The organism is Shewanella sp. ENK2, assembly GCF_043568515.1.
Classification (GTDB): Bacteria; Pseudomonadota; Gammaproteobacteria; order Enterobacterales; family Shewanellaceae; genus Shewanella; species Shewanella japonica.
Window position 1 is genome coordinate 972,672 of the sequence record NZ_CP171406.1, and the last position, 922,746, is coordinate 1,895,417.

Genomic DNA, 922,746 nt, shown 5'->3' on the forward strand with positions numbered 1-922,746 from the left:
ATCGACAATGCCAAGCAATACGTTGGGATCCAACATATTAAAATCGAAAACAATCAACTGACAAAAACAATTGATGGCTTAGAGATTGATCTGTCTTCAATTGCCAAAGGCTTTGGAGTCGATGTCGTTGCCGATGTAATGGAGCTGAATGGTATTCACAATTACCTTGTCGATATCGGTGGTGAATTACGAATAAAAGGACTTAACGCTGAGCAACAAGCATGGAAAGTCGGAATCGATAAACCTTTTGCTTACTCAACCGGGCAAATGGAAATTATTAATCCAGGAAATGCAGCCGTCGCCACCTCGGGTGATTACCGTAAGTACTTCGAAAAAAACGGCCACCACTTCTCTCATTTAATTGATCCACGCTCAGGTAGACCCGTTGCTCACACTGTGGTTTCAGCCACAGTAATTGAAAAATATTCTATGACAGCAGATGCATTAGCAACAGCATTTATGGTGCTCTCTGTCGAAGAATCATTGGCTATCGCCAATGAACACCAAATCCCAATCATGATCATTGAGGATAAGTTTGGCAAGTTGATTACTCACCATTCTGAGAGCTTTAAAAAATATATAAAAGAATAGTTATCAAACTATTAATAGGGGAAAAACGATGAAAAAAACTTTTAAATTAAGCGTTCTTTGTATCGCTATGCTTGGCCTAACCGCGTGTAGTGATGATGACACTGATACGTCAGGTCTTGAAAACCAAATTGAGCAATTAGAAGCTCAAAACGCTGAGCTAAATACTAAAAATACAGAACTAACAGCAGCAAATGATTCTTTAGTAGAAGACAATGCTAACTTAGTGACTAAAGCGGATGAATTACAAACTAAGGCCGTTGGTTATATTTCTACTTTTGCACACCAATGTGCTGAAGAAGGCGTTAACTTTGATTATATCGACCCAAATGCACCTGCAGATGAAGAGCCACTTGTAGCGGCATTCGCTTCTGCAATGGCATCTGATGACTGTATGAGCTGCCATAACTATGAAGGTAGCGACCCTGCTAATGTTCCACATGGCGATTACGGTACTTGTAGTAACTGTCATGATAATCCACATGATGAAACGCCGCCGGTAGATCCAGGCGATCCACAAGATCCAACGTTCCCACAACCTGAGCCAGATGACACATTAGTCGATGGTAAAACAGGTGCATCAGGTTCGTTCTACTACGGCACTGGCTCATTCTTAAATGCCGATTACCTAGCTCAACGCTTAAATGGCAGCATTTACAACTACGAGTGGAAAGAAGTGTCAGATGGTAGCGGCGCTAAAACACTGAAAACAGCTTGTGGCCTTCAAAACCGTGAATACATGGCAGACATGTTCCCGAACGATGGTAAAGAATACCAATTAAGCGCAATCAAAAACCAAATGGGCGCTAAATTAGTCACTACAGTAAACAAGTTTACTGATGATGAAACAGCTGAAATGGTAGAAACACCAAACGTGGCGATTTTCGGCTACGGTATGAAGCTTGAAGACGACGGAAACTATTATGTTTCAATGAGTATCGGTAAAAACAATACTTGTTATAACGCTGTCACTGAAGGTGAAACTCGTTTAGCTTACTATGAATACTCTCCGATGCTTTCAGCCAAATTTGAGCGCAACATGGGTGCACGTATCTTAGGTACGATTGATTACGAGCGTACTGCACTTAAAGGCTTTGATTGGGTCACTGAAGTTCCTGGTCTAGGTGCTGGCGAAGACTTTACTCCATCAGATGTTGATTGGACAAAAGTAGGTGCATGTTCACTGGTTATTAAAGTTGATGGCATTATTCCACTAGGTTAATAACCCAAAGTAATACGATTACAATATATATCGTTACTGTAAGCGCTTCTGTCACTCCCTCAGAAGCGCTTTTTTATGTGTACAAGTACGTGCTGAGCTTTTACCAACCACGCTTTGTAGCCTCTTCACAACGTCGTTAATTTACTCCCTGATACGCTATTAAATAGCATGTCGTTAAAAGCCATTTTGTAGTGGCTTTCAAACCGACAATTGAATCAACAGATCTATGCCAGAAACTCAAGTAAAAATCTCATTCAAGAGACTCAACCGAAGTGCTATATCGAGGAACTACATTAAAAAGCTGTATTGAAGAACTTAAATGAAAGGCTTAAATAAGAAGCTTAAGCAAATCCGATGTTACCCATTAGACAGAATTATCACATTCAGCCAAGTATGAGACATAAAAAAGCTGAAACCTCAGTTTCAGCTTTTGATTTTACTTTGTAACTTAATGGTTAATCACCAAAGTCATCAAGTAGAATATTTTCTTCTTCAACACCTAAACTTTCTAGCATGTTAATGACAGAAGAGTTCATGATTGGAGGGCCACACATATAGAATTCACAATCTTCTGGGGCTTTGTGGTCTTTAAGGTAATTCTCAAGCAGCACCGTATGAATAAAGCCTGTGTAACCTTGCCAATTATCTTCCGGTAAAGGATCTGACAGTGCGACATGCCATTCAAAGTTATCATTTTCAGCTGCTAATGTATCAAAATCATCTTGATAGAAAATTTCTCTTGCAGAACGTGCACCATACCAGAATGACATCTTACGTTTGGTCTGCTTACTTTTAAGCTGATCAAAGATATGTGAACGCATGGGTGCCATACCAGCACCACCACCAATAAACACCATTTCAGCATCAGTCTCTTTAACAAAGAACTCACCAAATGGTCCTGAAATCGTGACTTTATCACCCGCTTTCAGATTAAAAATGTACGAAGACATTTGTCCTGGTGGTAAATCATTTGTTGGCGGAGTAGCAATACGTACGTTCAACATAATGGTTCCCTTTTCATCAGGGTAGTTAGCCATTGAATACGCACGTAAAACATCTTCATCGACTTTTGATACTAAGCTAAATAGATCAAAACGCTCCCAGTCATCTCGATATTGATCAGGTATATCGAAATCAGCATATTTCACTTCGTGAGCTGGTGCTTCTATTTGAATGTAGCCTCCAGCTTTAAAGTGAACCTCTTCACCTTCAGGTACCTTTAACAGTAACTCTTTAATAAAGGTGGCTTGGTTATTGTTTGAGACGACTTCACATTGCCACTTTTTAACACCAAATATCTCTTCGTCTACTTCTAGTTCCATGTCAGTTCGCACAGCAACCTGACAAGCTAAACGACAACCTTCTTTAGCTTCTTTTTTCGTTATGTGGTCAAGTTCAGTAGCCAGAATATCTCCGCCACCAGACTTAACTGTCACACGACATTGGCCACATGTGCCACCACCGCCGCATGCAGACGGAATGAATATATTCTGTCCTGCAAGGGCGCCTAACAATTTGTCACCAGCTGGAGTGCGAACACTCTTATCAGCCTCACCATTAATCCCAATGGTGACATCGCCAGTGTTAACTAACTTACTTTTGGCGAATAAAATTACCATTACCAGCAAACTTACCACAATGGTAAACATGCCTATGCCGATTGCCATTTCCATTAAATGTACCTTCTCAACAATGTGTCATTACTCAGAGAATTCGAGTTCACTTTTGTCACTATCTTTTTTGCCAGCATTACAGCGTGATACCAGCAAATGACATAAACCCTAGCGCCATTAATCCAGTGGTAATAAAGGTAATACCGATACCCTGTAAGCCAAGTGGAATCGCATGGAATTTCATCCGCTCACGTAAGCCCGCTAACAAGATAATCGCCATTGCCCAGCCCACAGCACTACCACCAGCAAACACCATAGATTCAACTAAGTTGTAATCGCGGTTCGCCATAAAAATTACCCCAGCAAAAATGGCACAGTTTACTGTTAAAAGTGGTAAGAAAATCCCCAGAGACTGGTACAACGTTGGAATATAGCGCTCTAAAAACATTTCCAAAATTTGTACTAACGCCGCAATAACCCCAATAAAGGTAATCAACTGTAAGTAACTAAGGTTTAACTCAGGAAAGCCAGCCCAGGCTAATGCACCTGGCGCAAGTACGTTAACGTATATGACCTGGTTTAACGGCACAGCCAGCATCATCACCACGATAACGGCAATCCCTAAACCGAAAGAAGTCGACACTTTCTTAGATACAGCAAGAAACGTACACATACCTAAGAAAAAAGACAGCGCCATATTGTCGATAAACGCAGCTTGAATAAATAAATTAATATAATGTTCCATTGCCATTACCCTCTCTTACGCTGCACAACATTGATGGCCCAAATCATCACGCCGATCAAAAAGAATGCGCTAGGCGGTAAGGTGAACATTTCATTTGCCAAATACCAACCATCGTTTTCAATGGTGGTAAATATTTCATGACCAAATAAGGTCCCACGCCCCAACAGTTCACGAACAAATGCGACACCCAGTAAGATAACGCCATATCCCATAGCATTACCGAGGGCATCAACCAAGGCGAGATGCGGTGGGTACTTCATCGCAAATGCTTCAGCACGTCCCATGATGATACAGTTAGTGATAATCAAGCTGACAAAAACAGATAACTGCTTAGACAACTCGTATGCCACATCTTGAAGTACCATGTCGACAATGATGACCAAAGAAGCAATCACAGTCATCTGCGCAATGATCCGCACACTGTTTGGGATAAAGTTGCGAATGGTCGAAATGATTAAGTTAGATGACACCAGTACAAATGTCACCGCAAGCGTCATCACTAATGCCGTTTGCATAGAGTTACTGACAGCTAGAGCAGAACAGACACCCAATACTTGCATCGCAACAGGGTTATTAGCAAAAATAGGCGATGTTAAAATCTGCTTAGTAGAAATAGCACTACTCATGACTTAGCCTCCGCTTGAGCAAACTGCTTAAGAAAGGTTTGAAAACCTTCTACTCCAAACCAAAACTCAACCGCACGCTGAATACCGACACCAGTTCGAGTCGCTCCACTCACACCATCAACCCCATGAATGTCACCTTCTTTAGCGCCACCTTTGACGACTTTAATAGCAATCTTGCCTTGTTCATCAAATAGCTGTTTGCCTTTCCATAAGTCAGTCCATTGTGGATCGGTAACAAAGTCAGCAATACCAGGTGTTTCACCATGTTCGTAGAAAATGATATTTTCAACCGTATTCAAATCAGGCTTGACTGCTAAATAGCCATAAATCATTGACCATAAACCTTTGCCATATATAGGCATAACGACGCTCGATAAGCTGCCTGATTCATCTCGAACTTCAAAAATTCGAATATTATCCGCACGAGTCTTAATCTTGGCGGTATCTTTTTTAGGCTTAGATGAACTATCAGGATTGATTGCCGCCATGCGGTCATCGAAATCAAGTAGGTTTTCTTGTGCGACATATTCACCAGAATCCAGATTCACCATCTTAGGTGTCACTCGCTCGGCAAAGAGTTCACGAAAATCGCCATTACTGATATCAACATTGGCTGCACGCAACACAAACTGCTGTATTTCGTCTCGTTTTTTGGCCAACTTACGTTCTTTGAGAATTTCAGCGGTCCCGGTAATCATAAACGAACACACTAAACTCAAACTGATGATAAATATCATCGTGCCTGCGACAGTATCTTTCTTAAAGGCCATGACGTTTTAGTCTCCGTTTAATGTTGGCTTGAGCCACCAGATAATCGAATAGCGGTGCCCATAAATTCGCAAACAAAATCGCTAACATAATGCCTTCAGGAAGTTTTACGTTTAGTACTCGTATCAGCACAGTCATAAAACCAATTAATGCGCCGTAGGCATATTTGGCATTGCGCGTGTATGAAGCGGTCACAGGGTCCGTTGCCATAAACATCATGCCTAAGGCAAAGCCACCTGTCACAAGGTGCCATGTCCACGGCATTGCAGCGATAGAGTTTTTGCTAGGGCCAACAAGATTGAATAAAATCGCCGTGGCAATCATCCCTAACAACACACCAGCGACCACTCGCCAATCGGCAACACGAGTGAGTAATAACACGCCACCACCAATCAAAATGGCTAAGGTGCTTGTTTCCCCAATCGAACCAGGAGTAAAGCCTAAAAAGGCATCCATCCATTTAGGATCTGACAGCGCACCTAACCAACTGACATCAGCGTAAAGGTTAGCGCGACTCGCTGCAGCTTCGGTTAATGTAGTAGCGCCAGCGAAGCCGTCTACCGCGACAAACTGACTAATTGCAGCCACTTCTGTCGGATATGCAAAATAAATAAAGGCGTAACCCGCTAAGGCAGGATTTAAGAAGTTATACCCCATGCCGCCAAACATCTCTTTCGCGACAATCACCCCAAAACACACGCCAATAGCAATAATCCACAACGGTGTTGAGACTGGCACAATAATCGAGAACAACAAGGCTGTGATGAAAAAGCCTTCGTGAAGTTCTTGCTTACGCATTTTGGCAAAAATCACTTCCCAAAATAAGCAAACGATTAATGTGGCAAGATAAATTGGTACATAGTAGCTGGCACCATAAGCAAACAAACTCAGTAAGCCTGATTCACTTGTCAGTGGTCCAAAAACCGCATTAAAAATAACTAATTGCCAACTATCAGGTTGAGTAGCACCTGCTGCTATGGCGATTTGAGCTTGAAGCCCTAAGTTGTACATGCCAAAAAGCAGCACAGGCAGTAAACACATACCCACAATGTGCATAGTACGTTTGACGTCAATAGCATCACGTACATGTACTTTACCCTTGGTGCTTCGGCCACGTGCAATCCATAAAGAGCGCAAATAGCTTTTCATCGAGTGCCCGTGAGCGTAATACTGCTCTTGCTTACCCGGTTTATTTTGTTGCTGACCCATTAACCTTCCCTCTCGATAATATCCAAGCAAGCACGTAACTCTTTACCGAAGTCATACTTTCCGGGACAAACAAAAGTGCATAACGCTAAGTCTTCTTCGTCTAATTCTAATGCGCCTAATAGCTGAGCTTCATCAGTATCACGAACCACTAAATCTCTGACGAGTAAGGTAGGTAAAATATCCAAAGGCATCACACGTGCTAATTGGCCAAACGCCATCATTGCCCGTGGTGAGCCCCCCGCATGAGTGGTGAAATCGAATAGCTTTTTCGTACGGCTAAAACCCGACATCATAATGCCAGTAAGGGAGAACTTTTCTTTATTGCGTCTCACCCACGGCAAAAGCTCATGGCGAGCATTTTCAGTTAACACGCTAACTTGGGTGTGATAACGACCTAAGTAGTTATAAACCCCTACAGCAGTATGACCTGAGAGCACAGATCCCGACACGACTCGAGACTGAATATCTTTGATTTCTTTCTCTACCATTTCACCTAAATCGGCACCAAGCTGGGTACGAATCAATCGTGGGTTTAACACATTGGGGCCCGCTAACGCGACAACACGTTCGTTGAATAACTCACCCGTTTGAAATAGTTTGCCAAACGCAATGACATCTTGGTAACCAATATGCCAAACCACATTTTCAATGTTTACAGGATGAAGAAAATGAATATGCGTGCCCACAAGACCTGCAGGATGTACCCCACCAAACTGGTGTGAATCTACTTGCTGAGCATCACTGCCGGGTAAACTCGCGCCTTCATCATGACAGAGCATGACTTTGCCATCAGTTAACCGAGACAGTACTTGTAAGCCTTGACTGAATGCTGCCTCATGCTCTGCAATCACAATGCGAGGATCCGCCGCTAACGGATTGGTATCCATCGCAGTGACAAAAATTGCATTCGGAGTTGCATCAAGGGCAGGAATACGTGAAAAAGGACGGGTGCGAAGTGCAGTCCACAAACCGCTATTGACGAGATTACTCTTTACCCTATCCCGAGATAAAGCCAGCACATCATCAGCAATGTCAAAACTCACCGACTCGTCGCCTTCACAGCGAATAACAACAGATAATAATACGCGTTTTTCACCGCGATTAATGCTGATGACTTCACCACTTGCTGGTGCTGTGAATTTTACTCCTGGTGTTTTTTTGTCTTCAAAAAGTACCTGGCCTTTTTTGACCATATCCCCTTCTTCAACCAGCATAGTCGGTTTTAAACCAACGTACTCTTCACCAAGAATTGCTACTCTCGACGTCGCTTTTATTGATTCGATGACTTGTTGCGGTTCCCCCGCGATAGGCACATCAAGGCCTCGTTTAATTGTTATAACCTGATTTGAGGATCCAGCCATTACTTGTAACCTTTAAAATTCAGATACCACATATTAAATAAATTTGTGAGCTAAATCCGCTATTGAAGTCACACCTTTTAAATATAATGTGAAATAAATGTACGACAAAAAACGAATTTGAGCTAAAACTTTGAACTGAGTCCGAGATAAAATTTCAATTATGAAACTAAAAAACGGCCCAATAAGCACAAAAACTCACCAAGCGCTGTTGATGTAGCACAACATACTACCAAACAACATAGACCTAGATCACAGTAAACTCAACAATATCTGTATGACAGTGAAATGAAATTTCTTGGAGGATGTTAACGTTCTTCTTGATGAAAAACGCAAATGTTAACATTGAAGATTAAAAATAGTCTAAAAGTAAAAACACGGCACAAGCAAAGCACTTATACCGTGTCAAAAATAGTGAGTAATGGTTAAGCTAGTGCAGAAAGCTGCTTCCCATCGATCACTTGAATGGCGCTTAAGTAATCCAGCAAGGTATTTACTTGAGTGGTTAAATCACCTTTACTGGTATCAATGGTCAATTCAGCTGCAAGGGGCTGCTCATAAGGCGAAGATATGCCAGTAAAATTCGCTATTTCTCCACTTCTTGCTTTGGCATAAAGCCCTTTAGGATCGCGAGCTTCACAGACACTCAAAGGCGTTGATACATGAATTTCAATGAACTTCCCCTCAGGAAATAATGCTCTCACGCGTTCTCTTTCTGCCAAAGTCGGTGAAATAAAAGCTGATAGCACCACTAAACCTGCATCAACCATTAACTTAGCAACTTCACCGACACGACGTAGATTTTCGTCTCGATCTTCCAAGCTAAAGCCTAAATCTTTACATAAACCATGACGAACATTGTCACCATCAAGTAGATAGGTATGGAAGCCTGACTCAAATAAAGCTCGTTCAAGTGCTCCCGCTAACGTTGACTTACCTGAACCTGAAAGCCCTGTAAACCAAAGCAACACTGGACTTTGACCTTTCTGGTCACCTCTGGCGGCTTGGTCAATTGCATGTTGATGCCATACTATGTCTGTCATAAAGACTCCAAATTCAGCCTAATTTGCTGATTACTTAAAAGGAAATACGATTGGTACAACAGAAATCACAACCGCAGAATAAAGCACCGACATCGGTAACCCTAAACGAACAAAATCACTAAACTTATAATTGCCTGCGTTAAATACCATGAGATTTGTTTGATAACTGTAAGGCGAAATAAAACTGGCACTTGCCCCAAAAACTACCGCCATGATGAAAGGTCTTGGATCCAGTCCATAATTAACGGCTACGGCATAGGCAACAGGAAAAGACAGCGCAGCTGCAGCATTGTTGGTTATCAACTCAGTGAGAATCAAAGTAACAAAGTAAATCCCCACAAAAGCCGCAAAATAGCCATATCCATTCAACACGCCAAGCATTCCTTGCGCCATGACATCCGCAAGCCCTGTTTCAAGCATTAAATTTGCTAGACCCAGTGCACTACCAACAATCACCACCAGCTCAATAGGAAACCGACGTTTAATTTCGGTCATATTCACAGCACCAATCGCCAGCAAGCCTAATAGCAACAGCACCAAGCCTTTAGCTAAGGGTAAGATATTTGCAATACTGGCTAATATGGTTATAGCAAAGCCAAACAAAACTAAATTACTGCGTTTGCTATCTAACCTAACGCTAAGATCTAGGCCGCTAATGGCAGCAAAATCCGTAGTCAACCTCGGATTAGTCGAAAAGCTATCGCCAGGCGTAATTAATAAAACATCACCTGGTTGTAATTCAATATCGCCAAGCCCCCTTTTAACGGAAGGTGACCACGCCTAATTGCCATTACAGCCGCATCGTACTCTTCACGAAAACGCGCATCCTTTAAGCTAGTTCCCACTAATTTAGACGCAGGAGACAGCACTGCTTCTACAAGGTTTTGACCTTTAGCTTGTTGCTTGCCGAACCACTCCAAACCATCAAATTGATGCAATAGTTCAACTGACTCAACAGCACCACTAAAACGCAGTACATCGCCAGCTTGTAGCACTAACTGAGGTGGCACTGGACAGATTCGAATACCACTGCGCTCTAACTCGACTAAATACAATTTTTTAAGCGCGCGTAAACGGTTATCGACAACACTTTTCCCCACCAAGGCAGATGTATCGGCGACATGCGCTTCTAACAAATAAGGTAATGACTCTTCTGCCGTATCTACCCGCCTATCAGGAAGTGTATTGGCGATTAACATTAACAACACGATGCCGCTTACAACCAGTACGATACCAACCAATGTAAATTCAAAAAAACCAAGCGGTTTCAAGTTGGCATTTTCAACAAACGAATTAACGATTAAGTTAGTTGAGGTGCCAATTAATGTGAGCGTGCCCCCTAATATCGCAGCATAATTTAGCGGTAGTAGAAGCTTAGCTGGCGCATGGGTTTGATTGCGGCGAACAACACCAATCAGTGAAGCAACAACAGCCGTATTGTTTGTAAATGATGATAATAAAGCAGTAGAAACACCCAACTTAGCTAACGTCATTGGCAGTGAACTATTGCCTATCATTTGACTCAGCCTCGCCAAGAGGGATGTCTTCTCTAAGGCAATCGCTGCTAACACGAGCAAGATTAAGGTAATTAAGCCGTTATTGGTAAAGCCAACAAGAGCACTCGATATATCAACCAACCCGAATAAGTAAGTGGTTAACAGTGCAAAAAAGAACAGTGCGGCAGGCGACGCAAGACCAGCGACTAACCCGCCAACCAAGGCAATTAATATAATAGCCAGCTGCCACACTTCACTCATTGATTATTTTCCAAAGACACTAATATCTTTCGCTTCCCAATGAGGGTAATGCTTACGTATTAGTGCATTTAACTCAACTTCAAATGGAGTAAATTGAGAGTCAGCTTGCAAACTACCTTGCTGACCTGCAACAACCATCGCAGCCCCAACAGTTGCATTGGTTAGACGATCGATAACGATCATGCCGCCAGTGTCACGCACTAATATATAAGGATCTAAAATAATCGATTCAGTGAGCTCTAAATGGACTCTTGCAATTGCATTCAATGGCAGACTGTCAGCATCACTTTTTGCTAGTGTATTCACATCAACCACATATTCGATTGAACTAACACTTGCTTGAGTCTTTTTACCTGCCACTTTAACGTCATACTGCACACCAATCTGTAGAGGTTTTTCATCCATCCACACAATGTCAGCCTGAATTTGGTTTGCTAGTGCAGGTGCACTGTCGGGCTTTGCAATTAAGTCGCCACGGGAAATATCAATTTCATCTTCTAATGTAATTGTAATGGCTTGACCTGCAACGGCTTCTTCTAAATCATCGTCAAAAGTGACCAAGCGAGCAACCTTGCTACGCTTACCAGAAGGTAGAGCAACGACCTCATCACCGACTTTAAATGAACCAGAAGCTAAAGTACCGGAGAAACCTCTAAAGTCTAGATTTGGGCGCTGAACATACTGCACAGGGAATCGAGCTGGCAAGTCGGCTAATTCACGCTGTGTATCAATGGTTTCTAATAGCTCTAATAAAGTGCCACCTTGATACCAGTCAGTTTGCGAACTGCGGTCAACAACATTGTCACCTTTAAGCGCTGACAGTGGCACAAAGTGAAGGTCAAGCTCACCAAAATCTTTAACGAACTCTTTAAAGTCGGCTTCTATTTTATTGAACACTGACTCATCAAATGCCATTAAATCCATCTTGTTTACAGCGACAACAAAATGCTTAATGCCCACTAACGATGCAATAAATGCATGACGTTTAGTTTGTGTTTGCACGCCGTAACGAGCATCCACTAGAATTACAGCTAAATCACAGGTTGATGCACCTGTTGCCATGTTACGGGTGTACTGCTCGTGTCCTGGGGTATCTGAAATAATAAATTTACGTTTTTCACTCGAGAAGTAGCGATACGCTACATCAATCGTAATACCCTGCTCTCGTTCAGCCTGTAAACCATCAACTAATAGCGCTAGATCAATTTCATCGCCTGTCGTTCCCATTTTGGCGCTATCATTTTTAATACTTGCTAACTGATCTTCATAGATTTGCGCACTATCGTGTAATAAACGGCCAATTAAAGTACTTTTACCGTCATCCACACTGCCACAAGTCAAAAAGCGTAATAAGCCTTTATTCTGCTGAAGCGCTAAATATTCCTTCACACCATGCTGCTCGATTTCAGCTGCCATTTTGGTGGTATTATTCACTGCTTGATCCATAATTTTTCTCACTTACATTCTTTACGATGACATTCGTATCAATTCAATTCTCGAAAACCATTCACCACAGAGAATTAGAAATACCCTTGACGTTTTTTAAGTTCCATAGAGGCACTTTGATCAGAGTCAATAAGACGCCCTTCTCGCTCACTTGAGCGGGTTAGCAGCATTTCTTCAATAATCTTTTCTAAGGTGTCTGCTTCAGAATTCATTGCCGCAGTTAATGGGTAACAGCCTAAGGTTCTAAAACGCACCTTCTGATAAGTCACTTCTTCATTTGGCTCTAATGGCATTCTGTCATCGTCTTTAAGGATCAACTGGCTTCCTTTTTGTACTACAGGACGTTCAGCCGCAAAATATAACGGAACAAGCTCAATGTTTTCTTGATAGATATATTGCCAAATATCTAACTCTGTCCAATTTGATAATGGAAATACGCGAATGCTTTCGCCTTTATTGACTGCGCCATTGTATGTACGCCATAACTCAGGTCGTTGATTCTTAGGATCCCAACGGTGATGTTTATCCCTAAACGAATAAACACGCTCTTTAGCACGAGATTTTTCTTCATCACGACGTGCTCCACCAAAAGCAGCATCAAACCCATATTGGTTAAGAGCTTGCTTTAAGCCTTGCGTTTTCATGATATCAGTGTGCTTGGAACTACCATGGTCAAAAGGGTTAATGCCTTGAGCAACTCCCTCTGGGTTTTGATGTGTCAGTAATTCAAAACCAAATTTTTTGGCTTGTTCATCACGGAACTTAATCATCTCTTTAAACTTCCAGCCTGTATCAACATGCAATAAAGGAAATGGGATCTTGCCAGGATAGAAAGCCTTACGGGCCAGATGAAGCATTACCGAAGAGTCTTTACCAATTGAATACAGCATCACTGGGTTATCAAACTCAGCTGCGACTTCACGAATGATCTGGATACTCTCAGCTTCCAGTTGTTCTAAATGGCTTAATGAACGACTTGCCATGATTACTCTCCATTACCAAGACTGCAAAACAGTTAGAAATTAATAAATTGGGTAAATTACAATCCGAGGGCTGTAATTTCTGAATGTATTTGGGAAGTCGTTGCGGATGCTGGTGTGAACCAGTTTAATGTTTCCGCAAGCTCAACTACTTCACCGATAATCATCAGCGCAGGCATTTCAAGTGCTGCATCTGCCGCTAATTGGGGTAATTCACTTAACTTACCGATAAATCTTTGTTGTAAAGCCGTGGTTGCTTTAGACACAATAGCCACTGGCGTATCAGGATGTCGGCCATGGCTCATTAAGCCTTCGCTGATAATATTGGCATTCAAAATACCCATATACACCACTAAGGTGTTAGATGAATTAGCATAGCCTTGCCAATCCATCGGTCGACTCTCCAACTGGCAATGCCCAGTAATAAACGACACTCCTTGAGCATAATCTCGGTGAGTGAGTGGAATTCCAGCATAAGCTGCTGTACCACTAGCGGCTGTAATACCGGGGACGACTTCAAATTCAACATCACTTTTAACTAAAGTTTGGAGCTCTTCTCCACCGCGACCAAAAATAAATGGGTCGCCACCCTTTAAACGAACCACATTTTTACGGGTATACGCTTTAGTCACTAATAATTGATTAATCTCATCTTGTGCAGCACTGTGTTTACCAACACGCTTACCTACAGCTATTTTTTCTGCAGCAGCAGGAATAAGATCCAGAATTTCTTGGCTAACAAGTGCATCATAAAGTACCGCATCAGCTTGTTTAATAACGCGATAAGCTTTTAACGTGAGTAGTTCAACATCACCGGGACCAGCACCGACCAACCATACTTTGCCTTTAGCCTGCTGACCAGGCATTGATACTAATTCCATGACCTACTTACCTTTCGATAATTAATTAAGGCTAAATATAGCGGTTTATATATTCCACATATAATATGTATTGATTAGCTTTTATTCCTTTTAGTTATATACAGAGTTATCTATTAATCTTTTTTCAGTACATATTACGCTGCTAGTATTTCCACTTTGTTGTCTTATATTTGTCTTATATTTGTCTTATATTTGTCTTGTAAATGCGCAAGTTTTGTTTCACCTTTGTATCCGCGGTGATAACCTATGACGAAAATTAAGTAAAAAGGGAATTCAATGAGAACATTTTTTGGCATCGCTTTGACGATATGCATGCTCTATGACGTTTCTCAACTCGCATTCGCAAATGAGTCATTAGTTGATGAACGAGTAAAGAGTGAGACAGAGACATCTGAAAAACGCTTCGTGATCACACCTCATAAGGTGAATTACATCCTGCCTTACACTTACAATGACACCCCGAATACTGCTCCATACGTCGACTTTAAGACGGGTAACGACGACGCTGATGAGCACGTTGATAATGCTGAAGCTAAGTTTCAAATAAGCTTCAAATTTCCTCTTTGGTACAATGTTTTTGGTGATAATGGCCATTTATTTTTTGCTTATACCAACCAATCTTATTGGCAGGTATATAACAAAGACATCTCATCTCCTTTCAGAGAAACTAATCACGAACCTGAAATTTTTATGTTATTCAACAATGACTGGGAAGTTGCAGGCCTAAGAAACTCATTTTGGGGCCTTGGTGCTGTCCATCAATCAAATGGGAAGTCAGGAAGTTTATCTCGTAGCTGGAATCGTATTTATGGCGAAATGGTTTTTGATCGTGGCCCTTTTGCACTCGGATTTAAAGCTTGGTATCGCATTCCTGAAGATGAGAAAGAAACTCCAACATCAGCAGATGGTGATGACAACCCGGATATCGGCGATTACATGGGGAATTTTGAAGTGACGGCGATTTATGGTCTAGGTGAACATCGCTTTACCTTAATGGGACGTAACAATTTAGATAGCCCCAATAAAGGCGCAATAGAAGCAACTTGGAGTTACCCTATACTAGGTAACCTTAGATTATATACACAATACTTTAACGGTTATGGCGAGAGCATGATTGATTATAATCACCATAACCAACGTATCGGTATTGGCGTATCAATTAACGACATTTTATAACGCTGATAAATAAGCAAATAAAAAAGGTTCACCTTTTTTTATTAGTAATCATAATGATTTATTTTGCTTTGCTATTCGCTTTGGTAGAGATAGCAAGGCCTTTATCGGTGACATCGAAAGTAAACTGCATGCGCATATCATAATCTTTCAAAGCAGAAATCTCTTCAGGAATAGGTTCACCACTGTCTTCAATCAGTTTCAACACTGGCGTGAGAAGTTTCTGATAGTCTAACGACATTGCTGTTAAGCCGTTAGCAACCACTTGCTCATCATTTAGCTGATTCGCTAATGCTTCACCTTTTTCACCGCTATAAATCACAATATGCTGGTCTTTAACCGCCATTTTAGCAGTGACGCCAAGCTCAGCCGGTAACATTAGGTATGGAGTGACATCGACAGCATCACCATTCTTCGTGAGTTCAACATTCGCTAACTGAGGTACAAAAGGCTTAACCATGTTAAGTAACATATCAGGATCATTGGCGGAAAGAGCAATTAACGAATCTAACTGCTTAAATCCAGGCTCACCATTTTCATCAGTTAAGGTGAAATCGATGATAGATGCACTAACGCCTTGCACGCCATTCGCCATACCAGTCATCATGCCGAGCATCGCCGGATTTTGTTCGCTTAAGCCATATTGCATTTGAGCTAGCGCTTCACACTGATAACTCGGAGTTTGCAGATCTTGCCAAATTTCAGTCAATGCCGGCGCCAATTGCATCACATTCAAACCAATGCCTACTGAAGCAACATTATCATTGAGGTTTTGGGCAAAACCAGGAATAAAGCCACGCATTTTAGTCAATGCACTTAGTATCACTTGGTTATTAGACTCAATCACGACTTTTGCATCAAAATTAGTTTGCTTTCTATCAACGGAGAAAGATGTTAATCCCATCACCGTTTTTGGCCAATTAGCTGCAATAGCACCAAACTCAGCTTTACATTCTGGTGTTTTGAATTCAGCGAATGGATCACTTTGAGTGCCATCCATCTCAACCAATTTAGTCAGTTGCTTCGCCAACATATTACCATCAGAGGAAGTTAATCCTTTCACTAACTCCACATGGTTAACAAAGCTGATGCTGTCTTGTAAGAAGCCATGTGTAGACGTAATGTTTTCGATGACATTAGTATCACTGATAGGGTTATCGACTTTCGTTAGCCCTAAAGCGGTTTCTAACAACGAAGCTTGGTTAAACGAAGTGTTTAAAGTAATCGTCAACCAACCGTCTTGTTGTGCAAAAACCATATCAATGGTTTCATCTTCTGCAATCAGAGGATAAGCACGATATTCAAGGCCTTTAATCGACTCAGCTTTATGCACTAAGCCACTCTCTTCAGACGCCTTATCTAATAAAGCCCAAATTGCCGCCTCATTCTCAACCTGAATTTTGAATACCGGTAATGCACCTAAAGTGTATGTATAAGATTCAATTTGAGAAGGAAAACCAAACGTTTTTAAGAATAAATCTGGGTTTTCAAAACTGGTTAGATAGCTCTTATATAAGCTAACAAAAAAACGTTCTTGTTCAGTGCTAAAAGGGCCTGCTTGCTCTAACTGTTCAAGTGAAGCTTTGCTATTTAATCCCATTGGCATGGAATATAAATAATCTTCCAGAGGAAATGGCGTTAGCTGACCTGAAAATAGTAAGGTGTCAGCCGGAATGTATTGCAGCATTTCATTCGCTGAAACAGCGTTATCTTCTTTACTTGTGAGTACATAAGCACCGGCACCAACTGCAATAACAGCCGCAGCAATTGCGAGTTTTTTCATTTTTTACTCCATAAATTACATGCACATTAAAACAAGTCACTCTTCCTTGAGAGTTATTGGTTTAGTTTTGAGTTCAATTAGGTTAATGCGACACATCAACATCAATTTTTAATAGCTAGCGCAATAACTTAGCATTATTTTTTAATGAATCACAGAAAACGGGCAGGATAAGCCATCATTTACAAAATATTTGCCAATAAATGTTTAATGGCTGCCAAGTCGATGACATCGAGTAAACGATAAACGAAGGGAAATTCTCGGTAAGTCACCCAAAGGTGACTTACCGAGAAATCAAAGGCGATTGCACTTACGCTAGCAAGCCAATCACTGGGCACTCGATAAATCGAGTGAGGCTTTTGGAGGTACTGGGTGAGCAACAACCCACCTAAAGTGTCGACAAAAACCATCTACGGGAACTTTCTAATTTAGACTATAAAATTAACTTGTGCATAATTTTAAAGTCGATTTTTGACGAAAAATGTCACCAGATATAAAATCAGTCAATAGTCTTAATTGAGCGAACAATATACCCCAATTGAATGAGGTTAAACGCTAGATAAATAAAGCTTAACCAAACTATTTTATTCATTGATTTTATGCAAAATAAAAAATATCAGCACGGATGCTGATATTTTAAGTCGGTCAATCACGCTTGAATACACAACTATATTTCGTAGTGTAAACCACACTCACGCTTTAAACCGTTGAAACGTGTTTCTTCTTCGCTCATTCCAAGCTCTAACGGCTTACTAGAGTGAGTATCACCCACCGAAACATACCCTTGCTCCCATAAAGGATGATAAGGCAAATCATGTTTGGTTAAATATTCATGCACGTCTTTATTAGTCCATTCAATAATCGGCAGTAATTTAAAACGATTTCCGTGAATGGCTAAAATAGGTAACGCTTCACGGGTGCTTGCCTGTGAGCGACGAAGTCCAGCAAACCAAGTACCAACATTGAGTTCGTTTAAAGCGCGCTGCATAGGCTCAACTTTATTGATACGGTTGTATTTCTCTAAACCATCAAGTCCTTGTTCCCACAGCTTTCCGTAACGCGCTTCTTGCCAAGCAGACGATTCGCTTGCTTTATAAACGATAAGATTTAGCTCCAATCGTTCTGTGAGCTGATCAATAAATTGATAAGTTTCAGGAAACAAATAACCAGTATCAGTCAACAAGACAGGAATATCGGCTTGTGCTTGGCTTACCATATGCAACATAACCGCAGCTTGTATACCAAAGCTAGATGATAATGCATGTTCGCCCGGCAACAGTGCTAAGCCCCAAGTCACACGTTCTTGTGCTGTTAATCCAGCTAAAAATCATTCACTTGCGCTAATACAATAGCCTGCTCCTCTTTAGGAGCAGTCAGTAGCGCAAGCAATTCATTTTGATTAATCATCATTAATCCCTCATTGGTAAGACTCAATTAGAGCCTTAACCATGAAAATCTTTCGCAGCATCATTCACTGCTTTCACGATGCCATGACGAACGGTAAAGTTACCAAAAGTTTCGCCAGCATCACGCTCTTGTACATACAAACCAAACAAGTTATCTAATTCAGCTAAAATCTCAGCTTCTTGAATGTTTTCTTTGTACATTTTATTTAATCGCGTACCTTCAAAGCTTGCGCCTAGGTATAAGTTATATCGCCCAGGAGCTTTGCCAACTAAACCAATCTCGGCCGCAAAGGGTCTTGCACAGCCATTAGGGCAGCCTGTCATACGCACCACGATGGCTTGTTCGCTAATACCATGTTTCGTCTGTAAAGCATCAATATGGTCAATAAACTCAGGAAAATAACGCTCAGCTTCCGCCATCGCTAAAGGACATGTAGGCAAAGCAACACAGGCAATTGAATGACCACGGGTCTGACTGATTAACTTACCAAAAAAGCCATGTTGGCGAGCAAGATCTTCAATCGCTGCTTTATCTTCTTCTGCAACACCAGCAATAATCATATTTTGATTAGATGTCATTCTAAAATCGCCTTTATGAATTTTGGCAATTTCACGTAAACCCGTTTGTAGTGTTTGACCTTCAACATCTTTAATACGACCGCTTTCGATAAATAAGGTCAAGTGCCATTTATTATCAACACCTTTAACCCAACCATATCGATCGCCTCGATCGCCAATCACGACATCACGTTTTGGTTCAAAATTGACACCTGCACGTTTTTCAACTTCAGCTTTAAATTCAGCAACGCCATGATCAACTATGGTGTACTTTAAACGTGAACGCTTACGATTAACACGATTACCCCAATCACGTTGAACTGTCATGACGGCTTCTGCAAACTTGATCACATCTGCAGTTTTAATAAATCCAAAATCATCAGCTAATCTTGGGAACGTTTCCACTTCACCATGCGTTGAGCCCATGCCACCGCCAGCAACTAAATTAAAGCCAACAAGCTCACCTGCTTCTGCCACTGCAACAAAACCTAAATCGTTGGTATACACGTCCACGTCATTATCTGGCGGTACAGCAACGGCCATTTTGAATTTACGTGGTAGGTAGGTTTTACCGTAAACAGGTTCATTAGTTTCAGTGTCTAATAACTTTTCTTCATCTAACCAAATCTCGGCATAAGCACGAGTATGAGGCAATAAATGATCTGACAATTCTTTTGCTACAGCATAAGCCTGTTGATGTAGTTTAGACTCAACAGGATTTGGGTTACACATCACGTTACGGTTAACATCACCACAAGCTGCAATCGAATCTAATGCTGCCCTATCTAAACCTTGGATCAGGGTTTTCAAATTACGCTTAGGAATGCCGTGATATTGAAAAGTTTGACGTGTCGTCAAACGAATACTATTCGAGGTTGTTAATGTTGATGAAATACGATCAACATCTAACCATTGTTCAGGCGAACAAATACCACCTGGCACACGAGCACGCAGCATGAAACTATATAAAGGCTCTAGCTTTTGCTCTTTACGCTCATTCCTTAAATCACGATCATCTTGCTGATAAAAACCATGAAACTTAATTAATTGCTGATCGCCATCACTAAATGATCCCGTGACTTGGGTATCTAAACCTTCTTTAATCGTGCCACGTAAATAATCACTGTCGGTTTTTAAGTACTCGTTTACTGCTAATTTTTGCTCACTCATCATGTGGCCTCTATCAATGCTTTGCTCACGCCAGCGTTCATCTTTCTAGCGCATATCTTGTTATGTTTTTATGGCAATTAGTAAACGTCTTTTTGATAACGTTTGGCGCTACGTAATTCTTCTAAATAATTTTCGGCACCAACTTCATCTAAACCACCGTGCTCAATTGCAAGGTTTATCAAGGCTTGATGAACATCTTTGGCCATACGCTCAGCATCACCACAAATATAGAAATGGGCACCATTTTGTAACCAGTTCCATAGGGTTTCACCTTGCTCAGCAATACGATGCTGCACATATACTTTTTCAGCTTGGTCGCGAGAAAATGCCACATCTAATCGGCTTAGCTCACCAGACTTAAGGTATTGTTGCCATTCAACTTGATATAAGAAGTCTTGCTCAAAATGCGGATTACCAAAGAATAACCAGCTATCGCTTTCAACACCGTCAGCAGCACGCTGTTGCATAAATGCTCTGAAAGGCGCAACACCTGTTCCAGGGCCCACCATAATAACGGGAGTGTCATTGTTTTCAGGCAATCTAAAGTGCTTGTTAGGCTCGACATAAACCTTAACTGTTTGTCCTTCTTCAGCAGACGCCAAGAAGTGAGATGCACCGCCAAAACGAGTTTGTCCTTCTCTTTCATCCTCAACTAACGCCACAGTTAAATGCACTTCACTTTCAACTTCAGCTTGGCTAGAAGCAATTGAATACAAACGAGGCGTTAAAGGACGCAATAAGGCAACCAATTTGTCAGCATCAATGGTCACTGGATATTGGGTAATTAAGTCGGCTAGTTGATGACCTAATACAAACTGTCGTGTTTGTTCTTTATCTGCTGCAATAGCTGTTAATGCGCCATTGCCAGCTAACTCTGCCCATGCGGTAACAAGTCCAGGATAAAGTTGCGTCAGTTCTTTCTTTTCAAGTAAAGCTTGCTCAAGGGTTAGCGTTTGCTTGCTTACTGTCACTTCAGCGTTAGCATCTAACGAAAGGCCCGTTATGACCTCGTTGACTAAACCTGAGCTATTGGTAAACCAGATACCTAGTGCATCACCAGCTTCATAACGTATACCTGACTCACCTAAATCAATCTCTACATGACGAACATCTCTATCAGAATCTCGTCCGGTTAATTTTTGACTAACCAGTATTTCTGCTTCATAAGGCTGCTGCTTGGTGTATTCACTTTCTACAGAAGATTTTGCAGTATCAATTGATACGACACTTGCGCCACTTGCTTGTACTAAGGGTTCAACGGCAGTTAATACTTGCTCTTGCCAGTTTTCAGCAGCGTCTTCATAGTCCACATCACACTCAACAATAGGCAATAACTCTTTGGCGCCTAATGCAGTTAAACGCTCACTGAAGTCCTTACCTGTCTGGCAGAAAAATTCATAACTGGTATCACCTAAAGCAAGCACAGAAAAATTCAATTGCTCAAGCTTTGGCGCACGCTTCGATGCTAAGAATTTATGCAACTCAATGGCATCATCTGGCGCTTCACCTTCGCCATGAGTGCTAACCACAGCAATCAAAATGGTTTCTTGTTTAAGTTGACGAACTTTGTAGTCAGCCATAGAGGCTAGGTTAACAGCAAAACCTTTTGCACTAGCTTGCGCAGCCAATGTCGTTGCGATGCCTTTGCCGTTACCAGTTTGGCTACCATATAAAATTGTGACCGTTTGAGCAGGAGCAGCCTCTGGTATTTGTGCAACCTGTCCTTGATTAGCGGTCGCTGCTAAATAGCCACTTACCCAAGCTAATTGTGTCGCAGATAACTCAGAAGTGAGCTGCTTTAGCTTATCCACTTGTCCTTCAGACAATGGTGAAGCAAATGAAGAAAGTTCTTTTAACAACATTAGAAGATGGCCCTATAACAGTTTAATGTCATCAGACTACTCCTAATCCTTACAACCAAAAAATAATAAAAATTGCTTTTTTATTCCATTAAGGAATATGCAAAGGCGATTTTTTAAGCTACAAAAGTGTGGTGTAGCGCAAACTTTTAGGTCAGACCTCCGTAAAAATGAGATTTCACGCATTCTTTACTTGTATCAAACCTAAGACTTGCCAGAATGATGCACGTTAAAAATTATGGTACTAAAATTGTTTCTTACTCATCACTGTTAGCGATGGCAGTGTTAAGCACGATGAAGTACTAAAACGACCCGACCCTTCCCTACATATAACTAAGAGGTTGTCCTTTTGAAATTAGGTCTACCGAAAGAGAGTCACTCAGGTGAGCAACGTGTTGCGTTAATCCCTGCCAACGTGACCATTTTAATGAAAAAACAGCTACAAGTGATCGTAGAATCAGGCGCTGGACTACAAGCAGGCTTTACCGATGACGATTACGTCAAGGTTGGAGCCACGATAGCTTCTTCACGAGAAGCCTTACTCACTGAAGCCGATATCATTACAGTGGTAAACTGTAAGGGTGATCAATTTGATGAAATTCGTGCGGTATTAAAACCACATCAATTGGTTATAGGGATGATGGATCCACTGGTAAATCCACAAAACGCCCAAACGATTGCAAATACAGGTGGCAGTGCAATCGCACTTGAACTGATCCCACGTATTACCCGTGCTCAAAGCATGGATGTATTATCATCAATGGCAACCATTTCAGGTTACAAAGCTGTATTACTTGCAGCCCATAAAGCGCCGCGTTTATTCCCTATGATGATGACAGCAGCAGGCACATTAAAGCCGTCTCGTGCATTCATTATGGGTGTGGGCGTGGCAGGTCTTCAAGCTTGTGCGACGGCAAAACGTTTAGGTGCAGTTGTAGAAGCTTACGATATTCGCCCTGCAGCTAGAGAGCAAATTATCTCTGTTGGAGCAAAGCCTGTTGAGCTGGATATCGAAGCAGAAAACACTGAAACCAAAGGCGGGTATGCCACAGAGCAAAGTGATGACTTCTTAAAACGTCAGCAACAAGCCATGGCTAATGTACTTGCCCAGCAAGATATCGTCATCACCACAGCTGCCATTCCTGGTCGTAAAGCCCCTGTGCTCATCACTAAAGAAATGGTCGATGGCATGAAAAGTGGAACTATCATTGTAGATCTCGCCGCTGAAAGTGGTGGTAACTGCGAGTTAACCCAGGTTGATGAAGTGATTATGCATAACGGCGTAATGATTTTAGGCCCTTCAAATGTACCAAGCACTGCGGCAAATCATGCGAGTCAAATGTACGGCAAAAACGTTGAGAACCTACTGAATTTACTGATTAATAATGAAGGTGAATTGGTTCTTGATTTTGAAGATGAAATTGTACGAGATACGGTTGTTGCTCATGGTAATGATGTGAGTAGCGCTCGCCTGAGAGAGTTACTGAATTTAGCTCCACTCACAGCGCCTGAGTCACCGTCTGAGGAGACAGCATAATGGATATGACACTATTGCTTTTACTGACACTATTCGTCGTCGCAGTATTTTTAGGTGTAGAACTCATCACTAAAGTGCCACCAACCTTACATACTCCTTTAATGTCAGGTTCCAATGCCATTTCTGGTATCTCTTTAGTTGGTGCGTTACTTTCTGCTGGTTCTGGGGCAGGAATTATGGTTAATGTCCTTGGTTTTATTGCCGTGGTATTAGCAACAATTAACGTGGTAGGCGGCTATATGGTCACTAACCGTATGCTTGCCATGTTCAAAAGGAAATAGACTCAATGACAACATTTATATATTTAGCTTACCTTGTTGCCGCAGTCTTATTTATCTTAGGTATTAAAGGGTTAACTAAACCACGTACTGCAGTACGTGGTAATCAGCTCTCGGCAATGGGGATGTTTATTGCCGTTGTAGTCACCTTATTTGATCAAAGCATTCTTAGCTATGAGTGGATCATCGCAGGGGTGTTATTAGGTGGAACAATCGGCGCAGTGATGGCAACTAAAATTAAAGTCACTGACATGCCTCAAATGGTTGCTTTACTGAATGGTTTTGGTGGTGGTGCCTCGCTAGCAATCGCTGCGGCAAGCTTCCTAGACCCTGCAGCAGCGACCAATACCGTGGCACTAATTTCAATTGGTGCAACAATTATTATTGGCTCTGTCACCCTGTCGGGCTCATTTGTCGCTTTTGCAAAGTTACAAGAACTGATTTCGGGTAACCCAATTAAAGTCCCAGGTAATAAACCATTAAATGTCATCTTGCTGATCAGTGCACTTGCGCTCGCTGTTGCCATTGTAATGGACCCAACTAACACTAGTTTAATGTATGCATTAGTTGCTGTTGCGGTTGTGCTAGGTGTGCTGCTTGTTGTTCCTATTGGCGGCGCAGATATGCCAGTCGTCATTGCACTATTGAACTCTTACTCTGGTATTGCTGCTGCCACAACCGGTTTCATCACCGGTAATACAGTATTGATTGTGTCAGGTTCTTTAGTCGGTGCTTCTGGCATCATCTTGACTCAAATTATGTGTAAAGCAATGAACCGTTCATTGTTTAACGTGTTATTTGGTGTCATGGCTGAAGGCGGTGAAAAAGTTGATGCAGATGAAATCTACGCAGGTAAAGTCAAATCAACTTCGCCAGATGAAATCGCCATGATGTTAGAAACGGCTGAGCGTGTGGTCATTGTCCCTGGCTACGGCCTAGCTATGGCGCAAGCACAGCATGCTGTAAGAGAACTTGCCAATGTTCTCCAAAGCCGCGGAACCGATGTGAAGTATGCTATTCACCCAGTTGCTGGCCGAATGCCTGGTCACATGAACGTATTGCTTGCAGAAGCTGAAGTACCTTACGATCAGCTAATCGAAATGGACGAAATTAACCCACAGTTTGAACAAACTGATGTGGCCATCGTCATCGGTGCAAACGACGTCACCAACCCTATGGCGCGTGAAGATAAAGGAAGCCCGATTTATGGCATGCCGATTCTAAACGTTGATAAAGCCAGAACCGTTGTAGTAATTAAGCGTTCATTAAGTCCAGGTTTCGCTGGATTACCTAACCCACTGTTCGCTATGGATAACTCATTAATGTTATTCGGCGATGGTAAAAAAGGCATCGTTGAGTTAACAGCGAGCTTAAAAGAAGCGGATTAACCAACCTCTCTTATAAAAAGGCCACGATGTGGCCTTTTTTTATGGCTGAAATAAAATCAAAGCTTAAATTAACGACAATAAATGAGTATTTCCTAAAACAATAACAGTAAAACTCATTCGCTTTAATTCGTTAAATACTTGCCAACAAGGACACTCCACCCCCGAAACCTTAGATTAAGACAGTTTATAAGCCATTATTATCCTGAGTTATTTTCAACATGCTCAATAAAACACCTAAAACACACACCTTGAAGAGTACAATAAATGCGATAGCATTATCGATTCATCAATCTTTAGCTTACAAAATTACACAATTGACTATTTAGGCTAAAAAAAGTACAAAAGTAGATTGAGTTCTTTTCTGACGAACACGGATGATTGACCCATATGGATACCCAAGCTTCGCAGCTCAGTGCATTAGCAGCAGAAATAGAGCGGTTAACGCGCGAGAATGAAGCCCTAAAACAACATAACATTCACTTGCAACAGCAGCTTTCAGCAACGCTTGACGGCACAGGGTTGTGTTTGTGGGAGCAACACGTCCCTTCTGGTGATTTACTTATCTATAATCAAGAGTGGGGGTCATTACTGGGTTACACCCGTGAAGAATATGCCGCGAATATGGAAAGTTGGAAAGGAAGTTTGCATCCAGATGATAAAGACTGGGTCATTAAAGCTTTTGAAGATCATATTGAAGGCAAAGAAGACGTGTACCAAGCCGTACATCGAATGATCCACAAAGATGGAAGCGTACGATGGGTTTCTGATCGTGGCAGAATTGTAGAATACACATCAGATGGTAAACCGTTAAAAATCCTCGGCACCCACATCGATATCACCCAAGAAAAACGTTACCAACTCGATTTAGCCAGACTGGCGCATCGCGATCCGCTTACTGATTTACTCAATCGAAACGCAGCTAAAAAAGCGTTCAAATCCTTACAACACGATGCCAACTTTGACTCTGGAACCTTGTTATTTATTGACGTTGATAATTTTAAAATGATCAATGATCATCATGGCCACCGATTTGGTGACCTAGCACTAATCAATATCAGCCAAACTCTGCAACACTATGCTGATAAGCTATTAGCGAGTAAACAAGTGAGCATTGCTAGAATTGGTGGAGATGAGTTTGTCATTATCACAGCGATTTCAGAATATGAACTCATTAGTATTTTGGCAGGGTCATTAGTGAATCATTACAAGCAGAACGTCACTATAGAAGAAAAGTCGGTATCATTAGGCTTAAGTATCGGCATTAGTTGCTTTGCAAAACACGACACTTTTGCTGAAGTTTGTGAGCAAGCTGATAATGCCATGTACGGCATTAAACAAGCAGGAAAACATAACTATTCTTTTTGGCAACAACCCAAAACCCTTATTCAATCGATTCGCTAATCAATTTCATCAGTAACAAAAGAAGTTAACAGTTTGCTACAAAAAAAGCCGGGGACTGATTACTTTAAAAAACGTCATGCTATAATCCACTAATATTCAATAAAATACATCTGTTAGCCACTAAACAATTTGTAAGTGGTTTGTAAAGTACATTACTCCATTATTGGTATTAAAGAACTATGTCTAACTTCTCTCGCTTATGTGCGATCTTATTATGCACTAGCCCTTTAATGTCTTATGCCAGTGATAATAGCCCTTCAACGGCTACATCTACGTCAAATACAACTCAAACGAGCAAGACACAAGAAAGCGAGTCAGAAAAATACTTTCCTTCAACATGGGGAGTCGGCATTGGCATGCGTCGCGCTGATATTCCTTACGCAACTGAAGCAGATGTTGTTACGGATGTCATGCCATTAATCGAGTTTGAAAATGATTACTTTTTTATTGATGGTTTAGAAGCCGGTGTCCATTTGTGGAGTCATCAAGAACATCAAGTCAATTTATATACGCGATTTCGTTTTGTCGATATTCCTCAAGAATATCAAAATCAAACTCAATCAGATGCGTTTGATTTTGGTGTGCAATATCGCTTTCAAAAAAATGGACTAGAAGCAGATGTTGCCTTTTTAAGTGATGGAGATAAACGCTATTACGCCTATACTCGAACACAATATCACTGGACGGCGGGTGATTGGCAATTAAACCCATATGCAGAATTTCAATGGAAAGGTGATTCATTTAATGAGCACTATTACGGGCTAGATCAAATTGATCCTGGTGCAGGTCTAGCGTTTTCTGCAGGGTTAAATACCCGTTACCACCTTGCCAGTAACCTATACTTGCTTGCCAACTTTGGCGTCACGCGCCTTGAAGATGATATTTATGATTTACCGACAATCGAAAACCAATATCAATTAGAATCCTTCTTCGGTTTTGGTTTTTACCCCGATGCTAAACGACCTAATACCAACCCAATACCTAAGGAAAGTGGTGAGTTTTTAAGGGTCGCGCACGGTTGGGCCACGCCTTCAAACTTAAATGATATCCTAACAGGCAATGCAAAAGGTGACCGTTATAACAACCAAATGACGTCGTTATTTTATGGCATACCCTTAACAGACAATTTATTCACACTCCCAATTGATCTTTATTTTACTGCGGGTGGTGTTTGGCATCATGACTCTGAAGTGCAAGACAATTTAGCTGAAGGTGTCATCGGAGTTAAGGCATTCTATACCTTTGATTTAGGCTGGCGCTTCCGCCTTGGTGTTGCAGAAGGCTTGTCTTATGTGTCTGATGTCACCTACATTGAAGGCAGTGAGTTAGATGAAAAAGATTACCGACCATCAAAGTTACTTAATTATTTAGACTTCTCATTTGACGTCAATCTAGGCGATGTATTTAACCATGCGCCATTACAAAATGCATGGCTAGGTTACAGTATTCATCATCGTTCAGGAATTTTCGAAACAAGCTCAGCTTTCGGGCGCATTAAAGGTGGCAGTAACTACAACACCATCTATGTACAGTGGCATTTCTAAGTTTTTTGATGACCTACCCTGCGCAGCTTTATGGCGCAGGGAAAAGACAATGACGAGCCTTTGTGAGGTTTTAAGCCGCTACAGCTTCTTCAGTTTGGGCACTAAACATGGTCACAGCGCTTTGACCAATTAACCTATCAATGCAAAAGCCACCTTCATCACCTAATCTCATCAGCGCTTTATAACGAATATCGTTAACTGTGTTGAAGCGCCCCTGAATTTGCTGGTTAGAAGCACACAAACTAAAAAACAATTTAAGGACGGCTTTAGCGTGATCTTGACTAATAAAATGTCGCCATGAAGACTCAAGTAATTGCACAGAACTAAAATCTAACCCTTCGCAAAAACGAGCTGAAATACGTGAATCTAAACACGAAAGAAAGTCTGCCTTTCGGGGAAAATGATGGCTAATTCCTGTACGGCTGATACCTGTAGCATTTGATAACGATGTATAAGACATGTTTTCAAACCCAATTGTCAGGATTTGCTCAAACGCCTCATCTAAAATCAATTTTATGGTGATTTCAGTATCGATTCTAGAACGCTTTGCCATACAAAAATATCGTTACTATTTCTAGTAACTACCTCAATGAAATGAAATTTTGCATAGCCTATCAAATGTTTATCTAGCTTGTCTTTTTAAAAAGTACAATTTATTAACACGCACTTTAACTATGGATTTTAACATTGGCTAAAGAGCAAACATATCACCAATTAATCTTACAGAAATAGCCACTGCGTCAGTCAATAATAAGGCTTTTAATAATTTAGCTAGCGGTAAACACTATTCAATTGCGTTTCAGATTGAAATGTAAATATTCATGACAACAGTCTACGCTAACTGAAACATTTTCATCATGGTTCAAACCTGACAGTTTTACTCATCAGTGCTTATAACCTTTTCGGCTTCTGAGAACTGCTGAATAAGCCACGCATTAGCAAGTTCCGCTCCCATCAGGTGCACTAACGTCGGATGTAATACTTCAATTAAACGCTGCTGTTGCCAAAACATATAATGCGGCAAAGTTTGAACGGCGCCACGACCAAATGTGCGTTGCATCAGGCTTGATATTTCATCCATTTCGGTGTCATTGATTTGCGGCGCGTGGGGATAAGCATCAGCGAAGAAGTCAGCATATTGTTCAAAAGCAATAATATCATCAACTTCATAGCGATTTAGTAGCCACAATAATTGTGGAGAGCTCCAATGGCCAATATTACCAGTGGTATTCATCACAGCAATATTGCGCCTATGCAACTGCTGCCAAATCAGTGACACACTTCCAGACTCTTGAGCTAAGCGCCACGCTAAGTAGTAATCAGCAAGCCATTCGTGCTGGTAAGGGGTTAATGGCTGCAATGAATGACTCTCTTGCAGCGAAATATTTTCAAGGTGCCCTAGCTCATGCCACAAAGTAAGTTGAGTTTGTTGCTCAAGGTTAAATTGATACGCTTGACCGTTGAGTGCCACACTTTGATTAACCACTGGCAGCTTGTCATTTATCACCACGATACCTGCAATATTTTGATCAACAACTGGCATTACCATCGCAGTTTTAAGACCCAAGCTTTGTGATACCGACTGACGTAAAGGCAATTGTGCAGACACTCTCGCGGGTAGCTGCTTTATGCAAGAAACATAATGAGCAATTGGACAAATAAGTGCCTGTTTATCAGTAAGTTGATGTATTTGGCCGATTGAATATAGAGAAGAATAACTGGGGTAAGAAAGGGGATTGAAACGATTATGGCTCTCACGAATTAATGAGCTAGCGTTAGCCTGTTTAGGACTAACGCCAACAATAATAGCACTGAAAAAACTAAGCCCAATAATCAGGGCCAGAAATTTCACTACTTTTTAGCCATAATATTTTCGATTATAGCTGTGGTTGATACGCCATCTTCAAACCCTAAGATTTCAACCGTGCCACCAGCTGCCATAACTTCAGCTCCGCCAGCAATCTCTTCGACTTTATAATCACCGCCTTTAACCAACGCATCAGGTAATAAACGACTAATGACACGTTGTGGTGTGTCCTCACTAAACGGAATCACCCAATCAACAGACGCTAAACCTGCAAGCACTGCCATACGGCGGTCCTCTTGGTTGACAGGTCTTCCCTCACCTTTTAAGCGTTTAACTGAAGCATCGTCATTCACGGCTACAATTAAACGATCGCCTAAAGCTTTGGCTTGTTGTAAATAACTCACATGCCCAGCATGTAAAATATCAAAACAACCATTGGTCATGACCACTTTTTCACCACGTAGTCTCGCTTGCTCAAGGGCATACATTAACTGATCTTCTGAGACCACACCAAAGCCCGACTCGCCTTGATTTAATGCAAGTGCTTCAATCAATTCAATTCGGCTTACCGTTGCAGTACCTAATTTTGCAACCACAACACCTGCAGCCATATTGGCAATAGAACAAGCTTGTGCCATTGAACTGCCGGCAGCTAATGAACTGGCTAACGCAGAAATCACTGTATCGCCTGCGCCAGTCACATCATAAACTTCACGGGCAACCGTAGGGATATGTAGTTCAGCTTCATCTTGGCTAATTAACGTCATGCCTTTTTCTGAACGAGTGACTAGAATAGCCCCTAGCTCAAATTGTTCAATTAAGCCTTTAGCTTTGGCAATTAAATCCGCCTCATCTACGACAGGGCCGACCACGGCTTCAAATTCGCTCATGTTTGGCGTCAATAATGATGCGCCTCGATAACGAGAAAAATCACTGCCTTTCGGGTCAACTAATACGGTCACGCCTTTAGCACGTGCTTTGGCAATAAAATCAACAGGGGAATCAATTGCGCCTTTAGCATAATCGGACAAAACCAATACATCGACATTATCTAAGATGGGTTCACTGGTGTTTAATAAGTTATCACTGTCAGCGCGACTATATTTCTCTTCAAAATCTAGGCGAATTAATTGTTGGTTACGTGAAAAAATACGTAATTTAGTGATAGTTGGTTTGTCGGCAACAGTTAACCAACGAGGTTCTACACCTTGAGCTTGAACACCTACGGTCAATGCTTGAGCTGTTTCATCGGCACCAACAATGCCTGCAAGCTGAACTTGACCACCTAATGCGGCAATATTCAATGCCACGTTAGCAGCACCACCTGGACGGTCTTCTATGTCTTTAATGTTAACTACTGGCACAGGCGCTTCTGGTGAAATTCGCCCTGTAGGCCCTACCCAATAGCGGTCAAGCATGACATCACCGACAACTAGTACACGGGCTTTTTCGAATGCTGGGAGAGATACCTTCATAGTAAACTTTTTCTTTTGCTGACATTAAACGGTGATTGTACCTAATTTTGCTATAAAATTAAGTTAGAATAGAAACTAATTTGATTTAAAAGTGAGTGTTCCGTGGTAGAAAAAGCGCAATTTGGTTCTCATTTATTACATCCTAAACATTGGCCACTATGGTTAGGTGTTGGATTAATGAGGCTAACTCAACTATTACCTTTGCGTTGGCAAATGGCAATGGGTAAAGGGTTAGGCCGTTTAGTGTTGAAATTTGCTGGCAGTAGAAAGCACACAGCAGAGCGAAATTTAAGTTTGTGTTTTCCTGATATGCCAGAGCAAGAAAGAGCAGCTTTATTAACACGCAACTTTGAAGAAACCGGCAAAGCCTTATTTGATACCATCAACGCATGGTGGTGGTCTAATGATAAAGTGCAACGTCATATGACCATGAAAGGCGATCAGCACGTGCGTGACACCTTAGATAATGGCAATGGTGTCATCTTGTTTGCAGTGCACTGTTTACCATTAGAAATGGGCGCAAGAATGTTTGGCCAATTCCAGCCAGGAATTGGGGTTTATCGCCCGCATGATAACCCTGTGATGGAGTACTTACAGGTCAATGGCCGCTTACGTTCGAATAAAGGTCTTGTACCTAAACGTGATCTTCGTAATATGGTCAGAAGCCTGCGAAATCCCGATGTGATTTGGTATACAGCAGATCAAGACTTTGGTCGCTCTAGTGCGGTATTTATTCCGCTTTACGCAGTACCAGATGCCGCCACAATTACTGGTGCAACGACCCTAGCTAAACTTGGTAAAGCCAAGGTATTGCCTTTTTTCGTTGAACGAAACGCTGACGATAGCGGTTATCACATGGAAATCATGCCGCCACTAGATAATTTCCCTGGTGAGAATGAACTCGAAGATGCGATTCGTGGTAACAAGATCATTGAAAGTATTATTGATAGAAACCGTAGCCAATACATGTGGTTACATAGAAGATTCAAAACTAGACCGACTAAAGAAACCCCTTCCTTATATCAATAAAAACTCGGAAGGCTTTTAAGTAAAATAATTAAAGATTAATCACTCATAAAATAAAAAAGGATTTAATCAGTGATTAATATTCAAAAGAAACGTAAGGGTAAAACTGATTTCAAACACTACCTAGCTTGAAATCAGTATAAGAATGATCAAGGATGCCAAACTTGTTACCCTTTAAGGGTTAATTATTAAGTATTAGTTAATATATATTTGGTATAAAATTAATACTTAATAATAATTGACCACTGTAAACAAAATTAGGAATCCGTCGCCCATATGATTAAGTCGTTTTGCGTCAGTTTAATTGCTATATCAGCCTTATTAACGAGTCTCAATGCTGCAGCTGTTGAATACCGTCTGCCAGCTAAAGAAAGTCGATTAATTGGTGAAAACCAGTATTACGTGGTTCCAGAGGGTAAACTTACCCTAGAAGCCATTGCTGCTGAGTTTCAGTTAGGCTTGAGCAACATGATGGAAGCCAACCCTGGTGTCGACCCATATCTACCTAAGCCTGGTAGCACACTGGTTATTCCTCATCAGTTAATTTTGCCAGATGCGCCTCGTAAAGGAATTGTGATTAATAGCGCTGAAATGCGTTTATATTACTACCCTAAAGGGACCAACACTGTTGAAGTATTACCTATAGGCATAGGTCAAGTTGGACGAGATACACCAGAGAATTGGGTCACTCAAGTATACCGCAAGCGTGCGAATCCGACATGGACTCCTACTCAAAAAACACGTGAAATATACGCAGCAAAAGGCGTTGAGTTACCCGATGTTTGGCCAGCTGGGCCAGATAACCCAATGGGGCTTTTTGCGCTCTACGTTGGTAATTTATTCGCTGTCCATGGCACTAATGCCTCGTTCGGCATTGGCCTGAGAGTCAGCCAAGGCTGTGTCAGACTTCGAGAAGATGACATCGAGCACCTGTTTAATAGCGTACCTGTAGGCACACGAGTCGAGTTTGTTAACCAACCGATTAAGGCTACTGTTGAACCTGACGGAAATCGTTATTTAGAAGTTCATCAACCACTGTCTGAAACCATTGAGCAGTTTGAGTCAAATGAGCAACTCCCTTTAACCCTAAACAAACAAATTACTGCGATTGTGGCGCATGCTGATACCGATTCATTTACGCTTAAACGCTTATTAGAGCAACGTACTGGTATTCCGACCCGCATCAATACCGCTCAACAAGCTCATAATGAGCAACAATTGAGCCCAAAAAACTCTGATTAGATACGGTTATTAAACAGTTAGTGTGAACAACAATAGTGATTAAGCGCTGAATAACACTAGTAATTTCGATTAAAGCCCAAGTGCCACTCAAGTGCGTTTGGGCTTTTTGCTATTTCCCCACCTTAATAAGTAAACTTGAGTAACAAGCGCTATAAAAGTAATCTAATCAACATCATTTACGAATATGCTGGTGACATAGTGACACAACCTGACTTCATTCCGCCTAAGCGCTCGAGTTTTAAACAATATATTGCTTATGGGATGTCTTTTATCAGTGTCGTGCTCAGCCCTCAACTGCAAGCCAACTCCCAATGTCTGCTTCAGTCGCAAATCAACCAACTACAACATATTGAAAACCAAATAGCGCTAACAGAGCTCGATAACGGATTGATATTGAGACAAGTACACAGACCCGAACAGGCCACTGTCTCCATTGCCAGTCAATTTAATGTTGGTTCTAGGAACGAACCCAGTGGACAATCAGGTTATGCACACTTATTTGAGCACCTTCTGTTTAAAGGCAGCCTTAATGCACCGGCAGATAGCTACCCAAGAACCATGAGTGCAATAGGAGCTCAGTTTAATGCCAGTACCCATTTTGATTACACCAATTACTACGCCACTATCCCAGCTCAAGCCTTGGCTTTAAGTTTATTTTTAGAGGCTGATCGCTTTATTAACCCAGTGTTATCAGCTGAAACAGTCAACAATCAACAAGGTGCTGTCTTAGAGGAAATGGCAACCAGCATTGATAATCAACCCTACATACGTCCCGCTATGGAGTTTTTATTATCGCAAGTAAAAGGCAGTCCCTATGCACATGCGATTATTGGCAGTAAACAGGACGTCACCAGTGCTACAGCCACAGCATTACAGACATTTCATCAACGTTACTATCGCCCTGACGCAATGCAATTATCCTTAGTAGGCCATTTAGAAGAGGACAGTCTTGCCCTTGTAAAGCAGCACTTTTCAGGCTGGACATCACCAAATATTCCTCATGATAACTTCGAACAACTCAGTATTAATGCCAAAGCTATTCAAACAGAAATCGTCGATGAGCGTGGTCCATGGCCAGCAATCCTTATGGCTTGGCATACTGTTGGAAGAGAGCATGCTGATTATGAAGCTATTTCTTTACTGCAAGGATATTTATTTCAAAACCTACGCAGCGCTCTCGCTAAGCAAACATTAGCATCGCCATCTCACATGCTCAGTTATTCAATTCCGTTAACAATGGAGAATAACGGCGTCACCAATTTGGTTCTCGTCCCGCGGGCAAACACCTCACTGAATGAGCTACAGAAATTAACTGATTCACTATTTGCCGACATCATGACCAATGGGATGACAGAGCAACAATTATGTGAACTTAAAACATTAGCACTATCTCAACAGTTACAGCAGTTTTCGCACTCGCAAACACTTGCTAAACACTTATCAAATACAGCCAATAGAGATAAATATGCTCCATTAACGCAGCCATGGCAGCGTATTCAAGCAGTACTTCCTGATGATATATCGCGAGTTACCCAAGCGTATTTTATTGATAAAACAGTTCGAGTGGACTTGCTACCACCTTGGTACATTCGATGGGCTAAAAGCGTACTTGAAGTATTACCCCAAGGAATGGCTGAGACGCTAGAAGGCTGGGCGCTATAATGTTGATACAAAAAAACAAACATCCCAAACTCATTATTATCAGCAGCATGATAATGTTGGCATTAATGACATTAGGTTGTCAGCACTCACCCATTCATTTTACAGAAGCGCAAGCGCCGAACATTCCGTCATTTGACGTTCCAAAAAACCACACCTCTGCTAGTAATACGTCAACCGATTTATCCCAGTTATTGGCCGCTACTCAACAAGCACAATCTAAAGCTATAAAACCAGTTGCTTATCAGTTACCGCACACCATAACCTTAACAAAGCAGTTTCACGCTCATCAGTGGCCATCAAGTGAGGTTAATGACTCTGGGTTAAATCGACTATACTTAATCGGCATTTCAGCCCAGCAACCAATAACTCACCCCGATATTTTAGTTGAAGCTTTCAAGCAAAAACTTGAAGAAATGGCCAATACAACCGCCTACTCACCACAAATGGCAAGCTGCTTGAGCAGCATTAAGATAAGAGCCAGTCTTCATAGCGTAGGAATGACCATTGAATGCAGCGCAACCGATCAACAATTGCAGCAACAGCTCTGGCAGTTTTGGGAAAAAGGTGCGCTAAGCGACATCAATATTGCAACCGTCAAACGCAACTTGAAACTTAATAAACACATTGGTGCTTTTACTGGTTCTGAAATCGACTCGACATTTCGCCAGCAGCTATTAGGACAACAGCACCCTTACAATCTCAATGTTCGCAATCAGTCAGCAATCAATGAGCTAGATAACACGACACTGCAATCTTTACACAACAAAATACGTCAGCAACTTCAATGGCATTTATTTATCCCATCTCCAATAACTTCGGCTACACATGGTGTTGCTCAGAGCTCTTTGAATAGCCCATTGGATAGTCAATTGAATAGCCCATTGAATAGTCAATTGAATAACCTTTCGAGTAGCACTTCAACTAGCTCTGCCAACAAGCAAAACGCAACCATAACCAGCTCTGATATTTTTGTGCCAACTTGGTTAGCCACAACTCAGCCTAATTTGACTGAAGTACAACCAAATATCATTACCAACAGCAATGGTTCAGCCACAAAACAATCAACACAGACAATTCTTATCATTGACGCTAAAGATACTGTTCAAACCCAAGCTCGAGTGGGCTTTGTGTTAGCAAAACCTGATCTGGTCAACACCACAAATCACAATCAAAATAGTACCGATTGCAAAACCATCGCAGCATTACTCGGTCGAAGTTATTCAGGGCGGCTATTTTATGATTTACGTGAAACACGTGGGCTCACATATGGTATTTACGGTCGGTGTGTCGATGCACCATTAAGTCAATACCTGTATTTTTATGGCAGCACTTCATTAGAGAATTCTGGCGCATTCCTAAAAGGAATAATCGATCATACTCAGTTGTTAAAAGAACAAGCAGCTCAACAGACTGAAATTAATGCAGTGATCACTTACTTAATGGGTAAACAACAACTGGCAAGCGACCATAAATACGGCAAAGAAAGCCGTTATATTAATAACTTACTTTTAGGTAGAACGGCTAGCTTTGAGCAATTACAACATGAAACCCTTAACTCACTGACACCAAAAGCAATAACAACCATGGCTAACCATGTTTTTGAAGGTAATCCCGTTATTGTTTTGCGTGGCGATGCCGATAAAATCATCCCGGATCTAAATGAGAAGCTACCACACTGGCAAGTGATAACTATCTCTCCATAACAGTCTCACCATAACAAGCTTAGCGTTACAGCCTCTAATGAGAGACGCTGTAACCTAGCCAGCAAGCGATGCGCCGATAAGCCTAACACGGCAGTATTTTGAGTAATTAACTGCGATCAAGCGGGTAGCGCTCGCAGGTATCAAGAATATTAAGCCAACTCACTTGGTTCGCTGTATGAATATGGTAATTCGGGTGAATAAGGTTTGGGTTGTCTAGCGAGCCAATGGTCAAAGTGTAGTAGCCTGGGTGGCGAGTATCTCTAAAACTTATTGTACAGCCACATTGCTGACAAAAACCTCGGCGAACATGTTCAGAAGAGGCAAATTCGACGGGCTTGCCCGCAATCCACTGGACCTGCTCAACCTTAAAATCCATCCATGCTTGAAACACAGCACCGGAAGATTTTTGACATTGACTGCAATGGCAATAATCCGCATCAAAAGGACGATGTGTAATCTGATAGCGAATTGCACCGCATAAACATCCTCCTTGATGTATAAAATCATCAGAGCCGCGGCTCTGCTCAGATCCAGTAACATCTTGACTGCTTGGAGTTTCCTTTTCTTCAGTATTGGTGTGATTATCACTCATGTTACGCCCCGCGTTGTCGTCATTCCTTATGCTCTATCAGATAGTAGTAACATGATAATGAATGGTTTTAAAGCCCCAAAAAAAAGCCCTCTAAGAGGGCTTTTTATCTCAACACTAATGTTAATTACATCGTGTTATTAGTAAGTTGCTTCACGCTTTTTAGCTTCAGCATCCCATTGTGGAACAAGGTCTTTTAAGAATTTTTGCTTATCAGCATTCATCTTATCCATGTCCATACCTAAGGCTTTTTGTGCTTTAGCTTTAGTCGAGATATCTGGAATAGCGATTGGCATTTTAACGCCTTTAGCTGCAAGTAATTGCGCTAACTTGATACGCGCATCAGCTGCTTTATCAACTGCGCCACCTAGAATACGTAATGCTTCAGCTGGAGCATGAGCAGCAACACCGTGAGATGCAGTTGCAAAGTCCCAACGCCATTGACTGTGACGGATATCAGTTAAGATAGGTTTCATTTCCGCTTCAGTCGCACCAGCATCCCAAGCTGCACCCGCTTCGAAGTGAGCGTGTACAAGCTGAGTTTCAGCTCTTAGCTTAATTTCAGTAACACTTTTTTGATTCTCATGTGTTACTTCCATCATGAACTCTTTTGTTTTGCCTTCATGACAAGTTGCACAAGTTTCGTCGAAACGATCAAATGGGTTACCCACTTTATGGTCTGTGAACTTACCTTTACCGTTTGCTTTAGCAACACGTGGCATGTGACAGTCAGTACAACTTACGTTGTTTTTACCGTGCATACCTAACATCCAAGTTTCATAACCAGGGTGCTGTGCTTTTAACATAGGTGTTTTAGAAATTGCGTGAGTCCAATCAGCAAAGTTGATTGCGTCATAGTACACTTCCATTTCTTCAACTGTGGTACCGTTATCCCATGGGAATTTCACATAACCTTTACGGTCAGCTGTTTTCTCAAAGTAGTATTCAACGTGACACTGACCACAAACCATTGATTGCTTGTCTTTACGAGAAGCTTTATCAAATGGCTTATCAATGGCTTCTAAAGCACGGTCAACATATGGACGAGAAATACGTAATTTTGGTGAACCTTTCACGTGACAATCACTACAACCGATAGTGTTAACGATTTCAGGACCGCCTTTAGCCCATTTACCTTTGAAGTAACCGTCTTCACCTTGCTCTTCAATCATGCGAGGTACGTCAGGGCTTTTACAGCTCCAACAAGCCATAGGCATTGGGCCATCATCTGGTCCAGTTGGTGCACCAGTACGTAAAGTGTTACGCACATCAGTCACAGCATAGTGGTGACCACGTGCTTTATTGTAATCTTTAGCAAACCCGTAACCTGCCCATAACACAACTAGGTTTGGATCTTCTTCTAGCACATCAACAATTTCAGTACTTTCTGACGTTGCGTGCCAGCTTTCAAATTGCTGCTTATACTTGTCCTTGTAAACATCGTTACGAGGTTCAGTCTTATCACTAGCCATTGCACTAGTCATCATAAAACTGGTTGCCATCAATGCGCTAAGCGCAATAACTCTTCCTTTCATCTTCATCACCGTTCATCTCCGTGTTACATTTTATTTTAAATATTCACGACATCTCCATGAACAAACTTATCCATTTAAGGTTAAATTAAGAATACCCCTTTATGAGTATTGAACAATAAGCTTGCGCTAGATCAACATGTTAATATGTTGTACATCACATTTTTGATTATCTGTTAATATAAAACAGTCATCGCTAAAGTAATATTTGGCTATTATGAGCATTAAAAACAAACCAAAGTTGGATTTAAAATGACAAAACGAGGCAGCCTAACCTCCACTATTCTTAGACTAATGTTAGTCCTAATTTTCATTTCTTCCAGCTTGGCGGTGTATTCAATTATCAACCTTACTTTCAGTATTGGTGATGCCCGAGCAATCAATGCATCAGGCTCGCTCCGTATGCAAAGTTATCGGTTAAAATTATTTTTAGACAGAGATGAGAAATTACTGAATGAAAAGATAAGTTTATTCGAAGCAACACTCCACTCTGAAGCGTTAGAACGCTCATTAACTTGGTACAGTCCTGATGACTTGTCGCAGCAATATTTATTGGTCATCAATAAGTGGGAACAAATGCGCTCCCATATTGAAAATAATCGACAAGATTTGTACTCAGCTTCGTTAAAAGATTTCGTTGATACAATTGATTTATTAGTGCTTGAAATGGAGCGCTTTGCAGCGCTCAAACTGCGTATTTTGGTCATAGGCCAAATCATCGGGTTATTTTTAATGTTGATTGTTGCCACCGCTGCTACCCGATACACTCGTATCAGAATGGTAGAGCCTATACTCCAATTGATGGATGTCGCTAACGCGATATCTAAGGGCAATTTCAAGGTTGATGTACCTCAGACAGAATATGTAGAGCTACATGCACTAGGGGAAGCTTTCAAAAAAACCGCCTCTGAGCTCGATACTCTATATCAAGATCTTGAGGGACAAGTGAATGACAAAACCATTGCGTTAACCCGTGCAAATAATGAATTAAGCTTCTTATACGACAACCTTATTCGACTTCACGCCGACAGCTTAGATTATAAATCACTCAGTTCAGCACTCACTCATTTACAGCAGTTTGAAGATTTAGATTATGTCAGGCTGGTTATTGAACATGTTGATAACTCGGTCGATTGTATTGAAGCTGACAACGGCTGGATTGATACTAATAAGCAAGAACACACTGCTGATACAGCCCAAGAAGCACAAAATAAACCGGTAAAATATAACCTACAATTAGAAGATAAAAGCCTAGGTTATATTGAGGTAATTTCGCATAAACCACTCAATAATATGCTATTTGTTAATTTTGCTATGATGCTAACCCGCTCAATTGTTATTCATAATGCGACAGAGGAAAGACAGCAACTAGCATTAATGGAAGAACGAGCGGTAATAGCCAGAGAGCTCCATGATTCATTAGGACAACTTCTCTCCTATTTAAAAATTCAAGTCAGTTTGTTACGCAAACAAATGGACCCCAATTGTATTACTGACAAAGTTGAAACCCAGCTGATAGATATTAATGATGGAGTGAGCACCGCATACGGCCAGCTTAGAGAACTTTTATCAACCTTTAGATTAACCATCAAAGATCCTAATTTAGGCCAAGCAATTGAAGTAATGTTAAGCCAATTGCGTAAGCAGTCTGGTATTGAAATTAATCTTAACTATCAGCTCTCACCACACTTACTGGCAGCGAAACAACATATCCATGTTTTACAACTGACACGTGAAGCAACAATCAACGCAATCAAGCATGCAAAACCTTCAAAAATAGAAATTGATTGTTTTTTGGCAGATTCTGATATGATACACATCAATATCAAGGATGATGGAATTGGCGTGTCGCATCTAAAAGAACGAGATCAGCATTTTGGTATTGGGATCATGCATGAACGTGCAACTAAACTGCATGGCAGCGTCAAGTTTGATAATAATCCGAAGGGCGGCACAACAGTCTCTCTCGTATTTCCACCCCAGCAGGAGCCTCTAAATGGGTAAACCTTATTCAGTATTAGTAGTAGATGACCACCCGCTTCTTCGACGTGGTATTTGTCAGTTAATAACCTCAGACGGTGATTTTAAACTGTTTGGTGAAGCAGGAACGGGATTGGATGCGTTAACCGCCATCGGTGAAGACGAGCCGGATATTATTCTGCTCGACTTAAATATGAAGGGCATGTCTGGCTTAGATACACTTAATGCAATGCGCCAAGAAGGAGTAACAGCCCGCATTGTTATTTTAACTGTATCAGATGCCAAACAAGATGTTGTTCGTCTGCTGCGAGCTGGCGCTGACGGATACTTACTCAAAGACACTGAGCCTGATTTATTACTTGAGCAACTTAAAAAAGCCATGCTAGGTCATCGTGTGATCAGCGACGAAGTTGAAGAGTATATTTACGAGCTAAAAAATGCTGACAATGATGAAACTTGGATAGCATCGCTCACACCACGTGAGCTGCAAATTCTTAAAGAGTTAGCAGAAGGCAAGAGTAATCGTGTTGTCGCAGAGGCGCTGCACATCAGTGAAGGCACAGTAAAAGTGCATGTTAAAAACTTACTCCGTAAAGCCAATGCAAAATCCCGTACAGAAATGGCAGTAAGATATTTAAACCATTAGTGTTCAAACTGACTCAAAAAAGGCGAACCCTTAGGTTCGCCTTTTTATTGAAATGTAAACATTGAATACTTTATCTATTGCTCGTGTAAGCAAACCGCTATTGCTTAATAAACGAAATCCAGCTTTTTAGCGCTGTTTCAAAATCCTCAAGCCCACAAAACGATTCTGACTCCGCATCATACATGCTCATCGCCTCTTCTAGCTCAAAGTCTTCGTCAAAATCAATCGCGTTAACAAACACTCTAACCTGCTCACTATCAATGACCATAGCTAAGTCTTCGCTTTGCATTAACCATTCATTTTTCTTACTCGCACGAATAAGCTCGATTTGAGCTAATATCGCTTCGCAACGATTAACATCAGTAGCCAATTGCTCAGCAAAAAAACGCCCTAATATGGCATGCTCCATGCTAAATTCAGCAAACAAAGTGCCGTCTAAACTGTTACGGCGAAACTCGTATTCCATGATAAAACTCAACTATAAGGCTTTGTTTTATTTTAACCGAAATTCCGGAAACCTGCTTAGTTAAGACATGTAAATAATGAAAATGTCCTGACTGAATAAATTCACTGTATTTCGCCTTCAATGCTAATATTATTTTCATTAAGGATTAAACCCCAAATAAATAATGCTACAACAATAGGATACAAGGATACCTATGGATACAGGCTTTATATATTGCTTATTGTTAACGGGATCGAATGCGGGTAAAAGTTTATCAGCAAGTGAGCTTGAACAATGGCAACCTAATGACGGATTACTTTGGGTGCATCTTCGTTATAGCCATCCTGACGCTCAACAATGGATCATTAACGCCCAGTTGCCTCAAACCGAAACTGACACATTATTAGCAGAGCACACTCGCCCTCGTACATTGAGCTCTCCTGATGGTATTTTAATGGCACTGCGCGGTATAAACCTTAATCCTAATTCAGCGCCTGAAGATATGGTATCAATGCGAATCTATGCCCAGCAACATCGTATTATCTCCACCTGTGAGCGCCAACTGCAATCGGTTAAAGATATTGCCGAGCAGATCATTAACCAGCCTAATAGTATTAACTCGAGTGCTAACTTTTTAGTGTCTTTGTGCGAACGATTAACCGAAAGAAAAATGGAGTTAATCCATAACCTTGAAGATGAACTCGACACCTTAGACGATCAAATCACCTTACCTAGCGCGGCAACGCTGCGAGTGGATATTGCTGAATTAAGAAAACAAACAGTGACCCTAAGGCGTTACTTCTCACCTCAAAGAGACGCATTATCTCGACTGCTCAATGATAGTCATTTCCTGTTTGATAATGAGCACAAATTACGCATACGTGAGATAAATGAAACCTTAATCAGAGTCATTGAAGATCTTGATGCTGTGCGTGATAGAGCAAGCGTAACTCAAGAGCAATTACAATCTCAGCAGTCAGAGCAGCTTAATAAACGGTTATATTTTCTTTCGTTAATCTCTGCGGTGTTTCTACCATTAGGTTTTTTAACTGGGTTACTAGGGGTCAATATTGGTGGTATTCCAGGCACTGACATCCCTTGGGCTTTTTCGGCATTTTGTGCGGGATTAATTGTTCTTATTGCGCTGCAAATGTGGCTTTTTTATCGCCTCAAGTGGCTATAAAGCCAATGTAGATAAATGTTCAGCCAGTACTTAGGCATAAAAAAAGGACGCGCTCAGCGTCCTTTTCTTTTAATCACAATTACTGAGCAGCTGGCGCTTCTTCAGTTTGTGCTTTCTCGATTGAAAGTAACTCAACTTCAAATACTAAAGTTGAATTAGCTGGAATAGTACCAGTATCACGTTCGCCGTAAGCAAGTTCTGATGGGATAACGAACTTGTACTTAGCGCCAACAGGCATTAACTGAACACCTTCAGTCCAACCAGGAATAACACGGTTTAATGGGAATTTAGCTGGTTCGCCACGGCTGTATGAGCTATCGAACTCAGTACCATCAATTAACGTACCTTTGTAATGTACTTCAACCGTATCTTCAGCAACAGGCGTTTCACCTTCACCCGCTTCTAATACTTCGTATTGTAAACCAGATTCAGTTGTAACAACGCCTTCTTTCGCCTTGTTAGTTTCTAGGAACTTTTTACCTTCCTCAACTGCTTTGCTCGCCATTAACTCAGCTTGCTCTGTGCGTTTTTCACTTAGCTTAGCATCAAGTCCTTGAAGTACTGTTTGCATTTCTTCTTCAGTTAACTCAAGCGTATCAGCTAGTCCATCACTGAAACCTTGAATAACAAGAGCACGATCAACAGCAAAACCTAGTTCTTCTTGTTCAGTAATATGACCTGCCATGTAACGACCAATTGAGCCACCAACACTGTAAGCTTCTTTTTGTGCATCAGTTGTTAATTCAACTTTCTTGGCAACAACTTCTTGTTCTTGGTTACATGCAGTAAGACCAACAACAGCCAATGCAACTAACGATAATTTGTAAATAGATTTCATTAAAGCTTCCTCAGCGTCCTTTAGCGGTTACAATAACCGGTAGGTAAAAATTTTGTATATATTTGGCCACTTTATACTAAATAAAGTGTTTTTAGCAATGGCCTGAATGATAACGCAGCCATTAAGACAACTTTTATAGGAGCAAGTTCATGTTTCGACTAATTATGCTGATTTTATGCATTTGCTCACTGACGGCCTGCCAGCCCAAGGCTGATAACGTCTTTAGTATTACGACTGACTCGAGCTATAGTGCGAGCTTGTCTCAAGATGCGCAGCTTGCCCTCGTCAGTACTTCAAGTAATGGGGTTCAATTATGGGATCTCAAGGAAGAAAGCTTAAAATATCGCTGGCAACACAGTAACAAGGCCGATAATACTATCAATAATGTGTTTGATACTGCATTTTCAGCCAATGCTCACTATGCAGCAACACTCACAACCGATTCATTAGCCATTTGGAATGTCGAAACAGGTCAATCTATCGGTTGGTGGTCACTGCCAGCATCGGCACAGTCTGTTGCGATTGCCAACAACGCCCAAACGTTAGTGGGATTAATTGATGGTTCTGTCATGTCACTAGCACCTGAGAAAAGTCTCATTAAATTTTTAGGCCATAATGAGCGCGTCTCGAGTGTCTCTATTTCGGCAGATGGCCAACGTGCATTAACAGGCTCTAATGACGGACAAGTCATTTTATGGCAAGCCACTACAGGGCAACCGATTCACCAATGGCAGTTCAGCTCTCGTATCGGCAAAGTGCAATTAAATCAAAGTGGCTCACTCAGTTTCGCGAGTGATATTACCGGAAATGGAAATATCTATAACAACAGCGATGGCAAAGAAGTCACTTCATTAGCCATTAACCGCCGTCAAATGACCTTCAGCAGTGCTAGATTTATTCATCAGGATAAAATACTCGTCACAGGGTCACCCTCAAAAGAAATTATCCTTTGGCAGGTGCAATCGGGTAAAAAACTGGCCAATAGACAAATTCAGTTAACTAAAAACAGTCAAAATAGAGGCGCCGTTGTATACTCTATTGCAAGTGATGCTCAGCAAAATTTAGTCAGTATCAGTAATCAAGGTTTAGTTGAGTCATGGGGACCTCTACCTTAAAGCAATTCATCCCCATCAATGTGAGAGAAAAACATGCAAGATATGCAACAAAAAATTGATGATTTAGAAATGAAAATCGCTTTTCAAGATTCAACAATCGAAGAGCTAAACCAAGAAGTCATTAAATTAAATGATTTAGTTGCGTTCCAACAACATCAAATGTCATTAATCGTCAATAAACTGCAAGCGATGGAGCCAAGCAATATGGCAACCCAAGCAGAAGAAACACCACCGCCACACTATTAATGTGTCATTGCATTTTATTTGTTACATTGATTACTCATGAAATCAAAAACTAAGGTGTCCTAAGCAAAACGCGATGTAAGTTTGTGCTACACCTAAGTTATACAAGATTAACTGCAAACATTTAAGGAACGTTATGCCTGCAAGTGACATCATGACAATAGCCCAAACTGGCGAAACAATTTTAACCCGCCAAACACAAGCTGTGGTGACATTTGATCAAGCTTTAGTTCAGCTTGCTAACAGTATGATAGCAACAATGAACGCGGCTCATGGAGTGGGGATTGCAGCCCCACAAGTTTTCAGTAATTTAGCTATCTTTATCATGCATTCTAAACCTAACTCTCGTTATCCTGGCGCGCCACTCACCCAAGCGACTGTGGTGGTTAACCCGCAAATTATTGCGGTGTCTGATGAAATGGAAACAGAGAATGAAGGCTGTTTATCTATAGCGGGACAACGTCTTGAAGTAACACGACATAAAAGCATCACTGTTCGTTATCAGTCACTTCAAGGCGATAGTATCGAGCAGCAATTGGACGGTTTTATCGCACGAATTTTTCAACATGAGTTTGACCATTTGCAAGGTATTACCTTGCTTGAACGGGTCAAGATGCCAGAACTGCAATATGTCAATCAAGCTGACTTTCCGATACCCAACCAGTCATACAATAACTTACATTCTCCATCACTCGACGGGCAAGGTGTGAGCCAATGAATAAATTGCTCAGTATTGCCTTAATCTGTTTCAGCTTAACTGGCTGCGCATATAATAGCGTTTTAATTAATTATCCATCTCAAATTGCGCCGATAAAACAAAACCTAGCCAGTCCCTCACCTGCAGCCAAACTGCCTGAGCTAGCAGCACAAATCGACAGTAACGATGGCTTGTTGTATGCACAAGAAGCGGGGAGAGTCGCTCAAGTCTCTGGTAACTTTGAAGCCAGTAAAACCTACTATGAACAAGCGATTAGCGCTTATAAAGCCTTTGATGACAGAGCCACAATTAGCGCCTCTGATCTGACTGCCACCGCCAGTAGTTTAGTATTAAACGATAATGCCATCCCTTATCGTGGACCGGGTTATGAGCGCATTATGGTGCATCAATATCAAGCCTTTAATTATCTCTTTTCTGGCGATGCACAGGGTGCATTAGTCGAAGTTCGCCGCAGTAACCAACTGCAAAGCAGTGAACAAGCACGCTACCAAAAATCTCAAAAGTCAGTTAGAGCAATGGCTAACGGTACGATTGATAGCGAAATTAACAAACTAGACCAAGCGACAGGTACTGTCACTAGCTCGTTTTTGAATGCTTACAGTTATTACACCACAGGCTTGTTGCATGAGTTATTAGGTGAGCCTAACGATGCGTACATTGACTACCGAAAAGCCGCTCAAATCACTCCCAATAATAAGTACTTGCAACAAGACCTAGTTAGACTCGCCAAGCAACTTTCCATGCCGCAATATGATGAATTTAAACGTCGTTGGGGTGATGCTATTTTACCTAAAAAAGGTCAAGGCCAAGTGGTTATGGTGGTTGAAAAAGGCTTTGTACCAGAAAAACAAAGCCTAACGGTCCCCTTCACTATTGATGGCAACTGGCAAACCGTGTCACTTGCAACTTACCAGCCCCATAGGCAACAAATTGCACCATCCACAATCCAAGGGCTCGGAACCGTTTTAAAAGCGGAACCTATTGCCAATATCGATGCCTTAGCAATTAATGCATTAAAAGAAGATTTACCTGCAGCCTTGGTGCGTCAAGCTGCGCGGGTCTATACTAAGTCTGAAATGACTCGAAGCGTCGAAAGTGGCAGTAAACGCCGTAATAACGAAGCAGATGCGGCGGCAATATTAATGCAAATTTTTAACGTTGTGACAGAGCAAGCTGACAGACGAAGTTGGTTAACCTTGCCCCGACAAGCACAAATTGCCCGCCAGTACATAGAGCCAGGCGAGTATCAAATCCGTTTAGGCAACAGTCCTGCGGCTAAAATTGATGTAAAACCAAACCGTGCAACATTAATTTGGGTGATAGAGACTGGAAATCAAACCCGTTTTTATTCAATAATTATCTAACTCGACTATTTATAAGTCATATTCAATATGGAACTTACTATGAAACATTTTAAACTGATTTTTGTTTTAGCCGCTGCAATCGGGCTATCAGCTTGTCAATCTAAGGTTGAGTATGGCGACGCAACTGAAGTAGAAACCGTCAATGAAAACTTTGGCTCAACTGATTTGCAAGCTATTGCTGCTAAAATGGTTGATAGCATGTTGACCTTCCCACCAGTGATTGTAATGACTCAAAACGATCGCCCAATTATCTTCGTCGACAAAATTAAAAATAAAACCTCAGAGCATATTGATACAGAATCTGTTACTGACACTATCAGCAACAAGTTACTTCGCTCAGGCAAGTTCCGTTTTATCGATATGACGAAAGTGGATGCTGTGCGTAAGCAGCTAGATTACCAAAACAATGCTGGTATGGTTGACCCATCAACAGCGATAAAGTTTGGTCGCCAAGTTGGTGCGCAATACATGCTTTACGGCAACTTATCTAGCATCGTAAAACAAGATGGCAGCACAAAAGATGTTTACTACAAAATGACTATGCGCCTAATGGATCTAGAAACAGGTCTAATCGAGTGGTCTGATGAAAAAGAAATTCGTAAAGTAAAATCTAAGTCTTTCTTAGGTCTATAGACCTCTGATACCATAAAATTTAGCCGACCTTGAGTCGGCTTTTTTATAACCGTGAATATAACAATAATAAATTTAGGGAAGAAAAAGTGAAATTGTTTAAGTCGTCAATCGTCGCGCTAACTTGTGCCGGCCTGTTTGCTTGCTCAAGTACATCCAATATCCGTCTTACTGAGCGAGATGGCAGTGCTAATATTAGTCAGCAACAAGCGATGGCTCGCTCAACTATCATTTCTGAAGTCAACTACCAACTGCAATTTACATTAACTGGCGACACTCATTTTAATGCAAATACAACAGTAGACTTTATCCTCAGCAATAATAAAGAGCCGCTTACTCTGGACTTAAACAAAGCCAACGTCAGTAAATTTGTGGTGAATGGCAAAGCAATCTACCCCAACTACAATGATGCTTACCTCACCATTAACCCTCAGCTATTAAGTACGGGGCGCAATACCATTGAAGTGGAATATAGCCGTGAACACAGCACCAACGGTGAAGGCTTACACCGTTTTGTTGACCCTGTAGATAACAAAGTTTATCTCTATTCACACTTTGAACCAGCAGCAGCTCAACAAATGTTTGCCGTATTTGACCAACCAGACTTAAAAGCCACCTATAAGATTAGCGTCACAGCGCCTAAAGATTGGCATGTCATTAGTACCATGCGTGAAACACAAATCGACGAGCAAGCAGATAGCAATGTTTGGACTTTCCCAGTTACCCCTAAATTAAGCCCATATAACTTTTCTATGCACGCAGGGCCTTACCATGTTTGGGAAGATAATAGTGGCAAATACCCTATGCGACTATTTGCTAGGCAGTCTGTCGCCGAGCAAGTCACCGCGAAGGACTGGTTTACCTACACTAAGCAAGGCCTAACCTTTTTTGATGACTACTTTGGCATCGAATACCCTTTCAAAAAATATGACCAATTATTAGTGCCAGACTTTTTATATGGTGCAATGGAGAATGCAGCAGCAGTCACCTTTGCAGAAAACCGATTCATGTATAAAGACACGATGACCGCAGCGCAAAAGCAGCGACTTGCTGGAGTTATTATGCATGAAATGGCTCACCAATGGTTTGGTGATTTAGTCACGATGAAATGGTGGAATGGCTTATGGTTAAATGAAAGCTTTGCATCATTTATGGGTACCTTAGCAACCAGTGAAGCCACTGAGTTTACCCATGCATGGCGTACATTTTACGCCCATGGAAAACAAAGCGCTTATCGTCAAGATAGCTTAGTGACGACTCACCCAATAGAAGTCCCAGTCCCCACCAGCATGAATGCATTTGATAATATTGATGCTATTACCTATTACAAAGGGGCGTCAACACTAAAGCAATTACGTCACTTACTGGGTGAGGACACTTTTCAGCAAGGGGTTCAGCAGTACCTAGAAAAATACAGTTACCAAAATGCTGAACTCGATGACTTTATTAGCAGCTTGGCACAAGCCAGTAACCGAGATTTATCTCAATGGACTCAAGCGTGGCTATATCAAGCTGGTGTTAACACACTTGAAGCAGATTTTCGTTGTGAAAATGGCCGCATAAGCCAATTCAATTTACTGCAAACTGCGCCAAGCAACGAGCTACCAACTTTACGAGAGCAACGAGTTCAAGTCGCCCTATTTAATGTTAGTCGTTATTCTGTCCACTCAGGTCCTAAAGTTGCCGTGACTTATAAAGGCGAGAAAACTGCAGTGCCAGAGCTTATTGGTAAGCACTGTCCTAATTTGGTTTACCCAAACTTTGATGATTGGGGCTACGTTAAGGTGACTCTCGATGAGCAGTCATTTCAAACCGCTAAAGAGCAGCTAAGTAAAGTCAACGATCCGTTGCTTAGGTCAATGTTATGGCAGAGCATGTGGGATAGTGTTGCTGATGGAAAAGCGTCTTTAAAACAATTTATCAATGTTGCACTGGTTAATGCTCCTAAGGAGCAGGATTACACTATTTTAGGGCAAGTTATCGGCAACTTGAAACAAGCACAACGATACCTGAACAGTATGGCGCCGAATCATCAAGCCTATGCACAAAAAGTTAACCGCGCGCTGAGCCAAATGAGCTTACGTATGGCTATGCAGCATCATGATAACCCTGACTTCCAACGTCGCTGGTTTGATAGTTATATCGCCATGGCGAACAGTCGTGACGCATTAGATCATTTAGCCGATCTTCTTAGCGGCCATAGTGCGATTAGAGGCTTGAATATTAACCAAGATCTACGCTGGAAAATCATTATCCAACTTAACCGTTATGATTACCCAAATAGTGCCAAACTACTTGCAAGAGAGAAACAAGCAGACAGTTCTGATAGCGGTCAAAAATCTGCAATAGCGGCAGAAGTCAGTCGGCCACAAGCGCAAATAAAGCGTCAATGGCTACACAATATTGAACACGATACAGACATGCCTTTCTCTAAGTTACGGGTGGCGATGAATTATTTATACCCAAGTGAACAAAAGCTACTCAGTGCAGCAACGGCAGAAGAGCGCTTAGCCAATATTGCAGAAACAGATAAAAAGGGCCCAGTATTTATGCGGGCTTACAATCGCGCGTTAATCCCAACAGCTTGCAACAATGCCAATATTGCAGCCATCAACCGAGTATTAGACACCGAAACGGGCTTATCTCAAATGACGCGTCGCGCACTACTTGAGGTACGCCAAAAAGAACAAGGGTGCGTGAAAATCAGTGAAATGCTGAATCAATAAGTTATTATTGAAATCGCTAACATATCAAATGCCGTTTCTTCATAGAAACGGCATTGTTTTATTGAGGCGAAACCTCTTGTAATCTATTGCAAAAAACCATTAAAGCAATTAAAACCATTTTCTTGTCATTTATTACTAACTAAAAAATAACTAAGCTGCACCATCATTAAGGCATCGCTTAAAAACCCTGTTTGGGGAGCGACGGGTTATCGTCGGGGTATCAAACTCAGAAGATGAATATGATGTAGTTTGAGGATTTTGTGATTTTTCGGCTAAAAAATCATGTAGGTTCAATAATTCTGATTGGCCGAACCTCTCATCAGTATTGCTTGCTACTGTATCTCCTATTCCACTTGCCGCTTCCTTTTCCTCTTTATTTACCTCTTTGTCTCCAATACCTGTTGCAATCACCATTAACTCAAGCTCAGATTCAAGTTCAGGGACAATAGTCAGCCCAATAATGACCACCGCTTTATCAGCTAACGCTTGTTGTAATACTTCACCTATTTTATGGTACTGACTAAGCTCGATTTGCTCTGTAGCCATGACACTGACAATGGCACCTTTTGCAGAAGTTAAATCAATATCTTCCAATAATGGATTTTTCAGCGACTTATTGATGGTGTGCTGTAACTCTTCATCAGCAGCTTGCCTTGCCACCCCCATCGCCGCGCGGCCTCGATGGCTAACCACGGTAATAAAATCATTTAAATCGATATTAATCAGTCCAGACTGACTAATAATGGTCGTTAATCCCGCTAAAACATCCTGCAAAATTCGATTACTTTCAAAAAAAGCATTCACTAAAGTAATCTTTTTATCCAAGGTTTTAGCAAGCTTATCATTAGGCAACACAATCACTGCCGATGCGTGCTGCATCAAATTATCTATGCCTTCTTTTGCCAGTTGATTTCGTTGCAGCCCCTCAAAGCTAAATGGCGTGGTAACCACAGCAACCAAAGGCTTATTTAATTCTGCTGCTAAGGAGGCAATAAAAGGAACCGCCCCCGTTCCTGTTCCGCCTCCCATACCACCAGTGATGAAAATGACATCAGCTTGCTGGATATGCTCTCTTAATTGTTCTTCAGACTCTTGCGCCGCAGCATATCCCTTTTGAGGATCGGCGCCGGCACCCAAACCTTTTGTCACTTCGTTGCCGATTTGTAGGCGTGAGCTGCACGCTGATACGGCCAGTGATTGCGCATCGGTATTCACAGCAATCAGCACGACATTGTCACTTAATGAAGACTGGCTTAATTGATTAATGGTATTGCATCCACAACCTCCGACGCCAAAGACGGCAATACAAGGGGCTTGGGGATGTTTAGGCTTAATATCTAACATAAGTCACTCTCCTTACGATGTTATCAATAGCCTAACCTCAAGGTGCGACAAACTAAGTCGTAACGTTTTGATACTGCCTGGACATTTTATTAATTAAACGGACAAAGTGATCCCTGAGCCTTTCTGGAGCAATAACTTCAACGTTGTCAGCCATCTCCCATAAGAAAGCTCTTAGTCTTGGTGTATCACTCACACTGGCATTTACCTTATATTGTCCACTTGATAAATATTCAATGGTTTGGTTTTCGCTGAGTTTAGATTGATGGAAGATGAAATTAGCTTTTGGCGATACGTGTAACTCTATATCAATTAACGTCGATGAATTATCAATACCAGTTCGAGCAATATCAAAATCATCTCGAGTAATTGCTGGCGTCTCAAGCAGGCGAATATCTCTTAATTGCTCGATAGACTGAACATAGCGTTTTTCATGAGCAGACCCAACAGTAAAAGCCAGTAAAGCGACCCCCTCTGAAATAGTGATACCTTCGGGATTTATCGGTTCGTAGTTAATCCAATAACTTTGACCTTTAATCATTTTTTGAATTTGGCAAGCCAGCTGGCGCTTATGCAGTAATGCATACTGAACCGTCTCAAACGCTTTTGGATCTTGCTCTGCGTAAATAAGCGGAAAGGGCTTGGGTAACTGAGCAACTCGGCAAGCCCAATACAACCATGGATTATTAGGATCGCTCGCCAACACTTGATCAGCTCGTTCAAAATATGGCGTAAGCTGTTTTAAACTTTGCGGAGGCAATAACTGACTGGCGCTGTGCTTGAGCGTATGAAATGCGAGCGCCATATGTTGATCCATCAAAGTCAGGTTTAGCCCACGCCAGCAAGCTGCAATTGACCAACCAAATGGTTTATTGCGATCATCCAATTCAAGACCAAATAACCCCATGTCACACATTGCTTTCAGTTCGCGCTGCACAGTTCTTAAACCGACATCAAAATCTCGGCTATTGAGCCTGTCTGTCAACTCATTCGCCGTTATACGCCTAGGGTGATTAGGTATTTGTTCAAGCATGGCAAGTTGCCGCTGAATATTGGTCTGCATAAAGCATCATCTCCATTTCTAGAGTATTTAGCTTAATACTAACCTGCGACAAAATCTGTCGCAGCAAAATATTTTTATTTAAAAATAAATAAGTTACTTATAGAAATAGATGAGAATAAACAGGTTGTATTGGACAAGCTGAGTTAGCTTCGCAATGTGAATGTCATCATAATAGGCGCATGATCTGTGCTGTCACTGTCCCGCTCGTATTCAGGTCTCACAAGGTGACGATCATGGGTTTGATAATCACTGACTTCGGCAAGGTTTTTAGGATGGCTAGCATCGAATTCACATGAAGCCAAAATATAATCCAATACTGAACCAGTATTGCCAAAATAGTGAGTTGCTTGACGTGCATATTTAAGAGGGTCTACAGGTGGTAAAACATCTTCTGCAATATCGGAATCTTCATCATGCAAACCTGACTCATACTCATCCTGCGCTAAAGTAGCATTCAATTTTTTCTGGTCTGAAACAGCTCATATGTATCGAACAAACTGAACTCAGCAAAAGCGTCAGCTAACATTTTATCGTTCAATAATCTCAAGCTAGGATCGATAATATCATTACGAAATACTCGCTTACCGTTCGCTCTAAAAGCCTCTAATGCTGTGCTTTGCAACGTGTCATTAAAGTCACCCATTAATATTACTGGCAGCTGAGTTTCAGTGCGCTGCTTGGTGATTTCATTAAACAATAAAGCCGCTTCACTCCCACGTTGCATATTAGACGCCCAACTACCAAGTGCTTGGCGAGCCATTAAATCGGCGCCACCTTGCATACCTGACTCGGCCAGAGTATCGACTCCCATGCCACTGCGTTTAGATTTTAAATGCACCACATAACACTCGCACTCTCCAAACTCAGCTAATGCAATTTTTGCCCGTAAAGGTTTACGACTAAAGCTAAAGTCATTAGCAATCCCCATAAGCGGAAACAAGGTCGCATCAGGTGTCACTAATGCGGATTCAATAATGGGATATTTGGATGCAATCGCCACCACAGGGCTTTGATAAACATAATCACTGATTAAACTAGGCTCATCTAAAGCGGCAAAATATTGATACCCTAATGGTGCCAATAACGCTTTTAATGCATCCGGACTAAACACTTCCTGAAAACCAATAATGTCGGGTTGATGCGCAGCTAAATAATCGCAAATCCAACCGCATTTTTTCTGCCATTGTTGATGAGAATAGATATTTTCAAAGTCATAATACGCTGATGGCGGTTCAATAAAATTAAATAAATTAAACGAAACCACTTTAAACATTGGTGATTTTTTTGCTCATTGTTACTTCTTTTTTGAGTCACGAAAAATGCCTTAAGAACCCTATTCTACTTACAGATTAAAACTAAAAAGATCGAGTGTCGATGATAATTATGCTTCCATGCTGCATGGTCTTACTTATCTCAATTGAACAATTTCAGCAGAAAAAAATGATCCTAAATTAGCAATTGCCGTATTACCTCTCGAAATCAGCGCCTGAATTCAGCAATCAAACAGAAATTAAATAGCTCGTTTAAGAAACACATTTTGAGGAAAGAACGATGAAAAGGATCTACTCTCTTGCACTATGCTTTTCACTGATTGGTTTAACCGCTTGTTCAGATGATGACGATGATACGATCACAGCAGCTGATTCCGAAGCTCCAGTTGTTACCTATGCAGACATTCGTGTAATCCACGCTGGCAGTGATGCGCCAATGGTCAATGTCACCGCAGACGGCGCAACGTTACTCAGTGACGTAGACTATGCAATGTCTAGCGGCTTGTTAGAAGTCGCCACCAACACCTATGCAATCGCAGTTGACGCACAACTTGCTGACGGCACAACGCTTACAGTACTTGAAGCAGAACTTGCAGTGGCTGAAGATATGGAATATACCGCCGTTGCTCTGGGTAAGGTAAGTGACGAAACCTTAATGCTTAAACTCATTGCAAATGAAGAATCTGACATCACTGCTGATAACGCTCGAGTACAAGTGTTACATGCTACACCAAGCGTAGGACTTGTTGATATATATGTGACAGAACCAATGGCCGATATCACCATGATGGATCCTACCCTGTCAGCCAACTACATGGACAACAGCGATCAATTAGAAGTCCCCACAAGCGACTACCAAATTAGAATTACTCCAGCAGGAGACAAAACGGTTGTTTTCGACTCAGGAACGGTCAATTTAGCTGCTGGAATGGATTACTTTATCTCTGCTATTCCAAATGAATGGTCAGGAGACTCACCAGTCGCCCTACTTGTTGCACTACCAGAAGGGCAAGTCCTTCTGAATGACGTTAATAGTGGTAGCGATATTCGTGTCGTACATGCAGTAGCTGATGCCCCTGCTGTAGATGTATTCTTAGACGGCAGCACAACACCAGCTATTGATATGCTGTCATTTGGTAATTTCGCAGGCTACGTCAATATTCCAGAAGGTATGCACACTGTGACGGTAGCAGCAGATGCTGACAATTCGGTCGAGGTGATTAAAGATGCAGCTGTCGATCTGATGCAAGGCGCCAGCTATTCAGTCCTCGCTGTTGGCTCTCTTGCTGACAATGATATTAGCCCATGGGCTTTTGCAGAGCACACTCGACGCATTGCCACTGAAGCAAGACTAAATGTTATTCACGCATCTTATTCTGCTGGTAATGTTGATGTCTACCTAACACCAACAGCCGATATCAGTGATGCTGATCCAGCGCTAACAGATGTGCCATTTAAAGCAGCATCAGGCAGTTTAAGTGTTGCACCAGGTGATTACACCGTAAGTGTAACAGTAACAGGCACCAAAACCGTCGCCATAGGCCCACTTGCCGTATCATTAGCAGGAAATGGGTTATACAGCGTAGCTGCCGTTGATGCAGAAAATGACACTTCAATGTTCACTGTCATTTTAATGGACGACTTTATTGCCGAAGAATAGGCACCCAACACTGAAATGACTTTTCATTACTAATCTCCGTCCGACCCTTTTGCGGCTTATCTTTCACCCGAGATAAGTCGCTCTTTTATCCTGTTTTTACGTGTTGCTTTACACTCATCAATGTTGCCGGTTAAGCAAAAGGAATCAGATATGATAGGCTTGTCCATAAAATCAAACCAACATTTTACCTCGTCAGGTGGTTTATTCGCACTTGTTGTTAAATGCTTGTTTGCTATAGCCGTTTACGGTTTTTTACTCTCCAGCTTTGGGAGCCGTGCCATGGAAATACAGTTTGCCTCTTCAGATAAATTAACCCCCGCAAGGATAAGCAATGACTCTGTCATGGGCGGCATATCCTCTAGTCAAATTGAAATTAACCATAGTGCCACGACAAAAGCCGATATTAACTCCTCAGGACATGTGCACTTTAGCGGTCAAGTGTCTTTAGAAAACAATGGCGGTTTTGCCTCAATGGAGTATCAAATCACTTCATCCATTCCCGCAACAAAACAAGTCAAATTAACGGTACTGGGCGACGGGAAGCAGTATCAGCTAAGATTTAAAACCTCGGAGCTTTCATTTGGTGAAGCCTATGTAGCCAACTTTGAAACCACAAAGGGCCAAGTCACCGAGCATTTATTTAGCCAGACCGATTTTGCTGCCCAATTTCGTGGAAGAAGTATAAACGCACCAACAATCGAATTTAATAACGTTAATCGAGTGGGATTTTTGATTGCGAATAAACAAGCTGGCGCATTCTCATTACAGCTAGACAGTATTGAATTTGAAGAGCATGATTAATGGGTGCTTCTATGCTGTGCGAGTTAGCACCAATATGTGCTAAAAATCAGCTGAAGTCACTTTATAAAGTGAATGTAAAGTAGGAATAAGGACCACTAATGAGCCCATTAACAGGTATTCAGGGTGTTATATTTGATTTAGATGGCACATTAGTAGAGTCGGAGCTTAACTTTACCCATATAAAACAAGAGTTAGCATGCCCGCTTAATATCGATATCTTAGATTTTATTGATGCATTACCAACTCATATTGAAAGACAACGAGCACACGATATCATCATTCAACATGAAACCAATGATGCTCAAAATGCTAAAGCCTTACCCAATATGCACCCGTTACTCAACACCCTTAAAACCTTGTCATTGCCTTGTGCCATAGTCACTCGAAACAGCAAAGCAGCCACAGCCACTAAACTTACCCAAAATAATATTGATATTGATTTAGTCTTAACCCGAGAATGTTATCCTGCAAAACCCGCTCCCGATGCGCTACTGGCGATAGCTAAACAATGGCAATTACCCGCTAAGAAGCTCATTTATGTAGGTGATTACCTCTATGATATTCAAGCGGCTAAAAATGCTGGCATGACATCTGTTTTTATCAATCATCATAAGCAACCCGATTATCAAACACAGGCTGATGTCATCGTCAATAATCTCGCCCAATTACAACAGGCAATACAAGCTTCGAACCCTGCATCAACCTAAAAAAGCGAATGAGACCATTATTTTCGATAAATGTATTTCAACGAAAGGAATATTTTAACGAAGAGGCCTTGCCTAACTTAGTGTACATACCCATATTAACTAACCACTCAAATGACAGTTCAAATCAAAAACAACCAAAAATAAAACCTACCTTACGCAGTAACATTGCCAACCAATGCGTTAAAAAAACACCAGACTCTTAACAAAACTGATTCTAGGTTGTTAAGTTTTATCTCACAAACGCCAAAATTAGAGTAATAACTTTAAGTTTTGATGGTTTATTAATCTGTTCTTGCTAATATTCGCGCCCCTTAATCAGCTAGCCACTGAAAATTAATTTTTCGATAGTTGATATCAAGTGACCTATAGATGTCACTTAATCCCATTGTAATGACTAAGAGGTAAACAAATGAGCGAAGTAGAAGTGTTTCTTGACATGTTGTGGAGCGAGAGTGGAGCGATGGTGTTAGGAATGATTGGTTTTTATGCACTTTGCTTATCAATCGTTTGCCTAGTATGCGATAACATGAAACAGCCTACTGCTGAATAAACCAACGCTTTATTTAACCAGCGAAATTAAACACGTAGCTAGCCTTTTGCTAAGCTACGTGTTGTTATTTTCCCCCATGAATCATAACTTAACTGCTGTCAAAGTAGGTAAGCTCCTAAAGCCCTCAACACTCATCATCTGGCTTGGTTGCTAGTGACGCATTTATTCATTTCAACAAAATGCCCAATATCATGCCCCTTTGCACTGAGTTCAGCATTCACGAATAAGAAATAGTGAACCCCATAAGCGGTTTTTCAGCATTCTTAACTAAAGCGTTAATCGCAGCCATTGGGCAATGAACTTTATTAGAAATGTCTACGTATGAAGTTAATATGCCTAGCAAATTACTGTCCTTAGCATTAACTATTAAGGAAAATGATGAACCCTTTACACCCTAAAAAGCTATTACACAGCAAGTGGACTAAAGTAAATGTCACCCAAAAACTTAAACACTTTTCGGTGATTAAGGTGAGTAAGGACGAAGATCAGAATGTCACAGAGTGCATTATTCGCGCTGAAATGAATGCACAAGAGTTTTCTATTAATTGGCGAGATTTAAAGGACAATCGTCAATGGCTACAAGGTTGGAAGTAAGCACTGAAAATAAGCCCTGAAAATAAGCTCTGTAAATAAGCCTAACCAGTGTTTATGCACCTTAAAAAGCAACAATGGAAACACTCACAAGCAAGCATAGACTCACCACGATGACGGCAGCGCCTTTACATACTCCTTTTTTTGTTACGCTCAAAAGGGGCTCATTTAGCTTTGTTGCACTTTTTGCCCTTGGTGTTACCTGAGACAAGCGATGTTCGCCTTCAATCTGTGTAGATATGTCTTCTGTTGACGCTTGGGAAGAGATCGACGAAGTCCCCCCTCTTTTTGAGTCGTTTTTCTGCGTCGATGATGACTCGAATCGAAGTCATTTTGATTATGCTTAAAAATAGATTCAGTTAAATCAATGACTTCATTTTCAATGTTGACCTCTATCCCTTGTAGCTTAAATAACTCATCGACAGTCACTTTTTCTGACACACTTGCTGCACTAAGTAAGCCTTCAGCCAAAGGTTTGATATTTTGCTCCTCATCAAAAAAGCGTCGTATATATTGGGCACACATGATGTATGCCAAGCGTTCCGCCTCTTCAAAACGCTGACTTTCAATTAAGTAAGCCTTAAAAGAAATTGCTAATACCATAGACAAACCAGAGAGGTTATCAAAAAGCTCTTGTAATTGAGGGTATTGCTCAACCCGTTCAGTCCATTGAGCCATGTGGTCGCCATCAACTTCAAACTCATAGTCCATATCAGGCACATCGACTAACAGATCAGAAGATTTATTCTGCTGATAGTGTTGCCATAATTCATCGTAGGCACGGCGTTTGGTAACGGACTTTAGGATGTCATAGGACACTGCAATGTTGGCAAGTTTGACATCGGTATCAGCATATTCACTTTGATAATCGTCAGAATGATAAAATAAATATAAGCTTTCGTAGGCTGCTGATATTTCCTCAGCATCTGCATCTTGGCTTATTCCCAACGTCAAATATAAGTTTTCCATGAACGCCCTAGGCAATGTGATATTGTTCTGCGCCATACTAATCAGCACAGTAAAGTCATTTACAGTTAATCGATATAGGGTTTACTCGCTAATTTATCGTGAACGACATTAAGAAGCTGCGCTAAAAACCCATCCCCCAAAACTATAGCGACCACCACTATAAATAACCGTTGCCCAGCTCTAAAAAACCATCAAAAATTAAATAAATAATTGTAAAAACAGTTCATTAACTCATATGTCACTTTATTTATCGCCATCAAATTATTGAATAGAATGACGTATAAAAAATGGGTTTTGTTAACCAAACAACGTTAGAAGTCGCGGCTTATAGAAATTATTGAATACAAGCTATTCCAAAGATAACAAAAACAAAGGAAGGACAAATACACAGTCATAAGACTTAGTATTAACACATAGATATCAGCACATTGAAGTGAGCATCAGAAGTGAGTCCCTAAAGTAAGTCGAAAATGATTAGTGACTGATGCTAGATAACCTATGTAAGAATTAAAATGTTTAAGATTTAAAAGGTGTAAGGTTTAAAATGGTAAGTCGACATCATTAGCAAGAAATAAAACACGTCTTTATCACCTGCATATGCCATAGCAGATCATTTCTCCTATCAATACGTAATCTTCATCATAGCGTCGTTTCGTGTAAGCCAATCACAGTAGCATGAGACACTGAATGCATAAAGTGACGCTGTTTTACAACTAAGTACTCAGGATCATTAAAAAATGTGTCCATTACCGTCTGCGAGGGAAACTCGATGGTAAATACCCTATTAATATGATGTTCCGTTTTACTTTTTAGCACTTTTGAGACTTCAAAATCGTAACCGAAACTGCCACCATAACGCGTCAAAATCGGCATCATAGCTTCTCGATAACGCTGATACTCAGCGGTATCACTCACATGCAACCCCATTATTCGCTGAAACCCCATGTTTGCTCTCCTGTAAACGTTAATATTTGATGCTTATGATCGCCTTTAGTGGGCCTGTGAACAGGCCCATTAAGTGAATTAATCAATAAAATCACTTATCTCAGGCAAACTTTTCTTATCAAGAGCATGTTGTGGCACCGTGGCATTTTCATCAGGATAGCCAGCAACAATCAACATATATGGTCGCTCATTATCGTTATCTCGACCGCACACTTTACTTAAAAATGACATAGGTTTAGGAGTATGCGTTAAAGTACCAAGGCCTGCATTGTGTAACGCTTGCAGTAAAAAACCAGTCGCAATACCAACCGATTCATGCACATAGTAATTTTGCTTCTGCTCGCCATTATCTTCGCTACGTTTTTTAGTAAAAACGGCAATCAACCAAGGGGCTGTTTCAAGGTAAGGCTTGCTGGCATTGGTACCTAAAGGCTTTAAATTATCTAGCCATTCCTCACCACCTCGCCCTGCATAAAATGCTTGTTCGATGGCTTCTGCTTGCTCACGAATTTGTGCTTTCACTTCAGGGTTACTAATAGCGACAAAATGCCAAGGTTGATGATTAGCACCATTTGGCGCAGTCCCAGCAGCTAAAATACATTGTTCGATAATCGCTTGTGGCACAGGTCTATCAGAAAATTTCCGAATAGAATGACGACGTTTCACATTTTGATAATTGGACTTAGCCCGCTCAAGCATTTCATCTTGAGGGTATTCGATAAAGTCTGTTAATGGCAGGTGCGCTTCAGTCATAAATGTTCCTTATTATTTTAGTTCGATCTTGCTTAATCACACTTGGCTTATTGCTACTCACATACTCCTAAGCCATACGACACACAAACTATTGCTTCTCTAACTTCTTTTTAAAATCATCTAACGTAATTTGTAATGCTTCAATTGCGGTCACTGTATCTATGTTGTTTTCTTCAAGTAATTGAATCAAATCGACTGCAAGTTGAATCGATTTAGGTGCGTCATTTAATGATGCGTGTTGTTTGTCGGTCATTATTTACAAAGCCATCCGATATTAATGCAGTGTCATGTCACTGCGTTTCCTAGCAAGCAATTGTTGAAACGCCCAAGCTAGGTAAACGACATCACTGTCATTTTACTAAAAGTAGTGAACAGGCATTACAATGAAAAGTTGGCAATTGCCTTTTGAATTCCCACGACATCCGTTCCTTTTTTAAGCTCTTTTACTATCGGGTGTTCAGTACCAGAGATATAAATTTTTAACTCAGCATCCATGTCGAATGTACCAGCAGTTTCAACAATAAAATGAGTCATAGATTTATATGGAACAGAGTGATAACTGACTTTTTTGCCAGTCATGCCTTGCTTATCAATTAAAATCAAACGCTTGTCGGTAAATACAAACATGTCACGGATTAATTTGTAGCCCATATGCACAGATTCATTATCAGCTAAAATCGGTGACAGCTCTTGCTGAAGTTCTGTTAAATCCATTTCAGATGAATTACCTAAAATCGCATCAAAAAGTCCCATTATGTTCTCCTTGGGGTAGCTTAAACCAGCAACTAAAATAGTGCGGTATCTGAGATTAATACACAAGTTAAACGCGCCTTTTGACTAATTCAAGTTAGATATCACCAATATTCAAACAACATCTGGTTTATCAATGGAAGCTATTAAAAATTAAAACCTGTTAAAATAAGTCTTACGCGATTACATGATCTGGGAATAAAATGAACGCTGTCATCATTGGCGCAACAGGATTAATTGGTCAGCAGCTATTACAAGAGCTACTGGTTAATGAGGCTTATGAGCAAGTGGTTGTGATTGGCCGTCGTCGGCCCACTATCAACACCACTCAACAAGGCGCTGCCAAGCTGTGCTTTATGCAAGCCCAGTTAGATCAAATACCTACACTTAGTTTACCCGTAAAAATCGACCATGCTTTTTGCTGTTTAGGTACCACGATGAAGCAAGCTGGTAGTCAGGCTAACTTCATAAAAGTCGATTACCAAGCTGTACTCGATTTTGGCAGATTGGTTGTGGCCCATCAAAGTGATAATGGCACAGCGTTATTCGTTGTTACCGCACTGAATGCTAACCCCAATTCAAAGGTATTTTATAATCGTATTAAAGGTGAAATACAGCGTGATTTAGCCCTATTGCCTATAACCAGCATTCACTATTTTCAGCCAAGTTTGTTATTAGGGAGTCGTGCTGACAAGCGTACTTTAGAAGATATTGGCCAGAAGTTTTTTGCTATTGCATCAGGGGTATTTATTGGCCCCTTAGCCAAGTACAAACCCATTACAGGCAAACTTGTGGCAGACAACATGTTGGCTGTTGCTGTTAAATCAAATACTGAGTTAGTAACTGAGCCATCGTTAGAGACTAAAGCTGTAAGGATTATTGATAATAAGCAGATGCATCAAATGGTGAACTGAATCCGTCATTCTCAATAAACTGGCTTCCACCAAGGTTTATTTTACTATTTTTAAAATAAAATCTACGTCGTGGCGCTTCGCCCACACCCGAGCAAGAAGGGTGAAACTGCTCCCCCTCTTGCATCTCCCCCGCAGCTCCGGCGAAATTTAAAAAGCAAAATTTCCAACGGAGAATAATCCAGCTTCAAACTTCATTTTGAGTCTGCTTCGGCAAGCTACAAAATAACTTCCTAAGGATTAGAAGAAACCAATTAACCTGCAGGCTCAATATTCCCCCATTGAAATTGCTGAAATGCTTTGAAGACTCTTTATTTAAAGTAATAGCGAAAGCCTGACAGGACGTCAGGCTAGCTTTAGTTAGCCATGGATGGCCTATCTAAAGCGTTAGCTATTTTCGAATAAGCATGAGGCTTGCTCGCTTTAAAGAGCAATTTCGTTGGGGCGGCAAGGGATGTCGAGAAGGGAAATGCTGTTGTTTCCCTTTCGTCGGGTGTGGGCGAAGCGCCACGACGTTGAACGTTATCCAACCTAACTTGAACTGAAGCTAAAAAACGCTAACCGCTTGGTTGTTACCCAAATCGATTAGCGTTTTTTGTTGCCATTAGCCTTTCAAAAAGTGCTTTCTAACAACTTCTTAAACGATAACAAAAACAAAAAGTCCTATTACGCTTCTTTGCCTAAATGCTGATATAAGCGCTGATAATCAGTATTGTCTGACATTAATTGTTGATGACGGCCACTGGCTTTGATTTTGCCGTTTTCCATCATATGAATACAATCCATTTCAGCCATGGCGGTTAAACGGTGACTTATCATCAACATGGTTTTGCCTTTAGCTAAGGCAAATAACAGTCGTAATATTTCGCGTTCGGTGCGCTTATCAAGTCCTTCTGTTGGCTCATCAAGTAGCAAGATTGGCGCGTCACGTAATAAGGCTCTAGCTACCCCAATACGGCGCTGCTCTCCGCCTGATAACTGTCTGCCGCCTTCACCAATCCAGCTATCTAGGCCAATCTCTTCGCCTCGATCGGTAACCGTTTTAGAGGTTAATAAGGTTTCAAGTCCAACCTGCTTCAGTACCTCAGTTAAGCGTTCATCATTCGCACGCCTTTTTTGACCTGGGACATGGGGTAAGGCAATCGAGAGGTTATCTCTCACTGTGCCCGCAAATAAATGAATGCGTTGACTGACGACAGTCATAGATGCTCGCAGTGTGGCCTCATCATATTCAGCAATATCTAAACCGCCTAAAGTAATTTGCCCTTGCTGCGGCTGCCACTCACGTGTGATCAAGCTTAATAAACTCGACTTGCCACAGCCTGTTGAGCCCAATAACGCGACTTTACTCCCTTTAGGTATGTGCAGGTTGAGTGCCGACAATACTGGGCTGTTTGCTTGATAACCAAACTGAATATCGTTAAGAATAAGCTCACTTTGTGGTAACTGGCTAACATCTCCGAACCTAATATCTGCAGTTTGCTCAGTCACTTCAGAGATCCGTTTTGCCGCTAATACACAACCAGATAAGTGTTGAAATGCGCCAGCAATCGGCATCATCATTTCAATGGTCGCCATGGTGGCAAAAACCATCATAGCCATTAATGGGCCTGGCGGTACGCTTTCACCCACACCTTGACCAGCAAGATACATCATCATCACCACAGCTGCGCCATTGACCATGATCAATAAGGCTTGACTCAAACCAGTAATATGCGCCATTGCAGCTTGGCTATTGAAGAGCGCTAGCTCTGCTTGATGTAGCTTTTCACGGTAGCGAGCATTGGCCGAAAACAGCGTCAACTCTGCCTGACCTTGAATCACATCAAGCACCAGCACCCGAAAACGGCGCTTATTATCAACAACCGCTTCACCGGGTTTTCTACCCAAACGATAGAATACTAACGGTAAAATTAACCATGCAGCCAATAACCAAACCGTTAAACTGATAGCGAGGGTGGCATCAAACCAAGCGATAAAGGCATATAGTGCACCGACCGTCAGCAATGATGCAGACATTGGCACCAATAATCGCAAGTATAAATGATCCAAAGTATCGATATCGGCCACTAACCGATTAAGCATATCCCCTTGCCTCAAACCTTGTAGGTTGCTAGCACTTAATGGGAATAGCTTTTTCCAAGACCATACACGTAACTCGGTGAGTAATTTAAAAGTCGCTTCATGTGTTGCTAATCGTTCACCATATCGGCTTGCTGTGCGGGCGATAGATAAAAAACGTACACCACCAGCGGGGGTAAAAAAGTTAAACGCTAACGCCGTGGCCGCCGTTAAGCCCGCTATCGCAGTCGCCGATAAAAACCAGCCCGATAATGACAAGAGGCCGATGCCTGCAATAATCGTAGTGCAAGTGAGAAAAAGGCCAATCAGCATCATGAACCACTGACGCTTAAACAGCTTAATGAAAGGCAATAATGACTTCATTACGCGCCCTCCTTTTCATTATCAGCAGGCTCTGAAAGACTGAGCAAAACATCATTATCATCTTGCTGTTGCATACTGCTGAATAACCCACTGTGTTGGCTAAGTTCTGCATAATGCCCCTGCTGAACCAGCGAGCCATTATCAATCACTAAAATATTGTCCATATGTTGTAATTGCTCTAAGCGGTGCGTCACCATAATACAAGTTTGCGATGTCATCGCATCGCTCAGGGCACTTGATACTAACTGCTCGCTATGGCTATCTAAGCTTGCTGTTGGCTCATCAAGCAAGAATAAGCTTGCGGGTTGAGCTAAAGCTCTAGCCAGTGCAATACGTTGCGCTTGCCCAACTGAAACCCCTAATGCTTGATCGCTAATGATGGTATCGAGCCCTTGTTGCTGACTGGAGACAAACTCTGCAATATTGGCTTTTTCCAACAACCCCATTACTTGATTGTCGTTTAACTCTGGATTTGCTAGGCACACATTGTCACGGATTGAACCATGAAATAGCTGAGGATCTTGCCCAAGCCAAGCAAGATGCGTTCGCCATTGCTGTTTATCTATCACACTCAATTCAACGCCATTAACATTGAGTGAGCCTTTGTAAGGTAAAAACCGAGCAACGCATTCAATAAACTGGTTTTTCCAGCTCCGCTTGGACCAACAACAGCAACTTTTTGACCCGATTGGATCTCAAATGAAATTGGGCCGAGTAGCCGCTCTCCTGACAAGGTGAGCACCTCAAAGTCTGTGGCTGTGATAGCGATTTTTGATAACGACACTTGATGGTGCTGTGCGGTTTGCTCACTAAACTTACCATCAACTTGCTTCAGCGGGTTGGGGTGCTCAAGCAATTCAACTAACGCCTCTGCCGCCCCAATAGCCTGAGCTTTGGCATGATAATGAGTCCCTAAATCACGTAATGGTTGAAAAAACTCTGGGGCTAATATCAAAATAAACAAGCCGGTGAACAGGCTAATTCCCGCGCCGTAATGACCGAAGTTAAGATGGTCTAAATAACTAAAGCCAAAATACACAGCTAATACTGCAATAGATAATGCCGCAAAAAACTCCAACACCGCCGAACTTAAAAAAGCCATTCGCAGTACAGACATGGTTCGTTGTCTAAAGTCCTCTGACGCGGCTTCAATTTTATTCACTTCCGTATCGCCACGGTGGAACAGTTTAAGGGTGCTTAACCCTTTTAACCTATCCATAAAATGGCCACTTAAACGAGATAACGCGCTGAAATTTTTACGGTTAGCATCAGCAGCGCCCATCCCCACCAAAATCATAAACATAGGAATTAATGGCGCTGTTGCAAATAAAATAACCCCTGCAGCCCAGTTCATCGGAAATACTGACACCAAGATAATCAGTGGAATAAAACCTGCGAGCATCATTTGCGGTAAGTAGCGGGCGTAAAAGTCATGTAAGTCTTCTACCTGCTCTAGCACAATACTGGCCCAAGCCCCAGCAGGTTTCCCTTTGATAAATGCTGGGCCTAAGTCTGTGAGCTTGTTTAAAACCGCCTCACGAATATCTCGACGTAATCGTTTACCAGCCTCAAAACTCAATCGCTCACGAGTATATGCAAGTCCAGCACGCACTAAAATGAGTACAACCAGTACGATAAATTGATTAGTGAATTGACTCATTGGCGCTTCAAGCATGATCACACCGTGTAAAACATGAGCCAACAAATAGGCTTGTATTACTATTGCGACACCGTTTAGTGCCCCAGTAAAAATGCTGAGTTTCAAGAATATGCCACAAGATGACTTTTGCTTTTTAAGCCATTGGCCGAGAGATTTTTCTAGATTTTTATCCATTTTATTCCTGAAAATGACAGCACTAATGAGGAAAATTGCCGCAGTATCGCAAGCTAACGGCCGAGATAACAGCCGTTTACAGAGAAGTGTTAACTGATTCACACATTGCTAATAAACACTGTGTTAATGATGAACTATAATTCTAAGCCATAGTCGTTATTAGCACAGTAAAAATAAGCTAAATATTTGTTCATCTTTGCCGTTAATATTAGTGCGATTTGAACCCTAATTGGAGAGGAAAAGTATATCCCCCTTCAATTATTGCCATGATGAAAACGATATAACCTATGTTGCCAGTCCACTTTCTTCTAATAGGGATAAAGAAGGTACATTAATATGGATGTTGATCTTTTAGTACGCAGAGCGCACGCCTTTAATCACTTATTTGACGCCGTCATAATTACAGATGCCGCTGGATTCATTATCGATTGGAATGATGGCGCACAGGATTTGTATGGCTACGCTAAAAAAGACATTATTGAGAAACCCATTGCCCAACTGCTTCTGCAAGAAGATAGCGCCACGATGACAGAGTTGGTCAATAATGCGTTAGAGCAACATGGCAAATGGTCCGGTGAATTGCGCTTTTTACATCGAGACGGCTCAATTGGTTGGCAAGCGTCAACTTGTGTGCCTTTATTTGATGACAACCAGATGTTTATTGGCGCATTGATCGTCAATCGTGACATCACTCAACGGGTCAATCAGTCGCAGCTGCAATTGAACCAAGCCTGCTATGATCAACTCACTTCGCTACCTAACCGCTATTTATTAATGGATCGAGTGCAGCAATCTATCGAGCGTTGCAAACGCACACGAACTCGATTCAGCCTGTTATACATTGACTTAGATGAATTTAAAAAAGTGAATGATGCTGTTGGCCACCTGCAAGCTGACAAAGTGTTAGTAGAGTTCACTTCAAGGTTACAACAGGTCATTAGAGAGTCAGATACGTTAGCCAGAATTGGGGCTGACGAATTCTTATTATTACTTGAAGATGTTACTGACAATAACGATATTTCTCAGATGGCAGAGGTATTAATTGCAACGCTTGATACCCCATTTATCCTGAATGACCAATCATTATTTCTCAACTGCAGTGTCGGCATCGCCACCTATCCAGATTCAGGTGAAGATTTTGATAAACTTATCAAAGCAGCTGATTTCGCTATGTATAAATCTAAACGTCAAGGAGGAGCAACATACCGCTTTGGCTAACACTCTGACTCTGATAATAGCCGAAACTCAATCATATAAATGGGCTTAATTAACCATTATGTTTGAGGTGGTTGAGCACCAAATTTAACCAATACATGCCACATCAATTTTAGCTGCTGTAGCTGCTGTGCCTGCTTACCACGTTCACTCCATGCAACTGGGGTTTCGGTTAATACTTGCGCAGCACGGCCAATCACTTCTGCATTAATCTTATTATCACGGGCTATTACCTTAGCCAATTCAGGCATAGTCGCTCCACGAAAATCGATGGGTACTTGCGCCACCTCAAGTTGGTAACCAGGGTGCCAAAGCAGCTCAATATCATATTCATCGCAAAGCAATTGCATTACATCGCCAATATCTGTTGCTTTAAAGTTTGGATCCGCCACCAAATAAGCAATATCGTCATCTAAAGAAACATCACCATGAATCTGCGCTTCGATGTAATGATCCAAATTAGCCGATGCTGGTCTTAAAAAGCGCCTCTGAATCCCGAGTGGTAATTGCTGCTTAACATGATCCACAATATCTGCAGGCTTAATGTTATTAACACCTAACGCATATTGACGCTCAAAACATTCACTCAATAACGCAGCCAACACCACTTCAAAATTCGCTAATGTGCCTTTTTCCTTAGGTAAGCGATATGAATCCATATAACTAAAAGTGCAGCGAGACAGTAATTGCGCATGTGTAAGAAAATAGCAGCTACCAAATCGAGGCGCAGGCCCCATAGGGCACAAACCAATATCTAACGCACCATATTTAGGTCGCTGTTTAACGCCTGAGTAACACTGGCCAAAAAGCTGATTCTCCCAATGATCACGCGGTCCACCTAATTCAGGTGATAACTGACCATTGGATATATGCGTTTCAAATTGGCTTTTATACACCCCATCTTTAAGCAGTCCTGCAGCAACGGATATACCTCGGCTATCAAGACGGTCTGGGTGAAAGTGAAGTGCTACTCGACCATGCTGATGTAACGAGTGCATAGCCTGTTGCACATCGAATGTAGGAATATTCGACATTAACAACACATTTTTAATCACTGAGCTAGAATGCTCACGAAGGCTGGCAATGGTGCTTTCGATATGGGATTGTGCTGCTGATTTTCGATTCATACCTGCACCTCCCTTGCATTTGATGTCGTTGACAATGATGAGAAACAACCTGCTAAGTTATTGTATTTCATTGTATGTAAAATAATCTGCTTTAGCACTTAAGATTAAAACTAATTCATTAAAAAATAGGCTGAAAACCCCATAATCGAATATTTACCTATAAGCGACAATAAAAGAAGAATATTTAATCGATTTAATGGCGCTCTAGCAGTGTTTCAGGTAAGCTTCACGGCCGCCATATAGTGGCACCCTATTTAGTCATAGCAACATCAGTGTTGCCCAAAGAGATCATTCTATGAGTTTTGCCTCACTAGGCTTAAGTACAGCAATTTTAAAAGCTGTTGAAAAACAAGGTTACGACACTCCATCTGCAATTCAAGAGCAAGCTATTCCAGCCGTATTAAAAGGCAAAGATGTCATGGCTGCTGCGCAAACGGGGACAGGTAAAACCGCTGGATTTACCTTACCTTTGTTAGAATTACTCTCTAAAGGTCAACGAGCAAAGCGCGGCCAAGTTCGTGCTTTAGTGCTTACTCCAACACGCGAACTGGCTGCTCAAGTTGCTGAAAGCGTCTCAACATATGGCACTAACTTACCGCTAAAATCGGCTGTGGTGTTTGGTGGCGTATCCATTAACCCTCAAATCTCAACACTAAGAAACGGTGTTGATATTTTAGTAGCGACCCCAGGTCGTTTATTGGATTTATGCCAACAAAAAGCGTTGAGCTTTAGCCAACTTGAAGTACTGATTTTAGATGAAGCTGACCGCATGCTAGACATGGGCTTTATCCGAGACATTAAAAAAGTATTGGCCATGTTGCCAAAGCAACGTCAAAACTTAATGTTCTCAGCAACCTTTTCTGATGAAATTCGTGAACTTGCTAAAGGTTTAGTTAACAACCCAGTTGAAATCTCAGTGACCCCACGCAACGCCACAGCCAACACGGTTGAACAATGTGTTTACGCTGTCGATAAAAGTCGCAAAGCTCGTATTCTAACTAAGCTAATTAAAGAAAATGATTGGCATCAAGTGTTAGTGTTTTCACGTACGAAACACGGCGCTAACCGTTTAGCTAAAAACCTCGATGCCGAAGGTATTAATGCCGTTGCTATTCACGGTAATAAAAGCCAAGGTGCGAGAACAAAAGCCCTAGCCGATTTTAAAGCAGGCAAAGCACAAGTCATGGTTGCAACTGATATTGCAGCACGTGGTATCGATATCGATCAATTGCCATTTGTGGTGAACTTTGATTTGCCGAATGTACCAGAGGATTACGTTCATCGTATCGGTCGTACAGGTCGTGCGGGGGCAACAGGCTTAGCAGTATCACTTGTGAGTGACGAAGAAGTGAAGTTACTCCATGACATTGAAAGGCTCATCAAGCGTACTGTTGAACGTAAGCTCATTGAAGGTTACCAAGCTTGTCACGATTTACCTGAAGCAAGTTTAAAAGGCGGACATCGCACAGCGAATCATAAGAAGCCAAACCCAAATCGCCGTAAGCATGCCAACCAAGCTGACAAATCAAAGCAAGGACAAGGGCAAAAACAAGGACAACGTCCTGCGCCAAAAGGCAATACAGATAAGCCAAGTCAGCGCCAACGCGCCCGTGCTCGAGCTGAAGCTGAAACAGCTCAAGCGGAAGGCACTAAAAGGCCACAAAGAAGACGCCAAGGTCGTAATGACCAAACGGCAACTCAAGGCAAAGTCGACCCTTACGCGAATGCTAGACGTTAAACATTTAACTTAATCAGTCACTAACAACTTGTCTTATAGGCATGAAAGTAAACCTTTCATGCCTTTTTTATTTGCCTGTTCCAGCGTTTGATTCATAAGCTTCCCCTCAATAAAGTTGCCAGATTAACGCTCTTCGTCCATCATAATTAATGATAAATTAAACAATTTCATTCATGGAAGATTTATGAAACATACAGGTTTATTCATTGTGGTATTGCTTTTAGCAATTGGCAGCCTATTTGTTGGCTTACAAATGGGTAAAAGTCAGCTGAATCAAGTTCAAACAAAGCCACCTACCGCACATAATAGCGATGAAGACGCTGAGCAAAATAATTCAGCTTCGGTAGCAAAAGTGATTGATTCTCGCTCAATTGATTTGGTTACGGAGCTAAAACAAGAAATCGAGCACCTGAAACAACAACTCGATGAAAAAAATACGTTGATTGATTCAATGAGTGCCTCACTTGGCTTATTAGAGCAGCAAGTTGAACTTGCCTATAATGAGATCGATGAAGCAGGACAAGCGACATCTCCTTTTCACCAAGAACCTGACGCCATCACTGCCGAGCAAGCCAGTTTATGGGTACCTGCAGCCTATGCCGATATCGTCTCCTCGCAACAAGGGGAAATGGTTTCCTTATTTAAACGCCATCATCAAGCAAAAATCGATCCCAATTGGGCGAGTGAAAGAGAGCAAGCCTTGTTAGATTCTTTTGCTTTAAGTGAATATGCCGATATGGTGAACATCAGTGCTGTGAATTGTAAAACCACCACTTGCGAAATAAGAGGTATTGAACTGAAACCCAATGGTTGGATGCTCGCAAGTCAACAACTGCAAGGAAGTGAACTCGGCAATAATGTGAGTTCTTGGTCTTACCTTGCCAGTGCTAATGACGGTGAAACTCTGATTTATATGCTCTCAGAAGCTAAAGAAGCAGGCAGCGAAGGCGAGCAATCACAATAAAATATTCCCACGTTGAATTAAACGAGCCTAGTCTCTTGAACAATAAGGGCTTAGCTCGTTGAAATCAGACTAAAGCCCAATATAAAAAACCAATTAAAACCAATAACCTCCACTCAACTTGATTTGAAACTTTATGGTCAAAACCACTCTCATGGCGCTGATGACTAACTCACTCAACGTTGCTTCAATCATGATCCAATAAAACGTCATTGACGTACAAACAAGTGAATTGAGCAATGCTCAACAGATGACAGCAAAGCTGTGAGTGATTTTGATGCCGTTTTACTACTAAGTTAAATACCCAATTCAAGTAAAATTAACCATACCGCCATCTTAGTACGTCAATATTCATGCGTAAGCGGGACGTCAACAATGTGAAGGAACACACTGACCATGCATCAGATCAATACAGACTTACAGATACAAGTAAACCCGATTCCACATTCAAACCATCTTGTATGGGTTATCGATAACTTTATCGCTGATTTTGATGCCCTAGTCCGTTACAGCAAAGAAAAAGCCTATTTTAATCCAGTAGGTGCTGACGGTACTTTGTTTCCAGGGGTGCGTGATGAAATGCCCAAACCCTATTATCAAAGCTTATCATTGCTCATAGACAAGCTCTCACAGCAACCTAATGGCGAACAATTTAAGCAACATAAAATAGCCAAATGCTGGCTTTCAAAAGTCACTCTTAGTCCTTTGCAGCTAAATGCGACTCAAACAATGCCGCACTTTGATTCATTATCAGCACATGACATGGCCGCAGTTCACTACCTAAACGATCAGCAATTAGGTGGCACTAACTTTTACCGCTACAAAGGTGCTGACACACTGCATTTATCTCAAGATGACAAAGATATAATTTTAAAAATGGTCGATGAAGTGAAGCAAGCAGCTGTGACACGTAATGGATATATTAATGACTCAGATGAGCTATTTGAGAAGGTATTCAGCATTGAAGCCAAACCCAATAGATTAGTGATTTATTCGGGTAATATTTTACACAGCGCCAATATCACCAACAAAGTTGAATTTGATAAAAAGGCGCCAAATAACCGCACCTCAATCAACTCATTTTTTAGTGTTGCCTAAGCAGTGACTACCTTTGAACAAGCTGTAATGACCTTATGTGTTCGTAATTCGTCTTTACTAAGACAATCTCATATCGATGATGAAATTAAACTTACTTCATAATAGCTAGCTCGATGACTAACATCCTAATAAAATTATATAAATGATTAGAAATTAATTGGTTGAAAGGATGTCACCAAGATGAACATTACTCGCTTCGATACCCAGTCGCATCAGCTTAATGCTAGCGTTATTAATGTGAGTTACGATCGATGGACAGGTCGTTTTACTCTCACAACTGATCTTATTCAAACCAATGCAAATCATCATGATGAAATCTGCAACTCGCCGACTTCCAAAAAAACCGCCCACTCGCTCCAGTCAACATTAAACGGGTACTGAGTACCAAGAATATCTTTTTGAATCCGTTTTCCCACATGGCGTTTCGACTTAATGGGATAGATTATCTCGTTAGTGTGAGCTGGTTTATGATTTGGCGATCAAGCGTTTTTCAAACAAATTCACTCGCTGATGCTAATCAATCAACCGTGAGCATTTCAGAGCTACTCCCACGTCGACATAGGCGCAGCATTATCCTATGCAGCTATGTGGCTGTCATCACCAGTATTAAGCTCGGGTTGATGCTATTTCTGGCATGAAACAGATAAGCTGATACATAAAAAAGCGAGGATGATATGACTCATTCTCGCTTGTTGTTAGTCACAATTAATCGTGACCATTAATTATAAAAACCAAGCACGGTAAGTCTTACCTTTTAATCGTCCTTTGGTTATTTTATTCAATGCTTTTTTCGATGCATCACGCTTCACAGCAACAAATGAGCGGATATCAGTCACTTTAATCTTGCCAATATCAGCACCATTAATGCCGTTCTCACCCGTCAAGCCACCCACAATATCACCAGGGCGAATTTTATGCTTTTTACCGGCATCGATTTGAATGGTGATCATTTCCGCTTCAAGCGGCTGCTTGTTAAGCACGTTCATTGAAGGCAGTGTTTCACCATCAATTTCTTTGCCGATAAGCTCTTCAATTTCAACCATTCTGTGGCCATCAGAATGACTAAAGAAAGTGTATGCTGCGCCTTTACTACCAGCACGGCCTGTACGGCCAATACGGTGAATATGCACTTCTGTGTCGTAAGCAATGTGATAATTAAACACCGCTTCTAAATCTTCGATATCTAACCCACGCGATGCCACATCAGTCGCCACTAAAATACGCGCACTACGGTTAGCAAAACGCAGTAGCATTTGATCGCGATCGCGCTGTTCTAAATCGCCATGCAAGGCTAAAACACTGAAACCTTGCTCAGCTAATGTGTCGGCCACTTTTTGCGTTTCACGTTTGGTATTACAAAAAACCACTGCACTTTCAGGCTGTTTCTCTAATAACAATAAACGTAACGCTTCTAAACGGGCTTGGTTATCTTCTGTATGATAGAAATGCTGTTCAATCGTATGATTATCATGAGTAGCCTCGACTTTAACCATCAGTGGCTTATACATGATTTGCTCAACAATTTGCTGAATTTGCTCAGGGAAGGTTGCACTGAAAAGCAGTGTTTGTCTTTCATGCGGCGTTTCAGCAATAATTTGATCAATATGATCTTGAAAGCCCATTTCTAACATGCGATCGGCTTCGTCTAATACCAACATATTCACATTGCTAAGATCTAAACGATTGCGATCTAAATGATCAACAATACGCCCTGGCGTACCAACAATAATATGTGCGCCATGTTCAAGCGAGCCAATTTGAGGCCCCATAGGCACGCCACCGCATAACGTCAGTACTTTCACGTTATGTATGCCACGAGCTAGCGTACGAATATCCTTGGCAACTTGATCTGCCAACTCACGAGTTGGGCATAACACCATAGTTTGAATACGAAAGCGTTTCACATTCAACTTATTGAGTAAGCCCAAACCAAACGCAGCAGTTTTACCTGAGCCGGTCTTTCCTTGGCCAATTACGTCATCACCAGCAATAATCGCGGGTAAGCTTTCTGCTTGAATTTGAGTCATAGACTCATAGCCCATGGTTTTTAGGTTATCAAGCAAATCTGGTTTCAGATTAAGTGATGCGAAAGCCGTATTAGCGGCCTGTTCAGTAGACTGACTCAAGGTGAATATCCTCTGATATCAAAGCAAAATTGGGATAATAGAAACAACTCGGCCAAGGAAAAATACCTTGGCCAAATGTTAGAATAGCTATTGTAGCAATTTTATCCGCTAATCGCTGACATTTATTTGAATATTACGTCATGAACCACTCAAAAAGATGACGCTATTTCACCAAATCGCCCTTGCTGATAATCATCAATGGCTTGATTGATTTCTGCTTGAGTGTTCATCACAAATGGTCCCATGTGCACAATTTCTTCATTGATTGGACGACCAGCCAACAGTAATAAGCCACTATCCAGATTTCCTGCCTGTAAATGAGTATTTCTCTCCGGCTCAATGACCACTAACTGACCTTGTTTAGCCACTGCTTGTTCGCTCTTGGTATCAATATAGGTAAGTTCACCTTGATAGATATAAGCACTAACACTGTGGTGCGCGGACAAATCAATATTGGCTTGGCCATTTCTCGATAACGTCACATCAGCAATAGCACCTTGACCCGCTAAACCTTGAATACTGGCCTCTATTGTTTCCTTCGAGTCTGTAAATTGCCAGTTTCCAGCGAGCGCTTTGAGTGAAGCGCCATGCCTGTTGCTCACCGTAGGATTAGGGTTACCTGCCGTGTCTTGATATATCGCTGGGCGCATCTTGTCTTTAGCTGGCATATTGAGCCAAATTTGAAACCCATGCAGCCCTTCATTGGCATCAGCGAGTGGCATTTCAGAATGAATAACGCCGCTGCCGGTACTCATCCACTGCACGTCACCATTGCGAATCGCTTTAACATTCCCTAGCTGATCACGATGCTCAAAGCCGCCTTTTATTAAGTAGGTAAACGTTTCAATACCACGATGAGGGTGAGGTGGAAATCCACCAATAAAATCATGCTTGTCGTTTGACTTAATTTCATCGATCATTAAGTAAGGATCAAAGCGAGTATTCATAAAGTCAGCCACTCGCTTGATATTAACCCCATCACCATCCATTGCTGGTCTTGCAGTAAATTTGCTTTTTACTTTCATCTTAAGTGTCTCTATTAAAAACGTTAAAGCCACTTTAGCAACTAAAATTTAGAATAAAAATTGCAATAAAACACACCTATTAGTCGATTAAATCGAATTATATCTCTCTATGTAGAAATAAAAGTCACTCTAGACACTAAAAAATGCCATGAATCGTCGCAGTTAAGATGAATATAGCGTAATAAGCCTTACTGAGTGACTTAAGGCTTTTCAATTATAAGATAGGTATGAATTTCAGGATATTGATCGAATTCAAGGTGCCTGACTACACAACCTAAAGACTGAAATAACGATAAAAAACCATTGGTACCTAATGATGAATAATACACCTCAGGTCCCATCACCGAATTGGTATGCGAGCCAGCTTCTGTTGTCCCACCAAACGAGAATATCAACACACCGCCAGAACATAATCCATTGACAATGTTGGTCAATACTTGTGTTTGCTCTGTCAACGGAATATGCCAAATACTGTCCCAAGCAGTGATGAACATGTATTGTTCATCCAATGGATACTGGCAAATATCAGCATGAATAAAACGAACATCAGGCTGACGGGCTTTCGCAATATTAATCATTTCAGCCGACACATCTAAACCTTCAGGAGCAAACCCCTCTGCTTTTAATAGTTCGATAAAACGCCCTGTGCAGCCACATCCAATATCAAGTGCTTTACCCTTGTGCTTAACAAAACTCAGCGCTTTTTTATGCTGCGCTATGCCATTTTCAAGATTAAATGTATCGCTTGTCCAGCGATGCGTTATTTGATCATAAGCCTTACCAATATCTATTGGTTTCATCCGTGTGTTATATCCTTTTGTCGTTACCGTGACATCAAAACCTTGGCATCACATCAAAATCATCGCCATGGAAATGGTTAACTATCAAACCACTGTAATGCATTCGTCATAAAAAAGGACTCATAATGAGCCCTTTTAGCATAATATTTGATGGTTAACTTAGCTTAACTACGCAAGCCAATACCACGTGATATTAAGTAGTAAGCCACAAACCAAAGCGATGCACAAAAGCCTACCATGATGCCAATTGACAATGGCACACTAATATCTGCAAAGCCTAAAAAGCCGTAACGGAATACGTTAATCATATACACAACCGGATTTAATGCCGACACGCCTTGCCAAAAATCGGGTAATAAAGAGAGTGAGTAAAACACCCCGCCCAAATAGGTCAGCGGCGTTAAGATAAACGTGGGAATAATGCTGATATCATCAAAACTTTTTGCAAATACTGCATTAATTAACCCGCCTAATGCAAATAGCACAGAAGTTAAAAATACCGTCATTATCACAAGACCAACATGATGTAGGCTCAGGTTAACAAAAAACATGGCCACTAATGTCACAATCAAACCAACACTTAAACCACGAGCAACTCCGCCTCCCACGTAGCCAGCAATCATCACGTAATGAGGCACAGGAGCAACCATTAGCTCTTCGATACTGCCATGCATTTTGGCACTAAAAAATGAAGACGCAACATTAGAGTATGAGTTGGTTATCACCGACATCATAATGAGTCCTGGTGCGATGAATTCCATATAAGATACACCGCCCATTTCACCAATGCGGTTACCAATTAAGTTACCAAAAATCAGAAAATATAATGTCATGGTAATCGCTGGCGGCACTAATGTTTGTACCCAAATACGAGTAAAACGATTAATTTCTTTCGTTAATATACTTTTAAAGGCAATCCAATATAGGTGCTTCATTATTTTGCCTCCTTGGCTTTTTCAACAAGCTCTACGAATAACTCTTCAAGACGGTTGGCCTTATTTCGCATCGATGAGACCTCGATGTTTGCCTCTGAGAGTTTGGCAAATAAATCATTAAGATTGTGAGCTTTTGCCACATCCACTTCTAACGTGTGCCCGTCAACAAGGCGGCAGTTCATATTGGGGATTTGCGGCGCAGCTTCAATATCATTACGTAAATCTAAAATGAAGGTTTCAACATCCAATTTACTTAGCAAGCTTTTCATACTGGTGTTTTCCACCAGCAAACCTTTGTCAATAATACCAATATTGCGGCATAACATTTCAGCTTCTTCAAGATAGTGTGTGGTTAAAATAATCGTCACACCTTGGTTGTTAATATCTTTTAAAAACTGCCACATAGAGCGGCGCAGCTCGATATCAACTCCAGCTGTAGGTTCATCTAAAATCAGTAACTTCGGCTCATGCATTAATGCTCTGGCAATCATTAAGCGGCGCTTCATGCCACCAGATAAGGCTCTAGCTTGACTGTCACGCTTTTCCCACAAATCCAGTTGTGAGAGGTATTTCTCGGCGCGCTGTAACGCGACGGCACGGGTAACGCCATAGTAGCCCGCTTGATTAACCACAATTTGCAGCACTGTTTCGAACTGATTAAAATTAAACTCTTGCGGTACAAGTCCAATACACATTTTGGCTTGTTCAAGTGTTTTATCGATATCAAACCCAAACACCTTGACGCTGCCAGCGGTTTTTTGCACTAACGAGCTAATCACCCCGATGGTGGTCGACTTACCGGCACCATTGGGCCCTAACAAAGCAAAAAAATCACCTTGTTCAACGGTTAAACTAATTCCTTTAACGGCTTGGACACCGCTTTTATAAGTTTTTTGCAGGTTTTCGATCACCAAAGCATTGGTGCTGTTACTCATTGCTATACCTCTAAGCTGTTTGTTAAGACGAGTGATTACACTGGCATTGTATTATCTATGACGTAATGTAACTGAAAAAGGTGCAAATATTTTCTAACGCCCAAAATAAAACTCCCGCCTAAAGCGGGAGTTTGCACACAAAGGGTTACATTAATCTAATGGAACCACTTTTGCGATATGAGGCAGGTTACGATACTGCTCAGCATAATCGATACCATAGCCAACAATAAACTCATCAGGAATGGTAAAACCGATAAAGTCGACAGGAACATCCACTTCACGACGTTCAGGTTTATCCAATAATGTACATAGTGCTAGGCTTTTAGGCTCACGCAATAATAACATGTCACGTACTTTATTTAGGGTGTTACCTGAATCAATCAAATCTTCAACAATCAATACATCGCGATCAGCAATCTCAGAAGAAACATCTTTTAAGATTTTAACGTCACGTGAGCTTGTCATTGCGTTGCCATAACTTGAAACTGACATAAAGTCGATTTCAACATGGCCTTTAATACGGCGACATAAGTCAGCCATAAAAACCACAGACCCTTTCAATAAGCCGACCATTAACAAACGCTCGCTGTCTGCGTAATGGGCATTAATCCTTTCAGCTAATATATCCAGTTTTTCGTTGATTTCTTCTGCAGAAATCATCACTTCGGTTGTGTGTTTCATATTACTCTCAATTGTCGTGACTTTCGGACTTAATCATTGGCTTCGTCGCGAGACTTTTGTGTGGCATAACCCCAACGATTTGTCAGCCCATGTTCAATACCCAAATGATCTAGAATTCGGGAAACCATGAAGTTTACCAGATCTTCTATCGATTGGGGATGGTGATAAAAACCTGGCGCAGCAGGCATGATAGTCGCGCCATGACGTGTAAGGCTTAACATATGCTCTAAGTGTATGGCACTAAAAGGAGTTTCCCGTGGCACAAGGATTAATTGACCACGCTCTTTAATGACCACATCAGCTGCTCTTTCTAATAAATTATTGCTCATTCCGGTAGCGACAGCTGCTAGGGTGCCAGTAGAACAAGGACAAATCACCATTTGTTTAGGTGCCGCGCTACCGGATGCGGGTGGTGAAAACCACTCATCTTTACCTAACACCACCAGCTCACCAATCACAGAATCTGTCATTTCAAAATGCGCTAATAACTGCTCTCGTGCTTTTTCAGGGTTGGCACTTAATTGCAGCGCTTCTTCAGTAGCAAGTACCACTCGTGCTGCGCTTGAAATCATCAAAAATACTTGATAATCGGCCTCAAGCAAGCATTGCAATAGCTTTAAACCATATGGCGCACCTGAGGCTCCAGTCCATGCAAGGCTAATGGCTTTGGGTCTTTTGTTGTACTGCGTTGTATTACTCATAAACTCTCTAAATATAGCTAAGTGTATCTCGCTATTTATACGTTCAGTGCACGCTTATGGATGCCTTAAAATGGTTATTTAAGCTAAAGCGCTAATTAATTTCTGATGAATACCATTAAAGCCGCCATTACTCATAATCACAATGGTGTCACCCGATTGAGCCAGTGACGAGACTGCGTTAATAATATCTGTAATCTCAGTCATCACAGTGACAGGAATACTGGCATGATTCATATTGGCACTCATGTCCCAACCAATATTGTCAGCTTGGTACAAAAACGCGCAATCTGCCAGTGCCATTGAAGCGGCTAAAGTGTCTTTATGTACCCCGCTTTTCATAGTATTTGAGCGAGGTTCTAAAACCACAATCAATTTACCACTGGCGTTATCCGCTTCACCCACTTTAGCTCGCAGCCCTTGCAACGTGGTAGCAATGGCTGTGGGATGATGAGCAAAGTCATCATAAACAGCAATACCACTCACCGTATCCAGTAGCTCCAGACGGCGTTTAGGCGGCGCAAATTGAGTTAACGCTTCAATAGCTTCTGCTGGTAACACACCAACATGACGCGCTGCAGCAATTGCCATCACGGCATTTTCAATATTATGCTGTCCCAGTAAGTCCCAATTCAAAATACCTTGAGATTCACCATCAAACATCACTTCAAACTCGTGACCATCTGCTGCAATGGTATTTGCATACCAACCTTTGTCAGCTTGTTTACCCGCTGTACTAGTCGCATAAAATAGCTCTTGCTCACTCCAGCAGCCTAACTCAATGACGTCTTTTACAGCCTCAACTTCAGCTGGCCAAATGACTTTGCCTTCACCAGGTACTGTGCGAATAACGTGATTAAACTGGCGCTGAATCGCTCCTAAGTCGGCAAAAATATCTGCATGGTCAAATTCAAGGTTATTAATCACCAATGTGCGAGGTCGGTAGTGGACAAACTTAGAGCGTTTATCAAAAAAGCACTGTCATACTCATCTGCTTCAACCACGAAAAAAGGGGAATGACCTAGCCTTGCCGACACGCCAAAGTTTTGCGGTACGCCACCAATTAAAAAGCCCGGTTCGTAACCACAATATTCAAGCACCCATGCAAGCATACTTGAGGTTGATGTTTTACCGTGCGTGCCAGATACCGCCAGCACCCAGCGGTCTGGTAAAATATATTCAGATAAGAATTGCGGCCCAGAAGTATAGTTAATACCTCGATTCAATACCGCTTCGACACACGGGTTACCGCGGCTCATCGCATTACCAATCACAACAACATCGGGCTGGTTTTCACCCTCTTTGCCTAATTGCACCGGATCAAAACCTTGGATAAGTTCAATTCCCTGCTCTTCAAGTTGGGTACTCATTGGCGGATAAACATTGGCATCACTGCCAGTCACTTTGTGCCCCATAGCACGGGCTAATAACGCAAGGCCGCCCATAAAAGTGCCACAGATCCCAAGAATATGTACGTGCATGTAGTTGCTCTTGTGAAAAAATTAATGGCTTATTCTAAAGCATTGTGACTGTAATTGTCAGGTGACAATAACAAGCTTTAATCTTGCATCCCATTCAACTGGGCAGAATGGTCCATTGTTGATATTTTTGCATAGTCATTTCGACTCATTCGGGTTTCTTTCTTGCTAAAAAAGCCGTAATAATGAACAGGCTAATTACGTTAACAAGGATTGATAATGATTAAGCTTGTCGCCCAAATATGCCCCCTGATTGTTACTGCTATATTACTCAACATTGGCATTAGCCATGCAGCCCCCAATAAAAATTACGCCATTCAGTTTAATCAATTAGGTTTTGGCGTTAATGGTACAAAAACAGCTGTGGTACCAGAAACTGATGCGGATAATTTTAGCGTGATTGAGCGGCATACTGGTAAAACGGTTTTTCAAGGAAAGTTATCTGAAGCCAAAATATGGGAAGCATCTGGTGACAACGTAATGCTTGCGCATTTTGACGAAGTGACTAAGCAAGGTGAGTACTTCATAAAAGTTGACTCAATACCGCAATCACTGCCATTTACTATTTCAGATGAGCGTTATAACAAACCATTAGCTGCAGCTATTAAAGCCTATTTTTATAATCGCAGCGGCGCTGTGATACAAAAAGAATTTGCTGGCCAATATGCGAGACCTGCTGCTCATCCAGACACTATTGTGTATGTGCACGAATCAGCGGCATCTAAAGCGCGCCCTGTTGGCACCGTCATTTCATCTCCTAAAGGTTGGTACGATGCAGGCGATTACAATAAGTACATAGTGAACTCAAATATCACAGTGTATACCTTACTTGCAGCGGTATCAGAACAGTCCAATGCCGTCATTAACCTTAACTTGAATATTCCTGAATCTGGTAATGCATTACCAGACATCATTGACGAAGTAATGTGGAATATTGACTGGATGCTGACCATGCAAGATCCCAATGATGGTGGCTTGTACCATAAGCTCACGACTAAGCGGTTTACTGGCGACACAGAAATGCCCCATAAGATGGACCAACCTCGTTACCTTGTTGCCAAATCCACAGCAGCCAGCTTAGGGTTCGCTGCAACAATGGCAAAAGCCAGCCAGATCCTTGCCCAGTATGATCAACACTTATCAATTAACTCTGCAAATGGTCATAGCTATAGCCAGCAATTATTAATGGCAGCAAAGCAAGCTTGGCAATGGTCATTGAAAAATCCAGCCATCCATTATCAACAGCCGAGTGATATCCACACTGGGACATATGCCACAGCAGGTGATGACTTAAAAGATGAGTGGTTATGGGCAGCTGCCGAGCTTTTTGCTGCAACAGGCGATAGTGAATACCTCAGTAAAGTTGAAATATCGAAAAAGCCGCGTAACCCTGAGTGGGATAAAGTCGAAACGTTAGCCTTAATCACACTAGCATCACACTCTGATACGCCTAACACCATCGCAAAAGAAGCTAAAAAGCAACTCACGGCATTAACAGAGCGTTGGATTGAAGTGGGGCAAAATTCAGCTTACGGCCTTGCGATTAGTCCAAATGATTTTGTATGGGGCAGTAACTCAAACATGCTCAATAAAGCGGTAACGTTATTGCGCGTAAACCAAATCATAAACAATAAAGATAAGCCGAACAGTTTGTATGAGAAGCACGCTATAGCTATCGTCGATTACATTTTTGGTCGTAATCCAATGGGTATCTCTTATGTCACAGGGATCGGCCAACAGACTCCGATGCATATTCACCACCGTGCTTCTATGGCTGATGGTATTAAAGCGCCTATTCCTGGTTTTTTAGCTGGCGGGCCACAACCAGGGCAACAGGACGCCAAAGATTGTAAAAAACAAGGCGGCATTTACCCATCAAAACAAGCTGCAAAGTCTTACCTCGATCATGATTGCAGTTATGCCAGCAACGAAATCGCCATTAACTGGAATGCCCCTTTGGTGTATATGTTAGCGGCGCTGGTTAATCAGGAAAATTAACCCAAACATATTTATCTAGAAATACCAGCCGATAAAAAAGCGGCCTTGGAATAACATTTCCAAGGCCGCTTTCATTTTCTCACCATTGAGTTATTAAGCTGAATGACGATCAATTATCCGGTTACACATCCAGTAACGTCAAAATCGTTTTACCGAGTAAACCTTCAACCACTTCCCTACCTTCACCAGGAAAATGCCCATCAACCATTTTGATCAGGTTAGACATACCATTAACGGTCATGTCAGAAGGCTCAGGTAAAGTTGAATTAGCAATAAGCATATTCAAAATATAACGGAAGCGCTTAACCGATAGCGCTTTATGCCAGCTCTCAGTTAATGCCTCTTTCGAACTAAAATCTAATTGCTCTGCAAAAATCGGAAATACTTTGCCTCTTAATGCATTAGCAAACTCTTTATTCGATTCGTAATAGCCTTGTAAGGTACTCTTTCGCACCCCTGCAACTTTGGCAATGTTGTCATACGTCACACAATGCCAGCCACTTTCAAAAAAGATATCCAAAATAATTTGGTTATACTTCTGAAAGTTAGCTTCTTTCTCTTCTTTAGAAATCTTCGCCATTACTTTTAACTCTTTAATTTAGTGCCCTTTCAACTGCTGATCATTGTGCACGAATCTCACATAAAATCAATATTAGGTATTAAATACGAAAAAACACTTGCATTACGTATTAAATACGAATAATCTACACTCAATTCGTACTGAGTACCGTTATAATTTTGTCATTGAGAGAGAGAAACATGAAAAAATCAGTATTAGCATTATCAGTCATTTCTGCATTATTTCTTGCAGGTTGTAGTTCAGATGATGATAGTAGTTCGCCAGAGCCAACACCTGAACCAAGCCCAGAAATGCGTACTATTGAAGTGAGTACAGCATTGAAAAATGTTTCAGAAATGAATGCGATGAGTTCAGGCTGCTTACCTGTGAATATTCCGGTGCCTCAGGATGATGTTGAACTCCCTGGTATTGATCACCCTGTTTGTAAAATTGATGATTCAGAGGGCAACCCTCACTTCATACGCACTAATGATTATGAAATTACTGTAACGGACCAAAGTGGAATTAAATATACTGAAACAATTGAAGATATTACCAATTTCGAGTTTGAGTTTGACGTTATTGGCGATGCAGAAATTCATGTAGACTTTATTGGTACTTTAGAAGGTTCTCATGATGAAGCTTATTCTTACTATACTGTTGAAACCCCATTATTAGGTAAGAAAGTGGGTAGAGATGAAACCGAAATAACTGTTGAGCTCGATAATGAAAGTTATAGTTATGTTACTTTCCAAGCTAACAATGATGATATTGTTTTTGAGCAAACGACTATTACAACATCTGATGAATACCATTTCGGTATCAGTGGTCAATCTGAAAATGAATTAGAATCAAAATTGATCCATGCTTATAGATATATCAAGCAAGATGCAGATCTGTTTTTTACAGCTCGTAACTCTGTAGAAGCTAAAGCGTGGATAGACTTCTTACCCCGTAAGCACTATGAATTTGGTGAACTAAAAATTGATCCAAATAGTGGTGTTCTAATTATAAAAGAGCCAGATTTTGGTACTCCAATTGACATTACTCCAGTGCCAGCCAATGCGGCTGTTTTACCTAATCAAGTAGATGGTGCAGAAAACCCAGTTTACAACACTGAAACTGGTGCAGTTACCTTTACAGCAACCTTACCTAAATTAGGAAACGAAGTTGAGCCTTGGATTTATCCAAACTTTGAGTTCACGGAAGGAAAATACCAGCTTAATCAATTTGATTTTAGTTTTGATGTTACAACTAATATTGAAACTAGTATGTTCATGAATGTATATCTTATCGATGCAGACGGCGAAACGCTTAACGCAGTGGTATATCCTACTGGCGAAGTCAATGTAATGAAAAAGATTGAAGGAACATATACGTCAGTAGACGAATTTGAGGGTGAAGGCGCACTCCAAACTTTCATGCTCCAATATGGTGACTATAAATTAGCTTCGAGAAGTGATGGTACAAAACGACAAACCAACTTTATAATTCGAGTTGCAGATGACAATACCGAAGAATTTACATTTACAGTTCTTGATTACACAGTAGAAACAGTTGATTTATATCCTATCGAGCCAATTCCAGGTGTTGTTAGCGAAGAAAATCTCAGTAATTTAGAGATTGACAGCATTGACAGTGATTCTGGTGCTGTAAAAGCTGTGGTAAAAAAAGATGGTAACGCATATGTTTTTGCAAAAACCACTGGTAGTACAACTTTAAAAGAACACTCTTTTGATATTAATGTAACCGGCTTTGAAAGTGGCTGGGTGAATATTTACCTTCAAACAACTGACGAAGCGGGTAAAAAAGTGAACTCTCGTTTTGATTACCATATGTCTGGCACTTATGCCGGAAAGTTTATTTGTGATAACTCAGAGAGTTACTCTTGTCCAACTGGTGGATTTGAAAGCTACGATAGCTTTGAAGACTTAGTTACTGCATACGGCGATTATAAAGTTCGTAAATACATGAATGGGTTGTTAATCGGTAATTTCTTTTTACGTAATCCAGCTGCTATCGCAGGTAGTGAAGTGACAGTAAACCGCTTTACTGTTAATCCATAATTTTAAAACCATTTAAAAAAGGCTTCCACTTGGAAGCCTTTTTTGTTGCTAAATAACGGTTAGCTTTTCTTAGCCAACAACTCAGTTAACCTATCTATCTTGGCATTAAGCTGTTTAATATCTTCTGCAGTCGCCACTTCAGCTCTATTTTCAGCTCCTGACTCAGCTTCATTCTCGCCCTGCTCTTCTCGCATGATTTTAGTTTCTTCGCCCATGACATCAAGCACGGCGCCTACCATCATATTGAGGAAAACAAAGGTTGTTAAGAAAATAAAGCTTAAATAATACAGCCAGCTTAATGGGTATACTTCCATGGTTTCATACATGATCGATGTCCAAGATTCGAACGTCGAAATACGAAACAGTGTAAGCATTGCGATCGACACATCACCCCACAAAAAGTCATTCACATTGGCAAAAAACATGCTGCCAATAGCACCATAGATATAGAAAATTACGAACATGAGCAGTGCGATATAACCCATTCTTGGGATCGCTTTTAATAGTGCATTAATCAGCATTCTTAACTCTGGCACCATAGATACTAATCTCAGTACCCTAAATATGCGCAGTAATCTTGCCAATAAAATGGTCGAGCCACCGAGTGGTACTAAGCTGCCAATGACGATAATGGTATCGAAAATATTCCAGCCTTTGGAAAAGAAAGACTTAATACCATCACTGGCCATAAATCGGATGATCAACTCAAATAAGAAAAAGCCAGTGATCGCAATATCCAGTACCCATAAGCTTTGCTCAAGCCAAGGCGGTAAATGGTAAGTGTGGGCACCAATAGATAATGCAGAAACAATAATCACAAAGATAACAAAACCTTGGAAGGTTTTACTTTGATCAACTTTTTTAAGGGTATTAAGGATACCAGTAGCTTGCATGGTGGGTTGTTCTCTCCAAAAATAAACCCCTCGGTTTTGAGGACACGAGAGCCTACTTAACCAAGATTAAAATAGAATTAAATGCAACGATCAACACAGTAAAGTGCATATCGCTATCCGTTAAAGGCCGCTAATATACAAGCTGATGGTTTCTTTCACTAATTAACTTATGTTAAAAAACAAAAAACCTAAGAAAACGTTCGCTTTCTTAGGTTTGTTTATTGCTCAGATTTGTCAGTATTAACTGCTCAAACTGAGTATCGTTAACAGTGATTCATGCCGATTATAAATGAGCAAATTGGCGTATCAAATTGTGGTAAACATTATGCAGTCTATCCAATTCTGCACGCGGCGTATTGCCCGCAGCAATAAGCGATTGAATTGACTGATCAAGTTGATATAAATTTTCTCTTAAAACCGATTCTGACACCATACTTTGCATCCAAGTGATTGCTGCAACTCGCTCACCACATGTCACCGCTGTCACTTTATGCAAACTACTGGACGGGTAAACAACCGCATAGCCCGCAGGCAATTTAATGGACTGCTCGCCAAATTCAGTGGCGATAATCAACTCACCGCCATCATATTCATCGGGTTCAGAGAGAAATACTGTCATCGATACATCACTACGCAGCACAACCTGAGTATTGGGTACCCGCATCACTGCTGCATCAACATGAAAGCCATATTCTTCAGACTCTGCATAGCGGTTAAAACACGGCGGAAATATCTGATGCGGTAATGCAGCAGAAACCACTTTGGGTGTTTCACCTATTTTATTCAACAACTGGTTTGTCAACTGTTGAACCTTGGCGTCACTGGCCAGTGCTTGGCTGTTTTGCTTGACTGCCGCAGCCATTCCCATTGCCGTATTTTTACCGTCATCCCAAGGGACTGACTGCAAAGTTTGTCGATATGCTTTTACGTCTTCTTTAGACAGTATTTGCTCAATTACAATCATTAGTTAACTCAACTCAATCCTTAGAATTCATAGGTCGCTGACAATTTAGCATTTCTAGCATCGCCAAGGTACATAAATGCGCCCGAGCGATAAGCGGCTGTAAAATACTCTTCATCTAACACGTTACCCACATTCAAGCGGAAAGTTAATGACTCAGTAGCGTTGTAGTTAGCAAATAAATCAACCACTTGATAGTCTGGAACCACAATGCTGTATCGGCCGTTTTCATCATCATAACCCGCTGCAGTATCAGGTTGCCCGCCGTACATTTCGCTTTGATAGGTATAACCTGCGCCAACTACAAACGCTTCATTAATTTGATAACGTAATTGTAGATATGCACTTTCATCAGCAAAGTTACTCAACGCAAGGCCTACGCTTTCTTCATTGAATGATTCAAGCACCTCTGAATCCATAATCGCTGCTGAAAATTGCACGCTTAATGCTTCAGTAATATTACCCACCATGCCAAACTCGACACCTTGAACTCGGTTTTTACCTGTATTTAATGTGCCAAGTGTTGAGTAGCTGTCGCCCACACTTTCCATTACGTCACTCTTGGTGATTTGGAAAACTGACGCCGAAAACATCACACTGTCATCAAATAGCATCCATTTAGTACCAAGTTCAATGTTTTCAACTAATTCTGGATCGGCTGCACGCGCTTGTTCAGCAGTACCACATACCCCACCATAACCACAGCTTGCGCCTAAGTCTGACTCACCACCATTGATATTGGTTGCAGTACTGTAATTAGCATAGATATTCCCTTCATCAGTGATGCTGTACACTAACCCAAGGTGTCCGTTAAACATGCTGTCATCATATTCGTACAACACATCTCCATTTCGACTGCTCGATGTATCGTTCTGATAATCAAAGCTATCTTGTCTAACACCAAAGAACAGCTCTAGATCGTCTGTAAGCGCTACCGTATCCATAAAGTAAGCTGAAATGGTCTCTATTTGATACTCAGCATCATTGATGCCTTTAGTGTAAGTTCGGCCCATAAGTTTATCGATATTGTCGACAGGGTTACCGTCACCATCTAACATACAGTAAGCACCCGAGTCACCACGTCTCCCTGCTGTTATACAGTTAGTTTCGTTGGCAAATTCAATATCATAAACACCGTTATCAACTTGCTGATCGGTATACTCTAGGCCAAAAACAAACTTGTTCTCCATGCCTAGAATTTGTGTATTCCAAAACAAATTAAATTGGGTGCTGATGTAATCAACTTCTTGGTTACCTTGATGAGTACTTAAAGTCAGAGTATCAACACCTGGTGCGACAGGATCTGATTCACTGCGTGTCGTTCCACGAGCACCTGTGGTGATATAACCGTTTTCAGTTTTACCGACACGAGTCGCATTATAAAAGGTCAGGTTATCGTTAATGTCATATTGAGTGCGCAGGGTAAAAGTCAGCACTTCTGAATTTAGAAAATCTGATTCTTGTGCATATACAGGAATATCAGAAATGGGCTCACGGGTAGATTGATCAAAATAGCTACCTAAATCAGCAACATCTTTTGCATCTAAATAATACCCATCAGCAATGAAAGACAAATCGCTTGTTGGCTCAAATACTGCTGAAAGTTGCACACCATTGCGCTCACGACTAATGCCTTCCCTGCCAGGCTTATCTTCATCAGCAAGTAAACCATTGACACGTAAACCGACAGTATCTGACACGGCATAGTTATAATCTAAAGTTAAGCGGCGATGATCGTCAGTACCTAATGCCAAATCAACACGGCCCAAGTTGTACGATGTTGACGCTTTTTTAGTCACACTGTTAATCGCACCACCTGAAGAACCACGACCTGCAAATGTCGAACTCGGACCTTTAGTGATTTCAACAACTTCTGTGGCAAAACTTTCACGGGTTGTCATACCAGGATCGCGCAGACCATCAACAAAAACATCACTACGCGCTTCATGACCACGAATAATGTAGCGATCGCCAAAGGCGTTACCGTTTTCACCAGTACCTAAAGTAATACCTGCTTGTGCTGACAAGATATCCTTTAAATCTGTTTTACCTGATTCTTGTATTTGATCTTGGGTTAATACAGTGATGACTTGCGGTGTATCAACAAGATCTGCCACACGGCGTAAATCGCCAGAGGCTTCAGATAAGTAAACGGCGTTCTTTACACCATGAACTTTAATACGCTCAATGGCTTCAGCAGTTTGGTTTTTATCGCACTCAATTCCGCTAACTTCCGGGTTACAGGTCTCATTAACTTCTTGATCTGCAGAGACTATAGGAGAAGAGAAAACGAGAGCGGCTGCTACGGCTTGTGCGCCTAGTGATAAATGTTTTTGGTTGGCTTGTTTCATGTTACACACTGTCCTTTGTTAATAGATTCCTAATATTCGCGCGGATGGTAACAAATCAAGAACAGCAATGTAAATTGTTATCATTTAGATTTACAATGAAATAATTCAGTATAGAAAACGAATAAAAAATGTCTTGCAATCGCTAAAGGTATTTAAAGAGGAATAAAATAAACGAGAAAAGTGTTTATAAACCTAGCTTGAAGCTTATAGTGAGTTGGGAATCGCGAGAAGTCACATAAGACCTACATGCTGCATCTGAGCCAATGAACTCAATCAAAACAGGATTTATCTAGCCATTAAATCAAAGAATGAATTGTTTACATACAGCAGTCAAAAGGCCCACCTACTAAAAATTGATTAATCTTGTTCGCCAATGGCATAGATCTCTAACGGTAGATCGTCAGGATCGCTAAAAAAGGTAAATGACTTGCCTGTATATTCGTCGACTCTAATCGGTTCAACATCAATATTGTGTTGCTGTAAATGTGCAACAGCCTGCTGGATATCATCCACTTTAAAAGCTAAATGACGTAAGCCTTGCGCCTCAGGATAACTGAGTCTTTTCGGCGAATGAGGAAGAGAAAAAAGCTCAATCTGCGTGCCGTCCTTCAGCTGTAAATCCAGCTTATACGAGTCACGTTCTTGACGATAATTTTCAGCAAGTACTGTAAAGCCTAATACTTGAGTGTAGAAATACTTCGAGCGTATATAGTCACTTGAGATAATCGCTACATGATGAATACCATTAAACATAACGCCCCTTTCAATCTAAGATAAAAATAAAACCCTGATAGAGAGTCTATCAGGGTTTTAATCATGACACTGAGTGATAATTAATCAGAAGCATTAATCAATCATCGTAAGCCTTTAAACACCGACTTCACCGCCATCATTTTTACGAATAACCACAGTTGCATCACGAGGGCGTAATGTCATACCTGCAGGAGTTTCCTCGGCTGCATTGCTTGAATAAGGCCAATTTCTTGGATGCTGAATATTGGCAAATACCGTGCTGTAATCAGATGTAATCGCAAAACCAGTCACCTCACAACCATTTGGCCCAACAAAGAAGCGTTTTAGCTCACTTTGATTGTCCGCAGAAACCACTTGCTGATTGTCGTCGTCATCAACCAAAGTTGATGGCACAATCGCTAGCATTTGATCATTGGTGTAATCTTCGACTTCATCTGCACCATTATCAGTTTGAACCCACATAATGCCGCGCTGATCGAAAGCCAAGCCATCAGGACTTGCAAACTGATTTAAGTCATTCAGGCCAGAGATGTTAGTCTCTTCGTCTGCATCAGTAGGTGCGCCAAAGACAAAAATATCCCAGTTAAACTCTGTTGCTTCTTCACCTTCATCCCAACGGATAATATGACCAAAGCTATTATTCAAACGTGGATTAGCTGGATTGGTATCATCTGTGCGTTTTGTGTTGTTGGTCAAAGTCAGATATACACTGCCAGTAAATGGGTCAACCGCAGCCCACTCAGGACGATCCATTGGTGTTGCCCCTACTAAGTCAGCAGCACCTGCCGTATTTAAGATAATCGCAGCCACCGAATCGAAGCTATCAGCTAATGTGTTGCCATCAGTTGTCGTGCTATCAAGTGTTAATGGTAACCAAGCCCCCACGCCATCTTCACTGAATTTAGCCACATATAACGTACCTGAATTCATGTACTTATCGCCCATTGCTAAACGATTAGTCGCATTGGCATCCGCTTCATCCCAAACGGCATCTGAAACAAATTTATATAAGTACTCAAAACGTGAATCATGCCCAGAATAAAATGTAATTGGCTTACCAGCCTCTAGCTTACCAAAAGTACAGCCTTCATGACGAAAACGCCCTAAAGCGGTACGTTTAACAGCACGAGAGTTAGGGTTATATGGGTCGATTTCTACAATATAACCGTGGCCATTAGCTTCATTGCGGTAATCATTAGCAGCACTTGAACCTGTCGGTGTAATATCAAAACGAGCAAATTCATCTAAACGCTCTTCATCATTCCCTGCTAAGTGGTTCCAACCGTAGCGAGTATCTGAAGTTGAAATACCAATACGGCTTTGATCTTCAGTTAAGGTGCCATGACTGACGAAATAACCAGGCCAGTTTTCTTCACAAGTCAGGTATGTTCCCCAAGGCGTGTAGCCATTACCGCAGTTATTCAATGTACCACGAGCTTGGCTGCCATCTGGCGAATAACGAGTTTCTAAATAAGATGTATAAGCTAATGGGCCGGCAACATCCATGACTGTTGCACCAGTAAAACGGCGATTATGTGAGTCGTTTTCAACCACTTGCCACATGTTGTCTTTTAACTGAATACGCACAACAGAAATACCATGGGCATTAATCTCTTTACGCACTTCATCAATGACAGTTCGCTTACCATTAGCATCAAGCGTTGGCCCCATTGGGTGTAAGGCATTTTGATTAATATATTCATGGTTAATACAAAGCAAACCATCATCTGCTGCGTCATTTAACGGAAAGAAATGCATCCCATCATGATGCATTCCTACAGCGTTTTCTTGATCTACAGCAGTATTTGAGCCGTCTTCTTTCCATGCATTTGCTTTACTGTTGAGAGGCGTACCCCATGGAGCAAGTACATAAGCAGAATATCCTGCAGGTACTGCAACAGCATCAAGTTTTGAGCCTGCAATAGAGTCAAAACCTAATACCGCAGAGCTTTTAGTCGGCGGAGTCTCTGCTGGTGGTGGCGTGGTGGTTGGCGGCGGTGTGCTTGAGTCGTTATCAGAACTACATGCTGCTAATCCTGTTCCAGCAAACGCTGTCATAGCACTTAACCCTAAGCCACGTTTTACAAAGTCACGACGTGATAAATGGTTTTCCATCACGGTGGCAAATGGCACATTATTGCTTTTGTTATATTTGGTTGGGTCGAATGTCGCCTTGCTCATAATCTATCCTTAAGTTTGCTCACATCATTAATTGGGGGCTAAATTAGTGAACATAAGATAAGCAGGCTTTGTGACAAATTCACGCCATCTTGATGACAGCAAGATGACGCTTTTATAGCAAAATAATGAACAGAGAGTGAAGTGTGATGGTGACCACAATAGATGTAGCAACATTAAAAATAGTTAAAGAAAAACACGTAACACTTTGAAAAAGTTAATACATATTTGCTACTTTCGTTTCGATTTTGCAAGCGCTTTTTGTCGAGCTTGTTGCTTTAACGAGCCTTTCTTCGTTTTACGCGTCACAGGAGCAATCTGGATTAAATCAGGCTCAAACCCTGGAAACCATTGCTGTGGTAGTCGCCTATCTAAAAAAGCTTCTAGCTTGATCAGTTGTGGCTCGTCATCAACACTTAATAATGTAATTGCTTGGCCTGTGTTACCTGCACGGCCTGTTCGGCCAATACGATGAATATAGTCTTCATTCTGGAAAGGAAGCTCAATATTAACCACATAATTTAGTTCGTTAATATCTAATCCTCTGGCGGCAACATCTGTCGCAACTAACGCGTTAATTTCACCTGATTTAAATTGAGTTAACACACTCTCACGCACTGCTTGTGAAAGATCCGCATGAAAGGCTGCAGCATTAACGCCAGCTTGCTGTAATTGCGCAGCGACTTTATCTGCGCCCTGTTTAGTGCGGCTAAAAATTAACGCTTGTTGCCAATCTTCTTTTTTAATGAGATGACTTAATAGTGACAATTTTCTCTTGCTATCAACGTTATATACTCGCTCAACAATACTCGCTGCACTGCTGTTTCGTTGATGAGTTTCAATCACTTGAGGTGAATCTAATAAGCGTTTACTGAATTTAAAAATGCGTTCATCCAAGGTGGCTGAAAACAGGAGTGTTTGACGTTCTTTTGGTACACGTTTCAACACTTCGATGATTTCATCTCTAAAGCCCATATCCAGCATGCGATCGGCTTCATCAAATACTAAATGTTTAAGCTTGGATAATGACATCACTCGATTACGTAAATGATCGAGTAAGCGCCCTGGTGTGGCAACAATAATATCAGCGCCTGCTTGGATCGCATTAGCTTGAGCTTTGATACTGACTCCGCCATAAACAATGACAGAGCGAATATCGGTGCCAGATGCATATTTTTCAACATGTTGATGCACTTGCTGAGCAAGCTCTCGGGTAGGCACCAAAATTAACGTTTGGGTGTAATTCGCTAACGCATCTTGCTTGTCATCAACACTGTCATTGACTTGAGGTGCCATTGCTTTTGATTGCAACAACATTTGAATGATTGGTAATGTAAAAGCGGCTGTTTTTCCTGTGCCCGTTTGCGCGCCAGCTAATACATCTTTACCAGACAATACCACTGGTATCGCCTGCTGTTGAATAGGCGTAGGCTGCTCGTAGCCTAACCGAGTTAACTGCTTAACTAACAAAGGCAATAACTGCAACGACGAAAAAGACATAACCACTCCCAATTATTAAGCCGCAAAGTTTATCACGCCTAACAATGAAAGCCAGCCACACAGCAGTTATCGGCAACTATTTAATCACCTTTGTAGACATCTAAATATTACCCAATTCATTATTTTTTAGCACCTTAGCTGATATTTATTATTTGCCAGCAGTCATCGCGCCATACCCACCCCATTTAGTGGCGGCGAAACCAATAATAAAGCCTGCGAATAGCCCATCAGTCACAAACCAAAATGGTGATTGAAACACCCCATTAAAGCCAAATATAGCCACCATCATCGCTTGTATTTGATCGTATGCTAACAATGTTAATACCAGATTTAACCAGCCGCCCATCACAATAGCGGTAAGCCACCAAGGTAAAGAAATCTTTAAAATGGGATGATAATCAAACACACCAACAAGTCCGATAATCGCACCAAAGGTGATATACCATAACAGTATGCCCCACAAAAATTGTGTGCTTGTATCGGGCGAAAACAAAGGAATTATCCAAAAGCACAGTAAACCAATCACTAAGCCAATCAGCTTGCCTATGGCTGTACGAGTAATAAGAGAAGGGTTATTGAACATAGCACCTCCAAGTCAAAACGTTATGTATTGAGCGCAACATTAAATAATGGCCAAGGCGATAGTGAGTACTAACCACCTTATCGATTAAGTCATTTAATATTAGCCCTCACAGGGGTTTATTGTTGTGATCATCAATCAATTTACCGAACCTAAAAAGCGCTTTCCACCCTAGTTTTTTAGTACAAAAGCCAGCAATGGTTTATCGCAGTCTGCTTCTTCTACAACACCCATTGGCGTAAAACCATTTTTATTCAAGACAGCTATTGAACCTACATTATGTTGAGCCACTTCAGCAAAAATAGGCCGAGTTGAGTGCGCTGATAAAAATAGCCGTAATGCATTAGTCGCATAGCCTTTTCCCCAATACTCACGACCAACCCAATAACCCAAAAGCCATTGGTTCTCACTTTGCCACAGCACAATGCTACCAATTACGACATCGTCAGCAATGATCGTTTGTGCAGCGATTGCAGGATTACTCAAAATATTCTGATACCAATGTTCAAAAAATGCATTACGATCTCGAGCAGGAAAATCAGCCATCTCATTGGCCTCTGGATCACATTGAAATTGAAATAAGTGCTCTAAATCCTCAGATTTAACACTTCTAAGTTGTAAGTGCATTAAACATCCTTTAATTGATTTCTATCCATAATCTTGGCTTTACTGGTTGCCAATCCCAATTCGTCAGTCAGTAAGCTTAGGCAAAATTGCCAAAAATTGATAAACTCTGCCTGTTAAACTTAACCTTTTTACAGCGTAATCTCTATTCACAGGAAAACCACAGTGACAGACTCAGCCATCCGCCTAAATAAATACATCAGTGAAAGTGGCATATGCTCAAGACGCGATGCCGATCGATTTATTGAGCAAGGTAATGTTTTTATCAATGGCAAACGAGCACAAGTGGGTGATCAAGTTTCATTTGGCGATAAGGTCAAAGTGAATGGCCAAGATATTGAGCCACGAGATGCTGAAGACTTAGTCTTTATCGCCCTTAATAAACCCGTTGGTATCGTCAGCACAACCGAAGGCACTGAACGCGATAACATCGTCGATTTTGTTAATCACTCGACGCGTATTTTCCCCATCGGTCGTTTAGATAAAGACTCTCAAGGTTTGATCTTTTTGACTAACAATGGCGATCTGGTTAATAAGATTTTGCGTGCAGGCAACAATCACGACAAAGAATACGTGGTCACGGTGAATAAGCCCATTACTGATGATTTCATCAAAGGCATGGGCGCTGGCGTACCGATTTTAGGTGTAGTAACGAAGAAATGTAAGGTTGAACAAGTCTCAACTTATGCCTTTAAGATAGTCCTAGTTCAAGGGTTAAACCGCCAGATCCGCCGTATGTGTGAATACTTTGGCTTTGAAGTAACTAAACTTGAGCGTCAACAAATTATGAACGTTAGCCTTAAAGGTTTACCGATTGGCGAATGGCGTGACTTAGATAAACAAGAATTAGATGTGCTATTTGATATGATCAAAGACTCATCATCAGAAGATAAAAAATCAGCCCCAAAAAAGAAGCCTAAGCCTAAACCCAAAACGCAATCACTGCGTGATAAAATCGAAGGCCCTGAACACTTTATGCAGCACAACCGCAGCAGCAAACATAAAGGCCAAGCAAAGGGCGGTGGTAAAGGACAAACTAAGGGACAAGCCAAAGGGAAAGGTAATGCTAAAGGTGGTAAAGGCAAACCAGGTGCAAGTCGTAAGCCTAAACGCTAAGTAATTTGTCATCATAAGAAACAAAAAAGCTTTGCACTTAATAGCATTTTTCTACTAAAATCACAAAAAACACCGTTTAACATAAACATTAAACGGTGTTTTATTTCTTATTTCTTATTTCTTAGCTAATAGTTCAACTAAGGTGAAAGTTACTTATATACCGACTTAATAGCCTGCCTAACACCTTCATACAAACGCTTAAGCATCTTATCGAAAATCATTCGAATAGTTGCATAAGTTAGATCGGTAACCACGGTAACCACAGAACCGGCAAAGACGAGTATATGCCCTAACAAACCTCTGACTTCCTCTGCTGCAGCACTAGCTGCTGATGCAATTTTTTCTAAGGTTTTTGCCAAATAATCATAAAATGTCAAACCACCAGATATAGTCGCTTGGAGTGCAACTGCTGAATAGTATCCTTGATCTTTAAGAACTGTAATTAATGCAGCGCTTAATCTATCACTCCAATAATCCGTATAACTTGCTTGATTTCGATTTTCATATTTTAGCCTGACAGGTTGTAAAAACTCATTGGCTTTTACATTTAATTGTCCCCAATCTTCGGTATTAGCAGAAGTTAAATAACCTGGCACTGCACCATCTTTTGAATCCATACCATGTGAACTTTTACTAAGACCTTGACTGTTATCGAGTCTATATTCAAAACCTTTATAGGGTGCATGAATAAAAGGCCACAAAGGAACTTTAGGAACGATATCTGCCCCATGAGTACAGCGGTGAATTTTATTAATTCGATTAGTATGTTTGGTTGCAAAACCCTGCTGACCTACTCGAGGGGCTCCAAAAGTATAAAGGTTGACCGTGGATGTATAATTATTCAGAGCAACCCAATCAGCCGTTAACGATGCCAAGGCACCACCTAAACTATGACCGACGCAATGGACAGCTTTTCCAGGATTTGCCGTACGCCATAAATCTAAAAAAGTTTTAAATTGAGGGCGTAAAGAAGTAAAGGCATTATTAAATCCTGCATGGACAATCTGCCCGCCTTCACTCGATGTTAAGCCTATTTGTACATTTGTAAGCCAATCGACGCCTGTTTTAGTACCACGAATAGCAATGATTGCATCTCCTTGATACCCCCCTTTACCCACTCCCATAGCAGCAAAACCAGATTGACTATTTAATATAAAGCCACCAGTTTTTCCTATTCCAGAGTCTTGAAATTCGAAGTTATTTCGAATGTATGGGTTACCAAACTTATTACGGTCTCTAAATTTTGACGATGAATCTAATAACGAATATGCACTTTGCGCCATTTCTGATGCAAGCTTTGGTGATAATGTAGCCATATAACATCCTTGTTTAATAAAAAACTTTAAAATTCTCCGAACTTCTCTCGTTTCTCTACTTCAATTTGTTCAAGTTCAGGCCAGCGGCAGATACTAAATATTTCATACCTGACTGTGCCATCAGGAAAACTATCATCAATTATCTGATGACTAACTTCTTCCTCCGACAATTCACAATTTAGAGTTCTTAAACGTTCTATGTGAAATTTACTCTGTGTTATGCCTCTCGCCTTCGTATCCCATAAATACTTTTCTTTGTAGGATTCAAACCTATCGTCGTCAATCATAATAATCTGAGCAATCATATTGACGGAAAATGCACCATTAGGGTGTTTTGAAGAAACAAGGATTTCAGGAAAGGTAAAATTTCCATCAGAATCAGTTACGGAATAATCTTCCGTACCATCTTTGCTAGTTACGTCATAATAAATATATGAACGAAGTAATTTAAGACCTTCTACAGGCTTACCGTTAAGTGTTATTTTTCCTGATACCGCTGGGAAAACTTCAACATCAACTGCTTTTTTGAATATACCCAACACAGTTCCCTCCGAGTGACTGCTGACCACCAGCATCAGTAAACAGCTGACTAATGCCGCAAATACAGTGAATTTTTTCATGTATTTAATGCCCCTTGCAATGGCGTCATATTCTGATTCAAGGCGCTAATTATAAAGAATTTAAAATGTGGATTGTATTATCACAATTAACTATATAGGTATGAATTTACATATTAAAGGCAAGAGGCTTACCCTAATGAGTATTACGAATAGATGAATAAATAGGCTAGTTATATAAGGTAGGTTAACAGCTTAAAATGAATAATATCCCCCATGACCATTTTCCAAAAAGCCAAGGTAAAACGGTACTTAAAACAGTAAAGCGAAAGCATCAATGATAAAACCTGTTTTTGCACTCTCGCCAACAGCGACTCAACTTACAAACTGACTCATTTATTCAATAAAAACGTCATTGGAATTGCTAGTCGCTCAGCCCAGTCATCCTCAGTATGAGCCTTACCTTTAAAAAAGTGGCTTTGCCATAGCTCTTTATCATACTCAGCAGCCTCAAACAGTTTATCCACATCAGCTTGAAGTGGCGGATACATAGCATCAAGGGTTTGATCGCCATAATCAAAATACAATTTCACTTGAGGCTTAGTGGCAATTTGCTTAGCTAAATACTGATTAAACACCTGTGGTATCGGGTTATTTTCTGTAGCAAAAGAGCCTGGCCAATGAGTCGATAAACAAGCGGCACCGCCAAATATATTCGGGTACTCTAACGCCGTATACCAAGAGATTAACCCTCCCATACTTGAGCCCATAATAAAGGTATTTTGCTTATCTGTTGCGACCTTGAAGTGAGTATCGATATAGGGTTTTAGTTCAGTAACGATAAACTCAGCATACTTATCAGAATACACCGCCTGCGCTAATAGCTTTTCAGTTTCATTGCGCTGGGTTTGATACAAACTGGTTTGGGTATCTTCACTTAACGACTCAAACGGCTTTTGCGGAAAATATTCGCTATGGCGAGACTGCTCAGCATTATGAATACCCACCACGATAAAAGGCTTAATATCTTTATTTTTATTAAGGTTTGCAGCGGTTTCATCCACTTCCCACGCTGTACCATTCCACGACTGAGTGGCATCAAATAGCACCTTACCATCATGCATATACACCACGGCATAAGGAGCCTTAGCAGGGTAATCTTCAGGTAACCACACATCAATAGGGCGTGGTTTTATAAGGGTAAATTCAATGTGTTTTTCATCAAAACGTTGTAATGTCCCTTGGCTGACAGCAGGTAATGACTTTTGTGAAAATTCAGGAGCTGCACCAGTCTTAGATTCAATATTGACTGTCGCTGCGCTGCATGACAAAAAAGATAACACTACAGTCACTAACAGAGGCGTCGTCACCTTAATAAAAGACGTAGAACCATTATTCTTGTTTAGCTTAAAAGCCATATTGTTTTCCCTTACAACACGATTGATTACCTATAACAAACATAGAAATACATTAATTCAATTAAAAAAATAACACTAGCTAAATTAGCCATGCTTTAAGCTAGTTAGTAATGTCGTCCTAGTTTGAAGTGTCGTGTTACGGCCACAGCCTAAGCCGAACATAGCAGCGATGATACATTTCACTCCATAAAGCCATAATTCGGTCGTATAATTACCTAATAACGAAAATGCATACCCCACCAACGTAGGGGCAATGACCAAAACAATATGCAGTGAGTAAACCTACATTAGCGGGTTTGGTAAAAGAAGGAAGTGGGGATTAGCGATAGAATGTGGTGCACAAATTTACTTATAAATTGTCGCACTGAAGGCATTTCCTCAACACCAAATCAGTGCAACATATATCAGAAAAGCTCGGTTACGAATCAGTAAGTGCTTTTATCACCATGTTCAAAAAGCACTGTCAAAATCACCCAAGCGGTATATGAAAGAATTGGCACAATAATGATATTGCCGACTTTTCAGTTTGCTACTTGTTTAAAAAAGACAATAACCAACTATGAATCGCGTAACTGTATTTAGTCGGTATTTTATAAGCGAGTCTCTCGGCACCTTTTCGAGTAATTAAATAAGTTATTTTAGCCACATTAACCACACCTATCACTTCAGATAGTGGGTACTTACTCGCACCAAATAGGCTTGTTTTCACAATCAAATTACCATGGTCTATCTTCAAGCGAGTTGGTACGCTTCTATTAATACTAATATAACTAAGGCCACTCACAAAGATGAATGCAATTCACTGCTGAACGGCAAAAGGGATGTATGTAAAACCTTCCATTTCAGACAAATACAACAAAAATACGCTGGTCATTACTACCCAAGTGATAATACTAATTGCCACAATCCACTGCCCAATGACTCCTCCCTTTGCAGCTGATATGGTTAACTGTTGAAATCCCATTTCTTTAACGATTGAGTCATTAGGTAAAGGGGTTTTCTGATGATTCTTCAATAGCCCCTTGGCGCTAAACTTATGCCTTTTATGTTGTACGACCATCGCCAAATCAGTATCCAAATGCCGTTCAATAAATAGCGCAACTTCCAGCATCGTTGAGAAGCCCCTCATCGAAAGGTTCCATTCCGGATAGCTATAAAATTTAAGACGGTAATGATGACTAACTTGTTTTTGATTATCAAAAAAAGCATTAACCTCGCCGCTGGTTGCACCAGACATTTCCAGTAAAGATAGACCGTTATTGGTGATGATTTCTTTATTGGTGGTAATACCAAACCAAGACTTAGTTTTGGTTAATTCTTTATTTACAGCATCAATAGTCAATCGATTGATTTTAAACATTGGAAAGAAAAAACAGCTCCCCAGCAATAAAAAAACAAAAGACATTACTATTTCACCTGTATCTTGGTAATTAAACCAGCTCAAATACGTTACTCCAGCGCCAATCAATGCCATGACTGCACTGAAAAGAAAATCAATGATACCGCCAGTGGTTTGCAATACCATGCGTTCTTCCGTCTGCTTACAAATTTTATAACTCATAAATCCCTTTAATTTTTTTAGCCATTTAAAAACAAAGCCCTATTACTTTCGCAATAGGGCATTCATTATGGTTTTTTTGAAAATACCAACGGTTATCATCATACCGTTTAAAAGAACAGGAACTTCCTCTTACCCTATCCATTATTCCTGCTTTATATTTTATTTTTATACGCTTAATTTCGTGACCTTTATATGTTTTCTCTATTAACTTATCTTCCATTTCGAAAACTTCATATTCAGTCAAAGGATCACTGCCAAAGCGCTTTAAATGTCCTTGTGGCCAGTCATTTTCTAAAATGGTTTCTCGATTTTTCATAGATTTTGGCAGTAAATGAAAAAACAGTTCAGGATCATTCTTTAAAAAACTATTCACCATATAATCTTGGCAAACTGCTTTTAAATTTTCGTCAGAGCCATCTTCAATTCCTGCAAAGCGCTCTAGGGCACTTGCTGAAAAACTCAAGCCTAGGCTTAACATCAAGCTCAAAAGCACACATCTTATTTTCATTACTATTCCTTTAGTTTTATCTTTAAAAATCCAATTATTTATATCGAGAAACTGAGGTTTATTAGTTGTTTTGCTGCGCCCTTCTGCGCTCCACATCTGCTTTGGTCATTCCCATTGCATCTGTCATGTAGCACATTTTAACCATCTGAAACATTTGCACTAACGAGCTGATTCGGCCTGCATGCATTTGCACGTTTAACATCGCCATAGTCGCGCCCATTTCATCATTATCGCCAACGGATGATGCTAATGTACTTAAACCTGAATTTGCCTCAGTAATCTCAGCTATCATGCGTTGATATTCGGTGACATTTTCAGGTACATAACAGGTGGATGTTTCGGGTAATTGACTTAAAAAATCTGATATTCATCAACAAACTTATTGGCCTCAACCAAAGTTTGCTCAACGAGTTGTTGTAACTCTTGCACTTTACCGCTTTTAAACATATCAATGGCACTGGTCTGCGCCTCTGTCATTCGATTAAACTCTTCCATAAGCGCCAGCTGTTTATCGGTTATAACTTGGCTACGTTCCGTTATCGGTAATGTTTTAGCATCAAATGAGGCTATGGCGGCTTGGTTCCCTGCTAGGGATGCAAAACTTGTTGCTGTTAATGCAGCCAACAATAAAGTGCGTTTTATATATTTCATTCTAAAATCCATTTTAGTTTTCGGTTTTTGATAGATTAATCTTATGTTTGCAACACTATAAACAACCGATAAAGGCCATAGCACAACATGATTGATAACCCTAAAGCCAAGTAGTGCGGCATTACATTAATGGCTTACGCTCTTAGATTCCAATGCACACCTTCTAAACGAGCAAATAGCATACAAAGGCAACGCCCATAAGTATTACCTCCAACTGAAAAACATCCTTTGTAATAATTGCTATCATTATTGATTTAGCCCAGAATCCTGTCTTTACATATTAAGGTTATATAGCAACCTGTTGGTTTAAATTAATAAATTAACTGTCGAATAGATAGTGAATAAATTGCCGCTAGCAAGGTGGCAAACATACGGATATGGAGTTTTAAAATGGATTTTAGTCAACAATGGCGGCCGTCATTAATTGCTGCTGCGCTTTCTATCGTGCTAATGGGTTGTGGCAGTTCAGATTCAGATAACCCAGAAGTAGAAATACCTGAAATTACCCCGCCTGATACATCAACCCCAACCACACCTGACACTGGAACTCCTGCAACAGACTTTGATCACCAAATTGCTGGTGTTGCGGCCTATCAAGGTGCATTAGTTGGCGCAACCATTTGTGCTGACCTAAACATGAACCAAGCTTGTGAAACTGATGAGCCTTCAGCAATGACTGATAGCGAAGGCGCATATCAAATTGATTGGCAGAGTGAAGTTGAAACGCCTGAATATTACCTTTTAGCCAATTGGGTAGCTGCATCATCAACGAGTAATAAAAAACCTCAAGTAATGCAGCTTCGATTTAAAGGCGCAACTCAACCAAAACAATTAAATACTATAATCAATGCAGCAGGATTTGGTTCTTTAGTCGCCTCAAGCGAGTATGGTGGTGCGATTAACCTACTGACCAATATCAAGTTTAACCGAAAAGTTGAAATTCAAAAAAGTGAATTAGAAGAATCGCAGAAAACCGCACTACTCACTGAAGTTGATACACTACTAGCACGTTTATTTGCACTGCAACCTTCAAATTTATATCAGGTGACTCCAGCTAATTCAGTGTCAGATGATTTCATCATTACTGAAGCATTATATAATTATGTTGAACAAGTTCTCGCTGGACAAATACCTGCACTATTGGCATTAGAAAACGTACTTGATGTTAGTTTTGACGATTTAAAAGCTTTACTCGAAGACAGTGAATTTAGCCTAGAAGAGTTTATTGACTCAGATCCATTGGCTGCAAGAATTTTAATCAGTAATGCCGCTATTTCACTTGGTTACACTGAATCTCACATAGATCATCGTATTATGGGAGAGCACGATTGGGATATATTATTAGGTAATATCATTAGTGAAACAGGCTTTAAAAACACCTTCACTCTAAGCTCAAATGTTGGCATGTCTTCGTTCAGTTTGCATAACAGTGCTGACACCAAACAGCTTTTTGGCTTTTTAGTTGATGATGTCGTCACTGCTTTTGAAATGAACATAACCAGCAACGATTATGAGTGGCCAACTCAATGCTGGAACACAACGTCAGAAAGTTGGATGACAGAAGACCAAACATCGCCTGATTTCACTAAGCCGACGCCGTACTTTGATGGTAATACTTATGTTACTTATTACGACAACACTCCGGTAGAAATTCATTTTATTAGTCAGAAATTATTAAAAACTGATGAAGAGTGGGATGCCATTATCAACTCTACACCTCAAGCACTAGCTTTAAATGACATCAGTTGGCCTGAAGTTAGCTATCGCATGGAAATGCAATTAACTGAAAATGTCATGTGTCGAGAAGTGGATAATTATGACATCATCAATTTACCTGAATACTCACAATTAGAGCAGATAAACACCGCTGATATTGTAGACTTATTCTTCGATTTTGATGACTCGCAATTAGTGATCACCAATGACGTTAATAACACTATTTCTGTTGAGGATGGTTTAGGTACCCCTTTAGAAGTCTATCATTGGGAGTTGTTAGATAGCCCAAATGGAATGCCGATGATTGAAATTACTACAGTGCCACTAGAACAGGCTAATGCAGGATTGATAGAACATCGCAACTACCTCATTGAAGATTTCCTAGATGGTAAAATTGCCACTCAATTCGATTTGTACAAAGCTACCATCGATGAATCAACCCAGCTGCCACTCATGCTCACCTACGATGAAGATACCTATGAATTTACAGATGTCTTATATCAACATTTATTGGGATTAATAAGCACACAACCTTAAGCCTTTAAACTAAATGCCCGCTTCTTGTGGGCATTATTATCAATGGACGAACAACATGTATTTACCCTCATTAATAAAAATTTGTATTATCAGTTTCTACACGGTCATGTTTTCGTTCTCATCCCACATATTGGCCAACACAAAAGCACCTTTATTTACCCCACCAGCAGAGATAAAAAAGACCTCTACATTGGTACGAAACTACAGTCCATATTCGCTGATTAATCAAACTGAAAAATCAATAAAATCGATACCAATTGAAGGCCGATTGACTAGAGTTAATTATCGCTTAGACCCTAAATTCACATCACATAATTTGATCAATAACTACCTAAATCAAATAAATTCATTAGATGGTGAGATCATTTTTAGCTGTCGAGATAATGCCTGTGGTAAAGCCTCTAAACTAGAAAACCTGTTAAAGCCAATAGATAACATCGGTGAAGACAACCCAGCCCTTGTTACTGCAAAAATCACTCTTGATAACCGTGAATTATTCACCTCGATTTATATTTCCAGCTGGAAAAAAGCGACCAATATTCAACTCGATACGATTGAAGTGATTGAGGAACCACTAGATATTATTGCTATTGATAAAGACTATCTACAAGCTGAAGTAAGTGAGATTACCGTAAAAGATAATAGTAACAAGGATAAAAGAGGCGCTAGTGACCATCCTATGTTAACGCGCATTCCTGGCGCTTATATTCAAGACTATAAGACCTTTCAATTTGGCCAAACCACTGTAGCTTCAGGCAAAGTAGGTAAGAAATTCACCACAGAAGTCATTGAAGGAAAAATTACCGATATTGCATATAAATTACCTCGTAGTTATTCAGAATACGAAGTCGATGCAAACTATCAAGCTGCACTGAAAAAACTTGGCTTTATCGAGACTTTTAGCTGTATTGCAAAAGCATGTGGAACCGATAGCAAGTTCCAAAGAAACTTCAACGCTCTCGCCACAAATGGCACGACAGAAAGCCAATTCTATCGTTTCTATTTACTGCAAAAACCAACAGGTAATGTATATGCGATGACATACGTGATTGGTTACATTAATGGCCTTTCGAGCGAATTAAGGATCATTGAAGAAAACACCTTAAACACTGACCGCTTAACTATTGATTTAGATGGATTGACTGACAAAATTGCCCAAACTGGCCATGTCGCGCTTGACGGTTTATTGTTTGAATTCGACAGCGATAAACTGATGCCTGAGGCAATGGATGTAGTAAAAGTAGTTGCTGAGTATCTTAAAAGCCATCCAAAACAACAATTCTATGTTGTAGGGCATACAGACGATCAAGGTGGGCAAAGTTATAATAAGGTGCTGTCAGAAAAACGCGCCAAAGCGGTTAGAAGTGCATTAATAAATGACTTTAATATTAAGCCAACTCAAGTTGAATCAACTGGTCTTGGAGAATATGCGCCAGTTGCTAGCAACATGAATGATGCTGGTAAAACACAAAATCGTCGCGTCGAGCTGGTATTGCGGTCGGACAGTAAATAATCGTTAATTCATAACATTGAAATACAGCCACAAAAAAGCCAGCATTAAGCTGGCTTTTATTGAATAAGCAACAGATCTTAAGCTGTTTTCACTTTCCAGTTAACCGTTTCGCCCGCAAAGAATGGCACGATTGGGTTATCGTTCGGCAAGATGATTTGCTCTGGCACAGTCCAACTTTCTTTCACTAGTGTCACTGTACCAGTGTTACGTGGTAGGCCGTAAAAGTCGGCACCATGGAAGCTGGCAAAACCTTCTAATTTATCCAGCGCGCCTAAGTCATCAAATACTTGTGCGTATAGCTCTAGTGCACTCCATGCACTGTAACAACCTGCACAGCCACACGCTGATTCTTTACGGTGCTTTTCATGTGGCGCAGAATCTGTACCTAAGAAAAACTTGCTTGAACCCGTTGCCACTGCAGCTTGCAATGCTTGCTGATGAATATTGCGCTTAAGCACTGGTAAGCAGAAGTTATGTGGGCGCACGCCGCCTACCAATAGGTCGTTACGGTTTAACAATAAATGCTGCGGGGTAATCGTCGCAGCAATATTGTTTGGCGCATCAGCAACAAACTCAGCCGCGTCTTTAGTAGTGATGTGCTCGAATACCACTTTAAGGTTTGGCATCGCCGCAACAATGCGCGCCATGTAGCGATCGATAAATACCTTTTCGCGATCGAAAATATCAATGTGCGACTCAGTCACTTCACCATGAACCAGCAATAACATGCCTTGCTCGGCCATGACTTCAAAAATCGGAAATAACGCATCCAATGCTTTCACTGCTGCATCAGAGTTAGTCGTAGCACCAGCAGGATAAAGCTTTGCTGCAACCACACCTGCCGCTTTAGCATCGATGATGTCTTGGGCTGTGGTGTTATTGGTTAAAAACAATGTCATTAATGGCTCGAATGAACTGCCAGCAGGACGAGCCGCTAAAATACGCTCACGGTAAGCAGACACCATTGTCGCATCGGTTACTGGTGGCACTAGATTTGGCATCACAATCGCACGTTTAAATAAGCGAGCAGTCGCCGGAACCGTTTCTTCTAACATGTCTCCATCACGGAAATGTAAGTGCCAATCGTCAGGCGTAGTAATAGTGATTTGCGTCATTTAGGGTTCCTAAAAAGTCGATTGCGGATAATTGGGCGCTATTGTGCCTCAAAAGCGGTTTTCTTAATAGATGCAATCCTTAAACGCTGAGTTTTACAGAGACAAAAAAGCCCCCTTATTTCACTTCCTTATCTAACGAGATCCGCTAATATAGAGTTTGTTTTTTAATCATTTTATAACAATAGTCTTGATAATGACGCCACTATGATTGAATTGAATAGTTTGGCTTAAATAGCTTGGATTGGATTAAATAGATTGAGTTGGCTTTTTTTAGCACAGGGATGAATAACATGAACAATATATCCGTTTTGGTTAAATCAATAATATGCGGCTTAGGGCTTAACCTGAGCATGTCAGTTACAGCCTACGCCCTACCGTTAGAAAAAATTAAATTGCCTGATGGCTTTAGCATTGAGCTGTATGCCGATAATGTTAAAAACGCCCGCCAAATGGCTTTAGGCGACAATGGCACCTTATTTGTGGGCAGTCGCCGCGCTGGTAATGTTTACGCACTTATTGATAGCAATAAAGATAACCGAGCTGACCAGCAAATTCTCCTTGCTAAAGACTTATTCTTACCATCAGGCCTTGCCTTTCATAATGGTGACTTATATGTCGCCGAAGTCGATAAAATTTGGCGCTATAACGATATCGAAACCAGTTTACCCACTATCCCAAAGCCAGAACTTGTTTACGATAAATTGCCAAATAAAGCCCATCACGGCTGGAAGAGCATCAAATTCGGCCCCGACGGTAAGCTTTATATCCCTATCGGCGCACCTTGTAATGTGTGTGATGATCCCCTGCCATACTCGTCAATTTTAAAACTCGATGTCGATACCAAACAAACCACCACTGTCGCCCAAGGCGTGCGTAACAGTGTCGGGTTTGATTTTCATCCCAAGACGGGTGAGCTATGGTTTACTGATAATGGCCGCGACATGATGGGTGATGACTTACCTGACGACGAGTTAAACCGAGTTAGCCAAGAAGGTCAGCATTTTGGTTTCCCTTACGTTCATAACGCTGATATTAAAGACCCTGAATTTTATGATGCAGAAAAAGCCAAACTCAATACACCGCCTGAACTCAACCTTGGTGCTCACGTGGCCGCATTAGGAATGGAGTTTTATCTTGGAAAGCAGTTCCCTGCTGAGTATCAAGGCAATATTTTTATCGCCCAACACGGCTCTTGGAACCGCAGCAGTAAAGTAGGCTACCGTGTGATGCAGGTGGTGCTTGATGGTAACAAAGTTAAAGATTACCTGCCGTTTGCCACCGGCTGGCTGCAAGGCGAACAAAGTTGGGGGCGACCTGTTGCCGTGCTTACAATGCCTGATGGAGCATTATTGGTGTCAGATGATGCGGCCGATGCCATTTATCGTATCAGCTATCAACCAGACTAATTATCCAAATACTTGAACCATAACATTGTTATGACTATCGTTGCGCTATAGGGAAATCACTACGATGAAATCGACGTTTCGCCTTGCTATTGCAAGCTCGCTGTTACTTGGACGTACCGCATTGGCCAGCACTAGTTTTATTGACCCCATTGACGGCTATTTTGATGCTGGCGAATACCTTGCTGAAAATGCTTATGGTTTTCTTCCTGTACCTAGCATCATTACTGAACCCTCAGTTGGCACAGGGCTCTTACTTATGGGCATTTTCCTGCATGAAAGTCCTGAGCAAACCGCCAAGCGTCAGCAAGTAGCCAAAGACTCGGTTGATGGCGGCGCCCAATTGCTAACCCCAGGTATTTCAGCAGCAGGCATTGGCGCAACTGATAATGGCTCAAAGTTCGGATTTTTAGGCCATAGAGAAACATGGCAACAAGATCATATTCGCTACCTTATCGGTGGCGGCTACGGTGATGTGAATATGAACTTTTACAGCCAATCAGACTTTGCTCAAGACATAGCCTTAGACTTGAATATGCAAGGCTATGGTCTCATGCAAAAACTGCAGTTTAGATTATTCGACAGCCCATTATTTTTAGGTGTCACCCAAAAATACGCCAAGGTGGATTTAGCAAGCAACAAAGAGCTATCACTACTGCCGCCTGAGTTAGTTGACAGGCTCACCGACATACTTGACCCATCGCCAGCAGTTTCATCCCTTGGCGCCGTGTTGCAATACGACAGTCTTAATAACTTTTTTATGCCCACCAAAGGCTATGACTACACCATCGAATACGACTGGTTTAATACCGCAATAGGCAGCGACTATGATTACCAAACGATTAAAGCCACCGGCATTAATTACTGGCCAATGACACAATCCGTCACCCTTGGGCTCAAACTTAATTATCAAACCATCAGCAGCGATACTCGCCTGCCCGTCTTTACCTATCCCTATATTGAAATGCGAGGTATCCCGCGAAACCGCTATCAAGGTGAAGCAGTCTCAACAGGTGAAGTTGAGCTAATGTGGCGAATAACTCCACGCTGGATGGTACTGTCGTTTGTGGGTAGCGGCCTTGCTGGCGACAGTAATAGTGATATGTGGGACAGCGACGAGCAAACCGCCTATGGCGCTGGTTTTCGTTACACCATCGCCCGTCGATATGGGCTGCATATGGGAATTGATGTAGCAAAAGGCCCTGAAGATACCGCATGGTATATCAATGTCGGTACGGGGTTTTAAAAGGTCGCCTTTTGCACATCGAATTACATAATCAATTAATCATTAAAGACATTTCGAATATCATCGCTTAGCTGTTAACATAATGGCATCAATCAAGAAAAGGGAATTATCTAAGGCTTCGCTCAGTGAGGTCTTTTAAATGGATTTAAAATGAAAAAACTACTCACTTTATTGTTAGTGTTATTGCCGTTTGCCACTCAAGCTGACTTTGATACTAAAGACACCATCTACGTTGACTTACTCACCAGCAAAAACCTACAAGAAGTAAAATTAGGTGCAAAAGCTTTGCACCACAGCTTGCCTGAAAATGTTCAGCTATGGGATTTAGCTGCCTTTACACTTTGGTCAATGAACCAAAATGGCGATAAAGAAGATGATGAATTTGACGACACAATATCATGGTTAGCAAAAGCTATTGGTGAAAGCCAAAATGCAAGGTATCGGACACTGTTAACCGAACAAAATAGCAATGAAGCTTCACGAAAGGTGAAGAAGTATTTCAAAAGTGCAATTAGAAACTTAACCAAAGAAGACCTTCCGCAGTTTAGAGCTCAAGAATTTAATCTTGAAACAATTAACGTTATTAACGCCACCACGACCCCAACCTTAAAAAAGTTTGATCAAATAGCACAAGGAGACAGCTTAGATTCTGTAATAGAAAAACTAGGTAAACCGGATGGTGTAGGGCAGTATATTCGCAGCTACAGAAGGCCCTTCATTGGTCGCCAAACCTTTCAAAACTTACGTTTATCTTACATCAACCTTGGCTCCATGGAGTTAAAGTACGAAAAAAACCATTGGATCGTTGATTTAAAGTCTAAACAAACTAGCGTTGATATTTCAGACATTGCGCCAGAATACCGAGACTTGTTATCTCGCCTTGTAAGCAACGATGTCACCCAAATTCGCACCGCTGCACGAGAGGCAATTAAGCTTCCATTAACGGATACAGCAACGTTGGATCATGTTGCCCAATACATATGGGATAACCAGCAAACAGAGGATTCAGATTTTGCTGACTCACTCGCTTGGCTTTGTAAAGTATTAAGCAAGAGTCAAAATGGTCGCTACAAAGAAATGCTTAGTACACTGGCTCAAAAACCTTTGCACAGTAAAATTACTCGCTACGCAGCAAACACTGCGAAAGCATTAAATGGTACGCAACCTTTTTTACGCCAAAGGTAACGATAAAAGCGTCTAAAAGCAGCTCGACAACTAACCTATAGGTAGTCGCTTACTCTTCACTTTAAACAGAAATGGGTGAGCCATGCTGTCAGCTAGCAATGCTGGCTTTACCCAGTTTGAATATGCAGTTTTAATCAGAAATCATATAAATGGTCAATAAAAATCAACAGGACACACTTGCTTTTACCTCTATTGCTGAAGCCACTCGTTACTTTACAAATCAGCAAAATGCCTTGAAACTGGAAGAGATAATTAACTCTAACAATCTAAACTTAAGTGATTTTCGCCTTGATGCTCACAAGAGATTAGACAAGCTGGAACAGCTATTAGCGCAATACAAACACTATTACGCTCAAGTTATCACAGGTTCTAGCAAAGAAATGTTAAGCATCATTTCTGAGCTAGATAAAGTCAGTTTTCAAACAGCGTTAGACTCAAGCGCTACCACTCTGAATCAAAAAATATTTGAACAAGGGTTATTCTTTAAAGCCAGAGAGTCTTGGATTTACAATACAAGAACAATGCTGAATATCCTTGAAAATAATCAGCAACACTTCACCTATGACGGTGACACTTTCGAATGCGATAACGATGAGTTACTAACCCAATTTAATACCTGTGTCGCAGCAATGGATAAAGCGGCCGATTTTGAAGCTGAATTTTTAAAAAATAAAAGAAACAGTGTATTAAATGGTCTTAAAAAAATCTGGGCACTGATTAAGGCTTAAAAAGCCTCACTCTATCCTGCTTCGCAAAGACATAATTAGAATTCGTTTAAAATATGCTGGTTAATGTCCGTAACAGCAAAAACTTTACTTCAGTGTTTAAATCGAATTCGAAACCATAGCCTCAATGTATTTTATTGGTATGGCATAAATGACATTAGGGCCTCGAGTATTGATTACAAAGTAGGTATAAACGACTGACTAGCAAACTCAACACAGGAGGGATAAATGCCCCACGTAGAAGTTAAATATTCTGATAATCTCAATATCAACCCACAAGCTATCTTTGATGATATAGAAGAGTCCATTAATCAAAAAGACGCCAGTGCTGGCGTCTGTAAATCAAGAGCCTACCCTTGCGCTGAATATAAGCATACCCATATTCTAGTTACCGTATCCTTACTTACTAAGCCGCATCGAGATGAACAATTCACATTGGAATTAAGTGCTGAGATTGAATCTGCGATTAAACGTCATCTGCAACAAAGCCTATATTTTTCACTAAATATTGAATACAGCGGCGCGTATTACACGACGAATGTTCATCAAGTTGATGATGATACTTTAGTTTACTAACACTTGTATGGTTTACTAAGCAGGATAATGAAAACCAAATCTTCAGCTGGTTTTAGGGCACCACTGCCGTTTATTCGCCTTTGTTATAAAGACTAATCTAGGTTTAGATTGGATTTTATTTTCCCGCTAGATAATAAGTAGTAATACATATATTCAAAAATTAAAGGGAGTATTAGTAAGATAAACGGCACTAAAGCGATGATAACTATGCTGACAACATCCACCGATGCGCCTAACATAGTCAGTAATACAGGCAGTGCAATCAGACATAAAAAGAGGATTAAGTAGGCACAAATAATTCCAGCCAGCGTGCCATAACTCGATCTAATTTTTTCTGGGCAGTTACCACATTTTACATTCGCAGGGTTTATGCTTTTCAGCATATCTAAAAACCTAAACTTGGTATTACAGCTTTTACAACTAGACATATTTTTCTCGATATTATCGGCAAGATAATCAATTCAAACTACAGACATTGGGAATAATGAAGCGCTTATTCATAAGCTCTCTTAATACAGAAAACCCATTCAGCTTGATTCTCATATAAACCCCAAACGAAACAAGATAGACCTGATGAGCATTAACCTATGTTTCATGTCGGTATTTACTTACCAAAACAATTTAATTCCATTAAAAATTGATCAACTAAATATAGCTTCTAAAAATTATTGAAAATTTCTGCTCACACTCTCTAAATAAAACAAAGGGCGTGAATAAACACACCCTTTATTTAACTGCTGAATTTAACGATTATTCAGCAAAGTAGTAATCATACTCTTCAACCAATGCTTTAAGCTCAGCATTGTTTTCCATATCACTTAGAAAGGTATCAGTAGTTGAAATAGCCCAGGTTAATGCTTCACCATCTAAACCGTACAAACCTTTATCAGAATGAATATTGGTAGCCTCAGTAAAGTTTTCACGATACTCGGCAGATGCAATCACTTCATTTTGTACTTTGATTTCATAACTCAATACAAAGTCGTTATTGGTCACAACGGGTAAAATACCTAAAGAACCACCAGCTAAAATTGCCGATGTAAACCCTGCAGCAGAACCACCGGCAGTGTTTTCCATTCGATAAGTAATAAATAAACGGATAGGAGTACCAATATTTTCTTTATCTAATTTAGCCAATAATGGACTGGCTTTTAATTTTTCGTAAAACTCTTCTGAGTCAACCAAGCTCACATAATGTAAAGCGGGTAATTCCATTTCTTCAGCTTGCAGTTGCGACATAAAGCTAAGCAAAATAAAAATAGTGATAATAACTTGCTTCATAATGATTCCTTTCTATTGATAGCAGCTAAGTTGGACAACTGAGTTCAGTGCTGCCTCATTTGCAATGGAAATATGTCCATTTTCATTTGGCTCAACTAAAACATGCGGCACATTGTGTTTATCTAAAAATCTAGCCGCATATTTGGCTTCTAAGGCGAAATTCACATTCTGGGGTAATACGCCTGATTCGATCAATTTAGTTGAATTAAGTGTGCTCACTGTTATCCCTAATAACTCGCCACCATCAGATACTACAGGGCCGCCACTTGAACCAGGTTGAATAGGTGCAGAAAATTGAAACAGTCCAACCGACCCTTTTAATGCACTTCGAGAGCTAATGTTGCCTCGTGTTAAATTTGGCGACGCTGCAAGTAAACCTTGAAGAGGATACCCAACATTGGTAACCGACTCGCCTAAATACATATTTTTATCCTGTCTAAAAGGTAAAAAATTATTGATTGATTTATCTGTATTTATCACAGCTAAATCTAATAAAGTCGATTTTGCTTCAGTAGTTACATCGATGAGCTCATCCCCAACTTTAGCTTGAACCACTAAACAGTTATTAAGGACATGTGCAGCCGTTAACAGCTGACCATTACTATTGATGTAAAAACCAGTGCCACTACTAAAAGGCTTTTCAAGGTTAGCTAGTTGTTTAACGTTGGCATCTTGCATTTTTAAGGTTGACGCATATTTTTCTTGTGTTGGTTTTAGCTTATTAAGCACGTCGACCAGCATCAGCTGAGTGGCACGTAAACTAGCATTATAAAAACCTGTACCGTCAGACACATTGCCTAAAGAGGCCTTGTATTCTTTTTCTCCTTTACGGATCTCTTTTTGTTCTCCATCAAACACGCGATAATTAATTGTCATAAGGGCTTTGCCATTACTGAATGTCCACTTGGGATCAATATCAATTAAAAGCCCGACCTGTTGTTCACTAGCTAGATCTAGCGGCTTCGCACTTGGGAAGTAAGCTTGAATAGCATTTTGAACGCCATCTTTTACTCCTTGACCAGGATCAACCCAAACATTCCACTGCTCTAGATAAAAACGATGTTCAGTCGATGATTTAGGTAGGTAAAAAGCCACCTGTGTTTGATTTGGAATCTCGACAGATTTATTAACCGCAACGCCTTTAGGCAATTTGTTAGCTTTGATCTTGGTGCTCTGACAGCCCGCAGCTACGACACAAACCGTCAGTAGCATGAGGAGAGACGATAACTTCATGTTGTTCCCTTAACATCAATTAATAAGAGTCTATGCTCTTTTTAAACGTTTAACGTGAATTTAGCTGCAACTGGACCAGCTTAAGCTAATTAGCACATTCTAACGCTTGCTTTAGAAGGCTCATTCATTTTATAACAAAATAAAATCACCCAAATCATTAACTTAAATTTATCATCTGGCTAACGCGATTCACAGCGAAATTTACTCTGCATACTTATATAAGACACTAAATCCATAAAAATAGCCTATCCACGCTGATAATCGGCTTAATGCGGTTTTTCTAGTAAATCTCATTGGTAGAATTAAATCGCATTTGAAAAACAAGTTGGATTAACACCGTGGGTTATTACGCCACTCGCAACCCAAAGGGAGTGAACTGCGACTAACTAGTTTCATTTCCGTAGGCGATTTTCCGTTTATTTCCAAACTTCGTTTGGGTTAAGAGCAAAGTCGTGGTGCTTCGCCCTGACCAGATCAAAAGTGAGTTATCAGTAACTCACTCTAACTTTCTGCGAAGAACTACGCCGACTCAAGCAAACAGTTAAAACCCAAAGTGAGTCTTGAATAAATTGATAAAACATCGATTTTGTTAGTCCCCATTCATCAAAATCAATTTAAACCCATCAGTAACAATTTCATACACTTACAGTAAAAAAGTTGTGAGTAAACGCAAATTTTACACATTCAAAACCAAATACAATTTATCCTTTATTCAACAACTTAAATTAGCAAACTCTCAATTAAGCTTTTAATACTATCCAATTTATCAGTAGTAAATTGAGACTAAATTTCATTTTATAAGGACGTATCCTGTGAAAAAATCAATCCTATTATCAATCGCTTTACTTTCACTAACAGCATGTTCTGACGGTCAAACAGGTCAGGCTTGTTTAGGTGAAAACAATAGCTCACTGGTAGAGGGGCTCGATGGTCAATGTAAAGCGGGTGACGCGATTGCAACAAAATACCCATCCTATTTCTGTGACTTTAACTATGCTGTCGCCTATAACGATTATAATTCAGCAATGTGCATTTACAGTGGTAAAGAGAAAGATGAGAGAACAAAAGACTAATACGTAACTCTTCAGGTTTCGCAGCTAGTTTTATTTCCAAACTTCGTTTGGATTAAGGTCAACGTCGTGGCGCTTCGCCCACACCAGACTAAAAGGGAGTGAACTGCGACTCCCTCTTACTTTTTGCGAAGAGCTATACCCCGCAGCTCCGGCGAAATTTAAACAGCAAAATTTCCAACGGAGAATCATCCAGCGTTAACCTTCTTTTGCAGCCTGCTTCGGCAAGCTGCGACTTTGCTTTATTGAAGCTCTAACGCTTACGATGGGGCGTCCCTTCCCCTCGAAAGCTAGCTGGAATCTTAAGTGCAGGATGCACTAAATGCCTTGCAGCACATGGATGTGCGAGAAAGGCCATGTCTGGACTCACGTAATTTCTTGCTTACCTCAATTCAAATTGAACATTCATAGAAGATCAAAAGCATAATAAATAGAGATAAAATCAACTTCCTGACAATTAGAAACAACAAGAGAATTTGCAGGCTCAATATTCCCCATTGAAATTGCTGAAATGCGTTGAAGAAAATAGCGTAAGCCTGACAGGACGTCAGGCTAGCTTTCGTTTGGCCATGGATGGCCGATCGGAAGCGTTAGCTATTTTCGAATAAGCATGAGGCTTGCTCGCTTTTAAGAGCAATTTCGTAGGGGCGGCAAGGGATATCGAAAAGGGAAATGCTGTTGTTTCCCTTTCGTCGGGTGTGGGCGAAGCGCCACGACTTTTACAACCACGATGGTTAATATTGTATCTAAATAAACTGAGATAGCTCTATATAGCACGCACAACAAATATCATGTAAGCTAATAAATTAATTATGAAAAATAGAGTGTCTGTAACGACTAAGGTTTAAGAGCATTATTCATGCTTCAACCAATTCGTTCCATTAATTCACGGAGTAAAAATGAGAAAACCACGTGTATTTATAGGCTCATCTGTTGAAAGCTTACATATAGCAGATGGAATTGCGGAAAACTTGGAATATGAAGCTGAAGTTACAATATGGCGTAATGGTACATTCAAACTCTCGAGTAATGCTCTAGATGATCTAATACAAAAATCAAAAAATATTGATTTCTCTATTTTCATTTTCTCACCAGATGATTTAGCTGTAATGCGCTCTCGAGAACAATACATTGTTCGTGATAATGTTGTTTTTGAACTGGGTTTATTCATTGGCTCTATTGGTAAGGAGCGTTGCTATATAGTAAAACCCAGAGGTGTAGATCTTCACTTTCCAAGTGATTTGTTAGGTATCAACCCCACAGATTACGATCCTCAAAGGTCAGATAACGATCTTGTTTCTGCACTAAACTATGCATCAACTCAAATAAAACGAGAAATCACATCAAAAGGGATTTTATCTCTAGCTGTTCAGCAACAAAAACAGCAAATAAATATCAATGAGAGTTTAGCGTCAATATCTGATGCAGACCTACTTGTAATGGGAGCATTGCTGGAGAGTATGAATGAACAGGTTACAGGTTGCCCTAGCTGGTCGCTAATAAGTGAACTTAAAAATATTGGTATGAGTGGTCCTAAACTTCAATTAACAATAATTAAACTCGAACGGAATGCACTAATTCAACGGACAAATGACGTTGATTACAATGGTGATGAAGGCTTCTTTTACTCTTTGACAGATTATGGTGTAGACATTTGTTTGAAGAATGAAGAAAAAATTGAAAGTCTATTTTCCCAACCAAAAGTCTCATGGAACAAACCGCAACCACAGCAGTATAAATAAGTAATAAAGTATAGCTCTTATAACTAAATATATTCACCCAACAAAAATCACCCACAAAAAAACCAGCCTTGCGGCTGGTTTTTAGTTTCTTGCTTTAAAGCAAAATTAAGCCCTGTTCTTAATTAAACATCAGGCTTAATCAACAATTACCCTTGTGGGCGCATTGCTGGGAACAAGATCACGTCACGGATAGTGTGAGTGTTAGTGAATAACATCACTAAACGATCGATACCAATACCTTGACCTGCTGTTGGTGGTAAGCCGTGCTCTAGTGCTGTGATGTAGTCTGCATCATAAAACATTGCTTCGTCATCACCAGCATCTTTTGCATCAACTTGCGCTTTAAAGCGGTTGTCTTGATCTTCTGCATCGTTAAGCTCAGAGAAACCATTAGCCACTTCACGTCCGCCGATGAAGAACTCGAAACGGTCAGTGATAAAGTGGTTTTCGTCATTGCGACGAGCAAGTGGTGAGATGTCAGCTGGGTAACCCGTAATGAACGTAGGTTGCATTAACTGTGGCTCTGCCGTTTCACCGAAGATTTCTTCAAGTAGTTGACCACAAGTCCAGAATTTCTCGATGCTCATACCAATGCTTTTCGCAAGGTTACGCATAAACTCAACGTCTTTAACTTCTTCATAAGTCATAGACTGAATCGTTTCGTTGTCAGGGTTGTACTTCTTAATCGCATCTAACATGCTCATACGTGCGTATGGACCGCCAAAATCAACGGTGTGCTCGCCGTATGGCAGTTGTGGTGAACCACAAAGCTCAGTTGCGATTGAACTTAGCATTTCTTCTGTTAAGTCCATTAGGTCGTTGTAATCAGCATACGCCATATAGAATTCCATCATAGTGAATTCTGGGTTATGACGTGGTGATAAACCTTCGTTACGGAAGTTACGGTTAACTTCAAACACACGCTCAAAACCACCAACAACAAGACGTTTTAGGTAAAGTTCTGGCGCAATACGTAAGTACATTTCGATGTCTAACGCATTGTGATGTGTAATAAATGGACGAGCTGAAGCGCCACCTGGGATGCTATGCATCATTGGGGTTTCAACTTCCATGAACTCTTTTTTCACCATGAAGTTACGAATAGCAGTAACGACTTTAGAGCGCATGATGAAGGCTTCACGTGAGTCTTCGTTAACGATTAGATCAACGTAGCGCTGACGGTAGCGCGTTTCTTGATCTGATAGACCGTGGAATTTTTCTGGTAGTGGACGCAATGCTTTTGTTAGCAATTGGTACTCTTCCATGTTCACGTATAAATCGCCTTTACCTGAAAGGTGAAGTTGACCGGTTACGCCGACGATGTCACCAATGTCTAAACCTTGGTAAGTCGCTTTTAAATCTTTTTGAACATCTTTACCTGCATAAGCTTGAATGCGGCCAGATACATCTTGAATAACCAAGAATGGACCACGTTTAGCCATAACACGACCCGCAATAGAACGTTGAACGCCCATTTCTTCTAGCTCAGGCTTAGTGAAGTGGCCGTATTCTTTTTGAATATCAGCAGCCTTGTGTTTTCGATCGAAGTTGTTCGGGTGACCATTAGCAGGGCAGTTTTCGCGGATGTGATCTAGTTTCGCGCGACGTTCTGCAATTAACTTGTTTTCGTCTTGGGTTTGTTCAGTCATCTTCTTCTCTCGTTAAAGGCCAGATTTAAGGCTAGCTTCAATAAACTTGTCCAAGTCGCCATCTAAGACGCTTTGGGTATTTCGGTTTTCAACACCAGTACGTAAATCTTTAATACGGGCGTCATCAAGCACGTACGAACGGATTTGACTGCCCCAACCAATATCGGATTTGGCGTCTTCCGCGGCTTGTTTATCAGCATTTTGTTTGAGCATTTCTAACTCATACAGTTTTGCTTTTAACTGTTTCATTGCAGCGTCGCGGTTCTTATGTTGCGAACGGTCATTTTGACACTGCACGACCGTGTTGGTCGGTAAATGGGTAATACGAATTGCAGATTCTGTTTTGTTAACGTGCTGTCCACCCGCACCAGATGCGCGGTAGGTATCGACACGTAAATCTGCTGGATTGATATCAATCTCAATCGAATCATCAATTTCTGGGTAAACGAATACCGAGCAGAAAGAAGTATGACGCTTACCAGACGAATCAAACGGTGACTTACGCACTAAACGATGAACACCAGTTTCTGTACGTAGTGAACCAAAAGCGTATTCGCCAGTAAACTTGATGGTTGCGCCTTTAATACCGGCAACATCACCGTCGGTGACTTCCATTAATTCTGGTTTGTAATCGTGAGCTTCACCCCAACGCAGGTACATACGCAACACCATGTTTGCCCAATCTTGCGCTTCGGTGCCGCCTGAACCTGATTGAATATCTAAATAGCAATCTGATGCATCATGTGGGCCTGAGAACATACGACGGAACTCAAGTTCCTCTAGACGTTTCTCAAGATCTTCTAGCTCAGTACTCGCATCGTTAAAGGTTTCTTCGTCGTCTTCTTCAACGGCAAGCTCAACCAGTCCTTCAATATCTTCAAGGCCACTGTCCATATCATCAATGGTTTTGACCACTGCCTCTAAAGATGAACGTTCTTTACCCAGTGCTTGGGCGTTATCAGGATCGTTCCATACTTCGGCACTTTCTAACTCTCGGGTGACTTCTTCTAAACGCTCTTGCTTAGCAGCGTAGTCAAAGATACCCCCGAAGAAGTTCGGTGCGGTCAGCGAGTTCCTTGATCTTGAATTTAACTGGATTTACTTCAAACATGATGATTTCTACTTTATGGAAATTTAGATTGCTGCAAACCGAGTATTCTAACCTATCGCTAGCGCTAAACCTAGGTCGTTTTAATGACTTTTTGTCACTTTAGTTGGCCATGATTACAATCAAGTAAGTTGAATAAGTTTGATGAACACATTAACTGACCATTTATGAATTAATTAGACATAAAAAAGAGCCAAGCAACAAACGTTGCAATGGCTCTTTTATCTCAGTAAATACAATGAAATTAACTCACTGTTGGGCTTTATAATTCAATAATGGATTTACACCTTAAATTGACTCACCAATGTCGATAAGTAATCGCCAGAGCTTGCAACAGAAGTACTGACCTCAGCCGCTTGCTGGCTAGATGACAGCAGCTCATTAACGATTTCTTGCACCGAGGTGATATTGCGATTAATTTCCTCTGTTACTGAGCTTTGCTCTGTCGCAGCTGTCGCAATCTGGGTACTCATGTCATTAATGCTGGTCACAGACGATGTCACCGCACCTAAACTTTCTGAAATCGCTTTGGATGAATCCACTGAGCGCACACCACTTTTTTGGCTTTGCTCCATTGCATCAACGGCTTGCCCCACTAACTTATGTAGTTCAGATAGCATTTCATTAATCTCGACAGTGCTGGCCTGAGTACGACTTGCCAAGCTACGTACCTCATCAGCAACCACTGCAAAACCACGACCTTGCTCTCCTGCCCTTGCAGCTTCAATAGCCGCGTTCAATGCCAATAAGTTGGTTTGCTCCGCAATACCGCCAATCACAGATAACACTGAATTAATCTTTTTAGACTGCTCACTAAGTGAAGAAATATTATCAGCAGCGCTGTCGATTTGATTCATTAATTGCGACACTTCATTTAATGAAATATCCACACACTCTTGAGCCTTTAACACATAGTCTGAAGCATCATCGGTTGCTTCAGCCACACTATTGGTATTTTGCGCAACATCATTAGCAGTCGCCGACATTTCGGTAATCGCGGTTACGATTTGATCGACTTCGCTGTTGTGGCTATATAGCTGATTTGAAATGGTTACCGTTTGATCGTTTATGGTTTTTGCTGCGCCTTTAACCTCATCAGTTGCGCCTGAAACCTCGGTAATGATCGCCTGCAGTTTTTCAACAAACAGGTTAAAAGCAAGGCCAAGTTGTGCAATCTCATCTTTACCGCTCACTGTTAACCGTTTAGTTAAGTCACCTTCACCTTTTGCAATGTCGTTTAAAGACTCTGCCATGTTCTGGATTGGTGATACCATTTTGTGTGAGGCGAATACAACAATCATGCCTGTGACTAACGCTAATATGATGGCAAGAAGTAGAAACATCCCTACTTGTTCGTTCATCTTCTCTTGTGTGTACTGACGATATTCAGTGATGGATGCTTCAATATCATCAATGTATGCACCAGTACCCAGCATCCAGTTGGAGTTAGGGAGCATCACAGCATAACCAAGCTTTTCAACTAACTCGTTACTTCCTGGTTTACGATAAAAGTAAGTAAAACTGCCCTTACCTGATTTAGCCGCATCTAATAACCCCACAACAATTTTGGTGCCATTAGGGTCTGCCATATCAATTTTATTTTGCCCTTCCAACGAATCGTTAACGCCATGAAAAATACTCAAACCGCTATCGTCATAAATGTAGAAGTAGCCAGCACTGCCAAATCTCAGTGTACGAAGTGCTGCTTTAAAGTTTCCGTTATCACCTAGGCTACGCTGATATTCATAAACTGCTGTGGCAATTTCTAACTGCTCTTTCATTTGATTGTTGCGTTCTGCTATCAATTCAGAGCGAAAATGTTGAATGTCTTCTTCTAGTGCGCTCTTCTCAGTAAAATAATAAATGCTCAGCATCACTGCTAAAATGAAAGTAAGGGGAATTAATGCTAAACCTAATAATTTATTACGCAGGGACAAGTTTGACATCATGTTGTAACTCTCTCTCGATTCTTGTTATGGCATAATTATAGTTACAAAAAAGCATTCATTCTGATACATATGTAACCTTTTAGTAAACAACTCGTGAGCTAGATCAAATAAAGCTTAATTAGTACCATGCACATTCATCTGAATAGTAACTACTTTCTATTAAAAGGCTGATTTTTTGGTTAGTTAGCGTCAGGCACCATTAAGCCGCCTTGATCCCACCTGAGATCAAGATCAAACAAACCCTTTTTTTGCGAAGCACAAGCAAGCCTTTCAGTTTAAATATTAGCAAGCGCACATAAATACAGCATGATGTGAGCAACACAACAAAACCTAGCCCCATATTCCTCAGTTAATGTAGATCTAATAAAAATCGGTATATTTTGTAGAACTAATAAAAGGCATGTAAAGCCAACAAAGAATCAAACAAGGCCTACAAGATGATTACACTCAAAATAGACGGCAAATCATTGTCGGTTAATAGTGGAAGGAATCTTCTCCAAGCTGCACAGGAAGCAGGCATCCTTATTCCGAGTTTGTGTGACTCAACCTCGCCACACTCAGCGCACAAACAAGACTGCAATTTGTGTGTAGTCGATATCAACAATAATGACGGTAGTTGCCGCAAAGCTAAGGCTTGTAAGACCCAAGTTACCGACAATATGCACGTCACCACCCAGAGCGCAGAATTAAGTGAACTTCGCCGTGATGCATTAACCCATATTTTGTCTGATCATTTTGCTGACTGTGAAGCGCCCTGCCAGCAAGCTTGCCCAGCAGGTGTGGATATTCAAAGTTACTTATTTCATATCGCCCAAGGTAATCACACTGAAGCGGTAAAAATAATTAAACAAACCTTACCACTGCCGTTATCTATTGGCCGAGTTTGCCCTGCATTTTGTGAGGCTGAGTGCCGCCGTGGTTTAGTTGATGAGCCCGTAGCGATTCGCCAATTAAAGCGCCACGCGGCAGATTTAGATTTAGCTGATGAGCACAGTTACCAAATTGAACGTCAACCAGATACCGGTAAGAAAGTCGCCATCATTGGCAGTGGTCCTGCTGGATTAAGCGCAGGCTATTTTTTAGCAAATCAAGGCCATGAAGTCCGCATTATTGAATCAATGCCGCAAGCTGGCGGTTGGCTGCGTTACGGTATTCCAGAATACCGCTTACCTAAAGCAATCCTTGATAAAGAAATTGCCTTACTGACTGAAAATGGTCTTGAGATCCAAACTCAAACCCGCCTTGGCGAGGATGTACACTTAAAGCAGCTAACCGATGAGTATGATGCGGTTTGTTTAGCCATTGGCGCACAAAAAGCCGTGCCAATGAATTATCCCGGTAGCGACTTAACAGGCTGTTACTTAGGCGTTGATTACCTACGTGATTATTGCACCGATAAGCGTTTTGTCATTGGTAAAAAAGTCGCTGTCATTGGTGGTGGTAATACGGCCATTGACTGTGCTCGCACCGCAGTACGCGCTGGCCATGATGTCACTATTATCTATCGTCGTACTCGTGATGCCATGCCAGCTGAGCCTTATGAAATCCACGAGGCGGAAGTTGAAGGAGTTAAGTTTCACTTTCTGACTAATCCCGTTGAAAACATCAGCGATGAAAATGGTCAAGTCACAGCAATTAATTTAGCTAAAATGGTATTAGGTGAATCAGACTCATCAGGCAGGCGTTCACCTAAAGCAACTGGCGAAACCTTTATCGAAGCCTTTGATACTGTGATTGCCGCAGTATCACAAACCCCAGATATGAGCTTTTTAGAACACCCTGACAGTTACTTAACCAGTGGTGAAATTGCCTTAAGTCGCTGGAATACTTTTATTGGCTGTGAACACACCATGTCAGCAGGGGTTGATAAACTGTTTGTGATTGGTGATTCACGCACAGGGCCAGCCACAGCAGTAGCTGCTATTGGTGATGGCCGCAAAGCAGCAATTGCAATCGATAAACTGCTCAATCAAGGTTTGAGCTGCGAGCTAACGCCAAAGCAGTTTAATGCCACTAAAGCCTCAAAAACAGCATCCCTTGGTACTGAGCTTAGTACAGGGCTTGGTGCAGAACTTTATCCAACTACCAAGCCTGAGGCTCGTTATAAAATGGCTGAACTCACAGCCATTGAACGCCAACTTAACTTTAATGAAGTGGAACAAGGTTTTGAACATAGTGAGGCGATGAAAGAAGCGGCTCGCTGTTTAGAGTGTGCTTGTCAGGCCAATACCGACTGTAAGCTGCGAGACTACGCCACTGAATATCATGTGGATGCTAAAGCGCTGGATACCACCAGCATGCAACAATTTGCAGTGGACAAGACTAGCCCCTTTATTCAGTTTGATGCTAACCGCTGCATCAGTTGTGGCAAGTGTGTCGATATTTGTGGCCAGCAAAGTGGCCATAATGCGATTAGCTTTGAAAAAAACAGCTTTCAAGCACTACCCACTGATGTCATCGCTGAAACAGAACGCACTCGTCAAGCCCCTCGAGTGGGCTTTAAAGCAACGATGGCAGACAGTGATTGCGTTCAATGTGGTAACTGCGTGCAAGTTTGCCCAACGGGTGCATTGGTTGATGCACGTGATAAGCGTCAAGGCAGTAATGAACAACTTAACACCACATCAACCATATGTACTTACTGCGGTGTCGGTTGCCGAATTAACGTCAGCGTATCACCATCCACTGGTAGAATATGCCATGTAGAAGGCAGCAATGATTCAGACGTAAACGAAGGTATGTTGTGCGTAAAAGGTCGTTTTGGTTATGACTTTATTCAAAGTGAGCAACGTCTTACCACGCCGCTTATTCGTAAAAATGGCGGACTAATTCCTTGCAGCTGGGATGAAGCCATAGACACAATCGCACAAAAGCTTTCCGCAATTAAAGCCCAAAAAGGCGGTGATGCGATTGCCACCTTAGCTTCTGCTAAAGCCACCAACGAAGATAACTATTTGCTGCAAAAGTTCGTTCGTAGTGTGCTCGGTACCAACAATATTGATCACTGCGCCCGCCTATGTCATGCCAGTACCGTATCAGCGCTGCAGCAAAGTTTAGGTAGCGGCGCGATGACAGGCGATATTCCGGGAATTAAAGATTCGGATTTGATCTTTATTTTAGGCTCAGATACTTGTAATGCTCACCCAATCATTGCATCTAAAATCAAACAAGCGATCCGTCATCACGGTGCACGCTTGATGGTCGCCGATCCTAAACACATATCTATTGCAGACGAAGCCGAACTCTATGTGGCGCAAAAGCCTGGAACCGATGTTGCCTTAATCAATGCCATTATGGCCGAAATCATCCGCAATGATTGGCATGATAAAGATTATATTGCCGAGCATACCGATGGCTTTGACGCAGTTATCCATACGGTAATGCAACCTAAATACTCGTTAGAAAATGCCGCTAAAGTCTGTGGTATTAATGCAGAAAAAATTGCCCAGATGGCAAGGTTGATCGGCACTGCTAAAAAGACTGCGATTTACTATGCAATGGGCATTACGCAACATACTTCTGGCCATGACAATGTCACAGCCATTTCCAATCTGCAAATGCTATGCGGTAACTTAGGTCAATCTGGCGCGGGGATTAACCCACTTCGTGGCCAAAGTAATGTGCAAGGTGCTTGCGATATGGGCGCGCTGCCGCAATATTACACTGGCTATCAAAAGGTCGATAATCCAGATGTACAAGCGAAATTTGAGCAGCATTGGGATACTTCTTTATCGCCAAATGTAGGACTCACAGCGACAGAGGTGATGCATGCAATCACTGAAAATAAAGTCGATGCGCTTTACGTGATGGGTGAAAACCCTGTACTTAGCGATCCCGATCAAGCTCATGTGTTAGCTGCACTAGAGAAAATACCGCTTCTTGTTGTGCAAGATATCTTTTTGACAGAAACAGCTAAAATGGCCGATATCGTGTTGCCAGCTGCATCGTTTGCTGAAAAGCTCGGCCACTTCACCAATACAGAGCGCCGTGTGCAGCGGTTGCAACCCGTACTCCCAACGCCCGGTCTTGCTAAGCAAGACTGGAAAATAGTTCACGCTATTGCCAACAAAATGGGGGCTAATTGGGATTATGCTAATGAGCAAGCCATTACTAATGAGATAAACCTAGTGACGCCGCAATATCAAGGCATAACTTGGGACAGGCTCAACAATGATGCACAAGGCAAACCTAGCAAAGGTATTCAATGGCCATGTGTCAATGAGCAAGACTCGGGCACCGCTGTGTTACATCAACATGGACCAATAAAAGGCAAAGGCTTATTTACTGCGGTTGAACATCGAAGTCCTGCTGAGCCAGTTGATGATGAATACCCATTAGTGTTATCTACAGGTCGCTTGTTGGAACAATTCCATACGGGCACTTTGAGCCGTAAAACCCAAGGCTTGGATAAGCTGGGCTCACCAAGAGTCATGATATCGGTGTTTGATGCAGAACAATTGGGCGTTAAAAATGGTGATACCTTGAAACTATCAACTCGCCGAGGTGAAATTGAAATCAACGCCTTTGTAACCAAACGAGCTCAAGCTGGCGTGTTATTTTTGCCGTTCCATTTTGCAGAATCTGCGGCAAATAAACTCACCATCAATGCCATTGACCCCGTGGCAAAAATCCCTGAGTTCAAGGTGTGCGCGGTAAAAGCGGAGCGTGTTTCCAAACCTGTACTCAGCCAGAAAGTGAGCAGCAATCAAGCTGAACCCGCATTAGCTTAACCCTCGATATCACTTCAGATAAACAAAAAAGGCAGCGTAATCGCTGCCTTTTGTATGCTTAACGGTTTAATTTACCAGACTGATTAAAGCACCTGTCGCGGCAAAGCCCAATACCAATAATACGATGTTAGGCTTGGCAATTTTCAACACAGCAAAGCCAATTAACACTAACGCCATATCAATGGGTTCAACCACTGCGGAGGTAAATACAGGGCTGTATAGCGCTGCTAATAATAAGCCAACCACTGCAGCGTTAACGCCAGCAATCGCACCTGATATAGCTGGGCGTTCACTGATAGCATGCCAGCTTTTCAATCCCACCAGCATTAATAAAAAGCCCGGAATAAAAATCGCAAGCGTTGCGACAATCGCCCCTAAAATCGGTTGTTCAAGCCACAAATCAGCCCCTAAAAATGTGGCAAGGGTAAACATTGGACCAGGCACAGCTTGCGCTAACGCATAACCCGTTAAGAATCGATCTGAATCTACCAACTCACCAACATTAGCTTCAAGCAGTGGCAGTACCACATGACCGCCACCAAAAACTAAACTGCCCACTTGATAGAACTGAGCAAACACTTGCCCTAAGGTGCCGGTTTGATTAATCAAATAAAAACTACTGAGCAAACCTAGGATAAATACCGCAAGCCAGCCATAATTCAAGGTTATTGGCGTATTTTCTGGGGTAATATTTTCCCCTTTTGTCAGCACGACAAAGCCAATAATTGCTGCAAGTAATAAGACAACTATTTGGGTCAGTAAAGATGGGAACAACATTATACTTGCTGCGGTTGCAACCATTAATACCCGTGCGGTATTACGTTGACAAAATTGACCAAACATCGCCATTGTGGCATCAGCAACGACAACAACAGCGAGCAGCTTTAATCCATGTATAGCGCCCGATACCGCAGTGGTTTCAAGCCAGTGAGCACTGGTCACTGCTAATAAGAACAGCAAGAAAAATGAAGGTAAGGTAAAACCAACAAACGCAGCAATTGCGCCCATTAAACCGCCACGATGATACCCAATGGCAAAGCCAACTTGACTAGAACCTGGGCCAGGCATGAATTGGCTTAATGCAACCAAACTGCCATAACGTTTATCATCAAGCCAGTTTAGTTCGTTCACAAAGGTTTGTCTGAAATAACCAATATGCGCAGCTGGCCCACCAAAACTAATAAAGCCTAATGCCAAAAAGCGAGTAAAAATTTGCCACATAATCAAACGACTTCCAATTCCATTTATATAAGGATTGTACTTAAATCGATTGTACTCAAACCGATTCCACTCAAACCGATTGAGCTCAAATCGATTGACTCAACCAATAGTGCTCACATCAATAGTGCTCAACCCAATGTTGAAATTGATGGGTATGTTAACTTTTGAGTATATGACAGTTTAATTTAACTTTTATGACAAGCTGTGAAATTAGTTTATCCCTGTAAATGCGTTAAAGCCTTTTCACTTAAGCGCTTTAATTCACGTAACTCTTCATTATCACCGCCGACCTTACAACGCATTAATTCTGGTATTTTTTTGGCCTTCTGCTGCAAAGCTTTGCCGTCCCCAGTAAGGTGCAACACTCTAACTCGCTCATCATCTTTATTACGATCACGGATAACCAACCCCTTGGTTTCAAGTCGTTTTAATAGCGGGGTTAATGTGCCTGAATCTAAATGTAGCTTTTCGCCTAGAATTTTTACGCTAATGCCAGACTCTTTCCAAAGCACCATCATCACAAGGTATTGCGGGTAGGTCAGTGAAAGTTCATCAAGTAGCGGTCTATAAGCACGAATTAACGCATTGGTGGCACTATACATTGCAAAACAGACTTGGTTTTCAAGTGCTAATGGATCTAGGGTTTCGGTTGTAGGTACTTTACTCATGGCAAATGCTCCATGTTTTTTGGCAATATAACACTATGATTAACTATAATTTGGCCCATCTTACCACACTTTAATTGCGCACAAGTTAATCGCTTCATAGGCCGTTTAGTTTGAAGAACTTTTATCTCAAATAATTAAAGTTTGCTAAAGAGAAGCCGATAATGACATATCACCGATACCGAGTAAGGGTATCAACGTCGTATTTTAAGCCGTAACGTCAATAAAGTGAGAAACTATGTCTTTATCTATTAATTCACCATCAGCAATGCCTACAAATATTGATTCTGGTACTAGTTTAAAAGTCGCCGTAATGGCAAAAGATCAGCAAAAAGTTGAAGGCCAAATGGCTTTACAGCTAATTGAAGCAGCATTACCACAGCAATCAGCACCACAGCCAGTAGGTAATAGCGGTCATATTATTAGCACAAAAGCTTAATTCGATAGTTCAGCCAACGTTGAACAACGGCTAAAAACGCTTCATATTTAAACTGAATACGCTATGATTTGATTTATACGACCTTATAAAACAGGATGTTTATCATTATGCGTATTCAGATTTCAGCTTCGATCATTTGCCTTTTATTATTACTCCCATCTCAGTTAGCTCTAGCTGAAGAGCCTGTCATGCCATCATTTGATTGCCAACAAGCTCAAGGCCAAGTTGAAGAACTCATCTGCCAAGATAGTCACTTAGCCAGTTTAGATGTTGAAATTAACGAGATGTTTACCAAACTTAAATCTCAAACCAGTAATGATGAATTATCTCAGTTAAAAGCCTTTCAGCGAGGTTGGATTAAAGGCCGTAACGATTGTTGGAAAGCAGAGAATATAAAGTCATGCGTGCAAGATTCTTATGAGTCTCGACTCACAGAACTACAAATTGCTGCTGGCGAGTTTGAAATACCTGAGCCAATTCAATATCTATGTGGCGAAACGGCCAATGGCAACCTTACCAAAATTACCGCTTATTTTTATAATGACACCGCAATACCAGCAGCGATGCTGACGGTTTCCCCCAAAAGCCAATACCTTAAAACGACCAATTTTGCTTTGTTAACTCGCACCGCATCAGGTGCCAAATACCAAGGACAAAATTTTAGTTTTTGGACTCATCAAGGGGAAGCTATTTTTAGTCAGTTTGAGCAAGCTGATCTCAACTGTATCACTCACGAGTAGTGTCGTTACCAGTCTCAGGCATCTCATATTTTCAATGACATTAGCACATAAAAAATGTCATTAGACATGGTTTCAATTCAGGTTAACTGAGCGCTATTAAACCTGTATCACTCAAGGGTCATCTCATCATCAGTCTATGACGTCGCATGTTTTCAATGACATTCGCACATAAAAAAACCATGTCATTAGACATGGTTTCAACTCAGATTAACTGAGCTTTATTAAGCCAGTATCACTCAAGGGTCATCTCATCATCAGTCTCTGAAAACTCATGTTCACAGTGACATTAGCACATAAAAAAACCATGTCATTAGACATGGTTTCAATTCAGGTTAACTGAGCGCTATTGAACCTGTATTAGTTCAGTATTGTATATCCACGATTAGCCATACAGTTACGAACGACTGTTTCTTTTTCAGCTTCGTAATTTGCTTCGTTTGCACGTCTATCACGTGAGCCACCAAGTAAACCTGATGCGACACCGATACCTGCACCAATTTTAGCGCCATCAGAACCACTACCACCAGCGATAGCAGTACCTGCAGCGCCCACTGCAGCACCTTTAGCAGCGCTACTGATTACGCCTCTTGAGCTATCATTTTTCTGTACTTGCTGAGACATTTCAATGCATTGATGTTCGTCATAAATAAAATCTTTATCATCTACGCCAGTTTTATCATAGATGATATTTGCACTTGCTGAAAAAGCAAAAAAACTGAGTGAAAGTAATAATAGTTTTCTCATTGGGATGCCTCAAAAATTGAAAGGGTCAATCTGCATTGCAATAACGACAAGGCTGCGCAATACAAGTAATAATAACTATCCTAGCTAAATATGAGTGTAAAAACGGAATATCGTGTTTCACGAATGGAATAATACTGTTGAATCGACTTATTGGTTTTATTGATATTGGCGTTAACTATTATGAATCTCACACAAAAAAAGCAGCGATAATCGCTGCTTTTTATTATCTACATCATGCTGACTTAATTCAGTTTACTGCTTTCATAGGTATGGCACATTTGCTTAGCTTGCTCTTCGTCATATTCGCGCAGGCCGCTCAAAACAAGGGTTTTAACACCCGAACCAATAACCTTGCCTTCGCTCTTTAGTGCAAACTGCAACGTCACATCTCCACGTTTTCCGGTGATTTCCATATGCTGCTCTACCAGCTCTAAGCTCATTTCACTAAATTCAAAGGTGTCTAATTGAAAAGACATGCTTTCATAAATCACTAATGGTCTATTTGGATTTATCATCATGCCGTATTCTTTCATCATAGGCACTAATACATGGATGAAGTTGAGACCAGAAAAAGCCACATAGCTTTTAATAAACGCAGCAGTTTGCGTATCACACTGACAAACGTCACCCTGACGTTCAATGTGAAGGTATTCTTTACCTTTAGTATCGCAAATACTAAATTGCTCCCCAGCTTGCTTATCTAGTGTGAGTTCAACACCATCACCGACCATACCTGCAAATTTAAATTGCATATTTTGACTTAAGCCAAATTCAGTTAATACCAAGGCAAACAACAAATCGCCTGGCACACAAAAGCGTTTTGCGCCGACGTTGTGGATAGGATTAAAATCTTCAGCTACCAGTTTTGCGAAGTCACTGGCTTGTTGCGCTGAAATAAAAACACTTTGGTCTTGCTTGGCATAATAAGGTGACAAAAACATATACATCCATTCATTATTATTATGTGAAAGAAATCCCTCTCTCAGTGAGTTGGGCTTTTTGTGGCATAGAGTGTACTAGAAAAACACCAAAACACTCAGCCGATGACTATAACAAGCATAAGCTGCTGAAAAAATTAATTTATTTTAACTTGGGCGAGTTTTTAAAGGAAAAATACTTACTAAAGTGTCGAATTGAATACTTAAATGGGTTCAGATATATCCCCATTAACGTGTCGTGCCCAGGATTTCCTGTTACGCCAATTTTTAGCTCACTAACCCTTGATGCCTTAATCAAACTACCATAAGCCCGATCCCATATTGCTAATGCTGAACCTAAATTAGTGTCTCTATGCTCTTTGGCAATACTGTGATGCACTTGATGTTGTGCAGGGCTGATAAACCAATTCTCAAGCTTATCTCCCCATGATAGCCAAATATGGCTATGACGAAGGTTTGAGCCAAATACATTGAATAAAAATACAAACACATTAGCACCTAACACATCAAACATTTTCAAATTTGGACCAAACAGATAGTAACCGATCCCAACCGCGATCCCTTGCGTGAGTGCCATACGACAAGCATACAAGTAGCTTTCCACTGGGTGACTTCGATAAATAGTGAATGGTGTCATGACAGATGCTGAGTGATGAACTTTATGAAACTCCCATAAAAACGGTACTTTATGTAACACCAGATGCAAAATAAACCGAGTAAGATCATCAAGAATAAATAACAATGCAGTAAATACTGCAATCACGATGGTGAGGTTTTCGGTAAGAGGTTGGATTGAGCCAAATAGCTTCTCTAAGATATCACTGAGTCCAAGCGCTACAGGCACCATAGTAAATAACAATGGCGCAAACAACACCGCTTTTAACAGCTTGTTGCATACTAACAAGAGGTAGTCGTGTTTTGCGGAGCGGGATAAGTAAATTTCAGCGGGTAGTAAAAATTTGCCAAAGCTTTTTAACGATTTATCAGTATGCAAGCGCCAATATACTGGTAGCGCTAGTAGTATCGCTCCCACTATATAAAGCCCAAAGATACGTTTATTTGCATCTAAAGGATATGACAACAACTCACCAATATTACTCGAAAAAAACTCTACTACAGGCATGCTAACCTCTATTTGCCAGCCTTTATTGCTCACTGCAATGAGGGGTATAAAGCCTCATCCACATCATCACAGTGAGCAATGCGTTATCGCATCTTAATTAAAAACGATACTGGTAACCAATTTGAAATTGTTGTGGCTTGCTCGGTCTTGCGCCATAAGGTCTGCGACTGACAATTTCTTGTGTATCAAATACATTATCAGCTTTAACGTAGACTAAGCCATACTCATTAAAATTATAACTCGCTGACATATCTACCACAGTTAATGCTTCCGTTTTACTGCCTGATAGCACCACACCGTCACCCGATGCTTCAAGCATTTCACCAATGTAACGTACTATCATATTTACGTCCCATTGGTTACTTACTAAACCTAAGTTAACTGATATTTGGTTTTCAGGTAAATAAGGAAGCTCATCACCCGCTTCAATGTCGCCCCACATATCAAAACCCGATTCAAAACTCGTTTTAAACTCTGACTCTGTATAGGTGTATGACACTGATACAGGAAAATCTAAGTTATCAGTTAACGTAAAGTCATAACCCGAGGTTAGCTCAAGACCAATCACATCAACTTCGCCACCATTGAACTCAGTATCATCATCGCTGCCACAGCTTGAGAACTGACAACCTTCTTTAAGGTTACTAATGTCGTTGAAAAAGCCAATAAGCTCTAAGTTAAAGTTTCCATCATTATAGCGACCGCCTAGCTCATAGTTGACACTACTTTCCGTTTCAATAGAAGGGTCTTGCTTAGGGCTTGTTGGTAAGAAACCTTCATGCACTCCAAACAATAAACCGGCTTCATCAGATAAAGCGTAGAATAAACTTAAACTTGGCAGCCAGATGCTGGTTTCTTTTTTCAAATAATCTTGCTCGGCACCTGGTGCACGATTTTGATATTCAGCATCAATAAACTCTCCACGAACGCCGGCAGTAATATCGAGAGCATTGATACTGATGGTGTCTTGTAGATATATCGAAATAGCATCTGTGCTTTCGCGATCGGTTGTAGACGCTTTAGTCGCCACACCATCTGAAACCAACTGCGCATTTTGCATAAAATAATCATCAGTGGTGTGATCGCGCTCAATTTGATCTTGATGGAAACGTGCACCAACTTCAAAATGATTGTTATAACCGAGTAAATCCATATTCCAATTTAAATCAGACTGGATACCTTGGGTAAAGTAGGTTCTATCATTGTTACCCAAGGTCATTTTCTCATATTCAGCGACACTGTCTTGTTGCCCTGTTAATATTTGATAAAAGCGTTGGTTGGTCTCATCTTTATCTGGGTCGGCTAAGATCTCTTGCAAGCTTCGATTAACTAGGCCGCCTTTAAATCCATTGACCTTATACCATGCACGCTCAAAATCATTTCGATACACACGAGTGGTTAATTCAAAGTGATCATTCGTAACATAGTGGTTGAATTGAAATTGGGTGTGAGTCCAATCCATATTATCGAGTTGGCTAGCCACATAACGACGATTAGGGTTAGCCGCAAAATCATCATCACTTAAGCCTAAATAGGTTTCATCTGAGGTTTCATTTGCATAGGCAAGTTTTAATTCAAAGACTTGATTTACTGTTTCACCATCAAGGTCATAGCGCAGCTTTGCCATCAGGTCATTTTTTTCAAAGCCGGTATCACCGCCACCATCAAGCTCTTTAAAACCATCAGCCTGCATGTGCACGCCTTCAATTAAAAAACCAAAATTATCAATGGTGTCACCATAGTAAGCATGAGCTTTTGCTAAGCCATCACTCCCCCTGAGACATCAACTAAGCCTTCAGAGCTTTGCGGTACAGCACGGGTTACCATGTTTAACGAACCCGCTACGGTATTAGGGCCATATTTAATGGCTGCAGGGCCTTTAAACACTTCAATAGAAGTCATCTTAGACGTCATTGGGAAGTAATATGCCGATGCAGCAGAGTACGGCGCAGGGCCAATAAGTACCCCATCTTCCATGATATTAATCTTTTTACTGCGTTCAGGTGTTGCACCACGAAAACCGATGTTTGGTCGTAAACCATAACCGTCTTCTTCACGAATATTCACACCAGGTACGCTGTATAACACGCGGTTAATATCATCAAATTTAAATTGTTCAAGTGCCAGCTCATCAATCAATGTCGCAGAGCCCGTCGTTTTATTTAAACTCTGATCACGACCGATGATTTGCATTTGCTCCATGTAGCTATCATTGCTTTTTGCTGTTTCATCATCTTCGGCAGCTATGGCACTGTAACTTAGCAAAGAAGATTGAATGGCTAACACTAACGCTAATTTTTTAGTCATCAATAAACGATTCATTAGTCATTGTCTCCTGCTGATGTTTGCGGTAATTCTAAAGCTAAGGTGTTAATAAAATCAGATTTCAACGTATCTGTAACTGCTTTGACATCTGCGTGAGTTTCAACGACTTGTTGTTCATTATCCGTTAACGTTGCCGCTAAACTTTGCTCATAGGCTTGCGCACTGGCAATGGCCGCATCAATACTTTGGGTAATCAATGCTGCTGTTGATGCATCATTTTCATCAACGAGGTAATCATCGAAGCCAATACCTTGATCGCCTTCATACAAGGCTTTTAAAGCAATCAAGTTACTGGCGATATTATCAATTGAGTGAGCAGCTAGAGGAGATTCAACATCTTCAGGACAAACACTGGTACCACAGGTATTAGCAAAATACCCTAGCGGAGTGGCAAGCTTGCCATCTTTAGTGACACTGTCGATATAAAACAATGCATCACTGAGTTTGTTAACCGCTTCATGTACGGTAGCAAAACTACTTCCAGCCTCTCCCGCTGATTTTAATGTTGCAGCATAACCATTTTCACCAGACCACTCGGTAACAAGTTGATTGGCATTGTTGTTAATATCTTTTGCAACTTCGGCGGCAAACTCGCAACGAGCAAGACGACGTGACTCATCGGTACGATTATCCCATCCTTCTGGAGTCACACTACCTGTGCAGCTATGCTCAAGGCTTGGATTAAATAATAAATACTCTAATGCCACCATGCCTTTACGTGCTGGAGTACGTGTTGTGATGTCGTATGGCGTACCGTTGATATCGTTGTTCTCAAACGAAACAACATCTAAATCAACCCCACAGCGACTCATTACAGGCCAAGAATAGATCTTGTTTCTTAATGCGCCATCATCATTTAATAATGGGCCAATTTGCATCATTTCAACACGCTGCCATTGATTCATGGCCGTGCGCCAGCTTTGTTCAGCTGTTTCTGTTGCTGAAGTGAGTGCAGCATTGTCAACGCTACCTTGCTGTAAACCAGCTTCTGCTTGACATAATGCGGCGATATCATTGGCTTGAGTTAAACTTTTAGCAGCAAACTGCTGGAAGGTCGGCGTAATAACACCATCGACAATATTGCTAATTAATGCGGCTTGGTCAAAATCTGAAGAGGTATCTCCGTTATTACCGTAATCAGCGCCAGCTTCACTGCTGGTACTCTCGTTACAACCCACTAAAAAAGTGGCACTCATTGCGAGAAATAACATGGATAATGAATGCGGTTGTTTCATAAAATTCCCTTACTCTAAAAACGACAAAAGCTCGGTGTTTTTCAACACCAAGCTTTTTACTAATGTGAGGTCATATCACAATAGGATTTACCAGTTAGCAACGTTATCTGCATCAAGCTCATAGCTAGCTTGTAAAATATCACGCGCTTCGGTTAAGTCTTCGATATATCCATCAACATCACCCGTTAATTCTGGCTGTGTTGAGAATAATTCATGAACAGTTTCGAAGTCTTCATCACTGATGACAGCGTATTCACTGAACTGCAAACCTAATGCAAAACCTTTCATTTCTGAGTAATGCTTCGCTAGGTTTTCGTAATTGAAATCAGCACTGTCACCGCCAGTTGCTAGTGGTGCCAAATCAGCAGACACATCATTGATGTAATGAATAACTGTCGCAACGATTGCATTTTCCCATGCTTTCACACCCGCCATTGCATAGGTTTCAAGCTCAGTCATTTGAGCCTCAGTTAAAGCACTGCCCACGTTATCATTGATGATTTTACGACCAGCAATAAATGCTTCCATTGCTTGCATGGTGTAATCCGTTGGCATTGCATTATCAGCAGTACCTAAATCACGCTTTGCTGCATTGACAGATTGGCCAAAGTTGTACTCTGAACGTAAATCAATTTTGCCGTCACCGTCGGTATCATGTGAGCCATTCCAGTCCGCACGACCTTCATCTTCTGTCACCTTACCGGCAATTTCTACATCGCTGTATTCAAGGTAGTTACGAGCTGCACCAAAGTAGCCAAAACCTTCATCAAATTGATGCTCAAGGTTAGTGTAAGCAGCACCATCTTTAGCTGGGTTAATGTTGTCAGTCGTTAAGCCCTTACCTTCAGTATCAACACCAAAGTAATCATCTGCTGATTGAGAGTAAGTAATAGACATTAATAAGAATTTTTGAATTAATTGTGCTAAATCAACACCGTTTTCATCAATGTATACTTTCGAGATGTCATTACCACGAACATCTTGACGTACTTCACCGTTAATTTTAGCAACAGCATTATCAGCTAAACGATCAAATAACATATCGATAAGTGCTGAAGGTGTTGTAGAACCTTTCGCACCCCAACCAGCAAATGCACCGTTATTCCAGTCTTCATGTTGACCAGTAGCATCATTACCAGCCACTTTATCAGTAAGGTTTTTGTATCCTGTTAGCTCAGAGATTAGCCCATCTTTTGAGTTATCAATAAAGGTAATCGCAATATCAGGGTACTGAGTATCTTCATCAGGGTTGTAGAAGTAATTCAGCTTAGCCAGTACTTCATCTTTCGTTGTTAATTCGTTGCTGTCGATTTCAGCTTCTAATGTCGAAGAGATGTATTGATTTAATTCAGCAATTAAAATGTGACGAGCATTTTGGCCAGTATAGGTCACACTTGACTCGCCATCATTTAACTTACTGTCAAATACGTAGCGATCCATGATGTCATTAACCGTTACAGTCACGTCTTTAGTAAACGTTGCACCATCGCCATCCGTTGCAGTGATGGCTAAAGTAAATTCTGTTGATTCTGCAGCATCGGCATCTAAAACAACACCGTCAGCTAATTTTAGTGTTGTGCCATCAATAACAAACTGGTCACTGGTCAATGAGAAAGTATGAGAGTCACCAGCATCACTATCAGTTGCAGACAAAGTACCTACTGTCGCGCCAGCAGTGTTTTCATCAACAGTTGAATCAGAAAGAGAGATATCAGTTGGTGCAGAATTAGTGGGTTCTGTAGTTGTTGGACTATCAGAAGAGTCTGAACCACCACAAGCTGTAAGTAAGCCTAATGAAAGTGCGATAGTCGTCGCTAATACTGTTTTATTAAGTTGCATAAATTTCCCTAGATACAAAAACTGTAATTGTGAAACCAAAATGTTAATGACTTATCAATTGAATGATACATAAATGCAAATGATAATTCATCTTATTCGCAATATTTTTTTAATCATTGCTAATTTACGCTTGACTAAACTTTATCCACACGCACCAAAAATTAAACTAAACCTCTGAAAATAAACTATATAAATTCCACCCTACAAATTAAAACCAAACAAAAAGGGCTACTCAAAATGAGTAGCCCTTTTTGTTAAATCGATGTAGCACTATCTATATTGGCTATTTAATGTACTAAAATTGTTATTAATTAATAATCTTTTGCCACCAAGAACGTTCATCACCGCAATTATCTACTGGGTTATAACTATCAACTCTCGCTGGTAGTGCTACCACATTATCGCAGTCAACTTGCTTAGCGACACCTGTACTTCTATCAAAGTAACCTTGAGTAACGCCATTAACGGGCGTCATACGTAAGCCCAAAGGTGGACGCTGCTTTAAGAACGCTTGATAGACGGCCATGGCACCACTTGAGCCATATAATCCCGTTTTTGAATTATCATCCTGCCCCACCCAAATGGCAGCGACATTTCGCTCATCAAAGCCTGCAAACCAAGAATCTCGACTATCGTTACTGGTACCCGTTTTGCCCGCTAAATCCACATTAGGAAACGCTTGGCCTAATCGTTTTGCGGTACCATTTTTTACCACCTGATTCATCGCATATTGAACTAAAAAATCAGTCGCGGGTTCTAGTCCTTGTGTTGCGCTTTCACGGCTCACTTTTAACGGCTGGTTATTCGTATCTAACACTGCAGTAATCGAGCTTAATGGACGATAACGACCGTTATTGGCAATAGTTTGATAAACTTGGGCAACCATATATGGAGAGCCATTAATAGCTCCAAGTAGCATTGAAGGATAACGAGGGATCGTCTCACTCCAGCCTGCACTAGTCATGGTTTTAGCTACGTTATCCACGCCAATTTCAATCCCGACGTTCACCGTCGGGACATTCATCGAGTTTTTAAAGGCTGTTAGTAATGGTACTTCGTCTCTGAACACTTTATCGACATTTTGTGGTGACCACGTCTTACCCTGACCGTTTTGTAAGGTAATCGGTTTATCTGCCACTGGAGATGCCAAGTTATATTTGTGACCTTGTTGTAATGCTGTGGCATACACAAAGGGTTTAACTAACGAGCCAATGGGTCTGCGGATTTCAACAGCACGATTAAAGCCATCAAAGCTAGGTACTCTGTCACCTACCATAGCGGCAATCCCATTCGTGTACTTATCTGTTACGACCATGCCCACTTGCACATCTTTCGCTCTTTCATCCAGCGTTTTCATGGTAGAAACTACGGCTTTTTCAGCTGCATCTTGTGCCATAGGGTCTAACGTGGTGTAGACCTTCACACCTGACTGTTGTAATAAACTATCGCCATATCGACTGCGTAGTTCATTTTTAACCACGGCAAAAAAGGCTGGTAACTTTTGATGTACCGATTTATTAAAGTCACGCAAGCCTAGAGGTGATTCAACTGCGGCTTTGTATTGTTCAACATTTAACTTGTCGTCTTCCATCAGTAGACGAAGTACCAAGTCACGTCGATTTTGCGCACGCTCTGGTGAGCGCCATGGATTGTAATATGAAGGCCCTTTAATTGCTGCGATCAAAAATGCTTGCTGTGAAACAGTGAGCTCTGCAATCGGGCGACCAAAATAAAACTGCGAAGCTAATCCCATACCATGCACGCCACGAGATTTATCCTGGCCCATATAAACTTCATTTAAATAAGCTTCGAGGATTTCATCTTTGCTGTATCGAAAATCAATAATGATCGCCATTAACGCTTCACGGATCTTACGTACAATCGAGCGTTCACTGGTTAAGAAGAAGTTTTTCGCCAATTGCTGGGTCAGAGTTGAGCCACCTTGAACGGTGCGCCCCGCGGTAATATTAACGATAGCTGCACGAGCTATGGCAAATGGGTTAACGCCATGATGTTCATAAAAACTGCGATCTTCTACTAGGATCAGTGCATCTACAATGGCTTGCGGCATCTCTTCTGTTGGCACAAATAATCTATCTTCACCACCTGAAGCTAAAATTCTATCTAACAATACAGGCTCTAAATGAAATACGGCCATTTGGCGTTTGTCTGACATACGCTGCACCGATGACACACCTTGGCTATCGAATGAAATCATCACTCGCTGAGCAACTTGATCGCCTTCGGGATGTAAAAACGGTCGACGCCATAATTCTATTTTGCTGCTTGATGCAGAAAACTCACCGACTTGCCTTGGGTTAGCGACTTTACGATATCCCAGTAATTTAAGCTCTGACAATAATTGCGGATGGCTAATGGCAGCGCCTGGATAAATCGCCATTGAGCGGCTAAATACTTGGGCTGGTAAATGCCATTTCTGACCTTCAAATTTTCGGGCAATGATTTGATCGAGATAAATACCGTAAGAGCTAACGATAACTAAACCGATTAAACCCAGTTTCCACGTAAATGACCAAAGCGTTTTCCATTTCGAGCGGCTATTTTTTTGGGATTGACTCGTTTTACGCCAGATTTCTTCGGCGATGATTTTTTAGCAGGTGCCTTTTTAGCTGGAGCCTTCTTAGACGAGTCTTTTCTTGCCGTTGGCTTTTTTATTCTGTCAGTCATAATTTGCGTAATTCTATTTCGTCCTTGGCTATTACTTTAAGCCTGGCGTTTTCTTTTTAGTAAATTTAGTTGCTGTCGTGTTGGCAGGGTCATCTGGCCATAAATGACGAGGGTATCGGCCTCGCATTTCTTTCTTTACTTCAACATAAGGCCCTTGCCAAAAACTGGCTAAATCTGCAGTCAACGCTATTGGGCGCTGCGCAGGTGATAATAACTCCATGGTAACCACCAGCTTACCATGAAGCAGTAATGGACTTTGTGATAAACCTAATGCCTCTTGCAACCTTACCCGTAATAAAGCACGGCCACGAACCGAATGACTTGCTAATACTTCATCTGACGCTTGATCGATATCTTCGCAGCCTTTATCACTCGCTTCGTCAATTTGATAATGAATAGGCGCTGATGTTCCAGTCGCCATTTTCCAATGAGTCGGCAGTAATTCGTTTAAGGTTTGCTGCTGAGACCAAGTTAATAAGTTTTTAACTTGGCTCAATATATCCAGTTTTTGTAATTTAGCAATCGAATTAACATCGACTAAATACGGTGCTAACCATTCAGATAATGTCGCTAATAAATCAGCACTGTCTAACGATGGCCAGTCATACTCTGGTGCATATAACTGCGCAAGTTTTACTCGGCATTGTAACTGATAAAACCCCTCATCAAGGTTAAGAATACTTAACCCTTTAGATTGAATGTGGCTGATTAGCGCTTGGACAATTAAATCTGAATCAACGTTAGACTCAAGCGAGCGACTCACAATAAGTTCACCAATTTTCTGCTGCTTTTCAGCAAAAAACCGTCCTTTTGCTTCGTCCCATTCACAAACTTTATGTTCGGATATAAGCAAACCTAAGTCGTGTTTAAGGTGCTCGGGGTTTATCGCAGCAGCTAAATATACCCGCCCAGCATTGCGCCCTTGAGATTCTTGAAAGTCGGCCACAACAAGCCATTCATGGGTCGACATATTATCTTCAATATCAATCGTTACCCCAGTACCGTTACTAAGCCTAAATCCTTGCTTACCACGAGCTTGAGCAATTCTATCTGGGTATGCCAAAGCGAGTAATGTGCTGATATCACGACTTGCAGCATCACGAGCAAGTTGTTTAATGTCTGAGGAAACTGATAATGACGCTTGCCATTTGTTAACTTGTGCCGCCATCAAACCTTGCGTAGCTAGTGATAGATACTGGCTAATATCGACGCCTTTTTTCGGTAGCCCGCGCGCTTCTAACACCGCAGCTAATAAACACGCCAGCGACACTAACTCCGGTTGCTTTTGCGTCTTAGCCAATACAGTCGATTGCAATAGCATATGTGCTAACCGAGGATGGCAGCCTAACTCATAAGCCGCTTTGCCATGTGGCGAAATTTTATGATTAGCATCCACAAGCTCAAGTTGCGTTAATAACTGCCACGCCGTTTGTTGATGAATTGCGGGCGGCGCAGTAAGCAGTGGTAAGTTTTCAATATTGCTTTCCCCCAATAAGCACATTCTAATGCCATGGTGGTTAATTCACTGACACTGATTTCAGGCGCTTCTGCTTTAGATAAACGGCTTTGTTCTTCTTGCGCCCATAAACGCACACAACAACCTGGAGCAAGTCGTCCAGCACGACCTGCACGTTGGATAGCAGAAGCTTGGCTAATACGTTTAAGAGATAGTCGGCTCACACCAGTACGAGGATTAAAGCTTGCTTCTCGCTTATAGCCACTATCGACAACAAGGGTTATTCCATCAATAGTTAAACTGGATTCGGCCACGTTGGTTGCCAGCACGATTTTACGTTTGCCCTTCGGTGCACCAGCAATTGCGTTATCTTGCTCAGCTGGCGTCAGATCACCGTAAAGAGGGCATAGAAGAAATACCTGAGTATCAACCTTTTGACTTAATAAGCGCTGCAGTTTATTGATCTCCCCCTTACCGGGTAAAAAGGCGAGGATAGAGCCCATTTGATATTGCTGCGGCACATGTGATGAGTCGGTTTTTACAGATTCTGCAATCACATTTGCCATGTGTTCTAGCCATGGTTGTTGCCGAGTCACTGGTCGATAAACCTGTTCAACATCAAAGCTGCGCCCTTCACTGACCAATAATGTCGCCTCAGGCATAAGCTGCTGAAGCGGCAAGCCAGCTAACGTCGCCGACATTGCGATAAGGGTTAAGTCATCCCTTAAGGAATCTTGTACTTCTAGGGTAAGTGCTAAACCAAGGTCGGTAGGTAAGTGGCGTTCGTGAATTTCGTCGAATATGATCACATCAATTCCATTGAGCTCTGGATCTTGCTGGATCATACGAGTGAGTATACCTTCGGTGACTATTTCTAAGCGGGTATGACGACTAACCTTAGTGTCACCTCGAACACGATAACCAACGCTATCACCTACTTTCTCGCCTAATGATTGAGCAATAAAATGTGCCACACTCCGAGCGGCGACTCGTCTTGGTTCAAGCATCAATATTTTGCCGTTAATACTTGGCCAACTGAGCATAGCCAAGGGCAATGCCGTTGACTTACCCGCTCCAGTAGGGGCTTCAAGAATAATTTGACGATGTGTTGATAGCGCTTGTTGCAGTGGCTCGAACAAGGCTTGAATAGGTAATTGGCTCAAAAAATAACTTACACAAGAAAATACTGAAGTCAGTTTACTCACAATCGCTTGTTGATGCTATCTCAACAAGGATTGTGTTATGTCTGCGCCATATGACAAAGAAAGGGTTGATATGATAAGTTTTCGCAGCTTCGCTGGGCCTATATTCAGTCGATCAGCCAAGGTTGTCTTAGCCCAGAATCTAGTTCCATTAATCGTGTCGGCTTACCAATCGCGTAACCTTGAGCATAATCTACACCTAATTCACGCAATAAAAGTCCGATGTTTTGATTTTCAACAAACTCGCCAATCACTTCAAAATCCATGTCTTTACCTAGCTGGCAAATAGCAGACACAATGGCTTTGTCACTGCGATCATTACATACATTCACAACAAATTGACCATCAATTTTGACGTAATCTACATCAAGGCACTTCAAATAAGCAAAGCTTGAGAAACCTGAACCAAAATCATCCAACGCAAGTTTACAACCAAGCGGTTTTAACAAATCAATCAAGGCTGTGGCTTGTTCAAGTTGGCTAACTGCGGCGGTTTCAGTGATTTCAAAACATAATTTATCAACTAATTCAGGTTCAACCATTAAGCGCATTTCAAGCCAGCTCATGAATTTACTATCTGATAAAGACACTGCAGATAAATTCAGTGAAACCATCTTAAGGTCGTCCCAGATCTCCATATGCCTTGAGCCCCACTTCAACAAATTGTCGATAACCCAACGATCGATACGAGATGCGAGGTTATAGCGCTCAGCTGCAGGTAAAAATACTCCAGGAGAAACATAGCGGCCATCTTCTTGAACCATCCTCAGTAAAATTTCCATATGAATGCCAGTATCTTTAGAAGACAGCGGCTCTATCAATTGGAAAAATAACTCAAACTGGTTAAGCGCTAATGCCGAGATAATATCCACAGACGCTAGCATTTGATTATAAAGCTGGTGCATTTGCGGATCATTTTTACTGTAAAAGTGCCAGCGATTTCGGCCATCTTCTTTTGCAATCCGACAAGCGGCATCAGCTTGACTCATGACGCTATAAATGTCTTCTGAGCGGGAGTTAAGCTCGGACATGCCCATACTCATACTGACGTTATGAGTGATCTCCCCCATGTGAATTCATGCTCTGAGAGTTGCTGACAAATCCGGCTAGCCACTTGTTCTGCTGAGGCTTTATCGGCGTGATACATTAAAATACCAAACTCATCACCGCCTAAACGGGCCACAATATCCCCAGTACGAAGCAGAAGACTCAAGCGCTTGGATACCTGACAAAGCAATTCATCACCCGCTTGATGTCCACTGACATCGTTAATGACTTGGAATTGGTCCAGATCTAAAAACGCAACACAAGCAGGTAACCTATCTTTCTCATTTATGGTTTCTTCGAGCATCGCCTCAAACTGCACCCGATTAGGTAAGCCTGTTAGTGGGTCATAATTTGATTGAAATGACAGCTCATCTGCTAAACGATATCGCTCAGAAATATCTTCAACCATCATGAGTAGTCGATGTTCAATATCAAGAGCACGACAAAAACTCATTTTATACCAGTGCTTAACACCTGAAACGATCAAGGGCAGTTCACACCAAGATTGGTGAAGTGCGCCTTCTCTAACGATGTGTAAACAATCCTCAAGCAATAAATGATCATCTGAATTAATCACAGAAAATAGACTTTTGCCTATGGTAAAAGGCAGGCTTTGACTGGCGACATGATTTTGATTACTAACATTATTGTCAGTACCAATCAGCGCACACGCTACAGGTAATTGTTGGAATAACTCAAGGTATTGTATTTCTTTGTTTTGCAGTAATTCTGATACTCGAGTGAGCTCTGCATGTGAGCAAAGCTTTAGCGCAAATTCATTAGTGAGATAAAACTGGCAATCATCCCCACCAGTAGCATGTACCGACCAATTAGCTTGGTGTTGATAAGGGATGAGACACAGCCGAGTATGACCGATTTGCGCCACATGATTAATCAATAGTCTTATCGGCTTAGCTAAAGAGTGACAAAATTGATTGAGTCCATCCACTAACGGCGCTGAAAAATGTAAATCATCATGTTCAGCTTGGTCACAATGAGGAAATAACCCACTATGGTTATTCAATAAGAGTTGCTCACATAAGTCAGGATAAGAAGCGAGTGATAAACCGAGTAACTCTGCTGTTTGCGCATCAGAGTCATACACTTTTAAAGCATTGGCTTGCACAACACAGTCACTGGTGATGTGTTCTGATATTTGAGACAGTACGATCACTACGCCGTCACAGTCTAGTTTCTGCGTTAATCGCTCAACTTCTGCTGTGACTTTTTCTGATGATAAAAAGCGACTTAATTCAGATGACTGTTCACTGACCCATACCGATTTAAATTCGCTATCAACCATTATGCGACTCATTAATATTTGGCAATGTAGCTCTCATTATTGCTAAGGTTTATCCAACCTCATGTTCGATAAATTCAATGGATTTTGTGTTGCTTGCATTAATCTTAGATTAAAAACGACAACTTTTTACATTAAATTAATTGTATTTAGTAACTAAATTACCCCATTAGCGACCCGCAAGCGATACAATTTGATTCAAGATATTTATAAGGATGGACTAATGTCTAAAAGTGTTAACAAACGCACTTTTGTCGGTTTTTCGATTGGAGATTCAATCGCCAATGAGTTAAAGGCACAGCAAACCTTCATAAAGCCGTTAGTCGCTCAGAAAGCTAAAACCGTAGCAAAAGAGAACTTTCATATCACTGCCGCTTTTTTAGGGAATACAAGCTTGGCTGATAGGGTTGCACTTAGCCGCTTAATTGAAGCAGAAACCTTTCATGCTTTTACCGTATCAATGCCCCATATTGCTCATTGGCCACAAGCTAAGCTGATTTGTGCAGAAGGGATGGCTGTTGATAAGCTATCTTACATAGCTAACCAATTACAGAATATGGCAAAAGAATTAGGCCTTATGCAAAGTCAACACGACTACCGACCCCATGTAAGCTTATTTAGACATTGCACCTTACCAAATGAGCAAACAAGTTTTCCATTCTTATTAAAGGCACCGATTACCGTCACAGCAACACAACTGACGTTATTTGAATCCCTCAATTTGCCTGGTGGGGTTAAGTATCTACCGATTCAGCACTGGCCTCTTACGCCATAAGTTCAATTGCTGTTCAAGTAGTTCACTTTTGATGAAAGCCCAATAAAAAAGCCGCAATATTGCGGCTTTTTTATCTTATTAGCGTCAACACGACACTATCGAATTTACTCTTCTAGTAAAGCGGCAATAGTAAGTACACCATGCCCTGTCGCGCCTGCGCTCCATAACGCTGAATCAGAAGATGAGTAAGCCGCGGCTAAATCCATGTGTAACCAATTCATTCCCGGCGTGACAAAGCGCCACAAAAAGCCTGCGGCATTAGATGCACCACCTGCTCCACCACCTTTCATAGCACGACTGTTAGCTGTGTCAGCAAAAGGAGAAGGACACATATCTTTGTGCCATTCATTTAACGGTAATGGCCAAACATTTTCAGAAACGTCAGCAGCTTTTTGTTGCACACGTTGTAAAGTTTCAGTTTGTGGCGAGAATATCGCATTATAATTATCACCCACTGCCATCACAGCAGCACCAGTTAGCGTAGCAGCATCAATGATCAATTCAGCCCCGGTGTCTGATGCAGCTTGCAAACCATCCGCTAAAACAAGACGACCTTCTGCATCAGTATTAACGACTTCTACAGTGACGCCATTTTTGTAAGTCAGAATATCGCCCAATTTATATGCATGGCCACTAATTAGGTTTTCCGCACAACATAAGAACAACTTAACGCGTTTATTTAAACCGGCTTTCATTGCCAAGCCCAGTGCCGCAGTGACAGTTGCAGCGCCGCCCATGTCACACTTCATGTCTAACATGCCAACAGAAGGCTTAATACTGTAGCCACCAGAATCAAACGTAATGCCTTTTCCGACTAACGCTGTCGAAACAGGTGCATCATCACCAAGCGGATTAAAATCTAACACTAACATTGCGGGTGGACGCTCACTGCCGCGCCCGACAGCGTGCAAACCAATCCACTGCTTTTCAAGTAGTTCTTGGCCTTCAACAATTTCGTAACTGACATTGTCGCCACCAATCGCTTTTAACCAATTAGCAGCATGATTGGCGAGTACCACTGGTGATAGCTCTTCTGGTGTCTCATTGACTAACATACGCGCAAAGCTAGCCGCTTCGAAACGATGGGTTAATGTGGTTTGAGTCGCTTCATCGCCACACCAACGTACTTCAAACTCGCCTCTTGCCGTTGTAAAGCCTTGAGAGAAAGCCCACTGAGAGTCGATATTCCATAATTCACCTTCAAGCTGGACACTTGTAACACCTTGAGCGCGAATTTTTCGAGCTGCCATTTGTACCTGGCGAAGTACATCCGAATCAGTTAAATGAATTAACGCTTGATTACCTTGATAAGTCACACTTGCTTTGCCCCAAAGGCTTTGTGGCGCATCTTGTGTTAGGGCAACGGTCATTATTTGCATTATTTTGTCCTTATTATTCTGCTTGTGCTGTTCTTGTTTAGTGCTGTTTAGTTTTTTAATCGTTGTTGTGCTGTTCTTACATTGTAACGTTTGTTTCCAATGGGCTAAGTGTACTGTAAATCGGTAATGAAACGAGACTAAAACCAGCACAAAAATTAATATTAATTGTTAATAAGAATGTACTGCTAAAAATACCCACTCACAGTAAAATCAACCTAGCATTCGCTCTTACTTATGCACCCTTGAATAGTAGTTGAAGTCATACAAGCCCATGATATAACCTTTGCCTAAATAAAGTGAAAGTGATAATGCCAGTATGCATTCACTCCAAATCACTCAGCACTCCCAATCAGCCCTTTATTGCCTGGAGCACACTTTCTTATGGACTTTACCCCACCTTTACAAAAAGGAACGTTACTCAAACGCTATAAACGCTTTTTAGCTGATGTAAAACTAGAAGATGGTAGTGAGATTACCATTCATTGCCCAAATACTGGCTCAATGAAAAACTGTTTATTCCCAGGTGAAACCGTTTGGTTTTCCACATCTGACAACCCTAAGCGTAAGTACCCACATACTTGGGAAATCAGCGCTACGCCTGAGCAGCACTTAATCGGTATTAACACAGGACGTGCGAATGCCTTAGCCGAAGAGGCGATTAAATCAGGTGTAATCACTGAGCTTTCTGGTTACGCCAACATTAAACGAGAAGTAAAATACGGTGACGAAAATAGCCGAATTGATATTTTACTGAGTGATGACACACAGCCGCTGTGCTATGTAGAAGTGAAAAGTTGTACATTATTAGAGCAAACAGTAGGGTATTTTCCTGATTCTGTCACAGCTAGGGGGCAAAAGCATTTGCGTGAGCTAATGCATATGGTTAGTCTAGGTCATAGAGCAGTGTTATTGTTTGTCGTACAGCATTCAGGCATTAATCTCGTTCAAGCGGCAGAGCATATCGATCCACAATATGCATTATTACTTAAACAAGCGGTCAATAGCGGCGTTGAAGTTTTAGCTTATCAAACTGAAATCTCAGCAACCTCAAGTATCATTACCCGTTCATGCAAAGTTATTGTTTAGTTCAAAAATGAAAAAAATACTAATCAAATAGTTTGCCACGCTATAGAGTTTCTGCTATAGATAGCGGCCATAAATTTTACGACGCACATAAATCGCTAATTATTACAGGAGATGCGTTATGCCTGAAGGCACCAAAAAACTCGGCGTACTCGCTATCGCAGGTGTAGAACCTTACCAGGAAAAAGCTGGTGAGGAGTATATGGGTGAAGAGCAACGTGGTCATTTTAAAATGATTTTAGAAGCTTGGCGTAACCAGTTACGTGAAGAAGTTGATCGCACGTTGAACCATATGCAAGACGAAGCTGCAAACTTCCCAGATCCAGTTGATCGCGCAGCCCAAGAAGAAGAGTTTAGTTTAGAATTACGTGCTCGTGACAGAGAACGTAAACTGATTAAGAAAATTGAAAAAACACTGCAAAAAATTGAAGAAGATGATTTCGGCTTCTGCGATTCTTGTGGCGTTGAAATCGGTATTCGCCGTCTTGAAGCTCGTCCAACTGCTGATCAATGTATCGACTGTAAAACTCTTGCAGAGATCAAAGAAAAGCAAATGGCTGGTTAATACAGCAACCACTGAGAACTGTATATTCAGCTTATCAGATCGTAGGGCGAGATTATTCTCGCCCTTTGTTTTGGTATTTTTTATCGACTTCCACGCCAAAATCAGTTTGTATTGAACGCCCTTCTAAACATATATAGCAATAATAATGGGCAACAATAAGAAAGGCTCAATACCCTTTCTGATAATGATTTTGCTAACTTAATGTGTTCAATATTTCGCTTTCAATTAAGGGTTTTGTCGTGAACTCACCAGATTACATTGGCCGCTTTGCCCCTTCCCCTTCTGGCCCTTTACATTTTGGCTCACTTATCGCTGCACTGGGCAGTTTTTTAAGAGCAAAACATCAGCAGGGCCAATGGTTAGTCAGAATCGAAGACATTGATCCCCCAAGAGAAGTTGCCGGTGCGAGTGATGACATACTCAGAACACTTGAAGCTTATGGCTTACACTGGGATCAAACAGCGTTATTTCAACGTGATCGTAGCGAAGTTTATCAACGGCATATTAATGAATTGCTTAGCAATGACCAAGCATACTATTGCCAATGTACTCGTAAACAAATTGGGTTAATGGGTGGCACTTATGACAGTCGTTGTGGCTCACTATCACCTAGGTTAACCCAAGGTGCGATTCGTATTCGCAATCAAGCAAAAGTGAGTCAATTTCACGATGTTGTGATGGGAGACGTTAGCGTAGGTGATGATTTTGCTGGTGAAGACTTCATTATTAAGCGAAGCGATGGCTTATTTGCCTATCAACTTGCTGTAGTCATCGATGATGCTTTTCAAGGGATCACTGAAATTGTTCGTGGTTCTGATTTGCTAGAAACCAGTTGCAGACAATTGAGTATGAATAATATTCTTGGTTTTACTTCACCAAGCTGGTTGCATTTGCCCCTTGCTTGTACCAAGCCTGGCTTTAAATTATCAAAACAGAATTATGCGAATGCTATCGATGTAAAACACCCTCAGGCCAGCATTAACGCCGCTTTGAGGTTTTTAGGTCAAGCAGAGGTTGATACCGATAATGTCGATATCATGCTAAAACAAGCTATCGAACAATTTAATATAGCCGATATTCCTCAAGTATCTGAGATTCTGATAGCGCAGTGATATACTCATTAGCTTACAATTGGTATATCATAGCCGCCAGATTTTTAACCATTTAATTCTAACCATTAATCGTATCGTTCGAGGTGTATTATTTTTCGCCGTATTAGTCAGTTCTGCAGACAACTGTTTGAAGACAATAAATCCACTCCTGTCAATGAACCAGAAGTTCAAGATGACGGTCTTCGCTTGGACATTGTCACCAGAGATGCCCATACAATCTCTCGACGTCAAATCAGTGAAAATGCACTTAAAGTACTTTATCGCCTCAGCAAGTCTGGCTATAAAGCTTACTTAGTTGGCGGTGGTGTTCGCGATATTTTATTAGGTATGGAACCAAAAGATTTCGATGTCGTGACTAATGCGACCCCTGAAGAGATCAAAAAATTATTCCGTAATAGCCGACTCGTTGGTCGTCGATTTAGATTAGCGCATATTGTGTTTGGTCGTGACGTCATTGAAGTGGCAACGTTTCGTGGTCATCACGGTGAAACTGATGACAAGATTTCGAAATCGAATGCTGAAGGCCGTTTATTGCGTGATAACGTCTATGGCGAAATCGATGAAGACGCAGAGCGTCGTGACTTTACCATCAATGCACTTTATTACGACATCAGCGATTACTCTATTCACAGCTATGGCGGCGGTATTCGCGATCTTGATGACCGTACCATACGTTTGATAGGCGATCCTGAAACCCGTTATCGTGAAGACCCTGTCAGAATGCTACGCGCGGTTCGTTTTGCGACAAAACTCGATATGAGTATCGAATCCAAAACGGCTGAGCCCATTAACGCATTAGCGCCACTGCTTAAAGATATTCCAGCAGCAAGAATGTACGAAGAAGTACTCAAATTATTCTTTGCTGGTAAAGCACAAGCTAACTACGACATGATGCGTGATTTCGGTTTATTTCAGCCATTATTCCCGCAAATTTCAGCACTGATAAAAGAGCAGCCAAACGGCAATACTGCCAAAATGCTTAATGCTGTAATGACGAATACCGATTTACGTGTTAGCCAAGACAAACCTGTTACTCCAGCGTTTTTCTATGCAGCGTTATTATGGTACCCATTAAAACAACGTGCTGATGATATTGCCCTAGAAAGTGGTTTAAGCCATTACGATGCGCACGTCGCCGCGATGGGTGATGTGATGGAGCAGCAATGCCGCACTATCAGTATCCCACGTCGATTTAGCACTCCAGCTAAAGATATTTGGCAATTACAACTGCGTCTTGAGCGAAGCCAAGGCACTCGTGCCTTTAAACTGCTTGAGCACCCTAAGTTCCGCGCTGCATATGACTTACTGCTGTTACGTGGTGAAGCTGAAGGTGGCAATATCGGGAAAATTGCGACTTGGTGGAAATCATTTGTTGAAGCAGATGAAACAGAGCGCTCTGACATTGCTAAAAGCAGCAATAAAAAAGGCCCTAGCCGCAACAGAAACGCTCATCAGCGCAAACGTCGTCGCCCAAAGCCTAAATCAGATAACTCAGGTTCATCTGAAGTAAAACCGACTAACAAAGGTTAATCATGAGCACCACAGTCTATGTGGCGTTAGGCGCAAACCTTAATGACCCAGTACAACAACTTGAAGATGCGGTACTGGCGTTAAGAACCATTGCAGAAAATAATGCGGTGACCATCTCGCCGCTATATCGCTCTGTGCCTATGGGTGATGTTGAACAGCCAGATTATGTCAATGGGGTAGCAAGCTTTAACACGAACTTGACTCCCATGGCCTTACTTGATGCCTTACAACATATTGAAAATACCCAGGGCAGAGTCAGAGAAGTCCGCTGGGGGCCTCGTACATTGGATCTTGACTTGTTGCTTTATGGGCAAGAGTGCATTGACACACCAAGACTCACCGTCCCCCACTACGGCATGAAACAGCGCAGTTTTGTACTCATTCCATTGGCAGACATTAATCCGCAATTAATACTGCCTTGTAATACTGAATTAACACACTTAATTACCAGTGAAATGCGGGCTGAATTAGTCCAACTTTAATCAGCACTTAGCGATACGCACCGCAAATCGATAACTTGAATATGAATAACTTTTAAGAGTTTATTATGTCAAAAGTCACTAGCTCAACCCTTATCAAATTCAAACAAGAAGGTAAGAAATTTACCGCACTCACCGCATACGATGCGAGCTTTGCCGGCGCATTTGATAATGAAGGCATCGACGTTTTGTTGGTTGGCGACTCATTAGGGATGGTACTTCAAGGTCACAACGACACTCTACCTGTTACAGTCAATGATATTGCGTACCACACAGCCAGTGTTAATCGAGGTTGCAAGCGAGCGTTACTGATTGCTGATATGCCGTTTATGAGTTATGCCACGCCAGAACAAACCATGACCAATGCCAGCACCCTAATGCAAGCAGGGGCAACCATGGTCAAACTTGAAGGCGGTGAATGGCTACTAGAAAGTGTGAAAATGCTGACTGAACGCGGTATTCCGGTCTGTGCACACTTAGGCTTAACGCCTCAATCAGTACACGTATTTGGTGGCTTTAAGATTCAAGGCCGTGAAGAAGACAAAGCCCAACAAATGGTCGATGATGCATTAGCACTTCAAGCTGCTGGCGCTCAGTTATTGGTTGTTGAATGCATCCCTAGTGCGCTAGCAAAACGTATCACTGATGCGCTAACGATTCCTGTCATTGGGATTGGAGCGGGACGTGATACTGATGGTCAGATCCTTGTTATGCATGATGTACTTGGGATCTCTAGCGGTTACATCCCTAAGTTCTCTAAAAATTACTTACAACAAACTGGTGAGATTCGAGCAGCAGTAAGAGCCTACATTGAAGAAGTGGCTAATGGTACATTCCCAGCTGACGAACATGCGTTTAATTAATAACGCACTCTTTAATCGTTTATAGGTCAATATCAATGATTACCACAGCGAACATTGCTGAAATTAGAGCGCAAGTAAAAAAGTGGCACATGCAAGGCGATACCGTTGCCTTTGTGCCAACGATGGGCAACCTTCATAAAGGTCACATTACCTTAGTAACTGAAGCACTAAAACGTGCGGATCATGTGGTCGTATCAATCTTTGTTAATCCTATGCAATTTGGCCAAAACGAAGATCTTGATGCCTATCCAAGAACGTTACAAGCAGATAGTGAAGCATTGGTAGCCGCTGGCGCGGAACTCTTGTTCACCCCCACACCAGACATTATTTACCCTAAAGGGTTAGCGCAACAAACCTTCGTAGAAGTCCCTCATATTGGTGATGAGTTTTGCGGTGCAAGTCGACCAGGCCACTTCCGTGGTGTCGCTACTATCGTTTGTAAGTTATTTAATATTGTTCAAGCTGATGTCGCCGTTTTTGGCCGTAAAGATTACCAACAGTTAATGGTCATCACTGCTATGGCTGAAGATTTATCATTACCGATTGAAATTGTAGGCATTGACACAATACGTGAAGCCTCAGGTTTAGCGATGAGCTCGCGAAATGGCTATCTAACGACAGAGCAAAAACAGCAAGCTGCCACCATTAAACGGACCATGGATGCAGCTGCGCAACATGTTATGGATGGTAAAACAATCACTGAAAGCGAGGCAGTAGCCGCTGACATGTTGACCCAAGCAGGCTTTAAAATAGATTACTTTTCAATAAGAAATGCTGCCAATTTAGCCATTGCGACTGCAGATGATAAACACCTTGTTATCTTAGCTGCCGCCTACCTTGGCAACACACGATTAATCGATAACCTCACTTTCCAACGTTAATCTATTCACCACTTGCCCTGTAAGACTTAGCTGATTTTTCACTAAGTCTTACATATTTAAAGCAAAGTTCTTCAGTGCCAATAAAAAATCTACTGTCAAAAAACTGGTTTTCTCGTTAAAATTAGGCCATAGTAAAAAAGTATACCTACATTATTGTTACAACCGACTATAATGATTTACAAACTTCTAGAGCCAATGGACATTGGCCAACTAGCGGTAAACAACGGATATGTTTTTTAACAAAAGGTGTTAAAAGGATATTTGTTTATCAAAAGGATATGTGGCCGCATGCCAATTAGACTACTACTAACATTGATGATTGTATTATTTATGGGGCCGACGTTTGCCTCTGCAAATACAATATATAAGTGTATGAAGGACAACAAAATTGCCTTCAGCCAAACGGTCTGTCCGAAAGAATTTCGTCAGCATAAAATTGAATATGAATTAGGTATCACAACCGAAGTCGATTCTGACAAAGTCGTATTAAAAGAAGATCCGTTAAAAGCACTATTGAAAAAAGAAACCATCTCAAAAGAGAAACTGATCCAGTTGCTTGATAGTGAGGTGTATCGTCTTAAACAAGAAAATAGCTATTTTGAAATTTTACGTGCAAGCGAAATACAAAAGCTAGATAGAAATCGTTACTGGCATAAAAAAGAAAAAGATGATCCAGACTATGTGGAAGATTTAGGTGAAATTAATCATCGCTTTGATGAGTTAATGAAAAATAACCGTCATGTCATCATCGTGCTCATCGAACACAAAAACAAAATTCTTGCTGAAAGCGCCAATGATGGCGCTCTAGCTAAAGAAGAAGGCTAACGAACTCTTAGGCCGTTAGCCTTTACTTTTCTCACATTTAAGCATTGTCATCTTGAAAACTTAATCAGGTTTAAAGACCCCTATCACATCACCTGTGGCTTTTTTGGCAACTTTCGCCTCAGTTTGTTGCTCACGATAATCACAATCTGTGCATTCTACAGTTTCAATCCCATTTTCTTTAAATAACTGAATGCTATCTTGCGCATGACATTTAGGGCATTTAGCCCCAGCTACAAAGCGTTTCTTAATTTTTGTCATAATTTTATTATTTTTCTTCTACACATTTATCAATTCAATATCATTATTTTGCCATAGTTGTACTAATCCAGTCTCGCTCTGGTATTAAAAAACTATCAATTACGCTATTATCCCTGCACTTTTTGTCTTATCACCAATCAAGTTGCTATTCATGATTAACATCAGTCAAGCCCAGCTCATCCGTGGAACAAAAACCTTACTCGATGATGCCGATCTCACCGTATACCCTGGTCATAAAGTTGGCCTAGTAGGCGCAAACGGAACCGGTAAGTCTTCATTGTTGGCCTTGATTTTAGGTAACTTACAACTCGATAAAGGTGATTTTAGCCTTCCAGCAGGCTGGCAAATTGCGACTGTAGCGCAAGAAACACCTGCATTAGAAGTCTCAGCATTAGAATACGTGCTTGATGGTGACGTTGAGTTTAGACAACTTGAAGCTCAACTCAATCAAGCACAAGAAGATAATGATGGTCATAACATTGCGCTGATCCATGGCAAAATCGACGCCATTGGTGGCTATGCAATCCGATCACGAGCGGGGGCATTATTAGCGGGCTTAGGTTTTAGTGAAACAGAACAAAGTAGCCCAGTAAAAAGTTTCTCAGGTGGCTGGCGTATGCGACTTAACTTAGCACAGGCTTTATTATGTCGCTCTGATCTTTTACTTCTCGATGAACCTACCAACCACTTAGATTTAGATACCATGTATTGGCTTGAAGGTTGGATTAAAGCATATCAAGGCACACTGATCCTTATCAGTCATGACCGTGACTTTATTGATGGTATTGTGGATGAAATTGTTCACGTTGAGCATGCCAAGCTTAACTATTACAAAGGTAATTACAGTGCCTTTGAACGTATTCGTGCTGAACGCTTGTCACAGCAACAAGCCGCATTTGAACGTCAACAAAAAGAACGTGCCCACATGCAATCTTTTGTTGATCGTTTCAGGTATAAAGCCAGCAAAGCCAAACAAGCTCAAAGCCGCTTAAAAGCCTTAGAAAAAATGGCTAACCTGTTGCCTTCTCAAGTTGACAGCCAATTTCATATGGCGTTTCGTGAGCCAGACGCCCTACCAAATCCGCTAGTGACAATGGAAAATGTTTCTATTGGTTACGGTGATAAAACCATTTTAAGTGAAGTAAAGCTCAACCTTGTGCCTGGGGCTCGTATTGGCCTACTTGGGCGTAATGGTGCGGGTAAGTCGACTCTTATCAAATTACTTACTGGCGAATTAGCGCCGAAAACAGGTAAATATCAGCCTAACCCTGGGCTAAATATTGGTTACTTTGCTCAGCATCAAATCGAATTTTTAAGTTTGGATGATAGCCCATTGCAACATATGGTGCGATTAGCGCCAAATGCCAAAGAGCTTGAATTACGTAACTTCTTAGGTGGGTTTGGCTTTAATGGTGATATGGCTTTGTCTGCTGTCGGGCCATTTTCAGGTGGTGAAAAAGCCCGCCTGGTATTAGCGCTATTAGTTTGGCAAAAACCAAACGTTTTGCTATTAGATGAACCCACCAACCACCTTGATTTAGAAATGCGCCATGCGCTGACAATGGCCTTGCAAACTTTTGAAGGTGCCATGGTCATCGTGTCACATGATCGACATCTTTTACGGTTAAGCTGTAGCGATTATTACCTTGTAGACCAAGGCGCTGTTAAACCATTCCAAGGCGACTTAGACGACTATCATCAATGGCTACTTGATGCAGCAAAAGCTGCACAACCGGTTTCAGATGATAATAATGTAAAGCCAGCAGTCGATAAAAAGCTGCAAAAAAGGTTAGAAGCAGAGTTGAGACAAAAGGTATCGCCTTTACGTAAGCAACAAATCAAACTTGAAACTCAACAGCAAAAAATAACCAGTCGTTTAAGTGAGCTTGAAACAGAATTGGCAGATGGTTCACTGTATGAAGCTGAAAATAAAGCTAAAATGACGAAAGTGCTCAATGAACGAACAGAACTGACTCAAGCAATGGATGAAAGTGAAATGACTTGGCTAGAGCTACAAGAGCAAATCGAAGTTATTGAACAAGAATTTACGCTTAGCTAATTAAGTTATCAGCATTATTGCGGGGTTAACACTGTCAGCCCCCGCTTGAATCACATAACGTCATTCAAGCAATGGAGTACCAATTTACAACAGGGCTAGAGTAAACAGGCACAAGCCCTATTGATGGACGCTAGTATTTAAGGAGAAATAGCCAGTGCAACAGTTTAATTCGTTACTTTGGCGTGATTGTGATAACCGTTACGCCGCTCATCGTTTAAGCTATATTAGCGTGCAAGACGATTATCAGGTCAATATTAATCTCCTTTTACTCGCTCAATATCTCGACCAACAGCAGCACCCTTTAGCACTCGCTCAATGGGAAAGCTTAGCTGCAACTATTGAAGATTGGGATACCAAAGTGGTTTCGCCTTATCGTAAATTACGCCGCCTAGCAAAAACCTATTTGCAACCGGGTGAGTATCAACAGATGTTGGATATCGAGCTCATGATGGAGCGAAAAACCCAGCAAATGTTACTTAAAAAGCTGAATCAGTTTGAAGCAGAAGGTGTTAGCGTGGTTGTTAACAATGACAATGACACCTATAACACGGACAATTATTTGTGTTTATTTGGTATTGATGCAGACTACTTTACCGGTCTGCAATCTGCTTAACATCATTTTGCTGGTTATCGCTTCTCAATAACCAGCAAAATGTTTATTAAAGGTATTTAGCCTAAATTCTTAGCTTTATCTTCTTAACGATTTGGTTTTTGTGTCATAGGTTGATGTTGTGGTAGCTTCAATGAAATCACTGCTGCCAACGCAATAAATCCACTTGAAATCCACAGGCACGCTTCTAAACCGTATTGCTGAAATACCCAACCAGACAACAATGTGCCTATCAGTCTACCCATGGCATTTGCCATGTAATAAAAACCGACATCGAGTGACACGCCGTCTTGATCTGCATAGCTGACAATTAAATAGCTATGCATCGACGAATTAACCGCAAACAAGCCGCCAAAAATCAATAAACCACCGATCAATACTGCTTGGCTATGCCAGTCTGACACCAAAGCCAAAGCAATCAATCCAGGAATAACAGCTAATATCCCAGCCCAAACAAATGCGCTTTTACCATCCGGCACCTTGCCTTGCTTTTTACCAGTAAAGTAAGGAGCAAAAGATTGCACAGCGCCATAACCGATAACCCATGTCGCTAAAAAACCTCCGACATACCAATGATCCCAATTAAACTGACTGGCTAAATACACTGGCAAGGCTACGACAAACCAAACATCTCTAGCAGAGAACAAGAATAATCTTGCGGCAGAAAGGTAGTTTATCGTGCTACTTTTAGAAAAAATCTCAGTAAATTTCGGCTTAGCTGTGGCCTTACCCATTTCACTTTTTAAACTAACAACACTGAAGATCCATACCAACAACAATGCCAGCACCATAATCAAAATAGCAACTTGGAAACCAAATAGACTCAATAATGCACCACCTAAAAAAATCCGACTCCTTTTAAGGCATTTTTAGAACCAGTTAAAATGGCGACCCACTGATAAAGCTTACTTTCCGCTCCAGCTGGTACGAGTGTTTTAATGGCGCTTTTAGCACTCATTTTATTCAGGTCTTTTGCAATACCAGATAGAGCTTGCGCTGCCATCACCCAGACGACAGTTAACCATTCGTTAGGAACGAGTAGCATTGATAATGCAATCACTTGCATACCAAGGCCGATATTCATGGTGCGATTTAATCCTACCCTCGCACCTAACCAGCCACCCACTAGGTTAGTCACAACACCAAAAATTTCATAAAACAAAAACAACATCGCAATTTCAATCGGGCTATACCCTAGCCCATGAAAGTGCAGCACCACCAGCATTCGCAAGGCGCCATCAGTTAATGTAAACGCCCAATAGTTGCCGGTCACAATTAAGTATTGTTTTATTTCACTAGGCAAATTTGCCAATTTAGTCATAAAAGACATCGCAATAACCCTGTTTACTCTATCCGCTCCCAAATTGACTAGGAGTTAGCTTTATCTTGTAAACCCACTAAACGCATTAACTCTGCGGTGCGGTTTGCATAGCCCCATTCATTGTCGTACCACACGTATAATTTTACTTGAGTACCATTTACCACCATGGTCGATGGAGCATCAATAACTGCTGAACGAGGATCAGTTTTATAATCAATAGACACAAGTGGTCTTGTTTCATAACCCAGCACCCCCGCTAGAGGGCCTGCTGCAGCCTCACTCAATAATGCGTTAACTTCCGCTTCCGTGGTATTTCGGCTCACTTCAAACACACAATCTGTAATTGATGCATTGGCTAATGGCACACGAATAGCGTGACCATTTAAGCGCCCTTTTAATTCAGGGAAAATATGAGTGATTGCCGTAGCCGATCCCGTTGTTGTTGGAATAAGGCTCATGCCACACGCTCTTGCACGACGTAAATCTTTATGGGGTGCATCAAGGATTGTTTGGGTGTTTGTAATGTCATGAATCGTTGTCATTGAACCATGCACAATCCCAAGTGATTCATGAATCACTTTAACCACTGGTGCTAAACAGTTTGTAGTACATGATGCAGCAGTAACAATCGGATGGATAGCTTGATCGTAATCTTGATGGTTTACGCCCATAACGACATTTAACACACCGTCTTCTTTTACTGGAGCAGTAACCACAACACGTTTTACACCTTGATCTAAATAAGCTTGTAATTTTGCTTTGGTCTTCATCACACCTGATGCTTCAATCACCACATCACAATTAGACCAATCGGTATCTGCAATCGCTTTATTCGCTGTACAAGTGATTTTATGACCATTAACCTCAATAACATTATCATTGGCGATAGCTTCATGTTCCCAGCGACCATGGACAGAATCAAAGTTAACCAGATGCGCTAACGTCGCAGCATTACCAGCAGGATCGTTAATCTGGATAAACTCAACATCTTCCCAATCAAACGCAGCACGAAAAGATAAACGTCCCATACGGCCAAAACCGTTAATTCCTACTTTAATTGTCATAAGTCACCTTCTTAATTCATTCATCGTAATTTGTCGTGTTGGTTTTACAGCCCAGTGTATTTGTCATTGCGCTGCATGTGCGTTAAGCAAGGTTAGCAGCACATTTCTTTAGGTCGATTAGGCATCTCGGCCAATCGTTTAACATCATTGGCAATAAATTCACTATTAGACTCAGCTGTTTGAGCAATCATAGTTTGCATCCATTGCGGTAGTTGAGGATTTACTCGGTAATAAACCCATTTACCTTGACGTCTATCAACAAGCAGTTCTTCTTTTCGTAGCTGAGCGAGATGGCGAGAAATCTTCGGCTGACTGTCATTTAACGCGGCCATTAACTCACACACACACAGTTCATGATTAACAGAAATAAGGAGCAAACTGCGTAGGCGAGTTTCATCAGCTAGGCATTTAAAAAAGACATTGGGTTGCATAAGCACTCTCTCACCGCTTGGCTCATATCCTAGAAATGGATGATAAAAGCCGCACAGTTAAATCAAATAATATGCCGACAATATATATGGATAAACACATATATGCAATTCCATATACGTATTTTTTTAGCTAGATAATAATGGTTTGATAACCTACGTTAAAAGCATCGAATTAACTCATTGTTTTGATATAAAAAAACCGACGCAATGGCATCGGTTTTTATTCACATGAAATAGCTCATTTATACACTAGGCGTTGTCGGCTTCAATCGTTCGGCCAATAAAGTAGCATTTCTTGCAACAATGCCATAAATCGATAGCTGAGGGTTTGCACCTAAGCTAGTTGGGAACATTGAGCCGTCCATAACTGATAAGTTTTCGAAATAATGAGACTGCCCTTCACTGTTAATCATTGAAATGCTTTTATCTTCTCCCATTGCGCAGCCTCCCATGACATGAGCGGATGCCACAATGGTTTTTAATAAACCTATGTCCATAGTCGCAATGGTCTCTTTAGCTTGTTTCCAGCTTAATTGCATCCCTACCCCATCATTTATTGGCAACACTTTTTGTGCGCCCGCAGCAAACTGTAATTCAGCCATAGTCGCAAAAGCACGTCTTGCGGTGTCCCAAAATGGTTTTTCAAGCGGGTAATCTAATGCAAAGCCTGAATCTGTTAACCTAACTTGTCCACCAACACTATCTGCAGAATAGCCATCTCTTACAAGCGCTATCATTACCTGTAAATTATTAAAGTGGGTCATTAACTCTGCATGACTTCGCCCGTAGCCGATGGTTTTAGATGCGATTAACACAGGATGAATCGGCGGCACTTCCAATTTATAGCCCATTTCGCCTGCTGCACCGTCGCGCCATACAAATTCATCAGAATAAATAGACTGAGGCGCACCACTGTGGCCATCAATTTGTTTGTCAAAAATACTTCCCGATAATAAGGTCGGGTGTAGAAAGGTTTTACCCAGTAATTGATGAGGATCTGGAGTCTTTGCACGCATCAAAATTGTCGGCGTATGTATCGCGCCTGCACTTAAAATATAATGTCTTGCACTAAAGGTGAGCTTACTACCACGATTGGAAGAGTGGGCAGTTAGACTGTCAACTTTATCCGCTTTATGTGCTAAATCAACAACCTTAGCATTTGAAATCAAGGTTGCACCATGAGCTAGCGCACTGGGAATGGTTGTTACCAACATCGACTGCTTTGCATTGACTGGACACCCCATGCCGCAATAACCTGTATTCCAGCAACCTTTAACATTGCGTTTAATGACAGTGTATTCCCATCCAAGTTTTTCACAGCCCTCTTTTAATGCAGCGTTATTCAAGTTGGGCTGGAATTGCCATTCACTGATATTCAGTCTTGCTTCCATCTTTTCAAACCAAGGCAATAAGCTTTGGGATGAAAGCCCTTTGACAGATTTTTCTTGCTCCCAAAAAGCCAATGCCTTTTCAGGAGTTCGAATTGAAGTCGTCCAGTTAACCGTGGTTGAGCCGCCAACACTGCGTCCCTGAAAAATACCAATGCCTTTATCAGAGGTTTTCATCGCTGCTGCTTGTTGATATAAGTTGGGGTAAGCAGTGCGCTCTTCCATATCAAAATCTTGTGAAGATTTAAGCGGCCCCGCTTCAATCATGATCACCTTTAAACCGGCATCGGTAAGAATTTCAGCCGCGGTTCCACCACCTGCACCAGTCCCAACAATCACAACATCAGCTTCAAAATGCTGGTCTTCTGTCAGTAAGTTGGCATCAATATGCTGCCAGCCTTCATTTAGTCCAGTGATGATTGGATCGACAATATTTGTTGCCATTTGATACTCCAGGATCTGTTGTTGTTATTGTTGTTGCGATCAAATAGGTTATGCATCAAGAAAGGTGGGTTTTGCATAATGTAATCGCCCCCAGTGTTCGGGACAGGCGTAGTAGCTCGATACAATCAATTCGCGCAGCCCTATGTAAGCTGTCTGCATCATATCTAAAAAGTGGTGGCGCCACTGTTCTAACATATCGTTTAACTCAGCAGGGGTTCTTAACATTAGCGGCGTGATGCTACTGGTTAAAATCAGCAAGCCAAAGCGAGACTCAAGCATTGATAATAACTGAGATAATTCTTGTTGTTGCTCAGTGGGTAGTACGCTAATCGTTTGGTTAATCGCATTAATGGTTCGATTTAAAAATGCCTCACGATAGTTAGCCACTTCTGGCAATGCTCCGTCCATAAATACAGGGATAAGCACACTAAATAGCAAACGGTGTGTGTCGTCAGGGCTATCACTCACTTCTGGTGTATACAAGCTCACGCCTAATGCCAGTGCCGCGGTACCAGTAAATGCTCCAGTTAAAAAGGTTCTTCTTTTCATTATCATCCCTTTATTGACATTGCCTACCTACTGAGTTGTGCACTCGCATTTTCAAAAGCTCTTGGCTTGATTGAAACGCGCCAAATCTGTTGCCTTAAAAGCAACTATGCTAAAGTGAACTCAATCAACATTTAAACACACGTTTGAATATTAACAAACCACTGTATATAAAATAACCCTATGAAAAAGCGTTTCATGCCACCTTGGTGGGCCGTAAGCTCCCATATTCAAACGATTTTACCTGTATTCACCAAAGTGGACAAACCAGAGTTAAAACGTCAAAGACAAGAGTTACCTGATGGCGATTTTATTGATTTAGACTGGTTAGCGACACCGGTTAATGGCAAGCCGATTTTAGTTATTTTACATGGTTTAGAAGGCAGTAGTGACTCACATTATGTCCGCAGAATGTTGCAAACGGCCAATGATCATCAATTGTGTGCTGTTGTGCATCACCATCGCAGCTGCTCAGGTACCCCAAACCGTTTAGCTCGGAGCTATCACAGCGGTGATACTCAAGATATTCACTTCACGCTATCCCAATTAAAACGTCACTACCCTGACTCACCATTATTAGCAGTAGGATACAGTTTGGGTGGAAATGTATTAGCTAAATATCAAGGTGAGCATGGTCATCAAAGCCAATTAGACAAAACAGTTATTGTTTCTGCGCCTTTATGTTTAGCAGCTTGTGCTAAAAAACTCGAAAGTGGATTTTCAACAGTTTACCAGCAACATTTAATCAAGCAGTTACAACAAAAAATGCAGGACAAACTCACTCAACAACACTTAACGAGTTCCATGCCAGTGACTGCTAATGAGATTGATAAATTAACCACATTTCATTTATTTGATGACAAAGTCACTGCGCCTCTACATGGCTTTAATGATGTATTTGACTATTATCAACGTGCTAGCGGTAAGCCATTTTTGCAGCATGTTCAAAAGCCCACATTGATTATTCACGCTAAAGACGACCCCTTTATGACTGATGCAGTGATCCCTTCTGAGGATGAATTATCAAAGCATGTAGAATACGAGCTTCATCATCACGGTGGTCACGTCGGTTTTATTTGTGGCGGCACACCGTGGAAACCTAAGTACTATTTAGAATCCAGAATCATCTCTTTTATGACGAGTTAACCCTATGCTAATCCCTTTTGAAGCCTTACAACAGTTACCACCAGATACGCTCAACAACCTTATAAAAGAGTATTTATTCACTCAGGTAGAGGATGGTTCATTTGGTCAATTAGATGATGACCAAATTCAGTTGGCCATTGAAAAATGCAAACAGTCACTGAAACAAGGTGAATTAAAAGTCGAGTACAGCGAGGATGATGAGTCAATCGCTATAAGACATAAAGATCAGATTATTTACCCTACGGCGGACTTTGATTAAACTTCGCCATGCTCAGTATGCCTTTGCAATTTAAACCTTAGATAAATCATAACAGTGGCTCAAAATCTATACATTAGCGACTGCTTAGATATTCATTTTGATTGGTATAATATTGACCTAAAAGGTTTCAGCCCGTATAAATAGAGTCTGTTTTTCTTCGAGTTTAATCATGAAAGTGTTAACGATGAGCAGATCGACAACACGTAAACTGTCTCAGAATTTTAACTAATTTTCACGTTTGATCTAGGTAGGATAAATGTCCACAAAACATCCCATTATTGCTGTTACAGGCTCTTCAGGCGCTGGCACAACTACGACCACGACTGCATTTACCCACATCTTTCGTCAATTGGGCATTAATGCTGCTTTTATTGAAGGTGATAGCTTTCATAATTTCACCCGTGCAGAAATGGAAGTATTGATCCGCAAGTCTCAAGCTGAAAATCGTAATATCAGTTATTTTGGGCCAGAAGCCAATAATTTCGTCAAACTTGAAGAGTGCTTTCAAAGTTATGCTGAAACAGGTCAAGGACAAACACGTAGTTACCTTCACACGTTTGATGAAGCTGTCCCATTCAATCAAATGCCTGGCACATTTACCCAATGGCATCCATTACCAGAAAACACCGACATGCTTTATTACGAAGGACTACATGGTGGTGTTGTCACAGAGGATGCTGATGTTGCCAAACATGTGGACTTATTGATTGGCATGGTGCCTATCGTCAATCTCGAGTGGATTCAAAAGATCATTCGAGACACCTCTGATCGAGGTCATAGTCGTGAAAAAGTCATGGGGTCTATTGTCCGCAGTATGGACGATTACATTAAACATATGACGCCGCAGTTTTCTCGTACGCATATTAACTTTCAACGCGTACCCACGGTAGACACCTCTAATCCGTTCAGCGCAAAAGATATCCCAAGCTTAGACGAAAGCTTTGTCGTTATTCGTTTTCGCGATATAAATAATGTCGACTTCCCGTATTACCTAAGCATGATTGAAGGGGCATTTATGTCACGAGTGAATACTTTAGTCGTGCCAGGTGGCAAAATGTCATTAGCTATGGAGCTGATTTTAACCCCGTTAATTAAAGACTTAATGAACAAGAAGACAGCCGAGAATGAATAGTACTCTCTGTTTCAATGGTAAAGTCTAATATTGAAATGAGTAAATAAGTTGTTGCTGTTAAGCTTGATTTAAGCCATAGCCCTTATCATTCTGGCTATCGGGATTTCAGGCGAAAGAACGATAGTTGATGTGCTCATGGGTGTTAATTCCCCCATCTTTATCTGTTAGCGCACTTGGGCATATCAGCAAACCCTCTTCACGCTCGACTATACTAAATTTACACGAAACCTAATCTAATGATGCTAATAAGCGTTTAATTTCTTCACGGACATTATCTACCTGCTCTACAATTTGACTGGCTGCTTGTTCATCATCGTGCATTGAATGCCACTGAGTTGACCAAACTTGAGTTAATTCGACAGACTCCTTCGCAACCGCTTGATTGGTTAGGCTACTTAAATCAGCAATAAGTCCAACCTTAACCCAGCCTACACGTGGATTTCCTTGTTCTAGGTTATTGTCATAATGTGCTGCGTATACTAACTGTTGAACTTCAGCAAGTTCTAATAGCATCTCAAAACAAGCCGTTCTGACATTACTATTATTCTCTGTTATTTCCATCCGCCATACATTATAAGAAAACCCCATAAGCGAAAACAGCACACTGAAAATAACGGTGAGCTGATAAAGCTTCATATTACTTGGCATTCCAACTCCTTAACGATTTCGTGCAGGACAATCAAAACCAGTTTAGTTAAAACAAGTGCAGCCTTAATCATAGATAATAATGATTCAAAGCAGAGGAAAATCGCTAAGTACACATTTGGAGTGGCACCTAATTAGCACCAGATACAAAAAAACGACCCTTAGGTCGTTTAACTCATCATGTTCTGAAAGAGAGTTGGAGTGTTGTGCCTATGCCCTCACTGATAATCAATCGCTTTCGAACTCGTGCTGCTTAATTTAATTCATCAGTGGGATAATTTCACGATAGGCTTGTTTTTGACGATATTGCTCTAAACGCATAATAAATTCATCACTTTGGGCCACCGTTGGATTTTTCTCTAATGCTTCAATGGCTTTTTGCTGTGTATCCACAGCAAGTTCGAATTCGCCTAACTCAGCATATGCCGCAGCGAGATTATCTAAGTTAGTGGGATCATCAGAGTTATTTTCAAGTAATTGTAACGACAGCTCCACAGCACGTGAACCGTCTCGGTATTGCTCTTCAGGGCACGTTGCTAAAATCCAAGCCACATTTCCCAGTGCTACAGCATCGCCTACTTGGGTAAATTGCTCTAATGCTCTGCCGCAATTACGCTCAACACCATCGCCACCAGCAGAGTAAATAAAGCCTAGACGAAAATGTGCTCGCGAATCACCTTGCTCTGCAAGGACTTGGTACCACTTTTCAGCAACAGCCAAGTCACGGGGTAATAAGTTTCCTTCAAAGGATAAATCTGCAATCGTCTGTTGTGCTTTAATATGATCTTGTAATGCAGCTTGCTCAACCCAATACAGGCCTTGGCTGGTATCTTGATCAACAAATCGCCCAGCCAAGCTCATCAGGCCCAGTAAGAACTGCGCATCTGCATTTCCGTCTGCAGCACGTAATTGAATATGTACCAACTTGCTAGCAGCTTGTGATTCAAGCGAAGCAGGTATAGAAAAAGCATGGGCAGGTAATACAGCAGCGCCACTGAACAATAACGAACATGCTAAACCTAGATTGACTAGCTTCTGAGAATATTTCACTTCAACCTCTACGACATCGATTTCACTTTGATAATCGAATTAACAATAACTATCAATTGCGGTTTTTACAACAATGGAAAGTGAATTCTAAGTGCAAAATATTGTAAATGACTCAAACATAGGAACAAAAAACAGGATAACTTTATCAATAAAACAGCTTAGATGACTTGATAAATAATTTAAGCCGCACTAAATTAGATGAACATCGTTAGCTAATGTAGCAAAAATAAATTTTAAATTTAATAAGTTAAATAGTGTACTGGCAGCATTTTTCATAATGTTAAACTCGATCTTCATCAAAGTTTTGTAAACATAAGTCAAGTACAATTACTTTATTAGCTAGTCCTTACTTTCATTTTATCAATCGAGGAAATACACATGGCTCTGATTGGCAAGCCTAAACCTGATCCAACTTTGGAGTGGTTTCTTTCACACTGTCACATCCATAAATACCCAGCGAAAAGCACCTTGATTCACGCAGGTGAAGAATCTGATACGCTTTACTACATCGTGAAAGGTTCAGTCGCAGTATTGATTAAAGATGAAGAAGGAAAAGAAATGATCCTTTCTTACCTTAATCAAGGTGACTTCATTGGTGAATTAGGTTTATTCGAAGAACAAGCAGAACGTACTGCTTGGGTTCGTGCAAAACAACCTTGTGAAATTGCTGAAATTTCTTACAAGAAATTCAAGCAGTTAATTCAGGTTAACCCTGAGATTTTAATGAAGTTGACCGCTCAAATGGCTTACCGCTTACAAAGCACTAGCCAAAAAGTGGGTGACTTAGCCTTCTTAGACGTTGCAGGACGCATTGCACAGACTTTATTACATCTTGCTAAACAGCCAGATGCAATGACTCACCCAGACGGCATGCAAATCAAGATCACTCGTCAAGAGATTGGTCAGATTGTTGGTTGTTCACGTGAAACTGTTGGCCGTATCTTAAAAATGCTTGAAGAACAAAATCTTATTCAGGCTCACGGTAAAACTATAGTGGTTTACGGAACACGTTAAGTTAAGCTTCAGCTTGATTTAAGGGTGATTAATTAAAGTGATAATTAGTAAATCTAATTATCACTTTTTTTATGGGAGTCTTTCCGATGAGGCAGCTATCTGTGCTACTTATCAGCGTTATTGTAACTACTCTCAGTTCCCTACCCGCTCACGCGATTAAAAATGAGCTTCAACATGACGAAGTTCAGCGCTTGGTCACATCAGGTAGCATTCAATCACTTGATTATTCCCTTACTTTACTTGCACAATACTGTGATGGTGAATTAATTGATGCCAGCCTCTATCAAGAGGATGATAAATGGCGTTATGATTTGCAATTAAAGTTAAAAAAAGGGCATGTCATCCATTTATTTCTCGATGCAACAAATGGGATGCCAGAGTCAATGGACCAACTACCAAGTGAATGCCAAATAAATGAAACTGCTACTCGTTGAAGATAATACCCTTTTAGTTGCTGAGCTTGAAAAACAACTAAAACAAGCTGGCTATGTCACCGATGTTACCGACAAAGCTGTTGAAGCTGATTACCTAATAAAAGAAACACAATACGACTGTGTCATTTTAGACATTGGCTTACCCGATGGTAATGGCCTAACGCTAGTGGAATCTTGGCGAGAAAAAGGCATCGACACACCAGTAATAATGCTGACAGCACGTAGCCAGTGGCATGAGAAAGTAGAAGGCTTCAATGCAGGTGCTGACGATTACCTCGCAAAACCTTTCCATGCGCAAGAGCTATTAGCACGTGTGCAAGCACTTATCCATCGTGCCCATGGCCGACTCAATACCGCATCAAAACAATTAAGCTATGGTGGCATTACACTTGATGAAGCTGAGCAAAGAGTTCACATCGGTGAAAATCATTATGAGCTAACGGCAATGGAATTTAGATTATTAAAAATATTCCTGATGTCGCCTAAAAAGTTGTTGTCCAAAGCCCAACTGACCGACAAACTTTACCAGTTTGATGATGAAAAAGAGTCTAATGTGGTCGAAGTTTACGTGACTCATTTACGTAAAAAACTCGGTAAAACAGCTATTGAAACTCGTCGTGGCCAAGGATATATCTTTCACGGCATCGTAGAATGATTTCAATCCGCAGTAAGCTAAGTCTCTGGCTTAGCGGACTCATTATTATTGCAACAGTTATTGGGCTCATTTTGTTTGAGTCCATGCTGCGACAAGCTTTTCACGACTCCATCATCAATCGTCTTGAAGAAGATTTAGAGCACATCATTCTAGCCAGTCACATCAATTCTGGCGAAATCATCATAGATCAGAATGAATTATCCAGCTTTTACAAACCCGCATACTCAGGTCGCTACTTTCAATTCAACTCTGACAACCAAGTGATCCGTTCACGCTCTTTGTGGGATGTTCAGCTTGATATTGAACTGTTAGCCCAAAATCAAACCCGAGTGTGGCAAGCCAAAGGCCCCAAAAATAATGACATGCAGTTATTATCTATAGGCATTGGCTCAACTAGCGGTGATAAAGTGGCTACGTTAACTGTGGCACAAGATTTAAGTATTGGTAGACGGGTCTTCAGTGAAGTATTTGGCACTAAATTGGCCATCAATATCGCTATGTTATTAGCGATGATTTTTGGTATTTTTATTATCTTACGCCAATCATTTAAGCCGGTTAAATATATCCAAGATTCCTTAGCTAAATTACGCCAAGGTGAAATTAATGCACTTGAGCTTAATCAAATACCCGTTGAAATTAAGCCGCTCGCTGAAACTTACAATGAACTGCTTGATTACACTGCCAATCAAATTGAACGTAGCCGAAATAACCTCGGTAATTTGAGTCATGGATTAAAAACCCCATTAGCCGTGATGCAACAACAGGTAGAAGTGCTTGGTCTGTCTAACCCTGAAGCAGCCGAAGCGATGCAGCAGCAGTTAGACCAAATCCGCAATATGATTGAGCGAAAGCTCACTGCAGCCAGAATTACTGGTGATATGTTGCCAGCAGCTCAGATGGTCATTCCGCGAGACTTTGAAGCGTTAACTTCAACGTTAGATAAGGTTCATCATCAAAAGAGTATCACCTGCGACATTCAGGTTGAAGCAGATATAGCTCGACTGCCTATCCATCGAGAAGATGGAATGGAATTATTTGGTAACTTACTCGATAACGCCTATAAATGGGCAGAATCAAATATTAGTTTAACTATAAAATCGATTAATCAAGTGCTCACGCTATACATCGAAGATGATGGTCCGGGTGTCAATGATAGCCAATTAACCCAGCTAACTAACAGAGGGAAACGGTTAGATGAGGGCGTAATGGGTCATGGGCTGGGCCTGTCTATCGTAAAAGAGATTATAGAGCAGTATGGTTACTCTTTATCATTTAGTCGCTCAGAGCGCTTTGGCGGCCTTTGTGTCACGATTGTGTTTGATAACCCTAAAGTCAAAACGCTAAGTTAACCTTATTGCATTAGCCGAATCGCTTTTCTAGCCCTTTCAATACAAAGTTAAATTACAAAAAAGCCCTGATAGTGCACTACCAGGGCTTTTATATTACACGTGTTGGTATGTCGATGACTTACCCAGCAGCGTTAGTGCTTTCAAATATCTTATCTGCAGATGCCGCCACAAAGCCTGTATATAAGTTGCCATCAGCCATTGGGTAACGGCGTGCAAACTCATAAAAACAAGTTGGAATTTCAAGTTCACCATCAGCAAAGTCAACCACCATGCGGTCAGCCATTGTTGAAGATTGCTCAAGTAACACTTCTGGCGAGCCTTTCACTTCGCCACCCGATGTATTTAATGTAAAGCCAGCACCTTTAAGCGCTTCATTAACGACTTCAATTTTTTCAAACTCAGGTAATGCGTTAATCGACACAGTGAAATGGTTTGCACGGTAGCCAATCGCAGCCACCCAAGCAGCATACTCACTCTCCGCTAGTAAGGTGTTATAGCTGGCCAAATCAACTTGCCAATGACGGCCTGAATATAAGAAGTTATCCGCTTTAGTATCTGCAACATCAACTTGATCAATTAAGCCATGAATAATGGTTTGTGCAGCTTCGCTAAACTCTTCAACTAACAGTTCAGAGATAAACACTTTTGGCTGATTAGGATCTGGATGTTCAAAATGCTTAGCAACTAATTTTTTCTGCTCAAAATTATAGTCACCACAAGCGACATAACCAATTGACTCAAAATGTGCAGCCAGTACAGACAAATTAACTTTAGCAATGTTAAACGTGCGCAGCGCAATATGATCATTAATGATCGGCTCACCCTTGCTTAGCAATTGGTGAATGCTGTCTGCTGATGGGGTCATGTTAATGTAATCTTGCCAAAGAGCAGCAAATAATGCATTTACGTCAGTGTGCATAAAAAATCCTTCTTTAAAAAAGGCAATGACCGAAAGTCATTGCCTTAAGTCAGCGTCACCCAATACTAGATTGATAGTCCTGGGCTTAAATTAGCAGGTAAACTCACACTGTCAGCTTCAACAGAAGCAACAGGATAAGCACAATAGTCAGCAGCATAAAATGCACTTGCTCTATGGTTACCAGAAGCACCTACGCCACCGAATGGAGCCGATCCTGATGCACCTGTAATTTGCTTGTTCCAGTTAACAATACCGGCACGAATACGTGCTAAGAAGTAGTCATAATCTTCACGGCTGTCAGCCAAAATACCTGCAGACAGGCCATAACGTGTGTTATTCGCCATATCAATCGCTTGGTCAAAACCTTGGTATCTTACAAGCTGTAACAGCGGGCCAAAATATTCTTCATCAGGCAGTTCGGCAATGGCAGTAACATCAATCAGACCAGGTGTAACAAGACCAGTACCTGATTCAACATGTGTTAATTCAATTAAAGACTGACCACCTAAGGCTTGTAGTTCCGCTTGGGCTGCAACCATACCTTTTGCTGCGCCTTCTGAAATCATTGAGCCCATAAATGGTTGTGGTTGAGCATTCCAGCTACCCACTTTAATTTGCTTAATGGCGCTAATTAGCTGCTCAATCAATGCATCACCCGCTGCACCTTCTTGCACGTATAAACGACGGGCACAGGTACAACGCTGACCTGATGAGATATAAGCTGATTGAATAATATCGTGCACGGCTGCTTTAGTGTCATTCACATCCTTGATTATGAGTGGGTTATTCCCCCCATTTCAAGAGCAAGAATTTTACCTGGATGACCTGCATATTGCTGATGCAATAAATGGCCAGTACGAGAACTACCTGTAAAGAATAAACCATCAATTTGAGGGTGCGATGCTAATGCTTTACCTGTTTCAAGCTCACCTTGAACAAGATTAATCACACCTTGTGGTAAACCAGCTTTTTCCCATAGTTTAAGCATTTCTTCAGCCACTTTTGGCGTTAACTCTGAAGGCTTAAATACCACGGTATTACCTGCAAGCAATGCAGGAACGATATGACCATTAGGTAAATGGCCTGGGAAGTTATAAGGACCAAATACAGCAACAACTCCATGTGGCTTATGACGAAGAACAGCACGCCCTGCCGGAATATCATTGATTTCTGTACCTGTACGCTTATCATGGGCTGCAGCAGACAAACCAATTTTACCAATCATTGCACCGACTTCAGTTGCTGTTTCCCACTGCGGCTTACCTGTCTCTTGAGCAATCACTTCAGCCAATTCTGCTTTGTGCGCTTCAAGTTCACTTCGATACGCTTCAACAATCGCTAAGCGAGCATCGTAACCTAACATGAACCAATCAAACTGTGCGGCTCTTGCGGCATCGATTGCTGTATTAACTTGGGCCGCTGTCGCTGTTTTACCGCTCCAAATCACCTCGCCATTTGCAGGGTTTACAGAAGTCACATTATGGCCTTCACCATGAGACCATTGGCCTTTAATAAATTGTGTCATTTGTTTGTGTCCTAAAGTTCTAGTACGCGAATATTATCGCCTGCTGCCACTTTTAATGCTTCTGCCAATTCAGGGCTAAGCGTGACATTGTCATGTTTATCAGAGACTAAGACTCGTGCAGAAGTCGCACGATAATCCGCTAATAATGTATTAGCGACGATGTATTGATGATCTGCATGTGGCATTTTGCCAATTTTGACGGTCAGCTCACGGCTTTGTTGAACAGAGCGGATATCAGATAAAGCACATTCAACTGTCGGGCCGCCATCAAAAATATCGACGTAATTTCTAAATTTAAACCCTTCAGCCTGCAGTAGTTTGAGTGCGGGCTTAGTATTACGATGAACTTCACCAATCACTTTTTGCGCTTTTTTAGGTAATAAGCACACATGAATTGGGCTTCTTGGCATCATTTCAGCCATAAAGGCTTTTTTGCCCAAACCTGATAAATAATCAGCTTCAACAAAGTCGATACCTAAGAAATGGTCTTGCAACCACTCATAAAAAGGTGAATCGCCTTTCTCATCACTTACACCACGCATCTCAGCAATCACTGTGCTACCAAAACGTTGCTCATGTTGAGCAAGGAATAAAAAGCGCGAACGAGAAAGCATACGACCGTTATAACCACGACGGTAAGCTTTATTGAGAAATAAAGTGCATAACTCTGCAGCGCCTGTGTAGTCATGGCATAAGGTGAGTGTTTCAACTTCATTACGCACTGATATTTGCTTTGAATGGTACACTTCTGTGCCTAAGCGGTAATGATAAAACGCATCTTCCATTCCAACGGCAGCTTCAATACCACAGGTACCGACAACTTCATTGGTTTTAAGATCTTCAAGCACCATCAAATAGCCTTCATCAAAAGGCTTTTCAACTTGCTTGGCAAAAGAGGCTTCTGCACGAGCGATTTTCGATCTTAATAGCTCTTCGTTCACAGGTAGGGAGGTAAACCCGTGGCCTGATTCAACAGCTACTTTGTATAGAGCATCGTAATCACTGGCGCGAATTGGTCGAATGATTAGCATCAAACTCTCCTTGAAATAACCAAATAAAAAATGACATGAGCAACACTCACTTCATTTCATTGGCAATCCAAACTAAAAAGCGCAGCTTAACGCTGCGCCAATAGATAGATTAACCTGCTACTACTTTAGCTACTGCACGTTCAAAACGCGCTAAGCCTTCAGCAATATCAGCTTCAGGGATAACAAGAGACGGCGCAAAACGCACTACGTTAGCACCTGCAATCAGGCTCATTAGACCTTCAGCAACAGACGCAACAAGGAAATCACGACTGCGACCAGCATACTCTTCGTTTAACACGGCACCAAGTAACATACCTTGGCCACGAACTTCAGAGAATACGTTATATTTAGCGTTAATTGCTGCTAAACCGTCACGGAACAATTGCTCACGGTGCTTAACGCCATTTAATACTTCAGGTGTGTTAACCACGTCCATGACAGCATTACCGATAGCACATGCTAAAGGGTTACCGCCGTATGTTGAACCATGAGTACCAATTTTAAGATGTGCTGCAATTTTTGCAGTGGTTAGCATTGCTGCAATTGGGAAACCACCACCTAATGCTTTAGCACTGGTTAAAATGTCAGGTACGATATCAGTCCCCATGTAAGCAAATAACTCACCTGTACGACCTACACCAGTTTGTACTTCATCGAAAATAACTAAAGCATCATGCTTATCAGCTAGAGCACGAACTGCTTTTAAAAATTCAGGGTCACCATTGATGATCCCGCCCTCGCCTTGTAATGGCTCAAGCATAATGGCACATGTGTTATCTGAGATAACCGCTTCTAATGCGGCGATGTCATTAAATGGTACGTGCGTAACGCTTTGTGGCTTAGGGCCAAAGCCATCAGAGTAAGCTGCTTGCCCACCAACGGTCACAGTGAAGAAAGTACGGCCATGGAAAGCTTTATCAAATGCAATGATTTGATCTTTTTGTGGACCGTGATTTTCAAGTGCGTAACGACGAGCCAATTTTAGGGCTGCTTCGTTTGCTTCTGCACCAGAGTTAGCAAAATAAACACGTTCTGCGAATGTTGCATTAACAAGCTTAGTCGCTAGTTCAAGTGCAGGCTCATTCGTCATTACGTTAGATAGGTGCCACAGTTTTTCACCTTGTTCTTTGAGGGCGCCAACCAATGCTGGGTGACAATGACCTAAACAGTTCACTGCAATACCACCAGCAAAATCAATAAACTCATTACCTTCTTGGTCCCAAACTCGGCTACCTTCACCGCGAACTGGGATTACAGCTGCAGGCGCATAATTAGGCACCATAACTTGATCAAATTGGGCACGTGTTAAGTTCATTTCAACGCTCATTGCTTTTCGTTCCTTTAGGTTTATAAGTGACTAAACATCACTCTAGTCCGCTATCTATATTGGTTTTGGTTTAGTGTTGTAGCGGTTGCTTGTATTACTTGAAGGACATTATTAGCTAAAATGTGATCAAAATACCAGTTTTTAGCTGTTAACTATTCATTACCGAAATGATTAATGCATAAAGAATGACAAAAAGGCGCATACAAAGTGTTTATACTGCTTAATTTGAGCATAAATAGTCATAAAAAAAGTTATTTGAATGAAAATTACTTAGCTATTCACCATAAATGAATAAATACACAGGCGAATAGCAAGTCTTTATACGAAATAAGGCCGATTAAACAAGATCCAGTTTGCGGTAGTTTTGCGCTTTCAGTCTGATGAGTTCTTGCTCAGTAAACTCATAATAATCGAACATGACACGCTTTTCTTGAGGATCAATTAGGCGAGACTCCTCCAATAAAAGCACTTTGGCATAACAGCTGGCCTTAGCAACAATTGCGCTCTCTGCCGAGAACTCACTAAAGTGGTAATTAAAATCGAGCTCTTTTAGTAGTTTTGTTAATTTACTATTTTCAAATTCTAATAAATCCAGTATTTGCCAATTAAGCTGCTCACCATATGACATCACTTTCTCAAATACATCCATTGACGGGAATTCAGAGGCCATTACAGCATCATAAAGCGTCTTATCGCCTTTAGCACTGGTTTCCCTAAGCCAAGTTCCCCATGTCGTCTCAAATTGTCTCGCGGCGGAGTTAAGGATCGTCGCACTACCGAGCTGCTTCATCAAAGAAGCACTGTAAACCAATGCTACATTTTTTCCATGTAGCACAGCTAAAGCCTTAGCAGCAATTGCACTCATCATGCTGTAGCGCCATAATTTCCGCGTGATCCAAATAAGATTAGCATTGCCACTTGGTAACCAATTGCGCAGGCAAAAGTATGGGATCACAGCTTGTAGGTTTTCAATGCCAATGTAGTTCAATACCAATTTTATATCAGTGACTTTAACTTCAGAGCGTTGTGGCCGTCTGTGGCTTGAGGCTGGACTATTAATTAAGTTAACTAAGTCAGTATATAGCCAAGATATATTCTCCACGAGTGGACGTATGCGGCGTAAATCAGGGTCTTTATTCAGCAATAAGTCCAATAACAACACTTGAGACTCTTCAATGCCTGATTGTTCAAGCATTTGTTGTGGTGAGTTAATCTGATGCTCAAGCGAATTATTGACAGTTTTAGACAATTGTTGGGAAATCCGTGCCAGTATCTGCTGAGCTTTAGCTTGTTCTTCCATGCGGGCTTTAATGGCTTGGCGCTCAACTTCCAACTTATTAGCATCATCTTCTAATTGTTTATCACGATCATCAAACTGCTGGGTTAGTTTTTCTTTCCCAACGATCAGTTGTTTATATAATCGACGTTCCACTTCAATTACTTTACCGGGCCTTACTCCGCCCGCTACCGACACTGCCACTGTGCTTAAACCTTCTGATTTTTCGAATTATGAGTGATGATAAATGATATCGGCCTCATTTTGTAACAATTGAGCGATTAAAGCTGTCTTACTAATAAAAAAGGCTCCCATTAGGGAGCCTTGCTAATCAATTAAGTTGAACAATTATTTAAGCTCTTGCTCGAACAATTTGTAAATACGGCGATATTCATCCAACCAACTTGATGGCTGTCTAAACCCATGTGGTTCTACAGGGTAAATAGCCGTTTCAAACATCGGCTTTTCCAGCTCAATTAAACGCTGTACTAGACGTACACTGTCTTGGAAGAAGACATTATCATCCAACACACCACTCATAATTAATAATGGCTTCTCTAATCCTTGAGCGTGCTCTATCGGTGAGCTTCGTTCGTAAGCAATCGGATCCACATCAGGTGTATTTAAAATATTAGAAGTATAAGGAGCATTATAGTGAGCCCAGTCAGTTACAGGGCGTAAAGCCGCGCCCGCTTGGAATAGCTCAGGTTCATTAAACAACGCCATAAAGGTCAAGAAGCCACCGTACGATCCGCCATATGTGCCAACTTTAGCAGCGTCAACATTGGCATTTTTAGCCATCCAGTTCACACCATCTTTTAAGTCTTCGACTTCTGGGTGTCCCATATTACGATAAACGGCTGTACGCCAATCTCTGCCGTAGCCTTTTGAACCACGATAATCCATATCCATCACAACATAGCCTTGCTGAGTCAGCAAGTTATGGAACATGAACTCACGGAAGTAACCAGAAAATCCATTGTGGGCATTTTGTAAATAGCCAGCACCATGGTTAAAAATAACGGCAGGATATTTCGATGCATTATTAGCATCGTAACCTTGCGGCACATAGACTCGCGCATAAATGTCTTTAGCACCGTGACTCGATGGTACTTTAACCACTTTAGGCGCTTGCCATGCATAATGACTAAATGCATTGCTGGTGTAATTGGTCAACTGCTTTGCTTCACCACCGATTGGTTGGATAAACAATTCGTTAGGCTTAATCGCTGTTGACGCAGTTAATAATAATGATTGACCATTAGGGCTCAACTCATAGTCTAATGTACCTGTATGCTGTGTTAACTGCTCAGTATTTCCTGAAGCTAACTCAACTCGGTACACATTATATGTTCCTGGATGTTTTTTGTTTGCACGGTAATATAAGTGCGTCGCATCTGGGGATAATGTGACTTGATCAACCACATAATCACCTTGCGTTAAGCGTGTGGTTTTGCCCTCAGACTTAACATAAAGCTGAGAGTATCCCGTTTCTTCAGATAAGTAATAGAAACTATTTGTACCTGTTACCCAACCAAACTGGTTGAAGGTATAGTTTATCCATGCATCATCATGTAAGCGATGCTCTGTGATTAACTTGCCATTACTTAAATCAACACTGGCGATCCAACGATCTTTGTTATCAACCGCTTCCATCATGACGAGCAGTTTATTGTCAGTATCGTGCCATTGAATTGCAGTTTGATCCCAACCCCAATCTTGCATTAACTGAACAGTTCGAGGCGCAGGCTTACTTTTATACGTCTCACCCTTTGCCTTTGCGTTTTCTGATTTTACCGATGCCAATACATCTTCATCAAAACCAGTTAAACCTTCGATTGTGACATCTTTTTTAGCATGCTCAACAAGGTCTAGAATAACTAAACGCTCACCAGGGTAACTATCTTCAGCAACACGTGCTCGCGCAGGTACGGCATCTACATAACCATCTTTGCCAAGATAGTTAGGCATAATGTCATGTTCAGCACGCCAGCTATAATTTTTATCTGATAATGACACCACTAGGTAGCGACCATCTGCTGACAAACTCATCTGATTAACTTTTTCGTTGTCACCTAAGTACCAAGTCTTAGCAGCAAAAGTGGGATCTATTGCAGCAAGTTCTTCAGCATACTCCGCACGGGTTTTATTTTTTGAATGCTGTAAAGCCACATACTCAATTAATCTATGTTGCTGCTTTGCTATATAAGTATCAGGATCAACCACACCTTTTGGTGCTTTAGCCATTTGAATATCAGCTAATTGTTCAGTCATACCGGAATTAAGGTGTAATTTAAACACGCTATTGCCTTGCATATATGCAAGTGCACCATCTGTTAAAAACTGAACTGAGTTAATGGCGTTGTTCTGACGAGTTAATTGTTTCACTTCGCCATTAGCGAGTGATTTTACAAAAATGTTGCCTTGATAAAGGTAGGCTTTTTTGATTTATCAGCGTTAAGCACACCGTGCTTTTGATCAGCAAGATGCAATTGATTTAAGCCAAGTAACTGAGCCTGCTCATCATTAACACCCTGTTGATATAAATCAGCAATAGGTGATTGGTGCTGCTGACGATTGAAGTATACTGATTGACTATCGTCTGCCCAATAAGCGTTTTTAGCCAATAAACCCATCCAATCAGGATTGGCCATAATTTGATTTAATGTGAGTGGCTTGTCAGCTTGTGGTGGCATCGCTAATGGAACTGAAGCACTGGCTGATTGATTTGTTACTGTAGAAGAGTCACTGTTGTTTGCTGTAGCACTGCAACCTGAAATAATTGCAATTGATAATGCACTCAGCGCCGCATTACGCAGAAGCCTGGTCATATTAAATCCCTTGTCATCAAAGATGGCTGAAATATTCTCACCTAAACGTTAAATCATTTGGTAAGTACTTTTATTATTCGCCTTTTATATCACAAATAATGACAATATTTGTGGGGATTTTTCAGTAAAGTTGTAACAGAAGTTAGCTTAGCGTAAGAAAGTTATCCAGCAGTTCATGACCTTGCTCAGTCAGAATCGCTTCAGGATGAAATTGAACTCCGTAAATCGGCAGCGTTTTATGACTCATACCCATAATTTCTCGACCATGGACCGGATCATCATACCAAGCATCTAATTCAAAGCTTTCCGGTAACGATTCAACGAGCAAAGAGTGATATCGAGTTACTGTTAAGGGTTGATTTAGTTTAGTAAATAAACCTGTTTCACTATGCGTAATAGCACTTGTTTTACCATGCATTACTCTGGCCGCTTTGATGACTTTAGCTCCAAATACCTGAGCTATAGCTTGATGACCTAAGCACACACCCAATATCGGCAGCTTTCCTGCGAAATATTCAATTGCAGCGAGCGAAATACCTGATTCATTGGGAGAACACGGGCCTGGTGAAATGATTAAATGGCTCGGGTTAATTGCCTCAATGTCACTAATCGTGACTTCATCATTTCTTTTCACGATGATGTCATAACCTAACTGCTGGAAATATTGCACCAGATTAAAGGTAAATGAGTCATAGTTATCAATCATCAACAGCATCGAGAGTCCCGGCAATTAAGCGCCATATAAAACATGAGTCGTTTAAGAATTGGCGGATAATAGCATAGCTTTTTTCTCCACTTAAGCTTTTAGCCTCAACTAAGAATTTAATGGCTGTAACGATGAGTAGCTAGGTTATAATCTTTTTAATAAATGCGTTACCTGTTTGGACTAAAATTACATGCAAACCCACATACAAGAAATCTGCAATGTCAGCTTATACTTTATTGGCGATGTCTATGGGCGTCTGGATAAATTAACTGAGTTACTCACTGAGATAGATTTCGATATTGACGATCCCGAGTCCAGTATACAATTTGTGAAGTTAGTATTTTGTGGGAATTTATTAGCAAAGCACAACTCGGATCATTGTGATTCGTCGACAACAGACTCTCAGCCTGAGATTGAACATTTAGCACTGTTAAAAATGGTCAAATTATTGGTCGATAAAGGCCATGCTTATTGTTTACTTGGGCAACACGAATATGAAGTTATAGGTTGGAGTAAACATCACCCAATTACTGATAATCCCTACCTTGAAGCCTCTAGTGCGCCATTATTCAATCAAGAATTACAACACTCGCAAGCGCTGTTATTTGAATGGGTAGATTGGTTTATGGCATTACCAATATACATGGACTTTGGGCACATACGCGCAATCCATGCCTGTTGGGATGATAAAGTGATTAAAAGCCTTAATGCGTACCTCACTGGTGAAGCATCAAATGATGCTCAGCCAAACAGTTTATCGCAACAGTTTTGGCCTGCCGCCTTTGACTCTCAGCATCCATTAAATAAGCTCATTGCAACCTGTCTTGATTACCCAACCATGACACTAACCGAGCTACACCCTCACTCAGCACTCAAGGTCCCTGTTGTCATTGGTCATTATCCCCAAGACACCTACCCCGATATTATCAATGAGCAACTGGTTTGTATTAATTACAACCCCGCAAAACAAGACTATCCTCTAGTGAGTTTTGCTTGGCACCAAGGTCGTAAAAAATCCCTTGATGTTGAATCTGCACAGGACGCTCAAATGAGTCTTGGAGAGTTTTGTTTTATCGACCAACCGAGTGCGGAAGAATGCATAGCAGAGGGCACAGAAAACTTGCTAGACGCAATTGTTTCTACATTAGATACGCCACAATTAGATGAAGCAGCATTAATTCGTTTACATGAAAAGGTAGCGATTAGCCTTTGTACTGAATGGGATCCACTTGGTATTAAGCAAACCATGCATGCTAGGCATCCTTATCAGCCCTTAGTCAAACCTGTTACTCAGTTAGCACTCGCCCAAGATACAGACAAGTTAACGGCTTACTTAGCCATTGTTAGCCGCTTTCAGCTTGAGACAGATAATGATAACTTGGAAAATAGCAGCTTGAAAACGGCCTATAAACTCACAAGGTTGGCCAATAATTACTTGTAGATTAAGCACAAAGAATCAAAACGACTAAGTCCGATGACACGATTAAGTCCCATAACACGATTAAGTCTAATAAAAATGATTAAGTCCAATAACAAAAAAACCAGTCTCTAGGGACTGGTTTTTTTATGAACTCATGGGCAATAAATAGCAAACACTGATATGTTAGATGCTATTACTTAACAACAGTTAAGTGAGCTCGCCCTTTTGGTTTTTCAGCTGTAACAGCAGGTTTTTCTTCTGTTGTTTCAGTTTTTTCTGTTGTTTCAACTGCAGAGAAAGAACGTGGCGGAGGCGTTGAATCTAAAGATTCATCTTCTGCCATGTAAGCATCTTCCATATCAAATACAGTGCCTGCACCATTTTCTCGAGCATAAATAGCAACGATAGACGCCATAGGTAAAACAACTTGCTGAGGTACACCACCAAAACGTGCATTAAATTCCACGAATTCATTAGTCATTTGTAGGTTTCCTACTGCACCACCTGCGATATTAAGAACAATTTGACCGTCCTTAACAAACTCTTGTGGTACCTGAGTCCCCGGTACAAATGCATCCACAACAACATGTGGGGTAAAGTGGTTGTCCATCAACCACTCATAATAAGCCCGCAACAAATATGGACGGTTAGGCGTAATCGCTTTCATTACATACCCATGCGCATTTCGCGCTCAACCTCAGTTAACGATGCTTTAAATGACTCACGCTCAAATATACGCGTCATATAAGCATGGATATCCTTAGATGTGCGAACATCTAAATTGATACCTAACTCAGGTAAACGCCATAATAGCGGGCCTAAGTAACAGTCAGCTAAACCAAACTCTTCACTCATGAAGTATGGCATTTCAGCAAATACTGGTGCTAATGCGACTAAACTATCAGTTAACTCTTTACGCGCAGCGTCAGCTTTATCACCTTTACGGATACGATCAACTAGTACATACCAGTCTGTATCAATACGGTGCATCATTAAGCGACTTTGACCACGTGCAACAGGGTAAACAGGCATTAATGGTGGATGAGGGAAACGCTCATCTAAATATTCCATAATAATGCGAGATTCATACAAAACTAATTCACGATCAACTAGAGTTGGTACTGAGTTGTATGGATTAACATCAAGTAACTCTTGAGGCTTCTCACTCGGTTCTACCTGCAAAACATCAACAGTTACACCTTTTTCAGCCAAGACGATACGTACTTGGTGGCTATATAAATCATCGGCACCCGAAAACAGTGTCATGATAGAGCGTTTGTTGGCAGCTACAGCCATTGTTACCCTCCAGAAAACGGAAAAAACAAAACAAACGAGGGGCTAAGCCCCTCGTTTAAAGTATGCGAATAATGTATTTTACCCGTTATTCGTGTCTAGTGCACATCTTTCCAGTATTCTTTCTTCAACAAGTAAGCAATGATGAAGAAAATAAACAAGAATCCGAGTACCCACCAACCTAAAGCTTCACGTTCAAGCTTCACTGGATCTGCAGAATATGCAAGGAAACCAGTAATATCACGTACAGCTTGATCATACTCTTCGGCATTTAATTTACCGCCAGTTGCAGGTTCAAGACCAACTAGCTTTTGTACTTCAACACCATTTTCTTCTACTGTTTTGTAGATAGGTGTTGAAATGCCTTGTAAATCTTCTAATACATGCGGCATACCCACTAGTGGGAATACGGTATTGTTTACGCCAAATGGACGGCTTTCATCTTTATAAAAACCTTTTAGATATGAGTAAACCCAATCCTGTCCACGTACACGAGCAACCAGTGTTAAATCAGGAGCGGCAGCACCGAACCACTTTGCAGCATCTTCAGGTGGAATTGCATTTTCCATCAACTCACCAATTTTAGCATCCGTAAACATATACTTTTCACGCATATCATCTACAGAAATACCTAGATCTTCAGCGACTCGTCCATAACGTTGATATTGAGTACTGTGACAGCCACTACAATATTGCTGGAACAAATTAAGACCACGTTCTAGCGACTCATTGTCATGAAGGTTGATTGCCTGCTCTGGACTCTTAACAAATTCATTGTTGCCACCTGCCGCTATTGCTAGCGTTGGTAACAATGCAACTAATGCAATTAATAACTTTTTCATTAGTGTGTCACCCTCGTAGGAACCGGTTTTGTTTTCTCATTTTTACTGTAAACCCACAGTGCCACGAAGAAACCAAAATAAGTAAGTGTAAAGATACGAGCTGCAATTGTTAACGTTGGTGTTGCTGGTACAGCACCTAAGTAACCCAGGATTAAGAAAGACACGGTAAACTGTGCGATATTAATCTTGTGTATTAAGCCACGGTAACGGATAGATTTAACTTTACAGCGATCTAACCAAGGAAGTACAAACAGTACCGCAATCGCAAGACCCATACCGACAACGCCTAATAGCTTGTCTGGAATCGCACGTAAAATTGCGTAAAACGGTGTGAAGTACCAAACCGGAGCAATATGTTCAGGGGTCTTCATTGGGTTAGCCGCTTCAAAGTTTGGCTTTTCAAGGAAGTAACCGCCACCTTCAGGCATAAAGAACAACACATAGCAGAACACGATTAAGAAACCGGCCACACCCATGATGTCTTTCACTGTGTAATAAGGGTGGAAAGGAATAGCATCAACTGGCCATCCGTTTTCATCTTTATTCTTCTTAACTTCAACACCATCTGGGTTGTTTGAACCCACTTCATGTAAAGCAATTAAGTGAAGGAAAACTAATACAACTAACACTAAAGGCAGTGCAATAACATGCAATGCAAAGAAACGGTTTAGTGTTGCACCTGAAACGACATAATCACCACGGATCCACAATGTCAGGTCATCACCAATAAATGGAATAGCACCAAACAATGAGATAATTACCTGCGCGCCCCAGTAAGACATTTGTCCCCAAGGTAGCAAGTAACCCATAAAGGCTTCAGCCATTAACACGAGGAAAATCAACATACCAAATAACCAAAGTAGCTCTCTGGGCTTTTGGTAAGAACCGTAGATTAAGCCACGGAACATATGAAGATAAACCACCACAAAGAAAGCAGAAGCTCCTGTGGAGTGCATGTAACGTAATAACCAGCCGTACTCAACATCACGCATGATGTATTCAACAGAAGCAAACGCACCTTCTGCAGTTGGTACATAATTCATTGTTAACCAAATACCAGTAAGCAACTGGTTAACTAAAACAAGCAATGCTAATGAACCAAAGAAATACCAAAAGTTGAAGTTCTTTGGTGTTGGATATTGACCAACGTGACGGTTATACGTCGCCGTCATTGGGATGCGAGCATCAATCCAATCAACAATATTCTTAACCATTACGCAGCTCCCGTATCTACACCGATAAGTACCGTGCCATCATCAACATATTGATGCGGAGGAACGACAAGGTTTAATGGTGCTGGAACACCCTGGAATACTCGGCCAGCCATATCAAACTTAGAACCATGACATGGACAGAAGAAACCAGCCGTAACACCTTCGACTTGCTCGCCAAAAGAATCAGGCAAGTACGTTGGCGAACAACCTAAGTGAGTACAGATACCTACAGCAATGAAGAACTCAGGCTTAATTGAACGTGCAGGGTTTGCTGCATATTCAGGCTGTTGTAATTCTTCAGAAGCAGGATCACGTAATTGCCCATCTAATTTAGGCAATTCACTTAAAATGGCATCAGTACGACGCACAACCCAAACAGGTTTACCACGCCATTCAACACGAATTAACTGGCCTGGCTCTACTTTACTAATATTTACTTCAACCGGTGCACCTGCAGCTTTCGCTTTAGCGCTCGGATTCCATGACTTGATAAAAGGCACCGCTACAGCGACGGCACCAGCTCCGCCTACTACGGCGGTTGCGGCTGTCAGGAATCTGCGGCGTCCGGTATCGACTGGCGCATTGCTCATCCACTTATCTCCCAGAGGGTGTTGGAATTCTTATATTTTAATAACTTAGCAACATTAGAATCACTAATCGCTAAATCTATACTTTGAGGCGGGGCTCATTATAGCGAAAAATTAGAACCAGATCATAGTAAAACACACAACTAAGTTACGGGAATTGTATGTTTTTTTTATGGCGTACAAAAAACACACAGCCTTTTTAACGCATTTTTGACATTAAATGCAGGAGTGATTTTTATAAGTTATTGTTAATGAATAATTTTTAATGAAATACTTTCAATCTAAATTAGTTATAACTGATCAAGCTAACTAAAGCAGAGAAAATCAATTTTTTTCAATGAAAAACGCTAGACATAAAAAAACCCGGCACAAACCGGGTTTTTTATCAGATTTCAGTATTTATTTACCGTCAATCGATTTCATATATTTGAAGAAATCGCTATCAGGTTCTAATACCATTACGTCACTGTTGCCTGCGAAACTTTCTTTGTAAGCTTCAAGGCTACGTAAAAAACCATAAAATTCAGGATCTTTATTGAATGCATCTGCATAAATTTTAGCAGAAAGTGCATCACCTTCACCTCGAATAGTTAACGCTTTACGTTCAGCTTCTGCAACTTTAACAGTTACATCAGCATCAATTGTGGCGCGAATAATTTCAGATTGCTCTTTACCTTGTGCACGATGCTCTTTAGCAACAGCTTGTCGCTCGGCACGCATACGCTGGAAGATACTGCTACTGACGTTTGCTGGTAAGTTAATTTGCTTAACTCGCACATCAACTACTTCAATACCTAGATCACGAGAGCTTTCTGATGCATTCTCTAATGCATCATTTTGCAGTTCATCACGCTTACCAGAAACAATCTCTTTAATGGTACGACGACCAAATTCAGTACGTAAATCGTTATTGATTTTACGTTGAAGTAGATCTTCTGCAGTCACTTTATTACCGCCACCAGTAGATAGGTAGAAAGTTTCAAAGTCACTAATACGCCATTTAACGTATGAATCAACCATCAGATCTTTCTTTTCAGAAGTCACAAAACGGTCTGCAGCGCCATCTAAGGTTTGGATACGCGCATCAAGATACTTAACTTTATCAATCGCTGGGATTTTAAAGTGAAGTCCTGGCTTAAGTACACGAGTTACCGAATTACCGTCGACATTATCTTTTAGAATTTCACCAAATCGAGAAACAATGGCACGTTCACCTTCGTTCACAATCATCACAGATGAAAAACCAATACCAAGAATAATAACGAGTATTATAAGTCCTAATCTACCCATGAGTTAGTCCCTCCCTTGGCGAGAACGAGCTTCGCGAGTTGGACGGCCATCAAGCGGCATCGATGAATTAAACGAGTTATTTGACGGTGTGTTAACGTGTGTTTCAACAACAGGCTCAACCGCAGTACGTTTAGTTTGGTTATCCATCATTTTATCTAACGGTAAATACATCAAATTACCATTGTTCTTGGTATCAATAAGTACCTTGTTGGTGTCAACCATGACTTCTTGCATTGCATCTAGGTATAGACGCTTACGAGTCACTTCTGGAGCCATTTGATATTCAGGTAGCAACTGTTCAAATCGAGCTACTTTACCTTCAGCTTCTAGGACTTCACGTTGTTTGTAAGCACTTGCTTGCTGTGCCATACGCTCAACTTGACCACGAGCTTTAGGCTCAATTTCACGTGCATAAGCTTCTGCTTCACGAATGAAACGTTGCTCATCCTCTTGCGCAGAAATAGCATCATCAAATGCGTCTTTCACTTCTTCAGGTGGACGTGCAGGTAAGAAGTTGACATCTTGAATCGATAAACCAAGTTGATACGGCTCAAGAATACGCTCAAGTTCAGCCCAAGTATCACGACGAATTGCATCACGACCCGTTGTCAAGATGTCATCCATAGTGTTATGACCGATGACATAACGCAATGCACTGTCCGTAGCTTCACTTAAACTAGCATTAGCGTCTACAGCACTGAATAGATACAAGTATGCATCGTCAACACGATACTGTACGTCTAGTTCAACTTTTACTAAGTTTTCATCAGACGTTAACATGCTGCCAGAAGCAGGGATCGAACGAACAGCTTTAATATTTACAGGGAAAACTTCGTCAATAAACGTGGCTTTCCAATGTAAACCTGGCCCAACTTCGCCAGAATGCTGACCGAAACGTAAGGTGACCCCACGTTCAGCTTCTTTAATGGTGTAAAAACCTGAAGCGCCCCACACTAATAAACCAATAACTAAAACAACAATAATGCTGGTTGAGTTAAATGAAGGACTTGACGATCCACCTGAACCACCTTTCCCACCGCCAAAGCGTTTAGAAAGATTACGAAATACTTCGTCTAGATCTGGTGGGCCTTTGTCGTTACCGTTTTTGTTTCCCCAAGGGTCTTTATCTTTTCCCTTGTTACCGGGCTCATTCCAAGCCATTTAGCACTCCATAAGTGGATGAAATAAATGTTATTAGCAAGTAACGCTTACATCAGAGTCTTCTTGTGAAGTCTCAAATATAAACGTTTCTAATTCGCCTTGACTCTGTTTTGTTAATCGACGCCAATTGGCATCCGATAAACGAACAGACAAAATACAGTTCCCCAGATCGTCGTACTCTTTCTGCTGTATCGCGTCCAGTCGATAAAACTGACCAAGATAATGCCCAGCCGTAGCTGGTATTTTCAATGTATGCTCTACAATGACTTCACCGATATGCTCGTTGACAGCCTGCAGCAGCAATTCAAATCCAATTTGTTTTTGGGCAGATACCCAAACTCGTTCAGGCATCCCCTCATCGTCATAGTCGATGCGAGGCACGAAGTCTTCCAGTAAGTCGATTTTATTACAAACCACCAACTGTGGAATAGTATCTGCTTCAATTTCTTCAAGTACATTTTGAACTTGATCAAAATTTTCCGTCATATTCTCATCAGCACAATCAACAACATGCAATAACAAGTCAGCTTGTCGAGTTTCTTGCAGTGTGGCTTTAAAAGCTGCGACTAAGTCATGAGGTAAATGACGAATAAACCCAACAGTATCCGCTAAGATAACGGCACCGTCAGGCAGGTCGAGTTTACGCAGAGTCGGATCAAGTGTTGCGAACAATTGATCTGCTGCATAAACTTCAGAAGTTGTCAGCGCATTAAACAAAGTCGATTTCCCAGCATTGGTATACCCTACCAATGACACAGTGGATAAATCACTGCGTTTACGGGAACGACGGCTTTGTTCACGCTGTTTGTCTACTTTTTCAAGGCGACGGTTGATACTCTTGATGCGTCCACGAAGTAAACGTCTATCAGTTTCGAGCTGGGTTTCACCCGGCCCCCTCATACCAATACCACCTTTTTGTCTCTCTAAGTGAGTCCAACCACGAATAAGGCGTGTCGACATGTGGCGCAATTGCGCTAGCTCCACTTGCAACTTACCTTCGTGTGTTCTCGCTCGTTGAGCAAAAATATCTAAAATCAGTGCTGTCCGGTCTAATACGCGGCATTCACATATTTGTTCTAAATTTCTTTCTTGTGCAGGGCTTAAAGCATGATTAAAAATCACTACATTCGCTTCAGTAGCAGCTACCATGGCAGCTAGCTCTTCAACTTTACCTGTACCAACAAAAAACTTTCGATCCGGTGAACGTCGACTTCCGGTAATAACACCAACAGAGCGTGCACCTGCTGATTCGACTAATAATTGTAACTCGGTTATGTCTTCTCTGCGGTCGTCATCAGAAAAGTCAATGTGAACAAGCACCGCGGTTTCACCCGCTTCATAGCGATCAAACAAGTAGCAAACTCCTTAAATATTATTCTGATGCAGGCGCTTCATCGTGCTGAGTATAACCAGCTTGAGTACCTTGAGTCGCCACATTGAATGGACGAGCTGGTACAACAGTTGAAATAGCGTGCTTGTAAACCATTTGGCTCACTGTATTTTTTAGCAAAATAACGAATTGGTCGAATGACTCAACTTGTCCTTGCAACTTAATACCATTCACTAAGTAGATTGAGACTGGTACACGTTCACGACGCAAAGCGTTCAAAAATGGGTCTTGTAAAGATTGCCCCTTAGCCATTTCAATTTCCTTTTTTATATTTTCAAAACAAATTTTTTGAATAATGTTTTATTGTTTAGTTTGAGTATTATACAGCAGCAGCGATTAATCTAGCCTGAATGTTGTATAAGTGTAACTAAATTTCCTTTGGCACCACTTTCGAGCCAATGTAAATCTGGCCAGCTTCTCAACCATGTTAATTGACGTTTCGCCAATTGCCTAGTGGCAGCAGTGGCTTTTTCTACCAAAGTATCACGATCAAATTCACCGTCTAAATATTGCCAGCATTGTCGATATCCGACACAGCGCATGGATGGCATGTCTAAATGTAAATCGCCTCGCTCTTTTAATCGCTGAACTTCTTCAATAAACCCTTGTTGCATCATTAGTTTAAATCGTTTTGCGATTAATTCATGTAATACTTTTCTATCAAGTGGTGCAATAGCGAATTGCACCACATCATAAGGTAAAGCCGGTGACTTAGTTGCACTCAACTCAGTCATGGTTTTACCTGTTATTCTGTAAACCTCTAAAGCACGAGATAATCGTTGTGGATCATTAGGGTGAATACGCTCACCAGCCACAGGGTCAATATCACATAACTGTTGATGTAATAAATCCCAACCATGGGTTTCGGCCTCGGCTAAGATTTGTGCTCTAATCGCTTCATCAGCAGCAGGTAAAGGAGATAAACCTTCAAGTAGTGCTTTAAAGTACATCATTGTTCCGCCCACCAATAATGGGGTTTTACCACGGGCAATGATCTGTTCAATCTCGTGCAGTGCATCACGTCTAAAGTCGGCAGCCGAATAGGACTCACTCGGGTCTAAAATGTCGATAAGACGATGTGGTGCTAATGCAAGTTCATCGGCATCAGGTTTTGCAGAACCAATATCCATCTGCCGATAAATCAACGCAGAATCAACTGAGATAATTTCACAGTTATGGTGCTGCGCCATCTCTATGGCTAAAGCGGTTTTGCCTGAGGCTGTTGGCCCCATTAAAAACAATACTTTGGGTTGTTTAGCTTGGTTCACTTTTATTCTCTTCTAGCCAAGTTTGCCACGGTAAAGATTGTGCTGTTGATAATAACGCAGCTTGTTGTTCATCACTTAACTGACAATACTGTTGCCATAATTGCGATGCAGAAAGAAAAGCTGACTTTTGATGCTGAGCAATCCATAACGCTAACGCTTCGTCGGTAGGCGTATCAGCTTTAATCCATTGAAGTAATTCTGGGATTAATACGGCTAACTGGCTATCTCTTAGATATGGGGGCACATTCTTAATTATCAACTGTTGGTAGCGAATTGAAAGGGTTAAACCCAGTTTTCTTAGTAAGATATCTCGCTCAACAAGTAACTCTTTCCAATCTACATCAGCTTGAATTGACACAGGCATGAGTAAAGGTTGCCCTACCAACCCGGTTTTCAACTTTTTGAATATTTCATTTTTAGCAACAATAACAGAAACTTGGACTATATCGACCAATAATAATTCCTGTTCTTTTACCACGACCCAATAACGGCCATCAAGTAGCTGAGGCATGGTAGAAACCGCTGAAATATTAACTTCATTAATTTGTGTTAATGAGCTATTTTCATGTTCTGTTTGCAGTAATTGACCATAGTTAGCAATTGCTGTTGGGGTTATCTCCGCTGAATCGACTGCTTTTGAACCACCACCGCCATATTGCCCGCCACTATTTTGATAGCCTTGAGCTGGTACTGAGACACTGCCATATTGACTTCGACTTTGCTCTCGAGGTTGATGCTGAACAGCTGATTGTTGCTGCTCTATTTCTGACAAATACGAACTTGCCTGAGAACCTGTGTGTTGCTGAACAGGCTTTGATGACGACACTTGATTGACCGGTAATGAATGAATGCCATCAACATGAGTAAAAGCGGTGTCGCTACTATGAATGCGATTATCGTTATTTCGATCATTGCTTTCATGTGACAATTGTAATTCTGTAATTTGCTGCAGCACAGATTGTAAAGCTTGCAAGATAAAGTCATGAACCAACCGACTTTGATGAAATCTCACCTCATGTTTTGCAGGATGCACATTCACATCGACTTGATGAGGATCAATCTCAAGCATCAATACATAACCAGGTTGATGCTGAATATCAAAACGTCCAAAAGCTTGTTTGACTGCATGATTTACTAAGCGATCACGTACCAATCGGCCATTCACATAAAAATAAAAGCTATCGGTCACCTGTGTATCACTTGGCGCTTGTAAATATCCGCTTAAACTCAAACCGTCATGTTCACAAGCCAAGTGCAAGGCATGTTCAGCAAAACAGCGACCACAAATTTGTCCTAACCGTTGTTTATACTGTATTTCAGTATTCGCAGGGCGATACTGACGTATTAGTTTACCATTATGAGTTAAGGTAAAATGTACATCGGTTCTCGCAATGGCAATCCGCTTCAGCCATTCATCGATATGAGTAAACTCAGTTTTATCACTCTTTAAAAAACGCCGTCTCGCTGGCGTATTAAAAAATAAATCGACGACATCAATTGTTGTACCAATTGGATGAGCTGCAGGAGTAATTTTGACATCCATTTGCGAGCCAGCCGCATTGGCTTGCCAAGCTTCGGTTTGGTCTGCAGGCTTAGATGTTAGGCTGAGTCTAGCAACAGAGCTAATACTGGCTAATGCCTCGCCACGAAACCCAAAACTTAAAATAGCTTCTAGATCATCAAGAGAATGTACTTTTGAGGTAGCGTGGCGAGAAAGCGCCAACGCAAGCTCCGCCTTGGCAATACCTTTGCCATTATCGCGAATTCGAATGAGTTTACTGCCACCTTTATCGATTTCGATATCAACACGGGTTGCACCTGCATCTAAGCTGTTTTCTACCAACTCTTTAACAACTGATGCAGGTCTTTCAACCACTTCACCTGCAGCAATTTGGTTGGCAAGTTGTGGAGGAAGAATTTGAATAGCCATTTTACGCCCTCGGAATAACCAGCTTTTGGCCAATTCTTAATACATCGGACTTTAAGTTATTACTTTTTTGATACTCGCCACACTGACTTTATAGCGCTGGGCAATCACTGAAAGTGACTCGCCACTTCTGACGGTATGTTTAACATTACTTTGCTTGGCAAAAATGGTGCCTGAAGGGGGATTAGCCTCAAAATAGTTAACCACACCTTTGTGAATAGCGTTGGCTAATTTTTGTTGATGGTTTCCATCAAGCAATAATCGCTCTTCTTTAGGGTTTGAAATAAAGCCCGTTTCAATCAAAATTGAAGGGATATCTGTCGACTTTAATACTGCGAAACTGGCCGACTCAGGCTTATTTTTATGCAGCTTTGTGACTTTACCTAACCCAGCAAGAATATCGGTCGCAATACTGTGACTTTCAGCCATTGAATGATCCATAGACATATCAATCAAGGTCATAACCAAATACTGCTCACTGTCAGTGTTTTGAATAATATCGCCTACACCGCCTAATAATTCTGAATGTTTTTCTTTATCCTCAAATACCCGACCGATTTCAGTATTGGCTCGTCGCTTAGACAGAACCCACACAGAGGCGCCCTTAGGTTGAGGTGAAGTGAATGCATCTGCATGAATAGATAGTAATAAGTCTGCACGGCTATTTCGCGCAAGTTCTGAGCGCTGATTTAAGTTAACAAAGTAATCGCCACTGCGGGTCATCACCGCTTTCATGCCCGGTGTTTCATTAATTTTGCGTGCAAGCCGTTTAGAAATGGCTAAAACAACCTTTTTCTCATAAGTCCCTTTAGGGCCTATTGAGCCAGGATCTTCACCACCGTGACCCGCATCAATTGCGACAATCACATCTTTTGAACGCTTACTGGTTTGAACTACCTGTTTTTTAGCAGCGGGTTTATTGGCTGAGTTATCGAGATCAACAACCAAGCGATTTCCATATGGCGCAGTTGGCGTCAGCGAAAACAAATTAGCTTTAACAGGAGATGCCAATTCGAGGACTAAGCGTAATGTACCAGCTTTAGGAGGCTTACTTAAACGGACTTTATTAATCAATTTGCTGTTTTTAGCAATATCATCAAACTTAACCTTGGTAGAGGCTTGCTTTAAATCAATCACTAAGCGCTGAGGATTAGACAATGAAAAATAACTGTAATCAGGTGCTTGGGATAAATCCAATACCACTCGAGTAGAGTCTGGTGCATCCCACACTCTAATACTATCTAATTTATTCGCTGCTTCTACAATTAACGAGAAGCCAAATAGCAATACAAAACTAAAAAATCGCGTCATTTTTCTCAAATCATTATTATTTTAATTTAGCGACAACTTGCTGCCCAGCAGGTGTCAACCCGTTTAACTCAACCTGTCTCTGTTCACCTTGATAACTCAAATGAATACTAATATCTGCATCAGGTAACAAACCATGGCCTCTATCTGGCCATTCAATAAGACTCAGGCTTTTTTCTGTAAAGTAATCTCGAATCCCCATAAACTCTAACTCTTCAGGGTCAAGCAATCGATACAAGTCAAAATGAAAAATATCTATCCCTTTTAACTCATACGGTTCAACAAGTGTATAAGTTGGGCTTTTAACATTGCCCTTGTGCCCCAAGCTTTGAATCAAACCACGGCTTAAGGTCGTTTTACCCGCGCCTAAATCTCCAGTTAAATAGATAACCAGTGGTGCACTCACCCACAGTGATAACTCATAACCTAGTTCAATTGTTGCTTGTTCATCTGGGAGATTTTTTTATCGAAGTCATGTTAACTTACCAGCACTTGGGGGATTAATCATATAAAAATGTCATCTTAATCAGAATAATGCACTCCGTGATTAATTGACGCAATGTAAACCGCTGAAAATAGTAAAGCCAGCTTGCTAGCTGGCTCTATTTAAAAATATTAACATAAAATCGAAATGGGAAAAATAACTGTTAGATATCATCCATTCGCAAAGCACTATGCACTAATCTTTTTTGCTGAGTTTGCTCAACTCTAACCAAATCAAGTAAAGCTTCTTTAATTTCGGTTACGGCAGTGCTATTTGCTGTTTTTTCCAATAATGCGATTAGACGGTTTTCAAGATCTAAATGAAGCTCCAACACATCATCTTCAGTCATATTTGCTGGTAGTAATGATTCATTACAACGTTTTTTGAAGTCTTCGAATGTAATATCTTTATACCATGTATCTAACATGCGGCTTGGCGCTTCATCGATATAATTTTCAATACTGTCATGAACATGCTGTTGATGCTGCTGAAGATATTCCAACATCATTTTCACTCGAGTCGAGTCTGCATTACGATGCAATTGGCCATAAAGTTGTTTCATGTCTAAGCGTGATTTAGCTATAAAATCAAGCAACTCACTTAGTTGTTGGATACGCATAATAAACACTCCACTCATAACTGCTCTGTCAGCAGTTTTTAGAATTAATTTGTAAAAGCTTGTATTTATTATGGTTGAAAATAAAAAGGAATACTTGAGCAAGCTCATATTTTACATATAAAAGACAGGTAAATTAGACAATGCAAATAAACAAAGTGTCTCTGCTAAATATGAGGCACTATTAAACAAGTGACCAAATAGGTGGCATAAATGCGCTATTTACGTCTAAAAAAGCTTGATGTTGCATCAATCAAATACCGATCACTTTACAGGTTAAAGCATTAATTCATTTTTGTTTGTAGATAAGCACTGGAATTTTTAAGAAGCGAAATTTTGGCGCGACTTAATGTTTTCAAAAGGAGTGGTTCGAACTGATGACCTATACCTTGGCAACAAAAAAGGTATCTCTATGCTAAAAGCGCAACAGAGCTATTTTTATTTGAACATTGTGCTTGGAAACTTTACCTAGAATAGATAGCTTGGAATAGATTGCTTGAAATATACAGATGAGGGAAGTTTGGAGCGACCTAAGTTTTCAAAAGGAGTGGTTCGAACTGATGACCTATACCTTGGCAACAAGAAGGTATCACTACGCTAAAAGCTCAACTGAGCTATTTTCTATTTGGACATTTTACTTGGAAACTTTACCTGGAATAGATAGCTTGGAATACACAGATGGGGGAAGTTTGGAGCGACCTAATGTTTTCAAAAAGAGTGGTTCGAACTGATGACCTATACCTTGGCAACAAGAAGGTATCACTACGCTAAAAGCGCAACTGAGCTATTTTTATTTGGACATTGTGCTTGGAAATTTTACCTAGAATATATTGCTTGGAATAGATTGCTTTGAGTATACAGATGGGGAAAGTTTGGAGCGACTTAATGTTTTCAAAAAGAGTGGTTCGAACTGATAACCTATACCTTGGCAACAAGAAGGTACCACTACGCTAAAAGCGCAACTGAGCTATTTTTATTTGGACATTGTGCTTGGAAACTTTACTTGGAATAAATTGCTTGAAATACACAGATGGAGGAAGTTTGGAGCGACATATCAGGTTCGAACTGATGACCTATACCTTGGCAAGGTATCGCTCTACCAACTGAGCTAATGTCGCCTTACAAAACTTGCTATTGAAATTGGAGCGACATATCAGGTTCGAACTGATGACCTATACCTTGGCAAGGTATCGCTCTACCAACTGAGCTAATGTCGCATCTTGTTACGTTATCAACACATTTGGCAAGGTATCGTTTGAGCCAGAGCCAACTGAGCTAATGTCGCATCTATATTTCAATTTTTAAAATTTGGAGCGACATATCAGGTTCGAACTGATGACCTATACCTTGGCAAGGTATCGCTCTACCAACTGAGCTAATGTCGCATCTTGTTGCGTTATCAACACATTTGGCAAGGTATCGTTTAAACCAAAGCCAACTGAGCTTATATCGCATTTCAAATTTTATATTGAAAATTGGAGCGACATATCAGGTTCGAACTGATGACCTATACCTTGGCAAGGTATCGCTCTACCAACTGAGCTAATGTCGCATCTTGGTGCTGCAATTTTCAATCTTCAACTTCATTCAGCAATGAATCTTGCTGTAAAAAGTTGAGGCCGCATTATATGTAATATTCACTACACTGCAACCCCTAATTTAAAAAAAGTTCGTTTGCTTAAATTTTAAATACTTCTTGGCGATAAAACTGCAATTCAGCAATGGATTCCTTGATATCTTCCAATGCTTGATGGGTATTCTTCTTACTAAAGCCTTTCATTACTTCAGGCTTCCAACGATTAGTCAGCTCTTTAATTGTGCTCACATCGATATTGCGATAATGGAAGAAATCCTCTAATTCAGGCATGTATTTATTTAAGAAACGGCGATCTTGACCAATGCTGTTACCACACATAGGCGACGCGCCTTTCGGAACATATTGCTCTAAAAACTCAATCGTGGCTTTAATTACATCTTCTTCAGAATATTGACTGTTTTTAACACGTTCAATCAATCCGGATTCACCATGATGCTTTTGATTCCAATCATCCATGCCATTAAGCACGTCATCAGATTGATGAACTGCCATCACTGGGCCTTGAGCAATTATATTCAATTCTTGATCTGTCACTATCGTCGCAATTTCAATAATTCGATCGACACTGGGCTCTAAACCCGTCATTTCTAAATCAACCCAAATCAGATTACTCGAGTTTACAGCCATAATATCTGCCTTATTCCGTCAAAAGCCCTAAATTCAGGCTTTTTTATTAAAGAGGGTGTATCATACTGTTTTTTTATACGACAAAAAAACACCTAATTAATGAAGATTCGCCTGTGAGTAAAAAGAAACCGCTAAGCCAAAGTCAAAAGCGCCGAATGCGCGACAATCAAAGTAAACGCCTTAAGCGTAAAGACAAACCTGATACGGCTAATGATTTACAGGATAGTCTACTTGGGCCAGAACAGCAGGGAATCGTAATTTCCCGTTTTGGTCAACATGCAGATATTGAAACTGAAGATGGCATCGTCGCCCGTTGTAACCTTCGCCGAAACATCACCAGTCTAGTGACAGGTGACAAGGTACTGGTGCGTCTTGCGACAGAAACCGATCGTGGTATTGGTGGCATTGTAGAAGCGGTTCATCCGCGCACATCTTCATTAACTCGCCCAGATTTATATGACGGCGTAAAAATCATCGCGGCCAACATTGATCAAATACTGATTGTTTCTTCAATATTGCCGAGTTTTACGACTCAAATTATCGACCGCTATTTAGTTGCCGCAGAAGACACTGAAATTCCACCTGTCATCATTCTTAATAAAATGGATTTATTAAATGATGATAACCGAGAAGAAGTCGAACTGGCTCTTGATCGATATCGGCAAATTGGTTATCCAGTCTACATGGTGAGCAGCCATACAGGTGAAGGGGTCGAGCAAATTAAATCCCTTCTGTCTGATAAAATCAGTGTGTTTGCTGGTCAATCAGGTGTAGGGAAATCATCCCTTATTAATGCCTTGATGCCAGATGCTGATCTACAAGTAGGTGATGTTTCAGACAATTCCGGCCTTGGTCAACACACTACTACTACCGCAAAATTATTACATTTCGAAAGTGGTGGAGACTTAATCGACTCACCCGGTGTACGTGAATTTGCCTTGTGGCACTTGCCTGCTCCACGTGTTGGCTGGTGCTTTGTTGAATTCAGAGATTTTATCGGTACTTGCAAGTTTCGCGATTGTAAACACGGTAATGATCCCGGCTGCGCCTTGCAAGCCGCCTTAGCAGATGGGAAAATAACCGAAGATAGGTTTAATAACTATCACCGAATCATTGCTAGCCTTGACGAGCAACGTCACGCCAGACACTTTAGAGCGGACGATCTTTAATTCAGTATTGCTGAAAATGACTATTTACACTCAAGATAAAACTAACTAATAAGGGTATTCAATTGGATTCTGTTAAAATTGCTTTGCAATATATCTTACCTAAACATTTACTATCACGTTTAGTGGGTAAACTTGCAGCCGCTGAAGCGGGAGCAATTACCACCGCTGGTATCAAATGGTTTATCAAACAATATAAGATTGATATGTCAGAAGCTGCAGAAAGTGAGCCTGAAGCATACAAAACTTTCAATGCCTTTTTCACTCGCGCATTAAAACCTGGTTTACGCCCAATCGTTGCAGATGACAAAATCATCGCGCATCCTGTAGACGGTGCCGTAAGTCAATGTGGTCCAATTGAAGCAGGAAAAATTGTCCAAGCTAAAAACCATGATTACACCACACTTGCTCTATTAGGTGGTCAGCAAAAAGACGCTGAACGTTTTACTGGTGGTGACTTTGCGACGATTTACCTTGCACCAAAGGATTACCACCGAATCCATATGCCAATGACTGGCACTTTATCTAAAATGACTTACATTCCTGGTGAGTTGTTTTCAGTAAACCCATTAACAGCGCAAAATGTACCTGGGCTGTTTGCTCGCAACGAACGTGTCGTCGCTATTTTTGAAACTGAAGTAGGTCCATTAGCAATGGTGCTAGTAGGCGCAACAATTGTGGCCAGTATTGAAACCATTTGGGCAGGTACTGTTACCCCACCATGCGGCAAGCAAGTATTTACATGGGATTACCCAACTGAAGGACCAGAATCATTAACACTTGAAAAAGGTGCTGAAATGGGTCGCTTCAAATTAGGTTCAACTGTAGTCATGTTGTTTGGTCAAGATGCCATTGATACCTTTGCTGAAGGTGTTGAGCCAACCGAAACAACCCGTATGGGACAAGCTTTCGCACACCTCAAGTAAGCGAATCAGCACATAGTGACTGTAAAAGGCCCCGAAATGAGTGGAACATCAATGACCGCTCATTCAACTCAAAGCGGACTCATGCAGTTGCATATAGCCGTGTTACTTTTTGGTGGCACGGCGTTATTTTCTAAAATCATTCCTTTAAGTGCCCTCGATATTACCGTGCTTCGCTGCGCCATCGCTTTTTTTGTATTGGCTGCGATTGTAAAAGTTAACCAACAACGTTTGTTGCTTTCACATATTCAGGATTATTTTATTGCCTTAGGGCTTGGCGTATTAGTTAGCCTACACTGGGTCACTTATTTTGCCTCAATGCAGCTAGCTTCCGTCTCAATCGGGATGATTGCTTTTTTCACCTATCCGGTGATGACAGTCCTTGTCGAGCCAATTTTTAGTCAAAGTAGATTACGTAAGGTTGATGTTCTCTCTGGCATCGCTGTTTTAACTGGCGTAATCATGCTTATACCAGAGCCCAATTTAGAAAACGATGTTACCTTCGGTATTACTTTAGGGATTATCTCTGCTGCCTTGTTTACAGCTCGTAATATTTGCCATAAACAATATTTCTCTCGCTATAGCGGCCCCCAAGCCATGTTTTATCAAACCTTGATTGCCGTCATTATACTTGCACCATGGTTAGAAACCGATATCACATCAATTAGTGCAGATATTTGGTTATCTATTGTCGTCCTAGGGGTGTTTTTTACTGCTGCCCCACACGCATTATTTGCATCATCACTGCGAAGTCTAAGTGCTAAAACTGCTGGGCTAGTCTCATGCCTACAGCCCTTTTATGGCACCTTGTTAGCCATCATATTGCTCAATGAACAAGTGAATATCAATACAGTGATTGGCGGAATGATTATCTTGCTCACAGCAATCTTCGAAACTCTGCAAAATAACAAAAAAATAAAGCGTAAACTCAGGTTTTTGTTACCATTGTATTAGTCTCTCACAAGCAATCTCTTTTCTATGTTTCGTATTGCGGTTTTTCTACTTTGCTTTTGTACTTTCTTTGCTTCTGCAAATTCTCCGTTGCAGCTTGATAAACGCTTGGGCTTTTCCCAGGGTAATAATGCTAATCAAGTCATCGACATTCCAACTCAAATCGATAATGTTAAAGCCAGCATCGAAAAACTGAATGATGAAGAACAAAGCTATCTTGAACTTGAACAAAATAGTGAGACAACCCTTGAGCAATTAACTGCTCAAATCATTCAACCAGCGCCCGAAGTATTCGTTGATAGTAAAATTGACATTAGCCAGCAAGCATCGATGGCTTATTATCATTTGTCTGAGCAAAAACAATCCGAAAATGAACTCAGTAAACAATTACTCAGCTTAAGTAAAAGACAGCAACAATTACCTAGCTTAATTCGTCAGGCTAAAGATGCGCTTAATCAATTCAAGCGCACTCAATTAGCACCAGTTGATACCCCATTAGGTCAATTACATGTGTTGCAAGGTCAATTATTAGAACAACACATAGCAACTTTATCAGCCGAGCATGCAAGCAGCCCTAAACAAAAGCAAATCGCGCAATTGCAACTGCAGTTACTGCGCATTGAGCATGCTCAGCAAGAAAAACTGATTGAAGCGCTCAATAAACAAAATAGTCGTCACCGCCAACAACAAGCAGCAAATACCATTGCAAATAACATCATCGATGAACAGCAGCTTGCTGATGTTGTTTCGCAAGAAATCAGTAATAAAAACCAGCAATATGCTCAGGAGCTTATCCGTATCACAGATAGCATAAGCGCGGTTATTAGCTTGCAAGAAAAAACCGAAAGACAATACCAAACCCATGCATTACAGCTCGCCAATGTCGAAGAGCAAATTACGTGGGTTGAAACGAATTCCGCCTTTGGTGACCGCTTTTTGCAAATGTTGCAATCACTCCCAAAACCTCCGAGTCAAGATGCCTTGCTGGCCGAAGTCGCAGACTCTAGACTAAAGCGTTATCAAGCTGAGCAGCAAAAAGCCTTAAACAAACAGCAGCTCATTAATCAAGACTTTTTAAATAACACCCAAATTAAGCTATTGGAATCACAGCAAAGTTTAATAGAAGAACTGGTACAAAATTATGATGTTTACCTAAATGAACAAGCTAAACTGCGAAATAGTTATGAGCAGCTCAACCAAATATATTTAGAGCTTAAAAACACCCTAAATGAACATTTATTTTGGGTACCTAATGCGGCAGGTATTAGTGGTTTATGGCTGATTGATTTAAAAAATGCCACGGTGTGGATGACACAAGCACAACAAAGAGAAAAGTTAAAACAGGCTTGGCAATCGCAAAATATTTACTGGGCGTGGTGGGTCATCATCTTGATCTTATGTCTAATGGCTCAAGATTTACTAACCCCAAAGTTTAACCAAACAATGGAACGCTATGGACAATATGTCGGTAATGTAACTCAAGATAAGTTTATCTATACCGCTAAAACATTAGTTTTATCTTTAGTTTATTCATTATTAAAGCCGCTGCCTTTATTGCTTGCAGGCCTTATTTTATTCTCTTCAGAGTTAAACTTTGTCCACGCCATTGGTGTTGGTGTACTGTCTATCGGTTGTAGTTACTGGGTCTATCGTTTTTTCGCCCTATTGTCATTAGATAACGGGATTATGATCAGTCACTTTAGACGACCACAACCCCTTGTCAGGCGTATGCAAGAAAAAGTCTTACGCTTTATTCTTATCAGCTGGCCACTTATCGGCATTATGGGCTTTACTGAGGCCATTGATACTTCGTTAATCCGCAATAGCATTGGTCGCGGCGCCTTTTTACTCTTTACCATTACGTTATTGGTGCTCTACCGAGACTTGTACGCATTTATCACTGACTATCGTGAAAGCGCAAATGACGGTAAAAACATGAAGCTGCTAAATAAGCTCATGTGGGCATTTTTAATTATCGTGCCTTGCGGATGTGTGGTGCTAGCTACCGTTGGTTATTACTTCAGTGCGTTCCAAGTGTTACTGCAAGTGCAGTTGTCATTGCTGTTAGGACTTGGATTTTTACTGCTTTATCAATTAATCAAACGCTGGATGTTAATTGAGCGTCGATTAATTGCTTTTGACCGTGCTAAAGCTCGACGTGCTGAGCGTCTTGCCCAACGAGAACGTGGTGAACTCAATCATGCAGCAGACGCTAATGAAAATTACGAAGAGCCAATTGTTGACTTAGAAACCATTGCAAGCCAGTCCTTAGGCTTGGTTCGTTCATTATTAATTTTGGCATTTTTTGGCAGCCTATTAGGCTTAATTTCACAAACTCATACTGCATTATTTTCATTCTTAGATGGGATAACACTGTGGAATACTCATTCCGTAGTCAATGGCATTGAACAACAAGTCCCCATTACACTGAAGTCAATATTCTTCTCGTTCATTATTGTTGGTTTTTCGGCCATGATAGCCAAAAACCTGCCCGGCTTATTAGAGCTAACGATTCTGCAGCGTTTAGAGTTAACACCAGGCACTGGCTTTGCAATCACCACTGTCAGCAGCTACCTTGTGGTGTTTATTGGCCTTCTGGTTGGTTTTTCTACCATCGGTGTTGAATGGTCAAAACTACAATGGCTTGTCGCGGCATTATCGGTTGGTTTAGGCTTCGGATTACAAGAGATTTTTGCCAACTTTATTTCTGGCTTAATTATTTTATTTGAAAAACCAATCCGAATTGGCGATACCGTTACGATTCGTGACTTAACCGGTACCGTCAGTAAAATTGAAATACGTGCTACCACTATTGTTGACTGGGATAGAAAAGAAATTATTGTGCCCAATAAGGCATTTATCACAGAGCAATTAGTCAATTGGTCACTTTCAGATCCTATAACCCGTGTAATCGTCAGTGTGTCAGTACAGCGAGACGCCGATCCATCAAAGGTTGAAGCGTTATTACATCAAGCGGTACGTGAGTCAGAATTGTCCCTTAGCTTCCCTGAGCCTGAAGTCTGGTTTGCGGGATTCGGCCAACACACCCAAGATTATGAAGTCAGATCTTATGCTAAGGACATGAATGATCGCTGGCCTCTTCGACACAGTCTGCATAAACGCATTTGTAAGAAGCTAAAAGAAAACCAAGTAGAGTTGGCGTATCCACAGATGGAAATCCATATCAATAATGGCCAACCTCGTGATATTAATCAGATAATTAAAGGTTAACTCAATGCTAATTTTTGCCCACCGCGGCGCTAGCGGTTATGAAGTAGAAAACACCTTAGCAGCAATGGAAAAAGCATTACAACTAAATGTGCAAGCCATTGAATTAGACGTATATAACGTTGAAGGTGAGCTTTATGTTTTTCATGATAGACGCCTTGAAAACAAAACTTCCGGCAAAGGTTTAGTTCATCTAAGTCGCAAAGATGCCATCAATAAAGCCAAGATAAAGCAACATTCAATTCCGACATTTTGGCAAGTAATGAGCCTGATAAATGGTCGATGTATCGTCAATATCGAGCTTAAAGGCTATCACACCGCTATGCCAGTAATTGAAATGTACCCTGCACTTATTAGCCAGTTAAACTTTACTCAAGCGCAATTACTCATTTCATCGTTCAATCAACCGTACTTAGCGCAAGTTAAACAACATTTTCCAGAGGCAAGAGTCGCCCCAATTCTCTCTGGTGTCCCGCTCAATTATGCGGAATCCGTTACACAGTTAGGCGCCTACTCCATTCATGTGGATATTCATTTTGTTACTCATGAAATGGTGAAAGATGCACATCAACGAGGGGCTAAAATATATGTATACACGGTTGATGTCCCTGAAGACATCCAGGCCTTAAAAGCCTTAGGCGTTGATGGCATTTTCAGCAACTTTCCCGATAAAGCCGCAGATGCACTTTTGAGTCAAAATGCTAATGAAGATCATCAACATTGGTTTGGATAAGTTAGCGCATGGGTTATGAGTGCTTATTTAGGGTTTAGGGTTTAGGGATTAGTATTTAGAGTTAAGGCTCACACTTGCCTATTTCGTTGCGCCCAAGCACCAATGGCGAAAAAGATACCTATGACCAGTAACAGCATCCATTGCGAAGGCATGCTACGGAGTTGGCCTGCGAGCCAAGGACTAATACTAACAATAGCCAAACCGTAGCCAAAAGCATTGATCATAACAAATGCACTCGTGCGAACAAAAAAGCCACTGCCGGCTAACGATTTTCGTAATATACGGTTGATGTCGGTCGCAAATATAACAATCGCGCACGCCACAAGTGCAGTGGCAATTTCACTCATCCAAGGGTGAAGCATTGCACCAATTTTAGCTAGAAATGCTATGATTTGATTCATTAAACAACCTCAATTTATGTCAATAAAAACGTACTGGGAAACCATATGGCACACAAACTTCTACTGCTAACTCAAGACAATGATAAATACCGTCAACTGCTGTCGCATTGCCAATTACCTGAGTTAACCATTCTAGGAGATGATCCAAGCAGTATTTGTGAAGCCGATATCTGGTTTGCTGAGCCTCAACTGGCAGCCCCATTACTCAATTTAGGTTCTGAACTCAAGTGGATGCAATCGACTTTTGCTGGCGTTGATAAGCTTACTGGCTCAAGGCAACGCCGCGATTATGCTCTCACAAACATTAAAGGTATTTTCGGACCGCTAATGAGCGAGTATTTATTTGGCTACCTATTAGCTCATCAGCGTGAACATGCAAAATATAAACAACAACAGCAACAACAACAATGGGCTCCAGGTAATTTCCGAACCTTACAGGGTCAACATTTACTGTTATTAGGCACTGGCTCCATTGCGCAGCATATTGCACAAACAGCCAAACATTTTGGAATGACAGTAACAGGCTTAAGTAAAAGTGCCGTCAGTAAACCCTATTTTGATCATATTGATACTATTGAGCAGCTTGCAACTTATTTACCCAAGGCACAAGCAATAGCGAGCATCTTACCTAGCACGCTCGATACAGAGAATTTACTAAATGCCGACATGCTAGACCTGCTACCTCCAGAATCTGTGCTCTTTAACTTAGGAAGGGGCAATGTGCTTGACCTTGATGCTCTTGCAAAACAGCTCAAACAACAACCCAAACAACATGCGGTACTTGATGTCTTTAATCAAGAACCATTAAGCAGTGAGCACCCCATTTGGCAATGTCCTAATGCCATAATCACCCCGCATATCGCTGCACCAAGTTTCCCTGAGCAAGTGGTCGAGGTCTTCGCTGATAACTATCGTTTGTGGCGACAACAGTACCCGCTAAAACATCAAGTCGACTTTATAAAAGGTTATTAGTTAAAGCTGAGACTTTCAGCTTAAAAGCCTTGCTTGTGACCACATAATGAGACCGAATATTCACCTAAAGTGCTAAATCTACTTTTTGTAAGTTCCCACTTTGAGTTGTTTAACGGTTTACTACAGTTTGCAGGCGGCACCCTAAATTATTTCACAACTCGAGTTTTCACTGAGTTTGTGAGCTATTTAACAGTTTGTAATAACCATTACTTTTACTCCTCAAACTCATTTAGTTAAAAAAGTTATTAGCAATGAGAACTGTTTTCATTTACAATTGCGTTATAGTTAATTAAGCACAAAATCTTTTGCAATAAAGCAAAAGACACGCAGTCAGAATAAATGAAGAGGCTTTATGTACGTTTGTCTTTGTCACGGCATTACTGATACCCAAATTAGAGAAGCAGTCAGCAAGCATGGCGACAGCTCTTTAGCTGACGTTAAAAAGCGCTTAGGTGTGGCTGATCAATGTGGTAAATGTTCGCGTATGGCAACTAACATCATTAAAGCTCAAGTGGATGTTGAACCTAACTTCTACGAAGTTGCATAAGGTTTAACCCTACCTTATTCCAGCAGATTTCATATCAATCAAATTCATAAAAAATGCAGCCTAAGGGCTGCATTTTTTTATCTCGAGAAAGTCGCTCAATGATTCTCTATCATTGAGCTTATAGTCTTACTCAGTCGTTTCAACTTCTGTTTCAGTTGCTTGGTTACCTAACTCGATTTGCACACTATCAACGCGTTGAAGACCTCTAGGCAATTTAGCGCCTCGACGGCCTCTTTCACCGCGGTAATGCTCAAGATCAGATGGTTTCAAGGTCAACTTACGTTTACCAGCCCACAAGGTCACTGAGGCATCTTCAGGGATAATATCTAAATGGATGAGTAACTCTTCACGGCTCTTCGAACGATCCGTCAGAATACCTATGATTTTATTACCTTTACCTTTCGATAATTGCGGTAAAGCATCCACATCAAATATCAGCATTCTGCCTTCATTGGTAATCGCAATAATAGACTGTGTTACGCCTTTATTAACAAGTTTAGGCATTAGCGATTGCGCATTTGCTGGGAGACTTAACAAAGCTTTACCAGCTTTATTTCGGCTTACCATGTCTGCATACGAACCAATAAAGCCATAACCGGCATCACTAGCTAATAAATAACATTGCGAGTCTGTACCAAGTAGTACATGACGCATAACTGCACCTGGCGATAAATTAAATCGAGTGGTAATTGGCTCACCCTGACTTCTCGCAGAAGGTAAAGTATGGGTATCTGTAGCAAAAGCCCGCCCAGTCGAATCAATGAATACGCTCGGTTGGTTACTCTTACCGCTCGCACTGCATAAGAATGCATCACCTGATTTGTAATTGAGTGCTTCACCGTCGACATCGTGACCTTTAGCGCAACGCACCCAGCCTTTTTCAGATAACACAACAGTCACAGACTCAGCAGGCGTCAATTCTTGCTCTGTTAATGCTTTAGATTCTATACGCTCAATGATAGGCGAACGTCTATTATCACCAAACGTTTCACCGTCTTGAATCAGTTCTTTTTTAACTAATGTTTTTAAACGTCGCTCAGATCCTAAAATTAACTCTAGTTTGTCACGCTCAGCAGCCAACTCTTCTTGTTCAGCTTTAATTTTAAATTCTTCAAGTTTAGCTAGATGGCGAAGTTTTAAATCTAAAATGGCCTCAGCTTGCTTTTCTGATAACGCAAAGCGAGACATTAACTCTGCTTTGGGTTCATCATGAAAACGAATAATCTCGATGACTTCATCGATATTCAAAAACGCAATCATTAATGCATCAAGAATATGTAGTCGAGCGAGTACTTTATCGAGCCTGAATTGCAAGCGACGAGTGACTGTCGAAATACGATAGGTTAACCACTCAGTTAATAGCTCTTTTAAGCCTTTCACTTTTGGACGGCCATCAAGACCCAGTACATTCAAGTTAACTCGGAAGCTTTTCTCAAGATCGGTAGTAGCAAATAAATGCGCCATCAACTGATCACAATCAACGCGATTTGAGCGAGGAACAATAACTAACCTTACCGGGTTTTCATGATCTGATTCATCTCGTAAATCCGCAACCATAGGCAGCTTTTTAGCCTGCATTTGATTCGCGATTTGTTCTAGAATCTTACCACTGCCAGCTTGATGAGGTAGTGCACTGATAACGATTTCACCATTATCATTATCGTATACTGCGCGCATTTTGATAGAGCCACGACCGGTTTCATAGATTTTGGCAATATCTTTACTTGGTGTGATGATTTCTGCATAGGTTGGGTAATCAGGCCCCGGAACAAAGTCCATTAAGCGCGCTAAATCAGCCTTAGGATTTTCCAGTAACTCCACACAAGCAGAAACTAACTCTCTGGCATTATGTGGCGGAATATCGGTTGCCATACCTACTGCAATACCCGTGATACCGTTTAATAAGATATGAGGTAAACGAGCGGGTAATGACTTAGGCTCTTTCATTGTGCCATCAAAGTTAACACCCCAATCAACCGTACCTTGACCTAACTCTGATAATAGTACTTCCGAAAACTTTGACAGTTTTGCTTCGGTATAACGCATTGCAGCAAATGATTTAGGATCGTCCGGTGCCCCCAGTTTCCTTGACCGTCAACTAACGGGTAGCGATAGGAGAATGGTTGTGCCATTAACACCATTGCTTCATAACATGCACTATCACCATGTGGGTGATATTTACCTAACACATCGCCGACTGTACGGGCTGATTTCTTATGTTTAGATTGAGCGGATAATCCTAACTCGCTCATGGCATAGATAATACGACGTTGAACCGGTTTTAAACCATCGCCAATATGCGGCAAAGCGCGATCCATGATCACGTACATTGAATAGTTTAAATAAGCCTCTTCAGTAAAGCGGCGCAGAGGCATTTGCTCTACACCATCGAGGCTTAATTCAATCGCATCACTCATTATTTCGTATCCTGTGATTGTTCTGTCGCTTTATAAAATAAGCGATAAATATTGCCCTTTAAGTCATCAGAGATGAACATTGCACCATCAGGCGCATTAATCAGGTCATAAGGTCTAGCGACGGGAAATTCTCCGTCTAAAAAGCTTACCACTCTTTCACGCTTAATAACTTGGTCGTCATCAAGAGTTAGCATCACAACCTGATAGCCAATCTTACTTGAGCGATTCCAAGAGCCATTTTCGGCAACAAAAAGTTGGTTATGGTAACGCTCAGGAAATAACTTGCCTGAATAAAAAAGTAAGCTGGTTGGCTTAACATGTGCTGGGAGTTCAAACTCTGGCGTTGTTACGTTTAAGTTATCAGGCTTTTTAAAGGCAGGTTCAGCGACATCGGTTCCATGTACATAAGGAAAGCCAAAGTGGCTACCTTTAACATCGATGCGGTTAATCTCATCGGCTGGCATATTGTCGCCCATCCAATTTCGGCCTTGATCAGCAAACCATAATTGTTTGGTACTCGGTGCCCAATCAAAACCGATAACTCGACGCAAGCCAGAAGCAACTTGTTCTGTATCGCCAGAATCAAGGTCGATGGCAAGCATACTGCCAAAAGGAGCTGGCGCTTCACAGACGTTACACGGAGAGCCGATTGAGATGTAAAGGCGACCGTCAGGACCAAATTTCATGCCACGAGCATGTTTACGCTCTACACTCGGTAGGCCCGAGTACACTTCCTTAGGGCGTCCAGGTCGGCGCAATCGATTCTCAATATCTGGGTATCGAAGGATGCGATCTTCATCGGCAACATACAAATCGCCCTGGTGAAAAGCAATGGCTTCAGGATACTCTAACCCTTTACCGATTAAATATCGTTTATTCACCTGACCGTCATTATCTGAATCGACCAAGGCATAGATAGTGCCACTCTTTTTAGAGCCAACAAATAACGTGCCTTGGCTACCAATTGCCATCTGTTTAGCGTCGCCTAAATCAGAAGCATATAAAGTGAGTCCAAATCCTTTGGTAACAGTAATCATCATAGGATCGGCAGCAAAAGCTTTTGCTGCAGCAAATTGAGCCAATGCGAACACTGATATCATTTTCAGCGCATTTGACACCAACTTTGTATCCATTTTAATTATTATTTTCGACATTATATTTATTCTTTTGCCCTATTTTAGCGCCGCATCAATTAGCTAACATAATCCTTGTTGGCTTATAGCTCTGCTAAGTCACCCTTCGACTCTAACCAAACTTTACGGTCTGGCGAACGTTTCTTAGCAAGTAACATATCCATTAATGCCATGGTGTCTTCATTATCATCAATTGTGAGTTGCACAAGACGGCGAGTATTCGGATCCATTGTTGTTTCTCTTAATTGCAACGGATTCATTTCACCCAGACCTTTAAAGCGAGTCACTTGGACTTTGCCTTTTTCTTTTCTGCAACAATTCTGTCTAATATACCGTTTTTTTCGTCTTCATCTAAGGCATAAAAGACTTCTTTGCCTAAATCGATACGGAATAATGGCGGCATCGCAATATAAACATGACCTTTCTCAACAAGAACTCGGTAATGCTTCATAAATAACGCACACAACAAAGTCGCAATGTGAAGTCCATCAGAATCCGCATCCGCAAGAATACAAATCTTACCGTAACGTAACTCAGAAATATCCTCACTGTCAGGATCACAGCCAATTGCAACTGATATATCATGTACTTCTTGTGACGCTAATACTTGCGAAGCATCTACTTCCCAGGTATTTAAGATCTTACCTCGTAGCGGCATGATAGCTTGAAACTCTCTGTCTCGAGCCTGTTTTGCACTACCGCCTGCCGAATCACCCTCCACTAGGAATAACTCACCACGCATTGGGTCTTGGCCACTACAGTCGGTCAACTTACCCGGCAACGCTGGACCTGAAGTGACTTTTTTACGAGCGACTTTTTTGGCTGCTTTTAAGCGGCGCTGGGCATTGCTAATACACAACTCAGCGAGTAACTCAGCTTGCTCAGTATTCGAGTTCAACCATAATGCAAACGCATCACGAACAATCCCAGAAACAAATGCCGAGCTTTGACGGCTCGATAGTTTTTCTTTTGTTTGCCCTGAAAATTGTGGGTCTTGCATCTTTATCGATAAAATAAAAGACGCTTTATCCCAAATGTCTTCAGGAGATAATTTAAGCCCACGCGGGACAAGGTTTCTGAATTCACAGAATTCACGCATTGATTCTAATAAACCTTGTCTAAAGCCATTTACATGGGTACCACCTAAAGGTGTAGGAATAAGGTTAACATAGCTTTCATAAATGCTATCCCCGCCTTCTGGTAACCAAGTAATGGCCCATTCAGCAGCTTCAATTTTGCCTGTGAAGCTGCCAATAAATGGCTCTTGTGGTAAAAGAACCGAATCTTTAACCGCTTCTTTCAAATAATCGGTTAATCCACTCTCATAAAACCATTCATTCACTTCACCATTTTGCTTGTTAGTGAATTTAATTCTTAAGCCTGGGCAAAGTACTGCCTTTGCACGTAATTGATATAAGAGTTTGGTAATAGAGAAATTGCCAGAGTCAAAATAGCTAGCATCTGGCCAGAAATGAACACGGGTACCCGTATTACGGCGACCACAAGTGCCTGTGACAGTGAGGTCTTCAACTTTTTCTCCGTTCTCAAATGCCATTTCATAAACTTGGGCATCACGTCTAACACTGATTTCAACTCGGGTTGATAAGGCGTTGACAACAGAAATACCAACACCATGCAAACCACCCGAAAATTGATAGTTTTTATTAGAAAACTTACCACCGGCATGAAGCTTCGTTAGAATCAACTCGACACCTGGGATCCCTTCTTCTGGGTGAATGTCGACAGGCATACCACGGCCATCATCGGTCACCTCTAATGAGTTGTCAGTATGCAAAATCACATCAATTTTAGAAGCATGACCCGCTAAAGCCTCGTCGACACTGTTATCAATGACCTCTTGGCCTAAATGGTTTGGTCGGGTGGTATCAGTGTACATACCTGGACGGCGTTTTACTGGGTCGAGTCCATTAAGAACCTCGATTGCATCAGAAGTGTATTGATTGGTCATAGTCCACACATTTGGTCAATTATCAGCCCAACATATGGGGCTAATATAAAAACTGTTTAAGAAATTTTTAAAAAGTCACAAATCTTATCTAGCTGATTTTTATAGCCAATAAAACTGTGGTCACCGCCTGGCTCTAAATGAAGCTCGCAACAGTGATATTTCGTTAATGCTTGACGATAATCTAACACTTCATCGCCAGTTTGCAAAAATACTAGAAAACGGTCGGGATGTTTAATGACTTCGGTATTGAATTCAGCCACATCATTTTTATGCTCAGGCAGCACTTGATAGTGCTCATCAGTATAAGGGTTATATTGCGGTCCAAGAAACTCATCGAATAACTCAAATGGTGTGACAGCAGGATTAATCAGCACTGCTTTACCACCATATTTTTCAGCTAAATAACTCGCAAAATAGCCGCCCAATGAGGACCCAATAAAACACAAAGACTCTCCTTCGTTTATTGCTTGTTCCACAATACCACATAACAAGGCCATCGCGGCTTTTGGCGATGAAGGAAGTTGAGGTTGAACAAATGATAAATCTGGAAAACAGCGCTGTATATAGTGTGCCGTTTCGATTGCTTTGTCAGACTGAGGAGAACTATTAAATCCATGTATATAGAGAAGCATATTTCCTCTCGCTGTTATTAACCTGAAAATGCAGCAGCATTCGCTTATACATCAGGTTACAACATGAATCGTTAACGTTTAATAACCGCTAGCATCATTGTCTGGTGAGAATTTTTCGCCCGCTACCCGATGTACTTGAGTCTGAATGCTACCATTGCTAGCAAGCTCCAGCAAACGATAGCCAGGTTGAAGGCCATCTAAAGCGAAGTAAGAGGATTTCGGTTTAAATTGTATACAGGTTGAGGGGTAGCCATTAATTGCATTGGACCAAATTCACCTTGATATTCTGTATCAATAGACTGGTGTACGTGTCCCCATAGGAGCCCTTTAACTTGGGGGTACTTGGCCATTCTTTCCAAAAACTGCTCACCGTTCGCCATACAGTGTTGATCAAGCCAGCTGCACTTAACCAAAATGGGATTATGATGCATCACAAGTAATACATGCTTATTAGGCTCTGCTTTTATAGCAGCATCAATAAGTTCAAATTCTTGTTCAGCAAGATAACCACCAGGCTTGCCACGCACAGTAGAGTCCAACATTAATATTTGCCAGTTTCCAGCCAACACTCGTTGCTGGCCAAATAAATGTGGCCCTTGCATATGCAAGCTCATCAAGCGTGGATCATCATGATTGCCGGGTAAATAATGGCAAGGGATATTGAGCGCAGCGATGTCTCTAGAAAAGTGTTGGTAAGACTGTGGAGAGTAATCTTGGCTAATATCGCCAGTGGCTAACACTAAATCAGCAGAATAATGGGAGGCCAAATATGTGTCTAGTACTGCTTGAAAACTGGCAGCCGTACTCACCCCTAACAACTTTGCTTCAGGATCTGCAAATAAGTGCGGGTCAGTAACTTGAATAAGTCGCACGACATCCGTTTCTGCAATTGAATAAGACACTGGCTGTTTAAGCACTAATTAATCCCAACATAAATTAATTCAATGTATTAGAGTACTGATAGACTGATATCTTTAGGACGACACCCAATCTTCAATAACTCCTCCAGAAATGCATTAACTTGATACTTCTCATCCGTTTGATGCATATGTACATTTGGATAATCATACACTGCTTTCAGTCGATAAATCTGTTGACTAGTTAACACTTCTGCTAATTGAGCATCATGATAGACTCGCACACAAGCTTTAGGTGTGGTAAGGAAATCACTGTTGGGCAAATGGCGTGAAATTTCAATTAATTGAGTATACTTAGTGTTTTCAAGTAATGTGACGTGGAGTTGTCCAAACTGCCCAGCAATAATCCAAGGAGTATTTAAAGCGGCATCTTCAGGAAGCCACTTTAAAATTAAGGCATAGTTGCGCCCGCACAGTGCCAAAAACGCACTGACATTAGGCTGATACTTCTCTTTTTTACTCACTTGGATCACTGGGTTCTCTCTTTCAATATCAATAGCTATTTCGCAATAGTTAAGGTAAATCTGTTTTGCAAAACCTAAGGCAGTTAAATTTTATCTATATTGAGTGCTAACCACTGCAAACCAATCACAGTAGATGCATTATCAATTCGACCTGAGTTAACCATTTCCATAGCGGCATCAACATCAACAACATGTACTTTGATGTCTTCATGTTCATAGTCTAAACCATGAATGCCTTTAGCTTTAGAAGCATCAACTTTAGCCCAATAAAAATGAAAACGCTCAGATGAACCACCCGGAGTCGCTAAGTAACTGTTTACAAGATTGACTTCGGAAGCTGTTAAACCGGTTTCTTCTAATAACTCACGCTCAGCCACTTCACTTGGTACTTCACCGGCAGCAATCATACCTGCCACGAGTTCAAGAAGCCAAACAGAATTAGTTGTTGCTAATGCAGGTAGGCGTATTTGTTCAATTAATACGACTTGTCGTCTAATAGGATCATACGGTAACACGACAACGGCATGCCCACGCTCAAAAACCTCTCGGGTGACCTCTTCACTCCAACCACCAGCAAATAACTTATGCTTAAATCGATACTCATCCAGTTGAAAGAAACCTTTATATAAGGTCTTTGTTGAAATTATTTCAACATCAGTAGATGCGTTAAACTGTTCTATTATCTCAGTATCTTTCATATTTTTTCTTACAGTTTGTAAGCCCTTTGAAATATTTTATCGAGTATATTAGCCAATGTTGATTTTTGATATTTGCTAAAGTCATTATTGGTATTGCGATGGTAGTTTCCTATACTATAAGCAGCATGAAATAGATAAAATTCACCATAAAAAATACCAATAGCTGAGTATTGTATTTAACCATGTAAGGTGAAAAAAGTCTGTTACAACTTGAAAGTTGATATTTAGCTTAAAGATGATAGTCTTTTTATCATATACACTAGATACATAGCGGGATTGCACAAAGTTTTAAGTGGATCACAAACACACAAAGCGATCTTGCTCACATAGTCAATCTGTGCACAACAAAGTTAATATTTCCTCCAGATTAGGAGGCCATGTCTAAAAGGGCAGCAAATGAAATTTAAAATACGTTCTTTATACGCAGCGCTAACATTAGCGGTTGCTGCACCTGCAGCGAATGCCGATGATTTACTCCAAATTTATCAGCAAGCGCTAACAAGCGATACAATTGTATTGCAAGCACAATCTCAACGTGATGCATTATACGAAACAATTGAAGAAAACCGTGCTCCTTTATTACCTACCATCAGTGCTAACGTAGGTTACTCTAAAGCATGGAATGATTCAGAAGGTTCGCCTACCGAAAAGCCTGAAGGTTTTACTGGTGGTTTAAGCCTTAACCAAGTCATTTACGATCACAGTGCATGGGTTGGCTTAGACCTTGCTGAAATGGCTGCATCACAAGCTGATTCAGCTTACGCATCGGCATTACAATCATTAATTATTCGTGTAACGACTGCTTATTTTGATGTATTAACCGCAAAAGATAACTATGAATTCCAAGGCGCAGAAAAACGCGCAATTGAGCGTCAGCTTGAACAAACTAAACAACGTTTTGCTGTAGGCCTTACCGCAATTACTGATGTGCATGAAGCGCAAGCTCAATACGATTTAGCTTCAGCAACTGAAATTCTTGCAGAAAACACATTAGCAAACAGCTATGAAGCATTACGTGAAATCACGGGAATAGATCATAAATCGATTAATACCCTTGATACCAACCGATTCTCTGCTGGCGCACCAAGCCCAACCACCTCTTCAGAGTGGTTAACCATGGCTGAAACCAATAGTATTGATTTGATGACTCAACGCATTGGCCGTGATATCGCGAGCAAAACTATCGAACTATATAAAGCAGGCCATATGCCATCGCTTAATTTAGGTGCGGGTTACACTAAAGGTTTTGAGCAAAGCCCTGGTGCCGATTACGATAATGCCAACATTGCAGTGACTTTAAGTGTACCGATTTTTGAAGGTTTTAAAGTATCTTCACAAGTTAAACAAGCGCAGTACCAATACGTTGAAGCTAGTGAGAAGCTTGAGCAGGTTCATCGTGGTGTTGTAAAAGATGTACGCAATAACTTTAACAACGTTGGTGCATCAATCAGTTCAATCCGTGCTTACGAGCAATCAGTGATTTCTTCTGAAAGTGCATTAAAAGCAACTCAAGCTGGTTTTGAAGTAGGTACACGTACCATTGTTGACGTACTCAACCGTACACGTGATTTATATGATTCAAAACGTCAGTTATCTGATGCGCGATACGGTTACATCAATTCAATCTTAGCACTTAAACAAGCTGCTGGTACCTTGAGTGAAGATGACATCATTGCTATCAATAATGGCTTAATCGCACAATAATCTATGTTGTGATGATTAAATGCTAAGCATAAAAAAACCGCCAATCGGCGGTTTTTTTGCTTGTTTCAACCTACATTGAAGGCTGATTAGAATGCCAATTCAACGCCGGCAAAAGCACCTTTAAATGACATGTTTTGAGTTGTGCTAGAGAAGTCATCAACGTCAAAGTTAAATTCGCGGTAACCCACACGAACAGCTGTATCAAGTGCAACACCATCAAACTTCCAACCAAGACCTGCGTTGTAGTCGTATACACTCGTTTCATCAACACCTAACATCACGTCAGCAAATGCATATAAACCGAGTCCTGGTACACCGACTTCAGCGCTGGCATAAACCATAACGATGCCGCTATCTAAATCAACTTCAGAAGGCTTTGCACTATCTTGCACTCTCAACGAACCATGCATTTGCTTGTAAGCGGCACCTAAATCTAACGCCACTAAATCGTTATCAAGGATTTCGTAATAAAGTACAAAATCAGTATTACTTAAATCATTAATAACAGAAGTAGAGTACTCATCACCTGGATTATTAGGACGAAAACCTACGCCATTAAAATCAAAATCTGAACCATTTTGCGTACCCTTACCTTCTAAACGGTTTTCACGAATTTTGATATTCGGTACCAATGGAATTGGATGCTCAAAGGCAACCCATAAACTACCTTGAGACTTAGACTCGTAGTTATACGTTTGTGCTACACCATCATCGCTGTTGAATGAACCACTGGTATCAGCATCCCAGTAATCACCACCAACTTTAAAACCAACAACAGTAGCTGCATGAGCAGAAGAAACGCTCAACATACCTAATAAGGCAGTGGCAAGAAGTGTCTTTTTCATCATTATCCCTGAGAGAGTAAGTTAGTTAAATCAATCACCGCGGCATTTGCACGCGATATATAGTTGGCCATCACTAACGAGTGGTTAGCCACCAATCCAAATCCATCACCGTTTAAAACCATTGGGCTCCATACGGTTTGCTGAGTTGCTTCGAGTTCACGAATTATCTGACGTAAACTCACCTCAGCATTTTTCTTTTCCAGCACATCGGCAAAATCAACTTCGATGGCTTTCATAAAGTTTAATAACGCCCAAGCAGAACCACGGCTTTCATACAACACATCATCAATTTTCCACCAGCTTGTTTTTATTTCTAAGCTCGCCATTGATGACGTTGATTGTCTTGCTGCGGTATCACCAGCTAAATCGGTATTCAATCTATCTTGACCAACACTGGCAGATAAACGTTGTGACATACTGCCTAAACGCTTTTGCACTTCTTTGAGCCACTCGTTTAAATTATCTGCACGGGCATAAAACTGGGCATTACTGTTTTCAGTATCACTGATTTTAGCGCGATAAAGTTTCAATAGTTTTATGGCTTCACGATATTCACTTTCAGCACTCGGCACTAACCAGCTAGTATGCTCAATATTCAGTTTTGAATGAGCGGCAAGTAAGTCTGCATCTGCCGTTGATTGTGATTGCGAACGACTGAACTCCTTACGCATAATTAAGGCCAAATCACGAGATTGCTCTAATGCACCAAACTCGAATGCTGGCATATTATCCATCATCACAGAAGGTGGCATAATATCATTGGATAACCAGCCACCTGGTTTGTCCAATAAGGTTTCCATGGTTGAAATTAATGACGATGTGGTCGCATAACCAACAACATCTTCACCGCGCTCATTTTGCAGTACTTCTGGCTCAAGAATATCAGGCTCGATACTCCACCAAACCGAGATAACGTATCCGATTAAAAAGATAAACCCGACTACGCCAATGACTTTATTCCTTGTTACTTGCATCAATACAACTCCTTAATGATGATGGTGATGATGGCTTTCTTGGGATTCATTACTCGCCTTTTTCTCAACCGTCAGTTCAACTTGTAGTAGTTCGCCATTTTTAAAAACCAATTCTAACGGGACTGTATCCCCTTCTTTCAAAGGCTCTGTAAGTGATAACAGCATGATATGATCACCAGAGGCCTGTAATGACAAGGTGCCATGAGACGGGATCTCGAACCCTTCTACCTGACGCATTTTTACCATGCCATTTTCTTCAATTAACGTATGAAGCTGAGCTTCTTTTGCCACTGGTGTATTCACAGCGACTAATGTGATTGCTTTGTCAGTATGGTTCATTAATGTCATGTATGCTGCGGTATTTGGCACACTTGCAGGCATGGCTCTTACATGACCATCACTTAACATTATTCCAGCAAAAGCCGAAAAAGAAAACGTGGTTAAAACTAAAAAACTAAACAGTTGTTTGAATATTGCTTTCAATGTCTTAAACTCCATTTACACCCTACTCGCGTCCATAAGGAAAACAACGAATGAGCCAGATTCAGGTTAAGGATGATCAAGGCGTACGTATTATCAGTTTTAATCGTCCAGAAAAACGTAATGCCTTTAATCTTAAAATGTACCAACAGCTTACAGAATACCTGATCCAAGGTGAGAGCGACAATGACATTCGTGCCTTTATGTTGCGTGGTGAAGACAAATGTTTCACATCAGGTAATGATATTGCCGATTTCCTTGCCAGCGGCGAGCTAAACGACAGTCATCCTACGGTACAATTCTTACATTGCTTGCTCACGCTCAAAAAACCAATTGTTGCTGCTGTATCTGGAGCAGCTGTCGGGATTGGCACAACCATGCTGCTACATTGTGATCTCGTTTACGCTGATAACAGTGCTAAATTTCAGTTACCGTTTGTGAATTTAGCGTTAGTCCCAGAAGCGGCCTCGAGTTTACTTTTACCTTTGATTGTTGGCCAGCAAAAAGCGGCAGAATTGCTCTTATTAGGCGAAAGTTTTACCGCAGAGACAGCATATGAGCTCAATATCATCAATCGTGTGGTTGAACAGTCGGATTTAGATAACTTTGTGTTAAGCCAAGCTAAAAAGTTAGCGGCTAAGCCACCATTGGCCATGCAAGCATCTAAAAAGTTACTACGATACAATCAAGCAGAAGTGAAACAGCAAATGCTTACTGAGCTTGAGTTATTTAGTGAAAGGTTAAAAAGTGATGAAGCGAAAGCCTGCTTCCAAGCATTTTTATCTCGCTAATCAATTTGGGCCATTAAGTCGGCTCATCTAAAACCTGCTTGGTAATCAACTGACGATGCAAGCAATCTCAGTTAGGGGCGGTGATGACCATCACTGTCCCTTACATTAATAGCGAGACTGTTGCTGACTTACGATAATGACAGCGATAAAGTAACCTATTAGGCCAACAGTTGGACTTAAAAAAATAGCGATAAACGTTAATACACGCGTCCACATGACAGACCAACCGAATTGTTTTGCTACCGAAAGGCATGCGCCGCACACTAATCGTTTTTTAGCTTTCAAATAGTTCTCTACATCTGACATGTTCATTCTTTTTCTCCTACTAAACCAGCTTGGTTAAATTCTGCTGAGATCGCATCTACATGGCTAAATTGGTACCGCTGCAACCCGCAAATCAAAAGTGAACACACAATAAAACTGATTACGGGAAGCAGAAGAAGTGAAATCAACGGATCTGCTAAATGAAATATCATCATTAAATCCATGAATTAGTCCTCGTTACTGGCTAATACTGATTCCGCATTTTCTTCCTGTGCTGACTCAGCTAATTCTAGTGAGCTATTTAAAGCAAACACTTGCTCAGCGATTTGACTATGCAGTGACAATACAATTTCTTGTTTCGCTGTTTGCAGCATTTCTGTTGCAGTTTCACTGATTCGAGTTTCTAACACATGAATCACATCGGCACTGTTCAAATCGTTTGCTTGTGCTCCCATACTTGCTGTTGCAAGCAGTGCAACCAAAGCTGCTTTTTTCATGACACTTTTTGCTGATGAAGTTGCATTAGTGTTTGTCGATAATAATGAACCAGTTGTATTTGTAGTTGAGTTAAACATGATGTCTTCCTTTTCATTTGTTGGGTACACCATGGTTACTACAAGCTGCGTGCCAAGTTTTAAAATATTTTTTAAACCTTGATTTATAAGGGTTTTTATCAAAAATCTTTCTTATCGACTAAAAAGCGCATTGAGCGTTTTTTAAACTATTAGTATTTTTAACCACAAAAATAGTGAAATTAGCTAAAACTTAATTAGCCAAATAACAGTCACAAAAAAAGCGCCCTATAAAGACGCTTTTAAAAGTTAATTTTGCTCGACAGCAGCATCATGTAAGCGATACTAATAGCCTAAATGCCAATGCAAGATAATCATTCACAACTATCAAAGCTTGTTGTTAGGATAAAAGGTCACATCAGCAGGTGGGCGACTTTGCTCCATTCTTGCCACTGCGTCCCAAATAACCGAGACACCAGCACCAGCTTTATGAGCATTCTCACTTAAATGTCTGCGCCATCCTCTTGAGCCTGGTAAACCTTGAAATAAACCAATCATATGACGAGTGATATGATTTAACCGTCCGCCCTGCGCTAAATGTTGCTCAATATAAGGCATCATTTGTTCAATAACCTGCTCACGGGTAATGACGGGTTTATCATCACCATAGATAACTTGGTCAACCTTAGCGAGTAAATAAGGGTTCTGATATGCCTCACGGCCTATCATCACACCATCTAATTGCTCTAGGTGCGTTAACGAATCTTCTAAGGTTTTTACACCGCCGTTAATACTGATATTCAAATCGGCATAATCACGCTTTAACTGGTATACACGCTCATAATTAAGTTCAGGTATTTCCCGGTTCTCTTTTGGGCTTAATCCTTGTAACCACGCTTTTCGAGCATGCACAATAAAGGTGTCGCAGCCAACCGCTTTTACCGTATCAACAAAATCAGTGAGAAATTGATAACTGTCTTGCTCATCGATACCGATTCGAGTTTTAACCGTTACAGGGATATCAGCAACTTGCTTCATCGCATCAACACACTCAGCCACAAGTTGTGGCTCGCCCATTAAACAGGCACCAAAACGGCCATTCTGGACTCGATCAGAAGGACAACCCACATTGAGGTTAATCTCATCATAGCCGCGCTCAAACGCTAACTTGGCGCACGTAGCTAAGTCTTTTGGATTTGAACCGCCCAATTGAAGCGCGACAGGATGCTCTTCTTCGTTATACGCCAAGTAATCGCCTTGACCATGAATAATTGCACCTGTGGTGACCATCTCGGTATACAGCACGGTATTCGCTGACATCAACCGAGCAAAATAGCGATAATGTCTATCAGTCCAATCAAGCATAGGGGCAATAGAGAGTGCTCTGTTTAACTTCTTGTTTGTCACAACTAACTCAACCTTTTTACAAATCAATTGGTTAAACCAAAATCTATCGATTACAACCAGCTTAAATAAAATGCCTTTCAGGCCTATTCTTACTTTTCAGTCCGTTTGGGGAACCTGATCCACCTCTTCTAAGGTGGTTTATTATAAACAACGGAGCATACAAAAAGACGAATTATACCATTAATAAGCGTACAAGAAAGAAAGCAACCGCTTATTACACGACAATCAGAATGACAGGTAAACTTAATCCAGCTATGACCTCTACTTTTGTCCCCAACTTTCCTCATTCTGAGCTGCCAATTTGAACTCTTTTACTAACCAGTTGGAGTTATTGAAATGTAAATGTTGGTAAATTTGCCCCCTTAACCAAATTGAACAGCCCCCTAGGAATTAACAACACGCTTACAACCGATAATTTCCACAAAGACAAAATAAAAACTTAAAGCGATTACCACAATATTAAATAATAGATATAAATCAACGATATAGCATTTATCCTAAATAGGAAAAAATCTATTTTTAACGCTTTCAATTAATTTACATTGTCAAACTAAAATTTACAAATAGTTGCGATCACGATCGTAAAACTAAAAACATGTATCAAGTCGTGATGAGAATGATTTGCATTTGTAACAATGCAGTATCAAAATGCCCGCGAATATAAATTGATAATAAATAGGACTTTCTGATGGCGAAGCATACATTCCCGATCGCACCTTTAGCTATTGCTGTAGTTTCCGCATTACTAACAGCATGTGGTGGAGGCTCTTCAGACTCAAACTCTGCACCAGTATTTGACACAGCTTCACTGGCTGTAACTGTGCAAGAAGACACTAGTTTTGATGGTAATTTAATCGCCACTGATGAAAATAGCGATCAAATCACCTTTTCTATTACTCAGACGCCTGAAAATGGGTCACTTTCATTGAGTGCTGATGGAAGCTACAGTTATACGCCAGCAGTTGATTTTTTTGGTACAGACACCGCAACAGTACAAGCAAATGATGGAACGGTTGCCACCTCAGCAAATCTGGTATTCACTGTCACCAATGTGAATGACATCCCCGTAATTGTAAGTAGCAGCATCGCTGTGAATGCAAATGGTGTGACAGAAGGACAAATTGTGGCGACGGATGCTGACGATGACGATCTAAGCTACAGCATTGAAGCTGCCCCAGAATCAGGAACATTAACACTTGATGCAATAACGGGCTCATTCACTTACACCGCAGACCCATTATCATTTGCCAAATCTTTTACAGTAGGTGTCACCGATGGGCATTCTGACATGCTCACAGCCGTTATTGAGCTTAAGCCTAGCTACGAAACTAATCAGCAAAAGCAAGATTATTACTACGCTTCCGAATTATCACATCTTAAGCAGTCTCAGGCATTAATTGATAGCCTTGAACAAGACAATCTAGCTGACCCAGCCTACCTTGCGTTAGCACGCGGTTATGCCAATGCAGGCTTTACTGACGAAAGTAGCCGTATTGTCAATGAAGATATTATTAATCAAGACAACAAAGCCAGAGCATTAAAAGATATTGCATCTGACTATAATGACAATGGTTTATTTGACCAAGGAGACACACTTCGTGATGAGGCATTAAAAGTCTACAATATCTACGTCGCAGACAAAGGCTTTAGTAGCTTCAATACCTCAGATGGTGGATTTTACCTTTCTCTATTAGGCGATTATCAAGACAGCGGCAATGAACTAGGCGCCGAAAATGTATTAGCAACGCTTGAGCTGATTAAAGAAGCACTAAAATCTGATGAATATACGACAAGTTATGGCTATTTACTGACTAGCAACCGTAATTATGTCGAGGCATTGCAAGCACAATACTTGGCGGATAAAACAGAGGCGAATCGACTTAAATTTGTTGCTTCCGTTGATCATTTTGTCGAGTACATTGAAGATATCGGTTATGAGTATTTACCCTCTTCAAAAACCAATGCCGGAAGCCCTGATTATTATAGACGAGCATTTTATTACGGCTGGGCGCTTGAATACTATGTTCGTGCAGGCGAAGAGCTTAAAAGTAAGGAGCTCATCGCGCGGATAATTTCTCTACACGGTGAGGTAACTTACGATGAAGAATATAATCGTCCAGCGAATGAGTATGCGGAATATACCAAAGAGAACGGCGTCGCTTATGCATTACAACTCGCGGCCGGTCCACTAGAACTGTTTTACCCTAACATAACACCGAACCCAGCTTTAGCGATTGTAGCAGGTTCCGAATTCTTAGATCGGTATGAATCAACGGTTCAGGAAGAGATTGACGATTATCATGGGTTATCAATCATACTTGAGGGTGGCAGTGTTGAAACCGCAACAGACTATTTAATTGCTCTATCACCAGATGCTTACCGAACACAGTTCAGAGCCGTTGCAGAGCAAACAATTACCAGCCCAGGATTAACCACACACCTTATTAATTATGGTATGTATGATGAAGCCAAACAGGCTATTGAAGTTGCCAAAGGCATTCTTACCAGTGAAGAAATGATTAATGAAAGGCTGACGTCTCCAGCCTACATTGTTGGCGACTGGGGCTGTGGTAAATTGATCGAATTACTCCAACGGATGGATGCTCAAGATGATGCCAAAGCATTATTCCCAACCTGCCATCAACTATTAACTGATAACTACCCGAACAACGCAGAAGGCCTTACAACCTCTAACCTGTTAGATGCACGACAGAAGTTGATGAGCATTGCTGGTAAGGTCGATGAGTCAGAAGTCGCAGCAGCCACGACCATTGAAGCACTATCGTTGATCGACATAGTCAGTGATTTTGAAGACCGCATTGAATGGCGTTACGAATTTGCCCAAAGCGCTGCACTTAACGGCTTGTTAATGAGTGCTGCTGAGCAAACTACAACATTAGTAAACGAATATATAGCCGGATATGAGGCATTTGTTGCTGCAGAAGATGGCGATGAAGAAGCAGGGTTAGACTTAGGTATTGATATACTTGAGCAACTTGCTAGCCCTGATGATTTTAATACCTCTACCGATGCGTACTCTGTGGTAACACAAATGCGTTATCACGCAGCATCGGATGAATATGCGACAAGTTTAGCCAGCATACAAGCTGATATTGCAAAGCTAATTAGTTTCATTGATACCAAGGTGCAAACACAAACCGCAACCATTCAAGCTAATATTTACGAGGATTCGGTCGCCCTACTTGCTGGAGCGCGTAACTACGATTTAGCAAAAGAGATCATTGCTCGAGATGCCAATGCAGAAGCTGCTCAATTAGAGCTTACCTCTGTATTAGCTGAAGAAATCGCCCTACAAGAAGATTTCCCTGCAACTGTTGCAGCTAACGTCGATACAGATCAAGACGGTAAGCCTAACTTCTTCATCAGCACAGCAACTGAAGAACAAATCACCGCTTCTGGCTTGACCGCTGATGATGATACTGACGGTGACGGTATTCTTGACAGCGAAGATGTTAATCCACTATTGCCTGATAACGCGCAGTAACGGTTAACACTATGAAGTTAACACTTAATCCTGTATACGTCAGCATGATGCTGGCGTTAAACCTAACGGTAACCTTTTCCGCTTTTGCGGAAGAGGTTGACTCTTTTGAACAGCAACAACAAACAATCCTAGCAAGCACTAAAAAGACTGCTGAATTATGGCAGAGCTGTGCTCAGCACTTACGTTTTCCCGAAGCGAAGTTACTGAGCGACGAGCAAGCAAAATTAATGAAAGGCTGCCTTAACAATGACGGAACACCTGTTGAGGTGATAGAAGTCACAGGTCGTTACTTTGGCCCAGAAGTACTTGAAGCACAAGGTAGAATATTCCTATCTCAGGATTTCATTGAAAATGCCCCTATTGGCAATGGTGACATTACTGAGCTATTAAAAGGTCTTCCGGGTATTCAAACCAGTGAAGCTGACAATAGCTTATCGAGTCTAACGGACATTCGTTCGCGTGAGGTATCTATTTCTGGCGGTAAAGCCTACCAAAATGGATTTTTTATAGACGGAATGAACGTCAATAGCCGTATCGACCCTGGTAGCTCTTCATTAGCCACAAGTAGCCAAAACTCAGTAGCGGGTCATACAAACGAGTTCTTCTTAAACAAAGACTTAGTAGAAAGCATTACCGTCTATGATTCTAACATTCCGGTGGAGTATGGCGAGTTTGTGGGTGGTGTTGTGGAATCTCAAAGTAAAGATGCCTGGGATTTACCCGCGGTAAGACTGGGGTACCGAGGCACTAGTTCTGATTGGGTGGAGTTCCATGATATCTATGGCGATAACGACGACCCTTCGGAATCAACTTTTGACAAGCCGGTATATGACAAACACCAATACAAACTTCAACTCGCTAAGAAGCTGGAAGATGGCCGAGGTATTGGTCTAAATGTTAATCACACCACATCGACACAGAGTATCGAGTCCCTTGGCGTATTAGAAGATACCGAGAGTACAAACTCGAACGTGATGTTGAAGTACGACTCTGAACTAGATTGGTTTGATCACCTCAGTGTATCAGCGCTTTATGCCCCTTTTGAAAACCACGATATTCTCACTGACACCTTAAATAGTGAGTACACAACCAAAGGGGGTGGCTATGCACTAAACGCGGTGGGATATCGAAACCTTGGTTGGGCCGACTGGAAAATTACTGCTAACAGTCGTTACAGTGAAAATAGCCGCACAGCACCTCAAGATTACTTCTCTTGGGCGAATGTTCCAGGAAAAGATTGGGCTGATCCTTGGGCGACCGTATCTAAAGAAGGTGCTTATGGTGATCTCGATACCCAACAAATCACCTATTCGTTAAATAACAAGTTTGATTTTGACGCCAACTTTTGGGACTTAGACCATCAATTTAGTATGGGTCTACAATTAGAAAGTCAGCAAATATTGCGTGATCGAGAGCAGCAAGCTGTGACCTATTCTAACGCTAGAATAAACAGTCAAGTGAATTGTAATGGCAACAATTACGATTGTATTGAACAGTCAAATAACACCTCTATTGAAGAGCTGGAAGCCATATTAGGTGAGCCATTTGATCCAACCAACCCTGAACACCTCGCGCTTTATGAAAAGTCAGTCGGTACAACGGGACAGTTTTTTCAACGGCGAGTTATTTATCAAGAGGAACATATTGATGTCACTGTGCGTAAAGCATCAATGTACATTCAAGATGTGATCGAGTGGGACAACCTAAAACTAAATTTAGGTTTGCGTTATGACACTGAAGATTTCTTTGGTAATCATAATATCGCGCCACGTATTTCCGGTGGTTATGACCTTTTTGGCGACAACCAAACCTTAATCACTTTTGGTGCTAGCCGCTATTACGATGCAAATTTAACAACCTATGCAATTCGCGAGCAGCAGTTACCTTATATCACCCAATACCGTGACTCATACAATAATGTTGTCGGTGATTGGATTGATGACAGCGAGCAAGACTTAACGCGGTATCGATACGACGGCGTAAAAACCCCCTATTCTGATGAATTAACCTTGGGCTGGAAACAAGAACTGCTCGGTGGTTTCTTGTCCTTGCGTGGCGTTTGGCGCCAAAACAAGGATGAAATTGGTCAGGGTGACTCTGTTAGAGAAGGAGGCTATACCTATCTTTATCAAGTTAACAAAGGTGAGAGCGAGCAAAAGCGTATTTCCCTGTCTTGGAATGGCCAATGGCGCAATCATAGTTTCTGGGCGAATACTTCTTGGTCTGAAACTTATACGAGTCAGGAAAGCTATGATGACAATATCGACGATACACCAGCTGAAGATATTGTTGCTTATGAAACCACTATCATTAATGAAGATGGCACAGAAGAAACAATTTATACCGCTGTTTCTCTAGACGACCTTGACCGACTTGCATCAAATTATGCACGCCCTTGGATAGTTAATATGGGCTGGACCGCCAAGTGGACTGATGATTTACAAACGACGTTAACCGCAACATACACCCAAGGCTACACGTCTGTATCAGCAACTTCAGAAGTACATGAATTTGAAGATATTATTGAGACAACCCCTTCAGGTGAATTGTTACCCCTCGAAGCGACTATTTATAGGGAGTTTGAATACGATGATGCCATTTTATTTAATGCATCATTACGCTACCGATTACCTGATTTCAATAAGCACGGCCTAGCCTTGAGCTTTGATATAAGTAACTTATTAGACAGCAGAACATATTCGGTATTACCAGGTGAGTCTGGGGTTGAGGTTGGCCGAAGTTTCTGGCTAGGCATAAATTATACCTATGACTAAAGACACAGCATAAGTTGCAACAAAGCTAGACCTGCGTGTTGGTAAGCTATTTAGTTTACCAATACGCTGAACATCCTAAACCTAACTTACGGTTATTAAATTAAATAGCCTAATTAATATTTTGTATTCCAGATTTAATTGATAACAATCACGCATAAACACGATGTAAATGTTATCAACGATATGTCTGGATCTTTTTTAACTAGTTCGTGATGCGAACATAACTTTCTCCTAATGTGCACTCAATGAATGAATACAGAAAAATGCTGACGAGCTGTGCTCGTCTTATCGCTTGTATTGTTGTCTTCATAAGCGTTACTTGTTCAGCCCAATACCAATGGGATCCCGCTTTGACTACGGGCAAGTTAGACAATGGACTACAGTACGTTATCTACAACAGTGATAAAAAAACTGATCCTTTTAATATACGCTTGATTGTTAACGCAGGCTCCGTAGACGAAAAACAACGCGCAGGTGTTGCGCATATGCTTGAGCATATGGTCTTTCATAAAACTCAGAACCACCCAGAAGGGATCCACAACTATCTCGAAAAACTGGGGTGGAAAACAGGTTTGCAAGTTAACGCAATGACTCGTCAAACTGAAACTCAATACATGATCCGAACTCGGCCAAATGATGCATTAGATATGCAAGGATCACTTGCATTAATGTCACAACTTGCAGGCCACGCCACCTTAGATGCAGCTGATTGGCAGCGAGAACGAGGAGTAATTGTTGAAGAGTGGCGTCAGGGAAATGGGCTAGCTGATGAAGTTAACCAGCTAAAAAAAGCGGTTGTAAGAAATAACTCCCGTTATGTTGATCGCCCTACTATTGGTACTTATGAATCAATTAAACAAGCCGATATCAGTGAGCTAAGAGATTTCTACAACACATTTTATGTCGCGAGTAATATGAAATTAGTCATCTCTGGTTATCTCGATGTCGCAAAAACTGAGCACGCTATTCAGCATTCGTTTGGCCTTTTACCATCAAAACCACAGCCTAAACGCGACTATGTGGCTTTGCCTTTATCGCCTAAGCTATATATAGATAAAGTGCAGCATCCTAAAGGTAGCACTTCCATGGTGGTTTATGGATTGCGTATGCCAATGCCTGACCGTACAACAGAGCAAGGTCAGTACACGTATTTACAAAATTACTTCTTACGTAAAATGATGAGAAATCAAATACGACGAAATAAATCATTAGTTGATTCTGATGATATTGAAAGCCTTAGCCTTACTGTCAAAGAGCCAACAAATAACCGTCTGATTGTTGCTATTGCCTCTCGCACTCATAATCATGAATTAGGCCTCAAAGTTGTAGCAACTGAATTGGCTCGGCTATACCGAGATGGTTTAGATAAGCAAGAATTTATCCAAATACGAGACAAAGCAAAAGAGATTAATAGTCGCAATATTAAAGCCGCAAAGCATCGTGATTTTGCCGCTTGGGAAGATAAAATTACTGAAGCGTTTGTACAAGGCAGCTTGTTAGAGTCGCCAGTTGCACGTAGCGAGCGCACTCATCAATGGTTGAATAAGATGACCTTTGAAGAGCTTAACGCACGCATGCGTGAAATGCTTGATGCTGAAGACAACTTTTTATACTTCCAAGCTGGTGGCGATCAACAAATCACACTACCAACAACTGCAGAAGTTCGTCAATTGCAGGCTGATATCCAAGAAAATATCAATACTCTTGAAAAAAGTGTGTTGCTAGCCGATGTCAAACCCAAAGCAGCCCAAGCCATCAATACAGCCTCGGACTCAGAAGTAACGACACCTAATCTGCCAAAAGTGACCTCAAAACCTGGTAGTTGGTCTCCACTTGAATCTGAGCAGTGGCAATATCAACAGCAAACATTAACCTTAAGAAAATACCAGCTAAGCAATGGTGACCAACTGTTGTGGCTTAACAAACCTACCTCTGATAATAAACTGTATATCAAAGCGTTAACTCAAGTAGGTTTTCAAAACAACGCGATGCCAGCGTGGCTTGCTCAAACCAGTATACAGTTGTGGCAACAGAGTGGTTTAGCGCAATGGAGTGAAACTGAGTGGCAACAATGGCAAGTGGATAATCCACATTGGCAATGGGAATTTAAAGCCAATGAGTTGGATTTAGCTGCTGTTATAGCACCCGATCAATTAGCAACCTTAATGCAGTTATATCATTTACGAATGAGTACAGGTATTGATAAAGGTGCCTGGGAGTCAGTTAAAAATGACGTTGTTCAACAGGCAAACCGAATTCAACCAAAATCGCAATTTGTCAATCAACAACGTTTTGGTGAATCAACGCTTGATGACATTAACCAAGTTGACGTTGATGCCTTAAACCAAGCAAAAATTGAAGAGCAAGCCAAAACTATCTTATCGCAACCAGTCACCTTCTATATCATTGGGGAATTATCGCAAACTGATTTAGAACAGCAAATGAGTCACTCATTAGCAAATATTAGCCGCAAAGCGAGTTTGGATAACAGCAGCAGCATGCAACTTCCAGCTAACCGTGTTGAGTATATTCAAAGCCATGACCAGCAAAAAGCCGAGATTAGTCAGTACGGGTATTTACCGATGCAGTGGACCCCCGAAAATGCATTCTTAGTATCAACGCTGACACCTATTGCGAAAAAATGCTTAAGAAGAAACTCAGGCAAGAACTCGGCGGCATTTATTCTATCAAATTTGAAATGCGCTTAGATCCTCAGCAGAACAGAGTGGAAACCGAAGTGCATTACACTTGCGCACCAGAGCGTGCTGATGAATTACTTACTGCGACGAATGAAGTGCTTAACAACCTGTCTTCCGCTATTGCTGAACAAGATTTACAACGTATTGTGGAAGATATCTATTTTGCAGAAAAAAGCCGTAATAACAATGCTAACACTTGGCTGAGAAGACTTATTTTATCTGACAAACGATATAAAAATGCTAGCTATATCAAGCGGTCTGGACAATTACACGAACAGGTAACCCTTGAAGGCTTAGAAGTACTAGCCAAACAAATCTTCCCATTACCACATCGATTAACCTTCATCGATATGCCCGGAGGAAAAAATTATAGATGATACGTCGGCCACTCAATATAACAGTGGCCGAGTTATTGATTTTAATAACGACCAAGACATAACAGTAGGACAAAACATGAAAGCAAAAAAATGATTGCCGCAGCAATTTTCTTCAGCACCTTAGCCGGCACTGCGCAGGCGGCAACAGACTTTGGTGAAGGTGTGAATAGAGACTACCTAGTACCAGTATCGACCTTGATGGACTCGCCAGAGGATTACCTTGAAAACACGGTTACTATTGAAGGAACCATTGTCGGAGTATGTGAGCACCGTGGTTGTTGGATGACCATTGCCTCTGACAAGCGATTTCAAACATTGCGAATAAAAGTGAAAGACGGCGAAATGGTATTTCCATTAACTGCTCGTGGTAAAAAAGCGTTAGCGACTGGAAAACTACAAGCGCTTCGATACGATCTTGAGCAAACTCGTGAGATTAAAGCGCATTACGCTAAAGAAGCTGGCGAAGCATTCGATCCTGCATCAGTTACAGAGGCAATGACCATGTATCAACTGGTACCGACAGGAGTCAGTATCCTTGATTAAATGGTTTAAAGGTATTAATTGGTATCGTCTTAATCGAAACTTACATCGTGATATTGGATATTTTTGCATTGGTTTTTCAATCATCTTTGCGGTATCAGGGATTGCGGTTAATCATATTGCCGATTGGAACCCTAATTATGCTGTAGAGAAACAGACTAAGCAGGTTGATGACAGTGACTGGTTAGCACTTGATGATCAACAAATTATTCAGCGAATGCAGAACAGTTTTGGATTAACACAAACGGTAAAGTCCAGCTTTTGGCAGAATAAGAATCAGTTTGAAGTTTTTCTCGATGATGGCGATACACTGTTTTGGGATAGGCGACATCATCTGGTGAGCTATCAAGATATTGAGCCTAGAGTGATCCTTCAGGCATTGAACAAGTTGCACTTGAATGAAACACGCAATGCATGGGTGTATTTCTCTGACTTGTTTGCTGGCATGTTGATATTTTTGGCACTATCAGCCTTGTTTATGGTCAAAGGGAAGCACGGTCCAGCCAAGCCAAAATCCATTTTATTGATGAGTTTAGGCGTGTTCATTCCCGCCTTTTTCTTATTTTTATCCTGACACAGGTATTATAAACAATGCTTATTGAGTCCTTGAATAAAGAGCTCAATAAGCATTTAAATTAGAAACTAATTGAGTGTAAATCGTATACCTTTCCTGCAATATTTATAACTTAAATCATAACTAATCAAAGCGTTAATGACAGAAGCTAATGCAAGATCGTTTCAGTAATAAAATTAGTAGTTGAATTAAAAGGGCTGATTAACCATGACCCAAAACTGGCTTTCATCGCCTCCTGTGACAAAGTCGGTACGAATAACGATACTTTCAACTTCAAATCGAATACTTGCGCCATAAGCCGTTTTCATCTCTTCATGGAGAGAATCGAAGCTGAACTCATCACTGACATTACCCGCTTCTAACAATAACGCCCATTGCCACCAAGGTACGTTATACAAATTAAACACAGGTAGATTCTGCAGGGGTTGCCAACGAGGAGTGATACGATATTCTAAAGCATAATTAACTGCACTACGGCCAGTAAATTGCTTTGAGTCGTACCCTCTAAGTCGATCAAAACCACCCAAGGAGACGCCAGCAAAACTCGGCGGACGCTTAAATTCTTGTGTACTATTGTCAATATCATTCCAAGTTGGCGTATCGGCAATATAAACATTGGTAGCTAATACTTGATCTTCAAACCAAGCATTGCTCCCAAGTGACAAAAATGCACTTTGCTCAAATTCCCACATCAACCAATTTGGGTCATCATTTATATCGCTACCACGGGTAATGGTTAAATTACTCTCACCACCTTGGCTACTATTATTAGCTGAATCACGGTTATCCCAGTTAAGCGACAACTCAAAACCTCTGGCTTCATCAGGTAAGTAATCCAAGGCTTCTAACTCACGATATTTGTTAAAGGGAGTTAAACTAATGCTTGTGACACCAGATTCTAATGGATTCCAGCTCACTGCATTTTTCTTTCTCGCTAACGAGGCTGCTGCGCCATTTTTGCCACCAGCAAAAGGCAGGACATATTTAATATGTAGTTTTGAAAAACCTTCATCACCAACACTGATTATTCGCTCACTATCATTAGCCTTTGGTGCTTGTGGCGCTTGTGGTAAGTAGTAAATTCCTTGTTCATAGTGACCACGAAATACCTCAGCACTAAACAGCCATTGATCAAGTTTAGGTAATTGATAATTATAAAATCCAGCATAAGTTAACCAGCTGTCATTTGCAGAGTATAGGCCAATGCCTAAAGCGACTGCTTGCGCTTGGCCAGCATGCTTTACTAATCCTGCAGCGCCAAATGTGGTGCTAAGGGTTTCTGTTGAAAAAACAATAGGAACAGCGACAAACTCAGGATCATATTGATGATTTGATTGTGGTTCAGACTGCTTTTGAGCCGTTTGATTAGCGTCTTCAGTATCTCTAGCCGCTTCATCATGAGGCAACTCTACCGATACAGTGGCCCCTTCTGACGCCAATGTTTGTATATTGGGTGTTTCAATATCGCTACTCTGTGAGATCACAGAGCTTGCTTGAGCCACACTATTTACGCTTAATAAAAGGCAATAAATCAATACTACAGATTTATACAACTGCACCTAATTTTCCTTCTAATACAGGCTAACTATTGACTTAATTAACCTGCAACATCTAGTTTCACAACGAAAATTACTGACAAATGTTATTGCTGTAAATCTACTACAACTCTGGGAGTCAGTTTAGTCACAAGCTCATAAGCAATGGTGCCTATGTGCTCCGCAACTTCTTCAACGGCAAGCGCCTTGCCCCATAACTGAACAAGATCGCCAACCTTATCTGTAGCATCTTTACCTAAATCCACTGTCAGCATATCCATAGATACACGACCAACGATCGGTACTCTTCGACCATTTAACCAAACAGGGGTGCCTTCTGGAGCATTACGAGGATATCCATCACCATAACCAATGGCAACAACGCCAAGTCGAGTATCATTATCAGCGGTCCAATGGGCGCCATAACCAACACTTTCTCCGGCTTTATGTTCCCTGACAGCAATCAGGTTAGACACTAATTCCATGGCAGGTGTAAGTCCATGATGGGTGCCTTTGTCACCGAAAACAGGTGAAACACCATATAATGCAATGCCAGGTCTAATCCAGTCGCACTGGCTGTGCGGCCAGAACAATGTAGCAGCAGAATTCGCCAAAGTTACATCACCAGGTAAGCCTTTAATCAGCTGCTCAAACGCATCAATTTGACGTTGTGTTAATGCATTATCGGGTTCATCAGCGCAGGCAAAATGTGTCATTAAGTGAATTGGCTTAGCCACATTAGGACAAGTAAGCAGACGTTGATATATCTCGTTAAATTGCTCTAAATCGAAGCCTAAACGGTGCATACCTGTGTCCACTTTCATCCACACAATAATCGGCTTAGATAAGGACGACTGTTCTAACATTTCTAACTGAGACTCGTGATGTACAACCGTATCAATTTGATGCTCTACCAGCAAAGGAAGATCTGATTGGCGAAAACACCCCTCTAACAGTAATAATTTTGCACTCACGCCGCCAGCGCGAAGTTGTAGCGCTTCTTCCAGCCTTGCTAAGCCAAACCCATCAGCATTATCAACACATTGGGCGACATTTAATAAACCATGTCCATAACCATTGGCTTTAACAACAGCCATGACCTTACTATTCGGCGCAATTTCTCGCAGCCGAGTGAGGTTATTCTGTAGCGCTTGACGACTGATTTCTGCGCGTGGAAAAGGTTTCAAATACTTAGCCTTATTTTGCTGTAGTTATATGTTACTTATTGCCTAACAGCATTCAAAAAATTAGCCTCTGTTAATTATAACAGAGGCTTGAATATCACAGGTTATTTGGTGCGGTCATTAAGCTGACTTAGGCAGCTTTAATCTTCATCAAATATCTGAGTGCCAGAATAATTATCAAAGCGTGAAAACTGGCCTTGGAAGGTCAAAGGCACACGACCAATTGGGCCGTTACGCTGTTTACCGATAATAATTTCTGCGACACCTTTTTGTTCAGAATCATCGTTATACACTTCATCACGATAAATAAACATGATCAAATCCGCATCTTGCTCAATCGATCCTGATTCACGTAAATCTGAGTTAACAGGTCGCTTATCGGCACGTTGCTCCAGCGAGCGGTTAAGCTGCGATAATGCAATCACTGGGATCTCTAATTCTTTGGCTAACGATTTAAGTGAGCGGGAAATTTCGGCAATCTCTAAGGTACGGTTATCTTTTAATGACGGCACTTGCATTAACTGCAAGTAATCGATCATGATCATAGATAAACCACCATACTCACGAGCAATTCGGCGTGCACGACTGCGAACCTCTGTAGGAGTAAGACCAGAGCCATCATCGATATACATTTTACCTTGCTCAAGCATTATGCCCATGGTCGATGATACACGTGCCCAATCTTCATCATCCAATTGTCCGGTACGAATTTTCGTTTGGTCGACTCGACCTAATGACGCCAACATACGCATCATGATTTGTTCTGACGGCATTTCTAAGCTGAAAATCAGTACAGGTTTATCTTCGTTCATCGCCGCTTGTTCACACAAGTTCATCGCAAAGGTCGTTTTACCCATCGATGGACGCGCAGCGACAATCACCAAATCGCCAGATTGAAAACCCGCTGTCATTTTATCTAGGTCACTAAAGCCACTCGAAACTCCTGTCACACCGTTTTGAGGGTTGTTATATAACTGCTCAATTTTATCAACGGTTTTCTCAAGGATTGATTTAATTCCTTCAGGGCCTTCATTAGCATTAGCGCGAGACTCAGCAATTTTAAATACTTTGGTTTCTGCTAAATCCAATAAATCACTTGAATTGCGGCCTTCGGGGTTATAGCCTGCATCAGCAATTTCGTGTGCAACGCCAATCATGTCCCTGACAACAGCACGTTCACGAACGATATCAGCGTAAGATAAAATATTACCTGCACTTGGCGTGTTTTTGGCAATTTCACCTAAATAAGCAAAGCCACCAGCATCTTCAAGTTGATCTTCAACTTCTAATCGCTCAGATACAGTAATTAAATCGATCGGTTGGCCGGTTTCAACCAAACGGCTCATTGCCGCATAAATCATGCGGTGAGAGCGGGAGTAAAAATCTTCAGCCACAATCGCTTCAGCAACACGATCCCAAGCATCGGCATCCAGCATTAAGCCACCTAAAACTGATTGCTCAGCTTCAATGGAATGCGGCGGCAATTTAAGCGCATCGACTTGAGCGTCTTTTAACCTTTCTTTTGCCTTAAAAACACCTTTTTGTGACATTAAAACTCCCAATTCCCAACCTGTTTGTAAAATATGGTATAACACCGAGGTCATGCAAACATGTCGCATATATCAATACATGAGACATCAACCGCTGATGCGGATAAACAATAATAATATAAGGAAAGAACATGCGTATTGCACTCGTTGCAGCCCTTGTGCTGTCTTCTGGGTTAGCTCAAGCCGATGAAGGCCAATGGCAACCCTATCAAATGCCTTCTATTGCAGATAAATTAGCACAACGCGGCATCGAAATTCCTGCAAAACAGCTTGCAGACTTAACACAATATCCAATGAATGCTGTCGTCGGTCTAGGCTATTGTACCGCCAGTTTCGTCTCTCCCCAAGGGCTAGTTGTTACCAATCATCATTGTGCTTATAGAGCAATACAATATAACAGTAAAACTGAGCACAACTACCTTGAAGAAGGTTTTCTTGCTAACACTAAAGCAGAAGAACCTTCAGCTGGCCTCAACGAGCGATTATACATTACCGAAGCCGTTACGGATGTAACTAAAAGCGTAAATGCCAATTTAAGTGCAGATCCATTAACTCGCTATCAAGATATTCAATCAAACCGTAAAGCATTAATTAAAGAGTGTGAAACCGATGAAAACTATCGCTGTTCGGTAAGTAGTTTCCACAATGGTTTAGAATACTATTTGATTAAACAACTTATCATCCGCGATGTGCGCCTTGTGTATGCACCACCAGAAAGTGTTGGGGCATTTGGTGGCGATATTGATAACTACGAATACCCACGCCATTCTGGCGACTTTACCTTTTTGCGTGCTTACGTCGGTAAAGATGGAAAACCAGCCGTATATTCAGAGGACAATGTTCCTTTTGAGCCAAAAAGCTACCTTAAGATTAATGCTGACGGCGTAAAAGCAGGTGATGGTGTGTTTGCAGCAGGTTACCCTGGTGCAACAAGTCGTTATCGCCTAACAAGTGAGCTTGAGTTTGCTAGTGATTGGATGTACCCAACCTATGCAAAACGCTATCAATTACAGATTGATACCATTAACAGCATGGCTGCGACAGATAACGCTATCGCCATCAAATATGCGGGCAATTTAGCATCAATGGCAAACCGGATGAAAAAGCTTAACGGTTTACTTGATGGCTTTAAAGCAACCGATATTGTTGGTATTAAACAAACTCGTGAAGATGACTTTTTAGCTTGGCTAAAAAAGGATACTCAAGCTAATCAAAATCTCATCACTGAATTAGAATCTTTATTAGCCGAGCAGCAAACGCAAGTTCAAACTGATTATTATTTTAATAATGCACAATCTAGTGCGTTATTGTCTGCCGCTAAGAAGTTATACCGACTCGCTAAAGAAAAGCAGCTTCCTGATGCCAAACGTGAACAAGGTTTCCAAGAACGTGACATGAAAATGTTTGCTGCGAACTTAAAGCGTCTTGAGCGCAGCTTTGATGTGTCGGTTGATAAAACACTTTGGCTCCAAGATTTAAATGCATATATGGGGCAAAACCAACGCGTCGAAATTTTGGATAATGCATTAAACCAAATCTCTGATGCACAGGAGTTATCAGATAAACTTGATGGTTATTACGCATTAACTGGTCTCACCGATAAAGAAAAGCGCTTAGCGTGGATGGAAAAGGATGCCGAAGCATTCGAAACCAGTGCCGACCCATTTATCCGCTTAGCCGTCGCCCTTCATGACACCAATATGGCGCAGGAAAAAGCCGAAAAGACATTAAAAGGAAAACTGTCTACCGCTCGTCCTGAGTATATGAAAGCTGTGATTGCTTATTACAAGTCAAATGACTGGCCAGTATACCCAGATGCGAACAGAACATTGCGTATCACCTACGGTATGGTCGATGGTTATCAATCCCGTGATGCACTTTACAAACAACCATTCACACGCCTTGAAGGGATTGTAGGTAAGCATACGGGTGAAGAGCCATTTAATGCACCGAAAAAATTATTGGATGCCATTGCAACAAATGATTACGGTAAGCACACTGTGGCTTCAGTTTATCAAGACCCTCGCTCTTGGATATGCAGCTTGTTCTCTTGTTTAGATAAGCCGGAAGAATTTAACTCAGTGCCTGTTAACTTCTTATCAAGTGTTGATACTACTGGCGGTAATTCAGGCTCACCGGTATTTAACGGTAAAGGCGAACTGGTTGGTCTTAACTTTGATTCAACCTACGAAGCAATCACCAAAGATTGGTTCTTCAATCCAACCATTACCCGTGCTGTGCATGTTGATTTCCGCTACATCCTTTGGATGATGGATAAAGTGGATAATGCGCAAAACTTAATAAATGAGCTAGAACTCGTAAGAAATTAATAAAATCAACAAATTAAAAAATGGTGCATTTACTGCGCCATTTTTTATGCCTCAAACCCAAGCTGGCGCTACAAAAAAACGCTTTTGAAGATAAACCATTAATTTATTTATACAAGCTAACCCCCAGAACACCCTTATAACAATTTGTTTACTTCTTGTAACATTTAATATAAAAAATAAAAGACCACCTATTCGGTGGCTTTTTAACCAAGGATTAAAAGTAATTTAATCATTATAAGGAAAAGTCAGGATGACAATGAAAAACAAGACATTTAAGCGCTCGCTTATCGCAATGTCTATTTCCACCTTATTTACAATCAGTACGCCAGTTCTAGCAGCAAGTAATACCGATGGTTCAATTCAAGGTTCTGTTACATCAGAAACCAGTCAAGCGGTATCTGGCGCTAGTATCATAATTAAAAACCAAGATACAGGCTTAACAAGAACCATCCAGTCTGATTCAAATGGTAAATATCGGATCCCACGCCTCCCAATTGGTGCATACACCATCACAATCTCTGCTGATGGTTATGCAGATGAAGTGATTGAGAATGTCAATGTAGCAATCGGTAGTAACTCCAATGTTGAAGCTTCCCTTGATCCTGAAGGAATGGAGCGCCTAAAAGTAACAGGCTCAAGCCGTATCGCATCAATAGATACAACGTCGTCCGAAGCGACTATGGTTATCGGACAAGTTGAAATTGAACGCCTACCATTACCTAAAGATATTACCAGTGTCGCGCTTCTTGCACCTGGTACAACACGGGGTGACGGCCGATTTGGTAACTTTGCCTCTTTCGGTGGTGCATCTGTAGCTGAAAACGCATTTTTTATTAATGGTTTAAATGTCACAAACTTCCGTAATGGACTCGGCTTCTCAAATGTACCGTTTGATTTTTACGAGCAATTTGAAGTCAAGACTGGTGGTTATGGAGCAGAATTCGGTCGCTCAACCGGTGGTGTAGTCAACGCAGTAACAAAGCGCGGTTCAAATAACTGGGAGTTTGGCGGCAATATTCGATACCGCCCTGATGCACTTAGATCTGACTCTCCGAACAGTTACGACATGAACGGTGACATCTACAACTATAATGCTGAAGACTACTATGACAATGTTGAAGGTAATGTATATGCATCCGGCCCAATTATTCAAGATAAGCTGTTTTTCTATGCGATGTACCAACCTCGTTCAGAGAAAGAAGAATATGTAGCTGACAGAGGAACAACCTTTTCTTCAGTTAAATCAGATAACCCATTCTGGGGGCTAAAACTTGATTGGAATATTGCCGAAAACCACACGCTTGAATTTACAGGTTTCTCGGATAAGTCTGACGATGAATCAAGTAACCATTTATATGACTACGAAAACAAAAAAGTCGGCGATCAGACGTCTGTTAGCATCGACAAATCTGGTGGTGATAACTATGTATTTGCTTATACAGGGCAATTAACCGACTCGTTTAGTGCGAGATTACTTTATGGTGTCAATGAATATAACCTAACATCTTCAAGCAACATCGCCGAAGACTGTAACCTTATTTATGACCGCAGGGCATCTGCCCCTAAAGTATCACGTGGCTGTGCTTCTGCCGCCGACTATTTCCAAGAAGAAGGCAGTGACAAGCGTGAAGAGTTCCGTGCAGATTTTGAATGGTTTGTTTCGGACAATCACGTCATTAACTTCGGTTACGATCAAGAAATCAATACCTCAAGCAGTAATCAATACTACTCAGGACCAGATGGAGTGTATTGGTTCTATTACGACACGGCACCAGGAACAGAACTTCCAAACGGCGGCATAGTACCTGATGGCGTAACCGAATATGCTCGTTCAAGGGAGCGAACTGTCGGTGGTGACTTCGAAGTAAATTCATCAGCGCTATATATTGAAGATACTTGGACAGTTACCGATGATATTACCCTCTCACTCGGTCTTCGCTGGGATTCATTCAACAATAAAAACTCTGAAGGTGAGAGTTTTGTGAAAATTGATGACATGTTTGCGCCACGCTTAGGCGCTTCTTGGGATATCAACGGTGATGGTGAATCAAAATTATTTGCTAACGTCGGTCGCTACTTCTTACCTGTAGCCAGTAATACTAACGTTCGTTTAGCGGGTAACGAATATGATGTTCGTAAATATTACGTGCTAGAAGGCACCACTGACCAAGAAATAAATGGTATTCAAGTCCCTACTCCGAATTTAGGAGCACAAATCGGTGATGACGAATACTTAGCTGACGGCACCGTTCCTGATACAGCAGGTATTGTTGATCAAGATCTAGACCCTATGTATCAAGATGAAATTATTATTGGCTATCAAGCCATGCTAAACGAAGACTGGTCATGGGGCATAAAAGGGACGCAACGTAAGCTAAATGGTGCTATCGATGATATGACCATCAGTCATTGGACAGAAGCTAAATACGGTTGTTCACACCCAGGTGGAGGCGGATATGTATTAGGCAACCCTGGCGAAGATATGACTGTTGCAGTTGATTCTGATTGTGATGCTGAGCACACCCTAGACAAAACGGTCACAATACCTGGTTCCGAGCTAGGCTACCCTGAGGCAGAAAGAACTTACAACGCTGTCGACTTGACCTTAAATCGTGCATGGACTGACGATTGGAGTATGAGTGCGACTTATACTTGGTCGCAAAGTTATGGCAATACTGAAGGCTTAGTTAAATCAGATAATGCGCAGGATGATGCGGGTTTAACACAAGACTTCGACTTTCCTGAGCTAATGGATGGGGCTGATGGTTACTTGCCTAATGACCGTCGTCATATGTTTAAAATATATGGTGCATATGCCATTACCGACGACTTTACCGTGGGCGCAAACTTTACTGTTGAGTCTGGGCGTCCATTGAATAAGTTTGGTGTTGGGCATCCAAACGGACAACCAACATATGGTGATACTTACTACACGTTAAACTCTGATGGTACTTCTTATGACTTTAATCCTAGAGGAAGCGATGGTCGTACCGACTGGGTTTACCGTTTAGACTTATCGGCGTCTTATATGATTCAAGTGTCTGAGTTAGACGTTTTGCTAAAAGCGAATATTTATAACGTATTCGACTCGTCGGCAACAACTCGTCAAGTGGAAACCTATGAGCTAAATAGTCCAGGTACCATAGATACTGATTTTGGCACAATTACTGGTTATCAAACACCACGTTATGTTGAGTTCAGTGCAAGTGTGAAGTTCTAACCTTTAAAAATACACTTTCTTATTAAACTGCACGAGGAACTCCCCCTCGTGCTTTTTTATGCTTTTTTGACATAAAAAAACACCGCCAATTGGCGGTGTTTTCTTTAAAGCAAATTGTTATTAGTCTTCTGAAACAACAGAAACTTTAACAACAGCTTTAACTTCAGTGTGAAGTTGAACTTCAACTTCGAAGTCACCTAAAGTGCGTAAAGCACCTAAAGGTAGACGTACTTCAGCTTTAGCAAGCTCAACACCAGCAGCAGTTACTGCATCAGCGATGTCACGAGTACCAACTGAACCGAATAGTTTACCTTCGTCACCAGCTTTAGAAGCGATAACAACAGCTTCTAATGCAGCAAGCTTTTCAGCGCGCGCAGCACAAACACCTAATTCAGCAGCTAATTTAGCTTCTAATTCAGCGCGACGTGCTTCGAAAACTTTAACGTTTTCGTCGTTTGCGATCACAGCTTTGCCTTGTGGCAAAAGGAAGTTACGTGCGTAACCAGCTTTAACTGAAACTTGGTCACCTAGGTTTCCAAGGTTAGCGATTTTATCAAGCAGAATAACGTTCATTATCTAATTCCTCTGATTTAATACTGCGATTACTGATGTAAATCAGTGTATGGCAGTAGAGAAAGATAACGAGCACGCTTAATCGCGCGAGCTAGTTGGCGTTGATATTTAGCACTAGTACCAGTGATACGGCTAGGAACAATCTTACCGCTTTCTGTTACGTAGTTTTTTAAAGTAACGATATCTTTGTAATCAATTTCTGCAACACCTTCAGAGGTGAAACGACAGAACTTGCGACGACGGAAATAACGTGCCATGTTGACAGTCTCCTAAGTTTTCAATTCGACATTTTCGGCATGCATAACCAATTTATTTTGGCCATTTCGTCCTTGCTGCATAGAGATAAACCCTTCAACTTGGACCTGCACGCCTGCTTTTAATTCTTCTGTAACGCTATTAAAGCGTTGGCCACTTAATATGACTTGGATGAGACAATAAACGTTACGTAACATTTGGTCTTCATACCGCTGTGTTTTGTGCTCTAACGTGATGACCTTATGAGGTATCCCGCTTGGACTTTCAAAACGCTTAGAACGAGTTATCGTTCCGGCCAATACTAAGTGATTAATCACAGACTAATTATTCAGCAGATTCTTCAGCGCTTGCTTCTACTTCTTTTTCAGCAGCTGGTGCAGCAGTAGGAGCACGACGTGAATCACGCTCATCTTTTGCTTTAGCCATTGGAGAAGCTTCAGTAACAGCAGTTTTAGTGCGCATTACCATGTTACGCAGAACAGCGTCATTGAAACGGAAAGCTGTTTCTAACTCTTCGATAGACTCTGCAGTTGCTTCTACGTTCATAAGAACATAGTGAGCTTTATGTAGGTCTTGAATTGGGTAAGCCAATTGACGACGACCCCAATCTTCTAGACGGCTGATAGTACCGTTAGCATCAGTGATTACACTGCTGTAACGCTCGATCATACCTGGGACTTGTTCACTTTGATCTGGGTGAACCATAAATACGATTTCATAATGACGCATTTATTGCTCCTTACGGTTAATTAGCCTCACGTGTGGCTCAGTCAGACCAAGTTGGAGGCAAGGAACGAAATTAAATGACTGATTTGAGCGCGACATAGTACAGAAACACAACAGCAAACTCAAGTAATATTTCTAGTGGTTCAAGCTAGATTTGTGATTCACTTCGTTTAGGGGAAACCCTGCTGTTATCAATGTTCAATAGTTATCTTCCCTTCCTTGTAAACACCTCGGTTTTTTACTTTGCAATCAGATTGATAACTAAGCACTGCCCCATATTATAAAACCTTAAGGGAAATTGGCATGTCTGAGCGCTTTGCAGCTAACTCGATTACAGGTATTATGTCGCTTCATCCGTATTTCAGGCGTTCACAATCATAATTCATAGAAAAGCGTAATGAAAAAAGTCGTCATGTTAACTTCCACCCTGCTCGCCTCAACGCCAGTCTGGGCATTAGTACCGCCAGATTACAAAGAGCCACCAAGCGACTTTAATGCTGAAATTGAAGCTGGAATGCAATTAAATACCGGTAACAATAAATCGCAGAATTTTAATGGCCGTACTTACTTAAATTACGACACAGAAAAAGCTAGGCAAGAGTTGACTTTCAAAGTCTATTACGCAGCTGATGATGAGTCGACGACAGCTGAAAAGTACGACGTTTATGCCCAATCAAGTTATAAATTAGACAGTGGTTATATTTTTGGACGGGGTGAATTCACCTGGGACGATTTTGGTAGTTATACCAAACTAATGACCATTTCATCTGGTTACGGTTTTGATATTATCTCCAACTATCAAACAAAGCTCAGTTTAGAGGTGGGTCCAGGTTTTCGTTATGATTTACCTAAAGCCACAGATTCAGACTTAAACCCTGATGCTAACCAAGATATTATTTTACGTACCGCAGCCAAGTATTCAGTGAAGCTGCAAGAGTACACCAGCTTAAATGCAGACTTAACCTCTGAAGTCGGTGAAGATAACAATACCCTGACGCTAGACTTGAGCTACAAAAATACTTTCTTGCAGGATTGGGCATTCAAAATTGGTGTGAACGTCAGATACACAGCAGTGGTTCCAGAAGACAGTGTCAAAACCGATACGATTACCACGTTCAATCTTCTCTATACTTTCCAGTAAATCCATTTACGATTTTTATCGCATAAAAAACGGGCATTAAGCCCGTTTTCGTCGTATCGCATTTTCAGTTCATTTTATGCTTTGCGTTGACGCACTGCTTCAAATAAACAAATACCGGTTGCTACTGATACATTCAAGCTTGAAACACTTCCAGCCATTGGAATCGAGACTATCGAATCACAACTTTCACGAGTTAAACGACGTAGTCCTTTATCTTCTGCGCCCATTGCAATCGCTAATGACCCTTTTAAGTCTGCTTGATACAGTTCGCAATCCGCTTCACCTGCCGCACCAATAATCCAAACACCTTTCTGCTGAATATGACGCATGGTACGAGCAAGGTTAGTCACTTGAAATAATGGGATGGTTTCAGCAGCACCACAAGCAACCTTACTCACGGTTGCAGTTAACCCAACTGAATTATCTTTCGGCACAATAATGCCCTGTACGCCTGCGGCATCCGCATTACGAAGACAAGCACCTAAATTATGTGGATCCGTTACGCCATCTAATATTAATAAAAAGGCTTGATCAGTTTTTTCAAGTAATACGTCTAAATCATTTTCAGTTAAGATTTTTGCAGGCTTAACCCGTGCAACAATTCCTTGATGTTGACTACTGGCAGATTTGTCATCAAGTACTTTGCGACTTGAACGTTGCACCGACACACCAAACTGTGTCGCCGAATTAATTAACGGCAATACACGTTCATCTTCACGGCCTTGTAAAGCCCATAGCTCAATAATGCGCTCAGGTGCGTTGCGTAGCAAAGCTTCAACTGCATGGATGCCAAAAATGATATCTTGTTTTTTCATTTACTTATTTTCTCTTACGCTTTGCTTTTGATGGTTTCTTTGCAGCGGTGGCGGAAGTGCCTTTAGCTGGTTTACTCGTACTTTTTCGTTTTGCCGCAGTATTAGAACGTGTTTTTTTGCTACTAGAACCACGCTTCTTTTTGCCTTTTTCGGTCGTCGCTTCGCTGTCACGACTCGATTTACCCGCTCCGACTTTAGCCCCTTCAAGGTTTGCACGCTCACGAGCAGTTAATGGCTTGCGGTTAGCTTTTTTACGACTCTTTCCATGATCGCCAAGCATAATCAAATCAATTTGTCGGTCATCTAGATTAACCGCAGCAACTTTAACACTCACTTCATCACCGACTTGATATACATTCTTGGTGTTTTCACCAATCAAACGCTGACGCATAGGATCAAACTGATAGTAATCACTCACTAAACTTGAAATATGAACTAAGCCATCAATATAAAGATCCTTTAATCGGACAAATAAGCCAAAACTCGTGACAGAGGCAATAACAGCCTCAAAGTCATCACCAACATGATCTTGCATGTATTCGCACTTAAGCCAATCGCTGACATCACGTGTCGCTTCATCAGCACGGCGTTCAGTGGTTGAACACTCTTCACCTAACTTATCTAGCTCATCAAGATCGTAATGGTAGCCACCTTCAGGGGTCCATTTGTCCTTAACATTGCCCTCTTGGGCTGCTAATAAATAGCGGATCACGCGGTGCAAGACTAAATCAGGATATCGACGAATAGGCGATGTAAAATGCGAATACTCGGTTAATGCTAGACCAAAGTGACCATCGTCATCCGGGCTATATACTGCTTGACGCATAGAGCGCAGCAACATAATTTGAATTAACTCTGCATCTGGCCTATCAGCAATTTTCAGCATCACATCTTGATAATCTGATGGTGTAGGCTCATCACCACCATTCATCGACAGGCCACGTTCAGCTAAAAACTCTTTGAAATTGGCTAATTTAGTCTCTGATGGCGCTTCATGAACTCGATATAACACTTCACCTTTATGCTTTTTAACAAATTTAGCAGAAGCTACGTTAGCAAGGATCATGCACTCTTCAATAATCTTGTGCGCTTGGTTTCGACTTCTCGGCACAATAGCTTCGATTTTACGTTGCTCATTAAAGATAAACTGTGTCTCAACCGTTTCGAATGCTATCGCACCACGCTCAGCTCGACGTTCATTCAATGTTAAATACAGTGATTGTAAACATTGAAGATGTGGGAATAAGCTTTCGTGCTCAGGCGCAATCTCACCACCTTCAAGCATGGCAGCAACTTGGGTATAAGTGAACCGAGCATGAGAATGCATGACCGCAGGATAAAACTTGTAACCCGATAGTTTACCAGCAGCAGAAATCGTCATTTCCGCAACCATACATAAACGGTCAACATGCGGGTTTAGCGAACATAAGCCGTTCGAAATTTTCTCAGGCAACATTGGAATAACTTGCGATGGGAAATACACAGAGTTACCACGCGCTCTCGCTTCTTCATCTAATGCTGAATCAGTGCGCACATAGTGGCTCACATCCGCAATCGCTACCCATAAACGCCAGCCACCACTTGGTTTTGTTTCTGCATACACTGCATCATCAAAATCTCGAGCATCTTCACCATCAATAGTCACTAACGGTAAATGGCGTAAATCAACACGGCCTTTTTTATCAGACTCAGGGACTTCATCAGGAATACGTTTGAGTTTTTTCTCAATAACTGACGACCATTTATGCGGTAAATCGTAATTGCGCAGTGCAATTTCAATTTCCATACCCGGCGCCATGGTCTTACCCAAAACTTCCGTCACTTTCGCAGCAGCTTTTACAAAGCGGCCAGGTCGACGAGTGAGCTCAACCACGACAACGTCACCCGCACGAGCGCCGTTGGCATCTTCTTTTGCTATTAATATTTCTTGAGTAATACGTCTATCATCGGCAATGACAAATGCCATACCTGCATCAACGTGATAGCGACCAACTAAGGGCGCAGTCCGTTCTTGTACTAATCTGACGATGCGTGCTTCACGACGACCACGTCTGTCTGAACCTGCTTTTTGTGCCAGTACTTTGTCACCGTGGAAATACATTTGCATGTCACGATTATTGATAAATAAATCGTCACCGCCTTCATCAGATTTAAAAAATCCAAAGCCATCACGGTGACCAATAATGGTGCCCGAAATTAAATCCATTCTTTCAGGTAATCCGTAGCTATGCCCACGGGTATAAACAAGTTGTCCGTCTCGCTCCATTGCACGTAAACGTCTTCTTAACGCTTCAAGATGATCTTCATCGACCATGTTAAGTGCTTTAGCAATGTGCTCACGGGTCACTGGGGATTTCTGTGCGCGTAAATACTCTAAGATGTATTCACGGCTAGGGATTGGGTTTTCGTACTTGTCTTGCTCTCTCTCAAAATGAGGATCGTTGATCATTCAATTTCCAAATAATTTACTCCACCTTTGGAGTATTCGCGTTTAATGCAGCTGTGGCTGCTGAGCTCGCTCTACTATACTGGCGGGCATCTTAGCGGCTAAATTCTGCAATAATGAAGTCGCTTGTTTTTGCGTTGCTTCATCATTAAATACGCTGTTATATAACCAATGGTAACCTAACTTATAGTCTACAGGGCTACCATAACCTTCGCTAAATAAGCGAACTAACATAAGTCGTGCTGGAACATCACCATTGGCAGCTGCAGGCATCACATACTGCACAGCACGATTCTTATCTTTAACTACCATTTTGCCGTGATAGTAATATTCGGCCAGTTTTAGCATCGCCTCTGCGCTACCTTGCTCTGCAGCAATTTGTAATTGTTTCATACCACGAGAAGCATGCTTAGGTACGCACACACCATGGTTAAGCATTTCGCCCCATAAAAACTGATACATGGGCTGCTTTAAAATTTCAGCTCTTGCTTCAATATCTTGCACTAACTGACAATCATCGGTTTGCACTTGCTCTAAATATCGATCAGTACGAATTAATGTCAATAACTGTTCATCACTATAGATATCTACTGAAGCAAGTTCAGCAACAGCAAGATAAGGAATAAAACAGAAGATGACCAAACTTAATCGCAGCATAACAATTCTCAATGACACTATAGTTACTCTATGCATCGGCATTATAGCTCAATTCTTGAGTATTAACTGCACAAACTAAGGTTATTAGCGGATAAAAATGATAAAGAAAATCAATATTAGATTGGAAAAGTAACGAAGATAACTGGAGGATGACAGCGATATTTCGATTATAAATTTCAGTTAGGCTAATCAGGTTAACAACACAATAAAAAGGCCGCTAATTTAGCGGCCTTCAATGTGTTAGTTAAATGGATTAACTAATACGATTGTTTCATTTCTATCAGGACCCGTTGAAATAACATCAACAGGTGCTTCTAGCAACTCTTCAATGCGCTTGATGTAATTAAGTGCTGCTTGTGGCAGTTGCTCAATTGACGTCGCACCGAAAGTTGTTTCAGTCCAGCCAGGCATAGTTTCAAAAACAGGTGTCACCTGCTCGTAACCTTCGGCTGCTAGTGGAGTAACAGTTTCAACAGTACCATCTGGGTACTTGTAACCAACACAAATCTTAACTTCTTCTAGGCCATCTAGAACATCAAGCTTTGTTAGGCAGAAGCCGCTTACACTGTTGATTTGAACTGCACGGCGCATTGCCACTGCATCCAACCAACCTGGACGACGTTTACGACCAGTGGTAGCACCAAACTCTTGGCCTTTATGACCTAAGTAGTCACCAATCTCATTCTCAAGTTCAGTTGGGAATGGACCAGCACCTACGCGAGTGGTGTAAGCTTTCATGATACCTAAAACATAATCTAAGTGACGAGGACCAAAACCAGAACCAGTAGCTACGCCACCTGCTGTAGTATTTGATGAAGTCACATATGGGTATGTACCATGGTCGATATCAAGTAATGTCCCTTGAGCACCTTCAAACAAGATTGGCTCACCCGCCTTACGGGCAGTATCAAGTAATTCAGTAACATCAGTACACATGCTCTTAAGATAATCAGCAATCGCTAATGCATCTTCAAGCGTTTTTTGATAATCAACTGCTTCACAATCATAGTATTCTGTCAGCATAAAGTTGTGATATTTCATCACTTCTTTTAGCTTTTCAGCGAAAAGTTCAGCATTGAACAAATCACCGACGCGAAGACCACGACGAGAAATTTTATCTTCATAAGCTGGACCAATACCACGACCCGTTGTACCGATAGCTTGATTGCCGCGCGCTTTTTCACGAGCTACATCAAGAGCACAATGGAAAGGTAGAATTAGTGGACATGCTTCTGAAATAAGAAGACGCTCTTCGACAGGAACACCACGCTCTTTAAGCATGTTGATCTCTTTCATCAAAGCATCGGGAGCGAGCACTACACCATTACCGATAATGCATTTCACATTGTCGCGTAAGATCCCTGATGGAATCAAATGAAGTACTGTTTTATCGCCGTCGATAACAAGAGTATGACCAGCATTGTGGCCGCCTTGGTAACGAACTACATATTTTGCCTGTTCTGTTAGAAGGTCGACAATCTTACCTTTTCCTTCGTCACCCCATTGAGTGCCGAGTACTACTACGTTTTTGCCCATCGTCTGCTGCAAGGTTGCGGTATAAAGGCGAATTTTAACAGATTTTTGGGGGTATATTGCAAGTATTTTATGCGAAAATTATTAATAGTACGACGCCAGCAGAGACTAAAGATCCACCTAACCTCCTGAGAACATTCTTATTTTGCAGTGAAATCTCGGCTAAATATTTTTTCCACTGTTCAGGAAATAATAGTGGCCCTACGCCCTCTATAACTAAAACCGTGCCAATTACTAACATTAGCATTTGATAATCCATTATTCACTCCATCATTTTTGTTGCGCCAATAACATCAAGACCACTAAAACACAAAATCAGTAACACACTTATCATTTCGCATCGTCAGGCTAAATACTAAAAAATAGGCAATAAAAAACCCAGCATATAGCTGGGCTTTTTGAATTCCAAAAACGAATTAACGTTTTGAGAATTGTGGCTTACGACGTGCTTTACGTAGACCAACTTTCTTACGCTCAACTTTACGAGCATCACGGGTAACGAAACCAGCGCCGCGTAAAGAAGGACGTAGAGCTTCGTCTAACTGAAGCAATGCACGAGTAATACCGTGACGAATTGCACCTGCTTGGCCAGTGATACCACCGCCCTTAACAGTTACATAGATGTCAAGTTTGTCAGTCATTTCAACAAGCTCTAGAGGTTGACGAACAACCATACGAGCAGTTTCACGACCAAAATATACATCTAGTGGACGTTGGTTAACAACGATTTGACCACTACCTGCTTTAGCGAATACGCGAGCAGTTGATGTTTTACGACGGCCAGTGCCGTAGTACTGAGTTGCAGACATTAGCTTACTCCCGTATTAGATATCAAGAACTTGAGGTTGTTGTGCAGCATGGTTATGTTCAGTGCCAGCGTAAACTTTAAGCTTACGGAACATAGCACGGCCCAATGGACCTTTTGGTAACATACCCTTAACTGCTTTCTCGATAATCATTTCAGGCTTATGATCTTGCAGCTTTTCAAAAGTAATCTGCTTAATACCACCGATGAAACCTGAATGTGAGTAGTAAACTTTGCCTTTAGCTTTGTTACCAGTCACAGCAACTTTTTCAGCGTTAATAACGATGATGTAGTCGCCAGTATCAACATGAGGAGTATACTCTGGCTTATGCTTACCGCGTAAACGAGTAGCAATTTCAGTAGCGATACGACCTAAAGTTTTACCTTCAGCATCAACGACGAACCAGTCACGAGTGACTGTTTCTGGTGTAGCAGTAAATGTAGTCTTCATTTTACAAAAACCCAATGTTTAAAATTCTGTCTCAATATTGACTGCTCATGCAATCAACACAATGACCATTTCAAAGCCCCTTCGAGCTGAAATTGGTTTAAATCGTCCACCCAAATTCGGTGGAGTAACGAGGGCAGGTGGCGGATTATAGACAAACCTGAGTTAAAAATCACCTAATTTTTTAACTTTTATAAAAAAATCACCGCGATGGGTGATTTCTTGATTGATGTACATTATATATGCGATTTTTTAAGCGAAATTACGCATCAATAGACGGCTTAATATATAAACGAGCCACTATTAAGGTAGATGCTCTAAAGTCAGGTAATCATGAGATTGCATTTCGATTAAACGCGAACGACAACGCCTGAACTCAAAAGCCAATAAACCGTCTGTATAAATAGCTTCCAGCGCCACTTCTGCAGAGATAATCAGCTTAACATTCCGCTCATAAAACTCATCCACCATCGCCAGAAAACGTCTGGCAATATCATCACCTGTTGTAGACGAGCCCATCTGCTCTAAACCACTTAATAAAACCGTGTGATAGAGTCTGGCCACTTCCATATAATCACGTTGCGATCTTGGCCCATCACACAAGTCTCTAAAATTAGCTAATAGCACGCCTTGAGATTGCTGACGAATATCAATAAAACGCCCTTCTATCTCGATAGCGTCTGTGAGCACCTCTGATTCAGGGGCAAGCTGACCAAAATAAGTCAGTAAGTTTGTATCAGCTTGTTCATCTAATGGGAAATGATATATCTCAGCTTGCTCGAGTGTACGTAAACGGTAATCGATACCTGAATCCACGTTTAAAATTTCACAATGCTGATTAATTAATGCAATCGCAGGTAAAAAGCGCGCACGTTGAAGGCCGTTTTTGTATAAATCATCAGGAATAATGTTAGATGTTGCCACTAAAGCAACGCCTTCTTTAAACAAGTATTGAAACAAGGTTCCCAATAACATCGCATCAGTAATGTCAGAAACAAAAAACTCATCAAAACAAATAATCTTATATTGTTGAGCCATTTTCTTCGCAATGCTGATTAATGGATCTTGCCCCCTTCCAGTTCACCTAAATCATGATGTAACTGATGCATAAACCGATGAAAATGAGCACGCAGTTTTTTATCTGTCGGTAAAGCATCAAAGAAGGTATCCATGAGGTAGGTTTTACCACGGCCTACACCGCCCCAAAGGTATAACCCCTGCACTGAAGGTGCAGATTTTTTAATACCAATAGCGCTCAATAGTTTAGTCATGCCAGAGGTTTGAGTATCAGCAGCTATAAGCTCTTCATACACTCTTTGTAATGACTTAACAGCTTGCTCTTGTGCTAAGTCATGAGAAAAACCTTCACGGGTTAAATCTTGTTGATAATGCTGCCATGGGCTTAACTGAGACACGAATACGACTCTCTATACTGCTGAAAATTCTCAGCAATCATAGCATGCAGCCTCAATTGAGGTAACGCTTAGAACAACAAAAAATTAACCTTTGTTAATAAAGCCTGAACTTATTGGATTTTGCACCACTCCGAGGTTATATATTCAATACGTGTTAACGGGAATCATTTATTACGCATAAGCGAAAAGCCATTTTCGTGTAAGACACAGATTTCATTTTCAAGGAGTTACAATCAATGAAGCCAAAATTAACTTTACTTTCTGCAGCGTTATTAACTGCCTCTTTATCGTTAATGCCAGCTATATCACAGGCAGCGATGCCTCATGCAGTTGATGGTCAAACATTGCCAAGCCTAGCGCCAATGTTAGAACAAGCAACCCCTGCTGTGGTTTCAGTTGCGGTTAGTGGTACTCAAACTTCAAAACAGCAAATTCCTGATGTGTTTAAATATTTCTTTGGCCCCAACGCACCTCAAGAACAAATACGTGAACGACCATTTAGAGGTCTAGGTTCTGGTGTCATTATTGATGCCAAAGAAGGTTACATTGTGACTAATAACCATGTAATTAATGGCGCAGATGAAATTAAAATCGGTTTACATGATGGCCGCGAAATTGATGCTAAATTAATAGGCTCAGATCCCGAGTCTGATATCGCCTTATTACAAATTAAAGCCAAAAACCTGACAGCGATTAAACAAACCAATTCAGATGACATTCGTGTTGGCGACTTTGCTATTGCAATTGGTAATCCGTTTGGCTTAGGTCAAACGGTCACATCCGGTATTGTCAGTGCATTGGGTCGCAGCGGGCTTGGCATCGAAATGCTTGAAAACTTTATCCAAACCGATGCTGCTATTAATAGTGGTAACTCTGGTGGTGCACTCGTCAACCTGAACGGTGAACTGATTGGTATTAACACGGCCATTGTCGCTCCAGGTGGCGGTAACGTCGGTATTGGTTTCGCTATTCCTGCCAATATGGTCAATAACCTCATTAATCAAATTATCGAGCATGGTGAAGTCAAGCGTGGGGTGCTAGGTGTAACAGGCCGAGATTTAGATAATGAACTCGCTAAAGCATTTGGTCTTGAAACCCAACATGGTGGCTTTATTAGTGAAGTGATGCCAGATAGTGCAGCCGATGATGCAGGCATTGAAGCTGGCGATATTATCGTCAGCGTAAACGGGAAAAAATCAAAAACTTCCAAGAACTTCGAGCCAAAGTGGCCACTATGGGCGCTGGTGCTAAAGTTAACATCGGCATCATCCGAGACGGGGATAAAGAAACCGTTAACGTAATATTAGGAGAATCAACAAGCAGTACCGGCTCAGCTGCTGATGCTTTACATCCTATGCTTGAAGGGGCTGAACTTACTAATAGTAATAAAGGTATTGAAATAACCGATATTGCACAGGGGTCGCCGGCCGCTCGTAACGGCCTAGAAAAAGGCGATCTGATAGTGGGCTTAAACCGCAGCAAGGTGAAAAACTTAAACTCACTTAAAGAAGAGCTGAAAAACCAACAAGGCGCAGTGGCACTAAAAATATTACGTGATAATAAGCTAATGTACCTTGTATTAAGATAGCCTGAGTAACAGCGAGCTTTATAAAGGTATATCAAACTTTAATAACAAGGCATTAAGGTAATAACCGCTATGATATTAGCCTAGCAATGGTGTCGTTTGACATGTGTATACCTACATTAACGCTGCACTAAAAACTGAGTTTTATAGTGCTAATTAAGCATCGTGGCCTAGTCACGATGCTTAATTTTTTAAGCGTGGTAATATCCTTGATTAATTTAACTAATTTAGTTGGCCAATGAATCTTAAAGACAACATCTTATACTTAACAAAAGCCGTGGTTTTTGGCCTCGTCATGGCTGCTGTGTTTTTAGTAGTGACTCGTTTTACTGATAACAACAGCTTTAACAATGGCTTGTCTGTTACTCATCAAAATAACGAATTGTCTTTTGCGAGCGCGGTTCGCCGAGCAGCCCCTGCCGTTGTCAATATTTATAGCCTCAGTTTAGATCAAAATAGCCCACTGAATTCCAGTTCACTTCAAGGTCTCGGCTCAGGCGTTATCATGAGTAAAGAAGGTTATATTTTAACCAATTACCATGTTATTAAAAAAGCTGATGAGATCGTCATAGCCTTACAAGATGGGCGAAAATTTACCTCAGAAGTCGTGGGCTCAGATCAAATCACTGATATCGCCGTGCTTAAAATCGAAGGGGATAACCTGCCAATCGTTCCGATTAATCTTAATAACCCAGCCCAAGTGGGTGATGTTGTGCTTGCCATTGGTAATCCTTACAACTTAGGACAAACCATTACTCAAGGTATTATTAGTGCCACAGGTCGAAATGGACTCAGTTCAGGTTATTTAGACTTTTTACAAACAGATGCTGCGATTAATGCCGGTAACTCAGGTGGGGCATTAATTGACACAGGTGGGGAATTAATTGGTATTAATACTGCCGCATTTCAGATTGGCGCTGAAGGCGGTGGACACGGAATTAACTTTGCTATTCCTATCAAGCTTGCCCATAGCATTATGGGTAAACTGATTAAAAATGGCCGTGTGATCCGCGGTGCTTTAGGGATCTCTGGCGAGCCCCTCAGCCAAGTGATGGCGCAAATTTTAAACCTACCCGATCTTAAAGGTGTACTAGTAACAGGGGTTGATCCTAATGGCCCTGCAGCTAAAGCGACTTTAAAACCACGCGACGTCATTATTCAATACGCAGAAGAAAGCGTTCCTGGTGTTGAAATGCTCATGGATAGAATCGCGGAAACACCACCAGGCAATAAGGTTAACATTACCATTATCCGTGAAGGCAAGCCGATTGAACTGCCTGTGATTATTGGCGAAAAGTTACCAGAAAATAGCTAATAAAAAGACACTTAATTCAATTAAATAAAAAACCGCTCAATGAGCGGTTTTTTATTGGTATAGTCTTTAGCTTATTAAAAGCCTAATCACGTCAGTCTATTCAGACACACGTACGACTTCGCCGCCTAGCCCTTTGAACTTTTCTTCAATATGTTCATAACCACGGTCAAGGTGGTAAATACGATCAACTGTAGTAATCCCATCAGCCATTAAACCTGCAATCACTAAGCTGGCAGATGCACGTAAATCAGTCGCCATCACTTGAGCACCATTCATGCGCTCAATACCTTTAATGATACAAGTATTACCTTCAAGTTCCATTTCTGCGCCCATACGGCTCAGTTCAGGTACATGCATAAAACGATTTTCAAAAATCGTTTCAGTCACATGACTCGTTCCTTCAGCTAAAGCATTTAACACACAAAACTGAGCTTGCATATCGGTTGGGAATGCAGGATAAGGAGCCGTTTTTATATTAACGGCCTTTGGACGTTTGCCTTTCATATCCAGCTCAATCCAATCTTCACCTGTAGTGATTTCTGCCCCCGCATCTTCTAACTTAGCAAGTACAGCTTCAAGCGAAGATGGATCGGCACTGACACAACGCACGCTACCACGAGTCACTGCAGCAGCAACAAGGAATGAACCTGTCTCAATTCGATCAGGCATGACACGGTGCTCACACCCTGAAAGACGCTCAACACCTTCAATTTTTAATGTCGCAGTACCGACACCCGAAATTTTAGCTCCCATCGCTATCAAACAATGCGCTAAATCATTAATTTCAGGCTCTCGCGCAGCATTTTCAATAATGGTTTCACCATCAGCTAATGCTGCAGCCATCAATAAGTTTTCGGTTGCCCCAACGCTCACCATATCCATAAAGATATGCGCACCTTTTAAGCGACCATCGACACGAGCTTTAATGTAGCCTTCTTTTACTTCAATCTTAGCGCCCATTTGCTCTAAGCCTTGTAAATGAAGGTTCACTGGACGAGCACCAATAGCACAGCCGCCAGGCAGTGACACATCTGCAGTACCAAAACGTGCCAGCAACGGCCCTAAAATTAGGATCGAAGCGCGCATGGTTTTGACTAAATCGTAAGGTGCACAAAACTCATTAAGCTTTGCAGCTGAGATGCAGTATTTACTGTTACCTAAATCTGTGACTTCTGCGCCCAAGCATCGTAGTAATTTAAACGTGGTATTTACATCGCGTAAACTTGGTACGTTAGAGACGATAAAGTCAGTTTCAGCAAGCACGCCAGCAAATAGAATCGGCAATGCCGCATTTTTAGCACCAGAAATAGTGACATCTCCAGAAAGTGGCTTACTGGCTTTAATTGTTAATTTATCCACACTGACTCTCTAATTACATATTAAATAATTTTTCACGCTTCCACTGTGTCGGCGTAAATGTTTTGATGGTCAGCGCATGTAATTCACCACTAGCAATATGGTCATTTAATGGTGCATAAATCGTTTGCTGCTGCTTTACTTTGCTCATGCCATCAAAACATTCGCCAACGGCAACAACTTTATAATGACTTCCATCTGAAGTGACATGCACTTCATCAATCGTTAGTGCTTCTGTTAAAATCTGCTCGATTACTTTGCAATCCATGAAATTGGTTACCTTAAATTCAATGCTAGTTTTCTAGAAAAAAGGATTCTAAATCATATAACTCAATGAGTCTTTTTAGATGTTTACTCGGATGTGCCAATCTCCTTGGCTGAGTGGTGTTTTTACTGCTTTTACCTAAACTAACCAGCTCAAGTAAAAAAGCGACGCCTGCGCTGTCGGCATACTCTAAAGCAGACAAGTCTAACACCTGAGTCGAATCAGTAAACAACTCTTGTCGTTTTGGCCATAAATCGATGACCTCTATTTGCCTTAATTTCCCTTTAATTTCACAAATGTCACCTTGCTGTAAAAACTCAATCACGCAGCATTTTCCTTATCCTGTTTGTAATTGATTTCTTGCTGGGTCTTCTCTTTAAGCATCTCAATCACTGAATCAACCCCTTTTTGGCGAATAAGGTTGGTGATTTCTGACTGTTTAGATGCCAGCAAACTGACCCCTTCAGCGACTAAATCGAATGCTTTCCAACTGTCATCTTTTAGGCGTCTAGCCTTAAACATCACCTTAATTGGCGGACGACCGTCTTCAATGATTTGCACATTTACATCAACAAACTTTTCATTTTCGAATTCACTAGCTGGAGAAAATTGCACTTTTTGTCCAGTATATTCGGTGAACGCTTGCGCATAAGTCGCAACCAGATACCCTTCAAATGCATCAACAAAACGCTCTCGTTGCTCTGGTGTGGTGTCGCGTAAATACTGCCCCATGACTTTATAAGCTGCATACTTATAATCCACATAAGGCATTAACTCTTCGCGCACAATGACTTTCAAATGACTCAAATCAGCATCAATGAGTGCCTTATCAGCATCAAAACGCTCAAAGGTTTTACTGGATACTTGCTGGACTAATTTAAAAGGGTCATGGGTGTCGATCACTTCGCTAGCCTGTACTGGCAAAATGATGACCGCGAATAAGACACAAACACGCCATAAACGTATGAAAAATTGGCTCATGATACTCTCCTATTAATCCTTCGAAGAAACGCTATACAGAAGTTGCCCAATTAAATCTTCTAATATTAATGCTGAACGAGTGTCATGGACTCTATCGCCATCCGCTAGCATCTCTATATCATCATCCATAAAACCTGGGGTTAAGCCTAAGAATTGTTCCCCAAGTAAACCCGAGGTTAAAATCGATAAGCTACTGGTTTCAGGGAATTGATCATATTGCTTGTCCATCGTTAACGTTACCACGGGCACAAGTTTTTTAGTGTCTAAGGTTATATTTGTCACGCGGCCAACGACAACTCCGCCTACTTTAACTGGCGAGCGTACTTTTAACCCGCCAATATTGTTGAACTCTGCCTTTAAAGTATAGGTAGCTTGATTGGGTTTTAGTTCTACGTTGGCAACATTGAATACCAAAATACAAAATGCCAGCAACCCAGCGAGCAAAAATACGCCTACGAATAATTCTACTTTCCTTGTCAACATACGCTTCAACCACTTAATTTATGAACGTTAAAAATATGACTACTGACCAAACATGATTGCAGTCAGCAAGAAATCTAATGCGAGTACGACCAAACTTGCTTGCACCACGGTCGAGGTAGTGGCTTTGCTTATCCCTTCAGGGTTTGGCGTGACTTCATACCCGCGATATAAAGAAATCCATGTCACAACCACACCGAAGAAGGTACTTTTAATCAAGCAATTTACAATATCCTGACGCCACTCAACCGACGCTTGAAGAATTGACCAAAAAGACCCGCTATCAATGCCTTTCCATTCTACCCCCACTAAATGACCACCCAATATTCCAACAAGGCAAAACATCATGGTTAATAATGGCACTGAAATCACTCCAGCCCAAAAGCGAGGTGCGACAACTTGCTTCAACGGATCGACGGCCATCATTTCAAGACTAGACAATTGCTCAGTAGATTTCATTAATCCAATTTCAGCTGTCAATGCTGAACCCGCTCGACCAGCAAATAAAAGAGCTGTGACCACTGGGCCAAGTTCACGCAATAAACTCAAGGCAACCATAGGCCCTAGGCTTTCAACAGTACCAAAATCAGCAAGTACGGTATAACCTTGAAGCGCTAACACCATACCAATGAATAGACCTGATACGACGATAATCACCATTGAGCGCACACCAAGCACATAAATTTGCTTGAGCAGTAAAGGAAGCCCTTTTTGCAATCTAGGTAAATGGGCAATTGCCCCCCACAGCATAAGACCAGCCCGCCCTAAACCAGCGATAAAATCTAATGCGTAGCGACCGATGTTTTCAATGCGGTTAATCACTCCCATTGAGCATCTCCTGTTGGTAATCTTCGGCAGGAAAATGAAATGGCACAGGGCCGTCAGGATTACCTTTGATAAATTGCTCAATTTGACGATTATCAGAAGCACGTAATTCTTCAGGAGTTCCTGAAGCAATGACTTTTTCTCCGCGATGACGTAAACATAATCGGCAATACTCAGCACGGCGTCCACATCATGAGAGACCACCACTGAAGTTAAATTTAAGGTATCTGATAATTCGCTTATCAATTTCACCAGCATACCCATGGAAATAGGATCTTGGCCTGCAAATGGTTCATCATACAAAATCATTTCAGGTTCTAGTGCAATTGCCCGCGCCAACGCTGCCCTTCTCTGCATTCCACCAGACAGTTCATTAGGGTGCATCAGTGCTGCGCCTCGAAGCCCAACCGCTTGTAGCTTCATTAACACAATTTTACGAATAAGCTCTTCAGGTAAGCCTGAATGCTCTCGCAGGGCAAATGCGACGTTATCGAATACATTCATATCGGTAAATAACGCACCACTTTGAAAAAGCATGCTCATTCTTTTACGTAATTCGAATAATTGCGGACGTGTTAATTGATGAACATTTTCACCACTAAAAAGTACCTCACCACTGTTAGGCGTTAATTGGCCACCAATCAATTTGAGTAAGGTTGTTTTTCCGATGCCACTCGGGCCCATAATCGCTGTCACCTTCCCTTTGGGAATGCTCAAGCAAATATCATCAAAAATAACACGTGATCCACGATTGAACCCCATGTGGCGAACTTCGACCAATGGCATTGCTGAATCTAATAATTTGGAATCGGATATTGAAGAAATAATAGCCTTCCTGGCGCATGTGGTGTAGAGCTGAATTGTACGAAATTGTGTAAGAACCTACAACAAATCAATCACCATGAGTTACAATCCACAACAATTATCGCATCAGCTCATATTTTTGTTAAAATCCTGCACAAATATCGCTATTAACACACGTTTTGGAACCACATGCTTTTTAATATTTTAATGCTAATCGCTGGATTAGGCGTATTAGTTTGGAGCGCAGATCGCTTCGTATATGGCGCAGCCGCTTTCGCTAGAAACCTTGGCCTACCTCCAATGCTGATTGGATTAACCATTGTGGCCATGGGAAGTTCTGCTCCTGAAATGTTTGTGGCTGCAACAGCGTCGATGGAAGGGATGAGTAATACTGCCGTTGGAAATGTCCTAGGTTCAAATGTTGCTAACATCACCTTAATTCTTGGTATTACAGCACTTTTAGGTGCTATATCAGTTAGCTCACAAACCCTTAAACGTGAAATTCCGTTAATGTTAGCGGCAACTGTGTTAGCCGGATACCTCATTCATGACGGTATGCTAACCCGATTTGAAGGCACAGTGCTTTTGGTCGCTTTCTTCTCGTTAATGGGTTATTTCATCTGGCAAGCACTGAGAAATAAGCAAATAGATCCACTATCTGACGAATCTGATGCAGAGATCCCTAAAAATGTACCTACATTACATGCTATTATCTGGATTATTGTTGGCATGGTTTTGCTACCGCTTTCTGCTGACTGGATGGTAACCGGCGCTGTAGGCATTGCAAAGACATTTGGGTTATCAGATTTAGTCATTGGTTTAACCATTATTGCAGTGGGAACAAGCTTGCCTGAATTAGCAGCATGCGTAGCTGGCGTATTAAAAAAGAAGATGATCTCGCAATTGGTAACATTGTGGGTTCGAATCTATTTAATATCCTAGCGGTACTTGCTATACCAGGATTGATTGCCCCTGGGGAAATAGATGCCAATGCTGCTGGCCGTGATTTTTACATGACACTTGGTACCAGTGCAGCCCTTGCTGTGCTCGTATTATCAAGTGGAGCGAAGAAACAATTAACTCGCTGGCATGGCGCCATATTATTAGTCGTCTTTATTGCGTACCAGATTGTCTTATTTCAATCTCAATAACGGGGCATAAAGATGGGTCACTCACCATTGTTAAAGACTCATTAGCATTGGAAAAAAACGAGAAACATATGATAAATCAAACACAGTTGCGTCAATGGGGTCGTCAAGTCATTGATATTGAAAAAACAGCGTTAGATAACTTATATCAGTACGTTGATTCAGATGCCTTTGGCCAAGCTTGTGAACTAATTTTGCAGTGCAAAGGTAAAGTGATTGTCATGGGCATGGGTAAATCAGGCCACATTGGCAATAAGATTTCAGCTACATTGGCCAGCACAGGAACGCCTGCATTTTTGTTCACCCAGGCGAAGCAAGCCATGGTGACCTAGGTGCACTGGCTAAAAATGATATTATCTTAGCAATTTCTAACTCTGGTGAGTCGAGTGAAATTTTAACCTTGCTACCCGTTATTCAGCGCATGGGTGTTCCAGTGATTGCGATCACGGGTAAGCCTGAATCTAACATGGCGCGGTTATCTAAACTGCATCTTTGCATTGAAGTACCAGAAGAAGCTTGTCCATTAGGATTGGCGCCTACTTCAAGCACTACCGCAACCTTGGTAATGGGCGATGCCCTAGCCGTCGCATTATTGCAAGCCAGAGGCTTTACTCGTGATGATTTTGCATTATCACACCCAGGTGGATCATTAGGACGTAAACTCTTACTTAAAGTATCAGACGTCATGCATCATGGAAGCGATGTTCCGCAAGTTAATAGCCAGGTTTGCATCACAGAGTCACTATACGAAATATCCAATAAAGGACTAGGCATGACTGCCGTTATTGATGACAACCAACAGTTAGTCGGTATCTTCACCGATGGTGATTTACGCCGAGTGATTGATGCCGAAGTCAATTTACGCACCACGCCAATCTCACAAGTGATGACCCCTAATTGCATTACCATCAGAGCTGATATTTTAGCAGCACAGGCCTTACAAGTGATGGATGAAAAAAGTATCAACGGCTTAATTGTTGTTGATGAAAATCAACGCCCAATTGGCGCACTTAATATGCTTGATATGGTAAAAGCAGGAGTCATTTAATATGTCGAATAGTCAAGTTCATCAAGGATTATATGGCCCTGTATCAGACGATATTTGGCAACGCGCTAAAAAAATCAAACTCCTGATCTGTGATGTTGATGGGGTCTTTTCTGACGGGCGTATATATTTAAGTAACGCAGGGGAAGAGTTGAAAGCTTTCCATACCCGTGATGGTTACGGTATTCGATCGATTTTAACTAGCGGTATCAATGTTGCCGTTATCACAGGCAGAAAGTCTGCCATTGTCGAAAATCGAATGACGGCGCTAGGTGTTAGCCATATCTATCAAGGGGTAGATGATAAGCTCACACCATTTAAAGAGTTACTCAGTATTTATAATGTAACGCCAGATGAAGTTGCCTATATCGGTGATGACATGGTTGATTTACCCGTTATGAAAGAAGTGGGCTTAGCTGTTTGCGTAGCAGATGGTCACCCATACGTAAAACAACATTGCCAAATGATCACTCGCATTAATGGCGGTAACGGCGCTTTACGTGAGTTAACTGATTTACTGCTTGTTAGCCAAGACAAATTCGAAACCGCCCACGGAATGAGTATATGAGCCGTACCACCCTCGCTATTCTCGGCTTCTTTGGTGCAGCATTAGTTTTATACTGGCAAGTGCAAGTGAAGCGTAGTCAAATGGAAGCCAATAAGCTTCCCGATCCCGCGCGTCCAGAATTCATCGCTAATGACTTACGAAGCACAGAATTTAACGAGCAAGGATTAGTACAAAGCCGGGTTTCAGCAAAACACATGGAACACTTTCAGCAAACCAATGAAACCCTATTCACTGAGCCTGTATACCTTATCTATCCAGAAAACGGCGAAGCTGAGTGGCAATTAACCGCTGAATTAGGCAAGCTTAATAAAGAAACCGGTAAAGTGGTGCTAGAAAAAAATGTTATTATTGATGCAATAAACATCAATGAACCAGTACAATCGCTAACCACAAGTATGCTTGCGTTAGATTTAAATACCATGATCATGACGTCTGATCGACAGATTAATGTCTCAGGACAAGATTTTAAAATACAAGGCTTAGGCCTTTATGCTGATTTAAATGCCGAAGAGTTAGAGCTTTTAAGTCAGGTAGAAGGAACATATGAAGCAAAGTAAAACACTGACATTTTCACTCAATAAGCTTATGAAAACAGACTTTATTAGAAAAAGTATTCTTGGTATGAGCCTAATGGGATTGAGCTTAGTGACAGTCACCGGCGTTCATGCCAAAGAAGGTGATTTACAACAAGAGCTTAAAGTCGCTGCCGTCAGCCAAAAAGCAGATATTAAAAATAACCAAGTGATTTTCTTCGGCCCAGTGAATGTGACGCAAGGCACCATTAATATTAATGCCGATCAATTACGTGCATTCAGTGAAGAGTCGGGTGGCAAAAAAACCATGATTGCGACAGGTAATCCAGCCACATTCTCACAAGAACTCGATGATGGCCGTATCGGTACCGCAAGTGCAAACGAAATAAAATATGAGCTTTCGACCAGTATTTTAACCTTAAAAGGCAATGCAAAACTTGACCAGGCAGGCAGTCAGGTTACTGGTAATCTCATTAGCTATAATATTGATAAACAGCAACTGATCGCTGAAAGCACAGGTGAAGGAAAAGACAGAGTTATCACAATTTTTCAGCCAGAAAATTACCCTGACTTGAATAAAGAAAACGAAGAACTTGATAACTCAGACGAAGCGCCGTTAGAAAATAATGATTCGCTTGATAACCCAGATGCTGATACGACTGATAATGTACCTAACAATGTAACTGAGAATCAAACAGTGACTCCTGAGGCAAATGCTGTTGAAACTAACACTGATGCCCTCCTTGAATCAGTCACCCCTCAAGAATCTGATATTCAAAACTCAACCAATGCAGACATAACGACCCCTGCGGCAGAGCAAAAGCAATAATGACACAAATTACCTTAACAGCTGAAAACTTAGCAAAAAGCTATAAAAGCCGCCAAGTTGTCAAAAACGTTAGCCTAACCGTTAAAACGGGTCAGATTGTTGGTCTTTTAGGGCCAAATGGTGCAGGTAAAACCACAACCTTTTATATGGTTGTAGGCTTAGTCAAAAGCGATAAAGGTCGTATTTTGATTGATTCTGACGACTTGACTGCAGACCCAATGCATTTACGTGCTCGTAAAGGTATTGGTTACTTACCTCAAGAAGCCAGTATTTTTAGAAAACTCACTGTGCACGATAACATCATGGCAGTGCTGCAAACCCGCAAAACCTTATCGAGTGAGCAACGAATCGAAGAATTAGAGCACTTATTAGAAGAGTTCAATATTACCCATATTCGTGACAGCCAAGGTATGGCTCTATCAGGTGGTGAACGTCGACGTGTAGAAATAGCACGCGCTTTAGCCGCCAATCCTAAGTTTATTTTATTAGATGAACCATTTGCGGGTGTTGATCCTATCTCTGTGATAGATATTAAGAAAATTATTCAACAACTAAAAAATCGTGGTCTTGGAGTATTGATTACTGACCATAATGTCCGTGAAACACTTGATGTATGTGAGCGTGCGTATATTGTCAGCCACGGAGATTTAATTGCTGAAGGTACACCTGCTGAGATCTTAGACAATCAGCAAGTCAGGTCAGTATACTTAGGTGAGCAATTCAAGCTATAGTTAGCATTCTTTAGTGTACAAGTATGGCATTTTCGCGGCCAACCAGTCCCACTTTTTAGCGTTATACACTAGACTCAAAACTTAACGCTAATTTTTGGCAAAGTAGAACCCAAGTTCGGTTAAAGTCTAGCTAACACTTACAAAGGTGCTAGACCCATAACATTGTAGTCGCGATGATGAAATTCAATTAGGGATAAGCGGTAAATGAAAGCCTCACTCCAACTTAAAATGGGTCAACACCTGACAATGACCCCGCAGTTGCAACAAGCCATTCGCTTATTGCAACTTTCCTCTTTGGAGCTACAGCAAGAAATTCAGCAAGCACTTGACTCAAATCCTCTTCTTGAGCTTGAGGATGAGTTTGCCAAAGCAAAAGAACCAGTCAAAGACAATACTCAGCAAACTGACACCGATTTTAGCGATAACAGCCAAGTCAGCGTAGAAAAAGACACCTCATCAGTCGATACAACAGAGTCACTTACGAAAGAGTCCATGCCTGAAGACTTACCAATGGATACCACTTGGGATGAAGTCTACACCGCCTCTCCTAACTCAGGTTCTGGCGCTGTAAGCCGTGATGACGATATGCCATTTCAAGGTGAAACGACTGAAGGTTTATACGAACATTTAGAATGGCAAAAAAACTTAACCCCATTTTCTGAAAATGACCTCGCCATTGCGACAGCCATCATCGACGCAATTGATGATAGAGGTTACTTAACTCAATCAACAGAAGATATTCTCGATGCACTCGGTCTTGAGGATATTGAACTTGATGAGGTTGAAGCCGTATTAAAGCGTGTACAACATTTTGATCCAGTGGGTGTCGCTGCAAGAAATTTAAGCGAATGTTTGATGATTCAATTGGGACAATACCCAAGCGAAATCCCTTGCATAGAAAATGTAAAATTACTGATATCTGAACACCTAGATTTAATAGCAGGTCGTGATTTCAGATTACTAATGCGTAAAACCAAGCTTAAAGAAGATGATTTACGCGAAGCGATTCAATTTATCCAAACACTGAACCCTCGCCCAGGGTTACAAATTACTCCAATCAAAGATGAGTACGTCATCCCAGATGTCACAGTGTTTAAAAAGAATGGCCGTTGGGTCGTAGAATTAAACCCAGATAATATGCCTAAAATAGGCGTAAATCAGCAATATGCCGCCATGGCAAAAGGCTCAGCCAATCAAGCTGACAGCCAATTCATTCGCGGTCACTTACAAGAAGCCAAATGGTTTATTAAAAGTATTGAAAGCCGCAATGAAACCCTGTTAAAAGTGGCAAATTGTATTGTTCAATTCCAGCAAGGTTTCTTTGAGTTCGGCGAAGAAGCCATGAAGCCTATGGTTTTAAATGATATTGCCGAAGCGGTAGAGATGCATGAATCGACCATCTCACGGGTTACAACTCAAAAATATATGCACACCCCTCGCGGCCTTTTTGAACTAAAATACTTCTTCTCTAGCCACGTAAGTACCGATGATGGCGGAGAGTGTTCATCTACAGCAATCAGAGCCTTTATCAAAAAGCTGGTCGCTGCAGAAAACCAGAAAAAGCCACTTAGCGATAGTAAAATGGCGACGCTACTGGCTGAACAAGGGATCAATGTTGCTCGGCGTACGATCGCCAAATATCGTGAAGCAATGCTCATCCCTCCCTCAAACCAACGCAAAAGCTTATAAGCCTTTGTTATTGGAGGATGATCTATGCAAATTAACCTGACTGGACACCATATCGAAATTACTCAATCTTTACGTGAGTATGTGCAAACTAAATTTTCAAAGCTTGAACGTCACTTCGAACAGATCAATAATGTTCACGTTGTGCTCAATGTACAAAAGTTACAACAGATTGCCGAAGCTAAATTGCACCTCAAAGGAGGTGAAGTTTTTGCCGTATCTCAAAACGCAGATATGTATGTCGCAATTGACGCCCTGATAGACAAATTAGACCGTCAGGTAATTAAACACAAAGAGAAGTTAATTAAACACTAACGATGGAACTTCGCACCATCCTGCAGCCGGCGTGCACTACCTGTGCCACTCCGGGCAGTAAGAAAAAGGTACTGGAACTTATCAGCAATTTAATGGCTGACCAGTACCCTACTCTATCTTCACAAGCTATTTTCGAAAGTTTAATAGCACGTGAAAAAATGGGTAGCACAGGTATCGGCAATGGCATTGCGATTCCACATGGGCGTTTAGACGACATTGAATCGCCGATCGCTATTTTGATCAAATGTGAAGAAGCTATCGACTTTGATGCTATTGATAAGAAGCCAGTAGACATTTTATTTGCCTTATTGGTTCCTTCTGAGCAATGTCAGCAACACTTAAGCACGTTATCAAGTATGGCTGAGAAATTAAGCGATAAACTCATCCTTAAAAGACTTCGAAAGAGTCATGACGCTACAGAACTGTATCAGGTTATTACTGCATGAAACTTGTCATCGTATCAGGACGATCGGGCTCAGGTAAGTCAGTTGCTTTAAGAGTGTTAGAGGATTTAGGTTATTACTGTGTTGATAACCTACCTCTCCCACTGATTGGCAGCCTACTAGAGCAGCTAAAAGGAAATAACGAACTTGTCGCCATCAGTGTTGATGTGCGCAATATCGAAGAGCAAGGCAAAGTATTAGAGCAGCAAATCGCTTTGTTGTCCGACGATACCACTATCATTAGTTTATTTTTAAATGCCAATGATCAAGTACTGCTTAAACGATACAGTGAAACACGTCGATTACACCCGCTGTCAAAAAATCAAATCTCATTACAAGAAGCGATTCAACTTGAAGGTCGATTGCTCGAACCAATTGCCAAAATGGTTGATCACTACATCGACACATCTCAGCTGAATATTTACGATTTGAGCGATCAAGTCCGACAAATTCTTATGGGCAGTGTTGATAAAGAATTAGTCATTCACTTTGAATCATTTGGATTCAAGCACGGTATGCCTACTGAAGCCGACTTTATGTTTGATGTCCGCTTTTTGCCAAACCCACATTGGGAGCCAGAGTTAAGACCATTAACGGGTCTTGATCAACCAGTACAAGAATTCTTAGGCAGACAACCCCTAGTCAATAAGTTCATCTGGCAGATTGAGAATTTATTTGATACTTGGATGCCGCACCTTGAGCGCAATAATCGCAGTTACCTTACCATCGCGATTGGCTGCACAGGTGGACAGCATCGCTCGGTTTATATTGCAGATCAACTCACACAGCGCTTCAGTAACAGTAAACACCAAGTTAGCGCTCGTCACCGAGAGCTCAACCTGTGACGATGAATATCTCCAGAGAAATCACCATCAGTAATAAACTTGGGCTTCATGCTCGAGCGGCAACAAAATTAGCTATATTGGCTACGGAATTTAAAGCCAGCATTACCTTGATTCAAGGTGAAAAACAAGCCAGCGCAGCGAGTGTATTAGGTTTATTAATGCTAGAAAGTGGTATAGGAAAAGTGATTACTGTTCAGGCTGAAGGTCCTGATGCACAGCAAGCACTAGATGCGGTTTGCCAACTGATTAACGACAAATTTGACGAAGAAAGCTAATCCTTTTATATGATTTAACGCTTTCAGGCTAACTCGTTGCTAGTTATCACTTACTAGCAAAACATTGAAATTTACGACTCCAAACCGCTATCAGCCATGCTTTATTAACCTCATATTCTACTCGGGAATACGCTTAAACTAAGCTTTTGCGCTGCTCAAAGCGCATTAAACCAATCAACGGCAAATTATCAACAACAAACAGTGATAGTTAACTATAATAATGTCATGACCCACACCATAACCTGCTTATTTTTTATACGGCATTCAACGCCATATTAGAAACTGCTTCTCCCTTTACACACTGTTAAGTTAATATTAGCAATCGAATTTTTGAGGAGTGGCGAATGAGTATCGAAGTGATAGATAGCGAACTTACAGAACAGCGCCTAAATCAGCTCACCCAAGCACTTGGTAGTGGTATGTTTGTGCATGTGCGCAATATGCTGCATGATATGGCCGCTTCTGATGTCGCCCTCATTCTTGAGTCATCTCCCCTAAAACACGCCAAGTGTTGTGGCAACTTATCGACCAAGAACAAGCCGGTGAAATTCTTGAAGAACTCGGTGAAGAGTTAAAAGATTCGCTTATCAGTGGCATGACACCTGAAAAAGTTGCGCAAGCCACTTCAGGAATGGACACCGATGACCTGGCTTATATTTTACGTAGCTTGCCAGATGCAGTGTATAAGAAAGTACTGCAATCGATGAGTAGCCAAGACCGTCACCGAGTTGAACAAGCGTTATCCTACCCTGAAGATACTGCCGGCAGTATCATGAATACCGATACAGTGACTTTACGTCCTGACGTGAATATTGATGTGGTACTGCGTTACTTACGCCAACGAGGCAATTTACCCGATACGACAGATACACTCTATGTGGTCGACAAAAACGACCATGTACTTGGCGGTGTCCGTTTAGCCGATCTATTAACCTGTAACCCTAGCGAAACGATCCGCAGCATCATGGATCCGGAGCTTGAAAGTATCCCTGTTGATATGCCAGATAATGAAGTGGCACAGTTATTCGAACGTCATGACTGGATTTCAGCCCCTGTCGTTGATGAACAGCAGAAGTTATTAGGCCGTATTACCATTGATGACGTCGTTGATGTAATCCGTGAAGATGCCGAGCACTCCATGATGGGGATGGCGGGGATGGATGATGACGAGGACACATTCGGTCCCGTCATGAAAAGTACCTTCCGACGCTCTTTGTGGTTAACAATCAATTTATTTGCTGCTTTACTTGCTGCCTCTGTCAGTAACATGTTTGAAGGCACCCTTGAGCAGTTTGCCACCATTGCCATTTTAATGACCATTGTTCCGAGCATGGGCGGCGTTGCAGGTAACCAGACATTAGCTTTGGTCATTCGTGGTATTGCTCTTGGGCATATTGGTCAAAGTAACTCTCGCTGGTTAATAGGCAAAGAGTTAGCCATTGGTTTCCTTAACGGCATCATGTGGTCAGTGTTGGTATTTTTTGCCGTTTGGCTGTGGAAAGACGATATGGCCTTAGGTGGTTTGATTGGTGGCGCCATGCTCATTAATATGACTGTTGCAGGTCTTGCAGGCGCCAGTATTCCACTCTTACTGAAAAAGTTGAACATCGATCCTGCTTTAGCAGGTGGTATGGTGCTTACCACAGTAACCGACGTCATCGGCCTATTTGCCTTTTTAGGTTTAGCGACGATCTTCTTAATGTAGTCAATATCCGACCTTCGCATCTCACTAAATCCATGCCAAACGGCATGGATTTTTAATCCTTCTAAATCATAAACGACTCACTGTAACACTCCTCATTCATACTGATTAAGTGATAATGGTTTACCGTTAATGTCACTAGAAATGACGCCCAAAAAGTCTGGTAAATTAAATTTACCAATAAATCACCACCTTGCACCAAAATGGATAATTTGCACCAATGTAACACAACGCATTTTTTTAGAGTTAACACACTAAAAAACTAACTAACTGTTAATTAACGATAAAATATTTATTTCAAAATTGGCACGACTATTCCATATAGATATATACCACCTTAGAGGTAGATGCATTTTTGACCAATTTATGACTCGATTAGAGATGTAATACAGGGAGTTAAGTATGAATTATCTAAGAATGTTCATTGAAAACTGTCAATATCAGTGGCACTTCTTCCATCACCTTGGATTGAGCAGCTGGGATATTGATAACAATCATTAATCTAAAAACCTCTTAATTTTATGAAGGTTCGTGGTTAACAAAATTGAGTAGTAGGAACAATGATGACGACACTAAATCGAATATATCCAGATGAATTACAGCAACAAGTAATCAAGGAAGTAAAAGACAATAATCGATTAATTTCAGATGTTGCCAAGCAATATAATGTGTCAGCAAAAACCATTTACCAATGGGTGAAGAAAAGAAAACAACCTCTAAAATCAGTGAGTAAACAACAAGATTTAGCCACTGAAATTGCAACTGAAATAGCAAATTTGCAGAAAAGGCTATTTCAACTGAATCAGGAATTAGTGTCAGTAAAAGGACATTAAATTCAACGTTTCGGAAAGAAAAATGACTTTAGCATTCGTCCCCATCGGAAACTAAACAATCGCAGTGATTTTTCTTTCCAATTTTATTTTCAAACATTGAGCGCTAACAACTCATCGTTTGAAGGCAGTTCCGACAAGAAAGGATGCGTTATTTTCGTCCCCCAGCGAAAATCTCTCTCCCCCACCTCTCTTGTCAATTTTATACCGTGGCATAGCCTAACGCTTAGCGTTACAAGAGTAAGGTTGAGAATAGGCAGCCACAGCCTGCAAGTCAGGTAAAAGTTTCAAGATAATGATTGCTGTTTAACTCCCCGTAGACAGCAATGGCTATTTTGAAGTACGTTACAGGGTCTAATAACAATAATATGTAACGATAAAATGTCGAAAGACAATGCAAACAAAAGCCCTAATGAAATGGATTCATTAGGGCTTTTACCTTTCTAGGCGCAGTATACAGCGCTACTGCTAACGAATGAGCGACGGGCTTTAAAAAACAATGCTTAATTATTGCTTACCTTTTTCAAGTTCAAAGTAACGCTCAGTCGACCAGTCAAAATAATACTCATGACCATCCCATTCATAGTAGGTATGACCATCACGTTGTATCACTCGTGCATTGTCTGGCAACTTGCTAATCCCTTTTGCATACTCAATGCTAGTGGTTGTTCGTTTTGGCGCTTCAACTGCTGTGACTGGTTCAACATAGTTATTACGGGATTGGTTGTTCATATAACGATCACGGTAATAACGGTCGTAATAATCGTATCGATAAGGATAACGCCAACCATTGCCCCATCTTCCTCCCCAACCATTATAGCCCCAACGGTTATACCAGCGGTTATTCCAACCACTGCTCCATCCTACGCCAATACTGGGTCCCCAATAATTGTTGTAACCTACTCCCCAGCGTACTGACGAACCTGAATAACGATCATAACGATGACTGCCAGCCGAATGGCGATGTTTAGCACCATTTTCTGTAGCAACAGCGCTCATTGAAGAAGTACGAAAAGATTCAGCCATAACATGTGAAGGCAGAATAGCCAGAGTCAGGCTTATTGATACGAATAACATCGACAATCGGTGAGGTTGACTGAATATTGCCATTTGATCGCTCCTAGGCTGAAAGATCACAAAGCCAATTAATATCAGTTTACCCTAAAAAGCCACTGAACCAATAATCTTGGCTTAACCCAATATTATATAAATGCTATAGTGCGCCCCAAAGAGCGATTATAAAAAGAGTGAATTAGCCATGAGTTTTAAGGATTTACGTAGCTTCATCGATCACCTCGAAGCCAATGGTGAATTAAAGCGTATTAGTTATCCTGTTGATCCTAATCTAGAAATGACGGAAATTGCCGATCGTGTACTTCGATCTGGCGGTCCTGCATTGCTTTTTGAAAATCCAACAGACAAATCTATGCCTGTTTTAGTGAACTTATTTGGCACTCCAAAACGGGTTGCCATGGCACTCGGTAAAGAGGATCCTCTCGCCCTACGTGAAGTCGGTGAGTTATTAGCATTCTTAAAAGAGCCAGAGCCACCTAGTGGTTTTAAAGATGCGATCGCGAAAATCCCAAAATTCAAGCAAGCACTCAATATGCCGCCTAAAACGGTCCGTAATCCACCATGCCAAGAAATCGTCATCACTGGCGATGATGTGGATCTAACAAACTTACCAGTTCAACATTGTTGGCCAGGTGATGTTGCACCTTTGGTGACTTGGGGATTAACCATCACTAAAGGCCCGCGCCAAAAACGCCAAAACTTAGGTATTTACCGTCAGCAGTTACTGGGTAAAAACAAATTAATTATGCGCTGGCTCGATCATCGTGGCGGCGCATTAGACTTTAAAGATTTCAAAGAAAAGCACCCAGGTGAGCGCTACCCTGTGGTCGTTGCTTTAGGCTCAGATCCTGTCACCATCTTAGGTGCGGTGACACCTGTACCTGACTCAATGAGTGAATATGCCTTTGCAGGCTTACTGCGTGGTGAACGCACTGAGGTCTGTAAAGCGATTAGCTGTGACTTAGAAGTTCCAGCCACCAGCGAGATCATTTTAGAAGGTTATATCGACCCTGAAGAAATGGCAGAAGAAGGTCCCTATGGCGACCATACTGGTTACTATAACGAGACAGACAAGTTCCCAGTTTTCACCGTCACTCACATGACACAGCGTAAAGACGCCATATATCACAGCACATACACTGGCCGTCCACCTGATGAGCCGGCAATGTTAGGCGTGGCATTAAACGAAGTCTTTGTGCCTATTTTACGCAAGCAATATCCTGAAATTATTGACTTCTACCTGCCACCAGAAGGCTGCTCGTACCGTATGGCAGTCATTTCAATTCGTAAGCAATATGCAGGTCATGCCAAACGCGTCATGATGGGAGCTTGGTCTTTCTTACGTCAGTTCATGTATACCAAGTTCATTATTATTGTTGATGAAGACGTGAATTGTCGTGATTGGCAGGATGTCATCTGGGCTATTACTACCCGCATGGACCCAACTCGCGATACCGTCATGGTCGACAATACGCCGATTGATTATTTAGATTTCGCTTCTCCTGTAGCGGGTTTAGGCTCAAAAATGGGACTGGATGCCACCAATAAATGGCCAGGCGAAACCGACAGAGAATGGGGCACTCCGATAGTGATGGATCCCAAAGTGAAAGAAAAGATTGATGATATTTGGGAAGAATTAGGTATTGATGATGCACCAACGCTATAATGGTGATCTATATCACACTAGCGCAACCTAGACCCTACATATATAAAAGAAAATAACCCTTCATAGAAAGGGCTAAAAGGATGTTAGATGAACACCATTCGCTGTAAAGTTGTTAGCGTCACCCCATTTAACGACGCCGTGTTTCAGGTCACCTTACAACCTGAAGCGGCGTTTGATTTTAAAGCAGGTCAATACTTATCTATTGTCATGGGCGAAAAAGACAAACGTCCATTCTCAATTGCTTCAGCGCCAGGTGCTGAACTAATTGAGCTACATATTGGTGCTGCTGTCTCAGAAAGCTACCCAATGCAAGTCGTTGAGCGCCTTAAAACCAATGACTACATAGATATTGAAGCTCCAGCAGGAAATGCATTTTTACGTCAAGAAAGTAACCGCCCACGTATTATGGTTGCTGGCGGTACAGGGTTTTCGTACATCAAAAGCATCATCGAGCAACAAATTGCGACAGGCCAAACCGTCGCGACTCAGTTTTATTGGGGTTGCCGCACAGAAGAAGCCATGTACTACCAAGCTATCGCGCGTCAATGGCATGAAGAGCATAACTGGTTAGAGTTTATCCCAGTGGTTGAAGAAGCCCCTGCTAACTGGAATGGTAAGCAAGCCAATTTATTAGCACAAATTAAGCAAGACTATGTCAGCTTAGTTGGCTATGACATCTACATTGCTGGCCGCTTTGATATGGTCGGTGCAGCCCGTGAAGTATTTCGTGAAATGGGTGTCGATGAAGCCCATCTCTACGGAGATGCATTCGCCTTTATTAAGTAATAAAGGCGAATTCATAGCAAGCTATTCAACCTTCTCAGAATTGAATCCTTGTTGTCCAACAAAAAGCCGACTATCTCAGTCGGCTTTTTTGTTATTTGCGCTCGTTTACAGCATCAACTTAAGGGCTAGAATTGCACCTTCTCGTACTTAGACCAAGCGACTAAACCATCCATAAACGGTAAAATCCACACCGCAGTATCTTTGGTCTTGTGTACCCTGAAAAGCGCCATATTCGTGACTTGGATATCATCACGTCTAATTTCTCGATAAAAACGCATTGCAGATGGGGTAACGAAATCAGGTTTGATAAACTCTTTATGTTCGATATTGGTATAAAAAACATCAACATCATAATCGCCAATCTTTTGCTGATATTGATTAAACGTCCCTCGTGTTTTCCACTTAATTGGCGTAGTTACACAGTCTTCATCAGTAATACAGGTCGTGGTATAAATTTGGCCACTGGTGTCATCTTCATAAACCAAAGACAGACTAAAATCACCCCGAATTAACTTTTCACCAGCCACAGGAAAATACACATCAGCATGATAATGGTGCTCAACAATGTTACCGACACTGTCTTGTGGAATAAGTACACGGTTGTATCGAATTCTATCTTCCATTTTCTGACTGAGTGGCACAAATTCACTCATATTCAAACCAGCAGGCTCTGGAGTTAACGTATTGATATTAATGATGCCTTCACCATTACAATCATCAAGTGTATAACCAGGACACGATGCAAAAGAGTAATGAGCTCCATTTGTTAACGCAAAAGCACTAAAGCCTTTTAAGCCTTCAACAATATTACTTTCTGGCGCGAGATGTTTTTGCCATTTGGACTTATGCACTTGGTCGGTATTATCTTTATAGAGCAAAGTTGCACTTTCCGTCACACCACCGATATTCAGTTCAACTTGTTTGTCACTACTCCACTCAGAGGTTTTTTCAAAACTTTATGATATTCACATTGATACCAAGCTAATGTAATTAGCCCAATCACAACCATAGCGCCGGCTATTTTTACCATAACACCAACATCTAAAAACGCTGCACGCAGGGTATCGCGATCCGTTAATGACACCATTTTGACATGGCTACGTTCATTAATATGAAGTTGATAGCCACGGCGAGCGACTGCTTTTAAATGAATTTCTGAGTAAGGCTCTAACTTACGACGCAGCGTACTAATGCATTGGGTTAATGAAGTAGGCGCAACCACACGATCGGGCCAGCCTTCAGCTAATAGCTGCTCTTTAGTCCAGATCTCTTCACTATGATCGAGCAATTTTATCAGCACAGCATTTTCAGAAAACGTAAGACTGGTTTTTTCATCATTAAGATGATTAACCAGCTGCTTTGCTGAAGTATCAAGTGTTAAATATGATGTAATTTTTAGCACTAGAAGCACCTGTACTTGAGCTAATTATCTAATTTATTCCAATGATATAATATCCTAGACACTGTAAATTTTATGTGACCACATACTCAATACAGTAAAATATTTAACTAAATAATACAGTAACTTAAACCTAATACATCTAAAGATACAAAATATGAAATAGTTTGTAAGCAGTCTGACTGATAAACCTCTTTAGCAATAATTAGCCCTAAAAACGTTTACGATAAAACAAGCCTAATGACAGCATCATCATCATTGCATTCCAACCCACTAAGGTAAGGTACAAGCTTAATACTGGCCATTGCACTAATGAAGATAGACCCTCTACGTGGCTTGAGTGAGGTGCAACCACCAACATCAATGCTCGGAACACATCGCTGGGGTTTAATAGAATAAGTAGCTGTAATACACCATTAGAAATACTCGTTGATTCAGCCACCATCATGGTCAGTAATATGAGATCATAAACTAATACAACAGCAACCCAAATAAACAATAAAATCGCAATTGCCTTAGCCTTTTCAATTACCTGCAAACTCACTGCGTAACCGACTAAAATAAAGCACATACTTAATAAAATACTGCTGACCATTAAGTGTAAAAAAGTCGATATTATCGAAAATAACGCCACATCAGTTAATATTCCGACCAGCAATGCTGTTGTACCAAAACCAATAAAAATAGTGAAAGAAATTACCGCTAAGTGTCCAATAAACTTACCTACCAATATTTGGCTACGGCTTAACGGATAAGATAAAAGCAGTAATAAGGTGCCCGACTCTTCTTCACCAATAAAGCTGTCGTAGCTAAGCAAGATCGCTGTAAGTGGCAAGATAAATACTGCAACTGAGCTTAAACTAGCCATCAAAAGTGGCAGTTCTGGGATAACAAGCTCACCTGTCACCACTGAGCCTGAAAAAGTTATCAGTAAGGCCAAACTGGTTAAAATAATGCCAATAAAAGCCACCCAACGGTTGCGGCAGTTATCTTTAATTTCTTTTGTGGCGATAGTTAAAATTGGCGTCAACATTTATTGTCCTCAAGCAGCGTACTGCTGACGGTTATTCATGCAGTGATGATAAATATCACTTAAATCAGGTTCTTCAATTAAAAAGTTATACACCCCGCAATGCGTAGTCAGATACTTCATAATCTTGGGTTTATCTTGCTGTGAGATAATTAACTTATCTTGAATGGATAAGGCATTTAAAAAGGGATCTTCTGCGATAATACGGCTCACTTCAGTTCCGCTTATATTCACTTTCAAATCAGTCGACTGCCTTAATTGGCTCAAACTACCGCTAGCGAGGTGTTGTCCATCAGCCATAATGAATGCACGATCAATATTGTCCTCAACCACAGCCAATTCATGAGTGCATACGATAATTGCGCAGCCTTGCTGTTTCAGCTCTGCGATTTTTTGATACATAAATAATGAAGCTTGAGGATCAAGTCCAACGGTCGGTTCATCAAGCAGTAAAATGTCAGGCGATGACAAAATGGCTTGTGCAAAACCAAGTCGTTGCTTCATGCCTTTTGAATAACTCTTAACCGGATTATCTTGCGCATACTCAAGCCCAAACTCCGTCAGTACTGTCGATACCTTGGCTTTATCAATCCGTTTTAGTGCGGCAAAATAGTTAAGCACTTCTTTACCCGTCAGCTTTTCATACAAACTGATATTTTCAGGCAAGTAGCCTAAATTAACCTGGCGACGCTCTTTTTCATGGGTCACCATGTTCCCCATCATGGAGATTTGGCCTGAAGTCGGCTTTACAATGCCTAACAGCATTTTTATCAAACTCGACTTACCAGCGCCATTATGACCAAGCAGAGCTAAGGTTTCGCCTGATGAAACGGTTAAGCTGATATCGTTAACAGCGGTAAAATCATCGTATTTTTTAACGAGATTCTGAACATGAATACTGGCTGTATTTTCCATGATAACCCTATTTACTTAACAACTGCTGCGCAGACTGTGGGCGATTATTTTCAATTAAGGAAGGCCGTGATGCGCTTGTCATTGGAAAGCTATCGATCACTCCAGCCTCAGGTAAAAGACTAAACTGCTGTTGAGTCCAACGTAATAAAGATGCAACAGGGCTTTTTAATAAAAAGTGCGCTTCTGGATAAAGCCAATACAAGCGATCTAAATGATCACTAGGCTGATACGCTTGTTCACTCACCCCATCACCCGAGTTATCCCAACCGATAAATCCACTCCAGTAGTTTCCCTGCTGCTGGTGACTCCACTCTACTAAGGTGTCGCCTACGTACTTTACCTGTGCTTGGTTGTTGATAAATTGATTACGATAAATTTTGTTCCCCTCGCCTCCCATGGCCATATAAATACCAATTTCACTGTGGCCAAAGTGGTTTTCATAAATACGGTTATCGCGGGCACCATAGATGAACATACTTTTACCCTCATCACCCGTCGGCATTTTGGGCTGAGGATTAACGATATTATCTACCTGATTTGCATGGATGTCTGAGTCATTGGTCATGTTTAGCAACACCCCAAAAGTCGCCGCATTGTCTACGCGATTATGATGGAGATTAATCCGCTTTGAGTTCATTAATGCATAACCGCCATCAACATCCACAGCGACATTATTTTTGGCTTCATCACCTTCGGTATACATGTAGTGAATACCGTACTGCTGAGATGAGAAATGATTGTCATCGATGAAGCTATTCTTACCTGACTCAAGGTATATCCCATCCCTCACATCTTTGATGGTATTCCCCTCAATCACCGCGTCATCAACCCTTTTTAGATAAATGCCATCGCCTCTGTCGAGTACAAAAAATTGCTTATTCCCTATGATGTAATTGTTATAAATCTCAATATGCGAGGTATTATCAGCCCGAATACCAAAGCCATCACCGGTTAAATTATTCCCAGAAATCACAATATTACTCATACCATCATTCACTAAGATGCCAGCATTAAGCTCGTACTGATCAGCTCCCCAATTTAGTATTGTTAACTGCTCAACACGAACATCACTGCTTGCAATCGTAATGGCGCTACCCTTGCCCTGGGCATCAATAATTGAACAAGGGTGTCCTATGAGTGTCAGAGGTTTGTTAATAACGGCATTGCCAATGTAAGGTTGGTCCTGCAGCAACACAGTGTCATGGGCGTTAGCTTCATCAATGACCTGCTGCAGCAAAATGACATTAAGCGAATTTTGCACGTCGGTGTCTGTCGAGTTTGCGAAAGCACAAGGGGCGTTAATAACACCGATTAACCACAACCCATTAAGCAAAAATTTAACCATGGTTTTCCTCACTTTCGCCTCGATTTACCTTGGCAATGAATCATCACTCACCATACTGTAAATAGACGCTATAACAGCGCAATAAAATCGGCCAATATCCTAAGTCAATTAATGATGGCTCATGCCTTCGCCGAGTAATTCGATAGTAATATCATCAAAGCCTAATACCGCACCGCCATATTCATTGGCAAACTGCTCGGCGGCGTTAACTGTGCTAAATGAGGCAACAGCAGATCCCATCACAGCTTGACGACTTGTACCATAAACATAGGTAGCAGTTTTACCGTCAATGAAGTGTTCATCTTTAGGATCATCCCAAGATGTTGCCGCCATGTCGTGTACCCAAATTTGTGTCACCTGACGGGCATTTTCTGGCTGAAGTAAGAAACTAAACATGTCACGGGTTGAGCAAAAAGAAGGATTTTTTTCCACATTTTTCAGTTTTAGCTGGCCTTTCGGGCCTGGATATTTGGTGATCATCATGCCGCACATATGGCAACGATCGTGTTCATGTATTGCATGTGCATGACTATCAGCCTCTGTTGTAACATTGTCAGGTTGGCAGGCAAATAAGAAAGGAACGAGTAACAGTAGCGATAGTATTTTTTTCATTTCAGTTTTCCAATTCAATACAGGCTATTACCTGATAAAAAGAATCACCCTTAAAAATGACTAAGGGAAGACATAAGACTTAAGGGTGACTCTGGCAACACTAAATTGCGTATGTTTGACCTGCATATAAGATAAACAGACGTAAACACATCATGCCGCTAATGGCACATACGCCTGATAGATAGAACGCTTTAGCTGAATGACTAAAGGTTTTACCGGTGGCAAAGTTAAGTAGAATAGGGCCTAAGAACCCAACACCTACGACACCAATCCAGAACAAGTTTGCCCACACACCAGAGGTAAATGCAGCAAAAGCTGACTGCGCCCCTGCATTTCCTGTCGCAAGTGACATCGCAATCATGCAAATAAACAAAATTTCCGCAATCATGATTGGCCATTCAGCTCCATGAAGGATTTTAAGTTCACTGCTATGCATGTCTTCTTTAAACAAGAATACTGACAACATTTTTGACGCTGCAGCACCCGCTGAAACACCCGACGCAATGAATAACGCAGGTAATACTGCAGTATTAATGAGCGGGAAGCGGATTAACGCTGAAATCAAGAAACCGGTATAAGCACACACTGCTGCTGCTAAAATTAACGCCGTCACTTCGCAAGGCCTACGAACGGGTTTAAGCATAGTAATAATAGGCAACAAGAAGTTGAGCGCTGGTATGGTTTTAATTTCATCTTCAAAGGCATATAAACACAACACTGCAGTTAGCGGAATGTATACACACAGTGCAATTACCCCGATAGACATCACTGAAGTGAAGTTATAGAACACCAAAATACGCCAGAAGAATAATGGGTTAGTTAAGTCTAAAACCAGACATAACATCCCAAGTGCAATCGTCACGAATGAGATTAAACTGGCAGCTTTGTATAATGGTGTCGTAGCTGTTTGCCCCTTAAAGAAGCGAATAGCCAATGCCACCACTAACGAACCACCCGAAATACCGGCTAAGAAAAGGTAAACCGCAATTGGCCAAGGCCATGCCACCCCTTCAGATAAGCCCATGGTAAATTCCATTGAACCGTCCATCTTATACCCCCAATTTTACGACTGGAATGTAACGAAGGCTTGGTTCGGTACCAAACTGCGGTTTCATACGTACAGAGTCTTTTACCGCTAATAACTTATTAACGTATGAGGTTGGATCGTTAGCATCGCCAAAGATCAACGCATCATATTTACACTGTTGCACACATGCAGGTAACTCACCTTTTGCCAGCTTACTGTTTAAACAAAAATCACAGTTATCGGCGACATCAGTTTCTTCATTGATAAAACGTGCATTGTAAGGGCAAGCGCCAATACAATATTTACAACCAGCACATTTACTGGCGTCCATGGTGACGATCCCAGTTTTAGGATCTTTATGTGCAGCACCAGTAGGACAAACGGCAACACAAGGCGCGTTCTTACATTGTTGGCAAGACACACGAACAAATTTACGCTCACAGTTACATGCTTCTTTGCCACAATGTGGACAGGCTTGCCCTTCCACACCACCCGATTGATGTTCCATCAACAATTTTGATTTGCCATCAGGTAAGTTATTAGCGACATTACATGCCTCTTTACACTCACCACAACCGACACATTTATTTTGATCAAACACCATGACGTAATGAGGTTTATTGGCATCTTCGTTGTCATCTTTAACAGAACTACACCCCATAGGGCCTAGAATTAAAGAGGCAGCTCCCATGCCTTTTAGAAACCTCCGTCTTTCTATATTTTCACTCACAACATCCTCCCTAGTTCAGCCTTAGCTGACTGGTTTTTATTGGTTCGCTGCAAATTCAAATGACGAAATTAGCGACTCACTTCATCCAATTTAAATTCGGCTTTCATTATTGCGTTATTAATAGACTGTCTATTAAAAGATTGGGTTTGGTTGGTTTGTAGGATGCGCCAATGTTCAATGGCGACTGCATACTGGCCATTAAGGTAAGCATCAGTTGCCAATATCATTCGGGTATTAAGCTCGTCACGTTGTAAATTCAACGCAGTATCAATAACCTTGCGTGCCTCAGGTAAAAACTGACGACCATCGCGGTAATACATTGATGTGGCTTGCATGCCTAATAACCCGGCATCTTCGCCGACTAGCTCAATAAGCTGACTTAACGTATCGACAGAGTCGGCATACATGCCACCTTCTGCATAAGATTGCGCTAACGCCATTAATGCCATTTCATTAGTCGGTTGCTGCTGTACTTGTTCTCGCCCTTTTGTGATTTTGGCTGCGATCAAATAATCTACCGAGTCATCCACTCGCCCTTTATCCCAACCTTGGAAATGTCCTCCACTGGCATATATAGATAACGAAAAGATCAATACAATTGCCGACATCCACAAAGGGTATTGGTAAGCACCGACATCTGCGAAGTCATCAGGTTCTACAGATATGGTGCTGCCCATTTCGGCATTTGTATTGGTTGCTTTCACCACTGTGCTGCTCAAATTACGGTTATATGCACAGTGATGAATCCAGAAGAGTCCGATAAATATACTCAGACATACTGCGATACCTAAGGCCAGAATATTCATAAGTGTCTCTTCTTTCTTTAAAAAAACGATTAAGTGTTGTCGCTTAGTGAGAGCCGTGTGAGCCCATTGCGCCATTCATACCCATACCACTTAGGCCCATGCCTTTAGCGTTTTCACTTGGCTTTTCAGACTTCACTAACTCGACTTCAAAAATTAATGCGGTATCACCTGGAATATCGCCAGCGCCATCCTTGCCATAAGCCAACTCTGATGGAATAACAAAGCGGAATGTTGACCCTTCTGGCATAAGACGTAAGCCTTCTTCCCAGCCTGGAATAGCGGTTAATAATGCAAAACGAACAGGGTCTGTGGTTTCATCAAATACTGTGCCGTCAACCATCGTGCCTTTGTACTTCACGGTGACAACATCTTCCGCTTTAGGTTTTACGCCTTCACCCATTTTGATCACTTCGTATTGCAGACCAGATTCGGTAATGGTGACGCTATCTTTGTTTTTGTTTTCAGCTAAGTAAGCTTCACTGGCTTGCTTGCTTTCAAGGGCAATTTGTTTCATTTTTTGCGAGCTTAATAAGTTCAGTAATTCACTGCGCTCATTTAAGTAAGTGAGTACTTCTTCATCCGACATTTTTTGCTCATTTTTTAGCGCATCAATCACACCATCAATGACTTTTTGCACATCAACTTGAGCACCCAACTCTGTTTGGTTATAAATTTGACTGGATAGGTAATTACCAATCGAAGCACCCATACTGTAGGAATGTTTTTCAATATCATTTTCAACGCTTTCAGTAGCAAAACTTCCTGCTGAAAAAACCAAAGACATACAAGTTGCAACTGCTAAAGTGCTTTTAGTTAATAGCTTCATTCGATGTTCTCTCTTTAAAAAGTTAACCTGCGGACAACAAGCCTCAGGCTGTTAATCGGTAATAAAATCGTTATGGTTTTTCTATGACTCTGCCAGACAAGCGCCAGCCGTAAATTCCTTCGGCCATATGTCTAACTCCTGTGTACCCGAGCTTTACTGTTTCGCGAGCAGCCATCGCACTCGAAGTGCATAAGGTATTTGCACAGTAGAAAACCATCACGGCATCCTTATTTTTTGGAAGTAACTCTTTCCAGTTCTTCACATTGAAATACACAGCGCCTGGAATAAATCCTTCAGCCCATAATTCCAATGTGTTTACATCAAAAAAATAAACATCTTCATTGCCCACTAATGACTCAGCTTCACGCATTGAAATCGGATTAAGCTGAATATTGCTCATTTTTACAGGGATTAAATCTCCCCCAGCCCCAGCAAAGACTTGTGCTTGCACGGCAATAAACAACGAGACAGTAATCAGGAGGTTGCTAAGTAATTTTTTCATGGTCTTTCTCTCTAAATATCTCGGCATCGGCTGATGCCGAGCTATTAAAAATGGCAACGAGCGATTGCTCGTTGCCATCTGGGTTTTACATTTTTTTACCATTAATAATGGCTTGAGCTTGGGTCACGTAAGTTAATGCTGCGTCGATACGTTTTTGGGTATAACGCGCACCATGAACACCCCAAGAACCGTCTTTTTCAAGTAAGGTCACTGCATCTTGAGCTTTATCAGCCAACAGAAGTACTTGTGATTTATCTTCAACAGATAACTTAGTCACTTCTAGTAATTGGTCGATAGCTTCAAGTGCACCAACAACTTGAGCGTAGGTTTCTTTAATTGGTGTTTGGAACTTCATGACTTCGCCGTAGATCTCTTGTTGATCTTCGTAGTGTAGGCTTGGGTCAAGTTCAGATTGGAACTGACTATGACAACCTTTGCCATTTACAACGTTATCATCAGAGGTCGCAGTACGAGCACAAGACCACATTAAGTCTAAGTAGTTATTACCATCTGCGTTCTTCGCAACAGTCCAACCTTTAGTCGTCGCTTCACGAGACTTGCCTTCTGGTGGATTTAGCGTTTTCTGAGTTGGGTCAATTTCGATTTTCCACATGTGAGACTTACGTACGGCATCGAAACCAGCTTGATCAGGGAACTGCATTGCGGTGAAGTTTTCACAGCTGCCCATGTTAGGCATGTGACAACTTGTACAGCTTTGCTCGCTATGAGTTTTCGTATTGTCAGCAATTTCTGCTTGCGCAGCGTGACAGTCTGAACACTCTTTCTTCATTTTCGGTTTGGTATAACCAGACTTCCAATCGTTGCTTGTCACTTCATGCGGATCATGACACGTGGCACAACGCATGCCTTTTTCATAATGCATAGAAGCAAACATTTGCGATCCTTCAGTACCACATGATGGACATGCAGACTTCATTTTCACACCGAAGGCATACTCAAGTTTCTCTTGACCTTGTTCTGTATCAGCTAACTCATCAACATAGTTGAAACGTTGGTGACAACGTTCACAGTTAGATGGCATACCACCGCCATTACCGCCGTCTAAGTGACCACCAGCGCCGTGACACTCTTCACAAGCAATACCTTTAGAAATCGTATGCTCACGAAGTTTTTCAGGGTCGCCTAATGCCGCTAAGTACTCATCTTTGCTTTGGAAGTCGAACTTGAAGCTATGACAAACTTCACAGTAAGAACTCGCTGGTTGGAACAACATTTCTTTTTCGTATTTCGCACCGTACGAGCTCATGCCCACTTGGTGAGAACCACTTAATCCAAATGCTTTACCTTCGTTTGTTGCAGGGAATTCTGGAATGGCAGCATTAATTTTTGCCGCCATTTCAGGGGTAAGCCACTCCGCCCAACCACGTGAGAATTGGTTACCACCAGCAACCATTTTACCGGTGCCATCTTTTAGTAAACCATCACGGATATGGTAAGTACCACGCACCATCCACGCATCAATGAAACCATATTTTGTACGAGGCGTACCAACGGTTGCATAAATGGCATCAGGGGTAATACCGTCAGGTAAGATAGAAGTATCTTTGGTGTTGTACATGGTTTTGTTCAAATCGTTATCGACTTCTGGATGCTCTCCAGGGAAACGAATTGTTTTAGAGTGACGAGAACGACTCCATGCTTCATATTGCACAGCATGACACTCACCACATTTTTCAGGTCCAACAAACTTGTTCGGATAATCTAAAATAGATTTTGCCCCCAGGCGATATTGCACCGCACTTGGACGACCAACACGCTTACTGTATTTCGGGCTATTACCAGTATCTAAATATTCTTCACCACGGTCACTAATGTGGTAATCACCCACTAAGTTACCTTCTTCATGGTATTTAAATAATGGATGGTTTTGAAATAAGTAATCAAAAAGTTCTTTTTCTTGAACAATATAATCTTGCAGCGTTTTAACGCCTTTTGCTTCTTCATCACCATTTGGGGCTGCAAGTACTTTTTGAGCTGTTTTACCCATGGCTGGCACACTATCGTATTTACCAGCTGCAGTTGCATTGCCAACAATGCCAAGACAAACTAGCACGCTTAGTGCTGTCATCTTGTATTTAGCCTGTTTCATTGTCCCACTCCTAATCATCATTATTTTATATTTTGTCGTCGAACCTGGCAGTTCAGCGAACGATATAATTAATTTGAGCAAGAGTTATTTTAAAGCTAATAAGCCATCAAAAATTGAGCTGGATCACACCAAAAAACGCCTTACAGATAACAAAAGATAAAAGCAAAAATAAGCAACAAAATCAGATACCTATTGTTTGTTTTATTTTATTTTTTATATAAAAAGGCGATTTTTTTATCTGTAAAAAATAATAAATATCACTTTTATAAAATAAAAACTATTCACTGGGAAAATAGTAAGATCCATCTCACAGAAAGTTAATACTAAGATAGTTAACCTCTACTCAAGGTTATTTAGGCACAACATAATAATTATAAAACTAGACTAACAAATAACATTAATACGGATTAACTTTTAATATCATTGAATATATAAATTCCATTCCATTTATTTAGAAGTTATTAAAACACACATATATAATAGGTAATAATATGATTCCTGAAATTGGACATTTACTATTAATAATAGCGACTGTGCTATCATTATTATTAGCTATAATACCTATGCTTGGTTTATCGAATAATAATGCTTATTTAATTAGCTATTACCGTCTACTCAGTAATATGATGATTAGTGCATTTATTGGTGCCATTATTTGTTTAGGCATCAGCTTTATTACTAATGATTTCTCTGTTGCTTATGTCGCCGATCATTCCAATACGCAACTTGCCACATTTTATAAAATAGCTGCGATTTGGGGGAGTCATGAAGGATCAATGTTGTTTTGGGTATCGGCCATCGCCCTGTGGACTGCGATTATTGCCAATACTCATGCTAATAATCATCATGCGTTTTTTATTCGTACCGTATCGGTACTAGCATTAGTGATTTTTGGTTTTAGCTTATTTATCATTTTCACTTCTAATCCTTTTGTTAGATTACTGCCGAATTTTCCTATTGAAGGGCGAGATTTAAACCCTATCTTGCAAAATATCGGGCTGATTATTCATCCTCCGTTATTATTTCTTGGCTATGTCGGTTTAACAGTATGCTTTGCAGCATCTGTCGCCGCGCTAATTGGCAAGGAATTTACTCAGCAACATGCACGTTATCTAAGACCTTGGGCATTAATGGCCTGGGTATTTTTAACTGGCGGGAATGCATTTGGCTCATGGTGGGCTTATAACGAGCTTGGTTGGGGTGGTTGGTGGTTTTGGGATCCGGTTGAAAATGCCTCATTTATTCCATGGCTTGTGGCTACGGCTCTGGTTCACTCAGTGACCATGAGTGAACGACTCGGACAATGTAAAAAGTTGACCTTATTCTTAGCTATTTTAGCGTTTTCGCTCAGTTTATTAGGTACCTTTATTGTCCGTTCTGGGGTAGTGCAATCAGTCCATGCTTTTGCCGCCGATCCGACTAGAGGAATGTCGATTTTATTCCTGCTAATTGTATTTTCTGGTAGTGCTTTAGGTTTATTTGCCACCCGAGCGCAATACATTCAGGCCCGTGATAAATTTGCTCTGATATCCCGTAATAGCCTTCTGCTAATAGGTAACCTATTATTTGTTGTCGCCGCATTATCTGTCTTATTAGGGAGCTACTACCCTATAATTTATCGCGTGCTCACTGGCGTAACGATTTCAGTAGGTGCTCCTTACTTCAACAGTATTTTTGTGCCTATTGTGGTGATACTAAGCCTATTAATGGGGCTTGCTCCCCTGCTACGTTGGCAAGTCGATAAACGCTCAAACCTCACTGTACCTGCAATATTATTGCTCATCTCAATAATCACTGCTGCGATATTCAATGTCGCACTCGAGCAGGCCAATGTATGGTTTTTCCTCGGATTAGCCTCTGTTACTTGGTTAGTGCTGACAATCATGGTTGCCATTATTCAGCACCAACAAGGTGCAGATAAACATCATAGCCGCCGATTTTACGCCATGTGCCTTGCACACCTTGGCGTTGCGATGGCCATACTTGCAGGTACCGTCGTTTCAAATCTTGAGCAAGAAGAAGTGCTCAGTATGGGGCCTAACCAAGGTAGAGAACTCGCCGGTTATACATTTGTCTTTGAGCAAACTCAGCATGTGACAACACAAAGCTATGATGCACTGCAAGCTAATATCCTCGTAATGGATAGTAATGAAAATCCTATTGCGTATGTCTATCCGCAACGTCGTACCTTTAAAACCAACGGTATGCAAATGTCAGCAGCAGGTGTGCATTCGAGCCCGTTAAAAGACTTATATGTCTCAATGGGTACACCGCTAAATGACACCGAATACCTGATCCGTATCAGCTATAAACCACTGATAAATGGCTTATGGCTTGGTGCATTAATGATGATGATTGCAGGGCTAGTGGTGGTGTTTGGTTGTAAAAGTCCCTTATACCGCCATCAATCACAAACAGCTCGACCTCTAAAACAGCTTCAAGCCTTGTCTCAATCACAGGCATTACAGGAGCCGACACCATGATATTTCCAACAGTTAATTCGTCTCGATTAGGCTCATTGAGTCATTTATCTCACATCTTGATTAGTCTGATTGTCAGCGTATTGATTGCCATCAGTGTAAAACCAGCAAGTGCTGAAGATATCACGATGCCAAACGAGTATAGCGCCAGTGAAAAACGTGCATTGGGGTTTGAAATTGCGCAAGAATTACGTTGTCCAATTTCCGACAATCGCAGCTTGTTTGATTCACAAACTCAAATTGCTAATGAACTTAAAGGGCATATTTTTCAAAAACTCGATGAAGGCCAATCTAAACAACAAATCATTGATTTTATGGTCGCTCGCTTTGGCGAACGGATCCGCTACACCCCAAGTTTCCACTCAGGCACGTTGGCATTATGGGTCATTCCACTTGGATTAATCTTACTTGCCGCTTTTGGTGGCATTGCTTGGATCAAAAAACAACAAGCCGACTCAGCGCCACAATCTTATGAGAATTATTATGAATAAATTACTTCCATTTACCATGCTATTACTGACTGGCAGTCTGCACCTTAATGCTGTCGCTAGTCCTAATGAAGCCAAAGTTTATGAAACCGGTGAACCTATCGCTAAACCTATGGTGATGTCCCGATTTGTCGAACTGCACAATGCCAGAAAAATTAAAGATATTGATTTCAAAGACCAACAATTAAAAACGGTCAATTTGAAACAGCATCAAGGTAAATTGGTCATGGTAAACCTATGGGCAACATGGTGTGCGCCTTGTATCAAGGAAATCCCAGCCATGCAGGCGATTAAAGCGCGCAATAAAGATAATGACTTTGCTTTAGTCCCTATTTCGATTGACGAAGATCTAGCCAATATCCAACCGTTTTTTGAAAAACACGGTTTTGGAGAATATGCCACTTGGATCGATCCCGACAAAGACATTGATTACATCATGCCTGCAGATTTACTCCCTGCAAGTTTCTTTCTTGACGGCAAAGGGAATCTTGTTGGGTTTGTTCGAGGCTATATCGATTGGACTGACGAAGGTATTCAACCTTACTTAGATGGCTTAATTGCCAAATATGCCAATAGATAACAAATCAGTTTTAGTTTCATCATCACAAAAGGTTCTATTAACCTCCGCCCGATCCCTGTTTTATGGGCGGTTATTTTTATTATCCTAACGGTGACCCTGTGTCGCCGTTTTTCTTGTAGTACGAAGTGCAATTCATTACCATAATCGCCTATTTTATTAACTAGGCTTACTGACTCATGAAGTTATCTGTTTTAGACCAATCCATTTTTGACCATTTATACCGTGATATCAGAGAATTTCGCAGCACCTTTGATTTACCCATCGAAGATGCGACCAGCCTAGATGATAAAGCGGATACCCTACATACCTCACTCATCATTGAAGAGTTAACAGAGCTTGCTGAAGCTGACTGCCGTGTTGAACAAGCTGACGCCATCGTTGACTCGGTTTATGTGCTTATGGGGCGTTTAGTGCATTTAGGCGCTAGCAAAATCACTGACCGCATAGAAATTAGTTACTTAGTTGATTTACTGTTATGTGTGGCTAACAATCGCGAAATTAACTTTATTGAATGTTGGGATGAAGTCCACTCAAGCAACATGAGTAAAGTATGCCGTAATGAGCAAGAATTAGCTGAAACAGTAGCCCATTATGCCAAGCAAGGCGTTGAAATTGTTGGCAGCACCAAAGGCGAGTTTATCATTGCTAAATGTGCAAAAGATGTAGAAATGGCGGGTAAAGTCGTTCGCCAAGGTAAGGTATTAAAATCGGTTTATTATCGACCTGCTGACTTAGCCAAATTAGTGAGTAACTAATCCAAGTAGACCAGATTAAGTGCATTATCAATGCCGACTAATCAGCTCAAATGAATAACAATAATGCGCCTACGTTGGCGCATTTTTTTACGCACAATCTTCACCAATGTGCTTGGTAACAATTCGAAAGATTACGCCGCTTGATTATGTTCAACATTCACCAATGTCTCGAACACCTTTTCTGGCTCAGCAACTTGAATGTGCAATACGGTGAGCTTTTCAACTAATTGCCCTAACCCGCCAAAATACCATTGTGGCGTGTTAAAACGTATGGTGAGATTAGTCAGCTCGCCTCGCCCAATGGCCAGCTCATTATCAACAACCTTTTTGGCTATTTGATTCACCTCTACCGCTTCAATCTCATTAACATCAATCGCCATAAAGCCCCAAATGGCATTATTAATCACTAGTCTATCGCGGATTAAATACATTGAATAATGGCGCGCGATACGATAATTCGCCACCAACATCACCAAGGTTAAACTGATGATTGAAGACACGATAATCGCGGCTAATTCACTCCAGTTAACCAACATCATATAGCTGGCAATACAACTAGATAAACAGCCAGTAAGCATGACTAACAAATGCCAAGGCTTGGCACTCATTAACTTAATGTGGCTGAGGGCTGTGGGATGATGACGAGAAAACCATGGAATAGCGTAATACCAGTTTGTGGGTTCACCCGCCACGATAAAGGCAATAGACAGCGCCTTTTCATCCTTATCTGCATACAATTCTACCGCACTGACTCTCGGGTCGCCTTTTACCTTTCTAACCTTTAATAAGCCACGAATAATCGTAAATACGAGGTAAGCTTCAATGATCAATAACCCCCCAACAATGGGGTATTTTAACCAAGCAACAAACTCAAAATAGTCGGCAATATCTGCCGGAAAGCTGAGCCTGGCGACCAAGCTGCTAGTGCTTAAAATAATAATCAGCTTCCACCACTTTTGGCCGCCTTTTTCAATAATGCAGTACCAATATGTCAACGGAATAATGACAAAGTAACCAATAGCAATCAAAGTTACTGTTAGCTCGTCACTACTGTTTGTTAGTGTTTCGGGCGTGAGCTGTACACCAAGAGTAAATAGCACTATCGCAATAGCTAAAAAAATCAGTCGGTATTTTACGACAGGTCTCATAGCAAAATCCTTATTGGCTAAGTTTGTTATCCATCACGATATGACTCTCAATTCACTCATCACATCACTTCGTAAACTAATCCACTGAGCAGATTATTTTTCAGCAGATAAAAACCAGCTTAGCCCTTGAATTGCCGCTGCTGGAAACGCCATATTATGGCTTGCCGCTTCTATCACCTGTAATCGAACATTGAGCGTTTGCGCAGCTGATATTCTGTTCTTTTGGGACAAAATCGCTTGAAACGCTTTCGCATCTGCCACCATGTCATGACCATACTCAGTTAGCGCTGCCGTTTCATATTCACCAATTGCGATATAAACCTTAGCATTAACGTCTTTTAGCATAAAGTCAGCGGAACGAAATTGCTTCATCAGCTGCTTGTCATCAAACCATAATGACGGACTACTCAATAGGTAATGGTTAAATAACTGTGGCTGCTTTAGCAAAGCATAGGCGCCAAATAAGCCACCTAAGGAATGACCAATTAAGGTATTTTGACTAGGGTTAGTGCGATAGTGTTTGTTGATATGAGGCATGAGCTTGTTAGCGATAAAATTCAGGTGTCTCTGGGCTTCACCGGTTTTACGCTTCCAGCTTTTATCTGAACTTGGTGTGTAGTCCCTTATCCGACTCGCTGCTGGGCTCATGCCTTCTTGCCAATCAATGCCGACTAATATGGCTTGATCCATTTCCCGCATGTTCATCGGTAATCGTGTGACCCCAGATACCACTTGAAAGCTATACATGGCATCAGTCATATAGACTACAGGGTAATACTGAATCGGATCTTGTTCTTGATAACTGTTAGGTAATTTAATCCATATTTTATAGCTTCTATCGGAATCTTCTAAAATAATGGATGAGGTATTAGGAATGGTAAAGGCCTGCTCAGCCCTGACTGGCGCAGATAGGGTTAATAATCCCATTACCGCTACGGCCAGCAAATAAACAATATGCATCAGCTATCCTTGTTGATGTTGTTTTTAGTGATGTGTAATTAATAATATTGTTTCACTGCAATAAGCTAAAACATAACAGAGTTAATCAGTTGTTTTAGCTTAATTTTGCAGCAATATTAGTATGGTAAAATATAATCAGCGGCAAGTGCGATGAATAACGCAAAACCAGCCCAATTGTTATTTAAAAATGCCTTAAAACACTGCGCCCGTTCGCGGCTATAAATCAACCATTGCTGATAAGCACTGAATACAATAAAGCTGCTAATACCAACGCCGTAAAACAGTCCTCGCTCAGCTGACCAACCGGCACATATAAAACACGTCAGTGCGGCAAGTTGAAACAACGCTATCCACTGGCGATCGTAACTGCCAAATAAAATGGCAGTAGACTTAATGCCAACTTTTAAATCATCATCCCTATCAACCATGGCATACATAGTGTCGTAAGCCACAGTCCAGCACCAATTAGCCGCAAATAACCACCATGCCTCAACAGGCACATAACCAAGCTGGGCGGCATAGGCCATCGGGATTGACCAGCTCCACACTATCCCCAAAAACATTTGCGGCATATTCGTCACCCGTTTCATAAACGGGTACATAATGGTGAGAATAATCCCCACCACCGAAAGCTTAACCACGAGTGGATTTAAAAATAACACCAAGCTAAACGCAATCAGCGCCATGACGATAAATAACATCAACGCTTCTTTGCTACTGACTTCACCTGAAGCGAGTGGCCTGTTTTTCGTTCGCTCGACATGGGCGTCTAATTTTCTGTCGGCAAAGTCATTAATGACACACCCACAGGCACGCATGATAAATACACCAAATACAAAGATAACCAGTACCTTTACATCAGGCATGCCACCAGCAGCTAACACCAGCGCCATCAAACATGGCCACATGAGTAATAATGTCCCAATTGGCCTGTCTAAACGTGTTAACCGTTTATAAACTGAAATCTTTTCTTTAAGCGTCCATGAGGATACTGCCATGGCTAACTCACTCCCACTTTTTGAAGTATATTCACTTCTTATTCGCCATTCTGGGTTGGCGTTATTTATGTGTGTTTGCCAAATGAATAATCTAACATGCTAAGGGCGTGTTAAAACACTTGTTTATCGTGGATATAGCGACAATGGTCACCATTTGTTCAAAATCTCGTTCCAATACCAATTATCCTATCTATCCCATATCAGATCATTGGGTTCAGAAAAACTAAACAGCCCTTCAACAACTGAAAAAACGGTTTTGGAACGACATGTACCATCTAGCAAGACTCTAGCTTTGCTAGTGATACTAACAACCACTTACTGCCAAAGTCGGTAAAGTTCACTTGAACTCGGGCTTTATCAGCTGTGCCTTCAAAGTCAGTGACAATGCCTTGACCAAACTTAAAATGCTTCACTTTTTGGCCGACTTTAAAGCCACTGTCATTAGCAATGGATTGACGTGGTACGTTAAAGCGACTGCTCATTGCTGGCGCAGAGACTGAGGCTTTCATGCGTATTTCTTCAACGTATTCAGATGGAATTTCACCAATAAAGCGTGAAGGACTGGCATAATCTTCACGACCATAAATACGACGAGACTCAGCGTAGCTGATATACAGTTTTTGCATCGCTCGGGTCATGCCCACATAACATAAGCGGCGCTCTTCATCTAAACGGTCACCTTCATCCAGTGCCATTTTGCTTGGGAAAATACCTTCTTCAACCCCTGCCATAAACACCACAGGAAACTCTAGCCCTTTAGCTGAGTGCAAAGTCATTAACTGCACAGCATCAGTAAACTTGTCAGCTTGGCCTTCACCTGCCTCCAATGCAGCATGAGATAAAAAGGCATTTAGCTCGCCCATATCTTCCAGTTCTTCAGGCATTTCAAAGCTGCGAGCTGCGGTAACTAGCTCGTTTAAGTTTTCTACCCGTGATTGGGCTTTTTCGCCTTTTTCGGCTTCGTACATTGCACGCAGTCCAGATCGCTGAATCACGGTATCCGTCATGCTATAAAGACTCATATCTAAGGTGTCTGTGCGCATACCAATCACTAAATCCATAAAGCCATTAACTGCGTTCGCCGCTCGGCCTGTTAATACTTTTTCTTCTATCAAGCGAACACTGGCTTGCCACATGGTCATTTCTTGCTGACGGGCAGTGGAGCGAATAATCTCTAAGGTACGGTTACCAATACCACGGGTTGGCGTGTTCACAACCCTTTCAAAAGCGGCATCGTCATCTTTATTATTGATAAGACGCATATAACCCATAGCATCTTTAATTTCTTGGCGTTCGAAGAAGCGTAAGCCACCGTATATACGGTACGCTAAGCCTTTATGCAGCAACGCTTCTTCAAGCACACGAGACTGCGCATTAGAGCGATATAAAATCGCACAATCCGCTAAGTTGCCACCTTTGGCATGCCACTCAGCCATTTTGCCAACAATAAAACGGGCTTCATCCATTTCGTTAAAGGCGCAATAGACTGAAATAGGCTCACCCGCCTTATCTTCGGTCCACAGTTTTTTACCTAAACGCTCAGGGTTATTAGCAATTAATTCATTCGAAGCATTCAAAATGTTAGCTGTTGAGCGATAATTTTGCTCAAGCCTAACGGTATTTGAACCAGGGAAGTCATTTAAAAAGCGATGCAAGTTTTCAACTTGAGCGCCACGCCAGCCATATATGGACTGATCGTCATCACCGACAATCATCACATTGGCAGAGTTACCCGCTAACACTCTGATCCACGCATATTGAATGGCGTTGGTATCTTGAAATTCGTCTACCAAAATATGTTTAAAGCGTTCTTGATAGTGCGCCAAAACATGGGGTTTATTGAGCCACAATTCATGAGCACGTAATAGGATTTCAGCAAAGTCGACTAACCCAGCGCGATCGCATGACTCTTGATAAATTTTGTAGATATTAAGTAGATTTTGCTCAATAGGAAAAACGCCGGCATCAATATGCTTTGGGCGTAATCCTTGGTCTTTTTTACCATTGATATAACCTTGGCATTGACGTGGCGGATATTGCTTTTCATCTAAATTGAGGCTTTTAAGAATACGTTTAAGTAAACGTAATTGGTCATCAGAATCGATGATCTGGAAGCTTTGCGGCAAATTAGCATCTTGATAATGGGTACGCAGTAGACGATGCGCTAATCCATGGAAGGTACCAATCCACATGCGACCCATATTCGTGCCGACGACCTTTTCAACACGCTCACGCATTTCTGCCGCCGCTTTATTGGTAAAGGTTACCGCTAAAATGGAGTATGGACTTTGTTGTTCAACCTGCATCAACCAAGCAATACGGTGGGTTAATACCCGTGTTTTACCACTGCCTGCGCCAGCCAAAACCAGCATGCTCGACAGAGGTGCACCCACTGCTTCGCGTTGCATTTCGTTTAAGCCATCTAATAATGATGATACGTCCATTGGTCCTCCCAAAAATCAAGCGGGCAGTATATCAGTTCAATGGCATCTGATCCTAGGGTGCAAAGAGGCTTAATCGTATAAGCACGGATAACAAGCGATGAATACCTCACTTGAGGTTCATTGATCGTCAAAATAAGGAGGAGATAATTAGGTAATTGTGCGTTTATTTTAAAGTTTGGGTTAACGTCGTGGTGTGCTCTCTATTTCCAAACTCCGTTTGGATTAACGTCGTGGCGCTTCGCCCACACCAGAGCAAGAAGGGTAAAACAGCTCACCCCTCTTGATTCTTTATAAACCATAGTCCCAGCAGCTCCGGCGAAATTTTCATTCTTTATTGACAAGACGGCGAAAGATTTCCAACGGGGGATTATCCAGCTTTGGACTTCGTTTGTAGTTCTAACATGTTTGTGCCCTAAAGTTAGTTAGAACCAAAGCTTTATTTAACAATGCTTCTCTTCGTTTTCCATACAACGTTTAATTGAAATTGCTCTTTTACATTTGCCATCCTTACAGCCTAGATTGCACAATCTAATGAACTGTTTTTATATACAGGTATAATGGGATTTGGCTTAATTTAAATCAAACAGCTCATCAAGTAAGTCTGAAGTCGTAAATCATGCTTAACTAAAAATCTATAATTGTCTGATAATGTCGGAAATAAATTTGATCACTTATTTTTTAAGCGACTTTAACGCGCAAGCTCGGTTTGTTTTAGGATGCCAAGAGAATTTTATTGCTTGACATCAAAGACATAGAGAATATACGGTGTTATAAATCAATAACTTATATGACCGACTTTATCAGGCGAGCCGTATAATAAGCTGTTAAACGGCACGTCAATATTTGGAGTAATATGAAACTTAAAAAGCTGCTTCAGCATGATTTTATAATTGAATTTGAAAGTCTGTTAGCTTGTGATTTTGAAAAGACCTTGTTTAAAGCTAGTTTGAGAAATTATTGCTCTCACGGTAATCCTTTAAGGTTTCATAATTTTGCATTTTCAATGAGGGAGTTAGTGCTCAGAATCATTGATAGACGAGCACCAAATTCAGAAGTAAAAAATGCGAACTGGTACAAGCGTGAAAGCACAAGATATGAAGTGACACGTAGGCAGAAGCTCAAGTTTTGTGCTCAGCGATATCTATCTGATAAATACCTAAATCAAGATGAGCTTGATGAACTAAATCAGAGTATTAAAGACTATTTGAAAGAATTCAATTTCTTTAATAAATATACGCATATAACTCCTAAGCACTTAAATTCATGCCCTCATAAGTTTTATGATGATATGAAGTTTATTATAAAGCGCTCTAAGGAGGTAATTGAACAGTTAAGCACCCTCGAAGGGCAAGTAGCGTCATGCGTTGAAAGTAAACTTCAAGATGAAATCTTTGATAAAGTTGTTAATAACTTCCCAGATGATTTATCTATTCTGGCTAACAATGTAATTCTTGAACAGGTATATCCTGAGGTTATAGTAATCGACGAGATCACTGAAAATAGAATGGATTTAATTGTGACTGGTTCGCTTGAAGTGAGTCAAGAGTATGGCAAGGGTGAAGACTTCTTGGAAATGTCGAATAGTTATTCATTTGAAACGTCAGTAGATGTATCTGTAAGTGACCCCCTTGATATCAATGTTTACCCAAATGATGTGGAAATCGACACTTCGTCTTGGTATGAATAAAGCCGTTTAACAAAACGTTTAAGAGCGATTCGTAAACGCGTGCCATTTTCGCTTCGCTCCAATTGTGGCACACATTTACTCACGCCTTAACGTGGCGTTATATGGTAAAGGGAGAGTGTATGTATGATGCTAGGTGATTTAGATTCTTATATGTCGGCACAAGACTATATTCTTGCTGCTAAAGAGAAAGATAAAAAATATGGAGTATACGTAGAAAGATCTATTATTTTTGCGACTTCCCAACTGTCTAATCTTAATGAAGCGTTAGTTGGTTTGGGAAGAGGAGAGTATGAAGCTGAAATAAGAATTAAAAATTCAGATATTATCAATTCAGAGGTATCTCCATATGCATTTTATATTAACTCTGGCGTTTTTAATGTATGTTATAGAATGAACTTGTCCAAATATGAGTTTTTATTTAAAGATAATTTAATAAAAAAAGTTATTGCTAATAACCCCGTTGAGTTACCGTTCTCTTTTGTGATGCATCATGAATTATCTCACCTATATCGAGCACATAACGAGGTCGTAAATATTGATACGAAGAAACCTTCTTTTGTCAAAGGCACTGAAATGGATGCAGATCTTCTAGCTGTTTCACAGTTATATAGGTCATTACAAAATAATTTTAAAAACTTTGCAATGGATGACCAAGAGCTTAGGGGGCTTGTTTTAATTTCTATACTTGAAACATTATGCGCGATGAATAGTTATTCTCAAGGAAGAATCTATCAATTGGGGGTCGAGAGACTAGCTGATGTTATTCTAAAAATATCAATGTTAAATGAGTCGATTAAAAGCAATATACCCCCTGATGTAAATTGTACCTCTGAGGTGACCAGAAATAATTTTAAATACATTAATGCATTACTACTCCGTTGCAAAGAATCTTTTGGTAAAACTAATACTATATCCGTATTCATTGATGAATTTTTAGTGTTTTTATTTTCTAATCCAATAAAACACATTGTAAATGAAACAACACTTAGCTCTTGGCAACAGATAAAAATACATGTGGCTGATGTGTCCAAAACAAAAGTTTAACTAGCGAATTACCATATAACAAGAAATTTAAACGGAACAAAAACAGCTTGCCATGTTTCGTTCCTCAGCAAGTTTGGCAAACAATTTTTGTCCGCTTAATTGGCGTTACCGTATATCCGATTGCCATATCTACCCTAATACCAAAAGTCACTTTTAGAATTTAACTTTAAAACGTTTTTGTCCAAAAATGAGTTTGGAAGTAATCAAACTTTACCATCAATAAGTCACGTTCATGCTCATATAAATTATCAAGCGGTTATCTTATCACCATTCATGACAACGCGAGTTTTTTCAATCTTTCTTATGGTCGCGCAGTAATAGCCAAAGGAATAAACCTGCCAATGGTTATGCGAACAAGACTCAAGTAGCCTGAGGCTACTTGAGGGAGTTGAATGCTGATGGCTAACAATGGATCTGAGATCTAAATCGATCCATTGCACTATTGACATAAAACTGTTTAAGCTTGAATTTCAGCAGCCACGACAGAAATTTCAACCAATAGTGCTTCACGTGCCATTTTAGCCGCAACACAGGCCCGAGCAGGAGCATAGCCTTCAATCACCCATGCATCCCAAACGGCATTCATTTCAGCGAAGTAAGACATATCTTTAACGTAAATGGTCGCAGATAATATGTGTTTTTTATCACTGCCTGCTTGCAATAATAACGCTTCGACTTTATCCAGCATGGTTTGGGTTTGCTCTGTGATATCTTTAGTGGCATCTTGGCAAACTTGACCACATAAGTAGATAGTACCGTTATGTTTTACAATGCGGCTCATACGTTTGCTGGTTTCTATGCGTTCTATTGTCATGCTGTTTTCTCGTTTATCACTGAAGTAAGTGCCCTATTATCAGCCATAAAAAACCATAAACACAACTGAGAATCTCTCATTGTTTCTTCGATCACTATTTAGCTTAACCCCGTTCAGGTGTGAGCTAACCAGCGAAAAATAGCCTCTGCATTGACAAGTAAATCACCCACTTATTACACTGATTGTGCGTGTCACTCATATAAGACCACAGTATGCACATCAATGATTTAGAGTTATTTATTGCCGTAGCCAAATTAGGCAGTTTTTCCAAAGCAGCTGAATCACTTGATACCCGACGGGCATTAGTCAGTCGTCGTATTGCCGACTTAGAAAAACACCTCGGTGCGCCACTCTTTATCCGCACCACTCGTGCAATGTCGTTAACCCCCAACGGTGAGCAATTTCTTGAACAAGTAGAGCCTTTGGTTAATCAGCTTCGAAATGCAGCTCATGTGATGCGAAACGATCAAGCTGAAGTCCAAGGACGAGTGAGAATTGGCCTTATTCCATTTACTGACAGATTGCTAGATAAATACATCGCAGAGTTCGTCACTAAATACCCTAATGTTCAGTTAGATATTTTTATGGTGAATGGGGGTTATAAAGAGTTGGCGCGACTCGGTCTAGATTTCGTATTAGATACAGGAACGCTTGATGACAGTGGGTTTATTGCTAAAAAACTGGGCACTTTGAACCTTAAATTATTTGCATCGCCGCTCTACATAGATAAAGCCGCTGACATTCATGATGTCACCGATTTAGAGCATCATTCATTTATTGGCAGTCGTTCAATTAATGGTATGGTCGACACCAAACTAAAAATGGGCGATCAAACCATTGAGGTCAAATACAATATCATCACCAACGAGCTGAATTCTTTATACAGCTTTTGTTTGGCGGGTGCGGGGATCTCAATGCTACCTTATAGTATTGCAGCTGAAGCCATTGCATCAGGTAAACTCGTCAGTGTGTTACCTGAAATTGAATCGACTCCCATCGACACATTCTTAGTCTATCCAAGTCGTAAACATATGACTGCAGCAGCTAAGTTATTTGCCGACACCATTGTTGATATGGCCACGTCTCTTATTGAAACCGAAACCGGCTATTACAAGGATGCTAAAACTGAATTAAAAAAGGCATAAGCGACGACCCTATGCCTTTTGGAGCGATTAACCAGCGTTGACTTAGAACTTGTAATCTAAGGTTAAGTACACTTGTTGGCTGTTATCAATATCAACGCCATTTTTACTGTAGTCTTGTTCTAAATAACGGTAACCCAAGTCAGATGAGAAATGTTCGTTCCATTGGTAGCTGACGCCCGCTTGACCACCCCAAGTGAAATCTGCTGACGCCTTACCAGCGACTTTATTATCATTACCACCCGCTGTAACACCCATGAATAACTGCGTATTTTTGGCGACTGGGATTAGATAGTCATAGGACACTAACCAAGAATATTGCTCGTGCTTATAATCTTGCTCACCAATAGAAAACTTGTCTTCCATGTAGCTGAAAGTACCTGTAACACGATGTTGTTCGTTAATAACGACACCTGCACGCAGAATAATAGGTAATCCATCAGTATCTTTAATAACATCACCATTAATGGTGTCTGTTTGATAGCCTGTACCTGCACCAATAAAGTAATCCACATCTGCCGCTTGCGCATTGGCAACCATCAAAGAAGAGCAAAGTGTCGCCGCTAATATTGTGTTATTTTTCATCATAGTCACCTCGTCAAATACAATCATTAAATGGGCTCTAGATATCTTGTGTAATCCAGATGCACTCACTGTACTTAAGCTGGCTTGCATTGAGAAGATGACAAAACACAGACTCTTAGTCCCCCAAAAAGAGACAATTAATATGATGTTATCCATGTTACCGCTTTGATAAATTGATATTACCCTCAAGTGAATAACAACAAACTATAGAATAAAAACCTGAAATTATAAGCAAATAAACCATACCAGCCGTTATTAAATTCAATAACTCATCAATTTATTTAATCCTTAGCATATTTTGATTGTCTCATTTTATGAGTAAGTGAAACTACTCATATACCGCTACTTAATAAGTGAATATCTGAATAAACTGCCCTCATTAATTATGAGGTGTTCCATGAAAATGAAAAAAATCACTAATATGACTCAACTTGCACTTATTACTGCGATGGTCAGTGGCTGCAGTCAAGACGCTACTGTTGCAGATAAACCAACTCAACCAGTTTCTGTCATTGTTATCGGTGAAAATAACCAAAACCATGACTTGCGCTTTTCAGGTGTATTAGAAGCCCAAGAAAAGGCACGTCTTGCATTTAGAGTGGCTGGAACCCTAATTGAAATAAACGTTGCACAAGGTGATTACGTCGAAAAAGGACAAGTGATTGCCCGTCTTGATCCTCATGACTACCAAGTCAGAGTGGCAGAGCTGGAAGGCCGTTTAGCTGAAGCGAACGCAAGTTACTATCAAGCTAAAAATGAGTTAGACCGCACCCAGATGGCGACCACAGACAATGCCATGTCTGATGTCAGCTTAGATCGTGCTAAAACAGGGGTAGCAAGAGCCAAGGCTGCCGTCACTGTTGTCGAGCAAAATCTAAAACAAGCTAAAGATGCCCTTAACTACACCGAACTTGTCGCGCCATTTAGCGGCATTGTAGGTCAACGCTCATACGATAATTTTGAACAAGTTTCACCAGGGCTTGCCTTTGTAACCTTGCATCAACCAGAAAAATTACAAGCCATTATCGATATTCCAGAAACGATGTTACCTGCGTTTTCGCAAGGCCAAGCTGCCAGTGTATTCACTAATGAAACCAATGGTGCTGCAAGTAATGGCAGCAAGGCGCTTAACGGCACAGTGATCGAAATAGCCAGTATCCCAGATAGCATTAAACGCACCTTCTCGGCGACCATTGCACTTAACGAAAAGCAAGATCATCTCTATCCAGGCAAAGTGGTCAATGTACGTATTGCAGATCAAACTCTCGACAACAACAGCATTTGTTTACCAGCAAGTGCGTTAGTCAGTCGTCAAAACATCACCCAAGTGACCAAGATTGTTGATAGTAAAGCGGAGCGTGTTGATGTGAACGTCATTAAACAAGGTCGCAACCATATCTGTGTTCTGGGTGATATCAAGATTAATGACACAGTCATTGTGGCAGGAAGCGCCTTTATTCATGACGGGAAAGTCGTTGAGAATATCATTTCTGTGAGAGGTTCATGATGAATTTAGCTGAATTTGCCATCAAGCAGCGAGTGTTCGTGTGCTTCTTTACCGTGCTATGCATCATTGCAGGTATCTACTCTTATTTTGACTTAGGTAAACTTGAAGACCCATCATTTACCGTTAAAACGGCTGTTGTGGTGACGCTCTATCCAGGTGCTTCTGCATCGGAAGTTGAAAACTTAGTAACAGACAAAATAGAAACCAAGCTACAAGAAATGAGTTCATTAGACACACTGCGCTCATTATCTCGTCCAGGTATGTCGATGATTTTTGTCGATCTACATTCGACCGTATCATCAGAAAAACTGCCACAAGAGTGGGATTTACTTCGCCGTAAAGTCAATGACGTAAAACTCAGTTTGCCGCTCGAAGCCCAAATCAATATCGTCCAAGACGAGTTTTCTGAAGTGTACGGAATGCTCTTTGCCATTCACAGTAACGATGCCAGTTTGCAGCAACTTAAAGATTACTCAAAAGAGTTGCAGCGCCGCCTAAAAGAAGTCGATGGCATTAAGAAAATTGAACTGCACGGCGTTAGAGATCGTGTCGTTAATGTTGATATCAGTGATGAACGTATTGCTGAGTCAGGATTGTCGGCCGCCCAAGTGTACAATCAACTGGTTAGTCAAAACCTGCCTATCGATGCTGGTAATTTCGATATGGGTATTGAACAAGTACGTGTTGAGCAAACGGGCAGCTTTACCAGTATCGAAGATATCAAAAACCTCACTATTAAGTCGGGCGTTGGCCCTATTTCAAGTGGGTTGATTCGTTTAGGTGATATCGCCGATATTTACTATGACTACCAAACACCTTCACTAACAGAAAGCCGTTTTAATGGTGAACAAGCCATCACATTAGCGGTCAGCCCAGTTAACGGGATTAATGTCGTGTCGCTGGGCGACACCCTCAAAGACGTGATCAGTCAGTACCAATCTGAACTACCATTAGGTGTGGATATTAGCACTATTGCTTTTCAGCCTGATGAAGTACATAAGTCGATAACAGGTTTTATTAACAACTTACTTGAAAGTATCGCCATTGTGGTGGTGATCCTAATGATATTCATGGGTTGGCGCAGTGCATCTATTGTGGGTGCAAGCTTATTAATGACCATCCTATTCACTCTGATTTATATGAACCTGACTTCAGTTGACTTACAGCGAGTATCAGTGGGTTCATTTATTCTTGCACTGGGTATGTTGGTTGATAATGCCATTGTGATTACTGATATGTTCGTCAGTAAACTCAAAGCAGGTAAAGCACGTTTTGAAGCCGCTAAAGCATGTATTGGCGAAACTGCATTACCACTGCTTGCTGCGACCGTCATTGCCATTATGGGGGCAACACCTGTCATTTTCTCAACGACTGATGCCGCTGAATTTGCAGTATCTGTGGTGCAAATCCTTGCCAGCTCTTTATTGCTGTCCTGGGTTGTGGCAATGACAATTACCCCGCTGATGTGCTGGGCTTTCATTAAAGCGCCAGAACATGACAGCGAAAAAGCACCGAGCGCCGCTGCCACTAAATTTAAAGCAGCCATTACATGGACTGTCGCCAACCCTAAATACACTATCGCCATTATTGTTCCGTCGCTTATCGTGACATTACTGGCGACGCCAATGGTGAAAGTCAACTTTATTCCGACCTCAGACAGAGCCATGGTGTTTGTGGATTACTGGTTACCTAACGGCAGCCGTATTCAAGATGTCTCACAAGACATGACCCAAATTGAGCAATGGCTATTAGCTCGCCCTGAAGTAGAAAGTATCTCTACTTCTATCGGCGCCAGTGCACCACGCTTTTCGGTTACGGTAGAGCCAGAACCATTAGATGGCAGTTATGGCCAAATCTTAATTAATACCCATAGCTTTGAGGACATTGAAACATTAGTGGCTGATGGCGATGTATGGTTATCAAAAACCTTCCCGCAAGCACAACCACGTTTTCGGGATTTAAAACTGGCCACATCAGATAAATTTAGTATCGAAGCACGTTTTTCAGGTAAAGACCCTCTCGTGCTAAAACAGCTGTCAGATCAAGCGCAAGTGATTTTAGAGCAGCACCCTCATACTCGTTATGTACGTGATGATTGGCGTCAAGAAAGCAAAGTGATTCACCCGATTATTAATCAAGAGCAAGCCCGCCTTGCTGGTATTAATCGTGCCGATATTGCCTTAGCGATAAAACGCGCCAGCGACGGGATTACTTTAGGCCAAATACGTGAGCACGACACCTTAGTGCCAATTGTATTGCAGTCATCAAATGCCAGCTTAGACGATCTTGGCGATATCCCTGTTCGATCCATTGTCGGCTTGCATAGTGTGCCTCTTTCCCATGTGGTTGATGGTTTTCAAATGCGCGGTGAGCAAAGCATGATTTGGCGCCGTGATCGTGTGCCAACCATTACCGTACAAGCCGGTGTATTAGGCGACACAATTGGTAATGTGCGTAATGAAATCGCCGCTGAGATTGAAGCGATTGAATTACCACCGGGTTACAAAATGGAATGGGGCGGAGAATACTCTGAAGAGCGTGAAGCCATTGACGACATAATGACTCAAACACCTAAGTCATTCTTAATCATGGTCATTATCTTGGTGCTGTTATTTAACGCCTTTAAACAGCCGTCCATCATTTTGATCACCTTACCTCTGGCCTTTATTGGCGTGTGTTGGAGCTTAATTTTATTCGACAAACCATTTGGCTTTATGGCGCTAGTCGGGGCAATCGCTTTATCTGGAATGATCATTAAAAACGGCATTGTGCTAATGGATCAAATTGAGCTTGAACGTAAAAATGGCGCTGAATTAGACGACGCCATTATTCACTCAACCCTCAATAGAACCATGGCGATTTCGATGGGCGCCCTGACGACAGCATTAGGTATGGTACCGCTATTGTCTGACTTATTATTCGATCAAATGGCTGCAACCATTATTGGTGGCCTTGCGGTCGCAACTGTACTGTCATTATTCATTATGCCAGCACTGTATAAATTGTTTTTTAAACGCCAAGCACAACAGGAGTTAACTCATGAAAATGCGTAATATCTCATTAGTCATCGCCCTTTTACTTGGCGGTTGTAGCATGACACCAGACTACCAAGCCCCTGAAACCGTCGGGCTAGATCACGTCTACTTACATGCAGACAATACCCAGCAAATTGAAACCGATATGTGGTGGAAGAATTTCAGCGATCCACAACTCGATCGTTTAGTTGAAGAAGTGCAGCAGCAAAACATCAGTATTCAAATTGCTGCAGAGCGAATAACCGCAGCGCAGTCTTATGAATCAATGGTGTCATCGCTAAAAATTCCGACCGTTAATTTAGGGGCGGGAGCTGTGGATTACCGCTTATCAGAAAACGACTCATTATCGGGCCCTGCTATAGGCGCCCAGATGATTGACAAAGATCATCAAGCCCTGATGGTTGGCACAAATGTCAGTTGGGAAATTGACTTATTTGGTCGTTTAGATGCATTAAGCGATGCCGCCAATATTCGTGTTCAACAAGCAGAAATTTTGTCTCAAGGCGTTAATACACTGATTACCGCCGATGTGGTACACAACTACCTGCAATATCGTGGGGCACAAGCTCGTCTAGCCATTGCTCAACGTAATATTCATGAGCAACAACAGACCTTAGAAATGGTACAAACCTTAGTCAATAGCGGCTTTGGTTCAGAACTAGACTTAGCCAGTGCTCGTGCAGCACTCGCTACAGTCTCAGCTAGCCAAACCCTATTTGAAACGGCTGAGAAAGTGCATTTATATCGCCTTGCAACGCTATTAGGCCAACACCCGAGTGACATCATCAATCGTTTTGACGCTGCACCACTGCCAACAGTCACAGGCCAAATCCCGACAGGAATGCCATCAGACATCCTTAAACGACGCACTGATATTGCATTAGCAGAGCGAGAAATGGCGGCCATTAATGCTGAACTCGGTGCCAGTATCGCCAATCAATATCCGCAGTTTTATCTGACTGCAAGCCCTGCTGTGATTGCTGATAGCGCAGATGATTTATTCAGCTCTAACTCTGTTGGATGGGCTGCTGGATTAGGGGCAAAGTGGACAGTGTTTGATGGCGGGCGCAGCAGCGCAATGGTCGATATGCAACAAACTCGTTTTAAGCAAGCCAGTTTGCGTTACGAACAGGCAGTCAATGCGGCATTTAATGAAGTTGAAACCACATTAATGAGCTACGGCAATAGTTTACGCTTTTATCAACAATTAGAGACTGCAGCCCAGCAAACCCAAACAGCTGTGGCAAAAGCCAATAGTTTATACAAAGCGGGCTTAATTGATTACATCCAAGTGTTGGATGCACAAAGACAAGATAACACCATGCAAGATGCACTTGTCACAGCGCAGCTGAACATTGCGTCAAATGTCATTTTGGTCAACAAAGCCTTAGGCGGAGACTGGAAGGTGAAGCCATCAACTGATGACAACACCCAAAAAGACACCGCAACAGGCAAGCAATCAATCCTGACCGATTGATCACAACCCCTAAGCCTCACAGACCACTGTTTCCCCCATTTTTCGGTGGTTTGTGAGCACCCAAATCTTTTCAACCCTAATTCAATCATTCCAATTTAAAGGTTTCTGATGCGTCAATTCCTATTGCCCTTGTTTAACGTCAACCTAGCGAAAACCTGCCTAGCTTGGCTAGCGGCAAGCTGTATTTGCATCAGTCACGCGGTGGGCGCTAACTCATTAAACCCAGTAAACACTCACCCAGATGCTCAACCTGAGCCATCACCTAGACCCACCGTCGGTTTAGTACTCAGTGGTGGCGGAGCAAAAGGGTCAGCCCATGTGGGCGTAATACGGTATTTAGAGCAACAACAAATTGAAGTCGACTATATTGTCGGCACCAGTATTGGCGCTTATGTTGGCGGCTTATACGCATTAGGCTTTAGTGCAAACGACATCGAAACCATCATGCTCGGCTTAGCGTGGGAAAGTGGTTTTAACGATAATGTGCCAAGACAATCATTACGCTACCGTGATAAACAAGATGTCGACCGCTACAACATGCCATTTGAATTAGGCCTACTTGATGGCCAATTACTGCTCCCCAAAGGCCTACTTAGGGGCCAAACCATGGGCAACCTTTACCTGGATTCATTTGGCGCTATCGAAAACCAAGCCAGCTTTAATGATCTCGCAACGCCTTTTAGCGCGATAGCAACCGATATATCCACAGGTGAAGCTGTGGTGCTAAACCAAGGTAATTTACTTAAAGCAATGCAAGCTTCCGCCACGGTACCCGGCATATTACAGCCCACCGTGATTGATGGAAAATCCTTAGTTGATGGTGGCATTGTAAGTAATTTACCCGTTGAAACCGCTAAAAATATGGGGGCAGATATTGTTATTGCCATCGATATTGGTGCGGATTTGTCAGCCCAAGAACAGCTCAACAGCGCTATTGCTATCGTCGGCCAATTAAGCACCTTGATGACACGCGCCAATGCCGTAGCACAAATTGCGACACTGAATAAGGCTGATATTTTGATCCGCCCAGATATCAGTAACTTTGACACCACCGACTTTAGCGCTTTAGCCAGTGGATTTGAACTTGGACAACAAGCGGCCTTAATGCATAAACAGCAACTGCAACCATTGGCCTCTGATGCTGACAGTTTTAGCCAATATCTCTATAAGCGAGCGAATTTTAAGCAAGACATTCTTGCGTTTCAACAAGCGCCTATTGAGCAAATTCGTTTTAATAATCAGTCATCAACTTCAACTGCACTGATTAAACAAAAACTCGATATTGATAACGGCGATCAAGTGAGTTCAGATGCACTAATCGAAGCCGTTGATCGAGTTTATGCCATCAATGACTTTGAAAAAGTCACACTCGAATTTGAGCAAGAAAATGATCAAAAAGTGCTGGTAGTTAACACAGAAGAAAAGAGCTGGGGTCCTAACTTTTTCGATATTGGCTTTAGCTGGCAAGAAGACTTTGAGAATACCTCAAATGTCGCGTTGGATTTGGCTTATCAAATTAATCATATTGCAGATACTGATGCCCAAGTTCGCTTTGAGCTGACCACAGGCAAAGATAAATTATTGGCAACCGAGCTGTATTTACCCTTGGACGAGCTTGAACAGTTTTATGTAAAAGGCCGTTATCAATATCAACAGCAACAACAAACCTATTATGAGCAAGGGCTCTTGTTACTGAAAACCACCCATAATGCCCATCATATATCCGCAGCTTTAGGTTACTCACCAATAGATAATATGGTGATTGAGCTTGGATTATATGGCGAATCGGGCGATATGGAGGGCCCGCAATATCCGCAACTAAATTTTGATTATGATGCTCATGGAGGAGGCATTCATGTGGGTTACGACAGCTTAGATAGTTATAGCTTTCCATCTAAAGGCATGCTGATTGAGGCCAATGTCATTTGGCATAAAGACAAGTTAAGTATGGACGAAAACAGCATGCTAACATCAAGTTCTAGCACTGACTCAGCCACTGAGTATCAATTCAGTTTTAAAAAGGCCAGCAGTTATCAGCACCACACCTTGATTGCCAAAGTCGATTTAGCAGGCGTTGATACTGAGGAATTTAGTCTGTTACATACACAAAATCTGGGGGGCTTTTTGAATTTATCTGGTGAGTCGAATGATGCCCTTGTTGGCAGCCAATTAGCTTACGGTGCACTTATTTACCAGCGCCGCTCAGATTGGCAAATACTCAATAAAAATGTCCCTGTTTATATGGGATTATCAGTTGAAGCGGGCAATGTTTGGCAGTTGAAGTCTGAGCGCAATATGAATGACTTAATCTACGCCGCGAGTGTATTTGTGGGCACTGAAACAGACTTTGGCCCTGCTGTATTTGGTTTCGGAGTTAATGACTTACACCACCAATCTTTTTACTTAACCTTAGGTAAACGCTTCTAACACTGCGTAAAATCGAAATGACCATTGCCAAAAAAGCCCGCAATAAAGGGGCTTTTTTGGCTTTATTAATATTCATCAATTTATATGGCACTAATAGTCAAGGTTTGCTCCTCTGCCTCCATATCATATGACCACATTTGATAAATAGGATCTGAACCATCGTAAAACCACACCACTGCCACTAAGTTTTGCTGATGATTTGCCACTAATAGCGCTTCATTTAAGCTACCTTCATCTAATGCGCCACGTAATAAGCATGACTCAAAGTTAACCGTCACTTGGGCACCATTTTGCTCATATTGGTCACATAACGAAAAATAACCTCGCTGCGTAGACTCAAGCGCCACATCAATATCCAGATTAAAAGCCGCTTGTAAGTCAAAATCAGCATCAACAATCAGATCATCAATTGACGTTGCTGGTATCGTTGGCTCCTCAGGCGTTTCAGGATCCGTTGGTGTTTCTGGCGTCGTTGGCGTCGTCGGTGTCGTTGGTGTCGTCGGCGTCGTTGTTGTGGTGGTTGTCGCTGGTGTTGCAGCCACTGGCGCTGGAGAGCTGTCATCTCCGCCCCCCGCCACCACAGGCAGTCAGTAATGTGAGTAACATAGTCGCCGCTACCGTTACACCTTTATTCGACGTGGTTAACATTGCATTTTTAGCCGTAGTTGTTTGAGTTAATGTGTTCATAATATTCACCTTAAAATTCCGTTTATGACTTAAGTTAATTGGGTTTGCAGTTATGCGATTCATCGTGACTTTTAGTCTTTAAAAATCAAAGAATCTTGTGCATTTAGGTACCAGTAAGGTTTAGTCTCACCAGTTTCATCTGCAGCAAATTCAATAAACTCAATGTAAGCACTATCAACACGTTGGTTTTCTGCAGGATGCTGCCATGAATCAGGCACTTCAATCGCCCAGCTCATGCCGTTTTGATCTTGGAAATACTGGCCTTGTGAAGCCGCTGACGCATCGTCATGCATGCCTAAAAAGCGCGTATCAAACAAATCAGTTGGTGCTTTATTTTTCAAATGGATTTCTAATTTACGGCCAGGGTTTTGCCCGTCAGTAATATTCTTCGCCGCTAAGCCATGATCTGTACCTGGAGTGGCAAAAATAAATGGGTCATAAGGAAATTCAGGCATGTCATCGACATGAACCGAATCAATAAATGGCACGGTCATTTGCCATGTCGCACGATACTGAGTACCACAACCCGGCTCTGTTCTGAAGTATAAACAGCCGTTACCTGGCGTAGCGTGCTGCCATAAATCTTGACTGAACAGTAATACCGCATTAGTTTGATTTTCTTCTAATGGCGAGGTAGTTTGTTTCACCCCTTGCATGCTCCACTCAATCGCAGACTCTTGCACATTACCGCGTCCCACATCAGGCAGTTGCACCGCAAAGCCGTTATGGTAAGCAGCGCCCATTGCCACTAACTGCGCATCAAATGCCACACGACGCACCATGTCATTTTTACTGAACTGGCTAATACGTAATTGCATCACCACATCATTCATATCAAAGTCACCTTGATAAGGATATAAATCCTCATATGCCAAAGTGGTGTACTCAGACGAAGACGGATAGTAGCTAATCGTTACACCAGTTTCAGTCACTGTTAATGGGTAATCCTCCACCTCACCATCACTCACACCACCGTTTGGCAGCAAGTCAGCTACTGAACTTAGGCGGAAACGTGACCATGTTTCACCTGTTTTAGCCCAGTTAGGTACATCAATAGATATCGTGGTTGTGCCTGCACTAACAGAACGACCGGCAATGACCTTTTCATCGGTATCAAACTCGCCATTTTGGTTCCAATCGACCCAACCATTTAAAAATGCCGCATCGCCTTGGGTTGTGACAATCAACATTGCAGATTCACCGACTTCGAAGCCTGTTGGCATGCTAATACCGTCATCGTCATCAATACCATCACTTTCATCATCAGAAAGCGGTGCTGGATAACCGTCAGACTCATTGTCGACAAGGATACCTAATGACATACCCGCAATGATGCCGTGACGGGCACCATTTGAATCGATTAATGTTCCGTAGGTATCTGGCGCATCACCAAAATCGACACTGTCACCCACTGGCACTTCAGCAAGCGCACAACGCGCACCGTCATTAGAAGTAGAAGAAGGACCATAAGAGAAAAGTTCAGCTTGTGGAGTATCAGCATCAACGTTGACTTTAAATACATTACCGTCACCGTTGTTACTCAAGTATAAGTTGCCATCTGGATCAAAGAACTGCGCACCAAAGGTAAAGCTACCACTGTCTTTGGTGATAACGGTTCCAATAGTTTCTGATGCACCGCTACTTGGATCAATTTTGATTAATTTACCTGAACTACCATTGGTAACAGCATATAAAAAGCCATTGGTTGGATGGAATGCAAAATCGGTAATATTGTAAGTGGCATTATTTTTACTGCCCGGCACAATGTTCATAGGATGGTCATTACCATCAAGCGGTACGGTAAATAACCCTTTACCTTTACGGTAGCCGTACCAAACGTTTTCGTTAATGGCGACGTCACCAACATAAAAGTTTTGATTAGCTGCTGCGCTGTCTTTGGTGATTGTTAATGGCTCTACTTGGTAATCTTTACCCACTTTACCGACTGTGGCATTTTCGTAATCCCAACCGTAGAGGTAATTATCAAGATAACTAAAACCCACACCGTTGAGTGCTTTGTTAATCCCCATATCTGGTGACAATACAGTATAACTACCTGTACCAAGTTCAACGCCAAAGGTCTTCGGAATACCCGATGGCGTTTGCACGATAAAGGCTTCCGTCGGACAAGCATCAAATGCTTCAGCAGCATGGGTATTAGCACTAAATAGCGCCATGCCAGTGCCAATAGCAATACTACTGAAACCAAGAATATTGATGATTTGGGCGTTCAATGAATTTACATTAGTTGCTTTTACAGTTGCTGTTTTCATATTGCATCTCGCTATTCGTTATCAGGATGTAACGGTATAATGCACAGCGAATGCCAACTTTTATTACCCTTTAAATACAGTAACTTAAGTGATTAATAAAGATTTTCATTATGGCTAAAATGCATTCTGCAACGCATTCTGAATTTGAAAAGCTTGGTGTTTATAGTTCTAAACTGGGTTTGGATTAAGATCAAAGTTGTGGGGTTTCGCCGACATCAGATTCAATGGTGCTTTCTTTATTTCCAAACTTCGTTTGGATTAAGGTCAACGTCGTGGCGCTTCGTTAAATCAGATTACAGTTGTAGCTCTTTCTTATTTTCCAAACTTCGTTTGGATTAAGGTCAAGGTCGTGGCGCTTCGCCCACACCCGACGAAAGGGAAACAACAGCATTTCCCTTTTCGATATCCCTTGCCGCTCCGGCGAAGTGTTCTTCCTCATGCTATAGAGCGAATTTGCTATCGCCTCAGATTCGTCATCCATGGCTCAACTGAGGCTATGTCGGCGTCCTGCCTCCATCACGCAAATTAGCTCAACGCATTCGGACACTTCCAACGGAGCTTATTGAACCTGCAAGTTCATTTGTTGTTAAAGAGCTCATTCTGTAAAGGTTTAAAACTACTTTTGATTTTCTATGAATGATCCATTTGAATTGAGGTAAGCAAGAAAATTGCGTGAGTCCAGACATGGATGTCTGGCTAGCTTTCGAGGGGAAGGGACGCCCCATCGGAAGCGTTAGTGATTTTTGCAGCTTACCGAGGAAGACTTCAAAAGAAGGTTAACGCTTGATGATTCTCCGTTGGAAATTTTGCTGTTTAAATTTCGCCGGAGCTGCGGGGTGTTCTAAGAGGGAGTCGCAGTTCACTCCCTTTTAGTCGGGTGTGGGCGAAGCGCCACGACTTTGATTTACTCCAAACATCGCTAGACAATGAAAAACAAAGCAGCTATCTCTGATTCACAGATAAATATCAATTTAAAGTAATAATCATTTTCAGGAAACCCCTCTTTATTTTAGCTATAAAATTAAATTAGTATTTACATCAAACAGATAGAAAATTTAGGATGTCATTAATCAATAACTTAAATGCTCGACTTTAAAGGGCGAGCCATTCAACAAGCTGTTATGTGCTAATGAAGTCTGCATGAAATTTTTACCTATCCTGCTTGTATCATCTATTTTATTTTCTGGTTGTGCTACTACATATCAAAGTAATGGGTTTTCGGGTGGTTATTCTGAAACACAACTTGATGATAATGTATTTAAAGTTGCATTTCGCAGTAATGGAAATACCAGTAAGGAGCGTGTGGCTGATTTTACACTACTTAGAAGTGCAGAGTTAACTATGCAGGGTGGCTATAAATACTTTGTCATTGTTGATGCGAACAGTTATACGTCAAATAGCACCTACACAACACCAACAATTGCTACAACAAATGCAAACACTAGTACGTATGGTAATGCAAATATTTATGGTAATAACGCAACATACAATGCGAATACTTATGGAACAGCAACAACTACCGTATCTGGCGGTCAAACATACAATATTTCTAAACCGAGCTCTTCAAACACTATTGTTTGTTTTAATGAAAAACCTACAACAGGTTTTAGTTACAATGCAGAATTTATATTTAAAAGTATTACAAAAAAATATGATATTGAGCATTCTGTACAATAGGCAAGTTGTAAAAGGCTATGTTTGTAACCTAAGTCCTTTTTGTCCAAAAACTAGGTAGAATTATATTATCACTGCATAATTCGACTTAATAAATAAAGTTAACTCTTTCATACTCAATCATATTTACCTCCCAACAACTGCTCGAACAAGCTTTTCCATGCTTGTTGTAACTCAAGCCATTGTTGCTGTTTCCAATGATTGATATAGCCAATATTCGAGTCTGTGTTTGATGAAGTCGCTTGAGATAGAAATTGATCGATGGCATCTGCAATCGCTTCAGCAGAAGTAGGCGCAGCAATTGAGGTTATCGCTGATTGATGACCATCAATAAGATGATGATCTGAGTGTTGGTTAACTTGATCCCCTAAGCCATCAACTTGGCTTGAAATAATGGATTTATTCATTGCCAGTGATTCGATAAAAATCAACCCAAAGGGTTCCCACCTTGAGGGGATAATCACCGCATCGCATGCTTGTAAAAAGCTGGGGACATCATCAACTTTATCGACAATTTCAATAGTGGCTGAGCCTGTATTTGAATGCTCTGCTGCTAACGCCTTTAGCTCTTCAGCTTGCGGGCCTTCTCCCGCTAATATTAATCGACAAGGCTGCTTTACCAACTGCATTGCGTTAATTAATAGATCAAAACCTTTTTGACGATGAAACCGGCCGTAAGCGGCGATGACAGAAACATCATTAGCCATTTTTTGTCGCGGCTTTTCATTGCTGGCCGTGAATGCTGTTAAATCTCGCCCCTGCCCTAACAGCGCGATTTTTTCTGGGGTAGTTAGCTTATTATCTAGCATCCACTTTTGTTGTGATGGTGCAATGGCAATGATGTTATCCATCAACCAATAATTAAGTTTTAACATCCAATAAAAACGTGTGGGCGACTGTATTTGCTGAGCCACAAATTGCTCGCTGTAATGATGTTCTTGCAGGACAAATTTAGCTTTAGGATGACGTAATTTGAACCGAGCAATATTAACTAGATTGCGCCAGTTTGATGCGCCATGAAGGCAGATAATATCGGCAGTGGTGTTTAGTGTCACCGACTTGGAGAAGTCCACATACTGAATGTCGAAGTTAAAGTCGTTTTGCAACTGAGAGCCACACAAACTTTGCAGCGCAAAATTAACGCCGCCCATGTTTGGGTCGTCAACACAATGCAATACTTGTGGCAGCGATTGACACTGGTTTTGGGGCAAGGATTTAGGCTCCACTTCACTCCTTGATAGACAAATTCGTATCACTGATTAATTGAAACTAAAGATTCAGTTGTGAGAGATAGAAATTGATTCAATAAGATAAACATAACCTTATCTTTATCAACTGGCAAAGTTTGCATGAGTAAACAGCCAATAAAAAGGCTAGCAATCATGCTAGCCTTTATTCAGGATTAATTTATCAATTTTTAATGGACTATTTCTTGAATTCGTCTTCAAGACCCATAGTGTTCATCCATTGATCAAAGTGGATTAAATTAGCCGGTAATACCACACGGTTATCAGCATCGCTTAACCCTTCAAGCTGTTTAAAGTACTGCTCACCTAATTGTAAGCGCAGTGCACTTTGACCACCGGGTTTTGATATCACAACCGCTAATTGCTCGATGGATTCTGCAGTTGCTTTTGCCAGCGTTAAAATCTCTTCAGCCTTACCTTCAGCTTCGTTAATACGGCGTTGCATCTCACCTTCTGACAAGTTAATGGTTTCAGCCATAAAACCTTCAGAACGATTAATCTTACTTTGTTTATCACCTTCACTTTTTGCCAATAAAGCACGACGCTCACGCTCAGCATTCACTTGCATTTCCATGGCATTTTTAACTGTTTCTGGCGGGGTGATGTTTTTAATTTCATAACGATGAACTCGAATACCCCAAATCGCTCCAGCTTCATCAAGCACTTCAACCACTTTGGCCGATATAATATCGCGCTCTTCGAAAGTACGGTCTAAATCCAGCGTACCAATAACGGAGCGTGTGGTTGTTTGTGCCAATTGAATTGCTGCATAACGATAATCAGTAATCCCGTAACTCGCTTTAACGGGGTCCACCACTGAGATATAGATTACCCCGTCCACTTCAACATTAACCTCATCACTTGAGAAACATTCCTGTGGAGGAACATCAATGGTTTCTTCTTTCAAATCGTGGATATAAGCCACTTTATCAATAAAAGGCACTAAGGCATGAAAACCTGCATCTAGTGTATTGTGATATTTTCCTAAGCGCTCAACAATGTAAGCAGACTTAGTAGGCACTAATCGAATTGACTGAAATAACTTCAGTACAAATATTAAAAAGATTGCGCCCCAAATGATCATCACGATGAAATCTGTATCAACTCCGTTTAACATTATCGTGCTCCTTTTGTGGCTGATGATGGTTTAGCTACGGCGTGAGTCACTTGCTCCATACCTTCAAAAAAGCCTTCTAATTTAGCCATTTCAGCAGGTACTACCGACACTTGAGACTCAGACAAAATGTTACCCACTTGGCTAATAAACTGCTCTTTTAGCATCATGTTCATCGCATCATTACCGCCTTCGTTAGCCAGTGCAGTACAAATCATATCCATGCCTTCTGATTTGGCTTTAGCAATGATGGTAATTTCTTGCCCTGAACCAATTGCTTCGTTGATCCGTTTTTGTTTTTGACCTTCTGACAAGTTAATCGCCTCTTGGCGTTCACCTTCTGACATGTTGATCATGGCCGCTTTTTCAGCGTTCGCTAGGGTGATCTCTGCACGTTTACGACGCTCTGCTTCCATTTGCTTTTCAAGCGTATGAATCACATGAATAGAAGGAGTGATGTTTTTGATCTCATAACGCAGCACTTTGATCCCCAAGGATCGGATGCTTTATCAATCTCACGTACAATCGATTCATTCAAACTGTCACGTTCTGAGAACGTTTGCGATAGGGTTAATTTACCAATCTCTGAACGCATGGTGGTTTGTGCAAGGTTAACTGCAGCGCGGCGATAATCTTCAATACCGTAACTGGCTAACTTACCGTCCATGACTTTTAGGTACACTAAGCCATCAACTTCTAATTGAGTATTATCTTTTGAAATACAGCTTTGCGGTGGGACATCAAGTACTTCTTCACGGGTATCGTGGCGGTAAGCAACTCGGTCAACAAAAGGCACTAAAAAATGAAACCCCGGTTGCAATACGGTTCTAAATTTACCTAAACGCTCAATCACATTGACCTCACGCATCGGTACAATCAACATGAGTTTATACAAGATAAAAACGATGAATAAAAATGCTATGGTTAGTTCAAACATACTTCCCCTTCCTTTTGAAAATAATATTCAAGCCAATAATGAGCATGGCTTTAATATGACTTTATCCGTGATTTTTTATTAATCTGGCTTACGGTTTTGCGCTTTTGAAATGCACATATAGCGCCTCGTTAAGGCGACACTTCAGTTTCGATATATGGCTCAACAATTAACGCGATGTTTTCACGGCAAATAATACGCACTTTGCTACCTGACTTAATCTCACTACCGTCGCCTAATGCTGGCCATTCAGTGCCAGAATAAGTCACCCGACCTTCTCGTTCACCTGGACCAATATCAGCCTTTACCGTGACAATTTGATTATATAAATCCATTTCTTCGTCGGTATTATCCACGTGAGCATCCCCTCCAATCATTCGTTGAGTGACATGACGAAAGCTCAGAAGTAATACAATTGAAGTGATAAACCACAGGGTAAAACTTTGTGTAGCGCCATCAACAACACCTGTAAATAGTGCAGCCGCAACGATGACACAGGCTGTGCCGAGTAAGATAACGATGCCCCCGGGAACAATAATTTCCGCGAACATTAAGATGAGACCAACAATTAACCAAATGCTGGTTGGATTTGAAAACTCCATATACCCCCTGTAAACACGTTATCATAGAATCCTTTAAGCTATTAAACCCTGATCCAACCCAGATTTTAGGCAGGGAGTTTATAGTCTTGATAACCATTGGAATGCTAAAAGCACTTTGACAATATCTGTACTGTTCACACCAATTAAAATAAGGGTTAACAACACGACATATTATGTCAACAATACAGTAAAATGACTAAATTGCAATCATATTCCACACTGGGACACGTTCGTTTACATTAAAAACACTGCGCAATTTACCAAATACAACCAATAAAAAAGGTGCCTAAGCACCTTTATATTCAAACAGTTAAGTTAATTTATAAACTTAACGATTACGCCATGAGTTTTCGAGCAGCATCAACTACGATAGTAATTGCACTGACTTCGGTTTTCTTCATCATCGCTTCGTCAGGGATCTCTTGTTGAGTACGATTCACAATCACACCTGCAACGCAGGCTGCGCGCCAACCTTGTGAAGCACACATAGTAAATAGCGTCGCTGATTCCATTTCGTAGTTTAATACGCCCATCGCTTGCCACTCTTTCATTGAGCCAACAAAACGACTAGTCACTCGGCCTGAAACGGTATCGTAACGCTCTTGACCTGGGTAGAAGGTATCTGATGACGCTGTAATACCAACATGAGGCTCTAAGCCATAATCACGACAAGCGGCAACCATTGCTGTTGTACAATTGAAGTCTGCAGCTGCTGGGAATTCAAGCGGAGCGAAATGTAAGCTCGCGCCATCTAAACGTACCGATGCCTGAGTCACAATCACATCACCAACATTAACTTGAGGCTGAATCGCACCAGTGGTACCGACACGCAAGAATGTGGTCACACCAAGTTGTGCTAACTCTTCAACCGCAATTGAAGTCGAAGGACCACCAATACCAGTTGAACAAACCACCACAGCTTTACCATCGATATAAGCAAGATAACTGGTATATTCACGGTGACTGGCTAGAAACGTTGCGTTGTCCATTAATTCAGCAATTCGCTTAACACGCTCTGGATCGCCCGGAACAATTGCCGTTGTTGCGCCATCAAGCATTTGCTTGGTTAAACCTAAGTGAAATACGTCGGCCATGTTGAAAACCCCTTTCATTATTGAATATAAAATCCTAATTATGTCGACTTTACCCCACTATTAACTCAGTTAGGGTTAACTCGATCACATAAATCTTGATACTTATAAAACGCTTGTTGTGACAAATTTACAAATACCAATACCAATCTCTAATTTAGCGCACCATAAACTACCTGAAACTCAATAGTCAATTTTAGTTTATATTCAGTAATAACAAGCATTTTAATAATAATTGATCTTGGTCACGATACTGGCTTAAAAGTCGGCGTAATTTGGTATTAACAATAGAAAAAAGGAGCCCTTCTATGTTTCCAGAGTACCGTGATTTAATCAGTAAATTAAAAACCACCAATGCCCATTTCTCAAAGATTTTCGATGAGCATAATCAGCTAGATGAACAAATTAAACAGTACGAGCAGCACTACAGTAGCGATACCACTCCCGAGCTTAAAATTCTCAAATCCAAGAAATTGCATTTAAAAGAAGAAATTTTCTCAATGCTGAAAAAGCATTAACGCTGACACTTTTATCAATTTTCAGCCAATAAAAAAGGACGCATATGCGTCCTTTAATATTGTCAGGCATCAGTGAGATGCCATCGAGTTTGTCATTACTGAGAAATAGCTTCAGTAATAGCTTCACTTAAATCAAAGTGCTCAATGCTAACGACATTGAATTTATCTAATTTAATGACTGACGCCATGTCTTTTTCTGATGGGAAAGTTGCTGTGACATCACCTTCACGATCTAACCCCATTGAAAAGGGTAAGTCTTTCATTTTTGGGATAGCGACAAATCTAGCAATAAGAGAAGGCATACCGCTGATATCAGCAATATAAACTAAGTTCTCTGGTTGTTTTTCAGCTGGCAATGATTCAAGCGATGCTTGAATAAGCTCGCCACCTTTCATGCCTCGGCTAAATAATACCCATTGAGTTTGTTCATTTACCACTAAAGGCTGCTCAAACTGATCTTCTAAAGTCACTGGTTCAATTTTATCATTCACAACAAACACCTCAGCTTGTGCTGTCGTCATAAACAATAAACTTGCTACAAATAAAATGGCTTTCATCTTGTTATTCCTGAAGTAGAGTACAAACCTTACCGTGAGGCAAAGTGATAAATGTAATTGCGCACTAAACTATACCTTCAATGTGATTTAACACCGATGAAATTGCATTGGAACCTTGAGGTATCTCACGGAATGGCATCATTGTTATGTATGAAATATGACTATTGCAATCAACTCACCTTTAAATGATTAAAAGTGTTAATAAACTCGACAAATTAGTGCTTTTTCGCAACACTATATTCAATGCATTCATGTTCCATCATTCACAGTAAAGAACACTATTATGAACGAAACAGGATTAGACCAAGAGCTAGCCCAACTGCAAAATGTTTACGATTTGCTCACCGAGTTTATTGTGCAATATAGCTTCCAGATTGTTGGTGCCGTAATCATCTTTTTAATTGGTGTATGGGTTGCGAATAAAGTCTCTAATGTCGTTACGAATCAATTCGAAAAACACAATATTGATGTCACCCTAGGTAACTTTGTTTCGAACTTAGTCAGAATCACAATTATCGTGATGGTGGCAATCATTGCCCTTGGTAAGCTAGGTATTAGTGTCACTCCAATGGTAGCAGCAATTGGTGCGGCATCATTAGGTGCAGGTTTAGCACTTCAAGGCATGCTGGCAAACTACGCTGCAGGGGTTACCATTATCGTGACTCGCCCTTTTGTGATTGGTAACACTATCGAAATCCAAGGGGTTTCAGGTGTGGTGCAAAAAATCCAGTTGGGCTTAACGATACTGACTAATGAGGAAGGCGAGCTAATTAGTATTCCTAATAAGCATATCGTCGGTGAAATTTTACATAACTCTCAAGAATATAAATTGGTCGACACTAAATTTAATATTGATTATCAAACCGACCCACAACACGTCATTCAGCTGATTGCTCAAGCCCTACAAACGCAAGACAATATTAATCAGTCTCGCCCGCCTCAAGTGGGTATTAATGACTTCAACAGTATTGGTATGGAAATCGGCGTACGTTACTGGGTGCCAACTAATAGCTACTATGACGACAAATACCAGAGTAACTTGGCCATTATAAATGCCTTAAAAAATGCTGAAATCACGATTCCTTGTCCGGTTAGAGAAATCCATTTACAACAGTAAACTTTAGTTGTTTCCATTAATTAGCGTTCAGCCAGAATAATTGCACTCTGGCTGAATAGGCTATTTCAAGCAGTGCTAACTAAACTGGTATCATTTTTAATATCAAAACCTTAACGACTTACCTACTCTACTTTCTCCCATTGGTTACCTCATCTGGCAAGCAACACTCTTGTCTTTAAAAGCAAGTTAAACAATACAAAATGTCGTCAAAACTTGACATGAGCAATATTTGAACACATAGTTAAGTCAAGTTAGTTTGACATTAAGACAAGTTTACTTGAAAGGAATCGGCGATGAAAACACCTCAATCAACGACAACAGATTGGAAAGAGCGTAACGCTAACTACACAAAAAAACTGGCCAAGTGGACCGCTGCTTGGGTTGTGACGTTAGCGATTGCAACGTTTGGTCCAGTCTTTATCTGGCAACAAGAAGCGATAACCATAACAGCAATTGTGATTAACTTTTTAGTGGGGATCGGGATGATTCTAGCCAATAAGCATCATTTACTGAGCCTTGATGAGTTACAACAAAAAATACAACTTAATGCCATGGGATTGAGTCTAGGCGTTGGGCTAATTTCAGGTATCAGTTACTCTACACTGAGTACCACTGGCGTAATAAACAGTCATGCAGAAATCTCCCATTTGGTGATTGTAATGAGCTTAACTTACATGGTCGGTATTATTCTCGGTAGCAGGAAGTACCAATGAAAAACAGATTAAAAGTACTTCGAGCTGAGCGTGATTTAACTCAAGCTCAACTGGCGGATTTATTGAGAGTATCTCGACAAACGGTCAACGCTATTGAGAAGGGAAAATTTGACCCAAGTTTACCGTTGGCGTTTAAGGCCGCTAAACTGTTTGGCCTCACTATCGAGGACGTCTTTGAAGATGAGGCTTAGTTCAACGAGATTTTTTGTCGTTTACTTTTATAAAGAGAGCGACATAAAAGTGCTATTTTCATCCGCTTGGTAATCAGCAAATGGGCCAGTTTCGATAAAACCATGCTGGGCGTAAAGTTGTCTTGCTGGTGCAAAAATGCCATTGAACCTGTTTCTAGGTAAACAGTTTTAGCGCCGGCACATTTAGCTTCATGTAGAATATGTTGCAATAGTTGTGCAGCAACACCTTGGCGTCGATAAGCGTTTGCCACTCTCATTGACTTAATTTCCACACTTGTTGCAGAGTAAGTTTTTAACGCTCCGCAACCTGCGAGCATTTGCTCATCCCATATGGTCCAAAATTTAATATTGGACTGACGAAGTGTAGATAAACCCAATGCGTGAACAGACTCAACTGGTGACGTCGCATACATATCTTGCAGATGCTCATTTAATAACTGCGCCACCTCATGACCAGATAAATCGTCCAATTTTATTGTAAACTTACTGACATCTATATCGCTTCACCTTTGTTTTCACCGAACATTGCAAATGTTTTATTGTTAGCCCATAAATCAAGAAGACTAGAGTGTTCTGACCACCGTTATTAACAATAATAGCCAGTGATGCTTTTTGTCATGCACTAGAACCAATATTGACTCTACCTTAATTCCTGCCATATTAATTAGCATCATGTAAATTAAGGGATTAAACATATGCGTCATATCAACACATCACATATCGCTATGGCTGGACTCGTTATATTTGGCTTGTTTGGTTGTGCAACTCAGTCAGCCACACTTCAACAAGGGCCAGATGCAGAGATCACCACGGATGGGCTGGTTAAAGTCGATAACTCTAGATTGGCACTTTCGTACGTTCGACCTGACGTAGATTGGACCCAATACTCCAAACTCTATTTCAGGCCAACAAAGGTGACTAATGATCACCCTAAAGATTACCGTGCTCCTAGAGTCGATCCACAGACTGACGGCTTAAATGCCACCTATGACTTACCACAAGAATCGCTGGACAAAATGGCACAACAGTTTTCAAAGACGGTGCAGGATGTCTTTAATCATGAGCAACCATTTGAGTTAGTGACTCGCGCAGGCCCTAATACCTTAGTGATTGACACTGCTGTTAGCGACATTCGCCTTAGCGCACCTGTTGAAAGCAGCCGCAGAAGCTATAATTCTATGGGTAAAACCTACACACAAAACTCAGGTTCAATGGTATTGCTGGCTGTGCTGAAAGATGGCCAAACAGATGAGGTACTCGCTAAGGCTGCCGATCGCGCTATCGGATTTGATCAATGGCGTCAAAACACTAAGGTATTTAATTGGGGTGATGTGAAAACAGTTTATCGACGCTGGGTAAATGACTTTAAAAATGCCTTGATGACCGCAGCTGCTGATACGCCTGAGACAAACTAACGATTGCTCATTTCCAATCGATATCTGAAAAAGTGAGTCACTAACAGCAACGATATGTGGCTGCCCATTAGCGCAGCCACGCTTGTGACTCTTCGTTGCGGCCTTACAAACCTCGTTGCCATTCCTGTCGTAATGGCACCATACCTTGCATAGCCTGATTTACTTGGGCTAGTAACTGAGGTTTATCTTTACCAAGTACGCCCTTTAACACCAAATAATTCGAAGCGTGATCAGACCTAAAAATCGTTTTGTCTAATTCCAAATTAGCCAATAGTGTTTGCATCTCATCAAGTAGAGCTATCTGATCGGGTAGTTCAAAATGACCGTCAAATGCTACATCCATTCTGTCAGTACCAAGCGGTAAGGTGACCACTAACGTAGATAGATACTCAGGCTGCGCTGCATTCATCAATTCAGCAGAGGCTTTAGCATGTTGCAATGACAAACTTTTGCCGCCCAGCCCCATTAAAATCATCACTGACGACTTGATACCCGCTTGCTTTATTTTATTGAGCGCCGCTAAAGATGAGTCAAAATCCTCCCCTTTTTCGATACGACGAAGTACCTCGTTGTCACCACTTTCACAACCAACATAAAGCAATGACAAGCCCATTTGACGAAGCTCTGTAAGCTGCTCTACTGTCTTATTAGATAAATTACGAGGTAAGCAATAACTGCTAATACGAGTCACACTGGGTAAGTGCTTGTTAATTAGTTGGCAAATTTCTTTTAGCCGCTTAAAGGGCAAAGTCATTGCATCACCGTCGGCTAAGAATACTCGACTAATGGAATGTCCCGATGCCGCTGCTGCTAATATGTCTTGTTCAATTTTATCAACTTTATGAGCTCTAAACTTTTTTGCTCTTGAGTATACATATCGCAAAAGCTACAGCGGTTCCAACTGCAACCATTGCTCACTTGTAAAATCAGTGATTTCCACTCAGAAGGCGGCCTAAATACTGGTTCTATATAGCTAATCAATGTCGTATCCTTTCGACCTCTCAAAACACATTTTGTATAAACAGTGAGCGTAATGACTGTTTTTTATTCTATTTTCTGATCCAAAATGTTTGAAATGATCGTATTAGTTGTTATATTCATTTTGTTAACTCAATAATTATTCAGGCTTATTGATTATGAATCAAGTTGCATATGCTATCGGCGAGCGTCGTGGGGAACCTCTCGATCAAGAACAGCATTGGGAACGGATGACAGCAGACCAAAAAATGGCGCTGTATGATTTAAACCGGTTTGGCTACCGATTACTGTTTGTAAGAATGATGCCAGAAGGCCCTCTCGCGGTGGTTTCACAACAAAGTGAATTAGCAGTGATTGATTTTGAAGGCGAAGTGAATTTGCGTCCTGACATCAAATTACGTGAAGAGTCTCAATAGCAAGACGGTAATCTAATCATTGGTTCTATCAGTCACGCATAAAAAAGAGTGCCTCTGCACTCTTTTTTGATCCAATTTAAATCACACCTTAAGCAATGACTTCATTAAACACTTCCACATGATGAGACTCAACGAGCTCAGGCATGACGTTGTGGAAATAATGTTGAATATCATCTTTAGCGCAATGCTCATCAAACGTCGCTTTATCAGTAAATTTTTCAACGAATGCGACCTTACGATCGTTTTCTAAACTCACGTTAAGCTCATATCTAATACATCCCAATTCACGACGTGTGTCTGGGATCAACGATGCAAGCGCTTCAACTAATAACTCACGTTTGCCTTCTTTAGCGACAAACTGCGCAATACAAACTATACGAGTCGTATTAATTCTATAATCTGACATAGATATCCTTGAATAGTAAACTTAACTAGGTTTTAAAGTGAGTAACATATCAATATGTGGGATGCCGTCTTCAAGGTACATCTCTGAATTATTGATAAACCCTTGCTGCTGGTAAAAATGGTTTAAATGTTGCTGAGCGCCAATTTGAATATTTTCCTGTGGCCACAAATCCTTTACCACATCGATTGACCGTTGCATTAATGCATGGGCAATTCCCTTTCCGCGTGCAGATTCAGCAATAATAACTCTGCCAATACTCGCCTCAGGGTAGCTCACGCCTGCGGGTAAAATTCTTGTATATGCAATCAGTTCGCCTTGCGCATTGAGTCCTAATAAGTGTTTTGCGCCAGGCAATCTGTCTTTATTATCCAGTTCTGGATAAGGGCAGTTTTGCTCAACTACAAACACGTCAACTCTAAGCTTTAATACTTCGTATAGCTCATCTAGGCTAAATTCATTAAAGCTAAGTAATTTCCACTGCGTTGTATCTAGTTGCGACATTCTGATTGATCACCACTTAATGATTTTATCGCAAGCTTACCATGAATAAACAACATCACTAAATGGACAAATCAGGTTCAAAAACACAAAAAAATACCGAGCCTAAGCTCGGTATTTTTCAACAGGTTCTAGTTAGAACATGTATTTTACTCCAACCTTAATCTGCCATGCTGACTGATTAATATCGTAAGTATTGAAGTTGGAAGTATCTATGCCGTCTTGACCAAACGGAGTTGAGTAAGTGTAAACACCAGTTTCTGCATCATAGCTGTGATCAACAAGCACCTTGTTGCCATAACTTTGATATTGCACCTTACCCCAATCATCATTAAGCAAGTTCAATACGTTCTTAACATCGAAGTACAGCATGCCTTTATGTTTTTGAGTAAAGCCCGGTAATTCTTGGGTAAAACGGAAGTCTAATTGATGTACCCAAGGTTGATTGTGAGTGCCTTTATCAATGAGTCCACCTGCGTATTTACCTAACCCAAGCTCATCAATGGCCTTTTTAAACTCTTCATAAGTTAAGCCACCAGCATATTCAACATTGGCATCATCTGCACCTGTTGGAATATACGGTAGATATGCATTAGAGTAGGCGTAATCACCTTGGTCACCAAATCCGCGGTCATTATACGAACCTAATACCCAGCTCATTGGGTTACCTTGGCGTGCTTCATAGAACATATTGAAGCTAGAGTTATAACCTGCAAATAACTCAGTGTCGTAACCTAAGCTAAGAGTGAAACGATGTGGCGTTTCATAATAGCCTGGCCCCATAGTGGTGCCGTTACGATCTGCGCCAACAATTGGATATTGGTAGTTAGAACCTGCTGTTGAAGATGAACCTTGGTTACCTTCGTCAACTTGGTTATATGCATAACCAAAGCGCATGTTCAGACCCATGTCCCAATTCTTCGCCAAGCTAAAGCTTAACGTTTTGCTTGAGCCGTCAGTGTCTGCATTAGTGAGCATTAAATCTGAACGCTCTGTGTGTCCACCTTGTCCGTTATTCGCTAATGGATCCCAGGTTTCATAAATTACTCGGCCAGTATCATCAGTTCTGACTTTACGACGAGATAAATCAACCCAAGTTACATCATTTTCTTTTTGGATGTAGAGGAATTCACCACCAAAGAACCAATCTTGACCTAAGGCCCCTAAGTCCCAAGTGCTGTCAAAGCCTACACTGACTCGCCAATCTGATGGTAACTCAAAGTTCGGGTCAAGTGAGTTAGTATTACCGTCTCCACCCACAAGACCATCTTGCGCTTCACCAGGAACATTACCAAAATCAGGTGTGCCCCACGCATCGTTCCAACCGCCGGTATAACTTAATAAGCTGTTACCGTCATTTGAGAAACTATTCGACATCCAAACCGTTGGGTAACCACCGCTGTAACGACCGACACCACCGCGTAACGTCACATCATCCGTTAGTACGTAATTTAATCCTACCCGTGGCAGCCAAATATCTAGACCATCCATTGTGCTGTTATTAGCAAAGCCATAACGATCAACAAAGTTGCCATTTAATTCTGGTGAGTCTGACATCATAATCCTTTCGTAGCGCACACCAAAGGTCATTTCTAGGTCATAGTTAATTTCCCAGGTATCTTCTAGGAATAATGCCAGCGTTTCCATGTTAAATTGAGCGGCAACATCATCTGGATTGCCTGATAAAGCATTTTGATAGCGGAAGCGATCAACAATGCCACGCTCGAAGTCTTCGATAGAATCAAAATCCCATGTACCCATAGTGTCTTGAGCAAACAGGTTAAAGACGTCAATGCTGTTGTACTGGAAACCAAAACCAATCTTATGCTCGTCTAGGTAATAATCACCCACAAAACGCACTTCCAAGTTTTGGTTATCAAGCTCATTGGATTGGCGCGAGCGCTCAGTACCAAAGGTTACAGTACCGTTGTCAGTTCTCACTGCAACTTGTCCAATACCCAAATTATCTACTGGGTTAGAGCTACTTACAGTGTCTTTATAAGCAACTTTAAATTCAGTCGTGAAGTCATGGCTCCAGTCACTGTATACAATCGCAGCGTAAGATTCGAAATCCTCTTCTTTATCGTACCAATAGCTTGATAAGTTTAAGTAACCTTCGGTATCAGAAACACGGTTAGTCATATTACCGACCGTTTTTTGATAGGTTAAAGAAGCACGGTGATCATCGTTAATGTTCCAATCTAACTTCGCCAGAATCTTCTCATCTTTTTCTTGAGGTGTGGCGTTATAACTACCAATATTATCAAGGCCATATACGCTACTAGCAATGCTGTTGATTCGATTTAATTCGTCTAGCGTTACATTTGAATCATTAGGAAAACCCGCTCCTGCAGGTCCCCATTCAGCCGCTTGTGGCGCATCAAAATTCTCGTAAGAGCCGAAGAAAAATAGCTTGTCTTTAATCAAAGGAAAGCCAATCGTGCCACCAAATGTGGTTTCTTCGAAATCCTGCTTTAAAGCTTCACCAGTGATTTGATCTTTACCATCGCCTGCCATGCTGTCATTGGTGGTTTCCCAAAACATCGTACCCGATAGCTCATTGGTACCCGACTTGGTTACCGCATTAACTTGTGCCCCAGAAAAGCCACCACTACGCGCGGTAAATGGCGAAGTATTTAATGCAACGCTCTCTACAGCATCAATAGATATTGGTGAACGCTGAGTTGGATAACCATTTGAATTTAAGCCAAAATCATCATTTTGAGATACGCCATCAACCACAAAGGTGTTAAAACGAGGGTTAATACCCGCAACACTCATAGAGATACCATCATTCCCCACAACCGCCATTGGGTTTTGACGTAATACATCTTTTAAGTCACGGTTTATACCAGGTGAATTAGCAATATCGTCAGCACCAAACTCACTGTTACTGCCAGCTGAACGGTAGTAGTTTGCGTTGCCGACTACCCCAATTCGCTCAATGTCAGTAGCAGATTTTAATTCACGATTAAAACGCAGTGTTTCGCCTACATTTAAAAACAAACCTTGCTCAACATCATCAGCAAATTCATCAGAACCGACTTTAATGATATATGGTCCACCAACACGTAAACCACGGGCCGAGAATTGACCGTCGGAACCTACTGGCACTTCTGTAACTGTACCTGTTGGTTCATGAATAATAGTAATCATTGCATCGGTAACTGCATTCCCCATAGGTCCAACAATGTGACCTCGGATATTAGATGCAGTTTGCGATGCTGTAGCTGGTAGAGATACGACACCTAAAGCAAAGCAAGTCGCCAGCGCTAAGCGACTAATTTTATGGTTAAACATTATCTGACCCCTGAAAATTTTTATAATTTAGCTAGCTGTTCTAGCTTTATTTGAAGCTGTAGAGTAAAACTTCAGGGCGGATGCTATTGAGCATATATTTCAGTGCCATTTCATATTTGTAGCAAAACGCATCAATGGCAAAGTACATCTATTTACAAAGCGTTCATTAACATATCGAATTTACCATCACCGAAATAACGGCATCTGGCTAAAAGCCCGATGAGACCTAGGTTAACTAATGTTAATCTTGTGAGAAGGGTATGATTTTTTTAAAAACTGAGGCAATAAAAAGCAAATTAATTCGGTTAAAAAGTATTTTAACACTTCAAAAAACAAACAAACAAGCATCAATAGGCAAACAAACAAGCCTCAACGCACAAACAAATAAAAAACAAATCACCCACCAACCAGTAACAACCTTGAGTGGTAGGCAAAAAAATACCGAGCCTAAGCTCGGTATTTTTAAACGTTAAATATGCTCAGATTAGAACTGGTATTTAACACCCACTTTTAACTGCCAAGCAGACTTATTAATGTCATAAGTATTTTGGTTAGCTGTTTCGATACCATCTTGGCCATAAGGCACTGAGTAAGTGTATACACCCGTGTCAGCATTGTAGTTATGATCAACTAGGATTTTGCTACCAAATGATTGGTACTCAACAACACCCCAATCGTCATTCATTAGATTAAGTACGTTTTTCACGTCAAAGTACAAGATACCTTTATGATCTTCTAGGAAGCCAGGTAGCTCTTGAGTGAAGCGGAAATCTAATTGGTGAACCCAAGGTTGGTTATCAGTACCCTTAGGTGCGATACCGCCTGCGTATTCACTTAGACCAATTTCATCAATAGCTGCTTTAAAGTCTTCGTAAGTTAAGCCACCAGCATATTCAACATTGGCATCATCAGCACCTGTTGGAATGTATGGAAGGTATGCATCAGAGTATGCAAATGAACCTTGGTCACCGAAACCACGGTCATTGTGCGAACCTAGAACCCAAGTCATAGGACGGCCTTCACGTGCTTCATAGAACATGTTGAAGCTTGAGTTGTAACCAGCAACAAACTCAACATCATAACCTAAACTAAAGGTGAAACGATGTGGTGTTTCATAGTAACCAGGGCCAATTGTTGTACCGTTACGGTCATACTGAGTAATTGGGTATTGGTAGTTAGATGTTGCGGTTGAAGACGAACCTTGGTTACCTTCATCAACAGAGTTGTAGGCATAACCTAAGCGCATATTAAGACCCATGTCCCAGTTTTTCGCTAGGGTGAAGCTTAATGTCTGGCTCTTACCATCTTCTTCTGCATTAGTTAGCATTAAGTCATAACGTTCAGTGTTTCCACCTGCGCCATTATTTGCTAATGGATCCCACGTTTCGTAAATCACACGGCCTGTTGAATCTGTTCCAACTTCACGACGTGCTAAATCAACCCAAGCCACATCATTTTCTTTTTGGATATATAAGAACTCACCACCAAAGAACCAGTCTTGACCTAGAGCACCGAAGTCCCAAGTACTATCAAAACCGATGCTTGCACGCCAATCTGAAGGAAGTTCGAAGTTTGGATCTAATGAGTTAGTGTTACCATCGCCGCCAACAAGACCATCTTGAGCTTCGCTTGGTACATTACCAAAATCAGGCGTACCCCAATCAGTATTCCAACCATCGTTGAAGCTTAATAAGCTGTTACCGTCATTTGAGAAGCTGTTAGACATCCAAACTGTTGGGTAACCGCCACTGTAACGACCGACACCACCGCGTAAAGTAACATCGTCAGATAAGACGTAAGTTAAACCGATACGTGGTAACCAGATATCTTTACCATCCATTGTCTCGTTGTTTGCAAAACCGTAACGGTCAACGAAATTTTGGTTTAATGCCGGAGACTCAGACATGGTGATGGTTTCATAACGCATACCAAAGGTCATTTCTAAGTCAGCGTTAATTTCCCAAGTATCTTCAACAAATAATGCTAACGTTTCCATTGTGAAGTTAGCAGCAACATCGTTTGAGTTGCCTGATTCAGCATTTTGATAACGGAAACGGTCAACAACACCATTTTCGAAATCATCAATTGAATCAAAATCCCATGACCCCATAGTGTCTTGAGCAAACAAGTTGAACACTTCGATGTCGTTATACTGGAAACCAAAACCAATGGTGTGCTCGTCTAGGTAGTAATCACCCACAAAACGAAGCTCTAAATTTTGGTTATTTAATTGATTTGATTGACGAGAACGCTCAGTACCGAAGTTAACATCACCACTGCCAGTACGCACATTAACTTGACCAATGCCGATGTTATCAACAGGGTTAGAGTTACTTGTCGTATCTTTATAAGCTAATTTGATTTCAGTAGTAAATGAATCTGTCCAGTCACTGTAAACCGTTGCTGCATAAGACTCTAACTCTTCTTCTTTATCGTACCAGTAGCTTGATAAGTTAAGTGAAGACTCATCGTCAGATACTTTGTTAGTTAAGTTACCAACAGTATTTTGATAAGTGAAAGAAGCACGATGTTCATCGTTAATGTTCCAATCCACTTTTGCTAAGATTTTTTCATCTTTTTCTTGTGGAGTTGAGCTGTAACCACCAATGTTATCTAGACCATAAACACTGTTAGAAATACTGGTAATTCTGTCTAACTCTTCTTGTGTTACACGAGAATCGTTAGCAAAACCTGCACCAGCTGGTCCCCACTCAGCCGCTTGTGGAGCGTCAAAGTTTTCATATGAACCAAAGAAGAATAATGTGTCTTTAATTAATGGGAAACCAACAGTCGCACCAAATGTTGTTTCTTCAAAATCTTGCTTTAATTTTTCACCCGTTTCTTGGTCTTTACCGTCGCCAGCCATGCTGTCGTTAGTCGTTTCCCAAAAAACAGTACCAGCTAACTCATTCGTACCAGATTTTGTCACTACGTTAACTTGTGCGCCAGAGAAGCCACCTGTGCGAGCTGAAAAAGGAGATGTGTTTAATGCAACACTTTCTACAGCATCAATTGAGATAGGAGAGCGTTGAGTTGGGTAACCGTTTGAGTTTAAGCCAAAGTCATCGTTTTGAGATACACCATCAACAACGAACGTGTTAAAGCGTGGGTTAATACCCGCAACACTCATTGAGATGCCATCAGTACCTACAACAGCCATTGGATTTTGACGTAATACGTCTTTAAGGTCACGGTTAATACCTGGAGAGTTAGCAATATCCTTAGCACCAAATTCGCTGTTGCTTCCTGCACTGCGGTAATAGTTTGCATTACCCACAACACCGATACGCTCCATATCACCTTCAGCTTGAAGAGTACGGTTATAACGTAAGGTTTCACCAACGTTTAAAAATAAGTCTTGCTCTAAATCATCCGCAAATTCTTCTGAATCTACTTTAATGATATATGGACCACCAACACGAAGACCACGAGCAGCAAACGTACCGTCAGCACCAACAGCAAGCTCAGTAACGGTGCCTGTTGGTTCATGAATGATGGTAATTGTTGCATCTGTTACAGCATTTCCTTGAGGTCCAACAATCTGACCTCGGATATTTGATGCAGTATCGGCTGCCATGGCAGGTAGAGAAACACCCATAGCAAAGCAAGTCGCTAGCGCTAAGCGACTGATTTTATTGTTTAACATTTTCAGACCCCTGAAATACTTTTATATTTTAATTTGTTTGCTAGTTAAGCTAGCTTTTAATATGAAGCCGTAGAGTAAAAACTTCAGGGCGGATTTTATAACCAATTTGTTTCAAAATCATGTCATTCTTGAACTATTTTTCAACAATATCTAAACTACTTGCGTCAAATTTACTTCACAAATTTAACCAACCCCTTACTTGGTAAGGGTTCATGGTTGTTTTGTCACAAAAATTTAATTTGAAAAATATATGATAAAACGACCTCACTCACTCGATTTAGCATGCCGTACTAGGGTCAAAGCCTGTTAAATCGCTTTTGGAATAATAATAATGAAACCTGCAGTAATTCTTTTCAGTGCAACACTTGCGCTCAGTAGCCTTGTCAGCTCACCAGTTCATGCTTGGGGCCAAAATGGTCACCGTATTATTGGGGAGTTAGCACAAAATAACCTTTCTGCTGTCGCACAAGATAAAATCAATCAAATAACGCAAGGTGAATCTTTAGCACAAATGTCGACCTGGCCAGATGAAATCCGTTCAGATAAAAACTGGCATCACGCATCACCATGGCACTATGTATCAATTGCCGACGATGAAACTTGGGACACAGTCAAAAGAAACCCGAAAGGCGATATTATTGAAAGCCTTGAGCGTTTTGAAAAAGTGTTGAAGGATCCTAAGGTTAGCAATAAAGATAAGCGTGACGCATTAGCATTTTACGTTCACTTTGTCGGTGATATTCATCAGCCATTACATGTTGGCCATAGCCACGATCATGGCGGTAATAAGGTCAAGTTAAAATGGTTTGGTGAAGACACAAACTTGCATAGTGTTTGGGATAGTAAGCTGGTTGATCATAAACAGCTTAGCTACACCGAATACACAAAATTCATTGAACGTATCTCAGATAAAGACATCAAGAGTTGGGTCGGAAAAAGCTATTATGACTGGGCTGATGAGTCAAAAACATTGCGTGAAGCAACCTATGAATTAGAAAAAACCGCGACGACCAACCAGACTTACGCTGGCAGTATATTTTCGATCATACGCCAACAGTTGAATTACGTTTACAGCAAGCAGGGATCCGTCTTGCAGAAAAGTTAAATATTATTTTCAGTAAATAATTGTAATGCTTGTTATGTGAATAAAGAGTGTCATATTAAGATAATTATGTCGTCATTGAACTGAAATTTATTCTTAATATTTTGTACAAGCCGCGTTATTACATAGCTTATTACGCATAAAAAGAGCCACTCATTTGAGTGGCTCTTTTGTTTAACACTGACTGTTAAATGAAACGTTCTAGTTAGTCAGCTTGCAGGCACTGACTCACTTTACCGTCATTAACGTTCAAATACATGGAACTTATCAATACCAAATGATTTACCTTCGGCGTGGCACGTTGCACAAGACTCTTGTGGAACAGCTTCATACCATACTGGTACTTCATCAACTTTCGCATTAATTTCACCACCATTTTGCTCCATGTGGTTCAATGCTGAAGCTGAATCATGACAAGCATAACAATTGGCAGTGATTGGGCTTGCCATGTTATTAGTATCAGGGTTGCCTTCTTCAGTTATTGCTAAGGTTTTAGCTAGCATGTATTGATTAGGTACTGCATATAAATCAATACCTTCAGCATGACAAGACACACAGTTTATCGCATTTAATTCAGCAGATGAATTATACAAGTAGCCACTGTCATCAGATCCAACAATAGTTTGCGAAGCACCCCAGTGCATTGCATGAACCATTGGTCCAAATCCAGGTCCACTTGTTGCTTGCCAACCTTCTCCACCATATGCAGCATTGAAAATGTAACCCGCATTGATTCTTTCTTGCTCGCTAGCAAACTCAGAACCTTCAAGACTGATATGTCGAGAGCTCATTCTGTTTTGACCATTGTTATGACAAGCAACACAATCGTAACCGCCTTCACTGTAACCACCATTCTTATGGTAATTGGTCTCTTCATTATGACAAGCGCTACAGCTGTCACTTGTTACTGCATGGCGACGATCATAATCAGTCACTTTTCCATCTGCGATAGCAAACACAGGTGAGTAACTGGTAAATGTTACACCGTCATATGAAGGATCATCACCGTGAGCAAATGTGACACGAGAGCTCGCCATAATTTGTGGTGCATTGATACCAAAACCTGATGCGGCATAACACATGGTTTTAGTACCATCGCCTTTAAAGCTGGCTTCATAAGAATTGGTTTCACGGCCAATAATAGATTTATTGTTATAACCATGCATGTAACCGCCTGCATAGCTTAATGTTCCATCATTATAAAGCGTTTCGATATCTAGCATACTCTCGCCTTGGTAAAGGCTGAGATCGGTACAATAGGTAACACCAGAATCCGGTGTGTAAATATCTGAAAGCATTGTAGAGTGCTGACTTCTAGAGTCTTGTCTTGCCGCCAAACCTACATTTTCAGATTTTGCGTGGAATTCACGGGCATCAAAGTCATTCATCGCCATCACAATGCCGCTAGCAGCACTGTCTGAAGAGTGACAATCACTACAACCATTTCCTGCAATACTGGTATTAATTACTGGCTCAGCATGACAGGTATAACAGTTAGTAACTGCAAAATCTTTTTCAAACTTTTGATGATTAATGTGACCGATTTTCTGTAATGTGTTGGTGGCATATCCGCCATTTTCTTCAGCGCGAGACACATTGTTATGACACACTAAACAGCCTGCAACGAAATCGACCTCGCCTTCAACATTAATTGCTGTGTAGCTAGGATGCTTCATGCTAGAAGTGCCATAGTCCACGTGACAGCTATAACAGGTTTCTGTCGTGCTGGTGTGGATCATTTCAGGTTTATCCACCACCATAGGCTGTGAACGAGCGATTTCTGTTTCGCTATCTCCGCCTACACGTAACCAAACGATACCCTCTGAGGCTGCCGTCACAGCTGGCATAGCAGCAATAAACTCATAATGCCCATCACCGATAGCTGTTAATGATGACCCTTCTTTAGTGGAATCTGTATAGCCACCGACATTGCCATCACGATTTAACACCACACCACGGTCGGTTTTTTCAGCAAATTTAGCTTCTGCTTTACCTAAACCATTGACTAAAACGCCATCTTCGTTCGTCACTTCAAATTCGTAGCGAACTTGGCCTTCCTCAATCGCATGCGAAATCATAGTGATATGGGTAATATCAGCGGATTCTGTTACTGGTGGATTAGGTCCTGGACCTGGTTCACCTGGTGCGCCATCTGCACCGTCTTTTCCATCATCAGCACAACCAGCAATCCCCATCGCTGCTGCAACAACGAAGGCTAATCTGCGTTTCGTTAAATGTTTCATCATCACTCCGAATAGTTTAATTACTACTTTTTAGGTAAACACCTGATTGGCATAGTAGGGACTAACCGCTTTATCTGGAGTGATTAAGCTCACGAAAATTTATTGATTAAACAGCAGAAAACAGCCTTTGTGATTAAATTATGAATGAAATCAGAATCAACTTATCTGTAATTTGATTACTGGAAATGCAAGAGCAGTATAACTCCCTTAAAATTATACACTTGTATCAAAAAGAAACTAAAAAATGTAATAAACAACGAGTATAAATAGCAATAAAAACATAAGCATTATTACCATTAAATACTAAATTAACCTCGTTTTTTGACCTGTTAACCAATAAAAAAGCCACTATATAAAATAGTGGCTTTTTTCAACTTATGACAATTATCTTAGCAGGGATAACATTGTCGTTAAGTTACTCTTAGCGTTCAAAGTTATGGAACTTATCAATACCGAATGACTTACCAGTATCATGACATGTTGCACAAGACTCTGAAGTACCTTCAGTGAACCATTCAGTCGTTGATGGTACATTCAACTCACCACCATTTTGCTCCATGTGGCTTAACGCTGAATCAGAGTTATGACATGCAAAACAGTTTGCAGTGATAGGGCTCGTCATTACACCAGCATTACCTTCATTATACGCTTTAGAAAGCATGTATTGGTTCGGTACATCAGCTAGGCTTACACCATCAGCATGACAAGAGACACAGTTATCGGCATTCAAGCTTGCTGCTGAGTTCGCTTCAGGCGCTTTATCACCTAACTCGTTACCAACACCCCAGTGCATGCTGTGAACCATTGGGCCGAAACCAGGACCAGACAATGCGCCTTTACGATCTTGACCATTGTTATGACAAGCAACACAATCTAAACCGCCGTCACCGTAGCTACCGCTTTTATGGTAGTTAGTGTCGTTGTTGTGACAGGTCGTACAGCTGTTTTCATCGATAGTATGACGACGACCCCAATCTTGTACTTTTTCAAAGTTGATTGGGTCAACTACATCACTGTATCCAGTGAAAGACACACCGTATTCATTATCGCTATCAATCCAATTGGTATCAGCAATCGTAATACGTGAGCTGGCAGACAAGTTAGCAAGTTCATAACCCGCAGTTAGCTCGCCGTAACATACTGAACGTGAGCCATCAGCATTTTCAATGTAGCCTTCTGAACCATGACCAATAACACGTGCAACAATAGAATCATTGTAGTAGTTGTTAATGTAAGCACCACCATATACTACTTCATGAGCTTCATACATTTCACCAATGTTCAACTGTACAGGTGTTTCACCAGAGTTATCAAACAATGCGATATCAACACAGTAACCTGATGTCCAAGCAACATCTTTGTGATCAATCCACTCATCCATTGTAGGATTAAAGTATGGCGCACTAGTTGTAGTGTAATGATTTGCACGAATGTCTTTACGCTCTTCTAAACCAATTTTAGAAGATTGGAAATGGAACTCACGAGCATCAAATCCGTCAGAAGGAACAATCACGCCTGACTCGCCTGAGCCATGACAGTCACTACACCCATTACCAGCAATACTGGTATTAATCACAGGCTCTGCGTGACAGGTGTAACAGTTAGTTGGGGTAAAATCTTTTTCAAACTTTTGGTGATTAATGTGACCAAGCTTTTGCATGGTATTTTTAGCATATCCACCGGTATCAAGTGAGGTACCATCTTCAGCAACATCACGTGGAACATTGTTGTGACACACCATACAGCCACCAACAAAATCAACTTCGCCATCAATGTTTTGTGCGACATATTTCGCATGCTTAATATCTGAAGTGGCGTAATCAACGTGACATGAATAACAAGTTTCAGTTGTTGAGGTGTGGGTCATTTCTGGCTTATCAATAATGATATACGGTGAATCAGCAATATCGCCACCGCCCACTTGTAAGCGAATTAATCCTTCTGTATCTGCTTGTACAGCTGCCATTGGAGCAACGAGCTTATATTGCCCGCTGTCAACTTCTGTAATAGTTGCACCTTCAGTAGCATTATCGCCACCAAACGTTGCACTACCACCGACACTACCGTCACGGCTACGTTGAATACCGCGATCTGTCTTAGCAGCTAAGTAAATACCTGCATTTTCAAGACCCGTAATCGCAACGCCATCTTCATCAGTTAAGTTAAACTCTACTGTCACTTGGCCTTCTTCAACCATATGAGCAATATACTCAACATTGGTTACTGTAGACACTTCAGTGACTGGTGGAGTAGCGGGTTCACCCGGTGCACCATCTTCGCCATCAGCACCATCTTTACCGTCATCAGCACAACCTGCAATCCCCATTGCAGCCGCGACAACGAAAGCTAATCTTCTTTTCGTTAAATGCTTCATCATCATCTCCTATTGCCCATTACCACTTTGTAGGTACAGGTCTATTTTTATACTAGGCATTTCTTACTCACTAAATAGTGACAATGATCACGACTGAATTAACACGAAGCTGATTAACACTTTTTAATGTTCAAAGTTTGACTCAGATCTAAATAACTACATCCTTATATAAATAACAACAACGGCAACAGCAAGCTAAACCATTGTTTTAAAAGGGTTTACAACTAATTAAATAATTTAACAAATAAATTAAACCTTATTATTCAACAACTTAACCTTCATTTATAGTAAGTAAAAGCCTATTTACTCTATAACTGAAATTACAATTAAGTTTAAATTAAGTTAATTTTAAGGTTTAAAACTAAGCTCAAAAAATCAGTCAATGACATTATGTTGCTTTAGCAAGCACCGAAGAAGAATAGAATATGAAATTCAAACCAGCCAATTGACAGATGAAATAGAAAGGCAAAAATGAAAAAAAGCCACTATTTCTAGTGGCTTTTAATTATTTATGATTGCGATATTGAGCTTTGCAGGGCCAGTTAATATCGCAAGCTATAAAATGTCAGTGATTAACGCTCAAAGTTATGGAACTTATCGATACCCATTGACTTGCCAGCATCGTGACATGTTGCACAAGACTCAGAAGTACCATTTGTGTACCAATTAGTACCAGCTTCAACGTTCAGCTCACCACCATTTTGCTCCATATGGTTAAGCGCTTGCTCACCATTATGACATGCGTAACAGTTTGCAGTAATTGGGCTAGTCATAACGCCTGAATCGCCACCGTTATAAGCTTTTGAAAGCATATATTGGTTAGGGATAGCGTAAAGTTCGATACCATCAGCATGACAAGAAACACAGTTTGCAGCGTCTAGATTTCTTGCTGCTGCATTTTCACCGTCTTCACCAGCTTGGCTACCTACGCCCCAGTGCATGCTGTGAACCATTGGGCCGAAACCAGGTGCAGAGTTACCAGCACTACGATCTTGACCGTTGTTATGACAAGCAACACAATCTAAGCCGCCTTCAGCGTAGCTACCATTTTTGTGGTAGTTAGTTTCGTTGTTATGACAAGTCGTACAGCTGTCAGTTGTCACGGCATGACGACGATCGTAATCAGTCACATTGTTCAGATCAGCTAAGTCAGCTACTGGCGAGTAACTTGTAAGTGAAACACCATATTTACCGTCATCATCAATCCAGTTGCCACCTTTAAAGGTAACACGAGCACTTGCCATGATTTGTGGTGTGTTCAAGTCTAACTTAGCGTGACAGAAGGTTTTAGTTCCGTCGCCTTTATAAGACTCTTCGTAACTACGAGACTCACGACCCACTAATGATTCATTATGGTAACCGTGAAGGTAAGTACTTGCGTAGCTTAATGTACCGTCATTATATAGCGCTTCGATATCCAGTACTTCTTCACCTTTAAATAAGGTTAAATCAGTACAGTAGTCACCTAAGTCATTCATGTATACAGCAGATAAAGTCGTGCTGTGCTCTTCACGAATAGTTTGACGCTCTGTAATGCCAATTTTTTCAGACTTAACGTGGAATTCACGTGCATCAAAGTCACTGTTAGCAGCTAATAAAGCCATGTTGTCAGACATATCTGTTGTATGACAATCGCTACAACCGTTACCCGCGATACTTGTGTTAATCACAGGCTCAGCGTGACAGGTATAACAGTTAGTTGCAGTGAAATCTTTTTCAAAGCCATTGTGATTAATATGACCAAGCTTTTGCATACTGTTGCGTGCGTAACCGCCATCATCACGAACCACGTTGTTGTGACAAACTAAACAACCTGCGACTAAATCAGTTTCACCTTCGGTATCGATTGCTGTGTAGCTTGAATGCTTAACGTCTGATGCATGGAAATCAACGTGACAAGACTGACATGTTTCTGTCGTCGTTGTGTGCACGTTTTCAGGCTTGCTAACTACGATGTAGCGAGACTTAGCAATTAAGTCACCACCACCCACAGCTAAACGAACAATACCTTCAGTACCCGCTGTAACATTTGGCATAGGTGCTACAAATTCGTAGTTACCATTTTCCAGTACAGTTAAGCTAGCACCAGCAGTTGACTCACTTGCACTACCACCAACGATAGTTCCTTCGAAATCATCACGACTACGAGCAATACCTTTATCAGTCATAGCGGCTAATTCTGCGTTCGCTTTTTCTAAGCCAACAATTAGCATGTCTTTTTCGTTTGTGATTTGGAATTCAAAAGTTACTTTGCCATCACCAATTTCATGGTGAATAACGTCGACATTAGTAATCTCTGAGGTTTCTGCTGATGGTGGTGGTGGCGTTACGCCATCTTCGCCATCTTTTCCATCGCTACCACAGCCTGCAATCCCCATTGCTGCTGCGATAACGAATGCTAGTTTGCGTTTCGTTAAATGTTTCATCATCACTCCAATTTCTTATACCACCATTGAGGTAGCTCGGAATCATGTTAGGTATTAACCCAAACTTTATGAGTGATTCATGTCACGTAAGATCTGAACTTTAACAATTTCAATATTCTTTAAATTAAAACCTTGAGCCAGATCTAGTTTAGCTAGCGCTGATATTAACAATTAAAAATCATTCCTCAACCTGCTCGTTATTTACACGCAAACTACGTAACAAACTGTATCAACCAAGGCGTTAGACTTAAGGTTCAGTTAATAAAAAAGGCCCTGAGGGCCTTTTTTATTGCTAAAGTAAAACAAATAACTTACGAACAGCAGTCTCGTCGCAAGCTTTTTTCGGTAACTTATCATAAATAACTTTTGCCATTAACAAGGCCAATACAATCCCAGATCCCGTAGTAACAAAATGAGGTAATAACTCATGTTCTTCGCCAATTTGCGGCATGACAACAAAACCAAAGTGCTCCACAAGATAATTGACTAAGACACCAAAACTTAACGCTACGCCCAACACCCCGCCTAAATAGCCAAACAAGGCACGCTTACCTAGCTCTTTGGTGACAACACCTAAAGTGGCAATATTGGTTGCAGGCCCTGCCATCATAAAGACCAAAACTGCCCCAGGTGACACACCAGCTAATAGTAAACCTGCCGCAATCGGTGTTGAGGCAGTAGCACAAATGTACATAGGGACAGATATCAACACCATCACCAACATAGCTAAAATCCCGTCACCCCACTTTGCTAAAAAGTCACCTGGAACAAACGTTTGTACTAATGCAGCAAAAAATAGACCGACTAACAACCACATCGTCGTGTCTCTCACTAAATCCGTTGCCGCGTAATGCAAACCTGACTTTATCCTTGACAATACTGACTCGCTTTTTAGCTCTGTCGCCATATCTTTTGTTGACTCGCAACAGCTTTCAGCCGCATGTTCATGCGTGTCATTGTTGTCACTGACTGCAGCGTGATCTGTCTTAGTGGCACAGCAGCCTTTAGCAACTGTAGCCACTTTTTCGTTAGTTGTAATATCTGTCTTACCCGCGCAACAACTACTCGTGCTCGGGAGCGCTTCAACGTTGTCTTTGTTGCTAGAACAGCAACTGCTTGATGCCGGTTTACTTTGCGCCTTAGAACTACAACAGCTTGTTTCAGGAGCCTTAACCTCAGCGGCTTTTGAACTACAGCATGAGGACACCACTTCACCCGCGGTACCTAAATCATTATCTTCAGCGTTTTTTGCAACCTTTGATGAAGCCTTAGCCTCACTCACCTCACCTTTATCATCTCGACCAACCAATAACCCTGCCACAACGGCACTGGTAATTGCAGCAATAGGACGAATAATTGCCATAAAAGGCCCAAGTAAAACATAAGAAACTGTCACAGAATCAACGCCCGTTTCTGGGGTCGACACTAAAAATGAAGTCGTAGCGGCCTTAGAAGCACCGCTGCGGCGCAGCCCCACGGCAGCAGGAATGACACCACACGAACATAACGGCAATGGCGCACCTATCACTGCGGCTTTAACCACGGTTTTAACCCCATGACCACCTAATTGCTTTTGCATCCATGCCATAGGCACAAACACTTTTAATAATCCGGCTAACACCAAGCCAAGTAATAACCATGGTGCTGACTCTAAAAATAATTCTACAAAGTTAGTGAATAACATCTCTTGCCCCACTATTTCTTGCCACTAATTCTTAACACTAAGGATTTTGTACTACAGCATGATGTTCAGATTTTGGCTGTAATTCTTTATCTGATGACTCTAATGCTTCTAATATAGAGCAGTGTTCGGCGCTTTCAGGCCCGCCACAACAAGCCTCAGACAATTTACTCAACGAACTCGCAAAGAACTCCAGCTCCGCTATCTTTGCTTGCACTTGCTCCAACTTGATATCGACCATGCCTTTAACATCAGCACAAGCCCAATTGGACTTATCCAGTTCAATAGACAACAACTCAGCAATATCACTTAAACTAAAGCCCACCGCTTTAGCTCGAATAATAAATCGCAGCTTTTCGGCATCGTCTTGGTTATACAGTCGATAGCCAGAATCAGAACGATTCGAAGGGGCTAATAAACCATGTTTTTCATAAAAACGAAGCGTATCCGTTTTCACATCAAATAACGTCGCGAGCTCACCAATTCGATACATATCGTTACCTGTAAAGTTAGAATCTATATCAGTGTAATGTCATCATTATAAACCTTGGAGTTTAATCCAAGGTCAAGGGTTTAATAGAATAAAAAAGCCCCCGTACTTTGTTCTTATTTCAATATTGTGAAATCGCGCAGAAATTTCCCGAAATAAAACAGATTACGTTAAAATACGCGCGCTCGAGTACGGCTCACTAATAAAATAAAAACGAGATGTGCATCGTAGGAACTTTGGCAAAGCTGATTTAACAAACTCAGCTTTGCCAAACTTCCTTAAATAAATAGTGGACACTGTACCTACATGAATACTGTCAGACCTATTCGTCGCGCGCTGTTAAGCGTATCTGATAAAACTGGAATGCTTGAGTTTGCTAAAGCATTACATGAGCAAGGCGTAGAGCTACTTTCTACTGGTGGCACTGCTAAATTACTTGCTGATAATAATATCCCAGTGACCGAAGTTTCTGACTACACAGGTCATCCTGAAATCATGGATGGTCGTGTTAAAACACTTCACCCTAAAGTGCATGGCGGCATTCTAGCTCGTCGTGGTATCGATGAAATCGTGATGGAACAAAATGCCATCAAACCAATCGACTTAGTTGCCGTTAACCTTTACCCGTTTGCCTCTACAGTGGCAAAAGAAGGTTGTACTTTGGCTGACGCCGTTGAAAACATCGATATTGGCGGCCCAACTATGGTTCGCTCTACTGCTAAAAATCATAAAGACACCACCATTGTGGTTAACGCAAGTGATTACGATCGCGTGATTGCTGAGATGCGTGCCAATGAAGGCAGCACTACACTTGAAACGCGCTTTGACCTAGCTATTGCAGCGTTCGAGCACACCGCAGCATACGATGGTATGATTGCTAACTACTTCGGCACTATGGTGCCAGCACACAGTAAAGATGAGTGCCACGAAGATTCAAGCTTCCCACGTACCTTCAATACTCAGCTGATCAAAAAGCAAGATTTACGCTACGGTGAAAACAGCCACCAAAAAGCGGCATTCTATGTTGATGCACACATTGATGAAGCTTCAGTTGCCAGCGCAACACAATTGCAAGGTAAGGCACTGTCTTACAACAATATCGCTGATACCGATGCTGCCCTTGAGTGTGTTAAAGAATTCGACGGTCCTGCTTGTGTTATCGTTAAGCATGCTAACCCATGTGGTGTTGCACTAGGCGACACCATTTTAGAAGCTTACGATCGCGCATTTAAAACTGACCCTACATCAGCATTTGGCGGCATCATTGCGTTTAACCAAGAGTTAGATGCAGACACCGCGAAAGCCATTGTTGACCGTCAGTTTGTTGAAGTGATCATTGCCCCTAAAGTCAGTGCAGCAGCACGTGAAATCGTTGTTGCTAAAGCGAACGTACGTTTATTAGAGTGTGGTCAGTGGAACACTAAAACCACCACTCAAGACTTTAAACGTGTTAACGGTGGTTTATTAGTACAAGACCGCGACCAAGGTATGGTTGATGTCGCCGATGTTAAAGTGGTTTCAAAAGTCCAACCTACAGCTGAGCAATTAACTGACTTAATGTTCTGCTGGAAAGTAGCTAAGTTTGTTAAATCAAATGCAATTGTCTACGCAAAAGACAGTATGACTATCGGTGTGGGCGCAGGCCAAATGAGCCGCGTTTACTCAGCGAAAGTGGCAGGCATTAAAGCCGCTGATGAAGGTTTGGTTGTTGAAGGGTCAGTGATGGCATCTGATGCATTCTTCCCATTCCGTGACGGTATTGATGCTGCAGCAGCAGCGGGCATCAGCTGTATCATCCAACCGGGCGGTTCAATTCGTGACGAAGAAATCATCGCAGCAGCTGACGAGCACGGCATTGCTATGGTGTTCACCGGAATGCGTCACTTCCGTCACTAAATAGTATTTGAATAGAGCAGCCTCATTTGGCTGCTTTTTTCGTTTAAAGAACATGATAATTTTTACCAAATTGAATATAAAAAAGGTGAATAAAGATGCAGGTACTTGTAATTGGCGGCGGCGGACGCGAACACGCACTAGCTTGGAAAGCAGCTCAATCAGCTCAAGTTGAAAAAGTTTTTGTTGCTCCTGGCAACGCAGGCACATCTTTAGAGCCAAAATTAGAAAACGTCAGTATTAAGGTTGAAGCAATTTCAGAATTAGTGAAATTTGCCCAAGACAGCAAGATTGAATTAACCATTGTTGGCCCAGAAGTGCCTTTAGCACTTGGCGTTGTTGATGCCTTTAACGAAGCTGGTTTACCTATCTTTGGCCCAACTCAAGGTGCTGCGCAACTTGAGTCTTCAAAAGCCTTCACTAAAGACTTTTTAGCTCGCCACAACATCCCAACGGCTGACTACTCAAACTTCACTGAAATTGATGCTGCGAAAGCTTACTCAGTTGAGTTAACTGCTAAAACAGGTTTCCCAGTTGTGATTAAAGCTGACGGTTTAGCTGCAGGTAAAGGCGTGATTATCGCGCAAGACCAAGCTGAAGCCGATGCAGCAATTGAAGATATGCTAGCAGGCAACAAGTTTGGCGAAGCCGGTTCTCGCGTTGTTATCGAAGAATTTTTAAAAGGTGAAGAAGCCAGCTTTATCGTCATGGTAGACGGTAAAAACATCTTAGCCATGGCATCTAGCCAAGACCATAAAGCCCGTGATAACGGCGATTACGGCCCGAACACTGGCGGCATGGGTGCATACTCACCAGCACCAGTGGTCACGCAAACTGTTCACGACTGGACAATTGCTAACGTTATCCGCCCAACGGTTGATGGCATGGCAGCAGAAGGCAATGTTTACACAGGCTTCTTATATGCTGGTTTAATGATTGCACCTGATGGCAGCGCAAAAGTACTAGAGTACAACTGCCGCTTTGGCGACCCAGAAACGCAGCCAATCATGATGCGTCTACAATCAGATTTAGTTGAACTTTGTTTAGCCGCCACCCGTGGTGAGCTTGATAAAGTGACCGCAGAATTTGACTCACGCGCAGCAGTAGGTGTAGTCCTTGCAGCTGGTGGATACCCAGATGCCTACCGCAAAGCAGACGTAATTGATGGTTTATCTTTAGGTGATAACAACGCCAAAGTATTCCACGCAGGCACCGCTATGAAAGACGGTCACGTTGTCACAGCAGGCGGCCGCGTATTATGTGCAACAGCCTTAGGCAACACGGTAACAGAAGCACAAGCTAGCGCATACGGCCTAGTCGATGCCATCCACTGGGATGACGTTTACTTCCGTACCGACATCGCCTACCGTGCGATTGCACGTGAGCAAGGTAAAGACTAACTCGTTAGTTGGCTTGTTGTTGAAGCGATGAAATAAAATCCCTGTGATAGCAATATCACGGGGATTTTTTATCAAACATCATAGCTAAATCTCGAATAATCAATTGCGAAAGGATGCTTATTTTTCAAGTAATCGACGACTTCAAACCATAATATTTAATAACGTCTCTTTATTTCTATTTATTACGAAGACTTAAGTCCAAAACTTCAATCTAACCTATTGCCTGCCGCAGGCTTTTGTACAGATTCATCTAAGACACGCTTCAAGTACGTCCATGTAAGCTCTGCGAAAACATCCATGTTTTTGAAGGTCTTAGACGCATCTGCACTGGGATTATTACTTCTTCGATTGTAGTTCATTTGAGCATTCTAAAAACTCAAGCATAAAGTTTGAAGCCAACATATGAATTGAGTGCATCAAGAAAATTGCGTGAGTCCTGACATGGCCTTTCTCGCACATCCATGTGCTTCAAGGCATTTTGTGCATCCTGCACTTAAGATATCAGCTAGCTTTCGAGGGGAAGGGACGCCCCATTAGAAGCGTTAGTGATTTTTGAAGATGCACGAAGCAGAATAAAAACGAAGTCAAAAGCTAGATCCATCCTTGTAGAAATCTTTCGCTTATCAGAAAATTTCGTAAAGGCGGCAGGGTGATCCAAGAGGGTATTGCTGTTGATACCCTCTTGGTCTGGTGTGGGCGAAGCGCCACTACTTTGATCTTGCTTTGAGCCAAAGAAAACAAAACTAAACGTCCCATCGTAAGCGTTAGTGATTTTTGAAGATGAGCGAAGCTGAACCAAATGAAGTTAAAAGCTAAATAATACTCCGTTGGAAATTTTGCTTTTTAAATTTCGCCGGAGCGCTGAGGGATTACTCTTAGTATATAAAGTATGGGGACAAGCGCTTTACCCCTTGATTCTGGTGTGGGCGAAGCGCCACGACTTTCTCAGTCAATAAGTCGTATATGCAATACCCTATTTGGTATTAAATAATGAATATAAGTCCATAACTTCAATCTAACCAATTGCCTGCCGCAGGCTTTTGTACAGATTCATCTAAGACACGCTTCAAGTACGTCCATGTAAGCTCTGCGAAAACATCCATGTTTTCGAAGGTCTTAGACGCATCTGCACTGGGATTATTATTTCTTCGATTTAACTCCGTTTGCTTATTCAAAATCTCAGTAGAATGCTTTCATTATCATTTTTCATAAAACTTGAGTGCATCAAGAAAATTACGTGAGTCCTGACATGGCCTTTCTCGCACATCCATGTGCTTCAAGGCATTTTGTGCATCCTGCACTTAAGATGCCAGCTAGCTTTCGAGGGGAAGGGACGCCCCGTCGTAAGCGTTAGTGATTTTTGAAGATGCACGAAGCAGAATAAAAACGAAGTCAAAAGCTAGATCCATCCTTGTAGAAATCTTTCGCTTATCAGAAAATTTCGTAAAGGCGGCAGGGTGATCCAAGAGGGTATTGCTGTTGATACCCTTTTGGTCGGGTGTGGGCGAAGCGCCACGACTTTGATCGTGCTTTGAGCCAAAGAAAACAAAACTAAACGCCCTATCGTAAGCGTTAATGATTTTTGAAGATGAACAAAGCGGAGTAAAACGAAGTCACAAGCTGGCTCCATCCTTGTAGAAATCTTTCACTTTTCAGAAAGTTTCGTAAAGGCGGCAGAGGGATCCAAGAGGATATTGCTGTTGATACCCTTTTAGTCTGGTGTGGGTGAAGCTCAACGACTTTGCTCTTAATAAAGTTAGCGAGAAAAAGAAATTAAATAACTAAATATAGTCAATCACATCTAAGTAAATATGCACCAATATCACCTCAAATGAATAGCTAATCTAGTATCTTAAATTATTAAGCAATAGATCTTGTAGCCCTATGCTTTTCTAGCAAGTTGTTACGCAGCCAAAACATCGACTTATCCCTTGTATCTATGGCAGGATGTCGACCTAGTCACAAATTAACAACAAATAACACCGACTATTTACAACACCCCATAAGAATAAAAATAGGGATAGCTTTATGTCTGACTCTCAAATCAAACAACCTAGTTTGTTTGACGCCCTTGCACCTGTTATCGCCCTTATCACCATGCTGGGCGCTGCGGTGTACCTTTTCTCTTCTGATAGCTCATCAGGAGCAAACCAAATTGCACTGATTCTCGCCGCTTGCATTGCCATTTTAATTGGTTATAAAAATGGCTACAGCTGGAACCAAATGGAACGTGGCATCATTAAAAGTATTGGTGTCGCAACTGGCGCTTTACTGATCTTATTTACTGTTGGCTCCCTAATCGGTACTTGGATTTTAGCCGGCACAGTGCCGACAATGATTTACTACGGTATGCAAATCCTCCATCCACAATATTTTTATGCTGCCAGCTGTATTTTATGCGCCGTTGTCGCTATAAGCATCGGTAGTTCGTGGACTGTAGCAGGTACTATTGGTATTGCCCTTATTGGTATCGCTTCAGCGATGGGTTTAGATATCAATATCACTGCAGGTGCAATCATCAGTGGCGCTTATTTTGGCGATAAAATGTCACCATTATCTGACACAACCAATCTAGCTCCTGCCGTTGCTGGCTCAAATATCTTTAGTCATATTAAGCATATGACTTGGACCACTGTGCCGAGCATTATTATTGCCTTAATCGTGTTTACTTTTTTAGGTTTATCAGCCGATGTATCCAGCTTTAACTCGCAACTAGGTGATACGCTGACATTACTAGAAAATACTTACCAACCTGGACTGCATTTACTACTACCATTATTAGTTGTGCTCTTTTTGGCAAATAAGAAAATGCCCGCCTTTCCAACCGTGATTATTGGTACCTTAGCGGGTGCTATCTGCGCAGCCATTTTCCAGTTTGATAATGTGATTACTTACGTTAACGATCCACAGTTATTACCAGTAATTGCCATCATTAAAGGCATTTGGATTGCGATGTTTGATGGTTATGTGGCTAATACTGGCGATACCGTACTCGACAACCTATTAAGCCGTGGCGGCATGAGCAGTATGGTGACAACAGTCTGGTTAATATTGTGTGCTATGGCTTTTGGCGGCGTGATGGAAGTGACAGGCTTATTAGCTCGCTTACTTGAAAGCATCATGAATTTAGTGACTGGCACCAGCAGCTTAATTATCACCACTCTTGGGGTCTGTATTGGCGCTAATGTGATTACTGCCGACCAATACATTGCCATCGTATTACCCGGTAGAATGTTAAAAATAGAATATCAAAAGCGTAAACTTGCACCTGTCAATTTAAGCCGCGCTTTAGAAGATTCAGCAACTGTCACCAGCCCGCTGATCCCCTGGAATACTTGTGGCGCTTTTATGGCAAGTACCCTAGGCGTGGCGACTATCGCATACCTACCCTACGCTATTTTTAACTTAGTTTGTCCGTTTATCAGTGCATCTTATGCCTATTTTAATATTAAAATTGAGCCATTAGATGAATCAACGCTCAGTGAAGAAATTCAAGCAAGCTAGCGTTGGTGGTATCGATGTATAAAATCAGTATTAACCGAATTTATCTTTGAGCCAGCCATAATGATAATAACCCCATTGCCCTAGCCGTCTTGCTTTTGCAAACGGCATCTGTGGTAATGGGGAGTTATACAAAGGTAAGTTCGGTAAGGTTTCTCCTGCAATACTTTGTGCCAGTCTAAAGGCTGCTTGAGCGCTAAATGATACGCCGGCGCCGCAGTAACCTAAACTATATCCGACACCATCTTTACCATATACATGGGGCATGTCATCCATTGATGCTGCTATCCACCCAGTCCAATTATAAGCAACCTTCTTTCGGCTCAGATGTGGAAAGCACTTATCCATCGCAAGTTTCAAACGCTGACCATATATCGGTTTAGCTGCGTCCTTGCCCCATACGGCCCCACGGCCCCCAAACAATAAACGGTTATCGGGCAGCAATCTAAAGTAATACTTTAATATTCGAGTATCCATGGTCACTTGATGACTATACAAACCTGCCGCTTTTAGCTCATCTGCAGTTAATGGTTCAGTGACGATAATATTGCTCAGTATCGGCAAAAACTTATCATCTATTCTTTGATTCAGCTGCTTAGGCGAATAAGCATTACCCGCCATGATCACCTTATTGGCTAACAGTTCACCTTGATCCGTTACTAAACGGTGCTTTCCATTTTCCTCTATCCAGTCACGCACACAGGATTGCTCGTTAATAGTTATTCCCTGCTTTTCAAGCATGGACTTATAACCCAGTAATAGCTTAAGAGGGTTAATTCCAAAGCCGTCATTCAGCCTTAACGCACCATAAGCTTGATGATGGTTAAGGTACTGCTCTTTAAAGTGTTCAGCAGTAATAAACTCGGCTGTAAAATCGCTGTCTTGCGCCATATTTTTTTGAATATATTCGGCTGCCGCTTTAAGGTTTTTTAACGCTTTTGGATTATGAGCGACCTTGAGATAACCTTTATCTTGTGGCTCACACTGAATGTGATGTTGCTGTATTAATCCTTCAACTCGACTTACCGCTTGACTAAACTCACTGTAGATCCCGCGCGCAGTGTCTAGATCCCAACGTTCAGCCATTGCTGAATACCCCAAACGACCAGACCCTTTTAATACAAAACCCGCATTGCGAGCGCTAGCGCCAAACCCCACTTGATTAGCCTCAAGCACACGACAATCAATGTGGTATTGTGTCGCTAAATAATAAGCCGTCAATAGACCAGTATAGCCGCCGCCAATAATAGCAACGTCTGTTTGCTGAGAACCTTTGAGTGAGGGAAGTAATGCGGGTAATGATTGTGTGCTCGCCCAGTAGCTATGCGCAAAAGGCTGCTTAGCAGGTGATTGATTAATTAAGGGATCATACAAAGCTTGAGGCATGTTGGGTACTCGTGGTTAACACCAATGTGGTCATACAGAGAAATGTTGAAATGAGTTATTTAGTTAAACTCAATCACCATTTCACAGGCTGTACAGTGGCAATCATCGCCGCATATCACGCACAGATAATCACTGTTGTCTTGCTGCTGGTTCCATCGACTCGGATGCTCTTTAATCAATTTACCGCCAGCATGAGTAAAGTAGCCCACTGCTGAATTTTTAGGGCTTTGTTTCCACAAATGACTCACTCCAGCTGTCGCACCTTGCGCTTTTACTGCTTTGATAGAGGCTTGTAGTAGTTGCGAACCTATGCCTTGCCCTCTAAGCTCTTGAGCCACTGTATTGCACTTGAAGTAACACATTTGATCGGGTGAAACTGGCCATTTTTGTGGTGTACACCATTTATCAATTGGCCAATTGCCCGCTGCATAGGTCAGTCTAAACCCAGCTATTTTTGATTGTTCTTGCGCCTGATGTATCGATGATAATTGTTCATTTTCTGCGATAAAATGGGCATTAATATTATTTTTTATTCCCATTTGATAAATATTTTCCAGCGAAGGCATGTCTAAGTAACCTTCACCGTGCACTAAATTGCCCAGTTCAATAACCTGTTGAAAATCTTCAGGAGTTAGTGTTCTTATTATCATTTTTACACCCTAAAATTTTACTATTCACCATCACGATAACACAAAAAAATCGCTCAAATAAACGATGTTAAACTTTTGTGATAATTTAGCGATAACCCAGTGAGATCCCTTTGTCAGAATCATTATCAATCAAACAAAAGGAGCTCTGTTATGAAATCATCAGTCTTAAAGACATCAACACACAAAAATTTATCAGTCAAAACCAGCTTGTTAACCCTTGGATTAGTTGCAGGCGGAATATTTAGTGCTCAAGCATCTGCAGCTGATTTAGAAATTAGTGTCGTTAACCTAACCCATGGTAATCATTTCACCCCTCTACTGATTGCTGCTCATGATACTGACAGTCACCTTTTCCATGTCGGTGAAATGGCCACGCCAGCCTTACAAAAAATGGCTGAAGGCGGCGATGTTGGTGATTTAGATGCCGCCGTAATGGGTGCTGGTGGTTTTACCGCTGTTAACCCTGCAATGGGATTATTAGCCCCTGGCGCGAATGTAAGTGAAGTGATGCTCGACTCTATGGATATGACACATTTATCGATTGTGGCAATGGTATTACCAACCAACGATGCCTTTATAGGTTTAGATAGCTGGGAAATTCCGACTGAGGCAGGCAGCTACACTGTGTATTTAAATGCATATGATGCAGGTACAGAAGCCAACGATGAAATCGTCAATGGCGGCGGCATGTCAGGTGTCCCAGGTATTCCAGCTGCTCCTGGCGGTGACGGAGGTATGAATGGTACTGGTGTTATGGATGGTTCTACTAATGCTTATGTTCACACTCATCCAGGTGTGCTTGGCGATACTGATGCAGTAGGCGGTGCCAGTGATTTAGACAGTCGTATTCATCGCTGGTTAAACCCTGTGGCGAAAGTTGTTGTTACCGTCAAATAAGGGGGAATCGCAATGAGATATTTAACGAATACGTCCAAAAAACGCAGTCATCCATACAGTTTATCAGCCGTAGCACTTATCGCTGTGATTGGATTAAGTGGTTGTTCTGATGACGATGATGACTCACCAACACCGGCACCAGTGACACCAACGCCGCCAGCTGTGGTAATGCAAACATACACTGTCACTGTTACGAATTTAACAGCTAACCAGCCAATGTCTCCCATTGCTATCGCCTCTCATGGTGATGATGTCATGTTGTGGCAGGCCGGTGAAGCAGCCAACGTTGCACTAGAGAAAATCGCAGAAGGTGGTGATGCAGCAGATGTTGCTGCGATTGAAGGCATTACTTCAACCGTCAGTGGCGCTGGTATTTTAATGCCAGGGATGTCAGAAACCATTACCGTGACACTCGAAGAAGCCGATGTAGCCAACCTCACGGTTGCCACTATGTTAGTTAACACCAATGATGCATTTACAGGCTTAAACAGCTATGACATCAGTATGCTCGCAGTGAGTGATTCAGTATCTATGCGTGGCATGGTTTACGATGCTGGAACCGAAGCAAACTCAGAAGCACAAGGCACTATGCCTGGACCTGCTGATGGTGGTGAAGGCTACAACGCTGAACGTGATGATGTTGATTTTGTCCATATCCACCCTGGTGTTATCACCATGTATGATGGGTTAATGGATAGCGTATTAACGCCTTCACATCGTTTTGATAATCCAGCGGTTTCTATCTCGATTAGCCGTACAGAGTAAGTGATGCGAATGCATAGCTAATCAGATTGTTCAGCGATAGATTAAATTCTGTTTGATAACATTATTTAAACAATTTGAAATTTAATTTGCCCAAGTCAGGTCTGCTCAGTAGGGATCTGATTTGGGACATTCTGGATGAACGATAGCACTAAGCATAACGGCCATCAGATAAAGCCGCATATTTTACTTGTGGAAGATGAACAAGACTTAGCAAAACTTATCATGCTCAACTTAACGGCATTAAATTATGAAGTATTTCATGCGACTACGTTAAGTCAGGCAATGCAAATCATCGACACAAAAACGCTCGACCTCATTCTCATGGACAGGATGCTGCCTGATGGTGACGGCATCATGTTATGTCAGCAATTACGAGAAGCAGAAAAGTCATTACCAATAATGATGCTAACTGCAAAAGATTCTGAAGCAGATATTGTTTTGGGGTTAGAAGCTGGCGCTGATGACTATTTAGTGAAGCCATTTAGCGTATTAGAGCTTAGAGCCCGCGTTAAAGCCATGCTAAGGCGCAGTAAGGTTCAACAAGTACAAACTGAGCAGTTGGACTTTAATGGGGTCACCATTAACTCAACCACCCGAGAGGTCGTATCCAATAACAGCCCACTTGAACTTACCGCAAGAGAGTTTGATTTACTGTTATTTTTAGCCAAGCACCCACTCCAAGTATTCAGTCGTATGCAATTGCTAGAGGCTGTTTGGGGTTATAACTATGATGGATACGAGCATACGGTAAATAGCCATATTAATCGTTTACGCAGCAAACTTGCCCGCAGTCCAGGTCATCCTGAGCTCGTAAAAACAGTGTGGGGAGTGGGTTATAAATTTTCTCCACCAGAAGCATAAATGGATTATTTTTCTCTGATGTTACCAAGGCAGGCCAGTCATTATGAATCGACTATTTAATCGACTATTTCTCTCAGCGACATTGGTTGTGCTAATTCTGTTCATGGCGTTATGGCAATGGTTGCAACTCAATCATGAATTTAGTCGTAACCAAATTCAGCAATCTTTGCATCTCGAATTGGCTGAGCATATGGCGCATATCAACCCATTACTCTCTCAAGGCATTACTTCTGATGCGGCATTAAAAGAAGCGTTTCATGATTTTATGTTACTTGGGCCCAGTTTTGAGATCTACACACTCGATCCAGAAGGCCGAGTCGTTGCTTATGATGCAAAAGAGGAGAAGATTAAAAAAAACCGAGTGAATTTAGATAAAATTGAACAGTTTATAGCACGCCGAGATTTACCTATCTTAGGAACAGACCCTCGATCGACTGAAACTGAGAAGATTTTTTCAGTCAGCCCACTTATCACAGAGGATGGCCTTCACAGCGGGTATTTATACGTGATTATTGGCGGTGAAGATTATGACAGCTGGCAGGCGCTGATTAATTCTGAAAACCAGCCTAAACTATGGGGCGCTACGATTGGTTTTTGGGTGATATTTGCCTTGATATTGTTTGTATTATTATTAGGCTTTTTACCCATCCAATTCAAAAGTTAGCCAGTGATTTAACGCGTCTTAAAATGTGTTCGTTTGAAGGGAGCTCCTTCGACAGCAGCCTGACTCTCCCAAACCGTTATAACGGTAGCTTAGAAATCAAAAAGCTCAGCGAACATATTAACCATTTACTGCAAGAGCTTAATAATCAACATCAACAAGTTAAACGTCAGCAACAAGCAAAACATGACTTTTTACTGCATTTATCCCACGATTTAAAAACACCGCTCACCTCTTTATTAGGATATATAGATACCTGGTTGCTCTCCCCACCAAATGAGCGCCAACCAGAATACATAGAATATGCGGCTAACTCAGGGCAAAACTTGCAACAATTACTATCGCAACTGCTTGAACTTGCAGCACTTGAAAACGGTCAAATTAGCGCTCAAATTAAACAAATCAATTTGCGTGAGTTGTTACTCGATTTGAATCAGACATTTGCTCCTAGAGCTAAAAAGCTGGGAATAAGATTACAATTTAATATTACCGATGAATTACAGGTTTATACCGATCCACAATTGATGCGCAGAATACTCAATAACCTTGTTGATAATGCGCTCAGATACACCCCTAAAGATGGCACGATTACCATTTACAGTGAAACGTTAAATGGTCAAACTTGGCTAGCCGTTAAAGACACGGGGGCTGGTATGCACAAGCATGAAGTGGACGCTTTAAAACAATTATCAATGCAACAACTTACCTTTTCACCAGAACAACCACTCCCACAATTAGGTGTTGGGCTTGCAATTGTTAGACAGCTCCTTGGGATATTAAAGTGCCGTATAAATATCGACAGTCAACCTGGTACAGGAAGTTGTTTTCATATTGAGCTGCTTTCTTCAAGTCATTGAGTGTTATGTGAGTAATCGTTACTCCGATTTTGATTACTCACTATTTTTTACAAGTTAATGAGCCGCTTTTCTACCCATCGCATTTGAATGTTGATAACATAAATTCAACAAGCACCGTCCGTATTAAACGAACAATTATTATTTTAAATCGTTTGCAGGTAGATACAGCATGCACCCAATATATTCAGATGAACTCAACCTTCCTGATGCACCTTTCGATGCTCCTAAACTCAATTATGAAAAACCCGAAGAAAATAAAAACTTTTGGATAATTGATAATTTCTTTTCTGAAAAGCAAGCAACAGAGATTGCCAATCGCTGTTTCATGAAAAGTAAGTGGAAGCTTGGCAAGCCTTATACTAGTGAGTTATGGCCTGGTATGCGCTCTAAAAACGCCTTGAAGAAAAAAGAGCTCTTACAAGTAGAAAACTGGATAAAAGAAACCCTAAAAGTCGATAAATTATGGGTTGCTGAATCAAACAGTGTCGTTGTTGATACAAACACAGCCATTTTGGTTGGCGCTGATGAAGGAGCGGCAAGACCTCATGTTGATAATCGGCAGCTTTGTCGATACGGCGCCGTGCTTTTTTTAAGTAAAAATCCTAAACCACACTCTGGAACCTCTTTCTATCGCTTGAAATACGCGAATGAAGCTGCTGGCGGTAATCTAGTACAAAAACCCTATAACAATTTAGTGGATGCGTTAAACACCGACAGCTTACCTCCAAGTGCTTGGTATGAAGACGAAGCCATTGAAAATAAATTTAATCGCCTCATTTTATTCAAAGGCAATATGGTTCACAGCGCCAGTAGTTACTTTGGTAAAGAAAAGAGAGAAAAAGACTCGCGATTACTTTCTTCTATATGACAGAGGATTAAACGTATAATTGCTCAAAGCATCAAAGCCAAAAACAACAAAGCCACCTATTTAGGTGGCTTTACGTATCAAATCAATTAATAACGAACCTTGTATGTCTACTATTAATCGTTATAAATTGATTGATATAGGCTTTTAATTTTGTGGAAGAAAAGACTCGCAATACCCGCAAACAAGCTAATCCACATCAATAATACTGAAGCAACTGTGATGTATTGCCCCATGTAATAATCAGCATTGGCTACATAGATGTAATGGGTGCCAGGAAGCAAAGCAGCAAAAATAGCGAAGAACACTAAAGCAACAATAATTTGAATTTTCATATTTAACTCTCTTTTAGCGAAGGCTACTAGATGTGGCTTCCATCCCATCGTGAAACAAAACTAGTTAGCATAAAATACTTATTCTCAGAATGTGTATAAAATATCAAATTAACTCTCTGAAGAATTTTGCAAAGATCACAAATTAGAATATCTCATATTTACTTTGTGACACATATCACCACACCTTTAACTCGATGATTCCTATAAGCTAGTTCAGCTTTAGTCATTCGTCACTTTTTTCACAAATAAAAAAGACGAGCTAAGCTCGTCTTTTTTTACGCATCTTCACGACGCCTCAAACTTCATACCCATTACTTGTGGTATTTAGCCGATAACTCATGCACAGAGTTGATGAACGAACCGGCATGCTCAGGATTAACATGCTGGTGAATACCATGACCCAAGTTAAATACGTGGCCAGTACCTTCACCGTAAGATGACAAGATTTGGTCAACTTCTTGATGAATACGCTCAGGTGATGCGTAAAGTACTGATGGATCCATATTACCTTGAAGGGCAACTTTTTCACCAACACGGCGACGTGCATCACCGATATCAACAGTCCAGTCTAAACCTAGTGCATCACAACCTGTTTCAGCCATAGATTCTAACCATAGTCCGCCACCTTTAGTGAATAAAGTAACTGGTACTTGGCGACCGTCTGCATGACGAGTAAGGCCATCAACGATTTTTTGCATGTAACGTAGCGAGAACTCACGGTAAGCATGGTGAGATAATGCACCGCCCCATGAATCGAAAATCATTAACGATTGAGCACCGTTAGCAACTTGTGCGTTTAGGTATAAGATAACTGAATCAGCTAACTTGTCTAAAAGCATGTGTAGTGTTGCTGGCTCTTCATAAGCCATTTTTTTGATCTTTTCAAACGTCTTGCTTGAACCACCTTCAACCATGTAGGTTGCTAGTGTCCATGGAGAACCAGAGAAACCAATTAATGGTACTTCACCTTTTAGTTCACGACGAATGGTGCTAACAGCACGCATAACGTAACCAAGCTCATCTTCAGGATCTGGGATTGCTAGCTTTTTGATAGCGTCGATTGTATCTGTAGGACGCTCGAAACGTGGACCTTCACCGGTTTCAAAATATAAACCTAAGCCCATTGCATCTGGAACAGTAAGAATATCTGAGAATAAAATTGCAGCATCTAAATCATAACGACGAAGTGGTTGTAGCGTCACTTCACATGCTAAATCTTGGTTCTTACAAAGAGACATAAAGTCACCCGCTTCTGCGCGAGTCGCTTTATATTCAGGTAGATAACGTCCAGCTTGACGCATCATCCAGACAGGGGTTCTGTCAACAGGCTGTTTTAATAAAGCGCGTAAATAACGATCATTCTTTAATTCTGCCATGGGGCTTGATTCCTAAACATATAGTGATATCCGCTGGCGCGTAGTTTAGCACTTATGCGATTAATGTAACCAGCAATGCTAAATTAATGTGAAGTAACACCCCAACTAGTATCGAAATTGCTAATGTAATCGTTATCACGCTCACAATAATACTCATAATTAGGTATAGATTAGGCTAATTGGATAAAAAAGTTGCACCTATTGTTAGCGTTTGGTATAAAAAGTCTGCGCTAGCAAGAACAATCAAGAAGCACGATAAATCGAGCCCTTAAAAAATCTATTTGCCCAGTGATAGCTTGCTATCACTGGGCATTTTTCTTTCTGAACTCCACAGTTTCATTATTTTTTACAATTAAAACGTCCTTCTTCTGGTCGATCCATTCGATCTTTTACAGAAAATAGTTGATCAATAGTCACTTTCTCTCATACATTAAGTGTTATGGATTAGTTGCAATATTGGATTTCGTTATGCTGACAAAACTAGAAAAAGCCGAACAAAAATGGGGCGGTTCTAACAAGCTTGTCGATCAATGGCTACAACACCGTAGAAATTTACTGATCCAATACTTCAATATTGCCGGTCTAGCCCCTTACACTGCGCCAGAAAAAGCCTTCCAACCACAGAAACGGTCAAGCAATTTTGTGCACAATTAGTGGACTACGTTTCCGAGGGACACTTTGAAGTGTATGACCAAGTGGTCAACGAATGTGAGAAGTCTGGTGAAAGCAGTAAAGCCCGTGCACAACAGCTACTGCCTCAAATTAGCGAAACAACCGATGCAGCGCTTGACTTCAATGATAAATATACAGAAGTTGAAAGTGACGATGTATTGATGGACTTAGACGCCGATTTATCAAAATTAGCTCAAGCAATGGAAACGCGTTTTGCTTTTGAAGACGAACTTCTTGAGCAACTTTACGAACATCATTCAAAAGCGGCCAGTTAACGCTATTGCCAATTGTATGGGTGCTAGTCATTACCGTTAGCGCTGAGCATTTGCACATAAAATTAGCGCTTAAGAATAGTTTAAAACATTAGCTTTCCATTGCCCGCTCACAAGGCATACCCAGTTATAACTTCATTTACGCCAGTTATCTGGTAATTCCACCTGCGACCATAAATCGTTGCACAACATTTGATGTTGATGCCAGTCTCCTTGCTTTAACCATTTCACTAAAGCATCACCGACCTGAGGGTACTGAATAGGCTTTGGCGATGCAGACTTTAGCCAACGTTTTAATATACTGCCATCTAAAGTGTCCATGCTTTGTGCTGCAGCAAGTAATTCTAATGCGACCACATTAGATGACTGCTCAAATTGACCTAATAATGGTTTTACCAACAACTTTTTGCCAAGTGTCATGGCTTCACTGGCCAGTTCAAACCCAGCATTGCCAATCACGCCGCCACATTGTGACATATGGGCTTTAAAACCCGTGCGATTGAAACCGAACCAATTAATATGGTCTGCCAAAGCTATATTCGGCTCAGCAGCGTGATAGACAAAGAATTGATATTGATTAAAAGGCGCCAAGAACCGAGCAATCTCATCTGGGCTTTCAAAAGGCAAATACACCAAAATCTGATGATGGTGATCACCGCAGTTTGGCTCGACTTCAACAAAAGGCGGAATAATTGGAAAACCAAAATGATGCCAGTGGCAACCTAGTTTAATATCTGTTGGAGCGAAGTTATTCAGTACACGTTCGTCAAGCCAACTCATCCCTTGTTTAGGCACAGGATACTGCAATGCAGCTTGATGGCTGATGCTTATTGATGTGACTCCCTGTTTTTTTGCTGCCCAAGCCGTCACAGGCTCAAAATCATTAATCACTAAATCATAATCAGATAAGTCCATGTGCTGCACTTCTGAGAAGATGGACGTAGAAAGATTGCGTCTAATGGTTTTTGGCAGATTAACTCGCCCACCTTCTGTCATAAATGACATACCTTTTCGCAGCTGAAAGTCACCAAAACAATCCATATCAAAATATTGATGTTCTTCTCGGCCACTGAATAAAAAATCGACCTCTATATCCGTTTTACTCAGTGACTTCGCCATCACACGTGCACGGCTAATATGGCCATTTCCTGTACCTTGAACACCGTATAAGATTTTCATAAACGCCCTTGATTACCTGCCACTAATTTCTACATCCCACAAAATAAAAAGAGTTAAATACCCTGTGGTTAAATAAATTGCTCTGCCATGCTCACCGCTCCGAGCCCTAATGCTATTCCAGCTAAGATATCTAATGGGTAATGCACGCCAAGTGCGATTCTCGATAAGCCAATTGCCATAGCCCAAGTAAATGCCATCACGGCCAGTAATGGGAAAACATGCATCACGACTGATGCCATAATAAAGGCCGCCGCCGTATGCCCAGAAGGCAGGCTAAACTTATCAGATGGTTGAAAATCAGATTCAAACCCTGCAAATGCGGCGCAGGGACGATTGCGACGAATAAAATTTTTGAGTAATAAATAAAGAGGCAGCTCAATAATATAGCTGACTAACATAAGGTTGAAAAAGTGGCTTCCTTGAGGATGTAGAAACAACAATCCAACGGCCAAATACACATAAATATGGCCATCACCCGTTGCAGAGACCTGCTTAGCAAACTGATTAAGCTTATGCTCATGACAAAAGGTTAATATATGACAAAATAACAACTTATCTAAGTTTGCTATATTCACCATCTCGCTAGTCCTTTGGGTTATTTATTATTCAACCATGATTAGGACTGTAAATATGACCAATGACGCTGACATGACATTCTGTCGAAAGTTTTATGACAATGACGAATCTGATACAGATATCAAGTGTCCGCAATAACAGTCATAAGAGGAAGTGATACCAGAACACAAACAGACAAGCTTGCATCAGCCTTTATATGTCAATAAAGCATTGGAACTGACTTAAAGATAAAAACGAGAGAGGATATATTAAGCGTGGTTGGTAAATAGTAAATTTCAGTGATGAATTAAGGTGCCCAATAAAGGCACCTCGCTTGACCTTTTTTACGCAGACGCTTCAGATAAGCTTTCTGACTTATTGGTACGATAGATTTTGATCAAGTGGAAAATATTGATCCCCGCAACGAAGGCATTCATACCTGCTACTGGCCATGCTTCAATTTGCACACCGTAAATAACGAATAATGTACAACCCACAAAGTTTAACCAACGTAACCAGATAATATCTTTCATCATTAATGAAATAGCCACCATAACTGATGCGCCATAACCTATGATTTCAACAACGTTTAACCCTTCCATAAGAACCTCTCATTAAGGCCCTCTGCCATCCATAAGCGTTACGGGGGTCCGTGCCCCTAAAGCAAATAAAACAAACTGCATTTAATTAAGCGCTGATATTAACAAAAATTCATACAAGGTTGTAATAAAAAACCGTAATAAGATGACTAAGATCAATATAAACATCCTAATCCAGCACTAATGTAAGTTAGTTTCCTACAACCTAGCCTCAGGTGCGATGTTGTGGGATTTCTCAACATCAGTTTATAAATCAACTTGTTGGTTTATCGTCATCTGGTGATGAATATCGCTTTTAATTTCACAAAAAGCTCATATAATTCATTTAAGATTGCTTAACTACTAGCGAGAAGTAACAAATCGCTACCCCCAAGGAGTGTCACTATGGAATACAACACCTCAGAACTGTGTGATATGTATTTAGATGTTGTTGATGTCGTAGAACCTATGTTCAGTAATTACGGCGGTACGAGCTCTTTTGGTGGTTCTATTAGCACCATTAAATGCTTCGAAGATAACGGCCTTATCGCAGATGCACTGCAAGCAGATGGTGAAGGAAAAGTATTATTAGTTGATGGTGGCGGTTCGATGCGTCGTGCACTAATCGATGCTTCTATTGCCGAGATTGCTGTTGCCAACAAGTGGGAAGGCATCATTGTTTATGGTTCTGTCCGAGATGTCGACACACTTGAAGAAATGGACATTGGCATTCAAGCACTCGCTTCAATCCCAATTGGCGCTGATGGTAATGGTGTCGGTGAAGTTGAAATCCCAGTTAACTTTGGCGGTGTAACCTTCTTACCTTGCGATCATATTTATGCTGATAATACTGGCATTATTTTATCGCCAGAAGCTTTAGACATCGACTAATCAACTTTCACCTTGTGAAGGTTAATTGATAACTACTGTCATATCATGAGCAGTCAAAATTAAAGCCAGCTTTGCTGGCTTTTTTATTTACTGTAATAGAACATTGTTTAAGCTAAATCTGCTTTACTCATTCATCACTGTCATGAACAATAGTGGCACAAGGCATCACAATAAATGCGCTAATAGCCCTTGTGGCCACAACAATAACGAACCCAACCTCGATAACAATAATACTTAACACGAGATAAAGTAGGTTTTTATGCTACAGATAATGACGCACGAAGCAATTAAGCAGTTTGTCTCCACCCGTGATGGAGAGACAAAATTAGGACAAACAGTGCACGTGCTTGCACCATCCTTAACTAACAGTGCGGCGCAACAAGAAGCTTTACACCAGTTTAAATCCCAAGGCGGACAGTTCGTTATTCTTGGGATCAGCGAAGATGCAGGCCCTAGAGCAAACCTTGGTCGAGGTGGAGCAAATACGGCTTTTGAAGCAACGATGTCGCAATGGTTGAACTTGCAATCAAACCGATACCTTCATGGAAAAGAATGCCTTATTTTAGGCAACCTCCTACCTCACCATCTCGATGACAATGCCACTCAAGCCGACTTATCAAAAGCAACAGCAGAATTAGATGAGCAAGTTATCAACATCGTCAGTCAAATATTTGCAGCACAATTAACGCCTATAGTGATCGGCGGTGGTCATAACAATGCTTATGGCCTTTTAATGGCTGTAAAAGGTCAATTTAATCAAGCTGCTGCGGCGGTCAACCTCGATCCACATAGCGATTTTCGACCACGAGAAGGCCGACACAGTGGCAATGGATTTAGCTACGCAGCTGCCAATGGTGCATTAAGTTACTACCATGTACTTGGATTACATGAACTTAAAAATAGCGAAGCGACACTAGAACAACTCAGTTTATTTGGTGGTCAGTGGCATACTTTCCAGCAAATTTGGGTCAGACGAGAAATCAGCTTAACTGAGGCATTAACCCAGATAAGTAAGAATATTAATCAAACCCAATTACCAGTGGCGTTAGAGCTTGATGTCGATGCTATCGCTAAAATGCCGAGTAGTGCCTCTACTTTTGCAGGAATACCACTACTTGATGCCTGCCACTACGTCAGTTATATGGCTAAACATACTCAAACTGCATACTTACATATTGCGGAAGCCGCACCGTTATGTCATGAAGCAGGCGAGTCTGCTGGCAATAGAGATGTGGGGCAAAGTGTGAGTGAATTGATTTATGCTTATATTCAAGCCAAGCAACCGCAACATTATTAAAAAACACAAAAACAACTTTAAATCAGTGTGTTACCGAATTAAATTTAAGGCTAGGCGGTCATACAAGCAAAATGATAACGCCTACAAAGTATCAAGCACTGCGTAAAGTTGAACCCAGTGTTTAATTAAGGCGTATGATATTGACAGTTATGCTGTATTTGCGCCATTTGAGACTATTCAATATCGAGTCGTTTTGTGGTCTAATGCAGAGCAATTTTTTGCAAAGCTGCAAAACGATTCTGGTTTGCCACTTTCCACGCTGTTTCTAGTAAACTTGATCACACTCTCGCTGATTAAAGTTTCTGCAAAGCAAGCAATGGCATACACTCGCAGTTAATTATCGCACATTATAGGAATACACAGATGTCTGAGGGCGACCCAAAGAACACGCATTTTGGTTATAAAACCGTTGAATCAGAAAAGAAAGCTGACTTAGTTGCTGACGTATTTCACTCGGTTGCGGCTAAATACGATATTATGAATGACGTGATGTCTTTTGGTGTTCATCGTTTTTGGAAACGTCACACCATTGCGACAGCGGGTGCACGTCCAGGTATGAAAGTGTTGGACTTAGCAGGTGGAACCGGTGACTTAACCGCAAAGTTTTCACACCTCGTTGGTGATCGTGGCCAAGTGATCTTAGCTGATATCAACGACTCTATGTTGAAAGTTGGCCGCACTAAGCTGCGTGACAAAGGCATTGTAGGTAATGTTGACTACGTTCAAGCTAATGCCGAAGCATTGCCATTTCCTGATAACTACTTCGACATCATTACCATTGCATTTGGCCTACGTAACGTCACCGACAAAGATGCCGCTTTACGCTCAATGCGCCGCGTATTAAAACCGGGTGGAAAGTTATTAGTGCTTGAGTTTTCTAAGCCTCAGCATGAAGTCATGCGTAAAGTGTATGATATGTATAGCTTTAAAGTATTACCTAAGATGGGTGCATTGATTACACAAGATGCTGACAGCTACGAATACCTTGCTGAATCAATTCGTATGCATCCAGATCAAGACACATTAAAACAAATGATGGTTGATGCTGGTTTTGAACAAGTCGATTACACCAACATGACTGATGGTGTCGTTGCACTTCATCGTGGTTACAAGTTCTAATGCAACCGAATCATTTTTCACTCTTTGCTTGTGCAGGATTAGAAACGGCCATTGCGCAGTTACAAGCGCAAGACAAGGGTGAATATGCACGGCTTAAACAATTACACGGTAAAGTGTTTCGTATTCAACTAACCCAAGTTGAATGGCCACTTTACTTTGTTTTTGCCAAACAGATTCAAGTGCTCAACGCCTACGAAGGCGAAGTGGATGTCAGTATTTCAGCCGATGTCACGACCTTATATAAAGTCACTGACGGTGACAGCCTGACTGAGCTCATTAAAGAAGACAAATTGACACTAGATGGTGATATAAACTTATTACAAAGTTTTAGTCATTACTTGCGTCATATTGAGTTAGATTTTGCGGAGCCATTATCAAAATATATCGGTGATGCACCCACTCATTTGTTGATTTCAGGGGCTCAACAACTTGCAAGCACTGCTAAAGACATATTCTACAAATCGCGTTCCCATGTCGGTCAATTAACCACCGAAGAATACCGTCTTGCACCCCATCAAATAGAATTCATTCATTTTCGTGATAATCTGGAAGAATTAGCAGATAACACCAATGCAATTGCGGACAGAATTGCATCACTAAGAGAAAAGATTACCCCATGACAATTGCCAGTATCAGACGTGGTTATCAAGTCATCAAAACTGTATTGCATTACGGCCTAGATGAGATTATTGCTAATAAGAAAACCCCCTGGTACTTCAGTTTGCTTCGCAATTGCTTCTTCTGGCTTCGCAATCAACACAAAGATAAACCCGCAGCAGAACGCTTAAAACTGGCGATGCAAGAACTAGGACCTGTCTACATTAAGTTGGGCCAAATGTTGTCCACACGTCGTGACTTGTTGAATGACGAGTGGGCAAATGAGTTATCAATGTTGCAAGACAGAGTCCCTCCTTTTGATTCAGCACTCGCTAGACAGGCTATTGAAGCTGAATTAAAAGCACCAATCGAAAGCTTATTCGATAACTTTGATGAAACCCCGCTCGCATCAGCCTCAATTTCACAAGTACATACTGCAAATTTAAAAGAAAATGGCGCCGAAGTGGTACTGAAAGTCCTTCGTCCCAATGTCGAAGCACAGGTGCAAGCAGATTTACAATTAATGTGTCAGGCTGCAGATCTACTTGAAAAGCTGTTAGGAGAAGGCAATCGCCTACGCCCTGCTGAAGTAATTGATGATTACCGCACCACAATACTAGGTGAGTTAAACCTGAATCTAGAAGCCCTTAATGCGGTTAAACTGCGCAATAACTTCTTAGATTCTGACGCCTTATATGTACCCTATGTCTATGAAGACTATTGCTACCCTCGTTTGATGGTCATGGAGCGCGTTTATGGTATCCCTGTATCAGACGTTGAAGCACTGAAAGCCCAAGGCACAAACCTTAAATTACTAGCAGAGCGCGGTGTAGAGCTATTTTTTACCCAAGTATTCCGCGATAACTTTTTCCATGCTGACATGCACCCTGGCAATATCTTTATTAGCCGTGAGCACCCAGACAATCCATTTTATATCGGTATGGATTGCGGCATCATGGGCACATTAAGCGATGTCGATAAACGATACTTAGCTGAAAACTTTCTTGCTTTCTTTAACCGAGACTACCAACGAATTGCACAGCTTTATATTGAATCAGGCTGGGTATCTGAAAACACAGACGTACTGGCATTTGAGCAAGCCGTTAAAGTGGTGTGTGAGCCGATGTTCAATAAACCATTAGATGAAATATCATTCGGTCACGTGTTACTAGAGCTGTTCCGCACAGCCCGCCAATTCGACATTGTGGTGCAACCACAACTGGTTTTACTCGAAAAAACATTACTTTACATTGAGGGGTTAGGCCGTCAGCTTTATCCTCAACTTGACTTGTGGTCGACAGCAAAACCATTTTTAGAGCAATGGATGTCTGAACAAGTCGGGCCTAAAGCGATTTTTGACAAAGTGAAAATGAAAAGTCCTTACTGGGCAGAAAAGTTACCTGAATTCCCAGAACTGATTTATGACAACCTAAAAGTGGGCCGAAAACTGCTGGGAACTCAGCAGCAAATGCTTGATAAATATTTAAAATTTCAGCACAAGGCCCATAAGAGCAATTACTTATTAATAACATCTGCTGTATTGTTGATCTGTGGCACACTATTATTAAATCAAGACGCTACACTATGGCCTTCTTATATTTGTATCACATCAGGTATAGTGCTTTGGCTCACAGGATGGAGATCCAGACCAAAGAATCGTAAATTTTAACTAGCACTTATTCATTAGAGGTTCATAATACTCGATGTAATAAAGGTTATAATTTTGACTTTATTCAAAATCACGTTTTTATTCTTATAGAGGAAATGTTCATGGGCGGCATCAGTATTTGGCAGCTTCTTATCATTGCGTTAATTGTTGTTTTGTTATTCGGAACTAAAAAGTTACGTTCTTTAGGTGGTGATTTAGGTGGCGCTGTTAAAGGCTTCAAAAATGCTATGAATCCTGAAGACGAAGAGAAAAAGTCTTTAGAAGATAAAGAAAGCACAGCGAAAACTTCTCAACAGGCAACTGAACAAAAGTCCGAGTCAAAGGACAAAGAACAGGCGTAATTCATTATGTTTGACGGTATTGGCTTTATGGAGCTACTGCTGATTGGTATTTTGGGGCTAGTGGTATTGGGCCCCGAAAGACTCCCGACTGCAGTACGTTCAATATCTGGGTGGATTCGCTCATTAAAGCGAATGGCAAACTCTGTTAAAGACGAATTAGAGCAAGAGCTTAAAATCGAAGAGCTACATGCTGATCTGAAAAAAGCTGAAAGCAAAGGTTTGTCTAACTTATCTCCTGAATTACAAGAGTCTATTGATCAGCTAAAAGATGCTGCGCAATCGGTTAATCGTCCTTATCAAGTAGAGGACATTAATAAAGATGCTGCAACAGCAAAACCAGCTGAAAGCGCCACTACAACTAGTGAGCAAGCAGCAGACTCGACCAGTTCAAATACCAAAAGCTAGCGGGTAATCAATGTCACAACAGCTACCTCTCATTAGTCATTTGCTTGAATTGCGTAATAAGTTACTCAGAGCTATCGGCAGTGTTTTGCTGGTATTTATCTGTTTAGTTTATTGGGCAAATGATATTTATCATTATATGGCGATCCCATTAATGCAATCACTGCCTGAAACAGGCAGCATGATTGCAACAGATGTAGCTGCGCCATTTTTCGCCCCATTTAAATTAACCTTAGTGTTGTCATTTTTTGTGGCAATTCCCTATGTGTTATATCAGGCGTGGTCTTTTGTCGCACCGGGTTTATACAAGCACGAAAAGCGCCTTATTACACCACTGTTATTCAGTAGTACACTGTTGTTCTATCTTGGAATTGCATTTGCGTACTACATTGTCTTTCCAGTTGTGTTTGGCTTTTTTACCAGTGTGGCACCAGAAGGCGTTACCGTTGCAACGGATATCAGTAGCTACTTAAGCTTTATTCTGAAGCTATTTTTTGCCTTTGGATTAGCCTTTGAAATTCCCGTTGCTGTAGTATTAATGTGTTGGGCTGGCGTAACCACTCCCGAAGAATTAAAGCAAAAACGACCATACATTGTCGTAGGCGCATTCGTCGTAGGTATGATGCTCACTCCACCGGATATTATTTCTCAAACAATGTTAGCTGTTCCTATGTTAATATTATTTGAAGGCGGCCTCATAGCAGCTAAGCTATACACGCCAAAAGAAGATACAGATAACGAAGAGTCTAAGAGTGAAAGCACTGACAGCTAAGTAATGCATTTAATACTCATGGACTAGTAAAACAATAATAAAGAAGGATTCTGTTATGCGTTTAACCTTGGTTGCCACTTTTGCTTTGGCTATCACTTCTCAAGCTCATGCCTCAGTGGAAGAGCAATTGGCAACATGTGCCAATCATACCGATAAACTGGACCGTCTAATGTGTTACGACGCATTAGCGGCCTCAGTTTCTACAGCAACATCTACACTTTCAACATCCCAGACTGCTAAAGCAGTCACTGCGCCTGCAGCAGTTGCAGTGACGTCAACACCAACAAACACAGCACCTGTTACGCCAACAGCGGCAGCAGCGCCTGTTGAAGCGAGTGCTAACACCGCTGAGCAAGAGTTTGGTTTGAAGAATGTCACTGAAAAAGATGAACAGGAATTTGGCTTAAAACAAGTCGCTGATGACGAAGAAGATGTTCGTCTTTATGCCGAAGTGTCATCCATAAAGAAAGATCCTTATGGTTCATTAATTGTGACATTAGCCAATGAGCAAACTTGGAAACAAGTAGGAACTGAGCGCTATAAGCTCAAATCTGGCCAAACCATCTTTATCAAAAAAGGCGCGCTAGGTTCATTTTTACTTGGTAGTGATGGCCGCAATTCAACCATGCGAGTTAAACGTCTCAAGTAATTATGTCTCAACATATCGATATTGCGGTTAACCTACTCAGTAGTCGGTTAGTAGTAGATATAGACACTATTATTCACAATGCAGCGGAGAAAAATGTATCTCCGCTGATTGTTATTGGCAGTGACCTATCTGAAAGTACTGATGCCATCACCCTTTGCCAGCAATACCCAATGCAGTTGTTGTCTACGGCAGGAGTACATCCACACCAAGCCAGTACTTGGAATGAGTCCAGTACAGCTGAGCTACAATCCCTAGTGGACTCTGAGCATGTCGTTGCGATTGGTGAATGCGGTTTAGACTATAATCGTGACTTTTCTCCTCGAGACAAGCAACGAGAAGCATTCGATGCCCAACTGGCTTTAGCGGTAAAACTGCAAATGCCAGTATTAATGCATTGTCGTGATGCCCATGACGACTTTGTTGAAATAGTATCTCAATATAGGCAACAATTACCTGCAGCTGTACTGCACTGCTTTACCGGAACAAGAGATGAGCTACTTGCATGTATTGAACTCGATCTTCATATCGGCATTACGGGATGGGTGTGTGATGAAAGGCGTGGTGCTGAACTTGCCAGTATTGTCCCTCTGATTCCAGATAACCGGATTATGGTTGAAACCGATAGCCCCTATCTGTTGCCAAGAAGTATGCGACCTAAACCTAAATCGAGTAAAAACTTACCGCAATATCTACCTTATATTGTCGACTATATTGCCCAGCTTCGTGGGCAAACCTATGAACAATTTTCGGATCATTGTTACCGCAATAGCGTTAACTTTTTTAATCTAGGCAACAACTAATGCCTAGAGCACCGCTAACTCACTACAGTGCCATATTATTGTTCTCGCTTTTCAGCTTACTTTTTTGCGCAGCGAGCATGGCAATCGATCATGATTATGTACAAAGCCAAACTCAAGTATCAGCAATTAATAATCAAGATGTTTTTGACACAAACGATCATAAAAATACCCCTCTCAGATTAACAGAATCTTCCATCACCAAAATTGATCTCACTGATTGGCTCTACATCCATAACTCCAATAATATAACCGAGCTTGCTACCCTCACCTTACACAATAACAACAAGCAAAATTGGCATAAATTTACCGAAGCAGACATGCGCTCAATTGGAGCGAAAAATACTTGGGTCAGCTTCAGTATTTATAACCCTAACGATCAATTGTCACGTATTATCGCCTTAGATAACCCACTGTTAGATAGATTGAAGTTGTTTCATCTAGTGGATAATGATTTAAAGAATGTTGAACTGATGGGGGATAGCCTGCCTTTTGATCAACGTCCGCTGCAAAGTAATTTATTTCTATATCCATTCGACATGAAACCCGGTGAGCTGCATACCTTTTATTTTAAAATTAATAATCGCGGCACACTCAATATTCCCTTAGTGCTTTGGAGCAAGAATGATTTTAGCCATGCGATAGAAACCCAGAGCCTAGTGCATGGGCTTCAAATTGGTATTTTAATCGCAATTAGCTTATTCAGTTTATTTATTGCACTGGCTTCTGGCTCGTTCAGTTACAGTTATTACTGTGGTTATGTCATGAGCTTAACGATCATTGTCACGAGTATTTATGGTATTTCATTTCAGTATATTTGGCCCTCATTGCCTGGACTGCAGCAATTAATCATTCCGATGATGATCCCTATCGCACTGGCTTTTGCATTGATGTTTACTGAAAAGGTTATGCAACTTAAATATCATAATAAACGCATGTTGCTAATGGGGCGCTACTTGGCAGTTTATTGTGTATTCCTAAGCTTAGTGATCTCATTTTTAAATTTTGAAGTGACCATATACCTCCTGGGTGTATCAATCATTTTAATTAGTTTTACCTTAATTGTATTTTCAATAATACAAGTTCTAAAAGGCACTAAAAACGCCCGCTTCCATGCCATAGGCCGTATTGGTTTATTTGCTGGTTCTTTAATATCAGCATTAATCTATTTAGGTCATATTAGCTGGCAAATCTTGCCGCAAACTCCAATTATGGTTGGGCTGACCTTTGAGGTCATTATCATGTCAGCAGTATTGGCTATGCGCTATAACGATGAGCGCAAAGCAAAATTACAAATGCAGAAAAAAGCGCTTGAACAAGCGGTAAGGTTACAACAAAACCGAGATGAAGCACTACGAGCTGAAGCGCAAGCGAACGAGCGCTTAGAACAAATGGTGGCACAGCGAACCTTAGAACTTGAAGTGACCTTGCGTGAGTTAAATGAAGCTAACCAAAAACTCACTCAGCAGAATACCATTGACAGTTTAACGGGTGTTAAAAACCGTAGTGCTTTTGATAAGCGTCTTGCCGCTGAGGGTCGTATCAGTCGTCGTCAACAGACACCAATGGCGATATTAATGATTGATATCGATAAGTTTAAAGACATTAACGATCAACATGGCCATCTTGCTGGCGATCACTCAATAAAAGTGATTGCGACTACAATTTCAGATTTTTTAAAACGTCCAACCGATCTGGTGTCACGTTTTGGTGGTGAAGAGTTTGCTATTATATTACCGAATACTGATAGTGAAGGAGCCATGCAGTTAGCAGAGCAAGTTCGCTTAGCAATATCCAAGTTATCCATTGATTGGGAGAATAACCCTATTCCCCTTTTTGTAAGTATTGGAGTCAGTGCTTCGGTAATTGAAACTGATGAACACCCAACTCTGCTACTTGAACAAGCCGATAAAGCGCTTTACCAAGCTAAGCGCAATGGACGAAACCAAGTAAGCCTATTTTCGCCCGAATAAGAGCAAATTAATATCAGGAGTCGAATGTGAATATTATTACTAGTGCGTTTCCACAGCGCAGAATGCGCCGCATGCGTAAACATGATTTCAGCCGCCGTTTAATGTCAGAAAACAAATTGTCGGTAAATGATCTTATCTACCCAATGTTTATTCTTGAAGGTAACAATCGCACTGAACAAGTGGCTTCTATGCCAGGTGTTGAACGTTATTCAATCGATTTATTGCTTAAAGAAGCAGCTGAGCTCGTTGAATTAGGTATTCCGCTTATTGCCTTATTCCCTGTGACTCCGGCAGAAAAGAAATCATTAATGGCTGAAGAAGCTTATAACCCTGATGGGCTAGTTCAGCGTGCTGTGCGTGAACTAAAGCAAGCTTTCCCTGAGTTGGGCGTGATGACTGATGTGGCTTTAGATCCATTCACCACTCACGGTCAAGATGGCATTATTGATGATGAAGGTTATATTCTTAACGACATCACCACTGAAATCTTAGTTAAACAAGCCCTATCTCATGCAGAAGCAGGTGCTGATATTGTTGCGCCTTCTGACATGATGGATGGCCGTATTGGCGCTATCCGTGAAGCACTGGAGGCTGCGGGTCATGTGAATACCCAAATTATGGCTTACTCAGCCAAGTACTCTTCTAGCTATTATGGCCCATTCCGTGATGCAGTTGGCTCAGCAGGCAACCTTAAAGGTGGTAACAAGCACAGTTATCAAATGGATCCGGCCAATAGTGATGAAGCACTTCACGAAGTCGCATTAGATATTCAAGAAGGTGCTGACATGGTGATGGTTAAACCTGGTATGCCGTATTTAGATATTGTTCGCCGCGTTAAAACAGAACTTGCAGTACCAACATTTGCCTATCAGGTCAGCGGCGAATACGCGATGCACATGGCTGCAATTCAAAACGGTTGGTTAGCAGAAAAAGCCATCGTAATGGAATCATTACTTTGCTTTAAGCGTGCTGGCGCTGATGGTATTTTGACCTACTTTGCTAAATCTGCCGCTCAGTGGCTTAAAGAAGACAAATAAAAATTATTGATTGTTTTAAAAAAGAGGCCAATTGGCCTCTTTTTTTGTATCTTTATGAATCAAAACAGGTGAATATTTCATCATCGCTTTTAAATTTAAAAAACAAGCTTTATGCTTTAAATTGCGCTTAATTTGTTGGTGATCCTCGTCATAAGCGGTAAACGTATTTGATTACTGACAACAATGGATTGAAATTAAGGAATGCAAATGATTGTTGATGGTGTAGATGTGTTGTACTACGTTAAAATTGGCTCAAGCATTTTCGCTGTAGCGAACGATGGTCAATGGCATGCGGTTACGCTAGATAACGTCAGCAATGAATTAACCATTCATGACGTCAATGCTGAAAGTATTTTTATTAATGCAGACAGCGCCCCTTATATTGTTGTCGACCAACAAAGCGTTTTGCTGCCTAATTCATTACTGATTAATTCAGCCAAAGACGAAGGGCTACAAAATAGCCCGGCTCAAGATAGTTCGACTGAACCCGTTTCTATCAGCTCAAATACTTCTGGCGAGAACAGTAATAATGTCAGTAATAGCGGGCTTAACTACTTCTACCAAATCATTCAAACTCGATATAATGCGCTCATTGCCCAATCTGGTTACGACACTCAAGGCAATGAACAATTCAATTCTACTGACTCAATCAATTCCCTTGTTGGCAGCCAAGATACTTTTTTAACGTTAACTTTATCTGTCAATATTGAAGATGCAAACGACGGCTATTTAAACCAGTTTGAAGTCCCTACGGTCGATATCAATGGCCAAGCACTCGATGCTCGAAATGGGCAAGTACTCCAGCTCACGCTAACGGATATCCAGGGTCAGCAAATTGTATTGTCAGTATTGGTGATGAATGAGTCATGGCAAGTGAATGGGCTTGATATATCAACCCTAGCTGAAGGACTGATTACCGCAGAAATCAGTGCACCAACCTATCAAGGTGAAGCTGCACCAGCAACTGATCAAACCATTAAAGATACCCTCGCCAGCATTACCATTGAAATTGAAGACAATGATAATGTTATCAATGCTGCAGAAATTATATCTGTCACCATCAAAGGTAACGTCACTAACGTCGAAGATGGTCAGACAGTGCTTGTGACGTTAACTGATGCCAGCGGTCATTCTCGCACAATGTCAACCACGGTAATGAGTGGTGCTTGGCAGCTTGATGCTCAAGACCTTTCCGACTTTGATCAAGGTTCACTCACAGCAACCGCTGAAGTTATTGATATAGCGGGTAACCCTATTGCTGCCACTACAACAGATCCTATTGATACCCTTGCGAATATTGATATTAGCGTTGATACAGGCAATGACGAATTTGTTAATCGGTTCGAGATGAAAAAGCTCGATTTCTCAGGTCGTGTGGTTGATGTCGAAGATGGCCAGACTGTCACCATCACAATTACAGATATCAATGGCCAAGTATTAACCTTTACCACCCAAGTTATTAATGGCGCTTGGCAAATAGATAAAGCTGATATTGAAGCTTTAGTTGATGGAGAATTGCGATTTGATGTCGATACAACAGACTTAGCAGGCAATCCAGCCAGTGCTTCAACTACAGTGATTAAAGATACCATCGCCAATGTCACCATTAATGTCATTGACTCAGACAACCTATTAAACCAGCAAGAAATTGATGACCTCAATACTATTTTTGGTATTGCCAATAATATTGAAGATGGGCAAAAGATCTTCATCACCATCACTGATAGCTTAGGGCAAGTATTCACCCTGTCATCAGAAGTCACTCATGGTATCTGGAGTTTATCAGGCTTAGATGCTTCAGATTTAGCAGACGGGGTATTGCACCTTTATGCCGTGGCAATTGATGCTGAAGGTAACCCAGCATTTGGTAGTAATACCATTATCAAAGATACCCAAGCAGGGATCACCGTTGACATTATCGATAATGATGGCGTTATCAATGCAGCAGAACAAACACAAGTCGGCATACAAGGTAGTGTATCTAAAGTTGAAGATGGCCAAACCGTCACAGTAAGAGTAAGTGATGCTCACGGCAATGCATTAACACTCACGACCACTGTCATTAATGGCCAATGGTCATTGCCTGCCCAAGATTTAAGTCATTTTGATGATGGTACTCTAATCGTTATCGCTGAAGTCAGTGATATCGCTGGCAACCTTGCTACGACGACGACATCGATGCCAGTCGATACCACCGCAGAGATTAGTATCGATTTTCTGGATAATGATGGTGTTATCAATTCAACAGAAATCACTAACGTATATTTTCATGGTAGCGTAGCGAATGTAGAAGATGGTCAAACTGTTATCATCAATTTAACCGATGATTTAGGTAACACACGAACGATAACAACCTCTGTGATTAACGGACTTTGGGCCCTACCTTCACAAGATCTGTCAGCCTTTGATCAAAACTCGTTAGTGGCAACCGCCACCGTCACAGATATTGCAGGAAATACTGCAAGCTCATCATTACCACTCCCGATTGATACCCTAGCAAGTATTAGTGTTGAAATTATTGATAATGATGGCGTGATTAATGCCGCTGAAATGACTCAAGTGGTGATTCAAGGGACTGTGACGAATGTTGAAGATGGCCAAACGGTCACCGTACTGCTCTTTGATAATCAAGGTAATACACTAACGTTAACCGCGATAGTCTCAAACGGAGAATGGCAACTCGCTGCGCAAGATTTATCAAGTTTTGATGATGGGTCACTGTTCGTAACTGCGCAGGTAAGCGATCTTGCAGGTAACCCTGCAACGGCAGCAACGCAGTTACCTGTTGATATTCTTGCTGACATTAATATCGACGTCGACACTGGCCGTGATGACATTATTAATCGTTTTGAAATGCTACGGCTAGATTTTTCAGGGCAAGTCAATGATGTTGAAGATGGCCAAAGCGTGACGATTATCGTCACTGACTCTTTGGGTACATCGTTAACTTTTACCACCACTATCACAGCGGGAAATTGGCAAATTGATAATGGCGATATCTCTTCACTCGTTGATGGCGATATCCAGTTTGCCGTTAGCACCGTTGATATCGCAGGTAACCCAGCCTCAACCTCTACGATTGTCACCAAAGACTCCCTTGCTGCTGTCACCATAGAAGCTGTCGACGATGACAATACGCTCAATGCAATTGAAGTCTCCACAACGACTTTACGAGGTGAAGCACTTAATATTGAAGATGGTCAGAACGTACTTGTATGGGTCACCGATATTAATGGCTTACGCCTTATTTTCAATACCACAGTTGTTGATGGCCAATGGCAGTTAGATAATCTAGATTTATCTTCACTAGCTGAAGGTGAACTCAGCCTAAGAGCCTTATCCATTGACGTTGAAGGCAATCCAAGTATTGGTAACAACACCGTAGCCAAAGATACCCTTGCCGAAATCACTGTTGAAATCATTGATAGCGATGGCGTGATTAATGCCGCCGAAATGGCTCAAGTGGTGATTCAAGGGACGGTTACCCATATCGAAGATGGTCAAACCGTAACGATAAATCTCACTGATAACCAAGGTCATAGCCTCACGTTAACAGCTCAAGTCAATGGTGGGATCTGGCAATTACCAGCCCAAGACCTATCAGGTTTTGATGATGGCTCTTTAGAGGTCACAGCAACCGTAAACGATATTGCAGGTAACCCTGCTACTGCCACTGCTCAGTTACCTGTCGATATTCTTGCCGATATCACGGTTGAAATCCTTGATAATGATGGTGTCATTAACGCCACTGAAATGACACAAGTGGTTATTCAGGGCACGGTAACCGATGTTGAAGACAACCAAACCGTCACCGTTATCATTACCGATAATCAAGGCCATAGTCTAACGTTAACCACACAAGTCATTTCTGGAGTTTGGCAACTTGCAGCTCAAGACTTATCAGGTTTTGATGATGGCTCTTTAGAAGTCACAGCAAGTGTTAACGATGATGCTGGCAACCCTACCACTGCGACAACTCAGTTAACCGTTGATACCACAGCAGTCATCACAATTAACATCATAGATAACGACGATATCATTAACCAAACTGAGCTTTTGGCCGTCGTTGTTAGCGGAACCGTCACTAATATTGAAGCAGGACAAGATGTGACTGTCACGCTGACGGATGCGAATAATACTTCCACCAGCATCATCACCACGGTCAATAGTGACGGTACGTGGACCATTTCAGCGCAAGATCTAGCCGCATTAGGTTTTGTTGAAGGTATTTTAACAGCATCAGCAACGGCAACCGATGCCGCGGGAAATACCGCCAGCGCAACGGATCAACTTGTTATTGATACTCAAGTAACCATTGATATCGATACTGGCGCAGATGGGTTTGACGTCGGATTATTTACCTATGGTCGAGAATCATCTTTATCTGGTACCACAACAGGTGCAGAAGAAGGCCAAACAGTCAGTCTAACGCTAACTGATGGAGTCACCACCAAAACATTTACTACTGATGTTAAGGCCGATGGCACTTGGGAGTTTGATGAAACCTTAGATGTAGATGGATTAGATCAACGTGTAAGTTGGCAGATGAGTGTCAGTGTAACCGACCTTGCAGGGAATACCGCTACAGATGAAATGCCGTATTTAGATATTCCTGATGATGGTTATTTATATGAGTTAGTGTTAAACATTAACAATCAAACAAGTGCCCAGTTTAGTTTTGATATTCCTAATGCCGACCTGACATTATCAACTGACCAATCCTTCCTTTTACAAAACCAATCTAATGGCCAAGACTTGTCGATTGTGATCGCGCCAAACGGCCTGTCTTTCCAAGTTTTTAGGGATGGAGATAACGAACTCGTCCTTGAAGCGACGCTTATCGGAACCGAACTCGACGTTACCCTTTATCAAACGCTGGATAACCCTGCTACAGGCAATTTATCCACATTAATTCGAGTTGAGGGGCTTCAAACGGATACAGATGGCACAACTGAGCAAATCATTACTTACGCCATACTGCATGTAAAAGATACCCCTGAATTAGCCATTGACGATCACTTCACAGCCATTGAAGATACCGCTATGATGGGCTCGATAACCAGTAACGATTATACTATCGAAGGCCCACTGGTCGTCGAAACCGTCAGATTTAATGGCATCGATTACCCCGTATTAGAAGGCTCTCCAGCTGTTATTGATACGGGTAAAGGTGAATTAACGGTTTTATACAATGGCTTTTGGCGATTTGAGGCAAGTGACAATCTAGATAACACCGTAGAACAATCCATAAGTTTTGACTACACAGTTACGGACTTTGACGGCAGTATTGCATCTGCAACCAGTACCATTATCATCGCTGACGGTGCAATTGGTAACATGAGTGATGCCAGCTTTTCGACTGCTGAAGCGATTATCAACTCCCCTAATACAGACTCACGCTCTTTTACCATTTCCGCAGGTTCAGACTCCATCGTCGCCAGTTCTGTGGTGTTTAGTAGTTTATCGTTAATCCCATTAACCGCATTAGAACTAACATCTAATGGCGACGGTCTCAGTTATATCCTCAGTCCAGATGCTAAAACCATCACTGCATCTGCAAATGGAGTCACTGTATTTACCTTATCTCTTTCTGCTGTCAGTAATGGCGATGATGTCGATGTGACAGCGGTAATGACATTAACTAGGCCATTAGATCATTACAGTGCTGAATCACTGGAATTAGCCACATTAATCGATGCCAATGATATTGATGGCAGTCATATCGATTTAGGTAACCTTAAATGGAACATACAAGATGGCAATGATGCAGCTATCAATAATATTGAAACCTTGATTTTTGATGAAACAAATCTCATAGGAACACCTATTGCCCAAACAGGTCAGTTTGATATTCAAGTCGGTGCCGATGCTATCGACACATTAGGGTTTGATATTGACCAGCTTCCTGAGCTCACCGTTGGCGGTGAAGTAATTCAATTTGACTTATCCGCTGATGGATTAACGCTGACCGCACATACTGGCGATCCTGCTCAACCAATATTTACCATTGCGATCGACAATGGCTGGAATACTGAATCTGACACTTTATCTCATGGCTATACAACAACGCTCCATCAACCTTTTGATCAAATTGATACTGACGACATCAACTTTGGCTTATTCATAACTGATAATGATGGCGATACAACACAAGCCACGATGACGTTGACAGTAAAAGATGATGAAGCAGGTGAAATTACTGGTATCACAGTGCAAATTAGCGAGCTGCCTAGCGTTACTCCAGGCGTTGATAACCGTGCTAGTGGCTTTATTAATATCAGTGCTAAAGGCGACCCCATCGTCGATATCAAATTTGCCATTACCGATGGCGACGTGGTTGTAGATGCAGATAATAATGATATGACTCAAAATGGGTCACTCGTGTATTGGGTGATATCTAATGACGGGGCAACAGCAGAAGGACAAACAGCTGACGGTACTGTTGTGTTCAGAATGAGCCTGCCAACAGACATCCATATCGATGCCGAGTCCACAGCTCAAATTGATTTTGAAATGCGTATGTTAGGCCCAATTGATAACATCGAAGGCTCGGGGGTTGAAAGCAAAATCAACGTCGATGTTGTCGCAACCGACAGCGATAACACAGATATAAACGCCATTATTTCTATCGATATTTACGATGGAGAATCTCCAAGTCTACCTTCTTCGCTCATCTTAACAATCGATGAAGGTGAGCTAGTCGACAACAACAGCGTCCTTAGCAGTGCGGTATTAAATATCGATAATGGCAGTGATGATATTAGTAGTATTGAATTTGATCCCAGCTTTATTTTTGGGGCTTATACCAGTAATGGGCAGTCAATATTACTCAGTAATTTTGCTGATGGTAATGGCTGGTATACCGCCATTAGAGCCGGAGACAGTAGTGAAGTATTTAGAGTGCGATTTAACGCCAATGGTAAAGTTGAATTTGAGCAATTTGAGGCCATAGATCATCCTGATGGCAATGGTGAAAATACCTTAACTATCAGCTTTGACGTTATCGCAATCGATGCCGATGGCGATACCTCAAACAGTCAAACGATACATATCAATGTTCAAGATGATGTCCCCATTCAGCATGACTCATCACTCACCTTTACCGAAGAAAACAATGCTGACCACAGTGTTAATTTGTTTAATCAAAAACAACAAGGCGCTGATGGAGCACAAGTCAGTAAATTTATATACAAAGGCACAGAATATTCTGCAGGCGATTCAGTTGAACTCTTTACCGATACCGGAGTTAAGTACGGAACGTTAGTGATTACCGCCAATGGTAAAGCCACAGTAACCAGTATGATTTTTGAATATGATGAACTGTTTTATAGTGAAGTGGTTCAGGTATATGTCACCGATACTGATGGTGATACCGTCATTGATAACCTCACCATCACGGCTAACGATAAAGCAGGCTCTATCAAGGTGCTCAACCCCAATTATACCGAAGATACACCTGGGGCTTTATCTATCGTCGCCTTGCCTGGCGATATTGATGAAGGGGAAATCATTCAAAGCATTGTCATCAACAAAGCATCTTTAGCAGGTGGCACACTCACATTAGATGGCCAACCTGTCAGCCTAGATGCCGATGGGAACTATATCTTGAGTGGTGGAGATCTGTTGATCAGTAATCTTGGTATAGCGATCCCTAGCGGTGACTTAGTGTTCCATCCTCCTGAAGACGCCTCGGATGCAACCTTAACCATCAACGCTGAAATCACAGTCAATATTAATAACAAGCCGTCAATCTCGACTGAAGTTCCGTTGACTATCGCCTCTGTAGCCGACACACCTGAATGGGAAAACACCAGCCAGTTTACCTATGATGTCAATGAAGATGATGGTGCTTTCAATATAAGCCTGTCAGCCAGTACTAAGGATGTCGTTGGCATTGATGCTCAGGGCTCTGAGGTCATGACCTATGTCATTTTCAATATTGCACTAGGTATTCAGCTCACCAGTACAAACAGTGAAGGTGTGCAATTCTCTATCGCCAATGGCCAAGAAATCAGTGCAGATGAATTAGCATTATTACAAGCTACAGTCGGTGAAAATTTAGCGGGCCAATATAGCTTTGATGTCCGAGCAATCTCGACTGAGCCTGATAATGGCGATACTGCGCAAAGCACCAATGAAACAATCACCATCAATGTCACCCCAATTGCTGATGCTCCCACATTAGTGACTCGTGATATCAATGGTCAAGAAGATCAGCCTATCGCTTTAAACACAATTTTATTTGGCGAATTAACCGATACATCTGGCTCTGAAAGCCTCCATTTTGAATTAACCTTACCAGATGGTTGGCAGATTGATGCCCCAAGCGCCATCCATTTAGGCAACAATGTGTGGACTGTCTCGGTAGACGATCTTTTTGCCAGCCCAGAAGCCATGCTAGTGCCTTTAGCAGACGCAAGCTCTGCAAATCTTGGCGACGTTACTATTTCGGTTCGCAGCTATGCGACAGAAACTACCCAAGATGGTATCGATCCAGTAGACAGTATTATCAATCCCAATCCTAATTACAGTGTCTCACAAACCATAACGGTAGCTCTCACCGGTGTCGCCAATGATGCGCCTACCATCACCTCAGATCCCACAGTCTGGGAAATTACCAATGATGGTAATATCAATTCAGTGGCGGCGTTCAATGAGGACACTGATATTCCGCTATCATTTACGGTAATTAGCTCAGATGATGATGGCTCAGAAAGTTTAAGCTTACGCATTGTGGGCTTGCCTGACGGTGCAAACTTTGTCGACAGCAATGGCCTGATTGTTAATTTACCCGTAGTCGGTTTTGACGGTTCAGCACCTATTTATAGCGTTACAGCAGCAGAGTTATCTGCACTGTCAATCAGACCCGCTGAAGATTTTAGTGGTCAAATTAACTTACAACTATTTGTCGAAAGCACCGAATTAGATGGCGATAGTGCGCAATACGAACTCAATCTCAATATTGATATTGCCCCAGTAATTGATGAAACATCCGCAACATTAACTACCACCAGCAATGGCAAAGAAGATCAACCTATTGTACTGAGTTTAATACCGGCTTTATTAGCCGATATTGACGGTAGTGAAAGCATCACAGATATGACGATCTTTCCTTCTAGTGAGGGGATCATTTACTTGTTCGATGGCGCTGAAATAACCGTGGGCAGTTCAGGCCTATTACTATCTGAACTTACCGATGAATTTAGCCCAACATTAATAGAGTTACTCAACTCGGGACGCTTAGCCGTGCTGCCACCACAAGATGCTGACGGTACTTTCTCATTAGACGTTATTTATCAAATTACCGACACCTCTGATACAGGAGAAACGTCGGTTCAAGATATCGCGAGTCAGCTTTCTATTGAAGTCGATGCCGTTGTAGAAGGCATCACACGATTACAGGTGAACAACACCGTCCTTTATAGTCCAGATGGCCAACCAATTACCATTGGCGATGATATTGTGTTTTTTGATGGTGACATTGATGGCTCTGAAGTACTCGACTATATCGTTATTACTATGCCAAGTGCTGACGGCTGGTATGTCACCCATCCAAATGGCGCAATTAACGACGGTGATGGCCGATGGATAATTCCTAGCAATAATATGACCAGTGACTCAGTTCAAGAACAATCACTGGCGATTTTAGAAGGAATGACCATATCAAGTGACCACATCACACTCTTTCAAGCTATCCTTGTAGAAGCCAGAGTGCTAGATAGAGATGACCCAGAAGTTATTTCAGCCAATATTTTTGTCACCTTTGATCAACCCACTTCAACCTCAACAGCTTCAACTGTGACGGCACTGCAATCGACGACCGTAGAGGCTATCGAAGATAACGCCATCAGTTTTACTGGCCACTTAAACCTATCCATCACGAGCGATAATAATGATGTGATTAGCTTTAGAGTGCTTGCTAGCGATCTCCCACAAGGGGGCTATTTCACTGGCAGTGATGTCATTGCACTTTATGATGCCAGCGGTGAAAACGTGATTGAATATGTCTTTACCACAGCATCATTAAGTAACCTCACACTGCACAATGTTGCCGACGACTTTGCCGGAGACATGGTCATCCCTATTCGCATTATTGCAACGGACTCACTCAGTGGTGACACCCTAGTTGATGATAGCCAAAGTCTGGATATTAATATCTCCCCTATCGCTGATGGCCTCTCGTTGGATGTATTAGTTGATACTATGGATGAGGACGATCCGACACCACTTGGCTTATTCCTTACTTATGAGGATCTAGATCCAACTGCTGATAATGGTGGCGTTGAAAAAGTGGTGCTTGATAATCCCGCCCAATTATTCACCATACAACTGCTCGATGGTGGTCAGCTAATTGATAACTCAGGATTATTCCAATTAAAGTCTGGCACCACAGATACATGGGAATTCACAGGTTCTACCAATCCTGCATTAAATTCAGCGCTGGCCTTATTACAATTTTCGCCTCCCGAGCATTTAAGTGGTGACTTTAGGTTACAGATATCAGGTGCAGTCAGTGACACCGCTGATATTGACTCAGCAGATGTCATCGATACCACCAATTTCAGTGACACAATTACGATTCATGTAAACCCTGTAACCGACGCTGCTGACATCCCTGCAGGCCTAATCACTATCAACGGTTCAGAAGATACCGATATTTTGCTTAGTGGCATTAATAGCTCAGTAATCGGCTTAATTGATTTAGATGGTTCAGAGGTGCAATACATCACTCTTAATGGCGTGCCAGAAGGGGCGACTGTCTATTACCAAGATGCAGGTGGTGATTTACACATTCTGCCAAACAATGGCGCTGATGGCGGTCAACTCAATGGTACTCCGACAACCTATTGGACTGTCACACCCGATCAACTAGATAGCATAGTCGTTAAGCCTCCACACAACTTTAACGGTGATATGCCACTGTCTTTATCCATCATCACCCAAGAGTTAGGCACAGATGATTTTGTGACTACCTCAATGGACTTTATTGTTGGCGTCAGCCCTATCGCAGATGGCGTACAAATCATTTCTGCTCCAGACGATTATACGGGTAATGAGGGCGATGACATCAGAGTAGAAATTGCCGCAGAACTACTTAATCTCGATGGGAGTGAATTCTTTGTTGTTGATTTTCTTATCACCTCCAGTGACGCCAGTGCCCTTGTCGACCTTGAAGGAGTAGAAATTGATGGGCAATTTGTCGCTTTAACCGCTAATGGTTCAGGTGGATATATCGCCAGCTTAATTGTTGAAGCAGTCAGCTTAGCAGAAGTCAAAATATTACCTGGTGAACTTGCCTTTGGTACGCTCAATGTTGAAATGGCAATTTCCAGTATTGATACAGCGGAAGTCCTCGGCTCGGAAGAGCTCGACAGAAGCCAAAGTCAAACCGTGTCCTTTGATATTGAATTAACCCCAGAGGTCGATCCGCCTATTTGGACGCAATTTGCCGACTTCACGACCAATCAAACTGACAATATCGCTTTAAACTTGGGCTTAGAGCTGCAAAATCCTGCACCAAATGAAACCGCAACATTAACGATTCTTGGCCTATCGGATGGCATGACGCTTTCGAAAGGTGAAAAACAAGGCAACAAATGGATTGTTAATATCGAAGATGTCGCAGGGCTTACATTAAGCGGTGCGACAGACGGGGAAACAATTACCTTATCACTCGATCCGATTGCGACATTAGGTTCTGATGTGGCCGATGGTGAGCTTGAAACCATCACCATTACCGTTGATAGCAACGCCGTTGTGGCTAATGCATTTGCAGCCAATACATTTGCAGCGAATGCCGCCTACGTTTCAGCTTTCAATATGGCAATGGCGATGACGGTTACCCAGCCAACGGAACTCGACGATCCGATAGTCCACCCATTTAATGATGAAGCAGCGCTAGAGATGATGCAGCTCGATATCATGCAAGAAATGCATGAAAGAGCACAATTTGAGCAAGTGCGGCATTATGAACATGGCTATCGAAACCTGACTCCAACTGCCGCAGCTGTATTTGCTGAAATCGAGTTAATGGAACAAACCGTCGCTCGTTATCAATATGAGCAGTCGCGTAACCCATTATCAAGCCAACCTATAGACGCAATTTTACCTATTGATGAACCAGTCATATCAGATGACATACCGATTCATCAAGATACGATGCCCCCTGTAGCGTCCAATGACTACAATAAATTTACCTTATATTCTGAGCCCGACTTTGAACCAAACTTTGAACCAGAATCTGTACCAAACTTTGAACCAGAATCTGAACCAGAGTTTCAACCAGAGTCTGAACCATTACTCAGCGGTAAACCTGAATACGGATATCAAGATCCGCAGCCTATTACCGACGCTGAAGCTCAAACTGTAGAGCCTATTTTTAGTCATCTCGATAATAACTTAGCCCTATTCAATGAAATGAGCCCAGTAGCGCAAGAGTTGTTGGAACAAGCACTGCCCAATGAAGGTTTATCAACAATAACAATTGAGTCAACCAGCCAATTATCAATCGATATGCAGCAAACTTATTCATATGACAAGCTTATTCAGCAGCTAGGTTTTGATGAGATACAGCCAATACCAGACGACACCCAAATGAATGCAACATCAGAGAATCAAACAGAGGCTGAAAACCTATTAGCGCTCACTGATGCGATAAAACAGTCCATGGCACATCAGCAAGACGCTTCATTATTCGATGTGCAAACAGATGTCCATTTAAGTCAAACTGAATTGGATGAAATAAACCAATTAGCCGCCCATCAGGCCTTATTAAATCAAAGCTAAAATCAAAAACTAAAAATGCATAAGGATACGCAATATTACAATGTCAGTTACAGATAGCAGTCATGCCGATATAGCTCAACATGAAGTCTTAGTTAATATTTTAGTATTAGCCAAAGCTCACTTTGGCTTAAGCATTAGTACTGAACAAGTGCAGCAAGCACTGCCCGTACAAAAAGACATCGCCATCCAACTCACCACGGCGATGGCCAAAATAAGCTTGGACGCTGCTTCACAAAAAATTGATAGCCAGCATTTAGCGCTACCTGCACTCCTGACCGATGCTAATCAACAGGTTTTTCTCATTACCCAAAAACAAGCTGCAGGTTTTACCTTACTCAATGCTGCTGGTGAACAATCAACAATCTCATCCAAACAATTAAGCCAACAGTTTCCTCAAAAAAACTGCCTGTGTTGGTATCTCAAGCCGCTCGAACAACTCGACGAGCGAGGTACTGAGCACCACAAAGAGACCAAAAGACATTGGCTTTTAGCCGCATTTGATGAAGTAAAACCGTTTTACGGCAGTTTTCTGATTGGTTCTCTGGCCATTAATTTACTCGCCTTAGTCACACCATTATTTACCATGAATGTGTATGACCGCGTTGTGCCCAACCAAGCCATTGATACCTTATGGGTCCTCGCTAGCGGTGCATCTATTGCGATTGTTTTTGACTGGTTACTGCGCCAAGCTCGTACCCGTCTTGCTGACGTCGCTGGCAAGCAAGTTGATATTAAACTTTCAAGCACATTATTTGAAAAAGTCGTCGGAATGCGGCTTGAAAACCGCCCCGCATCATCAGGGGCTTTCGCTAAACAATTACAAGAATTTGATAGCATTCGTGACTTCATCACATCAGTCACCCTTGTCACGGCAGTGGATTTACCTTTTACCCTATTGTTTTTGCTTTTAATTGCATGGTTAGGTGGCGTCATGGTGTTTGTGCCATTAACCTGCATGGTCGTACTCATTTTACTGAGTGTTTTTATGCAAAAGCGCTTATCAGTGACCATAGAAGAATCATCAAAACTGTCTACTCAGCGCCAAGCACATCTAGTCGAAAGCCTAAATATGCTAGCCGAAATTAAACAAAATAACGGTCAAGCTAAAGCCTCACGTATTTGGCATGAAACCGTCAGTAGTCTTGCAGATTGGCAAAATGAGTCCCGTATTAGCTCAAATACCCTAAGCCATAGTGTGATGAATTGTCAGCAGCTAGTGTCCATTGGCCTGATTATTACTGGCGTTTATCAAATTCATCAGGCCAACTTGAGCATGGGCGGGCTTATCGCCATCGTCATGCTCAGCGGACGCGCCTCAAGTGCTATCAATCAAATAGCCATGCTATTACTAAAATACCAACAGACTCGCTCAGCAATTACTTCGGTTGAATCTATCTTGTCTTTACCCCAAGAAAACCAGCAGCAATCAATGAGTGTGTCGCAATTCCCATTTAATGGCAGCCTACATCTACGACACGCAAGTTTCAGTTACCCAGAGCAGCCACTAACTGCATTTAATGACATATCCCTTGATATCAAAGCAGGAGAAAAGGTCGGTTTTTATGGCCCTGCAGGTGCGGGAAAATCAACATTACTGGCACTCATTGCAGGGCAGTATCAATTAAATGAAGGTCAACTTTTTTACAATCAACTCGAAGCGCAACAATGGTCAGTTAATCGACTTCGTGACCATATCGGTTATATGAGTCAGCAACCCTGTTTAGTCTATGGCACCGTCCTAGACAACTTACTTTACGGACTCCAACACGTGGATGAAGCATTACTGGCTAAAACCATGATGAATACGGGTATTGATAAATTAATGGATAGACTCGGCAGTGGTTTAAACAGCCAAGTGGGTGAATTTGGCCGCCAATTATCGGGCGGACAACGTCAAGCTATTGCCCTTTGCCGTACTTTACTCAGACAACCAAAACTACTGATATTAGATGAGCCAACAAGTGCCATGGATGAGCGCAGTGAAACACAAATTATCAGTAGCCTGAAAATGAATACGGCTGATTGCACCCTGTTAATCTCATCCCATAATCCCAAAGTATTGAGCCTTTGTGATCGCATCATAGTGATGGATAAAGGGGCGATAATCGGCGAGAAATCTGCCAGTGAATTTATTGAGCCCAGTAAGCGCCGAATTAAAGCGGTCAATGTGCGCCAGCATACAAGCAATGAGGTGAAATCATGAGTGCCAACATGCACATCAAACACCTTGAAGGGGCAAAACGTGCCAACACTGTCATCATGCTGACTGTTGCCTTGCTTTTGGCCACGATTACTTGGGCAGCCTTCGCCACCTTAGAAGAGGTGGTGGTTGGCGAAGGCAAAGTGGTGCCAGCCACAGCCGTTCAGCAAATAGAAAGTTTAGATGGTGGCAGTTTAAAAGAAATTTTAGTCAAAGAAGGCGATACCGTGAATGCGGGACAAACTTTATTAGTGATAGATGAGTTACGATTTGCCTCAGCATTCCATGAGGCAAGACTCAATAGCGTTGCCTTAAAAAACCAACTCACACGATTAGAGGCATTACTTGAAAGTGTGCAAATCAATGACAATGAACCATTATGGTTTTCACAAGTGCAAGTCAGTCCGCAACAGTTTGAGATTGCAGACCCTTCAGCCAATCGTCGTGCTCAAGCAATATACTCATCGCAACTCTCACAACTGATATCACAATTAGATCAAACGGCGCAAATCGTCGAGCAAAAACGCCAAGCCAAAGAAGAAGTGAATATTAATATCGAGGCTCAACGTAGTGGTCTTAGCATGGCGAAACAAGAAATCCGTATGACCCGTGAAGCGGTTAGTGAAGGCGCCGTTGCCGAACTTGAACTATTAAAACTTGAGCGAGACGCAGTTCGTTTACAGGGAGAATTATCTGCCTCGCAAGCCAGTGAAAGACAGCTTCAGGCCGCGATCAGTCAAGCAGTTGCAGAGCGACGCAATGTGGCACTCGATTTTATTAATCGCATGACCGATGAGCGCAATAAAACCAGTAACGAACTCTCAGCGTTAACCGAAAACATGAAAGCGCTGGCCGATAGGCTCGAACGCACCCAAATCACTACGCCAGTCACTGGTAGCGTATCGAATATTCTGGTGCGCTCCGCTGGTCAAGTGGTTGAACCGGGACAAGTTATCATGGAAATAGTGCCGCAAGATGATCAACTGATTATTGAAAGCCAAATAGCGCCTAAGGACATCGCATTTGTTCATACTGGACTGCAAGCCATGGTGAAATTCACCGCTTATGATTTTGTCATTTATGGTGGCATTAAAGGTGAGGTGATTTATGTCAGTCCAGATGCCCAGCAACTAGAAGATGGCACCACCTATTATGAGGCGCACATAAAAACAGATGAAACTCAGCTCAATGGCTGGCCAATTATCCCCGGAATGCAAGCTTCTACAGATATTTTGACCGGTCAAAAAACAGTTTTAAATTACTGGCTTAAACCATTATTACGAGCCAAAGCAAATGCACTAAGAGAACCGTAAAGGTACCAGAAGGTAAGGATACTATGCAAAAACTGCTATTCATTTCTGCTTTAGTGATGTCCACTCAAGTTCAAGCAATGACGCTAGAACAATCAGTGGCTGAAGCGATAAATCATCACCCTAGGCTGCAGCAAAAATACGCTAGCTTTGAAGCTGCTGTTCGCTATAAGAAAGCCGCTGTAGGAGACTATTTACCCCAAGTGAAGCTGTATGGTGGTGTAGGCTATGAAGAGGTGCGCTATAACAGCGGCCAACGCGTCGATACTGATTTAAATCGCACCGAGTTAGGCGTGAAAGTGTCACAGCTGTTATTTGATGGTTTTAGAACCACTTCAGAAATTGACCGCCTCGAATTTGAACAAGAGGCTGAACGCTTTGGGCTGATTTCTGAAGCTGAAAACCTCAGCTTAGATATCGCAACAGTGTATCTCAATTTAATGCTGTCTAACCGTGTAGTGGGACTTGCTGAACGTAATATCACCGAACACGAAGACATCTTAAAAGACATTATTTTGCGTCAAGCAAAAGGCCTGAGTAGTGAGTCAGACGTCGCGCAAGTCAAAGCCCGTGTAGCAACAAGTCAATCGGGATACCTTGCAGCGCGCAATGAGCAAATGGATTTACAAGCTCGTTATTACGACCTAGTTGGCCAACTTCCCACAGAGCTGCATGATGCCAAGCCCGATTTTAATTATGTACCTACATCACTCAAGCTGGCACTAGAGCAAGCCGTTAAAAACCATCCAGAAATTGATGCGGCAATAAACGATACTCAAGCTGCTTCGTCACAGTATGAGCGAGAAAAAAGTGACTACTGGCCTAAGTTATCAATTGAACTTCAAGCCAATAAAAATGACAACATTGGTGGGATTGAAGGGCCAGATGAAGATGCACGAGCCATGCTAATGCTCAGTTATGACCTCTACAATGGCGGTTCAACCAATGACCGAGCAGAAGCCGCGGCCTGGCAAGTACAACAAGCAAAATCAATTCGTCAGCAAACTGAAAAACAAGTAATTGAAGGCACTCGACTTGCTTGGAACGCCTATGAATTTGTTGGCCAGCAACGTAAGTTTTATCAAGTGAATGTGGACCAAGCCGTGCAAGCAGAGCAAGGCTATCAACGTCAATTTGAGCTAGGAAGACGCTCACTTCTTGATGTGTTAGATGCCAAAGTAGAAGTCTATTTAGCCAGAAAAAACTACCTTAGCGCCTATTACAATTATCATATTGCGTCGTATCGATTAATTAATGCCACAGGTCAACTCATTGAATCATTTAGAGTCGACACCCCAACAAAATGGCAAGAGGAGAAGTAATATGAAACACCTTAATATGCTTCCGGTTTGCCTCGTGGCATTGATGCTATCAGCCTGTATTGAAACACCTAAACCAGCCATGGTTGAACAGCAAAGTCGTGATTTAACCGATGTCGATGCCGATGGCGTTATCACAGCTCGAGATCTGTGCTTAACGACTCCTGACGGTTCAGTTATCAATAACGATGGCTGCGAGAATGCCGTCACCGTGGAGAAAAAAGCCAGCCGTGTGGTGATGTTTGAATTTGATAAACACACACTGACTGAGTATGAATCGAATCGTTTGGCTAAAATGGTAAACGCAGTCAAACACCACCCAGACGCGAAGATTTATTTGATTGGTGATACAAGCCCCGAGGGTAGCGATACCTATAACCATGAACTCGCTAAAAAGCGCACCGAAGAAATTACCCGCTTGATTGTGGCGCAAGGGATCAACAAGCAAAACATTACCTCGCAAGTGTATTTTGAAGATAATATGATCCCAGCAGCCATCAAGGGACGTGAACACAGATTAGTTGCTGTGGCTAAGTGGCAAGAATCAGGAATTGAAAAATCTTGGCATATTTTCTCGACAGAAAAACAGCCCCAAAAGGACAAAAAACGCGCATCAGGAATATGATATGCAATAAGATTCTTATATCTGTAACAGTATTTATCGCACTTATGGGCAAGTTCAAAGTTCTCTTTGAATTATTGCCCTTGTGAGTGATCTAGCTAACAGGTCGCTCATATTCAACTTCCCTAACTTACGTCAAAATGATTGAATTATTGCATTCTTCTTTCATGAGACTTTATCATGCATAAAACTGTTAAAACATTATTAGCCACAACCGCCCTTTTCTTTAGCAGCCAATTGGTTGTAGGTTCAGCCTTAGCTAGCAGCGGCTGTGCGTTTGATGAAGAGCAATCAGGCTTCATGGCAACATGTAGCGAGGAGAAACAAGAAGTGATTATCACAGGTATTGTTGAAATTTCAGCATTAGAAAAAGATTTACCAGGCTATGCAGAAGAGTTTGAAAACTATCAAACAGATGCCGCAACTATCTCAGCATTAAAAGCCATTACCACGCCAACAAATGTGGTTGTGATTATTGGAACTTGGTGCCCTGATTGTCATCGTGAAACACCACGTTTCATGAAGCTAATCGAAGAAGTTGCTAACCCGAATATCACCGTTACCTACATTGGTGTTGATCGCAGCAAGCTTGATCCTGAAGGTTTAGCAGCGAACTATGAGTTTACACGTATCCCAACCTTTATCGTTGAACAAGACAATAAAGAGATAGGCCGTATCGTAGAAAGCCCTGAAGTAACACTAGAGCAAGATTTATTGAATATCGTTAAATAAATCAAATACGCCACAATAAAAAAGGACCTATTTAGGTCCTTTTTTGATCGCTCATAACAAGCACTTTTTCAAATCTTAGCCCAGCTCAACTCTGTCAGCCAACATTTGCAGTACCCCTTCACGAAGTGCCCCACCTGATAAGTTGAGCGACTCAATATCCAATAGCTCAAACAAGGCGATTAATATGGCGATGCCTGAAGCAAAAGTCGGTGCTTTCTCTTCAGATAATCCCTGAATATGATGTAAGCTCTCATTTTTTTGCACTAATACTTCATCGCGAAAACGATACAGTACTTTCAAAGTGATGATTTCAGAGAGTTCACGATGATTTAGCACTGACACAACGGATTGCACTGCACCTGAAGCGCCCACAACGCCCTGCCAGCCGAGCTCACGTAATAACTCTTGATGAGGCAGTAAAGCTTGTGCAACAGCATTTTTAGCTTGTTCGAAGTGATGAATTTGATAAGGAACTTGATTGAAAAATTGCTGATTAAAGCGCACACAACCAAAGTCTAAGCTGGTTTTAAATAGCACTTCATTGCCATTACCAATAATAAACTCGGTACTTGCGCCGCCAATATCAATCACCAGTCGCTGACCATCGCCTTCGGTAGTGGCTGCCATGCCTTGATAAATAAGCTCTGCTTCACGTAAACCACTGATCACTTCGATAGGGTGACCTAATATCGGTAACGCACGTTGATGGAATTCAGCCGCATTAGAAATAACACGGAGTGTTGCTGTCGCAAATACAGCGACGTGTTGCTGAGCCACTTGATGCTTATCAAGCATATCAGCAAACATCTGCAAGCAATCTAAGCCTCGTTGCAAGACATCTTCAGCTAAGCGATTATCCTCGCCAATACCTTCAGCCAAACGCACTTTTTGCTTATATTTAGCAATAATCGTTGGTTGGCCATCCAATGTTTGGGCAACCAACATATTAAAGCTATTTGAGCCAAGCGTTATCGCGGCGTAACAAGGTAATGTAGCTGAACCAGTCATTTACGAGTGTCTGCGATTCCTTTGTGGTGGACGACCACCGCTGCGATGTGCACCGTTACGATTACCACCATCACGACCACGAGTCGTTGGGTGTTTACGATGAATACGCACTGGTGGCGGTAAATCATCAAGTAACGCTTCACGATCGTAATTTGTCACTGGAATTGAGTGCTTAATGTAAGTCTCAATTGCAGGTAAGTTTAATGCATATTCTTCACAGGCAAAACTCACTGACACGCCTTTTTGACCTGCACGGCCAGTACGGCCAATACGGTGAACATAATCTTCACAGTCATCCGGTAAGTCATAGTTATATACATGAGATACATCAGAAATATGTAAGCCACGCGCAGCAACATCAGTTGCCACTAACACATCAAGCGAACCATTAGTAAATTGCTCAAGAATACGAATTCGTTTCTTTTGCGGCACGTCACCTGTCAGTAATCCAACACGATGACCGTCACCTTCTAACCATGACCATACTTTTTCGCAGCTGTGCTTAGTATTAGAGAATACAATGGCTTTTTCTGGCCAGTCTTCTTCTAATAATGTTAGCAACAGGCGCATTTTGTCATCTGTTGAAGGGTAAAAAATTTCTTCTTTGATGTTTTTTGACGTTTTTTGCTCGGGCGCAATTTCGACTTTCTCAGGATCATTCATATGATCATAAGCTAGCTCTTGTACCTTCATTGATAATGTCGCTGAATAAAGCATATTCAAGCGAGATTTCGCATCAGGCATACGTCTAAACAAGAAACGGATATCTTTAATAAAGCCTAAGTCGAACATACGGTCAGCTTCATCTAATACGACAGCTTGAATCGAGTTCAAACTAATCACACCTTGGCGAACGTAATCAATAATACGACCCGTTGTGCCAATAAGGATATCAACACCAGCATCAAGCACTTGGCGTTGAACATCATAGCTTTCACCGCCATAAACAATACCCACTTTTAAGCCGGTATGTTTTTCTAATAATTTGGCATCTTTTGCAATCTGAATCGCTAGTTCGCGAGTCGGCGCCATGATAATTGAACGTGGCTGATTGACTTGTCGCCCTTCTGGCACGGCAACGGATAAAAGATGGTTAAAGGTTGCAACCAAAAAAGCCATTGTCTTGCCAGTACCTGTTTGTGCCTGACCTGCAATATCTTTTTGTTGTAATAAAATGGGGAGAGATAACGCCTGTATCGGCGTACAAAATTCAAAGCCATTTTCGTTTAAAGCCTGAACAACCTCTGGTTTCAGAGGGAAGTCGGCGAATCTTTGTGTAGATAAATGTGTTTCGCTCATAGCACAAGCATACTCGTTAGTGTTGCAAAAAAAGACTTAATCGTTTGAAATAGCCCACACGTTTACTTGAAAACTATTTAACCGCCCCAATATACATGGTAAGCCATTAATAAACTAGCAATGGTGCCAAATCTGGAGATTTACATGAGCGATAAAATTGTATACCTAAGCGATGACAGCTTCGAAAATGACGTTATTAACTCAGAATTACCTGTATTGGTAGACTTCTGGGCTGAATGGTGTGGTCCTTGTAAAATGATTGCCCCAATCTTAGATGACGTAGCTGAAGAGTACGCAGGTAAGCTAACAGTAGCTAAACTTAACGTTGACCAAAATAATGTTTCACCTGCTAAGTACGGTGTACGTGGCATTCCGACATTATTAATGTTCAAAGGCGGCGAGTTAGTAGCGACTAAAGTTGGCGCACTATCTAAGACTCAATTAAAAGAGTTCATCGACGCACAAGCTTAATCAAGCCTCAAATCAGAATCACAGCCTATCTGATTGAATGTTGAATATTATTCATAACGAGTGCTGTTATTAGACTCGTTATTGGCTTAGAGACTCTCATATATGAGAGTCAATAACGCTAATCAATCATGACGATGCTGCGCATTTTGAGCTTGAATAGTGATTATCGGCACAATATGTGAACAATTTGTGCCGATAATTAGCTAAAATTCTGGACGCACACTCCATATAGTGCTAATTTATTCAGCAGATTTTTTCAACTAAACTCCTACTCGCTTATCAATCACACTTTATCTACACCGTTATACCCTATGATTGATTGCGGTAAGCATCGTCGCGTAATACAAGACCCCCAACATGAATTTAACTGAATTAAAAGACACGTCTATATCGGACCTAGTTTCACTCGCTGAAAGCATGAAATTAGACAATATGGCCCGTGCTCGCAAGCAGGACATCATTTTCTCAATTCTGAAAGCCCACGCCAAAAGCGGTGAAGATATCTTTGGTGGCGGTGTATTAGAAATCCTTCAAGATGGTTTCGGATTTTTAAGAAGTTCAGATGGATCTTACTTAGCAGGCCCTGATGACATTTATGTCTCTCCAAGCCAAATTCGACGCTTCAATATGCGTACCGGTGATACCATCTTTGGTAAAATCCGCCCACCAAAAGACGGTGAACGCTATTTTGCCCTGCTAAAAGTCAACGAAGTAAACTTCGACAAGCCTGAAAATTCTCGTTCTAAAATCTTATTCGAAAACTTAACCCCGCTACATGCTGAAGATCGCCTACGCATGGAACGCGGTAATGGTTCGACTGAAGATATTACCTCGCGTATTCTTGATTTATGCTCTCCTATCGGTAAAGGTCAACGTGGCTTGATTGTCGCACCGCCAAAAGCGGGTAAAACCTTATTACTTCAAAACATGGCGCAAAGCATTACCTACAACAACCCAGAAGTGGTGTTAATGGTATTGCTAATCGACGAACGTCCTGAAGAAGTAACCGAAATGCAACGCATGGTAAAAGGTGAAGTGATTGCTTCAACCTTTGATGAGCCAGCTTCACGTCACGTTCAAGTGGCAGAAATGGTTATCGAAAAAGCTAAACGTTTAGTTGAGCACAAAAAAGACGTGGTGATTTTATTAGACTCAATCACGCGTCTAGCACGTGCATACAACACCGTGATTCCATCATCAGGTAAAGTTCTGACCGGTGGTGTTGACGCCAACGCCCTGCACCGTCCAAAACGCTTCTTTGGTGCTGCACGTAACATCGAGCACGGTGGAAGCTTAACTATTATCGCAACAGCGCTTGTCGATACTGGTTCTAAGATGGATGAAGTCATTTACGAAGAATTTAAAGGTACAGGTAACCAAGAGTTACACCTTTCTCGTAAAGCAGCTGAAAAACGTGTATTCCCAGCGATTGATTTCAACCGTTCAGGTACGCGTCGTGAAGAAAAACTCACCACGCCAGATGAACTTCAGAAGATGTGGATTTTACGTAAAATCCTTAATCCAATGGATGAAGTTTCAGGTATGGAATTCCTTATCGATAAATTGGCAATGACCAAGACTAACGATGAGTTCTTCACCGCGATGAAACGCGCTAAGACCTAATAGTTTTTTAGAAACAAATTTAAAAATGCCGTTAACTTAATTGAGTTAACGGCATTTTTTTATGTAGAATCAAATGGATTAACTAATAATTTACAAACAAAAAGGATTTGATGTGTTTAAATTTTTCTTGGTGTTTTTCACCATTGTTACGCTTACAGGTTGTGTTACCCCTATCAATCTACAAGAACAAAGCCCTTCCCCTGAGTATCAGAATCAACAACCCATTTTAATCAGCGTTATTGATAACCGAAAAAGAGTTAAAGAAGGTAAACCTGAAACCTTTATTGGCCGAGCTCATGCAACATTTGGCATTCCTGTAGATTGGAATGTAGACGCGTTACTCGCCACAGAAAAAGATGATAAATCACTTACTCTTGGTGAATGGCTACAAAAAAGAATTGTTCTCGGTTTAACGGATAAAGGTTGGCAGGTAAAACCAGCAGATTTAGATGCTGTTCCAACTGAAACAATTGCGAGTGATGTACTAGTAGAGCAAGAATCACAACACCTTCTTGTGCTTGATTTACAAGAGTGGTTTTTCAGTATCAATTTAAACTGGGTTTCGTCGTTTAACTTTGATACCGAAGTAAATACTTATTTATTTGATAAAGATCAGGGTCTAGCGCATCAAGCAAATCTCAAAGAAAGAGACGTTATTGATGAAAAGGCTGATGAATCACCACAAAATAATGTACTAAGAGCATATCGAGATCAGTTATTGCAAATCTTATCTGATCCAGCATTAAAAGCTCAAATTCAACAATCTCCAAATGTTATCACCACTGATTCAGCGACAGCACTCTAAGCTTAAATTTCAGTAATAAAAAGCCGCTTAACAATCGTTAAGCGGCTTTTTTGATGATTAAATTCCAAGCTTTAAACAGGCTAACTAATATAGCTTTGCCCTGCATACACCACAAAGTGACGTAAGGCTAATACCCCAAGAATGGTGCTACAAGAAACCGTGATTAAAAACCCTTTTGTATGACGCCATGACTTAGGTGCAATCGTGCTAGCAAGCACTGGCACAACTAAACCTAAACCAACAACCCCTAACCAGAATACACTCGCCCACGTTCCTGTAGTGATGGCTGACGTTGCCGCTTGCGCTGCAGGGCCTGAAAAGTTAAGCCCAACAAACAATAACACTAGACATAAGGCTTCGTTAAAGGCCACAGGATATTCGATACGATGCACTTGCTCGATACAGTCAGATTCTTTTTTGCTAAAGAATAAGGTCGCAACCAAAATGTTACCTGCCGAACCCACCGACAAAGCTGATGCTAAAAATAGTGCAGGTAACACAGCAGTATTTAATATCGGGTAGCTAATCAACGCTGATAATAAAAAGCCTGTGTAAACCCCAACCCCTATCGCCAATATAAAGATCAACTTGTTAAGGCTATTCTCAAGTTGGCGACATACTTTAGCCACGCCAGCTAACCAGGGTGCATATTTAAGTAGCTGCTTTTCAAACACTAAACCAGCAAATATAAACACCAGCGGGATATAAAATAATAATGCTAATACCCCCAAGCCATCACCGAAGTAAAGTTGTAGTTAAGCAGAATATGGTAAAACTCAAATGGCTTGGTTAAATCAAGCACTAATAGCGCCATGCCTAGACAAATAGAGACAGGGCCAACTACCGCTGCGGCTTTGATCACCGGTAACCCTTCTGTCGGTAAACCTCGGCTTTGCTTGTACCATTTGAGCCCTATTGCCACCAGCATTGAACCTGCTGATAACCCTGCCATAAATAAATACACTGCGATTATCCAGTTCCAGACGACTGGATCGTATTGCTCCATTGAGCCCCAGATATTATTCATGCTTTGATCCCTCCTTTACGGCTAGGAATACGATAAACCCTTGGCTCGGTGCCTAGATTCACTTTTTGTTGGTAATGATTTTTGGTGTCTAGCAACTGACTCACTTCAGAAGTTAAATCATTGGCATCACCAAAGGTCAGCGCTTGGGTTGGACACACTGCCACACAAGCAGGATCTTCACCTCGAGCTAAACGGGTTTCTTTACAGAAGTCACACTTGTCCGGCACGCGGGTTTCAGGATTAATAAAGCGCACTTTGTAAGGACACGCCGCCACGCAATACAAGCAACCAACACACTTACCTTCATTGATGGATACAATGCCATCATCGTTGACATAAGCCGCTCCAGTTGGACAGACTTTCACGCAAGGTGCGTTTTCACATTGCTCACATGACACGCGGTTGTATTTAAAATGCAGGTGAGGGAAATTACCGTAAGGCCCCTCAACTCTTACCTGAATACGGGTCACCGACTCAGGGACATTATTTTCACTGCGACAAGCGACATTACACGCTTGGCAGCCAATGCACTTATTTTCATCGTGCACAAGGACATAACGTTTAGTCATAATGAACTCCGATTAAATCTTGGCTATTTTGACGCCGGTAGTATGTAGGTTCATACCTGTTACCGGAGCCGTGACATGAGGAAGTAAGTTACCGCAATGAATACCCTTGCCTGTGGCACGCGCAAGCTCTTTGTTTTTAGAGCCACAACCCATATAAGCAAATACGGTATCAGGACGAATACCTGGCGTGACTAAGGCATGACCCTCTTCGCTGCCTGTATCATTGAAGATACGAATTTTATCGCCGCTCGAAATCCCCATATGTCCCGCTGTTATCGGGTGGATCCACAAGGCATTATCAGACATCAAGTTAGCCAGCATAGGGACATTTTGCGTTGCGCCATTGGTATGTACGGCGACCTTACCTTGGATGAAAAATAGCTCATCAGCTTTTTTCATAGTGACTTCGCGGTATTTAATCACGCCGCGTCCAGGTGCCATTTTTTCCACTTTATCTGAGCTTAATTCAATCTTGCCTGACGGCGTTTTAAAGCTTAGATGGCTGGCATAAGTGCTATCTTCATCTGGGGCTTTGGCATTAGCGTATTCGGTTACAAACGCATTCACCATGCTCGGTTCACGTAACATTAATGGTTTGCCGTAGCTTACCCAGCCATCACGCTTAATTTTATCCAGCAAGCTAATATCTTTATTCACTTGGAACATTTGCAAGGTCTGCATATTTTCCCAAGGGAAGTACTCACCAAGGCCTATTTTATCTGCCACCTCTTTCCAAATCTGCCAGCTTGGCTTAGTGTCACCAATGGTATCGACCACCCTTTGGCGCACGTAATAAGCTGGGTTCTTGCCTGACTTATCCTTAATTTCTTCATCACGTTCAAGGTAGGTAGATTCAGGAAGGAATATATCAGCATAAGCTGCGCTTTCAGTGATGTATAAATCACAGGCCACAACAAAGTCGAGCTTTTTCATCGACTCTACAATCCGTGCTCTGTCTGTCATGGTTTGCATTGGGTTGGTGCGGCTCATAACCCAGCCGTGTAATTGATAAGGCACTGCTTCAAGGGTGGCATCTAAAATGCTTTGATACACCCCGCCTGATGACCACAATAATGCGTATTGCTCATCGACCATATCAATACGTTTAGCATCAATTTTAGGTAGGTTTTTCACCCCAGGTTTTGACAAGGTTGGCGCTACGGTTTCGCCCGCATATTTATTGTAGCTAGATGCTTTTTTACCGAAGTATAAGCCACCTTTACGCTCAATATTACCCACTAACACGTTGGCGGCATAAAGTGCGCGGCGCATTTCAAACTCTTCAGTTGTAAATGAGGCTCGGTGACCAAAATCCACTAATGCATGAGGCGCTGCTGCAGCATACTCGTGAGTAATGCGGCGAATATCTTCAGCAGGCACATCACTGATGGCTTCAGCCCACTCAGGTGTGTAATTTTTGACTTCTTTGGCAAACTCATCAAAGCCTTCAACGTACTGTGCGACAAAATCTTTATCGTATAAATCATCATTAATCAGGGTATGACAAATCGCCAAGGCAACCGCTACATCAGTACCTGGTTTAATGGCGTACCACTCATCAGCTTTATCAGCAACGATAGAAAAGCGTGGTTCAAATACCACTAGCTTGGCGCCCTTTTCCATTTGCGCATTCATCATCCCGCGAGTTTCAGACATATTAATGCCTTCATACAAGTTATGACCGAAGTTGATGATGTACTTTGAGTTACTTAAATCACGTTTAATTTTGCCACCAAAGATGGCTTTAGCTGCAACCACATAACCAGCTGGACAAGTCGATGCGTGAGTAAAGGTATTTGGGCTGCCAAAGGTTTTGGCGAGATGAAAAAGGTGGCTTTCAAGCGAGCCAGACTTAGAAGAAAATGCAACAGACTCTGCGCCATGCTTGGCTTTAATTTTATTGAGGTTTTCCGCTATCAGACTGTAGGCTTCATCCCACTCGATTTCAGCCCATTTGCCTTCGCCACGTTCCCCCACTCGCTTAAGCGGCTTAACAATACGCTGCTTATCGTAAAGTAAACTATGACCAGCACCACCACGGGCACACACAGCCCCGCCAAATGATTTCGATTTTTTATTCCCTAAAATAGAAACGTTTTTGCCGTTTACTACTCGAGCAGAAATAGGACAACGTGTTGAACACATCTCGCAGCTACTTGCGACTAGCTCTTCACTCCCTTGCACAGTGACGCTACCCAACGCAGCAATCGAGCCTGGCAGCGCAGCGAGTGCACAACCTGCTGTGCCTGCTCCTGCGCCTTTGATAAAGGTTCGCCGATCTAGTTTCATGGTACTTCTCCCAATTGACAACGATGCCCAAGAACCTTAATCGGCGTACTTTATATCCGGATTAGCAGGACAACAGAACGATTAAGCAGTTCTAAGGTTTTCATCATTTTCAAACAGGAAAGAGCAATTGAATATTGTGGTAAACCACATATCGAAAGACGGTTATCTTGCTTTGTGACTATGTTCACGGTTTAAAAAACCACCAACACATGTCTATTTTTTTCGCTATTGTGGTAAACCACATTTTGTCTATTTTCGTGATAAAAACAAAATAGTCAGTATTTATGCGACTCAACCAGCCTCTATCGAGGTGGGTTGTTACTCACGTTAAACGATGAGTTTTTGCTGGCTGCCTCTTTTCTTCAAACTGATTTTGGCAATGCAACCAGATTGAATATCTTGTCGATTTTTAAGGCTAAAGGCGCCTTCATGCTCCTTGATGACTTCATTACAAATCGCAAGTCCAAGGCCTAAACCATTTTCTTTGGTGGTATAAAAGGTTGCCATTAACGCATCTGATGTCTCAGGTAAGCCTGGGCCATTATCGATTATCGAAACATCCACCTGATGCTCTTTAAAATCCATTGCGATGACAATTTTGGCTCGTTTTACAGCCTCAGCACTATCACTTATCGCATCAATACTGTTTTTAATTAGGTTAATCAGCACCTGCAACAGGCCAACTCTATCGGCGGTAATAAAAAATGGCTCACCTTTGATATTGTTTTCAACACTGATATCGTGTCTAGCCAATTCAATTTTGAGTAATGACACACTCTCATCGACCAAACTCAAAATGTTGACATCCACCATGACCGCTTCTTTGCGCTTTAATAAACCACGAATACGATGCACCACTTCACCAGCTCGGGTGGATTGTTGATGGATTTTAGTCAGCAATGCTTTGGCTGATTGTTCATCAAAAGGCTGATTGTTTTCCAGCCTCATAATAGCGCCTTCGCTGTAACTGGTAATCGCCGCAATGGGCTGGTTTATTTCATGGGCTAAACCAGCGCCAATTTCACCAATAATGGCAGTACTTTGTAGCTTCTCTAATGCAAGCTCTTGCTGTTTTAGTTGTCGCTCAGACTCAATTAACGACTCACTTTTTTGATGGAAGCGGTACTCAATCCATAAGTGATACACAGTTGCGACGATAAATAACAACACCGCCACCCCCCAATGGCGGTTGTCATTTAGCCAGCGTAATAAGGTGTCCCAGCGATTAACTTCCGAATTTTCAACATGCAATTCACTGAACAATTGAATTACAGCTAACTGGCTTATTGGCGAGGTCCAGCCCTTGAGCTTTGCTTGTATGGCAGCCGGATGCTCTGAAGGTAAATCCATTAATGCTTGGGTGATATGTTTACTGAGTTCAATATCGACACTCTCACTAGCGGCAAATGACCAGTTTGGGTATAGCTTGGTACTGCACTGACAATCAAAACCTTCAGGGCGGCTAGGATTTAATATGCGAAACTCATCCTCTTTGATAAGCCCACGCTCCACCATATCTTCAAAAGTACATAGGGGCGTGATTGCCGCATCGACATTGCCATCACGCACTTGATACAGTAATGGATCGAGCGGGAACCCAAGAAACTTAATCTCTTTAAAGTAATTTTTAGTGTCCATGCCCAATTTATGCATCAGGCCAATGGTAGCTTGATAGCCTCCCAACGCATGAGGATCACTAGCCGCAATGGTTTTTTGCTTTAAGTCGTACAAGGTGCGGTAATCACTGTCAGCCCTAACAATAATGGCAGAGCCAATAGCAGAGGTAGCGCCGTTATGACGCCTTGAACGCATCGTGGCAAGCCAAGATAAAGGGAACTGATTGGATAAATAAAGATATTGCCCAGGGTTGGTAATAATAAACTGGATTTTTCCTGATTCCATTGCCGCATTCAAGGCTTCGAAATTACCTGGATAAACATGAAATCGGGTATCTGGTACCTGTTCATTCAAGTAATCCATCATCGGCGTCCAACGAGCAATCGCCTGTTGATCGCCCCAATTGGCAAGCACACCGACATAAAGCTCTTGCGGTTTAGCCCAAACTGGTGACAAAAAGCTAATAGCGATAAAACAAAGCAATATCCGCAGCACAATAAAACCTTTCATTAGAAAACTATAATAAGCTTACGGTGAGTAACTCTGGCGCAACGTGATGCATTTCATGGTTTGTGCAAAATTAGTTCGCTTATACATTCAAACTGAGATACTTATCAATTAAGCATTCGCTTTAAGCAAGGATTTACTGTGCAGCAAAATACTATGGGACCTGTTTATCTAGTGGATGATGACGATGCCATCATCGACTCAATCACCTTTTTAATGGATGGCTTTGGTTATCAAATCGAGAGTTTTAATTCTGGTGACCGCTTTTTAGCGAATGTTGATTTATCACAGGCTGGCTGCGTTATTTTAGACGCCAGAATGCCAGGCCTCAGTGGCCCAGAAGTGCAGCAATTACTAGTTGAAGCAAAGAGCCCATTATCGATTATTTTCCTCACAGGTCACGGTGATGTACCCATGGCGGTGGATGCATTTAAACAAGGTGCGTTTGATTTCTTTCAAAAGCCAGTTCAAGGCAAAGTGTTAGCTCAGTCGATTGAAAAGGGGCTGCAGTACAGTACGCGTCAACATTGGAAAATGGATAACTTAGCCTTAATTGATAGCTTGTCAGAGCGCGAGAATCAAATCTTCAAACTGGTTATTGCCGGTAACACCAATAAACAGATGTCTAACGAATTATGCGTAGCGGTCAGAACCATTGAAGTTCATCGTTCCAAATTAATGGAAAAGCTGGGCGTGCAAAACATTGCCGAGCTCATGAAGCTAGCACCTTTGGTTTAGTGATTTACCAAGGTCTTCAATCGATAAATCTGGAAATACATTATGAGTATAAGCTTGTTACGAACCCGTAGGAATCTCTAGTTCACGGATAACTACTAAGATAAATTATTCTAACCACCTTTGAACTAGTGGCTAGTTTTACTCATCTAATACAAATTTGAATATATTTATTTAATTTAATCCTATAAATAAAATATATATTATTACATCAACTAAATACCATAGGCTATTAAACTAAATGAAGATAATTGTAGTTTCAAAATTTGATAATGGGTTCACACCAGAAAGTGAAGATCATGTTCTATTGTATTTCCGAAACTGGGACGACTACGGTACTAAGTCCACATACACTGTGAGCATCTACTCAGATAAAAATGAAAAATATACGGACTTAGGTGAAGCAAAGGTTATCTCAGTAGATGCTGATGAGTATAGTGAAGATGGGTACTTAAAAACTTCAGGTGAGTTTGATAGTCTCCCAGACAGTTTAGGCTTTCTTGGCCAATCAGAAGATTTTTATTCAGATATTAAAAATCTATTACCCGAAACTGCAAAAGATGTTCTAAAGAGTTTGAATGACTTATCTATTCTGCATGGTTTAAGAGACATCTTCGAATCAAATATAAACTTTAAATCTTCTCTAATTAGGTATAGCGATGCTGAACGAGCACTCAAGCTTGGTTCATACATCGTGAACGGTGATGAGTTTATTGATTCATACTCATTTGAATTTAGTAATGGTAATGAAAAATATAACACAATTTGTTCATTCGATTTCGACAGTGAAGTGCCTATAAAATCTCGCACAAATATCATAATAGGTGAAAATGGTACAGGAAAGACAACCTTCTTAGCTGATCTAGCCCTTAGTATGAGTGGTAGAAAAAATAATGGCGAATTCACTGGATCCCGTCCACCATTTAGTAAAGTAATTTCAGTTTCTTTTAGTGCCTTCGATACCTTTGAAATACCGAAAAAAGAAAAAACCTTTAGTTATAAATACTGCGGACTTCGTGACAGGAATGGTTTTATGAATAAAAAAGCCATGCTATCTAATTATAGGGCTAGTTGTAAAAAAATATCTGATAGAAATATTGAGGAGATATGGGGAAATACGCTTAGTAAATTTATACCCAAAGAAAAACTAGAGCGTATATACAACGAGTTTTTTGTAGATAGAATTTATGCTAACGTTGTTGAAAGGTCATATCTTAGTTCTGGGGAAGGTATACTATTATATTCATTTACTCAGATAATCGCTGAGACAAAGAAAGAGTCATTAGTCCTTTTTGACGAACCTGAACTACACCTCCACCCCTAGCTATATCAAATTTAATACCTGCAATAAACAAAATGTTATTACAGCTAAATGCTTACGCTATAATCGCAACTCACTCCCCTATAATACTCCAGCAAATACCCTCAAAATTTGTGCGTGTATTTGATAACTATAGCGGTAAACTTACGACTCGAACATTAGAGTTAGAGTCACTAGGTGAAAACTTAAATGCCATAACAAACGAAGTATTCAACACATTTGAGTCAGAACAACCATATAAAAACATTCTTGAAAATTTAGCGAAAAAGTATACTAACAAAGAAATTAATCAGTTGTTTAATAACAAGTTGAGTTTAAACAGTCAATTATTCCTAGAGAGCCTTCGATAGAATGAAAAAAGAATTCACTACGTATGTAATGATATGGAAAACTATAACAACATTGTTAACTCAATGGTTAATACTGTTAATAAGGAACCTAATCTTAGAAAGCCACTTCTTAATAACTTATCAGCTAGTGTGTGTCTTCGATATAATGAATACAACGATAAATTTGATGAAAAAAACATTATTTTTGTAAGTGACAGCAATAGAGACAATGCTGAATCCGAAGCACTTATTTATTTATACGAAGGAAACTCAAAAACTGTTAGCACCCTCAAAAGTCAAATTAAAACAATTCAAGAAGAACACTTAAAACAAATTTGTCCAAGTTGTGGGTTATTACCTGCAAACACTATAGATCATTACATTCCAAAAGAGTTATATCCTGAATTTTCAATATTTTCGAAAAACTTGATTTGGATGTGCGGAACTTGCAATGGCAAAAAAGCACAGTATTGGAAAGAACTAACTTATCGAGGGATAATAAATTTTTATATAGACGACATACCTTCATTTAACTTTATAGGTTGTGACATTTCCAATAATAATGGCATTTTAAAGGCAACTTATTTCCTCAAAAATTATAAGTTAACCAATCATCCCAATATAGTAATGCATTTTGATAAACTTAAAATTTTAAATATTTACAAAGAACATATTCCGACAAAACTAGGCGAAATTGTTGCTGATTTGAGGTCTTACAAAGGTAAAATTGATAAAAAAAGGGTTAAAGGCATTTTGTTAACTCAGTACTTTCAACGGAGAGAGGACTTTGGTGTGAACGACTGGAAAGCAGGCCTATTGAGAGAAATAATTACTGGTAGGCATTACTTACAATACATTTAAAAACGCCCACTTATGGATAACGCCAATCAGTTAAGCTGATTGGCATTATAAATTAGTTGGGTCAAAGTAAATTTTACATGTCTTCAACACTTTCAATGTTCCCTATATAAGCCAAACTGCGTAACTCATAACAAGGCAGAGATGAGCTAGCTCTTAAACTTGTAAAACGCATTCTTGATTATGATCGTCACCTCATCTTTTATTTCCAAACTTCGTTTGGATTAACGTCGTGGCGCTTCGCCCACACCAGAGCAAGAGGGGAAACAACAGCAATCCCCTCTTGCATCACCCTTGCCGCTCCCACGAATTAATCTGAAAAGCGATTATTTCAATGGAGAAATATCCAGCTTTTTACTTCATTTGTAGACAACTTCGACAAGCTGCAAAAATCACTAACGCTTACGATGGGGCGTCCCTTCCCCTCGAAAGCTAGCTAGCCATCCATGGCTAGACTCACGCAATTTTATTGCTTGCCTCAATACAAATTGAGCATTCTAAGAAGGTCACAAACAGATAAAGTACTTATGCAAGACATCAAGCACTTACTCTGGACCAACAGACGAACCTGCGGGTACAACAATTCCCCATTGAAATTGCTGAAATGCGTTGAAGAAAATAGCGTAAGCCTGACAGGACGTCAGGCTAGCTTTAGTTGGCCATGGATGGCCTGTCTAAAGCGTTAGCTATTTTCGAATAAGCATGAGGCTTACTCGCTTTGAAAGAGTAATTTCGTTGGGGCGGCAAGGGATGTCGAGAAGGGAAATGCTGTTGTTTCACTTTCGTCGGGTGTGGGCGAAGCGCCACGATTTTGATTCAATTCAAACGAAGTTTGGAAGCCGAGAGAACGCCACGACTTTAACTCAATCCAAACAAAGTTTGGAAATGAAACGACAAAACCACCAGCTTCAGCAACTAAATATCTACTAGGTTCTCTCCTAATTAGTGATAAAATATCCCCATCAGAATTACCGAGAAACTAGGTATTTATAGAAATGTTTATCCATCATGTTAACGACATCGACTGGCTAGTGATTACAGCTTTTGAAGAACTGAAAACGATGTTTATCGAAGAAGCAGGTGTTATCCCATCTTACTTCTCAAGCGCCAGCGAATTGAGCTTGATTGATCAAGCCAAGCGCAGTTATGGATATTTGCCTACATTCAACGGCGTAATCACCGATACCGGCACATTTCAAAGCCAAGATAACGAAGAAGATTTGAACCCACAGCTTGCCTGTTTAGTTGAGGGCCGTGGTCGGGTATTTATCTATCACGGCGGTTTTGTCGCTTTTGTGGATGACGAGCAAACCTTTATTACCCGAATGGACTGAAAGGGATTCAATAAGCTGAAATCGGCATCCCTAGCAAGAAAATAGGGTATCTCTACCAAGGATTGGCGCAAAGCTTATTTCATATGCCAACCTTTATTAATCAAATAGTTAACAGCTAAATCCATAGACAAAAAAGCCGCTTACCTCTGCAGGTATGCGGCTTTTTAATAATTAGCTATGAATTAACAGCTCACAATCGTTTGCGCCATTTTGCGTCTCAGGTAAGCAATTTGCTGCATGTGCGGTAAGTCTTTCGGGCAAGCATCTTGGCAACCCAGTAAGGTCATACAGCCAAACACACCATCTTGATTACCAATCACATGATAGAAATCTTCCGCTGTGCGGGTATCACGGCTGTCCATTTCAAAGCGGGCAATTTTCATCATCCCCACTGCACCAACAAAGGTATCTTTCATTTGTTTGGTTGCACAAGCAGAAACACACACACCACATTCAACGCAGCGTTCTAGTTCATATAACTTAGCCGCTTCGGCTGGGTCCATTGGGTTTTCTAAGCGGTGAATGTCGATATCATTACTGTCAGGTTGCAACCAAAGCTGTAAACGCTCAGCCAGCTCACGCATGAACTTACCTGTATTCACCGATAAATCGCCAATCAACTCAAAACCCGGTAATGGCATAAGTTTGATTTTTCCATCAGGGAAGTTAGCCGTTAAGGTGCGACACGCCAGTGTTGGCTTGCCATTAATCACCATGGCGCAACTTCCACAAATACCTGCACGACAAACAAAATCGAATTGCAATGATGGATCTTGCTGCTCACGTAACAAGTTCAATGCGATAAACACTGTCATACCAGGCGCTTCGGTTAACTCGTAAGTGACCATTTTTGGCTTATCGTTAGGATCTTGTGGATCATAACGAAAAATATCAAAACTGATAGTACGTGGGCTACTCATTACTTCTCTCCCGACACTGCACTAGTGTCACTTAATCTTTCATTACGAGGGCGTAATGTTTCAGGTAAATCGAATGGCATGATGGCTGCTTGTTTATCAAAGCGGTCGGCATCATCACCTAATTCAGCAAGAATTTCTGCAATCTGTGCTTCACGCGCTGCGGTATCAGGGTGTGCAACCGCATTATCATTACCATAGCCGCGATAGCCTGGTGGCAGCTCCATCTTCATCACATCAAGCTGCTCGTAACTTAGCTTAGGTTCTAGAGCATTTTCATCTGGCCAGGTTGATAATGTGCGGTTTAGCCACTCTTTATCGTTACGTTGCGGGTAATCTTCACGAGCATGAGCGCCACGACTTTCTGTGCGCGCATTAGCGCCACATGCAACGGTTAAGGCAACACGCAGCATACGTGGCACTCTTAATGCTTCGACAAGCTCAGGGTTAGCGTGACGTTTTTTACACTTAAGACCGATATTTTTACTGCGCTTAAGTAAGTCTTTTAACTCTGTCACTGCCTTTTCTAGTTCAGTGCCGTTACGGAAAATACCCACGTAATCCATCATAATTCGCTGCATAGCAAGCTTGATATCAAATACGTTTTCAGTACCTTCACCGACTAATAGCTCGTCAATTTCGCCTTGTAATTTTGACATGGTGTCATCGATGACTTGTGTATTAATCTCTAGGGTATTCTTCTCACAAAAATCGGCCACATACTTACCGATAATCATGCCGCCAACCACGGTTTCTGCTAGTGAGTTACCGCCTAAACGGTTAAAGCCATGCATATCCCAACAGGCTGCCTCACCGACACTGAATAAACCTGCAAGCTGCGGACTTTCACCGGTAGCATTAGTACGAATACCGCCCATTGAGTAATGCTGAGTCGGTCTGACTGGGATCCAATCTTTCGCAGGGTCGATACCAAGGAAGTTTTCACAAATCTCTTTTACTTCACGTAAGTTGGTTTCAACGTGTTGACGGCCAAGCAGAGTAATATCAAGCCATAAGTGTGGGCCATAAGGGCTATCAACCCCTTTACCTTTGCGCATATGCTCGGTCATACGCCGTGATACCACATCACGTGATGCGAGCTCTTTCTTTTCAGGCTCATAGTCAGGCATAAAGCGATGACCATCTTTATCACGTAATAAGCCACCATCACCACGACAGCCTTCAGTGGTTAAAATCCCTACAGGCACAATCGCTGTTGGGTGGAATTGCACCGCTTCCATGTTGCCTAAGGCGGCAACCCCCGTATCTAATGCCAATGCTTGGCCAATACCTTCACAGATGATTGCATTGGTAGACACTTCGTAAATACGACCATAGCCGCCAGTAGCAATAGTGGTTGCCTTGCCAATATAGGCACGTAATTCACCTGTAATTAAACAGCGTGCAATCACACCGTGACAGCGTTTGCCATCATGGATAAGTGATAAAGCTTCAATACGTTCATGAACAGGAATGTCCATTTCAATGGCTTTGTTATCTACTGCATATAACAATGAATGACCTGTACCGTCAGCGGTATAGCAAGTACGCCATTTTTTAGTCCCGCCAAAATCACGGGCATTAATTAAGCCATGGGCTTTTTCAGCTTCAGTAATCGTGACCTTTTCAGCATTCACTACCACTTGGCGATCGCCAGCAGTAATACGTGACCAAGGTACCCCCCAGTTAGCCAGTTCACGCACCGCTTTTGGCGCACAATGGGCAAACATTCTTGCTACGTCTTGATCGCAGCCCCAATCAGATCCTTTTACAGTATCTTGGAAATGGACATCTTCATCGTCCCCCATACCTTTAACTGTATTACCAAGGCTCGCTTGCATGCCGCCTTGAGCCGCTGCAGAGTGAGAGCGCTTAGCAGGGATTAGCGATAGCACCACGGTATCTAAACCACGTTCTTTTGAAGCAATAGCAACGCGCAAACCAGCAAGGCCTGCGCCAACGACTAATGAGTCTGTATAAATTATTTTCACGGGTATTCCTTAAATTCGATACGAGGTTAATGGCATATGTGACTCATTAACCTAAAACTCTTAAGCTTCTAGCTCGGCACAAAAGGAGTCACTGGTAACTCCAACGATTGACCAATCACGATGTAAGTCATCAAACTTGCGATACCAATAATCATCAAGTAAATCACCATAAACTTGGCAAGTTTTAACGCTGCCATACGTTTAGTGGTAATGCCCCACTTAACGGCAACACGGTATAAGCCGAACATGGCATGAATAACAACGGCAGGAAGCAGTAATACATACAGCATCCACACATCTTGGTGGTAAACACGTTCAGCCGATAAATGCGGACCAATCGCAGGATTAGTGATCATGTCGTATAGATGAACAGGCGCGAGGAAGAATAATAAAAAGCCTGTGATCAGCTGCCAGAACCAAATTTTTGTATCTTGGTGAGGCATGATTGTCATTTGACTACGCAGCGCTCGCCATTGCTGAATCTGAGCAGGAAAACGGCGCAAGGCAAATGCAGCATGAATAATCACCACAATTAACATGAAGGCAGAGATAAATTTGGTTAGTACTGGGAAGCCATGTCCAGTTTCACTGAATATTCCCCCTCTAAAAAGTGACCGACATGATAAAACGCCTCTTTACTGATTAGGATGCTCGACTCAAAATGCAAATGCATAATGATAAAGAAGCCCAATAGTAATCCAGTGGCACTTTGTAATTTATCCGCTCTGGCAGCCCAAATGGGGTTCAAGTACCCTTTTGACGATACGTCATGTATTTTTTGATTTTGTGTTTGTGATGAAGCTGTCATAGTTCTCATGCCTGTTAATGACATATTGCTGGTGATTTCAGCTTATCAGTTATCACTATTTCTCCTTGTGCTAGAAAATTAAATCGTGATCAAGCTCACCCTGCATTCACCGTCTTTTAGAAGTTGATCACAGTCACAGATTGTTCAAATTTAAGAACTCAAAATTTACCTTATGTTTCATAAATTTATCGTGACATTCAAACAAACGGATGAATATGATGATTTCATCATGGATATTAATAGCTTAAAGATTAACCAGTAGCAAAAGGTGTGAAAATGGCCCTTTCAATGCAATTGAGCAATATTTCACTATCAAATGCTGCTGTTTTACCCGCCAAGCAGGTACAATAGGCCATTAAATTATTCTCATAGGAAAACTCCATGCCTTGGATTCAACTTCGCATTAGTACTCACAGCGACCATGCCGACGCGCTTGGCGACCTCTTAATGGAGCAAGGTTCTGTCTCAATTACCTATGAAGATGGTAAAGACACGCCGATATTCGAACCCAAATTAGGTGAAACACCACTTTGGCAAGACACTATCGTGATTGCCCTGTTTGATGCTGGCACCGACTTAGCTCCGACAGTGAGCTTTTTAGAAACCCTGCCTTATCTAGGCAAAGGGTTTACACATAAAATCGAACAGATTGAAGATAAAGATTGGGTTCGTGAATGGATGGACAGCTTTCACCCGATTAAATTTGGTAACCGCTTATGGATCTGCCCAAGCTGGCGTGATATTCCTGAGCCTGATGCTGTTAACGTTATTCTTGATCCAGGTCTTGCCTTCGGAACAGGTACCCACCCAACTACAGCATTATGTTTAGAGTGGTTAGATAGCTTAGATTTATCTGATAAAGAAGTGATCGATTTTGGATGTGGCTCAGGTATTTTAGCCATTGCAGCACTAAAACTTGGCGCTAAAACAGTTACTGGTGTCGATATTGATTATCAAGCGATTGATGCATCAACTGCCAATGCAGAACGTAACGGCGTTGCAGATAAATTAGCGCTATATTTACCAGAGAACCAACCTGACAATCTGCAAGCGGATATCTTGGTTGCTAACATTCTTGCGGGTCCTTTACGTGAATTAGCGCCTTTAATTGCAGAAAAGGTTAAAACAGGCGGTAAATTAGCCCTATCTGGTCTCCTACAAGAGCAAGCAGAAGAAATATCACAATTTTACAGTCAATGGTTCATCATGGATGAAGCGGCTCACAAAGAAGACTGGAGCCGCTTGACAGGTACACGTAAATAACGGTAAAGGCAGTACACCCCTTATGGCAGCTAGATCTCTGCCAAAAGGGGCTATTACGACTCCCCAACTAAAAGTCAAGAAAAAAGTTACATTTAGTTCATTTATTGACCTTTTCAGCAGCGCAAAAAAGGGCTAATATAGCGCCCCTTTGACGAGCAAGGTGATTAACTCAATGCAAATTGGCCCTTATCAACTGAGCAATCAGCTGATCGTGGCACCAATGGCAGGTGTCACCGATCGCGCTTTTAGAAACCTCTGTTTACGCTATGGCGCAGGCCTAGCAGTATCAGAAATGCTTTCATCGAATCCTGATGTTTGGGATACAGATAAAAGCCGCCAGCGCATGATGCATTCTGGTGAAGAAGGTATTCGCTCAGTACAAATTGCAGGTGCAGATCCTGATTTAATGGCAAATGCCGCCCAGTTCAACGTTGAACAAGGTGCGCATATCATTGATATCAATATGGGCTGTCCGGCAAAAAAAGTGAATAAGAAGCTTGCAGGCTCGGCATTAATGCAAGATCCCCAGCTAGTGAAAGAGATTTTACAGGCTGTTGTTAGTGCAGTTGATGTCCCTGTAACACTTAAGATCCGCACAGGTTGGCAACCTGAACATCGTAATGGTGTTGAAATTGCCCACATTGCTGAAGATTGTGGTATTGCATCGCTCGCCGTTCACGGTAGAACGAGACAATGCATGTATAAAGGCTTTGCCGAGTACGACACGATTAAAGCAATAAAACAAAATGTCTCAATCCCTGTTGTTGCTAACGGAGATATCGACAGTCCTGAAAAGGCTAAGTTTGTCTTAGATTACACAGGCGCCGATGCTTTGATGGTAGGACGAGGAGCCCAAGGCAGACCGTGGATTTTTAGAGAAATTCACCACTACTTGGAAACAGGTAAAAAATTACCGCCAGTTGAGGCGAGCGAGCAACGAGAAATCATGCTCGAACACCTGAACAAATTGTACGAATTGTACGGCGAATACAAAGGTGTCCGATTTGCGAGAAAGCATATGGGATGGTACCTAAACCAAGAAGAACAGCGACAATTCCGTGCTGACTTCAATAGGCTTGAAACCGCTGAACAGCAATATTCCCTTGTGGAATGTTACTTTGATGAATTAGTAAATTTTTAATATAAAGAGCAGAATAGAATGTTTGATCAGACAACTACTAACACAGAAGTTCACCAGCTAACCGTAGGTAAGATTGAAACCGCTAACGGTACAATCAAGCCACAACTATTACGTGACGCAGTAAAGCGTGCAGTAACAAACTTCTTCTCTCAGTTAGACGGTCAAGAAGCGTCTGAAGTATATGAAATGGTTTTAAGCGAAGTTGAAGCACCATTACTAGACATCATCATGCAACACACTCGTGGTAACCAAACACGTGCTGCGAACATGTTAGGTATCAACCGTGGTACTTTACGTAAGAAATTAAAAAAATACGGCATGAACTAAGAAGCGATTCTTAATTCGTTGTATTTAAAAGGGTTAATCAGCAATGATTAGCCCTTTTTTGTTAATAGTTACACGCATGGTTACAAACAGTCATTTTTCATTCATTAGAAAAAGTCGTGTGAAGTCTAAATGGCTATGATTAAATGGATTTAAGCTTTTCTCTTATAAAAGATCTAAAACTCATGACATTAGCGTTTTACAAGGTACTGTTTGTTTCATTAATGATGCTTGCCCCCATTTCATCATCTATTGCTTCCAATAGCAGTTGGCTCTACCAACAAAAACTAGACCCCATGACAGACCAGTCTATCAATACAACCTCTGTTTCAAGTACAAGTAGAAAAGGGCTACTTACTGTTAGATGCACAAACAATGAAGCATTAGAGATCTTTTTCTCATTAGGGCGTTATCAGTTTTTAGGTGACCAAATATTTAAGACTAAATACCGAGTTGATAAACATAAAGCGGTAACTATTGAATCAAGAGCCTCAACTAAGGGTACCTCAGCATTTATCGTCGATTATTACATTTCTAAAATGCTGCCCTCACTGAAAAGCGGTGAGAACTTATTAATTGAATTTAAAGACTACAACAATACACCGCGCCTAATTCAATTTCCTCTTAAAGATTCTTTATCGGCATTAACTAGATTAGAAAGTAACTGTGCTAAAGGTTTAACTAATGCTGAATCAGCTCTTGCACGCCATACCGCCATAGTTTCAAAACCAGCCCCCACAATAGTGACTGAACAAGCTAAAATTTATGAGAGAATGATAAGATCTACAATCCAGAGATTTATGCCTAGAGGCACACAAAATCAGAACTGTAAGATTTCACTTTCAATAAACTACAAAGGCGTGGTTACTAAAACCAACATAATTTCTGGCGATGGTGACGTTTGTTTATATGCGAAGGAAGCTATTAAAAAAGCTAAAAAACTGCCTATGCCAAACAACCCTGATGTTCACGAATTGCTAAAAAATATTGAACTAACAATAACTAATAAATACTAGAAACCCCACCTAAGCGTAATAACAAGCTACCTATTTGCACATCGAGTAACGCCAAACGTCTAGCCTCAAGCCTATCTAGGCGCTTAAAGCCTCTTGCAAACTTGGCCGTATGTTTGCCTTTCGGTTTAATCGGGTGGCTAGCTGATAGTATATCTTGGTCGGCTTGCTTACCCCATATCTGCTTACGTTGCTTTCTGGTTGCTCTGGTTAACCGCTGGAGTGGCGATTCAGACTGGCAACGGTAGGACAAATCCAAGCACTCACGGAAAGCCCAGCCATTAACAGCTCCATAAAGTCTAAGTCGCTTTTTAGTGCAACAAGGACAGATAATTGTCACTCTTGGGTATCGTGTATCATCCCACATCAATGGCACAGGGAAATCATCCTATTCTGTATTGACAAACATTAACACACAGGCAAAATTTTGATCTCTATTCACTTTGCGGTGAGTTGGGTAATCCTTACCACGAGTTAAGCTCAACTCTATACTGTCTTGGACTTGCTACTTAACTTGCTATTAAGCTTAAATCGATATCGCTTCATCACTAAATTCTCAATCACCCAATACAAACCTGTTAGCGACAGAATCAACATCATTAATCCAAATACCCAGCTAAAGGGATTATTAAAACTGCCTTGGTGCAGGTAATCCATAAAGTGCAGTTTAAACATCAAATCGGCTAAATCAGTGTGGTCATTTTTATGGCCAACTAATCGACCATTTATGCCGTTAATGTAAATACGTGTATTCAAATCATCATTGATGCTGACTTGCCACAATGGGTTACATTCTTTTGGCCACTCTTTAAAGTTAGTAGATAATTGTCGGTGACTCATTATCTCGCCTGCTCCGGTATAACTTTGCAAGGCTATGGATTCTGCCAATTCGACATCAATAAGGACTTCTTTACCACTATATGCATCAACTACGACTTGTTGTTGGCAATTATGCTGATATTGCTGTACTCGCTCGTCTAATAAATACATAGGTCGGTCATTAAGCATAATAGTGCTGACCTGCTCCATCGGCTTATATCGCTCGAGAATAGACGATAAAGGCTCGAGATCATGACTGCCAAATGAAGTTAAATCGAGCGGCGCTATACTGCGATAATAATGAGTGCCTTTAAGGTCTTCACTTGGGGTGATATTGAAATAAATCCCTGTCCCTAGCCAGATTAATAATTGAATGCTAACAATAGTGCCCAACCAATAGTGACAAAACCTCAGCCAACGTTTTAGGTTTTTGGTTTTCATTAGCTGTACCTCTTACGGCGTTGCCAAATCAATATCCCACCAGCGAATACAGCTATAAACGATCCTATCGCTGTATAAAATAATAAGGCGTTATCAATGGCTTCACCGTTGTCATAATCCATTATGTGCCACTTCCAAAATAGGTCGAACCAACGCCAATATTCATGACGCCTTGTCACCACATCGCCTGTCTGCGCCGATATATACAGTGTTGATTGGGCAATATCATCAAACCTGATTTGCCAGACAGGTAAATGTCTTGCAGCTAATTCTGACGGAGCTTGAGTGGTGAGTAACTTGGTTAAAACGATACTTGTAGAAGGTGAGATTGCATCCTGATGTTGAAATGTTAATGCAATGGCTTTTGCTTGCGCTTCGGTAATACTGCCAAACGGCTGGCCAGATTGCGCGTTAATCAATAATGACTTTTCTGGTAACTTAAGTTGATACACCATTTGTTTAAGTAAGGGTTTTACAATGACAGCTTGAGCATCTGGGTAAGCTTGATAAAGCTCAGAAATGGGGTAAGAGATTGAAGATGGTGATATTTTATCAGCTTGTTTCACTGCAACATGATCGCTGCGGATAAAACCAATATCCATCAATACAAAATAACTGCCAGTAAAGCCCCATATAATAATTGGAACTGCAAATATCAACATGAGCCATCGGTGAAGAAACTGAGCTGAGGAGACCTTCTTAAGGGTTTTATTGACTGCTTTTTTGGTATTCAAAATAACAAATTGCCTGTGTTTTATTATTCTATTTTTGAGTGAATAGGGTTTCTCACAACAGTGAGCAAATTAATTCAGAAAAAACTAACTTACCGTAAAATTGACCATAAAACAGCATTTAAATAAAGACCAAACTTGCTCGCTTTACTCTTGGACCTGCCCCCACCATTTCTTATCTTAATTAGCTTTGATTTATTGTAGAGATAACAAATATGTTTAAATGTGCATGACTAAAAATAAAATATTAAAACTAAAAAATATAACAAATCACAAGGATTGAGAATGAGTCGATTAAGCCAACTTGGCGCTGTTATCACAGCGCTTGTGAGTTTTATGCCTTCAGCAAATGCGAGTTATCCCCAGTTACCCGAAGGTGTATCTAATAACGCCGTAGCCAAAGTGACGACAGCAAAAGGCGACTACTTATTGAGTTTTACTGGCTTGGCTGAGGGTAAAGATTATCAAGCAGTGCATAACAAGGTTTGGGGGTTAATCTTTCTGCGTCTAATCCACAATGGCAGCCTTTAAACCCAGTTCCTTTTGTTGCGCCATTAGCGGGTCGTCTTGCTTCAATCGCTGTGGGGCTTAATGATAAAGCTTATGTTTTTGGCGGTTATACTGTGGCTAAAAACCATGAAGAAATAAGCACTGTCGATAACTACCAATTTGATGTGCTGACTAATCAATACCAACGCATTGCTGACATGCCAGTAGCTGTTGATGACACTGCTGCCAGCGTTTATCAGCAGCGTTATATCTACTTATTTGGTGGCTGGCATAACGACGGCAATGTTAATTTGGTTCAAGTTTACGACACTAAAACAGATACGTGGGAGCAAGCAAGTCCTATCCCAGCTCCTGCCGTATTTGGTCAAGCTGTCGCCATGAGTGGCAATAAAATCGTGTTATGTGATGGTGTAAAAGTGCAGGCAAATATCGGTAAACGCCGCAACTATCAGTCATCGCCAGTGTGCTTGTTTGGTAAAGTGAATCCAGAAAATCATTTAAGAATAAGCTGGCAATTATTGCCGCATTATTCGATCAGTGAACAGGCTGCCAAGCTTAATAAAGCACCAACAGCCACTGCACATTACCGTATGGCTGCCACAGGAATCAGTGATTCATCTGAAGGGCAAGCAATCTTTATGGCTGGCAGTAATAACCCATACAATTACAGCGGCATCGGCTATAACGGCGACCCGAGCGCCCCTCATAATGTTCAATACACATTTGATTTTAAATCTATGCAATGGTTAACGCCTGTAACGCTTAATGTACCCAGCATGGATCATCGTGGCTTAATTTGTCACCATGATCAGTTGCTTCGCATCGGTGGCATGCTTGAGCAGCAACAAGTCAGTAAACAGGTGTTAGTGAGCCCACTAATAAATGGGCAAAAGTGTACTCAGTAAGAGATACTCGCCTTAAAATTATGTGATCCAACTAACAATTACTCATCAATATGATTGCCCAACCAAAAGATGCATTTAAAATACAGGTATTAACTTATTGCATCTTTTGGAGCAACCATGCCTTCTACTCGCTTTGAGCAATTACAAGCTTTGCCAATACCCGCTTTAATTGACCATTTAGAAGCAACGCATCACCAATACGTGCGTGAAACAGCGCCGCTGCTAGTTGAATACTCGCAAAAAATGGTGCAAGTCCATGGTGAAGATTATGCAGAGGTTAAACCATTAGCCATGCTAATTGGTGCGCTGATTGCTGATTTGATGCCGCATTTAATGAAAGAAGAACAGATTTTATTCCCTGCGATGAGAAGGCTCGCTGCTGGCGAAGAAGTGAATGGTTGCTTTGGGCATATTGGTAATCCAATTAATGCCATGGAGCATGAACATGATCATGCTGGCAGTGTTTTACAACAGTTACGCGAACTCACCAATAACTACCAAGTTCCTGAAGGAGCATGTAGCACTTGGCAAAAATGCTACAAAACCTTGGCTGAATTTGATGCTGATTTACAAGTCCATATTCATACTGAAAATGAATTACTGTTTCCAAAAGCACTCGCAATCTAAACCTTAACCCGATTGGTTAAGTAAAAAGTTTCATCAGGTCCTTGGCTCTCGCTCCCCCAGCAGAGCCATTTTTTTGCTTTTATACTAATGCCATTCAACAGCTCCAGCGTAATTTCATTTCTCAAGGCGTTATAACAGCTTTGACTAACGCGCTATAACCACAAAATATGCCTGTCACCACAGCGAAATCCTCACAGTTTATCTTCAAAGCAATGTGTGCTTAACTAATAAACAGTATGGTTAACAGTTAAACAGCTTGTTTAAGCTATAAGCCATGCATATTGTAATAATGGTTCTGGAGAGTCAGCATGGAAAAAGCTGGGGTATTTATTGCCACAGATGGCACAACATACATAGACAAGAAACGTCACTTTTGGTGGCTGTCATTATTGATCCCCACCATTGCTGTCGCAGGGCCTTTGCTATATCAAACCTATCAGCAAGAAATTTTTCTATGGTTGTTTTTTGCAGTGGTCTATATGTTGTTTCCCTTAATTGATTATGTCATGGGAGAAGACACCAGTAATCCACCTGAATCAGTTATTCCTGCACTCGAATCCGACCCATTTTACGCTCGAATTACACGGTTAAATGTGTTTGTCGTACTGGCAACATTCATCTATTGTGCTTGGTTTGTTGCCAATTATTCCCTTAGTTATTCCGGATACTTAGCCGTTGCCTTGTTGGCAGGCAGCATAGGTGGTCATGGGTTAAATATTGGCCATGAACTCGGACATAAACGTAAAAATATAGACAAATGGTTGGCCAAGATTGTGTTGGCTCCTGCAGCTTACGGTCATTTTTTTATTGAGCATAATCGTGGTCATCATAAACATGTGGCCACACCAGAAGATCCCGCTTCAGCTCAAATGGGAGAAAGCATCTATCGATTTGCACTGCGAGAGCTCCCTGGCGCTATCATGCGTGCTCACCAAATCGAAAAGTTACGGCTCAACAAGGCAGGAAAATCCTCCTTGAGTTTACACAATGAGTTTTGGCAGGCCATGCTATTAACATTTTCGCTATTTATTGGTTTGGTGATCTGGTTAGGTGTATCAGTCATTCCCTATCTGCTCATTTGCGCTTTTTGGTCTATGTGGCAGTTAACCTCGGCAAATTATATTGAGCATTATGGCCTATTAAGACGTACGCTACCCAATGGTCGTTATGAGCCTCCGCAGCCTCATCATAGTTGGAACAGTAATCATATTTTCTCCAACTGGGCACTGTTTCATTTACAACGCCATTCTGATCACCACGCCAATGCAACACGCAGTTACCAATCATTACGACATTTCGATGACTTACCAACACTGCCAAGCGGCTACTTTGGTATGTATGGTCTGGCTTATATTCCTTGGTTGTGGTTTAAAGTGATGGATATACGACTATTAGCAACCACTGGTGGCGATGCAAGTAAAATCAATATGCTTGCCAGCAAGCGGCAACATCTCATTGAAAAATATAAGATGGTGATACAACACCCTACTGATTAACTATCAATGCATTGAATTAAGTGGCTAGCAATGCGAACAAAACTAAACCGTTAATATAAAGACATATCGTAAAAGCCCAGCAATTGCTGGGCTTTGTCATGTGTAAGTACACTTAATTTCTTTATGCTTTAGCTCGGCCATGTATCCATTGATACAATGCAGGTAAAACAAACAAGGTGAGAATAGTCGATGAAATAATACCGCCAATAACCACTGTCGCAAGTGGACGTTGCACTTCAGCACCGGTGCCAATATTAAGCGCCATCGGCACAAAGCCCAGTCCTGCCACTAATGCTGTCATTAACACAGGACGTAATCTAATCAATGCACCATCAACAATTGCATTTAATAGTTCGCCTTTTTCTTGGTGAAGTTGACGGATAAAGCTCAGTAATACCAATCCATTAAGTACAGCCACACCCGATAAAGCAATAAAGCCTACTCCAGCAGAAACAGACAATGGCATGTCTCTTATCCACAATGAAATGACCCCACCAGTTAAAGCCAGCGGAATACCGGTAAAAATAATCAACGCATCTTTTACAGAGCTAAACGCCATAACTAATAAACCTAAGATAATAGCTAAGGTCAAAGGCACCACAATTGATAATCGTTGACTGGCTGATTCAAGCTGTTCAAACGTTCCACCATATTCAAGCCAATAACCTGCTGGAATATCCACTTGTTCGGCAATGTCTTGCTTGGCTTCAGCGACAAAAGATCCCAGATCGCGGCCACGAACATTTGCAGTAACCACAATGCGGCGTTTACCATTTTCGCGACTGATCTGATTTGGCGATGGCGCAATAGATAAACTTGCGACTTCCGATAAAGGAACAAACTCACCAGATGGCATCACTATTGGTAAATTGTGTAAGTGCTCGACATCTTTACGGATATTTTCAGGCAATCGAGTCACTATTTTGAAACGGCGATCGCCTTCAAAAATCAATCCGTTCTCATCTCCGCCAATCGCTGTCGCCACAAAATTTTGCAATGCTTGTACTGATAAACCATATTGAGCAAGCGCCATTCGGTCAGGCTGAATCGACAACATTGGCAAGCCTGTCACTTGCTCGACTTGTAAATCCGTCACACCGTCTATCTTCTCTAACACTTCATGAATGTCATTAGCTGAAGTTAATAACTGCTGTAAGTCATCACCCACCACTTTAATCCCCAAATCGGCACGCACGCCTGATATGAGCTCATTAAATCGCATCTCAATGGGTTGAGTTAGCTCAAAATTATTACCAGGTTGCCCCGAAACAGACTCCACAATATCAGCCGCTAACATTTCATGGCTCATTTTAGGATCAGGCCATTCATTACGAGGTTTTAGCATGATGAAAGTGTCGGCAATATTGGGCGGCATAGGATCATTCGCCACCTCAGGCGTTCCTATTTTAGAGAACACGTTTAAGACTTCTGGAAAGTGCTTAATACGATCTTCCAATAGTAATTGCATCTCCACAGATTGCTCTAAACCAGTACCTGGAATACGAATAGCCTGCAGCAATATATCCTCTTCATTAAGCTGTGGAATAAACTCTGAGCCTAACGTCGTCGCCAGCCAAATAGAGAAGGCCACAAGGGTTAGGGCTGCACTTAATACCAACCAACGTAATTTCATCGCAAGCAAAAGGAGAGGCTTATAAACCGATTTACTTAATGCCATTACTCGGCTTTCTTTTTCGTTGATTTTACCCGTCATGAATAACGCGACAGCCGCTGGCACTAGGGTTAACGATAAAACCAATGCCGCTAATAACGCCATAACAACCGTAGCAGCCATAGGATGGAACATTTTTCCTTCCACGCCCGTTAAACTAAATAGCGGGATATACACCACAGTGATAATCAATACACCAAATAAGCTTGGACGAATCACTTCGTTAGTGGCTTCGTATACCAGTTGCAACCTTTGTTTACGTGCTAAAACCTGCCCGCCATTTTGCGCCTGAGCTTGACCTAAACGGCGTGTGGCATTTTCTACAATAATCACTGCACCATCGACAATAAGGCCAAAATCTAACGCCCCTAAACTCATTAAGTTTGCCGAAACACCTGCTTGTACCATGCCAGTCATCGTTGCCAGCATTGCCAATGGAATAACTGCAGCAGTGATTAATGCAGCCCTAGCGTTACCAAGTAGGATGAATAGCACCACAATGACCAGCAATGCGCCTTCAACGAGGTTTTTCTGCACCGTATGGACTGCTTTATCAACTAAGGTCGTGCGGTCATAGACCGCTTCTACTTTAATCCCTTCAGGTAATGACGCCTTGATATCCTCAAGCTTACTTGCCACCGCCAAAGACACTTGACGGGAGTTTTCCCCCACCAGCATCATTGCACTACCTAGTACTGTTTCTTTACCATCACGTGTTGCAGCGCCCGTTCTCAGCGCTTTACCGATACCAACATCGGCAACATCACTAATAAACACTGGCGCATTATCAATATGCTTAACAACAACTTGTTCAATATCATTAATCGAAGCAAGTTGCGCCGCTGAACGTACAGTCAGCTGCTGCCCTTCTCGCTCAATAAAACCTGCACCACGGTTACTGTTATTAGTTTCAATGGCTAATTTAATATCAGCAAAAGCGATGCCATAAGACAGCATCTTCATTGGATGCGGTGTAATATGATATTCCTTGTCAAAACCACCGATGGTATTAATTTCTGTCACACCAGAAACTTGGGCTAATTGCGGTTTGATAATCCAATCTTGGATCTCTCGTAGCGCAGTCGCATCATATTCACGGCCATTGGCTTGCTGTGCGTCAGGTAAAGCTTCAATGGTATACATGAAAATCTCGCCAAGGCCGGTAGAAATTGGCCCCATTTCTGGCTCGATATCACTAGGCAATTTTCCTTTAATTCCATTTAATCGTTCACTAATAAGATTACGGGCAAAATATAGATCCGTGCCCTCATCAAATACCACTGTCACTTGTGATAAACCATATCTCGACAGTGAGCGGGTATAGGCAAGATTCGGTATGCCCATTAAGGCATTTTCAATGGGGTAAGTGATTCTTTGCTCGGTTTCTTGCGGTGAATAACCTTCTGCTCGGGTACTGATTTGCACCTGCACATTGGTAATATCAGGCACCGCATCAATCGGCAATTTTTGATAACTCCAAAGCCCCACTGCAACTAGCAGCAGCGCTAAAAACATCATCATCCAGCGTCGGCTAATAGCAAGACGCAAAACAGATTCAATCATTTGCATCTCCTTTTAGTGAACGTGGCCAGCACTAGACTTTTCAAGATCGGCTTTTAATAAAAAGCTTTTTTCGACCGCATACTCTTCACCTTCTGCTAGACCAGATAACAGCTCTGTCTTCTGACTGTCTTTTTTACCTAATGTTACGATGCGTTTTTCAAAGCCTTCTTCATTTCTGACAAAAACAACCTGCTGACCTTCCATAATTTGTATGGCGCGATTATCAATGGCTAACGCGACGTTGTGCTTACTAAGGGTCACTTCACCCGATAATAAGGCACCAACAGTCCAATGCCCTTCAGTGTTATCGAGTGGTACACGCGCACGTAAATACGCCTCGTTACCCATTGGGTTTAACAAGTATTGAATGGTTGAAGTCGTCCTTAATTGCTCAAAGTTCACACTGAGTTTTTGCCCAACAGCAACTCGGTTTTTTTGACCATGAAAGACTTGGAACTCTCCCCATAGTTGGCTGCTATCGACAATGCTCACTAATGTTTTATCACTTACCATTTCGCCGACATTGCCGTGACGACTTACTACGACACCACTAATTGGCGCAGTAATCCCATAGCGTTTCAAACTCGCATTAGACTCAATTTCAGCAATCTTTTGCCCTGCTTGTACTTTATCGCCCACCTCGACAGTTAACTTGGTGATTAAGCCCGCAAATCGTGCACTGACATGACTCACATTTTGCTCTGGTAATACAGTGCGGCCATATAAAGTAAGTACTTTTTTGATTTCACCCGCCTGAGCTGAATCAGTCATAACCCCAGAAATGGCCATTTGCTCAGCACTGATGTGCACTTGCCCTTCTTCATGCTCATCATGGCCGTGCTCATCTTCGTGATCATGTTCATCTTTGTGGCCATGGCTGTCTTTATGTCCTTCTTGATGATCATGTTCATCTTGATGTAACTCGTTATGGCCATGATTGGATTCTGAATGTTGTTCTTCATGCTGATGCTCAGTAGACGCCTGGACTGATACTGACAATACTAACGCCATCAATACCGCTAGACTGCGAGCGAATAAGTGATTAAAAATACTTTGGTTCATGGTTAAAATCCTTGGAAATCACGGAAAAAGGAATGCTGAGATGCGGGTAAGGGTTCGGCAATTAATTGCTCAATATCAACACCAAACCGTAGAGCTGAAGCCGCAGCGTCTATCATTGCTCGTCGTGAAAACAATAATTCCTCTCTTGCAGTTAAATAATCAAGGTAACTGTAGAGCCCCTGCTCGTAAGCGACTTGCGTATCTTCTAAGGCCAAAGTTAAGGTAGGGATAATGCGGGTTTGTAAGCGGTTAACCGTCATAATAGCTTGCTTGCGGCTGGCATAAGCGCGATACAGCTGAGCATACAATTCTCGCAAAGCGATATCTCGATTAATCAGTACCTCATCTTTTGCGGCTTGCGCTGCTATTACAGCTCCGGTATTTCGATCGCCACTGAACAAAGGCACACTAAACCCTGCTGATAGAGCCGTATCATTGGTTTGTTGCATTTGTTTAACGCCAACAGACCAACTGACATCCGTGCTAGATTGCGACTGAGCAAAACGCAACTCAGCTTGTTTCAATTGCGCCTGAGTTAAATACGCCTCAATCGCAGGGCTGTATTTCACTTTTTCAAATAACGGCGTTAATGCCACGTCATCAGTAAACTCAAATAAACTGCCTTCGAGGCTGGCATAATTCACCTGAGATTCACCCCACATCATACTGAGTGCTAACTTAGCGTACTCAAGTTGATGCAACTGTGTTTCGGCAACTAATTGGTTATTAAACACAGCGGCTTGCGCTCGTTTGACTTCAGCATCTGGCGTCAAACCTGTTTGAGCTCTAAGCTCAACAACGGTTAATGTTTCTTCTGCTAGTGCGAGTGCATCGTCAGCAAGTTGTAATCTTGATTGCGCAGCTAACACATCAATGTAACGACGCGTTGCTTCAGAAAGAATACCTAAGCCTGCAATTTTCTGTTCGGCATCCAGTAAGGCACGTTTTTTAGTCACTATGCCTGAACGCGCATCCAGTTTATCGCCTAGCTCGATGACAGATGATAAGGACACTGTCATTTCAGCACTCTCGATACCTTGGAATTCGCCTGTTCCAGCGACATTCTCAAGTTCGAAACCTAACTCGAACCCTGGTGCTAACGCCTGAGTTTGCGCTTCACCATCTAATGCTTGTTGTCTAAATTGAAAAACCTTCAGCGAAGGATGCTGTAATTGAACTCGCTCTATTACGGTTTGTAACGTCAACTTTTCAGGCGCTGCACTCTGTTCAGCATAGACTGTTACGGGTAATAACACCGACAAGCCAAGTAAGCTGCAACATAAAACAGGAAACAGCACAGCACGCTGTTTAAAGCGACTTGTATTATAAAACATCAAAGATAAGCCTCGATTTAATACAAAAAATAACCCTAACTGAGTGTTCCTAAGTCATAGGAAAACGCAGTAGGCTTGAGCAAATTTAAGGGTTACATTTGCTCACTAGAATAATATTTTTGATTAAAAGCTCAGGCTTGAGGAGGTCGTAAAAAGCTAAAGTATGGGGATTCAGCGGCAGTAGAAGTAAACGTAAATGCCACATAATCAGAATGGACTAGCTCATTTGCTATTGTGTTTGTAGGATGCATCAAGGTCATGCAACAAGAGCAGCAATTATCAGTACACTCGGCACAATCATCAACATGAATAACAACAGTGCCATCATCACACAACTCTGTATCGCTGTAGCCAAGAGGATTATCTATATCAAGAGCATCATGATTAATAACTGCTAATTCAGTTACTTGACCCTTACTGTTATCGTCTGAACTATTGCCACAATCCTGATGCTCTAGCGCACAGTTGTCTGACATCGCTGCCACGGATTGCATCGCAAAAATCATGATCAACAAAACCCGCGCCAGCATAGCTGGAGACATAGTGATGATGGTTTTTAGCTTACGATAAAAACTTAACATGAGCGCTTAGGCGATAACCTGTATGAAGCTATTAACAATTAGGTGAATTAGTAACACCTGTAACGTGCAAGTGTAAGCGAAACAATGATAAAACACTATGAGGTTTACCCACACAATGTCAGATTTGGAATAAAAAGAGTCAGAAACCTCGTTGACCGCACAATATTGATTATGATTTATCCATAAACATATTAGTTAACTTAAGCGATAATATAGGTAACTAATTAAAATTATTAAATTAATTTTCTTATTTCTTGTAACTGCTCAATTTCAATATGAGGTAATATGTGTCGAGCCTGACCTTGCTCATTTGGATTCAGATTTAACCACAAGCTTTGACAACCAGCTGCACGAGCGCCCAAAACATCGCTAATTGGATGATCGCCAATATGCAATAAATCCCCATGTAGTATCTCAAGATGTTGGCAACTCAAATCGAATAAATCACTGTATGGCTTCATCTTCACACCGTGTCCGGGATGCACAACAAACTTGAGCACGTCATCTAACCCAACGCGACTAGCATCGACATTACCATTGGTGATCCCAATCAGCGGATAATGGTTCCCTAACTCTGCCAGTAGAGAGATAACACTGTCGTCTACTTTAAAATCACTACGATGGAAACGAAAACATTCCAAACCTTGTTGCGCACCTTGGCTGGCTTCTAGCTCAGTGTAATCCCATTGAATGAGCGCCTGACGTAGCACTTCATACCTTGCAGCGGTCGTATCATGGGCTAGCTCTTCATGGCCAGCTATCACTTGCGATTTCAGTTCTCGCCACTGAGTAATTCCCCAACCTTCAGGGACGCTAAAGTGCTCTTGCATGAACAATGATAATGCGGATTCTGCTTTAATAATGTGGGGCGCGTTATGGTACAAGGTGTCATCTAAGTCAAAACTGATTGCCTTAAAAGGCCTAAGTCGCAAATATTGTTTCATTATTTCTCCTTAGCTTTTTTTGCCCTAGGGTGAGCTCCATCATAAACCTTCGCTAAATGCTGAAAATCAAGGCTGGTATAGATTTGGGTAGTGGATAAGTTAGCGTGCCCTAATAGTTCTTGCACGGCTCGTAAATCTGCACTTGATTCAAGCATATGCGTTGCAAAGGAATGTCGCAATTTATGAGGGTGAACTTTTGCCGATAAAGATTGAGTTTGGCCCCATTTTTTCATTCTGAGTTGAATGCTGCGATGGGACAATCGCTTGCCTTGCTGACTAACAAACAAAGCATCACCAGTATCAGCTTTGACCAAATCATGACGACACTCGCACCAAACATTGATTGCAGCTAGCGCCATTTTTCCTATCGGTACCACGCGCTGCTTACTGCCTTTACCCATCACTTTGACTTCGTTTTGGCTTAAATCGATATCTGCCACATTTAAACTTGCAAGTTCAGCTAAACGTAAGCCACTGGAATAAAACAATTCCATAATGGCTTTATCTCGTTTACTTAACGGGTCATCCGCATCAATATCCAATAAATGGCTGACGGCGTCTAAATCCATGTTCTTAGGTAAGGGCTTAGCCTGTTTAGGAGCATGTAATGTTTTAGCTGGATTGGTTTTTATCACTTGTTCACGAACAAGAAACTCAAAAAATTGTTTAAGTGATGATGAACACAATGATAGAGAGCGTGGGCTTAATCCTTTGCGATGCAAAGATGATATTACTCGTTGAAGCTCGTCTCTGGAGACAGTTAACCAGCCGTCATCAAATGCCTCTAATGACGTCCCTTGAGGCTGTTTAAAAAGAATCTCACCTGCTCGCACAAGTTCGTAACGGTAATTTCTAATGGTATGAGGAGACAACTGTCTTTCAGAGTGAAGGTAACGTTCAAAACTGGCTAACCAACTCGGTTGTTGCGCCATTATGCTACCTCCATTCTTTTTATAGCGTTTATCCAAACAAACACGGGGGTGCCCCTATAATCATAAGGGACTGATTTAAAACTTTGGCAGCATATGATCAAGCAAATCTCTGATTTGTTTAAAAAACAAATGATCCATTTCAGGATGAAAATGAGCAGCATCAGCTGACGCTACACCAAAAATCACCTGACCATTTTCATCAGACAGTTTAGTTAATGCAACGGAGCCCACTTCACTGCCAAACAAACGTTTTGATTCAGATTGAGTCAGGCGACCAAAATAAAAACCTTGTTGGATACGTTGACGCCAAATATTTGCTAATTCACTGTCGATATCGTGAACCGTAATTAAACGAACATGAGTGAATCCAAACTGCCCTTTTAGCTGCTCAGACAATATTTGCCTTAACTCACCTAGATCTTCGCACTTTAAAATACTCAGCGATAACGCACTGTTGAACCTGAAAATCTTTTCGTTTTCAGTGGCGATTTTCATTAATGACGTAATTTCTTCTTCTAATTGCGTGACTCGAGAACGCAATAAATCTTGGCGTTTCTCGACTAAAGAAACCGTACCACGCTCATGGTGAGAGACACGCATTGCCAGTAATAATTCAGGGTAACGATTGAAAAACTCTGGATTATCAAGCAAGTATTCGCGGATCATCAATTCATCAATTGGCATAGCTTCTAATGGTAATTCTGTGCCAAGTAATGCGGCAGATTCAGCATTGTCTTCGAGAAGTTTTTTAGTACGGGTTACATCGTTCATAACTGAATTTGTCCATCAAATACATGTTCAGCAGGTCCAGTCATCCACAATGGTTTCCCTTCTCCTTCCCAATTAATGGTAAGGCGACCTCCAGGCAGGTCAACTTTGACCTGTCTATCTAACTTATTCTGTAAAATACCGATAGCCACGGCAGCGCATGCGCCAGTTCCGCAAGCTAATGTTTCTGCTGCGCCACGTTCATACACTCTTAATTTTATGTGGCCACGATCAACCACTTGCATAAAGCCAACATTCACGCCTTTCGGGAAACGTTCATGCTTTGTCAGCATTTGGCCAATCTCTTCTACATCGGCGGTGTCAACATTATCGACTTCGAGTACGCAATGAGGGTTGCCCATCGAGATTGCGCCACATAAAAATGTTTGCTTTGGGGTTTGCAGTAAATAGGTTTTCTCAGGACGTTTAGCTCTGAATGGGATTTTCCCTGGTTCAGTCACCGGAACCCCCATATTAACCGTCACATTTCCATCACGTTCAAGCCGCAGTGTCATTTTACCAGAGCTGGTACTGACACGAATTTTATACTTATTAATTAGCCCTTTATTACGTACAAAGCGGGCAAAACAGCGTGCTCCATTGCCACACTGTTCCACTTCACCGCCATCAGCGTTAAAGATTCGATAATGAAAATCTAAATCAGGATCATACGGAGGCTCAACTAATAAAAGTTGATCAAAGCCAATACCGAAATTTCGGTCGGCTAAACGGCGAATTTGATCAGGCGAAAAAAACACATTCTGTGTTACGCCATCAACCACCATAAAATCATTACCCAGCCCATGCATCTTGGTGAATTGGATCAAAAGAATTTCCTTTATCGAACTAAAAAATTAACTGATTTCACTAGTTTAAGGTAGTAAGTGCTCACCTTGCCACAATTGCTCTAATTTTTCACGCTCGCGTATGACTTGATGCAGGTCTTGGTCAACCATGACTTCAGCAACTCTAGGACGAGAATTGTAATTTGATGCCATGACAAACCCATATGCACCACTTGAGCGAACGGCGAGTAAATCTCCAGCCTGAACATTAAGCTGGCGGTTTTTCCCCAAAAAGTCACCTGTTTCACATACAGGACCTACGACATCATACTCATAGCTTGGTGCAGAAGTGAGTTGAACAGGAATAATATTTTGCCAAGCGCTATAAAGTGATGGGCGAATAAGATCGTTCATCGCGCCATCAACAATGGCAAAGCGCTTATCGCTATTTTCTTTCAAAGAAAGTACTTCAGTGACAAATATACCTGCATTTGCTGCAATCGCACGGCCAGGTTCAAATATCAATTTAAGTGGACGGTCGCCCAAGCGTTCAAGTAACGCTGCAGCATAAACATCTGGATGTGGCGGTGTTTCATCATCATAAGGCACACCTAAGCCACCACCAACATCAAAGTGTTTAATTTCAATGCCATTAACTGCAAGACGGTCAATTAACGCTAACATTCTATCCATCGCATCTAAGAATGGCTGCATTTCTGTAAGCTGAGAGCCAATATGACAATCGACCCCTTTGATCGCTAAATGAGGGAGTGCTTGCGCACGTGCGAACACTTGCTCAGCTTCATCCATTGCAATACCAAACTTGTTTTCTTTAAGCCCAGTCGAAATGTAGGGATGAGTCCCTGCATCGACATCGGGATTAACTCGCAACGATATCGGCGCGACTTTACCTAATTTACCAGCCACGTCATTGAGCAACTCAAGCTCTGCGCTTGATTCTACATTGAAACAATAAATACCAATGTTTAAAGCTTGTTCCATTTCAGCAATGGTTTTACCCACACCCGAGAAAACAACTTTTTTCGGGTCGCCGCCAGCAGCGATAACACGAGCTAATTCACCACCAGAGACAATATCAAAACCACTGCCAAGCCTAGCAAGTACATTTAACACCGCCAGATTAGAGTTGGCTTTTACCGCATAACAAATAAGATGGGGATGATTAGCCACGGCATTGTTAAATGCATTCCAATGACGCTCTAACGTCGCTCTAGAGTAGATATATAGTGGTGTGCCGTGAGTTTTAGCAAGTTCAGCAACAGAACAACCTTCAGCAAATAAACTATCCTGTTGATATGTAAAATGGTCCAAAATGCGTTTCCTTGTAAATCTTATTTATTTTGTGTCGGCTCTTGAGTTTGCTCGAGAGACTGTTGTTGGGTTGATTCAGTAGTAGGCTCTTGCGGTTTTCGCTCTTGCTGATTCGTTTCCACTTCAGAAGATTTATATAAAGGGCCTTTTTGTCCGCAACCTATAGTGAATAGGCTAACAAGCATTACTAATAAAAACAGTCTCATTTTTCTCAACATCTATGCATCTGGGGAGTTATAGCCTTATAATCGCATTCATAACCTAGAAAGCACAAGGATTGAAATACATGGCTATGACAGATACTGAATTTCATCAGTTGGCAGATGAAATGTTTAGCAAGATAGAAAACGCCATAGAAACAGCAATTGATGAGCAAGATGCTGATGTGGATATCAATGCGAGTGGCAACGTGTTGCAACTAGAGTTTGAAGACGGTTCGCAAATTGTCATCAATAAACAAGAGCCTTTACATGAGTTATGGATTGCGACGCGATTTGGTGGCTACCACTTTGCGCTTGTTGATGGTAAATGGTTTGATGAACGTAACGATAATGTATTTATGCCATTTGTTATTGAGTCAATTAAAAAACAAAGCGGCATTGCTTTGTCAATTTAAGCGTTAATTTATCAATGAGGTGAACTGAGCTTAAATATCTGAGCTCAGTTCATTCATTTCTACGCCAAATGGCACCACACTCAACTCGCCATCAATTCGTTCTAATTTAAAAAACTGTGGCACATTAAAATAATGCAATGAAGAGGCATCTCGCTCAAAAGCAAAACTATGGCTTTCTTTCTCAACTAATTCTTTCATCGACACATCTTCATATTCACGCTTTGTGAGCCGATTGGTTTCATCAATAATAAACACATCAAGAACATCGGGTCGCTGCCTTAAAAAGTACTGTTTTGCCCCTTTTGAGATATACAGCTTAATAATGCTGGGAATACTGCGAAAAGGATCAGACTTAATAACAGCTACTGGGGCATTCAACTGCGCTTTTTTATAACGTTCAACTTTGACTGGAGCAACTTTAACCTCATCGCCCGTCAACACCTTATAGACGAGACCCATAGAGTTAAAATACAAACCGTAGCGCTTATCGGATAATTTTATTGGGTGCATCATTGCCGACGATGATCTTGCTTCATGGCAATATTTAACGCACTGATTAAAAATATTAAACAGTGCATCATGAATTTGCTTCTTTAATCGCTCGGCACACACCAACACTTCGATATCGACTTGTTCAGGGGTTGCTTTTAGCCCCAGCGCCACAAAAGACAGCGCCTCTAATAAGCCTTGCTCACCTTTAAAGCGATGACATTGCCACTCTCCCCAACTATTCAGTGAAATCACATCCAGAGTCGACAACATGTTTTGCTGCTTTTTCCCTAAAGAAAAAACATTGCCATTCATGTAATCGACCATGATTTCCTGACCTTGCCATTTTAGCGTAGGGTCACCATCAACGTTAGCCACCACAATCAGTTTCTTATAGAAAAAAGGTTGGCATAATTCAGCTTTTGAGACTTTATTATTATGGTTTAGTAGTGGCACTAAATGAGCCGATAGTTGTGTTAGCAACGCTGAACGGTGTTTCTTGCGGCCATATTCTTGCCAACGAGTGGTGGTTCTGGACACATCATTCATCACCGCCCAAGCAATAAGGGCCGTTGGAGTATCCGCTTTAATGATTGAGGTTTCGCCTAACAGTTGACCCGACTTCAGTGGTTTACGGTAAAGGTAATAACGGGATTCTTTAATGCTGTGAATGATGGTCATGTTCGGCTCGAATACCGAGTAACTCCACAACTTATTTAATGGCAGCAGTTGATGTTCATCATCACTAAAATAGGTATGTAACTTACGAGCTAACATCCCTAACTCTTCAACTCTAAAGCGATCGCTTAACGCTTGCTTAGAGGCAAATTCAAGTAGTGTTTTATAACTTTTCAATAAGAGTTCATTTAATTGTTTATTGAACCACTTTAGCTGGCCTGAATGCCAGTTTTGACTATTATCTAGGGTTTCTAATAAGCTTGATGGCCAATGCCATTGCTCAACAAGTTGCTGCATCTTATCTCGGCGCCAATCTTGTCCTACACACGCATTGGTTAAATTAACCCCGCATTTTAGGTAAAAACAACGTCTAACAATCTCTAATCGACGAATGTCTTTTTGTTTTAATAAATAGCTTTCGATACGTTGATACAGAATCAAATAGGCGTCATTCGAATCAGAAAAATCATCACGTAGACACTGCTCCCAAATTTGTTCAGTTATAAAATAGGATTTGGGATAGTCCGCCGCATAAGTTTCAAGTAGCAGTACTTTAAGTAGCGCTTTGTGAGGTTTATTCAACCCCTTATACAGTTGCCACAATGAAGCGCCAAAGTACTCAGTCGCAGGCATTGACCTTACGTCACCTAAATGCAACACCGATGGTTCTTTTGAAGCTTCAGGCCACCACCCCACAGGTTTACCCGCTAGACGAATGTGCGAACGATAAAACTCTTCTAGTAATAACCAGTGCTGCGTACTACCACTGTGCTCTTCACCGAGTGAACTAAAGCAGTTATCAAATGCACTGCACTCTCGAAACTGCAACGGATGCACTAAGTAAAAATTCACTTCAAAATCAAATGAAGCAAACCACTCCGTTAATGCCGCCGTTTTGTCTGCGATGAGGGCTAAATCAGCATTGCCAAGGCTCGACTTATAGACCAACCATACATCAACATCACTTTTGGGGTTCTGGCCAAAACTGGCAGTACTCCCCATAGAGTAAACCCCCTCGAAGGCACTTGGTTGGTTATTGTTGGTTTCAATAAAGGGTAAATCAAATACTTCACACGCGAGCGAGACTTCTGGAAGGGTTGCAAAGTCGCTCACGCCAAATGGGGTTAATGCAGAGGTGCCACCTGGTAATTGGGGATGATGATGATGGTGTATGAGGTAAGGAATCAAATCGAATAAGCGTTGCTGTTTTGGTGACAATAACGATTTGACTCGTTCGTAACGAACAAGGTTTAATCGATTAGCTATTTTGACTGGCCGACAACTGTTTTCAATCAAGGCTTCCATCCCTGTGCAACCATCTACTATCGTTTTGATACCAATTTGCAAGCAATTGCTTGCAATATTAGCGCTCAATTAATTAGCAACAACATGATCATATTATCACTTTTGGATAATTACGCCAGTAAATGAGATCTGCGTCACAAAAATTTTATGTGCATAGGTCAAACAATCACTATCAGTTTGTTACATAAGCTCGATGGCAATGTTAGCATTGACGCAATTAAGTCTATTGATGGAACTCTCTGGCATGTCTCAAAATGTTATTCGTATCGCTACTCGTAAAAGTCCACTGGCTATGTGGCAAGCTGAATTCGTAAAAGCAGAGCTTGAACGCATTCATTCTGATTTAACGGTTGAGTTATTACCAATGAGCACTAAAGGAGACGTTATTTTAGATACGCCTCTGGCTAAAGTGGGTGGTAAAGGGTTATTTGTAAAAGAGCTGGAAGTTGCCATGCTTGAAGACCGTGCAGACATCGCTGTTCATTCAATGAAAGATGTACCGGTAGATTTTCCTGAAGGCTTAGGTTTGCAAGTGATTTGTGAGCGTGAAGATCCTCGTGATGGTTTTGTATCTAATACATACAAAACCATTGCTGAATTACCTCAAGGCGCTGTAGTGGGTACATCAAGCCTACGTCGTCAATGTCAGATCCGTGCAGCTCGTCCTGATCTAGTGATTAAAGACTTACGTGGTAATGTCGGAACACGTCTAGCTAAGTTAGATAGCGGTGATTACGATGCCATTATTCTTGCTGCTGCTGGCTTAATTCGCCTTAAACTGGATGAACGTATTGCAAGCTTTATCTCAGCAGAAGATTCACTTCCAGCAAATGGTCAAGGCGCTGTAGGAATTGAATGTCGTACTGATGATGAGCGTGTTAAAGCATTACTCGCTCCACTAGAACACCTTGAGACGCGTTACCGTGTATTTGCCGAGCGTGCGATGAATACCCGCCTTGAAGGTGGTTGTCAGGTACCTATTGGTGCTTACGCTGAAATCGAAGGTGATACATTAAGCTTACGTGGTTTAGTGGGTAACCCTGATGGCAGCCAAGTCATTGAAGGTGCTGTATCTGGTCCTAAAACGGATGCAGTCGCTTTAGGTGAGGCACTGGCTGATGACTTACTTAGCCGTGGCGCTAAAACTATTTTAGATGCTGTTTACAACAAGTAATTAGGCGAAAGCTTACATGAAAGTCTTGTTAACGCGCCCTGAGGGGCGCAATCAAGCAATGATAGAACAGCTCAATGCAAAAGGAGTGGACTATATTGTCACTCCTTTGTTAGCTGTTGCTCCAACTCAACACCCTTTCTCTCATCAGCAACTTTCTGATGCTGATGCCATCATTTTTATCAGTACCAATGCGGTAAAGTACGCTGCAGAAATGCTTAATAACCATTTTCCTGCAAGTCGATATTACGCTGTTGGAAAAGCGACAGCTGCGGCACTGGCCGAGCTCGGTGTATTTGCAGAAACCGCACCAGAAGAAAGCCAAGATAGTGAAGGATTATTATCGCTAACCTCGTTAAGCGATATCGCTCAACAACAAGTCGTCATCATTAGAGGCGTTGGCGGTAGAGAAACCATCGCCGAACAACTTAGCTTAAGACAGGCAAGTGTCAGCTATTGGGAAGTTTACCAGCGAGTCACGCCACAACTCGATTCACAATACATTTGCAACTATTGGGCAAGCGCTCAAATAGACACTATCGTCGTGACCAGTGGCGAAGTCCTAGATAATCTAATTAAACTTGTTCCAAAAGAGTTATTTGCATGGTTGCAATCATGTCATATCATAGTACCTAGTCATCGAGTGGAACAAAGGGCTAAAACGGCAGGTATTCATCACGTCACCAATGCTAACGGCGCGAACACTGAAGCTGTTTTACGAGCGTTATCTATTTAAACAATAAAGTAAACTTGCTTATTTGCCATATTGTATAATGCTGCCAAACTTGTACCCTATCACTCTACATTTTTGTCGCGCAGTAAATGGTCGCACTAATTGTTAACCGCAATTAGTTACTCAAGGACAGCTCATGGAACACAAAAAGCAAGCTTCAACGTCTACTCCAGAAAATAATGAAGCACCTTCAGAATCTGTAAATGAAGTCAATTCTGTTACTGAAAATCAAACTAGTTCTCACACTGATGCTGACTCAACAGACTTGCCTACGAACAAAGAGCCATCTTCAATACATTCTGATGCGCCAAGCGATAAACCGAAACACAATAAGAGTTCATGGTGGGTAAGATTAAGTATTTTACTCTGCCTGATTATCGCTCTTGCAGGCATTGGCATAAGCTATTTATTGTTGATTGAACTCGAAAGTCAGAAAATTGAGTTACAAACTCAGTATCAACAAACACAAGCTATCAGTAATGAAGTGACTGAAGCGTTAATTGAACCTAAGCGTCGTATTGCAGAATTAGAAGTACAGCAACAAAACGATACCTTGGCCTACCAACAACAAAATCAGTTGGCAAAATCACACCAACAACTTCAAGAGCGAGTTGCAACCTTAGCTCAACGAAATCCAAACCATTGGATGGCATCTGAAGCTGAATACTTGGTGAGAATGGCAGGACGTAAATTATGGTTAGAGAATGACCCTAAAACTGCAGCCGGATTGCTAAAGTCTGCCGATGATCGTATTGAAGCAATGAAAGACCCTACTTTGTTACCTATTCGACGTGCATTAGCCCACGATTTAGCTCAAACGAATGCCATTAAAACAACGGATGTTGCCGGTACCATCTATACGATTGATGGTATTTTAAATCAGTTAGACAGCTTGCCGTTAAACCGTGCCAAAGCGCAGTCAGCTGAAGACTTAGCAGAACAACACGTCATTACAGACTCGTTAGATGACTGGCAAAGTAATCTTGCTAAAACATGGCATTCAGTTACTGATGGCTTTATTACCATCCGTAAACGTACAACAGATATAGAGCCGTTATTAGCACCAAATCAACAATGGTATTTAATTGAAAATATTAGAAATAAATTACTACAGGCTCAGTTGGCTCTGTATCAACATGATGAAGTAAATTATCGTCAATCGATCGGCTTTGCTCGCACATGGATTCAACAGTATTTCGATTTAGATGAAGACTTAACTCAAGACACCATGACGGCACTTGATGCGTTAATTACAGTTAAAATTGACCAAGTGAAGCACACCAATTTTGAGTCGACCCGGTTACTACAGCAATTAATCACTTATGGTTCATTGGTTCCAGCAGAGGAACCACAGCTATGATTAAAATTCTTACTTATGTCATCATCATTTTAATCGGTTTCTGCATTAGCCCATTTATTATTGGCAATACTGGCTATATCTATATTGCGGCGGGCGAGTATCAAATAGAAACCAGCTTAGTCTTTGGTTTATTAGGGTTAGTGCTCTTTTATTGCGCGCTCCAATTAACTGAATGGCTCATCATATTTTTGCTTAATATTGTTATCAATAGCCGTTACTTACCAGAACGTTGGCGTAAAGAAGCTGCGAAGAAGCACACGCTTCAAGGCGCGTTAGCATTAGCAGAAGAAGATTGGCCTAGTGCAGAAAAAGCCATGGCAAAAGGTGCTGCTAAAGGGGAGCTGCCTGCGCTCAATTTATTTGCAGCGGCAAGAGCTGCGCATCATCAAAAAAACACTGATAGCCGAGATAAATACTTAGCAGAGGCGGCAAAAGACCCTTTGGCTAAAACCGCCGTTAAAACCTCAAAAACAAGGTATCTAATTCAGCAAGGAAAGCTGACTGAAGCAAGAGCTGAGCTTGATGCATTAAATCCAACCAGTAAAAGTAAATCACCTGTATTAAAACTAGCCCTTGACCTTTATCAACTTCAAGATGATTGGCAAGCACTTAAAATCTTATTACCTGCGATTAAAAAACGTCAGATTATTAGTGAAAAGCAGTATGCAGAGGTTGAACACACAACCAATACGGCATTATTAACGGCAGCGTCTCAACATGGCGAACAAGAGCTAGAAAAGTGCTGGCATTGGCTAAGTAAAACGGAACGTAATCAGCCACACCTTATTAGTATCTACGCTCGCGGCCTGTGCCAATATGATCGTAAAAAAGACGCCATAAAAATCATCAATAAAAGCTTAAAGACTGATCTTCATCCAGCACTTTTAGCTGACATCCCCAAAATAATCGATGCGGATGATGAAGATATTAGAAAATTATTAGCTCGATTTGAGCAAAGTCATGAACATGATGTTGATTATCAAATTTGTTTAGCAAAGTTAGCTCAACAAAAACGTGATATTAAAGTGGTTAAAAATCATTGGTTTAGTGTTTGCCAGATATCACCTAAGCGTGAGTACTTTTTATCATTAGCCCAAGCGCAGGAGCAATTAGGCGATAATGCTGCTGCATTACAAAGCTACCGTAAAGCAGCTAATTGTTCTGACTAATATTCATTAAATCGAATAATTAACTATTTAAAAACCTGCCAATTGGCAGGTTTTTTTATCTATTTTGCAAACTAAACGCCAGTTTGAATCGTATAAAAAATAAACTACACTTGTAGATTCCAGTTTTTAGCACTTTGTTATTAAAAACTTCACATTTCCGCATAATGACTTAGTTGCATTGATTTAATAAGTAAATCTTAATTTTAAAACATTTTCATTATCTTAAAGGCATTTAAGGCCACGCCAAAAAATTGACCAAGCATACATATAACGCTAAAATTGTTATATTGCGGTTAATCTTTCTCGCTAATTAAATAACGACAAATATAGCAATGTGATTTTTTATGCATCAAATGTAAATACATTGCTAAAATAGGGTTTGGAGCTAAATATGAGTTCTGTTGTAACGACTAAAAATGGTGTCTTAAGTTCAGCAAACGGCGAGATCACTCTCACGTTAAATGGACAATCCAAAAATATTCTTCCAGGGGAACAAATTCCTGCTGGTGCAGAACTCCAATTTGCGAGCGATTTAGCATTTGTTGTCACTTTTGATGACGGCACAGTGCTAAACGGTGATGAGCTTATTGCTGAACAAGTTGACGCTAGCGTCACTGATGATGCAGTGGCTCAATTTTCAACAGATATGAGCCCAGAAGAATTAGCTGAGATTGAAGCGCTACAAGCGTTAATTCTTTCGGGTGAAGACCCTACCGAAGAATTACCAGAGACCGCTGCGGGTGAAGCATCTGGTAACGAAGGTGGCAGCGACTTTGCTTCTCTTGCCCGTGATGGCGCCGAAACCATTGCCATTGCTGGTTTTGATACTTCTTTCGATGCTCCTGAAACATTAACAGCCAACCTGTCGTTAGGTGATGAAGGCGTTAACGCATTAAACAACAATAATTTCAATGTTGCTCAATTCACCGATAACTTTGTCAATGGTGTGTCATTTACAACCTCTTCTGGTTTATCGGGCTTTACGGGAGACTTCGGTGCTCCAGGCTCGTTTGCTTACTTGCCTGGTGATACCATCACCTTCATGGTGGGTGGTGTAACAATTGCGACCTTTAGTGCAGATGTAATTCAGGGCGACATTCTATTCTTACAAGATATTGCTGGCACGTTATTGTCTGATACCAACATGGATTATGTTGAGAACATGGCTATTTTTCTTCAAGCCTTGGACAATGATTTATCCGATGGCGTTGATGATGGTGTGTTAAATACCAACAGCTTAGTTAATATTGAAGATAGCTATGCCACCAATATCAATATTCTTCTTTCTGTCCATGAAGCCTTAGCAAACTACATCGACCCAACAACAGGCCAGCCTTTAAATATCGCGACTGCCGGTAAAGAAATGATTTCTCAAGTTTTGGCTGAACTTGGCATCATCTTTACCCGTGATACCGAACGCCAAGAAAACGAACAAAACCTATTTGAAACCATCGCAATGGAGCATGTTGCAGGTACTATTGATGAGCTTGCAGGTGACAGAGCACCTGATGAGCATGATGCTCGTACTGTTGATGTGCTCGATGTGCCAGGTGGCTTAGTAACCTATAACTACAACGAGCTAGATGGCCAAATAACTTTTTCTGTCAATGATTTACTTGAAGGTGCTGTTGGCCAACAAGTTGTCGACCAAAACTTACTCGTCACTAATGTTAGACTGAGCGCCGCTTTTGAAAATATCGGAACATTGCAGGATTTAGGTGATGGTAACTACGCCATTATCTTGAATGAAGGCATTGATCAATATGATCTTGAGGGACTCAGTATTGATTACCGCGTTGAAGATTGGACGGTATTTAAAGACGTTACCTCGTCTACGCAGGATCAGTACAAATCACACTTATCAGCTGATATTCCCGATGTATTAGAGGATGTAGGTTTTAACCAATTCACCTTAAACAGTGAATTGACCTTTGAAGATGATCAGGCCTTATCGATTACATTTACCAGTGAGCTATTAAGCGAACAGCTTGGTTATCCTATCGCTGAGTATGCTGATGATTATTTAGTCCCTCTGGAGTATTCCAATGATGGTGGCTTAACCTGGCAGACAATGACTGTAACAGGAATCGATACGAGTGGTGACTTAGCACGCCCTATCTTTGGGTTCACACTCGCAGCGGGTAGTGACAGTGTCATGATCCGCGTGCCGATTTTTGATGACGCAATAATCGAACCCACCGAGTATTTCAACGCCATTGTTAGTGGCGAGAATGTTTATGATGAAGAATTAGAATTTGCCATTATTGATAATGATGGAGAAGGCTCTGACTTACCTGTCGTCGATATTGATTACGCTGTAGTTGTTGAGGGCATGGAATTTGCCCTGTTCACATTAACGTTAAGTGAACCTAGCACTGAAACCATTACCTTGGATTATAGCTCTGAAGAGCTGACAGCATTGTTCGGTGAAGATTTTACTAACGTAAGTGGAACTGTCACTTTCCTTCCTGGTGAAACGACAGCCTATATTACAGTACCTATTACCGATGATTTAATTGTTGAAGATAGCCCTGAATTTGCATTAATAAATCTATCTAATGTGACTAATGCCGTGCTGGGTGATACCCAAGCCACCCTGCGTATTTATGATAACGATTCGCCTGATAATACCGCGATAATTTTAGATATCGATCCTGTTACTGGTGATAACGTATTAACGCCAGATGAATCTACAGGTACAGTGACAATTACTGGTACTGTTACAGCCGATGCATCGATCACAACGGGTATTATCATGCTGACCATTAATGGTCAGGAATACCAAGCCATTATGCAATCTGATGGCACCTTCTCTGTGGAAGTGGATGCCCAAGATTTATTAAACGATCCTGATACTGTTATTGACGGAATTGTATATGGCTATGGTGATAATGGCGCCAAAGGCACAGCAACATCAACCGAAGATTACGACATTCCAACTGAAGTGGTAAATGACAGTATCATTATCGCTGAAGACACTGTTGCAGAAGGGAATGTTCTTGATAATGATAGTGACACCGATGATGCATTAACTGTCGTTAGTTTTGAAGTTAATGGCCAAACCTACTCTGCTGGCGATTCTGTCACGCTAGATGAAGGTGTATTAACGCTTAATGAAGATGGTAGTTATACCTTTACTCCTAATACTGATTGGAATGGTCAGGTTCCAGTTATCACCTATACGACTAACACTAACGTCACCGCAACTCTAACCATTGAGGTTACGCCTGTTGCAGATGGTGCACCTGGCGTCATTATCAACACTGATGCCAATAATGACGGTATTATCAGTGAAGATGAATTAGCAGGTAACACAGAAGTTTCGGTCACGATAGATTTAACAACTACTGGTGCTCAACCTGGTGACACCTTGGTTGTTAATGGTCAAGAGATCATCTTAACTCAAGAAGATATTGATAATGGATCAGTAGATTTAACATTACCAGCACCGCAAGAAGGCGACACAATTGAAGTTGTGGCAACCGTTATCGACTCAGCTGGAAACATTAGCCCCGAAGGCTCTGATAGTGCAACCCTAGATACTACAGCTCCTGTTATTTCAGTTGTTGCACCAGATAACAGTAACGATTACACGCCACTTATTTCAGGCACTACGGATGCTGAACCTGGTAGCACTGTTACTTTGGTCGTTACAGACAGTGAAGGTAATGAGCAAATTTTAGAAGCCATTGTCAGTGAAGATGGTAGCTTTGAAGTTGAGGTCAATGATCCTTTAGCCGAAGGCGATTATACCGTTGTTGCTGAAGTCACAGATCCTGCTGGGAATACTGCAACAGACAATGATAATGGTTCTGTGGATACCACAGCTCCAACTATCACTGTTAGTGCACCCGATAGTAATCTTGATTCAACCCCTACAATTACCGGCACAACAGATGCTGCACCAGGCAGTACTGTGATCATTACAGTCGTCGATGCTGAAGGAAATGAGCAAACTCTCGAAGCTATAGTCAATCCTGATGGAAGTTATGAAGTTGATGTAGTTGAGCCATTAGTTGAAGGTGATTATACCGTCAATGCTGCTGTAACTGATCCTTCAGGTAATACAGCAACTGCAAATGATGAAGGTGCAATTGATACCGTAGCGCCAGAAATTACAGTTAACGCACCTGACAACTCATCTGATAGCACGCCAATTATCACTGGTACTACGGATGTAGAGCCAGGGACTACAGTGACAATTATAGTGACTGATAGTGAAGGTACCGAACAAATTATAGAAGCTGTTGTTTCTCCTGATGGAACCTATGAAGTTGAAGTACCAGAACCTTTAGCTGAGGGAGATTACACTGCTGTTGCTGGCGTATCTGATCCAGCAGGTAATGGCGCTATGGCTGAAGATACGGGTGACGTTGATACAACAGCACCAACCATCACAGTCGCAGCACCAGAAGGAACCGGTGATAATACCCCATTAATCATAGGCTCAACTGATGCAGCTCCTGGCAGCACTGTGACCCTTACCGTCACGGATAGTGAAGGTAATGAACAAACTCTAGAAGCTGAAGTAAACCCAGATGGTACATACCAAGTAGAAGTCCCTTCTCCACTTTCTGAAGGCGATTATACCGTTACAGCTTCTGTTACTGACGCGGCTGGTAATACAGCGACAGCAAATGATAATGGCGAAATTGATGCTGTAGCAGGTCAATTGACCGTCGATTTAGTTATCGATGGCGATAATAACGGTGACATCACTGGTACATCACAAGATATTCCAGCAGGTGGCACAGTCACTCTGGTTATTACCGATATTGCGGGTACTGCAATTACCATCACTGATGTGGCAGTAAACGCGGACGGTACTTACTCTGTCGATAATGTTGACCTATCTACACTTGTGGATGGCGATATCACAGTGGTCGCAACCGCGACTGATTCAAACGGTAACGATTTATCGGCCAATGACACTGAAAACCTTGATGCCCTTTCAAGTAACATCACCGTCGATTTAGTTATCGATGGCGATAATAACGGTGACATCACTGGTACTAGTCAGGATATTCCAGCGGGCGGCACAGTCACTCTGGTGATCACCGATATTGCGGGCACTGAAATTACCATCACCGATGTGGCAGTAAACGCAGATGGCACTTACTCTGTCGATAACGTCGACCTATCAACGCTTGTGGATGGCGACATCACAGTGGTGGCAACCGCAACCGACAGCAACGGCAATAACCTGTCTGCCAATGACACTGAAAACCTCGATGCTGTTGATGCACAATTGACCGTAGATTTAGTTATCGATGGCGATAATAACGGTGACATCACTGGTACTAGTCAGGATATTCCAGCAGGTGGCACGGTCACCTTGGTTATCACCGATATTGCCGGCACGGAAATCACCATTGAAAACGTGGTTGTTAATGCAGATGGCACTTACTCTGTTGATAATGTTGACCTATCAACGCTTGTGGATGGCGACATCACAGTTGTTGCAACTGCGACTGATTCAAACGGCAATGACCTGTCTGCCAACGACACTGAAAACCTTGATGCTGTTGATGCTGAGCTAACAGTAGACTTAGTGATTGATGCATCGAACCAAGGCGATATCACTGGTACTAGTCAGGATATTCCAGCTGGCGGCACAGTCACTCTGGTTATTACCGATATTGCGGGCACTGAAATTACCATCACCGATGTGACTGTTAATGCAGACGGCACTTACTCTGTCGATAATGTTGACCTATCTACACTTGTGGATGGCGACATCACAGTGGTGGCAACCGCGACTGATTCAAACGGGAATGACCTGTCTGCCAACGACACTGAAAACCTTGATGCTGTTGATGCTGAGCTAACAGTAGACTTAGTGATTGATGCATCGAACCAAGGTGATATCACTGGTAATAGCCAGGATATACCAGCGGGTGGCACGGTCACTCTGGTTATTACCGATATTGCGGGCACTGCAATTACCATCACAGATGTGGCAGTAAACGCGGACGGTACTTACTCTGTCGATAACGTTGACCTCTCTACACTTGTGGATGGCGACATCACAGTTGTTGCAACCGCAACTGACAGCAACGGTAACGACCTGTCTGCCAATGACATTGAAAACCTTGATGCTGTTGATGCTGAGCTAACAGTAGACTTAGTGATTGATGCATCGAACCAAGGCGATATCACTGGTACTAGTCAGGATATTCCAGCTGGCGGAACGGTCACTCTGGTTATTACCGATATTGCGGGCACTGAAATTACCATCACCGATGTGGCTGTTAATGCAGATGGCACTTACTCTGTTGATAACGTTGACCTATCAACGCTCGTGGATGGCGACATCACAGTTGTTGCAACTGCAACCGACAGCAACGGCAATGACCTGTCTGCCAATGACACTGAAAACCTCGATGCTGTTGATGCACAATTGACCGTAGATTTAGTTATCGATGGCGATAATAACGGTGACATCACTGGTACTAGTCAGGATATTCCAGCAGGTGGCACGGTCACTCTGGTTATCACCGATATTGCGGGCACTGAAATTACCATCACAGATGTAGCCGTTAATGCAGATGGCACTTACTCTGTTGATAATGTTGACCTATCAACGCTTGTGGATGGCGACATCACAGTGGTGGCAACTGCAACTGACAGCAACGGTAACGACCTGTCTGCCAATGACATTGAAAACCTTGATGCTGTTGATGCTGAGCTAACAGTAGACTTAGTGATTGATGCATCGAACCAAGGCGATATCACTGGTACTAGTCAGGATATTCCAGCTGGCGGAACGGTCACTCTGGTTATTACCGATATTGCGGGCACTGAAATTACCATCACCGATGTGGCTGTTAATGCAGATGGCACTTACTCTGTTGATAACGTTGACCTATCAACGCTTGTGGATGGCGACATCACAGTGGTGGCAACTGCAACTGACAGCAACGGTAACGACCTGTCTGCCAATGACATTGAAAACCTTGATGCTGTTGATGCTGAGCTAACAGTAGACTTAGTGATTGATGCATCGAACCAAGGCGATATCACTGGTACTAGTCAGGATATTCCAGCTGGCGGAACGGTCACTCTGGTTATTACCGATATTGCGGGCACTGAAATTACCATCACCGATGTGGCTGTTAATGCAGATGGCACTTACTCTGTTGATAACGTTGACCTATCAACGCTCGTGGATGGCGACATCACAGTTGTTGCAACTGCAACCGACAGCAACGGCAATGACCTGTCTGCCAATGACACTGAAAACCTCGATGCTGTTGATGCACAATTGACCGTAGATTTAGTTATCGATGGCGATAATAACGGTGACATCACTGGTACTAGTCAGGATATTCCAGCAGGTGGCACGGTCACCTTGGTGATCACCGATATTGCGGGCACAGCAATTACCATCACCGATGTGGCAGTCAATGCAGATGGCACTTACTCTGTCGATAATGTTGACCTATCAACACTTGTGGATGGCGACATCACAGTTGTTGCAACTGCAACCGACAGCAACGGCAATGACCTGTCTGCCAATGACACTGAAAACCTCGATGCTGTTGATGCACAATTGACCGTAGATTTAGTTATCGATGGCGATAATAACGGTGACATCACTGGTACTAGTCAGGATATTCCAGCAGGTGGCACGGTCACTCTGGTGATCACCGATATTGCGGGCACAGCAATTACCATCACCGATGTGGCAGTAAACGCAGACGGCACTTACTCTGTCGATAATGTTGACCTATCAACACTTGTGGATGGCGACATCACAGTGGTGGCAACCGCGACTGATTCAAACGGCAATGACCTGTCTGCCAATGACACTGAAAACCTTGATGCTGTTGATGCTGAGCTAACAGTAGACTTAGTGATTGATGCATCGAACCAAGGCGACATCACTGGTACATCACAAGATATTCCAGCTGGCGGCACAGTCACTCTGGTGATCACCGATATTGCGGGCACTGAAATTACCATCACCGATGTGGCTGTTAATGCAGATGGCACTTACTCTGTTGATAACGTTGACCTATCAACGCTCGTGGATGGCGACATCACAGTTGTTGCAACTGCAACCGACAGCAACGGCAATGACCTGTCTGCCAATGACACTGAAAACCTCGATGCTGTTGATGCTGAGCTAACAGTAGACTTAGTGATTGATGCATCGAACCAAGGCGACATCACTGGTACATCACAAGATATTCCAGCAGGTGGCACGGTCACCTTGGTTATCACCGATATTGCCGGCACGGAAATCACCATTGAAAACGTGGTTGTTGCAGCAGATGGCACTTACTCTGTCGATAACGTTGACCTATCTACACTTGTGGATGGCGACATCACAGTGGTGGCAACTGCAACTGATTCAAACGGCAATGACCTGTCAGCCAACGACACTGAAAACCTTGATGCTGTTGATGCTGAGCTAACAGTAGACTTAGTGGTTGATGCATCGAACCAAGGCGATATCACTGGTACTAGTCAGGATATTCCAGCTGGCGGCACGGTCACTCTGGTTATCACCGATATTGCGGGCACTGCAATTACCATCACAGATGTGGCAGTAAACGCGGACGGCACTTACTCTGTTGATAATGTTGACCTATCTACGCTTGTGGATGGCGACATCACAGTGGTTGCAACTGCAACTGACAGCAACGGTAACGATTTATCGGCCAACGACACTGAAAACCTCGATGCTGTTGATGCTGAGCTAACAGTAGACTTAGTGATTGATGCATCGAACCAAGGCGATATCACTGGTACTAGTCAGGATATTCCAGCTGGCGGAACGGTCACTCTGGTTATTACCGATATTGCGGGCACTGAAATTACCATCACCGATGTGGCTGTTAATGCAGATGGCACTTACTCTGTTGATAACGTTGACCTATCAACGCTCGTGGATGGCGACATCACAGTTGTTGCAACTGCAACCGACAGCAACGGCAATGACCTGTCTGCCAATGACACTGAAAACCTCGATGCTGTTGATGCTGAGCTAACAGTAGACTTAGTGATTGATGCATCGAACCAAGGTGATATCACTGGTACTAGCCAGGATATTCCAGCGGGTGGCACGGTCACTCTGGTTATCACCGATATTGCGGGCACAGCAATTACCATCACCGATGTGGCAGTAAACGCGGACGGTACTTACTCTGTTGATAATGTTGACCTCTCTACACTTGTGGATGGCGACATCACAGTGGTCGCAACCGCGACTGATTCAAACGGGAATGACCTGTCTGCCAACGACACTGAAAACCTTGATGCTGTTGATGCACAATTGACCGTCGATTTAGTGATTGATGCATCGAACCAAGGTGATATCACTGGTACTAGTCAGGATATTCCAGCAGGTGGCACGGTCACTCTGGTAATTACCGATATTGCGGGCACTGAAATTACCATCACCGATGTGGCTGTTAATGCAGACGGCACTTACTCTGTCGATAATGTTGACCTATCTACACTTGTGGATGGCGACATCACAGTTGTTGCAACTGCGACTGATTCAAACGGCAATGACCTGTCTGCCAATGACACTGAAAACCTCGATGCTGTTGATGCACAATTGACCGTAGATTTAGTTATCGATGGCGATAATAACGGTGACATCACTGGTACTAGTCAGGATATTCCAGCAGGTGGCACGGTCACCTTGGTGATCACCGATATTGCGGGCACAGCAATTACCATCACCGATGTGGCAGTAAACGCAGACGGCACTTACTCTGTCGATAATGTTGACCTATCAACACTTGTGGATGGCGACATCACAGTCGTGGCAACCGCGACTGATTCAAACGGCAATGACCTGTCTGCCAATGACACTGAAAACCTTGATGCTGTTGATGCTGAGCTAACAGTAGACTTAGTGATTGATGCATCGAACCAAGGCGACATCACTGGTACATCACAAGATATTCCAGCAGGTGGCACGGTCACTCTGGTTATCACCGATATTGCGGGCACTGAAATTACCATCACAGATGTAGCCGTTAATGCAGATGGCACTTACTCTGTCGATAATGTTGACCTATCAACACTTGTGGATGGCGACATCACAGTTGTTGCAACTGCAACCGACAGCAACGGCAATGACCTGTCTGCCAATGACACTGAAAACCTTGATGCTGTTGATGCACAATTGACCGTAGATTTAGTTATCGATGGCGATAATAACGGCGATATCACCGGTACATCACTAGATATACCAGCAGGTGGCACGGTCACCTTGGTGATCACCGATATTGCGGGCACAGCAATTACCATCACCGATGTGGCAGTAAACGCAGACGGCACTTACTCTGTCGATAATGTTGACCTATCAACACTTGTGGATGGCGACATCACAGTCGTGGCAACCGCGACTGATTCAAACGGCAATGACCTGTCTGCCAACGACACTGAAAACCTCGATGCTGTTGATGCACAATTGACCGTTGATTTAGTTATCGATGGCGATAATAACGGTGACATCACTGGTACTAGTCAGGATATTCCAGCAGGCGGCACGGTCACTCTGGTTATTACCGATATTGCGGGCACTGAAATTACCATCACCGATGTGGCTGTTAATGCAGATGGCACTTACTCTGTTGATAACGTCGACCTATCAACGCTTGTGGATGGCGACATCACAGTGGTGGCAACCGCAACTGACAGCAACGGTAACGACCTGTCTGCCAACGACACTGAAAACCTTGATGCTGTTGATGCTGAGCTAACAGTAGACTTAGTGATTGATGCATCGAACCAAGGTGACATCACTGGTACTAGTCAGGATATTCCAGCGGGTGGCACGGTCACTCTGGTTATTACCGATATTGCGGGCACAACAATTACCATCACCGATGTGGCTGTTAATGCAGATGGTACTTACTCTGTTGATAATGTTGACCTCTCTACACTTGTGGATGGCGACATCACAGTGGTCGCAACCGCGACTGATTCAAACGGGAATGACCTGTCTGCCAATGACACTGAAAACCTCGATGCTGTTGATGCTGAGCTAACAGTAGACTTAGTGATTGATGCATCGAACCAAGGCGATATCGCTGGTACATCACAAGATATTCCAGCTGGCGGCACGGTCACTCTGGTGATCACCGATATTGCTGGCACAACAATTACCATCACCGATGTGGCTGTTAATGCAGATGGCACTTACTCTGTTGATAACGTTGACCTATCTACACTTGTGGATGGCGACATCACAGTGGTCGCAACCGCGACTGATTCAAACGGGAATGACCTGTCTGCCAATGACACTGAAAACCTTGATGCTGTTGATGCTGAGCTAACAGTAGACTTAGTGATTGATGCATCGAACCAAGGTGATATCACTGGTACTAGCCAGGATATTCCAGCAGGCGGCACAGTCACCTTAGTTATCACTGATATTGCCGGCACAGAAATCACCATTGAAAACGTGGCTGTTGCAGCTGATGGCACTTACTCAGTTGATGATGTGGACCTCTCTACACTTGTGGATGGCGACATCACAGTTGTTGCAACTGCAACCGACAGCAACGGTAACGACCTGTCTGCCAACGACACTGAAAACCTTGATGCCCTTTCAAGCAACATCACCGTCGATTTAGTCATCGATGGCGATAATAACGGCGATATCACCGGTACATCACTAGATATACCAGCAGGTGGCACAGTCACTCTGGTTATTACCGATATTGCGGGCACTGCAATTACCATCACAGATGTGGCAGTAAACGCGGACGGCACTTACTCTGTTGATAATGTTGACCTATCTACGCTTGTGGATGGCGACATCACAGTGGTGGCAACTGCAACTGACAGCAACGGTAACGATTTATCGGCCAACGACACTGAAAACCTCGATGCTGTTGATGCACAATTGACCGTTGATTTAGTCATCGATGGCGATAATAACGGTGACATCTCTGGTACTAGTCAGGATATTCCAGCAGGCGGCACAGTCACCTTAGTTATCACTGATATTGCCGGCACAGAAATCACCATTGAAAACGTGGCTGTTGCAGCTGATGGCACTTACTCAGTTGATGATGTGGACCTCTCTACACTTGTGGATGGCGACATCACAGTTGTTGCAACTGCAACCGACAGCAACGGTAACGACCTGTCAGCCAACGACACTGAAAACCTTGATGCTGTTGATGCTGAGCTAACAGTAGACTTAGTGATTGATGCATCGAACCAAGGTGACATCACTGGTACTAGTCAGGATATTCCAGCGGGTGGCACGGTCACTCTGGTTATTACCGATATTGCGGGCACTGAAATTACCATCACCGATGTGGCTGTTAATGCAGATGGCACTTACTCTGTCGATAATGTTGACCTATCTACACTTGTGGATGGCGACATCACAGTTGTTGCAACAGCAACCGACAGCAACGGCAATGACCTGTCTGCCAACGACACTGAAAACCTTGATGCTGTTGATGCTGAGCTAACAGTAGACTTAGTGATTGATGCATCGAACCAAGGTGATATCACTGGTACATCACAAGATATTCCAGCAGGTGGCACGGTCACTCTGGTGATCACCGATATTGCGGGCACTACAATTACCATCACCGATGTGGCAGTAAACGCGGACGGTACTTACTCTGTCGATAACGTCGACCTATCAACCTTGGTTGATGGCGACATCACAGTTGTTGCAACTGCAACCGACAGCAACGGTAACGACCTGTCAGCCAACGACACTGAAAACCTTGATGCTGTTGATGCTGAGCTAACAGTAGACTTAGTGATTGATGCATCGAACCAAGGTGACATCACTGGTACTAGTCAGGATATTCCAGCGGGTGGCACGGTCACTCTGGTTATTACCGATATTGCGGGCACTGAAATTACCATCACCGATGTGGCTGTTAATGCAGATGGCACTTACTCTGTCGATAATGTTGACCTATCTACACTTGTGGATGGCGACATCACAGTTGTTGCAACAGCAACCGACAGCAACGGCAATGACCTGTCTGCCAACGACACTGAAAACCTTGATGCTGTTGATGCTGAGCTAACAGTAGACTTAGTGATTGATGCATCGAACCAAGGTGATATCACTGGTACTAGCCAGGATATTCCAGCAGGTGGCACGGTCACTCTGGTGATCACCGATATTGCGGGCACTACAATTACCATCACCGATGTGGCAGTAAACGCGGACGGTACTTACTCTGTCGATAACGTCGACCTATCAACCTTGGTTGATGGCGACATCACAGTTGTTGCAACTGCAACCGACAGCAACGGTAACGACCTGTCTGCCAACGACACTGAAAACCTTGATGCTGTTGATGCTGAGCTAACAGTAGACTTAGTGATTGATGCATCGAACCAAGGTGATATCACTGGTACATCACAAGATATTCCAGCGGGTGGCACGGTCACTCTGGTTATTACCGATATTGCGGGCACAACAATTACCATCACCGATGTGGCTGTTAATGCAGATGGCACTTACTCTGTCGATAATGTTGACCTATCTACACTTGTGGATGGCGACATCACAGTTGTTGCAACTGCAACCGACAGCAACGGTAACGATTTATCGGCTAACGACACTGAAAACCTCGATGCTGTTGATGCTCAATTGACAGTCGATTTAGTCATCGATGGCGATAATAGCGGTGACATCACTGGTACATCACAAGATATTCCAGCTGGCGGCACGGTCACTCTGGTTATCACCGATATTGCGGGCACAGCAATTACCATCACCGATGTGGCAGTAAACGCGGACGGCACTTACTCTGTTGATAATGTTGACCTCTCTACACTTGTGGATGGCGACATCACAGTGGTCGCAACCGCGACTGATTCAAACGGGAATGACCTGTCTGCCAACGACACTGAAAACCTTGATGCTGTTGATGCACAATTGACCGTCGATTTAGTGATTGATGCATCGAACCAAGGTGATATCACTGGTACTAGTCAGGATATTCCAGCAGGTGGCACGGTCACTCTGGTAATTACCGATATTGCGGGCACTGAAATTACCATCACCGATGTGGCTGTTAATGCAGACGGCACTTACTCTGTCGATAATGTTGACCTATCTACACTTGTGGATGGCGACATCACAGTGGTGGCAACCGCGACTGATTCAAACGGGAATGACCTGTCTGCCAACGACACTGAAAACCTTGATGCTGTTGATGCTGAGCTAACAGTAGACTTAGTGATTGATGCATCGAACCAAGGCGACATCACTGGTACATCACAAGATATACCAGCAGGTGGCACGGTCACCTTGGTGATCACCGATATTGCGGGCACAGCAATTACCATCACCGATGTGGCAGTAAACGCAGACGGCACTTACTCTGTCGATAATGTTGACCTATCAACACTTGTGGATGGCGACATCACAGTCGTGGCAACCGCGACTGATTCAAACGGCAATGACCTGTCTGCCAATGACACTGAAAACCTTGATGCTGTTGATGCTGAGCTAACAGTAGACTTAGTGATTGATGCATCGAACCAAGGCGACATCACTGGTACATCACAAGATATTCCAGCAGGTGGCACGGTCACTCTGGTTATCACCGATATTGCGGGCACTGAAATTACCATCACAGATGTAGCCGTTAATGCAGATGGCACTTACTCTGTCGATAATGTTGACCTATCAACACTTGTGGATGGCGACATCACAGTTGTTGCAACTGCAACCGACAGCAACGGCAATGACCTGTCTGCCAATGACACTGAAAACCTTGATGCTGTTGATGCACAATTGACCGTAGATTTAGTTATCGATGGCGATAATAACGGCGATATCACCGGTACATCACTAGATATACCAGCAGGTGGCACGGTCACCTTGGTGATCACCGATATTGCGGGCACAGCAATTACCATCACCGATGTGGCAGTAAACGCAGACGGCACTTACTCTGTCGATAATGTTGACCTATCAACACTTGTGGATGGCGACATCACAGTCGTGGCAACCGCGACTGATTCAAACGGCAATGACCTGTCTGCCAACGACACTGAAAACCTCGATGCTGTTGATGCACAATTGACCGTTGATTTAGTTATCGATGGCGATAATAACGGTGACATCACTGGTACTAGTCAGGATATTCCAGCAGGCGGCACGGTCACTCTGGTTATTACCGATATTGCGGGCACTGAAATTACCATCACCGATGTGGCTGTTAATGCAGATGGCACTTACTCTGTTGATAACGTCGACCTATCAACGCTTGTGGATGGCGACATCACAGTGGTGGCAACCGCAACTGACAGCAACGGTAACGACCTGTCTGCCAATGACACTGAAAACCTCGATGCTGTTGATGCACAATTGACCGTAGATTTAGTTATCGATGGCGATAATAACGGTGATATCACCGGTACATCACTAGATATACCAGCAGGCGGCACGGTCACTCTGGTGATCACCGATATTGCGGGCACTGAAATTACCATCACCGATGTGGCAGTAAACGCGGACGGTACTTACTCTGTCGATAACGTCGACCTATCAACCTTGGTTGATGGCGACATCACAGTTGTTGCAACTGCAACCGACAGCAACGGTAACGACCTGTCAGCCAACGACACTGAAAACCTTGATGCTGTTGATGCTGAGCTAACAGTAGACTTAGTGATTGATGCATCGAACCAAGGTGACATCACTGGTACTAGTCAGGATATTCCAGCGGGTGGCACGGTCACTCTGGTTATTACCGATATTGCGGGCACTGAAATTACCATCACCGATGTGGCTGTTAATGCAGATGGCACTTACTCTGTCGATAATGTTGACCTATCTACACTTGTGGATGGCGACATCACAGTTGTTGCAACAGCAACCGACAGCAACGGCAATGACCTGTCTGCCAACGACACTGAAAACCTTGATGCTGTTGATGCTGAGCTAACAGTAGACTTAGTGATTGATGCATCGAACCAAGGTGATATCACTGGTACTAGCCAGGATATTCCAGCAGGTGGCACGGTCACTCTGGTGATCACCGATATTGCGGGCACTACAATTACCATCACCGATGTGGCAGTAAACGCGGACGGTACTTACTCTGTCGATAACGTCGACCTATCAACCTTGGTTGATGGCGACATCACAGTTGTTGCAACTGCAACCGACAGCAACGGTAACGACCTGTCTGCCAACGACACTGAAAACCTTGATGCTGTTGATGCTGAGCTAACAGTAGACTTAGTGATTGATGCATCGAACCAAGGTGATATCACTGGTACATCACAAGATATTCCAGCAGGTGGCACGGTCACTCTGGTGATCACCGATATTGCGGGCACTACAATTACCATCACCGATGTGGCAGTAAACGCGGACGGTACTTACTCTGTCGATAACGTCGACCTATCAACCTTGGTTGATGGCGACATCACAGTTGTTGCAACTGCAACCGACAGCAACGGTAACGACCTGTCAGCCAACGACACTGAAAACCTTGATGCTGTTGATGCTGAGCTAACAGTAGACTTAGTGATTGATGCATCGAACCAAGGTGACATCACTGGTACTAGTCAGGATATTCCAGCGGGTGGCACGGTCACTCTGGTTATTACCGATATTGCGGGCACTGAAATTACCATCACCGATGTGGCTGTTAATGCAGATGGCACTTACTCTGTCGATAATGTTGACCTATCTACACTTGTGGATGGCGACATCACAGTTGTTGCAACAGCAACCGACAGCAACGGCAATGACCTGTCTGCCAACGACACTGAAAACCTTGATGCTGTTGATGCTGAGCTAACAGTAGACTTAGTGATTGATGCATCGAACCAAGGTGATATCACTGGTACTAGCCAGGATATTCCAGCAGGTGGCACGGTCACTCTGGTGATCACCGATATTGCGGGCACTACAATTACCATCACCGATGTGGCAGTAAACGCGGACGGTACTTACTCTGTCGATAACGTCGACCTATCAACCTTGGTTGATGGCGACATCACAGTTGTTGCAACTGCAACCGACAGCAACGGTAACGACCTGTCTGCCAACGACACTGAAAACCTTGATGCTGTTGATGCTGAGCTAACAGTAGACTTAGTGATTGATGCATCGAACCAAGGTGATATCACTGGTACATCACAAGATATTCCAGCAGGTGGCACGGTCACTCTGGTGATCACCGATATTGCTGGCACAACAATTACCATCACCGATGTGGCAGTAAACGCGGACGGTACTTACTCTGTCGATAACGTCGACCTATCTACGCTTGTGGATGGCGACATCACAGTGGTGGCAACTGCAACTGACAGCAACGGTAACGATTTATCGGCCAACGACACTGAAAACCTCGATGCTGTTGATGCACAATTGACCGTTGATTTAGTCATCGATGGCGATAATAACGGTGACATCTCTGGTACTAGTCAGGATATTCCAGCAGGCGGCACAGTCACCTTAGTTATCACTGATATTGCCGGCACAGAAATCACCATTGAAAACGTGGCTGTTGGAGCTGATGGCACTTACTCTGTTGATAATGTTGACCTATCTACACTTGTGGATGGCGACATCACTGTTGTTGCAACCGCGACTGATTCAAACGGCAATGACCTGTCTGCCAACGACACTGAAAACCTCGATGCTGTTGATGCACAATTGACCGTTGATTTAGTTATCGATGGCGATAATAACGGTGACATCACTGGTACTAGTCAGGATATTCCAGCAGGCGGCACGGTCACTCTGGTTATTACCGATATTGCGGGCACTGAAATTACCATCACCGATGTGGCTGTTAATGCAGATGGCACTTACTCTGTTGATAACGTCGACCTATCAACGCTTGTGGATGGCGACATCACAGTGGTGGCAACCGCAACTGACAGCAACGGTAACGACCTGTCTGCCAATGACACTGAAAACCTCGATGCTGTTGATGCACAATTGACCGTTGATTTAGTCATCGATGGCGATAATAACGGTGACATCTCTGGTACTAGTCAGGATATTCCAGCAGGCGGCACAGTCACCTTAGTTATCACTGATATTGCCGGCACAGAAATCACCATTGAAAACGTGGCTGTTGGAGCTGATGGCACTTACTCTGTTGATAATGTTGACCTATCTACACTTGTGGATGGCGACATCACTGTTGTTGCAACCGCGACTGATTCAAACGGCAATGACCTGTCTGCCAATGACACTGAAAACCTTGATGCTGTTGATGCTGAGCTAACAGTAGACTTAGTGATTGATGCATCGAACCAAGGTGACATCACTGGTACTAGTCAGGATATTCCAGCGGGTGGCACGGTCACCTTGGTTATCACCGATATTGCCGGCACGGAAATCACCATTGAAAACGTGGCTGTTGCAGCAGATGGCACTTACTCTGTCGATAACGTTGACCTATCAACGCTCGTGGATGGCGACATCAGAGTTGTGGCAACCGCGACTGACAGCAACGGCAACGACCTGTCTGCCAACGACACTGAAAAATTAGATGCAACGGCACCTACGCTTGATATTACAGTTGCAGATTCAACACTTGATTTTGGAGAAGCAACACTAGTTACGTTTACGTTTAGCGAAGCTATCACAAATTTCAATTTAGCTGACGATATTATTGTTTCAGGCGGCACTCTAACCGGCCTAATAAGTATTGATGGCGGTGAAACATGGACAGCAACATTTACACCAACAGATGGTTATTCGGGGCCTGCGAGTATCACAGTCAATGATGATACTTATACTGACTTAGCAGGCAATTTAGGTAGTGGTGATAGTGAAAATCTAACAGTTGCAGATAATAGCGTCGATGCCGTCGATGATTTAGCAGGCTCAATCTTCACTACAACAGCTGACTCAGCCAATAACTGGGTTAGCCCAACTAACGGTGATGGAGAAGCAGACTTTGTTATTAGTGCTAGAAATGCAGATGGATCTATTGGCACAGTATCAAGTGGGGAAAATAATCTTTTAGGTGTAGCCGGTTCACCAAGAGCAAGTGGGCAAATTGCTAGCCAAATAGAATATGACTCAGCAACTGGTACCTCAGAAGCCATTGTTATTGACTTCAATGGCCTTGTAAATGAGGCCACGTTCAGTGTTTCACACATGTATGCTAATGAGAATAGCGGTGAGCAAGGCACTTGGTACGCTTACTACAACGGCCAACTTGTTGCTTCTGAAACCTTTACAACCGCCACAGGTACAACTGGCACCTTTACAATCAACACTGGCAATCAAGTATTTGATCAGTTGGTATTTGAAGCAGCCCCAACCATCAGTGAAGCTAGTGGTGGAGTCGCTTTAGAAGACTCATCAGATTACTACCTAGACTCTGTCACTGTTACAGGTCCAGCCTTGGTTGATGCATATGTTGTTCAAGAGGATTCTACTCTAGAAATAACCGATATTGCTGAAGGTTTATTTGCCAATGATACTGATGCGCAAAATCATGATTTTGATATTACTCATATCAATGGCTCAACCTATACTTACGGACAACTAGTCACTCTTGCTAGCGGTGCAACTATCATTATTAATGATGATGGCACATATACTTATGATGTGAACGGCGCATTTGACAACTTAACTGCTGGTGAGCTGGATACTGATACGTTCACGTATACCCTGACAGACGAATATGGCGCAGTGGATACTGCAACTGTCACGATTAATATTGTGGGTGTGAATTTGGCTCCTGAGCCAAGTGCAGATCAATTAACTGTTGTTGAAGGTGAATCTATTGTATTTGATGCTTTAGACCTCATTACTAACGATAGCGACCCAGAAAATGAAAGCCTAACTGTAACTCGTTTTGCTCCTAGCAACTCCGATACTAATAGTATCGATGCGACACAAGCAGGCCAAAGCTTTACCACAACACTTGGTGGTACGATCACAATTAATAATGATGGGAGTTACAGCTACACTGCCCCATTAAGTTTGGACCATTCAAGTAACGACACCTTAGTCGATAGTTTTTATTATCAGGTTAATGACGGTACAAGCAACTCTACTTGGACCCAAGTGTTAATTGATGTAAACGATACTGCACCAATAGCTGAAGATGATACTGATAATGTCGGTTTTGGAGGTTTAGCATTCGGTGATGTTATTACTGGTGTTGGAACTGATGGTTCAGGAGTGGACTCTATAGCAGCTGACACAACACAACTCACCAGTGTCACATTTGATAACGTCACCTACGACAGTTTTGATGCTGACGGCAACCTAACGATTACCACTGACAAAGGTATTTTGACTATCAATCAAGATGGTAGTTATCAATATCAATCAACCCAAACAGATACAACGATTAATACTCATACCTACAGTGATTTAGTTAGTAACAATGATGTATCACTTTACGGGTTTGCAAGTGGTGTAAGCTTTGACTTAAACAACCTTGGAACTCCAGGGGCAAATGTAGGTAATAATGGAAACAACAGAATTGGCGTTGGGAATTCTAGCGACGCGAATATAAGAAACGGTGAGCAATTAGTTATAGATCTAGGCACTGAAGCACCATTTAACGACCTTGAAGTTGCTCTACGAAATGTAGCTGGTTCAGAAGAAGTAAACTGGGCTGTTTATGATGAAAATGGCGTTCTTGTTGATTCAGGGACTGGAACATCAAATAGTCTTGATATTTCAACTTCATTACCGTTCCAATATCTTGTGATTACAGCTCCAAGTGGCAGTAACTTTAGCTTAAATTCTATTACTGCTTCTGCGATTGGTAATGGTATTGTTGGTGCTGAAGAGTTTAGCTATGAGCTTACGGATAGCGACGGTGATACTACCAATGCAATTCTAACTATTGACCAAGACTCTACACCAATTGCTACTAACAATGCTTTCAGTGTTTCTGAATCTGGTTTAGTTGGCGGTACTCAAGAATCCAGTGATAGCCATATTTCCATAGGGAATATTCTTGATAATGATTCCGGTATTAGTAGTACAACGGTTATTACTGAGCTAGGTGGAGTGACCCCTGTTAATGGTGTCATCACCATAACAACAGCTAACGGTATTTTGACTGTTTACACAGATGATAGTAATGGATTCAGAACTGGTGATTATCAATATGAGCTCACAACTACAAATTCAACCAGTGAGTCGGTATTAGAAAATTACAGTTATACCATTGAAAATGGAGTTGGAGCGACGAGTAGCGCAAATCTCGAAATCACTATCATCGATGATGCTCCAGTCGTTGAAGACATTACTCAAAACCTACAAACCAATGCCGAAACATTAAGCACTAACCTAACCTTCATTCTGGATGTATCAGGCAGTATGAACAACAGTGCTGGTAATGGTAAAACATATTTAGAAACAGCAATTGAATCACTGACAGCATTGATTAATGAAGTCGACGCTTCAGGTAATGTAAACATTCAAATCGTCACATATTCAGGTTCAGCAACAAACTCAAGCTGGATTATAGATGATATCGATGCTGCAATTGCCTATTTAAATAGCTTACAAGCTGGCGGTGGAACTAACTATGAAGCCGCACTACAAAATGTCATCAGTAGCGGCACAATACCCGATGCAGATAATAGCTTTGTTTATTTCATCTCTGATGGCGTTCCTTCATCAGGTAACGAAGTTGATGCCACTTTACAAGGTCAATGGCAGACGTATTTAGATAGCAACTACGATATCTCATTTGGGATAGGGATTGGTAATGCAAGCTTAGACGCCATCTTGCCTATTTCATACCCTGAAGCTGACGATGGCAGTGAAGAATACGCAATTATTGTTAATAATGCCGATGACCTCACTAACACTATTTTAGATTTCTTTGATTCAAATACTGTTGTAGGTAATTTGGGCATTATCAGTAATTCAGCTTCAGGTGTTCTTGTTGGTGCTGATGGCGGTAATGTAGCCTCTGTTGTTATTGATGGCGTGACATACACTTACGATGCTCTAAACCCAACTCAGGTTATTACTACCAACCTGGGAGCTACATTTAACATCAACTTTGAGACAGGTGAATACGAATACCTGTTAGATGCCTCAGCGAATGTGCTCAATGAGCAAGAATCAATTGATGTCACTATTGTTGATAATGATGGCGACTCAGCTTCTTTAGTTCTGCAAATTAATCTTGATTATTACGCGTCATTAGATGCAAACGTAAACAATGTCATAACTAATCAAGCTCAAGGTGATTTAACAATTTCAACTGAGTATCTGACCCATGGCGATGCATTACCTGACAATGGTTCATTAAGTTCTGTCACTAGTGGCAGCGCTGGTAATACTGCCCTTGCAAATGACATTGTAACCGTTACCAATGCAAATGATGGTGACAGCTTTGAATACACGTTATCAGCAAACGGCACCACAGATACTGCTGAAGTAACCATTGATTATCAGAATTCTGATGTCTTAATTGGCACACATGAAAATGATATTATTATCGCAAGTTCAACAGCGAGTAATACAGCTACAGCAACTGATATAAAAGCTACTGTAAAATCAGGGAATACTTATAACGCTTCTAACCAATTCGGTTTTGAAGCCGCATTGCTAGCAGCAGGTATATCTATCACCCGAATAGACATAAACCTTAGAGCAGGCGGAGATACTGATGCAATTGTAGATGTGAGTCAATCCAGCCTAGTGAAAGGCTCTGATTCTGTTGGTATTGATGACTCTGATGCAAATATTTTTGCCAACATGACCGCTGATAACGGCATCTTAACTGCAGTATTTAGTGCGGGAGATTTCACTAATGGCGACGAATTCTGGTTCGCATTTGATACGGACTTTTTAGGTGGAGATACAGGTGGTGACCTAGTAGGAGCCACATTCACAATTACCCTTAGTGATGGAACCGTCCAAACTGGCACTTATATATCTGACGGTGCCAATGGCGCTACGGGTAATATCTACTTTGCTGATGCAATACTTGATGGCGGTGCTGGCGATGATGTGCTCATTGGCGGCGATGGAAACGAAATACTCATTGGCGGATTAGGCGATGATCTTTTAAGTGGTGGATTGGGTGATGACGTCTTAACTGGTGGTGAAGGCAGTAACACTTTTGTGTGGAACGCCAATGAAATAGGTACTGATACCATCACTGACTTTGATACCAGTAAAGACAGTTTAGACTTAAGAGACTTATTAGTTAATGAGGACCTTTCAAGTTTAGACAGCATGCTTAACTTTAGCAGTGACGGGACCAATACAACCATTGATATCGATGCAGATAACAATGGCGTATTCGAGCAACACATTGTACTAGATGGCGTTGATTTAACAGACGTGTATAGCAGTACTGATGACGGCGAAATCATTAACGGACTGCTAGATGACGGCGCTTTAATCGTCGATACATCAGATAACGCACCCGCACAAAATGCTGCAGCAATCGATCCATTGGAAAATAACCTGGATGGTAATATTATTCCTTAAATACAACAATTTGTTGACGCTACGTAGTAATATGTTAGCGTCTGCACATTGTGCTTAACAAAACTATAATTACAAAGGATAAGTTATAAGTGCCAGCAACTGCGTCTGACCAACAAGAACAGTGGACGATTTCGGCTTCACAGCGAACAACTGTCGATCCTCTGCTTGATTGTCTTGTGTTAATGACTGAACATTTTGGTTCGCCTTGCTCAAGTGATTCACTTGCGGCAGGCTTACCATTGACTAGTGCTGTCATTACTCCAGAGTTACTGCCACAAGCCGCTTCTCGTGGCGGTTTATCTGCAAAATTGACCCGTAAAGATTTAAATCAAATCTCGGATATTTTGCTACCTTGTATTTTATTATTGAAAGATAAAAAAGCCTGTATTTTACGAAAAATTGATATTGATGCGGATCAAGTCACTATTCAATTGCCAGAAACAGGCGGACAAGAAACCCTCACAGTAGAAGAACTCGAAACCCTTTATGTGGGTTATTTATTTCTTGTGAAGCAGGAATTTCGTGGAGATAACAGCTTTGATGTTCATATCCATGACAATAGCACTCACTGGCTAATTCAAAGTATTAAAGACTCTGCTCCCATTTATCGAGACGCATTAATCGCTTCAGTATTAGTCAACCTGTTTGCTTTAGTGTCACCATTATTCATCATGAATGTGTATGACAAAGTCGTACCAAACTTAGCATTTGAGTCACTTTGGGTGCTGGCTATTGGTGCAGGTATTGCTTACTTGTTTGACTTGATACTGCGTCAACTTCGTAGCTACCTTATCGATGTGGCCGGTAAAAAAGTCGACATCATTGTGTCCTCGAAATTATTTGCCAAAGCTATTGGTATCCCACTATCGAAACGCTCACCTAGTGTTGGGGGAATGGCGCGCCAATTGAGTGAGTTTGACAGTATCCGAGAAATTCTCACCTCAGCAACGATTACCACATTAGTCGATCTTCCTTTTGCCCTATTATTTGTCACTATTATTTATATTGTCGCCGGCGATTTGGCCGTTATCCCTGTTCTTGGCGGCATTATCATCATAGGTTTCACTCTATATATTCAGCCAAAACTAAAAGCGGCAATTGAAGAAACCAATCGTTTTTCTAGTCTCAAACATGGCCATTTAATTGAGAGTCTAACTGCACTCGAATCAATTAAAGCCAATGGCGCAGAAGGCTTAGTACAAAAAAGCTGGCAACAAATGATTGGCCATACGGCTAACTGGCAGCTTAAATCTAAAAAGCTATCAAACTCGGTTAGCAATGTAGCTAATTTTGTAGTGCAACTCACTGTTGTTTGTGTCGTGATTTTAGGGGTTTATCGCGTAGCAGAAAATGATATATCAATGGGTGGGATTATTGCGGCAGTGATGCTCTCAAGTCGCGCTATTTCACCTATGGCACAACTTGCAGGCTTAATCACTCGCGGTAATCAAACAGCAAGCTCTCTGCGCCAACTTGATGAAGTAATGAATCAGGAAGAAGAGTTTGAAAATAAAGGTCACCTCATCAGTAAGCAACGTTTAAATGGTAAAATTGATGCCGATAACGTGGCATTTAGCTTTCCTGAAGCAGAGAAGCCTGTGCTGCATCCATTATCACTGCGTATTAATCCCGGTGAGCGTGTCGCTATTATTGGTAGAAATGGGTCTGGCAAAAGCACTTTAGCGAAGCTACTGGTAGGTTTGTATAAACCGACTCAAGGCAGTCTTCGCTATGACGGTTTAGATGCTGGCCAAATTCATCCAAGTGACTTACGTAGTAACTTTGGCTACTTACCGCAAGATGTCACCTTATTTCATGGTTCAATTAAAGACAATATCTTGTTTGGGACCCGTCAAGTCACCGAACATCAACTGATCCGAGCGGTGCAGCTATCTGGGGTCAGTATGTTTACCAACCTTGAGTCAGAAGGCTTAGATCAACAAGTTGGTGAAGGCGGCTTATCGCTCAGTCGTGGCCAACGACAAACTGTGGCTCTTGCTCGAGCGACACTCAATGACCCGCCAGTATTATTAATGGACGAACCTACTGCTAGCCTAGATGCACGAGCAGAAAAACAATTTATTCGTTCAATGGAACATGTCAGTAAAGACCGCACACTATTACTGATTACCCATAAAATGCATTTATTGCGTTTAGTGGATCGCATTATTGTCTTAGACAAAGGCCATGTTATAGCTGATGGGCCAAAAGACAGCATTTTAGAAAAACTCAATAATGGATTACTTGCAGGAGGTCGTGCCTCATGAGTAATAAATTATCGAATCACGACTTAGAGATGGTTGATGATGTCTATGGCGCCATGATGACAGACTCCCCTCGTGGCCATAGTCTTATCATATGGTCACTGGCAGCCATGACCTTATGTTTCTTTATTTGGTCTTATTTTTCTGAGTTAGATCAAGTGACTTCTGGAATGGGAAAAGTGATCCCCTCCTCTCAAATTCAACTTATTGATAGTCTCGATGGCGGTGTACTGCAAGAGATATATGTGCAAGAAGGAATGATCGTCACTAAAGGGCAACCGCTAGTTAAAATTGATGATATTCGTTTTCGTTCAGACTTTGCCCAACAAGAACAAGAAGTGTATAGCTTACAAACCAATGTTATACGCATGCGCACTGAACTTGATAGCATCGTTATTTCTGATATGTCGTCTAACTGGCGAGAACAAGTCAAAATCACCAAACAACCTTTAGTGTTCTCTGATGAAATTATTGAACAAGAACCTGACTTAGTTAAAAACCAGCAAGCAGAATACTCAGGCCGTCTTGACAACCTTACCAATCAACTGGAAATTTTGGTGCGTCAAATACAACAGCGCCAACAAGAAACAGAAGAGCTGACGTCTAAAATCTCTACGCTAACTAAAAGTTACCAGCTTATTTCTCGTGAGCTTGAATTAACGAAACCATTAGCCCAAAAAGGGATTGTACCCGAAGTTGAGTTACTTAAACTCGAACGCACGGTCAACGACATCCAAGGTGAATTAAAAACAATGCGCTTATTGCGCCCTAAGCTAAAGGCATCGATGGATGAGGCAATTTTAAAACGACGTGAAGCTGTGTTCGTTTATGCAGCTGATTTACGTGCCAGTTTAAACGAGATGCAAACTAAGCTTTCTCGTATGAACCAAGCCCAAATTGGTGCTTTTGACAAAATTAATAAAGCTGTGATTACTTCGCCGGTAAATGGAACCATTAAAACATTACATATCAATACTCTAGGTGGCGTAGTTCAACCCGGAGAAGAGATTATTGAAATCGTACCTTCAGAAGATCAGCTATTAATCGAAACTAAAATTACACCACAAGATATTGCATTTTTGCACCCAGGCTTACCCGCTGTCGTCAAAGTCACTGCTTATGATTTTACCCGTTACGGCGGACTTAAAGGCACTGTTGAACATATCAGTGCAGACACCAGTCAAGATGAAGAAGGCAATAGCTTCTATACTATACGTGTCAGAACTGAAGAATCGAATTTAACAAAAAGCGATGGCACAAAGATGCCAATTATTCCCGGCATGCTCACATCAGTGGACGTCATTACCGGGCAAAGAACTATCCTTGAGTACATTTTGAACCCGATATTACGGGCAAAAGAAACAGCACTTAGAGAGAATTAGCCAAAAAACCGGGAGGGTTTTTTACATGAAAATTAACATTAACCAATGCAGTAAATTAAGTATCTTCGCATTGGCAATGTCAGCAATTTTTGCAACGCCTTTGCTTAACGCACAATCGTTAGAGCAGGCTGTTGCACACACTCTGGATACCAATCCTGAGCTTCGTATTGCGTTTAACCGTTTTAAAGCACGCGAAGAACAAGTTAACCAAGCCATTGCTGGGTATATGCCAACTGTAGATTTAACAGGGGCCTATGGATGGGAACAAACTGACAGTCCTTCAACTCGTCGTAAAAGACAGCCAGGAAATGACAATCTGGATGAAGGCGTCATGGAACTTGAACGAGGTGAAGCAGGATTTAGTATCAAACAAATGCTGTTTGATGGTTTTTATACAAGTAGTGAAGTTGACCGTTACTCTTTTGAAGCGAGTTCTGAGCAATGGGCGTTATTCGCCGCTGCAGAAGATATCGCACTCGAAGTTAGTAAAGTGTACATGAATTACATTAAAGCTGAGCAACTGTTGGTGCTTTCAGAGAAAAACTTAAATAGCCATAAAGAAATTTATGAGCAAATTAAGGAACGTACTGATTCAGGTTTAGGTTCGATTGCTGATTTATCGCAAATCTCTGGTCGACTGGCTCGTGCAAATGCCAATCTGATGTCAGCTAAAAACAATCTATCTGATGCAAGAGCCCAATATATTCGCATCGTTGAAGTTGCACCTGAAAACCTAGTTGTTCCTGTGCCTGATATAGATTTACTCCCTGCTAACATCGCAGAGAGTGTCATCATGGCCCAAGACAACCACCCAATTTTAAAATCGGCAAGTAGTGATATCAAAGCCGCCGATAGTGAGCGCAGTTCAGCACAATCTAATTACTATCCAAAATTCTCATTAGAATTAAACGGTAACTGGAATAATAACCTTGATGGTGAAGATGGTTATGGCACAGGAACCACACTTGACCCTTATGTGAATGGTTACAGTAATGATCTGGTTGGTATGGTTCGAGTGAAGTACAACTTATTCTCTGGCGGTAAAGATCTCGCACGAGAAAAGGAAGCTGCCTACAAAATTAACGAAGCGAAAGAAATTCGCCAACGTGCTCATCGTCAAGTCGTTGAAGGTGTGCACCTTTCATGGAATGCTTATGAAATGTTAGCACCGCAAAAGCAATATATTCGTGATCATGTTATTGCCTCAAAAGATACCCAAGTTGCTTATGCTCAGCAATTTAACCTAGGGCAACGTAGCTTGTTAGATTTACTTGATACTGAAAACGAACTTTATCAAGCCCGTCAGGACTATCTACAAACAGAATATGATGAAACGATTGCAAAATATCGCTTATTGAATGCAACTGGACAGTTACTAGATTCATTACGTGTTACTCGACCAGATATTTGGCAAGGCGAACGTGACTACGAAGGAGGAGTAAAATAATGAAATACCTCATTTTACTACTCAGCATGACACTAACGGTGGGCTGTTCAATGCGTGATATCGTCACCGCAGACAGCCCAACTGAGCAGCAATTCGATTTAAACGATAACGATAAAGATGGCGTTATTGTGGCACGTGAGCGCTGTTTAGATACCGTCATTGGCGCAGGCATAGATAATTATGGCTGCCCGACAATTAGCGAAATCAACGAACGCCAAGAGTTAGAGATTTTATTTGAAAATGACTCAGATCATATCAACACACGCTTTTACCAACAAATAGAAGAAGTGGCTGACTTGATGAAGTTATACCCTAATACGGTTGTGACTATAGAGGGACATTGCAGTAAAACTGGAACATATGAGCACAATTTAACGCTTTCACAAGCACGTGCTGATAATGTTGTGAATGTCTTAGTTGATACCTTCAATATCGATAGATCACGTTTAACGGCAATTGGCTACAGCTATGATCAGCCAATTGATTTAAGTGGTACGCCTGAAGCAAATGAAGCAAACAGACGTGTTATTGCTGAAGTTACAGGCGATGATCAAAGAACAGATATGAAGTGGCATATATACACGGTTGATCAATAAGCTTTTAATGTAAGGAACTGATTTTTGCCAAAGCAGGGTTATTCGCAATTACAAAGTGTTACGCGAGCTTGCCGTTACCCGTTATTGGCATCTATTTTCATTGTGTCGGGGCTTTATGCATCAGCTCCGGCAACAATCGATGCACAGAAAACGATCAGCGCCTTATCAGATCAATACGGTGAACGCGCCGGAAAGCGTGCTAAAGCTTGGTTTAAAATCGTCAATGACGCGCAAAATCTTGACGATATAGCCAAGCTTGAAAAAGTGAATAGCTTTTTTAATTTATTTAAATTTGTCGATGATAATAAAGTCTGGGGGAGTCGAATTATTGGGCCTCCCCTATGGAGTTTATCGGCGTCAATGCAGGCGACTGTGAAGACTTTTCCATCGCCAAATATTTTACGCTCCTTCAGGTTGGTATTGCTGAAGATAAGTTACGCATTACTATGGTTAAAGCAACATCTGTAAACCAATACCATATGGTCTTAGCTTATTATGAAACCCCTGGGGCAATCCCATTGGTGCTAGATAATTTAGATCCAGTGATTAAGCCTGCTACCAAAAGAAATGATTTGCTGCCTGTTTACAGCTTCAATGGTAAGCAATTATGGCTTAATAAAGAGAAAGGACGAGGTGTGCTTGCGGGCTCTTCCTCGCGTCTTGAAAAATGGAATGATTTAAAATTAAGGTTGGGCATAGACCGGTTACGGCAGCCCAAACAAAAAATGGAGTAGTGGCCAAGATGACCCTTTTTCGTCAAATCTATGCGTTACTGTTTGGTTTATTTTTATTGGTTATAACCAGTCTAGGTTATGTTCAATTTACAGAAACCCAAAGCTTTCTCGTTAAGCAAATGGATTCAGATCTCAACAATGCCAGTCACTCTCTTGGTATTATGCTGGTGCCTGCTTTAGAAAGTGGCGATGACGTTGCGGCTGAAACTTTAGTGAATGTCATTTTTGAAGGCGGTTATTATCAGCAAATCAAATTGACTTGGCTGGTTGACGGTAAACAACAAGTTTGGAATAACGCCATTCGTATCGAAGGCGTGCCTCAATGGTTTATCGACTTAGATTTGTTTACGACCATCACTAAAGAAAGTGTTATCACTTCTGGCTGGTTACAACTCGCTAAAATTGAAATTACCGCCCATCCAGGCTTTGGTTACCATGAGCTTTGGCGCATTATTTCTAATACAATTATCATTTTTTCAATTCTATTTTTACTTGCCATCGTTTGCGCACGTTTTGGCTTAAGCTACATTCTCAAGCCATTACACGCACTATCAGAACATGCTAAAAAGATCGCAAACCGTCAGTTTGGCCCTGATATGCCAGCGCCAAAAACTAAAGAACTACAAGAGTTAGTCGGCGCATTTAATAGTATGTCTGCACAGCTAAAACAAGTCTTTAGCTCATTAGATGAAGAAGTATCAGCCCTACGTAAAAAGAATTTAGTCGACCAAGTATCTGGCTTACCGAATCGACAATACATGGTCAGTCGAATAAATGGCTGGTTAGGTGAACCGAGTAGTGGCGCAATATTTTTAGCTAAGTTTGATTGGCTAGAAGAAGTACACAGTAAGTATGGCTATCAAGTTCGTGATGAAACCATCAAGTTATTATCACAAAAACTTGAGCATCACTTAAACGAGGTATCCCCATCCGTCATTGCCCGAATTGCTGCGTATGAATTTGCTTTTCTAGTAACGGATGTAGAACACGATCAACTCACTAAGTACTTACAGACCTTACTAAGAACCTTGAATAAAGAAATTTCTAAAGCAGGCTGTAAGCCTAATGAAGGTTTCGCAATTGGTGTGGCTGAACGTACAGGGCACATGACGGTCAGTGATATTTTGGCTCAGGCTGATAATGCGTTGCAAAAGTCATTAAAAGACAACAAGGTATTCCATTGGTTTGAGACCAATGAGCATCAACTATTTAGCCGCGAACAATGGCGAGATAACCTCACTGATGCCATTAAAAACAAAAAATTCCAATTTAGATGGCAGCCCGTTTTACTGACTGAAAACGAAGAGGTCTGTCAGCGTGAGGTATATTGTCAGTTGATGGTTAACGATAAACTTCAACATGCCGGTCAATTTATGCCTTATGTGGAGTTACTGTCTTTAGGTACCTTAATGGATCAATGCCTCATTGAAACCGTGATCGATAACCGCCTGCTTGAGCGAAATTATGAGCCGTTAGCGATTAACCTCACATTCCAAAGTATCAGTGACCCGCATTTCCATTCATGGTTACAAGGTTTACTGCGTAATACCGCATTCCCTGAAAGGATCTGCTTTGAAATCCCTGAGGCCAGTGTGTATAGCGACTTAGATAATTGCGAAAATCTGTGTAACATTATCAGAGATAATGGCGCCAAGTTTGGTATTGACCATTTTGGTCGCCAGTTTGGCTCAATGAGCTACTTACAAAGCCTACGTCCAAGCTATGTAAAACTCGATCAATCTTTTGCCTACATGGAAGATGACCAACATAATACTGAGCTATGTCGCGCCTTAGCAAATGTCGCCAAAGGCTTAGATATCCAAGTTATCGTGACAGGTATACAACAGCAAGAGCAGCTCGAGCGATTTACTTCAATGCGCTTAGATGCTTACCAAGGGTTTATTGCTCCGCCTATCGCAATTACCTTTTAAGCTGTTTACTGCTATTAAAGCCACTCAGTGAGTGGTTTTTTTATGACTTTAGCCCGCATGAGATTTAAGCTGACTGAATATCAGACACAAAAAAGCCACTCAAAGAGTGGCTTTTTTGTTTATTTGGTCGGTGATAGAGGATTCGAACCTCTGACCCTCTGCTCCCAAAGCAGATGCGCTACCGGGCTGCGCTAATCACCGGAAATTGTATTGATATGTTGAGTCTAACAAGGCAAGCCTTAGCTCCACTCTAATAGAGTGAGTGATACGTAATCAATAAACGCTAATCACTAAGTTGTAAATTAATACGGTAGGCCAATTTGAAAGGATCAAAAATAAATCACTAATTGGAATACAAAAATTTGGTCGGTGATAGAGGATTCGAACCTCTGACCCTCTGCTCCCAAAGCAGATGCGCTACCGGGCTGCGCTAATCACCGAGATATTCTATAAATAGAATGTAGATTGAATGGGGTGACTGATGGGGCTCGAACCCACGACAACCGGAATCACAATCCGGGGCTCTACCAACTGAGCTACAATCACCACTGATTTCAATCTTGCTAACAAACGACCTTACCGAATGGTGCGCCCAGAAGGATTCGAACCTTCGGCCTTACCCTCCGGAGGGGTACGCTCTATCCAGCTGAGCTATGGGCGCTCGTCTTGGTTAGCGACGCACATAATAGGGATAAATCACCTTCACGTCCACCTTTGTTTAAAACTTTTTTGTTCGTTTGCTCAAGTTTTGAGTAAATTGTGAGGTTTTTAAGCAATTTTCAAAATAAACGTCTAATACTTAGCTGCTAAAAAGAGATATTTTCATATTTCAGCCTAAAGGACTAACTAATAGTTCCCTTTGTTGCTCAAGCTTCATATACTCAAGTGTGGGTAGTTAGCATAAAAGGATTGAAGGAGTCATATGGAAAAGGGAGCCTTCCCTAATCACTCTAATAATATCGAACATCTACAAAGAAGGGTGTCGAGGCTTAGACGTTTAGCGACAAAATATAAGCGCGCAGAAATCATTCAAAATGCGCTATTAGAAATTTCCAATATTGCTACCCAAGCGATCTCACTTGACGCTTTCTATAAAGGTGTCCACAGTCATCTGCAAAGCTTGATCCATGCCGATAACTTTTTCATTGCCTCTTTCGATAATCAAACTGGCACCATATCCTTACCTTTTTTTGCTGATGAGAAAGATCCCCACCCATCAGAGCTATATCCAGATGAAGAAATATCATCATTATTAGAGCGTGGCATTACAGGTTATGTGCTAAAAACCGGTGAACCACTTTTTTGTAATGAGCGACGTTTTAATGAATTGGTCGAAGAAGGAAAAATTGATGGCTTAGGTTCACCTTGCCTTCAATGGCTCGGCGTTCCCATCAAACACAATAACCATGTCTCAGGAGTATTGGTCGTTCAAAGCTACAGCGACGATATTATCTATGGTGAGCTCGAACTCGAATTAATGGGCTTTATTTGCCACCATATTTCAGGTGTTATGGAGCGACTGCGTCACAATGAAGAGCTTGAAATAGCAATTATTGAACGCACTAAAGAACTCAGCGAAGCGTATGACAAAGTAAAACTTGAAGTTACTGAGCGTGTTAAAGCAGAGAAACTGCAAAAGTCATTATTTCAAATCGCTGATTTATCCGCATCTGATGTGACTCAAGCCGAATTTTACCCACAAATCCATCAAGTCATCAGCCAGTTACTGCCTGCTGACAACTGTTTTATTGCATTAGTGCACAAGCCATCACAAACCTTATCTTTTCCTTTTTATGTCTCGCAGATGAACGCCGAAGCGCCTAAACCAAGGGCGTTAAAGGATGGCTTAACAGAGTATATTTTAAAGCACCAGCAACCACTATTGTTAAATCAGCAAGACATTAAAAGGATGATTACTGCGGGTGAGATTTATGGCAGTAATCCCGATTTAAACCACACTCAAACAATGAAGCAATGGATTGGTATTCCGTTATTCATTCACGGGGAAATAGCCGGTGGATTAACGATTTACAGTCTGACCGACAAAAACTCCTTTGCCACTAAAGATTTAGAGCTACTCACCTTTGTCTCGCAGCATATTGCCAATGCAATTGAGCGTAAACTTGCCGCTGAGCAGTTAAAGCGAAGCTATGAGCAACTTGAGGATAAGGTCGAAAAACGCACCAAAGCGATTGCTGAGATCAATGACAACTTACAACGTCAAATCATGCAGCGTAAAAAAATCGAAGCTCAATTGGTTTACGATGCTAAACATGACAATTTAACCGGTTTACCTAACCGTAGCTTTTTCATGGAGCGGCTATCACAAGCCATTAAGCATGTTCGACGTCATCAAAACGAGCAGTTTTCTCTGTTATTTATTGATTTAGATGGCTTCAAGCAAATCAATGACACCTTAGGTCACCTTGAAGGTGATCGCTTTTTGATTGAAACATCAACTCGGCTAAAAATGTGTATTCGAGACAATGACACTTTAGCTCGCTTGGGCGGTGATGAATTTGTCATTTTACTCGACTCCATCCACCAGCACCGAGATGCCGAAGATGTATGTGAGCGCATCTTGCAAGCTATTGCAGAGCCATACACATTAGCTCAACAGCAAGTGATTTCTGGTGCCAGTATTGGCGTGGCTTACAGTTCCGTTAACACTTCAGATAACAGTGAATCAGTATTGCGTAATGCCGATACCGCAATGTATCAAGCAAAGTCAAAAGGCAAAGGCTGTTATGTTGTTTTTGACCAGAAAACCGAATACAGCTTCAATCAACGGATCGCGCTGGAGCAAGACTTTTTACACGCCCTAGAGCGCAATGAAATCATAGTAGAGCTAACGCCCATCGTCACTTTCGATCAAAGCCATATTTTAGCCTATGAGCCAGTTAGCTACTGGCAGCATCCTAGCGAAGGGATGATTGATAACCATCAGTTAAAAGCACTTGCCGAGCAAACGCAAAGCATGATGATGTTAGACGATTATATTTTTCAATATATTGATCAACACTACCAAGCTTTAGCAAATGGATTAGGTGACAACATTCACTTTCATATTCCACTATCAAGTCAGCACATTAAACATAAATACGGCCTTCGCAGCTTAAAGAACACCATTAAGCGCAGTCGTATCTGTGCCACAAAGCTATGGGTATTCTTTCATGAGAAGTCATTTGTGCAAGACAGCACTAACCATATCAGTGCCTTTGAGTCTTTAACCGAAATGGGTGTCAATATTGGGATAAATGGTTATGGAACAGGTTATAGTTCACTGAGTAGCTTAAGCTTTTTACCGATTAAAGCGTTAAAACTCGATGCCGATGTTAGCCAACACTTACTCAATGAAAAACAACTGCAATTAGCTAAAGCCTATCAGCTTATCGCTCAAACATTGGGGTTTGATATGTATGCAGAAGGTATAAATACTTCAGAGCAGAAGCAAAGTTTATCAAAACTGGGCTATAGCCAAGGGCAAGGTAACGTTTTTTCTATCGTTAATATTGTACTAACAGATCATAATGACGTTAAAGAAGCCGTAAGCTAACCTCGCACTCAACCTTGGTATTACCGTTTACTTTTTAAACATATCTCTTAGGTTAGCAATATTCGCTTTAGCAGATTGCACCTTCTCTTGTTCAGTTTGTTTAGGCTTGCGATTTTCCCAAATCAAATCGTCTTGAGGTAACTCCATTAAGAAGCGACTCGGCTCACAACGCATAGTCTCACCAAACTGACGACGTTCACGGCACATAGTAAACCACAACTCTTTTTGCGCACGTGTAATTCCTACATAGGCGAGACGACGTTCTTCATCGACATTATCTTCATCAATACTCGATTGATGAGGCAAAATTCGTTCTTCAGTACCTACCATAAAGACATAGGGATATTCCAACCCCTTTGAAGCGTGTAACGTCATCAACTGAACTTGGTCACCGCCTTCATCTTCTTGGTTTCGTTCCATCATGTCTCGCAACGTAAGACGTGTTACCACCTCAGGTAGCGTCATCGGTTCATCAAGCTCATCACCTTCCAGCATTTCCGTCACCCAACGATAAAGCTCAGAAATATTCTTCATCCGCATTTCTGCAGCTTTGGCGCTGGTACTGGTTTCGTACAAGTAATCTTCGTAATTAATTTTACGAATTAACTGCTTGATCGCATCTACCGGCTCACCACGAGTTGCTATCTCTCCAGTATCGACAATAAATTTTCCGAATTGATACAAAGATGACATCGCCGCTGGCGCTAAATGGTGATTAAGCTCAGCTTGAAAAATCGCTTCAAACATCGAAATATGTTTTTGGTTCGCATAGTTGCCTAAGCGCTCTAAGGTAGCTGGGCCGATTCCACGCTTAGGTAAGTTCACTACACGTAAAAACGCATTATCATCATCTGGATTAACGACCAGACGCAAATATGCCATGATATCTTTAATTTCAGCTCGAGCGAAAAATGATGTGCCACCAGACAATTTATAAGGAATACGGTTGGTCATCAATGCCCGTTCGAGTAAACGAGACTGGTGATTTCCTCGATATAATATGGCGTAATCACCAAATTTAGTTTTGCCGACAAACTTATGACGAACAATTTCAGCAACGACTCGCTCAGCTTCTTGCTCTTCATTCGCGGCAAACAACACACGCAGTGGCTCACCATAAGCAAGTTCACTGAACAGCGTTTTATCGTACACATGGGGGTTGTTAGCAATGAGAATGTTGGCAGCTCTTAAAATCCGCTGACTTGAGCGGTAATTTTGCTCCAACTTAATCAGTTTAAGTTTAGGGAAATCTTTACCCAGTAAGACTAAGTTCTGCGGCTTTGCTCCTCGCCATGAATAGATGGATTGATCATCATCCCCTACCACGGTAAAGCGGGCACGTTCACCCACTAACAGCTTCACTAGCTCATATTGACTGGTATTTGTGTCTTGGTATTCATCGACTAGCAAGTATTGAATACGGGTTTGCCAGCGTGTTCTGACGTCTTCGTTATGACGCAATAAAAGCGTTGGCAATAAAATCAAATCATCAAAATCAAGCGCATTATAGGCTTTCATATGTTGGGCATAACGTTGATAAAGCTTGGCAAACAATTGTGTTTGCTCATCTCCACCTCGTTTAATTGCCACATCAGGGACGACTAAATCGCCTTTCCAATTTGAAATCGCTCCGGCTAGCGCTTTAATTAAATCTTTGTCTTCTTCAAGTTCATCTTCAGTCAGCTCTTTTAACAGCGCAAAGGTATCTTGATCATCAAATAATGAAAAGCCAGCCTTTAGACCAACCACTTTATGTTCACGCTTAATGATCTCAAGCCCTAATGTATGGAACGTCGAGATCCATAATCCTCTGGCTTCTTTGCGTCCCATGGACTGAGCCACACGCTCTTTCATCTCTCGTGCCGCTTTATTAGTAAAAGTCACCGCAGCAATATTGCGTGCTTTATAGCCGCACTTTTCAACTAAGTATGCAATTTTGTTAATAATTACCCGAGTTTTACCACTGCCTGCACCCGCTAATACTAAACAAGGTCCAGAAACATAGTGAACGGCATCATTTTGCCCAGGATTTAACTTCATGCTGACGACTTTACCAATAACCAAAATAAACGGAGTGCGATCATACCAGAAAGCCACGATCGACAAGCAATAAATTTAAACGTCTGCTGCGATCAAAAAGCCAATGACGATCGTATCACTCCACTAAGGTGAACCCACCCACAGGCTTAATCGATAACTTTGGACATGGCCGGTTGCTGAGGTACAATTACCCCATAGACTAGAAACCTAATTTAATATGGAATTGATGATGATTAATCCAAAAAAACTTGAAGAAGTGGCTAAGCAGTTAAGTGAAAACCTTCCTAGCGGCGTTAAGCAATTCGCTGGCGAATTTGAAGAGCGTTCTAAGCAGGTGCTTCAAAGCCAACTGATGAAGTTAGACGTGGTTTCTCGAGAAGAATTTGAAGTACAACAGCACGTGTTATTAAAAACTCGTGAAAAGCTCGAAGCACTGCAAGCACAAGTCGACGAATTAGAAAAAATTGTCTGCTGACGCTTAATACATAATGATCTAACAAAAATGGCATCCTTTGGGATGCCATTTTTTAACCTTAATTTATCTCAACTGAGTGCATTAAGATTAGTTAAGCACTTCATCTAGCGCGCGTAGACATAAGGCTACGTTTTCGCGGCGAGCCCCAAAACCCATCAAGCCGATACGCCATGCTTTACCAGCTAATGCACCGAGTCCAGCACCAATCTCTAAATTATAAGTATTGAGTAACTGCTGACGCACTGCAGCATCATCCACCCCTTCAGGAATATAAACCGCATTTAATTGCGGTAAACGGCACGTTTCATCCACGACGAAAGTCAGCCCTAACTGCTCAAGTCCATCACGTAATATTTGATGCATATCCTGATGACGTTTCCACGCATTTTCCAAGCCTTCATTAGCCAGTAAACGCAGTGATTCATGTAATGCATATAAGGCATTCACTGGTGCAGTATGATGATAACTGCGTTTAGCGCCGGTATCTTTATTACCCCAATAACCCATCACTAAGGTTTGATCTAAAAACCAGCTTTGGACAGGGGTCTTGCGACTTTTAATCTTTTCTACTGCTTTGGCTGAAAATGACACTGGAGAAATACCAGGAACACATGAAAGACATTTCTGACTGCCCGAATAAATCGCATCAATGCCCCATTCATCCACACGCAGCTCTACCCCACCTAGTGATGTCACAGCGTCAACAATGGAAATGCAATCATGTTGTTGAGCCAAAACACATAAGCTTTTGGCATCTGATAAAGCACCGGTTGAGGTTTCAGCATGAACAAAAGCCAAAAACTTAGCGTCAGGATTTGCGTTTAACGCAGCTTCTACTGCTGAAACAGATACAGGTTCGCCCCATTCATTATCAACAACAACCGCTGTAGCACCTACACGTTCAACATTTTGGCGCATGCGCTCACCGAACACACCATTACGGCAAACAATGACTTTTTCACCCGGCTCGACCAAATTAACAAAACACGTTTCCATTCCCGCACTCCCTGGTGCAGAAACAGCTAAAGTCATTTCATTATTGGTTTGAAAAGCATATTGAATTAAGGATTTCAGCTCATCCATCATCGCAACAAACAATGGATCTAAGTGGCCTATTGTTGGCCTAGCTTGGGCGGCTAACACTTCAGGATACACATCCGAAGGGCCTGGTCCCATAAGGGTACGGCGAGGTGGCATAAAGGCATTTATGCCAGATACAGAATTAGTGGGTACAGATAACATCAAAGTCTCCTTGGCTCGAGGTCAGTTGTAATAGCTCAATGAAACCTACATTTTTTATTTTACTTAACGCCACCGAATATCATTTCGTTTGTGGCTTTCTCGCCTCTTTGGGCAGAAATGACAATAACACAGACTATGTATTGAATCTGTATCCTATTGAAATTTATTAGCTTGAAATCGCCTTTTTATCTAAAAGGCTTCCTATGTAGGAAGCCTTTATTCGCGATTTAATTTAGTGACCAGAGTTCAAAAACAATTGATAAGCAGGGCTATCAGTTTCCTCTTGGTAAACAAAACCGAGCTCTGTTAAAAAACGAGCAAACGCCGCTTCGTCAGAAGATGGGACTTCAAACCCAGCTAGCACACGCCCAAATGCAGCGCCGTGGTTGCGATAATGGAATAAACTGATATTCCATTGGCTTTGTAAGGTGGTCAAAAACTTCAACAGTGCACCAGGGTGCTCAGGAAACTCAAAGCTAAATAGACGCTCATCTAATGGCTCTGGTGGTCTGCCACCAACCATATAACGCACATGCAGTTTGGCCGTTTCATCTTCTGATAAATCTTGCACCTGAAAGTCTTCCGACTCTAGGTTAGCAATAATCTCATCTAATTCAGCTTGACCTTGGCTTATACGAATGCCGGCAAATACCACCGCACTGTCACGACTGCTAAAGCGATAATTAAACTCGGTCATTGCACGTTTATTTAAAATTTGGCAAAAACGTAAAAAGCTCCCTGGTTTCTCAGGCACTTTAACCGCTAAAACAGCCTCTTTTTGCTCGCCTAATTCACAGCGTTCAGACACATAACGTAAGCTATGAAAGTTCACATTCGCACCACTTAAAATGGCGGCTACCCGCTCACCTTTACCAGCCTCTTTAGGGTGTTGTTGCAAGTATTTCTTTAATCCTGCAATAGACAATGCTCCAGCCGGTTCTGAAATTGCACGGGTATCTTCAAAAATATCTTTAACTGCGGCGCAGATTTCATCAGAGGTGACAGTAACCACATCATCAACATAATGTTTTGCGATTCTAAATGGCTCTTCACCGATACGTTTAACTGCAACCCCATCTGCAAATAGCCCAACTTGAGATAGAGACACTGGCTCGCCTGCATCTAACGCCGCTTTTAAGCAAGCGGCATCTTCTGGCTCAACACCAATAATCTTAACTTGTGGCATCACAGCTTTATAATAAGCAGCGATGCCAGCAATCAGTCCACCACCACCGACAGGAACAAACACGGTATCGATATCACGTTGCTGTTGTAGCATTTCTTGTGCGACAGTGCCTTGACCTGCAATGACATGTTCATCATCAAATGGGGCAATGTAAGTGCGCATTTCACGCTCAGCAAGTTGCTTTGCATGTTCGTTTGCTTGATCAAACCCTTCACCAAACAACACCACATTGCCACCAAGGCGCTTTACTGCATCAATTTTAATATCAGGCGTGGTGCCAGGCATAACAATCACGGCATCAATACCACGGCTGGCCGCCGACATCGCCACACCTTGCGCATGATTACCAGCTGACGCACAAACCACCCCATTCTTACATTGCTCAGGAGTCAGTTGCGCCATACAGTTATACGCGCCACGTAGTTTAAAAGAGTGTACTGGCTGCATGTCTTCACGCTTTAAGTACACCTGACACCCCAATCTGGCTGACAGTTTATTTAAGCTCGATAACGGCGTTACTTTGGCCACATCATAAACTGATGATAACAGCGTTTTTTGCAAATATTCTTGTGCTAAAGACATAGGCCTCATTCCATCAGTTTTAGGTTAACGCTCATGTTTACACTAGCCTTCTAGCTTGCTGCGATCTCTTACCGCACCTTTATCGGCACTGGTTGCCAATAATGCATAAGCTTTGAGTGCTAATGACACATAACGCTCGCGAGCTAGTGGCTTCCAAGCTTGTAGCCCTTTGGCTTCCATCGCTGCTTTACGCTGCGCTAATACATCATCAGAAACCGCGAGTTTGATCGAGCGTGAAGGAATATCAATTTCTATTTGGTCGCCATTCTCAACCAAGGCAATGGTGCCACCCGCAGCTGCTTCAGGAGAAATATGACCAATAGACAATCCTGACGTCCCACCAGAGAATCGGCCATCAGTAATCAATGCACAGGCTTTACCTAAACCTCGAGATTTAAGGTATGTGGTTGGATACAGCATTTCTTGCATGCCTGGGCCACCTTTAGGACCTTCATAGCGGATAACAACCACATCACCAGCAACCACTTCGCCACCTAAAATGCCGTCAACAGCATCATCTTGGCTTTCATAAATACGTGCCGTCCCGACAAAAGTCAGGTTTTCTTCATCCACACCGGCCGTTTTAACAATACAGCCATTCTCAGCAACGTTGCCTGACAACACCGCTAAACCGCCTTCTTGGCTAAAGGCATTTTCACGAGTACGAATACACCCTTCTTGACGGTCATCATCCACACTATCCCAATAACAGTCTTGGCTAAATGCAGTTTGTGTTGGAATGCCTGCTGGACCTGCACTATAAAAGCGGCGAATCGTTTCATCTTGAGTTTGGGCAATATCATACTTTGCTAGAACAGACTTTAAATCGCCGCCATTATCAGCAGCAACATGTGGCACATCCGTATGCAGTAAGCCAGCTCTATCAAGCTCACCTAGAATGCCCATTACACCACCCGCACGATGCACATCTTCCATATGATATTTAGGTGTAGAAGGCGCAACCTTACATAAATGAGGCACAAGGCGTGACATTCTATCGATGTCGGCCATCGTAAAGTCCACTTCACCTTCTTGAGCCGCTGCAATCAAATGTAAAACGGTATTAGATGAACCGCCCATCGCAATATCGAGTGCCATAGCATTTTCAAATGATTTAAAAGACGCAATATTACGAGGTAATACGCTGTCATCATCGTCACGGTAATAGCGTGTCGCAAGATCCATGATACGGCGACCCGCTTCTAAAAATAAATTACGACGAGCTGCATGCGTTGCTAAAAGAGAACCATTACCCGGTAAAGATAAGCCGAGGGCTTCGGTTAAACAATTCATAGAGTTAGCAGTAAACATGCCTGAACATGAACCACATGTAGGACAAGCACTACGCTCAATTTGCTTACTGTCTTCATCACTGACATTGGTATCAGCACCTGCAACCATAGCATCAACTAAATCAAGCTTGATGATTTGATCTGAAAGCTTAGTTTTACCCGCTTCCATCGGGCCACCTGATACAAATATCACCGGGATATTCAATCTTAATGCCGCCATCAACATACCAGGAGTGATTTTGTCACAGTTAGAAATACACACTAAGGCATCGGCGCAATGGGCATTCACCATGTATTCAACACTGTCGGCAATTAGTTCACGAGACGGTAAGCTGTAAAGCATGCCACCGTGACCCATTGCGATACCATCATCAACTGCGATGGTATTGAATTCTTTAGCAATACCACCAGCCTCTTCTATCGCGCCAGCAACTAACTGCCCCATGTCTTTTAAATGCACATGACCTGGAACAAATTGGGTAAATGAATTAGAGATCGCAATAATCGGTTTACCGAAGTCTTTTTCTTTTACACCCGTCGCTCGCCAAAGTGCACGTGCGCCAGCCATGTTACGACCTTCGGTACTGGTTGCTGAACGTAGTTTAGGCATTGTCTTTTCCTTCCTGTGTCGCTTTACTGGGATGAAGCCATCAGTAAAACCTTAAAAATATTCATTATGAGTTATTGTTGTGTATATCAGTCTTATATTGACTGCTTAACGATGCTTAAATCGCTTAGTCTGATGCGACTAATGGCTCTAACCAGCCCCATTTATCTTCAGTTTCTCCGTTAAACAAACCAAAGAAAGACTGTTGAACTTGCTGGGTAACGGCACCACGCTTTCCTGAGCCAACTTCAATTCTATCGACACTTCTGACTGGAACAATTTCAGCCGCTGTTCCTGTCATGAAAATTTCATCTGCTACGTATAAAAACTCTCGTGCCATGGCTTCTTCAATAACCTCGTAGCCTAAGTCTCTTGCCAACACCATGATGGTGTCGCGGGTAATGCCTTTCAAAATAGCAGCGGTAGCCGGCGGGGTATAAATCTTATTATTTTTAACAACAAAAAGATTAGCCCCTGCACCTTCACTCACTAAGCCATTGGTATCGAGTGCGATACCTTCATCAAAGCCATTACGTTTAGCTTCTGTCGAAATTTGTAATGATGATAGGTAATTACCACCAGCTTTAGCGCCAGTCGGAATCGTATTTGGTGCTAAACGTTGCCATGAGGTAACGGCTACATCGACGCCAGCATCCATACTATCAGCTCCTAGGTACGCTCCCCACTCAAATGCTGCTACCACTAATTCACATTGTGCATCGCTAGGCGGTGTTATCCCCATTCCGACATTTCCCATAAAAATAAGCGGACGAATGTAGGCACTTTGCAGATTATTCTTAAGGACTGAGTCACTGCATGCTTGCATGACTTGCTCAAAATCATATGGCACATTCATGCGATAAATTTTGGCTGAATCAAATAAACGCTGTACATGATCGGTTAACCGGAATCCTGCTGGGCCAAGGTGCGTATCGTAAATACGAATGCCTTCAAAGACAGACGTGCCGTAATGCATTGCGTGTGTCATCACGTGTACCGTAGCATTTTGCCAAGGCATGATTTCACCATTAAACCATATCAGTTCTGATTGAGTCGCAGCCATTTTCTTTCCCTTCTATCGAATATTGATGAAATGCATTAAGCAGTTGCGCAAGTAGAAGCCGTTTGAGGCTTAGATGGCATAACCACTTGGCAATTAATCACATCAAATAATTTACCTAATTGATGCGTTAATAATTCAATGACTCTGTCACTATTAACGGTAAAGTTAACCTTAAACTCACCCGATTCTGTGACTGTCATGTTCAGTTCACTGATTGTAAAACCACGATGACGAGTTACTCGTAATACTCGTTCTAACACTTCAGGTTGCGGCGATAGCAACAGCTCTATTGAATGCATCATGTTTGCTTCTCCATTTGGTCCATCATGTCACTATTGCACGCTCCTGGCGGCACTAAAGGCCAGACGTTAAATGCATCATCAATGGCTACGTGCAGCATAAAAGGTCCAGGTGCAGCAAGCATTTCATCGAGTGCTGCTTCTACTTCTTCTGCACGATGTATGGTGCGGCCCGGAATATCAAATGCCGATGCCATTAACACAAAATCAGGATTGTCAGATAAATCGGTTTCGCTGTATCGCTGCTCAAAAAACAATTGCTGCCATTGCTTCACCATGCCTAACTTTTGGTTATCAATAAGCAAAATTTTCACAGGTAACTTGCGGCGCTTAATGGTTGTCAGCTCTTGCACATTCATCATGAATGAGCCATCACCCGATACCGTCACGACTGTTGCATCTGGGCGGGCAACTTGTGCACCAATTGCTGCAGGCAAGCCAAACCCCATTGTGCCAAGACCAGCACTAGACAAGTGATCTTCTGGACGGCGAAACCACATATGCTGAGCTACCCACATTTGATGCTGACCGACATCACAGCTCACAACACTGTCTTCAGGTAATTTATTCGCTAAGCGGCGTAACATTGCTGGCGCATAGATTAAATCGCCAGGATGTTGATAATCCCATTGATGCTCACGATAAAGCTCTTCCACCTCTTGTTGCCACAGTGCTAACTCATGTGATTTAAGTTCAAGTGAGTTAGACAATGCGGGTAATACTTGACGAAAGTCAGCTGAAATAGCCACATCCGCTTGGCGTAATTTATTGATTTCAGCGATATCAATATCTAGATGCAACACCTTGGCGTTGCCTGCAAACGTAGCTAAACGTCCGGTAACACGGTCATCAAAGCGCGCACCGACCACTATCAATAAATCACAGTTTTGCACAGCGAGGTTAGCGGCTTTGCCGCCGTGCATACCTAACATACCCAAATAGCCTTTGGTGCCGTGTTCAATCGCACCCAAGCCCTTTAAGGTTGCAACCGAAGGTATGCCTGTTTCATTGATAAATTGACGCAAATGATCAACCGCGCCAGCCATACCAACACCACCACCAACATAAAGGATAGGTTTACTCGCTTGTTGTAATAGTGCTCGTGCGGCCTCGATATCAGTTAATACTGGAGCAGGCTCTTCAACCACTGAAAGTAGAGGTGTTTTATATTCAAGCTCAGCGATTTGAATATCTTTTGGGATATCAACCAATACAGGGCCTGGACGACCAGATGCAGCGATTTCAAACGCTTTATAAAGTGTAGGAATTAATTCATTAATGTCTGTCACCATAAAGCTGTGTTTGGTGCATGACAGCGACATCCCGAGTACATCTATTTCTTGAAAAGCATCGGTACCAATTACAGCGGTAGAGACTTGCCCCGTTATCGCAACCACAGGGACGGAATCGAGTAAGGCGTCCGACAATGACGTTATCAAGTTCGTCGCACCAGGCCCTGATGTTGCAAAGCACACGCCTGTTTTGCCACTGGCTCTGGCATAACCTACAGCCGCAAAGGCCGCGCCTTGTTCATGACGACTCAGTAAATGCTCAACAGGATGACCATATAGCGCATCATAAATCGGCATGATTGCCCCACCAGGGTAACCAAAAATCGTCGTCACACCATGTGCCGCTAATACTTTGATAACGGCATCGGCGCCGCGCATTGTCTGTCCTGATTCCATATTGATAGTCTCGTATTTCATCTGCATTTACTGAGCTAAGGTCAGTGCGTCTGATAAATCGTTATTGCCACTTATTGGCTCTCATTTAACCTTGCTTATGTGAAACAAAATAAACCCTAGAAAACAAAAAACCCCCGGTCCTTTCGGAGCGGGGGTTTTGCAAATTCTGACGATTAACTCTGTCTCTTTGCCAAACGCCACCCCCGCGGTGACTTAATAATCACGACGGTAATAATCACAATAATGAGCTGGGCAGCTTGGTTAAACATGGTTAACTGATTCCTAAAAAATAATTGTTTATTTTTGTTGAGTCAGGCTCCATGCCAGACTTGTTTATAATTTATCCTCTATAGGAGTACCATAAAGTGATTTATAAACACAACAAAAAATCATGTGTTGTAAAAAAATTCAGCTTCCCTGCCGAGACAATGCAAACAACAACAAAATCTAAAGCTATGATGATTAGGACATAATCCGTCTTTATCATCCTAATTTTCTATAGATTGTTTCTTCTACGCATTTAGCAAATGGTAGATAGATGCCTGCTCGATAGCTTAGCTGAACAGGTATTTCACAACACAATCAACAAATATTAGCTAGCTTCAACAATACCTTTCATGTCAGTCATGTAACCGCGTAACTCTGCACCAATGAACTCAACATCGGTATGACGAATCGCTTCATTTACTTCAATCAAACGCTTGTTATCAACACTGTTTGAGCCTTCTTTTAGACCAGCTCCTAACAATTCTGAAGACATGCCAGCTACATAGTCACGTAATAATGGCACTGCAGCATGGTTAAATAGGTAACAACCGTATTCAGCAGTATCAGAAATAACCACGTTCATTTCATATAAACGTTTACGTGCAATGGTGTTGGCAATAAGAGGCGTTTCATGCAGTGACTCATAGTAAGCCGACTCTTCGATAATGCCCGCAGCGACCATAGTATCGAACGCTAATTCAACACCTGCTTTGATCATAGCAACTAAGAAAATGCCTTTATCAAAGTAAGTTTGCTCGTCGATATACTCATCAGATGCCGGTGCATTTTCAAATGCTGTTTCGTTGGTTTCAGATCTCCAACGCAGTAAATTTGCATCGTCATTAGCCCAGTCTTCCATCATGGTGCGAGAAAACTCACCACTGATAATGTCATCCATGTGCTTTTCAAATAACGGCTTAAGAATCACTTTTAGTTCTTCGGCAACTTCAAACGCTTTCACTTTGGCAGGATTCGATAAACGATCCATCATGTTCGTGATGCCGCCATGTTTCAGCGCTTCAGTTACAGTTTCCCAACCTTGTTGGATTAACTTACCCGCGTAACCTGGCTCAACACCGTCAGCAACCATTTTCTCGTAACCAAGGATTGCACCAGTCTGCAACATGCCACAAAGGATGGTTTGCTCGCCCATTAAGTCAGACTTAACTTCGGCAACAAATGAAGATAACAACACACCAGCTCTGTCGCCGCCTGTTGCACTTGCATATGCTTTAGCAATGGCAAGGCCATCACCTTTAGGATCATTCTCAGGGTGAACAGCAATCAATGTCGGTACACCAAAACCACGTTTGTATTCTTCACGAACTTCAGTACCAGGACACTTAGGCGCTACCATCACAACGGTGATATCTGAGCGAACCTGCATACCTTCTTCAACGATGTTAAAACCATGAGAATATGACAAGGTTGAACCTTGCTTCATTAATGGCATAACTGCGTTAACAACATTTGAATGCTGTTTATCTGGAGTTAGATTTAATACCAAATCAGCATCAGGAATAAGCTCTTCAAATGTACCGACTTTAAAACCGTTATCAGTAGCTTGTTTCCAAGAAGCACGCTTTTCAGCAATCGCTTGTGGGCGAAGTGCAAATGAAATATTCAGTCCAGAGTCACGCATATTGAGACCTTGGTTCAGGCCCTGTGCCCCACAACCTAAAATCACAATGTTCCAATCTTTAATAAAATTACAACCGTCACTAAACTCATTACGGTCCATAAAGCGGCATTGAGCTAATTGAGCTAATTGTTGACGTAAATTCAGAGAGTTAAAATAGTTAGCCATCTGAGATACCACCTTTAATTCAGAAATTTGAGACACAACATTTTGGCAATCTCACGGCACAAAAGTTGTGATTGGGATCACTATAGCGTAAGCTGCTCATTGCTTAAAATGATATATTCGGGATGCTATATTGCATTTTATGCAATGCTAAAAATGAGCCATTTCATACTGTTTTTTTACTCATTTATTTAAGGTTGATTCATGGATATTCGTGCGTTAAAACTATACGTACACCTATGTGATAGTCTGCATTTTGGTAAAACTGCAGAACAAACCCATGTGAGTCCATCTACGCTCAGTCGAGCGATGCAGCGATTAGAAGAAGAGGTGGGCTGCAAATTATTTGAACGAGATAACCGCAGTGTCAGTATGACCCATGCGGGAATTGAATTTAGGCGTTTTGCAGAACAAACCTTATCCGAATGGCTCAACCTGAAAGGTCGAATTGACCCGGACCAACCTCTACTGCACGGGCGGATCAATTTATATTGTTCAGTTACAGCAGCATACAGCCACCTTCCAGCCTTGTTAGATCGATTTAGACGTGAACATCCTATGGTAGAAATCACCCTTAATACAGGTGATGCAGCTAATGCTGTAGATGAAATTCAGCATAACCGCGCTGATATTGCCATCATCGCCTTACCTGATTCATTGCCGAGTAGTCTCCACTTTGCAGAAATTGATCAAGTGCCTTTGCATGTTTACGCTCCGACAATTAATTGCCAAGTACAGCAAATGGTTAATACCGTTCCCATTAATTGGGCAAAATTACCCTTCATTGTGCCGGATCATGGCCCTGGGCGACGCCGAGCTGACAACTGGTTTAAAGCAATGGGATTCAAACCTAATATTTATGCTCAAGTATCAGGTCAAGAAGCGATAACTTCTATGGTCGCGTTAGGGTGTGGTGTCAGTATCAGCCCAGAAGCTGTGGTTGAAAATAGTCCAGTAAGAGAACGACTGGTTAAATTAGATACACAGCAAAATATTGCCCCATTTCAGCTTGGCTGTTGTTGTAAACAAAAACGCACCCACGAACCCATTTTACATGCCTTTTTAGAGGTCATTTAATCACTCAGGTTATTGATTTAGAGTTGAAGAAGCTGCGCTAATTGACACTGCATACCGCTTTGACTTCTTGCTCAATAATTTGGTGCCATTGATTGTTAACAATCATACGAAATAAAGGGCATTCAAGTGTTAAGTGACGATAAAAATTATGTTCAAGGCATAGGTCAAATGTTTGTTTTTGCTGATGACGAGCAATATTTAGCCCCACCACACCTGCTAATAAAAATGAGCCTCCTCCTATCGCATTGACGTCACCATTTTTAAGTAACTCATATGACAAGACCGAAGGGTTAATCGCCAATACTTTAATATCTTCACCCGGTTTTCGGTGGGTTTCTTTTAAGGCTTTAACGACCCCTACTGCCATTTCATCATTGCCAATCCATAAACCGTCTACCCCAGGAAATCGATTCAGCAATATATGCGTTTGTTCGTAGGCTTTATTGGCTTGCCAATCTGCATAAACGACCAGCTCCAATACGGTATTCAAATGCAGGTTAAAATACCCCTCCATTCCTTGTGTGCGTAGTAGCGATGTTTCCCTTACATCATCTCCCGCTACAGCCACCACATGTGCGGGGGTAGTCGTAAATAATTGAGTTAATGCTGCAGCAGACTCACGACCAATATGATAATTGTCTTCAATAACTGCAGGTAATAAGTACTTTTTCCAGTGGGGATCGTTCATTAACTGCAACCTAAGTGGCTGCTCAATATCATTAATCATAAAAATAATGTGAACGGTTTTTTGGTAAAAAGTATCAAGCACTTTTTTAGCAACATCTTTATCGTTAACCATGACAAGATAGTCCGGTAAAGATGCATGATTAGAAATTTCAACCGCCTGATTTAACATCAAATTACGGTCACGGTTTGAATGTAAAACCGTTAAATTAAAATCTTGATCTTGCGCTGTAACTTGCATGACATTATCGATATGGTGCCAGAATGAATCATCAGCTGCACCGGGATTTAAAAACACGACATTAGTACTCGCCAGCACTGAATTTGAAAGCATGAATAACATAAAAATGAGCAAAGCTCGCATAGTGACATGTCCTTTTTCAACCAATACCTATCGCAGTTATCTGAATAAAGCATAGTCTAACGGCATACAACACAGCCTAACTGTATATAACATAGTCTATTTGAGTAATGATTCGCCTCTGCAAACTAAAGCTTGAATGTCATTTAACTTAATTATGTCTGTAAATAGTACACCTTGCATGATTAAGTTCTGTGAGAAAGCTTACTTACCATGCAATATGCTACTGATAAAAACCAACCCGCCAAAACCGCTTATTGTGACTCAGTGTAATTCACAAAATAAAGCGACAAAAATATGATTAAAAATATTGATTTATATCACTTTTAACGTTTTAATAACCAGCTTAATTCCAACGGAAGGAAATCTAAATGAGTACCATAGACTCATCACAAGGCAGTACCGCCTCTACAGCTTCAACATCAACAATATCTTCAGACACATCAACAACCAGTACTCCATTTAAATTTCACGGTATTGGTGGTGAATTTTTTGGTATTTGGATAGTCAACGTTTTACTCACCATGGTGACATTCGGCATTTACTCAGCCTGGGCCAAAGTGAGAACCAATAATTACTTTTACGGAAATACTGAATTAGGCGGCGACAGATTCGAATATCTTGCCAAGCCAATGCAAATCTTAATTGGCCGAATTATTGCCGTATTTTTATTGATTACATGGTCAGTGCTCAGTAGCACTATGCCTCCTGTCGCTGTCGCATTAGCCATCATATTCATGTTAGCAGTACCATTTCTAGCCGTTAGAAATGCCCGTTTTGATGCTCGTATGACACGTTTTCGCAATGTTAGGTTTGATTTTGCTGGCTCTTATGGCGGTGCATATATCAATCTACTGCTAAAACCCATTGCGGCATATATTATTGTTGTCGCGGGTGGATTTGGTATTGGTGTTGTTACAAGGTTAATGACAGATAACCCCATTGCTATCGGCATTGCAATTACCGCAGGCGTGGTATTTTTCTTTGTTGCTGCTATTTATTCTTACGCTTGGGTTAGCGCTGGAATGGCACAATACTTAATCAATGGTTATCGCTATGGTGATAAGGCATTTAATGCCAAACTGGAAATCAATCAGTATGCCAAAATTGCCGTCACCGCCATTGGGTTATTCTTCGGTGCAGGCTTACTTTTTTCAGTTTTTGCATTTGCTTTTGGCATGATGGGGTCGATTGTTGAGCTAATTCAAAGTGGCGCCTCTGAAGAAGCATTTAAAAATAATGCTTCGTTGATAGGCATGGTGTTCTTCGGATACTTCTTCATGTTTATTCTATCAATGCTCATCGCAGCCTATGTTCAAGTCTGTGTTCGCAACTATGTCTTTAGCCAAACATCTATTAATGATGACTTACAAATGGCATCGACAATGAAAACCTCAAGTTTCTTATTCTTAGTTGTCACTAATCTACTGCTTGTTATGTTCACCTTTGGCATGGGTAAAGCTTGGGCTGATGTCCGCTTTGCTAAGTACATGGCAGAAGTCACTGCAGTTGAAGGAAACTTAGATGCTTTCACAGCTCATGACCATAATGAGCAAAGTAGCACCGCTGTGGCAGATGAAGTGGCAGATGCCTTTGATATTAATATTGGCATAGTTTAACAATGCCAAGGTTTGCTGGAATAAAGCTGTGATAGAACAAGTTAATGGGCATATTCTTGCCCCTAAACAAGCCACAAAATACCCAGCAACATTAGTGCTGGGTAAAAATGGAATGCTGACATTGTCCTCTGACGTTCACCGAGGGCAATTTCAACTAGACCAAACCACTGTTACAGATCCTATAGGTAATATGGCTCGTCATATCACGTTTTCCAGCGGACATGTTTTTGTTTCAACAGATCCTCAACAGCTTAATCAATGGCTCAATATTCACGCTAAAAAAGCTGGATAGCCCAGCTAGAAAAAACCTTGGACTGATTATTATTGCAACCTTGGTTTCACTAGCTGCGCTGTATTTTATTGTTGCGCATGGCATACCTGCTGCTTCTAAAACCATCGCCCAATTATTACCGGATGCCGTAGTGGAAGAAGTCGGTGAGCAAACGTTCAGCTTAGTGGAGTCCATGGGATTCACCGAAAGCCAAATCAAGCCACAAAGACAAGTTGAACTGCAGCAGTTATTTCAGCAGACATTAGATAAACTGCATCAAGAGCAGATAGTATTTTCAATCCAACCTTCTTTGTTAATCTATAGCAGCAAAGATGGTGCTAATGCTTTTGCACTCGCAGACGGTCAAATTATATTAACGGATGACATGATTAACCTCGCGAAAAACGACCAACAACTTGAAGCGGTTATTTTGCATGAGCTGGGTCATGTTCATCACAGGCATGTACTCACAACGTTAATACAATCATCTATCCTCTCTGTTGGAGCAGCGCTAATTGTCGGTGATGCCAGCGGGATCTCGGATATGCTTGTCAGTGTCACAGTATTAGGGACCAGCTTAACCTATTCTCGAAATCATGAACGAGAAGCCGACCAGTTTGCAGCATTGCAACTTCAAACTTGGTACAAAAATACCGACTCTATCGTCGAGCTATACCAGTTATTGCAAGCTGAGCATAATCTCGACATACCAGACTGGGCCAGTACTCACCCCGACATTGATGAACGCATCAAAACCTTACGCTCTGATTCTATTCAATAAATACTCATCCTAACCCACTTATTTTTGTTATAGGTGGGGTTTGGCTACAGCGATTTATTTACCTGCTACACTTAATGGGCTTAATAACCTCATTAAGTGTCATTAAATATCTGTAAACGAAAAACAAAAGGATTTGTTTATGGCGATTGCCTGCGTTGTCACACGTGCTTGCTGCGGCGTTGAAGCTCCTAAAGTCACAGTCGAAGTTCACTTAAGTAATGGATTACCTGCTTTTAATTTAGTCGGATTACCAGAAACCTCAGTAAAAGAAGCCCGTGAACGGGTTAGAAGTGCATTAATCAACGCCGGCTTTGAGTTTCCCATGCAGCGCATTACTGTTAATCTCGCTCCAGCCGACCTCCCCAAACAAGGAGGTCGATATGACTTGCCCATTGCAATCGGTATTTTAGCGGCTTCAGGCCAAGTGCCGTCGGATAAGTTGGCTCACAGTGAATTTATTGGAGAGCTGGCGTTATCGGGAGAGGTTCGTCCATGTATTGGCATACTGCCAGCAATCATTGCAGCCAAAAACCAACAACATCAATTGTTTATCCCTTTAGAAAACAGACGAGAAGCAGAGTTAGTCGGCTTTGAGCAAACTCACTTTGTTGCCCATTTACAACACCTTGCCGCCTTTATGCATGGTCAAGCTCAACTACCACTTGTTGACCAGCAACCGCAATGGTTTGAAGATGAAGCAACAGGCCCGCAGTTATGCTTAAGCGAAGTTATAGGCCAATATCAGGCCAAGCAAGGGTTAGAAATCGCTGCAGCAGGTGGGCACAATACTTTATTTTTAGGCCCTCCCGGCACCGGCAAAAGTATGCTCGCTAACCGAATCATTCCGCTATTGCCCAAGCTCAGCTATGAAGAAGCTATTGATGTTGCCGCTATTCATTCTGTCGCAGGGTTAAACATCAAACCAAACGCTTTTCTTGAACGTCCCTTTAGAGCACCACACCACACATGCTCATCAATTTCATTAGTTGGCGGTGGCAGCATCCCAAAGCCAGGTGAGATATCACTAGCCCATAGAGGAATATTGTTTTTAGATGAAATAGCCGAGTTTCCACGTAAAGTATTAGATTGCTTACGTGAACCTATGGAGTCTGGCGAAGTCGTCATTTCTCGCGCATCAGCAAAAGTAAAATTCTCGAGTCGTTTTCAACTGATTGCAGCCATGAACCCAAGCCCTTGTGGCGATGTAGATAATGCCCGCTCAACCCCCGACCAAATTCAGCGTTATCTATCTAAACTTTCAGGCCCATTTTTAGACCGTTTTGATTTAACAATCGAAGTCCCTAAACTGCCAGCAGGCACTCTCACCCAACCCCAGCAAACTGCTGAAAGCAGTGCAAGCATTGCCAAAAGGGTCAATCAAGCAAGACAGATACAGTTATCGCGCGCAGGTTTGCTCAACAGTGAACTGTCCCCTTCACTGTTAAAACAGCATTTAAACATGAACCAAGCTGACTTAGAGTTTTTAGACGCAAGTGTGCAGCAGCTCGGTTTATCTGTGAGAAGCTTTCATCGGATCCAGCGGGTTGCTCGAACCATCGCAGACCTACAACAATCCAAAACAACTGAAAGACGTCATATTGCTCAAGCATTAGGATATCGAGCCATGGATAGATTGATGCATCGATTGAGTCAGCAGTGAGTACGGACAATCATCATAGTAAGTCAATGATACAGACTGAACAGCGTGTAATTTTTGCGTAAAAATTGCGATATTATTGTCCTTCGGATTGAGCCAAATCATTTCACGGAGTAACATAAGCCTCCATTCACAGGAGAGCTAGATGCCGCTGTTTGCAAAAATTAAAGGATCGATAGCATTTATTTGCTATGTAATAAATACCGTATTCTGGGTAATACCTATACTTATATTTAGTATATTCAAAGTGTTACCAATAAACATCATTCGTAAAATATGCAGTTATATTTTAGATAACTGTGCCAGTGCGTGGATCACTGTTAACGGTGTGATTGAGTCAATATTGCACCCAACGAAGATAAGGTTAACTGGCGATAGTCAGTTTTCAGAAAAAGAATGGTATATGGTCATTGCCAACCATCAATCTTGGGTCGACATCTTAATTTTACAACGAGTATTTAACCGCAAAATTCCTTTTTGAAATTTTTCTTAAAGCAGCAACTCATTTATGTTCCAGTGTTAGGGCTAGCTTGGTGGGCGTTAGATTTCCCTTTTATGCGCCGTTATTCCACAGCACAACTTAAAAAGAACCCTAAACTTAAAGGGAAAGATATTGAGATAACTCGCAAGTCATGTGAAAAATTCAAGCATAAGCCTGTGAGTGTAATGAACTTTGTCGAGGGAACTCGCTTTCATCCTGGCAAACATACAAAACAAGCCTCACCGTATCGTCATTTATTAAAACCTAAAGCAGGTGGAATGGCATTTGCCCTTGACGCAATGGGCAGCCAGATTAATAAATTAGTCAATGTCACCATTTATTATCCTGATAAAATACCTTCCTACTGGGAATATATTTGTAATGGCCTCGATGAAGTCCATGTTGATATTCAAGTGACGACGATTCCTGACGCAATGCGTGGTGACTACAGTAAAGATCGTGAGTTTAAAATTGAGTTCCAAAATCAACTCAATCAACTATGGCTCGAAAAAGATAACAAAATCAGCGAAATGGCTGACAAAATAACTAGAGGTATTTAGCTCCATGCTAAGTTTTTTACCAGGTCCGATACTGTTCTTTATCAGTTCATTACTTTTAATTATTAACACTGTCGTATGGGCAGGATTAATCAGTATTGGCGGCATCATTAAATTATTCGTGCCAGTGGCTCTAGGTCGTAACCATATTTCACGATTAATGAATCGCTTTATGTGGGCTTGGGCATCATGTAATGGCGGCATTTTAAATTTAATCGCCAAAATTGAATGGGACATTGAGGGACTAGAAGGACTGGATGAAAATGGCTGGTATTTAATTATCAGTAATCATGTCAGTGGATTTGATATTGCTGCACAAACGTATATTTTGCGCAACAACGTACCAATGATGAAGTTCTTTTTAAAACGAGAGCTCATATTTGTCCCATTTTTAGGATTAGGCTGTTGGGCATTGGATATGCCATTTATGAACCGAACCAGCCCAGCCAAACTAAAAAAGAATCCTAAACTCAAAGGCAAAGATTTAGAAACGACTCGCAAAGCATGTGAGAAGTTTATCCATATCCCAACGTCAATCATCAATTATGTTGAAGGTAGCCGTTTCACTGAAGATAAACATCGTCGCCAACAATCACCTTATCGTCATTTATTGCGCCCTAAAGCAGGTGGAATCGCGTTTACTCTTTCAGCTATGGGTGAGCAGTTTACTGGCTTATTGAACATGACATTGGCCTATCCTGATGCTGATGCTAAAGCAAAAGAAGGCATTTTGTACGAAGTCATGTCAGGGCGGGTGAAAAAGATTGTCGTACGTATTGAGCAAATGCCTGTGCCAGAAGTCGATTCTGAAGTGTATTTCTCGCAAGCTGAAACCCGGGTTGAATTTCAACGTTGGTTAAATCAAGTTTGGTTTGATAAAGACCAGCAGCTTGAGGAAATTTTCCAGCAACATGCCGCTGATCAAAAACAAGATAATTAATAGCATTATCGAGCATGACTAAAAACACGCTATTCAGCGTGTTTTTTACTTTATAGCGTTAACTTTTAAGTAAATTGTTAACTCTATTAAGCTTTTGCAACATCCACCCTACGTAAAACTGAAATGTAATTTGAAATAAAGCATATAGCTACGTAATATGGTTGCTTATGACGATTTAAATGCTTTTTTTGTGTATTTAACAAACGGATAGTGTGTTATTTCTCTCCGCTATGACTATTCTTGTTAAGCATTTACATCCTAACTAACAATATGCAACCAACATCACTAGGTGTTAATTCTAATTACTATAGGTGCAGATTGAATTTACGTTTAGCCACATTATTTAGCACGTCTTTTATCATTGCGATGTTTATCATCTCAATGACAATTCAAGCTATCGCAATCACACCTAAAAATGATAATCATTTATTGTCGTTTGATCAGTTCGAAGGCTCTAATGAGCTGAACCAAAACTCAGTCACCAAACTGTTTATGGATAAGGCTGGTATGCTATGGGTCGGAACCCAAGATGGACTGCATAGCTACAACGGAATCGAGTTTGATATTTTTCTCAATGACAGTAACGACCCGTCTAGTATTGTCGGTAATTACATTATTGATATCTTGCAATCACCCGACGATAGCTTATGGGTTGCAACCTTCTCTCAAGGCCTCAGCAAACTAGATTTAGCCACTGGCAAGTTCACCAACTATGGCTTAGAAAGCGGACTAAATGACTTACGCTTAACCAGCTTAAGTTTAATTGGTGACTCATTATGGATTGGCACCAAAACAGGCCTTTATACCCTCTCGCTAAAAACCAATAAAATCACCAAGATTAGTATCAGTAATAGCATTGACCCCAGTATCAGTTATGTCGCCAATGTCGATGATAAATATATCTTTGTTGGCACTGAGCAAAGCGGCACATTTGCCATTGATAGCAATACCATCATTCGCTTAGATATCCCTGCAGATTTAAGAGTCAATAGCATTCATACTAACGCTCAAGATGACTCTGTTTGGTTCGCGATAGGTAACGAGCTAGTTCGCTATGATCTCATCACCCACGAAAAAACACTCGTATGGACTAATCAGCAGCCAACCATCTTTAACGAAATTCATGATTTTGTCATCAGCAATAGCCAACAAGTATGGGCTATTGGTGCTAATGCAGGATTAATACAACTTGATTTAATCGACGGTCAGTGGCGCAGTAAAATCCATAAATATGACCCTAATAGCCGTCATTCAATCAGCGAAAATAACTTACAAACCATCATGCTCGCGCCAGATGGTACATTGTGGTTAGGCACTCGTTATTCTGGTATTAACAAGCTTAATCTTAACCAAGTCTATTTTAATCATATTTATGAAATGCACCCATCTAAGCCCAAAATGGCTAATATGATCAGAGCTATATTTCGTGATAGCCAAGACAGACTATGGGTTGGAACCGAAAGCGCAGGAGTTAAAACCTTTGATGAAAAACAAGGCCAATTTTATTATTACAATGACTTGTTTGCCACAGCATTAAACCTTAATGAATCTGAATTAAACATCACGGTACATGCAATAACTGAAACGCCCGATGGCAACTTATGGTTCGGAACTGATCATGGTTTAGCCAGACTGACACCGGATCAACAGCTCAGTTTTTTACCGGCATTTGACCACCTTATTCCCAACACTTTGCATATACGCTCGCTCGCGTTAGACGACAAACAGCGTTTATGGGTGGGAAGCAGTAATGGACTGTATTTTGTCTTACCTGGCGAAGGGGTACTACATCAATATCAATTTGATTACCAAGAGACGTACTCACCTCAAGAGCGCTCAATTCTTTCTCTAAAATATCATCAAAATAACCTTTGGATTGGGACAATGGCAGGCCTAGTAAGGCTAAAGCCAGATGATAAAAAACTCACGTTAAAGGTTCGCCAACCCGCGGACGAATCAACACTGAGTGATAATCGTATCCGTGATTTTATTGCTACCAGCACGGGTGACTTTTTAATGGCAACCCATAGCGGTGTCGACAAAATTATTGAACTGGCAGATGGTAGCATTCACTTTGAAGCCTTAAATGAATCATTAAAGCAACACACGGTCTATGCCATTCTCGAAGATAACCAGCAAAACCTCTGGTTAAGCACGAACTCAGGCATCATACGTGTCACTCCTGATAATCAACTCGTGGCATTTAATGTCTTTGATGGTGTGCAAGCCAACGAATTTAATGGTGGGGTCAAGTTTAGGGATACAGATGGTGACTTATGGTTTGGTGGGATTAATGGCATTAACCAATTTACCCCAGATGAAGTGCCCGCAGAAAGGCCTGATGTCAAATTAGCGCTTACTAGCTATACCATTGGAAATGAGCATCATCAATTGCATGACTTATCTCATCCTCCTGAGCTGACCATGCCATTTGTGAATAATGTCATTCGTTTTGAAGTCAGTGCGCTTGAATACAATTACCCAGGATTTCACCAATTAAGTTATAAATTAGTCGGGCACAATAACGATTGGGTTGATCTTAACAATACCAACAATATTACTTTTACAGGTCTTGCACCTAAAGAGTATGAGTTATTGGTGCGCTTCACGTTAACTGACAACAGTTTTACCCAAGCTCCGTTTAGTATCAAATTTACTATCGTCCCACCGTTTTATTTAAGTAAAGCAGCTTACGTCATTTATGGTATTGCCATCATGCTGGCGATCACTTTCCTGATTTATCTTAAACAGCTAAAGCGTGAACAACAGCGTGAATTTGAGATCAGTATCCGCGCCTCTGAAGAGCGTCTGAAACTGGCGCTATGGGCGTCTGGTGATGGCATGTGGGACTGGAACATACGTGAAAATAAAGTCTACCGAACAGACATGGTGCCACCGCTGCGCCTTGGTAATGAAGATCAAGCTTTGATTAATAATATTCACCCAGAAGATAAACCTAGGGTGTCGAAAATTCTTAATCAACATCTTGAAGGTAAACTTGAGTTCTTTGAAGCTGAATATCGTGTTGAAAAACAAGCGGGCAAATGGATCTGGTTAATCGATCGAGGCAAGGTTGTTGAATGGGATCAACAAGACAGACCGGTCAGAATGGCAGGAACCCATAAAGACATCACTGTCAGAAAAGAAACTGAAAACGAGCTGAAACTCTCCACTCAAGTACTGCACAGTATGAATGAGGCCGTAGTGGTGGGAGAACTAGATTACCGTGTTCGCTCAGTAAACCCTGCTTTCAGTCGAATAACAGGTTTTGAGCCTGATGCCATCGCGGGCAAGCATTTCTTATTCCTCGCCCATGGAAAGCGTTCTCGAGATTTCTACCATAATGTCGAATTACAGCTACTGCGTAAAAAGCATTGGGCCGGTGAAATCAACATTCGAACTAAAGATAAAAAAGGTATTTTGGCTTGGCTAGAAATCAACCAAGTCATTGATACTAAGGGTGAGACCAGCCACTTTGTTGCGGTATTTACTGACATCACGAGCCGTAAAAAAGCGGAAGAAGATTTGCGAATTTTAGCAAACTTTGACCCATTGACAGGCCTGCCGAACCGAACCTTATTCCAAGATAGACTTAATCAAGCTATCACTAAGGCCCATCGTTCGAGATCAATTGTTGCCTTGTTATTCCTTGATTTAGACCGCTTTAAACACATCAATGACTCCATGGGACACCATGTGGGTGATTTACTGCTAAAAGCCGTTGCGAGTCGATTGCAAAATGCTATTCGTGAAGGCGATACCGTTGCCCGTCTAGGCGGGGATGAGTTCACCATTATTTTGGAAGGGGTCGCCAAGTTAAAAGCGGCTACCATCATTGCCGAAAAAGTGCTTAAAGCCTTTAAAGCGCCTTTCTTACTTGAAGATAAAAATATTACTGTCTCGCCTTCTATCGGTATCAGTTTATTCCCTAATGACGCTGACGACAGTACCTCACTGATCAAGTATGCAGATACCGCTATGTATCATGCAAAATCTTTAGGTCGCAATAACTTCCAGTTTTACACCGAAGAGCTAAACCAATATGCCACCCGTCATGTTGAGCTTGAAGCGGGGCTAAAAGAAGCGATTCAAAGTAACGAGCTCTATCTGGTTTATCAGCCTAAATACGATATTAAAACCAAGCAAATTTTAGGCGTTGAAGCGCTACTGCGTTGGGAAAGTAAAACGCTTGGCTTTATTTCACCCGTTGAATTTATTCCATTGGCAGAAGAAACTGGGATGATCAACGCCATTGGGCACTGGGCCATTGATGAAGCGTGTAATCAACTTGCTGAATGGCATAAACAAGGTTTTGAAGATATCTCAGTTGCCGTCAATCTCTCAGCAAGACAATTAAAAGCGGATATCATTTCAACCATTGAAGTCGCATTGGCCGTCTCAGGATTACCTGCTGGAGCATTAGAGCTTGAGTTAACCGAATCTATGATCATGGGTAATCCAAAGGATTCAGTGGAAGTGCTGTCGCAACTTAAAGCCTTAGGACTCACCATTGCTATTGATGACTTTGGGACTGGGTATTCGAGCTTGAGTTACTTAAAACGTTTCCCTATTGATACGTTAAAAGTCGACCGAGAGTTCGTGCGCGATATCATTGAAGATCCTGATGACGCAGCAATAACCAGTGCAATTATTACCTTAGCCCATAGTTTAGAGCTGAATGTCGTTGCTGAAGGGGTAGAAACCCAAGAACAACTCGACTTCTTGCAGTCAGAAGGCTGCGATCAAGTCCAAGGCTTCTTACTGAGTAAACCTCTGCCAGCAGATGAATGTTTGGCCGTATTACAGCAAGACAAACTTGAAAAAACTAACAGTTAACAGACATGCGATAGATACACAAAAGGCTCCCTTAGGAGCCTTTTTAATGGTCAAAACACCTGCACTAGGTATTCTACTAGGTATTAAGGAGCCACTCGCTCTACACGTTTAACCCAGCCTTCAGGGCCTTCAAGTTGACCATTTTGTAGTTCAGTAAAGATTTGGTAGATTCGCTTAATACACGGGCCGACCTCACCATCACCAACGGTTACCACTCGTCCATCTTCAAAAATGTACGATCCCACAGGTGACACCACTGCTGCGGTGCCAAAGCCACCCGCCTCAACAATTTCTCCCGCCTCAATATCAGCAATAAACTTATCTAGCATGATCGTCTCTTGACGCACTTCACAGCCTAATAGGTACCCTAGCTCAAGCATTGATTGCGAGGTGATTGATTTTAAAATCGTATCAGTAAATGTTGGGATCACCACAGTGCCATCTTTTAGCACATGGAAGTGGTTCATTGCGCCCACTTCTTCAATCTGTTGATTGTTAGCATCAAGGTATAACACTTGAGCAGCGCCATATTCAGCAGCAGCTTGACCCGCTCGCAGTGACGCAGCGTAGTTACCCGCCGCTTTCGATGCGCCAGTGCCACCCGATACTGCACGGTGGAACTTCTTACTAATAAGTAAACGAATCGCTTTGCTTACCCCATCAGCATAATAAGCACCACTTGGGCTTAAAATGACGCAAAAGGTAAAATTCAGGCTAGGACTCACCGATAGACGATCTTCGGTGGCAAAAATGAAAGGACGAATATACAAACAAGCGCCATCTTGCATCGGGAACCACAAACGATCCACATCAATAAGCGCATTAATGGCTTCAAGTTGAATCTCTTCATCAAGGTTAGGAATACATAAGATATCTGCAGAGTTGTTTAAACGTTCCGCATTCTTATTCAATCTAAAAGTATAGATTTCACCGTCGTCATGCATAAAGGCCTTTGCGCCTTCAAAAATAGACTGACCGTAATGCAATGAAATTGCACCTGGCGCAATCTCAAAAGGAGCATAAGGTTCGATACGTGGATCGCACCATTGGCCATCTCGATAATCCATTAAAAACATATGATCAGTTCTGAGATTACCAAATCCAACATTACCTTCTGGATGAAATTGCTCAGTACGGCGTGACGATTTTAAATTATATTTGATGTCCATTTGCTACCACCTTGAAAACAGAGCTAGCAGACTATGAATCATCAGTTGTAATGTCAAGCAAATGGACAATGTGGATGACATTTAACCGTCAATCGTTCTGCACAAGATGACAATTCCCAAAAAAGGCCGTTTTAAAACGAGGTTTATCTAATGAGTAAGACTTTCATGGGACACTGAACATCAGGGATTGCTGCTAGATATCAGTAAAAAATTACCTAAATACAGCTAAAGGTGATTAAAGCTTAGAAAATAGTAGTAAAACTGGTACTTTTTTTAACCACTTAACAGATTTGTCTATTCCTTAAACCCCAGTCACTGCTAGAATCAGCATTCCATCCAGAAACTATTAGGACTCCCGATATGAGCCTTGAATTATTGTCCCAACTGGAAGCCAAAATCCAGGCTACTCTTGAAAATGCTGAGCTACTTAAAATGGAGCTTGAAGAAGAGAAGCAAAAGAACGCTCAGTTGACTGAGACTAATCAACAACTACAACAAGACCTCAACTCTTGGAATGACAAAGTTAACGGTCTTGTTGGATTACTTAATAGCGAAAGCTAAATAGCATTAGCTTCATTATGCTGAGCAGCTAATAGCTCATTAAGTTCTGAAACAGCCTGCTTTACTTTTGGCAGGCTTTTTTTGGCATTAAAAAACGTCCCTTCTTAAACTCTAAGCAACCTAGATCTTTAACCCAAATAACCCCTGTAAGAAAAATACGTGCATGTTTGACAATAAGCTTAGGTGCGTAAACGGGGAACCTTCTCATGAGAACTCCTCAAGCATGTTGTTATTGGTTTTTGATGACTTCACTTTGACAATATAAATCCCCAAAGAGTTTCGTAAAGTTAAACATTTTTCACCTTAAATTCAGCGATTAAGTTCAAATAATGAAATAACACAAAAATGACACTTGCCATTTTTTTGACGCTTTGGTAGAGTATTTAATGTTACTCAGGGTAAATAACGAGCCAATTGGCTCAACACCGTATCGTTTTAAAATGAATAATTTTGAAACCTACGGTTTTTTTGCCTTTTTTCAGGTGGTTGGACAATTAACCTCACAAAATACAGACATAAAAAAAGAGCCACTGCGGGCTCTATTTTTTATCAAATTATCGAACAAATACTGCGTCAATAATTCGTCTTAGTTAATCTTAATCGATTACTTATCTTTAGACGTTAAGTAGTAAGCGATATCTAAAAGCTCGTCATAAGATTTAATTGAACCTGTCTCAACACGATATTTACCGTTAACCACTAATGCAGGCACACCTGATAGTTTTGCATTTTCAGTATCACGCTTCATTTTAGACATTTGTGCATTCACCATGAATGAGTTTGCTGCCGCATCAAAGTCTTTACCATCAACACCGTTAGCAATAAACAGCATACGGATATCATCTTGGCTAGTGAAACGTTGCTTAGTATCGTGAATAGCAACGAAAATTGCATGTTCGATTTTCTTTTCAACATTTAACTGGTGAGCAATCGCAAAAGCACGAGACATTTCAGTGCCCATTTCACGGCCAATAAACTCTACGTGTGCTTGGTTAAACGCAACACCTTCTGGCAATGTTTTCTCAATTTTTGGAACAACTGTTTTTGAAAAGTTATAACAGTGGCCACAGAAGAATGAGAAAAACTCTGTAATTTCAGGCTTAGACGTTGCTGGGCCTTCATTAATCACAGTGTAATGTACACCTTCTTTATAATCTGCAGCAGTTGCCGCCAATGGGGCTAAAAGTAGTGCTGCTGCCATTAATAGTGCTTTTTTCATTTTGCTTCCTTTAGTGTGCAATCTTAAATTATTTTTTAATTTTAAAATTTGCCATCTATTGCCTGCTTTACGCAGAGCTAATGTATGTATTACCTAAACCGTATCATAATTTAGGTTATTGCAATATCTCAAGACCTTATCAAGAACATTTGTAACAATCTACATTAGTTAACACCTAGTATCCCATCAAGCTTAATGGTGCTTCATCTAACGCTGCAAGTTGTTCTTTAAACGCTAAGGTTTGTTGTTCCCAGTATTTGATATCACCAAACCATGGAAAGTTCATTGGAAATGCGGGATCTTGCCATCTTTTACTTAACCAAGCGTTATAGTGAAGCATGCGCAAGGCCCTTAGAGGCTCAACTAAAGCGAGCTGACCTTGGTCAAAATCGTAAAACTCTTGGTAACCTTCTAGCAAGACGTCTAATTGTAACAGTCGTTGAGATCGATCACCCGTTAGCATCATCCATATGTCTTGTACTGCAGGACCTTGCCTGGCATCATCTAAATCCACAAAGCCTGGGCCATCGGGCGTCCATAAAATATTACTGGGATGCAGATCTCCATGCAGACGAATCGTTGGAAATTGATGCCCTGACATCGCACTTTTAGCTTTATCTAACACTTGCTCTGCCACGGTAAAAAACTGCTGGCTAATGCCATCAGCCACTTGACCAGATTGCTGTAAATACGCCAACGCATCATCACCCAAAATCTTTGATGAAACTGGCTCTCTATATTGGAATGCTTGTTTACTGGCATATTGATGAATACGGCCAATGAAGCGACCAACAGACTCTAATTGGTCAAGATTGTCGACCTCAAAAGCACGCCCACCAATAGAAGGAAATAGCGTAAATTTATAGCCTTGATAGTGGTGTAAAGTCTTACCATCGATAATCGCTGGGACAGCAATAGGAATATCTTCTGCAGCCAATGCCAGCGCATAATCATGTTCTTCTTGAATTTGTTCTTCAGACCAACGATGCGGCCTGTAAAACTTAACCACATATCGATTCCCACGATCACACCGAAATTGGTAAACACGGTTTTCATAGCTATTTAAAGCTAATAAACCGGTTTCTGGGTATACCGCTAAGCTCTCGATAGCATCTAAAATTAAGTCAGGCGTTAAAGCTTGAAAGTCAAATGATGCATCTTGGTTTTTATTCGAATTGGCTTGCTCTGTCGAATCGTTATCTATTTGACGATTACTCATTTGCGCCCTTCACTGTGACTAATGGTGTTAATAACGTCATTAAGTACGTTAACACTTCAATATCCGAGGCGACATCGGTCGATATCCAACAAATATCGCCATAAAACTCGTAATGTAACCAAAGCTGGCTGCCTTCGAAATTCAATAGCCATTGATGTCTATCTGCTCCCCATTGTTGCTCACGGATTTCGCAATCTATCGCCGCGGCCAATGGCTCAGCAAATTGTTCAAACTGCTCAAAATCAATATCTGCACGGATTAAAATACTGAGCGACTCTTTGTCTAATGCGATTGAATGCAAGCCAATCACGGGCTTTTCGCTATTCATATTGTTAGGTAAACCTGCGTTATTGATAAGCCTACATGTTTACTGTTCGGCTTATCGTATGCTTAAAATAAAAATTAACTGCTACAAGACATAATTAATCCCTGTCCCCACTGCGGCGGACGCTGAGCATAGTGTGACATATGTTCTTGCTCGGCATAGGGCTGTGTTAATAACCGGTGTAATTCAACCAATTTACCATTATCTCCATCTTCTGCGGCGACAATGGCTTCCTGTGCAAGATAATTACGCAGAATGTATTTCGGATTGACACTGTTTCTTGCACCTTGCCAAGCCTCAATATCTGTCACTTGTCCCACTCGTTGCTGATAGTCCTTATACCAAGCATCAAATGTTGGCCTATCGATGATTTCATCTGCAATATTGGATTTAGCGCTATTGACATCCAAGTTACCAAAAGCCCTAAAGGTATTGGTGTAGTCCAACATATTATGCTGCATCACCCCACAAAATCGGCCTATTAGGTCTAAATCTTGTTTGTCTTGTTCTGACGAATTGGCGATCTGCTCTGTTACTGACAAGCCCATTTTAGCCCGCATCAATAACAAGTATTGCTTCACTAATTCTGCTTGGTAGGTATTCAGTGCAGCGACCAAATCATCAGATTCGATCACAGGCGTTAATGCTTGCGCTAAACGTTGCAAGTTCCATAACCCAATACCGGGCTGCTGACCGAACGCATAACGCCCTTCTGGATCAGAATGATTGCAGATGAAGTCTTCTTTAAACGTGTCTAAAAAAGCAAAAGGGCCAAAATCAAAGCTGTCGCCCAAAACAGACATATTATCTGTGTTCAACACCCCATGAGCAAAACCAACGGCTTGCCAATGACCAATCAGCACAGCGGTATCTTTAACCACTTGTGTGAACCAGGCTTTGTAACCGTGATAATCTTGCGATAAATGCGGGTAATGTTGGGCAATAGTAAAATTAAGTAACTGAATAAGCTTATCTTTACTTCCTTGTTCGCTATGACAAAAATATTCAAAATGGCCAAAACGAATATGACTTTTTGCCAGCCTTACGGTAATAGCTGCGGTTTCTTGGGATTCACGCCAAACGGGCAAATCAGAACCTATAACGGCTAAGGCACGTGTAGTAGGAACAGATAAAGCTGCGAGCGCTTCCGATGCCAAAAACTCTCTAACTGCAGAGCGCATTACTGCTCGGCCATCGCCATGTCGGGAATACGGGGTTGGGCCTGCACCTTTTAAGGCAATATCCCAAGCTTGTGGATGCGTATCTTGCCCATTAAATGCTTCACCTAGAATAATTGAACGACCATCTCCCAATCGTGGTGAATAACCACCAAACTGATGACCGCTATACACTTGCGCATAATAACTCGCACCTGGCATCTGGTGATTACCTGACATCTGCATCAGTAACTCATCGGTGGGCTTAGTTAGGCCAATTAATGCCGCGGCGTCATCACTCCAAGCAAGCCAATGAGGTTGACTAATAGGCAGCGGGTAAACCTGCGAATAAAATCCTTCAAGTTGTTCAAAAAAATCTTGTTTTAGCTGCATTCATCTTCCCTAAAGCAGGCTATTGGCAATGAATCACATTTTCATCATCGACCTGACATAGCTGCTCACATTGATATCCTTTTTCGATAGCTACAGGTATTGCTGTAGCATTTTCCAGAAGCCTGCTTGTCTATTTCAACAAGGCTTTTTCCACTAAGGCGTAACATACCATCGCCTTTTAACTGACACTGCTCAAGCGTGTCATAATAACCCGCAATATAATCCGCTTGTATCGGATTAGCCGGCTTTTTAGCTTGGTCTGCGTAATAAAAAAGAGTCCATTCAGGTGTACGAATACAGCCTGACAAGCTGAATATTCCTAAGCATAAAACCAACAAAGTCAGTACTTTGGTATTCATAAAAAACCTCTTAATTTCCTCAAAAGTGAAGGGAAGCATTAACTCGCCGAGCAAAAAGTAGCGCGATATTGCAACTCCGTTGGCTCAAACGCGCCCTATAATGGCAAGATCCATCAATATGTCTATAACTAACAAAGATATTAGCAATAAAAAAGCGAACCTAAGTCCGCTTTAATTGAATCTAGGTGAAATAGTATTCACCAACAGGTTAAATAGCCCTTAGCCTGCAGCTTTAGATTTTGCTTTCTCGATACGTTTAATTCGACCTTCAAAACCAGTAACAGTTCCATCGCTTAGCTGATATTGCAGCGCTTGCTCACATAGCATAATGGCTTTATCGAACTGCTTAGTATCATTAAGCATGGTTGATAACTGCATAAAGCCTGGACCTTTTTCATCAGCAGCAACCTTATTCTGTTGCTGGTACTTGGCATAAACAGCTAAATAGTTATCGGCCAATTGCGCACCATATTGGCAATAATCTGCCTGTTTACGCAATTTATAACTATGACCAATAATATTCAGTAACGTTTGATGCTGCGCTGTGACATCTGCACTGGCATCAAAACTGCTAACGAGATTAACAAACACATCACCCGCCCATGCACCTGTAGCAGGCAAGTTTACATCCGTTTCTTCGTTTTCTTTTTCTTTTACAACTTCTGGCTCTGGCTCTGGCTCTGGCTCTGGCTCTGGCTCTGGCTCTGGCTCTGGCTCTGGCTCTGGCTCTGGCTCTGGCTCTGGCTCTGGCTCTGGCTCTGGCTCTGGCTCTGGCTCTGGCTCTGGCTCTGGCTCTGGCTCTGGCTCTGGCTCTGGCACGACAGTGTTAGCGCCAACGACAACCTCATCAACAGCCTTTTCAGTTGTTTCTTCCACGACTTCTGCTTCTACGTCAATCACATCTTCTGACACTGTCGTTTCTTGCGGTTTTTCTTGTTGAGCAGATGTTTTCTCATCTAATTCGTTCTGAGCAACCTTCTGCGTTCGACGGTACAAATAAACGCCCAACAAGACTAATAAAATAATGACAATATATTTCATTGATAACACCATACCTGTGTCATGTTTGTGTGTATTTAAATAGCTAAGCAGTCAAGCTCAAAGTCTATTCAAGAGAGATTAATTTTCACGCTGCTTTTTTGAGCAGGTTATCTAGTATTAATAAGCTATTGTGCAGCAATAAATCAAGTATTTATCCTGCTTTTGTGCCATTAAACATGATAAGTGGGGATAAATTCAAATTTTGAGATTTTTGTGCTTTAGCTCAAGCTTATAATCACCTAAATTGAACTGAATCATTGAAGCTAGTTACACTACTCATACCCGAGTAAATTACTAAGGTATTTATTGATGTCTGAATCTTCTATTCTCTCAGGAAAATTACTGTTTGAGCTCAACACAATGACAGCCATGGCTGGCATATATTGTCGTGCTCATCATCAACAGACACAAGGTGAAGAGCTGTGTGAGGAATGCCGTTCATTACTTGAATATGCCGAAACTCGATTAGATCGCTGCCCTTACGGTCAAGACAAACCAACATGCAATAAATGCCCAGTTCATTGCTATAAACCCCATATGAAACAAAAAGTCCGAGAGATAATGATCTACTCAGGACCACGAATGCTGATCCCCCATCCCATTATGTCGATTAAGCATTTATTATCAGAAAGAAAACCCGCACCAGGTAAGCCACCTGAAGGCGTTTCAAATCGTCACATAAGAAAGCAAAAAAAGCTTAGGATACTGGTCGAAATAGTCGCTTAGAGGTATTATCACTTAGAATGAAATAAGGGGTAACTGATCGAACTCGGACCGTTTTTCTCGCAAGCTTATATTTGGTTATCTTTACTCGGCGGTATTCATTGCTTCGGGGTAGGCTTGTATGTGCGCTACATATACGCCAACAGCGATCCTAGCACGACACAAAGTAATCGTTTATTAGGCTCGTTATTTTTGCTCATTGCACTTTTTTTGCCACTGGGGCAATCACCCGTGAAAATGCGCCGATTCAAATTCATTTCATTTTGACCTTAATGGTGCCCTTTTACTTTTTATTGATGCCTTTACTTTATTCATACTGTAAAGCTTGCCTGCAAATTCCGGTATCAGATAGTAATATTCTCAAACACCTATCACCGACATTAATCACTATGATTGCCATTATGTTTGCAGTGTTTTTCAACATTGGGCTGGATCCCACCGCTTCAACACAAGTGGTCAATTCAGTTAGCGAACTCCGTCATATCAACACGATTGCATTAGTCATGCCTGGGTTCATCATTTTACAAAGTGCAATCTACTTTGGGCTGATATTCAATACCATCAGCAAACATAAAAAACGCTTTAAATTAACCAACCAACAAAGCTTAAAAGATATTAGATTGCGCTGGTTACTGATACTTACTGCCGGAATATTGCTTAATTGGGTACTGCGCATAGTGATGGTATTAATCCCATTTTATTTCGGTGATACTATTTCAGTTTTAGCTCATACCATTGCACGATTGTCACTGCTGATAACGGTTTATGGTTTTGCCTTATATGGTTTGCATCAAATTACTCGTGCAGCCTACCTCAGAGGTAACAACAATAGCGCCAATCAGAATCAATCACACAAGCCACAAAAAGCCAGTGAGCAGTTATTAAATTCTGAAGAATTGAATTATTTACAAACCATCATCAATGAAGATACGGCCTCAGAAAAGCGACTCCATTAACACACATCAAGAATAAGGAAAGGAGCTCCATGTCAACGTTATTAACCCGCCTTCGCCCAATTGGGCTTATTTCTCTACTCAGTATTTCTTTTCAGACAACAGCCGAATCTGCACTAGAAAAAATCACTATTGATGACTTTTTTGACATCGCCATGATGAAACAAGTGAGTTTTAGCCCTAATGGTAAAGAAGCGATTTGGGTAGAAAGTCGTTGGGATGAAACGCTCGATAAAGCCCAATCTGACTTATGGAAAGTCAACACTAAAACCCGTCAAACTCAACGCCTCACATTCAGTAATGAAAATGAAGCAAGTCCAGTTTGGAGTCCAGACGGGCAATATATTTACTTTCTCTCAAAACGTACTGACAACCATGAAAAAGCGCCACTGAATGGAAAAAACCAAGTATTTAGAATGACTAATAGTGGTACGGACTTAAAGCCATTGACCAAAGAAACTGAAGGGGTAAATGCGTTTCAGTTAAGCCATGATGGTAAAAACTTGTACTTTACTGGCAATAAAACCACCGAAGAAACCGATGTCTGGAGTGAGATGCGCAGCCATCATGATGCGCCTCAATATGGTCATGGTGAACACCAGTCAAATCCACTTTATGTGCTTGATTTAGAACACTACAAACAACAAACTTTAATTGATGACGATAAGGTTGTCTGGCAATTCAGTGTTAATAATACCCAAACTAAAATTGCCCGAATTACGACCGAAGATAATGAATTAGTAAAACTTGAAGGTTGGTCTGACATTGATATTTATGATGTGAAGCAACAACGTCATCAGGTATTGGCTGATCAACAATGGCGTCAACAAGCTCCATCACCTTACGGTTGGTTATTAGGGTTAGCTTGGCATGATAATAATCAGCAACTGGCCTTTCGCATCGACTTTGACGGTCACCCAGGCAAGTTATTTATCGCTGACACCGCCAAAGGAAACAACAGCATAACCGAGCTCTCTCGCCCGAGTAAGGTCACCTTAAATGGACAAGATATTCAGTGGCGTCCAAACAGTGATGAAATTTGTTATCGCGGTGCAGAGTCTGCTCGAGTAAAAATTTATTGCACAGAATTTATCAAGAACAAGCAAGGTGATAGCCGTAAAGTCATAGATGCTGACATCGTAGTCGGCAGCTATGACTTTAATTCATCAGGTAAACAGCTCGTGCTGAGCCATAATGGCTTAACTCATTTTAGCGACCTTTTTATTGCTGATGCTGATAATCGCCGCGCTAAAATTAAACGTATAACTGACATCAACTCGCAAGTAAAACAATGGCAATTACCACAGATTTCCATCGTGAAATGGCAAGCACCCGATGGCGCTACCGTTGAGGGTATTTTAGAACTTCCACATGGCTATAAAGCGTCGCAAGGGAGATTACCACTGATAGTACAAATCCATGGAGGTCCTACATCTGCGACACCTTATGCACTGCAACATCGCTCATACGGACGCAGCACATTTTCGGCGGATGGCTGGGCGGTCTTATCGCCAAACTATCGTGGCTCAACGGGATTCGGTGATAAGTTTCTCACTGACTTAGTAGATCAAGAGCACGATATTGAAGTCAGCGATATTCTTGCAGGTGTTGATCATTTAATCGCTGAAGGGATCGCTGATGAAGATAAAATGGCAGTGATGGGCTGGAGTAATGGCGGCTACTTAACGAATGCCCTCATCAGCACCACCAATCGCTTTAAAGCAGCAAGTTCTGGTGCAGGCGTTTTCGATCAGCGCTTACAGTGGATGTTAGAAGATACCCCAGGTCATGTAGTGAACTTTATGCAGGGATTACCGTGGGAACAGCCAGAAGCTTATAAAAAAGCGTCATCACTGACCTATGCCAATAACATTAACACGCCCACATTAATTCATATCGGCGAACACGACCAACGTGTGCCTTTAGGCCATGCTCAAGGCTTATACCGTGCTTTAAAGCACTACCTTAATGTGCCCGTTGAATTAGTTGTGTACCCAGATGAAGGTCATGGATTAAGTCGATATCAGCATCGAAAAGCCAAAATGGAATGGGACAAGAAATGGTTTGATTATTATGTGCTAGGTATACAAGACTAGAAAACAGCCTTTCATATCAAGACTGTATCTAAGTGCGCTTCGCGTCAGTAGGCTGAACCTTAGCTGACAATAAGCGCGTTATTTTTACCCTTTGACTCACGGCTTTGATATGCTGCTTGCAAACTTGCATCAATTCAGCTCATTTTTATTGTGAGTACGAACCTGATTTGCCATTAACATTAATGAGCAAGTAGTGACCCTACATAACAGCTGAAACCAATCCGATATCGATTAACAGGAGTTAGCATGAAAAATATTTTATCCGTCTTAGCACTGAGCGTTGCGCTGTTAGGGCTTACTTTTTCTACCACTGCCCATGCAGATAAATATGCTGACAAATACGCAAAGACCATTGCTGACTTTAAAAAAGCCCCCGAAGTGCAGAGCTTTTTCAATGATGCTTATGGATATGCCGTTTATCCAACAGTAGGTAAAGGTGGTGTAGGTATCGGCGCCGCCTATGGTTCAGGTCGAGTCTATCGTGGTGGCAGCCACACTGGTGACTCAACCCTATCTCAGCTGTCTATTGGTTTTCAATTGGGCGGACAAGCATACAGCGAGCTTATTTTCTTCAAAAATAAAGCTGCGTACGACGACTTTACCAGTGGCACATTCGAATTTAGCGCCCAAGCCTCAGCTGTCGCCATTACTGTTGGTGCAAACGCTCAAGTTGGCTCGACTGGTAATTCTGCCGCTGCAGGTAATGCTGGAAATCGCACCGCAGCCAAAGCAAGTTATATGAATGGCATGGCAATTTTTACAGCGGCTAAAGGTGGCTTTATGTATGAAGCGGCCATTGCCGGTCAAGCTTTCAGCTTTGATCCGAAATAAGCTTATTTAAACAATAAAACTGTCACCCATTAAAAAGGCTGCAATAGCAGCCTTTTTACTCTCTAAAATAAGAGCCAAACCCTTTTGAGCTTATTTATCGCTAAAAGCATAAGTTGACATAACCTTTATCTGACTTTCAAGCTCTTAGCTTAAAGATATAACCATATCCTGATATAAAATATAACCATAAGCTGACAAATTGTAATATTCACTAATAAACGAGAATAGTGTCATGTTCTTTTATTACGATTAAGACATTAGCTCTTTCTAGCTCACTTTTGTACAAAAGTAAGTTAATGCAGAAATTATAAAAGTGAGCTGTGATATTAGAAAATGTATGGTAATAAATTAAAGTTTACACTGACCCAACATATTCTTGATTTATATGGGAACGACAATCAGTAATATTATTGAGATGTTTAAGCATAATGAGTGTAAAAGTAAAGCAAAGCAAATGGGTGGTTATTTAATTACAGTGACGAGATCAATCAAGTCATTATCTAATACTGATCAGTTAACAATTTTGGTCGATCTTTCAGGTACGGCATAAAGATTTCTTTATTGTACGGTTGCCTTTCATTGAATTATCTCAAGCGCTCTAAAATCTTGTTCTAAAATCTGTTATTTTCATTCACCTATTTATTAAAATGCTTATAGCTGGATATTTAAAAACTCGCTAAAGACAAAAAGATAAAGAGGAAAAATAGATATACTTTGCTGTTTATCACTTTTAAAAGAGCGAAAGTCGCATTCAAATAGCACAGTTTGGTCTACAAAATAAGTACAAAAAATGCCGCTATCAATAAGCGGCATTTTTAACACATTATTTAAAACATTAATTTACAACAGCAAATTAATTAGTCTTCTTGCACTGTTGCTTCGGCAGAACTAGAGTAAGTCGTACTTAGATCGTCACCCACAGCATAACTTTCGAAGTCCTCAGATAGCACTGCAGTATCGTTTGCATCAGCGATAACAATGTCATCAGCGAGTAACTCTTTTGCAGATTCTTTAGAAGAGCTACCTATACGGATTTGATACGTTTCTGTCGCTGTACCTGTATTGATTGCTTCATAAGGACCGTAGAAGGTTGTGCCACCATCAATTGAAAGTGAATAACCTGTTGCAGTCCATTCAAGCACTACATCAATATCGGTATCATTTGCATGTGTTAAGCCATCAATGATTTGCTGCGATTTTGCTGCATCACGATATTTAACACTACCATCATTACTAAAGATAATTTCGCCTGTTAGGTTACTTGAAGAGGCTGAGCCACCATAAATACTAATATAAGCGGTATTATCTTCGCTAACCTCTGGTGTTGCAGTAAAGCCAGCAATCGCCTGTAACTTAACGGTTGTTGAAATAGAGCCTTCAGCAAGTGGAGTCGTGGTTAAGCGTAACTCAGCGTCAGCGTCTAGTGATGTGTCGGCCATTCGGGCAACTTTATTTACACTACTTCCCGCTATGGTCTTAACGGTTGCTTCAGCAGAACTTGAATACATTGCACTTAAATCTTCACCTTCAGCATAAGTTTCGAAGTCTTCAGATAGCACTGCCATATCGCTCTCATCAGCAATGACGATATCATCAGCGAGTAATTCTTTTGCTGACTCTTTCGAAGAGCTACCAATACGAATTTGATACGTTTCGGTCGCTGTACCAGTATTGATTGCTTCATAAGGACCGTAGAACGTAGTACCACCATCAATTGAAAGTGAATAACCTGTTGCTGTCCAAGCAAGAACTACATCAATATCTGTATCATCAAAATAAGTTAAGCCATCAATGGTTTGTTGATCTTTATTTGAATCACGATACTTAACAGCACCGTCTTTAGCAAAGACAATTTCACCCGTTAAGTTACTTGAAGAGGCAGAACCACCATAGATACTGATGTAAGCGGTATTATCTTCAGAAACTTCTGGTGTAGCAGTGAAGCCAGAAATTGCTTGTAGCTTAATGGTTGTAGAAATAGAACCTTCAGCAAGTGGCTCAGTTGTTAAACGTAACTCAGCGTCAGCAGTTAATGATGTATCAGCCATTCTGGCAACATTGTTTGCTCCAGTATCAACAACAATTGTGCCTGTAATTGTGATTGCTAATTCAGCGGTAGTGCCATCAAAAGATTCAATAGTAAAGGTATCGATTTCACTTTCACCCACAACAAGTGCTGCAATAGTGGCATTAGCAGTATCAAGTGTGTACGTCCAAGAGCCATCTTCTAAAATTGCTAATGTACCGTATGTACCCATTAAGGTTGTCTGAACAATAAAAGCTTCGCCATCATCTGGGTCAAGTACACTTACAGCACCTGCTGCCGTTGCCTCATCACTTGCAATTCTTCCAGTTAAATCAAAGAATGCTGCTGGCGTAGGTTCTTCTGTGCCATCGCCTGCATCAAATACAGACACTTCAGCGTAAATAGCTAAGCTATATTTGCTGTCTGTACCATCTAAAGTTTCACCTGCATCATAGCCTTCAAAGTCATCTGAAAATATACTTGTAGTGCCAGCGGTATCAGAAAATACTTCAATGTTATCAGCATAGAAAGAACCGAAAGGAATCGTTCTATCATTATCACCGAATCTAAATTGGATAGCTTTAACACCATCAGCGAACCACTGGTCTAAGCCTGTATAATCAGAGTCAACAACTGCTGCAGTAGAGAATGAACCTCCACCAATCACTTCACCATCAATAGTCACGGTGATTTGATCTGCCTGATCTAAGTCCCATGTGATTTCTACATCATAAAACTGCTCTTCAACAAATGGGGCAGTGATTATATTGCCAGGGTAAGCGTCACTGTCAGTATTTCGAACAAAGAAACGAGGGTCAATTACAGTGCCGTCGGCTTGAACTTGAGTTCCTTGAATACGCAAATCTATAAGCGATTCACTAGAACTACCAGATGAGCCATAAAGCGTAATGTAGGCATCTTTAATATTTCCATCACTACCAAGCGCAACCTCTTTAGATATAGATGCAGTCAACTTACCTTGACGAAGGTTATCAACGCTAAATCTAATCTCACCCGTATCGCCACCTGTATCGCTTATTTTTACAACTTGAGTAAGCGAAGCAACACGAATATTAATTTCAGCAGTGGTACCATCAATAGAAGCGATAGTGATTGAATCACTTACAGACTCACCTAGTTCAAGGTTCGCTAAAGTATCATTTGCAGTGTTAACCGTGTAAGACCAGCTACCGTTGGCACTGATACTGAATGTACCATAATCAAGTGCCACATCAGTTTGAGCAACAAAAGCATCTTCTTCGAAGTTTGGATCGATAATGGTAAGTGAACCAGTTAATGGATCCGTAGCTGTATGTTGAACAGTACCGCCAAATTCACCTTCGATGATTGCTGCAACAGGGTCATTGTTATAACCAACAGCGGCTCCAATTCCGTCAAGTAACGCCTCATCAACAGAACTAGCAACTTGTGAAGTCGTTTGCAAATTAATTTGTGCTGTCTCAAGTGTAACTAAAGACTCTTCAGAAAAAGAACCATCAGCGACGTCACTAGCAAGATCTTGCATAACGGTAGATAAATCTGCGTCTGCGTTGTCTGCATCAACTTGTGATAGTAGCGCTAGCACAGAACCATATCTATCAGCATCTTCAGCACCATCAGCACCAAGTTCAACAGTACCAACTAAAGTAGGAAGCACTTCAGTTGTATCAAAACGAATACCAAAACGAGCATTAATTATTTCAGCTGCGTCAGCAAACTGGTTTAAATCACTACCCGCGTTTTGAACAGCCATTTCGGTTAAAGGAGAAACAACATAGGTAGGTGGTGGTAGTATGGTTTCCACACCCTCATCATCAGTCTCAATAATATTTTCAACTACATTCACTACAGATCTTAGTTGAGGAGCATCTAAGGTTAAACCTGTTGATTCGTCCGTATAAGTACCGCCAGTACACGTAATTAAACCCGCACCTTCGAAGTGTACATTGCTAAATGTAACGCCACCTGAAGTGTCAGAGGTTGCAGTGCCTTGCTCAGGAAGAACCGCAGCACCACTATCATCAACTTCAAATATGTCACAAGTTGCACCATCAATAGGTCCCTTAATAATGCTAGCAGAAACATCTAAGGTCGGGTTGATAGTGGGTGTAGATGCACCTACGCCTTCGGTAAAGCCTGCATCATCGGTATAATTAGCAGAAACAGAAATGACAGTGCCTTCGTCAGCTTCAGTAATGGTGTAAGATGTGCCGATTGTACCTGTTGACCAAACATAGGTAATGGTGTCTGCTTGAATTCCGTCAGCATCAGTAGCTGCTGCAGAGATTGTTTCGCCAGCGATAAAATTGCTTCCGGTTATTGCTATACTACCGCGAGTATTTCCATCTAGTTCAGCACCGTCATCACCGCCACAACCTAATAGGCCTGTCGCAATGATGAGCGATAAAAGAGATTTATTATTCATTTTTATGACTCCAAAAAGATTCTTTTCCAAATTTAGCTTGTTTTATTTAAGTACTAGACTTGGCTAGTACTTAAAGCTGACACCTGCGAACAGGCGAGGACCGTAATCACTTACTTGACCCAAGTTACCTTGGGTATAGAAGTCATCACTGCGAGGCTCACTGAACAAGTTAATTGCTGAAACTTTGACACGAACGTGTTTATTGATTTTATATGCAGCACGAGCTTCCCAAATACCTGCCTCATCAACATAACGCAGTCTTGTGCCGTTAGAAGTGTATGGTTGGAAGTATTCACTACGATACTTGTAGATAAGAGCAGTATCAAAACCGCCTATTTGGTAGTAAACCTGTCCATTGAATACATGCTCAGAAAATCCAGGTACTGAAGCAGGAGGAACAATACCTACGGTTTCCTGAGTAACAACACCATCTAAACCAGTCGTATAGGTATTACCGTAGTTACTGTCTTCAAACTCATAGGTTGTATCGGCGTAGTTATAACCAAGCTTCACACCAACGCCCAAATCCCAACGATACGAGAATGTCGCTTCGAAACCATAAAGGTCACTGTTTTCGTCAGTAGTGACTGAATTAGTAATAGGTAAAGAAACTTCCACACCGTCAACGATAAAATTCTCTAACTGTGTTTGCTGTTGGTAACCGCCATTGAATTGCTTATAGTAAACACCTAGCGCTATCATAGAGTCATCGCTTGGATACCATTCAAAAGCAGCGTCATAGTTCCATGACATTAATGGTTGAAGATCAGGGTTACCTGAACCATTAACACCAACCAACAAGTCTTCAACTGATTCAGGATCATCCGAGTCATCGGTTACGAATGTGCGGCTATAACTTAGATCAGATGGATCTGCACGTGACATACCTCGGTAAATACCGGCCCTTAGGAGAATATTGTCATCATAATCAACGACTAAGTTAAAGCTTGGTAGTACTTCAGTGTAATCACCACCACTTTCAATCTTTTCAATACTTCCGTTTGGTACTAATTCGACGATACCTGTCGCCGGATCAGTGACAACGTCGAAACCTTCACGAAAGCCAATAGAGGTAACGTCAGTATCCACTACACGAACACCAAAGTTACCACGAATATATTTACCAAACATTTCAGTGTCGTAATTAAGCATGGCGTAAGCAGAGGTAGTTTGTTCTGTTACGTCAATAGTACCCGCATTCTCGTATGTAACATCTGGGTATGCGAATTCGCCGCCTTGTGATGCTGCTACTGCTTGAGAGAAACACTCGTTATTGTAAGTTGCCCACGAAGCGCCTGTACCGCTTTCTACAACATTACCTGAACTGTCAACATGGGTGATAATATCACCGTCAGAAACACTGGATAAAAAATCAGTCTCAGGGAAGGCTATTTGGCAACCTTCAAGTACATCGATGGCCGATGTTGCAGATTCATCTAAATTATATGTCGTTCTTGAGCCATTACCGTTCGTGCCACCAAATTGAACAAATGTTAGCTCAGAAACGCGAACGCCAGCTTGAACGCTACTAAAAAAATCACTGTCTAGAATATAATCAACATCAAGGCGTGCACCCATAATTTCGTTGTCGCGGACATTTTCTCTGTCGATACGAGTACGAAGGCTATCAGTAAAATTGGAAATATCAGTCACATCAAAATCAGTCACTGTGAAATGAGGAATATATTCACCTAAATCCCAAGATAAGAAAGGACGAGAGCTCGTTCTTCCTCGGTTTGTTATTTGTAGTTCTTCACGGCTGGTTTTAGAATAGCCAAGGTCAAGACTAATCTTTAGATCATCAGAGAAAAAATGTTCAACGTTCAAGCCATATCCACGATATTTTTCTTCACGCGAAAATTGCTCGCCCGCAGACTCGATGCGTTCTTCACCTTCCCAATGTAGAATACCGCCAACATCGTTTGTGATCAGATTTTGTCCCGTTACACCCGGTGTAACGCGCTTTTGTAAGAAAATTAAATCATGACGCGCTTCTGCTTGGGTACGATCTGAAATTTGCGCGTCAAAATTGATATCCCATTTACTTGAGGGTTGGTATTGTAGAGCAAAGAATAAAGCGTCTCTTTCATCAGATGTTTCATTTTGACGGAAGCTTCGGCTTGAGCCAGTCCATGCGTATTCTCTACCATCATCTACTGCAAGACCTGTGTCTGGATCAATATCATTATTATAACCTTGGTTATTTGAGCCAACAATTTCATCTTCACAATCGCCCGCTGAGCTACGGAAAAAACCGGTATTGGTATCGGTTGGATCATTCAAACATGCCCACAAAGATGAACCCGTTGGGCTTGAGCTTCTATATTCAGCTTCTGGCTGACTAATATCTTGACGCTGCAAACCTACACTCAAACCAAATGCTTGACCGTTATCAAACTCAAATTGATCAACATAACTTAGTGTTCCACGGTAGCCCAAATCACCTTGAAGTGAATTGTCAACGTTTGCTTGGTCTGGGTTGTAGTTACCTTTTACTTCAGCCTGAAAACGTTGCTTACCAAAATCTAAAGGCTTAAGTGTTTCCAGGGTAATAACACCGGCAACCCCACCTTCAATCATGGAAGCGTCTTGTGTTTTATAAATAGCGACTTTCTGCATCAACTCTGATGGGAACTGAGAAAAGTTAACTGAACGGTCACCACTACCATTGGTCGCTTCACGGCCATTGATGTTAGTGGCACTTAAGAATGGACCTAAACCACGAATACTGATTTCAGTAGCACCACCATTTTCACGGTGAGATGATGCCCCCGTTAATGTTTCTAGCGCCTCACCAATTGAAAGTGCAGGTAAATCACCAATATCTGAAGCAGATAAACCGTCAACAACCGTAGTAGATTCACGCTTTATTGAAATTTGGTCTTGAATTGTTTTACGTGTACCAGTAACGACAACAACTTCTATATCATTATCAACTTTATCTAGATTTTCAGTTTCGGCTTCTTGTGCTATTGCCGAAAATGCAAAAGAACTGGTTACAGAAGTAAATGCAGCAAGCTTCATCCATTTTGCTATAGGTGAAAGGTTGAACTTCCCTATTTTATGGATGGGTTTTGTTTTTTTACTTAACTTCGTCGACATACCGTACTTCCCCTTAGTATTTTAATAAGCATGTTAATGCCATTTATTGGTATATTTATTTTTGCAAGCAGGTTACTGCCTTTTACTTCTTATATTTATTATTGCAAGCAGGTAACTGCCTTAAATTCTTATATTTATTATTGCAAGCAGGTTACTGCCATTAAATTCTTATATTTATTATTGCAAGCAGGTTACTGCCATTAAATTCTTATATTTATTATTGCAAGCAGGTGGCTGCCTTAAATTCTTATATTTAAATTAGCGCTATATTAATTTCAACAGACGAAACCCAAACAAAAGTTCTAACCTATTAATTTAAATAAAAATATAACCAATAGTTGTAGTTACGAGTTACGAATTTTAAATTGATGTATTAACTGCGCTAAAATTTATACCCTTTATGCGTGTTATGGATATGATAGAAAGTAGCTTGCACATAATCACCATCAGCGCCGCCATTGTTTTGGTTATAAACACCCGCTTTAAAATACATATACTGGTTACTAGCACTGTAACCACTATCTTTCATATCAAAGTACTTAGTAATATTAGGCTTACCTTCCCTGATTATAGTGACGAACAACACTTCATCTTCGACGGAAATTTTATAAGAGAACTTTTCGTTTAAGGCGATGCCGTCATCAGGATCTGACAAAGTATGTGAACGTGAGCCAATCATATTTATCCAAATATCATCACCATCATTTATTTCATGGGCAAAATAAATAGACCCTTTCGAGTTGCCAGGTAATTTTCGGTAATATAAACGGATGGGTTCGTCATCCGTCGCGTGAATTTGGCCGATGATCACGCGTCCGACCTTTTTTCATCACCAGTGGTAGATACTCGGTTTATTGCCAAAGTCCCTTCCAAACTGCCTTCAACTCCCCCAGACTTAGCTTTCGCCGAACCATGCGCATTGCTGAAAACCCAGTTATTTTTAGTCAAGCCACGCGTTTTTATTCGACTATTACCTCTACGTAGCATTTCGCGTAGTTCGGTTCTCGCATATTTTGTATTTTTTGAGGTCTTGGCACCTACGTTTGGGCAAGCGAATACCAAGCCACCATCATCTGCTGTATAAAAAAATGGCTTTAAGTTAAAGCCTTTACTTAATGATTTCTCATAGACGGTATCAGCTTTTTTATCTTCGTTGAGATCGGTTGGCAACGTTAATGACCAATCGAGTAAGTCAAAATTTTCACCTGGCTTTTTAAGCGGATCGAGTTTTGACAAATCCCCCAGTAAAACACCTTCAGCAAGACTAGTGTGTGACTTAGAAATAAGCGTATTCCCCTCAATTTCCTGAGCATTGAGTGATGCGCTAAAAACAGCTAAAGCAAAAACTAGCGCAGCAAAAACGTCACACATTTTCCTTTGAAAATGTCGGTAAGATTTATATGTGTTGATATTGGAATCCTTGATAATTTACGATCTCTTTGTTGAATATGTTCGTGTATTGTTCTGCTTAACTATTTTCAACGCTTTCTTAGAATACCTATATGCGCAGCATGTAGTGGCGCACCTACACATGAACTTAACTAACCCCGAAAAACGTAATAAAAATAGGTAAGACTTTGCTTCTAATTAACACCAAAAATTATCTAATTTCGTAGTAAAAAGAAGCAGAACTCTTTGTTGTATATGATCAAAGAGCTATGATTAATTGCAATGCATAGAATCATAGACAACTTACCTAACACAGCTACACCCTTAACAACTTGTTTACATCTATAACTTTGCGTTAAACAAAATATAACCACCACAACATATCCTTGTCAACCAAAATAGTAGCCAAAGCATTACCAAAAAACTAAATTGGTAGTAACTAGAACATAAAAAAAGACTAACGCATTGGCTTGACACATTTTTCATTTAACAAAAAGAAATCTTATAAACAATAACTTACGCAAAAATCGAGCGGTTGTTGTAGAATAGTTTTTATATTCACTACCAATGGATATGACAACATGACCAAGTAACATAACAAACTTAATTAGCGGTCAGATCGCATTACCAACCCACAAGAAGAGCTATTACCAATCTGCAAGAGCTGTTATTACCAATTCTAATGCAAGCGTTACCAATAGATGATGTGATGAGATTACATTTCAGAACTAATAAGCAGATAATAAGCTGTACGATAATTCGTATGGATTGTGATTTATCATTAATGATCTTGTTGAACGAAACTACGCTGTCAGGCGCATTAGTGCCTATTTCGAGGCTATGCTGCTAAGCTACGGCAACGCATACGCTTGATGTTAGCGGTGGCTGGAACTGTATTTGAGCCACACGAAAAAGCCACCAGGACTCAGGCAGTACGACCTTGCCCTTGCTGCCAACAACCGATGACATTTAAGGGGTGCTGGCAACAAAGTAATGGGGATGAGCTAACGCGACCGACAAGCTCAATGAAGTAAAATCAAACGCGGCCTAACGCCACTGTTTAAGCGAAGGATGACAAGTCCAACACAGAGAATGCAAAGTAATAGAAATATAAGAAGGTGATAAGTTATTGATATTTTGAACAAATGAATTGACTGACAAAGCTAAGGGATCGCAATGGCCAATAAAACAACAAGGCTTCTTCTCGCTCACCTTAAAAGCGTAAAATCTTACGTCGATATTTACACTATAAAGGTATCACTCGGGCTTGCTCAAAACTTGGGATAAGGACGCGGCTACGCGCGGCCTATCCTTCATTAGTTAAATGACTGACTTAAATACACCGAAATACTCCGATTTTTCCCCTGATTGAATTCTAATAATGTAGTGCGATTCATCAGAGTCCGTATACCAAGTAAAAACTTGACCATTATGGTTTATAGAGCACTTTATTGGATAGTCGTGATCGGTGAGTTTTGGTAGCTTCCCATGCCCACCCGGCTTACCCAAGCTTTTGTTTGAAAGCTTGTCTTTGAGCTGCTTTACTTTTTCAGTGGAGCACTCTTCAGCTAAAACTGATACAGGTAAAAGTAGGGTTAATAATAGTGCTATATTCTTCATTGCATTTAACGCCCCAATAACCGGTACAAAATACTTGGCTATACTTTTGCGAGGAACGAGCACAAGCCAAGCTTTTTGTATCCGTTCTTGATTGCTTTGTTATAACTTATAGTAGCGATTCTATGTCACAAGCCACTATAAAAGTAAAACAGATGGCAAGTACTACAGCACCTAAATACACTTTAAACTCAGATTTAGACAAAGTTAAAACCAATGGATTATCCAATGGCGTTTCGTCATTTACCATTTCGGACATTGCAGCAAAAACCCATTGAACAGCGCAGAAATAAAAAGAAAAAAACAATGGAATTATTAACCCAGCAAAATTTAATGAGCTAATGAAACTAGGAATAACCATTCCAGCTAAAGTGCCTGATGCTACAGCTGAGAAGGTAAAACCTATATATGCAACTGACGTTGTAAGCCATTTCAACAGCGCATGTAAAGAAGAAAATTGATTAGTGAAGCAAGTAAGACCAACTAATGTTAAACCTACAGCTAATGAAATATGTATACCTTTAAGTTGTAAAAACTCTTCAATGGCATCCATAAATACAGAATCTATATAACTATTAGAGCTAAAGCAGATAACTAACCCGAAACATAAACTACAAATTGCTGGTATCAGTGAAAACTCAAATGAGCGTGGAAAGAAATTACTACTATTGATATTAGCGAAAGAATGTTGAGAGAAAAATGTTTTTATTTTTTGAATCATACACATAGTTTTATATAAGTTATTATAAACAAGCCACCCATTATCAATCAATAACATAGCGGCCTTTTGGTATGCTATCAAGTGAACTCACCTGTTTGAGTAGTCGTTGGTTTGGGGAGTCTATTGATTTAGCAAGATTTGTTGCTATTTCGGCGTATTCAGCTGATATTGTCCGAATTTAATTCGGCACCAAGCTGTCCATGTTGGAATACTGGAAGATTGATTAGATTAAGCGATTTGCTTTGTTGCTACCGCTGTTGATTTCAGTTCAGAAAGAACCTATTTAGTAGCATTCCCATTTAATGAAAATACTGGCAGCTTGTGGCGAAGTGCCGTCGTCGCTTTTGTAAATGCTCACAGTATTGTGTTAGCTCTTGCAGTGAACCTACTGGGCCATGAAATAGCTGCCCAAACTCGGTAGCAAGTTTTAACCAGTTGACCTGATTGATGTTTAGTCGATTGAGTATTTTTGAGCTGCTGGCCTTGATAGCACCGCGTTTATCATCACGAATAACCCGTCCTGTATCATCAACTAATTCAAGATAATCCTTTAATGAAAACGCAATGCCTTTGGGTTGATTAGCACGTTCATTACCAATAAATGGCAGTAAGGCTTTAGGCTGTTCGCCTTTTAACGCGGCTTTTGTGCGTTGCTGAATACTGGTGTAGTCTGATTGCTCTGGTGTGGCTGCCATATTGGCACGTATGGGGTTTAAGTCCACATACGCCATACAGGCTAATACTGCAGCTTCATCTAATAAGGCTTGAGATTTAAACCTGCCCTCCCAGAAACGACCTGAACAATTATCTTCTTGATTCGCTTGTCTGGCAATAGGCTCATTTAAGCAGCGCATAAACCAAGAGATATCACATAATCGACTTCTATATATGGCAATGGTGTGTTTTAACCTTACAACTTCATGGGACTCAATCAACTGACCTTTAGCAAATTTATGGGTTAACACATCGCCTTTAAATAACTTATGCCATTGAATTACTACATCGCGGTCACTCCAATGATTTACCATTTCAATATCAATGTGTAACACCACATGCAGATGATTAGACATCACCGCATAAGCTGCTACATCAATGGCAAACACATCCGTCAGTTCAAGAATGAGTGATTCAATCCATCCACGTCTGTGGTCATAATTGTTACCAGTGTATTTATCATCACCACATAAGAAGGCGCGGCGAACCACGCGGCTACAGCAATGATAGTAAGGGGTGTCTTCAAGACTAATTTGGTTTCTACGAGGGTTCGGCATCATAACCTCCTTGTTTAATGCTCAAATCAAGCTTAGTAGGAAGTCACGATTGATGCCATTAACTATGGGTGTCTATGTATTTAGTGTCTATGTATTTAATGTATTTTAAAACTAAGGCCAAAAAGCCTTCGGTGAGCAGAGTATTATCTTGACTCACCGGGAGCGTCCATATATGGCCATGGTATTGGTATTGGTATTGGTATTCTCATTGCGGGTAAAAATAAATAATAATTTGGCAACTTATGATTATACAAATAATTCCAATAGAAAAAATTAACCATGAACTACACTTGTTATAATTAAGTGAGTTACTTTTATCGATATCATCGTATATTGAATAAAAACGTTCTAACAAAGTATTTGTAAGTACTCCTAACAAAGCTATGAAAATTATTAATAAACTCAAATTTCCAAATATTACTCCAATCAGAACTGCTAGAGGCGATAAGATAGCTGATAGCATAAGTATGAAGTCTACTTTCACAAACATCATAGTTCCCCGCCCCCAAGATAGGGATTTTTTCCTATAGCTATTAATTAGGTAACTTTTAATTAAATCAATCACACTCATACTTTCCATTAGAAGTTGTTCGGAAATAAAGTCCACGGATTAACATTAGAAGGAGGGGCTAAGCGCTGCCAATCATTGTGTTTATTATATCTTTGATTAACGCCATCAACGATATCACGTTTCATCTGAATTAACCCTGGAGCATTTTGGTAGCCTTGTTTATTTGATCTATACCAAATATCTGTATAACCATAAATAGAAGCCGCTGCAAGCCCGGACAACGATGATGCACCAACCCTTAATGCAGCAAAGTCAGAAATGATTTTACCAGTAAACTCCGATCCAGAAATAGAGCCTTTAGAATAATGCATCAAGTTTTGAGTAAATGAAAAGCCCAAGCCTGCGCCACCTGCAATGACTGCTATTTTTTGACCCAAAGCCCCGAAAGTACTTAGCGAATAAGAACCTGCAGTTTGAGAAGAACCTCTAATGATAGCCCATTCATTCATGGTAACCCCTGTTGCAAATAGGGCTGTTGTAGCCCCCTTAGTTGATACCAGGGAGCTGATTATAAACAAGCCACCCATTATCAATCAATAACATAGCGGCCTTTTGGTATGCTATCAAGTGAACTCACCTGTTTGAGTAGTCGTTGGTTTGGGGAGTCTATTGATTTAGCAAGATTTGTTGCTATTTCGGCGTATTCAGCTGATATTGTCCGAATTTAATTCGGCACCAAGCTGTCCATGTTGGAATACTGGAAGATTGATTAGATTAAGCGATTTGCTTTGTTGCTACCGCTGTTGATTTCAGTTCAGAAAGAACCTATTTAGTAGCATTCCCATTTAATGAAAATACTGGCAGCTTGTGGCGAAGTGCCGTCGTCGCTTTTGTAAATGCTCACAGTATTGTGTTAGCTCTTGCAGTGAACCTACTGGGCCATGAAATAGCTGCCCAAACTCGGTAGCAAGTTTTAACCAGTTGACCTGATTGATGTTTAGTCGATTGAGTATTTTTGAGCTGCTGGCCTTGATAGCACCGCGTTTATCATCACGAATAACCCGTCCTGTATCATCAACTAATTCAAGATAATCCTTTAATGAAAACGCAATGCCTTTGGGTTGATTAGCACGTTCATTACCAATAAATGGCAGTAAGGCTTTAGGCTGTTCGCCTTTTAACGCGGCTTTTGTGCGTTGCTGAATACTGGTGTAGTCTGATTGCTCTGGTGTGGCTGCCATGTTGGCACGTATGGGGTTTAAGTCCACATACGCCATACAGGCTAATACTGCAGCTTCATCTAATAAGGCTTGAGATTTAAACCTGCCCTCCCAGAAACGACCTGAACAATTATCTTCTTGATTCGCTTGTCTGGCAATAGGCTCATTTAAGCAGCGCATAAACCAAGAGATATCACATAATCGACTTCTATATATGGCAATGGTGTGTTTTAACCTTACAACTTCATGGGACTCAATCAACTGACCTTTAGCAAATTTATGGGTTAACACATCGCCTTTAAATAACTTATGCCATTGAATTACTACATCGCGGTCACTCCAATGATTTACCATTTCAATATCAATGTGTAACACCACATGCAGATGATTAGACATCACCGCATAAGCTGCTACATCAATGGCAAACACATCCGTCAGTTCAAGAATGAGTGATTCAATCCATCCACGTCTGTGGTCATAGTTGTTACCTGTGTATTTATCATCACCACATAAGAAGGCGCGGCGAACCACGCGGCTACAGCAATGATAGTAAGGGGTGTCTTCAAGACTAATTTGGTTTCTACGAGGGCGCGGCATCATAACCTCCTTGTTTAATGCTCAAATCAAGCTTAGTAGGAAGTCACGATTGATGCCATTAACTATGGGTGTCTATGTATTTCTTAACTATGGGTGTCTATGTATTTGCTTGATTACCACCTGAAGGCGCCTGACTTTGATTGGTACAACAGTATCACCTACCGCCAGTCCAATTTTAACCTACTCATTTTCCCAACATCATCAATCCGTTAGTAATGATTTCACAGTTGCCCATCATCAACAAAAGTTGACCCCATGATGCGTTTATCTTGGTTAGTATTATCAAGATTCGAAAGTCTACGCCCCATCATCAAGGCATTAGTAGCAATTTAAAACCGTCTAATGCTTGCTGATAGGGAGTTGGATAGTTGAAGTGGTGGAGATTGAAGGTTATTAGTATTGTTGAAAAACCCAGTTAGTTAAACTGGGTTTTCAGTCAAGCTTTATACACTCATATCACTCCGCTCTAGCATACACCAAGTGCTTTAGTTTTTTTAGGGACTCAAAGTTCTCAGCACTAACAATAAACTGAACATCACTTTCATTGAGTCCAACAAAGTCTCCACAAACCTCTCCTGCCGCAGAGTACAATAAATCTAATTCATCTTCAGTTGGCTCAGAGTCAACATACGCCAGCATTTTCAAAGAATCATCTGCGTGCATTTCAATAAAAATCAACCTTATATTCGGTGTAACACTAAATAAAAGTGCTCTTTGTACTGATAATAACAACTCGATTTGATTAACATTCATTCTATTCATAGTGCCTTATTAGGATTCACCGGGACGATTTTAGGTGATTTCAGTGACTGAATCATAAAAACATTTGTAGCCTTATTTACATCGGGTAAACCGTTAGGGTTTCCAATATTAATATACCTACCAGACACACTTTCAATCCGTATAGTAACCGTACTTTGCTTTATGTTCTCGCTTATTAGCTTATAGTTGCCCGAATTAAAATTATCTAACACTTTCTGAGCATCATCTAACGAATTAAGGTAGCTTTTGTTTGCTGGAGCAGTTCCTGCAATATGCCTCATTTGCTTCTGCTTACTGACAGTGCTTGCGTATTGCAGCGTACTAACCGCATCATCACTAGTTCTCAGTATCTTGAGTCCCGCCTCACCAGCATCAGCAAGCTTGTCAGCCTTGGTTATTGTTAAGGCCTTGGGGAGGATAGGGACTAGAATTTCAATTCCCATAGCCGTTATATACAAGGGTAGCAACTCGGCATCAGTTCCTTGGCGGTGACCACTAACATCAGCACCGTGACACGACATCTTACATTCACTTTCTGGGCTGTAGCCCCCACCACTTACATTGGTACCACTACTCCCCCCACCTTGCTGCGCAATACTACCTTGCCCACCTATCTTATCAAATTGTAAATTTACTTGCTGGCTTGGTTGTGATTGAAGTGCTCCATTAGCTATACCTTGACTTGCATTGTTTAATCCTGCTGAAACTTTATTAGTCATAGCCATGCGTTCGCCACCATTACCTCCATGGCTTATATCTGTGCTTTCACAGGTTGACTCTATTCTGGAAGCGGCACAACCCACATACCCCGTCGGATCCGTCCCAACCAGCGGGTTATTCATAATATACGATTATGGATTGACACTCTGGGTCGATGTCGGGCTCTGAATAAACGGATCCACTGACATAAAGCGGCCCATGTTGTAACCATACACCCAAACATAAAAAAACCTTTTCTCATATTATGAAAAAAGGTTTTAACTCTCATCTCTAAACTTGAACCTAATTAGCTCTTATTCGTGTCCCCAAGGCGTTGGCGGTAATGCCACAGGCTTGGTTAAATCAAAGTCGACTCTAAAGTCGCGGTTTTCACGCGTTAAACGATAGGTGAATGTGGTTGGCTCAATATACATGTGCCACACGTTAGTTACTGACGCCGTTAAACCGTTTTCATTAAAGTTATCAATCGACTCTTGGTCAACTGGGAATGACTGCTGAGTCGCACTGCCCATATCAGCAGTATCGCCGCCATACATAGTGACTTTATCTTCAGTACCATCTTCATGACGATGATCATGCTTGAGACGCAAGCCTGTTTCAGTTTTGGTAATCACCCAAGTACGTGAATGGTCATCACCTACATGGAAAGGTATTTTAAGTTCGGTATCGCTGCACTCACGTACGTGCATGATTAACGCTTTATTACTAAAAGCAGAGTCAGCTTCATTACCAGCTGTCACTTCACCGGCAAACGCTTTACCGCAGTAAGCGGCGATTGCATCAAAATATTGATGTTGTGGGTTGTCTTTAGGGGCATGTGCCATTGCAATAGCAGGCGCCATGCTGCTGATTACACCAGCGATCAATATTTTTTTCATTATTATTCCTTTTAGTATCGATCTCGTTATTTTTATTCACACATCACACTAACAGTGATTGTTTAATTAAACCTGAAAAAAAACCGTCTATAAAGACGGTTTTAATGTAACAAGGTTAAATCATAGAGCTAACAATAGCCATGCTTTGTATTATTTCGCTCTCGCAGGGCGTTTTCCTTGCTTTTGGCCTGCGCCACCAGTGCCTTTAGCGCTAAACGGCTTTTTCTTTTGTGACCAGCCAGTTTTGCCTTTGCCTGCATTGTTACCCTTATCCGATGACTTCCCGCTCCCACTGGTGCCGCCTTCTGCCTTAGCTTTATTCGCAGGTGTGGGTTTCTTGCCTGATGACTTTCTATCATCAAACTGATTACCAGAAAAACGGGTGAATGCTTTTTTACTGCCGTCACTCTTACTGCCACGGTTTTTAGCACCAAAGCCTTGGCGCTCATTACGCGCTTCTGGCGGAACAATATGTTGGACGCCGTGGCCAATCAAATGCTCTTTACCCATAGCAACAAGTGCTTCACGAATAAGAGGCCAGCCAGCGGGATCATGATAACGTAGCAATGCTTTATGTAAGCGACGTTGACGACCTTTTTCGGCACGGTCACTTCTTCACTGCTGTGTTTCACATTTTTAAGTGAGTTAAGCTCAGTGTGATAAATGGTAGTCGCATTAGCCATTGGCGATGGATAAAAATTCTGAACTTGGTCTAGCTTAAACTTTTCTGATTTAAGCCATAACGCTAGGTTCAGCATGTCCTCATCTGTAGTCCCTGGATGCGCAGAAATAAAGTACGGGATCAAGTACTGCTTCTTACCCGCTTCTTTAGAGTAAAAATCAAATAACTCTTTAAACTTATGATAACTGCCCATACCCGGCTTCATCATCTTACTGAGTGGGCCATCTTCGGTATGCTCTGGGGCAATTTTTAAATAGCCACCAACATGGTGTTTAGCCAGCTCTTTAACATAGCGTGGATCTTCAGTGGCTAAGTCATAACGTACACCAGAGGCAATCAGTACCTTTTTAATTCCTGGGACGTCACGTGCTGCTCGGTATAAATCAATGGTGTGTTTATGATCTGTCCCCAAATGGCCACAGATACTTGGATAAACACAGGATAAACGACGACACGTTGTTTCCGCTTTTACGCTCGTGCAGCCAAGACGATACATGTTCGCCGTTGGCCCACCAAGATCTGAAATCACCCCAGTAAACCCAGGTACTTTTTCTTGAATATCTTTAATTTCTTTAATGATTGATTCTTGTGAACGACTTTGAATAATGCGTCCTTCGTGTTCTGTAATCGAACAGAACGAACAACCACCGAAACACCCTCGCATAATGTTAATCGAGGTTTTAATCATGTCATATGCAGGAATTTTCGCCTTGCCGTAACTTGGGTGCGGCACTCGTTGATACGGCAAATCAAATACTGCGTCCATTTCGTCAGTATTCAATGGCCAAGCTGGCGGATTGACCCAAACAGAGCGATTACCTTGGGCTTGAAATAACGCACGCGCACAGCCTGGATTTTGCTCTTGATGCAAAATACGTGATGCATGAGCGTATAAATATTTATCATCAGCGACTTTTTCATAAGCTGGCAATAGTACGTAAGTTTTTTCCCATGGCTTGGGTCTTGGCGGCTGGACACTAATAGCTTTAGGCGCATCGTTATCAAAAATCTTTTTATCCGTAGGACCTGATAACTTTTCACAGCCAACATCATCGGCACCATATGGATTTGGGATCGGATCAATCTTATGCAATTGATCCAATTTACGTGAGTCCATGCCTTTCCAGCCAGGCAATGGCTCATGGCGAATAACTGCTGTACCACGAATATCGTGTAAATCTGCCATTTTCTCACCGTTAGCAATACGATGAGCGACTTCCACCAGCGGACGTTCGGCATTACCATAAATTAGGATATCGGCTTTGGCATCAAAAATAACACTTCGACGTACTTTGTCTGACCAATAATCATAATGGGCGATACGGCGTAAGCTTGCCTCAATACCCCCAATGACGACGGGCACTTCTTTAAAGGCTTCTTTACAGCGCTGGGTGTAAACAGTAACCGCGCGATCAGGGCGTTTGCCGCCTTCATCATTAGGCGTATAAGCATCATCACTACGAATACGACGATCTGCGGTGTAGCGGTTAATCATCGAATCCATGTTGCCCGCAGTAACTCCAAAGAATAAATTCGGGCGACCTAGCTTCATGAAGTCGTTTTTATTCGACCAATCTGGCTGGCAAATAATCCCCACTCGAAACCCTTGTGCTTCGAGCATGCGGCCAATAACAGCCATACCAAAACTTGGATGATCGACATAAGCATCGCCACTGACAATAATAATATCGCAGCTATCCCAACCAAGCTGATCCATCTCTTTACGAGACATAGGAAGAAACGGTGCCGTGCCATAGCATTCGGCCCAGTATCTTGGGTAATTAAATAGCGTGGATTCAACTTGCATGAGATTTGCCTACATTAAACATCATCGATCTGGTGAGTTGCACTTAACCAAGTTTAGTTCAACTCACCCAACTTTTTTCTGGAGGCGGAGTATAGCAGTTACATCACACTAAGTGTGACTAAAAAAGCAGCATAAATAAGGTTTTTAAGCTATTTATAGGTTTCTATAACCTTATTAAAAACAATGACTTTTGTCTTTAAGGCTAAAACTGATTGTTATAAACCAATAAAAAATCCAATATTTACAATCGCTAAGCCAACCATCACAACCCAAGTTAACAAGACGCCCCAAACGCGGCCAAAGTGCACACCGCCTTTAGCTGCAGTTAACCCTATGGCATGTAATAATCTCGCCACAATCCACACGGTACCAAAACAATGCAATATTGCTGCAGGTAAGCCATTAAACTCAGCCAGCATGAATAAAATCAGTGCAAGGGGCGCATTTTCTAGCAAGTTTTCATGGACACGCTTTGCCAACGCTAAATCAGCATTACCACCAGTGCCAATACCAACTTTATTGACCCTTCGCTGCTTAATCACTCTGATGGACAAACCTATTGCAAGTAGCACGGTTAAGCTGGCGTAGAACCCTGAAATCATCAATGACATGTGTGATATTTCCTTTTTATTATTTTTACGGCATTTAGCCAAATAGTGACTACAATTGAGTATTCATTCTATACACATTGAAACAAAATGGAATTATCAACTTTTTAACAATTTTTTGCTGCTTTTTAGGTATTCAGCCAACCTCATTTCGGTTACTATTCGCGCCATTGACCTACTACCCATGTTAACTAGAGTGACGCACGCCTAATGAACGATGACAACTTCATTGAAAAACGCAGATTTATCATAAAATTAGGCAAAGCCCTGCATAAATTCGGTACGCCCGCTTACCGTCTTGAATCCCACTTACAAACGGTGTCTTCGACCTTAGGAATTGAGGGGTACTTTTTAATATCACCCACCTCAATGACCTTTGTCTTGCAGCACGATACCGAACAAGAATATAACCATGTTGCCAGGGTTAAACCCGGTGACTTGGATTTAGGCTCTTTGGCGCGCACCTTTGATTTGGTTGAAGAGCTTAGTACAGGGCAACGTACCCTGAGTGAAGCACTCGAGCGTTTAGAAGAAATTGCCAATAAACCTAACCCTTACGGCCATGGGCTAACGTTATTGTCCTTTGGGGTGAGTGCTGGCGCGTTTGCGATGCTAATGGATACTAGCTGGAACGATGTTTTTTGGTCTGGCATGCTGGGCTTACTAGTTTACGGATTAGTATTTTGGGCAGAAAAATCTAAACGTGTCGCTGAAATGCTTGAACCGTTAGCGGCTGTAGTCTGTGCGATTTTAACCTGTGGTATTGCAGCGGTGGTTGATCCCAGCATTAATATCCCCGTGGTCATCTTGTCAGGGATCATTATTTTTATCCCTGGTTTAGCGCTCACCCTTGGTTTAGCTGAGCTTGCCGCTCGAGATTTAATATCAGGCACAGCAAGGATCATGGATGCGATCATGCTGCTTTTTAAATTGTATTTTGGTGCTGTACTCGGCATGACTTTGGGTAAAGTGATGTTTGGCGAATCTGTGTATATTGAACCCGATTTGCTCCCTCGCTATGCCTCATGGGCAGCTGTTCCATTACTGTCTATGGCGTTGGTTATCATCTTTAAAGCACGTATCAAAGACTCACCTTGGGGAATTTGCGCAGGTATTGTGGCGTATTTCTCGGCTATGTTAGGCGGTCTTTACCTAGGGGAGTCAATTGGTATATTTGTAGGCGCACTGGCTGTTGGCATTTATTCAAACCTTTATGCTCGTTGGATGAAAGCACCCGTCTCAATTGCACTGCTTCAAGGTATTGTTATTTTGGTTCCAGGTAGTAAAACTTATATTGGTTTAAATGCAATGATCTCAGGTGAGACCATGCTAAACCAGGCTCATTTAGGCACACAGGTATTTTTAATTTTTATGTCACTTATTGCAGGTTTAATTTTTGCAAACGTGATTGTGCCTCCTAAACGTAGCCTTTAATCTCAGCGTTAAGGTCAAAGCATGTCATCCCTAATTAATATAGGAGCACACGGTTTGACCTTCCCTTACCTCAAAGTATGTCTTAATCAGTCAAATACATTACTTATTACGTAATAACATCATGATAAATAATTAATTTTATGTTATTTCGTATTTTTTATTTTCTTTTTATTCTGATTTGTATTACCTTCTGCGCCGCTAGGAAAGCATGCGGCACCGACTATGATGTTAGGCCGTAATTCAGGTTCAATGGATGAATCAACCGACCTTGATATCTCCATGTCCTTATTTGCTTGAATCACCTAGCGATAATAATCAAATAAAGGAATGATTGATGAAAAACGTTACCGCTTTAGCACTACTATCTGGTCTATTCGCACTTCCTGCAATCGCAGCACAAGATGCTCCGTTTCAACACGAAGCAGGTCTTGAATATTCAGCTAATACTGAAGAATTCGGCGATGGTATTTGGGATCTAAACTACCGCTACTACATCAAGCCAGTATCACAAGATAATGGCCCATATGCATTGAATGGTTTTTTAGCGCAAACCACTAATATTGGTGCTGGTTACTCAATGTTTGATGATGCAGATACTGACACTGTTCGTATTGATGGAACTTATGTATTTGACTCAAAATGGTTTGTTGGTGCTGAATACAATCGCTTTGAAATCGGCGATTTCAGTGGCAACCTTTACCAATTCGATGCGGGTTACTACTTCAATGACAGCTCGAAAGTCGCGGCATTCTATGTCGATGGCAGTGATGATTTTGAGTCATTCTACGGTGCTGAAATTCGCAGCTTTCTAGCCTTTGAAACCACAACAGGCATCGATTTAGGCGCTATGTGGACTCACACTGACAATGACGACATCTTCAATTTGAATGCTGACTGGTATGTGACTAAAGCTTGGTCTGTTGGGCTTGGATATGTTGACGACGGTTCAGATAATGATTTTGCAGCTAAGACAGCGTACTGGTTGCGTATGTCTGACGCTTTCTCTGCAACTTTTGAAGTATCTAAAGTACTTGATTCTGATGTAGATGGCTTTGGCGCAAGTATCGGTATTGTCGGTCGCTTCTAAACCTTGCTTACTATCTCCCCTGATACCCAAAAGGAGCCATGATGAGGCTCCTTTTTTTATTAACTCTCTCAGTAAAACCAATAATTTTTGTAAATAATCTGCGAAATTTCAAATACCCGCCATACTTAATCTTAGCCACTAAACCTTTGCACTAAAAATGATCGTGCAATGATTAATTGCTATTAGGTCAATAACTTAATTAGCTAATCCAATTATACATAGCACTCAAGACTTCTCATTTGTGGCCATTAAAATAAGTATAGGTAACCATAATAAAAACAACGAACGCATCAATAAAGCTTATCCATTGCGCTTGGAGCTTTATGTTAGTCATCATGATGTCTCCCGTGCTTGTATTAGCCTCACAAGCACCGCTAACTGTACCCAATCAAAGCGATAAAGACCGTGAGACAGCAAATCAAAATAACACCATTACTGTTGATAACATTATCGTGCAGAGTAATGCTATTTTTGACGAAAGTGACCCTGATGCCTTTTTTATCCATCATTGGGCGAATTGGCTACACATTAATACCACTGAACCCACCATTCTCGATAAGCTCACTTTTAAAGAGGGTGAACAAGTCACTCAAAAAACGTTTGCTGAAGCACAACGGTTATTACGTGCTGAACCTTACTTACGTGATGCAAAAATATATGTTGCCCAGAAAGCGCCCGATGCGGACTCCGATGAGCAAACCGTGGTGGTTGAAACCTGGGATAACTGGTCGCTACTCCCCACATTTAGTCTAAGTTCAAGTGGCGGTGAAACCAAATATTCAGTCGGGATTAAAGAAGATAACTTAATGGGACTTGGGATTAAAACTCGCCTTAAGTATCAATCTAATGCTGATAGAACGGGTTATAAATTTGGCGTTACCGCCCCACTCAAAATTATTCAACATGCCACTGTATCTGCCAATATTTATGACAACAGTGATGGCCAAGCAACCCACTTGTACTTTACTAAGCCTTTTTACTCATTGGACACAAAGGATCAGTATTTTGCAGAGTACTTAACAGATCAACGTATTGATACTTTGAGACAAAATGGTGAAGACGTTAATGAATTCGAACATAACGTTGATTATGCCGCCTTGTCTTTTGGTTGGTTATTAAATAAAACAGACGCAGATCTTTCAAGAGTAACACTCGGTATTACCCAGGATAAACATCAATTTGCAGCCAGTGACACGTTCCCCGATGGTCCTTTACCTCAAAATAGAGATTTTATTTACCCTTGGATAGGTTATGAATACCTGCAAGATGACTATCAAGTTTTTACCAATATTCACTTGATCAACAATAATGAGGATTTTAATTTAGGCTGGCGCCATTATGCTCGAGTTGGTTTTGAAACCAATGATGTTAGTGAGGGGAATAATATCGGCTACCATTTTAATGTTAGCTCTAGCCGAGGTTATCAACTAGAAAAAGACTTACTGTTACTCAATTTCAGTGGCCAAGCTAGCATCAATACCAGCCAAAAAGACTTTTATAATGTTAGCGCTCAAGCTGAGTACTTTTATAAAATTCATCCTAAATGGACTGCCTACGCTAAAACTCGGCTGGCAACCTCGAAAAACAATTACCTTGATAAACCTTTTGCTTTAGGTGATGACACTGGAGTTCGGGGGTACCCCAATGACTACCAATATGGTGATAATCAATGGTTACTCACAGGTGAAGTTAGGTATTATCCCAACATCAACCTTTACCAATTAGCTGAATTAGGTTGGGCAACCTTTGTTGATATAGGGCAAGCCTTTGGCGGACCTGATGAAAACAACGAGGTCAGCTCCCCTATAGGCAGTGTCGGCATTGGTGCGCGAGTTTTCTCCTCAAAATCAAGCTATGGTAGCGTAGGTCATATTGATTTAGCCGTGCCTTTTACCAGTGGGGAAAAAGTCGATGACTGGGAATGGCGTTTTCAAGTAAAAAACCGTTTTTAATAAGATCTTCACTATTTAACCTCAGCGACTCAACTTGAGTACACCAGTTCCCTTGTTGAACATTAACAGCTGAAAGGCTTATTTGATGTTTTCAAATCCAGCAATCTTGTCACGAACTTGCTGTTCTTGTTCCTTGCTATCGATTTGATAAATTTTCTTAATTTGACTTTTAAATTGCGGAGCGTCGCCAGTTGATACGGCATCAAACCCAACTGTCACCTTACCCATGCGAGATGTAATAACCAAGGCCTTTGCAAACGTTAAATTCGTATTTACCCCACTTAACACAATGAGGTAAGTTTGTTTTGGTCGACTATCAACAAACACTGTGCGATTGTCCATCGTTCGCCAACCGTCCATCCTAAAATTATCAATACTGGTGACTTCAGTCAGCTCATCAAATTGATAAAGTGCAGCTTTTTGTTTGCTTGCCTCTGACGCACTGCATCCCAATAACATTAACGATACCAACGCAATTATCATTTTATTCAACATAAGCTATCACCCCGTAATATGTTCAGTTAGTTAACGTTTTTAACGGCATAACGTCAGCATAACCAATGAATGAGTGAAAAAGCTAATGAATTTTTGATATCACGGATTGTTCAGCGACTACCTTCCATTGATCCATTAATCCAGCGTTAATGCTGTCGTTAATGGCGCTATCCAATATAGGAGCCAAATGGGCATATTCGCTGTTCAGATACACATATAAGGGGTAAGTTTGTAGCTCTACAGGCAATATCATCACATTGTCGATATTCATCTTATTCAATGTACTTGCACCATCTAAACGACTGGTCACCGCCACATCAATACGACCTTTAACTAAAAGCTGCATGAGTTGTTCAGTAGATGCCACTTTTAATAGCTTATCTGGGTTTACGTCAATTTGTTCGGTATGCTTAACACCACGGATCACTCCCACATTGACATCGACGATATCTTTTAGCGAGTAAATATTGAGGCGATTATCACTGCGAACCAGTAATGCCGTTTTTAAGTGGTAATAAGGAGTGGGAACGCGAATGAGATCGGGATTATCAATGCCATATTCCCATATGCGCATGATTTCACCGGCACTTTTAGCTTCGCACACATTAAGCTCAGCTCGGCTTGCAGGCAACATTTCAATTTCACAATTTAATTGGTACTTTTTGCAAAATCCATCAAATAATCTGGCCCCGACTTCCTGCTCTGCTAGCCCTTGGATACCAACAAAAGAATAGGGTTTTGCCATCGCACCAGCGACAGGTATTAGCCAAATGAACATACAAAGAAACTGAAATAAGAAAACATTAAGAAACACTTTCATGGCAATAAGTCCTTTTGCCGCGACCGATATACACCGGGATATGATTGTTGCTTTACCTGTACCTATGCCAATTTAACGAGCACTTTCATAGAGGTAGATTGTAGCCAGCCACAACCACATCACCTGAGTTATATCGATAACTCCATTAGTGAGTTTCTATTATAGTAAATTTATCACTCGCAGCTTTTAAATTGGTACTTAAGTGCGACAGTCCTTGAGACTGTTCAGAGACTTCATTAGCAATCATACCCACTTGTTGGCCAACTTCATCTATTTGCGCCAAGCCTTCTGTTAATTCCGACGTTGCTAACGCCTGCTCCTTACTTGCCTGAGCGATAAAATCTTGCTGCTCTGCTGAATAACTCATGTGAGCCACAATATCGTTGAATGCGATGCCAGTTTGCTCTGCAACGAGATTACCTTCATCCATTTTAGTTAACGACATTTGCACTAATTTCACCGTTTTATCAGCCGCTTCAGCGCTGCGACTTGCTAAGTTTCTTACTTCATCTGCCACCACAGAAAACCCTCGGCCAAACTCTCCTGCCCGTGCCGCTTCAATGGCTGCATTAAGTGCAATTAAGTTAGTTTGTTCAGCAATCTGGGTAATTTCTCGCATGATAGTGGCAATTTGTTCACCTGAAACATGAATATCTTGTAAAGCGACCCTCAAGTCTTGCATTCGATCATTACCAGCTTTAGCAGCTAAATAAGCGGATTGACCTTTTTGGTTCATTTCTTCTGTTGCGTTAGCTGTTAAATGGATCTGGCTGTCTATTTCTTGCAACGCTGCACTGATCGAGCCTACTGACGTTAGCTGCTCAGTAGCACTTTGTGCCAGACTGTTGCTGTGATGATTCAGATCTTCTGTCGCACTGATAATTTGCTGGGTATTTTGCTTTACCGATACCGTCAACAAAGTGAGGTTATGCACCATCTCAACCAACGCATGCCCTAACAGATCTCGCTCACCGGCTACCGACGGCTGACAAGTTAAGTCACCAGATGCGATAATTTCAGCCGCAGCAACTTGGCGCTTTTGCATCTCAATTAATTGCTTCATTGACTGGCTCATATGGCCTAGCTCATCAGTGCGTTGCAATAGTGCTTGCCACTTTTTGGCATCAAGGTGGGTCAGATTGCTATCTCCTACCGATAAATCATCGACTGCGGTGACCATTGTCCCTAACCCTTTGGTTATTGCATTCACTAACCCTAAAATAAGCCCTGTGATCAATAATGATGAAACTAAGGCCACAATGCTGCTCAGCAGTATTAATTGAGACTGGCTTGCGGCCATAACTTTTTTATCGGTAGCACTGACAATGATCCACCCCGTACTAGCTTGTTGCCTGATTGAGCCAAGAAACGCGACCCCATTCTCTTCAAAATCAACGATGCCATCTTGCTGTTTGCACAATGCTTGGTGTGACGCAAACGCCCGCTGACTGTCTATTAATGGGTGAGCAATAAGCTCACATTGCGCTGATAAAATAAACGCATAGCTATGCTCATCATGTTGGCTAATATCAACAAAGTCATGGTAAAAATTATCCAGTGGGATACTGGCAAATAACACCCCTTCACCTTGAACCCGTTTCGCAAAAGTGACCAATAACTTACCGTCTACTCGGCTTTTTCTCGGGTTAGAGATAACAATATCTGCTTGGTTAAATGCAGCGTTAACATAAGGAAGCTGCTGATAGCTTTGGCCAATACGCTGCTGATTACTTGCTGCGATGGCGACACCTTGTTTATTGAGTAAAGCGAGGTTTCTAAATTGAAATTCAGAAGCTAAGGCCGCAAAGTGCTTAGAGAGTTGCTCAGCAACCTGCGAGACGTTATTGCCTGTCGAGATGCGATTGCCTATGTGAGCATTATTAGCTTGTAACGTTTCACGTATATATGGGCTGCGAATGAGTGCGCTAATAATACCTTGGTTATGCTGATACCAACTATCAATGTTCTTTTGCAGCAATGCACTATTACCACTTACTGTGTTTTCAGCTGTTTGTTTCATGGTGGCCAAACTAAAGTAAATAGTCAGTGTTGCCAATAACATAAAACCACACACAACCGCTGGCACAATAATGAGATTAAACTTATGTTTTAGCTTCATATTATTTTTCTTATTTATTCAGAACACGTTAAAACCAATAAGACATACAATATGATAAAAACAAGCTAAAAAAGATGATTAAGCTCAATTAATTTAGACTTAATCTGACAAACACTATAAATAAAATCACATAAAGCGTACACAAATAAAAAGCCGCTTCATCATTGAAGCGGCTTAAATATAAAGTTTAGAATTTAGATAAAGATGCGCTGAGATTAACTTCTGCGTCTAAGGCCTAACAAGCCCAGCACAAATAACCATAATCCCATTGCACCACCGCTTGAATCAGACTTAGGTTCAGGCTCTGGTGCTATCACTTCAGCAGTCACAGCAATGGTTGCTGTTGCAGCTACCGCTGTTTTAACACCATTACTGACCGTTAGCTCAATCACGGCACTGGCATCAGCATCAACCGCTGGCAGCGTTACATCGGTATCCATGGCCATTGCATCTGCGAAGGTCACCACAGGGCCTGACACTTGGCTCCAAGCATAAGTTAACTCATCATCACTATTAGGCGCGGTACTATCACTTGCAGATAAGCTCACTGTCGTGCCTTCATCAGCTGTCAGCGAAATGGATTGTTCACCATTGATTTTGGCAACTGGTACACCACTTAACATTACAGGCGCTAGCATTTCAGTATGACTCACTTCATTAAGAGTATGCGAGACACTGAATACCAAGTCTTGGCTCATCACCAATGCTTGTGTATCAAGTTCCACGACAATCTCTTGTCCAGCTTCATTGGCCGCTTGCACCACTTCCCAAGAAACCATTTCACCATCAACACTCCCTTGATGACTGTCGCTTTCGATAACCAAACCGACTGGCAACTGCGCAGTGACTGATAAGGTGCGTTCCTCATCAGTGTCATTGTCTGCAAGCGCAATAGATAATGTGATCATATCGCCAGTATCTGCTGATTCGACATCCAGCTGACTTTGGGCATAGGTTGCTTTTCGGTATAACTCAATTGGCATTAATCCCACGTTATCTGCAGCATCTACACCGGTACCAATTTCAAGTACAGTCGTATAAAGCGTGTCAGATTTAAGTGTTTTATCCCAGTTAAGGACTAACCCAATATCCTCATCGGCTGCCACAGCAGATTTAAAGTCAACAGTGATACTTTCATCATCTTTGCCAATGACAGCGAGTTCAATCACCACATCATCTTCGACATCTGACGGCGCAGACGTATCACCATAGTTGTGCACTGTGACATAGTAAGAACCTGGATCTGGGTCATTGATTTCACATGACTCATAAGCCGTTTCTGTTGCGCTCATACACGTTAAAGGATCCATTTCCCGTGCATTATCAGGCTTACCGTTATAGTTACTATCACGGCCAATATATAAGTCTAAATCCGGTGAACTGGTATGTTTAACACGTGCAATAAGACGCTTAGTGTTCGGCGTAATGTTCACTAATTGCGAATAATACTTACTGCTATCGTTATACACATTCGTTGGCCAGTTCGATGTATCGCTGTCGTCTCGAGGTATGGTTGTTTCAATCACTTCAACTTCAGCTAACTCAAAGACCCCAACCTGAATATCACTTGAGCCGACGGTCTTAATGCCAGAAATCGCAGCACTGCCTTTATTCTGCCCTGTGGTTAACTGCGCTATTTCAGGCATACTGCCAGCAACAAAGCTCCCCACTACCGGCATATTGGCGGGAGTTAGCGCGGTATTTTCTGGCGTTAATACTAAGTATCCCATGCCATATTCTGACGCATAGCCTTCACCAATGGCTGCAGTGATATCTAAGCTAATACTTTCGCCAGCAGCAAGGGTAAAACTTGAAGGGGTTGCAGAGATAGACAAACCAGGGGTTTGAGATAACTCGCCCACAGTCCATGTTGACGATACTGTTGCTGTGAATGTTCTTGTCCACGAACACGCCATCATACAGTTATTCATTAATGCTGAAGGTAGGTTCAATGACTCGGGTGTGCCGTCTAAACTAGGATCTGCTAACGTATAGTCTTCATGCGATACATCCATCACCAAGCCAGCGTTTAATGCATCTGCGACACGTGCGCTGCCAGCTCCACCTGTAAATAAACTGGATGGCGTCACACCGTCTTCCATCCATGTGTTTGTTTCAGCACTGAGCATTAAAGCAGATTGAGCTTGAGCCGGTGTCCACTCCGGTTTTAAAGCAGCAATTAAGGTATACACACCTGCAATATGCGGACTCGCCATAGAAGTACCGCTCATAAAGGTCGTCGGAGATTCTGTTTTATCTCCAGTATCTCGCCACGGTTGATACTCTGTATTCGCCCCGTAAATTTCAACGCCAGGAGCAGAAATATGCGGTGTAAGCCAACGGTTCATTATTGACTCAGGGCCTCGTGAGGTAAATTCCGCCGCAATATCTGCTTTAGCAGGATCGCTTTCAAGTACTGACGCATTAAAACTCACAGTATGATCAGAACCAGACGATAGCCAATCCGTCAGTAGTGCACCTTGATCAGCATCTAAATGTACTGCGGGTAAGACGTGTAAATCAGCATCGACTGTCTCAGCGCCACCCTCTAAGTTAATCAAGACTAAACCAGCAGCGCCACCAGCACGAACATTAGTCCCCTTAGCTACCCTTGCTATATCTCCTCGCTCACATACAACAATTTTTCCGGTTACTGTGTCAGCGTCAAAAGGCTCAAGACAGCCTGCCATGCCTAAATCTGCAGCACTAATGATGTCGCCAGAGATACCGCTTGTTGCGCCTTTACCTGTTAATGGCTCAAGATCGTAATCACCGCCTGTAAAGGTGACTTCCTTGTCTGTGAAGCTACGATCATGTGTATAAGCGGCGACGGTGGTAAGCCAAGGCGCATTACCCGGTGAACCAACGGTCTCAGCGCCTGGGCCGTCATTACCTGCTGCGACCGCAACATGGATACCCGCTTCTCGCGCAGCAAGAAATGCTAATGCATCAGTGTCATTCCATGGGTCACTTGCGCCACCACCGACTGAATAGTTGATAACTTGAACGCCATGTTCAATTGCGTGCTCAACCGCTAATGCAGTGACATCAGGCCAACATCCTGCATCGGCGGCGCACACTTGATAAGACACAATATTGGCGTGAGGGGCAACACCACTAATTTGACCAAAGCTAAATTCAGCTTCTTCGCCAACGGCGTTATAAACCGTCACATCTTTAACGATGTTACCTGCTGTGGTTGAAGCCACATGAGAGCCATGACCATTATGGTCAATACCAATTCGGTCGTCCCCTTCTGGGGTATAGTCGTCTAAAAGAGCTTCATGCGCCCAAATACCAATCAATTTGTCATTACAATAATGAGCTAAATCAGAATCACTACAATGACCTAAGTAGGTGCCTTCTCCGAGTGGGTTTGTGTGGTCATAACCATCACCACCAATATCAGCAAAAGAAGCACTTGTATGGTTAATCCCAGTATCCATGATTGCGACGATGACACCTTCACCCATACTAGAAACACCTGTTGCTGAGCCATCCCAAGCACTTGGCGCTTGGATATGCTTTGGCCCAGAGTCAGTATTCAAATGACGTAGTTCGACTTTTTGAACGCTTTTTACACCCGCAACAGAGGCCAGCATTTGCGCTTCTTTTTCTGATAACTCAGTGCTGAAACCGTTTAAGGCAATTTGATACTCGTCATGCACAGCCAATTGGCGGTTCAATGTTGATTTCGCCAGAGACAATGTTTTACTACGCTGGGTATTAAGGTATTGAATATATTGCTGACTCACTGCACTGTTAACATTCAGCACGCCTGTTTTAGCTCGGGAATTTGATGGGTTAGCTAAAATGCTTGTGGCCTTAAGATCCCCATTATCACCGTGATAAGTCGCTAGGGGCTGGTCATCTAATAACACCATATAAAGGTTATCAATTTGACGTGGATTCTTGGTCGTTGGTTGGTATCCTCGCTGACCACTATCGGTATCAAGACCTCGGGTATCAACCACTTTAGCTTGCAAGTTAGGGCTAAATGCCAGCGTTAGCGCTGCTGCAATTAAGCTTTTCTTATATATCGATGTCACAATATCTTCCTCGTTCTAATTATTATCTATCGCGTCTTTATCTGTTTTCGTTAGCCATTGCTTGGCAATAAATCATGCTGTTAACGACAACATTTCGCAGCAATAACGATGTCTGTAACCTTGATACTCGAAGATAATAATCTGAGGCAAATATACAGCGACTATTCCATTTCATTTAAGCTTCACTTTTATTTCAATTCCTTTTTAATCATAAACTTACAAAAACAAACTGTATCAAAATGTATCCAACTTTAGCGATATATTCTCTTTTAACTCCATAACAGGGCTTCATGACAATTTTATGGTGCACTCACCAAATTAAACAATAAAAAACAGATGCTATCTTATTGTTTATTAAGTAAATGAAAAATTATTGAAAGATAAAAGAAACAAAATCAACGCCCATTTGCTTGAGCTTTGTGGTGGTTTCAATGAAAACCTATGTACGAGTATTGAGCAGAGGACTTCTGACTCAATGAGCCTAAGAGTGCGGCAACTCTATTTGAAATAAAAAGAAATGAAGTTAAGCAAAAATATAAAACAATAATTTGAAGGGAAACCCTATGTCATTTACTAAGTCAAAACTAGCGACGTGCATTGCAATCGCCTCAATGATGCCAGCAGCTAGCGTCGTTGCCAGTCAGTCTGATGTGTTGTCACCTTACTCAGCCTCAGCTCAACAAACCGAAAATGCTACCTTATATGTTTACTTATCTGATAAAGGGTCATTAACTAAAGCAACTATCAACAACAAAAGTAAATTTGCCCAGCGCCTACAACAAATAGAAGCAAGTCAGCAGCAAGTGATTAATAACATCATGGCGCTTGATGGCAATATCAAGACGCTTCCTGGTTCTAAACTCGTAGGTAACTTTATTCGAGTACAAGCCGACAGCAGCTATATTGAAAAAATTAAACAACTTGATGGTGTACAAGCCGTGGTTGTGGCTGCAGCACCTATTAGCGTGCCAACAAATGCACTTCGTACAGCAGCAAGTCCTTCGATTAACTCTATCACTCCAGCTTCTGCGCCAGCATTTTCTGACGACATGACAGCGGGTGAAGGCGTTAAAGTTGCCATCATTGGTAGTGGTGTTGATTATACCCATACAGGACTTGGCGGCGATGGCAGCGATGAATCCTATGCAACAGCAATGGAGAATGCCGTTAATGCATTTGATGGTTTTCCAACAGATGTGGTTGTTGAAGGGATGGACTTAGCCAGTGATGCAGGCTGGGGATTAGATCCAAACCCAATCGACCAAAATGTGTATTTTACCCGTGATTACGACGGTGCGACACACAATACAGGTCACGGTACTCGACTTGCCAGCGTTGTTCACGCTTTAGCGCCTGCAGCCAAAATTGCAGCGTATAAAACCTCAAATGTGTCTGATCCATATGGCTACGGCTATAGCTTGTCATCAGAAACTTCAAGCACATTTATGTTGGCTCTAGAATACGCTCTTGACCCAAATCAAGATGGCAGTTTTGACGATCGAGCAGACATCATTGTCGTCGATGCATTAGGTGGTAATGCATTTTATGCTGAGCATGATGATGGCGTATCAGGTGCAGTGATTGAAGCTTATGCAATTGAAATGGCTTCGGCATTAGGTAGCTTAGTGGTAGTTAACGCTGGTAATGGCGGAGAATGGTACGACAATGGTTTTAATATGACATGGCGCGGCGCCGCGCCGAGTGCATTAACAGTTGGTGGCATGGTTGCTGACGAAGAAGGCAATATGATGGTCACAGAAAAGACCCCATATGGCCCAGTTCGTGGTGCATCAACATTCAGTAAACCTGATATGGTCAGCTACGCTGAAGATATCGAAGTCGCCGTTGTCGGTGGTGGCGATGAAATGGACACCCAATCTGACACTGTCATGGCAGCTGCCCGCATGGCTGCCGCCGCTGCGGTATTAAAATCAAAACGCCCTTCATTGTCGATGACTGAAATCAAAGCATTGCTTATGAATACAGCCAACAACAAAGTCATGGATCTAAACAACAAGCAAGGTGAATTAACGCTTATTGGTAGCGGCGCTGAAAACCTTGAAGACGCATTAGCTTCTGCAGCGGTTGTGTGGGAAAAAGGCTCATATCAGCCTAACCTCAGTTTTGGCTTTTCAGAAGGCACTGGCACGCAGCGTTATACCAAACAAGTGCAGCTTAAAAACCTTTCAGAAGAAACCGTCACTTACGATGTTGCCCTAACAAGCATGGGCAAAGATGGCGACATGGCGCTGACTTGGGAGCATCCAGCCAATATCAGTGTCCCTGCAGGACAAACGGTCGTTTTCCCAGTGACTATGGTTGTTGATTACACCAAGCTGGCTAACTGGCCGATGAAAATGGGCAGTGATTTAACTATTGAAAATTGGCAAAAAATCGAGCTTTCAGGCCAGCTACAATTAATGGCTGAAGAACGACCAACACTGAGTGTGAATTGGCTTGCCAAACCACGCGCGAAAACTTCTATCACCCGTCACTTTGATACGTATGAAGAAATATACGGTACTGAGTTTACTCAAAAATTTAGCGAAACAGCTGGTGCATATGCACAGCAATTTACCAATGACAGTGAAACAGAAACAACGTTTGCCGTGTTTCCTGCCATGAAACACCAACCCAACATCAATGTCGGCAAAGAGCATACCAAAGGTAATATGCTCAACACGGTTGCTGGTGGTATTTATGATGAAGCGATGTGTTCGTCAGGTAAAAAAATGGTTGTTGCTGGCCGCTTCTTTGAACCGAATGATGTCGGGATGGCGAACCATTTTGATAAAGCGGGTGCAGCACTTGTCTATTGGAGTACCTACCAAGAGCAGTTTGTTATCGACAACGAACTCGATAAAGCAGTCAATGGCGATCCTTATGCATGGGATGAAGCGACTCAAATGGTCATGAGTGGTTTTATTGAAGTTGATGAAAATGGTCAGCCACATTCCTACTACATTGATTTTAACAAAGAGTACGACTGGACCGATCATTATGGCCGCTACACAAAATCTAGCTTACCCACGTATGTCACAGGTCATGGCCAAAACTTTGTCGCACAATACTGTCTCGATGACTTATATCATGGCGAAAACATGGCGAGCTTAGAGGACTTTGACCAAAACCAAGGCTGGCTTTTTGGCACCGACCGCGACGCTTTAGCAAACCTTGGTGAACCCATTATTCTGTTTAATCCGGTCCAATATGGTAAGACAACCACAACTGAGTATTTCGACTGGTTTACCGGCGAAATGGTCGAAACACAAAGTAAAGATGGTGGACTACCATTAATCTCTCGCTTAGTGGAAGAAGGTGAAGCCAAAGATTACAGCCCGATGGTCACTCTAGCCGCTGGCGAAACAGCCGAACTTGCGATGGCAAGTGAGTGTAACTTTTCTTTCGGGTTTGGTGGCGGTGGCTGTCAAAATGACGGGATGTTAATCATGAGCCTGGAAAATAACTGGGCAATGGCGACGCCTATGGGCCAAGGTGATTATGCCTTTATTCCACATCCCAAAGACGGCCAAAGTCACAGCATTAATGAAGATGCTGAAATGGGAGAAGTGGTTGCCCATGTTGAACTGGATGCAGAAACCTTCTTTGCTAATGGTCAATATGAAGCAGAATGGTCTCCATACACACTGGCATTAGCCAAAGCAATTCCTGGCGATCCTTTCTCGGTTGCAAACAACGGAGAAATCACCGTCAACAACCCTGATGCTATCGATTATGATGCAGGCCACATGAGCTATGACTTAGAAGTCATTGGCTATCAAGGTAACGCATACACTGCGGTATCGACAGTGACGATTAACATTAATAACGTTAATGATATTGCACCAGCAATTATAGCTGAAATGCCAGCTGTCACCATGGATGCTCAACAAGCGGCTGAAATTGATGCCTCAATGTATTTCAGCGACGCTGAAGGTGATGCACTGACATTTAGCGCGACGGGTCTACCTGAAGGCATCAGTATCGACAGTAAAACAGGTATGATTACTGGTACTGCAGCTGCTGGGACTTATGAGGTGGTAGTAACAGCTGATGACATGGTCAATAAAACCGAAACTCGCTTTACCATGACCATTAATGCACCTGTGGCTGAAGCGGCGCCAGAACCTAAAAGTGACGATGGTGGTAGCCTAGGCTGGTTAAGCTTAAGCTTGCTCGCTTTACTTGGGTTACGCCGCAGACAACACTAACCTTAGATAACATCTAAAATGAATAGAAAGCGCCTTATGGCGCTTTTTTATTTCCCGAGATACAAATTGAAACATTAATTTAACATTTAAGCAATATAACTTAAGGCGCTGTAATTGTTATAAAAACACTCCTATCAGTAAACATTATCCAAGATCCCAAAATTCTTGGCGTATTTCAAAAAATAATAAATCAGTTATGTTACTCAAAGCTATTTGGTCATGCCTAAAACGCATTAATAAAATATACCAGCACCGTTAAATAATATTTTTAAGCACCATAACCAAATATTACTCTGAACATAATAACGAATAGAAACACGCTCAGGAGTTTATGCTGTTAATATGATTTCCCTTCCTTATCAGCGCTACCAGATTGGTCAATGCATTATCAACTGTTACGACATGACTATCACCTCAGAAAACAATACGGTTGCCTTACCTGCAAAAGTATTCGAATTTTTGAAATTATTGCTGCTTCATCCTCAACAAACAGTCACTAAAGAACAAGCAATTGAAAAAGTATGGCAAGGTAATATTGAAGTAGGAAAGCGTGGAACAGGGAATGCCATTTGGCAGTTACGAAAATCATTTTCTGAGCTTGGACAACAGCCTGAAGATTACTTCAAAACCGTCACAAAAGTGGGTTACCAGCTATTAATTAATCCGGTCCCCATTACTAAGGTGGTCACTCATCAACAGCAAAAATCTGATAATAAAAAGCCCATATTTATAGGGTTTTCTTTGGCGTTAATTGCATGTATTGCATTTTTTGTCAGCCAAACAGCAACCAAGTTAACCCAGCCTCCGATTAATGCTCAGGTTAAACCAGAGCGAATCACACATTTTGAAGGTGTAGAAGAGCGACCATCCATTTCACCTGATGGACGGTTTATGGCGTTTCAATGGCGTAAAAGTGGGACAAAAGGTCAGTTATACATTAAGAATTTACAAGACGAAGATGCCCCACTAAGACAAATTTCAATGAGTCACGATACCGAAGCAACGCCAAGCTGGTCGCCTGACGGACAATCATTGGCCTACCTAAGAACCACAGTCGATAATCAGTGTTTTGTGCATGTTCGTGATCTCATCACAAACCAAGATAAGCAACTGGATAATGCCTGCGTTAGTAAGGGGTATTTACACAGTCTTGAATGGTCGCCAAACGGTAAAGCGCTTGCGTATGTCAAAGCGACCACTGATGCATCAGCTATTTTTAGCTATCAATTCGATACTCAGGAAGTGACTCAGTTAACCGCCCCATTAGCTGGTGAGCATGACCTAATGATGAGCTGGTCAACAGACTCAACTCAGCTTGCTGTCATGCGAAGCCAAGATAACATGCAAGCAAAGATCATGCTGTATTCACTCGATAGCAACACCACAACCAACCTCATTTCAGATGAAACCCTTATCATTGGAATGGACTGGGAACATACACAAAATCAATTGTATTTTACCGCGCTAAGGGAAGCGGACTTTGTCATACAACGATACGACTTCGACACCCAAACATTAAGCGCTTTTCACCAAGATGAAACCATCAGCAGCATTACAATCAATGAAGCTAACCAGAGCCTGTATTATGCAAGGCATATTTCACAAGAACACATCACACATCGCTCGTTAAAAGATGGGCAAATCATCAAACAGCTTATCTCTTCATCTCGCGATTTATATGGACAATACTTTACCGCAACCAACGAATTAATCTTTTTATCTAATCGCTCAGGGAACTGGGAATTATGGCTTAAGCGTCAAAATGAAAATATGATGCTAACCAATGATATCGGTATGATTTCAATCCCTTCCCCTTCTCCAACAAGTTCTTTGTATGCTGCACCTATTCGCACCTATGGAATTGACTACAATGAACTGTACTTAGGTGATACTCAAAACCAAACCTTAGCAAAGATTGAACAAGTGAAAGGCAATGTGCGCTACGCATCTTTTTCTAATGATGGTAGCGCTATTTATTACTCGGCATTTGTTAACGAACATTGGGGATTTTATCACTTCGACCTTGCCACAAAAAAAGTCAGCCTACTCCTTGATAAAAATATAAAATTTGCCATCGAAGACGATAAAAATGGTATTTACTACACGTTAGATAATGAGCCTGGAATTTATTATTGGGCCATCAGCGATGGGTCAGTTATTCAAGCCGCTAATGATGAAACCCAAAGCACTCACACCAAAGTGAATGACTCACTGAGAGCCAAAGATTGGGGCAGTTTTTTCTATCAACAAAATGCCTTGTATTACCTTAAGCGAAGCGATGAGAATGACCTCATTCAAAAACGTGATGCCAATGGCCAAATCACTACAGCGTTTACCTTACCAGCAATGAGTATTCGCAATGAACGCAGCCTTGCCAGTAGCACTGACGGTCACTTAATTGTCAGTATGCAGGGTATCAATGATGCTGATATTTATCGCATTCCACTATCAGACTAGCCATGAGCTCTAAAAACTTGTGACATATTCTTTTACAAGCCAACTAAGTTTAACGAATTAAAACATGGTGCATAAGCGCACAATTTTTGACACACTGTAGCGCTAATTTTGGGTTTAAATTCAAGCAAAGAATTAATAACAACAAGGATGCCCCATGAAAGCACTTTCACTGGTTTGTGCCAGCATCGCTTTGGCGTTTTCAGGATTCAGCCACAGCGCAGAAATCGACCATAGTCATATTCAACAATTTGGCCCTGTCGCCATTCCCACTTCACAATCTTTATCGGCTGGCAGTCACAGTGATGCTCTAAGAGCCAACCTTGCATCAAGCTTGTCAGCTAATAGTGATATCGATATTTTTGGTAAAAGCTACCAATGGCAAGCTGTTGATACTAAAACCGCAGCCGGTTGGGTTGGCTATAAAGTCCAGCTTAGTGCAGAGCGATTTACCCAAGGTACATTAACGATTTCAGGCCTTAATGAGCCGCAGATATACCTTAACGGTGTGCTACTTGAAGCATCTGCTAAAGCTGAAATCGCACTGCAAAGTGGCGATTACCAATTCATGATTTTAGCCGATGGCTGTGATGATGAATCTGAGTTCAGTATTGACTGGCAAGGTAAGTCAGATGTTGATAATCCGAGTTTTACAGCAACTAAAACCCATCGAGTGTCTCCTGAGCAGTTGTTTGACTCCGAAGTCGTCACGAGTCTGAACCTATCGCCAAATGGCAAATATTTACTCCAAAGCAAAAGCCATTATCCGGCCAATAATGACAATAAACCTGTCAGTGTCACCGAGTTAATCAGTACCTCAAGTAAAGATGTGCTTTATCGTTGGCAGCACAGTGCTCCAGCAAGCGCCGCTTGGGTAAATAACAGCAAACAATTGGCTTTTGTTGCCGACAATCAAATACAACTGCTCACTGTAGATGGCATTAACCTTGATATCCTCGCTAATGACATGGAAAACGTCTCGGGCCTTCAATGGTACGGCGATAACTTACTATTTAGCTGGGAAAAGCCCTATAAAGCAGACGAGAAAGCAACCAATAAACGCTTCCAAGCCCTGCAAGATAGATGGAGTTACTGGCGTAACAACAGCCAAATTTATCAATTAGATGTTAAATCAGGCTTCATTCGCCAGTTAACCAATGACAAACTCAGCAGCTACTTGCTCGACAGTCATGCCGATAAAGAAACACTCCTGCTGACTCGTTCACCTGTTGATTATAAAGAACCAGCTCATAGCTTAACTCAACTGGTTGAGCTCAATGTAAAAGACCTATCTGAAAAGCTCATTGGTGAATACCGTACTTTCAATTCAGCCACTTATACTGATGATGGAATGTACATCATGGCCGGGCCTGATTTTATGAACGGTCTAGGGGTTCAAGACACTAGCGTGGTTGTCAATAACTATGATGGCCAGCTTTACTGGCGTAGTAACGAAGGTGAAGTCACCGCTCTCAGCAAAGACTTTGATCCTGCTATTGGCGGCGCAGCAAAACTGAGTAATGACGACTTAGTATTGCGCGTTGGCGAAGGCGACCGTGGCCAATTATATTTGTTCGATATTAGCAAAAAGCGCTTTAATAAATTTAATGCAGGCATGGATATGGTTAATCGCTTCAGCGTAGCCAGCGACTTATCAAAACCTGTTATTGCTTACGCTGGCACCTCTGCCACCGTGCCACAAAAAGCTTACTTGATGAAATCGGGTAAAAAGTCACTGCTATTTGATAGCCAAGCAGCCAGTTATGCTGATACGCGCTTAGGTGATATTCAAGACTTCGATTTTACCAACAAACATGGTCACAACATTGATGGCCGTGTCTATCTGCCTGTTGATTTTGACGCCAATAAACAATACCCAGCACTTGTTTATTACTATGGCGGTACATCGCCAGTAACCCGTAACTTTACTGGTCGTTGGCCATTTAACCTATGGGCTGCGAAAGGTTATGTCGTGTATGTATTACAACCTAATGGTGCGACAGGTTATGGCCAAGCATTCAGTGGTCGTCACGTTAACGCTTGGGGCGACTACAGCGCTGATGACATTATCGAAGGTACACAAGCCTTCTTGAAGGCACATAACTTTGTCGACCCTAAACGTGTTGGTAACATGGGCGCCTCTTACGGCGGCTTTATGACCATGTATTTAGCCACTAAAACCGATATTTTTGCCGCTTCAATGGCACATGCTGGGATCAGTAACTTATCAGCTTACTGGGGCCATGGTTGGTGGGGTTACGGCTACTCAGGAATTGCGAGTAAAGGCAGTTTCCCATGGAATAACCGTGATTTGTATGTTGAACACAGCCCGCTTTATAACGCCGACAAGATTAACACCCCAATGTTATTGCTTCACGGTAATGCTGATACCAATGTACCCGTCGGTGAAAGCCACTACATGTACACCGCATTAAAGATGCTAGATAAACCAGTCGAACTGATAGAGTTCAACGGCCAAGACCATCATATAAATGGTCGCCAAGCTCGCTTTGATTGGTGGGATGCAACCTTGGCATGGTTCGACTTACATTTGAAAGACGAGCCACAATGGTGGAACACGCTTTATCCTGAAACAAAAGCAGCTGAGTCTGAGTAAGCTTTTATGACAGGACAAACCTAACCAATAAAAAGCCCTGATGATTCAGGGCTTTTTAATTATTCAGACACAAGGATTACTGATAGAGCTGTTTGTAGTTGGGAATATGTTCGAGCCAAAATGGCGGTGTACCGATATATTCTTGCACCGCCTTAATAAACTCACTGACTAATAAAGTCTGTTTTCGATGTGGGTATACCGCATAAATGCCTGTATCCATCGTTGATAAACCATAGTTAGTCAGTAATGGTACTAACTTAGATTGCGCGATAGGCTCTTCTAAATTAAACAAATCAATCAAGCTGTAACCGAGCCCAGACTTAACTGCATCGATTAACGTTCGCACATCACTGACTTTATAATTACCACGCATTTTATACATTTTATACAAATCGCCATGGGGAGTTTCAGTTAAGCACATCTGATCTAAATTCACATTACCATTGCCGTAGACCACTGCAGGCAGTTGAATCAGCTCTTCAGGTGTCATAGGCATACCATGTTCTTGAATAAAGCATTCTGACGCCACAATGGCAAAGTGAGTTTTAGCAATTTTCCGTGCAATTAAATTCGACTCGGTGAGTTTGCCAACTCGAAATGCCACATCAAAATGGTCTGTAATAATGTCAGTGCGCTTATCATCTAAGTTTAGGGTGACTTTTACCTCAGGGTATTGCTTCATAAAACGGGTGATCACTGGCTGCAAATATAATTGGCCAAAATACACCCCAGACGTAATGCGAATAATCCCCTTAGGCTTTGACTGGTATGAATCTGCAATATTTTGAACTTGGGATAAGGTATCAGTCAGCTGTAACGCTTGAGCTAAAATCTCTTCTCCAGCTGAGGTTAATGAAAACGAACGTGTTGAACGATTCAATAACTGCACACCAAGTTCCGTTTCTAATTTTTTAATCTGTTTAGACAGCAACGAATTGTCCATGTCATGCAAAGTTGCAGCCTTGGTAAACGAGCCTTGCTGAACGACATCAACAAATAGCGCCAATTGTTTGGTTAAAGACATGAAATTACCGTTAATTTAATTCGATGTGTGACTAATAATGACCTAATTAGTCCAACTTAGGAGTCAATTTATAAATTGTTCTGGGATGAATAACCTTAGCAAGTATAAAAAAACTACAACTAAATGAGAATAATATTTATTTACGTTGTAAATTTTGCTATTTTATCATCAAGTCCATGACGTAGCAGGCATTACAGTGAGTTCAAAAAGCGCGCTAAAAAAGCTAAAGAAGAAGTCAAAAAAATTGACCAATAAGTCATTAAAGCAATTGAATGCGTTAACGGCAAACACCAGTAAAGTCACCTTGCTTAATCCGCAACTAAAGCAAGAGCTTAATCAGTTGTCAGGGCAAGTTGTTGGTAATGTTGTATCGGAACTTATTCAGCCACTCAATCCAGTTTTATCATGGTTTAATGACAGTGGTCAGGCATCTCATATTGCGCCTGTTAGCCGCGTAAAAATGCCTATCTCTACAGCAAAACCTGCAGCGACAAACGCCGTCCAAATTCAGCCACGTTCGATTGCGCAACTGCCGCTAAAAACGCCACCTTGTAAACGCTGTCCAGCACTCGCTGGGGGAATTGTAAATGTGCGATGAAAAAATTTAATCTGAATTAATAACCCATTAAACGCTAAGAATGACGCGGCTGATTGAGGGCCCAACTAGGCGAGATAATGCAATACCTGCCATTCCTTTTACTAGCGTTTTAGTACCCGCAATAACAGCACTTTCAACGAATGATGACTTACCGCTTTCAACTAGCCAATCATGACTTTCTAGAATTTCTAACAAGCTTTCACAATCAAGCTCATTATCATCAAAGGTAATTGCGACTGAACCTGCATGGCATTGGTGTTTAATATGTTTGATAGCATCAATTTCATTTAGCTGCTCAATAAGCTCAACAACTTGATCTTTATTGTAGCGAATATATTCAGATCTCACTCTTAACCTTTGCTTTGTTTTATGAACATAAACACTCATCGCACACCTCTATAATTGATAATCATTATCATTACACTAATATTATCACTGACAGCAATTGTACGTAAAGCACTCGATCACATTTTTGACCTTCAAACATTATTTCTTTATCCCTGTTCTGCTTACTTCAATAACATATCCCCTTCCCGCACAATCTTTACAAAACTTACAAAACCAAGTCTGTTTCAGCATATATATATTAAAGCATTCAATATCATCAGCTTAACGCTACTCCCTACAGCACTTTTTCGCTCAACTTCAAATTTAAACGGATGATTAACGATCCCTGCCATAAAAATTCACTCAAACGTGATCTTAAACAAATAACTCAAGATTTTCGGTTCGTATAATGCTCGAATGGACAAATATCTAAACAAAGTTATCAAAATGAGACGCTGGGTCATGATAGCTCATCATATTCCCGGCCGAATTCGTCTCAAATACAAGCTTGGGATCATGTCACACCTGATGCAGTTTAATTTGCAAAATGTTGACGATGTGATTGCTCAAGTACCCGCTTTTGTCAGTTATAAGATCAATAAATCGACTGGTAGCATCGTCATTGAATACAACGCCAATCTCGTCAAACCTGAGCTGGTTGATGATCTTTTCGCAGGAACAGATGAGCAGGCAGAACACGCTTATTTCGCCCTTGCTCAGTACTTAAATGCCGAAGGAATTAGAACATGAGCCATAAATACACATCCGAGGGTTATGCCCCACAGTATGCTCAACAAGGCGACAATCAAAGCGTCCCTCAACAAGAGCAAAATCCGCAAGCTCAGCCACAGCAGGCTCAAGTACCACCAGAAATGAATCCTTACCAATCACATATGCCTCCAGGTTATGGTTACGGTATGCCGCCTAATGCAGCCTACCCTCACATGCAACACCCTCATGCTCATATGCATCCGGGCATGCATCAAGGCATGCAGCATAACCATCCGCATATGCACCCAGGATTTAATGGCCCACACGGGCATCCACACTATCACTCACCCTATGCGCAACATCATCCAATGTGGTCACAACCGCACATGATGCACCCCGCATATTATCCTCACCCTAACATGCCACCTCAGTCAGAACCTGACGCAAATGCAGAGCAAAACGATCCATTTATGGAACAGGCGCAAGCCATGCTCGAACAAGCATTAGGTGAAGACGCAGGCATGTTTAAAGACATATTAGGAAGCTTAGGTATGAACGATAAAGAATTTTGGAAAGGCGCAATGATTGGCGCTGCAGCCGCATTATTACTTAGCAATGATAAAGTCCGTGGCAAGTTAATGGACGTAGTCTCTGGCGCAGGTGACATGCTCAAAACGGGTGGCGGTAAAGTAAAAGAAACCGCAAGCCAAACAGCGAGTAGCGTTAAAGAAAACGTGACTAACAGCAGTGAAATCTTTAAAGACACCTACAGTGCGGGTAAAGAAGGTTTTCAAGCATCGGTAGAGCGTCATTATCAAGCACCAGCTGAAGAAGCGACTGCTGAAACAGAACCTGCTCCAACTGAAGAAACACCAGTGCTAGCAACGCAATCATCAGATGAAATGAAACCAGCATGAGTAATACATACAGCCAACTAAGCCCTGCCAGCCGTGCCTTGCTTGTCGGTGCCATGGTAGGCGGTGGCGCCTCGGTCGCCACCCAGTGGAAATCTTACAAACAAGGTGAGATAGAAGCAGAAATGATGGTGTCTAAGGCGACTAAATCAGCTATTCAAGCGGCGGCAATCAGTGGGCTCACCACTTATGCTGCTGGTAAAATGGCTGGCCGTCCAGTCTTGTCATTAATGACGATTTTGGCTGCAGGCGCAGCGGGACTTTACCTCGTCGATCAATTTTCAGGAAAAAATCACCATGAATAATTATCCTCCTTATGGCTATGGTTACGGTTATGGCCCAGCAGGTCAGGCTCAACAGGCACAGTCTGCTCCGACTGAAAACGCTGCACCATATAAAGCACAAAACACCAAAACCCACTTTATGATGGGGTTAGCCGCAGGCGCTGCCGTGGCGTATTTGATCAGTAATAAAAAGGTGCAACAAAGTGTGGCATCAACCGGCGAAAAAGCCTGGTCTACAGTACGTGGTGAAGTAGAAGAGCTCAAAGAGCGCCTCGAAGACACACAAGCTGAGTTAGATTATTACCGTAATCTGCATAAAGGTGAATAATGATCCCGTTGCGAATTAAGCACCATATTCCGGGTCGTATACGCTTCAAGCTCAATCGCGCAACCGAGCTTGAAGATACTGGCGAGTGGATCAAAAAAAGCCTCATGGTGATCCAAGGCGTCAGTGCTGTGCGGGTCAATGAAGCCGCTCACTCGATTGTGATTGATTACGATGACAACTTGCTTGAGCCTCACACTATCGAGGCTAGGCTAACCCAGATTGATCTTAGCGAAGCTGAGCTTGAAGAGTCTGAGCATCAATTTACCCGTGGCGATATCGCCATGAATGTCATTGGTACTTTATCAGCGGCTTTGCTGCCTAATAAATGGGGGGCTTTGACCACTGCCACTCTGATAGCACCGACCCTTGCTGAAGGCATTTCAGAGCTGAAGCAAAAACGTGTATCAGTTGAAGTGCTTGATGCTATCGCCGTAGGTTTATCAGCCTATCGCGGAGATTATCGCACTGCGATGATGACCCAAACGCTGATTAGTCTTGGCGAATTCATGGAGCAAGAAACCTGTCGTAAAAGTGACAAGTTGCTCGCTGATTTGATGATCCCACAAGAGTCTATAGTTTGGCAGATCATGCCTGATGGCACTCGCCTGCAGGTAAGCTCAACTGAGCTTGCGGTGAACGACATTATCGAATTAGTGCCAGGTGACCCTGTTCCGATTGATGGCGTTGTCATTGATGGCGCTGCGCTAATTAATCAGTCAGCGTTGACGGGGGAAAGTGTTCCTATTCGACGAGAGCTCGATGCCGTTGTGTATTCAGGTTCTAGCGTGCATGAAGGCACAATTAAGGTCAGAGTTGATAAAGTCGGCAGTGAAGCGACTACCGCTAAAATTGCCCAACTGATTTACGACTCTCTGAGCGAAAAAAGCGAGATCCAGCAAGTCACCCAAGACATGGCGAATCGCCGCGTAAAAATTACCTTAGGGATCGGTGCTGCAGTATTTACACTGACTCAAGATATTAATCGTGTCGCATCTGTCTTTTTAGTCGATTACTCCTGTGCGCTAAAACTCAGTACACCAGTGACGTTCAAGTCCATTATGTACCGCGCCGCTCAGCAAGGCATCTTACTCAAAGGCGGTAGCGCCATCGAAAAGCTAGCCGAAGTGGATGTGTGTGTATTCGATAAAACTGGCACCTTAACCCATGGCGATATGGAGGTCACCGACGTAGTGCCATTCAATTGCCAAGGTGAACACTGCGCTCGAGATTTATTGGCCATTGCAGCCTCAGTTGAAGAGCACAGCAACCATCCACTTTCGCAAGCGGTAGTGAACGCTGCTAAACATCATAAACTGCCACACATTGATCATGGTGAAGTGGAATACGTCATTGCTCATGGGCTCAAAAGCACCGTCAATGACCATTGCCTTGTTATGGGTAGTCGTCACTTCCTTGAGTCACATGAATCTGTCGACTTTAGTGCCTATGAAGAGCAAATTCGTCAATATGAAGCCAAAGGGCGTCATCTGATTTTTATCTCTCATCAAGGCGAACTGATGGGCATGATTGGCCTTAGAGATCACCTACGTGAAGATGTCTATCAAACCCTAGAGGATCTAAAACAGTTGGGCATTAGCCAATTGATGATGATCTCTGGCGATAGTGTCTACAAAGCCAACATGCTTGGAGAAGATCTCAAACTCGATAGAGTGTTTGCAGAGGCGACACCAGAAACCAAATCAACCATCATTGAGTCATTGCAGCAGCAAGGCCATAAAGTGATGTTTGTGGGTGATGGCGTAAATGATGCACCTGCATTAACCAAAGCTAACGTTGGTGTAGCCATGTGCAAAGGCACAGAGCTTGCCAGACAAGCTGCCGATGTCGTGTTACTGCAAGATAGGTTATACGGTGTTGCTGAAACTTATCAGCTGTCTCAAATCGCAATGAAGATGATCAACAGCAACATAAAAGTCGCTGAATACGTCAACAGTGGCATTATGCTCGCTGCAGCACTTGGCTGGCTTAATCCAACCATGAGTGCGTTATTGCATAACGGGACAACGTTAGGAATTCTGGCTCGTTCGGTCGCCATCAAGAATGGCCCGAGGATCGGCTAGTTCTCGCCAATCCGCGACCTAAAACATCTTGTTTTAACCACAAAAAAGCCCAGTGTAACTGGGCTTTTTTATTGGCACCTGTTGTCCAATACCACTTAGTTTTTAACTGATATAAGGCTAATTCATCGACCGCCTGCCTTGTAATAGCAGCAAGATAAAGTAAATTCCGCCAACGACAGATACGATAGTCCCAGCGGCAATTTGCGACGGATAAACTAGGTTTTGCCCTAACCAATCAGAAAACACCATCAAGCCTGCACCTAATACCGCAGCTGTTGGTAATTGCATTTCAACTTTTTTGGCACCTAAAATCACTGCCATATGCGGTGCAAGTAAGCCAATAAATGCAACAGGTCCCATGGTTGCAGTGACTGCAGCGCAAAGTAATGCCACGCAGCTTAGCAACAAGACAAATGCTTTGGGCACGTTCAAGCCTCTGGCTTTAGCAAACTCTCGCCCCGTTGAAATCAATGTTAACCAGCGACATGTCACCAATGCAAAACCAATTAAACCAATCACCATGGCAACTAAGGTTAATGCCGAAGATGGTGTCACTCGATAGGTTGAGCCAGCCAACCAACTCAAAATGATATAAGACGTTTCATCGCCTTTGGCTAACGCAAATTGGACTATGGCTTCAATCAATGCAGTCAGTGCGATACCAATTAAAATAAGCATTGAAGGCGCATACTGATGCCGTTTGCCTAAGACCAATAAGATAGCTAATACCGACATGCTACCTAAAAAGGCAATGGCAGGCGCAGTGCTAAAAATATTTAACCCAACAAAAATCGCACCGCCAACTAAGGCTAATGTCGCCCCAGCAGAAATACCTAAAATATCAGGACTTGCCAACGGGTTATAAATCAAACGTTGAAGTAGCACGCCTGCGACCGCAAGCCCAGCTCCAGCAGAAGCTGCAGTCAGCAACCTTGGCCACTGAATTTGCCAGCCAAAGGCGTCAGGTATTGCCCAAGTCCAGATGATGTCTTGAGCACTCGATACATCTTGAGCAACAGTGACTTGATTAAATACCGTCGTAAATAAGCCGAGTAACACTAAACCAGCAACTAACACCATTAATTTAGCTTGGCTCATCACATAATGACTTTTCGGCATTGAAAAAGACAACTGATCTTGAGCTGATAGTTTACGGCGAGTAAACCAAATCAATGCTGGCGCACCGATAAAGGCAGCAGCGGTACCCGATGGCACTAAATCAAAGGTTAATACACTTAACCCCACAGCAAGTGCATCGGTTAACACTAGAATAAGACCGCCCAACAACATGCTGTAAAACAGTTCATCTTTTGGGGTTCTTGCTCCCAGCTGCCGAGCAATATTTGGCGCTAACAAGCCAATAAAACTTATCACACCAACGCTGGTAATACTGGCTGCAATAAGCCACAGGCCAATGGCAAATAAGCCTAAAATGGCAGGAATGATATTCAGCCCACGGGCAGAAGCACTTGCTTGCCCCATGCGCAACAAGGCTAATATCCGTGGTGCGAATATGAAGATAAGTACAGCTACAGACAACTTAGGCAGTAGCCACTGTATTTGCGCCCAACCATTTTGCGCTAGATCCCCTGCTCCCCATATAAACAGGTTTTTAGCATATTGGTCATTAAGTAGAATAATCGCCGTTGCAATAGCACCCAGTAAGATATTAACCGCCATACCTGCCAGCACCACAGGTAAACCAGCGAGGTTGCGTACTCCCGCAATTAGAATCACTAACCCCAATGTCAGCATAGCGCCAATTAATGCCGCTATCGGTGCATAGTCACCCACATACGACGGAAACCACACATTCATCACCACCAGTGCAAGCCAGGCCCCTGAAGCAGTACCCAGCGTCATGGGCGACACTAATGGATTTTGTGTTAACTGCTGCATTAAACTGCCGACCAGGCCTAACATGGCGCCAACCATGATTGCCATAACAATCCGTGGCAGTTGAGATTCAACAAACATGATGGCATCAAAACTATCTGCCAAAGTGAGTCTGTCAGAAAAGTTCATCAACAATGACAACTGCTCGGAAACAAGGATTTGGGTATCAATCTGCGCCGACATCAATACCGCTAATACCAGTGCAACAAAGGTAAATACGTAGCGCTGCGACATCGCAAGGTTACTCATGCATCGCCCCCTTATGAATCTCAAAGGTTGGCGCAATCGCTAATAAGCTGCGAGTGAGAGCTTGGGCCATGTATTCAATTGAAATGGCCCCGCCATAATTCCATGCAGGTTCAATACTGTTCATCTTGTTGTGACGCACAAAAGGCATGGCATTCCACATGACACTTTCTTCAAGTTCAGCTTCTTGGGCAAAAGGCTCAAAATACAGTGCGACGCCATCTCCCACATGTCGAAGTGATTTTAACCTCTGCTGTTTCACGCCCCATTGAGTGGCTTCCACTTCGATAGCTGGTTTGATACCAAGTAACGATAAAGCATATTGAGCGGTAGAATTGTCACCATACAAATAAACCGAGGTCATACTGGCAAACCTAAAAGTGCTTACATTAGGCAGTTTGCCTTGATATGCCGTGAGTAATTGTTGTTTCAGCTCATCGATCACTGCATGCATTTTGTCAATTCTGGCTTGAGCTTGTGAGGTTTTGTCTAATACTTTTGCGATACTAAAAAAGTTATCTAACGCCGCCTTAGCATTGTCATGATGCTCGCTGTAGGTTTGAAAAAATAATACTGGCGCAATTTGTTCAAGTCGGGGTAATAAATCTAACTGTGGTGATGCAATGATTATCACATCAGGTTTTAATGCTGCTAAACGTTGAAAGTTAGGCTCCACACGAGTGCCAACATCCATCACCTCATCGGGTACTAACGGGTTCATCACCCACTCTTTGTAGCCTGCAACATCAGGCATGGCAATAGGTGTAACGCCCAGCTCTAATACTTGCTCTGCAATATCCCAGTTGAGCGCTGCAACACGCTTAGGAGTGCGTGGTAAAACCTGAATACCACGACTATCCTCGATGGTAATTTGGGTGTTTGTTTTGCCAGTATCGACAGCGACACTAGGCTCTGCAAACGCTGGCATAATCACAATAAATGCCAATAAATACGACCATAACAAGGCAGATGGTTTTAACATACAATCGCCACCTTATGTGGCTTGTTAGGATGATCAACTAAGGTTACTGGCGTTGCATATAAATCACTTAGCAAGGCTTCATCAAGTAAAATATCAGTATCACCCTGAAACGCTATCTGGCCTTTCTTTAATGCCACTATTTGCGTGGCAAAACGCAGCGCTAAGTTAAGGTCATGCAAAATGACAATCACCCCAACACCGGTTTCTTTATTCAAGCGACTGAGTAGCTCCATCAATTGATATTGGTGCTGAATATCTAAAGCGGATGTGGGCTCATCAAGGATCATCATTTTGGCCTGTTGAGCTAATAACATTGCCACCCAAGTACGTTGTCGTTCACCACCTGATAGTTGATCCGCTAACGCATCTTTAAACTCTGTAACCCCAGTTTCAGCCATCGCTTTTTCGATAATTTGTTGGTCTTCATCACGCCAGCGCCCTAGCGTGCCACGCCAAGGGAAACGGCCTAAGCGAACAAGCTCTGACACATTTAATCCTGCCACCTCAGGTAGCTTTTGCGGCAAATAAGCAACGGTTCTAGCAAGCTCTTTGGCAGAATATTTTTTCAGCGGTTGGTTATCTAAGGTAATGTCACCCGCTTCTGGCTGAAACTGGTTAGCCAAAAGATTAACGAGTGTCGACTTACCAGAACCATTATGACCCAGCACGACGGTTAAGGCGTGGGGATCTATATTCAGTTGTTCAATATCAAGAATGGTGCGCTCATCGCGGATAACTTTAACGTGACTCAGTTGGTACATTAAACACTCTTCTGTTTTAACTTGGGGCAATTAGCGCACTTTTGGCCAGTAACGGTTTTATACACGGAGCAACAGCTAGAACGTGTAAACACTAATTGGTTTGTTATAGGTGAAAGCTGAATCTTCGTGATGTGCTCATCAGATAATGACAAAGCATCGAGCCACAACACGGCCTGTTGACGAATAAAAGTAGCGGAGAATTCAGGATTAGTCTGTTGCAATAAGAGTAAGCGAGACAATAATGCATCTGCAATTAAGTGCTCAACAAATCGAGGGCGACAGCGAACAGATTGATCTAGCTCTTGGCGAAAATGCTCGAAAATAGTCAAAAGTTGCTGACCTGCGGCGCTGACTAACTGATGATATTCACCGGTATCGCAGTCAGTACATGAAAAACAAAAACCTGCCACGACACCATCTTGATGACGCTGAGACATATTGCATAAATCAGGCAAGACTTGGCAGTGATAAATCGCAGTAATGGCAACATACAATGGCTGCCATGTCAGTAAATCCCAGCTACGAGTGAGCCAATAAGCTTGACCAGCCTCAGGCGATTGCAGCTTGATACTTTGATACAGTGAGCGAATATTCGCTAGGTTAGAACCATGGTATGAAATCAAAGAAGAATCTGGACGGTCAGAAACCAAAATCTCCCCTTTAAGATAAGGAGAGATTTGTTCACATTGCTGATATATATCGTTAAAAACAGCTAAACTCATGGCCTGACCAATCGATAAATTAGGGCCATAAAGCGATACGGCTCCGCTTTATGGCAAACACTTCACACTAGATTAGAAGTTATATTTGAAATTTAATTCAATGTTTCGCTCAGCACCGTACCAACAATTCACTGAGTCATAACAGGTGTAGTATTCTTCGTTGAATAGGTTATTAGCCACTAAGTTAACACTGGCACCTAGCAAGCTAGTACTGAACTCACCTAAGTCATAACCCACTGATAAATCAACTAAGGTGTAAGAATCAACTTGGTCTGTGTTCATGGCATCCATTTGCATTTCGCCCACGTAACGTACACCACCACCAATACGCATACCAGCTAACGCACCATCATCAATATGGTAGTTAGTCCATAACGATGCAGCATGTTTTGGCACATAGATAGGCTGTGTACCTTGTAAGCCATTACCACTGTCTTTGGTAATTTCCATGTCGATGTAAGTGTAGTTAACGGCAACATCAAAGCTGTCAGTCACATACCATTGACCTTCAAACTCTGCACCACGAGATTCGATTTCACCGATTTGCAGCTTATCGCCCCATGGGTCATCTGGGTTAGCCATTAGCGCGTCACTTTTCACGATGTTAAAGAATGACAATGCCGCTGTTTTACTTTGATCAGCAGAGCCATATTTTAAACCAAACTCAAACTGCTCACCCATTTCAGGCTTGTAGGTTGAACCATCCGTTTTAGTCCCTGCAACTGGCTCAAAGCTCGTTGCATAGCTAACAAATGGCGAAATACCATTGTCGAATTCGTACATAGCACCAACACGGTAAGAGAACTCTTGATGATCAGCTGCTGATTTACTATCGCCGTAGTCATCTGAATATTCACTTGATGAACTGTAATCATCATAGCGACCACCTAAAATCATGATCAGGTTGTTGTAGCGCATTTGGTTTTGGAAATACAAACCCGTTTGCTCAACCATCACATCATCTTTTGCATCATAGGTTGATGACAGCTGCGATGGGTCAATCATGTCATTATTTGGGTTGAAGATATTGAACGTACCAAACTGGCTCGTCGTGCCGTACTCTGAGTACGCTGACACACCATCAAGTTTTTGGTAATCCAAACCAAACAATAGGTTGTGCTCTAAGTTACCGGTATAGACTAAACCAGATAACTGGTTATCTATGGTGTAGCCCGTTGAGCTCTCTTCAGTGCTGTAGATGTTACGATCTAAGTCACCTGTCATAGGGTCAAAGTTGTCGCCTAAGTGGTAAGTGTTCTTTTGCGATAACGTTGCATCCATATAGCGGAAGTTTTGTAAGAACGACCAGTTATCGTTGAAATCGTGATTGATTTTATAACCAGCTAACACAAATTCACGCTCAAACTCAGACCAATTCTTATCACCCGCAAATGTCGATGGGCTCGTGCTGCCATTTGGGTTGTCGTAAATCATGCCCGATGCAGGTAATGATGAATTCATCCCCATTGACGGGTCATTTTGATAGTACAAGTTAAAGTTAATGTAAGTGCTATCTGACACATTCCAATCGATCGAAGGCGCGAATACAAAACGCTCTTCTTCAGTATGGTCTACTTGACCATCTTTACTGCGTGCTAAAGCAATCACACGGTATGAGAAATCACTATCGCCAATTTGGCCAGTAGTATCAATCGATGCTTCGGTTAGGTTGTCAGAACCCACTGCAACATTCACATCAGTGCTGCGCATTTCTTGTGGCGTTTTGGCAATCATATTGACCATGCCACCTGGTGGCATTGAGCCATAAAGTACCGATGTCGGGCCTTTAAACACTTCAACTTGCTCAAGTGCAATAGGGTCAATTTGTGGTTGTAAGTTCCAGCCTGTTAATGATTGCAGCACCAAGCCGTCATAGTAGCTTTGGTTTACATCAAAACCACGGATATTGAAAGTGTCATACATGGTGACTGCGCCACCTTTTTGCTCAGTAGTGACACCAGGAACATAACGAAGCGCTTGGTTTAACGACTTAACACCTCGCTGATCTAACAACTCACTGTCAATAACCGTCACACCTTGTGGCGTCTCCTGTGGCGTTAAAGACGTTTTGGTTGCTGTGTTTCTGTAGGCTTGGCCGAGAACAGTAATTGTCTCAAACTTTGGCACTTCAATACTTAAGTCATTGCTTTCTTCAGCCAATACTTGCTGGCTATATGCCATTGAAGTAGTGATTGCTGCTGCAACCATGGTGATGTTAAATGACTTCTTATTCTTAGATGAGACCATACCGCCCTCTGCCTTATATCGTTCAATTTCATGTCAATAAACATGAATAGTAATGAGAATGATTATCAAGCGCGAATAATATAGTGTTTCATCCTATTACATTTAACAATTTGGTGCATGAAACGAGGAAATTTGAAATAAAGTATGATTTCGAGAGTAAAATCACAATTCCTAATTAACTGTATTAAGGCAAGGTTCGAATAGGTAACCAATATTCCATATCGGTGGGTGTATCAATATGGGACGTGAGTGGTCCATAATGTTCAAGTTCAAAACCATTCACGCTGTCAAAGCCTGATTGAGGTAACCAATCGCATATTAACCACTCAACCAATTGGCTAAAGCCACTCGCTAAACCATGGTAAGACACCACAGCATAATCTTGGGTAGGGATAACCAAACTGGATAACTTAGCTTGTGTAACATAGGACTGTAATGTTTCAGCAGAAGGTGCATCGATTTGCAATGCCGCCCAATAATGTAAATTGGCATGCTCTGGTGTTTGCTGTTGGGTATCTACAACCCCAACCAATTGCGCTTTACATTCCGTGCTCTCACCGAGTTGACTAAATAAGGTCTCCCATAAATTAGGCACAATTGTTGCCACGTTTGGCGAGGCTTCCAACAAACCGTTTAACGGACTTGAAATACCATAAACAGTAAACTCTGGTCGATGCTCAATACGGGTCTGCAAAGAAGTACTATCAATAAAATGCTCAGCTCGTTGAGTGATAGGGTTTCTTAGACCAACTTTGGTACCCCGTCTGCGATATTGACTAGGGCTAAGACCAAACAGTTGTTTAAATGAACGACTAAAGCTGACCTCAGAAGTAAAACCAAATTGATACGCTATATCTAGCATACGATCATGGGTCGTCAGTACTTTTTCGGCTGCTAAACTTAACTTTAACTCCCTGACATATTGGGCCACATTTAAACCAGTTTGCTGCTGAAAAATACGCTGCAATTGCCATCTTGAAATGCCAAACACCTCCACTAAATCATCCAAACCTAAGGTTTGATCGATATGGCGATGGATATATTCAAGGATTCGCTCAACGCGAGAATAAGGCGACTGGCCTCTCATAGATGTCTTTCCAAATAATGATCAAAACTAACGATAAACGGCAAAAATTCTCGAAAATAAAGCAGCTATAGCTACAACTAGTTATAGCAAGCGAATAGCAAAACATAAAGCCCCTCGCCCAACAGCTCCATCAACCAATTCAGATAACGACTAATGTAACACTTTTATCAGCACAATTATTTTGCTGATAGTTTTCATCACCTTAGATAGATAATCAAACCATTTTGAACAATTGTTCAAAATAACACTTGAACGATCGTTCAATTCATTCTATATTTTAACCAAGCCAAGCAAATGTACGCCAACAACATGGTGTATTACTGCTAATAATATTTGAATTAATTAAACACATTTGAATGATATAAATTCTGGAGTACACCATGAGCAAATTTACTATTCACACCTTAGAGACTGCGCCTGCAGCAAGTAAAGATTTATTAGCGCAATCTAAAAAGCTAACGGCATGATCCCCAACCTACATGGTGTGCTGGCTGAGTCTCCTGCGACATTTGAGGCATATCAAGACCTACATAAACTATTTACTAACTCATCATTTAACGCCGAAGAGCTTACCGTAGTATGGCAAACCATTAATGTTGAGCATGGCTGCACATATTGTGTCCCAGCACATACCGCTATTGCAGGAATGATGAAGGTTGATAGTGAATTAACCGAAGCACTAAGAAACCGCACTGCTATGCCAACTGACAAGTTACAAGCGCTGCACGACACCACATTACTCATGGTTCGTAAACGTGGTTTATTATCCGATGCAGAAATGGACGCCTTCTTTGCGGCAGGTTATGGTCAACAGCAGTTACTGGAAATTATTCTAGGTTTGTCGCAAAAAGTGATCAGCAACTACGTTAATCACATTGCACATACTCCAGTAGATGCGCCATTTCAGCCATTTGCATGGCAAGACAACAAGTAAAACATAGCACCAGCGAAAGCATTACCTGCTTTCGCTGGTTTTCGTTTCATCACCACAAAAACAAGGCTAAGCATGTCAGATAAAATTAAACTCGATATCGTGTCAGATGTAGTTTGTCCATGGTGCATTGTTGGTTATCAAAGCTTACAACAAGCGATTCGCGAGCTGGATATTGCAGATAAAGTCGATATTGAGTGGCAACCGTTTGAACTTAATCCAAACATGCCACCAGAAGGTGAAGAGTTACGCGCTCACGTGGCACGCAAATATGGTTCGAGCCGTGAAGATAGTGACAATGCCCGCGCCAATATTACCGCTCGTGGCGCTGAGTTAGGTTTTGAATTTAACTTTGGCGATAACATGCACATAGTCAATACCTTCGATGCACACATATTGTTAGATTATGCCAAACAATTCGATAAGCAAACCCAGCTCAAGCTAAGATTATTTTCTGCCTACTTCACTGAACATAAAGATATCTCAGACAGAGCAGTGTTGGCTGAAGAGTTAGCCGCAGTCGGTTTACAAGTTGATGAAGCCATGGCGTTACTGGATAACCCTGAAGTGCGAACGCGCATCAACATGGAAAAAGGCCAATGGACAGCGGCGGGGATTTCATCTGTTCCTACTGTGGTATTTAACCGCACCAGCGCGCTAAACGGTGCACACCCTGTTGACTCTTATAAGCAAGTGCTGGCTCAGTTACTTGAAGAGTCCGCTAACTAACTTGTCATCGTTACCTAACATGGCATCAGTGTTCGGCAAATCTATTGAGCGACAAAAAGTTATATAGATTTGCCTTCACGGTTTATATTCAAATCCTTATCTCAACGCTAGCGCTGACTGGCAATATCTCGAATCTGAAATCTTGAACTATAATTAATTCATTGAAAAAGCATGATGGGTTTATCAATGAATAAAAAAACCAATATTTGATCCCAAAACATTCCTTCTTGATAATCCTAATGAGCTCATATCATTAGATAAATGGCAGAAAACGGTGAACTTACTTGCTAAGGTATTTCATGCTCCTGCCGGTTTTTTAGTTCAATTTACCCCCGATGATGGCTTTCAAGTCACTATCTCAAGTCAGCAAGACAGTAATCCCTATGCAGCAGGCATTGTCATAGAACCCGAAGCCAACATTTTCTGTCGCCGTATCGTTGAAACTGGCAATCCGCTGTATGTGCCCAATGCCCCGATAGACCCTTGTTGGGATACCAACCCAGAAGTCCACAACGATGGCTTTACGTCTTATTTGGGCGTCCCTGTGTTTTGGCCTGACGGGCACCCTTTCGGAACATTCTGTGTCATGGATTATAAGCAAACAGAATATGAGGACAGTTACTTAGAGCTTATTGAACAGTTAAAAGACATTCTTGAATCTGATCTCGCCTTAATCGATTTATACGGCCAAATGCAGCAACTGGCGATTACTGATCCTTTATCTGGCATTAATAATCGCCGTGGCTTTGAAACCCTGAGTCAGCAACGTATTGCGCTAGCCAAACGTAACCAAGCTAAACTGGGACTTTGCTACTTAGATGTCGATAACTTTAAGCTTATTAATGACCAATATGGCCATAAAACGGGTGATGATATGATTAAGCACATTGGCACAGTATTGCAGAATACCGTGCGTCAAAGTGATGTCATTGGTCGTATTGGTGGGGATGAATTTGTCGCACTGGTTATGTTAGAACATGAGTCCGATCTCGTTGCTTTTAAGCAACGCTTAGAGGGTGGTTTTTGCTGCGCGAAACGCGCGAAACATTTACCTGAGTATTCCGTCTCTATTGGTAGTATCGAAGTCGATTTACATGCCAATTTTACTGATTTACTCGATAAAGCCGATAAAGAAATGCTTAAAAATAAAAATCAAGTTGCTTAATTATGTTAATTTATCAACCACTTACAGTTGATTACTGTTATTTACTATCGGATACTACTCGTTAATAACAACCTAATTCTAAGCTCGCTTACGAGTGAGCTTTGCACCTATTCAACACACTCGTTAAGTGCAGAATCAAGCAGCTGCAAATCAGCAACAATCACGGTAGGCTGTATTTCCCACGGGTCAAATACAGCGCCTTCAGTTCGCTTAACCCATGCAGCTTTAAGCCCTGCAGCTATTGCACCTGTCACATCAAATGGATTACTGGAAATCAGCCAAGTATGACTTGCAGAGGAATGAGATTGCGTTAAAAAATAGCCGTATATTTCAGGATTAGGTTTAAAGGTTTTAATTTCATCAGCACTCACCACACCTTCAAAAAAGACATCAATGTCTGCGGTTTTCAGTAAGGTTTCCACAGCATCTTTGGTGCCATTAGAAAACGCGAATAAGCGATAGCCTTGTTCTTTAAGCGCCGATAAAGCAGGCTTTACATCATCAAAGGCAGGCAATGTTTTGTAGCATGCCATTAAGCGATGTTTTTGTTCAGCAGATAAATTGATTTGATAATACTGGCAGGTATATTCCAACGCTTGGCGAGTACATTCAGTAAAGGGAACATAATTTTGCATTAAACCACGGCGAAACGAATACTCTAATTGTTTTTCGCGCCAGCGGTTTGAAAAGTCCATGGCCTTATCACCCACCATAGACTGTAATTGAGTTAAGACGCCATGGGTGTTAATTAACGTGCCGTATACATCAAATGCTAGCGTGGGTTTGATAGCTTGTTGTGTCATCCCTGCCCCTTGGCTTAACTTATCCCTCAACCATACTTAAGCTTCAAGCATACATAAGTTTCAAACCTACTTCGCTCGCTAACATCTGTGACAGATTAAGCACGTTTGGCCAAGGGTGGATTGCTGAATATAGCTTCAATAAAATCTTGAATGGTATTGTCGTCACTATTGGCATGGGCATAGGTTCGAATACCGATAATTTGCACTTGTAAGAAACGAGCCAAGGCTTGTGGCGTTTGGCTTGAATCTAGCTCGCCATTGTCTTGTGCTTGAGCTAATAATTTCGCAAATGCAGCTTCGACCATAATAAGCGATTGCTTAGCTTCTTCGAGTAACTCGGCATGCTCTTCGGTTAATTCAGCCACTGTTTTAACCAGCATACACATACCGCTTGGGGCATTTTGTTTACGAGATGAAATAGCACCTTCAACGAATAGTTTTAGTGCGGCAAGTGGTGAGTCAGATTGCTCAACACATAAGTTTAACTGAGCAACACCCGATTGCGCATAGTGCTGTAGCGCCTCTTTGAATAAACCCTCTTTACTGCCAAAGCTTGCGTAAATGCTACCCGGACGCATATCTATAACTTCTTGTAAATTACGCATAGATGTTGCGTGGAAGCCTTTTTCCCAATAAAGGTCAGCAGCTTTTTTAATGGTTTCTTCGCGATTAAATTTGGCAGGTTTACTCATAGCTATCTCGATATCTCAATCTATATTAAACAGTCTCGCGACTCATATTGAGCACTCGTTCAATTATAGTTTGAGCATACGTTCAAGTCTAGGGCCTGTTGTTCTTTCAAGGTTATTTTTGCAGCGAATTGTTGACCATTTATACAAGGCAGAGGCTTTGTAATGTAGTTACTCTACATAAAAAGTCGATAACGCAGTAAAAATGGCCAACAAACGCTGCCTAAAGGGTTCGACTAAAAGTGTTTTACTCTTTGTTGGATGAATTTTGCTTAGATGACTAGGCATCAATCCATCCGCCTCAATTAAAACGCTTTTATTTCGAACAAAACTTAACCAGCAAAGAACAACAGGCCCTAGTATTATTGCTCATAAAAAAGCCTAACTTGAGATTCAAGTTAGGCTTTCTAGATATCGATGTTTCCTATTGCTATCCGCTATAGAATAACTTGATAAGTCATGTTCAGACTCAGTAAATTACGCCTTCACTGTGGCTTTTTGGTAAGGGATACGAAATGCCATAGTGTAAGTCACTGGCAATACGATAAGCGTTAGAATCGACGCAAATCCAAGACCAAAGATAATGGTAATCGCCATTGACCCAAAGAATGCATCACTTAATAGCGGCACCATACCTAGCATAGTGGTAATTGCCGCCATCAATACTGGTCGTACACGGCTCACTGATGAATCAACAACCGCTTGATAAGGGTCTTTACCTTGGGCTAACTCCACGTTGATTTGGTCCACCAGCACGATACCATTTTTAATGATCATCCCAGTTAAGCTCAATAAGCCAAGTAATGCCATAAAGCTAAACGGCGCATCAAATAACAACAGACCCGATACCACACCGATTAACGCCAGTGGTACAGTAAACCAGATAACTAATGGCTGCCTAACAGAGTTAAACAGTAATACCGTAATCAAAAACATGAATAAGTAACCCATAGGTAGTGAGCTAAATACTGACACTTGCGCTTCAGTTGATAGTTCATACTCTCCGCCCCATTCAAGCTCATAGCCTGCTGGCAGTTCCATGGCTTCTATTGCTGGACGTAATTTACGGAATACGGAATCAGCTGTTTCATCGGTACCATTAATCGGATCGGCAAGCACTGACAACACACGCTTACGGTCACGACGCATAATGATTGGGTTTTCCCACTCAGTATCAAAGCTCGACACCACTTGTGTTGCAGGAACAAAGGTATTGCTTTCGCTACTCCATACTTGCAGTTTCCAAATACTTTCAGCATCTAAACGTTCTGATGCGGGTGCACGAGCAACAATCGGTAGCAGGTGGCTATTTTCGCGATACACACCCACTGACTTACCACTAAAGTTGGTCAGTAATGCATTGTCTAAGTCCGTTTTGCTGATACCGGTTTCTCTAGCTTGAGCAAAAGCAAGTTGCGGGCGGATCATTTGAACTTGATTGCGCCAGTTATGTCTTACGCCAACGGCTGTTGGTTCGGCATTAAAAATCGCTTCAGCTTTAACCGCGATTTCACGCAGTACTTTTGGATCTTCGCCATAAAAACGCGCTTCAATTTTAGCCGCTGGGCTTGGTCCATTTTCCATGTATTTAAAGCGATATTCAGCCTCAGGAAAACGCGCACTCAGCTCTTTTTCCAGAATACGCATATAGCTGTTTACGGTAGTTAAATCGGTCATTTCAATCAATAACTGACCATAAGCACTGTAGCCTTTTTCTGGTACATAGGGCAGTACGTAACGCTGTGCGCCTTGACCCAGCACAGTGGTCAAGTTAACCATGCCGACATCTTTTTCAGCTTGCTCAGCTAATAGATTCTCTTCAATTTTATATAAGAAAGACTCAGTCGCTTTTATATCAGTGCCTTCAGGCATCCACACATCAACATAAAATATTGGCGTGTTTGACGCAGGGAAGAACACGTTTTTCACATGGCCAAAGCCAGCAAGTGAAGTGATTAATGCTGCAATAATTAACAGAACGGTAAGCACTCTAAAGCGTATCGCTAGGTTTAATGTGGTGCGATAAACCTGGAATAACCAACCTTTGTATGGGTCATCTTCAGCATCTCCTGTTGGCGCTTCACCATCTTTGAACATCATATTGCAAAAGAAAGGTGTTAGCGTCATCGCAGTAATCCAGCTAATAAATAGCGAAATTAACAACACTTGGAATAACGACACACAAAACTCACCGGTAGCAGTGTCAGATAAACCAATAGGTGCAAAAGCAATAATGGCAATAATGGTGGCACCAAGTAGCGGCCATTGGGTTTGTGTGACGACTTCTTTGGCAGTTTCTAAACGGGTTTTACCACGTTTAATGCCAATTAATATCCCCTCAGTAACTACAATGGCGTTATCCACCAACATACCTAGCGCAATAATTAAGGCACCAAGCGAGATTAACTGCAGCTCAATATTAAGCACTTTCATCATGATAAAGGTGCCAAGAATCGTCAGTAGCAATACTAAACCAATCAGGATGCCAGAGCGTACGCCCATAAACACCAACAGCACACCAATCACAATTGCGATAGATTGAGCAAGGCTGACTAAAAAGCCTTTTACCGTTTGATCGACCATCTTACTTTGGTCGTAAACCGTTTCTAGCTGCATGCCAATAGGTAGTTCGCCGTTAAGCTCTACCATTCTTGCATTGACACTTTCGCCAACCGTTACCACGTTCACGCCACTTGAGAACGAAATACCAATCGATAATGCGTTTTTACCATTAGCATGATAGATATTGCTTGGGGTTTCTTCTGTGTCTTTGTAGATTTTGGCGATATCCCCTAGGTAGACTAATTTAGTGCTACCAGGCGCACTCACCAATAGGCGCTCCATTTCCGATACGCTATCAAATTCCCCAGTTGGGTGAATACGAATACGGTTATCACCAACACGGATAGTCCCAGCATTAGATACCACGTTCTGACTATTGATTAAGCTGTAGATATAATCTTGATCTAGGCCTAACGCATTGAGCTTTTGCTGAGACATCTCAACAATAACTTGCTCGTTAATTTTACCTGCAATGGTGACCTTTTTGATGCCATCAACGAGCACAAGTTCACGACGTAAGAAGTCCGCATAATTTTGCAGTTCACGGTTGCTATAACCGTCACCGCTGACATTAAGTAAGATTCCGTAAACATCACCAAAGTCATCAATCACAGATGGGGTATTCACCCCGGGTGGTAACAAAGGGATCGTGTCATTAACCTTACGGCGAACTTCATCCCACATTTGTGGGAGCGCGTCTTTGTCGTACTGCTCTACAATTTCAATTTCGATTTGCGATAAACCCGCACTGTTAATTGAAACTATGTGCTTTATGCCATCAAGTTGTTGTAATGCATCTTCAAGCGGTAAAGTGACTTCCTCTTCCACTTGTTCAGGTGATGCGCCAGGGTAACTGGTCACCACTAGTGCATTTTTAAGAGTGAACTCAGGAAATTCCAACTGACCTAAGCTAAAAAATGAAATACTACCGCCAACGAGTAACAATAGCGCGAACATCCAGCTGATCACCTTACGGGTGATCGATAATTCTGCAAAATTCATCGCTTATACACCTCGTTGCCAGCGCAACGGCTTCACTGCCTGATCTTCAGATAAGTACTGCACACCAGCAACCACAACTTGATCACCAATATTAATACCATCAATAATTTCAATACCATGAGTGGTCACATTACCAATTGTCACTATGTGCTGTTTCACGGTGCCAGACTTTTCACTGTATGCCCAAATCACACTCTTACCGTCAACATCACGCTTCAGTACCGCGCTAGCAGGAACAATCGCTGTGATGCTGTTGGTATCAATACCTGAAATATCTAGGCTCACTTCAGCACTCATACCCGGTAAAACCGTCATCGTTTGTGGACGCGGTAAAGTAAATACCACCTCATAACTTTGAGTACCTTGAGTTACCTGAGTGGCATACTCTTTTAAACTCACTGGATAGGCATTAGCAGGGTTATTAGCAAAGCGTACTTCAGGCATAAATTCCGCATGAGGATTAAACTTTGTCACGCTGCTTGCTAAAGACTCTGGCACTTGGATGACCACGTCAATATTGCTGTCTTTTTGCAACACTAGAATGGTTTGGTTTGCTTGCACCATTTGATAGTTATCCATATCAATTTTAGCGATGGTGCCATCATAAGGCGCTTTTAACTCTGTGTAGCTTAATTGGTCACGGGCGCTGGCTAAATTCGCTTCAGCAGACTTAAGCTGTGCTTTGGATAAGTCGTAGTCGGCAGCCGAGATTAACTCACGACGTAATAGCTCGCCTTTACGTTTAAAATCCGCTGCAGCAAGCTCATGGTCAGCTTCACGATTCAATAAGGTGTTGGTTGCATCGCGATTATCAAGGCGAGCTAGTGTCATGCCTTTTTTCACTTGCTGCCCTTCAAACAAATTAAGATCCACTAAATGGCCTGGAACCCTAAACGCTAAAGTGGCTTGTTTTGTTGCTGCCACTTTAGCTGGGAAAGCGCGTACTGAACCCGCGTTTACATCTGTCACGGTCAGCAGTTTTACTGGCCGAATGGTCGGTGGTGCCACTTCTACTGACTCGGCTGTACAGCCAGATGTCATCAAAATGAATAAAATTAGTGAGAATGGCATTACGAGGTATTTCATTATCGAATTTCCCATGGTGTATCGAATATTTTGTAGCGTTGATGTAAACAGGGCGCAACAATAACAGTGATCACAGTTTAATAAAATGGAATGATTTGGAACCAAAGGTTCCATTTATTGAAACTATAATAGCTTGCTATAAACAGGTAGGTGTGGGCATAGTGATAATAGATAAATAGAATTGCATTGTGTGATGCTTAATTTCTGTACATACCTTTTGAGTTGTAAACATGAAAACCGAAGATATATCTTTATTCCATAGAATTGTAGAAACTGGCAGCCTCGTTGAAGCTGCGGACATTCTTAACTTGCCTAAATCGACACTCAGTCGCCGTTTAAATGGCTTAGAAGAAGAGTTGAATGTCAAATTGTTCCATCGCCAAAGTCGCTCGATGACCTTAACTGCATCGGGGACGCATTTTTACGATAAGACCACATCGATGATGTCGTCACTCGAACAAACGCTCTCCGAACTCACCGATGCTAAATCTGAAGTGAGTGGTCATCTACGGATTTTAATTTTCCCCATTCCTGAACTGCTGCAAATTACCCAAGGCATCTTCAAGTTTATGGATCTGCACCCTGGCATTACCGTTGAGTTTATTGTCAGTGCTGAGCCACAAGATATGATCCGCAACAACATTGATTTGGCCTTTATGTTGGAAGACTCATTCAATGAAAATGAGATGGTTGCGCGGCATATTTTCAGTGAAACGGTGCACTTTTTTGCCAGCCCTGAATATTTAAAAAAAGCCGGAACACCCAAAACACCTGAAGAAGTTACTCATCACAATTCAATTTTATTTCGCTACCCCAACGGGCGGATATTTAACGAAGTGCCTTTTGGCCAAGACATGACGTTATCGGTAAAAGGTAACCTCTGTGTTAATAACCTTTCAGTATGCTTAGAAGCAACACTGTCAGGTCGTGGGATCTCAATGATGCCATTACCTTTTTGCCAAGAACACGTGGAATCTGGCGAGCTTGAAATGCTATTTAAAGAAGTCGCCCCATACGAAGGGAAATGTTTCCTAGTTTACCCGTCACGTCGTTATATCAGCCTTGCCAGTCAACGCTTTATTGACCATATGATGGTAGAGCTAGAAAATTGCTCAGTCACAGGCACCTGTAATCAAGAGATTAATGTACGCGGGCCAATTAAGCCGTTAATTTAATCAATTAAAGCCTAAATAAGCATTAACATCGAAGCACAATGTGGTGCTTCACTTAATGCTTAAATCAATCAAAAGGCCTTCCCCAATAAGTGAGCATTGTAATATAAAGACTCCTAGCCCAAAGCTATGACTTACCCCCTCTTAGCCGCTAAAAATGTCTAAATTTTTCTAAAATTACGCTAATTATTGCAAAAAACACTAATTTTCAATCAATTGACTCATCATACATATAAACATCTTTGGATAATGTCCTCAGCGTTAAAACGCGTATGGCAATCAATAGTCCGAAAAAGTTGGGTATGATGAACAAAAAAACTTATTAGCTTATAGCTTACCAATCGCTGCACTAGCTTTAACTGGGTGTGGGAGTGACGGGAAAGATGGAGAGGATGGTATTTCACCTCCATTTACTACTCCATCGGCAAATGTTTTGTCACTAAGCATAGAAGAAGTCTCTGTGACTGATGGCAGTCTAAATGTTAAGTTTTACACTGAAAATGAACAGGGAATACCTGTATCTAAAATTAACAGTATCCGAGTAGAATCAGCGCAATTACAACCTGAAAATAACGGCGATAGTTCTGCATGGCAATACCTTGTTAACGAGAGTTGTACTGATACTTGCCCAGGCAAATTAACAGATTATGCTGATGGTCATTATGAGTATCAAATGGCAACGAACTTAGCTGACAGTAACTACTTTCCTAACGCTTATGATGAAGCATTACCTCAACGTCTGATCATAAGAGTGAATGCATCCGAATCAGTACCTCTTACTTATCAAAACACTGATTACATGGTGGATGGTTCAGAATTATCTTTCACCAGAAATATTGTCGATAGCCAAACTTGCTTAAGCTGCCATGAAGACATTGCCAGTATCAAACACGGTGGTGACACACTAGAGAACTGCGCGACCTGTCACTCAGCAGGTAGAGTAAGTGATGACAAAACTTGGCCTATTGTGGCTCACAAAGCCCATATCGGTGTGAGTTCAGAAACTGTTGGTAATTGTTTAGCTTGCCACAATACTGAGGAGTCTACTGAGTATTCAGAAGCATTAAACTGGCAAACCATGCCAACTCGCGAGAATTGTTCAAGCTGTCACAATCTAGAAGACGCTAAAGTCGATCACAGTGGTATGACTGACAATACTCAGTGTTCAAGCTGTCATAATGCTGACCATGTATATGACAAACATCGTGGCAAAGCAGATGCAGGTATTGCTGGGCGAAGCCTGATGGACGTTAACATTAGCGATGCAAAAATTGTAGACGTTGATGGTCAACCATATGCTGAAATTGTCGTGGGTCTTGAAAACCAACAAGGTGTACAAGTTCCTTTTACCAGTACCAATGCGGCTGATTGGGATTATCTCAGCGGACTGGAACTGTATGTTAACTGGGGCGTTGATGTCGATTTCACTCAAGGTCAACAGGATGGTACTGGACTTGCCGGACATATGGGGCAAGGTCGTGGCTACACCGTATATGGCAAGACAACCAAACGTATGATTTCAGAAGAAAGTGGTTTGCGTCCATTAACACCAGTTCACGAGCTAGTTGATGGCAACTTGGTTTACCGTGTCGGGCCTATTGAAATGAATGATACCTTTGGCGGTGATATGTCTGCCGATTACGGCTTCATTTCCAATCGGGTATTCTTCTGTACAGATGAATTAAACCAAACTGCAACTTGTGGCTCTGAGGGTGTTAAGAGCAATGCTACTTACAACAAGCGTTGGTTCTTTGATGCAAATGGCTTAAGAGATGAAATTAAACGTCGCCCAATTGTGTCGAATAAAAACTGCGGTTCATGCCATGGTTATAATGAAGAAACAGATACTACCGAGCTAAACTGTCGTAGCTGCCATTCACGTAATACCGAGTCTAACCTTGAGCTTGCCAATACAACCTGCTTCTCAGGTAATGATGGTGAAGAAGCGATAGCGCTTAAGCCAATGATGCCACGTGGCAAAGGCTACGGAACGTCAACAGCTGATATTGTTGATGCCTGTGTAGCTTGTCATAACCCAAATACTCCTCCAACTCAGGCAATTCGTGAGCGTCATACAGTGCAAGGCGATAAAGATTTTGTTGAGCAGTTGGTGGTAAGCCACCCAGATCATAAAATTTGGATGCACTCTTTACATAACAATCAACGCGCCACACAGAAACAACCTGATTGGGTGCGGTCAGTGAATTACCCAGCTGATAAAGCGAATTGCTACCGTTGCCATGAAGGAGACACGTTTGGTGCAGAAAGACTGACTGAATCAGGAAAACCATTAGCTCTCGACTTAACTTACGATCCAGATAGCCGTGCTTATCCGGCGACTGACGTTAATGTTGATGCTTATGTTAGCCCTGTATCAGCGACTTGTTATTCATGTCATGCAAAGCGATACGATGAAGAATCTAACACTATGGTTATCAAACCCCATGTTCGTGCTCACATGGAACAAAATGGCGGTCGTTTTGGTGTAACACAAGAAGAACTGGTTACAGAATCTTGTGTTACTTGTCATAAATTAGACAAGCTAAAACAACAGCACAAACTGCAATAACCCACATTTCACCATCACTCCCCACACAAGGGGCGCTTGCGCCCCTTTTAAAATTCAATTTGGGTTAAAAATTGTGACAATTTCAGCATCAAGAACAATCAGATTTAGCTATATTACAAACTTCTAAAACTAGCGGAAATTATCATGATATTGTTGGCCAATTTGAATTTCGACTCAGATAATCAAACACTGACCGATACCAGAACTGGTGAACAACAAACATTATCTTTTTCTGAAAATGCTGTGCTCAAACAGTTAGTACTGAGTAAATCTGTTGCCACCAAAGCTGAACTTCAATCTGCGGGTTGGCCTAATCGAAATGCAACAGATGCATCACTTAATCAATGTATCAGCACCTTAAGACGTAAACTCGCAATTGATGAGTTATTAGAACTTAAAACGATTCCCCGTCATGGATACTTATTAGTTTTACCAAAGGAAAAATCCTCATTCGAATCACCTTTTCCAATTCAAAAGTTTAAGAAATCTTTATTTCTGTTCGCATCTTTAATGGCTGTTATTATTGTGATTATTATCAAGCATTATTCCTCAGTTAACATTCCATTTAATTTCTGTACCAATGACAGTCAATTTCAATTGAGCCACACTGATTGCCATTCCATTTCGTTACCAGAAACACAACAACATAAACCTTGGGTGAGCCACTTTGAGGATTACTTCAGCTTCGCAATTTGCCAAAGTGACGATTGCGATATGACTGGTTGGTTGAACCTAATTCAATCGAATAATGTGATCACTGAAAAGCAAATCACTGACCAAACTCAAATAATCAATCAGCAACCCAAAATTCCAAGAAACCAGCTCAAATTACCTGAGGAGGCATCAGAGTCCAAGTATTCAACGGAGCAACATTACAATCATTATATATATTACCCAACACCTTCGGGCGGTACTATTAGAGTCGATTTCAGAATGACGTTACTTTATACCCATGCGAACACAGGTATCATGACTGTTAACGCCTGCATCAGCCTATTAAATTGTGACGGAGCATCGATACAATACCAAGCTCGACATGAGTTTGTTGAACATAAACTCGTAGAAAATGGATTTAATATTAGTGCTTTTGAAACTGAAACAATTCATCAGGAACTGACACCGGATCAACATCTCGGCAACCACAATGAGCTACTTAATTTTTACCGCTCAATGCGTCGTAACATATTACTGAATGAAGCGATTTGGTTTTATCGTCTTGAAGAAAAACAAAACTCTGCTATTTGGCAATTACCACTCTTAGGTAGGCCGGTAGCATGGCTTCATAGGCAAAAATTAGCATTAGCACAGTAATATTGTTAGCCAGCAAAGCCTTATAAACTTAACCAAGGCTCCGAAATTATAACAACAATATTAATTTGACGTTTATGTTGAAAGATTCATTTAATGAAAATGAAATGGTTGCTAGGGCCTGCTGATCTTTTCTGGTTAGGTTTTGTTCGAAATAAAAGCGTTTTAATTGAGGCGGATGGATTGATGCCTAGTCATCTAAGCAAAATTCATCCAACAAAGAGTAGAACACTTTTAGTCGAACCCTTTCGGCAGCGTTTGTTGTCCATTTTTACTGCGTTATCGACTTTTTATGTAGAAAACGGCACCACAAAGTCTCAGCCCTGTATAAATGGGCCAACAATTCGCTGCAAAAACAACCTTGAAAAGTCAACATGCCCTAGGCACATCATGAGCGAGACAGTACATTTTTTTGCAAGCCCTGAATACCTTGCCCGAGCTGGAACGCCGCAAACCCCTGAAGAAATCAGCGATCACAATTCAATTTTATTTCGATACCCAAATGGACGAATATTTAATGAAGTCCCATTCGGCCAAGACATGGTTTTATCAGTAAAAGGGAATTTATGTGTCAACAACCTCTCTGTTTGCTTAGAAGCCACTTTAGCTGGAGCAGGTATCGCCATGATGCCATTACCTTTTTGCCAAGATTATGTCAAAACAGGTCAATTAGAAATGCTGTTCAAAGACTCAGCCCCTTATGAAGGAAAGTGCTATTTAGTCTACCCATCAAGACGATACATTAGCCTTGCCAGCCAACGTTTTATTGATCATATGCTCATCGAACTAGAAAACTGTTCACAAACGGCGACCTGTAACCAAATAGCTAAGATTCGTGGTGCGATTAAACCACTGATTTAGGCCCGTTCAACACCTATAATATTGAAATATTTTAATAAAAAAGGATGCCCTTTCTGGCATCCTTATTTCATTTAAAGCGGCTTTTTATTGTCGATTTCGAGTAAAGCCAACAATAATTTTTTCTCTTTAGGTGACAACGACGCCACTGCTTTTTTAACATTTTTCTGATATTGGGCAAGCGTCACCTTATCGCCAGCGATTGCTGCATCTAGGGTTTGTTCATACTTAACCAATAAATTATTCATTTTATCGGCGTTATCCATGTTCTTTTTGTGCGCGGTATAAGCGAAAAACAACACAATTAACAAGGTAAGCAAGCTAAAAAAATTGAAGTCTAAGGTGAAAGTAACCTTGGATTTTTTGGCAGTTTCAGTCATAGGGTTACTCCGTTATCATTGAAATTTTAAGTTTTATTAATTCAGCCTGTTTACCAAGCTCTGCAATGGCGGCTTGTTCTTGTAGATTAAAGTAATAAATACACCCCACTACAATTAAGGCTACAAGTAAGGTTGATATGTTTTCAGCTAGCCATCCGACAACTAGCTCTACAATCCATGAGAGTGCGTTAGTCATTATTTTTCATCTCGTATACTTTCCTTGCCCTGTCTTTCATTCGATAAAAACAAAGCGTTTCAACACCAACAACTTGCTGGTTACTGGCACCGTTAACAGTGATAATTATTACTTGCCTCATATTGTCGCCTTACATTTTGGCAGCTCTTGGTAATCAAAGGTATTCAGGCTGATTGATTGACTAATGGCCGCAGCATCAAGGCTTTTTAACATAAAGCAGCGATAGCGCTTACTGTTCTCAAGCTCTAACAAAATAAGGTTATTATGGCCTTTACTCTTTAAGCTATTAAGTAAAGCTAAGGTCTCTTCATTATTATTTAAATAGCTGACCATATTGGTTTCAAGCTTATCAATAACTGACTTCTTCCCAACTGAGCCTTGGCTTAAATTAAACCAATAAATCGGGTCGTCATAATTAGAAATAAAGTTAGTGGCTAACTCGCTAACCTTAGGTTTATAGAAGTACTTTTGCTCTGCAAGCACGCCGATATTCGTATGCTCTAAAAAGTTTGGCATGCTAACTGATTTCACTTTATTGTCCGCTAACCTGACACCCATGTAAGCCCCCACATTGAGGTCTTGTTTTAGTACAGTAATATTCGTGTCAAATGGCGAGACAACCTCTTGAAACCCTAGTAAATTAGGGATGAATTGCAGTTGTTTATGAGCAAAGTCATCGTAAATTCGAAATGGATTTTCCCTTGAAATAATCTCACCTGTCGCTGCATCCTGAGTATCTGTATTGGCATACAGCAGTTCAGCAACAACATCAATAACAGCTAAACGGCGATAGGTACTGTGGATACCATTCTCAATATCCATCACGTAACCAAAGCCCATAGTAAAGCCTTGGTCAAGCAATGACTCTGTACTGTATGTATCAGCAAAGTTTGCCATCATTTGGTTGTAAGCGCTTTTGCTGTTCAGGCTAGAACCAACCGGCAACGCAAAGGCCAAGACACCGCCTACAATCGCGACAGATAAATACCCTTTATGGCGTGGATATAGGTAAAGACCAATTTTTAAAAATAACCCGCCAATCGCAAACAAGCTGGCGACAATACTAAAGGGAGGAATAACCGCTAAGGTGACCGCATCTTTACCCAGTTTATGCATACTGCCGCCAGGCGAAAATGCGGCTGTGGCTGCCGTCGATGTGACCATTTTAATAAACGAAATATTGTCTTGTTGATCCAGCCATTTTTTCTTGTAATTTTGTTCAGAAATGCCTGGTGTAAAGCTCGACAAATAAAATGGCCCTAAGCTATCACTTGCAAACTGCTTAACAACATCAGAACGAGCAAATGCCACCCGGTCAAGCCTTGGCTTTGGTAGCTTAAATTGAGATGACGCAAGATATTCATTCCAAATGCTTTTGGCTCGGCCTTTATATTTAGCTTCAATCGCATTTCGCAGTTGTTGATGATCATCAAATGTCCAATCATTACTGACGTTGACGATCCCACTTTTAAATGTACTAATCGCTATTTGGGTCGCGATTGTTGAGCTAAGGTACTGCTCATAGTCCATGTCTTCTGGAATGCCATAATGGCGATGTAAGTAGTTCACTCGCCCTCTATCAAACATTCCCAGTAAATTATATTTAGACTTGAATACTTTAGAAGCGTTGATCTCATCAGGTGCTAAGTAAATACCGAACGGTTCTCCATCTTCAAATTTGAGGTTGTTGATGTAATCTGCAAAGAGTTGTCTATTTCTATCTCGGCAATCTCTTTTACAATCTGAGTCCCAATATCTTCTTTTAAATTCACTAAATTCTTTACGAAGCACACTTTCATCATCAGTGGCATAGCTTTCTCTAAACTCACCTGCAGTAAGCAAGGCTTCAGAGTATTCTTTCCAGTGGTCACTGATATTAGTATTAGCTTGCTTTAGTAACGCAACACGCTCAGCTTCAATCAATGCATAATTATTTTCTCTTTTAAATGCAGTGACATACTCTTTACTGGCTTGCTTATATTGCGAAAACTCTTGCTCATAAACGCGATCAAACTGACGAATACGCGGTAACGCTTCTGCTATAAACACATCTTCTTGGCGGCTTAACAAAAACTGATTGGCCATGCTTTCTAAATTACTGCCAATCAGGCTATTAAAGCCCGTTGATAAATAAGCTAAAGACGGGATCATTGCGACCATCAATTGCTTGCGATTTGGGTCACTGGCAATGTTATCTAACTCTGGAAATCCTTCAATACTGACCACTTCAGCCAAGTAAGCTTCTTTATAAACAATAGCTCTTACGGCACCTAGCTTACCTTCATTACTGGTAATGTTAACCGCGGTATCGACTGCCACGCGAAGCGAAGGAATGATAAGCGCCCAAGCAACCAGTAATACTAGCGGCCTAATTTTCCAATTTAGCTGCTTATTAACATATTTATCGTCTTTATCAGCCAATGAAGGCAAGAGCGTTTTAACTCGTTTACTGTTAACGAAAAACGTTGTGATACATAAAGCCAAACCAAAGCCAGACAAGACTCGACCAAAAAGTTCGAGCCGCTCGGCGTTGAGACTAAATTCACCAAAAACCTGTTGAATAGGCTGAGCATATAAGTCAATCAATAGCACATTGAGCGATAACTCTAAACAAACATACACACTGAACAAAGCCAGTATGAACACAATAATGAAGTGCTCAAAAAGTTTACTTTTCATTATTTACGCGCCTTAAAATTGCTCTGCCATTTACGGTTTTAGTGTTACCGTCGCCAACTCTGCTACTGCACTCTGCAAGTAAGTGACTTTCTGGCTTAATGCATCGATCGGCAATTAACTTGTTGTTATCGCCATAAGGCTTTTTATCACCCCATATGTTGAGATAAACCCCTTCGCTAAATAGCGCTTCTTGCTCAGCTAACTGATTAAAGTCAGCATCTTTAGGCAATGTTGCTACCAGTAGTTGTTGGTCGATTTTTAATGGTGGTTTTAGCTCATCGTTTACTGGTTCACTAACCAAATTAGTATTGGTTTTCATGCACGCAGTTAATGGATCCGACTCGAAAATAATGGCTAAGGTTTCACTATCACCAAAGCTATCGTTTACTTGTATTTGGGTGACCCCGTGAGATGACGAACGAATAAATCTTTGCTGGCTATTTGCTTTGGTGGTGATGGCCTGAAACCCTGCGGTCTTAACCGACGCAGCCTGACTCGCAGACACAATGAATGAATTGGCATGTTGTTCAAACACCTGACTCACAACTTGCATAAGCCGCTTCAATTGGGCGTTTGTTGTGTTAGCAGATGGCTGAAATATTAACTGGTCTTGTGCTGAGAATGTAGCAGAAAAGTCTTCATAAAAATCGTTAAGTGGCATCAATTCACGCTCGGGATTAACGACTTTCCACTGTTCATCGCTATAAATGACTTTTAAAACAAAGCCACTAAGTAAATCTTGATGCTGACCAATATAACTCGGCAAAGGTCTATCGCTAATTTGATAATAAAGCGCAGATTGACACACATTTTGATTTAACGGCAATACTTCACCAGTGCGACTGATGACCAGATTTCGACGTTCTAATGCATGTTGTAAGGCTTGATCTTTTGAAAGTAAACTTGCGTGGGCTGCGATAGATGGGCTGATATTGATAGCAGGTTTATAGCTATCTGGTCTTTTATCCACTGCACATCCGGTAAACATAAGCGCTACCAGTAAACCAATACAGACATTTCTCAATAACGACACAAAAATCCCTCTTCTTTATCATTGCGAACTGAAAGTAAAGCAGAAAATTAACAAATGCAACGAAAGTGGAACCTTATTCGTTCAATAAGTGATCTAAAGTCGCTTTTTGTAACGTTTACTGTCATTTCTGCCTATTTTTCAAACAGTAATATTGAAGCGCTCCAACTGACTTTATCCTTTATCAGTCAGGTCATCTTTAAGGTATTTCTACAATTCCGCCACCCAAGCTGTGATATCTCGAGTGGTGTCATTCACAATAAAATTAACTTTTTAAGATCGACTCTCCAACTAATGGCTTCTATTTATCTTGCATCATGTGGTTTGATTTTTAATCGATAATTCAAAACCTTAATTCACAAGTTGCTAATATTAATGACCATCAAAGCATGTACTCATCCCCCAGCTATGATCGCTTTGTACGAAAATAGCTCAATGCACTATTGCGATCGAATACATCATATGTTTACACTAATTATATCAATTTGCTTGTATATCTGTTTGTAAACATAGGTCGCCAAATCGATGACCCATTTATTTGCACTGTTGTCAGTTAGCCCTGCCTCAATTGATACAGAGGAGAAAGCAGCCTGACGTTGACTGTTTCCTCTTATAAAAAATAAGCCCTTATAGCCCGAAAATGTAAGAGCTGACATTATTTTCCCTAGTAAATAAATGGACTATTTATGAACAAACTTAGAAAGTTAACGGTACTCACATGCAGTATTGCCAGTCTTTTCTCTCTACATAGCTTTGCCGCAGCGCCTAGCGCACCACCTATTGCTAAACCTGGTGAAACTTGGGTATTACAAGCCAAGCGTTCTGATGAGTTTAATAATAAAGACTCTGCTAAATGGAACTTTCAGCCTGAAAACTTTGGCGTTTGGTCTTGGCGCGACAGTAATGCTGTTGTTTCTGGCGGCAAGCTGACTCTAACCACTCGACGTGAAAATCACACCCGTACTTTCTGGGATGGTTGTAATAAAAAACAAGTGCCAAACTACCCTTTGTACTACACCTCAGGCATAGCTAAATCACGTGCAACGGGTAATTACGGTTATTACGAAGCAAGAATTAAAGGCGCAAGTACTTACCCTGGTGTATCACCTGCATTTTGGATGTATAGCACGATTGATCGCACCCTGACTGAAGACGGCGATGTGCAATACAGCGAAATTGATGTGGTTGAATTAACGCAAAAAAATGAAGTTAGAAAATCAGATCATGACCTACACAACATTGTAGTCATTAATGGTGAGCCGACTTGGCAACGCCCGTTAAAAGTGCCATTTAATCACAATCAAATAATTCTGCCTTATGATCCTCGCAACGACTTTCATACCTATGGTGTAAACGTCACTAAAGACAGCATCACTTGGTATGTCGATGGTAAAGAAATCGCCACTAAGGAAAATAAATATTGGCATCGTCAGATGAACTTAACGCTGTCACAGGGATTACGTGCTCCATTAACTGAATTTAGATGTAACCAGTTCTATCCATCAGATCAACGACCATCTGCCGGTTACCCAACCTCAATGGAAGTTGACTACGTTAGAACATGGTTTAAAACCAACGGTGGCACTGGGCCAACCGATCCTACTGACCCAACAGATCCTGATAATGGTAATGACTGCCCTACTACTTGGGTTCCGGTAACAGGGGTGACAGTCACACCTGCTTCTAAGGTGCTTGCTAAAAACCAAACTGTTAGCCTGAATACTACGGTATTGCCGCAATGCGCCACTAATAAAAAAGTCACATATTCATCAAGTAATGCCACTGTTGCCGTGGTTAACTCAAATGGCGTTGTTACCGCGCGTAAACGGGGTAATGCTGTCATTACAGTAAAAACCAAAAATAAAGGTAAGGTAGATACGGTCAATATTACGGTTAATTAATCGACTTAATATTGCATTAAACTCATCTATCCAAACCGTTACAAGCTTATTGTTACATAAACTCAAGCAGTCTATGTATGCAGTCAATAAGCTTGTTTATTGGCTCCCCTTCAATGACGATGAAGGTTTTATGGTGATAACTAAAAAAGGTGACAAAGTGACGATAAACATAACCACTCACAACATCATCATCTTGGCTCTAATGGCGACGGCTCTGAGCTTGTTCGGTCGCCTTTTACTACAACAGCAACCGCCAAAAGGCTTCCATGAATTGCGACTAGATGAGCCAAAAACAGGCGTATTACAATCCTATAAACCTGTAACGACTGCAAATAACCGCTTATTGGCACAAGCTGAACGAGCAAGTGAACAAGCCAGCAAAAACCAACAGACAAGCAATTTTATCGCTAGGCTTGAGCAAGCAAACCAAATTGCCTCATTTGAACAACGTGCACCGATTATCAAAAATCTACTACAACAGTGGAGTAATCACGATATTCACGCCGTTTTACACTGGCTGCAACAGCAACCAATAACCAACGAACTCGGTGAATACTACTCTCCGGTGTTGCAGCGTTATATGCAAGAAGATGAGCTAGGCGCAGGCGAAATGATCCTCAGCTTGCCCGCTTTTGATGTGATGCCAAGTATTATTGCTCATTATATTAATCACCTTACCCATAAAGATGTTGAAGCTGCACTACTTTGGGTTGATAGCATCCATGACGACTTATCAAAACAACAGGCAACTCAATCATTACTCAATGCTTGGTCACAACTGGCTCCCCTTGAGGTAATGCAATACCTCTCCGATAACAGCCAAATATCTGAAACCGTTAGCCAAAATGCCATGATATCGATTGCCAATCAGCTGAGTAAACAGCAGCACCAAGCGAGCATAGACGCCATTGATCAATATCCAGAAGTGCTGCAAACCAAGTTGGTTTATAGTTTACTGACACATTGGCCCATTTCTGATGCAGCCAATGCTATTGAGTGGATTAATACCTTGGACGGTGGATTAAAAAATGAGGCTATCCGCAGTTATATTGACTACTTTGGTGTGAGCCAACAACCTGAAGTCAGTTTTGAACTTGCCACAAATATGGTCAATCACCCATTAAAGTCAGCTTTACTGCTTAGGGTGTTAACCCACTGGTATCGAATCGATCCGAGTTACGCAAGCCAACGTGTGCGAACGACAATGAAGCTAACTGAAATTGAAAAACAGCAACTTATTGCACAGGTTAATCAGGCTATTGAACGATCAAACCATCAACCAACTCGCTGACAAGGACTGAGTGACAGGCAAAGCACAGTAGCAAATGCATTTAGGTTATAACCGGCGATAAAAAACCACGCTCAATAACATTGAGCGTGGTTAATGACTAAACTACGAATGGTGTTAATCACTACTTTTGAGTTTTACGGTACTCGTCAAAGTTAGTGATGTAATCTTCCATATTACCTTCTAGCAGCTTGCGATATTCTTCAACGTAGTATGCAACCATCTCTGCTTTTTTCTGCTTCATTTGCTCTGCATTATCAAAGCTTGTCGATGCAAACCAAGCGTTATAACGAGCAAGTGAGTACATGAAAGAAGCACTGATCTCTCCCGTTTTCACCTGAGGATCTTGATTATTCTCGTTAGCAACATTAATGAATTGATTAGCACGCTCGAAAAACGCTTTATCTGGATTTGTTTCAAACATTATAAGACCCTTGAAATAAAAGCAGCCAAACGGACATGGCTGAATAGTAATACCTATTAACGTACGTGCTTTTAAGGCGATAAACCGTAAGATTGTTCACATTCTAGGTGACTGATATGTCATATCTGTGAGCCGTGTCAGCTTAGTCAATCCGCACGATCAAACAGGCATAAAAAAGCCCTACTTATGACTTGATTACAAGTATTAAGTAGGGCGACATATTACTTAAAATATGTGGTCTATCTATCAAGCATCTTACTTAGCTTTACAGTTGAACTCGCCGCTGTAGTCAAAGTTGAAGTTGTAGATAGTGAAGCCTTCAGTGCCTTCTTTAGTGCCATCTTCACCTTCAGTAGACAGGCCTGTGATTTCATTTGTTGCACAGCGTAAGCCTTCGTCAAGCTTAGCCGAAGCAAATGAAACGCTAGTTGTGTTTGGCGCTTCAAGTTGGAACACTTTAGCATTCGGGAATTCAAGTGTAGTGCCTTCTTGCATCTCTAAACGATCTGCTAAGTAGAACTGAACTAATTCACGGTTGTTAAATGCGAACTCTTCTTTAACCATCACAGCGTTATCAACACCAGGCATACTTGAGTTAGACGCACGGTAGTTGTTGGTAATCACATAGATTTCAGCATTGTCAGCAATTTCATCACCATTGTAAGTCAGGCTCGTTAGCTGCTCATTTTCAGTTTCAGTGTACTGGTGACCATTGATGTCAGTGAATCTTGATTCGTTTTCAACATTCACAGTGTACTTAAGTAGCCCTTCGCCATCAGCATTGAAGCCACCGTAGAACGCATCGAAGTTATAACCAGGGAACTCTTCTACTAAGAAAGTTTCACCCGCTGATAACGGTAAGCTGCGGTATGCATTTGAGTTAACCCACTCAATCCAACGCTTCATGTCGGTACCAGTCATTTTCAATACTGCTGGCGTGTTGTTATCAAATACATAGATATCAGCAACAGATGCGTTAGTTAACTCACCTTCTTGAATGTTGGTGTAATCAGTACCGCCATTACGACCAGACTTGAATGGCGCAGATACAGATAAGAAAATCGCATCTTCTGAAGCATCAGCGAACTCGCCTTCTGCTTTCCATTTATTTAACTGGTGAAGTTGCGCTTCATTAACGACTTGAATAGATAAATCAGGTACCACTTGCGGGAAGAAGCTGTTCATGTTGACGTCGATATCAGCAATTGAGTCAGCCATGTATTCCACTGTGCCTTCATGCTCAGTTTCAACTAAATCTTCGATTGCACCGTCAGAGCCTTCAACTAATGAGCGAAGTTCTGCAGTCGAGAAACTATGGTCAACCGCCCAAGTTTCACCTTTATCTTTAGAGAAAAGTCGTAAATCAATCACACCTAACTTAGCACCCCAGTAACCAGGCATCACTGCTGGAATACCGTTGATTAACCCTTTCTCTGCATCAACATTTGGAATGTCACCATACTCGCCAGTCGAGTTAGGGAAGTCACGGTGATCGTGGCCAAACATGATGGCATCAATGCCTTCAACGTAACCTAAATGCAGTGATGCATTTTCAGCAAATTCGTCATCGTTATTGTTTAAGCCTGAATGCGGGATAGCAACAATCACGTCTGCGCCTTCAGCTTTCATGATTGGTACGTAATGTTCAGCCGTTTTCTTGATGTCTGAAACCACAACGTTACACACTAAGTGAGCAGCATCCCAACCCATGATGTCTGGTGGAGTAAAACCAATCACACCCACTTTTACCGTGTATGTCTCACCATCTGCAGCTGTAAATTCACGATCTAAAATCACATATGGGTCATACATGTGCTCAGCAGTTTCGTAGAAATCTTCAGTAATGCGAACTTCACATTCATCAGCAGCTGCGCTCACTTTTTCTAGTGAATCATCAGCTTTCCACACGTTTGCACCAACGTAAGGGAAATCTGAACCTTTAAGTGCTTCATCTAAGTACTCTAGACCATAGTTGAATTCATGGTTACCTAAGTTAGCAGCATCATATTCTAAATGATTCATCGCTTTGTAAACTGGGTGCTCCTCACCTTTTAAGTGCTCTGCGCCAAGTGCTGCCATGTAGTCGCCCATTGGACTACCTTGAATCAAGTCACCATTGTCAAACAACATGCTATTAGCGACTTCTTTACGAGTTTCTGCAATCACTAAAGAAGTACGTGCTAAGCCCCACTCTGGTAGGTTAGCTTCATTGTGTTCAGCACTTTCAAAGTAGTTGTATGGCATAACGTTAGTATGGATATCTGTTGTCTCCATAAGACGGATATCCATTGAAACGATCGTATTTTCAGGCGGGGTTTCTGGTTTATCGTTATCAGATGAATTACAACCCGCTAGTGCAGCTGCAACACTTGAAACAAGAAGCAGTTTCTTAGCATTAAATTTCATGTTCACTCCAAAGGAATTAAAGTATTTCTTTCATTTGAACCATTACCGCCATGTTTCTATTAATCACATTAACTGAACATAAGCCGTAAAGTATTTATTAGTCACGGTCATTAAAGACGGCGACAAATTAAATAAAATTAATATCTAAGTAAAGTAAAGAATAAATGATACACCGAAACAAATTAACAACTCGGAATACACCACAATAGAAAAACAGAAAGTAAATTAAATAATAAAATTACAGTTTGAATGGAAAAACAAGATAATCAGAACGGAAGGTTTATGACATGGGTATTAAAGTTGAAAAACAAATGCGTTTTTAGATGGAAGAACTCATACATCGCGCACAAAGACCCCAATGGCTTATCAAACTGGATAAAAATATTAATCACTGCCGATTAACAATAATATAGCTCACCAATAATCCGCCAGTCTGAACAATAAAATTATAATTAAAATCTATATATTACCATTCAACCACTTAGAGCAAAACGAGCCGCAAGAGCAAGAATACAAAATATCACAAATAACAACAAAATTAGCATAAAACACTTCAAAAATAAAAGTGCACAAACAAAACAACCCAAGGTTAAAGCCAAAACAAAATATGATCTAAAAATTACAAACCTGATAGAAACATAAATAATATTGATTAAAAAACCAACAACAAATACAACTAAACACTACAAAAACAAAATTTATCTTTGAATAACAGCAATCAATCCGCAAACAAACAAGCTCAAATGCTGACGCAATAATTAAACAGTTACAAAACAAGCGTAACAAGTTAACCACAAAACTTATTGGCAGGGTGTATTGTTTGCTCTCTATAATTAACTCAGCACTTAAGTTCATATAAAACTAAGTACTAATATCAGCAATAAATTACACTCAACTAAAGAGACAAAATACAATAGCAAAGTATAACCAATAAATATAATTTTAACGCCAACTAAATTGAAAATAAATATTACAACAAGACATACATATTAATTATTTAATATATCGTTATGGCAGTTCGCATATTTAACCGGCTAGAGGATTAAATTATCTATTAATCAGTTAAAAACCGGATCCCACCTTAAAATAAAGCGCATTTTCTTCATCACTGGCTGCAATATCTATCCCCATGTGAATACCATAACGGCGTGCGATTTGGTAGCGAAAGCCAACACCGTATGCATTAATGCTTTCAAGACCATCTTTGAATGATTCATTTTGCGTGACGCCATAGCCGTAAAAACTTGAGACGGTCCAGCGGTGATCAATGTGATACATCAATTGCGCCTGTAACGTTCCTACCTGCTCCCCTTGATAGCGAAACGCCGATACGCCTCGCATATCAACATATGGTTTAGCAGTGGGCGATAATTCAGTGTCTTTCTCATAAATTTCGTCATAGCTGCCCGCCACCGCAAATGTCCACTTATCAGCGATAGGAAAGTAAGCTTCAGCACTGGCATTCAGGGTCGCATAATGACTATCCGATCCAAAAGCTTCATCAAAAGCCATATATTCAGCCGACAAAATATAGCCGTTTTTAGGAAAGAACATATTGTCACGGGTATCAAACTCTGCCACGAGCCCTAAGCCAGAAGTCGTATGCTTATCACCTAATGCTTTTTGCAATAACCAATCAATAATTTGATTTGACGATGATACGCTCGACTCTGACCATATCTGTTTAACGCCAAGCATTAATGGCGTATCTGCAACTCTAAATTGTAATTTTTGCAGTGCAAAAAAGCCTCTGTCGATGTATCAAACTTAATACTTTGATTCGGAGGCAATATCCCACCCAAATCGGTATAAATGTTTAAATTCGCTTTGGCTGCACCAGCACCGCCTGTGTAGCGGATCCGATCATTAAGCCAAGAGTGGCGATGACCAGCCAGCGCAAACCAAGTACCATTTTCTGTACCACCTGCGCCCACTAGAGTCATTGCAGCAGGAATAAGTTGCGCTCCACCGTCTACAGACTCAAGTGCCTTTTGTTTCCTTAATGCTTTCTCTTCTTCTGTTTCATGTAAGAACAGTCCCATTAATCCGCCACCAAAGCCCACTGCGGGTTCAGTAATAATCACTGGGACGGGTAAAAAACCGTAGGCATTTTCCGCCAAATGATGCCCTAAATCGAGCTGACCATCTTGCTCATCAAAAAAGTATGATGACTCTGCCATTGCATGTGATGAAGCCACCAACATGGCAAATAGTGAAAGATTTTTGAACATGGAAATGCCTATTTAACAATGCAATAAAAACAACTGGAACGCGCTTCTGAATATTCCGTTGTCAAAAAGGCGCCAACAAGAATTAAGGTCTATTTTGAAGGAAACATAAAAGGTCAACGAATCGCTGATGAAGGATCGCATCATACCAATGCAGGCAGCATTGCGTTCATCAGCCCCAAACTGATACGGCTAACACTGCGGTAAAATTAAGATAAAAACGATAATAAAAACATAAGCAGACCTTATATTAGCAATTAAGCGTTAATATTCAGGCCTTTTACCCTGCCACCTCACACTTTACGCATTTCATCAACAGCAAGATAACGTTAATAACATATACTAAACACTCCTTCACTTTATCCCATAGGAAAAATGATGACTCGTTATTCACTTGCCGCTACCTGCATTGCTTTAGCGTTATCCACGACTGCCAATGCAAGCTCGATTGAAGAAGAGCTAAAAGCGTTAAAAGAACGAATTGAACAGCTAGAAGCACAACAAGAGGCTACCAATAAAACGCAGCAAACCGTACAACAGGATGTTGTCGTCATCAATGAAGTTGAAGTCGTCGAAGCTGTGGAAACGGTTGAGAAAACCAAAGCCAAGGTCAACTTTGGTGGCGCAGTACGAGTCAATTACTCCTATGAAGACTTTAATGATGCTAATGCCGATCGTGGTGGTGATTTTGACTTCGACCTATTTAGAATCGACGTTTCGGGCAGTTACGGCGACTTAATCTACTCAGCACAATACCGTTGGTTTGAGTACATGAATGTGGTGCAACATGCCTGGATTGGCTATAACTTTGACGAGCATCAACAAGGTAAAATCGGGGTCACTCAGGTGCCGTTCGGCATGCTCACCTACGCATCGAATAACTACTTTTTCAGTTCTAACTTTTATCTTGGTCTAGAAGATGACCATGATATGGGCCTAAATTACACATACAAAAGCGACGTAAACCGTTTTGATGTCGCCTTTTATAAGAATGATGAACAAGGTGGTATTGATGGGTTTGTGTCAGATCGTACTGACCGCTATGCCTACGATGTCGTGGGAATTCGCTTAGATGGCGAGGATGCTTATGATGCACCAACAGCAGGTTATGAAGCCGGTGAAGTCAACACCTTTAATCTGCGTTACGCCCACAATTTTACTTTTGACAAACTGGGCGTTGAATTAGGAGGCTCAGTACAAGCTGGCCAATTAGAAATTGCTAACGGCACTGATGGTGATAATTTTGCGGCAGCGATTCACGGTATTCTCGATTATGATCGCTGGAACGTGAAATTACAGGTCACTGATTATGAGTACAATGTCGATGGTATGGACGTTGACCGTATAGTGGTTGCAGCTTATCACTTCTATGACTCCATCCCAGCCGAAGCGACCACTTACATCGCAAATGTCGCATACAGCTTGCCGGTTGATTTTGGCCCAGTATCTAACTTAACTTTTTATAACGATTATTCATTGGTTACAGGTAAGTCTGCATCACTTGAAGACACCTTTATGAATGTTACTGGTATGGCAGTGTCAGCAGGAGGTCTTTACACCTACTTCGATTATGTTGTTGCCGAAAACCAACCTTTTATTGGCGGCACTATGGTCGGTAATGGCGATACTAACAAACGCTTTAACATTAACTTTGGCTACTATTTCTAATCGCTTATTGCGTTATTAAAGCAGACAATATGCCCGATTATCACTCGATAAACGGGCATATTTTTAAAACCCAATAGGCTAGTTAATTAAGAAAGATTATTCTGTGTTCACCTTCTGCTCATGTTACCTTCAGTATATTGATTATAATCACCACTGCTCATGTTACCTTTAGTATATTGATTATAATCACCACTGCTCAAACATTGTGGTAACGGTAGAGACCTAAGTGATTGACTTCATTAATGTCACTATCATCAATAAGAGAATGTAATATGAAATTATTATTGGTCGAGGACTCAGAAGCCTTACGTCGACCTGTGATCAAAGCGCTTAAAGCATCGGGTTTTGCCGTCGATGCCACAGGTGATGGCCAAGAAGGTTTATGGATGGCGCTTGAGCACGATTACGATGTCATTATTCTCGATATTATGCTGCCAAGTTTAGATGGCCGAGACGTATTAAAGCAGTTACGCGAAGCCAATAATGAATCTCCGGTTTTATTCCTTACCGCTAAAGACGCCATTGAAGATCGTGTTGCAGGTTTGCGCTTGGGCGCCGATGATTACTTAGTCAAATCCTTTGCCATTGAAGAGCTCATCGCACGTGTCGAGGCCCTAGCAAGGCGTAAATACCAAAACCGTTCGCCAAAACTTGTTGTCGCCGATTTGGAATTAGACCGCTCAGCGAAAACCGTAATGCGAGCACAACAATCGATATCATTACCATCGCAGTTATTTGCTTTATTGGAATATTTGATGCTGAACACCAATAAGGTTATTTCTCGAACTCAAATAGAACAACATATCTATGACGAACAAGTCTCACCAAGCAGCAATGTGGTCGATACCGCTGTCTGCGCCTTACGAAAAGCGATTAGTGTATCAAGCAACAGCGCCCCGCTTATCCACACTCGTCGAGGAATGGGCTACATGATCAGTGCAGAGAAACCATGACCAGCATTCGCGCCAAGTTACTATTTTGGCTAGTTCCCTGCTTTGTGATCATCGCCATATTAGTGATATCTGCTCTGTACCTTTCTGAGCAGCGTCGATTGAATGCCAGCCTCACTAATGAATTGAATGAATTTGCTCGCATCATAAAACTCACGCTTAAAAGACCGCCTAACCGGTTCACTCCACCAGCGGCATTAAATCAAGATTTTAGCGCTAATATCATGTCAAAACTCGACAATGAAAATAGCAATTACTATCTACAATCTTGGGAAAAACAAGGTCAAACACTGCGTAAGTCCAGCAGTCTTGGTGATAATCACCTGCCTGCCCCCAGCAGTTTACAACAAACCGACAGCTCAGATGATGTCGAATATAACAGCCTGTTAAGTAACGGCGATGCTATTCGTGTTTATTCATTTGCCGTTCAAGGTGGCCCAAGAAAACCAGCAGCAAACATATCAGTGGCCATAAATCGAGAAGAGATAAATCAACAGTTGTCCACATATGCGCTGCAATTGATTGCTGGCGGGTTATTTTTTTGCATCTTATTATCAGTCATGTTGGTGTTTGCTATTCGTAAAGCATTAACGCCAATACAGAACTTGTCTGAACAGGTTGCAAAAGTCGAAGCTGGCTCGTTGCATAACCGATTAATTGCAACCAATGTCCCTTCTGAGATCAGCCCGTTAGTCGACAGGCTTAACCAACTGCTCTCAAGGTTAGAACAAAGCTTTGCCAGAGAACGTCAATTTAATAATGACTTAGCCCACGAGCTACGCACCCCATTGGCCGCAATGCGAACCACCAGCGAGGTTGCTTTGAAATGGCCAGAGCAATCCTCATCAGAAGATTTTCAGTATATTGCTGAGTCATCAGCTCAATTACAGCAAACCATTGATAGCTTGCTGTCGTTAGCACGAATCGAAAACTCAAGCGCTGAAACATTACTGGAACAAGTCAATATAACCACGCTCATTGAAGAGTGTTTATCATTACAAACCGCTCAAATACAGCAGCGAAATATCACCATCAGTCAATTAGTCACTCCAGATCAATACATAATGAGTGATCCTCGCTTACTGTGCGTTATTTTTTCAAATTTAATCAGCAATGCCGTCGCCTATGCCCCAGTAAATAGTGACGTCATCATTGACAGTGAAAGCCAACAATCAGTCATTCGGATCAGCAACCATGCACCTCATCTCAATCAAGATGACTTAACAACCATGTTTGATCGCCTCTGGCGAAAAGACAAAGCAAGAACGGATAACCAGCATGTCGGATTAGGCCTATCTATTGCCTATAGTGCTGCCCAAGCTCTATCGCTTGAGTTGCACGCCAAGCTTTATGAAGAGCAATTACACATGTCACTTAACTACAGTAAATAACACTCGCCCATCTTCTGCTCATCTTCTGCTCATCTTTGGTTAATTATGCTAGCCCTGTATGAACAACTCATAAGGGAAGCACAGTGATAATTAAACTAAGAACAAACCACACGCTGCGTATACTTTGCTCAATGTTACTCAGTCTCATGTTATTGGGTTGCGGCGGCGATAGCACGGATAGCCTTCAAGATGAAACAGACATTGGCGAAACCCCCATCGATTCTGGCGGAGATTCTGGCGATGATGATAGTGATGATAATGGTGATGATGGAGACGACGGCGACTCAGGCACCGGTGAAGATGATGACGGTAGCGGCGAAGACGGTGAAACACCACCGGTGAGTTTCAATCTCGGTACGGCAGCCCTTAACGATACCGGCATTACCTTTGGCGCAGACTACAACCGAAATGGTTTTGATTGCAGTACGACTCTCACTGCAAGTGATAACACAACGCTCGCTCAAGATTGTAATCAAGGACGAAGTGCCAGTACGAGTCAAAGCGGTTTTGATTTTACCCGTATCAATGCAGATGGCACTGAATATAACGGCAGTGGTGACTATCAAACCGCGCCTTGGGCATGTGTTAGGGATAATCGCACAGGCTTAATGTGGGAGGTAAAAACTCAGGATGGCGGCATTCACGATGCCAATAAAACCTACCGCTGGGGAGGATTAACTGCGCTCGAAAGAGAGCACCCCGAACGCAATGGGGATTACTATGATGATTGGAACAGCTTAATCATTGGCACCAATGAAGCTAACCTTTGTGGCTACAGTGACTGGCGAGTACCGAGTAATCATCAGTTAATGTCAATTGCCCATTTCGGTTCCACCTTTACTAATAGCAATGGCAATCTTGCTTCGAAAATTGACGGGCAATATTTTCCCAATACGGTTAGCGAGTTTTACTGGAGCTCGGTGCCTTATTACGGCGAACATCAAGCGTTTTATGCATGGGCGTTTCAATTCGTATTCGGCAATAACAAAAATATTCAGCGTTACCAGCCAGCAGCATTACGTTTAGTGCGAGTGATTGACCCTATCGCCACCACTAATAGTGCGCAGCAAACCCCAGATGAACGTTACACCGTACATGATGACGGTACCGTTACCGATTTAGCCACTGGCCTAATGTGGGCACAATGTGTTGCAGGCCTTGATGGGCTTAACTGCGATAGTGGCTCAGCAGAAACGATGGACTGGGGCGTAGCACTTGAATACGCACAGAATACTCAACTGGCAGGCTACAGCGATTGGCGTTTACCCAATAATAAAGAACTATTTTCACTGGTAGATTTTAGCACTGTCTCCCCAGCCATTAACCTCACCATTTTTCCTTCAACCACCAATGAATACACCTGGACCTCATCGCCGATGATCGAGTTCTCACAAGACTCATGGTTTATCAATTTCAAAACAGGGTTAAATTGGTTTAAAGGGCGAAGTGATAACATGTTAGTCAGAGTCGTGCGGGCTGGTACGTCAGACTCGCAACTGGCAGCTATTGATATTCAAGATGGCGAGGCGATAACCTTTAATGACGGTTTAGGTACTGTCGAAGGTGATGTTGCGCCAGTAGATGTGCATGCTCAAGTGCTTATTAATGAGCAAGGATTAACGGGTGATCCTACAACAGGTCGCAATTTACCTGATATTAATGATGCTAAAGCCCAGTTAGGTAAAGCGCTGTTTTATTCAAAACGATTAAGCGGTGAATACGATACCGCATGCGCCTCTTGTCATCATCCTGCGCTGGGTGGTGGTGACAATTTATCATGGCCTGTGGGATACGATGCCGTTGATGTATTTCACGACTTTGCGCCTAACTTACTCGGTTCAGGTCGATACTTTAACGGCAGTGATAGTGACGAACTTGCGGGTTACCCTGTAATAGGTCGCAATGCGCCAACCGTGTTTAATCTAGGTCTGCTAGATCGAGGGCTGTTTTGGGATGGCCGTATCGAAAGCATCAGCGGTACACCGAATGCCCGTGGTACTGATGCTGGCATCATCACCCCTGACTCCGCTAACTTCAGCAGCGCAGATAGTAACATCCCGTTAGGTGCATCATTGGCCAATGCACAATCTCGTTTCCCCACTATTACCCATAACGAAATGCGTGGCGACGAGCCCCTAGGTGACAGTCATCAAGCATATCGCTCAATGTTAGCAGCTCGCTTTGAAGGTCATGCAGAATGGGAAGGGCTATTCCTAGCGGCCTATGGCAATAACACGGTGACATTTGATCGTATTGCTGAAGCTCTGGCCGCCTTTGAAGAGTCAATGGTCTTTGCGAACAACCCATGGAAAGAGTATGTCGCAGCGCTGCGTGGTGAAGCCAATAACAACATCGATAGTCTCAGCTTTAATCAAAAAGTCGGTGCAGTATTGTTCATGACAGCAGGTGACGAAGGTGGCGCAGCTTGTAGCCAATGCCATACTGGAGATGCGTTTACTGACGGTAAATTCCACGCCATCGGTCTAGGCCAAGTCGGCCCTGGTAATGGTGATAGCAATCAGTTTGTCATCGACAGCGATTTTGGACGCCAAAATATTACAGGTGATATAGGCGATGCTTATCATTTTCGCACCTCGCCATTACTGAACATTACGGTTACTGGGCCGTACATGCATAACGGCGGTCTATCTACGCTATCGCAGGTAATGGATGTTTATGGTAATCCTGGTGGTGCCATGAATGACCTGTTAGGCATTAGCTCAATACTCAATGCCGACTCACAATTTAATGAGCTCAATAATGCCGATTATTGCCAGCTAACCTCTGTAGTCGATTTAATGAACAAGTATGGTGAAAGCTGTGAGCAGGTTTACTACAATATGAACCCATACGCATTTGAAAATACACGATTCTTGTTCCGTCAAAGCTTTGATGAATCAACATCTCATTCGCCAGCGCCAGAAATCGATATCAATATTGAACAATCCGATAAAGTCGTTGAATTTATGGAGGCACTAACCGATCCCTGTGTGATCGATAGAGTCTGTTTACAACCATGGATTATCGATAACAGTAATTGGCAACAACACCCTGATTATGCTGACAACCCTAATTTGATATTAATAGGGGAAGATAAAAACGCTACTCTGCATTAACCCGCGTAAAGTGCAATAAATCAACACATCAAACCTTCAGATACTAAAAGTCTGAAGGTTTTTTTACTTAAAGACCTGTTAACCGAAAAACAAAAATAGATCTGCGTATTGCTTGGCACAAATAAGTCATTATCAACCGCAAATGTCGTCGTATCGGTCCCTATAAAACCTGCTTATGCGCTCAAGGCGACTCAATAGTGTGCAATAAACAAAAAATTTACAAACGCAAATGCTATGTTGTAACATAACAGTGATGTTTTGGACTCCAAGAACCTAAAGTGAATAATTTAGGTGAATTTAAACACAAAAATGTAGAGACAGTTAATGCAAAAAGAAATGGTTGTAGCCTCCTCCCTGAGTGTTCGTTTTTCAGAGCAAAATGTCCTTGACGATGTAAACTTTAAAATAGGTGAAGGCGAAGTATTTGCCCTGCTTGGCGGCAATGGTGCTGGTAAATCCACTGCTCTTAAAACCTTTTTGGGAACAATTCCCCCAGCCAGCGGCTCTGCAATGGTAATGGGAATGTCTGTTGAAAAAGACATAGATAGCATTCGCAGTAAAGTCGCCTATCTACCTGAATCAGTTATGTTATACGGCCACCTTACTGGTGTTGAAAATATTAAATATTTTCTGTCTCTGGCTGACATCTCTCGCGCCGAATCAGAAATCGAACAAGCTCTCACACGAGTCGCACTACAAAAAAATGCTTGGCATCGAAATATGGCGCATTACTCAAAAGGTATGCGTCAAAAGACGGCCATTGCCTTGGCACTACTGCGTGAAGCACCAGTATTATTCCTTGATGAACCTACTTCAGGTTTAGATCCAAATGCCATCGATGAGTTCAACCAACTGATTGCCACTCTCGCAAATGAAGGCTCTACCGTATTTATGGTGACCCATGATGTTTATGGTGCCTGCCAAATTGCCCACCGCATTGGCTTATTAGATAACGGAAAAATTGTTGGCATGTTTGAGCGTGGTGACAATGCCCATATCGATACAGAAGAAGTTCATTCAGCCTTTTCAGCGAGATACAGAAAATAATGGCCATTAATCAAATTACGCGCGATGAATGGCGTTTTTGGCATAGAACCAAGCTTGCTGCAACCATTATCATCATCGGCACCTTGCTGACTATTGTATCTGCAATAGTTAACACCAATGAAATGCAACACGCCACGCACGAGCGTGAGCACTTACAACACACCTCTGAATCTCGATTTTTAGAGCAACCAGATCGTCACCCACACCGTATGGTGCATTACGGTCATTATGTGTTTCGTACTCCTTCTACACTGAGCATCATTGAGCCAGGTGTTGACGCATTTACTGGGACATCTATTTTCCTTGAAGGTCATCGTCAAAACAGCGCCATGTTTTCTGACCAACGTCAGGCGTCTGGCATGACCCGCTTTAGCAGTTTAACACCGAGCTTTTTACTGCAAGTGCTGGTGCCTCTGTTCATCATCATGATTGGCTATGCCAGCATCACCCGCGAGAAAGAAGCCGGAACCCTCGATATCATGATTACCCAAGGTATCAATTTATGGCACTTGCTCATGGGTAAATATATTGCCTTAGTGAGCAGTGGGTTATTGATGTTACTGCCACTGATTATTGCCGCTATTTGGGCGACAGTGAACGGCGAGTCAATCATGATAACCAGTGCATTCGTTGCCGGTTACGTACTTTATATCTTGGTTTGGAGTGGCATTGTGTTAGCCGTTTCGGCGCTAAGTTCTAAAAACAGTGCCAGCTTTGCCACGTTAGCCTGCCTGTGGATTGTGCTGTGTATTTTAATCCCTCGCATTGGTAGCTCAAGCGCTGCAGCAATTGCCCCTTCACCTGGGAAATTGGAAGCAGACTTTGCTGTTTTAGAAGAGTTAAGAAAACTCGGTAACGGCCATGATGCTGCAGATCCTGCATTTGAGCAGCTAAAGAAGAACTTACTAGAAAAATATGACGTCGATAACATTGAAGATCTACCGATTAATTTTCGCGGTGCGGTATCGCAATACTCAGAGAAAAAACTCACCGATTTGTTGAATGAATTTGCTGAAAAACGCATGGATGAGGAGCTTTCACAAGCACAAATCGCCAGGCAGTTTGGTTGGTTAACGCCCACTACAGCAATCCGTTCTTTTTCAATGATGATATCTGGCACCAGTTTAGAAACCCATCATCGTTTTCTGCGGGAAGCTGAAAAGTTACGTTTCGAGTTTGTTCAATCACTTAACCAAGTTCATCAAGATGCTTTGAGTTATGAAGACGATATAAATCGTTATACCGATGATGACATCGCTCGAGTAGATGCTGATAACTGGCAAGTATTATCTTCATTTTCATTCGAACCTGACACGGCGACAACCAGACTAGAACGCAGTACGGCTTACGCTCTGCAATTATTATTCTGGGCGATAGGTGTTGGGCTTTGCTTGAGAATCGCAGTAAGGAGGATACGTTAATGAATGTATTTTCAAACCTAAAAAGAGAAGCACACTTTCTTGCAAAGCAGCGTTATGTTATTGCATTTCTTAGCATTGTATTTGTGCTGGCTGTTTTTTCAGTATGGTCAGGGATCAGCGAAACACAATCACAAATAAGTACGATTGAACGACTGCAGCAAAAAGATCAAATAGACCGAGAAGATGTCCTGTCGAAACAATCTGACTATGGCAGTGCAGCCTATTACACCTTTCAGCTAACCTACTCTGAGCCTTCAGAGATTGCCTTTGCCGCTTTAGGGCAGCGAGATATTTACCCGTGGAAGCATCGCGTACGTATGTTGGCTTTGGAAGGGCAAATCTATGAAACCGACGTCGATAATCCGGAGCTGTCTTTTTTAGGCAAGTTTGATTTTGCTTTTCTGGTGAGTGTGTTGCTGCCGCTATTTGTGATTTTACTACTTCACGATCTTCGCTCCTCTGAGCGGGAAGCAGGTCGTTACGACTTATTGATAGCAACCGCAAGAAAACAGCGAAACCTGTGGTTATCACGCGCCTTTGTACTTTGTAGTGCTTTAGCTGTAGCCATCTTGTTACCCTTTATTGTCGGTGCATTGTTCTTTAAGGCCCCACTGATATCAGCACTGCTTATGATACTGGTGGTACTCGCTCATCTAGTATTTTGGATGCTATTAACCCTAGCATTTACTGCTAGTAAAACAGCCTCAAAACAAAGCTCTGCCCAAACCGCTTCTGTGTTACTTGCAGCTTGGCTAACCGTTACTGTGTTAGTGCCTGTTGTCAGTGATATGGCCATTGATGAGATGGTGCATAGTCCTAATGGTGGCGAAATCGTTTTAACCCAGCGTGAAGCAGTCAATGATGCTTGGGACCTGCCTATGTCCGACACTTGGGATGCCTTTTTAGTGAATCACCCTAAATGGAAAGATAGCACTCAAATGGATTCATTATTTGAGTGGAAATGGTACTACGCATTTCAACAAGTGGGCGATGAGAAAGCCAGTGAATTATCTAACGCTTACCTTAATGCCACATTAGAAAAGGACGCACTCGCTGGTCGTTTTGCGCTTATTTCACCGCCTATGATGACCCAAAGACTGATGGCATCAATCGCTGGAACAGACACACAAGCGTCAATGAGGTACGAGCAAAGTGTGCGCGAATACCATCAAAGATTACGTCACTTTTATTACCCACTGTTGTTTAGCGACGATGAATTTAGCCTAGACACGATGTCAGGTTTACCGAAATTTACACCCCCTGAAAATATATAAAGCCACTAAATCTAGCCACTAATTTTAGTGGCTAGATCGAGTTGCTAAATCAAGTTACTAAATCAAGTTACTAACAAGGAAAATAGTTAACATGAAACGCCACACCTTCAAACAGCAGATCAAACCTTTGAGTCTGTGTATCAGTATCGCTTTATCAACGCCTATGCTTGCTCATGCAGCTGATGCTACGGCGACCGTTAAAGAGGATGTTGAAGTCATTGAAGTGACAGGTCTTCGTAATGCGTACCGCGGTAACGTTCAAGAAAAAGATCTACCTCAATCTATCTCCACTGTTTCGTTTGAAACATTGGAATTAACTGGCATTACGGGCCTTCAAGATTCATTGGCATTAGTGAGTGGCGTGACCAGACAAAACGACTTTGGCGGACTGTGGGACATGTTCGCCATTCGTGGTTTTGCTGGAGATGAAAACCTGCCTTCGGCCTATCTGATCAACGGCTTTAGTGCCGGTCGCGGCTTTAGCGGCAATCGCGATATGTCTAACGTAGAAGTGATGGAAGTACTTAAAGGACCAAGTTCAGCATTATATGGCCGTGGTGAGCCTGGCGGTACCGTCAATATCATCACTAAAAAGCCTCTGTTTGACCAACAAGGTTATATCAAACTGACTGCCGGTAGCTTTAATACCTATCGCGCGGAAGCTGACTTTACTACGGGATTAACCGACGATTTAGCATTTAGAATTAACGGTGCTTATGAAGATAAAGAAAGCTACCGTGACACAGTTGAAAGTAACAAAACGGTTTTAACACCTTCATTTTTATATCAATTAGGTGATGACACGATTCTCAGCTACGAGCTTGAATACTTAGATCAAGAAACACCAATGGATCGCGGTGTTGTGGTTGTTGAAGGTAAAGATTTTTCAGCATCAAACTTTTACGGTGAACCAGCTGACGGACCTGTTGAAATTAATGCTCTTGGCCACCAGCTGCAGCTGCAACATGATTTAGCGGGTGATTGGGCCATTAATGCGGGTCTCAGCTACCGCACATCATCATTTGAAGGCAGTGCAACAGAACCACGTTGGTACGATGCTGATGGTAACTACATTGTCCGTCAGCACCGCTATCGTGATTTTGATGCCGAAGATTTATCGGGTCGTTTCGAGTTCAGTGGTTCAGCAGATTTATTCGGTTTACAGCATAACTTATTAATTGGTGCTGATGCTTACGAGTATGAGCTAGAGCGTCTTATTTTACGCTATCGCCATAATACGGCGCCAGCTGGCAGCCCAGAAAGTAACCCTGAGTATTACGCCATCGACTACGATAACCCAGTGTATCGTGACACCTTGCCAGACATGATAGACAACACGTCTGATTTAGAAGAGCAAAGTGGTCAAGGGATTTACTTCCAAGATCAAATTGATTTGTCTAAAGACTGGAAAGTCATGTTTGGTATGCGCTACGACAACTTCAGCCAAGACATCACTTATCGATTAGACAATAACCGCAAAACGAGCACATCAAAATCTTACTTTAATCCTCGTGTGGGCTTAGTTTACGAGCTATCTGATGAAGCACGTCTTTACACCAGCTACTCAGAAGGTGCACGTCCAAACTCAGGCACAGATGCCGATGGTAATGGCCACGAACCTGAAGAAAGTAAGTCTTACGAAATCGGCATGAAATGGGACTATGCAGAACTCGGATTTAGCGGTACTGCAGCCTTATTCTCAACAGAAAAAGCCAACATTCTAGCCAGTAGTCCTAATGGTGATGGCACCACTGAAGCCATTGGTAAAGCAGAAAGTGAAGGCTTTGAGCTTGACCTTTCTTATGAGCTAACCGAAAGCACGTTAGTGTCGATGTCGTACGCCTATATCGATGCGCAAAATGCCAAAGAAATAACCCTATGGGATTGGTATGTCATTGAAGAAGGTGCTCGTTTAGGCAATGTCCCTGAACACAGTGGCAGCCTGATGCTACGTCAGTTTGCTGAATTTGGTGGGTTTGAAGGCAGCGGCGGATTTGTCGTTCAATATGTTGGCACTCAATTAGGTGACTTTTTAGAGCAAGATTACGACCTGCCTAATTACACCTTGGTGAATCTATATGCCAACGTCACATTGACTGAGAATTTAGAGCTAAACCTCAACATCGATAATCTACTTGATGAAGAGTATTACGCCAACTCATATTCTGAAGCATGGACTATGCCTGGCGAACCTAGATCATTTAAAGCAAGCATGAAGTATTTATTCTAACGTCATCTTGTATAAATGATTGCCACAAGCCGGCATGAGTAGCCTAATTTAATTGCGCTCTTATTCCGGCTTTTAAAGGCTTAATGGCATTTACATTGTCAACAAAACCCATTTTATTTGGGTGATTAATACATAGCATTTGAGGTAAATAATGATGACAACAGCAACTGAGACAACCAATAAACCTGTAACATCCATTAATCGCCAACCTGAAATGCACAAAAGCCGGTTGGCGGTCTCCTCAGACAACCCGAATGTATTAACTGATATTTACCGTGAAGAAGTGAATATTGCCATTTGGCAGCAAGAGCTTAGTCATGACGTTGTCAGCTGTGCACAGAGGTTAGTCACAGAAATACCTCACTTAAAAGCGGTGATGACTGTAACACCACAAGAGTCATATCAACACTTAACTGAGCATTTAAGTCTTTTTGAAAATAATCATTTAATTTGCCATCAAATCAGCTTATTGGTGGATATGTTTTGTACCCTTTTCGAGCTTAAAAGAGTCGGCCTAAGATTAACGGCACTTGATCGCGCTATGTGCCCTAAATTCCATGTAGATAGAGTCCCCTCTCGACTGGTTTGTACCTTTACGGGGAACACCACACAATGGCTTGAAAACAATGTCATTGACCGTTCAAAACTCGGCATCGGTAGCCAAGGACTTGCTGACGAAGAGTCAGGTCTTTTGCAATCCATCGAAGATATCAACCAACTGTCTGTCGGTGATGTTGCGTTATTAAAAGGCGAAGGTTGGATTGATAATGAAGGCGGCGGATTAGTGCATCGTTCCCCTAGCCTAACTAAAGATGAAAAAAGACTTTTATTAACATTGGACTTCATCAACTAAACGCCCCTTAGAGAATCAATCAATGAAAGATTATAAGGCGTATTTTATATTCAGATGATAGTAACCTAAGTTATCGCAGGTTAGGCGATTTATACACTTACTACGATTTTTGGGTTGCCAGCTGCCCTTCATTAGTTCATTAGCGGCACTATCATTGACGATGGCGTTACTAATTAAGCGAGTTAATATTAATCCGAATGTGAATGTTAGCGACTATTTCTAATAGTTTATTTCATCAATAATAAACAAAAGCACGTTTATCATTGATGATATAAACGGGCTTTCACATGCTGAGAAAGTGCACTACAGCAGAGTGTGTATGTATATAAACAAGCTGTATATAAACAAGCTGTATATAAACAAGCTGTATATAAACAAGCTGTATATAAACAAGCCACCCATTATTAATCAATAACATAGCGGCCTTTTGGTATGCTATCAAGTGAACTCACCTGATTGAGTAGTCGTTGGTTTTGGGGGCTATTGATTTAGCAAGATTTGTTGCTATTTCGGCGTATTCAGCTGATATTGTCCGAATTTAATTCGGCACCAAGCTGTCCATGTTGGAATACTGGAAGATTGATTAGATTAAGCGATTTGCTTTGTTGCTACCATACAAACAAGCCATCCATTATCAATCACAATCTATTATCAGTTGTTACTTTCTTGCTCGCCGCCTTCCTCTCGATACTCAAGCTTCTTCAAGTCGGCATCATACATGGCCGTTAATAGCGGCTCGCCATTACTGTTAACTCGAAACTCACCGTAATCAGCGGCTTCATATACCCTGGCGTGACCTTCTTGAAAGAAGAAAGCGTTGGTGGCAAATTTGATTTGCCCATGCCTCACTCGATACTGTATCCGTAACGGATTTGAAATCAGAGTTTGCTCGCTATCTTCAGCACTGCTTATACCGCTGTTTTTTGCATTACTCTTGCCGTCATCTGGAGCATCTGCAATAGCCTGAAAATGGGCGATATGATTTTCATCGATTTTGACAATGACATAACCATCACTATTGGGGAGTGATTGCCACTGTTCACCTGTTATCTCAATGTTTTGCTCTTCACTGCTAGCTACTGAATGACTTTGTGTATCTGAAACGCCTTGATTGGATTTCGCAGCTTCAATTGATTGCGCTTGAGCACGCTTTAATGCTGCACGAATATCATCTGCGATTTTAAACCGCAGCGCCATGTAGTCCCCCTGCATAAGTGAGCGAGGATCAACAGGAGCTAACTCAAGATAGACTTTGGTGCCATGAGCAAGATGTTGCTCTTTTTGATAAATTTGCCAATTCACTAACCCTAATATGATGACTAAGGTGCCAAATAACAGGGTTTTGTGTAAGCGTGTCTGATGATGACTCAACAATTGGATTAACTTATTCACTCGCCGACTCCTTGGCAACATTATTGATACTCGCCTCAGCACCGTTTAGCCAACTGGATTTAAGTAAAAACCAGCGCATACCTAGCAGGACTAATCCCATCACGATGAGGGTTATCGACTTTTCAAAAAGGGGGTAGTGTAAAAAATAATAGTAAGCAGATATAAAGCTCAGTAGAGCGGTAATCCCTACTCCCGTTAATAAGTAATTACTGGCTGAAAAACCTAAAATGAGCAACAAGATACCGACGTTAATTCCTGGTGCTTCAAACGATAGTACCGAAATAATAACGATAACGGCGAATATCCAGTAACGCAGTTTTTGGGATAATTCAGGATGACGACTCAGTATCGTTTGCGCCACATACAGTGACACGAATGCCAATAGTACATTCCCCATCCAAGGAGCGGTGTAGACCCCTTGACTGACCGAAGCGCCGATATCCTTATACCAATGGTATTGAAATGCCATTAAGCTAGACTGCAAAACTTGTGATAATAACAAGCCATATGCAATGGGACGTTTATGACGTGATAACCCGGCAAACATTGGTTTTTTTGATAGATTGAACTCATTTAATAATAACCAGCACGCAACCATCAGCACCACACCGCCACCAATAAACGGCAGGTGAAGCAAGGCTAACGTCACCATCAAACAGCACCCTGCAATAAATGCTGAGCAAAACCGATGAATATCATTCGGCATCATGAACAATAAACTAAGCTGTAATACTGTGGCCATTAACCAACTAACATCATCGTTAGTATGTTGAATAAAGCCATATACCAATAATATTTGCCCACAAAAACTCAACGCTAATGCAAGATGCTCTAAAAACTCATTTCGAATTTTTAAAAGTAATACATAGGCCACCAGCACCAACACGGCTCCCATGATGTAAGGGCCTGAATCTTCATCGAAGATAAACTCTAACCCCAATGCGACAAACCCTAAAAAGAATGATGCTGCAAACCAGCCCGCTATTGCGAGTAATAACTTCACAAACCAAGGTGATGTAATTTCAGTTTTTTCTGGCGCTTCCCCCATAACCAATTGATGCTGTATGAGTAATTGCCAAAGCCCATGGATTGGCTTATTGGTATTAGAGAGTGACTGCTTCATGATTGCCACTCCTTATTGATATTTCGCAGCCACATTGCCGACCCCGCCGCCATTCCAATCGTGGTGAACGACATCAACAAAAAGCCCAACTCATGAACATCATTTAGTAGGTGCGTCGTTAAAAAGCTGATAATAATGATGTTGGCCGATAACAAGGTGCCAGCTAGCATAAATAAATCCTGCCGAAAGCGTCGATAGGCGATGTACATTAAGCTAACCCATATTGGCCACACAATCACAGGAACGAGGTTTTCACCACTCAAGTCATAGCGACTTACACCTATATAATTGGCATCTACGATAACCAACAATGTCAGCCAAGTAATACTGTAACCACTAACTGACGCTAATACTCTTGGTGCCCAGCGAACAGCTAACCAAGTATATCGGCGGCTCATAAACTCCCAACACAATAGTGCTATGGCATTGATACTAAAGACGCTCCAGAGCGCATTTAAGTCTTGATGCCCAAAAAGTCCTACCCCGCCAAACTCAAGAAAATAAAGTAGTACTGCTAAATTAAGTAAGCCTATCCATACCATCCACAATGCACTTAAGCGACCTATGATGACCCAAGGAATAATCAGCAATGCCCAATTAAAAAATAACTGCCAAGGATCGGCACCTGTTTGATATGTCTGCCCAAATAACGCCAGTAATACCCCGAAGAAAATCGACGCCATTAACAAAGGGATTTTGGCAACGGTATCGCTGACTTCAAATTGGCTTACGATTGAAGAAGGTGCCTTGGAGGGTTCTGATAAAGCGGAGCCTTCAGTTTGCTGAGTTTTTCGCGCTTTTTTATCTAACCAGTAATAACCAATAACAGATAAAACAATCAGCACCTCAACAAGCATGAATTTGGCGAATCTCCCCATTTCATGCCAGTTATAGGCAATAAAAAACAGCACAGAAAACATCAATGCTAACCCGCCAAACCAAGCGAGTAATTGATTCACGAATTCAAACCAGCGTTGAGTGTTAGGCGTTACACCACTTAGCTGCAACGCCTGATTGAGATGATGTTCAGCTATTTTGTCTTGCTCGATTAGCTCAATCATTTGAGTACGATTTGAGGTCATATTGAGTCCATTCTTATTTCAATAGCGGCAAATTTGACTAATCAGCCCACACTTCAGGAATGAGGGTCATTCTTCTGATGCTAGGATTATGATTACAAATATGTTGCGTTGGGTTTTCAAGAAAAGCCTTTACAGCATTTGTCTCACATCGCCATTGTATACCTTGTCCAAACTGACTTGGTTTGTGATGAATAACAGTGCCTGACTCAAATTGCGAATCTAGCACTAATACAATTCCTTTCTGGCTAGAAATAAAAGCATCTCTGACACCAATTTCAGACTTTAATCTATTTAACATTGCACTGGCTTCTTTATTACTTTCTGGAAAACGATGATTTTGATAATAAAATCTATCAACATCTCTTCTAGCGCTTAACACTTGACGATTTAGGCTTTGAAATAATGACTTCAGTGCCGCTTGTTCAGAATTCAGTTTGATTGTTTTGGTTTGGACGGCAATTTGCTTTTGCATGTTTTCAAGAATGCTAGCTTTATGCTTTTCCTGCTCGCTCATTCTTTGCTGAATCTCGATTTCCAGCTTTTTATTCACTTGCTTTACTTTCAAACCGTTCGTCAAAATATGCACAGTGACGGCAAAAAGTATCAGTAAGCTAGAAATAATAAGCAATTTGTAAATAGAAAAGCCTTTAGTGAAGTCTTTTAAGAAAACAGAAAATGATCGGTGCTCTTGATGTTGCCAAATATCTTTCTGTCTTGCTTGAAGCTGTTGTTGTGGTGAGAGCGGAGGGGTAGGCCCTCTTTTATGTGTCGCGATCACTTCTTTGGCAATACGCTCAATTTCTAGCCTATCGAGCTTGGTAACACCATCTAATACTTCAAGATAATCAATTCCAAGAGGTGGAATATTTCGCCTTTTTATACCATATAGCTCAAAGTCTCGAGCCAAGACTTTAGCCTTGATCTCATTAATAATGACATCACTTGAGTTACTCCAATAGTTTCCATACCCACCCATATACTTTCATCCTTGACACACAACTTAATCAACCCAATTAAGCTGAAATGCTGTTACAACACCATTTTGTATTCAATCACATTCAAATCCTTAAATGTAATTGAATACAATAGCATTTATTCTTTATATGCACATTAGTTTAGCGATTTAAGATTATCAATTAGCTACAGCTCAGCTCGATAAGGAATACCACGTTGAGCGCCATGCCTAGTCACCGCAATCGCCGATGCTTGATTGGCAAAACTCACCGCTTCAATCATGCTAAGCCCTTCATCTAATGCCACCATTAATGCGCCATTAAAAGTGTCACCTGCAGCGACGGTATCAATTGCAGTGACAGGAAAAGCGGCTATTAGTTGATTGTATCGCTCAGAATCAGTTTGCACACTGACATAAGCGCCCTGACTCCCTAGAGTGATAATGACCGTGCCAATGCCATACTGATGCAACTTGTTCGCCGCAAGAGCGGCAGAATGTGTATCAGTAACCGTAATACCCGTAAGCGCTTGTGCTTCAGTTTCATTAGGCGTGATGATGTCTACCAAACTCAGTAATTCTGATGGTAAAGTCGCTGCAGGCGCAGGATTGAGTATGGTGGTGCAATCGTGCTGTTTAGCAAGCCTTAACGCTGTCGCCACAGTATCTATTGGAGTTTCTAGCTGAATGAGTAAATAACTGGCTAGGTCAAACAGTCTTTGTTGCTGCACAATATGCGCAGACGTTAAGCAAGCATTTGCTCCAGCAACCACACCAATACTATTTTCACCTTTTTCACTAACAAAAATCATTGCTGTACCAGTATTTTGTCCAGCAATATCATAACAGCCAGATAATATCACGCCGTCACTTTGCCAAGCATCCCGCATCAACTTGGCATTACCGTCATCACCCAGCGCACAGATAAATTCGACCTGCTGCTTTGGTGTTTTTAATCTAGCTGCAGCAACAGCTTGATTAGCCCCTTTACCGCCAAGTTCTAATCGATATTGCTGGCTCATCAAAGTCTCGCCAGGTTTGGGTAGCGTACTAAACGCTAATACATGATCAGCATTAGCACTGCCCACAACTAATAATGTGTTCATCAAAAGGCTTCCTCAGTGATTGGCATGGCAAGTCACTGATCATTGGTAATAAATAGTGACAATATCTTGCCTATTTATGAGAATATTTACTTAGGCAATTGATAATAAAATCTACAAATGCAAGTCGGTCAATATCAAACATCACTTTCGCATTGTGTGGATGACTGGTTAAGTGGTAGCGATCAACCACAGTCATTCCTTGGGTGTACTCGCCTTTAGTTTCAATGCCGACCCAACAGTCAGTCGCTGTAAATAATTCAGGTTGTAACATCCAAGCAATGGTACAAGGGTCATGAAGTGGCGCCCCAGTAAACCCCCATTTAGGATCACGGTGGTAAATCATAAAGAAATCTAATAATTCGGCCACGCATTGAGATATCGGGTTACCAATGTCACGAATACGTTCAATATCTTCATCCATGATTTGTGCTTTATGAGTCACATCTAACCCACACATCACGACAGGAACGCCAGCTTTAAATACAATATCAGCCGCTTCAGGATCAACAAAAATATTGAACTCGGCAGCAGGCGTCCAATTGCCTTCGCTAGCAGCCCCGCCCATTAATACAATCTCTTTTATGTTTGTGTGCAGTTCTGGGTGCGCCGTTAAAAAAATGGCAATATTGGTCAGAGGACCTGTTGGTACTAAAGTCACTGGCGTTGCTGATTGACGGACTTTTTCAGCCATCAATTCAATGGCGGTTTGCTCAACGGGTGCAAAACTAGGATCGGGTAATACTGGCCCATCTAGCCCTGACTCACCATGAACATTGTCAGCAATAATGAGATTACGCTCCAATGGCTTAGGTGAACCTGAGGCAACAGGAATATCTTGGCGTCCTAATAAGGTTAAAATGCGTAAGGTATTATTGAGCGTTTTGGCTTGAGTTTGATTACCAGCACTAGTTGTCACTGCGAGCACATCTAATTGGTCAGAACTTAATGCAAGGATCAGCGAGATGGCATCATCATGGCCAGGATCGCAATCGAGAATGACGGGACGTTTCATGGGGGGACTCCTCTTTAAGATGTGCTCAAAATTAGCATGAAATAAAAAGAGGATAGGTGACGACTCTCTAAAAACGATAAAGATACTGATACTAATGAATCGAGCTAATCTGCACCCTAAAAAACAAAAGGCCTCACATTGCTGTGAGGCCTTTAGTTAAATTAGGTGAGTTGGCCGATAAGCCGGGTCCTGTCGTGGACAGTTATTCATCTAGGCCTGCAATCGCTCACAGGCTCAAGCGACCTACCCGGTCCCAACGCGAGCAGCGCCATACGGGACCCTATTTGGTCTTGCTTCGGATAGAGTTTACCTTGCAACCAACTGTTACCAGTGGCCCGGTGCGCTCTTACCGCACCCTTTCACCCTTACCAACCGAAGTTGGCGGTCTTCTCTCTGCTGCACTTGTCGTCGGTTTACACCGCCCAGGCGTTACCTGGTATCCTGCTCTTTGAAGCCCGGACTTTCCTCCCCGTTCTTGCGAACGCAGCAACTGTCTGGCCAACTCGGCGCGGATTATAGCCTAAGCATAAACAACACACCAACTAAAAATGGCTGTGTTAACCCATTTGATTAACAGCAGCCATTTTTAAACAAGCTTTATAAAGCAGCTTTCGTTATAAACCGATATCTAACCCATGCTTATAAAGAGCATTTTTCTTAATGTCATAAATTTGCCCTGTTAATGCCGCCGCTTTTTTTAAGGGCAATTCTTGGCAAAGGATTTTAAGGGTATTTATGACAGTGGTTGAAAACTCTGACTCGGCTTCTATGCGATGGCCATGACACATTAATACAATTTCACCGCGCTGCTGATTAGGATCATCTTTGACGTTCTGCAACACATCGGCTGCTGGGCCTGATAAAAATGTTTCGAATGTTTTAGTGACTTCACGTGCCATCACAATTTCACGCTCGCCGCCCAATGCTGTCACGATTGATTCCAAGCTGTGCACAATACGATGCGGTGATTCGTAAAAAATTAATGTACGCGGATCTTCTTTGAGCGCTGCCAGTTTATCTAATCGCCCCTTTTCTTTTGATGGTAAAAAGCCTTCAAATGAAAATCGATCTGACGGAAGTCCTGATGCACTTAATGCAGTAATCGCAGCACAAGGACCTGGAAGTGGGATCACATTAAAACCTGCCTCTCGCACTTGTTTAACTAAGTGGTAACCAGGATCGGATATGAGCGGTGTGCCAGCGTCAGAAATTAATGCAACGGCCTCGCCGTTACCTAATTTTTGAATAATCCACTGAGCTCGGTCACGTTCGTTATGGTCATGCAAGGCCGTTTTACGGGTTTCTATGCCAAAGTGACTTAATAGTTTTCCGCTGTGGCGTGTGTCTTCACAGGCGATTAATGAGACATGATTTAATACCTCAATCGCGCGGTTGCTAATATCCCCTAAGTTACCAATAGGAGTGGGAACGATATAAAGTGCGACCGATAGGTCCATAACTACCTCTGTATAGAATCTCATCTGGACTTTCGCCAAGTGAAAGAGCAGGTTAAACTAGAGACAGCATCTTACCAGAGTGAAGCCCTGTGTTAAAAAGACTGATTACAACAAAATTCGTTTTCGCAGCTATTTTATCAAGTGTATTATTTGGCTGTGCGACTCAAACTACTGAAAATAAACAAGCTATTGATAGTTCGTTAGCAACAGTAACGCAAACGGCTAATACCTATTTATCTGAGGCAAGTAATAGTCAGCAGCCTCAAGAGCGAGATAGGTATTTGCTTTTAGCAGCTCACGCTTACATTAATGACTCTAATGTAAGTGCTGCTGATAAGCTTTTGACTTCAATGAAGCCCAATTTACAACCTGAGCCAACACTTCAGGCTGAGTGGCTTTACTTGTCTGCAAGAGTGGCTGAGCTGACTCGCTCAGATGCTGATGCACTAGCAATATTGAACTATCCTGAACAGTGGCAATTACCGAACTGGCAACGTGTTACTTATCATCAATATAAAGCACGCTTATTTAATCAAACTAAACAACCGATTGATGAATTACGCCAGCTTAGCTCCCTGAGCCTTTATCTTCCGAAAGAGCAAGCCTTTGAAGTCAATGACACCATTTGGCGTACGTTGCAGCCTTTGCATGAAGAAACCATTAAAAGCTTTATGCGAGATGGTAAAAATCCAACCTTCTCGGGTTGGTTACAACTTGCCTATATCGCTAAACATTATGCGGTCGATCCATCCCAGTTAGTGCGTTATTTAGGCCAATGGCAGCAATCTAACCCAAATCACCCTGGGGCGGCAAAATTACCTTCAGATTTAGAAAAAGCGTTGAACGCTCAGCCTTATAAACCGCAAAATATTGCAGTGTTACTGCCATTAACCGGGCGCCGCGCCGCAGTTGCCGAACCAATCAGGCAAGGCATACTTGCAAGTTACATGGCCGCTTATGACGATCAAATCACGCTACACTTTTTTGATACTAACTTAGGGGTTGAACAAGCTTATCAAGAGGCCGTTGCCGCCGGTGCAGAATTTGTGATTGGGCCACTGCTACCCAATGCTGTTGAAGAAATGCAGGCATTAAACGAGCAAGGTTTGATGACGATTCCACAACTGTATTTGAACCAAACAGAAACCTTTACACCGAATAACGACCAATTTTATTTTGCGTTGTCGCCAGCCCAAGAAGCCAGTGATGCCGCACAACGCCTATTTGATGACGGAGTTAGCTTGCCTTTATTACTGGTAAGCAACGATTCAACGGGTAAGCGCATGGCTGCAAGCTTCAATGAAAAGTGGTTAGCGCTAACGGAAGAGAACGCCGAAATCCATTACTATGATGGCGGCGATCAAATGAAAGTCACCGTGCAAGAAGCCTTAGGTGTTAAAGATAGCCAAGCTCGTATAGCAAGAATGAAAGAGCTCATTGGTAATACCTTAGAAGCGGATTTTCGTTCGCGTCGTGATATTGATGCCATTTATATGATTTCGGCAGCTAAAGACTTAGTGCTACTTAAGCCCTTCTTAGATGTTAACTTCAGCGTCTTTGCTGATCCTGTTGCCTTGTATACCACCAGCCGAAGTCGGCTCAGTGGTAACTCGACTCAATCAGCACAAGAACTCAATAATTTAATGATCAGCGATATTCCTTGGTTAATGAGCTCAAATGCTGAAACCACTATGGTTAACACATTATGGAGCCAGTGGAATAATGGTCAAAAGCGTTTATATATCATGGGCTATGACTCATTGGATTTGGTTAATCGTTTAGCCCAAATGCGCGCTTTTCCTGGGTATCAGTTTAATGGTCGAAGTGGCGCATTATCTGTCGACAAAGACGGCGTCATAGAACGTAAATTAAGCTGGGGCAAATACCAGCGAGGAAAGCTACGTCCGCTATGATATCGATGAAAAAACAATGACATTCATCAATCCAGGTCAGCATGCAGAAACACAAGCGCGAACTTACCTTGAGCAACAAGGTCTACAGTTTGTGACTCAAAATCAGCGCTATCGTTTTGGCGAAATTGATTTAATTATGCGTGATAACCAATATTGGGTGTTTATTGAAGTGAAATACCGTTCATCCACTCAGTTTGGAGGTGCTTTAAATGCTGTATCTACAGCTCAAATATCACGCATTAGAAAAGCTGCTGAACAATATTTACAAACACATAAAATCAATGCGCCATGCCGCTTTGATGTGATTGCCATCAATGGAGCCGATATCCAATGGCTCCAAGGGTGTTTTTAACTTATTAAATTTAGCTATAATGCTGCCAGAATCGAGATTATATGTAAGCAGCATCACATTACCGAGTAAGGATTTATCATGTTAGAGCGTATTAAAGACAGTTTCACCGAATCAATTCAAACTAAAATTGATGCAGCTGAAGCCTTACCAGAGTCGATTGAGAAAGCGGCTGAAATGATGGTTCAATGCTTATTAAGCGGTAATAAAATTTTAGCATGTGGTAACGGTGGTAGTGCTGGCGATGCACAACATTTTTCTGCGGAACTATTAAACCGCTACGAAATTGAACGTCCTCCTTTACCGGCAATTGCACTAAGTTGTGACACTTCAACCATCACAGCAATCGCTAATGATTATAGCTATGATGAAATTTACTCAAAGCAGATTATGGCATTAGGCCAACCTGGTGATATTTTATTAGCCATTTCAACCAGTGGTAACTCAGGTAACGTCATTAAAGCCATGGAAGCTGCACTTAGCCGAGATATGACGATTGTTGCACTAACAGGTAAAGATGGTGGTGCAATGGCCGGCTTAATGAGTGCTGGTGATGTAGAAGTACGTGTACCATCTAACGTTACTGCTCGTATTCAAGAAGTGCATTTATTAGTCATTCACTGCCTATGTGACAATATCGACCGCACTCTGTTCCCGCAGGACGAGCAAGCATGATAAAAGCAGTTCTTATCATAGCAACATTATTCCTGCTTCAAGGTTGTGCTGGTGTTGTTATGGTTGGTGCTGTCGGTGGAGCCAAGATGGCCAATGATGAGCGTAGTATGTCTACGCAAATCAGTGATACCAATGCCGACTTTGAAATCACAAGTGCATTAGCTAAGCATCAAGATATTCATAAACAAACCAATATTACTGGCGTAGTATTGAACAGTAATGTATTGATGATTGGCCAGTCACCTAACTCTATGTTGCGTGATAAAGCGGTTAAAGTCGTTCAAGAGCTTGAAATTGGCGGTAAGTTACATAATCAAATTCGGATTGGTAACCCAACCTCATTCACAACTCGCAGCAATGACACTTGGATCACCACCAAGGTAAAAACTCGCATGTTAAATGAAAAAACATTAGACATGACGAGAGTAAAAGTGGTCACAGAAAATGGGGAGGTATTTCTATTGGGCATCATTCCCCGAGATCAAGCTGATCTTGCAGTGGAAATCACCCGTAATACTTCTGGTGTAAGGAAAGTGATTAAGGTTTTCGAATATATCGACCCTTAAATATGAATTGACTCCTACAACGACAGAGCACAATAAAATCACCGCAAATACATTGCGGTGTTTTTTTATCTATAGGGTAAACCCATTCGATTAATATAGGTTAATTTAATACAGATACCGACTTACGTTGCAGCCTACGAACACAGGCAAGTATTAAAGGTAATAGTACTGTCGGTAGTACAATTAAACTGGCCCCCAGCCAACTCATCCCATCAAGCCATTCATCAAACCATAACCAGCCAAATAGCACGCAAAATAGTAACCCTGAGTATTCAGCTACGGCAATATCACTCGCTTTCGCACTACGGTAAGCAACAATACAGCAAAAGTGATACGCCAATAAAAAGCTGTTACTAATCAGCGATAAGCCAATTAATGCCATCGTCACGTCCCCAAAGCCGATACAGGCTCCCGCCACACACAATACTGGAATACTCAATAAATTATAAAGCAGTAATGTCACTAATGGTGATTCTTGCTTTGGTAGCTTTCTTAATGCAATTTGATTCATTGAAAACGTCACTGCAGCAACGAGAACTAGCAGGCCTGCCCATTCGATATTTGATGGCCGTAACAAAATCAGCACGCCAATAAATCCCAGTAAAGTAATCCACCATTGGGTCAAACTGATCTGCTCTTTAAGCCAAACATAGCCTAGTACAGTAATCATAATCGGCGCTGAAAAAATAATGAACTGACGGTAGCTAATGGCAATGAAACTAAGCCAACCACTAAGGTAATTGACGTTATAACCCCTAAGTGAGAACGCACTAACTGTAATTTAAAGTGGCCTGTAACAGGCTTTCTCGCCATGAACCATATTGGCAATAACATCAATACGCTGCCGCATTGTCGTAATAATAAAAAGGTAATGATATCTGCATTATCTGGTAACCACTTGATGGATACGTCATATAACGCGCTAAAGATATTGCCAAGTACCAGTATGATTAGTGCAAAAATGACTGGAGACTTCATCGTCACCTCACCGCTTCTCAAAATGGCATAATAACTAGACCTTTACATGATTAAAAATGATGAATACTAAACAATAATGAATTAAGGTAATAAATAAGATTCAATTTTCTAGCTAAGTAAATGAGAAAACTACCACCATTACGTTCATTGCAAGTGTTTGAATCTGCTGCTCGATTACAACACTTTTCCCGTGCAGCAGAAGAGCTTTGCATCAGTCAAAGTGCGGTATCTCATCAAATTAAACAGTTAGAATCTTATTATGGTGAGCAATTATTCTTACGCAGTACAAGGCAATTACAGCTAACAGACAAAGGAGCCCAATTATCACTACAATTGGAAAGCACCTTTAATGCTCTTGAAGAGGTCAGCTTACAAATTACAGGTGACGGTAACCAGCAGTTACGATTAGCCGTTTACAGCTCGTTTGCCATTAAGTGGCTTATTCCTAGGCTGAGTGAGTTCCGTCAGCAGCACCCGCATATTCAAATCCGTTTGGATATGATCACCAGCGACCCACAACTCAGTGATAATGTCGCTGATATGTTTATTACTGGGCAATCAAATCAAAATGGCTATATGCACCTTACCTTGCATAAAGAGCGATTAATTGCTGTAGCCAGTCCTGATTACCTGCAACAATGGCTAAATAAACCCAATGCATCACCTCAAGAGTTAATCGCCGCTTTACCTTCGGCAACCTTACTCACCGTCGATGAAGGAGAATTAGGCATTGATTGGCAGCGCTGGCATAACGTCAATAAAGTCGACGACAGCGACAAAAAACAACAACATATTTTTAGCCACGTTTTGATGGCCATTGAAGCTGCGATTGCTCATCAAGGAATCGCACTTGCCTCTGACTTTATGGTTAAAGGAGATATTGCAGCAGGAAGGCTTGTTGCATTGGATTTACCAGACATTTTAACGGGTTTTAATTTTAACTTTAGCTGTAAACAACGCAGACAACACGAACCAGCTTTAGCAAGCTTTATTCAATGGCTAAAAAGGCAATCTCACTCTGGTGACTAACCAATAAAAAAGCCAGCATTAAGCTGGCTTTTTTATTAATCGATTGAACGTTACACAATCATTCCGATTTTTTCGTAAACTTTTTTGATTGTTTCTTCAGCTCGAGCCTGCGCTTTTTCAGCTCCCGCTTTAAAGACTGCATTTAGGTAGTCTTCATCCGCTCTGATTTCACGAAAACGTGCTTGAATAGGTTCTAGCATAGCAACAACAGCTTCACCTGTTGCAACTTTCAAGTGTCCATACATTTTGTCTTCAAAGTCTTTTTCAATTGACTCGATTGACTGACCGTTACAACCTGACATCAAGCTCAATAAGTTTGATACACCTGGCTTTTCTTCAACGTCAAAACGAACAACAGGCGGCTCTTCACTATCTGTCATCGCTTTTTTCACTTTCTTCATAATCGCTTTAGGATCATCAAGTAAACCAATCACGTTATTACGGTTTTCGTCTGACTTAGACATTTTTTTCGTTGGCTCTTGCAGCGACATGACACGAGCGCCGGTTTCAGGAATAAATGGCTCAGGCACAACAAATGTGTCGCCATAAGCATTATTGAAACGCGTTGCAATATCACGTGTTAGCTCTAAATGTTGCTTTTGGTCTTGGCCTACAGGCACTTCATTTGCTTGATAAAGCAAGATATCTGCCGCCATTAATACTGGGTAGTCAAACAAACCAACATTAATGTTATTAGCATGCTTTTGCGATTTATCTTTAAACTGTGTCATGCGGTTAAGCTCACCCATTTGGGTGTAACAGTTTAATGCCCAGCTCAACTGCGTATGTTGTGGTACTTGAGATTGTAAAAAGACGGTACTTTTTTCAGGGTCGATACCACAAGCGAGATAAATGGCTAGTGTGTCTAAGCATGCCGCTCGTAACTTTTCAGGATCTTGGCGAACGGTAATCGCATGTAAATCAACAACACAATAAATACAATCGTGGCTGTCTTGCATACCAACCCATTGACGTAGCGCGCCCATGTAATTACCAATACTTAGCTCGCCTGATGGTTGAGCGCCACTAAACACGATAGGTTTTGCAGTCATTTGTTTTATTGCTCCATTGATTTAGCTGTGAATTCTGCCGAATTAGTTAATAAGGCTAAAATTTCATTGAATTGTTCGCATACCGCAGTGGGTCCGCTCAGACCAATATCTTCACCGTAGTTGTACCCATAGGTCAAGCCTATTGAGGTTACGCCTGCGGCTTTCGCTGCTAATATGTCATTTTTTGAATCCCCTACCATCAACAGCTGTTGAGGTTCGAGCTGCCATTTGTCCAAAATATGCGTTAAAGGCAAAGGATCGGGTTTCATTTTATCCAGCGAGTCGCCACCTAACACCAGACCAAATAAGTCGGCTATACCAAATGCTTCTAACAACGGGATAGTAAACCGATAAGGTTTATTTGTCACAATCGCCAGTGGGTAGCCTGCGGCATTAAGTTTGCTGAGCACGGTTAACACTCCAGCATATAACTTACTGTGTTTTTGTAGGTGTAATTCGTAATGCTTCATAAAAATAGGCATGACATTTTCAAGTTGTACACCTATGTCACACCCTTTTTGTTGCTCAGCATTGAGTAACGCACGCTGCATTAATACTTGAGCACCATTGCCAACCCAGTTTCTCACTTGCTGCTCGGTGCAACTTGGCAATGCTAACTCAGCAAGTGTCGCTTGGGTCGCGGCGGCTAAATCGGGCACACTATCAATTAGCGTGCCGTCTAAGTCAAACGCAATGGCTTTTATGCTAGAAAAATCAGCCATACTACGCGTCTACTTTTGCAAGCTCGGTACGCATTTCATCAACCACGGTTTTATAATCAGGCTGATTAAAAATAGCAGAACCTGCGACAAACATATCTGCGCCTGCCGCTGCAATTTCGGCAATATTATCCACTTTTACGCCACCGTCCACTTCAAGACGAATATCAAATCCACTGGCATCAATTTTTTCGCGAACTTGTTTAAGTTTATCTAACGTAGATGGGATAAATGATTGACCGCCAAAGCCAGGATTGACTGACATAAGCAGAATCACATCTAATTTATCCATTACATGGTCAAGATAATGTAATGGCGTTCCAGGGTTAAATACTAAGCCAGCCTTACAGCCTGATTCTTTAATTAATTGCAAACTACGATCAAGATGTTCCGTCGCTTCTGGATGAAAAGTAATAATTGAAGCACCTGCTTTAGCAAAATCTGGAATGATACGATCTACAGGCTTAACCATTAAGTGCACATCAATATCAGCGGTAATGCCATAATCACGAAGCGCCTGACAAACCATAGGACCGATTGTTAAATTTGGTACATAGTGGTTATCCATTACATCAAAATGAACAACGTCAGCACCGGCATCTAAAACGGCTTTAACATCATCACCTAAACGGGCGAAATCGGCAGATAAAATAGATGGGGCAATCAAAAATGGACGCATAGTCTTCTCGAAGCAATTAAAAGTGACCGTATTTTACCCCTTGAAGCTTATTCGCTCTAGTCGCAAAGCGTAATAAAAGGTTGTTATTGTCAATAAACGTAAATTTTCATAATCTGTAAGTATTAAATTGATCCAGATCACATGAGAGTGATGTTCATTAACTATACAAATTTGCTATAATGCGACCTACGTCACTGTGTTTTTCGCGATGTTATAGTTATAAAGCGACTACCAAGTCAGTTGCTAAGTCTCTATTAGAACGTCACTAAACATTTTTTATTGTGTTAATTCTGAAAGTATAAGACAAGGATAGCCCTTATGATGTGCAGTCAGTCAAAAATGAGCACCCACCAAACAGGTAAGGTGACGCTAAAACCTGTAGTAAGCTTATTTTCAACCAGCGCATTAATGTTAGTTGCCTATTTTGTCATGTCGGATAATAGCAATCCATTGTTGGCTGACAACTGTGCTTGTACAGAAAACGTTACCTACAATTCCAGCCTACCTAGCAGCCACCCTAATAATCGTTGTGCTGTCGAGTCTGACAATGTGAGTTGGGGAGATTGGGTTACGGGTAAGAGTCGCTCAAGCCAGTTTCATTTTTTAGATTTACTCGAGTTACTACACAACAGCGACAAGAGTAAACCTATTAGCGACATGCCCACTAATAATCCGAATAGCATTTAATGTCTTTTTGGCGGGTATTTTCGAGTACTGTTGCAGCTTTCTTTGGAGTGCAGACAGAAGATAATCGCCAGCGAGACTTTCAACAAAGTAATTCACCATTACCTTTTATTTTTATGGGAATTGCTCTGGCGATCATTATGATTCTATCTTTGATTTTTATCGTGAACCAAGTATTAGCTTAATCCTATTCCAATTACCCTTCATGTCCTTTCTATAGCAATACCATTCCCATGCTATTCATGAATCAATAGCAGAATAATTAATACAATACTTAATCAATCACTTCTTGGTAGTGGTGATCGTACAAGGCCATAATTTCATCCACTTTCTTTCTGCCATTGCCCTTTTGGCTTATATTACGCTGCACCGCAATAGAGGCCAGTTTGGCACCGCGGTATAATTCGCGTGTTAGCGGAATATCATGGTTACTGATTAAAACAGGAATGTCTCTTTCAAGTGCGGTATGACGCGACTCTCTTGCAAGTAAGGCTTGATCATCTAAGCTGAAACCTGGCCCTGCATATGTAGTAAAGCTTGCCGTTGTTGATAATGGCGCATAGGGAGGGTCACAATAAATCACGTCCCCAACAGTCGACATCTCAAAAGCTTTTTCATAACTTACACAATGAAAACTCGCTTTTTGCGCCTTCATTGAAAAATGCCTAAGTTCATCTTCAGGAAAGTATGGTTTTTTATATGAACCAAAAGGCACATTAAAGCCGCCTTTGCGGTTGTAACGACATAAGCCATTAAAACCATGGCGATTCATATACAAAAAATATACTGAACGCTTGAAGGGATCGTTAGTTTGATTGAATTCAGTGCGAATACGGTAATATTGCTCTTTTACATTCATCTCTGGCACAAACATCGCTTTAGCTGCTGCGATATAAGTATCAGGATCATTTTTGACAATATTGTATAAATTAATCAAGTCTTGGTTTATGTCGCAGAGTAAATACTCATCATAATCAGTATTAAGAAATACTGATCCAGCACCGACGAAAGGTTCGACTAATCTATTACCTTGAGGTAAGTGTTTTGCAAGCTCGTCAACGAGTTTAAATTTTCCACCCGCCCACTTAAGAAAGGCTCTATGCTTTTTAGTCATGAATACCGTTTGCTAGCAAAATTAAAGCAGATGATTGTACTCTTTTTATTGGTAATAATCATCGTTTGAATTATCGAATCTAATGGCTTTTTAAGCGGTTAATCTATTTTGAGTTCATATCCAGTCAAATCACTCCATTTGCGCACCCAGGGCGCGGATAAACCTAGTGACTGTTGTAATTCATCAGCTTGCTGCTGTGCCTGACTTACTGTGTCATATTGCCCAAATAACACAATATGGCGCTGTTTATAACGAGCTTGTTGGGCATAAGCTGAGTCTGTTTGAATCCGTTCTAGTTTAGATAATATTTGAGTGAGTGACTTAGCCTCTCGGACACTGGCAATTTGCAATGTATATCCAGGTTTATCTAACAGTGATAAACTCGCCTTATTATCATTGTTAGATAAACCTTCAGCGACTAACTTGTCGCTCTCGACAATCAGCTTGCCTTCTGACACTTCAGATAACTGGACATCTTGATTTATGTCTTGAGAGCGAGCCTCGGCTGATTGATGAGTCATTGGGTCAGCGGCTAATTCATCTTCACTTATTTCAACGTTTTGCTCATCTTCTGTCTGTGAGATGTTGCTGTTTACATTGTGCTCATCAGTCATCTTACTGTTATTACCTGCACTGTTTCGCAGCATAATATCCACATAATTGAATTCGCTAAGAGTAGGCTTGAGCGCATCTAGCCCTAAACCAGCCTCAGCCTGATTCAAGCCAGCCGTGTCGTTAATGACTGGTTGTAGTAATAATTCAGCGTAATTATAAATAGCCCACTGCGCAGGCGTTTCTGGTGGCGAATAAATGTTATTAAACTTTACGTTATCTGCTGGCACCTCTGCAGTTTCTTTAAACATAAACCAGCTTGCTAAAACAAGAGTTAATAACAACACAACAGACCCCATGACCCAAGGCAAAAATTTAGGCCACTTTTTGACGTCTTCAGGTTGGTCCTCTAATGCTTTATTCAATAAATTGATCACTTCGATAGGCGTGCCAGATTGTTTTTCAATTTGAGCTTGAATAATTTCACGCGGAATAAACGGGGTTTTATTACTTCTCACCAAAAGTGTGCGATATAAGCCTTCTCGCTCAGCCAAGGATAAAGGCTCTAACTCAACATGTAGCAGCAAAGCTTGCATTGAGTCTGTGAGCTCGTGAGTCAGTTCGGCAAGCGAATCAGTTTCGATGGTAAACGTCATCGAAATGGGCTTACCCGCACATTGCAACTGAGTCAAAATCAAGCATTCAGCCCAAAGCTCTTTTGGCATGTATTGCGCATCATCAATAATGATGTGTAAAGGCTTAGTTAAGCTAGATTGTATTCGAAGTAACGTATCAGCTAATGGAAGCGCATCATCAAAGATAGGAGATGAAATGAGTTGAACAAGGATTTTACGTCGAATTTCTGCGCTATCTGCATGCATTGGGCAGATTACGAGTGCAGAATTATAACTATCCAGTTCACTTGCAAGGGCTGTAACTAAGGTTGTTTTGCCAGCTCCTTTAGCACCGGACAAGAGTACCAATTGCTCGCTGTAGCTAGCAATGTGCTGTAATCGCTGTACTAGAGATTCTTGAGAAGGTAACAATAGCGTTTGTTGAATGTCCACAAGCCCACCATTAGACTCACACGTTACTTAGACTTGGCTAATCACTTCTGCCAATAATGAAGTTTCAACATCTGAAAAAACGTCAGCGGAGCCAATTGACGTGGGTAACACTAACCTAATTTGACCAGCAAGGACTTTTTTATCTCGCTGCATATGCGCAATGAATTGATCAAATGTCATTGAGTCTGGTGATGCAACTGGCAAATCAAACGATTGCAGTAAAGCAACGACCCTATCGAAATCTTGTTGTGAGATTAAATTGAGTTTTAATGACGTGAGTGACGCCATGACTGTACCAGCTGATACCGCTTCACCATGAAGCCATACGCCATAACCCATTTCAGCTTCAATGGCATGCCCGAAGGTGTGGCCTAAATTAAGCAAAGCTCGTACGCCACGCTCTGTTTCATCTTGTGCAACCACATCAGCCTTAATTTGGCAGCATCGAGCTATAGCATAAGTTAATGCATCATTATCAAGCCCTTTAAGTGACTCTACATTTTGCTCTAACCAACTAAAAAACTCAGCGTCCCAGATAATGCCATACTTAATCACTTCAGCCATACCAGCAGCAAACTCTTTAGCCGGTAAAGTTGATAAGCAATCGGTATCGATGATCACGGCTTGAGGCTGATAAAATGCCCCGATCATGTTTTTCCCTAACGGATGATTGACTGCTGTTTTGCCACCTACAGAAGAGTCAACTTGCGAAAGCAGTGTGGTTGGAATTTGTATAAACTCAACACCTCGCTGGTAGCAAGATGCAGCAAAGCCAGCCATGTCACCAATGACACCGCCACCTAATGCAACTATGACACAATCTCGGGCATAGTTATTTTCAAGCAAAGCTGAAAATATCAAATCCAGATGTGTGAGATCTTTATATTTCTCACCGTCAGGAAGCACAACAACACCCACGTCAGCACAACTCGCCATCACTTGTTGTGCCGTTGTCAGGTACAAGGGAGCGATAGTGTCATTGGTGACTATGAGTGCTTTTTTACCGGAAAGGTAATCGGAAAGGTAAGCATTTTGCTGCAATAAATTCTGGCCAATAAAAATGGGATAACTTCTTATACCTAATTCAACCTGAACTTGTTGCATAAACCTACCTAGAATCCGAGTTGCTCAATAATTTGATTTGCGACTATTTTAGCGCTTTGCTCATCTGTCTTAACAATCACGTCAGCAATCTCTTCGTATAAAGGATTACGAACATCAGCAAGATTCTCTAGCACTTCGCGCGGGTCATCAACCTGCAAAAGAGGTCGACGCTTATCGCGTTGAGTACGAGCGACTTGCTTATCGATTGTCGTCTCAAGGTATACAACGATACCGCGAGCTGACAAATGATTACGTATGTCTTTACTTTGTACAGATCCGCCGCCAGTAGCAAGGACAATACCTTGCTTTTCCGAAAGGTCAGCGATGACCTGAGCTTCGCGACGACGGAAACCTTCTTCGCCTTCAACGTCAAACACCCAGGCAATATCTGCACCTGTGCGTTGCTCAATCTCATGATCTGAATCGTGGAAATCTAAATGCAGCATTTGGGCCAAATGGCGACCAATTGTGCTTTTGCCTGCGCCCATTGGGCCTACCAGAAAAATATTGCGTTTTTCAGCCATTTTATATACGTCTGAATCTTATATGAAAAGTATGCCTTATCGACTTAAACTCAAGCCGACCTATAATTTAACCTTGCTCTAATGAGACTTGACGGAGGATTATCTCAGTTATGCACCAGTTGTTGCAAGTCATGTTGACGAATTAACCTGAGTTTCTTAAAAATAAATTCTACTTCTCCTTATTAATCAGAATAACGTTTCCTGAAATCTAGTGCAGAAGCTTTATTTTTATAGCATGAAATTAATAACTTAATCGAAGTTAACCTAAAGAACAGGCAAAAAAATACCAGCGAGAACGCTGGTATTTTTGATTCGCAATTTTTTACAACTGCTCAGTCACAATCTTAGGTGTAACGAAAATCAGTAACTCTTGACGCTCATTACTATCAGATGTGTTTCTGAACAAGAAGCCAACTAACGGAATATCACCTAGAACCGGCACCTTACTCACACGGCTAATTAAACTTTGTTGGTAAATACCGCCTAATACAATGGTTTCACCGTTATCAACTAGTACTTGAGTACCAATACGTTGAGTATCAATAGAGACGGCTTCGCCTGTGCCAGTTTGTACTGTTTCACCACGGGTATCTTGGGTTATTTCTAAATCAAGAATCACACGATCATCAGGTGTAATTTGCGGTGTAACTTTTAAAGAAAGTACCGCTTTTTTAAATGTTACTGTAGTTGCACCACTTGATGCAGACTCTACATAAGGAATTTCTACACCTTGCTCAATATAAGCAGACTTTTGATTAGAGGTGGTAATGCGCGGACTGGCAATAATCTCACCTTTATTCTCTTGCTCAAGTGCACTTAACTCTAAATCAAGCACGGTACCATCGGCCATTTTGGCGACACTAAATGCAATACTCGCAGCGTTAGTTGCCGAAGAAGGCAAATTAACATTTAAGCGATCACTTAATGCAGGTACAACACCAGCAACGATATCATTTGCGCCTTCAAGCGAACCAGAGGTTCCTTTATCGCCTTGCTGATCTGTTATGCCCCAGCGAATACCTAAATCTTCAGATACGTTGTCCTTGACTGTCACCATTCGCGCTTCAATCAACACTTGTTTAATTGGAATATCGAGTATTTCAACTAAGCGATGAATTGTTTCTAACGACTCAGCAGTATCTTTCACAAGCAGTGTATTCGTCCGCTCATCAACAGCAACAGTTCCGCGATTTGATAATAAACTAGAATCAGCACTCTTCATTAATTCCGCCATATCCGCAGCTTTGGCATAATTAATTTGAATGTACTCAGAATAAAGTGGAGCTAATTCCTTCACTTCTTGTTGATTCGCTAGATCTTGTTTTTCGCGTATAGCAAGCTCTTCGCTAGGGGCCACCATTAAGATATTACCCTCAATACGCTTATCAAGCCCTTTAGTTTGCAAAATAAGATCAAGTGCTTGATCCCACGGTACATCATCTAAACGTAACGTGATATTGCCTTCAACTGTGTCACTTGTCACAAGGTTGAAATCATTGTAATCGGCAATAATTTGCAGCACAGTTCTGACTGAAATATTCTGGAAGTTCAACGAAAGTGAGCGGCCATTGTATTTCTTTTCTTCTGCAGCAACGGCAACACGCTCAACTTTATTAATACTAACCTTAAAAACATTACCTTCTTGCTTATAGTTATAATCGTAGTTGCCATCAACATCGACCATAATGCGTGAAGTTAAATCATCCTTAAAAGTTTCAAAGCTTGTCACTGGTGTATTAAAATCCTGCACATCCATGACATATAATAAATCGTTTTTGATATCAGTGTTATACAGTTTAACTTCTAGTTTAGAGCCAACTTGAGCCACATTTGCCGCAACAGAGCGGTTATTCAAATGAATCAGTAAATCACCACCACCAGTTTTATTGCGTCTAAAATCAATAGTATCAATACCATTAACAAACGGGTTACTGGCATTATCCGGACCCGATACTGTGTCATTCACTGTTAAGCGATAGGTGTTACCCACAACTTTACCTTGATAAGGCTTAACCTCTGCAAGATCGACAACAATATTTAAAGCACCATCAACCTGCGTGGTTTTAAGCCCTTCAACACCTACACGATCAATCGTAATATTTTCTTTTTCAAGGTTTGAAATACTGTCTTCAAAACTTAAAATTATTTGCGCAGGAGAACCTGATAAATCGACTTCAGGCTTATCTAGCGCGGATTCGAATACCAGTTCCAGTTCTAATTGATGATCGACAACAGAATGGTATTTAACATCCATTAACTTATTGGCGGCGAAAGCACTTGGAAGTGCGCCCAACATTAAAACAACACCCAGTACTGTTTTAATTAGTGAGACTTTTTTGTCGATGTTTGCATCGCGGCAGAAGATTTCATTATTCCCTCATCCTTCGCACATTATTTACCAGATAATTCTAAGTTGCTTGCTCTTTCAGCCCAGCAACCAGAACCATCTGGAATTAATTCTATTATTTCAATATATTGCGGTGTCACTTTACCTATTTTCCCATGGTAAAGACCGAGATACTCACCGACCCCTAAACGATATACATTGGCATCAGAAGACTCGACCAAAGCCCAAATAGTGTCATCTTCTGTTAATGTGCCGCGCATTCTTAAATTGTCTAAAGCATATGTTTCTAAACGACCTTTACGACGTTTTAAGTCAGGCTGTAGACAGTTTCTACTTGTATCAACCACTTCTTCTGTAAGCTCGCGTGAAGGTGGTACAAAAGGACTGCGCATTAATTCTGCTTGATAAGCAAAATGTTCAAACTTAGGAGTTTCTTTTAACGGAGGAATACGAGCAATGTGCTGTGCTTTAGTTGTCGTTACAAACAACTCTAAATCACTGCGATCACCAATACAGCCAGTTAACATTAACACCATCATTAATATAGGGAGGAATCTCATTACTTATTCCCCTTATTCTCAGCAGGCAGCTGTGCACCTTCTTTAAATCGATAGGTTTTCGCTAAAATGTCCATCGACAAACTACCGCTATCATCTCGTGTAATAACAAAATCATGTAAGCTAACAATACGAGGTAATTTTGCTACACCACTGACCATATTACCAAGTTGATGATAATCACCCACTACAGCAATTTTAATTGGAAATTCCAAGTAGAAATCACGTTCAATTTCTGAATCCCAATCTAAACTGTTTATTCTTAAACCTGCGTCAGTTGCTACAAATGTTGTGTCGTCTAATAAGCCCGGCATTTCATTTTCAGAAGGCAACATTTTAAGTAACTCAGCAAATTGCGCTTCCATAACAACCAGCTGTTCACGATATAGTTTTAAGTTTGCGGCTAAACGATATTTAGATTGAAAATCTTCTCGCAAAGTAATTTCTTTTCTTTCTTCATTATCTAATACATTAATTGCATCTGAGACAAATAAATAATAACTCGCCCCCATGACACAAATAGAAAGAAATACCGCGAAAACAATCTTAACTAAAGCAGGCCAACTGCCGATATTTTCAAAATCAATATCATTAAACTGATCTAAGTCTAAATTCATTATCGACCTCCTTCAGTTGTGTCTACTGACTCAGCATCAGATATCGTCACTTTTAATCTAAACTTTTGCAGTTGTCGTAAGTTCTCACTTTGGCTAATAATGGACTGCATACTTGGATCATTTAAGTATTGTGATGTTTTCACCTTACGCATCATATTAGCCACGTTATTATTCGATTCACTGCGGCCTTCAATCCAGAGTAAGCTGCCTTTTTTCTCAATACTTGAAAGGTATATTCCTGGCGGAACAATTCGCACTAATTCATCTAAAACATGTGTCGGCAAGTTTCGAGATTGCTGAAGGTTTAATATAATCTTAGTACGTCTTTCAATATCTTTCTTTCGAGCTGTGATTTTTCTTATTTCGGCAATTTGTGCATCTAGCAGAGATATTTCATTTTGAAGATAAGCATTTCGTTGGCGTTGATCATCAGTAACAACCTCAATAAAGCTGAGTGTTAAAAATACAGCTAAACAGGTCACTAAAAAAACCAATGCTAATATGCCAATATAATCTCGTTTTTGTTTTTCTCTGGCCTCTTCACGCCAAGGAAGTAAATTTATGTTCGCCATTGAGCGTAACTCCTAAGCGCTAAACCACATGCCACCATATATTTACTAATACTTGGCTTAAGCTGGTTTTTAATATCGTCCTCAGCATGCAAACAACCTTGGAACGGGTCAGCGACAATAGAATGTACACCCAATTCATTAGTTAATAATGCAGTCATGCCTTCAAGTTTTGCGGTACCACCACAGAGCACAATATAATCAACTTTATCTTTACCACTGGCAGTACAATAAATTTGAAGTGTACGTTTAATCTGCTGTAATAATTGTGTTTGAAACGGTGATAACACCTCAAACATATAATTACGCGGTAACTCGCCTGTTATTTTGGCGTTCTCAGCTTCGTCATATGGCATGCCATAAAACGATAAAATAGATTGAGTAAATAACTCGCCACCAAACGCTTGCTCACGAATAAAGGTTGTTTCTCCATGCTCAACTACGGCAAATGTCGTCATATTGGCACCGATATCAACCAATACTACAGATTTCTCATTTGCACCTTCGGGTAATTGTGCAAGGATTAATTCTGATGACCGCCCTAGTGCATAAGCTTCAACATCCACCACTTTGGTATCGAGCTCAATCGCATCTAAAGAATCCATACGAGTATCAATATTATCTGTGCGACAAGCACTTAACAGCACATCAACTTTTGTCGGGTCAGTTGTGTTTGCCTGAAGAGTTTCAAAATCGATACTCACTTCATCTAGTGAATAAGGGATAAGGTTATCTGCTTCAATCTCAATTTGTGCTTCCATTTCTTCTTCATTTAATGAAGCGTCCATGTAAATGACTTTTGTCATGACAGCAGAGCCAGAAACCGCGACAGCTGCAGACTTAATACTCTTAGGCAGTCCTCGCTTAATATGTCTTAAAGATTCAATAACAGCTTCTGAATCGCGGATTTCGTGATCGACAACCGCACCTTTACGTAGAGGTGCAGATATATAGTTTTGAATTTTATATCCATCAGCGGTCTTACTTAGCAAAATGGCCTTAATCTCATGAGAACCAATATCGATCCCGACCATTTGCGGAGCTTGACGCTTCCAAAATTTAGAAAGCATATTCCATCATCGCATTTATTTTTTTATATTTTAAAATAGATTAGCACAAAATCAACTCGTTATAAGTATTTGTATTAAATGTTTCTAAATTTTACAACTTGTTTTTTTCTGTTTTCATGTTTTTACTTCACCAAAAACCTTCCCCCTTATATACTAGCGAGCATATTTTTGATTTTTGGAATATTTCGGTGAAGTGGTTTAAACGAATACTTATTGCTATATTTAGCTTAACTTTATTAGGAATCGGCACTATTGTCGCAGCCTATTATTATGTTTTGCCAGATTTACCGGATGTAAATTCCTTAAAAACGGTAAAATTACAAACCCCATTGCGAATATACAGCAATGACGGTTTATTGATTTCTCAATTTGGTGAAAAAAGACGAGTACCCATTGAATACCAAGATGTACCCGAACAATTAATTAATGCAGTTTTAGATACAGAGGATGCTCGTTTCTTTGAACATAAAGGCATTGATCCTATCGGTATTGTGCGTGCTGCTATTATTTTGGTTACCACTGGTAAAAAAGCCAAGGTGCAAGTACCATCACTCAACAAGTCGCTCGCGGCTTTTTCCTTTCACGTGAAAAAACCTATATTCGTAAAACAAAAGAAATCTTTTTAGCACTCAAAATCGAAAAAGCGCTTTCAAAAGAAGAAATTTTAACTCTTTATCTAAACCGTTCTTTCTTGGGGAATCGTGCCTATGGCGTAGGTGCTGCTGCACAAGTTTATTATGGTAAAGATTTAGAACAACTGAGCCTGCCTGAAATGGCAATGATTGCTGGTTTGCCGCAAGCTCCATCCGCAGCAAATCCGATAAGAAACCCAGAACGTGCCAAAACCCGCCGTAACTGGGTATTAAGCCGGATGCTAGAAAAGCGCAATATCACAGAAACGCAATACCAAGAAGCCATTAACGCCCCGATTACTGCAAGATATCATGGAGCAGAAATTGATCTATATGCACCATATATTTCTGAAATGGCGCGTGAATACATGGTCAATAAATACGGCGAAGAAGAAGCCTATACTAATGGCTATAACGTCTACACCACGATTTCATCTGACTTACAGTTAAAGGCACAAAGCGCCTTACGCGATAATGTTTTTGCTTACGACCAACGTCATGGTTACCGCGGGCCAATTGCCGAATTATGGACAGATGCCCCCATGTCCACCAGCGATATTATCACTAACTTAAAAAGCACTTCTTCGGTACAAGGTATTATGCCAGCAGCAGTACTTGCCATTGAAGAGCAACAAGCTACGGTGATGAATGCTAGAGGGGAAGAAATCACCTTAGAATGGAACGGGCTAAAATGGGCTCGTAAATTTATCACCGACCGCCGTCAAGGCACACCGCCAAAGAAAGCTGAAGATATTTTAGCTGTTGGCCAGAAAGTGTGGATAAGAAACAACGGCGAATATTGGCAACTTTCTCAAATTCCGCAAGTATCAAGTGCCACAGTATCACTTGAGCCAAGTGATGGCGCTATTCGTACTCTCGTTGGTGGTTTTAGCTTTACCCAAAGCCAATACAACCGTGTGACCCAAGCAAAGCGCCAGCTGGGGTCAAATATCAAACCATTTATATATTCAGCAGCGCTTGAAAAAGACTATACATTGGCAACACTAATTAATAACGCGCCAATTAATAAGCCAGATACTCGACAAGGCACCGCTTGGAGACCTAAAAACTCTCCAGATATCTACGGAGGACCGACGCGTCTTCGTATGGGCTTAGCCCAATCTGTGAACGTCATGTCTGTTCGCGCGATGAGACACATTGGGTTAGATAACACTATCGATAAACTTGTGGAGTTCGGGTTTGATCCTAATGATCTACCTCGAAATGAATCAGTGGCACTCGGCTCTCCTTCTGTAACACCTTTGCAAGTTGTTACTGCGTTTAATGTGTTCACCAACGGTGGTTACTTAGTTGAGCCTTACTTTATTAAGCAAGTCACAGACTCTTATGACAATGTAATTGAAGAAGCCAATCCTCTTTTAGCGTGTACGCCATCAGAAAATGATCATAATGAAACTGATGACAACCTAAGTGATACAGAATTAACGTCTAATTCAGACGCAAATGACCCATTCGCAGCAATGGCAGCTGAATTTGCTAGCTCACAACAAGCTGAAGTTAACCAAGCAAATGACACGAACGCTCAATCAAGTGCTATTAGTCAATGTGGCGATGAGAATAGTCGTTATGCACCAAGAATTATCACTGAGCAAACCGCTTTCCTTATCTCTGAAGCATTAAAAAGTGTTATTTGGGGTGGCGGTAATTGGAGTAAAGGCACTGGTTGGAACGGGACGGCATGGCGAGCTTCTCGCCTAATCAAGCGTCATGATATTGCTGGTAAAACAGGAACAACCAATGAATCTCGTGATACCTGGTTTAGTGGGTTCAATCCAACATTAACGTCAACATTCTGGGTCGGTTTTGATGATCACAGCCGCCGTTTAGGTCGTACAAGCTGGGTAGCTGATGGACCTGAAAATCAGATATCAGGGGCAGAAGCAGGCGCCAAGACAGCTGGGCCTGGTTGGAATGATTTTATGAATCAAGCGCTCAAAGGCACAGAGGAAAAGACCACCATTCCGCCTAAAGGCATTATCTCTGCGCGTATTGATTTAGCAACGGGTTTATTAACGCGTAAAACTGATCACACAACTTCTTTTGAGTACTTTGTCGAAGGAACTGAACCGACTGAATATGCGACAGAAGAAACCATTGATGACGATATATTTATTGAAAATCCAACAGATGATTTATTTCAATAAACCCTAAAATGCATCTATAAAATGTGAATGCTAAAAAGCCCTGAGTTAACTTAAACTCAGGGCTTTTTGTTATTACAGTCAAGGCTCAAACAATAAAGTAAGTGGCTACTTACCTTGCTTTGCAGCTAATGCTTGTTTAACTTGCGCTAATGATGTGCCACCTAACGCTTCACGCTTTTCTAAGCATGACTCAATAGTCAAACACTCATAAACATCATCACTGATAATTGGACTAAATTGCTGTAACTCTGAAATAACCAAGTCTTCTAATGGTGTTTGTTTAGCAATCGCGGCGACGACAACTTCACCGACGACATGATGGGCTTCTCTAAATGGCATACCTTTAGCCACTAGATAATCAGCTAGCTCTGTAGAATTAGCATAACCTTGCTGGGCAGCTGCGAGTGTTCTTTCACGGTTAACTTGTAAACCGCTAAGAACTAATGCGGCCATTTCAAGACAAATTGACCAGCTATCCATCACATCAAATAAGCCTTCTTTGTCTTCCTGCATATCTTTGTTGTAAGCCAAAGGTAGTGCTTTCATTGTGGTTAAAATGCCCACCAAGCTGCCATAAACGCGGCCAGTTTTACCACGGATCAGTTCCAATGCATCTGGGTTCTTCTTTTGTGGCATTAATGATGAACCCGAAGTCACTTCATCATCTAAGTCAATAAAGCCAGCCTCACCACTATTGAAGAAAATCAAATCTTCCGCCATACGGCTTAAATGCATCATACTAATCGATGCATCACTACAAAGTTCAACCACATGATCACGATCAGATACAGTATCTAGACTGTTTAACGTTGGAGCTGAAAAACCTAAAGACTCGGCAATTGCATGCCTATCCATTGGATAAGCGGTTCCCGCTAATGCACCACAACCCAACGGACAAGTATCTGCACGTTTCAATGCATCTTCAAGGCGACTAATATCACGCTCAAACATTTCAACATAAGCCAAACACCAATGACCAAACAACACGGGTTGTGCTCTTTGTAAATGAGTATAACCAGGCATCACAGCATCAATTTCACGCTCAGCTAAATCAATGAGGGCGTTCTTTAACTTGTGCAGTAATGTAAGTGATTGCTCACCCTCCTTTTTACACCATAACTTGAGGTCTGTTGCGACTTGATCGTTACGTGAACGACCAGTGTGTAACTTCTTACCTAAATCACCGACTTTGGCAATTAGTGACTGCTCAACAAAGCTATGAATATCTTCTGCTCCTGACGCAATGATAGCCTCAGGTTTATCGGCGACTTCAACCAACAATTCATTTAACGCACCATGCAACTGTTCACATTCTTGTTGCGTTAAAATACCTACAGAAGTAATAGCGCTAGCCCATGCAATTGAGCCCACAATGTCTTCTTCAATTAAGCGATAATCTACTGGTAATGAATCATTAAATAATTTGAATAATGCACTGCTTTCTTGACTGAATCTTCCGCCCCATAACGCCATGTCGATACCCTCTTTTCAATTCTTATCTGTTTACAAAAACGGGGCTTGCTGCCCCGTTTATTTTTCATATTAATTAACAGGTCTACTTACTATTAAGTGCTCTGATGCGACTTGATAAAGAATAAAGACGGATAAAGCCTTCTGCATCTTTTTGATCATAAACATCATCATCACCAAATGTGGCAAATTCTTCAGAATATAGGCTGTTTGGAGAACGCTTTTTCACGACACTCGCTTGACCTTTGTATAACTTAACGACCACTTCACCATTCACTAATTCCGCTAAAGATTCAGATGCAGCTAAAAGTGAATTACATAAAGGGGTAAACCAACGGCCGTCATACACAAGGTGGGCCATTTGAGCGCCAACTTGCTCTCTCCATTCACGACTAGTTTTATCTAATACCAGCTCTTCTATCGCACGAAGACCAGCAAACATCACTGTTCCACCTGGCGTTTCATAACAACCACGAGATTTCATGCCCACTAAACGGTTTTCGGTTATATCAATACGACCCACACCGTGTGCCGCCGCAACCTCGTTTAATTGCATTAATGCTGCGTATGGCGATAACGCAACACCGTCAACGTGAGTCACACGACCATTCTCTATATTTAGTGCAACGTATTCTGGCGTATTAGGCGCATCTTCTGGCGCAACTGTCATAGTCCATACTTCTTTACTTGGCTCGTTCCAAGGATCTTCTAACTCACCACCTTCATGTGAAATGTGCCAAGCATTAGCATCACGGCTATAAATTTTAGTTGCAGAAGCTGTTGTCTCAATATTTCTTTCAGCTAAGTAATCAAGCAAGTCTTCACGACTTACCATTGACCATTCACGCCACGGCGCTATCACTTTTAAGTCTGGTGCCAGCGCAGCAAAGCATCCTTCAAAACGGACTTGGTCATTACCTTTACCTGTACATCCATGACATACCGCATCAGCACCCACTTTACGTGCAACTTCAACTTGCGCTTTAGCAATAATAGGGCGTGCCATTGACGTACCTAATAGGTAAGTTCCTTCATAAATCGCCCCTGTTGCAATGGTAGGGTAGATATAGTCGGCCACCAGCTCTTCTTTTAAATCAACGATGTAACATTCAGAAGCGCCTGACGCTATGGCTTTTTCATGTAAGCCTTCAAGCTCCGCATCGCCTTGACCAACGTCGGCACAAAAGGCAACAATTTCACAATTATCATAGGTTTCTTTTAACCAAGGGATAATGGCCGAAGTGTCCAATCCACCTGAATACGCTAATACGACTTTTTTAATGCTTGGTTGTTGTTCAATAGACATCTTTAATATTTCCTAACATAAACTGGGTAAAGCCGATTCACTTACTGTATTAAAGCCAATCGACGAAGTATTTTTTTAACCTAATAGCGTTACCAGTACTGCATTTTGTGCATGCATTCTGTTTTCTGCTTGTTGCAAAATAAGTGAACCTTCACCGTCAACGATTTCTGCGGTCGCTTCCACTTCTCTATATGCAGGTAAACAATGCATGAAGTAATTAGCACCAACTTGGGTCATTAATGCTGTATTGACTTGGTAAGGTTTAAATTTGGCTTCAATCTCTTCCATTGAAGTGTTATCTCCCATAGATATCCAAGTGTCGGTGTAAACCGCATCTTGCGGGCCCATTTCATTAATATCTGAGGTTAAAATAAGCTTACCGCCATGCTTTGCAGCTAACGCTTGTGCTTCACACACCACTTGTCCATCAGGGAAATGACCCGGCGGGCAAACCACAGTCATAGTGGCACCTAAAATTGCAGCGCCATACATCAATGAATGAGTCACATTATTACCATCACCTAAGTAAGCTAATTTCACGTTACTGATATCATCAAACTTTTCAGATAATGTCAGAAAATCAGCTAAGCCCTGGCATGGGTGGTATAAGTTACATAATGCATTAATCACTGGCACTGAAGCATGCTTAGCTAACCCTGCGATAGTCGTATGAGAAAATGTTCTGGCAACAATCGCATCAGCCCAACAAGAAATATTAGTAGCAAAATCAGAAACCGGCTCACGTTTACCTAAGGCCCCATTTTGCTGATCTAAATAAACTGAATGGCCACCTAATTTATTAATGCCGATATCAAAACTCACTCTGGTACGTAAAGAAGGTTTCTCAAACAACATCACCACGCTTTTACCTGCCAAGGCTTGGTTATAATCAGCTGGATTTGCTTTAATCTTCTTAGCAAGCGCTAATAAATCAAGTAACTCTGTTTGCGATAAATCTTTTATAGATAATAAATGTTCCATTAGTGTGTTACTCCTATGGCTGAATTTGGGTGCCAACGGATTGTCCGTTTGATAAGGCAATTAATTGTTGAGGCTGTTTCCAAGATGCAACTTGCACCGGATTCCCCATCCACTGAGCAACTTCTAATGCCGCTTCGACTTTGACTTTCATTCCTTTTTCTATCACGCCTTGCTGAACTAAATCTGAAATTTGTTGTTGATTTAATTGATCAATTAACTCGCCATTACCATCTAATACACCCGGTACATCAGATAGAAGCACTAACTGACCTGCCACTAACTTTGCTAAGGCCGTTGCTGCTTGATCTGCATTAACGTTAAGCATGTCACCTTGTGCTGACACAGCAATTGAACTACAAATTGGCAGCCAGCCTTGTGATAATAAATAAGTTAAGTAACTCGCATCTTTCGGTGTCACCTCACCCACTAGGCCTAAATTTTCATTTTTAACTACTGCATCAACGGTATTACCATCGGCTAAACTCATACCAACGGCCACAATACCCGCCTTAATTGCAGCGGCCTGTAATAACTTGTTTGACGTTCCCGCCAATGCACCTACGACAATCGGAATTTGGTCACTGGGAGTCACTCTTAAACCATCCAGTTTAATGGTTTCTTTACCATTGGCAGTTAATTGCTCATCGACTAAACATCCACCGCCGTGAACAAAAATAACTTTCTGGCCGTCAGACACCATGTTTGCAACAACGCCCATGAGTTCAGCCATTCCTGATTCTGATTGTAATAATGCACCGCCAACTTTTAGTACAATAACTGGGTTACTCTGTGACATGATGATTCCCCGTTATAGGCCAAAGTGAATTTTAATGCACTGCAGGCCTTGGCTTGCAGCACCTTTCATTAAGTTATCAATCGCACTCGCAACCACCAAGTAATTGCTTTGAGAATCATACTTCCAACCGACAATGCAGTTAGGTGTATTCACAACATCGTCCACCTTAGGGAATTGGTTTTGTAAAACGCTAACTAACGGACTGTCATTGTAAACTTGATAAGCTTTAGCAATATCAGCTTCTGTAGTGCCTTTCGCTAACTGAACCGTAATCGTGGCTAAAATGCCCCGTTTAAAGTTACCTAGGTGTGGAGTAAAGATAACTTCTTGCCCTAAATGAGTGGCAATTTCAGGCTGGTGACGATGACCTAATACGCCATACGGCGTTAAGCTGACTTCACAAAAGCTAGTATGAAGCTGAGCTTTTCTGCCCGCTCCAGTAACGCCACTAACTGCATTAATGACAGGGTAAGCATCAGTTAGGTATGGCGTTAAAGGTTTCAGTGCAGTTAATGACGCTGTTGGATAACAGCCCGGAACAGCAATCATTTTACTGTCAGCGATTTGTTGATGATTCCACTCTGCTAAGCCATAAACGGCTTCAGCAAGAACATCTTGCTGGGTATGCTCAAACCCATACCATTTAGGGTACTGCTCGATATCAGCAAAACGGTAAGCACCACTTAAATCAAAAACTGCTAAACCTTGCTTATAAAAATAAGCAGCTAATTCTAAACTTACTGCATGATCAGTCGCGAGCACGACGCCATCAGCTTCCTCTACAATTGATTGCTTAGCTTCTGCCGTTAGCGGGGATAACGATAACTTAATTTGCTGGTATGCAGGGTATAGCTCAGCAAGTGCCTTTCCTTTATCAAGACTGTTTTCTGATACATAAAGGCCTTGAATAGAAAGCGAAGTATCGTTATCAATTAAAGCGGTGATTTGTGCACCGGTATAGCCACTAGCGCCAATTATTGCGATGTTTTTCATTATATTGTCGTCTTTAGGTCAGTAAACTAGAGAAATAATTCGGTATATGAGCAGGGTGCTCGAGATTAAAACTATCGTCGAAGATAGTTTACCTTGGGATCTGTTACAGTGAATTGAATCGCAATTAAATACATATTTATAATCTTTAATCTAATCAAGTTATGGTGAATGCCTTAGCTGTTTGCTAGACTAACACAATAAATTAATTATGCAATAATAATGAATACATATTTATTGCAAGCACTATAAAGGTTGCTATGAATTCATTACCAGATTTAAAAAATGCATTTAAACAGCTAATTGCACTCCCTTCGATCAGTGCATTAGAAGCTGAGCAAGATATGAGTAATCATGCAGTTATTGAGTTACTTCAATCTTGGTTTTCAGATATGGGTTTTAACTGCACTGTTCATACCGTGGCTGACAGCCGAGGCAAACAGAACTTAATCGCAACTATTGGCTCAGGCAGTGGCGGCCTGTTATTGGCTGGACACACTGACACCGTTCCTTTTGATGAAGGACGTTGGAGTCAGAGCCCTTTTGAGTTAACAGAAAAAGATAACCGTTGGTATGGGTTAGGTACTTGCGATATGAAGGGCTTCTTTGCTTTAGTTATGGAAGCGCTAAAGTCGTTACCGCTTGATGAAATAAAACGTCCATTACATATTTTTGCTAGCGCTGATGAAGAAACCACAATGAATGGTGCTAAAGCGTTTGCAGATTCAAAAAGTATCGCGCCTGACTATGCAATCATCGGTGAACCCACCAGCTTAAAACCGGTATATATGCATAAAGGCCATTTAGCACAAGGGATCAGAGTGATTGGTAGAAGTGGTCATTCTTCTGACCCCGCTCGTGGCTTAAACGCGATTGAAATTATGCATCAAGTCATCGGTCAACTGATGAAACTCAAGCAGCATTTAAGTGAAAACTACCGTGAAGATGCATTTAGTGTTCCCTACCCCACGATGAACTTTGGCCATGTTCATGGCGGCGATGCAGCAAACCGTATTTGTGGCTGTTGTGATTTACATCTTGATATTCGCCCGTTACCTGGCATTGAGCTTGCTGATTTAGAGTTGATGGTGATTAATTATCTTGCAGACATCAACAAACAATACCCAGGCAGTATTGAGATATCCACGCTTTACCCAGGAGCAGAGTCATTTGCAGGTAAACTTGATGATTATTGGACAAAAATGGTTGCAGATATCGCTAATACCGAGCCTGAGGTTGTTAATTACGCAACTGAAGCCCCTTATATAAAACAATTGGGCTGCCAAACCTTAGTAATGGGCCCTGGTAGTATCAATCAAGCTCATCAGCCAGATGAATACATAGGGTTAGAATATTTAACCCCCACTGTTGAGTTAATGAAAAAGCTTATTTATCAGGCTTGTATTAAATAGTTGTAATAAGTTTCACTATCAGTAACGATTAATCATGGTGCATGATTAATTATTAAAATAACCCATTGACCAACCCCTCACAGCTAGCTATTGTGCTAGCTGTAGCCCATTAATGGTAGCGGCTAATTAAGTTAAACTTATGGAGTAATTATGGCAGAGCAAACCGCCGACATGTACGCTTCTTTACGTTCTAATGTGAGTAGCTTAGGGCAAATTTTAGGTGATACGATGCGCGATCACCTTGGTGATGCATTTCTTGAAAAAGTAGAGCAAATTCGTATTCTGGCCAAAGAGTCTCGCCAAGGCGATGCCGAATCAAGACAACAAATGCTAGCTCTGCTCAATTCATTACCTGACAATGAACTGGTGCCATTTGCTAAAGCGTTTAATCAATTTTTAAACTTGGCCAATATTGCAGAGCAATTTCATACCATAAGTCGCAACTGTGATGAACTTGTCTGTGTACCAGATCCTGTCGAGCAGTTACTGGGACGAATGCTAAACAGTAATGCCAATGAACAAGAAGTCATCGACTGCTTAAAAACCCTCGATATTGATTTAGTCCTTACTGCTCATCCTACAGAAATATCTCGTCGTACTCTCATTCAAAAATACTCTGCTGTTGTCGACTGTTTAACAGAGCAAGAAAACCAGCAACTCACTGATCGAGAAAAAGGCCAAACACACCTTAGGTTACGTCAACTTATTGCACAGATTTGGCACACCAACGAGATCAGAAATGAACGCCCAACTCCCGTAGATGAAGCACGTTGGGGACTAAGCACCATTGAAGCCTCATTATGGCAAGCCGTTCCAGACTTTTTAAGACAACTCAATGACCATGTTGAGTCAAAAACGGGTCAACAAATTCCCGCTGATATTTGTCCTGTTAGATTTTCTAGTTGGATGGGCGGGGATCGAGATGGTAACCCATTTGTGACCTCAAAAGTCACCGAGGAAGTATTACTCCGTAATCGCCATGCAGCAGCCAGATTATATTTAAAAGATATCGTTTCTTTGGTGAATGAATTATCCATGGAAGAAGCTAATGCTGAACTTAAAGCGCAGCTGCCAGACAGTAAAGAACCCTATAGAGACGTACTAAGACAACTTCGTCATAAACTACGCAATACAATTGATTACCTCAATGCCCGCCTAGAAGGTCAGCAAATTGACCTGAACTATGACGATGTTGTATGGCAATTAGATGATTTAAAACAACCTCTTGAATTATTATACCGAAGCTTATCAGAATCTGGCATGCGCTTAATTGCTAATGGACTGCTGCTCGATATCTTACGTCGTTTAGCATGCTTTGGCATTCATATGCTACGTCTCGACATTCGCCAAGATGCTGAACGACATAGCGATGTGATTGCCGAATTAACTCGTTACCTCGGTATGGGCGATTATGATCATTGGGATGAAAGCGAAAAACAAGCTTTCCTATTAAGAGAGCTTACCAGTCGTCGGCCGCTTATCCCTGCTGATTGGCAACCGTCAGCCGACGTGGAAGAAGTCATCAATACCTGTAAATTAGTCGCCTCTCAACCTGCTACTGCACTAGGTTCTTACGTAATCTCAATGGCCAGTAAGCCATCGGATGTACTTGCAGTGTTACTATTACTCAAAGAAACTGGCTGCCAACACCCAATGCGTGTTGTGCCACTATTTGAGACTTTGAGTGATTTAAATACCGCTGCTGACTGTATGACACAACTGCTCAATATCGACTGGTACCGTGGATATACAAAAGGTATGCAGGAAGTCATGATTGGCTATTCAGATTCTGCTAAAGATGCTGGCGTAATGGCTGCCGCATGGGCGCAATATCACGCCCAAGAGCAACTCGTTGCCGTTTGTAAGAATGCAGACGTCAAATTAATGCTTTTCCACGGTCGTGGTGGCTCAATTGGCCGTGGCGGCGGGCCAGCTCATAAGGCTATTTTATCGCAGCCACCAGGCTCAGTAGATGGTCGGATTCGAGTCACTGAACAAGGTGAGATGATTCGATTTAAGTTTGGCCTTCCAAAAGTAGCGGTTCAGAGTTTAGCTCTATATACCTCTGCAGTTATGGAAGCGACTTTATTGCCACCTCCAGAGCCTAAACAAGCTTGGCGAGATTGCATGCAACGTATCGCTGATGATTCAGTAAAAGCGTATCGTGGTATCGTGCGTGAAGAACCAGACTTCGTCGCGTACTTTAGAGCAGCAACTCCAGAGGTGGAGTTAGGCAAACTTCCACTGGGCAGCCGTCCAGCTAAAAGACGTGTCGATGGTGGCATCGAAAGTCTCCGTGCCATTCCGTGGATTTTTGCATGGTCACAAAACCGTTTAATGCTACCAGCTTGGCTTGGCTCAGGAGAGGCACTTAAAGCTGCCAATGAACGTGGGAGTCAGCACTGCTGAAGAAAATGGAACAAGAATGGCCATTCTTTGAAACCCGTATCTCTATGCTTGAAATGGTATACATGAAAGCCGAACCTAATCTTGCTCGATACTATGAAAGCACCTTAGTGCCAGAAAACTTGCATCATTTAGGTAAAAAGCTGCGTGAAAGTCTACAATTAGGCACAGAAGCGGTATTGTCGCTTACTGAATCAGAAGAGCTAATGTCCCACACTCCGTGGAACAGAGAGTCAGTCAAGCTACGTAATCCGTATATTGACCCACTGAACTTTCTACAAGCGGAACTTCTGAGTCGTACACGTAATGAGGAGCAAGCATCGAAACAAGTTGAGCTTGCGCTAATGCTGACAATTGCGGGTGTTGCCGCAGGGATGAGAAACACAGGATAATGCCATTATTTAAAATATGTTTAGCTTGCTTAATGCTGCTTCTGACTGGCTGTGCTAGTCAGTACAGCATCTCTGAATCTGAAGTTGAAGATTACCTCAATAATGAAATGCATTATGAGGTTTCACAAGGGAATCAAGTTTTTGGATTGCAGTTAAAGCTCAATGATATGGAAGTTGAGTTAGGTCGTAAGCCTAACACTATTTCCGTAACTGCAATTACCAAAATGGCGGTTAAAAACCCCTTTAAATCAATTGCTGCTGATATGGAAACCACATTTGAGGCTGAGCCTTGGTACGATGTAGAGACCAAAAGTATCTTTTTAAAGAAGCTTGACTTGGTCAGTGTGAAATCCGAACCCGCAGATATTGAGCAAATGCTAAAACCCATTACGCCACAATTGATGATGTTTCTAAGAACCTTTTAGAGTCCCAACCTGTTTATGTGCTGGACACCAAGGATAGTAATCAAGCATTGATGGCATCGATGACTAAAGCAATTGAAGTTGAAAGAGGCAAGATAGTCATAAAATTTTAGATAAAAAAGCGCCGCAAGGCGCTTTTTTATTAGCGTTACCGATTGCCATTAAAAGTTCTTAACGGGCTCTACAATCAAGGTGTTACTATGCACTGGGTTTTCAGACTGCATATACAAATCACGCACTAACTTAAAATCTAACTCTAATTCAGTAACGTAAAATCCATCCACAGGATAGGTCTTAATGACTTTCGCACCTTTTATTACTCCAGAGACTTTGATTTTAGTCGCAATACTATTAAGGCTTGCTCCTTGCACTGACGTGTTGGAATTCAACTGTAACCCATAGACTTGTTCAGCTAACTCTCGATAAGCCAAAATTTTTGAAGCTTCCATCGCCATTAAAATTTGTTCTGACTTTAACTCTGCTGGTTGTTGATCAATTGGGGCATAACCAACAGCGTTTAATACTGGAAATTCTGTGGGCTGATAAGGTTCATAATTACTTTGCAAGACCTCACAGCCTGCTAATAACCAGCACAACAAAACAATTAATAATTTCATTCAATACTCATTGGGTAAGATTTAAAATGGATTTGATTTTTTAACAGCCTATAAATAACGCTAAAGGGAATGACCAACCTCACTTTCAGTCAATTCGTCATTATTATTTGAAAGTAAATCGCCAACATCAGTAATATTCATTTCAGGATTACTTTCAGTAAAATATTCCATTGCTAATTTTATTGCTGTCGAACCTACGCCAACATAATCTGAATATAATAAACTACCTGCCAAGGTTGAAGCTGGGCTTATTTTATCGCCCGTTGTTTCTTGGTATATATAAGATAAAATTGGTGTGTGATGTAGAATATTAATAGAATCTATTACATCTTTACTATCAAAACCATCCTCACCAAATGAATAGTAATACACATCATCCACAAGGCTTTCATTTTCTGATGATTGAGCACCAACAATATTATCAGTGGAAGTATTAATTGCTACTCCATCTTCAATATTAACCGAATTTGCACTGATAGCTTGTGTTAGAGCGCTTTCGACAATACTTGTTTGCAGTGATGATAATAAACCCTGTTGCATTTCGCTTACCATGTCATCAGACATACTCAACGAAAGTATCGTCTCATTATCTAAACCTGTACTAGCAAGCATCTGTTGCTGAAGGGTGTCTAGTGAAAACGTTTCAGAAGCCTTTATTAGCGAAGTTGCTGCAGCAGAGGTATCACTAATTTGGTTCGCCTCATTTAAGATACGACTAAACTGATTCTGCTCACTATTACCATTGAGCTGAAAAATGCTCGTATCGACTTTATTGCCTAGGTTGTCGATAGCCTCATTAACAGTAAGAGCAGATTGACTTTCAGTCATATGTTATAATCCGAATGAATTGAGAGTAAATAATATATTTATCTGTTGAGTTTATTATAGTCCCATGGCTTATTGTAAAGTACAAATAAAAATATCCTTGCAAATATAATTAAGCATTTATTAAAACAAAGATAATGCCATTTAAAATTTACAGCATTTATTTTTCACCCTTTGATACGTAAATGGAATAAATATGTCGCCCTATAAAAATTGATACCACCAATTAAAACAACAACAAGTTCCAAACAAAGCAATAATAAAAACAAGCTAAAAACTTTACCAATACAATATATAACAATTATTAAAAACAAATAATACGTAATTAGGTAAAATTGCGTAAAGAGAGTGAAGAAACTGTGCAGGGCATAGATCTATATAGGATATTAAAGATACAATTTAAATAACCACTAAATAAATTTAGATATTTAAAAATGAAACTTCTCCTGCTTATTGTTTTATTTTTATTCACTATTTCAGGCTGCACGACAACTGAAGTAGCTGAAATAAAAATCCCTAACAAAGAAAACACGACTGTAAATGTTGTTGAACCTTCTGATGAAGTGATGAAAGGCGATCCAAATTACCGACCTGTTAGGAACAACAACATTCAACAAGCTCAGCAGATAACAGGTTCAATTTTTAATCCTGATAATGTCTACAATATTTATCAAAACAACAATCGTTACGAAATTGGCGACATGATTTTGATAAGGCTCAATGAAGAGCTAACGTCCAAAAAATCCATCAGCTACAAGCGTGATAGCTCTAATGAGTTTGATCTGTCACCCAATATCACTGCTGGTAATATCAATATCAATGAAGACAACCTCAGCGCGGATTATTCGCAAGATAAAAGCTTTGATAGTTCATCTGCAAGTAACCACAATAACTCACTCACTGGAACGATTACCGTTGCAGTAAGGGAAAAACTTGCCAATGGAAACTTAATCGTTGCCGGAGAAAAGTGGATAAAATTGAATAAAGGCGATGAATATGTGCGTTTTTCAGGTGAAATTAGGGTGACTGATATTGCGTCAGATCATTCAATTAACTCCAGTATGGTTGGAAACACTGTTATTGAAGTTAGCGGTAAAGGTGAGCAACAAGATAACCAAGATCCTTCTTTGATTAGCAAGCTACTTAACGTATTCGGATAGTCAATGAAACGGTTTTTATGGCTATGTTTACTGGCAGTATTCCCTTCTGTCAGTATGGCACAGTGGTACGTTGGACAAGCATCGTATCCCATAGGTAACGATGATTATAATGATGTGCGCAAATTGGTTGTTGAAAAAGCAATTGAGAATGCGTCATTACAAGCAAGTAGTTTCATCAGCATTGAAAATACCGTTAGGGATGGCATTTTAACGAGCAGTCAAAGCAACGTTCTGTCACAACACCACATTAGTGAAATTGTCATTCTTAATGAATCTATAGAAGGAGGTAAGCTCACCATCAATCTAAAAGTCAGTTTAGAGTCAAAATCTAACTGCATTGAAGATCGTTACCTCAAACAGCTCATTGTTGCTCAATTTCCATTACTCACACCTTCACAGGCCTCAGCTGGCGATATTTCAAATCTCCCCTTTCATATTGGTTCGAGGTTTAAAAATGAATTAACCCATCAACCAAACGTATTCGTCGAAGAAATGATCCCACAAATGGTATATAAGCCAATTACAACGATGGATACAATTAATTTAGAAACCATACAAGGTATCTCTGAAGCCTTAAATAGCCAATATCAAAGCCAATATTTAGTATTTGGTTATATTCGAGATATCAGTTTATACAACGAAAAAAATCCAACTTACTTGTCGATACTGTTTACCCCAAGCGTAACTTCACGATAAAAGTATTTATGTATGACAGGATCAGTAACAGTATATTACTTGAAGAAGAATATCACGGTGAAGGTGGTTGGAGCTTTGACTCATACAGTCGCGTAGATTTGGCGAACAGCTTATTTTGGCGCAGTGAATATGGGAAAACAATCGTCAATACCTTGTTCAAAGTCTCACAAGAGATTAATCAAACTCTAAAATGCGAGGCGACTAAAGCCATTGTCATTAATCGAGATGATGCCTATATCACCATCAATATTGGAAAATTACATGGTGTTGCTAAAGGAGATATCTTTCAGCATATTAAGCTCAAAAATATCACCTTGGCCAACTCTGTTTTATCGACATTGATGCCACCAGATGAACCTATTCATCTGGAAGTGGTACAAGTTAGTAACAAAATTAGCTTACTAAAAGTACCTAAACATTTAGACAAAAACGGTATGAATCAACATCAAATAGATTTATATGACGTAGTGACAACAGTAGAGTTTTAGTAATTTAAATGCTAACAAAGTAAGCCAGTCTCAGTAAAACTAGCTCACTTGACTATTTTAATTACTTAGCAAATCTGGTTATCGAAGGATAATCAACGATTACAGCTTCACCTAGCAATGCTCTACGTAGCATATCATAGGCTATAGCGGCACTAAGACTTCGTACTAACTGTCTTGATCGGTTAGGGATTTTAACCATTTGACTATACACAACATGTTTAGTCGCTAATGCAATCGCTACGGTACCAACAGGCTTATCTTCAGTACCACCATCTGGACCTGCAATACCACTTGTTGAAAGTGCAAAATCACTATCTAATATTTCACGTGCGCCCCTGGCCATAGCTTCAACAGTAGCAATAGAAACCGCGCCATGATCATCGAGGATCTGTGGATTCACCCCTAATACTTTTACCTTAGATTCGTTACTATAAGTCACTAAACCATGATGTAGATACGACGAGCTACCAGGAAAATCGATTAGCTGACTTGTTAACATTCCCCCAGTGCACGACTCTGCCAAGCTTAAGCTAAAACCAGATTGGAAAAGTCGATGATGTATCTCAGCAGCAAGTGTTGGACGATCTTCAGCTACAATCGCAATCCCTAAAATTGATTTAATTGCTTTCGTCACTTCAGCCAATTGATTAATTGCCTTGTCACCGCGAGCGAATATCTTAATTTCTATGTGTGGCATTGACGAACGGTAGCCTAGGGTAATCCCTGCCGGTAATGTTAATTCTGCTAAATTATCAGCTAAAGAAGACTCCCCATGACCAATGGTCAGTAACTTCTTCAATGCTGTATTTTCACTAATTCCGAACTCAGATTTAATGAAAGGAATAAACTGGTCTTTAATCATGTGCTTTAGTTCAAAGGGCACACCAGGCGTAAAAAACAACCAAGCTTTATTAAGCTTTACACGAAAACCGCATGCTGTACCTACTGGGTTATCAACCATAACAGCCGATTCAGGTAATAAAGCTTGTTTTAAATTACTCTTAGCCATCTGACGATTATTTTTACTAAACCAGCTAATCAATCGATCTCGCCACTCCTCGTTTTCAATCAACGACTCGCCCTTAGCTAGCGCCATCGCTTCAGCAGACATATCGTCACTTGTTGGGCCTAGCCCACCATTAACGATAATCACATCGGCATGGTGGCTTCTTTCAATAAAGGCATCTCTAAGATCTTCTAAACGATCGCCCACAGTAATCCGATGATGTGTTTCAATACCTAACTCCATTAGCGTGTTGGCTACCCACGCTGCATTGGTATCAATAATCTGGCCAGATAACACCTCTTCACCAGTACATATCATTTCTAATTTCATTTGTGTCCCTAGAAGCTTTTAGTAATGTGTTGTTAAACTATCCATATCAATTGCCTATCAAGATAACTGACTAGCGATAAACATCAATCACTAAATGGTATTAGTCTTATCAAAGCAATCATCAATGAGCTAAATAACAAACCTCAAACTCAAAAAACCAATAAGGTTAATCCCGATTGTGTAAACAACTCTAACTCATCAATAAAATGAAGGTCTATATATCGCTAATGCCTTCACCGATGAATTTTTCATGGAAAACCAAACCAATTCTAATCAATTTATAAGCCTAATAAGACCAACCGCTTTATACCTGTAGATAAGTTTCAAAAATCTTTTGTTATTAAATAATCATGTGGATTTCCTGTTGCACATGAACATATCGTCCACACTGTGCGCAGTTGATGTGTCTAAACATGTTCTAGCTTCGTCTCTGGACATATTTATCTTAAATTACAGACACAAAAAAACCCGTTACTTGAGTAACGGGCTATCTGCTCTCTTAAAGAGAAACTAGGCGCTTGGCGATGAGCTTCTTACACATGGGCATATCGTCCACACTGTCTTTCGCTGCACTCAATTCACTTAACATTCAGACACAAAATAACCGTTACGTGAGTAACGGGCTATCAGCTCTCTTAAAAGAGAAATTAGGCGCTTAGCAATGAGCTTTTTTCACATGGGCATATCAATCACACTATCAGCAGTTGATGTGTCTAAACTAAAGCTTCAGCTTCGTTTCTGAACATGTATATCTTAAATTACACACACAAGAAGCCCGTTACGTAAGTAACGGGCTATCAGCTCTCTTAAAAGAGAAATTAGGCGCTTGGCAATAACGCATTTTCATGTAGGCATATCGTCCACACTATCAGCTGTTGACGTGTCTAAAATTGAGCTTTAGCTTCGTTTCTGAGCATGTTTATCTTAAATTACAGACACAAAAAAGCCCATTACGTGAGTAACGGGCTATCTGCTCTCTTAAAAGAGAAATTAGGCGCTTGGCGATGACCTACTTTCACATGGGGAGACCCCACACTATCATCGGCGCGATTGCGTTTCACTACTGAGTTCGGGATGGGATCAGGTGGGACCACAATGCTATTGTCACCAAGCAAATTCGGGTGTTAATCGCTTATCGCAATTAACTAAATTCGGAAAGCTGTTTGTTTCTTTGAGTTTTCAACTTTATTAAGCGCTTTATATTCTTTACTAAGTCTTACCTTCAACAGTAAGTAATAAATCTAGTTACCATCAACTCAGATAAAACTCATCTGGGTTGTATGGTTAAGCCTCACGAGTCATTAGTACAGGTTAGCTCAACGCCTCACAACGCTTACACACCCTGCCTATCAACGTCCTAGTCTCGAACGGCTCTTTAGAGGAATTAAATTCCTAGGGATGACTCATCTTAGGACTCGCTTCCCGCTTAGATGCTTTCAGCGGTTATCGATTCCGAACGTAGCTACCGGGCAATGCTATTGGCATAACAACCCGAACACCAGCGGTTCGTCCACTCCGGTCCTCTCGTACTAGGAGCAGCTTCCTTCAATCATCCAACGCCCACGGCAGATAGGGACCGAACTGTCTCACGACGTTCTGAACCCAGCTCGCGTACCACTTTAAATGGCGAACAGCCATACCCTTGGGACCGACTTCAGCCCCAGGATGTGATGAGCCGACATCGAGGTGCCAAACACCGCCGTCGATATGAACTCTTGGGCGGTATCAGCCTGTTATCCCCGGAGTACCTTTTATCCGTTGAGCGATGGCCCTTCCATACAGAACCACCGGATCACTATGACCTACTTTCGTACCTGCTCGACGTGTATGTCTCGCAGTTAAGCTGGCTTATGCCATTGCACTAACCGTACGATGTCCGACCGTACTTAGCCAACCTTCGTGCTCCTCCGTTACTCTTTGGGAGGAGACCGCCCCAGTCAAACTACCCACCAGGCACTGTCCCGAACCCCGATTAGGGGCCGCGGTTAGAACATCAAAACTACAAGGGTGGTATTTCAAGATTGACTCCACTCCATCTAGCGATTGAGCTTCAAAGTCTCCCACCTATCCTACACATGTAGGTTCAATGTTCAGTGCCAAGCTATAGTAAAGGTTCACGGGGTCTTTCCGTCTAGCCGCGGGTATACGGCATCTTCACCGCAATTTCAACTTCACTGAGTCTCGGCTGGAGACAGCGTGGCCATCATTACGCCATTCGTGCAGGTCGGAACTTACCCGACAAGGAATTTCGCTACCTTAGGACCGTTATAGTTACGGCCGCCGTTTACTTGGGCTTCGATCATGAGCTTCTCCGAAGATAACCCAATCAATTAACCTTCAAGCACCGGGCAGGCGTCATACCGTATACGTCATCTTGCGATTTTGCACAGTACTGTGTTTTTGATAAACAGTTGCAGCCACCTGGTATCTGCGACTCCCAACAGCTTAGAGAGCAAGTCTCATCACCGTCAGGAGCGTACCTTCTCCCGAAGTTACGGTACCATTTTGCCTAGTTCCTTCAGCCGAGTTCTCTCAAGCGCCTTGGTATTCTCTACCCGACCACCTGTGTCGGTTTGGGGTACGATTCCTACTAACCTGAAGCTTAGAAGATTTTCCTGGAAGCATGGCATCAACTACTTCACCGCCTTAGCGGCTCGTCATCAGCTCTCAGCCTAATGTTCACCCGGATTTGCCTAAGTGAACAGCCTACAACCTTAAACGCGGACAACCAACGCCGCGCTAGCCTAGCCTTCTCCGTCTCTCCATCGCAGTTAGCAAAAGTACAGGAATATTGACCTGTTTCCCATCGACTACGCCTTTCAGCCTCGCCTTAGGGGTCGACTCACCCTGCCCCGATTAACGTTGGACAGGAACCCTTGGTCTTTCGGCGTGGGGGTTTTTCACCCCCATTATCGTTACTCATGTCAGCATTCGCACTTCTGATACGTCCAGTGTGGGTTACCCCTTCACCTTCAACCGCTTACAGAACGCTCCTCTACCGCTTGCTCCTAAGAGCAAACCCATAGCTTCGGTGTATTGCTTAGCCCCGTTAAATCTTCCGCGCAGGCCGACTCGACTAGTGAGCTATTACGCTTTCTTTAAATGATGGCTGCTTCTAAGCCAACATCCTAGCTGTCTAAGCCTTCCCACATCGTTTCCCACTTAGCAATAACTTTGGGACCTTAGCTGATGGTCTGGGTTGTTTCCCTTTTGACGACGGACGTTAGCACCCGCCGTCTGTCTCCCGAGTAGTACTCACTGGTATTCGGAGTTTGCAAAGGGTTGGTAAGTCGGGATGACCCCTAGCCTTAACAGTGCTCTACCCCCAGTGGTATTCGCTCGAGGCGCTACCTAAATAGCTTTCGAGGAGAACCAGATATCTCCGAGTTTGATTGGCCTTTCACCCCCAGCCACAAGTCATCCGCTAATTTTTCAACATTAGTCGGTTCGGTCCTCCAGTTGATGTTACTCAACCTTCAACCTGCCCATGGCTAGATCACTCGGTTTCGGGTCTACGCCTTGCAACTAAACGCGCAGTTAACACTCGGTTTCCCTACGGCTCCGCTATTCGCTTAACCTCGCTACAAAACGTAAGTCGCTGACCCATTATACAAAAGGTACGCAGTCACGGTCTCAAGAACCGCTCCCACTGCTTGTACGTATACGGTTTCAGGTTCTATTTCACTCCCCTCACAGGGGTTCTTTTCGCCTTTCCCTCACGGTACTGGTTCACTATCGGTCAGTCAGGAGTATTTAGCCTTGGAGGATGGTCCCCCCATATTCAAACAGGATGTCACGTGTCCCGCCTTACTCGATTTCATCTATGGTTAGTTTTCGTGTACGGGGCTATCACCCTGTGCCGCTGTGCTTTCCAACACATTCCACTAACACCCCATAGACTTAAGGGCTAATCCCCGTTCGCTCGCCGCTACTAGGGGAATCTCGGTTGATTTCTTTTCCTTCGGGTACTTAGATGTTTCAGTTCCCCGAGTTCGCCTCATACAGCTATGTATTCACTGTATGATGACCACTTATGTGGCCGGGTTTCCCCATTCGGACATCGTTAGCTCAAATGCTTGTTACTAGCTCGCCAACGCTTTTCGCAAGTTACTACGTCCTTCATCGCCTCTGACTGCCAAGGCATCCACCGTATACGCTTAGTCACTTAACCATACAACCCAAATAAGTTTCAAAGAAACTCAAGTTGTACCGTAACTAGCTGGTTTATTACATAATTTGCATGTGAATTAACACTACACAAATTCGCCTTAGTTTTTAGAATATTCAAGACACTTAATAAAGTGTTTTGAGAACTCAATGTATTACTGAAAAGGGATTAACTTCCCAATAATACGATTTGTATTAATTAACATGACAGACTCATGCAATTAAATACTATCAGCTTTCCAAATTGTTAAAGAACAATGCTAACCGGCTGGCGGCGCATTTCGCTCAACTCCATAAAGGAGTAACAAGCAATCTGTGTGAACACTCAACAAACATCAAGTTAGTCGTATAGGTAAGGAGGTGATCCAGCCCCAGGTTCCCCTAGGGCTACCTTGTTACGACTTCACCCCAGTCATGAACCACACCGTGGTAAACGTCCTCCCGAAGGTTAGACTATCTACTTCTGGTGCAGCCCACTCCCATGGTGTGACGGGCGGTGTGTACAAGGCCCGGGAACGTATTCACCGTAGCATTCTGATCTACGATTACTAGCGATTCCGACTTCATGGAGTCGAGTTGCAGACTCCAATCCGGACTACGACGAGCTTTATGAGATTAGCTAGACCTTGCGGCTTTGCAACCCTCTGTACTCGCCATTGTAGCACGTGTGTAGCCCTACTCGTAAGGGCCATGATGACTTGACGTCGTCCCCACCTTCCTCCGGTTTATCACCGGCAGTCTCCCTAGAGTTCCCGCCATTACGCGCTGGCAAATAAGGATAGGGGTTGCGCTCGTTGCGGGACTTAACCCAACATTTCACAACACGAGCTGACGACAGCCATGCAGCACCTGTCTCAGAGTTCCCGAAGGCACCAATCCATCTCTGGAAAGTTCTCTGGATGTCAAGAGTAGGTAAGGTTCTTCGCGTTGCATCGAATTAAACCACATGCTCCACCGCTTGTGCGGGCCCCCGTCAATTCATTTGAGTTTTAACCTTGCGGCCGTACTCCCCAGGCGGTCTACTTAATGCGTTAGCTTGGGAGCCCAGTGCTCAAGGCACCAAACTCCGAGTAGACATCGTTTACGGCGTGGACTACCAGGGTATCTAATCCTGTTTGCTCCCCACGCTTTCGTACATGAGCGTCAGTCTTTGTCCAGGGGGCCGCCTTCGCCACCGGTATTCCTTCAGATCTCTACGCATTTCACCGCTACACCTGAAATTCTACCCCCTCTACAAGACTCTAGTTCACCAGTTCCAAATGCAATTCCCAGGTTGAGCCCGGGGATTTCACATCTGGCTTAATGAACCGCCTGCGTACGCTTTACGCCCAGTAATTCCGATTAACGCTTGGACCCCTCGTATTACCGCGGCTGCTGGCACGAAGTTAGCCGGTCCTTCTTCTGTAGGTAACGTCACAGTAACAACGTATTAAGCTGCTACCTTTCCTCCCTACTGAAAGTGCTTTACAACCCGAAGGCCTTCTTCACACACGCGGCATGGCTGCATCAGGGTTTCCCCATTGTGCAATATTCCCCACTGCTGCCTCCCGTAGGAGTCTGGGCCGTGTCTCAGTCCCAGTGTGGCTGATCATCCTCTCAGAACAGCTAGGGATCGTCGCCTTGGTAAGCCATTACCTTACCAACTAGCTAATCCCACCTAGGTTCATCCAATCGCGAAAGGCCCGAAGGTCCCCTCCTTTCCCCCGTAGGGCGTATGCGGTATTAGCAGTCGTTTCCAACTGTTATCCCCCTCGACTGGGCAGATCCCTAGGCATTACTCACCCGTCCGCCGCTCGTCAGCAAAGTAGCAAGCTACTTTCTGTTACCGCTCGACTTGCATGTGTTAGGCCTGCCGCCAGCGTTCAATCTGAGCCATGATCAAACTCTTCAATTAAAGTTTTTTGAGACTAAGTCTCGGCTCAATGAATTCTGATTACATTATGTAGACTCGGAAGAATCTACATCCTGTTTGTTACATATTGCTATGAACACTCATCACTTACGTGATTCAGAAAATATTGATAATAATTTTGATTGCTGCATTCTTTACGAGAAAGAGTGAGCAATTTCGATTAACTCAACACCTGTGAGTGTCCACACAGATTTACTTGTTTGATTGTTAAAGAGCGTTGACCGTGTTGGTCAGGGATGCGTATTCTACACTTCCCGTTGTCAGCGTCAAGTGTTTTTTCAAACTTCTTTTCGCCGTTGATTTAAGGTGGTTAAAACCGCTTCAAATCAAGCTGACTCAGTGTTGGCTAGTGCCTGTTGCAGTGTCAGTGGATGCGCATTATAGGGAGATTATGAAACCGTGCAAGGGCTTTTTGTAATTAAAACGCAAAAAAGATCGCTTGATGAGTTTTTCATCAAAAGCGATCTTTTTTAATCAATCCTGCGTAATTTTGCTTAATTTAAACGCAATACTTAGCTTTGTAGTTTGTCTTCTATATATGTATTACTGGAACTGCTCTAAAAAAGCGATAGCGTTTTTATCATCCCAATCAACATAAGTTCTAACGTAAGCGACAAGCTCTCCTTCTTTATTCAAGATAAAGGTCGCTGGTATTGTGTCTAGTGGAAACACTTCACGTAGGTTTTGTCTTGGATCGTAATAAGAGTTAAACGACGCTAGACCAATTGACTCTAAGAATGGACTAACTTGTTTTGTACCTTCAGCATCGATCGAGATTGGCATAAGGACAAATTCATCTTTACTTAGACTTTGCTCTAATCGGTCTAGAGCTGGTAGCTCTCTTACACAAGGTGGGCACCACGTCGCCCACATGTTGACGATAACGACTTTACCTTTATGTGCTTCAAAATCGACTTCTTTACCTTCTGCATCACTAAAACCTATGTGTGCAATTGGAAAAGGATTCTCAAGTACATTGATTTTATCTAAAGTTGAATTACTAACATGCTGTTGTTGCTTTTCCATTCCAGGATAAGCATTAACAATACCCGTTACGACTAATGCACTTAACACGAGTGCTTTAATCACGGCTTTCATGATTTTTCACCTTCACTTGGTTTGCTTTTTAGCAGCGCCTCGAGTTCTTCTCTTTCTGCTTCAGACATTTCCGGAGCAGCTGTTGATTTACCACGCTGTTTACGAACCACAACCAATGCAACATAAAGTGCGATCAGCATTAATACAAATGGCCCAAGCCATAAAATATAGGTCTTTGGATCTAATCTTGGCTTATATAGTACAAAGTCACCATAACGGCTTGTCATGAAATCAACGATTTCAGCATCACTTTTACCTTCATCTACCATTGTGTAGACTTCAAGTCTTAAGTCCTGAGCAACAGGAGAGTTAGAATCAATTAAGTTTTGATTCTGACACTGTGGACAACGCAATTCATGCGCTAAGCTTAATGCTCGCTTTTGATTATCCGTAGATTTAAATTCATAAGTATCTACTGGAGTTGCCATAACATTGAAAGCCAAAACTAAACTTGCCACAAACCCAGCAAGTATTTTTAATGTTTTCATTCCTATACTCCGTCTTGCTTAGCTTCAGCTTGTAATTGTTGAATCATTGGGTAAAGCGTTTCACTCCAAACATTGCGATCAATCGGACCTGCATAGCGAAAACGGATAATACCGTTATGATCAACAATAAAACTTTCTGGTGCGCCATATACGCCAAGGTCTAAACCTAAACGGCCATCTTTATCAAAAATGTTAATCGCATAAGGATCACCTTCACGGCTTAATTCTCTGATAGCTGGTCCACGCTCGTCACGATAGTTAATACCATAAATCGGTAAAATATCCTGACGGGCTAGCATCATTAAATATGGGTGTTCATATTTACAAGCTGGGCACCACGTTGCCCATACATTGATTAATGACACTTCACCTTTTAAATCCGCTTCCGTTAGTATTTCACCTGGCGTCTCGAGACGTTCAAGTTGGAAAGCCGGTACCGGCTTTCCTTCTAGTGCTGAATCCAGCTTTTGCGGATTTAAGAATAACCCTTGATATAGAAAAACTCCCATCCCCAAAAACAATACCAATGGTATAAACAGCACCAACTTTTTCATATTTTCTCCGATATATTAAGCAGTCGCTAATTTTGCTTGTTCTGCATCATCTTTAGCAGTTTTGGTTTCTTTTACACGGTAGCGTTTATCTGACGCTGCGAGGAAACCACCTACCATCATAAAGATTGAACCAAACCAAATCCAACGCACAAATGGTTTATAGTTAAGACGTACAGCAAATTGAGTCATACTTAATGGGTCGCCCATCGTGACATATAAATCACGGAATAAGCCCCAATCAATACCTGCTTCAGTCATATCCATTGTACGTACATTATATTGACGACGATCTGGTCGCAATAATGTGACAAACTTGTCATCTTGATAAACTTCTATCTGACCTTGTTGCGCAGTGTAGTTTGGACCAACCACATTTTTAGTTTCAATGTAGTTAAAGGTGTAACCGGCTAACTCTTCACTGATACCAGGGCCCATACGAACACTTTTCTCAATTGAGTAGTTAGATACCATAGTGGCACCCACAATTGAAACAGCAATACCTAAATGAGCAATGATCATACCCATTTCGCTACGGCCCATCTTGTTAATGGTAAATTTGCCGTTTTTATCAGTCAGTAGGTTATAAGCTGCTCTGAAGGTTGCCAATGCTACCCATGTCGCAGCACCAATACCAAATACAACCCAAAGGTTTAATTCGTTACCTGCGATAAACGGTGTTGCTAGGCCTACCACTGCAGCAACGATTGCTGGGATAAGTAGCTGACGCTTAATTTCACCCGCTTTAGATTTCTTCCAGCGGATGATTGGACCAATACCCATAAAGCCAAATAGCACTAGTACGATAGGCACGAATACTGAGTTGAAGTATGGAGGTCCTACAGAAATCTTACCCATACCTAATGCATCAATTAGCAATGGGTATAGTGTTCCAAGTAACACGGTACCAGCAGCAACTGTCAGTAGCACGTTACACACTAATAAGAAGGTTTCTTTAGACTTTAATTCAAATCGAGCTGGGCTACTCATTTCACTTGCTCGCAATGCGAATAAGGTTAAGGAGCCGCCAATCGCCAATCCGAGTAATAGTAAGATAAACATACCACGGCTAGGATCTGCTGCGAATGAATGTACTGAGGTCAATACACCAGAACGAACGATAAAGGTACCAAGTAAGCTTAACGAGAAAGCAAAGATAGAAAGTAATACCGTCCAGTTACGGAAGGCGCCACGTTTTTCAGTCACGATAAGTGAATGAACAAGTGCCGTACCAATCAACCAAGGCATAAATGATGCATTTTCAACTGGATCCCAGAACCACCATCCGCCCCAGCCTAGTTCGTAGTATGCCCACCAAGAACCAAGAGAGATACCGCCTGTTAAGAATACCCAAGCTGCTAATGTCCAAGGACGTGACCAACGAGCCCATGCAGAATCTAAACGTCCACTCATTAAGGCAGCAATAGCAAAAGCAAAGCTAACAGCAAAACCAACATAACCCAGATAAAGCATTGGAGGATGGAAAATAAGACCCACATCTTGCAACATTGGGTTTAAGTCGCGACCTTCCATTGGAATTGGGAAAATACGTTCGAATGGACTAGATGTTAGAATCATAAATAATGTGAAACCAACAATCACCATTGCAAGTACTGAAAGCACCCGAGCAATGAATACTTCTTCCATGCCTTTACTAAAGGTAGCAACTGCAGCAGCCCAAACCGTTAGTGAAAATACCCAGAAAAGTAATGAACCTTCATGGCCACCCCAAACTGCCGCTATTTTAAAGAAAATAGGAAGTTGTGAGTTGGAGTGATGTGCAACGTATGCCACAGAGAAATCATCAACAGCAAAACTATAGCCTAAGCTGATGACCGAAAGAGTGATAAAAAAGAACATACCGTAACAAATAGGCCAAGCATATCTTACGAGATACTGGTCCTTACGGGCTGCACCAAATAACGGCACGGTCATTAAAAGAATGGCGAAAGCCAAACCGATAATGAGCGAGAAGTGTCCAAGTTCTGGGATCATGGGTATTCCTCAATTTTAAAAAAGTTGCCTTAACCATATAAAAGGTTAAACCAACGCATATCTAACATAATGCTTTAAAACAGTGATATTAACATTAGCTAATACGAATTTTGTGTATATTTTAGTAGTTGCTGTTGTTTATGTCTGCCACTTTCATGCAAAACTGGGTGACTTGTCTCATTCTCAAAAAAATGGAGAGAAAAAACACCTAGTTATCAACTGTTCAGCATATGACAGAAAAAGTTCACTTTAGTTTCCTAAGTTTTTTTATTGCTTAATAATCTGTGAAGCAGTGCCCAACTATGACGATTCTGGCTCGGTTATTTCGTATATTACTGTTCAATGAATCATCTTTACGTATAATCTAGCTCAAGTAAGGCGGCAAATCCGCCCTGTTTTTTCAGCAACCTAAAAGTGAATATTGAAACAATGACCACATTTTGGATATTTATTACTCTTGTCGTAGTAATCAGTTTAATGCTGATTTGGGTACCACATTTTCGTCAGCAAAAAATGTTATCTGCTGAAGAATCAGGCGTGCGTAAGCAAACAAACTTAGAGCTATTTAATGAACGTGCAAGCGTTCTGGAAAAAGAACTCGAAGAAGGCTTACTTGATCAAGCAGAGTTCGATGCACTAAAAAAAGAACTCGAAATTGGCCTTCTACAAGATATGAAGCAAGAAGGCGATGATTCGCTTGATACGAAAATAAAAGCGAAAGGGATCTTATGGCCATCAGTGATGACTATTTGTCTTTTAGCTATTTCTGGATATTTCTATCAACAGCTTGGTGCATATAAAGAGATAGCTAATCCACCACAAGCTGAAGCAAGCCCGCACCAAGGTATGACGAACGAGCAAATCATGGCTCAACGCGTACAAATGATGGAGCAACAAGTTCAAGCAGATCCTGAAAATAGCCAAGCTTGGTTCAGTTTAGGTCATGCATATATTTCAGCTAATCAGTTTGATCATGCTATTGCATCATTTGATAAAGTAATGGAATTAGTTGGTACAGCTGCAGAGTTGCTTGGTCCTAAAGCGACAGCAATGTACTACAAAAATGGCCAACAAATGAATCCTCAGATCCAAGCGCTAGTAGATGAATCATTGGCGTTAGATCCACAGGATCCATCAACATTACTGCTTGTCGGTATGGATTCATTCTTTACAGCTGACTACCAAGCGGCGATTACGGCTTGGCAAACTATCTTAGATAGTGGACGTAGCGATATTGACCGCACAGCAGTAATGAATGCAATTGAATCAGCTAAAATGAGAATTTCTGCTGAAACAGGCGTTATGCCAAATGACAGTAACCATAACCCAATGTCACAAGGGACTTCAGCTAAGACTGTCGATGTTGAGATTGTTATTTCACCAGAGCTAGCTGATAAAGTCAGTTCAACTGACATGGTGTTTATCTTTGCTCGTTCAACTCAAGGCCCTAAAGTACCACTTGCAGCAACCAAAATTAGCGCAAACAGCCTACCTACTAAGGTCACATTAGATGATACAACGTCTATGGGTGGTGATGTTAAGTTAAGCAATGCAGAAAATGTCGAAATCATTGCAGTCTTGTCTAAACACGGTAGCGTTAAAGCTCAAACTGGTGACTTAAAAGGTGTTGTAGCTTCTGTAGAAGTCGGTAAAGAAGCGACTCTAACTTTAGATACTGTTGTACAGTAAATTAGTAATCTACTGAATGCGTACTAATTTGTACGCATAAAAAAACCGGCTATAGGCCGGTTTTTTTGAGTCTGCTAAATATTACTTAGACATAAACTCAATTGCTTTTTGGTAATCTTCATCTGTACAGTCAGTACACATGCCACCTGGTGGCATAGCGCCTTTACCTGTTTTAACAGTACCTACTAATGCATCCATACCAGTAGCTAAACGAGGCTCCCAAGCAGCGGCATCGTGTGCTTTTGGTGCACCAGCAACTCCCATGCTGTGACATACTTGACACGCTTTGTTATAAACAGCTTCGCCATCTTGAGCGAAAACGTTCGAAGACAAAGTCAATGCAGCAACTGCAGTCATTGCTAATAATTTTTTCATGTTCATCGTTCCTAAATGCAAATAAATTCAAAGCTCAATGCCACCTTTCAAGCAGGCAGACTTATTAAATCGTCATCAGATTACTACAAACTTCAATAAAACTCACCTTTTTGTGATAAGAATCTCACCTTCTCGTTCAAAATAAGACAATAAACCGATATACAGTAATATATTAGAGAATCATGAAAAAGTTCACATAAGATGTATTTTATTGGAACCACTTCAAATACCTAGCACATAGATGACTTGAATGCTAAACCCTTAATTGTGTTTATGTTAATATTCATTGTGTATTCATCCTCAACTCATTAACGAGGGCTAAGTGACAGACAGCAATCAACAGAAATCGTTAGTCAGGGCAAACGAATTAACTTGTATTCGTGAAGACCGCATTCTCTTTGATCAATTAAGTTTTGAAATTAATGCTGGTGACATTGTCCAAATCGAAGGTCCAAATGGTGCAGGTAAAACCAGTTTACTTCGTATAATTGCCGGATTGTCCCGACCTTACGCTGGCGAAATACAATACATTGATACCGACATTAACCAATGCCGTGACGAATTTAATGAAGACTTACTTTATCTTGGTCATTTAGCAGGTGTTAAAAGTGAGTTAACAGCAGATGAAAACCTTAACTTCAATTTAAGGTTAAGCGGGTATGATGACTTTGATAGTTATGATTTACTCGCAAAAGTTAATCTAGGCGGCTTCGAAGAGGCACTTGCTGGACATTTATCAGCAGGCCAACACAGAAGAACTGCACTAGCACGCCTTTGGCACACTAATTGTCGCATTTGGATTTTAGATGAACCATTTACAGCAATTGATAAAAAAGGTGTGGAAGAGTTGGAACAATTGTTTATCGAACATACTCAAAGAGGTGGCTGCGTAATCATGACCACTCACCAAGACATGAGTCTGATAACCGATGATGTCCTTCGCAAGATCAAATTAGACTATCGTTTCGTATAAGGTACAACAATGAAAAGAGGCATCAGTTACACTCAAGCATTCCTGACATTGTTGCAACGGGATTTAAAAATTGCGGTCAGGCATCGTGGCGATATTTTCAATCCGCTATTATTTTTCGTTTTAGTTGTCACCTTATTCCCATTAGGGATAGGCCCAGAACCTCAGGTTCTTTCTAGAGTTGCACCTGGCATTATCTGGGTTGCAGCGCTACTGGCTTCGATGTTATCACTAGAACGATTATTTAAAGCAGATTTTAATGACGGTAGTTTAGAGCAAATGCTGTTAAGTCCACAGCCTTTGCCTATATTAGTATTATCAAAAGTATTGGCTCACTGGATTTTAACTGGTGTACCATTGATTTTGGTAGCACCACTATTAGCAGTATTGTTGCATTTAGAAAGCAATAGCTATACTGCACTGATACTCACCTTAACAGTGGGAACCCCAGTGCTTTCGCTTCTAGGAGCTATCGGTGTTGCATTAACCGTAGGTTTGAGAAAAGGCGGTGTATTACTTAGCTTGCTAATTTTACCGCTTTATATACCCGTTTTAATCTTTGCAACTAGTGCTATAGATGCAGCAGGATTAAATTTACCTTATACCGGACAACTTGCCATTATTGGTGCAATGTTGGTCGGATCATTAATTATGGCACCATTTGCTATTGGTGCATCATTACGAGTGAGTACAAACTGATATGTGGAAATGGCTTCATTCTTACGCTGATCCAGAGCGTGCATATAAATTAGCAGGAACACTATTACCTTGGTTTGCTTTTTCAGCCATATTGCTGATCAGTGTTGGTACTATTTGGGGCATGTTGTTTGCGCCAATGGATTACCAACAAGGTGAAAGTTTCCGAATTATCTATATCCATGTACCAGCGGCTTCAATGTCAATGGCTGCATACATGGCTATGGCATCAGCTTCATTCGTTGGCATTGTATGGCAAATTAAGACTGCTGACTGGGTTGCTGCTTCAATTGCACCAATTGGTGCAGTCATTACCTTCATCGCATTATTAACGGGTGCATCATGGGGTAAACCTATGTGGGGCACTTGGTGGGTATGGGATGCGCGCTTAACTTCAGAATTAGTTCTACTATTCTTATATCTAGGTGTCATTTCACTATATGCATCTTTTGAAGATAAAGTACTAGCAGCTCGTGCAGCTGGTATTCTAGCAATTGTCGGCGTCATTAATATTCCAATTATTAAGTACTCGGTTGATTGGTGGAGTAGCTTGCATCAGCCTGCAACGATTAAAATTACCGAAAAATCTGCAATGCCGATGGAAATGCTTGCACCACTGCTAATCAATATCTTTGGTTTCGGTCTAATGATTGGTGCAATAACATTAGTGCGCTACAAAGCTGAAATTTTAGCTAGAAATGGTATGCGCCCTTGGGTAAGAGAATTAGCTAAAGCGGAGGCATCGAAATGATACAATTCGAATCTTTTTCAGAATTTTTAAACATGGGCGGCTATGCTTTTTATGTATGGCTGTCATACGGTGTTACGTTCGGCAGTTTAGGAATCTTATTATTCTTAAGCCTTCGCCAAAAAAGAAAGTCTTACTGGAAATCGCTAAAAAGATGGAAAGAGAAGACCGCCTAAAAGAAACTAGGAGTAGTAGATAGTGAACTCAAGACGTAAAAAAAGACTCACACTTGCCGTTGCATTGATTGCTGGTGTTGCTGGTATTGCTTCATTGCTATTATATGCACTTAACTCAAACTTGAACTTATTCTTTACTCCATATGAAATCGTCAATGGTAAGAAGGATACAGGTGAGAAACCGGAAATCGGCCAACGCATTCGAGTTGGTGGCATGGTAACAGAAGGAACCATGGTTCGTGACCCAAATAGCTTACATGTAGAGTTTGAAATTCATGATGCCTTTGGTGGTGCAATTACTGTCACTTTTGATGACCTATTGCCTGACTTATTCCGTGAAGGGCAAGGTATCGTTGCACAAGGTGTGTTGATTAGCGAAGACACTATTGAAGCTACAGAAGTGCTCGCTAAGCATGATGAAAACTATATGCCGCCTGAAGTCGCTGAAGCAATGGGTAAGACCCATGAAAAGCTAGACTATTCAGAACAGAAGCAGACCGAAGGTTATAAATACCAATAATCTCGTTTGAATAATAAAATGCCAATCACATGATTGGCATTTTTTTGGCTTAAATTTGGTACTCGTTCAGTTTACTTGCACATATAGGTTCATGACTCAGAGAACTGATTATTAGAACTATCAAAGCTATGAACTAAGTTAGAGAGCTAGTGAGCCCGTTAGCCAGTTAGCCAGTTAGCCAGTTAGCCAGTTAGCCAGTTAGCCAGTTAGCCAGTTAGCCAGTTAGCCAGTTAGCCAGTTAGCCAGTTAGCCAGTTAGCCAGTTAGCCAGTTAGCCAGTTAGCCAGTTAGCCAGTTAGCCAGTTAGCCAGTTAGCCAGTTAGCCAGTTAGCCAGTTAGCCAGTTAGCCAGTTAGCCAGTGCTAGCAAAGCAGCTTGAATAAGGTATGCAAGAATTAATGTGTGGAATTGATTAAATATGAAATGAAAGTATTAATTTTAGATATAAAAAAACCGAGCCTAAGCTCGGTTTTTTAAGTGAGTAATTAATAATTACTCAGCAGCTTCAACTTCAACAGCTTCAGCAGCTTCAGGACGACCTACTAATTCGATGAAAGCCATTGGAGCTTTATCACCGGTACGTAGACCGCACTTTAGAATACGAGTGTAACCACCAGGACGTTCCTGGAAGCGTGGACCCAATTCTGTGAATAACTTACCTACAACTTCAGCGTCGCGGGTACGAGCAAAAGCTAAACGGCGATTTGCAACGCTGTCTACTTTAGCTAGTGTTATCAGAGGCTCAACTACGCGGCGCAGTTCTTTCGCTTTAGCTACAGTCGTCTTGATGATCTCATGACGGACTAATGAGCTAGCCATGTTACGAAACATAGCTTGGCGATGACTGCTGTTGCGGTTTAGTTGACGACCACTCTTACGATGGCGCATGACCTAATCCTTATAATCTTTAATCTTGTACTAACCTGGGACTTATAGGTCGTCTGCTAAACTAGCTGGAGGCCAGTTTTCTAGACGCATACCTAAAGATAGTCCGCGAGACGCTAATACATCCTTAATTTCAGTAAGAGATTTCTTACCTAAATTAGGAGTCTTGAGCAACTCAACTTCAGTGCGCTGTACGAGATCTCCGATGTAATGAATCGCTTCAGCCTTCAAACAGTTGGCTGAACGTACAGTTAGCTCTAAATCGTCGACAGGACGCAACAGAATCGGATCAAATTCCGGTTTCTCTTCGACAACGGCTGTTTCGGTAACATCACGTAATTCAACAAACGCATCTAACTGTTCAGCTAGAATTGTTGCAGAACGACGAATGGCTTCCTCAGGATCGATAGTACCATTAGTGGTCATATCAATAACGAGTTTATCCAAATCAGTACGTTGTTCAACACGTGCTGCTTCTACATTGTAAGCAATGCGAGCAACAGGTGAGAATGAAGCATCAACCAACAAACGACCGATTGGGCGATCATCGTCTTCAGTTTGTGCACGAGCCGAAGCTGGTACATAACCACGACCACGCTCAACGCGGATACGCATGCTGATATCATTGTTACCAGTCAAATGACAGATAACATGATCAGGATTCATGATGGTTACATCGCCATCATGAGTGATATCTGCTGCAGTAACAGGGCCTGTGCCTGACTTACTTAACGTAAGTAAAGCTTCATCTTTACCCTCGATGTTTACTGCTAGACCTTTAAGGTTAAGCAATATCTCTAGGATATCTTCTTGAACGCCTTCCTTACTGCTGTATTCATGCAATACACCGTCGATTTCGACTTCTGTAACTGCACAGCCAGGCATAGACGACAATAAGATTCGACGCAACGCGTTGCCTAATGTGTGACCAAAACCACGTTCTAGTGGCTCTAGCGTAACCTTGGCACGAGTTGGGTTAACCTGCTCTATGTCAACGAGACGCGGTTTAAGAAATTCTGTAACAGAACCCTGCATTGTGTCCTCTCTTGTTTGTTAGCCTTACTTAGAGTAAAGCTCGACGATCAGCTGTTCGTTAATATCCGCAGACAAGTCGCTACGTTCTGGTAGACGCTTGAAAGCACCTTCCATTTTAGCGCTGTCGACTTCTACCCATGTAGGCTTTTCGCGTTGACCAGCCACTTCTAAAGACGCTTTGATACGTGCTTGAGTGCGTGACTTTTCACGGATGCTTACAACATCATTCGCAGACACTTTGAATGACGGAATGTTAACAACACGACCGTTAACCACGATTGATTTGTGGCTTACTAATTGACGTGATTCTGCACGAGTCGCACCAAAACCCATACGATAAACAACGTTATCTAAACGAGTTTCTAAAAGACCAAGTAGGTTTTCACCAGTGTTGCCTTTTAGACGTGCGGCTTCTTTGTAGTAGTTACGGAATTGCTTTTCTAGCACACCGTACATACGACGAACTTTTTGTTTCTCGCGTAGCTGTAAACCGTACTCTGATAAACGTGGCTTACGAGCGCCATGTTGACCAGGTGCAGCTTCAAGCTTACACTTCGAATCGATTGCTCTCACACCGCTTTTTAGGAAAAGGTCTGTACCTTCTCTGCGGCTGAGCTTGAGCTTAGGACCCAAGTATCTTGCCATGATCTTTCTCCAACTATCCTATATACGCAGTGTTATACACGACGCTTTTTAGGTGGGCGACAGCCATTATGAGGGATAGGTGTCACATCGGTAATGTTGGTAATTTTGTAACCAACAGCATTCAGCGCACGGATGGCTGATTCACGACCTGGACCTGGACCCTTTACGAAAACTTCAAGGTTTTTAACACCGTAGTCTTGAGCAGCAATACCTGCACGCTCAGCAGCAACCTGCGCAGCGAATGGTGTAGATTTACGTGAACCACGGAAACCTGAACCACCTGAGGTAGCCCATGACAACGCATTACCTTGACGATCTGTAATGGTGACAATTGTGTTGTTGAAAGATGCATGGATATGAGCCATACCATCTGCAACCTGTTTACGTACGCGCTTACGCGGAGAACGTGACGGAACTTTAGCCATTTTGGTTTACCTTCCCGTTACTTTCTAATTGGTTTACGTGGACCTTTACGCGTACGCGCATTGGTCTTAGTACGTTGCCCACGAAGAGGCAGGCTACGACGATGGCGGAGACCACGATAACAACCAAGATCCATAAGACGCTTGATGTTCATTGAAATCTCACGACGTAAGTCACCCTCTACTGAGTATTTGGCAACTTCTTCGCGTAGAATATCTATTTGAGCTTCGCTCAATTCCTTGATCTTAGCATCTTCAGCGATTGAAGTAGCTGCGCAGATTGCTCTAGCGCGTGTACGTCCAATACCAAAGATAGCAGTCAATGCGATGACTGTATGCTTTTGATCAGGAATGTTAATGCCAGCGATACGGGCCACTATGCACTCCTTAAATGTTAAAGGCCAACTGCGAAAAGCCCGAAAGGATACTCGACAGTCGACAAATTTGCAAACATTATTTGCTCAGCTCAATATTGAGCTGAGCAAATATCTTTTTTAGCCTTGACGCTGTTTGTGTTTTGGTTCAACACAAATCACACGTACAACGCCACTACGCTTGACGATCTTGCAATTACGGCAGATCTTCTTCACGGAAGCTCGAACTTTCATTTCATCACTCCGTTAAAGCAACTAGCGACCAAAGCGATCTAAATTCGCTTTGTTTACTAAGTTAGCTTTCTTCATCACAGACTCATATTGATGTGACATCATATGGGTCTGAACCTGAGCCATGAAGTCCATGATTACGACTACAATGATTAGTAGTGAAGTACCGCCAAAATAGAACTGTACTTTCCACGCAATTAACATGAACTCCGGAATTAAGCAGATAAAGGTAATGTAAATCGCGCCTGCTAATGTCAAGCGGGTCATTACTTTATCAATGTAACGCGAAGTCTGTTCTCCAGGACGAATCCCAGGAATGAACGCACCACTCTTCTTCAAGTTATCAGCTGTCTCACGCGGGTTAAACACCAACGCAGTATAGAAGAAACAGAAGAAAACGATAGCTGTTGCATACAATAATGAATACAGCGGTTGTCCTGGTGACACAGCTAAAGCGAAATCGCTTAACCATGACATAGACTCATTTTGTCCAAACCACTGAGCCAGTGTGCCTGGGAACAAAATTATGCTGGATGCAAAAATTGGTGGAATCACACCCGCCATATTAACTTTAAGTGGTAAATGTGTACTTTGCGCAGCAAACACCTTACGGCCTTGTTGACGCTTTGCGTAGTTAACGACGATACGACGTTGACCACGTTCTACAAATACTACCAAATAAGTTACAGCAAATACGATTACCGCTAATAACAACAGTACCAGTACATTCAAATCACCTTGACGAGCTTGTTCAGCCGTTTGGCCGATAGCAGAAGGTAATCCAGCAACAATACCTGCGAAAATTAATATCGAGATACCATTACCAATACCACGCTCGGTAATTTGTTCACCTAGCCACATTAGGAACATCGTTCCTGTTACTAAGCTGACAACTGCTACAAAGTAAAAACCAAATCCTACATTGGCAACTAGGCCAGGTACTAGGCTTGGTAAACCTGTCGCGATACCGATTGATTGGAGTGTACCCAACACAAGCGTTCCGTATCTTGTGTATTGACTAATTTTCTTTCTTCCTGACTCGCCTTCTTTTTTCAATTCAGCAAGGGCAGGATGAACTACAGTCAATAACTGCATGATAATCGATGCCGAAATATACGGCATGATACCAAGAGCAAAGATAGAAGCACGCTCTAAAGCACCACCCGAGAACATGTTAAACATGCCTAGGATGGTATCTTTTTGTTGAGCAAACAACTCTGCTAACACAGCTGCGTCAATACCAGGAATTGGCACAAACGAACCGGCTCTAAAGACGATAATCGCACCAATCACGAACAGGAGACGAGTTTTCAATTCTGATAAACCGCCTTTCGCGCTTTTTAAATCAAGTCCTGGTTTTGCCATCGACGTATTATTCCTCGATCTTACCGCCGGCAGCTTCAATAGCTGCACGAGCACCTTTGGTTACCTTCAGACCTTTTACGGTCACTGGGCGTTCAATGGTACCTGAAAGAACGATTTTCGCAAACTGTATGTTGCGAGTAATTACGTTCGCATCTTTCAGAGCGTTCAGGTCGATAACATCACCGTTAACTTTTGCTAGTTCGAGTAAACGAACTTCAGCTGAAACCAAAGCTTTGCGCGAGGTAAAACCGAACTTAGGTAAACGGATTTTAAGTGGCATTTGACCACCTTCAAAACCGATACGCACACCGCCGCCAGAACGAGACTTTTGTCCCTTGTGACCACGACCTGCAGTTTTACCTAAACCAGAACCAATACCACGACCTACACGCTTAGGAGCAGATTTAGAACCTGCTGCTGGAGATAGAGTATTTAAACGCATTATTAATCCTCCACCTTAACCATGTAGTAAACTTTATTAACCATACCGCGAACCGAAGGAGTATCTTCAAGTTCAACAGTGTGGCCAATACGTCTTAGGCCTAGACCTAATAAACAGGCACGGTGCTTTGGCAAACGACCAATGGCACTCTTTGTCTGTGTTACTTTAAACGTTTTAGTAGCCATGGTGCATTAACCTCGAATTTCATCAACATTCAGGCCACGCTTAGCTGCAATTTGTGATGGTGACTTCATGTGCACCAACGCATCTACAGTTGCGCGAACGATGTTGATCGGGTTAGTAGAACCGTATGCTTTAGACAGTACGTTATGAACGCCTGCAACTTCCAATACGGCACGCATTGCGCCACCGGCGATAATACCGGTACCTTCCGATGCTGGTTGCATGTAAACACGCGAACCAGTGTGGCGACCTTTAACTGGGTGATGCAAAGTACCACCATTCAGTTCTACAGTTACCATGTTACGGCGGGCTTTTTCCATTGCTTTTTGAATAGCAGCTGGAACTTCGCGCGCTTTACCATAGCCATAGCCAATCTTACCATTACCATCACCTACCACTGTTAGTGCGGTGAAGCTAAAGATACGACCACCTTTAACTACTTTAGAAACACGATTAACTGCAATTAATTTCTCTTGCAAATCGTCTTTCTGCTGAGCTTCTAATTTAGCCATTTTTATAACCCCTTAGAATTTCAGGCCAGCTTCACGAGCTGCGTCAGCTAGTGCTGCTACGCGTCCGTGATACTTGAAACCAGAACGGTCGAATGCAACTGTTGTTACACCTTTTTCGATCGCACGCTCAGCAACAGTTTTACCTACTGCTTTAGCCGCGTCTACGTTACCGGTACTCTTCAGTAGTTCTTTAACCGCTTTCTCAACGGTTGAAGCAACTGCCACCACCTGAGCTTCAGGATTAATAACCTGAGCATAAATGTGACGCGGTGTACGATGTACAACCAGACGGTTCACGCCCAGCTCTTGGATCTTCTTACGAGCGCGAGTAGCGCGGCGTAAGCGAGATGTTTTCTTATCCATATCGCGTTACCTACTTCTTCTTAGCCTCTTTACGGCGTACTTGTTCGTCTGCATAGCGAACACCTTTACCTTTATAAGGCTCAGGTGGACGGTATCCACGAATCTCAGCAGCGACCTGACCAACTAACTGCTTATCAACACCCGAAAGTACGATATCAGTTTGGCTAGGACACTCTGCAGTAACACCTGCGGGCAGTTTGTGAACCAATGGATGTGAGAAACCTAAAGTAAGGTCAAGGTCTTTACCAGCAACTTTTGCACGGTAACCAACACCAATTAACTTTAATTTCTTAACAAATCCTTCAGAAACACCAACAACCATGTTATTTACTAGTGCACGAGCTGTACCAGCTTGAGCCCAAGCGTTAGCAACGCCTTCAACTGGACCAAACGTTAATACGCCGTTTTCTAGAACAACACTTACCGCATTGTTGATTACTCGAGTCAAACTACCTTTAGCACCTTTTACGGTAATAGTTTGTTCGTTTAAGGTCACCTCTACGCCGGCAGGAATAGACACTGGTGCTTTTGCTACACGTGACATACCTAGCTCCTTACGCTACGTAGCAGATAACCTCACCACCCATGCCATTTAGGCGGGCAGCACGATCGGTCATCAAGCCTTTAGAAGTGGACACAATTGCGACACCCAGACCGCCCATCACCTTAGGAAGTTCGTTTTTACCTTTGTAAATACGAAGACCTGGGCGAGATACGCGCTGGATAGTCTCAACGACTGGTTTGCCTTGGAAATACTTTAAAGTGATTTCTAATTCAGGCTTGGCTTCTTCTGCTACGGCGTAGTCAGTAATATAACCTTCGTCTTTAAGTAATTTCGCAATTGCTACTTTTAACTTAGCTGAAGGCATCGTTACCGATACTTTGTTAGCAGCTTGGCCGTTACGAATACGTGTTAACATATCCGCAATAGGATCTTGCATGCTCATATTAGCTTACTCCGTGACAAGTGCTTACCAGCTGGCCTTACGCAGACCAGGAACTTCACCACGCATAGTTGCTTCACGTAGTTTAATACGGCTAAGACCGAATTTACGTAGAACACCATGTGGGCGACCAGTTTGATTACAACGGTTACGCTGACGCGACGCGCTAGAATCACGAGGTAGAGCTTGTAACTTAAGTACAGCATCCCAACGATCTTCTTCAGAAGTATCAGGAGCGCTGATTAAAGCCTTAAGTGCTAAACGCTTTTCAGCATATTTAGCTACGAGCTGTGCACGCTTTGCTTCACGTGCTTTCATAGATGATTTTGCCATTATGCTACCCTTATTTCTTGAATGGGAAGTTAAATGCGTCTAACAAAGCACGACCTTCTTCATCATTCTTCGCAGTAGTAGTGATAACAATATCCATACCACGAATCTTATCGATTTTATCATAATCGATTTCTGGGAAGATGATTTGCTCACGCACACCCATTGCGTAGTTACCACGACCGTCAAACGCTTTTGCGCTTAGGCCACGGAAGTCACGAATACGTGGGATTGCAATGTCAACTAAACGCTCTAAAAATTCCCACATACGCTCACCGCGTAGGGTAACTTTACAGCCAATAGGGTAGCCTTCACGGATTTTAAAACCAGCAACTGATTTACGTGCAACAGTTACAACTGGTTTTTGACCAGCGATTGCAGTCATGTCACGAAGCGCATGCTCCATAACTTTTTTGTCTGCAACTGCTTCGCCTACACCCATGTTAAGGGTGATTTTTTCAATCCGAGGGACTTGCATGACACTGGTATAGCCGAACTTTTTAGAAAGTTCTGCAATAACAGTCTCTTGATATTTATCATGCAGTTTCGCCATCGTTTACTCCGTTTACTTAATGAGTTCACTATTCGATTTAAAGAAACGGACTTTTTTGCCGTCTTCGAATCGGAAACCAACACGATCTGCCTTGCCTGTGGCTTGGTTAAAGATCGCTACGTTTGATGCTTGTATCGGTGCTTCTTTCTCGATAACGCCGCCAGTTACGCCCAATTGTGGGTTTGGCTTTTGGTGTTTTTTAACAAGATTGATGCCTTCAACAATCAACTTACCAGTAGGTAGGACTTGAGAAACTTTTGCGCGTTTACCCTTGTCTTTACCTGCTAGTACAATTACTTCGTCTTCACGACGGATTTTAGCTGCCATTTTGAAGCTCCTTACAGTACTTCTGGTGCCAGAGAGACGATTTTCATAAACTGCTCGGTACGCAATTCACGTGTCACTGGTCCAAAAATACGAGTACCAATCGGTGCAAGGTTTGCGTTAAGCAAAACTGCTGCATTCCGATCGAAGCGAATGACAGAACCATCTGGACGACGTACGCCTTTCTTAGTACGGACTACCACCGCGTTATATACATCACCTTTCTTCGCTTTAGCGCGAGGAATTGCTTCTTTTACAGAAACCTTGATGACGTCGCCGATACCGGCATAACGACGATGAGAGCCACCCAAGACCTTAATACACTGAACTCTACGAGCGCCACTGTTACACGCGACGTCTAGAGTCGATTGCATTTGGATCATTTTAAGTGCTCCGCTATCGTTACTACACAAATCCCAACATTGGGATCATCATTTCGACCATTTTATAAACTAACTTGTAAATTAATTAGGTTAACCTAACTGACAACAATTTAGTCAAAAATGGCGCGCAAGTATAACACCAATATTTTGGATTGCATAGCAGAAAAAAACAAACGGCCCCAATCTTTGGAGCCGTTTACCATAACCTAATGAAAAATTAGGCCTTTGTTACTACTTCAACTAGTGTCCAAGACTTAGTCTTAGAAAGAGGACGACACTGACTAATAGTCACTACGTCACCTTCATTACACTGATTTGTTTCGTCATGTGCATGGATCTTAGTTGTACGCTTAATGTACTTCCCATAAATAGGATGTTTCACTTGGCGTGCAATAGCAACAGTAATAGACTTGTCCATTTTGTTGCTAAGTACTCGACCTTGCAAAGTACGGATTTTATCAGACATTACGCACCTGCCTTAGAAGTAATAATGGTCTTAACACGTGCAATGTTACGACGCACTAATTTCAATTGATTCGTTTGAGTCAACTGACCAGTAGCGTGTTGCATACGCAGGTTAAACTGCTCACGCAGCAGACCAAGTAGTTCAGCGTTAAGTTCTTCAACGCTCTTTTCTCTTAGTTCGCTCGCTTTCATTACATCACCGTCTTAGTTACGAAGGTAGTCTTAATAGGAAGCTTGGCAGATGCTAAAGCAAACGCTTCACGCGCTAACTCTTCAGATACACCATTCATCTCATAAAGAACCTTACCAGGTTGAATCTGACATACCCAGTATTCAACGTTACCTTTACCTTTACCCATACGCACTTCAAGAGGCTTAGAGGTAATTGGCTTGTCAGGGAAAACTCGAATCCAAATTTGTCCTTGACGTTTAATGTGACGTGTCATGGCACGACGTGCAGATTCGATTTGACGTGCAGTTAAACGGCCACGGCCGACTGCTTTCAAACCGAAAGTACCAAAGCTAACTTCAGTACCGTTCGCTAGACCACGGTTGCGGCCTTTGAACATCTTGCGAAACTTCATACGTTTAGGTTGCAGCATTAAAGTTTCTCCTATTTACCACGAGGCTTGCGCTTAGGCTGCTGCTTCGGCTCTTCTAATGCTGGGATGATACCGTCTAGAACTTCGCCTTTGAAGATCCAAACTTTAACACCAATCACACCGTATTGAGTGTGACTTTCAGAAGTAGAATAGTCGATATCAGCACGTAAGGTATGTAGAGGTACACGACCTTCACGATACCATTCAGAACGTGCGATTTCAGCACCGCCTAGACGGCCGCTCACTTCAACTTTGATACCTTGAGCACCAATGCGCATTGCGTTTTGAACTGCACGCTTCATAGCGCGACGGAACATAACGCGACGCTCTAATTGCTGTGCAATACTGTCAGCAACAAGCTTTGCGTCTAACTCAGGCTTGCGGATCTCAGCGATGTTGATTTGAGCAGTAGTGCCTGTAATTTTAGATACATATGCACGTAATACTTCAACGTCTTCACCTTTCTTACCAATCACAACACCTGGACGGGCAGTGTGAATAGTAACGCGGATGCTCTTCGCAGGACGCTCGATAACGATTTTAGATACTGATGCAGCCTTCAATTTCTCAGTGAGATATTGACGAACTTCCCAGTCGCTGTGCAGGTTATTTGCATAATCTGCTTTATCGGCGTACCAAGTAGAGATCCAAGGCTTTGTGATACCCAGACGGATACCATTAGGATGTACTTTCTGTCCCATTGCTCTCTTCTCCTAGCGATCTGATACAACCACAGTAATGTGGCTGGTACGCTTCATGATACGATCAGCGCGGCCTTTGGCACGAGGCATGATGCGCTTCATTGTTGGTGCTTCGTCAACGAAGACTTTACCAACTTTAAGCTCATCGATATCTGCACCTTCGTTGTGTTCGGCGTTTGCGATAGCTGAGTCTAGTACTTTTTTAACCAGTACGGCGGCTTTCTTAGGGCTGAAGGTCAAAATCTCAAGTGCCTTAGAAACAGGCAATCCTCGAATTTGATCAGCAACTAGACGGGCCTTCTGCGCAGACGTACGGGCGTAACGATGTTTAGCTAAAACTTCCATCTTATGTCTCCCGTATTAACGCTTCTTCGCTTTCTTATCTGCAGCATGGCCGCGATAAGTGCGAGTTGGTGAAAATTCACCAAGCTTATGACCGATCATTTCGTCAGTTACGAACACAGGTACGTGCTGACGACCATTATGGACAGCGATGGTCAACCCAATCATATTTGGGATGATCATTGAGCGACGAGACCAAGTCTTAATTGGCTTTTTGTCTCCCGCTTCCATCGCTTTCTCTACCTTCTTCAGCAAGTGTAGGTCAATGAAAGGACCTTTCTTGAGAGAACGTGGCATGGGCGAATCCTCTTACTATTTATTACGACGACGTACAATGTACTTGTCGGTGAGCTTATTACTACGAGTTTTATAACCCTTAGTTGGCACACCCCATGGACTCACTGGGTGACGTCCACCAGAAGTACGGCCTTCACCACCACCATGTGGATGGTCAACCGGGTTCATTGCAACACCACGAACTGTAGGGCGTACGCCTCTCCAGCGTTTAGCACCTGCTTTACCTAACTGGCGTAGCATGTGCTCAGCGTTACCAACTTCACCGAATGTTGCACGACAATCAACTGGTACTTTACGCATTTCGCCAGAGCGAAGACGTAGAGTTGCATATTGGTTATCACGAGCAACAACTTGAACATAAGCACCAGCTGAACGCGCGATTTGAGCACCTTTACCAGGCTTCATTTCTACTGCGTGCACAACACTACCCACTGGGATGTTGCGAAGCGGCATTGCGTTACCAGTTTTGATGTCTGCATCCAAACCAGATTGGATTGCGTCACCAGCTTGCATACCTTTAGCAGCAAGGATGTAACGACGCTCACCGTCTGCGTATAGTACTAACGCGATGTTAGCTGTACGGTTCGGATCATACTCAAGACGTTCGATTTTTGCAGGGATACCGTCTTTATTGCGTTTGAAGTCAATAATACGGTAATGCTGCTTGTGTCCACCACCTACGTGACGAACAGTGATACGACCAGTATTGTTACGGCCACCACTTTTAGATTTCTTAGCCAACAGGCCTGCAAAAGGTTTCCCTTTATGCAAGTCGCTGTTCACCACTTTAACAACGTGGCGACGACCTGGAGAGGTTGGCTTACACTTAATAACTGCCATGATAATTCTCCTTTGCTTACTCAGCGCCGCCAACGAAATCGATGTCAGCACCAGCAGCTAAAGTTACATAGGCTTTTTTCCAATCGCTACGACGACCAACACGGCCACCAGTGCGCTTAGTTTTACCTTTGTTTACCAAAGTGCGGACACTATCAACTTCAACTTCAAAAAGCTTCGCTACAGCAGCTTTAATCTCTGCTTTAGTCGCATCGATTGCTACGCGGAAAACTACAGTGTTGTTTTTCTCAGCAAGCACAGTGCTCTTTTCAGAGATATGTGGAGCAAGAATAACTTTTAGCAAACGTTCTTCGGTGATCATGCTAGCATCTCCTCGATTTGCTTCACTGCATCAGCAGTAACAAGAACAGTGTTAAACGCGATTAGACTAACTGGGTCAAGACCCGCTACGTCACGTACGTCAACCTTGTATAAGTTGCGTGCTGCTAAGAATAAATTCTCATCAACATCTGCAGTAACAATTAGAACGTCTTCTAAGTTCATTTCTTTTAGTTTAGCTTTCAGCTCTTTAGTTTTAGGAGCTTCAACACCAAAAGATTCAACAACGACTAAACGCTCTTGACGTACCAATTCAGAAAGAATGCTTTTTAAAGCACCACGGTACATCTTTTTGTTAACTTTTTGGCTGTGATCTTGAGTTTTAGCAGCGAATGTTACGCCACCGCCACGCCAGATCGGGCCTTTAACACTACCGGCACGAGCACGGCCAGTGCCTTTCTGGCGCCAAGGCTTTTTGCCTGAGCCAGTTACTTCCGCACGAGTCTGTTGAGCACGAGTGCCCTGACGCGCGTTTGCAGCGTAAGCTACAACTACCTGATGAACCAATGCCTCGTTAAAGTCACGGCCGAAGGTAGTTTCGGAAACTTCAAGAGCGCTTTGCGCGTCTTTCAATACCAATTCCATTACTATCTCCTCAGACCTATGCTTTAACGGCTGGCTTGATAATCAAGTCACCATTGGTAGCGCCAGGAACAGCACCTTTTACCAATAACAAGTTACGCTCTGCATCTACACGTACAACGTCTAGATTTTGAGTAGTGACTTGCTCGGCACCCATGTGGCCAGACATTTTCTTACCTTTGAAAACGCGACCAGGTGTCTGGTTTTGACCGATAGAACCATTAGATCTATGAGCCAAAGAGTTACCATGTGTCATATCTTGAGCGTGGAAGTTCCAGCGTTTAATACCGCCTTGGAAGCCCTTACCTTTAGATTGACCAGTAACATCAACTTTCGCTGTATCAGCAAAGATATCAACGTTAAGTTCAGCACCTACTTCAATGCCTTCACACTCACCATCTGCCAAACGCAATTCCCATAAGCCACGACCAGCTTCTACGCCGCTCTTAGCAAAATGACCTGCTTCTGGTTTGGTGATGCGATTGGCTTTTTTGGTACCAGTAGTTACTTGAAGAGCACGGTATCCGTCAGTTTCTAAAGTTTTCACTTGAGTAACACGGTTACCAGCAATTTCAATTACTGTTACAGGGATTGAAGCGCCATCTTCTGTGAAGATGCGAGTCATACCCACTTTACGACCAATAAGACCGATAGCCATCTTTCAAACCTCTTCTAAGGATCTCAATTAACCTAAGCTAATTTGAACGTCGACACCAGCGGCAAGATCTAAACGCATTAATGCGTCTACAGTCTTTTCAGTTGGCTCTACGATGTCAACTAAGCGCTTGTGAGTACGAATTTCGTATTGGTCACGAGCGTCTTTGTTGACGTGCGGAGAAGTCAAAATGGTATAACGTTCTTTACGCGTAGGAAGTGGAATAGGACCACGAACCTGTGCGCCTGTACGCTTAGCAGTTTCAACGATTTCCGCTGTTGATTGATCGATCAGACGATGATCAAATCCTTTCAAGCGGATACGGATTCTTTGGTTCTGCATTGACCAGAGCTCCTAAAATGCACACATAAAAAATCACCCTCTAGCTTCTTCCCATTGGAAAAGCAGAGCGAGATGATTTAACCGTAGACTCCCAATCGGAGTCAATTATGAAAATGAATAACCCTTATGGTTAAACATTATATTACACTGTCTAGGACAGCGAAGGGGAATTATACAGATATCAGATGAGAGATCAACCCCTTCGAACAAAAACTCTTCAATCTAGTTAGTTTGTTCAAGGCGGTGGATTTTACACAGTTCAATTTAAAAAGCAACAGAAACAAAAAAGGAAGCCGAAGCTTCCTTTTTAATGTGTTAACTAACTTCGCTATTAAGCAACGATTTTAGCTACAACACCAGCACCAACTGTACGGCCACCTTCACGGATAGCGAAACGTAAACCGTCGTCCATCGCGATTGGGTAAATTAGAGTAACAACCATCTTGATGTTGTCACCTGGCATTACCATTTCAACGCCTTCTGGAAGCTCGATAGTACCAGTTACGTCAGTTGTACGGAAGTAGAACTGTGGACGGTAGCCTTTGAAGAATGGAGTGTGACGTCCGCCTTCTTCTTTGCTTAACACGTATACTTCTGATTCGAATGTAGTGTGAGGAGTGATTGTACCTGGCTTAGCAAGTACTTGACCACGTTCAACTTCATCACGCTTAGTACCACGTAATAAAACACCACAGTTCTCACCTGCACGACCTTCGTCAAGCAGCTTACGGAACATTTCAACACCAGTACAAGTCGTTTTAGTTGTGTCTTTAACACCAACGATTTCTACTTCGTCACCTACAGTGATGATACCGCGCTCTACACGACCAGTAACAACTGTACCACGACCTGAAATTGAGAATACATCTTCAATAGGTAGTAGGAAAGGCTTATCGATGTCACGCTCTGGCTCTGGGATGTAAGTATCTAGAGCTTCAGCAAGTTCGATGATTTTTGGTTCCCAAGCTGCATCGCCTTCAAGCGCTTTAAGAGCAGAACCTTGGATAACTGGTAAGTCATCACCTGGGAAGTCATATTCAGAAAGAAGTTCACGTACTTCCATTTCTACTAATTCAAGTAGCTCTTCATCATCAACCATGTCACATTTGTTCATGAATACGATAACGAAAGGTACACCAACCTGACGTGAAAGTAGGATGTGCTCACGAGTCTGTGGCATTGGGCCATCAGTTGCTGCTACTACTAAGATAGCACCGTCCATTTGTGCAGCACCAGTAATCATGTTTTTAACATAATCGGCGTGACCAGGACAATCTACGTGTGCGTAGTGACGTGTAGGCGTGTCATATTCGATGTGAGAAGTATTAATTGTAATACCACGCTCACGCTCTTCTGGAGCGTTATCGATTTGTGCGAAATCTTTAGTCTCACCGCCGTATGCTTTCGTCAATACTGCTGAGATAGCTGCTGTTAGAGTAGTTTTACCATGGTCAACGTGACCAATTGTACCCACGTTTACGTGTGGTTTACTACGTTCAAATTTTTCTTTAGCCACGATATATTCCTTTCTTTTCAGAAGTGCTCGATTACGAGCTATATAACATTAGTTAAACACCTAAAATTAGGTGCGTGATTCAATTATCGCATTTGCAATGTTTGATGGTGCATCAGCGTACTTAGCAAACTCCATTGAGTATGAAGCACGCCCCTGAGTTGCACTACGCAAGTCAGTTGCATAACCAAACATTTCTGATAGTGGAACCGTTGCATGAATGATTTTAACACCACCCAAGCCATCGTCCATTCCATCAATAACACCACGACGTCGGTTTAAGTCACCTACTACATCGCCCATATTACTTTCAGGAGTGGTAATTTCCACTTTCATTGTTGGTTCTAGTAACACAGGGCTTGCTTCAAGCGCACCCTTTTTAAAGCCCATTGAACCAGCTATTTTGAAAGCCATTTCATTCGAGTCCACATCATGATATGAACCATCAAATAAAGTCACTTTCACATCGAGCATAGGATAACCGGCTAAGACACCGTTTTTCATTTGCTCTTGAATACCTTTGTCTACTGATGGGATGAATTCACGAGGAACTGCACCACCAACAATTTCATTGACAAATTCGTAGCCTGCACCGTCTTCTAACGGTTCAATCTTCAGCCATACGTGACCATATTGACCACGCCCGCCTGATTGACGTACGAACTTACCTTCAACTTCTACTGATGAGCGAATCGTTTCACGATAGGCAACCTGAGGTTTACCTACGTTACACTCGACATTAAATTCGCGACGCATACGGTCAACGATAATATCTAAATGTAATTCACCCATGCCAGAAATCAATGTTTGAGCTGACTCTTCATCAGTTTCCACTCTAAAAGAAGGATCTTCTGCAGCTAGCTTTTGTAGTGCAATCCCCATTTTATCTTGGTCTGCTTTAGAGCGAGGCTCAACGGCAATGGTAATAACAGGTTCTGGAAACTCCATTCGCTCTAGAATCACTTTGTGATCGTTTGCGCAAAGAGTATCGCCAGTTGTCACTTCTTTTAGACCAATCGCCGCTGCAATATCACCTGCACGAACTTCTTTAAGCTCAGTACGGTCATTTGCATGCATTTGTACAATCCGGCCAACACGTTCACGTTTCTGTTTAACAGAATTATAAACCGCTGCACCCGACTCTAGTACGCCTGAATATACACGGATAAAGGTCAAAGTTCCAACAAATGGGTCAGTCGCAATTTTAAACGCTAATGCAGCAAATGGTGCATTATCGTCTGATGGGCGCTCTACTTCATTTTCGTTCTCGTCAACACCCTTAATAGCAGGCACTTCGATAGGAGCAGGAAGGTAGTCAACAACCGCATCCAAAACCGCTTGAACACCTTTGTTCTTAAATGCAGAACCACAAGTTGCTAATACGATTTCGTTGTTAATTGTGCGCTGACGTAATGCTTGCTTAATATCTGCTTCTGGTAATGTGCCTTCTTCAAGGTACTTTTCCATCAGTTCATCAGATGCTTCAGCAGCACTTTCCACTAGATACTCATGCATCTCTTCAGCCTTAGCTAAAAGATCTGCGGGAATTTCTTCATAAGTGAAAGTGGTTCCTTGATCTTCTTCAGACCAGTTAATCGCTTTCATCTTAATTAAATCAATAACCCCTTTGAAGTCCTCTTCTGCGCCAATATTCAATTGAATTGGAACACAAGTAGCACCTAAGCGATTACGGATTTGGTCGATAACACTATCAAAGTCAGCACCTGCACGGTCCATCTTATTGACGAACACCATACGAGGTACTTCATACTTGTTGGCTTGACGCCATACAGTCTCTGATTGAGGCTCTACGCCTGATGAACCGCAGAAAACAACTACAGCGCCATCTAGTACACGTAATGAACGCTCAACCTCAATAGTGAAGTCGACGTGACCAGGGGTATCGATGATATTAATACGATGTTCAGTGAATTGAGCTTCCATACCACGCCAAAAGGTGGTTACTGCAGCAGAAGTGATAGTAATACCACGTTCCTGCTCCTGTACCATCCAATCTGTCGTAGCAGCGCCGTCATGCACCTCACCGATTTTATGAGACAAACCGGTATAGAACAGAACACGTTCTGTTGTGGTAGTTTTACCTGCATCCACATGAGCAACAATACCAATATTACGGTAACGCTCAATTGGGGTTGTACGAGCCACTATTTATACCCTCTCAACTAAAGTTATCACTTTAGAAAATATCAACAATATGGAGCGAGCGAATGCCCGCTCCATCAAATTACCAACGGTAATGAGCAAAGGCTTTGTTAGCTTCAGCCATGCGATGCACGTCTTCACGCTTCTTAACAGCAGTACCTTTGTTTTCAGATGCATCTAGCATTTCACCTGCTAGACGTAGAGCCATAGATTTTTCACCACGCTTGCGAGCAGCTTCAACTAACCAGCGCATCGCTAGTGCGTTACGACGCACTGGACGAACTTCACATGGTACTTGATAAGTAGAACCACCAACACGACGAGATTTAACCTCGACTGAAGGGCGAACATTATCAAGAGCTGCTTCAAGGATAGTTAGATGATCTTCGCTTTTCTTTTCAGCGACAACATCTAATGCCTTGTAGATAATTTTTTCAGCAGTTGACTTTTTACCGTCAACCATAATGACGTTGATGAACTTGGCCAGCAACTCACTTTTAAACTTTGGATCTGGTAGGATTTTACGTTGTCCTACAACGCGACGTCTTGGCATAACAATTCTCCGTATGCTTCAGGTATTTCCAAAACTGGAATATTTTTAACTAGCTTGGCCTTACTTAAACGGACAAGTTATGACTTAGGACGCTTAGCACCGTACTTAGAACGGCCTTGGCGACGAGCACTAACGCCAGCACAATCTAATGCACCGCGGATAGTGTGGTAACGCACACCCGGTAAGTCTTTAACACGACCGCCACGGATTAGAATTACACTATGTTCCTGCAAGTTGTGACCTTCACCACCGATGTACGAAGTAACTTCGAAACCGTTAGTTAAGCGAACACGTGCTACTTTACGTAGAGCAGAGTTAGGTTTTTTAGGTGTTGTAGTGTACACACGAGTACAAACACCACGTTTTTGTGGACACGCATTTAACGCTGGCACATTAGTCTTTTCGACTTTTGGCGAGCGTGGCTTACGTACCAACTGGTTTACAGTTGCCATGAATAGCTCCGTTCAGTTGAATAATCTCAACAATTTTGTGTGAAAAATCTATATCCCACTATGATGGGACGCGAAAGTTTAGAAAGGTATTGGCCAACTGTCAAGAAATAGACAACTTTTCGTGCAATTCCCAATAAAAAAGGCGCCAAAGGCGCCTTTTTTTAACATAACGTTTACTTTAGTCGGCACTTCCGGCCAAGTTAAGTAAGTCAGCTAAGTTCTTCTCTGCTTCACTTGCAGTGATAACCGGTGCTTCTACACCTTCATCTTTAACATTAGCACGCGCTTCGTTACGAGCATTGTGATATGCATAACCTGTACCTGCAGGGATTAGACGACCAACGATTACGTTTTCTTTCAGACCACGTAATTGGTCACTCTTACCACCTACAGCAGCTTCTGTAAGTACACGAGTCGTTTCTTGGAACGATGCCGCTGAGATGAACGATTCAGTAGCCAAAGAAGCTTTGGTAATACCTAGTAATTCACGCTCGAACTTCGCAGGTGCTTTACCTTGAGCTTCAAGCTCACGGTTAGCAATCTTCACGCGAGATACTTCAGCTTGTTCACCGACTAAGAAGTTCGAATCACCTGCATCAGTGATTAGGCACTTACGAAGCATTTGGCGAATGATAACCTCAATGTGCTTATCATTGATTTTTACACCCTGTAGACGGTAAACGTCTTGGACTTCATCAACAATATAGTTAGCAACATGATGGATACCACGTAAACGTAGGATATCGTGCGCAGCTTCTGGGCCGTCAGCGATAACTTCACCACGTTCAACTTTTTCACCTTCGAACACGTTAAGGTTACGCCATTTAGGGATCATTTCTTCGTAATGTTCACCGCCATCAGCTGGGCTGATAACTAAACGAACCTTACCTTTAGTCTCTTTACCAAACGAGATGGTACCTGAGATTTCAGCAAGAATAGCGGGTTCTTTAGGCTTACGCGCTTCGAATAAGTCAGCAACTCGTGGCAGACCACCAGTAATATCGCGAGTTTTAGACGATTCTTGAGGAATACGTGCTAAAGCATCACCAACATTAATTTGCGCATTATCGTCTTTAGAAACAATCGCATTGCCCGGTAAGAAGTATTGCGCTGGTACGTCTGTACCAGGGATCATAAGATCGTTACCCGCCGCGTCGATTAGACGGATAGCAGGACGCATTTCTTTACCAGCGGTAGGACGTGCACCAGCATCAATAACAACAACAGAAGATAGACCGGTTAAATCGTCTGTTTGACGCGTCATAGTAACGCCTTCAATCATATCAACGAATTTAACACTACCAGCAACTTCAGAGATAATAGGATGCGTATGTGGATCCCAGTTAGCAATGATAGCGCCAGAAGTTACTTCTGAATCTTCAAGTTGTTCTAATACGGTACCGTAAGGAACACGATAGCGTTCTTTCTCACGACCTAACTCATCGATAACCGCAATTTCAGATGAGCGCGATACGATAACCAGTTTATCATCGATACTCTTAACGTATTTCGCATTATGAAGTTTCAATGTACCGTTATTCTTAACTTGTACGTTGTTTTCTGCAGAGTCACGAGATGCAGCACCACCAATGTGGAAAGTACGCATCGTAAGCTGTGTACCTGGCTCACCAATCGACTGAGCAGCAACAACACCAATCGCTTCACCGTGGTTAATAATATGACCACGTGCTAAATCACGGCCGTAACAAGCAGCACAAACACCAAAGTCTGTGTCACAAGAAATTACTGAACGAACAATAACTTCATCAACACTGTGCTCTTCTAGAAGATCACACCATGACTCGTCTAGTAATGTGTTACGTGGCGCAAGTACTTTTTCAGTACCAGGCTCTAATACATCAACAGCGACAACACGACCTAGAACACGTTCACGAAGCGGCTCTTTAACATCACCACCTTCAATCAACGGCTTCATGGTCAAGCCTTCTTCTGTTCCACAGTCATCTTCAATAACAACTAAATCTTGTGCAACGTCAACAAGACGACGAGTTAGATAACCCGAGTTAGCTGTTTTCAGTGCGGTATCGGCAAGACCTTTACGCGCACCGTGAGTAGAGATGAAGTATTGTGATACGTTCAAACCTTCACGGAAGTTAGCAGTAATTGGGGTTTCGATGATTGAGCCATCTGGCTTAGCCATCAGACCACGCATACCAGCTAACTGACGAATCTGTGCAGCACTACCACGAGCGCCCGAGTCAGCCATCATATAGATGCTGTTAAACGAATCTTGCTCTTCTTCTTCACCATCACGATTAATAACAACTTCTTTTTTCAAGTTGTCCATCATCGCTTTAGAGATCTTATCGTTGGTGCTTGCCCAAATATCGATAACTTTGTTGTAGCGCTCACCAGCTGTTACAAGACCTGATTGGAACTGCTCTTGAATTTCAAGCACTTCACGTTCAGCTTCTTCAACTAAGGTATATTTCTCGTCCGGAATTACCATATCGTTGATACCAACAGAGGCACCAGAGATAGTTGCGTAACGGAAACCGGTATACATTAATTGGTCAGCAAAGATAACAGTATCTTTTAGGCCTAATGCACGGTAACAAGTGTTCAGCAATTTAGAGATTTGCTTCTTACCCATGTTTTGGTTTACCAAATCAAATGGTAATCCTTCAGGTAAGATTTGCGATAACAACGCACGACCAACTGTAGTATCTACAATCTTACGTGTTTGTACTTTCTCGCCATTAGCGTCAATTGATGTTTCGGTTAAGCGAACTTTTACACGTGCATGCAATTCTGCTGCACCTGTTGCATATGCTTTTTCTACTTCATCAACAGACATGAAAGTCATGCCCTCACCGCGACCGTTAACACATTCACGGCTGGTGTAGTAAAGACCTAGTACCACGTCTTGAGAAGGCGTGATTACTGGCTCACCATTCGCAGGAGAAAGAATGTTGTTAGTCGACATCATTAACGAACGAGCTTCTAATTGAGCTTCAAGCGTTAATGGTACGTGCACTGCCATTTGGTCACCATCGAAGTCGGCGTTATATGCCGCACATACTAATGGGTGCAATTGGATTGCTTTACCTTCAATAAGAACTGGTTCAAATGCTTGAATACCAAGTCTATGAAGTGTTGGTGCACGGTTAAGCATGACTGGATGTTCACGAATTACTTCGTCTAGTACATCCCATACTTCAGCCTGTTCGCGCTCAACCATTTTCTTAGCAGCTTTAATCGTCGTAGCTAGACCACGACCTTCTAGCTTGCCATAGATGAATGGTTTGAATAGCTCAAGTGCCATCTTCTTAGGAAGACCACACTGATGCAGACGTAAAGTAGGACCTACGGTAATAACCGAACGACCAGAGTAATCTACACGCTTACCAAGTAAGTTCTGACGGAAACGACCTTGCTTACCTTTGATCATATCAGCCAAAGATTTAAGCGGACGTTTGTTAGAACCTGTGATAGCACGACCACGACGACCATTATCTAATAGTGCATCTACAGACTCTTGTAACATACGCTTTTCGTTACGTACGATAATGTCTGGTGCAGCTAGGTCTAATAGACGCTTAAGACGGTTGTTACGGTTGATTACACGACGGTAAAGGTCGTTCAAATCAGATGTAGCAAAACGTCCGCCATCTAGTGGAACTAGAGGACGTAAATCAGGTGGCAGAACAGGTAAAACTTTTAAGATCATCCACTCAGGCTTGTTGCCAGAAGTGAAGAATGCTTCCATCAGTTTAAGGCGCTTAGTGACCTTCTTACGACGGGTTTCAGAGTTAATTGACGGTAACTCTTCACGCATTTGATCAATTTGTTCTTCTAAATTGATTGCACGTAGCAAGTCTAAGACTGCTTCTGCACCCATTTTAGCTTCGAACTCGTCACCGTATTCTTCTAATGCATCAAGATATGTTTCTTCTGTCAGCATCTGGCCGCGTTCAAGGCTGGTCATGCCAGGCTCGATCACAACGAATGATTCAAAATACAGTACGCGCTCAATATCACGTAAAGTCATATCAAGCATCAAACCGATACGACTCGGAAGTGATTTCAAGAACCAAATATGGGCAACTGGGCTTGCAAGATCAATATGACCCATACGCTCACGACGTACTTTAGTCTGTGTAACTTCAACGCCACACTTCTCACAAATAACACCACGGTGCTTCAAACGTTTGTATTTACCACACAAACATTCGTAATCTTTTACAGGACCGAAAATACGCGCACAGAACAAACCTTCACGTTCAGGCTTGAAAGTACGGTAGTTAATGGTTTCTGGCTTTTTAACTTCACCAAAAGACCAAGAACGGATCAGGTCAGGCGAAGCCAAACCAATTTTGATGCCGTTAAATTCTTCAGTCTTGCTTTGCTGTTTAAGAAACTTTAATAAGTCTTTCACGTTTCTCTCCTGAAGGAGTTAAACCAGATGCTTTGCTAAGCAAAGCATCCTTGGTTACCAAACATTGCTTAAGAGCGATGCTTACTCTTGATCCAACTCGATATTAATACCAAGTGAACGAATTTCCTTCAACAATACGTTGAAAGACTCAGGCATGCCTGGGTGCATCTGATGGTTACCGTCGACGATGTTTTTATACATCTGAGTACGACCGTTAACGTCATCTGATTTAACCGTTAGCATTTCCTGAAGAGTATATGCAGCACCGTATGCTTCTAGTGCCCATACTTCCATCTCACCGAAACGCTGACCACCGAATTGAGCTTTACCACCCAATGGTTGTTGTGTAACTAAGCTGTACGAACCGGTAGAACGGGCGTGCATCTTGTCATCAACTAAATGGTTCAGTTTGAGCATGTACATGTAACCAACAGTTACTTTACGCTCAAATTCGTTACCGGTACGGCCGTCACATAATGTTAACTGGCCTGAGTCAGGTAAGCCTGCAAGTTCAAGCATTTGCTTGATTTCTTTCTCTTTAGCACCATCGAAAGCTGGCGTAGCAACTGGTAAACCACCTTTAAGGTTTTTAGCCAGACGCAATACTTCATCGTCAGTGAATGAGTTGATGTCGACATTCTGAAGAACTTCGTCACCTAATTCATATACCTGGCGGATGTAGTCGCGCAGTTCAGCAAGCTCACGTTGCTCTTCAAGCATAGCAGTAATTCGATTACCGATACCCTTAGCAGCAGCACCTAAGTGAACTTCTAGTACCTGACCAATGTTCATACGCGAAGGTACGCCCAATGGGTTAAGTACGATATCAACTGGATCACCAGTTTCATCGTATGGCATGTCTTCGATAGGACAAATCTTAGAGATTACACCCTTGTTACCGTGACGACCCGCCATCTTATCACCAGGTTGGATAGTACGTTTAACTGCAAGGTAAACCTTAACAATCTTTAGTACGCCTGGAGCTAAGTCATCACCTTGGGTGATTTTACGACGTTTAACTTCGAACTTCTTATCGAAGTCAGCTTTAAGCTCTTCATGTTGCTCGGCTAATTGCTCAAGCTCAGTTTGCTTAGCTTCATCATCAATAACTTGAATTAATACATCTTTACGTGGTAATTCAGCAAGCTTAGCTTGTGAGAAACCAGCAGATAGTAATAAGTTACGTGCACGGCTCAAAACACCTTCTTCAAGGATTTCGAACTCTTCGCCTAAATCTTTACGCGCTTGGGCAACATGCATCTCTTCAATTTCAAGAGCACGTTTATCTTTTTCGATACCGTCACGAGTGAAGACTTGTACATCGATGATAGTCCCTTTAACTGAGTTAGGAACACGTAATGAACTGTCCTTAACGTCAGAAGCTTTTTCACCGAAAATTGCACGCAATAGCTTTTCTTCTGGAGTCAGTTGAGTTTCACCTTTAGGTGTCACTTTACCAACTAGAATGTCGCCGCCTTTTACTTCTGCACCAATGTAAACAATACCTGACTCGTCTAATTTAGACAGAGCAGATTCACCTACGTTTGGAATATCAGCAGTGATTTCTTCGCTACCTAATTTCGTATCACGAGCAATACATGAAAGCTCTTGGATATGAATAGTAGTGAAACGATCCTCTTGCGCTACGCGCTCAGAGATTAAGATCGAATCTTCGAAGTTATAACCGTTCCAAGGCATGAATGCGATACGCATGTTTTGACCTAGGGCCAAGTCACCTAAATCGGTAGACGGGCCATCGGCTAATACATCACCACGAACAATAGGATCACCAACAGAACAACAAGGACGTTGGTTAATACAAGTGTTTTGGTTAGAACGAGTGTATTTAGTTAAGTTGTAGATATCGATACCAGCTTCACCTGGAGTCAATTCTGCTTCGTTAACTTTCACTACGATACGGCTAGCATCAACATAGTCGATAACACCGCCACGCTTCGCAGCGACAACAACACCTGAGTCAACAGCAAGAGTACGCTCAATACCTGTACCAACAAGCGGCTTATCAGCACGTAAAGTAGGAACGGCTTGACGTTGCATGTTTGCACCCATCAATGCACGGTTAGCATCATCGTGTTCTAAGAACGGAATAAGTGATGCCGCAACAGAAATAATCTGTTGTGGTGAAACATCCATATACTGGATATCAGCAGCACGCATAAAGGTAGATTCACCTTTATGACGACATGCGATTTGTTCTTCAAGCATACGATTTGAAGAATCAATCTCGATGTTTGCCTGTGCAATCACATAACGGCCTTCCTCGATTGCTGATAAGTATTCAACTTCATCAGTAACCACACAATCAACCACCTTACGGTAAGGTGTTTCTAGGAAGCCATAAGAGTTAGTACGAGCGAAACTTGCTAAAGAGTTAATTAGACCAATGTTTGGTCCCTCTGGCGTTTCAATCGGACATAAACGACCGTAGTGAGTTGGATGTACGTCACGTACTTCGAAACCAGCACGTTCACGTGTTAAACCACCAGGACCAAGAGCAGAAATACGACGCTTATGCGTTACTTCTGACAACGGGTTGTTTTGATCCATGAACTGTGACAACTGTGAAGAACCAAAGAATTCTTTCACTGCCGCAGAAATAGGCTTGGCGTTGATTAGATCTTGTGGCATAAGCTCATTCAGATCGCCTAGAGATAGACGTTCACGAACAGCACGCTCAACACGAACTAGACCAACACGGAATTGGTTTTCAGCCATCTCACCAACGCTACGAATACGACGGTTACCTAAGTGGTCAATATCGTCGACTTCATCGTAACCATTACGGATTTCGATGATTTTCTTCATAACGTGTACGATGTCTTCTTTAGACAGTACGCCAGCACCTTCATCTTCAGAAATCTCAAGACGACGGTTGAACTTCATACGACCTACTTTAGATAGGTCATAACGCTCTTCACTAAAGAACAAGTTCTGGAATAAGCTTTCAGCAGCATCTTTGGTTGGTGGCTCACCAGGACGCATCATACGGTAGATTTCAACTAATGCTTCAAGGCGGTTAGTTGTAGAATCAATACGTAATGTGTCTGAGATATATGCACCATGATCAAGATCGTTGATAAATAATGTATCAACTTCTTTAATACCCGCTAAAGAAAGTTTAGCTAGGTCTTCAAGGGTGATTTCAGCATTTGCGCTAACTAATACTTCACCAGTATCTTCATCAATGTAGTCTTGTGCAGCGAACTTACCAACGATGTAATCTACTGGTACTTCAAGCTCAGTAGTGTTGGTTTTTTCAAGCTGCTTAATGTGACGTGCAGTAATACGACGGCCAGCTTCAACTAAAAGCTTACCTTCAGAATCTTTGATGTCGTAACTTGCAGTTTCGCCACGTAGACGATCTGGCACAAGTGCCATAACAAGTGAATCTTGCTTAATTTTGAACTCAATACGTTCAAAGAATAAATCCAAGATTTCTTGAGTAGAAAATTCAAGCGCACGTAAGATGATAGTCGCAGGTAATTTACGACGACGGTCAATACGTACAAATAATGAATCTTTTGGATCGAATTCAAAGTCAAGCCATGAACCACGGTAAGGAATAATACGTGCGTTATAAAGCACCTTACCAGATGAGTGGGTTTTACCACGGTCATGATCAAAGAAAACACCCGGAGAACGATGTAATTGAGAAACAATTACACGCTCAGTACCATTAATTACAAAAGTACCGTTCTCAGTCATCAATGGGATATCACCCATGTAGACTTCTTGTTCTTTAATATCTTTGACTGTGCCTGGTGCAGCTTCACGGTCATAAAGAACCATACGCAATTTAACGCGTAGTGGTGCCGAATATGTAACACCGCGGATCTGACACTCTTTCACATCAAAAACTGGCTCACCTAGCTTGTAACTGACATATTGCAGTTCAGAGTTGCCAGAAAAGCTCTTGATGGGAAAAACGCTACGGAAAGCAGCTTCAAAGCCACGTTCACCCGTAGGATCTTGATCGGTGAATTTCTTAAAAGAGTCTAATTGAATAGACAACAAATACGGAATATCCAAAACTTTTGGACGTTTTCCAAAGTCTTTACGAATACGCTTCTTTTCAGAATAGGAGTAAACCATGGGTTTCCTCTACTTACGAGATGTGACCAAGACTGAAATAATTCTAAGATTAAATCAGCACGTTTGCCCATCACCGTTAATGGCAAGAACCTAACCAGTAATCTCTGCTAGGAACTGCTAAAACTGGCGATAAACGGTGAATAAAAAATCGCCTGCGCATATAGCGCAAAAAAGGCCGACGGTTAAAAAACCGCCAGCCTCCGCCCGATTACTCGGGAGGTGGTAAGTTAGAGTATAACTTATTTAACTTCTACTTCAGCGCCAGCAGCTTCTAGATCAGCTTTAAGTGCTTCTGCTTCTTCTTTAGTGATAGCTTCTTTAACTGCAACTGGTGCAGATTCAGCCATAGCTTTAGCTTCTTTCAGGCCAAGACCTGTAGCGCCACGAAGTGCTTTAATAACAGCAACTTTGTTGCCACCGAATGAAGTCATAACAACGTCAAATTCGGTTTGCTCAGCAGCAGAAGCGCCAGCGTCGCCACCAACAGCAACAGCAGCAGCTGCAGCAGAAACGCCGAATTTTTCTTCCATTGCTTCGATTAGTTCAACAACTTCCATTACAGACATTTCTGCGAAAGCTTCTAAGATTTGGTCTTTAGTGATAGACATAACAAAAAATTCCTATTGTACTGAATTCAATTAATTTAAGCGGCTAATGAAATATTAAGCTGCTTCTTTTTGATCGCGAAGAGCGGCCAATGTACGAACGAACTTGCCAGCAGATGCTTCTTTCATAGTCATCATTAACTGAGCTAGTGCTTCTTCGTATGTTGGTAGTTTCGCTAAACGATCAATATCTGCTGCAGGGATAACTTCCCCTTCAAAGGCTGCTGCTTTGATTTCAAACTTTTCTTGTTCAGCTGCGAAATCTTTAAGAAGACGCGCTGCAGCACCTGGGTGCTCATTAGAAAAGGCAATCAAAGTAGGACCAGTAAACGTGTCGCTTAGGCACTCAAAATCAGTACCAGCAACAGCGCGTTTAACTAATGTATTACGTACAACACGTACATAAACACCAGCTTCACGTGCTGCTTTACGCAGACCGGTCATATCACCTACAGTTACACCGCGTGAATCGGCAACAACTGCAGATAAAGCACCTTTGGCGGCTTCGCTGACTTCAGCAACAATCGCTTTTTTGTCTTCGAGTCTTAATGCCATTGGCTTTACTCCTGGATTCTACCTAGGGATGTCCCTAGTATTTACCATATTAAACACTTATGTGTTTAACGACTTACGGTGCAGATTTCCAGCAGAACAAAATCTATCTGGGGGGTCTGACACCGTCTACGTAGGAAATTAAGTTATCTTATGAAAACACCTACGGTCTTGGACGGAAATCTGCTCTCAACAATGTTGAAAAGCAGACCTCAACCCACAAAGTGCGCGGATTATATACTAATCCGCATCCTTTGTATATTACTTAAGGTCTTCCAAAGTAGCTTGGTCAACCACAACACCTGCACCCATAGTGGTAGAGATGCTGACTTTTTTCACGTAAACGCCTTTAGCAACTGCAGGCTTAGCCTTTTTCAGTGCTGCGACTAACGCTTCTAAGTTTTCTTTAATTTGAGCAGGTTCAAAATCCACTTTACCGATAGTAGTGTGGATAATACCATTCTTGTCGTTACGGTAACGAACTTGGCCAGCTTTGGCATTTTTAACTGCATCAGCAACGTTTGGCGTTACAGTACCAGTTTTAGGGTTAGGCATTAAACCACGTGGGCCTAAGATTTGACCTAACATACCAACAACGCGCATTGCATCTGGAGATGCGATAACAACGTCAAAGTTCATTTCACCAGCTTTAACTTGCTCAGCTAGATCTTCCATACCAACTAACTCTGCACCAGCTTCTTTAGCTGCTTCAGCGTTTGCGCCCTGTGTGAACACAGCAACACGAACTTCACGGCCAGTACCATGTGGTAATACTGTAGCGCCACGAACGTTTTGGTCTGATTTACGAGGATCGATACCTAGGTTAACAGCAACGTCAACACTTTCTACGAATTTAGCAGTTGCTAATTCTTTTAATAAAGCAACAGCTTCATTGATATCGTAGCTTTTAGTTCCGTCGATTTTCTCGCGGATTACGCGCATGCGCTTAGTTAGCTTTGCCATTATATTAGTCCTCTACTACCAAACCCATTGAACGTGCAGTACCTTCAATTGAACGCATCATCGCTTCAACATCAGCACCAGTCATATCAGCCGCTTTAGTTTCAGCAATTTCCTGAACAGCGCTGCGCTTGATAGTACCAACTTTCTCGGTATTTGGACGGCCAGAACCAGACTTAAGACCTGCCGCTTTCAATAATAAGAAAGATGCTGGAGGAGTCTTAGTTTCGAACGTGAAAGAACGATCGTTGTATACAGTGATAACAACAGGAATCGGCATACCTTTGTCGAACTTTTCAGTACGAGCGTTGAATGCTTTACAGAATTCCATGATGTTCACACCTTTTTGACCTAGAGCAGGACCAACTGGTGGAGACGGGTTTGCAGCACCGGCTGCTACTTGTAGCTTAATATAAGCTTCAATTTTCTTTGCCATGTCGACATTTCCTCAATTTGGGTTCAAACGCTACCAGCTACATGCCGATGAGCTCCCCTTGAAAACAACGGGTGCGGATTATACTAAAATCCGCACCCGCAAACAAATACTATTTGTATTTAATTTAATCAGCTCTTTTCAACTTGTTGGAAGTCTAGTTCCACAGGAGTAGAGCGACCGAAGATCATTACTGAAACCTTAACGCGGTTTTTATCGTAATCAACTTCTTCGATAGTGCCATTAAAGTCAGCAAATGGACCATCGTTAACACGAACAACTTCACCAGGCTCAAACATAACGCGATGAGTCGGTGACTCAACAGTATCTTGTAGACGCTGAAGAATGGCATTCGCTTCTTTATCAGAAATAGGTGCTGGGCGATCAGATGTTCCGCCAATGAAACCCATTACACGTGGAATGCTTTTCACTAAGTGCCAGCTTTCATCATTCATTTCCATTTGGACTAATACATAGCCTGGGAAGAATTTACGTTCGCTTTTACGACGCTGACCTGCACGCATTTCAACAACTTCTTCAGTTGGTACAAGTACCTCAGCAAAGTAGTCTTCCATGTTGTGCATTTTGATATGCTCAAGTAGTGTTTTACATACACGGCCTTCATAGCCTGAGAATGCTTGAATCACATACCATCTTTTTTAGCTTCTGTTGCTTCAGTCATGTAAATGCCTATACGCCAGTAATGAGGTTAACAACACGCAATAGTACCCAGTCGAAACCCCAAAGGATTACGGCTACGACAGCTGTTGCAACAAGAACAATGAATGTTGTGTTTAGCGCTTCTTGACGAGTTGGCCAAACCACTTTACGTACTTCAATGTGAGCTTCACGAGCAAAAGATAAAGCTTCTTTACCTTTCACAGTTTGCAGTGCAATAAAGCCTGCAATAACAAAGGCAACAATTACGCCTAATGCGCGTACCACAACACTGGCTTCGCCAAATGCTTGGTTGCCAATAACAGCGGCGGCAATCAATATAACTGCAATGCCCCACTTAACAATATCCAGAGAATTATTCTGGTTTTCAGTATTTGTCGTCATCGGTTGGTTCCGTTACTCACTAAGACCTGAGCTTAAATTTGATAAATATGTACCACTATCAAATAGTACTTCCGAGTTTAGCCACGAAAAGCATCAGCTCAGGGTCAAAAATCGGCCATAGATTGTATTCTTATTCTAGTCAGTTCGCAAGGTCGACACCAGAGAACATAAGTAAAACTTAAAAAAATCTATAAAACAAAAAAAGGAAGCCGAAGCTTCCTTTTTTAATGTGTTAACTAACTTCGCTATTAAGCAACGATTTTAGCTACAACACCAGCACCAACTGTACGGCCACCTTCACGGATAGCGAAACGTAAACCGTCGTCCATCGCGATTGGGTAGATTAGAGTAACAACCATCTTGATGTTGTCACCTGGCATTACCATTTCAACGCCTTCTGGAAGCTCGATAGTACCAGTTACGTCAGTTGTACGGAAGTAGAACTGTGGACGGTAGCCTTTGAAGAATGGAGTGTGACGTCCGCCTTCTTCTTTGCTTAACACGTATACTTCTGATTCGAATGTAGTGTGAGGAGTGATTGTACCTGGCTTAGCAAGTACTTGACCACGTTCAACTTCATCACGCTTAGTACCACGTAATAAAACACCACAGTTCTCACCTGCACGACCTTCGTCAAGCAGCTTACGGAACATTTCAACACCAGTACAAGTCGTTTTAGTTGTGTCTTTAACACCAACGATTTCTACTTCGTCACCTACAGTGATGATACCGCGCTCTACACGACCAGTAACAACTGTACCACGACCTGAAATTGAGAATACATCTTCAATAGGTAGTAGGAAAGGCTTATCGATGTCACGCTCTGGCTCTGGGATGTAAGTATCTAGAGCTTCAGCAAGTTCGATGATTTTTGGTTCCCAAGCTGCATCGCCTTCAAGCGCTTTAAGTGCAGAACCTTGGATAACTGGTAAGTCATCACCTGGGAAGTCATATTCAGAAAGAAGTTCACGTACTTCCATTTCTACTAATTCAAGTAGCTCTTCATCATCAACCATGTCACATTTGTTCATGAATACGATAACGAAAGGTACACCAACCTGACGTGAAAGTAGGATGTGCTCACGAGTCTGTGGCATTGGGCCATCAGTTGCTGCTACTACTAAGATAGCACCGTCCATTTGTGCAGCACCAGTAATCATGTTTTTAACATAATCGGCGTGACCAGGACAATCTACGTGTGCGTAGTGACGTGTAGGCGTGTCATATTCGATGTGAGAAGTATTAATTGTAATACCACGCTCACGCTCTTCTGGAGCGTTATCGATTTGTGCGAAATCTTTAGTCTCACCGCCGTATGCTTTCGTCAATACTGCTGAGATAGCTGCTGTTAGAGTAGTTTTACCATGGTCAACGTGACCAATTGTACCCACGTTTACGTGTGGTTTACTACGTTCAAATTTTTCTTTAGCCATGATATTGCCTCAATCCAGACTCTTGGTAATGAAAACACATATAGAAAAAATCCGATGCATAAAATGACATCGAATCGATTAGTTATGGTGATTAAGCTTAGCATAAGACAGGAGGTGCTGATTTAAAGGATTTGACTGATCAACAATTCAGTTATCTGAACCATTAATCAATCAAGTCATTCAGCAATTTGGAGCGGATGGCGGGAATCGAACCCGCGTTATCAGCTTGGAAGGCTGGAGTAATACCATTATACGACATCCGCGCAACCTGAAAGGCTACCTAACTACCTTTAAAAAATGGTGGAGGGAGAAGGATTCGAACCTTCGAAGGCTGAGCCGTCAGATTTACAGTCTGATCCCTTTGGCCACTCGGGAACCCCTCCAGAAAAATGGTGCCGGCACCAAGAGTCGAACTCGGGACCTACTGATTACAAGTCAGTTGCTCTACCAACTGAGCTATGCCGGCTAATCATTTCGGAAACGGATATTAGGTAAATGTTGGCACAAGTGCAATAGAAAATGCATAAAAAAGCTAAAAAAAGTCTTAAATGCCGTTTTTTTGGGCTTTATTAGCTACTCACGCATAAAAATCAAGCGATTTGAAAGTTAGTGATTAACTAAGGTCAGTTTTTTATTGTTGAATATATTTTGTTGGTGTACTGTGCCTGACCTAAGGAAAGGACATTATGACAGTAAATAAACCAATACATAAAACACTTTATCATTCATTTGGGCGTAAGCAATGGTCTGAGCTTCGTAATTCAGTCCCTCTTACACTAAGTGAAGACGAACTTGCCCGCTTACAAGGCATGAACGAGCAACTGTCTTTAGATGAAGTGACAGATATTTATTTACCGTTAAGTCGTCTTTTAAATTTGATCATCGACGCTCAGCAGCAGCGCAGTGTAGTATTAGATCAATTCCTCAATCATAAACTACGTAACTCTCCCTACATTATCAGTATTTCTGGTAGTGTCGCTGTTGGTAAAAGCACCACAGCAAGGATTCTACAAGCGCTTTTACAGCGTTGGCCCCAACACCCTAAAGTAGAGTTAGTCACTACCGATGGATTTCTGTATCCTTTGGCAGAGTTAAAAGCTAAAAACTTATTAAAGCGAAAAGGCTTTCCAGAAAGCTATGATATGAAGATGCTCATTGATTTCATTTCAGCTATCAAAGCAGGTCAACCGCATGTTAATGCGCCACTGTACTCTCATATCACCTATGACCGACTTACTGACCAAGTGCAACCGATTAACCAACCAGACATCTTAATTATCGAAGGTTTAAATGTACTTCAAACTGGCTTAGATCAATCACCTGAAAGTCGCAGCAGTTTTTTATCTGATTATGTGGATTTCTCAATTTACGTAGATGCAGATGAAGTGCTTCTAAAAGAATGGTATCAGCAACGTTTTAGAAAATTTCGTCAAGGTGCTTTTAGTGATCCGAAATCCTTTTTTCATCACTATTCAAACTTGTCAGATCAACAAGCTAATGAGACCGCAGCTAATATCTGGGATACGATTAACGGCCCAAATCTCCAGTCCAATATCAAACCAAGTCGTGAACGCGCTCACCTGATCCTTAAAAAAGGAGATAATCATTTGGTAAACCGCGTTTTACTACGAAAATAACCTCGTAGATTATAGCGTACCGCGTAGGCTAATCTCTCCACCTATATAGGCGGTTTGAACGCCATCGGTTTCCAAAATAACGCCACCTTGCGAGTCAATCCCTTTGCAAACACCTACAATTGACTTAGGTGACATGACCAACTCAATTTCTTTGTCGTAAAACAGATCATATTGTTGCCAGAGCGGAATAAACTCCGTTAAACCAGATACTTCAAACTTTGCTAGGTCTAACTTTAATTGTTTATGGAGTGCTAGGAGTAGGTTAGTTTTATCGGGCATTGTATCCAGAGAAGATAAATCACTCCAAGGCTGATCTATTTTTTCAGCCTGTTGAGCCGGCATACTCATATTAATACCAAAGCCAATGACCAAATTACATTCGTCCATAGACTGACCAGATAGCTCAATCAAGATACCTGCTAGTTTTTTATTGTCTTTGTAGATATCATTTGGCCACTTCAATCCAAGACCTTCAACACCAAATGTTCTTAGCGTTGACACGATAGAACACGCAATAACTAGGCTTAACCCCATTGCGGCATTCATTCCCTGGTTTATGCGCCAATAGAGTGAACCGTAAACATGTTGACCATAAGGTGATACCCATTGACGTCCCCTACGCCCCCTGCCTGCTGACTGATATTCCGCGATGCAAATATCACCACTATCTAGTTCATCAGAGTGCTGCAGTAAGAAAGCATTGGTACTGGCTATTTCATCAAAAAGAAACACCTATCTTCAATCCTGTTTATAAGTACGGATTCATCAAATAAAGGCAGAGCTTTCGATAACTTGTAACCCTTACCTTTTACGCTGTATATATCAATCCCGTAATCAGCTAACTGCGCTATGTGATTATTCACTGCAGTCCTAGATAATCCAACTTCTTGTGCAATCATTTCTCCAGAAGTATAACGACAATGATCCAGCAGCTTAATGATTTGCTTCTTTTTGCTCCAATGCTCTGTCATTACAATTCCACCTCTCCGTGTGAACCTATTATTCTTGGTTCTGGCTCCAGTTTGATACCAAACTTATTATAAACAGTGTCAATAACATGATGCGCCAGTTTTCGTACATCGTCACCAGTTGCATGATTAATATTAACTATCACCAACGCTTGCTTGCTATGGACTGCCGCGCCGCCCGAGATATACCCTTTAAGGCCAGCTTCATCTATAAGCCAACCTGCAGCAACTTTAATACGCCCATCAGCTTGTGCATATCCGACCAAATCAGAAAACTTTTTCAATAAACTGATGTATTGCTCTGCTTCGATAATTGGGTTCTTAAAAAAGCTGCCAACGTTACCAAGTTTACAGAGATCAGGTAACTTGCTTGTGCGTACAGCACATACAGTCTCATAGATCTCTTTAGCACTCACTGTAAGACTATTTAAGTGGCTAAGTGGTCCATAACTTAGATTTGCTTGCCAGTTTTTTGGGATGGCTAATTTAACTGACGTAATGACTGCAATCTCTTTTAATTGTTTTTTGAAAATTGAATCACGGTAATCAAACTTACACTCAGAACCTGCAAGTGTATGCTCGCTAAAAGTATCAGTGTTAAGGTAAGTGACTTCATTACAAAACTGGTTTATTTCAACTCCATATGCACCAATATTCTGAATTGGAGCTGCGCCCACCGAACCAGGGATCAATGCTAAATTTTCTAACCCGAAATAGCCCTTATCCAAAGTAAACTGAACGAGTTCATGCCAATTTTCGCCTGCCTGCACAGTTAAATAGACATTTTCATTATCCTCGGAAATAACGATGCCTTTATTGATCAGCTTAATGATCATCCCTTCATAATCGCAGGTAAAAACGATATTGCTACCACCACCTATGATCATATACGGAACGCCCATTTCTTTTGCTTTTTTTATATATCGAATGAGATCCGAAACAGAGTTTGCCTCAACAAGCATTAGGGAATTTTGATTCAAAGACATGGTATTTAAAGGCTTTAAGCTCGCGGACATATAAATGACTTGTACTAATAATGGTGATGTGAATATTGTACCCTGTGAACATTCATATGACTAATCGTAAGAAAGCCAAAATAGTTAACGCCTAATAAGCCACTAATAGCCTCTTTATCAATAATAAACCTGAGGGGTCAATGAATGAAATGAGCTGTTTCTATTAATGACACCTCCTAACAGTCCGCATAAAGTCTTTTAAACTATAGGCATATCATTCACACTATCTTTCACAATACTAAGATCATTTATCATTTATCATTTAGACACGAAAAAACCATTGAGTTAGTCACTGGCTATCTGCTCTCTTAAAAAGAGAAATTAGGCGCTCAGCAATAGCCTACTTTTACATGGGCATATAGTCCATACAGTTTTTGCTGTACTCAAGTTACTTAACAACAGACACAAAAGCCCTTTACGTAAGTAACGGGCTATCTGCTCTCTTACGAGTGAAATTAGGCGCTCAGTAATGGCCTACTTTTACATGGACATATCGTCCACACTGTATTTCGCTGCACTCAAGTTACTTAACAATCAGACACAAAAAACCCGCTACGTGAGTAACGGGCTATCTACTCTCTTAAAAGAGAAATTAGGCACTTGGTAGTGACCTACTTTCACATGGGCATATCGTCCACACAGTCTTTCGCTACACTCAATTCACTTAACAATCAGACACAAAAAAGCCCGTTACGTCAGTAACGGGCTATCAGCTCTCTTAAAAGAGAAATTAGGCGCTTGGCAATGACCGACTTTCACATGGGCATATCGTCCACACTGTCTTTCGCTGTACTAAATTTTGACTAACTATATACGAAAAAAGCCCTGACTATTAAGTCAGGGCTTTCTTGACTCTCTTAAAAGAGAAATTAGGCGCTTGGCGATGACCTACTTTCACATGGGGAGACCCCACACTATCATCGGCGCGATTGCGTTTCACTACTGAGTTCGGGATGGGATCAGGTGGGACCACAATGCTATTGTCACCAAGCAAATTCGGTGTTAATCGCTTATCGCAATTAACTAAATTCGGAAAGCTGTTTGTTTCTTTGAGTTTTCTACTTTATTAAGCGCTTTATAATCTTCACTAAGTCTTACCTTCACAGTAAGTAATAAATCTAGTTACCATCAACTCAGATAAAAACTCATCTGGGTTGTATGGTTAAGCCTCACGAGTCATTAGTACAGGTTAGCTCAACGCCTCACAACGCTTACACACCCTGCCTATCAACGTCCTAGTCTCGAACGGCTCTTTAGAGGAATTAAATTCCTAGGGATGACTCATCTTAGGACTCGCTTCCCGCTTAGATGCTTTCAGCGGTTATCGATTCCGAACGTAGCTACCGGGCAATGCTATTGGCATAACAACCCGAACACCAGCGGTTCGTCCACTCCGGTCCTCTCGTACTAGGAGCAGCTTCCTTCAATCATCCAACGCCCACGGCAGATAGGGACCGAACTGTCTCACGACGTTCTGAACCCAGCTCGCGTACCACTTTAAATGGCGAACAGCCATACCCTTGGGACCGACTTCAGCCCCAGGATGTGATGAGCCGACATCGAGGTGCCAAACACCGCCGTCGATATGAACTCTTGGGCGGTATCAGCCTGTTATCCCCGGAGTACCTTTTATCCGTTGAGCGATGGCCCTTCCATACAGAACCACCGGATCACTATGACCTACTTTCGTACCTGCTCGACGTGTATGTCTCGCAGTTAAGCTGGCTTATGCCATTGCACTAACCGTACGATGTCCGACCGTACTTAGCCAACCTTCGTGCTCCTCCGTTACTCTTTGGGAGGAGACCGCCCCAGTCAAACTACCCACCAGGCACTGTCCCGAACCCCGATTAGGGGCCGCGGTTAGAACATCAAAACTACAAGGGTGGTATTTCAAGATTGACTCCACTCCATCTAGCGATTGAGCTTCAAAGTCTCCCACCTATCCTACACATGTAGGTTCAATGTTCAGTGCCAAGCTATAGTAAAGGTTCACGGGGTCTTTCCGTCTAGCCGCGGGTATACGGCATCTTCACCGCAATTTCAACTTCACTGAGTCTCGGCTGGAGACAGCGTGGCCATCATTACGCCATTCGTGCAGGTCGGAACTTACCCGACAAGGAATTTCGCTACCTTAGGACCGTTATAGTTACGGCCGCCGTTTACTTGGGCTTCGATCATGAGCTTCTCCGAAGATAACCCAATCAATTAACCTTCAAGCACCGGGCAGGCGTCATACCGTATACGTCATCTTGCGATTTTGCACAGTACTGTGTTTTTGATAAACAGTTGCAGCCACCTGGTATCTGCGACTCCCAACAGCTTAGAGAGCAAGTCTCATCACCGTCAGGAGCGTACCTTCTCCCGAAGTTACGGTACCATTTTGCCTAGTTCCTTCAGCCGAGTTCTCTCAAGCGCCTTGGTATTCTCTACCCGACCACCTGTGTCGGTTTGGGGTACGATTCCTACTAACCTGAAGCTTAGAAGATTTTCCTGGAAGCATGGCATCAACTACTTCACCGCCTTAGCGGCTCGTCATCAGCTCTCAGCCTAATGTTCACCCGGATTTGCCTAAGTGAACAGCCTACAACCTTAAACGCGGACAACCAACGCCGCGCTAGCCTAGCCTTCTCCGTCTCTCCATCGCAGTTAGCAAAAGTACAGGAATATTGACCTGTTTCCCATCGACTACGCCTTTCAGCCTCGCCTTAGGGGTCGACTCACCCTGCCCCGATTAACGTTGGACAGGAACCCTTGGTCTTTCGGCGTGGGGGTTTTTCACCCCCATTATCGTTACTCATGTCAGCATTCGCACTTCTGATACGTCCAGTGTGGGTTACCCCTTCACCTTCAACCGCTTACAGAACGCTCCTCTACCGCTTGCTCCTAAGAGCAAACCCATAGCTTCGGTGTATTGCTTAGCCCCGTTAAATCTTCCGCGCAGGCCGACTCGACTAGTGAGCTATTACGCTTTCTTTAAATGATGGCTGCTTCTAAGCCAACATCCTAGCTGTCTAAGCCTTCCCACATCGTTTCCCACTTAGCAATAACTTTGGGACCTTAGCTGATGGTCTGGGTTGTTTCCCTTTTGACGACGGACGTTAGCACCCGCCGTCTGTCTCCCGAGTAGTACTCACTGGTATTCGGAGTTTGCAAAGGGTTGGTAAGTCGGGATGACCCCCTAGCCTTAACAGTGCTCTACCCCCAGTGGTATTCGCTCGAGGCGCTACCTAAATAGCTTTCGAGGAGAACCAGATATCTCCGAGTTTGATTGGCCTTTCACCCCCAGCCACAAGTCATCCGCTAATTTTTCAACATTAGTCGGTTCGGTCCTCCAGTTGATGTTACTCAACCTTCAACCTGCCCATGGCTAGATCACTCGGTTTCGGGTCTACGCCTTGCAACTAAACGCGCAGTTAACACTCGGTTTCCCTACGGCTCCGCTATTCGCTTAACCTCGCTACAAAACGTAAGTCGCTGACCCATTATACAAAAGGTACGCAGTCACGGTCTCAAGAACCGCTCCCACTGCTTGTACGTATACGGTTTCAGGTTCTATTTCACTCCCCTCACAGGGGTTCTTTTCGCCTTTCCCTCACGGTACTGGTTCACTATCGGTCAGTCAGGAGTATTTAGCCTTGGAGGATGGTCCCCCCATATTCAAACAGGATGTCACGTGTCCCGCCTTACTCGATTTCATCTATGGTTAGTTTTCGTGTACGGGGCTATCACCCTGTGCCGCTGTGCTTTCCAACACATTCCACTAACACCCCATAGACTTAAGGGCTAATCCCCGTTCGCTCGCCGCTACTAGGGGAATCTCGGTTGATTTCTTTTCCTTCGGGTACTTAGATGTTTCAGTTCCCCGAGTTCGCCTCATACAGCTATGTATTCACTGTATGATGACCACTTATGTGGCCGGGTTTCCCCATTCGGACATCGTTAGCTCAAATGCTTGTTACTAGCTCGCCAACGCTTTTCGCAAGTTACTACGTCCTTCATCGCCTCTGACTGCCAAGGCATCCACCGTATACGCTTAGTCACTTAACCATACAACCCAAATAAGTTTCAAAGAAACTCAAGTTGTACCGTAACTAGCTGGTTTATTACATAATTTGCATGTGAATTAACACTACACAAATTCGCCTTAGTTTTAGAATATTCAAGACACTTAATAAAGTGTTTTGAGAACTCAATGTATTACTAAAAAGGGATTAACTTCTCAGTAATACGATTTGTAATTAATACAACGACAGACATCATCGTATTAAATACTATCAGCTTTCCAAATTGTTAAAGAGCGGGCTTAAAAAAGCCAAAGATAAAACTGTCGTTTTATCTTTGGCGTCTCTATCCATGAGCAAGTAAATGGTGGAGCTATGCGGGATCGAACCGCAGACCTCCTGCGTGCAAGGCAGGCGCTCTCCCAGCTGAGCTATAGCCCCATTTACATGCAGTCAAACAAACTTACGTTAATACAAAATCTTGTTTAGGAGAAAACAAAGATTTTGGTGGGTCAGAGTGGACTTGAACCACCGACCTCACCCTTATCAGGGGTGCGCTCTAACCAGCTGAGCTACAGACCCAACGTAATTTGCTCTTACTTTCTATCAAGTAATCTGTGTGAACACTCAACAAACATCAAGTTAGTCGTATAGGTAAGGAGGTGATCCAGCCCCAGGTTCCCCTAGGGCTACCTTGTTACGACTTCACCCCAGTCATGAACCACACCGTGGTAAACGTCCTCCCGAAGGTTAGACTATCTACTTCTGGTGCAGCCCACTCCCATGGTGTGACGGGCGGTGTGTACAAGGCCCGGGAACGTATTCACCGTAGCATTCTGATCTACGATTACTAGCGATTCCGACTTCATGGAGTCGAGTTGCAGACTCCAATCCGGACTACGACGAGCTTTATGAGATTAGCTAGACCTTGCGGCTTTGCAACCCTCTGTACTCGCCATTGTAGCACGTGTGTAGCCCTACTCGTAAGGGCCATGATGACTTGACGTCGTCCCCACCTTCCTCCGGTTTATCACCGGCAGTCTCCCTAGAGTTCCCGCCATTACGCGCTGGCAAATAAGGATAGGGGTTGCGCTCGTTGCGGGACTTAACCCAACATTTCACAACACGAGCTGACGACAGCCATGCAGCACCTGTCTCAGAGTTCCCGAAGGCACCAATTCATCTCTGAAAAGTTCTCTGGATGTCAAGAGTAGGTAAGGTTCTTCGCGTTGCATCGAATTAAACCACATGCTCCACCGCTTGTGCGGGCCCCCGTCAATTCATTTGAGTTTTAACCTTGCGGCCGTACTCCCCAGGCGGTCTACTTAATGCGTTAGCTTGGGAGCCCAGTGCTCAAGGCACCAAACTCCGAGTAGACATCGTTTACGGCGTGGACTACCAGGGTATCTAATCCTGTTTGCTCCCCACGCTTTCGTACATGAGCGTCAGTCTTTGTCCAGGGGGCCGCCTTCGCCACCGGTATTCCTTCAGATCTCTACGCATTTCACCGCTACACCTGAAATTCTACCCCCTCTACAAGACTCTAGTTCACCAGTTCCAAATGCAATTCCCAGGTTGAGCCCGGGGATTTCACATCTGGCTTAATGAACCGCCTGCGTACGCTTTACGCCCAGTAATTCCGATTAACGCTTGGACCCCTCGTATTACCGCGGCTGCTGGCACGAAGTTAGCCGGTCCTTCTTCTGTAGGTAACGTCACAGCAACAACGTATTAAGCTGCTACCTTTCCTCCCTACTGAAAGTGCTTTACAACCCGAAGGCCTTCTTCACACACGCGGCATGGCTGCATCAGGGTTTCCCCCATTGTGCAATATTCCCCACTGCTGCCTCCCGTAGGAGTCTGGGCCGTGTCTCAGTCCCAGTGTGGCTGATCATCCTCTCAGAACAGCTAGGGATCGTCGCCTTGGTAAGCCATTACCTTACCAACTAGCTAATCCCACCTAGGTTCATCCAATCGCGAAAGGCCCGAAGGTCCCCTCCTTTCCCCCGTAGGGCGTATGCGGTATTAGCAGTCGTTTCCAACTGTTATCCCCCTCGACTGGGCAGATTCCTAGGCATTACTCACCCGTCCGCCGCTCGTCAGCAAAGTAGCAAGCTACTTTCTGTTACCGCTCGACTTGCATGTGTTAGGCCTGCCGCCAGCGTTCAATCTGAGCCATGATCAAACTCTTCAATTAAAGTTTTTTGAGACTAAGTCTCGGCTCAATGAATTCTGATTACATTATGCAGACTCGGAAGAATCTACATACTGTTTGTTACATATTGCTATGAACACTCATCGTTACATTGATAATAATTTTGATTGCTGCATTCTTTACGAGAAAGAGTGAGCAATTTCGATTAACTCAACACCTGTGAGTGTCCACACAGATTACTTGATAAATTGTTAAAGAGCATTAGCGCATCTCGGTAAGCCCGAGTGGCTAGGGATGCGTATTTTACGCAATTCCCGTATCGCGTCAAGTGATTTTTAAACTAATTTAAAAACTCTTTTCAGCGTCACTTTTCAGTGAACTGATTTGGCGTGTACACCATGCTATTGCGTGGTTTGCCGTGTCAGTGGATGCGCATTATAGGGAGATTATGAAACCGTGCAAGGGCTTTTTGCAAATATTCAGATCGAATGAGGATCTTTTGTGCAGATCGTTTTATTTTTAACTATTATGACTGTTTTTATAGCAGTTTTATTCTATTTCCCTGACTTGTTATGAACTAATTATGGTGTTTTAAGGTCATTTTTTCGTCAGAGTATGGTGAAAGCGCAAATAATTCATTACCATAGCTATGCTTTTTAACAGTTATTTATCATTTTTCATTTTTATTAGAGATAAACTTATGCAGAAGTCATTTGTTATTACCTTAGTTACAGCGCTCATTGGCGCAGTTATCATTTATGCTCTATCTAGTAATGTTCAACTTGTTATATCTTTTATTGCAGGTGCAATGTTAGCTAGTCTTATTTTTACTTTCGTTCCTACTTCAACCGCAGCGGCTTCAAATGAGCCTTATGTTGGCCCAACTATGACACTGTATGTGGGTAACTTGCCATACCGTGTACATGAAGGTGAAGTGAAGAGTCTTTTCGGGGAGTATGGTCCTGTCAATTCAGTACGCTTAGTGAGAGATAGAAAAACAGGTCGCCGTAAAGGTTTTGGTTTCGTTGAGATGTCAGAAGCCGGTGCTAAAAAGGCGATGAACAAACTAAACGATTACAGTTTCCAAGAACGTACTTTAAAAGTAAGAGAAGCTAAATCACAAGAATCAGATCCAGCGGATCAAAATAAAGATTAGTTATATCGTTAGCTGGCTATGGAAAGACACTCAAGTTGTGTAAAGCCATAGTCAGTTAATGTCTGTTTTAGCCCATCCCCAATCTCAGCTGTATACCCAGCTTTTAAAATCACATCACAATTCTGACTCTTACTTTGACTACCTATCAAAAACAACACTCGTGTAGCAATCGCACTACCTGAATCAAGTAGTAATATTTTAGCACCTAAAACTTGTGCTATTTCTTGGCGTAAAAACGGAAAATGAGTGCAGCCCAACACCACGGTATCAATAGATGAGTTTCGAATAGGCTGTAAAATCTGTTCAATTTTCTTTATATCAACACATTTTCGTCCCGCTTTGTCTTCTGCTATTAGTACTAATTCAGAAGAGCCAATTAAATCTACTTGGCAACCACCCGCAAATTCAGTTATCAATTCTTGGGTATAGGCTCTATTAACAGTGCCTGGTGTAGCAAGCAATGCAATATGCTGGCTTGTGGTTTGTTGTGCTGCTGGTTTTATTGCTGGCACGACACCAACAACTGGAATACTAAGTTGTTTTCTTAGTTCAGGTAACACCAAGGTACTTGCACTATTACAGGCCACAACAACTATCGAAGCGTTTAACTGTTTTGCTTGTGTAACAACTAACTTAACGCAGCCATCAATTAACTCTTGTTCACTTAAATCTCCATATGGCAAACGCGCATTATCAAATAAGTAATAGATATCATGCTGAGACAATTTTTTATGGACATGTTCAAACACGGATAAGCCACCTATGCCTGAATCGAAAATGAGTATGGGACCGCCCAAGTTAATCTCCATTGAATGGGGTTAATAAGTGAAATTCATCGATTTCTGTTGTTAATATTCTAAGACTTCGCCGTTCTACTGGACATCAGCGGTGTGTAGTATAATATTTGCGCCCTTATTTTACAGCATATGGTGGAACAAAATGAATTTAGCAGCAATGGATCCTAAGAACTATGATGCGCAACTCGAACAAAAACGTATCAAGCTTGAAGCTGCCTTTGCTGAGTTTACTCCGCCAAGTTTAGAAGTTTTTGGATCTGAGCCAGCTCACTACCGTATGCGAGCGGAATTTCGAGTCTGGCATGATGGTGACGACTTATACTATTACATGTTTGACAAAGCATTGAATGAAAAAGTTCGTTGCGAGCAATACTTACCTGCTGGAGTGCTTATCAATGAGATGATGACAGCATTGATGGAAGAACTTCGTCCAAACCATGCACTTCGCTTTAAATTATTCCAGGTCGATTTTTTATCTACTCTTAGTGGAGAGATCTTAGTCTCACTTCTTTATCATCGTCAATTGAATGATGAATGGCGAGAAGAAGCTGAACTCATGAAGCAACGTCTATCTAAAAAGTTCAATGTGAATTTTATCGGTCGTGCCCGCAAACAAAAAATTGATTTAGATAAAGATTTCGTGGTTGAGTCCTTAACTGTCAATGGTAAAGATTTACAGTATAAACAAATTGAAAATAGCTTTACTCAACCTAATGCTAAAGTGTCAGTTAAAATGCTTGAATGGGCTATTTCAACGACTCAAAATAGTACGGGTGATTTATTAGAGCTTTATTGTGGTAATGGCAATTTTTCAATTGCGTTAGCGCAAAACTTTGAACGTGTATTAGCAACTGAGCTAGCAAAGCCTTCTGTGGACGCTGCGCAATATAACATTGCTATTAATGATGTCGATAATCTTCAAATTATCAGAATGTCAGCTGAAGATTTTAGTGATGCAATGGCTAAAAAACGTCGCTATCGTCGTTTAGAAGGTATCGATTTAGACAGTTATAACTGTAATACCATATTTGTTGACCCGCCGCGTGCAGGTATTGACGACAATACGCTTAGCTTAATGCAAAACTATGACCGAATTTTGTATATTTCGTGCAACCCTGACACGTTGAAAGCAAACTTAACCAAACTGAGTGAAACACATAAAATCACTCGATTTGCACTGTTCGACCAATTCCCATATACCGATCATATGGAATCAGGTGTACTTTTAGAGCGTAAATAATCACACTGCAATAAAAAGGCGATGCTGTGTAAACAGCATCGCCTTTTTATTGCCTAATAGCTTAATTTATTTAGTTTCTACTTTATGCTGTAGCGCTTCAGCACCTTTAGCAACCATGCGTAATTGTAAAACCAAATGATCCGCTAATACTTTTCTATCAGCTCGTTTCATATCTAATGCCGATGCGCCAGCATTAAACACTAAGGTCACTAAGGCTTCAGCTTGAACTCTCGCTAACATAGGTGTTCTACCAGCGGTAGCTTCAGTGTAATGAGACAACTCCGAAATAAAGTGCTCAATCTCTCTCGCAACAGCAGCACGAAATGCCGCAGAAGTCCCTGAACGTTCATGCAGAAGAATACGAAAAACATTGGGATTTGATTCTAGCACTTCAATGAAAGTATCAACTGAGATACGAATAACACTGCCACCTGCTTCGGCACGCTGGCGACCTTTACGCATCATTTGTCGCAATGTCAGACCACCTTCATCGACCATGGTTAAACCGAGTTCATTCATGTCTTTAAAGTGACGGTAAAAAGAAGTTGGCGCTATGCCAGCCTCTCTTGCAACCTCACGTAAACTTAAGCTTGAAAAGCTACGCTCAGCACTGAGTTGATTAAAAGCGGCATCTACCAATGCACGACGGGTTTTTTCTTTCTGTAATGCTCTTACACCCATGTAAAGATCCATTTAGTAAATGATAGTGCACAGATAATACCGTTTTTAACAAAGAAACACAGCCCCATAAGGGTTGACCATATATTGAGGGTAAGTTAAATTAGCGTACAACTGTACGCCCAATAAGATTTTTGGATTATCTTAATGAAAAAACCACCGATTATTTGGTTAAACACATCACTATTTGCACTCACGCTATTAGGCGCTATTACTTTGGTTCCATGGCGTGGCATGACCCATGGATTTGAGGCCATCGAATGGATAGCATTTGTCGTGCTTGCTTTTGCAAGTGGCTTATCGATTACTGCGGGGTATCATCGCCTTTGGTCCCATAAAGCTTATAAAGCACATCCTGTCATGCGATTCTTATTTGCGTTGGGCGGAGCTCTTGCACTACAAAATAGTGCGCTGCATTGGTCTTCTGATCATCGAGTTCATCATAAGCACGTCGATAACAACGATAAAGATCCTTACTCTGCTAAAAAGGGGTTTTGGTACAGCCATATTGGTTGGATGCTACGCGAGTACCAAGCTAGTCGCTACCATGACTACAACAATGTTCGTGATTTACAAAAAGATGCCATTGTTATGTGGCAGCACAAACACTACTTATCATTGGTTGTCTTAATGAATATTGGCCTGCCTGCATTTTTAGGCTGGTTAAATGGTGACATTATTTCAATGGTATTAATGGCAGGATTACTTCGCTTGGTTGTCGTACATCACTGTACTTTCTTTATTAACTCACTGGCTCACATTTGGGGCAGTCAGCCATATACCAATAAAAATACGGCTCGAGATAATGGTGTTATCGCATTATTAACCTATGGCGAGGGTTATCATAACTTCCATCATATTTTCGAAAATGATTACCGCAATGGCATTAAATGGTGGCATTACGACCCAACAAAATGGCTCATTAAGTCGATGCAATGGGTTGGCCTTGCAAGTGATTTAAGAGTGGTTCCTCAAGAACGAATAGAAAGTGCCAAATTACAAATGCAATTACTTAGAGCTCAGGACAAAGTGGCGCATTTACCTAACTGTGACGAGATCATTGCTAATTTCCAAGCTGAATATGAACTCATGAAGCAGCACTTGATGGAATACTATCAAGCTAAAAAGAGTTTACTAGAAGCCAAGCGCAAAGAATTGAGCGTCCAGCAGCTAAACCTGCAAGTTGAAGAGTTAAAAGCACGCCTGTTAGCTCAAAAGAAAAACTGGAAAAGCTTAACCGCTGCATATTAACGTTAGTAATTATCAATATTGTGAAACGGCTACCTTACTCGGTAGCCGTTTTTTGTTTCGCCAGAATGAATGTCACAACACACATTCAGCACTCTGCCATGAGCATATACGTTATCGGGTCATTGACCCTTTATGACTTGCGCTCAAACAACTCACTTACCTGCTGATGCAAACCATGGCGACCTAATTCAACTCCATTTACAGTCTCACCAATGTTGACTTCAACTCTCGACCAGAAACGCTTTGGTCTCGTCGTTAAAGCATGACCACCTTTATGGCTAAAGTATGATCCCCATAAGCCTTTTAACGCCATTGGTGTGACGGATACAGGGTCAGCAGCTAGGATTCTTTCAATACCAGGTCTAAACTCAGCAATATCGCCATCGGCGGATAATCGACCTTCAGGAAAAATACACACAAGCTCTTCGTTATTCAGCGCTTGATGAATGTGTTCAAATGCCTGCTCATAGGTCTTTTCACATTGTTTTGGCGAACAAATCGGAATAACACCAGCATGACGGAACAAATATTTTAAAAGTGGTATTTCACTAATAGACTTATCCATAACAAAACGCATCGGTCGCGTTGAAGATCCCATAATAATCAGTGCATCAACGTAACTCACATGGTTACACACAATAACACCTGCTCCCTGAGCTGAAATATGTTCACGGCCTGTTACGTTAACTCGGTACATGACATGGCTAAGAATATAGCTCACAAAGCGTTGAGCAAACTCAGGCACCTGTGAATAAACATACAAAGCCACCACAGTATTCAAGGCTGCAAGTAATAAGAATAACTGTGGAATGCTCCATTCTAAGAGCCCAAGCAATACGATGGATAACACCGCAGCAGTTACCATGAAAAAGGCATTAACAATATTATTTGCTGCTATAGCTTGTGCGCACTCGCCTTTTTCTGCTCTAGACTGAATAAAGGCATATAACGGAACAATGAACAGTCCACCACTTAGGCCCACCATAAATAAGTCAGCCATGACTCTATAATGCTGTGATGCAGCAATAAAAGTGCTAAAGCTATACACGGTACTCAAATCAACCGGCGCTGGCGGTATAGCAAAAATTAAATCCACACCAAATACCGTTAACCCCAACACGCCAAATGGAATGACGCCCAATTCAACATGACCATAAGAAACTCGCTCACAAATCCACGAGCCTACCGCAATGCCAATTGAAAATAACGCCAGTAATAGCGATACCACTGTCGCATCAGCATGAAGGTGTAACTTGGCAAAATTAGGAAATTGAGTCAGATAAGTTGCACCTAAAAACCAAAACCAACTGATGGCCAAAATTGCCATCCAAATACTTGGGGTTTGACGCACTTTAGCAATACTGCGCCAAGTACCAGAAAGTGGCGTAAAGCGAATTTTTTCAATCTTGCCTTGAGGTGGTAAAGCTGGAATTGCTCGACTTGATAGATAACCAATTGCAGCAAGAGTGACAACGGTTGCAGAAGCAGCTACTAAGCTATTATCACTCGCCACAATTAACCCTGCAGATAACGTCCCCACAAGAATTGAAATAAATGTCCCCATCTCAACCCAAGCATTACCAGTAACAAGTTCATTTTCTTTTAGCGTTTGTGGCAATAAAGAATATTTAACAGGGCCAAAATACGCAGACTGCGTGCCCATTAAAAACAGGAGTAATAACATCACCAAATAGCTTTGAGACAAAATAGCGACCGCAGCACATGACATGATAATAAACTCAATCAACTTTAATCGTCGTATGAGCATGGCTTTATCAACATTATCAGCCACCATACCTGCGTGGGCTGAAAACAAAAAGAAAGGTAAGATAAAAACACCCGCCGCCAGATTTACAAACATATTAACGCTAATGGGTAATTCGTTAACTTGGCTATAAGTCACCAATAGCAACAGCACATTTTTATAAATGTTGTCATTCAGTGCCCCAAGACACTGAGTAACAAAATAGGGAAAGAATCGTCTAGTGATTAACATGCTGCATCCTTGTTTTTTGTCATTCCTAAAATGTAGCCTTGTACATGACTACTGAGCATTGCTGGTAATTCGGTTTCAGTGGTAAATAACTTTCCATCAATCGCTAAGCAAGTTAATCCATGAATCCCCCCATAACACTCGGCTCATTAATGTAATTTGTTGTTCTGACGCTTTTCCAAAAACATGTTTTAACTGCTGCGAAATCAATCCAAATAATGAATCAATAGCGTGCTGATGACTAGATGACAATGACACATTGTCTGGCGCTGAAATTTCAAACACGAGCTTAAAGCCAGCCTTATGTTCAAAAGCAAATTGGCAATATCCATGTGCCATGGCTTCTATGATATCGATAGGTTCATCTTGAGAGCAGTCAACATCAAGATCGGCTATGTGTTGGTATAAGTTCACCAAAACTCGCTCAGAAACACGTAAGAGTAATTGTTGATATGACCCATAGATATTAATTAAGGTACTAGGTGCATAGCCTATTTGACTGGCCACTTTGCGAAGTGACAAACCATCAAGCGAAGCTGCTTGTAAGTATTCCATGACTGCAACTATGGCCATCTCATTAATTTCTTCATGAGTATGTTCCTTCCTTCGCGCCATCATAATCCCTATTGTAATTAACTAATGTGGTTAAACTAACAACAAACAAAATAAAAAACAATGTTCATAATAATTTTTTATTCACTCAATAATCATAATGAGGCTTGTTCAGACGCAAAAAAGCCCTCAGTAGAGGGCTTAGGGCATAGTCGAATACAAAAATTATTTAGTGAGAATATCATCCCAAGCTAAACTTGGACTGCCAACAACGATAAAGTTAGGGTTTTCGAGCGTTTCTCGTTCGTTATAACTCATTGGCTGTAAATTGATATCCATTAACGCACCGCCAGCTTCTTCAAGAATAATTTGCGCAGCACCAGTATCCCACTCACCTGTTGGGCCTAGGCGTACATAACAATCGGCACGTCCTTCAGCAACAAGGCAACTCTTTAACGCTGCGCCACCAAGGACCACTAACTCACAACTATTAGGATGACTTAATAATTTAAGCACTGACTGCGGATCTTGACGACGACTCACTGCAAGTTTCAAACCTGACTGTTCAATGTCACCAATTTGTCTGCTCATGATACGAACTTCATTCTTAGTATCACGCTTATACGCCCCAAGCCCAGCAATGGCGTAATAACAAACGTTTGTCATCGGCACATAAACAATCCCCATAACAGGGCGATTATGTTCAACGAGTGCGATAATAACGGAAAAATCACCGCTGCCGGCGATAAATTCACCAGTACCGTCTAAAGGATCAACCAACCAATAACGCTGCCATTCAGCACGTTCTTCAAATGGAATATCGGCAGCTTCTTCACTCAAAACGGGAATATCTGGGGTTAATGCTGCTAGGCCGGCACAAATGATTTCATTTGCCGCTAAATCAGCTGAAGTAACAGGCGTATTGTCTGACTTAATTTCTCTGTCAAAGTCACCTTTGACATAAATATCTCGAATTTTTTGCCCTGCTTCAGTGGCAATTTTGATGACTTGTTCAATTACTTCTTCTGGCTTCATACCCACTCCAATCGCCAAATAATACGCTGAATACTGTCAAGTTAGTCCAACTTAGGCTTTTTTAGTAGCTTTCATCGGCTAATATTTTGTTTTTATTTTAATTAATAACCGCTATTTTGCTAAAAACTGCTGTGCAAGAAATAATGCACTGACACTTCGTGATTCAGAAAAGTCAGCATCTTCAAGCAAGGTTTGCCAATCTTCTAAAGGATATGGAATGACCTCTATTGGTTCAGGCTCATCACCTTCAAGGCGACTTTCATATAAGTCTTCTGCAATAAAAATCTGCATTTTACTGGCAAAGTAGCCAGGCGCTAAACTGAGTTCTTTTAATAAAGTCAGTTTGTTACTGGCAAAACCGATTTCCTCTTGTAGCTCTCGGTTAGCAGCTTCAGCGGCCTCTTCTCCAGGATCAATTAAGCCTTTAGGGAAACCCAGTTCATAATTATCGGTACCTGCGGCATATTCTTTGGCTAACAATAATTGACCTTGATGCACAGGGACAATCATTACTGCACCACGGCTACCGCCACTCATTCTTTCATATTGACGCTCTACGCCATTAGAAAACTTTAAGTGCAGCTGCTCAATTTGAAATAGACGACTTTTTGCTACTATTTCACGATGAAGGATGTCAGGCTTTTTATGCCGAGTTGTCATTCAAACCTCATATATGACGAATTTAGATAGACAAGTTACAATCTTACTACCCTAGCTATATTCTACAACTGGAATTTTCATGTTTCCTTGGCATAAGATAGACACAGTTTTACTCGATATGGATGGCACCCTACTCGATTTACACTTTGATAATCACTTTTGGTTATCTTTAGTGCCACAACAATTGAGCCAACAGCGGCAGATATCAGTAACTCAAGCGCAACAATTAGTCGAGCAATCTTACCAAAAGGTAGAAGGAACATTAGATTGGTATTGCATTGATTATTGGCAAGAAAAGCTTGGTTTGGATATTTTAACTTTGCATTATTCCTTGGCAGAGCGAATTCAAATGCGTCAAGACAGTATGCCCTTTCTTAATGCACTAAAAACAGCAGGGAAACAGCGGATATTAATGACAAATGCTCATCCCAAAAGCTTAGCATTAAAACTTGAACATACTGAACTAGCACACGGACTTGATGCAACTTTTTCAAGCCACGAAACAGGCTACCCTAAAGAGCACCCTAAATTTTGGGAGCATGCAATTAGTCAATTCAGTCTTAATCCAAGCCGTTGTTTATTTGTTGATGATAATGAGCACATTTTAGAAGCGTCGAAAAAAGCGGGAATTGGTTATCAACTTGGTATATCCAACCCTGACAGCCAAAAACCTCATAAAGACTTTGTCGACTTCCCTGCCATTCATGATTACCAAATGCTGCATCAGGATCTGCTCGACGCGTAGATTACTTTTGGAATGAAAAACAAAAAAGGCATGTGATTAACATGCCTTTTTTATTGAAGCTGCCAGTCTACATACCTGGAATTACGCCGTTATAATTAATCGGGTAATATCCTTGGCTATCTTGCTTACCTAGGAAGGATAATGCTTGAGTAAGATCTTCTGGTTGTTCTGGTGTTGGCTTAATTTTAGCGCTGACAGAAAAGCGATTACTTTCGCCTAAACTTGCAATCCCTTCAATACCCATTTGGTTCATTGTGTCATCAGTATTTAACTGCACCATGCCATCAATACACTTCAACCCTAATGCAATGTTACCTAATGGATACTCTCCAAACTGGTTTTTTACATCAATACGATTTAAAAATAACTTACCTGACAGCTGTTCACACCATGGCTCACCTTGCTCAAGACGTTCAACAATCAAGCTAACATCACCATTCACTTTCGTTCTGAATGGCAGACGGCTATTACCTAACAAAAATGAATTTGGCGCTTCAAAACGTAAGTTTTCAGCTGATATACCTGATAACGACCAAGTGATATCCCCTTGTCCACTGACTGCTGTCGCACGATTACCAATGTTGACATCAAGATTCACTTGGCCAATAAACAATGCCCATGGGTTCATGTCCCAGCTCACTTGTTCAATGATGCGACGATCAATAGATACCAGCTCAGCATGACCTTGCCATAACGTGCCTGATACACCACTCACTTTTATGTTATTAGGTAACGGCGCAATGCCTACTACCCAATTAGCAGGAATGTAAGCCACCATAAAGGCGAGATAAATAACAACGCCTATTACTATTTTTTTAATCAAACTCACTACAATACCTGCTTACTTAGACAGCTGAATACGACGTACTTTGACAAAACCGGCCACATCAGACTCTGATAAATCCACACTTTCAAGAGTTAAGCCTTTTTGTTCAACCAGCTCATGTAAATAATTCAATAAGCTGTCAAAAGGCACATCATCCATCCACAACTGGATTTTATCACCCTGAGGCTGCATTCGTGTGATTTCTAACTTATATTGACCCGCAAGCTGATTGACCACGGAACTGAGGCTGCCAGTTGACGTTGGTTTCGAGCCTGATTGCTTCAAACCTGCGATTTTATTAGCCGTTTGTTTGACATAGTTGAGTGTTTGTAACTCTGATTGGTGCCTCATTTCAGCATTTTCAGCCGCTGAAGAAATCGGGCTCCAAATTCCCCAATATAAAATACCAATAATGACAAACACACCACAGCTGGCGACAAGCTGCTGCTCTCTGAGGGCTAAGCCTTTCCACCAAGCTTGCAAATTTTCCATCTTATTTGCCCCTCAATGTTAGGGTTGTATTCACTTCGTCTTCACCGCTATTGATTGCACCCATATCAAGGTCATATCGTGTTTCAACTAACTCTTTAAACTTATCGACTTGGTCATAAGTTTTGGCCGTCACTTGCATACGCAGTTCATTACGGTTGGCATCAAAACGTAAAGAATTTGGTTTTAAATCCGGTACCTTTTCAAAAGCATCTTTTAAGCCATCAAGCATTTCAAAAAATGCTGCTCCACCACCCTGGCCTTGCATACTGCGTAACTGGGAATCCATTTGCGAGCGGATATTAACAATACGATTAATACCTGGACTGACTCTTTTAAAAATCGCTTCACTTTGTTGCTTAACTTCAGCAGTTTGCGCTTCTAGCTGATAAATCGTTAAGCCTTTATTGACTAGAGATAATACGATCGCTATCGCCATAATGATGGCGACATTACGCCATAACATTAAATGCTTACTGTATTCACGCTTTGGCTGATAAATGCCACTGAGTAAATTGATCGGCGCTTGGATAATGCCTTTAGCCAAAACCATCATAGGTAAATCTAAAGGTTTAGGCTCAACTTCCGCTCCCATAAAGACTAAATCTTCGCTGTAAGCTGCAATATTGAGGGGAGCTTGATCTTCTTGCTGTTCAGGCATCAGTTGAGGTAATGCAAAATCTAACCATGTTTTAGGCAGACTAACACCGCTTCCTTCACCCGTGCGTAATAACAGTTCATCACCCATATCCAGTGCCGCCCAGCGACACTGTTCTAATGGTAATGCTAAACAATCAGGTACGATACGTTTTACCTTCATACCGGCATCAAGCAGCCAAGATAACCAATCTTGCATTTGCTCATGGGCAACTGCAACCACGTTCAGCTGCTCACCATCACGTGGCCCAACGACAAAGTGCATATCTTCAACATCAGATGCAATCGTTTCTTCTAGCATAAAAGGCAATGCTTTCAATGCTTGGCGCTGGTTTTTCTCAGGTAATTCAATTTGAGTCAATGTCATGCTTGACGCTGGCACTAATACATCAACAGGGCGATTTCCAGCACGCTCAGTTAAACTTGATAGGCTTGCTGCATCACTTAACTCGCCAGAGGCGATAATTTCTTGCTCCTGCTCTGACCAAACTAGCCAAGAACATGGGCTTTCTGATGTTTTACCTAATCGGATAAAAAGCCGTTCAGACACTGTTACTCTCCACTGGCTGCAAGGGTTTCAAAAAACTGTGCAGCGGGTTGTTTCTCTTATTCATTACTGTTGCCCACCATACTGGCGAGTCAACACGTCAAATTTATCACCGCTTCGCTGTAGCACACTGTCCATTCTGAACATGGCATTATCAACTTTAGCGCCCGCTTTCAGTAAAAAGAAATTACTGTCCACTACAATACTCGATTTCATATTGCTCTCAGTCGCTAAACTGGCAAGCGTATTATTCTCCCAAAACTCTGCAGCAGTTTCGAAACCATCTGCAGGTCTTTGGTTAATCAAGCTTTCGGCATCACTCAATGAAATTTTGTTATCTAACATGCCAACAAGTAATGCGGCTTGTTCTACTTCAATGGTGTTGACATTCAATAACTGTTGGTTATTACCTGGAATCGCGCAAATATAAGGTAATAACGTGGTATACACTTGCTGGTTATAGCCAATCACCGCCCTTAATTCACTATGATGACTCATCAAAGTATTCGCTGCTCGATACGGGATATTACGCGATTCATAATCCGCATCTTCAGCACCATAAGGCATAGAAACAGTGTCATCATCAATATAATCAACCAAGGTATGAGTCAGCCTTTCTGCACCAAACTCGTCCATCCCCAGTGCGACTAATAACGCTTTATATTGGCTTGCCGCTAAACTGAGCTTGGGCTGACCATTCTCAACCTCTGTCGAAGTCACAGATAACGCATTGATATTGAAACAGGAGCGCATATCCTGAATTTCGCCACCAATTTCACCGTACTCGGCAGGAAAAATAACATCAGCCAGAGCCCAATATTGTTGGCGATGCACAGTGCCATCACTGTCTTCCATATCTTGCTTTAAAATCTTTTTCGCTAACTCTTCTGCAGAAATAGCATACCAATATGCTTGGTCATATTGCGCCAAGTTTAACGTTCGGCGCATAGATAACTGGTTACGGCTGGTGATGTTGGTAGCGATAATCACAACCAATGCCACAATCAACAGTACAACTAATAACGCCACTCCGCGCTGTTTACGAAACCCCGGTAATTGTGACTTCATCATGTGTCGTCACCTTCAGTCTTTTCTCCGGTTTCATCAGTGTCGCTGCTATCGCTATTGTCACCGTTATTGCCACCACTATTACCACCGCTGCCGGTGCTTGAGCTATCTCCACCTTTAGGTAGTAAAAAACGACGTTCAATGGTGCCTAAGCCTTCAATCTCAACTTCCATCGCTATCGCAAGCGGTAAGGTAGAAGCATCAACTTTTCGCTCCCATTTATCACCTACAAAAAATGAATACTCAATGGAAACGACATCTTTCACGATTAAACTTTTTAACGGCTCTGCACCGACCTCTGGCTCTGGGTAAGGATAATACCAACGCTCTAAGCGGCCATCTTGAACAACATAAGCAACAGACTGCAAACTACCACGAGGTAACATGCCATCTGGATTCAACCAACCTAAGCGGAAAAACACTAAGGCTTCAGTTTCAGAATCCAGCATATTATCACCGGTTTGAAATACAGATGTTGTACGCTCACCATCAAAACCACGCTGAGTTCGCGCCACGATTTGGCCTAAGTCTCGCTCAATAATCCCAAAACCTTGTTGCAATGCTTTGAGTCGAACCGAAAACTCTTTGGTCGCTTCATCATTTTTCATCACAGTCGATAGCACAGCATTGGCGGCCAATCCGATCATGGCGAAAATGGCTATTGAGATCAGCATTTCTAATAGGGTAAACCCTAACTGATTATGCTTTTGTGATTTAACCTTCGTTGTGAACATAACTACTCACTTGGGCAACGGTTCGGTTAAACCTATCTTCATCGCTCACTAAAATTCTTATCATACGGAAATTGTCGTCTGTGGTTTTAACCACTTCTTGACGCCAATACCAATCTTTTCCTGCGAGTTCGACTTGGCCATTTTTAGTACCAAGTTCAGGAAATTGCTGAATTAATCTGGCTTCAACCATCTGATTACTCGCAACCCATTGCGCAAGGGTTCTTTCTTCTAATATCGGTAGGTTCGCCATTTGATCACCGATACTTTTGGTGACGGCAACGGCTGCAATCGAAAACACTGCTAACGCAACGATGACTTCGAGTAGCGTCATGCCTTTACAAGTCTTCATCGAAACTTCCTAGCGCTAATCGTCCCATTGCGTCACCGACAACTAAGACTTCAACTTCTTTGCCATTGGCATCATCAGTTAAAAAACTCAATTCAAATGTCGACATTTCACCGCTTGGAAATAACAAAATTTGCGGCTCTGGGTTTTTCTTCTTGTCTTCTTTGCTTTCATCAATGAGTGGCTCATCGAACCATGACTCATCTTCTTCATCGTCTTGTACTAATGGCAAACCGTCCAGTAGTAGGCTCATCATGACACCTTCCTCCATTTGTTGTGGAGCAAGCTGTCTATCGCCTGTTAGCGGTTCCCATTTACCGTCTTTGTAATATACAAATTGGTATTCATCTTCTTCTACGACAATCCCTAAAAACTGGCCACTGAGGATGGTTTCTTCAATCACTAACTCAGTGGTTGCTATAAATTGTCGAGCTGTTTTAGTTAACGCCTGCTCTGGTCCTGCTGTGCTCGTCGTCATGGTGACTGCTGCTGCAGTTAAGCCCATCAGCAGTGCAACCAATAACACCTCTAAAAGAGTGAACCCAGCTTGGCGTGTAAACTTCATTGAATTATCTCAAGCTTCCATTACTGGAAGTTTTGTAAATTCCAGTTACCAATATCGTCTTCAGTGCCCACTTGTCCGTCAGGACCTGCACTGAAAATATCGATACGACCATTCTCACCTGGGCTTAGTAGGTAATAATCATTACGCCATGGGTCTTGTGGTAAACGCTTTAAATAACCATCTGGACGGTAGTTACGAGGCTCTGGCGAAGACGTTGGCTTTTGCACTAATGCATCTAAACCTTGGTCAGTTGTTGGGTATACACTGTTGTCTAAGCGGTACATATCCAATGCATTTTCTAAAGCTACAATGTCTGAAACTGCTTTTTGTAAATCCGCTTTATCTTTGTTACCCATTAAGTTGGGAACAACCATTGAGGCTAAGATACCCAGAATAACGATTACCACCATCACTTCTAAGAGGGTAAAACCACGTTGTTTACGATTGACTTGCATTGACGACTTCCTCCGATACGCACGACAAAGTGCGTGATAAAAATTACCTTAATAACCTAATCGGTTTAACCACTGATCAAGTTATTTAATTCTAAAATAGGCTGTAAAATAGCCATGACAATAAACAGCACCACTGACGCCATGCTAACAACAAGCATAGGTTCGAATACCCCTAATGCGATGTTCACATTAGATTCAAACTCACTGTCTTGGTTATCAGCAGCACGTTCTAGCATTTGCTCTAACTGACCACTTTTTTCACCCGATGCAATCATATAGAGCATCATAGGCGGGAAAAGTTTAGTATTTGTGAGCGCAGCCCCTAAACTAGTACCTTCACGTACTCTTGCAGTTGCATCATCAACTGCAGCGCGTACTTTCACATTCAATAATACTTCACTGGCAATTCTCATCCCTTCAAGAAGCGGAACAGAACTCGCAGACAAAATACTTAATGTTCGTGCAAAACGAGCGGTATTGATGCCCTTGCTGACCTTACCTATAACTGGCGCCTTTAATAACCAAGTATCAAAGTGCATCCGAAAGTTCGGTTTTTTGAGCATCTGCTTAAACAGTACAAACGCTGCGAATAACAGGCCTAGGACGACTAAGCCATATGCTTGCACAAAATCAGAAGCTAAAATCAAGAACTGGGTCGTTCCTGGTAACTCTTGCCCCATATGCTCAAATTGCCCCACAACTTTTGGGACAACGGCTGCTAATAATACGGCAATGACGCCAATCGCAACGACGGTCAATACAATTGGATAAATCATTGCTTGAGTGAGCTTTGACTTTAATTGCTGACGACGTTCGGTGTAATCCGCCAAACGGTTCAATACCACTTCTAAATGGCCTGACTTCTCACCAGATGCCACCATTGCACGATATAAATCATCAAAAACATGGGGATATTCGGCAAGTGAATCTGCCAAGCTATAGCCTTCAACAACACGAGAACGGACGGCCATCACTAGACTTGCAAGCCTGTCCTTTTCACACTGTTGGCCTACTGCTTTTAATGATTCTTCAATCGGCAAACCAGCTGCAACCAGTGTCGCTATTTGGCGTGTAATAAGTGCTAACTCTGCAACTGAAATACCACGTTGGAATAATTTAAAGCCACCCGTTTTAGCTTTTGCTTCTTTCTCTGCAACCGGTTGTAGCTCTATTGGCATCAAGCGCTGTTCACGTAATTGACTACGTGCATGGCGAGCAGTATCAGCTTCAATGACGCCTTTTTGTTGTTTGCCATTGCTATCAAGGGCTTTATATTCAAACGCTGCCATTGATTATTCCTCGCGCGTCACGCGTAAAACTTCTTCAAGCGTTGTCACGCCATCAAGTACTTTACTCATGCCATCATGACGAATACTAGGAATAGTTTGGCGAACATACTTTTCAATGGCCAGTTCACCACGTCCACCATGAATAAGCTCTCGAACATTATCGTCAACAACTAATAATTCATGGATACCAGTACGGCCTCGGTAACCGTTATGGCCACAGGCTTTACAACCATTGGCACGATAAATCACTCGAGTATCGTTCGCAGTGACGCCTAATAGCTCACGTTCACGTTCATCTGGCTCATGCTCAATCTTACATTCATTACACAAGGTTCTGATTAGTCGCTGGGCCAATACACCAAGAAGACTTGAAGACACGAGGAAGGGTTCAACACCCATATCTTGTAAACGCGTAATCGCACCAGAAGCGGTATTGGTATGTAAGGTTGAAATCACTAAGTGACCAGTTAATGACGCTTGAACTGCAATTTGTGCCGTTTCTAAATCACGAATCTCACCAATCATTACAACATCAGGATCTTGACGTAGAATCGCACGTAAACCACGGGCGAATGTCATGTCGGCTTTCATGTTAACTTGCGTTTGCCCAATCCCTTCAAGTTCATACTCAATAGGATCTTCGACAGTCAAAATATTCGTATCTTTTGAGTTAATTTCAGTTAAGCCAGCATACAAGGTGGTACTTTTACCAGAACCAGTAGGGCCTGTAACCAAAATAATTCCGTGAGGCTTACGGATAATGGCATCAAATTGTTCACGAATTGACAGCGTCATACCTAACTGTTTCAAATCGAGATTACCGGTATTTTTATCCAGTAGACGCAATACCACGCGCTCGCCATGACTTGACGGCATAGTAGACACACGCACATCAACCGCTCGACCTGCTATACGCAACGAAATACGACCATCTTGAGGAACACGTTTTTCAGCAATATCAAGGCGTGCCATTACTTTGATACGTGATACCAACAGTGACGACAACTTGCGATTTGGCTTTAATACTTCTTTTAACACGCCATCGATACGGAAACGAACGACCAATTGTTTTTCGTACGTCTCAATATGGATATCCGACGCTTCTTCTTTAATCGCTTCTGATAATAATGCGTTAATTAACTTAATAATTGGCGCATCATCATCACCTTCCAATAAGTCTTCTGTTTGCGGCAATTCTTCGGCAAGAGTGAATAAATCCATCTCGTTACCTATATCTTCCATTAATTGCTGCGCTTCAGATGAATTAGCTTGGAAAGTTTGGGTTAACTTTGCTTCGAACTCTTCGACAGGTAATTGACTTAACACTAAGTCTTCACCAGCATAACGACGTACTTCTAACATCGCAGTCAGCGGCGTTTCACTGGTGTAATACAACTTCAGTGCATCGGCTTCTTTGGCTAATGCCAAGTTAAAGCGATGCGAAAAAGCAAACGGTAAGCGCTCACGACTGGTTGAGTGGAAGACCTCATCATTAAGCTCTTCCGATTCAATACCTAACTCGTTAGATACTTGCGCCAACTGCTCAGTCATTTCTGCTTCACTCATTGGCATCATCTTCTTGTTCTGCATCGACTTCAGTTTCTGCAGGCTGCTGATCTTTGGCTTTACTCTCGCTGATATGCTTTAGCGCTGGGTCGGTTTCACGCATCTTAGTTTCTAAACTCTTCCCTTCTTTGTAACGATTCAGTACTTCGTTAACTTCATCAGGCAAGTACGCTTCTTGATCCCACTCTTCAAGCATCGGCACATCAGTGTTTGGCATTAAGTTAACTCCACGTTCTTGTTGTTCAAGTTGCAATGCACGGAAGTAGTTATACTTGCGGCCCGCAATGCCCTCCATGGTAATCCCGTCACGAATAATCGTCGGCTTAATAAATACCATCAGGTTCTTCTTTTTCACGCCACTTGAAGATGATTTAAATAAGTGACCAATGATTGGTAGATCGCCTAAGAATGGCACTTTTTGCACTGATTCTTGAGTTTCTTCGTTAATCAAACCGCCTAAGACAACAATTTGACCTGAATCAGCCATTACAGTGGTGGTTAATCGACGAGTCGCAAATGTCACATCGACACCTGTTTTACCGTTAATACCTGACACTTCTTGTTCGATGGTTAACTTAACAGACGTTCCTTCGTTAATTTGAGGAACCACTTTTAACTTCACACCCACTTCTTTACGTTCAACCGTTTGGAAAGGGTTACTGTTACCATTACTTGAGTTTTGGCTACCTGTTAAAATCGGGACTTCATCACCAACGATGAACGACGCTTCTTGGTTATCTAGAGTTGTGATAGAAGGTGTAGCAAGTACGTTTGATTTAGTATCACTCGAAACAGCTTGAACTAGTGCACCGAAGTCACCAGCAGTGATCCCCCATGCCATACCATTCACTTTACCTAATGCTTGTGCCAATAAGGTAATATCACCACGGGTGTCTGGGTTTTCAGTACAGGTTCCATTTTCAGTACAAACTGTAGTACCTTCTTCACCTTGAGCCTGCCAAACACCAGCACCGATTTCACCAATCGTTGGACCTAGGTTATTAAACTGAGTACCACCACCAGCTGTGGTTGCCCATTGCACACCAAAACCAACATCATCACCCTCGGCGACTTCTACAATGATAGCTTCAACTAATACTTGAGCACGGCGGATATCAAGTTGATTGACCACACTTTCAATTGTGCGCATTTGATCAGGATCGGCACTGATCACTAATGCGTTAGTATCAAGGTGCGCCATGATATTAATTTCTTTACGACGTTTATTACTGCTTTGACCCGCATCTTGATCAGATTGTAATTGCTCAGCAAATCCTGTTAATACTTCGACTAAATCCTCGGCTTTGGCATAACGTAAATATCTTACTTTCGTATTGCCCGTTGTTGCCTGCTCAGCATCAAGACGACGAATAAGTTCGACAACACGTTGGCGACTTTTTTCATCGCCACTAACAACGACAGCATTAGTACGCTCATCAGCAACAACTTTAGGCGCTTGGCCTGGCATTTGTGCTTGATTAGCAGTTGAACGATAAAGGGTATCGATAATTCGAACGATTTCGCCAGCAGAGGCATACTCAAGCGAGACAACTTGAACTTCAGTGTCACCTTGTTTATCAACGCGGCGAACAATTTCGACTAACTTGTTGACCACGGCTGCACGACCAGAAATCATTAACACATTTGATGGGTCGTAGTTAACTACATTACCGCCACCCGCATTATCGTTTAACTGACGTAATAGTGGTGCAAGTTGTTTTGCTTCCGTGTTGTAAAGGGCAACAATACGAGTCACCATTTCATCGCCTAAACCAGGCTTACTATCATCAGCGACACGAATTGCGGCCGTTTTAGCATCTTTATCTTTAATGACCTTAATGACGCGGTTTTCCATTTCAACCACAGCATAGCCATAAACTTGCAGAACATTGAGGAAGAATTGATAGTACTGCTCATCATTTAATAAATCATAACTACGCACATTGATTTTGCCACGTACGGTCGGATCCACAATGATAGTTTTATTGAGGTTTTTGCCTACAATATTGATGAATTCTTGAATATCTGTGCCTTTAAAGTTGGCAGCATATTGTTCCGACCAAGCCGCTTGAGAAGCAAGCATTGCAATACCTGCAACAAACCCTGCTAATAACTTGCGTCGAATTCCATAACTCTTCATTATTTTCAATCCTCTACTGCCGATACTATTCAGGCAAACTAAATACTATTTCTACTAACTGCCCATCGCGTTCAACCATAACGCCGATTTCTGTTAATTCTTGTAACTGTGCCATTACTTCTAATGATTGTCCCATGTCGGTCAAATCATAGCCGTTAATGGATTTGGCTAAATCATTGGCTTTAAACCCAGCTGCGGTAAATAAGGTTTTATTCTTACCTGGGTTCAAGCGGTAGCCACTCACTCCGTCAGCTCCACGCACCGGAGAAATAGCTAAATAATCTGTTAATTTTCCTGGGTCTGCTAATAATTCATCACGCGAGTCGCTAATTTGCTGAGCAACTTCAGCATTTTGACGGCGATCAATGCGCTGAACTTCACGATCTTTTTTAGCTTGTTGTAATGATTGGTTTGCCTGGCTTTGTGTGGTGTAGCTTAAGCCGTCTAGCATTAAGGTTTCGTAACGCCCAGCGTTAGTGATAATAATTCGGTCTGCATAGACTTCTTTTAATGAGGCCGATGTGCCTTTAATTTTATCGCCAAGACTATAGGTTTCTTGACTACCTTTCGATTCAATGACAGCAAGGCCATTGGTATCGGAAGTCGATGCAACCACACCAGTTAACAGAATAGACAGATTGGTTTTAGGGGCATCGGTAATTTGTTCGACGGGTGCAGGCTTTTTAGGGCGGCCATCGTCACTGGCATCTTTCTCACCAAATAATGACAACTTCTGAACACTACTTAGCTCCACTCGCTTCCCACTCGCAACGGATGTAGGTGAAGGTTGCCAAGCAACAGCTTGGCTATTAACTGGTATTAATTTCCAAGTAATCTGTGCTGTCAGTAATAGCACAATCACTAATCCCAACCAGAATACAGCGGTGCTTAACGGCTTTTGCGGTATCGCTGAAGCCTTCGTTATAATTTTATCTAATACATCCATATTCGGCTTGGACCCTCTATGCAGGTCGCTGTTCTAATTCTGTTAATTTAGGAAATACTGCATCATGCTAACCTACCCAGCTTATTGCAACAAGCCCGTAGCATATCGATTGGCGAAATTGCACCGAATATGCTACATTTGCGCGCCTAAAAACGCTGTGAGAAACACCGTTATTTGTGCGCTTTCCTACATTTTAAATATTAAAAATGTCAACCTTGTGAACTCATACCACTTTTGGGGGTGTTTAGATGGGCCAAGCTTCATCATCAGCAACATCAGTCAGACTCGATAAATGGCTATGGGCGGCGCGCTTTTATAAAACACGCTCGCTTGCAAAAGAGATGATCAATGGTGGAAAAGTACACTATAACGGTCAACGTACAAAATCCAGCAAGCAAGCTGAAGTCGGTGCCAAGATTCGTTTACGACAAGGCCACGACGATAAGGAAATAATTATTGCTCAATTGTCAGAACATCGACAAGGAGCGGCTATAGCACAGACGCTATATGAAGAAACAGCCGAAAGCATTAGTAAAAGAGAATTTAATGCCGAAGCCAGACGCTTAAATATTTTGAATAATCCTGCACCAGAAACCAAGCCGGATAAAAAACAGCGTCGTCAACTTATTCGCTTTAAAGATCTATAAAGACGATTAAAGCACAACAAACGAGAGTGAACATGAGCAAAGATATTTTACATCGCTACTTATTTGATAATGCCGATGTGCGTGGTGAGATGGTACAACTTGAAAAAAGCTATCAAGAGATTCTATCTGCCCATGAATACCCATTCGCATTGCAGCAACTATTGGGTCAATTAATGGCGGCAACGTCGTTATTAACAGCCACAATCAAGTTTAGTGGTGACATTAGTGTGCAGCTTCAAGGTGACGGTCCTGTTTCGTTAGCCGTTATCAATGGCACTAATTTACAAGCGCTTCGTGGTGTTGCACGCTGGAAAGGTGAGTTAGCTGACGATGCATCCCTAAAGGATCTAATGGGTAAAGGCGTAATGGTTATCACGCTAACGCCTGACGAAGGTGAGCGTTATCAAGGTATCGTTTCACTTGAAAACGAAAGCTTAGCAGCTTGCCTAGAAGAATATTTCAGCCAGTCAGAGCAATTACCTACTCGCATCACCTTATTTGCTGATGGCAAACAAGCTGCTGGTATGTTGCTACAAGTATTGCCAACTCAAACCGATGAAAACGAAGACTTCAACCATTTAATGGCCCTTACTGAAACCATCAAACAAGAAGAGCTTTTCACTTTAGATGCTGAAGAGATTTTACATCGTTTATATCATCAAGAAGAGGTTCGCCTTTTCGATCCGGTTGATGTCACATTCAAGTGCACCTGCTCAAAAGAACGAAGTGCTAAGGCGCTAGCGACATTAGCACAAAACGAAGTAGAAACCATTTTGGCTGAAGAAGGTAAAATTGAAATGGGCTGTGAATATTGCCCAGCGGTTTACACTTTTGACAGTATCGATATTGCTGCAATTTTTGCTGGTAATTTTGAATCTACCACACAGCAATAACTGATCGACACAACACAAAAACTTTCACAAAAAAGCGCATATAGCGCTTTTTTTGTGTAAAAAATCTATCTTAAAACTAAAAAATCACCTCAAATTACAAAAAAGTTACCAAACTGTTGGTTACCTGTATTGTTTATTACGTTACAATGACATCGCTAAATTAGCTTCAGCCTAAGCAAGCGATAACGTAAGTCATCCTAAATATAAATCGGCAACATAGACCGATAAACGACCTATTTACGACGGAGAAGACCCGATGACAGATGGAACAAACAGCGTACACTTCAACCTGACAAGCGCTGAATTAATTGAACTTGCTTTACAACGTAACGAAGGACAATTAACAGCCAATGGCGCATTAGTCGCTAAAACCGGTGAACGTACTGGTCGCTCACCAAATGATCGCTTTATCGTTCAAGAAGCCAATACCCAAGATGATATTGATTGGGGTTCTGTTAACAAAGGTATAGCTGCAGATACTTTCGATGCCCTTTGGGGAAGAGTTGAAGCTTACCTTTCTGAAAAAGACATTTTTGTCTCAGAACTGGAAGTAGGTGCCGATGATGAGCATTATCTTCCTGTGCGTGTCACCACTGAATACGCTTGGCATCAAGTATTTGCACGTAACCTATTTATCACTCCAACACATTTCAACCGTGGTAATAAAGACGTATGGCAAATAATGAACGCCCCAGAGTTTATCTGTGACCCCGCTCGTGACGGTACTCACTCTGATGCGGTTGTGATGATCAACTTCGCCGATAAAAAAGTATTGCTAGCAGGGCTTAAGTACGCTGGCGAAATGAAAAAGTCGATGTTCTCTGTCCAAAACTTCTTATTGCCAGCTAAAGGTGTACTGCCAATGCACTGTTCTGCCAATGTCGGCCATGATGGTGATACAACCTTATTCTTCGGCTTATCAGGTACAGGTAAAACAACCTTATCAGCCGATCCAAAACGTTTTTTAATTGGCGATGACGAACATGGTTGGGCTCCGGGTGGCGTTTTCAATATTGAGGGCGGCTGTTATGCCAAATGCATCGACTTAAGCCAAAAAAATGAACCCGTTATTTGGGATGCGATTCGTTTTGGTACTGTACTTGAAAACGTCATGCTAGACGAAAATAGAGTGCCTGATTACACCAATACTGAACTAACTGAAAACAGTCGTGCAGCTTATCCACTTGAACATATTGCCCAACGTAAAGAAGAAAACCGCGGTGCAGAGCCTAATTCGGTCGTATTCCTAACATGCGATGTTTCTGGTGTCCTTCCGCCAGTTTCTGTGCTTACTAAAGAACAAGCAGCTTATCATTTCTTATCGGGTTATACCGCTAAGGTGGGGTCAACTGAAATGGGGTCAACATCTGCCATTCAATCGACATTCTCGACTTGTTTTGGAGCACCTTTCTTCCCTCGCCCAGCAGGTGTATATGCTGAACTATTGATGAAGCGAATCGAGTCTTTTGGTAGCCGAGTTTATTTGGTTAACACGGGCTGGACAGGTGGTCCACATGGCGTAGGTAAACGTTTTGATATTCCAACAACTCGTGCCATTGTCGACGCGATTGTCAGTGGTGAGCTTAAAGATGTGGAAACACAGCATATCGATAAGCTGAACTTAGCGGTACCCGTCGCTGTTTCTGGTGTTGATACTCAACTATTGAATCCAATTAACACTTGGGCAGATAAAGCTGAGTACAACAAATATGCACAGCAATTGGCAGAAGAGTTTACTGCTAACTTTGCCAAATATCAGGTATCTGATGCAATTAAAGCAGCAGGGCCCAATAGCTAGGTATTGCTAACTTTCATGTTGTTTTATCTGCACTAAGCCTCAAATGACATTGAGGCTTTTTTATTTGTTACATTTTAAACAACAAACAAAGCAACAACCTGCCCCTAACCTCTTGTCTCAATGTTGAAATAATTTATGATAAAACAACACACTTGTTCATTTTGTAGGGATATCTATGCGCCGCGTTTTACTTGCCAGCTGCATCATAAACTCACTGATTTCTTTTTCTAGCGTGGCGACACAGATCACTCCTCCTTCAGCAGGCTCTTTGCAGCTTAGTTCAGAATTTGCCAAACCGGTTTTTATTAACGATGTTATCTTGCCTCCCATTAAACCTTGGAGTGGTTCAAGTGAAACATTACTGCGATCTGCTGATCAATCTTGGTCAACGCCATTTGAACAAAACGGATTAACCACCAGCCCAAACTATGATGAAACTCATCAATGGATGACTAACCTTGTCGATAATAGTGAATTACTAACACAAGTTTCGATTGGGAAAAGTCCACAAGGGCGAGATATTTGGATGGTGGTTGCCTCAGAAACGGGGGCAACAACCGCCGCAGAATTATCACAAAGTAATAAGCCTACTGTGCTAGTACAAGCTGGGATACATTCTGGAGAAATCGACGGTAAAGATGCTGGGATGATGTTACTTAGAGACATCACTCAAGGTAATAAGGAACAATTACTGGATAAAGTTAACCTTCTGTTCGTGCCTATTCTGAGTGTCGATGCCCATGAACGCAGCAGTGAGTTCAATCGTGTTAATCAACGCGGGCCTGTTGATATGGGCTGGCGTACTAATGCACGTAACCTTAATCTCAATCGTGACTACGCAAAGTTAGACACCCTAGAACTACAACATATGATACGAGCCATTAATATTTGGCAACCTGATTTATATATCGATGTGCATGTCACCGATGGCATAGATTATCAATACGATGTCACCTTTGGATATAACGTTAAAGAAGGCTACAGCCCAGCAAGTTTTGAATGGCTTGAAAACTATTACCGTCCTGAAATTGAGTCGGCATTATCAGCTCAAGGGCACATTCCTGGTAAGCTAATATTTGCAATTGATAATACTGATTTATCAAAAGGCCTTTCTTATTGGAACCCAAGCCCACGGTTTTCTAATGGTTACGGTGATGCCCGACATTTACCCACTATTTTAATTGAGAATCATAGTTTAAAACCCTTTAAACAGCGTGTTTTAGGCACTTATGTCATGTTAGAGCAAACATTGAAAACGGTAGCTAAGCATGGAACTAAACTCAAAGCCGCTATATATGAAGATAAATATCAGCATCCACAACGTATCCCCTTAACATGGGAAACCGTTGAGCAGCCTGGTTGGGACTTTAAAGGAATAGGGTACTCTTTAGAACAAAGTGAGATTAGCGGTAATGAGGTTGTTCGTTGGGACGGTCAACCAAAGTTATACCCAAATTTAACTGTCATGGGGAATACGCAGCCAGCTATTAATACCCTACGCCCCAAATATTATTACGTCCCAGCGCAGTGGCAACAAGTCATAGAAAGGCTATCAATCCACGGGGTGAGAATGACCACACTGACCAAGGCGAAAACAGTAAAAGTCGCGCAATATCAATTTTCCAATCCCGTGTTTAATACAAAAGACTACGAAGGTCGCCAACGTGTAAATGCCACCAGCAATAAAGTTAAGTTTGAAACTACACTCCCTGTCGGCACGGTTGAGATTTCGACCAATCAACCACTGGGCGATTTAGCAATATTATTGCTTGAGCCACAATCAGCAGATTCATTTTTCCAGTGGGGATTTTTCAATAGTATCTTTACTCGAACAGAATACATTGAAGATTATGCGATAGAGCCAATGGCAGCCACTATGCTAGCAGAGAATGAAGCTTTAGCGAGTGAGTTTGCCCTTGCATTAAAAGATGAAGACTTTGCCAACGATCCTAAAGCCAGATTACGCTGGTTTTACGAAAGAAGCCCTTACTACGACAATCAATATATGAAGTACCCAGTATTACGTTCAAATTAGTCTTGGTAAGCAAAAATAGCGATACATTGCGTGCAAAAGGTAATTGTCCCAGCGCTTTGTATCGCTTTATTTCGGTTGATAGCTTGCAACTAATGCCAGCTTTTTTGTTCGAGACAGTTTTTTTACCGCAAGTTCACGTTTAGTGGCAGCACTGCGGTTGGCCACGGATTCTTGATACACTAAATTAAGTGGCCCTTTACCACGTAAAAATTTAGCACCTTTCCCCCCTTTTCATGCTCACTAAAGCGGCGAGCAACATCTGTGGTAATCCCTGTATATAACTGCCCATCTCGACATTGAATCATATAAAGATACCAATTCGCTCCTTTCGCTTGCGACTTATCTACAGGCTTAATTGAGTGTGACGTTGACCCAATTGAGTCATCAGCTTGATTACTGCTCATCGATATAAAAAACCTTCGTTCGGATCATAGTTATCTGTGGCTATCATGGCATAATGCGGTATCAAAAATAAATCTTATGTTCTAAGCCTACCTTAGACAAACCACAACATGATGAACGTCATGTGAGGAGCAACGATGTCAACAAAATCTGATGCCTGTGCACAACCAGGCTTAATGGCACCCCAAGATGCAATTAACGCGCTTTTAGCACAAGTCAGTGTCATTGAAGATAGCGAGATGGTGGGCTTAAATGATGCTGTTGGGCGGATTTTGTCTGAAGATTTAGCATCATGTATTGATTTACCACCTTTTGACAATTCTTCTATGGATGGTTATGCCTTCCGTTTTGACGATTTAACAGGCGAGACAGCAACAACACTGACACAGGTCGGTACTTCTTTTGCGGGTCACCCATACACAGCGCCTATTAAACCCAACACTTGCATTCGAATCATGACTGGCGCCCCTGTGCCTGCTGGATATGACACAGTACAGATGCAAGAAAAGACTCAAGCGGATGGTGAAAGCATCACTATCGAACACCCTAGCGCCAAAGGCAATAGTATTCGCTATCGTGGTGAAGAGTTACTGGCAGGAACCAATGTATTAAAAAGCGGTACTCAAATTCGTGCAGCCGAAATGGGCGTACTGGCTACAATCGGAATTAGCCAAGTGCGAGTAAAGCGTCGCTTAACGGTTGCCTTCTTTTCAACAGGCGATGAACTCCGTCCTGTTGGTAGCGAGTTAGCACCAGGACAAATTTATGACTCTAACCGTTATTCAATTCAAGGTTTGCTAACTCAAGCAAATGTTGAATGGATAGACTTAGGTGTTATTGAGGATGATAAAGAAGCCATTCGTGGCGCTTTTAAAGAAGCGGCAGACAGAGCAGATATGGTCCTTACCTCTGGCGGCGTGTCAGTTGGCGATGCTGATTACACTAAGCAAATTTTATCAGAAGAAGGTGAAATTACCTTTTGGCGTTTAGCCATCAAACCAGGTAAACCTTTTGCATTTGGTAAACTTGGCAACGCCGTATTCTGTGGTTTACCGGGTAACCCTGTTTCTTCAATGGTAACTTTTTATAAGCTCGTTTGGCCAATCATCAATAAAATGCAAGGGTTAACCCCTAAGCAAGCCTTAGTGGTCAATGCAACCCTATCAACGCCTATCCGTAAACAACCTGGCCGAGCCGAATATCAACGTGGTATTTTAAGCCGCAATGAGAACGGTGAACTTATTGTTGCTTCTACAGGTGGCCAAGGCTCAGGTATGTTGACCTCAATGAGTTTGGCAAATTGCTTTATTAACTTAGATCAAGACCAAGGGGATATTGCCGCTGGTGCAACCGTTCATGTCGAACCATTTACCAGTGTGCTGTGCTAAGGAAATATCATGACTCAGATACCTCAAGATAATGAAGTCGATATTTTAACTGACAATGAAATGCTGCGTTATAGCCGTCAGATATCCATTAAAGCAATGGATATTGAAGGGCAAGAAAAGCTTAAACAAGCAAAAGTGTTAGTCATTGGAGCCGGTGGTCTTGGGTGCACGGTGACACAATACCTCGCTGTCGCGGGTGTAGGTGAAATGACCATTGTTGATTTTGACACTGTAGAGTTATCCAATCTACAGCGACAAGTCTTACATCAAGATGCCAATATTGGCCAAGCAAAAGTCGACTCAGCCAAGCAAACACTTGCGCAATTAAACCCACTCATCACTATCAATACCATAAATCAATTTTTGGATGAGGATCGTATTGATGCGTTGGTTGCTGAACATGGGTTAGTACTCGATTGCACCGACAATGTTCAAGTCAGAGAGCAACTAAATCAAAGCTGCTTTAAACATAAAATCAGCTTTATCTCAGCTGCTGCGATCAGAATGGAAGGCACTGTCACTGTTTTTGATTATCAAGCCAGCTCTCCTTGCTATCACTGTTACAGCAATTTGTTTGGCGAACAGCAGTTGACCTGCGTCGAGTCTGGTATTCTAGCGCCAGTTGTTGGTCTCGTCGGCTGCATTCAAGCAACTGAAGCTATCAAAGCCATTAGCCAGTTTGGCCAAGGCTTAAATGGACGCATTTTAATGATTGATGCAATGACAATGGAGTTTCGAGAGATGAAGCTACCAAAGCAAACTAATTGCTCTGTTTGTGGTGGAGAAAAGTAACAAAAACGGCAATTTGTGGTTATCTTGTCTATAGTTAAATAATGAAAAATAGCAGCGTAATCAGGATGCTAAAATGTTCATTGTTTTAAAGATAACCACTGTATTATCTTGCTTCAAAAAACACTGTGAGTTAATAAGCCCACTTAGCTTGGCAATTTACAGTGTCATTTTAGGTAGCTTAACAGCCTGTTCAGGCGATGACATAACGCCGCTACATTCAACTAATCCTGCTTCGAATTATTGTTTAGATAACGATGGGACACTTGAAACCATAAAACACATCAATGGCGATATCTTGTTATGCACTTTACCTGACGGAGAAGTCATCGAAACTTGGGAATTATTTAGACGGGATCACCAAAAAACCTAATCGATTTATAAGTGGTTAAACTTAATTTATGCCACTTTCAGCAAGTTTTACATCCTCAACACCTTGCAAATCTGCCGTTTCAGCACTAAGTAGTGCTTTAGCTGCTTGTTCCTCTACTGTCCTATCCGCTTTTGAAATATATTTAGGTTTATTACTCGCGCCAGCCTTTTTCGCGTTGGCTTTTTTAGCTTTACCTTTTAGGGTTTGATTAATTTTTTTACGTCGGTTCATCTTAGTATTACCCTAAAGTACATATAAAAAAAGCGGTTTCATTACAGCTCTGTCAGTCGAGGGGGATTTTACAATCTATACACCAAAATACCAATTCAAAATCGCTTCAACCATCGACACAATTAAGAATTGGCCTTTCTGTTACAGCTACTCACTCATAAAAAGTGCTTGCTGCTCATTCGAGCTGTTGTCGCTAAATGCCTATTCTTGTATTACAACCCAAATGGCATGGAGCAAACCAGGAATGAAAAATAACAGGCACAAGATAACGTTAATAAGTAAGTCTTTCCCCACACCTTTTTTCAAAAAAACCGCAACCGGTGGCAATAAAATAGCAATGATAATGAGTAATAGTTTATTTGTATCCATAAGTGTTTAATCCTTTATTTGTAAGTGAATCAATTTAATTACAGCTCAACTGCAACAATTTGTTAAACAGTTCAAATATCATTATGATGATTAATAAATACAATTTATTCTTGATTTTTAATCATTTAAGCTAATTACTATGTAGAAGGTGCGATGATAGAAAACAGTAGCCTTATTCTCGTTCAAGTTATTTGCCTATTAAGCTTCGCAGCGACAATAGCTTGGACAGTTATGGTCACCCCAATGCGAGTTGCGCCTAGCGCAAGTTGGCGATTCGCATTAGCTAATTTTTCTATCTTGATAGGTATGTTGCTGTATACCCAGCGCACATTTGAACCCAGTTACCTGCATTGGCTCATTGCAGATAATATTATTCTAGTCGGTTTTTGCTTATTGCGCTGGGGAGCCCAGCGTTTATATCATCTCAATTCCAGTTATCAGTTTGATATTGGCGTATTACTGGTCACCTGTGGCTTCATGCTCATGGTACAACCCCAAGCAGAAAATGCGTCCTATCTCATGATCATCTTATCCTTGGCCGCCTCGGTGTTGTTTTTCATGTTAGCCAAAGATCATTACACCGCTTTCAAAGCTAACTTTACCGCTTTTGCCACTTACTGGCTGGTTGTCCCTATTTTCTTGATTGGTTTATTGTTCTTTATCCGCTCGGTAATTTTAATTATCTATCCAGAAAAAGTAGCCACCTATGCAGCTTTTAACACTGAACAATCCATCCCTGTTCTTTGGACTTACATCGTCCTTATTTTAGTCGTCAACATTCTCATTATTGGCAACACCATTAATCGCCTAGTCGTTAAAATAATGACACTTGCTAACAAAGATCCTTTAACAGATCTCTGGAATCGAAATGCATTACAGAAAAAGTTAACCGCTGAACATGAGCGCTGGCTGCGAGATAAAGTGATGTATAGCGTCGTGTTAATCGACATAGACCACTTCAAACAAATTAATGACACTCACGGGCATACCGCAGGGGATGAAGTATTAAAGCTGACCGCTAAACGGCTTAGTAAAGTGACCAGAAAAATAGACTTTTTGTGCCGTTTTGGCGGAGAAGAGTTTGTACTAATTTTACCTAACACCACAGAGCAACAAGTTCTTTGTGTTGCAGATAAGCTGCAACAGACGCTCACAGAGATTGACTTTAAATGGCAAGGTACACCGATTCAAATACAAGCGAGTATTGGGTGTGTCACCATCACGGAATCATTAGCAGTAGATTCGCTATTACAGTTGGCAGATAAAGCGATGTATGAAGCAAAAGCCAGTGGTCGTAACTGTATCAAAAGTGCTAATTAGTCATACTGTCTCGGACATCAAGCTTAATTTTCCAACTCAAGCCTAAATCGCTGACGGTTTAGTTTTGGCTTTCGGCCAATCTAGTGCTGCCGGAGTCTTCCAATCACCTTGTAATTGCTTAATGACCTTTTCATTTGAAAAGATCTCACCAGAGACTGGAAGTTGGTTTATGTGATAATGCAGCCCTTGGTAATAAAAATCTAACGCCATTGCATGCAAATAACAACGATCGCTTTGTTCGGCGCCATAAAGCGTGTCTCCAATTATCGGAACGCCAATACTGGCCAAGGCAACTCGTAACTGATGGGTTTTACCACTTAACGGTTTTAATAGGTACAGTCGCAAACCGTGTTCTAGCGAGTAAGAAAAAACTGAGTGATAGCAGGATTCTCTTTGCTGCGAAGCAATTTATACATACTACGCCGAGATTTACTCATGTCACCGATAACCCAACCTTGCTTTTTTTCGGTTTACCCTGAGCAATGGCGACATAGTATTTTTGAATACGATGCTCAGTAAACAACGCGGTAAACTCCGCTGCAGCTTGAGCAGATTTGGCTAAAATAAGCAGCCCCGAGGTTGGTGTATCTAAACGATGAACACTAAATAGCTTAATACCTAAATCAGCCTCAACTTGAGCAACCACTCCTGCACTGCCATCTTGGCTGTGGAAATGCACATTAGGAGATTTATGGATCACAATAAAGTCAGGGTGTTGTTCAACAATTTGATACATAGACTGATTTCTGTTGGGGAAAATGAGTAAGGTTTATCTGTTTTACCAGCTGGCTTAAAACTGAATGTCGACAATCAAACCTGGGTGATTATCTTTAAGTTCAATAGTAGCATGATGACGGGATAAAATCGCTTTCACCATTGATAAACCAAGCCCTGTCCCCTTGTGGTGACGACTTGGGTCAAGCCTCACAAGACGCTCAAATACTCGCTCTTTGTCTTCGTCACTGATCCCGGGGCCGTTATCAATAATCTGCACAGTGCGCCCAGTTTGAACAATTTTAATCTCGGCATCTTCAGGCGCATATTTAATAGCGTTATCAACTAAGTTAAACAGCGCTTGGAATAACAAATATTTATCGCCTGAAATGGTCACATCATTAGCCACACTTAGTGACAAGGTTTGCTGCTTCGACTCCGCAACCACCTCTGCCATTTCAAACAAGTCTTCACATAATAACTGCAAACTCACAGGCTGTTTATCTAACGTCTGCTGGCCTTCTTCAATGCGTGTTAATGACAGCATCGCATCAAAAGTCGCTAAACAATGATCCAGCTCTTCAAGTAGCATAGCCGTGAGTTCTGGCACCTGTTCAGCTGGTTTACTCGGTAACTGCTCAATACCGATGCGCAAATGTGATAAAGGTGTTCGTAAGTCATGGGCAATGTTATCGGTCACGCCTCGCACTGACATTAAATTATGCTCAAGCGTATCTAACACTCGGTTAAACTGTCCGGCTAACATGTCAAATTCATCTTGATTATGACTAACGGGCAAACGGGTGTCGTACTCGCCTTGTTCAATTTTCTCACTGAGTAAATTGTACTGTACCAATCGTCTTAAAATGGCTTTGGAAAACACAAAACCAACCGCAAGAGTGATGCCCAAAGTAAACGCAACCGCCCAAAAAGCAGCATTGATAAACTTCTCAATTAAGGCTGACAAATTATCGGTTCGGGTTGCAATCAGCACAGGCCCGTAATGGGTCATGACGATTCCGCCAGTGAGGATATGTAGCTTATCTGGGCCACCCGTCAAAATCGGAAAGTCACGGGTTTTAGGCAATAGCGGCATGTTGTCTGGCACAAAACTTAATGCACCAACCATATCAACACTGTTACGCCATGCTATGAGCGCAGTTTTGGGATCCGCTGCGCGTATTTGGGCTGCAAAGCTGCGACGGTCAACCGTTAAGGCTAACTGCTGATAACGTTGCATTTCTGTGGCAAGGTGCTGCTCGACTTGGTTTTCCTGTTCAATCACCAATTGCCGATAGAGCCCAAACACCAGTAACACAATGAGTAAGGTTACCAGTGTTGAGAAAATCAGCGTAATTCGCCAAGCACTACTTTGGTAGGGTTTAATTCCCTTTGCAAAGGCGATATCCAGCCCCTCGAACCGTTTCAATGATTTCAGGGTGGCCTAACTCTTCAAACTTACGACGTAATTTAGCAATGTGCACATCGATGACATTGGTGCGAGGATCAAAGTGATAATCCCATACTGCTTCAAATAACAATGTGCGACTGATAACTTGATTAGGGTGTTCCATCAGATACTTAAGCAACTGAAACTCTTTAGGTTGTAACAATAACTCATGTTCATCAAGTGTCACTTTACGAGTCAGCAACTCCATTTTTAAGTTGCCCACTTCCAAGTCTGTATTGGCTGCAGACGGAGCGTTACGCTGAATAAGCTTCTCTGCACGCACTTGTAACTCAGCAAAAGCAAATGGCTTGGTCATATAGTCATCACCACCAGCACGTAAACCTTTTACACGCTCATCCACATGGCTTAGTGCCGAAAGGATTAATACTGGAGTCTGGTTACCGTTATTACGTAATGCCGTAAGTAATGTAAGTCCATCAAGCTGAGGTAACATGCGATCTAAAATGATAATGTCATATTGATTATGTTTAGCTTGGTGCAAGCCATCATGGCCATTTGTCGCGGTATCGACTTGATATTGTTGAGCGGTAAAACCTTCAGCAACATATTGTAGCGTGGTTGCGTCATCTTCAACGATTAATACTCGCATAGTGCTATTCCTTCGTTTTACAGCATGAAATTCATTGTGAGTTTAGTCCCACTGCAATAATGGCAATGGGCGTAATTCTTCAATATCAAACGCTATCGTATGCTTACTAGAGACGTTCAGCAGTTTCAGCTCAAGATAGCTGATGGCAAGGTCGTGATCTAACTCAGCTTCAATTAAATACCCAGACTGATTTTCTTTTGCCAATTTAACTAATTCGGTAAAAGTCATGCCTTTTGAAATTAATACCTTGGCAGCCTTCACCTGATCTAAATCATCGGACTCAAGCGCCGTTAATTTCTTTTTCATCAAGGCGCCATCAACAGCAAAAAAGACAGCTCAGTGATTTCACTGTCTTCAAGGTTGAGTACATCCACTTCATAGATTAACTGACCATTTTCCACATCCATATCAAATGAAGAAACAATACCGCGATAATCTAGTTCAATTTGTTCAATCACAGTTATCGGTTGCACGTATCCACCTTCAGACAACAAAGTATGCATACTCGGGGTTGCCATCACCATTGACGGGAACACAACTAGCAACGACAAAACGATACGGAACATGAAAGCCTCAATAAAGAGAATTGGAATAGTGATACTTTACCTAAGCCCGACAAAAGACCCAAGCTTTGTAAGATTAATAATTGATCATGATTCTAGTATATGAACTTGTTCAGATTTAAGCGCGATAGTCGTCTCTAATCCCGGTTTCAAGTTCAATTTAGTGGCCAAGTGAGAAGGAACATCCATATTAAAGGTCTCTTTCACATCCCGCATAGAGGCCTTAACACGCACAGATTCTCCCATGACCAAAATCGAATCGATAACGATATCCAGTTTATTAATGCTACGACATAATCGCCCACTGGAAATGGCATTAAAGCGAATACCTTGGTTTGGAATGACCCAACGTACCTGTTGGCCTATCGCCAACTCTGGCGCACTATCACTGGCGATGATCTGTTCGCCCATTTTCAACCAAGTGATATTGGCTTCCTCATCTCGCCCACTGACTTCGGCGTGAAATATATTACGCAGCCCCATTTGCCTTGCGACGGTTTCATTACGGGGATGGGACAATACTTCAAACGGCTCACCTTGCTGAAGCATATTTCCCTGACTGATAAGAATCATTTTATCGGCCAGCAACAAGGCTTCATTCATATCATGGGTCACCATGATAACGGGTATAGATAATTGCGATTTGAGCCGTGCAAGCTCGATATATAATCGCTCACGGGTTTCCCTATCTACGGCAGAGAAGGGCTCATCAAGTAATAACACTGAAGGTTCACGGGCTAATGCCCTCGCTAAAGCCACACGTTGACGCTGACCACCAGATAATTGCGCAGGCAACCTAGCAGGCAGTCCATGTAAGTTAACGCGCTCAAGCCAGTCTAGAGCCCTCGCTTTACGTTCGCTCTTAGGGATATGGTCTAAGCCAGAAATGACATTCTCAAGGGCTGTTAAATGTGGGAACAAGCCAAAATGCTGCGGCACATAGCCGATATGACGCTGTTGAGGCGATAAATGCAACTTAGGCTCACTCGCATACCAGTCTTGTCCGCCACATTGAATGGTGCCCTTTTCAGGTGAACTCAGACCTGCAATCATCCGCAATAAGGTGGTTTTACCTCCACCAGACGGCCCTACTACAGCCAGCACTTCGCCAGCCTTACAATCGAACTTGGCCGATAAAGGAATAGGAAGTTGCTGCGAAATATCGCAATGTAAATCAGCGTTGCGGGTTGGCATGCTGCCCCCCAATACGCTTTGATAAACTGGTAGTGATTGCCAGTACACTAATAGCAAAGACAAGCAGCACTAACGACATCGTACCCGCCGCTTCAAAGTCAAAGGCTTGCACACTGTCATAAATGGCAATTGAAATGGTTTTCGTTTCACCTGCGATATTGCCGCCTAACATCAATACCACACCAAACTCACCTAATACGTGGGAAAAACATAATACCACCGCAGTCAAAATCCCGGGCCAGATCATCGGTAATTCGATTTTGAGAAATATGCGCCACCAGCTCATACCACAGCATGCTGCGGCATCTGGAATATCATGGGGGATAGTTTCAAAAGCACGTTGAATTGGCTGAACAGCGAAAGGAATATTGACCAAGATAGACGCAATAACCAATCCGGAAAAGTTAAACACTAATTGTGCACCAGTAAATTGCTCAACCCATTGCCCAATAATGCTTTGGCTGCCTAAGCCAACCAATAAGTAATAACCAATAACGGTCGGCGGCAACACAAGTGGCACCATAATCAAGGCTTCAACCCAAGACTTGCCTTTAAACTGGCGGTAAGCCAAAAAACGGCCAACAAATACCGCCATTGGGACTAAAATTAATACGGTTACACTGCTTAACTTGGCCGATAGCCACAATGACTGCCAATCCATAAATTACTCTTCCGCCACTTGCTGTCTTGGTTGTGGTGCACGAAGTTTAGGTTGATGCAAATGATGCTTGTCTGTCAGTGAGTCTGGAAAACCAAAACCGTAATTTTCTAATACGTCATGAGCCGCACTCGACTTCATGTATTCATAAAACGCTTTGGTGGTATCACCAGCTTTAGGGGTCATCACCATGCGTTGATTAATCGGTTGATATAAAGACTGCGGGATTTCAACATAGCGCCCCATTTTGCTGAACTGCGGCGCAGAAGCTAATGATAACGCCACAATACCACCTTGAGCAGAACCGCTTAGGGCAAATTGAGCCGCCTGAGAGACATTTTCACCCATAATGATGGTTGACTGCAGTGCTTCCCAAAGGCCTTTGTCTGTTAATAGCGCTTGAGCACGTTCGCCGTAGGGAGCGTGAGCCGGATTAGCAATCACAAAACGTTTAATTTCGCCTTGCTCAATTGCCGCTTCAAGACCTGCAAGTTGCGGTTCAAGGTTTAAAGAAGAGTTATTAGGCGCAACAAGGGCAAGTTTACCAATGGCATAAATATCACCATCAGAGTCAGTTTTACCGACTTTATGTAACAGCTGTACATAAAACTCATCAGCGCTAAGCAGCATTTCAAAAGGCGCACCATGTTGAATCTGCGCCACAAAATTACCAGAAGAACCGTAAGACACTCTAAGCTTCAGGCCCGTTTCAGCGGTAAAGTTCGCCACAATTTCATCTAAGGCAAACTTGACATTCGATGCAGCAGCAATCGCAGGGGGTTGGCTGCTTGTGCCGAGAATGACATTAAGGTCATCAAACCTATGACCCCACTCAACACTAAAGCTTGAATACCCTGCGACAAACGACAACTCACGGTCATAAACTTAGTGTCCTTATTTACTTAACATCATTCCACATTGATGCAGCTTGTTCGTCCGAGTCGCGTGCTTCAACCCAGTTATTGCCTTCTTCACCGGCTTCTAATTTCCAAAAAGGCGCTTTGGTTTTTAAGAAATCGATTAAGAATTCACACGCTGCAAATGCCGCTTTACGATGCATACTGGTGACACCGATAAACACGATTTGCTCGCCTAGTTCCATACGACCTACACGGTGAATAATCGTGACATAGTTTAGCGGCCAGCGCTCATAAGCTTGCTCCGCTAATTGGACTAATACCGCTTCTGTCATACCAGGATAATGCTCAAGGGTCAGATCCGTTACCGCACTGCCATCATTAAAATCACGCACTTTACCGGCAAAGGTCACCACAGCGCCGTCACTGTTGTCAGCCGCAATAGCAGCGTATTCATCGGCGACATTAAAATCGGCCGTCTGAACACGGACGACTTGTTTTGGGTTTGTTTCTTTACTGGCCGTCATATTAACCGCCTGTCACTGGAGGGAAAAAAGCAACTTCATCACCATCAGCAACCGCAGCATCCCATGCGCTCATGGTTTGATTCACGGCAACAAGTAGTTTGTCTGAAGACAAGACTTTTGCCCATTTCTCATCAGTCGATGCCAATGCTTGGCGTAACTGCTCGGTGTTTGTGATCCCTTCAGCTGAGATTTCTGTTTTGGCTGTACCCAGTAACTCTCTAACTTGTGCAAAAAATAAAACCTGAATCATGACAATGTCTCTTTAAATATTTTGGATGCCAGCGAAAAATTAATCTTCAGCTTGGAAGTGACCTGATTTACCACCACGCTTTTCGAGTAAACGTACTTGGGAAATAATCATGTCTTTTTGAACCGCTTTACACATGTCGTAAATCGTTAACGCCGCCGTTGATGCAGCCGTTAATGCTTCCATCTCAACACCGGTTTTACCAGAAAGTTTACATAAACTGGTAATACGAACGCGGTTGTGTTCCGGTTGAGCTTCTAAGTCCACTTCAACTTTCGTCAGCATAAGTGGATGACATAGCGGGATTAAATCTGAGGTTTTTTTAGCAGCTTGAATACCTGCAATACGGGCTGTCGCAAACACATCACCTTTGTGATGGCTGCCACTCATGATCATTTCTAACGTACTTGGCGCCATTTCAATGAATGCTTCAGCACGCGCTTCACGTTCAGTAATGTTTTTCTCTGTCACATCGACCATGTGCGCGTTGCCATCGGCATTGATATGGGTAAAACAATTGCTCATGCTAACTTGCCTTATAAAATCTAGATGTCAGTTAGGGATTGAACTTTGCAACCAAGATTAGCCACCAATTGACGCTAAATGTTTGGTTACACCTGTTATCCCTTGATGTAAATAATGGGTTTCTTCTTTTTGCGCTAACTGACTGTGTAAACGCTCAATTAACTCTGCTCGTTGAGATTCGTGTTGCAATAAATCTCGTAAGTCCAAACCATTTTCGGTAAATAGACACAAGTGCAATTTACCTTTGGCTGAGACTCGCAGGCGATTACAGCTAGCGCAAAAGTTTTTGGCGTACGGCATAATCAATCCGATACGGCCTTGATAATCTGGGTGACTAAAGTTTTGTGCAGGGCCATCATCTACGCTAGGTAAGTCATATAACCAGCCTTCTGACTCAAGTTTTAACTTGATATCAAGGCCAGCTAAATGGTGTGCGTTAAAATAATCATGACCCAAGCCCGTTTCCATGAGTTCAATAAAGCGCAAATCAATCGGTGTGCTCTTGATCCAATGTAAAAAACGTGGCAAATCTTTGTCATTTAAGCCTTTTAACAATACGGCGTTAATTTTAATTCGCTCAAATCCAGCATCCAATGCAGCATCGATTCCGCGCATGACCTCATCAAATTTGTTTTCACCAGTAATTTGGTAAAACATCTTAGGATCAAGACTATCAACTGAAACATTAATGCGTCGCAAGCCTGCGTCGTACCATTCTTTAGCATGTTTTTCGAGACGATAACCGTTGGTTGTCATTGCAACAGTGTTAATGTTGTCATTGTCGGCAACAATACGAACGATATCGGTAAAATCTTTTCTTAGTGTCGGCTCACCACCAGTAATGCGGATTTTTTGCGTACCTACCTCGCCAAACGCTGCCACTAAATTTTCTATTTCATTTAGCGCAAGGAACTTAGGCTTGCCATCAGGCTTGTAGCCATCAGGGAGGCAATAGGTACATTTGAAATTACAAACGTCAGTGACTGACATCCGCAGATAGTGAAATCTTCGACCAAAGCTGTCTTGTAGTTGGGACATGTTAACCTTTCCAAGTGTGGGAGGTAAGCGCATTTCTTTACTCACCCCGGTGGCATTATTACCACGGCTAAATACCCGTATCTGTGGACGTAGGATATAGAGCTCGGAGAACCGTCAACCTTGATTATAGGCCTAAAATCACTCGGATCAGTACCTTTTTATGACAATTTGTCCCAGTTTGAGCAAAATCTGTAAAGATTTGCGAGCTAGCTCACGAGCTCAAAATCGCAGTTGCTACTGTGACCTAAGTCATTTTTGAGGTAAGGTGAGTAAAACAAAAAAACAACAAACCCGCCATAAACCGGGAAACGAAGATCAAAGGTGAGATGATGGAACGCGAATCTATGGAATTCGATGTAGTAATAGTCGGTGCAGGACCTGCCGGACTCGCTACTGCATGTCGATTAATGCAAATATCACAAGATGCAGATAAAGAAATGACCGTCTGTGTGGTTGAAAAAGGCTCTGAGGTTGGAGCGCACATCTTATCAGGTGCGGTTTTCGAACCTAAAGTATTGGATGAATTGTTCACAGATTGGCGAGAATCCGATATCCCACTCAATACCAAAGTAACTCACGACGAGATTTATTTACTTAGCTCAGAATCAAACTCCAAGTTAATGTCGAACAGCTTAGTGCCTAAAACCATGCATAATGAAGGCAACTATATTATCAGCGTCGGGAACTTAACCCGCTGGTTAGCTGAAAAAGCTGAAGGTTTAGGCGTTGAAATTTTCCCAGGATTTGCTGCAAGTGAAGTCCTGTTTAATCAAGATAACAGCGTAAAAGGCATTTTAATTGGCGATATGGGCGTGGGCGCTAACGGCGAAGAAAAAGACAGCTATATGCCAGGTATGGAATTACATGCCAAGTACACCGTCTTTTCTGAAGGTTGTCGAGGCCACCTAGGTAAAGAGCTAATCGCAAAATATCACCTTGATAACGGAAAGACCCCGCAGCATTATGGTTTAGGTTTTAAAGAAATCTGGAAAATTCCTGCCGAGCAACATCAAAAAGGTAAAGTTGTCCATACTGGTGGCTGGCCATTAAACCAAGGTACTTCAGGTGGCGGATTCCTATACCACATGGAAGACAACCAAGTTGCGGTAGGTTTAATCATCGACTTAAACTACAAGAACCCTCACGTCAGTCCATTTGACGAGTTCCAACGTTATAAGCAGCACCCTGTGATCAGCCAAACACTGATAGGTGGTGAACGCTTAACCTACGGCGCACGCGCAATCGCAAAAGGCGGCTTAAACTCACTGCCGAAAATGAGTTTCCCTGGTGGTCTTCTGATTGGCTGTGATGCTGGCACCTTGAACTTTGCCAAAATTAAAGGCACTCACACTGCAATGAAGAGCGGTATTGTGGCAGCCGAAACCTTAGGTGAAGCCTTAATGGCTGGTGTTGAAGCGGGTAAGGATCTTGATTGTTTCCAAACTCGTATCGAACAAAGCTGGTTACACGAAGAGTTATTCCAATCACGTAACTTTGGCCCTGCTCTGCATAAGTTTGGCACTTATTTGGGTGGCGCTTTTAACTTTATCGATCAAAATTGGTTTGGTGGTAAGTTCCCGATAACCTTGCGTGATGAAACCCCAGATCATGCAGAAATGGGCTTAGCGAAAGACTTTACTCCTATAGAGTATCCAAAACCGGATGGTAAATTAAGCTTTGATAAACTGTCTTCTGTTTATCTTTCAAATACCTATCATGAGGAAGATCAGAAGTGTCATTTGCAACTTAAAGATGCCTCAATTCCTATCGCGGTAAACTTAATAAAATACAACGAACCAGCGCAACGATACTGCCCTGCTGGCGTGTATGAAGTCGTCGCTGAAGGTCCTGAAAACAAGTTTGTGATTAATGCGCAAAACTGTATCCACTGTAAAACCTGTGACATTAAAGACCCAAGCCAAAATATCACTTGGGTCACCCCAGAAGGCGGCGGTGGTCCAAACTATCCAAATATGTAGTTGATATCCTTACTATCACTTAAGCAAAATTGTCACTTCAACAAAACGCACTATTAATTGGTGCGTTTTTTTATTGTATAAATAACCTATTACCGCAAAATTAGCTCAAAACAACATAAAACCTATTTAATTATTCCGCAAATTGCCGATATTAAACATATCGAACTAATTAGGTTGTCCGAATGAATCAGCTAAAACATCTATCCATTAAACAAAAAATCTTATTCTCGATGATCTTTGGCGTGGTGTTTTCAACCATGCTAGTGGGAGTACTGAGCCAGCGTAGCGCGAAAGTCGTTGTTGAGCAGCGTATGATTGATTCAGAACTGCCGAGCTTATTGATGCAAATACGTCATAAATTAGAGCTTGATATTAACAACTTGCTCAATGCCGCAGAACAACTGGCAAAAAGCCGAATGCTACTGGACTGGGTAGAGCAAGGTCGTCCCAATGATAGAGAAGACAATGTGATTGCCCAGTTAGGTGATATACAAGCACAGTATCAGTTAGTACAAGCCTCCTACGCGGACCGTGAAACAGCAGCTTATTACACTCAAGATGGTTTTCTACGCGTTCTTAATCCGCAGCAAGATAGTTGGTTTTTCGACTATCTCAATAGCGGACAGGAGCGAATGCTGAATGTCTTTACTGAAACAACTGGCGAAGTAAAACTGTTTATCAACTATCAGCAACCTAATGGCCGAGGGTTAGTCGGTTTAGCTAAATCTCTTGATGATATGGTGCAACAACTTGCTTCATTCAAGATTGAAGATAGTGGTTTTGTTTATCTTGTTGACGCATCAGGTAGCGTGAAACTTCACCCAGATCCGAACCAGATAGGTAAAGCCAATTTAAGTGGGTTTTATTCTGGCACCAATAGCCAATCTTTATTAGCTAAAAATGACTTTAACTTAATGCGCATTGAGGTTAATGGTGAAAGTAAAATGGTGGCAAGTAGTTATATTCCTGCTATGGACTGGTACTTAGTTGCGGAAGTGCCTGAGTCTGAGATTTTTGCCCTACTCGATAAAGCCGTGTACCAAATCATACTTGGCACCATCATTATCGCGGTGTTCTTTATTATCGTAGCAAGTGCTGTTGCTTCTTCAGTGAGTCGCCCTATTGCTAAGGTTGCCGAACTGTTTAAAGATATTGGCGAAGGTGAAGGTGATTTACGTCAACGTCTTCCAGTTGAAGGTCATGATGAACTGGCTCAGCTGGCAAAAGGATTTAATAGCTTTATCACGAAAATACAAGAATCCGTCATTGAAGTGGCTAGAACCAGTGAACAACTAAGTTTATCCGCCAAAGATGTTTCAGCCCAAGCAAACCAAACTTTAGATGACAGCCAGCAGCAAAAAGATAGAACCATTATGGTTGTCACCGCCATTAATGAAATGGGAGCAACGGTCAATGAAATTGCCAGTAATGCAGCCCAAGCAGCGGTAACGGCTAAAGAAGCAGATACCGAATCCTCTGATGGACAGCAAGTGGTAATGAGTGCAAGGAGCACCATTAATCAACTTTCAAATGACGTAGAACAGGTCGGTGAAGTGATTGAGTCGTTGGCGACTCACACTAAGTCTATTGGCGGTATCTTAGATGTGATCCGCGCTATTTCAGAGCAAACCAACTTACTGGCACTCAATGCTGCGATTGAAGCTGCACGTGCTGGAGAAGCTGGTAGAGGGTTCGCAGTGGTTGCTGATGAAGTTAGAAGCCTTGCTTCACGTACAGCGGATTCAACTAACGAAGTGCAAACCATGATTGATAAATTACAATCTGAAGCCAGCCGTGCTGTTGTTGCAATGGAAACATCTCGTAATCGTTCTCAAGAAGGCGTTAACGCTGTGGATGAAGCGAGCCAATCACTTAGCGGTATTAGCCAGCAAATTGCGTCAATCAGTGATATGAACATTCAAGTGGCAGCGGCAACAGAAGAGCAATCTACCGTTGTCGAAGACATTAATCGTAATGTCACTGAAATCAACGACATTACTCAGCGCACAGCTGATACAGCCAAGGCCGCAGCCCAAGCCAGTGAATCACTGAATAGCTTAGCAAGTCGACTTGATGTGTTAGTAGCCCGATTTAAAATTGAATAAACGGATGCTTTAATCAGAGACTAAAAACGCACTATACAGTGCGTTTTTTATTGCAACTTAATTAATGAGCAAGTTAAGATTTACTCAACAGGCTCACCTTCTGGGCCATATAAACGATACTGCCAATTCTCAATGGTTTGAGTATCGATACGCTTTTGCATACTGGTAACCCAATTACTAGCCAGTCCTTCACACTGCATCAGCAGTTGATATTGCTCGGCATCGACTTCTGGTAAGAAATAGATTTTCATTGCTTGCGCAACACTGATATCAGTTTTACGCTCAATGAGTACGATGCTATCGTTAGCGTTAATCTCACCAGCTTGTAATACCCGATAAAACCAACCACACATGCGACTCTCTTGCATGGCGAGAGCAAATTTAGGATGGCCGAATTGCTGATTTAGCTTAAAGCAAGGTGAGCGTGGTTGCGTCACTTGCAACAGTACTTCGCCAATTTGAATAATATCGCCAATATTAACCTGAGACTCATCGAGTCCCACGGTACTAATATTTTCACCCATCGCTGGCACGTCTTTATGATTGCTGATGAGATCCCAGCGACGATATTGCCCATAATGTTCTCGAGGGAAATGATGTAATACTCGCTCTTCGCCACCATGATGAATCGGATCCGCTTGAGCATCTCCCTCAACTTGGTGTTGATTAACCTTCAGCACTTGCATGGGCAATTTGTTGTTCATCCCACTGTCGATACTGCCTAAAGAATTAATTTTATCCCCACAAAATAATCCTGATATTTTGCTTGCTAACACATGGCCTGCCATGACTACTCTCTCATTGTTAAAGCGCTACTTTAATAAGATAAAACCACCTGATTTCGACCTTGTGCTTTCGCTTGGTAAAGGGCGATATCAGCGCGATTTACTAACTCTTCTGGTTTTTCTGTCTTGCGATGTTCAGCCACCCCACAACTTAAGGTGACACTGATTTTACTCCCATTAACCTTGATGGTTTTCGCTGCGACTGACTCTCGCATTTTTTCAGCCAACTCATTAGCTTGACTGATATTGGTATTAGCCAATAAAACTAAAAACTCTTCGCCGCCCCAGCGACATAACAAGTCGGCATCTGTTAAATGGGATTTAAGCACATTTGCTGCAGATTGAATGACAAGATCGCCAATGTTATGACCATATTGATCATTCACTTGTTTAAAGTGGTCAATATCGAGGATCAGCACTGACATAACTGTGCCATCTACCACTGAGCGAGATAGTGCCTGAGCAAAGTAATCTTCAAAAACTTGTCGATTGGCTGCACCAGTTAACTTGTCTGTGGATGCCATTAACTCTAACTTTCGCTGATATTTACCTATAGTCATATTGGCAATAAACAATATCCCTAAGGTCACGACCAAACTCAAACCAATATTAATCCAAAACGTCGTTAGTAGTTTTTTCTCTGCTTGCACTTCGTCTTGTTCTACCATCAAGTACCATTTGAACTCTTCAACTAAGCGGCTGTTTAAGTAAATCGTTCTGTTATCTCTATGGTAAGAAAATGATGCACTAGGACTGGTGAGAATACGAGTCGCCAGCTTTTCTAACCCTGCACTGCTCTGTAATGTGGTAGCACCTTCAAATCCACTGCTGTGCAGCTTAATATTGCCCTGCCTATCGGAAAAATATACTCGGCGGTTATAACGTGTTTGATACAGATCTATCAGTTTTTTAACTCGCTCAACGGCAAGTCCGACCCCTGTAACACCGATAAAGTTACCTTCAAAATCATAAACTTTGTAGTTTACATAAATCACGGTGCGATTTTTATCAGCAGTATCGGTATCAATATTAACTTCGTAGTCTTCATCTTGCGGCAAAGAGCGCACTCGAAAATACCATGCATCGTCATTAGAGACGTCTTCTATTTTTCTCAGAACCCCTGAAGAATGATAATAATTTCGGCTCGCTTCTGACACAAAAAAACTGGTCACGGTATCGTATTTGTTTTGAATTTCTCTCAGGTAGCGCACTAGCTTTTCAGGTTGCTGCTCATCATTAATCGTCCAATCACGAACAAAGGTGTCTTGAGCCATTAAAGATGAAATAAAGATAGGGCGTAATAAATCTTGCTGAATTTCGGAATAGATATTGTCACTGGTCAGTGGCAATGTGTTGTCTTCAATCTGTTCGCTTAACGAGTCATGTGCAACTTGATAGCTAATACTGCTTGTTACTATAAATGCAGCCAAAAGTAGAATGGATAATATCCAGATAAAACGTTTTTTATCGTTCCAAACTTTATTTCCCATAATGCCCCTAATAACTTCATCGCGCATAAATTCAGGCGCCCCCCAGAGAACGGGATCCTGTGACTATGTTAACTCAATGTAAATACTAACTGAAAAGCCTAAGTGACGCACCGATTTTCCAATTAGCTTTACAATTTGCCAACCTCACTCAATTCGTCAGCGACAAAAATGAATAAAAAAAGCCCTGCAAATGGGGGAATGCAGGGCCGTAAGATCAAACAGAATAAATAGGGTTGTAATTAACTTCCAGGAAGTAGGAAGAGTACAGCTAAAACGCAATTTCCGATGAAAAAAACTAAGCTTTCAACAAATTACGGCGAAAGTATAATCTTGCAATATGACAGATTAGCGACACAAAAATGACGAAACGATGAAGCTGAATGTGTACGGCCTAGGCCCGCTTCTACTCAGATTCTGGCGCAGTTAAATAGTGTTGCAAGCACTGTCCTGGTACTGAACTAGGAGTCGCAACCGCGAATGCTGCCCAACGAGCCCCTTCTTCCATCGCTTCTTTGATACCTCTTTGCTGACACAAGTAATGGATCAGTCCTGCAGCGTAAGCATCGCCAGCACCTGTTGTATCAACAACCTCAGCTAATACAGCAGGCACATGCACTTGTGCGTCTTTGCTATAAGCGACTGCACCATTTTCACCGTCTGTGACCACAAAATATTGTAATGACTCACCAGCAATTTGCTCGGCAAACTCCCATTTATCTCCAATACAACGACCTTGCATATCAGTGATTGAAGCAATAAGCACATGACAAGGACGAACGCGCTCATCTTTGGCTAATTGAGAGACGACAAGGCAATCGTTTAACGCCGAAGTCGTCCAGCCACTAATGCCTTTTGCTGATGAATTAGTGTATAGCGCATCAAACTGCTGCCATTTCGGCGGAGAGGGTAATTCAAAAACTGGCCGTTGTGGGCGAATGATCGTGCGCTCACCATCAGGCGTCATGACCAACAACATTTCACATGTGGTTCCTTCAAAACGCTCGACAAGCCGACAATCCAACCCCTGAGTACTGGCTTGCGCCAATATCCAGTTTCCCACCTTATCATTACCCACTTGGCTCACTAAAGACACCGAATGCCCTGCCCATACCAAGCCGATGCCAGTATTGGCACCGCCGCCGCCCAAACGTGAGCCGCCGTCTTGATAATGAAAGCGACCACCTGTTTGCAGTGGTTTATCAAGCTGCAGAAGTCGGTCACAATTGATATTGGCAAGGAGTAATATATTAGCCATAGCGCTCTCTGTCTGAATTATTCAATCGCAATAAAACCATCTCAGTGGAACCACAGTCATTTGAGTGATATCAAAATCAGTATACTGCAAAAACAAAAAAGGCAGTGAAGATTATCACTGCCTTTAATTTCACGATATTTACTAGACGATATCAGCTGACTATAGCGTAAGCTTACATGTCTTCTGGTCTGAGTGGTTTGCGTAATTGTGCACGGACATTATCCATACCAGAGTAAAACTCTTTCATCATCAGCAAGCCCATCATTTTACCATTATCGGTCCAAATCAAATTATCTGGATCGTTCGGGTCATTTTTAATTGCGCCAATCGCTTTCATTGAAGCCATTTCTTTAAACAAGGCAGTGTCTAAATTCACGCCAAAGGTTTCACGGAAATATTTACGTGATAAACGGCCAGAGAACATACCTAATAAGAAGCGATATTGCATGACTTCTTTTTTGCCGTATTGCTTTTGTTGCTCAACGCCCATCAGGCCGTTCTCAACACGTTCTTGATACTTTTTCAGCGAGAAAGTATTCACGTATAAGGTGTCATCCAAGAAGCTGAAAGAGCCTGAACCAACCCCTAAGTACTCATCATAATCAATAACATACTCATCAAAGCCTTCGTTGTTGGCTTTACCAAATGCCCAACCTGAAAGTTGCGTATATTGACCGTTTAAGCTGTTAAGGATTTGACGATATTGACGGGCCATATCACCGTGCGGCGCAGCCAGTTTACCCTTGACGCTTTTACGTGTTTGGTGAGTAATCATCAATGGATAAGTAGTAATTTGGCGTGGGTCTAATTTAGATGCCATATCCAAATCATGCTGGATAATTTCATCTGTTTGACCACGGAAACCGAAAATCAAATCGACATTAATGATAGGGAATAGCTCTTTAGCCGCCATGATTTTATCAAACGTCTGCTGACCAGTACCAAACTTTTCAATTCGGTCTGTCATGGTCAAGATATCATCATTAAAGCTTTGTACACCAATAGACATACGGTCGACTAAGCCTTCTAACTGCTTGAAGCCTTCGCTATCGAGATGCTGAGGATCGGATTCACACGATACCTCTTTAATATTTGGGAATAAGGTTTTTGCATGTTCAATGGTACGTGCTAACTCATCTTCTAATACCGTGGTAGTCCCGCCACCGATATACATAGATTCGAAGTCATAACCTAAGTTTTTCACCATATCCATTTCTTTACGTAAAGAAACAAAATAGCGACGGGCTTTGTCTTCTTTAAATAAGAAACGGTGGAAAGTACAGTAAGAACACAAGGTATGACAAAAAGGCACATGCGCATAGAGCATGTACTTTTTACCTTCAACTGGCTTTGGCATCATTTCAGCAGATACAGTGTCCAATCGTAAATTACGATCAACATAAAACTGCATCACTTTCTCCATCGCACTGATCATCCAGTCTGGCGTGGTAATGTTCGCTTGATAAGGCGACTGAATAATGGTGTCTGATGGTTTAATTATTGATGACATAGCATTTCCTACCTTAAGAATGAGCAGACTCGCAGCTCATAGCTGCAGTGTGAGCAGAATACTCTTAAATCACTGACCTTTGTGTGAACTATCTATAACTTAACGTTGAATAACAAGCCAAGGAGTTAATTTTTACCAAGGAGATCACAGATTAGCACCTGTTAAATAATTAATCACTAATAAACAATATCACTATGTTAATTATAAGAAATATCTATGTTTAAATTTTGTTCTATCAAAGTCAGATACAAAAATACCCTCAAAAGCGATGCCATTGAGGGTATTTTTACTTAAATTCCAAGACAACTAGTCTCTGTATTTAAGCTCGCCTTTTTCTTTGATTTCATCATACCAAAGGTTGTGATGCTGCTTAGCCCACTGCTCATCACAGTAACCAGACACCATACAATCCATACCACCTTCAGACATAGCTGTTGCCATGAAGATGTGAACGATAGAGAAAGCACAGATAATAATTGCACTCACTGAGTGAACAACAAGAGCAAGTAAGCTTAGGTTACGGCTTGGTTCAAATAAGTTCGGGAACAGTAATAACATTCCTGATACTGAGATGAATAGACCAAATAGAGCAAATGCCCAGAACCATAGTTTTTCACCTGCGTTAGCAAAGCCAGCGTCAGGGTGCTTACCTTTAAATGGACCGAAGTTAATGTAACCACCAACAACCATCATCCATTTAATGTCATACATTTTTGGCATTTGGTTTTTAGCCCAAAGAACAACCATTAACGCCCAACCCAACATGAATGGGATAGCCATGTAATCATGGATTTCTTTAGACAAATATACCATGCTAGACCACATTCCTTCACCGATATACGGTTGGAAGAAGAAACGGCCAGCCAATAGCACTAAACCTGTCAAAATCAATAACATACATGGAATAGCACCAAGCCAATGTATTGATACGTCAAATTTAGACCAGCGATACACCATCTTACCGGTGAAACCACCGTGTAATTTTGAAATACCGTTTATTTTGATAAACAGTAAGAAGATGATGATCATACCAAATAGCGCAGCCAATAACGCTGGCGCTAATAAGTCACTACGAAGTTCGAATACACGTAAATCATAAGTATTGATTGGTTGTGCATGGAACTCACTTGTCGATGTGGTACGTCCCTCTACACCGTCTTTAAGCTGTGCCCATAATTGCGCATTGCCATCTTGAACGGTAAGAGATTCTTCACCACTTCCACTAGCGTGTGCGAATGTCATAACACTGAACATCAATGCGATAACAACGCCAATTTGTTTGAACCACTTGTTCATATTACATCCTCTATGCTATGTGATGCCTAGGTTGCCCTAGGCATCATAGCTAAGCTGACTAACACGTCTGGAGATTAACCCCAAACACCTTTGTTAGCTCCGCGGTAAGCAACACGCTCACGGAAGATAGCAGAAACAATTTCTGCATCACCAGCAAGTAGAGACTTAGTTGCACAAAGCTCAGCACACATTGGAAGTTTACCTTCAGCAACACGGTTAGCACCGTACTTCTCACGTTCAGCATGAGAATGATCTTCTTCAGGGCCACCGGCACAGAAAGTACACTTGTCCATCTTGCCACGGCTGCCGAAAGCGCCTGACTGAGGGAACTGTGGAGCACCGAAAGGACATGCATATAAACAGTAACCACAACCGATACAAGTATCTTTGTCGTGAAGCACAATGCCGTCTTCTGTTTTGTAGAAACAGTCTGCTGGACATACTGCCATACAAGGTGCATCACTACAGTGCATACATGCTACTGAGATAGACGCTTCACCACGCTCACCATCATTGATAGTTACTACGCGACGACGTTGAATACCCCACTCTAAAGCAGAGTCGTTTTCGTTTTTACAAGCTGTGACACAACCATTACATTCAATGCAGCGCTTGGTATCACATAAAAATTTCATTGTAGCCATTTGGCAATTCTCCTAGCTTAAGCTGCAATTACGCTTTTTCAATTTGACAAAGCGACGCTTTGGTTTCCTGCATTTGTGTTACAGGGTCATAACCATAGGTCAGTGCAGTGTTAGCTGATTCACCTAGTACGTAAGGAACAGTGCCTTCTGGGTAGTTAGGTGCAAGGCTTTCACCGTGCATTTCACCCGCGAAGTGGTATGGCATCCAAGTAACACCAGGCTTAACGCGTGGAGTAACCATTGCTTTAATCTTGATGCGTCCGCCTTCAGCACCTTCTAACCACACTGTATCGCCATCACGTAGACCACGATCTGCAGCATCAGCAGGGTTGATTTCAACAAACATTTCTTGTTGAAGCTCTGCTAACCAAGGGTTAGAACGAGACTCTTCACCACCACCTTCGTACTCAACAAGACGACCAGATGTTAGCGCAAGTGGGTACTTAGCACTGTTGTCGTTGTCTTGAATTGTTTTGTACAGCGTAGGTAAACGGTGTACTTGCATATCTGCGTATGTTGGATACTTAGATACTAAGTCACGACGAGGCGTGTATAACGGCTCACGGTGAACAGGTACTTGGTCAGGGAATGTCCAAACAATACAACGAGCTTTAGCGTTACCGTAAGGGATACAGCCGTGCTTCATTGCAACGCGTTGGATACCACCAGAGATATCAGTCTTCCAGTTTTTACCTTCAGCGTGAACTTTCTCTTCAGCAGTTAGTTCATCGAACCAGCCAAGCTGTTTAAGCATGTCTGCAGTGAACTCTGGGTAACCATCTGTGATTTCAGCGCCTTTAGAGAAGCTGCCTTCAGCAAGAAGGTTCTTACCTTTGTATTCGATACCGTAGCGTGCACGGAAGTTACCGCCGCCTTCTAACACGTGTTTGTGCGTGTTATATAGGATTTGAGTACCTGGGTGCTTCTGCTCTGGAGTACCCCAACAAGGCCAAGGTAAACCGTAAGTTTCGCCTTTAGCAGGTCCGCCAGCAGCTTCAAGTGTCTTGTTGCTGAACGTGCCCCAGTTTTGAGTGTGCTCTTTGATACGCTCAGGGCTTTGGCCTGACATACCAATTGTCCACATACCGCGGTTAATTTCGCGAGTGATGTCTTCAATAACTAGAATGTCATTTGCATCTTTAGCGATACGCTTAGTGTACTGTTCTGCAAAACCAAGTTTTTGAGATAGACGGTACATGATCTCAAGGTCAGTTTTTGATTCAAATAATGGCTCAACAACTTTTTCACGCCATTGTTGTGAACGACCAGAGTTAGATACTGAACCTTCAGTTTCAAACTGAGTACAAGCTGGAAGCAAGTAAACGCCGTTTTGACGACGGTGCATAACACCAGCCATAGTTGGGAAAGGATCCACAACAACAACAGTGTCCATCTTGTCTAGTGCTTCACGAACATCATCTTGACGAGTTTCAGTGTTAACTGATTGACCCCAGAAGAAGCCCATGCGTACACGGTCTTTTTGCGCTAATTTTTCAGGTGTTTCTAAAACACCGTCATGCCAGCGTGAACAAGGAATACCAGGAGTATTCATTGGCACACGGCCAAGGTATTCATTTTGGTCGAAACGGCTAGAAACCCAATTTCTGTCTAGGTCCCAAACGTTTGTCCAGTGATCCCATGCGCCAGAAGTCAGGCCGTAGTAACCAGGTAAGTTATCAAATAATAAACCTAAGTCAGTTGCGCCTTGAACGTTATCGTGACCACGGAAAATGTTAGTACCGCCGCCTTTAACACCCATGTTACCTAGTGCTAATTGAAGGATACAGTAAGCACGAGTGTTCGCATTACCGACGTGATGCTGAGTACCACCCATACACCAAACAACAGTACCTGGACGGTTATCTGCCATCATTTTCGCAGCTTGGTAAACTTCTTCTTCACTACAACCAGTGATGTCTGCAACTTCTTTCGGTGGGAACTTCTTCACTTCTTCGCGAATAGTTTCCATTTCGAAAACACGTTCTTGGATGAACGCTTTGTCTTCCCAACCGTTTTCGAAGATGTGCCAAAGCATACCGTAGATGAATGGGATATCAGTACCTGGACGCAATGCACAGTGAAGATCTGAATGTGCAGCAGTACGTGAGAAACGAGGGTCAACAACGATAATCTTAGCGTTGTTTTTCTCTTTCGCGATTAAGATATGCTGCATTGCAACTGGATGCGCTTCAGCCGGGTTTGCACCGATGAAGAAGATTGCATTTGCATTCTGGATATCGTTGAAAGAGTTAGTTTGCGCACCGTAGCCCCAAGTGTTAGCAACACCAGCTACCGTGGTAGAGTGACAAATACGTGCAGAGTGGTCTACGTTGTTCGTGCCCCACATTGCCGCAAATTTACGATACATGTAGCAGCCTTCGTTCGAGAACTTAGCACTACCCATAAAGTAAACTGAATCAGGACCTGACTCTTCACGAATATCAAGCATTTTGTCGCCGACTTCGTTGTAAGCTTGTTCCCAAGATAATTTCTTCCACTTGCCATCAACAAGTTTCATTGGGTACTTAAGACGCTTTTCACCGTGACCATGTTCACGTAAAGCAGCACCTTTAGCACAGTGACCACCAGCGTTGAATGGGTGATCGAATGCAGGCTCTTGACCTGTCCAAACGCCATTTTGTACTTCAGCGTATAAACCACAACCAACAGCACATGCAGAACATACAGTACGTTTGATTTCAGTTGGCGCATCATGAGGTACATCATGAGCTTCTGCTCTACGCATCATGCCAGTGCCCATTAGTGAAGCAGCGGCGATACCACCAGTAGCAATACCTGCATTCTTCATAAATTGACGACGGTTGATACCGAGCGACTTGGTAGCAGCTTTAGGAGCTGCGGTAGACTTGCGAGTTAACTTCATCGCTTATTTCTCCTGAATTAGCCGCGTAAGCTATCGTAGTAGCTACGAATATGCGCAGTTTCTTTGTAACCGTTAGAATCTTTCTTGCTAACGTTACTCTCGGTTGCTTGAGCCACACTCACACCAGTTACGGCGATGGCTGCTGATGCAGCGCTACCTATGGTGATGGCTTTCAGCAAAGATCTGCGATTCAGATCAGGCTGTTGCTTCTTCATCTTTACTCCCGGTTTAAATCACACCAACTCTGTGGTTGGTGCCCTTGTAGGCCTTTACGGTCACTAAACACCATTTGTAAACAAATGGTTAACTAAGTAGGCCAGAAAGGTAAAAACACTTCTAAATGAATAATATCCACAAATTTACGTGGCTAATATATAGAGAGATAACGAAGAAAAAATTGATCTAGCACCTGTTCATATTCCAAAAAAAGACACGGAAAGTAGAAAGCGTTAACTAGGTCAAATTTTTATCATGAGCATTATGGAAGACATCTAGAACGGGGTAAAAAATAGCCAACAACAAATGTTAAAAAAATTAACATAGTGACTGATTTATAAAGAAATAATCTCACTTTGGTATTGAGAATTCTTATTATTTACTTATAGCTATTTGAGCTTAAAAGCTTATTCAATAGTATTTTTAGCTATGAAGGAATATGACCAGGTGGAATTGATAAATGTTGATGACATCATTAACAATCACATCACCTTCTCTCTTATTACAACCGATTTTACCGGTGTGAAAAACAAGAGGCTGACAACCAATTAATCCACTATCTTCATCGTCCAGCCAAAACGGTAAACAGGAGCTCCAACACGATGCAGCAACAAGGTAATCAGACTGATTTTTTACAAACAGAAATTGGCAAGATTATTGAGTGAATGACAGGAATAACGACTGACATTATTTACAATTTTGATACGTCAGCAGCTTATTTTATATCAATCCAATAAAAACGCCCCAAAGCAATGTGTCTTTGAGGCGTTTTACTCGCTTAGTTATTTACTAATGAGTTTTAGTCTTGATATTTCAACGTACCGTTGGCTTTAATCTCATCGTACCAAAGGTTGTGATGCTGGATTGCCCAGTTTTCATCACAGTAGCCTGAAATCATAGATTCCAAACCGCCTTCACTTAATGCCGTTGCCATCCAAATATGCACAATCGTAAATGCAATTAAGATCGCCGCGCTCACTCCGTGAACCAGTAACGCAACCATAGACGCTTCACGTGGTAAGTCTAAACCAGGTAGCACTAACATCATGCCAGAAACACTGATAAATAGACCAAAGAAGACTAATGTCCAAAACCACATTTTCTCACCAGCGTTAGCAAAACCACTGTCTGGATGCTTACCTTTAAATGGACCGAAGTTGATATAACCACCTACAACTAAGAACCATTTAATGTCATACATCTTGATGGTTTGTAATGGCATCCACTTAACGATACACATAAGCCAAGACACGATAAATACTGGACCAACCCAATCATGCACTAGCTTACAAAAGGCAATAATACCAGCCCAAATGCTATTACTAACGTACGGTTGAATCGCAAATTTACCCAGTAAAATCACTAAGCCTGTCAGCATTAAGATTAAACACGCAATGGCCATAATCCAATGCAGCCAAATGTCTGCCTTCGACCAGCGCTCGACCATTTTGCCAGAGAAACCTTTGCTTAATCTTGCTGGACCATTAACAAAGTAAAAGATTAAGAAAGCACCAAATACACCCACCAACGCAAGCGCTACTGCTGGTGTAATATACTTATCTCTTAGTAATCTTCCTTCGTTGCCGCCAACATTAATTAGCACCCCAGGTTCGATACCTTGAGCTGTGGTAAAGCCTGAGTCACCGGCCTTAACTGCTCGCCATAAATCTGCTGGGTTTTCTTTCCCTGCCTGCTGCTTACTTGATTGTTCATCTGCCGCTAACGTTGTGGTCGCAAAACCCAACCCCATCACCAGAACTAACAGAGCAAATAAGCTACGCAGTGATTTGTTTAACTGATTGTTTAACATTGTCACTCCTTGCTTGGTTACGGACCACTGTCCGTAACCATTTGCACTGCCTAAACCATATCACCCGTTTTAGGATCGTAGCCCCAAATAGTATTTGGGTTACCACGTTTTGCCATACGTTCACGGTAAATGGTAGATACAATTTCAGCATCACCAGCAAGCAAGGCTTTGGTTGAACAAAGCTCCGCACACATAGGTAATTTGCCTTCAGCAATACGGTTTGCACCGTACTTCTTGCGTTCAGCTTCTGAATGGTTCTCTTCTGGGCCACCGGCACAGAAAGTACACTTATCCATTTTGCCTCGGCTGCCGTATGCAGTCTTTTTAGGGAACTGCGGCGCACCGAAAGGACAAGCATAGAAGCAATAGCCACAACCAATACACGTATCTTTGTCGTGCAAAATTAGACCGTCTTCGGTTTGATAGAAACAATCCGCCGGACAAACGGCCATACAAGGTGCATCGGTACAGTGCATACATGCCACTGAGATTGATGCTTCGCCTGGTTCACCATCATTGATAGTGACCACACGGCGACGTTGAATTCCCCACTCTAGAGCGGAATCGTTTTCGTTCTTACAAGCTGTGACGCAACCGTTACACTCGATGCAGCGTTTGGTGTCACACAAAAATTTCATGACTGCCATAATGGCTTATCTCCTCATCAAGTTAATTAGGCTTTGCTGATCTGACACAAGCTAGACTTAGTCTCTTGCATCTGAGTCACAACATCATAACCATAGGTCATCACGGTATTGGCAGACTCGCCGATAACGTAAGGAACCGTTCCTTCTGGGTAGCTCTTCTCTAGGCTCTTGCCTTCGAATACACCCGCAAAGTGGTATGGCATGAAACACTCACCAGCAATGACTCGTGGAGTCACCATTGCTTTAACTGTGATCTTAGCGCCTTCTGGACTGTGAACGAATACGTCATCACCATCACGTAAGCCGCGATCTGCTGCATCTGCAGGGTTAATCTCAATAAACATTTCTTGCTGTAATTCTGCAAGCCATGGATTTGAGCGGGTTTCTTCACCACCACCTTCATACTCAACTAAACGACCCGTCGTCACTGCCAATGGGAAGTCTTTTGAGAAGTCTTTGTCTTGAATTGTCTTATACAAAGTTGGAAGACGTGCAACCATACGGTCTTCGTAAGTTGGATACTTAGACACTAAGTCACGACGAGGGGTATATAATGGCTCACGGTGAACCGGGATATCATCTGGGAAGTTCCAAACAATACAACGGGCTTTCGCATTACCGTAAGGGATACAACCATGCTTAATCGCAACACGTTGAATACCACCAGAAATATCAGTTTTCCAGTTTTTACCTTCAGCGTGAACTTTCTCTTCGGCGGTTAAATCATCCCACCAGCCAAGCTGTTTAAGCATGTCAGCGGTAAATTCAGGATAACCGTCTTGAATTTCGCTGCCTTTAGAGTATGAGCCTTCAGCAAGAATGTTGTTACCTTCATGCTCAACACCGTAACGTGCACGGAAGTTACCACCACCGTCTTTCACTTCACGGCCCGTGCGGTACAAAATTTGTGTACCAGGGTGCTTCATATCTGCAGTACCCCAACATGGCCAAGGTAAACCGTAAGTTTCACCTTTTGCTGGGCCGCCTGGTGCTTCTAAGCTTTCAATATCGAACGTGCCCCAGTTTTCTTGGTGCATTTTCAAGCGCTCAGGACTTTGACCTGTATAACCAACAGTCCACATACCTTTGTTGAATTCACGAGTCATATCTTCAATCAACGGCTCATCGCCATTCACTTTAATATGCTTACAGAATTCAGCATCGATGCCCCATTTTTTCGCCAGCTTGTACATGATTATGTGATCAGCTTTTGATTCAAATAATGGCTCAATAACTTGAGTACGCCACTGCAGTGAGCGGTTAGATGCAGAAACAGAACCATATGTTTCAAACTGAGTCGCAGCAGGCAGTAGATATACGCCATCTGTACGCTCATGCATAACACCCGCCATGGTTGGGAATGGATCGACAACCACTACCGTATCCATTTTGTTCAATGCTTCACGCACTTCACGACCACGGGTTTCGGTATTGACTGATTGCCCCCAGAAGAATGACATACGAATGTTATCTTTCTGCGCAATCTTAGATTTGTCTTCAAGTACACCATCATGCCAGCGTGAACATGGGATACCCGTCGAAGTCATTGGGTCTTGACCTAAGTGTTGGGCTTGGTCGAAGCGGTTTTTAACCCATTCGTAATCAAGATCCCACACATTACACCAATGCTTCCAAGAACCGGTCTTCAAGCCGTAGTAACCAGGTAAAGTATCGAATAGTAAACCAAAGTCGGTTGCACCTTGTACGTTATCATGACCACGGAAGATGTTAGTACCACCACCTTCAACACCCATGTTGCCTAGCGCTAATTGCAAGATACAGTATGAACGCGTGTTCGCATTACCGACGTGATGCTGAGTACCACCCATACACCAAACCACAGTACCAGGCTTAGTCTCTGCAAGCATTTTAGCCACACGGCGCATTTGCTTTTCAGGTACACCGGCAACATTTTCAACTTCTTGTGGATTCCACTTTTTCACTTCCTCACGGATACGTTCCATACCGTATACACGTTGGTCAATGAATGTTTGGTCTTCCCAACCGTTTTCAAAAATATGCCACAACAAACCATAAATGTAAGGAATATCCGTACCTGGACGGATATGCACGAACTCGTCAGCTTTTGCTGCAGTTCGGGTGAAACGAGGGTCGACTACGATAATTTTCGCGCCGCGCTCTTTACCTTCAAGGATGTGTTGCATTGAAACTGGGTGAGCTTCACAAGGGTTCGAACCGATGAACATCATCGCTTTCGATTTACGAATGTCATTAAATGAGTTCGTTTGCGCACCATAACCCCAAGTGTTTGCAACACCGGCTACAGTGGTAGAGTGACAAATACGTGCAGAGTGGTCGACGTTGTTCGTGCCCCACATTGCCGCTAATTTGCGGTACATATAAGCTTGTTCGTTCGAGAACTTGGCACTACCCATGAAAAATACTGAATCAGGACCTGACTCTTGACGAATATCTAAGGCTTTTTGGCCTACTTCTTCAATCGCTTGTTCCCAAGAAAGTTTTTTCCACTTACCGCCTTCAAGTTTCATTGGATACTTAAGACGCTTTTCACCATGACCATGTTCACGCAGTGCAGCACCTTTAGCACAGTGGCCACCAGCGTTAAATGGATGATCAAATGCAGGCTCTTGACCTGTCCATACACCATTTTGAACTTCAGCATAAATACCACAGCCCACTGAACAGTGAGAACAAATAGTACGTTTTACTTCGGTAGGTGCATCATAAGGTACATCTTTCGCTTCAGCTTTACGCATCATGCCTGCGCCCAGCATTGAGGCTGCAGCAATACCACCTGTTGCCAATGTGGCTGATTTCAAAAACTGGCGACGATTGAGTCCAAGTGCAGGTTTATCTGCGACTTCAACTGTCTCTGTTTTGCGGGTTAATCGCATCACATATTCTCCTTTAATTACTTACTACGTAAGGTGGCGTAGTAACTACGTACATGGTCTGTTTCTCTATAACCATCACTTTTATCCACACTTGATGTGGCTTCTGGTGAGGCAGCTAGAGCTTGTCCGCTAACAGTAGCAACTGCGCCAGCGGCACTACCGACAGCCAATGCTTTAAGCATTTGACGACGATCCATGACGGAAGCTTGCTTCTTCATAGTCTCTCCTTAATGTAACGCTAAAATAAAAGGGTCTTGTTTACCCTAGATTAAGTGGGAGTCTCCTCCCGTTTCGGTCTACGCCACTGACAATGTCAGTGGCGTAAATCTTTGCCCCATCAATCACGAAATTAAGATGCTAATTCGTTTGTTGAAGGTTCAATTTTCTCTGCTGACTCAGCGGCTTTAGCTTCAGCCTCACTGCCTGGGCAGTTCACTGGAATATCTAAGCTAAGCTGTTCAAACTCATTAGCTTCAATTTCAAAAAAGGCTTTTGCCAGTTTTGCTACTGGTGCGTAAAAGGCTGCACTGGGAGTTTGTTCTAATGTGTCGCAAAAACGCGCAATCCAACTGCCAATATGGCGTTGGTAGAAAGCTAACTGACGGTAACCAGGAGCCTCTAGAATTAATGTACCCATGACTTCACATAATGCAGCCACATGATCTTCTGGCTCTTTTACTTCGTCTTCACGAGCAAAACCTAATTGCAGTAAATCTTGACGTAAAAGGGCTAATGGCTTGTCCATTAGTGAGCCTGTCATAAACCAGCTTGCGTATGGCAATACTTCACCACGACCCACGCCGTAGAAAATATTGAAGTATTCTTGCTCAAGCTCTTCAGCGGTATACTTGGTCGCAGCTTCTTTCAAGCCAAGCCAAGCCGCTGTCATGTCATTGTCTTCTTCAGCATCAACTTCAAGCTCAGCTAAAAATGCGAGCAACTCGGCGTTAGGCTCGCGACGTAACAAGGCTGCCAATATTTGGTAAATATCTGCCCGTAGCTGATCGTTTTCTGAAATTTCTCTAACTAATTCGGTCATATCTGATCTCTTATCGAAGTTGCTTCTCTGGGTCTTCAAGAATGTCTTCAAACATATCTTTTACGCGGCAATCACCACACATTTTTAAACGCTCAACATTGGCATTAAATGCAGAGTGTCCACCAATCATATCTATCATTCTGTGTACCATTGACTGTGTGGCAAATGCGGTACCACAGCGAATACACTCAAATGGTGGTTCTTCTTTTAATGTTTGGCGTTGCTGACGTGAGGCTTGGTCTAAGTTGATTTGCGAAGTAATGCTAATCACATTTTCAGGACAAGATGTTTCACATAAACCACATTGAACACAGTCTTGCTCAACGAAATGTAATGCAGGTTTATCACCACCATCCGTTAAAGCTTGAGTTGGACATGTCGCCACACAAGACATACACAAGGTACATTTGTCAGCATTCACTTCCACTTTGCCGTATGGCACATTACTCATTGAAATACAGGTATCGCTTGCTGCAGCTTGCTGATTCAAATGATCCACTGCGGCGTATAACGTTTCACGCTTAGTTGTTGGCGTAAATGCTGCTGGTACCGTTAGTGGCCAGTCTAAGCTAATCGCTAATTTATCATTCAGCGCAGAAAGCATACTCGGGTCAATTAAGCTGATGCGTTGAGGCTGGCCCATTTCATCTAAAATGGTATTAGCAAGCGACAATTCACCGTTTAACATCTGCGTTAATGTTGGTGCAGTTGCGTCAGTGTTAAGAATCAACACTTGGCGAGCGCCCCAAGCAAGTGATGACATCCAATGGTCGATGCTAGCAACTGTAATTTCTTCTAACTCAACAGGGATAATGTCCCCGACTAAATCAGCTGTAATCAGCTCAGCACCAACACCACTGTCATGGAATAAAATCACTGGAGCAGCTTGGGCTTGCTCAAGGTAGCGGCTGATCAGTTTTTGAATGTAACTATGGAGAGCTTGTGGCGTAGGTAAATCAAAAGCGATGGCCCCTGTAGGACATGCGTTGGTACAACTACCCGCACCATGACACAAGTAAGGGTCAATTTCGATTTTGTCTTCAATGCTACTAATAGCATCTGCTGGGCAGAAGTTTAAACAGCGATTACAACCATTAACGCCATTGCGATTGTGGGCACAAATATCACTGTTAACTTTGACATAGCGTGGCTTATCAAACTCACCAACTAAATCAGGAATTTGTGTTAATGCATCAGCAAGCTTCTCTGCATCCTGACCTACGTAAAAATAACCTGGTGGCAGCATTTCAAGGTTCAAACATGGCGCCATGCTTAAATCTAAAACGATATCAAAATGTGGTTTACGAATAGCAACAAGGCTAAGTTCAGCAGCTTTGCTGTCTTGGCCTTCGCTTTCTACCGTCACTTGGAATTGGCCTAAAAAGCCTTTTACTGAGATAAGTTTGTTGTAATAGCTTTCACTATTAACTGCTGCATTCATTACTGCTTCAAGATGTGCTTCATCTTGGCTAGTAATGGCTTCATTTGCCAAAATGACGACATTCGCCATATTGGACAATTTGTCTGCAGCTAATCGAGCCAGATCTTCTGGGCCGATAACCAGCACATTTCCTTCAGTAGTATAACTGACGGTAGGTGGAATCAAGTTTTGAATAACTTGAGTCTGTGCTAATACCTGCTGGCGAACTTGTTGCAGTTCAAGCGGGGTTTGACTATTGCTCACATTGCATTCCTGAACAGTTTTCAACGTTCGATGGACTTACTTAGCACTGTATTCCTTTCATCATTAACTCTTTCATCAAGCGAGTTAATCACTTCTGCTAAAAACAATAAGTACGACATCTACCACGTTAAAATAGTGGACATTAAATTATCGACGTTTTCTGACCTAAACTTGGCGCTGAGGCGATATCTCTGCCTCTGAAGCCATAACCAGATCATCACTCTGGTTAGTCGGGTCAGTCTTCGCGACTAATTCACTCTTTTCACTTAATACTTCTTGCGGGGCATCAGTTGCATCACCAACTGTGTCATCTCCCTCGCTTGCTAGTAACGCTTCATCTTCAGCTTTGTCTTCATCTTTCATGACGTTGCGGAAAACTTTTTCGCCAACTCAGCTGAAACGTCAGGGCTCAACTTAGGTTGGTTACTGTAATCAAGGGCATACTCAAGTAGGCCATCAATTTCGTTATACTGTGGTTGTTTCCATAAAGCCTTTAAGGCTGCAGATTTTGCAGCAGGAGAAACATTCGCTCCCATAAACGATGCAAAACTACCACCAACCTCGATTTTTTCTGGATCAGGTAAATCTTCAGCTTCAAGAATTTTTTCTGGTTCAGCCGTCTCAACAGTGTGCGCATCAACTGTTTCAGTGTCACCTTCAGGGCTTACCTGCTCAGTTTCAGTTGCCTGTGTTTTTGCTGCTAAATCAGCAGCAGCTTCAGCTTCAACCTGCTCACGACGCTCAGTCCAGCGAGAGAAAAATCCTCTTGGTTTATCGCTCATTTAGTGGCTCCGAAGGTGATTTGTGCTTGGGCCTTGATCCTTGCGGCGATTCACATGTTTACGGCGCTTAGCTGAAATCTCAACTTCTCCATGACGCGTTATAAAAGCTTCAACCCAACAAGCCAGCGCTTCTGGCATTGGGATATTTAATACCGGTGTTTCAGACTCTAAACAGCCTGCTGCGACGTTTTGGTCACAAGATATTGAAGTCGGAATTAACGTCCCGTCATCCAGCTCATCACAAACGATGTATAACATGGTGTTATCCATATCGAGATTGATGCGGTAACTACCGCGCTCATCTTTGTGCAGCTCAAATAACACCAGCGTTGCTCCTTCTGGTGCCTGATGAGAAGCAGGGACGATTTGATCGACCTCCCACGTCACCGACGGCCAGCGACCAACCATTTTTTCCACTTTTTTCAGTGAAACGTAAATAGGCCAAACATTTTCAGTATGTTGCATAAAAGCTTTGCCTTATGAAATCAGAAAACAACAAGAAACAAACAAATAACCAATAAATACATAATGTTATTTAACAACCTTATGACTTTGAATACTGGGGTTATTAGGTTTTGTTTCCTTTATGCGTATAGTGCTGCAAAAATAGTGCCAGAAGGATTGATTACTAAAGTTTGACCTAGATCGCTAATTCCACTTTAAGAGTAGGACAATTTGTCCATATTGCTAATTTTAATAGGACATAAGGCTACGTTAATTAGCTATCACTGATAAACATTGGTGTTAGATCACGCATTTACAATCTACTTACTATTGGAGGTATAAAAGTTGCTATGCTGATAGGCAGTTAGTTTTAATCACGATTTTCGTCTTAAATACCGACATTATTGGTATCAGATGACACAGTCAGAGGCCGCTACGTAAATGACCCAAACCAATGCCACAGCAAAAGCCCCACTTAAACTTGTTAAAACCCAAGCCGAAGTCCCACTGACTTTGCCAGTAAAAGCAATCAATGAACTGGGCGAAAGTATTGATAAGTTTGTCGCCTGTGAAAGACCCTTAACTGTGTACCTCAACTGGCAACCCATTGTGACCTTAATGACACTGGGAGCTAAGCCTGAATCATTAGCATTGGGATACTTAAAAAACCAAGGTTTTGTGAGCGATGCCAGCTTGTTAGAGTCAATTATTGTTGATTGGGACGTCAATTCCGCGGCTATTTTAACCGCTGAAAAAACAGCAGATTTAGAAGAAAAACTATCAGAAAAAACCGTCACATCGGGGTGTGGTCAAGGCACGGTTTATGGTGGCTTTATGCAAGGGCTTGATGATATTAACTTGCCGACACCTCAGCTTAAACAGTCAGTATTGTATAGCTTACTTAAAAACATTAACGCCTATAACGAGACTTACAAAAATGCCGGTGCTGTTCATGGCTGTGGTATTTGCCAAGATGACCAAATTCAAGCATTTATCGAAGATGTAGGCCGTCATAATGCGGTTGATACACTCGCTGGCGATATGTGGTTAGCAGGTGAAAATGGCAACGATAAGATTTTTTATACCACTGGCCGTCTAACTTCAGAAATGGTGATCAAAGTGGCTAAGATGGGGATTCCGGTTCTGCTTTCTCGCAGTGGGGTTACACAGATGGGACTCGAATTAGCACAAAAAATGGGTATTACCATTATCGCACGTGCTAAAGGTCGTCATTTCTTGGTCTACCATGGCGCGGAAAACATCGAATTTGATGCCAATAAAGCCAAGTAATTCGCTGTGATGAGATAGGCCTATATTTAACGACTATTGGCCTAGCTCTTTTAAGCATTTCTATTAAACAGCTCTGTTAAAGAGTGGCCCTTATTGATAACAAGCTCGCAATGGGCTTGTTATCGATTAAACAACTCACTTCATATCGCGAAATTTAGCCCACTGCTCACGCTGCTTTTCGGTTAAAAAACTCCATGCAAGTACGCGAGTAATCTTGTTTCCCTGCTGCATCTCAATGGTTTTAACCGTATCTACTGACAATTTATCGAGTAAGGCATAACACGGTTTTAAGTTTTCAGATTTAGAAATTAACGAACTAAACCATAAACATTGAGTTCCAAATTGTTGGCTTTCTTTAATCATATTAGCCAAAAACTGTTGCTCGCCACCTTCGCACCATAACTCAGCTTTTTGTCCGCCAAAGTTCAGCGAAGGGTCTGTTTTAGATGACTCAACACCAGCTTTACCTTGATAGAGGTTCGATTTCATTCTCTTGGCGCGATTTGCTGCGAGGTTAGCATTTTTCTTGATGCTGCCCTTAGTCGCGTCTTCAAGTGAGCGATGAAACGGCGGGTTACACATAGTCAGATCAAACCGTTCATCAGCTTTGATAATGCCTGAAAAAATGGCACTCGGGTTAGCTTGTAAACGTAATGATAACTTTGAGGTTAGTGACTTATTTTGTTCAGCAATTTTAGCCACATTACTAATGGAGATAGGGTCTATATCACTGGCAACAAACTGCCAGCCATATGACTGGATACCTAATAACGGATAAATACCATTGGCACCCGTTCCAATATCTAACGCTGTCACCTTGGCACCTTTTGGCACCTTGCCGTTGACACTTAATAAATCCGCAATGTAATGCAAATAATCAACACGACCTGGCACAGGTGGACACAAAAAACCTTCAGGAATATCCCAGTGTTCAATGTCATAATCCAGCTTTAATATCGCAGCATTGAGACTCTTTACTGCTTCAGGATCTGCAAAGTCTATTGATAAATTTCCATAAGGATTAGTTTTAACAAAGTGGGACAATTTGGGACACTTTTTAATAAGTGATTCAAAATCATAGCCTTGCAAATGTTTATTTCGAGGATGTAATGCTTTAGGTTGCAATCGCCCAGTGGTGAGCTTCTGCTGCGACTTTTTGCTGTGCTTATTGATCGATTTGGTCTGTCGGCGTTGACTCTTGACTGGCTTGTTATCAAGTTTAGCGTTTTTCGAATGCTTTGCTGCGCCTTTAGAAGGCGCCTTAGGTGCTGTCACAGATTCAGGGCTCTATTTAATCGTACAAATACTTGGTAAACAGTAAATTCACTACTAATTCACTACCCGTTTCTTCTGCGAGGAGCCTATTAACCGTTTCATAGCACTCACGGCGAATGTCTTCACGACCAGTGAGTGACTTCACTTTATCTTCGGCTTGATTACCTAGCACTTCAACAATGGCTGAGCGTAATAAAGGGTCATGATGTTCAATTAGCAATAAATGGTCAGGATCTTTCACCATCAATTCGACACCGATTTTAACAAAACCTAACTTCTTACGATTAGAAATATAGTTAGTGACAATATCAGGTTCAAAACCATAATAAGCAAAATTTTCTAAGGCCTTTTCATCTGCGCTTTGCACATTCATTGAAAATATCAGTGAAAGAAAAATTGCGTATACGTACTTTGCCATCGTTAATCAAACTCCATTATTGATATAAGCGTTGTCGTGATAAACTGCACCCGTTTTGTAAATTTTAACGAGTAATGAATGACAGTAACCAGCTTAAGCTTTCCATACGGTGAATCTATTCAATGGTTTTCACCTGAGAACTTCCATTCTATGCCAAAAACAGCTTTAAAAGAATGGTTACTTGCCACTGGCAGTTTAACTCAAAAATTAAAAAGCTGTTGCCAAGATTTTGAAGTAAAGGTGTTAGGCGAACATCTGACGAACCCTTTAGCAGGTGAATGCCCTAATCAAAGCCGAGTATGGGTCAGAGAAGTGCTACTTTGCCTTGATGGTAAACCTTGGGTATTTGCACGCACGTTAATTCCAGAGAGCCTTACAGAACATCAGCAACATAACTTTAAACGTTTAGGCTCTAGGCCGCTTGGTGAGTTACTTTTTTCGAGTAATGATATTGTGCCAGGCAAAATCGAAGTGGCTGAATTCGAGAGCTGTAGTAAGCTAGCACAACTCGCGACGAGTTTATCTCAAGCTGTATCGGAGCCATTATGGGGACGCCGTCGCTACTTTACTTTGGCGGATCAGCAAATCATTGTGAGCGAAATATTTCTCCCTGCCGCAGTAAAAATTATCAATAGTGAATTAGCACCTTCAATGGCTGGCACGGACTGATAAATCGTTTTATTTACAACTAAAAAAGGCATGGTAAACACCATGCCTTTTATTATTTTACATCAGTTTATTATCTACGACTCTGCCTTTTTCGCATCAATAAACTCAGCATGAACAGTGATAACCAGCCTAGGCTACCTCCACTACTTTCACCACTATTATCGGGTGCATCTTCAACAACTGCAGGTAAGAAAAATGTCCAGGCACTTTTTTCTACATTGCCCTTTTCATCAGTAACAGTGAGTATAATCTGATATTCACCTTCAGTTGTATAAGTGTAATTAGCAGGGTTTTCACCCGTTAATGTCGTGCCATCACCCATGTCCCATGAATAATCTAATGCACCAAAGCCACCAGTTGTATTATTGGTCATTTTGACGGTCATATTATTACTGCCTACAATGGCAATAGAAAAATCAGCTGTAAGCTCAATCACCACTTCAACAATACGACTATAACTGGCACTGATACCTGTTGAGTCTGTCACGGTTAGCGTCACAACAAACCCGTTAGAACTACTATAGATATGTGTAGGATTAGCTAAATCACTGCTAGCACCAGCTTCACCAAAGTCCCAAACATAACTGTAGTCACCATCACCTCCCTGCACTGATGCGGAAAAAGCAGCCTCAAAATCAGTCACAACAACATCAAAATCCACTGTGATTTCTGGATCGTCTGGATCTGAGACAACAATATTTCTGCTGAACTCGACAGTCGCAGTTTGGCTACTGGTCGACTGAGCCGTGACATCCATACTCAAGCCTAATTGCTGTAATACCATGCCTGATTGCGGCTGAAGTGGTGCACTAAAGTCGTTACTATCGTCAAACTGACTTTGATTACTTAAATGATTATCTGAACCATAAGCCAATTGCGGATACAGGCTAAAACTTGCATCGCGCACTTGCACATCACTACTGCCATTCATAATCAAGTTTTGGTCAGCATCGACAACACCGATTAAACTATAACCTGCATGCTCACTAACATTATTGTCTTCGTAATTGCTGTTTTCTAGCCATAACAATACGCCTGGCTCATAGCCAATATTTTCTAACCCTTCGTCAAGGCCTTGATAATTGCGAAGCTGTGCAATATAGCGCTGCGGTAAGCCTGGGACGGTATCATCAATGCGAGCATAACCATCTACATTAACCGATGACACGGTTTCGGCATCATCACTGAAGATCTCACTACCTTCAGCCGTGAGTGAAATATTGTCGACTAACATCCCAAAGCCACCTACGGCTTGATCTGTGATGTAATTAATTTGCAGTTCCACACTTTGACCCGCATATGCTGATAAATCATATGTCAGCTCAACCCACGCATCGCTGCCGCTTCCACTACTGATGTCGGATGATTTCCCTGATATATAGTGATTAACATTGTTATATAGCGGATTATTAGCAGTTGTATGATTACCTGCGATTGCAACATTGTTAATCAGCACCTGGCTATAATCATAATCAACTTCGATATCCCACAATGCATAAAAACTCAGCATTAAGGGAGATTGCGCAGGCAAATCAAGATCAATCGTCATGGTATTGGTCATCATGTGACCTTTACCTGAGTAGTATTGATATTCGCCAGCATAAGGCGCTTTAAAAGCAATGTTACTTACTGGTAGCGGAATCGATAATTGATTCACTTCTTCGGCATTCACCGCACTGACAAGATCAGCACTTAAGCCTGTTTCACCAATTTCTGCCCAATTAATAGTGCGCTCATTGACCCACTTCCCCTTATAACGTTCTTGCAGGTATGAACGTGCATATGGGCTAAAACCTGACGGTTTGGTGCCAGGAATATATGTCCCACCAGCAGCTTGCCCTACCCAAGTACCTCCAGCCATTAGCGACCAGCGCCCTACTGGTGAGCCATCACCGCCGTAGCTTGTATCATATTCGTCTGGCAGACCTAGATCATGGCCAAACTCGTGGGTAATCACCCCTGAGGCTGAGTCGATAGGCTGCACGGTATAACCATAGACCTTCATTGATGTGCCAGGAATCGTGGAGCCAAATGTACTTGCGCCAACAAAAAATCGATGCGACCAAATAGCATCAGTGCCTAGCACGCCACCACCGACTTCCTCACCTAAGCTAGAATGAAAAATAACGATGTGATCGATCATGCCGTCGGCTTCATCAAGATTGCCGTTATTATTTAAATCATAAGGATCTTCAATATCAAATTGCGCAAGCTCCGCCGACGTCATACCTGCAACCGCTTTCGTAACAGCTTCCATCACCAGTTCAGGCACTGCAACATCATTGTCATTATTATTAGCATCATTACCGCCATAGTAAGCAGCATTGTTATCAGCGGTTACCCAGCCTTTAACTTCTCCGTTGAATGAGAAGGTTCCGCCAGATGCTTGATCAAAGTATTGATAAGCCGTTTGTAGGTTTTCACCGTTTGGTCCTGCAAAGCCGCGAGATGAAAATAAAATGTCTTCATAATGCGCTACAGCATAATCGCTGTAATACATTGCAGTGTCAGATGGGGTTAATTGATTATCGTTGTAAGGTAAGTCCGGAAAATCAACTAATACAGCCAAGACATTCACAGCTTTTTCAACATCACTATCGGCCAATGTTGATACTGCTGCGACATTTTGTTGCTGTTTTTTATTCGCTAAAACCTGATTAATTCGTTTTGTTTGATTTAAAGGAACCGCTAAGTTATTTGCCCGTGCTTTACGGGTAAATTCTGCAACAGCTTGCTGTTTTTGCAGCTCGGTAGCATCAGGGCTTAACTCACCACGTTTGGTAAGCCAGTAAATAATTTGCGGCTCATTGATAACACCGGCATCGGCAGGTGACGTGTATTTAACAGGCGCAGCGATTGAAGAAGCACTCAATGCTAATGACAAAGTCAGTGCTAACGGAGTAAAACCTAATTGAGAATACTTAAAACTAACCATTATAACGACTTCCCTTTGTGACATTTTTTATAGGCATCATTGCGTTTAGCAATATATTCATTAATAACAGCTTGCTGTTGTGCCTCTGTCATTTCAGGCGTGATATCACCTCGGTTTAGCAAGTTGTTTCTAATTCCTTGAGTATTTAATGGAGGTGGCGTTGCACCGCATTGTATTGTTGATATAGGGGCAGTCTGTTGTTGCGAGGCCGATTCAGGCATTGCTGCTTGATGACTACAAGCCAACAAATTTGCGCTCAAAAGTACCAATAAAGTCCGTTTCATAATTCAACTTATAACAGTGTAGATTAACTGAACATTAACAGTTATTACCCAGCGATTACAAACAGGCAGATAAGTTTTTTGTCTCCGCTCCAACGCCAATGTTCACACAGGTAGACAGCTGAGGTAACAGACTAATTATTAAGTTAATTTACAGCCCATTATCGTCAAACAGTAAAAACAAAAAAGGCCGCTATTGCGGCCTAATAATGCGTGGTTATCCTAAAACAAGATCATTTGCTGTTTATGCAGTGCTCTTCATGTAGCTCGACACACCATCTAAGAACATTTGTACAGATATCATCACTAGCACCATTCCCATTAAACGCTCTACCGCCGTCAGGCCTTTCTCGCCTAAAATTCGGGTAAAGACTTTATAGAAGAGTAATATCACCGCACTCACCCCCCAAGCAGCGACTAATGCAATAGTCCAATCTGTCATTCGTGAGCTGTCACTATGAGCAAGCAATATCAAAGCTGCTAGCACTGACGGCCCCGCCATCAAAGGAATCGCCATTGGCACAATAAAAGGTTCTTCACCCGCTGCTAAACCGACAACCCCACCAGGCTGCGGAAAAATCATTTTAATCGCAATTAAAAATAAGATAATACCACCAGCAATACTGACGGATTCTTGGCGTAAATTAAGGAAGTTGAGAATCGCCTCACCAGCAAATAAAAACAACAACATAATCGCTAAAGCAATGAGTAACTCACGTATCAATACACGGCGACGCTTTTTAGGCTCAATGTGACGCAAAATTGATGCAAAAATTGGTAAATTCCCTAACGGGTCCATGATTAAAAACAGCATCACAGCGGCTGAAAATATGTCCATTACATTTATTCTATTAATAATTAACAAAGAATCGCCATTGTATACTTAATACTGCGATTTTGGAGGTATGAGCAGTAAATTTGTTTATATACTCCCGATTTTGGCTATGCTTTACCGTGTAAATTCTGATGATGATGAATAATCAAGCACCACAAGTATTAAGTTAATCCAAATACTAGGATATACTTGATTGTTTTTTCCGTTTCTTAGATTCTTTTGGATTCCATGCTCTATCTAGTTGCCAGCTGTATCGCACTTTTATTCGGTCCGCTTTTTTATCGTTATTTCTCTTCAGGAAGTGGCTTACAAAAAGGCCTGGATGGATTTATTTTCGTCTCGTTAGGCGGATTAGTGCTAATCCACATTTTGCCTGAACTCCTTGAACATGGCGGTATCATTACCCTGTTGTTTGTCGTGTTCGGTTTATGGGGACCAACTGCCAGTGAGCGCTTATTTCATCGTTATTCTGAAATCACCCACAATGTCACGCTTACATTAGGTATTGCCGGCCTTTTGCTGCATACCATTACCGATGGCGGCGCGATGGTTTTAGCCCAGCAGGAAGGTAACTCCATATTGCTAGCCTTGGGCGTCATCATGCATCGTTTGCCTGTGGGGCTCGCTATTTGGTGGTTATTGAAACCGCAAGTTGGCACGCAATGGGCCAGTGTCGTTCTTGCCGCAATGATGGTATTAACGGGTGTTGGCTATTTTGCCGGAGAACAACTGCTACAACATTTGAGTATCGAAAATACCGTGTACCTGCAAGCATTTGTTACAGGTTCTATTTTGCACGTTGTATTACATCAACCACATGGCAATCAAAATGATGATCATCAAGGACGTTACCAATATCAAGCAGGCATTGGCAGCCTATTAGGCGTAGCCTTACTAGCAGTATTGTTGCTAGTGGATACGGGTGGCGACGCTCATAGCCACCATAGTCACGGCTCAGGGCAATTTTTAAATTGGATACTGACCATTTCGCCTATTTTGATATTAAGCTACCTTATTGCTAGCCTGCGCTTTAAGGCCGGATTAACACCGCAAAATGAGCGCCTTTCTAGCCGTTGGCTGCAACGTCTTGCTGGCCCAGAGGCTTTAATTATTACTTTGCTGTTATTGGGCCCTTGGTTTGCGATATATCAAGCAATTGGGTTACTAATCATTGGCGCATTACTCAGTCTAGGCAAGGTTGAGTTAACCGATCCACACGAAAATCTTCCGCAATCCAGTTGGCGCTTTGGTTTTGCTCATTTAGTGGATAGAAGCGCACCTTGGATTGCATTAAGCCTGATATTGGCTAATTTAATTGGTCACCCATCAGTACACCTTGAGCACCCAGCACTGCAAGTTTTCTTATTACTTGTTGTATTCCTACCTATGCGCTTTTGTAACCTAGGCGCTGCAGTATTGGCTTTATCGCTTGCGTATAGTGGTTGGCATAATGTGGCTGTGGCTTTTGCCTTAATTGCAGCGCCAGTGCTGAGTATCAGTCAACTTAAACTGATGAGTTGGACAATGCGTATCGCTCTAGCCTCTGTTATCGCTTTAGCATTATTATTCGCCAATAATTACTTGGTTGATTGGCATCAAATGCTCACCTTACCCGATACTGTTAATGTGGCTGCGGTGATCATTGTCGGGCTGATTTTTAGCGCTTGCTTGTTACGTTTAGGCCCAAGGAAGTTTCTCAGCCGTTTAATGATTCAGTTCAATGCTCATAATCATGACCATGACCACACGCACGGCCACTCACATAGCCATACACACAGTCATCAACATGATGATAGTAAACACACTGGTCATCAGCCCAAAGAGCATAAGCACTAACAACCAGCTGCGCTCTCGAGATCATCGAGAGCGCTTGTCTGTTGCAAATCAATTGCCTCTCGCTATTAACCTAATAGTGCACTTGCTCCTCAAATAAGCAAAACTTGTCCACTACGGCTTTTAGGTTATGATGAATTATCATCCTTAAAAAAGTCGAATCTATGTGCATCTTATTCATTGCTGTCGACATGCATCCTAAATGGCCACTTATCGTATGTGCCAATCGAGATGAGTTCCACCACCGACCTACCGAGCCTGCTCACTTTTGGCCACAAGATGCCACAACACAAATTTTGGCAGGTAAAGATCTTCAAGCAGGTGGAACCTGGCTTGGGGTAAATCAATTAGGCAATTTTGCAGCGCTAACTAATATTCGCCTTCAAACCAGTGAAGATGGAATGCGCAGTCGAGGCGAATTAGTACTAAAAGCGCTCGCTGATGACAATACCTTCAACCCGCAATGGCTTGCCCAACATGCTGATAACTACAGCCCTTTTAATTTGGTCTATCAATACGACAAACACTTATGGTGCTTCAATAGCGTCACGGCAGAAAATACACAACTCAAAAAAGGGTTTCATGCCATCAGTAACGGCGCATTAGATGATGTGTGGCCAAAAATGGCTAAAGGACAAATGGCACTTGAACAACATGTACTAAAACATGCCGCTCCCGACATTCCCCACATGCTTGAGCTAATGCGAGATCAAACACAAGCGCAAGACAGCAATTTACCCGATACTGGCATTGGACTTGAGTGGGAGCGGTTACTGTCGGCTATTTTCATCAAACATCCTGAATACGGTACTCGTTCCACCAGCGTAGTACTTCAAGATTGTCGCGGAAACATAGAATTGACAGAAGTGCGTTATGACGGCAAGGGAAGAAATTTAGGCCAACAGCAATTCACTATTAGCCTCTAAGCAGAAGATTACCCTTCTGACTAAAGCCGTGACAAAAATTAGCTCCTGTACATTAAAAGCTGGAGCTATTTAATGGTGTAATTAACAGGCGATCAGTCTGAAGAATGATCATGGGTAATGACCCATTTATCATCAATACGTTCGATTAATAAGGTGAATACACCACTGGGTTTATCTTTCGCTCGCTCAAGTGTCCAGCGTCCAACTACGAGTGCGGCATAATTACTGAGCATTTTGATTTCACGAACATTAAAGCTCAATTTTCCCATACGTTCTTGTGTTGGATAACTGCGTTTGTAGCTACTTAATATCGAGTCCCAGCCATAATTGTATTTACCATTAGACACAAATCGCAACTTATCGCTTTTCCAATAACCTTGCATATAGGCATCAATATCACCACTGTTCCATGCTTTTTCTTGATTCGAAATAACCGCACGGATCCTATCGGTCGGAATAGCACTATTCGCATTTACCTCATCAAGGGAAATCGAGGCAGTATCTTCAGGGTTAATATCCACGGCAGCGACGGGGGTTGTCGGCGTATAGATGTCAGGTTGCTTTTCTGCCTCGCTTTTGAGTTCATTGACAGCATCATCTTGCGCTGCAGTTGCTACTTTATCAGGCGTAGTTTCGCTTTCGACAGGCGAAATTGCCCCCGTTTCTACAACTTGATCTGTCACCGGCTTTAACGGAACCGTTTTCAGCACTTGTTCGGTTTGCTCCGCCAAAACAACATCATTGTCAGATTTAGCTGCAGTCACTTGAGTATCATCGTTAACCTTAGCGTCATTCGCGACAGCCAGTACTAGCTGCGACATACAGTATGCCATTACACTAAGGCAAAAAATTGTAAGGTGCTTCACACACTCTCCTTGTCATGACTAAGTGTTGATATTCCATTTAAGGCATGCCAACTTAGTACTTTTGTATGATTATTCTCGGCCAAATAAGCACGTTCATTATCTGACTTTCTATGAGTGACAAACTAATATCATTCACTAGCACTGCAGAATTAATCATAAAATATTTCATTATCTTATCGTTAGATTCTAACGTAAATAGTAACAATAAACTGGAAAATACCCCATGTTTCGCAAATTTTGTTTATGGATTCTCAAAATAAATCACTGGCAATTTGAAGGGAGCGCACCACATCAAGGGCAGTTCATTATGGTCGTTGGCCCACATACCAGTAATTGGGATTTCATCATTGGTATTATTGCCCGTTTCGCCTTAGGTATTAAAATTCACTTTCTAGGCAAACATCAATTGTTTTTACCCCCTTGGGGCTGGTTCTTTAAATTATTAGGTGGCAGTCCAGTAGACCGAAGGAAAAATAACAATATGGTTGATGCCGCTGTGGCATTGTTTGCAGCAGATCCACAATATAAATTGGCATTAGCTCCTGAAGGGACTCGAAGCCCTGTCACACGTTGGAAAACTGGCTTTTATCATATTGCCGCAAAAGCCAAAGTTCCGATAATTACTGTCGGCCTCGACTTTGCTCGTAAAACCATTGTGATTAATCAACCGATGAATACCAGTGACGATATGACCGCAGATATGAATCAAATTTTGGATTTTTTTCGAGGAATTTCAGGTCAGCACCCTAAAGTTATTCCAGAATACATACCTGCAAAAACAAAAAAGTCGAGCTAGTTAAGCTCGACTTTATGCGTAATGAGATTAATGTGCAGCGCTTTCAGGCTTGATGCTGCGAATATCTTCACCTGTCGGATTTTGGAATGCTTTCAAGCCAAATTCTGGCAGAATAGCAAAAATATGATCAAATATATCCGCTTGTATTCCCTCATAAAATGCCCAACGAGTATCATTGGTAAACACATACAGCTCAATCGGTAAACCTTGAGTCGTTGGCGCTAATTGGCGCACCATTAAGGTCATATCCTTATGAAGTTTATTATTATTTTTAAGGTAAGCATCTAAATAAGCACGGAAAGTCCCGACATTGGTTAATCGTCTGCCATTCACTGGCATTTCAATATCGCTCACTTGTTCATTCGCATGGTTAATTTCAGACACCATTTTCGGGAAATAGTCTTTTAAGTAGTTCACCTTAGATAACCGCGTCATATCTTCTTCGGTTAAAAAGTGAATACTATTAACGTCGATATTGAGTGAGCGCTTGATTCGGCGCCCGCCCTTTTCTGACATTCCACGCCAATTTTTAAACGCATCAGACACCAATGCATAAGCTGGGATCATCGTGATCGTGTTATCCCAATTACGCACCTTCACGGTATTTAAAGAGACCTCGTCAACAGCACCGTCGGCGCCGTATTTATCCATTTGGATCCAGTCACCTTTACTCACCATGCGGTTAGCTGCAAGCTGAATACCTGCAACAAACCCTAAAATGGTATCTCTAAATACCAACATCACTAAACCTGTCGCGACACCTAAACCACTCAAGAAATAGATTGGCGACTGATCCGCAATAACAGAGATTGAAATGATAAAACCAATAAAGAAGAGAAACAGTTTAAAAAGTTGCACGAAACTTTTAACCGGTAGTCGGCGACTAATCTGTCTGACATCGGCAATTTCATTCACAGCATCAAGGCATGAATAAATAGCTCGGATAACAAAAATAACCACGAGAACACTCATGGCTCGGTCAATAATAGTGCCAAGCAAGTCTTGGTGAGTCAGAATAATGGGTATCAACAAATCTAATACCATTATGGGGATCAATAGCGCTAACTTCTCCAATACGCCGTAGCGCATAAAGATATCATCCCAAGTCACTGCTGACTTACGGATCATGGCATTGACCGCTTTCACAAACACCTTTCGAGTAATGTAATAAGCAATCGCTGCAATCAGTAGACTAGCAAACAATAAAATTGAGGTTGCGAGGCCATCTGACGGCTGGCTATTTACCCCAACTTCTAATAACCATGCGGCGATATCTGAACGTAACTCGTTATCCACTATTGATTCCTTTAGCACTTGAAAACACTGACTAACATAGCATATTTCTCGCAAGATCAATGATAATCAATTATATGACACTGACACATAAAACCGCTCACTGACATGAAACAAATCGCTAACAATTAACCCAAAATCAACGACAATGTCGTGAAAGATACGCGCAATTATTGACCTCCAGCCTTTAGCAACTAACAATAGCGCCATCTAATCAGGTAGAGGTTTACATGAAACAAATTTGGCTCACTTTACTATTCACTTTTAGCTTAGTCGCATATAGCCAACACGCCCAAGCAAGCACAGAGGAACCTCAACAGTTCAAGCCTTCTGTTGCCCTATTAGTCGACTATATTGATACTCGTGGTGACATGTTTGGTGTCACTATTGCAGCCAAACACTTTGACCCTGATTATGCGGATTGGGGATACTATATCGGCTATGCATGGGGCAGTGAGTACGATATTGATGTTCCAGAACCTGGCGAAGGCTATGCTAAAGAGTACATGTGGCGTTTTGGTTTGAGCTATAGCTTAACTCAAGATTTAAGTGTGTACGCTGGCGCCACGGCGCTTATCTACGAAGAAAACACCACAGATAATATCGTCCCACTGATTGTTGGTGCTGAGCCTGTTTGGGAGCGTGAACGTCAAAAGGACTGGGGAGCGGAAGTCGGCCTCAGATACACCATTATGAATGGCTTTGTGATTGGCGCAGGTTACGATACCAACTCAGAAGCAGCGGTCATATCCATTGGTGTCACCATGTAATATTTCCCCAATAAAAATCCCTAATAAAAATCTCTAATAAAAAGGACCTTGCGGTCCTTTTTGTTATCACTCTCACTTAGTCAACGCACTACATCATCGACATTTAAAAGCTCGCCAATAAACCAGCAGGAAGATAACGGTTAAAACTCGCGCTATATAGCAAGTCTGTTGCATTATCGATATCAGGCGCAAAGAAACGGTCTTTATCATAATACTCAACAACTTCGCGTAACTGCGCTTTCGCACTCGCTACAGCTTTACTTGGCTGTAATGGCTTGCGGAAATCAAGCCCTTGCGCCGCAGCAAGTAATTCAACCGCCAATACACCTCGTGTATTTTCAGACATATCACGCAAACGTCGAGCAGCAAATGTAGCCATCGAAACATGATCTTCTTGGTTGGCAGACGTCGGCAGACTGTCTACTGATGCTGGGTGAGCATAAGTTTTGTTCTCTGATGCCAGCGCCGCAGCTGTCACTTGAGCAATCATAAAGCCAGAGTTAACCCCACCATTTTCCACCAAAAATGGCGGTAGTTTTGACAAGCTAGAGTCAATCAGTAGCGCAATACGACGCTCAGCTATCGATCCCAGTTCGGCGATGGCAATAGCAAGGTTATCGGCCGCCATAGCAACAGGCTCCGCATGGAAGTTACCACCAGAGATAATATCGCCTGTATCTTGGAATACTAATGGGTTGTCAGTCACACCATTAGATTCAACCGCTAACACCTCAGCCGCATGACGTATTTGGGTTAAGCATGCCCCTAATACCTGTGGCTGGCAGCGCAGTGAATAGGGATCTTGTACTTTTTCGCAATCAACATGGCTTTGGCTAATCTCAGACTCATCACCTAGCAAATGACGGAAAATAGCTGCTGAGTCAATTTGACCTTTTTGGCCTCGTGCAGCATGAATACGTGCATCAAATGGACTGCGACTGCCCATGGCAGCCTCGACACTCATTGCACCAATCACGGAACTGGCAGCAAAGAGGTCTTCAGCGTGGAATAACCCTTCAAGCGCCAATGCTGTTGATGCTTGGGTGCCATTTAATAAAGCTAAACCTTCTTTAGCAGCGAGCTCAATTGGCTCAAGCCCAGCAATTTCAAGCCCTTCTGTCGCTGTGATGATTTGACCTTGGTAGCTCATTTCACCTTCACCAAGTAACGGCAAACACATATGTGACAAGGGGGCTAAGTCACCTGATGCACCAACTGAGCCTTTTTCAGGAATACATGGATAAACACCCACATTGACCAACTGAATAAGAAAGTTAATCACTTCTAAACGAATACCTGAAAAACCACGGCTCAGAGAGTTAATCTTCAGTACCATCATCAATCGCACAGTGGCATCTTGCATATATTGCCCAGTACCAGCTGCATGAGAAAGCACGATAGAGCGCTGCAGTAATTGCAAATCTTCTGGCGCGATTTTAGTGTTGGCTAATAAGCCAAAGCCCGTATTAATGCCATAAACCGTGCGACCTTCATCTAAAACTTGTTGCACTAACCCAGCACTGATATTGATGTCTGCAATCGCTTCATCTGCTAAGGTGATGTTCACTGAAGCACGGCTAATTTTACGTAACTGAGCCAGTGATAGCGTACCTGGGTTCAGTAATAATCTATGTTGTACCGTCATTACTTCACTCCTTGCATTGGTAAATCTAGACCTTGCTCTTTCGCGCAATCAATGGCGATATCGTAACCAGCATCAGCATGTCGCATAACACCTGTTGCTGGGTCATTCCACAACACGCGTCCTAAACGCGCAGCAGCGTCATCACTGCCATCTGCCACAATCACCACACCAGAATGTTGACTAAAGCCCATACCAACGCCACCTCCATGGTGCAGCGACACCCAAGTTGCGCCGCTAGCAGTATTTAATAAAGCATTCATTAGTGGCCAGTCTGATACAGCATCAGAGCCATCAAGCATCGATTCCGTTTCACGGTTTGGACTAGCAACAGAGCCAGAGTCAAGATGATCACGTCCAATCACAATCGGCGCAGATAATTCACCATTTTTCACCATTTCGTTAAATGCTAAGGCTAAACGTGCACGGTCTTTTAGCCCTACCCAGCAAATTCGCGCCGGTAACCCTTGAAACTCAATACGCTCACGGGCCATATCTAACCAATTATGCAAATGCGGGTTATCAGGAATTAACTCTTTTACCTTGGCATCGGTTTTATAAATATCTTCAGGATCACCAGATAAAGCGACCCAACGGAAAGGGCCAATCCCTTCACAAAATAATGGACGCACATATGCAGGAACAAAACCTGGGAAATCAAAGGCATTTTCAACACCTTCTTCAAATGCCATCTGACGAATGTTATTACCGTAATCGGTGGTAGCCGCGCCTGCTGCTTGCAGCGCTAGCATCGCGTTAACTTGAACAGCCATCGATTGTTTAGCCGCTTTAACTACAGCAGATTCGTCAGTTTTACGCATTTCAGCAGCGTGCTCTAACGTCCAGCCTTGAGGCAAATAACCATTTAATGGATCGTGCGCAGATGTTTGGTCAGTGACCACATCTGGCGTCACACCGCGCTCAACTAATTCCGCAAAAATGTCAGCAGCATTAGCGAGTAGTCCTACAGAAACAGGTTTGCCAATGGCATTAGCTTCATCAATCATGGCCAAAGCCTCATCTAATGAGGTCGCTTTCTTATCCACATAACGAGTGCGCAGACGGAAATCAATACGCGTTTCATCGACTTCACATGCCAATACTGAATAACCCGCCATGGTGCCAGCAAGGGGTTGTGCGCCGCCCATACCACCCAGGCCGCCCGTTAAAATCCACTTACCTGCTGCATTGCCTTCAAAGTGCTGTTTTGCCATCGCGACAAAGGTCTCGTAAGTGCCTTGAACAATCCCTTGAGTACCAATATAAATCCACGAGCCTGCGGTCATTTGGCCGTACATTGCCAAGCCTTTTTTATCCAGCTCGTTGAAGTGCTCCCAATTAGCCCAGTGCGGAACCAAGTTTGAGTTAGCAATAATCACTCTCGGAGCATTGTCATGGGTTTTAAATACGCCAACAGGTTTACCAGACTGAACAAGTAAGGTTTCATCGTCTTCAAGACGTTGAAGCACTTCAATAATTTTGTCATAGCATTGCCAATCACGAGCTGCGCGGCCAATACCGCCATAAACCACTAAGTCTTCAGGTCGCTCAGCAACATCTGGGTGTAAGTTATTCATTAACATCCGCATTGCAGCTTCAGTTAACCAGCTTTTACAGGCGAGTGTCGTGCCGTGAGGTGCGATAATATTACGGCTAGGGTCGTGTCTATTACTCATTATATTTCCTTCAATTATCTTCAACTGTTAACACTCAAAGGTGCTAAAGCCTGACTTTTTTGTTTTTAGAAATGACAATTTATCGGTTAAACGTTAAATGACCACCTAGTCTGAATTGACTGCCGGGGTGAGTTAATCGAGCAAAACTCACCACCCCTTTTCGAGACCAAGTGCGACGTAAAATTTGTAAGCAAGGTTCTGTAGGCTCAATGGCTAAACGCTGTTGGGTTTGCTCATTGGCAATAACGGCTTCAATGGTATGGCGAGCTTCGGTTAAGGGAGCGACTTTAGATAAATACTCATGAGGCGTAAGCAGATTGAAATCTTGTTTTAAATAGTCGGGGATCATTTGCGGATTCACATAACGCTCTTCCACTTGCAAAGGTTTATCTTGTTCGCAATGCACCAAAACTGAATAAAATACTGGGCTGCCTTCTTCAAGCCCTAACGAGATAGCCACTGCACTGGGTGCACTTACTTGTGTCAATTCAAGTTGCTTAACACTGTAGCCATGCCCCCTGTCTTTAATCTCATCAGCAATATTGCGAATGGCTAATAACGAAGACTGCGATTTAAGCCCCGCAACAAAAGTACCTAATCCTTGACTGCGCTCTAACACCCCGGATTCCACCAATTCTGTTAATGCACGACGTGCGGTCATTCGACTACAATCAAACAACTCAGTTAACTGGTTTTCAGAAGGCACGCGATCATTCTCTTGCCATTCACCCGCTTCAATGCGCGCTAAAATGTACTGCTTAATTTGTGCAAATTTTGCTAGTGCCATCGTCTTATCCATTTGAGTAAAATGTGTTGTAGTTGCACGCGCTAGAGGGTTATTAGTGGCAAGCGATAGGGTTTTCATGAATAGAACTGCCTAAAACTTGCTTATTTTGGTGAATTAACCCACGTAACGATTAAAAACTCGGCGTTAACCTTACCTTGTATATACAAGTTAAAACAAGTATTGTTTTGCCTTAATCGAATAATTAATTTTACGCTCAGGAGTTGCCATGTCGTGGGACCACGTTTGGATTGACGTTAATATTGCTACTATGGATCCAGATAATTCAGCAGCTTATGGCGCTATCACTGATGCCGCTATTGCAGTTAAAGACGGCAAAATTGCTTGGCTTGGACCGCGCAAAGAATTACCTGACTTTGATGTATTTGATATGCCCGTATATCGTGGTCGTGGCGGATGGATAACCCCTGGCCTTATTGATGCCCATACTCATTTAGTGTTCGCAGGCAACCGTGCCAACGAGTTTGAAATGCGACTTGAAGGCGCAAGCTATGAAGATATTGCTCGTGCTGGAGGAGGTATCATTTCGACAGTAAATGCTTGCCGTGAAGCGGAAGAAGCTGAATTATTCGATCTCGGCCGTCAACGCCTCAATGCCCTAGCCAAAGAAGGGGTGACGACAGTTGAGATTAAATCAGGCTACGGATTAAATACCGAGACTGAAGTCAAATTACTCAAGGTTGCACGTGAACTAGGGCGCAATCATCATGTCGATGTAAAAACAACTTTTCTTGGCGCTCATGCTATTCCACCAGAATATAAACATGATACAGAGGCCTATGTGGATCTCGTCATTAACGAGATGTTGCCTGCCGTTATTGAACAAAACCTTGCTGATGCAGCTGATGTTTTTTGTGAAAACATTGCCTTCAACCTTGACCAAACAGAGCGAGTATTAACTGCCGCAAAAACGGCAGGCCTCGAAATAAAACTTCATGCCGAGCAACTGTCTAATATGGGCGGTTCGATGATGGCCGCTAAGTTGGGCGCAAAATCAGTCGATCATATTGAATACCTCGATGAAGCTGGCGTTAAAGCACTTGCAGAAAGTGGCACCTGCGCCACCTTGCTACCTGGAGCATTTTATTTTCTGCGTGAAACGAAAATGCCACCGATTGAACTATTACGTCAATATAACGTGCCGATTGTGGTTGCTAGCGACTTTAACCCTGGCTCATCGCCTATTTGTTCCACCTTATTGATGTTGAACATGGCTTGCACTTTATTCAAACTCACCCCAGAAGAAGCATTAAAAGGAATAACGGTAAACGCAGCCAAAGCGTTAGGAATAGAACAAAATGTTGGTATGCTTGCACAAGGTATGCAGGCCGATTTCTGTCTTTGGGATATTGCCACACCAGCTCAATTGGCCTACGCCTATGGAGTGAATCCGTGTAAAGATGTCGTCAAAAATGGTGTGCTAGTTCATCAATAATCCTGCATTAATATCAACATCTGAAGAGGGAATTAGTACTCCCTCTTATTGGGTTATAGTTGGTCTATAGTTGGTCTTTAGCCGCTCTATAGGCTCACTACAACTCGCATCAGCTCAATATTTTTGAATTGACTAAATGGCCTAAAACTCATAAGGTGACCAAAATTTTTCAACCTGTTTAGACCATGACTTCTCAGCTAACACCCATTGGCCTTTTTAAATCTTTATCAGACCCAATACGTCTATCAATTGTGATGCTCTTAATTGCAGAAAAAGAGCTATGTGTGTGTGAATTTACCGAAGCACTTGATGAAATACAGCCTAAAATATCCCGTAATCTTGCTCTACTAAAAACAGCGGGTCTTGTGGTAAACCGTCGACAGGGGCAATGGATTTATTATTCTATCAATACGCAGCTGCCATCTTGGGTAAAAACAGTATTATCAGAAACCTATAATGGCAATAAATCACTGGTTGCGAGCCCGTTAGCAAAACTCAATTTAGTCGGTAAAAATGAAGATAGACCTCAAATATTATGTTGTGGTTCGACAAAATAAATAACAGAAAATACGAAAAAGAGATGCTGGCGAACCTAGCATCTCTTTTTCTACAGTAACGTTAATACAGGGTTTTGACATTAAAGCTGCGAATGTAATACACATTCGGTTTAGTACCAGCATCAATATTCAATTGTTGTGAAGGGGTCATTTTTATCAAACATGCCGCCTCACTACTTGGGTCGTCAAAGTCTCCAAATACTCTTGCACCTGATGGGCATGCCGTCACACAAGCTGGGCTCAATCCCTTATCTAATCGATGATCACACAAGGTACACTTTTCAGTGGTTCTTCTTGGGCGAACTTCAGGATAGGTATCACCACGCTCAGGATTCATATACGGGAAGGTTTTAATATCCACCTTCTTCAATAACCCATGTGGAGAAGCTGTCGCCCCCGCCACTAAGGCTTCATCATTTTGCCAATCACGGTGCGGTACTTGTTTGTTATAGCTAATCACGCCATATGGACAAGCACGTTCACACTTCCTGCAACCAATACATTTATCATTATCTTGCAGCGTTAATCCACGCTTGTCTTTATACATTGCACCTGTTGGACACACTTCAACACAGGCAGCATTAGTACAGTGATTACACATAGTTGGAATATAGCTGTACTTCACATCAGGGAAGCGCCCTTCTGTTTTAGTAATATGATCCGACCATTTGACGCCATCAGCAGTGTTATTTTCGGTTTTACAGGCTAAATCACAGCCACCGCAACCTACGCATTTTTGTAGGTCAATTACCATTCCGAGTCTCATAATCTCTTACCTCAGGCTTTTTTTACGTTAATGCGAATATGGCCATAGAAAGCAGATGCCCCACTTAATCTGTCATATCTATCTGCGATGATGTCGTTGTTTGAACCACCTCTCGCTTCTTTACTAAATGTTTTGCTCGCATGGCGGCCATAAGCCCAATGCCCTTGACCAAAACATTTAGCCACAGTGCCAGGTCTCACTCCTTCCCAAAGCGCGACGGTACATGTCAATTCACCTACAGGGCTGGTAACCACAATCGCATCACCGGTTTTAAGGCCGAGCTTTTCACCATCTATCGGGTTAATCTTTGCCGTGTCTTCGTTGGCAATATCCCCAGGGTCGACATCTTTAAATTCATGGAACCATGGTGTATTAGCTGAGCGGCCTTCTTTGCTTAAACGAGATTTTTGATCCACTAGCAGTAATGGATATTGTTTCTCGTCACCAAAGCGATAAGGATCTTCGTAATGCGGTACAAATACCTCTTTTCCTCTTGCATGGTAGTCACACGCTTTCATTACTTCATCAACACTCACGTGATGATTTTTTGCATGCTTGTTGAGGGCTTTTTCGAGGGTTTTACTGTAAAACTCAAACTTGTGGGTTTCGGTTTTAAACTTACCCCAGCGGCTTTTGAGTTCATAAGGATGACTGTTCCACACGCCTTTATCGGTAAATTCTTTCCAAGACGTCATGTTGTCACCATATTTGGCAGCACCGTCAGTCCACAATGGTGACGTCACGTATTTCACCAATAACTCACCAAAGTCTTTTTCAGTTTTTGCAGGCTGCTTCGTTTCTGGGTCCAGTAACTGCTCGTTGATATAACGCCAAGGCATATCAAACCCTTTATCAGCCAGTTTTTTTGCTAATAAATAAGGGATTTCTGACTCATCGTCTTTGGTATTCCATAAACGATCTATCGACGGTTGCTGTACCGATACTTGATGGACACCATTACCAATAGAATCCAATACGCCCCACTTTTCAAACATATGATGGTTAGCAGGTAATATGATGTCTGCAAACCAACTGAATTCTGAAATATTGGTGGTCACATGAGCCATAAAGTCGAGTTGGCTTAATGCTTCATTCCAACGCTGGCCTTCAGGTGATGAGAAATTAAAGTTGTTGAAGTATGCCAACATGACTTTAATGTCATACGGATCAGCACTTAGCATGCCGTTAGGCGTATTGCTGGTGACAACACCACCGCCTGGCTTACCTTTTTTAAGCGCAGGAAACGCTAAGGTGCCACGCTGGTCAATTTTAGGGTGCTTAACCCCTTTTTTGCCACCGCATCAAGGTAAGGTTTCGAATCAGGGAAGCTCTTATTCAGCTTGATTTTATTAGCAGGGAATAAACCGCCTTTATTATCAATACCACCAAATAAACCATTTAATGCATGACAAGCAAGTGAAGTGTAAGTACCACGGGTGTGCATAACAGCACCACGAGATGTCCACACTTGTACCGCGGGGGCCGCTTTGCCCATATCGCGCGCAATATTGATAATGGTATCAGCAGGAATATTAGTGACAGACTCTGCCCATTCAGGAGTGTAATCTTTTAAGCTGATGTTCCACCAATCAACCACGCCATGAGTATGTAGCTCATTAAATGCAGCAGCATCAACGTCTTGACCCGCAATGAACTGGTTTTGCTTATTAGCAAAATCCCCCACAAACGGCTTATGCCACAGACCTTCAACCAAGGCAACATGGGCAATGGCTAAGGCTAAAACGCTGTCTTGAGCTGGTTCAATTGGGATCCACTTATGTGCCTTACTGGCTGATACTGATAAACGAGGATCGACAACCACAACTTTAGCGCTATCTAATGCCGCGCCCCATGTCTTTGAGTAGTATGAAACTTGACGATTACTCGCAATGGGGTCAGCACCAAATGAAAGAATAAATTTGGTATTTTCAACATCGTACTGATTGTAGCCCCAGTTACCATCTTGATAGTAAGGCCCCATTTTATGGGCTTCTGCACAAATTGAACTGTGAGAGATATTATTCGGTGAACCAATCATCTGGGTAAGATGCTTATACATCAGTTCATTGATATGAGAATAGCGTCCACGAAGTAAGGCGTATTTATGAGATTCATCTGCAGCTCTTAGAGCAAGGATTTTATCAGCAAGTAAATCTAATGCCTTATCCCACGAAATAGGCTTAAACATTGGATCATGCTCTTTACCCTTTTTAGGGTTGGTTCGCATAAGTGGTGTTTTAACCCGATCTGGGTCATACACTTGTTGAAGACTTAAATGCTGTCTAGGGCAACTCGCCTCACCATGTACTTTTGAATTAACATTGCCTCGTATTTTTACTGCTCTGCCATCCATTACGTACACTTGTTTAGCACACCAAGAAGTACAGCCTTGGCAGGTTGTGCCGACCCACTGACCTGTACCTGTAACTGTATCAGCAGCTGGTAACTCATGCTCAATTCCCTTCATCACAGGTTCAATTGAACTCGAACTACTACATCCGATCCCAGACAGTGCAGCACCTGCCACCGAGGTTTTTAATAACGCTCTTCTACCTGTATCTACTTTATTGCTCATCTCAATCCCCTTTGAACACAACACATATGATGAACCATATATATAACCATTCATATATATATATTTGTAAATACTTTTTGAAAAGATATATCTAAGGAGGTAGTTCACAGTTTTAAAAATAATCAAAATTAATGCGACCTAAGTAATAAAATCGTCATAATTTTCTGATTTTTTTCTAATGAAAAAGTCGATGCTAATACATTTTTTGCTTAACCATTAACCATAAATAGACACGTAAAATAACAAGTTACTTTACGATTCATAAATTCACAGCTTAACCCCTAGCACTCACCTTCTTAAAAACGTCACACCTTTGTCATACCTATCTGCACAAAATATTAGCGTCAACTTATCTACTATTTTAAAAGGACTAAAAATGAGGATATTTTTCTTACTTGGTGCATTACTGATTAGTCATACAGCATTCGCGGCTGATAATTGCAGTCGCTACGGTTGTCCCAGTGGTGCTGCATCAAATAACGATCTGATTAATCGTGCTATATATACAATGAGTAATAACCGCACGACTAAATTTGCCGACTGGGTAGCTTATAAAGTCACCCCAAACAGTATTGATGGACCAAGTCGCTCACGCAGTTGGAAATCAGACCCCAATATAGCTAGCGCTTATACGCTAGAAGCCAGTGATTACAAAGATGCGCATGCAATATTACAGACTGACAGAGGCCATCAAGTGCCTCTAGCAAGCTTTAGTAATACCAGTTCGTGGAGCCAAACAAATTATTTATCAAATATCACTCCGCAAAGTTCTAATTTAAACCAAGGCCCATGGGTCAGACTGGAAACAGCGGTTCGCAACTTAGCCCGAAGTGGAAAGCAAGTTTATGTCGTCACTGGTCCATTATATGAATATTACTTTGGTACGCTGCCTCAAGCCGACGAAAACCATCGAATCCCTTCGGGGTACTTTAAAGTTGTCGCAACGATTAGTCATTCAGGATACGTCAAAGCAAGCGGATTTATCATGGAGCAAAATAGTGGGCGTAATGATTATTACTGCAATAAAGAAGTCACGATAGACCAAGTTGAATCACGAACTGGACTCAATATATTGCCTGGGATGTCGAATAGTAAAGCTTACGCTGTTGAATCAAAATTGGGAGGGATTAGCGCCGATATCGGCTGTTAATCAGTATAGATATTAACACTTGAGCTTGCTTGAAAGCCTAATAAAATGCCGACATTTGTCGGCATTAATCATCTAAAAACGCTACAAGCCAAATTGATTACTCGTCTTTTAATGCATCAACAGGTAACCAATTCACTTTAACACCTGCTTGCAAAAACATATCTTGGCTAATTTTAATTTTATCGCCCCAGCGAGATAAGAAATCTTGGCTTTGCTCTGGGCAATATACCCCAGTAATCCCTGTTTGAATGATCTTTGCAGCACAATTAGGACACGGGAAATGGGTCACCCAAATATCGCAGCCATCAAGATCACGCTTAGCAAATAAAATCGCATTTTCTTCTGCGTGCAAGGTCTTGAGTAACTTCATATCACGATCATCAGTTTCAGCGCTGTCAGAAATCCCATGGGGATAACCATTAAAACCGACAGAAACAATACGATTATGCTTAGTGATCACAGCACCCACTTGAGTTGACGGATCTTTACTCCATGATCCTACAAGCTCAGCCATCTGAAAAAATCGTTTTGCCCATTTTGAAATCATAGCGGCTCCCTTTTGCTTGCTGAGTGTGAACTTGGCTTTTATCTATTCATAATACCTAAAGTTAGCAACATTGGCAGCAAATTACAGTGGAATATCATTGATTTGAGTATTCCTCTACTTTGTTCTTACAAATTGACTAGCCATCAGACCTAATAAAGCTTAGGATCTTGAGCAAGCACATTTAAGGATTGGAGTACGTAGACACTATGGGTATTAGAGCGATTATCGTAGATACAGCTGGCACCACGACTGATCTAGATTTTATTCACGATGTACTATTCCCTTATTCAAAAAAAGCCATGGGCGATTTTCTGAGTAAGAATCAACATAACCCATTGGTTGAATACTGTATTAGTGACGTACGTGATCTTGCTTTAGAACAAGACGCCTCTATCGAACGTGTTACAGAAATCCTGTCACAGTGGATTGATGAAGACCGTAAAGCGACACCACTTAAGACCCTTCAAGGGCTAATTTGGAAACAGGGATACGCTAGTGGTGAATTTACTGGTCATATCTACCCTGATTTTATCGATGCGATTCCACGTATTGAAGCGGCAAATATCCGTATTTACAGTTTCTCTTCTGGCTCAGCTGAAGCGCAAAAAATGTTATTCAGTCACAGCGATGCGGGAGATTTAACACCTAAATTCAGCGGTCATTTTGATACCCGTACGGGTAACAAGTTAGATAAACAAGCTTACTGTAATATTCTCAATACCGTGAGCTTAAGTCCTAAACAAGTCTTGTTTATCTCTGATGTGATTGAAGAGTTAAAAGCGGCTGACGCAGCAGGGTTACATACTTGCCAAATGGTGCGTTTTGACAATCAAAAAACCGCTAAGTTTGCACAAATTAGCGATTTCTCGGCTTTACCAATTGATTGCTAAGCCTGCAAATTCAGCGTTGTAACGCATACGCGCTTAACGCCTAATAAAAAACGACCCAAAGGTCGTTTTTTATTATCTGCAACATAACGTTAGTGGGTTAAATCTCTTCATTAAAAAGCAACACCACACTGCCGCCACTTAATACGCTATCAATATTCACCGTCACACCAATACCTATGTTAGTTAACCATGATGATAAAGACGGCGTTTCAATGAGCCAACCTAAACCCGTTTCATAATAATGATTCGTCCCCATGCTATCGACTGCGTCACCGGTTAAGTCTATTCGCTTAAATAAAAAGCGCATTTCATTGCGATAACTTATCACCTCAGGCAGTGGGTAATGATAAATAAATGTATTACTAAAACGGCCAACATGGGGAGTACCTGTTTGTTCAGGTGAGTCTGCATTTATGATATTGCCAAAACCGTAATTAACACGGCTTATAAACTGCCACTTATTTTCCCAAAGCGCGCCTTGATAATGTAATTCAAGCGTAGGATCTACCATCCAGGCATCGTAAGAAGTATTAAATACCTCACCATCAAAGTCTTGACGCAGTCCCTCAAGTGCTGGGCTATAGTCAAAATGATTTCGATACCAAATATAATGACCACCTAAGCCAAGCTGCAACCACCAATTCGAAGATAACTCATACCGCCAGCGCTGCTCAGCAGATAATAGATAACTTTTTTCATCGAGCTTTTCAGTCATGTTCGCTTGATCAGAGAGCTGTAAAGATTGTTTCGAATTAATAAATGAAAACTTCACAAAGCTGGCCGTTTGCCAATCAGGTGATAGCTCAAGCCAATTGCTTTCCCAAGGGATCGAGTAAACGCTTAATTCCTTGCGGCGTTGAATGGATTCTTTAGACCCAGTATCGATATTATCCAGATCCACAATGTTACTGGGATCAAAATTGACAACCCCTAAGGTCACTAAGCCCGCATCCGACAACACAATCGCAGTTGCAATGTTGCCTTTAGTGATGTCACTTAAACTTTGATCCACTGTGATATCCGTATTGGCAAAAGCTAAATGACTTATGAGTGCAAGAATGCAACTAAAGCCCCAGCGAATAACCATAGTCGAATTACTGGTGCTGAACATTTTCATGGCTAACTCTTTGCTGGAAATGCGGGTGAAACACAAGCTTTAACCAAAAACTCGTAACCATAACGACTAGCTTTTGCGTCAGTGGGGGTTATTTCTAAAATCTCATAGTCATTTAACTCAATCACTTTACTATTCAATTGAGACTCACAGCGAGAAAATTGATTACCCTCAAAATAATAAATAAAATTGGCAATCGTCATTCTTACCATCAAGCGATAACTCTCTCGAATAATATCGTAACGTCGCTCAGCCGCTTCATCTGCCCCAACACTCAAACGCTTCACTTCGTTTTGCTGCACTTGTTTAATTGATTGTTGTACCGCATCCTCAATCACCTTTTGAGTGCTCGAGGCGATATCTGGAGGAGTATCTTCGTTAGAAGCTGCAGTCACAGAATCAGGAACAGAAACAGGTGCTGGCTCAGTAGAGCTAAGGTTTTCTGTGTCATTATTCTCAGCAGCTAAAGTTGTTTCAGCCTCTCCCTTAGCCTCTCCCTCAGCCTTACCTTCGACAATTTTCGCACCAACGGCTGACAGTTTTTGCAAACCCGCATCAATATCTTCAGGTTTTTCACCTGTTTCCTCTTCTAACAATTTGATCATTTTTGCTCTGGGATCACTACTTTCAAAGGTGTTTTCAATATCACTTAATAAATACAGGTTAGCTAACACCACATACGCCAATATCATTCGTAGCAATATCGTGCGTTTTCGATAATGCTCACTATTAGTAAAACGTATAGATTTAACGCCAAGCAAGTTAAGTACTGGCATCAATACAAAATAAATTGGGATGACAGCTTGCAGTAGCATTAAGGCGACACCACTCACCAATACGAACCATACAGGCATATACAACAAAATCACTAAGTTGTGGGTATAAGTTAAATGATCCGCATCAACACCTGAAACTTCATTAACGACTGAGGCAGCCCACACCAACGAAAAATTGGCAATAATGGCGTAAAACAGCAGCAGAAAGGCTTTCCCTGCCAAGCTATGCCAAGTCTTAGAAAACAAGGGCCAAAACTCAATCATCATTGCAATCATCGCAATGATTCCCACCATAGTCACACCTTCAGTGGTAAACATCAGGGTAAATGCAATGAAGTACAGCTTTTGCGCCACTGTTAGCTTATTGATGATGGATTTAAGATAGCCCAATATTGCGCTTGGCAAACTTGCTAATGTGATTCCCGGTTTATACAAAAGCTGCATAAGGCGAGGATAATTTATTGATTTCAATCGATGCATTCCATAGCAAAACATTGTTTAACATCATCAAAACATATTGCTCTTTTGATAGCAAAATATTCCCAGCTTGTTGAAGCCTTCATTGCCTGTTACTCTGAATAAAAATCAAACAAGCGTTTAACTTTAAAAGGGACAGCCAATACAATGGAACAGTTTATTCAGCAGCATTCAATTATCACTGAAATTCCAGTGGCATGGGGCGAAATGGACGCATTAAACCATGTCAATAACGTGGTGTATTTTCGTTACTTTGAAACCGCAAGAATCGATTTTTTCAGCCAAATTAATATGATGGACGATCTTGCTAAGACATCCATAGGCCCAGTACTCAGCGAGACTCATGCTCGCTATAAACGCCCAGTCACCTTTCCAGACACCTTGCTAGTCAGTGTCAGCATCAGTGATATTCAACAAGATCGTTTTGTCATGCATTACCGTATTTTCAGTAAAGCGCAACAAGCAGTGACAACAACGGGAACGGCTAACGTAGTGATGTTTAACTTTAAAACAGGTCAAAAAGCCACTTTAACGCCTGAGCTATTAGATGCCCTCAAGCAGCACGCTGAACCGAGTGAGTAGCTATTGGGTCGTTATTAGGTGGTTATTAGATAGTTATTGGGTACTTATCGAGTAATCATCGAGTAAAGCTTCAATCGTCACCGAATAAATTGCGAAGAAAAGCCGCATAACATCACTGTTAATGCGGCTCTTTAAATTTGATTCAACTTGCTTTAGCTATAACAACCCAACACTGTAACTGCCCAAGCTTTGTGTTGCCACGATATTGACCAGTGACACCTGATAACGAGAAATCAAATCTGCAATTGCGTTATCACTCACCCGTTAAGGCAGCAAGCTGCGCCTTAACCTCATCCGACATTGGCTGACTCTTTTCCGTCTGATAGTTGTAATGCACCATAGTGGTTTTCGCTTCTGCAGTTTGGCGGCCATTTTGCCAACAGCTTTGTGCAATTTCAAAACTACTGTTACCCACTCGGCTAATGTGAGTCTTGACTGTCACGTCAGTGCCATAAAAAGTCGGCGCATTAAATACAATATTAAATCCCGCAATAATCATGTTCCATTTAGATAGATCTTGCCCTGGATTAACAATATCAAACACAGGATCTCGTGCGGCCTCAAACCACACTGGAATGACGGTATTATTGATATGCCCTAAGGCATCGGTTTCACAAAACCTTGGGGTAAGGTTTAGGCTAAACTGGGTGTCTGACACAGAGGAAGTCCTTTTATTATTGTTATTATCTCGCCAGCAATAGCTTAAGCTACCACACCAACAGAGTCACCCTTAAATATCATCAAAAAAATCTTTATTACGAATGTACTTATGCATGTAATGAAACGCAAATGGTGACACTATCCAACTTACAAAGCTCAGCACAAATCGTTTTACCGGTGAGGTGTTTTCATAAATTCTTTCATTGTGCAGCCAGAGCATTTTGCCTACATGAAAGAATATCCCAGGCAATGGTGGTAAAAATGTCACTACATCAATATCACAACAGATACGATAAGTACGTCGATGCAATAGGTAGGCTTTTTGAAAGCTTTTAAACCCTGGTGATGGCTGGCCAAATGTCACCACGCGCTTAATCGAGTTGGGATACAAACGCTCTAATCTGTCGGCGGCTAAAATCGCCATTGAACCGCCTGAAGAGTGCCCAGTCAGTGATATTCTTTTACCCGCTACAATCAATGGGTATAACACCATCTGCAGTTGAGAAAACAAACTGATATTGGGATCGTAATGAGGCGGGTTCGGATTGGTTTTCTGCTCTAATAAATAATCATATCCAGCATGGACATTATACTTAGTATCAGCAAACTGTTTGGCTTTAGGCCAGCACTGGCAGTTTATCAGCCATTCGTTCATGGTTTGAGAACCGCGAAATACCACCAGCACTTCTTTTTTATCTTCACGCCACAAAATACGTGCGCAAACGTTACCCCAGCGATTGGCAATCTCACGATAATGCTCACGGGAAAAACCTAATTTCTCTGGCGAAAAGTCATCTCGATAAGTGACTTTGCAAAGCACAGCATAACGTTCATATTGATAGCGTTTAAGTTTTTTCAAAGTAGCAGGTTCAGTTAGGCAAACTGAATTGAGGATAAAGCCCTTTTATGACACTACTGTGATGAGATTATATGGAGTGAGAAAACAAGAAAGTTAACCACTCCTTTTCATTAAGCTATCCATGGTTTAAGCAATTATTTCATCTTTAACTTTGATGCTTTTATCTCGGCTTCCAGCTCGGCTAAGGCTTCTTTGCGATCTTCTACTGCATCAAACTGGTACTGGACAAAAATTTGGTAGTGTTTGTTATTTAGGGCCCAAAAAGTTAATAGCGAGCAAGCCATGCCTAGAAAATAGATTGGAATTGATTGCTTTTGTGAGTCCATGAGTAAAACTGACGGTAAAAAGATAATGAATAGAACTGTAAGATAATACTTGAACATTGTCGCTGCAAAGAAAGAGCCTCTGGTAACGGCAAAATTAAACCCACAAAAAATAATTGTTGTGACAAGCAGATAAAGTAACTCTCCCTCTATTGAGAAGTTCAAATAAAACCTAAGAATAATATAATTAAGAGTTCCAATCGAAAACAACATCGACATTGTTGATAACAGAAAAGCTAAAATCGATTTGGTAGGGGGTAGTAACCCGACGATATCATTATCGCTTTTAGGGGCATTACTTGGTTTCATCAGTCCATAACCTCTTCGTATATTCCCACAGCTAAAGTTTTAATTGTTCCTGACATCGCACTTCCAGTAAAACTTAATGAGGCACCAACAGCATCTCTTAACTGCAATCGAAATGCATCTGTAATTTGAATCCCTGTGTATTTTTTAATCACACCTTTTCTACTTAAAGACTTTATGAGGCGTCCTGAAGCCCCAGGAATGTTAAGTCGAGCAATTTCTTGGTTTAACCTTCTTCGCTCAGGCCTAGATAACCCTTTCAATATTTCTATGGAGTTTTTTGAGGTACTTAACTTCATCATTTTAATAGTTTTAATGGTCGCTACAGATGCTGCTCCTGCACCAGCTAAAGAGACTAAATCAATCGCTGTCGCTGTATTTGTATACCATTCTTGCGAATCTAAATAATCGTTCATTTCTGGATTGTTTACTTCATTAAGCGATCTATATAAACCATTAAGACATTGAGCAGAGCTGGCAGCTGCGGCACCTGCTGCTAAATAAGTGATCGCACTACTAGTTCCACCAGTTAATGGAACCGCAGCCCCACTCCCAATAACAACAGTCCACCCAATAACCGCTGCGCCACAACTTAATACTGTACCTGCAACTTCGGATACCAGCCTAGACTCTCGAACATTGCCTTGACTCCCTTTTAGGTGGGCAGCAAAAGACGATTGGTTCATTTGAGCTGGGGGCTCTCGCAAAATGATTTTGATAGGATTAATCTGGCATATCGCTTCAAATTTACGTAATTCGACAATATTAAATTTACTGTCGATATACACCACACCAGCTCCAGTTAGACCTTGTATTGCATCAATTCTGGCAAACAGGGTTTTGGTATCGATTTCAGATTCAAGCCGAAGACTTAACTGGTTATCATAAAAAGATTGGGTACTTGATTTAAATAATGATTGTCCATTTGCCGACATTCTGATGGGTCCTTCCACTTAGAATTTTGAAGTGACTATTTTACTGGCAACCCTATAGTTAACAATTATTACAAAGTATTAGGGATTCGAATATATGTGGTTAATGGGCGTAAAATCTTCTAAATTATCATTTATAAAATCATGTTATTTTTCATGCTATAGCGAATAAGGCTGTCTAATCACAGTTTTCCAGTTCTCGGCGCTGCGCGGCGAATATCTGATAAATAGATCTCATGATGTTTCCCTGACAACTGATGCCCTGCTGATTCAATATAATCATGTACTTTAGCTACTGTTGGGCCTTCTTCTGAAAAGGGGCCAACATGTAGGATTTGCGCGCTTTGCCCTTCACTAAACGATTCATATCGCACTAAATCAATCGCATCCAATGACTTTTTCAGCTTTACTTGGCTTATTGCCTCTACCACTAACTCTTTATCCACAAGCTCTGGCTGCATGATCATCATAGTCCATTGCCAGTTGTGTTTATTGTCATTAATAAAATCACTCATATCATCGGCCCACCACAGGCCTTCAAGAGGTAACACCCCGTAATCAAGCCCTGTCTCACCCTTTTTAATCATGAACTTGATGGTGTAAGCGACAGAATATAACGCTTCAACTGCTTGCTGATACAGCACGCTACCTGGCTCGCCTTTTCCGTCGACCATTAAATAATGCATCAATGGCACATCAACACTAACCACCTGCTTTTTGGAGGGTAAATACAGATTTTTAAGCTGTTTTTTATAATCAATTTTAGTCATCAACGACTCTACATTTTATACAAAATTCGAAGGAATCTTTTGATACTTTAACGTCATTCAAGCCAATAAAAAAGGACACCATAAGGCGTCCTTTTATCAGCGAATGTTTTATTTAGCGCCCATACTATTTAGCATACATGGCATCAATTTCATTCATGTACTTAGAGTAAATCTTCTTACGGCGCAGCTTCATCGTTGGAGTAATTAAACCCGACTCCATCGAGAAAGCTTCAGGTAATAAAGTAAACTTCTTAATTTTCTCAAACCCAGCAAGTTCATGCTGCAGCTCTTTCAAACGTTGCTCAAAATGCTCAACCACATGAGAGTGACGTAAAAGCTCAAGTGGTGACTCGTAGCTAATGCCTTTCTCTTTTGCCCACGCATCTAATGACTCAAATGCAGGTACAATCAAGGCAGACACATAGTTGCGCGCATCTGCAACAATAGCGACTTGCTCGATGAACGGACAACAGCTTACCTTGCCTTCAACACGTTGCGGCGCAATATACTTACCGTTTGAGGTTTTCATCAACTCTTTGATACGGTCAGTAATGTATAAGTTACCTTCAGCATCTAACATGCCTGCATCACCGGTTTTTAACCAGCCATCTTCGAATGCTTCAGCAGTATCTTCAGGGCGATTGTAATAACCACGCATCACTGTTTCGCCGCGAACTAGAATTTCATCATTCGCACCGATTTTCACTTCCATGGCGTGCAGTGGTTTACCATTCGAACCAGAAACACGATTATCAAGGGTATTACAGGTAACAGTGGCACAGGTTTCTGTCATGCCGTATCCGCAAAGGATTGGTACACCAATACTGTGGAAAAAGCCGCCAACATTGACATCTAATGCTGCGCCGCCAACTGGCATAAACTTAAGACGACCGCCTAATACATTCTGTAATTTGCTGAATACTAATTTGTTGGCCAGCTTCCATTGCACAGATAATGCGGCGCTGGCTTTCTTGCGACCTTGGCCGACTTCAAACTGTCGTGAACCCACACCAATAGCCCAGTTAAATAGTTTTTGACGTATTGCTGGTGCACTGTTCACTTTGTCATGCACAGCGCTATACACTTTTTCTAAAAAGCGTGGCACGACACATAAAGTGTGTGGGCGAACTTCAGCAATCGCTTCTTTAACGCGGTTGGTATCTGCAAGATAAACATTATGACCACCACGACACAGTACATAAAAACTCCAACCACGTTCAAACACATGGCTAAGTGGTAAGAATGCCAATGAGACATCACCTGCTTTAAAAGCGATTTCTGTATCGTGTTGTTCGATCATCGAGGCAATATTACGATAATCCAGCATTACACCTTTAGGATCGCCAGTCGTACCAGAGGTATAAATAAGGGTGAGTAAGTCATCAAGATTGGTTTGCGATAAACGCAGCTCAAGTTCAGCTTCGCTTGCAGGCGTTGTCTCTGCAATCAGGATATCGTCAAAATGGAAATGCTCATCTGAGGCCAGCTTAACATTGCTGTCAAACACCACAACATGCTCAACAGTTGGACACTGTGCTTGGATTTTACATGCTGTTGCGTATTGACTCTCATCACCTGCAAAAATGACTTTAGCGCGGGCATCATTAACGATGAAAACAGCTTGTTCCATTGGGCTTGTTGGGTAAACAGGTACAACTACGTTTCGTGCTTTAAGTGCGCCAATATCTGCACATGTCCATTGTGGGCTGTTTTGCGCAACGATAACCACTTTGTCTTGGGCTTGCAGACCGAAATCAATTAACAGCTGTGCCACTTTATTAGTAATAGTATCAAATTGGCTCCATGAAACTTTGTTCCAAGGGGCTGCCATCTCAAATCCTTCGAGTGCGATGTTATCTTCTAATGCTGTGCTTTGCTGCTGTAGAAGTCTGACTAAATGAAATTGTTCGAGAGACATTAATAATTACCTTTTAGCTTACAAGTGTTCCGCTTTTTGGCATTCTACTTTAAGCCATACAGAAAAATAAGAGTTTTTAGTCTAAATTAGCGTCAATTCACAGATTATCGCTACATTTTACAAACTGGCAACACCATTTTTCCATAGTTTGTGTTTGCTGATAACGAGTAAAAGCCCCATTAACAGCAGTAACCCGAGATCTCCCCAGTAATAGCTGGCAGTTATCATGCCTTGTTCTCGCAAGTCCACTAACGAGGTCGAAAGCCAAACTGAATGAACAATCACAATCAGCATGGTTAAACTAATTTGTAATACTGAGCGGCTCATTGCACCCAATGCTAATACCATACCTGAAGCCCAAATCGTACTGGCGACGATATGTAAGCCTGCCAATAACGTCATCTGTGCATTAAATAATGCCGACACCAATGTGATGACAGTAATGATACTCAGCACAATGGCCAATAAATGAAGCTGTGATTTAAAAAATTGATCAACTAATCCACGTTTTCCGCTAAAGGTCGGTAGCATAAATAAGGTTTCAGCTGCGCGCCAACGATGCACACGTGTCCAGTGAATTAAACTGCACACCATAATCAACATTTGCGATAACACCATAATCACAGGGACTTCTGCATCAAAATAAGCTGACAGTAAAATAGCGATAATGCTTAATATCGGTAATACCAGCAGTAACATCCCTAGCATAGGACCAATAAAATAACTGGCGGGGTGCAATAACTGGGTTAATTTTATAAACCAGCGATTCTGCCCTGCAATAGGGCCGATCATCCAACCGGTTTCTAACCCATTTAAGTAAATACTGCGGGCATGAAGGTTCCAACTAAAGCGTTGCAGTTTTCTATAAATTAATGCCCCTAATACCACTGGCAATAACGCTAAGAAGTGGCCAACCTCAACAGGTAAAGAGACTATTACCTCAGGTAAGATAGGCAGAAAAACAAAAACAAAAACGGAAAAGTTAAAGCGTTGAGGTCGATTCAAACACGCAAGAATAAAACCCATTCCAACGCTAAGATAAGCTAACAAAAAACCAATATTGATTGGCTGCGGGCTAAGCAATAAAACACTGATGCAAGTTAACATCATCACGATAAACACGAGTGCGGCTTGCTGCTTTACTCGTTGGTAATATCCAGGAATTAACACGCCTTGCTCATTGGCCGACAGTTTGATGAACTGCCAGGCAATTGCCACTGAAATAGACAAAATACACATGCCTAGAGCAATACTAACTACGTCAACTTGTTCAGGTTTACTAATGATTGCCAGTACAGCAAGACCGATCCCCAATAGCGCTACCAGCAAAAAGCTTACACTACCAAAATCACGACACCACAATGAATAAAATCCATTAAGGCACTGTTTTACGCCGATGGATTCAGGTGATCGTTTTGTCGAGTTCACATGGGAATGATTCATCGATGTAATTCCATGAATAATTGATCCAAATTTAAGGAGCTAACTTGAGTTGAACCGGGTATTTCAAGCTGATTTTTATTATCCACCAGCACCTGTTGTTGATGACGGTTTAATACTTTAACCCCTTGCGGCAGCGTTTGGTTTTCGCCTAGCTGAACTAAACTCACCTCTTCACGCAATGCATCAATTTCTTTAAATAGCACCAACTCACCACGTTTAATCAATGCAACATGACTTGCCACACGCTCTATATCTGAGGTGATATGAGATGAAAATAACACAGCAGAACCTGACTCTAAGGCCAATTCGAATAAATCCCCCATGAATTGACGACGTACAATGGGATCTAAACTCGCTACTGGTTCATCGAGCATAAGCAATTGCGGACGATAAGCCATTGCCATAATCAAGGCTAATGATTGGCGCTGCCCAACCGAGAGCTTTTGCACTTGTTGTTTAGGGTCAAGGCCAAATCGCTCAAGCCACTCTGTTTGTAAACGTTTATCCCATTGCGGATAAAAGCTACTGTGTAACTCTAACGCGCTCGCAATAGTAAAACCTTCATAACCAAATGGTTGCTGAGGTACATAGCCAATTTTAGCTTTCGCTTGAATAGATAGGGATGCAGCAGGCTCGCCTAAAGTTGAAATACTACCAGACTCAATATCAACAATGCCTAATGCAGCACGCATTAACGTCGATTTACCCGCACCATTTTGACCTAATAAGCCTACGACCATGCCAGCTGACAAGCTAAAACTTAACTGTTTAAGCACTACATTATCGTCAAAATACTTGTCGACTTGGTTGAATTCTAAAATTGCCTCAGTACTGATATCCATTTAACGTATTCCTTGTTAACTTACTGCTGTTATGGCTTTTTTATTATTGTTTCCACTGAGTTGCCACTAACGCTTGCAACTCCTCAAGGCTGATACCTAATTGCTTTGCTTGATTGATTAGATCAAGTGCTTGGGGGACAAGTAATTGCGGACCCGACGTGTCATCGTTAGATTGTCTGTTCGCGACTCGAGTAGGCTGCCCACGACGACGCTCGAGCCAACCTTGCTCTACTAATTGTTGAATCGCTCGTGACACTGTCATTGGGTTAACCGCTAGGTGCTCAGCAAGTTGTCTCACCGAAGGCAACACTTGGTCCACTTGTAATTGGCCACCCACAATTAACCGTACAATTTGCTCATGCAATTGTCGGTAAATGGGTTCGCCACTACTGGGGTTGACTTTTATTAGTTCTAGCATTAGCCTTTACTTACTGTATTAATACATTGATACACCGATACACTAATGTTAAGTTACCACAATCATCCTGAAATGCAAAAAGGAAAGATGTAATGAACATCGGAAAAGTTATGTTGCAAGGAACCTATAACAAGGTAAGCAATGCCCGTTGGCTGACAACAAAATCAAAGCTGATAAGCGCCGTTCAAGTTGGTTTACTGTCTATGATGAGCTTATCTGCTGCGGCAGATGAAAGCACTGTTGCTATTGAACAAGCACCACTTTCAGCGTGTTATGTTGATGGTTTATCTGAGCAAGTGCAGTGCGGCTCATTATTAGTGGCTGAAAATCCAGCCAAGCCTGATGGTAAGAAAATCACCGTTCATTACGCTGTATTACCAGCGATTAAACCCAGCTTTAAAAAACAAGCCATGCTTGCCATTGCTGGCGGACCAGGACAATCAGCCATTGAAAATGCCGCAGGGTTTGACCGCATACTGGCTAAAGTCCGTCAAGATCGCGACATTTTATTGATTGACCAACGTGGGACTGGGCAATCTAATATCTTGGCCTGTGATGATGACGATATGTCAGTGCTATCGTTTAATGATGACGATATGGACTATGTGAAAGACACTCAAGCCTGCTTAGATGAAATAGATGCTGATGTCACGCAATATGGCAGCTTAACGGCGTTAACTGACTTTGAAGCGATTCGCCAACACTTAGGTTATGAAAAACTGCATTTATATGGTGTATCTTACGGTACCCGTATGGCGCAGCTATATATGCGTGAACATCCAAATGCGATTGCCACCGTGACTTTAGATGGTGTTGTACCAATGCAGCAAAGTGTTATCGCTATTGGTGAAGCCATCGATAGAGGCTATGGCCTTCTCTTTAAAGACTGTCAGCAAAACAGTTTATGCGGTCAGCAATTCCCGGATCTTGAACAAGATTTTATCTCTGTCGATAATCAGTTAGCTGAATCCCCAGTCAAGACACAAGTACGCGATCCACAAACTGATGAGCTAACCAGCTTTTTGCTGACTCGAGGTAAATTTAACGGTGCGATTAGAATGGCGCTATACATGCCCAACATTCGCTCGTTAACGCCCCATGCAATTCATCAAGCCGCTTTGGGGAACTACCAACCCATATTAGGCATTTACACCTTAACCTCAGACAGCACGGGTATCGCCATGGGAATGCACGCCTCTGTGGTTTGTGGCGAAGACATTCATCGCATCACAACAAGCATGCGCGAACAAGCACAAGACTCTTACATGGGACGCACCATGATAGAAGGACTAGAGGCAACGTGCAGTGTGTGGAATATGCCGCAAGTAGAGAACAGCTTTAGCGATGCTATCGCAAGTGACATTCCTACCCTCTTGCTTTCAGGCGAGCTAGATCCTGCAACGCCACCAAGCTGGGGCGATATGGCCACAGAAAAACTCACTAATGCTAAACATTTTGTCTCTGAATTTGCTACCCATGGCGTGGCTTATCAAAGCTGCGGTAACGATCTCATCGCAGATTTAGTTAGCAGTGGCTCGATAGATAACATTGACGGTAAATGCTTAGAAAAGGATGTTCGTAGAAGTTTTTACTTAAATGCCAACTCAGTTGAAACCCTTTCAGCTGCCGCTGAGGAAGAATAATCATGATTACTGTATCAAATTTATCGAAAAAAATTGGCGACGTACAAGCACTGGATAACCTCAGCTTTAGTGCTCATGACGGTCATATTACTGGACTACTTGGCCCAAATGGCGCGGGTAAAACCACCTGTCTACGAACTGTGTTTGGCTTATTAGCGGCAGATGAAGGCCACGCCGAAATCGATGGTATTGATGTTGCCAAAGAGCCGACAAAAGCAAAAGCACAATTGGGCTTATTCCCAGACCCATTTGGTTTATATGAGCGATTATCGCCAAGAGAATACATTAGTTACTTTGCCGAACTCAGCGGCATGTCAAAGGCTGATGCTAAACAAGCAACAGCCAATGTCATCGCGCAATTAAAGCTCGAAGATATTGCCGACCGTCGATGTAAAGGTTTCTCACAAGGGCAACGCATGAAAACTGCATTAGCCCAAGCGATAGTGCACCAGCCAACCAACATCATTTTAGACGAGCCAACACGTGGCTTAGATGTCATGAGTACCAGGTTGCTGCGAGATATTTTGATTGAGCTTAAAAAAGCAGGACATTGCGTGTTGTTTTCAAGCCATGTGATGCAAGAAGTGGCCGCTTTATGTGACCAAGTCATCGTGATGGCTAACGGTAAAGTGGTTGCCACAGGCAGCCCAGAGGAGCTTTGCCAACAAACGGGTGAAACCTCACTGGAAGAAGCCTTTATTAAACTCATCGGTACTGACGAAGGAATCGCAGCCTAATGAATAAGCCTGTCATTATAACTGCAATGGTGTCGATACCATTGCCATACCCATTGACGAGTAAAATGAGTCAAGTGTTATCGACTAACAAAGGGATCTCAATCTCATGAAAACAATTATAGCGATGGTTCGCAAAGAACTGATTGATGCCATGCGTGATAAGCGCTCTGTCATGGCGGGTCTTTACTACGCAATCGGTACACCTTTATTAATGTGCGGTATGTTCATGGTATTAATCGGACAGCTGTCGACCCCTGAAGATCTTAATATCAAGATCACCAATGCCGACAATGCGCCTGATCTAGTCCGATTCTTAAATAATCGCGGCATTAACGCTTCAACTGACGAAGGGGTTGCAGCTAAAGATGTCAAAGATATCGAGCTCATCATCAGTGATGATTATGCAGCGCACATGGCGAAAGCCAAGCCTGCTGAAATCACCTTAATCGCCGATAACTCAAATGAAAAGCTACAGCAATCTATTCGCAGAGTTGAAAACCAACTGCAAGCCTACAGCGGAGAAATGGGCAGCTTACGCCTCATTGCACGTGGGATTAACCCTGCTGTTGTGCAGCCAATTAAAGTGGTAGTAGAAGATCAAGCAACGCCAGACTCTAAAGGCGGCTTTATTTTAGGAATTGCCATTTTCACCATGATTTATTCGGTGTTTATCTCAGGCATGAACCTGGCTATTGATACCAGTGCGGGCGAACGTGAACGTAATTCATTAGCACTGCTGTTAAGCCACCCTATTAGTACGCGCCAATTAGTACTAGGTAAAATCATTGCAGTCACCTGCTTTGCATTGCTGGGCTTATTGCTGATTTTAATCGTGTCTAAATTTGCCTACACCTTTGTGCCTTGGCAAGAGCTTGGCTTTAGCGTAAATATTTCGCCAGACTTTATGGGGCTAATGCTATTTATTGGCATTCCACTCGCCATTATGGCGGCGACCCTACAATTGTTTGTGTCATTTATGGCCAAAACATTTAAAGAGGCTCAGTCCTATCTCACCATGGTGCTGTTTGTACCGCTCGCCTTATCTATGGCAGCAAGCTACAACATCGCCCCTGATGTACTGGAATGGCTGCCAGTTTCTGGTCAGCAGCAAGCCTTAATGGCCTTTATTAAAGGACGCGAAATCCCGATGCTGCAATTACTGGTGTCATCTGCAGCCACACTGGTACTGTCAATTGCACTTGCATTTGGTTTAGAAAAACTGCTGAAAAGTGAAAAAGTGGTATTTGGTTTGTAGCCTATGCCCTCGGGCTGGTTCAACTCACCTTGAACCAGTCCACTCAATCTAGACAAGGAGTCCATCATGGAACAAGAATACGCAATCTTAGCATTAGTCATCATCATCACCGTGGGCACCACTGCCACAGAAATGTTTAAGCATTATGTAAAGTCAAAAACGAGCAACTTAGCGGATAACCATAGCCATGAGTTAGACGCGCTACGCCAGCAAAATAACGAGCTCAAGCAACGTATTGCCACGCTAGAGAAAATCGTCACTGAGCCAGAGTATGATTTAAAGCAGCAAATTAATTCGTTGTAACACACCTATTCAAGCTTCCCCCTGATGCAGACCTGAGAGCAAGTATGGGTATAACACGCTTAACGATAAACCAGTGGGCTAAATAAGTGAGTAAAATGCACAAGATTCTATTCAAACTCGCAACTATGTAGCCCACTCGTTCAATATGCTTTTGATGTCTTAACATCTAAGCCATGGAAAGCTCAATACATCACTCTCATGTTATAACACCCATCAGTTTTAACTGGCTCTAATGACTCATGGGCTTAGCATAAAAAAACCTGCCGTAGCAGGTTTTACAAAGAAGATAAATGAAGGCGCTCACGCAATGAATGCTATAAATCTGGGAATAACATAAGAAGTAAACCCATTAGTAATACACTTAACAGCAACATCATAAACACTAGCATAATGCAAACAGCCATGCCCTGTTATGATGAGGTTAAATGAGAAAATTTTAATGTCTTCTAGAGAAGACTCAACCTTGGCTATATAGTTTTTATGGATTAGTAATAAAAGCTATTCTCTTAAAACTCTTACAAAACCAGATGGGCCTAATGAGCACTTTAACCTTCTAATCAGTTAAAAGTATTGCAAAATACCCATAAGAACTAAGCTAAAAAAACACGTCATAAAAATAAAATAATAAACGACAAAAATGCGTCTAGTTTTATATGGGACACTCGCTCTTAACCCTTCCGCACTATATCGCCTTGCATACCACTCAAACATAAAAATACTGGCATAATGAAGGATACCTTGCCCTGCCAAAACTACATTTTGCGAATAATACTTTTGACCGCCCTCTATTACATCTTCAACTTGGCTAATATTTGTTTTATATATATAAATTAGCAAAGAGATTGCCAAAAATCCGCTACAGACGAACAGTATGGCCATAAAAAAACTGAAACTATCCAAGTTACTTACCCTTCTATTGTGCAGCAAAAATCGTCTAAATGTTTAGCCTAAATAATCACAACGTTTCAGAGGAGCAGGGAAATACTTGCAACTAACTCTAGTCCATGTGACCCACAAAGTGCAAACAGCTAGGGTTGTGCAGTGTTACATCATCATTAAATGCAGACTGCATACGACTAAACGTGTTTTCAAATCCTGAATGCACTTCAAGTGTCTTAGGCCCAATTGTTGTAGCGATATTGCCATTGTTCAACCAGTCAGCAAACGATGTAAACACAGTGCCACGGACACCAATAATATGATGCTGTTTGAATTGTGGTGATACCCCTTGTGCCATTAATGAAAACCGGTACTGCGATTTAATAATTGGTTAATTAGGCCACCACTCACACCTTTGATCTGACTATTGGTTATTTGAAAGTTTTTAATAAAATCAGGATGGAAATCACTTTGAAAACTTTTGTTTTTCCTAGTGTCATAAACTCTTGAAGCTATACTCGCTGCTATACTAGGTGAAATTGTGTAGCTCATAATTCGACTACCTTACCGGTAAAACGATCCGTTAATTTATTAAAATCACCATCTTCAACAATATATTGCTTATCTCCATTATAAATTAATACAGCGGTGTAATCTTCATACCAACGGCAGAGACTTGAAGCCATAAGGTCAAGATGCTCGTTATTGGTATTTTTGAATTGAAAAGTCACTCGTTTATCAGTTAAATCACAAGCCATAATTGATAGTTTTCTAGAAAACTCTGGTACTTCCCTAATACCAATATGGTTAGCAGACCATATAGGCAGCAGCTCATTATCATGAACTACAGTAATCTGTTGCGACACTCTATCTTCAGAGAAAAGCCTATTGGGAATTGATGAACGAATACTTTTTTGAGGAAGATGGAAGTGGCCTTTAACATCAGTCACTGCCACATCAATATGATCTTTTTCATCGATATACATTAATGAACGCGTCACTTCTATGTTAGCCACCGGGATACCATTTTCAGTAATAACGCCATTAATTTCTGAGCTTAAAAAGACTTCCTTTTTTAAACCAACCAAACATATCAACTCCATGACTTAAAATAGGATAAGCAAGCGCTAATATAGCAAGTAATACGAAACTACGGAGCCACTGTAAACGGTTTTTCATTAGCTATCCTTGCTAAATGTTATCTCGACTGTACTTGAAAATACGGTTTTTTATTTTACCTATTCAGTAACAAATTTCTATTGTCAAATAGAATGAGAGTAGTGATCAACGCATCTTTGTAGCCCATTCGTTCAATATACTTTGGTGCCTTAAAATCTAAGCCATGCAAACCATCACTCTCAGCTATAACACCCATCAGTTGTTAGTTGACTCTAATAACTAATAACTAATGGATTTAGCATAAAAAACCTTCCGTAGCAGGTTTTACAAGGAAGATAAATGAAGGGGCTGGCACAATAAACGCTATAAATCTGGGAATAACATAAGAAGTAAACCCATTAGTAATACACTTAACAGCAACATCATAAACAAAATAAAATATATTTTGAAAGGCCTTTGTAGATCTGCTGCAACAGATTTTCTTCTATCTAGTAACTGATGTCTTTTGGCATACCAGTCAAACATAAAAACACTAGCATAATGCAAACAGCCATGCCCTGTTGTGATGAGATTAAATGAGAAAATTTTAACGTCTTCTAGTTCAGCCTCAACCTTGGCTATATAGTTTTTATGGATATAAATCAGTAAAGGAAATAAAATACAAAAGCCCAAAAAAACCATGAACAAAAAGTTCGAAATAAATAATATTTCCATGTGGCTTAATTACTTCTCCATAGTTTCAAATAATAATTTTCCAGCTCGACCACCGCCAGCACCACCTAACTGAGCACCAGCATAACCACCAACTCCACCAGCGACGACACCACACCAAAGAAAACTGGTACCAGCTGAAGGAAAACTAAAGACTAAACTACATAATCCATAACTAGCAGCAAAACCCACTGTAGCCCCACCTAACACAGCCCCAGTGCCCTTACCAGTTTCAACATATTTAGCCTTAGTGCACTCAAGCTCTGTACCCTCGAGACAGGCTCGTTGTATGTTTGCTGTTGCTTCAACTCCCGTTAAAGCAATACCAATGTAGCCAACTCTTTTTAAGTTTTTCGCCATACTAGCAACAGTTTTATAATTCTCAGCAAATCCGGGTATTGTGTTAGCTTGTCCGCCCATGGTGTTCCATTGACGTATCATGCTTTTACTGCTTAAACCTAAATTACGCTTGATATCTCCAGATATCAAATTGCCACCCATTTGAGGCTGACCTAATCGCATTAGAGCATCATTAAGCTTGGTAAAAATAATTTTTCGTCTTTGCAAAAACTGCGGAGACTTTAGATTTCCAGAAGAGTTATAAGACCTCACATAGCTTTGTTCTAGTTGCTTAAGGTTTTCTTTTATAAAATTAACTTGTGCATTCCATGTATTGTTAGCAATTCCCAACAGTAATCCATTGTATTTTGCCGTATTACTCAAAAGGTCATAACGTTTTGCTAAAACTTCTTTTTCAGATTCATCTAGCTCACGCAATTTTTGATCAATTTCTATTGCAAACCTTTTAAAGTCTTCCTCGGCAATTGTGCACTCAACACTATTAATAGGAGAAATTAACACAACCTGACCAGGCTTCGCATAATCATCGACAATATGAGAGTTAACAAATTTAAAATGCTTGAATGTTTGAACAGTTGGTACGCTGTATAATGCGATAATCAAAGCATCTACATGCATTCTTTTTTCAACGATATGGATTGCTAAATCATTAGGGATGGAATTTGCAGTAGCCATTAAAAGTATCCTTACTTTCTATCTCCGTTTCAGATTGGATATTCTTACAGCTTCTACGATTTATGTACATTATCAAAAGGCATGTAAAAGGCAGATTAACCCCACCTTTTCTAGCTAGTTCGTAAATGAGCTAGAAAGAATATAAATGCACTTTTATTCAATCTAGCCCTTACCGCTAACCTACTTTGCTTTCGGTCTGAATGGCTTAATCACAGACTCATCACACTCTAAAAATGGACCATCCATTAAATCAATGCAGTATGGAATTGCTGGGAATACTGCATCTAAACATTCACGAATTGATTTTGGCTTGCCAGGTAAGTTAACAATCAGTGAGTCACCTCGTAAACCAGCTGTTTGGCGAGATAAAATAGCTGTAGGCACAAACTTTAATGATTCAGCGCGCATTAGCTCGCCAAAGCCTGGCATCATGCGATCACATACTGCTTCTGTCGCTTCAGGAGTCACATCACGCTTCGCAGGACCTGTTCCGCCGGTGGTCACAATTAGACTACAATTTTGTTCGTCAGCCATTTCAATCAGTGTGGCTTCAATCACTGCAGTTTCGTCAGGAATAACCTTATAAACAGGTTCCCACTCTGATGTTAAATATTCATTTAGCACATCAATAATGGCTTTTCCCGATAAATCTTCATACACACCTGCACTTGCACGGTCACTTACCGTAACAATACCGATTTTAGCTTTGGTCATGACGAGGTCCTTAAACTTGATCATTAAAATTACTGTAAGACTAAATGGATTTTTAGACTTTAGATGCGGCTAAAATACCACAATTTTATCGCTGAAGCGGAGAGATTGATCAAGAGTTACAGCGATGAAAGCTATAAACGGCTGGCAAACCAATATCTGGGTTTCCAATACACATTATCCATACTCGAGATCATCACGCCTTTTTTAGTCGAAACATGCAAAAAACGATGTCCACTTAAATACACACCAACATGGCGACCTGAACCTGTGGTTTTAAAAAAGACTAAGTCACCGCTTTGAAGATCACGCTTATTAATGCGTGTACCAAGGTGAGTTTGCCCTTGCACTGTGCGTGGCAAACTTGGGCCGACGAGATCTTGATAAGCCACATACACTAACCCTGAACAATCTAACCCTTTTTTAGTCAGCCCACCTAAACGATAAGGTGTCCCTTGCCATTGCTGATGAAACTGCAGCAGTCGTGCTTCATTCCATAAGCGTTCATCAGCTTTGGGAATGTCAGTTGATGCTTGAGTGCCTGACGGCAAAGGCGAATCGACTTGAGCAGCACATGCGGTCAGGAAAAAGCATACAAATGTGATAACGGCTCTTAATACCATACATTCATTTCCATCTAGTTTATCGCCTTATATCAGCATAACTATTTGTACAAACCATTTAGGTTAGTCTAATTGTAATTGATTCAAATGAAATCTTATAAAACTCGCTACGAATATCTCGCACCTAAACACTACAACTGAACAAAAATTCAGCAAAACCAACATACAAACTGTCAACAACATGGTTACAGCAATACATACAACAATCTCAATTGTATTCCCTATCTTGCTGAATAATATAGTATTTAAGTATTATATTTAGCTAATAATACCCCTAAAGAGGTAAACTGTGAGTTGCATTCGATTTAGCACCATAATGATGTGATAACTTCGCAAAAGATGAATAACTCAAACGCTTGGTAAAACTCATGGAAAAACAATTATCAAGGCTAGATTACTTTACGCTTAAAGTTCTGATTGGCCTATTTGAATATAAAAATGGTAGCGTTGTAGCTGAAAAACTCAACAGCACCCAGCCAAAGGTGAGCCGTGCACTCAGCACAATGCGAGAAGTTATTCATAATGAATTGTTTATTCGCCAGCAATACGGTCTTCAACCAAACGCCATGGCTGAACGTTTATACCCTTTAGCCAAAAATATCATCAGTGCATACGATGATATGGCTACGGCCGCAAAGACCCAGCCTGAAAATGATCTCGTACTCCATATCAGCGCTCCCGAGCAAATGTCGATGTTTCTTTTAGAATCGATTGATAAAACCAGCGAGATGTTAGGCGTTAGCCATATCGTTGATATCCACCCATGGACAGAAAGTGCTGAACAAAAATTGCACAAGGAAAAATAGACTATGCTATTTCTTCTTTTCCTTTTAGCCATGACAATATAATCAATAATAAGTTGGGTGATATTGAGTTCTGGTTTTTAGCGGTACGTAAAGGGCATCCAATCCTACAGCAGCCAATAACCCTTGAAAGTATTCTTAAAAATCGCCTAGTATTCATCCATAATGGTCCCACATCAGCGCTTACTGAAATCGTGAGTCGTTGTAGTGAAATCACTCACTTGAAAGCAGACATCAGTTTGATCACATCAAGCCTTGTCATGGCATTTGAACGTGTCGTTAACTCAGATGATATTTGCTGGGCTCCTTCGGTCTTCCCATTTGAATTAAGTAAACAAAGAGATGACATTGAGCTCATTGATATGACCGAGTTCTACTATACTCACCTTCAAACCCCCGCAAATAACGTTGTCCCCTGTCATTACTTACAATGTCATGAAGCTAAAACATCAGAGTTCACTGCGTTATTAATAGAAAACATGACCGATAATTTGAAAAATATCAACAAACATATCGAAATATGAATATCAGTAATATTCACAATGATGAAGTGACAAGTAATGAAATAGTTGTTGCGGAATAAATACAAATAAGAATCAATAACAATTAGATTCTATCAATTTTAAAAAGTTAAAAATAATAAAGCCACTCAATATTAATTAAGTGGCTTTTTATTCAGTTTTATATGAACAATTAGTGAAGCGCTGAATGTACCAAACCTTGAATTTTTTCAGTTAACCATTGTAAGTTAGCTTCATGATTATTTTTATTATAAATCATATATAGCGTCGGTACTTTTACTTCCATATATAATCTATCAGATTCAACTTCAGCTAAACGACATGCGTGTAAACCTGGCGTTGTATTGATCATGTTATATATCGAGCTATATGGTAGTAAAGCAACCGCATTAGTTTGTCTTAAATACTCAAATAAACTGGAAACACCATTTAAATCCATTTCAGTATTAAGCGGTATTTTTCTACGATAACAATACTCTTGAAAAGCACTCATTCGCTGTTCTGCATCACCAACATTACTATTAACGTAAGGGTATTTGGCTATTGACTCTAACGTTATTTCTTCTTTTAGAATTGGATGTTTCTCATCACAAATTAAAAATAGCTTATTCAATTTCTTTAACGGTAATACTGCTAAATTATCATCTATGCTTTCCAAATTATCTATTGCTTTGCTACAACAGATACCAATATCAATATCCCCAGAGACAATATGATCAAGTGAAGACTTATTCCATGCAGAGATATTAAAATTGACATCTTTTCCTGCATCTCTAATGGACGTAAGCAACATCTTAGGAAAAGGAAAAGAAACAAGATCTGGCGCAACAATCTCAAAGTTATGAATATTATCAGCTATCGCCTCACCATTCAGCTGCTGCAGGCTGTTTGAACATTCAAGTATCTGCTTAGCAATCGGATAAACTTTGCCTGCAAACTCATTAGGCACCAAGCCATATTTTTTGCGAATAAAAAGCTCATTACCAAAAATTTCTCGTGCATGCTTAAGGCAACGACTTATCTTGGGTGCTGGCACATTCAATTTATTAGATACAAATGTCGCAGACTTGTTCTCATACAGATTAACTAGAATATTGATACTCAATAAATCTAGGTCACTATAACTAATATCTCTCATCTAAATACCTCCCAATGATAAGTTCATTTTAATAATACCCAATTTAAATTTATTTTTGTTATTTTATTTTAATTGTTTTATGAAAATGTTTGCCATGTCACTTATTTGGTTATACAGAAAATGAATAATAAATATTTAAATATCGGAATACTAAAAAACATAACGCATTTTTATATATAAAAACCTATAAACAGTGAAATAAAAACTTCACAAAAGCCACCAACCCCTTGTGGCTGCTACTTTTTAATAAAGTAAAATCTCAACAAACAGAATAACAAACAAGCTAATTTCGAAAATCAAAATATCACATTTAAATATTCAAAAGTCGCAATTCAAAATATACCTTTTAAAATTTGTAAAATCTAAATAATAATAAACAAACTCAAATTTGATATTTAAATATAAAAATAACCATCCAATTATTTAATTGATTTAAATCAATGTTTATAAACCCTCACAAGGAAATACTGAATGTGCTTTAAAAATAAATTTAATAATCAATGAAAGTTTGGAGGCGTTTATGAACACATCAGTCATATTAAGCTATGCTTTTGTCTACTTTGTATTATTCCTTGTTGTTCCTTTTGTTCTAATAACATTTACAATGACATGTATAAAGTTTTTCAAAACCAGCAATGTAGAGAATGTGGGCGTTAATATTAAATTGAATCCTGAAAAAATTGCGAATAAACCCGTTGGTTTTTTCAATAAGCTCAATTCAATTGCTAAAGGTAAATATAATATTTTATACGGTACTACGATGGATAATATTGTAGATATTGATAAAACAGACAAGCCAGAAGATGCTCACAAGCATCTACAACATTGTCACCTCGATTATGTTGTCGTCGATGATAACTCAGCAGTCAAACTGGTGATTACAGATCCTCAACACAACACACCTGAAAATAATGAGTTCATCGACCATTCATTAGCAGAGGTTGGTATTAAAGTGATTCACTTAGCTAAAAACCAACAATGTGATGAATCATTAATTCGCAACTCTCTCGCAGCTTAGTGCTATCGGGTGCTGAAGCTAGGCTTCAGCACTCAAATCCCTATTAGACGTTACTGTATCACTGAATTATGTGAGGGCTCATTATGTCCAGAATTTCAAAAATCACCCTTCCCTTGTTGACCTCTATTTTGATGGTGGTACTCGGTTTTACCGCGCCTGTCGCCAAGGCTGACACCCCTGAATTTAAAATGAATCAAAATCGCCAATGCATCATGTGCCATAAGAAAAACGGCAACATGTATGGCATGCATGCTAATGACGCATTAGGTCAAACCTGCCAGGACTGTCATGGCGAGAAAGGTAAGCATCCACGAGGCGAATCAGAACTCATTGGTTTTGGTGAAAACTCCCCCGCTACAGCAGCACAACAAACAGCTGCCTGTATGGCTTGTCACGGTCAAGAAGAGTTAGCTGCTGCAGATTGGACCCACAATGTCCATTCTAACAAGGTTAACTGCGCCGACTGTCACCAACTGCATCCAGAAGTTGATCCAATTATTGGCATAACTGAAAGCAAGCGCATCGCATCATGTGTTAGCTGTCATGAAAGCAAATAATTAGGAGGATAAAACGATGAAAAAAGAAAGAAGACTATTTTTAAAAGGAGCATGTGTTGCAGCCGTTGGCGCTGCAGGCGCATCTGGCCTAAGTATCGCCAACTCTGGCGGTCAAAAAGAAGATAACAGCACAAATTGCAAATATGCCCTTATTCATGATGAAAACAAATGTATTGGTTGCAACGCTTGTTCCGTCGCTTGTCGTGAAACCAACAATGTACCAGAAGGGGTTAGCCGTTTAGATATTGAGCGCGAAGGGCCTTTTGGTGAATATCCCAATCAATTTTATCGTTTCACCCGTAAGTCCTGTCAGCAATGTGAAGGTAAACCATGCGTTAACGTTTGCCCAACGGGCGCTGCCTACCATGATCCTAAAACTGGCATTGTCAGCGTTGATGAATGGAAATGTGTTGGTTGCTTGTATTGCATCGCTGCTTGTCCATATCAAATTCGCTTTATTAACCCTGTCACTAAAGCCGCTGATAAATGTGACTTCTGTAAGGAGACCCGCTTAAAAGAAGGTCGCCTACCAGCATGTGTTGAAGCTTGTCCAACAAAAGCGCTCACCTTTGGTGACCTTAAAGATCCACATTCACAAGTGGTTGAAGTCCTTAAAACGACGCCTAACTACCGAAGTAAAACCGAACTGGGTACACGCCCTAAAGTGTTCCGTATTGCTTCCCAAGAGGGAGAAATCAAGTTATGAGCCCATTCCATTTTGACAGCCTCATTTGGCACTGGCCAATCGCCATTTACTTATTTTTAGCAGGGATCTCTGCTGGGGCAATTTGTTTTGCAGTATTACTAAAGCACTTCAAATTGGGTAAAAACGCCTATAAGTCTAGCTTTGTAAGAGCAGCATGTCTTATTGCTCCTCTTGCTGTATTTGCTGGCCTTGGGATCCTGGTCGTTGACTTAACCAAGCCGTTTGATTTCTGGAAAATTTTGGTTTTCTACAACCCAACTTCAGTGATGTCAGTGGGCGTTGCTGTACTGATGGTTTATCAAGTGGCTTTATTCTCGTGGTTGGCTTGTTTATTCCAAGAGCCTATCCGTCATTGGTGTAATGACCGTTGGCCTATCGTCGATAAAGCGCTGGATATTTTGTTAAAGATGGAAGCAACGATTACAGGGTTACTTGTCATCTTGGCACTATCATTAGGCGCCTACACAGGCTTCTTACTGTCAGCATTAACCACATTCCCAATGCTGAATAACCCTGTACTACCAATGCTGTTCTTAATCTCGGGTATCTCTTCTGGCGCGGCAGGCACATTGCTAGGTGGCGTATTAATGAAAGGCAACCCTGACGGTAAAGAAGTGCACTTTATCCATAACATTGAGATCCCACTTATCCTGCTTGAACTCGCTTTATTATTTACCTTCTTCGTAGGGTTAATTTTAACCGGTGGTCAAAGTCAGGTTGCCGCACTCAATGCCATTGGTGAAGGTTTCTGGGGCTGGGTGTTCTGGGCAGGGATTGTCGTTGTCGGTCTAGCTATGCCACTTGCATTTAACCTATTTATGACAGCATCAGCAAAACGCAAATTCTCTTATGTCGCCATCACAGCAAGTTGTAGCCTATTCGGTGTCCTCTTGCTTCGTAATTTCATTCTTTATACCGGTCAAATGACCGTAGCTTAATCATTATTTAGGAGTTAACCATGCTTAAAGTTTTAGGACTATCGATTTTACTGAGCTTCTCTGGTGCTGCATTTGCTGAATCAATTGCAGACACTCATACGGACATGGCTGGATGTGAAGCTTGCCACATGGATGGTGAACCATCAGCAGATATGGCGTATGAAAACCAAACCTGTATCGATTGTCACGGTGGATTAGATAGTATTGATGGTGAAATTCATCAACAACATGATGGCGTTTTAGATTGTGGAACCTGTCATATCGTGCATGAAGTTCAAGATCCAAACGATACTTGTGCTGACTGTCATTAGCATATAAAGCGCTTCGTCGAACCATTCACGAAGCGCGTTAATTAAACCACCAGCAAACAATGTCACTGTTAAGAAACCGTATCATTAAGCTTTTTTAAAAGTGACTGTTCAGTCTTACCCAAAGCACTGAAAGTGATTAATAGCCATGTAATTGGCTAATCCATCGAAGAAATGACTTTAGCCATTTCGTCGTATTAACAAGGAAGTCATTGGGCAGGATGCCATTTTACTTGTATCTATTGCACGTTAACTAAGTACTTTGCCAAAAGGTATTGCCCCTTATGCAAAGTGAGTGCACCCAACCTCCAAATGGGTTCGCCACCCTTTAAAGGGTGGCTTTTTTAGCGATTGGCCTATATTTCCCTATTATTCTGGAAACACTTCTAAGGTCAAATAAAGGCTAAAGTGCTTCACATCTATATCTGCTGCATCTGGAGCATCAACATGGGTTTCTGCAATCAACAAGTAAAAACCTGCTTGGCTTGGGGTAAAACTAATATCACCATTTTTGGTCACATCCAAAATTTGCTCATCTCGGTCATTACGGTGACGTGTTCCGGCTTTAATCAATTTCACTTTAGTGTTTGTCGTTAAAGGTTTTCCATTAAAAAGCAATTGAAACTGTGCAGTTTCATTAGCAAATAAATCATTCGGGTGGGTTGTTTTACTCACGATTTCAACGCCAGTCCCAGTAGAGGCAATCGCCTGATGAGTCGCACTGTTTAACGTCACAAACGTTTCTACCCTTGATGCTGTTGTTCGACGAACCACCTTTGTTGCTCCGGCAGGAATTTCAGGTGACGGCCCCCATAAACGAGCAGGCTGACCTTCAGCGTTAACAAAGGTAGTCATTAACACATCCGGTTGTACCAAGCCGACACGATACGTTCCCTCGTGAGCTAAGGTCACATCAGCAACAGACATACGTGAATACGCAGCCCATTGTGTGTCTAATGACACCTTGCCATCTGGCGCGATCACCGTGTATTCAAGGTTCGCAAAATATTCTTTTAGCTCACCGACATCTCGTCCTGAACCACTGTCGCCCAATGGTCTATCAGGGTGAAAAATATCATTAGAAATACTCGCCAATACAGTAATAGATTGAGGTGCTTCACCTGATAACAAGGTATGAGACGGCAGAATAAACCGTTCGTGTGCCGTGCTAGTAAATACGGCAAGTACACTTGCTATCACCACGACTGCACGTGAAATAAGCTTAACGTTAACTGACATATTGATCTTCCTATTTGATAAGTAATGTAACTGTGCCTAGCTCTTGTTTTCCTTCAAGAACCAACTGCTCTTGTTTGTTACTGGGGTATGAAAACGTTTGGCGTAAATATTCGCGACTCCCTTGCTCTCTGACTGACTCAACGTGTAATACATAATCGCCTGCTGGCAGCATTGCTCCAGTTTCCAATCGACCATCCCAATGAATGCTATACACTCCCGGCTTACGCGTAGCGCCACTCACGGCTTGATAATCAGGTGAACCACTACGACCTATTTTTCGCCACCACTGGCGTAAGTCTTTAAACCAGTCAGCTTGTTGTCGCCAAAAAGCCAATGTATGCACTCCCTGACGCTGCGGAGTTTCAATCCAGATCGCCACATACGGTTTATGGTATGGCGCAGCTTTTATATCTGGAATCTCAACCGACACCGTAAACTCCTGAGCTTGCAGCCAAGTGGGTGTCATTAATAAGCCGATAAGTAACAACAACGCGATCTGTAGCCGCACCATGAGTTTTGTTGCATTATTTTTCATTGAATTTTTCCTTGTTGCGATTACCTTGGCACCGCTATCAAATACACCACTAAAGGTGTAATGCTGCCCAAAGCCACCACCATGAATCCCATACGGCGGTGTTTGGCGTTTTGAAGCAAAATAATCAACCCTGTAATCGAAAACAGTAAAATCAGCCCTGCGGACACATCAATCACCACAGACCACACATTGCCGCTATGCCGGCCTTTATGCAGGTCATTCACTAACCCCAGTAAGCCTTGGCTACTGCGTTCAATTTCAATGAGTTGGTCATCAAGTAACACGGTGACAAAGGCATAACCTGCAGGCAAAGGGTAGTCAAAGGTGATTTCGCCCATGTCCACCAGCACATCAATACTGCGTGGAGAAGCCAGTGCCGTTTTTTGTTCGATATAGGCTTGCAGCGCGTTAAGCGGGTACTCTCCTTCAAACTGAGCAAATTGCACAGGTAAAGGTAAGCTTTGGATTTCGCTTGTGGCTTGAGCAGTCCAAGAGGGGTGATTAAGGGTAATCCCCGTAAGGCTAAAAAAGACTAACAGGGAAAATAAAGTGCATGACACATAGATGTGTAACCAACGGCAAAAGCTAAAAAAGCGTTTTGCTTTTGCCGTGCGTAGCCATGAATTTGCCATTAGAATTGATATGACACCGTGGCCTTAATATTACGGCCAGGTTCAAAATCTTGCAGATACAACTCGCCAAATCGAGGATGGAAAGACACCCCAGTACGAGAAGATTGCGAAGCATAATACTCATCAAATAAGTTATCGACACCTGCAATAATGGTTAACCCTTCAACCGCTGCAATATCCCATCTGGCATTGATGTTATGCACGGTATAACCTTGCTTACTGTTATCAAGACTTGCACCGTCTAAATCAAGTCCAGCAGGCACGTCATCGGCATAAAGCAGTTCCCAATTAAACGACAACCCCATGTCATCCAATGCATAACCTAAGGTTGCACTGACTGTATCACCTTGTTGTCTATCTAATCGTGCACCGTCTAATTCACTATATTGTTCAAACGCCTGTAATTCACTTTCAGCACTTGAGTAGGTTACCGAGCCTGAAAAACCACCATTGAGATAATTAATGTAGGCCTCATAACCTTCAATATCCATATCGCCGATATTGTCTTTCCAATATCGACCTCCAGAAGTAGCAGGTGCTGTAGCATAATCGTAGATGTAGTCATTGATTTCGGTTTTAAATACGGTCGCCCCTAGGGAAATATTATCATCACCAAATGCTTCAAATTGATATGCAAAAGCTAGCTCATAGTTAACCCCAGATTCGGCTTCAATTTCTTGATTGGTGGTGTCATATAAACCTGCGCCGACAAACACTTCACCAATTTCAGGCCCCTTAAATAACTCTGTAGCACTGACATTAAACACTAAATCATCAGTAGGCTGAATAGCTAACGCTAACGCCCATGCAGTATTATCAAAGTCGTTATCAACGACCTTAGAATCCACTGAATATTGGTCATAACGTAAACCTGGGATCAAACTGATGTAATCGTTAAAGGCAATTCGATCTTGAACAAAAATAGCAATGTTTGACGATTCTTCAGCAGACTCATCCGTGCTAGCAGTGTATCGAGCAGAGTAATCTGTATCATGTTTCACATAATCAAAACCATAGGTAAAGTCATGCTCCCACAGAGCTGTCAGCGTGGTTTCACCTAATAAGTTTATGCCTTGATTCTTTGCCTCTCCGGTGACAATCGCTGCCCACCCTGCGTAATCAGGATTATCTGCATAGCCCGTTTCATCACGCCACAGCTCGCTAGTATTGGAATATGCTGCCGCTTTTATCAAGCTTGACGCCAAACTTAGCTCGTAATTAAGCGCCAAGGTGTCACGCGTAAATTTCGTCGGCCAAAGCAGTGGCACATTTAATGACTCGGTAATAGCGATATCAGTTGCAAGCCCCATATCAGGGCGGTAGCTGTAGTCACCTTCGTCGGTGTACTTTTCATAACTAAGTTGAATACGCTGATTATCGCTCGGCTCCCAGCCGAACTTAATTAGTGCATCATCAAGTTCGCCCTCAAGCCCTCTTACCGTGCCGTCAGTACCTTCAATGACATCGCCATTTGAATCGGTAATTTCTCCGCCACCCACTTCGTAATTTTCACGATTGACCAAATTGTAATAGCCAAGAAAATCAACACTGTCAGTCATCAAACCATAAGCTGTGGCTGAGTAGGTTTGTCCAGAGTTATCGCCAGCCCCCACTTGCACGCGTCCACCAAATCGTTCACCCGATTGCAATAAGTCACGTGCTTGTTTGGTTTCAAATCTTACCGAACCACCTAAGCCGCCGTTAATGACTGAGTTGTTACCCACATCGATATCAACTGACTTCAAAATATCAGCGTGAATTTGCAAGTTACCCATGTGGTGATACATGTAGTTATTTTGCTTAGCACCATCAATCGATATGTCTAAGTCTTTATCATCCATGCTACGAATCGTAATACGCTGATTTAACGAATGTGCTCCGCCAACATCCACACCAGGAATGCTGCGTAATAAGTCACTGATATGATCAGCCTGTTTACTGGCAATGGCTTCTTCTTTTAAATACATAGAAGAGGCATTTACAGTGGTACTCCATACTGTCACACGTTCTATTTCAGTGTCTTCAGACTCAGCCGAAAATACCGTTGAAGAAGTAAGCACTGTAACAACAGCTAAGCTTGTCGAACTTATTTTAAAGCGCTTGGGTAACATAACGATTCCTTGTGGATGAAAATCATTCCGAACAACTGTAATGAGAATTATTATCATTATGTTACCACTGTGTTATGGTGTTTGTTTCACTCATTGTTATGCGAAATCGCCAAGCTGTTATGCGTAATCGCCATTTACTATGAAAAGGCAACTTAGGTATGAATACACGCTTATCAAAGGTTGAGTTATCAAGAAAAATCAAAGATGCAGGCTATGAAGATGCTTTTATTGAAGCAAAAGATATTGCTTCAAAGGAGCTGATTACCGGTAAGGTGTATTTTAAAAAACTGCCCAGTGGTATTGATGTTCATTGCGTTAATATGACTGAACATACTGAGGGTTATAGCAACTCGCAGATTGATGCCTGCATTAGCATTAATGTATTACTGGCCGGTAAGGTTAGCTTTGCACTAGAACATCAGCGCTATGATATTCAAGCGCAAAGTTCGCCTGTGTTATTCATCAACATTATCAATTCACAGCAGATATTTACTCGGTTTTTTACTCAGCAACAGCAGGTCAAAAAAGTCAATTTAAGCATTACCAAACAATGGTTATTAACCCGCTGTGGCAGTATGGCTGACAGGCTGCATATTGAGAAAATATTTGCCTCGGCTCAGTCTGTTTTTCAGTGGCCATGCACTGAAAAACAACTAACATTAGCCGCTGAGCTGTATCAAAAAAGCCTCGATGAAACACTTAACTTCCAATGGGAATTAGAGCAACTGGCATTACAATTTTTTTGTGACAGTTTTACGCTACTAAGTGACAACCTCGATCGAGATGCGACTCCCCCAAAAGAGCCTGACATTAACAACTCCCCTTTACCAGTAAGTCAGTTTGATTTTGAGGCAAAAATTGAATCCTTACTATTTGAATCATTATCTCTCAAACAAATCGCTGACAAACTTGGCGCGAGTGTTAGTACCTTACAACGTTATTTTAAGTCGCATCATCAACTGACACTCAAAGAGTACATCCGCAATCAGATCCTTGAGCATGCCAGAAGACGCCTTATTTTTGACAATCAATCAGTGGGGGAAGTAGCATACCACTCAGGATACAACCATGTTTCTAACTTTTCTTCGGCATTTAAAAAGTACTTTTCGATGACGCCAATTGAAATGCAAAACCAATACAGAAACCTTGAGTAACTAGGCTTACACCACCACTTGCTTAAACAAGTTTTGCACGATAAACAAACCAATAAAGCACGCTACGGCCGATAATATTGGTGTGATAACCCAGCCCACTAATATCTTACCTAATACAGGCCATTGAATTGGCAATCGCTTTAAAAAAGCAATGCCTATCACGGCACCAATCACGGCTTGCGAGCTCGATACCGGCACCAATGGAATCGCTGGTAAGCCCATATTTACAAAGCCATTTGACAATGACTGCGACGAGAAAATAAATAGCACGATGGAATGCGCCATTACCACGACCCATGCGGTTACAGGTGTCATTGAAATCAAGTTACCACCCACAGTCATCATCACTTTTTTAGAGTAAGTAAATACCCCAATACTGATAGCAACAGCCCCTAAGAAAAACAACTGCATCGCGCCGGTAAACTCTATTCCAGCCAGCTCGATGGTATCGATAGGTGCACTTAATACAAACACCCCCATCACATTGGCAATGTTATTCGCTCCTAAACTGTAGGCACCAAAAGCGCCAGCTAAAATCAAACCGACTCGAGTCCATTGGTCAAGCTGGAATAACCCTGGACGCCACCAGTTAATTGCTTTGGTCACCGCCTTATACAACAAAACTGCCGTAATTGCCGCTAAGATTGGACACATCACCCATGTGCTTAAAATTTTAGTGAGCACTTCGGGATCAGTTGCCATGCCACTGAATAGGTTCCAGCCAATAATCGCCCCCACAATGGCTTGCCCTGTGGATACCGGTAAACCTGATTTTGTCATTAAGTACACGGTTGTCGCTGCAGATAATGCCACAGTAAAAGCACCACCAATAGCTGACACTTTACCCAACGCGCCTAACGTATGTGACGCACCAGCACCACTTATCACAGCGCCTAAAATGACCATCACCGAACAAATCATCGCGGCAGTAGAGAACTTCACCATCCTTGAGCCAACAGCGGTACCAAAGACATTCGCAGCATCATTTGCACCCAGTGACCAACCTAAAAACAAGCCACTTGATAGAAACACCCAAATCGCAATATCCATTTGCACTCCTTACTGAACGCGTTTTAACGTGAAAATGGCTACCCTGTCACTGATGTCTTCGGCTAAATTAGCCACTTGATCAATTCGGTCAAAGAAATAACGCAGCTGCACTTTGTTAATAAGTGGCAAGTCTGTATCAAATAAAATCGTTTTAGCTCGAGTACAGGCTTTATCTGCATCAGACTCAAACATGATCACTTTTTGATGATATTCCTGCACCCGCTGTAAATCGGTAAAAAAGCTTTTGGCGCACAATAAAGTGTGGTCAATGGTATTGCCTACAGCCTTAAGTAACACCATCAAATCAGCCTCAACCGCCTGAGGGATTAATGGTTTTTCAATTTGCAGGTGCAAACCTATAGTCTCTTGTCGATTGATTAAGCGGTCAGTTAAATCGATAAGTGACGCTACATCACCCCGTAAATCTGGAATAAGCGTCTTACGATATAAGGTTTGTTCAATTTCTCGCTTGAGCACATCGGCTTCATGTTCAATAGCTTGTAATTCAGCTAACGCATTGGAAAACTCATCACTATTAGCGCCATGGGTGAGATACATTTGCCACATATAAACAAACTTATGTTGCGCTAAGGTCACTTGATCTAGAAATAAAAAAACATTGGTTTCGGTAGACTGACTCTGAGAAAGAAGCGTAGAAATCCGAGAAAAGCCAAACATTGGCATCTCCTTGTAGTATTGATAATGGAAGGTAAAGCGAAAACATGACCGGGCACTACCAATGGGAGTGAGGGTGATAATACCCAGTCATGGGTGAGTGCGGGAAACTAGTTGAATCCTTTACTCATTTTAAAAGTGGAACTTGTTTTCGAACCACTATGACCATGCTCATAACCGACAGATTCAACTTGTTGGTATAAGTATTGGTACATTTTTTCTAATTGCTCTTTGTCTTTAACATGCCCTTTAAACGAGAACTCATTAAAGCTGATACGTGGCTTACGGTAGTATGGAGTCCATACTTGAAAGTCCACTTCTACATTATCAAAACGCTTATCTTTTACCGCCCCTTCCCAGCCATGGGTGCGCATGACCATTGTTTGAATAATCTCATCTTGATGAGCTTCATAGATGTCGCCAACGATGTCCCACAACACAGAATGGCGCTTTAACACCTTAAATACCGAGTCGATATCCACGTTTCTGACATCAATCTCTGCTGGAGAATATGGCACGTCATAACTCACACTGTATGCCGCTTTACCATCGGTATAGTCAATTTCCGCTTTACGGTAATTAGACAGTTCACCAAAACTTTCTGGGTCGGCTGCACGTAGTTTCACGGTAATTTTACTTTTGCGAGGCTTACTCACATCTTCACGCACACGGATATTAATATCCTTGGCTTTGAAGGCGCGATTTGGCGTATCTAAGTAAGTCACCAATTTGACTTTAAGGCGCTCTTCTAAATCGATAAAGTTAAATGCCTCTTTAAATTCATCGGTTTGCTTAGTCGCTGCATAAGGCATCGTTTTCGCTGTACCCGTATTCACGTGATATTCAAGTGAAGTAAACGCATCTGGCGATAATGCATAGGCACTAGAGCTTAAACACACATTCACCAAGCCAATTAAAAATAGATTATTTCGCATCAACATATCCCCTTAAATTAAAATGCAAATTGCAATCTGGCTTGGAAAATATTGCCATCTTGATCGTACATTTCGACACCGTTAATGTCGGTATATGGCTGCTTATAATCCGACTGACTGCGAACATAGTTAAACTGCGCTTTTAGGTTATTTTCTAAGTACCAGTTTACCCCCACGATGTAATCGGTTTTTTCTCCGCCATAGATACCGGCATCGGTATCATCGAAGTTAGCAACATCCACACGTGCGGCGACTTCCCAAGCACCATAGCCACCAGCAGAAATCGCATTTTCAGGTTTTACTGATTTAAAGGTGCCTTTCTTACTACCATAGTTCCATTGCTCGCCCGTTAAGGTATACACAGCTTGTAAGTAATAGGCATCAACGCTTACCGACTCATCGTCAACCTGATCCGCTTTTGACGTTACATATTCACCTTGGATCAGTAAATTACGGTGCTGATAAGCCAGCTCTAAGCCATAACTTTGCACTGATTCAGCATCAAACTTACCAGTATCAATAGTGCGGCTAACCGGTTTGCTGCTAGGTCTTGCACGGTAACGCATTTCTTCAGCTTCACTATTATTGTTGGTGTACATACCACTCACACCAATATGCAATAAATGATCACTGGTATTAATCGGCGCCATAGTAAAGCGGCCGTTGTAGACATCTTGTTTGAAGTTTAAATCATCATCATTGATGTTAGCGGTTGTACCTAAGCCCAGCATCAAGTTGTAATCATTACCTTTATACAACCATTGCACACCCACATTACGATCTGGTGAGAAGGTATCCGTGCTCGCACGCTCTAAAAAAGCAAGGTGAGCAGAACTGCCTGTCGCCTCTAAGCCGAAGCCAAATTTTTGAAAACCAATTTCAAGCTCTTGGTTCTCCCAGCCACGGTAACTCACGTTGGCATCTTTGACTTCTACTTCTGATTCTCCATCAAAATCAAACTCTAACGAGTACTTCCAAACATTTGAAAAGTAGCCTTCTACGCCAAAGCGGACTCGTCGGAAGTCGACCGTGTTTGCTCCGCCTTCAAATTCACGTTTACTGCCAGTGTAGAAATCATCAGAGTTCACATAGTCCAATTGAATACGACCAGAAAACTCCATGGTCGACTTGCCGTCTTTCGATATAAACTCTGGTGACGGGCTGCTGCTTGAGAACGTTAATCGGTCAGTTTGATTAGCGGCATCTTTTGCTTCAATTAATTCCATTTCTAGTGCATCTAAGCGTTCTTCTAGTTCTGTCACACGGTCGCTATCAGCTGCCATTGCAGCACCTGAAAAACAAAATAACGATATCGCGACAGCCTTAGCTACGCCCGAAACTGAAAACACATTTTCTTTGCTCATCTTTCTCTTCCTTAGATTTATTTTAAGACTAATGTGGAACAAAAATGTTTCTATCCTGTTAGGCATAGAGTAGATCTACAGCAGAAGAAAAAACATGATCAACATCAACTAATTACAACTTAATCTGACAATTATTAACTAATGAGATCTAGGTGCAACTTGTTCATTTTCGAGTGTTTTTTTATATTAGGCAGCCGAATCCCGCATTAGAATTGTCTTAATTCAAACGCAACGATTCCCGGTCTTTTAGGTTAAATTACCTGTATGGTTTTAGGCTTTATATGAGAAGCGATTTGAGCGCCGTACCAGCCGATAAAATCAGAAAGTAATTATTTAACCTGTTCTAATCTATGGATCCCTTTACGGCTGGTCGTGAGTTTATAGCGTTGATAAACGCTATCAGCATCGGTTTTAATTTCTACAATAACGTTTATGGGATACACACTGTGCACATTGTATTGTTTTATGTTGTTATCTGTTTCTTGCCAGTGACAACGAATGGTTCTTGGTAAAAAACGTAAACGCTTACTTAAATTAAGTGTCAGTTTGTCTCTAAACTTAAATAAAGGTTCTTCACCGTTTTTTAAATGTGATTGATATAAGCGTTTATATACCAACGCTTCTTGGGAGCTATGGCTATCTGCACGGTAGAAACGTTTACGAAGCTGATTAATTTTGGCAGGTAAGGCCTCAGCCTTTTGTCGATACAAGGTTTCTTTGGCATCAAAAACAAGTTGACCAGAGTCGGCTTGATGAAAACGATAATGATGCTGAGAGTATTTAGAAAAATACTTCTCCATAAAATAGTTACGCCCCAATTCCTTGATGCGGTCTTTAAAAATATATGACAACACCAATGAAAAGAAAAAAGGAGTCGAGAAATTGCCAAAAGCCCTTTGGGTTGCAAAAGCCACTCCCGTGGCAAACGCCATTGCTAATGCCGCAGCAAAACCAAAAATAAGTTGCTCTGCCACTTCGCCGTTTTTAAGTCGCTTACGAGATAATTGATAAGGTCTATGAATGACTCGTTTTGCAATATGTAAGCGGTTAAGTAACTTTTCTCTGCCAGCTTCTGATTTAGGCATTAACGTCAGATTACGCAGTTCAGCCTCTTCGGTTAACCGATGAATGTGAGTATTAAGCCAAGCTTTTTCTTCTTTAGATGCCTTATGTTTCGCTTCTAGTAAACACTGGTGATAGTGGTAGCTAATGACATGCAATGCCAATTTAAATAATTTACTTTGGGTAACACCCGCTTCATTGTCATGAACCTGCGAGAACTGCTCTATTCTGTCCCCCATAAACCGTAATCGCCGAGCACTGCCAATGGTAAGATCTTGCTCTGTCATTTGATGGGAAGGTAAAAAGTCTTTAGGTTGTAAATCGAGTAACCCGCAAACAAATTCAGATAAGGCCAACACATAACGACGTTGGTTGGCCTTAGCTGTAGCATAAGCAGTTTGCTTAATGATCAATAAATCACGATCAATAGTATTACAGCTGATGGGGTCAACTTTAATAAGCTGCTGTTGCTGTAGGAGATTATGATAAAAACTACTTTTATTCATGACGTCGCTATTGTCAGCCAACTTAGCAGGATAGAAGAAATACACCTGCAATTGCACTCGACTTAACTCAGGTGGAATTTCCAGTTGAATCGTTAAGTGGTACTCATCGGCTATCGATAGCGACAACATGACATTCACCCTACCATTGAGTGAAAGGTTGCTTCATTAGCATTGAGTTATAGTAACGCGCATCACCAGTGACTTCTTCTGCTAACCAACTTGGTTTATGAACGGTTTGCGCTTCATCTGTCAATTCAACCTCTGCGACAGTCAGCCCTTGGTTGCTGCCGTAGAACTCATCAACCTCGAAGATGTGTCCTTCGAAATCGACAAGATAACGAGTTTTGTCGATGACGCCTGGTTCACAGATTTTCAGTAGTTCTTGCGCCTCTTCAACAGTGATTTCTTTTTCCCATTCATAACGCGACGCACCTGACTCATTACCAATTCCCTTAATGGTTAAAAACCCTTTATCGCCTTTTACCCGAACTCGAACAGTACGTTGCGGCACACTACTTAAATAACCTTGAATAATGCGCACAGACTTAGCTGCTTGAGCTTTAAATTCGTCACTTGAGACTAAATATTTACGTTCAATTTCTTGTGCCATGATAGCTATTCCCTAAAAATGAATTTGTCGCTGTTACCACTTTTGCCTATTAAGTCGGCCAAGTGAATTAATTCGCTAATGGCAAGTTTTTCATGCCGATAACACGCTTAATAGCTTGAAGGTAGTTAATGTTTTCAACCCCTTCTAAACGCAAATCTTTTACTGTTGTTTGGATATCATCAAGCTCGGTAGACTCACTGTTTACACTGACTAAGCGCGCACCGTTCACTAATACATTGGCGACCTCACAAATGGTGTTATTGACCATGTAACCAAAACGTTCTTTGTGAATTTTTACTGCTTGAAGATCTGGGTGGGCATCGATGATATCGATAAACTCTTCAAAGCTATAGGTTTCTTTCGCTAATGCAGGTTGTTCTACCATAAATGCAGGAAAAATCTCTTCTACAAGCTGAGATTTAGCAATCGGGAATTCTGCTTTTAACTTAGGATCCCACTGCTCTAGACCATCTACCGTTTGCACATAACTTTTAACATCCATTTTGCCATCGCGAATTTTGGTGTTATTCAAATCATTGGTGCGAGACATAATGTAAATTTCATCACTTTCACGACGCCATACCTTTTCTGGAACCGGTACAGATAAACGCGCCATACGCTCTGCTGCTTCAGTAAAGTCCTGCCCAAACGTACGGAACTCAAAGCGTGGTTTCGAAATTTCACCAATTGTTAATTCAGACATACTGTTTCCTTTCATATCAAGTCGTTGTTATTGAGTACCCTTTTACAGTACTCCTGTGATTGACAAAAAAACAGATCTAGATCAACTTTTATTAAATTTAGTCTCAACCTAATCTTACACATACAAATAGGCAAACCACATTCAAATAAATATAAGCCATTAAAATCAATAAATTAAGATAAACACAAAGTTAACACAAACAAAAATAAAAATATTAATTAAAAACTAATTGATTATTTTATTGATCTTGATCCAGTTTTATCCTCACGTTAAGAGGTATGGTTAGCCCATAAGGATTTCAGCTAAAGGTCATAAGAAAATGAGCAAAGAAGTTACGGAACGGATAGACCCCCTAGACATGAATCAATATCGAATGGAAAGGTTGCCTGTCAGATCAAAATCAAACTTTGAGTTGTGGCTAGCACGAAGCGGTATATGGATTGCCTTGGTGGTTTTTGTTGCGATATTAACCGGTGCTCCTGCCTCATTTTTAACTCAATTTGATCCCGCTATGCTAAGTCATTCGGCAGCAGAACACTTTCATGAAGTGGGCTTAACGGAGTTTAGTTGGCACGGCCAAGCCATGTTAGCTATCTTTTGTGCGGCGGTGATTCTATGGATTACCGAGCCTATTCCTAACTACCTTACTTCGCTAATGGTCATAATCGCCTTAGTGTTAACTGGCGTTCTGCCCGAGCGTCAAGCATACGCTCAATTAGGCCACCCTATTATGTGGCTTAACATTCTCTCTTTCATCTTGGCATCTATGTTGGTGTCCTCAGGCGCAGCCAAGCGTTTCGCCTTATGGTTTATATGCCGCTTTGGCACAAGCGCTACACCCATTTTTTATAGTTTTATGGTGATCAACCTAGTGCTATCTGCATTCATTTCAGCCACCACAGCAAAAGCCGCCATCTTGATGCCCATTTTTATGGTAATCGCTGCGGTGTATGGTGCCAGAGGCGGTGACAATAAGAATAATTTTGGCCGTAACTTAGTGCTGCAAAACTTACTACAAATCAACTTATGTGCAGGTGCATTTGTTACTGGCTCAGGAGCAAACTTATTAGCAGCAAGTTTAATTGCTGGCGCGATAGGGGGAAGTTTTTTCTTTGCTGACTGGATGATTGTCGCATTACCCATTGTGGTTTGTATGATTGTTATTGGCTGGCTTCTAGCAACTAAAATATTCTTTCCGTTGGCACCAGAAGAACGCTTACCGCAAATTGAAGGCGGTATGGAGCGCTTAAAAGAAGAACTAGAAAAAATGGGGAAAGTCTCATTCCGTGAGATAAAATCGATCGTCATTTTCGTCACCATTTTGGTTTTTTGGGCAACGGATAAATATCATGGCGTGAGCGCAACAGCGATAGCATTTATTGGTGCCATCGTCGCCTTATGCCCACGTATTGGGGTGGTGAACTGGAACCAAGTCGATGTCCCTTGGCATTTACTCCTTTTCTCAGCAGGTGCTTACACCTTAGGCGCAGGTTTTAAACAAACTGACCTACCTAATCTGGCAGTAAATTTTAGCCTAGAATATTTTGGCATGGATGAATCAACCCCATTCAGTGTGTTTTACATTGCCCTCACTGGCGCCATGTTACTGAGCTCGCTAGTATTTCAGTCTAAAACGATGCGAACCATGCTGTTTGTGCCTATCGCAATTGGGATTGCACAGCGATTTGATTTCCCAATCATGAGCTTGGCATTGCCTGTCGCGTTATTGATTGAGCATGTATATGTGCTTCCCTTTAACAGTAAACCAGCCTTGTTGCTTTACTCAACAGATCAGTACAGTCTGAGCGATAGCTTTAAGTTTGGCTTTACGATGTTAATGATAGGCTGGGCCACCAGCATTCTAATGGGTGAAACCTGGTTTAGGTGGTTAGGTTATACCCCTAACGGCGTTTTTTGGTAAGATGTTTTTAGATGGTAAATACTTAATGATAATAAGCAGATATGAATTCAAATAAAAATGAAATTCGCAGTAAACTTGCTCTGCTTCAGCTAGCAACTGAACTTGGCAGTATCAGTAAAGCCTGCGATATTATGGGTTATAGCCGTGATAGCTATTACCGCTTTAAAAAACAATATGAAGAGGCTGGTGAGCGAGGGTTAAAAAACCTCTCTCGTAAAAAACCAGCCCTTAAAAATCGAGTCTCTCAAGAAGTTGAAGATCAAGTGATTGAGATTGCACTCGATTACCCTAATTACGGCCAAGCCAAAGCCGCTGAGCTGCTAACTGCTCGAGGGTGTACGATTTCAGCCAGTGGCGTTCGCACTATTTGGGTTAGGCATAATCTTGAAACCAAAAAAATCGCTTAGTTGCTTTAAACAGCCACCTACGACAACAAAACCAGCTTAGCTTCAAAAGCCAGCATGATATGGAGCAGCTCTACAAGCTTGAACAAAATGAAACGGCTTTAGACTGTAAATATCCTGGCGATGTCTGTGTACAAGATACGTTTAGTATCGGAGTTGTTGAGCCTATCGGTCAGCTATTTCAGCACACCTTTATCGATGCCTACAGCCAATATGCCATTGCAATTGTGACTGATAATAAAGAGTCTGCGACTGCGGCTGAATTTTTATCAACCACGGTTATGCCTTGGTATCAAGAACACAAGATCCCCATCAATAGTCTACTGACCGATAGAGGGGCGGAGTTTTCAGGCAAACAGTCGGCGGCGCCGTTTAAGCAGCTGCTTGAACAAACCGAGATAAACCATATTCAAATGCGTGCATACAACGGACCTGTAGTTAATGGTTTAGCGGCACGTTTTCAACAGCTCGCTTACGATGAATTTTATGCGCCTTTTTTAAAAAATCATCGCATTACCGATATCGAAGAGCTCAATACCCAACTGCAAAAATGGCTCAACCGCTATAACCATCAATATGCGATTGCAGGTCGTTATACCTTAGGTAAAACAGCTGTTGAAGTCTTAGCTCTCAGTAAGCATTTGCTAACGTAAACAACAGCCTCATTGGTTGTCATTGATATACAAACCTTTGAGGTGTCACCCTTTTGAGCTTCACCCTTACAAAGCTTCATTTTATTGAAACCTTGTAAGGGTGAAGCTTTTTTATTGATTAATAATCAATCGTGGTATCAATTGATTACCAAGGTATGTAAAAATATTGTTTCACCTTACTGGCTGTAATTCAGGATTGAGCAACTGAGCCAGAATTACATTGAGTATTGGTGCTGTTATACGTTAGCCACTGACACACCACACATAAATCACAAGGAAGTTATATGGACTTTTCTGACGGCATTTTACAGCTGAATTCATTTTTTACCGTCACTATCGGTATTATCGTGCTGTTTGTTGGCAGACGCTTAAATCAGGTCGTAGGTTTTTTAAAAGAGTTTAGTATTCCGGAGCCTGTTTCTGGCGGTATTGTTTTCTCGATAATGTTTACCCTCATTTACGCCATCGCCAGTGTTGAGGTGACTTTTGATTTAATGGCTCGAGATATTCTCTTGGTGTACTTTTTTACCACGATTGGGATTAATGCAAGCTTAGGGGATTTAAAGAAAGGTGGAAAACCCTTAGCCATTTTACTGGTAGTGACCATTGGCTACATGATTTTGCAAAACTTAACAGGTATTGGCGTTGCCACATTGTTTAACCAAGAACCAGTTGTCGGCTTATTAGGAGGCAGTGTCTCGTTAATTGGTGGTCACGGCACAGCTATCGCCTGGGCGCCCAAAATTCAAGAACAGTTCGGCCTAACCAGCGCAATGGAAATCGGTATCGCTAGTGCAACATTCGGCCTGATATTAGCCAGTTTAATGGGTGGTCCGATTGCTAAATACCTAATTAATAAGCACCAATTAAAACCTTCGGTTGATTTAGATGCATCAAACACGCAAGGTAAAGAAACCGAAACACCAGTCAAAATGACATCTTTTGATTTTTTAGACGCCCTGCTTGCTATTCATATTTGTGTCATCCTCGGCTTTATTCTTAACGAAGTTGTCAGTAATTTTGGCTTAGATTTACCTTTATTTGTTACCTGCTTATTTGCAGGTATTGTGGTCACCAACTTAACCCCAAAAAGTTACCCAAGACTGACAGGTACAGCTTGGCCTACACGTACTGCGGCTGTCGATTTAATCGCAGATATGGCACTAGGTACCTTCTTAGCTATGTCATTAATGAGTATGCAATTGTGGACGCTTGTTGATTTAGCAGGCCCTATCTTCGCCATTCTAGGTATGCAGTTTATTGTCGCTATTTTAGTGAATCTATTTGTCGTATTTCCTGCAATGGGTAAAAACTACGACGCTGCCGTTATTTGTTCTGGCTTTGGCGGTATTTCGTTAGGTTCTACTCCTACCGCGATGGCAAACATGTCTGCCGTATCTATGCGTTACGGTTATTCAGCTCAAGCCTTTATTATTGTGCCACTGGTTTGTGCATTCTTTATCGATCTCGCTAATGCGTTAATCATTCCTTACTTTATCGGCTTGATGCAATAATGCTATATAATCAAAAAAGGCCATCTTTTGATGGCCTTTTTAATATCAATTCAATCAACTGATGTAGAGCCCACACCTTACTGCCACCAGCATTGGCCTCATATAATTACGGCGACACTCAATTTCAATTCATCGCCAAGCTCATACTAAACATAAATGGTACCTAACAGGTATAACACCCCGTAACCTGATACCAATACTCGCTGACCTTCAAGCTGACAATAAAGCACTCCTCCTCGTGCAGAGGCTTGTCTTGCAACTAAGGTTTGCTTCTCTAAAATAGCGCCCCAATATGGAACTAAACCAGCGTGAATAGACCCTGTGACAGGATCTTCATCACCGCCGTTTGCAGGCCAAAAGTAACGAGAAACAAAGTCATACTCGGACTCAGCAACATCGACTTGTGCTGTTACCACAACATCTAAGGGCGCAAGCGTTTTTAGAATGTCAGATTGATATTGCAGCCGCTCTACCTCATCAACTGATGACATGATCGCAAAATAAGCCTGTCCGCTTTTTAACACAGCTCGTGGCGTAATAGACAAACCAGCAATTAATGCTTCAGGGACTTTATTAAGCGGTGCGGGCGCCCTGTTAGGAAAGCTCATTTGAATTCGACCATCAGCCAATTGCGTCACGGATAAACTGCCAGCGTGGGTCGTCATAAACTGTAGCTCGCCTTCACAGCCTAAATGGTCAAATAAAACAAAGGAGGCAGCCAAAGTAGCATGACCGCAGAAGTCTATTTCTGTTAATGGAGAAAACCAGCGGATCTCATAGCGATTGTGAGAAAAGAATTTAATAAAAGCCGTTTCTGATAAGTTATTTTCTGCAGCAATATGTTGCATTAACCCATCATCAAGCCAATCGGTTAAAGGGACGACCGCGGCTGAATTACCTTTAAATTGTTTGTCAGTGAAAGCATCTACTACATATATTTCTAATTCCATGACCACGCTCCAAATCCTTTTGTGGCTGCAGTAACTTAATTCAGACGACAGCCAGTATCTTTGTCAATTCCAATGCATAAAGCGTACATATCAGCTAACCAGCTCATAGACCATAAAGATTAATAGCGAGTTAACCGACTATTCATTAAAACCAATTTTCGAGATGATAGCTACGACTAAACACTCTTCATACCAGTCATTGACACAGGTTCGATTGAGTAATCACGATCAATTTCAATCACTTTTCTTCCACATCACCCATGTTATTTTTTAATCATTAATATTAAAACCAATCCATATTGAGCGATTAGCAAAGCTTGACTAATCACTTAACGATTCAATTTTATTCATGACACTTAGCTGTATTAACGCACTTGAGTCCATCAAATGTCGATATTAAAAACCAAGGAAATAATGATGAATCAAACGATAGTATTTTTACTGCTATACCTGTTTTCTTCACATTCTTTAGCCAATAACTATCTTGTTGGCAAACTGATTCCAGAAAAGAGTGTCATCATTCGCAGTGAGGTCAGTGGCGTAGTTGATTCATTTCAAGTTGATAGTGGTGATTCAGTCTCATTTAATTCGTCTTTGCTCTCTATCTCTAAAGCTGATTACTCCCTAAACCTAGATTTAGCAAAATATAATATCGATGTTAAATATGCAGAGCTTGAGACCCAAGAAAAGCAACTTAAACGTTACCAATCCTTGTTATCAAGTAAAGGTATTTCGGAAGGTACTTTTGAAAACCAACTTCGCCTTGCCAATATTAGCCGCGCTGAACATAACATCAGTAAAACGGAACATGAAATAGCAAAACGTACTTTAGCTAAGGCGACTCCCCGTGCACCATTTGACGGGGTTGTGACATTGCGCTCAATTGAAGTTGGTCAGTTTATTTCTATTGGCGATTCACTCTACGCTATTGCTGATTTAGGAACACTTAAAGTACGCTTTTATCTACTAGAAAGTGATTTTGACCAATTTAAAAAAGGGGACAAAGTTAAAGTCACCATTCCATCAATAGCGCAGAAAATTACTGGACAAGTGTCATTATTTTCGCCAGTGATGCAAGAGAATGACCCTGGATTTATGGTTGAAGTCTCTTTAGACAATACCAACAATCAGCTTCATTCAGGTATGGAGGTGTACGTGCATTTTAATGGGGGAGAGCCTCAATGAATGTATTACTCTCGTTACTGTTAACACGTAAATTTGCCGCAAAAATACTCACAGTATTAATCATTAGCATAGGAGCATGGACGGCATACCACCTTCCTTTAGCTGAGAAACCACGTTTTGATATGGGTAAAGGAAATATCATCACGACTTATCCAGGTGCCACCGCATCAGACATTGAAAGCAACATTACCAGTAAATTAGAAAAAGAATTGCTATCCATTTCTGGCTTAAAGGTATTCACCTCTAAATCAGAAAGTGGCATCTCTAATATTAGCTTTGAACTCAGAAGTGATGTCTCCAAGCCAGATGTCGTATACCAAGATATACGTGATGCAATTTCAAGAGTCTCTGACTTGCCAGCAGGCATCACTGAGGCACCGACTTTAACCATCAAAAAATCATATAGCCTTGATTTTATGGTCATCGGTATTGCAGGTAATGTGCCCTATTCCGTGCTACGTGAGAAAGCTAAAAAGCTCGAGTTAGCATTAAGAAGGCTTGAAGGTATAGGCGAAGTCCACCCTATCGACTTACGTAATCCCGAATTTATCATTCAACTAGAACCCATCTCATTAAAGCGTTACGGACTAACAATTGATGACGTCGCTAGCATCATTTCACAGCGCAATGCATTAATCAGTGGTGGTCGGTTAGAAGAGTTAAGCAATAATCCTGAACTGGTCACTACAGCAGAATTAAACAATCTACAGGCACTACAAGAGACGTTCGTTTCTTTTAACCCTAATTTGCAGCTTAAAGATCTTGCTAGTGAAATTATTGATAGTTATGAAAAAGGCTCTGCCTACGGCACAAATAACGGCAATCAAAGTATTCTTTTTGATTTACGCACCAACGAAACCGCAGATGTTGTCGCAACCTCTAAACGAGTCAAAGCACTACTCGCCCAAGAGCAACACACCCTAGGAAAAGAGTATACCTTGGCCATTGGCTCTGACCTTTCCGCTGATATACAAGAAAAAGCCAATATCGTACAAAGTAATGGATTAATTGGCTTGGCATTAGTTTTAGCTGTATTAGCGATATTCTTAAATAAACGCATTGCATTGTGGGTTGCCATCTCTATCCCTGTTTGCATTTTCGGCGCTCTGACCGTTTTAGCCTCTTTGGGGCAAATTTTGGATGTGTTCACCCTTTCAGCATTAATTCTAATTATCGGGATCATTGTTGATGATGCGGTAGTGGTGAGCGATAAAATCGTATCATTAGTCGAACAAGGTCATGACATCAACACCGCTGTCGTTGAGGGGGTTAAAAGTGTTTTTCCTGCTGTTCTCACCAGTATTTTATCAACCATGATTGCCTTTATTCCGTTACTTTTTTCCCTGGTAACAGCGGTAAACTGATGTATGTCATTCCTCTCACCGTTGTCATCGCACTGATTTTTTCGTTTATTGATGCTTTATTGTTTATTCCTGCTCATTTGAAAGGCGTGTTAAAAAACGATGCAAGGTTACCCCAAAAGCCAGCGGGTAACTTTAAAACAATGAACACCTTGATTCGCGACACAATTACACACTACAAATTGATTTTACCTATTTCGTTAATTGCCATCACAGCAATGACAACTCTGTCGGTTAAAAATATCAGTTACTTATTTTTTCCTACCGTTGGCGCTTACCTCATTGAGGTAAGCGCTGAAGCAAACCCCAAATTATCACTCGATGAAGTATGGCAACAAACACAACAGCTAGAAGCCATATTCGAGTCAACCCCTGAAGTGAGTTATTGGTACGGTGAAGTCAGCTCGCCAACAAGTACGTGGGTAATATCTCTCACCCCTCTAATAAAAGAACTCGTATTGCAGAAGACATTGTGGCCGCATGGGAAGAACAGCTGCTTGATATAGAGAACTTGAATCAGGTTGAATTCGATATTGATGGCGGTGGTCCACCTGTAGGTAGGCCAATTGATTTAAGGATTGTCGGGGGAAGTGACAATGGGCGAGAACAATTAGCCAATAATGTCACTGAATTTCTGAGCGCTATTGAAGGGACGGCTCGTGTTAAACGAGATATCAATGAACCCACTCCACAAGTCGAAGCCGTTTTACAGCACCGCTGGCTAAACTATTATGGAATCACAGCAACTCAAGTGGGTGAAATCATTAAGTATGCGATTGAAGGGCAGCGTGTCACCCGCATTTTTAACGGCAAAGAAGAAGTGTATTTTCGAGTTACTCTTGAAGATAATGATAAATCCTTGCAAGAACTCGACGAGATAACGCTTCGGGCCAGTAATGGCCGATTGGTTCCTTTAAAAGAACTTGTTCGCTGGAAGTTTAATAACACCGTTGCCAAAATCACCCATTTTAATGGTGAGCGTGTTGTCAGGGTATCCTCAAGTGTTGATGCAACAATCACAGACCCGATTGCTGTATATGAACAAGTGCAAACCGAGTTTTCCACCAAAGACTTCGATGGTGCACGCATTGTCCCAATGGGGCAAATTCTAGAAACTCAAGAAGCACAAACAGGATTCAGTATTGCCATCATCATCGCTTTAGTTGGTATAGCGATTATCCTTTTGTTGCTATTCGACAATATTATAGAGTCGCTAATTGTGCTTACTGTGATCCCTTTTGGTATTGGTGGTGCTCTGTTTATTCTGTTGCTGCACAATCAAGTACTGAGTTTTTTTCGATCATCGGCATGATTGCGCTTCTTGGTATTATGGTGAATAACAGCTTAGTGCTCATTTGGCATCTAAAAAACACCCTGAAGGACAAAGGCAAGCTGAGTGATGTGGAGTTTGTCATAAAAGGAACCCAAAGCCGCATAAGAGCCATCAGTTTAACGACAATGACCACCGTTGCAGGCCTGATACCTCTAGCATATGGCTTCGGCGGTTATGATAATTACATGTCACCAATGGCATTGATCGTTGGGTGGGGATGCATTATTTCACTCATCGTCACCTTAACAATCATACCTTCAATTTATTTATGGATAATGAAACTGAATCTTGTTCCACAGCCTTCGACCAATTAATAGAGGCTATGAGGTTATGGGCGTATGTCCATAACCTCAATACAAAGATAACGCAGGAGTTGAGCTTGAAAAGCTGTAACTAACGATGCGCTTCATTTTGTGGATTCCAATAAAGACTAAACAGCCATTCCAGCTGCAACACCAGATGACCAAGCCCATTGAAAGTTGAACCCTCCGAGCCAGCCACTGACATCCATGACTTCACCGATAAAATACAAACCAGCAACCGATTTCGCTTCCATGGTTTTCGATGACAATTCATTCGTATCAACGCCACCTAACGTCACTTCTGCAGTGCGATAACCTTCTGTGCCATTCATCACAATTGACAACTCATTTAAGTCTTTAGCTATTTGATCTCGCTCGCCATGACCTAATTGATTTAGGGCTTTATCAAGTTGTGCAGCATCAAATAACGCCTCAACCAAACGCTTTGGTAACCATTGGCTAATAGTATTGCGTAAGCTTTGCTTAGGGCTATTAGCTAAAGCAATTTCAAGCTTTTCAGCCGCGCTTTCATTAGGCAATAAATCAATACTAATAGCTTGACCCGCTTGCCAATAATTTGAAATTTGTAAAATAGCTGGCCCTGATAAACCACGGTGGGTAAACAACAACGCTTCACTAAACTGCGTGCCGTCTTCTGCTGTAATCGTTGACGGTACTGCAATACCTGATAGCGGCTCAAAACGTGCCTTTTGATCACTATGCCATGTAAAAGGTACTAAACCCGCTTGCGTTGGCAGCACCGATAATCCAAATTGTTCAGCAAGCTTATAGCCATATGGCGACGCACCAAGTTTCGGCATAGATAACCCACCTGTTGCGATAACCAGTGAGTCACAGCTAAAGTCACCATTTGACGTCAGCACTTCAAATTGGCCTTGAGCATTCTTGCTCACTTTGGTCATTTCTGTACGTAATTGCACTTTGGCGCCAGCCCATTCACATTCCGTCATGAGCATATTGACGATGTCTTTCGCTGAGTCATTACAAAACAGTTGACCATGATCTCGCTCGTGATAATCAATACCATGACGTTCCACAAGTTCGATAAAATCTGAAGAACGATACCTTGCCAGTGCAGACTTTACAAAGTGGCTGTTACCACAGATAAAATTGTGCGGTTCAACTTTTTGATTGGTAAAGTTACAACGCCCACCACCACTAATCAGAATTTTTTTACCCGCTTGTTTGGCATTATCCAATACCAGTACGTCACGACCTCGATAGCCTGCAGTTGCCGCACACATTAAGCCCGCAGCTCCTGCACCAATAATAATTACGTCATGATGTATCACTTGTTTACTCTCTCACTTTGGGTGGTGCTAATAAGGCATTGGCCAACAAGCCGGGTTAACTATCTGCCGAAAATAAAGCGCTATTCATAACAGACTACTTTATCATCAGACACAAAAAAGGGCGCTATATTAGCACCCTTTCAGTCGTATTCACACTCACGCTACTCAGAGATGGTCTCAGACTTTTGGTCTCGCCCTAGTAGCTCTTTAGCCGCTTCAACTGGTGTTTTACCTTGATAAAGCACTTGGTAAATTTGCTCAGTTATCGGCATTTCAACACCAAGTCGTTTCGCTAATGTGTAAACTTCTTTGGTATTACGATAACCTTCAACCACTTGACCAATTTCTGTTTGCGCAGTATCGACATCACTGCCTTTACCTAATGCTAAACCAAAACGGCGGTTACGTGATTGGTTATCGGTACAGGTCAACACTAGGTCACCTAAACCTGCCATTCCCATAAAGGTGTTACTGTCGGCACCCAGTGCCACACCAAGACGAGTCAATTCAACCAAACCACGAGTGATTAATGCTGTACGCGCATTGGCACCAAAGCCAATACCATCAGACATGCCAGCACCAATTGCGATAACGTTTTTGACCGCGCCACCTAATTGTAAACCGGTAAAGTCATCATTTGCATAAACACGTAAGCGTTTAGGACTATGCAATAACTCTACTAAATCACTGGTAAAATCGGCACAGGTACCTGCAACTGAGATTGCTGTAGGCATTCCAGCAGCAAGCTCTTTTGCGAATGTTGGCCCAGATAACACAGCGAGAGGAATATCATCCCCTAATTGTTCTCGAGCAACATCTTGCAATAATCGACCTGTTTCTGGCTCTAAACCTTTAGTTGCCCAGACAATGCGAGCATCATCTCGAAGCAATGGTTTAGCTTGACTGAGAACTAAACCAAATACATGGCTTGGTACTACAACCAACACATTTTTACTCGCTGCTAATGCTTTACCTAAGTCAGACTCTAGCTCAAGCGTATCAGGGAAAGCGATCCCTGGTAAAAATGCACTGTTGGCTCTGTCTTTAGCAAGGGCTTCCATGTGCTCAGGCTCATGACCCCATAGCAAGGTCTTATGACCACTGCTGGCGAGAGAAATAGCAAGGGCGGTGCCATAAGACCCCGCCCCTAATACCGTAATTTCGGTAGCGTTACTCATAAATATTAAGCGTTTTCTTCAGCAGCTGGTGCTGCAGCAGCTTCTTGCTGGCGCTGTTGAACGTATTGAGCGAATAACGCGTCAAAGTTCACTGGAGCAAGGTTAAGCTGTGGGAACGTACCACGAGAAACTAAGTTACCTACTGTTTCACGTGCGTATGGGAATAAAACGTTAGGGCAGTATGCACCTAAAGAGTGAGCCAATTGCTGCTCAGTTAAACCAGTGATAGAGAAAATACCAGCTTGTTGTACTTCACATAAGAAAGCGGTTTCGTCGCCATTTTGTGCAGTGACGGTTAACGAAAGAACAACTTCATACACGTCGTCAGAAAGTTTGTTGCTACGAGTATCAAGATCTAGCTTAACTTCTGGGTTCCATTCTTTTTGGAAAACAGCTGGGCTGTTTGGCGTTTCAAATGAAACATCTTTAGTGAATACGCGTTGAATGTTGAATTGTGGTGCTTGTTCTTCGTTGTTTGCTACTTCAGCCATGATTTCCTACCTTCAAATGTGTTTTAGCTCTTCTGTGAGGCTAATTTTAAATTTGGGCTTTTATTCCTAAAACCTAGCCAAAGCCTAGATATTAGTCCATCCCGATTAAAGTTGATCTAACTAGTTAACAAAACGCCTTAAAGCCCTTTATACAAGTAGGATCTTGTTGGACCCGCTAACATTCATTAGCAAGTCGCTGGATATATTTACTTCTTACCTTTTACTGTTGGTAAGTTTGCAGCAGTCCAGTCGCCCATACCGCCTTTTAAGTTGCTGACATTTTCAAAGCCTTGTGTAACAAGAAGTTGAGCTGCTTGCGCAGATGTCATTCCAGCATTACATACTGTAATAATGGGACTGCTTTTATACTTTTCAAGGGCAGTGGCTTTATTATTTTTAATTTCAGACAAAGGCACGTTTAACGCATCTACGATATGCCCTTTACGGAACTCTTCTTGCGAACGAACATCAATCACTTTACCGCCTTGCTTGTTCATCAGCATGGTCAATTCTTGTGTGTTGACGTTGATAACTTTAGATGTTGCTGTCTTAATTGTCGTCACAACTACAGCGATGAACAAACCAACCCAAGCGATACTTAAAACTGGGTTCGCCTGAAAAAATTCAATATATTCTTGCATCTTCTCTGCCTACTTTTAGATTGGCTAAAATTAATAAGCCACAGAGTATACCGACTGCGTCTTTATAATGCAGCAAGTTCACGCTTAATCATCACCGATGGGGGCTTATTAGTGACACTTTACACATTAAAGGTTGCATAAAATTAACAAGCCAGCGCCAAAATCATGATGATTTCGCTTTCATTGCAAAAAATTCATCTTGGCTAACCGGTATACCAGCTCCGATATTGCTATATAAATCGGCATGAAGAACAGGCTATATAAGGTAAATATCTTTTTCAGCGCCAGCATAAGTAGTAATATCCATATCAATTAAATTTTACTTTCTCATAAACTTTACACTTTAACTTTAAAAATAGAGGTACTTCCATGGCGACTCAAAAGCGTCCACTGGCATTACTTATCTTAGATGGCTGGGGCTACCGTGAAAATACGCATAATAATGCGATTTATCATGCCAACACCCCAGTTCTAGATAAACTTAATGCTACTTACCCCCATAGCCTGATTTCTGGTTCAGGTATGGATGTTGGCCTACCTGACGGTCAAATGGGTAATTCAGAAGTCGGCCATATCAATATTGGTTCTGGCCGCATTGTCTATCAAGAGCTGACTCGTATCAGTAAGTCTATTGCTGACAATGAGTTTGCACAAAACACTGCACTGTGCGAATCCATTGATAAAGCCATCAGTAAAGATGGCGCTGTGCATATCATGGGGTTAATGTCGCCAGGTGGTGTACATAGCCATGAAGAGCATATTGAAGCTATGTGTCGTATGGCTGTAGAGCGTGGTGCCACAAAAGTGTACTTGCATGCATTTTTAGATGGCCGTGATACGCCTCCACGCAGCGCTAAAGGCTCACTAGAGCACTTTGACGAACTGTTTAAATCTCTAGGTCACGGTAAAATAGCCTCACTACTTGGTCGCTATTATGCAATGGACCGTGATAACCGCTGGGATCGTGTTGAGAAGGCTTATAACCTTATCACCCAAGGCCAAGCTGAATTTAACTTCTCAAGTGCTGTCGATGCATTAGAGGCGGCATATGAGCGTGATGAAAACGATGAGTTTGTAGCTGCTACGACCATCGGTGATACTGTGTCATTAGAAGACAATGACGCACTGATATTTATGAATTTCCGTGCTGACCGAGCTCGCCAAATCACTCGCAGTTTTGTTAATGCCGATTTTGACGGTTTTAAGCGCCAGGTCACGCCTAGTGTGAACTTTGTCATGTTGACGAACTATGCCAACGACATTAAAGCTCCCGTCGCTTTCCCATCTACTGACTTAGTAAATACCTTAGGTGAAACATTACAAAACCTAGGCAAGACTCAGTTACGTATATCTGAAACCGAAAAATATGCTCACGTAACATTTTTCTTTAATGGCGGCAAAGAGCAGCCATTTGAAGGTGAAAGCCGCGAGTTAATTAAGTCTCCTGACGTAGCAACTTACGATCTTCAACCAGAGATGAACTCAACTGAACTAACCGATAAATTGGTTGCTGCAATTGAGTCTAACGAGTTTGATGTCATCATATGTAACTACCCTAATGGCGATATGGTTGGTCATACTGGCAACTTCAATGCTGCAGTAAAAGCATGTGAAGCGGTTGATACTTGTATTGGCCGAGTTGTTGATGCATTACAAAAAGTTGGCGGCGAATGCTTAATTACAGCCGATCATGGTAATGCTGAGCAAATGACTGATGAAACCACAGGCCAAGCACATACTGCTCACACAAGTGAGTTAGTGCCATTTATCTACGTCGGTCGTGACGCGACAATTGAAGATGGTGGCCGATTGAGCGATATCGCGCCAACTATGTTAACCTTGATGGAACAAGACGTGCCATCAGAAATGACAGGCCGCTCAATTATTAATCTCAAAGAGTAAATAGCCACTCGTGAATAGACGACAACTGTTCAAAGCCAGCATATTTGCTGGCTTTCTGATAATTTCATCATCAGTTCAAAGTGCCGATCTGAATAAGCGTCAGTCAGAGCTTAAAGCCATTCAAGCGCAGATCAATCAACAACAAAACTCTTTGAAAGACACCAGTCGTCAACGAGAAAAGCTCATCTCGCTGCTTAAGCGTGATGAGCAAGCTATTTCAAATGCAGCTCAAAAAGTCAATCAAACCCAATCTTCACTAACTCAAGTTAACAGTAAACTTAGTGAGTTAGAGACTGAAACGATTCAATTAGACAAGCGACGAGCTACGCAACAAAAAACCTTATCAAAGCAATTATCTAGTGCCTATTTAGCTGGTAATCATGACTACTCAAAAATGATGTTAAACCAACAAAACCCTGCGACTGTTGAACGTATGCTGGCTTACTATCAGTACCTTAATAATGCTCGAATTAAAGCCATTACAGATTTAAAGGCGACCATAGAGCAATTAGACACAGTCAAGCAGCAGCAAGTCACAGAACAACAAAAGCTTAATTCACTTATTATTGAGCAAAAGCAACAAGCTGAACAACTGAGTAAAGAGCAAAGCCAACGTAAACAAACGTTGGCACAAATTCAGCGAACCTTAACGAGTAAAGGGGCTGAACTTGAGCAAATGCAAATCGAAGAAGCCAGCTTAAAGCGGCTTATCGAGCAAGCGTTACTTGCAGCTAAAGACAATCCTGAAATGGACGGGCTTGCTAAACGACGAGGCAAATTAAACTGGCCTACTAAAGGGCATTTAGCATCTAAATTTGGCAGTCGCCGCTCAGGGCAAATACGCTGGAAAGGCGTCGTTATCGCTGCACCAGAAGGACGCAGTATTACCGCTGTTGCGCCAGGTACCGTCATTTATGCTGATTGGCTACGTGGTTTTGGCATGGTCATGGTTGTCGATCATGGTGAAGGCTACATGAGCCTGTACGGTCACGCTCAAGCACTATTAATTCAGCCTGGAGAAACTGTACAGAAAGGAGAATCTATTGCTCTTGTCGGGAGTTCAGGCGGACAGACAGAATCTGGCCTATACTTTGAAATACGACACAAAGGGCAAGCCGTTAACCCAGCGAAATATTGTCGATAAACAACTGGCTAGGAAGCCTAACTCGCTGAACTAACCGACGCCCTGTATGTACCTTGACGGTATTAAGGGGCTGTTATGATGCAATTTGCACGCTATTTCTTATGTTTTTTCTTGGGTATTTCGGTTGCGCTTTCGATGAGCTTGTCTAGCTCTGAGCAACATTATAAATCAGATTCTGAGTACAGCTACAGCCTGCTACTTGATGTGATAGATACCATCCACACTTATTACTTTAATGACGTCAATCGCGAACAACTGATCGAGTTTGCCATTGATGGCATTTTTACAAATCTCGACCCATATTCAGGCTTTTTAGACGCTAACGATTACCAAAGCATCAATGACAATAATAGTGGCCAATACTTTGGATACGGTTTCGAAGTGGCCACCGATGATGACCAAATCACGATTATTACTCCTTACCCTAACTCTCCTGCAGCTAGAGCCAACTTGCAGCCTGGTGATAAAGTACTGCAGCTAAACGATACTGTCATAGACAGTGCGAATTTAACTGATGTGCTAATGGATATTAAACAAAACAGCAACGCCAAACAGACCATTAATTTAACCATCGAGCGTGAAGAAAATGCGCCGTTCGAGTTGTCACTTAACCCTGAACTTATTCATATAGAATCTATCAATGCCAAAATACTCAAAGGTAATATTGGTTATATCCAATTGAACTCATTTCAAGAAGATGCAACAAGCGCCATCATTAGACAATCTAAACTTTGGAAGGACATTGAGTTAACAGGGCTTATTCTGGATGTGCGTAATAATCCTGGTGGATTATTAGGACAGGCCATCAGTATCGCTGACTTGTTTTTACAAAATGGGCTCATTGTTTCTACCGAAGGAAGATTTTTTGATGCCAACGAAGTGTATTACGCATCCCAGCCAGCCATTTTTAAGCACGTTCCTATGGTGGTATTAATTAATAAGGGTTCAGCATCTGCATCAGAAGTGCTTGCTGCGGCACTACAAGAAAATAACCGCGCAACTTTAGTCGGCGAAACAAGTTTTGGTAAAGGCACAGTACAAAGCCTGATCCCTATGTTAGAAATGGGGAATGCTATTAAACTCACCATCGCCAAATATAGTACGCCAGATGGTAATGATATCCACAGCAAAGGAATTGAACCTGACATCAAAATTTCTAACGAAGCTATTCTAAATTCTGAATATCTGGATATAATTGAGCAATCAACTGCGCAATATGATGAGCCACAGGATGGCCAGATTTCTTCAGCTATTGCATGGATAACAACACATAACTAAAAAGCAGACTCAGTGCGCTACTTATTTTTTTATTAACGTTACTTTTTATTGGTCCAGTTCAAGCAGTCAACATAGCAATCATCATTGACGATATCGGTTATCGTCAATCAGATGAGGCCGTGTTGTCACTACCAAATAGCGTGACACTGTCAGTATTACCTCATACACCATTAGGTCAAAAACTTGCCGAGCAAGGACATCATCAAGGAAAAGAAATCATGCTGCATATTCCTATGCAGGCCTTGAACGGTAAAAAACTGGGTAATGGTGGACTTACTAATCAAATGAGCGAACAACAACTCAAACAAGAGTTAACGGCATCGCTTGCCAATATCCCATATGCCAAAGGTGCAAATAACCATATGGGCAGCTTGCTAACTCAGTTAGACAACCCGATGAACTGGTTAATGGAAAGCCTAAAACAGAAACAGCTTTATTTTGTCGATAGTGTGACTACACGTTACAGCAAAGCCAGTAGTAAGGCTGAGAAACACGGTGTTCCACTGCTACGTAGAGAGATATTCTTAGATAACGATGTCAGTGAAGTTGCACTTGAAAAGCAATTTTCACAAATCATTGAGAAAGCAAAACAGCAAGGAAGTCTAGTTGTTATAGCGCACCCTTATCCTGAAACAGTACGCTTTTTAAATCAAAACTTACATCGATTAGAAGCAAAAGGCATTAACCTAGTTCATACATCGACATTACTGCCTGTCACAATGGCAAAAAGCGAGGGGGCTAGCTCAACTCAAGTACTGAGATAGAGAGATCAGGTAACGTCTCAAGTAATTCATCTGCATTTGCGACAATGTCAGCCAACGTTGATTCAGCAAGCACCGCCATATAAGCCGCTACCGCTTTAGCCAATATACCTTTTAAGCTACATGCCGGCGTGAATCGGCAATAAGGCTCAGTGCAATTAACTGGCGCTAATGACGGCTCTAATTCACCGACCAATTTAGCTAAATTAATGTCAGCTGGCGCCACTGCCAATTTAAATCCGCCACTCTTACCACGTATGGTTTGGATGTAGCCAAGCTTACCTAAATGATGAATAATCTTCGCAACATGGTTTGAAGATAACTCAAACACCGTAGTCACTTCCGCAATACGAAATAATGTCTCTCTTTTTGGCTGTGCAGCAAGGTACATTAGAATACGAATGCCATAATCAGTATAGCGAGTTAGTTGCATGAGTTAGTTCCAACATTTAAATACATAATCAACAAGTGGATGATTCAAGATCAGTAATCAACCAAAGCGCTTGTTCATTTGACGTACTACACACATCGATTGTGGCAGTAAAATCCGAGCATACTTTAGGTCTAGAGGGGTCGCCGAACAGTTTACAAAGGTTGTCATCATTTAACTGAATACAACGTTCTCCAGCAGGTTTACCATCTGGCATTCCTGGAATTGGGCTTGTAATAGAAGGTGCGATGCAGCAAGCACCACAACCAAGACGGCAGTCCATAAAAGTACCTAAGTGTTAAAGCAGCAATATATCTTACTAATGGCTAATATAGAATCATCTTTTCTATAAAACGCACTCAAAATACATCTTTAAGTAAAAAATGAGAGTTACGTAGAAATTATAACCTGATATTCAATGCATTGTGATGGCGCTATATGGCGTTAACTATCAATGATGTTTCTGTTAGTTAAGCTATATGCGAAAAAGTGGCACGACACAATAGCCCGTTATTAAGCTAACAAGAACAAACGATGACAGCATTCAATTAAAGCGTAATAGAATTTAAGTTTAACGCAGCACGTAAATTTCGACTCAAAACGAAAAAAGCCTCTACATTGCTGTAGAGGCTTTCGTCTTTATGTTGGCGGAGCGGACGGGACTCGAACCCGCGACCCCCGGCGTGACAGGCCGGTATTCTAACCAACTGAACTACCGCTCCTTTAGCAAGATGCTTACGCGTAATGCTAAATGCTTTTTAAGTCGCTAACTTGTCAAAGTTAGTAGACTCGCTTTATCGTGATAAAGCTACTCTTTCGAGTAAATTAGGCGCTTGGCGATGACCTACTTTCACATGGGGAGACCCCACACTATCATCGGCGCGATTGCGTTTCACTACTGAGTTCGGGATGGGATCAGGTGGGACCACAATGCTATTGTCACCAAGCAAATTCGGGTGTTAATCGCTTATCGCAATTAACTAAATTCGGAAAGCTGTTTGAGTTTTCTACTTTATTAAGCGCTTTATATTCTTCACTAAGTCTTACCTTCACAGTAAGTAATAAATCTAGTTACCATCAACTCAGATAAAAACTCATCTGGGTTGTATGGTTAAGCCTCACGAGTCATTAGTACAGGTTAGCTCAACGCCTCACAACGCTTACACACCCTGCCTATCAACGTCCTAGTCTCGAACGGCTCTTTAGAGGAATTAAATTCCTAGGGATGACTCATCTTAGGACTCGCTTCCCGCTTAGATGCTTTCAGCGGTTATCGATTCCGAACGTAGCTACCGGGCAATGCTATTGGCATAACAACCCGAACACCAGCGGTTCGTCCACTCCGGTCCTCTCGTACTAGGAGCAGCTTCCTTCAATCATCCAACGCCCACGGCGAGATAGGGACCGAACTGTCTCACGACGTTCTGAACCCAGCTCGCGTACCACTTTAAATGGCGAACAGCCATACCCTTGGGACCGACTTCAGCCCCAGGATGTGATGAGCCGACATCGAGGTGCCAAACACCGCCGTCGATATGAACTCTTGGGCGGTATCAGCCTGTTATCCCCGGAGTACCTTTTATCCGTTGAGCGATGGCCCTTCCATACAGAACCACCGGATCACTATGACCTACTTTCGTACCTGCTCGACGTGTATGTCTCGCAGTTAAGCTGGCTTATGCCATTGCACTAACCGTACGATGTCCGACCGTACTTAGCCAACCTTCGTGCTCCTCCGTTACTCTTTGGGAGGAGACCGCCCCAGTCAAACTACCCACCAGGCACTGTCCCGAACCCCGATTAGGGGCCGCGGTTAGAACATCAAAACTACAAGGGTGGTATTTCAAGATTGACTCCACTCCATCTAGCGATTGAGCTTCAAAGTCTCCCACCTATCCTACACATGTAGGTTCAATGTTCAGTGCCAAGCTATAGTAAAGGTTCACGGGGTCTTTCCGTCTAGCCGCGGGTATACGGCATCTTCACCGCAATTTCAACTTCACTGAGTCTCGGCTGGAGACAGCGTGGCCATCATTACGCCATTCGTGCAGGTCGGAACTTACCCGACAAGGAATTTCGCTACCTTAGGACCGTTATAGTTACGGCCGCCGTTTACTTGGGCTTCGATCATGAGCTTCTCCGAAGATAACCCAATCAATTAACCTTCAAGCACCGGGCAGGCGTCATACCGTATACGTCATCTTGCGATTTTGCACAGTACTGTGTTTTTGATAAACAGTTGCAGCCACCTGGTATCTGCGACTCCCAACAGCTTAGAGAGCAAGTCTCATCACCGTCAGGAGCGTACCTTCTCCCGAAGTTACGGTACCATTTTGCCTAGTTCCTTCAGCCGAGTTCTCTCAAGCGCCTTGGTATTCTCTACCCGACCACCTGTGTCGGTTTGGGGTACGATTCCTACTAACCTGAAGCTTAGAAGATTTTCCTGGAAGCATGGCATCAACTACTTCACCGCCTTAGCGGCTCGTCATCAGCTCTCAGCCTAATGTTCACCCGGATTTGCCTAAGTGAACAGCCTACAACCTTAAACGCGGACAACCAACGCCGCGCTAGCCTAGCCTTCTCCGTCTCTCCATCGCAGTTAGCAAAAGTACAGGAATATTGACCTGTTTCCCATCGACTACGCCTTTCAGCCTCGCCTTAGGGGTCGACTCACCCTGCCCCGATTAACGTTGGACAGGAACCCTTGGTCTTTCGGCGTGGGGTTTTTCACCCCCATTATCGTTACTCATGTCAGCATTCGCACTTCTGATACGTCCAGTGTGGGTTACCCCTTCACCTTCAACCGCTTACAGAACGCTCCTCTACCGCTTGCTCCTAAGAGCAAACCCATAGCTTCGGTGTATTGCTTAGCCCCGTTAAATCTTCCGCGCAGGCCGACTCGACTAGTGAGCTATTACGCTTTCTTTAAATGATGGCTGCTTCTAAGCCAACATCCTAGCTGTCTAAGCCTTCCCACATCGTTTCCCACTTAGCAATAACTTTGGGACCTTAGCTGATGGTCTGGGTTGTTTCCCTTTTGACGACGGACGTTAGCACCCGCCGTCTGTCTCCCGAGTAGTACTCACTGGTATTCGGAGTTTGCAAAGGGTTGGTAAGTCGGGATGACCCCCTAGCCTTAACAGTGCTCTACCCCCAGTGGTATTCGCTCGAGGCGCTACCTAAATAGCTTTCGAGGAGAACCAGATATCTCCGAGTTTGATTGGCCTTTCACCCCCAGCCACAAGTCATCCGCTAATTTTTCAACATTAGTCGGTTCGGTCCTCCAGTTGATGTTACTCAACCTTCAACCTGCCCATGGCTAGATCACTCGGTTTCGGGTCTACGCCTTGCAACTAAACGCGCAGTTAACACTCGGTTTCCCTACGGCTCCGCTATTCGCTTAACCTCGCTACAAAACGTAAGTCGCTGACCCATTATACAAAAGGTACGCAGTCACGGTCTCAAGAACCGCTCCCACTGCTTGTACGTATACGGTTTCAGGTTCTATTTCACTCCCCTCACAGGGGTTCTTTTCGCCTTTCCCTCACGGTACTGGTTCACTATCGGTCAGTCAGGAGTATTTAGCCTTGGAGGATGGTCCCCCCATATTCAAACAGGATGTCACGTGTCCCGCCTTACTCGATTTCATCTATGGTTAGTTTTCGTGTACGGGGCTATCACCCTGTGCCGCTGTGCTTTCCAACACATTCCACTAACACCCCATAGACTTAAGGGCTAATCCCCGTTCGCTCGCCGCTACTAGGGGAATCTCGGTTGATTTCTTTTCCTTCGGGTACTTAGATGTTTCAGTTCCCCGAGTTCGCCTCATACAGCTATGTATTCACTGTATGATGACCACTTATGTGGCCGGGTTTCCCCATTCGGACATCGTTAGCTCAAATGCTTGTTACTAGCTCGCCAACGCTTTTCGCAAGTTACTACGTCCTTCATCGCCTCTGACTGCCAAGGCATCCACCGTATACGCTTAGTCACTTAACCATACAACCCAAATAAGTTTCAAAGAAACTCAAGTTGTACCGTAACTAGCTGGTTTATTACATAATTTGCATGTGAATTAACACTACACAAATTCGCCTTAGTTTTAGAATATTCAAGACACTTAATAAAGTGTTTTGAGAACTCAATGTATTACTAAAAAGGGATTAACTTCCCAGTAATACGATTTGTAATTAATACAACGACAGACATCATCGTATTAAATACTATCAGCTTTCCAAATTGTTAAAGAACAATGCTAACCGGCTGGCGGCGCATTTCGCTCAACTCCATAAAGGAGTAACAAGCAATCTGTGTGAACACTCAACAAACATCAAGTTAGTCGTATAGGTAAGGAGGTGATCCAGCCCCAGGTTCCCCTAGGGCTACCTTGTTACGACTTCACCCCAGTCATGAACCACACCGTGGTAAACGTCCTCCCGAAGGTTAGACTATCTACTTCTGGTGCAGCCCACTCCCATGGTGTGACGGGCGGTGTGTACAAGGCCCGGGAACGTATTCACCGTAGCATTCTGATCTACGATTACTAGCGATTCCGACTTCATGGAGTCGAGTTGCAGACTCCAATCCGGACTACGACGAGCTTTATGAGATTAGCTAGACCTTGCGGCTTTGCAACCCTCTGTACTCGCCATTGTAGCACGTGTGTAGCCCTACTCGTAAGGGCCATGATGACTTGACGTCGTCCCCACCTTCCTCCGGTTTATCACCGGCAGTCTCCCTAGAGTTCCCGCCATTACGCGCTGGCAAATAAGGATAGGGGTTGCGCTCGTTGCGGGACTTAACCCAACATTTCACAACACGAGCTGACGACAGCCATGCAGCACCTGTCTCAGAGTTCCCGAAGGCACCAATCCATCTCTGGAAAGTTCTCTGGATGTCAAGAGTAGGTAAGGTTCTTCGCGTTGCATCGAATTAAACCACATGCTCCACCGCTTGTGCGGGCCCCCGTCAATTCATTTGAGTTTTAACCTTGCGGCCGTACTCCCCAGGCGGTCTACTTAATGCGTTAGCTTGGGAGCCCAGTGCTCAAGGCACCAAACTCCGAGTAGACATCGTTTACGGCGTGGACTACCAGGGTATCTAATCCTGTTTGCTCCCCACGCTTTCGTACATGAGCGTCAGTCTTTGTCCAGGGGGCCGCCTTCGCCACCGGTATTCCTTCAGATCTCTACGCATTTCACCGCTACACCTGAAATTCTACCCCCTCTACAAGACTCTAGTTCACCAGTTCCAAATGCAATTCCCAGGTTGAGCCCGGGGATTTCACATCTGGCTTAATGAACCGCCTGCGTACGCTTTACGCCCAGTAATTCCGATTAACGCTTGGACCCCTCGTATTACCGCGGCTGCTGGCACGAAGTTAGCCGGTCCTTCTTCTGTAGGTAACGTCACAGTAACAACGTATTAAGCTGCTACCTTTCCTCCCTACTGAAAGTGCTTTACAACCCGAAGGCCTTCTTCACACACGCGGCATGGCTGCATCAGGGTTTCCCCCATTGTGCAATATTCCCCACTGCTGCCTCCCGTAGGAGTCTGGGCCGTGTCTCAGTCCCAGTGTGGCTGATCATCCTCTCAGAACAGCTAGGGATCGTCGCCTTGGTAAGCCATTACCTTACCAACTAGCTAATCCCACCTAGGTTCATCCAATCGCGAAAGGCCCGAAGGTCCCCTCCTTTCCCCCGTAGGGCGTATGCGGTATTAGCAGTCGTTTCCAACTGTTATCCCCCTCGACTGGGCAGATCCCTAGGCATTACTCACCCGTCCGCCGCTCGTCAGCAAAGTAGCAAGCTACTTTCTGTTACCGCTCGACTTGCATGTGTTAGGCCTGCCGCCAGCGTTCAATCTGAGCCATGATCAAACTCTTCAATTAAAGTTTTTTGAGACTAAGTCTCGGCTCAATGAATTCTGATTACATTATGCAGACTCGGAAGAATCTACATCCTGTTTGTTACATATTGCTATGAACACTCATCGTTACATTGATAATAATTTTGATTGCTGCATTCTTTACGAGAAAGAGTGAGCAATTTCGATTAACTCAACACCTGTGAGTGTCCACACAGATTTACTTGTTTGATTGTTAAAGAGCGTGATATCAATTTTTCAGATATCGCCGTAAGACGCTAGGTCGTTGGCTTGAGGAGGCGTATTCTACACTTCCCGTTGTTGGCGTCAAGCGTTTTTTAAACTAATTTAAAAACTCTTTTCTGCCCGTTAATTAGTAGGTTTAAAAACCGTTCCAATTAACCCTGATACGTTGAGCCTGTTGGCCTGTCGCCGTGTCAGTGGATGCGCATTATAGGGAGATTCTGAATCAGCGCAAGGGCTTTTTTAAAGATTATTCACTTTTACTGTTCGCTTGCTGAGAATTTAAACTAATCAGCTATTTTTTATGCTTTTTTAGCAGCAAACATGGCCTTTTAGCCCTTATACTTAAGCTAATTACATTTATTAGGGATTTTTATATGTTTAGCTCAATTCGTTCTTACCAAGGAATCCACCCTAAATTGGCAGATAATGTCTATATAGATAGTGCAGCAGTTATCGTTGGTGATATTACACTCGATCATGATGCGAGTATTTGGCCAATGGTCGCCGCGCGTGGTGATGTGAATATAATTAAAATAGGTAAGCGCAGTAATGTTCAAGATGGCAGTGTTTTACATGTAACGCGAAAATCACCAACAAACCCGGAAGGTAATCCACTGTTAATCGGTGATGATGTCACTATTGGTCATAAAGCAATGCTTCATGGTTGTACCGTTGGAAATCGTGTGCTGGTAGGAATGGGAGCTATTATTCTTGATGGAGCCATCATTGAGGATGATGTGATATTAGGTGCTGGGTCATTAGTTCCACCAGGTAAAGTATTACAAAGTGGCTTTTTATATGTTGGCAGTCCTTGTAAGCAGGTACGCCCATTAACTGAAAAAGAATTGGCATTCTTACCACAGTCAGCAGATAACTATGTCAGATTGAAAAATGAATACTTGGTCGATTTACAACAATCGAGTTAAACAGATTCTATGTTCATTTCATTATAGTTGAATCATACCTTGCTCATCGAATGCTTCAGATTCGATGAGCTCTTCTGCTAAATCTTCAATGTCGAATCTGATTTGCTCGAAAGCAGCAAGCGCTTGCTGGCTATTTTCAATCTTTATTGCTGCCAGTTTCTCAATGGTTTCAGCCTTAATCATACAAGTAACATTCATACCTTGTACCTGTGCCACAAATGATAATTTCTGTTGTGCATCGTGCCAGTCAACAATATCAGTAAAGAGGATACTTTGATTCATCGTTATCAGCCTTATGATAATTGAGTCCGCAAAACTTGATGCACAGCTTGAGTCGATGGCATCACGCCGCGCCAAATATTAAAACTGTGTGCAGCTTGTCCAACTAACATACCGAGACCATCTGCTACTTTATTTGCACCTTGAGATAGCGCCCATTGATTAAAGAGCGTCACCTCAGCACCATAAGACATGTCATAGCATTGAGTGTTAGAGTCTATAATGCATGACGGTAACTTGATTAGCTCTCCGGCGAGTCCCGCTGAAGTTGAATTAATAATTAGATCAAAGGATGTGGCTAACTCTTCAATCGATTTAGCTTTAACATCTCCAAATTGATTAAATAAGTCTGCTAGTTTTTGAGCTTTACTACATGTACGGTTACATATTGTTAAACTGACACCTGCTTGTAATAGAGGCTTTATGCAACCTCTCGCTGCGCCACCTGCACCGACAAGCAAAACCTGCTTATTGGCAATATCACCAAAGTGCTGAATAACATCAGTCACTAACCCAACCCCATCTGTATTATCGCCTCGTATTTTTCCGCTGGGTAAATAGATGAGTGTATTGACTGCACCTGCAAGTTTGGCTAACTCACTTAATTCATCACAAGCAGCATAAGCTTGCTCTTTAAAAGGTGCGGTAACATTCGCACCTTTACCGCCATTAGCAAAAAAAGCCATTAATGATTGAGAGAATTGATCGACAGGTGCAAGAATGGCTTGATAGCTAATTGCTTGCTGAGTTTGTTTTGCAAACTCAGTATGTATAAATGGCGACTTACTTTGTGCGATTGGATTGCCAAATACAGCATACTTATCGATCATTAATATTCTCTCTTTCATTAACTCGTTTGGTTTATCTCATGTACCACTACTTAGTATAAGCTTGTGGCATTGAGGATTTTGTCATATAGCGATCACGCAATACATCTTGACGGCTTTCAGTACTTTGCTCTTCACCGCCAATCCACATTTTTTCAATATGGCTACTGTATTCAAATGGATCGCCGCTCCAAAGCACCATATCAGCAGGCATACCGACAGCAATACGCCCCGCTTCTAAGTGGAATGTATCTGCAACATTACTGGTTATCGCTGCCATAGCATCATCGTAATTCATGCCATTAGCAACCGCATTACCTGCGCTGTAACGTAATGCATAGTTATTGTGAGCATCACCCGGAGTGGCTAACACGACTTTGACGCCAGCTTTACTCAATTTGCCAGCGTTATCCAGTGAATTATGCAAAGAATCAAAACTTTCAGGTAAGTTTCGCATTGCATCCATAACCACAGGGATTTTGGCTTTAGCAATTTCATCTGCAAGTAACACAGCGTCAGCTGCTTGCAGTAATACTAAATCGATATTAAAACGCTGCTTGAGTTTAATCAGCTGCAAAATATCACTACCGCGATCGGCATAAGCAATAACAGGTTTGTCACCACTTAACACTGCATTGATGATTAACGCTTCTTTGCTTGGGGTTTTATCGGCGTCTTTATCAGATTTAGCGAGCGCTTTCTGACCTTCTTCTAATTTATTAATCAGATTCTGCATACCAATGATACGAGAGCCTTCGTGTTTTGCGCCTAATGACACAAACAAGGCTTGTTCAGTAGCGACAACACTGTCCCACTCACCGGTGAGAGTGACTTCAATTGTTTGCCCAGAAAATATGGTTTCACCGCCACCAGGAGCGACGATATTACGTGTTATGCCACCTTTTCGGGCGAATGGAATTGCAACACTTTTAGGGTTAAACGCTAAACTTGGATCAAACGTCATGTCAGCCGCTTTGTCATTAGTGTCTCGGGTCATTTTTTCCTGACCCACTTCGACTAAACCAAGCGGGTTCATCGCTCCAATAAAGCCAGGGGTTAAGATACCGCCTTTGGCATCGATAATAATATCTGCATTTACCACATCTGGGTTTAACTGGATGATTTTACCATCTTCTATAATGACAGAGGCATTGCTAAGCACACCCTGCTCAGTTGAGGTATAAATCTTGGCGTTGGTCACGGCAAGGGTATCGGCTTGTACTAACGCAGGCAGTAATCCAGCAAGCATTGAGATAGCAACGAGTGAATAATTAAAATGTTTCAATGTCTTGCTCCTTATTGTTGGCCTAGCATAAAGTCACTTTTTGCACGGTACGCATCATCTTGACGGTCAAATACCTTGGCGCCATCGATAAATACTTTATCGGCTTGAGCGTAAACACTGAATGGATTACCATTCCAAATGACAACATCGGCATTTTTGCCCGCTTCCAGTGAACCGGTTTTATCTGCAATTCCTAATGATTTAGCCGCATTTGAGGTGATCCAGCTAATAACATGCTCTTCTGTTAAGTTGAAACCATGCTGATTGGCGCTATACATGATTTTCGCTGTCTCTTGATTAAGACGTTGAATAGTGGTGCTTGAGTCAGAGTGCACTACCGCACACGAATTTTTGACAGCATCGACCATGGCAACGTTTTCAACGATCATGTCGTTAGCTTCCATTTTAAAGCCCCACCAATCAGGCCACATCGCAGCACAGTTACCATTCTCTGCCAGTAAATCGGCAATCTTGTAACCTTCAATTGCATGATGGAATGTACCTGAGTGGTAGTTAAATTCTTTACCTAAATCCACCATCATTGCCATTTCTTCTGCTTTATAACAATGGTTATGGATTAGGATCTCTCCTTCTAACACGCCTTTTAACGTGTCATAAGTCAAATCACGTTCAGGGGCTTTAGGGTTTAAACCTGCAGCATAATCGGCTTCGTATTTATCCCATGCTAGCTTATATTCATTCGCCTCAATAAAGGCTTGGCGGTAACCAGCCATATTGCCCATACGCGTCATTGGTGCAACAGTTTGCTTTCTGCCGTACGCGCCTTTAGGGTTTTCGCCACAAGCCATTTTTAAACCATAAGGAGCATCAGGAAACTTCATTCCTTGCATCGTGGTAGATGGCGTGTTTTTAAGTGTCACCCCACGACCACCAATTAAGTTCGCAGAGCCGGGCAAAATCTGAAGCGTGGTCACACCGCCTTCCCGGGCACGGTTAAAGGCAGGGTCTTGCGGCCAAACGCTGTGCTCAGCCCAAACTTCTGCAGTATTAGGATTAGTCACCTCATTGCCATCACTATGAGCGTCGGCACTTGGGCTTGGGTATACCCCTAAATGTGAATGCACATCAATAATACCTGGGGTAATCCACATATCGGTTGCATCAATAACAGTTGCGCCAGCAACTAACTCATCGGCAATGTTAGTACCAACAGCTTTAATCTTACCATCCACCATTAATACATTTGCTTGTTCAAGCTTTTCGCCTTTACCTGTTAATACTGTCGCATTAGTGAGTAACGTGGCACTGCGGGGCAAGGCTTGATATGTGCTTGGGTATGGATTTTTGTTAATCGTGACTTGAGGATCTTGCTTTTGGGTTTGATTACACCCAAGTAAAGCAACTGACACTGCAATGACCGTCATGGACGGCGCAAATTTGGACATGTTTTACTCCCTGTTATTATTGTTATTAACCGACACGGTATAATTTAACGAGGTTAAGCAGGGAAATACAGCCAATGCTTGATAAGATTTGTAGCAAAACATTAACAAAGTGTTACTTTTCGAATCATTCATACATACTGTCAGGTAAGAAATCCCGCTATAATCCAAAACTACTTTACTTAGCAAAGCTTAATAATGAATTGGTTTAAAAAACTTTTTGCCAGCAAACCACAAGCTGATGATAGAGATCCATCGCAGTCGAATGCCTACGATCTTATTGGCGGCGAAAAAACAATCCGCTTGATTGCCCATTATTTTTATCAACAAATGCAGCAACGACCAGATACTCAGTCATTGCTGAGCATCCATCGCGCACCTATTGCTGATTCAGAACAAAAACTATTTGAGTTTCTCAGCGGCTGGTTAGGCGGACCTCAGTTATATCAACAAAAGTACGGTCACCCAGCGTTAAGAGCTAGGCACATGCCGTTTGCCATTGATCAAGCGATGGTTGAACAATGGCTTATCTGTATGGAACAAGCCATTATCAAGGCAATAAAAAAGCCTGAACATCAACAAGTGATATTTCAGGCTATTTCAACTCTAGCTAACAACATGCGTAATAAAGACTAACTTTCGAGTTGTAACCAATCTTGTGGTTTAAGGTAGCGTTCGTACAATTCAGCCTCTTGCGAATCTTCTTCTGGCGTAAAGCCATACTCCCAACGCACCAGTGGTGGCATCGACATCAATATCGATTCGGTGCGACCACCAGTTTGCAAACCAAACAAGGTACCTCGGTCATATACTAAATTGAACTCAACATAGCGCCCACGGCGGTATAGCTGAAACTGGCGTTCATCATCGTTATATTCAAGTTCTTTATTTCGCTCGACAATAGGCGCATAAGCCGTTAAGAAACCACTGCCTACCGCTTGCATAAAGTCAAAGCTCTTTTCAAAGCCAGGCTCGTTTAGATCATCAAAAAATAATCCGCCAACACCGCGAGTTTCATTTCGGTGTGGTAAGAAAAAGTACTCGTCACACCATTTCTTATATTTTGGATAGACATCTTCACCAAATGGTGCGCAGATATCTGCCGCTGCTTGATGCCAAGAAACCACATCTTCTTCAAATGGGTAATATGGTGTTAAATCAAATCCTCCACCAAACCACCAAACAGGATCGGCACCTTCTTTATGGGCAATAAAGAAACGTACATTTGCATGCGTCGTCGGAATAAACGGATTATTAGGGTGAATGACTAACGATACCCCCATGGCCTCAAAACTGCGTCCAGCTAACTCTGGGCGATGTGCTGTCGCTGAAGCAGGCATGGCCGCTCCCATAACATGTGAGAAGTTTACCCCAGCTTGCTCAAACACTTTACCTTTAGTTAATACTCTACTGGTGCCGCCACCGCCTTCAGCACGCTCCCATGACTCGGCTTGAAAAGTTGCTTTACCATCCAAGGCTTCAAGACCTTCACAAATGCTTGCTTGAAGTGATAATAAATATTGTTTTACTACTGAGGCATCAGGTAGTGCCATATCAAAGTCCTTATTGTCCGTTACGTAATATTTTACCACTACGGGCATCAATAATTGTCGAAGGCTGGCGTTGTGAACCTAATTCACCCACGACCAGCGCTGTAATATCGTTAGAGAAAGTATGCTCAATTTCAGCAGCTGACATCGCGGGATCATGACCCGCAATATTGGCACTGCTTGATACAAAAGGCTTGTTAACGGTATCGCATAAAGCTCTGACTACTGGGTGCGAAGAAACACGAACAGCAATGGAATCAAATTGACCGCAAAGTAATTTACTAACGCCTGGCTTTATTGGCATCACAAAGGTAAATGGCCCAGGCCATTTGCTGAAAGCAAACTCAAGTTGGGCAGTGGTTAACTGTGACTCATCGATATAAGGTGCTAACTGTTGAAAGTCACTGGCAACCAGAATCAAGCCTTTTTGCCAAGGACGCTGTTTAATATCGAGGAGCTTTTGAATGGCATTAAGATTATCAGGATCGCAACCTAAGCCGTAAACAGCTTCTGTTGGATAGGCAATAACCCCACCTTGGGCATACACTTCAGCGACTTCAGATGCGTTCAACAGCTGCATAAAAAACCTTTAACCTATATAAATTAAAGACAAATTATACAGACTCTGTAGATATGAACAATTGCTGATATACGATTATGGTGAAGCAACGAGTTTACTTTTGGCAAACCCAAAATAAACATCCCGCCATTATATAGGCCGTTTATATTTACAACTTTTTTGTGGGCATTCTAATCGGCTACCTGCGGCGCCTTTGCGCTCAACAAGTATTCCAAAGTCACACTCTGGACAGGTTTCATTATGAGGCGGATAGTTCACTAGGTATTTGCATTTAGGGTACATATTACAAGCAAAGAAGGTTTTACCATAACGACTTGTTCGAGACTCTAAGTGACCTTTTTTACAATGAGGACAGCTAATCACTTCCGCTTCTGCATCATGATCATGTTTTTCGATATGTTTACACTCAGGGTAATTAGTACAACCGATAAAAATCCCGAATCGACCTGATTTGACAGCAAGTTCACTGCCACATTCTGGGCATTCTGAACCTTCGATGACCTGAGTTTCAATAGATTCATGTTGCACTAATGGTCGAGTAAAATCACATGTCGGGTAATTATTACAACCAACAAAGCCACCATGTTTACTGTTTTTAACTGATAATTCGCAGCCACACTTAGGGCAGAGTTCAAACTCTTTTTCTAAAGCATGTTCATGCACAGTAAATAATTGTTGATCAATTTTAGACATGTCGCTCTCAACTCAAACCATGACTGCAATAGAAAACTGCAGTCATAAGGCTATGATATAAATAACTCTCAAGACTAGTGTAGCAAATATCAAGATCAAAAAAGGAGGCTATGCCTCCCTTTTCATCACTTGGTCAAAACAATCGACTATTTAAGAGTGTAATCGGCCATCTGGCTGCTCAAAAATAAGATCTTCCATTTGCTCATAAGCGGATTCATTCCCTGGCACGTTAAATAGCACCATCAGAACAACCCATTTTAAATCTTCTAAAATCAAGCTCGTTTCATCAAGCGCCATCACTCGGTCAATCACCATCTCACGAGTCTCAACACTCAATACTTGGATTTGTTCTAAGAACAATAAAAAGCCTCGGCTTTCAACATCCAGTTTTGCCATTTCATCTTTTGTGTATATACGAAATGACTGTTGAGCATGATTACACAAGTAAGGCTTATCGCTTTCTTGCAAATCAGCTAAACGTTCTAACCACGATAAGGCTTTTAAAATATCAGCCTGATGGAACCCTGCTCGAGTTAGCTCTTTGGTAAGTTCATCTTCGTCAACTAATAGCTCAACTTCACTGTGAACATAGTTCTCAAAAAGATACATGAGGATATCAAACATGGTTATCTCCTCTCTAGTCTGACGTAACCACCAGGCACTTGCGCAACCCAGCCCTGCAATTCAAGTTCAAGCATTTCAACTAACACCAGATCTATCGACTTCCCGCTATGCTCAACTACCGAATCTAAACTGGTAGTCTCATAACCTACACTAGCTAACAGCGTAGAAAATGGCAAATTTGTTGTATTATCTTCTATATGGTGACGATTAGCGACATCTTCAAGGTGAAAGCTGATCATTGTGGACAATTCTTCAACAACATCAGCCGCACATTCAACCAATTTAGCCCCATTCTTTAACAAATCATGACAACCTTGACTGTATCCACCAGCCACTGAGCCTGGCACTGCAAACACTTCTCGGTTCTGCTCCATCGCCAGCCTAGCGGTAATAAGTGAGCCACTTTTACGCGTTGCCTCAACCACAATTGACCCTAATGATAAACCACTAATAATTCGATTACGTTTAGGAAAGTTTCCTGCAAACGGACCTATATTTGGCCAATACTCACTTATTACACAACCAGAGTCTTGTATTTGGTGATACAAATTACTGTGCCTTTTGGGGTAAATGCATTCTACCCCAGTGCCCAATACAGCCACCGTTACGCCTTGATGCCCTAGCGCCGCTTTATGAGCAGCGCCATCAATCCCTGTTGCCATACCGCTTGTAATAGAAAAGCCTAGACTTACAAGCTCACCAGCAAGTGAATTGGCAATGTTTAATCCACCTACTGATGCATTTCGACTGCCAACCATGCCAATAGATGGCAACAGCAAACTTTCTAACTGACCTTTCACAAAAAGCACTGAGGGAGGATCTGAGATTTGTTTCAGTAATGCAGGATATTCCGGATCGGAAAGGCACAGGATATGGTGGTTGGAGGATTGTTGCTGCCAATCCAGCGCGGCATCAACTTTATCAAAGTCTATCTGACATTGTGAAAGCAGCTTTGCCGATAGCGGCAAAGACTGCTTTTCGAACTCTAAACGTTGTCTTAATTCCTCAACATCCATTTGAGTTAATAATTGTTGAATCCGGGCGGGTCCTAGCCCGGATACTGCACAAACAACTAGCCAATCGACCAGCTTTTCAGAGATTTATTCGCCTCGTAAATCCGTTGTTTTTGGTGTAATTAACTTGTCGTCAATGCGAATAGGACGTTCATTTGCAACAATAATAGCCATACTGGTTTTTTCAAACACTTTGAAAACCATTAATTTGCCGTGGTAAACATCTGGCATGGTGTAAACGTCTTCATCTGAAACTTTCGCTTTTAAACTATCGTATGCGCTACGCTCCAGCGTTGATACAGGTAAGCCATCACCATTAATGACGATTTGCTCGCCATTGCGATATATCGCAAACACATGGCCTGTTTCAATGCTGTCTTGCTCACCTTTGTCTAAGTAAACAATATCCAACTTTCCGACTTCACGAATGTCCTTTTCTATAGCAATGACATTTGCTGGCACACCTTCTGGCGCAGCCTTAGGAATAAAATAAGCAGACATCAAGGCTTCATCTTCTACAGGCGCAACTTTAAAGCCAGCTTTTGATTCACGAAAATTACTCAACAGCTGAACCTTAGAAATGTTGCCAGACTCAGTCACACGACCACTTGCCGTTAAAATGATTTCTTGGCCCAAAGTATCGCTGGTTTCCTTATCAAGAAACTCACGCCCCTCTTGATATACAGCTAACTTTTGCCCTACGGGTAAATTCGCATTGATATATACAATATCATTCATCACATGGTGACGAGAATTTCTCTCACCATCTAAAATCATTGGTAAGCCTTCAAACCACTCAGGATCGACAACGCGGTTTTGTACCAAATACGGTTGAATGAGCGAAAGGTCAATCGCAGGGATCGGGCCACCTTTTGAACTAATACGCCCTTCTGGACCTTTTTTGATATGCTGTTTATGTACCAAGCGAGGTTGACCATCGATAAAGACAAGAGTCAGTCGATCACCTGGATAAATAAGATGTGGGTTAGCAATCTGCGGGTTAGCGCCCCATAATTTAGGCCAGCGCCAAGGGTCCTCTAGGAAAAATGCCGAGATATCCCAAAGAGTGTCACCTTTCTTAACGATGTAAGAATCGGGGTGCCCAGATTTTAATGTTAATGTATCTGCATTAACAAACAGTGTACTAAGTAACAAAAACGCGAGTAAAAATATCCGTTTCATGGTTCATTCCATGTGTTTAGCTCTTTATTAGAGCTTTTGCTGTTATTGATGGTCAGTAAGGATTAAAATTAACCCATTAACTTAGCCAGTATAGCTAACTGGCTGAAATTTGACAGACTTGTTAAGAGTTTATATATGCCATTATTAAAAGTTTTACGTTTTCCAGATGAAAGATTACGCACTGTAGCCAAGCCTGTCACCGATTTTGGTGACGCTCTACAGACTCAAATAGATAACATGCTTGAAACAATGTACGAAGAAAAAGGCATTGGTTTAGCAGCAACCCAAGTTGATTTCCACCAGCAATTAATTGTGATGGATTTACAAGACGATGTTGAACGCCCAACCATTTTCATTAATCCTGAAATCGTAGCGAAAAGCGGCGACTTTACGAATGAAGAAGGCTGTTTATCGGTACCTGGCGTTTACGCCAAAGTTGACCGTGCTGAATTTGTAACATTAAAAGCATTAGATCGTCACGGTGAAGAGTTCACTGTTGAAGCTGATGACCTGTTCGCTATTTGTCTGCAACATGAAATGGATCACTTACAAGGCAAACTATTTGTAGATTACTTGTCTAAAATGAAACGTGATCGCATTAAGAAAAAGCTTGAAAAAGAAGCGCGTTTAGCAGCTAAAGAAGCATAGGACTCCATTTGAAACCGTTAAATATTATCTTTGCTGGTACGCCAGACTTTGCCGCATTGCATCTGCAAGCACTTATTAATTCTGAGCATAATGTCATTGCAGTCTATTCTCAGCCGGACAGACCTGCTGGGCGAGGGAAAAAGTTACAAGCAAGTCCTGTAAAACAGCTTGCCGTAGCTAACAACATTCCTGTTTTTCAACCAGCATCATTACGTAAAGAAGACGCTCAAGCAGAATTAGCATCGCTTAACGCCGATATCATGGTCGTGGTTGCTTATGGTTTGATCTTACCCAAGATAGTATTAGATACGCCTAAACTAGGTTGTATTAACGTTCATGGCTCCATCCTACCTCGTTGGCGTGGTGCAGCACCTATTCAACGAGCGTTGTGGGCAGGTGACACTGAAACAGGTGTCACGATTATGCAGATGGACATCGGCTTAGATACGGGTGACATGTTATTAAAAACTTCGCTACCAATCGAAGATACTGATACTTCAGCCACTTTATACAGCAAACTTGCAGAGCAAGGTCCTCAAGCCTTAGTTCAAGCTTTAGTCGGTATCAGTGATGGTTCGATTACCGCTGAGAAACAAGATGAAGCATTAGCTAATTACGCAGAAAAGCTATCAAAAGAAGAAGCGCAGATTGATTGGCGTAAACCCGCCAAACAATTATGGCAAGAAATTCGTGCTTTTAACCCTTGGCCAGCAAGCCACTTCACTCATCAAGGCAATACGATAAAAGTTTGGCAGGCTCAATATACACTTGATAACGTTGCTGCAGAACCTGGCACCATTATCGACAGCACTAAACAAGGTATTACCGTTGCTACAGGTGAAGGAAGCCTGCAACTACAAGTCATGCAACTACCTGGGAAAAAACAAATGCCTGTCGCGGACATTTTAAATTCTCGTGCTGATTGGTTTAGCCAAGGCACTTGCTTTATTTGTCCTGAAGATAAAACAGAGGCAGCACAATAATGAATGTGAGAGCGCTAGCGGCAAAAGCCATTTTTAACGTACTAGAAAAAGGCATTTCATTATCGGTTGCCCTACCAGAGCAACAGCAGCATTTACAAAATGGCAAAGATAAAGCCTTATTGGCAGAACTTTGTTATGGCGTAATGCGTCAACTTCCTCAGCTAGATAAATGTGTTAGTGACTGCTTAAGTAAACCCTTTAAGGGAAAACAGCGTGTATTGCACCAGCTGTTATTGGTTGGTTGTTACCAGCTTTACTTTACTCGTATTCCTGCTCATGCAGCCATTTCAGAAACCGCTGAAGCCTGTCGTCAAATGAAGTTTGATGGTCTGGTCAAAGTCATTAATGGCGTGTTACGTAATATTCAGCGTAAAGAGGCACCCTTAAATACAGATAACGACACATTAAAATACAACACGCCAGCGTGGTTTATTAAGCGCCTTAAAAGTGCCTACCCAGATAATTGGGCGGATATTATTGAGCAAAGCCACCAGCGCCCACCTATGTGGCTTCGTAATAACCAATTATCTCAAGCTCGTGAAGAATATTTAGCACGATTAGCAGAGCAAGATATTGAAGCAACAGCTGGTGATAGTGATGACGCCATTTTGCTAGCAAGTCCAAAAGATGTCATGCAACTACCGAACTTTGCTGATGGCGCTGCATCGGTGCAAGACGGAGCAGCACAGTGGGCAGCAACCTTACTCGCACCAAAAGCCAATGAACTCATTCTTGATGCTTGTGCAGCCCCTGGCGGTAAAACCTGTCATACCCTAGAGTGCGAACCAAGTATTTCTATGGTTGCCGTCGACTTTGACGCAAAACGTCTCGAGCGAGTGCAACAAAATCTAGACAGACTGCAATTAAAAGCGCAAGTTATTCATGGTGATGCTGCAAATATTGACAGTTGGTGGTCAGGTGAGAAGTTTGATCGTATTTTATTAGATGCCCCTTGCTCAGCAACAGGGGTTATCCGTCGTCATCCTGATATTAAGTGGCTACGTAAAAATGCAGATATTGAAGAATTAGCACTATTACAGCAACAGATTATTGATCATTGTTGGAAGTGGTTAAAACCTGGCGGCACCATGCTATATGCCACTTGCTCTATCTTGCCTCAAGAAAATCGTCAGCAAATAGAGCAGTTTTTACAACGTACACCAGATGCAACGCTTGATCCGATTGCACAACAGCCATCTGCAGATGATATCGGCTGGCAGATTTTACCAGGACAAAACAATATGGACGGTTTTTATTACGCCCGTTTGATTAAAGCGATTTAAGCGTGTTATAGCAGGGATACCAGCACAGTAATGAAGATTATTATTTTAGGCGCAGGACAAGTCGGCGGTACCCTAGCCGAAAACCTTGTCGGTGAGAATAACGATATTACCCTTGTTGATAATGACCGTACTCGAGTTAAATATTTACAAGATAAGTTCGACTTACAAACGGTTATTGGCCACGGTGCTCACCCGAGCACCTTGAAAAAGGCCGGCGCAGAAGATGCTGATATGCTCATTGCTGTGACCAATAGTGATGAATGCAATATGGCAGCTTGTCATATTGCCTACAGCTTATTTGGTACCCCTACTAAAATCGCTCGTATCCGCTCAGAAGCCTATTTAGACCTTCAAGAAAAGCTCTTCATTAATACCGAAGTTAAAGGCAGTGATACCAAAACACGTGGTGGATTTGTCATTGATGAACTGATTGCACCAGAGCAACTCGTCACAGCTTATATTGAACGTTTGGTTCAGTACCCTGGAGCGCTACAAGTCCTTGAGTTTGCGAAAGGTAAGCTTAGCTTAGTTGCCGTAAAAGCCTATTACGGCGGTCCGTTAGTGGGGAATGCCCTTGCAGCTTTACGCGAACACATGCCGAATATTGATACCCGAGTTGCGGCTATTTTCCGCAAAGGCAATGCGATCATGCCACGAGGTACCACGATTATCGAAGCCGATGACGAAGTGTTTTTTGTCGCCGACACTCGACATGTCCGTGCCGTGATGAGCGAAATGCAAAAGCTGGATAACTCTTACCGCAACATCATGATTGCTGGTGGCGGTAATATTGGTTTAGGCCTAGCTAAACGTTTACAAAAAAATCATTCAGTAAAACTGATTGAACACAGTCTAGAGCGAGCAGAAAGCTTATCCGAGAAACTTGAAAACTGCACAGTATTCAATGGTGATGCCTCTGATCAAGAGCTACTCCTTGAAGAACATATTGATCAAACCGATGTGTTTATTGCCGTCACCAATGATGATGAAGCCAATATCATGTCGGCACTATTAGCAAAACGAATGGGCGCCAAAAAAGTCATGGTGCTTATTCAGCGTGAAGCCTATGTTGATATCGTTCAAGAAGCGAATATCGATATTGCCATCTCGCCACAACAAACCACCATTTCAGCCTTACTAACCCATATTCGTCAAGGCGACATTTGTAATGTGTATTCATTACGCCGTGGTGCTGCAGAAGCAATTGAAGCAATTGCTCATGGTAACTCATCAACCTCTAAAGTTGTCGGCAAGCAAATCAGCGACATCAAACTGCCACCCGGAACGACCATTGGCGCAATTGTGCGTAATGATGAAGTGATCATGGGCCACGATAAAACCATCATTGAAGAAGGAGATCATGTGATTTTATTCTTAGTGAATAAAAAATTCATTGGCGATGTAGAAAAGCTATTCCAACCGAGTGCGTTTTTCTTTTAACAGCCCATGCTGAATATTAAGCCGCTACTCTTTGTTGTTGGCATATTCCTGTCGATTCTCACCGGCTTTATGCTGGTGCCAATGGCTTTTGCATTGTTTTATCATGAAGAAACCATCGGCGACTTTATGATGTCCGGGTTATTTACTGGCCTAATTGCCATTTTATGTATTCAAAGTGGCCACAGTAGAAAAATCAACCTCAACATTCGTGATATGTTCTTTTTAACCACAGTCACATGGTTAATTGTCAGTTTGTTTGCCGCCTTACCTTTTACCCTTTATCACGGCATAAACTATACCGATGCCTTTTTTGAAACCATGTCAGGCATCACCACTACTGGCTCAACCGTATTATCCGGTCTTGATGACATGGACCACAGCATTTTAATTTGGCGTTCGCTCTTGCAGTGGCTTGGGGGGATAGGCTTTATTGTTATGGCTGTGGCCATTTTGCCGTTTTTAAATGTCGGTGGTATGCGATTATTTCGCACTGAATCATCAGACTGGGGCGATAAAGCGACTCCCCGTACTCAACACATGGCAAAACACCTATTCAAGGTTTACCTTGTGCTCACCGTTATATGTGCAATGGCATATCACACATCAGGAATGCACTGGTTTGAAGCCATTAACCATGCCATGACAACGCTTTCTACTGGCGGCTATTCCACATCAGATAGTTCGATGTCTTCATTTTCAGCTTCCGCGCACTGGATTGCGGTGGTCTTTATGGCGGCTGGGGGTTGCCTTTACTAATGTTTGTTCAATCCCTACAGCAACGGTCGATGAAAATTTGGGATGATGAACAAGTAAAAGGGTTCCTTAAATTTATTAGCTTTGTTTCTGTTAGCTTAGGTACTTGGCTTTGGTTTAGCGCCGATATGCCTTATTTAGATGCATTAAGATTAGCCAGCTTTAATGTGGTTTCAGTGGTCACCACAACGGGTTATGGTTTAACTGATTACCAAGCTTGGGGCGCCGTTGCCAGTTTAACTTTTTTGTTTTTAATGTTTGTCGGTAGTTGCTCAGGCTCCACCTCGGGCGGAATAAAAATATTTCGCTTTCAAATCTCTCTTAAAATAATGTATCAACAACTTACACAGCAGTTTCATCCTCAAGCAGTCATTAAAAAACGCTATAACAAACGCACCATAGATAACGATATTATTCGCTCAATTATGGCGTTTATAATGTTGTTTTTTCTGGTGATACTCTTATTAGCGATTACATTAGTGCTTTCAGGGTTAGATGTCGTAACCAGTATTACAGGCGCAATCACAGCAGTCACTAATGTCGGCCCAGGCCTTGGCCCTGTTATTGGGCCTGCGGGTAACTTTTCAAGCCTACCAGATATCGCTAAGTGGGCATTAGCATTTGGCATGCTTTTAGGCCGTTTAGAAATTATCACGGTAGCAGTGTTATTCGCCCCTAAGTTTTGGCGCTACTGATTAGTATAAAGTCAATAAAACAACCTAGCCTTCATTAAGACTTTGAGTCACGGTTGCCGTGTTATTCGCTCCTGATTTTTGGCGCTACTGATTAGTATAAAGCCAATAAAAAAACTTAATCTTTATTGAGGCTTTGAGTCACGGTTGCCGTGTTATTCGCTCCTGAGTTTGGCGCTACTGATTAGTATAAAGCCAATAAAAAAACTTAATCTTTATTGAGGCTTTAAAGTCACGGTTGCCGTGTTATTCGCTCCTGAGTTTGGCGCGACTGATTAGTATAAAGCCAATAAAAAAGCCTTAATTTTCATTAAGGCTTTAGAGTTGCATGACTCAATGTTAACTGACCGTCTCGCTAGCAATCAAACTGACAATATGGTCACCATAGACTTTGACATCATCCCAATCTGTATAATCAATCACACTTGTCGGATCAGTTGGTCCATCGGTCATCTTCATGATTAGACGAATCGCCAAACTGTCGTACCAAGTCCATGAAGGGTAATTGACTTTACCAGGGATGATTTTCACATCTTGTGGTTTCCAAGGTGAAAGTTCCATGAACTTTTGTAGGTATTTGTTGTTTTCAGGAATGCGTTTTTCAGGCTTGCGCGCCACTACGTTTACACAGAAAAAACTGTTCGGCTTGCTACTTAGCTCAGTTTGATAACGACTAACAAATTCAAATACCGACTTATGATATGAACCATAAAGCACACAAGCACCAAGTGCGATTGCATCATAGCTATTCCAATCAATATCAGCATGATTATTATCAAGAATATTAACGACATCGCACTGATGACCACTCAGAACAATTTGCTCAGCTATCGCGCGACTGATTTGGGCTGTATGCCCGCCTCTTGAGTAATAAATCACTAATGTTTTTGCCATTTGCACACCGATTGTTGCTCTATTGGAATATTATTGTGGCAAAAAAGGCGATTCAATCGTGCTCTTTGATCACAAATTAGAAACGTCTCATATAATTGAATGATAAAATTGAGATCTCGGTTAGCCAGCAGTATGATGCTAATGGTGTATCCATTTTACAAAAACATATGTGAGTAGCAGGTAGATAAATGTCTGAAAATATTGATTTAGATTCAATGCTAGGCAATGCCGAGATGGCAGCTAAATGGCTTAAAGCAATTGCCAATCCATATCGTTTAATGATTTTGTGTTTGTTGCTGGATAAAGAGCTAAGCGTGACAGAGCTTAATGAAACCGTGCCACTAAGCCAATCAGCCTTATCACAGCATTTAGCCGTCATTCGGGCTCAAGACCTAGTCAACACACGCAAAAGCTCTCAAAATGTCTATTACACTCTAAAAAACGCTGAAGTTACTGAGGTGATTTCCATTTTACACCGCTTGTATTGCGCCAAATAACACAACTCACAATGCAGGCTATTTCAGCACGCTTACTTGAGTGCTAAAAAGCCTTTTGCGAACTCATCGACCTTATGCCAATCCGTAAACTCATAGGTGCCAGAGGTATCTGTGGGGCCTTTGGTCATCCACATGATGAACCGAATCATAACTCTATCGATAGTGCGGTATTTAGGGTAATCGATTTTCCCAGCAAATACCCCTAACAACTTAGGCTGCCATTTGGTAAGCGTTAGGAATTTTTGCATATAAGGATTGGTGTCAGGGGTATTTTTTTCAGGTTTACGCGCCACAACATTGACCGTGAAAAAGCCACTTTTAGCTCGCTCAAGTTCGGTTTGATACTGGGTAATAAATTCAAATAACTGCGGGCGATGCTTACCATAACGAATACTAGCCCCAATTAATATCTTGTCAAAATCAGCGAGTCTGCCAGCCTGAGAAAGCGCATTGGCTTGAGCTAATGATACAAGTTCAACCTGTTCCCCAGCATTAACGACAACAGCCTTGATCGCTTCACAAATAGCACGAGTTTGACCGTCCACAGTGGAATAGATTATCAGATTGTTCGACATGTTTTTCCCTGTCATTGATGTGGTAAACCTAGTTCTTCCAGAATGTAGGCGTAAATAAGACCAGTAAAGTAAACACTTCCAGCCGCCCAAATAGCATTGCTAAAACCAATACCCATTTAGCGCCATCGGTAACACTCGCATAGTTACTCGCCACATCCCCCAAACCAGGTCCCAAATTATTGATACTCGCTGCCGTTGCACTAAATGCAGTAATGGCGTCCATATCCATTGCCATCAACAACACCATACAAATAACAAACACCAACGCATAAGCAGAGAAAAATCCCCACACCGCATCGACAACCCTATCAGGTAATGCTGACTTTCCTATTCGAATTGAATACATTGCCTTTGGATGGATTAAACGCTTCATTTCACGAGAGCCCTGAAGCAACAATAAAACAAAACGAATGACTTTCATCCCACCACCAGTAGAACCGGCACATCCGCCAATAAAGCTTGAGAAGATTAATAAGATAGGCAGAAATAAAGGCCAGGAATGAAAGCTCTCAGTGCCAAACCCTGCTGTGGTCGAGATAGACACCACTTGGAAGAAGGCATAATCTAAGGTTTGTTCTGGCGTGTCATAAATGCCAGAGCTATATAAGGTAGCAAAACAAATTGCTGTTAGTGTCAGCTGAATACCAATTAACGCTTTAAACTCAGCATCTCGAAAATAGACTTTAAAATTAATCCCTCGCCAGCTAAAAGCGGCAAAGTGCAAACTAAAGTTCACTGCAGCAATCAATAAGAAAACAGCACAAATTACGTTAATTAATGGGCTATCAAAGTAGCCAATACTGGCATCGTGAGTTGAGAATCCGCCAATCGCAATGGTCGAAAATGAATGACAAATGGCATCAAACGCCCCCATACCAGCAAAATAAAATGCTGTTGCACAAGCAACAGTAAGCAGCAGGTAGATGTACCATAATGCTTTAGCTGTTTCTGCAATTCTGGGTTTCATTTTACTGTCTTTTACAGGGCCTGGAATTTCAGCTTTATACAGCTGCATCCCACCAATTCCGAGTAAAGGCAAAATTGCGACAGCTAGTACAATGATACCCATGCCGCCCATCCATTGTAGTAGGTGCCGGTAGAATAAAATGGCTTTAGGCAAGTCATCAAGCCCCACAATCACGGTGGCACCTGTTGTTGTTAGCGCAGAAAAAGACTCAAAGAAGCTGTCAGTCCAACTTAGATTAGGTTCGGTTGAAAATATAAAGGGCAGCGCCCCAATTGACCCCAGTACCGTCCAAAACATCACAACAATCAAAAAGCCTTCACGAGTACGTAAATCCCCTTTTTGTCTGCGGTTGGGGTACCACAATAAAAACCCGAGAAATAAACTCACGCAAAATGCCTGAATAAAAGCAGTACCGCCACCATCTTTATAAAGAATGGCAACCAATGCTGGCGGCAACATAGTGATAGAAAATAATCCCATCAATAGGCCGGTTATTCTAATAATTGTTTTATATTGCATGGATTACTTTTGCACTAGTTTGCATAGTATTGGTTCTTAATTGCACTTATTATTCTGCTGGTAACGTTATATTCTGGCATACTTTTTAGCCCCATCAAACGTTAAACTTTGCTTTAAGCTGACCTTGGGTTTGTGTCGCTAATTCGCGATTAAACTCTTGATGAAAAACTTTGGCGATTTCAAACTCAATTTCAATCTCTGCCAAAAATGATTTATTGATGATAACCCCATCAAATTGATTTATCAGGTATTCAATATTATTGAGTTGCGAGTAACTGCAGATTAATGATGACCGGTAACGAATGTATTTGGTTTCGGTAGTTAGCTGGGTTAACCCCGATTTAATGCCGGAAGAATAAGCTCTAACCAATCCACCAACACCTAGCTTGGTTCCACCAAAATACCGAATAACAACCGCGCCTATTTCACCAATATCTGAACCTTGAAGCGTTGCTAACATAGGTCTACCAGCACTGCCTGCAGGTTCACCGTCATCACTACTGCCAATAGCAATGCTGTTAGAAGGATCAGCTGCCACATACGCATAACAATAATGGTTAGCACCAGGGTATTGCGCCTTGAGATTAGTAAGTGCACACTTAAGCGCAGTTTCACTACTGCAATGAAATAGTACAGTAATGAAACGGCTATGCTTTATATCTTCTTCAATCGTTAATGTTTGATTGGGAATTAAGTATTGTTCAGTCAACCAGTCCAAGCTCTCGAGTCATATTTTCATTACGATCTTGGTGAACAATAACATTATCTTCAATTCGAATACCGCCGAATGGTCGCAATTCATCAATCGTATTCCAATTTACTTGTGTATGGCGTTGATCGTTTTTTAGCTCCGCCAATAATGAATCAATAATGTAGATCCCCGGTTCAATGGTGAATACTTGGTTCGCTGCAATCTCACGAGTACAACGCAAAAATGGATGGCCTTCGGGAGTAGGAATATGAGTGCCACGCTCATCATGGGAAAAGCCGCCCATATCATGAACTTGAAGCCCTAACATATGCCCCAATCCATGAGGGAAAAACACATTGGTTATGCCTTGCTCCACAAGGCCTTGAGCATCACCCGATGCAATATCAAATTGCAGCATTAATTCAGCTAATTTGGCATGCGTGGTTAAATGAAGGTCGGTGTACTTAACACCCGGCTTCATCATATCGACAATGGCTAACTGCATCTTATTCATTTCTACTATCAATTCGTAAAAGCGGTTTTTCTCAAATGAATAAGTACGCGTAATATCTGACGCATAACCATTATAGTTAGCACCCGCATCAATTAAAAAAGATAACCTAGGCGATGGAATTTGATGCTCAAGCGCAGTGTAATGCAAAATCGCAGCATTTTGGTTTAGCGCGACAATATTGCTATAAGGCACTTCATTTTCAGTTTGGCCAATCGCAGACAAATATTGCTGCTGGATTTCAAACTCACTACCGCCATTATAAAAAGCATTTTTTGCCGCTAAATGCCCTTTTACTGCAATCTGGTTAGCACGGCGTAAACACTCCAATTCATACTGGGTTTTATCGGCACGGTGGTAATGCAGATAATTAAGTACAGAATCAGGATTACGACGGCTCATCCCCAACACTTCAGCTACATCAAGATGCTCGCCTAAATAGGCCCAGTCAGCAATATTGTTTGGCAATAACTCAGCAACCCTATCGGCTTTGGTTAATAATTTAATATCAAAATGCTCTGCCCAAAAATCAGTCGGCTCGTCACTTACTTTGTGCCAAAAATCCACGGGGCGATAAAAAATCAGCGTTGGTTTATCTATGCCATTGGCCACAACCCAACAGTTAGGATTATCTAAAATGGGCACCCAAGCCTTAAATTGTGGGTTCACTTTAAACGGGTAGCTTAAGTCATCTAAAAACTGACGATGAGCTTGGCCAGAATGTATCACTAACCCCGCGAGGTTTTCGCGACTAACAATCTCGGCAACCCGACGATTTAATTCTGCAATGTGAGCATGATAAAAATTAGCTAGCTGATCCATTTTGGCTATCCCTGTGATGTTATTTTTCTTGTTTGACAACTTGTGAAGTGTATCACAAAGGACAAAATGGCCTCTAGCAGATAAATATTTAAACGGACGTTTAAATTGGGTGTTGTAATTTATTTCATTTCGTCGCACACTGTTTGGCAACTGGTCAAATGATGGCCGTCGCTGCTGTGAAACAAAGCTAGATAACAACACAGTAATTGTGATGTGGAAGTCGCTTTTAGCAAAAAGGAAGCAAGCAATGATCTACCAAAGTCCTACAATTCAAGTAGAGTTATTAGAGGATAACATTGCCAAGTTGTGCTTTAACGCACCAGGCTCGGTAAACAAATTCGATAAAGAAACTCTTTCTTCATTAGATGCAGCTCTTGAGAGAATTAAACAAGATGCTAGCATCCAAGGTTTATTACTCACATCAGGTAAAAGTACCTTTATTGTCGGTGCAGATATCACTGAGTTTTTAGGGTTATTCAAACTGGATGACGCCACATTACTTAGCTGGGTTGAACAAGCCAGTGCCGTGTTTGATAAGCTAGAAGATCTACCGTTCCCAACAGCATCTGCAGTTAACGGGTTTGCACTTGGTGGTGGTTGTGAAGCCATACTTGCTACTGATTTGCGTATTGCTGACACCAATGCTCGTATTGGTTTACCAGAAACCAAACTTGGGTTAATTCCTGGCTTTGGTGGCACAGTGCGCTTACCACGTGTAATCGGTGCAGATAACGCTCTTGAGTGGATCACCACAGGTAAAGATCAACGCCCAGACGCAGCATTGAAAGTTGGCGCTGTTGACGCCGTGGTAGCACCCGAAAATTTAGAGGCAGCAGCGCTTCAAATGCTAAAAGACGCTATTGCCGAAAAGTTAGATTGGCAATCTCGTCGTAACCGCAAACTAAAACCACTGACCTTACCAAAAGTTGAAGCGATGATGTCATTCGCAACAGCAAAAGGCATGGTATTCAAAGTGGCAGGTAAACACTATCCTGCACCTATGATGGCTGTTAGTGTCATAGAGCAAGCTGCAACACTTGATCGCGCAGAAGCATTGAAGGTTGAAAACCAAGCCTTTATCAAGCTAGCGAAAACTGAAGTAGCCACTGCGTTAATTGGTATATTCTTAAATGACCAATTAGTTAAAGGCAAAGCAAAGAAAGCAGGCAAACTGGCTAAAAACGTCGACAATGCGGCTGTACTTGGCGCTGGTATTATGGGCGGTGGTATTGCTTACCAAAGTGCCAGTAAAGGTACGCCTATCGTCATGAAAGATATTGCCCAACCTGCACTTGATTTAGGGCTCGGCGAAGCCGCTAAATTGTTAACTGCTCAGGTTAAACGTGGCCGCTCTACTCCAGCTAAAATGGCTGCAGTATTAAACAACATCACTCCAGCTTTAGATTACGCACCAATTAAGGATGCTGACGTCGTCGTTGAAGCTGTAGTTGAACATCCAAAAGTAAAAGCGTCAGTATTAGCAGAAGTAGAAGGACACGTAGCAGACGATGCCATCATCGCCTCAAACACTTCTACAATTTCAATAAACTTACTGGCTAAAAGCATGAAGAAACCTGAACGTTTCTGTGGCATGCACTTCTTCAACCCTGTGCACAAAATGCCATTGGTTGAAGTTATTCGTGGTGAAAACAGCTCTGAAGAAACCATTGCTTCTGTCGTCGCTTACGCCAGCAAAATGGGTAAAACCCCGATTGTCGTTAATGACTGCCCAGGTTTCTTCGTTAACCGTGTGTTATTCCCTTACTTTGCAGGGTTCAGTGGCTTACTCGCTGACGGTGCTGACTTTGCCAAAGTAGATAAAGTCATGGAGAAACAGTTTGGCTGGCCAATGGGCCCTGCTTACTTGCTTGACGTTGTCGGTCTTGATACTGGACACCATGCACAAGCCGTTATGGCTGAAGGTTTCCCAGATCGCATGGGTAAAAATGGCAAAGACGCTATCGATATCATGTTTGAAAGCCAACGTTTTGGCCAGAAGAACACTAAAGGTTTCTACTCTTACTCTGTTGACCGTCGTGGTAAACCTAAGAAAGATTTGGACCCGACTAGCTATGAACTGCTTGGTAAAGAATTTGGTGAGCTTAAAGATTTCGAATCCGATGAGATTATCGCACGTTGTATGATCCCAATGGTTATCGAAACAGTTCGTTGTTTAGAAGAAGGCATTATTGCTTCTCCTGCTGAAGGCGATATGGGCTTAGTTTACGGTATTGGTTTCCCACCATTCAGAGGTGGTGTATTCCGTTACTTAGACACAATGGGTGTTGCTAATTTTGTTGCTATGGCAGATAAATTTGCGCACTTAGGTGGCCTATATCAAGTGACTGATGCAATGCGTGAGCTTGCAGCCAATAACGGCACTTACTACCCAGCAGCCTAATAAGCAGTAAAGGAATATCATCATGAAAAACGCTGTAATCGTCGACTGCATTCGTACTCCAATGGGCCGTTCAAAGGCTGGAGTATTCAGGAATGTACGTGCAGAAACCCTTTCTGCAGAACTAATGAAATCACTATTAAGCCGCAACAGCCAGCTTGACCCGAACGAGATCGAAGATGTCATTTGGGGTTGTGTGCAACAAACATTGGAGCAAGGCTTCAATATTGCACGTAATGCTGCCTTATTAGCTGGCATACCTAAAACAGCAGGAGCTGTAACGGTGAATCGTTTATGTGGTTCATCAATGGATGCGTTACATCAAGCTGCACGTGCCATCATGACGGGCCAAGGCGATACCTTTATCGTAGGTGGTGTTGAACATATGGGTCACGTACCAATGAACCACGGTGTTGACTTCCATCCAGGCCTAGCGAGCAATGTAGCTAAAGCCTCAGGCATGATGGGCTTAACAGCTGAAATGCTTGGAAAAATGCATGGCATCACCCGTGAACAACAAGATGCATTTGCTGTGCGTTCACACCAACGTGCACACGCAGCAACGGTTGAAGGTCGATTTGACAATGAAATTGTGCCAATTGAAGGTCATGATGCTAATGGCGCTTTGATTAAAGTAAGCCACGATGAAGTCATCCGTCCAGAAACTTCACTTGAGTCTTTATCAGGTTTACGCCCAGCTTTTGATCCAGCTAACGGAACAGTAACAGCGGGTACTTCTTCAGCCTTATCTGATGGCGCTTCTGCAATGTTAGTTATGGAAGAAGAAAAAGCTAAAGCGTTAGGTTTGCCTATTCGTGCTCGCATCCGTTCAATGGCTGTTGCAGGTTGTGATGCAGCAATCATGGGTTACGGTCCTGTTCCTGCAACTAAAAAAGCGCTTAAGCGTGCAGGTTTAACTGTAGATGATATGGATGTAATTGAGCTAAATGAAGCATTCGCTGCTCAGTCTCTTCCATGTGTTAAAGACTTAGGTCTAACCGATGTGGTTGACGAGAAAGTTAACTTAAACGGCGGTGCAATTGCATTAGGCCACCCATTAGGGTGCTCTGGTACTCGTATTTCAACGACCTTGATTAACTTGATGGAAGCTAAAGATGCGAAATATGGTCTTGCAACTATGTGTATTGGTTTAGGCCAAGGTATTGCGACTATTTTTGAGCGCGTTGAAAGCTAACCTCTGCTGATATAATAATTGTGTAAAAAGCCGTACTTTGAACAGAAGTACGGCTTTTTTTATTGCAAGCACGACACGTGTTCCACGTGGAACAATGGGTACTAGTTCACGATTTACTAATAAAGCTAAGGTTAAGCCCTTGCAACAGTAACTCAGCAGAGTAAAATTAGCGCAATTATTGTTAGTCTGTCGTATATAAGAGTGGGTATGAGCGAAATATTTTCAACAGCGCAGCATCATTTAGATGCGTTAGGTTTACGTTGTCCTGAGCCTGTCATGATGATCCGTAAGACTGTCCGTAAAATGGCTGAAGGTGAAACATTACTTATTACCGCTGACGACCCAGCAACAACCAGAGATATTCCAAGTTTTTGTGAGTTTATGGATCACACTCTTATTGCAAGTGACACAAATCAGACACCTTATAAATATATGATCAGAAAAGGACTTTAATCATGTCTACACTACAAGCTATCGCATACAAAACAGTAAAAAAAGGCCCAATGAAGCCCGTTTTTTGCGCAAATGTGAGTTTGCTTCGTGGTGTAGAAAATGATGTTTTTGGTCGGCCAAGCAAGCGCCAAGTAACCGTAATGTCGATAGAGCAATGGAAAACGGCATGCCAAGAAATCAACGTCAATTTAGACTGGCTTACCCGTCGAGCAAATCTATTAATTGATGGTCATGAATTTAGTGCTGCCGATGTAGGTAAAACCATTTCGATTGGTGAGCACGTTTCTCTAGTTATAACTGGTGAAACCGATCCATGCGCTAAAATGGAAATAGCTCAGCCCGGCTTAGAACAAGCCTTGTCACCACACTGGCGCGGCGGAGTAACTTGCAAGGTCGTTACGGAAGGATTAATTCAAACAGAAGATCCTGTGGTCATTGAATAACGGATTCAGCTGTAATGTATTTTTGATAATTGGTACATGATCACCCCACTTAACCTGCGGTTTTCGATTTTATAAAAAACCAAAATCATATTAACCAGTTAAGTAAGCCTACTTATACTTATTCCCCTCCACTTATTCTTTATACATAATGAGTTAACTAACCGTATTCAAACATGTTTACGCAAATTCGTTTTGTTACTCTTTAAACATTTTTACCGTTATCACCATTAATACCCCCGACTTTCTGCAAACTTATTTCAATCAAATAATCAGCTTTTTCTGTCATCAATTGAAACAGAATAAATGTTTAGTTCTTGCTTAATTTATGCGATAAATATCATCAGTTTTATAACTCGCAAACAACACTTGATTGATAAAAGTGTAACTCCGATCAATAACGATAATCATAATAATGGATTGTGCATGTTTACCTCAAAAATAAAACCATTGTATACCGCTATTGCACTTAGTCTGGCCAGTGCATCACTTGCAGTTAATGCATCAGAAGATACAGTTAAATGGCAAGTTAATGCGCCAGAAAATGCCCCGCTTGAAAAAGTAAAAATTGATGTTACTGAAGGTACTTGGATGAACGTCAGTGTGTCTCCTGACGGAAAAACCATCGTGTTCGATTTACTTGGTGATATTTATCAAATGCCAATTTCTGGTGGAGAAGCCAAGAAAATAGTTTCAGGTATCGCTTGGCAAATGCAGCCAGTGTATAGCCCTGATGGTAAATCAATTGCCTTTACATCTGATGAAGATGGTGGTGACAACATTTGGGTAATGGATGCAGATGGTAGTAATCCTCGCCCTGTTACGTCAGAAACCTTTCGTTTATTAAACAGCCCAGCATGGAGCCCTGACTCGCAATATTTAGTTGCTCGAAAGCACTTTACCGCTAGTCGTAGTTTGGGGGCCGGTGAAGTATGGATGTACCACGTTGCCGGTGGTGAAGGTGTTAAGTTAACTGAACGCCCTAATGATCAAAAAGACTTAGGCGAGCCAGCATACTCTCCTGATGGTCGCTATATCTATTTCAGTCAAGATGCTACCCCAGGCAAAACATTCCACTACTCAAAAGATTCGGTAAAGGGCATTTATAAAATTAAGCGCTACGATACTCAAACCGGTGATATTGAAGTATTAATTAAAGGCACTGGTGGCGCAATTAGACCGACTCCAAGCCCAGATGGTACCAAACTGGCTTACATTAAGCGTGACGGTTTTCAATCTACATTGTATTTATTAGATTTAAAGTCAGGTGAGCACACTAAGTTATACGACAATCTCGATCGTGATATGCAAGAAACTTGGGCAATTCATGGTGTTTACCCAACAATGTCATGGACTCAAGATAATGAAGAAATCGTATTCTGGGCTAAAGGTAAAATCAATAAACTGAGCATTGATGATAAGGAAGTAAAGAATATTCCTTTTACGGTCAAAACTGAATTAGATGTTCAGCCTTCAGTTCGTTTTACACAAAACTTAGACCAAAACAATTTCGACGTAAAAATGCTACGAATGGCTCAAGTTTCTCCTAATGGTGAAAAAGTGGTGTTCGAAGCTTTAGGGAAATTGTGGATCCGTGATATTGAAGACGGTAAACAAAAACGCTTAACTCGCCTAGACGACGATATTAATGAGTTATTCCCGCAGTGGTCAAGAGACGGCAAAAATATCGTCTTTACCACTTGGAATGATCAAGACCAAGGAACGGTGAGCATTGTCAGCGCTAAAGGCGGAAGAAGTAAAACGCTGACAAAAGAGCCTGGTAAGTATGTTGAACCGACCTTTTCTCCTGATGGTAAAGTCGTTGTGTACCGCAAAGCTAAAGGTGGTTATGTCACGCCTCGTACTTGGTCTCAAGAGCCTGGCTTGTATAAAGTCGACTTAAAGAAAAAGAATAATGTTAAAATTACAGCTAATGGGTACCAACCACAATTTGGCAGCGATAATAATCGTGTATTCTTTATGGATCACGGTGAAACACCTGAATTCGCTTCAATCAGCTTAGATGGTTTCGAAAAACGTACTCATTACACCAGTGAGCATGCAACAGAATTTAGAGTATCGCCTAACGGCGAACACTTAGCATTTGCAGAACGTTTTCGTGTATATGTCACCCCTTTTGCAAAACACGGTGAAACAGTACGTATTAGCCCTAAAGCGACTAACTTACCTGTCACACAACTTAGTGCTCGGGCTGGTGAAAGTATCAGTTGGAACGCTGATAATAGTGAACTTTATTGGACTCTTGGCCCTGAACTTTATCAAGCAAAAGTCGATACCCAATACGCCAAAACTGATAATGAAAGCAAACCAACAGTAACCTCAATTGGTTTCACTCAAAAAGCAGATGTTCCACGTGGAACAGTCGCTTTTGTCGGTGGCAAAATTGTCACTATGGAAAATGATGAAGTCATAGACAATGGCATCGTTATCGTTAAAGACAACAAAATTGTGACTGTTGGTGATGCAAAGACAAATATTCCAAGTGGCGCTCAAGTGATCGATATTAAGGGCAAAACATTAATGCCTGGCTTATTTGATGCTCACGCTCACGGTTCTCAAGCTGATGATGAAATCATTCCACAACAAAACTGGCAACTTTACTCAGGTCTTTCGCTAGGTGTCACCGCAATACATGACCCATCGAATGACACAACAGAAATATTTGCTGCATCTGAACAACAAAAAGCAGGCAATATTGTAGGGCCACGAATTTTCTCTACAGGTACTATTTTATATGGTGCAAATGCACCAGGTTATACCTCGCACGTAGACTCGTTAGATGATGCGAAATTTCATTTAGAGCGTCTGAAAAAAGTCGGCGCTTTCAGTGTTAAAAGCTATAACCAACCTCGTCGTAATCAACGTCAGCAAGTAATCCAAGCTGCACGTGAATTAGAAATGATGGTGGTGCCTGAAGGTGGTAGTTTATTACAGCATAACTTATCGATGATTGCTGATGGTCACACAACGATTGAACATTCATTACCAACAGGTTCAATTTACAGTGACATCAAGCAATTCTGGGGGCAAACAGAAGTGGCTTATACCCCGACACTTGTTGTTGCTTACGGCGGAATATCAGGTGAACATTACTGGTATGACAAAACTGACGTATGGGCTCATCCCCGTCTAAGTATGTATGTACCTAGTGATATTTTGAATGCTCGTTCTATGCGACGCACCAAGGCACCAGATGCGCATTACAATCATTTCAATGTTGCTCGCGTAGCAAATGAGCTAAATGATATTGGTATCCAGCCAAATATTGGAGCACACGGTCAACGCGAAGGTTTAGCTGCACATTGGGAAATGTGGATGTTCGCTCAAGGCGGTATGAGCAATATGGATGTACTAAAAACAGCAACCATCAACCCTGCCAAAACCTTTGGAATGGATCATCAACTTGGTTCGATTAAAGCGGGTAAATTGGCAGATATCATTGTTATTGATGGCGACCCTTTAACCGACATTAGAGTCACAGACAAAGTCACTTATACCATGGCGAATGGCAAGCTTTACAACTCAGAAACCATGAATCTTTTAAATGGTGATGAACAAGAACGTAAACCGTTTTTCTTTGAAGACACAAAGTAAGTACGTTATGTCATAAAAAAGGGATGTTCCACGTGGAACATCCCTTTTTAATTTCGGCAACAACAATAATTAGTTATTTTCCATAACGAAAACAATCTGTTGTATGGTCGTTGACCATTCCTACCGCTTGCATGAAAGCATAACAAATTGTTGGGCCAACAAAGTTAAAGCCTAATTTTTTTAATGCTTTTGACATTGCTTCTGATTCTGGCGTTTGCGCAGGCACGTCTGACATAGAGCTAAAATGATTCACTTTAGGTTGTCCACCGACAAAGTCCCACAGGAATGTTGAAAAATCATTGCCAGATTCGACGAAAGCTAAATAGGCTTTAGCATTTCGAATAATTGAATTCACCTTTAAACGGTTTCTAACAATCCCAGGGTTTAATAATAGTTCTTCAACTTTAGCGTCATCGAATGTGGCAATAACCTTAGGGTCAAAGTTGGCAAACAAAGCTTGATAGTTATGCTGTTTTTTAAAATAGTGATCCAAGATAACCCTGCCTGTTGACCATCAAGACATAGCTTTTCAAAAAGCTCAATAGGATCATAAACAGGCCTTCCCCAAACATTGTCATGATAGTCAACATAAAGCGGATCATCACTCAACCAAGCACAACGTTTTAAATCCATTTATAAGGCCCTTTAAAATTTTTAATCTCTACGTTAAAAAATAACCTACATATGCCTTAATCTACAAGGTATAATCAAAACCATTTTCTATTTTTAGCCTCAACCAGTAGATAAGCGGACATGACGACGAAACACGACGTAAAGACATTCCAGGGCTTCATTATGACCCTGCAGGAATACTGGGCGCAGCAAGGTTGCGCAATCGTTCAACCATTGGACATGGAAGTGGGTGCCGGAACATTCCACCCAATGACATTTTTACGTTCATTAGGCCCAGAGCCAATGAGCAGTGCTTATGTGCAACCATGTCGCCGACCTACCGATGGCCGTTACGGTGAAAACCCTAACCGTCTGCAGCATTATTACCAATACCAAGTCGTGCTAAAGCCTTCTCCGAGTAATATCCAAGAATTATACCTTGGCTCTTTAGAAGCTCTTGGCGTTGATATGGGCGTTCATGACGTTCGTTTTGTTGAAGATAACTGGGAATCACCAACTCTTGGTGCTTGGGGCCTTGGTTGGGAAGTATGGCTAAACGGCATGGAAGTATCACAATTTACTTACTTCCAGCAAGTAGGCGGCCTAGAGTGTAAACCTGTCACGGGCGAAATTACTTACGGTTTAGAACGTCTAGCAATGTACATTCAAGAAGTAGACAGTGTTTACGATCTTGTTTGGACTGACGGCCCTATGGGCAAAGTCATGTACGGCGATATCTTCCACCAAAATGAAGTTGAACAATCTACATATAACTTCGAACATGCTGATGTTGAAGTCTTATTTAAACAGTTTGAAGATTGTGAAGCGGCTTGCCAGAAATTATTAGCATTAGAAAAGCCACTACCGCTACCTGCTTATGAACAAGTGATGAAGGCCTCACACGCATTTAACTTACTTGATGCTCGCCACGCTATCTCGGTAACTGAACGCCAACGTTATATTTTGCGTGTTCGTACTATGGCTAAAGGTGTTGCAGAATCTTATTACCAAGCACGTGAAGCGCTTGGTTTCCCAATGTGTAAGTAGAGGTAGAAAAATGAACGTTGAAAACTTACTCATTGAAGTGGGTACAGAAGAATTACCACCAAAGGCATTACGTAAATTAGCTGAGTCATTTCTCGCTAATTTCACCGAGGAACTGACCAAGGCAGAACTAGCATTTACCAATGCAACTTGGTATGCAGCCCCTCGCCGTTTGGCAATTAGTGTTGAACAACTTGCTGTTGCGCAAGCTGACAAAGTGGTTGAGAAACGTGGCCCTGCCGTCGCTCAAGCATTTGATGCTGAAGGTAACCCAACGAAAGCTGCTATGGGCTGGGCTCGTGGTAACGGCATTACTGTTGAACAAGCTGACCGTCTTAAAACAGACAAAGGCGAATGGTTATTACACCAAGCTAAAGTGGTTGGTGTTGAAACCAAGTCTTTAATTGCTGCAATGGCACAAAAGTCATTAGATAAATTACCTATCCCTAAGCCAATGCGTTGGGGTAGTAATACAACACAATTTATCCGCCCAGTTCATACTGTCACCATGCTGTTAGGTGATGAACTCGTTCCAGGTGAGTTGTTAGGTATCGAATCAGCTCGCACAATTCGTGGTCATCGTTTCATGGGTGTTGATACTTTTGAGCTAAAACACGCTGATAACTACCTCACGCAATTAGAAACTGAAGGTAAAGTCTTAGCTGATTACCAACGTCGTAAGGATATCATCAAGCTAAATGCTGAAGCTGCCGCAAAAGAGATTGGCGGTATTGCTGAACTTGAAGATGATTTACTTGAAGAAGTCACCGCATTGGTTGAATGGCCTGTTGTGTTAACAGCAAGCTTTGAAGAAAAATTCTTAGATGTCCCAGCTGAAGCCTTGGTTTACACCATGAAAGGCGACCAGAAATACTTCCCAGTATTTGATGATGCAGGTCAGTTGTTGCCTAACTTTATCTTCGTAACTAACATCGAATCTAAAGATCCTCAGCAGATTATTTCAGGTAACGAAAAAGTAGTTCGTCCTCGCCTTGCTGATGCAGAGTTCTTCTTTGAAACAGACAAAAAAGAGTCTTTAGAAACGCGTTTAGCCAGCTTAGAGTCTGTTGTTTTCCAAAAACAATTGGGCACGATTAAAGCCCGTGTTGAACGTATTTCTGCAATGGCTGGCTATATTGCCACCAGCATAGGTGCAAATAGTGAAGAGGCCGCTCGCGCAGGTCTACTGTCAAAGTCTGACTTGATGACCAACATGGTAATGGAGTTTACCGATCTTCAAGGCACTATGGGCATGCATTACGCCCGCTTAGATGGTGAAACTGAAGCCGTTGCTGTTGCATTAGCTGAGCAATACAAGCCAAAGTTCTCTGGTGATACCGTACCTACAGCGCCGATTTCAATCTGTGTTGCACTGGCTGAAAAATTAGATACCTTAGTGGGTATTTTTGGTATTGGCCAAGCACCTAAGGGCGCAGCGGATCCATTTGCACTTCGTCGTGCTGCTATTGGTATTTTACGTCTTTGCTTAGAGAACAACTTACCGTTAGATTTAGTTGACTTGATTGCTAAAGCTAAAGAGTTACACGGTGAAAACCTCACTAATGACAAGGTATCAGAGCAAGTTCTTGAGTTCTTTATGGGTCGTTTCCGTGCATGGTATCAAGATCAAGGCGTGGGTGTTGACGTGATCCTAGCTGTTCTCGCACGTAAACCAACCGCACCGGCAGATTTTGAAAGTCGCATCAAAGCTGTGGCTCACTTTAGAACCCTAGAGCAAGCCTCAGCGCTTGCGGCTGCGAACAAGCGTGTATCGAATATCTTGGCTAAGGTTGAAGGAGAAATCCCAACCAATATCGATTCAAGCCTATTAGTCGAAAGTGCTGAAAAAGCATTAGCTGATAAACTGACTGAGCTTCAGCCACAGCTGGCACCATTATTTGCAGCAGCAAACTACCAAGAAGCGCTCGCATTATTGGCGAGTCTACGTGAAAGCGTTGATACCTTCTTCGAAGATGTAATGGTTATGGCGGATGATGCAGCACTTAAGAATAACCGTTTAGCACTTCTTAATAGTCTACGTGAGCAATTCTTACATGCCGCTGATATTTCATTATTACAATAATGATATCTGAGTCATCACAAAAAAACGCGCCTTAAGGCGCGTTTTTTTATGACAAACGTCAGTGTAGATTAAACGAAAATTCAACTAAAGTTACATTATAGAGTGATTAACTTTTGATGCAGGAACTCAAACTCATCATGGCTAATAGCGACTTGAGAAAGCAACTGCGACTGCGCCTGCTCTGTCAGCTTATCCACCTGTTTAAGCATCGAACATTCACTAATAATATTGGCCCGCCACACAGCTAACGCCATTGGATCTGTTGGACGATGATGAGTGTTTGCAAGTTGTGCTAAAGCTTGCTCGAACTGAGTGGGTAACTCCCAATGCTTCACTAACAATGCGCTCAATACTAAAGACTTCGTGGTCATGACTTGTTTAAACAAAACTGAACTCGGTTGCTCACCAGGCTCAGCTAGACGAAATGCTTCAATCATCATTTTAAAAATCGCAATTTTGCCAACATCATGCAATAGCCCTAAGAAAAAGGCGGTATCACTATCTTGCTCTGAAAGCTCATTTGCTAGAAAAGCCACCTGCATTGAATGACGCCAAATTTCAGCACCAAAACGCCTAAAGTAAATTGGCTTAATATTGATCATTTCTTTCATTAAGCTAGTGCGAACAAACAGTTGTAACTGCTTAAGCCCAATTTGCACTACCGCTTGCTGTAAACTGGTAATATCTTTATCTGAACGCTTGAATGCACTTGAGTTACAGAGTTTTAAAACTTCAATACTCAATAAAGGATCTTGTTCAATCAACCTCAATAGCGCTTTGGTATCCACATCATCCTGAGCCAGCTTTCTATCTAGCTCAGATAAACGACTCGGCAGCTTTAATACTTTGTCGGCAATTTGCTGTGGCGAGCTGAAAGCTTGTTCAATTTTTGCTAGCACATTACGCTCTAAATTATTCGCCATTGCGCCAGTATCTTGGTCGCTTACAGGAAATAATAAACTGTAAAACAACGCAGAAGAGTCAACCGTTATCGCCAACGAAGCCATTTTTTTCGGTACATTACTGACAGTGGTTTTTTGCGTATTTACAGGCGAGGCTTTAACAGCTTTACTCTTAGATAAAACATTGTGCTGCGGGTTCAACGCTTTCGCTTCGCTGACTTCTTGATTGCTGCGAACATTGAACATCCTATTAAACAGTTTCTTGAACATCGAAAATACCTATACTACAGGTAACAAATCAATATATTTGATTTTTATAAAGCTTAAAACAAAAAATGGGCACCTATAAATAGGCGCCCACTTTATTAAACTAACTTATTTTAAGATTAAACATCTAAGTTAGCTACATTTAACGCGTTTGTTTCAATGAAGTCACGACGAGGCTCAACTTGATCGCCCATCAAGGTCGTAAATAATTGATCCGCACCAACAGCATCTTCAATAGTCACTCGTAGCATACGACGAGTTTCAGGATCCATTGTGGTTTCCCACAACTGCTCAGGGTTCATCTCACCCAATCCTTTATAACGTTGAATGTATAAACCACGTTTAGCTTCACTCATGGTCCAATCAAGCGCTTCAATGAAGCTCTCAACTTCTTTCATGCGTTCGCCACGCTTGATGTAACCACCTTCTTCAATCATACCGTCTAACGCTTTACCTAATTTGGCAATAAGTGCGTAATCGTTAGATTGGAAGAAGTCGTAACTAAATAGGTAATTAGTATCAATACCATGCTTACGGATCGTTAAGCTCGGTAAGTAAACTTGACGTTCTGGATCTAATACAGGTTCAATGCTGTAAATCACACCATCAGATTCAATTTCAATTAAGTCAGCGACGAATGCATCACACCACTGCTTCATTTGCCCTTCATCAGTAAGCATTTCATTACTAATGCCAGGATGATGGAGCATACGATTGGTAATTGACTCTGGGTAGCGCTTAGCAAGACGCTCAATAATCGCTTCAACTTCACGGTACTGACTTACTAAACGCTCTAATGGTTCACCAGACATACCTGGCGCACCTGGTGCTGGATAAATATGAGTACCATCTAAGGCTTGAGTCGTTAAATATTCTGTCAAAGCAGGTTCATCTTTCAGGTATTGCTCTTGCTTACCTTTTTTCACTTTGAATAAAGGTGGTTGAGCAATGTAAATGTAACCACGCTCAATAAGCTCAGGCATTTGACGGAAGAAGAAGGTCAACAACAGCGTACGAATGTGCGAGCCGTCGACGTCAGCATCGGTCATAATGATGATGTTATGGTAGCGTGTTTTCTCAGGGTCGTAATCGTCACGGCCAATACCACAACCTAATGCAGTAATCAGTGTGGCAACTTCCTGTGAAGATAACATTTTATCAAAGCGCGCTTTTTCAACGTTTAAGATTTTACCTTTAAGCGGAAGAATCGCTTGGTTTTTACGGTTACGTCCCTGCTTGGCTGAACCGCCAGCAGAGTCCCCTTCCACTATGTATATTTCAGAAAGGCCAGGGTCTTTCTCTTGGCAATCTGCAAGTTTACCTGGCAGGCCACCTAAATCTAATGCGCCTTTACGACGAGTCATTTCACGGGCTTTACGCGCCGCTTCACGGGCACGTGCCGCATCAACGATTTTACCTACAATTAACTTAGCATCGACTGGATTTTCTAATAGGTAGTCATTTAACTGCTCACCCATTGTTTGTTCTACCGCGCCTTTCACTTCACTAGAAACCAACTTGTCTTTGGTTTGCGAGCTAAATTTAGGATCTGGCACTTTAACTGAAATAACCGCAGTCAAACCTTCACGAGCATCGTCACCCGTAGCATTGGTTTTGCCTTTTTTATTGAAGCCTTCTCGCTCCATGTAGTTATTTAAGTTACGTGTTAGTGCACCACGGAAACCCGCTAAGTGAGTACCACCATCACGTTGTGGAATGTTGTTTGTGAAACAGAAAATGCTTTCTTGGTAACCATCGTTCCATTGCATTGCCACTTCAACAGTGATGCCATCTTCACGTTCTTGAGTAAAGTGGAAAACATCTTTGTTGATTGGGGTTTTGTTACGGTTTAGGTAATCAACGAATGCGCTGATACCACCATCGTATTTGAAGAACTCATTTCGCTCATCGCGTTCATCAACAAGACGAATACCAACACCTGAGTTTAAGAATGATAATTCACGCACACGTTTGGCAAGAATATCAAAATGGAACAGGGTATCAGAGAAGGTTTCTGGGCTAGGCCAAAAACGGATAGAGGTACCCGTTTTATCTGAATCACCGACAGGTGTGATAGGAGTTTCAGGTACGCCCATTGTATAAAACTGTTCGTAAACCTTACCATTACGACGAATGGTCATTTGCAGTTTTTCAGACAGTGCGTTTACTACCGACACACCTACACCGTGCAAGCCGCCTGATACTTTATAAGAGTTATCATCAAACTTACCACCAGCATGAAGTACTGTCATAATAACTTCAGCAGCAGAAACACCCTCTTCTTCATGAACCTCAACAGGAATACCACGGCCATCATCCTGTACTGACACAGAGCCATCAGCATGAATGGTAATAGTAATGTCATTACAGTGGCCAGCTAAGGCTTCATCGATAGAGTTATCGACCACTTCGAATACCATGTGATGAAGACCTGTACCATCGTCTGTATCACCGATGTACATCCCTGGTCTCTTACGAACTGCATCAAGGCCTTTTAATACCTTAATACTCGAAGAATCATAACTATTCTCTGACATATTTCTCTCTCGTTTTTATTCAACTACCGTGACTTGCCCATGTTCCACATGAAACATCTTACTTGGCGGGCTTGTCAGCGAATCGACTATTGCTACAGGATCAATCGCTGTGACAAAAATTTGTGCACCGGTTTCGGTTAACTGTTTTAGCAATAGTTGCCTATGTTGTGCATCCAACTCAGATGGAAGATCATCCACAAGGTAAATACTATGCTTGTTCTGTTGTTCTTGAAGCAACTTGCCTTGTGCAATGCGCAGTGCACAGACTAATAATTTTAACTGTCCTCGGGATAATGCATCCTGCACAGGTAAGTTGCCTACACGCAATCTCAAGTCCGCTTTATGCGGTCCACTACCCGTATTTCCCGAAGATAAATCTCTGTGATATTGAGTTTCGAGTAACTCAGCAAAATCCGTTTTGCTATCCCAGCCACGAGTAAAAGAAACCTTAATATCAACTCGTGGTAAAAACTCTCCGATTATACCCTTAAGTAGCTCATTTAACGAGTCTACATATTGATTTCGTATCGAAGTAACTTGTTCAGCATACCGCACCAATTCCTTATCCCAAAATTGAATTGTTGCATAAGAAGAACCATCTCTAAGGAGTTGATTTCTTTGCTTTAAAATCCGTCTTGTATTCACCCATGCTTGATAGAAACTCGCATCAGAGTGAAACGCGCCCCAATCGATAAATTGTCGACGTGCTTTTGGCCCTTCAAAAAGTAATGAAAAACTTTCTGGCGTGATAACTTGAATCGGTAAAGTTTCTGCCAAAACAGATAAACGCTTCACTTTATCGCCATCTAATTTGACATCAATATCGCCATTACGAAATCGCCTTAAGCCTAATTTCGCCTCACCGGTTTGCATCTCAAGTTGTGCAAATAAAGTAAGGTTATCCTGTTCAATATTGATCACTCTTTGGGATAAGTGACTACGAAACGAACGCCCCATGCCTAAAAAATAAATCGCCTCCAATATACTGGTTTTTCCACTGCCGTTTTCTCCATAAATCAAGTTTAATCCTGATTCAGGTTGCAATGACGCAGAAAGGATATTGCGAAAGTTGGCAATATTAAGACGGGCTAAACTCATGGGTGCTAATTTCTCAAACCTATGGTGATGCAGTAAAACTAAAAAAGGTGCCTTAATCTAGCACCTTTTTGGGTTCTAAAACGTCGTGAAACGTTATCTTACATTATAAACGCATAGGCATAACCACATACATTGAATCTTCTTCGACGTGGTTTTCTATTAATGCGCTTGAGTTTCCATCAATCAGCGTGATTCTGACATCATCACTGGCTAAATTGTTCAATACATCGAGTAAATAACTCACGTTAAACCCTATTTCTAGGTTGTCAGCATTGTATTCAACATCAATGATCTCTTCCGCTTCTTCTTGCTCTGGGTTATTCGCAGTTATACGTAATAATCCTGGTTCAAGCTGAATACGCACGCCACGAAACTTTTCATTGGATAAAATCGATGCACGTGTGAGCGCTTGTTTTAAATGATTACGGCTCGCCACCACAATTTTATCGCCGCCTTTTGGTAATACTCGGCGGTAATCAGGGAAACGTCCATCAACAAGCTTACTGGTAAATACAGCATTTTGCGTTGTTGCACGAATGGCGCTGTCACCAATAGCAATGGTAATTTCACTGTCCTCACTTTCAAGTAAGCGAGACATTTCAACCACACCTTTACGTGGCACGATGACTTGCTTTTCAGGAAGGCTAATGTCGATATTACGATGACTTAATGCTAGACGGTGTCCATCTGTCGCAATCGCTTTTAACGAGTTACCTGCAGTTTCAAAAAGTAAGCCATTTAAATAGTATCGAACATCTTGGTTCGCCATTGAGAACTGGGTCGAATCAATAATCGACTTCAATGTACCTTGTTTGAGACTAAACTCGATATCAGCTTCAAAGGCTTCAACATTGGGGTAATCACTTGCAGGTAAAGTCGCCAGTGAAAAACGACTACGACCAGAACGTAATAGCCATTTGTTATCTTGCTGCTCAATTTTGATTTCGACTTGTTCAGGAAGTGACTTGACGATATCGAGTAGCTTTTTAGCTGGCACGGTTGTTCGGCCAGTTTCAACTTCACCTTGAATGGCCGCTTGGCCAACAAGTTCTACTTCTAAATCAGTACCTGTAAGCTTAAGTGAGGACTCACTAACTTCGACAAGTAAATTTGATAAAATAGGTAAGTTGTGGCGTCTTTCTACTGCACCACACACTAATTGAAGTGGTTTTAATAGGGCATCCCTATCAATTGAAAATTTCATTCGTCTCAATTTCCTGATATTAAGAAGATAATGTACGTATCAAGTTAGCATAATCTTCTTTAATGTCATGACTTTCTTCACGCAATTGGGCAATTTTTCTGCATGCGTGTAATACGGTAGTATGATCACGACCCCCAAAGGCGTCACCAATTTCAGGTAAGCTTTGGTTTGTTAACTCTTTTGATAATGCCATCGCGACTTGACGAGGTCTCGCTACACTGCGAGAGCGACGTTTAGATAGCATATCAGCCATTTTGATTTTGTAATATTCAGCAACCGTTTTTTGAATATTATCTATGGTCACTAACTTTTCTTGTAGCGCGAGTAAATCACGTAATGCTTCACGGACAAAATCAATCGTAATTGGTCGGCCGGTGAAGTTAGCATTCGCAATAACACGATTTAACGCCCCTTCTAATTCACGCACATTTGAACGTAAACGTTTAGCAATGAAGAATGCCACTTCATCAGGCAGATTAATGCCGCTTTCTTGCGCTTTACGCATTAAAATCGCTACACGGGTTTCAAGCTCAGGTGGTTCGATAGCAACTGTTAAGCCCCAACCAAAACGTGATTTTAAGCGATCTTCAACCCCATCAATTTCTTTCGGGTATTTATCCGAAGTCAAAATGATCTGATGGTTACCCTCTAATAGTGCATTGAAGGTATGAAAGAATTCTTCTTGTGAACGATCTTTATTGGCAAAGAATTGAATATCATCAATAAAAAGCGCATCAACACTACGGTAATAACGTTTAAAGTCTTCAATAGCATTATTTTGTAGCGCTTTAACCATGTCTTGCACAAAGCGTTCTGAATGCATGTAGACCACTTTTGCATTGGGATTGTTTTTGATAATCCCGTTGCCTACAGCATGTAATAAATGGGTTTTACCTAAACCGGTGCCGCCATATAAAAATAACGGGTTATAAGCACCGCCAGGATTTTCTGCCACTTGCAGTGCAGCAGCTTTACCTAATTGGTTTGATTTACCTTCAACGAAATTATCAAACTGATAAGTAGGATTGATATTACTGCGGTGGTTAGCATGCTCAACGGGTTCTGCTTGAGTATTAAACGCAGTGCTAACACGTTGCTTAGTTTGTGTGCTTTGTGTTGGCCTAACTTCTGCTTTTACAGGCTCAGGCGCTCTCACTGCAGACGGGCGGCTACCAATATCAAAGCGCAGTTTAGGGGCATTACCACCTAACTGTTCGGTAAAAAATTGATTAATGATATTGATGTACTTATCTCGAACCCAATCAAGTACAAAACGATTAGGTGCATAAAGTACCAAGGTATCGCCATCCATTTCAGCCTGTAACGGACGGATCCACATACTGAATTGCTGCGCAGAAAGTTCGTCTTGCAGCCTGCCGATACATTGTTGCCAAAGTGAAACCGCCACTTAATATTCCTTAATATCGTTTGTTGAAGGAGGGCTATTCTATCGTTAGATCTCAATGATCGCTATCGATAAAAAAATTTTATCCCCAAGCAGATCATTGTATGTGGATATCTGTGATCTTTAAAGATCAAAAACGATCCAATTAATGTGATTTGTTCACAGATCCTGCTTTATTAACCGATCACTCTTGATCTATAATAGCCGCGCTTTGATCTGGTTAAACAGCCTTTGATCCACTACATATAGTGTTGGTACACAGAGTTATCCACACTGTATAGTGCATTTTTGATGTTTGCCTCAAAGTTAATTAGGTAAAAATTGTTCATATAGCCACTTTCCTTGTTGACGGTAGTGATTAAAGTGATTACAATTCGGCCTCTTTTTTGCCCTTACCTCTTATTTTAAGAATGTAAGGTTTATTAACTACTAAATATACGGATTGCCAAAATGAGTAAACGTACTTTTCAACCAAGCAACCTGAAGCGTAAGCGTTCTCACGGCTTCCGCGCACGTATGGCCACTGTAGGCGGCCGTAAAGTGATTGCACGTCGTCGTGCAAAAGGTCGCGCTCGTTTATCTGCTTAATCAGTAGATAACCATAGTGACTAGCTATGCTTTTACGCGGGAGTTACGTCTGTTAACTCCCGCGCAATTTAAATCTGTATTCTCAAATCCTATCAAAGCATCTTCTGCTGAAATAACTCTGCTCGCTGTACCTAATTCTGAACAACATCCTCGTATTGGATTAACAGTTGCAAAACGTTTTGTTAAAAATGCCAGTGATCGCAACCGAATTAAGCGAATAATCAGAACAAATTTCCGTTTAAATCAGCACGACATTCCAAATCTTGATATTGTTGTCTTGGTTAGAAATGGTGTGGTCGATATGGAAAATGCAGAATTACACAAGTTAACAGAGAAGTTATGGCGCAAGCTCAGTCGCCGTTACAATGGCTAGCCATTAAGGCTGTTCGTGGTTACCAACTTCTTATCAGCCCCATGCTGGGTCCTCGCTGTAGATTCAACCCAACGTGCTCTTATTATGCGATTGACGCAATAAAAACGCATGGAACAGTGAAAGGTTGTTGGCTTGCAGCGAAACGCATACTAAAATGTCACCCTTTACATCCCGGCGGAAGTGATCCCGTCCCCCTAAAAATGACAGGTGTAACAAATAGGCTATGGAATCTCAACGCAATTTAATGCTTATCGCACTACTGTTTGTCAGTTTTTTACTTTGGCAAGCATGGCAAGACGATAAAGCACCGCAACCAGTCGCGACACAAACTACGGTTGCTCAAACGAATGATGTACCATCGCACAGCAATAGCGATGTACCCGATGCAGATTCAAGTATGCCTGTTCAATTACCGGCAACTCAAAATCTGATTGAAGTTAAAACCGATCAGTTAGACATTAAAATTGACCCAGTCGGCGGTGATATTGTTTATGCTGCTTTGGTTGACCATAAAGTTGAAATTGATAGTAATGACCCATTTGTTCTTTTAGAGCAAAATGGCGCATTCAACTATATTTCTCAAAGTGGTTTAATCGGTCGTGATGGTATTGATAGCAGTACTCACGGACGTGCACACTTCTCTGCAGAGTCAGAACTTTATCAATTAGCTGATGGTCAAGATACGTTATCTGTACCATTAAGTTATGTGGATGCAAATGGCGCAAGCTATACCAAAGTATTTACTTTCACCCGTGGCCAATTTGATGTGACTGTTGATTACAACGTAAACAACACCACTTCAGCGCCGCTTCAAATGCAAATGTACGGTCAAATTAAACAAACGGTACAAGCATCTGAAAGTAGCATGATGATGCCAACATACCGTGGTGCAGCATTCTCGACTCAAAGTGTACGCTATGAAAAATATGACTTTGAAGATATTGCTAAGAGTAACCTAAACCAACAAACATTAGGTGGTTGGGCAGCGATGCTTCAACATTACTTCGTGTCAGCTTGGGTACCACCAGCAAACGATTCAAATACTATCTTCTCTAGCATGAGTGCGGGTGGCCAAGCTAATATTGGTTTCCGCGGCGCAGTACATGATATTGCTCCTGGTGCACAACAAACGATTAGTGCTCAGTTCTTCGTTGGTCCTAAAGACCAAAAAGCACTTTCAGACATTTCTGAAACATTAAACTTAGTTGTTGATTACGGCTTCCTTTGGTGGCTAGCAATTCCTATCTACAAACTATTGATGTTCTTCCAGTCGATTGTCACTAACTGGGGTGTTGCAATTATCCTAATTACGCTTTCTGTACGTGGTATTTTATACCCACTGACTAAAGCGCAATACACTTCAATGGCTAAGATGCGTAACTTGCAGCCTAAGCTTGCAGAGTTAAAAGAACGCTTTGGTGATGACCGTCAGAAGATGGGTCAAGCAATGATGGAGTTGTACAAGAAAGAAAAAGTTAACCCTATGGGCGGCTGTCTTCCAATCTTGCTACAAATGCCAATTTTCATTGCACTATACTGGGTATTGCTAGAAAGTTATGAGTTACGCCATGCGCCATTCATGCTTTGGATTGACGATTTATCGGTTCAAGATCCTTACTACGTATTGCCACTACTAATGGGTGTGTCTATGTGGTTAATGCAGAAAATGCAACCAATGGCACCAACCATGGATCCAATGCAAGTGAAAATGATGCAATGGATGCCAGTTATCTTTACAGTATTCTTCCTATGGTTCCCATCAGGTCTAGTACTTTACTGGTTAGTAGGTAACTTAGTCGCAATCACACAACAAAAGATTATTTATGCAGGTCTTGAGAAAAAAGGCTTAAAATAAGTCATAGCTCAAACTGATATAATCTTTAAAGGCGGCTATTGAGCCGCCTTTTCATTTATTAAATTTAAACAAAGGTTTTCCTCAATGACAGACACTATCGTGGCACAAGCAACCGCACCAGGTCGTGGCGGCGTCGGTATCATTCGTGTATCAGGTGATAAAGCAACTGAAGTCGCACATAGCGTATTAGGCCATCTACCTAAAACCCGTTATGCCGATTACTGTGACTTTAAAAGTGCGACTGGTGAAGTCATTGATCAAGGGATAGCCTTATTCTTTAAAGGACCAAATTCCTTTACCGGTGAAGACGTATTGGAACTGCAAGGTCATGGCGGTCAAATCGTCTTAGACATGCTCATAAAGCGTGTGATGGAAGTTGATGGTCTTCGAATTGCTAAACCTGGTGAGTTTAGTGAACAAGCCTTTATGAACGATAAGCTTGATTTAACCCAAGCTGAAGCCATTGCCGATTTAATTGATGCCACCAGTGAACAAGCCGCTAAGAGCGCGTTAAACTCGCTCCAAGGCGAGTTCTCAGATGAAGTGCACCAACTTGTCGAACAAGTCACTAACTTGCGTTTATACGTCGAAGCAGCGATTGACTTCCCTGATGAAGAAGTCGACTTCTTATCTGATGGTAAAATTGCTAATTCACTTTATAACATCATCGACAAACTGGATTCAGTTCAAGCCAGTGCTAAACAAGGCTCGATTATCCGTGAAGGAATGAAAGTAGTCATTGCAGGACGTCCTAATGCGGGTAAATCTAGTCTGTTAAATGCTCTTGCTGGTAAAGAATCAGCCATTGTAACCGAAATTGCGGGTACCACACGTGATGTACTGCGTGAGCATATCCACTTAGATGGCATGCCATTGCATATTATTGATACTGCAGGCTTACGTGATACAGCCGATACGGTTGAAAAAATAGGTATCGAACGTGCTTGGGATGAAATAGCCACAGCAGACCGAGTGCTATTTATGGTTGATGGCACCACAACTACTGACGTAAATCCACATGAAATCTGGCCAGATTTTATCGACCGCCTCCCCGCTAAACTTGGCGTTACTGTGGTGCGAAATAAAGCCGACTTAACTGGTGAGCCTGTCATGACAACTGATGAGCACGGCTACAATGTTTACCGTATTTCAGCTAAGACAGGTTTAGGCGTTGAGGAACTTAAACAACACCTAAAATCCTTAATGGGTTATCAAAGTAACCTTGAAGGTGGTTTTATTGCCCGTCGTCGTCATTTAGAGGCATTAGATCTCGCTTCAAGCCACCTGCAGTTAGGAAAAGAGCAACTGGAAGTTTATTTAGCCGGTGAATTGTTAGCGGAAGAACTACGTATGGCACAAATGGCCCTCTCTGAAATTACCGGTAAGTTCACCTCAGATGATTTACTCGGCAAAATCTTTAGCTCTTTTTGTATTGGTAAATAACCCTTATGAGTTTAGCAAATACCGTTATCGTACTCGATTTCGAAACCACAGGCTTATCACCTGATAACGCTGATAGAGCCATTGAAATTGGTGCAGTCAAATTGGTTGACGGTGTGGAAGTTGATTCGTTTCAAGAATTAATGAACCCAGGACGTCGAGTAAATAGTTTTATTGAAAACTACACAGGTATTAGCAATGAAATGCTGCAAACAGCCGATGACTGCGAAACAGTCATGGCACGCTTTGCAGACTTTATGGGCGACTTTAATCTCGTTGCCCATAACGCCAGCTTTGATAAGAAATTTTTAGACGCAGAGTTCAATAGGATAAATCATCAATACTCAGGTCAATTTGCTTGTTCTTTATTGCTATCACGCAGAATTAACCAAGATGCACCCAATCATAAGTTAGGAACCTTAGTTGATTACCATCAACTGCCCAATGATGGTGTTTTTCATAGAGCATTAGCAGATGCCACCATGACAGGACATTTATGGCTGCATCAACTCAATACCATTGAGCAATATCGTCCCAACCAAGAAGTCACATTTGATAAGATTCAAAAGATTACTGGTATGCCAAAAGCGAAAGTCATGGCTTTTTTAGCACAATAACCTTTTAAATAAAGTTATTCGTATCTTATGCCGCCGACAGCTGTTGTGGCATGGTACTTAACCATTCTTTAAACTTAGCAATTGCAGGCAATCTTTTATCTGAGTGTCCTAGTAATTGAACGATGGCATAACAGTATTGATAATATAGCTGAACATCATTTCCGTCCTTATCTGCATCATCACAATTAATCATCGCACCACGTAAATAGCTCATCACTAATTCATCACGATTGAAGCCTTCAACCTTGCCTATTTTTGTAATCATGCCATGAAACCATACAAAATAAGCATCGTAACTTTGCTGATAAGCTACCTGATACACCTCACTAGCTTGAGATAAAACATCAGAGTTAGGCATGACTCTTTCAATGACAAAGGTTTTATTAACTAAAGTATCGTGTAAACGCCAACATTGATGAGCTAAAAACTGAATAAGCGGGTCTTGATAATGTTGTTCATCAAGTGCAGCCTGGACACTCCAACGATTTAAATCATTAATTGCCACCGCGACCATTAAATCGGCCTCGTTAGGGAAATGGTTATAAATAGTCCCTTTAGATATTTGGCTAGCTTGAACTAAATGTGAACGACATAAATCAAATGTTTTATGCCCTCTTAAACAACGCTGAGATACTTCGACTAGGTATTCTCCTCTTTTCTGCCAAGTACTCATGATGTATCCCTTACTTTGAATGAAAAATATGTTACCAGTTCACATTCACACGATAACAAGCTTTTTACGTTTTCGATATTAAGTAATACTGATACCACTATGATCAATCTCAATAGCCAGATTATCAAAAGCCAATGTTAAAAATTGAATTACTAGAAAGCTTCATCGCGGTAGCCGAAAATGGCAACCTTTCAAAAGCTGCAGAACAAATTTGCCGGACTCAATCAGCATTAAGTCTGCAAATTAAAAAGCTTGAAGAAAGCGTTGGTCAACCACTACTTATCCGTGATAACAAAGGGGTCACCTTGACTGAATCAGGTGTCACTTTGCTTAACTATGCCTATAAAATGATGCAGTTAAGTTCACAAGCTTTAGATGATTTAAAAGATGGCCAAAATCGAGAAATCATTCGATTAGGTGTTCCAACAGATTATATAAAACGATATTTAAGCAGCTGTTTATTAGAATTTATTCGTGAATTTACTCGAATAGAGTTAGTGATTGATACCGATGTTAGCGGTAATCTATATAAGCGCTTACAACAAGGTGAATTTGATGTCATCGTTGCAACTCATTGGCAAACACCGGCTAATGGAGAGTTACTTTTTGAACGACGCTTTCATTGGGTAGCAGCCAAGAATGGTAATGCCCATAAACGCAGCGCTATTCCTATGGCACTGTACCCAGAAAATTGCCCAATTCGCGCACAAGTCTTTGCCAATCATCAATTAACAATGCGCTCGATCAATGTATTACTATCAACCCCGTCACCACAAGCATTGTGTATGGCCGTTGAAAACGATCTTACCATTGCCCCCATTGCTGAATTTCGGATCAGCGACAAAATGCAAATACTCGATCCCGTTGAGCATGGACTGCCAATATTACCGGTATTCAACGAAGCACTTTATCTCAATCCTGATACCCAAACAGATGCAACTTTACAGTTAATTTCGTTGATTAAAGCCAATGTAGAAAACCTAGCGCATCATAATGATGACAGTGAATAAGTGAACTCGCCTTGCTGAAGGTTCGATATCAAAGCATAAGTTGTACTTATTAATAAAACCTACAAATAAACCGCAATAAAAAACATAAAAAAAGCCCCTAAGATGATGAATTAGAGGCTTTGATTATCAGCAATTATCTTACCCAAAGGGGAGGCAATTGATAAGCTACTGCTGACTTATCTGCTGTTATAAGTTAACTAAAACAGTAAAGAACTACTCTTTATGTTTGTCGTATTTAAACGTGTGACAATCACTACAAATAGGCTTTTTCGCTTTATGTTCACCATGACACTCTTGACAAGGTAACTCTTTGCCATAATGCAAGTTATTATGTGGATTCTGCCACTTGTCTTCTTCACTACGCGCTGTTGTTTCAGCTAACTCATCAACATCATGACACTGCTGACAAGCTTGATCTGAAGGAATTGTTTAATCCCCTGATCATGACAAGCTTTACAATCTTTACCAATCACTTCCTTATGATGGTCTCTAATTTCTACTGCTTGAACGCTGGCACTACTTAAACATAATAATCCCAATGCAAGCATTATCTTTAATGTGTTCATCAATAATTCCTCTTGTAAATTGGGTTACGCTTTCATCATGCTACGAGCAGCAGTCATTCCCATGACCATACACTCAGGAATAGAGCAACTTCCTAAGCGGCTTACACCATGGATACCACCACAGACTTCACCAGCAGCGTAAAGCCCTGGAATCGCCACACCCGTGAAGCTGTCTTTTACTTCTGCTTTGGTATTAATTTGAACGCCACCTTGGCAGTAATGCACTTTTGGCCATAAACGCACAACGGTAAAAGGCGCTTCAATATACTTACCTGCAGCCTTAGTCATGTTTTTACCAAACTGCTTATCTTCACCAGATTTAACGTATTGGTTATATTCTTCAATTTGAGTTTTGAGTGCTTTTAACGGCACATTAAAATGCGAAGCTAATTCCTCAACAGAGTCAAACTTCCACCCCACGTTGTACTTAATGACTTTTTTGGTATTAGGATGCTTTTTAGAATCTTTGTAGCTAGTGATTAAAATAGGTGGTAATGCATTCCCTTGTTCATCACGGCACGCAAGCTCAGCATCAGCTCGCGTTTTGCGGTCAGCAATTTCATCCATAAAACGTTGACCAGTTAAACGGTTAATCGCAATAGAATGAGGGAAGTTATAGATAGAATAGTTAGATACATAACCAAAACCACCTTCATCAGGTGACGCCCAAGGGCCAGATTGAATATGCGCTAAATGAACAGGTACAGCACCTAAGCGGAACATTTCATACATGCCTTCGCCTGTAGCACCTGGTGCATTGGTACAACCTACTTCAGAGGTTAACGTTGGATCTTGCGCCATGCGAAGGTTAACATTTTGAGCAAAACCACCTGTCGCCATAATCACACCACGTTTGGCACGAATATTAATGACTTTACCTGGTTGATCTTCGCCAAAGTGATAGTTGTCACGCATTTTAACGCCGAGTACTTCGCCGTTATCACCAATCAAGAAACCTTCAAACTTAGATCGGTTATGGGTATGAACACCCAATTCACGGCACTTATGTAATAAAGGTTGGGTAATACCAGCACCACAACTCACGGTTGTTTGGTAAGTACGTGCAACAGAGTGACCACCAAGCTGTTGCAAATATGGATGGTACTCTGAGCCCGCATCAAAAGTCATTTGTAATGCTTCCATAGCATGCTCAGCAACATGGCGAAGTAATGCTTCATCGGCAATACCACGTCCAGCAGCTAATTGGTCTGCAACCATACGATCTACAGAATCATTAACGCCTTCTTTTGATTGCATTGGCGTCCCTGGTGCTGCAAATAAGCCACCATTAATAGCTGAATTACCACCAAAATAGGACATTTTTTCAAAAATATGGACATCTTTTGCGCCCAGTTTTGTTGCCTCAATCCCTGCAGCTAAGCCAGCAAAACCAGAACCAATAATGACGATTTCAATTTCTTTATCCCACTTAACACCGTCTGCTTTTTCAGAAACAGCCATCGCTGGAGCCACCATTGCAGCACCCGCTGCAACACCAAGCCCTGCGATAAATTTACGGCGTCCTAACAGATCTACATTACTCATAGGTCATCACCCTTTTTTAAATTGACTCCTTCATCATAAAGATGGAATCAATTCCAAAAAGGGAATCAACCAAGGTTTACTTATATCTAAATAGGTAGATTTACAGAAATGAACCACAGCGCATATTTTAATCAAATATGGATGTGAGATAGCGATTTGGAATAGGTTCCAAATCGCTACTTCAAAGCAAGATGAATCAATAACACATTACAGATTACAGATTACTGCTTAGGTAAACATTCAGTGAGTTTATCCACCAATAATCTGACTTTAGGAGATAGATGACGGTTTTGTGGGTACAAAGCCCAAATGCCTTCTTTTTCTTGTTGAAAAGATGCCAGTAGTACATTTAGCTTATTGTCAGCAATAGCCTGTTTAACGTAATAACCAGGTAATTGCACAATTCCTAGGCCTTTTAATGCCGCATCCAATAAACTAATACCGCTACTGCATTGCAGGTTCCCATGTACTTTGATACTTCTCGCCTTACCTAATTCATTAAAGTGCCAGTGAGATTGCGAACCGATTAAACAATTATGCTGACTCAATTCAGATAATGAATATGGCGCACCAAAACGATTAATATACTCAGGTGCAGCACACACAAATTGCTCTCGACTGGTTAGTCGCTTTGCCATCATACTAGAGTCAGGTAATCGGCCTAAGCGAATAGCCAAATCATAACCGCCCTCAACTAAATCTAATTGCCTGTTTGTTAATTCACAAATCACTTCGACATCAGGATATTGCTGCATATAGTCAGTCACAATCGGCATGATAAACTTCTCACCATAGGTCACAGGTGCAGTCAGCTTGATTAACCCTTGCGGTTTATTTTGCAGGCTACTGATGGCTCGTTCAGCTTCTTCGAGACCATCAATCACCTGCCTACAATGCCGATAAAAAACTTGCCCTTCTTCTGTCAGAGAGACTTTTCTGGTGGTACGGTAAAAAAGTTTAGTATTTAATCTATTTTCAATCTGACTAATTTGACGGCTAACTTGGGCTGTTGAAATAGACAAACGCTTACCAGCAACGGTAAAACTGTCCGTTTCAGCTACTGCGACAAACTCATAAACCCCTTCCCATGGAAGCATTATTACTCACCTGTAAAAGTCATTTGTAATTTAAGCTTATTATCAACTGACAGAAAATAAATACAATAGATCTATCACTACAAAATCTCATCTACACTAAGTAGATTCAATTTAGTCGTTCATCTTTAATAAGGACAAACACAATGTCAGCACAATTTATTAAGTCTAAAGCCGCTGTTGCATGGGGACCTGGACAACCATTATCAGTTGAAGAAGTTGATGTCATGTACCCGAAAGCGGGAGAAGTGATGGTAAAGATTATCGCTTCGGGTGTTTGTCATACTGACGCATTTACCCTATCAGGTGATGATCCAGAAGGTGTTTTCCCAGCAATTCTGGGCCATGAAGGTGGCGGGATTGTTGAAATGGTCGGTGAAGGAGTCACTAGCGTTAAAGTCGGTGACCATGTTATTCCTCTTTACACCGCTGAGTGTGGTAAATGTAAGTTCTGTACATCAGGTAAAACCAACCTATGTAGCGCAGTACGTGAAACACAAGGTAAAGGCTTAATGCCTGATGGTACGACTCGCTTTTATAAAGATGGTGAGCCAATTTTCCATTATATGGGTTGTTCAACATTCTCCGAGTACACCGTATTACCTGAAATCTCGCTTGCAAAAGTGAATAAAGATGCGCCACTAGAAGAAGTATGTTTATTAGGTTGTGGTGTCACTACAGGTATGGGCGCCGTACTTAATACCGCTAAGGTTCAAAAAGGCGATACCGTAGCCATATTTGGTTTAGGTGGCATTGGTTTATCAGCAATTATTGGCGCTACCATGGCTGGGGCTTCACGTATTATTGGTATTGACTTAAATGAATCTAAATTTGAGCTAGCCACTAAGCTTGGCGCGACAGATTGCATTAACCCTAAAAACTACGATAAACCTATTCAAGATGTCATTGTAGAGCTAACTGACGGTGGTGTTGATTTCTCTTTCGAATGTATCGGCAACGTCAATGTGATGCGCAGCGCACTTGAGTGTTGTCATAAAGGTTGGGGAGAGTCTGTGATTATTGGTGTTGCTGGTGCAGGACAAGAAATCTCAACTCGTCCATTCCAGTTGGTGACAGGCCGAGTCTGGAAAGGCAGCGCATTTGGCGGTGTTAAAGGGCGCAGTGAATTACCAGGCATTGTTGAGCAGTATCTAAATGGTGAGTTTAAATTAGATCACTTCATTACTCACACTATGGGACTTGAAGGAATTAATGATGCTTTCGATTTAATGCACAGCGGAGAAAGTATTCGCTCTGTCATTCATTTCGACAAGTAAGCTCTGCGCAAATGTTATCCATTCAGAACGCTAACATATTCTGAATTGAACACCTTAAGACAACCATATGCCTTATCAGTTGATAAGGCATTTTCAAAAGAAGTGATAACAACATGACTTTAGAAAATGTCAGCAGTAATAAAGTTTTCGGTGGCTGGTTAAAGCAATATAACCATCATTCAGACACGGTAAATTGCCAAATGCGTTTTGCCATTTACTTACCACCACAAGCGGCAACTCAAAAAGTACCTGTGCTTTATTGGTTATCAGGTTTAACCTGCACCGATGAAAATGTTATGCAAAAATCAGGTATTCAACGAATAGCTGCGGAACTGGGTATTGCCATTGTGGCACCAGATACTAGCCCACGTGGTGAGAATGTAGCAGACGACAGCGAAGGAGCTTATGATTTTGGTCTAGGCGCAGGTTTTTATGTCAATGCAACTCAAGCCCCTTTTAATACCCATTATCAAATGTATGACTACGTTGTGAACGAGTTGCCAGAACTCATTGAACAACACTTTCCTGTTTCTCAGCAGCGCAGCATAAGTGGTCACTCAATGGGCGGTCATGGTGCTATCAGTATCGGTCTTAAAAATCCGCAGCGTTATCAGTCAATCTCAGCATTCAGCCCGATTTGTAATCCTATTAATTGCCCTTGGGGACAAAAGGCTTTTACTGGTTATCTAGGTACAGATAAACAAGATTGGCTTGAATATGACAGCACGGAATTAATGAAGCTTACTCAAGCCGCTATTCCTATGCTGGTGGACCAAGGTAGCGATGATAACTTCTTAGCAGAGCAGTTAAAACCACAAGTATTAGTCGATGCAGCCAAAGAACAGGAATACCCTTTAACCCTGCGTATGCAAGAAGGCTACGATCATAGCTACTACTTCATTAGTAGTTTTATCGAAGACCATTTAAGGTTCCATGCAAAGTATTTATAAATAGAAAACGACAATGATCAATGAGCCTTGACCTAAAAAAGAGGTCATTGTTCCATGTGAAACATAGTTAGAGTTTCAAAATAGAAATAACAGCCTTATAAAAGATAGTAAAGCCTCAATGTGAATAACATTGAGGCTTTACTATCTTTTATATAGGCAGTTACACGCATTGATAATGAAGAAAATAACTTGATAGAAAGACTAATTAACGCAATAACTCATCTTTGTCTCAGTCATTTTTCTGTTAAGTGCATTAGCCTTTAATGTCGCTAAAAGTGCAATAACCGAACATCCAAACATGATCAGCACCATGGGCCATAAAGCGTCTTTCAACAGTAATGCTGTTATACCACTAATAATTGCGCCGATGAAAAACTGCATAGATCCCATTAACGCTGAAGCAGTACCTGCACTTCTACCAAAGTGCTTTAAAAAGCTTACACTTGCATTAGATATTGTCCCACCTGTCGCCGCCATACAGATAACAAAGCCAGAAACAGCAAACCATAGATTATTTGGCATAATCAAAATTGAACAGAACAAAACAAGTCCACCGAACACTTTTAACCCTAAAAATGCCAACAGCATTTGTTCAGCATCATAACGATTAAGCAAATAAGCATTTAAACGATTGATGATCACAACTCCCACAACATTAGCAATAAATAACCCTGAAAAGAGCGTTTCGCTAACACCAAACTTAACTAAATAAGCAAAAGGTGCATTGGTAATAAACGTGATTAATAGCGCATAAGAAAATACTTGTGCAATTAAATATCCCCGCGCAGGTTTGAACTTAAGAATACTTTTAAAGCTAGTACTAGGCATAGTATCACTAGCCTTTATATGCTTTGGCAGAACAAAAAATGCACAGATTGCCACAAGGATTGCGAAAATAGCAGATGATAAGAAAATCCAATGCCAGCTGGATATTTTCATAATTAAGGTGCCAATGGCGGGAGCAATAGAAGGAGCTATCATCATAATTAGCATCACAAGTGAGAATACTTTCGCCGCTTCTTTTCCTTCTGCATTATCACGAATAGTTGCAGGTACAACAACAACAGCCATACCGCCACCAATTGATTGCAAGCAACGCCAAAGCCAAAAAACGCCAGAGAATCGACTAAAGCCAACACTAAACTGCATACACCAAACACCAGTAAACCTAATGACATAATTGGCTGACGGCCAAATTTATCAGATAGTGGTCCGCCAACTAACTGACCAATTGCCATCCCGAAAACATACATGCTGACGGTAATCGCAATCAAAGAAGTGTCGACATTGAAATCAGTTGCAATGATTGGAATCGCTGGCAGATAACTATCGATCGCGTATGGAGTCATCGCAAAAACAGCAGCAAGTAACAGAATTAAGCTTTTAGATATGGATTGT

At 41.8% G+C, this 922,746-nt stretch carries 733 protein-coding genes, 14 tRNA genes, 9 rRNA genes, 1 other RNA gene, 53 pseudogenes and 1 riboswitch (2 of these 811 running past the window's edge); of the genes and pseudogenes, 313 read left to right on the top strand and 497 right to left on the bottom strand.

What is annotated here, in order from left to right; translation table 11 throughout:
- Both ACGEDC_RS04375 and ACGEDC_RS04380 read left to right on the top strand, forming a co-directional pair.
- Positions 1–591 carry the 3' portion of an FAD:protein FMN transferase gene (locus tag ACGEDC_RS04375; protein WP_394496692.1) on the top strand. It extends 327 nt beyond the left edge of the window, so only the last 591 of its 918 coding nucleotides appear in the window; the start codon falls outside the window, past its left edge; the stop codon is at positions 589–591.
- Between the two features lie 28 nt (positions 592–619).
- A complete protein-coding gene (locus tag ACGEDC_RS04380) occupies positions 620–1,810 on the top strand; it encodes a hypothetical protein (RefSeq protein WP_055025141.1) in 1,191 nt (396 codons plus the stop codon).
- A gap of 455 nt (positions 1,811–2,265) precedes the next feature.
- On the opposite strand, the gene nqrF is transcribed toward ACGEDC_RS04380, so the two are convergent.
- From nqrF to cobA, 11 genes and pseudogenes are all read right to left on the bottom strand, one after another.
- A complete protein-coding gene (nqrF, locus tag ACGEDC_RS04385) occupies positions 2,266–3,483 on the bottom strand; it encodes an NADH:ubiquinone reductase (Na(+)-transporting) subunit F (protein WP_080916617.1) in 1,218 nt (405 codons plus the stop codon).
- 76 nt (positions 3,484–3,559) lie between these two features.
- Positions 3,560–4,168, bottom strand: coding sequence for an NADH:ubiquinone reductase (Na(+)-transporting) subunit E (gene nqrE / locus ACGEDC_RS04390; protein ID WP_055025195.1), 609 nt, complete (start codon positions 4,166–4,168; stop codon positions 3,560–3,562).
- Between the two features lie 5 nt (positions 4,169–4,173).
- Positions 4,174–4,794 (bottom strand): NADH:ubiquinone reductase (Na(+)-transporting) subunit D, encoded by a 621-nt coding sequence (locus tag ACGEDC_RS04395; protein WP_065109532.1) that lies wholly within the window; start codon positions 4,792–4,794, stop codon positions 4,174–4,176.
- Complete coding sequence (locus tag ACGEDC_RS04400; RefSeq protein WP_211029540.1) at positions 4,791–5,564, bottom strand: Na(+)-translocating NADH-quinone reductase subunit C; 774 nt, start codon at positions 5,562–5,564, stop codon at positions 4,791–4,793. The genes ACGEDC_RS04395 and ACGEDC_RS04400 overlap by 4 nt, the downstream gene beginning before the upstream one ends.
- Positions 5,554–6,771 carry an NADH:ubiquinone reductase (Na(+)-transporting) subunit B gene (locus ACGEDC_RS04405; protein WP_065109530.1) on the bottom strand — a complete coding sequence of 406 codons (1,218 nt, stop codon included), beginning with the start codon at positions 6,769–6,771 and terminating at the stop codon, positions 5,554–5,556. The genes ACGEDC_RS04400 and ACGEDC_RS04405 overlap by 11 nt, the downstream gene beginning before the upstream one ends.
- Positions 6,771–8,132, bottom strand: coding sequence for a Na(+)-translocating NADH-quinone reductase subunit A (locus tag ACGEDC_RS04410; protein ID WP_394496697.1), 1,362 nt, complete (start codon positions 8,130–8,132; stop codon positions 6,771–6,773). The genes ACGEDC_RS04405 and ACGEDC_RS04410 overlap by 1 nt, the downstream gene beginning before the upstream one ends.
- Positions 8,133–8,554: 422 nt before the next feature.
- Entirely contained in the window at positions 8,555–9,172 is a 618-nt protein-coding gene (cysC, locus tag ACGEDC_RS04415; RefSeq protein ID WP_394496699.1) for an adenylyl-sulfate kinase, read from the bottom strand.
- Positions 9,173–9,202: 30 nt separating this feature from the next.
- Positions 9,203–10,929: pseudogene (locus tag ACGEDC_RS04420) on the bottom strand (SLC13 family permease).
- 3 nt (positions 10,930–10,932) lie between these two features.
- Complete coding sequence (gene cysN / locus ACGEDC_RS04425; protein ID WP_394498241.1) at positions 10,933–12,375, bottom strand: sulfate adenylyltransferase subunit CysN; 1,443 nt, start codon at positions 12,373–12,375, stop codon at positions 10,933–10,935.
- 74 nt (positions 12,376–12,449) lie between these two features.
- Positions 12,450–13,358, bottom strand: a complete 909-nt coding sequence (gene cysD / locus ACGEDC_RS04430) for a sulfate adenylyltransferase subunit CysD (protein WP_055025132.1) — start codon at positions 13,356–13,358, stop codon at positions 12,450–12,452.
- 56 nt (positions 13,359–13,414) lie between these two features.
- The gene (gene cobA, locus ACGEDC_RS04435) at positions 13,415–14,236 is read right to left on the bottom strand and encodes a uroporphyrinogen-III C-methyltransferase (RefSeq protein WP_394496702.1); all 822 of its coding nucleotides are present in this window, start codon (positions 14,234–14,236) and stop codon (positions 13,415–13,417) included.
- A gap of 312 nt (positions 14,237–14,548) precedes the next feature.
- On the opposite strand from cobA, the gene ACGEDC_RS04440 reads away from it, so the two are divergent.
- Positions 14,549–15,412 (top strand): phospholipase A, encoded by an 864-nt coding sequence (locus ACGEDC_RS04440; RefSeq protein ID WP_055025194.1) that lies wholly within the window; start codon positions 14,549–14,551, stop codon positions 15,410–15,412.
- A 58-nt stretch (positions 15,413–15,470) separates the two neighbouring features.
- Here the strand turns inward: ACGEDC_RS04440 and ACGEDC_RS04445 are convergent, their stop codons facing one another.
- The 5 genes and pseudogenes from ACGEDC_RS04445 to ACGEDC_RS04465 form a co-directional block, all read right to left on the bottom strand.
- The gene (locus ACGEDC_RS04445; RefSeq protein WP_394496704.1) at positions 15,471–17,192 is read right to left on the bottom strand and encodes a hypothetical protein; all 1,722 of its coding nucleotides are present in this window, start codon (positions 17,190–17,192) and stop codon (positions 15,471–15,473) included.
- Positions 17,193–17,371: 179 nt separating this feature from the next.
- Complete coding sequence (locus tag ACGEDC_RS04450; protein WP_394496706.1) at positions 17,372–17,569, bottom strand: hypothetical protein; 198 nt, start codon at positions 17,567–17,569, stop codon at positions 17,372–17,374.
- Positions 17,570–17,856: 287 nt separating this feature from the next.
- Positions 17,857–18,599: pseudogene (locus tag ACGEDC_RS04455) on the bottom strand (phosphoadenylyl-sulfate reductase).
- 32 nt (positions 18,600–18,631) lie between these two features.
- Positions 18,632–20,323, bottom strand: a complete 1,692-nt coding sequence (cysI, locus tag ACGEDC_RS04460; RefSeq protein WP_055025192.1) for an assimilatory sulfite reductase (NADPH) hemoprotein subunit — start codon at positions 20,321–20,323, stop codon at positions 18,632–18,634.
- A 77-nt stretch (positions 20,324–20,400) separates the two neighbouring features.
- Positions 20,401–22,185 carry an assimilatory sulfite reductase (NADPH) flavoprotein subunit gene (locus ACGEDC_RS04465; RefSeq protein WP_394496708.1) on the bottom strand — a complete coding sequence of 595 codons (1,785 nt, stop codon included), beginning with the start codon at positions 22,183–22,185 and terminating at the stop codon, positions 20,401–20,403.
- 346 nt (positions 22,186–22,531) lie between these two features.
- Here ACGEDC_RS04465 and ACGEDC_RS04470 point away from each other — a divergent pair, with 346 nt between their 5' ends.
- The 5 genes from ACGEDC_RS04470 (at position 22,532) to ACGEDC_RS04490 (ending at position 28,330) form a co-directional block, all read left to right on the top strand.
- Entirely contained in the window at positions 22,532–23,719 is a 1,188-nt protein-coding gene (locus tag ACGEDC_RS04470; RefSeq protein ID WP_394496711.1) for a Re/Si-specific NAD(P)(+) transhydrogenase subunit alpha, read from the top strand.
- Between the two features lie 5 nt (positions 23,720–23,724).
- On the top strand, positions 23,725–24,000 hold the full coding sequence (locus ACGEDC_RS04475) for an NAD(P) transhydrogenase subunit alpha (RefSeq protein WP_055025191.1): 276 nt from the start codon (positions 23,725–23,727) through the stop codon (positions 23,998–24,000).
- Positions 24,001–24,005: 5 nt separating this feature from the next.
- Positions 24,006–25,385, top strand: coding sequence for an NAD(P)(+) transhydrogenase (Re/Si-specific) subunit beta (locus ACGEDC_RS04480; protein WP_055025127.1), 1,380 nt, complete (start codon positions 24,006–24,008; stop codon positions 25,383–25,385).
- Between the two features lie 387 nt (positions 25,386–25,772).
- Complete coding sequence (locus tag ACGEDC_RS04485) at positions 25,773–26,786, top strand: sensor domain-containing diguanylate cyclase (protein WP_080916627.1); 1,014 nt, start codon at positions 25,773–25,775, stop codon at positions 26,784–26,786.
- A gap of 179 nt (positions 26,787–26,965) precedes the next feature.
- Positions 26,966–28,330, top strand: a complete 1,365-nt coding sequence (locus tag ACGEDC_RS04490) for a MipA/OmpV family protein (protein WP_394496715.1) — start codon at positions 26,966–26,968, stop codon at positions 28,328–28,330.
- A gap of 70 nt (positions 28,331–28,400) precedes the next feature.
- Here ACGEDC_RS04490 and ACGEDC_RS04495 read toward each other — a convergent pair whose 3' ends face one another.
- The 3 genes from ACGEDC_RS04495 to hldE all read right to left on the bottom strand — a co-directional run bounded on the left by ACGEDC_RS04495 (position 28,401) and on the right by hldE (position 31,612).
- Positions 28,401–28,883, bottom strand: a complete 483-nt coding sequence (locus tag ACGEDC_RS04495; protein ID WP_055025124.1) for a TetR family transcriptional regulator — start codon at positions 28,881–28,883, stop codon at positions 28,401–28,403.
- Between the two features lie 324 nt (positions 28,884–29,207).
- Positions 29,208–30,182, bottom strand: a complete 975-nt coding sequence (locus ACGEDC_RS04500) for a hypothetical protein (RefSeq protein ID WP_394496718.1) — start codon at positions 30,180–30,182, stop codon at positions 29,208–29,210.
- Complete coding sequence (gene hldE / locus ACGEDC_RS04505) at positions 30,182–31,612, bottom strand: bifunctional D-glycero-beta-D-manno-heptose-7-phosphate kinase/D-glycero-beta-D-manno-heptose 1-phosphate adenylyltransferase HldE (protein WP_065109522.1); 1,431 nt, start codon at positions 31,610–31,612, stop codon at positions 30,182–30,184. The genes ACGEDC_RS04500 and hldE overlap by 1 nt, the downstream gene beginning before the upstream one ends.
- 102 nt (positions 31,613–31,714) lie before the next feature.
- Between hldE and ACGEDC_RS04510 the strand changes: the two genes are divergently transcribed.
- The 4 genes from ACGEDC_RS04510 (at position 31,715) to ACGEDC_RS04525 (ending at position 37,245) form a co-directional block, all read left to right on the top strand.
- Complete coding sequence (locus ACGEDC_RS04510) at positions 31,715–32,641, top strand: LpxL/LpxP family Kdo(2)-lipid IV(A) lauroyl/palmitoleoyl acyltransferase (RefSeq protein WP_394496721.1); 927 nt, start codon at positions 31,715–31,717, stop codon at positions 32,639–32,641.
- Between the two features lie 273 nt (positions 32,642–32,914).
- Positions 32,915–33,880: a L,D-transpeptidase family protein gene (locus ACGEDC_RS04515; protein ID WP_055025121.1), complete on the top strand. Its 966-nt coding sequence runs from the start codon at positions 32,915–32,917 to the stop codon at positions 33,878–33,880.
- Positions 33,881–34,078: 198 nt separating this feature from the next.
- Entirely contained in the window at positions 34,079–35,542 is a 1,464-nt protein-coding gene (locus tag ACGEDC_RS04520) for a M16 family metallopeptidase (protein WP_394496724.1), read from the top strand.
- On the top strand, positions 35,542–37,245 hold the full coding sequence (locus tag ACGEDC_RS04525; RefSeq protein ID WP_394496726.1) for an insulinase family protein: 1,704 nt from the start codon (positions 35,542–35,544) through the stop codon (positions 37,243–37,245). Before ACGEDC_RS04520 ends, ACGEDC_RS04525 begins: the two co-directional genes overlap by 1 nt.
- Positions 37,246–37,351: 106 nt before the next feature.
- On the opposite strand, the gene ACGEDC_RS04530 is transcribed toward ACGEDC_RS04525, so the two are convergent.
- On the bottom strand, positions 37,352–37,837 hold the full coding sequence (locus ACGEDC_RS04530) for a GFA family protein (RefSeq protein ID WP_394496728.1): 486 nt from the start codon (positions 37,835–37,837) through the stop codon (positions 37,352–37,354).
- Between the two features lie 137 nt (positions 37,838–37,974).
- A complete protein-coding gene (gene nrfA, locus ACGEDC_RS04535) occupies positions 37,975–39,375 on the bottom strand; it encodes an ammonia-forming nitrite reductase cytochrome c552 subunit (protein WP_055025119.1) in 1,401 nt (466 codons plus the stop codon).
- Positions 39,376–39,618: 243 nt separating this feature from the next.
- Here nrfA and narQ point away from each other — a divergent pair, with 243 nt between their 5' ends.
- Both narQ and ACGEDC_RS04545 read left to right on the top strand, forming a co-directional pair.
- Positions 39,619–41,370 carry a nitrate/nitrite two-component system sensor histidine kinase NarQ gene (gene narQ / locus ACGEDC_RS04540; RefSeq protein WP_394496730.1) on the top strand — a complete coding sequence of 584 codons (1,752 nt, stop codon included), beginning with the start codon at positions 39,619–39,621 and terminating at the stop codon, positions 41,368–41,370.
- A complete protein-coding gene (locus tag ACGEDC_RS04545; RefSeq protein WP_055025117.1) occupies positions 41,363–41,992 on the top strand; it encodes a response regulator in 630 nt (209 codons plus the stop codon). Before narQ ends, ACGEDC_RS04545 begins: the two co-directional genes overlap by 8 nt.
- Before the next feature lie 97 nt (positions 41,993–42,089).
- Here ACGEDC_RS04545 and ACGEDC_RS04550 read toward each other — a convergent pair whose 3' ends face one another.
- Positions 42,090–42,458 (bottom strand): YacL family protein, encoded by a 369-nt coding sequence (locus ACGEDC_RS04550; RefSeq protein ID WP_394496733.1) that lies wholly within the window; start codon positions 42,456–42,458, stop codon positions 42,090–42,092.
- A 193-nt stretch (positions 42,459–42,651) separates the two neighbouring features.
- Here ACGEDC_RS04550 and ACGEDC_RS04555 point away from each other — a divergent pair, with 193 nt between their 5' ends.
- Positions 42,652–43,620: a zinc transporter ZntB gene (locus ACGEDC_RS04555; protein WP_394496735.1), complete on the top strand. Its 969-nt coding sequence runs from the start codon at positions 42,652–42,654 to the stop codon at positions 43,618–43,620.
- Between the two features lie 79 nt (positions 43,621–43,699).
- On the opposite strand, the gene fkpA is transcribed toward ACGEDC_RS04555, so the two are convergent.
- Entirely contained in the window at positions 43,700–44,458 is a 759-nt protein-coding gene (gene fkpA / locus ACGEDC_RS04560; RefSeq protein WP_055025114.1) for an FKBP-type peptidyl-prolyl cis-trans isomerase, read from the bottom strand.
- Between the two features lie 149 nt (positions 44,459–44,607).
- On the opposite strand from fkpA, the gene ACGEDC_RS04565 reads away from it, so the two are divergent.
- From ACGEDC_RS04565 to pepN, 6 genes are all read left to right on the top strand, one after another.
- Positions 44,608–45,573, top strand: a complete 966-nt coding sequence (locus tag ACGEDC_RS04565; protein ID WP_055025113.1) for a WD40 repeat domain-containing protein — start codon at positions 44,608–44,610, stop codon at positions 45,571–45,573.
- A 33-nt stretch (positions 45,574–45,606) separates the two neighbouring features.
- Positions 45,607–45,819: a SlyX family protein gene (locus ACGEDC_RS04570; protein ID WP_055025112.1), complete on the top strand. Its 213-nt coding sequence runs from the start codon at positions 45,607–45,609 to the stop codon at positions 45,817–45,819.
- A gap of 133 nt (positions 45,820–45,952) precedes the next feature.
- Positions 45,953–46,534, top strand: coding sequence for a peptide deformylase (gene def / locus ACGEDC_RS04575; RefSeq protein ID WP_119968008.1), 582 nt, complete (start codon positions 45,953–45,955; stop codon positions 46,532–46,534).
- Positions 46,531–47,898 carry a COG3014 family protein gene (locus ACGEDC_RS04580; protein WP_055025111.1) on the top strand — a complete coding sequence of 456 codons (1,368 nt, stop codon included), beginning with the start codon at positions 46,531–46,533 and terminating at the stop codon, positions 47,896–47,898. Before def (ACGEDC_RS04575) ends, ACGEDC_RS04580 begins: the two co-directional genes overlap by 4 nt.
- Positions 47,899–47,937: 39 nt before the next feature.
- Positions 47,938–48,531: a penicillin-binding protein activator LpoB gene (lpoB, locus tag ACGEDC_RS04585; protein WP_174567611.1), complete on the top strand. Its 594-nt coding sequence runs from the start codon at positions 47,938–47,940 to the stop codon at positions 48,529–48,531.
- Positions 48,532–48,617: 86 nt separating this feature from the next.
- Positions 48,618–51,254: an aminopeptidase N gene (pepN, locus tag ACGEDC_RS04590; RefSeq protein WP_394496740.1), complete on the top strand. Its 2,637-nt coding sequence runs from the start codon at positions 48,618–48,620 to the stop codon at positions 51,252–51,254.
- Between the two features lie 150 nt (positions 51,255–51,404).
- Here the strand turns inward: pepN and ftsZ are convergent, their stop codons facing one another.
- The 4 genes from ftsZ to ACGEDC_RS04610 all read right to left on the bottom strand — a co-directional run bounded on the left by ftsZ (position 51,405) and on the right by ACGEDC_RS04610 (position 54,931).
- A complete protein-coding gene (ftsZ, locus tag ACGEDC_RS04595) occupies positions 51,405–52,598 on the bottom strand; it encodes a cell division protein FtsZ (protein ID WP_394496742.1) in 1,194 nt (397 codons plus the stop codon).
- Between the two features lie 52 nt (positions 52,599–52,650).
- On the bottom strand, positions 52,651–53,658 hold the full coding sequence (locus ACGEDC_RS04600; protein ID WP_372037112.1) for a helix-turn-helix transcriptional regulator: 1,008 nt from the start codon (positions 53,656–53,658) through the stop codon (positions 52,651–52,653).
- Between the two features lie 143 nt (positions 53,659–53,801).
- Positions 53,802–54,116, bottom strand: coding sequence for a hypothetical protein (locus ACGEDC_RS04605; protein WP_394496745.1), 315 nt, complete (start codon positions 54,114–54,116; stop codon positions 53,802–53,804).
- The gene (locus ACGEDC_RS04610; protein ID WP_394496747.1) at positions 54,113–54,931 is read right to left on the bottom strand and encodes an endonuclease/exonuclease/phosphatase family protein; all 819 of its coding nucleotides are present in this window, start codon (positions 54,929–54,931) and stop codon (positions 54,113–54,115) included. Before ACGEDC_RS04610 ends, ACGEDC_RS04605 begins: the two co-directional genes overlap by 4 nt.
- A 278-nt stretch (positions 54,932–55,209) precedes the next feature.
- On the opposite strand from ACGEDC_RS04610, the gene ACGEDC_RS04615 reads away from it, so the two are divergent.
- The 5 genes from ACGEDC_RS04615 (at position 55,210) to ACGEDC_RS04635 (ending at position 59,241) form a co-directional block, all read left to right on the top strand.
- Positions 55,210–56,589: a DUF4397 domain-containing protein gene (locus ACGEDC_RS04615; RefSeq protein ID WP_394496749.1), complete on the top strand. Its 1,380-nt coding sequence runs from the start codon at positions 55,210–55,212 to the stop codon at positions 56,587–56,589.
- A 150-nt stretch (positions 56,590–56,739) separates the two neighbouring features.
- The gene (locus ACGEDC_RS04620; protein ID WP_080916654.1) at positions 56,740–57,390 is read left to right on the top strand and encodes a CIA30 family protein; all 651 of its coding nucleotides are present in this window, start codon (positions 56,740–56,742) and stop codon (positions 57,388–57,390) included.
- A 98-nt stretch (positions 57,391–57,488) separates the two neighbouring features.
- Entirely contained in the window at positions 57,489–58,097 is a 609-nt protein-coding gene (locus ACGEDC_RS04625; protein WP_394496752.1) for an HAD family hydrolase, read from the top strand.
- A 409-nt stretch (positions 58,098–58,506) separates the two neighbouring features.
- Positions 58,507–58,647: a hypothetical protein gene (locus ACGEDC_RS04630; protein ID WP_156003341.1), complete on the top strand. Its 141-nt coding sequence runs from the start codon at positions 58,507–58,509 to the stop codon at positions 58,645–58,647.
- A 378-nt stretch (positions 58,648–59,025) separates the two neighbouring features.
- Positions 59,026–59,241: a TIGR02450 family Trp-rich protein gene (locus ACGEDC_RS04635; RefSeq protein WP_055025103.1), complete on the top strand. Its 216-nt coding sequence runs from the start codon at positions 59,026–59,028 to the stop codon at positions 59,239–59,241.
- A gap of 195 nt (positions 59,242–59,436) precedes the next feature.
- Here the strand turns inward: ACGEDC_RS04635 and ACGEDC_RS04640 are convergent, their stop codons facing one another.
- The 5 genes from ACGEDC_RS04640 to ACGEDC_RS04660 all read right to left on the bottom strand — a co-directional run bounded on the left by ACGEDC_RS04640 (position 59,437) and on the right by ACGEDC_RS04660 (position 62,658).
- Positions 59,437–60,207, bottom strand: a complete 771-nt coding sequence (locus ACGEDC_RS04640; protein ID WP_394496754.1) for a J domain-containing protein — start codon at positions 60,205–60,207, stop codon at positions 59,437–59,439.
- A 639-nt stretch (positions 60,208–60,846) separates the two neighbouring features.
- Positions 60,847–61,152 (bottom strand): DUF1330 domain-containing protein, encoded by a 306-nt coding sequence (locus ACGEDC_RS04645; protein ID WP_192021525.1) that lies wholly within the window; start codon positions 61,150–61,152, stop codon positions 60,847–60,849.
- A gap of 78 nt (positions 61,153–61,230) precedes the next feature.
- Positions 61,231–61,905, bottom strand: a complete 675-nt coding sequence (locus ACGEDC_RS04650; RefSeq protein WP_055025100.1) for a nitroreductase family protein — start codon at positions 61,903–61,905, stop codon at positions 61,231–61,233.
- An 88-nt stretch (positions 61,906–61,993) separates the two neighbouring features.
- Positions 61,994–62,158 (bottom strand): YbaM family protein, encoded by a 165-nt coding sequence (locus tag ACGEDC_RS04655; RefSeq protein WP_080916659.1) that lies wholly within the window; start codon positions 62,156–62,158, stop codon positions 61,994–61,996.
- A gap of 125 nt (positions 62,159–62,283) precedes the next feature.
- Complete coding sequence (locus ACGEDC_RS04660) at positions 62,284–62,658, bottom strand: PH domain-containing protein (RefSeq protein WP_055025099.1); 375 nt, start codon at positions 62,656–62,658, stop codon at positions 62,284–62,286.
- Between the two features lie 200 nt (positions 62,659–62,858).
- Here ACGEDC_RS04660 and ACGEDC_RS04665 point away from each other — a divergent pair, with 200 nt between their 5' ends.
- A complete protein-coding gene (locus tag ACGEDC_RS04665; RefSeq protein ID WP_394496759.1) occupies positions 62,859–63,569 on the top strand; it encodes an NAD-dependent epimerase/dehydratase family protein in 711 nt (236 codons plus the stop codon).
- Between the two features lie 663 nt (positions 63,570–64,232).
- Here ACGEDC_RS04665 and cydC read toward each other — a convergent pair.
- Positions 64,233–66,011 carry a heme ABC transporter ATP-binding protein/permease CydC gene (cydC, locus tag ACGEDC_RS04670; protein WP_394496761.1) on the bottom strand — a complete coding sequence of 593 codons (1,779 nt, stop codon included), beginning with the start codon at positions 66,009–66,011 and terminating at the stop codon, positions 64,233–64,235.
- Positions 66,011–67,845 (bottom strand): annotated as a pseudogene (gene cydD, locus ACGEDC_RS04675) (heme ABC transporter permease/ATP-binding protein CydD). The gene cydC and the pseudogene cydD overlap by 1 nt, the downstream one beginning before the upstream one ends.
- A 336-nt stretch (positions 67,846–68,181) precedes the next feature.
- Here cydD and ACGEDC_RS04680 point away from each other — a divergent pair.
- Positions 68,182–69,063, top strand: coding sequence for a diguanylate cyclase domain-containing protein (locus ACGEDC_RS04680; protein WP_394496764.1), 882 nt, complete (start codon positions 68,182–68,184; stop codon positions 69,061–69,063).
- Positions 69,064–69,119: 56 nt separating this feature from the next.
- Here the strand turns inward: ACGEDC_RS04680 and ACGEDC_RS04685 are convergent, their stop codons facing one another.
- Positions 69,120–70,187 carry a DUF3626 domain-containing protein gene (locus ACGEDC_RS04685; protein ID WP_394496766.1) on the bottom strand — a complete coding sequence of 356 codons (1,068 nt, stop codon included), beginning with the start codon at positions 70,185–70,187 and terminating at the stop codon, positions 69,120–69,122.
- A gap of 295 nt (positions 70,188–70,482) precedes the next feature.
- Between ACGEDC_RS04685 and ACGEDC_RS04690 the strand changes: the two genes are divergently transcribed.
- From ACGEDC_RS04690 to ACGEDC_RS04700, 3 genes are all read left to right on the top strand, one after another.
- A complete protein-coding gene (locus ACGEDC_RS04690; protein WP_394496768.1) occupies positions 70,483–71,925 on the top strand; it encodes a DEAD/DEAH box helicase in 1,443 nt (480 codons plus the stop codon).
- A 184-nt stretch (positions 71,926–72,109) separates the two neighbouring features.
- Complete coding sequence (locus ACGEDC_RS04695) at positions 72,110–72,889, top strand: hypothetical protein (RefSeq protein WP_394496770.1); 780 nt, start codon at positions 72,110–72,112, stop codon at positions 72,887–72,889.
- A 393-nt stretch (positions 72,890–73,282) separates the two neighbouring features.
- Entirely contained in the window at positions 73,283–73,984 is a 702-nt protein-coding gene (locus ACGEDC_RS04700; RefSeq protein ID WP_080916675.1) for a DUF6445 family protein, read from the top strand.
- A gap of 722 nt (positions 73,985–74,706) precedes the next feature.
- Here the strand turns inward: ACGEDC_RS04700 and dbpA are convergent.
- From dbpA to mpl, 8 genes and pseudogenes are all read right to left on the bottom strand, one after another.
- Complete coding sequence (gene dbpA / locus ACGEDC_RS04705; RefSeq protein ID WP_211029501.1) at positions 74,707–76,110, bottom strand: ATP-dependent RNA helicase DbpA; 1,404 nt, start codon at positions 76,108–76,110, stop codon at positions 74,707–74,709.
- A gap of 149 nt (positions 76,111–76,259) precedes the next feature.
- Positions 76,260–77,135 (bottom strand): pirin family protein, encoded by an 876-nt coding sequence (locus ACGEDC_RS04710; protein ID WP_394496773.1) that lies wholly within the window; start codon positions 77,133–77,135, stop codon positions 76,260–76,262.
- Between the two features lie 200 nt (positions 77,136–77,335).
- Positions 77,336–77,935, bottom strand: a complete 600-nt coding sequence (locus tag ACGEDC_RS04715) for a class I SAM-dependent methyltransferase (RefSeq protein WP_394496775.1) — start codon at positions 77,933–77,935, stop codon at positions 77,336–77,338.
- A 164-nt stretch (positions 77,936–78,099) separates the two neighbouring features.
- Positions 78,100–78,870: an ABC transporter permease gene (locus tag ACGEDC_RS04720; protein ID WP_055024875.1), complete on the bottom strand. Its 771-nt coding sequence runs from the start codon at positions 78,868–78,870 to the stop codon at positions 78,100–78,102.
- Entirely contained in the window at positions 78,870–79,805 is a 936-nt protein-coding gene (locus tag ACGEDC_RS04725) for an ABC transporter ATP-binding protein (RefSeq protein WP_055024876.1), read from the bottom strand. Before ACGEDC_RS04725 ends, ACGEDC_RS04720 begins: the two co-directional genes overlap by 1 nt.
- Positions 79,806–79,955: 150 nt before the next feature.
- The gene (gene hpt / locus ACGEDC_RS04730; protein ID WP_394496779.1) at positions 79,956–80,486 is read right to left on the bottom strand and encodes a hypoxanthine phosphoribosyltransferase; all 531 of its coding nucleotides are present in this window, start codon (positions 80,484–80,486) and stop codon (positions 79,956–79,958) included.
- A gap of 29 nt (positions 80,487–80,515) precedes the next feature.
- The gene (locus tag ACGEDC_RS04735; protein ID WP_065109493.1) at positions 80,516–81,187 is read right to left on the bottom strand and encodes a flavin prenyltransferase UbiX; all 672 of its coding nucleotides are present in this window, start codon (positions 81,185–81,187) and stop codon (positions 80,516–80,518) included.
- Between the two features lie 78 nt (positions 81,188–81,265).
- A pseudogene (gene mpl, locus ACGEDC_RS04740) lies at positions 81,266–82,665 on the bottom strand (UDP-N-acetylmuramate:L-alanyl-gamma-D-glutamyl-meso-diaminopimelate ligase).
- 216 nt (positions 82,666–82,881) lie between these two features.
- Here mpl and ACGEDC_RS04745 point away from each other — a divergent pair.
- On the top strand, positions 82,882–84,660 hold the full coding sequence (locus ACGEDC_RS04745; RefSeq protein ID WP_394496781.1) for a glycoside hydrolase family 9 protein: 1,779 nt from the start codon (positions 82,882–82,884) through the stop codon (positions 84,658–84,660).
- A 121-nt stretch (positions 84,661–84,781) separates the two neighbouring features.
- Here ACGEDC_RS04745 and ACGEDC_RS04750 read toward each other — a convergent pair whose 3' ends face one another.
- The gene (locus tag ACGEDC_RS04750) at positions 84,782–85,240 is read right to left on the bottom strand and encodes a TetR/AcrR family transcriptional regulator (RefSeq protein ID WP_162928422.1); all 459 of its coding nucleotides are present in this window, start codon (positions 85,238–85,240) and stop codon (positions 84,782–84,784) included.
- A gap of 179 nt (positions 85,241–85,419) precedes the next feature.
- Here ACGEDC_RS04750 and ACGEDC_RS04755 point away from each other — a divergent pair, with 179 nt between their 5' ends.
- Positions 85,420–87,285 (top strand): hypothetical protein, encoded by a 1,866-nt coding sequence (locus tag ACGEDC_RS04755; protein ID WP_394496784.1) that lies wholly within the window; start codon positions 85,420–85,422, stop codon positions 87,283–87,285.
- Positions 87,286–87,344: 59 nt separating this feature from the next.
- Here ACGEDC_RS04755 and ACGEDC_RS04760 read toward each other — a convergent pair whose 3' ends face one another.
- The 8 genes from ACGEDC_RS04760 to ACGEDC_RS04795 all read right to left on the bottom strand — a co-directional run bounded on the left by ACGEDC_RS04760 (position 87,345) and on the right by ACGEDC_RS04795 (position 97,128).
- On the bottom strand, positions 87,345–88,178 hold the full coding sequence (locus ACGEDC_RS04760; protein ID WP_372037069.1) for an ion transporter: 834 nt from the start codon (positions 88,176–88,178) through the stop codon (positions 87,345–87,347).
- Between the two features lie 283 nt (positions 88,179–88,461).
- Complete coding sequence (locus ACGEDC_RS04765; protein ID WP_394496787.1) at positions 88,462–89,142, bottom strand: Fe2+-dependent dioxygenase; 681 nt, start codon at positions 89,140–89,142, stop codon at positions 88,462–88,464.
- Between the two features lie 20 nt (positions 89,143–89,162).
- A complete protein-coding gene (locus ACGEDC_RS04770; protein ID WP_394496789.1) occupies positions 89,163–91,490 on the bottom strand; it encodes a TonB-dependent receptor in 2,328 nt (775 codons plus the stop codon).
- A 357-nt stretch (positions 91,491–91,847) separates the two neighbouring features.
- Positions 91,848–92,243, bottom strand: a complete 396-nt coding sequence (locus ACGEDC_RS04775; protein WP_394496791.1) for a VOC family protein — start codon at positions 92,241–92,243, stop codon at positions 91,848–91,850.
- Between the two features lie 114 nt (positions 92,244–92,357).
- Entirely contained in the window at positions 92,358–94,424 is a 2,067-nt protein-coding gene (locus ACGEDC_RS04780) for a PhoX family protein (protein WP_394496793.1), read from the bottom strand.
- Between the two features lie 228 nt (positions 94,425–94,652).
- Entirely contained in the window at positions 94,653–95,921 is a 1,269-nt protein-coding gene (locus ACGEDC_RS04785; RefSeq protein ID WP_394496795.1) for a DEAD/DEAH box helicase, read from the bottom strand.
- Positions 95,922–96,069: 148 nt separating this feature from the next.
- Entirely contained in the window at positions 96,070–96,504 is a 435-nt protein-coding gene (locus ACGEDC_RS04790) for a hypothetical protein (RefSeq protein ID WP_394496797.1), read from the bottom strand.
- A gap of 168 nt (positions 96,505–96,672) precedes the next feature.
- Entirely contained in the window at positions 96,673–97,128 is a 456-nt protein-coding gene (locus tag ACGEDC_RS04795) for a GNAT family N-acetyltransferase (RefSeq protein ID WP_394496799.1), read from the bottom strand.
- Positions 97,129–97,290: 162 nt separating this feature from the next.
- Between ACGEDC_RS04795 and rluF the strand changes: the two genes are divergently transcribed.
- Positions 97,291–98,241 (top strand): 23S rRNA pseudouridine(2604) synthase RluF, encoded by a 951-nt coding sequence (gene rluF / locus ACGEDC_RS04800; RefSeq protein WP_055024891.1) that lies wholly within the window; start codon positions 97,291–97,293, stop codon positions 98,239–98,241.
- Positions 98,242–98,390: 149 nt separating this feature from the next.
- Here rluF and ACGEDC_RS04805 read toward each other — a convergent pair whose 3' ends face one another.
- The 8 genes from ACGEDC_RS04805 to ACGEDC_RS04840 form a co-directional block, all read right to left on the bottom strand.
- Entirely contained in the window at positions 98,391–99,557 is a 1,167-nt protein-coding gene (locus ACGEDC_RS04805) for a lipase family protein (RefSeq protein ID WP_192021545.1), read from the bottom strand.
- Between the two features lie 26 nt (positions 99,558–99,583).
- Positions 99,584–100,177: a DUF6795 domain-containing protein gene (locus ACGEDC_RS04810; RefSeq protein ID WP_192021546.1), complete on the bottom strand. Its 594-nt coding sequence runs from the start codon at positions 100,175–100,177 to the stop codon at positions 99,584–99,586.
- A gap of 329 nt (positions 100,178–100,506) precedes the next feature.
- Positions 100,507–101,532 (bottom strand): alpha/beta hydrolase, encoded by a 1,026-nt coding sequence (locus tag ACGEDC_RS04815; RefSeq protein ID WP_394496803.1) that lies wholly within the window; start codon positions 101,530–101,532, stop codon positions 100,507–100,509.
- Positions 101,533–102,061: 529 nt separating this feature from the next.
- Positions 102,062–102,241, bottom strand: a complete 180-nt coding sequence (locus ACGEDC_RS04820; RefSeq protein WP_394496805.1) for a hypothetical protein — start codon at positions 102,239–102,241, stop codon at positions 102,062–102,064.
- A 90-nt stretch (positions 102,242–102,331) separates the two neighbouring features.
- Complete coding sequence (locus ACGEDC_RS04825) at positions 102,332–103,093, bottom strand: hypothetical protein (RefSeq protein WP_394496807.1); 762 nt, start codon at positions 103,091–103,093, stop codon at positions 102,332–102,334.
- Positions 103,094–103,118: 25 nt separating this feature from the next.
- On the bottom strand, positions 103,119–103,697 hold the full coding sequence (locus tag ACGEDC_RS04830) for a hypothetical protein (protein WP_394496809.1): 579 nt from the start codon (positions 103,695–103,697) through the stop codon (positions 103,119–103,121).
- Positions 103,663–103,893 carry a hypothetical protein gene (locus ACGEDC_RS04835; RefSeq protein WP_394496811.1) on the bottom strand — a complete coding sequence of 77 codons (231 nt, stop codon included), beginning with the start codon at positions 103,891–103,893 and terminating at the stop codon, positions 103,663–103,665. The genes ACGEDC_RS04830 and ACGEDC_RS04835 overlap by 35 nt, the downstream gene beginning before the upstream one ends.
- Positions 103,894–103,952: 59 nt before the next feature.
- Positions 103,953–104,252 carry a hypothetical protein gene (locus ACGEDC_RS04840; protein WP_394496813.1) on the bottom strand — a complete coding sequence of 100 codons (300 nt, stop codon included), beginning with the start codon at positions 104,250–104,252 and terminating at the stop codon, positions 103,953–103,955.
- Between the two features lie 390 nt (positions 104,253–104,642).
- Between ACGEDC_RS04840 and ACGEDC_RS04845 the strand changes: the two genes are divergently transcribed.
- Both ACGEDC_RS04845 and ACGEDC_RS04850 read left to right on the top strand, forming a co-directional pair.
- Positions 104,643–106,505, top strand: a complete 1,863-nt coding sequence (locus ACGEDC_RS04845; RefSeq protein ID WP_394496815.1) for a hypothetical protein — start codon at positions 104,643–104,645, stop codon at positions 106,503–106,505.
- Positions 106,506–106,560: 55 nt separating this feature from the next.
- Positions 106,561–108,018 carry an OmpA family protein gene (locus ACGEDC_RS04850; RefSeq protein WP_394496817.1) on the top strand — a complete coding sequence of 486 codons (1,458 nt, stop codon included), beginning with the start codon at positions 106,561–106,563 and terminating at the stop codon, positions 108,016–108,018.
- 77 nt (positions 108,019–108,095) lie between these two features.
- On the opposite strand, the gene pyrC is transcribed toward ACGEDC_RS04850, so the two are convergent.
- Entirely contained in the window at positions 108,096–109,133 is a 1,038-nt protein-coding gene (gene pyrC / locus ACGEDC_RS04855; protein ID WP_299570173.1) for a dihydroorotase, read from the bottom strand.
- A 350-nt stretch (positions 109,134–109,483) separates the two neighbouring features.
- Here pyrC and ACGEDC_RS04860 point away from each other — a divergent pair, with 350 nt between their 5' ends.
- The 5 genes from ACGEDC_RS04860 (at position 109,484) to ACGEDC_RS04880 (ending at position 114,268) form a co-directional block, all read left to right on the top strand.
- Positions 109,484–110,539: a PQQ-dependent sugar dehydrogenase gene (locus tag ACGEDC_RS04860; protein ID WP_394496820.1), complete on the top strand. Its 1,056-nt coding sequence runs from the start codon at positions 109,484–109,486 to the stop codon at positions 110,537–110,539.
- A gap of 64 nt (positions 110,540–110,603) precedes the next feature.
- Positions 110,604–111,782, top strand: coding sequence for a BamA/TamA family outer membrane protein (locus ACGEDC_RS04865; RefSeq protein WP_394496822.1), 1,179 nt, complete (start codon positions 110,604–110,606; stop codon positions 111,780–111,782).
- 150 nt (positions 111,783–111,932) lie between these two features.
- Positions 111,933–112,967: a hypothetical protein gene (locus ACGEDC_RS04870; RefSeq protein WP_394496824.1), complete on the top strand. Its 1,035-nt coding sequence runs from the start codon at positions 111,933–111,935 to the stop codon at positions 112,965–112,967.
- 149 nt (positions 112,968–113,116) lie between these two features.
- Positions 113,117–113,695: a hypothetical protein gene (locus ACGEDC_RS04875; RefSeq protein WP_394496826.1), complete on the top strand. Its 579-nt coding sequence runs from the start codon at positions 113,117–113,119 to the stop codon at positions 113,693–113,695.
- A gap of 225 nt (positions 113,696–113,920) precedes the next feature.
- Entirely contained in the window at positions 113,921–114,268 is a 348-nt protein-coding gene (locus ACGEDC_RS04880; RefSeq protein ID WP_394496828.1) for a hypothetical protein, read from the top strand.
- 750 nt (positions 114,269–115,018) lie between these two features.
- Here ACGEDC_RS04880 and ACGEDC_RS04885 read toward each other — a convergent pair.
- Together ACGEDC_RS04885 and ACGEDC_RS04890 are read right to left on the bottom strand one after the other, a co-directional pair.
- A complete protein-coding gene (locus ACGEDC_RS04885; RefSeq protein WP_394496830.1) occupies positions 115,019–115,549 on the bottom strand; it encodes a hypothetical protein in 531 nt (176 codons plus the stop codon).
- Between the two features lie 12 nt (positions 115,550–115,561).
- On the bottom strand, positions 115,562–116,782 hold the full coding sequence (locus tag ACGEDC_RS04890; protein WP_394496832.1) for a S1 family peptidase: 1,221 nt from the start codon (positions 116,780–116,782) through the stop codon (positions 115,562–115,564).
- A gap of 812 nt (positions 116,783–117,594) precedes the next feature.
- Here ACGEDC_RS04890 and ACGEDC_RS04895 point away from each other — a divergent pair.
- Together ACGEDC_RS04895 and ACGEDC_RS04900 are read left to right on the top strand one after the other, a co-directional pair.
- On the top strand, positions 117,595–117,855 hold the full coding sequence (locus ACGEDC_RS04895) for a hypothetical protein (RefSeq protein ID WP_394496834.1): 261 nt from the start codon (positions 117,595–117,597) through the stop codon (positions 117,853–117,855).
- Positions 117,856–118,751: 896 nt separating this feature from the next.
- Complete coding sequence (locus tag ACGEDC_RS04900; protein ID WP_394496836.1) at positions 118,752–119,594, top strand: TIR domain-containing protein; 843 nt, start codon at positions 118,752–118,754, stop codon at positions 119,592–119,594.
- Positions 119,595–119,740: 146 nt separating this feature from the next.
- Here the strand turns inward: ACGEDC_RS04900 and lysS are convergent, their stop codons facing one another.
- The 3 genes from lysS to ACGEDC_RS04915 all read right to left on the bottom strand — a co-directional run bounded on the left by lysS (position 119,741) and on the right by ACGEDC_RS04915 (position 124,297).
- Positions 119,741–121,243: a lysine--tRNA ligase gene (gene lysS, locus ACGEDC_RS04905; protein ID WP_394496838.1), complete on the bottom strand. Its 1,503-nt coding sequence runs from the start codon at positions 121,241–121,243 to the stop codon at positions 119,741–119,743.
- A gap of 12 nt (positions 121,244–121,255) precedes the next feature.
- Positions 121,256–122,354 (bottom strand): peptide chain release factor 2 gene (prfB, locus tag ACGEDC_RS04910; RefSeq protein ID WP_394496840.1). Its coding sequence is split into 2 segments (ribosomal slippage): positions 121,256–122,278 and positions 122,280–122,354, totalling 1,098 coding nucleotides; the frame shifts between segments, so codons are not numbered across the junction.
- Between the two features lie 278 nt (positions 122,355–122,632).
- Positions 122,633–124,297: a methyl-accepting chemotaxis protein gene (locus ACGEDC_RS04915; RefSeq protein ID WP_394498246.1), complete on the bottom strand. Its 1,665-nt coding sequence runs from the start codon at positions 124,295–124,297 to the stop codon at positions 122,633–122,635.
- Positions 124,298–124,737: 440 nt separating this feature from the next.
- Here ACGEDC_RS04915 and fdhF point away from each other — a divergent pair, with 440 nt between their 5' ends.
- Complete coding sequence (fdhF, locus tag ACGEDC_RS04920; RefSeq protein ID WP_394496842.1) at positions 124,738–129,030, top strand: formate dehydrogenase subunit alpha; 4,293 nt, start codon at positions 124,738–124,740, stop codon at positions 129,028–129,030.
- Positions 129,031–129,096: 66 nt separating this feature from the next.
- Here fdhF and chrA read toward each other — a convergent pair whose 3' ends face one another.
- Positions 129,097–130,251 carry a chromate efflux transporter gene (chrA, locus tag ACGEDC_RS04925; protein ID WP_394496844.1) on the bottom strand — a complete coding sequence of 385 codons (1,155 nt, stop codon included), beginning with the start codon at positions 130,249–130,251 and terminating at the stop codon, positions 129,097–129,099.
- 215 nt (positions 130,252–130,466) lie between these two features.
- On the bottom strand, positions 130,467–130,919 hold the full coding sequence (locus ACGEDC_RS04930; protein ID WP_394496846.1) for a MarR family winged helix-turn-helix transcriptional regulator: 453 nt from the start codon (positions 130,917–130,919) through the stop codon (positions 130,467–130,469).
- 235 nt (positions 130,920–131,154) lie between these two features.
- Here ACGEDC_RS04930 and ACGEDC_RS04935 point away from each other — a divergent pair, with 235 nt between their 5' ends.
- Both ACGEDC_RS04935 and ACGEDC_RS04940 read left to right on the top strand, forming a co-directional pair.
- Positions 131,155–131,355 (top strand): hypothetical protein, encoded by a 201-nt coding sequence (locus ACGEDC_RS04935; RefSeq protein ID WP_055024913.1) that lies wholly within the window; start codon positions 131,155–131,157, stop codon positions 131,353–131,355.
- Between the two features lie 107 nt (positions 131,356–131,462).
- A complete protein-coding gene (locus ACGEDC_RS04940; RefSeq protein ID WP_394496849.1) occupies positions 131,463–132,095 on the top strand; it encodes an MliC family protein in 633 nt (210 codons plus the stop codon).
- A gap of 357 nt (positions 132,096–132,452) precedes the next feature.
- Here the strand turns inward: ACGEDC_RS04940 and ACGEDC_RS04945 are convergent, their stop codons facing one another.
- From ACGEDC_RS04945 to ACGEDC_RS04995, 11 genes and pseudogenes are all read right to left on the bottom strand, one after another.
- Positions 132,453–132,839 (bottom strand): glycine zipper family protein, encoded by a 387-nt coding sequence (locus ACGEDC_RS04945; protein ID WP_055024915.1) that lies wholly within the window; start codon positions 132,837–132,839, stop codon positions 132,453–132,455.
- Positions 132,840–133,081: 242 nt separating this feature from the next.
- Positions 133,082–133,780, bottom strand: coding sequence for a DUF3581 domain-containing protein (locus ACGEDC_RS04950; protein ID WP_394496852.1), 699 nt, complete (start codon positions 133,778–133,780; stop codon positions 133,082–133,084).
- A 139-nt stretch (positions 133,781–133,919) separates the two neighbouring features.
- Positions 133,920–134,900, bottom strand: a complete 981-nt coding sequence (locus ACGEDC_RS04955; RefSeq protein ID WP_394496854.1) for a sterol desaturase family protein — start codon at positions 134,898–134,900, stop codon at positions 133,920–133,922.
- Between the two features lie 97 nt (positions 134,901–134,997).
- Positions 134,998–136,593, bottom strand: coding sequence for a TonB-dependent receptor family protein (locus ACGEDC_RS04960; RefSeq protein WP_394496856.1), 1,596 nt, complete (start codon positions 136,591–136,593; stop codon positions 134,998–135,000).
- Between the two features lie 65 nt (positions 136,594–136,658).
- Positions 136,659–137,222 (bottom strand): TonB-dependent receptor plug domain-containing protein, encoded by a 564-nt coding sequence (locus ACGEDC_RS04965; RefSeq protein ID WP_394496858.1) that lies wholly within the window; start codon positions 137,220–137,222, stop codon positions 136,659–136,661.
- Positions 137,222–138,460 carry an imelysin family protein gene (locus ACGEDC_RS04970; RefSeq protein WP_394496860.1) on the bottom strand — a complete coding sequence of 413 codons (1,239 nt, stop codon included), beginning with the start codon at positions 138,458–138,460 and terminating at the stop codon, positions 137,222–137,224. Before ACGEDC_RS04970 ends, ACGEDC_RS04965 begins: the two co-directional genes overlap by 1 nt.
- Before the next feature lie 87 nt (positions 138,461–138,547).
- A complete protein-coding gene (locus ACGEDC_RS04975) occupies positions 138,548–140,299 on the bottom strand; it encodes a DUF4856 domain-containing protein (protein ID WP_394496862.1) in 1,752 nt (583 codons plus the stop codon).
- Between the two features lie 307 nt (positions 140,300–140,606).
- Positions 140,607–142,892 (bottom strand): penicillin-binding protein 1B, encoded by a 2,286-nt coding sequence (gene mrcB, locus ACGEDC_RS04980; RefSeq protein ID WP_394498248.1) that lies wholly within the window; start codon positions 142,890–142,892, stop codon positions 140,607–140,609.
- Entirely contained in the window at positions 142,808–142,987 is a 180-nt protein-coding gene (locus ACGEDC_RS04985) for a hypothetical protein (protein ID WP_394496864.1), read from the bottom strand. The genes mrcB and ACGEDC_RS04985 overlap by 85 nt, the downstream gene beginning before the upstream one ends.
- Before the next feature lie 31 nt (positions 142,988–143,018).
- A pseudogene (gene hrpB, locus ACGEDC_RS04990) lies at positions 143,019–145,606 on the bottom strand (ATP-dependent helicase HrpB).
- Positions 145,607–145,752: 146 nt separating this feature from the next.
- A pseudogene (locus ACGEDC_RS04995) lies at positions 145,753–147,473 on the bottom strand (putative bifunctional diguanylate cyclase/phosphodiesterase); the annotation flags it as partial.
- A 742-nt stretch (positions 147,474–148,215) separates the two neighbouring features.
- On the opposite strand from ACGEDC_RS04995, the gene thpR reads away from it, so the two are divergent.
- Positions 148,216–148,767: an RNA 2',3'-cyclic phosphodiesterase gene (thpR, locus tag ACGEDC_RS05000; protein ID WP_394496867.1), complete on the top strand. Its 552-nt coding sequence runs from the start codon at positions 148,216–148,218 to the stop codon at positions 148,765–148,767.
- A gap of 104 nt (positions 148,768–148,871) precedes the next feature.
- Here thpR and pepB read toward each other — a convergent pair whose 3' ends face one another.
- The gene (gene pepB, locus ACGEDC_RS05005) at positions 148,872–150,146 is read right to left on the bottom strand and encodes an aminopeptidase PepB (RefSeq protein WP_080916766.1); all 1,275 of its coding nucleotides are present in this window, start codon (positions 150,144–150,146) and stop codon (positions 148,872–148,874) included.
- A gap of 381 nt (positions 150,147–150,527) precedes the next feature.
- Here pepB and sfsA point away from each other — a divergent pair, with 381 nt between their 5' ends.
- From sfsA to ACGEDC_RS05045, 8 genes are all read left to right on the top strand, one after another.
- Entirely contained in the window at positions 150,528–151,232 is a 705-nt protein-coding gene (sfsA, locus tag ACGEDC_RS05010; RefSeq protein WP_055024923.1) for a DNA/RNA nuclease SfsA, read from the top strand.
- A 118-nt stretch (positions 151,233–151,350) separates the two neighbouring features.
- On the top strand, positions 151,351–151,794 hold the full coding sequence (gene dksA / locus ACGEDC_RS05015; protein ID WP_055024924.1) for an RNA polymerase-binding protein DksA: 444 nt from the start codon (positions 151,351–151,353) through the stop codon (positions 151,792–151,794).
- Between the two features lie 239 nt (positions 151,795–152,033).
- Positions 152,034–152,906 carry a tRNA glutamyl-Q(34) synthetase GluQRS gene (gene gluQRS, locus ACGEDC_RS05020; protein WP_394496871.1) on the top strand — a complete coding sequence of 291 codons (873 nt, stop codon included), beginning with the start codon at positions 152,034–152,036 and terminating at the stop codon, positions 152,904–152,906.
- 186 nt (positions 152,907–153,092) lie between these two features.
- Positions 153,093–154,436, top strand: a complete 1,344-nt coding sequence (pcnB, locus tag ACGEDC_RS05025) for a polynucleotide adenylyltransferase PcnB (RefSeq protein WP_394496873.1) — start codon at positions 153,093–153,095, stop codon at positions 154,434–154,436.
- A gap of 2 nt (positions 154,437–154,438) precedes the next feature.
- Positions 154,439–154,918 carry a 2-amino-4-hydroxy-6-hydroxymethyldihydropteridine diphosphokinase gene (gene folK, locus ACGEDC_RS05030; protein WP_394496875.1) on the top strand — a complete coding sequence of 160 codons (480 nt, stop codon included), beginning with the start codon at positions 154,439–154,441 and terminating at the stop codon, positions 154,916–154,918.
- 65 nt (positions 154,919–154,983) lie between these two features.
- The gene (gene panB, locus ACGEDC_RS05035) at positions 154,984–155,778 is read left to right on the top strand and encodes a 3-methyl-2-oxobutanoate hydroxymethyltransferase (protein WP_055024926.1); all 795 of its coding nucleotides are present in this window, start codon (positions 154,984–154,986) and stop codon (positions 155,776–155,778) included.
- 35 nt (positions 155,779–155,813) lie between these two features.
- Entirely contained in the window at positions 155,814–156,659 is an 846-nt protein-coding gene (gene panC, locus ACGEDC_RS05040) for a pantoate--beta-alanine ligase (RefSeq protein ID WP_394496879.1), read from the top strand.
- A 288-nt stretch (positions 156,660–156,947) separates the two neighbouring features.
- Positions 156,948–157,484, top strand: coding sequence for a hypothetical protein (locus tag ACGEDC_RS05045; protein ID WP_065109453.1), 537 nt, complete (start codon positions 156,948–156,950; stop codon positions 157,482–157,484).
- Between the two features lie 60 nt (positions 157,485–157,544).
- Here ACGEDC_RS05045 and ACGEDC_RS05050 read toward each other — a convergent pair whose 3' ends face one another.
- Positions 157,545–157,742: a YheV family putative zinc ribbon protein gene (locus tag ACGEDC_RS05050; protein ID WP_055024929.1), complete on the bottom strand. Its 198-nt coding sequence runs from the start codon at positions 157,740–157,742 to the stop codon at positions 157,545–157,547.
- Positions 157,743–157,893: 151 nt separating this feature from the next.
- Between ACGEDC_RS05050 and ACGEDC_RS05055 the strand changes: the two genes are divergently transcribed.
- Together ACGEDC_RS05055 and ACGEDC_RS05060 are read left to right on the top strand one after the other, a co-directional pair.
- Positions 157,894–159,801, top strand: a complete 1,908-nt coding sequence (locus ACGEDC_RS05055; RefSeq protein ID WP_372037003.1) for an ABC transporter ATP-binding protein — start codon at positions 157,894–157,896, stop codon at positions 159,799–159,801.
- 154 nt (positions 159,802–159,955) lie between these two features.
- Positions 159,956–160,414: a DUF2390 domain-containing protein gene (locus tag ACGEDC_RS05060; RefSeq protein ID WP_119967945.1), complete on the top strand. Its 459-nt coding sequence runs from the start codon at positions 159,956–159,958 to the stop codon at positions 160,412–160,414.
- Positions 160,415–160,497: 83 nt separating this feature from the next.
- Here the strand turns inward: ACGEDC_RS05060 and arsJ are convergent.
- The 5 genes and pseudogenes from arsJ to ACGEDC_RS05085 all read right to left on the bottom strand — a co-directional run bounded on the left by arsJ (position 160,498) and on the right by ACGEDC_RS05085 (position 165,608).
- A pseudogene (gene arsJ / locus ACGEDC_RS05065) lies at positions 160,498–161,732 on the bottom strand (organoarsenical effux MFS transporter ArsJ).
- Between the two features lie 47 nt (positions 161,733–161,779).
- Entirely contained in the window at positions 161,780–162,796 is a 1,017-nt protein-coding gene (locus ACGEDC_RS05070) for an ArsJ-associated glyceraldehyde-3-phosphate dehydrogenase (protein WP_080916779.1), read from the bottom strand.
- Positions 162,797–162,888: 92 nt separating this feature from the next.
- Positions 162,889–163,227: a metalloregulator ArsR/SmtB family transcription factor gene (locus ACGEDC_RS05075; protein ID WP_055024934.1), complete on the bottom strand. Its 339-nt coding sequence runs from the start codon at positions 163,225–163,227 to the stop codon at positions 162,889–162,891.
- 242 nt (positions 163,228–163,469) lie between these two features.
- A complete protein-coding gene (locus ACGEDC_RS05080) occupies positions 163,470–165,059 on the bottom strand; it encodes a GMC family oxidoreductase N-terminal domain-containing protein (protein ID WP_394496884.1) in 1,590 nt (529 codons plus the stop codon).
- Between the two features lie 48 nt (positions 165,060–165,107).
- A complete protein-coding gene (locus ACGEDC_RS05085; protein WP_055024936.1) occupies positions 165,108–165,608 on the bottom strand; it encodes a hypothetical protein in 501 nt (166 codons plus the stop codon).
- Positions 165,609–165,788: 180 nt separating this feature from the next.
- Between ACGEDC_RS05085 and ACGEDC_RS05090 the strand changes: the two genes are divergently transcribed.
- The 3 genes from ACGEDC_RS05090 (at position 165,789) to ACGEDC_RS05100 (ending at position 168,142) form a co-directional block, all read left to right on the top strand.
- Complete coding sequence (locus ACGEDC_RS05090; protein ID WP_065109445.1) at positions 165,789–166,751, top strand: hydrolase; 963 nt, start codon at positions 165,789–165,791, stop codon at positions 166,749–166,751.
- 4 nt (positions 166,752–166,755) lie between these two features.
- The gene (locus ACGEDC_RS05095; RefSeq protein ID WP_055024938.1) at positions 166,756–167,010 is read left to right on the top strand and encodes a YheU family protein; all 255 of its coding nucleotides are present in this window, start codon (positions 166,756–166,758) and stop codon (positions 167,008–167,010) included.
- Between the two features lie 256 nt (positions 167,011–167,266).
- Complete coding sequence (locus ACGEDC_RS05100) at positions 167,267–168,142, top strand: phosphoribulokinase (RefSeq protein WP_055024939.1); 876 nt, start codon at positions 167,267–167,269, stop codon at positions 168,140–168,142.
- A gap of 228 nt (positions 168,143–168,370) precedes the next feature.
- On the opposite strand, the gene ACGEDC_RS05105 is transcribed toward ACGEDC_RS05100, so the two are convergent.
- On the bottom strand, positions 168,371–168,790 hold the full coding sequence (locus ACGEDC_RS05105) for a hypothetical protein (RefSeq protein ID WP_055024940.1): 420 nt from the start codon (positions 168,788–168,790) through the stop codon (positions 168,371–168,373).
- A 255-nt stretch (positions 168,791–169,045) separates the two neighbouring features.
- Positions 169,046–169,837: a tetratricopeptide repeat protein gene (locus ACGEDC_RS05110; RefSeq protein ID WP_080916792.1), complete on the bottom strand. Its 792-nt coding sequence runs from the start codon at positions 169,835–169,837 to the stop codon at positions 169,046–169,048.
- A gap of 378 nt (positions 169,838–170,215) precedes the next feature.
- Between ACGEDC_RS05110 and crp the strand changes: the two genes are divergently transcribed.
- From crp to ACGEDC_RS05130, 4 genes are all read left to right on the top strand, one after another.
- Entirely contained in the window at positions 170,216–170,851 is a 636-nt protein-coding gene (gene crp / locus ACGEDC_RS05115; RefSeq protein ID WP_055024942.1) for a cAMP-activated global transcriptional regulator CRP, read from the top strand.
- Between the two features lie 86 nt (positions 170,852–170,937).
- The gene (locus tag ACGEDC_RS05120) at positions 170,938–171,285 is read left to right on the top strand and encodes a PepSY domain-containing protein (RefSeq protein WP_055024943.1); all 348 of its coding nucleotides are present in this window, start codon (positions 170,938–170,940) and stop codon (positions 171,283–171,285) included.
- On the top strand, positions 171,266–171,940 hold the full coding sequence (locus ACGEDC_RS05125; RefSeq protein ID WP_055024944.1) for a response regulator: 675 nt from the start codon (positions 171,266–171,268) through the stop codon (positions 171,938–171,940). The genes ACGEDC_RS05120 and ACGEDC_RS05125 overlap by 20 nt, the downstream gene beginning before the upstream one ends.
- A complete protein-coding gene (locus ACGEDC_RS05130; protein ID WP_055024945.1) occupies positions 171,937–173,289 on the top strand; it encodes an ATP-binding protein in 1,353 nt (450 codons plus the stop codon). Before ACGEDC_RS05125 ends, ACGEDC_RS05130 begins: the two co-directional genes overlap by 4 nt.
- Before the next feature lie 118 nt (positions 173,290–173,407).
- On the opposite strand, the gene ACGEDC_RS05135 is transcribed toward ACGEDC_RS05130, so the two are convergent.
- From ACGEDC_RS05135 to ACGEDC_RS05165, 7 genes and pseudogenes are all read right to left on the bottom strand, one after another.
- Entirely contained in the window at positions 173,408–174,208 is an 801-nt protein-coding gene (locus ACGEDC_RS05135) for a DUF1338 domain-containing protein (protein ID WP_394496892.1), read from the bottom strand.
- Between the two features lie 65 nt (positions 174,209–174,273).
- A pseudogene (astD, locus tag ACGEDC_RS05140) lies at positions 174,274–175,733 on the bottom strand (succinylglutamate-semialdehyde dehydrogenase).
- 11 nt (positions 175,734–175,744) lie between these two features.
- Positions 175,745–176,764, bottom strand: coding sequence for an arginine N-succinyltransferase (astA, locus tag ACGEDC_RS05145; protein ID WP_055024948.1), 1,020 nt, complete (start codon positions 176,762–176,764; stop codon positions 175,745–175,747).
- 109 nt (positions 176,765–176,873) lie between these two features.
- Positions 176,874–178,091: an aspartate aminotransferase family protein gene (locus tag ACGEDC_RS05150; protein ID WP_055024949.1), complete on the bottom strand. Its 1,218-nt coding sequence runs from the start codon at positions 178,089–178,091 to the stop codon at positions 176,874–176,876.
- 337 nt (positions 178,092–178,428) lie between these two features.
- Positions 178,429–179,571 carry an HDOD domain-containing protein gene (locus ACGEDC_RS05155; protein ID WP_065109438.1) on the bottom strand — a complete coding sequence of 381 codons (1,143 nt, stop codon included), beginning with the start codon at positions 179,569–179,571 and terminating at the stop codon, positions 178,429–178,431.
- 144 nt (positions 179,572–179,715) lie between these two features.
- Positions 179,716–182,198: pseudogene (locus ACGEDC_RS05160) on the bottom strand (prolyl oligopeptidase family serine peptidase).
- Positions 182,199–182,340: 142 nt separating this feature from the next.
- The gene (locus tag ACGEDC_RS05165) at positions 182,341–182,913 is read right to left on the bottom strand and encodes an anthranilate synthase component II (protein WP_192023083.1); all 573 of its coding nucleotides are present in this window, start codon (positions 182,911–182,913) and stop codon (positions 182,341–182,343) included.
- Between the two features lie 181 nt (positions 182,914–183,094).
- Here ACGEDC_RS05165 and ACGEDC_RS05170 point away from each other — a divergent pair, with 181 nt between their 5' ends.
- On the top strand, positions 183,095–184,345 hold the full coding sequence (locus ACGEDC_RS05170) for a hypothetical protein (RefSeq protein ID WP_394496896.1): 1,251 nt from the start codon (positions 183,095–183,097) through the stop codon (positions 184,343–184,345).
- A 172-nt stretch (positions 184,346–184,517) separates the two neighbouring features.
- Here the strand turns inward: ACGEDC_RS05170 and ACGEDC_RS05175 are convergent, their stop codons facing one another.
- The 19 genes and pseudogenes from ACGEDC_RS05175 to orn form a co-directional block, all read right to left on the bottom strand.
- Positions 184,518–184,991, bottom strand: coding sequence for a ClpXP protease specificity-enhancing factor (locus ACGEDC_RS05175; protein WP_055024954.1), 474 nt, complete (start codon positions 184,989–184,991; stop codon positions 184,518–184,520).
- Entirely contained in the window at positions 184,991–185,620 is a 630-nt protein-coding gene (gene sspA, locus ACGEDC_RS05180) for a stringent starvation protein SspA (protein ID WP_055024955.1), read from the bottom strand. The genes ACGEDC_RS05175 and sspA overlap by 1 nt, the downstream gene beginning before the upstream one ends.
- Before the next feature lie 95 nt (positions 185,621–185,715).
- Positions 185,716–186,459 (bottom strand): cytochrome c1, encoded by a 744-nt coding sequence (locus ACGEDC_RS05185; RefSeq protein WP_055024956.1) that lies wholly within the window; start codon positions 186,457–186,459, stop codon positions 185,716–185,718.
- Positions 186,459–187,673 carry a cytochrome b gene (locus ACGEDC_RS05190; RefSeq protein ID WP_055024957.1) on the bottom strand — a complete coding sequence of 405 codons (1,215 nt, stop codon included), beginning with the start codon at positions 187,671–187,673 and terminating at the stop codon, positions 186,459–186,461. The genes ACGEDC_RS05185 and ACGEDC_RS05190 overlap by 1 nt, the downstream gene beginning before the upstream one ends.
- Positions 187,673–188,263, bottom strand: a complete 591-nt coding sequence (petA, locus tag ACGEDC_RS05195) for a ubiquinol-cytochrome c reductase iron-sulfur subunit (RefSeq protein WP_055024958.1) — start codon at positions 188,261–188,263, stop codon at positions 187,673–187,675. Before petA ends, ACGEDC_RS05190 begins: the two co-directional genes overlap by 1 nt.
- 396 nt (positions 188,264–188,659) lie before the next feature.
- Positions 188,660–189,550 (bottom strand): protease modulator HflC, encoded by an 891-nt coding sequence (gene hflC, locus ACGEDC_RS05200; protein ID WP_055024959.1) that lies wholly within the window; start codon positions 189,548–189,550, stop codon positions 188,660–188,662.
- A 3-nt stretch (positions 189,551–189,553) separates the two neighbouring features.
- Positions 189,554–190,711, bottom strand: a complete 1,158-nt coding sequence (gene hflK, locus ACGEDC_RS05205) for an FtsH protease activity modulator HflK (protein WP_394496902.1) — start codon at positions 190,709–190,711, stop codon at positions 189,554–189,556.
- Positions 190,712–190,744: 33 nt separating this feature from the next.
- Entirely contained in the window at positions 190,745–192,064 is a 1,320-nt protein-coding gene (hflX, locus tag ACGEDC_RS05210) for a ribosome rescue GTPase HflX (RefSeq protein WP_080916805.1), read from the bottom strand.
- 19 nt (positions 192,065–192,083) lie between these two features.
- Positions 192,084–192,353 carry an RNA chaperone Hfq gene (gene hfq, locus ACGEDC_RS05215; protein WP_055024962.1) on the bottom strand — a complete coding sequence of 90 codons (270 nt, stop codon included), beginning with the start codon at positions 192,351–192,353 and terminating at the stop codon, positions 192,084–192,086.
- An 89-nt stretch (positions 192,354–192,442) separates the two neighbouring features.
- Positions 192,443–193,369: a tRNA (adenosine(37)-N6)-dimethylallyltransferase MiaA gene (miaA, locus tag ACGEDC_RS05220; RefSeq protein WP_082420008.1), complete on the bottom strand. Its 927-nt coding sequence runs from the start codon at positions 193,367–193,369 to the stop codon at positions 192,443–192,445.
- Positions 193,356–195,299: a DNA mismatch repair endonuclease MutL gene (gene mutL / locus ACGEDC_RS05225; RefSeq protein WP_394496906.1), complete on the bottom strand. Its 1,944-nt coding sequence runs from the start codon at positions 195,297–195,299 to the stop codon at positions 193,356–193,358. The genes miaA and mutL overlap by 14 nt, the downstream gene beginning before the upstream one ends.
- A gap of 1 nt (position 195,300) precedes the next feature.
- A pseudogene (locus tag ACGEDC_RS05230) lies at positions 195,301–196,607 on the bottom strand (N-acetylmuramoyl-L-alanine amidase).
- A 16-nt stretch (positions 196,608–196,623) separates the two neighbouring features.
- Positions 196,624–197,010, bottom strand: a complete 387-nt coding sequence (tsaE, locus tag ACGEDC_RS05235) for a tRNA (adenosine(37)-N6)-threonylcarbamoyltransferase complex ATPase subunit type 1 TsaE (protein WP_394496909.1) — start codon at positions 197,008–197,010, stop codon at positions 196,624–196,626.
- 241 nt (positions 197,011–197,251) lie between these two features.
- Positions 197,252–197,707: a hypothetical protein gene (locus tag ACGEDC_RS05240; protein WP_055024974.1), complete on the bottom strand. Its 456-nt coding sequence runs from the start codon at positions 197,705–197,707 to the stop codon at positions 197,252–197,254.
- Positions 197,708–198,746: 1,039 nt separating this feature from the next.
- Positions 198,747–198,822, bottom strand: a tRNA-Gly gene (locus tag ACGEDC_RS05245).
- A 23-nt stretch (positions 198,823–198,845) separates the two neighbouring features.
- Positions 198,846–198,921 (bottom strand) — tRNA-Gly (locus tag ACGEDC_RS05250).
- Between the two features lie 92 nt (positions 198,922–199,013).
- Positions 199,014–199,089, bottom strand: a tRNA-Gly gene (locus ACGEDC_RS05255).
- Between the two features lie 91 nt (positions 199,090–199,180).
- A tRNA-Gly gene (locus ACGEDC_RS05260) sits at positions 199,181–199,256 on the bottom strand.
- A gap of 126 nt (positions 199,257–199,382) precedes the next feature.
- Positions 199,383–199,928 carry an oligoribonuclease gene (gene orn / locus ACGEDC_RS05265; RefSeq protein ID WP_055023421.1) on the bottom strand — a complete coding sequence of 182 codons (546 nt, stop codon included), beginning with the start codon at positions 199,926–199,928 and terminating at the stop codon, positions 199,383–199,385.
- Between the two features lie 113 nt (positions 199,929–200,041).
- Here orn and rsgA point away from each other — a divergent pair, with 113 nt between their 5' ends.
- The 5 genes from rsgA (at position 200,042) to ACGEDC_RS05290 (ending at position 206,929) form a co-directional block, all read left to right on the top strand.
- On the top strand, positions 200,042–201,097 hold the full coding sequence (rsgA, locus tag ACGEDC_RS05270; protein WP_394496912.1) for a small ribosomal subunit biogenesis GTPase RsgA: 1,056 nt from the start codon (positions 200,042–200,044) through the stop codon (positions 201,095–201,097).
- Between the two features lie 62 nt (positions 201,098–201,159).
- On the top strand, positions 201,160–202,020 hold the full coding sequence (gene asd / locus ACGEDC_RS05275) for an archaetidylserine decarboxylase (RefSeq protein ID WP_055023423.1): 861 nt from the start codon (positions 201,160–201,162) through the stop codon (positions 202,018–202,020).
- A gap of 51 nt (positions 202,021–202,071) precedes the next feature.
- Positions 202,072–202,971 (top strand): DMT family transporter, encoded by a 900-nt coding sequence (locus ACGEDC_RS05280; RefSeq protein WP_394498251.1) that lies wholly within the window; start codon positions 202,072–202,074, stop codon positions 202,969–202,971.
- A 24-nt stretch (positions 202,972–202,995) separates the two neighbouring features.
- Positions 202,996–206,199, top strand: coding sequence for a mechanosensitive ion channel domain-containing protein (locus tag ACGEDC_RS05285; protein WP_394496915.1), 3,204 nt, complete (start codon positions 202,996–202,998; stop codon positions 206,197–206,199).
- Between the two features lie 4 nt (positions 206,200–206,203).
- On the top strand, positions 206,204–206,929 hold the full coding sequence (locus tag ACGEDC_RS05290) for a glycerophosphodiester phosphodiesterase (RefSeq protein ID WP_394496918.1): 726 nt from the start codon (positions 206,204–206,206) through the stop codon (positions 206,927–206,929).
- 68 nt (positions 206,930–206,997) lie between these two features.
- Here the strand turns inward: ACGEDC_RS05290 and ACGEDC_RS05295 are convergent, their stop codons facing one another.
- Positions 206,998–207,330 carry a DUF3392 domain-containing protein gene (locus tag ACGEDC_RS05295; RefSeq protein ID WP_055023426.1) on the bottom strand — a complete coding sequence of 111 codons (333 nt, stop codon included), beginning with the start codon at positions 207,328–207,330 and terminating at the stop codon, positions 206,998–207,000.
- Between the two features lie 45 nt (positions 207,331–207,375).
- Here ACGEDC_RS05295 and ACGEDC_RS05300 point away from each other — a divergent pair, with 45 nt between their 5' ends.
- Together ACGEDC_RS05300 and ACGEDC_RS05305 are read left to right on the top strand one after the other, a co-directional pair.
- On the top strand, positions 207,376–208,302 hold the full coding sequence (locus ACGEDC_RS05300) for a D-2-hydroxyacid dehydrogenase (protein ID WP_394496920.1): 927 nt from the start codon (positions 207,376–207,378) through the stop codon (positions 208,300–208,302).
- Positions 208,303–208,654: 352 nt separating this feature from the next.
- Positions 208,655–208,849: a bacterioferritin-associated ferredoxin gene (locus ACGEDC_RS05305; RefSeq protein WP_055023428.1), complete on the top strand. Its 195-nt coding sequence runs from the start codon at positions 208,655–208,657 to the stop codon at positions 208,847–208,849.
- A gap of 126 nt (positions 208,850–208,975) precedes the next feature.
- Here ACGEDC_RS05305 and parC read toward each other — a convergent pair.
- From parC to nudF, 7 genes and pseudogenes are all read right to left on the bottom strand, one after another.
- A pseudogene (parC, locus tag ACGEDC_RS05310) lies at positions 208,976–211,266 on the bottom strand (DNA topoisomerase IV subunit A).
- Positions 211,266–212,366, bottom strand: a complete 1,101-nt coding sequence (locus tag ACGEDC_RS05315) for a PQQ-dependent sugar dehydrogenase (protein ID WP_055023611.1) — start codon at positions 212,364–212,366, stop codon at positions 211,266–211,268. Before ACGEDC_RS05315 ends, parC begins: the two are co-directional and overlap by 1 nt.
- Before the next feature lie 116 nt (positions 212,367–212,482).
- Positions 212,483–214,368 (bottom strand): annotated as a pseudogene (parE, locus tag ACGEDC_RS05320) (DNA topoisomerase IV subunit B).
- 56 nt (positions 214,369–214,424) lie between these two features.
- A complete protein-coding gene (locus ACGEDC_RS05325) occupies positions 214,425–215,000 on the bottom strand; it encodes a YqiA/YcfP family alpha/beta fold hydrolase (RefSeq protein WP_394496923.1) in 576 nt (191 codons plus the stop codon).
- 78 nt (positions 215,001–215,078) lie between these two features.
- A pseudogene (gene cpdA, locus ACGEDC_RS05330) lies at positions 215,079–215,917 on the bottom strand (3',5'-cyclic-AMP phosphodiesterase).
- A 32-nt stretch (positions 215,918–215,949) separates the two neighbouring features.
- Positions 215,950–216,390 (bottom strand): DUF1249 domain-containing protein, encoded by a 441-nt coding sequence (locus ACGEDC_RS05335; RefSeq protein ID WP_394496925.1) that lies wholly within the window; start codon positions 216,388–216,390, stop codon positions 215,950–215,952.
- Positions 216,391–216,464: 74 nt separating this feature from the next.
- Complete coding sequence (gene nudF / locus ACGEDC_RS05340; RefSeq protein ID WP_394496927.1) at positions 216,465–217,079, bottom strand: ADP-ribose diphosphatase; 615 nt, start codon at positions 217,077–217,079, stop codon at positions 216,465–216,467.
- A 396-nt stretch (positions 217,080–217,475) separates the two neighbouring features.
- Between nudF and tolC the strand changes: the two genes are divergently transcribed.
- Positions 217,476–218,783 carry an outer membrane channel protein TolC gene (gene tolC / locus ACGEDC_RS05345; protein WP_055023435.1) on the top strand — a complete coding sequence of 436 codons (1,308 nt, stop codon included), beginning with the start codon at positions 217,476–217,478 and terminating at the stop codon, positions 218,781–218,783.
- An 86-nt stretch (positions 218,784–218,869) separates the two neighbouring features.
- On the opposite strand, the gene ACGEDC_RS05350 is transcribed toward tolC, so the two are convergent.
- From ACGEDC_RS05350 to ACGEDC_RS05360, 3 genes are read right to left on the bottom strand one after another with little or no spacing between them, the layout of a single operon-like run.
- A complete protein-coding gene (locus ACGEDC_RS05350) occupies positions 218,870–219,628 on the bottom strand; it encodes a TIGR04219 family outer membrane beta-barrel protein (RefSeq protein WP_394498253.1) in 759 nt (252 codons plus the stop codon).
- A gap of 2 nt (positions 219,629–219,630) precedes the next feature.
- Positions 219,631–220,602, bottom strand: a complete 972-nt coding sequence (locus ACGEDC_RS05355; protein WP_055023437.1) for a DUF2333 family protein — start codon at positions 220,600–220,602, stop codon at positions 219,631–219,633.
- A 12-nt stretch (positions 220,603–220,614) separates the two neighbouring features.
- Positions 220,615–221,100 carry a copper chaperone PCu(A)C gene (locus ACGEDC_RS05360; protein ID WP_394496930.1) on the bottom strand — a complete coding sequence of 162 codons (486 nt, stop codon included), beginning with the start codon at positions 221,098–221,100 and terminating at the stop codon, positions 220,615–220,617.
- A gap of 35 nt (positions 221,101–221,135) precedes the next feature.
- On the opposite strand from ACGEDC_RS05360, the gene ACGEDC_RS05365 reads away from it, so the two are divergent.
- A complete protein-coding gene (locus ACGEDC_RS05365; protein ID WP_055023439.1) occupies positions 221,136–221,873 on the top strand; it encodes an enoyl-CoA hydratase in 738 nt (245 codons plus the stop codon).
- A gap of 105 nt (positions 221,874–221,978) precedes the next feature.
- On the opposite strand, the gene ACGEDC_RS05370 is transcribed toward ACGEDC_RS05365, so the two are convergent.
- The 4 genes from ACGEDC_RS05370 to dusA form a co-directional block, all read right to left on the bottom strand.
- The gene (locus tag ACGEDC_RS05370; protein WP_394496933.1) at positions 221,979–222,185 is read right to left on the bottom strand and encodes a PspC domain-containing protein; all 207 of its coding nucleotides are present in this window, start codon (positions 222,183–222,185) and stop codon (positions 221,979–221,981) included.
- On the bottom strand, positions 222,182–222,361 hold the full coding sequence (locus tag ACGEDC_RS05375; protein ID WP_055023441.1) for a hypothetical protein: 180 nt from the start codon (positions 222,359–222,361) through the stop codon (positions 222,182–222,184). The genes ACGEDC_RS05370 and ACGEDC_RS05375 overlap by 4 nt, the downstream gene beginning before the upstream one ends.
- Before the next feature lie 3 nt (positions 222,362–222,364).
- Positions 222,365–222,712 (bottom strand): hypothetical protein, encoded by a 348-nt coding sequence (locus tag ACGEDC_RS05380; RefSeq protein ID WP_144430142.1) that lies wholly within the window; start codon positions 222,710–222,712, stop codon positions 222,365–222,367.
- Between the two features lie 324 nt (positions 222,713–223,036).
- Positions 223,037–224,056: a tRNA dihydrouridine(20/20a) synthase DusA gene (gene dusA / locus ACGEDC_RS05385; protein WP_192021594.1), complete on the bottom strand. Its 1,020-nt coding sequence runs from the start codon at positions 224,054–224,056 to the stop codon at positions 223,037–223,039.
- Positions 224,057–224,744: 688 nt separating this feature from the next.
- Here dusA and ACGEDC_RS05390 point away from each other — a divergent pair.
- The 6 genes from ACGEDC_RS05390 (at position 224,745) to ACGEDC_RS05415 (ending at position 234,525) form a co-directional block, all read left to right on the top strand.
- Complete coding sequence (locus ACGEDC_RS05390; protein ID WP_394496937.1) at positions 224,745–227,561, top strand: Ig-like domain-containing protein; 2,817 nt, start codon at positions 224,745–224,747, stop codon at positions 227,559–227,561.
- An 11-nt stretch (positions 227,562–227,572) separates the two neighbouring features.
- Entirely contained in the window at positions 227,573–230,335 is a 2,763-nt protein-coding gene (locus ACGEDC_RS05395; RefSeq protein ID WP_394496939.1) for a TonB-dependent receptor plug domain-containing protein, read from the top strand.
- A 245-nt stretch (positions 230,336–230,580) separates the two neighbouring features.
- The gene (locus tag ACGEDC_RS05400) at positions 230,581–233,043 is read left to right on the top strand and encodes a M16 family metallopeptidase (protein WP_394496941.1); all 2,463 of its coding nucleotides are present in this window, start codon (positions 230,581–230,583) and stop codon (positions 233,041–233,043) included.
- Positions 233,044–233,060: 17 nt separating this feature from the next.
- Entirely contained in the window at positions 233,061–233,411 is a 351-nt protein-coding gene (locus ACGEDC_RS05405; protein ID WP_394496943.1) for a hypothetical protein, read from the top strand.
- A gap of 90 nt (positions 233,412–233,501) precedes the next feature.
- Positions 233,502–233,954, top strand: a complete 453-nt coding sequence (locus ACGEDC_RS05410; RefSeq protein ID WP_394496945.1) for a DUF4920 domain-containing protein — start codon at positions 233,502–233,504, stop codon at positions 233,952–233,954.
- Complete coding sequence (locus tag ACGEDC_RS05415; protein WP_394496947.1) at positions 233,947–234,525, top strand: PepSY-associated TM helix domain-containing protein; 579 nt, start codon at positions 233,947–233,949, stop codon at positions 234,523–234,525. Before ACGEDC_RS05410 ends, ACGEDC_RS05415 begins: the two co-directional genes overlap by 8 nt.
- Before the next feature lie 188 nt (positions 234,526–234,713).
- On the opposite strand, the gene ACGEDC_RS05420 is transcribed toward ACGEDC_RS05415, so the two are convergent.
- The 3 genes from ACGEDC_RS05420 to dnaB form a co-directional block, all read right to left on the bottom strand.
- Complete coding sequence (locus tag ACGEDC_RS05420) at positions 234,714–236,084, bottom strand: hypothetical protein (RefSeq protein WP_394496949.1); 1,371 nt, start codon at positions 236,082–236,084, stop codon at positions 234,714–234,716.
- An 83-nt stretch (positions 236,085–236,167) separates the two neighbouring features.
- Positions 236,168–237,247 carry an alanine racemase gene (gene alr / locus ACGEDC_RS05425; RefSeq protein WP_394496951.1) on the bottom strand — a complete coding sequence of 360 codons (1,080 nt, stop codon included), beginning with the start codon at positions 237,245–237,247 and terminating at the stop codon, positions 236,168–236,170.
- Positions 237,248–237,384: 137 nt separating this feature from the next.
- A complete protein-coding gene (gene dnaB, locus ACGEDC_RS05430; protein WP_055023450.1) occupies positions 237,385–238,794 on the bottom strand; it encodes a replicative DNA helicase in 1,410 nt (469 codons plus the stop codon).
- 131 nt (positions 238,795–238,925) lie between these two features.
- Here dnaB and ACGEDC_RS05435 point away from each other — a divergent pair, with 131 nt between their 5' ends.
- Entirely contained in the window at positions 238,926–241,124 is a 2,199-nt protein-coding gene (locus ACGEDC_RS05435; RefSeq protein ID WP_394496953.1) for a S46 family peptidase, read from the top strand.
- A 256-nt stretch (positions 241,125–241,380) separates the two neighbouring features.
- The gene (locus ACGEDC_RS05440) at positions 241,381–244,344 is read left to right on the top strand and encodes a TonB-dependent receptor (RefSeq protein WP_394496955.1); all 2,964 of its coding nucleotides are present in this window, start codon (positions 241,381–241,383) and stop codon (positions 244,342–244,344) included.
- 120 nt (positions 244,345–244,464) lie between these two features.
- Here ACGEDC_RS05440 and rplI read toward each other — a convergent pair whose 3' ends face one another.
- Genes rplI through rpsF form a run of 4 tightly spaced genes read right to left on the bottom strand, consistent with a single transcriptional unit; the run spans position 244,465 to position 245,901 of the window.
- Positions 244,465–244,917 (bottom strand): 50S ribosomal protein L9, encoded by a 453-nt coding sequence (rplI, locus tag ACGEDC_RS05445; RefSeq protein WP_055023453.1) that lies wholly within the window; start codon positions 244,915–244,917, stop codon positions 244,465–244,467.
- 29 nt (positions 244,918–244,946) lie between these two features.
- Complete coding sequence (gene rpsR, locus ACGEDC_RS05450) at positions 244,947–245,174, bottom strand: 30S ribosomal protein S18 (RefSeq protein WP_055023454.1); 228 nt, start codon at positions 245,172–245,174, stop codon at positions 244,947–244,949.
- A gap of 12 nt (positions 245,175–245,186) precedes the next feature.
- On the bottom strand, positions 245,187–245,489 hold the full coding sequence (priB, locus tag ACGEDC_RS05455; RefSeq protein ID WP_055023455.1) for a primosomal replication protein N: 303 nt from the start codon (positions 245,487–245,489) through the stop codon (positions 245,187–245,189).
- 7 nt (positions 245,490–245,496) lie between these two features.
- Complete coding sequence (gene rpsF / locus ACGEDC_RS05460; RefSeq protein WP_055023456.1) at positions 245,497–245,901, bottom strand: 30S ribosomal protein S6; 405 nt, start codon at positions 245,899–245,901, stop codon at positions 245,497–245,499.
- A 394-nt stretch (positions 245,902–246,295) separates the two neighbouring features.
- Here rpsF and ACGEDC_RS05465 point away from each other — a divergent pair, with 394 nt between their 5' ends.
- Positions 246,296–247,039 carry a DUF481 domain-containing protein gene (locus ACGEDC_RS05465; RefSeq protein WP_394496959.1) on the top strand — a complete coding sequence of 248 codons (744 nt, stop codon included), beginning with the start codon at positions 246,296–246,298 and terminating at the stop codon, positions 247,037–247,039.
- A gap of 74 nt (positions 247,040–247,113) precedes the next feature.
- On the opposite strand, the gene rlmB is transcribed toward ACGEDC_RS05465, so the two are convergent.
- From rlmB to zapE, 8 genes and pseudogenes are all read right to left on the bottom strand, one after another.
- Positions 247,114–247,854, bottom strand: a complete 741-nt coding sequence (gene rlmB / locus ACGEDC_RS05470) for a 23S rRNA (guanosine(2251)-2'-O)-methyltransferase RlmB (RefSeq protein WP_055023458.1) — start codon at positions 247,852–247,854, stop codon at positions 247,114–247,116.
- A 4-nt stretch (positions 247,855–247,858) separates the two neighbouring features.
- Positions 247,859–250,303, bottom strand: a complete 2,445-nt coding sequence (gene rnr / locus ACGEDC_RS05475) for a ribonuclease R (RefSeq protein ID WP_192021600.1) — start codon at positions 250,301–250,303, stop codon at positions 247,859–247,861.
- A 42-nt stretch (positions 250,304–250,345) separates the two neighbouring features.
- Positions 250,346–250,993 carry a tetratricopeptide repeat protein gene (locus ACGEDC_RS05480; RefSeq protein ID WP_197495541.1) on the bottom strand — a complete coding sequence of 216 codons (648 nt, stop codon included), beginning with the start codon at positions 250,991–250,993 and terminating at the stop codon, positions 250,346–250,348.
- A gap of 204 nt (positions 250,994–251,197) precedes the next feature.
- Complete coding sequence (locus ACGEDC_RS05485; protein ID WP_394496962.1) at positions 251,198–252,493, bottom strand: adenylosuccinate synthase; 1,296 nt, start codon at positions 252,491–252,493, stop codon at positions 251,198–251,200.
- A gap of 67 nt (positions 252,494–252,560) precedes the next feature.
- A complete protein-coding gene (locus tag ACGEDC_RS05490; protein ID WP_055023462.1) occupies positions 252,561–252,749 on the bottom strand; it encodes a DUF2065 domain-containing protein in 189 nt (62 codons plus the stop codon).
- Positions 252,750–252,906: 157 nt separating this feature from the next.
- Entirely contained in the window at positions 252,907–253,299 is a 393-nt protein-coding gene (gene rpsI, locus ACGEDC_RS05495; protein WP_055023463.1) for a 30S ribosomal protein S9, read from the bottom strand.
- Positions 253,300–253,314: 15 nt separating this feature from the next.
- Positions 253,315–253,746 carry a 50S ribosomal protein L13 gene (gene rplM / locus ACGEDC_RS05500; protein WP_055023464.1) on the bottom strand — a complete coding sequence of 144 codons (432 nt, stop codon included), beginning with the start codon at positions 253,744–253,746 and terminating at the stop codon, positions 253,315–253,317.
- 300 nt (positions 253,747–254,046) lie between these two features.
- A pseudogene (gene zapE / locus ACGEDC_RS05505) lies at positions 254,047–255,158 on the bottom strand (cell division protein ZapE).
- Between the two features lie 236 nt (positions 255,159–255,394).
- Here zapE and ACGEDC_RS05510 point away from each other — a divergent pair.
- Positions 255,395–256,746, top strand: a pseudogene (locus ACGEDC_RS05510) (DegQ family serine endoprotease).
- 235 nt (positions 256,747–256,981) lie between these two features.
- The gene (degS, locus tag ACGEDC_RS05515) at positions 256,982–258,058 is read left to right on the top strand and encodes an outer membrane-stress sensor serine endopeptidase DegS (protein WP_055023467.1); all 1,077 of its coding nucleotides are present in this window, start codon (positions 256,982–256,984) and stop codon (positions 258,056–258,058) included.
- Between the two features lie 96 nt (positions 258,059–258,154).
- Here the strand turns inward: degS and murA are convergent, their stop codons facing one another.
- The 7 genes and pseudogenes from murA to ACGEDC_RS05550 all read right to left on the bottom strand — a co-directional run bounded on the left by murA (position 258,155) and on the right by ACGEDC_RS05550 (position 262,751).
- Positions 258,155–259,417 (bottom strand): UDP-N-acetylglucosamine 1-carboxyvinyltransferase, encoded by a 1,263-nt coding sequence (murA, locus tag ACGEDC_RS05520; RefSeq protein WP_055023468.1) that lies wholly within the window; start codon positions 259,415–259,417, stop codon positions 258,155–258,157.
- Positions 259,418–259,430: 13 nt separating this feature from the next.
- Positions 259,431–259,682 carry a BolA family protein gene (locus tag ACGEDC_RS05525; protein ID WP_055023469.1) on the bottom strand — a complete coding sequence of 84 codons (252 nt, stop codon included), beginning with the start codon at positions 259,680–259,682 and terminating at the stop codon, positions 259,431–259,433.
- A gap of 25 nt (positions 259,683–259,707) precedes the next feature.
- Complete coding sequence (locus tag ACGEDC_RS05530; protein WP_119967917.1) at positions 259,708–260,004, bottom strand: STAS domain-containing protein; 297 nt, start codon at positions 260,002–260,004, stop codon at positions 259,708–259,710.
- The gene (locus tag ACGEDC_RS05535; RefSeq protein ID WP_394496970.1) at positions 260,001–260,660 is read right to left on the bottom strand and encodes an MlaC/ttg2D family ABC transporter substrate-binding protein; all 660 of its coding nucleotides are present in this window, start codon (positions 260,658–260,660) and stop codon (positions 260,001–260,003) included. The genes ACGEDC_RS05530 and ACGEDC_RS05535 overlap by 4 nt, the downstream gene beginning before the upstream one ends.
- 12 nt (positions 260,661–260,672) lie before the next feature.
- Complete coding sequence (gene mlaD / locus ACGEDC_RS05540) at positions 260,673–261,143, bottom strand: outer membrane lipid asymmetry maintenance protein MlaD (RefSeq protein WP_065109384.1); 471 nt, start codon at positions 261,141–261,143, stop codon at positions 260,673–260,675.
- Between the two features lie 39 nt (positions 261,144–261,182).
- On the bottom strand, positions 261,183–261,968 hold the full coding sequence (gene mlaE, locus ACGEDC_RS05545) for a lipid asymmetry maintenance ABC transporter permease subunit MlaE (protein WP_394496974.1): 786 nt from the start codon (positions 261,966–261,968) through the stop codon (positions 261,183–261,185).
- A pseudogene (locus ACGEDC_RS05550) lies at positions 261,955–262,751 on the bottom strand (ATP-binding cassette domain-containing protein). The gene mlaE and the pseudogene ACGEDC_RS05550 overlap by 14 nt, the downstream one beginning before the upstream one ends.
- Before the next feature lie 225 nt (positions 262,752–262,976).
- On the opposite strand from ACGEDC_RS05550, the pseudogene ACGEDC_RS05555 reads away from it, so the two are divergent.
- The 13 genes and pseudogenes from ACGEDC_RS05555 (at position 262,977) to ACGEDC_RS05615 (ending at position 273,722) form a co-directional block, all read left to right on the top strand.
- Positions 262,977–263,920 (top strand): annotated as a pseudogene (locus ACGEDC_RS05555) (calcium/sodium antiporter).
- Positions 263,921–264,144: 224 nt separating this feature from the next.
- Positions 264,145–264,965 (top strand): annotated as a pseudogene (locus tag ACGEDC_RS05560) (KpsF/GutQ family sugar-phosphate isomerase).
- Between the two features lies 1 nt (position 264,966).
- Positions 264,967–265,530: a 3-deoxy-manno-octulosonate-8-phosphatase KdsC gene (kdsC, locus tag ACGEDC_RS05565; protein ID WP_394496976.1), complete on the top strand. Its 564-nt coding sequence runs from the start codon at positions 264,967–264,969 to the stop codon at positions 265,528–265,530.
- A complete protein-coding gene (gene lptC / locus ACGEDC_RS05570) occupies positions 265,527–266,087 on the top strand; it encodes an LPS export ABC transporter periplasmic protein LptC (protein WP_055023477.1) in 561 nt (186 codons plus the stop codon). The genes kdsC and lptC overlap by 4 nt, the downstream gene beginning before the upstream one ends.
- A 64-nt stretch (positions 266,088–266,151) precedes the next feature.
- A pseudogene (lptA, locus tag ACGEDC_RS05575) lies at positions 266,152–266,697 on the top strand (lipopolysaccharide transport periplasmic protein LptA); the annotation flags it as partial.
- Between the two features lie 194 nt (positions 266,698–266,891).
- A complete protein-coding gene (lptB, locus tag ACGEDC_RS05580; protein ID WP_055023478.1) occupies positions 266,892–267,623 on the top strand; it encodes an LPS export ABC transporter ATP-binding protein in 732 nt (243 codons plus the stop codon).
- Positions 267,624–267,827: 204 nt separating this feature from the next.
- Complete coding sequence (locus ACGEDC_RS05585; RefSeq protein WP_394496981.1) at positions 267,828–269,312, top strand: RNA polymerase factor sigma-54; 1,485 nt, start codon at positions 267,828–267,830, stop codon at positions 269,310–269,312.
- Positions 269,313–269,336: 24 nt separating this feature from the next.
- Positions 269,337–269,624 (top strand): ribosome hibernation promoting factor, encoded by a 288-nt coding sequence (gene hpf / locus ACGEDC_RS05590; protein ID WP_055023480.1) that lies wholly within the window; start codon positions 269,337–269,339, stop codon positions 269,622–269,624.
- Positions 269,625–269,626: 2 nt separating this feature from the next.
- Positions 269,627–270,070 (top strand): PTS IIA-like nitrogen regulatory protein PtsN, encoded by a 444-nt coding sequence (gene ptsN / locus ACGEDC_RS05595; RefSeq protein WP_055023481.1) that lies wholly within the window; start codon positions 269,627–269,629, stop codon positions 270,068–270,070.
- Entirely contained in the window at positions 270,067–270,912 is an 846-nt protein-coding gene (rapZ, locus tag ACGEDC_RS05600; protein ID WP_055023482.1) for an RNase adapter RapZ, read from the top strand. Before ptsN ends, rapZ begins: the two co-directional genes overlap by 4 nt.
- Positions 270,913–270,914: 2 nt before the next feature.
- A complete protein-coding gene (locus tag ACGEDC_RS05605; RefSeq protein WP_394498256.1) occupies positions 270,915–271,187 on the top strand; it encodes an HPr family phosphocarrier protein in 273 nt (90 codons plus the stop codon).
- Between the two features lie 344 nt (positions 271,188–271,531).
- Positions 271,532–272,892 (top strand): annotated as a pseudogene (gene mgtE, locus ACGEDC_RS05610) (magnesium transporter).
- Positions 272,893–273,449: 557 nt separating this feature from the next.
- A complete protein-coding gene (locus ACGEDC_RS05615; RefSeq protein ID WP_065109380.1) occupies positions 273,450–273,722 on the top strand; it encodes a transposase in 273 nt (90 codons plus the stop codon).
- Positions 273,723–274,226: 504 nt separating this feature from the next.
- Here ACGEDC_RS05615 and ACGEDC_RS05620 read toward each other — a convergent pair.
- Positions 274,227–274,829, bottom strand: coding sequence for a hypothetical protein (locus tag ACGEDC_RS05620; RefSeq protein ID WP_055023486.1), 603 nt, complete (start codon positions 274,827–274,829; stop codon positions 274,227–274,229).
- 148 nt (positions 274,830–274,977) lie between these two features.
- On the opposite strand from ACGEDC_RS05620, the gene ubiD reads away from it, so the two are divergent.
- Complete coding sequence (gene ubiD / locus ACGEDC_RS05625; protein WP_055023487.1) at positions 274,978–276,459, top strand: 4-hydroxy-3-polyprenylbenzoate decarboxylase; 1,482 nt, start codon at positions 274,978–274,980, stop codon at positions 276,457–276,459.
- Between the two features lie 87 nt (positions 276,460–276,546).
- On the top strand, positions 276,547–277,245 hold the full coding sequence (gene fre / locus ACGEDC_RS05630) for an NAD(P)H-flavin reductase (RefSeq protein ID WP_055023488.1): 699 nt from the start codon (positions 276,547–276,549) through the stop codon (positions 277,243–277,245).
- A 125-nt stretch (positions 277,246–277,370) separates the two neighbouring features.
- On the opposite strand, the pseudogene ACGEDC_RS21300 reads toward fre, so the two are convergent.
- The 11 genes and pseudogenes from ACGEDC_RS21300 to ACGEDC_RS05690 form a co-directional block, all read right to left on the bottom strand.
- A pseudogene (locus ACGEDC_RS21300) lies at positions 277,371–278,647 on the bottom strand (winged helix-turn-helix domain-containing protein).
- Between the two features lie 208 nt (positions 278,648–278,855).
- A complete protein-coding gene (locus tag ACGEDC_RS05645) occupies positions 278,856–279,677 on the bottom strand; it encodes an ABC transporter permease subunit (RefSeq protein WP_394496994.1) in 822 nt (273 codons plus the stop codon).
- A gap of 9 nt (positions 279,678–279,686) precedes the next feature.
- Positions 279,687–280,589 (bottom strand): ABC transporter ATP-binding protein, encoded by a 903-nt coding sequence (locus ACGEDC_RS05650; RefSeq protein ID WP_394496996.1) that lies wholly within the window; start codon positions 280,587–280,589, stop codon positions 279,687–279,689.
- A 7-nt stretch (positions 280,590–280,596) separates the two neighbouring features.
- The gene (gene nosD / locus ACGEDC_RS05655; RefSeq protein ID WP_394496998.1) at positions 280,597–281,934 is read right to left on the bottom strand and encodes a nitrous oxide reductase family maturation protein NosD; all 1,338 of its coding nucleotides are present in this window, start codon (positions 281,932–281,934) and stop codon (positions 280,597–280,599) included.
- Between the two features lie 108 nt (positions 281,935–282,042).
- The gene (locus ACGEDC_RS05660) at positions 282,043–282,546 is read right to left on the bottom strand and encodes a nitrous oxide reductase accessory protein NosL (protein ID WP_065109375.1); all 504 of its coding nucleotides are present in this window, start codon (positions 282,544–282,546) and stop codon (positions 282,043–282,045) included.
- 100 nt (positions 282,547–282,646) lie between these two features.
- Entirely contained in the window at positions 282,647–283,594 is a 948-nt protein-coding gene (gene nrfD, locus ACGEDC_RS05665) for an NrfD/PsrC family molybdoenzyme membrane anchor subunit (RefSeq protein WP_394497001.1), read from the bottom strand.
- A 1-nt stretch (position 283,595) separates the two neighbouring features.
- On the bottom strand, positions 283,596–284,303 hold the full coding sequence (locus ACGEDC_RS05670; protein WP_055023495.1) for a 4Fe-4S dicluster domain-containing protein: 708 nt from the start codon (positions 284,301–284,303) through the stop codon (positions 283,596–283,598).
- Between the two features lie 68 nt (positions 284,304–284,371).
- Positions 284,372–285,109, bottom strand: coding sequence for a tetratricopeptide repeat protein (locus ACGEDC_RS05675; RefSeq protein WP_055023496.1), 738 nt, complete (start codon positions 285,107–285,109; stop codon positions 284,372–284,374).
- A gap of 43 nt (positions 285,110–285,152) precedes the next feature.
- Positions 285,153–285,935: an FKBP-type peptidyl-prolyl cis-trans isomerase gene (locus tag ACGEDC_RS05680; RefSeq protein WP_394497004.1), complete on the bottom strand. Its 783-nt coding sequence runs from the start codon at positions 285,933–285,935 to the stop codon at positions 285,153–285,155.
- A 70-nt stretch (positions 285,936–286,005) separates the two neighbouring features.
- Positions 286,006–286,437 carry a rhodanese-like domain-containing protein gene (locus ACGEDC_RS05685; protein WP_394497006.1) on the bottom strand — a complete coding sequence of 144 codons (432 nt, stop codon included), beginning with the start codon at positions 286,435–286,437 and terminating at the stop codon, positions 286,006–286,008.
- An 85-nt stretch (positions 286,438–286,522) separates the two neighbouring features.
- Positions 286,523–288,547, bottom strand: a complete 2,025-nt coding sequence (locus ACGEDC_RS05690) for a cytochrome C (RefSeq protein ID WP_065109372.1) — start codon at positions 288,545–288,547, stop codon at positions 286,523–286,525.
- A gap of 491 nt (positions 288,548–289,038) precedes the next feature.
- Between ACGEDC_RS05690 and ACGEDC_RS05695 the strand changes: the two genes are divergently transcribed.
- The 4 genes from ACGEDC_RS05695 to ACGEDC_RS05710 all read left to right on the top strand — a co-directional run bounded on the left by ACGEDC_RS05695 (position 289,039) and on the right by ACGEDC_RS05710 (position 292,850).
- Positions 289,039–291,030: a heme lyase CcmF/NrfE family subunit gene (locus ACGEDC_RS05695; RefSeq protein WP_394497009.1), complete on the top strand. Its 1,992-nt coding sequence runs from the start codon at positions 289,039–289,041 to the stop codon at positions 291,028–291,030.
- Positions 291,027–291,518: a cytochrome c-type biogenesis protein gene (locus ACGEDC_RS05700; RefSeq protein ID WP_211029338.1), complete on the top strand. Its 492-nt coding sequence runs from the start codon at positions 291,027–291,029 to the stop codon at positions 291,516–291,518. The genes ACGEDC_RS05695 and ACGEDC_RS05700 overlap by 4 nt, the downstream gene beginning before the upstream one ends.
- A complete protein-coding gene (locus tag ACGEDC_RS05705) occupies positions 291,511–292,095 on the top strand; it encodes a TlpA family protein disulfide reductase (RefSeq protein ID WP_394497011.1) in 585 nt (194 codons plus the stop codon). Before ACGEDC_RS05700 ends, ACGEDC_RS05705 begins: the two co-directional genes overlap by 8 nt.
- A gap of 176 nt (positions 292,096–292,271) precedes the next feature.
- Positions 292,272–292,850, top strand: a complete 579-nt coding sequence (locus ACGEDC_RS05710) for a nucleoside triphosphate pyrophosphohydrolase family protein (RefSeq protein ID WP_065109368.1) — start codon at positions 292,272–292,274, stop codon at positions 292,848–292,850.
- A gap of 131 nt (positions 292,851–292,981) precedes the next feature.
- On the opposite strand, the gene ACGEDC_RS05715 is transcribed toward ACGEDC_RS05710, so the two are convergent.
- From ACGEDC_RS05715 to uvrD, 4 genes are all read right to left on the bottom strand, one after another.
- Positions 292,982–293,998 carry a hypothetical protein gene (locus tag ACGEDC_RS05715; protein ID WP_394497014.1) on the bottom strand — a complete coding sequence of 339 codons (1,017 nt, stop codon included), beginning with the start codon at positions 293,996–293,998 and terminating at the stop codon, positions 292,982–292,984.
- Positions 293,999–294,091: 93 nt separating this feature from the next.
- On the bottom strand, positions 294,092–294,958 hold the full coding sequence (locus ACGEDC_RS05720) for an alpha/beta hydrolase (protein ID WP_394497016.1): 867 nt from the start codon (positions 294,956–294,958) through the stop codon (positions 294,092–294,094).
- A 116-nt stretch (positions 294,959–295,074) separates the two neighbouring features.
- Complete coding sequence (gene ubiA, locus ACGEDC_RS05725) at positions 295,075–295,956, bottom strand: 4-hydroxybenzoate octaprenyltransferase (protein WP_394497018.1); 882 nt, start codon at positions 295,954–295,956, stop codon at positions 295,075–295,077.
- A gap of 275 nt (positions 295,957–296,231) precedes the next feature.
- The gene (gene uvrD / locus ACGEDC_RS05730) at positions 296,232–298,400 is read right to left on the bottom strand and encodes a DNA helicase II (protein ID WP_394497020.1); all 2,169 of its coding nucleotides are present in this window, start codon (positions 298,398–298,400) and stop codon (positions 296,232–296,234) included.
- An 853-nt stretch (positions 298,401–299,253) separates the two neighbouring features.
- Here uvrD and ACGEDC_RS05735 point away from each other — a divergent pair.
- Positions 299,254–300,087, top strand: coding sequence for a hypothetical protein (locus ACGEDC_RS05735; RefSeq protein ID WP_394497022.1), 834 nt, complete (start codon positions 299,254–299,256; stop codon positions 300,085–300,087).
- Between the two features lie 123 nt (positions 300,088–300,210).
- On the top strand, positions 300,211–301,131 hold the full coding sequence (locus ACGEDC_RS05740) for a hypothetical protein (RefSeq protein ID WP_394497024.1): 921 nt from the start codon (positions 300,211–300,213) through the stop codon (positions 301,129–301,131).
- A gap of 457 nt (positions 301,132–301,588) precedes the next feature.
- Here ACGEDC_RS05740 and ACGEDC_RS05745 read toward each other — a convergent pair whose 3' ends face one another.
- Positions 301,589–301,945: a RidA family protein gene (locus tag ACGEDC_RS05745; RefSeq protein ID WP_080916895.1), complete on the bottom strand. Its 357-nt coding sequence runs from the start codon at positions 301,943–301,945 to the stop codon at positions 301,589–301,591.
- Positions 301,946–302,157: 212 nt separating this feature from the next.
- Between ACGEDC_RS05745 and ACGEDC_RS05750 the strand changes: the two genes are divergently transcribed.
- The gene (locus ACGEDC_RS05750; RefSeq protein WP_394497027.1) at positions 302,158–303,090 is read left to right on the top strand and encodes a LysR family transcriptional regulator; all 933 of its coding nucleotides are present in this window, start codon (positions 302,158–302,160) and stop codon (positions 303,088–303,090) included.
- A 42-nt stretch (positions 303,091–303,132) separates the two neighbouring features.
- On the opposite strand, the gene ACGEDC_RS05755 is transcribed toward ACGEDC_RS05750, so the two are convergent.
- Entirely contained in the window at positions 303,133–303,828 is a 696-nt protein-coding gene (locus tag ACGEDC_RS05755) for an outer membrane beta-barrel protein (protein ID WP_394497029.1), read from the bottom strand.
- Positions 303,829–304,069: 241 nt separating this feature from the next.
- Here ACGEDC_RS05755 and ACGEDC_RS05760 point away from each other — a divergent pair, with 241 nt between their 5' ends.
- The 4 genes from ACGEDC_RS05760 to ACGEDC_RS05775 all read left to right on the top strand — a co-directional run bounded on the left by ACGEDC_RS05760 (position 304,070) and on the right by ACGEDC_RS05775 (position 312,118).
- On the top strand, positions 304,070–305,179 hold the full coding sequence (locus tag ACGEDC_RS05760) for an efflux RND transporter periplasmic adaptor subunit (protein WP_394497031.1): 1,110 nt from the start codon (positions 304,070–304,072) through the stop codon (positions 305,177–305,179).
- The gene (locus tag ACGEDC_RS05765; protein WP_394497033.1) at positions 305,176–308,232 is read left to right on the top strand and encodes an efflux RND transporter permease subunit; all 3,057 of its coding nucleotides are present in this window, start codon (positions 305,176–305,178) and stop codon (positions 308,230–308,232) included. Before ACGEDC_RS05760 ends, ACGEDC_RS05765 begins: the two co-directional genes overlap by 4 nt.
- The gene (locus ACGEDC_RS05770; RefSeq protein ID WP_394497035.1) at positions 308,219–309,691 is read left to right on the top strand and encodes an efflux transporter outer membrane subunit; all 1,473 of its coding nucleotides are present in this window, start codon (positions 308,219–308,221) and stop codon (positions 309,689–309,691) included. Before ACGEDC_RS05765 ends, ACGEDC_RS05770 begins: the two co-directional genes overlap by 14 nt.
- Before the next feature lie 108 nt (positions 309,692–309,799).
- Positions 309,800–312,118 carry a patatin-like phospholipase family protein gene (locus tag ACGEDC_RS05775; protein ID WP_394497037.1) on the top strand — a complete coding sequence of 773 codons (2,319 nt, stop codon included), beginning with the start codon at positions 309,800–309,802 and terminating at the stop codon, positions 312,116–312,118.
- Positions 312,119–312,198: 80 nt separating this feature from the next.
- On the opposite strand, the gene ACGEDC_RS05780 is transcribed toward ACGEDC_RS05775, so the two are convergent.
- From ACGEDC_RS05780 to ACGEDC_RS05790, 3 genes are all read right to left on the bottom strand, one after another.
- Positions 312,199–312,696, bottom strand: coding sequence for a hypothetical protein (locus tag ACGEDC_RS05780; protein ID WP_394497039.1), 498 nt, complete (start codon positions 312,694–312,696; stop codon positions 312,199–312,201).
- Positions 312,677–312,805, bottom strand: a complete 129-nt coding sequence (locus tag ACGEDC_RS05785; protein ID WP_394497041.1) for a hypothetical protein — start codon at positions 312,803–312,805, stop codon at positions 312,677–312,679. Before ACGEDC_RS05785 ends, ACGEDC_RS05780 begins: the two co-directional genes overlap by 20 nt.
- 71 nt (positions 312,806–312,876) lie before the next feature.
- A complete protein-coding gene (locus tag ACGEDC_RS05790) occupies positions 312,877–315,078 on the bottom strand; it encodes an LruC domain-containing protein (protein ID WP_394497043.1) in 2,202 nt (733 codons plus the stop codon).
- A 1,140-nt stretch (positions 315,079–316,218) separates the two neighbouring features.
- On the opposite strand from ACGEDC_RS05790, the gene ACGEDC_RS05795 reads away from it, so the two are divergent.
- Positions 316,219–316,755, top strand: coding sequence for a CC0125/CC1285 family lipoprotein (locus ACGEDC_RS05795; RefSeq protein ID WP_394497045.1), 537 nt, complete (start codon positions 316,219–316,221; stop codon positions 316,753–316,755).
- 113 nt (positions 316,756–316,868) lie between these two features.
- On the opposite strand, the gene ACGEDC_RS05800 is transcribed toward ACGEDC_RS05795, so the two are convergent.
- The 5 genes and pseudogenes from ACGEDC_RS05800 to udp all read right to left on the bottom strand — a co-directional run bounded on the left by ACGEDC_RS05800 (position 316,869) and on the right by udp (position 321,743).
- Entirely contained in the window at positions 316,869–317,978 is a 1,110-nt protein-coding gene (locus tag ACGEDC_RS05800; protein ID WP_394497047.1) for a glycosyltransferase, read from the bottom strand.
- A 199-nt stretch (positions 317,979–318,177) separates the two neighbouring features.
- Positions 318,178–319,116 carry an SPFH domain-containing protein gene (locus ACGEDC_RS05805; protein ID WP_394497049.1) on the bottom strand — a complete coding sequence of 313 codons (939 nt, stop codon included), beginning with the start codon at positions 319,114–319,116 and terminating at the stop codon, positions 318,178–318,180.
- A pseudogene (locus ACGEDC_RS05810) lies at positions 319,116–320,050 on the bottom strand (SPFH domain-containing protein). Before ACGEDC_RS05810 ends, ACGEDC_RS05805 begins: the two are co-directional and overlap by 1 nt.
- 128 nt (positions 320,051–320,178) lie before the next feature.
- Positions 320,179–320,649, bottom strand: coding sequence for an NfeD family protein (locus ACGEDC_RS05815; RefSeq protein ID WP_055023523.1), 471 nt, complete (start codon positions 320,647–320,649; stop codon positions 320,179–320,181).
- Between the two features lie 335 nt (positions 320,650–320,984).
- On the bottom strand, positions 320,985–321,743 hold the full coding sequence (udp, locus tag ACGEDC_RS05820) for a uridine phosphorylase (protein ID WP_055023524.1): 759 nt from the start codon (positions 321,741–321,743) through the stop codon (positions 320,985–320,987).
- A gap of 305 nt (positions 321,744–322,048) precedes the next feature.
- Between udp and ACGEDC_RS05825 the strand changes: the two genes are divergently transcribed.
- On the top strand, positions 322,049–322,258 hold the full coding sequence (locus ACGEDC_RS05825; RefSeq protein WP_055023525.1) for a YdcH family protein: 210 nt from the start codon (positions 322,049–322,051) through the stop codon (positions 322,256–322,258).
- 95 nt (positions 322,259–322,353) lie between these two features.
- Here the strand turns inward: ACGEDC_RS05825 and ACGEDC_RS05830 are convergent, their stop codons facing one another.
- Positions 322,354–322,815 (bottom strand): hypothetical protein, encoded by a 462-nt coding sequence (locus ACGEDC_RS05830; protein ID WP_394497052.1) that lies wholly within the window; start codon positions 322,813–322,815, stop codon positions 322,354–322,356.
- Positions 322,816–323,098: 283 nt separating this feature from the next.
- On the opposite strand from ACGEDC_RS05830, the gene ACGEDC_RS05835 reads away from it, so the two are divergent.
- The 3 genes from ACGEDC_RS05835 to ACGEDC_RS05845 all read left to right on the top strand — a co-directional run bounded on the left by ACGEDC_RS05835 (position 323,099) and on the right by ACGEDC_RS05845 (position 324,836).
- Positions 323,099–323,932: a mechanosensitive ion channel family protein gene (locus tag ACGEDC_RS05835; RefSeq protein ID WP_394497054.1), complete on the top strand. Its 834-nt coding sequence runs from the start codon at positions 323,099–323,101 to the stop codon at positions 323,930–323,932.
- A 293-nt stretch (positions 323,933–324,225) separates the two neighbouring features.
- Positions 324,226–324,645, top strand: coding sequence for a hypothetical protein (locus tag ACGEDC_RS05840; protein ID WP_394497056.1), 420 nt, complete (start codon positions 324,226–324,228; stop codon positions 324,643–324,645).
- On the top strand, positions 324,642–324,836 hold the full coding sequence (locus ACGEDC_RS05845) for a helix-turn-helix transcriptional regulator (protein ID WP_394497058.1): 195 nt from the start codon (positions 324,642–324,644) through the stop codon (positions 324,834–324,836). Before ACGEDC_RS05840 ends, ACGEDC_RS05845 begins: the two co-directional genes overlap by 4 nt.
- A gap of 27 nt (positions 324,837–324,863) precedes the next feature.
- On the opposite strand, the pseudogene ACGEDC_RS05850 reads toward ACGEDC_RS05845, so the two are convergent.
- Positions 324,864–325,333 (bottom strand): annotated as a pseudogene (locus ACGEDC_RS05850) (GNAT family N-acetyltransferase).
- Positions 325,334–325,531: 198 nt separating this feature from the next.
- On the opposite strand from ACGEDC_RS05850, the gene ACGEDC_RS05855 reads away from it, so the two are divergent.
- Entirely contained in the window at positions 325,532–326,251 is a 720-nt protein-coding gene (locus ACGEDC_RS05855; protein WP_394497060.1) for a DUF3313 family protein, read from the top strand.
- 103 nt (positions 326,252–326,354) lie between these two features.
- Here ACGEDC_RS05855 and ACGEDC_RS05860 read toward each other — a convergent pair.
- Positions 326,355–327,232, bottom strand: a pseudogene (locus ACGEDC_RS05860) (radical SAM protein).
- A gap of 155 nt (positions 327,233–327,387) precedes the next feature.
- Between ACGEDC_RS05860 and ACGEDC_RS05865 the strand changes: the two are divergent.
- A complete protein-coding gene (locus tag ACGEDC_RS05865) occupies positions 327,388–327,645 on the top strand; it encodes a hypothetical protein (protein ID WP_055023532.1) in 258 nt (85 codons plus the stop codon).
- An 88-nt stretch (positions 327,646–327,733) separates the two neighbouring features.
- On the opposite strand, the gene ACGEDC_RS05870 is transcribed toward ACGEDC_RS05865, so the two are convergent.
- The 3 genes from ACGEDC_RS05870 to ACGEDC_RS05880 form a co-directional block, all read right to left on the bottom strand.
- Positions 327,734–328,051 carry a putative quinol monooxygenase gene (locus ACGEDC_RS05870; RefSeq protein WP_394497063.1) on the bottom strand — a complete coding sequence of 106 codons (318 nt, stop codon included), beginning with the start codon at positions 328,049–328,051 and terminating at the stop codon, positions 327,734–327,736.
- 21 nt (positions 328,052–328,072) lie between these two features.
- Entirely contained in the window at positions 328,073–328,552 is a 480-nt protein-coding gene (locus ACGEDC_RS05875) for a GNAT family N-acetyltransferase (protein WP_055023534.1), read from the bottom strand.
- Positions 328,553–328,684: 132 nt separating this feature from the next.
- Entirely contained in the window at positions 328,685–331,849 is a 3,165-nt protein-coding gene (locus ACGEDC_RS05880; protein WP_394497066.1) for a TonB-dependent receptor, read from the bottom strand.
- 260 nt (positions 331,850–332,109) lie between these two features.
- Between ACGEDC_RS05880 and ACGEDC_RS05885 the strand changes: the two genes are divergently transcribed.
- Entirely contained in the window at positions 332,110–332,322 is a 213-nt protein-coding gene (locus ACGEDC_RS05885; protein WP_394497068.1) for a hypothetical protein, read from the top strand.
- Positions 332,323–332,333: 11 nt separating this feature from the next.
- Here ACGEDC_RS05885 and ACGEDC_RS05890 read toward each other — a convergent pair whose 3' ends face one another.
- Entirely contained in the window at positions 332,334–335,495 is a 3,162-nt protein-coding gene (locus ACGEDC_RS05890) for a TonB-dependent receptor (protein WP_055023536.1), read from the bottom strand.
- A 331-nt stretch (positions 335,496–335,826) separates the two neighbouring features.
- Between ACGEDC_RS05890 and ACGEDC_RS05895 the strand changes: the two genes are divergently transcribed.
- Positions 335,827–336,600 carry a S1/P1 nuclease gene (locus ACGEDC_RS05895; RefSeq protein ID WP_394497070.1) on the top strand — a complete coding sequence of 258 codons (774 nt, stop codon included), beginning with the start codon at positions 335,827–335,829 and terminating at the stop codon, positions 336,598–336,600.
- 239 nt (positions 336,601–336,839) lie between these two features.
- On the opposite strand, the gene ACGEDC_RS05900 is transcribed toward ACGEDC_RS05895, so the two are convergent.
- The 5 genes and pseudogenes from ACGEDC_RS05900 to zntR all read right to left on the bottom strand — a co-directional run bounded on the left by ACGEDC_RS05900 (position 336,840) and on the right by zntR (position 345,814).
- Positions 336,840–338,840: a multiheme c-type cytochrome gene (locus tag ACGEDC_RS05900; protein WP_394497072.1), complete on the bottom strand. Its 2,001-nt coding sequence runs from the start codon at positions 338,838–338,840 to the stop codon at positions 336,840–336,842.
- A 421-nt stretch (positions 338,841–339,261) separates the two neighbouring features.
- Complete coding sequence (locus ACGEDC_RS05905; protein WP_282167616.1) at positions 339,262–341,214, bottom strand: multiheme c-type cytochrome; 1,953 nt, start codon at positions 341,212–341,214, stop codon at positions 339,262–339,264.
- A gap of 572 nt (positions 341,215–341,786) precedes the next feature.
- The gene (locus ACGEDC_RS05910; protein ID WP_394498258.1) at positions 341,787–343,643 is read right to left on the bottom strand and encodes a multiheme c-type cytochrome; all 1,857 of its coding nucleotides are present in this window, start codon (positions 343,641–343,643) and stop codon (positions 341,787–341,789) included.
- Between the two features lie 308 nt (positions 343,644–343,951).
- A pseudogene (locus tag ACGEDC_RS05915) lies at positions 343,952–345,324 on the bottom strand (SO_0444 family Cu/Zn efflux transporter).
- A 37-nt stretch (positions 345,325–345,361) separates the two neighbouring features.
- Entirely contained in the window at positions 345,362–345,814 is a 453-nt protein-coding gene (zntR, locus tag ACGEDC_RS05920; RefSeq protein WP_055023542.1) for a Zn(2+)-responsive transcriptional regulator, read from the bottom strand.
- A gap of 303 nt (positions 345,815–346,117) precedes the next feature.
- Here zntR and purH point away from each other — a divergent pair, with 303 nt between their 5' ends.
- The 3 genes from purH to nhaC all read left to right on the top strand — a co-directional run bounded on the left by purH (position 346,118) and on the right by nhaC (position 352,608).
- The gene (gene purH, locus ACGEDC_RS05925; protein WP_394497075.1) at positions 346,118–347,707 is read left to right on the top strand and encodes a bifunctional phosphoribosylaminoimidazolecarboxamide formyltransferase/IMP cyclohydrolase; all 1,590 of its coding nucleotides are present in this window, start codon (positions 346,118–346,120) and stop codon (positions 347,705–347,707) included.
- A 95-nt stretch (positions 347,708–347,802) separates the two neighbouring features.
- Positions 347,803–349,104: a phosphoribosylamine--glycine ligase gene (gene purD, locus ACGEDC_RS05930; RefSeq protein ID WP_394497077.1), complete on the top strand. Its 1,302-nt coding sequence runs from the start codon at positions 347,803–347,805 to the stop codon at positions 349,102–349,104.
- Positions 349,105–351,132: 2,028 nt separating this feature from the next.
- Positions 351,133–352,608, top strand: a complete 1,476-nt coding sequence (nhaC, locus tag ACGEDC_RS05935) for a Na+/H+ antiporter NhaC (protein ID WP_394497079.1) — start codon at positions 351,133–351,135, stop codon at positions 352,606–352,608.
- A gap of 30 nt (positions 352,609–352,638) precedes the next feature.
- Here the strand turns inward: nhaC and ACGEDC_RS05940 are convergent, their stop codons facing one another.
- Positions 352,639–353,991, bottom strand: a complete 1,353-nt coding sequence (locus ACGEDC_RS05940; protein ID WP_394497081.1) for an NAD(P)/FAD-dependent oxidoreductase — start codon at positions 353,989–353,991, stop codon at positions 352,639–352,641.
- Positions 353,992–354,050: 59 nt separating this feature from the next.
- On the bottom strand, positions 354,051–354,641 hold the full coding sequence (locus ACGEDC_RS05945; protein WP_394497083.1) for a GNAT family N-acetyltransferase: 591 nt from the start codon (positions 354,639–354,641) through the stop codon (positions 354,051–354,053).
- 150 nt (positions 354,642–354,791) lie between these two features.
- Between ACGEDC_RS05945 and ACGEDC_RS05950 the strand changes: the two genes are divergently transcribed.
- From ACGEDC_RS05950 to ACGEDC_RS05975, 6 genes are all read left to right on the top strand, one after another.
- Complete coding sequence (locus ACGEDC_RS05950) at positions 354,792–355,538, top strand: spondin domain-containing protein (protein ID WP_080916941.1); 747 nt, start codon at positions 354,792–354,794, stop codon at positions 355,536–355,538.
- A 12-nt stretch (positions 355,539–355,550) separates the two neighbouring features.
- Positions 355,551–356,303 (top strand): spondin domain-containing protein, encoded by a 753-nt coding sequence (locus ACGEDC_RS05955; protein WP_055023548.1) that lies wholly within the window; start codon positions 355,551–355,553, stop codon positions 356,301–356,303.
- Between the two features lie 135 nt (positions 356,304–356,438).
- Positions 356,439–357,164 carry a response regulator transcription factor gene (locus ACGEDC_RS05960; protein WP_055023549.1) on the top strand — a complete coding sequence of 242 codons (726 nt, stop codon included), beginning with the start codon at positions 356,439–356,441 and terminating at the stop codon, positions 357,162–357,164.
- A gap of 43 nt (positions 357,165–357,207) precedes the next feature.
- Positions 357,208–357,828, top strand: coding sequence for a hypothetical protein (locus tag ACGEDC_RS05965; protein ID WP_394497087.1), 621 nt, complete (start codon positions 357,208–357,210; stop codon positions 357,826–357,828).
- A 23-nt stretch (positions 357,829–357,851) separates the two neighbouring features.
- On the top strand, positions 357,852–358,682 hold the full coding sequence (locus tag ACGEDC_RS05970) for a sensor histidine kinase (protein ID WP_394497089.1): 831 nt from the start codon (positions 357,852–357,854) through the stop codon (positions 358,680–358,682).
- Positions 358,683–358,851: 169 nt separating this feature from the next.
- A complete protein-coding gene (locus ACGEDC_RS05975; RefSeq protein ID WP_394497091.1) occupies positions 358,852–359,550 on the top strand; it encodes a DUF6445 family protein in 699 nt (232 codons plus the stop codon).
- A gap of 113 nt (positions 359,551–359,663) precedes the next feature.
- On the opposite strand, the gene ACGEDC_RS05980 is transcribed toward ACGEDC_RS05975, so the two are convergent.
- The gene (locus tag ACGEDC_RS05980; protein ID WP_055023552.1) at positions 359,664–359,882 is read right to left on the bottom strand and encodes a hypothetical protein; all 219 of its coding nucleotides are present in this window, start codon (positions 359,880–359,882) and stop codon (positions 359,664–359,666) included.
- A 311-nt stretch (positions 359,883–360,193) separates the two neighbouring features.
- On the bottom strand, positions 360,194–361,258 hold the full coding sequence (gene hemE, locus ACGEDC_RS05985; protein WP_055023553.1) for a uroporphyrinogen decarboxylase: 1,065 nt from the start codon (positions 361,256–361,258) through the stop codon (positions 360,194–360,196).
- Positions 361,259–361,726: 468 nt separating this feature from the next.
- Here hemE and rsd point away from each other — a divergent pair.
- Positions 361,727–362,205, top strand: a pseudogene (gene rsd, locus ACGEDC_RS05990) (sigma D regulator).
- Positions 362,206–362,337: 132 nt separating this feature from the next.
- Here the strand turns inward: rsd and ACGEDC_RS05995 are convergent.
- The 3 genes from ACGEDC_RS05995 to ACGEDC_RS06005 form a co-directional block, all read right to left on the bottom strand.
- On the bottom strand, positions 362,338–363,381 hold the full coding sequence (locus ACGEDC_RS05995; RefSeq protein ID WP_394497094.1) for an MJ1255/VC2487 family glycosyltransferase: 1,044 nt from the start codon (positions 363,379–363,381) through the stop codon (positions 362,338–362,340).
- A 68-nt stretch (positions 363,382–363,449) separates the two neighbouring features.
- Complete coding sequence (locus tag ACGEDC_RS06000; protein WP_394497096.1) at positions 363,450–363,959, bottom strand: phosphatase PAP2 family protein; 510 nt, start codon at positions 363,957–363,959, stop codon at positions 363,450–363,452.
- Between the two features lie 321 nt (positions 363,960–364,280).
- Positions 364,281–364,538: a YgjV family protein gene (locus tag ACGEDC_RS06005; RefSeq protein WP_055023557.1), complete on the bottom strand. Its 258-nt coding sequence runs from the start codon at positions 364,536–364,538 to the stop codon at positions 364,281–364,283.
- 381 nt (positions 364,539–364,919) lie between these two features.
- On the opposite strand from ACGEDC_RS06005, the gene rraA reads away from it, so the two are divergent.
- From rraA to ACGEDC_RS06095, 18 genes are all read left to right on the top strand, one after another.
- Positions 364,920–365,405, top strand: coding sequence for a ribonuclease E activity regulator RraA (rraA, locus tag ACGEDC_RS06010; protein WP_055023558.1), 486 nt, complete (start codon positions 364,920–364,922; stop codon positions 365,403–365,405).
- 259 nt (positions 365,406–365,664) lie between these two features.
- The gene (locus tag ACGEDC_RS06015) at positions 365,665–366,702 is read left to right on the top strand and encodes a formimidoylglutamase (protein ID WP_394497099.1); all 1,038 of its coding nucleotides are present in this window, start codon (positions 365,665–365,667) and stop codon (positions 366,700–366,702) included.
- A 363-nt stretch (positions 366,703–367,065) separates the two neighbouring features.
- Positions 367,066–367,821, top strand: a complete 756-nt coding sequence (gene ubiE, locus ACGEDC_RS06020) for a bifunctional demethylmenaquinone methyltransferase/2-methoxy-6-polyprenyl-1,4-benzoquinol methylase UbiE (RefSeq protein ID WP_055023560.1) — start codon at positions 367,066–367,068, stop codon at positions 367,819–367,821.
- Complete coding sequence (locus tag ACGEDC_RS06025) at positions 367,821–368,441, top strand: ubiquinone biosynthesis accessory factor UbiJ (protein ID WP_055023561.1); 621 nt, start codon at positions 367,821–367,823, stop codon at positions 368,439–368,441. Before ubiE ends, ACGEDC_RS06025 begins: the two co-directional genes overlap by 1 nt.
- Positions 368,438–370,087 carry a ubiquinone biosynthesis regulatory protein kinase UbiB gene (ubiB, locus tag ACGEDC_RS06030; protein WP_055023562.1) on the top strand — a complete coding sequence of 550 codons (1,650 nt, stop codon included), beginning with the start codon at positions 368,438–368,440 and terminating at the stop codon, positions 370,085–370,087. Before ACGEDC_RS06025 ends, ubiB begins: the two co-directional genes overlap by 4 nt.
- A 101-nt stretch (positions 370,088–370,188) precedes the next feature.
- The gene (gene tatA, locus ACGEDC_RS06035) at positions 370,189–370,428 is read left to right on the top strand and encodes a Sec-independent protein translocase subunit TatA (protein WP_055023563.1); all 240 of its coding nucleotides are present in this window, start codon (positions 370,189–370,191) and stop codon (positions 370,426–370,428) included.
- 6 nt (positions 370,429–370,434) lie between these two features.
- Positions 370,435–370,833, top strand: a complete 399-nt coding sequence (gene tatB / locus ACGEDC_RS06040) for a Sec-independent protein translocase protein TatB (protein ID WP_055023564.1) — start codon at positions 370,435–370,437, stop codon at positions 370,831–370,833.
- Between the two features lie 10 nt (positions 370,834–370,843).
- Positions 370,844–371,602, top strand: coding sequence for a twin-arginine translocase subunit TatC (gene tatC / locus ACGEDC_RS06045; RefSeq protein ID WP_394497104.1), 759 nt, complete (start codon positions 370,844–370,846; stop codon positions 371,600–371,602).
- Positions 371,603–371,657: 55 nt separating this feature from the next.
- Positions 371,658–372,251, top strand: coding sequence for a hypothetical protein (locus ACGEDC_RS06050; RefSeq protein WP_394497106.1), 594 nt, complete (start codon positions 371,658–371,660; stop codon positions 372,249–372,251).
- A gap of 2 nt (positions 372,252–372,253) precedes the next feature.
- The gene (locus ACGEDC_RS06055; RefSeq protein WP_394497108.1) at positions 372,254–373,051 is read left to right on the top strand and encodes a TatD family hydrolase; all 798 of its coding nucleotides are present in this window, start codon (positions 372,254–372,256) and stop codon (positions 373,049–373,051) included.
- 77 nt (positions 373,052–373,128) lie between these two features.
- Positions 373,129–375,021: a sensor domain-containing diguanylate cyclase gene (locus ACGEDC_RS06060; protein WP_394497110.1), complete on the top strand. Its 1,893-nt coding sequence runs from the start codon at positions 373,129–373,131 to the stop codon at positions 375,019–375,021.
- 26 nt (positions 375,022–375,047) lie between these two features.
- The gene (gene hemB, locus ACGEDC_RS06065; RefSeq protein WP_055023568.1) at positions 375,048–376,058 is read left to right on the top strand and encodes a porphobilinogen synthase; all 1,011 of its coding nucleotides are present in this window, start codon (positions 375,048–375,050) and stop codon (positions 376,056–376,058) included.
- 207 nt (positions 376,059–376,265) lie between these two features.
- A complete protein-coding gene (locus tag ACGEDC_RS06070; protein ID WP_394497113.1) occupies positions 376,266–388,844 on the top strand; it encodes an adhesin in 12,579 nt (4,192 codons plus the stop codon).
- Positions 388,845–388,884: 40 nt separating this feature from the next.
- Complete coding sequence (locus ACGEDC_RS06075; RefSeq protein WP_394497115.1) at positions 388,885–391,047, top strand: type I secretion system permease/ATPase; 2,163 nt, start codon at positions 388,885–388,887, stop codon at positions 391,045–391,047.
- Entirely contained in the window at positions 391,044–392,357 is a 1,314-nt protein-coding gene (locus ACGEDC_RS06080; protein ID WP_192021642.1) for an HlyD family type I secretion periplasmic adaptor subunit, read from the top strand. The genes ACGEDC_RS06075 and ACGEDC_RS06080 overlap by 4 nt, the downstream gene beginning before the upstream one ends.
- A 23-nt stretch (positions 392,358–392,380) precedes the next feature.
- On the top strand, positions 392,381–393,676 hold the full coding sequence (locus ACGEDC_RS06085) for a TolC family outer membrane protein (protein ID WP_394497117.1): 1,296 nt from the start codon (positions 392,381–392,383) through the stop codon (positions 393,674–393,676).
- Between the two features lies 1 nt (position 393,677).
- Positions 393,678–394,298 carry an OmpA family protein gene (locus ACGEDC_RS06090; RefSeq protein WP_394497119.1) on the top strand — a complete coding sequence of 207 codons (621 nt, stop codon included), beginning with the start codon at positions 393,678–393,680 and terminating at the stop codon, positions 394,296–394,298.
- 177 nt (positions 394,299–394,475) lie between these two features.
- Positions 394,476–395,027 (top strand): thioredoxin family protein, encoded by a 552-nt coding sequence (locus tag ACGEDC_RS06095; RefSeq protein ID WP_065109319.1) that lies wholly within the window; start codon positions 394,476–394,478, stop codon positions 395,025–395,027.
- A gap of 75 nt (positions 395,028–395,102) precedes the next feature.
- Here ACGEDC_RS06095 and ACGEDC_RS06100 read toward each other — a convergent pair whose 3' ends face one another.
- Both ACGEDC_RS06100 and rhlB read right to left on the bottom strand, forming a co-directional pair.
- Positions 395,103–396,035, bottom strand: a complete 933-nt coding sequence (locus ACGEDC_RS06100) for an exopolyphosphatase (protein ID WP_394497122.1) — start codon at positions 396,033–396,035, stop codon at positions 395,103–395,105.
- Positions 396,036–397,334, bottom strand: a complete 1,299-nt coding sequence (rhlB, locus tag ACGEDC_RS06105; RefSeq protein WP_394497124.1) for an ATP-dependent RNA helicase RhlB — start codon at positions 397,332–397,334, stop codon at positions 396,036–396,038.
- Between the two features lie 144 nt (positions 397,335–397,478).
- On the opposite strand from rhlB, the gene trxA reads away from it, so the two are divergent.
- From trxA to ACGEDC_RS06120, 3 genes are all read left to right on the top strand, one after another.
- On the top strand, positions 397,479–397,805 hold the full coding sequence (gene trxA, locus ACGEDC_RS06110) for a thioredoxin TrxA (protein ID WP_055023577.1): 327 nt from the start codon (positions 397,479–397,481) through the stop codon (positions 397,803–397,805).
- 357 nt (positions 397,806–398,162) lie between these two features.
- Complete coding sequence (gene rho, locus ACGEDC_RS06115) at positions 398,163–399,428, top strand: transcription termination factor Rho (protein WP_065109317.1); 1,266 nt, start codon at positions 398,163–398,165, stop codon at positions 399,426–399,428.
- Positions 399,429–399,540: 112 nt separating this feature from the next.
- Positions 399,541–400,233, top strand: a complete 693-nt coding sequence (locus ACGEDC_RS06120) for a hypothetical protein (RefSeq protein ID WP_394497127.1) — start codon at positions 399,541–399,543, stop codon at positions 400,231–400,233.
- 80 nt (positions 400,234–400,313) lie between these two features.
- Here ACGEDC_RS06120 and nrfD (ACGEDC_RS06125) read toward each other — a convergent pair.
- From nrfD (ACGEDC_RS06125) to ACGEDC_RS06140, 4 genes and pseudogenes are all read right to left on the bottom strand, one after another.
- A pseudogene (gene nrfD, locus ACGEDC_RS06125) lies at positions 400,314–401,260 on the bottom strand (NrfD/PsrC family molybdoenzyme membrane anchor subunit).
- On the bottom strand, positions 401,257–401,829 hold the full coding sequence (locus tag ACGEDC_RS06130) for a 4Fe-4S dicluster domain-containing protein (RefSeq protein ID WP_080916960.1): 573 nt from the start codon (positions 401,827–401,829) through the stop codon (positions 401,257–401,259). Before ACGEDC_RS06130 ends, nrfD (ACGEDC_RS06125) begins: the two are co-directional and overlap by 4 nt.
- 12 nt (positions 401,830–401,841) lie before the next feature.
- Positions 401,842–404,118 (bottom strand): thiosulfate reductase PhsA, encoded by a 2,277-nt coding sequence (phsA, locus tag ACGEDC_RS06135; RefSeq protein WP_394497129.1) that lies wholly within the window; start codon positions 404,116–404,118, stop codon positions 401,842–401,844.
- 327 nt (positions 404,119–404,445) lie between these two features.
- The gene (locus ACGEDC_RS06140; RefSeq protein ID WP_394497131.1) at positions 404,446–406,245 is read right to left on the bottom strand and encodes a sensor histidine kinase; all 1,800 of its coding nucleotides are present in this window, start codon (positions 406,243–406,245) and stop codon (positions 404,446–404,448) included.
- A gap of 153 nt (positions 406,246–406,398) precedes the next feature.
- Between ACGEDC_RS06140 and ACGEDC_RS06145 the strand changes: the two genes are divergently transcribed.
- From ACGEDC_RS06145 to ACGEDC_RS06160, 4 genes are all read left to right on the top strand, one after another.
- The gene (locus ACGEDC_RS06145) at positions 406,399–406,980 is read left to right on the top strand and encodes a response regulator transcription factor (RefSeq protein ID WP_248985816.1); all 582 of its coding nucleotides are present in this window, start codon (positions 406,399–406,401) and stop codon (positions 406,978–406,980) included.
- Between the two features lie 238 nt (positions 406,981–407,218).
- Entirely contained in the window at positions 407,219–408,301 is a 1,083-nt protein-coding gene (locus tag ACGEDC_RS06150; protein ID WP_394497133.1) for a hypothetical protein, read from the top strand.
- A gap of 380 nt (positions 408,302–408,681) precedes the next feature.
- Positions 408,682–409,488, top strand: a complete 807-nt coding sequence (locus tag ACGEDC_RS06155; RefSeq protein ID WP_394497135.1) for an HNH endonuclease — start codon at positions 408,682–408,684, stop codon at positions 409,486–409,488.
- A gap of 992 nt (positions 409,489–410,480) precedes the next feature.
- Complete coding sequence (locus ACGEDC_RS06160; RefSeq protein WP_394497137.1) at positions 410,481–410,819, top strand: cytosolic protein; 339 nt, start codon at positions 410,481–410,483, stop codon at positions 410,817–410,819.
- A 182-nt stretch (positions 410,820–411,001) separates the two neighbouring features.
- Here the strand turns inward: ACGEDC_RS06160 and ACGEDC_RS06165 are convergent, their stop codons facing one another.
- The 3 genes and pseudogenes from ACGEDC_RS06165 to ACGEDC_RS06175 form a co-directional block, all read right to left on the bottom strand.
- On the bottom strand, positions 411,002–411,739 hold the full coding sequence (locus tag ACGEDC_RS06165; protein ID WP_394497139.1) for a fumarate reductase iron-sulfur subunit: 738 nt from the start codon (positions 411,737–411,739) through the stop codon (positions 411,002–411,004).
- Entirely contained in the window at positions 411,739–413,727 is a 1,989-nt protein-coding gene (locus ACGEDC_RS06170; protein WP_394497141.1) for a fumarate reductase flavoprotein subunit, read from the bottom strand. The genes ACGEDC_RS06165 and ACGEDC_RS06170 overlap by 1 nt, the downstream gene beginning before the upstream one ends.
- Positions 413,728–413,795: 68 nt before the next feature.
- Positions 413,796–414,535: pseudogene (locus tag ACGEDC_RS06175) on the bottom strand (fumarate reductase cytochrome b subunit).
- Positions 414,536–414,916: 381 nt separating this feature from the next.
- On the opposite strand from ACGEDC_RS06175, the gene prmA reads away from it, so the two are divergent.
- The 4 genes from prmA (at position 414,917) to ACGEDC_RS06195 (ending at position 418,279) form a co-directional block, all read left to right on the top strand.
- The gene (prmA, locus tag ACGEDC_RS06180) at positions 414,917–415,798 is read left to right on the top strand and encodes a 50S ribosomal protein L11 methyltransferase (protein WP_055023589.1); all 882 of its coding nucleotides are present in this window, start codon (positions 414,917–414,919) and stop codon (positions 415,796–415,798) included.
- A gap of 172 nt (positions 415,799–415,970) precedes the next feature.
- On the top strand, positions 415,971–416,939 hold the full coding sequence (dusB, locus tag ACGEDC_RS06185) for a tRNA dihydrouridine synthase DusB (RefSeq protein ID WP_055023590.1): 969 nt from the start codon (positions 415,971–415,973) through the stop codon (positions 416,937–416,939).
- 18 nt (positions 416,940–416,957) lie between these two features.
- A complete protein-coding gene (fis, locus tag ACGEDC_RS06190) occupies positions 416,958–417,266 on the top strand; it encodes a DNA-binding transcriptional regulator Fis (RefSeq protein ID WP_055023591.1) in 309 nt (102 codons plus the stop codon).
- Between the two features lie 143 nt (positions 417,267–417,409).
- Entirely contained in the window at positions 417,410–418,279 is an 870-nt protein-coding gene (locus ACGEDC_RS06195) for a cell envelope integrity TolA C-terminal domain-containing protein (RefSeq protein ID WP_394497145.1), read from the top strand.
- Here the strand turns inward: ACGEDC_RS06195 and ACGEDC_RS06200 are convergent.
- The 3 genes from ACGEDC_RS06200 to ACGEDC_RS06210 all read right to left on the bottom strand — a co-directional run bounded on the left by ACGEDC_RS06200 (position 418,266) and on the right by ACGEDC_RS06210 (position 420,198).
- Positions 418,266–418,652: a hypothetical protein gene (locus ACGEDC_RS06200; RefSeq protein ID WP_394497147.1), complete on the bottom strand. Its 387-nt coding sequence runs from the start codon at positions 418,650–418,652 to the stop codon at positions 418,266–418,268. The genes ACGEDC_RS06195 and ACGEDC_RS06200 overlap by 14 nt on opposite strands.
- 110 nt (positions 418,653–418,762) lie before the next feature.
- Positions 418,763–419,536, bottom strand: a complete 774-nt coding sequence (locus ACGEDC_RS06205; protein ID WP_394497149.1) for a peptidase — start codon at positions 419,534–419,536, stop codon at positions 418,763–418,765.
- Complete coding sequence (locus ACGEDC_RS06210) at positions 419,536–420,198, bottom strand: peptidase (protein ID WP_394497151.1); 663 nt, start codon at positions 420,196–420,198, stop codon at positions 419,536–419,538. The genes ACGEDC_RS06205 and ACGEDC_RS06210 overlap by 1 nt, the downstream gene beginning before the upstream one ends.
- Positions 420,199–420,552: 354 nt before the next feature.
- On the opposite strand from ACGEDC_RS06210, the gene ACGEDC_RS06215 reads away from it, so the two are divergent.
- The 4 genes and pseudogenes from ACGEDC_RS06215 to ACGEDC_RS06230 all read left to right on the top strand — a co-directional run bounded on the left by ACGEDC_RS06215 (position 420,553) and on the right by ACGEDC_RS06230 (position 423,805).
- Complete coding sequence (locus ACGEDC_RS06215) at positions 420,553–420,798, top strand: hypothetical protein (protein WP_394497153.1); 246 nt, start codon at positions 420,553–420,555, stop codon at positions 420,796–420,798.
- On the top strand, positions 420,753–421,682 hold the full coding sequence (locus ACGEDC_RS06220; protein WP_394497155.1) for a Kelch repeat-containing protein: 930 nt from the start codon (positions 420,753–420,755) through the stop codon (positions 421,680–421,682). Before ACGEDC_RS06215 ends, ACGEDC_RS06220 begins: the two co-directional genes overlap by 46 nt.
- 111 nt (positions 421,683–421,793) lie before the next feature.
- Positions 421,794–422,309 (top strand): annotated as a pseudogene (locus ACGEDC_RS06225) (hemerythrin domain-containing protein); the annotation flags it as partial.
- Positions 422,310–422,617: 308 nt separating this feature from the next.
- A complete protein-coding gene (locus tag ACGEDC_RS06230; RefSeq protein WP_394497157.1) occupies positions 422,618–423,805 on the top strand; it encodes an alkane 1-monooxygenase in 1,188 nt (395 codons plus the stop codon).
- A 121-nt stretch (positions 423,806–423,926) separates the two neighbouring features.
- Here ACGEDC_RS06230 and ACGEDC_RS06235 read toward each other — a convergent pair whose 3' ends face one another.
- The 10 genes from ACGEDC_RS06235 to lptM all read right to left on the bottom strand — a co-directional run bounded on the left by ACGEDC_RS06235 (position 423,927) and on the right by lptM (position 434,996).
- The gene (locus tag ACGEDC_RS06235; RefSeq protein WP_394497159.1) at positions 423,927–427,040 is read right to left on the bottom strand and encodes an efflux RND transporter permease subunit; all 3,114 of its coding nucleotides are present in this window, start codon (positions 427,038–427,040) and stop codon (positions 423,927–423,929) included.
- Between the two features lie 12 nt (positions 427,041–427,052).
- Entirely contained in the window at positions 427,053–428,102 is a 1,050-nt protein-coding gene (locus tag ACGEDC_RS06240) for an efflux RND transporter periplasmic adaptor subunit (protein ID WP_394497161.1), read from the bottom strand.
- 2 nt (positions 428,103–428,104) lie between these two features.
- Positions 428,105–429,436, bottom strand: a complete 1,332-nt coding sequence (locus ACGEDC_RS06245) for a TolC family protein (protein WP_394497163.1) — start codon at positions 429,434–429,436, stop codon at positions 428,105–428,107.
- 131 nt (positions 429,437–429,567) lie between these two features.
- Complete coding sequence (locus ACGEDC_RS06250) at positions 429,568–430,017, bottom strand: hypothetical protein (RefSeq protein ID WP_055023598.1); 450 nt, start codon at positions 430,015–430,017, stop codon at positions 429,568–429,570.
- 233 nt (positions 430,018–430,250) lie between these two features.
- Positions 430,251–430,961, bottom strand: coding sequence for an HAD-IA family hydrolase (locus ACGEDC_RS06255; RefSeq protein WP_394497166.1), 711 nt, complete (start codon positions 430,959–430,961; stop codon positions 430,251–430,253).
- A complete protein-coding gene (gene xerC, locus ACGEDC_RS06260) occupies positions 430,961–431,896 on the bottom strand; it encodes a tyrosine recombinase XerC (protein WP_394498261.1) in 936 nt (311 codons plus the stop codon). The genes ACGEDC_RS06255 and xerC overlap by 1 nt, the downstream gene beginning before the upstream one ends.
- Positions 431,897–431,968: 72 nt before the next feature.
- Positions 431,969–432,577, bottom strand: a complete 609-nt coding sequence (locus ACGEDC_RS06265) for a DUF484 family protein (protein WP_394498263.1) — start codon at positions 432,575–432,577, stop codon at positions 431,969–431,971.
- A gap of 83 nt (positions 432,578–432,660) precedes the next feature.
- Complete coding sequence (gene dapF / locus ACGEDC_RS06270; RefSeq protein ID WP_055023601.1) at positions 432,661–433,488, bottom strand: diaminopimelate epimerase; 828 nt, start codon at positions 433,486–433,488, stop codon at positions 432,661–432,663.
- A gap of 45 nt (positions 433,489–433,533) precedes the next feature.
- Positions 433,534–434,778 (bottom strand): diaminopimelate decarboxylase, encoded by a 1,245-nt coding sequence (gene lysA / locus ACGEDC_RS06275; RefSeq protein ID WP_080916986.1) that lies wholly within the window; start codon positions 434,776–434,778, stop codon positions 433,534–433,536.
- 20 nt (positions 434,779–434,798) lie between these two features.
- The gene (gene lptM / locus ACGEDC_RS06280; RefSeq protein WP_055023603.1) at positions 434,799–434,996 is read right to left on the bottom strand and encodes an LPS translocon maturation chaperone LptM; all 198 of its coding nucleotides are present in this window, start codon (positions 434,994–434,996) and stop codon (positions 434,799–434,801) included.
- 68 nt (positions 434,997–435,064) lie between these two features.
- Between lptM and cyaY the strand changes: the two genes are divergently transcribed.
- The gene (gene cyaY / locus ACGEDC_RS06285) at positions 435,065–435,394 is read left to right on the top strand and encodes an iron donor protein CyaY (protein ID WP_055023604.1); all 330 of its coding nucleotides are present in this window, start codon (positions 435,065–435,067) and stop codon (positions 435,392–435,394) included.
- A 30-nt stretch (positions 435,395–435,424) separates the two neighbouring features.
- Here cyaY and ACGEDC_RS06290 read toward each other — a convergent pair whose 3' ends face one another.
- A complete protein-coding gene (locus tag ACGEDC_RS06290; RefSeq protein WP_394497170.1) occupies positions 435,425–437,908 on the bottom strand; it encodes a class I adenylate cyclase in 2,484 nt (827 codons plus the stop codon).
- A 202-nt stretch (positions 437,909–438,110) separates the two neighbouring features.
- Between ACGEDC_RS06290 and hemC the strand changes: the two genes are divergently transcribed.
- From hemC to ACGEDC_RS06345, 11 genes and pseudogenes are all read left to right on the top strand, one after another.
- Positions 438,111–439,040, top strand: coding sequence for a hydroxymethylbilane synthase (hemC, locus tag ACGEDC_RS06295; protein ID WP_394498265.1), 930 nt, complete (start codon positions 438,111–438,113; stop codon positions 439,038–439,040).
- Positions 439,041–439,056: 16 nt separating this feature from the next.
- Positions 439,057–439,773 (top strand): uroporphyrinogen-III synthase, encoded by a 717-nt coding sequence (locus ACGEDC_RS06300; RefSeq protein ID WP_394497172.1) that lies wholly within the window; start codon positions 439,057–439,059, stop codon positions 439,771–439,773.
- 133 nt (positions 439,774–439,906) lie between these two features.
- Entirely contained in the window at positions 439,907–441,130 is a 1,224-nt protein-coding gene (locus tag ACGEDC_RS06305; protein ID WP_394497174.1) for a uroporphyrinogen-III C-methyltransferase, read from the top strand.
- Positions 441,127–442,299, top strand: a complete 1,173-nt coding sequence (locus tag ACGEDC_RS06310) for a heme biosynthesis HemY N-terminal domain-containing protein (protein ID WP_394497176.1) — start codon at positions 441,127–441,129, stop codon at positions 442,297–442,299. Before ACGEDC_RS06305 ends, ACGEDC_RS06310 begins: the two co-directional genes overlap by 4 nt.
- A gap of 391 nt (positions 442,300–442,690) precedes the next feature.
- A complete protein-coding gene (locus ACGEDC_RS06315; RefSeq protein ID WP_394497178.1) occupies positions 442,691–465,718 on the top strand; it encodes an Ig-like domain-containing protein in 23,028 nt (7,675 codons plus the stop codon).
- A gap of 89 nt (positions 465,719–465,807) precedes the next feature.
- The gene (locus ACGEDC_RS06320) at positions 465,808–467,985 is read left to right on the top strand and encodes a type I secretion system permease/ATPase (RefSeq protein WP_394497180.1); all 2,178 of its coding nucleotides are present in this window, start codon (positions 465,808–465,810) and stop codon (positions 467,983–467,985) included.
- A complete protein-coding gene (locus ACGEDC_RS06325) occupies positions 467,982–469,364 on the top strand; it encodes an HlyD family type I secretion periplasmic adaptor subunit (protein ID WP_055026137.1) in 1,383 nt (460 codons plus the stop codon). The genes ACGEDC_RS06320 and ACGEDC_RS06325 overlap by 4 nt, the downstream gene beginning before the upstream one ends.
- 25 nt (positions 469,365–469,389) lie before the next feature.
- Positions 469,390–470,811 carry a TolC family outer membrane protein gene (locus ACGEDC_RS06330; protein WP_394497183.1) on the top strand — a complete coding sequence of 474 codons (1,422 nt, stop codon included), beginning with the start codon at positions 469,390–469,392 and terminating at the stop codon, positions 470,809–470,811.
- A complete protein-coding gene (locus tag ACGEDC_RS06335; RefSeq protein WP_055026139.1) occupies positions 470,811–471,407 on the top strand; it encodes an OmpA family protein in 597 nt (198 codons plus the stop codon). Before ACGEDC_RS06330 ends, ACGEDC_RS06335 begins: the two co-directional genes overlap by 1 nt.
- Positions 471,408–471,431: 24 nt before the next feature.
- Positions 471,432–472,141: pseudogene (locus tag ACGEDC_RS06340) on the top strand (transglutaminase-like cysteine peptidase).
- An 8-nt stretch (positions 472,142–472,149) separates the two neighbouring features.
- Positions 472,150–474,072 carry a bifunctional diguanylate cyclase/phosphodiesterase gene (locus ACGEDC_RS06345; RefSeq protein ID WP_065108844.1) on the top strand — a complete coding sequence of 641 codons (1,923 nt, stop codon included), beginning with the start codon at positions 472,150–472,152 and terminating at the stop codon, positions 474,070–474,072.
- 124 nt (positions 474,073–474,196) lie between these two features.
- On the opposite strand, the gene ACGEDC_RS06350 is transcribed toward ACGEDC_RS06345, so the two are convergent.
- From ACGEDC_RS06350 to ACGEDC_RS06365, 4 genes are all read right to left on the bottom strand, one after another.
- Positions 474,197–474,273, bottom strand: a tRNA-Pro gene (locus tag ACGEDC_RS06350).
- A gap of 162 nt (positions 474,274–474,435) precedes the next feature.
- A tRNA-Pro gene (locus ACGEDC_RS06355) sits at positions 474,436–474,512 on the bottom strand.
- 30 nt (positions 474,513–474,542) lie between these two features.
- A tRNA-His gene (locus ACGEDC_RS06360) sits at positions 474,543–474,618 on the bottom strand.
- A gap of 38 nt (positions 474,619–474,656) precedes the next feature.
- Positions 474,657–474,733 (bottom strand) — tRNA-Arg (locus ACGEDC_RS06365).
- Positions 474,734–474,994: 261 nt separating this feature from the next.
- Between ACGEDC_RS06365 and ACGEDC_RS06370 the strand changes: the two genes are divergently transcribed.
- A complete protein-coding gene (locus ACGEDC_RS06370) occupies positions 474,995–477,628 on the top strand; it encodes a sensor domain-containing diguanylate cyclase (RefSeq protein ID WP_394497186.1) in 2,634 nt (877 codons plus the stop codon).
- A gap of 27 nt (positions 477,629–477,655) precedes the next feature.
- On the opposite strand, the gene rep is transcribed toward ACGEDC_RS06370, so the two are convergent.
- The gene (gene rep, locus ACGEDC_RS06375) at positions 477,656–479,668 is read right to left on the bottom strand and encodes a DNA helicase Rep (RefSeq protein ID WP_394498267.1); all 2,013 of its coding nucleotides are present in this window, start codon (positions 479,666–479,668) and stop codon (positions 477,656–477,658) included.
- Between the two features lie 229 nt (positions 479,669–479,897).
- On the opposite strand from rep, the gene ubiK reads away from it, so the two are divergent.
- On the top strand, positions 479,898–480,143 hold the full coding sequence (ubiK, locus tag ACGEDC_RS06380; protein WP_394498269.1) for a ubiquinone biosynthesis accessory factor UbiK: 246 nt from the start codon (positions 479,898–479,900) through the stop codon (positions 480,141–480,143).
- An 87-nt stretch (positions 480,144–480,230) separates the two neighbouring features.
- Here ubiK and ACGEDC_RS06385 read toward each other — a convergent pair whose 3' ends face one another.
- From ACGEDC_RS06385 to ilvC, 7 genes are all read right to left on the bottom strand, one after another.
- Positions 480,231–481,385 carry a pyridoxal-phosphate-dependent aminotransferase family protein gene (locus ACGEDC_RS06385; RefSeq protein WP_394497188.1) on the bottom strand — a complete coding sequence of 385 codons (1,155 nt, stop codon included), beginning with the start codon at positions 481,383–481,385 and terminating at the stop codon, positions 480,231–480,233.
- A 232-nt stretch (positions 481,386–481,617) separates the two neighbouring features.
- Positions 481,618–483,153, bottom strand: coding sequence for a threonine ammonia-lyase, biosynthetic (gene ilvA, locus ACGEDC_RS06390; protein ID WP_225442117.1), 1,536 nt, complete (start codon positions 483,151–483,153; stop codon positions 481,618–481,620).
- 42 nt (positions 483,154–483,195) lie between these two features.
- Positions 483,196–485,055: a dihydroxy-acid dehydratase gene (gene ilvD / locus ACGEDC_RS06395; RefSeq protein ID WP_055026146.1), complete on the bottom strand. Its 1,860-nt coding sequence runs from the start codon at positions 485,053–485,055 to the stop codon at positions 483,196–483,198.
- Positions 485,056–485,179: 124 nt separating this feature from the next.
- Positions 485,180–486,115, bottom strand: coding sequence for a branched-chain amino acid transaminase (locus ACGEDC_RS06400; protein WP_055026147.1), 936 nt, complete (start codon positions 486,113–486,115; stop codon positions 485,180–485,182).
- A 35-nt stretch (positions 486,116–486,150) separates the two neighbouring features.
- Positions 486,151–486,417 (bottom strand): acetolactate synthase 2 small subunit, encoded by a 267-nt coding sequence (gene ilvM, locus ACGEDC_RS06405; protein ID WP_080917007.1) that lies wholly within the window; start codon positions 486,415–486,417, stop codon positions 486,151–486,153.
- Entirely contained in the window at positions 486,414–488,102 is a 1,689-nt protein-coding gene (gene ilvG / locus ACGEDC_RS06410; protein WP_119969344.1) for an acetolactate synthase 2 catalytic subunit, read from the bottom strand. The genes ilvM and ilvG overlap by 4 nt, the downstream gene beginning before the upstream one ends.
- A 592-nt stretch (positions 488,103–488,694) precedes the next feature.
- Positions 488,695–490,176, bottom strand: coding sequence for a ketol-acid reductoisomerase (gene ilvC / locus ACGEDC_RS06415; protein WP_055026150.1), 1,482 nt, complete (start codon positions 490,174–490,176; stop codon positions 488,695–488,697).
- A 201-nt stretch (positions 490,177–490,377) separates the two neighbouring features.
- Between ilvC and ilvY the strand changes: the two genes are divergently transcribed.
- Positions 490,378–491,250, top strand: coding sequence for an HTH-type transcriptional activator IlvY (gene ilvY / locus ACGEDC_RS06420; RefSeq protein ID WP_394497193.1), 873 nt, complete (start codon positions 490,378–490,380; stop codon positions 491,248–491,250).
- Between the two features lie 37 nt (positions 491,251–491,287).
- On the opposite strand, the gene ACGEDC_RS06425 is transcribed toward ilvY, so the two are convergent.
- On the bottom strand, positions 491,288–492,298 hold the full coding sequence (locus tag ACGEDC_RS06425; RefSeq protein ID WP_394497195.1) for a substrate-binding domain-containing protein: 1,011 nt from the start codon (positions 492,296–492,298) through the stop codon (positions 491,288–491,290).
- A gap of 368 nt (positions 492,299–492,666) precedes the next feature.
- Here ACGEDC_RS06425 and ACGEDC_RS06430 point away from each other — a divergent pair, with 368 nt between their 5' ends.
- From ACGEDC_RS06430 to ACGEDC_RS06460, 7 genes and pseudogenes are all read left to right on the top strand, one after another.
- The gene (locus ACGEDC_RS06430) at positions 492,667–493,914 is read left to right on the top strand and encodes a YjgN family protein (protein ID WP_394497197.1); all 1,248 of its coding nucleotides are present in this window, start codon (positions 492,667–492,669) and stop codon (positions 493,912–493,914) included.
- A gap of 28 nt (positions 493,915–493,942) precedes the next feature.
- Positions 493,943–494,206 (top strand): DUF7092 domain-containing protein, encoded by a 264-nt coding sequence (locus tag ACGEDC_RS06435; protein WP_394497199.1) that lies wholly within the window; start codon positions 493,943–493,945, stop codon positions 494,204–494,206.
- Entirely contained in the window at positions 494,142–494,966 is an 825-nt protein-coding gene (locus ACGEDC_RS06440) for a M48 family metallopeptidase (protein WP_394497201.1), read from the top strand. The genes ACGEDC_RS06435 and ACGEDC_RS06440 overlap by 65 nt, the downstream gene beginning before the upstream one ends.
- 139 nt (positions 494,967–495,105) lie before the next feature.
- A complete protein-coding gene (locus tag ACGEDC_RS06445) occupies positions 495,106–496,626 on the top strand; it encodes a YifB family Mg chelatase-like AAA ATPase (RefSeq protein WP_394497203.1) in 1,521 nt (506 codons plus the stop codon).
- A gap of 142 nt (positions 496,627–496,768) precedes the next feature.
- Positions 496,769–497,664 (top strand): annotated as a pseudogene (locus ACGEDC_RS06450) (acyltransferase).
- Between the two features lie 4 nt (positions 497,665–497,668).
- Positions 497,669–498,601 (top strand): acyltransferase, encoded by a 933-nt coding sequence (locus ACGEDC_RS06455; RefSeq protein WP_394497206.1) that lies wholly within the window; start codon positions 497,669–497,671, stop codon positions 498,599–498,601.
- 270 nt (positions 498,602–498,871) lie between these two features.
- Positions 498,872–503,437 carry an EAL domain-containing protein gene (locus ACGEDC_RS06460; RefSeq protein WP_425233806.1) on the top strand — a complete coding sequence of 1,522 codons (4,566 nt, stop codon included), beginning with the start codon at positions 498,872–498,874 and terminating at the stop codon, positions 503,435–503,437.
- An 83-nt stretch (positions 503,438–503,520) separates the two neighbouring features.
- Here ACGEDC_RS06460 and ACGEDC_RS06465 read toward each other — a convergent pair whose 3' ends face one another.
- Positions 503,521–504,606 (bottom strand): branched-chain amino acid aminotransferase, encoded by a 1,086-nt coding sequence (locus ACGEDC_RS06465; protein ID WP_394497210.1) that lies wholly within the window; start codon positions 504,604–504,606, stop codon positions 503,521–503,523.
- 360 nt (positions 504,607–504,966) lie between these two features.
- On the opposite strand from ACGEDC_RS06465, the gene zapB reads away from it, so the two are divergent.
- Entirely contained in the window at positions 504,967–505,167 is a 201-nt protein-coding gene (zapB, locus tag ACGEDC_RS06470; protein WP_055026159.1) for a cell division protein ZapB, read from the top strand.
- Here zapB and ACGEDC_RS06475 read toward each other — a convergent pair.
- From ACGEDC_RS06475 to ACGEDC_RS21305, 7 genes and pseudogenes are all read right to left on the bottom strand, one after another.
- Positions 505,164–505,375 (bottom strand): annotated as a pseudogene (locus tag ACGEDC_RS06475) (DUF1107 domain-containing protein). The gene zapB and the pseudogene ACGEDC_RS06475 overlap by 4 nt on opposite strands.
- 396 nt (positions 505,376–505,771) lie before the next feature.
- Positions 505,772–506,386, bottom strand: a complete 615-nt coding sequence (locus tag ACGEDC_RS06480; protein WP_055026161.1) for a thiol:disulfide interchange protein DsbA/DsbL — start codon at positions 506,384–506,386, stop codon at positions 505,772–505,774.
- Between the two features lie 175 nt (positions 506,387–506,561).
- Positions 506,562–507,605 (bottom strand): serine/threonine protein kinase, encoded by a 1,044-nt coding sequence (locus tag ACGEDC_RS06485; protein ID WP_192021677.1) that lies wholly within the window; start codon positions 507,603–507,605, stop codon positions 506,562–506,564.
- Complete coding sequence (locus ACGEDC_RS06490; RefSeq protein WP_055026162.1) at positions 507,598–507,933, bottom strand: DUF3630 family protein; 336 nt, start codon at positions 507,931–507,933, stop codon at positions 507,598–507,600. Before ACGEDC_RS06490 ends, ACGEDC_RS06485 begins: the two co-directional genes overlap by 8 nt.
- Before the next feature lie 74 nt (positions 507,934–508,007).
- Complete coding sequence (locus ACGEDC_RS06495; RefSeq protein ID WP_394497215.1) at positions 508,008–509,480, bottom strand: protein adenylyltransferase SelO; 1,473 nt, start codon at positions 509,478–509,480, stop codon at positions 508,008–508,010.
- A gap of 65 nt (positions 509,481–509,545) precedes the next feature.
- The gene (locus ACGEDC_RS06500; protein ID WP_394497217.1) at positions 509,546–509,839 is read right to left on the bottom strand and encodes a hypothetical protein; all 294 of its coding nucleotides are present in this window, start codon (positions 509,837–509,839) and stop codon (positions 509,546–509,548) included.
- A gap of 219 nt (positions 509,840–510,058) precedes the next feature.
- Positions 510,059–510,880: a hypothetical protein gene (locus ACGEDC_RS21305; RefSeq protein WP_425233807.1), complete on the bottom strand. Its 822-nt coding sequence runs from the start codon at positions 510,878–510,880 to the stop codon at positions 510,059–510,061.
- Between the two features lie 309 nt (positions 510,881–511,189).
- On the opposite strand from ACGEDC_RS21305, the gene ACGEDC_RS06515 reads away from it, so the two are divergent.
- From ACGEDC_RS06515 to ACGEDC_RS06530, 4 genes are all read left to right on the top strand, one after another.
- Positions 511,190–511,606 carry a nitrous oxide-stimulated promoter family protein gene (locus ACGEDC_RS06515; protein WP_394497223.1) on the top strand — a complete coding sequence of 139 codons (417 nt, stop codon included), beginning with the start codon at positions 511,190–511,192 and terminating at the stop codon, positions 511,604–511,606.
- Between the two features lie 269 nt (positions 511,607–511,875).
- Entirely contained in the window at positions 511,876–512,559 is a 684-nt protein-coding gene (locus ACGEDC_RS06520; RefSeq protein WP_394497225.1) for a hypothetical protein, read from the top strand.
- Between the two features lie 29 nt (positions 512,560–512,588).
- Entirely contained in the window at positions 512,589–514,652 is a 2,064-nt protein-coding gene (locus tag ACGEDC_RS06525; RefSeq protein ID WP_394497227.1) for a S9 family peptidase, read from the top strand.
- A gap of 246 nt (positions 514,653–514,898) precedes the next feature.
- The gene (locus tag ACGEDC_RS06530) at positions 514,899–515,483 is read left to right on the top strand and encodes a YSC84-related protein (protein WP_055025518.1); all 585 of its coding nucleotides are present in this window, start codon (positions 514,899–514,901) and stop codon (positions 515,481–515,483) included.
- Positions 515,484–516,340: 857 nt separating this feature from the next.
- Here ACGEDC_RS06530 and ACGEDC_RS06535 read toward each other — a convergent pair.
- From ACGEDC_RS06535 to ACGEDC_RS06550, 4 genes are all read right to left on the bottom strand, one after another.
- On the bottom strand, positions 516,341–519,934 hold the full coding sequence (locus tag ACGEDC_RS06535; RefSeq protein WP_394497230.1) for a VCBS domain-containing protein: 3,594 nt from the start codon (positions 519,932–519,934) through the stop codon (positions 516,341–516,343).
- 63 nt (positions 519,935–519,997) lie between these two features.
- Entirely contained in the window at positions 519,998–523,036 is a 3,039-nt protein-coding gene (locus ACGEDC_RS06540; protein ID WP_394497232.1) for a TonB-dependent receptor, read from the bottom strand.
- A gap of 382 nt (positions 523,037–523,418) precedes the next feature.
- Entirely contained in the window at positions 523,419–523,847 is a 429-nt protein-coding gene (locus ACGEDC_RS06545) for a polysaccharide lyase family 7 protein (RefSeq protein ID WP_394497234.1), read from the bottom strand.
- Complete coding sequence (locus tag ACGEDC_RS06550; protein ID WP_394497236.1) at positions 523,844–524,407, bottom strand: polysaccharide lyase family 7 protein; 564 nt, start codon at positions 524,405–524,407, stop codon at positions 523,844–523,846. Before ACGEDC_RS06550 ends, ACGEDC_RS06545 begins: the two co-directional genes overlap by 4 nt.
- A gap of 845 nt (positions 524,408–525,252) precedes the next feature.
- On the opposite strand from ACGEDC_RS06550, the pseudogene ACGEDC_RS06555 reads away from it, so the two are divergent.
- Positions 525,253–525,459, top strand: a pseudogene (locus ACGEDC_RS06555) (IS91 family transposase); the annotation flags it as partial.
- Positions 525,460–525,745: 286 nt separating this feature from the next.
- On the opposite strand, the gene ACGEDC_RS06560 reads toward ACGEDC_RS06555, so the two are convergent.
- The 10 genes and pseudogenes from ACGEDC_RS06560 to ACGEDC_RS06605 form a co-directional block, all read right to left on the bottom strand.
- Positions 525,746–526,108, bottom strand: coding sequence for a hypothetical protein (locus tag ACGEDC_RS06560; RefSeq protein ID WP_394497238.1), 363 nt, complete (start codon positions 526,106–526,108; stop codon positions 525,746–525,748).
- A gap of 43 nt (positions 526,109–526,151) precedes the next feature.
- Positions 526,152–526,844 carry a hypothetical protein gene (locus ACGEDC_RS06565; protein WP_394497240.1) on the bottom strand — a complete coding sequence of 231 codons (693 nt, stop codon included), beginning with the start codon at positions 526,842–526,844 and terminating at the stop codon, positions 526,152–526,154.
- Between the two features lie 218 nt (positions 526,845–527,062).
- Positions 527,063–528,034, bottom strand: coding sequence for a transposase (locus ACGEDC_RS06570; RefSeq protein WP_394498272.1), 972 nt, complete (start codon positions 528,032–528,034; stop codon positions 527,063–527,065).
- Between the two features lie 579 nt (positions 528,035–528,613).
- A complete protein-coding gene (locus ACGEDC_RS06575) occupies positions 528,614–529,054 on the bottom strand; it encodes a hypothetical protein (RefSeq protein WP_394497242.1) in 441 nt (146 codons plus the stop codon).
- A 336-nt stretch (positions 529,055–529,390) separates the two neighbouring features.
- A complete protein-coding gene (locus tag ACGEDC_RS06580) occupies positions 529,391–530,362 on the bottom strand; it encodes a transposase (RefSeq protein WP_394498274.1) in 972 nt (323 codons plus the stop codon).
- A gap of 456 nt (positions 530,363–530,818) precedes the next feature.
- Complete coding sequence (locus ACGEDC_RS06585) at positions 530,819–531,115, bottom strand: hypothetical protein (protein WP_065110338.1); 297 nt, start codon at positions 531,113–531,115, stop codon at positions 530,819–530,821.
- A gap of 5 nt (positions 531,116–531,120) precedes the next feature.
- Entirely contained in the window at positions 531,121–531,849 is a 729-nt protein-coding gene (locus ACGEDC_RS06590; RefSeq protein WP_394497245.1) for a polymorphic toxin type 50 domain-containing protein, read from the bottom strand.
- Between the two features lie 288 nt (positions 531,850–532,137).
- The gene (locus ACGEDC_RS06595) at positions 532,138–532,686 is read right to left on the bottom strand and encodes a hypothetical protein (RefSeq protein WP_240433843.1); all 549 of its coding nucleotides are present in this window, start codon (positions 532,684–532,686) and stop codon (positions 532,138–532,140) included.
- Between the two features lie 186 nt (positions 532,687–532,872).
- A pseudogene (locus ACGEDC_RS06600) lies at positions 532,873–535,211 on the bottom strand (YgiQ family radical SAM protein).
- Positions 535,212–535,426: 215 nt separating this feature from the next.
- Positions 535,427–535,822 (bottom strand): MAPEG family protein, encoded by a 396-nt coding sequence (locus ACGEDC_RS06605; RefSeq protein WP_055025524.1) that lies wholly within the window; start codon positions 535,820–535,822, stop codon positions 535,427–535,429.
- Positions 535,823–536,029: 207 nt separating this feature from the next.
- Here ACGEDC_RS06605 and ACGEDC_RS06610 point away from each other — a divergent pair, with 207 nt between their 5' ends.
- The 3 genes from ACGEDC_RS06610 to ACGEDC_RS06620 all read left to right on the top strand — a co-directional run bounded on the left by ACGEDC_RS06610 (position 536,030) and on the right by ACGEDC_RS06620 (position 540,292).
- Positions 536,030–537,253, top strand: a complete 1,224-nt coding sequence (locus ACGEDC_RS06610) for a threonine/serine ThrE exporter family protein (RefSeq protein WP_055025525.1) — start codon at positions 536,030–536,032, stop codon at positions 537,251–537,253.
- A 334-nt stretch (positions 537,254–537,587) separates the two neighbouring features.
- The gene (locus tag ACGEDC_RS06615; RefSeq protein ID WP_282167151.1) at positions 537,588–538,340 is read left to right on the top strand and encodes a putative porin; all 753 of its coding nucleotides are present in this window, start codon (positions 537,588–537,590) and stop codon (positions 538,338–538,340) included.
- A gap of 323 nt (positions 538,341–538,663) precedes the next feature.
- Positions 538,664–540,292, top strand: a complete 1,629-nt coding sequence (locus ACGEDC_RS06620; protein WP_080917055.1) for a ShlB/FhaC/HecB family hemolysin secretion/activation protein — start codon at positions 538,664–538,666, stop codon at positions 540,290–540,292.
- 78 nt (positions 540,293–540,370) lie between these two features.
- On the opposite strand, the gene ACGEDC_RS06625 is transcribed toward ACGEDC_RS06620, so the two are convergent.
- From ACGEDC_RS06625 to ACGEDC_RS06640, 4 genes are all read right to left on the bottom strand, one after another.
- The gene (locus ACGEDC_RS06625) at positions 540,371–540,787 is read right to left on the bottom strand and encodes a DUF6491 family protein (RefSeq protein ID WP_394497249.1); all 417 of its coding nucleotides are present in this window, start codon (positions 540,785–540,787) and stop codon (positions 540,371–540,373) included.
- 82 nt (positions 540,788–540,869) lie between these two features.
- Complete coding sequence (locus tag ACGEDC_RS06630; RefSeq protein ID WP_394497251.1) at positions 540,870–541,607, bottom strand: substrate-binding periplasmic protein; 738 nt, start codon at positions 541,605–541,607, stop codon at positions 540,870–540,872.
- A 145-nt stretch (positions 541,608–541,752) separates the two neighbouring features.
- On the bottom strand, positions 541,753–543,726 hold the full coding sequence (locus ACGEDC_RS06635; RefSeq protein ID WP_394497253.1) for a methyl-accepting chemotaxis protein: 1,974 nt from the start codon (positions 543,724–543,726) through the stop codon (positions 541,753–541,755).
- Positions 543,727–543,941: 215 nt separating this feature from the next.
- Complete coding sequence (locus ACGEDC_RS06640; RefSeq protein WP_394497255.1) at positions 543,942–547,775, bottom strand: S8 family serine peptidase; 3,834 nt, start codon at positions 547,773–547,775, stop codon at positions 543,942–543,944.
- A gap of 563 nt (positions 547,776–548,338) precedes the next feature.
- Between ACGEDC_RS06640 and ACGEDC_RS06645 the strand changes: the two genes are divergently transcribed.
- The 3 genes from ACGEDC_RS06645 to ACGEDC_RS06655 all read left to right on the top strand — a co-directional run bounded on the left by ACGEDC_RS06645 (position 548,339) and on the right by ACGEDC_RS06655 (position 557,057).
- On the top strand, positions 548,339–551,986 hold the full coding sequence (locus ACGEDC_RS06645) for a S8 family serine peptidase (RefSeq protein ID WP_394497257.1): 3,648 nt from the start codon (positions 548,339–548,341) through the stop codon (positions 551,984–551,986).
- Between the two features lie 342 nt (positions 551,987–552,328).
- Complete coding sequence (locus tag ACGEDC_RS06650; RefSeq protein ID WP_394497259.1) at positions 552,329–554,443, top strand: winged helix-turn-helix domain-containing protein; 2,115 nt, start codon at positions 552,329–552,331, stop codon at positions 554,441–554,443.
- Positions 554,444–554,597: 154 nt separating this feature from the next.
- Entirely contained in the window at positions 554,598–557,057 is a 2,460-nt protein-coding gene (locus ACGEDC_RS06655) for an alpha/beta hydrolase family protein (RefSeq protein WP_394497261.1), read from the top strand.
- Between the two features lie 76 nt (positions 557,058–557,133).
- Here ACGEDC_RS06655 and ACGEDC_RS06660 read toward each other — a convergent pair whose 3' ends face one another.
- Positions 557,134–558,081, bottom strand: a complete 948-nt coding sequence (locus ACGEDC_RS06660; RefSeq protein ID WP_055025534.1) for a LysR family transcriptional regulator — start codon at positions 558,079–558,081, stop codon at positions 557,134–557,136.
- Positions 558,082–558,277: 196 nt separating this feature from the next.
- Between ACGEDC_RS06660 and ACGEDC_RS06665 the strand changes: the two genes are divergently transcribed.
- The gene (locus ACGEDC_RS06665) at positions 558,278–558,679 is read left to right on the top strand and encodes a hypothetical protein (protein ID WP_394497264.1); all 402 of its coding nucleotides are present in this window, start codon (positions 558,278–558,280) and stop codon (positions 558,677–558,679) included.
- Between the two features lie 27 nt (positions 558,680–558,706).
- Here the strand turns inward: ACGEDC_RS06665 and ACGEDC_RS06670 are convergent, their stop codons facing one another.
- A complete protein-coding gene (locus ACGEDC_RS06670) occupies positions 558,707–559,066 on the bottom strand; it encodes an HMA2 domain-containing protein (RefSeq protein WP_394497266.1) in 360 nt (119 codons plus the stop codon).
- Between the two features lie 402 nt (positions 559,067–559,468).
- On the opposite strand from ACGEDC_RS06670, the gene ACGEDC_RS06675 reads away from it, so the two are divergent.
- Genes ACGEDC_RS06675 through ACGEDC_RS06695 form a run of 5 tightly spaced genes read left to right on the top strand, consistent with a single transcriptional unit; the run spans position 559,469 to position 563,324 of the window.
- Positions 559,469–559,756 carry an HMA2 domain-containing protein gene (locus ACGEDC_RS06675; RefSeq protein WP_156003384.1) on the top strand — a complete coding sequence of 96 codons (288 nt, stop codon included), beginning with the start codon at positions 559,469–559,471 and terminating at the stop codon, positions 559,754–559,756.
- Positions 559,753–560,634 (top strand): hypothetical protein, encoded by an 882-nt coding sequence (locus ACGEDC_RS06680; RefSeq protein ID WP_394497268.1) that lies wholly within the window; start codon positions 559,753–559,755, stop codon positions 560,632–560,634. Before ACGEDC_RS06675 ends, ACGEDC_RS06680 begins: the two co-directional genes overlap by 4 nt.
- Positions 560,631–560,936, top strand: coding sequence for a magnetosome protein MamC (locus ACGEDC_RS06685; protein WP_055025538.1), 306 nt, complete (start codon positions 560,631–560,633; stop codon positions 560,934–560,936). The genes ACGEDC_RS06680 and ACGEDC_RS06685 overlap by 4 nt, the downstream gene beginning before the upstream one ends.
- Positions 560,929–561,243 (top strand): YtxH domain-containing protein, encoded by a 315-nt coding sequence (locus ACGEDC_RS06690; RefSeq protein ID WP_055025539.1) that lies wholly within the window; start codon positions 560,929–560,931, stop codon positions 561,241–561,243. The genes ACGEDC_RS06685 and ACGEDC_RS06690 overlap by 8 nt, the downstream gene beginning before the upstream one ends.
- A complete protein-coding gene (locus tag ACGEDC_RS06695; RefSeq protein WP_394497271.1) occupies positions 561,243–563,324 on the top strand; it encodes a heavy metal translocating P-type ATPase in 2,082 nt (693 codons plus the stop codon). The genes ACGEDC_RS06690 and ACGEDC_RS06695 overlap by 1 nt, the downstream gene beginning before the upstream one ends.
- Before the next feature lie 117 nt (positions 563,325–563,441).
- Here the strand turns inward: ACGEDC_RS06695 and fhuB are convergent, their stop codons facing one another.
- The 6 genes from fhuB to ACGEDC_RS06725 form a co-directional block, all read right to left on the bottom strand.
- Positions 563,442–565,469, bottom strand: a complete 2,028-nt coding sequence (gene fhuB / locus ACGEDC_RS06700) for a Fe(3+)-hydroxamate ABC transporter permease FhuB (protein ID WP_192021702.1) — start codon at positions 565,467–565,469, stop codon at positions 563,442–563,444.
- Positions 565,462–566,448: an ABC transporter substrate-binding protein gene (locus ACGEDC_RS06705; protein WP_394497274.1), complete on the bottom strand. Its 987-nt coding sequence runs from the start codon at positions 566,446–566,448 to the stop codon at positions 565,462–565,464. Before ACGEDC_RS06705 ends, fhuB begins: the two co-directional genes overlap by 8 nt.
- Entirely contained in the window at positions 566,442–567,209 is a 768-nt protein-coding gene (locus ACGEDC_RS06710) for an ABC transporter ATP-binding protein (protein WP_055025542.1), read from the bottom strand. Before ACGEDC_RS06710 ends, ACGEDC_RS06705 begins: the two co-directional genes overlap by 7 nt.
- A complete protein-coding gene (locus ACGEDC_RS06715) occupies positions 567,209–567,931 on the bottom strand; it encodes a siderophore ferric iron reductase (protein ID WP_372037526.1) in 723 nt (240 codons plus the stop codon). Before ACGEDC_RS06715 ends, ACGEDC_RS06710 begins: the two co-directional genes overlap by 1 nt.
- A gap of 72 nt (positions 567,932–568,003) precedes the next feature.
- Positions 568,004–570,178 carry a TonB-dependent siderophore receptor gene (locus ACGEDC_RS06720; RefSeq protein WP_394497277.1) on the bottom strand — a complete coding sequence of 725 codons (2,175 nt, stop codon included), beginning with the start codon at positions 570,176–570,178 and terminating at the stop codon, positions 568,004–568,006.
- Between the two features lie 184 nt (positions 570,179–570,362).
- Entirely contained in the window at positions 570,363–571,265 is a 903-nt protein-coding gene (locus ACGEDC_RS06725) for a helix-turn-helix domain-containing protein (protein WP_080917073.1), read from the bottom strand.
- A 380-nt stretch (positions 571,266–571,645) separates the two neighbouring features.
- Between ACGEDC_RS06725 and ACGEDC_RS06730 the strand changes: the two are divergent.
- The 3 genes and pseudogenes from ACGEDC_RS06730 to ACGEDC_RS06740 all read left to right on the top strand — a co-directional run bounded on the left by ACGEDC_RS06730 (position 571,646) and on the right by ACGEDC_RS06740 (position 574,090).
- Positions 571,646–572,199, top strand: a pseudogene (locus ACGEDC_RS06730) (carboxymuconolactone decarboxylase family protein).
- A gap of 72 nt (positions 572,200–572,271) precedes the next feature.
- Positions 572,272–572,925: a DsbA family oxidoreductase gene (locus ACGEDC_RS06735; RefSeq protein WP_394497280.1), complete on the top strand. Its 654-nt coding sequence runs from the start codon at positions 572,272–572,274 to the stop codon at positions 572,923–572,925.
- A 274-nt stretch (positions 572,926–573,199) separates the two neighbouring features.
- Positions 573,200–574,090: a sensor domain-containing diguanylate cyclase gene (locus tag ACGEDC_RS06740; protein ID WP_394497282.1), complete on the top strand. Its 891-nt coding sequence runs from the start codon at positions 573,200–573,202 to the stop codon at positions 574,088–574,090.
- A 107-nt stretch (positions 574,091–574,197) separates the two neighbouring features.
- On the opposite strand, the gene ACGEDC_RS06745 is transcribed toward ACGEDC_RS06740, so the two are convergent.
- The 4 genes from ACGEDC_RS06745 to ACGEDC_RS06760 all read right to left on the bottom strand — a co-directional run bounded on the left by ACGEDC_RS06745 (position 574,198) and on the right by ACGEDC_RS06760 (position 580,232).
- A complete protein-coding gene (locus tag ACGEDC_RS06745) occupies positions 574,198–574,893 on the bottom strand; it encodes a haloacid dehalogenase type II (RefSeq protein ID WP_394497284.1) in 696 nt (231 codons plus the stop codon).
- A 95-nt stretch (positions 574,894–574,988) separates the two neighbouring features.
- Positions 574,989–575,585 (bottom strand): TetR/AcrR family transcriptional regulator, encoded by a 597-nt coding sequence (locus ACGEDC_RS06750; RefSeq protein WP_394497286.1) that lies wholly within the window; start codon positions 575,583–575,585, stop codon positions 574,989–574,991.
- A gap of 474 nt (positions 575,586–576,059) precedes the next feature.
- Complete coding sequence (locus tag ACGEDC_RS06755) at positions 576,060–579,146, bottom strand: efflux RND transporter permease subunit (protein ID WP_394497288.1); 3,087 nt, start codon at positions 579,144–579,146, stop codon at positions 576,060–576,062.
- Positions 579,147–579,149: 3 nt separating this feature from the next.
- The gene (locus ACGEDC_RS06760) at positions 579,150–580,232 is read right to left on the bottom strand and encodes an efflux RND transporter periplasmic adaptor subunit (RefSeq protein ID WP_394497290.1); all 1,083 of its coding nucleotides are present in this window, start codon (positions 580,230–580,232) and stop codon (positions 579,150–579,152) included.
- A 230-nt stretch (positions 580,233–580,462) separates the two neighbouring features.
- Here ACGEDC_RS06760 and ACGEDC_RS06765 point away from each other — a divergent pair, with 230 nt between their 5' ends.
- The 4 genes from ACGEDC_RS06765 (at position 580,463) to ACGEDC_RS06780 (ending at position 586,142) form a co-directional block, all read left to right on the top strand.
- On the top strand, positions 580,463–581,407 hold the full coding sequence (locus ACGEDC_RS06765) for a LysR family transcriptional regulator (RefSeq protein ID WP_394497292.1): 945 nt from the start codon (positions 580,463–580,465) through the stop codon (positions 581,405–581,407).
- Positions 581,408–581,837: 430 nt separating this feature from the next.
- Entirely contained in the window at positions 581,838–583,973 is a 2,136-nt protein-coding gene (locus ACGEDC_RS06770) for a multiheme c-type cytochrome (protein ID WP_394497294.1), read from the top strand.
- A 144-nt stretch (positions 583,974–584,117) separates the two neighbouring features.
- Entirely contained in the window at positions 584,118–585,284 is a 1,167-nt protein-coding gene (locus ACGEDC_RS06775) for a winged helix-turn-helix domain-containing protein (RefSeq protein WP_394497296.1), read from the top strand.
- Positions 585,285–585,671: 387 nt separating this feature from the next.
- On the top strand, positions 585,672–586,142 hold the full coding sequence (locus ACGEDC_RS06780; protein WP_394497298.1) for a substrate binding domain-containing protein: 471 nt from the start codon (positions 585,672–585,674) through the stop codon (positions 586,140–586,142).
- A gap of 71 nt (positions 586,143–586,213) precedes the next feature.
- Here the strand turns inward: ACGEDC_RS06780 and ACGEDC_RS06785 are convergent, their stop codons facing one another.
- From ACGEDC_RS06785 to ACGEDC_RS06805, 5 genes are read right to left on the bottom strand one after another with little or no spacing between them, the layout of a single operon-like run.
- The gene (locus ACGEDC_RS06785) at positions 586,214–586,519 is read right to left on the bottom strand and encodes a hypothetical protein (protein ID WP_055025552.1); all 306 of its coding nucleotides are present in this window, start codon (positions 586,517–586,519) and stop codon (positions 586,214–586,216) included.
- A 4-nt stretch (positions 586,520–586,523) separates the two neighbouring features.
- Positions 586,524–586,715 carry a hypothetical protein gene (locus ACGEDC_RS06790; RefSeq protein ID WP_055025553.1) on the bottom strand — a complete coding sequence of 64 codons (192 nt, stop codon included), beginning with the start codon at positions 586,713–586,715 and terminating at the stop codon, positions 586,524–586,526.
- Positions 586,708–586,836, bottom strand: coding sequence for a hypothetical protein (locus tag ACGEDC_RS06795; protein WP_263863658.1), 129 nt, complete (start codon positions 586,834–586,836; stop codon positions 586,708–586,710). The genes ACGEDC_RS06790 and ACGEDC_RS06795 overlap by 8 nt, the downstream gene beginning before the upstream one ends.
- Positions 586,833–589,394 (bottom strand): hypothetical protein, encoded by a 2,562-nt coding sequence (locus ACGEDC_RS06800; protein WP_394497302.1) that lies wholly within the window; start codon positions 589,392–589,394, stop codon positions 586,833–586,835. Before ACGEDC_RS06800 ends, ACGEDC_RS06795 begins: the two co-directional genes overlap by 4 nt.
- Positions 589,384–590,427 (bottom strand): hypothetical protein, encoded by a 1,044-nt coding sequence (locus tag ACGEDC_RS06805; RefSeq protein WP_394497304.1) that lies wholly within the window; start codon positions 590,425–590,427, stop codon positions 589,384–589,386. Before ACGEDC_RS06805 ends, ACGEDC_RS06800 begins: the two co-directional genes overlap by 11 nt.
- Before the next feature lie 683 nt (positions 590,428–591,110).
- Between ACGEDC_RS06805 and ACGEDC_RS06810 the strand changes: the two genes are divergently transcribed.
- Together ACGEDC_RS06810 and ACGEDC_RS06815 are read left to right on the top strand one after the other, a co-directional pair.
- A complete protein-coding gene (locus ACGEDC_RS06810; RefSeq protein WP_394497306.1) occupies positions 591,111–592,325 on the top strand; it encodes a family 16 glycosylhydrolase in 1,215 nt (404 codons plus the stop codon).
- Positions 592,326–592,482: 157 nt separating this feature from the next.
- On the top strand, positions 592,483–593,616 hold the full coding sequence (locus ACGEDC_RS06815; RefSeq protein WP_394497308.1) for a hypothetical protein: 1,134 nt from the start codon (positions 592,483–592,485) through the stop codon (positions 593,614–593,616).
- A gap of 121 nt (positions 593,617–593,737) precedes the next feature.
- Here the strand turns inward: ACGEDC_RS06815 and ACGEDC_RS06820 are convergent, their stop codons facing one another.
- The 4 genes from ACGEDC_RS06820 to ACGEDC_RS06835 all read right to left on the bottom strand — a co-directional run bounded on the left by ACGEDC_RS06820 (position 593,738) and on the right by ACGEDC_RS06835 (position 598,674).
- Positions 593,738–594,037, bottom strand: coding sequence for a DUF3144 domain-containing protein (locus ACGEDC_RS06820; protein WP_055025560.1), 300 nt, complete (start codon positions 594,035–594,037; stop codon positions 593,738–593,740).
- Positions 594,038–594,292: 255 nt separating this feature from the next.
- Positions 594,293–596,443: a bifunctional 2',3'-cyclic-nucleotide 2'-phosphodiesterase/3'-nucleotidase gene (locus tag ACGEDC_RS06825; protein ID WP_394497311.1), complete on the bottom strand. Its 2,151-nt coding sequence runs from the start codon at positions 596,441–596,443 to the stop codon at positions 594,293–594,295.
- 1,062 nt (positions 596,444–597,505) lie between these two features.
- Positions 597,506–598,141, bottom strand: coding sequence for a BamA/TamA family outer membrane protein (locus ACGEDC_RS06830; protein WP_394497313.1), 636 nt, complete (start codon positions 598,139–598,141; stop codon positions 597,506–597,508).
- The gene (locus ACGEDC_RS06835) at positions 598,141–598,674 is read right to left on the bottom strand and encodes a hypothetical protein (protein ID WP_394497315.1); all 534 of its coding nucleotides are present in this window, start codon (positions 598,672–598,674) and stop codon (positions 598,141–598,143) included. The genes ACGEDC_RS06830 and ACGEDC_RS06835 overlap by 1 nt, the downstream gene beginning before the upstream one ends.
- Positions 598,675–599,049: 375 nt before the next feature.
- Between ACGEDC_RS06835 and ACGEDC_RS06840 the strand changes: the two genes are divergently transcribed.
- The 9 genes from ACGEDC_RS06840 (at position 599,050) to ACGEDC_RS06880 (ending at position 612,621) form a co-directional block, all read left to right on the top strand.
- Positions 599,050–600,339, top strand: a complete 1,290-nt coding sequence (locus ACGEDC_RS06840; RefSeq protein WP_394498277.1) for a carbohydrate porin — start codon at positions 599,050–599,052, stop codon at positions 600,337–600,339.
- Positions 600,340–600,611: 272 nt separating this feature from the next.
- Positions 600,612–601,292 carry a response regulator transcription factor gene (locus tag ACGEDC_RS06845; RefSeq protein ID WP_055025567.1) on the top strand — a complete coding sequence of 227 codons (681 nt, stop codon included), beginning with the start codon at positions 600,612–600,614 and terminating at the stop codon, positions 601,290–601,292.
- Positions 601,289–602,680 (top strand): sensor histidine kinase, encoded by a 1,392-nt coding sequence (locus ACGEDC_RS06850; RefSeq protein WP_394497318.1) that lies wholly within the window; start codon positions 601,289–601,291, stop codon positions 602,678–602,680. Before ACGEDC_RS06845 ends, ACGEDC_RS06850 begins: the two co-directional genes overlap by 4 nt.
- Before the next feature lie 83 nt (positions 602,681–602,763).
- Positions 602,764–605,796 carry a DUF1566 domain-containing protein gene (locus ACGEDC_RS06855; RefSeq protein ID WP_394497320.1) on the top strand — a complete coding sequence of 1,011 codons (3,033 nt, stop codon included), beginning with the start codon at positions 602,764–602,766 and terminating at the stop codon, positions 605,794–605,796.
- A 324-nt stretch (positions 605,797–606,120) separates the two neighbouring features.
- Positions 606,121–606,843, top strand: coding sequence for an ABC transporter ATP-binding protein (locus ACGEDC_RS06860; RefSeq protein ID WP_394497322.1), 723 nt, complete (start codon positions 606,121–606,123; stop codon positions 606,841–606,843).
- On the top strand, positions 606,843–608,264 hold the full coding sequence (locus ACGEDC_RS06865) for an ABC transporter permease (protein ID WP_394497323.1): 1,422 nt from the start codon (positions 606,843–606,845) through the stop codon (positions 608,262–608,264). The genes ACGEDC_RS06860 and ACGEDC_RS06865 overlap by 1 nt, the downstream gene beginning before the upstream one ends.
- Positions 608,264–609,538 carry a DUF3526 domain-containing protein gene (locus ACGEDC_RS06870; protein ID WP_394497325.1) on the top strand — a complete coding sequence of 425 codons (1,275 nt, stop codon included), beginning with the start codon at positions 608,264–608,266 and terminating at the stop codon, positions 609,536–609,538. The genes ACGEDC_RS06865 and ACGEDC_RS06870 overlap by 1 nt, the downstream gene beginning before the upstream one ends.
- A 91-nt stretch (positions 609,539–609,629) precedes the next feature.
- Positions 609,630–611,768, top strand: coding sequence for a TonB-dependent siderophore receptor (locus ACGEDC_RS06875; protein WP_394497327.1), 2,139 nt, complete (start codon positions 609,630–609,632; stop codon positions 611,766–611,768).
- 151 nt (positions 611,769–611,919) lie between these two features.
- Complete coding sequence (locus ACGEDC_RS06880) at positions 611,920–612,621, top strand: DUF1826 domain-containing protein (protein WP_394497329.1); 702 nt, start codon at positions 611,920–611,922, stop codon at positions 612,619–612,621.
- Positions 612,622–613,272: 651 nt separating this feature from the next.
- Here the strand turns inward: ACGEDC_RS06880 and ACGEDC_RS06885 are convergent.
- The 8 genes from ACGEDC_RS06885 to rsmI form a co-directional block, all read right to left on the bottom strand.
- On the bottom strand, positions 613,273–614,013 hold the full coding sequence (locus ACGEDC_RS06885; RefSeq protein ID WP_394497331.1) for a GDYXXLXY domain-containing protein: 741 nt from the start codon (positions 614,011–614,013) through the stop codon (positions 613,273–613,275).
- Positions 614,006–615,136, bottom strand: coding sequence for a DUF4401 domain-containing protein (locus ACGEDC_RS06890; protein ID WP_394497333.1), 1,131 nt, complete (start codon positions 615,134–615,136; stop codon positions 614,006–614,008). Before ACGEDC_RS06890 ends, ACGEDC_RS06885 begins: the two co-directional genes overlap by 8 nt.
- On the bottom strand, positions 615,133–616,218 hold the full coding sequence (locus ACGEDC_RS06895) for a DUF2157 domain-containing protein (protein ID WP_394497335.1): 1,086 nt from the start codon (positions 616,216–616,218) through the stop codon (positions 615,133–615,135). The genes ACGEDC_RS06890 and ACGEDC_RS06895 overlap by 4 nt, the downstream gene beginning before the upstream one ends.
- 37 nt (positions 616,219–616,255) lie before the next feature.
- Positions 616,256–617,194: a hypothetical protein gene (locus tag ACGEDC_RS06900; RefSeq protein ID WP_394497337.1), complete on the bottom strand. Its 939-nt coding sequence runs from the start codon at positions 617,192–617,194 to the stop codon at positions 616,256–616,258.
- 164 nt (positions 617,195–617,358) lie between these two features.
- Positions 617,359–618,276 (bottom strand): ribokinase, encoded by a 918-nt coding sequence (rbsK, locus tag ACGEDC_RS06905; RefSeq protein ID WP_394497339.1) that lies wholly within the window; start codon positions 618,274–618,276, stop codon positions 617,359–617,361.
- Between the two features lie 70 nt (positions 618,277–618,346).
- The gene (rihA, locus tag ACGEDC_RS06910; RefSeq protein WP_394497341.1) at positions 618,347–619,288 is read right to left on the bottom strand and encodes a pyrimidine-specific ribonucleoside hydrolase RihA; all 942 of its coding nucleotides are present in this window, start codon (positions 619,286–619,288) and stop codon (positions 618,347–618,349) included.
- Between the two features lie 162 nt (positions 619,289–619,450).
- Positions 619,451–619,794: RNase P RNA component class A (gene rnpB / locus ACGEDC_RS06915), an RNA gene on the bottom strand.
- Positions 619,795–619,902: 108 nt separating this feature from the next.
- Entirely contained in the window at positions 619,903–620,745 is an 843-nt protein-coding gene (gene rsmI / locus ACGEDC_RS06920; protein ID WP_394497343.1) for a 16S rRNA (cytidine(1402)-2'-O)-methyltransferase, read from the bottom strand.
- Positions 620,746–620,834: 89 nt separating this feature from the next.
- Here rsmI and ACGEDC_RS06925 point away from each other — a divergent pair, with 89 nt between their 5' ends.
- The 4 genes from ACGEDC_RS06925 to ACGEDC_RS06940 all read left to right on the top strand — a co-directional run bounded on the left by ACGEDC_RS06925 (position 620,835) and on the right by ACGEDC_RS06940 (position 624,248).
- The gene (locus ACGEDC_RS06925; RefSeq protein WP_394497345.1) at positions 620,835–622,658 is read left to right on the top strand and encodes a penicillin-binding protein activator; all 1,824 of its coding nucleotides are present in this window, start codon (positions 620,835–620,837) and stop codon (positions 622,656–622,658) included.
- A 25-nt stretch (positions 622,659–622,683) separates the two neighbouring features.
- On the top strand, positions 622,684–623,010 hold the full coding sequence (locus tag ACGEDC_RS06930) for a YraN family protein (protein ID WP_144430229.1): 327 nt from the start codon (positions 622,684–622,686) through the stop codon (positions 623,008–623,010).
- A 78-nt stretch (positions 623,011–623,088) separates the two neighbouring features.
- Complete coding sequence (locus tag ACGEDC_RS06935) at positions 623,089–623,682, top strand: phosphoheptose isomerase (protein WP_055026216.1); 594 nt, start codon at positions 623,089–623,091, stop codon at positions 623,680–623,682.
- Positions 623,679–624,248 carry a BON domain-containing protein gene (locus ACGEDC_RS06940; RefSeq protein ID WP_055026217.1) on the top strand — a complete coding sequence of 190 codons (570 nt, stop codon included), beginning with the start codon at positions 623,679–623,681 and terminating at the stop codon, positions 624,246–624,248. Before ACGEDC_RS06935 ends, ACGEDC_RS06940 begins: the two co-directional genes overlap by 4 nt.
- Positions 624,249–624,348: 100 nt before the next feature.
- Here the strand turns inward: ACGEDC_RS06940 and ACGEDC_RS06945 are convergent, their stop codons facing one another.
- Both ACGEDC_RS06945 and ACGEDC_RS06950 read right to left on the bottom strand, forming a co-directional pair.
- On the bottom strand, positions 624,349–624,918 hold the full coding sequence (locus tag ACGEDC_RS06945) for a DMT family transporter (RefSeq protein WP_394497348.1): 570 nt from the start codon (positions 624,916–624,918) through the stop codon (positions 624,349–624,351).
- Positions 624,915–625,226, bottom strand: a complete 312-nt coding sequence (locus tag ACGEDC_RS06950) for a hypothetical protein (protein WP_394497350.1) — start codon at positions 625,224–625,226, stop codon at positions 624,915–624,917. Before ACGEDC_RS06950 ends, ACGEDC_RS06945 begins: the two co-directional genes overlap by 4 nt.
- A 120-nt stretch (positions 625,227–625,346) precedes the next feature.
- Between ACGEDC_RS06950 and ACGEDC_RS06955 the strand changes: the two genes are divergently transcribed.
- Positions 625,347–626,255, top strand: coding sequence for a LysR substrate-binding domain-containing protein (locus tag ACGEDC_RS06955; protein ID WP_394497352.1), 909 nt, complete (start codon positions 625,347–625,349; stop codon positions 626,253–626,255).
- A 50-nt stretch (positions 626,256–626,305) separates the two neighbouring features.
- Here the strand turns inward: ACGEDC_RS06955 and trpS are convergent, their stop codons facing one another.
- From trpS to rpe, 3 genes are read right to left on the bottom strand one after another with little or no spacing between them, the layout of a single operon-like run.
- The gene (gene trpS, locus ACGEDC_RS06960; RefSeq protein ID WP_065110433.1) at positions 626,306–627,307 is read right to left on the bottom strand and encodes a tryptophan--tRNA ligase; all 1,002 of its coding nucleotides are present in this window, start codon (positions 627,305–627,307) and stop codon (positions 626,306–626,308) included.
- A 5-nt stretch (positions 627,308–627,312) separates the two neighbouring features.
- A complete protein-coding gene (locus tag ACGEDC_RS06965) occupies positions 627,313–628,029 on the bottom strand; it encodes a phosphoglycolate phosphatase (protein WP_119969287.1) in 717 nt (238 codons plus the stop codon).
- 1 nt (position 628,030) lies between these two features.
- Positions 628,031–628,705 carry a ribulose-phosphate 3-epimerase gene (rpe, locus tag ACGEDC_RS06970; protein WP_055026222.1) on the bottom strand — a complete coding sequence of 225 codons (675 nt, stop codon included), beginning with the start codon at positions 628,703–628,705 and terminating at the stop codon, positions 628,031–628,033.
- Between the two features lie 318 nt (positions 628,706–629,023).
- On the opposite strand from rpe, the gene ACGEDC_RS06975 reads away from it, so the two are divergent.
- Complete coding sequence (locus tag ACGEDC_RS06975; protein WP_055026223.1) at positions 629,024–629,392, top strand: hypothetical protein; 369 nt, start codon at positions 629,024–629,026, stop codon at positions 629,390–629,392.
- Positions 629,392–629,574 (top strand): DUF2970 domain-containing protein, encoded by a 183-nt coding sequence (locus ACGEDC_RS06980; RefSeq protein WP_055026224.1) that lies wholly within the window; start codon positions 629,392–629,394, stop codon positions 629,572–629,574. The genes ACGEDC_RS06975 and ACGEDC_RS06980 overlap by 1 nt, the downstream gene beginning before the upstream one ends.
- 89 nt (positions 629,575–629,663) lie before the next feature.
- Here the strand turns inward: ACGEDC_RS06980 and ACGEDC_RS06985 are convergent, their stop codons facing one another.
- The 9 genes and pseudogenes from ACGEDC_RS06985 to ACGEDC_RS07025 all read right to left on the bottom strand — a co-directional run bounded on the left by ACGEDC_RS06985 (position 629,664) and on the right by ACGEDC_RS07025 (position 638,910).
- Positions 629,664–630,503, bottom strand: a complete 840-nt coding sequence (locus tag ACGEDC_RS06985) for a Dam family site-specific DNA-(adenine-N6)-methyltransferase (RefSeq protein WP_055026225.1) — start codon at positions 630,501–630,503, stop codon at positions 629,664–629,666.
- A gap of 98 nt (positions 630,504–630,601) precedes the next feature.
- On the bottom strand, positions 630,602–632,122 hold the full coding sequence (locus tag ACGEDC_RS06990; protein WP_394497357.1) for an AAA family ATPase: 1,521 nt from the start codon (positions 632,120–632,122) through the stop codon (positions 630,602–630,604).
- 27 nt (positions 632,123–632,149) lie between these two features.
- A complete protein-coding gene (gene aroB / locus ACGEDC_RS06995; protein ID WP_394497359.1) occupies positions 632,150–633,226 on the bottom strand; it encodes a 3-dehydroquinate synthase in 1,077 nt (358 codons plus the stop codon).
- 8 nt (positions 633,227–633,234) lie between these two features.
- Positions 633,235–633,750: a shikimate kinase AroK gene (aroK, locus tag ACGEDC_RS07000; protein ID WP_055026228.1), complete on the bottom strand. Its 516-nt coding sequence runs from the start codon at positions 633,748–633,750 to the stop codon at positions 633,235–633,237.
- Between the two features lie 322 nt (positions 633,751–634,072).
- A pseudogene (locus ACGEDC_RS07005) lies at positions 634,073–636,120 on the bottom strand (type IV pilus secretin PilQ).
- Between the two features lie 21 nt (positions 636,121–636,141).
- Positions 636,142–636,657 carry a pilus assembly protein PilP gene (locus ACGEDC_RS07010; RefSeq protein WP_394497361.1) on the bottom strand — a complete coding sequence of 172 codons (516 nt, stop codon included), beginning with the start codon at positions 636,655–636,657 and terminating at the stop codon, positions 636,142–636,144.
- A complete protein-coding gene (locus tag ACGEDC_RS07015) occupies positions 636,657–637,271 on the bottom strand; it encodes a type 4a pilus biogenesis protein PilO (protein ID WP_119969283.1) in 615 nt (204 codons plus the stop codon). The genes ACGEDC_RS07010 and ACGEDC_RS07015 overlap by 1 nt, the downstream gene beginning before the upstream one ends.
- Positions 637,271–637,843 (bottom strand): PilN domain-containing protein, encoded by a 573-nt coding sequence (locus ACGEDC_RS07020; RefSeq protein WP_119969282.1) that lies wholly within the window; start codon positions 637,841–637,843, stop codon positions 637,271–637,273. The genes ACGEDC_RS07015 and ACGEDC_RS07020 overlap by 1 nt, the downstream gene beginning before the upstream one ends.
- Entirely contained in the window at positions 637,831–638,910 is a 1,080-nt protein-coding gene (locus ACGEDC_RS07025; protein WP_055026233.1) for a pilus assembly protein PilM, read from the bottom strand. Before ACGEDC_RS07025 ends, ACGEDC_RS07020 begins: the two co-directional genes overlap by 13 nt.
- 188 nt (positions 638,911–639,098) lie before the next feature.
- Between ACGEDC_RS07025 and ACGEDC_RS07030 the strand changes: the two are divergent.
- Positions 639,099–641,707 (top strand): annotated as a pseudogene (locus tag ACGEDC_RS07030) (penicillin-binding protein 1A).
- A 105-nt stretch (positions 641,708–641,812) separates the two neighbouring features.
- Here the strand turns inward: ACGEDC_RS07030 and argH are convergent.
- The 5 genes from argH to argC all read right to left on the bottom strand — a co-directional run bounded on the left by argH (position 641,813) and on the right by argC (position 647,253).
- Positions 641,813–643,180 (bottom strand): argininosuccinate lyase, encoded by a 1,368-nt coding sequence (gene argH, locus ACGEDC_RS07035; RefSeq protein ID WP_394497364.1) that lies wholly within the window; start codon positions 643,178–643,180, stop codon positions 641,813–641,815.
- An 82-nt stretch (positions 643,181–643,262) separates the two neighbouring features.
- On the bottom strand, positions 643,263–644,483 hold the full coding sequence (locus tag ACGEDC_RS07040; RefSeq protein WP_055026236.1) for an argininosuccinate synthase: 1,221 nt from the start codon (positions 644,481–644,483) through the stop codon (positions 643,263–643,265).
- 75 nt (positions 644,484–644,558) lie between these two features.
- Positions 644,559–645,464 (bottom strand): ornithine carbamoyltransferase, encoded by a 906-nt coding sequence (locus ACGEDC_RS07045; RefSeq protein WP_055026237.1) that lies wholly within the window; start codon positions 645,462–645,464, stop codon positions 644,559–644,561.
- A gap of 13 nt (positions 645,465–645,477) precedes the next feature.
- A complete protein-coding gene (gene argB / locus ACGEDC_RS07050; protein WP_394497367.1) occupies positions 645,478–646,260 on the bottom strand; it encodes an acetylglutamate kinase in 783 nt (260 codons plus the stop codon).
- A gap of 12 nt (positions 646,261–646,272) precedes the next feature.
- Positions 646,273–647,253: an N-acetyl-gamma-glutamyl-phosphate reductase gene (argC, locus tag ACGEDC_RS07055; RefSeq protein ID WP_394497369.1), complete on the bottom strand. Its 981-nt coding sequence runs from the start codon at positions 647,251–647,253 to the stop codon at positions 646,273–646,275.
- Positions 647,254–647,510: 257 nt separating this feature from the next.
- Between argC and argE the strand changes: the two genes are divergently transcribed.
- From argE to ACGEDC_RS07070, 3 genes and pseudogenes are all read left to right on the top strand, one after another.
- A complete protein-coding gene (argE, locus tag ACGEDC_RS07060) occupies positions 647,511–648,662 on the top strand; it encodes an acetylornithine deacetylase (RefSeq protein ID WP_394497371.1) in 1,152 nt (383 codons plus the stop codon).
- A 150-nt stretch (positions 648,663–648,812) separates the two neighbouring features.
- A pseudogene (gene ppc, locus ACGEDC_RS07065) lies at positions 648,813–651,460 on the top strand (phosphoenolpyruvate carboxylase).
- 107 nt (positions 651,461–651,567) lie between these two features.
- Positions 651,568–651,995: pseudogene (locus tag ACGEDC_RS07070) on the top strand (DUF1439 domain-containing protein).
- Positions 651,996–652,043: 48 nt separating this feature from the next.
- Here the strand turns inward: ACGEDC_RS07070 and ACGEDC_RS07075 are convergent.
- Both ACGEDC_RS07075 and ACGEDC_RS07080 read right to left on the bottom strand, forming a co-directional pair.
- On the bottom strand, positions 652,044–652,499 hold the full coding sequence (locus tag ACGEDC_RS07075; protein WP_080917149.1) for an LPP20 family lipoprotein: 456 nt from the start codon (positions 652,497–652,499) through the stop codon (positions 652,044–652,046).
- A 60-nt stretch (positions 652,500–652,559) separates the two neighbouring features.
- Entirely contained in the window at positions 652,560–653,327 is a 768-nt protein-coding gene (locus ACGEDC_RS07080) for a hypothetical protein (RefSeq protein WP_394497374.1), read from the bottom strand.
- A 431-nt stretch (positions 653,328–653,758) separates the two neighbouring features.
- On the opposite strand from ACGEDC_RS07080, the gene ACGEDC_RS07085 reads away from it, so the two are divergent.
- Genes ACGEDC_RS07085 through ACGEDC_RS07095 form a run of 3 tightly spaced genes read left to right on the top strand, consistent with a single transcriptional unit; the run spans position 653,759 to position 655,668 of the window.
- On the top strand, positions 653,759–654,484 hold the full coding sequence (locus tag ACGEDC_RS07085; RefSeq protein ID WP_119969274.1) for a flagellar basal body L-ring protein FlgH: 726 nt from the start codon (positions 653,759–653,761) through the stop codon (positions 654,482–654,484).
- 3 nt (positions 654,485–654,487) lie between these two features.
- Positions 654,488–655,180 (top strand): flagella assembly protein FlgT middle domain-containing protein, encoded by a 693-nt coding sequence (locus ACGEDC_RS07090; protein WP_394497376.1) that lies wholly within the window; start codon positions 654,488–654,490, stop codon positions 655,178–655,180.
- A gap of 8 nt (positions 655,181–655,188) precedes the next feature.
- A complete protein-coding gene (locus tag ACGEDC_RS07095; RefSeq protein WP_394497378.1) occupies positions 655,189–655,668 on the top strand; it encodes a hypothetical protein in 480 nt (159 codons plus the stop codon).
- 61 nt (positions 655,669–655,729) lie between these two features.
- Here ACGEDC_RS07095 and ACGEDC_RS07100 read toward each other — a convergent pair whose 3' ends face one another.
- The 8 genes from ACGEDC_RS07100 to ACGEDC_RS07135 form a co-directional block, all read right to left on the bottom strand.
- Positions 655,730–657,004: a CinA family nicotinamide mononucleotide deamidase-related protein gene (locus ACGEDC_RS07100; protein ID WP_394497380.1), complete on the bottom strand. Its 1,275-nt coding sequence runs from the start codon at positions 657,002–657,004 to the stop codon at positions 655,730–655,732.
- Positions 657,005–658,000: 996 nt separating this feature from the next.
- Positions 658,001–658,116, bottom strand: a 5S ribosomal RNA gene (gene rrf, locus ACGEDC_RS07105).
- 168 nt (positions 658,117–658,284) lie between these two features.
- A 23S ribosomal RNA gene (locus ACGEDC_RS07110) occupies positions 658,285–661,175 on the bottom strand.
- Positions 661,176–661,524: 349 nt separating this feature from the next.
- A 16S ribosomal RNA gene (locus ACGEDC_RS07115) occupies positions 661,525–663,065 on the bottom strand.
- Together the 16S, 23S and 5S rRNA genes form the textbook arrangement of a ribosomal RNA operon.
- 561 nt (positions 663,066–663,626) lie before the next feature.
- Entirely contained in the window at positions 663,627–664,181 is a 555-nt protein-coding gene (locus tag ACGEDC_RS07120; RefSeq protein ID WP_055026526.1) for a TlpA disulfide reductase family protein, read from the bottom strand.
- A complete protein-coding gene (gene nrfF, locus ACGEDC_RS07125; protein WP_055026525.1) occupies positions 664,178–664,669 on the bottom strand; it encodes a heme lyase NrfEFG subunit NrfF in 492 nt (163 codons plus the stop codon). The genes ACGEDC_RS07120 and nrfF overlap by 4 nt, the downstream gene beginning before the upstream one ends.
- A gap of 2 nt (positions 664,670–664,671) precedes the next feature.
- Positions 664,672–665,223, bottom strand: coding sequence for a DsbE family thiol:disulfide interchange protein (locus ACGEDC_RS07130; protein ID WP_055026524.1), 552 nt, complete (start codon positions 665,221–665,223; stop codon positions 664,672–664,674).
- Between the two features lie 15 nt (positions 665,224–665,238).
- Positions 665,239–667,215 (bottom strand): heme lyase CcmF/NrfE family subunit, encoded by a 1,977-nt coding sequence (locus tag ACGEDC_RS07135; RefSeq protein WP_080917152.1) that lies wholly within the window; start codon positions 667,213–667,215, stop codon positions 665,239–665,241.
- A 429-nt stretch (positions 667,216–667,644) separates the two neighbouring features.
- Between ACGEDC_RS07135 and ccmI the strand changes: the two genes are divergently transcribed.
- Positions 667,645–668,904, top strand: a complete 1,260-nt coding sequence (ccmI, locus tag ACGEDC_RS07140; protein WP_394498280.1) for a c-type cytochrome biogenesis protein CcmI — start codon at positions 667,645–667,647, stop codon at positions 668,902–668,904.
- Between the two features lie 81 nt (positions 668,905–668,985).
- On the opposite strand, the gene ACGEDC_RS07145 is transcribed toward ccmI, so the two are convergent.
- Positions 668,986–669,279: a c-type cytochrome gene (locus ACGEDC_RS07145; RefSeq protein WP_055026522.1), complete on the bottom strand. Its 294-nt coding sequence runs from the start codon at positions 669,277–669,279 to the stop codon at positions 668,986–668,988.
- Between the two features lie 322 nt (positions 669,280–669,601).
- Between ACGEDC_RS07145 and ccmA the strand changes: the two genes are divergently transcribed.
- The 5 genes and pseudogenes from ccmA (at position 669,602) to ccmE (ending at position 672,389) form a co-directional block, all read left to right on the top strand.
- Positions 669,602–670,252, top strand: coding sequence for a cytochrome c biogenesis heme-transporting ATPase CcmA (gene ccmA / locus ACGEDC_RS07150; protein WP_055026521.1), 651 nt, complete (start codon positions 669,602–669,604; stop codon positions 670,250–670,252).
- A 9-nt stretch (positions 670,253–670,261) separates the two neighbouring features.
- A complete protein-coding gene (ccmB, locus tag ACGEDC_RS07155; protein WP_055026520.1) occupies positions 670,262–670,948 on the top strand; it encodes a heme exporter protein CcmB in 687 nt (228 codons plus the stop codon).
- A gap of 1 nt (position 670,949) precedes the next feature.
- On the top strand, positions 670,950–671,696 hold the full coding sequence (locus ACGEDC_RS07160) for a heme ABC transporter permease (RefSeq protein ID WP_055026519.1): 747 nt from the start codon (positions 670,950–670,952) through the stop codon (positions 671,694–671,696).
- Positions 671,696–671,892, top strand: a pseudogene (gene ccmD, locus ACGEDC_RS07165) (heme exporter protein CcmD). The gene ACGEDC_RS07160 and the pseudogene ccmD overlap by 1 nt, the downstream one beginning before the upstream one ends.
- Positions 671,892–672,389, top strand: coding sequence for a cytochrome c maturation protein CcmE (ccmE, locus tag ACGEDC_RS07170; protein ID WP_055026518.1), 498 nt, complete (start codon positions 671,892–671,894; stop codon positions 672,387–672,389). Before ccmD ends, ccmE begins: the two are co-directional and overlap by 1 nt.
- A 490-nt stretch (positions 672,390–672,879) precedes the next feature.
- Here the strand turns inward: ccmE and rplQ are convergent, their stop codons facing one another.
- The 44 genes and pseudogenes from rplQ to ACGEDC_RS07390 form a co-directional block, all read right to left on the bottom strand.
- Positions 672,880–673,275, bottom strand: coding sequence for a 50S ribosomal protein L17 (rplQ, locus tag ACGEDC_RS07175; protein WP_055026486.1), 396 nt, complete (start codon positions 673,273–673,275; stop codon positions 672,880–672,882).
- A 42-nt stretch (positions 673,276–673,317) separates the two neighbouring features.
- Positions 673,318–674,307, bottom strand: a complete 990-nt coding sequence (locus ACGEDC_RS07180) for a DNA-directed RNA polymerase subunit alpha (protein ID WP_055026487.1) — start codon at positions 674,305–674,307, stop codon at positions 673,318–673,320.
- Between the two features lie 24 nt (positions 674,308–674,331).
- Positions 674,332–674,952, bottom strand: a complete 621-nt coding sequence (rpsD, locus tag ACGEDC_RS07185; protein ID WP_055026488.1) for a 30S ribosomal protein S4 — start codon at positions 674,950–674,952, stop codon at positions 674,332–674,334.
- A gap of 32 nt (positions 674,953–674,984) precedes the next feature.
- The gene (rpsK, locus tag ACGEDC_RS07190) at positions 674,985–675,377 is read right to left on the bottom strand and encodes a 30S ribosomal protein S11 (protein ID WP_011635661.1); all 393 of its coding nucleotides are present in this window, start codon (positions 675,375–675,377) and stop codon (positions 674,985–674,987) included.
- Between the two features lie 17 nt (positions 675,378–675,394).
- Positions 675,395–675,751, bottom strand: coding sequence for a 30S ribosomal protein S13 (rpsM, locus tag ACGEDC_RS07195; RefSeq protein WP_055026489.1), 357 nt, complete (start codon positions 675,749–675,751; stop codon positions 675,395–675,397).
- A gap of 117 nt (positions 675,752–675,868) precedes the next feature.
- Positions 675,869–675,982 (bottom strand): 50S ribosomal protein L36, encoded by a 114-nt coding sequence (rpmJ, locus tag ACGEDC_RS07200; protein ID WP_006083579.1) that lies wholly within the window; start codon positions 675,980–675,982, stop codon positions 675,869–675,871.
- Positions 675,983–676,003: 21 nt separating this feature from the next.
- Positions 676,004–677,344 carry a preprotein translocase subunit SecY gene (gene secY / locus ACGEDC_RS07205; protein ID WP_055026490.1) on the bottom strand — a complete coding sequence of 447 codons (1,341 nt, stop codon included), beginning with the start codon at positions 677,342–677,344 and terminating at the stop codon, positions 676,004–676,006.
- Positions 677,345–677,351: 7 nt separating this feature from the next.
- Positions 677,352–677,786, bottom strand: a complete 435-nt coding sequence (gene rplO / locus ACGEDC_RS07210) for a 50S ribosomal protein L15 (protein WP_055026491.1) — start codon at positions 677,784–677,786, stop codon at positions 677,352–677,354.
- Positions 677,787–677,788: 2 nt separating this feature from the next.
- A complete protein-coding gene (gene rpmD / locus ACGEDC_RS07215) occupies positions 677,789–677,971 on the bottom strand; it encodes a 50S ribosomal protein L30 (RefSeq protein WP_055026492.1) in 183 nt (60 codons plus the stop codon).
- A 6-nt stretch (positions 677,972–677,977) separates the two neighbouring features.
- On the bottom strand, positions 677,978–678,481 hold the full coding sequence (rpsE, locus tag ACGEDC_RS07220) for a 30S ribosomal protein S5 (RefSeq protein WP_055026493.1): 504 nt from the start codon (positions 678,479–678,481) through the stop codon (positions 677,978–677,980).
- Between the two features lie 12 nt (positions 678,482–678,493).
- Positions 678,494–678,844, bottom strand: a complete 351-nt coding sequence (gene rplR / locus ACGEDC_RS07225; RefSeq protein ID WP_055026494.1) for a 50S ribosomal protein L18 — start codon at positions 678,842–678,844, stop codon at positions 678,494–678,496.
- A 10-nt stretch (positions 678,845–678,854) separates the two neighbouring features.
- A complete protein-coding gene (rplF, locus tag ACGEDC_RS07230) occupies positions 678,855–679,388 on the bottom strand; it encodes a 50S ribosomal protein L6 (protein WP_055026495.1) in 534 nt (177 codons plus the stop codon).
- A gap of 10 nt (positions 679,389–679,398) precedes the next feature.
- Entirely contained in the window at positions 679,399–679,791 is a 393-nt protein-coding gene (rpsH, locus tag ACGEDC_RS07235; RefSeq protein ID WP_055026496.1) for a 30S ribosomal protein S8, read from the bottom strand.
- A 24-nt stretch (positions 679,792–679,815) separates the two neighbouring features.
- The gene (rpsN, locus tag ACGEDC_RS07240) at positions 679,816–680,121 is read right to left on the bottom strand and encodes a 30S ribosomal protein S14 (protein WP_055026497.1); all 306 of its coding nucleotides are present in this window, start codon (positions 680,119–680,121) and stop codon (positions 679,816–679,818) included.
- 10 nt (positions 680,122–680,131) lie between these two features.
- Positions 680,132–680,671 (bottom strand): 50S ribosomal protein L5, encoded by a 540-nt coding sequence (gene rplE / locus ACGEDC_RS07245; protein ID WP_055026498.1) that lies wholly within the window; start codon positions 680,669–680,671, stop codon positions 680,132–680,134.
- Positions 680,672–680,683: 12 nt separating this feature from the next.
- Positions 680,684–680,998: a 50S ribosomal protein L24 gene (rplX, locus tag ACGEDC_RS07250; protein ID WP_055026499.1), complete on the bottom strand. Its 315-nt coding sequence runs from the start codon at positions 680,996–680,998 to the stop codon at positions 680,684–680,686.
- Between the two features lie 11 nt (positions 680,999–681,009).
- Positions 681,010–681,378 (bottom strand): 50S ribosomal protein L14, encoded by a 369-nt coding sequence (gene rplN, locus ACGEDC_RS07255; protein ID WP_055026500.1) that lies wholly within the window; start codon positions 681,376–681,378, stop codon positions 681,010–681,012.
- 217 nt (positions 681,379–681,595) lie between these two features.
- A complete protein-coding gene (rpsQ, locus tag ACGEDC_RS07260) occupies positions 681,596–681,844 on the bottom strand; it encodes a 30S ribosomal protein S17 (protein WP_055026501.1) in 249 nt (82 codons plus the stop codon).
- Positions 681,844–682,035, bottom strand: a complete 192-nt coding sequence (gene rpmC, locus ACGEDC_RS07265) for a 50S ribosomal protein L29 (protein WP_006083592.1) — start codon at positions 682,033–682,035, stop codon at positions 681,844–681,846. Before rpmC ends, rpsQ begins: the two co-directional genes overlap by 1 nt.
- On the bottom strand, positions 682,035–682,445 hold the full coding sequence (gene rplP / locus ACGEDC_RS07270; protein ID WP_055026502.1) for a 50S ribosomal protein L16: 411 nt from the start codon (positions 682,443–682,445) through the stop codon (positions 682,035–682,037). The genes rpmC and rplP overlap by 1 nt, the downstream gene beginning before the upstream one ends.
- Before the next feature lie 11 nt (positions 682,446–682,456).
- Entirely contained in the window at positions 682,457–683,146 is a 690-nt protein-coding gene (rpsC, locus tag ACGEDC_RS07275) for a 30S ribosomal protein S3 (protein ID WP_055026503.1), read from the bottom strand.
- Between the two features lie 12 nt (positions 683,147–683,158).
- A complete protein-coding gene (gene rplV, locus ACGEDC_RS07280; protein WP_055026504.1) occupies positions 683,159–683,491 on the bottom strand; it encodes a 50S ribosomal protein L22 in 333 nt (110 codons plus the stop codon).
- Between the two features lie 15 nt (positions 683,492–683,506).
- Complete coding sequence (gene rpsS, locus ACGEDC_RS07285) at positions 683,507–683,785, bottom strand: 30S ribosomal protein S19 (RefSeq protein ID WP_006083596.1); 279 nt, start codon at positions 683,783–683,785, stop codon at positions 683,507–683,509.
- A 15-nt stretch (positions 683,786–683,800) separates the two neighbouring features.
- On the bottom strand, positions 683,801–684,625 hold the full coding sequence (gene rplB / locus ACGEDC_RS07290) for a 50S ribosomal protein L2 (protein WP_055026505.1): 825 nt from the start codon (positions 684,623–684,625) through the stop codon (positions 683,801–683,803).
- Positions 684,626–684,641: 16 nt separating this feature from the next.
- Positions 684,642–684,944 (bottom strand): 50S ribosomal protein L23, encoded by a 303-nt coding sequence (gene rplW / locus ACGEDC_RS07295; RefSeq protein WP_055026506.1) that lies wholly within the window; start codon positions 684,942–684,944, stop codon positions 684,642–684,644.
- The gene (rplD, locus tag ACGEDC_RS07300) at positions 684,941–685,546 is read right to left on the bottom strand and encodes a 50S ribosomal protein L4 (RefSeq protein ID WP_055026507.1); all 606 of its coding nucleotides are present in this window, start codon (positions 685,544–685,546) and stop codon (positions 684,941–684,943) included. Before rplD ends, rplW begins: the two co-directional genes overlap by 4 nt.
- Positions 685,547–685,562: 16 nt before the next feature.
- Positions 685,563–686,201: a 50S ribosomal protein L3 gene (gene rplC, locus ACGEDC_RS07305; protein ID WP_055026508.1), complete on the bottom strand. Its 639-nt coding sequence runs from the start codon at positions 686,199–686,201 to the stop codon at positions 685,563–685,565.
- Between the two features lie 27 nt (positions 686,202–686,228).
- Positions 686,229–686,540: a 30S ribosomal protein S10 gene (gene rpsJ, locus ACGEDC_RS07310; protein ID WP_055026509.1), complete on the bottom strand. Its 312-nt coding sequence runs from the start codon at positions 686,538–686,540 to the stop codon at positions 686,229–686,231.
- 331 nt (positions 686,541–686,871) lie between these two features.
- The gene (tuf, locus tag ACGEDC_RS07315) at positions 686,872–688,056 is read right to left on the bottom strand and encodes an elongation factor Tu (RefSeq protein ID WP_080917157.1); all 1,185 of its coding nucleotides are present in this window, start codon (positions 688,054–688,056) and stop codon (positions 686,872–686,874) included.
- A gap of 66 nt (positions 688,057–688,122) precedes the next feature.
- Complete coding sequence (gene fusA, locus ACGEDC_RS07320) at positions 688,123–690,219, bottom strand: elongation factor G (protein ID WP_065108933.1); 2,097 nt, start codon at positions 690,217–690,219, stop codon at positions 688,123–688,125.
- A 79-nt stretch (positions 690,220–690,298) separates the two neighbouring features.
- Positions 690,299–690,769 carry a 30S ribosomal protein S7 gene (rpsG, locus tag ACGEDC_RS07325; RefSeq protein WP_055026548.1) on the bottom strand — a complete coding sequence of 157 codons (471 nt, stop codon included), beginning with the start codon at positions 690,767–690,769 and terminating at the stop codon, positions 690,299–690,301.
- Between the two features lie 77 nt (positions 690,770–690,846).
- Positions 690,847–691,221 (bottom strand): 30S ribosomal protein S12, encoded by a 375-nt coding sequence (gene rpsL / locus ACGEDC_RS07330; RefSeq protein ID WP_055026549.1) that lies wholly within the window; start codon positions 691,219–691,221, stop codon positions 690,847–690,849.
- 178 nt (positions 691,222–691,399) lie between these two features.
- A complete protein-coding gene (gene rpoC, locus ACGEDC_RS07335; protein WP_394497401.1) occupies positions 691,400–695,620 on the bottom strand; it encodes a DNA-directed RNA polymerase subunit beta' in 4,221 nt (1,406 codons plus the stop codon).
- A gap of 81 nt (positions 695,621–695,701) precedes the next feature.
- Positions 695,702–699,733, bottom strand: coding sequence for a DNA-directed RNA polymerase subunit beta (gene rpoB, locus ACGEDC_RS07340; RefSeq protein WP_394497403.1), 4,032 nt, complete (start codon positions 699,731–699,733; stop codon positions 695,702–695,704).
- 239 nt (positions 699,734–699,972) lie between these two features.
- The gene (rplL, locus tag ACGEDC_RS07345; RefSeq protein ID WP_055026512.1) at positions 699,973–700,341 is read right to left on the bottom strand and encodes a 50S ribosomal protein L7/L12; all 369 of its coding nucleotides are present in this window, start codon (positions 700,339–700,341) and stop codon (positions 699,973–699,975) included.
- 54 nt (positions 700,342–700,395) lie between these two features.
- Positions 700,396–700,893, bottom strand: a complete 498-nt coding sequence (gene rplJ, locus ACGEDC_RS07350; protein WP_055026513.1) for a 50S ribosomal protein L10 — start codon at positions 700,891–700,893, stop codon at positions 700,396–700,398.
- Between the two features lie 258 nt (positions 700,894–701,151).
- Positions 701,152–701,853: a 50S ribosomal protein L1 gene (rplA, locus tag ACGEDC_RS07355; protein ID WP_055026514.1), complete on the bottom strand. Its 702-nt coding sequence runs from the start codon at positions 701,851–701,853 to the stop codon at positions 701,152–701,154.
- Positions 701,854–701,857: 4 nt separating this feature from the next.
- Positions 701,858–702,286: a 50S ribosomal protein L11 gene (gene rplK / locus ACGEDC_RS07360; RefSeq protein WP_055026515.1), complete on the bottom strand. Its 429-nt coding sequence runs from the start codon at positions 702,284–702,286 to the stop codon at positions 701,858–701,860.
- A 128-nt stretch (positions 702,287–702,414) separates the two neighbouring features.
- A pseudogene (gene nusG, locus ACGEDC_RS07365) lies at positions 702,415–702,965 on the bottom strand (transcription termination/antitermination protein NusG).
- A gap of 8 nt (positions 702,966–702,973) precedes the next feature.
- Positions 702,974–703,345 carry a preprotein translocase subunit SecE gene (gene secE, locus ACGEDC_RS07370; RefSeq protein ID WP_394497407.1) on the bottom strand — a complete coding sequence of 124 codons (372 nt, stop codon included), beginning with the start codon at positions 703,343–703,345 and terminating at the stop codon, positions 702,974–702,976.
- Between the two features lie 248 nt (positions 703,346–703,593).
- Complete coding sequence (gene tuf, locus ACGEDC_RS07375) at positions 703,594–704,778, bottom strand: elongation factor Tu (protein ID WP_080917157.1); 1,185 nt, start codon at positions 704,776–704,778, stop codon at positions 703,594–703,596.
- 189 nt (positions 704,779–704,967) lie between these two features.
- A tRNA-Gly gene (locus ACGEDC_RS07380) sits at positions 704,968–705,041 on the bottom strand.
- A 35-nt stretch (positions 705,042–705,076) separates the two neighbouring features.
- A tRNA-Tyr gene (locus ACGEDC_RS07385) sits at positions 705,077–705,161 on the bottom strand.
- A gap of 7 nt (positions 705,162–705,168) precedes the next feature.
- Positions 705,169–705,244: transfer RNA gene (locus tag ACGEDC_RS07390), tRNA-Thr, on the bottom strand.
- Positions 705,245–705,464: 220 nt separating this feature from the next.
- On the opposite strand from ACGEDC_RS07390, the gene coaA reads away from it, so the two are divergent.
- On the top strand, positions 705,465–706,415 hold the full coding sequence (gene coaA / locus ACGEDC_RS07395) for a type I pantothenate kinase (RefSeq protein ID WP_394497409.1): 951 nt from the start codon (positions 705,465–705,467) through the stop codon (positions 706,413–706,415).
- A gap of 9 nt (positions 706,416–706,424) precedes the next feature.
- Here the strand turns inward: coaA and birA are convergent.
- The 7 genes and pseudogenes from birA to ACGEDC_RS07430 form a co-directional block, all read right to left on the bottom strand.
- Positions 706,425–707,386, bottom strand: a pseudogene (gene birA, locus ACGEDC_RS07400) (bifunctional biotin--[acetyl-CoA-carboxylase] ligase/biotin operon repressor BirA).
- On the bottom strand, positions 707,386–708,399 hold the full coding sequence (murB, locus tag ACGEDC_RS07405; RefSeq protein ID WP_394497411.1) for a UDP-N-acetylmuramate dehydrogenase: 1,014 nt from the start codon (positions 708,397–708,399) through the stop codon (positions 707,386–707,388). The pseudogene birA and the gene murB overlap by 1 nt, the downstream one beginning before the upstream one ends.
- An 875-nt stretch (positions 708,400–709,274) precedes the next feature.
- A 5S ribosomal RNA gene (gene rrf, locus ACGEDC_RS07410) occupies positions 709,275–709,390 on the bottom strand.
- A 167-nt stretch (positions 709,391–709,557) separates the two neighbouring features.
- Positions 709,558–712,449 (bottom strand): 23S ribosomal RNA (locus ACGEDC_RS07415).
- Positions 712,450–712,768: 319 nt separating this feature from the next.
- Positions 712,769–712,844 (bottom strand) — tRNA-Ala (locus ACGEDC_RS07420).
- A gap of 64 nt (positions 712,845–712,908) precedes the next feature.
- Positions 712,909–712,985, bottom strand: a tRNA-Ile gene (locus ACGEDC_RS07425).
- Between the two features lie 73 nt (positions 712,986–713,058).
- Positions 713,059–714,600 (bottom strand): 16S ribosomal RNA (locus ACGEDC_RS07430).
- 658 nt (positions 714,601–715,258) lie between these two features.
- Here ACGEDC_RS07430 and ACGEDC_RS07435 point away from each other — a divergent pair.
- Positions 715,259–715,714 carry an RNA recognition motif domain-containing protein gene (locus ACGEDC_RS07435; RefSeq protein WP_055024226.1) on the top strand — a complete coding sequence of 152 codons (456 nt, stop codon included), beginning with the start codon at positions 715,259–715,261 and terminating at the stop codon, positions 715,712–715,714.
- Between the two features lie 8 nt (positions 715,715–715,722).
- On the opposite strand, the gene murI is transcribed toward ACGEDC_RS07435, so the two are convergent.
- A complete protein-coding gene (murI, locus tag ACGEDC_RS07440) occupies positions 715,723–716,511 on the bottom strand; it encodes a glutamate racemase (RefSeq protein ID WP_394497414.1) in 789 nt (262 codons plus the stop codon).
- A 142-nt stretch (positions 716,512–716,653) separates the two neighbouring features.
- Here murI and trmA point away from each other — a divergent pair, with 142 nt between their 5' ends.
- Positions 716,654–717,751: a tRNA (uridine(54)-C5)-methyltransferase TrmA gene (trmA, locus tag ACGEDC_RS07445; protein ID WP_394497416.1), complete on the top strand. Its 1,098-nt coding sequence runs from the start codon at positions 716,654–716,656 to the stop codon at positions 717,749–717,751.
- Positions 717,752–717,817: 66 nt separating this feature from the next.
- Here trmA and fabR read toward each other — a convergent pair whose 3' ends face one another.
- On the bottom strand, positions 717,818–718,432 hold the full coding sequence (gene fabR, locus ACGEDC_RS07450) for an HTH-type transcriptional repressor FabR (protein WP_055024214.1): 615 nt from the start codon (positions 718,430–718,432) through the stop codon (positions 717,818–717,820).
- A gap of 144 nt (positions 718,433–718,576) precedes the next feature.
- Between fabR and ACGEDC_RS07455 the strand changes: the two genes are divergently transcribed.
- Entirely contained in the window at positions 718,577–719,680 is a 1,104-nt protein-coding gene (locus ACGEDC_RS07455) for an acyl-CoA desaturase (RefSeq protein WP_119969492.1), read from the top strand.
- A gap of 130 nt (positions 719,681–719,810) precedes the next feature.
- Here the strand turns inward: ACGEDC_RS07455 and ACGEDC_RS07460 are convergent, their stop codons facing one another.
- From ACGEDC_RS07460 to nudE, 4 genes are all read right to left on the bottom strand, one after another.
- Positions 719,811–721,676, bottom strand: coding sequence for an MFS transporter (locus ACGEDC_RS07460; protein ID WP_394497419.1), 1,866 nt, complete (start codon positions 721,674–721,676; stop codon positions 719,811–719,813).
- Between the two features lie 96 nt (positions 721,677–721,772).
- Positions 721,773–722,288: a TetR/AcrR family transcriptional regulator gene (locus ACGEDC_RS07465; RefSeq protein WP_394497421.1), complete on the bottom strand. Its 516-nt coding sequence runs from the start codon at positions 722,286–722,288 to the stop codon at positions 721,773–721,775.
- 162 nt (positions 722,289–722,450) lie between these two features.
- On the bottom strand, positions 722,451–723,260 hold the full coding sequence (gene cysQ / locus ACGEDC_RS07470; RefSeq protein WP_394497423.1) for a 3'(2'),5'-bisphosphate nucleotidase CysQ: 810 nt from the start codon (positions 723,258–723,260) through the stop codon (positions 722,451–722,453).
- A 111-nt stretch (positions 723,261–723,371) separates the two neighbouring features.
- Complete coding sequence (gene nudE, locus ACGEDC_RS07475; RefSeq protein ID WP_055024209.1) at positions 723,372–723,920, bottom strand: ADP compounds hydrolase NudE; 549 nt, start codon at positions 723,918–723,920, stop codon at positions 723,372–723,374.
- A 79-nt stretch (positions 723,921–723,999) separates the two neighbouring features.
- On the opposite strand from nudE, the gene yrfG reads away from it, so the two are divergent.
- A complete protein-coding gene (yrfG, locus tag ACGEDC_RS07480; protein ID WP_394497426.1) occupies positions 724,000–724,665 on the top strand; it encodes a GMP/IMP nucleotidase in 666 nt (221 codons plus the stop codon).
- Positions 724,666–724,732: 67 nt separating this feature from the next.
- Here yrfG and ACGEDC_RS07485 read toward each other — a convergent pair whose 3' ends face one another.
- The 12 genes from ACGEDC_RS07485 to gspC all read right to left on the bottom strand — a co-directional run bounded on the left by ACGEDC_RS07485 (position 724,733) and on the right by gspC (position 736,293).
- A complete protein-coding gene (locus ACGEDC_RS07485) occupies positions 724,733–725,494 on the bottom strand; it encodes a type II secretion system protein N (protein WP_055024207.1) in 762 nt (253 codons plus the stop codon).
- 12 nt (positions 725,495–725,506) lie between these two features.
- Positions 725,507–725,983, bottom strand: coding sequence for a type II secretion system protein M (locus tag ACGEDC_RS07490; RefSeq protein ID WP_055024206.1), 477 nt, complete (start codon positions 725,981–725,983; stop codon positions 725,507–725,509).
- A 1-nt stretch (position 725,984) separates the two neighbouring features.
- Complete coding sequence (gene gspL, locus ACGEDC_RS07495; protein WP_080917178.1) at positions 725,985–727,187, bottom strand: type II secretion system protein GspL; 1,203 nt, start codon at positions 727,185–727,187, stop codon at positions 725,985–725,987.
- Positions 727,188–727,250: 63 nt separating this feature from the next.
- The gene (gene gspK / locus ACGEDC_RS07500) at positions 727,251–728,252 is read right to left on the bottom strand and encodes a type II secretion system minor pseudopilin GspK (protein ID WP_080917541.1); all 1,002 of its coding nucleotides are present in this window, start codon (positions 728,250–728,252) and stop codon (positions 727,251–727,253) included.
- Positions 728,252–728,986: a type II secretion system minor pseudopilin GspJ gene (gene gspJ, locus ACGEDC_RS07505; RefSeq protein ID WP_055024204.1), complete on the bottom strand. Its 735-nt coding sequence runs from the start codon at positions 728,984–728,986 to the stop codon at positions 728,252–728,254. Before gspJ ends, gspK begins: the two co-directional genes overlap by 1 nt.
- Entirely contained in the window at positions 728,967–729,335 is a 369-nt protein-coding gene (gene gspI / locus ACGEDC_RS07510) for a type II secretion system minor pseudopilin GspI (RefSeq protein ID WP_055024203.1), read from the bottom strand. The genes gspJ and gspI overlap by 20 nt, the downstream gene beginning before the upstream one ends.
- Positions 729,322–729,897: a type II secretion system minor pseudopilin GspH gene (gene gspH / locus ACGEDC_RS07515; RefSeq protein ID WP_065110537.1), complete on the bottom strand. Its 576-nt coding sequence runs from the start codon at positions 729,895–729,897 to the stop codon at positions 729,322–729,324. Before gspH ends, gspI begins: the two co-directional genes overlap by 14 nt.
- Before the next feature lie 20 nt (positions 729,898–729,917).
- Positions 729,918–730,352 (bottom strand): type II secretion system major pseudopilin GspG, encoded by a 435-nt coding sequence (gspG, locus tag ACGEDC_RS07520; protein ID WP_055024201.1) that lies wholly within the window; start codon positions 730,350–730,352, stop codon positions 729,918–729,920.
- Between the two features lie 65 nt (positions 730,353–730,417).
- Positions 730,418–731,641 (bottom strand): type II secretion system inner membrane protein GspF, encoded by a 1,224-nt coding sequence (gspF, locus tag ACGEDC_RS07525; RefSeq protein WP_055024200.1) that lies wholly within the window; start codon positions 731,639–731,641, stop codon positions 730,418–730,420.
- Between the two features lie 3 nt (positions 731,642–731,644).
- Entirely contained in the window at positions 731,645–733,192 is a 1,548-nt protein-coding gene (gene gspE, locus ACGEDC_RS07530) for a type II secretion system ATPase GspE (protein ID WP_174567627.1), read from the bottom strand.
- Positions 733,193–733,199: 7 nt separating this feature from the next.
- Positions 733,200–735,347, bottom strand: a complete 2,148-nt coding sequence (gene gspD / locus ACGEDC_RS07535; RefSeq protein ID WP_055024198.1) for a type II secretion system secretin GspD — start codon at positions 735,345–735,347, stop codon at positions 733,200–733,202.
- Positions 735,348–735,372: 25 nt separating this feature from the next.
- Complete coding sequence (gene gspC, locus ACGEDC_RS07540; protein ID WP_394497432.1) at positions 735,373–736,293, bottom strand: type II secretion system protein GspC; 921 nt, start codon at positions 736,291–736,293, stop codon at positions 735,373–735,375.
- A gap of 248 nt (positions 736,294–736,541) precedes the next feature.
- Here gspC and hslR point away from each other — a divergent pair, with 248 nt between their 5' ends.
- The 4 genes from hslR (at position 736,542) to ACGEDC_RS07560 (ending at position 741,666) form a co-directional block, all read left to right on the top strand.
- Complete coding sequence (hslR, locus tag ACGEDC_RS07545; RefSeq protein WP_055024196.1) at positions 736,542–736,940, top strand: ribosome-associated heat shock protein Hsp15; 399 nt, start codon at positions 736,542–736,544, stop codon at positions 736,938–736,940.
- A gap of 32 nt (positions 736,941–736,972) precedes the next feature.
- Complete coding sequence (gene hslO, locus ACGEDC_RS07550; RefSeq protein WP_372038649.1) at positions 736,973–737,833, top strand: Hsp33 family molecular chaperone HslO; 861 nt, start codon at positions 736,973–736,975, stop codon at positions 737,831–737,833.
- Between the two features lie 256 nt (positions 737,834–738,089).
- Positions 738,090–739,631, top strand: a complete 1,542-nt coding sequence (locus tag ACGEDC_RS07555) for a phosphoenolpyruvate carboxykinase (protein ID WP_394497435.1) — start codon at positions 738,090–738,092, stop codon at positions 739,629–739,631.
- Positions 739,632–739,806: 175 nt separating this feature from the next.
- Positions 739,807–741,666 carry a M14 family metallopeptidase gene (locus ACGEDC_RS07560; protein ID WP_394497437.1) on the top strand — a complete coding sequence of 620 codons (1,860 nt, stop codon included), beginning with the start codon at positions 739,807–739,809 and terminating at the stop codon, positions 741,664–741,666.
- Positions 741,667–741,732: 66 nt separating this feature from the next.
- Here the strand turns inward: ACGEDC_RS07560 and ACGEDC_RS07565 are convergent.
- Positions 741,733–741,983: pseudogene (locus ACGEDC_RS07565) on the bottom strand (GIY-YIG nuclease family protein); the annotation flags it as partial.
- Between the two features lie 222 nt (positions 741,984–742,205).
- On the opposite strand from ACGEDC_RS07565, the gene glp reads away from it, so the two are divergent.
- The 3 genes from glp (at position 742,206) to ACGEDC_RS07580 (ending at position 744,618) form a co-directional block, all read left to right on the top strand.
- Positions 742,206–743,456, top strand: coding sequence for a gephyrin-like molybdotransferase Glp (gene glp / locus ACGEDC_RS07570; protein ID WP_394497439.1), 1,251 nt, complete (start codon positions 742,206–742,208; stop codon positions 743,454–743,456).
- A gap of 9 nt (positions 743,457–743,465) precedes the next feature.
- The gene (gene moeB, locus ACGEDC_RS07575; protein WP_394497441.1) at positions 743,466–744,248 is read left to right on the top strand and encodes a molybdopterin-synthase adenylyltransferase MoeB; all 783 of its coding nucleotides are present in this window, start codon (positions 743,466–743,468) and stop codon (positions 744,246–744,248) included.
- Between the two features lie 73 nt (positions 744,249–744,321).
- The gene (locus ACGEDC_RS07580) at positions 744,322–744,618 is read left to right on the top strand and encodes a putative hemolysin (protein ID WP_055024190.1); all 297 of its coding nucleotides are present in this window, start codon (positions 744,322–744,324) and stop codon (positions 744,616–744,618) included.
- Positions 744,619–744,639: 21 nt separating this feature from the next.
- Here ACGEDC_RS07580 and ACGEDC_RS07585 read toward each other — a convergent pair whose 3' ends face one another.
- Both ACGEDC_RS07585 and ACGEDC_RS07590 read right to left on the bottom strand, forming a co-directional pair.
- Complete coding sequence (locus tag ACGEDC_RS07585; RefSeq protein WP_394497444.1) at positions 744,640–744,849, bottom strand: DUF2986 domain-containing protein; 210 nt, start codon at positions 744,847–744,849, stop codon at positions 744,640–744,642.
- Between the two features lie 201 nt (positions 744,850–745,050).
- A complete protein-coding gene (locus tag ACGEDC_RS07590; protein WP_065110529.1) occupies positions 745,051–745,218 on the bottom strand; it encodes a YqaE/Pmp3 family membrane protein in 168 nt (55 codons plus the stop codon).
- Between the two features lie 153 nt (positions 745,219–745,371).
- On the opposite strand from ACGEDC_RS07590, the gene ACGEDC_RS07595 reads away from it, so the two are divergent.
- Positions 745,372–746,538, top strand: a complete 1,167-nt coding sequence (locus ACGEDC_RS07595) for a GGDEF domain-containing protein (protein ID WP_394497447.1) — start codon at positions 745,372–745,374, stop codon at positions 746,536–746,538.
- Between the two features lie 42 nt (positions 746,539–746,580).
- Here the strand turns inward: ACGEDC_RS07595 and ACGEDC_RS07600 are convergent.
- The 12 genes and pseudogenes from ACGEDC_RS07600 to moaA all read right to left on the bottom strand — a co-directional run bounded on the left by ACGEDC_RS07600 (position 746,581) and on the right by moaA (position 754,921).
- Positions 746,581–747,274 (bottom strand): annotated as a pseudogene (locus ACGEDC_RS07600) (TIGR01621 family pseudouridine synthase).
- A gap of 54 nt (positions 747,275–747,328) precedes the next feature.
- Positions 747,329–748,603 carry a sensor histidine kinase gene (locus ACGEDC_RS07605; protein ID WP_225442287.1) on the bottom strand — a complete coding sequence of 425 codons (1,275 nt, stop codon included), beginning with the start codon at positions 748,601–748,603 and terminating at the stop codon, positions 747,329–747,331.
- Positions 748,604–748,634: 31 nt separating this feature from the next.
- Positions 748,635–749,312, bottom strand: coding sequence for a response regulator transcription factor (locus tag ACGEDC_RS07610; protein WP_065110526.1), 678 nt, complete (start codon positions 749,310–749,312; stop codon positions 748,635–748,637).
- A gap of 42 nt (positions 749,313–749,354) precedes the next feature.
- Positions 749,355–749,618: a hypothetical protein gene (locus ACGEDC_RS07615; RefSeq protein WP_394497450.1), complete on the bottom strand. Its 264-nt coding sequence runs from the start codon at positions 749,616–749,618 to the stop codon at positions 749,355–749,357.
- The gene (locus tag ACGEDC_RS07620; RefSeq protein WP_394497452.1) at positions 749,618–749,878 is read right to left on the bottom strand and encodes a hypothetical protein; all 261 of its coding nucleotides are present in this window, start codon (positions 749,876–749,878) and stop codon (positions 749,618–749,620) included. The genes ACGEDC_RS07615 and ACGEDC_RS07620 overlap by 1 nt, the downstream gene beginning before the upstream one ends.
- Before the next feature lie 84 nt (positions 749,879–749,962).
- On the bottom strand, positions 749,963–751,069 hold the full coding sequence (locus ACGEDC_RS07625) for an ABC transporter ATP-binding protein (RefSeq protein WP_055024184.1): 1,107 nt from the start codon (positions 751,067–751,069) through the stop codon (positions 749,963–749,965).
- Positions 751,050–751,730: a molybdate ABC transporter permease subunit gene (gene modB, locus ACGEDC_RS07630; protein ID WP_394497455.1), complete on the bottom strand. Its 681-nt coding sequence runs from the start codon at positions 751,728–751,730 to the stop codon at positions 751,050–751,052. Before modB ends, ACGEDC_RS07625 begins: the two co-directional genes overlap by 20 nt.
- Before the next feature lie 3 nt (positions 751,731–751,733).
- The gene (modA, locus tag ACGEDC_RS07635) at positions 751,734–752,528 is read right to left on the bottom strand and encodes a molybdate ABC transporter substrate-binding protein (protein ID WP_394498284.1); all 795 of its coding nucleotides are present in this window, start codon (positions 752,526–752,528) and stop codon (positions 751,734–751,736) included.
- 97 nt (positions 752,529–752,625) lie between these two features.
- On the bottom strand, positions 752,626–753,111 hold the full coding sequence (gene moaE, locus ACGEDC_RS07640; RefSeq protein WP_065110522.1) for a molybdopterin synthase catalytic subunit MoaE: 486 nt from the start codon (positions 753,109–753,111) through the stop codon (positions 752,626–752,628).
- A 1-nt stretch (position 753,112) separates the two neighbouring features.
- Complete coding sequence (moaD, locus tag ACGEDC_RS07645) at positions 753,113–753,361, bottom strand: molybdopterin synthase sulfur carrier subunit (protein ID WP_055024180.1); 249 nt, start codon at positions 753,359–753,361, stop codon at positions 753,113–753,115.
- Positions 753,362–753,400: 39 nt separating this feature from the next.
- Positions 753,401–753,883: a cyclic pyranopterin monophosphate synthase MoaC gene (gene moaC / locus ACGEDC_RS07650; protein WP_055024179.1), complete on the bottom strand. Its 483-nt coding sequence runs from the start codon at positions 753,881–753,883 to the stop codon at positions 753,401–753,403.
- Positions 753,884–753,940: 57 nt separating this feature from the next.
- On the bottom strand, positions 753,941–754,921 hold the full coding sequence (gene moaA / locus ACGEDC_RS07655) for a GTP 3',8-cyclase MoaA (RefSeq protein ID WP_055024178.1): 981 nt from the start codon (positions 754,919–754,921) through the stop codon (positions 753,941–753,943).
- A riboswitch (molybdenum cofactor riboswitch) is annotated at positions 754,909–755,042 on the bottom strand. It overlaps the preceding gene by 13 nt.
- A 208-nt stretch (positions 755,043–755,250) precedes the next feature.
- On the opposite strand from moaA, the gene ACGEDC_RS07660 reads away from it, so the two are divergent.
- Together ACGEDC_RS07660 and ACGEDC_RS07665 are read left to right on the top strand one after the other, a co-directional pair.
- Positions 755,251–756,900, top strand: coding sequence for an electron transfer flavoprotein-ubiquinone oxidoreductase (locus tag ACGEDC_RS07660; protein ID WP_394497459.1), 1,650 nt, complete (start codon positions 755,251–755,253; stop codon positions 756,898–756,900).
- 182 nt (positions 756,901–757,082) lie between these two features.
- On the top strand, positions 757,083–759,005 hold the full coding sequence (locus ACGEDC_RS07665) for a methyl-accepting chemotaxis protein (protein WP_394497461.1): 1,923 nt from the start codon (positions 757,083–757,085) through the stop codon (positions 759,003–759,005).
- A gap of 80 nt (positions 759,006–759,085) precedes the next feature.
- Here ACGEDC_RS07665 and ACGEDC_RS07670 read toward each other — a convergent pair whose 3' ends face one another.
- The 16 genes and pseudogenes from ACGEDC_RS07670 to ACGEDC_RS07745 form a co-directional block, all read right to left on the bottom strand.
- Positions 759,086–759,793, bottom strand: a complete 708-nt coding sequence (locus ACGEDC_RS07670; RefSeq protein ID WP_394497463.1) for an MOSC domain-containing protein — start codon at positions 759,791–759,793, stop codon at positions 759,086–759,088.
- Positions 759,794–759,822: 29 nt separating this feature from the next.
- The gene (locus ACGEDC_RS07675) at positions 759,823–761,280 is read right to left on the bottom strand and encodes a sensor domain-containing diguanylate cyclase (protein ID WP_055024222.1); all 1,458 of its coding nucleotides are present in this window, start codon (positions 761,278–761,280) and stop codon (positions 759,823–759,825) included.
- A 403-nt stretch (positions 761,281–761,683) separates the two neighbouring features.
- Positions 761,684–762,535 carry a PfkB family carbohydrate kinase gene (locus tag ACGEDC_RS07680; protein WP_080917203.1) on the bottom strand — a complete coding sequence of 284 codons (852 nt, stop codon included), beginning with the start codon at positions 762,533–762,535 and terminating at the stop codon, positions 761,684–761,686.
- 172 nt (positions 762,536–762,707) lie between these two features.
- The gene (locus tag ACGEDC_RS07685; RefSeq protein WP_055024173.1) at positions 762,708–764,045 is read right to left on the bottom strand and encodes a coproporphyrinogen III oxidase family protein; all 1,338 of its coding nucleotides are present in this window, start codon (positions 764,043–764,045) and stop codon (positions 762,708–762,710) included.
- 306 nt (positions 764,046–764,351) lie between these two features.
- On the bottom strand, positions 764,352–765,341 hold the full coding sequence (locus ACGEDC_RS07690) for a formate dehydrogenase subunit gamma (RefSeq protein WP_055024172.1): 990 nt from the start codon (positions 765,339–765,341) through the stop codon (positions 764,352–764,354).
- Positions 765,342–765,415: 74 nt separating this feature from the next.
- Entirely contained in the window at positions 765,416–765,985 is a 570-nt protein-coding gene (gene fdh3B, locus ACGEDC_RS07695) for a formate dehydrogenase FDH3 subunit beta (protein WP_055024171.1), read from the bottom strand.
- Positions 765,986–766,013: 28 nt separating this feature from the next.
- Positions 766,014–768,869 carry a molybdopterin-dependent oxidoreductase gene (locus ACGEDC_RS07700; RefSeq protein ID WP_055024170.1) on the bottom strand — a complete coding sequence of 952 codons (2,856 nt, stop codon included), beginning with the start codon at positions 768,867–768,869 and terminating at the stop codon, positions 766,014–766,016.
- A gap of 17 nt (positions 768,870–768,886) precedes the next feature.
- Positions 768,887–769,084 (bottom strand): twin-arginine translocation signal domain-containing protein, encoded by a 198-nt coding sequence (locus tag ACGEDC_RS07705; protein WP_394497468.1) that lies wholly within the window; start codon positions 769,082–769,084, stop codon positions 768,887–768,889.
- Positions 769,085–769,884: 800 nt separating this feature from the next.
- Entirely contained in the window at positions 769,885–770,895 is a 1,011-nt protein-coding gene (locus ACGEDC_RS07710; RefSeq protein WP_055024168.1) for a formate dehydrogenase subunit gamma, read from the bottom strand.
- 50 nt (positions 770,896–770,945) lie between these two features.
- Complete coding sequence (fdh3B, locus tag ACGEDC_RS07715; protein ID WP_055024167.1) at positions 770,946–771,542, bottom strand: formate dehydrogenase FDH3 subunit beta; 597 nt, start codon at positions 771,540–771,542, stop codon at positions 770,946–770,948.
- 26 nt (positions 771,543–771,568) lie between these two features.
- The gene (locus tag ACGEDC_RS07720) at positions 771,569–774,418 is read right to left on the bottom strand and encodes a formate dehydrogenase subunit alpha (protein WP_055024166.1); all 2,850 of its coding nucleotides are present in this window, start codon (positions 774,416–774,418) and stop codon (positions 771,569–771,571) included.
- Between the two features lie 17 nt (positions 774,419–774,435).
- Positions 774,436–774,636, bottom strand: a complete 201-nt coding sequence (locus tag ACGEDC_RS07725; RefSeq protein WP_055024165.1) for a twin-arginine translocation signal domain-containing protein — start codon at positions 774,634–774,636, stop codon at positions 774,436–774,438.
- A gap of 131 nt (positions 774,637–774,767) precedes the next feature.
- On the bottom strand, positions 774,768–775,457 hold the full coding sequence (locus tag ACGEDC_RS07730; protein WP_055024164.1) for a TorD/DmsD family molecular chaperone: 690 nt from the start codon (positions 775,455–775,457) through the stop codon (positions 774,768–774,770).
- 10 nt (positions 775,458–775,467) lie between these two features.
- Positions 775,468–777,141 carry a 4Fe-4S binding protein gene (locus ACGEDC_RS07735; protein ID WP_080917208.1) on the bottom strand — a complete coding sequence of 558 codons (1,674 nt, stop codon included), beginning with the start codon at positions 777,139–777,141 and terminating at the stop codon, positions 775,468–775,470.
- A gap of 165 nt (positions 777,142–777,306) precedes the next feature.
- Positions 777,307–777,923: pseudogene (locus ACGEDC_RS07740) on the bottom strand (DUF3306 domain-containing protein).
- Positions 777,924–778,388: a DUF3305 domain-containing protein gene (locus ACGEDC_RS07745; RefSeq protein ID WP_055024161.1), complete on the bottom strand. Its 465-nt coding sequence runs from the start codon at positions 778,386–778,388 to the stop codon at positions 777,924–777,926. It abuts the pseudogene before it with no gap.
- Between the two features lie 420 nt (positions 778,389–778,808).
- Between ACGEDC_RS07745 and ACGEDC_RS07750 the strand changes: the two genes are divergently transcribed.
- Positions 778,809–779,657 carry a formate dehydrogenase accessory sulfurtransferase FdhD gene (locus ACGEDC_RS07750; RefSeq protein ID WP_055024160.1) on the top strand — a complete coding sequence of 283 codons (849 nt, stop codon included), beginning with the start codon at positions 778,809–778,811 and terminating at the stop codon, positions 779,655–779,657.
- A 135-nt stretch (positions 779,658–779,792) separates the two neighbouring features.
- Here the strand turns inward: ACGEDC_RS07750 and rlmF are convergent, their stop codons facing one another.
- Both rlmF and ACGEDC_RS07760 read right to left on the bottom strand, forming a co-directional pair.
- Positions 779,793–780,932 (bottom strand): 23S rRNA (adenine(1618)-N(6))-methyltransferase RlmF, encoded by a 1,140-nt coding sequence (rlmF, locus tag ACGEDC_RS07755; protein ID WP_394497473.1) that lies wholly within the window; start codon positions 780,930–780,932, stop codon positions 779,793–779,795.
- A 16-nt stretch (positions 780,933–780,948) separates the two neighbouring features.
- Entirely contained in the window at positions 780,949–781,350 is a 402-nt protein-coding gene (locus ACGEDC_RS07760) for a flagellar basal body-associated protein FliL (protein ID WP_055024158.1), read from the bottom strand.
- Between the two features lie 78 nt (positions 781,351–781,428).
- Here ACGEDC_RS07760 and ACGEDC_RS07765 point away from each other — a divergent pair, with 78 nt between their 5' ends.
- Positions 781,429–782,019, top strand: coding sequence for a chorismate--pyruvate lyase family protein (locus tag ACGEDC_RS07765; RefSeq protein WP_394497476.1), 591 nt, complete (start codon positions 781,429–781,431; stop codon positions 782,017–782,019).
- Between the two features lie 70 nt (positions 782,020–782,089).
- Here the strand turns inward: ACGEDC_RS07765 and ACGEDC_RS07770 are convergent, their stop codons facing one another.
- From ACGEDC_RS07770 to ACGEDC_RS07780, 3 genes are all read right to left on the bottom strand, one after another.
- Complete coding sequence (locus tag ACGEDC_RS07770) at positions 782,090–784,954, bottom strand: immune inhibitor A domain-containing protein (protein WP_394497478.1); 2,865 nt, start codon at positions 784,952–784,954, stop codon at positions 782,090–782,092.
- On the bottom strand, positions 784,954–785,238 hold the full coding sequence (locus tag ACGEDC_RS07775) for a hypothetical protein (RefSeq protein WP_394497480.1): 285 nt from the start codon (positions 785,236–785,238) through the stop codon (positions 784,954–784,956). The genes ACGEDC_RS07770 and ACGEDC_RS07775 overlap by 1 nt, the downstream gene beginning before the upstream one ends.
- 241 nt (positions 785,239–785,479) lie before the next feature.
- A complete protein-coding gene (locus ACGEDC_RS07780) occupies positions 785,480–786,073 on the bottom strand; it encodes a YhgN family NAAT transporter (protein ID WP_055024154.1) in 594 nt (197 codons plus the stop codon).
- A gap of 225 nt (positions 786,074–786,298) precedes the next feature.
- Between ACGEDC_RS07780 and ACGEDC_RS07785 the strand changes: the two genes are divergently transcribed.
- Complete coding sequence (locus ACGEDC_RS07785) at positions 786,299–787,906, top strand: metal transporter (RefSeq protein WP_394497483.1); 1,608 nt, start codon at positions 786,299–786,301, stop codon at positions 787,904–787,906.
- A 161-nt stretch (positions 787,907–788,067) separates the two neighbouring features.
- The gene (locus ACGEDC_RS07790; protein ID WP_080917218.1) at positions 788,068–788,829 is read left to right on the top strand and encodes an NRDE family protein; all 762 of its coding nucleotides are present in this window, start codon (positions 788,068–788,070) and stop codon (positions 788,827–788,829) included.
- Positions 788,830–788,921: 92 nt separating this feature from the next.
- Here ACGEDC_RS07790 and ACGEDC_RS07795 read toward each other — a convergent pair whose 3' ends face one another.
- Positions 788,922–789,344, bottom strand: a complete 423-nt coding sequence (locus ACGEDC_RS07795) for a YybH family protein (RefSeq protein ID WP_055024221.1) — start codon at positions 789,342–789,344, stop codon at positions 788,922–788,924.
- A 574-nt stretch (positions 789,345–789,918) separates the two neighbouring features.
- Between ACGEDC_RS07795 and ACGEDC_RS07800 the strand changes: the two genes are divergently transcribed.
- Positions 789,919–790,491 (top strand): lysophospholipid acyltransferase family protein, encoded by a 573-nt coding sequence (locus ACGEDC_RS07800; protein WP_394497485.1) that lies wholly within the window; start codon positions 789,919–789,921, stop codon positions 790,489–790,491.
- A gap of 27 nt (positions 790,492–790,518) precedes the next feature.
- Here ACGEDC_RS07800 and ACGEDC_RS07805 read toward each other — a convergent pair whose 3' ends face one another.
- Complete coding sequence (locus ACGEDC_RS07805; protein ID WP_080917221.1) at positions 790,519–791,787, bottom strand: mechanosensitive ion channel family protein; 1,269 nt, start codon at positions 791,785–791,787, stop codon at positions 790,519–790,521.
- Positions 791,788–792,014: 227 nt separating this feature from the next.
- Between ACGEDC_RS07805 and ACGEDC_RS07810 the strand changes: the two genes are divergently transcribed.
- Positions 792,015–792,554, top strand: coding sequence for a TonB-dependent receptor (locus ACGEDC_RS07810; protein WP_394497488.1), 540 nt, complete (start codon positions 792,015–792,017; stop codon positions 792,552–792,554).
- A 103-nt stretch (positions 792,555–792,657) separates the two neighbouring features.
- On the opposite strand, the gene hutH is transcribed toward ACGEDC_RS07810, so the two are convergent.
- The 3 genes from hutH to hutC all read right to left on the bottom strand — a co-directional run bounded on the left by hutH (position 792,658) and on the right by hutC (position 796,659).
- Complete coding sequence (gene hutH, locus ACGEDC_RS07815; protein ID WP_394497490.1) at positions 792,658–794,199, bottom strand: histidine ammonia-lyase; 1,542 nt, start codon at positions 794,197–794,199, stop codon at positions 792,658–792,660.
- Positions 794,199–795,872, bottom strand: coding sequence for a urocanate hydratase (hutU, locus tag ACGEDC_RS07820; RefSeq protein ID WP_055024147.1), 1,674 nt, complete (start codon positions 795,870–795,872; stop codon positions 794,199–794,201). Before hutU ends, hutH begins: the two co-directional genes overlap by 1 nt.
- Before the next feature lie 79 nt (positions 795,873–795,951).
- Complete coding sequence (hutC, locus tag ACGEDC_RS07825) at positions 795,952–796,659, bottom strand: histidine utilization repressor (protein WP_394498287.1); 708 nt, start codon at positions 796,657–796,659, stop codon at positions 795,952–795,954.
- A 226-nt stretch (positions 796,660–796,885) separates the two neighbouring features.
- Here hutC and hutI point away from each other — a divergent pair, with 226 nt between their 5' ends.
- Positions 796,886–798,112: an imidazolonepropionase gene (gene hutI, locus ACGEDC_RS07830; protein ID WP_055024146.1), complete on the top strand. Its 1,227-nt coding sequence runs from the start codon at positions 796,886–796,888 to the stop codon at positions 798,110–798,112.
- Between the two features lie 185 nt (positions 798,113–798,297).
- Complete coding sequence (locus ACGEDC_RS07835; RefSeq protein WP_394497493.1) at positions 798,298–798,669, top strand: metalloregulator ArsR/SmtB family transcription factor; 372 nt, start codon at positions 798,298–798,300, stop codon at positions 798,667–798,669.
- A 61-nt stretch (positions 798,670–798,730) separates the two neighbouring features.
- Here ACGEDC_RS07835 and arrB read toward each other — a convergent pair whose 3' ends face one another.
- The 3 genes from arrB to ACGEDC_RS07850 all read right to left on the bottom strand — a co-directional run bounded on the left by arrB (position 798,731) and on the right by ACGEDC_RS07850 (position 802,010).
- The gene (gene arrB / locus ACGEDC_RS07840; RefSeq protein WP_394497495.1) at positions 798,731–799,435 is read right to left on the bottom strand and encodes an arsenate respiratory reductase iron-sulfur subunit ArrB; all 705 of its coding nucleotides are present in this window, start codon (positions 799,433–799,435) and stop codon (positions 798,731–798,733) included.
- A gap of 11 nt (positions 799,436–799,446) precedes the next feature.
- Positions 799,447–800,616 carry a molybdopterin dinucleotide binding domain-containing protein gene (locus ACGEDC_RS07845; RefSeq protein WP_394497497.1) on the bottom strand — a complete coding sequence of 390 codons (1,170 nt, stop codon included), beginning with the start codon at positions 800,614–800,616 and terminating at the stop codon, positions 799,447–799,449.
- Between the two features lie 65 nt (positions 800,617–800,681).
- The gene (locus ACGEDC_RS07850; RefSeq protein ID WP_394497499.1) at positions 800,682–802,010 is read right to left on the bottom strand and encodes a molybdopterin-dependent oxidoreductase; all 1,329 of its coding nucleotides are present in this window, start codon (positions 802,008–802,010) and stop codon (positions 800,682–800,684) included.
- Positions 802,011–802,386: 376 nt separating this feature from the next.
- On the opposite strand from ACGEDC_RS07850, the gene ACGEDC_RS07855 reads away from it, so the two are divergent.
- Complete coding sequence (locus tag ACGEDC_RS07855) at positions 802,387–803,160, top strand: DNA/RNA non-specific endonuclease (RefSeq protein ID WP_055024143.1); 774 nt, start codon at positions 802,387–802,389, stop codon at positions 803,158–803,160.
- 97 nt (positions 803,161–803,257) lie between these two features.
- Here ACGEDC_RS07855 and ACGEDC_RS07860 read toward each other — a convergent pair whose 3' ends face one another.
- Positions 803,258–803,707 carry a dCMP deaminase family protein gene (locus ACGEDC_RS07860; RefSeq protein ID WP_055024142.1) on the bottom strand — a complete coding sequence of 150 codons (450 nt, stop codon included), beginning with the start codon at positions 803,705–803,707 and terminating at the stop codon, positions 803,258–803,260.
- A gap of 206 nt (positions 803,708–803,913) precedes the next feature.
- Here ACGEDC_RS07860 and mtnC point away from each other — a divergent pair, with 206 nt between their 5' ends.
- Positions 803,914–804,597, top strand: coding sequence for an acireductone synthase (mtnC, locus tag ACGEDC_RS07865; RefSeq protein WP_055024141.1), 684 nt, complete (start codon positions 803,914–803,916; stop codon positions 804,595–804,597).
- 97 nt (positions 804,598–804,694) lie between these two features.
- On the opposite strand, the gene ACGEDC_RS07870 is transcribed toward mtnC, so the two are convergent.
- Positions 804,695–805,714, bottom strand: a complete 1,020-nt coding sequence (locus tag ACGEDC_RS07870) for a Solitary outer membrane autotransporter beta-barrel domain (protein WP_394497503.1) — start codon at positions 805,712–805,714, stop codon at positions 804,695–804,697.
- Between the two features lie 2 nt (positions 805,715–805,716).
- Positions 805,717–806,958 (bottom strand): hypothetical protein, encoded by a 1,242-nt coding sequence (locus tag ACGEDC_RS07875; RefSeq protein WP_394497505.1) that lies wholly within the window; start codon positions 806,956–806,958, stop codon positions 805,717–805,719.
- A 153-nt stretch (positions 806,959–807,111) separates the two neighbouring features.
- Between ACGEDC_RS07875 and ACGEDC_RS07880 the strand changes: the two genes are divergently transcribed.
- Positions 807,112–807,546: an acyl-CoA thioesterase gene (locus ACGEDC_RS07880; protein ID WP_055024138.1), complete on the top strand. Its 435-nt coding sequence runs from the start codon at positions 807,112–807,114 to the stop codon at positions 807,544–807,546.
- Positions 807,547–807,799: 253 nt separating this feature from the next.
- On the opposite strand, the gene ACGEDC_RS07885 is transcribed toward ACGEDC_RS07880, so the two are convergent.
- From ACGEDC_RS07885 to ACGEDC_RS07925, 9 genes are all read right to left on the bottom strand, one after another.
- Positions 807,800–808,204, bottom strand: coding sequence for an acyl-CoA thioesterase (locus tag ACGEDC_RS07885; protein WP_394497507.1), 405 nt, complete (start codon positions 808,202–808,204; stop codon positions 807,800–807,802).
- Positions 808,205–808,276: 72 nt separating this feature from the next.
- Positions 808,277–809,065, bottom strand: coding sequence for a lipase family protein (locus ACGEDC_RS07890; protein ID WP_394497509.1), 789 nt, complete (start codon positions 809,063–809,065; stop codon positions 808,277–808,279).
- A 134-nt stretch (positions 809,066–809,199) separates the two neighbouring features.
- The gene (locus tag ACGEDC_RS07895; RefSeq protein WP_394497511.1) at positions 809,200–809,697 is read right to left on the bottom strand and encodes a hypothetical protein; all 498 of its coding nucleotides are present in this window, start codon (positions 809,695–809,697) and stop codon (positions 809,200–809,202) included.
- The gene (locus tag ACGEDC_RS07900) at positions 809,697–810,629 is read right to left on the bottom strand and encodes a hypothetical protein (protein WP_394497513.1); all 933 of its coding nucleotides are present in this window, start codon (positions 810,627–810,629) and stop codon (positions 809,697–809,699) included. Before ACGEDC_RS07900 ends, ACGEDC_RS07895 begins: the two co-directional genes overlap by 1 nt.
- A 179-nt stretch (positions 810,630–810,808) precedes the next feature.
- Positions 810,809–811,396, bottom strand: coding sequence for a GyrI-like domain-containing protein (locus ACGEDC_RS07905; protein ID WP_394497515.1), 588 nt, complete (start codon positions 811,394–811,396; stop codon positions 810,809–810,811).
- 124 nt (positions 811,397–811,520) lie between these two features.
- On the bottom strand, positions 811,521–813,314 hold the full coding sequence (locus ACGEDC_RS07910; protein ID WP_394497517.1) for an AMP-dependent synthetase/ligase: 1,794 nt from the start codon (positions 813,312–813,314) through the stop codon (positions 811,521–811,523).
- A 117-nt stretch (positions 813,315–813,431) separates the two neighbouring features.
- On the bottom strand, positions 813,432–814,757 hold the full coding sequence (locus ACGEDC_RS07915; protein WP_394497519.1) for a hypothetical protein: 1,326 nt from the start codon (positions 814,755–814,757) through the stop codon (positions 813,432–813,434).
- Complete coding sequence (locus ACGEDC_RS07920) at positions 814,754–815,599, bottom strand: ABC transporter ATP-binding protein (protein WP_394497521.1); 846 nt, start codon at positions 815,597–815,599, stop codon at positions 814,754–814,756. Before ACGEDC_RS07920 ends, ACGEDC_RS07915 begins: the two co-directional genes overlap by 4 nt.
- A gap of 43 nt (positions 815,600–815,642) precedes the next feature.
- On the bottom strand, positions 815,643–816,017 hold the full coding sequence (locus tag ACGEDC_RS07925) for a GntR family transcriptional regulator (protein WP_055024132.1): 375 nt from the start codon (positions 816,015–816,017) through the stop codon (positions 815,643–815,645).
- Between the two features lie 92 nt (positions 816,018–816,109).
- On the opposite strand from ACGEDC_RS07925, the gene ACGEDC_RS07930 reads away from it, so the two are divergent.
- The 4 genes from ACGEDC_RS07930 (at position 816,110) to ACGEDC_RS07945 (ending at position 819,955) form a co-directional block, all read left to right on the top strand.
- Entirely contained in the window at positions 816,110–817,660 is a 1,551-nt protein-coding gene (locus ACGEDC_RS07930; protein ID WP_394497524.1) for an alpha/beta hydrolase, read from the top strand.
- A 2-nt stretch (positions 817,661–817,662) separates the two neighbouring features.
- Positions 817,663–818,397 (top strand): ATP-binding cassette domain-containing protein, encoded by a 735-nt coding sequence (locus tag ACGEDC_RS07935; RefSeq protein WP_055024131.1) that lies wholly within the window; start codon positions 817,663–817,665, stop codon positions 818,395–818,397.
- Positions 818,398–818,503: 106 nt separating this feature from the next.
- Positions 818,504–819,652: an ABC transporter permease gene (locus tag ACGEDC_RS07940; RefSeq protein WP_080917243.1), complete on the top strand. Its 1,149-nt coding sequence runs from the start codon at positions 818,504–818,506 to the stop codon at positions 819,650–819,652.
- A gap of 66 nt (positions 819,653–819,718) precedes the next feature.
- On the top strand, positions 819,719–819,955 hold the full coding sequence (locus tag ACGEDC_RS07945; protein WP_055024129.1) for a hypothetical protein: 237 nt from the start codon (positions 819,719–819,721) through the stop codon (positions 819,953–819,955).
- Between the two features lie 997 nt (positions 819,956–820,952).
- Here the strand turns inward: ACGEDC_RS07945 and ACGEDC_RS07950 are convergent.
- The 6 genes from ACGEDC_RS07950 to ACGEDC_RS07975 all read right to left on the bottom strand — a co-directional run bounded on the left by ACGEDC_RS07950 (position 820,953) and on the right by ACGEDC_RS07975 (position 825,033).
- Positions 820,953–821,192 (bottom strand): hypothetical protein, encoded by a 240-nt coding sequence (locus tag ACGEDC_RS07950; RefSeq protein WP_394497527.1) that lies wholly within the window; start codon positions 821,190–821,192, stop codon positions 820,953–820,955.
- Between the two features lie 190 nt (positions 821,193–821,382).
- Entirely contained in the window at positions 821,383–821,922 is a 540-nt protein-coding gene (locus tag ACGEDC_RS07955; protein WP_394497529.1) for a DUF6795 domain-containing protein, read from the bottom strand.
- A gap of 394 nt (positions 821,923–822,316) precedes the next feature.
- Positions 822,317–822,667, bottom strand: coding sequence for a hypothetical protein (locus tag ACGEDC_RS07960; RefSeq protein ID WP_394497531.1), 351 nt, complete (start codon positions 822,665–822,667; stop codon positions 822,317–822,319).
- 9 nt (positions 822,668–822,676) lie between these two features.
- Positions 822,677–823,699, bottom strand: a complete 1,023-nt coding sequence (locus tag ACGEDC_RS07965) for a hypothetical protein (RefSeq protein ID WP_394497533.1) — start codon at positions 823,697–823,699, stop codon at positions 822,677–822,679.
- 180 nt (positions 823,700–823,879) lie between these two features.
- On the bottom strand, positions 823,880–824,413 hold the full coding sequence (mog, locus tag ACGEDC_RS07970) for a molybdopterin adenylyltransferase (protein WP_055024127.1): 534 nt from the start codon (positions 824,411–824,413) through the stop codon (positions 823,880–823,882).
- Positions 824,414–824,544: 131 nt separating this feature from the next.
- On the bottom strand, positions 824,545–825,033 hold the full coding sequence (locus ACGEDC_RS07975) for a C40 family peptidase (RefSeq protein ID WP_065110485.1): 489 nt from the start codon (positions 825,031–825,033) through the stop codon (positions 824,545–824,547).
- A 368-nt stretch (positions 825,034–825,401) separates the two neighbouring features.
- On the opposite strand from ACGEDC_RS07975, the gene ACGEDC_RS07980 reads away from it, so the two are divergent.
- Both ACGEDC_RS07980 and ACGEDC_RS07985 read left to right on the top strand, forming a co-directional pair.
- Positions 825,402–825,839 carry a LysR family transcriptional regulator gene (locus ACGEDC_RS07980; RefSeq protein ID WP_394497536.1) on the top strand — a complete coding sequence of 146 codons (438 nt, stop codon included), beginning with the start codon at positions 825,402–825,404 and terminating at the stop codon, positions 825,837–825,839.
- Between the two features lie 53 nt (positions 825,840–825,892).
- A complete protein-coding gene (locus ACGEDC_RS07985) occupies positions 825,893–826,360 on the top strand; it encodes a hypothetical protein (protein WP_394497538.1) in 468 nt (155 codons plus the stop codon).
- Positions 826,361–826,529: 169 nt separating this feature from the next.
- Here ACGEDC_RS07985 and ACGEDC_RS07990 read toward each other — a convergent pair whose 3' ends face one another.
- On the bottom strand, positions 826,530–827,495 hold the full coding sequence (locus tag ACGEDC_RS07990) for a LysR family transcriptional regulator (RefSeq protein WP_055024124.1): 966 nt from the start codon (positions 827,493–827,495) through the stop codon (positions 826,530–826,532).
- Positions 827,496–828,141: 646 nt separating this feature from the next.
- On the opposite strand from ACGEDC_RS07990, the gene ACGEDC_RS07995 reads away from it, so the two are divergent.
- From ACGEDC_RS07995 to ACGEDC_RS08015, 5 genes are all read left to right on the top strand, one after another.
- Positions 828,142–828,513 (top strand): DUF2726 domain-containing protein, encoded by a 372-nt coding sequence (locus tag ACGEDC_RS07995; RefSeq protein WP_244899742.1) that lies wholly within the window; start codon positions 828,142–828,144, stop codon positions 828,511–828,513.
- 83 nt (positions 828,514–828,596) lie between these two features.
- Positions 828,597–829,070: a nitrite reductase gene (locus ACGEDC_RS08000; RefSeq protein ID WP_055024122.1), complete on the top strand. Its 474-nt coding sequence runs from the start codon at positions 828,597–828,599 to the stop codon at positions 829,068–829,070.
- Between the two features lie 16 nt (positions 829,071–829,086).
- The gene (locus ACGEDC_RS08005) at positions 829,087–829,776 is read left to right on the top strand and encodes a 4Fe-4S dicluster domain-containing protein (RefSeq protein ID WP_394497542.1); all 690 of its coding nucleotides are present in this window, start codon (positions 829,087–829,089) and stop codon (positions 829,774–829,776) included.
- Positions 829,773–830,714, top strand: coding sequence for a cytochrome c nitrite reductase subunit NrfD (gene nrfD / locus ACGEDC_RS08010; protein ID WP_080917252.1), 942 nt, complete (start codon positions 829,773–829,775; stop codon positions 830,712–830,714). The genes ACGEDC_RS08005 and nrfD (ACGEDC_RS08010) overlap by 4 nt, the downstream gene beginning before the upstream one ends.
- A 20-nt stretch (positions 830,715–830,734) precedes the next feature.
- On the top strand, positions 830,735–831,025 hold the full coding sequence (locus tag ACGEDC_RS08015; protein ID WP_055024119.1) for a cytochrome c3 family protein: 291 nt from the start codon (positions 830,735–830,737) through the stop codon (positions 831,023–831,025).
- A gap of 366 nt (positions 831,026–831,391) precedes the next feature.
- Here ACGEDC_RS08015 and ACGEDC_RS08020 read toward each other — a convergent pair whose 3' ends face one another.
- Genes ACGEDC_RS08020 through ACGEDC_RS08035 form a run of 4 tightly spaced genes read right to left on the bottom strand, consistent with a single transcriptional unit; the run spans position 831,392 to position 835,539 of the window.
- Positions 831,392–832,261 carry a DUF4198 domain-containing protein gene (locus ACGEDC_RS08020; RefSeq protein WP_394497545.1) on the bottom strand — a complete coding sequence of 290 codons (870 nt, stop codon included), beginning with the start codon at positions 832,259–832,261 and terminating at the stop codon, positions 831,392–831,394.
- A 10-nt stretch (positions 832,262–832,271) separates the two neighbouring features.
- On the bottom strand, positions 832,272–832,796 hold the full coding sequence (locus ACGEDC_RS08025; RefSeq protein WP_192021781.1) for a DUF2271 domain-containing protein: 525 nt from the start codon (positions 832,794–832,796) through the stop codon (positions 832,272–832,274).
- 20 nt (positions 832,797–832,816) lie between these two features.
- On the bottom strand, positions 832,817–833,428 hold the full coding sequence (locus tag ACGEDC_RS08030) for a PepSY-associated TM helix domain-containing protein (RefSeq protein WP_192021782.1): 612 nt from the start codon (positions 833,426–833,428) through the stop codon (positions 832,817–832,819).
- Complete coding sequence (locus ACGEDC_RS08035; protein ID WP_394497548.1) at positions 833,428–835,539, bottom strand: TonB-dependent receptor domain-containing protein; 2,112 nt, start codon at positions 835,537–835,539, stop codon at positions 833,428–833,430. The genes ACGEDC_RS08030 and ACGEDC_RS08035 overlap by 1 nt, the downstream gene beginning before the upstream one ends.
- Positions 835,540–835,697: 158 nt before the next feature.
- Here ACGEDC_RS08035 and ACGEDC_RS08040 point away from each other — a divergent pair, with 158 nt between their 5' ends.
- The gene (locus ACGEDC_RS08040) at positions 835,698–836,693 is read left to right on the top strand and encodes a helix-turn-helix domain-containing protein (protein WP_394497550.1); all 996 of its coding nucleotides are present in this window, start codon (positions 835,698–835,700) and stop codon (positions 836,691–836,693) included.
- A gap of 6 nt (positions 836,694–836,699) precedes the next feature.
- On the opposite strand, the gene ACGEDC_RS08045 is transcribed toward ACGEDC_RS08040, so the two are convergent.
- The 7 genes from ACGEDC_RS08045 to ACGEDC_RS08075 all read right to left on the bottom strand — a co-directional run bounded on the left by ACGEDC_RS08045 (position 836,700) and on the right by ACGEDC_RS08075 (position 843,598).
- Positions 836,700–837,743 carry an inorganic phosphate transporter gene (locus ACGEDC_RS08045; protein WP_080917260.1) on the bottom strand — a complete coding sequence of 348 codons (1,044 nt, stop codon included), beginning with the start codon at positions 837,741–837,743 and terminating at the stop codon, positions 836,700–836,702.
- 9 nt (positions 837,744–837,752) lie between these two features.
- Complete coding sequence (locus ACGEDC_RS08050) at positions 837,753–838,421, bottom strand: DUF47 domain-containing protein (RefSeq protein ID WP_055024112.1); 669 nt, start codon at positions 838,419–838,421, stop codon at positions 837,753–837,755.
- 107 nt (positions 838,422–838,528) lie between these two features.
- Positions 838,529–839,353: a hypothetical protein gene (locus ACGEDC_RS08055; RefSeq protein ID WP_394497553.1), complete on the bottom strand. Its 825-nt coding sequence runs from the start codon at positions 839,351–839,353 to the stop codon at positions 838,529–838,531.
- A 17-nt stretch (positions 839,354–839,370) separates the two neighbouring features.
- Complete coding sequence (locus ACGEDC_RS08060) at positions 839,371–840,717, bottom strand: OprO/OprP family phosphate-selective porin (RefSeq protein ID WP_394497555.1); 1,347 nt, start codon at positions 840,715–840,717, stop codon at positions 839,371–839,373.
- Positions 840,718–841,046: 329 nt separating this feature from the next.
- Positions 841,047–842,414, bottom strand: coding sequence for a hypothetical protein (locus ACGEDC_RS08065; RefSeq protein WP_394497557.1), 1,368 nt, complete (start codon positions 842,412–842,414; stop codon positions 841,047–841,049).
- Between the two features lie 10 nt (positions 842,415–842,424).
- Positions 842,425–842,895 carry a CYTH domain-containing protein gene (locus tag ACGEDC_RS08070; protein WP_055024108.1) on the bottom strand — a complete coding sequence of 157 codons (471 nt, stop codon included), beginning with the start codon at positions 842,893–842,895 and terminating at the stop codon, positions 842,425–842,427.
- Positions 842,896–842,962: 67 nt separating this feature from the next.
- Positions 842,963–843,598 (bottom strand): hypothetical protein, encoded by a 636-nt coding sequence (locus ACGEDC_RS08075; protein ID WP_065110473.1) that lies wholly within the window; start codon positions 843,596–843,598, stop codon positions 842,963–842,965.
- Between the two features lie 319 nt (positions 843,599–843,917).
- On the opposite strand from ACGEDC_RS08075, the gene ACGEDC_RS08080 reads away from it, so the two are divergent.
- The 3 genes and pseudogenes from ACGEDC_RS08080 to gltS all read left to right on the top strand — a co-directional run bounded on the left by ACGEDC_RS08080 (position 843,918) and on the right by gltS (position 848,090).
- Positions 843,918–845,519 carry an SLC13 family permease gene (locus ACGEDC_RS08080; RefSeq protein ID WP_055024106.1) on the top strand — a complete coding sequence of 534 codons (1,602 nt, stop codon included), beginning with the start codon at positions 843,918–843,920 and terminating at the stop codon, positions 845,517–845,519.
- A gap of 41 nt (positions 845,520–845,560) precedes the next feature.
- A pseudogene (locus tag ACGEDC_RS21310) lies at positions 845,561–846,576 on the top strand (helix-turn-helix domain-containing protein).
- A 284-nt stretch (positions 846,577–846,860) separates the two neighbouring features.
- Positions 846,861–848,090 carry a sodium/glutamate symporter gene (gene gltS / locus ACGEDC_RS08095; protein ID WP_055024104.1) on the top strand — a complete coding sequence of 410 codons (1,230 nt, stop codon included), beginning with the start codon at positions 846,861–846,863 and terminating at the stop codon, positions 848,088–848,090.
- 146 nt (positions 848,091–848,236) lie between these two features.
- Here gltS and ACGEDC_RS08100 read toward each other — a convergent pair whose 3' ends face one another.
- Entirely contained in the window at positions 848,237–849,040 is an 804-nt protein-coding gene (locus ACGEDC_RS08100; protein ID WP_080917264.1) for a PhzF family phenazine biosynthesis protein, read from the bottom strand.
- Positions 849,041–849,454: 414 nt separating this feature from the next.
- On the opposite strand from ACGEDC_RS08100, the gene ACGEDC_RS08105 reads away from it, so the two are divergent.
- From ACGEDC_RS08105 to ACGEDC_RS08115, 3 genes and pseudogenes are all read left to right on the top strand, one after another.
- A complete protein-coding gene (locus ACGEDC_RS08105) occupies positions 849,455–850,225 on the top strand; it encodes an efflux RND transporter periplasmic adaptor subunit (RefSeq protein ID WP_394497565.1) in 771 nt (256 codons plus the stop codon).
- Positions 850,222–852,092 (top strand): annotated as a pseudogene (locus ACGEDC_RS08110) (efflux RND transporter permease subunit). The gene ACGEDC_RS08105 and the pseudogene ACGEDC_RS08110 overlap by 4 nt, the downstream one beginning before the upstream one ends.
- Positions 852,059–853,233: pseudogene (locus ACGEDC_RS08115) on the top strand (efflux RND transporter permease subunit). The pseudogenes ACGEDC_RS08110 and ACGEDC_RS08115 overlap by 34 nt, the downstream one beginning before the upstream one ends.
- A 116-nt stretch (positions 853,234–853,349) precedes the next feature.
- Here the strand turns inward: ACGEDC_RS08115 and ACGEDC_RS08120 are convergent.
- The 4 genes from ACGEDC_RS08120 to ACGEDC_RS08135 all read right to left on the bottom strand — a co-directional run bounded on the left by ACGEDC_RS08120 (position 853,350) and on the right by ACGEDC_RS08135 (position 856,844).
- On the bottom strand, positions 853,350–854,534 hold the full coding sequence (locus tag ACGEDC_RS08120; protein WP_394497567.1) for an NAD(P)/FAD-dependent oxidoreductase: 1,185 nt from the start codon (positions 854,532–854,534) through the stop codon (positions 853,350–853,352).
- A gap of 161 nt (positions 854,535–854,695) precedes the next feature.
- Positions 854,696–855,712: an NAD(P)H-dependent glycerol-3-phosphate dehydrogenase gene (gpsA, locus tag ACGEDC_RS08125; protein WP_211031256.1), complete on the bottom strand. Its 1,017-nt coding sequence runs from the start codon at positions 855,710–855,712 to the stop codon at positions 854,696–854,698.
- Between the two features lie 5 nt (positions 855,713–855,717).
- Positions 855,718–856,203: a protein-export chaperone SecB gene (gene secB, locus ACGEDC_RS08130; protein WP_055024080.1), complete on the bottom strand. Its 486-nt coding sequence runs from the start codon at positions 856,201–856,203 to the stop codon at positions 855,718–855,720.
- A 206-nt stretch (positions 856,204–856,409) separates the two neighbouring features.
- Entirely contained in the window at positions 856,410–856,844 is a 435-nt protein-coding gene (locus ACGEDC_RS08135; protein ID WP_055024079.1) for a rhodanese-like domain-containing protein, read from the bottom strand.
- A gap of 369 nt (positions 856,845–857,213) precedes the next feature.
- On the opposite strand from ACGEDC_RS08135, the gene gpmM reads away from it, so the two are divergent.
- The 4 genes from gpmM (at position 857,214) to ACGEDC_RS08155 (ending at position 861,932) form a co-directional block, all read left to right on the top strand.
- Positions 857,214–858,746: a 2,3-bisphosphoglycerate-independent phosphoglycerate mutase gene (gene gpmM, locus ACGEDC_RS08140; RefSeq protein ID WP_394497571.1), complete on the top strand. Its 1,533-nt coding sequence runs from the start codon at positions 857,214–857,216 to the stop codon at positions 858,744–858,746.
- A gap of 10 nt (positions 858,747–858,756) precedes the next feature.
- Positions 858,757–859,890: a murein hydrolase activator EnvC family protein gene (locus tag ACGEDC_RS08145; RefSeq protein WP_394497573.1), complete on the top strand. Its 1,134-nt coding sequence runs from the start codon at positions 858,757–858,759 to the stop codon at positions 859,888–859,890.
- Positions 859,891–859,965: 75 nt separating this feature from the next.
- Positions 859,966–861,168: a S41 family peptidase gene (locus ACGEDC_RS08150; protein ID WP_394497575.1), complete on the top strand. Its 1,203-nt coding sequence runs from the start codon at positions 859,966–859,968 to the stop codon at positions 861,166–861,168.
- A 23-nt stretch (positions 861,169–861,191) separates the two neighbouring features.
- Positions 861,192–861,932: a divergent polysaccharide deacetylase family protein gene (locus tag ACGEDC_RS08155; RefSeq protein WP_394498289.1), complete on the top strand. Its 741-nt coding sequence runs from the start codon at positions 861,192–861,194 to the stop codon at positions 861,930–861,932.
- Here ACGEDC_RS08155 and ACGEDC_RS08160 read toward each other — a convergent pair.
- From ACGEDC_RS08160 to ACGEDC_RS08185, 6 genes are all read right to left on the bottom strand, one after another.
- Complete coding sequence (locus ACGEDC_RS08160; RefSeq protein ID WP_055024074.1) at positions 861,907–862,362, bottom strand: Rrf2 family transcriptional regulator; 456 nt, start codon at positions 862,360–862,362, stop codon at positions 861,907–861,909. The genes ACGEDC_RS08155 and ACGEDC_RS08160 overlap by 26 nt on opposite strands.
- Positions 862,363–862,390: 28 nt before the next feature.
- A complete protein-coding gene (locus ACGEDC_RS08165; protein WP_055024073.1) occupies positions 862,391–862,642 on the bottom strand; it encodes a YkgJ family cysteine cluster protein in 252 nt (83 codons plus the stop codon).
- 362 nt (positions 862,643–863,004) lie between these two features.
- Positions 863,005–863,081, bottom strand: a tRNA-Asp gene (locus ACGEDC_RS08170).
- A gap of 109 nt (positions 863,082–863,190) precedes the next feature.
- A 5S ribosomal RNA gene (gene rrf / locus ACGEDC_RS08175) occupies positions 863,191–863,306 on the bottom strand.
- Positions 863,307–863,466: 160 nt separating this feature from the next.
- A 23S ribosomal RNA gene (locus tag ACGEDC_RS08180) occupies positions 863,467–866,358 on the bottom strand.
- 349 nt (positions 866,359–866,707) lie between these two features.
- A 16S ribosomal RNA gene (locus ACGEDC_RS08185) occupies positions 866,708–868,249 on the bottom strand.
- Positions 868,250–868,844: 595 nt separating this feature from the next.
- Here ACGEDC_RS08185 and ACGEDC_RS08190 point away from each other — a divergent pair.
- Positions 868,845–869,396 (top strand): gamma carbonic anhydrase family protein, encoded by a 552-nt coding sequence (locus ACGEDC_RS08190; protein ID WP_055025510.1) that lies wholly within the window; start codon positions 868,845–868,847, stop codon positions 869,394–869,396.
- Between the two features lie 21 nt (positions 869,397–869,417).
- Here ACGEDC_RS08190 and ACGEDC_RS08195 read toward each other — a convergent pair whose 3' ends face one another.
- The 4 genes from ACGEDC_RS08195 to ACGEDC_RS08210 are packed head-to-tail and all read right to left on the bottom strand — an operon-like array spanning position 869,418 to position 873,193.
- Positions 869,418–869,678, bottom strand: a complete 261-nt coding sequence (locus tag ACGEDC_RS08195; protein WP_394497579.1) for a DUF1488 domain-containing protein — start codon at positions 869,676–869,678, stop codon at positions 869,418–869,420.
- A gap of 11 nt (positions 869,679–869,689) precedes the next feature.
- Entirely contained in the window at positions 869,690–870,505 is an 816-nt protein-coding gene (gene aroE / locus ACGEDC_RS08200; protein WP_055025508.1) for a shikimate dehydrogenase, read from the bottom strand.
- 46 nt (positions 870,506–870,551) lie between these two features.
- A complete protein-coding gene (locus tag ACGEDC_RS08205) occupies positions 870,552–871,787 on the bottom strand; it encodes an amidohydrolase family protein (RefSeq protein WP_372037780.1) in 1,236 nt (411 codons plus the stop codon).
- Between the two features lie 11 nt (positions 871,788–871,798).
- A complete protein-coding gene (locus ACGEDC_RS08210) occupies positions 871,799–873,193 on the bottom strand; it encodes an amidohydrolase (RefSeq protein WP_394497582.1) in 1,395 nt (464 codons plus the stop codon).
- Positions 873,194–873,388: 195 nt separating this feature from the next.
- On the opposite strand from ACGEDC_RS08210, the gene ACGEDC_RS08215 reads away from it, so the two are divergent.
- Positions 873,389–873,826, top strand: a complete 438-nt coding sequence (locus ACGEDC_RS08215; RefSeq protein ID WP_394497584.1) for a group II truncated hemoglobin — start codon at positions 873,389–873,391, stop codon at positions 873,824–873,826.
- Here ACGEDC_RS08215 and hemF read toward each other — a convergent pair.
- The 6 genes from hemF to ACGEDC_RS08245 all read right to left on the bottom strand — a co-directional run bounded on the left by hemF (position 873,823) and on the right by ACGEDC_RS08245 (position 878,832).
- Entirely contained in the window at positions 873,823–874,743 is a 921-nt protein-coding gene (gene hemF / locus ACGEDC_RS08220) for an oxygen-dependent coproporphyrinogen oxidase (protein WP_119969605.1), read from the bottom strand. The genes ACGEDC_RS08215 and hemF overlap by 4 nt on opposite strands.
- Before the next feature lie 10 nt (positions 874,744–874,753).
- Positions 874,754–875,320 carry an L-threonylcarbamoyladenylate synthase gene (locus ACGEDC_RS08225; RefSeq protein ID WP_065108789.1) on the bottom strand — a complete coding sequence of 189 codons (567 nt, stop codon included), beginning with the start codon at positions 875,318–875,320 and terminating at the stop codon, positions 874,754–874,756.
- 129 nt (positions 875,321–875,449) lie between these two features.
- Positions 875,450–876,013 (bottom strand): DNA topoisomerase family protein, encoded by a 564-nt coding sequence (locus tag ACGEDC_RS08230; protein ID WP_394497587.1) that lies wholly within the window; start codon positions 876,011–876,013, stop codon positions 875,450–875,452.
- A 150-nt stretch (positions 876,014–876,163) separates the two neighbouring features.
- On the bottom strand, positions 876,164–876,637 hold the full coding sequence (locus tag ACGEDC_RS08235) for a DUF494 family protein (protein ID WP_055025502.1): 474 nt from the start codon (positions 876,635–876,637) through the stop codon (positions 876,164–876,166).
- A gap of 2 nt (positions 876,638–876,639) precedes the next feature.
- On the bottom strand, positions 876,640–877,653 hold the full coding sequence (gene dprA / locus ACGEDC_RS08240) for a DNA-processing protein DprA (RefSeq protein WP_372037788.1): 1,014 nt from the start codon (positions 877,651–877,653) through the stop codon (positions 876,640–876,642).
- A gap of 84 nt (positions 877,654–877,737) precedes the next feature.
- On the bottom strand, positions 877,738–878,832 hold the full coding sequence (locus ACGEDC_RS08245) for a LysM peptidoglycan-binding domain-containing protein (protein WP_162928513.1): 1,095 nt from the start codon (positions 878,830–878,832) through the stop codon (positions 877,738–877,740).
- Positions 878,833–878,967: 135 nt separating this feature from the next.
- Here ACGEDC_RS08245 and def (ACGEDC_RS08250) point away from each other — a divergent pair, with 135 nt between their 5' ends.
- From def (ACGEDC_RS08250) to ACGEDC_RS08270, 5 genes and pseudogenes are all read left to right on the top strand, one after another.
- Positions 878,968–879,480, top strand: a complete 513-nt coding sequence (gene def / locus ACGEDC_RS08250) for a peptide deformylase (protein ID WP_055025499.1) — start codon at positions 878,968–878,970, stop codon at positions 879,478–879,480.
- Between the two features lie 8 nt (positions 879,481–879,488).
- Positions 879,489–880,463, top strand: a complete 975-nt coding sequence (gene fmt, locus ACGEDC_RS08255) for a methionyl-tRNA formyltransferase (protein ID WP_055025498.1) — start codon at positions 879,489–879,491, stop codon at positions 880,461–880,463.
- Positions 880,463–881,746 (top strand): 16S rRNA (cytosine(967)-C(5))-methyltransferase RsmB, encoded by a 1,284-nt coding sequence (rsmB, locus tag ACGEDC_RS08260; RefSeq protein WP_211031309.1) that lies wholly within the window; start codon positions 880,463–880,465, stop codon positions 881,744–881,746. The genes fmt and rsmB overlap by 1 nt, the downstream gene beginning before the upstream one ends.
- A gap of 30 nt (positions 881,747–881,776) precedes the next feature.
- On the top strand, positions 881,777–883,186 hold the full coding sequence (gene trkA / locus ACGEDC_RS08265; protein ID WP_394497591.1) for a Trk system potassium transporter TrkA: 1,410 nt from the start codon (positions 881,777–881,779) through the stop codon (positions 883,184–883,186).
- Positions 883,187–883,192: 6 nt separating this feature from the next.
- A pseudogene (locus tag ACGEDC_RS08270) lies at positions 883,193–884,634 on the top strand (TrkH family potassium uptake protein).
- Positions 884,635–884,970: 336 nt separating this feature from the next.
- Here the strand turns inward: ACGEDC_RS08270 and hemG (ACGEDC_RS08275) are convergent.
- Positions 884,971–885,525, bottom strand: a complete 555-nt coding sequence (gene hemG / locus ACGEDC_RS08275) for a menaquinone-dependent protoporphyrinogen IX dehydrogenase (protein WP_119969598.1) — start codon at positions 885,523–885,525, stop codon at positions 884,971–884,973.
- 188 nt (positions 885,526–885,713) lie between these two features.
- On the opposite strand from hemG (ACGEDC_RS08275), the gene ACGEDC_RS08280 reads away from it, so the two are divergent.
- Entirely contained in the window at positions 885,714–886,022 is a 309-nt protein-coding gene (locus ACGEDC_RS08280) for an ArsR/SmtB family transcription factor (RefSeq protein WP_394497594.1), read from the top strand.
- A gap of 32 nt (positions 886,023–886,054) precedes the next feature.
- On the opposite strand, the gene hemG (ACGEDC_RS08285) is transcribed toward ACGEDC_RS08280, so the two are convergent.
- The 4 genes from hemG (ACGEDC_RS08285) to pepQ form a co-directional block, all read right to left on the bottom strand.
- A complete protein-coding gene (gene hemG, locus ACGEDC_RS08285; RefSeq protein WP_394497596.1) occupies positions 886,055–886,597 on the bottom strand; it encodes a menaquinone-dependent protoporphyrinogen IX dehydrogenase in 543 nt (180 codons plus the stop codon).
- Positions 886,598–886,625: 28 nt separating this feature from the next.
- Entirely contained in the window at positions 886,626–888,083 is a 1,458-nt protein-coding gene (locus ACGEDC_RS08290) for a TrkH family potassium uptake protein (RefSeq protein WP_055025491.1), read from the bottom strand.
- Between the two features lie 94 nt (positions 888,084–888,177).
- A complete protein-coding gene (locus ACGEDC_RS08295) occupies positions 888,178–888,792 on the bottom strand; it encodes a YigZ family protein (protein ID WP_394497598.1) in 615 nt (204 codons plus the stop codon).
- Positions 888,785–890,107 carry a Xaa-Pro dipeptidase gene (gene pepQ / locus ACGEDC_RS08300; RefSeq protein ID WP_055025489.1) on the bottom strand — a complete coding sequence of 441 codons (1,323 nt, stop codon included), beginning with the start codon at positions 890,105–890,107 and terminating at the stop codon, positions 888,785–888,787. Before pepQ ends, ACGEDC_RS08295 begins: the two co-directional genes overlap by 8 nt.
- Positions 890,108–890,354: 247 nt before the next feature.
- On the opposite strand from pepQ, the gene fadB reads away from it, so the two are divergent.
- The 5 genes from fadB to ACGEDC_RS08325 all read left to right on the top strand — a co-directional run bounded on the left by fadB (position 890,355) and on the right by ACGEDC_RS08325 (position 898,208).
- Positions 890,355–892,508, top strand: a complete 2,154-nt coding sequence (fadB, locus tag ACGEDC_RS08305) for a fatty acid oxidation complex subunit alpha FadB (protein WP_394497601.1) — start codon at positions 890,355–890,357, stop codon at positions 892,506–892,508.
- Positions 892,509–892,530: 22 nt separating this feature from the next.
- Entirely contained in the window at positions 892,531–893,700 is a 1,170-nt protein-coding gene (gene fadA / locus ACGEDC_RS08310; protein ID WP_080914495.1) for an acetyl-CoA C-acyltransferase FadA, read from the top strand.
- A 207-nt stretch (positions 893,701–893,907) separates the two neighbouring features.
- Positions 893,908–894,153, top strand: coding sequence for a sulfurtransferase TusA (tusA, locus tag ACGEDC_RS08315; RefSeq protein ID WP_055025486.1), 246 nt, complete (start codon positions 893,908–893,910; stop codon positions 894,151–894,153).
- A gap of 2 nt (positions 894,154–894,155) precedes the next feature.
- Positions 894,156–894,596, top strand: coding sequence for an MOSC domain-containing protein (locus ACGEDC_RS08320; RefSeq protein ID WP_394497604.1), 441 nt, complete (start codon positions 894,156–894,158; stop codon positions 894,594–894,596).
- A 423-nt stretch (positions 894,597–895,019) separates the two neighbouring features.
- Positions 895,020–898,208 carry an amidohydrolase family protein gene (locus ACGEDC_RS08325; protein ID WP_394497606.1) on the top strand — a complete coding sequence of 1,063 codons (3,189 nt, stop codon included), beginning with the start codon at positions 895,020–895,022 and terminating at the stop codon, positions 898,206–898,208.
- Positions 898,209–898,281: 73 nt separating this feature from the next.
- Here ACGEDC_RS08325 and ACGEDC_RS08330 read toward each other — a convergent pair.
- Positions 898,282–898,841, bottom strand: a pseudogene (locus tag ACGEDC_RS08330) (DNA-3-methyladenine glycosylase I).
- Positions 898,842–898,961: 120 nt separating this feature from the next.
- Here ACGEDC_RS08330 and glyQ point away from each other — a divergent pair.
- Positions 898,962–899,867 carry a glycine--tRNA ligase subunit alpha gene (gene glyQ, locus ACGEDC_RS08335; protein ID WP_055025482.1) on the top strand — a complete coding sequence of 302 codons (906 nt, stop codon included), beginning with the start codon at positions 898,962–898,964 and terminating at the stop codon, positions 899,865–899,867.
- A 10-nt stretch (positions 899,868–899,877) separates the two neighbouring features.
- Positions 899,878–901,947 carry a glycine--tRNA ligase subunit beta gene (gene glyS, locus ACGEDC_RS08340; protein WP_394497608.1) on the top strand — a complete coding sequence of 690 codons (2,070 nt, stop codon included), beginning with the start codon at positions 899,878–899,880 and terminating at the stop codon, positions 901,945–901,947.
- A gap of 95 nt (positions 901,948–902,042) precedes the next feature.
- On the opposite strand, the gene ACGEDC_RS08345 is transcribed toward glyS, so the two are convergent.
- The 5 genes from ACGEDC_RS08345 to dnaA all read right to left on the bottom strand — a co-directional run bounded on the left by ACGEDC_RS08345 (position 902,043) and on the right by dnaA (position 909,363).
- Entirely contained in the window at positions 902,043–903,119 is a 1,077-nt protein-coding gene (locus ACGEDC_RS08345; protein ID WP_394497610.1) for an HDOD domain-containing protein, read from the bottom strand.
- 116 nt (positions 903,120–903,235) lie between these two features.
- Positions 903,236–905,653 carry a DNA topoisomerase (ATP-hydrolyzing) subunit B gene (gyrB, locus tag ACGEDC_RS08350; protein ID WP_394497612.1) on the bottom strand — a complete coding sequence of 806 codons (2,418 nt, stop codon included), beginning with the start codon at positions 905,651–905,653 and terminating at the stop codon, positions 903,236–903,238.
- Positions 905,654–905,668: 15 nt separating this feature from the next.
- Complete coding sequence (gene recF, locus ACGEDC_RS08355; protein WP_394497614.1) at positions 905,669–906,751, bottom strand: DNA replication/repair protein RecF; 1,083 nt, start codon at positions 906,749–906,751, stop codon at positions 905,669–905,671.
- 103 nt (positions 906,752–906,854) lie between these two features.
- Positions 906,855–907,955, bottom strand: a complete 1,101-nt coding sequence (gene dnaN, locus ACGEDC_RS08360; protein WP_055025477.1) for a DNA polymerase III subunit beta — start codon at positions 907,953–907,955, stop codon at positions 906,855–906,857.
- A gap of 19 nt (positions 907,956–907,974) precedes the next feature.
- Entirely contained in the window at positions 907,975–909,363 is a 1,389-nt protein-coding gene (gene dnaA, locus ACGEDC_RS08365; RefSeq protein WP_055025476.1) for a chromosomal replication initiator protein DnaA, read from the bottom strand.
- Between the two features lie 447 nt (positions 909,364–909,810).
- Between dnaA and rpmH the strand changes: the two genes are divergently transcribed.
- From rpmH to ACGEDC_RS08395, 6 genes and pseudogenes are all read left to right on the top strand, one after another.
- Positions 909,811–909,948: a 50S ribosomal protein L34 gene (gene rpmH, locus ACGEDC_RS08370; protein ID WP_011867659.1), complete on the top strand. Its 138-nt coding sequence runs from the start codon at positions 909,811–909,813 to the stop codon at positions 909,946–909,948.
- 16 nt (positions 909,949–909,964) lie between these two features.
- The gene (gene rnpA, locus ACGEDC_RS08375; protein ID WP_055025475.1) at positions 909,965–910,321 is read left to right on the top strand and encodes a ribonuclease P protein component; all 357 of its coding nucleotides are present in this window, start codon (positions 909,965–909,967) and stop codon (positions 910,319–910,321) included.
- A pseudogene (gene yidD, locus ACGEDC_RS08380) lies at positions 910,288–910,541 on the top strand (membrane protein insertion efficiency factor YidD). The gene rnpA and the pseudogene yidD overlap by 34 nt, the downstream one beginning before the upstream one ends.
- A 3-nt stretch (positions 910,542–910,544) precedes the next feature.
- Positions 910,545–912,176 carry a membrane protein insertase YidC gene (gene yidC, locus ACGEDC_RS08385; RefSeq protein WP_055025474.1) on the top strand — a complete coding sequence of 544 codons (1,632 nt, stop codon included), beginning with the start codon at positions 910,545–910,547 and terminating at the stop codon, positions 912,174–912,176.
- Positions 912,177–912,260: 84 nt separating this feature from the next.
- Positions 912,261–913,619 carry a tRNA uridine-5-carboxymethylaminomethyl(34) synthesis GTPase MnmE gene (mnmE, locus tag ACGEDC_RS08390; RefSeq protein WP_394497619.1) on the top strand — a complete coding sequence of 453 codons (1,359 nt, stop codon included), beginning with the start codon at positions 912,261–912,263 and terminating at the stop codon, positions 913,617–913,619.
- A 5-nt stretch (positions 913,620–913,624) separates the two neighbouring features.
- On the top strand, positions 913,625–914,233 hold the full coding sequence (locus ACGEDC_RS08395) for a 3'-5' exonuclease (RefSeq protein WP_394497621.1): 609 nt from the start codon (positions 913,625–913,627) through the stop codon (positions 914,231–914,233).
- Between the two features lie 25 nt (positions 914,234–914,258).
- Here the strand turns inward: ACGEDC_RS08395 and ACGEDC_RS08400 are convergent, their stop codons facing one another.
- The gene (locus tag ACGEDC_RS08400; protein WP_394497623.1) at positions 914,259–914,906 is read right to left on the bottom strand and encodes a TetR/AcrR family transcriptional regulator; all 648 of its coding nucleotides are present in this window, start codon (positions 914,904–914,906) and stop codon (positions 914,259–914,261) included.
- A gap of 134 nt (positions 914,907–915,040) precedes the next feature.
- On the opposite strand from ACGEDC_RS08400, the gene ACGEDC_RS08405 reads away from it, so the two are divergent.
- Positions 915,041–915,916 carry a LysR family transcriptional regulator gene (locus ACGEDC_RS08405; protein WP_055025470.1) on the top strand — a complete coding sequence of 292 codons (876 nt, stop codon included), beginning with the start codon at positions 915,041–915,043 and terminating at the stop codon, positions 915,914–915,916.
- Between the two features lie 213 nt (positions 915,917–916,129).
- Here the strand turns inward: ACGEDC_RS08405 and ACGEDC_RS08410 are convergent.
- The 3 genes and pseudogenes from ACGEDC_RS08410 to ACGEDC_RS08420 form a co-directional block, all read right to left on the bottom strand.
- Positions 916,130–916,482: pseudogene (locus ACGEDC_RS08410) on the bottom strand (cytochrome c3 family protein).
- 24 nt (positions 916,483–916,506) lie between these two features.
- On the bottom strand, positions 916,507–918,027 hold the full coding sequence (locus ACGEDC_RS08415; protein WP_394497626.1) for a flavocytochrome c: 1,521 nt from the start codon (positions 918,025–918,027) through the stop codon (positions 916,507–916,509).
- 221 nt (positions 918,028–918,248) lie between these two features.
- Positions 918,249–919,124, bottom strand: a complete 876-nt coding sequence (locus ACGEDC_RS08420; protein ID WP_394497628.1) for a LysR substrate-binding domain-containing protein — start codon at positions 919,122–919,124, stop codon at positions 918,249–918,251.
- A 143-nt stretch (positions 919,125–919,267) separates the two neighbouring features.
- Between ACGEDC_RS08420 and ACGEDC_RS08425 the strand changes: the two genes are divergently transcribed.
- Both ACGEDC_RS08425 and fghA read left to right on the top strand, forming a co-directional pair.
- Complete coding sequence (locus ACGEDC_RS08425; protein ID WP_055025466.1) at positions 919,268–920,398, top strand: S-(hydroxymethyl)glutathione dehydrogenase/class III alcohol dehydrogenase; 1,131 nt, start codon at positions 919,268–919,270, stop codon at positions 920,396–920,398.
- Between the two features lie 113 nt (positions 920,399–920,511).
- The gene (gene fghA / locus ACGEDC_RS08430; RefSeq protein WP_065108810.1) at positions 920,512–921,348 is read left to right on the top strand and encodes an S-formylglutathione hydrolase; all 837 of its coding nucleotides are present in this window, start codon (positions 920,512–920,514) and stop codon (positions 921,346–921,348) included.
- Between the two features lie 201 nt (positions 921,349–921,549).
- Here fghA and ACGEDC_RS08435 read toward each other — a convergent pair.
- A pseudogene (locus tag ACGEDC_RS08435) lies at positions 921,550–922,746 on the bottom strand (multidrug effflux MFS transporter) (it continues 5 nt past the right edge of the window).

What these genes read in the sequence shown, in the direction of transcription:
- ACGEDC_RS04380 (WP_055025141.1), top strand. Translation starts at nt 620, where the DNA reads ATGAAAAAAACTTTTAAATTAAGCGTTCTTTGTATCGCTATGCTTGGC.
- nqrF (WP_080916617.1), bottom strand. Translation starts at nt 3,483, where the DNA reads ATGGAAATGGCAATCGGCATAGGCATGTTTACCATTGTGGTAAGTTTG.
- nqrE (WP_055025195.1), bottom strand. Translation starts at nt 4,168, where the DNA reads ATGGAACATTATATTAATTTATTTATTCAAGCTGCGTTTATCGACAAT.
- ACGEDC_RS04395 (WP_065109532.1), bottom strand. Translation starts at nt 4,794, where the DNA reads ATGAGTAGTGCTATTTCTACTAAGCAGATTTTAACATCGCCTATTTTT.
- ACGEDC_RS04400 (WP_211029540.1), bottom strand. Translation starts at nt 5,564, where the DNA reads ATGGCCTTTAAGAAAGATACTGTCGCAGGCACGATGATATTTATCATC.
- ACGEDC_RS04405 (WP_065109530.1), bottom strand. Translation starts at nt 6,771, where the DNA reads ATGGGTCAGCAACAAAATAAACCGGGTAAGCAAGAGCAGTATTACGCT.
- ACGEDC_RS04410 (WP_394496697.1), bottom strand. Translation starts at nt 8,132, where the DNA reads ATGGCTGGATCCTCAAATCAGGTTATAACAATTAAACGAGGCCTTGAT.
- cysC (WP_394496699.1), bottom strand. Translation starts at nt 9,172, where the DNA reads ATGACAGACATAGTATGGCATCAACATGCAATTGACCAAGCCGCCAGA.
- cysN (WP_394498241.1), bottom strand. Translation starts at nt 12,375, where the DNA reads ATGGATCAAGCAGTGAATAATACCACCAAAATGGCAGCTGAAATCGAG.
- cysD (WP_055025132.1), bottom strand. Translation starts at nt 13,358, where the DNA reads ATGGCAAGTCGTTCATTAAGCCATTTAGAACAACTGGAAGCTGAGAGT.
- cobA (WP_394496702.1), bottom strand. Translation starts at nt 14,236, where the DNA reads ATGGAATTAGTATCAATGCCTGGTCAGCAGGCTAAAGGCAAAGTATGG.
- ACGEDC_RS04440 (WP_055025194.1), top strand. Translation starts at nt 14,549, where the DNA reads ATGCTCTATGACGTTTCTCAACTCGCATTCGCAAATGAGTCATTAGTT.
- ACGEDC_RS04445 (WP_394496704.1), bottom strand. Translation starts at nt 17,192, where the DNA reads ATGAAAAAACTCGCAATTGCTGCGGCTGTTATTGCAGTTGGTGCCGGT.
- cysI (WP_055025192.1), bottom strand. Translation starts at nt 20,323, where the DNA reads ATGAGTGAGCAAAAATTAGCAGTAAACGAGTACTTAAAAACCGACAGT.
- ACGEDC_RS04465 (WP_394496708.1), bottom strand. Translation starts at nt 22,185, where the DNA reads ATGTTGTTAAAAGAACTTTCTTCATTTGCTTCACCATTGTCTGAAGGA.
- ACGEDC_RS04475 (WP_055025191.1), top strand. Translation starts at nt 23,725, where the DNA reads ATGACACTATTGCTTTTACTGACACTATTCGTCGTCGCAGTATTTTTA.
- ACGEDC_RS04480 (WP_055025127.1), top strand. Translation starts at nt 24,006, where the DNA reads ATGACAACATTTATATATTTAGCTTACCTTGTTGCCGCAGTCTTATTT.
- ACGEDC_RS04485 (WP_080916627.1), top strand. Translation starts at nt 25,773, where the DNA reads ATGGATACCCAAGCTTCGCAGCTCAGTGCATTAGCAGCAGAAATAGAG.
- ACGEDC_RS04490 (WP_394496715.1), top strand. Translation starts at nt 26,966, where the DNA reads ATGTCTAACTTCTCTCGCTTATGTGCGATCTTATTATGCACTAGCCCT.
- ACGEDC_RS04495 (WP_055025124.1), bottom strand. Translation starts at nt 28,883, where the DNA reads ATGGCAAAGCGTTCTAGAATCGATACTGAAATCACCATAAAATTGATT.
- hldE (WP_065109522.1), bottom strand. Translation starts at nt 31,612, where the DNA reads ATGAAGGTATCTCTCCCAGCATTCGAAAAAGCCCGTGTACTAGTTGTC.
- ACGEDC_RS04515 (WP_055025121.1), top strand. Translation starts at nt 32,915, where the DNA reads ATGATTAAGTCGTTTTGCGTCAGTTTAATTGCTATATCAGCCTTATTA.
- ACGEDC_RS04525 (WP_394496726.1), top strand. Translation starts at nt 35,542, where the DNA reads ATGTTGATACAAAAAAACAAACATCCCAAACTCATTATTATCAGCAGC.
- ACGEDC_RS04530 (WP_394496728.1), bottom strand. Translation starts at nt 37,837, where the DNA reads ATGAGTGATAATCACACCAATACTGAAGAAAAGGAAACTCCAAGCAGT.
- nrfA (WP_055025119.1), bottom strand. Translation starts at nt 39,375, where the DNA reads ATGAAGATGAAAGGAAGAGTTATTGCGCTTAGCGCATTGATGGCAACC.
- narQ (WP_394496730.1), top strand. Translation starts at nt 39,619, where the DNA reads ATGACAAAACGAGGCAGCCTAACCTCCACTATTCTTAGACTAATGTTA.
- ACGEDC_RS04545 (WP_055025117.1), top strand. Translation starts at nt 41,363, where the DNA reads ATGGGTAAACCTTATTCAGTATTAGTAGTAGATGACCACCCGCTTCTT.
- ACGEDC_RS04550 (WP_394496733.1), bottom strand. Translation starts at nt 42,458, where the DNA reads ATGGAATACGAGTTTCGCCGTAACAGTTTAGACGGCACTTTGTTTGCT.
- ACGEDC_RS04555 (WP_394496735.1), top strand. Translation starts at nt 42,652, where the DNA reads ATGGATACAGGCTTTATATATTGCTTATTGTTAACGGGATCGAATGCG.
- fkpA (WP_055025114.1), bottom strand. Translation starts at nt 44,458, where the DNA reads ATGAAATCTATTTACAAATTATCGTTAGTTGCATTGGCTGTTGTTGGT.
- ACGEDC_RS04565 (WP_055025113.1), top strand. Translation starts at nt 44,608, where the DNA reads ATGTTTCGACTAATTATGCTGATTTTATGCATTTGCTCACTGACGGCC.
- ACGEDC_RS04570 (WP_055025112.1), top strand. Translation starts at nt 45,607, where the DNA reads ATGCAAGATATGCAACAAAAAATTGATGATTTAGAAATGAAAATCGCT.
- def (WP_119968008.1), top strand. Translation starts at nt 45,953, where the DNA reads ATGCCTGCAAGTGACATCATGACAATAGCCCAAACTGGCGAAACAATT.
- ACGEDC_RS04580 (WP_055025111.1), top strand. Translation starts at nt 46,531, where the DNA reads ATGAATAAATTGCTCAGTATTGCCTTAATCTGTTTCAGCTTAACTGGC.
- lpoB (WP_174567611.1), top strand. Translation starts at nt 47,938, where the DNA reads ATGAAACATTTTAAACTGATTTTTGTTTTAGCCGCTGCAATCGGGCTA.
- ftsZ (WP_394496742.1), bottom strand. Translation starts at nt 52,598, where the DNA reads ATGTTAGATATTAAGCCTAAACATCCCCAAGCCCCTTGTATTGCCGTC.
- ACGEDC_RS04600 (WP_372037112.1), bottom strand. Translation starts at nt 53,658, where the DNA reads ATGCAGACCAATATTCAGCGGCAACTTGCCATGCTTGAACAAATACCT.
- ACGEDC_RS04610 (WP_394496747.1), bottom strand. Translation starts at nt 54,931, where the DNA reads ATGTTTAAAGTGGTTTCGTTTAATTTATTTAATTTTATTGAACCGCCA.
- ACGEDC_RS04615 (WP_394496749.1), top strand. Translation starts at nt 55,210, where the DNA reads ATGAAAAGGATCTACTCTCTTGCACTATGCTTTTCACTGATTGGTTTA.
- ACGEDC_RS04620 (WP_080916654.1), top strand. Translation starts at nt 56,740, where the DNA reads ATGATAGGCTTGTCCATAAAATCAAACCAACATTTTACCTCGTCAGGT.
- ACGEDC_RS04625 (WP_394496752.1), top strand. Translation starts at nt 57,489, where the DNA reads ATGAGCCCATTAACAGGTATTCAGGGTGTTATATTTGATTTAGATGGC.
- ACGEDC_RS04630 (WP_156003341.1), top strand. Translation starts at nt 58,507, where the DNA reads ATGAGCGAAGTAGAAGTGTTTCTTGACATGTTGTGGAGCGAGAGTGGA.
- ACGEDC_RS04635 (WP_055025103.1), top strand. Translation starts at nt 59,026, where the DNA reads ATGAACCCTTTACACCCTAAAAAGCTATTACACAGCAAGTGGACTAAA.
- ACGEDC_RS04640 (WP_394496754.1), bottom strand. Translation starts at nt 60,207, where the DNA reads ATGGAAAACTTATATTTGACGTTGGGAATAAGCCAAGATGCAGATGCT.
- ACGEDC_RS04645 (WP_192021525.1), bottom strand. Translation starts at nt 61,152, where the DNA reads ATGGGGTTTCAGCGAATAATGGGGTTGCATGTGAGTGATACCGCTGAG.
- ACGEDC_RS04650 (WP_055025100.1), bottom strand. Translation starts at nt 61,905, where the DNA reads ATGACTGAAGCGCACCTGCCATTAACAGACTTTATCGAATACCCTCAA.
- ACGEDC_RS04655 (WP_080916659.1), bottom strand. Translation starts at nt 62,158, where the DNA reads ATGACCGACAAACAACACGCATCATTAAATGACGCACCTAAATCGATT.
- ACGEDC_RS04660 (WP_055025099.1), bottom strand. Translation starts at nt 62,658, where the DNA reads ATGGGACTTTTTGATGCGATTTTAGGTAATTCATCTGAAATGGATTTA.
- ACGEDC_RS04665 (WP_394496759.1), top strand. Translation starts at nt 62,859, where the DNA reads ATGAACGCTGTCATCATTGGCGCAACAGGATTAATTGGTCAGCAGCTA.
- cydC (WP_394496761.1), bottom strand. Translation starts at nt 66,011, where the DNA reads ATGAAGTCATTATTGCCTTTCATTAAGCTGTTTAAGCGTCAGTGGTTC.
- ACGEDC_RS04680 (WP_394496764.1), top strand. Translation starts at nt 68,182, where the DNA reads ATGGATGTTGATCTTTTAGTACGCAGAGCGCACGCCTTTAATCACTTA.
- ACGEDC_RS04685 (WP_394496766.1), bottom strand. Translation starts at nt 70,187, where the DNA reads ATGAATCGAAAATCAGCAGCACAATCCCATATCGAAAGCACCATTGCC.
- ACGEDC_RS04690 (WP_394496768.1), top strand. Translation starts at nt 70,483, where the DNA reads ATGAGTTTTGCCTCACTAGGCTTAAGTACAGCAATTTTAAAAGCTGTT.
- ACGEDC_RS04695 (WP_394496770.1), top strand. Translation starts at nt 72,110, where the DNA reads ATGAAACATACAGGTTTATTCATTGTGGTATTGCTTTTAGCAATTGGC.
- ACGEDC_RS04700 (WP_080916675.1), top strand. Translation starts at nt 73,283, where the DNA reads ATGCATCAGATCAATACAGACTTACAGATACAAGTAAACCCGATTCCA.
- ACGEDC_RS04710 (WP_394496773.1), bottom strand. Translation starts at nt 77,135, where the DNA reads ATGAAAGTAAAAAGCAAATTTACTGCAAGACCAGCAATGGATGGTGAT.
- ACGEDC_RS04715 (WP_394496775.1), bottom strand. Translation starts at nt 77,935, where the DNA reads ATGAAACCAATAGATATTGGTAAGGCTTATGATCAAATAACGCATCGC.
- ACGEDC_RS04720 (WP_055024875.1), bottom strand. Translation starts at nt 78,870, where the DNA reads ATGAAGCACCTATATTGGATTGCCTTTAAAAGTATATTAACGAAAGAA.
- ACGEDC_RS04725 (WP_055024876.1), bottom strand. Translation starts at nt 79,805, where the DNA reads ATGAGTAACAGCACCAATGCTTTGGTGATCGAAAACCTGCAAAAAACT.
- hpt (WP_394496779.1), bottom strand. Translation starts at nt 80,486, where the DNA reads ATGAAACACACAACCGAAGTGATGATTTCTGCAGAAGAAATCAACGAA.
- ACGEDC_RS04735 (WP_065109493.1), bottom strand. Translation starts at nt 81,187, where the DNA reads ATGAGTAATACAACGCAGTACAACAAAAGACCCAAAGCCATTAGCCTT.
- ACGEDC_RS04745 (WP_394496781.1), top strand. Translation starts at nt 82,882, where the DNA reads ATGATTAAGCTTGTCGCCCAAATATGCCCCCTGATTGTTACTGCTATA.
- ACGEDC_RS04750 (WP_162928422.1), bottom strand. Translation starts at nt 85,240, where the DNA reads ATGGCGAAGATTTCTAAAGAAGAGAAAGAAGCTAACTTTCAGAAGTAT.
- ACGEDC_RS04755 (WP_394496784.1), top strand. Translation starts at nt 85,420, where the DNA reads ATGAAAAAATCAGTATTAGCATTATCAGTCATTTCTGCATTATTTCTT.
- ACGEDC_RS04760 (WP_372037069.1), bottom strand. Translation starts at nt 88,178, where the DNA reads ATGCAAGCTACTGGTATCCTTAATACCCTTAAAAAAGTTGATCAAAGT.
- ACGEDC_RS04765 (WP_394496787.1), bottom strand. Translation starts at nt 89,142, where the DNA reads ATGATTGTAATTGAGCAAATACTGTCTAAAGAAGACGTAAAAGCATAT.
- ACGEDC_RS04770 (WP_394496789.1), bottom strand. Translation starts at nt 91,490, where the DNA reads ATGAAACAAGCCAACCAAAAACATTTATCACTAGGCGCACAAGCCGTA.
- ACGEDC_RS04775 (WP_394496791.1), bottom strand. Translation starts at nt 92,243, where the DNA reads ATGTTTAATGGTATTCATCATGTAGCGATTATCTCAAGTGACTATATA.
- ACGEDC_RS04780 (WP_394496793.1), bottom strand. Translation starts at nt 94,424, where the DNA reads ATGAGCAAGGCGACATTCGACCCAACCAAATATAACAAAAGCAATAAT.
- ACGEDC_RS04785 (WP_394496795.1), bottom strand. Translation starts at nt 95,921, where the DNA reads ATGTCTTTTTCGTCGTTGCAGTTATTGCCTTTGTTAGTTAAGCAGTTA.
- ACGEDC_RS04790 (WP_394496797.1), bottom strand. Translation starts at nt 96,504, where the DNA reads ATGTTCAATAACCCTTCTCTTATTACTCGTACAGCCATAGGCAAGCTG.
- ACGEDC_RS04795 (WP_394496799.1), bottom strand. Translation starts at nt 97,128, where the DNA reads ATGCACTTACAACTTAGAAGTGTTAAATCTGAGGATTTAGAGCACTTA.
- ACGEDC_RS04805 (WP_192021545.1), bottom strand. Translation starts at nt 99,557, where the DNA reads ATGGCTACATTATCACCAAAGCTTGCATCAGAAATGGCGCAAAGTGCA.
- ACGEDC_RS04810 (WP_192021546.1), bottom strand. Translation starts at nt 100,177, where the DNA reads ATGAAAAAATTCACTGTATTTGCGGCATTAGTCAGCTGTTTACTGATG.
- ACGEDC_RS04815 (WP_394496803.1), bottom strand. Translation starts at nt 101,532, where the DNA reads ATGGCTTTTAAGCTAAACAAGAATAATGGTTCTACGTCTTTTATTAAG.
- ACGEDC_RS04825 (WP_394496807.1), bottom strand. Translation starts at nt 103,093, where the DNA reads ATGAGTTATAAAATTTGTAAGCAGACGGAAGAACGCATGGTATTGCAA.
- ACGEDC_RS04830 (WP_394496809.1), bottom strand. Translation starts at nt 103,697, where the DNA reads ATGTGGAGCGCAGAAGGGCGCAGCAAAACAACTAATAAACCTCAGTTT.
- ACGEDC_RS04835 (WP_394496811.1), bottom strand. Translation starts at nt 103,893, where the DNA reads ATGATAGCTGAGATTACTGAGGCAAATTCAGGTTTAAGTACATTAGCA.
- ACGEDC_RS04840 (WP_394496813.1), bottom strand. Translation starts at nt 104,252, where the DNA reads ATGAAATATATAAAACGCACTTTATTGTTGGCTGCATTAACAGCAACA.
- ACGEDC_RS04845 (WP_394496815.1), top strand. Translation starts at nt 104,643, where the DNA reads ATGGATTTTAGTCAACAATGGCGGCCGTCATTAATTGCTGCTGCGCTT.
- ACGEDC_RS04850 (WP_394496817.1), top strand. Translation starts at nt 106,561, where the DNA reads ATGTATTTACCCTCATTAATAAAAATTTGTATTATCAGTTTCTACACG.
- pyrC (WP_299570173.1), bottom strand. Translation starts at nt 109,133, where the DNA reads ATGACGCAAATCACTATTACTACGCCTGACGATTGGCACTTACATTTC.
- ACGEDC_RS04860 (WP_394496820.1), top strand. Translation starts at nt 109,484, where the DNA reads ATGTCAGTTACAGCCTACGCCCTACCGTTAGAAAAAATTAAATTGCCT.
- ACGEDC_RS04865 (WP_394496822.1), top strand. Translation starts at nt 110,604, where the DNA reads ATGAAATCGACGTTTCGCCTTGCTATTGCAAGCTCGCTGTTACTTGGA.
- ACGEDC_RS04870 (WP_394496824.1), top strand. Translation starts at nt 111,933, where the DNA reads ATGAAAAAACTACTCACTTTATTGTTAGTGTTATTGCCGTTTGCCACT.
- ACGEDC_RS04875 (WP_394496826.1), top strand. Translation starts at nt 113,117, where the DNA reads ATGGTCAATAAAAATCAACAGGACACACTTGCTTTTACCTCTATTGCT.
- ACGEDC_RS04880 (WP_394496828.1), top strand. Translation starts at nt 113,921, where the DNA reads ATGCCCCACGTAGAAGTTAAATATTCTGATAATCTCAATATCAACCCA.
- ACGEDC_RS04885 (WP_394496830.1), bottom strand. Translation starts at nt 115,549, where the DNA reads ATGAAGCAAGTTATTATCACTATTTTTATTTTGCTTAGCTTTATGTCG.
- ACGEDC_RS04890 (WP_394496832.1), bottom strand. Translation starts at nt 116,782, where the DNA reads ATGAAGTTATCGTCTCTCCTCATGCTACTGACGGTTTGTGTCGTAGCT.
- ACGEDC_RS04900 (WP_394496836.1), top strand. Translation starts at nt 118,752, where the DNA reads ATGAGAAAACCACGTGTATTTATAGGCTCATCTGTTGAAAGCTTACAT.
- lysS (WP_394496838.1), bottom strand. Translation starts at nt 121,243, where the DNA reads ATGACTGAACAAACCCAAGACGAAAACAAGTTAATTGCAGAACGTCGC.
- ACGEDC_RS04915 (WP_394498246.1), bottom strand. Translation starts at nt 124,297, where the DNA reads ATGTCAAACTTGTCCCTGCGTAATAAATTATTAGGTTTAGCATTAATT.
- fdhF (WP_394496842.1), top strand. Translation starts at nt 124,738, where the DNA reads ATGATTACACTCAAAATAGACGGCAAATCATTGTCGGTTAATAGTGGA.
- chrA (WP_394496844.1), bottom strand. Translation starts at nt 130,251, where the DNA reads ATGTGGCAAATTTTTACTCGCTTTTTGGCATTAGGCTTTATTAGTTTT.
- ACGEDC_RS04930 (WP_394496846.1), bottom strand. Translation starts at nt 130,919, where the DNA reads ATGAGTAAAGTACCTACAACCGAAACCCTAGATCCATTAGCACTTGAA.
- ACGEDC_RS04935 (WP_055024913.1), top strand. Translation starts at nt 131,155, where the DNA reads ATGTCTTTATCTATTAATTCACCATCAGCAATGCCTACAAATATTGAT.
- ACGEDC_RS04940 (WP_394496849.1), top strand. Translation starts at nt 131,463, where the DNA reads ATGCGTATTCAGATTTCAGCTTCGATCATTTGCCTTTTATTATTACTC.
- ACGEDC_RS04945 (WP_055024915.1), bottom strand. Translation starts at nt 132,839, where the DNA reads ATGAGAAAACTATTATTACTTTCACTCAGTTTTTTTGCTTTTTCAGCA.
- ACGEDC_RS04950 (WP_394496852.1), bottom strand. Translation starts at nt 133,780, where the DNA reads ATGTTTTTGTCACCTTATTATGCCAAGCAAGACCAAAGTGTTTTTATT.
- ACGEDC_RS04955 (WP_394496854.1), bottom strand. Translation starts at nt 134,900, where the DNA reads ATGCCTGTAGTAGAGTTTTTTTCGAGTAATATTGGTGAGTTGTTGTCA.
- ACGEDC_RS04960 (WP_394496856.1), bottom strand. Translation starts at nt 136,593, where the DNA reads ATGCAGGCTGATGGTTTTAAAGAGCTTGATGGTGGCGGTGATACCGGC.
- ACGEDC_RS04965 (WP_394496858.1), bottom strand. Translation starts at nt 137,222, where the DNA reads ATGAATCGTTTATTGATGACTAAAAAATTAGCGTTAGTGTTAGCCATT.
- ACGEDC_RS04970 (WP_394496860.1), bottom strand. Translation starts at nt 138,460, where the DNA reads ATGAAACAACCGCATTCATTATCCATGTTATTTCTCGCAATGAGTGCC.
- ACGEDC_RS04975 (WP_394496862.1), bottom strand. Translation starts at nt 140,299, where the DNA reads ATGCAACTTAATAAAACAGTATTAGCGACGACTATCGCACTTTCATTA.
- ACGEDC_RS04985 (WP_394496864.1), bottom strand. Translation starts at nt 142,987, where the DNA reads ATGACTGACAGAATAAAAAAGCCAACGGCAAGAAAAGACTCGTCTAAG.
- thpR (WP_394496867.1), top strand. Translation starts at nt 148,216, where the DNA reads ATGTCTAAAAGTGTTAACAAACGCACTTTTGTCGGTTTTTCGATTGGA.
- pepB (WP_080916766.1), bottom strand. Translation starts at nt 150,146, where the DNA reads ATGCAAATAATGACCGTTGCCCTAACACAAGATGCGCCACAAAGCCTT.
- sfsA (WP_055024923.1), top strand. Translation starts at nt 150,528, where the DNA reads ATGGACTTTACCCCACCTTTACAAAAAGGAACGTTACTCAAACGCTAT.
- dksA (WP_055024924.1), top strand. Translation starts at nt 151,351, where the DNA reads ATGCCTGAAGGCACCAAAAAACTCGGCGTACTCGCTATCGCAGGTGTA.
- folK (WP_394496875.1), top strand. Translation starts at nt 154,439, where the DNA reads ATGAGCACCACAGTCTATGTGGCGTTAGGCGCAAACCTTAATGACCCA.
- panB (WP_055024926.1), top strand. Translation starts at nt 154,984, where the DNA reads ATGTCAAAAGTCACTAGCTCAACCCTTATCAAATTCAAACAAGAAGGT.
- panC (WP_394496879.1), top strand. Translation starts at nt 155,814, where the DNA reads ATGATTACCACAGCGAACATTGCTGAAATTAGAGCGCAAGTAAAAAAG.
- ACGEDC_RS05045 (WP_065109453.1), top strand. Translation starts at nt 156,948, where the DNA reads ATGCCAATTAGACTACTACTAACATTGATGATTGTATTATTTATGGGG.
- ACGEDC_RS05050 (WP_055024929.1), bottom strand. Translation starts at nt 157,742, where the DNA reads ATGACAAAAATTAAGAAACGCTTTGTAGCTGGGGCTAAATGCCCTAAA.
- ACGEDC_RS05055 (WP_372037003.1), top strand. Translation starts at nt 157,894, where the DNA reads ATGATTAACATCAGTCAAGCCCAGCTCATCCGTGGAACAAAAACCTTA.
- ACGEDC_RS05070 (WP_080916779.1), bottom strand. Translation starts at nt 162,796, where the DNA reads ATGACAATTAAAGTAGGAATTAACGGTTTTGGCCGTATGGGACGTTTA.
- ACGEDC_RS05075 (WP_055024934.1), bottom strand. Translation starts at nt 163,227, where the DNA reads ATGCAACCCAATGTCTTTTTTAAATGCCTAGCTGATGAAACTCGCCTA.
- ACGEDC_RS05080 (WP_394496884.1), bottom strand. Translation starts at nt 165,059, where the DNA reads ATGGCAACAAATATTGTCGATCCAATCATCACTGGACTAAATGAAGGC.
- ACGEDC_RS05085 (WP_055024936.1), bottom strand. Translation starts at nt 165,608, where the DNA reads ATGAAAAGAAGAACCTTTTTAACTGGAGCATTTACTGGTACCGCGGCA.
- ACGEDC_RS05090 (WP_065109445.1), top strand. Translation starts at nt 165,789, where the DNA reads ATGAAAAAGCGTTTCATGCCACCTTGGTGGGCCGTAAGCTCCCATATT.
- ACGEDC_RS05095 (WP_055024938.1), top strand. Translation starts at nt 166,756, where the DNA reads ATGCTAATCCCTTTTGAAGCCTTACAACAGTTACCACCAGATACGCTC.
- ACGEDC_RS05100 (WP_055024939.1), top strand. Translation starts at nt 167,267, where the DNA reads ATGTCCACAAAACATCCCATTATTGCTGTTACAGGCTCTTCAGGCGCT.
- ACGEDC_RS05105 (WP_055024940.1), bottom strand. Translation starts at nt 168,790, where the DNA reads ATGCCAAGTAATATGAAGCTTTATCAGCTCACCGTTATTTTCAGTGTG.
- crp (WP_055024942.1), top strand. Translation starts at nt 170,216, where the DNA reads ATGGCTCTGATTGGCAAGCCTAAACCTGATCCAACTTTGGAGTGGTTT.
- ACGEDC_RS05120 (WP_055024943.1), top strand. Translation starts at nt 170,938, where the DNA reads ATGAGGCAGCTATCTGTGCTACTTATCAGCGTTATTGTAACTACTCTC.
- ACGEDC_RS05125 (WP_055024944.1), top strand. Translation starts at nt 171,266, where the DNA reads ATGAAACTGCTACTCGTTGAAGATAATACCCTTTTAGTTGCTGAGCTT.
- ACGEDC_RS05130 (WP_055024945.1), top strand. Translation starts at nt 171,937, where the DNA reads ATGATTTCAATCCGCAGTAAGCTAAGTCTCTGGCTTAGCGGACTCATT.
- ACGEDC_RS05135 (WP_394496892.1), bottom strand. Translation starts at nt 174,208, where the DNA reads ATGCACACTGACGTAAATGCATTATTTGCTGCTCTTTGGCAAGATTAC.
- astA (WP_055024948.1), bottom strand. Translation starts at nt 176,764, where the DNA reads ATGCTAATCATTCGACCAATTCGCGCCAGTGATTACGATGCTCTATAC.
- ACGEDC_RS05150 (WP_055024949.1), bottom strand. Translation starts at nt 178,091, where the DNA reads ATGAGCGTTGAAATGAACTTAACACGTGCCCAATTTGATCAAGTTATG.
- ACGEDC_RS05165 (WP_192023083.1), bottom strand. Translation starts at nt 182,913, where the DNA reads ATGCTGTTGATGATTGATAACTATGACTCATTTACCTTTAATCTGGTG.
- ACGEDC_RS05170 (WP_394496896.1), top strand. Translation starts at nt 183,095, where the DNA reads ATGCAAACCCACATACAAGAAATCTGCAATGTCAGCTTATACTTTATT.
- ACGEDC_RS05175 (WP_055024954.1), bottom strand. Translation starts at nt 184,991, where the DNA reads ATGAAAGCGATTACGCCTAACCGTCCATATTTGTTGCGGGCTTATTAT.
- sspA (WP_055024955.1), bottom strand. Translation starts at nt 185,620, where the DNA reads ATGGCTGTAGCTGCCAACAAACGCTCTATCATGACACTGTTTTCGGGT.
- ACGEDC_RS05185 (WP_055024956.1), bottom strand. Translation starts at nt 186,459, where the DNA reads ATGAAAAAGTTATTAATTGCATTAGTTGCATTGTTACCAACGCTAGCA.
- ACGEDC_RS05190 (WP_055024957.1), bottom strand. Translation starts at nt 187,673, where the DNA reads ATGGTTAAGAATATTGTTGATTGGATTGATGCTCGCATCCCAATGACG.
- petA (WP_055024958.1), bottom strand. Translation starts at nt 188,263, where the DNA reads ATGAGCAATGCGCCAGTCGATACCGGACGCCGCAGATTCCTGACAGCC.
- hflC (WP_055024959.1), bottom strand. Translation starts at nt 189,550, where the DNA reads ATGGGTAGATTAGGACTTATAATACTCGTTATTATTCTTGGTATTGGT.
- hflK (WP_394496902.1), bottom strand. Translation starts at nt 190,711, where the DNA reads ATGGCTTGGAATGAGCCCGGTAACAAGGGAAAAGATAAAGACCCTTGG.
- hfq (WP_055024962.1), bottom strand. Translation starts at nt 192,353, where the DNA reads ATGGCTAAGGGGCAATCTTTACAAGACCCATTTTTGAACGCTTTGCGT.
- mutL (WP_394496906.1), bottom strand. Translation starts at nt 195,299, where the DNA reads ATGGCTATTCAAATTCTTCCTCCACAACTTGCCAACCAAATTGCTGCA.
- ACGEDC_RS05240 (WP_055024974.1), bottom strand. Translation starts at nt 197,707, where the DNA reads ATGCGTATCCAACAACTAAGTGAGTTGCTTGATTTTATAGCTAAATCA.
- orn (WP_055023421.1), bottom strand. Translation starts at nt 199,928, where the DNA reads ATGGCTGTAAACTCGAGTAATCTGATTTGGGTTGATTTAGAAATGACG.
- ACGEDC_RS05280 (WP_394498251.1), top strand. Translation starts at nt 202,072, where the DNA reads ATGACCGCTCATTCAACTCAAAGCGGACTCATGCAGTTGCATATAGCC.
- ACGEDC_RS05285 (WP_394496915.1), top strand. Translation starts at nt 202,996, where the DNA reads ATGTTTCGTATTGCGGTTTTTCTACTTTGCTTTTGTACTTTCTTTGCT.
- ACGEDC_RS05290 (WP_394496918.1), top strand. Translation starts at nt 206,204, where the DNA reads ATGCTAATTTTTGCCCACCGCGGCGCTAGCGGTTATGAAGTAGAAAAC.
- ACGEDC_RS05295 (WP_055023426.1), bottom strand. Translation starts at nt 207,330, where the DNA reads ATGAATCAAATCATAGCATTTCTAGCTAAAATTGGTGCAATGCTTCAC.
- ACGEDC_RS05300 (WP_394496920.1), top strand. Translation starts at nt 207,376, where the DNA reads ATGGCACACAAACTTCTACTGCTAACTCAAGACAATGATAAATACCGT.
- ACGEDC_RS05305 (WP_055023428.1), top strand. Translation starts at nt 208,655, where the DNA reads ATGTACGTTTGTCTTTGTCACGGCATTACTGATACCCAAATTAGAGAA.
- ACGEDC_RS05315 (WP_055023611.1), bottom strand. Translation starts at nt 212,366, where the DNA reads ATGATATCAGTGTTCGCATTGGCTCAATTTGCTGCAGCAAAAGCTTTT.
- ACGEDC_RS05325 (WP_394496923.1), bottom strand. Translation starts at nt 215,000, where the DNA reads ATGCTTCTCTATATACATGGATTTAATAGTTCTCCTCAGTCTGACAAA.
- nudF (WP_394496927.1), bottom strand. Translation starts at nt 217,079, where the DNA reads ATGAAAGATACTGAGATAATAGAACAGTTTAACGCATCTACTGATGTT.
- tolC (WP_055023435.1), top strand. Translation starts at nt 217,476, where the DNA reads ATGAAATTTAAAATACGTTCTTTATACGCAGCGCTAACATTAGCGGTT.
- ACGEDC_RS05350 (WP_394498253.1), bottom strand. Translation starts at nt 219,628, where the DNA reads ATGAAAAAGACACTTCTTGCCACTGCCTTATTAGGTATGTTGAGCGTT.
- ACGEDC_RS05355 (WP_055023437.1), bottom strand. Translation starts at nt 220,602, where the DNA reads ATGCAAGTAACAAGGAATAAAGTCATTGGCGTAGTCGGGTTTATCTTT.
- ACGEDC_RS05360 (WP_394496930.1), bottom strand. Translation starts at nt 221,100, where the DNA reads ATGGAGTTTAAGACATTGAAAGCAATATTCAAACAACTGTTTAGTTTT.
- ACGEDC_RS05365 (WP_055023439.1), top strand. Translation starts at nt 221,136, where the DNA reads ATGAGCCAGATTCAGGTTAAGGATGATCAAGGCGTACGTATTATCAGT.
- ACGEDC_RS05370 (WP_394496933.1), bottom strand. Translation starts at nt 222,185, where the DNA reads ATGAACATGTCAGATGTAGAGAACTATTTGAAAGCTAAAAAACGATTA.
- ACGEDC_RS05375 (WP_055023441.1), bottom strand. Translation starts at nt 222,361, where the DNA reads ATGGATTTAATGATGATATTTCATTTAGCAGATCCGTTGATTTCACTT.
- ACGEDC_RS05380 (WP_144430142.1), bottom strand. Translation starts at nt 222,712, where the DNA reads ATGTTTAACTCAACTACAAATACAACTGGTTCATTATTATCGACAAAC.
- ACGEDC_RS05390 (WP_394496937.1), top strand. Translation starts at nt 224,745, where the DNA reads ATGGCGAAGCATACATTCCCGATCGCACCTTTAGCTATTGCTGTAGTT.
- ACGEDC_RS05395 (WP_394496939.1), top strand. Translation starts at nt 227,573, where the DNA reads ATGAAGTTAACACTTAATCCTGTATACGTCAGCATGATGCTGGCGTTA.
- ACGEDC_RS05400 (WP_394496941.1), top strand. Translation starts at nt 230,581, where the DNA reads ATGAATGAATACAGAAAAATGCTGACGAGCTGTGCTCGTCTTATCGCT.
- ACGEDC_RS05410 (WP_394496945.1), top strand. Translation starts at nt 233,502, where the DNA reads ATGATTGCCGCAGCAATTTTCTTCAGCACCTTAGCCGGCACTGCGCAG.
- dnaB (WP_055023450.1), bottom strand. Translation starts at nt 238,794, where the DNA reads ATGTCACAAAAAGGTGTTTTTAAGGCAAAAGAAAGGTTAAAAGACGCT.
- ACGEDC_RS05435 (WP_394496953.1), top strand. Translation starts at nt 238,926, where the DNA reads ATGCGTATTGCACTCGTTGCAGCCCTTGTGCTGTCTTCTGGGTTAGCT.
- ACGEDC_RS05440 (WP_394496955.1), top strand. Translation starts at nt 241,381, where the DNA reads ATGAAAAACAAGACATTTAAGCGCTCGCTTATCGCAATGTCTATTTCC.
- rplI (WP_055023453.1), bottom strand. Translation starts at nt 244,917, where the DNA reads ATGAACGTTATTCTGCTTGATAAAATCGCTAACCTTGGAAACCTAGGT.
- rpsR (WP_055023454.1), bottom strand. Translation starts at nt 245,174, where the DNA reads ATGGCACGTTATTTCCGTCGTCGCAAGTTCTGTCGTTTCACCTCTGAA.
- rpsF (WP_055023456.1), bottom strand. Translation starts at nt 245,901, where the DNA reads ATGCGTCATTATGAAATCGTATTTATGGTTCACCCAGATCAAAGTGAA.
- ACGEDC_RS05465 (WP_394496959.1), top strand. Translation starts at nt 246,296, where the DNA reads ATGAAAAAAGTCGTCATGTTAACTTCCACCCTGCTCGCCTCAACGCCA.
- rlmB (WP_055023458.1), bottom strand. Translation starts at nt 247,854, where the DNA reads ATGAAAAAACAAGATATCATTTTTGGCATCCATGCAGTTGAAGCTTTG.
- rnr (WP_192021600.1), bottom strand. Translation starts at nt 250,303, where the DNA reads ATGATCAACGATCCTCATTTTGAGAGAGAGCAAGACAAGTACGAAAAC.
- ACGEDC_RS05480 (WP_197495541.1), bottom strand. Translation starts at nt 250,993, where the DNA reads ATGCATAGAGTAACTATAGTGTCATTGAGAATTGTTATGCTGCGATTA.
- ACGEDC_RS05485 (WP_394496962.1), bottom strand. Translation starts at nt 252,493, where the DNA reads ATGGGCAAAAACGTAGTAGTACTCGGCACTCAATGGGGTGACGAAGGA.
- ACGEDC_RS05490 (WP_055023462.1), bottom strand. Translation starts at nt 252,749, where the DNA reads ATGGATTATCAAATGCTAATGTTAGTAATTGGCACGGTTTTAGTTATA.
- rpsI (WP_055023463.1), bottom strand. Translation starts at nt 253,299, where the DNA reads ATGTCTGCAACTCAGTACTACGGCACTGGCCGTCGTAAAACATCAACT.
- rplM (WP_055023464.1), bottom strand. Translation starts at nt 253,746, where the DNA reads ATGAAGACTACATTTACTGCTACACCAGAAACAGTCACTCGTGACTGG.
- degS (WP_055023467.1), top strand. Translation starts at nt 256,982, where the DNA reads ATGAATCTTAAAGACAACATCTTATACTTAACAAAAGCCGTGGTTTTT.
- ACGEDC_RS05525 (WP_055023469.1), bottom strand. Translation starts at nt 259,682, where the DNA reads ATGGATTGCAAAGTAATCGAGCAGATTTTAACAGAAGCACTAACGATT.
- ACGEDC_RS05535 (WP_394496970.1), bottom strand. Translation starts at nt 260,660, where the DNA reads ATGAGCCAATTTTTCATACGTTTATGGCGTGTTTGTGTCTTATTCGCG.
- mlaD (WP_065109384.1), bottom strand. Translation starts at nt 261,143, where the DNA reads ATGTTGACAAGGAAAGTAGAATTATTCGTAGGCGTATTTTTGCTCGCT.
- mlaE (WP_394496974.1), bottom strand. Translation starts at nt 261,968, where the DNA reads ATGGGAGTGATTAACCGCATTGAAAACATCGGTCGCTACGCATTAGAT.
- kdsC (WP_394496976.1), top strand. Translation starts at nt 264,967, where the DNA reads ATGTCGAATAGTCAAGTTCATCAAGGATTATATGGCCCTGTATCAGAC.
- lptC (WP_055023477.1), top strand. Translation starts at nt 265,527, where the DNA reads ATGAGCCGTACCACCCTCGCTATTCTCGGCTTCTTTGGTGCAGCATTA.
- lptB (WP_055023478.1), top strand. Translation starts at nt 266,892, where the DNA reads ATGACACAAATTACCTTAACAGCTGAAAACTTAGCAAAAAGCTATAAA.
- ACGEDC_RS05585 (WP_394496981.1), top strand. Translation starts at nt 267,828, where the DNA reads ATGAAAGCCTCACTCCAACTTAAAATGGGTCAACACCTGACAATGACC.
- hpf (WP_055023480.1), top strand. Translation starts at nt 269,337, where the DNA reads ATGCAAATTAACCTGACTGGACACCATATCGAAATTACTCAATCTTTA.
- ptsN (WP_055023481.1), top strand. Translation starts at nt 269,627, where the DNA reads ATGGAACTTCGCACCATCCTGCAGCCGGCGTGCACTACCTGTGCCACT.
- rapZ (WP_055023482.1), top strand. Translation starts at nt 270,067, where the DNA reads ATGAAACTTGTCATCGTATCAGGACGATCGGGCTCAGGTAAGTCAGTT.
- ACGEDC_RS05605 (WP_394498256.1), top strand. Translation starts at nt 270,915, where the DNA reads ATGAATATCTCCAGAGAAATCACCATCAGTAATAAACTTGGGCTTCAT.
- ACGEDC_RS05615 (WP_065109380.1), top strand. Translation starts at nt 273,450, where the DNA reads ATGATGACGACACTAAATCGAATATATCCAGATGAATTACAGCAACAA.
- ACGEDC_RS05620 (WP_055023486.1), bottom strand. Translation starts at nt 274,829, where the DNA reads ATGGCAATATTCAGTCAACCTCACCGATTGTCGATGTTATTCGTATCA.
- ubiD (WP_055023487.1), top strand. Translation starts at nt 274,978, where the DNA reads ATGAGTTTTAAGGATTTACGTAGCTTCATCGATCACCTCGAAGCCAAT.
- fre (WP_055023488.1), top strand. Translation starts at nt 276,547, where the DNA reads ATGAACACCATTCGCTGTAAAGTTGTTAGCGTCACCCCATTTAACGAC.
- ACGEDC_RS05645 (WP_394496994.1), bottom strand. Translation starts at nt 279,677, where the DNA reads ATGTTGACGCCAATTTTAACTATCGCCACAAAAGAAATTAAAGATAAC.
- ACGEDC_RS05650 (WP_394496996.1), bottom strand. Translation starts at nt 280,589, where the DNA reads ATGGAAAATACAGCCAGTATTCATGTTCAGAATCTCGTTAAAAAATAC.
- nosD (WP_394496998.1), bottom strand. Translation starts at nt 281,934, where the DNA reads ATGGTTAAATTTTTGCTTAATGGGTTGTGGTTAATCGGTGTTATTAAC.
- ACGEDC_RS05660 (WP_065109375.1), bottom strand. Translation starts at nt 282,546, where the DNA reads ATGAAAAAAATACTATCGCTACTGTTACTCGTTCCTTTCTTATTTGCC.
- nrfD (WP_394497001.1), bottom strand. Translation starts at nt 283,594, where the DNA reads ATGGACGGTTCAATGGAATTTACCATGGGCTTATCTGAAGGGGTGGCA.
- ACGEDC_RS05675 (WP_055023496.1), bottom strand. Translation starts at nt 285,109, where the DNA reads ATGAATATTCTGGCCTTAGGTATCGCAGTATGTCTGAGTATATTTATC.
- ACGEDC_RS05680 (WP_394497004.1), bottom strand. Translation starts at nt 285,935, where the DNA reads ATGAAGCTATTAACTAAAAGCACTTTAGCAGTTGCAACTTGTATGTCT.
- ACGEDC_RS05685 (WP_394497006.1), bottom strand. Translation starts at nt 286,437, where the DNA reads ATGAAAAAATTACTTAGCAACCTCCTGATTACTGTCTCGTTGTTTATT.
- ACGEDC_RS05690 (WP_065109372.1), bottom strand. Translation starts at nt 288,547, where the DNA reads ATGAAACAGGCTAAATACAAGATGACAGCACTAAGCGTGCTAGTTTGT.
- ACGEDC_RS05695 (WP_394497009.1), top strand. Translation starts at nt 289,039, where the DNA reads ATGATTCCTGAAATTGGACATTTACTATTAATAATAGCGACTGTGCTA.
- ACGEDC_RS05700 (WP_211029338.1), top strand. Translation starts at nt 291,027, where the DNA reads ATGATATTTCCAACAGTTAATTCGTCTCGATTAGGCTCATTGAGTCAT.
- ACGEDC_RS05705 (WP_394497011.1), top strand. Translation starts at nt 291,511, where the DNA reads ATGAATAAATTACTTCCATTTACCATGCTATTACTGACTGGCAGTCTG.
- ACGEDC_RS05710 (WP_065109368.1), top strand. Translation starts at nt 292,272, where the DNA reads ATGAAGTTATCTGTTTTAGACCAATCCATTTTTGACCATTTATACCGT.
- ACGEDC_RS05715 (WP_394497014.1), bottom strand. Translation starts at nt 293,998, where the DNA reads ATGAGACCTGTCGTAAAATACCGACTGATTTTTTTAGCTATTGCGATA.
- ACGEDC_RS05720 (WP_394497016.1), bottom strand. Translation starts at nt 294,958, where the DNA reads ATGCATATTGTTTATTTGCTGGCCGTAGCGGTAATGGGATTATTAACC.
- ubiA (WP_394497018.1), bottom strand. Translation starts at nt 295,956, where the DNA reads ATGGCAGTATCCTCATGGACGCTTAAAGAAAAGATTTCAGTTTATAAA.
- uvrD (WP_394497020.1), bottom strand. Translation starts at nt 298,400, where the DNA reads ATGGACGTATCATCATTATTAGATGGCTTAAACGAAATGCAACGCGAA.
- ACGEDC_RS05735 (WP_394497022.1), top strand. Translation starts at nt 299,254, where the DNA reads ATGAAACTTAAAAAGCTGCTTCAGCATGATTTTATAATTGAATTTGAA.
- ACGEDC_RS05740 (WP_394497024.1), top strand. Translation starts at nt 300,211, where the DNA reads ATGATGCTAGGTGATTTAGATTCTTATATGTCGGCACAAGACTATATT.
- ACGEDC_RS05745 (WP_080916895.1), bottom strand. Translation starts at nt 301,945, where the DNA reads ATGACAATAGAACGCATAGAAACCAGCAAACGTATGAGCCGCATTGTA.
- ACGEDC_RS05750 (WP_394497027.1), top strand. Translation starts at nt 302,158, where the DNA reads ATGCACATCAATGATTTAGAGTTATTTATTGCCGTAGCCAAATTAGGC.
- ACGEDC_RS05755 (WP_394497029.1), bottom strand. Translation starts at nt 303,828, where the DNA reads ATGGATAACATCATATTAATTGTCTCTTTTTGGGGGACTAAGAGTCTG.
- ACGEDC_RS05760 (WP_394497031.1), top strand. Translation starts at nt 304,070, where the DNA reads ATGAAAATGAAAAAAATCACTAATATGACTCAACTTGCACTTATTACT.
- ACGEDC_RS05765 (WP_394497033.1), top strand. Translation starts at nt 305,176, where the DNA reads ATGATGAATTTAGCTGAATTTGCCATCAAGCAGCGAGTGTTCGTGTGC.
- ACGEDC_RS05770 (WP_394497035.1), top strand. Translation starts at nt 308,219, where the DNA reads ATGAAAATGCGTAATATCTCATTAGTCATCGCCCTTTTACTTGGCGGT.
- ACGEDC_RS05775 (WP_394497037.1), top strand. Translation starts at nt 309,800, where the DNA reads ATGCGTCAATTCCTATTGCCCTTGTTTAACGTCAACCTAGCGAAAACC.
- ACGEDC_RS05785 (WP_394497041.1), bottom strand. Translation starts at nt 312,805, where the DNA reads ATGAACACATTAACTCAAACAACTACGGCTAAAAATGCAATGTTAACC.
- ACGEDC_RS05790 (WP_394497043.1), bottom strand. Translation starts at nt 315,078, where the DNA reads ATGAAAACAGCAACTGTAAAAGCAACTAATGTAAATTCATTGAACGCC.
- ACGEDC_RS05795 (WP_394497045.1), top strand. Translation starts at nt 316,219, where the DNA reads ATGAAATTTTTACCTATCCTGCTTGTATCATCTATTTTATTTTCTGGT.
- ACGEDC_RS05805 (WP_394497049.1), bottom strand. Translation starts at nt 319,116, where the DNA reads ATGTTAAACGGAGTTGATACAGATTTCATCGTGATGATCATTTGGGGC.
- ACGEDC_RS05815 (WP_055023523.1), bottom strand. Translation starts at nt 320,649, where the DNA reads ATGGAGTTTTCAAATCCAACCAGCATTTGGTTAATTGTTGGTCTCATC.
- udp (WP_055023524.1), bottom strand. Translation starts at nt 321,743, where the DNA reads ATGGCCGACGTATTTCACTTAGGTTTAACCAAGCAAATGCTTGATGGC.
- ACGEDC_RS05825 (WP_055023525.1), top strand. Translation starts at nt 322,049, where the DNA reads ATGTTTCCAGAGTACCGTGATTTAATCAGTAAATTAAAAACCACCAAT.
- ACGEDC_RS05830 (WP_394497052.1), bottom strand. Translation starts at nt 322,815, where the DNA reads ATGAAAGCCATTTTATTTGTAGCAAGTTTATTGTTTATGACGACAGCA.
- ACGEDC_RS05835 (WP_394497054.1), top strand. Translation starts at nt 323,099, where the DNA reads ATGAACGAAACAGGATTAGACCAAGAGCTAGCCCAACTGCAAAATGTT.
- ACGEDC_RS05840 (WP_394497056.1), top strand. Translation starts at nt 324,226, where the DNA reads ATGAAAACACCTCAATCAACGACAACAGATTGGAAAGAGCGTAACGCT.
- ACGEDC_RS05845 (WP_394497058.1), top strand. Translation starts at nt 324,642, where the DNA reads ATGAAAAACAGATTAAAAGTACTTCGAGCTGAGCGTGATTTAACTCAA.
- ACGEDC_RS05855 (WP_394497060.1), top strand. Translation starts at nt 325,532, where the DNA reads ATGCGTCATATCAACACATCACATATCGCTATGGCTGGACTCGTTATA.
- ACGEDC_RS05865 (WP_055023532.1), top strand. Translation starts at nt 327,388, where the DNA reads ATGAATCAAGTTGCATATGCTATCGGCGAGCGTCGTGGGGAACCTCTC.
- ACGEDC_RS05870 (WP_394497063.1), bottom strand. Translation starts at nt 328,051, where the DNA reads ATGTCAGATTATAGAATTAATACGACTCGTATAGTTTGTATTGCGCAG.
- ACGEDC_RS05875 (WP_055023534.1), bottom strand. Translation starts at nt 328,552, where the DNA reads ATGTCGCAACTAGATACAACGCAGTGGAAATTACTTAGCTTTAATGAA.
- ACGEDC_RS05880 (WP_394497066.1), bottom strand. Translation starts at nt 331,849, where the DNA reads ATGTTTAACCATAAAATTAGTCGCTTAGCGCTGGCGACTTGCTTTGCT.
- ACGEDC_RS05885 (WP_394497068.1), top strand. Translation starts at nt 332,110, where the DNA reads ATGATTTTTTTAAAAACTGAGGCAATAAAAAGCAAATTAATTCGGTTA.
- ACGEDC_RS05890 (WP_055023536.1), bottom strand. Translation starts at nt 335,495, where the DNA reads ATGTTAAACAATAAAATCAGTCGCTTAGCGCTAGCGACTTGCTTTGCT.
- ACGEDC_RS05895 (WP_394497070.1), top strand. Translation starts at nt 335,827, where the DNA reads ATGAAACCTGCAGTAATTCTTTTCAGTGCAACACTTGCGCTCAGTAGC.
- ACGEDC_RS05900 (WP_394497072.1), bottom strand. Translation starts at nt 338,840, where the DNA reads ATGAAACATTTAACGAAACGCAGATTAGCCTTCGTTGTTGCAGCAGCG.
- ACGEDC_RS05905 (WP_282167616.1), bottom strand. Translation starts at nt 341,214, where the DNA reads ATGAAGCATTTAACGAAAAGAAGATTAGCTTTCGTTGTCGCGGCTGCA.
- ACGEDC_RS05910 (WP_394498258.1), bottom strand. Translation starts at nt 343,643, where the DNA reads ATGATGAAACATTTAACGAAACGCAAACTAGCATTCGTTATCGCAGCA.
- zntR (WP_055023542.1), bottom strand. Translation starts at nt 345,814, where the DNA reads ATGTATCGAATTGGTGAGCTCGCGACGTTATTTGATGTGAAAACGGAT.
- purH (WP_394497075.1), top strand. Translation starts at nt 346,118, where the DNA reads ATGAATACTGTCAGACCTATTCGTCGCGCGCTGTTAAGCGTATCTGAT.
- purD (WP_394497077.1), top strand. Translation starts at nt 347,803, where the DNA reads ATGCAGGTACTTGTAATTGGCGGCGGCGGACGCGAACACGCACTAGCT.
- nhaC (WP_394497079.1), top strand. Translation starts at nt 351,133, where the DNA reads ATGTCTGACTCTCAAATCAAACAACCTAGTTTGTTTGACGCCCTTGCA.
- ACGEDC_RS05940 (WP_394497081.1), bottom strand. Translation starts at nt 353,991, where the DNA reads ATGCCTCAAGCTTTGTATGATCCCTTAATTAATCAATCACCTGCTAAG.
- ACGEDC_RS05945 (WP_394497083.1), bottom strand. Translation starts at nt 354,641, where the DNA reads ATGATAATAAGAACACTAACTCCTGAAGATTTTCAACAGGTTATTGAA.
- ACGEDC_RS05950 (WP_080916941.1), top strand. Translation starts at nt 354,792, where the DNA reads ATGAAATCATCAGTCTTAAAGACATCAACACACAAAAATTTATCAGTC.
- ACGEDC_RS05955 (WP_055023548.1), top strand. Translation starts at nt 355,551, where the DNA reads ATGAGATATTTAACGAATACGTCCAAAAAACGCAGTCATCCATACAGT.
- ACGEDC_RS05960 (WP_055023549.1), top strand. Translation starts at nt 356,439, where the DNA reads ATGAACGATAGCACTAAGCATAACGGCCATCAGATAAAGCCGCATATT.
- ACGEDC_RS05965 (WP_394497087.1), top strand. Translation starts at nt 357,208, where the DNA reads ATGAATCGACTATTTAATCGACTATTTCTCTCAGCGACATTGGTTGTG.
- ACGEDC_RS05970 (WP_394497089.1), top strand. Translation starts at nt 357,852, where the DNA reads ATGTGTTCGTTTGAAGGGAGCTCCTTCGACAGCAGCCTGACTCTCCCA.
- ACGEDC_RS05975 (WP_394497091.1), top strand. Translation starts at nt 358,852, where the DNA reads ATGCACCCAATATATTCAGATGAACTCAACCTTCCTGATGCACCTTTC.
- ACGEDC_RS05980 (WP_055023552.1), bottom strand. Translation starts at nt 359,882, where the DNA reads ATGAAAATTCAAATTATTGTTGCTTTAGTGTTCTTCGCTATTTTTGCT.
- hemE (WP_055023553.1), bottom strand. Translation starts at nt 361,258, where the DNA reads ATGGCAGAATTAAAGAATGATCGTTATTTACGCGCTTTATTAAAACAG.
- ACGEDC_RS05995 (WP_394497094.1), bottom strand. Translation starts at nt 363,381, where the DNA reads ATGAAAATCTTATACGGTGTTCAAGGTACAGGAAATGGCCATATTAGC.
- ACGEDC_RS06000 (WP_394497096.1), bottom strand. Translation starts at nt 363,959, where the DNA reads ATGGTGAATATAGCAAACTTAGATAAGTTGTTATTTTGTCATATATTA.
- ACGEDC_RS06005 (WP_055023557.1), bottom strand. Translation starts at nt 364,538, where the DNA reads ATGGAAGGGTTAAACGTTGTTGAAATCATAGGTTATGGCGCATCAGTT.
- rraA (WP_055023558.1), top strand. Translation starts at nt 364,920, where the DNA reads ATGGAATACAACACCTCAGAACTGTGTGATATGTATTTAGATGTTGTT.
- ACGEDC_RS06015 (WP_394497099.1), top strand. Translation starts at nt 365,665, where the DNA reads ATGCTACAGATAATGACGCACGAAGCAATTAAGCAGTTTGTCTCCACC.
- ubiE (WP_055023560.1), top strand. Translation starts at nt 367,066, where the DNA reads ATGTCTGAGGGCGACCCAAAGAACACGCATTTTGGTTATAAAACCGTT.
- ACGEDC_RS06025 (WP_055023561.1), top strand. Translation starts at nt 367,821, where the DNA reads ATGCAACCGAATCATTTTTCACTCTTTGCTTGTGCAGGATTAGAAACG.
- ubiB (WP_055023562.1), top strand. Translation starts at nt 368,438, where the DNA reads ATGACAATTGCCAGTATCAGACGTGGTTATCAAGTCATCAAAACTGTA.
- tatA (WP_055023563.1), top strand. Translation starts at nt 370,189, where the DNA reads ATGGGCGGCATCAGTATTTGGCAGCTTCTTATCATTGCGTTAATTGTT.
- tatB (WP_055023564.1), top strand. Translation starts at nt 370,435, where the DNA reads ATGTTTGACGGTATTGGCTTTATGGAGCTACTGCTGATTGGTATTTTG.
- tatC (WP_394497104.1), top strand. Translation starts at nt 370,844, where the DNA reads ATGTCACAACAGCTACCTCTCATTAGTCATTTGCTTGAATTGCGTAAT.
- ACGEDC_RS06050 (WP_394497106.1), top strand. Translation starts at nt 371,658, where the DNA reads ATGCGTTTAACCTTGGTTGCCACTTTTGCTTTGGCTATCACTTCTCAA.
- ACGEDC_RS06055 (WP_394497108.1), top strand. Translation starts at nt 372,254, where the DNA reads ATGTCTCAACATATCGATATTGCGGTTAACCTACTCAGTAGTCGGTTA.
- ACGEDC_RS06060 (WP_394497110.1), top strand. Translation starts at nt 373,129, where the DNA reads ATGGCAATCGATCATGATTATGTACAAAGCCAAACTCAAGTATCAGCA.
- ACGEDC_RS06070 (WP_394497113.1), top strand. Translation starts at nt 376,266, where the DNA reads ATGATTGTTGATGGTGTAGATGTGTTGTACTACGTTAAAATTGGCTCA.
- ACGEDC_RS06075 (WP_394497115.1), top strand. Translation starts at nt 388,885, where the DNA reads ATGTCAGTTACAGATAGCAGTCATGCCGATATAGCTCAACATGAAGTC.
- ACGEDC_RS06080 (WP_192021642.1), top strand. Translation starts at nt 391,044, where the DNA reads ATGAGTGCCAACATGCACATCAAACACCTTGAAGGGGCAAAACGTGCC.
- ACGEDC_RS06085 (WP_394497117.1), top strand. Translation starts at nt 392,381, where the DNA reads ATGCAAAAACTGCTATTCATTTCTGCTTTAGTGATGTCCACTCAAGTT.
- ACGEDC_RS06090 (WP_394497119.1), top strand. Translation starts at nt 393,678, where the DNA reads ATGAAACACCTTAATATGCTTCCGGTTTGCCTCGTGGCATTGATGCTA.
- ACGEDC_RS06095 (WP_065109319.1), top strand. Translation starts at nt 394,476, where the DNA reads ATGCATAAAACTGTTAAAACATTATTAGCCACAACCGCCCTTTTCTTT.
- ACGEDC_RS06100 (WP_394497122.1), bottom strand. Translation starts at nt 396,035, where the DNA reads ATGACTGGTTCAGCTACATTACCTTGTTACGCCGCGATAACGCTTGGC.
- rhlB (WP_394497124.1), bottom strand. Translation starts at nt 397,334, where the DNA reads ATGAGCGAAACACATTTATCTACACAAAGATTCGCCGACTTCCCTCTG.
- trxA (WP_055023577.1), top strand. Translation starts at nt 397,479, where the DNA reads ATGAGCGATAAAATTGTATACCTAAGCGATGACAGCTTCGAAAATGAC.
- rho (WP_065109317.1), top strand. Translation starts at nt 398,163, where the DNA reads ATGAATTTAACTGAATTAAAAGACACGTCTATATCGGACCTAGTTTCA.
- ACGEDC_RS06130 (WP_080916960.1), bottom strand. Translation starts at nt 401,829, where the DNA reads ATGACTAAACGTTATGTCCTTGTGCACGATGAAAATAAGTGCATTGGC.
- phsA (WP_394497129.1), bottom strand. Translation starts at nt 404,118, where the DNA reads ATGAAACTAGATCGGCGAACCTTTATCAAAGGCGCAGGAGCAGGCACA.
- ACGEDC_RS06140 (WP_394497131.1), bottom strand. Translation starts at nt 406,245, where the DNA reads ATGAAAGGTTTTATTGTGCTGCGGATATTGCTTTGTTTTATCGCTATT.
- ACGEDC_RS06145 (WP_248985816.1), top strand. Translation starts at nt 406,399, where the DNA reads ATGGGACCTGTTTATCTAGTGGATGATGACGATGCCATCATCGACTCA.
- ACGEDC_RS06150 (WP_394497133.1), top strand. Translation starts at nt 407,219, where the DNA reads ATGAAGATAATTGTAGTTTCAAAATTTGATAATGGGTTCACACCAGAA.
- ACGEDC_RS06155 (WP_394497135.1), top strand. Translation starts at nt 408,682, where the DNA reads ATGGAAAACTATAACAACATTGTTAACTCAATGGTTAATACTGTTAAT.
- ACGEDC_RS06160 (WP_394497137.1), top strand. Translation starts at nt 410,481, where the DNA reads ATGTTTATCCATCATGTTAACGACATCGACTGGCTAGTGATTACAGCT.
- ACGEDC_RS06165 (WP_394497139.1), bottom strand. Translation starts at nt 411,739, where the DNA reads ATGAGTAGCCCACGTACTATCAGTTTTGATATTTTTCGTTATGATCCA.
- prmA (WP_055023589.1), top strand. Translation starts at nt 414,917, where the DNA reads ATGCCTTGGATTCAACTTCGCATTAGTACTCACAGCGACCATGCCGAC.
- dusB (WP_055023590.1), top strand. Translation starts at nt 415,971, where the DNA reads ATGCAAATTGGCCCTTATCAACTGAGCAATCAGCTGATCGTGGCACCA.
- fis (WP_055023591.1), top strand. Translation starts at nt 416,958, where the DNA reads ATGTTTGATCAGACAACTACTAACACAGAAGTTCACCAGCTAACCGTA.
- ACGEDC_RS06195 (WP_394497145.1), top strand. Translation starts at nt 417,410, where the DNA reads ATGGATTTAAGCTTTTCTCTTATAAAAGATCTAAAACTCATGACATTA.
- ACGEDC_RS06205 (WP_394497149.1), bottom strand. Translation starts at nt 419,536, where the DNA reads ATGAAAACCAAAAACCTAAAACGTTGGCTGAGGTTTTGTCACTATTGG.
- ACGEDC_RS06210 (WP_394497151.1), bottom strand. Translation starts at nt 420,198, where the DNA reads ATGTTGATATTTGCAGTTCCAATTATTATATGGGGCTTTACTGGCAGT.
- ACGEDC_RS06215 (WP_394497153.1), top strand. Translation starts at nt 420,553, where the DNA reads ATGAGTCGATTAAGCCAACTTGGCGCTGTTATCACAGCGCTTGTGAGT.
- ACGEDC_RS06230 (WP_394497157.1), top strand. Translation starts at nt 422,618, where the DNA reads ATGGAAAAAGCTGGGGTATTTATTGCCACAGATGGCACAACATACATA.
- ACGEDC_RS06235 (WP_394497159.1), bottom strand. Translation starts at nt 427,040, where the DNA reads ATGATTGAATCTGTTTTGCGTCTTGCTATTAGCCGACGCTGGATGATG.
- ACGEDC_RS06240 (WP_394497161.1), bottom strand. Translation starts at nt 428,102, where the DNA reads ATGAACCAAAGTATTTTTAATCACTTATTCGCTCGCAGTCTAGCGGTA.
- ACGEDC_RS06245 (WP_394497163.1), bottom strand. Translation starts at nt 429,436, where the DNA reads ATGTTTTATAATACAAGTCGCTTTAAACAGCGTGCTGTGCTGTTTCCT.
- ACGEDC_RS06250 (WP_055023598.1), bottom strand. Translation starts at nt 430,017, where the DNA reads ATGTTAAGTTTTTATCGTAAGCTAAAAACCATCATCACTATGTCTCCA.
- ACGEDC_RS06255 (WP_394497166.1), bottom strand. Translation starts at nt 430,961, where the DNA reads ATGAAACAATATTTGCGACTTAGGCCTTTTAAGGCAATCAGTTTTGAC.
- ACGEDC_RS06265 (WP_394498263.1), bottom strand. Translation starts at nt 432,577, where the DNA reads ATGCCAATTGATGAATTGATGATCCGCGAATACTTGCTTGATAATCCA.
- lptM (WP_055023603.1), bottom strand. Translation starts at nt 434,996, where the DNA reads ATGTTGAGAAAAATGAGACTGTTTTTATTAGTAATGCTTGTTAGCCTA.
- cyaY (WP_055023604.1), top strand. Translation starts at nt 435,065, where the DNA reads ATGGCTATGACAGATACTGAATTTCATCAGTTGGCAGATGAAATGTTT.
- hemC (WP_394498265.1), top strand. Translation starts at nt 438,111, where the DNA reads ATGTCTCAAAATGTTATTCGTATCGCTACTCGTAAAAGTCCACTGGCT.
- ACGEDC_RS06300 (WP_394497172.1), top strand. Translation starts at nt 439,057, where the DNA reads ATGAAAGTCTTGTTAACGCGCCCTGAGGGGCGCAATCAAGCAATGATA.
- ACGEDC_RS06305 (WP_394497174.1), top strand. Translation starts at nt 439,907, where the DNA reads ATGGAACACAAAAAGCAAGCTTCAACGTCTACTCCAGAAAATAATGAA.
- ACGEDC_RS06310 (WP_394497176.1), top strand. Translation starts at nt 441,127, where the DNA reads ATGATTAAAATTCTTACTTATGTCATCATCATTTTAATCGGTTTCTGC.
- ACGEDC_RS06315 (WP_394497178.1), top strand. Translation starts at nt 442,691, where the DNA reads ATGAGTTCTGTTGTAACGACTAAAAATGGTGTCTTAAGTTCAGCAAAC.
- ACGEDC_RS06325 (WP_055026137.1), top strand. Translation starts at nt 467,982, where the DNA reads ATGAGTAATAAATTATCGAATCACGACTTAGAGATGGTTGATGATGTC.
- ACGEDC_RS06330 (WP_394497183.1), top strand. Translation starts at nt 469,390, where the DNA reads ATGAAAATTAACATTAACCAATGCAGTAAATTAAGTATCTTCGCATTG.
- ACGEDC_RS06335 (WP_055026139.1), top strand. Translation starts at nt 470,811, where the DNA reads ATGAAATACCTCATTTTACTACTCAGCATGACACTAACGGTGGGCTGT.
- ACGEDC_RS06345 (WP_065108844.1), top strand. Translation starts at nt 472,150, where the DNA reads ATGACCCTTTTTCGTCAAATCTATGCGTTACTGTTTGGTTTATTTTTA.
- ACGEDC_RS06370 (WP_394497186.1), top strand. Translation starts at nt 474,995, where the DNA reads ATGGAAAAGGGAGCCTTCCCTAATCACTCTAATAATATCGAACATCTA.
- rep (WP_394498267.1), bottom strand. Translation starts at nt 479,668, where the DNA reads ATGAAGTTAAATCCTGGGCAAAATGATGCCGTTCACTATGTTTCTGGA.
- ubiK (WP_394498269.1), top strand. Translation starts at nt 479,898, where the DNA reads ATGATTAATCCAAAAAAACTTGAAGAAGTGGCTAAGCAGTTAAGTGAA.
- ACGEDC_RS06385 (WP_394497188.1), bottom strand. Translation starts at nt 481,385, where the DNA reads ATGTTATCTGTACCCACTAATTCTGTATCTGGCATAAATGCCTTTATG.
- ilvA (WP_225442117.1), bottom strand. Translation starts at nt 483,153, where the DNA reads ATGTCTTTAGCACAAGAATATTTGCAAAAAACGCTGTTATCATCAGTT.
- ilvD (WP_055026146.1), bottom strand. Translation starts at nt 485,055, where the DNA reads ATGCCTAAACTACGTTCAGCAACCAGTACCGAAGGTCGTAACATGGCT.
- ACGEDC_RS06400 (WP_055026147.1), bottom strand. Translation starts at nt 486,115, where the DNA reads ATGGCTGCGACTCAATCAGAACTGATATGGTTTAATGGTGAAATCATG.
- ilvM (WP_080917007.1), bottom strand. Translation starts at nt 486,417, where the DNA reads ATGATGCATTCAATAGAGCTGTTGCTATCGCCGCAACCTGAAGTGTTA.
- ilvG (WP_119969344.1), bottom strand. Translation starts at nt 488,102, where the DNA reads ATGGAATCAGGACAGACAATGCGCGGCGCCGATGCCGTTATCAAAGTA.
- ilvC (WP_055026150.1), bottom strand. Translation starts at nt 490,176, where the DNA reads ATGGCTAACTATTTTAACTCTCTGAATTTACGTCAACAATTAGCTCAA.
- ilvY (WP_394497193.1), top strand. Translation starts at nt 490,378, where the DNA reads ATGGATATTCGTGCGTTAAAACTATACGTACACCTATGTGATAGTCTG.
- ACGEDC_RS06425 (WP_394497195.1), bottom strand. Translation starts at nt 492,298, where the DNA reads ATGCGAGCTTTGCTCATTTTTATGTTATTCATGCTTTCAAATTCAGTG.
- ACGEDC_RS06430 (WP_394497197.1), top strand. Translation starts at nt 492,667, where the DNA reads ATGAGTACCATAGACTCATCACAAGGCAGTACCGCCTCTACAGCTTCA.
- ACGEDC_RS06445 (WP_394497203.1), top strand. Translation starts at nt 495,106, where the DNA reads ATGGCGATTGCCTGCGTTGTCACACGTGCTTGCTGCGGCGTTGAAGCT.
- ACGEDC_RS06455 (WP_394497206.1), top strand. Translation starts at nt 497,669, where the DNA reads ATGCTAAGTTTTTTACCAGGTCCGATACTGTTCTTTATCAGTTCATTA.
- ACGEDC_RS06460 (WP_425233806.1), top strand. Translation starts at nt 498,872, where the DNA reads ATGCAACCAACATCACTAGGTGTTAATTCTAATTACTATAGGTGCAGA.
- ACGEDC_RS06465 (WP_394497210.1), bottom strand. Translation starts at nt 504,606, where the DNA reads ATGGACATCAAATATAATTTAAAATCGTCACGCCGTACTGAGCAATTT.
- zapB (WP_055026159.1), top strand. Translation starts at nt 504,967, where the DNA reads ATGAGCCTTGAATTATTGTCCCAACTGGAAGCCAAAATCCAGGCTACT.
- ACGEDC_RS06480 (WP_055026161.1), bottom strand. Translation starts at nt 506,386, where the DNA reads ATGAAAAAAGCACTATTAATGGCAGCAGCACTACTTTTAGCCCCATTG.
- ACGEDC_RS06485 (WP_192021677.1), bottom strand. Translation starts at nt 507,605, where the DNA reads ATGAGTAATCGTCAAATAGATAACGATTCGACAGAGCAAGCCAATTCG.
- ACGEDC_RS06490 (WP_055026162.1), bottom strand. Translation starts at nt 507,933, where the DNA reads ATGAATAGCGAAAAGCCCGTGATTGGCTTGCATTCAATCGCATTAGAC.
- ACGEDC_RS06495 (WP_394497215.1), bottom strand. Translation starts at nt 509,480, where the DNA reads ATGCAGCTAAAACAAGATTTTTTTGAACAACTTGAAGGATTTTATTCG.
- ACGEDC_RS06500 (WP_394497217.1), bottom strand. Translation starts at nt 509,839, where the DNA reads ATGAATACCAAAGTACTGACTTTGTTGGTTTTATGCTTAGGAATATTC.
- ACGEDC_RS21305 (WP_425233807.1), bottom strand. Translation starts at nt 510,880, where the DNA reads ATGAAATATATTGTCATTATTTTATTAGTCTTGTTGGGCGTTTATTTG.
- ACGEDC_RS06515 (WP_394497223.1), top strand. Translation starts at nt 511,190, where the DNA reads ATGTCTGAATCTTCTATTCTCTCAGGAAAATTACTGTTTGAGCTCAAC.
- ACGEDC_RS06520 (WP_394497225.1), top strand. Translation starts at nt 511,876, where the DNA reads ATGGTGCCCTTTTACTTTTTATTGATGCCTTTACTTTATTCATACTGT.
- ACGEDC_RS06525 (WP_394497227.1), top strand. Translation starts at nt 512,589, where the DNA reads ATGTCAACGTTATTAACCCGCCTTCGCCCAATTGGGCTTATTTCTCTA.
- ACGEDC_RS06530 (WP_055025518.1), top strand. Translation starts at nt 514,899, where the DNA reads ATGAAAAATATTTTATCCGTCTTAGCACTGAGCGTTGCGCTGTTAGGG.
- ACGEDC_RS06535 (WP_394497230.1), bottom strand. Translation starts at nt 519,934, where the DNA reads ATGAATAATAAATCTCTTTTATCGCTCATCATTGCGACAGGCCTATTA.
- ACGEDC_RS06540 (WP_394497232.1), bottom strand. Translation starts at nt 523,036, where the DNA reads ATGTCGACGAAGTTAAGTAAAAAAACAAAACCCATCCATAAAATAGGG.
- ACGEDC_RS06550 (WP_394497236.1), bottom strand. Translation starts at nt 524,407, where the DNA reads ATGTGTGACGTTTTTGCTGCGCTAGTTTTTGCTTTAGCTGTTTTTAGC.
- ACGEDC_RS06570 (WP_394498272.1), bottom strand. Translation starts at nt 528,034, where the DNA reads ATGCCGAACCCTCGTAGAAACCAAATTAGTCTTGAAGACACCCCTTAC.
- ACGEDC_RS06575 (WP_394497242.1), bottom strand. Translation starts at nt 529,054, where the DNA reads ATGAATGAATGGGCTATCATTAGAGGTTCTTCTCAAACTGCAGGTTCT.
- ACGEDC_RS06580 (WP_394498274.1), bottom strand. Translation starts at nt 530,362, where the DNA reads ATGCCGCGCCCTCGTAGAAACCAAATTAGTCTTGAAGACACCCCTTAC.
- ACGEDC_RS06585 (WP_065110338.1), bottom strand. Translation starts at nt 531,115, where the DNA reads ATGAATGTTAATCAAATCGAGTTGTTATTATCAGTACAAAGAGCACTT.
- ACGEDC_RS06590 (WP_394497245.1), bottom strand. Translation starts at nt 531,849, where the DNA reads ATGGCTATGACTAATAAAGTTTCAGCAGGATTAAACAATGCAAGTCAA.
- ACGEDC_RS06595 (WP_240433843.1), bottom strand. Translation starts at nt 532,686, where the DNA reads ATGGCGCCTGCTATTGCAATGGCACATGCCCCTAAAGACAACCCACAA.
- ACGEDC_RS06605 (WP_055025524.1), bottom strand. Translation starts at nt 535,822, where the DNA reads ATGTCATTGATGATTTCAGGGTTCTACGCCAGCTTAACCGTGCTACTT.
- ACGEDC_RS06610 (WP_055025525.1), top strand. Translation starts at nt 536,030, where the DNA reads ATGAACGATGACAACTTCATTGAAAAACGCAGATTTATCATAAAATTA.
- ACGEDC_RS06615 (WP_282167151.1), top strand. Translation starts at nt 537,588, where the DNA reads ATGAAAAACGTTACCGCTTTAGCACTACTATCTGGTCTATTCGCACTT.
- ACGEDC_RS06620 (WP_080917055.1), top strand. Translation starts at nt 538,664, where the DNA reads ATGTTAGTCATCATGATGTCTCCCGTGCTTGTATTAGCCTCACAAGCA.
- ACGEDC_RS06625 (WP_394497249.1), bottom strand. Translation starts at nt 540,787, where the DNA reads ATGTTGAATAAAATGATAATTGCGTTGGTATCGTTAATGTTATTGGGA.
- ACGEDC_RS06630 (WP_394497251.1), bottom strand. Translation starts at nt 541,607, where the DNA reads ATGAAAGTGTTTCTTAATGTTTTCTTATTTCAGTTTCTTTGTATGTTC.
- ACGEDC_RS06635 (WP_394497253.1), bottom strand. Translation starts at nt 543,726, where the DNA reads ATGAAGCTAAAACATAAGTTTAATCTCATTATTGTGCCAGCGGTTGTG.
- ACGEDC_RS06645 (WP_394497257.1), top strand. Translation starts at nt 548,339, where the DNA reads ATGTCATTTACTAAGTCAAAACTAGCGACGTGCATTGCAATCGCCTCA.
- ACGEDC_RS06650 (WP_394497259.1), top strand. Translation starts at nt 552,329, where the DNA reads ATGATTTCCCTTCCTTATCAGCGCTACCAGATTGGTCAATGCATTATC.
- ACGEDC_RS06655 (WP_394497261.1), top strand. Translation starts at nt 554,598, where the DNA reads ATGAAAGCACTTTCACTGGTTTGTGCCAGCATCGCTTTGGCGTTTTCA.
- ACGEDC_RS06660 (WP_055025534.1), bottom strand. Translation starts at nt 558,081, where the DNA reads ATGTCTTTAACCAAACAATTGGCGCTATTTGTTGATGTCGTTCAGCAA.
- ACGEDC_RS06670 (WP_394497266.1), bottom strand. Translation starts at nt 559,066, where the DNA reads ATGAGTGTTTATGTTCATAAAACAAAGCAAAGGTTAAGAGTGAGATCT.
- ACGEDC_RS06675 (WP_156003384.1), top strand. Translation starts at nt 559,469, where the DNA reads ATGATAGCTCATCATATTCCCGGCCGAATTCGTCTCAAATACAAGCTT.
- ACGEDC_RS06680 (WP_394497268.1), top strand. Translation starts at nt 559,753, where the DNA reads ATGAGCCATAAATACACATCCGAGGGTTATGCCCCACAGTATGCTCAA.
- ACGEDC_RS06685 (WP_055025538.1), top strand. Translation starts at nt 560,631, where the DNA reads ATGAGTAATACATACAGCCAACTAAGCCCTGCCAGCCGTGCCTTGCTT.
- ACGEDC_RS06690 (WP_055025539.1), top strand. Translation starts at nt 560,929, where the DNA reads ATGAATAATTATCCTCCTTATGGCTATGGTTACGGTTATGGCCCAGCA.
- ACGEDC_RS06695 (WP_394497271.1), top strand. Translation starts at nt 561,243, where the DNA reads ATGATCCCGTTGCGAATTAAGCACCATATTCCGGGTCGTATACGCTTC.
- fhuB (WP_192021702.1), bottom strand. Translation starts at nt 565,469, where the DNA reads ATGAGTAACCTTGCGATGTCGCAGCGCTACGTATTTACCTTTGTTGCA.
- ACGEDC_RS06705 (WP_394497274.1), bottom strand. Translation starts at nt 566,448, where the DNA reads ATGTTAAAACCATCTGCCTTGTTATGGTCGTATTTATTGGCATTTATT.
- ACGEDC_RS06710 (WP_055025542.1), bottom strand. Translation starts at nt 567,209, where the DNA reads ATGTACCAACTGAGTCACGTTAAAGTTATCCGCGATGAGCGCACCATT.
- ACGEDC_RS06715 (WP_372037526.1), bottom strand. Translation starts at nt 567,931, where the DNA reads ATGAGTTTAGCTGTTTTTAACGATATATATCAGCAATGTGAACAAATC.
- ACGEDC_RS06720 (WP_394497277.1), bottom strand. Translation starts at nt 570,178, where the DNA reads ATGGTCTCATCTAAGAATAAGAAGTCATTTAACATCACCATGGTTGCA.
- ACGEDC_RS06725 (WP_080917073.1), bottom strand. Translation starts at nt 571,265, where the DNA reads ATGAGAGGCCAGTCGCCTTATTCTCGCGTTGAGCGAATCCTTGAATAT.
- ACGEDC_RS06735 (WP_394497280.1), top strand. Translation starts at nt 572,272, where the DNA reads ATGTCAGATAAAATTAAACTCGATATCGTGTCAGATGTAGTTTGTCCA.
- ACGEDC_RS06745 (WP_394497284.1), bottom strand. Translation starts at nt 574,893, where the DNA reads ATGACACAACAAGCTATCAAACCCACGCTAGCATTTGATGTATACGGC.
- ACGEDC_RS06750 (WP_394497286.1), bottom strand. Translation starts at nt 575,585, where the DNA reads ATGAGTAAACCTGCCAAATTTAATCGCGAAGAAACCATTAAAAAAGCT.
- ACGEDC_RS06755 (WP_394497288.1), bottom strand. Translation starts at nt 579,146, where the DNA reads ATGAATTTTGCAGAATTATCGATCACCCGTAAGGTGATCAGCTGGATG.
- ACGEDC_RS06760 (WP_394497290.1), bottom strand. Translation starts at nt 580,232, where the DNA reads ATGAAATACCTCGTAATGCCATTCTCACTAATTTTATTCATTTTGATG.
- ACGEDC_RS06765 (WP_394497292.1), top strand. Translation starts at nt 580,463, where the DNA reads ATGAAAACCGAAGATATATCTTTATTCCATAGAATTGTAGAAACTGGC.
- ACGEDC_RS06775 (WP_394497296.1), top strand. Translation starts at nt 584,118, where the DNA reads ATGATATTGTTGGCCAATTTGAATTTCGACTCAGATAATCAAACACTG.
- ACGEDC_RS06780 (WP_394497298.1), top strand. Translation starts at nt 585,672, where the DNA reads ATGAGCGAGACAGTACATTTTTTTGCAAGCCCTGAATACCTTGCCCGA.
- ACGEDC_RS06785 (WP_055025552.1), bottom strand. Translation starts at nt 586,519, where the DNA reads ATGACTGAAACTGCCAAAAAATCCAAGGTTACTTTCACCTTAGACTTC.
- ACGEDC_RS06790 (WP_055025553.1), bottom strand. Translation starts at nt 586,715, where the DNA reads ATGACTAACGCACTCTCATGGATTGTAGAGCTAGTTGTCGGATGGCTA.
- ACGEDC_RS06795 (WP_263863658.1), bottom strand. Translation starts at nt 586,836, where the DNA reads ATGAGGCAAGTAATAATTATCACTGTTAACGGTGCCAGTAACCAGCAA.
- ACGEDC_RS06800 (WP_394497302.1), bottom strand. Translation starts at nt 589,394, where the DNA reads ATGAAAAGTAAACTTTTTGAGCACTTCATTATTGTGTTCATACTGGCT.
- ACGEDC_RS06810 (WP_394497306.1), top strand. Translation starts at nt 591,111, where the DNA reads ATGAACAAACTTAGAAAGTTAACGGTACTCACATGCAGTATTGCCAGT.
- ACGEDC_RS06820 (WP_055025560.1), bottom strand. Translation starts at nt 594,037, where the DNA reads ATGTTTGAAACAAATCCAGATAAAGCGTTTTTCGAGCGTGCTAATCAA.
- ACGEDC_RS06825 (WP_394497311.1), bottom strand. Translation starts at nt 596,443, where the DNA reads ATGAAATTTAATGCTAAGAAACTGCTTCTTGTTTCAAGTGTTGCAGCT.
- ACGEDC_RS06830 (WP_394497313.1), bottom strand. Translation starts at nt 598,141, where the DNA reads ATGCTTGGCGTTAAACAGATATGGTCAGAGTCGAGCGTATCATCGTCA.
- ACGEDC_RS06835 (WP_394497315.1), bottom strand. Translation starts at nt 598,674, where the DNA reads ATGTTCAAAAATCTTTCACTATTTGCCATGTTGGTGGCTTCATCACAT.
- ACGEDC_RS06840 (WP_394498277.1), top strand. Translation starts at nt 599,050, where the DNA reads ATGACTCGTTATTCACTTGCCGCTACCTGCATTGCTTTAGCGTTATCC.
- ACGEDC_RS06845 (WP_055025567.1), top strand. Translation starts at nt 600,612, where the DNA reads ATGAAATTATTATTGGTCGAGGACTCAGAAGCCTTACGTCGACCTGTG.
- ACGEDC_RS06850 (WP_394497318.1), top strand. Translation starts at nt 601,289, where the DNA reads ATGACCAGCATTCGCGCCAAGTTACTATTTTGGCTAGTTCCCTGCTTT.
- ACGEDC_RS06860 (WP_394497322.1), top strand. Translation starts at nt 606,121, where the DNA reads ATGCAAAAAGAAATGGTTGTAGCCTCCTCCCTGAGTGTTCGTTTTTCA.
- ACGEDC_RS06865 (WP_394497323.1), top strand. Translation starts at nt 606,843, where the DNA reads ATGGCCATTAATCAAATTACGCGCGATGAATGGCGTTTTTGGCATAGA.
- ACGEDC_RS06870 (WP_394497325.1), top strand. Translation starts at nt 608,264, where the DNA reads ATGAATGTATTTTCAAACCTAAAAAGAGAAGCACACTTTCTTGCAAAG.
- ACGEDC_RS06875 (WP_394497327.1), top strand. Translation starts at nt 609,630, where the DNA reads ATGAAACGCCACACCTTCAAACAGCAGATCAAACCTTTGAGTCTGTGT.
- ACGEDC_RS06880 (WP_394497329.1), top strand. Translation starts at nt 611,920, where the DNA reads ATGATGACAACAGCAACTGAGACAACCAATAAACCTGTAACATCCATT.
- ACGEDC_RS06890 (WP_394497333.1), bottom strand. Translation starts at nt 615,136, where the DNA reads ATGAAGCAGTCACTCTCTAATACCAATAAGCCAATCCATGGGCTTTGG.
- ACGEDC_RS06895 (WP_394497335.1), bottom strand. Translation starts at nt 616,218, where the DNA reads ATGACCTCAAATCGTACTCAAATGATTGAGCTAATCGAGCAAGACAAA.
- ACGEDC_RS06900 (WP_394497337.1), bottom strand. Translation starts at nt 617,194, where the DNA reads ATGGGTGGGTATGGAAACTATTGGAGTAACTCAAGTGATGTCATTATT.
- rbsK (WP_394497339.1), bottom strand. Translation starts at nt 618,276, where the DNA reads ATGAACACATTATTAGTTGTGGGCAGTGCTAATGCTGATCATGTATTA.
- rihA (WP_394497341.1), bottom strand. Translation starts at nt 619,288, where the DNA reads ATGAAACGTCCCGTCATTCTCGATTGCGATCCTGGCCATGATGATGCC.
- rsmI (WP_394497343.1), bottom strand. Translation starts at nt 620,745, where the DNA reads ATGGACCTATCGGTCGCACTTTATATCGTTCCCACTCCTATTGGTAAC.
- ACGEDC_RS06935 (WP_055026216.1), top strand. Translation starts at nt 623,089, where the DNA reads ATGTTAGAGCGTATTAAAGACAGTTTCACCGAATCAATTCAAACTAAA.
- ACGEDC_RS06940 (WP_055026217.1), top strand. Translation starts at nt 623,679, where the DNA reads ATGATAAAAGCAGTTCTTATCATAGCAACATTATTCCTGCTTCAAGGT.
- ACGEDC_RS06945 (WP_394497348.1), bottom strand. Translation starts at nt 624,918, where the DNA reads ATGATTACTGTACTAGGCTATGTTTGGCTTAAAGAGCAGATCAGTTTG.
- ACGEDC_RS06950 (WP_394497350.1), bottom strand. Translation starts at nt 625,226, where the DNA reads ATGAAGTCTCCAGTCATTTTTGCACTAATCATACTGGTACTTGGCAAT.
- ACGEDC_RS06955 (WP_394497352.1), top strand. Translation starts at nt 625,347, where the DNA reads ATGAGAAAACTACCACCATTACGTTCATTGCAAGTGTTTGAATCTGCT.
- trpS (WP_065110433.1), bottom strand. Translation starts at nt 627,307, where the DNA reads ATGACTGCAAAACCTATCGTGTTTAGTGGCGCTCAACCATCAGGCGAG.
- ACGEDC_RS06965 (WP_119969287.1), bottom strand. Translation starts at nt 628,029, where the DNA reads ATGGCTGATTTTTCTAGCATAAAAGCCATTGCGTTTGACTTAGACGGC.
- rpe (WP_055026222.1), bottom strand. Translation starts at nt 628,705, where the DNA reads ATGCGTCCATTTTTGATTGCCCCATCTATTTTATCTGCCGATTTCGCC.
- ACGEDC_RS06975 (WP_055026223.1), top strand. Translation starts at nt 629,024, where the DNA reads ATGATGTGCAGTCAGTCAAAAATGAGCACCCACCAAACAGGTAAGGTG.
- ACGEDC_RS06980 (WP_055026224.1), top strand. Translation starts at nt 629,392, where the DNA reads ATGTCTTTTTGGCGGGTATTTTCGAGTACTGTTGCAGCTTTCTTTGGA.
- ACGEDC_RS06985 (WP_055026225.1), bottom strand. Translation starts at nt 630,503, where the DNA reads ATGACTAAAAAGCATAGAGCCTTTCTTAAGTGGGCGGGTGGAAAATTT.
- aroB (WP_394497359.1), bottom strand. Translation starts at nt 633,226, where the DNA reads ATGCAACAAGTTCAGGTTGAATTAGGTATAAGAAGTTATCCCATTTTT.
- aroK (WP_055026228.1), bottom strand. Translation starts at nt 633,750, where the DNA reads ATGGCTGAAAAACGCAATATTTTTCTGGTAGGCCCAATGGGCGCAGGC.
- ACGEDC_RS07010 (WP_394497361.1), bottom strand. Translation starts at nt 636,657, where the DNA reads ATGAGATTCCTCCCTATATTAATGATGGTGTTAATGTTAACTGGCTGT.
- ACGEDC_RS07015 (WP_119969283.1), bottom strand. Translation starts at nt 637,271, where the DNA reads ATGAATTTAGACTTAGATCAGTTTAATGATATTGATTTTGAAAATATC.
- ACGEDC_RS07020 (WP_119969282.1), bottom strand. Translation starts at nt 637,843, where the DNA reads ATGGCGAACATAAATTTACTTCCTTGGCGTGAAGAGGCCAGAGAAAAA.
- ACGEDC_RS07025 (WP_055026233.1), bottom strand. Translation starts at nt 638,910, where the DNA reads ATGCTTTCTAAATTTTGGAAGCGTCAAGCTCCGCAAATGGTCGGGATC.
- argH (WP_394497364.1), bottom strand. Translation starts at nt 643,180, where the DNA reads ATGGCGTTATGGGGCGGAAGATTCAGTCAAGAAAGCAGTGCATTATTC.
- ACGEDC_RS07040 (WP_055026236.1), bottom strand. Translation starts at nt 644,483, where the DNA reads ATGTCTATTGAACAACAACCAAGCATTAAAAAAGTCGTATTAGCGTAT.
- ACGEDC_RS07045 (WP_055026237.1), bottom strand. Translation starts at nt 645,464, where the DNA reads ATGGAACATTTATTATCTATAAAAGATTTATCGCAAACAGAGTTACTT.
- argB (WP_394497367.1), bottom strand. Translation starts at nt 646,260, where the DNA reads ATGTCACAGAGTAACCCAGTTATTGTACTAAAAGTTGGCGGTGCATTA.
- argC (WP_394497369.1), bottom strand. Translation starts at nt 647,253, where the DNA reads ATGAAAAACATCGCAATAATTGGCGCTAGTGGCTATACCGGTGCACAA.
- argE (WP_394497371.1), top strand. Translation starts at nt 647,511, where the DNA reads ATGAATTCATTACCAGATTTAAAAAATGCATTTAAACAGCTAATTGCA.
- ACGEDC_RS07075 (WP_080917149.1), bottom strand. Translation starts at nt 652,499, where the DNA reads ATGAAATTATTAATTGTTTTGTTGTGCTGGTTATTAGCAGGCTGTGAG.
- ACGEDC_RS07080 (WP_394497374.1), bottom strand. Translation starts at nt 653,327, where the DNA reads ATGACTGAAAGTCAATCTGCTCTTACTGTTAATGAGGCTATCGACAAC.
- ACGEDC_RS07085 (WP_119969274.1), top strand. Translation starts at nt 653,759, where the DNA reads ATGAAACTTCTCCTGCTTATTGTTTTATTTTTATTCACTATTTCAGGC.
- ACGEDC_RS07090 (WP_394497376.1), top strand. Translation starts at nt 654,488, where the DNA reads ATGAAACGGTTTTTATGGCTATGTTTACTGGCAGTATTCCCTTCTGTC.
- ACGEDC_RS07095 (WP_394497378.1), top strand. Translation starts at nt 655,189, where the DNA reads ATGTATGACAGGATCAGTAACAGTATATTACTTGAAGAAGAATATCAC.
- ACGEDC_RS07100 (WP_394497380.1), bottom strand. Translation starts at nt 657,004, where the DNA reads ATGAAATTAGAAATGATATGTACTGGTGAAGAGGTGTTATCTGGCCAG.
- ACGEDC_RS07120 (WP_055026526.1), bottom strand. Translation starts at nt 664,181, where the DNA reads ATGAAAGCCGTGATTAAAGCACTCGTGTTAAGTGCATTAGTCGTAACG.
- nrfF (WP_055026525.1), bottom strand. Translation starts at nt 664,669, where the DNA reads ATGAAAACATTAAAAATACTTGCTGGGTTTGTGGCAAGTTTAGTTTTG.
- ACGEDC_RS07130 (WP_055026524.1), bottom strand. Translation starts at nt 665,223, where the DNA reads ATGAAAAAGTTGGTGCTGTTTATACCATTGGTATTGTTTTTGGGGATG.
- ACGEDC_RS07135 (WP_080917152.1), bottom strand. Translation starts at nt 667,215, where the DNA reads ATGATCCCAGAACTTGGACACTTCTCGCTCATTATCGGTTTGGCTTTC.
- ccmI (WP_394498280.1), top strand. Translation starts at nt 667,645, where the DNA reads ATGACCACATTTTGGATATTTATTACTCTTGTCGTAGTAATCAGTTTA.
- ACGEDC_RS07145 (WP_055026522.1), bottom strand. Translation starts at nt 669,279, where the DNA reads ATGAAAAAATTATTAGCAATGACTGCAGTTGCTGCATTGACTTTGTCT.
- ccmB (WP_055026520.1), top strand. Translation starts at nt 670,262, where the DNA reads ATGAAAAGAGGCATCAGTTACACTCAAGCATTCCTGACATTGTTGCAA.
- ACGEDC_RS07160 (WP_055026519.1), top strand. Translation starts at nt 670,950, where the DNA reads ATGTGGAAATGGCTTCATTCTTACGCTGATCCAGAGCGTGCATATAAA.
- rplQ (WP_055026486.1), bottom strand. Translation starts at nt 673,275, where the DNA reads ATGCGCCATCGTAAGAGTGGTCGTCAACTAAACCGCAACAGCAGTCAT.
- ACGEDC_RS07180 (WP_055026487.1), bottom strand. Translation starts at nt 674,307, where the DNA reads ATGCAGGGTTCTGTTACAGAATTTCTTAAACCGCGTCTCGTTGACATA.
- rpsD (WP_055026488.1), bottom strand. Translation starts at nt 674,952, where the DNA reads ATGGCAAGATACTTGGGTCCTAAGCTCAAGCTCAGCCGCAGAGAAGGT.
- rpsK (WP_011635661.1), bottom strand. Translation starts at nt 675,377, where the DNA reads ATGGCTAAAGTTCCGTCACGTTCTCCGCGTAAGCGCGTACGTAAACAG.
- rpmJ (WP_006083579.1), bottom strand. Translation starts at nt 675,982, where the DNA reads ATGAAAGTTCGAGCTTCCGTGAAGAAGATCTGCCGTAATTGCAAGATC.
- secY (WP_055026490.1), bottom strand. Translation starts at nt 677,344, where the DNA reads ATGGCAAAACCAGGACTTGATTTAAAAAGCGCGAAAGGCGGTTTATCA.
- rplO (WP_055026491.1), bottom strand. Translation starts at nt 677,786, where the DNA reads ATGCGTTTAAATACTCTATCTCCAGCAGCAGGTTCTAAATCTGCTCCT.
- rpmD (WP_055026492.1), bottom strand. Translation starts at nt 677,971, where the DNA reads ATGGCTACTAAAACGTTTAAAGTAACACAGACAAAGAGTGCCATTGGT.
- rpsE (WP_055026493.1), bottom strand. Translation starts at nt 678,481, where the DNA reads ATGGCTAAATTAGAAGCTCAGCAGAAAGACGATTTGCAAGAGAAATTA.
- rplR (WP_055026494.1), bottom strand. Translation starts at nt 678,844, where the DNA reads ATGGATAAGAAAACATCTCGCTTACGCCGCGCTACTCGCGCTCGTAAG.
- rplF (WP_055026495.1), bottom strand. Translation starts at nt 679,388, where the DNA reads ATGTCACGTGTAGCAAAAGCACCAGTGTCTATTCCTGCCGGCGTAGAG.
- rpsH (WP_055026496.1), bottom strand. Translation starts at nt 679,791, where the DNA reads ATGAGCATGCAAGATCCTATTGCGGATATGTTAACACGTATTCGTAAC.
- rpsN (WP_055026497.1), bottom strand. Translation starts at nt 680,121, where the DNA reads ATGGCAAAATCATCTATGAAAGCACGTGAAGCAAAGCGTGCACAGCTC.
- rplE (WP_055026498.1), bottom strand. Translation starts at nt 680,671, where the DNA reads ATGGCGAAACTGCATGATAAATATCAAGAGACTGTTATTGCAGAACTT.
- rplX (WP_055026499.1), bottom strand. Translation starts at nt 680,998, where the DNA reads ATGGCAGCTAAAATCCGTCGTGAAGACGAAGTAATTGTACTAGCAGGT.
- rplN (WP_055026500.1), bottom strand. Translation starts at nt 681,378, where the DNA reads ATGATCCAAATGCAATCGACTCTAGACGTCGCGTGTAACAGTGGCGCT.
- rpsQ (WP_055026501.1), bottom strand. Translation starts at nt 681,844, where the DNA reads ATGTCTGATAAAATCCGTACTTTGCAAGGTCGAGTACTTAGCAACAAA.
- rpmC (WP_006083592.1), bottom strand. Translation starts at nt 682,035, where the DNA reads ATGAAAGCGAGCGAACTAAGAGAAAAGAGCGTTGAAGAACTTAACGCT.
- rplP (WP_055026502.1), bottom strand. Translation starts at nt 682,445, where the DNA reads ATGCTGCAACCTAAACGTATGAAGTTTCGCAAGATGTTCAAAGGCCGC.
- rpsC (WP_055026503.1), bottom strand. Translation starts at nt 683,146, where the DNA reads ATGGGACAGAAAGTACATCCTAATGGTATCCGTCTGGGTATCACAAAG.
- rplV (WP_055026504.1), bottom strand. Translation starts at nt 683,491, where the DNA reads ATGGAAGTTTTAGCTAAACATCGTTACGCCCGTACGTCTGCGCAGAAG.
- rpsS (WP_006083596.1), bottom strand. Translation starts at nt 683,785, where the DNA reads ATGCCACGTTCTCTCAAGAAAGGTCCTTTCATTGACCTACACTTGCTG.
- rplB (WP_055026505.1), bottom strand. Translation starts at nt 684,625, where the DNA reads ATGGCAGTTATTAAGTGTAAGCCAACCTCTCCAGGTCGTCGCCACGTT.
- rplW (WP_055026506.1), bottom strand. Translation starts at nt 684,944, where the DNA reads ATGATCACCGAAGAACGTTTGCTAAAAGTTATTCTTGCTCCACATATC.
- rplD (WP_055026507.1), bottom strand. Translation starts at nt 685,546, where the DNA reads ATGGAATTGGTATTGAAAGACGCGCAAAGCGCTCTTGAAGTTTCCGAA.
- rplC (WP_055026508.1), bottom strand. Translation starts at nt 686,201, where the DNA reads ATGGCTATCGGTCTTATTGGTCGTAAAGTGGGTATGACTCGCATCTTC.
- rpsJ (WP_055026509.1), bottom strand. Translation starts at nt 686,540, where the DNA reads ATGCAGAACCAAAGAATCCGTATCCGCTTGAAAGGATTTGATCATCGT.
- rpsG (WP_055026548.1), bottom strand. Translation starts at nt 690,769, where the DNA reads ATGCCAAGACGTCGCGTTGTAGGACAACGTAAAATCCTACCAGATCCA.
- rpsL (WP_055026549.1), bottom strand. Translation starts at nt 691,221, where the DNA reads ATGGCAACTGTAAACCAGTTGGTACGTAAGCCACGCTCGCCAAAAGTC.
- rpoB (WP_394497403.1), bottom strand. Translation starts at nt 699,733, where the DNA reads ATGGTTTACTCCTATTCTGAAAAGAAGCGTATTCGTAAAGACTTTGGA.
- rplL (WP_055026512.1), bottom strand. Translation starts at nt 700,341, where the DNA reads ATGTCTATCACTAAAGACCAAATCTTAGAAGCTTTCGCAGAAATGTCT.
- rplJ (WP_055026513.1), bottom strand. Translation starts at nt 700,893, where the DNA reads ATGGCATTAAGACTCGAAGACAAAAAAGCGATTGTTGCTGAAGTCAGC.
- rplA (WP_055026514.1), bottom strand. Translation starts at nt 701,853, where the DNA reads ATGGCAAAGCTAACTAAGCGCATGCGCGTAATCCGCGAGAAAATCGAC.
- rplK (WP_055026515.1), bottom strand. Translation starts at nt 702,286, where the DNA reads ATGGCAAAGAAAATTGAAGCTTATATTAAGCTACAAGTAGCAGCCGGT.
- secE (WP_394497407.1), bottom strand. Translation starts at nt 703,345, where the DNA reads ATGACGACAAATACTGAAAACCAGAATAATTCTCTGGATATTGTTAAG.
- tuf (WP_080917157.1), bottom strand. Translation starts at nt 704,778, where the DNA reads ATGGCTAAAGAAAAATTTGAACGTAGTAAACCACACGTAAACGTGGGT.
- coaA (WP_394497409.1), top strand. Translation starts at nt 705,465, where the DNA reads ATGACAGTAAATAAACCAATACATAAAACACTTTATCATTCATTTGGG.
- murB (WP_394497411.1), bottom strand. Translation starts at nt 708,399, where the DNA reads ATGTCCGCGAGCTTAAAGCCTTTAAATACCATGTCTTTGAATCAAAAT.
- ACGEDC_RS07435 (WP_055024226.1), top strand. Translation starts at nt 715,259, where the DNA reads ATGCAGAAGTCATTTGTTATTACCTTAGTTACAGCGCTCATTGGCGCA.
- trmA (WP_394497416.1), top strand. Translation starts at nt 716,654, where the DNA reads ATGAATTTAGCAGCAATGGATCCTAAGAACTATGATGCGCAACTCGAA.
- fabR (WP_055024214.1), bottom strand. Translation starts at nt 718,432, where the DNA reads ATGGGTGTAAGAGCATTACAGAAAGAAAAAACCCGTCGTGCATTGGTA.
- ACGEDC_RS07455 (WP_119969492.1), top strand. Translation starts at nt 718,577, where the DNA reads ATGAAAAAACCACCGATTATTTGGTTAAACACATCACTATTTGCACTC.
- ACGEDC_RS07460 (WP_394497419.1), bottom strand. Translation starts at nt 721,676, where the DNA reads ATGTTAATCACTAGACGATTCTTTCCCTATTTTGTTACTCAGTGTCTT.
- ACGEDC_RS07465 (WP_394497421.1), bottom strand. Translation starts at nt 722,288, where the DNA reads ATGGCGCGAAGGAAGGAACATACTCATGAAGAAATTAATGAGATGGCC.
- cysQ (WP_394497423.1), bottom strand. Translation starts at nt 723,260, where the DNA reads ATGAAGCCAGAAGAAGTAATTGAACAAGTCATCAAAATTGCCACTGAA.
- nudE (WP_055024209.1), bottom strand. Translation starts at nt 723,920, where the DNA reads ATGACAACTCGGCATAAAAAGCCTGACATCCTTCATCGTGAAATAGTA.
- yrfG (WP_394497426.1), top strand. Translation starts at nt 724,000, where the DNA reads ATGTTTCCTTGGCATAAGATAGACACAGTTTTACTCGATATGGATGGC.
- ACGEDC_RS07490 (WP_055024206.1), bottom strand. Translation starts at nt 725,983, where the DNA reads ATGGAAAATTTGCAAGCTTGGTGGAAAGGCTTAGCCCTCAGAGAGCAG.
- gspK (WP_080917541.1), bottom strand. Translation starts at nt 728,252, where the DNA reads ATGAAGTCACAATTACCGGGGTTTCGTAAACAGCGCGGAGTGGCGTTA.
- gspJ (WP_055024204.1), bottom strand. Translation starts at nt 728,986, where the DNA reads ATGTTCACAACGAAGGTTAAATCACAAAAGCATAATCAGTTAGGGTTT.
- gspI (WP_055024203.1), bottom strand. Translation starts at nt 729,335, where the DNA reads ATGAAGACTTGTAAAGGCATGACGCTACTCGAAGTCATCGTTGCGTTA.
- gspH (WP_065110537.1), bottom strand. Translation starts at nt 729,897, where the DNA reads ATGAAGTTTACACGCCAAGCTGGGTTCACTCTTTTAGAGGTGTTATTG.
- gspG (WP_055024201.1), bottom strand. Translation starts at nt 730,352, where the DNA reads ATGCAAGTCAATCGTAAACAACGTGGTTTTACCCTCTTAGAAGTGATG.
- gspF (WP_055024200.1), bottom strand. Translation starts at nt 731,641, where the DNA reads ATGGCAGCGTTTGAATATAAAGCCCTTGATAGCAATGGCAAACAACAA.
- gspE (WP_174567627.1), bottom strand. Translation starts at nt 733,192, where the DNA reads ATGACTGAGCAGTTGGCGCAAGTATCTAACGAGTTAGGTATTGAATCG.
- gspD (WP_055024198.1), bottom strand. Translation starts at nt 735,347, where the DNA reads ATGAAGAGTTATGGAATTCGACGCAAGTTATTAGCAGGGTTTGTTGCA.
- gspC (WP_394497432.1), bottom strand. Translation starts at nt 736,293, where the DNA reads ATGGATGTATTAGATAAAATTATAACGAAGGCTTCAGCGATACCGCAA.
- hslR (WP_055024196.1), top strand. Translation starts at nt 736,542, where the DNA reads ATGGGCCAAGCTTCATCATCAGCAACATCAGTCAGACTCGATAAATGG.
- hslO (WP_372038649.1), top strand. Translation starts at nt 736,973, where the DNA reads ATGAGCAAAGATATTTTACATCGCTACTTATTTGATAATGCCGATGTG.
- ACGEDC_RS07555 (WP_394497435.1), top strand. Translation starts at nt 738,090, where the DNA reads ATGACAGATGGAACAAACAGCGTACACTTCAACCTGACAAGCGCTGAA.
- ACGEDC_RS07560 (WP_394497437.1), top strand. Translation starts at nt 739,807, where the DNA reads ATGCGCCGCGTTTTACTTGCCAGCTGCATCATAAACTCACTGATTTCT.
- glp (WP_394497439.1), top strand. Translation starts at nt 742,206, where the DNA reads ATGTCAACAAAATCTGATGCCTGTGCACAACCAGGCTTAATGGCACCC.
- moeB (WP_394497441.1), top strand. Translation starts at nt 743,466, where the DNA reads ATGACTCAGATACCTCAAGATAATGAAGTCGATATTTTAACTGACAAT.
- ACGEDC_RS07580 (WP_055024190.1), top strand. Translation starts at nt 744,322, where the DNA reads ATGTTCATTGTTTTAAAGATAACCACTGTATTATCTTGCTTCAAAAAA.
- ACGEDC_RS07585 (WP_394497444.1), bottom strand. Translation starts at nt 744,849, where the DNA reads ATGAACCGACGTAAAAAAATTAATCAAACCCTAAAAGGTAAAGCTAAA.
- ACGEDC_RS07590 (WP_065110529.1), bottom strand. Translation starts at nt 745,218, where the DNA reads ATGGATACAAATAAACTATTACTCATTATCATTGCTATTTTATTGCCA.
- ACGEDC_RS07595 (WP_394497447.1), top strand. Translation starts at nt 745,372, where the DNA reads ATGATAGAAAACAGTAGCCTTATTCTCGTTCAAGTTATTTGCCTATTA.
- ACGEDC_RS07610 (WP_065110526.1), bottom strand. Translation starts at nt 749,312, where the DNA reads ATGCGAGTATTAATCGTTGAAGATGACGCAACCACGCTACAATATGTT.
- ACGEDC_RS07615 (WP_394497450.1), bottom strand. Translation starts at nt 749,618, where the DNA reads ATGAAAAAGAAATTAACGGCGCTTGAGTCCGATGATTTAGATCAGGTG.
- ACGEDC_RS07620 (WP_394497452.1), bottom strand. Translation starts at nt 749,878, where the DNA reads ATGTTCCGTATCGTTTTGTCGTTGCTAGTTGTGTTCCCGTCAATGGTG.
- ACGEDC_RS07625 (WP_055024184.1), bottom strand. Translation starts at nt 751,069, where the DNA reads ATGCCAACCCGCAACGCTGATTTACATTGCGATATTTCGCAGCAACTT.
- modB (WP_394497455.1), bottom strand. Translation starts at nt 751,730, where the DNA reads ATGGATTGGCAGTCATTGTGGCTATCGGCCAAGTTAAGCAGTGTAACC.
- moaE (WP_065110522.1), bottom strand. Translation starts at nt 753,111, where the DNA reads ATGACGGCCAGTAAAGAAACAAACCCAAAACAAGTCGTCCGTGTTCAG.
- moaD (WP_055024180.1), bottom strand. Translation starts at nt 753,361, where the DNA reads ATGATTCAGGTTTTATTTTTTGCACAAGTTAGAGAGTTACTGGGTACA.
- moaC (WP_055024179.1), bottom strand. Translation starts at nt 753,883, where the DNA reads ATGAGCAATTGTTTTACCCATATCAATGCCGATGGCAACGCGCACATG.
- moaA (WP_055024178.1), bottom strand. Translation starts at nt 754,921, where the DNA reads ATGTCCCAACTACAAGACAGCTTTGGTCGAAGATTTCACTATCTGCGG.
- ACGEDC_RS07660 (WP_394497459.1), top strand. Translation starts at nt 755,251, where the DNA reads ATGGAACGCGAATCTATGGAATTCGATGTAGTAATAGTCGGTGCAGGA.
- ACGEDC_RS07665 (WP_394497461.1), top strand. Translation starts at nt 757,083, where the DNA reads ATGAATCAGCTAAAACATCTATCCATTAAACAAAAAATCTTATTCTCG.
- ACGEDC_RS07670 (WP_394497463.1), bottom strand. Translation starts at nt 759,793, where the DNA reads ATGGCAGGCCATGTGTTAGCAAGCAAAATATCAGGATTATTTTGTGGG.
- ACGEDC_RS07675 (WP_055024222.1), bottom strand. Translation starts at nt 761,280, where the DNA reads ATGGGAAATAAAGTTTGGAACGATAAAAAACGTTTTATCTGGATATTA.
- ACGEDC_RS07680 (WP_080917203.1), bottom strand. Translation starts at nt 762,535, where the DNA reads ATGGCTAATATATTACTCCTTGCCAATATCAATTGTGACCGACTTCTG.
- ACGEDC_RS07685 (WP_055024173.1), bottom strand. Translation starts at nt 764,045, where the DNA reads ATGTCATCAATAATTAAACCATCAGACACCATTATTCAGTCGCCTTAT.
- ACGEDC_RS07690 (WP_055024172.1), bottom strand. Translation starts at nt 765,341, where the DNA reads ATGAACAAGTGGTTCAAACAAATTGGCGTTGTTATCGCATTGATGTTC.
- fdh3B (WP_055024171.1), bottom strand. Translation starts at nt 765,985, where the DNA reads ATGGCTACAATGAAATTTTTATGTGATACCAAGCGCTGCATTGAATGT.
- ACGEDC_RS07700 (WP_055024170.1), bottom strand. Translation starts at nt 768,869, where the DNA reads ATGAAGTTAACTCGCAAGTCTACCGCAGCTCCTAAAGCTGCTACCAAG.
- ACGEDC_RS07705 (WP_394497468.1), bottom strand. Translation starts at nt 769,084, where the DNA reads ATGAAGAAGCAACAGCCTGATCTGAATCGCAGATCTTTGCTGAAAGCC.
- ACGEDC_RS07710 (WP_055024168.1), bottom strand. Translation starts at nt 770,895, where the DNA reads ATGTTAAACAATCAGTTAAACAAATCACTGCGTAGCTTATTTGCTCTG.
- fdh3B (WP_055024167.1), bottom strand. Translation starts at nt 771,542, where the DNA reads ATGGCAGTCATGAAATTTTTGTGTGACACCAAACGCTGCATCGAGTGT.
- ACGEDC_RS07720 (WP_055024166.1), bottom strand. Translation starts at nt 774,418, where the DNA reads ATGCGATTAACCCGCAAAACAGAGACAGTTGAAGTCGCAGATAAACCT.
- ACGEDC_RS07725 (WP_055024165.1), bottom strand. Translation starts at nt 774,636, where the DNA reads ATGAAGAAGCAAGCTTCCGTCATGGATCGTCGTCAAATGCTTAAAGCA.
- ACGEDC_RS07730 (WP_055024164.1), bottom strand. Translation starts at nt 775,457, where the DNA reads ATGACCGAATTAGTTAGAGAAATTTCAGAAAACGATCAGCTACGGGCA.
- ACGEDC_RS07745 (WP_055024161.1), bottom strand. Translation starts at nt 778,388, where the DNA reads ATGCAACATACTGAAAATGTTTGGCCTATTTACGTTTCACTGAAAAAA.
- ACGEDC_RS07750 (WP_055024160.1), top strand. Translation starts at nt 778,809, where the DNA reads ATGACCCAAACCAATGCCACAGCAAAAGCCCCACTTAAACTTGTTAAA.
- ACGEDC_RS07760 (WP_055024158.1), bottom strand. Translation starts at nt 781,350, where the DNA reads ATGGCAAAGTACGTATACGCAATTTTTCTTTCACTGATATTTTCAATG.
- ACGEDC_RS07765 (WP_394497476.1), top strand. Translation starts at nt 781,429, where the DNA reads ATGACAGTAACCAGCTTAAGCTTTCCATACGGTGAATCTATTCAATGG.
- ACGEDC_RS07770 (WP_394497478.1), bottom strand. Translation starts at nt 784,954, where the DNA reads ATGGTTAGTTTTAAGTATTCTCAATTAGGTTTTACTCCGTTAGCACTG.
- ACGEDC_RS07775 (WP_394497480.1), bottom strand. Translation starts at nt 785,238, where the DNA reads ATGAAACGGACTTTATTGGTACTTTTGAGCGCAAATTTGTTGGCTTGT.
- ACGEDC_RS07780 (WP_055024154.1), bottom strand. Translation starts at nt 786,073, where the DNA reads ATGGACATATTTTCAGCCGCTGTGATGCTGTTTTTAATCATGGACCCG.
- ACGEDC_RS07785 (WP_394497483.1), top strand. Translation starts at nt 786,299, where the DNA reads ATGCTCTATCTAGTTGCCAGCTGTATCGCACTTTTATTCGGTCCGCTT.
- ACGEDC_RS07790 (WP_080917218.1), top strand. Translation starts at nt 788,068, where the DNA reads ATGTGCATCTTATTCATTGCTGTCGACATGCATCCTAAATGGCCACTT.
- ACGEDC_RS07800 (WP_394497485.1), top strand. Translation starts at nt 789,919, where the DNA reads ATGTTTCGCAAATTTTGTTTATGGATTCTCAAAATAAATCACTGGCAA.
- ACGEDC_RS07810 (WP_394497488.1), top strand. Translation starts at nt 792,015, where the DNA reads ATGAAACAAATTTGGCTCACTTTACTATTCACTTTTAGCTTAGTCGCA.
- hutH (WP_394497490.1), bottom strand. Translation starts at nt 794,199, where the DNA reads ATGACGGTACAACATAGATTATTACTGAACCCAGGTACGCTATCACTG.
- hutU (WP_055024147.1), bottom strand. Translation starts at nt 795,872, where the DNA reads ATGAGTAATAGACACGACCCTAGCCGTAATATTATCGCACCTCACGGC.
- hutC (WP_394498287.1), bottom strand. Translation starts at nt 796,659, where the DNA reads ATGGCACTAGCAAAATTTGCACAAATTAAGCAGTACATTTTAGCGCGC.
- hutI (WP_055024146.1), top strand. Translation starts at nt 796,886, where the DNA reads ATGTCGTGGGACCACGTTTGGATTGACGTTAATATTGCTACTATGGAT.
- ACGEDC_RS07835 (WP_394497493.1), top strand. Translation starts at nt 798,298, where the DNA reads ATGACTTCTCAGCTAACACCCATTGGCCTTTTTAAATCTTTATCAGAC.
- arrB (WP_394497495.1), bottom strand. Translation starts at nt 799,435, where the DNA reads ATGAGACTCGGAATGGTAATTGACCTACAAAAATGCGTAGGTTGCGGT.
- ACGEDC_RS07845 (WP_394497497.1), bottom strand. Translation starts at nt 800,616, where the DNA reads ATGCTAAGTGCTGATCCGTATGACATTAAAGTCATGTTGGCATACTTC.
- ACGEDC_RS07850 (WP_394497499.1), bottom strand. Translation starts at nt 802,010, where the DNA reads ATGAGCAATAAAGTAGATACAGGTAGAAGAGCGTTATTAAAAACCTCG.
- ACGEDC_RS07855 (WP_055024143.1), top strand. Translation starts at nt 802,387, where the DNA reads ATGAGGATATTTTTCTTACTTGGTGCATTACTGATTAGTCATACAGCA.
- ACGEDC_RS07860 (WP_055024142.1), bottom strand. Translation starts at nt 803,707, where the DNA reads ATGATTTCAAAATGGGCAAAACGATTTTTTCAGATGGCTGAGCTTGTA.
- mtnC (WP_055024141.1), top strand. Translation starts at nt 803,914, where the DNA reads ATGGGTATTAGAGCGATTATCGTAGATACAGCTGGCACCACGACTGAT.
- ACGEDC_RS07870 (WP_394497503.1), bottom strand. Translation starts at nt 805,714, where the DNA reads ATGAAAATGTTCAGCACCAGTAATTCGACTATGGTTATTCGCTGGGGC.
- ACGEDC_RS07880 (WP_055024138.1), top strand. Translation starts at nt 807,112, where the DNA reads ATGGAACAGTTTATTCAGCAGCATTCAATTATCACTGAAATTCCAGTG.
- ACGEDC_RS07895 (WP_394497511.1), bottom strand. Translation starts at nt 809,697, where the DNA reads ATGAAACCAAGTAATGCCCCTAAAAGCGATAATGATATCGTCGGGTTA.
- ACGEDC_RS07900 (WP_394497513.1), bottom strand. Translation starts at nt 810,629, where the DNA reads ATGTCGGCAAATGGACAATCATTATTTAAATCAAGTACCCAATCTTTT.
- ACGEDC_RS07905 (WP_394497515.1), bottom strand. Translation starts at nt 811,396, where the DNA reads ATGACTAAAATTGATTATAAAAAACAGCTTAAAAATCTGTATTTACCC.
- ACGEDC_RS07910 (WP_394497517.1), bottom strand. Translation starts at nt 813,314, where the DNA reads ATGTCTCTCGAACAATTTCATTTAGTCAGACTTCTACAGCAGCAAAGC.
- ACGEDC_RS07915 (WP_394497519.1), bottom strand. Translation starts at nt 814,757, where the DNA reads ATGAATCATTCCCATGTGAACTCGACAAAACGATCACCTGAATCCATC.
- ACGEDC_RS07920 (WP_394497521.1), bottom strand. Translation starts at nt 815,599, where the DNA reads ATGGATATCAGTACTGAGGCAATTTTAGAATTCAACCAAGTCGACAAG.
- ACGEDC_RS07925 (WP_055024132.1), bottom strand. Translation starts at nt 816,017, where the DNA reads ATGCTAGAACTAATAAAAGTCAACCCCAGTAGTGGCGAACCCATTTAC.
- ACGEDC_RS07930 (WP_394497524.1), top strand. Translation starts at nt 816,110, where the DNA reads ATGAACATCGGAAAAGTTATGTTGCAAGGAACCTATAACAAGGTAAGC.
- ACGEDC_RS07935 (WP_055024131.1), top strand. Translation starts at nt 817,663, where the DNA reads ATGATTACTGTATCAAATTTATCGAAAAAAATTGGCGACGTACAAGCA.
- ACGEDC_RS07940 (WP_080917243.1), top strand. Translation starts at nt 818,504, where the DNA reads ATGAAAACAATTATAGCGATGGTTCGCAAAGAACTGATTGATGCCATG.
- ACGEDC_RS07945 (WP_055024129.1), top strand. Translation starts at nt 819,719, where the DNA reads ATGGAACAAGAATACGCAATCTTAGCATTAGTCATCATCATCACCGTG.
- ACGEDC_RS07950 (WP_394497527.1), bottom strand. Translation starts at nt 821,192, where the DNA reads ATGGCACAAGGGGTATCACCACAATTCAAACAGCATCATATTATTGGT.
- ACGEDC_RS07960 (WP_394497531.1), bottom strand. Translation starts at nt 822,667, where the DNA reads ATGGAAATATTATTTATTTCGAACTTTTTGTTCATGGTTTTTTTGGGC.
- ACGEDC_RS07965 (WP_394497533.1), bottom strand. Translation starts at nt 823,699, where the DNA reads ATGGCTACTGCAAATTCCATCCCTAATGATTTAGCAATCCATATCGTT.
- mog (WP_055024127.1), bottom strand. Translation starts at nt 824,413, where the DNA reads ATGACCAAAGCTAAAATCGGTATTGTTACGGTAAGTGACCGTGCAAGT.
- ACGEDC_RS07975 (WP_065110485.1), bottom strand. Translation starts at nt 825,033, where the DNA reads ATGGTATTAAGAGCCGTTATCACATTTGTATGCTTTTTCCTGACCGCA.
- ACGEDC_RS07980 (WP_394497536.1), top strand. Translation starts at nt 825,402, where the DNA reads ATGGAAAAACAATTATCAAGGCTAGATTACTTTACGCTTAAAGTTCTG.
- ACGEDC_RS07990 (WP_055024124.1), bottom strand. Translation starts at nt 827,495, where the DNA reads ATGAGAGATATTAGTTATAGTGACCTAGATTTATTGAGTATCAATATT.
- ACGEDC_RS08000 (WP_055024122.1), top strand. Translation starts at nt 828,597, where the DNA reads ATGTCCAGAATTTCAAAAATCACCCTTCCCTTGTTGACCTCTATTTTG.
- ACGEDC_RS08005 (WP_394497542.1), top strand. Translation starts at nt 829,087, where the DNA reads ATGAAAAAAGAAAGAAGACTATTTTTAAAAGGAGCATGTGTTGCAGCC.
- nrfD (WP_080917252.1), top strand. Translation starts at nt 829,773, where the DNA reads ATGAGCCCATTCCATTTTGACAGCCTCATTTGGCACTGGCCAATCGCC.
- ACGEDC_RS08015 (WP_055024119.1), top strand. Translation starts at nt 830,735, where the DNA reads ATGCTTAAAGTTTTAGGACTATCGATTTTACTGAGCTTCTCTGGTGCT.
- ACGEDC_RS08020 (WP_394497545.1), bottom strand. Translation starts at nt 832,261, where the DNA reads ATGTCAGTTAACGTTAAGCTTATTTCACGTGCAGTCGTGGTGATAGCA.
- ACGEDC_RS08025 (WP_192021781.1), bottom strand. Translation starts at nt 832,796, where the DNA reads ATGAAAAATAATGCAACAAAACTCATGGTGCGGCTACAGATCGCGTTG.
- ACGEDC_RS08030 (WP_192021782.1), bottom strand. Translation starts at nt 833,428, where the DNA reads ATGGCAAATTCATGGCTACGCACGGCAAAAGCAAAACGCTTTTTTAGC.
- ACGEDC_RS08035 (WP_394497548.1), bottom strand. Translation starts at nt 835,539, where the DNA reads ATGTTACCCAAGCGCTTTAAAATAAGTTCGACAAGCTTAGCTGTTGTT.
- ACGEDC_RS08040 (WP_394497550.1), top strand. Translation starts at nt 835,698, where the DNA reads ATGAATACACGCTTATCAAAGGTTGAGTTATCAAGAAAAATCAAAGAT.
- ACGEDC_RS08045 (WP_080917260.1), bottom strand. Translation starts at nt 837,743, where the DNA reads ATGGATATTGCGATTTGGGTGTTTCTATCAAGTGGCTTGTTTTTAGGT.
- ACGEDC_RS08050 (WP_055024112.1), bottom strand. Translation starts at nt 838,421, where the DNA reads ATGTTTGGCTTTTCTCGGATTTCTACGCTTCTTTCTCAGAGTCAGTCT.
- ACGEDC_RS08055 (WP_394497553.1), bottom strand. Translation starts at nt 839,353, where the DNA reads ATGCGAAATAATCTATTTTTAATTGGCTTGGTGAATGTGTGTTTAAGC.
- ACGEDC_RS08060 (WP_394497555.1), bottom strand. Translation starts at nt 840,717, where the DNA reads ATGAGCAAAGAAAATGTGTTTTCAGTTTCGGGCGTAGCTAAGGCTGTC.
- ACGEDC_RS08065 (WP_394497557.1), bottom strand. Translation starts at nt 842,414, where the DNA reads ATGTTGTCGCTATCGATAGCCGATGAGTACCACTTAACGATTCAACTG.
- ACGEDC_RS08070 (WP_055024108.1), bottom strand. Translation starts at nt 842,895, where the DNA reads ATGGCACAAGAAATTGAACGTAAATATTTAGTCTCAAGTGACGAATTT.
- ACGEDC_RS08075 (WP_065110473.1), bottom strand. Translation starts at nt 843,598, where the DNA reads ATGTCTGAATTAACAATTGGTGAAATTTCGAAACCACGCTTTGAGTTC.
- ACGEDC_RS08080 (WP_055024106.1), top strand. Translation starts at nt 843,918, where the DNA reads ATGAGCAAAGAAGTTACGGAACGGATAGACCCCCTAGACATGAATCAA.
- gltS (WP_055024104.1), top strand. Translation starts at nt 846,861, where the DNA reads ATGGACTTTTCTGACGGCATTTTACAGCTGAATTCATTTTTTACCGTC.
- ACGEDC_RS08100 (WP_080917264.1), bottom strand. Translation starts at nt 849,040, where the DNA reads ATGGAATTAGAAATATATGTAGTAGATGCTTTCACTGACAAACAATTT.
- ACGEDC_RS08105 (WP_394497565.1), top strand. Translation starts at nt 849,455, where the DNA reads ATGATGAATCAAACGATAGTATTTTTACTGCTATACCTGTTTTCTTCA.
- gpsA (WP_211031256.1), bottom strand. Translation starts at nt 855,712, where the DNA reads ATGAGTAACGCTACCGAAATTACGGTATTAGGGGCGGGGTCTTATGGC.
- secB (WP_055024080.1), bottom strand. Translation starts at nt 856,203, where the DNA reads ATGGCTGAAGTAGCAAACAACGAAGAACAAGCACCACAATTCAACATT.
- ACGEDC_RS08135 (WP_055024079.1), bottom strand. Translation starts at nt 856,844, where the DNA reads ATGCAAGAATATATTGAATTTTTTCAGGCGAACCCAGTTTTAAGTATC.
- gpmM (WP_394497571.1), top strand. Translation starts at nt 857,214, where the DNA reads ATGGCGACTCAAAAGCGTCCACTGGCATTACTTATCTTAGATGGCTGG.
- ACGEDC_RS08150 (WP_394497575.1), top strand. Translation starts at nt 859,966, where the DNA reads ATGATGCAATTTGCACGCTATTTCTTATGTTTTTTCTTGGGTATTTCG.
- ACGEDC_RS08160 (WP_055024074.1), bottom strand. Translation starts at nt 862,362, where the DNA reads ATGCAACTAACTCGCTATACTGATTATGGCATTCGTATTCTAATGTAC.
- ACGEDC_RS08165 (WP_055024073.1), bottom strand. Translation starts at nt 862,642, where the DNA reads ATGGACTGCCGTCTTGGTTGTGGTGCTTGCTGCATCGCACCTTCTATT.
- ACGEDC_RS08190 (WP_055025510.1), top strand. Translation starts at nt 868,845, where the DNA reads ATGTTTAGCTCAATTCGTTCTTACCAAGGAATCCACCCTAAATTGGCA.
- ACGEDC_RS08195 (WP_394497579.1), bottom strand. Translation starts at nt 869,678, where the DNA reads ATGAATCAAAGTATCCTCTTTACTGATATTGTTGACTGGCACGATGCA.
- aroE (WP_055025508.1), bottom strand. Translation starts at nt 870,505, where the DNA reads ATGATCGATAAGTATGCTGTATTTGGCAATCCAATCGCACAAAGTAAG.
- ACGEDC_RS08210 (WP_394497582.1), bottom strand. Translation starts at nt 873,193, where the DNA reads ATGTCCAAATTTGCGCCGTCCATGACGGTCATTGCAGTGTCAGTTGCT.
- ACGEDC_RS08215 (WP_394497584.1), top strand. Translation starts at nt 873,389, where the DNA reads ATGAATTGGTTTAAAAAACTTTTTGCCAGCAAACCACAAGCTGATGAT.
- hemF (WP_119969605.1), bottom strand. Translation starts at nt 874,743, where the DNA reads ATGGCACTACCTGATGCCTCAGTAGTAAAACAATATTTATTATCACTT.
- ACGEDC_RS08225 (WP_065108789.1), bottom strand. Translation starts at nt 875,320, where the DNA reads ATGCAGCTGTTGAACGCATCTGAAGTCGCTGAAGTGTATGCCCAAGGT.
- ACGEDC_RS08230 (WP_394497587.1), bottom strand. Translation starts at nt 876,013, where the DNA reads ATGTCTAAAATTGATCAACAATTATTTACTGTGCATGAACATGCTTTA.
- ACGEDC_RS08235 (WP_055025502.1), bottom strand. Translation starts at nt 876,637, where the DNA reads ATGTTTGATATCCTCATGTATCTTTTTGAGAACTATGTTCACAGTGAA.
- dprA (WP_372037788.1), bottom strand. Translation starts at nt 877,653, where the DNA reads ATGGATGTTGAGGAATTAAGACAACGTTTAGAGTTCGAAAAGCAGTCT.
- ACGEDC_RS08245 (WP_162928513.1), bottom strand. Translation starts at nt 878,832, where the DNA reads ATGAAACGGATATTTTTACTCGCGTTTTTGTTACTTAGTACACTGTTT.
- def (WP_055025499.1), top strand. Translation starts at nt 878,968, where the DNA reads ATGCCATTATTAAAAGTTTTACGTTTTCCAGATGAAAGATTACGCACT.
- rsmB (WP_211031309.1), top strand. Translation starts at nt 880,463, where the DNA reads ATGAATGTGAGAGCGCTAGCGGCAAAAGCCATTTTTAACGTACTAGAA.
- trkA (WP_394497591.1), top strand. Translation starts at nt 881,777, where the DNA reads ATGAAGATTATTATTTTAGGCGCAGGACAAGTCGGCGGTACCCTAGCC.
- hemG (WP_119969598.1), bottom strand. Translation starts at nt 885,525, where the DNA reads ATGGCAAAAACATTAGTGATTTATTACTCAAGAGGCGGGCATACAGCC.
- ACGEDC_RS08280 (WP_394497594.1), top strand. Translation starts at nt 885,714, where the DNA reads ATGTCTGAAAATATTGATTTAGATTCAATGCTAGGCAATGCCGAGATG.
- hemG (WP_394497596.1), bottom strand. Translation starts at nt 886,597, where the DNA reads ATGTCGAACAATCTGATAATCTATTCCACTGTGGACGGTCAAACTCGT.
- ACGEDC_RS08290 (WP_055025491.1), bottom strand. Translation starts at nt 888,083, where the DNA reads ATGCAATATAAAACAATTATTAGAATAACCGGCCTATTGATGGGATTA.
- pepQ (WP_055025489.1), bottom strand. Translation starts at nt 890,107, where the DNA reads ATGGATCAGCTAGCTAATTTTTATCATGCTCACATTGCAGAATTAAAT.
- fadB (WP_394497601.1), top strand. Translation starts at nt 890,355, where the DNA reads ATGATCTACCAAAGTCCTACAATTCAAGTAGAGTTATTAGAGGATAAC.
- fadA (WP_080914495.1), top strand. Translation starts at nt 892,531, where the DNA reads ATGAAAAACGCTGTAATCGTCGACTGCATTCGTACTCCAATGGGCCGT.
- tusA (WP_055025486.1), top strand. Translation starts at nt 893,908, where the DNA reads ATGAGCGAAATATTTTCAACAGCGCAGCATCATTTAGATGCGTTAGGT.
- ACGEDC_RS08320 (WP_394497604.1), top strand. Translation starts at nt 894,156, where the DNA reads ATGTCTACACTACAAGCTATCGCATACAAAACAGTAAAAAAAGGCCCA.
- ACGEDC_RS08325 (WP_394497606.1), top strand. Translation starts at nt 895,020, where the DNA reads ATGTTTACCTCAAAAATAAAACCATTGTATACCGCTATTGCACTTAGT.
- glyQ (WP_055025482.1), top strand. Translation starts at nt 898,962, where the DNA reads ATGACGACGAAACACGACGTAAAGACATTCCAGGGCTTCATTATGACC.
- glyS (WP_394497608.1), top strand. Translation starts at nt 899,878, where the DNA reads ATGAACGTTGAAAACTTACTCATTGAAGTGGGTACAGAAGAATTACCA.
- ACGEDC_RS08345 (WP_394497610.1), bottom strand. Translation starts at nt 903,119, where the DNA reads ATGTTCAAGAAACTGTTTAATAGGATGTTCAATGTTCGCAGCAATCAA.
- gyrB (WP_394497612.1), bottom strand. Translation starts at nt 905,653, where the DNA reads ATGTCAGAGAATAGTTATGATTCTTCGAGTATTAAGGTATTAAAAGGC.
- recF (WP_394497614.1), bottom strand. Translation starts at nt 906,751, where the DNA reads ATGAGTTTAGCCCGTCTTAATATTGCCAACTTTCGCAATATCCTTTCT.
- dnaN (WP_055025477.1), bottom strand. Translation starts at nt 907,955, where the DNA reads ATGAAATTTTCAATTGATAGGGATGCCCTATTAAAACCACTTCAATTA.
- rpmH (WP_011867659.1), top strand. Translation starts at nt 909,811, where the DNA reads ATGAGTAAACGTACTTTTCAACCAAGCAACCTGAAGCGTAAGCGTTCT.
- yidC (WP_055025474.1), top strand. Translation starts at nt 910,545, where the DNA reads ATGGAATCTCAACGCAATTTAATGCTTATCGCACTACTGTTTGTCAGT.
- mnmE (WP_394497619.1), top strand. Translation starts at nt 912,261, where the DNA reads ATGACAGACACTATCGTGGCACAAGCAACCGCACCAGGTCGTGGCGGC.
- ACGEDC_RS08395 (WP_394497621.1), top strand. Translation starts at nt 913,625, where the DNA reads ATGAGTTTAGCAAATACCGTTATCGTACTCGATTTCGAAACCACAGGC.
- ACGEDC_RS08400 (WP_394497623.1), bottom strand. Translation starts at nt 914,906, where the DNA reads ATGAGTACTTGGCAGAAAAGAGGAGAATACCTAGTCGAAGTATCTCAG.
- ACGEDC_RS08405 (WP_055025470.1), top strand. Translation starts at nt 915,041, where the DNA reads ATGTTAAAAATTGAATTACTAGAAAGCTTCATCGCGGTAGCCGAAAAT.
- ACGEDC_RS08415 (WP_394497626.1), bottom strand. Translation starts at nt 918,027, where the DNA reads ATGAGTAATGTAGATCTGTTAGGACGCCGTAAATTTATCGCAGGGCTT.
- ACGEDC_RS08420 (WP_394497628.1), bottom strand. Translation starts at nt 919,124, where the DNA reads ATGCTTCCATGGGAAGGGGTTTATGAGTTTGTCGCAGTAGCTGAAACG.
- ACGEDC_RS08425 (WP_055025466.1), top strand. Translation starts at nt 919,268, where the DNA reads ATGTCAGCACAATTTATTAAGTCTAAAGCCGCTGTTGCATGGGGACCT.
- fghA (WP_065108810.1), top strand. Translation starts at nt 920,512, where the DNA reads ATGACTTTAGAAAATGTCAGCAGTAATAAAGTTTTCGGTGGCTGGTTA.